The following is a 919738-nucleotide window of genomic DNA, read 5'->3' as shown; positions in this document are numbered from 1 at the left end:
GGTGTTATCGATCCTGAGCAGGCTGAAAACCAGATCAAAGAAGTGGAAGCGACGCTGATGGAGCTGCGCGCCCAGCGCCGCCAGGCCGAGGCGGAGATGAAACTCGCTCGCGTTACGCTCTCCCGCCAGCAGCAGCTCGCCCGTACGCAGGCCATTTCGCGCCAGGATCTCGATACAGCGGCCACCGAGCTTGCCGTCAAAGAGGCGCAGCTTGGCACGATCGACGCGCAAATTAAGCGTAATCAGGCCTCGCTCAGCACGGCCAAAACCAACCTGGATTACACCCGTATTACCGCGCCGATTGCCGGTGAGGTGACGCAGATAACCACGCTGCAGGGCCAGACGGTCATCGCCGCGCAGCAGGCACCGAATATTCTCACGCTTGCCGATCTCAGCACGATGCTGGTGAAAGCGCAGGTCTCTGAAGCCGACGTGATTCATCTCAAACCGGGGCTGAAAGCCTGGTTTACGGTGCTTGGCGATCCGCTGACCCGCTACGAAGGGCGGCTTAAAGATATTCTTCCCACACCCGAGAAAATCAACGACGCCATTTTTTACTACGCGCGTTTTGAAGTGCCGAACCCGCAGGGCGTGCTGCGCCTCGATATGACCGCGCAGGTGCATATTCAGCTCGGCGGCGTCGACGATGTACTCACCATTCCGCTGGCGGCGCTGGGTGAGCCGGTCGGTGATAATCGCTATAACGTCACGCTGCTGCGTAACGGTGAGACCCGCGAGCGCGAAGTGACCATCGGCGCCCGTAACGACACGCAGGTGGAAGTGGTCAAAGGGCTCGAAGAGGGGGATGAAGTAGTGATTGGCCGCGCGAGCGGGAGCGAACAATGACGGCGCTGCTTGAGCTGCGTGATATTCGCCGCAGCTATCCGTCGGGTGAAACGGATGTCGAGGTGCTAAAAGGCGTCACGCTAACCATTAACGCCGGTGAAATGGTGGCGATTGTTGGCGCGTCCGGCTCCGGTAAATCGACGCTGATGAATATTCTCGGCTGTCTCGATAAGCCCAGCAGCGGCAGTTATAAGGTCGCAGGTGTGGATGTGGCAACGCTTAATGACGACGCGCTTGCCCGCCTGCGGCGCGAGCATTTCGGCTTTATTTTCCAGCGCTACCATCTGCTTTCACACCTGACCGCCGCGCAGAATGTCGAAGTTCCCGCCATTTATGCCGGCACCGGGCGCGCCGCGCGTCAGGCGCGGGCGCGCGAATTACTGGCGCGGCTGGGCCTTGAAGCGCGCGTCGGGTATCAGCCCTCGCAGCTTTCCGGCGGTCAACAGCAGCGCGTGAGTATCGCCCGCGCGCTGATGAATGGCGGACAGGTGATTCTTGCCGACGAACCGACCGGCGCGCTCGACAGCCACTCCGGCGAAGAGGTAATAGCCACCCTGAAACAGCTACGCGACCGCGGGCATACGGTGATTATCGTGACCCACGATCCTGACGTCGCCGCGCAGGCGGAACGCATTATTGAAATTCGCGACGGGGAGATAATCAGCAACCCGCCGCCGGTCGGGAAACGCGATGCAGCCCGGCTACCTGCGCAACCGCAGGACGCGCCAGCGTTCGGGCAGTTTATTAACAGCTTCCGTGAGGCGCTGACAATGGCCTGGCTTGCGATGGCTGCCAACAAGATGCGCACGCTGCTGACGATGCTCGGGATTATCATCGGCATCGCGTCGGTGGTCTCTATTGTGGTAGTGGGCGACGCCGCCAAACAGATGGTGCTGGAGGATATCCGTTCCATCGGAACGAACACGATTGATGTTTACCCTGGTAAGGATTTTGGCGATGACGATCCGCAATACCAGCAGGCGTTGCAGTATGACGACCTGCAGGCGATACAGCGTCAGCCGTGGGTGAGTTCCGCCACGCCGACGGTGTCGCAAAACCTGCGCCTGCGCTATGGCAATGTGGATGTCGCCGCCAGCGCTAACGGCGTGAGCGGGCAATATTTCAACGTCTACGGCATGACCTTCAGCGAGGGCAACACCTTTAACGACGAACAACTGCGCGGCCGCGCGCAGGTGGTGGTGATCGACAGTAACGCGCGCCGCCAGCTTTTCCCGAATAAGGCAAACGTAGTAGGCGAAGTGGTGCTGGTCGGCAATATGCCCGCGACCGTCATTGGCGTGGCGGAAGAGAAGCAGTCGATGTTCGGCAGCAGCAAAATTCTGCGGGTATGGATGCCTTACAGCACGATGTCCGGGCGGATTATGGGCCAGTCGTGGCTGAACTCTATTACCGTGCGGGTGAAAGAGGGCTACGACAGCAGTGAGGCGGAACAGCAACTGACGCGCCTGCTAACGCTGCGTCACGGTAAAAAAGACTTTTTCACCTGGAATATGGACGGCGTATTGAAAACCGCCGAAAAGACCACACGTACTCTTCAACTGTTTCTGACATTGGTAGCGGTGATTTCGCTGGTGGTGGGCGGCATCGGGGTGATGAATATCATGCTGGTGTCAGTGACCGAGCGCACCAGGGAGATCGGCATTCGTATGGCGGTTGGCGCGCGCAAAAGCGATGTGCTACAGCAGTTTTTGATTGAGGCGGTGCTGGTCTGTCTGGTGGGCGGCGCGCTTGGGATTGGCCTTTCACTGCTGATCGCGTTTGCGCTACAGCTTATTTTACCTGGCTGGGAGATTGGCTTTTCGCCCGTGGCGCTGCTGACCGCATTTTTATGCTCCAGCGCGACGGGGGTGTTGTTTGGCTGGCTGCCCGCCCGCAACGCCGCCAGACTCAATCCTGTGGATGCACTTGCCCGTGAATAAATAAAAATGCCAGTCCACGGGACTGGCATTTCAGGAGCAGGATGTACACAATGAAACAGAAGAGTTACGCAACTGCGGATGCGGCTTCTGCTTCAAGAGGGACAATGACGCTGGCATGGTTGCCTTTGGGACCCTGATGCACATCGAACCTCACGACTTGTCCGGCTTTCAGCGTTCTGTAGCCGTCCATCTGGATTGTAGAGTAGTGCGCAAAGATATCTTCGCCGCCGCCTTCAGGGCAGATGAACCCAAACCCTTTGGCGTTATTGAACCATTTAACAGTACCCGTCTCCATGCTTCGACATCCTTCATAAGTCTTATTGAGTAAGATGGATTGAACCGGTGGGTGAGGGGGGCTGTTCAAAACCTCGCCAACTCACGCTTGTACAATTTAGAGAAATCGCACTGTGCGTCAAGCGTTCACCGGGGTCTGGCAGGTGGGATTGAGTCAAAATTTTGAAGCAGTTAACGCTATTTTCATTAATGTGACAGAGCTCGCGAATACCAGTGATAGCTGGTTGCTTGCTGAACATTAGGGTAGATTCAGGATGCGTATTACACTCAACCAGAGCGCCGGAAAACACGCTGGCTGTACTGTTTAACCATGATGACGACTGGCAATGAGTAAAGACAAAAGTTGGCTGGATTTTGACCATTTGGCGGAAGATGACCTGCGCGAAGCGCTAAAGCCGCCATCTATGTATAAAGTTATATTAATGAACGACGATTACACGCCAATGGAATTTGTTATTGACGTGCTACAAAAGTTCTTTTCTTATGATGTAGAACGTGCAACGCAACTGATGCTCACGGTTCACTATCAGGGGAAAGCCATCTGTGGCGTTTTCACCGCGGAAGTGGCGGAAACCAAAGTGGCGCTGGTGAACAAATATGCGAGGGAGAACGACCATCCGTTGTTGTGTACGCTGGAAAAAGCCTGATTAAGGCAAACTATTGAGGGGGTGCCCTATGCTCAACCAGGAACTGGAACTCAGTTTAAACATGGCTTTCGCCAGAGCGCGCGAGCACCGACATGAGTTTATGACCGTCGAGCATCTGTTACTGGCTCTGCTCAGTAACCCATCGGCACGGGAGGCGCTTGAAGCCTGCTCCGTGGATCTGGTGGCGCTGCGTCAGGAACTCGAAGCCTTCATTGAACAAACCACACCCGTACTGCCCGCGAGCGAAGAGGAGCGCGACACTCAGCCGACGCTCAGCTTCCAGCGCGTGTTGCAGCGCGCCGTGTTCCACGTCCAGTCCTCCGGCCGTAGCGAAGTGACTGGCGCCAATGTCTTAGTGGCTATCTTCAGCGAACAGGAGTCTCAGGCGGCTTATCTGTTGCGTAAACATGAAGTCAGTCGCCTTGATGTGGTGAATTTCATCTCCCACGGTACCCGTAAAGACGAGCCGGGCCAGGCGCCGGGCAATGACAATCCGGTCAACGAAGAGCAGGCAGGCGGGGAGGAGCGTATGGAAAACTTCACCACCAATCTCAATCAGCTTGCCCGCGTTGGCGGCATCGATCCGCTGATTGGCCGCGATAAAGAGCTGGAGCGCGCGATTCAGGTGCTCTGCCGTCGCCGGAAAAACAACCCGCTGCTGGTGGGCGAGTCGGGCGTCGGGAAAACCGCGATTGCCGAAGGGCTCGCCTGGCGTATCGTGCAGGGCGACGTGCCGGAAGTGATGGCCGACTGCACTATCTACGCGCTGGATATCGGCTCGCTGCTGGCGGGCACCAAATACCGCGGCGATTTTGAAAAACGCTTTAAGGCGCTGCTCAAACAGCTGGAACAGGATAACAACAGCATCCTGTTTATCGACGAAATCCATACCATCATCGGCGCGGGCGCGGCTTCCGGCGGCCAGGTCGATGCGGCAAACCTGATTAAACCGCTGCTCTCCAGCGGCAAAATCCGGGTGATGGGCTCCACCACGTATCAGGAGTTCAGCAACATTTTCGAAAAAGACCGCGCGCTGGCGCGTCGCTTCCAGAAAATCGACATCACCGAGCCGAGCGTCGAGGAAACCGTACAGATCATTAATGGTCTGAAGCCGAAATATGAAGCGCACCACGACGTCCGTTACACCGCGAAAGCGGTACGCGCGGCGGTGGAGCTGGCGGTGAAATATATTAACGACCGCCATCTGCCGGATAAAGCCATCGACGTCATCGACGAAGCGGGCGCGCGTGCGCGTCTGATGCCGGTCAGCAAGCGTAAGAAAACCGTCAATGTGGCGGATATCGAAACCGTGGTGGCCCGCATCGCGCGTATCCCGGAGAAAAGTGTGTCGCAAAGCGATCGCGATACGCTGAAAAATCTGGGCGATCGCCTGAAAATGCTGGTGTTTGGTCAGGATAAAGCCATTGAGGCCTTAACCGAAGCCATCAAAATGAGCCGCGCGGGGCTGGGGCATGACCGTAAACCGGTGGGTTCTTTCCTCTTTGCAGGCCCGACCGGCGTCGGCAAAACCGAGGTGACGGTGCAGTTGTCCAAAGCGCTGGGTATTGAACTGCTGCGCTTTGATATGTCCGAATATATGGAACGTCATACTGTCAGCCGTCTGATTGGCGCTCCTCCGGGCTACGTTGGGTTTGATCAGGGCGGTCTGCTGACTGACGCGGTCATTAAGCATCCGCATGCGGTTCTGCTGCTCGATGAAATCGAAAAAGCGCACCCGGATGTCTTTAACCTGCTGCTGCAGGTAATGGACAACGGCACGCTGACCGATAACAACGGGCGCAAAGCCGATTTCCGCAACGTGATTCTGGTGATGACGACCAACGCGGGCGTGCGTGAAACCGAGCGTAAATCGATTGGTCTTATCCGTCAGGACAACAGTACCGACGCGATGGAGGAGATCAAAAAGATCTTCACGCCGGAGTTCCGTAACCGTCTCGACAACATTATCTGGTTCAACCATCTCTCTACCGAGGTGATTCATCAGGTTGTCGACAAGTTCATCGTTGAACTGCAGGCGCAGCTTGACCAGAAAGGCGTCTCCCTGGAAGTTAGCCAGGAAGCGCGTGACTGGCTGGCGGAGAAAGGCTACGACCGTGCGATGGGCGCACGCCCGATGACCCGCGTGATTCAGGACAACCTGAAAAAACCGCTGGCCAACGAGCTGCTCTTTGGTTCGCTGGTGGATGGTGGCCAGGTCTCCGTCGCGCTGGATAAAGAAGGCGATAAACTGACGTACAGCTTCCAGAGCGCGCAGAAGCATAAGCCTGAAGCCGCGCACTAACGCCATACGCGTATAAGACACAACGCCAGATAGCGATATCCGGCGTTTTTTTGTCGCCTTTTCAGGCAAGACACGCATAAAAAAAGCGCCGCAAAAGGGCGCTTTTTTTCAGGCTGGCGCGGCAAACGGCGGCGCGGCCTGGCTTCGCTTAAGAAGCCTGTACAAACTTAGCGACTACGGAAGACAATGCGGCCTTTGCTCAGGTCGTACGGGGTCAGCTCAACAGTCACTTTGTCGCCCGTCAGAATGCGGATATAGTTTTTGCGCATTTTACCGGAGATATGGGCAGTTACCACGTGACCGTTTTCCAGTTCTACGCGGAACATAGTGTTAGGTAACGTTTCAAGAACGGTACCCTGCATTTCAATATTGTCTTCTTTGGCCATCTAATCCTCTGGGGTATCACTACCATAGTTTGAACCGGCAAGATAATGCCCAAGTTCACCCATTAAGTAAAGTTTTGCGGGCGAAATGCCCGTTGTACCGCTGCGCCTTCCCGCTCCCACGACAAAACCGCGCGGGCAGCGCAAGCGTAACGGGGAGCGTGAGATCCAAAGCGTTGCGTTAACGGAGGGTCCCAAAACGGCGGCAGGGTAATGGCAGTCATTTTCTGCGTGCGTAAGTATAACACCCTGACAAAAAATGTGCCGAAAACATTCTGCTATCCTGCGGGCGTAAAAAGAGTTTGCGGTACCCAGCAGCGTTTTTCGAGCGGCAACGGGCGAAGCTCAGCCAGGTGTTGTAAATAATCACGGCGCGGGATTTCGACCGCGCCCAGCGACGCGGTGTGCGGGTTGAGCACCTGACAATCAATCAGCCTGCCGCCCTGCGCGACAAAGTAGTCGCAAAACACCACCAACGCGGTTTTCGAGGCGTTCTCACGGCGGCTGAACATCGATTCGCCGCAAAACAGTGCGCCCTGCGCCACGCCATACATGCCGCCCACGAGCGTATCGTCCTGCCAGACTTCAACAGAGTGCGCATGGCCCAGTTCATGCAGGCGCTGCCAGGCGATCACCACATCGTTGGTTATCCAGGTGCCGTCGTCACGGTCGCTGGCGCAGCCCTGGATCACAGCGTTAAACGCGTGATTCAGCGTCACGCGATAGGGCGAACGGCGGTGAAAGCGCTTCATGCTGCGGCTGATGTGTAGCCGCTCAGGCCAGATCACCGCGCGGGGGTCCGGGGACCACCACAAGATCGGGTCTCCCGGCGAGAACCACGGAAAAATGCCCTGCTGATAGGCCATCATCAGACGAGCGGGGCTGAGATCCCCGCCTAATGCCAGTAAGCCGTTAGGTTCACGTAACGCCCCCTCAGGCGAGGGAAAAGCAATCGAATGACGAGAAAGCTGCACCAGACGCATCACAACGGCGCTCCATGACAACAGTGTCAAATATCAATCAATGATAGTGTACTGAACGCGCACGAAACTGATAATAACGTCCCTGCTGCGCCAGTAATTCCTTGTGACTACCTTGCTCAGTAATCTGCCCGTTGTCCATGACAATGATGCGATCGAACGCCGTCAGCCCCTGCAGGCGGTGGGTCACCATCAGCAGCGTTTTTTGTGCGGCGACTTCTTTTACCAGAGCGAGTATCTGACGCTCGGTTTCGGCATCCAGCCCTTCCGTCGGTTCATCCAGTAAGAGCATTGGCGCGTCGTGCAGTAGCGCGCGGGCGATGCCGAGACGGCGCAGCTCACCGCCGGAGAGCTGTCGTCCGCCTTCGCCAAGCCAGGCGTTCAGCCCCTCATCATCCAGCAGTTTTTCAAGCCCCACGCGAGCGAGTACTGCGCCGAGTGCGGCGTCATCGGCCTGCGGTGCGGCGAGGAGGAGGTTGTCGCGAAGCGTGGCGCTGAAGAGATGCACACGCTGTGGCACGACGCTCATGGTGGCGCGCAGCGCGGCTTCGCGGTAACCGGTGATGGAGATGCCATCAAGCATCACGTCGCCGGAAGTCGGGTCCCAGGCGCGGGTGATAAGCTGCAACAGCGTCGATTTACCACAGCCGGTGCGCCCGAGAATCGCGATATGCTCGCCCGGTGCGACGTCTAGCGTAATATCGCGCAGCGCAGGCTGCGGCTGGCCCGGGTAACTGAAGCTCACGTTACGCAGCGACAGCGAGGCCTCACGCGGCGCATCTTTGCCCGACTCTGCAAAGGTGATGTCAGCAGGCTGATCAATGACGTCGCTCACGCGACGCGCGGAGGCGATAACCTGACCAAGATGCTGGAACGCGCCGCCGACTGGCGCGAGCGCTTCAAAGGCGGCCAGCGCGCAGAAGACAAACAGCGCGATAAGCGAACCCGGCGTGCTGTTGCCACCAACGCCGCCTGCGGCCATCCAGAGGATCAGTACGACCGTCATGCCGCTAATCAGCGTCATCATCGCCTGCGAAAGCGCTGTCAGCCCGGCCTGGCGGCGCTGCGCCTCGTGCCAGACTTGTTCGGTTGTATCCAGCTGTTCGCGATAACGCCCGGCCGCGCCGAAAATCGACAGTTCCGCCTGACCCTGCAACCAGCCGGTCAGCTGCTGGCGATAGCTGGCGCGAAGCATCGTCAGCGCTTCGCCCACCGGTCGACCGGCACGATAGAAGAGGGGAGGGAGCAGCAGCAGCGTCGCCAGCATGATCCCGCCGAGCGTCAGCGCCAGCGTCACATCCAACAGGCTTAAGCCAAGCGTCACGACCGCGATAACCGCAAGCGCGCCGATGAGCGGTGAAATCACGCGCAAATAGAGGTGATCCAGCGTATCGACATCCGCCACCAGACGATTCAACAGTTCGCCCTGACGAAAACGCGCGAGCCCGGACGGAGAAAGCGGCAGCAGGCGGCTGAAGGTATAGACGCGCAAGTGTTCAAGCACGCGGAACGTGCCTTCGTGGCTCACCAGACGCTCGAAATAACGCCCGGCGGTGCGGATAATCGCCGCTCCGCGCACGCCAGCGGCAGGCAGCATATAGTTAAAGCTGTACAGGCCAGCCATGCCTACGACTGCGGAGGCGGAGAGGAACCAGCCGGAGAGCGTCAGCAGGCCGATGCTGGCGAGCAGCGTCACGATAGCCAGCACGACGCCGAGCGACAGCAGCCATTTATGGCGTTTGCAGAGCGCCAGATAGGGAAGTAACGCGCGCATTTAAATCTCCTCCTGACGGTGCGCCAGCAGCGCCGCGAAATAACCATCGGCCTCGCTGAGCGTGGCGACGTCGCCGCGCTCCACGATGCGCCCGTCGCGCATTACCCAGACTTCATCCCAGGCGGCGATATCATCAATCTGGTGTGTGACCATAAGCGTGGTCTGCGCCAGCGACGCGGTCTCCAGCGCCTGCATCACGCGGCGCTCGCTACCAGCATCGAGGCTTGCGGAAGGCTCATCCAGCAACAGCAAACGGCACGGCGTCAACAGCGCACGGGCAACCGCCACGCGCTGCGCCTGGCCCACAGAGAGGCCGGAGGACTGATCGCCAATCGGCGTGTCAACGCCCTGCGCCAGCAGCGGTAAGAATTCGCTCACCCAGGCTTTATCCAGCGCCGCATGGAGCTGCGCGTCGCTCGCCTCGGGATCGGCCAGTAAAACATTTTCTTTAAGCGTTCCGGCAGGCAGCTGCGGGTTTTGTCCCACCCAGCTCAACTGACGCCGCCAGCTTTCCGGCTCCAGCTCTCGCAGTTCAACACCGTTAACGCGCAGCGAGCCTTCATAGGGCAGAAACCCGGCCAGCAGGTTTAAAAGCGAGCTTTTCCCCGCGCCGCTTTGCCCCACCAGCGCCACGCGTTTGCCCGCGGGCAGCGTGAAATTCAGCGGCCCGGCGAGACGTTTCCCTTGCGGCGAAAGAATGGTCAGGCCCTGTGCCTCAAGCGAAATCGGCTCGCAGCCGGGAAGCTCCAGTGTGCCTTTCTCAGCATGCTGAATCGGGGTTTCAAGGAACGTTTTCAGGCTATCCGCCGCACCGACAGCTTGCGCTTTGGCATGATAAAAGGTGCCGAGATCGCGCAGCGGCTGGAAAAATTCCGGTGCCAGAATCAGCGCCAGGAAACCGGCGAACAGCGTCACGCCGGTGCCGTAATGGCCGAAATTCAGCTCGCCCAGATAAGAGAAGCCGAAATAGACCGCCACCAGTGCAATGGAAAGCGAGGTAAAAAACTCCAGCACGCCGGAGGAGAGGAACGCGAGGCGCAATACTTCCATGGTGCGCTTGCGAAAATCCTGCGAGGCGGCCTGAATGTTGTGCGTTTCCGCTGCGCCGCGGTTGAAAAGACGCAGGGTTTCCATACCGCGAAGGCGGTCAAGGAAGTTGCCGCTCAGGCGCGCCAGCGCCTGGAAATTACGCCGGTTGGCATCGGCGGCACCCATGCCGACCATCGCCATAAACAGCGGGATCAGCGGCGCGGTGCCAAGCAGGATCAGCGCCGCTGCCCAGTTATAAGGAAAAATAGCGAGCACAATCAGCAGCGGCACGCTCGCCGCCAGCGCCATTTGTGGCAGGTAGCGGGCGTAAAAATCGTGCATATCGTCAATCTGCTCAAGGATAAGCGTCGCCCAGCTACCGGCGGGTTTCCCCTGGATCCAGGCAGGCCCGGCCTCCTGAAGGCGGTTCATCACCTGCTGGCGAATGCGGGCGCGGATATGTTGCCCGGCGTGAAACCCGACTTTTTCGCGCAGCCATACCACCCAGGCCCGCAGCACAAAGACCAGAATCAACAGCACAAACGGCAGCAGCAGCGCCTCACGAGGGATACCTTTGATTATCAGATCGTTAAGGAGATCGGCCAGCAGCCAGGCCTGCGCGACGATAAGCAAACCGCTCACCACGCCAAGCAGGCGCGACAGGCTGAGCCAGCGGCGGGAGATAACACTTTGCTGTTTAAGCCAGCGGGTCAGTTCTTGTTGACGGGTTTTATTCATTGCATGCACTGAGCAGTAAAATCCAGAGTGCTCGCCGCAAGGCGAGAGAGCAGGCAATGTTACAACGGGGATAAAAGAAAGGCGACTGATTCGTCGCCTTGTTTAACGTGCGGAATTAGCTCTGCTTTTCAGCAAGACCGTCAAGATAGCGTTCGGCATCCAGCGCGGCCATACAGCCGGTGCCGGCGGAGGTGATCGCCTGACGGTAAATATGATCCATCACATCGCCTGCGGCGAAGACGCCCGGAATGCTGGTCTGGGTTGCGTTACCGTGGATACCGGACTGCACTTTGATGTAGCCGTTCTCAAGCTCCAGCTGGCCTTCAAAAATCGCGGTGTTCGGGCTGTGGCCGATCGCGACGAACAGGCCTGCGACATCCAGCGTCTCGACGTTTTCCGGGTTTACGGTGTCGCGCAGACGCAGACCGCTGACGCCCATCTGGTCGCCGGTCACTTCTTCCAGCGTGCGGTGGGTGTGCAGCACGATGTTGCCGCTTTCCACTTTATCCATCAGGCGTTTCACCAGGATTTTCTCGGCGCGGAAAGTATCGCGGCGGTGGATCAGGTGTACTTCAGAGGCGATATTCGCCAGATACAGCGCTTCTTCAACCGCAGTATTGCCGCCGCCGATAACTGCGACTTTCTGGTTGCGGTAGAAGAACCCGTCACAGGTGGCGCAGGCGGAGACGCCGCGGCCTTTATAGGCTTCTTCAGACGGCAGGCCCAGATAACGCGCGGAGGCGCCGGTGGCGATGATAAGCGCGTCACAGGTGTATTCGCCGCTGTCGCCGATAAGACGGAACGGACGGTTTTGCAGATCGACCTTGTTGATATGGTCGAAAAGAATTTCTGTTTCAAACTTCGCGGCATGCTCGTGCATGCGTTCCATCAACAGCGGACCGGTCAGATCGTGCGGGTCGCCCGGCCAGTTCTCCACTTCAGTGGTGGTGGTCAACTGACCGCCTTTTTCCATCCCGGTAATCAGAACCGGCTTCAGGTTGGCGCGCGCCGCGTAGACCGCAGCGGTGTATCCCGCCGGGCCGGAGCCAAGAATTAACAGCTTACTGTGTTTAGCCGTGCCCATGAGATCCTCATTGTTGTTGGCAGACAATGGGCTGGATTGTAGGGAATTTACGGGGCTAAAAAAAGAGTGTGGCAATTTTGTTAACGATTCATGCAATAGCTGCGGCCGATAGCGTCATTATTTTTACTGATTAAAAAGCGCGGCATATAAGGCAGTAAAATGAGGAATAATCGCCGCTCGCAACCAGTCTCTGGCACGTTCTACTAAAAATCGATGTTTTGCTTTGACAATCCCCTGCGCTTTTGCGAAAACATTCGAGGAAGAAAAAAGGGTTGGCTTTGGTTGCCGCGCATTCTGGCGCAAGCTTGTGCCAATTTCCGGGCTATTGAAATTCACGCATGGCGTGGACAGACGCCATACGTAATGTCGATAGCTGCCAGTGGGCAACGGTCTTCTAACTGACGCCCTGAACAGTGAAGTGCAACGGGTAATGGCAGGTGTAGGGAAGGAATACAGAGAGACAATAATAATGGTAGATAGCAAGAAGCGCCCTGGCAAAGATCTCGACCGTATCGATCGTAACATTCTTAATGAGCTGCAAAAGGATGGGCGCATTTCTAACGTCGAGCTTTCAAAAAGAGTGGGTCTTTCACCGACGCCGTGCTTAGAGCGCGTTCGTCGCCTGGAACGACAGGGTTTTATTCAGGGCTATACGGCTCTGCTAAACCCGCATTATCTGGATGCCTCACTTCTGGTATTTGTTGAGATTACTCTGAATCGTGGCGCGCCGGATGTGTTTGAGCAGTTCAATGCTGCTGTACAAAAGCTGGAAGAAATTCAGGAGTGCCATCTGGTTTCGGGCGATTTCGACTACCTGTTGAAAACCCGTGTGCCGGATATGTCCGCGTACCGTAAGCTGTTGGGCGAGACCCTGCTACGTCTGCCGGGCGTGAACGACACCCGTACTTACGTCGTCATGGAAGAAGTGAAGCAGAGTAATCGTCTGGTCATTAAAACCCGCTAACACAGAACAGGTGCAAACCGGGCGTAGTTTGATTACACTCCTGTTAATCCATACAGCAGCAGTGGCGGGGTTTCTCGCCACTGCTGTCCGTTTTACCTCATGGACCTGGAGAGCCTGTCTTGAGCCAGGAATACACCGAAGACAAAGAAGTCACACTCACTAAATTAAGCAGCGGGCGACGACTGCTCGAGGCGCTGCTGATCCTTGTGGTGCTGTTTGCCGTCTGGCTGATGGCCGCCCTGTTAAGCTTTAATCCTTCCGATCCGAGCTGGTCACAAACGGCCTGGCATGAGCCTATCCATAATCTGGGCGGCGCGCCTGGCGCGTGGCTTGCGGACACGCTGTTCTTTATTTTCGGCGTGATGGCCTACACCATTCCTGTGATCATGGTGGGCGGCTGCTGGTTTGCCTGGCGTCAGCGCGGCAACGAAGATTACATCGACTATTTCGCCGTGGCGCTGCGCTTGATAGGCGTACTGGCGCTCATCCTGACTTCCTGCGGACTGGCGGCGATTAACGCCGACGATATCTGGTATTTCGCCTCCGGCGGCGTGATTGGCAGCCTGCTCAGCACCGCGCTTCAGCCGATGCTCAACAGCAGCGGCGGCACCATCGCGCTGCTCTGCGTCTGGGCAGCAGGGCTGACGCTCTTTACCGGCTGGTCCTGGGTCAGCATCGCAGAGAAAATCGGCAGCGCCGTGCTTACCGTACTGACGTTCGCCAGCAACCGTACCCGCCGTGACGACACCTGGCAGGATGAAGACGATTACGAAGACGATGAAGAGCACGACGAATATGAAGAGGATGAGCGTGAGCTGAAGCCAGCGAAAGGAGAATCCCGTCGCGCGCGTATTCTTCGTGGCGCTTTAGCCCGCCGTCAGCGGCTGGCAGACAAATTCAGCAACCCTGTCGCCCGTAAAACCGACGCCGCGCTCTTTTCGGGCAAGCGGATGGATGACGCCGACGAGGTACAATACAGTGTGCGCGGCACGCCGGCTGATGCCGACGATGTGCTGTTCTCCGGCCATAAAGTGACCGAGCCGGACGCGTTTTATGATGAAAACGACCCGCTGCTGAATGGCCATTCGATTGCCGACCCGGCCGCCGTTGCAGCGGCTGCCACACCGGTTGCGCCGGTCTGGGCATCTGCGCAAACGGCAATGCCGTCTGAAGCGGTAAGCGTTCAGGCACCGGACGTCGCGCCTGAAATTGAATGGCATTCCGCGCCTTCTGCGCCGCAATCGCATCCGGGGATTGCCCCGGAGCCGGATTACTATGCGCCGTCACAGCCACCTGTCGCACAACCCCCAGTACAGGAAGAAGAGTACTGGCAACCCGCGCAGCACAGCGCGCCGGTAACGCCTGCTTATCAACCTGCGCAACAGCCTCATCAGCCGCAGCCGTATCAGGCGCAGCCCTCTCCTACGCAGGCATATCAGCAACCACCGCATGATCCTTATGCACAGCCGCAGGGTGGCCAGTACGCGCCAGAGCCTTATGTACCTGCGCAGGAGCCTTATGCGCCGGCATCGCAAACGCCTTACGCTGCGCCAGACCCGTATGCCCCGGCTCATGAAACTGCGCCGGTGCACGAGCCAGAGCCCGTTGCACCGCCGGAAGAGGTCAAACCCGCGCGTCCGCCGCTCTATCATTTCGAAGAAGTGGAAGCCCAGCGCGCTCGTGAACGCGAACAACTGGCCGCGTGGTATCAGCCGATTCCTGAGCCGGAAGAGCTTACCCGTAAACCAGAGCCAGTCCGCGCACCAGACCCCGCGCCTGCCGCGCCTTCAGCATCGGTTTCTGATACCGCTGGTACCGCCGCGTCTGGCCTGAACGTAGCCGCACAGGCGACTGTCGCTGCGGCGGCTGCTCAGGCTGCATCGCAGGCAACGTCTGCAGCAGCGCAAACCGCCGGCCTCGCCTTTACCCCGGCGGCCAGCGAAGCACCGCGTCCGCAGGTGAAAGAGGGCATTGGCCCGCAGCTGCCGCGCCCGAACCGCGTTCGTGTGCCGACGCGTCGTGAGCTTGCCTCTTATGGCATCAAACTGCCTTCCCAGCGAATGGCCGAAGAGCGCGCCCGTGAAGAAGCGGAGCGTCGTATGGCGCAACAGCAGCAGGGCGTTTCTGAAGAAGAAGCCGATGCGATGTATCAGGACGAGCTGGCGCGCCAGTTTGCCGCGTCCCAGCAGCAGCGTTACGGCGAAACGTATCAGGCAGAGATGAGCCCGGAAGAGGAAGAAGCCGCTGAACAGGCTGAGCTGGCACGTCAGTTTGCCGCGTCTCAGCAGCAGCGCTATTCTGCGCCGCAACCGTCTGGCGCTGCGCCGTTTATGCCTGATGACATTGCGCTTTCGCCGATGAAAGCACTGGTTAATGACGGCCCGAGCGAGCCGCTGTTTATGCCAGAGCCTGTCGAGCCTGAGCCGTATCGCCCCGCACATCAACCGCAGCAACATTCTCAGCCGGCGCAACAGCCACACACGCACGTTGCGCAGCCCGCAGCGCCCGCGCAAAGCTACGTGCAGCCGCAAGGTTATGTGCCGCAGCCTCAGGCACCGCAGGGCTATGCCCAACCTGCTGCCACGCATCAGCCTCAGATGCAACCACAGTCTGTGGTACCGACTCAGGGTTATCAGGCGCCTTCCGCGCCCGCTCAGGGCTATCAGGCTCAGCCTCCGGTTGCGCCTGTGCAGCCTCAACAGCCAGCGGCACCGGCAACGCCGCCGCGTGACAGCCTGATCCATCCGCTGCTGATGCGTAATGGCGAAGAGCTGCCGAAGCATAAGCCGTCTACGCCGCTGCCGTCGCTGGATCTGCTGACGTCGCCGCCAGCGGAAGTGGAGCCGGTGGATACCTTTGCTCTGGAGCAAATGGCGCGTCTGGTGGAGGCGCGTCTCGCCGATTTCCGCATTAAAGCGGATGTGGTGAACTACTCGCCAGGCCCGGTTATTACCCGCTTCGAGCTGAATCTGGCACCGGGCGTTAAGGCTGCGCGTATTTCTAACCTGTCGCGCGACCTGGCGCGTTCGCTCTCCACCGTTGCGGTGCGCGTGGTGGAAGTGATCCCCGGTAAGCCGTATGTCGGCCTTGAGCTGCCAAACAAAAAACGTCAGACCGTCTACCTGCGCGAAGTGCTGGACTGCGCGAAATTCCGCGAGAATCCTTCACCGCTGAGCGTGGTGCTGGGGAAAGATATCGCTGGTGAGCCGGTCGTGGCCGATCTTGCGAAAATGCCGCACCTGCTGGTGGCGGGTACCACCGGTTCCGGTAAGTCGGTGGGCGTTAACGCCATGATCCTGAGCATGCTCTACAAAGCGACGCCGGAAGATGTGCGCTTTATCATGATCGACCCGAAAATGCTGGAACTGTCAGTATATGAAGGCATTCCACATCTTCTGACCGAAGTGGTCACCGACATGAAAGACGCCGCCAACGCGCTGCGCTGGAGCGTGAATGAAATGGAGCGCCGTTACAAGCTCATGTCGGCGCTCGGCGTGCGTAATCTTGCCGGTTATAACGAGAAGATCGCCGAAGCGAAACGCATGGGCCGCCCGATCCCGGATCCGTACTGGAAACCAGGTGACAGCATGGATGCCACCCATCCGGTGCTGGAAAAACTGCCGTATATCGTGGTGCTGGTGGATGAATTTGCCGATCTGATGATGACGGTCGGTAAAAAAGTCGAAGAGCTGATTGCGCGTCTCGCGCAGAAGGCGCGTGCGGCGGGTATCCACCTGGTGCTGGCGACGCAGCGTCCTTCCGTGGATGTCATCACCGGTCTGATTAAAGCCAACATTCCGACGCGTATCGCGTTTACCGTGTCCAGCAAAATCGACTCCCGCACCATTCTCGATCAGGGCGGCGCGGAATCGCTGTTGGGGATGGGGGATATGCTCTACTCCGGCCCGAACTCCTCCATGCCGGTTCGCGTTCACGGTGCCTTCGTGCGTGATGAAGAAGTTCATGCCGTCGTGCAGGACTGGAAAGCGCGCGGGCGTCCACAGTATGTCGACGGCATCACTTCCGATAGCGAAAGCGAGGGCGGTGGCGGCGGCTTCGACGGCGGCGAAGAGCTGGATCCGCTGTTCGATCAGGCCGTCTCGTTTGTGGTGGAAAAACGTAAAGCGTCGATTTCCGGCGTACAGCGTCAATTTCGCATCGGCTACAACCGCGCGGCGCGCATTATCGAACAGATGGAAATGCAGGGCATCGTCAGCGAGCAGGGCCATAACGGCAACCGCGAAGTGCTGGCACCGCCGCCGTTTGAGTAACCGTTCTTTTCCCTGCGCGTGCGGTATGTGACCGTGCGCGCAGGGCTTCACGCTCATCACGATTCTGAAAAGATGGGTAAATTACCAAAAAATCAGGTTTTTCTTCTGTCGAAAATGTCAGCCTTATGGCTACAGTTAGGGACAGTAAGCGATCCCGTACTGGGGTCGGTCGTATTCTGAGGGATAACAATGAAAAAAATCGCCGTTACCTGTGCTTTGCTTTCCGCGTTTGCCGTATCGTCCGTCTGGGCGGATGCCGCAGGCGATTTGAAAAGCCGCCTTGATAAAGTCAGCAGCTTCCACGCCAGCTTCACCCAGAAAGTGACCGATGGCAGCGGTGCCGCCGTTCAGGAAGGTCAGGGCGATCTGTGGGTCAAACGTCCGAATCTTTTCAACTGGCATATGACCCAGCCGGATGAAAGCGTGCTGATCTCCGATGGCAAAACGCTGTGGTTCTATAACCCGTTTGTTGAACAGGCGAGCGCGACCTGGCTGAAAGACGCGACCAGCAATACGCCGTTTATGCTGATTGCGCGTAACCAGAGCAGTGACTGGCAGCAATACAATATTAAGCAAAACGGCGATGATTTTGTGCTGACGCCAAAATCAGCCAGCGGCAACCTGAAGCAGTTCACCATTAACGTGAGCCGCGACGGCACCATCAATCAGTTCAGCGCCGTCGAACAGGACGACCAGCGCAGCAGCTATCAGCTGAAATCTCAGCAGAATGGCGCTGTGGATATGAGCAAATTTACCTTTACGCCGCCGCAGGGCGTAACGGTGGATGACCAGCGTAATAAGTAAGCCGAGGTCCGGGTGGGCAATCTTTCGCTCGATTTTTCCGATAATACCTTTCAGCCACTGGCCGCGCGTATGCGGCCAGAAAATCTGGCGCAGTACATCGGGCAGCAGCATCTGCTGGCGCCCGGTAAGCCACTCCCCCGCGCCATCGAAGCCGGGCATCTCCACTCGATGATCCTTTGGGGGCCGCCTGGCACTGGTAAAACGACACTGGCCGAAGTGATTGGCCGCTATGCGAACGCTGATGTGGAGCGTATTTCGGCGGTGACATCCGGCGTGAAAGAGATCCGTGAGGCTATCGAGCGCGCCCGCCAGAATCGCAACGCGGGCCGCCGCACGATTTTGTTCGTTGACGAAGTGCATCGCTTTAACAAAAGCCAGCAGGACGCTTTCCTGCCGCATATCGAAGACGGCACCATTACGTTTATTGGCGCGACAACGGAAAACCCGTCGTTTGAGTTGAATTCCGCGCTGCTTTCACGCGCGCGTGTCTATCTCCTGAAATCGCTGACGGTGGAGGACATCGAACAGGTATTGACCCAGGCGATGACCGACCGTGAGCGCGGCTACGGCGGACAGGATATCGTCTTACCGGATGAAACCCGCCTCGCGATTGCCGAGCTGGTCAACGGTGACGCGCGCCGCGCGCTAAATACGCTGGAAATGATGGCCGATATGGCACCCACCGACGACAACGGCAAACGGGTGCTCAGGCCCGAACTGCTGACGGAAATCGCCGGTGAGCGCAGCGCTCGCTTTGATAATAAAGGCGACCGTTTTTACGATCTGATCTCCGCGCTGCATAAATCAGTGCGCGGCTCAGCGCCCGATGCAGCACTCTACTGGTATGCGCGTATTATCAGCGCGGGCGGCGATCCGCTGTATGTCGCGCGGCGCTGTCTGGCCATCGCCTCTGAAGATGTCGGTAACGCCGATCCGCGCGCCATGCAGGTGGCGATTTCCGCGTGGGACTGCTTTACGCGCGTCGGTCCTGCAGAAGGCGAAAGGGCGATTGCGCAGGCGATTGTCTATCTTGCCTGCGCGCCGAAGAGCAACGCGGTTTATACCGCTTTCAAGGCGGCGCTGAAAGATGCCCGTGAGCGCCCGGATTACGATGTGCCGGAACATCTGCGTAACGCCCCGACGAAGCTTATGAAAGAGATGGGCTACGGGAAGGAGTATCGTTATGCGCATGATGAGCCCAACGCCTATGCCGCTGGCGAAGACTATTTCCCCGCCGAAATGGCACAAACGCGCTACTATCATCCCACCAACAGAGGTCTTGAAGGCAAGATTGGCGAAAAGCTAGCCTGGCTTGCTGAGCAGGATCAGAAAAGCCCCACAAAACGCTACCGCTAACGCGATCGTTGCGGTAAGGTTAATCGTTGAATATCAGTGCGACCGCAGGCTGCGGTCGCCTTTCCCTTTTCTTTTTTCGATAAGCACAGGATAAGCATGCTCGATCCCAATCTGCTGCGTACCGAGCCAGACGCAGTCGCAGAAAAACTGGCACGCCGGGGCTTTAAGCTGGATGTAGATAAGCTGGTCGCTCTTGAAGAGCGTCGTAAAGTTCTGCAGGTAAAAACTGAAAATCTGCAGGCTGAACGTAACTCGCGATCGAAATCCATCGGCCAGGCGAAAGCGCGTGGGGAGGATATTGAGCCGCTTCGTCTGGAAGTGAACAAACTCGGCGAAGAGCTTGATGCGGCGAAAAATGAGCTGGATGCGCTGCTTGCGGAAATCCGCGATATCGCGCTGACCCTGCCTAACCTGCCGGATGATGAAGTGCCGCTGGGTAAAGATGACAGCGAAAACGTAGAAGTGAGCCGTTGGGGCACGCCGCGTAAATTCGATTTCGAAATCCGCGATCACGTGACGCTGGGTGAAACGCTGGGCGGTCTGGATTTTGCGAGCGCCGTGAAGCTGACCGGCTCACGTTTTGTGGTTATGAAAGGGCAGATTGCCCGCCTGCACCGCGCGCTGTCGCAGTTTATGCTGGATCTGCATACCGAAGAGCATGGCTATAGCGAAAACTATGTGCCGTATCTGGTGAACCACGACACGCTCTACGGTACGGGCCAATTGCCGAAATTCGCAGGCGATCTGTTCCACACGCGTCCGCTGGAAGAAGAAGCCGACAGTAGCAACTATGCGCTGATCCCGACCGCAGAAGTGCCGCTGACGAACCTCGTGCGCGATGAGATCATCGACGAAGAGTCGCTGCCGATCAAAATGACCGCGCATACGCCGTGCTTCCGCTCTGAAGCGGGTTCTTACGGCCGCGATACCCGTGGTCTTATTCGTATGCACCAGTTCGATAAAGTGGAAATGGTGCAGGTTGTACGTCCGGAAGATTCCATGCAGGCGCTGGAAGAAATGACCGGCCACGCGGAGAAAGTGCTGCAACTGCTCGGTCTTCCGTACCGTAAAGTGCTGCTGTGCTCTGGCGATATGGGCTTCGGCGCGCGTAAAACCTATGACCTGGAAGTCTGGCTTCCGGCGCAGGATACGTACCGCGAAATCTCTTCCTGCTCCAATATGTGGGATTTCCAGGCGCGTCGCATGCAGGCACGCTGCCGCAGCAAGTCTGATAAAAAGACCCGCCTGGTTCACACCCTGAACGGTTCTGGTCTGGCGGTTGGACGTACGCTGGTCGCTGTGCTGGAGAACTATCAGCAGGCGGATGGCCGCATCGAAATTCCTGAAGTGCTGCGTCCGTATATGAAAGGTCTTGAATTCATCGGCTAAGGTGAATCGCCCATTCTTTTAAAAGCGCCTGCGGGCGCTTTTTTCATTTTTAGACCCGCCTCTTTTATAAGAATTATTGATAAATTTTTTCATCGATATCCCCCCGGCATTATTCAGCTAACTTATTATTTTTAATGAATTATGCCAGACGAAAATCATCAGTACCGTAACGGATAAATGAACACTGTTCATCGACAGCCTGTTTCGACCATTAAAGGCGATTTCTGGCAGATTGACTTTGGCGTTGCTGGTGGCATGATGCGCACGAATTCTTACCTTCCTCACGGTTTTATCCATGTCTATCTATACCCGGCCAGTGCTGCTTTTGCTCTGTGGCCTGCTGCTGTTGACCCTGGCGATAGCGGTGTTAAATACGCTCGTACCGCTGTGGCTGGCCCATGACAATTTGCCGACCTGGCAGGTTGGTATGGTCGGCTCGTCTTATTTTACCGGCAACCTGCTGGGCACGCTGATTACCGGCGCGCTTATCAAGCGTTATGGATTTAACCGCAGCTACTATCTCGCCTCGCTGATTTTTGCTGCTGGCTGTGCCGGGCTCGGTATGACGCTCGGTTTCTGGAGCTGGCTTGCGTGGCGTTTTATCGCGGGTGTCGGCTGCGCGATGATTTGGGTGGTCGTGGAAAGCGCGCTGATGTGCAGCGGCACGGCACGTAACCGCGGGCGTCTGCTGGCGGCGTATATGATGGTTTATTATCTGGGCACGGTCGCCGGACAACTGATGGTCAGCAAGCTGCCGACCGACCTGATGAGCGTCCTGCCGTGGGTCACAGGCATGGTGATGGCGGCCATTCTGCCACTGCTCTTTACCCGTATCGTGAACAGCAGCAGCGAGCATCAGGAAAAAACGCACGTCTGGCCAATGTTTAAGCTGCGTCAGGCGCGTCTCGGCGTTAACGGCTGCATTATCTCCGGTATTGTGCTGGGCTCGCTGTATGGTCTGATGCCGCTGTACCTTAACCATCAGGGCGTGAGCGACTCCGGGATCGGCTTCTGGATGGCGGTGATGGTGAGCGCCGGGATTATTGGCCAGTGGCCTATCGGTAAACTGGCTGACCGTTTCGGGCGTCTGCTGGTGTTGCGTGTGCAGGTATTTGTCGTGATAGTGGGCTGCATGGCGATGCTGGCGCAGGCTGCGATGGCACCAGCGCTGTTTGTTCTTGGTGCCGCCGGTTTTACGCTTTACCCGGTTGCGATGGCCTGGGCGTGTGAAAAGGTTGAGCATCACCAACTGGTGGCGATGAATCAGGCGCTGCTGCTGAGCTATACCATCGGCAGTCTGTTAGGGCCGACTTTTACCGCCATGCTGATGCAGAGCTATTCAGACAGCTTACTGTTTGTGATGATTGCCAGCGTATCGTTTGTTTATCTGATGATGCTGATGCGCAAAGCCGGGCATCATCCTACGCCGGTGGCACACGCCTGATAACAAAACGCCCGCATGATGCGGGCGTTGTTTTTAGTACATCACTTTGTGGCCGTACTGCTCAAGAATCCCTTTGACGCGCTCCATCGTTTCCTTTTTCGGTGGTTTCACGCCGTCAAGCTTATACTCTTCGCCCATCGCCACCCATTTATGCTTACCCAGCTCGTGGTAGGGCAGCAGTTCGATTTTCTCGACGTTGCCCATATCGCGGGTAAATTCGCCCAGGCGATGTGCGGAATCATCATCATCAGACCAGCCAGGAACGACGACATAGCGGATCCAGGTTTTGATGCCTTTGGCTGAAATATATTTGGCGAACTCCAGCGTGCGGTGATTAGAGACGCCGACCAGATTCTGGTGGATTTCATCGTTCATCTGCTTGAGATCGAGCATCACCAGATCGGTCACTTCCAGCAGTTCATCGATAACCGGATCGTAGCGACGTACGAAACCGTTGGTATCAAGACAGGTATGAATGCCTTCTTTCTTACAGGCGCGGAACCAGTCGCGGACGAATTCCGCCTGCAGTATCGCCTCGCCGCCGGATGCCGTGACGCCGCCACCGGACGCGTTCATGAAATGCCGGTAGGTCACCACCTCTTTCATCAGTTCTTCAACCGTTATCTCTTTGCCGCCGTGTGTGTCCCAGGTGTCGCGGTTGTGGCAATAGAGGCAACGCATCAGGCAGCCCTGAAAGAAGGTGATAAAGCGGATCCCTGGTCCGTCAACGGTGCCACAGGATTCGTAGGAGTGAATGCGACCAGTAACTGACATTGCGGTGTTATCTCCAGTTCAGGCCCGATGCAACAGGGCCGGGTGAGCGCGGTCTGTGCCGCGTCGAGTCTTTTTTGCGAGATAACTGAAGTATAGTCAGTCGCCTTGCAGAAAAGGCTCATACCGGGGTGGGTTATAAGAAAGGCCCCACAAACGTGGAGCCTTCATTTTACGCATTTTCAGCCAGAGCGGGTATTACATTGTCTGAGTGAAAGTACGGGTGATGACGTCCTGCTGCTGTTCTTTCGTCAGCGAGTTGAAACGCACCGCGTAACCAGACACACGAATGGTCAGCTGCGGGTATTTCTCAGGATGCTCCATCGCATCCAGCAGCATTTCGCGGTTCATGACGTTCACGTTCAGGTGCTGACCGCCTTCGATAGACGCTTCATGATGGAAGTAACCGTCCATCAGGCCCGCCAGGTTGGTTTTGCGCACTTCGTCGTCTTTACCCAGCGCGTTCGGCACGATAGAGAAGGTATAAGAGATACCATCTTTCGCATAGGCGAACGGCAGTTTAGCAACCGAGGTCAGAGAAGCGACAGCGCCTTTCTGGTCACGGCCGTGCATCGGGTTAGCACCTGGGCCGAACGGTGCGCCAGCGCGGCGGCCATCCGGGGTGTTACCGGTTTTCTTACCATAAACCACGTTAGAGGTAATGGTCAGCACGGACTGGGTCGGGATTGCGTTGCGGTAGGTTTTCAGTTTCTGAATTTTCTTCATGAAACGTTCAACCAGGTCAACCGCCAGGTCATCCACGCGAGCGTCGTTGTTACCGAACTGCGGGTATTCGCCTTCGATTTCGAAGTCGATAGCCAGACCGTCTTCATCGCGAATCGGTTTAACTTTCGCGTATTTGATGGCAGACAGGGAGTCAGCCGCAACAGACAGACCTGCGATACCACACGCCATAGTGCGGATAACGTCGCGATCGTGCAGCGCCATCAGCGAAGCTTCGTAGCTGTATTTGTCATGCATGTAGTGGATGATGTTCAGGGCGGTGACGTACTGTTTCGCCAGCCAGTCCATGAAGTGATCCATACGTTCCATAACTTCGTCGAAATTCAGCAGATCGCCTTTGATCGGTTCAGATTTCGGGCCTACCTGCATTTTCAGTTTTTCATCAACGCCGCCGTTGATAGCGTACAGCATGGTTTTCGCGAGGTTAGCGCGAGCACCGAAGAACTGCATTTGCTTACCAACCACCATCGGGCTTACGCAGCATGCGATAGCGTAGTCGTCGTTGTTGAAGTCCGGACGCATCAGGTCATCGTTCTCGTACTGCAGAGAAGAGGTGTCGATGGAAACTTTCGCCGCGAATTTTTTGAAGTTCAGCGGCAGTTTTTCGGACCACAGAATCGTGATGTTCGGCTCCGGAGACGGCCCCATGGTGTAGAGGGTGTTCAGGAAGCGGAAGCTGTTTTTGGTTACCAGCGTACGGCCGTCAACGCCCATACCACCAACGGATTCGGTCGCCCAGATCGGGTCGCCGGAGAACAGCTCATCATATTCCGGTGTACGCAGGAAGCGCACCATACGCAGTTTCATCACCAGGTGGTCGATCAGTTCCTGGGCTTCCTGCTCGGTGAGTTTGCCTGCTTTCAGGTCGCGTTCGATGTACACGTCAAGGAAGGTGGAGACGCGGCCAAAGGACATCGCGGCACCGTTCTGGGATTTCACCGCAGCCAGGTAGCCGAAGTAAGTCCACTGCACGGCTTCCTGAGCGTTGGTCGCCGGACCGGAGATATCACAGCCATATTTCGCTGCCATCTCTTTGATCTGGCCCAGCGCGCGGTGCTGTTCAGCAATTTCTTCACGCAGACGGATAGTCGCTTCCAGGTTTACGCCATTTTCCAAGTCTTGCTGCAGAGAGACAAACTGTGCATATTTGTCTTTCATCAGGAAGTCGATACCGTACAGCGCAACGCGGCGGTAGTCACCGATAATACGGCCACGGCCGTAAGCATCCGGCAGACCGGTCAGCACGCCGGATTTACGGCAATTCAGGATGTCTTTGGTGTAAACGTCGAATACGCCCTGGTTGTGGGTTTTACGGTATTCGGTGAAGATTTTTTTCAGTTGCGGATCCAGCTCGCGGTTGTACGCTTTGCAGGAACCTTCAACCATTTTGATACCGCCAAATGGGATAATGGCGCGTTTCAGCGGAGCTTCAGTCTGCAGACCAACAATTTTCTCAAGAGACTTGTTGATATAGCCTGCGTCATGCGAAGTGATGGTGGACGCCACGGAAGTGTCGAAGTCTACTGGCGCATGAGTGCGGTTTTCCAGTTTGACGCCTTCCATAACTTTGTCCCACAGGGTAGTGGTGGCTTCAGTTGCGCCAGCCAGGAAGGACTCGTCACCCTCGTATGGCGTGTAGTTTTTCTGGATAAAGTCGCGGACGTTGACTTCATTCTGCCAGTCGCCTTTCGCAAAACCTTCCCAGGCTGTGGCTAACTTTTCATTAAGCTCGGACATGTAACACCTACCTTCTTAAGTGGATTTTTTATTTACTGCCTGGAACAACTATCAGCGATGGTCATCGCCACGCAGGTAAATGACCCAGTACGTCAATCCGACAAGCAACCCTCCACCGATAATATTACCAATCGTTACCGGTATCAGGTTATCGACGATGAAATTCATCACGGTCAGATGAGAAAATTGGTCTGGCGAAGCGTGGATCGCGCTCCAGAACTCCGGGCTGCCAAAGTGACGAATCACTATCCCCATCGGGATCATAAACATGTTGGCGATGCTATGTTCGAATCCGCTGGCCACAAACATGCCGACCGGCAGAATCATAATAAAGGCCTTATCAATCAGGCTGCGTCCTGAATAACTCATCCAGACGGCCAGACAGACCATCAGGTTAGCCAGGATGCCAAGGCAAACTGCCTCAATAAACGTGTGTTCAACTTTATGCGACGCCGTTTGCAGGACATTAAGCCCCCAGCCGCCGTTGGCGGTCATATACTCGCCAGAAAGCCACATCAGTAAGACAAAGAGCAGGGCGCCAATCAGGTTGCCGATATAAACATTGACCCAGTTGCGCGTCAGCTGACCCCAGGTGATACGCCCGCTGGCTTTAGCGACCACAATCAGCACCGTTGAAGTAAAAAGATCGGCGCCGCAAATGACGCAAAGAATCAGACCGAGTGAGAAACAGATACCGCCAATCAGTTTGGTAATGCCAAAAGGCATCGCGGCAGCGCCGGTGGTGGCGGTGATATAGAAAACAAACGCAATGGAAATAAATACGCCAGCCGTAATTGCCAGATAAAACGTCTTTAACGGATGTTTCGTGGCTTTATAAACGCCCGCTTCCTCGGCAACTTTCGCCATCGCAGCAGGGAGTAAGGAGTCAAAAGGGTTGTCAGCTTTCACACTAACTCTCTCTTTATTTATTCGGCGAGTTGATACTAACAAAGCATGATGCAGTAAAAGTTGATATGGATCATATCTCGCCAGGTTTGCAGGACTGAAAGGCGTCTGTTTTTTACGCAATTTCAGCTTAACTTTATGATTATCCAATAAAAAATAAATTTTAAATATTATTAAAAGTGTTGAAAAAAAGCGGTTTGCCTCTCCTCATAAAGTGTTAATCATTATGAATTATTGGCTAAAAAAGGTAACAATCAAGCCGGGCGGATATATTTAATATTCACCAGTAATTAACTTGATATTTACATTCAAACTTTTAACCAGACAAATAAAAACGGGGCCGTAAACGTGCCCCGTCATATTTGCTAAACATAAGTGTGAAGCAGGTCAATTGATATGCGTTATATCAATTTCCTTGCCAAAACCTGGCTTTAGCCCGTTGAAGTTTTTCATAGGCAGCCAGCAGCGACTGATGCGCCGGGAAAGCTTTCAGATCGCCGTCGACGGGCTGCAGGCCATAGAAGGGCGCTTCGCCGCTGATAGCCGCGCTCGCGGCTTCCACCGCATCTGCGCCATACATACGAACGAAGGCATTCAGGTACTGTAGCGGCTCGCGTTCCTCTTCCTGCGCCAGCAGCAGAAGCGTCTGCAGGCAACGATAATAATTGGCGCGCCCGGCGCTGAATACCGATGCGTTAAATTCCATGGTCCACTCGGTCCAGATCAGCGCCTGATCCAGATCGCCGCCAGCCAGCGCCAGCATCGCTTTCAGCTCGCCGATGCGCAGGGTATACCAGCCGTTGTCTTTACCCGTTGCCAGGCCCAGCAGTTCGCGCACGCGAGTGAAGTCGTCATGGCCTTCTTCGTCCAGTTGAGCGATCAGGTTCAGATAATCTTCTTTCTCCCACTCGCTGCCCGGCAGCGCCAGCAGCGTTTCGCGCAGATGGCTACCCATATTGTTATTCGCGAGCAGCAGATCTTCTGCCGGATAGATGTCAGACATGCCCGGCACAATGATACGGCAGGCGTAAACGCCCAGATGCTCGTAATCGGCGATGTAGACTTCTTTATCTTCAGCCTTAAAAATCGCCATCAGGGTAGCGAACTCTTCTTCCGTCGTACCGGCGAAGCTCCAGTCTACAAACGGATAATCCGCGTCCTGCTTGAACATATCCCAGGAGATAAGACCGCTGGAGTCGATGAAGTGCGTCTCAAGGTTCGCATGTTCGGCCACTTCTTCATCATCGAACGTCGGTGGCGTAAACACGTCGAGATCTTTCAGGCCGCGGCCCTGCAGCAGCTCGGTGACGGTACGCTCCAGCGCCACACCGAAATCGGGATGCGCGCCGAAGGAGGCAAAGCAGGTGCCGTTGGCCGGGTTAAACAGTACAACGCAGATAACCGGATATTTTCCGCCGAGAGAGCCGTCGTAAGCGAAAATCGGAAAGCCTTCCGCTTCAAGTGTATTGATAGCTTCGACCACGCCAGGATAGCGCGCCAGCACCTCCTGCGGGATCTCCGGCAGGCTGATGCTTTCGGCAATAATGCGATTCTTGATATGACGCTCAAACACTTCAGACAGCCCCTGAACACGGGCTTCGTTGCGGGTATTGCCCGCGGACATGCCATTGGATACATACAGGTTGCCGACGATGTTCATCGGAATGTAAACGGTCTGTTCATCTGACTGGCGGGTGAACGGCAGGGCGCAGATGCCGCGCTCTTCATTACCAGACTGCAGGTCAACCAGCATACTGGCGGTCAGTTCGTTCTCCGGATCGTAAAACGCGCGCAGGCGGGCATCAAGAATGCCTTCCGGCAGTTCATCGCTTTGCGGGATCGGAAACCATTTTTCGTTCGGATAGTGCACGAACGGGCCGTTTGCGATCGTATCGCCCAGCCAGAAATCGGCGAAGAAATAGTTGGTGGACAGACGCTCAAAGTATTCGCCCAGCGCGGAAGCCAGCGCAGCTTTTTTGGTAGCACCTTTACCGTTGGTAAAGCACAGCGCGCACTCTTTGTCGCGAATATGCACAGACCAGACGTTCGGCACCGGGTTTAGCCAGGAGGCTTCTTCGATGTTAAAGCCCAGATCGGTGAGTTTCTGCTGGAAGCGAGCGATGGAGTCTTCCAGAGCGGCATCTTTGCCGGGGATGAAGGTTTGAGTCATGGGATCCACTTTTATCGTACGCAAAGCGCGCAATGATACGGATTTTAGCCCTTCTGCGCCATCGTCCCGCCCGATGCGGCAAAAATAAATCTTACGACTATCCTTAATCAAGATAACTCCCTGTTATGGCGTAAGAAAAATATGAAAGCTTTCGATTTGCAACGGATGGCGCTTGACAAGTTTCCATTAGAATTTCTGGGTGAAGTCGCGCTGCGCAGCCTTTACACCTTTATCCTGGTGTTTCTGTTTCTCAAAATTACCGGGCGACGTGGCGTACGTCAGATGTCGCTCTTTGAAGTACTAATCATTCTGACGCTCGGATCAGCGGCGGGGGACGTGGCGTTTTATGACGACGTGCCGCTGCTGCCCGTGCTGGTAGTGTTTGTTACGCTCGGCGTGCTCTATCGTCTGGTGATGTGGCTGATGTCCTGTAGCGAAAAGCTTGAGGATCTACTGGAGGGCAAACCGCGCATCATTATTGAAGACGGCGAGCTGGCCTGGGAAAAGCTCAACCGGGAGAACATGACCGAATTTGAGTTTTTTATGGAGCTGCGTACCAAAGGCGTGGAGCATCTGGGGCAGGTGCGACTCGCTATCCTTGAGGCTAATGGTCAAATCAGCGTTTATTACTATCCCGACAAACTGGTACGACCGGGACTGTCGATTCTGCCGGAGTATTGCAGCGAGCGTTTTGAACATATCCCTGAAACCGGCGATTACGCCTGTATCCGCTGTAGCGAAGTGGTGACGTTTGATGCCGGTGTGAAACCGTCCTGTCCGCGCTGCAAAAACCATATATGGGTGAAGGCAAGCACCGCGACCCGCGTAACCTGACAGCAAATTCCACCGTCAGCGGGCGCTGTGCTGGCGGATTGTGTTGTGTGATTTGGCGCACATTCCCCCTGGCGCCAGGATTAGCCGTTGCAGCCCTGTCAACGGAATGATAAAACCGATAGCCACAGGAAAAACTTATTGCTTTTAGCGTGGTGAGGGGAAATGGCTCAGGTCTACAATTTTAGTTCTGGCCCGGCGATGCTGCCGGCGGATGTGTTACGAGTGGCTCAGGAAGAGTTGCGTGACTGGCAGGGGTTAGGCACCTCTGTGATGGAAATCAGCCACCGCAGCAAAGAGTTTATTCAGGTGGCGGAACAGGCGGAACAGGATTTTCGCGATCTGCTGGAGATCCCCTCAAATTACAAAGTGTTATTCTGCCACGGCGGCGGACGCGGGCAATTCTCCGCGCTTCCGCTGAATCTGCTCGGCAACAAAACGACTGCCGATTATGTTGATGGCGGCTACTGGGCGGCAAGCGCGGTTAAAGAAGCCAAAAAATACCTGACGCCGAATGTGATTGACGCGAAAATCACCGTTGATGGCAAACGCGCCATTAAGCCGATGAGCGAATGGCAGCTCTCGGCGGATGCCGCTTACGTCCACTACTGCCCGAATGAAACCATCGACGGCATCGCGATTAACGATACGCCTGATTTTGGCGACGCTATCGTTACCGCCGATTTCTCCTCCACCATTCTTTCTCATCCGATTGATGTCAGCCGTTACGGCGTCATCTACGCGGGCGCGCAGAAAAACATTGGCCCGGCGGGCCTGACGCTGGTCATTGTGCGTGAGGATCTGCTTGGCAAGGCGCATGTCTCTTGCCCGTCGGTGCTGGATTACAGCGTGCTGAGCGAAAACGACTCCATGTTCAACACGCCGCCGACGTTTGCCTGGTATCTCGCGGGCCTGGTGTTTAAATGGCTCAAAACCAACGGCGGCGTGGCGGCGATGGACAAGATCAACCAGCAAAAAGCCGATCTGCTCTACGGCGTGATTGATAACAGTGATTTCTATCGCAACGATGTTGCAACGGCTAACCGTTCACGCATGAACGTACCGTTCCAGCTCGCCGACAGCAGTCTGGATAAGCTGTTCCTTGAAGAGTCCTTTGCTGCGGGCCTGCACGCGCTGAAAGGCCACCGCGTGGTCGGCGGCATGCGTGCCTCTATTTATAACGCGATGCCGCTCGAAGGGGTAAAAGCCCTGACCGACTTCATGGTGGATTTCGAACGCCGTCACGGTTAATCCTTCCGTTATGATTCGCCCCGCGGCTGGCCGCGGGGTTTTTATTCTGTTTTATTGAGACTTTTTCCATGCAGGAATCCCTGACCTTACAACCCATCGCGCGTGTGGATGGCACCATTAATCTTCCTGGCTCCAAGAGCGTTTCCAACCGGGCGCTGCTGCTCGCCGCACTGGCAAAAGGCACTACGACGCTCACCAACCTCCTGGATAGCGACGACGTGCGCCATATGCTGAACGCGCTCAACGCGCTTGGCGTTCATTATTCGCTTTCAGACGATCGCACCCGCTGTGAAATTCAGGGGCAGGGCGGGCCGTTCAATACGCTCGTGGAGCTGGAACTGTTTTTAGGTAACGCCGGAACCGCAATGCGTCCGCTGGCAGCGGCGCTGTGCCTTGGCACTAATAATGTGGTGCTGACTGGCGAGCCGCGCATGAAAGAGCGCCCGATTGGACATCTGGTCGACGCGCTGCGTCAGGGCGGCGCAGATGTCACGTATCTGGAGCAGGAAAACTATCCGCCGCTGCATCTGAAAGGCGGATTCACCGGTGGCAACGTAACCGTTGACGGCAGCGTTTCAAGCCAGTTCCTGACCGCGCTGTTAATGGCCGCTCCGCTGGCACCGGGCAACACCGCTATCGACATTAAAGGCGAGCTGGTATCAAAGCCCTACATTGATATCACGCTGCACCTGATGAAAACCTTTGGGGTTGAGGTGGAAAACCAAAACTACCAGCGTTTTGTCATTCAGGGCGGCCAGCAGTACCAGTCGCCAGGACATTATCTGGTAGAAGGCGATGCGTCTTCCGCGTCTTATTTCCTCGCGGCGGCAGCCATTAAAGGCGGCACTGTCAAAGTCACCGGTATTGGGCGCAATAGTGTGCAGGGCGATATTCGCTTTGCTGACGTGCTGGAAAAAATGGGCGCACACATCACCTGGGGCGACGATTTCATCAGCTGCACCCGCGGTGAGCTGAACGCGATTGATATGGATATGAACCATATTCCCGACGCGGCGATGACCATCGCCACTACCGCGTTGTTTGCTAAAGGCACCACCACGCTTCGTAATATCTATAACTGGCGTGTGAAGGAAACAGACCGCCTGGCGGCGATGGCCACCGAGCTGCGCAAAGTCGGCGCTACGGTTGAAGAGGGGCATGACTTCATTACCGTTACGCCGCCTGCGCAGTTACAGTTTGCGGATATCGGCACCTATAACGATCATCGCATGGCGATGTGTTTCTCGCTGGTGGCGCTTTCCGACACGCCGGTTACGATTCTCGACCCGAAATGCACCGCGAAAACCTTCCCGAATTATTTCGCGCAGCTCGCGCGTATCAGCCACTCTGCTTAAATACGTAGTTTTTCCGGAACGGCAGCGCGCCGTTCCGGGCATCTGCGCCCACTTCTTCTACACTCAGCCACAATGGCGGCGATATTTTGCCGGAAAGATAACAGTCTGCGGTGATGAAGCGTATAATGCGCCGCGTTCACGTTGCAGGCCTGCCATTTGTTATTGAAGGAGAAAAAGATGACGGCATCCGTCCCGGTAATCACAATCGATGGCCCAAGCGGCGCAGGGAAAGGCACGCTCTGTAAAGCGATGGCTGAAACCCTGCAATGGCATTTGCTGGATTCCGGCGCCATCTATCGGGTTCTCGCGCTGGCCGCCCTGCATCATCATGTTGATGTCGCTTCCGAAGAGGCGCTCGTTCCGCTGGCTGCGCATCTGGATGTGCGCTTCGTCGCGCAGCAGGGCGAGCTGGAGGTCATTCTGGAAGGTGAAGACGTCAGTGCCGAGATCCGCACGCAGGACGTGGCCAACGCCGCCTCGCAGATTGCCGCGTTCCCGCGTGTGCGCGAAGCACTGCTGCGCCGTCAGCGCGCATTTCGTGAAGCACCCGGCCTGATTGCCGACGGGCGCGACATGGGAACGGTGGTTTTCCCTGATGCGCCAGTGAAAATTTTCCTTGATGCTTCCTCCGAGGAACGTGCTCATCGCCGTATGCTACAGTTGCAGGAAAAGGGCTTTAGTGTTAACTTTGAACGCCTTTTGGCCGAGATAAAAGAGCGCGATGACCGCGATCGTAACCGGCCAGTAGCGCCGTTAGTGCCCGCGCACGATGCTCTGGTGCTGGATTCCACCAGCCTTAGCATCGAAGAGGTTATCGAAAAGGCGCTTGAATACGCCCGTGAAAAACTGGCGCTCGCGAAGTAACGCGACCGAATTTGCAGTACCCCCGTTGCAATGGAGTGACAGCGGGTATGTGAAACAACCCCACCCAGCATGATGCCAGGTGGACGTTAATTTAAAACCTGAAGATTAAACATGACTGAATCTTTTGCTCAACTCTTTGAAGAATCCCTGAAAGAAATCGAAACCCGCCCGGGTTCTATCGTTCGTGGCGTTGTTGTTGCTATCGACAAAGACGTAGTACTGGTTGACGCCGGTCTGAAATCTGAGTCCGCCATTCCGGCAGAGCAGTTCAAAAACGCCCAGGGCGAAATTGAAATCCAGGTTGGTGACGAAGTTGACGTTGCTCTGGATGCAGTAGAAGACGGTTTCGGTGAAACCCTGCTGTCTCGTGAGAAAGCTAAACGTCACGAAGCGTGGCTGATGCTGGAAAAAGCTTACGAAGAAGCTGCAACCGTTACTGGTGTTATCAATGGCAAAGTCAAGGGCGGCTTCACTGTTGAGCTGAACGGTATTCGTGCGTTCCTGCCGGGTTCCCTGGTAGACGTGCGTCCGGTTCGTGACACCCTGCACCTCGAAGGCAAAGAGCTTGAATTCAAAGTAATCAAGCTGGATCAGAAGCGCAACAACGTTGTTGTTTCTCGTCGTGCCGTTATCGAATCCGAGAACAGCGCAGAGCGCGATCAGCTGCTGGAAAACCTGCAGGAAGGCATGGAAGTTAAAGGTATCGTTAAGAACCTCACTGACTACGGTGCATTCGTTGATCTGGGCGGCGTAGACGGCCTGCTGCACATCACTGATATGGCCTGGAAACGCGTTAAGCATCCGAGCGAAATCGTGAACGTGGGCGACGAAATCACTGTTAAAGTGCTGAAGTTCGACCGCGAGCGTACCCGTGTCTCCCTGGGCCTGAAACAGCTGGGCGAAGATCCGTGGGTTGCTATCGCTAAACGTTACCCGGAAGGCACCCGCCTGACTGGTCGCGTAACCAACCTGACCGACTACGGCTGCTTCGTTGAAATCGAAGAAGGCGTTGAAGGCCTGGTACACGTTTCCGAAATGGACTGGACCAACAAAAACATCCACCCGTCCAAAGTCGTTAACGTTGGTGACGTGGTAGAAGTGATGGTTCTGGATATCGACGAAGAACGTCGTCGTATCTCCCTGGGCCTGAAACAGTGCAAAGCCAACCCGTGGCAGCAGTTCGCTGAGACCCACAACAAAGGCGATCGCGTTGAAGGTAAAATCAAGTCTATCACTGACTTCGGTATCTTCATCGGCCTGGACGGCGGCATCGACGGTCTGGTTCACCTGTCTGACATCTCCTGGAACGTGGCTGGCGAAGAAGCCGTTCGCGAGTACAAAAAAGGCGACGAAATCGCTGCCGTTGTACTGCAGGTTGACGCAGAGCGTGAGCGTATCTCTCTGGGCGTTAAACAGCTCGCAGAAGATCCGTTCAACAACTACGTTGCACTGAACAAGAAAGGTGCAATCGTTACTGGTAAAGTAACCGCAGTTGACGCGAAAGGTGCTACAGTTGAATTAGCAGACGGCGTTGAAGGCTACCTGCGCGCTTCTGAAGCTTCCCGTGACCGCGTAGAAGACGCGACTCTGGTTCTGAGCGTTGGTGATGACGTTGAAGCTAAATTCACCGGCGTTGATCGTAAGAACCGCGTTGTGAGCCTGTCTGTTCGTGCGAAAGACGAAGCTGACGAGAAAGATGCAATCGCTTCTGTTAACAACAAACAGGAAGAAGGCAACTTCTCTAACGCAATGGCTGAAGCATTCAAAGCAGCTAAAGGCGAGTAATTGCCTTGACAGATTACAGGTTCCGGCCTGTAATCAGACACTAAGGGCGGCTTTGGCCGCCCTTGTTCGATGATAGCTGTAAGACAATTTTCCTGAATGGAAACCGGAGGAAACATGACCAAGTCAGAATTAATCGAAAGACTTGCAAGCCAGCACTCCCATATCCCGGCGAAAGCGGTGGAAGATGCGGTTAAAGAGATGCTGGAACATATGGCCTCTACCCTTGCCCAGGGCGAGCGTATTGAAATCCGGGGTTTCGGCAGTTTCTCCTTACACTATCGCGCACCACGCACCGGGCGTAACCCCAAAACAGGTGATAAAGTCGAGCTGGAAGGTAAATACGTTCCGCACTTTAAACCGGGCAAAGAACTACGCGACCGCGCCAATATTTACGGTTAAGGTTTATCGCTTAACCTAGCAGAAAACGGTACTTACGGGTGCCGTTTTTTGTGCCCGTCACATGACTTTGCGAGCTTTCTCGACGCATTGCCTGCAACATCTGCAATACCATAAATTTTTCTCTGCACATCTCGTAAATCCGCCAGTTACAGCCTGACAACACTCCTTTTAGGCCGCACACTCCGGGGCAACAAGGAGGAGTCTGTGATCTCACTGCCCGCGTTGAGCCTGTGCGTTATGGCTGGTCTGTCGCCACTGCTGTTCTTACCTTCGCTACCGACTGTCGCGCAGATAGCCGTCATCACAATTGCATCGACGTTAATGCTGTTTTTGCGACATTCCGCTGTGCGGTTTCTGGCGCTGACGCTGCTTTTCTTTTGTTGGGGGCTGCTCGCTGCCCGACAGGTTACGCTGCCATATGATTTGTTAACGACAAAAACGCACCAGGTTGAAGCCGTTATTACCGGGACTGATGGCGCGACGGAACATCATATTAAAATTTACCGGGCAGACGGCAAGCGGTGGTTTCCTGCGCCTGGCGTGGTACTGCGAGACAGCTATTTACCGAAAAAGGCCTGCGCCGGTCAGCGCTGGTTGATGACGTTGCGCCTGCGGCCAGTTCACGGGCAGCTCAACGAGGGCGGTTTTGACAGCCAGCGTTATGCCTTGTCGCAACATTTACCGATGACAGGGCGTGTTGTATCTGCGCAACTCCTTGAAGATAGCTGCAGCTTTCGGGCTCGTTATCTGGCTTCTTTCAGTCACCATATGGCGGCTTTTAACTGGCAGCCAGTGATACTGGCGCTCGGTTTCGGCGAACGCATGGCATTGACGGATGATGTCAAACGCTTGCTTCGTGAAACCGGCACCGCGCATTTGATGGCTATCTCAGGGTTGCACATCGGCTTTGCGGGGACGCTTGGATGGGCGCTGGCGCGCTTACTGCAACTATTACTGCCTGCGCGTCGTTTAGGCTACCGGTTTCCTTTGCTGGCGATGCTTATTGCGGCGGCGCTCTATACCTGGCTTAGCGGGAGTAATCCGCCTGCCATCAGAACGCTTATCGCTCTGTCCGCGTGGTGCGCGCTGCGGCTTTGCGGCAGGCAATGGACGCCCTGGCAGGTATGGATGTGCTGCGTCGCGGCCATCCTGTTTTTTGATCCTGTGTCGATATTATCGGAAAGCCTCTGGCTCTCGGCCTTTGCCGTGGCAGCGCTGATTTTCTGGTATCAGTGGGTGCCGCTGCGCGCGGAAGGGAAATGGCGACCGTTAAAAAGCTTGCTGCATCTGCAATGTGGTATGACGCTCCTTCTGCTGCCACTTCAGTTGCTGTTGTTCCACGGACTCAGCCTGACATCGCTACTGGCAAATCTAATTGCGGTGCCGGGCATTACTTTCGTCGTTGTTCCACTGGTGCTGTTGAGCATGGTGCTGGATCTGGCGCATCTGGCATGGCTGGAACATTACGCGGGTTTGCTGGCCGATAGATCGCTCGCGTTGCTTTTCTGGCTGTTGCGAGAGCTTCCCCCCGGATGGCTAAGCCTTGACCAGCGCTATCAGTGGATAACACTCGCCCCGTGGCTGATTATCATTGCGTTGAGAGTGGGCTGGCACCGCATTTCGCCCGCCACGTGTGGTATCTCACTGGGGCTGTTGACATGGTCCTTCTGGCAAAAAACGGCAGATGATGTCTGGCGGCTGCACATGCTGGATATCGGACATGGGCTTGCCATCGTCATTGAGCGCCACGGCAGAGCGATACTCTATGACAGCGGCAACGCCTGGCCGGGCGGCGACAGCGCGCAGCAAATCATTATTCCCTGGCTACGGTGGCATCATCTCAAGCCTGAGGGCGTCATCATCAGCCATGAGCATCTGGATCACCGTGGCGGACTGGAGAGCCTTACCAGTACGTGGCCGACGATGTGGATACGCAGTTCGCTCCACTGGGCTGGTCATATCCCCTGTGCCAAAGGCGCGCACTGGCGCTGGCAGGGGCTGGTGTTTACGGTTCACTGGCCTCCTGAAGGGTATCAGGAGCGAGGCAATAACCGCTCCTGTGTCGTTAAAGTGGATGACGGCGAGCACAGCATCCTGCTAACAGGCGATATTGAAGCTTCCGCAGAGTTGGCTATGCTCAAAAACCAGTGGCAACCGTTGCAGGCGGATATTCTTCAGGTGCCTCACCACGGCAGCCGTACTTCATCGACGCCTACGCTGTTATCGGTAGTTAATGGCAAAGCGGCGCTGGCGTCGGCATCACGATATAACGCCTGGCGGTTACCTTCAGCAAAAGTGGTGAAACGCTATCAGCAGCACCGTTATCAGTGGTTTGATACGGCACATGCCGGGCAGCTTTCAGTCTCTTTTTCATCAGGGCAATGGAAAATCGAGGGGTTAAGAGAACAGATTTCACCCCGCTGGTATCATGAGTGGTTTGGCTCACCTGCTGAATACAGGTAGAATATGCGGCTATTTCAACGAAAGCTGGTTTTTTGAATGCATAACGATAAAGATCTCTCCACGTGGCAGACCTTCCGCCGACTCTGGCCGGTGATAGCGCCCTTTAAAACGGGTCTGATTGTGGCTGGGGTAGCGTTAATACTCAACGCAGCCAGCGATACCTATATGCTATCGCTACTTAAACCATTACTGGATGATGGTTTCGGTAAAACCGATCGCTCAGTGCTGCTATGGATGCCACTGGTGGTCATTGGGCTGATGATCCTGCGCGGTATCACCAGCTATGTTTCCAGTTATTGCATCTCCTGGGTTTCCGGGAAAGTCGTCATGACGATGCGCCGCCGTTTGTTTAATCATATGATGGGCATGCCTGTCTCTTTCTTTGATAAACAATCTACCGGTACCTTGCTCTCCCGCATCACCTACGATTCTGAGCAGGTGGCGTCTTCTTCATCCAGCGCGCTGATTACCGTCGTGCGTGAAGGGGCGTCAATCATTGGTCTGTTCATCATGATGTTCTACTACAGCTGGCAGCTTTCGCTGATCCTTATCGTACTGGCACCGATTGTGTCACTGGCGATTCGTGTCGTGTCGAAACGCTTTCGTAGCATCAGTAAAAACATGCAGAACACCATGGGGCAGGTGACGACCAGCGCGGAGCAGATGCTTAAAGGCCATAAAGAAGTGCTGATTTTCGGTGGCCAGCAGGTTGAAGGCGAGCGTTTTGCTAAGGTCAGCAACAAGATGCGTCTGCAGGGCATGAAAATGGTCTCGGCCTCGTCAATTTCTGATCCGATTATTCAGCTGATAGCGTCCCTGGCGCTGGCGTTTGTGCTCTATGCGGCAAGCTTCCCGAGCGTCATGGAAACCCTGACGGCAGGTACCATCACGGTTGTGTTCTCGTCCATGATTGCCCTGATGCGCCCGCTGAAATCGCTGACTAACGTGAACGCTCAGTTCCAGCGCGGGATGGCAGCCTGTCAGACGCTGTTCGCTATTCTCGATAGCGAGCAGGAAAAAGACGAAGGCACTCGTGTCATCGAACGTGCGCAGGGGAATCTCGAATTCCGCAATGTCACCTTTACCTACCCGGGACGTGAAATTCCGGCACTGCGTGATATCAACCTGTCTATCCCTGCCGGGAAGACGGTCGCGCTGGTAGGGCGTTCAGGCTCTGGTAAATCGACACTCGCAAGCCTCATCACGCGTTTTTATGACATCGACAGCGGCGAAATCCTGATGGATGGTCACGACCTGCGCGACTACACGCTATCGTCGTTGCGTAATCAGGTTGCGCTGGTATCGCAGAACGTGCATCTCTTTAATGACACCATCGCGAATAACATTGCTTACGCGCGCACCGATGTTTACAGCCGTGAAGCCATTGAGAATGCCGCCCGTATGGCTTATGCGATGGATTTCATCAATAAGATGGATAACGGTCTGGATACGGTCATCGGCGAAAACGGCGTTCTGCTTTCCGGTGGTCAGCGTCAGCGTATCGCGATTGCCCGCGCGCTGCTGCGAGACAGCCCGATCCTTATCCTCGATGAAGCAACATCTGCGCTGGATACTGAATCAGAACGTGCTATTCAGGCCGCGCTGGATGAACTGCAAAAGAACCGCACCTCGCTGGTTATCGCACATCGTCTTTCGACTATCGAGCAGGCGGACGAAATCGTGGTTATCGAAGACGGACGCATCGTGGAGCGCGGGAACCATACCGAGCTTCTGGAACAGCATGGCGTTTATGCGCAGCTTCATAAAATGCAGTTCGGGCAATGATTGAACGCATCTGGTCTGGCTGTTCGCTGTTATGGGTGCTCCTGCTGCCGCTCTCCTGGCTGTATGGCCTCATTAGCGGCGCTATTCGCCTGAGCTATCAGCTGGGCTTACGTAAGGCCTGGCGCGCGCCGGTGCCGGTGGTCGTGGTGGGGAATCTTACCGCAGGCGGCAACGGTAAAACGCCGGTCGTGGTCTGGCTGGTCGAGCAACTGCAGCAGCGGGGTATACGCGCAGGCGTAGTGTCGCGTGGTTACGGTGGAAAAGCAGCGCACTATCCGTTAGTGCTTAACGACGCCACCACGCCCGCTGAGGCCGGGGACGAGCCGGTGCTGATTTACCAGCGTACCGGCGCGCCTGTTGCGGTATCTGCAAATCGTGCAGAAGCGGTACAGGCGTTGATGGGTCATGCCACTCCACAGATCATCATTACCGATGATGGTCTTCAGCACTACGCGCTGGCGCGCGATAAAGAAATCGTGGTGGTTGATGGCGTGCGCCGTTTCGGCAATGGCTGGTGGCTCCCGGCAGGCCCGATGCGTGAGCGCGCATCCAGGCTTAAGCAGGTTGACGCGGTTATTACCAATGGTGGAGAAGCGCGTTCTGGTGAAATCGCCATGCAGTTGAATCCTGGGCTTGCAGTTAACTTGCGAAGTGGCGAAAAGCGGCCGGTCAATACGCTTAACAATGTCGTGGCGATGGCGGGTATCGGTCATCCGCCGCGCTTCTTTGCCACGCTTGAAAAATGTGGCCTGACGCCCGTCAAAACGGTGAGCCTCGCCGATCATCAGGCGCTACGCGAAGCCGACGTGCTGGCGTTGCTCAGCGAAGGCCAGAGCCTGCTGATGACGGAAAAAGACGCGGTGAAATGTCGCGCCTTCGCCCATGATAACTGGTGGTATCTGCCAGTCGACGCGACGCTTGCGCAGCCGCAAGCCGATCAATTACTGAAGGACATTCTCACGCTGGTGCGTTAAGCAGGTGCGCCAGCCATAGCGGACGGGAGCGGATATGTCTGGAGTGCATCTTTCTTTGCGCGCGGCGCGCCACCTGCATCTTGCCGCGCAGGGGTTGCTGAAAAAGCCGGTTCGCCGCGCACGCCCTGCCGATATTCTTGCTGCCATCACCCGCATGTCTCTCCTGCAAATCGATACCATCAATATCGTGGCGCGCAGCCCGTATCTGGTGCTTTTTAGCCGTCTTGGTAACTACCCGGGCCGCTGGCTGGATGAGGCGCTGGCGCGCGGTGAGTTGATGGAGTACTGGGCGCACGAAGCCTGTTTTCTGCCGCGCAGCGATTTCCCGCTTTTTCGCCACCGTATGCTGAGCCCCGAAAAGATGGGCTGGAAATATCGTGCCGCATGGATGGAAGAACACGCGCAGGAAATCGGTGAATTAATGGCGTTTATCGAGCGTAACGGCCCGGTGCGTTCGGCAGATTTTGAGCATCCGCGTAAAGGTGCCAGTGGCTGGTGGGAGTGGAAACCGCACAAAAAACATCTCGAAGGGCTGTTTACCGCAGGGCAGGTGATGGTGGTAGAGCGGCGCAATTTTCAGCGCGTCTACGATCTCACCACCAGAGTCTTGCCCGACTGGGACGACAGCCTGCATCTGATTGATAAAGCGCAGGCCGAGGCGCAGATGCTCGCTAACAGCGCCCGGGGCCTCGGCATTTTCCGTAGCGCCTGGCTTGCTGATTACTACCGCTTGCGCCATGTAGCCATCGGCCCGCTATTGCAGGCGTGGCAGGATGAGGGAGTTGTGGTGCCGGTTGACGTCGAGACGCTCGGACCAATGTGGTTGCATCATGAGCTTCTGCCGCTGCTTGAGCGAGCTGTGGCGGGCAAACTCACCGCCACCCACAGCGCGGTGCTCTCACCATTCGATCCGGTTGTCTGGGACCGCCGCCGCGCGGAGGAATTCTTTAACTTCTCTTACCGCCTCGAATGTTATACGCCTGCGCCAAAGCGCAAATATGGCTATTTCGTTTTACCATTGCTGCACAAAGGCGCGCTGGTAGGGCGGATGGATGCCAAAATGCACCGCCAGCAAGGCTCGCTTGAAGTCATCGCGCTATGGCGAAGAGGGCATATCGTTCACGGCAGGCGTTATCGCCGGATTGCGGCAGGCTATTGGCGATTTCGCCGCCTGGCAGGGCGCAACCAGGGTCGTTTTCCGCCAGTTGCCCGGCCCGCTTGCGCACGCGTGGGGCGAGGGCTGGGAAATTGACCCCGCGCCTGAAACGCATGTGATATCCTCAAAAGATTAATACCACCGGTCCATCAGGAGGAACCATGGATCATCGTTTACTCGAAATCATCGCCTGTCCGGTTTGCAACGGCGAACTCTACTTTAATCAGGAAAAGCAGGAGCTTATCTGCAAGGCGGACCGTCTGGCTTTCCCGCTGCGCGACGGTATTCCGGTCCTGCTGGAAAATGAAGCGCGCGCGCTTACAGCCGAAGAGACCAACCCATGAGTTTTGTGGTGATTATTCCGGCCCGCTACGCGTCGACGCGTCTGCCGGGCAAACCGCTGGTCGATATCAACGGCAAGCCGATGATCGTACATGTGCTTGAGCGCGCGCGTGAGTCAGGCGCGGCGCGCATTATCGTGGCGACCGATCACCCGGATGTGGCACGTGCGATTGAAGCGGCAGGCGGCGAAGTCTGTATGACCCGCGCCGATCATCAGTCCGGCACGGAACGTCTGGCGGAAGTCGTGGAGAAATGCGGTTTCGCTGACGATACGGTTATTGTCAACGTTCAGGGCGACGAGCCGATGATCCCGCCAGCGATTATTCGCCAGGTCGCGGAAAATCTGGCGAGTGCGCAGGCAGGCATGGCGACGCTCGCAGTACCGGTCCATGATGCCCAGGAAGCGTTCAACCCCAACGCGGTCAAAGTGGTGATGGATGCGCAGGGTTACGCACTCTATTTCTCACGCGCCACCATTCCGTGGGATCGCGACCGTTTCGCGCAGTCGCGCGATACCATCGGCGACAGCTTTCTGCGTCATATCGGTATTTACGGCTATCGCGCCGGGTTTATCCGCCGCTATGTCACCTGGCCTGCCAGCCCGCTTGAGCAGATTGAAATGCTGGAGCAACTGCGCGTCCTGTGGCACGGCGAGAAAATCCATGTGGCGGTTGCCGCCGTGGTGCCCGGCACCGGCGTGGATACGCCTGAAGATCTTGAGCGCGTGCGCGCCGAAATGCGTTAACAAAAAACCGGCCCCGGCCGGTTTTTTTACGGCGTCACACAGTCGCGCCGACCGGCAGCGTCTGGAACGGTTTGATCTCTTTTAGCACGAACATACTCTGCATCTCTTTTATGCCCGGCAGACGGCGCAGCACCGACATGGCGAAATCCGCGTAGGCGTCGAGATCGCGCGACACCACCTGCAACAAAAAGTCGGCATCTCCACCAATGCTGTAACAGGCCACCACGTTTTCCAGCTCCATGACTTCCTGTTCAAAGCGCCGCGCCTGCGCCTCGCTGTGGCTGTCGATGCTGACACGCACGAATACCATCACGCCAAGCCCGATTTTGCGGCGATCCAGCGCGGCGTGATAGCCGAGGATCACCTTATCTTCTTCCAGTTTTTTCACCTTACGCCAGCAGGGCGAGGGCGAAAGGTTAACGGCATCGGCCAGCGCCTGATTGGTGGTGCGCGCATCCTGCTGCAAGAGTGTCAGCAGGGTGATATCGGTGAGCGTCAGCGTATCGTCAGACATAATTTTTCTCGTTTTGATTTTTAAAGGGTGATTTTACCCTTTCATAGCGCATTGCGGTGCAATAAAGGTCATTTTTCTCCGCGGTTGTCGGGCAGACTTATTACATCAACTGACAGGGAGAAAAACATGCAATTCGATACCCGCCTGCATAAATGCACTATCGTCGTCGACCGCGCGCTCACGCCAGGGTTTGCCATGAACGCCGCAAGCGTTCTGGGCGTTTGTCTTGGCAGACAGGTCGAGGGATTAGTCGGCCCCGATCTGTTAAGCCTGGATGGGGTGACTTATCCGGGCGTGATCCGCGCGCCGCTGCCGGTCCTGCTTGGCGAGGGCAACACGCTGTTAAGCCTGTTTAACGCCGCGCAGAGCGATCCGCAGATCCTGGTGCTGCCCTTCAGCGCGCTGGCGCAGTCATGCAAAACCTGGGGGGAGTATGAACGGCGGCTGGCGGGCGCTGGCAGCGCGGAGATCGAGCTGGCGGCGCTGGGGCTGGTCGGCCCGAAAAAACAGATAGCCCGATTGACGGGCAACCTGCCGCTTTACCGTTAAGCTAACTGGCCTGGAATTGATCTCAACAGATGACATCTGCCGCAAGGACGCCCATTATAAAAACAGTAGCGTTTATAAGGGTAACGGCAAATGGAGCAACTGCGTGCAGAACTCAGTCACCTGTTAGGTGAAAAACTCAGCCGGCTTGAATGCATCAGCGAGAAAGCAGACACCGCGCTCTGGTCGCTTTACGACAGCCACGGCAACCCGCTGCCGTTGCTGGCGCGGAGTTTTACCTCGCCGGGGCTGGCGCAGCAGCAGGCCGGGAAAATGTCGATTCTCGCGCGTTACGGCACGGTGCGCATGCCCGTGGTGTATGGCGTAATGACGCATGAGGAGCATCCGGGGCCGGACGTGCTGCTGATGGAGCGCCTGCGCGGCGTACCGGTGGAAGCACCGGCGCGCACGCCGCAGCGCTGGGAGCAGCTTCAGGATCAGATTATTGAGGCACTGCTGAGCTGGCACCGCGTTGACAGCCACGGCTGCGTGGGCAGCGTCGACAGTACCCAGGAGAATCTCTGGCCGCACTGGTATCGCCAGCGCGTTGAAGTGCTCTGGAGTACGCTCAATCAATATCAGAATACCGGGCTGACGATGCAGGATAAGCGGATGCTGTTTCGCACCCGTGAATGCCTGGACGCGATGTTCGCCGGGTTCAACGACAACTGCGTACTGATCCACGGCAATTTTAACCTGCGCAGTATGCTTAAAGATGCGCGTAGCGATCAGCTTCTGGCAATGGTGAATCCGGGCGTGGTGCTCTGGGCGCCGCGCGAGTATGAGCTTTTTCGCCTGTTCGACACGCCGCTGGCTGAAAGCCTTTTCTGGCGCTATCTCCAGCGCGCGCCGGTGGCGGAATCGTTCCTCTGGCGCCGCTGGCTTTATGTCCTGTGGGATGAAGTGGCGCAGTTACTGCAAACCGGAAAAATGAACCGCGCCGCGTTCAGTAAGGCGTCGGAATCACTTCTGCCCTGGGTCGCCTGAGCCCACGCCTTTTACCCATTGCCAGACGCGCCCGAGAATTTCATAACCGGCGCGTTCGCTGTGCATCAGCCACAGTGAAGACGGATAGACGCGCTCCCACGGGTTGAGCGGCGAATCGATTGCCATCTGGTTGGCGGGGGCTGGTATCGGGTTCAGTCCCTGGCGTTTAAAGAAAATCATCGCCCGCGGCAGATGCGACGCCGACGTCACCAGTAAAAATGGCTGCTTGCCGAGCGCACCGGCGACCGCTGCGGCTTCTTCTTCGGTGTCTTTTGGAGAATCAAGCGTAATGATATCGGTGCGCGGTACGCCTAAGCTTTCTGCCACGCGGGCACCTGCTTCAGCGGTGCTGACCGGATTCGTGGTGGCGCGCGCGCCGGTAAAGACCATTTTCGCGCCGGGGTTTGCAAGCCACAGACGCACGCCTTCGGTAACGCGCGGCAGGCTGTTATTGACGAGATTTGAACTCGGTGCCCATTTGTCATTCCAGGTATAGCCGCCGCCCAGCACCACGATGTAATCCGCTTTCTGACCGTTCCAGGTCGGGTAGTCATCTTCCACCGGTTTCAGCAGCCCATCCGCTACCGGCTGCAGGCTTAACAGCAGCAAAATAACCCAGCTTGCCGTCATTAAAACCTTGCCGCTTTGTTTAAAGCGCGTGAACCATAGCAGCGCAAGCGCGATGCCCATCATCAGCAGCAGAAACGGCAGCGGCAGCAGCAGCGTGCCGGTGAGTTTTTTCAGAATAAAAAGCATCGGTTATGGGTCCTTTTTTAACCATACGGCAGGTAAACGTGGCCTATCTTACGCGAGATGGGTTCATTCTCCCTCCGGCTGTGACAAAATAGCGGTTTTACCGGATGCGCTTATCACCTGGAGAGTGTGCCCATGCGGGATCGCAATTTTGATGACATCGCCGAAAAGTTTGCGCGCAACATTTACGGTACAACAAAAGGCCAGTTGCGTCAGGCTATCCTCTGGCAGGATCTCGACGCGTTGTTAGGCCTGTTGCCTGACCGTCCACTGCGCGTACTGGATGCAGGCGGTGGCGAAGGGCAAACCGCGTGTCGCATTGCGCAGCGGGGTCATCAGGTGGTGCTGTGCGATCTCTCTGCGGAAATGATAGCTCGTGCTCAAAAGGCGGCGCAGGAGAAAGGTGTGAGCGGCAACATGCATTTTGTACAATGCGCCGCGCAGGAGGCGGGTCAGCATTTGGAAAGCCCGGTTGATCTGATATTGTTTCACGCTGTGCTGGAATGGGTGGCCGATCCAAAGGCGGCGCTGCGTCATTTATGGGAATGTCTGGCGCCGGGCGGCGCGCTCTCGCTGATGTTCTACAACGCCAACGGCCTTCTGATGCATAACATGGTGGCAGGCAACTTCGCGTATGTGCAGCAGGGCATGCCCAAAAAGAAAAAACGCACTCTTTCGCCGGATTATCCGCGCGAGCCGCAGCAGGTTTATCGCTGGCTTGAAGAGATGGGCTGGCAGATCCACAGCAAAACCGGCGTGCGGGTGTTTCATGACTATCTGCGTGAAAAACATCAGCAGCGCGACGAGTATGAAACGCTGCTTGAGCTTGAAACGCGTTACTGCCGACAGGAGCCCTGGGTGAGCCTGGGCCGATACATCCATGTCACTGCGTTTAAGCCGGAGATCCAAGGATAAATTATGAGTACTTTTTCCCAGACAGTCCCTGAACTGGTTGCCTGGGCCAGGAAAAACGATTTTTCGATCCAGCTTCCGGTAGACAGGCTGGCTTTTTTGCTGGCTATCGCCACGCTGAACGGCGAAAGGCTGGATGGCGAAATGAGCGAAGGGGAGCTGGTGGACGCGTTTCGCCACGTCAGCGACGCCTTCGAGCAATCCACAGAAACGGTCGCCCAGCGCGCCAACAACGCCATCAACGATATGGTGCGCCAGCGCCTGCTTAACCGCTTTACCAGCGAGCAGGCGGAGGGCAATGCGATCTACCGCCTGACGCCGCTCGGTATCGGCATCACCGATTATTACATCCGCCAGCGCGAATTCTCCACGCTGCGTCTGTCGATGCAGCTCTCCATCGTGGCAAGCGAACTCAAGCGCGCCGCGGACGCCGCGCAGGAAGGCGGCGACGAGTTCCACTGGCACCGCAACGTTTACGCGCCGCTGAAATACTCTGTTGCGGAAATTTTCGACAGCATCGATCTCACCCAGCGCATCATGGATGAGCAGCAACAGCTGGTGAAAGACGATATCGCCCAGTTGCTGAATAAAGACTGGCGTGCGGCGATTTCGAGCTGCGAACTGTTGCTTTCTGAAACGTCCGGCACGCTACGCGAATTACAGGATACGCTGGAGGCGGCGGGCGATAAGCTGCAGGCCAACCTTCTGCAAATTCAGGAAGCGACGCTTGGCCGCGACGATCTTCATTTCGTTGACCGCCTGACGTATGACCTGCAGAGCAAGCTCGACCGTATTATCAGCTGGGGTCAGCAGGCGATTGACCTGTGGATTGGCTATGACCGCCACGTCCATAAATTTATCCGTACCGCTATCGATATGGATAAAAACCGCGTCTTCGCCCAGCGTCTGCGCCAGTCGGTGCAGAACTACTTTGATGCGCCCTGGGCGCTCACTTACGCCAGCGCCGATCGCCTGCTCGATATGCGCGATGAAGAGATGACGCTGCGCGATGAAGAAGTGACCGGCGAACTGCCGCCGGATCTGGAGTTTGAAGAGTTTAACGAGATCCGCGAACAACTGGCGGCGATGATTGAGGCCCAGCTCAATGTCTACCGGGAGCGTCAGCAGCCGCTCGACCTGAGCGTCGTGATGCGCGATTACCTGACCCAGTTCCCGCGAGCACGCCACTTTGACGTGGCGCGCATCGTGGTAGACCAGGCGGTGCGCCTGGGCGTCGCTGAAGCGGACTTTACCGGCCTGCCAGCTAAGTGGCAGCCCATTAATGATTATGGAGCCAAGGTACAGGCGAATGTCATCGACAAATATTGAACACGTGATGCCAGTGAAGCTGGCGCTGGCGCTCGCGAATCCGCTGTTTCCGGCGCTCGACAGCCAGTTGCGCGCCGGGCGTCACATTGGCCTGGACGAGCTGGATAATCACGCTTTTCTGATGGATTACCAGGGCGAGCTGGAAGAGTTCTACAGCCGCTATAACGTCGAGCTTATCCGCGCGCCGGAAGGCTTTTTCTATCTGCGTCCACGCTCCACCACGCTTATCCCGCGCTCGGTGCTCTCCGAGCTGGATATGATGGTGGGCAAAATCCTCTGTTATCTCTATCTCAGCCCTGAGCGTCTGGCGAACGAGGGTATCTTCACCCAGCAGGAACTCTATGACGAGCTGATGGCGCTGGCCGACGAAACCAAGCTGCTGAAGCTTGTGAACAACCGCTCAACCGGCTCCGATCTCGACCGTCAGAAACTGCAGGAAAAAGTGCGCTCATCGTTAAGCCGCCTGCGCCGCCTGGGCATGGTCTGGTTTATGGGCCATGACAGCAGCAAATTCCGCATCACCGAGTCGGTGTTTCGCTTCGGCGCGGACGTGCGCGCCGGCGACGATCCGCGCGAGGCGCAACTGCGCATGATCCGCGACGGCGAAGCGATGCCGGTGGAAAGCCATCTGCAGCTCAATGATGAGAACGACGATACCCAGCAGGATAACGCGGAGGATGACAATGATTGAACGCGGTAAGTTTCGCTCGCTAACGCTTATCAACTGGAACGGCTTTTTTGCCCGTACGTTTGATCTCGACGAGCTGGTCACCACGCTTTCCGGCGGTAACGGCGCCGGGAAATCAACGACGATGGCGGCGTTCGTCACAGCGCTGATTCCGGATCTCACGCTGCTGCACTTCCGTAACACCACCGAGGCGGGCGCAACCAGCGGCTCGCGCGATAAAGGTCTGCACGGCAAACTGAAAGCAGGCGTCTGTTATTCGGTGCTGGATGTCGTCAACTCCCGCCATCAGCGCGTGCTGGTGGGCGTGCGTCTGCAACAGGTCGCCGGACGCGACCGTAAAGTGGATATCAAACCGTTCGCCATTCAGGGCCTGCCGAGCGCGATTCTGCCCACACAACTGCTGACGGAAACGCTGAACGATCGTCAGGCGCGCGTGCTGAGCCTCAACGAGCTGAAAGATAAAATCGACACGATGGAAGGCGTGCAGCTTAAGCAGTTCAACTCCATCACCGATTATCACTCATTAATGTTTGATCTGGGCGTAGTGGCGCGCCGCCTGCGTTCGGCGTCCGATCGCAGCAAATATTACCGTCTGATTGAGGCCTCGCTGTACGGCGGGATCTCCAGCGCTATCACCCGCTCGCTTCGCGACTACCTGCTGCCGGAAAACGGCGGCGTGCGTAAAGCGTTCCAGGATATGGAAGCGGCGCTGCGCGAAAACCGCATGACGCTGGAAGCTATCCGCGTCACCCAGTCGGACCGCGATCTCTTCAAACACTTGATTTCCGAAGCCACCAACTATGTGGCGGCGGATTACATGCGCCACGCCAACGAGCGGCGTATTCATCTCGATCAGGCGCTGGAGCTGCGCCGCGAGCTGTTCAGCAGCCGCAAGCAGCTTGCCGCCGAGCAGTATAAGCATGTCCATATGGCGCGCGAGCTCTCCGAGCACGCGGGGGCTGAAGGCGATCTCGAAACCGATTATCAGGCGGCGAGCGATCACCTGAATCTGGTGCAAACCGCGCTGCGCCAGCAGGAGAAAATCGAGCGCTACGAGGCTGACCTCGAAGAGCTGCAGATTCGCCTGGAAGAGCAGAGCGAAGTGGTGGCGGAAGCGGCCGAGCAGCAGGAAGAGAACGAAGCCCGCGCGGAAGCCGCCGAGCTTGAAGTCGACGAACTCAAAAGCCAGCTTGCCGACTATCAGCAGGCGCTTGACGTGCAGCAGACCCGCGCCATTCAGTACCAGCAGGCACTCACCGCGCTGGAGCGCGCCCGCGAGCTGTGCCATCTGCCGGATCTGAGCGCCGACAGCGCCGATGAATGGCTGGATACCTACCAGGCCAAAGAGCAGGAGGCCACCGAACGGTTGCTGTCGCTTGAGCAAAAGATGAGCGTCGCGCAGACCGCGCATAGCCAGTTCGAACAAGCTTATCAACTGGTCGCCAGCATTAACGGCCCGGTAAGCCGTGCAGAGGCCTGGGACGTGGCGCGCGAACTGTTGCGCGACGCCAGCCAGCAGCGCCATCTGGCCGAACAGGTGCAACCGCTGCGTATGCGCCTTTCCGAGCTGGAACAGCGCCTGCGCGAACAGCAGGATGCCGAGCGCCTGCTGGCCGAGTTCTGCAAACGCCAGGGCAAAAACTATGATCCGGAAGATCTCGAAGCGCTGAACGATGAGCTGGAAGCCCGCATCGCGGCGCTCTCCGACAGCGTTTCGCAGGCAGGTGAACAGCGCATGACGCTGCGCCAGGAGCTGGAGCAGATCCAGAGCCGCGTTAAGACGCTCACCAGCCATGCGCCGGCCTGGCTTGCAGCGCAAAACAGCCTCAACCAGATTAGCGAACAGAGCGGCGAGACGTTTGAGTCCGGCCAGCAGGTCACCGAATACCTTCAGCAACTGCTGGAGCGTGAGCGCGAAGCCATCGTTGAACGTGACGAAGTGGGCGCGCGTAAGCGGGCCGTGGACGAAGAGATTGAACGCTTAAGCCAGCCGGGCGGTGCCGAAGACGCACGCCTCAATGCGCTGGCGGAGCGCTTCGGCGGCGTACTGCTCTCTGAAATTTACGACGACGTATCGTTTGACGACGCGCCGTACTTCTCTGCGCTCTACGGCCCGTCGCGCCATGCGATAGTGGTGCCGGATTTGTCGCGCGTGCGCGATCTGCTCGACGGCCTTGAGGATTGCCCGGAAGATCTCTACCTGATCGAAGGCGATCCGCAGTCCTTTGATGACAGCGTCTTTAGCGTTGAAGAGCTGGAAAAAGCGGTAGTGGTGAAAGTGGCCGAGCGCCAGTGGCGCTACTCCCGCTTTCCGTCAGTGCCGCTGTTTGGCCGCGCCGCGCGCGAAAGCCGCATTGAGAGCCTCCATGCCGAGCGTGAAGCGCTGTCTGAACGCTACGCGACGCTCTCTTTCGACGTACAAAAAACGCAGCGCCTGCACCAAGCGTTCAGCCGTTTTGTCGGCCAGCATCTCGCCGTGGCGTTTGAGGCGGACCCGGAAGCGGAAATCCGTAAGCTCAACACGCGTCGCAGCGAAATCGAGCGTGCGATTAGCCAGCACGAAAATGACAACCAGCAGCAGCGCGTGCAGTTTGAACAGGCGAAAGAGGGCGTGGCCCAGCTTAACCGCCTGCTGCCGCGCCTGAGCCTGCTGGCAGACGACAGCCTGGCCGACCGCGTGGAAGAAATTCAGGAGCGCCTGGCGGAAGCCCAGGACGCCGCCCGTTTCCTGTCTCAGCACGGCAAGGCGCTGGCGAAACTGGAGCCGGTGGCGTCGGTACTGCAGAGCGACCCGGAACAGTTCGACCAGCTCAAACAGGATTATGAGCAGGCGCGCCAGACGCAGCGCGACGCCCGTCAGCAGGCCTTTGCGCTGAGCGAAGTGGTGCAGCGTCGCGCGCACTTTAGCTACAGCGATTCGGCGCAAATGCTCAATGGCAACACCGATCTCAACGAGAAACTGCGCCAGCGTCTGGAGCAGGCGGAAGCCGAGCGTACCCGCGCCCGCAAAGCGCTGCGTACCCACGCCGCGAAGCTCAGCCAGTATCATCAGGTGCTGGCGTCGCTGAAAAGCTCCTTCGATACCAAAAAAGAGCTGCTGGGCGATCTGCAACGTGAATTGCAGGATATCGGCGTGCGCGCCGATGCCGGAGCCGAAGAGCGCGCACGCCAGCGTCGCGACGAACTGCATACACGTCTTAGCAACAACCGTTCGCGCCGTAATCAACTGGAGAAACAGCTGACGCTGTGCGAAGCGGAGATGGACAACCTGACCCGCAGCCTGAAGCGTCTGGAGCGTAACTACCACGAGATGCGTGAGCAGGTGGTGAGCGCGAAAGCGGGCTGGTGCGCGGTGATGCGTATGGTTAAAGACAATGGCGTGGAACGCCGTCTGCACCGCCGCGAGCTGGCGTACCACTCCGGTGACGATCTTCGCTCGATGTCGGATAAAGCCCTCGGCGCGCTGCGTCTGGCGGTGGCGGATAACGAACACCTGCGCGACGTGCTGCGCCTGTCTGAAGACCCCAAACGCCCTGAGCGCAAAATCCAGTTCTTCGTGGCCGTGTATCAGCATCTGCGCGAGCGTATCCGCCAGGATATTATCCGCACCGACGATCCGGTCGAGGCGATTGAACAGATGGAAATTGAGCTGGGCCGCCTGACGGAAGAGCTTACCTCACGCGAACAGAAGCTCGCCATCAGCTCCCGCAGCGTGGCGAATATTATTCGCAAGACGATCCAGCGCGAGCAGAACCGCATTCGTATGCTCAACCAGGGCCTGCAAAGCGTGTCGTTCGGCCAGGTCAACAGCGTGCGTCTGAATGTTAACGTGCGTGAAAGCCATGCCACACTACTGGAAGTGCTTGCCGAGCAGCACGAGCAGCATCAGGATCTGTTTAACAGCAACCGCCTGACGTTCTCAGAAGCGCTGGCGAAACTCTGGCAGCGCCTGAACCCGCAAATCGACATGGGCCAGCGTACCGCGCAGACCATCGGCGAAGAGCTGCTCGACTACCGTAATTATCTTGAGATGGAAGTTGAGGTTAACCGTGGCTCCGACGGCTGGCTGCGCGCAGAAAGCGGCGCGCTTTCTACCGGTGAGGCGATCGGTACCGGGATGTCTATCCTGGTGATGGTGGTGCAGAGCTGGGAGGATGAATCCAGTCGCCTGCGCGGCAAAGACATTTCGCCATGCCGTCTGCTGTTCCTCGACGAAGCGGCACGTCTGGATGCTCGTTCGATCGCCACGCTGTTTGAACTGTGCGAACGCCTGCAGATGCAGCTCATTATCGCGGCACCGGAGAACATCAGCCCGGAAAAAGGCACGACCTACAAGCTGGTGCGTAAAGTCTTCCAGAACCATGAGCATGTGCATGTGGTTGGCCTGCGCGGCTTTGCCGCCCCGCCAGCCGATGCGCTGCCGGGACCGGCTGAAGTCTCGTAACGTCATCAACTCACAGAGCGGGCTTCGGCCCGCTTTCTTTTTGTCCGGCAAATCTTTAAACTTCTTTACATTCGATCAGGCAAATGATTTTTTCTGTTTATATACTCACAATAAGCCTGAGTGCCGAATTATTCTGAAAAACAGGGGGCAAGGGATGGTGCTTAAGAATATGCATGGTTTTCGACGGTCAGCACTGTATGTGTGCCTGGCTCTCAGTATCGCTCCACTGTTTAACGCGTATGCCGATGAACCGGAACTGATCGCCAACGACAGTATTACCACGCTCAGCGCGCAGCCACTGGCGCTGTCGCCGGGCATGGCGTTCCTGGCGGCGAATACGGCGCCTGATGCCGCAAGCCGTCTTGCGAGCGCACGCACGCAGTTACAGGCGGCGCTTCCAGCGGGCTTCACGCCGGTCTACATGAATGCGCTGGTGGGGCTATACGCCGCCCGCGATCTTAAACCGATGTGGGATAACCGCGACGCGGTTCAGGCATTCCAGCAGCAACTGGCTGAAGTGGCGCTCGCTGGCTTCCAGCCGCAATTTACCGCCTGGGTGGAGCAACTGACCAATCCTGCCGTTACGGGGCTCGCGCGCGATATCGTGCTGAGTGACGCGATGGTGGGGTATCTGCATTTTATTTCTGGCATCCCAAGCCAGGGCAACCGCTGGCTCTACAGCGAAAAACCGTACAAACCGGAGATGCCCGCGCTGAACGTGCTGAACCAGTGGCAGGTCGCGCTGGATAACGGCTCTGTGCCTGCGTTTGTGCGCTCTCTCGCCCCCGCGCATCCGCAGTATGCGGCGATGCACGCCTCGCTGTTGCAACTGGTGGCGGATACCCGTCCGTGGCCGCAAATGACCGGCAAAGAGAAGCTGCGCCCCGGCCAGTGGAGCAGCGATATTCCGGCGCTTAAGGAGATTTTACAGCGTACCGGCATGCTGGATGGCGGCCCGGATATTGCGCTGCCGGGCGATAACAACGGCGTGGTCAGCCCGTCGGCGGCCCCGCAAACCGCAAGCCAGACCCGTAGTACGCCGAAACCGACGCGCGCGGTTTACGATAAAGATCTGGTCGCGGCGGTAAAACGTTTTCAGAAATGGCAGGGGCTGGGCGCGGATGGCGTTATTGGTGAGTCTACCCGCGACTGGCTGAATGTGACGCCCGCGCAGCGCGCGGCGCTGCTGGCGCTCAATATTCAGCGTCTGCGCCTGCTGCCCGGCAAACTCAGCACCGGCATTATGGTAAATATTCCCGAGTATTCGCTGGTTTATTACCAGAATGGCAATCAGGTGCTGGCGTCGCGCGTTATCGTCGGCAGACCGGATCGCAAAACGCCGCTGATGAGCAGCGCGCTCAATAACGTGGTGGTCAATCCGCCGTGGAACGTGCCGCCAACGCTCGCCCGCAAAGATATTCTGCCGAAAGTCTGGAATGACCCAGGGTATCTGGAGAGCCACGGCTATACGGTGCTGAACGGCTGGGGAAGTAACGCGGATGTCGTGGATCCGTGGATGGTGGACTGGGCGACGATTACGCCGTCTAATCTGCCTTTCCGTTTCCAGCAGGCACCGGGTGCCCATAACTCGCTCGGGCGGTATAAGTTCAACATGCCGAGCTCAGACGCTATCTATCTGCACGATACGCCGAACCATAATCTTTTCCAGCGCGATGCACGGGCGCTCAGCTCCGGCTGCGTGCGTGTGAATAAAGCTTCTGAACTGGCCAATATGCTGCTGCAGGATGCGGGCTGGAATGATTCGCGCATTTCGCAGACGCTGAAAGAGGGGAATACGCGCTACGTGAATATTCCACAGACCATTCCGGTGAACCTCTATTATCTGACCGCGTTTATCGGCGAGGACGGACGTCCGCAATATCGTACAGATATTTACAATTACGATCACACCGCGCGATCGGGCGCACAAATCCTCCCAAAAGTGGAACAACTGATCCGCTAACAGGTTTAATTCCGCGGACTTAACCTGCTCTATGTGAAGCGAAAACGGGCCAAACGTGAAAAAAGGCCCGTTATTCGCGCCTTTGACCCGTATTGACTCCCCTCCGGCTGGCGGTTAAGGTGCCACTCGTGCGCCAGAAGTGCATAGTTATTGTTCATTTGATTGTAGACCTGAATATCATGGATAAAATTGACGCTCATCGCCGCAAACTGCTGACGATTGGCGGCGCCGCTTTAGGCGCTGCGATACTGCCCACGCCTGCATTTGCTACCCTGTCGACGCCACGACCGCGTATTCTTACGCTCAATAATTTACATACTGGCGAATCCATTAAGGCCGAGTTTTTCGATGGCCGGGGCTATATTCAGGATGAATTAGCAAAGCTTAATCATTTCTTTCGTGATTACCGGGCGAATAAGGTAAAAGCGATTGATCCCCGTTTATTTGACCAGCTTTTCCGTTTGCAGGGGCTGCTCGGTACCCGTAAACCGGTACAGCTGATCTCCGGCTATCGTTCCGTTGATACCAACAACGAATTGCGATCCAAAAGCCGCGGCGTGGCCAAGCACAGCTACCACACCAAAGGCCAGGCCATGGATTTTCATATCGAAGGTATTTCGTTAAGCAATATTCGCAAAGCGGCGTTATCTCTGCGCGCCGGTGGTGTAGGATACTACCCCAGCAGTAACTTTGTGCATATTGATACCGGGCCGCTAAGGCACTGGTAATTAACGACCCCGGCAGCGCGCCGGGTAAAAGGAGCGGTATGAACTATCATATTATTCCGGTAACGGCGTTCGCGCAGAACTGCTCGTTAATCTGGTGTGAGGAGACGCGACAGGCGGCGCTGGTGGACCCAGGCGGCGATGCGCAGCGTATCAAGGAAGAAGTCGCCCGTATTGGCGTTACGCTTCAGCAGATCCTGTTGACGCATGGTCATCTTGACCACGTGGGCGCGGCGGCGGAGCTTGCGGCGCATTACGGCATCCCCATTATCGGCCCGGAAAAAGAAGATGAGTTCTGGTTACAGGGGCTGCCTGCGCAGAGCCGCATGTTTGGTCTTGATGAGTGCCAGCCGCTGACGCCAGACCGCTGGCTTAATGAAGGCGACACGGTGAGTGTTGGCAATATAACGCTTGCCGTGCTGCACTGCCCGGGCCACACGCCGGGGCACATCGTCTTTTTCGATGCGCAGTCCCGTCTGCTGGTTTCGGGCGATGTCATCTTTAAAGGCGGAGTAGGGCGCAGCGACTTCCCGCGCGGCGATCACAGCCAGCTTATCGATGCCATTAAGCGTAAGCTGCTGCCGCTCGGCGATGACGTGACGTTTATTCCCGGCCACGGCCCGATGTCAACGCTCGGCCACGAGCGTCTGCATAACCCTTTCCTGCAGGATGAAATGCCGGTCTGGTAAATCCTTCCCAATAAAAAGGGCCGCACAGTGCGGCCCTTTTTGTATCTTTACGCAGCGATTACAGCACCGCGACGATGGCTTCGCACAGCGGCGCCATGTTATCCGGCGTCATGCCCGCCACGTTCACGCGCCCGGACGCCACCGCGTACACGCCAAACTCTTCACGCAGACGCAGCACCTGCTCTTTCGTCAGGCCGCTGAATGAGAACATGCCGTTCTGTTTGGTGATAAAGCTGAAATCGCGGTTTGCGCCTTTCTCTGCCAGCGTGTTCACAAACAGCTGACGCATACGCTGGATACGCTGGCGCATATCGGTCAGCTCCTGCTCCCAGATGGCGCGCAGCGCGTCGTTGCTGAGAATGGTCGCGACTACTGACGCGCCGTGTGCCGGCGGGTTGGAGTAGTTGGCACGAATGCAGGATTTCATCTGGCTGAAGGCGCGGTCTGCGGCATCGGCATCCGCCGCGACCAGCGTACAGGCCCCTACGCGCTCGTTGTACAGGCCAAAGTTTTTGGAGAACGAGCTCGCGACGATAAGCTCTTTATGCAGCGCGGCAAACGCGCGCAGGCCTTCAGCATCTTCTTCCAGACCGCGAGCAAAGCCCTGGTAGGCGAAATCGAACAGCGGCAGCCAGCCTTTCTCGACAGACAGTTTCGCGAGCTGTTCCCACTGATCCAGCGTCGGGTCGATGCCGGTTGGGTTGTGGCAGCAGCCGTGGAACAGCACCACATCGCCCGCCTGGGCTTCCTGCAGGCTGTTTAACAGACCGTCAAAATCGAGCGAATGGTTGGCGGCGTCGTAGTAGGCATACTCGCGTACTTCCAGACCGGCGGAGTTAAACACGCCTTTGTGGTTCGGCCAGCTCGGGTTCGAGACCCAGACGCGTTTGACGTCGGTGTTTTTGGCGAGGAAATCCGCCGCGACGCGCAGCGCGCCAGTGCCGCCTGGGGTCTGCGCCGTGCGGGCGCGTTTATCGCTGATGATATGGTTGCCTTTGCCAAACAGCAGTTCCTGCGTGCAGCGGCCAAATTCGGGAATACCGTCAATGCCGAGGTAGTTTTTGGTGGTTTCATTTTCCAGCAGATATTGTTCTGCTTTTTTTACGCTGGTCAGAACCGGGGTCTTACCGGTTTCATCCTTGTAAACACCAATGCCTAAGTTAATTTTGGTTGGGCGATCGTCGGCACGAAACAGATCGGCCAGGCCAAGGATCGGGTCGGCTGGGGCGGCGGTAATGTTCTCAAACATGACGAGGTTCCATTGTGATTTCAGAAGGGAAATTCGCTATCAGGTTAACGGGAGATTTACAAAATGCCAACCGTTTGCCCGGAAAAGTTACGTGGATCGCAAAAGTTGGCAGAATTTTCTTTTACGCATAAAAAAACAGGGCCGAAGCCCTGTTTTTCCGCTATCAGACAACAAGGTTGTGCTGATTAGAACTGGTAGGTAGCAGCCAGTGCAACCTGGTCGTCACGACCGTTAACGATACCAACGTTACGAGCGTAAGCGTCGTTATCAATCAGGTTGATCTGGTAGTCAACGTATACGTTGAAGTTTTTGTTGAAGTAGTAGTAAGCACCAACTTCAACATATTTCTGCAGGTCAGCATCGCCGCCATCGAAGGTGCCACGCGCAGTCAGGTTTTTACCTTTAGACTGTACATAAGACAGAGATGGACGCAGACCGAAATCGAACTGGTACTGAGCGATCGCTTCAAAGTTCTGAGTTTTGTTCGCGAAGGAATCATCAGCTTCACGAGTCATGTTGCGAGTCTCTGCGTAAACAGTCGCCAGGTACAGGTTGTTGGCATCGTATTTAGCACCAACAGCCCATGCTTCAGCGCGATCGCCTTTATCATCCAGTTTCTGACGAAGTGTACGGTTAGAGTTGCTGTACGCACCGATAACGCTGAAGCCTTCGCCGAAATCATAACCCAGTGAGTAACCAGCGCCGTCGCCGTTAGAGGTAGCTGCGTTATTACGGTCGTTTTTACCCTGATACTGGATACCAAAGTTCAGACCATCTGCCAGGCCGAAGAAGCCAGTGTTACGGTAGGTCAGAACGCCAGTGGTACGGCCGGTCATGAAGTTATCAGAATAGTTAGCCCAGGTCATACCGGAGTAAGACGGTGCCATATCGGTGTAAGATTCAACATCGTAAACGATACCGTAGTTACGGCCGTAATCGATGGAGCCCGCATCCGCAATTTTCAGACCAGCAAAGGCCAGACGGGTACGGTTAGAGTTGTTAGCTCCCTGCTCAGATTCAGCGCTGCTTGCGTAGGCACGGTATTCCCACTGGCCGTAACCGGTCAGCTGATCGTTAATCTGAGTTTCACCTTTGAAGCCCAGCTGTGCATAGGTGGCGTCACCGTTGTTGGTGTTATCGCCAGAGGTCACGAAATCGTGCTCAGCAGTAACTTTTCCGTAAAGATCCAGTTTGTTGCCGTTTTTGTTATAGATTTCTGCAGCGTTTGCTGCACCGGCTACCAGCAGGGCAGGGATAACCACTGCCAGGATATTGCGCTTCATCATTATTTATTACCCTCATTGGTTTTTTTGAACACCTGCCACTGCCGTCAATAATTCATTACGGAACTATTGATGAGAGTTTGGTGTCTTTCTGTGTCTGTCTGGCATCTTTCCATTCATATAATCGTTTCGCTACCCGGAAAGTGCTACAAATGTCTTAATCAGGTAACAAAAAGAAATATTGTGTAAGAATTTATTAATGAAAGGGAACTTTGTGAGAGACCTCAAATTTATTACTTAAGTGAATAAATTTCGGCCATTCCTTTCTTATATATATGAAAAACTTATTATTAATTTGGATAAGGCGCATTTTTATACAATTGTAAGCAACAAGAGTTTTCTACTGGATGAGATGGATGGAAGGCCAGATGTCTGTGGAAGTTGTGTACAAATATGCTATAGCGAAGCGGTGCAAAAAATCGCCATCAGACAATTGATGAATTTTTATACAGCCTAAAATTCCGTGAAACCGTAATAGAAAATGAACAACACAAGGCGGGAAGAAAAAAGGCCAGCAAGTCGCTGGCCTTTTTGGGATTAGAAGTTCGCGTTGCGCGGGGTACGCGGGAAGGGGATCACATCGCGCACGTTCTGCACGCCGGTAACATAGGCGATCAGACGTTCAAAGCCGAGACCAAAGCCGGAATGCGGCACGGTGCCGTAACGGCGCAGGTCGCGATACCACCAGTAGTCTTCTTTATTAAGACCCATCTCATCCATACGGGCGTCCAGCACGTCGAGGCGTTCTTCACGCTGGGAGCCGCCGATGATTTCACCGATGCCCGGCGCGAGTACGTCCATCGCCGCCACGGTTTTACCATCTTCGTTAAGGCGCATATAAAACGCCTTGATGTCTTTCGGGTAATTTTTAACAACGACCGGCGCTTTAAAGTGTTTCTCAGCGAGATAACGCTCATGCTCGGACGCCAGATCCACGCCCCAGTAAACCGGGTTCTCGAATTTCTCGCCGCATTTCTCAAGAATAGCGACCGCGTCGGTGTAATCCACCTGCGCGAAGTCTGCGGAGATGAAACGCTCCAGACGCTCGATGGCTTCTTTATCCACGCGTTCGGCGAAGAACTTCATGTCGTCCATGCGTTCATCGAGCACCGCTTTGAAGACATATTTCAGCATCGCTTCCGCGAGACCCGCGACATCGTTCAGGTTGGCGAACGCCACTTCCGGCTCCAGCATCCAGAACTCCGCCAGGTGGCGGCTGGTGTTGGAGTTTTCAGCGCGGAAGGTTGGGCCGAAGGTATAGACTTTCGACAGCGCGCAGGCGTAGGTTTCGCCGTTCAACTGGCCGGACACGGTCAGGAACGCTTCTTTACCGAAAAAGTCTTTATCGAAATCGATTTTGCCCTGCGCGTCGCGCGGCAGGTTTTCCAGATCCAGCGTCGAGACGCGGAACATTTCACCCGCGCCTTCGGTATCCGACGCGGTGATAAGCGGCGTGGAGACCCAGAAAAAGCCCTGCTCGTGGAAGAAACGGTGCAGCGCCTGCGCCAGCGTGTGGCGTACGCGAGCCACGGCACCTATCAGGTTAGTACGCGGGCGCAGGTGCGCGACTTCACGCAGATACTCAATACTGTGGCGCTTGGCCGCCATCGGGTAGGTGTCCGGATCGTCCACCCAGCCAGTCACTTCCACCTGGGTTGCCTGCAGCTCAAAGCTCTGGCCTTCGCCCGGGGATTCCACCACCTTGCCGGTGACGATAACCGAGCAGCCCGTCGTGAGGTGTAAAACCTCTTCATTGTAATTGGGCAGAGAATTATTAATGACAGCCTGTATCGGATCAAAGCAGGAACCGTCATAAACGGCGAGGAAGGAGATGCCAGCTTTTGAATCTCTTCGGGTACGCACCCACCCGCGCACGGTGACTTCACTGTCAACGGCAACGCGGCCCTGGAGTACGTCGGCTACAGGCACAACGCTCATAATTTTCTCTCTGGTTAATGGTCAAAAATAACATTTTCCACCCGGACGGGGGGGTTATCTATGTTACCTGGCATACGCCATCAGACAAGCAGAATTCGCGGTGCGGGAAAAAGAAATCGCAAAGGAGAGGGAAAAGCAGGGAGCGCGCGGCTCCCTTTGGAAAAACATCAGCTTGCTTTACGCACCTGAGGAAGATCGAAGGCTTTGCGCAGCGCGCGGACAAACGCCTTATCGTGACAAATCGTTTTGCCTGGGCTGTCGGAGAGTTTTGCCACCGGACGACCATTACACTCAACCAGCTTAATCACGATATTGAGCGGCTTCACGTGCGGGATATCGCAGGTCAGGCGGGTGCCGATGCCAAAGCCCAGCTTCACGCGGTCCGCGAAGTGGCGATAGAGCTCAATGGCTTTCGCGAAATCGAGGTTATCGGAGAAAATCAGCGTTTTGCTGAGCGGATCGATGCCGAGCTGCTGATAGTGCGCGATAGCTTTCTCGCCCCACTGCACCGGATCGCCCGAGTCGTGGCGCAGCCCCTGGTAGCGCCCCGCGAACTCCGGGCCGAAATCGCGCAGGAAGGCGTCCATCGTAATACAGTCGGTCAGCGCGATGCCGAGCATATCCGGGTATTCGTCAAGCCACGCCTGCAACGCCGCAATCTGGCTGTTCGCGAGATCGGGGCTGATTTGCTGATGCGCCTGGAACCATTCATGCGCCTGGGTGCCCATCGGCGTCAGTGAAAGACGGCGGGCGAGGTCATAGTTACTGGTGCCGATAAACCACGGCTCCAGCTTGAGACGCTCGACAATCGCCTGCTGAACATCGCGCGAGAAACGGCGGCGGGTGCCGAAATCCATCAGACGGAAAGCGCTTAAATCGAGCCCGTCCGTCATGGTGCGGAAATCATCGAGTTTGACTTCGAGATGCGCCAGCGCCTGATCGACGCTCGCCTCCGGGGAGCGGTAGCGGTGCACCAGCTCGCTAATCACGGCCAAAAGCGGCACTTCCCACATAATGACTTCGCGCCACGGGCCGCTTAGGCGGATATCCAGCTTGCCGCCGTCGTTGCGGATCTGCACCTGCGTCGGGTCATAACGGAACGTTTTCAGCCACTGGAGGTAATCGGATTTGAAAAACGGCAGCCCGGAGAGCCACTGATACTCGGCGTCGGAAAGCGCCAGATGCTGCATGGCATCGACCTGTTCGCGGATAGCGTCAGCATAAATGCCCAGCAGATCGTCACCCCGGCAGCGAAATTCCGCTGCGACATGCACATCATAATAGTGATGAAAAACTGCCTGCTGCATATGCAGCTTATAGGCGTCCGTATCCAGCAGCGTTTGCAATAGGGGGGAAGCGTATTGTGTCATGGTGCGAACTGGCATCCTCTCACAGGCGCGTGTCTATCAGTGGCATAAGCAGATAAAGACGCAGGAGTATACCCTGATTATCGGTTTATTGAAGCAGGATCACAACACAACCGGCGAAGCGGGTCGAGGGCAATTTGTGCCGCTTGTTACTTAAATGTAGCAATGCCAGGCTAACCCATTGAACGAAATATGTGTTTCTGGTTTCACTCGGTCAGAGACCGGAGACAGCGTGACGCGCGGATGTCGGGCGTGCCGCGGGGTTAAGTCTCGAATAAGCAAAACGATGGCACGCGATGCGAGCGTTATTAACTCGTTGTCAGCGCGCCTGAAAATAGGGTAAGCAGCGCCCAATGTTATACATATGTAGCAATCTGCGTCGTAGCGGCTGAAAAGTGAAAGATTCTGCGTGGCAACATTAACGCAACAGGAATAGACTGGAGTCGTAACCATACGGACCCTGGATAAGGTTTTTTATGACTCAACAGCCACAAGCAAAATATCGCCACGACTATCGTGCGCCGGATTACCTGATTACTGACATTGATCTGACCTTCGACCTCGACGCCGCCAGAACGCGGGTCACTGCGGTCAGTCAGATCAACCGCCGTGTGGCGGAGAACGCGCCGCTGCGTCTGGATGGCGAAGACCTTACCCTGATTTCGGTCGAGGTGGATGGACAGCCCTGGACGCATCACCGCCTGGAAGAGGGCGCGCTGGTGCTGGAAAATCTGCCGGAGCGCTTCACGCTTAAAATTGTCAACGACATCAACCCGGCGGCGAACACGGCGCTGGAAGGCCTGTATCAGTCAGGCGAGGCGCTCTGCACCCAGTGCGAAGCTGAAGGCTTCCGTCATATTACCTGGTATCTGGATCGCCCGGACGTGCTGGCGCGCTTTACCACTAAAATCATCGCCGATAAAACGAAATACCCGTATTTACTCTCCAACGGTAACCGCGTGGCGCAGGGCGAACTGGACGATGGCCGTCACTGGATGCAGTGGGAAGATCCGTTCCCGAAACCGTGCTATCTGTTTGCACTGGTGGCAGGCGATTTCGACGTGCTGCGCGATACCTTCACCACCCGCTCCGGGCGCGACGTGGCGCTGGAGCTTTATGTAGATCGCGGCAACCTGGATCGCGCCGGCTGGGCGATGACCTCGCTGAAAAACTCCATGAAGTGGGACGAAGAGCGCTTTGGTCTGGAGTACGATCTCGACATTTATATGATAGTCGCGGTCGATTTCTTCAACATGGGCGCGATGGAGAACAAAGGGCTTAACGTCTTTAACTCCAAATTCGTGCTGGCGCGCGCTGAAACCGCGACCGATAAAGACTATCTCAACATTGAGCGCGTTATCGGCCACGAATATTTCCACAACTGGACCGGCAACCGCGTCACCTGCCGCGACTGGTTCCAGCTGAGTCTGAAAGAGGGGCTGACCGTCTTTCGCGATCAGGAATTCAGCTCCGATCTCGGCTCCCGCGCGGTTAACCGCATCAGCAACGTGCGTACCATGCGCGCGATGCAGTTCGCCGAAGACGCAAGCCCGATGGCGCACCCGATTCGCCCGGACATGGTCATTGAGATGAATAACTTCTACACCCTGACCGTGTACGAAAAGGGCTCCGAAGTCATCCGTATGCTGCATACGCTCCTTGGCGAAGCGAATTTCCAGAAAGGGATGCAGCTCTACTTCGAGCGTCACGACGGCAGTGCCGCCACCTGCGACGATTTCGTGCAGGCGATGGAAGACGCGTCGAATGTTGATCTCTCGCACTTCCGCCGCTGGTATAGCCAGTCCGGCACGCCAATTGTCACGGTGCAGGATGATTACAATCCGCAGACCGAGCAGTACACGCTGACGCTAAGCCAGCGCACGCCGCCAACGGCGGACCAGCCGGAAAAACTGCCGCTGCATATTCCGTTCGATATCGAGCTGTATGACAACGAAGGTAAGGTCATCCCGCTGCAAAAAGACGGGCATCCGGTGCACCATGTGCTGAACCTAACGCAGGCGGAGCAGACGTTTGTTTTTGATAACGTGTACTTCCAGCCGGTGCCGTCGCTGCTGCGCGAATTTTCCGCCCCGGTGAAGCTGGAATACAAATGGAGCGATCAGCAGTTAACGTTCCTGATGCGCCACGCGCGTAACGATTTCTCGCGCTGGGATGCGGCGCAAAGCCTTCTGGCCACCCATATCAAACTCAACGTCGCGCGTTATCAGCAGCAGCAGCCGCTTTCGCTGCCGCTGCACGTGGCGGACGCTTTCCGCGCGATCCTGCTTGATGAGACCATCGATCCGGCGCTGGCGGCGGAGATCCTGACGCTGCCGTCGCAAAACGAGATCGCCGAGCTGTTCCAGACCATCGATCCGCAGGCCATCGCAGCGGTGCACGACGCGCTGACCCGCACGCTGGCGACCGAGCTTGCCGATGAACTGCTGGCGGTCTACAACGCGCATAAACTCACCGGCTACCGTATCGATCACGCGGATATCGGCAAGCGCGCGCTGCGTAATACCTGCCTGCATTATCTGGCGTTTGGCGACGCGCAGCTGGCCGACAAGCTGGTCTCCGCCCAGTATCACGACGCGGACAACATGACCGACGCGCTGGCAGCGCTGGCCGCCGCCGTGGCGGCGCAGTTACCGTGCCGCGATACGCTGCTTGGCGAGTATGACGACAAGTGGCACCACGACGGTCTCGTGATGGACAAGTGGTTTATGTTGCAGGCGATGAGCCCGGAGAAAGCCGTGGTGAGCAAAGTTCGTGCGTTGCTGGAACACCGCTCCTTCAGCCTCGGCAACCCGAACCGCGTGCGTGCGCTGGTGGGCGCGTTCGCCACTAACAACCCGGCGGCGTTCCATGCCGAAGATGGCAGCGGCTACCGTTTTCTGGTCGATATGCTGATTGAGCTCAACACCCGTAACCCGCAGGTGGCGTCGCGGCTGATTGAGCCGCTGATCCGTCTGAAGCGTTATGATGAAAAACGTCAGGCGTTGATGCGCGCGGCGCTGGAAGAGCTGAAGGCGCTGCCGAAGCTGTCCGGCGATCTGTATGAGAAAGTGAGCAAGGCGCTGGCGTAATGGGCTGATATGGGGTGGTGGGTGCGCTGCGCTTACCCATCCTACGGGGTACTGTGGTGGGTGCGCTGCGCTTACCCACCCTACAGGGTTCTGTGGTGGGTGCGCTGCGCTTACCCACCCTACAGGGTTCTGTGGTGGGTGCGCTGCGCTTACCCACCCTACATTGGTACTGTGGTGGGTGCGCTGCGCTTACCCACCCTACGGGGTTTTGTGGTGGGTGCGCTTACGCTTACCCACCTTGGATAATACCCTGTCAGCGTTTGTAGGGCGGGTAAGCGTAAGCGCACCCGCCTTTCATTTATGGATAACACATCACCCCACCTTCATTTCCCGCACCGGCACAGGCGTTTTACGCATTACCCGGTTCAACACCCGCGCTTCAAGCTCCGCCAGCCGCGGCGTGCCGTGGTGACGCGGATGCGGCAACTCCACGGCCATATCGAGCCCGATTTTTCCGTCTTCGATTAACAACACCCGCTCCGCCATCGCCACCGATTCGCTCACGTCGTGCGTCACCAGCAGCACCGTAAAACCGTGCTCGCGCCACAGCGACACAATTAACTCCTGCATCTCAAGGCGCGTCAGCGCATCCAGCGCACCGAGCGGCTCATCCAGTAGCAGCAGGCCGGGGCGATGAATCAACGCGCGCGCCAGCGCCACACGCTGCTTCTGTCCACCGGAAAGCGCGGCGGGCCAGTCGTTCGCGCGGTCAGCCAGGCCCACTTCCTCAAGCGTCTGGCGCGCCGCCGGACGCCAGTCGCCTCTAAGCCCCAGCCCGACATTATCCAGCACCTTCTTCCACGGCAGCAGGCGCGCATCCTGAAACATCATGCGCGTATCTTCACGAGCGTCGGCAAGCGGCGCATTCCCGGCGCGCAGTTCGCCGCCGTCCGGCGTTTCAAGCCCCGCGAGCAGACGCAGCAGCGTACTCTTGCCGCCGCCGCTGCGCCCGACCACCGCCACAAACTGCCCGGCGGGAATATGCAGATCCAGCGCGTTAAGAATGGTTTTCTCGCCGTAGCGTTTGGTCACGCCTTCCAGCAACAGCGGCGTTCCCTGGTTGAGTCGTGCTGTTGTCATGCGTTCGCCTCCTTTAACTGATAAGCCGGGTGCCAGCGCAGCCAGACACGCTCCAGCGCACGGGCGCTGAGATCGGCGAGTTTGCCAAGCAGGGCATAGAGAATAATCGCCACCACCACCACGTCGGTTTGCAAAAATTCACGCGCGTTCATTGCGAGATAGCCAATACCGGAATTCGCCGAAATCGTCTCCGCCACGATAAGCGTCAGCCACATCAGCCCGAGCGCGAAACGCACGCCGACCATAATTGAGGGCAGTGCGCCCGGTAAAATTACCTGCCGGAACAGGCTGAAACCGGAAAGCCCATAGCTGCGCGCCATCTCCAGCAGACCGCTGTCAATATTGCGAATGCCGTGCCAGGTGTTGATATAGATCGGGAACAGCGTGCCGAGCGCCACCAGAAAAATTTTGGCGCTCTCATCAATGCCGAACCACAAAATCACCAGCGGGATCAGCGCCAGATGCGGCACGTTTCGCAGCATCTGGATGGAGCTGTCGAGCAGGCGTTCGCCCCAGCGCGACAGCCCGCTGATAAGCCCGAGCGCCAGCCCAATCAGTCCGCCGATGGAAAAACCCACCAGCGCGCGCCAGCTGCTAATAGCCAGGTGCTGCCAGAGCTCGCCGCTCGCCGTCAGCCGCCAGAACGTCTCGACCACGCTTTCGGGCGACGGCAGAATACGCGTCGACAGCCAGCCCGTCTGGGAGGCGAGCTGCCAGACGGCGATAATTCCCACCGGCAACACCCACGGGGCGGCGCGCTGGAGCCATTTTTGCGAAGCGCGTGTCATGCGGCCTCCTTAACTTTGCGCGACCCGGCGCGGAATAAATTCATTGGCCACCGCTTCACCCTGTGCGGTGAGCGGGCGAGGCTGCGGCACGTCAGGGATGGCGACATCCAGATGCGGGAACAAAAACTCGCCCACCCGGTACGCCTCTTCCAGATGCGGGTAACCGGAGAGAATAAAGCTGTCGATGCCAAGCGCTGCGTATTCATTAATACGCGCCGCCACCGTTGGGCCATCGCCCACCAGCGCCGTGCCTGCGCCGCCGCGTACCAGCCCCACGCCCGCCCAGAGGTTCGGGCTAATCTCAAGCTGGTCCCGACGTCCGCCGTGCAGTGCCGCCATGCGCTGCTGGCCGACCGAATCCTGGCGCGCGAACGCTGCCTGCGCTTTGGCGATCGTTTCATCGTCGAGATGAGCGATCAGCCGGTCAGCGGCTTGCCAGGCTTCTTCCGTGGTTTCACGCACAATGACATGCAGGCGGATGCCGAAGCGTACCGTGCGCCCGTGAGCCGCCGCTTTGGCGCGTACCTGGGCTATCTTCTCTTTTACCTGCTCCGGCGGCTCGCCCCAGGTGAGGTAGAGATCGACCTGCTCGGCAGCCAGATCCTGCGCCACATCAGACGAGCCGCCGAAGTAAAGCGGCGGGCGGGGCTGTTGTACCGGCGGGAATAACAGCTGCGCGCCGCGCACCTTAATATGCTTGCCTTCAAAATCGACCTTTTCGCCTTCCAGCAGGCGACGCCAGACGCGGGTAAACTCGGCCGACGCCTCATAACGCGCGGTGTGATCGAGGAACACGCCGTCACCGGCCAGCTCCTGCGGATCGCTGCCGGTTACCAGGTTAAAGAGCGCGCGCCCGTTGGACAGCCTGTCCAGCGTCGCCGCCTGACGCGCTGCTACGGTCGGCGACACGACCGACGGGCGCAGCGCGACCAGAAATTTCAGCCGCTGGGTTACCGGGATCATCGACGCTGCAACCAGCCAGGCGTCTTCACAGGAGCGCCCGGTCGGGATCAGCACGCCGGTAAATCCGAGTCGGTCAGCGGCCTGGGCGATTTGCTGCAAATAACCATGATCGACCAGGCGAGCCCCTGCGTCGCTGCCAAGATAGTGACCATCGCCGTGGGTGGGTAAAAACCAGAACAGATTCAGACTCATGATTTCGCTCCTTCAGTAGCGCCGGACCAGATGCGGCTGCGGATATCGACTTTCTTTGGAACCAGATGGTTGTCGTAAAACAGATCGGCGGTGTGCTGCTGGCGCACGGCGGTGTCTTCATTCACGGGCGTGATGCGTGTCGGCGGGCGGTGACCGAAATAGAGCTCAATGACCGGCTCCGGCAGCCCGATGCTTTGCGCGAACAGTTTCACGCTCTCTTTGCGCTGGCTGCGCGTCAGGGCATCCGCTTCGCTAAAGCTCTCCAGCACGTTCGTCAGGAACTGACCATATTTTTCAGCATAAGGGCGCGAGGCGAGGTAGAACGATCCGGTGAGGTCGAGATCGGTGCCGTCGGTCAGCACCCGCACGCCGCCCTGAATAAGTGCGGCGGAGTAGTAAGGATCCCAGATGGCCCAGGCATCGACGTTACCCTGCGTAAACGCGGCGCGCGCATCGGCGGGTGTGAGGTATACCGGCTGAATATCGGTAAATTTCAGCCCGGCTTTTTGCAGCGCGCGCAGCAGCAGATTGTGCGAGCTGGAGCCCTTCTGGAACGCGACCTTATGGCCTTTCAGGTCGGCGACACTCTTAATGGGGCTGTTTTCCGCCACCAGCAGCACTTCGGCTTTCGGTTTCGGTGGCTCGCTGCCGATGTAAACCAGATCGGCTCCCGCCGCCTGGGCGAAAATGGGCGGAATGTCGCCGGTACTGCCGAGATCGATACTGCCGACATTCAGCGCCTCAAGCAGTTGCGGGCCCGCCGGGAATTCGACCCAGGTGATTTTGGTGTTCGGATAACGCTGCTCAAGCAGATGATGGCTTTTCGCCAGCACCATGCTCACAGAGCCTTTCTGATAGCCGATACGCAGCGCCTCTGGCTGTGGTTCAGCCGCGCTGACGCCTGCGGTAAAAAGCGTGAGGCCGGCTACCAGTAGCGGTGCGGCATGACGGCGCAAAAGATTAAGCATGTAACGTTCTCCTTGTGAACTGCGGCGCAGGGGTTGCCAGATGGCGACGAGTCAGCGCCTGCCAGAAAGTGTCGAGGGCATCGTCAAGACGCGTTTGTAGCGGTTCGGAAAAGCGCGGCTGATGGTGGTAATCCAGCACCTGACTGTCATCGGCAAAGACACCATGCAGGATCTCCTGCGCTTTCAGGGCGTTGAGCACAGGTTTAAGCGCGTAATCCAGCGCCAGCAGATGTCCGGCCGAACCCCCGGTCGCGACCGGCAACACCACTTTTTTCTCAAGAGCCCGTTCAGGCAGGAGATCGAGCAGCGTTTTCAGCGCGCCGGAAAACGAGGCCTTATAGATAGGCGTAGCGATGATGACGCCGTCGGCCTGCTGAAGCTGCTCGATAAGCGTCAGGAGCGCCGGGCTGTCGAAGCGGGCGTAAAGTAAATCTTCTGGCGCAAAATTCTGGATATGCCAGTGACAAATCTCAACATCGAGCCGGGTGAGTTCGCCCGCGAGATAAGAAAGCAGGGCGCTGGAGCGCGAAGGAAAGCGTGGGCTTCCCGCCAGAGTAATAACCCGCATACCACCTCCTTATAACCAAAATAAAGTTTTTTATTAACATTAATAACAATATGAGAGGATAGTGGCAGAGGGGCTGGCCCCGAGAAACTAAAAATTGTGGTGATGCTTTGCCAAAAAACGCATAAAACAGGATTAAAAAGAAAACGTTTGCTTTCTCAGGGGCTTTTTTGCCGCAGGTCAATTCCCTTTGTGAAGTGGATCGCAGATAATAGCGCCCCGGTTTGCACACCGGGAATCCAGGAGAGTTCATGTACTACCCCTTCGTTCGAAAAGCCCTTTTCCAGCTCGACCCCGAGCGCGCTCACGAATTTACCTTCCAGCAAATGCGCCGCATTACCGGCACGCCCCTTGAAGCGCTGCTGCGCCAGAAAGTGCCGTCTAAACCGGTGAGCTGCATGGGGCTGACGTTTAAAAACCCGCTGGGGCTTGCCGCAGGCCTTGATAAAAACGGCGAGTGCATCGACGCGCTCGGCGCGCTGGGTTTTGGATCGGTGGAAATCGGCACCGTGACGCCGCGCCCGCAGCCGGGCAACGACAAGCCGCGTCTGTTCCGCCTGGTCGAAGCGGAAGGGCTGATTAACCGCATGGGCTTTAATAATCTCGGCGTGGATAACCTGGTAGAGAACGTCAAAAAAGCGCATTTTGACGGCGTGCTCGGCATTAATATTGGTAAAAATAAAGATACGCCGGTAGAACAGGGTAAAGATGACTACCTGATTTGTATGGAAAAAGTATTTCCTTACGCCGGGTATATCGCGATTAATATCTCGTCACCGAATACGCCTGGCCTGCGCTCGCTGCAATATGGCGACGCGCTCGACGATCTCCTTGCCGCTATTAAAAATCAGCAGCAAGTGCTTTCGCAAAAGCACCATAAATATGTACCCGTGGCGGTTAAGATCGCACCGGATCTTTCGCTGGAAGAATTGATCCAGGTGGCCGATAGCCTGGTGCGCCATAATATCGATGGGGTTATTGCGACCAATACGACACTCGATCGCAGCCTGGTTCAGGGCATGAAATATTGCGACGAAACGGGCGGATTAAGCGGCCGTCCTCTGCAATTAAAAAGTACGGAAATCATTCGCCTGTTAAGCCAGGAGCTGCAAGGACGCCTGCCGATTATCGGCGTCGGTGGTATTGATTCTGTTATTGCCGCGCGGGAAAAAATAGCCGCTGGCGCTTCGCTTATTCAGATCTATTCCGGCTTTATTTTTAAAGGGCCGCCGCTTGTTAAAGAAATTGTGACCCACCTTTAAGCATTTCCCCCTTTAAGACCGCCAGGGCTTTATTTTCAGCCCTGGTTGTTTTATATTCCGCGATTGTTGCTAATTTAAACGTCATAGTCTTAGATTAATGAGGGAATAAACGAAGCGGCAAAAAAGGGAAATAATTTTAAGTTTCATCGCAGTGGGGGGTAGTGATGCGTATAAAGCCGGACGATAACTGGCGTTGGTATTATGATGATGAGCACGACCGGATGATGCTCGATCTGGCCAACGGCATGCTGTTTCGCTCGCGTTTTGCCCGCAAAATGTTGACGCCCGACGCGTTTGATCCTTCCGGATTCTGCGTTGATGACGCCGCACTCTGGTTCTCCTTCGATGAAAAATGCCGTGAGCTTCCTCTCGCCGCTGAACAGCGCGCCGAACTGGTACTGAACGCCCTCGTCGCTATCCGCTTCCTGAAACCTCAGATGCCGAAAAGCTGGCATTTCTTAACCCATGACGACGCCGAATGGTCGCCGTGCTGTGGCGATGCCGCCTGCGTATGGCTGAGCGACAGCGGCGAAGCGGTCTGCCTGCTGGTGGTCGAGCCTGGTGATAACGCGACGCTCTGCCTGCTGGCGCAGCCTGCGTTGACGCTTGCGGGCCGCGCGATGCAACTGGGTGATGCGATTAAAGTGATGAATGACAGGCTCAAACCGCTGGCGAACGCCCCGCAGCTGAGCCTTGATCAGGCGGTCTAACGCGCGAGCCGAATCGGGCCTGCCGGCACGCAGCTACAGCTTAAAAACGTGCCGTCGTCGCTGAGCGCGCTTTTCTTCAATGGCGTAACTTCCCCTTCCAGCAGCGTCACGCGACAACTGCCGCAAATCCCGGCGCGACAGGAGTAGGGTACCCGAATGCCCTGCTGTTCAAGCTGCTCCAGCACCACTTGCTGATTATTCCCGTTAAAGCTTTTGCCTTCCCATTCGACAGACACCTGCGCCGCTGCGTTTACCGCAGGCGTCACGCTCTCTTCCACGTCGCCTGCACCATAGAGCCGCGCCGGCCCGGTCGAAAGCACTTCAACGCGATCGCCTGCGCGGATCACACCACTGTTGCGGGCAATGAGATTCTGGCCGAAATCGACATCGCCGTTATCCAGCGCCGTGCGGAATTTTTGCAGCGTCGCCAGCGGCTCGCCGCTCGGGTGTTTGCGTCCGCGCTCGGGGCTGACGGTGGTAAATACGCAGCGGCTGCACGGTTTAGCAACATCAAACACCACGTCGCCAATGCGGATCACTTTCCAGGTATCCTCCGCCCACGCCTCAACGCCCGTCACAACCAGATTCGGGCGGAACTGATTCATCGTCACACCCGCCGGGCAGCGCTTTTGCAGATCGCGCAGCGAGGCTTCGTTAGCAAGCAGGTACGGGAATCCATCGGCGAAACCGAGCGGTACGCCTGGGTGAAGTTTAACGCGGCGCGTGAGCGATGGGCCGACCCAGCGCAGCTGCACATCGCGGCCAAAAAAGCCGCTCAGCCACTGGTTAACGCTTTCGGGCGCGATAAGCGCGGTGAAATGGTTGCCCCAGACTTCCGTCGGCGCGGGGGCGGTCGCGAAATCAGCGAAGCGAATCGCGGCGCTGCTGCCGTCCGGCGCAGTGAGGTGCAACCCGTCCGGCAGCAGCGCGGGCGTGAAGAGCACCATTTGCGGATACTGGCGCGCGGTAATAAAGGTGCCATCGGTTTCCGTCACCATAAACGCGCGGTCAAATGTCAGGCCGCTGACGTCCGCCAGCGCGTGAGAGACCTGCAACCCACGCATCGATTTCACCGGATGAATAAAAAGCTGCGATAAAACCATGGCGTACGCCCTCCCGGCATAAGAAATAGAAGGGCAACTTTATGACATGCGTGCGGGATTGGCTATAATGCGCCACAATTTTCTTTTTACTGAAGTGACGATATGAAAGCTTTGTTTGCCAGTACGGCGCGTGGGCTCGAAGAGCTGTTAAAAACTGAACTGGAAAACCTGGGCGCGCAGGAGTGCCAGGTGGTTCAGGGAGGCGTGCATTTTCAGGGCGATGCGGCTCTGGTTTATCAAAGCCTGATGTGGAGCCGTCTTGCGTCGCGTATTTTGCTGCCGCTTGGCGAGTGCGCGGTGTACAGCGATCTGGATCTCTATCTGGGCGTTCAGGCTATCGACTGGACGAGCATTTTCGCGCCTGACGCCACGTTTGCCGTTCATTTCAGCGGTCTTAACGACACCATCCGCAACAGCCAGTATGGCGCCATGAAGGTCAAAGACGCGATTGTCGACGCTTTCACCCGTAAAAATCTGCCGCGCCCGAGCGTGGATCGCGAGCTGCCGGATCTGCGCATTAACGTCTGGCTGAATAAAGACACCGCCAGTATTGCCATCGATCTTAGCGGCGAAGGCCTGCACCAGCGTGGCTACCGCGATCGCACCGGCCAGGCCCCCATCAAAGAGAACCTGGCGGCGGCGATTGTGATGCGCTCCGGCTGGCAGCCGGGCACGCCGCTGCTCGACCCGATGTGCGGCTCCGGCACGCTGCTGATTGAAGCGGCGATGATCGCCACCGATCGCGCACCGGGCCTGCATCGTACCCACTGGGGCTTTAACGGCTGGGCGCAGCATGACGAAAGCCTATGGAAAGAGGTGAAAACCGAAGCGCAGGTGCGCGCCCGTCGAGGCCTTAGCGAATATGCCTCGCGTTTTTACGGCTCCGATAACGATGCGCGCGTCATTGAGCGCGCCCGCACCAACGCCCGTCGCGCCGGTCTTGCCGACATCATTACCTTCGCCGCGCAGGATGTGACAAATCTGACCAATCCGCTGCCGGAAGGGCCGACCGGCACCGTTATCAGCAACCCGCCTTACGGTGAGCGTCTGGAGAGTGAACCGGCGCTGATCGCGCTGCACAGCCTGCTTGGCCGCATTATGAAAAACCAGTTCGGCGGCTGGAATCTGTCGCTGTTTAGCGCCTCGCCAGAGCTGTTAAGCTGCCTGCAACTGCGTGCAGACCGCCAGTTCAAAGCGAAAAACGGCCCACTCGATTGTGTACAGAAAAACTATCGTCTGGCCCCGACGCAGCCGGGCGCAGCACCGGCGCAGATAGCGGAAGATTACGCCAACCGTCTGCGTAAAAATCTGAAGAAGCTGGAGAAGTGGGCGAAACAGGAAGGCATTGAATGTTATCGCCTGTATGATGCCGACCTGCCGGATTACAACGTGGCGGTGGACCGCTACGCCGACTGGGTGGTGATTCAGGAATATGCGCCGCCGAAGACCATCGAGCCGGAAAAAGCGCGCCAGCGTCTGTTCGACGTGATTGCCGCCACGCTCTCGGTGCTCGGCCTTGCGCCGAATAAGCTGGTGCTGAAAACCCGCGAACGCCAGAAAGGCAAAAATCAGTATGAGAAACTGGCCCAGAAGGGCGAGTTTATGGAAGTGCATGAATTTAACGCGCGTCTGCTGGTCAACCTGACGGATTATCTGGATACCGGCTTGTTCCTTGATCACCGCATCGCGCGCCGGATGCTCGGCCAGATGAGTAAAGGCAAAGATTTCCTGAACCTCTTCTCCTATACCGGCAGCGCCAGCGTTCATGCAGGGCTCGGCGGCGCGCGCTCCACCACGACGGTGGATATGTCGCGCACGTATCTGGAGTGGGCGGAGCGCAACTTACGTCTCAACGGGCTGAGCGGCCGTGCGCATCGCCTGATTCAGGCCGACTGCCTGAGCTGGCTTGCCGAGAGCGATGAACAGTTCGACCTGATCTTTATCGATCCGCCGACATTCTCTAACTCCAAGCGTATGGAGGAGACATTCGACGTGCAGCGCGATCATCTGCGCCTGATGAAAGATCTCAAGCGTCTGCTGCGTCGCGACGGGACAATTATGTTTTCCAATAACAAGCGTGGGTTCAAGATGGATCACGAAGGGCTTGCGGCCCTGGGCCTGAAAGCGCAAGACATCACACAAAAAACGCTCTCTCAGGACTTCGCGCGCAACCGCCAGATCCACAATTGCTGGCTTGTTACTCACCAGACCAAGGACTAAGAATTATGTCGTTAATCAGTATGCATGGCGCCTGGCTCTCATTCAGCGATGCGCCGCTGCTCGATAATGCTGAACTGCATATCGAAGAAAATGAGCGTGTCTGTCTGGTAGGGCGTAACGGGGCCGGTAAATCGACCCTGATGAAAATCATTAACCATGAGTTGCCGCTGGACGATGGTCGCATCGTCTATGAGCAAGATCTGGTGGTCGCACGTCTGCAACAGGACCCGCCGCGAAATGTCGCTGGCAGCGTTTATGATTTTGTTGCCGAAGGCGTGGCGGAGCAGGCTGAATACCTGAAGCGTTATCACCAGATTTCACATCTGGTGATGAGCGATCCGAGCGAGAAAAACCTGTCGGAGCTCGCGAAAGTGCAGGAGATGCTGGAGCACCACGATTTGTGGCAGCTCGAAAACCGCATTACCGAAGTGCTGGCGCAGCTGGAGCTTGACGCCGACACGCCGCTCGCGTCGCTTTCCGGCGGCTGGCTGCGTAAAGCGGCGCTGGGCCGTGCGCTGGTCAGCGCGCCGCGCGTGCTGCTGCTCGATGAGCCGACCAACCATCTGGATATCGAAACCATCGACTGGCTGGAAACTTTCCTGAAATCGTTCTCCGGCAGTATCGTTTTTATCTCGCATGACCGTTCGTTTATCCGCAATATGGCGACGCGCATCGTTGACCTGGACCGCGGCAAGCTGGTCTCCTATCCCGGCGATTACGACAAATATCTGGTAGCGAAAGAAGAAGCGCTGCGCGTTGAAGAGCTGCAAAACGCCGAATTTGACCGCAAGCTGGCGCAGGAAGAGGTATGGATCCGCCAGGGCATTAAAGCGCGCCGTACCCGTAATGAAGGCCGCGTGCGTGCGCTGAAGGCGATGCGTCGCGAGCGTGGCGAACGCCGCGAAGTGATGGGCAGCGCGAAGATGCAGGTGGAAGAGGCGACGCGCTCCGGCAAAATCGTCTTTGAGCTGGAGAACGTCAATTACCGCCTCGGCGAGAAAGTGCTGGTGAAAGACTTCTCCGCCCAGGTACAGCGCGGCGACAAAATCGCGCTGGTGGGGCCAAACGGCTGCGGTAAAACCACGCTGCTTAAACTGATGCTCGGCCAGCTGAAAGCTGACAGCGGTCGCGTGCATTGCGGCACTAAACTGGAAGTGGCGTACTTCGACCAGCACCGCGCGGAGCTCGATCCGGAACGTACCGTGATGGACAATCTGGCCGAAGGCAAACAGGAAGTGATGGTCAACGGCAAACCGCGCCACGTGCTCGGTTATCTGCAGGACTTCCTGTTCCATCCGAAGCGCGCCATGACGCCGGTGCGTGCGCTCTCCGGCGGTGAACGTAACCGCCTGTTGCTGGCGCGTCTGTTCCTCAAGCCCAGCAACCTGCTGATCCTCGATGAACCGACCAACGACCTCGACGTCGAAACGCTGGAACTGCTGGAAGAGCTTATCGACAGCTATCAGGGTACCGTGCTGCTGGTGAGCCACGATCGTCAGTTTGTGGACAACACCGTGACCGAATGCTGGATTTTCGAAGGCGAAGGCCGTATCGGCCAGTATGTGGGCGGCTATCACGATGCCCGTGGTCAGCAGGCGTCGTCGCGCGCGATGCAGCAGACGACGGCGAAAAAAGCGGAGCCGGTGGCGGAGTCGAAGGCAGAAACTGTCAAACGAGGCAGCAACAAACTAAGCTATAACTTGCAGCGCGAACTGGAGCAGTTGCCCGCCCGTCTTGAGACGCTGGAGGCAGAGCTTGAGGCATTGCAGGCGAAAGTCAGCGACGCGTCGTTCTTTAACCAGCCTCACGACGTAACGCAGGATGTGCTGGCGCAGCTGAGCGCTGCCGAAGCGGCACTGGAAGAAGCGTTTGAGCGCTGGGAATATCTTGAATCACTTAAAAACGGCTGATTATTCAGGAACCCGCATGCGTGAACGTCATCATGCGGGCGAGCATATGCTCTGCCCGCAATGCGATCTTCTGGTCAGGCTCCCGGCGCTAATGCCGGGACAAAAGGCGCATTGCCCTCGCTGTGACACCACGCTTGCCGTCGAGTGGGCGGCACCCCGCCAGCGTCCGACGGCGTATGCGCTGGCGGCGCTGTTCATGCTGCTGCTCTCCAACCTTTTTCCCTTCGTCAATATGGAAGCGGCAGGCGTCAGCAGCGAAGTGACAATGCTGGAAATTCCGCGCGTCCTGTTTAACGAAGATTACGCGAGCCTCGGCTCGCTGTTTATGCTGTTTGTTCAGCTGGTGCCTGCGTTCTGTCTGGTCACCATCCTGTTACTGGTCAACCGCGTTACGCTGCCGCCACGGCTTAAAATCGCGATGGCCCGCGTACTTTTTCAGCTGCGCAGCTGGGGGATGGCGGAAATTTTCCTCGCGGGCGTGCTGGTGAGTTTCGTCAAGCTGATTGCCTATGGCGATATCGGCATTGGCAGCAGCTTTATCCCCTGGTGTCTCTTCTGCATCCTGCAGCTTCGTGCTTTTCAGTGCGTCGACCGCCGCTGGCTCTGGAACGATATCGCGCCGATGCCGACGGTATCTCAGCCGCTGAAAGTAGGCGTCGCTGGTATCCGTCAGGGGTTGCGCGCGTGCCCGTGCTGCACCGCTATCCTTACCGGCGAAGAGGGGCGCTGTCCGCGCTGCCATACGTACGGTCACGTTCGCCGCAAACACAGTCTCCAGTGGACGGTCTCGCTGCTGGTCTGCTCCATTATGCTTTATCTGCCCGCGAATCTGCTGCCTATCATGATTACCGATCTGCTCGGCGACAGAATGCCTTCCACCATTATTGCGGGCGTAATCCTTATCTGGAACGAAGGCTCTTACCCGGTGGCGCTGGTGATTTTCCTTGCCAGTATTATGGTGCCGACGCTTAAGATGATTGCCCTCGGCTGGCTGTGCCTTGACGCTAAAGGCTATGGCCGTCAGGAGCGCGAGCGAATGCATCTGATGTATGAAGTGGTGGAGTTTGTCGGCCGCTGGTCGATGATCGACGTTTTTGTGATTGCCGTGCTGTCTGCGCTGGTCCGTATGGGCGCGCTGATGAATATTTATCCGGCCAGGGGAGCGGTCATGTTTGCGATGGTGGTGATTGTCACCATGTTTGCCGCGATGACCTTTGACCCGCGTCTCTCCTGGGACCGTGAGTCTGATTCAAGTTATGAGGAGTTACCCGAACATGGAAAATAATCGCGGGGAAGCGAAGATTAAACGGGTGAAGAACTGGTCGCCTGTCTGGATCTTCCCGATTATTACCGCGCTTATCGGCGCCTGGATCCTGTTTTATCACTACAGCCATCAGGGGCCGGTCGTGACGCTGATGACCACCAACGCGGAAGGTATTGAAGGGGGCAAAACCACCATCAAGAGCCGCAGCGTCGATGTGGGCGTGGTGGAAAGCGCGGTACTGACGGATGATTTGCATCACGTCGAGATCAAAGCACGTATGAACCCCGGTATGGAAAAGCTGCTGTATGGCGATTCCGTCTTCTGGGTGGTGAAGCCGCAGATTGGGCGTGAAGGCGTTACCGGCCTGAATACGCTGCTTTCCGGCTCTTACATTGAACTTCAGCCGGGCTCGAAAGGCAGCGTGCCGGAATCTTACAAGCTGCTCGACGCGCCGCCGCTGGCACCGCCGGATGCGAAAGGGATTCGCGTCATCCTCGACAGTAACAAAGCCGGGCAACTTAACCCGGGCGATCCGGTGCTGTTTCGCGGCTATCGCGTCGGTTCGGTGGAAACCAGTACGTTTGACCCACAAAAGCGATCCATCAGCTATCAGCTTTTCATCAATGCGCCGAACGATCGGCTGGTGACCAGCAACGTGCGTTTCTGGAAAGACAGCGGGATCGCGGTCGATCTCAGCTCCTCCGGTATGCGCGTGGAAATGGGATCGCTTAGCACGCTCTTTAGCGGCGGCGTCAGTTTTGACGTGCCGGATGGCTGGGAACTCGGCCAGCCGGTAGCGGAGAAGACCGCGTTTACGCTCTACGACGATCAGCGCAGCATTCAGGAGTCGCTCTATACCGAACATATCGATTACCTGATGTTCTTTAAAGACACCATTCGCGGTCTGCAGCCTGGCGCGCCGGTAGAGTTTCGTGGCATTCGTCTCGGTACTGTTGCGCAGGTGCCATTCTTTGTGCCTGGCTTGCATCAGGCGGTCACTACCGATTACCGCATTCCTGTGCTGGTTCGCATTGAGCCGGAGCGTCTGGCGAATCAGATTGGCGAAGATCCGAACATCGCCAGTCATATGCATGAACTGTTGAAGAAAGGCCTGCGCGCCACGCTCAAAACCGGCAATCTGGTGACCGGGCAGCTGTTTGTCGATCTCGATTTCTATCCGAAAGCGCCGCCGGTCACCGATATGGCGAGCTTTAATGGATATCCGGTGATCCCCACAGTGAGCAGCGGGCTTGCGCAAATCCAGCAGCGTCTAATGGATACGCTGGATAAAATTAACAATCTGCCGCTCAACCCAATGATTGAACAGGCCACCAATACGCTCTCGGAAAGCCAGCGCACTATGCGCCGCCTGCAGACGACGCTCGATAACCTGAATCAGCTGACCTCCAGCCAGTCGGCGCAGGAGCTGCCGGCGGATATGCAGAAAACGCTGCGTGAGCTTAACCGCAGCATGCAGGGCTTCCAGCCAGGCTCTGCCGCCTATAACAAAATGGTGGCGGATATGCAGCGTCTGGATCAGGTCTTGCGTGAGCTTCAGCCGGTGCTGCGCACGCTCAATGAGAAGAGCAACGCGCTGGTGTTTGAATCGAAAGAGAAAAAGGACCCGCAGCCGAAGAGGGCGAAAGAATGAAAAAATGGCTCCCGTTTGTCGCCGTTGCGCTACTGAGCGCCTGTAGCACCACACAGGAAACCACCTGGTATCAGCTCCCGGCGTCTACGGCGCCGGTGACCCGCAGCGCGCCGATGGACAGTCAGCATCTGCTCTGGGTGGAGCAGGTGTCGGTGCCCGATTATCTCGCGGGTAACGGCGTGGTCTACCAGACGACCGACGTGCAGTATGTCATCGCCAGCCAGAACCTGTGGGCCAGCCCGCTGGATCAGCAACTGCGTAATACGCTGGTGACGAATCTGAGCGCCACGCTGCCGGGCTGGGTGGTTTCCGCCCAGCCGCTGGGGGCTGAGCAGGATACGCTGAACGTCAACGTGACCGGCTTTCATGGCCGTTATGACGGGCGCGTGATTGTAAGCGGCGAATGGCTACTCAAGCACAAAGGGCAACTTATCAAGCGGCCTTTCTATACTGAGCTTAAGCAGCAACAGGATGGTTATGACGCGATGGTGAAAACGCTGGCGCAGGCCTGGCAGCAGCAGGCGAAAACCATTGCCGATGAGGTTGCGCGTCAGCCATAAAAAATTTGAATGATGTTAAAAGCCGTCGTCTTCTTCTTAAAGAGGGCGGCGGCTTTCTCTTTTATGCCAGTCAGATAAGCTCAATACCTGCTCAATTTTTGTATAAATGTTATCCAGATTAGCTCACAAATATGACATTGGCGTGAATTTTGCGCATTGACGTTCCCTGGGTTTACAGGTATTCGTAAAGGGTGATTGCGCAAAATGTAATCACTGTTTTCTTTTCCACCAGACCTGAAATGAGGGAAACGAGGCATGAAGAGACAAAAAAGAGATCGCCTGGAACGGGCACATCATCGTGGTTATCAGGCCGGTATCACCGGACGCTCGAAAGAAATGTGTCCTTACCAGACCCTGAATCAGAGGTCTTATTGGCTGGGAGGCTGGCGAGAAGCCATGGAGGACAGGGCTCAGATTGCGTGAGCTTGTCTCTTTAAAAAGAAACCTCCGCTATGCGGAGGTTTCGCCTTTCTGAATGCTGAGAAAAACTATCAGAAAGCGGAGGTGTCCTGGAACAGGCCCACTTTCAGGTCAGTCGCGGTGTAGATCTGTTTGCCGTCGACCAGCACTTCGCCATCGGCAATGCCCATTACCAGACGGCGGTTGACTACGCGTTTGAAGTGAATGCGATAGGTCACTTTTTTCGCACTCGGCAGTACCTGACCCGTAAATTTCACTTCGCCCACGCCCAGCGCGCGGCCTTTACCTTCGCCGCCCAGCCAGCCTAAGTAGAAGCCGACCAGCTGCCACATAGCGTCAAGGCCGAGGCAGCCTGGCATTACCGGGTCGCCGATGAAATGGCAGCCAAAGAACCACATATCCGGGTTGATATCCAGTTCCGCTTCCACGTAACCCTTATCAAAGTTACCGCCGGTTTCGGTCATTTTCACCACGCGGTCCATCATTAACATGTTGGGTGCCGGCAGTTGCGGGCCGTTCGCGCCGAACAGCTCGCCGCGCCCGGAGGCAAGAAGGTCTTCTTTCGTATAGGATTCGCGTTTGTCTACCATGTTCTCAGTATGCCTTATTTTAGTGAAGCCCGCAGGTTAGCTAACACGTGTACGCTGAACAAGTCCGATCAGTTGTGGTTAAACCAGTTCATCCAGCGTAACGGCCACGGACGCTGACGGATATCCTGCTGCGTCGCCTGCGCGATTCGCTCGCCGATAACCCCAAGCAGTGTCGTCTGGCCTTCGCCATCCCACGGGAGAGTCGTTAATAAGGGTAGCGCATCTATGACATCATCAATCGCCCAGATGGAAAACTGCCCCTGATCGACCGCGTCCAGAATCGCCTGATTCAGCGATAAATGACGCACGTTAGCCGAAGGAATAATCACGCCCTGTTTGCCCGTTAAGCCACGGGCCTGACAGACGGTGAAGAAGCCTTCGATTTTTTCATTCAGTCCGCCGACTGGCTGCGCGCGGCCAAACTGGTCCACGGAGCCGGTAATAGCAATCTGCTGATTGAGCGGCGCATTGGCCAGCGCGCTGATAAGCGCGCACAGCTCGGCCATTGAGGCGCTGTCGCCGTCCACTTCGCTATAGGACTGCTCAAACGTCAGCGAGGCAGAGAAGGGCATCTGTTGCTCCAGATCCAGCTCGGCCATCAGAAACGCCTGCATGATCATCATGCCTTTGGCGTGGATATTGCCGCCGAGTTCAGCCTTGCGCTCGATATCGGTAAATTCGCCGTCGCCAATATGCACCACGCAACTGATGCGCGATGGCTCGCCAAATGCGCGCGGATGCCCAGGAAATTCCACCACCGAAAGCGCGTTAATCTGACCGATGCGCTCGCCTTCGGTTTCGACCAAAAGCTGGCCGAGCAGAATTTCATCCTGCATACGCTCTGCGAGATACCCCTCACGCCAGGCGCGGCGCGCGAGCATCTCAGAAAATTGCGCTGCGGTGAATGTCGCGCCGTCGCAAAAGGCGGCCACTTCAGTTAACTGGCGCGCCATCCAGAGCGGATCGAGCGGCAACGTTTCCTGGTCACCCGTATAGCGCACCGCTTCACGAATGATAAGGGGCCAGGCGTCGCTTGCCGGTGCAGGCAACGCAAGCTGGGCGGCCTGCGCGCAGACCCAACTGCACCAGAGCGCGATATCGTCTTCGTCAGCGATTTGCAGGTCGTCTTCATATTCGCTGTAGATAGCCTGCTGCGCGAGTACCGGCTCCATCTCCTGAAAATCCGCCAGTGATTCACGATCGCCTACCAGCACGACGCGAAGGTTAAGCGACAGAGAAGGAACAGACACCGGCAGCGGGCGGGTCTCGTCCGGAGCGACCCAGTCGAAGCGTTTCGTGACGACCATCTGCTTCAGACGCAGCCACAAGAGCGGCTGCAGAAGCAGTGTTTTCAGCGGCACGACCAGAATGCCCCCGTTGGCTTTATGTACCAGGCCCGGCTCAAGCGAAATCTGGCCTGCAAACTGTCTGACACAGCCAAACAGCTCGGCCGCATCAGCCCAGGTAGCGACCACCACATCGCGCTGTACGGCGAAATCGCCCGGTGTCGCATTCGGTGGTGTCAGCGTCACGCTCTGGTTTTCAATACGATAATGACCGCCGACCAGTTCTGACTGGTGCGGCAGTAATGCTTTCGCGGTACTGGCGATAAGCTCCAGCAAAGGCTTCTCTTCGTCAGCCTTAACCAGCATGAAATCATTTACAGGACGTGGCGCGCACAGCTGGCTTAGTCCGTCGTGAAGGCGAGGCTGAAGCGCCTCAAAATCAAGCGCGTCTGCAAAACCGGCATCCATTTCAGCAAAGCGGGACCGGAAGGTCTCCGTATCGGGTACAAGCGCTTGTGATGTAAGTCTGTTAATGGTCAATGTCGAGGTTTTTTAGTCAGATGTAAAAGGCGAGATTATAGCGTAATGGGCGGATCAACACACCGGAAATGCCACTATTGCCCTGCAGAATCTCCCCATGCGTCACAGACGTTTATTTCCCCTCAGCGAATCGAAAAAAAACTGTTATCCTGAAATGAGTTACACGGTCATCCTGAGATCGCAATGAAATACCAACAACTCGAAAATCTGGAAAGCGGCTGGAAGTGGAAATATCTGGTGAAAAAGCATCGCGAAGGCGAGCTGATCACCCGGTATGTTGAAGCCAGCGCCGCGAAAGAGGCGGTGGATCTCTTGCTGGGTATGGAAAACGAACCGGTAAGAGTGCTGGGCTGGATTGATCAGCATATGAACCCGGCGCTGCAAAACCGCCTGAAACAGACGATTCGCGCCCGTCGTAAGCGGCATTTTAATGCTGAGCATCAGCATACCCGTAAAAAATCCATCGATCTGGAATTTATGGTCTGGCAGCGTCTCGCAGGCCTTGCGCAGCGCCGCGGCATCACCCTTTCAGAAACAATCGTGCAACTGATTGAAGACGCCGAGCGCAAAGAGAAATATGAAAACCATATGTCGACGCTGAAACAGGATTTACAGGCATTGCTGGGGAAGAAAGAGTAACCCGAGAAGGCTCATGAGAGGGCGAGGCGGTTCTTTTTTGCTCCTACATGCAGCAGAGAAATAACTTCTGGCTGTAAAAGTAACAATGCGCTTAAGCGCATCTCATCAGAAATTCAATTTTACGGACAACAAAAAACCCCGCCGTGGCGGGGTTTTTCTTAACGTTTAACTTAAGCCTGCGGCTGAGTTACAACGTCTTTAACGCCTTTAACTTCGATCTCTACGCGACGATCCGGACCCAGGCACTCGATCAGAGCAGCGCGAGGTTTCACGTTGTCACAGGTGTTGCCAGTGACCGGATTGGATTCGCCCATACCACGTGCGGAGATCTTGTTGGACGGGATACCTTTGGAGATCAGGTAGTCAACAACGGACTGTGCACGTTTCTCGGACAGACCCTGGTTGTAAGCGTCAGAACCGATACGGTCGGTGAAGCCCAGAACCACGACGGAACCGTCTTTCGGATCCAGGTTGCTCAGCTGAGAGTACAGCTGATCCAGCGCCTGCTGACCTTCCGGTTTCAGGGTCGCTTTGTTGAAGTTGAACAGAACGTCAGACTTCAGGGTGAAGTGCTTGGTCTGTACTTCCGGAGCCGGAGCCGGAGCCGGAGCTACAACCGGAGCTGCATCTTCCTGCTGACCGAAACGGTAGGAAACACCTACGCTCAGCATGCCGTTGTCCGGACGAGCGCCAACAGTCTGCGCGTCACCAATGTTGTTAACCCACTGGTATTCCAGACGGGTAGCGATATCGCGGGTCATCGCCCACTCAACGCCGCCAGCGAATACCGGAGAAACGCCGGTGTCGTGGTCGTCGCCGCCGATGTTAGAAGAGGAGTCAGCACGCCATACCATGCCGCCCAGACGGGTGTATACGTCCAGGTCGTCGGTTACCGGGTAACCCAGTTTAGCGGTCAGCTGTACGCCCTGAGCTTTGAAAGCGCCGTTTACAGTGTCGCCTTTATACGGCATGCGGCCCAGCCAGTCGTAGCCCATTTCGAAACCAACGTACGGGTTAACCTGGTAACCACCGAACGCGCCTGCGCCCAGCTGGCTTTCGTGAGTCGGGCCGTCGTTAGGAATAAAACCGGTATCGTGGAACTGGGACCAACCCAGTTTGCCACCTGCGTACCAGGTGTTATCTTTCGGTGCGGCCTGCGCTACGGTAGCGAAGCCAGCCAGTGCCACTGCAATCGCGATAGCTGTCTTTTTCATTTTTTGCGCCTCGTTATCATCCAAAAAGGCCATGCGCTTTTCCTTGGGAAAAGTTCACGGTTAAATCCTTCACCGGGGTATAGCTCAATGGTTACTCTACCGATAATGTCGGTTTATTGATGAGCACCCTGGCGAGGTAAAGTCTACAACGTAGTTGAAAACTTACAAGTGTGAAGTCCGTCAGGCATATGAAAAAAAACAACTTGCGAAAGCAAAATTTAACATTTTTGAGGAAATTTTAATCGCTCGTAAAGTGCGAAAGCGGACCTGAGTGCCCGTCTGGCCGTTCATTCACCACTATCGCTTCTGATAAAGAGACACGCACAAAAAACTGCCAGGAATTATCCTAAAAAAGATTAATGCACCATGCCAGAGTGAATTCTTAAGGCAGAACGTGGTCGGTCACCCGGCAGAGAGGGTTGAACAGGACGCATTAAAAAACCCATAGCATTACCTTTCTCGGCCGCTGCAGTCAGACGTCGATGTTCATCATCCGTTAGATCGTCATGCAGCCAGGCAATTACCACGCTGTAGTTGCCGGTTTCCAGCGCACGGATCATAGAATCAAGCGTAACCTGCGGGTTCATCTGGCTGACCTGCATCACTTTGGTCAGCGGCAAACCAGCGGATTCCACCCATTCACGGCTAAGGCGTTGCTGCGGAGTCAGCCACAGCTGCCAGCGGGATTGCTGCCCGAGCTGCTGCAAGAGCGGCAGCAGGACCAGTTGCGTCATCCACGGCTGGTCTTCGTTGTACATCACTTCACTGATCAGGCCTCGGGTTTCCGCCTGAGCCAAAGCGCCCGCCGTTTCTTTTGCCAGACGACGTGAGCCATACGCGCGATTTTGATGAGAAGAGTACATAAAGGTCCAGCCTCGCTAGTTACTGTATGCATATACAGTAATGCTGGCGCGACCAAAGATCAATCGAAATTTCGGAAAGCATCTCGCAAATTTCGCATCTCGTTCCACTTAAAACAAAATTCGGATTGCTCACGGCGCACAACTTTCATATGTTCCTGTTAAGGGAAACGCTAATGGAATTTTTTATCCGTTACTAGTTGATATAAAAGGAATAATCATGGATAAATCTTCGTCTGACACGCTGGTTCGGGTGCAGAATACACTTTCATCTTTGGGAAATGTTACCCATCGTTCACTGTTTGGCGGCTATAGCCTTGCCATTGATGATGCCGTGTTTGCCATGCTGGCAGGAGGAAAACTATACCTGCGCGCCAGCAATGAGAGTCGTGACTACCAGCACGCCCACAATCCGCCGATGCTGGTCTGTACCCGACGCGGTCGTCATATCAGCCTCAATTATTATCTTGTAGATGAGACGCTCTGGAATTCACCAGCCTTGCTGCGCGATCACGCACGAATGGCGCTGGCCTGCGCGCAGGCGGAAAAAAACGAGCGTGCCCGCGAGCGGCGGGTCAAAGATCTGCCCAATCTCAATGTTCAGCTGGAAGTCTCATTGTGGGAAGCGGGAATACGCGATGTGGAAACGCTCTGCGCATACGGTGCGAAAGAGTGCTGGCTTAAGCTGCGCAAAGCCCGGAAAAATCTCAGTCTGCAAGTATTATATGCGCTTCAGGGTGCCATTATCGGCACCCATGAAGCAGCGTTACCTGTGCACATTCGCGAGGAACTGCTGGAGTGGTTTATGCAGCTTTCGGTGCAAAATCAGTCCTGAATAAGTTGACGCTGCAGTCGACTGATTTCCGGCAAAATAGAGATTAACAACCCGATTTGCTGAAGCACCAGCGGCTCTTTACTCTCCTGGCGCGGCTCTATCTGCTCAATACGCTGCGCCAGTTGCGTTAGTGAGTTTTCTACTCGCGCTTCATCGGCAGGCTGATGATGGAGCGCGTCATCCACATAACAGACGGCGTCGTCGAGCAGAGAAAGGATCTCCTGGCGCGTCAGTTTTTCGCGGTGAGCACCCAGAGCTGAAATATAGCTGGTCAGCGTGTGGTTAAGGCACAGAAAGCGGAAAGCGAGTTCGCGCATCTGCGCGCTGACGCGAGGCTCACTGGACATGTTCGACACCACCGAGGCCAGCTCCGCATCGCTGTTATGCGCGTCGCGACGCGCGATGCGATAGGCGAGACGGTTATCGCGCCCCTGATGGTACTGCTCAAGGATGGCATCCAGATAGCGACAGTTGGCGTTAAGCGCGCGCTCCAGCACCACCGGCAACCGGCGAAAACGCCAGTCGGGCCAGATAAAGCTAACGGCACACCACGCGATAGCGCAGCCGATTATCGTATCCACCACGCGCGGCAGCGCGACTTCAAACCCTTCTCCCAGCAGGTTAAAGCACAGCAAGACCAGCAGCGTGATAAACAGCGTGGCGTGCGCGTATTGCACTGTGCGGAACACAAAAAACAGCACGCCGGTAATCACGATGAGTACCAGTTGGCCTTCCAGCGAAGGTACGAAATAAAGTACCGGAATACCGACCGCCACGCCCGCCAGGGTGCCGATAATGCGCAGCGTCAGGCGATGTCGCGTGGCGTTGTAGTTTGGCTGGCACACAAACAGGCTGGTCAGCAAAATCCAGTAGCCGTGGTTCAGCCCGGTGAACTGAATAAAGGCGTAGCCCACGCACAGCACAACGGACATCCGCACCGCATGGCGGAACAGCGCGGACTGCGGCGTCAGATTGCGGGTCAGGCGAAACCACACATCGCTAAAGCCGTTCAGGCTATCATCGGCAAGGCTGTGCTCGCTCTCGCTGGCATCTGCCTGTGTAAATGGCTGTTCTGATTCGATCGTCGCGAGCTGAGCGTCGATAGCCTTAAGATTCGCGACCAGAAAGCGCACGGCTTTAATTTCTGATGCCGAGCCACCGGCCGCGGCGGTGCGATCGAGTGCGGCGTCAAGGTGCGTAAACGCGCGCTCAAAACGCGGGTCATGCTGATAGGGCGTACGAAGCAGCACAGAGCGCGCGAGCTGCTGACACGCCTGCGATTGCATCGAAAGCAGCCGCTGGAAGCGGAACATCACGTCACTGTAGCGGAAGGTGTCGCGCAGCGTCTGATACTGGATATGCGACGAACTGGCGCGCTCGTGAATATCCTGCGCGACAAAATAGTAGTGCAGTGTACGGCGTGTGCTGCGCTGACCGCGGTCGCCGCGCAGGCGGGTGAGCAGCGAGGCTTTGGTCTGGTTTAGCGTGGCGACCAGCTGGCTGTTCGCCATCGCCAGTTCCATCATCGGCACCTGGTTTTCGTCTTCGATATCCGGGTCAAAAAAACGTGATTTAATTTCCAGATAGTGCGCCAGCTGTTCATAACAGCGGGCGAGATTTTCCTGAAGTGGGCGCACCGGAAAGAGCAAATGCCCGGCCAGCGTCAGCAGGTTGTACCAGACCGCGCCCGCGAGCAGCAGCAGCGGCTGCTGATACCAGTGCTCATAGAGTGAAACCCCGAGCATCGTATAGATGGCGATAAGCAACGCGCCGAAGGCGATAGTCGCGTAGCGTTGTCCGAGGCCGCCAAGCAAAATAAAACCGATGGTCGAGACCGTCAGGCCAGCAGCGAACAGCCACGGCCACGGAAACAGCAGTTCCACCGAGGCAGAGGCGATAAAAAAGCTAACCAGCGTAATCAGCAGATTGCGCAGGCGGCCCGTCAGGCGGTCGTCAAGATCGGTGAGTGCTGCGGCCACAACGCCAAGCGTCAGCGGAATAGTCAGCTTCGCCTCGCCAAGCCACCAGGGCAGCGCCGCCGTCCCGCACAGCGCGATAAAAATGCGCACGTTAGTGAGCCACGCGCTGTTCCAGGCGTGGCGGTGAAGCAGAGGATTGAGCATCATGAGCGCATCCGTTTTTACTGGAAACGGCGGCGGGCATTGGATTCGCGGGCCGCCTGCGCGGTTTCCACGGAGACGACGCGACGCCCAACCGGCCAGAGCGCAATCGCGGCGATTTTAAAATTCGCGATGCCTACCGGAATGCCGATGATAGTGACACACTGCGCAATGCCGGTCGCGATATGCAGCAGGCACAGCCACCAGCCGAAAAACACCAGCCAGAAAACATTCAGCAGCGTGCCACCGGTGTTCAGCAGGGCGTTTTTGCCCGCCGGGTCAAGTTCATCGACATGCACCGCTTCATTACCGTACGGCAGGAGCGAGAGCTTAGTGATTTCCCAGCAGGAGCGCGTCAGCGGCAGCGTCACGATAAAAATAATGCTGACCAGTGTCGCCACCAGCCAGGAGAACGTGGTGGCGAAGCCGCCCAGAACGAAATTTAGAATATTTAAAACAGTACGCATAAAACCTCAAAAGCGTCGGCAGAGCGCCGGAGTGATAACCACAACAATTGTAACGCGTTTTGGGTCTGGAGCGTGATATCGCAGGCGGGTAAACTTAGCCTCATAACACTATTGACTGGCAGCCTCATGGAACTGAAAGCAACCTCTCTGGGTAAACGTCTGGCGCAGCACCCCTATGATCGCGCAGAAATTCTCACCGCCGGAGTGAAAGTCTCCGGGGATAAGCATGAATATCTGATCCCGTTTAATCAGTTGCTGGGCATTGAATGCCGTCGGGGGCTTGTCTGGGGAGAGCTGGAGTTTACGCTGCCGGATAACAAAGTCGTTCGTCTGCACGGCACCGAATGGGCGGAAACCCAGCGCTTTTACCATCATCTGATGGCGCTCTGGCAGCAGTGGAGCCAGGAGATGAGTGAGGTGGCGGCAGGGGTGCTGAATGCCTGGGGGGAGAAACTGCGCAGCAGCGAAGCCCAGGAAAAGTGGCTTAAGCGTGAAGAGGGCGAGGCGCTGTGTCACGCGCTGCGCCGGGCGTTGCAGGCGCTGCCGATGCCGACATCGCGCCTTGAGGCGTTCGATAACTGCCGCGACGCCTGGCGCGAATGTCAGGCCTGGCTTGCCGACAGCGAGGCGAAGCGTCTTTTGCATAATCAGGCCTATACCGATGCGATGCTGACGCGCTACGCCGATTTCTTCTCGCAGATTGAAAGCTCGCCGCTGAATCCGTCGCAGGCGCGGGCTGTCGTCAACGGCGAAAGCTCGCTGCTGGTACTGGCAGGCGCCGGGAGCGGCAAAACCTCCGTGCTGGTGGCGCGCGCAGGCTGGCTTATTGAGCGTGGCGAGGCGACGGCGGAGCAGATCCTGCTGCTGGCGTTTGGGCGTCAGGCTGCCAAAGAAATGGAAGAGCGGCTTCAGGCGCGTCTGCATACGGATGCCATCACCGCACGCACGTTTCATGCGCTGACCTTGCAGATTATCGGCCAGGGCGGGCGGAAAACCCCGCGCGTCAGCGAGCTGGAAAACGATACCGCGGCGCGTCATGAACTCTTACTGAACGCCTGGCGGGAACAGTGCCGCGAGAAAAAAGCGCAGGCGAAGGGGTGGCGTCAGTGGCTTACCGACGAGCTGGAGTGGGACGTTGAGGACGGCGATTTCTGGGAGGACGAGACGCTGGGCAAACGGCTGGCGAGCCGTCTCGACCGCTGGCTGGGGCTGATGCGCATGCATGGCGGCTCGCAGGCCGAGATGATAGCCGCCGCGCCCGAAGAGGTGCGCGATCTGTTCCAGAAGCGCGTTAAGCTGATGGCGCCGCTGCTGAAAGCCTGGAAAGCCGCGCTGAAAGCCGAAGAGGCCGTCGATTTCTCCGGGCTTATCCATCAGGCGATTAACGTGCTTGAAAAAGGCCGGTTTGTTAGTCCGTGGAAGCATATCCTTGTGGACGAGTTTCAGGATATCTCGCCGCAGCGCGCGGCCCTGCTGGCTGCTCTGCGGCGTCAGAACTCCGCCACCAGCCTGTTTGCGGTGGGCGACGACTGGCAGGCTATCTACCGCTTTAGCGGCGCGCAGCTTTCGCTAACGACGGGGTTTGAGGCGCACTTTGGCCGGGGCGACCAGTGCGCGCTGGATACCACCTACCGTTTTAACGGGCGCATCGGCGATATCGCTAATCGCTTCATTCAACAAAACCCGTACCAGCGTGAAAAACCGCTCAACAGTCTGCGCGCGGGCGACAAGAACGCCGTGACGCTGCTTGCGCAGGAGCAACTGGAGGCGCTGCTTGATAAGATGAGCGGTTACGTGCGCCCTGACGAGCGCATTCTGGTGCTGGCGCGCTACCACCATCTGCGCCCGGCGGCGCTGGAAATGGCCGCGACCCGCTGGCCGAAGCTGCAACTGGAATTTATGACGATTCACGCCAGCAAAGGGCAGCAGGCGGATTATGTGATTATTCTCGGGCTGAACGAGGGGCGGGAAGGCTTTCCGGCGCCAGCGCGGGAATCCATCATGGAACAGGCGCTGTTGCCGCCACCGGAGGATTTCCCGGATGCCGAAGAGCGGCGTCTGCTCTATGTGGCGCTGACCCGCGCGCGGCACCGGGTCTGGCTGCTGTATGACAAAGCGGCGCCGTCGGTGTTTGTCGAAGCGCTGACGCGTCTCGGCGTGCCGACGGCCCGTAAGCCGTAACTTATTTCAGGCGTTCGGCGAGATAGCGCGGATAGTCGGGGATTAACACATCCAGCGTGTCGCTAAAGGTCGGCGACTGGATAATAAAATCCGCGGTTGAGAGATTGGTCGCCACCGGGATGTTCCAGACGGTGGCAAGGCGCAGCAGCGCTTTAACGTCGGGATCGTGCGGCACGGCGTTGAGCGGATCCCAGAAGAAAATCAGCACGTCGATTTTGCCTTCGGCGATCATCGCGCCCACCTGCTGATCGCCGCCCATCGGGCCGCTCAGCATGGCGTTGACGTTAAGACCGGTCGCGCGTTGTACCAGATTGCCTGTGGTGCCGGTTGCATACAGCGTATGGTTTGCCAGCAACGCTTTATGGCGCTCCACCCATTTCATCAGCATCGATTTGCAGTGGTCATGCGCCACCAGGGCGATTTTCTTTTGGGCTGGCAGGGTTCGGGTTGTCAGTTCCATATTATTTTCCGGATTACATAACTGCCTACAGATTACTGGAAGTGATGGCGGCTGCAAGCGAAGCCGGTAAAAACTGTGTGCGTTTCTGCCTACCGCCGTCGCATGGTGCGCCCGACGCCTTTGGCATACACTGAAAGGACTGAGCTAACGGGGAGGTAAAATGAAAGATTCTGATATCGCAGAGATTTTGCAGAACACCAAAACGATCGCGCTGGTGGGGGCGAGCGATAAGCCGGACCGTCCGAGTTACCGCGTCATGGCGTATCTTCTGGATAAAGGCTATCACGTGATCCCCGTTTCGCCGAAAGTGGCAGGCAAAACGCTGCTCGGCCAGCAGGGATACGCCACGCTTGCTGACGTGCCGGAAAAAGTCGATATGGTGGATGTTTTCCGCAACTCCGAGGCCGCGTGGGGTGTTGCGCAGGAGGCGATTGCGATCGGCGCAAAAACGCTCTGGATGCAGCTTGGCGTCATCAACGAAGAGGCGGCCGTACTGGCGCGCGATGCGGGGCTTAAAGTGGTGATGGACCGCTGCCCGGCGATTGAAATTCCGCGTCTCGGTCTTTGACAGTAATAAAAAACCCGGCGTTGCCGGGTTTTTTTAGTTGCGCAGACGGGGTGCCTGGAGCTGCTGGCGAATGGATCGCGCCAGTTCATCCATAGAGGGTTGCTCCGGATGTTCCTCCTGCATTTCGCCACTGAGCTGGGCTTCTGCAAGATAGGTGTGCACGGGCTGGCCGTCGTCGTCTTCCATCACGACGTGATACCACGGCGCGGCGCGCAGCTCGGCGTTTACCGCCAGTTCATCGACTTCAGGTTCATCAAGCGAGTATTCAGGGTCGATATCCACCACAACCCCTAAATACCCTAAAAGAGAATGACGAACCTGCTGGCCGATACCAAATTTGCTGGCAATCATTGTCACCTCCCGGGAAACGTTCATACCCTGTATATAAGGGCGGAGCATTCCTTTTCAAGCTACATGACGCGACAGGCAAACCCTTTCAGATAAAGACCTTCCGGGTAGCTCGCGATCACAGGGTGATCGGCGGCCTGACGGAACTGCTCTATAAATTGTACATCACGCCCCGCATCTGTTGCGGCGTCAGCAACAATTTTCTGGAATAAATCGGTGGTCATTAGCCCGGAGCAGGAGAACGTCAGCAAAATGCCGCCAGGGTTAAGCAACTGGATCGCCAGCATATTAATGTCTTTGTAACCGCGGCATGCGCCCTGAAGCTGGCTCTTGTTCTCAACGAATTTCGGCGGGTCCATTACGATGACGTCAAACGTCTCGCCCTGGTCGCGGTATTTACGTAAAAGCTTAAAGACGTCGTCGCGCACGAACTCTGCTTTGCTGAGATCAAGCTTGTTGAGCTCAACGTTTTGCTTCGCCACATCCAGCGCGTCCTGCGACGTATCGACGCTGATAACCTGACGGCAGCCGCCCATCAGCGCAGAAACGGCAAAACCGCCGGTGTAGGAGAAGCAGTTCAGCACGCGTTTATCTTCCACATAACGGCGCGTGGCGAAACGGCTGTCGCGCTGATCCAGGTAATAACCCGTTTTATGGCCGCCTTTTATATCCACCAGCAGCTTCATGCCGTGCTCTTCAATCGCGAGCAGATCCGGCGGCAGCTCGCCGCTGACCGGCCCCTGAGCAAGTTCCATGCCTTCTTTTTTACGCACCGCGACGTCGGAGCGGTCATAGATGGCGCATTCCGGATAGAGCGCCTGCAGGGCCGACACCAGCGCCGGGCGCTGATATTCCGCGCCCGCCGAGAGCAGTTGCAGCACCAGGAAGTTGCCGAAGCGGTCAATCGTCACGCCCGGCAGGCCGTCCGATTCGCCGGCGATAAGACGGTAGCTGTCAAGCCCGTCCTTTTTCGCCAGCCAGTCGCGCCACTGCTGCGCCTGTTGCAGGCGGCGAGTAAAAAAGGCGATATCAATGGTTTCATTCGGATCAAACGTCCAGACGCGCGCTCGGATCTGCGAGGCGGGGGAGAGGGCGGCGCGTGCTAACCATTTTCCCTGATGGTCGACGATGTCGATGGTTTCACCCGGTGCGGCTTTACCTTCCATGCGCGCGACGGCACCGGAAAAGACCCAGGGATGGCGGCGCAGGAGAGATTTCTCGCGCCCTTTGGCTAACACTAAACGTACGCTCATAATTTGCTATTCTGTGATTCAAAGAAAATGGGCGCCATTCTCCCGACTTCAGCCGGGAAATGCAACGCTACCGCAAAGGAGAACCGCTATGGCACAACAATGCACAATGGCCTGGGTACATGGCCGGGTACAGGGCGTCGGGTTTCGCTACACCACGCAGCATGAAGCGACGCGGCTGGGTCTGACCGGCTATGCGCGTAATCTGGACGACGGCAGCGTGGAGGTGCTGGCCTGCGGCGAGGCCGAGCAGGTGGAGAAGTTAATCGCCTGGCTGAAAGCGGGCGGGCCGCGCAGCGCCCATGTGGAAAAGGTGCTGACCGAGCCGCATTCGCCCACTGAAGATTACCAGGATTTCCGTATTCGCTATTAAATGCACTTCACGGGTTTCGGCAGACCCGCGATTTTAGTGGCTTGTTTCGCCGGGCCTTTCGGGAAGAGGCGATAGAGATAACGGCTGTTGCCTTTCTCTTCGCCAAATTTCGACGCCATCGCTTTGACCAGCATGCGAATAGCCGGCGATGTATTAAATTCGATATAAAACTCGCGCACGAAGCGCACCACTTCCCAGTGCTCTGGCGTGAGCGTGATGCCTTCTTTTTCGGCAATCACTTCCGCCAGGCCGTCGCTCCAGGCGTCGAAGACTTTCAGATAGCCCTCGGCGTCGGTTTCAAACTCTTTACCTTCAAACGTTAACATACGCATTTTTGCCCTGATTCACACAGCGCGCAGTGTAGCAAATTCCCGCCGCCAGAAAAAACAAAGCCCCGCACGGGGCGGGGCTTAAGCGCAGTTTCGGTTAACCGTTAGTCGCGGCTCGCGAAGCCCAGAATGCTCAGCAGGCTCACGAAGATGTTGTAGAGCGACACATACAGGCTGACGGTCGCGCGAATGTAGTTGGTTTCGCCGCCGTGGATGATATTGCTGGTTTCAAACAGGATGGCGCCCGAAGAGAGCAGAATAAACACGGCGCTAATCGCCAGGTGCAGCGCAGGAAGCTGCAGGAAGATGTTCGCCACCATGCCGATCAGCACAACCACCACGCCCGCCATCAGCATACCGCCCAGGAAGGACATATCTTTACGGGTGGTCAACACGTAGGCGGAGCAGCAGAAGAACACCAGCGCGGTACCGCCAAGCGCGAGTGCGATGACATCGCCCATACCGGCAGACAGATAGGCATTCAGCATCGGCCCCAGAATGTAGCCCAGAAAGCCGGTGAAGGCGAACGCTGCCAGGATGCCGCTCGGTTTATCGGCCAGGCGGTAGGTCAGGAACATCAGGCCGTACATACCGACCAGCGTCAGAATCAAACCCGGCGATGGCAGTGCGAATACGGTACTGGCGGTCGCGGTGATCGCGGAAAACGCCAGCGTCAGGCTCAGCATAAAATAGGTGTTACGCAGAACCTTATGGGTGCTAAGCAGCGACTGTCTGTCGCGCGCAGAGGTAATTAAGCGATCCATGAGTAGTCTCTCATTACAGGTGTTTAGTTTCCGAGCATAGAAGGTAGCACGCAACGGGAAAAGCCCTTTTACCCATCTTTACGCTGCTTTATTTCTCTAAAAACAAGGACTCAGAAAAGGCGTTTATATCATAAAAACCGGGCTGCCCCGACGCGCTTTCAGATCCCCCTCTTATATATGACGTAAAACCGTTGCATGAAACCCGGCGCGCGACTATCAGTGTTAACGACACATCACAACAACACACAAGGCGTGGAAAATGAAAGTGAATCATAAGGCTCTGACTTTTTCTCTCATCGCCGCCGTCATTTCCGGCGCATGCGCGACGGCGTATGCGGCGCAGGTGCCGGCAGGCGTTGAGCTGGCGGCAAAACAGGAACTGGTGCGCAACAACGGCAGCGAGCCTGCCTCGCTCGATCCGCATAAAGTGGAGAGCGACGTTGAATTCAACATCATCAGCGACGTTTTTGAAGGGCTGGTGGCGGTGCGTAAAGATGGCTCGATTGAACCGCGGCTCGCAGAAAGCTGGGAAAATAAAGACAACACCGTCTGGACGTTTCATCTGCGCAAGGGTGTGACCTGGTCTGACGGCGAGCCTATCACGGCGGAAGATGTGGTCTGGAGCTGGCGGCGTCTGGTCGACCCGAAAACCGTCTCTCCTTATGCCAGCTTTCCGGGCAACATGAATATTGAAAACGCTGCTGACATCGCCAACGGCAAAAAGCCGACCGACACGCTGGGCGTGAAGGCGCTGGATGACAATACCATTCAGGTGACGCTGACGCAGCCCACCGCGGCGTTCCTGTCGATGCTGGCGCACCCGTCGCTGGTGCCCATCGATAAAACCGCCGTTGAGCGTTTCGGCGATAAATGGGCGCGCCCGGAGCATTTCGTCTGCAGCGGGGCGTATAAGGTCACCGACTGGGTGGTAAATGAAAAGATCGTGGCCGAGCGTAATAAACGCTACTGGAACGACAAAGAGACCGTCATTAATAAAGTGACTTATCTGCCGATCGCCGCTGAAACAGCGGATCTGAATCGCTATAAAGCGGGCGAAATTGACATCACCAGTACCGTGCCGCTCAATCAATTCGCGCAGTTGAAAAAAACGCTGCCCGATCAGGTTAATGTCTCCCCACTGCTGGCAACATATTACTACGAATTTAACACCAGCAAACCGCCGTTTAACGATCCGCGCGTGCGCCGCGCGCTCAACATGGCGCTCGACAAAGACATCATCGCCCAAAAAGTGCTGGCGCAGGGGCAGCGTCCGGCGTGGGTGGTCAGCCAGCCTGAAATTGGCGGCGTGAAAATTGCGCCGCCGGAGTACGCCAGCTGGCCGCTGGAAAAACGCGTCAGCGAGGCGAAAAAACTGCTGGAGGAGGCAGGCTTCAATGCGCAGCATCCGCTCACGTTTAATCTGCTTTATAACACTTTGGAATCGCACCAGCGCATCGCCATCGCGGCAAGCTCCATGTGGCAGAAAAATCTCGGCGTGGTGGTAAAGCTTCAAAACCAGGAGTGGAAAACCATGCTGGATAGCAAACACACCGGCAATTTTGACGTGGTGCGCTACGCCTGGAACGCCGATTACGACGACGCCTCGACCTTTCTGAATAACTACCGCACCGGCGACAGCCAGAACACCTCGCGCTATACCAATAAAGCGTATGACGAGGTCCTGACGAACGCTTCAAAAGCCGCTGATGCCACCGAACGCGGGAAATATTATCAGCAGGCGGAAACGATCCTGGCTCAGGATGTGCCTGCGATTCCGGTCTATCACTACGTGCGTACCCATATGGTGAAACCCTGGGTTGGCGGTTTTTACTCCAATAACCTGGGCTTCTACTACACAAAAGATATGTACATCAAAAAACATTAACCGGAGCGCGACGCCGTTATTGCCCGTAATGCTGCTGTATTTGTGATCGTTGTGCCGGTATTTCAGTCAATTAGCGCGCTTTTGGCTGTTTTTAAGGCAATCGAACACGTTCGGGCTTTACACGGCGCAGGGGGATGTTTATAGTTCGCGTCATTGCGGAAGTGTGGCCGAGCGGTTGAAGGCACCGGTCTTGAAAACCGGCGACCCGAAAGGGTTCCAGAGTTCGAATCTCTGCGCTTCCGCCAACCAATTTAAGGGGATGCCGAAAGGCGTCCCCTTTTTCGTTTTACCTCTCATGCGCCATCAGTCTTTCCTTAAACGCTTGCAGTAAGTTTGTTACTGAAGGCAACATTCCTGTGGCATGCAGCCAGCGCCTCGCCGCTGAACACCTCTCCTGATGCGTAAACTCTGTTTACATCTGCCCGTTGCCCATTGCTTGTGAATGTCTCTTGCGTGCGTAGCATCTGCGCTTTAACCCGCTGTTAAATAAATGCTTCCCGTCTTGTGGCGGAGCTGGCGGTTTCGTTTCAGGGAGAGAAACAATGGCATCGCTGCAGACAGTGCTGGAAAGTTGTCAAGCGCAGACAGATGAGCTGGCCGCCCAGGCGCAGGCGCGTCTCGCGCTCTGGGAAAAATGGCTTCAACCCATCATCGCCACGGCCCCCACCGGGGACGATCCGGGGTATGACGACGATTTCCAGCAGATCCGCGAGGAGGTGAATAAGCTTTCCGGTGCCGATCTCACGCTTATCGGCGAGCTGGCAGAAAAAGTGCTGACCACGGCATCGAAAGATATTCGTGTCGCCACCTATTATGCATGGTCGCGGCTGCACCAGGAGGGCGAGGCTGGTTTTGCCGAAGGGCTGGAACTGCTCGCCGCGCTGCTTGCGCGTTTTGGCACGGCGCTGCACCCGCAGCGCGCGCGCAGCCGTCAGGCGGCGCTGGAGTGGCTTGCGGGCTCGCGCGTGCTCGACAGCCTGTCGCTTTACCCGGAAGTGACGCGCGATGACGCCCGGCGCACCGCGGGCGCGCTGATGCTGATTGAGCAGGCGCTGGCGCAGGAGGAGCCTTCCGCGCGCCCGTCATTAAGCGCGCTTTACGGCACGCTGGAAGCGCGGCTGATGAAAGCGGGCGGCGTGGATGCGGTGGTGCCGCAAACCACCAGCGACAGCAACGCGTCGCAGCCCACGGCTGCGCCTATTATCAGCGCAATTACGTCCGGGCGCGATCTGCTGGATCAGGCCCGTCAGCTTGCCGACTACCTGCGTAATCAGCCTGACGGCTGGCTTGCCGCCCACCGCATGATGAAAAGCCTGCGTCACGACACCCTTCACCAGTTGCCGCCACTCGCAGGCGACGGACGCACCCGCATAGAACCCCCGAAGGCCGACCAGCGCGCATTGTTGAAAAGGCTCTGGCTTCAGCAGAGCTGGCTTGAGCTGCTGGAGCAGGCCGACAGCCTCTTTGCGCGCGGTGCCAGCCATCTGTGGCTCGATTTGCAGTGGTATCTTCACGAAGCGCTGCAGAGGTCTGGTAAGGAGACGCTGGCAGGTATCATTCGCGCTGATCTGAACGGGCTGTTAAACCGGCTGCCCGGCCTTGAGACGCTGGCGTTTAGCGACGGCACGCCGTTTGCCGATGAGGTAACGCAACACTGGATCGCGCAGCAGGTGCGCGAGAATACCTCCGGCCCTGACGCAGCGCACGTTGTGGACGCTGGCAGCGCCGCCGATGACGAGGTACTGCAACTGGAGCCGGAAGCCGTCGCGCTCGCCGACAGCGACGGTATTGACGCAGCACTCGGCTGGCTACAGACCCGGCCCGCGCTCACCACACCGCGCCAGCGCTGGCTTTTGCGCCTGCTGATGGCGCGTCTGGCGGAGCAATACGGCAAAAACGATCTGGCGCTGCATCTGCTTGCCGCGCTGGACGCGGGCGCGTCGCAAATGACGCTTGCACAATGGGAGCCGGCGCTGCTTTTTGAAGTGGGTGCCAGACGGCTGCGGTTGCTGCGTATGAAAGCCGGGCGTAGCGACGCGGAGAAAGCGCGCCTGCAAACTGATATGGAACAGCTGCTGGCGTCACTTATCGCCATCGATCCGGCGCGCGCCGCCGTGTTGTGCAGCTAAGTCATCACCTTATTCAAGGAAGGAGAAAATGATGCCCGAAACCCCTCTCTCGCCATCGCTCTATGAAATACTCTACGGCAATTTCGAAGGCGGCCTGCCGCTGGATGCCGTCAGCGAAGAAAATCAGGTCATTTTGTCGGTGCTCGATAACATGCAGCGCATTCTCAATACCCGCGCCGGTAGCCTCAAACATCTGCCGGATTACGGCCTGCCGGATCTGACCAAAATTCTTCAGGGGATGCCCGGCACCGCCCATGAACTCATCAGCGCGCTCTCTGCCGTATTGCTGAAATATGAGCCGCGTCTGAAACGGATCAACGTTGTGATGCTCCCGCAATCCCTTCCCGGCGAGCTGCGCTATGCCATCGACGCCGAGCTGAAAGGCGTGGGGCTGGTGCGCTACGGCACGGCGTTTATGCCAGAAGGGCGGGTGCTGATCCGCCACCTCAAACAACAGCAGTTTATGGATAACCGCGCCGCGATCTGAGCGGCCTTCAGGACAGGGATATTATGGACACGTCCACTGAACGTCATCTGAAAACCGGCGGCGATCCGCGCCTGCTGCCGGACTACGCCGCGCTTCGCGAAGAGCTCGGCAAACTCACGCACCCGGCGCGCCCGGATGTCGACTGGCGGCGGGTCGAACAGCTGTCGCTCTCGCTCTTTGAGCGCAATGGCGTCGAGCTGCAAACCGCCGCCTGGTATACGCAGGCGCGTCTGCGCTTGCTGGGGTTGCCCGGCCTTAACGAAGGGCTGGCGATCCTCGAGGCGCTCATCTCGCGCCAGTGGGGCAACCTGTGGCCGCAGCCGGTACACGCGCGAATGGAGATTTTAAGCGGCCTCAGCCAGCGTGTGCAGCAGACGCTGCGCACTTTCTCGTTGCGTTATGCGGATCTCGGCGCGCTCTATCAGGCGGAGCAGCACCTGACACGTATTATCACGGTGCTGGAGCGCCTTGAGCTTAAGCATGTCAGTCAGATGGACGCGCTGCGTCTGCATCTGCAAAACGCAGCGGCGCGGCTGGAAAATGACGCGGGGCAGAGTGAAGTGAAGCTGAAGGAGCGCGCGGTGACGGTTAACGATCCGCAGACGGATGATGATATCCGCCGGGTGTATGTTCCGGCCAGCGTGCCTGCGCCAGACGTGGCATCGGCTCACATGCTAACGCGCCGTAGCCTGAAGCCGTTCATCGCCGGTATGCTCACTATGCTGGTGGCGGGCAGCGCCGTGTTGATGGGCTGGCAGGCGTATCACCGCCCCAATCCAGTGCAGGCGCGGATTGCGGCGTCGCTTCGCGCGTGGCCGCAGATGGCAGACAGTGCCACCATCACACCGGAACAGGCGCGCCAGATTGATCCTGCTCTGGTCCTGACGCAAACGCGCCAGCGTCTGGGGTGGCTGGCAACGCTGCCGCCCGATCGCAATATCCGTTTTGCCTGTGAGCTGGTGCGCCAGGCGGGCCAACTTTTGCCTCAGCACGCCCAGGTACAAACGCTGACCCGCGAATGGCGCCAGCAGATGAGCGCCGCGGCGCTGCCGCTGCAAAATCTGGATGGCTGGCGCCGTGGCATGACGCAGCTTGACGAATTGACCGCGCGGCTCAACGCGCTGGATGAGCGGCGGGGGAAATACCTGACCGGCAGTGAGCTTAAAACGATGGTGTTTAATATTCACCAGGCGTTTGCCGCCATGCCGCCTGCGGAGGAGTTGCTGCGTCAGATGGCAGAGCAGCGCCAGCAGGGCGTTGAGTCTGGTGCGCTGCGTCAGGAAACCGCCACCCGGCTTAATCAGCTTCTCTATCGCTATGTGCTGCTGACACCGCCGTCACCTGATGCCACCACGCCTTAGCGCCCCGTTTTCATTCTCCCTGCAATAGATAAAAAAAATCCTGCCCATCGGGCAGGAAATAACAGTATCAGGGGATTCACATCGAGCATGTATCTCAGGAGTAATGAGTACATGAATCCAGTGTAGCCAGCCTTGAGGCTCCCTCAGTGCATTTGAGAAGATTCTCAATGATACCAGGGCGTTAGCGCCTGACGTACCGCGCTTATCAGACGCTTTTTCCATGGCACCGTCGAGGTGCGGTACTGCAAAAAAAGACTGCCGAGCGCTTTTTCATCGTCGAGCTCCAGAATCGAGAGCTGTGCGTTATCTTTGAGCGTGGCAAACCATGGCCAGGGCACCACCGCCAGTAGCGGCGCTTCGCGCAGCGCGCCGGGAAGCTGGGCGTAATCGGTGCCGATAAACCCCAGCCGCCGCGTCAGGCCACTGCGCGCCAGCTGGCGATCCAGCTCGTTTTCTGGCTGTGGCCATGGGTGGCAATAGGCGTGCGGATAGTCGCACAGCCCCGCGAGCGTCAGGCTGTTTTTCCCGGCAAGCGCAGGGCGAAGCGGCGGGCCATAAAGGATAACCAGCCGCGTCTGCCCGACGCGCTCATAGTGCAGCGCGCTAAGCTGCTTCTGGTGATCGCCCACCGCCAGCAGCAGATCAATCGACCCATCCACCAGCTCGTCGCGCCAGGCGCGCCGCTCGAACGCCACGCACTCGACGCTCGCCTGCGCCTGATGCGCTTTTTGCGCAAGAACAGGGGCGAGCAGCGTATTGAGTGCGGGCGGCACCACCACCCGAAAACGCCGCTCGTGCGGCTGCGGCTCGCCGAACATCTCTTCATTCAGCGAAACGAACAGCGGCACCAGTTTATCGCGCAGCGCCTGCGCAAAAGGCGTCGGATGCTGGCGGTTGCCTTCACGGCGAAACAGCGGATCGCCCAGCGCTTCACGCAGGCGCGAGAGCGCGTGGCTCACGGCCGAAGGCGTAATATTGAGCCGCTGCGCCGTCTCGCCGGTCGTACCCGTCTGTAGCATCACATAGAGCACTTTCAACAGGTTCATATCCAGTTGCAGGATATTCATCAGATGTCATTCCAATTGAGCCGCATTAAAAAGGCGCTGATTATACTGCGTCTCCTTATTCAGGAGATGATAATGAAACCCCGTATCGCACTTTTTTCTTGTCTGATGTCACTGCTCTCTGTACCCGCGCATGCCGCGCTCGATCCTGCCCAGCCGCTCGCCGAGGCACCGCCGTATTCCCTTTTTGAAGCCTGGGCGAAGCCCGTTCAGCCCTTTGCCATCTGGCCTGGCGTCTGGTACGTCGGCACCGAAAACCTCTCGTCGGTGCTGCTTACCACGCCGCAGGGCCACATTCTGATTGACGCGGGCCTTGATGCCAGCGCGCCGCAAATCAGGCGCAACATTGAAGCGCTCGGTTTTCGCATGGCCGATATTCGCTACATCGCGAACAGCCATGCGCGGCTCGATCAGGCGGGCGGCATCGCGAGGCTTAAAGCGTGGAGCGGCGCGCGCGTTATCGCAAGCCACGCCAATGCAGAGCAGATGGCGCGCGGTGGTAAAGAGGATTTCGCGCTGGGCGACGCGCTGCCGTTCCCGCCAGTGTCGGTGGATATGGAAGCGCAGGACGGGCAGCAGTGGCATCTGGGCGGCGTGACGCTTGCGGCCATTTTCACGCCAGGCCATCTTCCGGGAGCGACCTCATGGAAAGTCACACTCGCTGACGGCAAAACGCTTATCTATGCCGACAGCCTCGCGACGCCGGGGTATCCGCTTATCAACAACCGCAACTATCCGACACTGGTGGAAGATATCCGTCGCAGTTTTGCGCGGCTTGAGGCGCAACAGGTGGATATCTTTCTTGCCAACAAAGGCGAGCGTTTTGGCCTGATGGATAAAATGGCGCGCAAGGCGAGGGGAGAGAATAACGCGTTTATCGATAAGGCAGGGCTGGCGCAGTATGTGGCGCAGTCGCGGGCGGCTTTTGAGAAACAGCTGGCAGCGCAGCGCGCGCAGCCATAAAAAGAAGCCCTCTGCGTGCGCAGAGGGCCGAAGCGTCAGACGTTTTTACGTTCGATCGTCTGTTCGCCCCAGAAGAGCGAATCTTTATCGGTTTTCTTAAAGGCGCGAATGAGCACTTCGTCGCTGCCTTCTTCCCAGATTTTCTCGGCCATCACCTCGTCATAATCGGCCACTTCAAAAATCGCTTCGGCGATCTCAGGGGACGTATTACGCAGGCTGGCCCATTCCCCCACGTGATGGGTTTTCGATTCTTGTGTTGGCATGCTTTCCTCCGGTGAAGTGAGTGAGTTAGCCTTTCATTTTGACGGCGAGGCCCGCCACGTATTCGCCCTGATAGCGGGCGATCGCCAGTTCTTCCTGGCTTGGCTGGCGTGAACCGTCGCCGCCTGCGATGGTGGTCGCGCCGTAAGGCGTTCCGCCGCGAACCGTGGAAATATCAAACAGCTCCTGCGCCCCGTAACCGATAGGCACAATGATCATTCCATGATGAGCAAGCGTAGTCCATGTGGAGGAGATCGTGTGCTCCTGACCACCGCCCGTACCGGTTGAGCTAAACACGCTCGCCAGTTTGCCGTACAGCGCGCCGGAGGCCCACAGGCCGCCGGTCTGGTCAAAGAAGGTACGCATCTGGCCAGACATATTGCCGAAACGGGTCGGGGTTCCGACGATAATCGCGTCGTAATCGGCGAGCTCCTGCGGCGTGGCGACCGGCGCATTTTGCGTTTTCCCGCCCGCTTTCGCGAAGGCTTCCGCCTGCATAGTTTCCGGCACGCGCTTAATCGTCACTTCCGCGCCCTGAACCTTTTCGACGCCTTCCGCCACTGCGTGCGCCAGCGTTTCGACATGCCCATACATGGAATAATAAAGCACCAGAACTTTCGCCATCAGCCTTGCTCCTGTATCAGTGGTTGCCACAGCCGTTATCGCTGCGCTCATCTATAAAGCATATGCCCCTGATGGCAGAGTGCAAACCGGCAGCTAAAAAATCTTTAAAAATAAGAGTTTATCTATGAATGGGGTGTTTGTAGCATCAGATCACATTTTTTAAGCGCTGAAATTTTTCAATCATAAGAACGTCTTATCAATCGTTCCGTCAGTTTTACGGGCGAAACGCCAGATTGATGTTGCTAAATGTTTCCGAAAAGTGGCGAGGTCGGGCACCCTGGCTAAGCTTTTAATCACGCGGCAACGATAACGGCTCCGGCCAGTGCCGTGAGGTGAAAGAATCCTCTTTTACTGAATGCAGTATGATGTCTAATGATTCACACAATCTGGAGGTCAGAAATGGCAAACCATCGTGGTGGTTCAGGTAATTTCGCAGAAGATCGTGACAGAGCATCAGAAGCAGGTCGTAAAGGTGGCCAGCACAGCGGCGGGAACTTTAAAAATGACCCGCAACGCGCCTCCGAAGCCGGGAAAAAAGGGGGTAAAAACAGTCATGGCGGCGGCCGTAGCTAGCGCCACGCATGACCGTTATTAACCATCCCATGTACGTCAAAGGTTAATAGCACCCCTGACCGCCGGGCATTCCCGGCGGTTTTTTTATGCCTGCGGGGGCGGCTCCTGTGGCGCAAGTACCGGCTCCGGCGTCTGAGCCTGTTTGCGGCTTAACAGCGCATTGAGCGCAATCGCTCCAAAGGTCGCGGTGCCGATGCCGCCAAGCGTAAAGCCGCCTACCGTGAGCGCAAAATCACCCGCGCCCAGCACCAGCGTTACCGCCACCATAATCAGATTGCCGTTCTGGCTCAGATCCACATGGTTCTGCACCCAGATACGCGCGCCCGCAACCGCAATCAGCCCGAACACCACAATCGACGCGCCGCCGATGACCGGCGCTGGAATGGTGTGGATCAGCGCGCCAAATTTCGGCGAGAAGCCGAGCAGCAGCGCGATGACCGCCGCCGCCACAAAGACCAGCGTCGAGTAGACTTTCGTCACCGCCATCACGCCGATATTCTCCGCATAGGTGGTCACGCCGCTGCCGCCCACCGCGCCGGAAAGCATCGTCGCCAGCCCGTCGCCGACAAACGCGCGCCCCATATACGGGTCCATATTGCGCCCCGTCATGCCCGCGACCGCTTTCAGATGCCCGAGGTTTTCCGCCACCAGAATCACGGCGACCGGCGCAATCAGCATGATGGCCTGCACGTTAAACGTGGGCGCGGCGAAGTGGGGCAGCCCGAACCACGCGGCCTGCGCCACCGGCGTAAAATCCACCGGCTTGCCGAAGCCCAGTACATTGGTGAACAGCGCATACAGCGCCCAGGCGGCGATAAGCCCCATCAGAATCAGCAGCCGCTGCACCATGCCGCGCGTAAACACCGCCACGAGGCCAATACAGAGCACGGTCATTACCGCCATCCAGCCGTCAAAGCCGCTGGCGGAGACGCTTTTAACCGCAATCGGCGCGAGATTAAGCCCAATCGCCATCACGACGGCCCCGGTGACGACCGGCGGCATCAGCCGTTCTATCCAGCGCGTGCCCGATTTCATCACCACCACGCCGATAAGCGTATACAACAAACCGCAGGCGATAATCCCGCCCAGCGCCACGCTCATATTCGGATTCAGCCCCTGGCCGTTAAAGCCGGTCGCGGCGATCACCACCCCCACGAAAGCGGCGCTGGAGCCGAGATAGCTCGGCACCCGTCCGCCGGTAATCACAAAAAACAGCAGCGTGCCGATGCCGGACATCAGAATCGACAAATTCGGGTCGAGCCCCATTAAAAGCGGCATCAGTACCGTCGCGCCAAACATCGCCACCGCGTGCTGCACGCCCATGACCAGCGTCTGGCCGGCGGAGAGCGTTTCGTCCGGGGCGACCACGCCGCCCGCTGGGCCGGCAGGTTTACGCCAGTGAGGAAACCAGGAATTGGCCATAGGTATCTCCTGTGGAGCTAAGAGGCGAGCCCGCAGACGGGGCGCGAAAGGGCGTGATAACGCCGGTCAAACCAGACCAGCCCGTGCGTATCGTCATTACGTGAGATTTCCAGCACCCGGCACAGCAGCACGTCGTGAGTGGAGACCGGCACCACCTGTTCCACCCGGCAGTCAAAGGAGACCACCGCGCCGTCGAGTTGCGGAGAGCCGGTGACGCCGCGACGCCAGCGAGCGGCGGCGAAGCGCTCTTCCATCGGCGTTTTACCGCCGAAGAGCCCAGAGAGCGCCTCGTGCCCGGCGGCGAGCGTGTTGACGCACAACTGCCCGTTGGCCTGAAACACCGGCCAGACGGAGGCGTTGCGGTTCAGACACACCAGCAGCGTCGGTGGGCTGTCCGTCACGCTGCACACCGCCGAGGCGGTAAAGCCCGCCATGCCCGCCGGGCCGTCGGTAGTCACAATATTCACCGCCGCGCCGAGGCGGGACATTGCATCGCGAAAAGCCTGTTGTTCACTCATAACCCCTCCTTAAACGATCGCGCAGGCGTCTTCAAAGGCGAGACGCGGCAGGCGCGGATGCAGTTTTTCGCTATCGCCATAGCCGATATTGATAAGCAGGTTGCTCTTCCACGGGGTGCCGCTGAAGAATTCGGCGTCCACCGCCGCGCGGTCAAAGCCGGACATCGGGCCGGTATCGAGGCCCAGCGCCCGGCAGGCCATAATCAGATAACCGGCCTGGAGCGAGCTATTGCGAAACGCGGTCTCCTCAGCCACCGCCGGGCTGGAGGTGAACCAGGCGCGGGCGTCGGCATAGGGAAACAGCGTCGGCAGCGCCTCGTAAAATTCACTGTCCCAGGCGACGATGGCGGTCACCGGTGCCTGCATGGTTTTCTCAACGTTGCCGCTGGAGAGCGCGGGTTTCAGGCGGGCTTTGGCCTGCGGCGTGGTGACAAACAGCAGCCGTCCCGGCGAGCAGTTGGCGGAGGTCGGGCCGAGGCGCACCATTTCATAGAGATCGCGCAACTGCGCGTCGCTGACGGGTGTCTCACGCCAGGCGCTGTGGGTGCGGGCGTCGATAAATAACGTGGCGAGCGCGCTGGCGCTCAGAGCTTCGCTCATACGGTCTCCTTGTGGGGCGCGGGCGCAAGTGATGCCAGCCCGGCATAAAGCAGAGAATGAAACGGCTGGGGCGCGGTGACGTTGCAGGCGTGGCCGCCGAAGTCCATCACGTCAAGACGGCTGTGGGGCAACGCCTCGTGCAGCGCCTGCGAACAGGTCCACGGCACCAGCATGTCATCGCGTGCGCAGATAATCTGAACCGGCGTGATAACGCGCGCGGCGCGCTCGCGATAATCGGCGTTTTTCAGCGCCCACAGCCTGCGCAGCAGGTTTTCGGTGCCCTGAAAATGGGCGTTATGCAGCGCTTCTTCGGCTTCGAGGCGCGGCTGATTCTCCTGCGCCCACGACGGCGGGTAGAGAAACAGCGGTTGCGCGGCGATATACGCTGCAGGGCCGCTGTCGAGCAGCAGCCGCTCGCGGGCTTCAAAGCAGCGGCGCGTCCAGGCGCTGAGTGACAGCCAGCCGTTAACGATAACCAGCGCGCTCACCGCCTCCGGAAACGCCAGCGCCAGTTCAAGACCCACCAGCCCGCCAAGCGCGTGGCCAAGCACCGCATAGCGATGCACGCCGTGGATTAACAGCGCGCGGTGCAGCTCCTGCGCCATATCGGCGAGCGTATAGCCCTCCGGCAGCGTATCGGCGTTATCGCCGGTGCCGCGCTGGTCATACACCACCACCTGATAATCGCGACTCAGCGCGCTCTGCTGCGCCAGCCAGTAACCGCCAAGCCCGCCGAGGCCCGCTATCATCACCATCACCGGCGCGCCGGGAAAGGGCGCTTCGCTTACACGCAGTTTCATCATGCGCCTCCCGGCTGTCCGATATGGGCGACCGTCGCTATCTCCACCAGCGCCTCCGGTTTCACCAGCCCGCACTGAATACAAAAGCGCGCCGGTTTATCACCGGGGAAAAACTCCGCGTATATCTCGTTAATCGCGGCGTAGTTTTTCCAGTCGGTAATAAAGATCGAGTTGAACGTCACGTCCTCCATCGTCCCGCCCGCCGTTTCGATAACGCGCCGAATCGTCTCCAGCACATGGCGGGTTTGCGCCTTTGGGTCGCCGGGATACACCACATTGTTGGCGCTATCAAAAGGCAGCGTGCCGGAGACATAGACCACGCCGTCTGCGAGCGTGCCGGGCACAAAGGGCGCGATGGGCGTGCTGGTGCCGGGCGGAATAATGACCTGTTTTGGCATAACGACTCCTTACGCGATGCGGGCGAGGGCTTCTGGTGAGAGCGCGTCGCAGAAGCTCTGCACGTCGCTCACCCAGCCGAAAAAGGTTTCGATATTAAACAGCGCCGCCTGCTGGGCGAACGGCGGCCCGGCCTGGTGCGTGGCGTCTTCCAGCACCACGCCGAAATATTCCAGGAAAAAACCGTCGCGCAGCGTCGATTCCACGCAGACATTAGTGGCGATGCCGGTAAAGACCAGATGGCGGATATTGCGCGCGCGCAGCATGCTATCGAGCGGCGTGTTGAAAAAGCCGCTGTAGCGCGGTTTCGGCAGCACGATATCGCCGGGAAGCGGCGTCAGTTCATCCACCAGCTGATAGTCCCAGCCGCCTTTCGCCAGCAGCTTGCCGTGCAGCTCCGGACAGCGGCGCATGGTTTTCAGCGCGTTCGATTTGTGGAAGTTTGGCGAGCCGGGGCCGCCCGCTTCGAGATAGTCGCTGTCCCAGCCGTTCTGGAACCAGACGATAGTCATGCCCGCCTCGCGTGCGGCCGCCACAGCGGTTTTGATGTTCTCTATCACCGGCGCGGTGGACGAGACGTCAAACCCCGCCAGATCCAGATAGCCGCCCTGGCTTGCGTAGGCGTTTTGCATATCCACCACAATCAGCGCGCTCTGTTCCGGCGCGAAGGTAAGCGCCTCGGGGCGCGCCGTCAGCGTTATCGTATTCATCAGGCCACCTCCTGCGTCACGCGCAGATGATCGCGACAGCGCATCAACGGCTGAATATGTTCGCCAAAGGCGTCGATACCGGTCAGGAAGTCGTCGAACGTCAGCAGCACGCCTTCGGTGCCCGGCACGGCGGCGACTTCATCCAGCATCCGTGCGACGCTCGCGTAAGAGCCGACCAGCGTACCCATATTAATGTTGACCGCCGAGGTCGGGTCCGCCATCTGACGCACGTTGGTATCCGCGCCGGAGCGGGTATCTTTCTGGCTCTGCTCGGTGAGCCACGACAGCGCCTCTTCATCGGCACCGGCTTTGTAGTGCTCCCATTTGGCGCGTGCCGCTTCGTCGGTCTCATCGGCGATCACCATAAAGAGCACGTAAGAGCCCACGTCGCGCCCGGCTTTTTCGGCCGCCGCTTTCATGCGCGCGGCGGTCGGGGCGAACGCGGCGGGCGTGTTGACGCCCTTGCCAAAGCAGAAGTTGTAGTCGGCGTGCTGTGCGGAAAACGCCATACCCGCGTCGCTCTGGCCGGCGCAGATCACTTTCATCGGCTGCTGCGGGCGCGGGCTGACGCGGCAGTCGTTCATCGTGAAGTAGTCGCCTTTGAAATCGCTCCGTCCAGTGTCCCAGAGGTCGCGCAGCACATGGACATACTCAGTGAGGTAGTCGTAGCGGCGTGAGAAGTAGTCATCGCCCGGCCACAGGCCCATCTGTTCATACTCCGGCTTCTGCCAGCCGGTCACCAGATTCACGCCAAACCGTCCGCCGGAGATGGAGTCGATAGTTGACGCCATGCGCGCCACAATCGCGGGCGGCAGGGTGAGCGTGGCGGCGGTGGCGTAAATCTGTATACGCGAGGTCACAGCGGCGAGGCCCGCCATTAAGGTGAACGACTCCAGATTGTGATCCCAGAATTCGGTCTTTCCGCCGAAGCCGCGCAGCTTAATCATTGAGAGCGCGAAGTCGAACTGCTGCTGCTCGGCTTTCTGCACAATAGCTTTATTCAGCTCGAACGTCGGCATGTATTGCGGGGCATGGGTGGAGATCAGCCAGCCGTTATTTCCGATAGGCACAAAGACACCAATTTTCATCACGAACCTCTCTTTTGCAGGTGAAAGAACTGTCGCGTGGCGTTGCATCCTGCACGTCCTGTGCCGCGCTCAGAGAGGGTTTTGCAAAGCGAATGCCAGTTTTAAAAATGTCTTTGTTATCATTGTGTTGATGAAGTGTGGCATTTTTGCGATTAAAAAAACGGACTGAATGGTCAAAAACGTTGCACAGAAAACAGGCAGCGTTGCGCAATCAAAGTGCAGCGAGGTCGAGCCTGCAGCGCGCTTTTGCTATGCTTGAGCAAAACAAAAAGGAGAGGGCGCATGGCACAAGGCGCGCAAAAAGAGACCGGCAAGCGGTCAAAGGCGGTAGCGGCGAAGAAACAGGCGATACTGGACGCTGGCCTGACGCTGTTTTCCCAGTTCGGCCTGCATGGCACGACGCTTGAACAGGTCGCGGAGCGCTCCGGCGTGTCCAAAACCAATCTGCTCTACTATTTTCCGTCCAAAGAGGCGCTGTATGTCGCCGTGCTAAAGCACATTCTGGATATCTGGCTGGCACCGCTGCGGGCCTTTCGCGCGGATCTGCAACCGCTCGCAGCCATCAGCGAATACATTCGTTTAAAGCTTGAGGTGTCGCGCGATTTTCCCGAGGCCTCGCGGCTGTTCTGTCTGGAGATGCTGCAGGGCGCGCCGCTCCTGATGGCTGAATTGCAGGGAGATTTAAAAGCGCTGGTGGAAACCAAATCGGCCATCATTACCGGCTGGGTGGCAAGCGGCAAGCTCGCGCCCGTCGATCCACACCATTTGATTTTTATGATCTGGGCCACCACCCAGCACTACGCTGATTTCGCCACCCAGGTAGAAGCCGTTACCGGCGCGACGCTCGCCGACGAGGCGTTTTTTAACCGCACCGTCGAGAATGTCCAGCGGATGATTATTGAAGGTATTAGGGTACGGTAATAAAACGGGAGTCGGTTTCCGGCATAGGTTTTACAGAAAACGACTCTGCAGAATTAGTCCTGACGAGGCGTAATATAAGGCGGAAAAAGATCTGGTTTTAACAGGGAGTTATACAGATGGGTAATGTCAGTTTTCCGCTTATTCTGTTTTGCACGCAGCGCAAGTTTAATGATAAATCGGCACCGGATATGAAGTCAGGAGATTTGACGGCTGAGCAGTTACAGCAGCGTTTTAATTTATCTCATGTTTCAGACCGCGTTGATCCTTATCAGCTCAGAAAGATGACCGCTTTTTCTAATCCGCAATCCCGTTTCGCTGGTATTTATGGCGCAGGACGGGGTGACCTTCTGACCGTCGATCAGTGCGCCGCGCTGTTATTTGATGAATTACGAAACACCTCCTGGCCGTTTTCCATGTATGGGGATTGCCGGGAAATCATCAATCGCATGTTTTCTCATATGCAGCATGAAAAAGGAGCGGATTTTCAGGATTTGAAACTTAACGCGGCGCTACGTGAGCGCATCCTGAAAGATACCACACATAACAGCACGTTACTGGCTATCAGGAGAATCATTAGCAGTGGCGTTGATTATATAAATAAAGGTTTTCCGCAGGCGCTGACAGGGCAGTTTGCTTATACGCTTGGCAAGCTTGTTTTACCAAAATTCAATGATTTATCCGACAGATTTAACGGGCTTGGCATCACCGTTCATGATATCCATGCCACGCAAATCACGCTGACGCAGCTACGGGTTGAGGAGGATGGCTGGTCTGCAACGGTGAAGTATCAGTGCCAGGACCATTTTGGACTTGATGAAACGGATATCAGAAACCCTAAATTCAACCAGTTTCTCTTCTTCAGAATTTGGTTCGTTCTTCAGCATTACCACCGCTTTGGTTTTAAACCTTTTATGACCAATATGGAGGCCACCTTTAATCTGAGCAGGGGGCTGTCATGATAAAAAAGAGCATTTTGCTGCTTATTATTATCCTGGTGGCGGTCGTTATGATCAGGTTTATGACTGACCACTCTGTAAACATTATCGCGGTGTATCAAAATCCTTATACAGCGGCGGTGATTGTGGAAAATCTGCCCTGGCGCGATCGCGATAAAATAACCTGGTGGCGCAATAATGAAAAACGGCTAATTCAGCGCTATTCCCTTAAAACTGATAATCCACGCGGCGCGTTAGATTACTTCGTCTATGCCTTCGGTGAGGGTTATCAGCCGGAAGGTAAAACCGATCGGTTGTGCTTTGAAGAAATACAAAGTCCGGCCCGCTGTATCGATAAAAATCTGCTGATGGTCGTCACGCAAAACCGTGCGGGCGAACAGATGTTCTTAATTGATAAATATCGATATCAGGTGATGCGTGATGGTGAGCTACAAAAGCAGCCGCTTATTGAACCCGGAGATATACGTTAATACGTTCTCTTGCCAAAGAAAAAGGCGCCCTTGGGCGCCTTTCGTGTTTATTAACCGTCAGCCGATGGTCATCAGGCTGGCGTTACCGCCTGCGGCGGCGGTGTTGACGCTAAGCGAACGCTCCAGCCACAGACGCTCCAGCAGCAGGTTGGTTTCCCCGCGTGCGAAGCCCTGTACCGAAACAATCGCGCCGTCGCGCGCGGCCACTTTCTCGCACAGCGCGCGCAGCTGGTCGGAATCACCGTGGTAAATCACCGCATCGAAGCGCTGGCTGAACAGCACGTCCGGTTTGGCGAAGTCGATAATCGCGTTCACGGCGGCCGGAAGCTGTTTGGCCAGCGTGCGTTGCAGCGGCTCGTCAACCCACAGTACGCGGCTGCCCGCGCTGGTGGCGGCGGCGAGCTGTACCAGCAGGTCCTGCTCGTTATCCGCAAGGCACAGCACGCGCTCGCGCGGCAGCAGGGTGTAGGTGTTGCGCTCGCCGGTCGGGCCTGGCAGGGTGCGCTGCACGCCGCTTTGCGACAGCGCGAGGTAGTGCTCGCACAGCGCTTTGAGTTCCGGGCGGCCTGCGGCCCATTCGGTGAGCGCCTGGTGCGGACGCGTAATCAGTGCTTTAACCTGCGCATCCTGGGCGTAGCGGGCGTCGTGACGCTCAAGCGTCGTCTGCACCGCCGTTTCCGGACGGCTCGCCAGCAGGCGGTAGAGGTAGAGCGGCCCGCCCGCTTTCGGGCCAGTGCCGGAAAGCCCTTCACCACCAAACGGCTGCACGCCGACTACGGCGCCGACCATATTGCGGTTCACATACAGGTTGCCGACGTGCGCGCTGCCAGTCACCTGCGCGATGGTTTCATCGATACGCGTGTGTACGCCAAGCGTCAGGCCGTAACCCGCTTTATTGATCTGCTCAATCAGCCCCGCCAGGTTGTTGCGGTTGTAGCGCACCACGTGCAGCACCGGGCCGAAGACCTCTTTTTTCATTTCATCAAAGCTTTCCAGCTCAATCAGCGTCGGCATGACAAACGTGCCGGTCTGCCATTCACGCGCATCAGCGCTGTTGTCGCGCGCGGCCTGGAAGACTTTGCGGCCTTTAGCGCGCATCGCCTGGATATGGCGCTCGATACCGGCTTTGGCGTCGGCGTCGATAACCGGTCCGATGTCGGTCGTCAGGCGGCCAGGGTTGCCCATCCGGCATTCGGCCATCGCGCCTTTCAGCATGGTCAGGGTGTGATCGGCGATCTCTTCCTGAAGACAGAGCACGCGCAGCGCCGAGCAGCGCTGGCCGGCGCTGTCGAAAGCTGAGGCCACGACATCCACGACCACCTGTTCCGTGAGCGCGGAGGAGTCGACAATCATGGCGTTCAGCCCGCCGGTTTCCGCGATAAGCGGCGTCGGACGGCCCTGCGGGTCAAGACGGTCGGCGATGTTGCGCTGCAACAGCGTCGCCACTTCCGTTGAACCGGTGAACATCACACCGCGCACGCGCGGATCGCCCGTCAGCTGCGCGCCGACAGTTTCGCCACGCCCTGGCAGCAGCTGCACCACGCCCTGCGGCACACCTGCTTCCAGCAGGATCTGAATGCCCTGAGCGGCGATAAGCGGCGTCTGCTCCGCCGGTTTCGCCAGCACGCTGTTGCCTGCGGCAAGCGCGGCGGCCACCTGGCCGGTGAAAATAGCCAACGGGAAGTTCCACGGGCTGATACAGACCACCGGGCCGAGCGGGCGATGGGTTTCGTTATCGAAATCATCACGCACCTGGCCTGCGTAATAGCGCAGGAAGTCGACCGCCTCGCGCACTTCGGCGATAGCGTTAGCGAAGGTTTTACCCGCTTCGCGCACCAGAATGCCAATCAGCGTCTGGGTCTGGTCTTCCATCAGCACGGCGGCGCGCTCAAGAATGGCGGCGCGCTCCTGCGGCGGCGTGGCGAACCAGATAGGCGCGTTGTTCACCGCGCTTTCCAGCGCCTGCGCCACTTCCGCTTCGGTGGCTTCACGGGCGTAACCGACGATATCACGCGGCTCTGCGGGGTTGATCACCGGTGCCAGTTCGCCATCGTCCACGGCGTTTTCCAGCATCGGCAGCGCGCGCCATTTTTGCAGCGCGCTGTTGAGCAGTGACGAGGAGAGCGACGCCAGGCGGTGTTCGTTCGCCAGATCAAGCCCGGCGGAGTTGACGCGCCCTTCGCCATAGAGATCCTGCGGTAACGGGATTTTCGGGTGCGGCAGACCGACGCGGCCTTCCTGCGCCGCCAGCTGTTCGACCGCGCTGACCGGGTCGGCCACCAGATCGTCAAGCGAAAGCGTGTTATCGGCGATGCGGTTCACAAACGAGGTGTTGGCGCCGTTTTCCAGCAGACGACGCACCAGATAGGCCAGCAGTGTCTCATGGGTGCCGACCGGCGCGTAAATACGGCACGGACGGTTGAGTTTGCCGTCGCTGATTTTACCGACCACCTGCTCATAGAGCGGCTCGCCCATGCCATGCAGGCACTGGAATTCATACTGGCCGGGGTAGTAGTTCTGGCCCGCCAGATTGTAGATAGCCGCCAGCGTATGGGCGTTGTGGGTGGCGAACTGCGGGTAGATAAGGTTTGGCACCGCCAGCAGTTTCTTCGCGCAGGCGAGGTAGGAAATATCGGTGTAAACCTTGCGGGTGTAAACCGGGTAGCCCTCAAGGCCTTCCATCTGGGCGCGCTTGATTTCGCTGTCCCAGTAAGCGCCTTTCACCAGACGGATCATCAGACGACGACGGCTGCGGGTGGCGAGATCGATCAGATAATCGATAACGAACGGGCAGCGCTTCTGGTACGCCTGAATCACAAACCCGATGCCGTTCCAGCCCGCCAGCTCCGGCTCAAAGCAGAGTTTTTCCAGCAGATCGAGGGAGATTTCCAGGCGGTCGGCCTCTTCGGCGTCGATATTAATGCCGATGTCATACTGGCGCGCCAGCAGCGTCAGGGATTTCAGGCGCGGGTAGAGCTCTTCCATCACGCGGTCGTACTGCGCGCGGCTGTAGCGCGGGTGTAGGGCGGAGAGCTTAATTGAAATGCCCGGCCCTTCATAAATGCCGCGCCCGTTGGAGGCTTTGCCGATGGCGTGAATAGCCTGCTGGTAGGAGACCATATAAGCCTGCGCGTCGGCGGCGGTGAGCGCCGCTTCGCCCAGCATATCGTAGGAGTAACGGAAGCCTTTCTCTTCAAGCTTGCGCGCGTTGGCCAGCGCCTCGGCGATGGTTTCGCCGGTGACAAACTGCTCGCCCATAAGCCGCATCGCCATGTCCACGCCTTTACGGATAAGCGGCTCGCCGCTCTTGCCAATAATACGGTTGAGCGAGCGCGACAGGCTGGCTTCGTTGTGCGTCGAGACCAGACGGCCCGTAAACAGCAGGCCCCAGGTGGCGGCGTTGACAAACAGCGACGGGCTGCGGCCAATGTGCGACTGCCAGTTGCCGTTGCTGATTTTGTCGCGGATCAGCGCATCACGCGTGGCTTTATCCGGGATACGCAGCAGCGCTTCGGCAAGGCACATCAGTGCCACGCCTTCCTGCGAGGAGAGCGAAAACTCCTGCAACAGGCTCTGCACCATACCGGCGCGGCCGGAGGCGGTTTTCTGATTGCGCAGCTTCTCGGCGAGGCTCCAGGCAAGCTGGTGGGTTTTCTCGGCGACCGGCTGCGGCAGACGGGCCTGCTCCAGCAGCATCGGCACCGCGTCGGTTTCCGCGCGACGCCAGGCGGCGGTGATGGCCGCACGGCTGACGGACTGCGGCTGGATCTGTTCAGCAAATTCAAGGAACGGCTGGTGAGTGTCTTCCACTGGCGCTGGTACTTCATCGCTTTCGTTCGCCGCGCCCGCCAGCAGCGCAGGCAGCTCCGGCAGGCCGTCGCTGTTCTCCAGCTGTTCCAGATAATTAAAGATGGCCTGTTTAATCAGCCAGTGCGGCGTGCGGTCGATTTTCGTCGCGGCGGATTTAATGCGCTCGCGGGTGGCGTCGTCCAGCTTGACCCCCATCGTGGTGGTGCCCATGCCCTTACTCCTGTGTCTCGGTCTGTATAAAAAAGGCGAATGATCGGCAATATCTATCATGTTGCAACTTTGTGCAACCTTGTTAAATGTGACCTCGCCAGCAAGCTTAAAAATGAATGAAATGTTAAATATGAAATTGCTATGACGCACCGAAGAAAGGGCGGTTATAAGCTCAGAATCCGGGCCTGGTTAACATTTTTAACAGGTGCAACCGACAAAAGCGTGAGCGAGTGCAACCTCTCAAAAAATGTACAGGTTTCACAGATGCAAAACATGTAAATGGTGTGTTAAATCGATTGTGAATAAAAAACGCTTCCGGCAGGATACTGCCGCCACACGACATGACAATAACGCCACCGCTACGTTCCGGCGGTGATAAACGGGGCGACCCGGCCATAACGCGGAGAAGTGAAATGACGACGAGTACACCGATGCTGGTGACTTTCATTATTTATATTTTGGGGATGATACTGATTGGGTTTATTGCGTGGCGCTCCACCAAAAACTTTGATGACTACATTCTCGGCGGGCGCAGTCTCGGGAGCGTGGTGACCGCGCTTTCTGCGGGCGCGTCGGATATGTCTGGCTGGTTGTTGATGGGCCTGCCGGGCGCGGTATTTCTCTCCGGGATCTCCGAAAGCTGGATAGCCATCGGCCTGACGCTGGGTGCCTGGATCAACTGGAAGCTGGTGGCAGGGCGCCTGCGCGTTCACACCGAGCACAACAATAACGCCCTGACGTTACCGGATTATTTCACCGGCCGCTTTGAAGATAACAGCCGTCTGCTGCGGATTATCTCGGCGCTGGTGATTTTGTTGTTCTTCACCATTTACTGCGCTTCAGGCATCGTGGCGGGCGCGCGCCTGTTCGAAAGCACGTTCGGTATGAGCTACGAAACCGCGCTCTGGGCGGGGGCTGCGGCGACGATTCTTTACACCTTCATTGGCGGGTTCCTGGCGGTGAGCTGGACCGATACCGTGCAGGCGAGCCTGATGATTTTCGCGTTGATCCTGACGCCGGTGATTGTGATTTTCGCGGTCGGCGGGCTGGACGATTCGCTGGCCGTTATCAAGCAGAAGAGCATCGAAAATATCGACATGCTCAAGGGCCTGAACCTGGTGGCGATTATCTCGCTGATGGGCTGGGGACTGGGCTATTTCGGCCAGCCGCACATTCTGGCGCGCTTTATGGCGGCAGATTCTCACCACACCATCGTCAACGCGCGTCGTATCTCGATGACCTGGATGATCCTGTGCCTCGCGGGCGCAGTGGCCGTTGGTTTCTTCGGCATCGCCTACTTTAACGAGCATCCTGACCAGGCGGCTGCGGTGAACCAGAACGGCGAGCGCGTGTTTATTGAACTGGCACAGATCCTCTTTAACCCGTGGATTGCCGGTATCCTGCTGTCAGCAATTCTGGCGGCGGTGATGTCAACGCTGAGCTGCCAGCTGCTGGTCTGCTCCAGCGCCATTACCGAAGACCTCTATAAAGCGTTCCTGCGTAAAGGCGCGAGCCAGAAAGAGCTGGTGTGGGTCGGGCGTATGATGGTGCTGGTAGTGGCGCTGGTCGCCATTGCGCTGGCCGCGAACCCGGAAAACCGCGTGCTGGGCCTGGTGAGCTACGCGTGGGCGGGCTTTGGCGCGGCCTTCGGCCCGGTGGTGCTGTTCTCGGTGATGTGGTCGCGCATGACGCGCAACGGCGCGCTGGCGGGCATGATCATCGGCGCGGTGACGGTTATCGTCTGGAAACAGTTCGCGTGGTTTAACCTTTACGAAATCATTCCGGGCTTTATCTTTGCAAGCCTCGGTATCGTGGTGGTGAGCCTGATGGGCAAAGCGCCGTCGGCCTCCATGCAGGCGCGCTTTGAAAAAGCGGACGAGGAGTATCACACGCCCGCGCCGTCTAAGCTTCGCGCCAGCTAAGCGTCTTAACAAACCCGCCGCCCGGCGGGTTTTTTCTTTTTCATCAATTCGGTAGCTTGCCAGACGCCGCAATTTACGCTGTTATCGTCCCGTTCACCTATAACAAAAAAGGACAGGATGATGGCGATTCACAAGATTGTTGTTTCACTCGCGCTGGCGGCGACGCTCGCCGGTTGCGCACCGCACGCGCCAGAACAGGCGCCGCGCTGCGCCGCGCAAAACCGCATGACGCAAACCACATTGTACTTTGGCCTCAACCGGCCCTCCGGCCCGGCAATTACCGCAGACGAGTGGCAGCGTTTTGTGGATAACGACGTCACGCCGCGCTTTCGCGACGGGCTGACGGTGTTTGACGCGCGCGGGCAGTGGCTCGGTAACGATGGCAAGGTGGCGCGCGAGCCGAGCAAGGCGCTGATGCTGATTCACGCGAATGACAGCGCGAGCGAGAAGGGGATTGAAGCCCTGCGCGGAATTTATAAATCGCGCTTTGCGCAGGAGTCGGTCATGCGCGTCGATGAGAGCGTGTGCGTGCAGTTCTGAAAAAGGCGGGGGAGACCCCGCCTTAATTTTTACAGCACCAGCCCGGCGAAGGCCGCGGAGAGTAAACTCACCAGCGTCGCGCCATAGACCAGACGCAGGCCAAAACGCGACACCGCGTTGCCCTGCGGCTCGTTCAGCCCCTTAATCGCCCCGGCCACAATGCCGATGGACGCGAAGTTGGCAAACGACACCAGGAAGACCGACAGAATACCGAGACCGCGCGGGGAGAGCGTCGCGGCGATTTTTTGCAGCTCGATCATCGCCACGAACTCATTGGCGACCAGCTTGGTGGCCATAATGCCGCCCGCCGTCAGGGCATCCTGCGCCGGAATCCCGATAAGCCAGGCGAGCGGGTAAAACACGTAGCCCAGCAGTTGCTGGAAACTCTGGCCGAACAGCGTCAGGAACAGCGCATTCACCGCGCTGATAATGGCGATAAAGCCAATCAGCATCGCGAGAATAATCATCGCCACCTTAAAGCCCGCCAGAATGTACTCGCCGAGCATCTCGAAAAAGCTTTGTGATTCATGCAGCTTTTCAAGCTTCACTTCCGGCTCATCCTGCGGGCGCGTCGGATTAATCACAGAGAGAATAATGAACGTGCTGAAGAGGTTAAGCACCAGCGCCGCCACCACATATTTCGCCTCAATCATCGACATATATGCACCAACGATGGAGAGCGAAACGGTGGACATGGCGGTCGCCGCCATTGTGAACAGCCGACGCGAGGAGAGATCCGCCAGCACGCCTTTATAGGCGATAAAGTTTTCCGACTGGCCGAGGATCAGTGAACTGACAGCGTTAAAGGATTCCAGCTTACCCATGCCGTTAACTTTCGACAGCAGCGTACCGATGACGCGAATAAAAACCGGCAGAATGCGCCAGTGTTGCAGAATACCGATGAGCGCGGAGATAAACACGATAGGGCAGAGCACGCCGAGAAAGACAAACGCGAGACCTTTCTGGCTCATGCCGCTGAAGACAAAATCGGTGCCCTGGGCCGCGAAATGCAGCAGCGAGGAGAACGCGCCGGCAATCGACTGGATAACCAGCAGCCCGGCCTGTGCATGCAGGAAGAACCAGGCGAGCGCCGCTTCAATCACAATCAGCTGAAGAATATAACACAGGCGGATCTTTTTACGGTCAAAGCTTGCAAGCCACGCGAGCAGGAGGATCGCCACCACGGCGAAAATAAAATGCAGTATGGTTGTCATAGTTACGCAGGTGTCTGAAAGAAAAATAGTTAGCCACATAAAAACGGGCCGGTAAACAGCGCGCTAAGCATAATTTCCCGCATCGTTATCTGGCAAATAGAATAAGAAAAAGCGATGGCTGGCTATTTTTCAGGTGAATGTTTTCAGAGGGCGGTGGAAAGAGAAAATGCGGCGCCGGGCCAGCCGATTTCGCTTATGGTTTCATGGTGTGACTACTCAACTTCGCAACTTTTACACTTCGTCATACTTATCCCCACATTTCGCTTGTTTTTCTTTTTGCGGTAATGATAATCACTTTCACTCCCGTTTACGTTTCTTTGCATCAGTTGACCTGATTTCACACTTACAGGTGCCCGAATGTTTGTTCCTTTTCTGATTATGCTGCGTGAAGGCCTTGAAGCGGCGCTCATCGTCAGCCTTATCGCCAGCTATCTTAAACGCACCCAGCGCGGCAACTGGCTTGGCGTAATGTGGGCGGGCGTGTTTCTCGCCGCCGCCCTCTGCTTAGGCCTCGGTATTCTTATCAATGAAACTACCGGCGAGTTCCCGCAAAAAGAGCAGGAGCTGTTTGAAGGGCTTGTGGCGACGGTGGCCGTCGTGATCCTCACCTGGATGGTGTTCTGGATGCGTAAAGTCTCCCGCAACGTGAAAGGCGAGCTGGAACAGGCCGTAGATCGCGCACTGAAACGCCCTGGCGGTCACGGCTGGGCGCTCATAATGATGGTGTTTTTCGCGGTCGCGCGCGAGGGTCTGGAATCGGTCTTCTTCCTGCTGGCGGCGTTTGGCCAGGATGTCGGCGTCTGGCCGCCGCTCGGCGCGATGCTGGGCCTGGCCACCGCCGTGGTGCTCGGTTTTCTGCTCTACTGGGGCGGCATTCGTCTTAATCTCGGCGCGTTTTTCCGCTGGACCAGCCTCTTTATTTTGCTCGTCGCCGCCGGGCTCGCGGCGGGTGCCATTCGCGCGTTTCATGAGGCCGGACTGTGGAATCACTTCCAGGCCGTCGCGTTTGATTTCAGCAATGTGCTCTCCACGCATTCGCTCACCGGCACGCTGCTGGAAGGCATTTTCGGCTACCAGGAAGCGCCGACCGTCAGCGAAGTGGCGGTATGGTTTATCTATCTGATCCCGGCGCTGGCGTTTTATGCGCTGCCAGCGCGCGCCGGTGCGCGCGTCTCCGGGAACGCCTGATTTTTTGCCGCGCCCGTGCGTGGCTTAGTTACAACATACTTTTAGAGGGATGGTCATGACGAATCAACTTCGCCGTAGCGCGCTTTCCGTGACGCTGCTGGCGCTTATCAGCTCCGCCTTTGCCGCCCGCGCGGCGGATATTCCGCAGGTGAAAGTCACCGTAAACGACAAACAGTGCGAGCCGATGACGCTCACGGTGAATGCCGGTAAAACCCAGTTCATTATTCTGAACCACAGCCAGAAAGCGCTGGAGTGGGAAATCCTCAAAGGCGTGATGGTCGTTGAAGAGCGTGAAAACATCGCGCCAGGCTTTAGCCAGAAGATGACCGCTAACCTGGAGCCGGGCGAATATGACATGACCTGCGGACTGCTGAGCAACCCGAAAGGCAAGCTTATCGTCAAAGCCGCCGGTGGTGAAAAAGCGGCGGCGAAGAGCGATCTGCTGTCGCTGGAAGGCGCCGTGACCGAGTATAAAACCTGGGTGAGCGCCGAAACCGCCGCGCTGGTTTCCGGCACCAAAGCCTTTACCGACGCGGTAAAAGCAGGCGATATCGCCAAAGCGAAATCCCTCTATGCGCCGACTCGCCAGCACTATGAGCGCATTGAGCCTATCGCCGAGCTGTTCTCCGATCTCGACGGCAGCATCGACGCCCGCGAAGACGATTACGAACAGAAAGCGGCCGACCCGAAATTCACCGGCTTCCACCGTCTGGAAAAAGCGCTGTTTGGCGATAACAGCGTCAAAGGCATGGCGCAGTATGCCGACAAGCTCAACAGCGACGTGCTGGAGCTACAAAAACGCATCAGCGAACTCGCGTTCCCGCCGGGCAAAGTCGTGGGCGGCGCGGCGGGCCTTATCGAGGAAGTGGCGGCCAGCAAAATCAGCGGTGAAGAAGATCGCTACAGCCACACCGACCTGTGGGATTTCCAGGCCAATATCGATGGCGCGCAGAAAATCGTGAATCTGCTGCGTCCGCAACTGCAAAAAGAGAACGCGCCGCTGCTCGCGAAAGTGGACGCGAACTTCAAAAAAGTGGATGCCATTCTTGCGAAATATCGCACCAAAGAGGGCTTTGAGACTTACGACAAGCTGACCGACGCTGACCGCAACGCGCTGAAAGGGCCGATTACGTCGCTTGCTGAAGATCTCTCGTTACTGCGTGGCGTGCTCGGACTGGACTAAGCGTGATGCAAGAACATGATATTCACGGCGTGCCGCAACCGGCGCGCCGCCGTCTGCTGAAAGGGCTGGGCGCGCTGACCGGCGCGCTCGCGGTCACCGGCGGTTGTCCGGTGGCGCATGGCGCGCAGCCGCAAAGTGCGCCTGGCACGCTGCCTCCGGATGCGCGTCAGGAGACGCAGCCGTTTTACGGCGCGCATCAGGCAGGCGTGCTGACGCCGCAGCAGGCGTCGATGATGCTGGTGGCCTTCGATGTGCTGGCGGGAAACAAAGCCGATCTCGAACGGCTGTTCCGTTTGCTCACCGACCGCATCGCGTTTTTAACCGCGGGCGGCCCGGCGCCGCAGACGCCGAACCCGCGTCTGCCGCCGATGGATTCCGGTATTCTGGGGCCGGTGATTGCGCCGGATAACCTGACAATCACCGTGTCGCTGGGGCGTTCTTTATTTGACGATCGCTACGGCCTTGCGCCGCAGATGCCGAAAAAGCTGCAAAAGATGGAGCGTTTCCCGAACGATTCACTGGACGCGGCGCTGTGTCACGGCGATCTGCTGCTGCAAATCTGCGCCAATACCCAGGATACGGTGATCCATGCGCTGCGCGATATTATTAAGCACACGCCGGATCTGCTGAGCGTGCGCTGGAAGCGTGAAGGGTTTATCTCTGATCACGCGGCGCGCAGCCGTGGCAAAGAGACGCCGGTGAATTTGCTTGGCTTTAAAGACGGCACCGCGAACCCCGATACGCGTAATACCGCGTTAATGGACAGCGTGGTATGGGTAATGCCGGAGCAGGGCGAGCCCGCGTGGGCGGTGGGCGGCAGTTATCAGGCCGTGCGCATTATTCAGTTCCACGTGGAGTTCTGGGACCGCACGCCGCTCAAAGAACAGCAGACGATTTTCGGGCGCGACAAACAGACCGGCGCGCCGCTTGGTATGCAGCATGAGCATGACGTGCCGGACTACAGTAAAGATCCTGACGGTAACGTGATTGCGCTCGACAGCCACATCCGGCTCGCGAACCCGCGCACACCCGAGACGCAGTCCAGCCTGATGGTGCGCCGCGGCTACAGCTATTCGCTCGGCGTGACCAACTCAGGCCAGCTCGACATGGGCCTGCTGTTTGTCTGCTACCAGCACGATCTCGAAAAGGGATTTTTAACGGTGCAGAAGCGGCTTAACGGCGAAGCGCTGGAGGAGTATGTGAAGCCTATCGGCGGCGGCTATTTCTTTGTGCTGCCGGGGGTGGCGGATAAATCCCGCTTCCTTGCCGATGGCCTGCTGAAAGCCTGATAAATAACCCCGCCACCACGGCGGGGTTTTTATTTTCATTTGCTAACAATTTTCGCGCGGATGTGGCAGAGCATTTTCGCGGCGGCTATTCTGTTGATACATTTCTGTAATATTTTTCTGTCATAAAAGATGCATCAGACGTTCAGTCTCAAAAGTTATCTTTTAGTAAATATTATGTTGCAAAGTTGATAATTTTTGTTGTACTTAAAGTGTTAGCGGTAGTTCCCCTCTGTGGCAGCAGTAGCACGATGGAGATCGCGAATGGTAGCGTCCAGAACTGGACTTAAACGGAAAACAACCCGCACCACCCGGCGCGGAGGAGCCTCCTCCGGCAGCGTTATCTCCACCCCCTCAGAAACGTTCAAAGCTTCTCACCCTGTTCCAGACGATGCGGTAAGCGGTGCGCGTAGCCGTACTACCGCGTCTTTTCGACCGGCAATCTATGGCTTAAAAGGAAGCCAAACCTCAAATGTTTGTGCGCATAATCGCGTCCATCAGCAGGATGCGGCTCATGTAAACCAACTTAACAAGGTGCCATCCATGGGAAGACAGAAAGCAGTGATCAAAGCTCGTCGTGAAGCAAGACGCGTTCTCAGACGAGATTCACGCAGCCACCGGCAGCGTGAAGAGGAATCGGTCACCACGCTTGTGCAAATGAGTGGCGTTGAAGCAATCGGCATGGCGCGGGACAGCCGCGATAACGCGCCGATTGTCGCTCGTACCGACGCTCAGGCGCATTATCTTGAGGCTATTGAGAGCAAACAGCTGATATTCGCCACCGGTGAAGCCGGATGCGGCAAAACGTTTATCAGCGCGGCGAAAGCCGCTGAGGCCCTGATTCATAAGGATGTCGACAGGATAATTGTCACCCGCCCGGTTCTGCAGGCCGATGAAGATCTCGGCTTCCTGCCCGGCGATATCTCTGAGAAGTTCGCCCCGTATTTCCGCCCGGTGTATGACGTGCTGGTGCGCCGTCTTGGTGCTTCCTTCATGCAATATTGCCTGCGCCCGGAAATCGGGAAAGTTGAGATTGCGCCGTTCGCCTATATGCGCGGACGTACCTTTGAGAACGCCGTCGTGATTCTGGACGAGGCCCAGAACGTGACAGCCGCGCAGATGAAGATGTTTTTAACCCGCCTCGGGGAGAACGTGACCGTGATAGTCAATGGCGACATCACCCAGTGCGATTTGCCGGCGGGCGTGCAGTCCGGCCTGAGCGACGCGCTGGCGCGTTTTGAGGAAGATGAGATGATTGGCATCGTGCGGTTCGGTAAAGCCGATTGCGTGCGTTCCGCACTCTGCCAGCGAACGCTTAACGCGTACGATTAAGCTCGCCTGATATCACCACGTAAAAGCCCAACGTGTGTTGGGCTTTTTTGTTTTTATCTTTTGCGTTTTCTCTGTGGCTGGAAGGTGGGTGCGCTTGCGCTTACCCACCCTACGGCAGGTTTTGTAGGGCAGGTAAGCGGAGCGCACCTGCCGTTTCGCAGGCGAATGGTGGGTGCGCTTACGCTTACCCACCCTACGGCAGGTTTTGTAGGGCAGGTAAGCGGAGCGCACCTGCCAATGCAGGCGGTCGGTGGGTGCGCTTGCGCTTCCCCACTCTACGGAAGGTTTTGTAGGGCAGGTAAGCGGAGCGCACCTGCCGTTTTCCTGGCGCGATATAAAAACAAAAAAGCCCGTACTCGCGTACAGGCTCTTTCTTTGAATATGGCGGTGAGGGAGGGATTCGAACCCTCGATACGTTGCCGTATACACACTTTCCAGGCGTGCTCCTTCAGCCACTCGGACACCTCACCATATTGTCTTACTGCCTCGCGTAGCGGGGCAACGGGGCGCTACTATAGGGATCTGCATGAAAACGGTCAAGCAGATTTTTTTCTTTCTTTATCGTTCGGTTAAGGGTTAAACGAAATGGCGTTTTCTCCTGCAAAACCCGCCATTACAGCCCTCAATACCGCCTGATATCCCTTCATTCGCTTCGCTTATCGCATTTTCTGTACCAGGCTTAAACCACAACTATGAGACAGAGAATGTGGAGCACTATGAAAGAGCGAAATCGTACTATCGGCATCGCGCCTTATGGCGGATCGGCGGGCGGCTGGGGCGCACTGAAGGCCGTTGCTGACGCTATCCGCGGCCAGATGTCGGTGAAGCAGGACGTGATTGCCCTGTTCAAAGTCAATCAGCCGCAGGGGTTTGACTGCCCAGGCTGCGCCTGGCCCGATCCGCAGCACGCCTCGTCGTTTGAGTTTTGCGAAAACGGCGCGAAAGCGGTCTCCTGGGAGGCCACCAGCAAACGCACCACGCCGGATTTTTTCGCGGCGCATACCGTCAGCGAACTGTGGGAGCGCAATGCGTTTGAGCTGGAAGGCGAGGGGCGACTGACGCACCCGATGAAATACGACGCGGCTAGCGATACCTATCAACCTATTGAATGGGAAACGGCGTTTCAGGAGATTGGCGAGCGCCTGCGCAGCTATGACGACCCGGACAGCGTGGAGTTTTACACCTCGGGGCGCGCCTCCAACGAAGCCGCATTCCTGTGGCAGCTTTTCGCCCGCGAATATGGCACCAACAACTTCCCGGATTGCTCCAACATGTGCCACGAACCGACCAGCGTCGGCTTGCCAGAATCTATCGGCGTCGGCAAAGGCACCGTAGAGCTTGACGATTTCGACCACTGCGACCTGGTGCTGTGCATCGGTCATAATCCCGGCACTAATCACCCGCGTATGCTCGGCACGCTGCGCGAAGTCTCGAAGCGCGGCGCGACTATTGTCGCTATTAACCCGCTTCGCGAGCGCGGTCTGGAACGCTTTACCTCGCCGCAAAGCCCTATTGAGATGCTGTCGTTGAGTTCCACTGCGCTCGCCTCGACGTACTATAAAGTGCGTGTCGGCGGCGACGCGGCCATGCTCAAAGGCGTAATGAAAATTTTGCTCTCCATGCATGAAGAGGCGCTGGCGAACGGTGAGCCGGGCATCATTGATGAGGCGTTTATCCGTGAGCATACCGAAGGGTTTGAGGCGCTAAAGGCGGATCTCGACGCGGCCGAGTGGGATCACATCCTGAAAGTCTCCGGTATGGAGCGCAAAGAAATCCAGAATGTCGCGCGTCTGTATGCAAAGGCGGAGCGGACCATTATCTGTTACGGCATGGGGATAACCCAGCATCAGTACGGCACCCAGAACGTGCAGCAGATCGCCAACCTCCTGCTGCTGCGCGGCAATATCGGCAAAAAAGGCGCAGGCATCTGCCCGCTGCGTGGGCATTCTAACGTGCAGGGCGACCGCACGGTGGGCATCACGGAGATCCCGCCGCAGTCGCTGCTTGACAGTATCGAGCGCGTGTTTGGTTTTAAACCGCCGCAGAAACACGGCCATGGCGCTGTCGCTGCGATTCAGGCGATGCGCGACGGTAAAGCCAAAGCGCTCCTGTGCCTGGGCGGTAATCTGGCCGAGGCGATTTCCGATCCGCAGGTCACATTTCCGGCCATGCGCAATCTCGATTTAGTCGTACATATGGCGACCAAGCTTAACCGTTCGCATCTGCTGCTCGGCAAGCACAACTATATTCTGCCGGTGCTGGGCCGCACGGAAACGGACGTGCAGGCGTCGGGCGAACAGAGCATTACCGTTGAGGATTCGATGTCGATGGTGCACGCCTCGCGCGGCATGCTGCAACCAGCGTCGCCGCACCTGCGCTCAGAGCCCGCTATCGTGGCGGGGCTTGCCAAAGCGACGCTGCCGGAGACGGTCGTCAACTGGGACAAAATGATCGGTGATTACAGTTTTATCCGTGACGCCATCGAGGCGGTGTTCCCGGCGTTCGCGAACTTCAATGAGCGCGTGAAGCAGCCGGGCGGTTTCCGTCTGCGCAACGCCGCCTCGGAGCGCGTCTGGAATACGCCATCCGGCAAGGCGCAGTTTAAGGTGATGCAGGGGATTAATGAGGATCCGCGATCGCTTAAGTGCCACGATCTGGTGCTGACCACGCTGCGCAGCCATGACCAGTACAATACGACGCTGTATGGCCTGAATGACCGCTACCGCGGCGTGACCGGGCGGCGTGACGTGTTGTTTATCAACCCGGATGAGGCAGAAAAACGCGAGCTGCGCGTGGGCGATCAGGTAAACGTGACCGCGCTCGATCCGGACGGCAATCCGACCTCGCGGCGGCTCAATAACCTGACCGTGGTGGTTATCGATATGGCTCCTGGCTCGGTAGGGGCTTATTACCCCGAAGCCAACGTGCTGGTGCCGCTGGACAGTCACGACACGCAAAGCGGGATCCCGGCTTACAAAAGTATCCCAATCGCGATGGAGCGCGTCGCCGAGCCGGTGACGACGTCGGGGGCGCGGCGCTAACCGGTGGGCACCTGCTTTCTCGCGGGCGTGGTGGGTGCGCTGGCGCTTACCCACCCTACGGCAGGTTTTGTAGGGCAGGTAAGCGAAGCGCACCTGCCGTCTGTCGGTATTTGATGGATGTTCTGGCGTTTACCTACCCTGGGAAAGGTTTAGTAGGGCAGGTAAGCGGAGCGCACCTGCCGTTTTCCTGGCGCGATATAAAAACAAAAAAGCCTGAGGGTTAGCTCAGGCTCTTTCTTTGAATATGGCGGTGAGGGAGGGATTGATTCGGCCCGTTAGGCCTCACCCTGCGGGCAGTCAGCTCGCGTGGCTCGCAGACTGTCCCCCTGGCTGCGCCAGTGGTCGAACCCTGGTCGAGGCTTCTCATCCCTCCCGGAGCGGCGCGATATAAAAACAAAAAAGCCTGAGGGTTAGCTCAGGCTCTTTCTTTGAATATGGCGGTGAGGGAGGGATTCGAACCCTCGATACGTTGCCGTATACACACTTTCCAGGCGTGCTCCTTCAGCCACTCGGACACCTCACCATATTGTCATCCCGATGCTGTCGGGACGGGCGCTAATGTAGGGGAAAGGCCCATAGTCGTCAACGTAAATTTAGCGCTTTTCGGCGCGTTTAAACAAACTTCATACAAAATGCGCTTAAAACAACCATTCTTTATCTGGTCCCATGATCCGTAACAGGAATGAATATGTGTCTTTTTTTTAATCGGTCACATTGACAGATTTCTTTAATCTGTGCGACGTAATCAAAAGCGATAAATAATTTGCATGGCAAATAATACAAAAAATAATGACTAAATCGCATGAATACAAGCCGAAGAAATTATCATCTATAGACTAATGAAACAGGCGTGCTGAAATAATTAGAGAGTAAGATAATATTCAATTAATATATATTTTGATTGAATGAAACAATGTAACAAGCACAAAATAAAATTTGCTATTTATCTGGAAACTTTAAAGAAAAATGAGGCAGGCAATTGTCAACTTATTTATCTGCGGATAATATGCGCGGGCATTTCATCATAGCGGATATTTATTCGCAAAAAAAATGGTTTTGGATTAACAATCAAGGAGAAGATATGAAAAAAAAACTCTGTTGGATGGCGCTTGCAGGCGCGCTGACATTTCATGCCGCTTCAGTTTTAGCCGCGGATGGCAAAATTAATTTCACAGGCAAAATTACCGATCAGGCATGTGAAATTGATGATGACGATAAAGTGCTGGATGTGGATCTGGGTGTCTATTCCGTTAATCAGTTTAACGCGACCGTCGGTGTTAAAACGCCGCCTATTCCTGTGAAGATTAAGCTCAAAAACTGCCCGGTTGTGGAATCAGGTGAAAACCCGCACTTTAGCGTTTATCTCACGGGCGATGCCGATCCGGTGAATAAAGATTACCTGAAAGTCGCAGATGGCGGTGCTACCGGCGTGGCGATTGTCATTACGGATGATGAAGGCACGCTTATTCCTATGAACCAGTTCTCTCAGCGTAAATTTGAAATTCCCGATGCGACGATGGATCTCAACCTCATCGCCTATTATGAGTCAACAAGCACCACGGTTGGCGCAGGGGTAGCTAACGGGACAACCGATATTACTTTTGATTATCGCTAATTAAGCCATTATTTAACGTATCATCAAGCCGTTAACACGGGTTAGCGGCTTGTTATTCTTCTTTCAAACTGAGTTGACTATGCGTGCGATGAGAAAATTTATTCTCAGGGTGAATCTTTTTATCTTTCTGCTCTTTATGGTAAATAACGTCACCGCCGGTGGTATTGTCGTTGGCGGCACTCGTATCATTTATGAGGGAAATAAAAAAGAGGCGGCACTGGGCGTCAAAAATAACAGCACTGAGAGCCCCTTTTTATTGCAATCGTGGGTGGATAACGGAGACGGGAAAACGCGCGGCCCTTTTATGGTCACACCGCCGCTATTTCGTATCGAGCCTTTGGAAGATCATGAATTGCGTATTGCGAAAACGGGTAGCCTGCCGGAGGATCGCGAATCGTTATTTTATCTGAATATCCGGGCCATACCACCCTCATCTCAGGATGCGGTCAATACTCTCAAGCTTGTGGTGAAAACCCGCCTCAAGCTGTTTTACCGCCCGCAGGCGCTGGTTGCCGACGCGCAGACGGCTTATAAACAGCTCACATTTCATCTCGCCGGTGGTCAACTGGTGGTCGAAAACCCGACGCCCTTTTACATGGTATTTGACAGCCTGAAGGTGGGAGCAACACGTATTCAGAGCGCTGATATGCTCGCGCCTTTCGCAAACCAGCACTTTACGCTGCCCGCAACAGAAACCGGGCGGGAGGTGAGCTGGCGCGTCATCAATGATTATGGCGGTGTGACAAAACCTGAGACTCGCCATCTGTGAGCCTGACAGCAAGGAATGCGCCAGTGAAAATAAAAATTAATGCCTTAAACCCGGGGTTGCCCGGGCGTGCTTTCGCGTCGGTGCTGGCCACTACGCTGACCTTCACTGCGGGTGGCTTTGACAATGCTTGTGCGCAGGAGAAAGTCTGGTTTGATCCGGCGCTTATGGAGCAGGGTGATCCGGGCCAGCGGGGCGTCGATCTCTCCATTTTTAGCGTGAAAGACCAGCTCCCCGCGGGCAACTACCCGCTGCGCATTCGGCTTAACGACAGCGAAATGTTTACCCGAACGATTTCTCTGACGATGGATGCGAGCGGAGAAACCCATCCGGTTATTACGCCTGCGCTGTTACAGGAACTCAACGTCAAAACCGACGCCTATCCGGCGCTGGCGGCACTGGCACCGCTGGCACCGATTGAGGATATTGGCGCGCTGATCCCGGCGGCATCGGTGCGGCTCAACACGCATCGGATGGCGCTTGAAGTCAGTATTCCGCAGGCGGCGTTGCGACACACTGCCCGGGGCTATGTCGATCCACAATACTGGGATGACGGCGTCCCGGCGTTATTTAGCAACTACACGTTTAACGGTACGGATACGCATAGCGATGTGGGCGAGAGCGATTCTTCACGGTATCTCAACCTGCAGAACGGACTGAATATTGGCCCGTGGCGCGTTCGTAACTATTCCACCTGGAACAAAAGCGACGACGAGGCGCACTGGGACTCGATCTACACCTACGTGCAGCGGGATATTAAACCCTGGCGTTCACAGTTAACGCTTGGGGAAAGTTATTCCCCGTCAGCCATCTTTGACAGCGTGAAATTCAAAGGCGCGCAGCTCGCATCCGACGATAATATGCTACCTGACAGCCTGCGTGGGTTTGCGCCGGTGATCCGGGGCATCGCAAATTCCAGTGCCGAAGTGACGGTACGCCAGAATGGCTACATCATTTTTCGCGATACCGTGGCGCCGGGGGCGTTTGAAATCAGCGATCTCTATCCCACCTCGCATAGCGGCGATCTGGAGGTCACCATTAAAGAGGCTGATGGCAAAGAGCGACGTTTCATTCAGCCCTTTTCCGCCGTACCGATCATGCAGCGGCCTGGTCAGGTGAAATACAGCCTGACGGCGGGTGAGTACGATCCAAACAGTGCTGAAGATGCTACACCGACGTTTGCGCAGGGGACGATGATTTATGGCGTCAATAATCAGCTGACGCTTTACGGCGGTGCAATGGGCGCTGATACCTGGCAGGCCGCCGCGTTAGGGGTAGGCGTTGGGCTGGATGAATGGGGGTCGGTCTCACTTGATATCACGCATGCGCGCAGTCAGTTACAGAATGACACCACATCGTCAGGCGAGTCTTATCGTTTTCAGTACTCCAAAAACATTGCGCTGACGGATACCTCCATCACACTTGCCGGATACCGGTATTCCACCAGTGGTTACTTCGGCTTTGACGAAGCAAACCATGACGCATCCTGGTTCGACGATCGCTACGGCGGGTACTATCAGCAGCGTAGCCAGTTACAAATCAGCATTAGTCAGACGCTCGACAGCATGGGTTCATTTTACCTGAACGGCTATCAGCGTGATTTCTGGAATCGCACGGATAAAGAACAGAACCTTTCTACTGGTTTCGCCTTCTCAGCAGCAGGTGCGACCTGGTCGCTCTCCGCCACGTGGAATAAAACGCAAGAGCAGACTGACCGGCAAATTGCACTCAGCGTCAGCGTGCCGTTGAGCCGTTGGCTCTCTAACAGCTGGGCGACGTTTAACGTGAGCCAGAATCAGGATGGCGACACGCGTTACCAGAGCGGCCTCAGTGGCACGCTGATGGATGACGGCAGGCTTAGCTATTCGCTTCAGCAGAGCTATAACCAGGCGGGACAAGAAGGCGATAACACCGCCGACAGCAGCGCCGATGTGAACTACAAATCACGTTTCGCCAATATGAGCCTGGGGTATTACCACGCCGATGATTCGCAGCAGTGGAATTACGGGGTCTCTGGCGCGCTGGTGGTCCACCCTCATGGCATCACCTTTTCTCAGCCGCTCGGCGACGCTTTCGCGCTGGTGGATACCAATGGCGCAGGCGATATCCGCTTTAAAAACCAGGCCGGGGTGGCAACCGACTGGCTGGGCTATGCCGTCATTCCCTGGCTCACACCCTATGAGAGAAATGAACTGTCGCTTGATACCACCACACTGCCCGCGGGTGTCGATGCCGACAACACGCACATGACGCTTATCCCGAACAAAGGCGCACTGGTTTATGCCCGTTTTGACGCGCGTAAAGGATCTCGGGTGTTGCTGACCCTGCGACAGGCCAACGGTCAGCCTGTGCCGTTTGGCGCGCTGGTCACGCTGGAGAGTATTGAAAACTATGAAAGTATGGTGGATGAGGGCGGCGTGGTGTATCTGTCCGGCGTCAAACAGAACGGTATGGCGCAGGTGAAATGGGGCAACCATTCCGGGCAACAGTGCAAAGCCCCTGTTGTTTTACACGACGCGGCATCAGGCGAAAGTGATTTGCTATCGCTGACCGCCGTGTGCCGATAATAAGAGAACGACCTTATGTTAAGAAAACTATCTGGCGTAATAGTGGTTTGCGCGGCGCTAAAAACACCGCATTTGCAGGCAGCTACGGGTTTCTGCAATACCACGAACGGCCCCAAAATTTATACCGTCGATGCGAGCATGTCGGTCTCCGATCCTGATAATAACCAGACCGGGAAAACATTTACCGAACGGTTTGGTTCCTCAGAAAATTACAGCGCGCATTGCGATTGCGATGATAGCGACCTCAACAAAGATCCGCACCCAGGCGCGTACTATAAAGGTGAGTATCTCGCCCCCGCCACTCAATATGGCAGCGCATATTATATACATGTTAATGACAATATTGAGCTTGCGGCTGCCATCAACATCGCTAATGTGGGGGATGTTCAGGTGCCCTTTACCGATATCTGGAACAAAAAAAATAATGGCTGTTCACTTAACAGTTTTACTACCGGGCAGAGTGGCGTTCTGGCATTTCGCATCAGCAAGCCTTTTTTTGGGCAGATGACGATTCCGCAAATGGCTGTGGCGGCGATTTACGGCACCGTAAGGCCAGGTCAATATTCCAGCGAGCCGATGGCTAAAGTCTTCGTTGAAGGCACTATCACCGTGCCGCAAAGCTGTGAAATCAATGCAGGTGAAGTGATCTCCGTAGATTTCGGCACCATTTTTGCCAAAAATTTCGCGACACGCGGCCATAAACCGGAAGGATTTGTGGATAAAAAAACAACCATTGCCTATATCTGTAAAAATATCAGCGATGGCGTGACGTTAACGATGACGTTTTCCGGCGCGCCAGCGAACGGCATCCCGGAGGCGCTCGCCACCACAAACCCGGATGTCGGAGTATTGATTAAAGATGACAGCGAGCAGGTCATCCCGGTCAATACAGGAGAGGTGCCAATGCCGCTGGATCCGTCAACCGATATGACCAACCGCACTGGCAAGGTCGATATCCTTACGGCACCGGTGAACCTTAGCGGTAATACGCCGCAAATGGGTGAATTTTCCGGCTCAGCATCAATCACCATCGATATTCGCTAATCCTTTTCGCTTTTCCTCTGACAGCCGCCCCAAAGGCGGCTGATTTTGTTATGGTTAATCCCATTGACCTGTCAGGAGAAGCGCCGTGGACATCCTCTTTTACCATCCCACTTTTGATATCAGCGAGTGGGCGGCTTTACTGCAACGCCATCTGCCGCACGCGCGTCTTCGCGCGTGGCAGCCCGGCGATAACGCCGCCGCAGATTACGCGCTGGTCTGGCATCCCCCGTATGACATGCTGCGCGGGCGCGTGGATCTGAAGGCGATTTTCGCCCTCGGCGCGGGCGTCGATTCGCTGTTAAGTCGTTTGAATGAATACCCGGATCTGCTGCCGTCCGGCGTGCCGCTGTATCGGATGGAGGATACCGGTATGGCCGCCCAAATGCAGGAGTACGCCATAAGCCAGGTGCTGCACTGGTTCCGCCGCTTCGACGATTACGCCGCGCTACAGCGCGAGGCGCGCTGGGAGCCGCTTGAGGAGTATCGCCATGCGGATTTCCAGGTAGGCGTCCTCGGCGCGGGCGTGCTCGGCGGGCAGGTGGCGCAGAGTCTGAGCCGCATGGGGTTTCCTGTGCGCTGCTGGAGCCGCAGCTGCAAAGCGCTGCCTGGCGTTGAAAGCTTTGCGGGGCCCGATGAATTATCCGCGTTTCTGCACGGCACGCGAGTGCTGATTAATCTTCTGCCCAACACGCCGGAAACGGTGGGCATTATTAACGCGCAGTTGCTGGCGGCGCTTAACGACAACGCGTATGTCCTGAACCTGGCGCGCGGCGTTCATCTGGTGGAAGAGGATCTACTGGCCGCGCTGGATCGCGGGAAAGTGAAGGGCGCGATGCTGGATGTGTTTCAGCAGGAGCCGTTGCCGCATGAGAGCCCGCTGTGGCGCCACCCGCGCGTGCGCATTACGCCTCACGTCGCAGCCGTTACCCGGCCTGAAGAAGCGGTGGCCTTTATCGCACAGAGTATTACGCGAATCGAGCGCGGCGATATACCACCGAATCAGGTGGACGTGGCGCGCGGCTACTAGCGCCCCGGCGATTCGGCTAAAAATCGCCGGGGATACCTGTTATCCTTGCACAAAATCACAGAGGAGAGCGCCATGTATCCCGTTGACCTGCATATGCACACCGTCGCCAGCACCCATGCCTACAGCAACCTGCATGATTACATCGCCGCGGCGAAGCAAAAAGGTGTCCGGCTTCTGGCTATCACCGATCACGGCCCGGACATGGCGGATGCGCCGCATCACTGGCACTTTATTAACATGCGTATCTGGCCGCGCGTCGTGGATGGCGTCGGCATTCTGCGCGGTATCGAAGCGAATATTAAAAACCGTGAAGGCGAGATTGACTGCACCGGCCCGATGCTCGATTCACTCGATCTGATTGTTGCGGGCTTCCACGAGCCGGTATTTGCGCCGCAGGATAAAGACGCCAATACCGAAGCGATGATCGCGACGATGGCAAGCGGCACGGTGCATATCATCAGCCACCCCGGAAACCCAAAATATCCCGTCGATATTCCGGCTGTCGCCGCTGCCGCCGCCAAATATCAGGTCGCGCTTGAAATTAATAACTCATCGTTTACCCACTCCCGTAAAGGCAGCGGACCAAACTGCAAAGCGATCGCCGCCGCGGTACGCGATGCGGGCGGCTGGGTGGCGCTGGGGTCGGACTCTCATACTGCGTTTACGCTCGGCGATTTCCATGAATGCCGCAAGGTGCTGGATGAGGTCGATTTCCCGGAGGATCGCATCCTTAACGTGTCGCCGCGCCGTCTGCTCGATTTTCTTGAAACCCGCGGAATGACGCCGATTGCTGAATTTGCCGCCCTTTAATTTTGTCTGAAATGGAATCTGTTAATGAATGAGTTTTCAATAATTTGCCGCCTGCTTGGCTCGCTCTGGTACCGTGCGCCGCAGGATCCGGTTGTGGCACCGATTTACGGTCTTATCCGCGAAGGCAAGCTCGCGCAGAACTGGCCGCTGGAGCAGGATGAGCTACTGGCGCGGCTGCAAAAAAATGCCCAGCTGGACGCCGTCGAGGCAGATTATCAGGCGCTGTTTGGTCAGGATGACGCCCGCGTGTCGCCGTTGCGTTCCGCCTGGGTGGCAGAGAGTAGCGAACAGGAGATTCGCGCCTTTTTAACCGCGCGCGGCATGCCGCTCGGCGAGGCGGCGGCGGATCATTTTGGTCTGCTGCTGCTGGCGGCCTCGTGGCTTGAAGATCAGTCTGCAGAAGATGAAATTGAAGCGCAGGAAACCTTATTCGGCGAGTTCCTGATCCCGTGGTATGAAACGTTCCTCGGCAAAGTGGAAGCGCACGCCGCCACGCCATTCTGGCGCACGCTGGCGCAGATCACGCGTGAAGCCATCCAGGCGATGTGGGAAGAACTGCAGGAAGAGGAAGAAGAGGGGGATGCGGAGTAATTTTTATATGTGATTAGCGTCACATATAAAATGTAACTCACTGTGCGTTATTTCATGTGACGTGCGGCAGATCGCATTTCTTCTGCGGCGTTTTGTTAAGATACGCCGCCATGAACAGACACTTTTCTCTCGCATTAACGACAGGCCTGCTTTCCGCCCTCTGGGCGTGGGCCGCCGTCGCGCTCGGCCTGCCTTCCTGGGCAGGCTTTCTCGGCTGTACGGCCTGGTTCGCCAGCCCCAAAGGCGGCGTTACTGGCTTTCTGACTATTCTCTTTACGCTTGGCAGCGGTGTGCTGTGGGCGCAGGTAATTATCGCCGGTAGCGCTGTAGCGCCTGGAATCGCGTGGTTAAGCTACGCCATGACCGGTGTAGTGGCGTTTCTGATGTGTATTCAGTCGCGCCAGACGCTACTCAGTTTCGTACCGGGGACGTTTATCGGTGCCTGCGCCACGTTTGCCGCACAGGGCGACTGGAAAAGCGTGCTGCCCGCGCTGCTGCTGGGCCTGCTCTTTGGCGTAGCGATGAAAGCGAGTGGGCAGTGGCTTGCCGGACGCGCAGCGCCAAAAAGCACCACGGTTGCTGAGTGAAATAAAACCCGCTTAGGCGGGTTTTATTGTTTTTCGCCTTGACGCTGCCGTGTTCCGTTTTCCTTAAGCTCTGTTAGTCCTGATTAAGCGCTTTACTCATTCCCCATCCCTCACTTTTTTTGCTCTGGCCTCTTCCCTGATCTGTAATTGTAATTTATATGTTAATAGTAAGTTAAAATAACAATACCTCAGGGGAACTATTATGATCTTTACGTCATTGCGTATTGCCGTTATTAGCGCTGCACTTGCATCTTTCTCTGGCACGGCCCTGGCACAGTCGGGTGGAACGATTACCTTTCATGGCGCGATTGTTGAAGAAGGCTGTGCGGTCGCGCACCAGACGACGCACATTGAAGTATCGTGCTCGCATGGCACTAAGATGTACCGACAGACGCTCTCTCTGCACGGCTCGGGTGTACGCGAACGCCATTCTGAGTGGGTGCATAGCCGCCTCGATTACCTCAATCCCTCACATACGCTGGGTATCCTCACACTGACCTACCGCTGAGCTGGTTTTGGCGGCAGCCTCCCGGTGTGCTGTTCTACACTTTAGGGAACACAAATGGTCAGGAGAGAAGTATGTCCGGACGTATCAATGTGGTGCAGGGTGATATCACCCTCATCGATGTCGACGTGATCGTCAACGCCGCCAATCCCTCATTGATGGGCGGCGGCGGGGTGGATGGCGCTATTCATCGTGCCGCCGGACCGGCGCTGCTCGCCGCCTGCAGGCAGGTGCGCCAGCAGCAGGGCGAATGCCAGCCAGGCCACGCGGTGATAACCGAAGCGGGCGATCTCGCCGCGAAAGCCGTCGTACATACGGTGGGGCCGGTCTGGCGCGGCGGGCAGGATAACGAACCGCAACTGCTGGCGGATGCCTATCGCAACAGCCTTCAGCTTGTCGCCGCCAATGGTTACAACAGCGTGGCGTTCCCGGCGATTAGCACCGGCATCTACGGTTACCCGAAAGCGGCAGCGGCGCAAATCGCCTTTGAGACCGTTTCAGACTATCTCACCAGGCACCCTCAACCGAAGCAGGTATACTTTGTCTGCTATGACGAAGAAAACTTCCTGCTTTACCAGCGGTTACTGGGACAATACGACGAACAGCCGGGCGCATAACACCCGGCTCGGACGCGCTATCGCCCCGACGACGGCGCAGCACCCCAACCACAGTGGTTTACATCCGCTTGATGACAGCCTCGACGCCTTCGCCGCCCGCTACCTGCTGGCGGAGATGGCGGAGCAAACTATCGACGTCCAGTACTATATCTGGGAAGACGATATGTCCGGGCGGTTGCTGTTTGGCGCACTGCTGGCGGCGGCGCGACGCGGCGTGCGGGTGCGTATTCTGCTGGATGATAACAATACGGTGGGCATGGACAGCACGCTGCGGCTGCTGAATGCCCATCCGAATATTGAAATCCGTCTTTTTAACCCTTTCTCTTTTCGAACGCTACGCGCGCTCGGCTATCTCACCGATTTCGCCAGGCTTAACCGCCGGATGCATAACAAAAGCTTCACGGTGGATGGCGAAGTGACGATCATTGGCGGGCGCAACGTCGGCGATGCCTATTTCGGCGCGGGCGAACAGCCGCTGTTTTCCGATCTCGATGTCCTGGCGATTGGCCCGGTGGTGGAGGAAGTCACGCAGGATTTCGAACGCTACTGGCGCAGTCGGTCAGTCTCGACGCTCGATAACGTGCTGGATGTCGAGGCCGAAGAGATAGACGCCCGCGTGCAGTTGCCGCCGCACTGGAAGGACGATCCGGTGGCGCAGCGCTACCTTGAGCGTCTGGAGAGTACGCGTTTTGCGAGCTATATCGAAACCCGCACGCTCCCGCTGGTGTGGGCCAAAACGCGATTGTTAAGCGACGATCCGCGCAAAGGGCAGGGGAGAGCGCGCCGACATACCCTCCTTCCGCAGCGCATGATGACGCACATCGGCGAGCCCAAATCGCAGTTCGATATCATCTCCTCCTATTTTGTGCCGACGCGCGGCGGCGTGGCGATGCTACTGGCGCTGCGTCGTAAAGGCGTGAGGATCGCCATACTCACCAATTCGCTGGCGGCGAACGATGTCGCGGTCGTTCACGCAGGTTACGCACGCTGGCGTAAAAAATTGCTGCGTCACGGCGTCGAACTGTATGAGCTAAAACCGACGCGTGACGCCGGACGCGTGCCGCATGACCGCGGGCTGACCGGCAATTCCGGCTCCAGCCTGCATGCCAAAACCTTCAGCGTCGATGGAAATCAGGTGTTTATCGGCTCGTTTAATTTCGATCCGCGCTCGGCGATGCTCAATACCGAAATGGGTTTTGTGATTGAAAGCGAAACGCTGGCGGGCGCGATTCATAAGCGCTTTACGCGCACGCGGCGCGAGGCGGCCTGGGCGCTGCGTCTCGACCGCTGGGGGCGCATCAACTGGATAGAAGAGAAAGACGGTCAGGAGATTGTCTGGAAAAAGGAGCCGAAAACGCGCTTCTGGCAGCGCCTTTTGGTGCGCCTTGTGTATCGTCTGCCGGTTGAGTGGATGCTCTGAAAGCACGCGCCGCGAGGACGCGTGTCACTATCACCCTGTCGCGGTACCCGGCGACGGGGTTTTATTTTGCGGCTTGCCTGAGAACAGAAAGCGCAGTAGCGGAATGCGCAGATGGGCCTCATACAGCGCCACCGCAATGCCAATCACAAACACCAGGCCTGCGATAAAGCCCAGCGCGTTCGAGTGAATGTGTGGCGTGATATACGCGCCGAAGAACAGCGTCAGCGGGTGGTGCACCAGATAGATAAACAGCGAAGCGTTAACAAAGTAGGTGACCCGCGCTGATTTGAAATTCAGCAGGCGGTGGCCGAGCGAGAACACCACATTCACCATCCACAGGCCCATCAGCATGCTAATAACGTTGTCAGTTTCATACATCCAGGCGTCGCCGCTGCCGTATCGCTGGTTCAGCATATAGGCGACAAAGGCCACCGCCGAGCCCACCGCGCAGCCAGGGGAGAACGTCGTAAAGCGGTTTTTCAGCGAGGCGTGTTTAAACGCCAGCGCGCCGAGAATAAAAAACGGCGAATAAAACAGGGTCTGCATCACCACAAAATTAAACAGCCCGTCGCTTAATATCGGCGCGTAGACGATAAAAATAAAACGGCGCAAAGCAGCAAACGCGACGCCAAAAAGTAAAAACAGCGCTGAGAGTTTTCCTAATGTCAGTCGTTCAGCCAGCGCCGCGCTTTTTTCTTCCGGGACGTTTTTTATCCACTGAAATATCAGCAGACCGAGCGTCGTGAAAACCACCAGCACTAACAAAAACCATAAATGCGACGTGAGTTCCCACACCAGCGTATTGTATTTGTCGTAACCGGAAAGCGTATGCCAGCTATCGGCGCGGCCTTTGACATATTGCAGCATCAAAAATTGCGGCAGTGTGAGCAATGGGATCGCGGTCAGCATAGGAATGCCGACACGCTCGACGCGTACTTTCCACCAGCGTTTTCTTGGGTAACGCAGGAACAGCATGTAGGAAAAATATCCTGAAATAACAAAGAAGACCTGCATGCGGAAGGCGTGGATGAAGTCATTGAACACTGTCAGGCCTTCAGAGGGCGTCAGGCTGTTAACGTGCCACTGATGCGTGGAATAGATCAGCGAAATATGAAACGGGATGCCAAGGAGCATCAACCATGCGCGTATGGAATCGAGAAAAAATTCTCTCTGTGTTGGTGTCGTCATATCACTCCATAAAATCTCGGACTATTCGCCTTATCCCTCAGGCTGATTCTGTTTTAGATTCGGCCCCCACCCTACAGGAAGGCCGCGACACAGTCTCCAGGACAAATTCGCAAAGCGAAAATGGCGCGCATTCATTTGCTTAATCGCTGAACCGACGTGCTGAACAAAGCGGGGATTGTGTTGTCGGAAACCGCAAGTTTCCATTAAAATGGATCGGATTGATTTAAGCACACAAAGGGGGAAGTGCTTAGTTATATGAAACATAAAACACAGATGATGAAAATGGGTTGGCTGGGTGCAGCAGTGATGTTGTCACTTTATACCACTTCAGGTTGGGCCTTCACTATCGACGACGTCGCAAAACAGGCGAAATCCTTAGCGGGAAAAAGCTATGAAGCGCCGAAAAGCAACCTGCCCTCCGTTTTCCGCGATATGAAATACGCGGACTACCAACAGATCCAGTTCAATCACGACAAAGCCTACTGGAGCAAAATCAAAACCCCGTTCAAGCTTGAATTCTACCATCAGGGTATGTACTTCGACACGCCGGTTGCCCTTAACGAGGTGACGGCCAATACGGTTCGCAAAATTAAGTACAGCCCGGATTATTTCAATTTCGGTAATGTGCAGCACGACAAAGACACGGTTAAAGATCTGGGCTTTGCCGGTTTCAAAGTGCTCTACCCGATCAACAGCAAAGATAAAAACGACGAAATCGTCAGCATGCTGGGCGCGAGCTATTTCCGCGTCATCGGCCAGGGCCAGGTGTACGGGCTTTCCGCGCGCGGTCTGGCTATCGACACCGCGCTGCCGTCCGGTGAAGAGTTCCCGCGCTTTCGCGAGTTCTGGATTGAACGTCCTAAACCGACCGACAAACGCCTGACGATTTACGCGCTGCTGGATTCTCCGCGCGCGACTGGCGCCTATCGCTTCATCATCACCCCCGGTCGCGATACGGTTGTGGATGTACAGTCGAAAGTCTACCTTCGCGATAAAGTGGGCAAACTGGGCGTTGCACCGCTGACCAGCATGTTCCTCTTCGGGCCGAACCAGCCATCGCCGGCGACTAACTACCGCCCGGAACTGCATGACTCCAATGGTCTCTCCCTGCACGCCGGTAACGGCGAGTGGATCTGGCGTCCGCTGAATAACCCGAAACATCTCGCGGTCAGCACGTTTACCACTGAAAACCCGCAGGGCTTTGGCCTGTTGCAGCGTGGCCGTCAGTTCTCCCGTTTTGAAGATATTGACGACCGCTACGATCTGCGTCCGAGCGCGTGGGTCACCCCGCAAGGGCAGTGGGGGAAAGGCAAAATCGAGCTGGTGGAAATTCCGACCAACGACGAAACCAACGATAACATCGTCGCGTACTGGACGCCGGATCAACTGCCGGATCCGGGCAAGGAGATGAATTTCAAATACACCATCACCTTTAGCCGCGATGAAGACAAACTGCACGCGCCGGAAAACGCGTGGGTGCTGCAGACGCGTCGTTCCACGGGCGATGTGAAACAGTCCAACCTCATCCGTCAGCCGGATGGCACCATCGCGTTTGTGGTCGATTTCACCGGCACCGAAATGCAAAAGCTGCCGGACAACACGCCGGTGACCGCTCAGGCGAGCATTGGCGATAACGGCGAAATCGTAGAAAACAGCGTGCGCTACAACCCGGTCACCAAAGGCTGGCGTATGATGCTGCGCGTGAAAATCAAAGACGCCAAGAAAACCACTGAAATGCGCGCTGCCCTTGTCAATGGCGATCAGCCGCTGAGTGAAACCTGGAGCTATCAGCTACCTGCCAATGAATAAGTCTACTGAGTATATCGACCTGCTGCCGCTTTCTGACGCTGAGAAAGCGGCGCTGCCGACATCGGACATGCAGGCCCTTCATCAGGCGCTGGATGCTGAAGGGCGCGTCTGGGCCCGCGAGGATGACTCCCCGCTGGGCTCGGTGAAAACGCGTCTCGAACAGCGCTGGTCAGACTCGCTCAAGGGCGATCAACTGATCAAAGACGATGAAGGCCGCACCCAGATCCAGGCCATGCCAAAGGCAACACGTTCCTCCATGTTCCCGGACCCGTGGCGCACCAACCCGATTGGGCGCTTCTGGGACCGTCTGCGCGGTCGTGAAGTGCTGCCGCGCTACATGGCGGGGCTGACGAAAGAAGAGCGCGCCGCGGAGCAGAAATGGCGTACGGTCGGCACCATTCGCCGTTACATTCTGCTGCTGCTGACGCTCTCTCAGACCGTCGTCGCCACCTGGTATATGAAAACCATTCTCCCGTATCAGGGCTGGGCGCTGATCAACCCGGCGGACATGATGGGCCAGGACTGGCTGGTGTCGCTGATGCAACTGCTGCCGTATGTGCTGCAAAGCGGCATCCTTATCCTGTTCGCTATCCTGTTCTGCTGGGTGAGCGCCGGGTTCTGGACGGCGCTGATGGGCTTTTTGCAGCTGCTTATCGGTAAAGATAAGTACAGCATCTCCGCCTCGACGGTGGGCGACGAGCCGATAAACCCTGAGCATCGCACTGCGCTTATCATGCCTATCTGTAACGAAGACGTGGATCGCGTCTTCGCGGGCCTGCGCGCCACCTGGGAATCGGTGAAAGCCACCGGCCAGCAGGCGCACTTCGACGTGTATATCCTGAGCGACAGTTACAATCCGGATATCTGCGTTGCCGAGCAGAAAGCCTGGATGGAGCTGATTGCCGAAGTGCAGGGCGAAGGGCAGATTTTCTATCGCCGCCGTCGCCGTCGTGTGAAGCGTAAAAGCGGCAATATCGACGATTTCTGCCGCCGCTGGGGTAACCAGTACAGCTACATGGTGGTGCTGGACGCCGACTCCGTGATGACGGGCGACTGTCTGACCGGGCTGGTGCGTCTGATGGAAGCGAACCCGAATGCCGGGATCATCCAGTCGTCGCCGAAAGCCTCCGGAATGGACACGCTCTATGCGCGCTGCCAGCAATTCGCGACACGCGTTTACGGGCCGCTGTTTACCGCCGGCCTGCACTTCTGGCAGCTGGGCGAATCGCACTACTGGGGCCATAACGCCATTATCCGCGTGAAGCCGTTTATCGAGCACTGCGCGCTGGCGCCGCTCCCGGGCGAGGGCTCTTTCGCAGGCTCTATCCTCTCCCACGACTTTGTGGAAGCGGCGCTGATGCGTCGTGCAGGCTGGGGCGTATGGATTGCCTACGATCTGCCGGGCTCTTATGAAGAGCTGCCGCCGAACCTGCTGGATGAGCTTAAGCGCGACCGTCGCTGGTGTCATGGCAACCTGATGAACTTCCGCCTGTTCCTCGTTAAAGGGATGCATCCGGTGCACCGTGCGGTGTTCCTGACTGGCGTGATGTCTTATCTGTCAGCGCCGCTCTGGTTCCTTTTCCTGGCACTCTCGACGGCGTTGCAGGTGGTACATGCGCTTACCGAGCCGCAATACTTCCTCCAGCCGCGTCAGCTGTTCCCGGTGTGGCCGCAGTGGCGTCCTGAGCTCGCGATAGCGCTGTTCGCTTCAACGATGGTGCTGCTGTTCCTGCCGAAGCTTTTGAGCGTCATTCTCATCTGGTGTAAAGGCCCGAAAGAATACGGCGGTTTCCTGCGCGTGACGCTCTCTCTGCTGCTGGAAGTGCTGTTCTCGGTACTGCTGGCGCCGGTGCGTATGCTGTTCCACACCGTGTTTGTGGTGAGCGCGTTCCTTGGATGGGAAGTGGTCTGGAACTCGCCGCAGCGCGACGACGACTCCACCCCGTGGAGCGAAGCGTTCATGCGTCATGGCTCTCAGCTGTTGCTGGGGCTGGTGTGGGCGGTCAGCATGGCGTGGCTTGATCTGCGCTTCCTGTTCTGGCTGGCGCCTATCGTGTTCTCGCTTATCCTGTCGCCGTTTGTGTCGGTGATTTCGAGCCGCGCGACCGTCGGCCTGCGCACCAAACGCTGGAAGCTGTTCCTGATCCCGGAAGAGTATTCGCCGCCGCAGGTGCTGGTGGATACCGACCGTTATCTGGTGCTCAACCGCAGCCGTTCGCTGGACGATGGCTTTATGCACGCGGTGTTCCATCCGTCGTTTAACGCGCTGGCAACCGCGATGGCGACCGCGCGTCACCGCGCAAGCCACGTGCTGGAAATTGCCCGCGATCGTCACGTCGAGCAGGCGCTGAACGATACGCCGGAGAAACTGAACCGCGACCGCCGTCTGGTACTGTTGAGCGATCCGGTTACGATGGCGCGTATGCACTACCGCGTCTGGGCGCACCCGGAGCGCTATTCGTCCTGGGTAAATCATTATGAGACGCTGAAGCTTAACCCGCAGGCATTAAGCACGCTGTAAGCGTTAAGCGTAGTGAAATGAAAATGCCGGCCATTAAGGCCGGCATTTTTTTGCCCGCAGGACGGGCTGTTATACTGCATACATAACGTTAAAACGCGAGGTCGCCTTTGAGAATTATCGCCGTTCTGCTTGCCGTCTGGATGCTCTGCGGTTGTGGCAGCATCATCAGTCGCGCCGTGCCGGGGCAGGGGCATGGCAACCAGTATTACCCCGGCGTGCAGTGGGATGTGCGCGACAGGCCGTGGCGTTTTATCCTGATGCTCGACCTGCCGTTTTCACTTATCTTCGATACGCTGCTGTTGCCGGTTGATATGCATCACGGCCCGTATGAGTAACGCTTAGCGGGTGGTGTCCCACTCATCCGCCGCGGTGCGTCCCTCTTCGGTGTCCAGCGGCGGCTCCAGCTGAAATTCGCCCTCATCCCATTCATGCAGGGTGTTTTCCTCCTGCCACTCCTGGCGCAGCTCAATCTCATCGAAATCGCCGTCAAACACGCTCTGCGCGGCATCGCCGGTTAACACGGTCAGGCAGTCGCCTTCGTCGGTTTCATCGGCGAAGAATTCTGCCTGCCACATGATTTCCCCGTCCTGCAGCACATATTTTTGCATATTGAACAGCTCGACAACCGCGTCCTCTTCCTCAACTCCCGGATTCGCGGCGAGGAACTCTTCGCGTGCTGCGTCAATGGCTTCTTCAAGCGTGGCGTACATAGTCATAGCTTTCTCCCTGAACGGACATGGTTGTTTCAGGAAAGAATAGTCGAAGATTGTGGTTTGCAAGTATGAATGGAAAAAATTTGGAAGTGGCAAGGCCCGCACGCGCCTAAGGCGCGGCGGGCGAAAAGGATTAGTAGCGGGACGGCACGCCTTCCGGGCGCGTTTTAAAGCGGCGGTGCAGCCACATATATTGATCCGGCGCCATCAGAATGCACTTCTCAACGATGCTATTCATCCAGGCGGCGGTCTCTTCGGCGCTGCCAAGCGGCGGCGCGCACTCCGGCTCCAGCGCAATCAGCTCGTAGCCGCTGCCGTCCGCTTTACGGCGCGGCACGAACGGCACGATGCAGGCCTTCGACATTTTCGCGAGCATCCAGGTGCCGGACGTCGTGGCGGCCTGATCGACCGCGAAAAACGGCACAAACACGCTGTTGCGTGGGCCATAGTCGTGGTCCGGCGCATACCAGATGATCTCGCCGCCTTTCAGCGCCTTGATCATCCCTTTGAGATCCTTACGGTCGAGCATCGTTTTATTGGATCGCAGGCGACCCCAGGTTTGCAGCCAGTCGAGCAGCGGGTTGTCGTTCGGGCGATAAACCCCGATGCCCGGCGTATGCATCCCGAAAATGCGCGCGCCAAGCTCCAGCGTCAGAAAATGCACGCCGATAAGCAAAATCCCCTGTTTTTGCGCCAGCAGCGCTTTCACGGGTTCCACGCCGGACACCTCTGTCCAGCGCTCGACGCGCCAGTTGGGCCAGAACCAGGCCATGCCGGTTTCCATCAGCCCCATACCGACCGACTCGAAATTCTTCACCACCAGCGCCTCGCGCTCGGCGTCGCTCATATCAGGAAAGCAGAGCTCAAGGTTGCGGTGGGCAATGCGTGCGCGGCGCTTCATCAGCCGCTTCGCAATACGTCCCAGCCCGCGGCCGAGCCGCCAGATAACCGGGTAAGGCAGCAGCACGACAAGATACAGCAGGCCAATGCCAAGCCAGGTCAGCCAGTAACGGGGGTGCAGCAGTGCGCGAGAAAATTGCGGTAAATGCGTCATGAAAATTCCATTAATTGCAGGCGAAGCCCTTTCACGGCCCGTATTGTGACATTTTTTTGCGAACGACCAAAATTCTCTGCCTTTCGCGCCGCGACGCCTGACTGAAGATCACTCACAGGTAAGGTGTGGAAAATGTAGCGTAAAATGTAAGGATGTAAATTAACGGTAATTGCTATATGATGCCGGCCGTTATTTATTCCCCCACCGATAGCAGGAACGTACACCATGCCAGTGTTACACAACCGCATATCGAATGAGGAACTGAGGGCGCGCATGCTTGCCGAAACCGAGCCGCGTACCACAATCTCATTCTATAAGTATTTCACCATCGACGATCCGAAAGCCACGCGCGACGCGCTCTGGCAGGCGTTCACCGCGCTGAATGTCTTTGGCCGTATCTATCTTGCCCATGAAGGCATCAACGCGCAGATAAGCGTTCCTGAAAGCAACGTCGAGGCGTTTCGCGCCGCGCTGTATGGCTTTCATCCGGCGCTTGATGGCGTGCGCCTGAACATCGCCCTGGATGACGACGGGAAATCCTTCTGGGTGCTGCGCATGAAAGTGCGTGACCGCATCGTGGCGGATGGCATCGACGATCCGACCTTTGACGCGAGCGACGTGGGCGAATATCTCAAGGCGGCGGAAGTGAACGCCATGCTTGACGATCCGGACGCCGTGTTTATCGATATGCGTAACCACTACGAATATGAAGTGGGCCATTTTGAAAACGCGCTGGAGATCCCGGCGGATACGTTCCGTGCACAGCTGCCGAAAGCCGTCGAGATGATGCAGGAGTACAAAGACAAGAAAATTGTCATGTACTGCACCGGCGGCATCCGCTGTGAGAAGGCGAGCGCGTTCATGCGTCATAACGGTTTCCAGAAAGTCTGGCATATCGAAGGCGGCATCATTGAATACGCCCGCAAAGCGCGCGAACAGGGACTGCCGGTGCGTTTCGTCGGTAAAAACTTCGTGTTTGACGAACGTATGGGTGAGCGTATCTCTGACGACGTGATCGCGCACTGCCATCAGTGCGGCGCGCCGTGCGACAGCCACACCAACTGTAAAAACGACGGCTGCCACCTGCTGTTCATCCAGTGCCCGGCTTGTGCCGAGAAGTTTTCTGGCTGTTGCAGCGAGCTCTGTAAAGAAGAGATGTCGCTGCCGGAAGAGGAGCAGCGCCGCCGCCGCGCAGGGCGTGAGAACGGCAATAAAATCTTTAATAAATCCCGCGGGCGTCTTAACACCACGCTTGGTATTCCGGACCCGGAATAACCCGCAGGCATAAAAAAACCGGTCAGCTGACCGGTTTTTTTTCGCCAGAAGCGAATTACTTCTGCTTCACGCCTTCTACCGAAATAATCAGATCCACGTCCTGAGACGCCGGGCCGAGATCGGTCGTGATGTTGAAGTCTTTGAGTTTGATTTTGCCTTCCGCTTCAAAGCCCGCGCGCTCGCCGCCCCACGGATCTTTCCCCTGGCCCAGCAGTTTGGCTTCAAGAGTGACCGGTTTGGTTACGCCGTTCAGGGTCAGATCGCCGGTGATATCCAGCTCATCGCCATCTTTCTTCACGCTGGTGGAGGTGAAGGTCGCTTTCGGGAATTTCGCCACGTTCAGGAATTCCGCGCTGCGCAGGTGTTTATCGCGCTCGGCGTGATTGGTGTCGACGCTGTTGGTGTTAATGGTCACGCTGACTTTATCCGCCGCCGGGTTTTTCTCATCGAACGTGAACGAACCGTCGAAATCGCGGAACGTACCGTACAGCCAGCTATAACCCAGATGCTGGATACGGAAGTTAACGAAGGCGTGCTGGCCTTCTTTATCAATTTTATAGTCGGCAGCAACGGCTGAGCCGGTGGTAAACAGCAGGGCACCCAGAGTGACCCCCAGCAGGCTTTTCTTCATATTTCGCTCCATGGTTAATGTGACGCTTTCCCGAGCATCCGCTTCAGGGTGACGTCTTTGTCGACAAAATGGTGTTTCAGCGCGGCGGCGGCATGCGCGACGGAGAGCAGCACAACGCTCCAGGCGAGCCACAGGTGAATATCGCCAGCCAGATCGGCCTGCTCGCCTGCGCCGCTCACCAGGGCAGGGACTTCAAACAGCCCGAAGACGGAAATCGGTTTGCCTTCGGCGGTGGAAATCAGATAGCCGCTGATGAGGATCGTAAACAGGATCAGGTAGAGCATCACATGCACTGCAACAGCGCTGTAATGCGTGAGTCGCGAGTAACTGGTCAGCGGAGGCGGCGGCGGAGAGATAAAGCGCCAGACCACGCGTACCAGCAGGAAAATAAACAGGATGATGCCGATACTCTTGTGAATTTCCGGTGCCTGGTGATACCAGACATCGTAATAACCGAGCGATACCATCCACAGCCCGAGCGCAAACATGCCGTAAACCGTCAGCGCCATCAGCCAGTGAAGCAGTACCGAGAAATGTCCGTATCGAGTAGGTGAGTTACGCCACTGCATGGTTATGCATCCGTCAGTAAGAATGACTCAAACAGTGGCGTGTGGGGGAATGAAATGCAAACCAAAAAAACAAAACAAATTATTCAAATAATTTGAATTTGAAAATATATCGCTTAAAAAACGCTTATTCATTGCTGAAACCGCTATAGCGCAGGCGAATAAGGGGTTCCGGTTAGGTTATAAAGCAAGCACCGCAGGCGGCAGGATTGTTTAGCAGCAAAATAGTTTAGCGGTTTATCAGGTTTTGTCAGCGGGAAATCAATAATTTTGACATTGAAATGTCAGGGCGCGGGCCGGGAAATCGTCCCGGCCTGCTGCCTGCTCATGCAGAAGTGGCAAAACGTGAGAGCGAAAACGGCGTCAAATCGAAATCATAAGGTTTATCGGCTGCGAACTGCGCGGCGATTTCCCCAAGCACCGAGGCGAATTTAAAGCCGTGGCCGCTCAACCCCGTGACCAGTAGTACATTTGGGGTATCCGGCAGGGTGTCGATGATAAAATCTTCATCCGGCGTGTTGTCATAGGTGCATGACGCGCCATACAGACAGCCGCCGATGCCCGGCAGGAAATGGCGCAGGAACGGGAACGCTTCTGAACCGTCGGTCGCCACCGCGCCAAATGGTACACGTTCTTCCGGCTTCGAAATGACCTGTCCGCCATTATGCTTGCCGATTTTCAGCTCGTTATTTTCCGCCGGGAACCCGTAAAACTGGTCGCCGTTTGGCATTTCGCCGGTAAAGGCCGGAAAGCGGTTATTGGCGCTGTAGCGTCCGTCGGCCTGATACCAGGCGAAGATTTTACGCACTGGCGTCACGGGAAGCCCCGGCACCAGGCGCGATACCCACGTACCGGCGCTGATAAGCGCCTTGCGGGCGCGATAGACGCCATCGGCGGTCGTGACGGTAACGCCATCTTCCGTGGCCTCAAAACCGCTCACCGGGCAGTTAAAAAGCTGTGCGCAGCCCGCTTCTTCAGCGAGACGGATATAGGTGGCGATAGCTTTTTCGCTGCGCAGCACGCCGGAGTTGGGTTCAAACAGGCCGAGATAGTTTTCCGGCAGACGGATTTCCGGCCAGCGCGTCATCACCTCTTCACCGGTCAGTTTCTCCAGCGGCAGTTGCCAGCGCGCGGCGCTGTCGGCGACGTTCGCCAGAAATGCGGAATCAGTGGGGCCGAGATTAATCACGCCGGTCCGCTCGAAAATACGCTCGCCGCCAAGGTCGCCGAGCTCATCCCACAGCGCCTGCGCGCGCAGCACCAGCGGCACATAACGCTCGCCTTCGCCATACGCATGGCGGATAAGGCGCGTGTCGCCGTGGTGGCTGCCTTCCTGATGGGGCGGATGGGCGCTGTCTGTCATTAATACGTTGAGCCCGGCGCGGGTCGCGTAATAACCGGCCGCTGCGCCTGTTGATCCGCTACCGATGATAATCAGATCGTATTCCATGAAATTACTCCGTGAAAACCGTTGATTAGCAGAGTAATTAAGAGCAGGACAATTCTCAAGCGCGAAAAAATAAAGGCACCCCGGAGGGTGCCTTTGCGTTATAAGAAAAGCACGGTATCAGTGCTTGCGATAATCGCTTTCCTGGTACTCACCGGATTCAATTTTTGCAATGCCGGCTTCTAAGATGGAAATAAATTGTCTTGCTACATCGGTCGTTAGCCATAATGTCTGGCCCACTTCGGTTGCTTCGCGATCCACCTGCGGAGAGGATTGATAGTGCAACCGCAGCATCAGTGCGTCATAGCTGTCGACGGTGCTGATGTCCCATCCAACAAGGGGATGCGTCTGTATTACTTCATTTTTTTCCATCATAACCCCCTTTATACGTGTTTATAGACAACGACTCATGAGGTTCAATGCGTGTTTTCTTATCTCTGAAGCAAATAAAGTATATCAACCAATAAAGGAAAATGGGGCAGTAATAAATACCCTGACACACATTTTTTTCGAGATTTTGAATTAACTGAACAATAAAACGGCAGATTATTCGCAAATTTTTGTTAAGAGGACGGATCAATGAGATTTCAGCTGAAAAGAAAAAATTCGGACTATCGCAGAAAAAGGCGCTACAAATAAAAAAGCCGGGCGGCGAAGCCCGGAAAAACTGACACCATAGAGAAGACAGTAATGAGGGTTAATCCGTGGTAAACCAGTCGTCAGCGCTCTCCCAGGTTTCCTGGAGAATTTCGCTGATGCGATCTTTATCTTCTTTCGCGCCACCCAGAACCGACAGCTGATTAGCGGCGGCATAGCGCACGCTCACATGATTCGGCATTTCCGGAAAATGGCTTTCAATACGGCGGGATAGCTCGCAGGCCAGCGCATCGATAGCACCCGGCGGCAGCGGCGTGGTTTTGGCGATAGTCACTTCAATACGCATAACAACCCCCTGTTAATCATACTGTATATATATACAGTTTTGCCGGGCGGCATGCAACAGGGGGCTATGATTTTTTTAGCGCGTGCTTAGCGTTTTACCGTCCAGCGTACCGCTTCACCCGCCAGGAACGGCACCAGCGTGTCGTCGGCGATAGCGATAGTTTCCGGCATGACGCTCTCCTCGCGCACCAGCGTTACGGTGCCTTCATTCACCGGCAGGCCGTAAAAGCCCGGGCCGTTCAGCGAGGCGAACGCTTCAAAGTGCGCCAGCGCATTCATTTCTTCAAACACGGTGGCGTATGCGCCGAGCGCAGAAGGGGCGTTAAAACAGCCTGCGCAGCCGCAGCTCGTCTCTTTGCGATGGCGCGCGTGAGGCGCGGAGTCGGTACCGAGAAACACGCGTTCACAGCCGCTTGCGACCAGCTCGCGCAGCGCCTGCTGGTGCACATTACGCTTGAGGATCGGCAGGCAATAGAGATGCGGGCGAATGCCGCCTGCGAGCATGTGGTTGCGGTTAAACATCAGGTGCTGCGGCGTGATGGTCGCGCCGAGCAGTGAGTTCCCTTCGCGCACGTAGTCGGCGGCGTCTTTAGTGGTGATGTGTTCAAACACCACTTTCAGGCCCTGCAGGCGCTTTCTGAGCGGCTCCATCACCGTCTCGATAAACCGCGCTTCGCGATCGAAAATATCAACCTCGCTGTGCGTCACTTCGCCATGCACCAGCAGCGGCATGCCGAGTTTTTCCATGCGCTCAAGCACCGTCATAATGTTATCGACACTGGTGACGCCGTGGCTGGAGTTAGTCGTGGCGTTAGCCGGGTAGAGTTTGGCGGCGGTAAACACACCCTGCTGGAAACCACGCTCCAGCTCGTCTGCATCCAGCGTGTCGGTGAGGTAGCAGGTCATCAGCGGTTCAAACGCGTGATGTTCCGGCACCGCGTCAAGAATGCGCTGGCGGTAAGCGATAGCGGCTTCCACGGTCGTGACCGGCGGCGCCAGGTTTGGCATGACGATAGCGCGCCCGTAAGTTTCGCTGGTATAGGGCACCACGGTTTTCAGCATGTCGCCATCACGCAGATGAACATGCCAGTCGTCAGGGCGGCGGATAGTTAAAACCTGGGGTTGTGCAGTCATGGAAGGCTCCGGCTTGGGGAAACAGTCAGTAATGGCTGGTTTTATGCCGGGCACTAAGGATAAGCGTAAACGTTTTCCTTTGCATCCTTTTCCTGAAAAATCGGGGGCATTGCGCCCCCGGCGTGGCGTTAATCGGTCAACGGGATGACGATTTCGCCTGGTTTTACTTCAAGCCCTTTGGCGAATTTTTTCGCCAGCGCTTCGCCTTTGGTACGGTCTTCGCTCAGCACATAGGCCGGACGCTGTTCAAAGTAACTGCGCAGGGATTTATTCAGATACGGCATTAACGTTTCCAGGACCGGCGCCATTTTGTCCGGCGTGATGCTGCTGTCGACCACTTCCATTTCGCGCAGATAAATAGCGCCTTTCTCCTTATCGAACGTCGGCAGCGCTTTCAGTTTGAGCTTCACCAGCGCCTTCTGGTTGCCGAACAGCGACGTCATATCGAGGCTCGCATCGCCGTTAAGCGTGATTTTATTCGGCTCTTCGCGGCCAATGGCGCTGTTCAGATTCGTTAAGACAATATGCGCGTCGGCAAGGCCCGGCACGCCGATATCTTTGGCATAGTTATTACGCTTTTGCAGCGCCTGATTGATGTCCTGTTCGGTGACGGTGTATTGCGTGAGCTGGTTACATCCCACCAGCAAGCCGCTGACGATAAGCGCTGCGGCGACTAACATTTTTTTCATAAGCTTCCCTCGTTCTGGTGCTGTCGGGCGATCCTGACACAAAGCAGGATGCCCCGCCAGTGGAAGCGGCAAAAGCGGATTCGGCTTAAAACGCCGGTGGAGGCCACCGGCGCTGTCGTCAGATAGCCATTTTTGACAGCAGATTAATTTGCGTCTGCTTGGCCATGTTGTCGCGGTAGTCGGCGACGCGGGTAGGGTAGTTGACGCCCGCAACCAGCGTCAGGTTGCGCAGCAGCGGGAAGAGATGAATATCATCTTCAGAAAGCTCGCCGTTCACGGCGTTCGGCTGAACGATGTGTTTATCAAGCGCACGCAGGTCGTCGCTGATGTTTTTAATCAGCCCGGCGGAGTGAGACATGTGCTCTTCAAAGGACCCAATCGCCGCCTCTTTTTTCTCGGTAAAGTAACGGCGCGCCTCGGGGGTGGCGAACTCATCGAACGGCGCTTTGGCGAAGCGCGGGAGCAGCAGGCGGTTAACGTAGCCGTTAACGCGGCGCAGCCACTCTTCAATCGCCGGGTTGCGCTTGCCGGTGAGCAGCGGTTTGCCGTCGAGATTATCGACGTAGTGAACGATATCCATGCTTTCCGGCAGGTAGCGGCTGTCGTCTTTTTGCAGAATCGGGGCCATCTTCTGGCCAATCATGCGGGTGGGCGTGGCTTCGTCATCGTTAGACATCACGATAAGCTCCACCGGAAGGTTTTTCAGCCCGAAAATCATGCGCGCTTTCAGACAGAACGGACAGTGATCGTAAATATATAACTTCACGTTTCTCCTCCTGCTCAGGTGACTGATTTTTAAGTATGGAAGAGAAAACGCAGGGGAGCAAACGCTCCCCGGTCTTAACTTTCCTGCTCCAGAAGCCCCGGCGCGAGCCGTTTCTGGCTGAACTGCCACCAGAGCATCAGGAATGTCCCGACGCCTATCACACCCAGCATCGCCCACGGCAGCTCTGGCGTATGAAGCGCGCGGCCTGCGTCAAACAGCCAGCCGCCGCCCGCGTAGCCAAGCGCGCCGCCGAAAGCGAGGCCAAGACGGCTAAAGCCCATATAGCTGCCGCGGGCGCGGGCGTCCGCGAGCGACGCGCTCAGGGTTTCACGCGCCGGTTCGGCGATAATCGAGCCGATATAAAAGAGGCAAATTAAGGTAAAGAGTTGTTGCAGGTTGCTTGCAAGGCCAATCGGCACCAGGCTGAACGTCATCACCAGCAGCCCGGCCATCAGGCGCTGTTCAAGGCGAAAACGTTTTTCGCTCCAGCGCGCCAGCGGATAGAGCAGCGTCAGCGACAGCACGGCTTCAATGGCGTACATCCATTTCACCGCCGCCGGTTCGCCCGCGATATCGTTAACCATCACCGGCAGCATCAGCATCACCTGCACCGCCAGCATGTAATAGCCGGTCAGCGTCAGCACGTAGGTGACGAAGCGCCTGTCGCGCAGGACGCGGCCCATGCCTTCGCGCAGCGGCGTGCGCACCGTGGAGAGCTTCCAGTCCGGCAGCAGCCAGGCGTTAAAACCCGCGCAAAGCACAAACAGCAGCGCGCCGACGCCGCACACCAGCCGGAAATCGTATTGCAGCAACCAGCTGCCGATAAGCGCGCCCGTCACGGCACCGGCGCTGTCCTGCATCATCAGCAGGGAGAAAAAGCGGCCGCGCTCCTGAGGACGCACCAGCTTCACCACCAGCGCCGAGCGCGGCGGGTCGAAGAGCGTTCCGCCAAGCCCGGAGAGCACGCAGGAGAGCCACAGCACCCACGGTTCGTGAGCCACCGCCATCGTCGCAAAGCCTGCCGCGCGCAGCAGCATACCGGTGACGATCATTGGCCGCGCGCCCAGACGGTCAGCGATGGCACCGCCGAAAATCCCAAGCCCTTGCTGAACGAGCTGGCGCAGGCCGAGCGCGATACCCACCATAAGCGCGGCCCAGCCGAGGCTGTCGACAAAGCGGATGGAAATAAGCGGAAAGACGACGAAAAAGCCCAGAACCACGAGCATGTTGTCAATTAACAGGAAATATTTACCCAGGCTCCTTGCCTGCGACACGCTGGACATTTCCCCTCCCGGGAAAAAAGCGAAGAGACCGCACTATCTTACGGCCTCACGGGCGCGGTGGTGATGTTTTGCGCGACAATATTTTTTTATCGATCGCTATGATTGATTGATGAAATTCATCGTCAGGCCGCGTGACGCGTCAAAGAATGGCATGTTGCTGTTTTCACTGTTTTGTTCGGCGCGGTTATAGTAAAACGTAATGCCCGCGATGGCGCGCTGTCCGGGGCTGGAGTGAGGAATAATGCCGAGAAAGGAGCAGGGTATCGATGTTTGGCTACCGAAGTAACGTGCCGAAAGTAAGATTAACAACCGATCGCCTGGTGGTGCGCCTGGTGCACGATCGCGACGCATGGCGGCTGGCGGATTACTACGCCGAGAACCGCCAGTTTCTGAAACCCTGGGAGCCTGTCCGTGATGAAAGCCACTGCTACCCCTCGGGCTGGCAGGCGCGGCTTGGCATGATCAACGAACTCCACAAACAGGGCAGCGCCTTTTACTTTGCGCTGCTCGATCCGGACGAAACGGAAATCCGCGGCGTCGCTAACTTTTCCAATGTGGTGCGCGGCTCGTTCCACGCCTGTTATCTTGGCTATTCGTTGGGCGAAAAGTGGCAGGGGCAGGGGCTGATGTTTGAAGCGCTCACCAGCGCCATTCGCTACATGCAGCGCAGCCAGCATATGCACCGCATCATGGCTAACTATATGCCGCACAACCAGCGCAGCGGCGATCTGCTGGCACGCCTCGGGTTTGAAAAAGAAGGCTATGCCAAAGATTACTTACTGATAGACGGCGTCTGGCGCGATCACGTGCTGACCGCGCTCACCGCGCGCGAATGGACGCCGGGGCGCTGAGGAGAAAACCATGAAACATCAGTTTAGCGCGCTGGAAGCGCGCGTCATCGGCTGTATGCTGGAAAAACAGGTCACCACGCCTGAGCAATACCCGCTCTCGGTCAACGGCGTGGTGACGGCCTGCAATCAGAAAACCAACCGCGAGCCGGTGATGAACCTGAGCGAGGCGCAGGTGCAGGAGACGCTGGATCAGCTGGTGAAACGCCATTATCTGCGCACCGTCAGCGGTTTCGGCAATCGCGTGACCAAATATGAGCAGCGCTTTTGTAATTCTGAATTTGGCGATCTGAAATTCTCGCCTGCCGAAGTCGCGCTGGTCACAACCCTGCTGCTGCGCGGCGCGCAGACGCCGGGCGAGTTGCGCAGTCGCGCAGCGCGCATGCATGAATTCAGCGACACGGCGGCGCTTGAAAGCGCGCTTGAGACGCTCGCCACCCGTGAGGACGGGCCGTTTGTCACGCGTCTGCCGCGCGAGCCGGGCAAGCGTGAAAGCCGCTATATGCATCTTTTTTGCGGCGAGCCGGATACCGCAACGCTTGCCGCCAGTAACGAAACCGCAGGCGTGGATACCGACGCCTTAACCGCGCGCGTTGAGGCGCTGGAACTTGAGGTGGCGGAACTGCGCGAGCGCCTCGAATCATTGTTAGGTCACCTGGGAGAATAATCGTGGCGAAATTACGCGTTGGGGTTGTCGGGCTTGGCGGTATTGCGCAAAAAGCCTGGTTGCCGGTGCTGTCACAGGCGACGGACTGGACGCTCGTGGGGGCGTTCTCCCCGACGCGTGCGAAAGCGCTGCCGGTCTGCGAGGCGTACCGGATGCCGTATATCGATTCGCTACAGGCGCTGGCCGCGCAGTGCGACGCGGTTTTTGTCCACAGCGCCACCAGCAGTCATTACCAGGTGGTCAGCGAATTGCTGAACGCGGGCGTCCATATCTGCGTCGATAAACCGCTGGCGGAAAACCTCGCCGACGCCGAGCGTCTGGTGACGCAGGCCAAACAGCGCCATCTGACGCTGATGGTCGGCTTCAACCGCCGTTTCGCGCCGCTCTATCGCGATCTGAAAAACGCGATGGGCGCGGGGGCGTCGCTGCGCATGGATAAACACCGCGCCGACAGCGTTGGCCCGCATGACCTGCGCTTCACGCTGCTGGATGATTATCTGCATCTGGTAGATACCGCGCTGTGGCTCGGCGGCGGCGAGGCGACGCTTACGAGCGGCGCGTTGCAAACCACCGCGCAGGGCGAGATGTGGTACGCCGAACACCATTTCCGCCGCGGCGATCTGTCCATCACCACCAGTATGCACCGTCGCGCCGGTAGCCAGCGCGAGTGGGTGCAGGCGGTCACCGACGGCGCGCTGATTGACGTAACCGACATGCGCGAGTGGCGCGAAGAGCGCGGCGCAGGCGTGGTGCAACGCCCGGTGCCTGGCTGGCAGAGCACGCTGGAGCAGCGCGGTTTTGCGGGTTGCGCGCGGCACTTCATCGACTGCGTGCAGAATCAGACGGTTCCTGAAACCGCCGGCGAGCAGGCGCTTCTTGCCCAGCGCGTGGTGGAGCGGCTCTGGCGCGAGGCGATGCGCGAGTAACGGTGGGCGCATCTGCCAGTAGTATTTCCCTTTCAGTCGAGTAGACTAAGCGCTTCGCTGAAAAGCCCCCAGACGCCTGCCCTGCAGGCGTCGGTGTTTATGGGAAAGAACAACAATGAATTTACTGAAGTCGCTGGCTGCGGTCAGCTCGATGACGATGTTTTCCCGCGTGCTCGGGTTTGCGCGCGACGCCATTGTGGCGCGGGTGTTCGGGGCCGGGATGGCGACCGACGCCTTCTTCGTGGCGTTTAAACTGCCGAACCTGTTGCGTCGCATCTTCGCCGAAGGCGCGTTCTCGCAGGCGTTTGTGCCGATCCTCGCCGAATATAAAAGCAAGCAGGGCGAAGACGCTACGCGCGTGTTTGTGGCGTATGTCTCTGGCCTGCTGACGCTGGCGCTCTTTGTGGTGACGATAGCCGGTATGCTGGCCGCACCCTGGGTGATTCTGGTGACCGCGCCGGGTTTTGCTGATACGGCCGACAAATTCGCGCTCACCTCGTCGCTACTGCGTATTACCTTTCCTTATATTCTGCTGATTTCGCTGGCCTCGCTCGCGGGCGCAATCCTTAACACCTGGAACCGTTTTTCGGTGCCGGCGTTTGCGCCCACGTTTCTTAATATCAGCATGATCGGTTTTGCGCTTTTCGCCGCGCCGTATTTTAACCCGCCGGTGCTGGCGCTCGCGTGGGCGGTCACGGTCGGCGGCGTGTTGCAGCTCGTTTATCAACTGCCGCACCTGAAGAAAATCGGCATGCTGGTGCTGCCGCGCATTAACTTTAAAGATGCGGGCGCGATGCGCGTCATGAAACAGATGGGGCCGGCCATTCTCGGCGTGTCGGTGAGCCAGATCTCGCTCATTATCAACACGATTTTCGCCTCGTTTCTGGTCTCCGGCTCGGTCTCCTGGATGTATTACGCTGACCGCCTGATGGAGTTTCCGTCCGGCGTACTGGGCGTGGCGCTCGGGACTATCCTGCTGCCCTCGCTGTCGAGAAGCTTCGCGAGCGGCAACCACGACGAATATTCGCGCCTGATGGACTGGGGGCTGCGCCTGTGCTTTTTACTGGCGCTGCCAAGCGCGGTGGCGCTCGGCATTCTTGCTAAACCGCTGACCGTTTCGCTGTTCCAGTACGGCAAATTCTCCGGTCACGACGCGCTGATGACCCAACAGGCGCTGGTGGCGTACTCGGTCGGACTGATGGGGCTGATTGTGGTGAAAGTGCTGGCGCCGGGGTTCTATTCGCGCCAGGACATCAAAACGCCGGTGAAAATCGCCATCGTGACGCTCATCATGACCCAAGTGATGAACCTCGCGTTTATCGGGCCGCTGAAACATGCGGGGCTGGCGCTCTCGATTGGTCTTGCGGCCTGTCTTAACGCGAGCCTGCTCTACTGGCAGCTGCGTAAGCGTAAAATTTTCCAGCCGCAGCCGGGGTGGGGCGCCTTTTTGACGCGGCTGATTATCGCGGTGCTGGTGATGTCCGCGGCGCTTATCGGCGTGATGCATTTCATGCCGGACTGGGCGCAGGGTAGCATGCCGCTGCGTCTGCTGCGTCTTGCGGGCGTGGTAGTCGCAGGCGTTATCGCGTATTTCGCGACGCTCACCGTGCTTGGCTTCCGCGTGCGGGATTTCGCGCGTCGTACGGTGTAAACCGAACGGCGGTAAACGCTATTACAAAAACGCGCCAGTGGGTTTCCCCGGCGCGTTTTTTTATAGGCGATTTTCAGTGTGCTTTTATTCAGATGTGAAAAAACCTTCCGGCAGGATTTCCCTGCCGGAATGGCGTTTTTTACCCGTAACCTTGCGGTCAGATGGCGATTTTCTTCCCGCCGCGATGCATATTCGCGGCAGTCTGCCCGTTCGCGCCGTAAAGCGCTGGCTCTTGCATCGGCTTTAACACCGCCAGCGCCTGCTGGTTACGCGCCATTTGCCCTTCGAGCAACCAGCCGTTATGCATATTTAAATCGCGCAGGTGCAGGGTTTTCTGAGTGATCGTCTGCCAGCGTTGCGCCATGTCCGGCGGCGCGTCACGGTGCGTTTTCTGTTCGCTGCGGCGCTGCTGTTCAAGATAGTCCAGCGTGGCCAGCAGCGAGCTTTTCTCTTCAGTGATGCGCTGAAGCGCACTGCTGTTGAGACTGCCCGCGGATAACTGCTGCTGCTCCGCATCCATCACAGATTTCAGCGAATTCAGGACAGTTGTCATTTGGTCTAACACTTCTGACAGACGGCTCATAGGTTATTTATCCTGCAAGAAACTCTGAGCTTCCTGGATAAGCGCATCGGCGATTTTGCCGGTGTCCATTTTCAGCTCGCCATTACGAATGGCGGCCTTCAGCGCTTCCACACGCTCAACGTTGATATCATCAGCGCCTGGCTTCATCAGTTTTGCCTGGGCGCCGCTTAAGGTGACGCTGGCGCTGCCAGCCGCCGCGGTTTCCGTTGGACGGGCTTTCGGTGCCTGCGGTTCACTGTTTTCGCGCGGTTGCACCGTACTCACTGGTTTCAGGGGTGACGTGCGTTCAATGCTCATTGATTTTTTCCTCATAGAGGGGCTCGCGGCGTAGAGCCGATATTCATCGTTAGTTGATTAACTATATCGGCAGCCACGATGAATTCTTTATAAAGATTACAGGTTAATCAGAATAATCCCATCAGAACCCACGATGCCGCTAACCACCTGGCCTGAGGCCATTCTGACCCGGGCGTTTTGCGCCACCGCCGCATTGTTGAGGGCGCGGCCTTCGCCATTGATGCTAAAGCCTTCGCCGTTGGCGAGGATCTGGACTTGCTGACCCGCTTTTACGCGCCAGGACTGACGCACCATCGACAGCATCACCGGCTGGTTTGCCGCGAGGTCACGCAGAGTAACAGCTTCGCGCGCCTGGTCAAGATTGAGCATAGCGTTTGGCGGCAGGAGATCCAGACGGCCGCGTTCCAGGCGGACGTTAGACTCATCCAGCATGCCGCCGCGCGCGACAGGCTGACTGGCCACCACGTAGTTTCCGAAGGCCTGTACATTCACCTGCATGTACCGTTTCTGCTCGCCGCAACGAACCTGCACGCTGAGGTTTCCCCATAAACGCGCGTTGCCCGGCAGGCTGAACTCAGGATTGTCGCAGGTGAGTCTCTGCGGCTCCGGCGTTTTCACCGTCACCACTACCGCATCGCTAATTCCTGCCAGACGCTGCAGAAAAAACGGCGTCAGCTGCGCGTTGAGCGCATCGGCGAAAATGCCGGGGCTTAACAGCAGTAAACCCGCGGCGAGACAGAATTTCAGGCTCTTCATTGCACTTCTCCACTTTCGGAACAGGGAGGATTCTACTCTGCTCTGTTTTTGTTCAAGGCAACAAATAGCGACGCATTTTGCGTTTATTCCAACGATAACGCACGCGTGAGGAACAGTAAGCTGTGCACACTCACCAGACTAAGTGGAGGAATCATGCTCGATAAACTGGACGCCGCGCTGCGCTTCCAACAGGAAGCTATCAATTTACGCGCTCAGCGTCAGGAGATTCTGGCGGCCAATATCGCCAACGCCGATACCCCAGGTTATCAGGCGCGCGATATTGATTTCGCCAGCCAACTGAAAAAAGTGATGGATCAGGGCCGCGCGTCAGGCAGCACCATGACGCTCGCCATGACTTCATCGCGCCATATTCCGGCTCAGGCGTCGACCGGCGCTTCTCTTGATTTGCTGTACCGCGTGCCGGATCAGCCGTCTATGGATGGCAACACCGTCGATATGGACCGTGAGCGTACCCAGTTTGCTGACAATAGCCTGAAGTATCAGACCGATCTGCAGGTTCTTGGCGGCCAAATCAAAAGCATGATGTCCGTGCTGCAGCAACAGTAAGGGTTAAAAAGCGATGGCGCTTTTAAATATTTTCGACATTGCCGGTTCCGCGATGACCGCGCAATCCAAACGCATGAACGTGGCGGCAAGTAACCTTGCCAACGCCGACAGTGCGACCGGGCCGGATGGTCAGCCTTATCGCGCAAAGCAGGTGGTTTTCCAGGTTGACGCCGCACCAGGTGCTGCGACCGGCGGTGTAAAGGTGACGGATGTCGTGGAAAGCCAGGCGCCGGACAAACTGGTCTACGAGCCAGGCAACCCGCTGGCGGATGCCAAGGGGTATGTCCGTATGCCGAACGTTGACGTGGTCGGCGAGATGGTGAACTCCATGTCCGCCTCCCGCAGCTACCAGGCCAACGTTGAAGTGCTGAACACCGTGAAAAGCATGATGCTGAAAACGCTCACGCTCGGTCAATAAAGGAGAAAACAATGTCGGTTACGTCCAGCATTAACGAAAGTTACAGCACCAGCAGTACCAGCAGCGCAACCGCAGGCAGCAGTCTGACCGGGAGCAACGCCTCGGATCTGCAAAGCAGCTTCCTGACGCTTTTGGTGGCGCAGCTGAAAAACCAGGACCCCACCAACCCGATGCAGAACAACGAACTGACCACGCAGCTTGCGCAGATCAGCACCGTGAGTGGCATCGAGAAACTGAACACCACGCTCGGATCTATCTCCGGCCAGATCGATAACAGCCAGTCGCTTGCGGCGAGCGCGCTTATCGGTCACGGCGTGATGATCCCGGGCAGCACCATTCTGACCGGCAAAGAGACCACGACACCGTTTGGCGTCGAGTTGCAACAGGCCGCAGATAAAGTTACCGCCACTGTCACTGATAAGAGCGGGAAAGTCGTTCGTACCATCGAAATCGGCGCGCTGAGCGCTGGCGTTCATACCTTCTCATGGGATGGCACGATGAGCGACGGCACTAAGGCGCCGGATGGCTCCTACAACGTCTCCATTGCCGCAAGCAACGGAGGCACCCAGCTGGTCGCACAGCCGCTTAACTTCGCGCTGGTGAACGGCATTACGCGAAGCAACGGCGCGAGCCTGCTGGATCTCGGCACCTACGGGACCACCACACTCGACCAGGTACGGCAAATTATTTAAGCCTTCAATCTTATCAGGAGTAAGAAATGGCCTTTTCACAAGCGGTCAGCGGTCTGAATGCTGCCAGCACCAACCTCGACGTTATCGGCAACAACATTGCCAACTCCGCCACTTATGGTTTTAAGTCTGGCTCCGTCTCTTTCGCCGACATGTTTGCCGGTTCGAAAGCGGGCCTCGGCGTTAAAGTTGCGGGTATCACCCAGGACTTCGGCGACGGCGTGACCACCAACACCGGCCGTAAGCTCGACGTGGCTATCAGCCAGAACGGTTTTTTCCGTCTGCTCGACAGCAACGGCGGCGTGTTCTACAGCCGTAACGGCCAGTTCAAACTGGACGAAAAAAGCAACTTGGTGAACATGCAGGGTATGCAGGTGACCGGCTACCCGGCAACCGGCACCCCGCCGACCATTCAGCAGGGCGCAGACCCGATTCCGCTGACCATCCCGACCGCGCAGATGCCGGCAAGCCAGACCACCAGCGCGAACTTCGTGATGAACCTGAACTCCTCTGACGATGTTCCGGCGCAGTCTCCGTTCGATCCGGCTAACTCCAGCACCTTTAACAAAAGCGTGCCGCTGACCGTTTACGATAGCCTCGGTAACGAACACAACCTGAAGCTGTACTACGTGAAAACCGCGGATAACCAGTGGGATGTCTATAACAACGACACCAGCGTAAGCGGCTCAACACCGACCAAACTGACCAGCCTGACTTTCAGCGACAGCGGCGCTCTGACCAGCATCACTAACGCGGCGCCGGCGGGCTCCCAGCAGGTGCCGATTTCTGTGGCGTCCCTGAACGGCTCTGCGGCATTCACCTTCAGCATGAACCTGACCGGCACCACTCAGCAGAACTCCGGCGCTAACGTCCTCCTGACCTCCAACCAGAACGGCTACAAGCCGGGCGACCTGGTGGGTTATCAGGTAAACGAAGACGGCAGCCTGGTGGGTAACTACTCCAACGAGAAGAGCCAGCTTTTGGGTCAGATCGTGCTGGCGAACTTCGCCAACCCGGAAGGTCTCTCTTCCCAGGGCGATAACGTCTGGTCTGCAAGCACCGCCTCTGGCGTGGCGCTGCTGGGCTCTGCCGGTACCGGCAACTTCGGCAAGCTGACCAGCGGCGCGCTCGAAGCGTCCAACGTCGACCTGAGTAAAGAACTGGTCAACATGATCGTCGCGCAGCGTAACTACCAGTCGAACGCGCAGACCATCAAGACTCAGGACCAGATCCTCAATACCCTGGTTAACCTGCGCTAATTGTCTGAAGGGATGGCTTAATGGATCACGCAATTTATACCGCCATGGGCGCCGCCAGTCAGACGCTAAACCAGCAGTCTGTCACGGCGAGCAACCTGGCCAACGCATCAACGCCTGGCTTTCGTGCTCAGCTCAACGCGCTGCGCGCCGTGCCGGTAGAAGGGCTGTCATTGCCAACCCGCACGCTGGTCACGGCGTCCACCCCTGGCGTGAATATGAGCCAGGGGTCGCTCGACTACACCTCCCGTCCGCTGGACGTTGCCATTCAGGGCAGCGACGGCTGGCTGGCGGTGCAGGCACCCGATGGCACCGAAGCGTATACCCGCAACGGTAACATCCAGCGCACGGCGACCGGCCAGCTCACCATTCAGGGAAATCCTGTGATGGGTGAGGGCGGTCCGGTCGTGGTGCCGGAAGGCGCGGAAGTCACGATCGCCGCCGACGGTACGATTTCCGTACTGAACCCGGGCGACGCCCCGAACACTATCGCGCCGGTGGGCCGTCTGAAGATGGTTAAAGCCAGCGCGAAGGAAGTGGTTCGCGGCGACGACGGACTGTTTCGTTTAAACCAGCAGGCGCAGACCGCCCGCGGCGCGACGTTGCAGGCCGACCCGACTGTCACTCTGATGTCCGGGGTGCTGGAAGGCAGTAACGTGAAACCCGTGGAAGCCATGACCGACATGATAGCCAACGCCCGTCGCTTCGAGATGCAGATGAAAATCATCACCAGCGTCGATGAAAACGAGCAGCGCGCTAACCAGTTATTGTCGATAAGTTAATCAACAGGACGACACTATGATCAGTTCCTTATGGATTGCCAAAACCGGCCTCGACGCCCAGCAAACCAATATGGACGTTATCGCCAACAACCTGGCGAACGTCAGCACCAACGGTTTCAAACGTCAGCGCGCGGTGTTTGAAGATCTGCTTTACCAGACCATCCGCCAGCCGGGCGCGCAGTCTTCTGAACAGACGACGCTGCCTTCCGGCCTGCAGATTGGTACCGGCGTGCGCCCTGTCGCCACCGAGCGTCTGCACACGCAGGGCAACCTGTCTCAAACCAACAACAGCAAAGATGTCGCGATTAAAGGCCAGGGCTTCTTCCAGGTTCTGCTGCCGGACGGCACCTCCGCGTATACCCGCGACGGTTCTTTCCAGGTGGATCAGAACGGCCAGCTCGTAACCGCGGGCGGTTTCCAGGTTCAGCCGGCTATCACCATTCCTGCGAACGCGCTGAGCATCACCGTCGGTCGCGACGGCGTAGTGAGCGTGACCCAGCAGGGAACGGCGGCGCCGGTACAGGTCGGCCAGATCAACCTGACCACCTTTATGAACGACAGCGGTCTGGAAAGCATTGGTGAAAACCTCTACACCGAAACCCAGTCCTCCGGCACGCCGAACGAAAGCACGCCGGGCCTGAACGGTGCAGGGCTGCTGTATCAGGGTTATGTCGAAACCTCTAACGTCAACGTGGCGGAAGAGCTGGTCAACATGATCCAGGTGCAGCGCGCTTACGAGATCAACAGTAAAGCGGTTTCCACCACTGACCAGATGCTGCAAAAACTGACGCAACTCTAAAGCCTGTTTCGGTGTGGCGTAATGCCACACCGAACGCCACTACGAAGATGAAAGCAATGCAAAAGACCGGTGCGCAACTCTGCCCTATCGCGATAGCTCTCGCATTAACCCTGTCGGGCTGTGCGTGGGTGCCTTCTACTCCGCTGGTTCAGGGCGCGACGACCGCGCAGCCCGCACCTGCCCCCGCGCCGGTGGTTAACGGTTCCATTTTCCAGTCCGTACAGCAGATTAACTACGGTTATCAACCGCTGTTCGAAGATCGTCGTCCGCGTAACGTCGGCGATACGCTCACCATTGAGCTGCAAGAAAACGTCAGCGCGAGCAAGAGCTCGTCGGCGAACGCCAGCCGCGACGGCAAGACCAGTTTTGGTCTCGACACTGTTCCTCGCTATCTGCAGGGCCTCTTTGGCAATGCGCGCGCCGATGTCAGCGCATCCGGCGGCAATACCTTTAATGGCAAAGGCGGCGCTAACGCCAGCAACACCTTCAGCGGCACGCTGACCGTGACCGTCGATCAGGTTCTCGCCAACGGCAACCTGCACGTGGTCGGTGAAAAACAGATTGCCATTAACCAGGGCACAGAATTTATCCGCTTCTCGGGCGTGGTTAACCCTCGCACTATTAGCGGCAGCAATACGGTACCGTCCACGCAGGTGGCGGATGCCCGCATTGAATATGTCGGCAACGGCTACATCAACGAAGCGCAGAACATGGGATGGCTACAGCGTTTCTTCCTTAATTTATCGCCGATGTAACAGAGGTGAAAAATGTTTAAATCGCTTACAGGATTCCTGCTGTTGCTCGTCGCGACGTTCGCGCAGGCTGACCGCATTCGTGACTTAACCACCGTACAGGGCGTGCGTGAAAACTCCCTGATCGGCTACGGCCTGGTGGTGGGCCTTGATGGCACCGGTGACCAGACGACCCAGACGCCGTTTACCACCCAGAGCCTGAACAACATGCTCTCGCAGCTCGGGATCACCGTTCCGGCGGGCACTAACATGCAGCTGAAAAACGTGGCGGCCGTGATGGTCACCGCCTCTTATCCGGCGTTCGCACGCCAGGGGCAGGCCATCGATGTGGTGGTCTCCTCAATGGGTAACGCCAAAAGCCTGCGCGGCGGTACGCTCCTGATGACGCCGCTGAAAGGCGTCGATAACCAGGTGTACGCGCTGGCGCAGGGCAACATTCTGATTGGCGGCGCGGGCGCTTCCGCAGGCGGCAGCAGCGTGCAGGTGAACCAGCTTAACGGCGGGCGTATCACCAACGGCGCGGTAATCGAGCGCGAACTGCCGACCCAGTTTGGCTCCGGTAACACCATTAACCTGCAGCTCAATAATGATGACTTTACGCTGGCGCAGCAGATTGCCGACACCATTAACCGCGCGCGCGGCTATGGCTCCGCGGTACCGCTGGACGCCCGTACCGTTCAGGTACGCGCACCGACCGGCGGCAGCTCACAGGTGCAGTTACTGGCAGGCATTCAGAACCTTGAAGTGAATGTCGCGGTGCAGGACGCCAAAGTCATTATTAACTCGCGCACCGGCTCGGTGGTGATGAACCGTGAAGTGGCGCTCGACAGCTGTGCGGTCGCGCAGGGCAACCTCTCTGTGACGGTTAACCAGCAGGCCAACGTCAGCCAGCCGAATACGCCATTTGGCGGCGGCCAGACGGTCGTGACGCCGCAAACCCAAATCGACATGCGCCAGAGTGGCGGTGCGCTGCAACGCGTTACCTCCAGCGCCAACCTGAACAGCGTGGTACGTGCGCTTAATGCCCTGGGCGCCACGCCGATGGACCTGATGTCGATTCTGCAATCCATGCAAAGCGCGGGCTGTCTGCGCGCCAAACTGGAAATCATCTGATGCTGACTGATAGCAAATTACTGTCCAGCGCCGCCTTTGACGCGCAATCACTGAATGACCTGAAAGCGAAGGTTTCAAAGGATCCGAACGGCAACCTGAAATCGGTTGCCCGTCAGATGGAAGGGATGTTCGTGCAAATGATGCTGAAAAGCATGCGCGAAGCGCTGCCCAAGGATGGGCTGTTCAGTAGCGATCAGACCCGGCTTTACACCAGTATGTACGATCAGCAAATCGCCCAGCAGATGACGGCGGGCAAAGGCTTAGGCCTCGCTGACATGATGGTCAAACAGATGGGCGGCGAGGCGGCTTCCACCGAGCAGCCCGCTGCCGCGGCGGATAACGTGGCTCAGGTGCCGATGAAGTTTGATATCGACACCATGAACAGCTACCGCAACCAGGCGATTACCCAGATTGTGCGCCAGGCGATGCCGAAAGCGCCGACCAACGAAGAGCCGCTCTCCGGCGACAGCAAAGACTTCCTGGCGCAGCTTTCGCTGCCTGCGAAACTTGCGAGCCAGCAGAGCGGCGTGCCTCATCACCTGATTCTGGCGCAGGCCGCGCTGGAATCCGGCTGGGGCCAGCGCCAGATCCGCAAAGAGAACGGCGAGCCGAGCTTTAACATTTTCGGCGTGAAGGCGACATCGTCCTGGAAAGGGCCGGTGACCGAAATTACCACCACCGAATATGAAAACGGCGAAGCGAAAAAAGTGAAGGCGAAGTTTCGCGTTTACGGCTCTTATCTTGAGGCGCTGTCCGATTACGTGGGCATGCTGACGCGCAACCCGCGCTATGCGGCGGTGACTACGGCCGCGTCGGCGGAAGAGGGCGCGCAAGCGTTGCAGAATGCCGGTTACGCGACCGATCCGAACTACGCCCGCAAGCTGACCAGCATGATCCAGCAGATGAAATCGCTCGGTGAAAAAGTGAGCAAGGCGTACAACCAGGATATCTCGACGCTGTTCTGAAACCACTCAAGTTCTCTTAAGCGCTGCCGATAATTATCGTCAGGACCCGCATATGAATGTTCAAAAGGAACCTCCATGTCCAGTAGCTTAATTAATAGCGCCATGAGTGGCCTGAGTGCGGCACAAACCGCACTGAGCACGGTGAGCAATAACATCTCTAACTATAACGTCGCAGGCTATACCCGCCAGACCACCGTTCTGGGGCAGTCTAACAGCACCATGACGCAGGGCGGCTGGGTCGGCAACGGCGTTTATGTTTCCGGTATTCAGCGTGAATATGATGCGTTCATCACCAATCAGCTGAACGCCGCGCAAAACCAGAGCAGCGGCTTAACCACCCGCTATGAGCAGATGTCGAAAATCGACGATATGGTCTCTGGCACCACCAACAATATCTCCACCACTATGCAGGATTTCTTCAAAAGCCTGCAGACGCTGGCCAGCAATGCCGAAGATCCGGCTGCGCGTCAGACCCTGCTGGGTAAAGCTGACGGTCTGGTAAACCAGTTTAAAGTGGTGGATCAGTATCTGCGCGACCAGGATAAACAGGTCAATACGGCCGTGACCGCCAGCGTCCAGCAGATCAACAACTACGCGACCCAGATTGCGTCGCTGAACGAACAGATCACCCGTCTGACCGGTATGGGCGCGGGCGCGTCGCCAAACGATCTGCTGGATCAGCGCGATCAGCTGGTGAGCGAACTGAATAAAATCGTCGGCGTGGATGTGTCCGTTCAGGACGGCAACACCTTTAACGTGACGATGGCGAACGGCTATAACCTGGTGCAGGGCAGTAAGGCAAGCCAGGTGGCTGCCGTGCCGTCCAGCGCCGATCCGTCTCGTACGACGATTGCGTTTGTCGACAAGACCGCCGGTAACATTGAGATCCCGGAAAAGCTGGTCACCAGTGGTTCACTGGGCGGCCTGTTCGCCTTCCGCAGCGAAGATCTCGACCAGGCGCGTAATAACCTTGGCCAGATAGCGCTGGCTTTTGGTGACGCGTTCAACAAACAGCACGAAGCGGGCTTTGACGCTAACGGCGACGTCGGTAAGGCTTTCTTTAAGCTCGGTTCTCCGGCGGCCATGAGCAACGCGCGTAACACGGGCTCCGCTTCGCTGACGGCAAGCATTACCGACAGCACGGCGGTGAAAGCCAGCAACTACCAGATGGCATATGACGGCACGAACTGGAAAGTGACGCGTCTGTCTGACAATGTCACCGTGAACGCGACGCCGACCACCGATGGTGCCGGCAACGTGACCGCGCTGGAGTTTGACGGCCTGAAGATCGGCATTACGGGCGCGGCTGCGAACAAAGATACCTTCATCGTGAAGCCGGTTAACGACGTCATCATCAGCATGGATGTGAATGTCCATGACGAGTCTGAAATCGCGATGGCGTCAGACGCGACCTCTGGCGAGAGCGACAACCGTAACGGCAAAGCGCTGCTGGATCTGCAAAACAGCAAAGTCGTCGGCGGCAGCAAAACGTTTAACGATGCTTACGCGGCGTTTATCAGTGAAGTGGGTAACAAAACCAACACGCTGAAAAGCTCCAGTACGACCCAGACTAACGTGGTCACGCAGCTGACTAACCAGCAGCAGTCCATTTCCGGGGTTAACCTGGATGAAGAGTACGGCAACCTGCAACGCTATCAGCAGTACTACATGGCGAACGCTCAGGTGCTGCAAACCGCGTCCGCGCTGTTTGACGCGCTTCTCCAGATTCGCTAACAGGGAACCGAACGATGCGTATTAGTACACAAATGATGTATCAGCAGAACATGCGGGGCATTACCGACTCGCAGAGTACCTGGCTGAAATACGGTGAGCAGATGTCCACCGGTAAACGCGTTAACCGTCCGTCTGACGATCCGATCGCCGCAGCCCAGGCTGTGGTGCTCTCCCAGGCGCAGGCGCAGAACGAGCAGTACACCCAGGCGCGTACTTTCGCGACGCAGAAAGTGTCGCTGGAGTCGAGCGTCCTGTCTCAGGTGACAAGCGTTATCACCTCCGCGCAGGAAAAAATCGTTTACGCGAACAACGGTACGCTGAGCGACACCGACCGCGCGTCGGTCGCAACAGACCTGCAGGGGATGCGCGATCAGCTGCTGAACCTGGCAAACAGCACCGATGGTAATGGCCGCTATATTTTCGCAGGCTATAAAACCGATGCCGCGCCGTTCTCCGGTACGCCTGGCAACATCACCTATAACGGCGGCACCGAAAACATCACGCAGCAGGTGGATTCCGCGCGCACAATGGTTATCGGCCATACCGGCGATCTGGTGTTCGACCGTATCACCAGCAACGCCAAGCCGGAGCCGGATGGATCGCCGAGCGAAACCAACCTGTTTAAAATGCTCGATTCCGCTATCGCCGCGCTGAAAACGCCGATGGAAGGCGCGGATGAAACGACCCAGCAGGGCCTGCTGGACGCCGTATCTAAAACCTCGCGCGGGCTTAGCAACGCACTGGATAACGTCGGCACCGTGCTGGCGGAAGTCGGTACTCAGCAGAAAGAGCTGGAAAACCTCGATCAGCTGGGCGCGGAACGTACGCTGGGCCAGACGGCGCAGATGAGTAACCTGGTGGATGTGGACTGGAACTCGGCCATCTCCTCCTACGTGATGCAGCAGGCGGCGCTTCAGGCTTCCTACAAAGCGTTTAGCGATATGCAGGGCATGTCGCTGTTCCAGTTAAATAAGTAAGTTTGTCGATTTGAAGCATGTCATGAAACTGGGCATGCTTGATGTGCCCGCCTCGTTATCCTGAGGCGGGCTTTTTTTTGCTTATTGTGCAGCCTGTTGCGCTGTAATTTCTGCCGGACGCGCTTTCTGTGTGAGGCGAATCACCAGCGCCACGCCGCCTGCAAGCGTTGCCAGCGCCACCACGGCAGGCCAGCCGCCCAGCGCCCAGGCTTTACTGCCGAGCAGTGAACCGAGGGCCATACCCACAAACACACCGGTAAAGAGCAGGGCGTTAAGACGACCGCGCGCTTTTGGCTCCAGGCTGTAAACCAGCGTCTGATGCGCCACCAGCGACGACTGCAACCCTAAATCAAAACCCACCGCCGCGACGGCAATCAGCACCAGTTGCATGGAAGGCGAAAGCAGCGGCAACGCAAACATGGCAGCAAATGAGATCATCACCAGCAGGCTGCCGAGCTGCGTGACACGCGCCGGACCAAAGCGATCGGACAGCGCACCGGAGAGCGGAGCGGCCAGCGCGCCCGCAGCCCCCGCCAGACCGAAAGCCCCCGCGACGGCGCTTCCCATATGGAACTTATCGGCCAGCATCACCGCGAGCATCGACCAGAACGCGCTAAAGCCAATCGACAGAAACCCTTGCGCCATCGCCGCGCCGCGCAGCGTCGGGTAGCGTTTCCACAGACCGCCCATCGAGTGCAGGAGGGCCGGGTAGCTCAGCGTTGCATGGGTTTCAAAACGCGGCAGTACGCGCCACAGCACCAGCCCAATGAGCGCGATGCTGGCGGCGGCGAGCTGATACATCACCCGCCAGCCAAAGGCCGCGCTGATAACGCCGCTCACCGAGCGGGAGAGCAGAATGCCAAGCAACAGACCGGTCATCACGGTGCCGACGATTTTACCCTGCTGGCCGGAAGGGGAGAGGATCGCGGCGGCGGGCACGATATCCTGCGCCATAGTCGCCATCATGCCCACCAGCAGGCTTAATACCAGCAGGCTGTGCAATCCGCCGCTCAGGCTGTAGAGCGCCAGCATGACGGCGAGCGTCAGGCATTTCACCAGAATCAGCGTGCGGCGGTCATGGCGATCGCCCAGCGGCAGCAGAAACAGGATGCCGAGCGCGTAGCCCGCCTGGGTCAGCGTCGGGATAAGGCCCATGCCGTCAACGCTCAGATGCAGATCGCTGCCGATAAGCGGCAGGATGGGCTGCGCGTAGTAAATCGAGGCGACGCTCAGCCCCGTCGCCATCGCCAGAATCAGTATCAGTAATCGTGAGAGCCCAGGGGCGGGTTGTGCAGCGTTGTTATGGTTATTCATGGTGAAACCCTCGTAAGTAGTCAGTGCGAAGGATTGTCCGCCCGCGGCGGCTGGCGCGGTAGAGGCCGACATGATAAAACGGTTATACGTCTGGCGTATGACAGAGAGAAATAAGATGGGTATTGAGCGTATAGACCGCGTGGAGCTGATGCATACCTTTGTGCGCATTATTGAGAGTGGCTCACTCTCCGCCGCCGCGCAGCAGATGAATACCACCCAGGCGACCGTCAGCCGTCGGCTGAAATCGCTGGAAGATTTGCTTGGGGCGAGGCTCCTGCTGCGTACCACGCACGCCATGAAGCTCACCGATGACGGCGAGCGCTGCTATCAACATGCGCGCAGCGTGCTGGCGAGCTGGCAGGCGCTTGAGGATGAAATCAAAAACGCCGAAGGGGAGCCGGTTGGCGTCCTGCGTGTGCGTGCGCCGCACGCGTTTGGTCAGGATCAGCTTATCGCGCCGCTTACCGCGTTTTTAAACCGTTATCCGGGGCTGTGCGTCGACTGGATGCTGAATGACAAGTCGCCGGACTTTATCAGCGATAACATCGACTGTGCGCTGCACGTCGGCCCGGATATCGACCCGTCGGTGATTGCCGTTGAGCTCGCCGAGGTGCCGCGCATCGTGGTGGCGTCGCCTGAGCTTCTGGCGCGTCACCCGCCCGTCGAGGATATTGACAGTCTCGCCGCGCTGCCGTGGGTGGCGCTCAGCACGTTTTATCGGCGTGAAGTCACGCTGCATCATATTGGGAGCGGCGAGCGGCAGGCATTTACGGTGCTGCCGCGGCTCAGTTCCGACAGCCTGTACGCTATCCGTCGCACGATCCTTAACGGGCTTGGCGTGGGGATGATTTCCGCGTGGGCGGTGGAGGAGGATTTGCGCGAAGGGCGTCTGGTGCAGCTGTTACCGCAGTGGCAGGCACCCGCGCTACCGGTGTATCTGCTCTATCCGTGGGCGCGTTACTATCCTGCGCGGCTGCGCCGTTTTCTGGAACTGATGAAAGCCGTGATGCCCGAGCTTGCGGGAATGCGGCAGGTGACCGCCACCAAAAAAACAGGGGAAAGCAGGCAATAAAAAAGCCGGTCATTGACCGGCTTTTTTGTGCGGGGAAGGTTACTCCACCGGCTGAGGACGCGTTGCAGGGGCAGAGGCCTGATGGGTGGCGCTGTGGCCGCCCGCAGCGCCTTTACCGCTGAACTCGAACGCTGGGCGAACCCAGTCGCTGTGACGCGGCGGCTCCGGGACATATTCCGGTGCCGGTGCGCGGGTCATGGGTGCTGAGGCGACGCTTGCGGACGCGACAGCCACCACCGGCGCTTTCACGTCGTCTTGCGGCGTTTCAACCGGCGCGGCTTCCGGCGCTTTCACCGGCTCATCAGCAATCACTTCCGGCTGAGGTGCCTGTTCAGGCGCGCTTTCTGCGATGACAGCAGCGGCTTCTTCACGAGGCGCTTCTTCAACAACCGGGGCGTCAGCCGGAACGGCTTCCTGTGCGACCTGCTCAGCGACGGCCTGATCCTGCGGCTCGATAAGCTGCGGCTCGGCGTCGACCGGCGCGGCAATCGCTTCAGGATGCGTGGTTTCCACCACCGGCTCCTGCGGCGCAGTTTCGACCACAGACGGCTCGACCACCACGGCTTCAGCGACCGGCGCAACCGGTGCTTCAGTCGCCTGGGTTTCAGCGACCGGCGCGGTGTTCTGCTCCAGCTGCTGTTCGTCCTGCTCCTGTACACGCGGCAGCGGGTAGCGGATCCAGACTTTACCGGACGCCATTTCTGGCGACGCGCACGCGACGGTCAGCGGCATCGGCGACTGGGTCGGGTAACGCTCGTCACGGTAGCGACGACGACGCTGGCCACTGACGCGCAGGTGACGCGGGGAACGGCGAGAGCGACGCGGCATACCGGCGTTTTCGCTGCCCGTCTGGTTGGTCTCTTCAGCGACGGCAGGCGTTTCCACGTTGGCAGGCAGCGCCAGCGGTGCGGCTTCTTCACGCGGTTCAGCGACCGGCGCGTCGGTGGTGCCGACAGCTTCTGCTTCCGCTGCGGATTCGATACGCACTTTCTGGCTCAGCTGGCGCGGTTTACGGCGCGGCATTACCTGAACAACGCGATCTTCCTGTTCGGTCTCTTCAACGGCCTCATCACGGTTCAGCGCGCTGACTTCCTGCTGTGCCTGACGTTTCTCTTCAGAACGACGGCGGTTGCGTTCGCGGCGCGGAGACTGCGGCTGATCGTCACGGGATTTCGCCTTATCGGCGGCCTCTTCAGCAACCGGGGTGCGGGTTTCACGTGCCTCGGCGTTCTGCTGTTTCTCACGACGATTACGGCGGTTCTCTTCGCGCGCTTCGCTGTTGTCACGGTTATCGCGATTGTCGCGGTTATCACGGGACGGACGCTCGCCGCGTTCACTGCGATCGCCACGCTCGTTACGGTCGCGACGGTTGTTCTGACGACGACCGTTGCGGCGCTCCTGTTGCTTCTCGTCGCGGTTTTTCGCAGGCTGCTGCTCCGGCTCGCTCGCGACAGGCTGTGCCTGCGGCTCGCTGGCGAAGAGGCTCTTCAGCGCGCTGATGGCGCGGCTCAGGAAGCCTTCTTTGGCAGGCGCTGCGGCGTTGACCGGCGCTTTCGGCGCGGCGGTTTCGGCTTTCGGTGCGGCGGTTTCCTGCGGCACTGGCGGTACGTCCGGCATCACGAACGTGGCGAGCGCAGGCTGCTCAGGACGTTTACGCTCGGCGTATTCGTCTTCAGACGGCAGCGCCATCGCTTCTTCATGCAGCTTCGGCAGCATGTAGCTCAGGGTATGCGTCTCTTCGCCTTTACGCACGCGCAGTACGGAGTAGTGCGGCGTTTCCATCTGATCGTTTGGCACGATCACGCAGCGCACGCCGCCCTGACGGGTTTCGATAGCGGTGATAGCTTCACGCTTCTCGTTAAGCAGGTAGGAGGCGATGGGCACCGGAACGATAGCGTGAACTTCCTGGGTGTTCTCTTTCAGCGCTTCTTCTTCAATCAGACGCAGAATGGAGAGCGACAGAGATTCGTTATCGCGGATGGTGCCGGTGCCGCTACAGCGCGGGCAGACGTGATGGCTGGATTCGCCAAGCGACGGGCTCAGGCGCTGACGGGACATCTCCAGCAGGCCGAAGCGGGAAATATGGCTAATCTGGATGCGTGCGCGATCCTGACGCACCGCTTCGCGCAGACGGTTTTCCACCGCGCGCTGGTGGCGTACCGGCGTCATATCGATGAAGTCGATAACGATAAGACCGCCTAAGTCGCGCAGGCGCAGCTGGCGGGCGATTTCATCCGCCGCTTCCAGGTTGGTGTTAAACGCCGTCTCTTCGATATCGCCGCCGCGGGTCGCGCGGGCGGAGTTGATGTCGATAGCGGTCAGCGCTTCGGTGGTGTCGATAACAATCGAGCCGCCGGACGGCAGACGCACTTCGCGCTGGAAGGCGGACTCAATCTGGGATTCTATCTGATAGTGGCTGAACAGCGGAATTTCACCGGTGTAGAGCTTAATTTTGCTGCTGAAATCCGGACGACCCAGCGCCGCGATGTGCTGGCGGGCCAGCTCAAGGACTTTCGGATTATCGATAAGGATTTCGCCGATGTCCTGGCGCAGATAGTCGCGAAACGCACGCACGATGACGTTACTTTCCTGATGGATAAGGAACGGTGCAGGGCGATTTTCAGCGGCTTTTTTAATGGCTTCCCAGTGCTTGAGGCGGAAGCTTAAATCCCACTGCAGCGCTTCGGCGGATTTACCGACGCCTGCGGTGCGCACGATAAGCCCCATGCCATCCGGCAGCTCCAGGCTTGAAAGCGCTTCTTTAAGCTCGGTGCGATCGTCGCCTTCGATACGGCGAGAGATACCGCCCGCACGCGGGTTGTTCGGCATCAGCACGAGGTAGCTGCCCGCGAGGCTGATAAACGTCGTCAGCGCTGCGCCTTTGTTGCCACGCTCTTCTTTGTCTATCTGAACGATGACTTCCTGGCCTTCGCGCAGGACATCTTTAATATTCGGACGACCATGAGAGGCGTAGTTTGCGGGGAAATATTCGCGGGCGATTTCTTTTAAGGGGAGGAAACCGTGTCTTTCGGCGCCATAATCCACAAATGCGGCTTCGAGACTGGGTTCAATGCGGGTGATTTTGCCTTTGTAGATGTTCGCTTTTTTCTGCTCGTGTCCAGGACTTTCGATATCCAGGTCGTACAGACGTTGCCCATCCACGAGGGCGACGCGCAACTCTTCCTGCTGAGTTGCGTTAATTAGCATTCTTTTCATCGTAACTTACTCGTTATTCTTACATTGACGACAAAGCTGCGGGCATGGTGACGCTGACCGGGAGTGAACCGATGGCCTCGTGACTGTTCGCGCCGTCAACCTCCCGGTTGTCGAACGCTTAAGAGGCGCAGAGTGTCGGTAGCCTGTATTTCAGGTGGAAATACAGCGCAATTATCAGAGGAATGACCGGGATTGTTTCTCCGGAAGCTTCCCTTTACCGGCCAGGCTGCAACCCGCAGCCCGCTAACTGCCTGAAAGTTCAACACGTCTTACGCCATTGCCGCGTGGAAGGACTGTCAGGCAAAACTGGTAATTCCGCAAAATTCCTTGTCTAAACAAGTCTCAACACGGAAAACAGTCGCATTATTCCATTGCTAAGCTTGATATAGCAAGCTGACTTTTGCCCTTTATCACCGACTTACTCACAGTTTTTTAACTTCTTGTTCCTCTGTTCCGCTGAAGCGGCGACAAAACGAACTCATTAGCTGTGTGAATCGATGAGTTAGTAAATATAAGCATATAAAAATGTGTGGCGCTACGGGCATCCGGTATTTAGAATCGCGCACCATGAAAACAGAGACTCCATCCGTAAAAATCGTTGCCGTTTCCGCCGATCAGGCCGGGCAGCGTATCGATAATTTTTTGCGCACCCAGTTGAAAGGCGTGCCAAAAAGCATGATTTACCGCATCCTGCGCAAAGGCGAAGTGCGCGTGAACAAAAAACGCATTAAGCCAGAATATAAGCTCGAAGCGGGCGATGAGGTGCGCATTCCGCCGGTTCGCGTAGCGGAACGCGAAGAAGAAGCGGTTTCTCCACACTTACAGAAGGTGGCGGCGTTAAGCGACGTTATCCTTTATGAAGATGACCATATTCTGGTGCTGAATAAACCGTCCGGCACCGCCGTACACGGCGGCAGCGGGCTGAGCTTCGGCGTTATCGAGGGGCTGCGCGCGTTGCGCCCTGAGGCGCGTTTCCTTGAGCTGGTACATCGCCTCGATCGCGATACCTCCGGCGTGCTGCTGGTGGCGAAAAAGCGCTCGGCGCTGCGTTACCTGCATGAACAGTTGCGCGAGAAAGGGATGCAGAAAGATTATCTGGCGCTGGTGCGCGGGCAGTGGCAGTCGCATGTGAAAAACGTGCAGGCGCCGCTTCTGAAAAATATTCTGCAAAGTGGCGAGCGTATCGTGCGCGTGAATCAGGAAGGGAAACCCTCCGAGACGCGTTTTAAAGTGGAAGAGCGCTTTGCCATTGCGACGCTGGTACGCTGTAGCCCGGTGACAGGACGCACGCATCAGATCCGCGTTCATACGCAGTACGCGGGCCACCCAATCGCGTTTGACGATCGCTATGGCGACCGCGCGTTTGACGCGCAGCTGGCGTCAACCGGCCTTAACCGGCTTTTCCTGCATGCGGCGGCGCTGCGCTTTGAGCATCCAGGCACTGGCGAGACGATGCGTATTGAAGCGCCACTGGACGACGAACTTAAGCATTGTCTGAAAGTGTTACGCGCGGGCGGCTGACAGCCTCCCGAATGTAGTAGTTCTCAGGTTTGCCTCCCCGCGTTGCGGTTTGAAATGCACTATACTGAACACCCGGCTTCGGCCGGGTGTTTTTTTATACAATTACAACCGCATGGAGATGAAAATGGCCTGGTTACAATCCCGGACATGGAAACGTGTTTTCTTTACCCTGTTTCTGACAGGCATGGTGTGGCAGCTCGCTGGATGCGATAACGATAAAGAACCGGAGCAGCGCAAAGCGTTTATCCAGTTCCTCCAGACTCGCATTCTGCCGTCTGAAAAACTGTCCGTCCCGACGCTGACCGCGCAGGAAAAAGAGAGCTTTGGCAAGTACGCTGATGATTATGCCATCCTTAGCGATTACTCCAGCGAAATGACCACGGCGTTTTCCGGCAACGATCAGGCGATGCGCCAGATGCGCAGCGTGACCAGTGCGAAAGATATGGTGGAAAAGCGCGACACTATCGAGAAATCCCGCAAAGAAGTGGGGAATATCGAGTCAAAACGTGCCGACACCATGAAGAGCGTGGAAGATCGTTATTCCAAACTGAAACAGCCGGACGACCTGAAAGCGGTGTTTGACCAGGCCTATCAGAAAACCGTGGTGCGCCCGAACGCGCTGCTGACCCAGACGCTGTCGCTGACCGACGCCATTCTTGGCCAGGCGCTGGATATCGGCAACTACCTGAACAGCCTTGGCAATAAAGTACAGTACACTGGCGCGATGGCGCAGTTTACCGACCAGAAACAGCTGGATCTGTTTAACGAAAAACTGAGCGCGATGCGTGAGAAGCAGCAAGAGCTGCTGACCGTTGCGCGTCAGCTGGCAGGCATGCAGTAAGCCTTGCCCCGCACTATAAAAAAGCCCTGCATTGCAGGGCTTTTGCGTTTTAAGCGCTCAGCGATGGGCGAGAGGATCGACCCCTTCGTTTCTGAGCATTTCACAAAGCCGAATGAGAGGCAGGCCCACCAGCGTGTTCGGGTCGCGCCCGTCGAGACGCTCAAAGAGTGTGATGCCAAGCCCTTCGCTTTTAAAACTGCCCGCGCATTGCCACGGTGTTTCGCGATGCAGATAGTTTTCGATTTCACTTGTAGTCAGCGAGCGGAAATGGACGTGAAAGGGCTCGCAGTCGACCTGATACGCGCCGGTCTCGCTATTATAAAGCGCGAGGCCAGTATAAAACGTCACAACGTTACCGCTGGCCTGTTGCAACTGCTTAATCCCATTTTCAAAGGTGTGCGGTTTGCCGGTAATGGTATTATTCAGCACGCAAACCTGATCGCTGCCGATAATCAAATGCCGGGGATATTTCTCCCGCAGCGCTTGCGCTTTTTGCAAAGCCAGCCTTAATACTAATTGTTGTGCGGTTTCATCCGCGTATGGGGTTTCGTCGGTCTCGGGGGCTGCGGTTTCAAACGGTAAACCGAGCTTTTCTAACAGGCTACGGCGGAACGGCGACGTGGAAGCAAGCACGATTGAGGTCATATTTTTCAGGGAAAGATAGCGAATCGATGAGCGCTATTTTAAACTGTCGGCCGCAATGTGTGCGAATAAATGGTAAAAGGTGTTTCAAACCCGCCTTTTTCTTTGACTCTATGACGTTACAAAGTTAATATGCGCGCCCTATGCAAAAGGTAAAATTACCCCTGACTCTTGATCCGGTTCGTACGGCTCAAAAACGCCTCGATTACCAGGGTATCTATACTCCTGAACAGGTAGAGCGTATCGCCGAATCTGTGGTCAGTGTGGACAGCGATGTCGAATGCTCCATGTCGTTCGCTATCGATAACCAGCGTCTCGCCGTAATGAAAGGCGATGCGACGGTTACGGTAACGCTCGCGTGTCAGCGTTGCGGCCAGCCGTTTAGTCATCAAGTCCACACAACGTATTGTTTCAGCCCGATCTCTAACGACGATCAGGCGGAAGCACTCCCGGAAGCGTATGAGCCGATTGAAGTTAATGAATTCGGCGAAATCGACCTGCTGGCAACGGTTGAAGATGAACTCATCCTCGCTCTGCCTGTAGTTCCGGTGCATGATTCTGAACACTGTGAAGTGTCCGAGGCGGACATGGTCTTTGGCGAACTGCCTGAAGAGGCACAGAAACCAAATCCATTTGCCGTGTTAGCCAGTTTAAAGCGTAAGTAATTGGCGTTTCCCGCGCGAGCGGGAATAAGCCGTAATTGAGGAGTAAGGTCCATGGCCGTACAACAGAATAAACCCACTCGTTCCAAGCGCGGTATGCGTCGTTCTCATGACGCGCTGACCGCTGTCACCAGCCTGTCTGTAGACAAAACTTCTGGTGAAACCCATCTGCGTCACCACATCACCGCCGACGGTTACTACCGCGGTCGCAAGGTTATCACTAAGTAATCACGCGTAAGCGTGGTTGAGCTTAGTGCGCTTTCCCCGCTTAAGCGGGGATAACCGTAACCTGGCGATATCTTGACACCTCTAACCCTGGCGTTAGATGTCATGGGCGGGGACTTTGGTCCTGCCGTGACAGTGCCTGCAGCATTGCAGGCACTGAATTCTGATCCACATTTGCATCTTCTTTTAGTCGGCGATCCCGACGCCATCACGCCATTACTTGCCAGAGCTGATTTTGAACAACGTTCGCGGCTGCAGATCATTGCGGCAGAGTCGGTTATTGCCAGTGATGTCCGTCCTTCACAGGCTGTGCGCAACAGCCGCGGCAGCTCTATGCGTATTGCGCTGGAGCTGGTGAAAGAAGGGCGCGCGCAGGCCTGCATCAGCGCCGGTAACACCGGCGCGCTGATGGGGCTTGCTAAACTGCTGCTTAAACCGGTCGACGGGATTGAGCGGCCCGCGCTGGTGACGGTGCTGCCGCATCAGCAGAAAGGAAAAACGGTGGTGCTCGATTTAGGCGCCAACGTGGATTGCGACAGCACGATGCTCGCGCAGTTTGCGATTATGGGCTCGGTCATGGCGGAAGAGGTGCTCGGCATCGAGAATCCGCGCGTCGCGCTGCTCAATATCGGCGAAGAAGAAACGAAAGGGCTGGATAGCATTCGTGACGCTGCCGCGTTGTTAAAAACGGTGCCATCGTTGAACTATATCGGCTATCTCGAAGCCAACGAATTACTGACCGGCAAAACCGATGTGCTGGTATGCGACGGTTTTGTCGGTAACGTCACGCTAAAAACGATGGAAGGTGTTGTCAGGATGTTCCTTTCGCTGCTCAAATCGCAGGGCGAAGGAAAAAAACGGTCGTGGTGGTGGCTTTTATTAAAGCGTTGGTTACAAAAAAGCCTCTCAAGGCGATTCAGTCACCTCAACCCCGACCAGTATAATGGCGCCTGTCTGTTAGGATTGCGCGGCACGGTGATTAAGAGCCACGGTGCAGCCAATCAGCGAGCTTTTGCGGTCGCGATTGAACAGGCAGTGCAGGCGGTGCAGCGACAAGTCCCTCAGCGGATTGCCGCTCGCCTGGAATCTGTATTACCCAAGAGTGACTGAGCGTACATGTATACGAAGATTATTGGTACAGGCAGCTATCTGCCTGAACACGTGCGGACGAACGCCGATCTGGAAAAAATGGTGGAAACCTCTGATGAGTGGATTGTCACTCGCACTGGTATCCGCGAGCGTCGCATTGCGGCGCCCGGCGAAACCGTCGCCACTATGGGCTACGAAGCGGCACTGCGCGCCATCGACATGGCCGGTATCGACAAAGAACAGATTGGCCTGATTATCGTCGCCACCACCTCCGCCACGCACGCTTTCCCGAGCGCCGCCTGCCAGGTGCAGGGCATGCTCGGCATCAAAGGCTGCCCGGCATTTGACGTTGCCGCCGCCTGCGCCGGTTTTACCTATGCGTTAAGCATTGCCGATCAATACGTGAAATCCGGTGCGGTCAACAACGCGCTGGTGATCGGCTCCGACGTGCTGGCGCGTACGCTCGATCCTGAGGATCGCGGTACGATCATTCTGTTTGGCGATGGTGCAGGCGCGGTGGTTCTGGGTGCCAGCGAAGAGCCGGGCATTCTCTCCACGCATCTGCATGCCGACGGCAGCTACGGTGAACTGCTGACCCTGCCAAACCAGGATCGCGTAAACCCGGATAGCCCGACCTTCCTGACCATGGCCGGGAATGAAGTCTTTAAAGTGGCAGTCACGGAACTGGCGCATATTGTCGACGAGACGCTGGAAGCCAATAAACTGGATCGCGCCGATCTCGACTGGCTGGTGCCGCATCAGGCGAACCTGCGCATTATCAGCGCCACTGCGAAAAAACTCGGCATGTCGATGGATAATGTCGTTGTCACTCTCGACCGACACGGCAACACCTCTGCGGCTTCCGTGCCATGTGCGCTGGATGAAGCGGTACGCGACGGGCGCATTCAGCGGGGCCAACTGGTGCTGCTGGAAGCCTTCGGCGGCGGCTTTACCTGGGGTTCCGCACTGGTTCGTTTTTAATCGAGAAGGATAAAAAAATGACGCAATTTGCTTTTGTATTCCCGGGCCAGGGCTCTCAGGCCGTGGGAATGCTGTCTGACATGGCGGCAAATTTCCCCGTTATTGAAGCGACGTTTCGCGAAGCCTCCGCGGCGCTGGGCTATGATCTCTGGGCGCTGGTGCAGCAAGGCCCGGCGGAAGAGCTGAACAAAACCTGGCAGACGCAGCCTGCGCTGCTGACCGCTTCCGTCGCGCTGTGGCGTGTATGGCAGGAGCAGGGCGGTAAAGCGCCTGCGCTGATGGCCGGTCACAGCCTTGGCGAATATTCTGCGCTGGTATGCGCGGGCGTTATCGGTTTCGCTGATGCGGTTCGTCTGGTTGAACTGCGCGGTAAATTCATGCAGGAAGCGGTGCCTGAAGGCACGGGCGCGATGGCCGCGATTATCGGTCTGGATGATGACGCGATTGCCAAAGCCTGTGAAGAAGCGGCTGAAGGGCAGGTGGTTTCACCGGTTAACTTCAACTCGCCAGGCCAGGTGGTTATCGCTGGTCACAAAGAAGCCGTTGAGCGTGCGGGCGCTGCCTGTAAAGCCGCGGGCGCTAAACGTGCGCTGCCGCTGCCGGTGAGCGTGCCATCCCACTGCGCGCTGATGAAGCCTGCCGCTGAGAAACTGGCTGCTGAGCTTGAAAAAATTACGTTTAACGCCCCGCAGATTCCGGTAGTAAACAACGTTGACGTGAAATGCGAAACGTCGCCGGAAGCTATCCGCGATGCGCTGGTGCGCCAGCTTTATAGCCCGGTGCAGTGGACGAAGAGCGTTGAATTTATCGCGGCGCAGGGCGTCACGCAGCTGTATGAAGTGGGCCCGGGCAAAGTGCTGACCGGCCTGACAAAACGTATTGTTGACACCCTGACGGCGGCGGCGATTAACGAGCCTGCCAGCCTGTCAGCGGCACTTGCGCAATAAAACGAGGAAAACCATGAGCTTTGAAGGAAAAATCGCGCTGGTCACCGGTGCGAGCCGCGGTATCGGCCGCGCTATCGCCGAAACCCTGGCCGCACGTGGCGCTAAGGTTATCGGCACCGCGACCAGCGAAAGCGGCGCGCAAGCGATTAGCGACTATCTGGGCGCGAATGGCAAAGGCCTGATGCTGAATGTGACCGATGCGGCATCCATCGAATCGGTTCTGGAAAATATTCGCGCAGAATTTGGCGAAGTGGACATTCTGGTCAATAATGCCGGAATCACCCGTGACAACCTGCTGATGCGAATGAAAGATGACGAGTGGAACGATATCATCGAAACCAACCTGTCATCGGTTTTCCGTCTGTCAAAAGCGGTAATGCGAGCTATGATGAAGAAACGTCACGGTCGCATTATCACTATCGGTTCTGTGGTTGGTACCATGGGAAATGCTGGTCAGGCCAACTACGCTGCGGCGAAAGCGGGTCTTATCGGTTTCAGTAAATCGCTGGCACGCGAAGTGGCGTCCCGCGGTATTACGGTAAACGTTGTTGCTCCGGGCTTTATTGAAACGGACATGACGCGTGCGCTGTCTGACGATCAGCGTGCGGGTATTCTGGCGGAAGTTCCTGCGGGTCGTTTAGGCGACGCAAAAGAAATCGCCAGTGCGGTTGCATTTTTAGCCTCTGACGAGGCCGGGTACATCACTGGTGAGACCCTGCACGTCAACGGCGGAATGTACATGGTTTAACCACGAATAAAATTATTTGCGTTATCAGGGCAATTGCCCGCAAAATAGCGTAAAATCGTGGTAAGACCTGCCGGGATTTAGTTGCAACTTTTTCAACATTTTATACACTACGAAAACCATCGCGAAAGCGAGTTTTGATAGGAAATTTAAGAGTATGAGCACTATCGAAGAACGCGTTAAGAAAATTATCGGCGAACAGCTGGGCGTTAAGCAGGAAGAAGTTACCAACAATGCTTCCTTCGTTGAAGACCTGGGCGCTGATTCTCTTGACACCGTTGAGCTGGTAATGGCTCTGGAAGAAGAGTTTGATACTGAGATTCCGGACGAAGAAGCTGAGAAAATCACCACCGTTCAGGCTGCCATTGATTACATCAACGGCCACCAGGCGTAAGTGAACATCTCCAGGCGGTCGCTCGACCGCCTGAGTTTTATCTTTTAGTCCCACAAGTATCTACTAATATCATCCCTCCCTGGAGGACAAACGTGTCTAAGCGTCGTGTAGTTGTGACCGGACTGGGCATGTTGTCTCCTGTCGGCAATACCGTAGAGTCTACCTGGAAAGCTCTCCTTGCCGGTCAGAGTGGCATCAGCCTGATCGACCATTTCGATACTAGCGCCTATGCAACGAAATTTGCTGGCTTAGTAAAGGATTTTAACTGTGAAGAGATCATCTCGCGCAAAGAACAGCGCAAGATGGATGCCTTCATTCAATATGGAATTGTCGCCGGCGTACAGGCCATGCAGGATTCCGGCCTTGAAGTGACGGAAGAGAACGCCACCCGTATCGGCGCGGCTATCGGTTCCGGCATCGGCGGCCTTGGCCTCATCGAAGAAAACCACAGCTCGCTGGTTAACGGCGGTCCGCGGAAAATCAGCCCTTTCTTCGTGCCATCAACGATTGTCAACATGGTGGCCGGTCACCTGACCATCATGTACGGTCTGCGCGGTCCCAGCATTTCCATCGCCACTGCGTGTACTTCAGGCGTGCACAACATCGGCCATGCGGCGCGTATCATCGCCTATGGCGATGCTGACGTTATGCTCGCAGGTGGTGCTGAGAAAGCCAGTACGCCGCTTGGCGTCGGCGGTTTCGGCGCGGCGCGTGCGCTCTCCACCCGTAACGATAACCCGGAGGCGGCAAGCCGTCCGTGGGATAAAGACAGGGATGGTTTTGTGCTGGGCGACGGCGCGGGCATCATCGTACTCGAAGAGTACGAGCACGCGAAAAAACGCGGCGCGAAGATTTACGCTGAACTGGTCGGTTTTGGTATGAGCAGCGATGCTTACCACATGACCTCTCCGCCGGAAAACGGCGCAGGCGCGGCGCTGGCGATGGTCAATGCGCTGCGTGACGCCGGTATCGACGCAGGCCAGATCGGTTATGTCAACGCGCACGGCACTTCTACGCCTGCAGGCGACGTTGCCGAAGCGCAGGCAGTGAAATCGGTCTTCGGCGACGCGGCAAAACGCGTACTGGTGAGCTCCACCAAATCGATGACCGGCCATCTGCTTGGCGCGGCGGGTGCGGTAGAGTCTATCTACTCCATCCTCGCGCTGCGCGATCAGGCTGTTCCGCCGACCATCAACCTGGACAATCCGGACGAAGGCTGCGACCTCGACTTCGTTCCGCATGAAGCGCGCCAGGTAAGCGGTATGGAGTATACCCTGTGTAACTCCTTCGGCTTCGGTGGCACCAACGGCTCTCTGATCTTCAAAAAGGTCTGACAGTCGTCACAAAGGCCCGCCCCGCGCGGGCCTTTGTACATTCTCCCTTCCTCTTGCTCCCTGTCGGTCATCCTGCGAGACTAATGCGCTACCCGTTAAGGAGCCTCTATGCTGTTAATTAATGGTATCGAACAGGATTGCCTGTCGGCGACCGATCGCGCCGTGCAGTTCGGTGATGGCTGCTTTACGACCGCCCGCGTTCGTGATGGCGTCGTTCATTTACTGGAAGCGCATCTGGCGCGCCTGCACGAAGGCTGTGAACGGCTCCTGATCCCGGTGCCGGATATCGACACGCTGCGCGACGAAATGCGCCAGGCGGCGCAGGGGCAGGGGAGCGCAGTCGTGAAAGTCATCATTTCCCGCGGCGCAGGCAAGCGCGGCTACAGTATTGCCGGTTGCAGCGCGCCCACGCGTATTGTGTCGCGCGGCACATATCCTGACTTTTATAGCGAATGGCGCGAGCGCGGCGTGAGCCTCGCAACAAGCCCCGTGCGGCTCGGGCGCAACCCCCATCTTGCAGGCATTAAACATCTTAACCGGCTCGAACAGGTGTTGGTCCGCACGCATCTTGAGCAGACATCCGCCGATGAGGCGCTGGTGCTTGACAGCGAAGGGTGGGTTACGGAATGCTGTGCGGCTAATTTGTTCTGGCGTAAAGGAAAAGCGGTGTTCACTCCCCGTCTCGATCAGGCTGGCGTTGACGGCCTTATGCGGCGTCATATTATTGGTTTGCTGAATCAGTCAGTCTGGCGATTGTCTGAAATTAACGCGCCCGCCAGTGCGCTTGAAGAGGCGGATGAAGTCTTCATCTGTAACGCGCTGATGCCGCTGGTGCCGGTGCGCAGCATTGACGGCCACGCTTACGCCTCGCGCGAACTGTATCACTACCTCATTCCCCACTGCGAATAACCGGGTTCCCATGAAGAAAATGTTGCGCGTCGCGCTTCTGCTGGTTCTTGTGCTTGCCATCGCGGCAGGCGTCGGTTACTGGAAAGTGCGCCAGCTGGCGCAAAGCCCTCTGCCGATTACGGCAGAAACGATTTTCACGCTGAAGCCCGGCACCGGGCGTCTGGCGCTTGGTCAGCAGCTCTACGACGAAAAGCTCATCACGCGCCCGCGGGTGTTTCAGTGGCTGTTGCGCCTGGAGCCTGAGCTTTCACATTTTAAAGCGGGCACTTATCGATTCACGCCACAAATGACCGTTCGTGACGCCCTGCGTCTGCTGGCGAGCGGCAAAGAGGCGCAGTTCCCGATCCGCTTCGTCGAAGGGATGAAGCTGAGCGACTGGCTGAAACAGCTGCGCGACGCGCCGTATATCAAACATACGCTTAAAGATGACGACTACGCGACGGTGGCGCAGGCGCTCAAGTTTGAGCATCCGGAGTGGGTTGAAGGCTGGTTCTGGCCAGATACCTGGCTCTATACGGCGAATACGTCTGACGTGACACTGCTGAAACGCGCGCACGACAAGATGGTAAAAGCGGTCGACAACGTCTGGAAAGGGCGTATGGACGCACTGCCGTATCAGGATCCGAACCAGCTGGTGACGATGGCGTCGATTATTGAGAAAGAGACGGCGGTGGCTGCTGAACGCGATCGCGTCGCCTCTGTCTTTATCAACCGCCTGCGTATCGGCATGCGCCTGCAAACGGACCCAACGGTCATTTACGGCATGGGTAAGGATTACAACGGTAAGCTGTCGCGTAAGGATCTGGAAACGCCGACGCCGTATAATACCTACGTCATTAGCGGCTTGCCGCCAGGCCCTATTGCCATACCGGGCGAGGCGTCGCTGAAGGCGGCAGCGCATCCGGCGAAAACGCCGTATCTCTATTTCGTGGCGGACGGCAAGGGTGGCCACACGTTTACCACGAATCTCGCCAGCCATAATCGTGCTGTGCAGGATTATCTCAAGGCGCTTAAGGATAAAAATGAGCAGTAAATATATTGTTATTGAAGGCCTCGAGGGCGCGGGGAAAACCACAGCGCGCAATCTGGTGGTGGAGACGCTGAAATCGCTTGGCGTGACCGACATGACGTTTACCCGCGAGCCGGGCGGTACGGTGCTGGCGGAAAAGCTTCGCAGCCTGGTGCTGGATATTAAATCGGTCGGCGATGAAGTGATTACCGATAACGCGGAAGTGCTGCTGTTTTACGCGGCGCGCGTACAACTGGTGGAAACGGTCATTAAGCCTGCGCTCGCGCGTGGCGAATGGGTTATCGGCGATCGTCATGACCTCTCAACGCAGGCCTATCAGGGCGGCGGGCGCGGTATCGACCGACAGCTGCTGGCGACACTACGTCAGGCGGTGCTCGGCGATTTCGCCCCCGATCTGACGCTTTATCTGGATGTCGATCCGCGCATCGGGCTTGAACGCGCCCGCGCGCGCGGTGAGCTCGATCGTATCGAGCAAGAGTCGCTCGACTTCTTTAATCGCACTCGCGCCCGCTATCTTGAACTGGCCGCCGCCGATCCGCGCATCATCACGATTGACGCCTGCCAGCCGCTGGAGGCAGTCAGTCACGATATTCGTGCGACGGTGACGCGCTGGGTGCAGGAGCAGCAATAATGAAATGGTATCCGTGGCTGCGCCCCTCGTTTGAACATCTGGTCGGCAACTGGCAGGCCGGCAGGGGACACCATGCGGTATTGATCCACGCGCTGCCCGGCATGGGCGACGACGCGCTGATTTACGCGCTGAGCCGCTGGCGCATGTGTCAGCAGCCGCAGGGCCAGAAAAGCTGCGGCGAGTGCCGCGCCTGCCAGCTGATGCAGGCGGGCACGCACCCGGATTATTATCTGGCGGAGCCGGAGAAGGGCAAATCGACGCTCGGCATCGACGCTATCCGCGACATCAGCGAAAAGCTCTACGATCGCGCGCGGCTCGGCGGCGCCAAAGTGGTCTGGATCAAAGAGGCGGCGCAGCTGACCGAAGCGGCGGCGAATGCGCTTTTGAAAACGCTGGAAGAGCCGCCGGAAAACACCTGGTTTTTGCTGGGCTGCCGCGTGCCGGAGCAGCTGCCCGCAACGCTTCGCAGCCGCTGTTTTAGCTGGCATCTCGCACCGCCCGACACGCGCTACGCTGAGGCCTGGCTTGTGCGCGAGACGCAGGCGGAGCCGTCGCGTATCAACGCCGCGCTGCGTCTTACCGGCGGTGCGCCCGCCGCCGCGCTTGAGCTGCTCCAGCCGGAGCAATGGCAGCAGCGCGTGGCGCTTGGCGATAAAATGACAGCGGCGCTGACGAGCGGCGACTGGCTCTCTCTGTTGCCTGCACTTAATCATGAACAGGCACCATTTCGTCTGCACTGGCTGGCCGCGTTTCTGATGGACGCGCTGAAGTGGCGACACGGAGCGCAGAGCGCGCTGGTCAATACCGATTACCCGGTGCTGGTGTCGCAACTGGCGCAACGGTTTTCACCTGCCGTCATTCAGGCGATGCTCGATTCTCTGTTCCGCTGTCGCGACAGGCTGCTCAATGTCGCAGCCGTCAATCGCGAACTGCTGCTCACCGAACTGTTACTCACCTGGGAGCGCTATATGCGCCCTGACGCGGTGCTTCCTTCTTATCACCTCTGAGAGAGACGTTATGTTTTTAGTCGACTCACACTGCCATCTTGATGGCCTGGATTATCAGTCTCTGCATAAAGATGTGGATGACGTGCTGGCGAAAGCCGCCGCACGCGACGTGAAATATTTGCTGGCAGTCGCCACGACGCTGCCGGGCTATAAAACGATGCGCGAGCTTATCGGCGAGCGTGACAATGTGGCTTACTCCTGCGGCGTGCATCCGCTCAATCAGGACGAAGCGTACGATGTGGAGGAGCTTCGTCGTCTGGCCGCCGATCCGCGCGTGGTTGCGATGGGCGAAACGGGCCTTGATTACTACTACATGCCGGAAACTAAAGCCCGCCAGCAGGAATCCTTCCGCCATCACATTCGCATCGGCCGCGAGCTGAACAAGCCCGTTATCGTTCATACGCGAGATGCCCGCGAAGATACGCTCGCTATCCTGCGCGAAGAAAAAGTGACGGACTGTTCAGGCGTACTACACTGTTTTACGGAAGACAAAGAGACGGCGGGTAAACTTCTGGATCTGGGTTTTTACATCTCCTTTTCCGGCATTGTGACCTTCCGCAATGCGGAGCAGATCCGCGAGGCCGCGCGCTATGTTCCGCTCGACCGGATACTGGTGGAAACCGACTCGCCGTACCTGGCGCCGGTTCCGCATCGCGGTAAAGAGAATCAGCCAGCGATGGTGCGCGATGTGGCGGAATATATGGCGGTACTTAAGGGCGTGAGCCTGGAAACGCTTGCTGAAACCACTACCCGCAACTTCTCCACGCTTTTTCATATCGACCTCGCCACGCTGCAATCTGCCTGAAAATCTGAGTTATTTTAAAGCTCGTAATTAATGGACAAAGCGAGTAAAGTTCACCGCCGAAATTCGGGCGGTGAACGGCGTTTTATAAACATCCTGAAACACTTAATGTAAAGAATCGCAAGTTTTTGCCCAGGGCTTGTTTGAAACGTGATAGCCGTCAAACAAAGATCGCGTGATTTATTTTACTCTGCGTAATAAATAAAGGGCGCTCAGATGCCCTGTTTATGGCCCGTTTCTCCCCCGGGCTGATGCGTGAAACGCGTAAAAAAAGCACAAATACTCAGGAGCACTCTCAATTATGTTTAAGAATGCATTTGCTAACCTGCAGAAGGTGGGTAAATCGCTGATGCTGCCAGTCTCCGTACTGCCTATCGCAGGTATCCTGCTGGGCGTCGGTTCTGCAAACTTCAGCTGGCTGCCAGCCGTGGTTTCCCACGTTATGGCGGAAGCGGGCGGATCGGTTTTCGCCAACATGCCGCTTATTTTCGCTATCGGTGTTGCGCTGGGCTTCACCAATAACGACGGCGTTTCTGCGCTGGCCGCTGTGGTGGCTTACGGCATCATGGTGAAAACCATGGCAGTCGTTGCACCACTGGTTCTGCATCTCCCACCGGACGAAATCGCGGCGAAACACCTGGCAGATACCGGTGTGCTTGGCGGGATCATCTCGGGTGCGATTGCAGCCTATATGTTCAACCGTTTCTACCGCATTAAGCTTCCTGAGTATCTGGGCTTCTTCGCCGGTAAACGCTTCGTGCCGATCATCTCTGGTCTGGCGGCGATCTTCACCGGCGTTATCCTGTCCTTCATTTGGCCGCCGATTGGTTCCGCTATCCAGACGTTCTCTCAGTGGGCGGCTTACCAGAACCCGGTTGTCGCGTTTGGTATCTACGGCTTCATCGAACGCTGCCTGGTGCCCTTTGGTCTGCACCATATCTGGAACGTACCTTTCCAGATGCAGATCGGCGAATTCACCAACGCGGCAGGTCAGGTGTTCCACGGCGATATACCGCGCTACATGGCGGGCGACCCGACCGCGGGCAAACTCTCTGGCGGCTTCCTGTTCAAAATGTACGGTCTGCCGGCTGCTGCCATCGCTATCTGGCATTCGGCTAAACCGGAAAACCGCGCCAAAGTTGGCGGTATCATGATCTCCGCGGCGCTGACCTCGTTCCTGACCGGTATCACCGAGCCGATCGAGTTCTCCTTCATGTTCGTGGCACCGATCCTGTACGTTATCCACGCGATTCTGGCAGGTCTGGCTTTCCCGATCTGTATCCTTCTGGGTATGCGTGACGGTACGTCCTTCTCCCACGGCCTGATCGACTTCATCGTTCTGTCCGGTAACAGCAGCAAACTGTGGCTGTTCCCGATTGTGGGCGCGGGTTACGCGGTGGTTTACTACACCATCTTCCGTGTGCTTATCAAAGCGCTGGATCTGAAAACCCCGGGCCGTGAAGACGCGACCGAAGACGCCAAAGCCGCTGGCACCAGCGAAATGGCGCCGGCTCTGGTGGCTGCGTTTGGTGGTAAAGAGAACATCACTAACCTTGACGCCTGTATCACTCGTCTGCGCGTAAGCGTGGCTGACGTGGCGAAAGTGGATCAGGCTGGCCTGAAGAAACTGGGTGCTGCGGGCGTGGTTGTCGCAGGCTCCGGCGTTCAGGCGATTTTCGGGACTAAATCCGATAACCTGAAAACCGAAATGGATGAGTACATCCGTAACAGCTAATCCTGGCTGACGGGGAGATAAAAAGAGGGAGGCGTAAGCCTCCCTTTTTTACGTCTGTCATAAGGGTAAAGATGAGAGCGCACAGGGATAGCATCGATAAACCTGGATCGCGGCAGACGTTAATCAGGGAATAAAAAAGGGAGCCATCAGGCTCCCTTTTGTTCGTAGTAATAAATGTCAGAAGCTGTAGCTCGCCGTCACGGAGAAGTTGCGCGGCGCGCCGTAGACGCCATACGTGCCCAGATAATCGTAATACACTTTATCGAAGACGTTGTTCAGGTTCGCCTGTACCGCAAGATTTTTGGTCGCCTGGTAGCGCGTGAACAGATCCACCACGGTATAGCCGTTCTGGGAAATGCGCGTGTCGCCATTCGGCCCTGCGATATCCTGCCAGGTTTTGGTCTGCCAGCGCGCGCCGCCGCCCACGGTCAATGCGGGCAGCGTCGGCAACTGATAACGGGTAAACAATTTCATGGTGGTGCGCGGCTGGTCCGGGTTGACGGCCACGCCATCGCCCGCTTCGGCCACATAGCGGCTCGCACCGAAGGTCAGCTGCCAGTTATCGGTCAGCGCGCCGTTCAGCTCAAGCTCAACCCCTTTACTGACGGTGCCATCAACGGATTTATAAGCCGTCTGCCCGCCGGAGCCAGGGATGATCACACCGGTGTTCAACGCCACGTTATCCTGCTCGATGCGGAACACCGCGAGCGAGGCCGTCAGACGGGTGTTAAACCAGTCGGCTTTGAGCCCGGCTTCATAGGCTTTACCGGTGGTCGGATCGAGGAACTCGCTGTTTACATCGCGCTGACCGCTCGGCTGGAAGATAGAGGTATAGCTGGCATACGCCGACCACGTATCGTCGATATCGTAAATCAGGCCCGCGTAAGGCGTCACGTCATCCGCTTTGCTGCGACGAATTTCATCCGGCTTGCGCTCCAGATTGTATTTTGCGTTCCACTCGGTGTAGCGCGCGCCCAGAATCAGATGCAGCGGATCGGCAAGCGAGAGGCGCGTGGCGGCGTAAATGGATTTCTGACGAATCACGTCGCGCTGGTAAAGCGCAAAGCTGGACCACGTCGGGTTCGCCACCGTGTTGCCGTCATAATCGTGAATATTTCCGACATCCATCAGGCCGGAATTATCATTCACCGGATATGAATTATCATAATTGTTGCGCTGGCGGCTGTAGCTGCCGCCAAACATCATTTCATGCTGACGTCCCGCCAGCTCGTAGCCGCCGCGCACGAAGGCGTCGACCGAATCCTGCTTACGCTCGCCCACGTTCCAGCCGCCCCACGCGCCCTGCCAGATCGCGGCATTGTAGCGACCGGTGGTTTTATCCGGGAAACCGTCGATATACATCATGCGGTTATCGAAATTGGTTTCGGCGTGCATCGCGTTCACTTTCGCCTCCCAGCCATTATTAAAGCGCTGCGTCAGGTTGGCGAAAATTTTGGTGGAATCGAGATCGGAGTAGGCCCAGTCGGCGGCGGTATTAAAACCGCGGCGGAAATGCGTCCGGCTGCCGTCGCTGTAAAGCGAAGGGAATCCGCCCCAGGTCGGGCTGTCTTCTTCGCTTTTCTGATAGTCATAGCCGAGTGACAGCAGCGTTGACTCGGTGATGTCGGCATCCACGACGCCATAAATGAATTTTTTGCGGTAATGGTTACGCTCAACGAAGCTGTCGTTATCCTGATAACCGGCGACCACGCGCCCGCGAACTTTACCGGACTCCACCAGCGGCGACTGCACATCCATCACGTAGCGTTGTTTGTCCCAGCTGCCATAAGTGGCAGAGACGTTGCCTTTAAACGTCTGGCTGTCAGCATGTTTACGCACCATATTCACATACGCCGACGGGTTGCCGGTGCCGCTCATCAGTCCGGCCGCGCCGCGCACGATCTCGATTTTGTCGTAAATCGCCGTGTCGCCCGCGGTGTCGCCAAAGTTCCAGCGGTTATCAAGAAACGTCGGCATATCTTCATAGGCGAAATTGCTGATGTAAAAACCGCGTGCGAAAAAGTTGGTCCGGCTGGTGTCGATGCGCGAGGCAGTCACGCCTGTGGTGTTTTCCAGCACATCTTCAATAGTCGTTAACTGCTGATCCTGCATGCGCTGCTGGCTAATGACGCTGACCGACTGCGGAATATCACGCGGCACCAGCAGCATTTTGGTACCGGACGTGGTGGTTTTGACGCTGTAATCCTGTGACTCGTCAGGCGTGCCGCTATCGGCGGCGGCATCGACCACTATCGTGTCGCTGGCGGCAGGCGCTGCGTAAACCGCGGGCACCGCCAGCGCGCTGGCGATACTGAGCGCGAGCAAAGAGGGAAGGGAAGACGCCGGAACGACGCCCTGACGGAGTGCATGCTTAGCCATGTGTTGCCCTTAAAATAAGAAAATGATGCTGTGCATCAGGCTGTTGTCATACGATGCTCTCCCCAGGCTTCCCGTCCTGATGGAAAATGTTCGCAGACTAAAACAACGTTCCGCTGTCAATAAGAATGAGAAATATAATCATTTGTCTTTGCGCTGTAAACAAATGTAAGAGGCGTTACAAACTCATGCGTAAGCAGGGCGGAATAACTGTCAGGCGCAGCGGCATCAGGAGTCGCGTGCAGCGCGCTATAAATATCCGCTTTATAAAGAAAAAACGGGGCAAAGGTTGAAAGGATGCGATTATCTCGCTCATACTCTTAACGTTTATCCAAGAAGGAAAAAAACCATGGCCGAAGAAACCATTTTCAGCAAAATTATTCGTCGCGAGATCCCCGCCGACATCGTCTATCAGGATGAGCTTGTCACCGCGTTTCGCGATATTTCTCCCCAGGCCCCGACCCATATTTTAATCGTCCCGAATGTGCTGGTGCCGACGGTCAATGACGTCACGGCGGAACACGAACAGGCGCTGGGGCGTCTTTTTACTGTCGCGGCGAAAATCGCGCAGCAGGAAGGCATCGCCGAAGACGGCTATCGCCTTATCATGAACTGCAATCGTCATGGCGGGCAGGAGGTCTACCACATCCATATGCATCTGGTCGGCGGCCGTGCGCTGGGGCCAATGCTTGCGCATAAAGGTCTCTGAGATGGCACGCGTACGCACAGGCTGGTTGCTGGCCGCTCTGCTGATGGCGGGGTGCCGTTCCACGCCGACCATTCCCGTCGGCGATGAGCAGGCCATTGTCATGGAATCCAGCGTGCTGGCAGCGGGCATCACCGCTGAAAAACCAGACTTTTCTTTGCAAAACGGCAAGCCTGTCGCCGCCGCGACCATTTACAATAACAAAGACGCGCCCGTTACCGTGCACTACCGCTTTTACTGGTATGACGCCCGTGGGCTGGAAGGACAGCCGCTGGAAGTCCCGCAGACAGTCGTTATCCCGGCCCAGGGACGCGTAACGGTGACCAGTCAGACTGATTATCTGGCGGCACGGAAAGCCCGTCTTTATCTCTATCTCTGAAGGGGGAAATGTTGAACAGAATGTATCGCTATGCGCTGCTGGCGACCGTCGCCCTGGCGCTGTCGGGCTGTATTTTGCCCGGCGAGCAAAAACCGGCACCGGTCGAAGAAGCGCAGCCAGGCACGCAGCAACCCACGCAGCCTGTACCACAACCGACGCAGCCGGTACCGACCGTGCCGTCCGTGCCGTCGATTCCGGCGCAGCCTGGCCCGATTGAACATCAGCCTGAAAACGCAACGCCTGAGCCAAAAGCGCGTACCTATGACTGGAACAGCGCGATGGCACCGATGGTCGGCAAAATGTTGCAGGCTGACGGGGTGAATGCAGGCAGCGTGCTGCTGGTCGATAGCGTAAACAACCGCACCAACGGTTCAATGCAAACCGGCCCGGCCACCGAAGCCCTGCGCGGCGCGCTGGCGAATAACGGTAAATTCACGCTGGTCTCCGCACAGCAGCTCTCCATGGCGAAACAGCAACTGGGGCTTTCGCCGCAGGACAGCCTGGGCTCACGCAGCAAAGCCATCGGTATCGCCCGCAACGTGGGCGCGCAGTATGTGCTGTATGCCAACGCCAGCGGTAATGTGAATGCGCCTACGCTGCAAATGCAGCTGATGCTGGTACAGACCGGCGAAATTATCTGGTCAGGTAAAGGTGCCGTTCAGCAAACCCAATAATCTGAACCTGGAAGGGTTCTTAGCGCAGAGTTTCCCGGCGGCTTCGGCCGCCGGTGTCGTTTGCGCGCTACCCGGTCTCAGCAACGGTGCCTGGCAGGTGGTCGTTGATGATGAAACGCTGGTGGCGCGCCGGGATCTACGCCAAAGCCGTGCCCGTAGCCCGCGTCAGTACCGCGCGCTGAAACGGCTGCCGGCAACGCTCGCGCCGCGTCCGCGCTGTTGCGTTAACGGCTGGCTGGCGGTCACGTTTTTACCCGGTGAGATCCGGGATGCGCTGCCACCGGTGCCGCAACTGGGTGCGCTACTGTATCATCTGCACCAGCAGCCGCGTTTTGGCTGGCGCATCGAGCTGATGCCGCTTCTGCGGCGCGACTGGCAGCAAAGCGCGCCGTCGCGCCGCACGCGCTTCTGGCTGCGACTGTTGCACCGGTTACGTCGCACGGGCGAGCCCCGTCCGCTGCGCCTCGCGCCGCTGCATATGGACGTGCATCCCGGCAATCTGGTCTGGCAGTCAAACAGACTCATGCTTATTGACTGGGAATACGCCGGTGACGGCGACGTGGCGCTGGAGCTCGCGTGCGTCTGGCTCAATGATGAGACGCGGCAGGCGCTGATTACCGATTATGCGCATCGCGCGGCTATCGACGAGACGCAACTGCGCCGTCAGGTGGCGCGCTGGATGCCGTGGAGCGGGTTGCTGATGGCGGGCTGGTACGAGCGCCGCTATCAGGAAACCGGCGACCGCACATTTATCACACTTGCAGACGAGGCCTGGCGCCAGCTGCAAACGCGTTAACACGAAGGGAGAAAAACATGGGTCCGGTCATGCTGGATGTGGAAGGCTTTGAGCTTGATGCCGAAGAGCGTGAAATCCTCGCGCATCCGTTGGTGGGAGGGCTTATCCTCTTTACCCGCAACTATCACGATCCAGAGCAACTGCGTGAACTGGTCCGCCAGATCCGCTCAAGCGCCCGCAATCATCTGGTGATTGCCGTAGACCAGGAGGGCGGACGCGTACAGCGTTTTCGCGAGGGCTTTACGCGTCTGCCAGCGGCACAAAGTTTCGCCGCGCTGCTGGGAATGGACGCCGGTGGCAAACTGGCGGAAGAAGCCGGCTGGCTGATGGCGTGTGAAATGATCGCGATGGATATCGATATCAGCTTTGCGCCGGTGCTGGATGTCGGGCATCTCAGCGCCGCGATTGGCGAGCGTTCCTTCCACGAAGAGCCTGAAAACGTGCTGGCGATGGCGAAGCGTTTCATTACCGGCATGCAGAGCGCGGGAATGAAAGCGACGGGCAAACACTTCCCCGGTCACGGTGCCGTCAGCGCCGATTCCCATAAAGAGACGCCGCGCGACCCGCGTCCGGCCGCGGAAATCCGCCGCCACGATATGCTGCCGTTTCGCGAGCTGATTAGTTACAACATGCTTGATGCGGTGATGCCGGCACACGTCGTCTATAGCGACGTCGATCCGCTGCCAGCCAGCGGTTCGCCTTACTGGCTTAAGCAGGTGCTGCGCAAGGAGCTCGGTTTTGACGGCGTGATTTTCTCAGACGATCTGTCGATGGAAGGCGCGGCTATCCTCGGAAGCTACGCGGAGCGCGGCCAGGCGGCGCTGGATGCCGGTTGCGATATGATCCTTGTCTGTAATAATCGTAAGGGTGCCGTAAGCGTTCTTGATAACCTGTCACCGATCAAAGCAGAGCGTGTTACACGTTTGTATCATAAAGGTGTAATTACGCGTCAGGAACTGATGGCGTCGGCGCGCTGGAAGCAGGTAAGCGGGGAGCTTACCGCGCTGCATGAGCGCTGGCAGACGCACAAGGCGGGGCAATAACGCTGCCCTGAAGCTGCTACGCTGGGATGAGAATGCGATGATAATCTACTTACACGGTTTCGATTCAAACAGTCCGGGTAACCACGAGAAAGTGCTGCAACTGCAGTTTATCGACCCGGATGTGCGGCTTATCAGCTACAGCACGCGTCACCCGAAACATGACATGCAGCATCTGCTGCGTGAAGTGGACAAAATGCTGCAACTGAATGTCGATGACCGCCCGCTCATCTGCGGTGTGGGGCTCGGCGGATTCTGGGCTGAGCGCATCGGCTTTTTGTGCGACATCCGGCAGGTGATTTTCAACCCGAACCTGTTTCCGTATGAAAACATGGAAGGGAAAATCGACCGGCCGGAGGAGTATCTCGATATCGCCACTAAATGCGTTGAGAACTTCCGCGAGAAAAACCGCGATCGCTGCCTCGTGATTCTCTCGCGTGAGGATGAAGCGCTCGACAGCCAGCGTTCCGCCGAGCTGCTGCATCAGTATTATGAAATCGTCTGGGATGAAGAGCAGACGCATAAATTCAAAAATATCTCGCCTCACCTTCAGCGTATTAAGGCGTTTAAAGCGTTGGGGTAATCCCGACGTCACGCCGACATTTTGCTTTACCGAACAAACGGGTCAGCCAAACGCTGGCCCGTTTTTGTTTAACTTTAATGCATAAAAATTGATGCACATCAAATTTGGTATGACCAATGCACCGTTCATGTTATGCTCATATCTGTTGTGAGCCGGGTTGCTAAACTATTGTTAATTAAAAGCTATTTTTAATAACTTTGAATTAACAATTAGTTAAACACTTTAAGGGGGTCACGTTGACTACGCCATTAAGAAAGATCGTTATCGTGGGCGGCGGTGCCGGCGGACTGGAGCTCGCAACGCAGCTCGGTCACAAACTGGGCCGTGGCAAAAAAGCGAAAGTCACGCTGGTGGATCGCAACCATAGTCACCTGTGGAAGCCGCTGCTGCATGAAGTGGCAACCGGTTCGCTGGATGAAGGCGTCGACGCGCTGAGCTATCTGGCGCACGCGCGCAACCACGGTTTCCAGTTCCAGCTCGGTTCGGTGGTGGATATCAACCGCGAAGCCAAAACCATTACGCTTGCTGAACTGCGTGATGAAAAAGGCGAGCTGCTGGTGGCCGAGCGTAAAGTGCCGTATGACACGCTGGTCATGGCGCTCGGCAGTACTTCCAACGACTTCAACACGCCGGGCGTGAAAGATCACTGCATCTTCCTCGACAACCCGCATCAGGCGCGCCGTTTCCATCAGGAAATGCTTAACCTGTTCCTGAAATATTCCGCTAACCTGGGCGCTAACGGCAAAGTCAACATCGCGATTGTCGGTGGCGGCGCGACGGGCGTTGAGCTTTCCGCTGAGCTGCATAACGCGGTGAAACAGCTGCACAGCTACGGTTACAAAGGGCTGACCAACGAAGCGCTGAACGTGACGCTGGTGGAAGCGGGCGAACGTATTCTGCCTGCGCTGCCGCCGCGCATCTCCAGTGCGGCGCATAATGAGCTGACCAAACTCGGCGTGCGCGTGCTCACCAATACCATGGTGACCAGCGCGCAGGAAGATGGGCTTAACACCAAAGACGGCGAATTTATTCAGGCTGACCTGATGGTCTGGGCGGCGGGCATCAAAGCGCCGGATTTCATGAAAGAGATTGGCGGTCTGGAAACCAACCGTATCAATCAGCTGGTGGTGGAGCAGACGCTGCAAACCACGCGCGACCCGGATATCTTCGCCATTGGCGATTGCGCCTCCTGCCCGCGCCCGGAGGGCGGTTTCGTCCCGCCGCGCGCCCAGGCCGCGCACCAGATGGCTTCCTGCGCGCTGGATAACATCCTGGCGCAGATCAAAGGCAAGCCGCTTAAGCCGTATGTCTACAAAGACAAAGGCTCGCTGGTGTCACTGTCGAAATTCTCGACTGTCGGCAGCCTGATGGGTAACCTGATGCGCGGCTCAATGATGATTGAAGGGCGCATCGCGCGCTTTGTCTACATCTCGCTGTACCGCATGCACCAGATTGCGCTGCACGGTTACTTTAAAACCGGGCTGATGATGCTGGTAGGCAGCATTAACCGCGTGATCCGACCGCGCCTCAAGCTGCACTAAGCTCAGTCTCCGCCTCTGTCATACAGGGGCGGATGTCATTTTGTTTCCGTCATATTTCCCCTCAGACAACTCTCAATCCGCTGATCCACCCCACGTTATCCTGTTTTTTGAGTCGTTTTCCGATATCCACTCTGTGGCCTTAATTGCAAAATTGTTACTAATTGCACAGCCGGGAGGAATTCCTGTGAATAAATCAATGTTAGCGGGTATTGGTATCGGGGTAGCAGCTGCGCTGGGCGTAGCGGCGGTGGCCAGTCTGAATGTTTTCAGCACTTCGCCAAAATATGCCCAGGTGGTTTCTGCCACCCCTATCAAAGAGACGGTGAAAACGCCGCGTCAGGAGTGCCGTAACGTCACTGTCACGCATCGCCGTCCGGTTCAGGATGAAAATCGCCTGACCGGCTCGGTACTGGGTGCGGTTGCAGGCGGCGTTATCGGCCATCAGTTTGGCGGCGGACGCGGCAGAGACGTCGCGACGGTCGTGGGGGCGCTCGGCGGTGGTTATGCGGGTAACCAGATCCAGGGCCACCTGCAGGAAGGCGATACCTACACCACAACGCAGCAGCGCTGCAAAACGGTGTATGACAAATCAGAGAAAATGCTGGGTTACGATGTGACATACCGTATCGGGGAAGAGCAGGGCAAAATCCGTATGGATAACGACCCGGGTAGCCGTATCCCGCTGGACAGCAACGGACAGCTGGTTCTGAATCAGAAAACCTGAAAATAAAATAGCTTCACATCATTATTGCCCCTCTTGCACTCAGGCGGAGGGGCTTTTTTTTGGTTTTTTGCAGGTGAATAACAACCAGAAAACCTGACAGGAAAACGCTCATACCTGACAAAATGCAGGTATGAGCGTCGGAAAACCATTACATAGCATTGTGTTGTCTGAATAAGATAAAACCAGTGATCAGCACTGAGAGAAACGCAAAAAGAATAGAACCACCGCAGAACAACCAAAGGCCAAATAACAATGTTATTACTATTAACACCTTAAATAATGGTAATAGCAAAGCCATGTTCATCTTCCTTCTGTAGGTGTATAGCCAAAAAGCGTCTCGTGTCGTCCATCTGTGAAACTCAATACACCACGGATACTGTGTGGAAAAACGTCCTCGTCCCTGCACGGCCCCGTCTTCATGACGTAAATCGCTCCTGTTCTAATAATTGGTGGTGCTAATTAATTAGCACACGAATAATCATTTCTTTAACGGTAAAAGAGTAGCTACTCTGGAGGATATATTTGCCAGTTTTTACCTATTAATGATCGTCCAGAAAAGAGATCCAGAAGGAATAAGGTATTCATCGCGGTTATATGTGAAGGGTGAGCGGCGGGCACCGCTCACGAAGGGAGAGAATTGCTTTACAGCAGATGCGGCCACAACCGCATAGTCATATTCACGATCTCAATTAATTCTTCCTGCGTCGCGCCCTCACGGGCACTGACAGACATACCATGGACCAGGCAACTGATAAAGCGCACCAGCGCAGGCAAATTGCAGTTTTCCGGGATTTCCTTTTGCGCCTGACGTTCACTGAAGAACCGCAGCAAAATGGCCTCACGTTGCGTATTACGCGCTTTCAGCGTGGCGGCGATCTCCTCTGACGAGGCGGCCAGCGCAGCGGAGGTGGTCACCATAAAACAGCCAGCGGGCGTCTCTTTGCTGGCGAAGCAGCGTGCCACCGCGCACAGATAATCATGCAGCGCTTCGTCGACGCGTTTTTCGGCGTGAAACAGCAGGGTTTCCTGCTGCTGTGCGAAACGCGCGATATAGCGATCGAGCACAGCCCGGAACAAGCCCTCTTTATTGGTGAACTCCGCATACAGCGTGGGCGCCTTGGCGCCAGTCGCTTCGACCAGGTGCGCAAGTGACGTCGCTTCGTATCCGTGTTGCCAGAATAGTGCCATGGCCTTATCAAGCGCCGCTTCCCTGTCGAACACTTTTGGTCGGCCACGGCTTTTTTTAGCGCCACTGTGGGCTTCTGTAGTCATAGTGCCGTTTAACCTCTTTATGTAAACCTGCCCCCAAAATACCCCTTTTTGCCCCCGCAGTACCAGCAAAACCGCGCTGCAGGTGCGCCACAGGCGACGTGACAGGCGTTTAAGTGATTAAAATAACGATCGTTAAAAATTATATTGACACGTGATGCAGATCACAACTATTATTTATCTATCGATCGTTAATTAAATAAATATTAACGACCACGTAACTAAATCCGCATTACAAAAGAAAGGGTACCCACATGAAAACCGTTAAAGCATTGTTCGCCGCCGCTGTACTGAGTTCGTTGTCGTTTGCAAGCGTCGCTGCCGTTGAGGTGCAGTCCACCCCGGCAGGCCAACAAAAAGCGGGCACCATCTCTGCGACCGCAGGGACTAATCTGTCTTCGCTGGAAGCCGAGCTTGCGCAGAAAGCTGACGATATGGGCGCAAAATCGTTCCGTATCACCTCTGTTAACGGCCCGAATAATCTGCACGGCACCGCCGTCATCTATAAATAAGCCGTCAAGATCACCTGTTAAAAGGCCCTGTCTCCGGACAGGGCCTTTTTTGTTTCAGATGGCGTCGCTGGCAGGCGCTGGCGGGTGAGCAGTGACGTTAACCGGTATGCCGGAGCGCAATCGCAGCGCCTGTTCCATCACCTCTCGGTCGGTTTGCTCTGCGGCTTCAAAAGTTTTGAGCGTCGCGTTAAGAGTTATCGGCAGCGTTTTCGGGTCATCCTCAATGCGCTTTGAGAGCGGCTGATGGACTTCAACAAACCGACGCCCGTCCGGCTCGACAGACGCTTTCACCGGCGCGTTGATGATATTGACGCGCGTGCCGACCGGCACTGCGCTGAACAAGTGTTTGATGTCGTCATCGCGCAGACGGATACAGCCCGAGCTGACGCGCATACCGATACCGAAATCCGCATTCGTGCCGTGCAGCAGATAGACGCCGCCGTAAGCTGCAAGGCGTATGGCGTGGTGGCCCATCGGGTTGTCCGGCCCGGCAGGCATCACGGCCGGTAAATCGATCCCTTGTGCTTTATAACGTGCGCGAATATTGGCCGTCGGCGTCCAGGTCGGGTTGGCGCGCTTTTGCGATACCGTGGTCTGCATGGTTGGCGTGAGCGTGTCGCCGTCAAGCTGGCCGATGCCAATCGGGTAGACGGTCACTGTGTTCTCGCCCGGCGCAAAATAGTAGAGCCGCAGCTCGGCAAGATTGATCAGAATGCCTTCGCGCGGGGCATCCGGCAGCAGCATCTGGCGCGGAATGGTCAGCACGCTACCCGCGCGCGGTACATACGGATCAACGCCGGGATTGGCCTGCAACAACGCCAGAAAGCCGACGTTATAGCGTTTGGCGATCGCCTCCAGCGAGCCGCCGTCGTCCGCCACCGTGTGGTAGAGGGTTTCGCCAATCAACCGGCTGCCTGGTGCGGGGAGAGGGTAAGTATTCGCCAGCGCCTGGCTTGCGCCAAACGTCATGCCAGCGACAAGCGCCAGCCATGACAGCCAGCGAGAAAAACGCGCGTGTTCTCTTTTCATTTACAGATCCCAAAGGCGGAGAAGTTTTTGTAATACATAGATAAAGAGAGAAGTATGGCGGGGCTTCGTCCAGGGAAACCCTGGACGATTGCAAAGGATTGTAAAGTTACGCCCCGCGCGGGGGCGTCAAGGATTTAAGGCAGCGAGTGTTCGGCGAGTTGCGCCATAAACTGACGCACCCATTCCATTCGGGTTTTCCGCTCTTCCAGCTCGCGGAAAAATTTCAGGCGCGTCGGCCCGTCAAGGCGGTAATGCTGTGGCTCTTTTTGCAGCAGGCCGATAAGCCAGCCCGGATCGACATGATTTTTCTCGGCAAACTCAATGGTGCCGCCTTTCTCGTTAGCCTCAATTTTACGCACGCCAAGCTTCTGCGCCTGCTGGCGCAGGGCCGCGATATCCAGCAGATTGCGCGCCGGGTCCGGCAGCAGGCCAAAGCGGTCGATAAGCTCCACTTTGATCTCTTCAAGCTCCTGCTCTTTTTTGGCGCTGGCGATGCGCTTATAGAACGACAGGCGCGTGTTCACATCCGGGATAAACGCCTCCGGCAGTAGCGACGGCATCCGCAGCTCCACTTCCGTCTGCTGACTGGTGAGATCTTCAAGCGACGGCTCGCGCCCGGCTTTCAGCGCGTCCACCGCGTTTTCCAGAAGCTCCATATAGAGCGAGAAGCCGATGGTTTCCATCTGTCCGCTCTGATCTTCACCCAGCAGCTCGCCCGCGCCGCGAATCTCCAGATCGTGCGTCGCCAGCGCAAAGCCCGCGCCGAGATCTTCCAGCGACGCGATCGCCTCCAGACGCTTCTGCGCGTCGGTGGTCATCGCCTTCGGTGGCGGCGTCAGCAGCCATGCATACGCCTGATGATGCGAACGTCCGACGCGGCCGCGCAGCTGGTGCAACTGTGCGAGACCAAAATGATCGGCGCGCTCGATGATAATGGTATTGGCGGTCGGAATATCGATGCCGGTTTCGATGATCGTGGTGCACACCAGCACGTTAAAGCGCTGGTGATGGAAATCGTTCATCACCCGTTCAAGCTCGCGCTCGCGCATCTGGCCGTGACCGATGGCGATGCGCGCCTCCGGCACCAGATTCGCCAGCCGCTCGGCGGCCTTCTGGATATTCTCGACATCATTGTAGAGGTAATAGACCTGACCACCGCGCAGCACTTCACGCAGGATGGCCTCGCGCACTACCAGATTGTCATACTCGCGCACGAAGGTTTTCACCGCCAGACGACGCGCGGGCGGCGTGGCGATAATCGACAGGTCACGCATGCCGCTCATCGCCATGTTCAGCGTGCGCGGAATAGGCGTCGCGGTGAGCGTCAGAATATCCACATCGGCGCGCATCGCTTTAATGCGCTCTTTGTGGCGCACCCCGAAGCGGTGTTCTTCATCGACGATCAAAAGACCGAGATCTTTCATTTTGACGTCGCTCTGCAACAGCTTGTGGGTGCCGATAAGAATATCGACTTTGCCTTCAGCGGCCTGTTCCAGCACCTGCGCCTGCTCTTTGGCGCTGCGAAAGCGCGACAGTAACTCAATGCGCACCGGCCAGTTGGCGAAGCGATCGCGGAAGTTGTCGTAATGCTGCTGGGCCAGAAGCGTGGTCGGCACCAGCACCGCCACCTGTTTATTGTTCTCGACCGCCAGGAACGCCGCGCGCATCGCGACTTCGGTTTTACCGAAGCCCACGTCGCCGCACACCAGACGATCCATTGCCAGCGGCTGGCACATATCGCTCAGCACTGCGTTAATCGCCTGCGCCTGATCGGGCGTAGTTTCAAACGGAAACCCTTCGCAGAAGAGCTGATACTGCTCTTTGTCATGCTTAAAGGCGAAACCGGATTTCGCGGCGCGCTGGGCGTAGATATCCAGCAGCTCCGCCGCCACGTCGCGCACTTTTTCCGCCGCTTTCTGGCGCGCTTTCGACCACGCGTCGCCGCCAAGCTTGTGCAGCGGCGCGTTCTCTTCGGCACCGCCTGCGTAGCGGCTGATGAGATGCAGCGACGACACCGGCACATAGAGCTTCGCGTCGTTGGCATAGGTGAGCATCAGGTATTCCGCCGTGATGCCGCCTGCCTCAAGCGTCGTCAGCCCCGCGTAGCGGCCCACGCCATGCTCCAGATGCACCACCGGCTGGCCGGGGCGCAGCTCCGCCAGGTTGCGGATGAGCGTATCCGGGTTAATGGTGCGGCGGCTCTCCTGGCGACGGCGCGTGACGCGCTCGCCCAGCAGATCGCTCTCGCAAATAAACGCGCGCTGGCGCAGGGTATCGATAAATCCGCGCTCCGACGCGCCGATGCTCAGATAGCGCTCACCCGCCTGCGCCTCTTCAAGCCGCAGAAGGCGCTTCGGCATAACTTTAATGCGCGAAAGGAGTTCCGAGAGCGCCTCGCGGCGGCCCTCGCTTTCCACCGAGAAAATCACCGGGCCGGTGAAAGTCTCCAGAAAACGGCGCAGGCTGTCGAGCGGCGATTTCTGCTGCGCCTGCACGGCGATATCCGGCAGCGGCTGGTAGCCCAGATTGGTATTGGCGGCTTTATCGGCCAGCGCCTCGGTTTTCAGCTGCACGCGCGGCCAGGCTTTTAATTGCGCATGAAGTTCATCGGTGCGCAGCCAGAGCGCTTCCGGCGGCAACAGCGGGCGCATCGGGTCGACGCCGCGGTTCTCAAAGCGCGCCACGGCATCGGCCCAGAAGCGGTCGGCGCTCGCTTCCAGATCGCCCGTGCTCACCACCAGCGTGTTTTTCGGGAAATAGCTGAACAGCGGCGGCAGCGGCTCGCTAAAGAACAGCGGCTGCCAGTATTCAATACCCGCGGGCAGGGTGCCTTTGCTCACCTGCTGGTAGATATGCTCCGGGTCACGCTTGACCTCGAAACGGTCACGCCACTGGCTGCGGAAAAGCTCAATGGCCGCTTTGTCGGTCGGGAATTCGTGCGCCGGCAGCAAGTTAATCGCCTCAACCTCTTCCAGCGTGCGCTGGGTATCGACGTCAAACAGCCGCAGGCTGTCGATTTCGTCGTCGAAAAAGTCGATGCGGTAGGGTTGTTCGCTACCCATCGGGTAGAGATCGAGCAGCGCGCCGCGGGTGGCGTATTCGCCATGCGCCATCACCTGATCCACATGGCGATAGCCCGCCTGATCCAGCTGCGCGCGCAGAGTGTCGCGCGAAAGCTGCTGGCCTTTTTGCATCACCAGCGCGTGACCGTGCAGGAAGCTGTGCGGACAGACGCGCTGCATCAGCGTATTCACCGGCAGGATAAGCACGCCGCGCTGCATGCCAGGCAGCTGATAGAGCGTCGACAGGCGCGAGGAGATAATCTCCTGATGCGGCGAGAAGCTGTCATACGGCAGCGTCTCCCAGTCAGCCAGGTTCATCACCAGGCTTTCGGTAAATTGTTGAATTTCATCGTGCAGACGCAGGGCGGTTTGCATATCCGGCGCGATAAGCACCAGCGGGCCGGCATGGCGTTCCGCCATTTCCGCCACCTCAACGGCGCAGGCCGCGCCGGTCAGTTCACCCAGTTGACGCTGATCGCCCGCTTTGACGGGCAGAGAGTAACGATATTGTTCAGGCATAGAAGGCGAAGCGTGCTCCGGTTGTGCCGCTTGTCCGGGATAAAAACCCGGCGACAGAGTGGGTTAGTGGTTCCATAAATCAGATCTGGGCTTTATTATCGTTGATCACTTTGCATTAGCAACCGTACAAGACGGATTTCATGTATCAACCTGTCGCGTTATTTATCGGCCTGCGCTATATGCGCGGGCGTGCAGCAGACCGCTTCGGCCGTTTCGTCTCCTGGCTCTCCACTATCGGCATCACGCTCGGCGTGCTGGCGCTGGTGACTGTGCTCTCAGTGATGAATGGGTTCGAGCGAGAACTGCAAAACAACATTCTCGGGCTGATGCCGCAGGCGCTTATCAGTTCATCCAAAGGCTCTGTCAACCCGCAGCAACTGCCTGCCGACAGCCTCCACCTGCAGGGCGTTAACCGTATCGCGCCGCTGACCACCGGCGATGTGGTGCTGCAAAGCGCCCGCAGCGTGGCGGTCGGGGTGATGCTGGGGATTGACCCGGCGCAGCGCGACCCGCTGACGCCGTATCTGGTCAACGTCAACCAGCAGGCCCTGGCGGCCGGGAAATACAACATTATTCTCGGTGAGCAGCTTGCGGGCCAGCTTGGCGTGAAACGCGGCGACCAGCTGCGCCTGATGGTGCCGTCGGCCAGCCAGTTCACGCCGATGGGCCGCCTGCCGAGCCAGCGTCTCTTCACCGTTATCGGTACTTTCGCCGCCAACAGCGAAGTGGATGGCTATCAGATGCTGGTCAATATTCAGGACGCTTCACGCCTGATGCGCTACCCGGCAGGAAATATCACCGGCTGGCGACTGTGGCTGAATGAGCCGCTGAAAGTGGATACGCTGAGCCAGCAGACGTTACCGCCCGGCACGCAGTGGCAGGACTGGCGCGAGCGTAAAGGCGAGCTGTTCCAGGCCGTGCGCATGGAGAAAAACATGATGGGCCTGCTGCTAAGCCTGATTGTCGCCGTCGCCGCGTTTAACATCATTACGTCGCTCGGGCTGATGGTGATGGAGAAGCAGGGCGAGGTGGCTATCCTGCAAACCCAGGGGCTTACACGCCGTCAGATCATGGCGGTGTTTATGGTGCAGGGGGCAAGCGCGGGCGTTATCGGCGCGCTGTTTGGCGCGCTGCTGGGCGCGCTCCTTGCCAGCCAGTTGAATAATCTGATGCCGGTGATTGGCGCGTTTCTTGACGGCGCGGCGCTGCCGGTCGTTATCGAACCGTGGCAGGTCATCGGTATTGCGCTCTCGGCGATGGCCGTCGCGCTGTTGTCCACGCTTTATCCTTCCTGGCGCGCTGCCGCCACCGAACCCGCTGAGGCTTTACGTTATGAGTAATTCTGTGCTGTTACAGTGCGACAACCTGTGCAAACGCTACCAGGAAGGCAAAGTGCAAACGGATGTGTTGCACAACGTCAGCTTCAGCATCGACGCGGGCGAAATGATGGCGATTGTCGGCAGCTCCGGCTCCGGCAAAAGTACGCTCTTGCACCTGCTGGGCGGGCTGGATACGCCCACTTCCGGCGACGTGATTTTCAGCGGCCGGGCGCTGAGCACGCTCTCTTCTTCCGCCAAAGCGGAGCTGCGTAACCGCGAGTTGGGTTTTATCTACCAGTTCCACCATCTGCTGCCGGATTTCACCGCGATGGAAAACGTGGCGATGCCGCTGTTAATCGGCAAAGCGCCGAAGGCCGAGACCGAGCGCCGGGCGCTCGCGATGCTGGATGCCGTGGGCCTCGCGCACCGCAGCAACCACCGTCCGTCTGAGCTTTCCGGCGGCGAGCGCCAGCGTGTCGCTATCGCCCGCGCGCTGGTGAATAACCCGCGGCTGGTGCTGGCGGACGAACCGACCGGCAACCTCGACGCCCGCAACGCCGACAGCATTTTCGACCTGCTCGGCGAGCTGAATAAAACCCAGGGCACCGCCTTTCTGGTGGTGACGCACGATCTGCAACTGGCGAAGCGGCTTTCACGCCAGCTGGAGATGCGCGACGGGCACCTGAACCCTGAGCTGACCCTGATGGGGAGGGCGTAATGGCTTCCCCGTTATCGTTACTGATTGGTCTGCGCTTTAGCCGGGGACGCAGACGCAGCGGCATGGTGTCGCTTATCTCCGTTATTTCAACGATTGGCATCGCGCTTGGCGTGGCGGTGCTGATTGTGGGCTTAAGCGCCATGAACGGCTTTGAGCGTGAGCTGAACAATCGCATTCTGGCGGTCGTGCCGCATGGTGAAATCGAGCCGGTGGAGCAGCCGTGGCGCGGCTGGCAGGATGTTGTGACGCGCGTTGAGAAGGTCAACGGCATCGTCGCGGCGGCGCCATACGTCAACTTTACCGGGCTGGTGGAGAGCGGGGCGAACCTGCGCGCCATTCAGGTGAAAGGCGTTGACCCGGCGCAGGAGCAGCGTTTAAGCGCGCTGCCGCATTATGTGCAAAACAACGCCTGGCAGAGTTTTCAGGCGGGCAAACAGCAAATCATCATCGGTAAAGGTGTTGCGGATGCGCTGAAAGTGAAGCAGGGCGACTGGCTCTCCATCATGATCCCGAATTCTGACGCCGACCATAAGCTGTTGCAGCCCAAACGCGTGCGTTTGCAGGTAGCAGGTATTCTGCAACTGAGCGGCCAGCTCGATCACAGCTTTGCGATGGTGCCGCTGGCCGATGCGCAGGGCTATCTGAACCTCGGTGACAGTGTCACGGGCATCGCCATCAAGGTGAATGACGTCTTTAACGCGAATCAACTGGTGCGTGACGCGGGTCAGGTGACGGACGCCTATGTCTATATCAAAAGCTGGATCAACACCTACGGCTACATGTACCGCGATATCCAGATGATCCGCGCGATTATGTATCTGGCGATGGTGCTGGTGATTGGCGTCGCCTGCTTTAACATCGTTTCGACGCTGGTGATGGCGGTGAAAGATAAAAGCAGCGATATCGCGGTGCTGCGTACGCTCGGTGCGAAAGACGGGCTTATCCGTGCGATTTTCGTCTGGTACGGACTGCTCGCCGGGCTGCTCGGCTCGGTCAGCGGCGTGGTGGTGGGCGTGCTGGCGTCATGGCAGTTGACCGCTATCATTCACGGGATTGAAAAACTGATCGGCCATCATTTCCTCTCCGGCGATATCTATTTTATCGACTTCCTGCCATCGGAGCTGCACGCGCTCGACGTGGTCTATGTGCTGCTGACGGCGCTGGTGCTGAGCCTGCTGGCGAGCTGGTATCCGGCACGGCGCGCGAGCCGCATCGATCCGGCGCGGGTACTGAGCGGACAATAATTCAGGGAGCGGCGGATGTATTACGGGTTTGACATTGGCGGCAGCAAAATCGCCCTCGGGGTATACGATGACGCGCGGCGTCTGCAATGGCAAACCCGCGTCGCGACGCCGCATGACCGCTACGAGAACTTTCTCGATGCCATCAGCGCGCTGGTGGCAGAGGCTGACCGCCGCTTTGGCGGCGCGGGGTATGTCGGCGTTGGCATTCCCGGCATCCCGGAAACGGACGACGGCCTGCTGTATGCCGCCAATCTGCCCGCCGCCAGCGGCAGGGCGGTGAGGCGCGATCTCAGCGCGCGGCTCGGGCGCGACGTGCGTATCGATAACGACGCCAACTGTTTTGCGCTCTCCGAAGCGTGGGACGATGAGTTCAGCGCGTATCCTGTTGTGATGGGGCTTATCCTCGGCACCGGCGTCGGCGGCGGCGTGGTTGTCGATGGCAAACCGGTGACCGGACGCAGCTTTATCACGGGCGAATTCGGGCATATCCGGCTGCCGGTGGACGCGCTTGCGATCCTCGGGCGCGATATCCCACTCATCCGCTGCGGCTGCGGGCAACACGGCTGTATTGAGAATTATCTTTCCGGTCGGGGCTTTGCATGGCTCTGGCATCACTTCTACCATGAATCACTGGACGCGCCGCAAATCATCATGCGCTGGCAGCAGGGTGACACGCAGGCGCAGGCGCATGTTGAGCGCTATACCGACCTGCTGGCGGCCTGTGTCGCGAGCCTGTTGACCGTGCTGGACCCGCATCTGGTAGTGCTCGGCGGCGGGCTGTCGGGGTTTTCGTATCTGACAACGGCGCTTAGCGCGAAGCTGCCTGCGTATCTGCTGCCCGTGGCGAAAGTGCCGCGTATTGAGCAGGCGCGCCACGGCGACGCAGGTGGTATGCGCGGCGCGGCTTTTCTCCATCTCACACGCTCACGGAGTTGAAATGCAATCGCGTCGTCTGCACCGGCTGGGCCGGTTTCGAAGGAATAAACGTCGGCTGCGCGAGCGCTTGCGCCAGCGTATTTTTTTCCGGGACAGAATTATGACACCTGAAGTGATGAATAAACCTGTGGTAGTGGTCTTAACCGGGGCGGGGATCTCGGCGGAATCGGGCATTCGCACGTTCCGCGCCGCTGACGGCCTGTGGGAAGAGCATCGCGTGGAGGATGTGGCAACGCCGGAAGGGTTCGCGCGCAATCCGCAACTGGTGCAGGAGTTTTATAACGCCCGGCGCCGTCAGCTACAGCAGCCGGAGATCAAGCCTAACGCGGCGCATCTGGCGCTGGCGCGGCTCGAAGAGGCGCTCGGCGACCGTTTCTTACTGGTCACCCAGAATATCGATAACCTGCATGAGCGCGCGGGCAGCAAAAATGTGGTGCATATGCATGGCGAATTGCTGAAAGTGCGCTGTTCGCAGAGCGGGCAGGTGCTGGAGTGGACGGGCGACGTGACGCCTGGCGATAAGTGCCACTGTTGCCAGTTCCCCGCGCCGCTGCGCCCGCACGTGGTGTGGTTCGGCGAGATGCCGCTCGGGATGGACAGTATTTATGAGGCACTCGCGCGCGCCGATGTGTTTATCGCCATCGGCACCTCCGGGCACGTTTATCCGGCAGCCGGATTCGTGCATGAAGCGAAGCTTCAGGGCGCGCATACCGTGGAGCTGAACCTGGAGCCAAGCCAGGTCGGCAGCGAGTTCGAAGAGAAGCATTACGGGCTGGCAAGCCAGGTGGTGCCGGAGTATGTCGAGAAGCTGTTGAAAGGGCTTTGACGGCAGGGATGTCAGAGGGAAACGGCGGGTGCGCTTCGCTTACCCGCCCTACACAGAACATTAACCGATTTTCGTAGGGTGGGTAAGCGAAGCGCACCCACCATGTAACGTCACATTTCCGGATCGTAGGGTGGGTAAGCGAAGCGCACCCACCATGTAACGCTACATTTCCGGATCGTAGGGTGGGTAAGCGAAGCGCACCCACCTTTTCACCACAATGAAACTTACCGTCCCGCCTTTAACTTCTGGTAATACGACTCGTAAATCGCGCTGGCGTCGCCGACATCGTTCTGCCATTCGCCTTTCTTGATGGTGGCTTCGTCCGGATAGAGCGACTTATCTTCCGCCACCTCTTTCTTCAGAAGCTTACGGGCCGCCAGGTTCGGCGTCGGGTAACCGATCGTCTCTGCGACCTGTTTTGCCACATCCGGACGCAGCAGGAAGTTAATCAGCTTATGCGCGCCTTCAACATTCTTCGCATTCGCCGGAATAGCGAGGCTGTCCATCCAGAAGATCCCGCCTTCTTTCGGCCAGACGACATCCAGCGGCGCGCCCGCCTGACGAGCGACCCACGCGGAGCCGTTCCACACCATACCGAGATTCACTTCGCCTTCCAGATACGGGTTCGCCGGGTTATCGGAGTTAAACGCCGCCACGTTTGGCATCAGCTTTTTCAGCTCGTTATAGGCCGCTTCAATCTCTTTCGGATCGGTGGTATTGCCGGAAAGCCCGAGCTTACGCAGCGCCATCTGGAACACTTCGCGCGCATCGTCGGTCAACAGCAGGCTGCCTTTGTATTCCGGCTTCCAGAGATCGGCCCAGGAGGTCACGCTTTTCGGATCGATGGCGTCGCTGTTCACGCCAATCGCCGTCGCGCCCCAGATGTAGGGAATGGAGTAGTCGTTATTCGGATCGAAAGGCTTATTCAGCATCGCCGGATCCAGATTGTGAAAATTCGACAGCTTGCTCTTGTCGATCTTCTGGATCATCCCTTCTTTGCGCATCTTGTCGACAAAGTAGGTGGACGGCACCACGAGATCGTAGGCGCCCTGCTGGTAGGTCTTCAGCTTGGCGTACATGGTTTCATTCGATTCATAGGTCGAATAGATAACCTTAATGCCCGTCTCCTTCGTGAACTGCTCAAGCAGGCCCGGCGGCACATACTCGGTCCAGTTGTAGAAATAGAGCGTATTTTTGTCATCAGCATGCGCGGCGCTCATGCCGAACGCCAGAGCACCCGCAGCAAGCAGGTGGCGTGACCATTTTTTCATTTTACGTCCCCTGGATTTAAGGCCTGGCGAGGCAGGCTTTTCGTTTTATCGCGAAGCATCAGCTGGCTTGCCAGTACGAGAACCAGCGACAGCATCAGCAGAATGGTGGCGAGCGCGTTCACTTCCGGCGACACGCCCACTTTAACCATCGAGTAAATTTTCAGCGGCAGGATTTCATAGCCCGGCCCCGTCACGAACGACGACACCACCACGTCATCCATCGACAGCGTAAAGCTCAGCAGCCAGCCCGCAGCCACCGCCGGCATCGCCAGCGGCAGAATGATTTTGCGCAGAATCGTAATTTCGCTGGCGCCCAGATCGCGCGCCGCTTCAAGCATTCGCACGTCAAAGCCTTTCAGCCGTGAATAGACGGTCACGACCACAAACGGCAGGCAGAAGGTGATGTGCGAGAACAGCAGCGACCAGAAGCCAAGCTGAATGCCCACCAGCATAAAAAGCACCAGCAGGGAAATCGCCATCACGATATCGGGCGACATCATCACCACAAACAGCATGCCGCTGACAAACGGTTTGCCGCGAAAACGGTAGCGGTAGAGCGCGACCGCCGTCAGCGCGCCGATAATGGTCGCGAACGTGGCGGAGAACACCGCCATCGTCAGCGAGTGTTGCGCGGCCTGTAACAGGCTGTCGTTATTCATCAGCAGGCTGTACCAGTTGGTGGTAAAGCCCTGCCAGTTAATGCCGAAACGCGAGCTGTTGAACGAGTTCACAATCAGAATCACGATCGGGATATAAAGATAAGCGTAAATGGCGGTCATAAAACCGCCGCGCAGCAGGCGACCGATCATTCCAGTTCCACCTTCTTGTTAAGCAGGCGCGCGGCGCGCCAGTACACCAGCAGCATCAGCCCCATTACCAGCGTCAGCGTAATGCTGGTGGCCGCGCCAAACGGCCAGTCGCGGATATTCAGGAACTGGCTCTTGATAACGTTGCCGATAAGCAGGTTTTTCGCGCCACCCATCAGATCGGAGACATAAAACAGCCCCATCGCGGGCAGCATCACCAGCAGACACCCGGCGATAATGCCGGGCATCGTCAGCGGCAGAATGATGCGCACAAAGGTTTGCAGTTTGCTGGCCCCGAGATCTTTCGCGGCTTCGAGCAGCGGCTTATCGAGCTTCTCGATGCTGGAGTAGAGCGGCATCACCATAAACGGCAGCAGAATATAGACCAGGCCGATAATCACCGCGGATGGCGTGTACATAATGCGCATCGGGGTGTCGATGACGCCAAGCCACAGCAGAAACTCGTTCAGATAGCCGCGCGTGCTGAGAAACAGCTTGAGGCCGTAAATCCGGATAAGCGAGTTTGTCCAGAACGGCACTATCAGCAAAAACAGCAGCAGCGGGCGCACTTTCGCGGGCAGTTTCGCCAGAAACCACGCAAACGGGTAACCCAGCACCAGACACGCCAGCGTCGCCTGCAGCGCCATATTCAGCGAGTGCAGCAGCACCTGAAAGTAGAGCGGGTCGAGCAGGCGCGCGTAGTTATCCAGCGTAAAGACCAGGCTTACGAAATGCGCGTCGTCACGGGTGAGAAAGCTGGTGGCGATGATCATCAGGTTGGGCAGAAAGACAAACAGCACCAGCCAGCCGACGCTGGTGGCGATCACCACATTCTGGAATTTACGCGAGCTCTTCATCGGCCAGCACCACCTCCCAGCTCTCCACCCAGGTCACGGCCATTTTCTGATCGAGCGAGTGGTCAAAATCGGGGTCGTCTTCGTTAAAGAATTCGCTGACCAGGACGATTTTGCCGTTTTCCAGCTCAACGACCGACTCCAGCGTCATGCCTTTATAGTTGCGCTCGCGCACAAAGCCTATCAGGCCGTCGGCCTCGCCGTCGCCGTTAATCTCTTCAACGCGCAGATCTTCCGGGCGCAGCAGGACGTTAAGTTTCTGGCCCGCCGTCACCGGAAAGGCGACATACAGCACGCATTCGCGGCCTTCCACATTTGCGCGCACGCGCTGCGCGTCGATACGCTCAATGACGGTGGCGTCAAAGATATTGATTTCGCCGATAAAGCTCGCCACAAACAGGTTTTTGGGTTCTTCGTAAATTTCGCGCGGCGTGCCGTCCTGCTCGATGCGCCCGTCGCGCATCACCACGATGCGATCGGACATCGTCAGCGCTTCTTCCTGATCGTGCGTCACGAACACAAACGTAATACCCAGCTTGCGTTGCAGCGCTTTCAGCTCGTTCTGCATCTGTTTGCGCAGTTTATAGTCGAGCGCCGAGAGGGATTCATCAAGCAGCAGCAGGCGGGGTTTATTGACCACGGCGCGGGCGATCGCCACGCGTTGCTGCTGGCCGCCGGAAAGTTGATGCGGTTTGCGCTGGGCAAATTCCTCAAGCTGCACCATCTTTAAAGCATCCATCACGCGCGGCGTTATCTCAGCGGTGGGTGTTTTTTGCATCCGCAGGCCAAACGCGACGTTCTCAAACACCGTCATATGCGGAAACAGGGCGTAGCTCTGGAAAACGGTATTGACGTGGCGATGCTCGGCGGGAACGTCGGTGATGTCTTGTGAATCGAGCGTGATCCGCCCGGCGTCGGCGTTCTCAAGGCCTGCGATAAGGCGCAGCACGGTGGTTTTACCGCAGCCGGAGGGGCCGAGGAGCGTGAGGAATTCACCATGATTGATGGTCAGTGAGAAATCAGAAATGACGGTTTTACCATCAAAGCTTTTCCCGATATCCGCCAGTTGCAGAAGCGGGGAAAGCGAGCGCGGCTGTGTATTCAATTTTTTGACTCTGTCCCGTAAAAAACGCATCAAGAAGAAACCGGATGCGGGGTTTGTGATGAACCACCTTTGGGTCTGGCACGTGATAAGGGCAGGCATTCTACGGCAAACCATTGAAATCGCCAATGCCACAGACGCTTTCCTGCCGGTTTCGCGTGGTTTTCCACGTTTTCTGTCACGTCAGGCGCATGAAGAAGGAGATACCCCCTTTTTCCCCGCAGGATTATTCCTCTTCGCCGGGCGAAAGGTGACCTGAAACAATATTTGTCTTTTAATGCTTAATGATAATAACGTCACAAAATAACAGGGGTGAGAACATGGATAAATTACTCGAACGTTTCCTGCAATATGTCACTATGGATACCCAGTCACGGGCCGGGGTGAAGCATGTTCCCAGCACCGAAAGCCAGTGGAAGCTGTTAAATCTGCTGAAGAACCAGATGGAAGAACTGGGCATGGTTAACGTGTCGCTAAGTGAACACGGCACGTTGATGGGCACGCTGCCCGCCAACGTGGATAAACCCGTCCCGCCCATCGGATTCATTTCTCATGTCGATACCTCGCCAGATTTCACCGCGAAAAACGTGAACCCGCAAATCGTTGAAAACTACCGCGGCGGGGATATCGCGCTCGGCACCGGCGAAGAGATCCTTTCACCGGTGATGTTTCCGGTGCTCCATCAGTTGCTCGGCCACACGCTTATCACCACTGACGGCAAAACGCTGTTAGGCGCGGATGACAAAGCGGGTGTCGCAGAGATCATGACCGCCATGGCGACGCTTTCGCAGAAAAACATTCCCCACGGCGATATCCGCGTGGCCTTTACGCCGGATGAAGAGGTGGGCAAGGGGGCGAAGTATTTTGACGTTGAAGCGTTTGATGCGTGCTGGGCGTACACCATGGACGGCAGCGGTATCGGCGAGCTGGAGTATGAGAATTTCAACGCGGCCTCGGTGACCATCAAAATTGTTGGCAACAACGTGCACCCCGGCAGCGCCAAAGGCGTGATGGTGAACGCGCTGTCGCTCGCCGCGCGCATTCACGCGCTGGTGCCTGCCGACGAAAGCCCGGAGTGCACCGAAGGGTACGAGGGGTTTTATCATCTGCACACCATGAAAGGCTCGGTGGATCGTGCCGAGATGCATTACATCATCCGCGATTTCGACCGTGAGAATTTTGAAGCGCGCAAGCGCCGCATGATGGATATCGCGAAACAGGTCGGTAAGGGGCTGCACCCGGATTGTTATATTGAGCTGGCCATCGAGGACAGCTATTACAATATGAGCGAGAAGGTGGCGGAACATCCGCATATCATCGAGATTGCGCGTCAGGCGATTGTCGATTGCGGTATGGAGCCGCAGTTAAAGCCGATTCGCGGCGGCACCGACGGTGCGCAGCTGTCGTTTATGGGGCTGCCGTGCCCGAACATTTTCACCGGCGGGTACAATTATCACGGCAAACATGAGTTTGCGACGCTGGAAGGAATGGAAAAAGCGGTGCAGGTGATTGTACGTATCGCCGAATTAACCGCACAGCGGGAGGCGTAAAGGCGTAAAAGAGGCGGGTGCGCTGCGCTTACCCGCCCTACAAATTCAGGGATCATGTATGTAGGGTGGGTAAGCGGAGCGCACCCACCATTCACATCAAATCCATCGCGTTATGTGGTAGGGTGGGTAAGCGGAGCGCACCCACCATTCACATCAAACCCATCGTGTTATGTCGTAGGGTGGGTAAGCGAAGCGCACCCACCATTGACATCAAACCCTTCGAGTTATGTCGTAGGGTGGGTAAGCGAAGCGCACCCACCGCGATACCCGCGATAACCGACGCCTTACTCCGCAAAATACCAGTACCCGCTGTTCACCAGCGCGGCCAGCATTGCCAGAAACGACGGATCTTCCAGCGCGTCGCCGAACATCGCGTCATTCAGCACCACTTCATTGGCGAGCTGATGCAGCGCCGGGCGGTGCGGTGAGTCAATCTTCTCGCCGTTCACAAAGACGTCCTCGCCGATACGCAACACGCGCAAACCGCCGAGACGTACCAGCGTATCCCCTTGCTTCAGCGCGTCGTAAATTTCATCCGGCTGGTACGGCGGCTCCGGCGGCGACACATCCAGCTCGTGACGCGACTGGGTGATAAACTCACCAAACCACTCATTGAAATTATCCGGGTCGCGGATCAGATCCAGCATCATGTCGCGCAGCTTTTCGACTTCCGCAGGCACAATGTCTGCCGGACATTCGCGTGCGGGCACATCCGGATCGCTGTAACGATGGCTGCCGAGCTCACGCTGCAACACATAATCGGCGAACCCGCTGATAAGCTCGCGACCGCTCGGTGCGCGAAAGCCTACGGAATAGTTCATCGAGTTTTCCAGCGAATAGCCTTCGTGCGGGAATCCCGGCGGAATATAGAGAATATCGCCCGGCTCCAGCTCTTCGTCGATCAGCGCTTCAAACGGCGCGACCTGCAGCAGATCCGGGTGCGGGCAGTGCTGTTTCATCGGCACTTTTTCGCCCACGCGCCAGCGGCGACGGCCAACGCCCTGGATAATAAACACATCGTATTGATCAAGATGCGGGCCAACGCCGCCACCCGGCACCGAAAAGGAGATCATCAGATCGTCAATACGCCAGTCCGGCAGGGCGCGGAACGGGCGCATCAGCGCGGCGCTCGGCTCGTGCCAGTTATTAACCGCCTGCACCAGCAGCGACCAGTTGGTTTCGCCTAAATGATCGTAGCTCTGGAACGGGCCGTGGCTCACGTCCCATTTGCCGTCCTGATGACTGACCAGGCGGCTGTCCACCTCGTTCTCCATCGCAAGACCGGCCAGTTCGTCCGGGGAGAGCGGGTCGACAAAATTCTTAATGCCGCGCTTTAACACCACCGGGCGTTTTTGCCAGTAGCGTTCAATGAAATCGGGCCAGTTTATCTCTACGTGGTAGTCCATATTGTATTCCGCAGGCTCTGAAGATGAGTCGGATTATAACGGACGCGCGTCACTCTGCGTGGTTGTCTGACAGGTTTTTTCGAAGCGTTGCGGAAGATTCGCCCACCGGCGGCTGCTGACGGGCGAAAATCACTTCCATGCGGGCGCCGCCAAGCGCGCTGGTGCTGGTAAGGATCTGCCCGTTATATTGCTCCACCACTTCACGGGCGACCGACAGCCCAACGCCCTGGCCTGGGCGCAGCGTATCGGCCCGCTGACCGCGATCAAACACCAGCGCGCGTTTGCTTTCAGGAATACCCGGCCCGTCATCTTCCACCACCAGGTGCAGCGTGTCATCCGCCACCCGCGCGGTCACTTCGACAAACTCCAGACAATATTTGCAGGCGTTATCCAGCACGTTGCCCATCACTTCGAGAAAATCGTTTTTCTCGCCGATAAAGACAAGTTCCGGCGAAATATCGAGCGTGATGCTGACGCCTTTGCGCTGGTAGACCTTATTCAGCGCCGAGGTGAGGTTATCCAGGAGAGACGCCACCGGGTGCAGTTCGCGGCTCAGCAGCATATTGCCGCTGCGCATACTGGCGCGATGCAAATAGTAGCCTATCTGCTGTGAAATACGGCTTATCTGCTCCAGCATCACCGGCTCGGCCTGTTCCACATCCGTTTTGCCGGTACGCAACGATCGCAGTGTGCTCTGGAGCACCGACAGCGGCGTTTTCAGGCTGTGGGTGAGATCGGTGAGCGTTGTGCGGTATTTCTCGTAGCGCTCGCGCTCGCTTTTCAGCAGCCGGTTGAGATTATGCACAAGGCTCGTCAGTTCGCGGGTGGTGTAGGGGTTCAGTTGTTCACGATGGTGCTCTTCCAGTTCGCGCACTTCGCGCGCCAGCGCTTCTATGGGGCGCAGGCTCCACCAGGCGGCGAGCCACAGGAGCGGGATCACCAGCAGCAGATTCGCCGCCAGCACATAGATAAACCAGTTCCAGACGCTCCATGAGCTTTTCAGCTCGTCAGGAATGGTGTCTACCACCACGACCGTCAGCGCGGGCATATTGGTGGTCGCCGGATAGACATTGACCGCGACCGAGTGCGTGGTTTCGTCGTTTTTATCCGGGTCGTAATCATTAAGCCGCTTTTGCAGCGCCCGGTTTGCGCCCAGCAGCAGGCGCGAATCGCTAAAGCGCGTCTCCAGTTCGTGAAAACCGTTCGCGTTGAGCCACTCAGGGCGAATCGCCTTCATCAGGCGCGGCACATCGCGCTGCGACCAGAGCAGTTTGCCTTTTTCGTTATAGATAAAGGTCAGCGTCGGGCTCTGCCTGTCGATATGGTCGGGGATCTCAACGGTGAGTTTGCCGTTTTCGAAACGGGCAAGGGTATAGAAGAGATTGCTCTCACCGCGCAGCAGTCTGAAGGTGGTTTTATCGAAACTGACGCTGTAACCCACCAGCGCCACCACGCCGTAGGCGAGCGAGAGCACCAGCACCACCGCCGCGGTCGCGAGTAAAAAGCGCACCCGCAGCGAGAGCGGGAGAAAGTGGCGCAGGACGTTTTTTTTCATTTAGCGCAGATCGAACCGGTAACCCTGGCCGCGCACTGTCGTGATCGCCTCGCCAGGGTATTCCGCCTGGATTTTTTTACGCAGACGGCCCATCAGCACGTCAATGGTATGGCTTTCGCGAAGCTCCGCATCCGGGTAGAGCTGGAGCATCAGCGAGTCTTTGCTGACAACCTTGCCCGCGTTGCGGATAAGCGTCTCCATAATGGTGTATTCGAAGGCGGTCAGGCGGATCAGATTATCGTTGATGGTCACTTCCCGGCGCGAGAGATCCACCACGAACGGCGGCATAGAGATCACCTGCGAAGCGAGCCCGCTGTTGCGGCGCAAAAGCGCCTGCATTCTCGCCACCACTTCTTCGATGTGAAACGGCTTGGTGACGTAATCATCGGCACCGGCGCCCAGCACTTCAACTTTATCCTGCCAGCCCTCACGAGCGGTGAGTACAAGAACAGGCAGCGAAATTTCACTGGCGCGCCAGCGGCGGATAAGGCTCAGCCCGTCTTCATCCGGCAGGCCCAGATCGACAATCGCCACGTCCGGCAGGTGTTCATTCAGGTAATAATCCGCTTCTTTGGCATCTTCCGCCGCATCCACCTGATGGCCAAGCTCCGAGAGCTGCACTTTCAGGTGATGCCGCAGTAAGGCGTTATCCTCGACGACCAGCACGCGCATCCGGGGTCCCCTTATCCATCAAATATATAAATAGTTTAACGCCAATTATTACTGAAAGGGCATAAACATTGGATAAACCAGCGAGGCATCAACAGGCAGACGGAAAAGGCGAGGGGAGAAGGCAGCGCGCCACCCGCAGGTGGCGCGCAGAGGCTTATTTCAGGTCATCAACCATCTGGATGGCGCGGCCGATGTAATTGGCCGGCGTCATCGCTTTCAGACGGGTTTTTTCGTCTTCCGGCAGTTCAAGGCTGTCGATGAACTGCTTCATGCCTTCGGCGTCGACGCGTTTACCGCGGGTCAGCTCTTTGAGCTTCTCATACGGCTTCTCAATGCCGTAGCGGCGCATCACGGTCTGAATCGGCTCGGCCAGTACTTCCCAGTTGTTGTCGAGCTCAGCCAGCAGGCGATCGCGGTTCACTTCCAGCTTGCTCACGCCTTTCAGCGTCGACTGATACGCGATGAGCGAATAACCGACGCCGACGCCCAGGTTACGCAGAACGGTGGAGTCGGTGAGGTCGCGCTGCCAGCGGGAGACCGGCAGTTTGCTCGCCAGATGTTGCAGCACGGCGTTCGCAAGCCCCAGGTTGCCTTCGGAGTTTTCGAAGTCAATCGGGTTGACCTTATGCGGCATGGTGGAAGAGCCGATTTCACCGGCGATGGTTTTCTGTTTGAAGTGGTTCAGCGCAATGTAACCCCAGACGTCGCGGTCGAAGTCGATAAGGATGGTATTAAAGCGCGCCATGCAGTCAAACAGCTCAGCGATATAGTCGTGCGGCTCAATCTGGGTGGTGTACGGGTTCCACTGGATGCCGAGCGAGGTCACAAACTCCTCGCTGAACTGGTGCCAGTCCACTTCCGGGTATGCAGCGATGTGGGCGTTATAGTTACCCACCGCGCCGTTGATTTTACCGAGGATCTCGACCTGCTGCAGTTGACGGTACTGGCGCTCCATACGGTACGCGACGTTCGCCATCTCTTTGCCCATGGTGGACGGCGTGGCTGGCTGGCCGTGCGTGCGGGAGAGCAGCGGGATATCACGGTACTGGTGCGCCACATCTTTCACCGCGTCAATAATGTTGCGCCAGAACGGCAGAATCACTTCTTCGCGCGCGGTGGAGAGCATCAGCGCGTGGGAGAGGTTGTTGATGTCCTCTGACGTACAGGCGAAGTGGATAAACTCAGACACCGCGTGCAGCGCCGGAACGTCAGCCACCTTTTCCTTCAGGAAATACTCAACCGCTTTGACGTCGTGGTTGGTGGTGCGCTCGATGGTCTTAATGCGCGCCGCGTCTTCTTCGCTAAAGCCTGCGACAATCGCATCGAGGAAATCGTTTGCGTTTTTGTCAAAAGCAGGAACTTCCTTGATCGCTGCGTGTGCGGCCAGCTTTTGCAGCCAGCGTACTTCAACCTGTACGCGGAATTTCAGCAGGCCAAATTCGCTGAAAATGGCGCGCAGCGCGCTGACTTTGTCGCCGTAGCGTCCATCAACGGGGGAAACGGCGGTCAGTGAGGATAATTCCATCAGTCACTCCTGAGAGGTTAACATTGAGCAAGAATTTGTTTCGCCTGGGTGGTCAGACGATTACGGGAAAACATCAGTTGCAGGCGTCCGCCGCCGACCTGCTGCCAGAGCACCGCGGCGCGGATACCGGCGAGCAGCGTGGCGCGAACTTTCGCCTGGATCTGCGGGCTTTGCAGCACGTTGGGCGAGCCGTTGACCTGAATACGCGGGCCGAGCGGGCTAATCACATCCACATAAATGCCGGCCATCGCGCTCATCAGCGTATCGGATTCCAGCTCGAAATGCTCAAGCTGGCGGCTTAAATCCGCGATGCGATTGCCAAGCGTATTCATCGCGCCTTTGCTGGCGGCAAGTTTACGCTCCAGCACCATCAGGCTTAACGTGTAGCGCGTCAGTTCTGCGCCGAGGCCCTGACGGCTGCTGGTGTTCAGCATGCCAAGCAGCGTCTCGAGACCGATTTTCAGCCCGGCTTCGCGGCCGCCGAAAACGTCAAGCGTCGACGCCGGGTTCTGATCAATCACGCTTTTAAGCGAGACGTGCAGGGCCTCGCTGTCACACGTGCCCTCATGCGCGAGCGACTGAACCAGACGCGCCGACTGGCAGATACCCGCCAGCGCAAGGGTGATGTCGTAGAAGTTCTTTGCCACACAGACTCCTTTTTATCGCGGCTGTTATTCATGGCCGCGCACGCGGCATCAGGCTTAAACCGGCAGCGGCAGGCGCTGTTCGATAATACCGCCGCCCAGGCACACTTCGCCGAGATAAAACACGGCGGATTGTCCCGGCGTGACCGCGGCGACCGGCTCGTCAAACACCACTTCGATGCGATCGTCATCCAGCGGACGGACGGTGCAGGGAATATCGGCCTGACGGTAGCGCGTTTTCACGGAGCAGGTAAACGGCGCGGTGACCGGCTCGCGATCGACCCAGTGCAGTTGCTGTGCGATAAGACCGACTGACATCAGGCGCGGATGATCGTGGCCCTGAGCGACAATCAGAATATTGTTTTCGACGTCTTTATCCACCACGTACCACGGCTCTTCGCCGCCGTCTTTGGTGCCGCCGATGCCAAGCCCTTTGCGCTGGCCGAGCGTGTGATACATCAGACCCTGATGCTCGCCGATAGTATCGCCGTCAACGGTGACGATTTTACCCGGCTGGGCAGGCAGATAGCGGCCGAGGAATTCGCGAAACTTACGCTCGCCGATAAAGCAGATGCCGGTGGAATCTTTTTTCTTTGCCGTCACCAGATCTAACTCTTCGGCAATGCGGCGCACTTCCGGTTTTTCCAGCTCGCCGACCGGGAACAGGCTTTGGGCGACCTGATCGTGGCCGAGCGTATAGAGGAAATAGCTCTGGTCTTTATTGCCATCAAGCCCGCGCAGCAGGCGGCTTTTGCCGTCCACATCGGCGCGACGCACATAGTGGCCGGTCGCGATATAATCCGCGCCGAGATCTTCGGCCGCGAATTCGAGAAAGGCTTTAAATTTGATCTCTTTGTTGCAGAGGATATCCGGGTTTGGCGTGCGTCCGGCTTTATATTCCGCCAGGAAATGCTCAAACACGTTATCCCAGTATTCCGCCGCGAAGTTCACGGTATGCAGCTCAATGCCGAGCTTATCGCACACCGCCTGGGCGTCTGCGAGGTCGGATGCGGCCGTGCAATAATCCTCGCCGTCATCCTCTTCCCAGTTCTTCATAAAGAGACCTTCCACCTGGTAGCCCTGCTGTTGCAGTAACCATGCGGAAACGGAGGAATCGACGCCGCCGGACATGCCGACGATGACTTTTTTCTGGCTGTTATCAGACATTGCACCACTCACGACTTAAAACAAAGGCGGCGTATTCTAGCACGCGCTGGCGGCGCAAACACCCCCTGAGCGCGCCGGGTTTGCCTACGGGCGTGAAGAAAAGGGCTTAACGGCAAGAATTGCGATGCGCGGGTGCGTATAAAAACAGGGGGAAAAGAGGCGGGGGCGCATCGGCCCCCGCGAGTGGGATCAGGCGTAACTTTCCTGAAGACTAAACTGCTCGACGGTCTGCGCCAGCTGCTGCGCCTGCTCTTCGAGCGAACTGGCCGCTGCCGCCATCTGCTGCACCAGCGCGGCGTTCTGCTGCGTCACGCCGTCCATTTCGTTCACGGCGATCGTCACCTGACTGATGCCTTTCGACTGCTCATCCGAAGCGCTGACAATCTCCCCGATAATGGTCTGCACGGAATGCACCGCCTGGGTCATCTCCTGCATGGTTTTGCCGGCGTCGTTCACCAGTTGTACGCCGTTCGCCACGCGCTGGCCCGACTCTTCAATCAGCGCCGCAATCTCTTTCACCGCGTTGGCGCTGCGCTGCGCCAGGCTTCGGACTTCGCTTGCCACCACCGCGAAGCCGCGGCCCTGTTCACCCGCGCGCGCCGCCTCTACCGCCGCGTTGAGCGCCAGGATATTGGTCTGGAACGCGATACTGTTAATCATCGTGGTGATATCGCTGATTTTCTTCGAGCTGTCGTCGATCTGCGCCATCGTCTGTACCACCTGGCCGACCAGCGTTTCGCCGCGGCTGGCGATTTGCGTGGCGTTGGCGGTCAGTTCCGTCGCGTGATGGGCGTTGGCGGCGTTGTGTTTCACGGTCGCGCTGATCTGCTCCATGCTGGCGGCGGTCTGCTCCAGCGCGGCTGCCTGTTCTTCGGTGCGCGACGAAAGGTTAATGTTGCCGCTGACGATTTCGCCCGCGCCCTGACGCACGGAGTCGCTCGCCTCTTTGATCTGCCCGACAATGCCGCGCAGCTGCGCCTGCATAGTGTGAAGGGCGTAGAACAGGCTGCCGCGATCGCCCGGTTTAACGTCAATCGCGTTATCGAGCTTGCCATCGGCCACCGCCAGCGCAATGGTCGCGGCTTCCAGCGGTTCGCCGCCGAGAGGCCGGAGCACTTTGCGGCTAAAGACGATACCGAGCAGCGCGCTCACCAGCAGAATGCTCACCACCATAAGAATAATGGCGTTCATTAACTGGCGGTTCGCGGCGGCCATCACCTGGCTTACTGGTGCCACAATGCCGAGATACCATTTATCCGTGCTATTACCGATGGTGACAGGCTGCCAGGTGACCAGCGCTTTTTCGCCAAGAATCGGATCGTCCTGCTCAACCACGCTAGTGGTATAACCGGCGGTATCGCCAGGGAACGGTTTGCTGGTTAGCTTTTTATCCGGGTAGGAGACGATTTTGCCTGCCGTTGAAAGCAGCATGGCATAACCGCCGCCTTCCCAGGGTTTAATCTGATTCACTTTTTGCTGAAGCGACGCCAGCGAAATATCGGATGTCACCACGCCCTTAAGCTGACCGTCGGAGACAATCGGGGCCGCCACCGAGGTCAGCAGCGTCGGCACGCCGTTATAGGCGTAGCTGTAGGGTTCAATCAGCGTATCTTTCTGGGTTTTCTGCGGGATCAGGTAGTAGTCGCCCTGGCCCGGCGTCAGGTAGGAGAGCAGGGGGTGAAACTGGTAATTACCCGACTGACCGTGGTCGACGAAAAAGGCGTAACGGCCTTTCGGCGCCTGGCCGGGTTTGCCGTCAAACTCGGCGTCGCGACCGTCAAAAGCGTTTTCTTCAAAGATGACGGAAATCGAGAGGTAATTTGGGTTATCGCGCAGCGCGCCTTCGAGCAGTTGATCGGCGACTTTACGGTCAGTGATACCGGCGCGGGGCAGGGACGCCATGCTGTGCCCAAGGTTATGCGCCACATCGCGCGCGTAGTTGAGCTCCTGTTGGATTTTCAGCGCTTCGCTCTGGGCAATCTGGCGTAAATAGCTCTCCGCCAGGGATTTTTGTTCGTTGCTGGATTGCCAGCTCAGCACGCCGATGGTGACGACAAACCCCAGCGTGATGGTTAATGCGCCCGTCAGCAGCATCTGTGCGCGGGTACTCATCTTTTTATGAACGGATTGTCTGGCCATCACGGCTCCTCAGGATCAACCACGAAAAATCATTACTTTCCCTTCGCTACGAGCCTCCTGGTCAATCTCTTATCGGCGTCGATTTTTTGTTCTTTAATGGCATAAAAAGCGAAATGACTGGTGGAAAAACGGGCGATTTAGCGTTTGTCTGGCGGAGGAAAGGGCGAGGCAGTAGTCAGAATGGCAGATAGTGCTGAGTGTAGCGGATGGCGGCAGCAGGTTAAGCTGCCGTTAAAAGTTTCAGTGCGAAACAAATAGTGCGGTGAAGTTAACGCTGCGGCCAGTTAAACGCGCCAATCAGCGAGAGCGGATAACGCTCGCCGCGCTGCCAGGTGCGAATGCTTTCGGCCACCAGCGGAGAGCGCAGGTTGGTCGCCGAAAGAATTTCCTCAGCGCTCACCCAGCGGCAGAGGTCGATATCACTGTCGTGCGGTTCGGTCGGCAGCGGCGCGTCGAGCTCAATACTGAACAGAAAGCGCAAAAACGGCGTGTTGTCAGGTGCCAGCCACTGGTGCAGACGCAGAAAATGCTGCGGTTCGGCGCGGATACCGGTCTCTTCCCACAGTTCGCGGCGCGCGGCTTCCACCAGCGTTTCGTCGGCTTCGAGATGGCCGGCGGGCTGGTTCCAGAGCGCTTTGCCATTAATGGTCTCTTCCACGACGAGGAATTTGCCCTGCGCGTGTACCACGCAGGCGACGGTGACATGGGGTTTGAACATCCGGTTCTCCTTATTTGAGCGGAACGTCTCGCCACTGGCCGCAGGCCAGAGAATCAAGAGTATAGTCGCCCATCGCGTAACGAATCAGCCGGAGCGTCGGGAAGCCCACGTGTGCCGTCATGCGCCGCACCTGGCGGTTACGCCCTTCATAAAGGGTGATTTTAAGCCAGCTGGTGGGAATCGATTTACGCTCGCGAATTGGCGGATTACGCGGCCACAGCCAGGCAGGTTCTTCAACGCGCTCAACGCCCGCCGGAAGCGTTGGGCCGTCGTTCAGCGTCACGCCACTGCGCAATTGCGCCAGCGCCGCTTCCGTCGGCTCGCCTTCCACCTGCACAAAATAGATTTTGCCGGTGCGTTTGCCGGGCTGGGTTAGTTTAGCCTGTAACGCGCCGTCGTTGGTCAGCACCAGTAACCCTTCGCTGTCGCGATCGAGACGGCCCGCGGCATAGACGCCCGCCACCGGAATAAAATCCTTCAGCGTCTGGCGGCCTGCCTCGTCGGTAAACTGCGGCAGCACATCATAAGGTTTATTAAAGAGGATCAGCCGTTTCGGGCCTTCGGGTTTGCGGCGCTTAGCGGAATGTTGTGAGCTGAATCGCTCAAGCCGGTGATTTCTATAAGAAGTTTTCTGCATACTATTTTCAGGCTTTATCAATTGCCGCATTATACCCTATTCATAAGGGCGTGGCATGGGGCAGAACATTCAGGTAGTATTATCACGCCTATTACAAATCATTAACATAATGAGTCACAACCAGAAGCGCTCGAAGGAGAGGTGAATGGAAAGCAAAGTAGTAGTTCCGGCGGAAGGTGCAAAGATCACAGCGCAAAACGGCAAGCTGAATGTCCCCCACAACCCGATCATCCCGTTCATTGAAGGCGACGGTATCGGTGTGGACGTGACGCCGGCGATGCTGAAAGTGGTCGACGCCGCGGTTGAGAAAGCCTACAAAGGCGAGCGTAAAATTTCCTGGATGGAAATTTACACCGGTGAGAAATCTACCCAGCTTTACGGCCAGGATGTCTGGCTGCCCCAGGAAACCCTGGATCTGATTCGTAAATATCGCGTTGCCATCAAAGGCCCGCTGACTACCCCGGTTGGCGGCGGTATTCGCTCCCTCAACGTTGCCCTGCGCCAGGAGCTGGACCTTTACGTCTGCCTGCGTCCGGTACGTTACTACCAAGGCACCCCAAGCCCGGTTAAACACCCGGAACTGACCGACATGGTTATCTTCCGTGAAAACTCTGAAGACATCTACGCGGGTATCGAGTGGAAAGCCGACTCCGCTGACGCTGAGAAAGTGATCAAATTCCTGCGCGAAGAGATGAACGTGAAGAAAATCCGCTTCCCGGAACATTGCGGCATCGGCATCAAGCCGTGTTCTGAAGAAGGCACCAAACGCCTGGTGCGCGCGGCCATTGAATACGCCATCACCAACGATCGCGAATCCGTGACCCTGGTGCATAAAGGCAACATCATGAAATTCACCGAAGGCGCGTTTAAAGACTGGGGCTACCAGCTGGCGCGTGAAGAGTTCGGCGGCGAGCTTATCGACGGCGGTCCGTGGGTGAAAATCAAGAACCCGAACAACGGCAAAGAGATCGTTGTGAAAGACGTTATCGCCGACGCCTTCCTGCAGCAGATCCTGCTGCGTCCGGCGGAATATGACGTTATCGCCTGTATGAACCTGAATGGCGACTACATCTCTGACGCCCTGGCGGCGCAGGTTGGCGGCATCGGCATCGCGCCGGGCGCGAACATCGGTGACGAGTGCGCGCTGTTTGAAGCGACCCACGGCACCGCGCCGAAATACGCAGGCCAGGACAAAGTGAACCCGGGCTCTATCATTCTCTCAGCTGAGATGATGCTGCGTCATATGGGATGGTTCGAAGCGGCTGACCTGATTGTTAAAGGCATGGAAGGCGCGATCAACAATAAGACCGTGACCTATGACTTCGAGCGTCTGATGGAAGGCGCTAAACTGCTGAAATGTTCAGAGTTTGGCGACGCGATCATCGCGAACATGTAATCCGCCTGGCGGGTTAAAGAAGAACGGGAGCCTGATGGTTCCCGTTTTTATTATTAGCTTTCGAACGGTTATCAAAATTTTATCAAAACAAGTTATCAAAACCCCAACCCAAAAACCTAAATTGCAATCGTCGTCCAGTCCTTCCCTCGGTCGTCGTTATAACGATCGGTCTGTTGCTGCGACTTGTGGCCGAGCAACTTTTTAGTGTCAATTCCCTGCTCCTTATAAAGACGTTCAGATAGCGAGCGCTGCTCGTGGAATGTCGCAGGCGTTCCTTCCCTCCAGTCAATTTCTGCCTTATCCCGAGCCTTACTAAAATTCATGGTTAGCGTGTTCGCTTTAACTTGGGCGCCACGTTCTGCTTGCGACGTGGCCCTGAAAAAATGGACGAGGTAAGGGCTAACCGCGTAATCCCGACAGCGCGCTATAACATCCCGCAAACTCCAGTTAATGGCATTCAGGCGGAGCGATAATGGGATCGCTATTTTACTTCCTGTTTTCTCCTGAATAATGTGCAACTGATCATCCCAGACATCGCTAAACTTCATCCTCGAAATATCACCCAGGCGCTGGCCGGTTACCAAAGCCAGCAACATAGCGTTACCCATATATTGGTGGTTGGCGTCTGCAATCTCGAATATCCGCTGCCATTCCTCCAGGCTGAGGCGCTGGCGGGTAATTTTTCGGCGGGGCTTTTTAGTTGCTGAAGCTGGATCGTAACCCGGAGGAACTTCACCCGCATGCTGCGCTTCTTTAAAAATATCTACCAGCACAGTTCTTACGACCTGAGCCATTCTCGGCTGACCGGCAGTGACGTACTCATCAAGCAACTGAGCAATATCGCGAACATCCACTGATGGCAGCAGCTTCATACCGACTCGCTCTCGCAATAACGAAACCGGTTTGGATTTCTGTTTGAATGTGTTCAGTTTGATGTCGCCCGTCGCCAGCCGTTCTTCCTGAATCTTCCAGTATCTATCCAGCCATGTAGAAACCGTGATTGCTTTGCCTTTGCTGGTGGCGATCCTGTCGCTGATCGCCAGAATTTGCCGGGTTCTTTGTTCCGCCAGGCGCATGTTAGCTTCTGTAGCAATCGCTATAGCTTCTGCCTCATTAGTACCCAGCGCATGGAACTTACCTGTGACGGGATGTTTATAGCGCCAGTAAACTTTGTTCACCTTTCTACTGTAGAGAGGGTAAAGGTTCGGAACAGAAACATTGTTTTTACGTGGTCGAGCTGCCATCAGCAAGAATCCTCTGAAGTATTGGCGAGTCAGTCTTTCGGATATTCGGCTTAGCCAATTCGCCTACAAGTTCTGCATCTTCCCTTACTCGCCACTTGCGACCCTGTTTCATCGCTGGTGGGGAAAACAGATTTTGCTTAGCGTATCGGCGCAGAGTATTCAAAGCTGGTGGACTGCTCCGGTATTTCTCTGCTGCCCATTCCTCAAGCGTGAGCATTTGCTTCATGACTTATTCTCCACTTTACCGGCTGCACCCGGATCAAATCAAATGTCGTTGCTGGTGGCAGGAATCAACCGCTGCCAGATTGCTGATACGTATTTCACCTGGTGCTTCGCATCGGCCAGCGCGTTATGCAAATCGCCTTCAAAGGGAATCTCATAACGCGGGTTAAAACCAGCAGCGCGGCCTATTTCGACGATTGTGCGCACGTCCCGATCGTTCCAGAACTGCCAGGGACAATAGAAGCCGTGTCGTTCGAATGACGCCCTGATAATAACGTTGTCGAAGGTCGCTCCGTTGCCCCATACCTGTAAGCTTTTCGGCTCGCAGTTGTCCTCTATCAGCTTTATCAACCCGCCGAGAGCATTAGTGATGTGCACCCTGTTATCGCTGGTAATGGCGGCACGCGCTTCCGCGCTCTGTTTTAGCCACCATAAGATAGTGCCAGGGTCTGCCACTGCGTCACGAACCATTGAGGATTCCAGGTCCGCTACGGCATAGTATTCCGGTCCCATCACGCCAGTGGAGGGATCAAAAAGCACAGCCCCGATCGCGATGATAGGTGCAGTGGGTTTGTTGCCCATCGTTTCAAGGTCAATCATTAAGTGGTTCATCACCCCTCCTTACCCGGCGCTGGCGCGGGCGCTGCGAGCATGGCGGCGCGGCAGGCGTTCAGATAGAGCGATGCTGCGGTATGCCAGTCAGACGTTTCGGGATTCATCCCATCAATTAACCGCCAGGCTTCGGCAATTATTTCGTATGCATCAGGCACAACCGGCGCGGGCGCTGGCGCCGCGGTGCGCCGGTTCCACGCCTCGATATTTTCTGCCGTCGCTCCGCAATTTTCGCACTCAGGGCCGCTGGTTTGCTCGCTCAGCCACCCAGCCGGATCGCACGCGCCGCCACAGAACGGACACGGCAGGTTCTCGCCCGCGACAGGCTCCGCCCGTACTGCTGGCGCAACAGGCGCGGGCGGCTCGGCGTACAGTTTAATGACGCGGCGTGGGTCGGCGTGCGGAGTGATCGGGTTAACAGTAAACAGATAGCCGCAGCCGCGCTCGTTAACGTCGCGTAGCTCTTGCTCGTCAGTCCACGCAACAGGCTCCGCCCGCTCCCGCAGCGCCGCGAGAGCGATATGCGCCAGCTCCAGTTCGATAGACCACGTGCGCTCTTTGAGAGGCTCAGGGTTATCGGACAGCATCATATTGGCAAAATTGATGCGTCCATGAGCTGCTGCGATCAGCTGTTCTTTTGTGAATGTCATTGGTTAGTAGCTCCTGAAGCCGTTGCAATCGCGAAGGAACTCGACGATGAAGCCCTTCATCTTTTCGGGCTCACTGCCAGACCATCCATCCGGCGGCGTCCACGTTTCAACGATATCCGCCATCTTTTTGGCTTTGGCTGGCGTTACATCCAGCGGGTCGTTGGTGTGACGCTGATTGACCAACTTTTCCATGCCCGGAATGTCCAGGACTGCAAACCACGTGCCGTTAGCCAGTCCGAGACCGGCGATTCGCTGACCCGGACGGCGTTTATCGACCAGTTCTACGCTCACGCTTCACCCCCTGTCTCTACGCTATTAACAATAACGCCGTCGTAAACCTCTTTAAGATGGCCGCTCAAATCCATGCGCCGCAGCGCGCTAAACATATAGTCGCACTCGGCTTGTTTGTTAGCGCGAAACGGTTTCTTATCAGTTACGCACCAGGCGCAATTGCCAACCGGCCAACCGTGAACCTTTATCACCCGGCCTTTAACGACGTGTAGCAATCCCCACCCTGGCGGCAGGTCGTCAACCCCAACAATCCCCGGCTCGCTGATAAAAAAACGCCAGTCGCCCATGCCCCGCTCCGGATTGACACGGAACGGCTTTTTGCGGTCTGCGAGCAAATCCGCCCGCGAGCACTTAGCCTCGATTAGACATGATGCGCCGTTGCGGAAACCTATTGCGTCCGCCTGCTCGCCGGTATTCGTCCACGCCCGGAAACGGTCGTGGAACGCCACTTTGAAACCGTTGTTTTGCAGAAATCGGCACGCTATCTGGCACAGTTCATCGTGTGTTAGCGGCATCACTCACCCCCTGTCTCAAGATTGATGCCCACCGCCAAAACCTTTTCTGCCTGCCGTATGTCCGGGTTACCGGCAATCATCGTTTCCGGTGCGTCACACTCGCCGCCAAGCTCAATAATTCGTTCATGACCCGTTCGCAGACAGGACTTGTAACCGCTAACTGCCTGCCTGAGTGCATCTGTAAGCTCAGCGATGCGCTTATGCGCGGCTTCCAGCGCATCTTTCAGCGCTTCATAATCGCTGTAAAAAACAAATTCCCCTTCCGGGTCGTTGTAGGAAATATCCTGACGTCCATATCCGTCTACAGAATGTCGCGGCACCGCTTTCAGTTTTGCTGTGTTCATGCGGCACCGCCTTGACGCAGCTCGGATGCAATCTCAGCCAGCACGCTGTCAGCGAATGCTCGGTCAAAATCACCATCCGGTGCATCAGCCATAAACTCAGTTGACGTGATAATCATTCGCGCGATGTCGGCTGCATTTTTCGCCGTGTCTTCAATGAACCCTGCATCCCAAGCCGCAAGCATTCGGTTAGCGACGAAATAGGCGCCCTCCTGGCGCGCCTGAGACTTCACTTCGCGCAGGAATGCTTCGGTGGCGGGGATTTCCGCTCGGATCGCTTTTTCGGCCTCGTCGCGTGTCAAAAAACCAGTTTTGCCGTCGTTGCTGACCATCTGGCTGTCGAACCATGGCTGAAGGCCTGCGACAGTGATATCGTCCGGAAGCTCGGCGCCAGCTTCGTCAGTAGTGCCTTCCAGCCAGTTGCGGGCGGATTTGATATCTCCCTGCGCAACGCATACCAGTGCCGCTTGCGCGCCGAGCATGGTTTTATGAAACATCCATGAGGTGCTGAGCTCTCTTGCTGCCATGTTCATCAGGAAGGTGTTTTCGGCTACCAGTGCGTCGCTGCGCTTTGTTTTCTCACGCAGCACTGCGGCTAAGACTTCGAGCTGTCCGGACATGCGCTGTACAAGGGATGATGCATCCAGCATACCGTGCTGAGTACCCAGCAGCACCGCCAGCTGGTGGCCTGATTTAGCCAGTTCCTGGGTAATTTCGTAATTCACTGCATGTTCCTCCACTTAACTTTGCGCTGCACCGCGCTGAATTTGGCTTGCAGCAACCCAACCCATGCGAGATGGGGTAGGGCTGCCTAAAAAGGGTTATCGTTTGGCTTCGCCGCCCAGACCTGAAATAAGGTTTTCGGTAAGGTTGCTAAGTTCGCCTGTCATGAGAACGAAATCAGCGTCGAACCGCTGAGCCACGTCTTCGCGGTCTATATCATCGTTTTGCTGTGTAAGCTCATCAGCGAACTTGAGGCGTTTAAGGACGCCAGAATCATTCAGCGTGAAGTCGATGCGGCTTTGCCAGTTCAGCGCCAGCTGAGTAACTACCTTGCCGGCGTCCAGGTGGTTCAGTATCTCGTCGCTGGAAAGCTCTTGCTTTTTGAACCGGCCAATGCCGCCATCTTCCAGTATGGCTTTCAGCTCCGCTTCATTGCCCAGGGCAAAACCTGATGGCGCCCCGGATCCGCGCACCCACTCGGTGAGGGTAAGCTCTACAGGGGTTTCCATAGTCAGCGGTACCACCGGCAGGGAGCCCAGTGTTTTACGCAGCAGCGCCAGCGAGTCTTCTGCGCGGCGGGCGCTGGATGTGTCAACCATTACCAGCGCGGCGCTGAGGTTTAACCAGATGCGGATCGTGCTGCTACGGGTAAAAGCTCGCGGCAGCAGGGAGTGAAGCACTTCATCGCGCAGCGAGTCCTTCTCTGTTTTTTTGAGGTGACGGCCCTGATCCGCTTCCAGCTTAGAAACCTTATTGTTCAGCTCCTCAGCGATTACCGTATTAGGAAGAATTTTTTCTTCGCGACGAATAACGAGCAGCAGTTGGTCATTCACCAGATGGAAGAGCTGGTCTGAGTATTGGCCCAGAGGCGATACCCAGCCGGAACGAGCCATATCCTGGCTGCCACACGGCTTAAAGCGAAAAGCCTCAAGCTGGCGTGCCAGCTCATCTGTATTGCCGTCACGGATGATCACCAGGTCGCGGCTAAGGCGGTAGATGATGAGGTTTTTGAAGAACGGGTTAAACATTGTTCTCTCCTTAAGAGGGGAGGCGGCCACCTGCACGGGCCGCCTGGTAGTTTCTCCACACAACACAGAAGAGCACCTGCGGTTAGGAAGCCGCCCGGGTGGATTGGGTTATGAACCCGTCGCCCGGCGATGCTCTTGTGTGTTGCGTAAAAAATTGCGGCGTCCTCGCGGAAAATAAAAAAGGCTCAGACGCCGCCAACTACTGCCTACTACCACGCTTGCTGCTTTTTTTGGTTGTGACACCAGGGCGCTACCCCTGCTTATTTCCTGCCGCTCTGTTTTGGTCTTGGCCGCCAGTAGTTGCGGCTCAGCCGATTTACAGGTCTTTGCGTCGGCCGGCGCTGCAGTTCGCTTGAACACATCACAACGGAGAGAGCACTGCCGGTGTCCGAATCGAACGGACCTTTTCCCTACCCAACCCTCCCAACTGAATGGGACTGTCTGGAATCGAACCAGCTCTTATGCCTTGCTCGGCAGTGCTCTTTCCGTTGTGCGCCTGTCTTTTCACCACATCAGGCTCGGTGGATCCTGCTATTCCCCAACAACAAGGATTCGGTTAATCTGAAATCCCCAACACATTGATAGTGATAACTCATGAAGCGCTCAGATGTTTTAACCCAGTGCCTGATTAATACCGGCTGCGGACTTTCAGAAGCTGATATCCGACACGGCATTCGGACTACCTTCGCCGAAGAGTACCCAGATAAAAATTACGATTCCTGGGACATTGAAATCAGCGATCAGACCGCAAATCACATCATTAAAACCGTAGGTCGAGCCATGTGGATAAAGGTCGATCTATTTATCCAGGACCTCTGGGACGCCTACTGATTCCAAAGGGACAGAGCCAATCCCTCTAAATCCGGTAGCCAGAGTGCGACCACTTTTGTTGGCTTCAGACTCCAGCGAAGTTTTATCTTTCTCCATCGCCTCAACCACACCACCCATAAACATCAGGTAATCGGCTGTTACCGCTGATTCTGTGTTTAAGGTCTGCGTCAGAGCCCCGTTAACAAAAAGCTCAATCCTGTTTCCTGCGTGAGCATTAGGCCCGGCCTCTAACGCGCTAAATTCCTCACGCGGTAGGTTGAACGTCTTGAAAACCTTTTCTTTGTCAAATTGCATACTGAACCTCGAGTGGCTACTTCGTGGGCGTCCCGCCTGTTTGCTATTGATGGATTTAATGTAGGATATCTTACCTTGCGGTGTCAATATTAAAAGTAGGAAAACTTACATTCAGGGGTGATAAAAAGCCGCAGAACGCGGCTTAGTACGAAAGGGTTAGAGATCGGTGACAACCTGCTTTACGACGCCCACTAATCTGCAGTTGCCGTTGACTTCAAGAACTCGGTAATTAGGATTGAGTGGAACGAGATACTTAAGCGGGCCATCAATAACAAACTTTTTCAATGTTGCTTCCGTAGATCCGTCAATCCTTGCCACGACTATCCGTCCATTTACTTCGTAAGGGCTGCCGTAGTCTGGGTCAACAATGACAAGAGAACCCTCTGGAATGCTGGGGGCTCCATTCGGATTAGTCATTGAGTCACCACGAACGCGTAATGCAAAGCCTTCATCAGAAATGCTAGCCGTAGTGAATATCCATTCGTGGATATCATCTTGCGTTATAGACATCCCGGACTCAGTCCACTCACCAGCTTGCACCCAAGACAAGACAGGGATCTGCTTAACTCCAAATTTATCTGTTGGCCGCATGGCTGGGGCGTCACTTTCCGGATCTCCAGCACCATCAATAAGCCATTGCGGATTGCATTTTAAAGCAGCGGCAAGCGCCTGAAGGTTTGAGCCGCCAGGTGCATAATCACCAGATTCCCATCCAGTTACTGTTACTCGATTAACGCCGACAAGCTTCCCTAAAACAGCCTGAGTTAACTTCAGCTCTTTTCGGCGCGTACGGATGCGATCATTCATTTTCATGTAGGCAATCCTACCACCTTTTGAGGTAGGAGTCCTTGACCTCCATATGTAAGATATCCTACTATCTCAGTGTTCCCAATAACTACATGAGAGGGCTGTATGAACAAAGATGAAGTGCTTTCCTACTTTGGTGGTGTAAGCAATTTGGCAAGGATTTTAGGTATTTCTCACGCATCTGTTTCTGGCTGGGGAAACGTCATTCCTAAAGGTCGCGCTTTTGAAATCCAGACCATAACGAAAGGCGCGTTAAAAGTTGAACCCGCCCTTTACTCAAAGCCTAACGAGACGGTGGCGTAATAGTAACCACAGCAAGAAGGGGTTAACCGTGGATAAGAAACACTGGCAAGTCGAGAAACAGCCTGCATGGCTGGTGGCAGCCATTAAGAAAACAATCTCATGCCTGCCGGGTGGTTATGCCGAAGCGGCTGAATGGTTGGGTGTAACCGAGAATGCATTATTCAATCGGCTGCGCACCGACGGCGATCAGATCTTCCCGATGGGCTGGGCGATGGTTCTCCAGCAGGCCAGCGATAGTAAACACATCGCCGACGCCGTTTCACGCCAGTCGAACAGCGTGAACGTACCGCTGGTGGATATCGAGGATGTGGATAACGCCGACATCAATCAGCGCCTGATGGAAACCTTCGAGTGGATCAGCGAGCACTCGCGTTTCGTTAGACAGGCTACAGCTGATGGAGTGATTGATCAGGCAGAACGGGCTCAAATCGAAGAGAACAGCTATCAGGTAATGGCGAAGTGGCAGGAGCATTTAACGCTGCTGTATCGCGTTTTCTGTGCGCCGGAAAAGAGTGACGCCCGCGAGTGTGCAGCTCCGGGCGCCTTGGCGTGTCGTATTCGTGGAGAAACTAACGCATGAACAGTTTAACGGTAAATAACCGCTTACCGCAACTTCGGGCTATTCCTGTGCAGGGCACCCCGTCGTTTCGGTATGAGCGCATGGTATCAGGCCGCTGGGTTCCATGTAACCACAGTCGCGCACGTCTCATCGTGGGGGCATTCAACCGTAAAGCGAAGAACCTCGTATGCAAGATCTCGACAGACGGTACCGCGACTGGCGCGGCGTTGAAGTCCACGTCGTTGGTTACGACCGCGAAAAACGGCAGGTTATCTTCCGGCGCGCCGGCTATCCGCACGACTGCATGCAGCCTGTTGAGCGGTTCCGTGAGAAGTTCAGAAGGGTTGATGCATGAGCACTAAGTTAACCGGCTACGTGTGGGATGGCTGCGCAGCGTCGGGCATGAAATTATCCAGCGTCGCTATCATGGCGCGCCTTGCTGACTTCAGCAGCGATGAAGGCGTTTGCTGGCCTTCTATCGAAACCATTGCGCGTCAACTTGGCGCAGGCCCGAGCACCATCAGAACGGCGATCGCGAAGCTGGAGAAAGAGGGCTGGCTTACCCGTACGCAGCGCCGCAACGGCAACCGCAACGCCTCGAACGTGTACCGCCTGAACGTGGCAAAGCTGCAGGCTGCTGCGCTTTCTCACCTGTCAGTTTCTGACACGTCAAAACCTGACGCATCAGAATCTGACCCGTCAAAATTTGAGGCGTCAAAATCCGGTCTGGCTGGCGGTTTTGACCCGTCAGAATCTGGCGGGGATCCGTCAGTAAATTCAAAACCAGATCCATCAGATAAAAAACCTTCTTGTCCGGGCGCTTCGCTACCGGACCCTGAACAGGAAATTACCGATCAGGCTATCGAGGTTCTGAAACATCTGAACGTGGTAACGGGTGCCCGCTACCAGAACTCTAAATCTTCTCTCGAAAACATCCGCGCCCGGCTACGCGAGGGTCACACCGTGGCAGACCTCCAGCTTGTCGTCGACTACAAGCACGAGCACTGGCACGACACGGACATGTACGACTACATGCGCCCGCAAACGCTGTTTATCCCGAGCAAGTTCGAAGGCTATTTGCTGAGCGCGACGCGCTGGAACGGGCGTAACCGTCCTGCACGCGAGCAGTGGGAGCAGTTGCGCCAGCAGCGCGACAACGGGGCTTTCAGAGCCAGTTATGCAGATGTTGATTACAGCAAGGTGCCAGAGGGGTTCAGGTCATGAAATTACAGGATCAGGTTCTTTCAACAATCATCTCGCAGCCGGCCATCGCGTTCGCTGACCTGATGAAGGCTTTTGAAGGTGAAGCGAAGACAAACCTCACCACTTCAGTGAGTCGCCTGCACCTTTCCGGAAAGGTTACTCGCCGCTTCGAAGACGGCCGTTATGTGTATACCGCAGCCGCTGAAGATGCACCGGGTGCGCTGTGCGCCTCCGACAAAATCCAGATGCTGGAAGTCGAGCTGAAGCGACTGCTGAGCCAGGGTTATTACCGCCGCGCTGGCGATAAGTGCCTTGACCTGATGGCTGCGTCAAAGACAGATCAGCAGCGTGAGCATTACGCAACCCGCCGCCGTCAGTGTCTCGCACTGGTGAGCAGCCATAAAGAGCGCTCCTGGTATCTGGCCGGGAACTACGTAGGAGATGAGCAGTGATGGCACATAACCTCTATTGCCAGGCGCTTGCCGAACTGCGCAGCCGCGGGGCACACGAGCTTAAGGAAGTCGGCGACCAGTGGCGCACGCCTGACAACATCTTCTGGGGCATCAACGCCATGTTCGGCCCGCTGGTTCTGGACCTGTTTTCGGATGGCGAGAACTCAAAATGCGAGGCGTATTACACCGCTGAAGATAACGCGCTCACGCGGGACTGGTCCGCGCGCCTGGATGAACTCAATGGCGCCGCGTTCGGCAACCCGCCTTACAGCCGCGCGTCCCGGCACGACGGGGATTACATCACCGGCATGCGCTACATCATGCAGCACGCCAGTGCGATGCGGGAAAAAGGCGGGCGGTACGTCTTTTTGATTAAGGCGGCCACCAGCGAGGTCTGGTGGCCGGAAGACGCGGATCACATCGCCTTTATCCGTGGCCGTATCGGTTTCGATCTTCCGTCCTGGTTCGTCCCTAAAGACGAAAAGCAGATCCCGTCCGGTGCGTTCTTCGCTGGTGCGGTGGTGGTATTCGATAAGACCTGGCGCGGCCCGGCGATGAGTTACATCAGCCGCAACGAGCTGGAAGCACGCGGCGACGCGTTTCTTGCTCAGATTCGCCGCGAGGCGGAGCGCATGTTAGCCAGCGGTCAGCCTGTATCTGTTGGACCGCAGGAGCAGGCTGCATGAAAAACAACTCTCAACGCTTAACCGTCCGCCAGCAGGAGGTGCTGGCGCTTATTCAGGCTTTCCAGAACCAGCATGGCTATCCGCCGACCCGTAAAGAGGTGGCCCAGTTAATGGGGGCCACCTCCCCGAACGCTGCAGGCGACATGCTGCGCTCACTCCAGCGTCGCGGCGCAATCAGTGTAGATCCGGGCGTGGCGCGCGGCATAACCATCAACGGCCAGAGCGCTGAGGAAGAAGCCGTAGCGCTTCTGCGCTCCATGGTGCTTGGAGAAGAGCAAGCCTGGGAGAAGTCATTCGCGTTTCTCAAATCGCGCGGGGTTTCTGTATGAAGCTGACCCTGCCTTTTCCCCCGAGCGTTAACACCTACTGGCGCGCCCCGAATAAAGGGCCGCTGGCTGGTCGCCATCTCATCAGTGCCAAAGGGCGGGCTTATCAGAGTGAAGCATGCGCGGCGATTATCGAGCAGCTTCGCAAACTGCCTAAACCCAGCAGCGCGCCGGCGGCAGTGGAGATTTTTCTTTTCCCGCCTGACGCCCGGCGCCGCGATATCGACAACTACAACAAAGCGCTGTTCGATGCGCTGACCCACGCGGGTATCTGGGAGGACGACAGCCAGATAAAGAGAATGCTGGTGGAGTGGGGACCGGTAACACCGAAAGGGAAAGTCGAAATCACGATCAGTAAATACGAACCGGCGGTTGCAGCCGCCTGACTAAGTGGATAAACGCATGAATCAGTTAATGGTAATCGATGGTGTGACCGTTCGCCGTGATCCGGAGGGGCGCTACTGCCTCAACGATTTGCATCGTGCTGCTGGTGGCGAGCGGCGTCATGAGCCAACGCTCTGGCGCAACCTCCAGCAGACCGGTGAACTGGTGCATTTACTGAGCGATACAGGAATCCCTGTATCGGTAATCAAGGGTGGCGCAGGTCAGGGGACGTTTGTTTGCAAGGAGCTGGTTTACTCCTATGCGATGTGGATTAGCCCCGAGTTTAACCTGAAGGTGATCCGGACGTTTGACGCTGCCGTAAGCCAGCAGGCAATCAGCCAGGCAGCTGACAAAATGCAGGCGGGCGTGATCCTTCTCGATTTCATGCAGCGCTCGCTGAATCTTTCTAATTCCTCGGTGCTCGGTGCGTGCCAGAAACTCCAGGAGGCTGCAGGCCTGCCGAACCTTGCACCGCAGTACGCCATCGATGCGCCAGTGGATGCGATGGACGGCAGCAGCCGCCCCACGCAGTCACTCAGCGCGCTGTTGAAGGCTAACGGTATCCGGCTGACCGCCAATCAGGTTTACCACCAGCTGGCGAAGCTGGGCATTGTGGAGCAGAAGACGCGCCGGAGCCGTTCCGGTGTTAACGGCATTAAGAAATTCTGGTCGCTGACGGCGAAAGGGTGCATGTACGGCAAGAACATCACCAGCCCGGCGAACCCGCGCGAGACGCAGCCGCATTTCTTTGAATCACGGGCGCCGGAGCTGTTCCGCCTGCTCGAAACAGTGCATTAAGGGGAGAACGTGAGAGCTTTACTTACTCCCGAAATTGCGCGCGGCATGGGGATCGTGCTGCTGCGCCCGGGCGCTGACCTGATGCCTATCTTCACCTCCGGCCGCGTGCTGGTGGAGCTTCCGCCCGCCAGCATGGCGCACCTGGCAACCGGGGCGCTGCCGCCCGCACGGCAGCCGCTGGCGGAAGATACCGCGCTGGCGGGCTTCTTCAGCCATGAAGATGTGATCCGCGTAGCTGGTGGTGTGCCGTCACTTGAGCGATGGCTGATGAACCAGGAGGGCGGCTGCCAGTACCCGCACAGCGATTACCACCATCAGGAACTTAAGACGTTTCGCCATGCGCCCGGCGCGATCCGAGTGTGCTGGCACTGCGATAACGTGCTGAGCGGCCAGCATACGCAACGGCTTGCAGAAATGGCCCGGGTTAATGTGGTAGCCTGGGTTATAGCGATGGCCCGCGGCGCGCTTGGATTCGATGACTCGCATGAGCTTACGCTGCCGGAACTGTGCTGGTGGGCGCTACGCGAGGAAGTAACTCACGCGCTGCCGGACAGCATCACCCGCCGCGCACTGCGGCTGCCGGCGGAGCCCATTCATTCGGTAACACGCGAAAGCGATATCGTGCCGTCGGCACCGGTCACGGAAATTCTCAGAGCAAAAACAGGGCGTGCTGGCGCCGCGGCGAAGTGCAGGAGCAACGAAGAAGTGCTGGCGGAGCAGCCGCCGCAGCTGCTGGCGCTGAAGGTTGACCCGGAATCGCCGGAAAGCTACATGCTTCGACCTAAGCGCCGCAGATGGGAAAACGAGAAGTACACCCGCTGGGTGAAAGCGCAGCAATGCGCATGCTGCAACCAGCAGGCAGACGACCCCCACCACCTGATCGGCCACGGGCAGGGTGGAATGGGTACCAAAGCCCATGACCTCTTTGTGTTGCCTTTGTGCAGAAAGCATCACGACGAGCTTCACCGGGACCCCGTGGCATTCGAAGAAAAATACGGCTCTCAGCTTGAGCTGATTTTTCGTTTTTTAGACAGGGCGCTGGCAATCGGCGTTCTGGCGTAGTGGAGTGGAGACCACCGCATGAACTTAGATAGCATCGTTAAATTTTTCGCCCCGAAAGGGATGCACATTTCCGACAGCCCGCGCGCTACAGCAAGCGAGCAGTTAACCGTCACGGATGTTATGGCCGCGCTGGGTATGACTCAGGCCGAGGCGGGCATAGGCCTGGCTATGTTCCTGGGTAAAGCCGCTGTAAGCCAGCAGGACCGGGAAGCGGCAATCTCCTGGCTCGCCGAGTACGCCAAAGAAAAAGCCCCGCTGGCGCTACGCCGCGCCGCCGGGAAGAAATTCCCCCTCTGCATGCGCGTCCTCGCGACGTTCGCCTATAACGACTACGCCTCATCAGCTGCTGATTCCTGTGAGTGTCCAAAGTGCAGCGGCAAGGGGCTGGTAACCAAAACTACCACGGTGACGAAAAGCCATTACACGATGCGTCTGCCGCAGTGGGCTAAAGATCTGCGGCAATCACCGTCGGACTTCGAAAAATTCCGCCAGGTAACAGACGTTGACCACCAGCTATGCGGCAAGTGCAAGGGCAGCGGGAAAATCAGCAAGCGCTGCCAGTGCGGCGGTACCGGGAAAACCCTCGACAGGAAAGAGACCGAATTTCAGGGCGTGCCGGTTTATAAGGAATGCAAACGCTGTGAAGGAAGGGGCTACAGCAGGCCGAAATCCTCAGTTGCTTATCGTGGCATCCTTGCTCAGTTGCCTGCGCTGCCAGAGCGCACATGGCGCTATAACTGGAAGCCGTTCTATGAGCGTCTGGTCACCAAATGCTTTGAAGAGGAAACCTACAGCGATACACAGCTTAAACGTGTAACCAATAATGGTATTTTGATATAAATCACAACATTTAGCATCACGATGCTTGCAATGTTTGCCGTTTTTGCTTAGATTTGACATTAACGATGGGCATTGTATATCCACCGTTCAAAACCCGCTTGCGCCCGTAGCGGGTTTTTCTTTTGGGTCAGTCGTATAAAGGTTATTACGGCAGGCTGTTAACCTGCTTATCGTGGTTCGATTCCACGCTGTCCCGCCAAATTAAGCCGGTTTAGCTCGAATGGTAGAGCAGTCGCCTTGTAAGCGAACGGGTAGAGGTTCAAATCCTTTAACCGGCACCATATGCAGCACGCAAACCTACTCGAAAGAGAACACCGATTCGCCCGCCATCGCAGCGGGCTTTTTTGTGCCTGAAATAATCGGCTCAGACAGAGAGCCGAATATCACAAGGAATCGGCTCACTTATTTATGGCTCGCTTCGGCGGGCCTTTTTCTTTTCCCCTCTTTGGAGAGGATACACAGCTATAGAGGGGGGCTACATGTCCGATCCGGTTTCGGGAACTGTCGCGGCAGGTGCTGCGCTTACTGGTGCAAGCATCTATGGACTGCTGACCGGCACAGATTATGGCGTAATTTTTGGCGCGTTTGCCGGTGCTGTCTTTTATGTTGCCACCGCGGCAGACCTGACCCTGATCCGGCGCGCCGCCTATTTTGTTGTTTCGTACATCGCTGGCGTTTACGGTGCGGGGCTGGTGGGCTCCAAGCTTGCCAGCTGGACGGAATACAGCGACAAGCCGCTTGATGCACTGGGGGCCGTTATCCTCTCTGCGCTGACGATTAAAATCCTGACGTTCGCCAGCCAGCAAGACCCCGCGCAGTGGTTCCAGCGGTGGAGAGGGGGAGCCAATGGTAATAAGTGATCCGCTGGTACTGACCAACGTGGCGACGTGCTCGGCCATTGTTTTGAGGCTGATGCTGTTCCGCAAGCCCGGTGCACGTCATCGCTGGTGGGCATCGTGGCTGGCATACCTGATTATTCTGGCCTATGCCTCGGTGCCGTTCCGCTACGCCTTCGACTTTTACGTCCACACACACTGGGCGTCGGTCATCATCAACTTAATCATCTGCGCCGCCGTGTTCCGTGCCCGGGGCAACGTGGCGCGCCTTTTCCATGTACTGAGGCCTGAATGAACCAACAACAATTTCAGAGGGCGGCTGGTTTAAGCGCCAGCTTGGCTGCGCGCTGGTTCCCGCACATTAATGCGGCGATGCGCGAGTACGGCATCACTGCACCGGTCGATCAGGCAATGTTCATTGCGCAGGTCGGCCATGAAAGCACTGGCTTTACCAGGCTGGTGGAGAGCTTCAACTACAGCATCGCAGCGCTTAATGATTTTGTCCGGGCTGGCCGGTTAACTCAGGATCAGGCCAACACGCTGGGCCGCCGCACGTATGAAAAGGTGCTGCCCCTTGAACGCCAGCGCGCGATCGCCAATCTGGTTTACAGCAAGCGTCTCGGTAATAACGCCCCGGGTGATGGCTGGAAATATCGCGGACGCGGGCTCATCCAGATCACCGGGCTCGAGAATTACCGCGATTGCGGCGCCGCGCTGAAACTCGACCTTGTGAGCTCGCCGGAACTGCTTTCCGAAGACACCAGCGCAGCGCGATCTGCAGCATGGTTCTATACCAGCAAAGGCTGTCTGAAATATCCGGGCGATTTGCTGCGCGTCACGCAGATCATTAACGGTGGGCAGAACGGTCTGGAAGACAGACAGGCCCGCTATGCGGCAGCGCGCCGGGTGCTCTGATGGCTGCGCTATGGGGCTTTGTCCGGGCATGGTGGAAGCCGCTACTCTTCCTGGCCGCTGTGGGATTTGCGCTTTATTACCGGGCCTCGCTCACAAAAGCTGAGGCATCTTTAACCGAAGTTAATCGTGAATTAAAACTGGCTAAAGATGACATTGAGGATATGCAGCGCCGTCAGCGGGATGTGGCTACTCTCGATGCCAAATACACGAAGGACTTAGCGGATGCTCAGAAAAATATTGCTCAGCTTGAGCGCGATGTGGCTGCTGGCCGTAAGCGGCTGCAGCTCAACGCCACCTGTTCCGCGCAGGGAGCGCCCGGCACCACCCGCGTGGATGATGGAGCCAGCCCCCGACTTACTGACGCCGCTGAACGGGATTATTTCACCCTCAGGGAGCGGATCGAGACCGTGACCAGGCAGTTGAGCGGATTGCAGGCTTATGTTCGGGAGCAGTGCTTAAGATAAAAAAAAGCCCCATGGCTGGGGCTACAACAGGAGATCCTGCTTTTTGGTTATTCGACTAATTGCAAAAGCAGTTTTGGCCTTGTTTCCATGATGTTGCACTGATTTCATGTTTTGCGAGGATGAGATTTATAGCACTCACACATGAAGGTTCAGCAATGCTTATACGTAGGAGCCACTCTACTAACAAGCTGGTAATAAGTGTTGTCTATATATTTCATATAACAAGCGACAGTTAGTGTTCTAAGAGTTATCTGAACAAACCTGTACGTTAAATTGATACTAATACGTATATATCCTTTTGAGATGCTGGGGTGTGAATTCAATTAAATTTTATTATCAATATGAAACAAAACCGGAGAGGCCGAAAACTGTTGCTCAGATTGATAAGCTGCGCAATCACCTCGGCATACCAGCACTGATTAACGTTGAACAGCTTCTGAATAAATAAAAACCTTTAACTTTAGCAGTCATGAACATGAAGCCACCCGTTTTGCTGGTGGCTTTTTTATTGGAGCTACCACTATGCCATCCGCTATCCCTCGAGCTTGCCGCAAGCGCGGATGTCCCGGCACTACTACAGACCGTTCGGGTTACTGCGAGGCTCACCGTAATGAAGGCTGGCAGCAGCACCAGCGAGGGCTGAGCCGCCACCAGCGCGGCTACGGCAGTAAGTGGGATATCATCCGCGCCCGCATCCTTAAACGTGATCGGCACATCTGCCAGGAGTGTCTGCGCAACGGCAGGCCAGTCCCTGCCACTACCGTTGATCACATCAAACCCAAAGCACACGGCGGCACCGATGAAGATAGCAATCTGAGATCGTTATGTTGTCCTTGTCATAAACGCAAGACCGCAACGGAGAGAATTAAATGAAGCATAAGCGCGCTCAACTCGCTCATATTTATCGCGGCATTGGATTCATCGGATATGGCATCGCCGTTGATGGCGAACTGCTGAGCCAACAGGTGAGCACCACCATCGACACCGATGCAGCAAGCCGACCGGCAATCACTGTCGTCTTCAACCTTGATGCGGAAATGAACGAGAACCCGGTGCGAATCGATTTGAATGAGAATTATTCTCAATAAGTTATTCAGATGAGATAAATTATCATTTGCGGGGGAGGGCGGGTGAAAACTTCAGGGCCTTAGGCCTAAAGGACCGCCGCCTAACCCTTTTTCACACCGCCGCAGGTTAGAAAACTTTTTTATGGGGTCCCCCACTCGATGATTAATAGGAGTTTTCGATTATGTCAGGACCACCGAAAACCCCGACCCATCTACGTTTGGTAAGGGGCAACCCATCAAAACGCCCGATCAATAAAGATGAGCCGCAACCTCCTGCAGGGGTACCCCCAACCCCGAAGCATTTCGACAAGCAGGCGAAGTACTGGTTTAAGCGAATGGCTGAAGAGCTGGATGCCATCGGCGTCATTTCGCAGCTGGATGCCCGCGCGCTCGAATTGCTGGTCGAGGCTTACACCGAGTACCGGCACCACTGCGACACGCTGGAGATTGAGGGGTATACGTACCGGACTGAAACGCAGACGGGGGATGTACTGATTAAGGCGCATCCGGCAGCAATGATGAAGGCAGATGCCTGGAAGCGGCTGCGCGCCATGCTGGCAGAGTTCGGGATGACGCCAGCCAGCCGGTCGAAGGTCAGCGCCAAGACGCCGGACGCGGTTGATCCGCTGGCTGAGTTCATGAAAGCGAGGGATTAATGGCTAAGGTTGCCGATGGTATCCGCTACGCCGAACGCGTCGTGGCGGGGGAGATTATTGCCTGTGAATACGTCCGGCTGGCCTGCCAGCGTTTTCTGGACGATCTGCAAAACGGCGAGGCGCGGGGTATTTTTTTCAGCGAGCCCCGCGCCCAGCACATCCTGAATTTTTATAAGTTCATCCCGCATGTGAAAGGCGCTCAGGCCGGGCAGCCGATCGCCCTGATGGACTGGCATGTTTTCATCCTTATCAATATTTACGGTTTCGTTATTCCGCTGGTTGATGAGGAAACCGGCGGGGTGGTGCTGCGGAATGATGGCAGCGGCCGCCCGGTAATGGTGCGGCGGTTCCGTACTGCTTACAACGAGGTGGCGCGTAAGAACGCCAAATCCACACTCTCTTCCGGAATTGGCCTGTACATGACGGGCGCGGATGGCGAAGGTGGGGCCGAGGTCTACTCTGCGGCCACAACCCGCGATCAGGCGCGCATCGTTTTCGAAGATGCCAAAAATATGGTGAAAAAAGCGAAACCGACGCTTGGGCGCCTGTTCGAGTTCAACAAGCTGGCTATCTATCAGGAGCAAAGTGCCTCTAAATTTGAGCCGCTTTCCAGTGACGCTAACAACCTGGATGGCCTGAATATTCACTGCGGCATTGTTGACGAGCTGCACGCTCATAAAACCCGTGACGTATGGGACGTTCTGGAGACGGCGACCGGTGCGCGCCTGCAGTCCCTGCTGTTTGGTATCACCACTGCGGGCTTTAACAAAGAAGGCATCTGCTACGAGTTGCGCGATTACGCCATTAAGGTGCTGCGCGGCTTTAACAGTGAGGTGGAAGGTGCCGTTAAGGACGATACCTTTTTCGCCATCATCTACACGCTGGACGACGGCGACGATCCGTTCGACGAAACGGTCTGGCAAAAGGCGAATCCCGGACTGGGGATCTGCAAGCGCTGGGACGATTTACGCCGCCTTGCGAAGAAAGCAAAAGAGCAGGTATCAGCACGCGTTAATTTCTTCACTAAACATATGAATATCTGGGTGACGGCGGAGTCCTCCTGGATGGACATGCTGAAGTGGGAAAAATGCGAATTTATCGCGCCGGCGCATGAGCTGAAAACTTACCCGCTGTGGGTCGGCGTCGACCTGGCGAACAAAATTGATATCTGTGCTGCGGTAAAAGCCTGGCGATCGCCTGATGGTCACGTTCACGCCGACTTTAAATTCTGGCTGCCCGAGGGGCGGCTGGAAAAATGTTCGCGGCAGATGGCCGAGCTCTACCGGAAATGGGCTGAGCTCGACAAACTTATCCTGACGGATGGCGACGTTATCGATCATGCGCAGATCAAAGAAGAGCTGCAGCAGTGGGTCAGCGGGGAAAGTCTAAAAGAAATAGGCTTCGATCCGTGGAGCGCGACGCAGTTCAGTCTGGCGCTTGCTGAAGAGGGTTTACCCCTTGTGGAAGTGCCGCAGACGGTGCGCAATTTCTCCGAGGCCATGAAAGAGGTTGAGGCGCTGGTTTACGGCGGCCGGTTTCACCACAGCAATCACCCCGTGATGAACTGGATGATGTCGAACGTCACGGTGAAGCCGGATCGTAACGACAACATCTTTCCCAACAAATCGACACCTGAGGCCAAGATTGATGGTCCGGCTGCGCTGTTCACCGCGATGAGTCGTCTGCTCGTTAACGGTGGCAATGACCAGCAGGACCTGAGCGGCTTCTTTGATAATCCCATCATGGTAGGTTTCTGATGAAGAAAAATAAGCAGCCGGGCAGGGTGAAAAGCGCCCTGCTTAACTGGCTGGGCGTCCCCATCAGCCTGACCAACGGGACGTTCTGGCAGGAATGGTACGGTACGAGCAGCAGCGGGAAGGTGGTCACTGCGGATAAGGCTATCCAGCTGTCAGCAGTCTGGGCCTGCGTCCGGCTGCTGAGCGAGTCAATATCAACGCTACCGCTGAAGATTTACGAGCGGCAGCCTGACGGCTCGCGCAGGCTGGCCCAACAGAATCAGGTTTACCAGGTACTTTGTCGCCGTCCGAATCTGGAGATGACACCATCGCGGTTTATGCTGATGCTGGTGGCGAGTATCTGTCTTCGTGGAAACGCCTTCGTGGAGAAGCTGTTTATCGGCAACAAACTGGTCTCGCTGGTGCCGTTGCTTCCCCAGAACATGGTGGTAAAACGCCTCGATACCGGCAGGCTTGAGTACACCTACACCGAGAACGGTACGGCGCGTGTCATTGCGGAAAAGAACCTGATGCACATTCGCGGCTTCGGTCTTGACGGGGTCTGCGGCATGATGCCGCTGAGTTCCGGACGCGATGTGATTGGGGCTGCAATGGCGGTCGAGGAGTCGGCGGCCAAAATATTTGAGAACGGCCTGCAGAGTTCGGGTTTTCTCTCAGCAGATATGCCGCTGGATGAAGAACAACGCGAACGGCTGCGCAGCTACATGGCACGGTTCACCAGTTCAAAGAATGCCGGGAAAATCATGGTGCTTGAAGGCGGTCTGAAATATCAGAACGTCACGATGAATCCGGAAGCGGCCCAGATGCTGGAGACGCGTTCTTTTGGCATTGAGGAAATCTGCCGCTGGTTCCGGGTGCCGCCGTTTATGGTCGGGCATACCTCTAAGCAGAGCAGCTGGGCATCAAGCCTGGAGGGGATGAACCTGCAGTTTCTGACCCACACGCTGCGCCCTTTGCTGGTCAATATTGAGCAGGAGATTTCCCGCTGCCTGCTGAACGGTGAAGAGGACATCTTTGCCGAGTTTTCTGTCGAAGGGCTGCTTCGTGCCGACAGCGCAGGACGCGCCGCCTACTATACCAGCGCGCTGCAGAACGGCTGGATGTCACGCAATGATGTGCGTCGGCTGGAAAATCTGCCTCCCATTGAGGGTGGAGATATTTACACGGTACAGCTGAACCTGACGCCGCTGGAGGACCTCAAAAAGAACAGCCCGGCAGTGCAGGCCGCCGCGCTTCGTCAGCTTCACAGTCACGTTTTCCCCGATATTCCCTTCGAACAGTCCCCGCTGAAACAGGCGGCTTAGGAGCATCCATGACAATCAAAAGCCTTCCGGCGGCGCCGGAGGGGCGACCTTTTGCGCGCGAAAAACCAGACCTTCCCGCTGCGGCAATGGAGCGCTGGAACGGGAGCATCCGTGCGGCGCGCGACGGCGATAACAGTATCTCGATTTTTGATGTTATAGGCGCAGATTACTGGGGCGAGGGCGTCACCGCGAGCCGTATCGCCGGTGCGCTTCGTTCGCTTAATGGCGCAGACGTTACAGTCAACATCAACAGCCCCGGCGGCGACATGTTCGAAGGGCTGGCGATTTACAACCTGCTTCGTGAGTACGACGGCAAAGTCACCGTGAAAGTGCTGGGGCTGGCGGCCTCTGCGGCGTCGATTATCGCAATGGCAGGCGATGAAGTGCAGATAGGCCGCGGCGCGTTCCTCATGATCCACAACTGCTGGGTTTACGCGATGGGCAACCGTCACGACCTGGCGCAGATTGCCGCCGACATGGCGCCGTTTGATAAAGCCATGAGCGATATCTATCAGGCGCGCAGCGGCCTGGACGCCGCCACCATCGACAAAATGATGGACGGTGAAACCTATATCGGCGGCAGCGAAGCCGTAGAAAAGGGCTTTGCTGACAGTCTGCTTTCTGCCGACGAAATCGCTGACGACGATGAAAGCCCCGCCGCAGCGCTGCGTAAACTCGATGCGCTGCTGGCGAAAGCGAATACGCCACGCTCTGAACGGCGAAAACTTCTTAAAGCCTTATCAGGCAGCACGCCGGGCGCTGCTGCCAGTCCTGACGGTACGCCGAGCGCTGCCACCATCCATAAAGAAACCATTGACCGTCTGGAAGCCGCGCTGAGCGGATTGACAGCGGCTGCCCAGTAAATACGGAGATGTTATGTCTGAAGTAAATGAGATCCTGAAAAAGGTTAGCGCCAGTATTGAAGAAGCGACCGGCAAATTCAACGCCAAAGCAGAAGAGGCGCTGAAAGAAGCCCAGAAAACCGGCAAATTGTCGGCGGAAACCAAAGAAACCGTCGACAAAATGGCGTCGGAATTCAACGCCCTGAAAGAGGCGGAAAAGACGCTTAAGGCGGCGCTCGGTGAGCTCGAACAGCAGGTCGCCCAGATGCCGCTGGCAAACGCCGCAAAAGTGGTGGAAACCGTCGGCCAGACCGTCATCAACAGCGAAGCACTTAAAGCGTTCGCCGCCAGCATTGAGGGTGGCAAGCGCGTCAGCGTGCCGGTGAACGCTGCGCTGATTTCAACTGACGTGGCAACAGGCGTGGTGGAGCCGCAGCGTCTGCCGGGCATCGACACCGCCCCGAAACAGCGCCTGTTCATTCGCGACCTGATTGCGCCCGGCCGCACCTCCGCACCGGCTATCTTCTGGGTGCAGCAGACCGGATTCACCAATGCGGCGAAAGTCGTGCCGGAAGGTACCGCCAAGCCGTACAGCGATATCCAGTTCGCCACGCAGATCACGCCGGTCACCACCATCGCGCACATGTTCAAAGCATCCAAGCAAATCCTGGACGACTTCGCGCAGCTGCAGTCCACGATTGACGCAGAAATGCGTTACGGTCTGAAGTACGTGGAAGAACAGGAAATCCTGTTCGGTGACGGTACCGGCGCGCATCTGAAAGGCATCGTGCCGCAGGCGTCCGCTTTCAGCGCCGCGTTTGAAGTCGAGAAACAGAACGGAATTGACGTGCTTCGGCTGGCGATGCTGCAGGCACAGCTGGCGCGCTTCCCGGCGTCCGGCCATGTTCTGCACTTCATCGACTGGGCGAAGATTGAACTCACCAAAGACAGTCTGGGCCGCTACATCCTGGCGAATCCGGCGGCGCTGAGCGGGCCGACCCTGTGGGGCCTGCCGGTGGTGGCGACCGAGGCCGCAGCGTTCCAGGGCAAGTTCCTGACCGGTGCTTTCAACGCGGCGGCGCAGCTCTTCGACCGTGAAGATGCCAACGTGGTTATCTCCACTGAAAACGCCGATGACTTCGAGAAGAACATGATCTCGATTCGTTGTGAAGAGCGCCTGGCGCTGGCCGTGAAGCGCCCTGAGGCGTTTATCTACGGTTCCTTCACTGCGCCGGCTGCGGGTGGCGGTGCGTAACCTTTAACGGCGGCCTGCGGGCCGCTTTTCTTTTTTCCGTTAAGGAGACAGCCATGAAGCTGATCGCTATCAAGCCTATCTACTTTGAAGGCAACGTGCTGACCGAAGGCACCGAGTTCGAGACGCTGGAGCAACACGGTCGTGATCTTGTTGCGCGCGGTTATGCTCAGGAGCCTGGCAAAAAGCCGGATCCGGAAAAAGACCCTGAGCCGAAAGGAAAGGGCAAGGCCAAATAAGGGGCGCACATGCTGACCAAAGAGCAGGTTAAGCACCACTGCAATATCGAGCCGGATTTTACAGAGGACGACAACTGGATAGAAAACAGCATAAAGGCGGCTGCGCGGTATGTGGAAACGTGGACCCGCCGCCGGCTTTATGAAAAGGCGGATGATCCGCTTTATATGGCCGATCCAGACGCGCTGCTTTATGGCGAGGATGTCGAAATGGCTATGTTGATGCTGATTGCCCACTGGTACACCAACCGTGAAACGGTCAGCACCGGCAGCACGACATCTGCGCTGGCTTTCTCTACTGAAGCACTCCTTCAACCCTACCGGATTTATGGCCTATGAAAGCGGGACGTCTGCGGCACAGGGTAATCCTTCAGAAACCGGCAACCGGGCGATTACCGTCCGGACAGCCTGCAACCGGCTGGGTGGATGTTGCTTCGGTTCGGGCAGAAGTCGCGGATGTATCAGGCCGGGAGATGATGGACGGCGGCGCAGAGTTGAGCAGCACCACAACCCGGATCTGGATGCGTCGTTATCCAGGCATTCCCGTAACCACGGGATGGCGAGCCGTTCATCTTCCGCCTACCGGAGGCGGTGAGATATATGACATCAAGTCGGCTATCTCAGCAGAGAACGGCACCAGGCTCGAATTGCTTTGCGAGAAGGGGGTGAAACAGTGATTTCAACGAGTCTTGATTTTTCCGGTCTGGCCGATATCGCGAAGGATCTGGAGACGCTCAGCCGGGCGGAAAATAACAAGGTCTTGCGTGATGCCACCCGCGCCGGTGCTGAGGTTCTGAAAGAGGAGGTGGAAAAGCGCGCCCCGGTACGAACCGGAAAGCTGAAAAAAAACGTCGTGGTGGTAACCCAGAAAGGGCGCCGCCGCGGTGAAATTTCCTCTGGTGTCCATATTCGCGGGCGCAATATGCGCACCAACAACAGCGATAACAGCATGAAAGCTTCTGACCCGCGTAACGCCTTTTACTGGCGCTTTGTTGAGCTTGGTACATCAGCTATGCCGGCGCACCCTTTTGTGCGTCCGGCCTTCGATACCCGGCAGGAAGAGGCTACGCAGGTGGCTATTCGGCGAATGAATCAGGCGATCGATGAGGTGCTGGCGAAATGACGGAGGCTGATATCTACGCGCGACTCGGTGCACTGGCAGGCGGCAATGTTTTCCCGTTTGTCGCCCCGCAGGGCACAGCAGCCCCGTGGGTGGTTTTCCTTCTGCCCTCGTCTGCCAGCGAAGATGTTTTATGCGGACCGGCAGAAACCGCCTGCACGGTTCAGGTGGATGCCTGGGCCAGTTCGATTGACGACGCCCGCACGCTGCGCGAGCAGGTTAAATCAGCTCTTACTGATCTGCATCCTGTTGGTCTGAACGAGATTAACGCATACGAGCCTGATACTGCGCTGTACCGCGCCACGCTGGAAGTTCAGATCTGGCAATAATCCACTCTGCCGCCTCCGGGCGGCTTTTTTTATATCCGGAGCTCTCTATGTCCTCAAAGTACGAAAAAACGCAGGGAACGAAAATTAACGTTTCAGCCGATCCGGCAACGGTGCCTAATCCCACCGGTGCGACCTGGCAGTCCATTGACTGTTCGACCAAAGAACTCAGCTATACCGGCGGGCAGAAATCGGATATCGACACCACCACCCTTTGCTCCACCGAGCAGGAGATGACGAATGGCCTGGCTGCGCCAGGTGAAATGACGGTTTCCGGGAACTGGTCTGCTGATGAAGCGGGGCAGAACACATTACGCACCGCTTACGACACTGATGCGTTGCACGCTTTTCAGGTGATCTTCCCATCCGGCAACGGTTATGCATTCCTGGCTGAAGTTCGTCAGAACAGCTGGAGCCTGGGCACTGCCGGGGTGGTGACCGCATCGTTTACGCTGCGCATCAAAGGTAAGCCCGTCCCGATCGTTCCTGCACCTTCTGCAGGCTAATAACAGCGGCGAAAGCCGCTATTCCTGATTACAAACTGAGAAAAAATGAAATGGGAAAACAGGTTTCACAGAGTTCACTTCGCTCGCTCGCGTTGGCACCTATGGCAGGCTTTCGCACAAAAACCGTCACCGTTCCGGAGTGGGAAAACGCCAGGGTAAAACTGCGTGAGCCATCAGCGCAGGCCTGGCTTGAATGGCAGCAGGTGCTTAACCCGAAGCAGGGAGAAGGCGAACCAGAAGAGCTGACGGCAGCAGAACGCGCATTGCGTAACAAGAGTGCTGATGTGGTGCTGTTTATCGATGTGCTCCTTGAAGAAGACGGTTCACAGGTCTTTACCGAAGAAGATAAAGCGCAGGTTGAACAGTTCTACGGCCCGGTGCATGCCCGCCTTCTTAAGCAGGCGCTCGATCTGACCACCTCGGCCGCCGAAGTGGAAAAGCCGTAAGCCAGCCCGGCACCTTCTTCCTGATGACGCTGGCGCTGCGTCTGGGCCGTACGCTTCACGAACTGAAGCAGACAATGACGGCGAGCGAGTTGCGTATGTGGATCGAATTTGACCGCCAGAACCCCATCAGCGATCGTCGAGGCGATATTCAGGCGGCGCAAATTTCCGCCGCGGTACTCAACTCGCAGGGCGCTAAGGTAAGCATTGATGATGTGATCCTCCAGTGGAATGCGCCCGAACAGGAAGAGAGCAGTGCCGGGCTGGAGGGGTTCTTTGCGGGGCTGGCTGGCTAGTGGCCAATTAATCGATCCAATCTTTTACGTTAGCTGAGAAAAAATAAAAATGACGAAGCCAACCAAAATTATAGCACCTATCATTTTGCCTATATTTTCTGCGGCCTGCTCTGTGCTTTGGTTTTCTTTGTTAATTTCCGCAGTTTTCTCATTAATGGTTGCTGTAATCACGTCAAACTCTTCAGCGAGGGTATTATAGATAGAGATCTGAGCTTCTTCCGGTTCGTTTTCAAAAAAATCCTTAATGGCGTCATTACTTTCCAAAGTTGCTATATGGGTGTTCTCTCCTATTGAGGATATATAATCAAAATAGTCACATTGTGTTTTGGCAAGCCCTCTGATTTTAGAACGAATCGGTTTATAAATTAATAATCCATCATCTCTTTCTTTAATTTCATAATAATCTTCCGGGTGCCCTGGAACTTCAAAATTCAAACTTAGCATCAATATCTCCAGAAATAAGTTAAAAATGTCCTGTTTCCCGCTTCCTGCTACGGACTGAATGTTAAAAAATTCTCTATCAGAAGGTGCAAGAGATGGCTGCTCTACGCGAGCTAATAATCAAAATATCCGCAAACTCTCAATCTTTCCAATCTGAGATTGCTCGTGCCTCGCGCATGGGTTCGGATTACTACCGCACCATGCAGAATGGTAGCAGGCAAGCTGCAGCGTCCGCAAAGGAAAGTGAAAAGGCTTTAGCGGAGCTAACAGATGGCTTCGCTAGCGCAGGCAGGGCCGCAGCTGCAGCTGGTGCTGCATTCGCTACAGGAAAATTAGTTCAGATCGCCGACGAATGGACCTCAGTTAATGCCCGTTTGAAACAGGCATCCAGCTCGACTGATGACTTCACTAACTCTCAGTTGCAGCTCATGCAGATTAGCCAACGAACCGGGACCGCGTTTTCTGATAATGCCAATCTCTTTTCACGCGCTGCGGCATCTATGCGGGAATTTGGTTACGACTCGGCGGATGTTTTGAGGGTAACCGAGGCAGTTTCTACTGGGCTGAAGATTTCAGGAGCCAGTGCAGAGGAGTCCGGATCCGTAATTACTCAGTTTAGTCAGGCGCTGGCGCAGGGTGTATTGCGTGGTGAAGAGTTCAACGCCGTCAATGAATCAGGCGATCGCGTTGTCAGGGCGCTGGCTGCTGGTATGGGGGTTGCGAGAAAAGACCTCAAGGCGATGGCGGATCAGGGGCAGCTGACCATTGATAAGGTTGTTCCTGCGATCGTTAGTCAGCTCGAAACGTTGCGCGGTGAATTTAGTTCAATGCCGCAAACTGTCTCCGGTTCGATGCAGAGGGTAACGAACTCCTTTATGGCATGGGTTGGAGGAGTAAATCAGGCAACTGGTGCTACGGCAGCATTGTCTGGTGGGTTAGATGGTCTCGCTGGTTTTCTTGATGGTCTGTCACGTTCAGCTGTAAGCGGCGCGCTGGATGACGTTGCCAATAATATGACGCTTGTTACTACTGCTGCCACTGGTCTGGTAGGTATTGGCCTGGCGAAATATCTTAGTGGCATTGTCAGTAGTGCTACTGGTGCAACGACTTCACTAATTTCAGCTGCAAAAGCTGAAGTTGCATTGGCAGTTGCCCAGGATAAAGCAGCACAATCGTCAGTCGCCGCGTCCAGAGCGAACGTTTATCGAGCACAGCAAGCTCTTCAGGCGGCGCGCGGCGCTGATGTGCAGGCTGCTCAGCAGGAAAAGATTGCTGCCGCAGAAGCAAAAGTTACTGCTGCACAGGCTCGCCTGACCGCAGCACTGGCCAGCGGAACTGCGACAGAAAAGGTGAGGGCACGTGCTGCGCTGGAAAGAGCCCAATCGGGATTGGCTGCCGCAAAGAATGCGGACGCACAGGCTGCCGCGGAGAGAAGGCTGGCATCTGCTCAGGCTGCACTAAAACGTAATCTTGACGGTAGAATCACCGCACAAAACAACTTAAATAGCGTTACTTCTGTCGGCACCCGGCTAATGGGCGGGGCGATGGGATTAATTGGCGGAGTGCCTGGTCTCGTCATGCTTGGAGCAGGTGCATGGTATGCCTTGTATCAAAGTCAGGAGCAGGCTCGCCAGTCTGCGCAAGAGTACGCCAAGCAGATAGATCAGATCAGAGAAAAAACCTCAACCATGTCTCTCCCTGATGTTGAGGAAAATCGTAAAAAAACAGTTGAGTCTCTGGCAGAGCAAAATCGCTTAGTTGGCGAGCAGCAGGAAAAAGTCGAAGCCCTTAAACGGCAAATAGATGATCTCAATGCTGCGAGGGGTAAACCCGGCATCACTGGAGAAAACGATCTTAATATAGTGCGCGCCATTTCCATTGTTACAGGTGATTTAGCTGTCGAGGAAGACAAGCTCAATCAACTCCGGGAGCAGGCACGTATTATTCAGCAGGCTCTGGCAGAAATCGAGCGTCGCAGGACTGACCAGCTCCGCGAGCAGGCATGGAAGCAAAACCAGGCTTATTATTCTTTGCTGATGATGAATGGCCAGCATTCTGAGCTAAACAGACTGCTTTCGCTTGGTAATCAGCTTCTCTCATCAAGAAACGCTCTGGTTAATGTCCCGTTTGCCATTCCACAGGCTCCAGTATCAACCCAAGATCAGCAAAGCCTTATTCAAAAGCAACAGCAGGCAGAGCTTGCCGGATTAACCGGCCTTGCTAGGGCTCGTAAGCAAGCGCAATTTGAACTCGAAAAAATGGGCCGTACAGGCCCTGAAAACTCTACATATGCTGCGGACTATATAAAGGCGGCCGAAGCCGAATACAACAATGCGCAGCGAGTTGCTGACGCTCAAAGGTCTCAGGCAGATGCCACACGCGATGCAGCCAACGCCGCACGCGAGGCCGCGCAGACTGCTGAGCAATACAGCCGGAAAATGGCTGACCTCAGCGTCGCCACTGAGGTGCAAAAAGTCCGCGCCACGCAGGGTGAGAAGGCAGCTGAACTCTACGCAGCATCCCATGAGAACGGTACGAAGTGGAGCGAGGAGCAGCGCAAATCCATTGAGGCTGGTGCCGTGGCGCTGGCGCAGTGGACCCAAAAAGCCGACGAAGCCGTGCGGAAGCAGCGCGAAATGGCCGATGCGCTGAAAGACCTTAAAGACGCCACGCGGCGCTACCAGGATGAAGCGGCGCTTAACGTCGCGACCTCTGGCATGGGAAGCCGTGAACAGGAGCAGTACCGGGATCGCCAGGAGGTAGAACGCGTCTTTGACAAAACTGATAGAGGTGCAGAGGCTGTGGCTGCCCGCGATTCGGCACTGGATGCGCTTGATAAAAAATATAAGCAGGCGAAAGCCAGCGAACTGGACTGGAGGGCGGGCGTAAGCGCTGGTCTGGCTGACTGGATGGATAACGTTAGCAACATTGCCGGCACGGTATCGCAGGGTATTACCTCCACGATGGACAGTGCGCTTGATAACGTCTCCGCAATGCTGGTGGGTAACAAGGCAAGCTGGAAGGACTGGGGGTTATCCGTTCTGCAGACTATCTCAAAGGTTGCACTCCAGATGGCCGTGGTTAACGCGATGGGTGGCGGTTCGTCTGGCAGTGGACTTCTTGGCTCCCTCCTCGGTGGAATTGTGGGCGGTGTCGCCGGAAGCGCATCCGGCGGCGCGAATGCAGGCACCGCCATCCAGAACTACGGCGCGTCTTTCCAGTTTAACGCGAAGGGTGGGGTTTATTCGTCAGCCGATCTGAGTAGCTACAGCGGCAGTGTCGTTGACACTCCCACCTTTTTTGCGTTTGCGAAAGGGGCGGGCGTGATGGGCGAGGCCGGGCCGGAAGCCATTATGCCGCTGACCCGCGACGCCACCGGCAGGCTTGGTGTAAAAGCGCTGGGCAGTGGCACGCAGGGCGGCGCGGGTGTCAGCCTCAGCATCGGTACCATTAATTTCACAGGCGGCACAGGCGGTGCGCAGGGCAACACTAACGCCGCCGGCGCGGTGGCTAACCAGATCACCGGCGCCATCATCGATACCATCAACACGCAACTGCGCAAGCCCGGCACTCCGTTGTGGAACGCCACGCAGGGCAAGCGCTGACCCTCCTTACTTACCCGCTGCGGCGGGTTTTTTTATGGGTGAAACATGGCAACCGAAACCTTTACCTGGTGCCCGCGCATTAATGCCGGCGGCGAGGTCACTCACCGCGTCCGCCGCGCGCAGTTCGGCGACGGGTATGCCCAGGCGTCGGGCGACGGCATCAACGCCCGCGGTCAGAAATGGGATCTGGAATTCGTTGGGGATGAAAGCTACATCACCGCGATTATGGATTTCCTGGACAGGCATGGCGGCAGCCGTTCATTCATCTGGCAGGCACCGCTGAAAGGCGCGGGGCTTTACCGCTGTGACGCCTACCGCCCGTCGGCGCTGGGCGCCGGTAAATATTCGCTTTCAGCGACCTTCACACAGGCATTCGCTCCGTAGGTACTTATGGCAATCAGCAATGACGTTCAGAAGCTCGAGCCCGGCGACAGCGTCCGCCTGGTGACCGTCGACGGCTCGGCGTTCGGCGCAGGCGTGCTGCGCTTTCACGCCTGCACCATTCCCCACTCGCCGGAAGAAATCGCGGCAAGCGGCGGTGACACCTCAAAGCTTGCCGCTAAATCCATCTGGTTTGATGGCGAGGAGTACGGTGCCTGGCCGTTTGAAATTACCGGGCTGGCGTCGTCGAGTGACGGCCAGAGCGCGGAGCCGGTGCTGCGCGTCGCTAACCTTGATGGCGTGGTGACCGCGCTCTGCCTGCGCTTTGATGACATGGTACAGGCGAAGGTTACTGTTCTGGATACGTTCGGCCAGTATCTCGATGCGCGCACCTTTCCCGACGGCAACCCGTCTGCCGATCCGGGGCAGTATTTCCGCCAGGTGTTTTACATCGACAGCAAGGCGGCTGAAGACAATGAAGTGGTGGAGTTCCGCCTCTCCAGCCCGATGGACCTGCAGGGACTGCTGATCCCGACGCGGCAAATCACGGCGGTCTGCACCTGGGCCTGCCGCAACAAATACCGCAGCGGTGACGGCTGTACCTACAACGGCCCGCGCATGTTTGATCTGAAAGGTAACCCGGTGACCGACCCGGCACAGGATAAATGCTCGGGCCTGCTGACCGACTGTAAAAAACGCTTTGGTTCGGATGCCCGGCTCGATTTCGGCGGCTTTCCCGGCGCCAGCCTGATCCGGAGGTAACCATGCGCGATAAAACCATTGCCGATATCCTGGCCCATGCTGAGGCGGAATACCCGCGCGAGTGCTGCGGCGTGGTGGCGCAGAAAAGCCGCGTCGAACGGTATTTCCCGTGCCGGAACATCACCGGCGCGCCGGAGGAGCAGTTTGAGCTGTCGCCGGAGGATTACGCGGCGGCGGAAGACTGGGGAACCGTTACTGCCATTGTGCATTCCCACCCGGGCGACGGCGCCACCACCCAGCCGAGCGAGCTCGACCAGCTGCAGTGCGACGCCCACGGCATCCCCTGGGTAATCGTCTCATGGCCGGAAGGCGACCTGCGCACCATCGCGCCCCGCGGCGAACGGCCGCTGGAAGGGCGCGCCTTTGAGCTGGGTTATGCCGACTGCTGGTCGCTGGTGATGGACTGGCACCGCCGGCAGGGTGTGATGCTTCGCAACTACAGCGTGGATTACCCGTGGTGGGAGCGGGGCGAAAATCTCTATATGGATAACTGGTATGCGGAGGGGTTTCGCGAGGTCACAGAGCCGCGCCCTGGCGACATGGTGCTGATGCAGGTATCCGCGCCGGTGGTGAATCATGCCGGTATTCTGCTGGAAGGTAACCAGCTGCTGCATCATCTGTACGGCCAGCTCTCCTGCGCAACGCCTTACGGCGGCTATCTGCGCGAGCGCACGATTAAAATAGTCAGACACAAGGATCTGCCATGAACGAACTGAAAACGGTGCGGCTGTACGGCGCGCTTGGCGCGCGGTTCGGCCGGGTGCACCGGCTGGTGATTGCCAGCCCTGCAGAAGCCTGCCGCGCGCTGTCGGTCATTCTTCCGGGTTTTGAGCAGTACATGCAGACGGCGCACCTGCGCGGCCTGCGCTTTGCCGTGTTCCGGGGGAAAAAGAACATCGGCCAGGACGAGCTGAAACATAACAGCGGCGAAGAGGATATCCGCATCGCGCCGGTGATTGCCGGCAGCAAACGTGGCGGTGTGCTGCAGACCATTCTTGGTGCCGTGCTGGTGGTGGGAGCGCTTGCTCTTGGCCCCGTGGGTATCGGCGCCATTCAAGGCAGCACGGCGATGAGTATTGGCCTTATGGGCGGTTCGATGATGATTGGCGGCGTGGTGCAGATGCTGTCACCCCAGCCCGGCGGGCTGGCATCGCGTCAGGACCCCGATAACGCGCCGAGCTATGCGTTCGGCGGGCCCGTGAATACCACGGCAATGGGTAACCCCGTCGGGCTCCTGTATGGCGAGCGCGAAATCGGCGGCGCGATTGTCTCCGCCGGTATCTACACCAATGACCAGTAATTAGCCGGGAGCATGATAGACAGGTTGTCGACCAAGCCTCTCGATAGACAAATTTTAAGCATGATAACAGCGCCCGAGGGCGCTTTTTTTATGGGCGCGGTATGGAAAAAATAACCGGTAAAAAGGGTGGCGGTGGTAATTCACGCACGCCGCGGGAGTCTCCTGATTCATTACAGTCGATCGCGACGGCCAAAATACTGCTGGCGCTGGGCGAGGGGGAGTTCGCCGGCGGCCTGACGGATAAAGATATTTTCCTCGACGGTACCCCGATCCGCAGCGCCGACGGCACGCTTAATTTTCCCGATGTGAAATGGGAATTTCGCCCTGGCACCCAGACGCAGGATTACATCCCCGGCATACCGTCGGTGGAAAATGAAATCACCGTTAACACTCAGCTTAAAGCCACACAGCCGTGGACGCGCGCCATCAGCAACACGCAGCTTTCTGCGGTCCGGGTGCGTCTCGGTGTGCCTTCACTGCAGCGAATGAAGGACAACGGGGATGTGGTGGGCTACCGCGTCGAATACAAAATTGAGTTGTCCACTGACGGTGGCGGATATACCACGGTGCTGAACAGTGCATTCGACGGTAAAACCACCTCGCTTTATGAGCGCAGCCATCGCATTGACCTTCCGCCTGCCCGGACCGGCTGGCAGCTTCGTGTGAGCCGGACGACGGCGGACAGCACCTCCAGCCGCATCGTGGATACGACGAACATCGAAGCGTATTCCGAAATCATCGATGCAAAGCTGCGCTACCCGAACACCGCGCTGCTCTTTGTGTCGTTCAACGCGAAGCAGTTCAGCAATATTCCGCAGATCAGCGTACGCGCCCGCGGGCGGCAAATCCGCGTGCCTACGACATACGATCCGGTGGCGCGCACCTATTCCGGCACCTGGGACGGATCGTTTAAATGGGCCTGGAGCAATAATCCCGCCTGGGTGTTTTACGACCTGGTGCTGAGTGACCGTTTCGGGATCGGAGACCGGCTGGACGCGACGCAGGTGGACAAGTGGGAACTCTATCGCATCGCGCAGTACTGCGATCAGCCCGTGCCGGACGGTACCGGCGGCAGCGGTACCGAGCCCCGCTTTCTCTGCGACGTGTATATCCAGAGCCAGAACGAGGCGTTTACGGTGCTGCGCGACCTGGCGAGCATCTTCCGCGGCATGACCTACTGGGCCGGTAATCAGCTGGCCGCGCTGGCGGATATGCCGCGCGATATGACGTATGTCTACACCCGCGCCAACGTTATTGACGGCAAATTCTCCTACGCCAGCGGCAGCGAGAAGAACCGTTATTCAACGGCGATGGTGAGCTGGTCAAACCCGGAGAACCATTACACCGATGAAGTGGAAGCGGTGATGGAGCCTGATCTGGTGCGGCGCTACGGCGTGCGCCAGACGCAAATCGCCGCCATCGGCTGCACGCGGCGCACCGAGGCCAGCCGCCGCGGCCGCTGGGCGCTGCTGACAAATGCTAAAGACCGGATGGTGAGTTTCGCCACCGGGCTGGAAGGCATGATCCCGTTGCCGGGCCATATCATCGGCGTGGCGGATCAGTATCTGTCGGGGCGGGTAACGGGCGGGCGTATCAGCCAGGTAAACGGTCGCGCGCTGACGCTCGACCGGGTGCCGGATGCAAAAGCGGGCGACAGGCTTATCGTCAACCTGCCGTCCGGCAAATCACAGGCCCGTACCCTTCAGGCGGTCAGCGGCCGCAACGTCACAGTCTCTGCGGTATTCAGCGAAACGCCGGAGCGCGAGGCGGTCTGGTCGGTTGATGCGCAGGATGTCGCGATCCAGCAGTACCGGGTCACGTCTGTTGAAGACAACAACGACGGTACCTGGACCATCAGCGCGGTGCAGCACAACCCGGATAAGTACGGCGCCATCGATTCCGGCGCGCGGCTCGATGAGCGTCCGGTATCAGCCATTCCACCGGGCGTGCAGGCGCCGCCTGCCTCCGTGACCCTCAGCAGTTACAGCCGCGTGGTGCAGGGTCTCAGCGTGGAAACCCTGCGTGTCGCCTGGCCTGCTGCGCCCGGCGCCGTGGCGTATGAATGTCAGTGGCGCAAGGATAACGGCGACTGGGTGAATGTGCCGCGCACAAGCTCGCTCGGCTTTGAGGTGCAGGGCATTTATGCCGGGCGGTACATGGCGCGCGTCAGCGCCGTAAACGCCAGCGATGTCGCCTCGGTCTGGCAGACCAGCGTGGAAGTGACACTGACCGGCAAGGTGGGGCAGCCGCCGGTGCCGCTGAACTTCCGCACCACGCCGATTAACTGGGGCATCCAGCTTGACTGGAACTTCCCTGACGGTGCTGACGATACGCTGATGACCGAAATTCAGTATGCCGCCGCGAGCGACGGTAGCGACGCGCTGCTGCTTTCGGATGTGCCGTATCCGGCGCACAGTTACACGCAGCTTGGCCTGCGTGCGGGGCAGATTTTCTGGTACCGCGCACGGCTGGTGGACCGCATCGGGAACCAGTCAGCCTGGACTGGCTGGGTGCGGGGCATGGCAAACGACAACGCGGAGGATTACCTGGGTGATATTACCGGGGATTTTCTCACCAGTGCCGACGGCCAGGCGCTGCAGCAACAAATCGACACTAACATCGAGGCGGTGATGCAGAACGCGCTGGCGAACAACGCCACGGCTGATCATCAGTGGAAGCTGTATGGTGAAGTGCGCGCCGATATTCTGGTGGTGAAAACCACTATCGCCGACGTTGATAAGGCTCTGGCTGATATGAGCACTCAGGTCCAGGCGCAGATAGGCAGTGTCACGGCCGCGCTGGAAGACAAGCTGACCGCCGTGGTGGATGCCAGTGGGGCGACAGCCATTCATACGCTGAAAGCAGGCGTGCGGATTAACGGCGACTATTACAGCGCAGGTATGAGCATTGCGGTGCTGGCGCAGGCCGGGCAGCCGGTTGTAACGCGTATTGCGTTTAATGCCGATCAGTTTGTGCTGACCACCGGCAGCGGTGCCAGCCAGTTCTCGCCGTTTGCTGTTGTGGGCGGGCAGGTGTTTATGAACTCTGCTTTTATTCAGGATGGCACCATTACCAGTGCCAAAATAGGCGCCTTTATTCAGTCAAATAACTATGTTGCTGGTTCTACAGGGTGGCGGCTGGGTAAAGATGGTAACTTCGAAATTAACGGAGTTGCAGGAGGAGGGAAAATGCTGATAACAAGCACTCTCGTTCAGATATGGGATTCGAATAACATCCTGCGAATCAGAATGGGGCTTTTCTAATGTCTGGGTTACAGTGCTGGGATGGTAGTGGGAAGTTAATTGTAGACCTTGGAGACTACATGGTGCGCTACATAGGGCGCACCGTAGTAAATGCCCCTGCAGGGATATCACAAATGAACGTTCCCTACGCTGGATTAACTGCCAGCGGCTCATTTGCTGCAATAGTGAAGCTTACTGGCGTTGTTAGAATATGGAGCACGTCCTGTTATGATGGTGGATTCACTCTCTACTTCGTTCCAGGGACGAGCTACGCAGATACCATAACAGTGGATTTATATAATTTCCTATGAGCGGATTCGAAGTTAGAAATTCAGCGGGTGCTCTTACTGTAAACAGCGATTATAAATCACCACTGTTAGCATCCTCTGCTGCCGCCAGCACGGACACAGTTGGTGATTTCGACCTGAATATCCCTGGTTTTGGGAACCTCAATCAGCTTGGGTATGTACTTGATGATAATCTGTATTCTCCAGGACAACTCGCATGGTTCAGGCTTAATGTGAATGGATGGGGAGTTCCGGGCGCGAGATACTTTTTGCCGGGTTCTGTTTTTATCGCAAAAACGAAAATAGATTTGGCTGTAGAGAGTGGTTATCTCGACGTTTTCAATGCTCAAGGTACATTGATATGGTCGGCGAAATCAGCAGCAAAGATGCCAAGGGTTCTCGGATTTATCACTATACCTCCAAATTATGATTTGCAAAACAACACTTTGACAGTTGGCGTGTCCGGAACGCCTTTTTACCTAATGGATATCATTCCTGGAGCCTTAGCTGAAGATCAGGAAGGTGTTGGTGCAAAAAACGGTATTGTCATGAAGCAGCAGTCTGGTTCGGTGATATTAAGGTACATAAACCAGAACGGTAAAAACTACGTTAACACTCCGCTATATTCTCGTGGCTTCAAAATACCATATGCCGTATTCCCTACCGTATAGTTTTATTTCCGATAAACAAACATGAATAATTAAACCAGGAGAATGCCATGTCGGCAGGTACTCTATCGCTTACAAACAAATCGGCTACAGTTTCAGGCACCGGCACATCATTTACAACAGACCTGAAGGCGGGAGACTTCATTGTTGTTAAAATTGGTGGGACTCCTTACACCCTGCCTGTTAAAACAATTACTAGCAATACTCAGCTGACGCTTGTCAGTAATTACACGGGGCCAACTCAAGGTGGAGTCGCCTGGTTTTCCGTTCCTCAGGAAGCACAGAGTTTAATTACCGCGTCACTTGCCTCACAGACCGCCGAAGCCTTACGTGGACTTAACCTGGACAAAACAAACTGGCAGCAAATGTTTTCAGGCGCAGGTAATATTACTGTCACTCTATCAGACGGTAGCTCATGGACTGGCCCATCATTGAATAGCATTAAAGATATGGTTGACGCTCTTTCACCTGTGGGGTCGATGTTAGTGTGGCCTTCTTTAAATCTTCCTGACAACTCAACTCTTGGAATTAAATACCTCAGGTTGAATGGGGCACCATTCGATAAAACGCTATACCCAAAATTAGCTTCTATTTATACGACAGGCGTTCTTCCCGATATGCGTGCTAACGTAGTCAGGGGATTTGATGATGGCAGGGGAGTAGATCAGGGGAGGGAAATGCTTTCGGAACAACTGGACGCAGCTCCTAATATTGTAGGGTCTTTTGCGCCATCGGTTGATTCCAGAGGATTTGGCACAGGCGCGATAACGTGCGCAGGAGGCGTTGCAGCTGCGTACACAACAACGAGTGACACAACTTTCCTTCGCAGTGTGACTGCAACTATTGATGCATCAAAATCAAGTCCTTCTTATGGTCGTGGAAACTCAGCAGAAGTCAGAATGAGAAACATAGTCTGGAATATGATAGTGAGGGCTTCGTAATGGTATTCAATTCAGATGGTTTTGCTGAACAAGATTTCATCCAAAAAGTTTATATTGCAGACATCAGCGGGGAATACATAGGCACTTCCGAAGTCATGATTAGTAGAGGAACGGGACTTCCTGCTGGCGCATACCTTGACGCGCCGCCGCCTCTGCAAGAGGGAAAGGCGATAATCAGAAATGCGAATGGATCTGAATGGATTATCACCTCAGATTATCGTGGCAAGACAGCCTACTCTACTGACAAAAGCAAGACCATGATTATTAATGAGCCTGGAGACATTCCTGATGGGTTTACTTTGTCTGGTCCTCCTCGGGCATGGGAGTTTTGGGATGGAGAAAAGTGGCTACCCGACGATAAAGCACTCAAAGATATTCAGCAGAAAGAGGCAGTAGAAAGGAAAACGATGCTGATGAATGAAGCAAGCAACGAGATATCACTCCTTCAGGATGCTGTTGATCTTGACATGGCAACAGAAGATGAGACAACAAGACTTTTAGCCTTGAAAAAATTCAGAGTGTTATTAAGTCGTATAGACACGACTTCCGCTCCTGATATCTCATGGCCCATAGCGCCCTGAAAGCAATCTATGTGGCATGCATGGGGCAAAAAAATAGCGCAAAACAACTCAAAACCTCGGAGGGCGTCGGTGCCTGGCGCTGGTAGAGGTGGGACAGAAGTGAGACACGCAAGGCTTTGCACCGGTTTGCACAGCTTTGCATGTTTTGGCGTCATGGGACGTGTGAGCGCAGGCATGACGCGGTAAGTTATTGTGTTAAAAGGTAGTTCTAGGAACTTCTAAGCCGTGGGTCTCACGCGCGTCGTTTTGGAGGGCGAAATGACAGGGTTTTTACCATCATTTTGCCATCATTTTACCATAGCCAAATTGCAGGCATAAAAAAAACCAACCGCAACGGGTTGGTTTTCTTGGGATTTTTTGGTCGGCACGAGAGGATTTGAACCTCCGACCCCTGACACCCCATGACAGTGCGCTACCAAGCTGCGTTATGTGCCGATTTGTGATACGCAACTGGGAGAAATCAACTATAAGTCAGGACAAAGAGAAAAGCCTTGGTGTAACCCAAGGCTTTAGTTACTTCGGTCTTAACCACGATACTTAGAGACGGGGATTTTGATCGGGAAAGCGGAAAGGCCTTTCTGATGTGCAAAAATCCTTTTACCCTTAACAGTAATGAAAGGGCGATAGATGGTGATGTACTCTTCGTTCGTATTGGTAATACCCATGATTGACTACCTCTTAGTTTTGCTGTTGACAAAACCTAAGGTAAGCGTATACTCATAACCGCCAAGTTTTCGTATTCACTTACGATAGGAGAAGCCAGCGACAGCAGTACGCTGGCTTTTTCGTTATCTTTTTCCATTTTTTCTGAACCATGTTTCAGCGGCTTGCAAGCTAACGCCGAAGGTAAAACTAATTTCGTCTGGCGTCATCCCTTGCTTGACAAGCTTATCATCTATTAAGAAATGGCTAGCAAATACATCCGCCTGCCATTCACTGTCCTCATAGATTTTATGCCCACCAGGCACCTTGCTCCTTGCGTATGCAACTTGATTACGATGCATGACTAAATGACCAAGTTCGTGTGCCACTGTAAAGCGTGCGTGGTTATCACCATCACATAGGGCGTCGTAGACAGATTGCTGAAGAACAATTTTATTCCGATCCGGATAGGTCACTGCATATCGTTTCGGAAGTTCTTGATCCTCGACGATTTCAAGATCGATAGTTTCGGATGCCATTAAGGCCTCAAGAAGCACTTCAAGTCTCAAGTATTCTTGATTTGAAACTTGCAGAGCTTCCCTAAGCCGGTGTGCATACGACTTGATTTTGTCGTGACTTAAAGGTGAAACTCGATGGCCAAGTTCTCGTTTCATTACGGTCATTGTCTAGTCCTTCAGCATTTTGTTAAGTTTATCAAGCTGTTCAGGACTCAGATCTTTAAACTTTCGAGCAAATACAAGCATTAACTCTTTGTTCTGATCCTCTGCATCGGACATATCGACCTTAATGGTCGGCTGAGAAATTGCAGCCTGTCGTTTAAGTTCCTGAGCATCTTCCCCAGTTAGCCCGAAAACAGCTTCTACTGTGTTTACTAAAGTGTCCGGGATAGCCCGTTTACCTAATTCAATGGCAGATAAGTATGCTGAGCTTACTCCCAGCAGGTCTGCCATGTTTTTAAGTACCATACCCCGGTCTATCCTCAGTTTTCTGAGAGTTTTACCAAAGCTAGTTACCATGTTGCGCCTCCTACATATCCTGAGTACTTTATACAACTACATGAAATCAAAATCAACAAAAAATGTAGAATTAATCAAGCTCAACGTGTGTAGATAATCTACATCAGCTTTCATACTAGTGCAAGAGCATGAAAAAAAACACTATATGTTGTATATTTCGGCGAGTTAAGGCATTTGCCGCTCTCTTGCCAAGCCTGAAGTGATTGATGAAAGAATCCCTCCCATTCGTCAAACCAACCTTGAACCACTTAGTGCATGCTGGCGCGGCCGTATGTGAAAGAAGCAAAGTCTGGTTGCTGACGCATATATGCCTTGAAAAGAATACCTTATGCTGGGTTGTTTTCATGCCGCCCATCCCATTGGAGTTATAGGTCCCTAAATCTGTTTTTGGTTTCTCCTTTAGTCATGTTAAAAATCCTTGCTACGTCTGGAAAGAGCCGAAAAACGGTTATCAAAACACAGAAGAGGTTACGAGAAATCAGTGCGTTAAGATATCGATGAAAGGGTGAGCTAAAGTTAAATTTTTTAAAGAATATCTTTTTATATCAATGAGCAATACAGTTTCCTAAGAACTACTGCTGCGTCATATGGGATGGTTCGAAGCCGCTGACCTTATCGTTAAAGGTATGGAAGGCGCTATCAACAACAAGACCGTGACCTATGACTTCGAACGCCTGATGGAAGGCGCTAAGCTGCTGAAATGCTCAGAGTTTGGCGACGCTATTATCGCGAATATGTAATCCAGATTCTGGGTTAGGTAAGAACGGGAGCCGGTTGGTTCCCGTTTTTTTATGTCTGCAAATGCTTCCTCAAAATTTCCTCATTTAGCATGATCGAATAATCTCGTGTATTTCTTCTAAAGAAAAAGAGAGTGCTGCCGTTAAATATTAATTATACGGCCCCCCGCCCGCTGTTCATAAAGCACACAATTTAATGTAGCGTAATAAGGATTTTACTATCATGAATTATTCTGTTATTGGTACAGGCACTATTAAAGCTGCGGTACTCTCTACAACGTTACTATTAGCTGGCTGTAGTAATTTATTTCCTAAACCTGCCCTGTATGTTCCCCCGGCGAATACATCCGATGTTGCGAGAATTCGCTTGATGGGCGCGCCTATGAGCTATGCCCTGTATCAGACAGATAGCGAGGGTAAAACAACCGGAGGCTGGGTTCAGGAGCATAGCGCTTACGTCAATATCCTTCTTGGAAATACCCGGGATCTGGGATTCCCCAAACTGAAGAATAAAGATTATAGCGATACTTATTTCGAAACGTACCTGCTTCCGGATCGTGAAACAACGATCCATCACTCTTTATACGGGGGATGCTCGGTTGTTCTGAATATCACGCCAAAGAAAAAGGCATTATATGAGATTCGTTACAGCTATGGAGATAAAACAGGTTACTGCGTCATTTATGCCAAAGAAATAAAATACGACGCTGATATGGGCATTTATTACGAGGATGACGTAGAGTGAAAGTGAAATATTTTCTTTTGCTGATAATCACTACAATCGTGCTGACTGGCTGTGCTGCCAATGTGGATAGAACACGTGCCTCCGATTTAGCTAATTATTCCGAGAAAGACATCCGTAAGAGTATCGTTGTGGGTAAATCCACTAAAAAGGATGTCCTGCTTTTACTTGGTACACCTGCTATTCCAAAAGAGTTTAAAACCGCCAGCCACTGGATTTATGCCTCAAAAGTCGTGGATCGCCGTCTCTATTTCTTTATCCCCATATTCAGGGACAGAGATCAGTTTCTGTTGTTGGAATTCAATAACAACGGTGTAGTGAGTAAATTTCAATACACCGAGAAGTAATTCACAGGCAGGCGTAAGGCCTGCCATATCTTCTTGACGGAGTATGTCACCTTCCACTGCGCTTGCTCAGCAATAGCGTAACGCTCCAGTAAGTAAGCCCGCGCATTCATCTGTTCCCTTTAAAAACGTCTCACACCCGTCTACCGTCATGACATATGCCTGGGGTCTGGCAGCTTACGTTTAATGGACGCTTCAGAAAGGCTATTCGTCTTGCAACGATGGCATAAACGACGCCAGGTTTTTGCCGCTGAGGCGAGCCGCTTCAAAGTAGAATGATAGCTTGCCGAAAGTTTGCCTGATTCTTACCGCTGTCTGAAAACCGTTACCGGAGGTGCAACATGCTGATGTACACAACGATAGGGACAAACCACCTGGATCGTATGACGGCGTTTTATGATGCCATCTTTGACGTATTGGGAGTCCCACGGATCCCCTTATGGACCGAAGGCTGGGCGACGTGGGGAGAGCCATTCGGTGAGGGCTTCAGTTTTTGCATCTGTCCGCCGTTTAACCACAAACCGGCAACGGTCGGGAACGGCACGATGTTTTCCTTCAAAGCCAGCAGCGCGCAAGAGGTGAGAAAATTCCATGCGGCAGGCCTGCGCCATGGCGGAAGTGATGAAGGAAAGCCCGGCATCAGAGAGATGTATGGGCCGGATTTTTACGTGGCCTATCTTCGTGACCCTGATGGACATAAGCTGGCGTGCGTTTGTTATCCGTTCCACCCGGAAAAGGATAAACCCGCGCAACAGTGAATGTGGCGCTACGGCAAGAATAGCGGGCGGCAAAATGTCTTTTCCCTCAACCAGCCTGAGCCGCAAACTTTGTCAGCGGTATGCCCGGTCTTAACATTCACCGTTGCCGGGCAACAGAGAGGGGGTTATGCATTACTCAGAAAATGTTTAAGACCATCAATAAAAGCCCGTACCCGAACAGGAAGATGCCTTCGGTTAGGGTAAATGGCATGAATGGCAACATTTTCGCCCTGCGCTTCGGGCAGCACGTGGATAAGGCGGCCTTGCTGGATATCGTTTTGCACCATGAACGACGGTAAAAAACCAATACCCAGCCCCATTAGCGCGGCAGTGCGAATGGCATCTCCACTGTCAAACCTGACGTAATTGCGACCGTTCAGCGCGAGCTGCCCTTGCCTGGTATCAATTAAATTCCATGCCGTCGTGGCTGCCCCAAGCCCATAAACCAGGCGGCGATGGTTTTTCAGCTCAGCAAGCGAGGTCGGCATTCCCCATTCCTGCAGATAATCCGGCGACGCTATAAGCTGTGGCGTTGTCCGGTCTATCACCTGCGTAATGTATTGATAACTCGTGACGCCGCTGCCGACACGAAGCGCAAGATCGAAACCTTCTTCGACAAGATCCACGACCCGATCGCTAAAACTAACCTCAATACTTACATCTGGCGAGCGGTGTAAAAATTCACGAATAAACGGCAGCACGATCATTTTGCCGTAACCTTCTGAGACGGTCAGTCGGAGGATGCCTTTTGCCAGCCGCGGGTTCTGGCGGATGCTGGATTCGGCGTCTGCTAAATCTTCCAGAATCTGACAGCAGCGATGATAAAACGCGTGGCCCTCCGCCGTGAGAGACAAACTGCGGGTGGTCCGCTGAAAAAGCCGTGTCTCCAGGTAAGCTTCTAAACGTGCCAACGCTTTGCCCGCCGCAGAACGCGTTAGTCCCATTGCCTTACCGCCCGCCACGAAACTCCCGGCTTCCGCCACCGCAACAAAGATACGCAGCGTATGAATGTCCAGCCCGGCCCCGGTTGTGTTTCCCGAAGCGATTTTTCTGCCTGTCATTGGGGAGCCTTTTTCGTCAATAGAGTAAATACAATCCCATTGTAGAAATTAAACAACAGAGGTTTCAATCATGCTCCCGAACAATGCCCAGGAGATCCTGGATAAATGGATCGATGTCGCCGGTCCCGTGGTAGAGAAACTGTATGGCCAGTCAGAAGCGGGCTGGCCTGAGGTGCGCGCTCACTATATGCAGGGACTTGAAAAAATCTTTCCTGCTATTGAAGGGGTGTCTTACCGCACCGTTACGTTAGGCAACATACCGGCGATGCTCAGTGAGCCGCAGAAACAGACAGAGAACCGCGTGGTGCTTTACCTTCACGGCGGCGGTTATGTCCATGGCGGCGTTACCGCATACCGCGGGCTTACGGGCCGCATCGCTGCGGCGCTGCACGCGCGGGTTTATACGCCGGACTACCGCCAGGCGCCTGAATTTCCCTTCCCGACGCCCATTGACGATGCCTTTCGCGCGTATTGCGCCTTGCTTGATAGCGGCATCCCGCCTGAAAACCTCGTACTGGTGGGCGATTCAGCAGGGGGCGCGATGGTGGTGACGATAATGCGCAAGGCGCGTGACGCGGGGCTTCCGCTGCCAGCGGGCGGGGTGGCCATCTCACCCTGGGCCGATCTTACCCATCGCGGTTTATCTGCGATGACACGTGACGGGATCGATCCGCTCTGTCGCGTCGATTTTCTTAATGCACTGGCACGATGTTTTCTCGCCGGCGAGCTGCCCACTCATCCTGATGCTTCCCCCGTTTACGCAAATGTTCACGGGCTTGCGCCGATCCTCATCCAGATCGGAGAGAACGAGGTCATGCTGAGTGGTGCCTTAACGCTTGCTTCAAATCTGGGGGAGGCGCGTGTACGCACCACGCTCGAAGTCTGGCCCGGGATGTTTCATGTCTGGCATCTTCTGGCGGGTAACCTGCCGCAAGCCGATCGGGCGCTGCGAAATGCGCTTTGTTTTCTTGAGGATGCTTTTATTAATGCGAAGGACGCGGCGAAATAAGATTAATAATACGGGTATGTCAAAAGTGCGCTGGGTATGCGTCGCCAGGCCGTACGAGCCTTAAAAACCGTGGCGTAAGGCCAGACAAAGCGGAGCGATCGCCGGAAAGAGAAAAGGGCTAAAGCGTCAGCCCTTTGTGTTCATGGTTACGCGTTAAGCGGTTTCAGAACCCAGGCGTGCGGGTCTGTTTGCTCTCCATAAACGTGATGCGCGCCTGGCTCCAGGAAGGGTCGGAGAGTTCGAGCGAGGTATTCGACAGTTCCAGCGTGGCCTGATTCCTGTCATTGCTACAGGCATCGCTCGCCATTTTCCCTGGATTCTTACACCACACCATGGGCGTGGTGTAAGTGCCGTTAGACTGAGGCCCATATTTTTCCAGAGCTGCCTTTTCCATGGCCGTTTTATTATCCGTTGACCACGGCAGTTTATAGGTAATCATGGATACCGCGAGAGGGTGCGCCGGATCTACCGGTACGCGACCTTCAAAATGTACTGAAAGCTCCACGCCATCTTTTTCATAGCCGACATACTGTGGCTGCTTATTACCGGTTACGGCATTCATCATCGGAAATTTATCAACGTTCAGCGCGGATGCCGGGACATGGAAATGATCCGTCATCGCTTTCACGGCCTGGTCGTAATCCATCCCCGTTTTGACACCGGCGACATCAAAAGTGGTCACATCCACGGCGCGAAGAGTGTCAGCCTGCGCAAGCGGGGCGGCCAGCATCGAAAAGACAATAAGGGATGAGCAGCGTTTTAGCATGGCGAACTCCTGTTCTTTATAAGAATCCCTGCGTATTTACTGATGCAGGGATAACGGCGGAATGACGAACCTTACGCGAATTATTAATAAGATGAAAATATTCCAGGCGCGGAACGCCCCCCTTAATTTGGGGGCAGCGATATTACAACTGGAGGCGCCTGATGATGAATTTTACAAGACCGCGCGCCCGGTAATGAAAGATCCAGCAGCAGGGCGTCGGCAACTTTTAGCCCGCTCCACTGATTAACCTGCATTTTTATTTTATTCGCGATGACGGCCTTTGAGCCCTGGTATGACTATTTATAACAGCGTATTTTTTACAGCAGCCTGACCGACTGATTCAGCCAGTCTGGCAGATTTTCCCGGTACCAGTTGAGATATAAGGGGAGCGACGCTTTTTGTCGCTCATGGAGCAGTATGACCACCTCGGTAACAATCCAGGCTTTAGCGATGGCGATTTCGCGCGCGAGTTCACTCACCGGGTAATGAGATGAGAAGCGGCAGTAACGCCCGGCCATCTGCACAAATGCCTGCGCCGTGCCCATGCCTTTTATCAGGGGTGCGAGGTCAATCGCCGGGCTTCCACGCCCGAATCTTTCCCAGTCGAACAGCACCGATTCACCATTTTCTCTTCTGCCCCAGTTGCCCGCATTGCTGTCGCCAGAAATCAGGCCGGGTTTATCAAACAGCATAGCGCTGTGGCGGTGAAAAGTGCGTAACTGCATGGCGGCTTGCACAGGAAGTGCCAGGAGGCTGAGCGCGTTTTCAAGCGCAGCATATGACCAGCCATGAGGGTGATAATGCCAGCCGGGATGAGCCGGATAACCGTGCAGGCGCGCCAGTATCGCAAGAATACGGTCGTCTGCCACGTCGTCCTGGTCAATGGCGTGCGGTATATACTCAAGCGTCAGCTTGCGCCGCTCAGCATCGGCAGCGAACAACGTTGGGGTCAGGATACCGGCATCAGTAAGTTCATGTGCCACATCCTGATAGAAAGCGTATTCAACGGCTCCCACCGGGCATTTTTCAATTACCGCGCGGCCTGTTTTATCCGCCGTGAGCGTCACGCGGGCACCGCCCATTTGGGAGAGATCGGCAGACATGCGTTTTTCCTGAAGCATATGCCCGTAAATAATCTCTTTTTTAACATGAAAATAGTGCCAGTGGGATGAGACGCGTCTTATGCAGTCCTGAAAGCGAGCGCGGCGCGGCGTAGTGAATAAAGCGCCGGGCGCATCCTGTCGCCCGGCGCTTTATTCAGGGACACATGAATGAGACTGCCTGATGGCGTCGTGTTCCCTGAGACCTAAACCCGTTATTTTCTGTCAGCTAACTTTAAAGATATCGACGGTTTGCTTGAGCAGGTGAGACTGCTCTTTCAGCGACATTGCGGCGGAAGAGGCTTCTTCCACGAGCGCCGCGTTCTGCTGCGTGACCGCGTCCATTTGGTTGACCGCAAGGTTAATTTGTTCAATGCCGCGGCTCTGTTCGCCGGTGGACAACGCCAGCTCGGACATAAGCACCGACACCTGATTAACAGAATTGATGATTGCCTTCATGCTTTCGCCCGCGCGGCTGACTTTCTCGCTGCCGGAGGTAATATGCGTGCCGGACTGTTCAATCAGCTCTTTAATCTCTTTGGCGGCGGCGGAAGAACGCTGCGCCAGATTGCGCACCTCGCTTGCCACTACCGCGAATCCGCGGCCCTGTTCGCCCGCGCGTGCCGCTTCAACGGCGGCGTTGAGCGCCAGAATATTGGTCTGGAAGGCGATGCCTTCGATGATGCCGGTAATGGAGTCGATACGTCTGGCGCTCGATTCAAGCTCCATCATGGATTCCACGGCTTCTTCCATAATCTGATTGCCCTCCTGCGCCGATTCACGCATTGAACCCGCCAGCAGGTCTGCATTATGCGTATTGTCAGACGTATGCTTCACGGTGGAGGTCAACTGCTCCATGCTGGCCGCGGTCTCGCCAAGAGACGCCGCCTGCTCTTCAGTGCGGGCGGAGAGATCGATATTCCCGGCGGCGATTTCATCAGCGGCATGCGCCACGCTGTCGCTGGAATCGCGGACCTGAATAATAATATTGCGCAAGGACTGGCGCATTTGTTCAAGCGCGGTAAGCATCCTGCCAATTTCATCACCGGAATGCGAAATAATCGGATTCTGTAAATCACCCTCAGCGATTTTCTTGCACTGGGCGTGCGCGATATCCAGTGGTTTAAGGATCCGACGCTGGATAAGAATAAATACCGCAAGCAGAATCAGAATAAAAATAATCGTAAACCCACCCAGCAACGTAAGGCTGTATTTAAATTGTTCCTGCGCATCCAGATTAAGGTTATGCGCATAATCTTCCCGGAAAGAGAGGAGTTTCAGCAATTCATTTTCGAACTGATAATCCAGCGCCGGTACGGTAAAGCTTGCTAGCTGGTTAAAGCGCTCTACGTCATTATTGGTTGCGGCCTCGATCATGGGGCGTAAACCGTTGTCGAGATAATTCTGCCAGGTCTGTCGATAGGGCGCTAAAATTTCCTCTTCTCCCGGCGTACGAGGCGAAGCCATATAGGAATCAAAAGTTTCCACCGCGTGCTGTAGGAATTCATTCGCGCCCTCCAGTGAGGTTTCCGCCTGTGAGGTTTTGCCTAATGACTGATTAATCATTGCTTCCATCAGGCGCACGCGAACGGTCCGGCTGTGGTTAATCGGGTCTACCACGGAAAGCACGACGCGGATTTCTTTATTCACATCATCCAGCGCCTGATTACTGCGTGTTAACGACCACAGGTTAGAGGCGGAACTGGCGAGAAAAATAACGATTAACGCGCCAAGGGTTATAAATGAAAACAACCTTACTGTCATTGCCATCCTTTTTATATTCACTTTCATACTCAACAATATTTCTCCATCACGCGATATAAACGGTTCATGGCGTTTATCGGCGGCAGAGGATCGGCTTTTAGACAGGATTAAAGTAAATAAACGCAAAGAAATGCAGATGGGCGTGTAGTGATGTTAATAAAACAGGTGGCATAAATGTAATAATATTAAAAGCGTAATGCTCATTTTAAAAAGATGTGTTCTGATTTACTTTTCGTTAATTTTATTTTATTGGAATGTGACGCGATGTTTATGGCGCGGGAGTAGTGAATTAAATAAGGCAGCGAAGCATTAGCATGCTAATAAAATAGCGGTAATTGATTAAAAGCACCAGGAATACCGGCGCTTTTAACCGGATAGTCAAACAGGTTTTAGAGTGGATGCGCTGGAGTCTGCGCGAAGACAAATAAATGATTGCAGGCGGGGCAGATGAGCGTTTTTTGCTTGTTGACGCGGGCGGCGCTGTGTTCAGATTTTTCATTGCATTTCGGGCAGGTGACACGGCTTAAGTAACTGTCTTGCGATTTTCTTTTATGAATAGCCATAAGTATCTTCTTTGAATTGTGGAGGGGGCACCTTACACACATTGAGTCGCAATAGCCCGATTTTTATTTTTTTAATTCACGGCTGCGCTTTTTTTATACCGCGCGATCACGATTCTGGTAGTTTCAGGCTGCGTGCCGGTGCGGTAACCTGTTTACCAATAATGAGAGGAATCAGGGATGCGACACCGCTACTTCACATACTGGCGAAATACCTTACGCTGGGGTTATCGTTTAAGCATAAAACAGCTGCTGGCATTTATGGGGTACAGCGTTATCGCTTACAGTTTTTTGCTGGGGTTCTGGCTGGCGCTGTTTCAGGTCGTCGCATTTACGCCGCTGATGGAATACCTCACGGCGGATAGGGTGATAAATTCCTCGATCTGGGTTACACGTGTCGCACAGGCGCTGGTGGGAATTCCTGTCATGCTGCACGCGGTAAAAACCGTCATCTGGCTTTTTACGACTGCGCCGCACGGTCAATGCGACGACACCCGTTATTACACCGATACCTCGCATCACCCGGGGACGAACCACGATTCATCTAATTCGACATCCATACAGTCGCACGTTTCGCATCATGACAGCTGCAGTTCGGACAGCGACTCAGGGGGCGACTGCGACAGTAGCAGCAGTGATTAAATAAAAATCAGGTCTGAGACCTGGCTTTTTCGTAATGAGGTCATTCTTAACGATGCCCGTTACCGTTATGACTCATCGCCATAATAGAGCGTGCCGATTTTAATTAATGGGCGGCCCTGTGCTTTACGGTGCAGGTTGGAGTCGCGCAGCGAATAAACACAGCCGCAATATTCCTGCTGATAAAAGCGCTCGCGCTTGCTGATTTCAATCATGCGCGCCGAGCCGCCCTGTTTACGCCAGTTATAGTCCCAGTACACCATGCCTTCATACGGGGCCGCGGCGCGGTGACCACAGTCGTTAATCTGTTGCATATTTTTCCAGCGCGAAATACCAAGCGAACTGCTGATCACCTTAAAGCCGTTTTCATGCGCATAAAGCGCGGTGCGTTCAAAGCGCATATCGAAGCACATGGTGCAGCGCACGCCGCGCTCCGGCTCCCACTCCATCCCTTTAGCGCGCTCGAACCAGTTATCGGTGTCGTAATCGGCGTCCACAAAAGGAATGCCGTGCTGCTCAGCAAAGCGGATATTTTCCTCTTTGCGCAGCAGGTATTCCTTCTGGGGATGAATATTGGGGTTATAGAAAAAGATGGTGTAATCGATACCGGAAGCCTGCAACGCCTCCATGACCTCGCCCGAGCAGGGCGCGCAGCAGGAGTGGAGCAGCAGTTTCTCTTCCTGATTAGGCAGCGTAAGCGTGGGCCTGACAAACGCGTTCATTATTACCTCGTTCAGTGTTGTCATCAGATAAACCTTAACAATATTTCACGCATGACGCACGTCGACGTGGGGTTTTAACGGCAATCGAGAGTCACGAAAGAGTCGAATGGGGCTTGAAATAATGGCGTGGCGCTGTCAGAGAAATAGCGTCACGCTTTATCAAAGGTTACAAAATATATTGTCTAAAATAATCGTGGCCGCTTTTTTAACGAACCGGAGAATTTATTTTCCGTCGGAGTGGCAATAAATGAGTAAATCGACTAGCGGCACAATGCAAGGTGGGTGTAAATATATAGTTTTGTAAAAGGCACATTACTGCTTGCTTAAAAGAGTGGGGCATGCGTTAATGAACTCCTCGGTTTGATACGCAGAACCCGTTGTGCAGTGGTTGGTACGAGTCCTCCACTTCAGTAGTACTCATCTCCAGACGTTATCCTTCGATATCTCTTCTTTTGAGTTCCCTCTTAAGCACTGAATATTTCTGTCATTCAAACCATTTTCGCCGCAAGGCTCAAGTATAAAGGTATTAAAATATGGCTAACAGAATGAATGGTTCAGTGAAATGGTTTAACGCGGATAAAGGCTTTGGTTTTATCGCACCGGCAGACGGCAGCAAAGACGTGTTCGTCCATTTCTCCGCTATCCAGAGCGATAATTTTCGCACACTGACCGAAGGTCAGCAGGTTGAATTCTCGGTTGAAAACGGCGCGAAAGGCCCGTCAGCCGTGAATGTGGTGGCGCTCTAAAGACAACATGATTGCAGCAGGTTTGCATTTCAGATGCCCTGCGTGTCATGGCTCGCAGTATCGTACTTCCCGTTTCGACGTGACCGATAAAAATCCGCACGGCGCAAAATGTATATTCTGCAAATCCGCCATGCTGGTGGGTTTTGCAGCGGCTGAACGTTACGACAGCTACGCGATGATGCATTCCGAAACGAATACGCATCGCTAAAAATACGCCTCATTCAGTAAAAAAAGCCCGCTTGCGGGCTTTTTCTTTTTTATTTCCATTCAGCGTCGGAAATAAATACGTCGCACTTTCGCGCTGCGATAATGCTTCTTTATGAATTAATGTTTGCGGGCCAGCAGTTGCTCCACTACAGCGCGTGCGGCCGTAATTTTCTGCGCCCGTTCCGGATCGCTGTTAACGCCAGCCTCAAGGCCTGCAAAGTGGTGGCGCGCATTATCGACCACGCGTTCTTTCAGCACAGCAGGCACTTCTTCCAGCAATGACTGGAACAGAATTTCATACGCCAGGATGCGCGTCTGGAGTTTTTCAATAATTTCGTCAATCGATCCCGTCATTTTTACCTCTTCTGGTGAGTGCGTCGGCGCTACGTTTCACTTTAGCCGCTTGACCGGGCGTTGGCGAGCGGGATGTGAGAAAAGCGTCGGCACCCGCAAGCCAGGCTACACTTTTCCTTTATCCTGAGGATATGAGGAAAAAGCGCCATGCCTGACAATCGCCATCCCGACAGACCGCTTGCAGATGATAATGAGCATCACGGCTTACCCGAAGATGCGCCGAATACGATAAATCCGTGGGAAGAGGACGACCTGCCGGAAAAAGAGGAGCCACACGGGCGCGAATCGCTGCGCGACGCGTGGCATAAGGCACCCTGAATCCTCGCGCCTGTCAGCCGCCTGCGGGCGGCTTCGTTTTTTGCGCTCGCTCGCCTTTTTGTTACTCACCGAAATTTGTTCTTATCTTCCCCCTCTACTTTTTGCAAAACCTGCCGATAACGATTTAAACCAAATTCAGGCGCAAGGAGTGCCTGAAACCAGGCACCAGCGCGTTATCCCTTTCGCCGCATGAGCCACCACCCACAAGCGTACCTTTGAGGTCAATATGGATAACTTCCAGAAAGATATCGATGAGAGGGCGAATCTCGCTTTATCGAACAAATTCGAACTGCTTCTCTTCCGGCTGGGATCTGCGAATGAAGAGGAGAAACCTGAGCTGTACGGTATTAACGTTTTCAAACTGCGCGAAATCGTGCCGATGCCGACGATTACCAAAGCCGCAGGCATGCAGGCGCCGCTGCTTGGTATGGCAAACATCCGCGGCCAGATAATCCCGGTAGTGGATCTGCCGGCGGTGACAGGCTGCAAACCGACCACTGGCCTGAACCTGCTGCTGGTGACCGAATATGCGCGCAGCACCCAGGCGTTCGCCGTGGAATCGGTTGAAAACATTATCCGCCTCGACTGGAGCCAGGTGCATACGGCGGAATCGGGCGTCAGCTCACGCAACATCACCAGCATCGCGCGCCTCGACAGCGATAATCAAAGTAATGAACTGGCGCTGGTGCTGGATGTTGAACAGATTCTGTATGACATCATTCCGTCTGTACGTGACGGTCAGCCGAACACAGTGATGCAGGAGCGCAGCTTCAAACTGAAACCGGGCGCGGTGGCTATTGTGGCGGAAGACTCCAAAGTGGCGCGCTCTATGCTTGAGCACGGGCTTAAGAGCATGGGCATTCCGGCGCTCATGCATACCACAGGCCTCGAAGCCTGGGAAAAAATTAAGCTCATGGCAAAAGAGGCGCAGGCGGAAGGGCAGTCGATCACCGATAAAATCGCGATGGTGCTGACTGACCTTGAAATGCCTGAAATGGACGGCTTTACCCTGACGCGTAACATCAAAATGGACGCGACGCTGAAAAAAATTCCGGTCGTTATCCATTCGTCGCTCTCCGGCAGCGCTAACGAAGATCATGTGCGAAAAGTGGGTGCGGATGGCTACGTGGCGAAGTTCGAAATCAACGAACTCTCCGCGGCGATTCAGCGCGTACTCGATAAAGTGGCGAGCTGACGGCCAGGCTCCGGCCGGCCCGGAGCCCGCGCTTTTCAGACAGACGGTAAGCGTACCGCGCCTGCGAAGGCTTTCTGGTCAGCTACACTTAATGTGTTAACTCTGATGGATACAGGAGGTCATCATGTTTTTTGGTTTCGGATACTTCGGTGAATCGCAAAAAGAGCAGGCTTTTCGCTTACAGGCAGAAGAGCAGGGTGGCGGTACGCCGGGCCCGGAAGGGGAAGTGACGCGCAAGCGTGACGACAGCGATGACGACGAGAAAGGGCCGTATCGCTCAGAAGACGACGCAAAATAAAAAAACCGCCAGCAGGCGGTTTTTTTATGGGCGCAAGGCGTCAGCGAAGCTTATCTTCAGCTTCTTCCAGTACCGCCTGCGCATGGGCGCGGATCAGCGCAACGTGTGAGGCCAGCCCGGCACGGGCGGCTGGAATTTCGGCTGATGTGATGCGGCAATATCCACGCCCCGGCTGAAGCTCATGCGCCACGGCAGCCTCAAGCTGCGGATGCGCTTCCAGCGCCGCTTCGAGCGGGCGATAGTCGAGCGGCAGAAACCGTCCGCAGTCGCGAAAACTGCGATACGGTGCCGTAAGTCCGGTAGCGGCAATATCCGGTGCCAGCTCCGGAACCCGCGCGACGATAGAATCCATCCTGCCAAGTCGCGCCAGCGCGCAGGCCGCCCAGCAACGGTCGCTGTTGTCCGCGTTCTCATCATCCAGCAGACCGCAGAGCGCGGTAACGGCCTCCTTCGTGGCGTCGTTAATTTCCGCGATAAGTTTGCAGGCATTCCAGCGCTCGCCTGGCGCGTCACCGCGCACTACCGCCGAAAGCGGCGCCACGGCAGGTTGTCCGATAGCTTTCAGCAGTTCGTCATACCCTCCATACAGCGTGCCCCGGACGACACCGAGCGCCAGTGGTACCAGCTCGCGAAGCTGCTCTTCGGGGGGCAGGGCGGTCAGGCGGCGGCGTTCTTTTTCATCGGCGTCATACTGCGGAAAATGGCGCAGCAACTGCGCGCGGGTGAGACTCAGCGGGACAAGCTCACCGGCGTCGTCTTCGGCGATAATAATAAAATTCTTATCCACCACGCCTTCACGGATGAGCTGCTGACGCGCCTTTTTGGCGGCCTTAGGGAAGCGGCGCAAAAAATGGTCGTAAGTTTTCTCCCACACGGAAAAGGTACCGTTGCGCGCAGCGAAATCTCCGCACTCCTGCGCCAGCCTTTCAGCGTGCTCATCGGGTTCGATGTTGTAAGGCAGATCTGCCGAAGACCAGCGCAGGCTCTCGGTTAGCGATGCTGACGATGAAGTATTGCCCTGCGCCTGATATTCTGCCACGCGCCGCGCGAGACTTTCCTCCGTCCCCACCGCGATGCAGGGCCAGTACAGGACGGCCCCGTCGCCATAAAAAGCATGGAAGGTGGCGCCGTACAGACGCTCCTGCGGGTGTTGTTGATGCACGTCGCGAACCGCAGCGACCATCATCGTGACGGCAGCCTCTTCCAGGGCCTGCCAGTCGAAAGCCTGTTGTGCCATGCGTTTTCCTTGTGAGCGATGCAAAACCTGATGCAGTCTACCAGGACGACGGCGGGTGGGTAAGCTGCGCAAACCTGGGTGGAGCGCCAAAAAAAAGGCGGCCAGAAGGCCGCCTGAGCATTACTGCGCGTTCAGCTCGCGCCACTGCGTTGCCAGCGAATCCAGCAGCTCGTAGCGTTTACGGTACTCAGAACGTTTCTTGCTGGCGACATCTTCCAGCGGTTTGCGCGCGGCCGTAAGCGGCAGCGTGAAATAGCGCGCGCCACGACGCTCGCCACCCACGGATTCCCAGAACTCGTCGTAGCTTGCAAAAAAGTGACGCCCTTTACTGAAGCGATAACGCAGGCCGCGGAACACATGGCCGTTGTTGCTCACCGCCTCGAAATGGGTCATGTCATGCTGCTGAATCATCAGCCACAGGACTTCCATCAGCAGACGCTTAGGGAAAACGCCGTAACAGGCTTTTGTCGCATCGCGAATAGCTTCATGTGGCACGTTTCTGCGCGGCCCCTGAAGACCGCCGATGGCGATGCCGTAGCCGGTGGCGTCGCGCACCACACTGAACGTCAGGCTGGCGAGCAGCACGTCATCACAGTGCAGCCACAGCGTGCTTTCGCCTTCGCGCTCGGCTTTATGGGCCGATGACGCGCTAATGACGACCGTTTTCTCTTTCGCCGCAAGCGTAAACAGCGGCTGCGGGCTGGTGGCGCAGAGCGCGTCGGCAAGGCGCGCTGCCGCACGTTCGCGGATAAAATCGTAGTGATGAATGATGGCGCTCGCCCGCTCGCCCGCGCTTAACCCCAGACGCAGATAGTGACGATGAATTTTGCCCGGCAGCGTTTTCTGCACGCTCAGCAGTTGTTCAAAGCGTGGATTTTTCGCCATGGCATCCATAAAGCGCAGCGTGGCGGGCAGATAAAGACAGCTTCGCAGCGCGAATTTAAGACGATAGCTTTTTTTCTGCCATAAGCCGCCAGGCATCAGTGTGCCTGTCGTGAGGGCTTTAATAAGATCCAGGCCGCTACTGGGGGTAGGCTCAGCGTGAGAAATGATGACTGACATGAGAAAAACCTGAAAGAACGCGAATCGCCACAGTATATCGATCCGGGATCACGGCTTTTTAAACGACAGCTCAATGTCTTTTAATCAGGCAAATTTCAGGTGATGTGTATAGAAAAAAACACCCCGCAGATGAGAAGGAGAGCATGAAGGGCTGTCGTTATGCGCCTTACAGGCAGGGCAATTGCCTGTATCGCGTTTTCATTGAGCCGCAAGCCGCTCCTGCAACGGGGTAAGGTGAGGCAAAAGAGTGCCGTGTGGTCAGTCATCACAGCGATAACGGCAAGCTTAGCGAAAACGCGGGGCGAGAGGATGAAGAAAAAATGGAGATTTCGCGCGGAAACGCGCGGTTTTTTGATTCAGAAATCTTTACATCACAACATAAGAATGTTCTGATCTACGCGTTTCATTTATTGCTTATTGCGAACGCGGAAAGACCATGCAACAACTCAAGCCAGGCGCTCTCGCCATTATCATCGGCGCCCGTACCGCTGCCGGTCGGGAAAATATCGGTAAATCTGTAGAACTCTTCAGCCTCTGCCAGCCGGGTGAGCGCTTTATCAATCCGGTAACCGGTTTTATGACGGAACTGCCCAAAAGTTGCGCCCGCCCGCTGTGGCTGGTGACGGGCGATGTCGTGGCCGCCGACGGCCAGGCTGGCTTTGCCTTTGTCCGTGCCGAACACCTGATGCCGCTTGACGGCCAGCTGTTGCCGCTTGAAGAAACGGCGCTGCTTCTCGATTAAGCGTTGTCTGCAAGCTCCCTGAGCCACGCCGCCAGGATCTGCGCGTGGTTCTGGTTCCTGTCTTTCGCGCCAAACAAGAGTGTGAGCGTTCCTTTGCGTGAAATCGCCGCCAGACGCTCGCCTTCTTGCTGCTGTGCTGCCAGCTCTTCACGGTAGCGCTCGCTAAAGTGGGCAAAATCGATGACCTCGCCATGCAGCGCCTTACGCAGCGCCGTTGAAGGGGCCAGCGTTTTATTCCATTCGTCTAACGGCAAATCCGCTTTTTTAATGCCGCGTGGCCAGAGCCTGTCCACCAGCACCCGGTAGCCGTCCAGCGCGTCCGGCTCGTCGTAAACGCGTTTCAGCGTAATCATCTTTGCCTCCTGGCTTGTCGTTCTCTGTGATCGAATTATCTGCCGCGTAAAGGCGCGAGGCAAACCACAGCGCGCGATTGCCCGAGACGCCTCGCAAAATGGCGTTATCACTGCTGATTTTGGGTGTTGTTAGCCAGCGCGCAGATCGGTATGCTGATGCTCCTTATGTTGTATGTGATTCATTCAGGCATAAGGAAAACCCTATGGAAACCTCACCGCTCACTTCCACCCTGCGTATTGCGCTGGTCGGCGACTACAACAGCGCGACAGTCGCGCATCAGGCGATCCCGCTCGCGATTGACGACGCCGCCGCCGTGCTGGAACTCACCGCCGATTACGACTGGCTCCCGACCAAAGATATTAAAAGCCCGGAAGATCTGGTGGGCTATGACGCTATCTGGGTTGTGCCTGGCAGCCCGTATGAAAACGAAGACGGCGCATTTATCGCCATTCGGTATGCGCGTGAAAATGCGATTCCGTTTCTTGGCACCTGCGGCGGTTTTCAGCATGCGGTCATTGAGTATGCCCGTAACGTTCTGGGCTGGAGCGACGCGAACCACGGCGAAACCGCACAGGGCGGCAGACTGGTCATTGCACCGCTGAGTTGTTCGCTGGTGGAGCAGACCGGGGAGGTTGAACTGCGCCCGCATACGCTTATCGCACGCGCCTACGGGCGTGAGGAAATTGCAGAGTCCTATCACTGCAATTTTGGCGTGGCGCCGGAGTTTGTCGAGGCGATCAGTAAGGAAGCGCTGAAAATCACCGGCTGGGATAATGAAGGCGACGTGCGCGCCGTCGAGCTGACGACGCATCCGTTTTTTGTGGCGACGCTGTTCCAGCACGAGCGCGGCGCGCTTGCCGGGTGTCCGGTGCCGCTGGTACGCGAATTTTTACGCGCCGCCCGGCGCTGAGTTACGGCGCGCCGATTTCCCGTGCGCGCCCCGCAAAACCGCCCGCAATCGCCATCACGACGGCAAGGGCGGCGCAGACCATTAACGGCAGGCTCCAGCTATGCAGCAGATCGTGGAGTCTGCCGATAGCTGGCGGCCCGCATGCCGCCAGCAGATACCCCACCGACTGCGCCATCCCGGAGAGCGCCGCCGCCTGATGCGCTGAGCTTGCGCGCAGGCCGATAAACGTCAGGCCAAGGATCATAGTTGCACCTGATCCAAAACCGAAAATCACCACCCACCAGGCGGCAAGATGCGGGAAGAACCACAGCCCGACGGGGCTTACGGCGCAAAGCAGGGCGGTCAGAATGGCGATACCGCGCTGATCGCGAAGCCGTGCGAGCAGCAGCGGCACCGCAATGCCCGGTATGGCGGTGGCAAGTTGCATGAGCCCATGCAGTGAACCGGCCTGCGCTTCGCTAAACCCTGTGCTTATCAGAATCGACGGCAGCCAGCCGATAACGATGTAATAGATAAGCGAGTTAACGCCCAGAAAGAGCGTCACCTGCCAGGCGAGCGCCGAGCGCCAGATACTACGGCTGTGCATCGCCGCGTTGCTGCCAACGGCATCGTGGCGGCGCGCACGCAGCTGCGGCAGCCAGAGGAGCAGGGCGAGCAGCGGAAAGACAATCAGCGCCAGCAGTGCGCCGCGCCAGCCGCCGCTAAGGGCTGCGACCGGCACCACCAGCGCTGAGCCAGCGGCGGCCGCAAGGCCCATCGTCAGCGAGTACGCGCCGGTCAGTTTCGCCACCTTGCCAGGAAAATCCCGCTTGATCATGCCGGGCAACAGTACGTTGCCGATGGCTATCCCACAGCCGATAAGCGCGGTGCCGGCGAAGAGCGCCGCCGCACTGCCGGAGGAGCGCAGAAGAATGCCCGCACTGATAAGCAGCAGCGCGCCGCAAAGGCTGCGCTCCATCCCGAAGCGCCGCGCGCTGCCGGCGGCCAGCGGTGACACCAGCGCGAAAGCCAACAGCGGCAACGTGGTCAGAAGGCCGGTAGCGGCGGTGGAGAGCGAGAAATCGACGCGAATAGCGTCCAGCAGCGGCGCTGCCCCGGTAAAGGTTACACGAAGGGTGGTCGCGATGGTAAGCAGCCCCGCCAGCAGCAGCCAGCCGCCGCGACGCCCGGAAGTCAGGTTTGTCATTCGTTCCTCATCTACACGCAACCGCCATGGCGCTGCGTGAGTACAGCAGGTAAAAGAGTGGTGGATGCAATTCTACTGGCGGCCAATCAGCAAGGAAACCAGCCCTGCGGCGATAAGCGGCCCAACCGGCACGCCGCGAAAAAGCGCCACGCCAAGAACGGTGCCGACCAGCAGCCCGGCGACAATCGACGGCTGGCTGCCCATGAGAGCAACGCCCTTACCGCCAAGCCACGAGACGAAAACGCCCACAGCGATAGCTACCAGCGATTTCCAGTTTAAAAAGGCGTGGAACAGGGTGGAGGTGGGCAGAGTGCCGCTGGCGATGGGCGCCATCACGCTGATAGTCAGAATAATAATCCCGACGGTGACACCCTGTTTTTCCACCCACGGAAACCAGGCGCTGAGCGGCGTCATGCGGATAACAATCAGCACCAGCACGGAGACCGTTACGGCCATGTTGTGGCTGACAAATCCAAGACCGGCAAGCGCCAGCAGGATAAGCAGCGTGATATCAAACATTCTTAGCTCCTTGCCAGAAAAGAAAACGCGCCGCCCGTCGTCATTGTTTTGTCATCAAAAGGGGCTATCACTGAGAGCAGCATCCCCCGATGTTAACGCGAGATTCCCGGAGAAACGATGAACGATCTACTCTCGCCCGACGCGCTCTGGATAACCACGTTTTTTTTCGCCACCGCCGCCACGCTGGTTATTGCGGTGCGCTATCTGGAGCGGCGCTGGTAGACGGCGCGCGATGAAAGGCCACCAGTGCGGGTTTGGCGAGCCGCAGATAATCGGCGGTGTCCATGATAATCGATTTCTCAAGCAGGCCAGCATTAAAGGCGATTTCGTCGTGGCGCTCAAATAACAGCGGATCGGCCACCAGTTTAAGCTCCGGGTGAAAACTGAATGGGGGGATCGCGCCAAAAACGCAGCGGGTGAGTGCATCCACTTCCGCCGGGCTTGCCAGCGACGCCTTCGTACCGCCCAGGTGCTGCGCGAGCAGGGCAAGATCCGCCTGGAGATCGGCACCGAGTACGGCGAGCACAACCTGTTTTATCCCGTTGCCTTTAATTTTGCATACCAGCGCTTTCGCGCCCTGACTTAAATGCGTACCGCGAATTTCCGATACCGCTTCGCATTTGCCCATCGACTCATGTTCCATCACCCGAAACCGCGCCTGGCCGTGCGTCAGTAAATCCACGAGTTGTTGGTGAATATCCATCCCTTTCATTTTGTCGCCTCGTTAACCGGATAAGGTTTTCCACCTTACTGGCGGTTCGCTTATTTTGCAACGCCTGCACAATTTCAAAAAATAAAAGCAAATAAAATAAACAAGCTACGATGATTCTGCCCGGAAAATAAAGGTTGTCGTTTGGCTTACTTTACGAAGCTGTATTACAGTCATAAGAGTGTCTTATGAAAACGACGGCAGTCATTATTCAGAGAATATTATCTGCGTAGTGATGCGTCGTAATAAGCGCAGCGCCGAAACAGGGCGAGACGATTCGCAATCGGGGCTTTGTCGGAAATATCGGCACGAAGCGACGTTTGCGAAAAAATGCACGGAAGCGCGCTCTTGCTGGCAAGTGTAAGGATACTTTCGGCAGATGATCTCTTTTTCAGTATTGACGTTTTCTGGTAACACTAAACCAATCCCGGAGGTTGTTATGGCAGAACATCGTGGTGGTTCCGGCAATTTCGCCGAAAATCGTGAAAAAGCATCAGAAGCAGGTAAAAAAGGCGGACAGCAGAGCGGCGGGAATTTTAAAAATGACCCGGAACGCGCGTCTGAAGCAGGCAAAAAAGGCGGCCAGAACAGCCACAGCGGTGGTCGTAAATAATCTGACTTGTTGATTTTATCTGTTATCACAGCAGCCTCAGGGCTGCTGTTTTATTTTGCCTGCATCGTCAGTAATAAGCGCAACGCCTGGTTGTCGATGGGGCGCGAGAACCACCAGCCCTGGCCGTAGCAGCCTGGGAAATTATCCTGCAAATAATCCACCTGCAGTCGCTGTTCAAGCCCTTCAAATACCACCTGCTGCGGCATCGCTTTCAGCATTTCAATTAAATTAACCAGCAGCGTTTTATTAAGCGTTGGCGTGCCTATCGCATCGGTAATGCTTTTATCGACCTTGACTTCATCAATCGGCAGGCGTGAAAGCCATGAAATGGTCGAATAGCCGGTGCCGAAATCATCCAGCGCGATTAAAAACCCGTGTTGTTTAAATAACGAAATGGCCGCTTCCATATGTGCAAGCGTTGCGTTTTCCCGCTCCGTTATTTCCAGCATAATGCGATTCGACGCAAGGCCGGTGTTATGCGTCAGTTGGGTGAGAAAATTAAGATAATGACGGGAGAAGAGATCGTTGAGGCTAATATTGATGCTGAGCGTCAGGTCATAAGGTTCCAGCAATTCCACCGTTTCTGCGATGGCTTGCGTCGTCACAAATTCGGTGACTTTGCTCATCATCCCTTCTTTTTCCGCAAGCGGGATAAACACATCCGGCGACACGGCATCGCCATTACTGTCATGCCAGCGCAGCAGCGCCTCCATGCCTTTCATCCGGCCGGTTTCAATTTCGTAGATGGGCTGATAGGCCACACGCAGGTCGCCGTTTTTTAACGCGTTTTCCAGGCGCACCGTAAGTGACGCCTGCTTTTTGCGATAAAGCGCCAGGCATGTGCAGAGTAATAATCCGAGCGCCAGGCCGAGCGCGATAAGCAATACGAGGGTATACCAGCGCGCCTGGAGCAGGCCATAAGGGTGCGTACCGGCAATGACACAAATATCGTATTGCGCATTGCAGCGTTCTTTGGTGATGAAATACCAGGCATAATGTGAGGAAGTATCAGTTGCCGATAATAAGGCCTGGGTGGGGCCGAGCGTAAACCAGCGGCGGTCGCGCTGTGAGTTGGTAATCATCGCGCTGTAGTGCGTCGTTTTTGCGTCATTTTCAAAGCGGGTAAACACGAAAGGAGAAAATATTACCAGCAGATCGTTGCGCCACCAGGCGCTGACGTTAATGGTGTCTGTCAGGGGCAAATTTAATAACCAGCGGGCACCGTCACGGCTGACGATATTTTGCGTTGCGGTGAGCGGCTGTGGAACAGGAAGATGTCCCCAGAGCGCGGAACAGATAATCCCACGCGCGCCGGTGCGGCCCACATCTTTGATCATCTGGTATTCCCACAACATCGTGCGCAATGAATTAAGATCGGCCTCGCTGCAGGGGGAATAATGCGCCATTTTCATCTCGCGCGCGGCAAGTGAGTTTGCCTGCTGTAATAGCGTGACGCTGCGTTCAAGCACTGCCTGAGTATAGTTTTCTATTCGGTATGCTTCTGTTCGCCAGTATATTATTTGCGCAACGGCCAGGACGGACAACAGGCTGGCGATGATTATCCCCACCATCCCGGACGTTTTATTCAAGCCCAATGAGACCCTGTTAAACATGATTCACGGTGGTCCTGCGACGGCGCCGCGTCGTTATTTTATAATGCCGCTCACTATAACTGATAGCGAACCGGCTGTAAGTAAAATCTGTAGGGTTATTAATAAGCAGCCTCAGCTTTACTACATATTATGGCTCAATAGTTTCACTTGATTAAGTGACGCTGACATAAAAGTTCAGCGGCACTTTAATTGCGGGTTATTTAATAAGAAAAACGCAGGGCCGACGAACGTCGACCCTGTGGATTAATTCCAGTTTTCACTGGCCTGCTTATGAAAGAGCTCGCGAAATACCGGGTAGATATCATCCTGATCGCGGATATGCTGCATAGCGAAATTCTCATATTTCGCCTGTAAATCTTCATATTCACGCCACAGCGTCTGGTGCGCGCGGCGGGTGATTTCGATATAACTGTAATATCGCACCACTGGCAGGATTTTCTTAGCCAGAATTTCATGACAGAGCGGCGAGTCATCGGCCCAGTTATCGCCATCAGAGGCTTGCGCGGCGTAAATATTCCACTGCGCCGGATCGTAGCGCGCTTTCACCACCTCATCCATCAGCTTAAGCGCGCTGGAAACAATGGTCCCGCCTGTCTCTTGCGAGTAGAAAAACTCATGTTCATCCACTTCTTTCGCCTGCGTATGGTGGCGGATATAGACCACATCGACGTTTTTATAGGTTCGGCTCAGGAACAGATAGAGCAGAATATAAAAGCGTTTGGCCATATCTTTTGTCGCCTGATCCATCGAGCCGGAGACATCCATCAGGCAGAACATGACCGCCTGGCTTGAAGGCTCCGGGCGCTTTTCGAAGTTCTTGTAGCGCAGGTCGAAAGTATCAATAAACGGCACGCGTTCGATTTTGGCGCGCAGTTCGGCAATCTCCTTACGTAACCGCTCCTCTTCGAGCAGTTGTGCCGGTTCGCTTCTCAGGGCTTCTTCGAGATTCGCTTCCAGCTCGCGTAGCGCCCGGCGCTTGCCCGCGGTCATCGCCGTACGGCGCGCCAGGGAATTTTGCAGCGAGCGCACCACGCTGATATTGGCCGGCACGCCGTTAGAGGTGTAGCCGGAGCGATGCGTTTTATACTCGTTTAACTGGCGGTACTGATTCTTTTTCAGATTCGGCAGGGCGAGATCTTCAAACAAGAGATCGAGATACTCATCTTTGGAGATCTGGAAAACGAACTCATCCTGGCCCTCGCCGTCGGCGCTCGCCTGACCCTGGCCGCTACCACCGCCACCTCCGCCGCCCTGTGGGCGCTCAATGCGGTCGTTCTGAACAAAATGATCGTTACCCGGATGCACGCGATGGCGCAGGCCGCCGCGCCCCTGATGGAACATCGGTTCGCTGATATCGTCATTCGGAATGGAGACGGATTCACCACTCTGGACATCGGTCACCGAACGCTTGTTAATCGCCTCGGAGATCGACTGCTTGATCTGTGCTTTATAACGACGCAAGAAGCGCTGGCGGTTTACCGTGCTCTTGTTTTTGCCGTTGAGACGTCGGTCTATGAACCAGGTCATATGCCCCCCGTACTGCATTGCCAACTTTATGCCGAACTCGTATCGCTGCAGGCGCGGTGCGCTCCGGCGTACGGTTCGCTTCGTTGTAGGCCCGGGCGGCGCGAGCACCGCCGGGCGATTTATCAGGACGATTTACGCACGCGCAGATACCATTCGCAAAGCAGACGCACCTGTTTGCGGGTATAGCCTTTTTCCATCATGCGATCGACAAAATCGTCGTGTTTCTTCTGCTCATCAGTGGACGTTTTGGCGTTAAAGGAGATAACCGGCAGCAGCTCCTCGGTGTTCGAGAACATTTTCTTCTCGATAACCGTGCGCAGCTTCTCATAGCTGGTCCAGTTCGGATTGCGGCCATTATTGTTGGCTCGGGCGCGCAGCACGAAGTTGACGATTTCGTTGCGGAAATCTTTCGGGTTGCTGATGCCCGCCGGTTTCTCGATTTTCTCCAGTTCCGCGTTGAGCGATTCGCGATCAAACAGCTGACCAGTATCCGGGTCGCGGTACTCCTGATCCTGGATCCAGAAATCCGCATAGGTGACGTAGCGGTCAAAGATGTTCTGGCCATATTCGGAGTAGGACTCCAGATACGCCGTCTGGATCTCTTTACCGATAAATTCAGCGTATTTCGGGATCAGATAGCCTTTCAGGAATTCGAGATAGCGCTCGGCCTGCTCCTGCGGGAACTGTTCGCGTTCGATCTGCTGCTCCAGCACATAAAAAAGATGCACCGGGTTCGCCGCCACTTCGGTATGATCGAAGTTAAAGACGCGCGAGAGGATTTTGAACGCGAAGCGGGTGGAGAGCCCGTTCATGCCTTCGTCCACGCCCGCGTAGTCGCGATACTCCTGATAAGACTTCGCTTTCGGGTCGGTGTCCTTGAGGCTTTCGCCGTCGTAAACGCGCATTTTTGAGTAAATACTGGAGTTTTCCGGCTCTTTCAGACGCGAAAGGATCGAGAAACGGGCCAGCGTTTCGAGCGTACCGGGCGCGCAGGGGGCATGCGACAGTTCGCTGTGGTTAAGCAGTTTTTCGTAGATTTTGATCTCTTCCGAAATACGCAGGCAGTAAGGCACCTTGACGATATAGACACGGTCCAGGAACGCCTCGTTGTTTTTGTTATTTCTGAAAGTGACCCATTCCGATTCGTTGGAGTGCGCCAGAATGATGCCGTTAAAGGGCAGGGCGGAGATGCCTTCCGTCCCGTTGTAGTTGCCTTCCTGTGTCGCCGTCAGCAGCGGGTGCAGCACTTTAATCGGCGCTTTAAACATCTCGACGAATTCCATCACGCCCTGGTTAGCGCGGCAGAGCGCGCCGGAGTAACCGTAGGCGTCCGGATCGTTTTGCGCGTGGTGCTCAAGCTTACGGATATCCACTTTACCCACCAGCGCGGAGATATCCTGGTTGTTTTCATCGCCCGGCTCGGTTTTCGCGATAGCGATTTGCTCGAGAATCGACGGCCAGACTTTGACGACGCGGAATTTGGTGATGTCGCCGCCAAACTCATGCAGGCGCTTCGCGGCCCACGGCGACATGATAGTACCGAGATAGCGGCGCGGGACGTTGTACTCTTTTTCCAGAATTTGCGCGTCTTCCTGCGGGTTGAAGAGGCACAGCGGGTGATCGTTGACCGGGCTGCGCTCGCCGTTGGCGCTCAGCACATAAATGGGTACGCGCTGCATCAGCGATTTCAGACGCTCGGCAAGCGACGATTTACCGCCGCCCACCGGGCCCAGCAGATAGAGGATCTGTTTCTTCTCTTCCAGACCCTGCGCCGCGTGTTTCAGGTACGACACAATCTGCTCAATGGCCTCTTCCATGCCATAAAACTCTTCAAACGCCGGATACCGGGCGACCACCCGGTTCGAAAAGAGACGGGAGAGCCGTGGCTCCTGGGCAGTATCCACCATCACTGGCTCACCGATGGCCATCAATAGCCGTTCCGCCGCATTTGCATATGCACTGCGATCCTGCCGGCAAACGGTAAGAAATTCCTGCAGTGTGAACTCTTCGTCCTTGGCAGCTTCATAGCGCTGGCGATAGTGATCGAATATATTCATGGCATGCCGTCCTTTCGTTTTTTAGCACAGGTTTAAGAGCCGTTCATATGAATAGTGGAGGCTCCCGGAAGACGTATTCTGAGTACAGCAACCCTAATGCCAACTTAAGCATTTTTTTGCGCGTTGCACTGTGCTACTGCGGTCAGGGTAATGCACCTTCTTAATTTTAAGCGTAGATGGCATTTGAAAATCTTGCATGCCGCCGTTTGAGGGATTCAGTGATTTATCAAGCACTCATCCCGTTGTTTCTGCTGGCGGATTTACATTTATGGCGTGAATTCACCGTCAGGTCATAAAATTGCAAGCCGCCTGTCACGCGAAAATGCGAGGCTGCGCGATCCAATGATGTAAAGAAGTGCGAAAAAATTTGGGGTGAAGCGCAGGGGCGGTTAAACTTCGCGAGCCGATCATTTGACTAAAGGACTTGATGGATTGTGAGCACATTCAAATTTCTGGCACTGGGTGCCGTTATGGCTTCAGCCGCTACCTTTGCGCATGCAGAAGGAAAACTGTCAGTTGGCGCGGGTGCAGGATGGGTAGTCAATCCTTATAAACAGTACGACCGCGATGTTTACCCGCTGCCGGTTATCAACTATGAAGGCGATAATTTCTGGGTGCGCGGTCTGGGTGCGGGATACTACCTGTGGAATGACACCGCCGATAAGCTTTCCATTATGGCGTACTATTCGCCGCTGCACTTTAAGCCGGGCGACAGCGACAGCCGCGCGCTGCGCCGTCTGGATGAGCGCAAAGCAACGCTGATGGCGGGCCTCTCTTACGTGCATAACACGCAGTATGGTTTCCTGCGCACGTCGCTTGCCGCTGATACGCTGGATAACAGCAACGGTATCGTGTGGGATCTCGCGTGGCTCTATCGCTACACCAACGGCGGTCTGACCCTGACGCCGGGCATCGGTGTTGAGTGGAGCAGTGAAAACCAGAACGACTACTACTATGGCGTGAGCGGCAAAGAGTCGCGCCGCAGCGGGCTTAACCGCTATGACGCTGACGATGGCTGGGCGCCGTATGCCGAGCTGACCGCCACTTATCGTCTATCTGACAGCTGGAGCGTTTACGGCAGCGGCCGTTACACCCATCTTAGCGACGAAGCGAAAGACAGCCCGATGGTGGACCGTTCCTGGTCTGCGCTGCTGTCTACCGGCGTGACTTACACGTTCTGATTCGTAATGCTATCTACTGGGGCGCCTTCGGGTGCCCTTTTTTATGGCGCAATTTTATGGAAAACAGGGAAGGGCGTAAAAAATGGCCCCGCGAATCGCGAGGCCGTAAGTTATCAGGCTTTTTTGATAACGCGCAGCGTCTGGGAGAGGCGCGAAGGTTTATCTTCACGCGTCTGCTGCGGCGTGGTTACGCAGGCGGTTTCCACGCAAACGAACGTCTTATAACCGTCGTCCGGCATGTCGCCCATGCTGACCGAGAGCGCCGGGCCCGGGTTCCAGCCCACCACGTTGCTGTTGTGGTGATGCACCACTTCGATGGTACGGTTAAGCGCACCGTCATGGATCAGGCTGCACCCTTCCGGGTTCAGGTAAACGCGATCGGTACGGTCCGGGAATGTCTGCACGCCGCCGTTGAGTTTGCCTTCCTCACCACCGTTGACTTTGTCGAGATAGGCCTCGCCAAGCCCGCTCACTTTGACTTCTGCAATATCGCCCACGTTGAAATAGGAGTGCAGCGCGGAGGTGGTTTCGAATTCGCCGTGCGCTTCCAGTTCCATTTCGCAGGTTTTGCCGAGCTTATAGCGCGCATAGAGCGTGAAATCGTGCGGCCAGAGCTTACGGCTTGCGTCGCTGGCGTGCAGTTCGAACGTCAGCACCACGCCGTTATCGTCTTCATTATGGGCGCTTAAGTTCCACGGCAGATTACGTGCGAAACCATGCGAGGGCAGATCTTTTTGCGCCGACGGGCCAAACCACGGCCAGCAGATCGGCACGCCGCCGCGCAGCGCGACGCCTTTTTTAAACGGCGTGTTGGCGCTCAGCCATAACACCTCTTCTTCACCAGCCGGTTTCCAGCACAGCAGGTGCGCGCCCTGCAGCGCCACGGCGGCGCGAACCTGCGGGTGGTCGATAACGATGATATCCAGCTCGTCATGCTGACGACGGGAGAGGTAAGGCGTTAACTGCTCAGACACCGGCAGGGCAAAAAGCGTATTGATCATTTCTGGCAATCCTCTGTCTTAAATCCAAATAAAAAGGGCGACCGAAGTCGCCCTTAAGATCAGAATCTCATCTCACTTATTTGGAGATGTGAGCGATCAGGTCCAGTACTTTGTTGGAGTAGCCGGTTTCGTTGTCGTACCAGGAAACCAGTTTCACGAAGTTGTCGTTCAGTGCGATACCTGCTTTAGCATCGAACACGGAAGTGCATACTTCGCCGTTGAAGTCGGTGGAAACCACGTCATCTTCGGTGTAACCCAGAACGCCTTTCATTTCGCCTTCAGCGGCTTTCTTGATAGCGTCTTTGATCTGCTCGTAGGTCGCTGCTTTTTCCAGACGAACGGTCAGGTCAACAACGGATACGTTCGGGGTCGGAACACGGAACGCCATACCAGTCAGTTTGCCGTTCAGTTCCGGCAGCACTTTACCTACTGCTTTAGCTGCGCCGGTAGAGGACGGGATGATGTTCTGAGCCGCGCCACGGCCGCCGCGCCAGTCTTTGTGAGACGGGCCGTCAACGGTTTTCTGAGTCGCGGTGGTCGCGTGAACGGTCGTCATCAGACCTTCGATGATGCCGAAGTTGTCGTTGATAACTTTCGCCAGCGGTGCCAGGCAGTTGGTGGTGCAGGAAGCGTTGGACACGATGTCCTGGCCTGCATATTTATCAAAGTTAGCGCCACGAACGAACATCGGGGTGTTGTCTTTGGACGGGCCAGTCAGAACAACTTTTTTCGCGCCAGCGGTGATGTGTTTACGTGCGGTTTCGTCGGTCAGGAAGATACCGGTTGCTTCAGCAACCACGTCCACGCCCACTTCGTCCCACTTCAGGTTAGCCGGGTCTTTTTCAGCGGTAACGCGGATTTTTTTACCGTTAACGATCAGATGACCGTCTTTAACTTCAACGGTACCGTCGAAACGACCGTGAGTAGAGTCATACTTCAGCATGTAGGCCATGTAGTCAGCGTCTAACAGGTCGTTGATTGCAACGATCTCGATGTCAGAACGTTTCTGAGCAGCACGGAAAACAATGCGACCGATACGGCCAAAACCGTTGATACCTACTTTGATAGTCATATATTCCACCAGCTATTTGTTAGTGAATAAAAGGTTGGCTGTAAAATTACAAAAACCTTACGCAGCGTCAAGCGGAATCGTGTCAATCATTGCGACAAATCAATCCTGTGGACAAGCTTTGCACGACTGACTCACCTCACTCTTCCTTTTGGGCTCAGGTCCATATGGGGACACCGAGAGGAATTTAAAAGGGCGTCGAAAACAAAAGTGTGATGTTAATCACGTTTGCTTGTCAGCTGCATTTTCAGTGCTAAGTTTAGACCAAAAGTGTACGCGTTACTGTTAATGTTTTGTTAGAATAATGCAGGTAATGTAACTGCTTAAACCTCCCCGAGATGTCACCTTATGGCCAATCAAAACTCCCAGGACGACCTGAAAAACACCCTGACGGAAATGCAGTTTTACGTCACCCAGAATCACGGCACGGAACCGCCGTATACCGGGCGTCTGCTGCATAACAAGCGTGATGGCGTCTACCACTGTCTGGTGTGCGATGCGCCGCTGTTTAACTCTGAAACTAAGTATGATTCGGGCTGCGGCTGGCCGAGTTTTTACGAGCCGGTAAGCGAGGACTCGATCCGTTACCTTAACGATTACTCGCACGGCATGCAGCGCATCGAAATCCGCTGCGGCAACTGTGATGCGCACCTGGGACACGTGTTCCCGGATGGCCCGCAACCGACCGGCGAACGCTACTGCGTCAATTCGGCGTCGCTGAGCTTCACCGATGACGATAACGGCGAGCAAATCAAAGGTTGAAGAATCGATTCAGCAAATTATTCCACTGGAGCGTGATTTTATGAACCTGGAAGACCTGATTAGCAGCATGACGCCGGAGGTTTACGAGCGTCTCGCGACCGCCGTAGAACTCGGAAAATGGCCCGACGGCGTGGCGCTGACGCCCGAGCAGAAAGAAAACAGCCTGCAACTGGTGATGCTCTGGCAGATGCGCCACAACACCCATCCGCAGCATATGACGATCGGCACGGACGGCCAGCTGGTGATGAAAAGCAAGCAGCAGCTGAAGGCGGAGTTCGGTATCAATCAGCAGCCTATCGCCACGCTCAAGCCTGAATGAGCTGAAGGGTGCTGAAGCAAAAAAAGGCCGCGGATTGCAAAGCGGCCTTTTTTTATGAAGCAACGGATGCCTGATGCAGTTTACGCCTGCGTTTCGCGCCAGTCGTCAAGCGTATAGAGTGTGGCGCCACTCGCCGCCATCTCCTGAAACGCCAGCATACTGGCCTGCGGCGTCAGGTTAACGCCGCGGCAGCCGTCGGTAATCACGTTCACCGTATACCCCAGGCTCAGCGCGTCGAGCACCGTGTATTTGACGCAGTAGTCGGTGGCAAGCCCCATGACGATCAACTCGCTTACGCCATGCTCGCGAAGCCAGGCGTCGAGCGCGGTTTTCTGGCGGTGCCCGTTATCGAAAAACGCGCTGTAGCTGTCAATCGCCGGGTTTTCGCCTTTGTAAAAGCGCTGCTCAATGGCCTTCTGGTTCAGCAGCGGATGGAGCGCCGCGCCGTCGCTCTCCTGAATGCAGTGATCGGGCCACCAGGTCTGCGGCAGGCCGTCCAGCGTGCCTTGCGTGAACGGCTCGGCGTGCTGAACAGAAGCAAAGCTGCCGTGATTCGCCGGGTGCCAGTCCTGGCTTGCCACCACCGGCTCGCCGCGACTCTGGCACCATTCAATCATCGCGTTCGCGATATCCACCGTGCTGTCGCCTTCCGCGACCGCCAGCGCGCCGCCGGCGCAAAAATCGTTTTGCAGATCCACCAGCAGCAGGGCGCGTGAGTTCATACCATGCTCCTTTTAATCGTCCGGGGTCAGCTCGCCGCGCAGGTTACGCATCATCGCTTCGCGAATCGCCTGCGGCTCCAGCCCCTGGCTTAACAGATAATGCAGTTTGGTGAGCGTCGCCTCGACGGTCATGTCGAAGCCGCTGATAACGCCCGCATGGGCCAGCGCGTTGCCGGTGGCGTAGCCGCCCATGTTGACTTTACCGGACATACACTGCGTCAGGTTAACCACCACAATCCCGCGCGAGCACGCTTCCTGCAACTCTTTCAGAAAATCGCCGTGCTGCGGCGCGTTGCCGACGCCATAAGAGCGCAGGATCAACGCCCGCACCGGCTGGCGTAAAAAGTTACGCACCACGTCAGCGGAGATCCCCGGATAGATAGTCACTACGCCGATAGGCTGCGGCGTAATGGTATGCACGCGCAACTCGCCGTGGCCGTGAGGCGCGGGCGGCGTATTCAGGCGACGAATATGAATGCCCGCTTCCAGCAGCGGCGGCAGATTAGGAGAAGCGAACGCGTCGAAACCGTCAGCGTGGGCTTTGGTGGTACGGTTGCCACGATAGAGCCGGTTGTTGAAGAACAGCGTCACTTCGCTAATCGGGTAGTTCGCCGCCACGTAGAGTGAGTTAAGCAGGTTGATCTGCCCGTCGGAGCGCAGCTCCGCGAGCGGGATCTGCGAGCCGGTAACGATAACCGGTTTGCTCAGATTTTCCAGCATAAACGAGAGCGCCGACGCCGTGAACGCCATCGTATCGGTGCCATGAAGGATAACGAAGCCGTCATACTCATCGTAATGGGCTTTGATATCTTCGGCGATATGCTGCCAGTCCTGCGGCGTCATATCGGACGAGTCCATCAGGGGCGCATATTCGTGAATGGTGAAATCCGGCATTTCGGGGCGGTGGAACTCCGGCATCTGGGCGAGCTGCTGCTGGAGATGGCCGGAAACGGGAATGTAGCCGTGTTCGGAGCGTTGCATACCGATGGTGCCGCCGGTATAGGCAACGTAAATCGATTTCTTTTGCATAGGTCAGCTTTCGTTGTGCATAAACCCGCGCAGTATAGAGGTGCTGCGCAAAAAAATCAGCCCGGCGCTGGCCGGGCTGTGACAGGGTCGACGCTGAGGCGTTAGCGCACGTCGCCGCAGGTGAGGCAGAAGGCGTAACGGTTCTGCGGATCGTTAAAGGCTGCGAGCTTATCGCCTTCCTTCATCGCCGCCAGCGCCGCATCGGCCACTGGCGCAGGCAGCCAGGCCTGAAGCGCCTGCGGCAGCATCGCGTGCACCGAGCCGGTCAGGTTGGCAATCACCATATCGATAAAGCCCGGCTCATCCTGGTAGAAATCGAGATGCCAGGATTTCAGCTTCGCAAGCTCGGCGGCTTTCTTCACGGCGTCGTCGAAATCGCCGAGACTGTCCACCAGACCGTTTTGCTTCGCGTCTTCACCCGTCCAGACGTGGCCCTGCGCTATCTGGTCAATCTGCTGCGGGGTTTTGTTACGCGACTGCGCCACCAGGCCGATAAAGCGCTGATAACCGTTTTCGATAGTCAACTGCATCAGCTTCTGCACTTCCGGTGGCAGCGCTTTGGTCACCGACACTTCCGCGAGCGGTGAGGTCGCCACGCCGTCGGTATGCACGCCAATCGCATCCAGGCTGTTTTCCACGGTGTTGATAACACCAAAGATGCCGATAGAGCCGGTGAGCGTGCTGGGGTTCGCAACGATGTAGTTAGCGGGTGTGGAGATCCAGTAACCGCCGGACGCCGCCATGCCGCCCATCGACACCACCACCGGTTTACCGGCTTCTTTCGCCGCCGCCAGCTCCTGACGGATGGTTTCAGAGGCGGTCACGCTGCCGCCAGGGCTGTTCACCCGCAGCACAATGGCTTTCACTTTCGGGTCAAGACGCGCGTCGCGGATCTGCGCGGCAGTGGTATCACCGCCGACGTTCCCCGGCGTCTCTTCGCCATCCATGATGGCACCATTAGCGAACACCACAGCAATGCTTTCGCCCTGTTCGGACGGCTTGTTCACCGGGTAGTCGTAAATACTGACGGCGCGGAAATCTTTATCCTTGTCGCTCCAGCCAAACTGTTTCACCAGCGCTTTGTCGACAGTCGCGCTGCTTGCGAGCTCATCCACCAGCTTATTGTCGAGCGCATATTTCGCGGTATCGCCGCCAGCGGCTTCGAGCCCTGCGATCATCGCCTGCGCCCCAGGGAAGATCTGGCTTGCCGGTACCTGACGGTTAGCGGCGATCGTGCCGAGATAGTTCTGCCACAACTCGCCAATCCAGCGGCTGTCCGCCTCACGAGCGGCGGGTGACATATCGTCGCGGATAAACGGCTCGACGGCGGATTTATAGGTGCCGACGCGGAACACATGCGTAGTCACTTTGAGCTTATCGAGCAGCGATTTGTAGTAGAGGCCATTGGTGGCGAAGCCGTGCAGATCGACGGTGCCCTGCGGCGAGAGCCAAATCTTATTGGCGAAGCTCGCGAGATAATACTGGCCCTGACTGTAGCTATCGCCAATCGCATACACCGGCTTACCGGCGTCGCGGAATTCGCGCAGCGCCTTACCGATATACTGCATCGATGGCTGATCGGCCCCGGCGAAATCTTTCAGATCCAGCACGATGCCGGTGATATTGCGGTCGTCTTTCGCCTGGCGGATCGCGTTGACGATATCAAACAGCGAATTTTCCTGTAAGCGGTCAGAGCTTGCGCCAAAGAGCTGACGGCCCAGCGCGCCAAGCTTATTATTGACCGACGGTTTATCCACCACCACGCCGCTGATATTAAGCAGCAGCGCGCCGCGTCCAGGCTCAGACGGGCCGCTGTTAAACTGCATCCAGACGCCGACGCACACCAGCACCAGCAGGAGAAACAGCAGATTCATCACCAGCTCTCTGATGATATTGAGCAGGCGCCAGGTCCACTTAAAGAATCCGGCAATAATTCGCCAAAGGGTACGCATTTACTCTCCCTAATCCGTGAATAACGGGGAACCCCGTAACCTCCCGCTACAGGCGGGACGCCGACAAAGTGTAAATACCACAGGCGGGCTTGTCAGCAGGAAACGCGGGCAGGGTGTAACAAAACATACCGCTGTGTTAATTTTATGAGTAAAAATCATCAAAGGAGAGTTGAGATGGATGCATTAGATATGCTGGTCAACCGCCGCAGCGCCTCACGTCTCGCTGAGCCTGCGCCAACGGGCGACGCGCTGGAAAACATTCTGCGGGCGGGCATGCGCGCGCCGGATCACGGCACACTGCAGCCGTGGCGTTTCTTTGTTATCGAAGGCGAAGGGCGCGAGCGCTTCAGCGCGCTGCTGGAAAAAGCCGCCATCGCTGACGGCCAGGATGAAAAAGCCATCGACAAAGCCCGCAACGCGCCGTTTCGCGCGCCGCTTATCATCACTGTGGTGGCGCATTGTGAAGAACACCACAAAGTGCCGCACTGGGAACAGGTGGTCAGCGCCGGTTGCGCGGTGATGGCGATGCAGATGGCGGCGCTCGCCCAGGGCTTTAACGGCATCTGGCGCAGCGGGCCATTCACCGATAACGCTCTGGTGCGTGAGGCTTTTGCGTGCCGCGAACAGGATCAGATTGTCGGTTTTCTCTACCTCGGCACCCCGCAGCTGAAGGCCTCCACCACGATTAACCTGCCGGACACCGCCCCCTTCGTGCGTCATTTCTGAAGCCCGCGCGCAAAACTGTCTGGATTGTGAGCAAAAGCGGCGCAATTCAGACAGTCATACTTACCACCCCGTCTTTCTGGCGCTACCATAAGCGCGCTTTATCGAACGATAACGATCACCTGATTCTGACCAAACAAGGAGCGGTCCATGAGTGAGCAAGCGATTCGTCTGACCCAGTACAGCCACGGAGCAGGTTGTGGTTGTAAAATTTCCCCGAAAGTGCTGGAAACCATCCTGCACAGCGATCAGGCGAAGTTTATCGACCCCAACTTGCTTGTCGGCAACGAAACGCGTGACGACGCGGCGGTGTATGATCTCGGCAACGGCACGAGCGTTATCAGCACCACGGATTTCTTCATGCCCATCGTGGACAACCCGTTCGATTTTGGCCGTATCGCTGCGACCAACGCCATCAGCGACATCTACGCGATGGGCGGTAAACCGATCATGGCGATTGCGATCCTCGGCTGGCCGGTTAACACGCTCGCGCCGGAAATCGCGCGCGAGGTCGTGGAAGGCGGGCGCTTTGCGTGTCAGCAGGCGGGCATCGCGCTGGCGGGCGGCCACTCCATCGACGCGCCGGAGCCGATTTTCGGCCTGGCGGTCACAGGCGTCGTGCCGACCGAACGCGTGAAGAAAAACAGCACCGCCGAGGCGGGCTGCAAACTCTTTCTCACCAAGCCGCTGGGTATCGGCGTGCTGACCACCGCTGAGAAAAAATCGCTGCTGCGCCCGGAACATCAAAATCTTGCGACAGAAGTGATGTGCACCATGAATAAAGCGGGCGCTGATTTCGCAGAGATCGACGGCGTGAGAGCGATGACGGATGTCACCGGCTTCGGGCTGCTGGGGCACCTCAGCGAAGTGTGCCAGGGCGCGGGCCTGCAGGCGGAGCTCTGGTATGAGGCCGTGCCGAAATTGCCAGGCGTTGAAGAATACATCGCGCAGGGCGCGGTGCCGGGCGGCACCAGCCGTAACTTTGCGAGCTACGGCCACCTGATGGGCGATATGCCGGACGCCTGGCGCAGCCTGCTGTGCGATCCGCAAACCTCCGGCGGCCTGCTGCTGGCGGTGGAGCCCGCCGCAGAAGCGCAGGTGCAGGCCGTGGCGGCAAAGCATGGCATCACGCTTAGCGCCATCGGCGAGCTGAAAACCGCGCGCGGCGGCCGTCCGATGGTGGAGATTCGCTAATCGATGCGGTTGTTTATTGCCGAAAAGCCCAGTCTGGGGCGCGCCATCGCCGATGTGTTGCCGAAACCGCACCGCCGGGGCGACGGGTTTATTGAGTGCGGGAACGGCCAGGTGGTCACCTGGTGCGTCGGGCATCTGCTGGAGCAGGCGCAGCCGGACGCCTATGACAGCCGCTATGGCCGCTGGAATCTCGCCGACTTACCCATCGTGCCGGAAAAGTGGCAGCTCCAGCCGAAACCGTCGGTTGCAAAGCAGCTTAATGTGATTAAAAAGCTGCTGCGCGAGGCGCAGGAGATTGTTCACGCAGGCGACCCGGACCGCGAAGGGCAACTGCTGGTGGATGAAGTGCTCGACTACCTGCAACTGCCTGCGGAAAAGCGCCAGCAGGTGCGCCGCTGCCTGATTAACGATCTCAACCCGCAGGCGGTGGAGCGTGCTATCGATAAACTGCGCGAGAACCGCGAGTTTGTGCCGCTCAGCACCTCGGCGCTCGCCCGCGCCCGCGCGGACTGGCTTTACGGCATTAACATGACGCGCGCCTATACGCTGCTCGGGCAGAACGCGGGCTACCAGGGCGTGCTTTCGGTAGGCCGCGTCCAGACGCCCGTGCTGGGGCTGGTGGTGCGGCGCGACGAAGAGATTGAAAACTTTGTCGCCAAAGATTTCTTTGAGGTTAAAGCGCACATCGTCACGCCCGCGCAGGAGCGCTTTACCGCGCTCTGGCAGCCGAGCGAGGCCTGCGAGCCGTACCAGGATGAAGAGGGGCGGCTCCTCAACCGCGCGCTGGCGGAGCATGTCGTTAAGCGTATCGAAGGGCAGCCTGCGGTTGTCACCAGCTATAACGACAAGCGCGAAAGCGAAGCCGCGCCGCTGCCGTTCTCGCTCTCGACGCTGCAAATCGAGGCCGCCAGACGCTTCAATCTGAGCGCGCAGACGGTGCTGGATATCTGCCAGAAGCTATACGAAACCCACAAACTCATTACGTATCCGCGCTCCGACTGCCGCTATCTGCCGGAAGAACATTTCGCGGGCCGTCATGCGGTGCTGAAGGCGATTGGCGTTCACGCGCCGGATCTCCTGCCGCAGCCCGCGGTCGATCCGGAGCGCCGCAACCGCTGCTGGGATGACAAAAAAGTGGACGCCCACCACGCCATTATCCCGACCGCCCGCAGCGCGCCCGCGTCGCTCTCTGACGGCGAGGCGAAAATCTACGGGCTTATCGCCCGTCAGTACCTGATGCAGTTCTGCCAGGACGCGCAGTTTCGCAAATGCGTCATTGAGCTTGAGATAGCCGGCGGCAAATTTATCGCCAAAGCGCGCTTTCTGGCGGAGACGGGCTGGCGCGCGCTGCTTGGCGCGAAAGAGCGCGACGAAGAGAACGACGGCACGCCGCTGCCGGTGGTGGCAAAAGGCGACGAGCTGCACTGCGAGCATGGCGAAGTGGTTGAACGCCAGACCCAGCCGCCGCGCCACTTTACCGATGCCACGCTGCTCTCGGCCATGACCGGCATCGCGCGTTTCGTGCAGGATAAAGATCTGAAGAAGATCCTGCGCGCCACCGACGGACTTGGCACCGAAGCGACCCGCGCAGGCATTATCGAGCTTTTATTTAAGCGCGGTTTTCTTGAAAAGCAGGGGCGCTATATTCATTCGACGCCCGCCGGGAAAGCGCTGATCCACGCGCTGCCGGAGCTTGCCGCACGCCCGGACATGACCGCGCAGTGGGAATCGACGCTGACGCAAATCAGCGAGAAGCAGTGCCGCTATCAGGATTTCATGCAGCCGCTGGTGCAGACGCTCTACACGCTCATTGATCAGGCGCGCAGCGCCCCGGTGCGCCAGTTCCGCGGTCTGGTGGCGCCCCAGCAGGCGCAAAAACGCCGCGCGGGCAAGGGCGGCAAAAAGCCTGCGTCCCGCAAGCGCGGCAGCGCCCAGCCTGCGGCGGAGTAACCCGCCGCGCTAAACTCCGCGCCCGTTTCGCCGATAACGTCTTAAGGAGAGCGCGGCGCGCTATAGTGAAATCAGCATCACATCACAAGAGGGGAAACGGGGTGTCAGTGAAAAAAAGCTTACTGGCGGCGCTGGCGCTGCTGGCCACACTGCCGGCGGGTGCCGACAGGCTGCGCCCGGATGTGCAGGTCAACATACCGGAAGAGGTGTTCAGTACCGGCGGCCAGCGTTCGCAGCAGCAGTGTATTCAGTGCTGCGTCTATCAGGATCAAAACTACTCCGAAGGGGCGGTGATCAAAGCCGACGGTGTGCTGTTGCAGTGCCAGCGCGACGAGAAAACCCTCAGCACAAATCCGCTGGTGTGGCGTCGCGTGCGGACATAAACGCCTCAAGCAGTGGAATATCCGCCGGGGCGAGCGCATAGCCGAACGCCTCGCGCGGCTCACACCAGACGAGCGCGCTGTGGCATAACGCCTGCGGCTCGCCGTCGAAATCGTCCACCTGCCACGCATGTAACCGAATAACCCGCCCGGAAACCTCACGCGTGTGGCTTGCCACATACGCGCCGATACGCGCGCTTATCGCCAGCTCTTCGGCAAGCTCACGCGCCAGCGCCGCAGGCTGGCTTTCGCCCGGCTCCACTTTGCCGCCGGGAAATTCCCACAGCCCCGGCTGATCGCAATCAGGCGAGCGCTGCGCCAGCAGCACCTGGCCGTCGCGCACGATGATTGCCGCCACGACATCAATGATTTGCATGGTGATTTTCCGTAAAGGCTCCTCCCCGAGCAGGAGGAGCGGAACAGATTACAGCGAGAAGGTCGCCCAGACCGGCGCGTGATCGGAGGGTTTTTCCATCGCGCGGATATCGTAATCGATGCCGGTCTCAGCCAGGCGCGCCATCAGCGGATCGCTCGCCAGCAGCAGGTCGATGCGCAGGCCGCGGTTATCGTCAAAGCCTTTCGAGCGGTAGTCGAACCAGGAGTAGCGGTCGCTGGTTTCGGGGTTGGCGTGACGGAACGTATCTTTAAGCCCCCAGTTCAGCAGGCGGCCCATCCATTCACGCTCTTCCGGCAGGAACGAGCATTTGCCGGTACGCAGCCAGCGCTTGCGGTTCTCTTCGCCGATGCCGATATCCAGATCGCCTGGGCTGATATTCATATCACCCATAATCAGCACTGGCTTATCGTTGCTCAGCGCTGTTTCAAGATAGTCCTGCAAATCCTGATAAAACTTCGCTTTGGCCGGGAATTTCACCTCATGATCGCGGCTTTCGCCCTGCGGGAAATAGCCGTTAATGACCGTGATATCGCCAATAGAAGAAGGAATTTCGGCCATGATGATACGGCGCTGCGCTTCTTCGCCGTCGCCCGGAAAGCCGCGGCGCACGGAAACCGGCGTGGCTTTAGTCAGCAGCGCCACGCCGTAATGGCCTTTCTGACCGTGATAAAAAACGTTGTAGCCCAGTTTCGCCACCTCTTCGAGAGGGAACATATCGTCATGGACTTTAGTTTCCTGCAGGCCGATAACGTCCGGCTGATGCTGTTCCACCAGCGCGGCAAGCTGATGAGGGCGGGCGCGCAGGCCATTGATGTTAAAAGAGATGAATTTCATAGTCGCGAACACACTGGATGAACAAGAGTGGCGCGATGGTAACAGAAAAACCGCCCGCGCGTCTCCCGGCCCGGCAAGGTTGTGACGATTGTTAAAAGCGGCGCAAACCCTGTGCTTTTGCACCAGGACGGCGCGAGCGCCCTGAAATGGGGCGCGGTGATATGGCAAATCCCGGTCACGATCACAAATCCAGAACAATATTTTATCAATGCATAAAAGTGCGGGTTTTTTTATGGCGAAGGCCGCTTTGTCATAAAAGTATTCACTTTTTATGCAATAAAAGTGAATAACACTGATTCGTAACCTATTGATTTAACGTTACTGACTCTCCGGTATGCAGTTTCTCCTCTGGCTGGCACGAAGCGTGCAATCTACAGTAAGAGCGCAAGTGCACATTTAATTAACAACTAAACAACCTTTTATTTACCGGACGAGGTCGCTATGTCGCAGTCAATTACCCGCCAGAACTTTGATGAGTGGATGATCCCCGTTTATGCTCCTGCCGCGTTTATTCCGGTGCGGGCTGAGGGTTCCACGCTCTGGGATCAGGAAGGCAAAGAGTATATCGATTTCGCGGGCGGCATCGCGGTAAATGCGCTCGGGCACGCACACCCGAAACTGCGCGAAGCGCTGGAGACCCAGGCGGCGAAAATCTGGCATACCGGCAACGGGTATACCAACGAGCCGGTGCTGCGCCTCGCCAAACGTCTGATTGACGCCACCTTCGCCGATCGCGTTTTCTTCTGTAACTCCGGCGCGGAAGCCAACGAGGCGGCGCTGAAGCTCGCCCGCAAATATGCCCATGACCACTACGGCGCGCAGAAAAGCGGCATTGTGGCGTTTAAAAACGCGTTCCACGGTCGCACGCTGTTTACCGTCTCCGCTGGCGGCCAGCCTGCGTATTCCCAGGATTTCGCGCCGCTGCCACCGCAAATCAGCCATGCCGTGTTTAACGATCTCGATTCCGCCGCCGCGTTAATTAATGACGACACCTGCGCGGTGATTGTCGAGCCGGTGCAGGGCGAGGGCGGCGTGGTGCCTGCCACTAAAGCCTTCCTGCAGGGTCTGCGCGAGCTGTGCGATCGCCATAACGCGCTGCTGATTTTTGATGAAGTGCAGACCGGCGTGGGCCGCACCGGCCACCTCTACGCTTATATGCATTACGGCGTGACGCCGGATGTGCTCTCTACCGCCAAAGCGCTTGGCGGCGGTTTCCCGATTGGCGCGATGCTCACCACCGAACGCTGCGCCGCCGTGATGGGCGTCGGTACGCACGGCACCACCTATGGCGGCAATCCGCTGGCGGGTGCGGTCGCAGGCCAGGTGCTGGATCTGGTGAACACGCCGGAGATGCTCAATGACGTGAAAGCGCGTCACGACGCGTTTGTCGAGCAACTGAACGCCATGAATCAGCGCCTCGGGCTGTTTAAAGAGATCCGTGGCCTGGGGCTGCTCATCGGCTGCGTGCTGAAAGACGAGTATGCGGGCAAGGCGAAGGCGATTTCGCTCGCCGCCGCGAAAGAAGGCGCGATGGTGCTGATCGCGGGCGCTAACGTGCTGCGCTTCGCGCCTGCGCTCAACATCAGCCATCAGGAGATTGAAACCGGGCTTGCCCGCATGGCGCGCGCCTGCGAAAACTGGCTGAAGGAGGGTGCATCATGATGGTGATTCGCCCCGTCGCACACCACGACGTTCCGGCGCTGCTGCGCCTCGCTGCGAAAACCGGCGGCGGGTTGACGTCGCTGCCGCTGGATGAAAAAACGCTCAGCGCGCGCGTCGAGCGCTCCCTGCAAACCTGGCGCGGCGAACTGCCGCCAGGCGATCAGGGCTATGTCTTTGTGCTGGAAGATACGCAAAGCCGCACGGTTGCCGGCATTTGCGCCATTGAAGTGGCCGTCGGACTCAGCGAGCCCTGGTATAACTACCGTGTGGGCACGCTGGTACACGCCTCAAAAGAGCTGAATGTCTACAACGCACTGCCGACGCTGTTTCTCAGCAACGATCACACCGGCAGCAGCGAGCTCTGCACGCTGTTTCTCGACCCGGAGTGGCGCAAAAACGGCAACGGCTATCTGCTCTCTAAATCGCGCTTTATGTTTATGGCCGCGTTTCGCGAACGCTTTAACGAAAAAGTGGTGGCGGAAATGCGCGGGGTCATTGACGAACACGGCTACTCGCCGTTCTGGGAAAGTCTCGGCCAGCGCTTCTTCTCGATGGAATTCAGCCGCGCCGATTATCTCTGCGGTACCGGCCAGAAGGCGTTTATCGCTGAGCTGATGCCAAAACACCCCATTTATACCCAGTTTCTTTCTGAAGAGGCGCAGTCGGTTATCGGCCAGGTTCATAAAGACACCGCGCCCGCGCGCGCCGTGCTGGAGGCCGAAGGATTTCGCTATCGCAACTATGTCGACATCTTCGACGGCGGGCCGACGCTGGAGTGTGATATCGACCGGGTGCGGGCTATCCGTAAAAGCCGCCTCGTGGAGGTCGCGGAAGGCCAGCCGGTTACCGACGACGAACTGCCGGCCTGCATGGTCGCCAACGAAAATTACGATAACTTCCGCGTGATGTTAATCCGCGCCAGACCGGACGCCGACAGGCTGATTCTGGACGCCGCCACGCTGGATGCCCTGCAATGCCGCCACGGCGATCGTGTACGCCTGGTGCGCCTGTGCCCTGAGGAGAAAAAAGTATGAGTTTATGGATCAACGGTGAGTGGACAACGGGGCAGGGCGAGGCGCTGGAAAAACGCGATCCGGTGGGCAGCGGCCTGCTGTGGCAAGGACATGCGGCGGACGACGCGCAGGTGCAAGCGGCCTGCGCCGCCGCCCGCGCGGCGTTTCCGGCCTGGGCGAAACGGCCCTTCGCCGACCGTCAGGCTATCGCTGAGAAATTCGCGGCGTTGCTTGAGGCGAACAAAACAGAACTGACGCGCATCATCGCGCTGGAGACCAGCAAACCGCGCTGGGAGGCGGCCACCGAAGTGACCGCGATGATCAATAAAGTGGGCATTTCGCTCAAAGCGTACCAGACCCGCACCGGCGAACAGCACTCGCCGATGCCGGACGGCGCGGCCACGCTGCGCCACCGTCCCCACGGCGTGCTGGCGGTTTTCGGGCCGTATAACTTCCCCGGTCACCTGCCAAACGGTCATATCGTTCCGGCGCTGCTCGCGGGCAACACGCTGGTGTTTAAACCGAGCGAACTGACGCCGCACACCGGCGAAGCCGTGATGAAACTCTGGGAGCAGGCGGGCCTGCCTGCGGGCGTGCTGAATCTGGTGCAGGGCGCGCGCGCGACCGGCCAGGCGCTCTCCGCCCGGCCGGAACTTGACGGCCTGCTCTTTACCGGCAGCGCCGGCACCGGTTATCAACTGCACCGCCAGCTGGCGGGGCAGCCCGAAAAAATTCTGGCGCTGGAGATGGGCGGTAATAACCCGCTGATTGTCGAAGATCCTGACGATATCGACGGCGCGGTGCATCTGGCGATCCAGTCGGCGTTTATCACCGCCGGGCAGCGCTGCACCTGCGCGCGCCGCCTGCTGGTGAAACGCGGTGCTGCGGGCGACGCTTTCCTGGCGCGCCTCGTTGAGATCGCCGGACGTTTACGCCCCGACCGCTGGGACGCCGAGCCGCAGCCGTTTATGGGCGGGCTTATCAGCGCGCAGGCGGCGGAGCGGGTGCTGGAAGCCTGGCAGGGGCATCTGTCGCGCGGCGGCAAGCCGCTGTTAACGCCAGCCCTGGTGCAGGCGGGCAGCTCGCTGCTCACGCCCGGTATTATTGAGCTAACCGGCGTGCGCGACGTGCCGGATGAAGAGGTCTTCGGGCCGCTGCTGGGCGTCTGGCGTTACGACGATTTCGACGAAGCGATTACGCTTGCCAACGCCACCCGTTATGGACTTTCCTGCGGGCTGATTTCGCCGGTTCGCGAGAAATTCGACCAGCTGCTGCTGGAAGCGCGCGCCGGTATCGTGAACTGGAACAAACCGCTGACGGGCGCGGCGAGCACAGCGCCGTTCGGCGGTGTCGGGGCGTCCGGCAATCACCGTCCGAGCGCCTGGTATGCGGCCGATTACTGCGCCTGGCCGATGGCCTCGCTGGAAAGCCCGACCTTCGCGCTGCCGCAGACGTTAAACCCCGGCCTCGATTTCAGCGGGAAGGAGCAGGCATGAAAGCACGTGAAGTCAACTTTGACGGGCTGGTGGGGCTGACGCACCACTACGCCGGGCTCTCTTTCGGTAATGAGGCCTCGACGAAACATCGTTTTCAGGTCTCTAATCCGAAGCTTGCCGCCAGACAGGGGCTCGCGAAGATGAAAGCGCTGGCGGACGCCGGTTTCCCGCAGGCGGTGATCCCGCCGCAGGAGCGGCCGAACCTTGCGGCGCTGCGCCAGATTGGCTTTACCGGCAGCGATCAACAGGTGCTGGAGAAAGCCTGGCGCGCCGCGCCGCATCTGCTTTCGGCCGCCAGCTCCGCATCGTCGATGTGGGTGGCGAACGCAGCAACGGTCTGTCCGTCCGCCGACGCGCTGGATGGCAAAGTGCATCTGACCGTGGCGAACCTTAACAATAAATTCCACCGCGCCAGCGAAGCGCCCGGCACCGAACGGCTGCTGCGGGCGATTTTCCGCGACGAGTCCCGCTTTGCCGTACACGGCGCGCTGCCGCAGGTGGCGATGTTCGGCGACGAAGGCGCGGCCAACCATAACCGGCTTGGCGGCGACTACGGCGAGCCGGGGCTTCAGCTTTTCATCTACGGGCGCGAAGAGAGCGGGGCACTGGTGCCTGCCCGCTACCCGGCGCGCCAGACGCTGGAAGCGTCGCAGGCCGTGGCGCGGCTTAACCAGGTGGATCCGCAGCGCGTTATGTTCGCGCAGCAAAACCCGGCGGTCATCGACCAGGGCGTGTTCCATAACGATGTCATTGCGGTCTCCAACCGCCAGGTGCTGTTCTGCCACGAGCACGCGTTTTTGCATCAGCAGGCGCTGTTCGATGCGCTGGCTGAAAAAGTACCGGGCTTTACGCCGCTGGTGGTGCCCGCAGGCGCGGTGTCGGTGCAGGACGCGGTAGAAACCTACCTTTTCAACAGCCAGCTGCTGAGCCGCGACGACGGCACTATGGTGCTGGTGCTGCCTGAGGAGTCGCGTCGCCACGAAGGCGTCTGGCGTTATCTGAACACGCTTGTGGCGGCGGATAACCCGATTAGCGAGCTGAAAGTTTTTGACCTGCGCGAAAGCATGGCCAACGGCGGCGGCCCCGCCTGTCTGCGCCTGCGTGTGGTGCTGACGGACGACGAGCGCCAGGCGGTGAACCCGGCGGTGATGATGGACGACACGCTCTTTACGCGGCTTAACGCGTGGGTGGATAAATATTACCGCGACCGGCTGACGCAGGAAGATCTGGTAGACCCGCAGTTGCTGCGCGAAGGGCGCGAGGCGCTGGATGAACTGTCGCGCCTGCTTTCTCTCGGCAATGTCTATCCGTTCCAGCAGTAAGGAGACGCCGTGGACGATTTTATTGCGAAGACGCTGCGCGGCGAGACGCCCGCCAGGACAACACTGCAACGCGGCGGTGTGACTATCGAGTGGCTGGATGAAGGCATTCTGCAACTGACGCCCGCAGGCGAGGTGCGCGGCGCGCTGGTGGTGAGCGCGGGCATTCACGGTAATGAAACCGCGCCGGTCGAGATACTGGAGCAACTCCTCGCGCCGCTGGCGCGTGGCGAGCGGCCGCTCGTCTGGCGGCTGCTGGTAGTGCTCGGCAGCCCGGCGGCGCTGCGGGCCGGACGCCGGTTTGTCGATTACGATCTTAACCGTCTTTTCGGCGGGCGCTGGCAAACCGCCACGCCGGGTGTGGAAACCGCCCGCGCGGAACGTCTTGAGCAGGCGCTGGAGACGTTTTTTGCGGCAGGCGATGAAACGGTGCGCTGGCATCTGGATCTGCATACCGCCATTCGCGCGTCGCGCTTCCCGCGCTTTGGCGTACTGCCCGCGCGCACGACGGCGTGGCCGGAGGATTTTCTCACCTGGCTTGGCGACGCCGGGCTACAGGCGCTGGTATTTCATCGCGCGCCAGGCGGCACCTTCACGCACTTTTCCTGCGAGCGCTTCGCAGCACTCAGCTGTACGCTGGAGCTTGGGAAGGCGCTGTCGTTCGGCCAGAACGATCTCAGCCAGTTCGCCCCAACGCAGCGGGCGCTGTCGGCGCTGCTGGACGGCTCGCCCGCGCCTGCCGCTATGGATGCGCCGCGCCGCTTTGAGGTGGCGCAGCAAATCACCCGGCGAAGCGATCGCTTTGTGCTGCATATGTCCGCTGAGACCGAAAATTTCACGGCATTCGACGCAGGCACGCTGCTTGCGGAAGATGGCGATGAGCGCTATTACGCGCAGGAAAATGAACGGGTGCTGTTTCCGAATCCCTCTGTCGCGCTCGGTTTACGCGCGGGATTAATGCTGCGGGAAATTAAATAATATGCGGCCCCCTGTGGGCCGTAAAAATAATGCGGATAATTCTGAGCGCGGCGCTTTATTTTACAGCGGTGCGCTTATATACTGCGCTCACACTCTCTTCACAATCAATCGGTTGTGATATTTAAAGAATCTTCTCCTCCGTTTTTCCTTATTTTCTCCATAATCGCACAATAATTGTTTTTTATGCTTTCACTGTTTTACTCAGACTCTGACTGATTGACGAATCTGCCCGTAGAATTAATCTCGTCAAGGCGACAACCTGTTGCTGAATTAACTGAAAGTAAGGACAACATTATGCGTAAATTAACGGCTATCTTCGTTGCTTCCACCCTGGCGCTTGGCGCGGCTAATCTGGCACAGGCGGCGGAGACCCCGGCACCTGATGCGAATAACGCACCGATGATGCACCATAAAGGTCCGCGCGGCCCGCATCACGATATGATGTTCCAGGGGCTGAACCTGACCGATGCGCAGAAGCAGCAAATTCGCGACATCCGTAAAGCCCAGCGTGAAAAATTCGAGCGTCCGTCGCTGGAAGAACGCCGCGCGATGCACAATCTGATCGCCAGCGACAGCTTTGATAAAGACAAAGCGCTGGCCCAGATCGATAAAATGGAAGCGCAGCATAAAGCCCGTATGCTGGCGCACATGGAAACCCAGAACAAAATTTATAACGTGCTGACGCCGGAGCAGAAAAAGCAATTTAATGCCAATTTTGAGAAGCGTCTGACAGAACGTCCGGCTCCGGAAGGTAAAATGCCCGCAGATGCAGAATAATTTCTGACTGGCTTAAGACCGTCGGTTTTGGCAAGCGTCCTTTGATGGCGCTGGCCAGGGCCGGCGGTTTTTCTTTTCCCACGCCTCTTGCCACGTAATTTCTGTTGGTTATCATTCATCGCTGCCGCCGTGCGGCGCATTTAGCCTGCGTATGTTAAGGATCTGCGTTCGCCATCCTCTGACGTGCCGATAATCAGGCCTGTAAATGCATAACAATAATTTTTGCCGCAGTACGCCTGTGGCGACTGGCGCATGATGCGCGTTCCAGGAGTGGGGATGGAATTTTTCGACGTCAAAAAGATGCCGGTGAACCTGTGGCGTAATGGCGCAGGCGAAACCCGCGAGATCTGTTGTTACCCGCCGAGCCGGGATTTTAACTGGCGCGCCAGCATTGCTTCTCTTGCCAGCAATGGCGAATTTAACGTCGTGCCGCAGGTTGACCGCGTGGTGACGCTGCTGGATGGCGGTGAAGTCACATTGCTTGGCGGCGGCGCGTTTCGCCATACCTTAAAGCGTCATCAGCCGTTTACCTTCGCAGGCGAACACCCGGTACGCGCCGAGCTGACTGACGGGCGCATGTCGCTTGATTTTAATCTGATGACCCGGCGCGATCGCTGTCGCGCGCAGGTGCGCGTCGCCGATCGCACGTTTACCACTGGCCGCGCGCGCGGCGGGATTGTGTATGTTTTAAGCGGTGCCTGGCAGCTTAACGATAAACTGCTGACGCCGGAGCAGGGCGCCTGGTGGCAGGAGGGAAGCCATACCCTCCGGCTGCTGAAGGCCGAAGGGCAGGTGCTGTTTAGCGAAATTACTTATCTCTGAGGCGCGTGCGCGCCGATTTCCACTATCTCATGCTCGCCGCTGATAAGCGGCTTGCACAGAATTCGATAGCCGTCGTTATCGAAGCCCTGCGGCGCGCGCGAGATGCTCGCCGCGTCGCTTAACGAGGCGACCGATCCCAGCCAGTACCAGTTATGGATGATATGGTACTGCGTCATGTCACCGAAACTCTCCCGCAGCCCGACCGGGCCGTCCCACGGCCAGCAGATAACGCGCATGCGCTCCAGCGCCTCCATCAGGCGCGCGTTGTGCGCCTCCAGCGGCTCTTTACCGCAGCAGGCCCCCGCGCAGCGTTTCAGCGCCGAGCGGAAACAGGCGCGCCCCGGGCGCACGGATTCCAGCCCCAGCAGGCCGTAGCAGAGCTGTTGTTCGTCAGCGATAGACTGCAGCGTGCCGAGCGCCGCGCGGCGGCTCGAAAAGAGTCCATACAGGCCCGGCTGGTGCGAGAAATCGACATCGCGCGCGTAAACCACGTCCGGTTTTTCGCCTTTGAACTGCAAGGAGCAGAGCTGCCGGTTACGGCGCAACCGTTTATTAAACAGCGGCTGCTGCTCTTTGATCATCTGCGCTTCTAAGAGCAGCGCGCCGATTTCACCCGCGGTGCGGATAAACGTGATGCGCCGCGACTGACGCAGCATGGAGGCTTCATCCGGCGTACGCAGGTGCGACAGCACCCGGCTGCGAATATTGACGCTTTTGCCGATATAGAGCGGCATGGTTTCGCTTTCGCCATGAAAAACATAGACGCCGGGATGCTTTGGCAGATCGTCAAGCCACGGACGCAGATGCTCGGGATATTCATAAATTGCCGCTTTTTCAAACTCCAGCCGCGGCGCGCCAGTACGCCTTGCCACATCACTCTCCTGAATACTGTTTACTTATCCAGTCTATCAGGGAATGTGTGGTTGAAAAAGCGCCATCTTAGTTGAGATTGCGCGTGGCAAGCCAGCAGAGCAGGGAGCCTGCCACCACCATCGCCACGCCCTGCCAGAACGCGATGCCCGGCGCGAGGCCGAGCCACAGGCTTGCCAGCAGCGCCGAGAGCACAGGCGTGAAGTAAGAGGCGGTGGCGAGCAGCGTCATATTGCCGTGCTGAATACTGTGGTTCCAGGCGGCGTAGGCGGTCGCAGTGGAAAGCCCCATAAAGAGCAGTTGCGCGACGGCAGGAAGCGAAAGCTGCATCGGCGGCTGTGGCGCGAGGCTATATTGCAGCCAGAGGACGGCGGCGGTGGCGCAGAAAAAGAGCACCACGCCGTTCTGCCCGTTGCTCCAGCGGCGCGTCAGGTTGCAGTAGAGCGCCCAGACCAGTGCGGCGCTGAACGCGAGCGCGTAAGCAACCGGATTATCCTGCATATTGAGCCAGAGCTGCGCGGGCGACCAGCCGCCGTCGCCTTTCAGCACCTGAAACACGCCCGCGACCGCAAGCAGCAGCCCAGGCCAGAGCCAGGCGCGGCAGCGCTGGCCGTTGATAAGCACCGCCAGCAGCACCGTCAGGCTCGGCCAGAGGTAGTTAATCATCCCCAGCTCCAGCGACTGCGCGCGGGTGTGCGCAAGCCCAATCGCCAGCGCGAGGCAGATTTCATAGCCGACAAAGAGCACACCGCCAGTTATCAAATAACGGCGCGGTAAGCGGCCAGGGTGAACGAGCCCTGGCGACACCATCAAACACAGCGAACTGACGGTATAAATGAGCGCTGCGCCGCCCACCGGGCCGAACGCCTCGCTGATACTGCGCAATAAACCGACTGAGGTACTCCAGAGCAGAATGGCCAGAAGGCCCGGCAGCGTGGCGCGCTGCGTTGAAACTGACATACGTCATCCGTGAAAAAAGCGTTGTGGCGCAAATCGTGACACTGAGAGGGACACCCTCCCGGGCCGGGGAGGGTGCCGCAACGCGATTACTGTTTCCAGAAATCGTCAAAAATCGTGATCGGCGGGCGACGTTTGTGCTCGGTTTTCACATACCAGCCGTCGATGATCTGACTGATTTTCTCATCAATCTGTTTGCCTTCCAGGTAATCGTCGATGTTGTCGTACGTCACGCCGAGCGCCACTTCATCCGGCAGGGACGGGCGGTCGTCTTCGAGATCGGCGGTCGGCACTTTAAGATAGAGGTGCTCCGGACAGCCCAGGGTTTTCAGCAGCAGTTTGCCCTGGCGTTTATTAAGACGGAACAGTGGGTTGATGTCGGTGCCGCCATCGCCATACTTGGTGAAAAAGCCGGTGACGGCTTCGGCGGCATGATCGGTGCCCACGACAACGCCTTTGGTCATCCCGGCGATGCTGTACTGCGCTTTCATACGCTCACGCGCTTTTTCGTTGCCGCGCACAAAATCGCTCAGCTCAATGCCTGCTTCACGCAGCGCTTTCTCGCTCGCCAGCACCGCTTCTTTAATATTGACCGTCAGCACTTTATCCGGCTGGATAAACGCCAGCGCATCCTGACAATCTTTTTCGTCGAACTGCACGCCGAAAGGCAGGCGCACCGCGATAAACTGATAGCTCTGATCGCCGGTTTCGTCGCGCAGTTCGCTGATGGCAAGCTGGCTCAGTTTACCCGCGAGCGTGGAATCCTGACCGCCACTGATGCCCAGCACCAGCGTTTTCAGGAACGGATAGGTTTTCAGATAGGATTTGAGAAAATCGACGCTGCGGCGGATCTCTTCGTGAGCGTCAATTTGCGGTTTCACACCAAGTGCCTGAATAATTTCTTGTTGTAATGCCATTTACCCCTCCAGTCTTGTTCGCCTGCAACGCGCAGGCATTGAAACGGTGATTTGTTAAAGCTAACCCGTTGTGGGCAAAACGACAAGTTGTCGCCGCCCTGCGCGGTGTCAGACGGTTTTAACGTAATCAGTATTGGCTGAGGGAATACTCTTAATTTGACGTTGTTTCAGGTAACAAGTTGAAAAATGTTATTTTATATTCCAGGCTTATCTGCACACGCTGAAAAAAAGAGGATGACACAATGAACAAGAAGTTTGCAGGGTTTCTGGGTGCAGCGGCTGTTATGACGATGCTGGCAGGGTGTACCGCTTACGATCGCACCGCCGATCAGTTTACCCAGCCGGTAGTAAAAGATGTGAAAAAAGGCATGAGCCGTCAGCAGGTGATGCAGATTGCCGGTAAACCGTCTTCAGAAGTGACCATGATCCACGCTCGCGGTACCTGCCAGACCTATATTCTGGGCAGCCGTAATGGTAAAACCGAAACCTATTTCGTTGCGCTGGACGATACAGGCCACGTGATGAACTCCGGCTACCAGACCTGTGCCGAGTACGACACCGACCCGCAGGCGCCGAAAAAATAATCGTGCTGTTGACAAAAAAACCGGCTCCGGCCGGTTTTTTTATGTCTGATGTTTATGGCACATGCACAAAAAACGCCGCAGCAGGCGGCGTTTTTTGATAGCACAATGGCGATTAAGCCGGAATTGACGCCACTTTCGGCGTACGCGCCCAGACGCGGTGGCAGGCGAGCTGGTGGATGAAATCATCCATAAAGCTGCCGGAGGCGTCGTCAGCTTCGACAATACCTTCTTCGCCGGTGTCCGGCACCGCCAGATGGCGCTTCAGACCGCGCGCGTCGCCCATCAGGCCGATCGCTTTCAGATGTTTATACGCCTCCAGCAGGTAGTAGACCGCATCGCCGTTATCGGCAAGCGCGCTCGCCGCACCGCCCGGCACCAGCACGGCATCGACGGTCACGGACGGCGATCCGGCGAACGTGCCTGCCACTTCCAGTTGCGAGCCATCATCCGCCGTCACGCTGCCCATCCGGCTGTAGAGCAATTTGGCATGCACGCCGTGCGATTTCAGCGCCTGCAGCATGGCGAGCAGATCGGCGGATTTCACATGGTCATTCAACAGGACGGCGACCACACGCCCTTTCACGGTGCCGCCCGGTACGGCATACAGGCTCAGCGACGGGTCTTTCTTCAGCCCGTTAACGTCCTTCGGCGGCGCGACATGCATCTGCTCTTCAGTAAGCGTAATGCCAAGATTATTCGCCACCGGATGCGCCAGCGAAATATCGATATGGCAGAGATGGTCCACCACGCGCTCGCGGATATAGCTGCGCACGACTTTGCTGAGCTCAAAGCTGAAGGCGTCGATGATATGGCGCTGCTCGACCGGCGTCTGGCTCTGCCAGAAGAGGCGCGGCTGGGAGTAATATTCGCCAAACGACGGGCTGCGCTCGCGGATCTTATGGCCCTCAATGCGTTCCTGATGGCTTTCAAATCCGCCCGCTTTCGGCGCAGGCGGCGTCTCGCGCGGCCAGTTATCGTTGATCGAGTTTGGCTCGTAGTTCGCCGGGTTGGTGTCGATATCCATCCGGTGCATGCCGTCGCGCTGGAAATTATGGTACGGGCAGGTCGGGCGGTTAATCGGGATTTCGTGGAAGTTCGGCCCGCCGAGACGGCTTATCTGGGTGTCGGTGTAAGAGAACAGACGGCCCTGCAGCAGCGGATCGTTGCTGAAATCCAGCCCCGGCACGATATGGCCCGGGTGGAACGCCGCCTGTTCGTTTTCAGCGAAGAAGTTATCCGGGTTGCGGTTCAGCACCATTTTGCCGACCAGCTGCACCGGTACCAGCTCTTCAGGGATGAGCTTGGTGGCATCGAGGAGGTCAAAATCAAACTTAAACTCGTCCTCTTCCGGGATCAGCTGCACGCCGAGTTCATATTCGGGGTAGTCGCCCGCTTCGATGGCCTCCCAGAGATCGCGACGGTGGAAATCCGGGTCACGCCCGGTAAGTTTCTGTGATTCATCCCAGATAAGCGACGCTTTACCCGCCACCGGCTTCCAGTGGAAGCGCACGAAGGTGCCTTTGCCTTCGGCGTTGATAAAGCGGAAGGTGTGAATGCCAAAGCCTTCCATCGTGCGGTAGCTGCGCGGAATGCCGCGGTCGGACATCGCCCACATCACGTTGTGCAGCGTTTCCGGCTGGAGCGACACGTAATCCCAGAAGGTGTCATGCGCGCTCTGGCCCTGCGGGATAGCCCAGTGCGGCTCCGGCTTCACGGCATGAACGAAATCCGGAAATTTATGGGCGTCCTGAATGAAAAACACCGGTGTATTATTGCCAACCAGATCGAAAATCCCTTCTTCGGTATAAAACTTGGTGGCGAAGCCGCGAATATCGCGCACCGTATCCGCCGAGTCCGCGCCGCCCTGTACCGTCGAGAAGCGCACAAACACCGGCGTGATTTTTTCTGGGTCACTTAAGAACGCGGCTTTGGTGATATCGCTCAGGCTTTTATACGGCTGAAAGTAGCCGTGGGCGGCCGAGCCGCGCGCGTGGACGATGCGCTCAGGAATGCGTTCGTGGTCGAAGTGCGTGATTTTTTCCCGCAGGATGAAATCTTCCAGCAGCGTCGGGCCGCGGGTGCCGGCGCGCAGCGAGTTCTGATCGTTGGCGATGCGCACGCCCTGGTTGGTTGTCAGCGCCTCATTCTCACCGCCTTTGCGAAAGGTCTCCAGCGCGCCGAGCTTATCGTTCGTGACATCCGGCGCCTTCAGGCTGCCTGGCGCGGTCGGCTGCTCACCTGGCGGGGTGGGTGCCGGAGAAGGGCGGTGGGAGCCATCGGCAGGCGCCAGCGACCCCATCCCTGGCTCAGATGAGCGCGCGTCGTGGAACGGGGCTTCATGGTTAGGGCGTTTCTCATCATTCGACATTGAACTCGTCTCCTTTCCTTTTTCTTAAGCAACCGGATGGCTGCATGAAATGTAAGGTAACTATAGAACAGCACTGAAGTTCTTGCGGAAAAGGCGACGGCGTAAAAAGCGGCAAATGAACGGTACAGCGCACGCAGGATGCGACGCAGAGCCGTCCGATCCGCTATCATAGTGGTTTATCTTTTGTTTTCAGCCAGTGAATCCGACGCTTATGAAACCACTTCGTCATCAGAATCGTCCCGTTATCAGCTATGTTCCACGCGTGGAGCCGGCACCGCCGGATCATGCGGATCGCATGGAGGGTTTTGAGGATGTCTGGGTGCTGAAGGGCAAATACGTGGCGTTTGTGATGTCCAGGGATCGTTTTCGCCGCTCGCCCGCCTTCAGCAGCCCCGAAGCCGCCCAGCGCTGGGCGAACCAGCTCAAACAGGATGAGGTATAGGGCGAGTTTATCGCCCCGTACAGGCAGCCGCAGTCGTAAGGCTGCCGACTGTCAGCCACGAAGCCCGCTAATGCGGGTTTTATTTTACCTTAAAACCGCACTTGTGCACTGTGCAGCGGTGCATTAAAATGATTACGAAAAGAAACAGGGAGGTATCAATGGAATGCAGAAGCATATCGGCAGTTTTCGTGACGCCTGGCTGGCGGCGTTTTTCGTGTATTCGACGCCACACCGCAACATCCCGGCGGAAATTCATACCACACTGGCGCGCAAACTAGACATCATCAATGCAGCAACGTCATACCGCGATCTCCGATCTCCGCTCGCCGCCTGGCAACCGCTTTGAGGCGCTGAGCGGTAAATTGCAGGGGTATTCATCGATTCGGGTCAACCATCACTACCGCCTGATTTTCAGATGGGTGGAAGGCAAAGCGGAAGATCTCTATTTAGATCCGCATGATTACTGATTGCGGCGCGCCGCAACGTTAAGGAAATGAACATGAAACAGGCAACCAGAAAGCCCACGACGCCCGGCGAGATCCTGGTGTACGAATACCTGGAGCCGCTCGGCCTTAAAATCAACGAGGTGGCGGAGATGCTTTGCGTCCATCGTAATAGTGTGAGCGCGCTGGTGAACAATAACCGCAAACTCACTACAGATATGGCGTTTCGTCTGGCAAAAGCGTTTGGAACCTCAGTTGATTTCTGGCTTAACCTGCAGGCGGCTGTCGATCTGTGGGAGGTCGAGAATGATATGCGCATTCAGGAAGCGTTCAGCCGCATCGTACCCGCCGCGGAGTTTATCGCCCGGCGCGACGCGCAGAAGAAAGCTGTCGCCTGAAAAAAAAGCCCGCTCACTGGCGGGCTTTTTCGTCTTTATCAGAAACTAAACGCCCATAAAAGAAAACCCCGGCGCGCAGGCCGGGGTTGATAACAACATCATCTTACGTGTTTAACGGTGCGCCAGTTCGGCCTCGTCATCGCTGTTCAGGATGGCTTTATCCGTCTGCTTCAGCCACTGGCTGGTCAGCGTGCCAGCGGTCATGGAGCCGCTCACGTTGAGCGCAGTACGGCCCATGTCGATCAGCGGCTCGACGGAAATCAGCAGCGCCACGAGCGTCACCGGCAGGCCCATTGCAGGCAGTACGATAAGCGCGGCGAACGTGGCACCGCCGCCCACGCCCGCTACACCGGCGGAGCTTAAGGTCACGATGCCGACGAGCGTTGCTATCCACACCGGGTCGAGCGGGTTAATACCGACCGTCGGGGCGACCATCACCGCGAGCATGGTCGGGTAGAGACCCGCACAGCCGTTCTGACCAATCGTCGCGCCAAAGGACGCCGCGAAAGAGGCGATAGATTCCGGCACGCCCAGACGACGCGTCTGCGCTTCTACATTGAGCGGAATGCTCGCCGCGCTGGAGCGGCTGGTGAAGGCAAACGTCAGCACCGGCCACACTTTGCGGAAGTAACGCAGCGGGCTCACACCATTCACGGCCAGCAGCACGCCGTGAACCACAAACATTATGCCGAGGCCCAGATAAGAGGCGACCACAAAGCTGCCGAGCTTGATGATGTCCTGCAGGTTAGAGCCTGCGACCACTTTGGTCATCAGCGCCAGCACGCCGTATGGCGTCAGCTGCATAACGAGACGCACCAGCTTCATCACCCAACTCTGCAGGATGTCAATAGCGGCCAGCACGCGCTCGCCTTTCGACGCGTCGTCTTTCAGCAGTTTCAGCGCCGCCACGCCCAGGAACGCCGCGAAAATCACCACGCTGATGATGGACGTTGGGCTCGCGCCGGTGAGATCGGCAAACGGGTTTTTTGGAATGAAAGAGAGGATCAGTTGCGGTACGGTCAGATCGGCAACTTTGCCGGCGTAGTTAGTTTGAATGGCATTGAGACGCGCGGTTTCCGCGCTTCCCTGCACCAGACCTTCCGCCGTCAGGCCGAAGAGATTGGTTACCAGCACGCCGACCAGCGCTGCGATAAGCGTGGTAAAGAGCAGGGTGCCTATGGTCAGCACGCTGATTTTACCCAGCGAGGAGGCGTTATGCAGACGCGCTACCGCGCTCAGGATCATCGCGAACACCAGCGGCATCACAATCATCTGCAGCAGTTGCACATAGCCATTACCGACAATGTTGAACCACTGGATAGAAGTTTTCAGCGTCTCGCTGTCAGAACCATAAATGGTGTGCAGCGCCAGGCCAAAGACCACGCCCATCGCGAGACCGAGTAATACTTTTTTTGCCAGGCTCCACTGTGTGTGGCGCGTGCGCGCCAGCAACAGCAGCAGAACCACGAACGCGACAACGTTCGCTATCAGTGGAAGATTCATCCCCGTTCTCCTGATTTTTTATAACCGGCATGGCCGAAATGGCATGCCTTTATGCCGCAAAGGGTATCAGAATCAAAACAGGGTGCCTTATATCCAAATGGAATGGTTTATATCAAAACGCGATTTCAGTTTATTTACTGTTCCATCTGGTGATGAATAAACCGATTAAAGGTGTTTTGCAGGGAATTGATGGCGGCCGAAGACCATTTCATCGCGCTGCTGTCGGTCATGCTTTGCGGCATCCAGACCGCCCAGACAAACAGCGCCATGCATAATACGCGCTCAAGCTGATTGCCTTTTTGTGGGTAGAGCAACGGCAGGCGAAAGCGCCAGCGGCAGGGCCATAAAAGCGGCACGCCTGCGGGCGTTATCATATCGGCGAGAATATGGCTGAGATAGCCGAGCACCAGCCCTTGCAGCGCATCGGCAGGCAGTATCCAGGTTTCCGGCACTTTTAACAGAAACAGGGTCAGTCCGCCGAAGACCGCCAGCAGACTGTGCGTAAACCCCCGGTGGCCGAACATCCGCGCCACGGGTTTGGAAATCCACTTTAGCCGCTGTCCCAGGAAGGACTTCGGGTGATCGATATCCGGCAACAGGCAGGTGAGAATGGCGGAGGGGATAATATGCCACCAGTCGCCCTGCGCCAGCACAGGGGTCAGCTCGGCATTTTTAGCAAATACCGCGCAGGCAATCGAAAAAAGCAGGTGGCCTTCCGCCGTCATGATAAAACCCTGTAACTGTCAATCTATCCAGTATAGGGTTTTTATACAGTAGAGAAAAGTGGTGACGGTGTAACACTTTGTCACCGCAGCCCGCATGACGCCTCGCGTTGCGCTCAGCGGGCGAGCCAGCCGCCGTCCACTGCCAGGGTGTAGCCATTCACATAATCTGATGCCCCGGAGGCAAGAAAAATCACCGGCCCCTGTAAATCTTCCGGCGTTCCCCAGCGACCTGCCGGAATACGCGCCAGAATTTCCTCATTACGTTCGGCATCTTCGCGCAGCGCCTGTGTGTTGTTGGTCGCCATATAGCCCGGTGCGATGCCGTTAACATTGATGCCATACGATGCCCATTCGTTGGCGAGCAGCCGTGTCAGGCCGAGCACGCCGCTTTTCGACGCGGTGTAGGAAGGCACACGAATGCCGCCCTGAAAAGAGAGCATGGAGGCGACGTTAATGATTTTGCCGCCGCTGCCCTGAGCAATGAACTGCCTGGCGACGGCCTGCGAGAGAAAGAACAGCGCCTTAAGGTTGAGATCCATCACATCGTCCCAGTCTTTTTCGCTGAAATCGAGCGCGTCGTCGCGCCGGATGATCCCGGCGTTGTTGACCAGAATATCGATACGCCCCAGCGCGTCGACGGCCTCGGTGACGAGCGGCTGTACCGGTGCCGTGGCTAAATCCGCGTCAATCGCGACAAAACGGCGGCCCAGCGCGTGGACTTTCGCGGCGGTCTCCCGCGCAGGACGGCGGCTGATGCCTGCGATATCGCATCCGGCGGCGGCAAGCCCGAGCGCCATGCCTTGCCCAAGCCCGGTATTGCAACCGGTCACCATCGCCACTTTTCCGGCAAGCGAGAATGTCTCCAGCATGTTCCGTTCCTCTTTGACTCATCATTGCGGCGCAGGGAAAGTCCCTTTCGCATTCAGAGCAATGATAGGAGTCGCCGGAAGAAAAAACAAAGCTAAATGAAACTGCGTTTTAAAAATATGACGGCGGGCGGTATTTTTTGGAACAAAAGCTGAAAACCGCTGCCGGTCGGCAGCGGCGATAAGGGGCTTAGCCTTTCAGATGCCAGGGCTCAAGCTCGGTCAGCGAGTTCAGTCGCACGTTGGCGAGCGCCCAGCGCGCGTCGCTGCGGTTCTCTTCAGCCGGAACCACAATGGAGCGCATACGCGCCGCTTTGGTGGCGACCATGCCGTTAACGGAATCCTCAAGCGTCACGCAGCAGAGCGGATCGACGCCAAGCTTTGCCGCCGCATCCAGGTAGACCTGCGGGTGCGGCTTGCTGTAAGGCAGGTGTTCGGCGGAAGCGAGCACGTCAAACTGCTCGCGCAGATCAAACAGCGTCAGTACGCGCTCCAGCATCCGCAGCGGCGAAGCGGAGGCGAGGCCGACCTTTAGCCCCTGCGCTTTACAGAGCGCAATCGCGTCTGCCACGCCCGGGAGCAGCGGGCGTTTTTCTTCCACCAGCGTCATGGCGCGAGTAATAATGCGCTGCGTCACTTCATCCAGTGACGGCCCGTTCCACGGCTGCTGTGCGAACCACAGCGCCACCACCAGATCGATGCGCAGGCCCAGCGTGTCGGGCAGCTCGTGGCGGCGGGAGGTATCCACCCCGAGCGTCGCCATGACTTCCAGTTCCGCCTGGTCCCAGAGCGGCTCGGAATCAATCAGTAAACCATCCATATCAAAAATAGCGGCGAGGATCTGTCGCGGCGAAGACATCGTGTCACTCCTTTTTTGTTACGCGGGAAGGTTAATGAATAGCCGGAAAAACGCGTTATGGCTACCGCTTTCCTGCCATGTGCCGGAAAATTCAGGCGAAAAGGCGCTTCACAGGGTAAACTTAGGCCAATCTGTCGCGTCGCTATCAAGGGGAAAGCATGACATATCAACAAGCTGGACGCATTGGTGTCTTAAAACGCATCGCCGGATGGGTGATTTTCATTCCTGCCACGCTCTCCACCATTATCTCCGTGCTGAAATTTATGTATCAGCACAGCGAAAAGCAGCCGGGCATTAACGCCGTGATGATGGATTTCGCCCATGTGATGATTGAAATGGTGCGCTTTAATACGCCGTTCCTGAATGTCTTCTGGTACAACTCGCCGCAACCCGATTTCACGCGTCACGCGAATATCAGCTTCTGGATAATCTATATTTTGATTTTTGTTGGTCTGGCGTTACAGGCGTCGGGCGCGCGGATGTGTCGCCAGGCGCGTTTTCTGCGTGAGCATGTTGAAGACAGCCTGATTCTGGAGCGCGCCAAAGGCGAAGAAGGGCTGAGCCGCGAGGCGCTGGAATCACGCATCGTGGTGCCGCGCCATACCATTTTCCTGCAAATCTTCCCGCTTTATATCCTGCCGGTGATTGTACTGGTGCTGGGCTACGTGTTCTTCTCCCTGCTCGGCTTTTTGTAAACGCGCGCGCTGCCGCGCGCTTTATCATATGCCCAGAACGCGGGTTAACGCCTGCTGTGCGGCAACCAGATGCTGACCGCCAAAGAGCGTGGCGCGGTTTAGCAGGGTATAGAGTTGATAAAGCGGCTGGCGCCCAAGAAAGCCGGCGGGCAGCGGTAGCACCGACTGATAGCCGTCATAAATCTGCGGCGGCTGTTCCGGGTGCAGCGGCAGCATCGCCAGATCGCATTCGCGATCGCCCCAGTAGCAGGCCGGGTCGAAAATATAGGGCCCGTCCGGCCCCAGCGCGCAGTTGCCGGACCACAAATCGCCGTGCAGCAGTGAAGGCGCGGGCTGGTGCGAAACCAGTTGCTGATGCACCGCATCCACGATCCTGTCGATATCGCCGAACTCCATACCTTTTTCCGCGGCCAGCTCCAGCTGCCAGCCGATACGCTGCTCGGCGAAAAAACTCGCCCAGCGGCGCTGCCAGGCGTTCGGCTGTGGCGTGGTAGAGAGGTGGTTATCGTAATCGAGCCCGTATTGTGGTTGCTCGCTCCACTGGTGCAGGCGCGCCAGTTGCTGACCGAGCAGAAAGGCATTGTGCGCATCGAGCGGTTTTGGCGGCAGATATTCCAGCAGAAGAAAGCTATATTCGCGGTCGCTGCCGACGCCAAGCACTTCCGGCACCGTGACCGTTTTACTGCGCGCCAGCAGGTTGAGCTGATCGGCTTCGGCGGTAAAGCAGGGCAACAGCGTCGAATCGTCGCATTTCACGAAGATCGCGCGCCCGGCCCAGTCGATTCGCCATGCGGCGTGAATTTCACCGCCCGGCAGTTCGGTTCGCTGGCTGATTTCACCGGTGCCCAGCTGTTCGTTTAACAAACGCGTAATGGCATGCCACATGATTACTCTCCCAGGTTTCCCGTAAAGAACATCAGCTTAACGCGCCCGTGCAGACGAAAATCTGCGCGGGCGCACAACCTGCCGCGCACGGGCGACGTCAGACGGTATCGTTGTCGCGCAGCCAGTTTTCGAACGTGGTGACAGTGACTTGCGGCTTCTGATCGAGCGCCGCCTCGCCAAGCCCTTCGGCCAGCTCAGCCACCTCTTGCTCACTGAGCGCGCTGACCAGCCCAAAGGTATTGGTGCCGAGCTCGTGAATTTTGCCATCGTCGTCGGCAAGCGTGAGCTGGAAACCGCCGCGCGTCAGATGGTTATTCAGTTCGTTAATATCGGTCAGGCTTTTCTCATGAAACTTCACGGTGACGACATAGCGGGTCACTTCACTCATGGCGAACCTCATTGTCAGCGATAAAATGCCAGCCCGCCGGGGCTGGCCGGAATGTTAGCGTGTCAGCCAGTGGTAAATACTCTCGGTATTCTCCAGCGAGCAGAGGCGCGTACCCTGATTGATAGTAGCGGCGCTGCCGGCAGCCACACCATAACGCACCATATCCAGCAGCGGGGCATCCTGGGATAAGCGCAGCGTCATAGCACCGACCATGCTGTCGCCCGCACCGACGGTACTCTGGCTTTTCATCGGCGGCGGCACGACCTGCACGCAGTCTTTACCGTCAACGCCGAGCGCGCCCTGCGGCCCCAGTGAAACCACAACGCGGCGGGCCTTCCCTTTTTGCACCAGTTCTTCTGCGGCTTTACGGACATCGTCCGGCGCGGTCAGATCGCGTTTCACCAGCGCCGCCAGCTCTTTCTGATTGGGTTTAACCAGTTCGATATCGCCAACTTCCAGCGCGGCGGCCAGCGCGTCGCCGGAGCTGTCGACAATCAGGCGAATCCCTTGCGCACGTGCCGCTTTAATCAGTTGCTGGAGTTTCTCCACGCTGACACCGGGCGGCAGGCTGCCGCTGATGACCAGGATTGCGCCCGATTCAATCGTCAGCACTTTTTCTTCCAGCTGGCGGAATTCATCGTCGGTAATCGTGGCGCCTGGCATAACGAAGCGGTATTGCTCGCCACTCGATTCGACATGCACGTGAAGATTCTGGCGAGTCCAGTCGCGGGCGGAAACCGTCTCGACCGCGACCTTTTCATCATTAAGCAGCGAGACCAGATGCTCGCCTGTCGCGCCACCCGCCGGGAAGAGGGCCGTGGCGCTGCCGCCCAGATGGACGATAGCGCGTGCGACGTTAATACCGCCGCCGCCGGGTTCAAACACCGGCGCGCTGCAGCGTAGTTTCCCTTCCGGATAGATTTGCGGCGTGATTGTGGCGCTGTCGAGCGAGGGCGCCAGCGTGAGCGTATAAATACGTACCATATCGCCTCCGTTTTTTAGACTGCCCTAAGCGTAGCACCCGACAGCCAGACGGTGGGTGAATAACGTGCTGATTTTACCTTGTGCCCGATATTAATCGGATGACCGTTCTATATAAATAAAAGTTTATTCTTAAGAGTCCGCTTATTCTTAAATAGCGAAAGGAATTCATTGCTAAGCCACAGGTGCCTTTTTATAATTCGTTACCTTTCTGTGGGCGGATTTTATTGATCCAGAGAAAAAGTTACGGGACCGTAATGGTCCTTTTTTTTGTTGTATGGACCTGAAAATCAACATGAAGCTTTTTAAGACAGTACCCCTGGCTATGCTGCTGGCGGGTGGCGCGCTGCTGAGCCAGCACGCGATGGCTGATAATACCGTTTTTACTGTCATGGACGATCCTTCCACCGCGAAAAAACCGTTTGAAGGTGATTTAAACGCGGGTTACCTGGCACAAACCGGCAATACCAAAAGTTCTTCTTTAACGGCTGACAGCAACCTGACCTGGTATGGTGAAACCACCGCCTGGTCGCTCTGGGGAAATGCCAGCAATACCTCTTCTAATGACGAACGCTCCTCCGAAAAATATGCGGTGGGCGGACGTAGCCGCGTAAACGTAACCGATTATGATTACCTGTTTGGTCAGGCGAGCTGGCTGACAGACCGTTATAACGGCTATCGCGAGCGCGACGTGCTGACGCTCGGTTATGGTCGTCAGTTCCTGAATGGCCCGGTGCACAGCCTGCGTTTTGAATTCGGTCCGGGTGTGCGTTACGACGAATACACCAACGGCGATACCAAAACGCAGGGCCTGGGTTACGCGTCTGGCATCTATACCTGGCAGCTTACCGATAACGCTAAGTTCACACAGGGCGTTTCCGTGTTCGGCTCTGAAGATACCAACGTCAACTCCGAAACGGCGCTGGACGTGGCTATCAACGAACATTTTGGCCTGAAAGTCGCCTATAACGTGACCTGGAACTCTAACCCGCCTGCGAGCGCGCCAGATCATACCGATACGCGCACCTCGGTTACGCTGGGTTACCGTATGTAAAGTCGCTTTTAGCGCGGCTCTGAAAGGCTGGCATTGCCAGCCTTTTTTAATGCGTTACTTTCAGCTTCCTTTAGCATTGTGTGTCTATTGCCTTTGCAGCGTGTTTAATGAAAAGCCTTTTTTATCAGTGTGCTGTAGCCGGGTTCAGTTTCTTTGAGGTCGCACACCAAATAATTTGACTATTCGAAAGTGTGATGTGGATCTACCATTTATACACAGGTGGTGAATAACACGTCACCCATTTATATGCTGCAAAGAAGAGATAATAAAGATGAATACCCTCAAAACCGCGGCCGCCGCTCTGGCGTTAAGCGTGCTTTCCTTCAGCGCTTTCGCGACCCCGACGGCCCAGCCTTCACAGAATAAAGCCCCGTATGCCGGATGGCGCGTAAGCGACATCGAAGCAGGCACCAGTCTTCAGCCAGGTGCAGCCTCGACAGGCCAGTCAATGAATGATGCGTTTAACACGCAAACGCTGGTTGCAGGCGACTGGTCCTGATGAAGATCAGTGATGCTTTATCGTGGTAAAAGCCGGATCCTCTGATTCGGCTTTTTTATTACTGTTTTTCGCCATAATGTTTCTTACATTTTTTATGCACCCTCGTGCGCACCGGTAAGTTCATTCTTATCAGGATAATGATCCGACGACGCTATTTCCCTGCTTCTCAGCCAGTCTCAATGCCCTGATAAAATTATCCCTGACAGAACCAGGTATTTTCGCCTGACATCCCTTAGCGGACTAATGAAATATGCCAAATCAAGGCGCTTAAACGCGATAAAATAAACTGTGAAGTTGATCGCAAATTTGTTCGCTGTTAGGGTAAAGAAGGGTCAGGCATCTGAAAACGCAGGTAAGCACATTCGGATGTGTCATTACTAACAGCGGGACGAGATCCTGCTACGCTCTTAAAGGAAGTCCTGGAAAGATAAGGCTTCTTTATCGCTAAGGAAGCGGACTGAGGGAAGCGGCTGACCGCCACCCAAGTCAAAGAGCGAATTCAATGAGGATGGATATGAAGCTTAAAAGAAAAAAAGTAGAACCGATCTCTCTGAGTGACGTCACGATTATTGATGATGCGAAACTTCGTAAGGCGATTACCGCAGCCTCTCTCGGTAACGCGATGGAGTGGTTTGATTTTGGTGTGTATGGCTTTGTGGCTTACGCGCTCGGCAAAGTGTTTTTCCCGGATGCCAATCCAAGCGTGCAGATGATCGCCGCGCTGGCGACGTTTTCGGTTCCCTTTCTTATCCGTCCGTTGGGCGGGCTGTTCTTCGGGATGCTCGGCGATAAATATGGTCGTCAGAAAATCCTCGCCATAACCATTGTGATTATGTCCGTCAGTACATTCTGTATCGGGCTTATTCCCTCGTATGCGTCGATAGGTATCTGGGCGCCTGTCCTGCTGTTACTCTGTAAAATGGCGCAGGGGTTCTCGGTAGGCGGCGAATATACGGGCGCGTCAATATTTGTCGCGGAATATTCCCCGGACCGTAAACGTGGGTTTATGGGCAGCTGGCTGGATTTCGGCTCTATTGCGGGCTTCGTACTGGGCGCAGGCGTGGTGGTGCTTATCTCTGCTATCCTTGGCGAAGAGAATTTCCTGAGCTGGGGCTGGCGACTGCCGTTCTTCCTGGCGCTGCCGCTTGGCCTGATTGGTCTCTACCTGCGCCATGCGCTGGAAGAAACGCCGGCGTTCCAGCAGCATGTTGATAAGCTGGAGCAGGGCGATCGCGAAGGTTTGCAGCACGGCCCGAAAGTCTCCTTTAAAGAGATTGCGACTAAACACTGGCGCAGCCTGCTGGCGTGTATCGGTCTGGTGATTTCCACCAACGTGACCTATTACATGCTGCTTACTTATATGCCGAGCTATCTGTCGCACAATCTGCACTACTCCGAAGAACACGGGGTGTTGATTATTATCGCGATTATGATCGGTATGCTGTTTGTGCAGCCGGTGATGGGCCTGCTCAGTGACCGTTTTGGCCGTCGTCCGTTTGTCATTTTCGGTAGCGTCGCGCTGATGGTGCTCGCCATCCCCGCGTTCGTGCTGATTAACAGCAACGTGATTGGCCTGATTTTCTCCGGCCTGCTGATGCTGGCGGTGATCCTCAACTGCTTTACCGGTGTGATGGCGTCTTCGCTCCCGGCGATGTTCCCGACGCACATCCGCTACAGCGCGCTGGCAAGCGCGTTCAATATCTCGGTATTGATTGCCGGTCTGACGCCGACCGTGACAGCGTGGCTGGTGGAAGGTACAGAAAACCTGATGATGCCAGCCTATTACCTGATGGTTATCGCGGTCATTGGTCTGATTACTGGCCTGACGATGAAAGAGACGGCAAACCGTCCGCTGAAGGGCGCGACGCCTGCGGCATCGGATATCCAGGAGGCGCGCGAAATCCTGCGTGAGCACCATGACAATATCGAACAGAAAATTGAAGATATTGATAAAGAGATCGCCGAGTTGCAGGAGAAACGCACCCGTCTGGTTGACCAGCATCCTCGTATTAACGAGTAAGACTAAAGCCCCTGCGGGGGCTTTTCTTTTTCCTGCTTTTCCTGCTTTTCCTGCTTTACCTGCCTTTAGTTATTCCTGAATCCCCGCATTCCGTTGTACTCAGTAAAAACTTAATAGCTTGATTCTTAAAATCAGATTGTGAATGATCGCTGCACACACACCGGCAATGAATAACAATGAAAAAATCCTTTCTGATGTGCTGCCTTTTTCTTGGCAGCACTGGCCCTGCCAGCGCAGTGGTTCAGGGCCGCGAATATAATACGTGGTATGAAAAAGACGCGGTTTTATATGATATGACCCAGACCGCCGGGGGCAGTCCGGTCATGCTGAGTATTTCGCAGGCGGGTTTCCGTTCAGCGAATATGGTGATCTCTTCTCTGACGCCAGGAAAATGCCCGGCGCAGCCAAGAGCACTGGAAATCAACAGTGACATCATTCCCGCTGACTATTTTTGTACCCAGCAGGGCTCAGAAAAGATTGAGCACTATCTGGTACGTGACGCCGATAAAGTCAACGCGCTCGTCGAAAAGCTGCGTTCAGATTTTACTTTAATGAGCCAGAAGGAGATCAAAGTCTGGGCGGCCAATATTAAATCACCGAAACATGGTATCGCACCGCGGTTCTGAAGCGCTAAGCCGGTTAACGATTATTAACGTGAGTAACCGTTGATTTTTACGCGTTGTAAAATAAATGATACAGAGAAAAATTAGCTATGGTTTGCGTGAGGGTGACATAAAACACTGCTTATGAATAATATGGCAGTGATTGTCACGGTTTTTGAAATTGAATTCAGTTTTTACCGTGGAGCTAAAACCTGTGGAGAACTTTCATAATGAATAAAATTTCAGCGCTCATGTTAAGCCTGGCTGCTGCTGGTTGCATTTCCGGTAGCGTATTCGCCGCCAAAAAAACGTCTGAAAATATCGCGCCTTTTCCAAAGGCGGAAAAAGGCATGGTTCGTCAGGTGATCGAATTGCCTGAGCGCCAGGATGAAGCATCCTACAAAGTCGAACTGGTTATAGGCCAGACCCTTGACGTTGATTGTAATAAGCATCAGCTGGCCGGAAAATTTGAGCGTAAAACACTCGAAGGCTGGGGATATGACTATTACACGTTTGAATCCGCCAAAAATGCAGACGGCTCGGTCATGTATACCTCAACCATGATGGCCTGCCGGGACGGTAAAAAAGAGAAAAAATTCGTCACCGCAAACCTTGGTGAAAATGGTATGCTGAATTACAACAGCAAGCTGCCGGTAGTGGTGTATGCGCCCGAAAATATCGACGTGAAATATCGCCTCTGGAAAGCGGACGAGACCCTCGTTAGCGCTAACAAGAAATAACGCCTCTCGATGATTCGCAGCGTCAGACACTTGATCAGGCCGCCTGACGCTGTCATTTTTAGCTGCTAAGACTCGCTTTCATTGCTCCTTTCTGACGCCTTCTTTTTGACACTTTTCTGTGCGGTGAAGTAGATTTGCCTGATCCGTAAACCGGCTGACGCAGGGACTTAAATGAAAATTGATTTTTCAGCGCTTAACGATACCCATATCACCGAATGCGCCCATCTCTACTGTAAGGTCTATAAAGAAGCGCCCTGGTTTGAAAAGAGCGAGCTGGCGCCGGTCATCGCTTTTATCCAGCAACATCTGAAAAATAATTATTTCAGAGGTTACATTGCCAGATATGACGAGAAAATAGTCGCAGTGAGCATCGGTTTTAAGAAACCGTGGCCGGGGGGCGTTGAGTATTATATCGATGAATTTTTCGTCGATCCCGATTGTCAGGGAAAGGGTGTTGGTAGCGCGCTGATGAATTTCATCGCCGATCGTTCTTTAAACGAAGGTCTGAATGCGATCATTCTCAACACCCATAAAGCTTACCCCTCCGATTTCTTCTACCGCAAACATGGGTTCGACGAGCATCAGGGGCTCATTATTCTCTCCAGAACGCTTGGTTAAATGCAGCGCCCTAATGCGTATTTCCTGAACGTATGAAGGCACAAATATCCTGCATTACATTGCGCGCGGCCTGGCTGATGCCGCCAAGCTGAAAGAAACCGTGAATAACGCCGAGATAACGCTGCGCCGTGCAGTTCACCCCTTGCTGCGTCATCCGCGCAAACAGCGCTTCGCCTTCATCACGTAACGCATCATATTCCGCCGTGATGATATGTACCGGCGGTAATCCTGCGAAATCATTACGAAATAACGGGCTGGCTTCAGGGTGCAAAACATCAGTATCAGCAAGATAAGCCTCGAAACCGCTCAGAAACGCGTCGCTCGTCAGGACATAATCGGTACCGTTTGATCGATAACTCTCAGAGGATGCCGTGGCGTCCAGCATCGGATAAATCAGCACCAGCTGGCGGGGCAGCCACGCGCCGCTATTTTTTAATCGCAGGGCGGTTATCAGCGCCAGATGACCGCCCGCGCTGTCGCCCATAAATGTCATGTGGCGGCGATCTATGCCCAGTGTTTCCGCGTTCCGCCAGATGAGCTGCGCGGCGCGTTCGGCATCATCATGTGCGGCGGGATAAGTATGCTCTGGCGCTAAACGGTATTGCACCGCAATCACCCGACAACCACTTAAAAAGGCCAGCTGGCGCAGTTGATTATCATGCGTAGCAAACCCGCCGCTCACAAAACAGCCGCCGTGATAATAGATAATCGCCGGGAGCGCGTTCTCTCTATTCAGAGGCGAGAAGATACGTAAAGGAATAGCGTCAATCGTCGTATCTTCAATATTCACGCGGGTCTCAGAAACACCGGCGAGCGCCGTACTGGCGATATAACCTGCGCGACGCTCTTCAAATGTCTGCGTGCGCGGCGAAGGGCGGCCCGCCGCGATAAAGTCATCAACAAGACGTGCAATTTCTGGTTCCAGCGCCATGCGTTTTTCCTCTGTTAACGATGCCAGCAAATGAATCCCGCAGTGTAGAGTGTTGCGATTGTCAGGAAAAGTTCACCCCCCAGAACCAGGCGGTCGCTGACACAAGCATCAGGGCAAAAGAGCGTTACGCCGCCGTGCAGGGGGATCTCCTGCGCGATGAAAGCCCGGGACGCCTGTAGCGCGCTGAGTGCTTAATTAACGAGAACGTGATTTTCACGTGCTACCTATCTCTTGCCAGCGCTTGCAGGACGCGCTTAAGCCAGTCGGTTGCGCCGCGTTTACCACTGCGTTGATGTGAATAAATTTTCACTTCAAACGACGGTACTTCGAAAGGTAATTCAAATATTCTGAGATCGGTTGCCGGCAGCAGTTTTTGCGCGGCAAAGCGGGGAAGCGCCATGAGTAAGTCGCTTTCTGCAACGATAAACGGCGCGCCAAGCATAGAAGGGGTTTTGAGCGCGATGTGGCGCGTATAGCCCATCTTTTCCAGCTGAGAATCAAGCACGCCTTGCTTTTCATTCCAAGGCGTTACCACCACGTGTCTGGCTGCAAGATAATCCTCAAACGTCAGCTGTGCTCTGCGTGGGTTGCTGATAACAACATAGTCATCTGCCAGCCAGTCGATCTCGTCCAGCTCCGGGTGCCGGATATCCTCCGGTGCGCTGAATCCAAGCGCCAGATCCATTTCGCCCGCCAGCAGTTCATTCAGCGCCGGGCTGTGGGGTAAATAGCGTAACTCAAAACGCAGGCCGGGCGCGTCGTGCTGCAGCCGGTACATGAGGGCAGGGAAAATGCAAAACGCGGTGAAATCGGTGATGGCAATCTGTAAGCACTCTGTGCTGCAAGCCGGGTCAAACTCCGGCTGCGGCGTCAGCTCCTGATTGAGAAATTTCAGTGCCGAAGCGATGGAAGGCGCAAGCTGTGTGGCGTATACGCTGGGGCACATGCGGTGGCCTTCCCGGTAAAATAACGGGTCGTTAAGCGTGGTGCGCAGCCGCGACAGCGCGTGGCTCAGGGCCGAGGTGCTCATCGCCAGTTCATCGGCAGCCTTGCGAACGGAGCGGTGCCGATAGATAGCGTCAAAAACCGGTAAAAGATTTAAATCAAGACGCCTTAAGGATGGATGCATAATATTCATCATTGAGTGATTTCATTGCACTTAATTCTCCTGACATTACCCCGTATGCTTAACGCCATCAATGTCTGCCCATGATGAGATAACAGGAAAACCAATGAGCTACACCATTCGCGCAGCCCGTCCGGAAGATGCAACGGCAATTTATGAAATGATTTATGAACTGGCGGTCTATGAAAAAGCCCCACATGAAGTGGTCACGACGCCAGAGGAGATTCGGGAAACGCTCTTTGGCGCAGGCAGCAAAACGGAAGCGCTGATATGCGAGATTGACGATAAAGCTGTAGGATATGCCGTTTTCTTTACCAGCTATTCCACATGGCTCGGGCGTAACGGCATTTATATGGAAGATTTATATGTTTCGCCTGAATATCGCGGTAAAGGGGCGGGAAGAAGCCTGTTAAAACATATCGCCCGGTGCGCGGTGCAAAGGCAATGTGGTCGCCTTGAGTGGAGCGTGCTGGACTGGAACCAGCCTGCCATCGATTTTTATCTCAGCATTGGCGCGGCGGCGCAATCTGAATGGGTACGCTATCGCCTTGATGGCGAAGCGCTATTGAAGTTTGCCGAATAAATGCGCCTTTTATTGCTGGCGTAATAAGCGATGGGCGCTCAGCCCAGGAAGCGGGAAACAGAGACTTTGCGCTCTAACTGACGCTTATCGCTCATTCCGGGCATGAGTACCTGCCATCTGAGCATGGATAGCTTTATCCATTTTATTAGTGTTACCATGGGTATAGAAGCAAAGCCTGAAAGCCATATGGAATAGGCGTTGCGTACCAAAAGTGTGTACCAATTTGGCGAATGTTGGTCAGATGGCTACATAACTTACTGAATCAAAACCATTTTTCAAATCATATGTGATCTTGCGTGTGGGTCACCACTGTGAATAAGGATTTATAATGCCTGTTATTACGCTTCCTGATGGCAGCCAACGCCATTACGACCATGCTGTCAGCCCCATGGATGTTGCCCTGGATATCGGTCCGGGCCTCGCGAAAGCCTGTATCGCAGGCCGCGTGAATGGCGAGCTGGTGGACGCTCACGACAGTATCGAACAGGACGCTCAGCTCGCGATTATTACCGCGAAAGATGAAGACGGTCTGGAAATTATCCGTCACTCCTGTGCGCACCTGCTGGGTCATGCCATCAAACAGCTGTGGCCCCATACCAAAATGGCGATTGGCCCGGTTATCGACAACGGCTTTTATTACGATGTCGATCTCGACCATACCCTGACTCAGGAAGATATCGACGCCCTCGAAAAGCGTATGCACGAGCTGGCGGAAACTAATTACGACGTCATCAAGAAAAAAGTGAGCTGGCAGGAAGCCCGCGAAACGTTTGTGAAGCGTGGCGAGAACTACAAAGTCGCTATTCTTGATGAAAATATTTCCCGTGACGATAAACCGGGCCTGTATCACCACGAAGAATATGTGGATATGTGCCGCGGTCCGCACGTGCCGAATATGCGCTTCTGCCATCACTTTAAGCTGATGAAAACCGCAGGCGCTTACTGGCGTGGCGACAGCAGCAACAAAATGCTGCAGCGTATCTATGGTACTGCGTGGGCAGATAAGAAAGCGTTGAATGCCTATCTGCAGCGTCTGGAAGAAGCCGCGAAGCGCGATCACCGTAAAATCGGCAAACAGCTCGACCTGTATCATATGCAGGAAGAAGCGCCGGGTATGGTGTTCTGGCATAACGACGGCTGGACTATCTTCCGCGAGCTGGAAACGTTTGTTCGCTCAAAGCTTAAAGAGTATCAGTATCAGGAAGTTAAAGGTCCGTTCATGATGGACCGTGTACTGTGGGAAAAAACCGGTCACTGGGATAACTATAAAGACGCGATGTTCACGACTTCTTCCGAAAACCGTGAATACTGCATCAAGCCGATGAACTGCCCGGGCCACGTGCAAATCTTTAATCAGGGGCTAAAATCATACCGCGACCTGCCATTGCGTATGGCAGAGTTCGGTAGCTGCCACCGTAACGAGCCTTCGGGCGCGTTGCATGGTCTGATGCGTGTACGTGGTTTCACGCAGGATGATGCCCATATCTTCTGTACGGAAGAGCAGGTGCGCGACGAAGTGAACAGCTGTATTCGCATGGTTTATGACATGTACAGCACCTTCGGCTTTGAAAAAATCGTGGTGAAGCTCTCCACGCGCCCGGAAAAACGCATCGGTACGGACGAAATGTGGGACCGTGCGGAAGCCGACCTGGCGGTTGCGCTGGAAGAGAACAATATCCCGTTTGAATATCAGCCGGGTGAGGGCGCGTTCTACGGCCCGAAAATCGAGTTTACGCTCTATGACTGCCTCGATCGCGCCTGGCAGTGTGGCACTGTACAGCTCGACTTCTCCCTGCCGTCGCGTCTGAGCGCGTCTTATGTGGGCGAAAATAACGAGCGCCAGGTGCCGGTGATGATTCACCGCGCGATTCTGGGCTCAATGGAACGTTTTATCGGTATCCTGACCGAGGAGTTCGCCGGGTTCTTCCCGACATGGCTTGCTCCGGTACAGGTCGTGGTGATGAATATCACCGATTCGCAGTCTGAATACGTTAACGAATTGACCCGTAAACTACAAAATGCAGGCATTCGTGTAAAAGCAGACTTGAGAAACGAGAAGATTGGCTTTAAAATCCGCGAGCATACATTACGTCGTGTTCCATACATGTTAGTTTGTGGCGATAAAGAGGTCGAAGCAGGCAAAGTGGCCGTTCGTACCCGTCGTGGTAAAGACCTCGGTAGCCTGGACGTTAACGACGTAATTGAAAAGCTGCAGCAAGAGATTCGCAGCCGCAGTCTTCAACAACTGGAGGAATAAGGTATTAAAGGCGGAAAACGAGTTCAAACGGCACGTCCGAATCGTATCAATGGCGAGATTCGCGCCCAGGAAGTTCGCTTAACAGGTCTGGAAGGCGAGCAGCTGGGAATTGTGAGTCTGAGAGAAGCTATCGAAAAGGCTGAAGAAGCTGGAGTAGATTTAGTTGAAATCAGCCCTAACGCCGAGCCGCCAGTTTGTCGTATCATGGACTACGGCAAGTTCCTTTATGAAAAGAGTAAGTCTTCTAAGGAACAGAAGAAGAAGCAAAAAGTTATCCAGGTTAAGGAAATTAAATTCCGTCCTGGTACAGATGAAGGCGACTATCAGGTAAAACTCCGCAGCCTGATTCGCTTTCTCGAAGAAGGCGATAAGGCCAAAATCACGCTCCGCTTCCGCGGTCGTGAGATGGCCCACCAGCAAATCGGTATGGAAGTGCTTAACCGCGTGAAAGACGATTTGCAAGAACTGGCAGTAGTCGAATCCTTCCCAACGAAGATCGAAGGCCGCCAGATGATTATGGTGCTCGCTCCTAAGAAGAAACAGTAAGGCCTTCAAGTAACAGTTTCTGTGGAGCCTTTGGGCTTCACAGATTTTGTTCGCCTACGTTTCGTTTAATTAACAATGCGAAGTGGATGTAATTAAGATGCCAAAAATTAAGACCGTACGCGGTGCTGCTAAGCGCTTCAAAAAAACCGGTAAAGGTGGTTTTAAGCACAAGCACGCTAACCTGCGTCATATTCTGACCAAAAAAGCGACCAAGCGTAAACGTCACCTGCGCCCGAAAGCCATGGTTTCCAAAGGCGATCTGGGTCTGGTAATCGCGTGCCTGCCGTACGCATAAGCCGTTTAACTTTTAACTTTTTTACAGAATAGAAACAGGAGAGCACTATGGCTCGCGTAAAACGTGGTGTGATTGCACGTGCACGTCATAAGAAAATTTTGAAACAAGCTAAAGGCTACTACGGTGCGCGTTCTCGCGTATACCGCGTTGCCTTCCAGGCTGTTATCAAAGCAGGTCAGTACGCTTACCGTGACCGTCGTCAACGTAAGCGTCAGTTCCGTCAGCTGTGGATTGCACGTATCAACGCAGCAGCACGTCAGAACGGTATTTCTTACAGCAAATTCATCAACGGCCTGAAAAAAGCCTCTGTTGAAATCGACCGTAAGATCCTGGCTGACATCGCCGTATTCGACAAAGTGGCATTCTCTGCCCTGGTTGAAAAAGCGAAAGCAGCTCTGGCGTAAGCCAGTTGAAAGAGGGAGCCACGCTCCCTCTTTTAATTTCTGCCATATCAATCTGTTGACATTTTTACTGGCGCGCCTTTCAATAAGAGAATTCGCCATTAAGCCTCAGGGTAACGCAAGCATGAACGCTGCCATTTTCCGCTTCTTTTTTTACTTTAGCGCCTGAATCAGAGGGGCTTTGCGCGTAAGAAAAGAAACGGAAAATCAACGCCAGAAGCCTCCATCAGGAGGCTTTTTTTATATCTGCCGTTTTTGGGTCTGTTTCAAGTGGCAGGCGACACACGCGCCGCAGATTTATTTGGCCGCAAGGCGTGTCACCTGAAACAGAAGAATAACAAGACAGAGTTCAACAAACCGGCGCAAGCGCCGAATAACGAGGAAAACCATGCCACATCTCGCAGATCTGGTTGCCAGTGCAAAGGCGGCCATAACCAGCGCCCAGGATGTTGCCGCGTTAGATAACGTACGCGTCGAATATTTAGGGAAAAAAGGGCATCTGACCCTTCAGATGACCACCCTGCGCGAACTGCCGCCGGAAGAGCGCCCGGCCGCGGGCGCGGTTATCAACGAAGCCAAAGAGCAGGTTCAGCAGGCGCTGAACGCGCGTAAAAATGAGCTGGAAAGCGCCGCGCTGAATGCCCGTCTGGCGGCAGAAACTATCGATGTTTCGCTTCCGGGCCGCCGCGTGGAGAATGGCGGTCTGCATCCGGTCACTCGTACTATTGATCGTATCGAAAGCTTTTTCGGTGAACTCGGTTTTACGGTAGCGACCGGCCCGGAGATTGAAGATGACTATCACAACTTCGACGCGCTGAACATTCCGGGGCACCACCCGGCACGTGCGGATCACGATACTTTCTGGTTCGACGCGACGCGCCTGCTGCGTACCCAGACCTCTGGCGTGCAGATCCGCACCATGAAAAATCAGCAGCCGCCTATTCGCATCATCGCGCCGGGCCGTGTTTATCGTAACGACTACGATCAGACTCACACGCCGATGTTCCATCAGATGGAAGGGCTGATCGTCGATAAAAACATCAGTTTCACCAATCTGAAAGGCACGCTGCACGACTTCCTGCGTAACTTCTTTGAAGAAGATCTGCAGATTCGTTTCCGTCCGTCTTACTTCCCATTTACCGAGCCTTCCGCTGAAGTGGACGTTATGGGGAAAAACGGCAAGTGGCTGGAAGTGCTGGGCTGCGGCATGGTGCATCCGAACGTGCTGCGTAATGTCGGCATCGATCCGGAAGTTTACTCCGGCTTCGCGTTCGGCATGGGCATGGAACGTCTCACCATGCTGCGCTATGGCGTGACCGATCTGCGCGCTTTCTTCGAAAACGATCTGCGTTTCCTCAAACAGTTTAAATAAGGGCAGGACAGAACAATGAAATTTAGCGAACTGTGGTTACGCGAGTGGGTTAATCCGGCCCTCGACAGCGAGGCGCTGGCGAATCAAATCACGATGGCGGGTCTCGAAGTGGATGGCGTGGAGCCGGTCGCGGGCGCGTTTCACGGCGTGGTCGTGGGCGAAGTCGTCGAATGCGGCCAGCATCCGAATGCCGACAAACTGCGCGTCACGAAAGTTAACGTGGGCGGCGAACACCTGCTCGATATCGTCTGCGGCGCGCCGAACTGCCGTCAGGGGCTTAAAGTGGCGGTAGCGACCGTCGGCGCGGTCCTGCCGGGCGATTTTAAAATCAAAGCGGCGAAACTGCGCGGCGAGCCGTCCGAAGGGATGCTGTGCTCGTTCTCTGAGCTTGGGATTTCCGACGATCACAGCGGCATTATCGAACTGCCGGCCGACGCGCCGATTGGTACGGATATTCGCGAATACCTGAAGCTTGATGACAACACCATCGAAATCAGCGTGACGCCGAACCGCGCCGACTGCCTGGGTATTATCGGTGTAGCGCGCGATGTCGCCGTGCTTAATGCCGAGCCGCTGAATGTACCGGACATCGCGCCGGTTTCGGCGACCATCAATGATACGCTGCCGATTCAGGTCGACGCCGCAGACGCCTGCCCGCGCTATCTGGGCCGCGTTGTGAAAGGCATCGATGTGACCGCGCCGACGCCGCTGTGGATGCGTGAAAAACTGCGTCGCTGTGGCATTCGTTCAATCGATGCCGTGGTTGACGTAACTAACTACGTGCTGCTTGAGCTGGGCCAGCCGATGCACGCGTTCGATCTCGACCGTATCGACGGCGGCATCGTAGTGCGCATGGCGAAAGAGGGCGAAACGCTGACGCTGCTGGATGGCAACGAAGCGACCCTGAACGCTGACACTCTGGTGATTGCTGACCATCAAAAAGCGCTGGCGATGGGCGGTATTTTCGGCGGCGAGCACTCTGGCGTTAACGGCGAAACCCGCAACGTCCTGCTGGAATGCGCCTTCTTCGCGCCGCTCGCCATCACCGGCCGCGCACGCCGTCATGGCCTGCACACCGACGCTTCTCACCGTTACGAGCGCGGCGTTGACCCGCAGCTGCAGTTCAAAGCGATGGAGCGCGCCACGCGTCTGCTGCTTGATATCTGCGGTGGCGAAGCAGGCCCGGTTATCGATATCACAAGCGAAACTCATCTGCCGACGCGCGCGACCATCACGCTGCGCCGCAGTAAACTCGATCGCCTGATCGGCCATCACATTGCCGATGCACAGGTGACCGACATCCTGAAGCGCCTCGGCTGTGAAGTTACTGAAGGGCAGGACGAATGGCAGGCGGTCGCGCCGTCATGGCGTTTTGACATCGCGATTGAAGAAGATCTGGTGGAAGAAGTGGCCCGCGTTTACGGCTACGACAACATTCCGAACGAGCCGGTACAGGCCTCGCTGGTAATGGGCAACCATCGTGAAGCGGATCTCTCGCTCAAGCGCGTGAAAACGCTGCTAAACGATCACGGCTTCCAGGAAGTGATCACCTACAGCTTCGTCGATCCAAAAGTGCAGCAGCTGCTGCATCCGGGTGAAGAAGCGCTGATCCTGCCAAGCCCGATCTCCAGCGAAATGTCGGCGATGCGCCTGTCGCTGCTGAGCGGTCTGCTTACCACGGTCGTTTATAACCAGAACCGTCAGCAGAGCCGCGTTCGTATCTTTGAAACGGGCCTGCGCTTTGTGCCTGATACACAGGCAGACCTCGGCATTCGCCAGGATCTTATGCTGGCAGGCGCGCTGTGCGGCAACCGTTATGAGGAGCACTGGGATCTGGCGAAAGCCAGCGTTGACTTCTACGATTTGAAAGGGACGCTGGAATCGGTTCTGGAACTTACGGGTAAATTATCTGAAATTGAGTTCCGTGCAGAAGCCAATCCGGCCTTGCATCCCGGCCAAAGTGCTGCCATTTATTTAAAAGGCGAACGCATTGGTTTTATTGGTGTTGTGCATCCTGAGCTTGAGCGTAAGCTTGACCTCAATGGCCGCACACTGGTGTTTGAGCTGCTCTGGAGCAAGATTTCCGAGCGTGCCATACCGCAGGCGCAGGAGGTTTCCCGCTTCCCGGCGAACCGCCGCGACATCGCCGTTGTGGTCGCTGAAAACGTACCGGCAGCAGATATTTTGGCCGAGTGTAAGAAAGTTGGCGCAAATCAGGTAGTTGGCGTAAACTTATTTGACGTGTACCGCGGTAAGGGTGTTGCGGAGGGTTATAAGAGCCTTGCCATCAGCCTGATCCTTCAGGATACCGGCCGTACACTCGAAGAAGACGAGATTGCCGCTACTGTTGCGAAATGTGTAACGGCACTAAAAGAGCGATTCCAGGCATCATTGAGGGATTGAACCTATGGCGCTTACAAAAGCTGAAATGTCAGAATATCTGTTTGATAAGCTTGGGCTTAGCAAGCGGGATGCCAAAGAACTGGTAGAGCTGTTTTTCGAAGAGATCCGTCGCGCTCTGGAAAATGGCGAGCAGGTAAAACTCTCCGGTTTCGGTAATTTTGACCTGCGTGATAAGAACCAACGTCCCGGACGCAACCCGAAAACCGGTGAAGATATTCCCATTACGGCTCGCCGTGTGGTTACCTTCCGCCCGGGGCAGAAGTTGAAAAGTCGCGTAGAGAACGCTTCGCCGAAAGAAAATTAATCTGACCTGACCAAAAAGGCCGCATCCCGCGGCCTTTTTTCTTTGTCGTGCGTAAAGCGAGCCGTAAAATCAAAGGCATGAAATCTCAACTCGCCTCACTTTCCCTGTGTATTCATACCCAACGCCGCCGCGAGCGACGCGTGCTGACGGGCCTTGCGCTGGCGCTCGTACTGGCGGTGATGGTGAGCCTCTGCGCGGGCGACGTCTGGCTCTGGCCTGCGGCATGGTCAGCCGACGCAGGCAAGCTCTTCGTCTGGCAAATCAGGCTGCCGCGCACGATTGCCGTAGTGCTGGTGGGCGCGGCGCTTGCGCTCTGTGGTGCCATGATGCAAGCGCTATTTGAAAACCCGCTCGCAGAACCCGGGCTTCTTGGCGTCTCTAATGGCGCGGGCGTGGGGCTGGTCGCGGCGGTCATGCTTGGCGGCGGCGTGCTGCCAGGCTGGTTGCTCGGGCTGTGCGCTATTGCGGGTGCGCTTATCGCCACGCTTATTTTGCTGCATTTCGCGCGGCGTCATCTCACCACCAGCCGTCTGTTGCTGGCAGGCGTTGCGCTCGGCATCGTCTGTAGTGCGCTCATGACCTGGGCCGTCTATTTTTCCACCAGTCTTGATCTGCGCCAGCTCATGTACTGGATGATGGGCGGTTTCAGCGGCATCGACTGGCAGCAGGGCTGGCTGATGCTCGCGCTGCTTCCGCCGCTCGTCTGGGGCGGGATGCAGGCGAGGGCGCTGAATATGTTGTCTCTCGGCGAAACGTCCGCGCGTCAGCTTGGTCTGCCGGTCTGGCTGTGGCGCAACGCGCTGGTCATCGCCACTGGCTGGCTTGCGGGCGTCAGCGTGGCGCTGGCTGGCGCGATTGGTTTTGTCGGCCTTGTGGTGCCGCATATGCTGCGCCTGTGCGGCATTACCGATCATCGGGCATTACTGCCCGCCGCGATGCTGGCAGGCGGCGGGGTGCTGCTTGCGGCCGATATCATCGCGCGTCTGACGCTCGCGGCCGCAGAGTTGCCGATTGGCGTGGTCACCGCCACCCTGGGCGCGCCGGTATTTATCTGGCTATTATTAAAGGCTGGACGTTAGTTCCATCTCACTCTTCTTAAGGGGAAGCTATGCAACACGACATTCTGAATACCGAAGTGACCACCATTGACGGTGAAACCATTTCGCTTGAGCAGTACAAAGGCAAAGTGCTGTTGATCGTTAACGTCGCCTCAAAGTGCGGGCTGACGCCTCAGTATGAGCAGCTGGAAAATATTCATAAAGCCTGGGAGCCGTCCGGCTTTCGCGTACTGGGCTTCCCGTGCAACCAGTTTCTGGGCCAGGAGCCGGGCAGCGAAGACGAGATCAAAACGTTCTGCAGCACCACTTACGGCGTGACGTTCCCCATGTTCAGCAAAATCGACGTCAACGGCGACAACCGGCACCCGCTGTATCAGAAGCTCATCACCGCCGCGCCGAAAGCTGTCGCGCCGGAGCAAAGCGGTTTTTATGAGCGTATGGCGAGTAAAGGCCGCGCGCCGCTCTACCCGGACGACATCCTCTGGAACTTTGAAAAATTCCTCGTGGGTCGCGACGGTCAGGTGATCCAGCGCTTCTCACCGGATATGACGCCGGAAGATCCGATCGTGATGGAAGCCATTAAGCTGGCGCTGGCGAAGTAACGATGCCTTTGATGCAGCTGCGTGATGTCGCGGTGGGCACCCGGCTTGGGCCGCTTTGCGCGACGCTTGAGGCGGGCGATATTGTCCATCTTGTCGGCCCTAATGGGGCGGGCAAAAGCACGCTGCTGCATCGTATGGCGGGCCTGTCTGATGGCGCAGGCGAAACCTTCTTGGACGGCCAACCGCTTACGTCGCTGAGCGCGGCCACGCTGTCGCGTCAGCGGGCGTATCTGACGCAGCAGCAGACGCCGCCATTCGCCATGCCGGTCTGGCACTATCTGACGCTCCACGGTGGCGCGCAGTGCGCCGCCGCGCTGGAAGAGGTGACGCGCAGTCTGATGCTTGACGACAAGCTGACGCGTCCGGTTAACGCGCTCTCCGGCGGCGAATGGCAGCGTGTGCGTCTCGCCGGCGTTATCTTACAAATCCACCCGCGCAATCATCCCCACGGCAGGCTGCTGATCCTCGACGAGCCGATGAACAGTCTGGACGTCGCGCAGCAGGCCGCGCTCGACAGGCTACTGGCTCTGTTGTCGCAGGCGGGGATAGCGGTGGTGATGAGCAGTCACGATTTGAACCATACGCTGCGTCATGCGCAGCGCGTCTGGCTGCTGCGCGAGGGCAAAATGCTCGCCCAGGGCGCGCGTGATGAGGTAATGACGACCTCGCGGCTCGGCGAGGCTTACGGCTTGCCGTTTCGCCGTTTACAGATTGACGGCCACAGTATGCTTATCAATGCGCTCTGAGCGCGACCATCTTGCCAGCCGACGCGCTGGCGGCTACATTAGCGAAAAATCACAAGGCCAGAGGATTTGCCTGAAAAATGCGGCTATGGATCTTTCTTGTTGCGACGCTGCTGCTGGCGGGATGTAGCTCCCACCGCGCGCCGCCGCCAAACGCACGACTTTCCGACTCCATCACCGTGATTGCTGAACTCAACGACCAGCTGAACCACTGGTACGGCACGCCTTACCGCTACGGCGGCATGAGCCGCGGTGGCGTGGACTGTTCCGGCTTTGTGATGATGACCTTCCGCGATCGTTTCTCGCTGATGCTGCCACGCGAAACCCGTCAGCAGGCGGAGATCGGGACTGAAATTGACAAGGACGAGCTGCTGCCTGGCGATTTAGTCTTCTTTAAAACCGGCTCCGGACAAAACGGCCTTCATGTCGGCATCTACGACACCGATAACCAGTTTATCCACGCCTCCACCAGCCGCGGCGTGATGCGTTCTTCTCTTGATAACGTCTACTGGCGCAAAAAGTTCTGGCAGGCGCGCCGCATCTAGTGTTCGCCCACCGCGTCCGCGGTGGGATTTCTCCCGACGTTTATCTGTGCTGTCTTTTTTATAACCATAATGAGAGCGCTCTCACAATGGCGCTTTGCCGACTGAGTTACAGTGATTATGTATTGAGAGCGCTCTCATTTTAACGTCACGCAACGGGGGAAATCGCATGTATCACGCAACACGGGGTGCGCTATGAGTCTTTATACCGGAGTGATGGCGCTGGTCGAGCGCCATGTCGCGCCGCTCGCCGGACGTATCGGCACCCAGCGGCATATCATCGCTATTCGCGATGGTTTTATCTGCGCCATGCCGTTTCTCATTATTGGCAGCATGATGCTTATCATCGCCAATCCGCCGTTTGATGAGGCGACGACGTCTGCCTTCGGCAGGCTCTGGCTCGGCTTTGCCAAAGCGCACTGGAACACCATCACCATGCCGTTTTTTATGACGATGGGGTTAATGAGCGTGTTTGTTTCTGTCGGGACGGCCTATAGCCTCGCAAAATCGTACCAGCTGGACGGTCTTACCGCCGGGTTGCTCTCACTGACCGCCTTTCTGCTCGTGGCCGCGCCGCAGGCTGATAATAAACTGTCGCTCGATTTCCTCGGCGGGCAGGGTGTGTTTACCGCGCTGCTGTGCGCTGTCTGGTCGGTTGAGCTGACGCGGCTGCTTAAAAAATATGGCATTACGCTGCGCCTGCCGGAGCAGGTGCCGCCCGCTATCGCGCGCTCGTTTGATCTGCTGCTGCCGATGACCGGCATTCTGCTCACTCTCTACCCGTTAAGCCTGGTCATGCAGAGCGAATTCCAGATGCTTATCCCGGCGGCGGTGATGCAGCTTTTCCAGCCGGTGATTGCCGCAGGCGACAGCCTGCCCGCGATTTTGCTCTGCGTGCTGCTGGCGAATCTGCTCTGGTTTGCGGGTATCCACGGCGACAATCTGGTGCAGGGGTTACTGAACCCGCTGTTTATGGCGAATATCGCTGCCAATGCGGCGCTGCTCTCTCACGGCGCGCAGACCACGCAGGTTCTCACGGCGCCGTTCTGGGCGTTCTATGTCTGCATCGGCGGCTCCGGTTCAACGCTGGTGCTGGCGCTGCTGTACCTGCGAAGCCGTTCAGCGCATCTGAAAACCATCGGGCGGCTGAGTATTGTGCCGGCAGTCTTTAATATCAACGAGCCGCTGCTGTTCGGGTCGCCTGTAGTGATGAACCCGACGCTGTTTGTGCCGCTGCTGCTGGTACCACTGGTTAACGCCGTGCTGGCGTATGTGGCGCTGGAGATGGATCTGGTGCAGAAAATGGTAGCGATGGCGCCCTGGACCGCACCCGCGCCACTGGGGGCGATGATTTCCTCTGCCTGGGATATGCGTGCCGCGTTGCTGGTGGTCGTTCTGCTGGTCGTGGACGGCCTGCTCTGGTACCCCTTCTTTAAAGTGTACGAAAAACAGCTTATCAGCCAGGAGCGCGCGCAGGCGCAGGAAAGCGATGCCGTCGCCGCTTCGGCCCACACCACAGGGAGAACCTCATGACCGAACAGACTATTAAAATCGCCATTATCGGCGGCGGCAGCAGCTATACGCCGGAGCTGGTGGAAGGGCTTATCGCCCGCAAAGCGAGCATCAGGCTGCATGAACTTGCGCTGGTGGATGTCGAGCCGGGGCGCGAGAAAGTAGAGATCATCGCGGGGCTGACGCGCCGTATGCTTGATAAAAACGGGCTGGCACACGTGCGCGTGACGGTGCATTTCACGCCCGATGAAGCGATTCGCGGCGCGCGCTTTGTGCTGACGCAACTGCGCGTGGGCCAGCTCCCGGCGCGCGCCGCCGACGAGCGGCTCGGTCTGAAATATGGGCTGATTGGCCAGGAAACCACCGGCGTCGGTGGTTTTGCCAAAGCGCTGCGCACCATTCCGGTAATGCTGGAGATCGCCCGCAAAGTGGAGGCGCTGGCGCCGGACGCCTGGATAATCAACTTCACCAATCCGGCGGCGATTGTCACCGAGGCGGTGCAGCGTCACAGCCGGGCGAAAATCATCGGGCTGTGTAATGTGCCGGTCACCATGCACCATATGATAGCCGCCATGCTTGGCGCGCCGTCGCAGGACGTCGCGCTGCGTTTTGCGGGGCTGAATCATATGGTCTGGGTGCATCAGGTGACGGTGCGCGGCGAAGACCGCACGCAGGAGGTGCTCGACAAACTGTGTAACGGGGCGACGCTCACCATGAACAACATTCAGGAAGCCCCGTGGCCTGCGCCGCTGCTACGCGCGCTCGGCGCAATCCCGTGCCCGTACCACCGCTATTTCTACTTAAGCCGCCAGATGCTGGAAGAAGAGATTGAGGCGGCGCGCGGCCGCGGCACCCGCGCCGAACAGGTGATGGCGGTAGAGCGCGAACTCTTCGAGCTGTATAACGATCCGCACCTGGCGCAGAAGCCGGAGCAGCTCAGCTTTCGCGGCGGCGCGTTCTATTCGCAGGTGGCGCTGGAGCTTATCGATGCCATTCATAACGACCGCGGCACAACGCTTGTGGTTAACACTGCCAACCGCGGGGCTATTCACGGGCTGCCGGATGACGCCGTGGTCGAAACCAACTGCGTGGTGGACGCGCAGGGCGCGCACCCGCTGGTGTTCGGCGCGTTGCCGCCTGCGATGCACGCCTTAACGGTGCAGGTGAAAACGTATGAACGGCTCACCATTAAGGCGGCGGTGGAAGGCTGTCGCGACAGCGGACTGCTGGCGCTCGTGACCAACCCGCTGGTGGGCGACGCGGTACTTGCCCAATCACTGCTCGAAGAAGTGCTGACGCTGAACCGCGACTACCTGCCGCAATTCCGGGGATAAGCTCACCCGGCGCGAAAATTTCGGGTACTATCAGGTGGCCTCACAGATGAAAGGGATCGCCTGATGGTTACTCTGGAAGATGTCGCCGCCCATGCGGGCGTGTCACGTGCCACGGTGTCACGCGTGGTCAACGGCGACACCAACGTCAAATCACAAACCCGAGCGCGCGTCGAAGCGGCGATTCAGGCGCTCGGCTATTCGCCTAATCCGGCGGCGCGCGCGCTCGCTTCCAGCCAGAGCCATACCATTGGGCTCGTCACCACCTCTTACCGCGGCGGCTTTTTCGGCGCGCTGATGGATACCGTACAGAGCGAGGCGCAGCGCCACGGCAAACAGCTGCTGGTGACGCAGGGGCGTGACAGCGCGCAAAACGAACGTGACGCCATCAGCCAGCTCTATAACCTGCGCTGCGACGGCCTGTTGCTGCATGTGCGTATGCTGGAAGACGACGCGCTGCGCGCGATGGCGGCGGCGGGGCGACGCTTTGTCATCCTCGATCGCGACGTGCCGGGGCTGGAATCCCGCTGCGTCACGTTTGATCATCGGGGGGCCAGCGCGCTTGCCACCCGCTATTTTCTCACGCGTGGCCACACGGCCATTGCCTGTCTCCACGGCCCACTTTCACGCGCCTCCAGCCGTTTGCGTCTGCAGGGCTTTCTTGATGTCATGGAAACGGCAGGCCTGACGCCGGTGGCCTGTCTGGAGGCGGATTACTCGCTCCAGGGCGGCTATCTGAACATGCAGGCGCTGCTTGAGCGTCACCAGCCAACGGCGGTTTACTGCTGTAACGAAGAGATGGCCGTGGGGGCCATGCTCGCGATTAATGAAAAAGGCTTAAGGATCCCGCAGGATATTTCCTGTATCTGTTATGACAGCGGCGAGCGCGCCGATTTTGTTCGTCCACGTCTGACCAGCGTCCACTTCCCAATTACCGAAATGGCACGTTACGGCGCGAAAAAATTACTGGAAGAAGAAACTGAGCAGCAAATATTCACGCCAAAAATGATGGAGCGTGATTCTGTAAAGGATCTGACTGGCTCTGGTGAAAAATGAAATACCAGGATAAGCTCATTCTGTAAGGAGTAATCTGAAATTGATGCCGAAACGGCAGGATAAATAGTCTAACAGAATCAACCTGGTTGCACGTGGTAGCGACTTAATACAGTATAGCGGGCTCCGATTAATAACGCGCAGGGCAGACAATATGATTGTTTCGCTCGATACACGGTATCAGTCTCATCTGCTGTTCGCCCCGATCGCCCATACTTCCGGGGGGCTGCTGGGCATGGAAGTTATTGCCCATTTTACCAGCCTGAATGCGCAGATTCGCTTTCCGACGGAATTCATTATCCCACGAATTAATTCTGAAGAAAGATTAATGCTTTTTTACGAAAAAATAAGTTTGCTTGAAAAGTGGCGTGAAGCATTTATAAAAAATTCGCTGTTCGCCGTTGTAAACATTGATCAGAAGATAGCCAGTGCGATTTTATCCAGCCCGACATTACGGGCGCGCCTCGCGCAATTACCGTTTCTTGAGTTAGGTATTAATGAGAATTTTCCTGAACTTAATAAGGGTAAAGAAAATAAAACGATGTTTTCACTTTCGCGTTATTTTCCATTAATGCTGAGCAACTTTGGTGCTGGTGCTGCCACGGGGCGCGCGATCTTCGACGGTCTGTTCCGCCGTGTCGCACTCGATAAAACGTTCGTGCAGAAACGCCGCGCGGGCGGGATGTTTGAGCCGTTTATGTATGCGATCGCCAATCAGGTCGGCCCCAGTTGCCAGACGCTGATCCTGCCTGGTGTCGATAACGATGAAACATTAGAAGAAGCGCGCCGTCTCGGTTTTAGTGGCGCTCAGGGCACACTGTGGCCCGCAATGGATGGTGAAACCCTCGTTCTGACACTCGCTATGGCGCAATAACCTTAAACCTCTACCGTGTTTAATGCCTCCATAACGCACTACACTTAGTGCAGGAGGAGCCATGAGCCAACATCCCCGTTTTATCGCCACCTGGCGCGATGAACTGCCAGGTTTTTATACAGAATTAACGCCCACGCCACTCAACAACAGCCGTCTGCTCTGTCATAACGCACCGCTGGCGCAGGCGCTGGAACTCCCGGAAACGCTGTTTGACTATCAGGGGCCGGCAGGTGTCTGGGGCGGCGAAACGCTGCTGCCGGGCATGGCGCCGCTGGCTCAGGTTTACAGCGGCCATCAGTTCGGCGTCTGGGCAGGCCAGCTCGGCGATGGTCGCGGTATTTTGCTCGGCGAACAGCAGCTCAGCGATGGCTGCAAACTGGACTGGCATTTGAAAGGCGCGGGCCTCACACCCTATTCGCGAATGGGCGACGGCCGCGCGGTGCTGCGCTCAACGGTGCGCGAATTTCTCGCCTCAGAAGCGATGCACGGGCTTGGTATTCCCACCACCCGCGCGCTCACCATTGTCACCAGCGACACGCCGGTGCGTCGTGAAACCACCGAGCGCGGTGCGATGCTGATGCGCATCGCCGAAAGCCATGTGCGCTTCGGCCATTTCGAGCATTTTTACTACCGCCGTGAACCGGAGCGCGTGCGTGAACTGGCGCAGTATGTGATTGAACATCACTTCGCACACCTGGCGCAGGAGGAAGATCGTTTCGCGCTCTGGTTTGGCGAGGTGGTGACGCGTACCGCACAACTGATGGCGAGCTGGCAGTGCGTCGGTTTCGCACACGGTGTAATGAACACCGACAACATGTCGATCCTCGGGCTGACGATGGATTACGGCCCTTACGGTTTTCTCGATGACTACCAGCCGGGCTTTATCTGCAACCATACGGATTACCAGGGGCGTTACGCCTTTGACAACCAGCCGGGCGTTGGCCTGTGGAACCTGCAACGTCTGGCGCAGGCGCTTTCGCCGATTATTCCGGCGGAGCGGCTCAATGCGCTTCTGGATGATTATCAGCCCGCGCTGCTGCGCGAGTGGGGCCGGCAGATGCGCGCGAAGCTCGGCTTTACCGTCGAAAAAGAGGGCGACAACGACTATCTGCGGGAGCTGCTCACCCTGATGGCGCGCGAAGGGAGCGACTACACGCGCACTTTCCGAATGCTGAGCGAGACGGAACAGCACTCGTCCGCCTCGCCACTGCGAGATGAGTTTATCGACCGCGCCACCTTTGACGCCTGGTTTGCCCGCTACCGCGCGCGGCTGGAAGAAGAGGGCGAGGAGGATGATGCGCGTCAGCGGCTGATGAAATCCGTTAACCCGGCGCTGGTGCTGCGCAACTGGCTGGCCCAGCGCGCCATCGAAGCCGCGGAGCGTGACGACGCCAGCGAGCTGTCACGACTGCTGGAGGCACTGCGTAACCCCTTCGCCGATCGCGATGATGACTACACCCATCGCCCGCCGGACTGGGGTAAGCATCTGGAAGTGAGCTGTTCAAGCTGATGCTTTAACGCAGGCGCGTAAAAAAGGGAAACCCTCCCTGGGTTTCCCTTTTTATATGCACACAGAAAGCACTTTTCAGAGACGGCTTTCCACCGCCCGGGCGAGCCGTTCCAGCAGCGTTTCGCTGTCGTCCCAGCCAAGGCACGGGTCGGTAATGGATTGGCCGTAGGTGAGCGGCGTGCCCGGTGTGATTTTCTGGGTGCCTTCCACAAGGAAGCTTTCCACCATCACGCCTGCGATACCGGTTGAACCCGCGCGGATCTGCTGACAGATATCATCACAGACATCGAGCTGACGGCGATGCTGTTTCTGGCAGTTGCCGTGGCTGAAATCCACCACCAGCCGCTGCGGTAAATCAAATTCCCGCAGCGCTTCACAGGCGTCGTTAATGGCTTCGGCATGATAATTTGGCGTTTTCCCGCCGCGCATAATGATGTGCCCGTACGGGTTGCCGCTGGTCTGGTAAATTGTCATTCGGCCATGTTTATCCGGCGAGAGGAACATATGACTGGTGCGCGCGGCGCGAATGGCGTCCACCGCGATACGCGTGTTGCCGTCGGTGCCGTTTTTAAAGCCTACCGGGCACGAGAGCGCCGAGGCCATTTCGCGGTGGATCTGGCTCTCGGTGGTGCGCGCGCCGATAGCGCCCCAGCTAATGAGATCGGAAATATACTGGCCGACCACCATATCGAGAAACTCGGTGGCGGTCGGCACGCCCAGTGCGTTCACCTCGAGCAGCAGACGGCGCGCCTGTTCGATACCGTGATTGACGCGGTAGCTGCCGTTGAGATCCGGGTCGGAGATCAGCCCTTTCCAGCCCACCACGGTGCGCGGCTTTTCAAAATAGGTGCGCATGACGATTTCCAGACGGGAATCGTATTTCTCCCGCAGCCGGACCAGACGGCGGGCGTAATCCACGGCCGCTTGTGGATCGTGAATCGAGCAGGGGCCGATAATCACCAGCAGGCGCGGGTCTTCGCCGTTAAGGATTTTTTCAATACGACGACGGGCGTCAAGCACATGGCCTGCGACCCCTGGCGTCACGGGGTAGCGTTCTGCGAGTTCCGCCGGGGTAATCAGGCTGTCGATGCGCGCAGTACGAAGTTCATCGGTTTTAATCATGGGTGTCTCAGAATCTGTTGCTTCATCGGCATCAGCGCCGGAAGTGATGGGCATCACGATAAACCAATCCGCCCTGAATACAAGGCTATTAAAAGATTCACCGGGCCACGTGACGTTACCCTAACACAGACTCTCGCACCTTTGTACTAGTTTGTCAGTACATACGGCGATTAAGCCCCATGATGTCGAGGATTTTGGTGGCGATCTCTTCCACCGAATAGTTAGTACTGTTGATGTAGCGGATCTGATGTTTGCGGTAGAGCGCTTCCACTTCGGCCACTTCCATCCGGCACTGGCGCATCGAGGCGTAGCGGCTGTTCTCGCGCCGTTCTTCGCGAATGGCCGCCAGCCGCTCCGGGTTAATTGTCAGCCCAAACAGTTTGTGCTGGAACGGGCGCAGCGCCGCCGGAAGGTTCAGGTTATCCATATCATCGGCGATAAAGGGGTAGTTGGCGGCCCGTATGCCGAATTGCATCGCCAGATAGAGGCTGGTGGGCGTTTTGCCGCAGCGTGAGACGCCAAGCAGGATCACCTGCGCCTGATCGAGATTGCGCATCGAAATACCGTCGTCATGGGCGAGCGTGTAATCAATCGCCGCGATGCGCGCATCATATTTATTCAGGTTGGCGGGGTTGAGACCGTGGGTGCGGTGGGCGACGGGCGACGGATCGAGACGAAGCTCTTCCTGAAGCGGGGCGACCAGCGCCTGAACGATGTCCTGACAAAATCCCTGGCTTTGCAGAATTATCTCACGGACCTCCGGCAGCACGATGGAGTAGAAGACCAGCGGGCGCACGCCGGTCTGCTGGTAGATGGCGTCAATCTGCTCTTTCACCGCTCTGGCGCGGCTCTCGTTTTCCACAAACGGCAGGGTAATGCTGTTGATGCTGACCGGGAATTGCGACATCACCGCATGGCCTAATACTTCTGCGGTGATAGCGGTTCCATCAGAAATATAAAAGACCTGGCGATCGACAACATTATCCATTGTATCCGTCCTTAATTCAGGTTGAGTATCATCTTAAGCATAAAATAATGCTTATACCGGGGGCATGGCACTTCTCTTATTTTTAACATTGAAACGGTGTTTTTATTTTAAGTGAACGCCGCGTTTCATTTTTCAAATATCACTGTAAATCATAGTGCAAAAGAGTAATCCAGCCTAATCAAGAAGTTACCCAATCCGGAATTTATCTGAAAATTTGAAATTTTCAATTTGCTTGAACGATTCACCGTTTTTCCCGCAGCGTTTTCTATGCCAGGCTAAAACGGCTGTCAGGTGTTTCTTAATTCCGTTCATATCATAAAAGGATTGCTTCGATGTCCAACAATGGCTCGTCATCGCTCATACTTTGGTATAACCAGCTCGGCATGAATGATGTAGACAGAGTTGGGGGCAAAAACGCCTCCCTCGGTGAAATGATTACTAACCTGTCCGGCATGGGTGTTTCTGTGCCTAACGGGTTTGCGACCACTGCCGTGGCGTTTAATCAGTTCCTCGAAAGCCGTGGCGTTAACCAGCGTATCTATGAACTGCTGGATAAAACCGATATCGACGACGTCACTGAGCTCGCGAAAGCGGGCGCGCAGATCCGTCAGTGGATTATCGACACCCCTTTCCAGCCGGAGCTGGAGCAGGCGATCCGCGAAGCCTACGAGCAGCTCTCCGCCGATGACGCCGACGCCTCCTTTGCGGTGCGCTCGTCCGCCACCGCCGAAGATATGCCGGATGCCTCCTTCGCAGGCCAGCAGGAAACCTTCCTTAACGTACAGGGCATCGATGCGGTGATGGTGGCGGTGAAACATGTGTTCGCCTCGCTGTTTAACGACCGCGCCATCTCTTACCGCGTGCATCAGGGATACGATCACCGCGGCGTCGCGCTCTCGGCGGGCGTGCAGCGCATGGTGCGCTCCGATCTCGCCGCCTCTGGCGTGATGTTCTCCATTGATACCGAATCGGGCTTCGACCAGGTGGTCTTTATCACCGCCGCGTATGGTCTTGGTGAAATGGTAGTGCAGGGCGCGGTCAACCCTGACGAATTCTACGTGCATAAACCGGGGCTGGCGGAAGGTCGTCCGGCGATTGTGCGCCGCACCATGGGCTCGAAAAAAATCCGTATGGTGTATGCCGATACCCAGGAGCACGGCAAACAGGTGCGCATCGAAGATGTGCCGCAGGCCGAACGCGACCGTTTCTGCATCACGCCGGAAGAGGTGCAGGAGCTGGCGAAACAGGCCGTACAGATTGAGAAACACTATGGCCGCCCGATGGATATCGAGTGGGCTAAAGATGGCCACACCGGCAAGCTGTTTATTGTCCAGGCGCGCCCGGAAACCGTGCGCTCGCGCGGTCAGGTGATGGAGCGCTACACGCTGCATTCCCAGGGGAAAGTGGTAGCGGAAGGCCGCGCCATCGGCCACCGCATCGGCGCGGGCACCGTGAAGGTGATCCACGACATCAGCGAGATGAACCGTATTCAGCCAGGCGATGTGCTGGTCACCGACATGACCGACCCGGACTGGGAACCTATCATGAAAAAAGCGGCGGCGATTGTCACCAACCGCGGCGGGCGTACCTGCCACGCGGCGATCATCGCCCGCGAGCTCGGTATTCCGGCGGTGGTTGGCTGCGGCGACGCCACCGAGCGTATTAAAGATGACGAAAAAGTGACGGTTTCCTGCGCCGAAGGGGATACCGGCTACGTCTATGCCGATCTTCTCGATTTCAGCGTCAAAAGCTCCAGCGTCGATACCATGCCGGATCTGCCGCTGAAAGTGATGATGAATGTCGGCAACCCGGACCGTGCGTTTGATTTCGCCTGCCTGCCGAATGAGGGCGTGGGTCTCGCGCGTCTCGAATTTATCATCAACCGTATGATTGGCGTGCACCCACGCGCGCTGCTGGAGTTTGACCAGCAGGGTCCCGCGCTGCAAAACCAGATCCGCGAGATGATGAAAGGCTTCGACAGCCCGGTGGAGTTCTATGTGGGCCGTCTGACGGAAGGCATCGCGACACTCGGCGCGGCGTTCTGGCCGAAGCGCGTGATTGTGCGTCTGTCTGACTTTAAATCCAACGAATACGCCAACCTGGTGGGCGGCGAGCGTTACGAGCCGCATGAAGAGAACCCGATGCTCGGCTTCCGCGGCGCGGGGCGCTATGTGGCCGACAGCTTCCGCGACTGCTTCGCGCTGGAGTGTGAGGCGGTGAAACGCGTGCGAAACGAGATGGGCCTCACCAACGTGGAGATCATGATCCCGTTTGTGCGTACCGTGGATCAGGCGAAAGCGGTAGTAGACGAACTGGCGCGCCAGGGGCTGAAGCGCGGCGAGAACGGGCTGAAAGTCATTATGATGTGCGAAATCCCGTCCAACGCCCTGCTGGCCGAGCAGTTCCTTGAGCACTTCGACGGCTTCTCGATTGGCTCTAACGACATGACGCAGCTCGCGCTCGGCCTCGACCGCGATTCCGGCGTGGTCTCTGAGCTGTTTGATGAGCGTAACGACGCCGTGAAAGCGCTGTTGTCGATGGCGATCCGCGCCGCGAAAAAGCAGGGCAAATATGTCGGCATCTGCGGACAGGGGCCGTCGGACCATGAGGATTTCGCCGCCTGGTTAATGGAAGAGGGGATCGATTCGCTCTCGCTTAACCCGGATACCGTGGTGCAAACCTGGCTGAGTCTGGCCGAGCTAAAAAAATAATTGCGATATATTTTCAAACCCGCCTGATGGCGGGTTTTTTATTTGCAACGGGTAATTTGCACCACATCACAAATACGGGAAAAAGCAAAAAATCATAAACTGGCTGTGGATTTCTGCAATTGTTGGGGGGCGGCACGTTCACAATACTTAGGCCTGATATCGCACCCGTGGTTTGCGTGCGAGAAACACGCTTTCTAACGTTGATAAGGCCAATAATAATGAACCTCACCTCTGCTCTTACGACAAAAGATAAAATAGGATACGGCTTAGGCGATATGGCGAGCGCGCTGGTCTGGCAAACCGCCACGCTATTTCTCGCCTATTTCTATACCGATGTTTTCGGCCTGCCTGCCGCGATCATGGGCACCATGTTTTTACTGGTCAGGGCGGTGGATGCGTTTGTCGATCCGTGCATCGGCGCGCTGGTGGACCGCACCCGCACCCGCTATGGCCGCTTTCGTCCGTGGCTGCTCTGGTTCGCCATTCCATTTGGCGTCTGCTGTCTGATTACCTTCTATGTGCCGCAGGCGAGCGAAACCACCAAAATTGTTTACGCCTGCGTCACTTATAGTCTGCTGAGCCTCGTCTATTCCGCCATTAACGTCCCGTACTGCGCCATGCCCGGCTCGCTGACGATGGACCCCCGCGAGCGCCATTCCCTGCAATCCTGGCGCTTTGGGCTGTCGTTTATCGGCGGGCTTATCGTCACCGTCATCGCGCTGCCGATGGTCGACTGGCTTGGCAGCGGCGATGCGCAGAAAGGCTATTTCTACGCGATGGGGCTGATGGGATTACTGGGCGTGGTGCTCTTTTTCTGCTGTTTTTTCATGACCCGCGAGCGCTATCTGCCCGTAAATGACGCCAGTAGCTCAATGCTCAAGGATTTAAAACTGCTGGCGGCCAACAGCCAGTGGCGCATCATATTCCTGTTCAATATTTTATTATTAACGGCGGTGGTGACGCGCGGCTCCGCGACCATGTATTACGTGAAATATGTTCTTCTGCGCCCGGATTTAGTGTTTGTATTTATTGTCTCCGGCATGGTGGCGAATCTTACCGGTGCGTTATTATCTGAGCGCCTGCTCGGGAAATATGACCGTGTGCGTTCCTACCAGTGGACGATTATTAGCTTCGTCGTTCTCGCTGCGCTGATATTCTTTATTCCCCCCACTGCCGTCTGGTTAATTTTCGCCATTAATATCGTCTTTAGCTTTATTCAGAACCTGACCACGCCGCTGCAGTGGACCATGTTTTCCGACGTGGTGGATTACGAAGAGCACCGCAGCGGGCGTCGCCTCGACGGCCTGGTCTTCTCCACCGCGCTGTTTGCCATCAAGCTGGGTCTGGCGCTCGGCGGGGCCGTGGTGGGGTGGATCCTCGGCATGGTCGATTACCTGCCAAACCAGGCGACCCAGAGCGCCAGCGTGCTGACCACCATTAACGCGCTCTTCACGCTCATCCCGTGCGCGCTCTTTTTACTGATGGCGCTGCTGCTCTGCTTCTATCAGCTCAGCAGCCGCCGCGTGGCCGCTATCGCCGCGGAGCTGGTGCAAAAACGCCAGTTGCGTAAAGACACCCCTTCTCTCAAGCCTGCTATTCAGGAGTAACCGATGACAATCTATAAGGACCCAACCCGTCCGGTGGCTGAACGCGTCGCCGATTTGCTCGCCCGCATGACGCCGGAGGAGAAATTCGCCCAGATGCACGCTTACTGGCTGGTGTTGTCGCCGGATGGCGATCACCGGGAGCGTACCGACCTGAGCGATGAGTTTTCCGGGGCCACCCAACAGGCGGCGCTGGCGGAGCGGCTTAAACGCGGCGCAGGGCAGATAACGCGCCCGCTTGGCACGCATATCGTCGCACCGCGCGAAGGCGTGCGCGCCGCCAACCGGCTACAGCGGATGCTGGTGGAAGAAACGCGGCTTGGCATCCCGGCCATGTTCCACGAAGAGTGTCTGGTGGGGCTGTTGTGTAAAGACGCGACGCTGTTTCCGTCCTCGCTCAACTACGGCTCAACCTGGGACCCGGAACTGGTGGAACAGGCCGCACAGGCGATAGGCCAGGAGGCGCGGGCTGTAGGCTGCCATCAGGGGCTGGCACCGGTGCTGGATGTCTCGCGCGATGTGCGCTGGGGCCGCACGGAAGAGACTTTCGGCGAAGATCCGTGGCTGGTGGGGCTGATGGCGACGCACTATGTGAAAGGGTTACAGGGGCCAAAACGCGACCTGCTGGCGACGCTCAAACACTATGTCGGCCACTCGTTCAGCGAGGGCGCGCGCAACCATGCGCCGGTACATCTCGGGTATTGCGAACTGAATGATACCTTCCTGCTGCCGTTTGAGATGGCGGTGAAGCTGGCACACGCCGGTTCAGTGATGCCCGCTTACCACGATATCGACAACGTGCCGACGCACGCCGACGATTTCCTCCTCACCAAAGTGCTGCGTGAACAGTGGGGCTTCGACGGCATTATTGTTGCCGACTACGGCGGCGTGAGTCTGCTGCATCAGCATCACGGCGTGGCGCAGGACGCGGCGCACTCGGCGGCGCTCGCCTTTAACGCCGGTCTGGATATCGAGCTGCCGAAAGATGACTGCGCGCGCCATCTGGCGCAGGCGCTTGAGCGCGGGCTGATGACAATGGAAAAAGTGGATGAGATTGTCGCGCGCGTGCTGGCGGAGAAATTCCGTCTTGGGCTGTTTGAGCATCCTTACGCTGATGAGAACGACATCGTGCTGCAAAGCGACGACACGCGCCGCATTGCCCGTGAGGTAGCAGCGCGTTCCCTGACGCTGCTTGAGAATAATGGCGTGTTGCCGCTTAAAGGCACGCCGCGCGTAGCGGTTGTCGGGCCGACGGCGGACGATCCGCTGGCGCTGCTGAGCGGCTACAGCTTCCCGGTGCATCTCATTATCAGCGATATGCTGGAGCAGACCAGTCAGGTGACGACGCCGCTGGCAGCGCTGCGCGAACAGCCTGGCATCGCGCTGACGGGTTATGCGAAAGGGTGCCATATCATTGAAAAACGCATGGCGGGCGCGCCGGTTTTCCCCGGCGACAGCGGCGAAAAACCGATGCAGCAGTCGCCGGTCTCTGACGACACATCATTGATCCCGGAGGCGGTGCGGCTTGCCACCGAAAGCGATGTGGTGCTGGCGTTTGTAGGCGATCTCTCCGGGCTTTTCCAGAGCGGCACCGTGGGCGAAGGCTCTGACACCGACAGCCTGCAACTGCCGGGCGTGCAGCAACAGCTGCTGGAAGCGCTGGTAGAGACCGGCAAACCGCTGGTGGTTGTGATGACCGGCGGGCGGCCTTATCACCTGGGCGGGCTGGAGTCGCGCGTTGCGGCGTGGGTGATGGCCTGGGCGCCGGGGCAGGAGGGCGGCCACGCGATTGCGGATCTGCTGACCGGGAAGCGCGAGCCGCAGGGGAGGCTGGTCGTATCGGTGCCGAAAAGCGCGGGTGCGATGCCTTACTATTACAATCACAAGCTCAAGAGCGGCGGCACGCCTTACGCGTTTCACTTCGGCTCGCGCTACCCGTTCGGCTACGGCAAAACCTGGACAACGTTCCGCTACGGCGAGCTGGAAATCGCGCAGTCGCGCGTGCCGATGAATGGCGATGTTGAGGCATCTGTCACCGTCACTAACAGCGGTACGCAGCCGGGCAGCGAGGTGGTGCAGCTCTATGTGCGCGATAAAGTAGCGTCGCTGGTACGGCCGGTGCAGGAGCTGAAAGCCTTCGGACGGGTCTCGCTTGCGCCTGGCGAGAGCGCGCGCGTTACGTTCCGCATCCCTGTCGATATGCTTAATTTCACGAGCCGCGATGGTGTTCGTATTGTCGAGCCTGGCGAGTTTGAAATCCGCGTCGGCGCTAACAGTGGCGATATCCGCAGCCGCGGAACCGTGACCGTGGAAGGGGAAACGCACGTGCTCGGAAATAACTGGCGTATGCTCAGTGAGTGTTGTGTTGAGCAATAATTAACCAGTCACAGAATAAAAAAAAGCCCATCGTGGGAGATGGGCAAAGACTACACACAGCAATTCGTTGTTTCACTCAGGGGATTTCCATGTTTATAAATCAAGGCGTTGATTTATAACCGTGGATTAATAGTAGGCTTATCCATTTTTAGCGTCGATCAGATTCGTCTCAATAGTTCAGCGTTAATGAATTATTAAAGACTCAAACCACGGGATTTACGATAAATCACGGGTCTGACCAGTAGGGAAGTGAAATAATTAATAAGCAATGCTTAAGTAAAAGGCGGGTTTCCCCGCCTGCGTTTTTTACTGTGCCGTTTTCTCTTTGTCGCTCTCTTCCAGCGCTTCGATAACCGTTTCTGAATCATCCTCCGGCAGCGGCGCTTCACGCACCCAGACGGAGAACAAACGCCAGGAGACCGCCAGCAATACCGGGCCGATAAACAGGCCAATCATGCCAAACGCAATCAGCCCGCCGATAACCCCTGAGAGGATCAGCACCATCGGCAGATCGGCACCCATACGAATCAGCATCGGGCGGATAATGTTATCGAGCGTGCCGACGACGGCGCTCCAGATAAGCAGTACGGTGCCCCAGGTGGCGTCGCCGCTCCAGTAGAGCCAGATAATCGCCGGAACCAGTACCGGCAGCGGCCCAAGCTGTACCAGGCAGCTTAAGATCATCACGACCGTCAGCAGCGTCGCATAAGGGATGCCGGAAATCGCCAGCCCGATACCACCCAGCACGCCCTGCACCAGCGCCGTGACGACGACACCGAGCGCCACAGCGCGAATCGCCTGGCCTGCCAGCAGCACGGCCGCGTCGCCGCGCTTCGAGGCAAGACGAATGGCGAAATGCCGGATGCCATACGCCACCTGTTCGCCGCGCCAGTAGAGCAGGGCGCTGAACAGCAGCATCAGGCCACAGTGCATCAGCAGTCTGCCCAGATGCGCCGCCTGGCCGATAAACCAGCCGGTCGTCGTGCCAAGATACGGGCGCACTTTCGCCATAATGGCCGAGCCGCCGCTCTCCACGAGATTGTGCCAGCCAAGATAAAGCTTATTGCCGATATAGGGGATGCTGTTAAGCCAGGCCAGATCCGGGATCGTCATCTTCCCGGACGTCAGCCAGTGGATAAACGGTCCGCTGCTGTCCACAAGACTGTTAACCAGCAGCGCCACCGGGATCACAAACAGCATGATAAGGATAAGCACCATCACCAGGACGGCGAGTGAGCGTCTGCCCCACAGCATCTTCTGCAGCCGCAGCAACAGCGGCCAGGTGGCGATGACCACCGTTCCTGCCCAGGCGAACCCCAGAATAAAGGGCTGCACAATCCACAGGCAGGCGATGATCATGACCGAGAGAAACAACACGGACAGCAGAATTTGCGGCACGTCCATGGGCTGTCGAAGTTTTACCATAAACCACATTCACCTTTTGTCATTCGCGTTACGCCCAAAAGGGCGTTCCCGCCCCATGCGGGGCGCTCTTATGATGAGTGATTTCCGCGCATTTGGATAGCCGCACGCCGGGCGCATTTCTGGCAGGCATGACATATAAAAATGTGATACAACCTTGAAGGCACAACGCAAACGATAACTTCCAACATCTCATTGTCAGGCAGGTTCAGGATCCATGATCCCACAAATTTCTCAGGCACCCGGGCTGGTACAGGTGGTGCTGAATTTTTTGCAGGCACTGGAGCAACAGGGTTTTACCGGCGATACCGCCACGAACTACGCCGATCGCCTCACGATGGCGACCGACAACAGTATCTACCAGCTCCTTCCCGATGCGGTGATTTTCCCCCGCTCCACCGCCGATGTGGCGCTGATGGCGCGTCTTGCCGCCGAACCGCGCTTTAAATCGCTTATTTTTACCCCGCGCGGTGGCGGCACCGGCACCAACGGCCAGTCCCTCAATCAGGGGATTGTCGTTGATATGTCGCGCTATATGAACCGCATTATTGAAATCAACCCGGAGCAGGGTTGGGTGCGCGTCGAAGCGGGCGTTATCAAAGATCAGCTTAATGAATATCTGAAGCCCTTCGGCTACTTTTTCTCGCCGGAGCTTTCCACCAGCAACCGCGCCACGCTTGGCGGGATGATCAATACCGATGCCTCCGGGCAGGGCTCGCTGGTGTATGGCAAAACGTCCGATCACGTGCTCGGCGTACGGGCGGTGCTGCTGGGCGGCGATATCCTGGATACCCAGGCGATGCCGACCGCGCTTGCCGAAGAGCTGGGCCGCGCCCAGACCACGCTCGGGCGCGTTTACCACACCGTGCTGGAGCGCTGTCGCGAACAGCGCGCGCTGATCCTGGAGAAGTTTCCGAAGCTCAACCGCTTCCTCACCGGTTATGATCTGCGCCACGTCTTTAACGACTCACTTTCAGAATTTGACCTGACCCGTATTCTGTGCGGATCGGAAGGTACGCTGGCGTTTATCACCGAAGCGCGGCTCGATATCACGCCGCTGCCCAAAGTGCGCCGTCTGGTCAACGTTAAATATGACTCTTTCGATTCCGCCCTGCGCAGCGCGCCGTTTATGGTCGAGGCGCAGGCGCTGTCGGTGGAAACCGTCGATTCCCGCGTGCTGAACCTGGCGCGTGAAGATATCGTTTGGCATTCGGTGCGCGAGCTGATTACCGACGTGCCGGACAAAACGATGCTCGGTCTTAATATCGTGGAATTCGCCGGCGATGACGAAGCGCTGATTGACCAGCGCGTTGAAGCGCTGTGCGCGCGGCTCGATGAGTTTATGGCGCAGGAGCAGGGCGGCATCATTGGCTGGCAGGTCTGCCGGGATCTCGCGGGCGTCGAGCGTATCTACGCGATGCGTAAAAAAGCGGTCGGGCTGCTCGGTAACGCCAAAGGGCTCGCCAAGCCGATCCCGTTTGCTGAAGACACCTGCGTGCCGCCGGAGCATCTGGCCGATTACATCGCCGAGTTCCGCGCGCTGCTGGACGGTCACGGGCTGAGCTACGGTATGTTTGGCCATGTGGACGCGGGTGTGCTGCACGTGCGTCCGGCGCTGGATATGTGCGATCCGCAACAGGAAGTCCTGATGAAGCGCATCTCCGATGAAGTCGTGGCGCTCACCGCTCGCTACGGTGGCCTGTTGTGGGGCGAGCACGGCAAAGGCTTTCGTGCGGAATACAGCCCGGCGTTTTTTGGCGAAACGCTGTATGACGAACTGCGGCGCATCAAGGCGGCGTTCGACCCGGATAACCGCCTGAACCCCGGTAAAATCTGTGCGCCATACGGCCTCGACGCGCCGATGATGAAGGTGGATGCGGTAAAACGCGGCACGTTTGACCGTCAGATCCCGCTCGCGGTGCGCACCTCCTGGCGCGGCGCGATGGAGTGCAACGGTAACGGCTTGTGCTTTAACTTTGACGTGAAAAGCCCGATGTGCCCGTCGATGAAAATCACCAGCAATCGCATTCACTCGCCGAAAGGGCGCGCGACGCTGGTGCGCGAGTGGCTGCGGCTGCTCTCCGACCGTGGCGTGGACCCGCTGGCGCTCGAAAAAGCGCTGCCGCAAAAGCGCGCCAGCCTGCGCTCGCTCATTGAGCGCACCCGCAACAGCTGGCACGCCGATCGCGGTGAATATGATTTCTCGCACGAGGTGAAAGAGGCGATGAGCGGCTGTCTCGCCTGTAAAGCCTGCTCGACACAGTGCCCGATCAAAATCGACGTGCCGGAATTCCGCTCGCGCTTTTTGCAGCTTTACCACACGCGCTATCTGCGTCCGGTGCGCGACCACCTGATTGCCACGGTCGAAAGCTATGCGCCGCTGATGGCCCGTGCGCCGAAAACCTTTAACTTCTTTATGAGCCAGCCGTGGGTGCGCTCACTTTCGGAACGGCATATCGGCATGGTCGACCTGCCGCTGCTCTCCACGCCGACGCTGCAACAGCAACTGGTGGGGCATCGCAGCGCGGGCATGACGCTTGAAGAGCTGGAACGCCTCACCGAAGCCGAAAAAGCGCGCACCGTGCTGGTGGTGCAGGATCCGTTCACCAGCTATTACGACGCGCAGGTAGTGGCCGATTTCGTGCGGCTGTGCGAAAAGCTCGGCTTCCAGCCGGTAGTCTTGCCGTTCTCGCCGAATGGCAAAGCGCAGCACATCAAAGGCTTTCTCCAGCGTTTCGCCCGTACCGCGCGCAAAACGGCTGATTTCTTAAACCGCGTCGCGGCGCTCGGCATGCCGATGGTGGGCGTCGATCCGGCGCTGGTGCTGTGCTATCGCGATGAATATAAGCAGACGCTTGGCGAGACGCGCGGCGAGTTTCACGTGCAACTGGTGCATGAGTGGCTCACCACGGCGCTGGCGGATCGTCCGGCCGCGCCCGTGGGCGGCGAGCCGTGGTATCTCTTTGGTCACTGTACGGAAGTGACCGCGCTGCCGGGCACTGCCGGGCAGTGGGCCGCGATTTTCGCCAAATTCGGCGCGAAGCTTGAAGGCGTGAACGTCGGCTGCTGCGGCATGGCGGGCACTTACGGCCATGAGGTGAAAAACCACGCCAACTCGCTCGGTATCTATGAGCTCTCCTGGCACCAGGCGATGCAGCGGCTGCCGCGCACGCGCTGCCTCGCCACGGGCTATTCGTGCCGCAGCCAGGTGAAACGCATCGAGGGCAGCGGCGTGCGCCATCCATTACAGGCGCTTCTGGGGATGATTGTATGATCTGGCAACGTACCGCGACGCTTGACGCACTCAACGCCATGGGCGCGAATAATATGGTCGGGCTGCTCGATATCCGCTTTACCCGGCTTGATGAGCGTGAGATTGAAGCCACCATGCCGGTGGACCACCGCACGCATCAGCCGTTTGGGCTGCTGCACGGCGGCGCGTCGGTGGTGCTGGCGGAAACGCTCGGCTCGGTGGCGGGTTATCTCTGCACCGAGGGCGAGCAGAATGTCGTCGGGCTTGAGGTTAACGCCAACCATTTGCGCAGCGTGCGCAGCGGCCGCGTGCGCGGCGTCTGCCGCGCGGTGCATGTCGGGCGGCGTCATCAGGTGTGGCAGATAGAGATCTTCGACGAGCAGGAGCGCCTCTGCTGTTCATCACGGCTGACGACGGCCGTGGTGTAGATTTCGCTCCGGCATAAAAAGCGCCAGAGATGGCGCTTTTTTTTCATTATTTCCATGCCAGTTTGCCGATTTTTCCTGGTTTGCCCAGCGCTTTCACTGTTATTACTTTTGATTGTGGCCTGTAGATTTCATTTTTATAGTGAAACTCTATTAAACATCTTATTTCACCTTTTTATTTCTATAAAAAGTCATCACGTCATCAGTTAAATCACACACGCCGATTTTGTCAGAGGCACAGGTAAGTATTTAACCTGAAATAATCCATGCTTGCGATTGTTTAAAGTGGTGAATAATAGCGGCGCAGGTAATGATCTCACTCTCTTATACAAGGAGAACCACTGGAAAAGTGGCGTGTCAGGCGTTCTGATGTGATAAAATAACAAGGTAATAATTCCTGTGTTCGCTATTTATGGTTCCTTAACTATAAGGTTGGCTGACAATGAAAACGCTATTTCTTCATTTATTCCTCTTCATTTTTATTTTGATGCCTGGTGTTTTCCCGTTACATGCGCAAGGGGCTGATAAAATGAAGCTTGAACGCGTAGTGATAGTCAGTCGCCACGGAGTCAGAGCGCCAACAAAGTCTACGCCGTTAATGCAGGAGGTCACACCTTACCCCTGGCCTCAATGGGATGTTCCGCTGGGCTGGTTGACGGCCCGGGGCGGTGAGCTTGTCACCGAACTGGGACGATACCAAAAGAAAGTACTCATCGATAAAGGTGTTCTGCAAAGCCACGGATGTCCTTCACCCGATCAGGTGGCCGTTATTGCAGATACCAATCAGCGCACACGTAAAACCGGTGAGGCATTTCTGGCTGGATTTGCGCCGGGATGTCAAAATAAAGTTCATTATCAAAAAAAGGTCGATAAAAAAGATCCCCTGTTTAATCCAGTAAAAACAGGTGTGTGCTCGTTTAATGTATCTAAGACTCAGGCAGCAATTCTGGCACGGGCGGAAGGAAATATTGAACGGTACACGCAGCGTTATGACTCTGCCTTTCGTACTCTGGAACAGGTGCTCAATTTCACACAGTCAGCAGCATGCAAATCACCACGTCAGCCGGGCTGCACGCTCACGGGAGTCTTACCTTCAGAACTCAGCGTTTCGCCAGATAACGTCTCATTATCCGGCGCATGGAGCCTGTCTTCCACGCTGACGGAAATATTTCTGTTGCAAGAGGCGCAGGGAATGCCAGAGGTCGCATGGGGGCGAATTCACGGCGAGAAACAATGGACAGAATTATTACGTCTGCATAATGCTCAGTTTGACCTTTTGCAAAGAACGCCTGACGTTGCACGTACCAGAGCGACTCCGCTACTCGATTTGATAAGCCGGGCATTAATCAGTGATGGGGCAACAGAAAATCCTTACGGCATTAAATTGCCCGTCTCTTTATTATTTATTGCGGGGCATGACACCAATATTGCCAATCTCAGTGGGGTATTCGATCTTAACTGGTCTTTACCCGGGCAGCCTGATAATACGCCTCCTGGCGGTGAGCTGGTTTTCGAAAGATGGAAACGAGAGAGTGATAATACTGACTGGATTCAAATTTCTTTTGTTTATCAGACCCTTCAACAAATGCGAGAGTTTAAGTCTTCTTCATCGTTCTCTTCCCCACATAAGATTGTGCTTACGTTACCCTCCTGTCAGGATAAAAATGCCGAGGGAATGTGCTCGTTAAAACGCTTTAATGACATTGTGCAGACAATACGTGTTCCAGAATGTGCAGTCATGGCTGATATAAACCGATAAATATCTTTCACGGGGTGTTGGGGAGATAAAAGCGCGTGACAGACAAGTGTACGCTTAAAAGCGAATTTTGGGGCAGACATGCCTTTGGAGTAAATTTGCGGGCAAAAATCGTCCCAGGGCGTGTTTTGAGGCGAACGTTTGAGGCGAACGTTTGAGGCGAAACAATGCCCGCTTATGTTCATGCTCGTCCGCAACACTCTTCAGTCCGCAGAAAAAATAAGTGTTTGATTTATCGTTGCCCAAGGAATCTATAGTATAAATAGGTATAAACGATACATCTTTTCCTCAGGCGCTCACGCTGCCGCTTAATCTCTTCGTCTCGCTTGTTAATCCTTTGATAATTAAAAAATTTCATCCGCCATTTTTGCCCTCTGCACGCTTGCGGAGAGGGTCTATGCTTAATGAAAGTGTTCAAAAAGTGCCGTTTAGGGTAATACCCCTGATGCGCAGAGGTTGAAGTGAGAATTATTACCACTAACATAGCGTTATCGCCCGAAAGGCACTCACTCCAGGAGGCAGACCTATGGAATCACAAACCGGTACGTTCAACCCCGCCGAGTTTAACTGGCAGGGCCTGACGATGACCCCAGACGCGGCCAGACATATTCGCGACTTAATGGCGCAGAAGCCGGGTCTGCTGGGGGTGCGTCTTAGCGTTAAACAGAGCGGATGCGCCGGGTTTGGCTATGTGCTGGATACCGTCAGCGAGCCGAAAGACGAAGACCTCGTTTTCGAGACCGATGGCGCGCGGCTTTATGTTCCGCTTCAGGCGATGCCGTTTATCGACGGCACCGAAGTGGATTACGTGCGCGAAGGCTTAAATCAGATTTTCAAATTCAATAACCCTAAAGCGCAGCACGCGTGCGGCTGCGGTGAAAGTTTTGGGGTCCAGGCGGAGTAATTATGTCCCGTAACAGTGAAGCAACTGACGATGTGAACACCTGGAGCGGCCCCCTGAACTATAAAGAGGGCTTCTTTACCCGGCTTCAGACCGATGAACTGGCGCACGGCATCAGCGAAGAGGTGGTGCGCGCCATTTCAGCCAAACGCAACGAGCCTGAATGGATGCTCGAATTTCGCCTGAGCGCGTATCGCGCCTGGCTTGAGATGGAAGAGCCGCACTGGCTGCACGCGCATTACGACAAACTGAATTATCAGGACTACAGCTACTATTCTGCCCCCTCCTGCGGCCATTGCGACGACGCCTGCGCGTCACAGCCGGGCGCGGTGCAGCAGCCGGGCGGCAACAATAACAGCTACCTGACGCAGGAAGTGGAAGAGGCGTTTAACCAGCTCGGCGTACCGGTGCGTGAAGGCCGGGAAGTGGCGGTGGATGCCATTTTTGACTCCGTTTCCGTCGCCACCACCTACCGCGACAAACTGGCGGAGCAGGGCATTATCTTCTGCTCGTTCGGCGAAGCGATTCACGATCACCCGGAGCTGGTGAAGAAATACATCGGCACCGTCGTGCCGTCGAACGATAACTTCTTCGCCGCGCTGAACGCGGCAGTCGCCTCCGACGGCACCTTTATCTACGTGCCGAAAGGCGTGCGCTGCCCGATGGAACTCTCCACCTATTTCCGTATCAACGCCGAGAAAACCGGCCAGTTCGAACGCACCATTCTGGTGGCGGATGAAGGCAGCTACGTGAGCTACATCGAAGGCTGTTCCGCGCCGGTGCGCGACAGCTACCAGCTTCACGCGGCGGTGGTGGAAGTCATCATCCATAAAGACGCTGAAGTGAAATATTCGACGGTGCAGAACTGGTTCCCCGGCGATAACAACACCGGCGGCATCCTGAACTTCGTGACCAAGCGCGCGCTGTGCGAAGGCGAAAACAGCAAGATGTCCTGGACGCAATCGGAAACCGGTTCGGCCATCACCTGGAAATACCCGAGCGTCATCCTGCGCGGCGACAACTCCATCGGCGAGTTCTACTCGGTGGCGCTGACCAGCGGCCATCAGCAGGCGGATACCGGCACCAAGATGATCCACATCGGTAAAAACACCAAATCGACGATCATCTCTAAAGGCATCTCCGCCGGCAAAAGCCAGAACAGTTATCGCGGCCTGGTAAAAATTATGCCGACCGCCACCAACGCCCGTAACTTCACGCAGTGCGACTCGATGCTGATTGGCCCGGACTGCGGCGCGCATACCTTCCCGTATGTCGAGTGCCGCAACAACAGCGCCCAGCTTGAGCACGAGGCTACTACGTCGCGTATCGGCGAAGACCAGCTGTTCTACTGCCTGCAGCGCGGGATCAGCGAAGAAGACGCTATCTCCATGATCGTTAACGGCTTCTGTAAGGATGTCTTCTCAGAGCTGCCGCTGGAATTTGCGGTCGAAGCGCAAAAATTATTAGCCATTAGCCTTGAGCACAGCGTCGGCTAAGGTAAGAAAAAGGATAAGACATGTTAAGCATCAAAGATTTACAGGTCAGTGTGGAAGAGAAGGCGATCCTGCGCGGTTTAAACCTTGAAATAAAACCGGGGGAAGTACACGCCATCATGGGGCCGAACGGCTCCGGCAAAAGTACGCTGTCCGCGACGCTTGCCGGGCGCGAAGATTATGAAATCACCGGCGGCGAAGTGCGTTTCAAAGGCAAAGATCTGCTGGAGCTGTCGCCGGAAGAGCGCGCAGGCGAAGGCATCTTTATGGCGTTTCAGTATCCGGTAGAAATTCCGGGCGTCAGCAACCAGTTCTTCCTGCAAACCGCGCTGAATGCGGTACGCGAATATCGCGGCCAGGAAGAGCTTGATCGTTTCGATTTCCAGGATCTGATGGAAGAGAAAATCAAGCTGCTGCAAATGCCGGAAGACTTGCTGACCCGTTCCGTTAACGTGGGTTTCTCCGGCGGTGAGAAAAAGCGTAACGACATTCTGCAAATGGCGGTGCTGGAGCCGGACCTGTGTATTCTCGATGAAACCGACTCGGGCCTGGATATCGACGCCCTGAAAATCGTCTCCGAAGGCGTGAACGCGCTGCGCGACGGTAAGCGTTCATTTATCATCGTCACCCACTATCAGCGCATTCTGGACTACATCAAGCCCGATTTCGTCCATGTGCTCTACCAGGGGCGCATCGTGAAGTCTGGCGACTTCTCTCTGGTCAAACAGCTGGAGGAGCAGGGCTATGGCTGGCTTACCGAACAGCAGTAACGCGCTGCAACAGTGGCATCGCCTGTTTGAAGCGCAGGGCGGGGAGCGCTCAGAAGAGGCGCGCGAGCATCTGCAACAGCTGCTGCGCCTCGGCCTTCCGACCCGTAAACATGAAGACTGGAAATACACGCCGCTCGACGGCCTGCTGAAGCACGATTTCGTGGTGCCGGTTGCCGAGGCGCTGAGCCGTGAGGCACTGAGCACGCTGGCGCTGCCCGTTGACGCGCTGCGTCTCGTGTTCATCGATGGTCACTTCGTGCCGGAACTGAGCGACGCGACGGACAACAGCGGCTTTGAGATAAGCGTGAACGACAGCCGCCGCGGGCTGACCACGCCGGTGCAGCCGGAGGCATTTTTACACCTGACCGAAAGCCTGGCGCAGAGCGTGACGCATATCCACGTGGCGCGTAACCAGAAGCCGTCAAAAGCGCTTCTCCTGATGCACATCAGCGCGGGCCGTGCGGGCGATGAAATCAACACCGTGCATTATCGTCATCATCTGGAGCTTGCCGAAGGCGCGCAGGCGACGGTTATCGAGCATTACGTCAGCCGTGACGAAAAACCGCACTTCACCGGCGCGCGCCTGACCATGCAGGTGGGCGCTAACGCGCAGCTTAATCACTACAAGCTCGCGTTTGAAAACCCGGTGAGCTGGCACTTCGCGCATAACGATTTAATCGTGTCGCAGGATGCCCATGCCGCCAGCAGCAGCTATCTGCTGGGCGCGGGCGTATTGCGCCACAACACCAGCACGCAGCTCAACGGCGAGAACATTACGCTTCGCGTGAACAGTCTGGCGCTGCCGGTGAATAACGAGGTGTGCGACACCCGCACCTGGCTTGAGCACAACAAAGGCTACTGCAACAGCCGCCAGCTGCATAAAACCATCGTGCGCGACAAAGGCCGCGCGGTATTTAACGGGCTGATTAAAGTGGCGCAGCACGCCATTAAAACCGACGGCCAGATGACCAACAACAACCTGCTGCTCGGCAGGCTGGCGGAAGTGGACACCAAACCGCAGTTGGAAATCTACGCCGATGACGTGAAATGCAGCCACGGCGCTACCGTGGGTCGCATCGACGACGAACAGATGTTCTATCTGCGCTCGCGCGGTATTAACGAACAGGCGGCGCAGCAGATGATCATTTACGCCTTTGCCGCGGAGCTGACCGAAAGCATCCACGACGAAGCGCTGAAACAGCAGGTGCTGGCGCGTATCGGCCAGCGCTTTGCAGGGGGAGAGGCATGAGTTTTTCTCTACAGCAGATCCGCAGCGACTTCCCGGTGCTGACGCGCGAGGTTAACGGCCAGCCGCTGGCCTATCTCGACAGCGCCGCCAGCGCGCAGAAGCCGACGGCGGTGATTGAGGCTGAGGCGGAGTTCTACCGCCACGGCTACGCGGCGGTGCATCGCGGTATCCATACCCTGAGTGCGGACGCGACCCAGCGTATGGAAGCTGTGCGCACTCGCGCCGCGCAGTTCATTAACGCGCGTCTGCCGGAAGAGATTGTGTTTGTGCGCGGCACCACCGAGGGGATAAACCTGGTGGCGAACAGCTGGGGCGACAGCCAGCTGCACGCGGGCGATAACCTGATCGTCACGGCGATGGAGCATCACGCCAATATCGTGCCCTGGCAGATGCTCTGCGCGCGTACCGGCGCTGAGCTTCGCGTGTTGCCGATTAACCAGGACGGCACGCTACAGCTCGATAAACTGCCGTCGCTGATGGACGAGCGCACCCGCCTGCTGGCGGTGACGCACGTCTCTAACGTGCTCGGCACCGAAAACCCGATCGCGGACATTATCGCGACGGCGCACCAGGCGGGCGTCAAAGTGCTGGTGGACGGCGCGCAGGCGGTGATGCACCACAAAGTAGACGTACAGGCGCTGGACTGCGATTTCTATCTCTTCTCTGGCCATAAGCTTTACGGGCCGACCGGGATCGGCATTCTCTACGCCAAAGAAGAGATTCTGCAGGCGATGCCGCCGTGGGAAGGGGGCGGGGCGATGATCGCGACCGTCAGCCTGACCGAAGGCACCACCTGGGCGGCAGCGCCGTGGCGGTTTGAAGCCGGAACGCCGAACACGGGCGGCATTATCGCCCTTGGCGCGGCGATGGATTATGTCGATGCCATTGGCCTTGAGAATATTCACGATTACGAGCGCACGCTGATGGCGTATGCGCTGCGCGAGTTGCAGGCGGTGCCGGACTTACAGATTTATGGCCCACAGGAGCGCCTTGGCGTTATCGCGTTTAATCTTGGCAAGCACCACGCCTATGACGTGGGCAGTTTTCTCGATAATTACGGTATTGCGGTACGCACCGGCCATCACTGCGCGATGCCGCTGATGGAGTTTTACGGCGTGCCTGCGATGTGTCGCGCGTCGCTCGCGATGTACAATACCGAAGATGAAGTGGACCGGCTGGTGGCCGGGCTTATCCGCATTCATCGTTTGTTAGGCTAAAAGGAGCGAGAATGGCTGGTTTGCCGGAAAAAGAAAAACTGCTGCGTAACTTCAACCGCTGCGCCAACTGGGAAGAAAAATATCTCTATATCATCGAGCTGGGGCAGCGCCTGGCACCGCTTGATGACGCCGAGCGCACGCCCGCGCACCGCATTCAGGGCTGCCAGAGCCAGGTCTGGATTGTGATGAACCCAGGCGAGAACGGCGTGATTGAGATGCGCGGCGACAGCGATGCCGCCATCGTCAAAGGGCTTATCGCCGTGGTGTTCGCGCTCTACCAGCAGATGACGGCGCAGGACATCGTAAACTTCGATGTGCGTCCGTGGTTTGAAGAGATGTCGCTTACCCAGCACCTCACCCCGTCCCGCTCTCAGGGCTTAGAGGCGATGATCCGCGCGATTCGCGCGAAAGCCGCCGACCTGAGCTAATCTTAAAGCACGGCTTTTCCTCGTCACGCGTGGCCTCTGCGGCCTCGCGGATGTTCTGCATTCCGGCCTCGCCGGTGAAAACAGGTCGTGCTTATGAAACCGATTTTTTCCTTCCCGCTGTTCGCGCTGCTGCTGATGGGCGCGACGCAGGCGTCGGCGGTGGATTACCTGCTCCCGCCGCCCGGCAGCCGCCTGATTGGCCAGAACCAGACCTGGCTTGTTCCTGCAAACAGTCAAAGCCTTGAGAAAATCGCCGAGCGATATCAGACCGGCGTGCTGTTACTGCTGGAAGCTAATAATACGGTTGACCCTTATCTGCCGATGCCCGGCAGCGAGCTGACGATCCCCTCGCAGATGCTGCTGCCCGACACGCCGCGCGAGGGGATAGTGGTTAATCTCGCTGAGCTGCGCCTTTACTACTATCCGCCAGGCGAGAACCGCGTGGAGGTCTATCCGATAGGCATCGGCCTGACGGGGCGCGAAACGCCGGTCATGACCACGCGCATCATCCAGAAAATCCCCAACCCGACCTGGACGCCAACCGCCGCCATGCGCGCGCGCTCACAGGCGCAGGGCATCACGCTGCCTGCTGTGATACCCGCCGGGCCAAATAACCCATTAGGGCGCTTTGCGCTGCGTTTACAGCAGGGTGGCGGCGAATATCTTATTCACGGCACCAATGCCCGCAGCAGTATCGGGCTGCGCGCAAGTTCAGGTTGTATCCGTATGCGCGCCGCCGATATCAAATCGCTGTTTACCCAGGTGGCGTGGGGCACGCGGGTGCAAATCATCAATGAACCGGTGAAATATTCAACGGAGCCGGACGGACGGCGCTACGTGGAAGTGCACCAGCCGCTCTCACGCAGCGATGCCGATAATCCGCAGACCATGCCCGTGGCGATTAACGCCGCTTTCGGACAGTTTATTGATGACGCAGGCACCGACGCGGTGGCGGTGGATAACGCGCTGACGCGCAGGGCGGGCTATCCCGTTCAGGTGGATGCACACAGCACGACGCCTGCGCCCGTGACGACGATACAGAGCGTGAAAGCGGCTGTGATGCCGTCAGGCGGTGAGACGCTCTCTGAGGCGGCAGAGCCCACAGCAGGGCGCGTAACGATTCATTGATCGTGTCTGGCTGCAACCCGGTGATGGGGAAGTTTATGGCATCGGATTTTGGTTATCAGCGCAGAGCGTAAAAACAGAAGAGGCGAGAGGGCAGGAGACAGGCAAAAAAAATGGCGCACAATGTGCGCCATTTTTCTTTCACACGGTACTATTACTTACGGTATTTAGTAGCCATGTTGTCCAGACGCTGGTTAGCGCGAGCTGCGTCGTCTTTAGCAGCCTGAACGTCGGAACGCATTGCGTTCACGTCGTTGCTCAGCTGGTCAACTTTAGCGTTCAGAGTCTGAACGTCAGAAGACAGCTGATCGATTTTAGCGTTGCTGGAGCAACCAGCCAGCAGAGTAGAACCCAGGATTACCGCGCCCAGTACCAGTTTAGTACGATTCATTATTAATACCCTCTAGATTGAGTTAATCTCCATGTAGCGTTACAAGTATTACACAAAGTTTTTTAGGTTGAGAATATTTTTTTGATGGGAATACGCTTAATTTTGATCGTTCGCTCAAAGAAGCATCGACCTTACGCGGATCATTAAAAAAATTGAGGGAAAACAGCTAACTTTCATCGGATTCATCTTAGAAAAAAACAATCTTAAATAGTGAAATCCGATTTGCTTTTTTATTCACAGCGTCTATTTAAGCCAAATTAAAAGGCGCCTCGCGGCGCCTTTTTTAATCATACATAAAAATAGGTGGATATTATTACAGGACGTGTACAGACGCGGTATTGGTCGTACCGCTCGGTACCAGTGCGCCAGAGACCATTACCACCACATCGCCTTTCTTCGCGAGACCACTTTCCAGTGCGGCATCTTTACCCAGACGATAGAAATCATCCGTAGAAGAGATCTCTTTCACCAGCTGCGGCACCACGCCTTTGCTCAGCACCAGCTGACGCGCGGTCAGTTCGTTGGTGGTCAGCGCGAGGATAGTCGCGTCCGGGAAGTATTTACGAACGGATTTCGCGGATTTACCGCCTTCGGTCGCCACCACGATCAGCGGCGCTTCCAGCTTCTCGGCCGTTTCTACCGCACCGCGGCAGACGGCTTCAGTGATACGCAGTTTACGGCTGTCGTTGTTAAACTCCAGACGGCTGGTCATCACGCGGTCGGTACGCTCGCAGATGGTCGCCATGATGGTTACCGCTTCCAGCGGGTATTTGCCTTTCGCGGATTCGCCGGACAGCATCACAGCATCGGTGCCGTCGAGAATGGCGTTCGCCACGTCGCCTGCTTCAGCGCGGGTCGGACGCGGGTTCTTAATCATGGAATCCAGCATCTGCGTTGCGGTGATAACGACTTTACGCGCGCGGATACATTTTTCGATCATCATCTTCTGCGCGAAGATCACTTCTTCTACCGGGATTTCCACGCCCAGGTCGCCACGCGCGACCATGATGCCGTCAGACGCTTCGAGGATATCGTCGAAGTTGTTCAGGCCTTCCTGGTTTTCGATTTTGGAGATGATCTGGATGTGCTCGCCGCCGTGCGCTTTCAGGTGCTGGCGAATTTCTTCGACGTCAGAGCGTTTACGAATAAAGGAGGCCGCCACAAAGTCGACGCCCTGCTCGCAGCCGAAAATCAGGTCTTTCTTGTCTTTTTCAGCCAGTGCCGGCAGCGCGATGGAAACGCCCGGCAGGTTAACGCCTTTGTTTTCACCCAGATCGCCGTTGTTCAGCACTTTACAGATGACTTTGTTGCCTTCGATGGCTGTGACTTCCATGCCGATCAGGCCGTCATCCACCAGCACGGTGTTGCCGACGGAAAGGTCTTTGGTGAAGCCTTCGTAGGTCACCGCAACGATTTCGCTGTTGCCGACAACGGATTTGTCGGTGGTAAAGGTAAAGGTCTGGCCCGCTTTCAGGGAGACATCGTTGCCGCCTTCCAGTTTGATGGTGCGGATTTCCGGGCCTTTCGTGTCCAGCAGAATGGCGGCTTGCTTGCCGGTTTTCGCGAGAACATTGCGCAGGTTTTTGATGCGCTGACCGTGTTCTTCGTAATCGCCGTGGGAGAAGTTAAGGCGCATCACGTTCATGCCCGCGTCGAGCATTTTGGTCAGCATTTCTTCGGATTCGGTTTTCGGGCCGATGGTGCAAACAATTTTCGTCTTTTTCATGACAGTCTTAATCTTTAGTTGAAGGATATGGAAATCATGCCCTGCGGCGTACTCTGCCGTTTGGGTAAACTTGTGTTGCGAAAGTTGTGATGCCACAGCCTAAGGATAGGTGACATCAAAAAAGCGTGCAGGAGAAAGTGTGCTTGTGGTTCAGCCAGGCGGCGAGTGAGTGATTGTTCGACGGTAAAGGCGATATCCAATGTGCTGAAACCATTCAAGTTAGAATGCCCGCATTATAGCTTCCACCAGGACAGAAAGGAATTAAAAACGCTGTTTCATAATGGAAAAGCTGCCACCGCTTCGTTTCTGTTACTTACCCGTTAAGGAAGGATGACAAAACGTTATAGGCGCGTCGTTATTGTACAACTGTCTTGTGAATGCGCTCGCAATTATAAAACAACACGCTCAAAATATATTCATCAACCCAAAACGTTTCGGAATATCTATTATCGTTTATGCATTAATCCTAAAAATCATTATTCACATAAGATTTCAGGTGTAGGTGTTTATTTTTTATTCATTAATTAATGGCTGTCAGTAACCAATCCCTACTAATATCTGTCTTAAGAAAAAGCCTATAGCTTCCGGTTGTCCTATTGAAATCCTTCAAAGAATATGTTTTTAGCGCCTGGCTTGTCGCCCGGTTAATATATTCTCCCTACCCGAAAATAGCCTGATCTGCGTATTGCAAGGTAAGGATAATCCTAAAAGAGTGTCTCTATAGCAGAGCTAAATGCTTGTAAAGTTTAGCTTTAGTGAAAAGTCACTCAGAGTGACATTTCTTCATCTATATGATTTAGAAGGACTTTTATATTTGGTAAAAATTTGCAATAAGTAACGATGTAGCTACACTAAAACCAGCTTTAAGATGGCTCAAGGAACGGGAAAGATGTCGGATAAATAACTGTCTCGGGCAACAGCGCGCCGAGAGTTGACGTGTGTCTGAAACACATTGGGTTAATTATTTAATAGCAGCATAACCCTGATACTGATAATTAAGGTAGGTATGGCGATGACGCTTTCTTCATCTGCCAGTAATGGCTACGCCTTTATTTTACCCCCGGAAATACCCACACAGCAGGGTCCGGAAGGCATTTTGTACGATTTCAATGACGGCGCCAGACTGCTGCTTCCCGCAGGTGACTGGCGCGTCGAAATAAGCGATGACGAAACGGGAAATATACTTTTTGCGAGTGATATCGCCGAAGGCTGGGTAATTAGTACCAAGAAATACTATGTCCCGTTTCGGTTACAGGTCTGGAAAAAAGGGCAGAGCGAACCGCTGCTCGACCACGCGCTCGATATGCGCGACAAAACGGTGCTGATCTCCTTTCCCACCGGCACGCTGGGCGATCTTGTGGGATGGGTGCCCTATGCCGAACGCTTTCGTCAGACTTACGGCTGCCAGGTGGAATGCACGATGGCGCAGCCGATTATCGATCTTTTCGCGCCCGTCTACCCACAGTTGCAGTTTTACGCACCGGAGAACTGGGCAAGCCAGCGGACGCACCGCGAGCCGCCTTACGCGACCTGGCGCGTCGGGCTGTTCTTCCAGGGCGATCTTGACAAGCAGCCGTTTGATTTTCGCGCGGTCGGGTTGCACCGCACGGCAGGCCATATTCTGGGCGTCGACCCGAGCGAAATCGTCCCGGACCTGCGCGTCCATTCCCCGCGCCAGATAGCCGAACCCTATGTCTGCATCGCCACGCAATCCACCAGCCAGGCCAAATTCTGGAATAACGGCACCGGCTGGCATGAGGTGATCGAATTTCTGAAAGCGCAGGGCTACCGCGTGCTGTGCATCGACAAAGAGCGTGTTGTCGGGCGCGGCTATGTCTGGAACAAAATCCCCCACGGTGCGGAAGATTTCACCGGCAACCTGCCGCTGCGCGACCGCGTGGCGCTGCTCGAACACGCAGAGTTTTTCATCGGCCTCGGCAGCGGTCTTTCCTGGCTTGCCTGGGGCTGTCGCATTCCGGTGGTGCTGATTAGCGGTTTCAGCCTGCCGGCCAGCGAGTTTTATACCCCCTGGCGGGTCATCAATACCCACGTCTGCAACGGCTGCTGGGATGACGTGCGGCTTAATTTTGACCATCAGGACTATTTCTGGTGTCCGCGCCACAAAGGCACGGACCGGCAGTACGAGTGCACGCGTTTTATCACGGGTAAACAGGTGATTGGCCACTTACGTCGGCTGATCTCCCTGAAAAGCAACCCATTCGACATCAAAACAACAGCATTGGCAGACCCAAATCAGCATGCCGCATAACGGCGTCTGAGCGGGTTTCGAGGGCATCAATATGAAGAGAAGTCTTAATTGCAGTTACCGGCTGGTGTGGAGTGAAGTCCAGCGCGCGTTTATTGTGGTCTCCGAGCTCACGCGAGCGAAGGGCAAACGCGCCAGCGGGGCGGTGTTGTTGACGGCAGCGGTAGGGAGTTCGCTTGCCAGCGGCGGCGCGTTCGCGTTCACGCCCGATGTCACCTCGTCGGTACAGGATGAGCTGGTGCAGAACGGCACCCAGCAGGTTCTGGTCGGCGGGACGACGACAAATCATATCATCGGCGCGCAGGGCAATCAGATTGTCGCAGGCGGGCTGACACAGAAAACCACGCTGAATGATGGCGGCGTTCAGATTGTTCGCCAGCAGGGCGTGGCGAACGGCACTGTCATCAATGACGGTTTGCAGTTCGTGGAAAAAGATGGCCAGGCGCAGAGAACGGTTGTTCTCGAGGGTGGCGTACAGCAGGTAGCCGGTTCAGCGGTGCATACCGTTGTCGGCAATGGCGGCGAGCAACACGTACAGGCGAGCGGCACGGCAACCACCACCATTATCAATAATGGCGGTACGCAGTCGGTTGACGGCACGTCCATCTCCGCCGTGGTCAACGACGGGGGCCATCAGCTGGTGGAGCGCGGCGGTTATGCCCGTAACACCACCGTTAATAATGGCGGCGTGCAGTATGTCAGCGCGGGCGGTTCCTCCTCTGATGGCGTGATCTTTGGCGGCGGCATTCAGCAGGTTTCTGGCACTGCATCCGGCACCAGCATCAACGACGGCGGTAGCCAGCAGGTGCAGGTTGGTGGTCAGTCTCGCGATGCGCAAATCAACAATCGCGGTACCCAGGCCGTTGACGGCACGGCGATTTCCGCCATCGTCAAAGACGGCGGTACTCAGATAGTCAACCGTGGCGGCCTTGCGAAAAACACCCAGGTCAATAGCGGCGGCCTGCAGCATGTGTCGCTCGGCGGCGCGTCTGCCGATGCGCATCTTTTCGGCGGCACGCAACAGCTCGCCGGTACGGCGTCAAACACCCAGATCGATGCCGGTGCACAGCAGCATATCGAAGCGACCGGGCTTTCCGTGAGCGCGACGGTCAACAGCGGCGGTCTGCAGAATGTCGACGGCACGGCCAACTACGCCACTATCAAAGACGGCGGTGTGCAACTGGTGCAGACCGGCGGTCATGCCAACAGCACCGTGGTGCGCGACGGCGGCATTCAGGACGTGGCCCTCGGCGGTTCGGCGTCTGACTCCATTCTTCTCGGCGGCACGCAGCAGCTCGCGGGCAACGCGGGCGGCACCATCATTGGCGACGGCGGCGTACAGCATGTGAAAACCGGCGGTTCGGCGTCCGGCTCGCTGATTAACGCAGGCGGCCTGCAGCGCGTCGACGGGACCGCGAAAGACACGACCATCAATGACAAAGGCATCCAGCTGGTCAACAGCGGCGGCCTTGCGGACAACACCGCGGTTCACAGCGGCGGTCTGCAATACATCGCCCAGGGCGGTGCGGCCTCTGAAGGCACCGTTTTTGGCGGCGGTATTCAGCAGGTTTCCGGCATGGCGTCCGGCACCAGCGTGAACGACGGCGGTTCCCAGCAGGTGCAGGTGACCGGTAAAGCGATCGGCACCCAGATCAACAATCGCGGTACCCAGGCCGTTGACGGCACGGCAATCTCGGCCGTGGTGAAAGAGGGCGGTACTCAGCTCGTCAACAAGGGCGGTCTCGCGAAAGATACCCAGGTCAACAGCGGCGGCCTGCAGCATGTGTCGCTCGGCGGCGCGTCTGCCGATGCGCATCTCTTTGGCGGTACGCAGCAGCTCGCGGGCACCGCGTCTAACACGCAGATTGACGCTGGCGGCGAACAGCATATCGAAGCGACAGGCCTTTCTGTCAGCGCGACGGTCAACAGCGGCGGCCTGCAAAACGTGGACGGCACCGCGAATTTCGCCACCGTGAACGACGGCGGCACCCAACTGATTCAGACCGGCGGCCACGCCAACAGCACCGTGGTGCGCAGCGGCGGCGTGCAGGATGTGAAACTCGGCGGCGCGGCCTCGGGCTCCATTTTGCTTGGCGGCACGCAACAACTGGCGGGTACGGCGGGCGACACCATCATCGGCGACGGCGGCGTGCAGCATGTGCAGGTGGGCGCGAATGCCTCCGGCACGCTCATTAACGCAGGCGGTCTGCAGCGCGTCGACGGTACTGCAAAAACCACCACCATCAATGACAAAGGCATTCAGCTCGTTAACCGCGGTGGCAAAGCGGACAGCACGGCGATCAACAGCGGCGGCCTGCAGTATGTGGCAGAAGGCGGCTCCGCCTCTGACAGCGTCGTCTTCGGCGGCGGCATCCAGCAGGTTTCCGGCAACGCATCCGGCACCAGCGTGAACGACGGCGGCTCGCAGCAGGTGCAGGTGACAGGCCAGGCGACCGGCACGCAAATCAACAATCGCGGTACTCAGGCCGTTGACGGCACGGCGATTTCCGCCATCGTCAAAGACGGCGGCACCCAGATTGTTAACAGCGGCGGCCTGGCGAAAAACACCCAGGTCAACAGCGGCGGTCTGCAACACGTCTCCGTGGGCGGCGCCTCTGCCGACGCGCATCTGTTTGGCGGCGTGCAGCAGCTTGCGGGCACCGCGTCCAACACGCAGATCGACTCTGGCGCGGAGCAGCATATCGAAGCGACCGGTAAATCGGTTAGCGCGACCGTTAACAGCGGCGGTCTGCAGAATGTCGATGGTACCGCCAACTACGCGACCATCAACGACGGCGGCGTACAGCTGGTGCAGAACGGCGGCCACGCCAACAGCACCGTGGTGCGCAGCGGCGGCGTTCAGGATGTGAAACTGGGCGGCGCGGCGTCAGATTCCGTGCTGCTCGGCGGCATTCAGTCGGTCTCCGGTACGGCGGGTCGTACCGTTATCGGTCAGGGCGCTATTCAGCATGTGAAAACCGGCGGTCTGGCTTTCGCATCGCTGGTGAACGCGGGCGGTCTGCAACGCGTTGACGGCACGGCCACCTCGGCGGTCGTGAATAAAGACGGCATCCAGCTCGTCAACAGCGGCGGTCTGGCGCGTGCCACCACGGTTAACAGCGGCGGTCTGGAGCATATTAACTTCGGCGGCGCGTCGTCCGATGGCGTTATCTTTGGCGGCGGCGCTCAGGTGGTTGCGGGCATGGCGTCCGGCACCAGCATCAGCGACGGCGGTGTTCAGCTCGTCACCAAAACCGGGATGGCGAACGATACTCACGTGAACCGCGGCGGCGTACAGAGCGTCGACGGTACCGTGACGTCCGCGGTCGTGAAAGATGGCGGTACGCAGATTATCAACAACGGCGGCCTGGCGCGCGGATCTATCGTCACCAGCGGCGGCCTGCAACACATCAACAAAGGCGGCGCGTCGTCTACTGCGAAAATCTTCGCAGGCGGCACCCAGGTGGTGGCGGGTACAGCGTCCGGCACCAGCATTGGCGACCGTGGCACGCAGCTCGTGCAGGAAACCGGGAAAGCGGTGGACGCGCAAATCAACCAGGGCGGCACCCAGGCGGTTGACGGCACGGCTATCTCTGCGGTCATCAACGACGGCGGCCTGCAAATCGTGAATGTGGGCGGTCTGGCGGCGGGCTCTATCGTTCACAGCGGCGGCGTCCAGCACGTGAAACTGGGCGGCGCGGCGTCTGACGGCACCGTCTTTGGCGGCGGCACGCAGCTGGTTGAAGGCACCGCGTCCGGCACCAGCATCAGCGACGGCGGCGTGCAGCTCATCATGGCGAGCGGTCACGCGAAAGGCACGCTGGTCAACAGCGGCGGCGTCCAGCGCGTCGATGGTCAGTCGTTCGACGCGGTGATTAACAACGGCGGGCAGCAGATTGTCGACCCGTACGGCTGGTCGCGCAGCACCGTGATTAACGCCGGCGGCACCCAGATTTTGGCTAACTCGGCGGTCGCTATCTCTACCGTGATGAACGGCGGCGAGCAGCACGTCAACAACGGCGCGCAGGCGCTGGCGACCCGACTGCTGGGCGGCACCCAGAATATCGGCAGCGGCGGTAAAGCCTTCGACACCCGCGTCGAGAAAGGCGGCGTTCAGAACGTTAATTCCGGCGGTTACACCTACGGCGGCACCATCGCCACGGGCGGCAGAGAAAACGTCTTTACCGGCGGCACCACCGATTTCACTGTCGTGGAAGGCACGCAGATTGTGGACGGCCACTCCATCGTGACCATTCTGCAAAACAACGGCTACCAGCGCGTAAACAAAGACGCCCTGGCAGACGTGACGATGGTCTTCGACAACGGCGTGATGGATGTTTACGGGACGTCTATCGGCTCCGAACTGTATGAGAATGGCGAACAGCGCGTGTATGCAGGCGCGAACGTCACCTCAACCTGGCTGAACGACGATGCGAAACAGACCGTCTACAACGGCGCGGTGGTTACCGAAACCAATAACCGCGGCGGCGAGCAAAACCTGCTGAGCGGCGGTCGCGCCGTGAACACCAGTATGGATACCGGCGCTGTCCAGAACATCGGCGCGGGCGCTACGGCTGAGAATACCGTGCTGATTAACGGCTCCGTACAGAACGTGCGCGGTACCGCTGATGGCGCTGAACTCGCGGCTGACGCGGTACAGAACGTCTACCGCGGCGGTGTGGCGAAAAACACCAGCCTGTATGGCCGCACTGCGCAGAATATCTACAACGGCGGCCAGGCTTTCAATACCAATATTGAATACGGCGGCGTTCAGAACGTGCTGACCGGCGGTACGGCGACCAGCACCACCATCAATCTGGGCGGTACGCAGAACGTCAACAGCGGCGGTACGGTGATTTCGACCATCATCAAGGCGGGCGGGATCCAGAACGTCAATGAAGGCGGTATTGTCATCGACAACACCGTGGTGGGCGATCAGGTCGTCAATAACGGCGGTACGGTGGCGTCTTCCACCGTCAGCGAAAACGGCAGCCAGAGCGTGACGCTGGGCGGTACGGCTATCGCGACCACCGTGACCAAAGGCGGCGTACAGTACATCCGTAAAGGCGGTGTCGCCGACCAGACCATCATTCACCAGGGCGGTATGCTGGCGGTGGCGGATGCGGCCGAAGCGACCAACATCGATCTTAACAGCGGCGCGGGCATTATCGCCGGCACCGACACAACGGTTAACGGCACCAACGCGCTGGGTCAGTTCTCTATCGCCAATAAACTGGCGAACAGCGTACTGCTGGAAGGCGGCGGCGTGCTGACTGTTGCAGCAGACGGTATCGCCAACAACACCGTGGTGCAGGATGGCGGTAAACTCAACGTGGCGGATGGCGGTATCCTGACCGGCACCACCGCGCTGAAAGATGGCTCGGCCATCGCGGGCAACGTCACCAATACCGGCAAGCTGAGCGTGACCACCGATAAGAGCGACAACACCATTGCCGCAAATATCAACGGCACCGGCAGCCTGTACAAAGACGGCGACGGCAAACTGACCGTCAGCGGTATTCTGAAGCAGACCGGCGGCACCTGGCTGCAGAGCGGTACGCTGGTCTTCAGCGGCCTCGAAGCGGTGACGGACGTTATCGCGCAGCTCGGCACCTCGCTGCAACTGACCAACGGCACCTCGCTCACCGGTATGATTGACCCGACCGATCTGACCGTTGACGCTGGCTCCACCTGGCTGATGACCGGCAACTCGTTGCTGGACAACCTGACGCTCGGCGGCTCCATCGATTACCAGGCACCGACGGGCGCGTTCGTTCCGAAAACCCTGACGGTTACTAATCTGACAGGTAACGGCGGTACGATCACCCTGAACACCCTGTTTCAGGGCGGTACGGCGACCACCGACAGCCTGATCCTTGACGGCGGCACCGCGACCGGCAACACCCGCATCGCTATCCGTAATCAGGGTGGCCTCGGTGCACGCACCACCGGCGACGGCATCCAGGTTGTGAATGCCATCAACGGTGCGACCACCACCGACGATGCGTTCAGCCTTGCCAACAACCTGCAGGCGGGGGCGTATAACTACAGCCTGCGTCAGGGCGCTGGCAACGAAAGCTGGTATCTGACGACCGCGTCCGGTAGCGGCGATGAAAACGGCCCGCAGAACTACCGTTCAGCCATGTATCTCTACACCTCGCTGTATGCGCAGGCGATGGACTACGACAGCGCGCTGCTTGGCTCGCTCGACAGCCGTCGCTACGCGGCACGCAGCCCGTCTGAAGATGGCAGCAACCTGTGGGCGCGCTTCCAGGCAGGCCAGCTGAGCCACGATCATGGCGGTGCGGATCTGCGTAACGGCAACACGCCGGAAAGCAAAGGCGGCTACACCTTCCTGCAGATCGGTAGCGATCTGTGGAGAGGCCAGGCATCCTCGATGGAATGGGGTGTCGGCATCTACGGTGCGGCAGGTCTGTCGGCTATCGACGTTCAGCGCAGCGAGAAATCGAAAGCGGGTACGGTGCGTGACGACGCGTACAGCGCCGGTCTGTATGTCAATGGCGTGCATGAGAGCGGCTGGTGGGTTGATGTGGTGGCGCAGGGTACGCGTCATAACTTCGATACCAACCCGCGCGACGGCGACGGCATGAAAACGCACGGCTGGGGCTATGTGGGCTCCTTCGAAACCGGTCTGCCGTTTGATATCGGCAGCGGCCTGGTGCTCGAACCGCAGGTGCAATACCAGTACCGCGGCGTGAACCTGAAAGATGGTAACGACGATGCTGCTGATGTGCAGTTCGGCGACGGTCACAGCCAGCAGGTGCGTGCCGGTCTGCGCTTTGGCAACAACGCGACGCTGAAAGAGAGCGGCAACCCGCCGCCGGTAAGCTGGTGGGTGCGTCCGTCCTTTATCCAGACGTTTGACTCCAAAGGTGACGTTAACGTGAGCGCGCCGGGTGTGGCAGGCAGCGAGGTCTCCTTCAATCCGGATCAGGACGGCACCGCCGCCGCGCTGGATGTGGGTATCGACGGCCAGATCCGCGACAACGTGACGCTCGGCGTTCGCGCCGGTTACACCAAAACCATCGACGACGCCGGTACCGGCGGCTACGGTGGCCAGGTGACGCTGAAAGTCAGCTTCTGATAACACGCAATGAGAACAGCCGCCCCACACGGGGCGGCTTTTTTTTGCGTGTAATAAAGGAAGAGGAATGGATGTGATGGCGGCATCAGCGTCACGTGGTTCGTAGGGTGGGTAAGCGAAGCGCACCCACCGTTTTTTTAACCCGCCACAAAACAAACGGTAAGGTGATGGTTTTATTCCGGCTCAAAAAAAATCGGCCCATCAGGGCCGATTTTCCGCCGGGAGCCGGGATTGCAAAGGGGGCGGCGGCGAGCCCCCTTTGCACGTTCGCGTGAAACGAGCATCCATATAAAGGGAACATTATGGCGAACGGAACGTGTTCACCGTCCTTGTATATATCACCCGGCCCAGGCGTTCTCCATAATGCTGGATGGCGGGTGCGCGTTGCTTACCCGCCCTACGATATTGGGCCGCACGTTAGATGTAAGGTGGGTAAGCGAAGCGCACCCACCGTGTTTGCGGCGAAACGGCGAAGCCGATTTTTTTAAGCCGGAGCAAAACCACCAACATCGGCGCCGCGTGGTTTGTAGGGTGGGTAAGCGAAGCGCACCCACCGTTTCAATTACGCACCCACCGTACCAGTCACACGCCCAGCCGGTCCCGCAGGCTGTAATATGCGGCACCCATCGCGGTAAACGGGATCTGAAACGAGCGCCCGCCGGGGAACGGATAATGCGGCAGCGTCGCGAACGCGTCGAAACGCTCGGCGTCGCCGAGCAGCGCCTCGGAGATAAGCTTGCCGGCAAGGTGCGTACAGGTCACCCCGTGGCCGCTGTCGCCCTGCATATAATAAATGTTGTTCTCAAGCCGCCCGAACTGCGGCATCCGCGAGAGCGTCAGCAGGAAATTCCCCGTCCAGCGATAATCGATCTTCACGCCTTTCAGCTGCGGGAACGTCTTCAAAAGCTTCGGCATAATCAGCCGGTCGATGTCATCCGGGTCGCGCGCGCCGTAGACCACGCCGCCGCCGTAGAGCAGGCGGTTATCCGCCGTCAGCCGGTAATAATCGAGCAGATAGTTGCAGTCCTCGACGCAATAATTGTTCGGCAGCAGCGACGCCGCCACGTCCGGGGTCAGCGGCTCGGTCGTGACCACCTGCGTGCCGCACGGCATACTGCGTCGCGCGAGCGCAGGCTCAAGACGCGTGCCGAGATAGGCGTTGCCCGCCACAATCACGTAGCGCGCCGTCACCTGGCCCTGCGCGGTTTTGACCACGGCAGGCTGGCCGTGCGTAATGCTCACCGCCGCCGACTGCTCGAAAATCTTACCGCCGAGCGAGCGAATCGCCTCCGCCTCGCCGAGCGCCAGGTTTAACGGATGAATATGGCCGCCATTGTGGTCGAGCAGCGCGCCGGTATAACGCTGGCTCGCGATTTCGCTGCGCACCGCGTCGGCGTCCAGCAGCTCAAGACCGTTATTGCCGTAGCGCTCCCAACTGGCCTTTTGCTCCATCAGCCCGAGATACTGCTTGCGGTTCAGCGCCACAAACATCCCGCCGGGGCGGTAGTCGCACTGAATGTCATAACGCGTAATGCGCTCGCGGATTATCTCGCCGCCTTCAAACATCATGCTGCCGAGCATCCGCGCCGTTTCTGCGCCGTAGCGCGCCTCGATAACGTCAATATCGCGGCTATACGAGTTCACCACCTGGCCGCCGTTGCGCCCGCTCGCGCCAAACCCAATCCGCGCGGCCTCCAGCAGCACCACGTCATAGCCTTGCTCCACCAGATGCAGCGCCGACGAAAGCCCGGTATAGCCGCCGCCGACAATACAGACATCGCACTGGAGTGATTCTGTAAGCGTCGGGAAGGGCGCGTGCGGGTTGGCGCTTGCGGCGTAGTAGCTGTTTACATGTTCAGTCATGATTGTGCTCCAGGCTCATCCAGATGGTTTTCAGTTCGGTGAATTTTTCCAGCGCGTGCAGCGATTTATCGCGCCCGTTGCCGCTCTGCTTATAGCCACCGAACGGTACGGTCATATCGCCGTCGTTATAGTTATTGATAAAGACGGAGCCCGCCTTCAGGCGTCGGGCCATGCGATGGGCGCGGGAGAGCGAGCGGGTCCAGACGGCGGCACCGAGCCCGTAGTCGCTGTCGTTGGCGAGCCGCAGCGCTTCCTCTTCGCCGGTAAAGGTCGTGACCGCCAGCACCGGGCCGAAAATCTCCTCGCGGGCGACGCGCATCTGGTTATCCACGTCGGTAAAAATCGTCGGGCCAATGCAGGCCGGGTGCGTCTGCGCGCGGCCATCGAGCCACAGCGTCGCGCCCTGCGCCTGGCCAAGCTCAATATAGCGGCGCACGCTGGCGGCGTGATCGTCATCGATCAGCGTGCCCATGGTGGTCTGCGGGTCGAGCGGATCGCCTGGCGTAAAGCTCTGCGCATGTGCTTTCACGCGCGCCAGAAACGCGTCTTTAATGGAGGCTTCCACCAGCAGGCGCGTACCGGCGATGCAGACCTGGCCCTGGTTATAGAAAATCCCGGCGGCGGCCGACGCCGCGGCCTGGTCGAGATCCGGGCAATCGGCGAAAACGATATTAGCGCTCTTGCCGCCCGCTTCGAGCCAGACGCGCTTCATGTTCGATTCGCCCGCGTCTTTAAGAAGCTGTTTGCCGGTGCGGGTGGAGCCGGTAAAGGTCATCACGTCCACATCCGGGTGCAGCGAGAGCGCCTGGCCCGCCTCGTGGCCGAAGCCCGGTATTACGTTCAGCACGCCGTCCGGCAGACCCGCTTCACGCGCAAGCCCCGCAAGGCGCAGCGCCGAGAGCGGTGATTTTTCAGAGGGTTTGAGCACCACGCTGTTACCGGCGGCAAGCGCCGGGCCAAGCTTCCAGCAGGCGAGCAGCAGCGGGAAATTCCACGGCACGACCGCCGCCACCACGCCGACCGGCTCTCGCACGATCATCGCAAGCGACGCGTTATCGGTGGGTGCCACCTCGCCATAGAGTTTATCAACCGCTTCGGCGTACCAGCGCAGCGCGCGGGCCGCGCCTGGAATATCATCACGCAGGCTATGGCGAATCGGTTTACCGGTGTCGAGCGACTCCAGCAGCGCCAGCTCCTCGTGATGCTGCTCCATTAGCGCGGCCAGGCGCATGAGCACCGCTTTGCGCGCAGCGGGAGCCGCCTGCGACCAGTCGCCGCGCTCGAACACCGCACGGGCGCTCGCCACCGCGGCGTCCACGTCGCGCTTCGCCCCGCGCGCCACTTCGGCAAGTGGCTCGCCGGTGGCCGGGTTGAGTACGCTAAAAGTGTCGCCGCTGGCAGCCGCCCGGTAGTCGCCCTGATAAAATAGCCGGCCTTCGATAGTCAGCCGCGCCGCCTTATTCTGCCAGTAGGTTAAATCGTGAAATTCCATAGCCTCTCCTGTGATTACAAAGGGTTAGCGCGTGTAAGGCGGCGGTTCCGCCTGAATTTTTGACGCAGAAGCCCGCAGGCGAAAAAAGCCCGTTTAGCTCAGGTCAGATGCGGCCCGTGTCAGGCGCGCCCGGCGTCTTCTTCCAACCGAACGCGCTGAACGGTTATCAGAAGGTGGTGGGCGTGTGCGCGCTGATGATGCGACAGATCCCGGCCGAGGTATTGCTGAAGCTGTGAGGTATGCCGGTATTGATGGCATAGCTCTGGCCTGCAGTCAGGTGGAACGTCTGGCCGTTGACGGTCAGCACGATTTCCCCTTCCAGCAGGGTGCCAATCTCTTCACCCTGGTGTTTGATCCTCTCCCCGGTCGTGGTGCCGGGCTGGTACGTTTCAAACAGCATCGCCAGCGTGCGATGCGGATTCCCGTTATGAATCAGCTTCATCGAGACGCCCTGGCTGCCTATCTCAATCAAATCTTCCTGATTAATGACGACCTGCGGTTCGTCCGGTTTTTCTGGTTCGGCAAAAAATTCCGACAGCGAGAGCCCGTACACCTTCAGCAGCTTTTGCAGCGTGCTGATGGCCGGACTCACTTTGTCCTGTTCAATGGTGCTGATAGCGCTGTGCGTAAGCCCGGAAAGTTCAGCGACGCGGCGCTGCGACAAACCCAGTTGCTGGCGGATCTGCGCTAAACGCTTCCCCGGCGCCAGGGTGACATCGCTCATAGAGTCTCTTCCTTCATAGTAACGTCAGGCGGGTCGGGGCTTTTCGGCCCGAAACCCCCGACAGGCGGTAATAAAACCTTCAAACAACAGCCGCGAGAGTGCGTACTCGCTGCTGTTCCATTCCGGGTGCCACTGCACCCCCAGTGCAAACGGGTGATCGATAACGCTTGCGGCTTCCACAAGGCCATCCGGCGAGCGCGCTTCCACACGCAGCCGCGCGCCCAGCGTGCGGGCGCCCTGGCCATGCAGCGAATTTACCCAAAACGTGTTGCAGCCCGGTATCAGTTTGCCAAGAAGCCCTCCCGGCACTACCTGCACCTCGTGAGAGGGCGCGTACTGCTGGTCCAGCGGCAGTTCAGGATCTTCGCGGTGTTCCAGCAGTTCCGGCTCGTCAAACAGCCGACGATACAGCGTCCCCCCGGTGGCGACAACCAGTTCCTGAAGCCCGCGACAGATGGCGAAAAGGGGGATGCGCCTTTCCAGCGCGCGCTCAATCAGCGCGATGCTCAGAGTGTCCCGCCCGGGATCGGCGGCAGGCTCATCGCCGTTTTCACCATACAGGTGCGGCTGAACGTTGCTGGGGCTGCCCGGCAGCATAATGCCGTCAAGTTCAGCGAGTAGCTGATCGAGAAGAACAGACTCAGCGACGATATGAGGCAGGGGCACCGGCAAGCCGCCAGCGTTCAGCACGGCGTTAATGTACTTCTCTTGTAACGTCTGGCTTGGGTGCCCCTTGATACTGTTTCTGCACATCACGACGCCTATCATCGGCCTGTTAAATATAATGCCCATACTGTCCTCTCGCGCTGGTCTAAATTCTGCACAAACGCTACGTTTGCACCGCCTTCTGTTCAATATTTTCTCAATCTAGCAGCGATGTAACCAAAATTCAAACGAGATTTAACATTTGAAAAACATTTCTGTTGCATCTAGATTCTAAAAGTGGAAATTATATCGAACGGTCTGATTGCGGGACCGGCATCTGCAACAACGGCGGTGAATCATGGAAACCAATATCGTGGAAGTAGAAAATTTTGTGCATCACAGTGAAGAGAGGCGAACCAGTGCGTTTGCCCGCGAAGTGAATGCCTATCTTGAGCGTTACCCGTTGACCGAGTATGTCGACGTAATGCTGACGGATCTCAACGGCTGTTTTCGCGGCAAACGCATCCCTGTGGCGGGTCTTTTAAAAGTCGAGAAAGGCTGTTATTTCCCGGCTTCGGTTTTTGCGATGGATATTCTGGGCAATGTGGTGGAAGAGGCGGGGTTAGGGCAGGATCTCGGCGAGCCGGACCGCCGCTGCGTGCCGGTACTGGGAAGCCTGGTGCCGTCGGCCACTGACCCGGAGTATCTCGGGCAGCTCCTGCTCACCATGCAGGATGAAGATGGTACTCCCTTTGACGTTGAGCCGCGCAACGTGCTGAACCGGCTCTGGCAGCAGCTGCGCCAGCGCGGTCTGCACCCCGTGGTAGCGGTAGAGCTGGAGTTCTATCTCATTGACCGCCAGCGTGACGCCGAAGGCTATCTCCAGCCGCCGTGCGCGCCCGGCACTCAGGATCGCAACACGCAAAGCCAGGTCTATTCAGTCGATAATCTTGATCGCTTCGCTGATGTGTTAAGCGATATCGACGAGCTGGCGCGTATGCAGCAGATCCCTGCCGACGGCGCGGTGGCGGAAGCCTCGCCGGGCCAGTTTGAAATTAACCTGCATCACACCGATAACGTCTTACAGGCGTGCGATCACGCGCTGGCGCTCAAGCGCCTCGTGCGGCTGGTGGCCGAAAAACACGGCATGCAGGCCACCTTTATGGCTAAACCCTATGAAGAGCACGCCGGTAGCGGAATGCACATTCATATCAGCATCGTTGATGATAATGGGCAGAATGTGCTGGCGCTCCCCGACGGTGACGATTCCGCGCTGCTTAAGCAGGCGCTCGCCGGGATGATCGACATGATGCCCGCCTCAATGGCGCTGCTTGCGCCAAACGTTAACTCTTACCGCCGTTTCCAGCCGGGAATGTATGTCCCGACTCAGGCCTCGTGGGGCCACAACAACCGCACCGTCGCGCTGCGCATTCCCTGCGGCGATCGCGACAGCCACCGCGTGGAATATCGCGTGGCGGGCGCGGATGCGAACCCTTATCTCGTGATGTCTGCGGTACTTGCAGGTATAGTGCACGGCCTGGAAAACGACTTACCGCTGCCAGAGGCGGTGGAGGGCAACGGTCTGGAGCAGGAAGGAGCGCCGTTTCCTATCCGCCAGAGCGACGCCCTGTATGAATTCCAGGTTCATCCGGCGATGCGCGAGCGGCTGGGCGCGCGTTTTTGCGAGGTGTTTCACGCCTGCAAGAACGACGAGCTTATCCAGTTTGAGCGGCTCATCACCGAAACGGAAATTGAGTGGATGCTGAAAAACGCCTGACGGCTGGCCTGAAACTTTCACCCGCTTTATGGCAGGCGGGCGTTATCCAGGCTACAGGTTGTTAATACCCAAAGCGGATTCAGTACGCACCATGCCGCGCCACAGAAGGCCGCGGCAAAAGCTCGCCGGGCCTGTCGCGCCGGCTTTTCCGGTGCCGCGTGAAGGAATAGCGCGCGACAGCGGTTTACAGACGACGTTCAGGATACGTTACGAGGATATTGAGATGGTGCCACTTTATGTCTGTCCGCTGCGCGCGGGCACCCGCCTGAGCCGCAGTAACTACGGGCCCGCGCCCGGAGCTTTGCTTCATCCGCGTTTTCAGCGCGCGTCACGACGACTCCCTCCGGCCTCTGTTTCGCGACGAATCACAGAGACGAAAGGGGGGACGCGCGATGGCGATTAACTACGATCTCAACGTTGCCGCGGCGCGTCCGCAGCTGCGCAAATCGCTCAAACTCTGGCAGGTGGTGATGATGGGCCTGGCCTATCTGACCCCGATGACCGTGTTCGACACCTTCGGCATTGTATCCGGTATCAGCAACGGCCACGTGCCAGCCTCTTATTTGCTGGCGCTGGCGGGCGTGCTGTTTACCGCCATCAGTTACGGCAAACTGGTCAAGCGCTTTCCGACGGCAGGCTCCGCCTATACCTACGCCCAGCAGGCGATTAACCCGCACGTCGGGTTTCTGGTGGGCTGGTCGTCGCTGCTCGATTATCTGTTCCTGCCGATGATCAACGTGCTGCTGGCGAAGCTCTATCTCTCCGCGATGTTCCCTGACGTGCCGCAGTGGATCTGGGTGGTGCTTTACGTGGGCATCATGACGCTCGCGAACCTGAAAAGCGTCAATCTGGTGGCGAATTTCAACACGCTGTTTGTGACGGTGCAGGTGGCGATCATCGTGGTGTTTATTTTCCTGGTGATCCACGGTCTGCATAAAGGCGAGGGGACGGGCACCATCTGGTCGGTACAGCCGTTTGTCAGTGAAAACGCGCAGCTGTTGCCGATTATCACCGGGGCGACCATCGTCTGTTTTTCGTTTCTCGGTTTCGACGCCGTGACGACGCTTTCGGAAGAAACGCCCGACGCGGGCAAAACCATTCCGCGCGCGATTTTCCTGACGGCGCTCTACGGCGGCGTGATTTTCATCGCGGCCTCGTTTTTTATTCAGCTCTTTTTCCCGACGATGGGACGCTTTAAAGAGCCGGACGCGGCGCTGCCGGAAATCGCGCTTTACGTGGGCGGCAAGCTGTTCCAGTCGGTTTTCCTGTGCTGTACGTTTGTGAACACGCTGGCGTCTGGTCTTGCGTCGCACGCCAGCGTGTCGCGCCTGCTGTATGTGATGGGCCGCGATAACGTCTTCCCGGAAAAGGTCTTCGGTTATGTGCATCCGAAATGGCGCACTCCTGCGCTGAACGTGATTCTGGTTGGCATCGTGGCGCTGAGCGCGCTTTCCTTCGACCTGGTGACCGCGACGGCGTTGATTAACTTCGGCGCGCTGGTGGCGTTTACGTTTGTGAACCTCTCGGTGGTGAATCACTTTTTCCTGCGGGAAGGGCGCAATAAAGGCTGGAAGGACCGGATTAATTATCTGATCCTTCCGCTGGTGGGCGCGCTGACGGTTGCGGTGCTGTGGCTGAATCTGGAGAAGAGTTCGCTGACGATGGGGCTTATCTGGGCCGCGCTGGGGCTAATGTATCTGACGTGGCTGACGCGCCGTTTCCGCCGCCCGCCGCCGATGTTTAAGGGTGAATGATTCGTGTAGGGCGGGTAAGCACAGCGCACCCGCCAGCAAACGAAAGCCGCCGTTAGCGTAGGGCGGGTAAGCAACGCGCACCCGCCATCAGGCGGGGATTCAGATGATATATACCAGTGAACACGTTCCGTTCGCCCTGAGGTCACCCTCGTATGAAGGCTTTCCTCACGCGAACGTGCAAAGGGGGCTCGCCGCCGCCCCCTTTGCAATCCCGGCTCCCGACTCCCGGCGGAAAATCGGCCCTGATGGGCCGATTTTTTTTAGCCGGAGTAAAACCATTACCTTACCGTTCGTTTTGTGGCCGGGTGAAAAAAACGGTGGGTGCGCGTTGCTTACCCACCCTACATTAAACGTGAGGCCCGATATCTCGTAGGGCGGGTAAGCAACGCGCACCCGCCAAAAATCCCCGCCCAAAATCACTCCCCAAAACCGCAACGCTTACAGCGCTTCCTTATCAATTCCCAGCCGCTTCATTCGTGAAAGCAGCGTCGTGCGCTTCACGCCCAGGCGCGCGGCGGCACCTTTCGGCCCGGCGATCACCCCGTTGGTTTCTTTTAATACCCGGGTTATCCGCGCCACCTCGTCTTCGCCGTCGCGCACATCAACGGGCGGCGCGGCCGGTTTTTTCGCCGGGCACGGTGTCAGCTCCGGCAGTGAGAGCTGCAACACATTGCCGCGCGTCAGCAGCACCGCGCGCTCAATCACATTTTCCAGCTCGCGCACGTTACCCTGCCACTCCATTTCACTCAGAGCATGCAGCGTCTCGGCGGGAATACTGTCGATGCTACGCCCCAGACGGCGCGCGATTTTAAACGTGAACGCCTTCACCAGCAGCGGGATATCCTCCGGGCGCTCGCGCAGCGGCGGCAGGTGGATCGGGAACACGTTCAGGCGGTAGTAAAGATCGCTTCTGAACTCGCGGTCCGCCACCATCTGGCGTAAATCGCGGTTGGTGGCGGCAATCAGTCGCACGTCGGTCTGGATAACTTTGTTACTGCCGAGCCGCTCAAACTCCTGCTCCTGCAACACGCGCAGCAGTTTCGGCTGCAAATCCAGCGGCATATCGCCCACTTCATCCAGAAACAGGCTGCTCTTATCGGCAAGCTCAAAACGTCCGATGCGCTGGGCGCTGGCGCCGGTAAACGCGCCGCGCTCATGGCCGAAGAGATCGCTTTCCAGAAGCCCTGCGGGCATCGCCGCGCAGTTCATCTTCACCATACGCCGCCCGTTGCGGTCGCTCAGGTTATGAATCGCGCGCGCGATAAGCTCTTTGCCGGTGCCAGTTTCGCCAAGAATTAGCACCGTACTGTCGCTTTTGGCGACCATTTCCACCTGCTTCATCACGGCCATCATCGCATCCGATCGCCCGATGATTTCGCCGAAATCCGCCGGAACATTGTTAATCTGCTCGGTCAGCGCCAGGTTCTCATCCACCAGCCGCTCTTTAAGGCGGTGGATCTCCTGATACGCCAGCGCGTTATCCACCGCAATCGCGATGCGCTCGGCAATCTGGCGCAGCAGTTTTAAATTAGCGGCGGTGAAAATATGCTCCTCGCACTGCGCGAGCTTCAGCACGCCCAGCATTTTCTCGCCAAACATCAGCGGCAGCAGGCAGATGGTCTGGATCTGGTTATCCCACATCTCAAACAGCATCTGTTCGTAAGGCGCGAGATCGTCGCGCTGGTGCAGATTCACCAGCAGCATTTCGCGCGAGCTGAACACGCGCGCCGAGAGCGTACCTTTCTCCTGCACTTCGCTCTGATCGTGCAGCGGCGCGGCTTCATCGACATAGTGCGTGGAATAAATCGTCAGTTTGCCTTTGCGAGACGCCGGCAGGACGATACTGATGGAGTCGATGCTGAAATAGCGGTGGATCTCATGCGAAATCTCGGTCACCAGTTCGTCGAGATGCAGTTTGGAGAGCACCGCGTTAGTAATGGCGACCAGGATGCGAAAGTCGTCGCGCTCGCGGCACAACAGCGCGTAATCTTGGCTGTTGCCAAGCCGCGTCTGGATTTGCTCCGCCGCGACGCTCACGATTTGCGTCAGCGTCTGCAGCCGGGAAAACTCTTTTTCGCTAAAGCTCGCGGGCGTGTCGCGGATAAACTCGCAGCCGCCGAAAATATGGCCTTCGGCGGCGAGCGGGGCCAGGCAGTAGTAGCCAAAGGCCGGGTAGAGCGGGAGTGCCGCAAGCTGCGGCCAGGTCTCGGCGAATTCGTCATACTGGCAGTGCAGCACTTCGGGGCGCGAGAGCAGCCGCCGCACCGGGCCGTGAGAGAGCACCGTTTCGTCTTCATACGTCACGGCATTGCCGACGCTGTCGACGCTGTAAAAACAGGTACGCTGATGTTTCGGGTGATACAGCAGAATGTTAACCCGATCCGCCATGCCGGAGGCGTTAAGCAGCGATTTCAGCGCCTCCGCCAGCGCGCAGAGATCGGGCTGGCGCATCAGAGTGCGAGTGATGTCGAACAGCCCTTGCTGGCCGAGATCGCTCATGGGTGTGTATGACATTGGCTCATCCAGAATGCGTTCGCAACGTGCAGAAACGTAAATCAATATTGTAGGCACAGCCTGTTTATCAGGTTCTTGCGCAAAAACAGGGTTTAGCAGATCCGGGGTAAAGGTTCGCTATGCGGCAGATCAAGCGTGCGCTTCACGTCGTAAATCCCGGCGAGCCGTACGCCTTTTTGCGCCACGACCTCGCCGATAATGGCCGCATCCTGCCCCAGCGGATGCGCACGCAGCGCTTCCAGCACGTGTTGCGCTGCCTCGCGCGCCACGCCTACCACCAGTTTGCCTTCGTTAGCGAAATTCAGCGCATCCAGCCCGAGCAGCTCGCAAACGCCGCGCACGGCGGGTTTCAGCGGCAGCGCGCGCTCCTGTAATTCGATCCCACAGCCCGCGCTTGCTGCGAACTCGTGCACCACGGCGTTAACGCCGCCGCGGGAAGCGTCACGCAGGGCTTTCACGCCAGGCACGGCGCGTAATTGCTGAATCAGCGGCGAGAGCAGGGCGCAGTCGCTTGCAAGCTCTCCTTCAAGCCCCAGTTGTTCACGCAGGTTGAGAATCGTCGCGCCGTGATCGCCAAGCGTGCCGGAGACCAGCAGCACGTCGCCGGGCGCAAGCTGCTGCGCGCCCCAGTGAATATCCGCAGGGATAGCCCCAAGCCCGGCGGTGTTGATAAAAAGCTTATCCGCCGCGCCGCGAGGCACCACTTTGGTGTCGCCGGTGACAATCTGGATGCCCGCCGCGCGCGCCGTCGCGGCCATACTGTGGGCGACTTTCTCAAGCGTCGCCATCGCCAGCCCCTCTTCAAGAATAAACCCGCAGGAGAGCCAGCGCGGAACGGCACCGCTCACCGCGACGTCATTGGCGGTGCCGCAAACTGCGAGCTTGCCGATGTCGCCGCCGGGGAAAAACAGCGGGTCGATAACATAGCTGTCGGTGGAAAACGCCAGCCGGTCGCCAGCCGCCGTCAGTTCGGCGAGCGGCAGTCGCGCCTGATCTTCCTGCTCCGCCAGCCACGGGTTTGCAAACGCCTGCATAAACAGGTGGTCGATCAACTGTTGCATCGCCTGGCCGCCGCTGCCGTGGGCGAGGGTAATGGTGTTCATGCGTCGCACTCCTCTGAACGATACTGATACCAGGCGGCGCAGGCTCCTTCCGAGGAGACCATCAGCGCGCCGAAGGCGTTTTGCGGGTTACAGTGAGCGCCGAAGAGCGGGCACTGGGCGGGTTTGCAGCGGCCGGTCAGTACCTCGCCGCAACGGGCGTCGGGGGAATCGTTGACCTGCTGCGGCGCGGGCGCGAAATGCGCCTCGGCGTCAAAGGACTGAAACGCCTGGCGAAGCCGCACGCCGGAGTGGTTTATCACGCCGAGCCCGCGCCATTCGCTGTCGCCCTCGACACAAAACACCGTGTCGATCGCCTGCTGCGCCGCCGGGTTGCCCGCGTCCGGCACCACGCGGCGGTACTGGTTTTCCACGCGGCTTTCTCCGGCGATGCGCTGTTCAACCAGCATCAGCACGCCCTGTAGCAGATCCAGCGGCTCAAAACCGGCCACCACCAGCGGGCGCGCGAAACGCCCGGCAATGAAATCATACGGATGCGTGCCTATCACCATGCTGACATGCCCCGGTGCCAGGAACGCGTCGATCTGGTTATCCGGCTGCTCCAGCAGGCTTTGCAGCGTCGGGATAAGCGTAATGTGCTGACAGAAAAAGTAAAAATTACGCACGCCGCGCGCTTTCGCCTGGATAAGCGTCAGCGCGGTGGTGGGCATGGTGGTTTCAAAGCCTAAGCCGAAAAATACCACCTCGCGCGCCGGGTTCTGCCCGGCGATCTTCAGCGCGTCCATCGGCGAATAGACGATACGCACGTCCGCGCCTTCGGCTTTGGCCTGGAGCAGCGAGCCGTTTTTGCCTGGCACGCGCATGGCGTCGCCGAAGGTGCAGAAGATAACGCCGGGGCGGCGGGCGATTTCGGTGGCGTTGTCGATGCGTCCCATCGGCAGCACGCAGACCGGGCAGCCGGGGCCGTGGATAAACTCAATATTTTCCGGCAGCAGGCGGTCGAGGCCAAATTTAAAAATAGCGTGGGTGTGTCCGCCGCACACTTCCATAATGCGCAGCGGTTTCTGCGCCGTGTGGCTTAAGCGCGGCGCGCGCTCGCACAGCCGGTCAATCAGGCGCATCACCCGTTCCGGGTTGCGGTATTCATCGACATAACGCATCAGCGGTTCTCCTCGCCATACAGCAGCGCGCCGACATCCGGCTCTACTTCAAACATGGTTTGCAGCGCCTCCAGCGTCTCGCGCGCCTCGCGCTCATTAATCAGGCTCATGGCGAAACCGACATGCACCAGCACCCACTGGCCGAGGCGCGGCTGGCCGTTTTCGTCATGCGTGCCCACCAGTGTTAAATCGACGTCGCGCCGTACGCCGCACACCTCGACGCGCGCGAGATTGCCGGTGAGCAGTTCACAGATTTGCCCCGGAATGCCTATGCACATCGCTGTTCCTCCAGCCAGGCGAGCCACGCGCGCATGCCGTCGCCGCGCGTGGCGGAAACCAGCAGGATAGTAATGTTCGGGTTGACCTCGCGCGCGTACGCCATGCATTTCTCAACGTCGAAGTTCAGGTACGGCAGCAGGTCAATTTTATTAAGCAGCATCAGCGAGGCGGCGGCGAACATATGCGGGTATTTGAGCGGCTTATCTTCGCCTTCGGTTACCGAGAGCACCGCCACTTTGTGGCGCTCGCCGAGATCAAACCCCGCCGGGCAGACCAGATTGCCGACGTTTTCAATAAACAGCACGCCGTTATCCGCAAGCGGCAGGCGCGCCATCGCGTCCTCTATCATCTGCGCGTCGAGATGACACCCTTTGCCGGTATTGACCTGAATCGCCGGCGTACCGGTGGCGCGAATACGCTCGGCGTCGTTTACCGTCTGCTGATCGCCTTCGATAACGGCGCAGGGCGTGGTGTCGCGCAGGCGTTTAAGCGTTTCGGTGAGCAGCGTCGTTTTGCCGGAGCCGGGGCTGGAGACCAGGTTCAGCGCCAGCTGACCGCGCGCGGCGAGACGCTGGCGGTTGCGCTGCGCAATCTGGTTATTTTTATCGAGCACATTGATTTCAATCTCCACCATTTTGCGCTGGCTTAAGCCGGGCGCATGGGTGCCCGCCTCGCCGAGGCCGTAATTGAGAGAACCATCCGGTGCCTCGTCAGGGGTAAACGCGTTCACGTTTATGCTGGAGATGGGGGCCGTGACACGCGGCGCGGCGGCAAAGGGGGCGGCGCGAAACGGCGAATGCGGGTTGTGCTCATCGCCTTCTATATAAAGGTTGCCGTGCTGGCAACCGCAGGTCGTACACATCTTCTACTCCTGTTCTATTTCGAGACGCTTGATTTGCACGCTGTCATCGGCATCGATGCGCAGATCCGCGCTATGGCAATGCGGGCAGCGGCGTACCAGCGTTGTCAGTAACTGAACGTTGCGCTGGCACTGCGGGCACCAGCACTTCGCCTCCTGCTGGCTTATATGCAGCGCGCAGCCTTCGGCGCGGGTGTCGCGGCACGCCAGATCAAAGCAAAACTCCAGCGCGCTGCGCTCAACGCAGGAGAACGCGCCGATTTCCAGCCACACGCCGGTAACTTTTCGTGCGCCACGCTGCTGCGCCTGCTGTTCGATAATTTCCACTGCCCGCTGGCAGAGGGTGAGTTCATGCATAACGCCTCCGGTACGCTTTGCGTTTGCGAATGTCACAGGCAATGCAATAACGGTGCCAGCGCATGAGAGGCGCGGCGGGAGGCTGTCGCGGCGGGTGTCAAGGCTGTCGAAATGACACGTCATGACAGACGTTAAAACGTGACGTTTAAGAATAAATCATTAAAAAACAGCAAATTAAAAAATGGCATGGTTCCTGCTAAAGACGGGTATCTCTGTTGAATGAGCCAATAACCATGATCCTTTCCGAATTAAGCCAGAAGGCGGAATTTATCGCCGATCGTCACCGCGCGTTACAGACGCACTGGCACACCTACTGCAACACGCTGGTCCAGGCCATTACGCTGTCGCGCCAGAAGCTGCATCACTCGCTCGGCTGCGAGCCGCAAAACGGGCTGTGCTTCTTTCTCTTTGAGCATTTCGCCATCCGCGTGGAGCAGGCCGAAGGCTTTCACTGCCGCACCATTAACTATCTGATAGCCCGCCGCGACGGCAGCGAAGAGACGCTGCTCGCCACCGCGCAGCTCGACGCAAAAGGCCTGCTGGATGGCGTTGTGGATATCCGCGACCGCGAGCGGGTGCTGGCGCACTATCTCGACAAAATCGGCGCGCTGGTCGACGGACTCTATGACGCCGTGCAGCAGGATACGCCGCTGCGCATCAGCGAGATCCTGGCGGCCCGCGACGCGTCGTCACATTAACCGGGCGAGGTGTCGCTGACTGTCGAAATCGTCCGTCGTCGTCACTTTTCGTCAAAAATGTCCATCACCTGAGGAACACCTGGTGAACCGTTTTATCATTGCCGACTCCACGCTCTGCATCGGCTGCCACACCTGTGAGGCCGCCTGTTCGGAGACGCACCGCCTGCATGGACTGCAATCCAGGCCGCGCCTGACGGTTATGCGTAACCAAAAAGATTCCGCCCCGCAGCTGTGCCACCACTGCGAAGACGCGCCGTGCGCGCAGGTCTGTCCGGTGAACGCCATTACCCGCGAGGCGGGGGCGATTCAGCTCAATGAAAGCCTGTGCGTGAGCTGCAAACTCTGCGGCATCGCCTGTCCGTTCGGCGCGATTGAATTCTCCGGCAGCCGCCCGCTGCATATCCCGGCCAACGTCAACAGCCCGAAAGCGCCGCCCGCGCCGCCTGCGCCTGCGCGCGTCGGCGCGTTTCTCGACTGGACGCCGGGCGTGCGCGCTGTGGCGGTGAAGTGCGATCTCTGCCAGTTCGACGCGGACGGTCCGGCCTGCATACGCACCTGCCCGACCGGCGCGCTGAAGCTTGTCGATAACCACGACATCGCCCGCGCCAGCCGCCGCAAACGTGAGCTGACCATTAACGCTGACCTCGGCGATTTATCGCTGCTGCTGCAACCGCGCGGAGGAGAATAATGAACGCGATTTTCTTATATCAGGGCGCGCTGGCGGCCTTTGGCGCGGGGCTTGCGCTCGCGCTGCTGAGCGCCTGGCATAAGCCGCTCAGCGCGCTGCTTGCGGGGCTTGGCGGTGCGCTCGGTTGCCTGTGCGCGCTGGCGGCGGGCGGCTGGCTGCTGCTCAACGTGAACGACGGGCCGCTTACGACGCACATCGGCGCGCTTGATGTGCATCTCACCGCTTTTAACGCCATTTGGCTTGCGACACTCGGCCTGCCAGGATTTTTTATCTGCCTGTTTACGCTTATCCCTCCGCGCGACGGCCACGCGCGCGCCAGCGGGGCGCTTATCAATCTGCTGCTTGGCGCGGCGACCCTTGCGGTCACGGCGCAGAGCCTCGCCGCGCTGGTGGTGATGGCGGAAATCATGGCGCTCGCCGCGGTATTCCTGACCGGCGACAGCGCGGGCGGCAAGCTCTGGTTTGCGCTGGGGCGTCTCGGCACGCTGCTGCTGGCGCTCGCCTGCTGGCTGCTGTGGCGGCAGTACGGCACGCTCGACATGCTGGCGTTAAGTTCCCTTACCGCCGGGCAGCCGTTTAGCGCGACTATCTGGCTCTCGGGGCTGGCAGGCTTTGGGCTGCTCGCAGGCGTTATTCCGCTGCACGGCGGCGTGGTGCAGGGCCATGCGCAGGCCCCCGCGCCCGCCGCCGCGCTCTTTTCCGCCGTGGTGCTGAAAGTGGGGCTGTACGGCATCCTGGTCTTTTCGCTGATGAACGCCGCGCTGCCGCTCTGGTGTGGGGTGCTGGTGCTGCTGCTCGGCATGATGACCGCGTTTATCGGCGGACTTTACGCGCTGCTTGAGCACAACATCCACCGCCTGCTGGCGTACCACACGCTTGAGAACATCGGCATTATCCTGCTGGGGCTCGGCGCGGGGCTTGTGGGCATTTCGCTTGGTGAGCCTGCGCTGGTGGCGCTCGGTCTGGTGGGTGGGCTCTATCACCTCTTCAACCACAGCCTCTTTAAAACCACGCTGTTCCTCGGCGCGGGCGCGGTCTTTCACCGCACCGGCCTGCGCGATATCGAAAAGCTCGGCGGTATCGGCAAAACCATGCCGCTTATTTCGATCTCCATGCTGGTGGGCCTGATGGCGATGGCTGCGCTGCCGCCGCTTAACGGCTTCGCGGGCGAATGGGTGATTTATCAGGCGTTCTTTAACCTGGGCGCGCAGCCGCTGTTTATCACGCGTCTGCTCGGGCCGCTGCTGGCGGTGGGGCTGGCGATTACCGGCGCACTGGCGGTGATGTGTATGGCGAAAGTCTACGGTGTGACTTTCCTCGGCGCGCCGCGCACGCAGGCGGCGGCACAGGCGACCGACGCGCCCTGGCTCATGCGCTTCTGTGTCGCGATGCTGGCGATTTGCTGTGTGGCAGGCGGCGTTGCCGCGCCGTGGCTGCTGCCGTTGCTGGGTCGCGCCGTTCCGCTGCCGATCGTCACCGCAGGCACTGCCGTCTCGCAGCCGGTGATTACGCTGCTGCTGGCAGGCTCGCTGCTGCTGCCGTTCCTGCTGATGACGCTCTTTAAAGGCGATCGCCTGCCGTCGCGCACGCGCGGCAGCGCCTGGGTCTGTGGTTACGACCACGAGCCGGAGATGGTCATTACCGCGCATGGGTTCGCCCGTCCCGTTAAGGCCGCCTTCGCGCCGCTGATTCAGTTACGCCACATCCTTAATCCGGCGCGTCTGCTGCCGGGCTGGCAGAGCGCTGGCCTGCCGGTGCTGTGTCGTCGTCTGGCGGCGGTCGAACTGGCCGTGTTGCTGGTCGTCGTGATTTCACGGGGAGTCTGAGATGCAAAACGTAATTTTCCCTCTTTTACAGGCGCTGGTGCTGTTTGCCTGCGCGCCGCTGCTTTCGGGCGTCACCCGCGTGGCGCGCGCCCGCCTGCATAACCGTCGCGGGCCGGGCGTGCTTCAGGAATATCGCGATCTCATCAAACTGCTGGGCCGCCAGAGCGTCGCGCCTGCGGCGTCCGGCTGGGTGTTCCGGTTCACGCCGTACGCCATGCTGGCGGTTATGTTTACCATCGCCGCCGCACTGCCGGTGGTGACCGTTCACTCGCCGCTGCCGGGCGCGGGCGATCTCATTACGCTTCTCTATCTCTTCGCCATCGCGCGCTTCTTTTTTGCCATTGCCGGGCTGGATACCGGCAGCCCGTTCACCGGGATCGGCGCAAGCCGCGAGGCGATGCTGGGCGTACTGGTGGAGCCGATTCTGCTGCTCGGCCTGTGGGTGGCGGCGACGGTGGCGGGTTCAACACATATCAGCCAGATAGCCGCACGCGTCTATGACTGGCCCGTCGCGCACAGCCTGACGCTGGTACTGGCGCTCGCCGCCTGCGCCTTCGCCACGTTCATCGAAATGGGCAAGCTGCCGTTCGATCTCGCCGAAGCGGAGCAGGAGTTACAGGAAGGCCCGCTGTCGGAGTACAGCGGTGCAGGCTTTGCGCTGCTGAAATGGGGCGTCAGCCTCAAGCAATTGGTGGTGTTACAGATGTTTGTCGGCGTGTTTGTGCCCTGGGGCCAGATGCTGACTTTCAGTGCGGGCGGCCTGGCGATAGCGCTGGCGCTGGCCGTCGTCAAACTGCTGGTGGGTGTGCTGATTATCGCGCTCTTTGAAAACAGCATGGCGCGTCTGCGCTTTAACGCCGTTTCACGCGTTACCTGGACCGGTTTCGGCCTGGCCTTTTTAGCTTTCGTCTCCTTGCTGGCGGCGTGATAAGAGAACTGAACAATGTCTGAAGAAAAAACAGGGCAACACTATCTGCGCGCGCTGCACGAGGCATTTCCCGGCGTGGTGCTCGATGAAGCCTGGCAAACCAAAGACCAGCTGACGGTCACGGTGAAAATCAATTATCTGCCGGAAGTGGTGGAGTTTCTTTACTACCAGCAGGGCGGCTGGCTGTCGGTGCTGTTTGGCAACGACGAGCGCAAGCTCTGCGGCAGCTACGCGGTCTACTACGTGCTCTCGATGGAGCAGGGCGTAAAGTGCTGGATAACGGTGCGCGTCGAGGTGGACGCGAATAAACCGGAGTTTCCGTCCGTGACGCCGCGCGTGCCCGCCGCCGTCTGGGGCGAGCGCGAAGTGCGCGATATGTATGGCCTGATCCCGGTCGGTCTGCCGGATGAGCGTCGCCTGGTGCTGCCGGATGACTGGCCGGACGACCTCTATCCGCTGCGCAAAGACAGCATGGATTACCGCCAGCGCCCGGCGCCGACCAGCGATAAAGAGACCTATGAGTTCATCAATGAGCTGGGCGATGCCAAAAATAACGTGGTGCCCATCGGCCCGCTGCATGTCACCTCCGACGAGCCGGGCCACTTCCGGCTGTTCGTGGATGGCGAAAACATCATCGATGCCGACTACCGGCTCTTTTACGTCCACCGCGGTATGGAGAAACTCGCCGAAACCCGCATGGGCTATAACGAAGTGACGTTTCTCTCCGACCGCGTCTGCGGTATCTGCGGCTTTGCCCACAGTACGGCCTATACCACGTCGGTGGAAAATGCGATGGGTATTCAGGTGCCGGAGCGCGCGCAGGCGATCCGCGCCATTCTGCTGGAAGTCGAGCGGCTGCACAGTCACCTGCTGAATCTCGGTCTGGCGTGCCATTTTGTCGGGTTCGACTCCGGCTTTATGCAGTTTTTCCGCGTACGTGAAACCTCCATGAAGATGGCGGAAATCCTGACCGGCGCGCGTAAAACCTACGGCATGAACCTGATTGGCGGGATTCGCCGCGATCTGCTGAAAGATGACATGACGCAGACCCGTCAGCTGGCCCAGCAGATGCGCCGCGAGGTGCAGGATCTGGTGAGCATTCTGCTCAGCACCCCGAATATCGAACAGCGCACGGCGGGCATTGGCCGTCTCGACCCGCAGATCGCCCGCGATTTCAGTAATGTCGGGCCGATGGTGCGCGCGAGCGGCCACGCCCGCGACACCCGCGCCGATCATCCGTTTGTGGGGTACGGCCTGCTGCCGATGGAAGTGCACAGCGAGCAGGGGTGCGACGTGATTTCTCGCCTGAAAGTGCGCATTAACGAGGTGTTTACCGCGCTCAATATGATCGACTTCGGGCTGGATAACCTGCCCGGTGGGCCGCTGCTGGTGGAAGGGTTTACCTATATTCCGAACCGCTTCGCGCTGGGGTTTTCCGAAGCGCCGCGCGGCGATGATATTCACTGGAGTATGACCGGCGATAACCAGAAGCTTTACCGCTGGCGCTGCCGCGCGGCGACTTACGCCAACTGGCCGACGCTGCGTTATATGCTGCGCGGCAACACGGTGTCGGACGCGCCGCTGATTATCGGCAGCCTCGACCCGTGCTACTCCTGTACCGATCGCATGACGGTGGTGGACGTGCGCAAGAAGAAAAGCCAGGTGGTGCCGTACAAAGAGCTGGAGCGCTACAGCATTGAGCGCAAAAACTCGCCGCTGAAATAGGCGGCCAAGGTGGGTGCGCTGCGCACCCGCCGGGTAGAACCGTCACAAAATGATCGTAGGGCGGGTAAGCGACAGCGCACCCGCCGGTTAAAACCGTCGCAAAGTGTTCCCAGGGCGGGTAAGTGACAGCGCACCCGCCAGGTAAAACCGTCGCGCAGGCGACAGGAGACAACATGTTTACCTTTATCAAAAAAGCCTTAAAAACCGGCGTGGCGACGCAGCCTTATCCGCTGCAACCCATGCCGGTCGACAAAAATTTTCGCGGCAAGCCGCAGCACAATCAGCAGCAGTGTATCGGCTGCGCGGCCTGCATCAACGCCTGCCCGTCCAATGCATTGACGGTTGAAACTGACCTTCAACACGACCGCCTCGACTGGCAGTTCATTCTCGGCCGCTGCATCTTCTGCGGCCGCTGCGAAGAGGTCTGCCCGACGGCGGCCATTCGCCTGACGCCTGAATATGAACTGGCGGTCTGGCGCAAAGAGGATTTTCTCCAGCAGGCAAGCTTCGCGCTCTGTCGCTGCCGTGTCTGTCAGCAGCCGTTTGCGGTGCAAAAAGAGGTGGATTACGCGATAGCGTTGCTGGCGCACAATGGCGATGAACGCGCCGAGCGCCATCGCGCGAGCTTTGAAACCTGTCCTGACTGCAAACGCCAGCAGAGCCTTGCGCCCTCGGAGCTTATCGACCTGACCCGCGAAATGAAGGAGGCGGTGTGATGAACCTGCTCGGCCCACGCGATGACAACAACATTCCGGTGCCCGTGACGGTGGAGGAATCCATCGCGCGCATGAAAACGTCGCTTCTGAAAAACATCAAGCGCTCGGCGTATGTTTACCGCGTCGACTGCGGCGGCTGCAACGGCTGCGAAATCGAAATTTTCGCCACCCTCTCGCCGCTCTTTGACGCCGAACGCTTCGGCATCAAAGTGGTGCCGTCGCCGCGCCACGCCGACATTCTACTGTTTACCGGCGCGGTGACGCGCGCCATGCGCTCGCCCGCACTGCGCGCTTGGGAATCCGCGCCCGATCCGAAAATCTGTATCTCTTACGGCGCGTGCGGCAACAGCGGCGGTATTTTCCACGATCTCTACTGCGTGTGGGGCGGTACCGACAAAATCGTTCCGGTGGATGTTTACATCCCGGGCTGCCCGCCGACGCCCGCCGCGACGCTCTACGGCTTTGCAATGGCGCTCGGCCTGCTGGAGCAGAAAATCCACGCCCGCGCGCCTGGCGATGAGGACAATCAGGCTGCCGCTATTCTGCACCCGGAGATGGTGCAGCCGCTGCGCGTGCGTGTCGATCGCGCCGCACGTCGTCTGGCGGGGTATCGCTACGGTCGTCAGATTGCCGATGACTATCTGCGCCACCTGACGGCAGGCGAGCAGAGCGTGGCGGGGTGGCTGTCGCAGGAAAACGACCCGCGTCTTAGCGAAATCGTCGCGCAGCTTGAGGCGGTGGTGGCGCAGGAGCGCATCGGATGAGCGAAACCGTCGTGTTCAGCCGCCTGTCGCGCAAGTTCGTTGATGAAAACGATGCGACGCCGCCGCAGGCGCAGCAGGTTATCTACTACAGCCTGGCGATAGGCCATCATCTGGGCGTGATCGACTGCCTGAAAGCGTCGCTGGTCTGCCCGTTTGAGGCCTATCAGGCGTGGATCACCACCCTCGCGCCCGGCGAGGCGCAGCGCAAAATGCAGGGCGTGCCGCGCTACGGGGAGATCGTTATCGACCAGAATCATGTCTCGCTGCTGGCGCGGGCGTTTGACGAGGCGTTGCCGCGCCAGAACGCGCAACAGCAGGCGTGGAGCCGCGAGCTTTTAGGGCTGCTTCAGGCCATTCAGCGGGAGCCTGCGGTGTATGTGATGGTGAGGAGAGATCGTGACTGACGTTTTATTGTGTGTCGGGAACAGCATGATGGGTGATGACGGCGCAGGGCCGTTGCTCGCCGAGAAATTCCGCGCCGCGCCGCAGGGCGAGTGGGTGCTGGTGGATGGCGGCAGCGCGCCGGAGAATGACATCGGTGCCATCCGCGAACTGCGCCCGCGGCGTCTGTTGCTGGTGGATGCCACCGAGATGGGGTTGAACCCAGGCGAGATCCGCATTATTGATCCGGACGATATTTCAGAGATGTTTATGATGACGACCCACAATATGCCGCTGAATTATCTGGTGGATCAGCTGCGCGAGGATGTGGGCGAGGTGATTTTTCTCGGCATCCAGCCCGATATTGTGGGGTTTTATTATCCGATGACCGACGCGGTGAAACGCGCCGTTGATACCGTGTATGACCGTCTGGCGCAGTGGACCGACAACGGCGGGTTTGCGGCGCTGGCGGTGGAGGAGGGTGTGTAGTCGAGTGGGATGGCGGGTGCGCGATGCTTACCCGCCCTACAAACTACAAACCACGCGGCGCTGATGTCGGTGGTTTTGCTCCGGCTAAAAAAAATCGGCCCCTTAGGGCCGATTTCCGCCGGGAGCCGGGATTGCAAAGGGGGCGGCGGCGAGCCCCCTTTGCACGTTCGCGTGAGGGAAGCGCCCATATAAAGATGACGTTGTGGCGAACGGAACGAATTCACCGACCTGATATATTAAAAGCTGGATGGCGGGTGCGCTGCGCTTACCCGCCCTACGGTGAAGGTGAGCGCCTTTGGATGGCGGGTGCGCATTCGCTTACCTGCCCTACGGTGAGAATGCTTTTTTGTAGGGTGGGTAAGCATCGCGCACCCACCTTTATTTTCATTGTACATATCTTGCTCACTCACCAACTCAATCTTTAAAAATCAACGCCTCCCGCTTACCGGAACCTTCCGAAACCGCCCGTTACCCACCAGGAATCCTCTGAATAAAAAAAGCGCGGTGCAGCATCGTATACAGTTGTTGAACTGGAGGGAGAAACTGATGAACAGACAAGATATTTATTCGTTCAAGAACTTTGATTTTCTGGCGAGCAGTTTTGCCCGTATGAACGGAGAAGGACGTCGTATCGATATCGATGCCGTCACCGGCAATATGAGCGAGGCGCAGTCCGCCTGGTTTCGTGAACGTTACAACCACTACCGTAAACAAGGGCTGCAACTGACAATGAGCGCCGCCCGTAATGAAACGGATCTGTGCGCGTAACGGCATAAAACGTACTACCGATGAAGCGGGTTATCAGACCCGCTTTTTTGTTGCCTGAAATCCGTCAATTTCATCGTCATAAATGTCGATGACACCTCCCGTAAAATACCTCTCAAAAATAAAATCATTTTAAATCAATCAATTAAAATCTGGCACGGATCGTGTATTAGCGAGTGGGTTCAACCCATAGCCGGAGATCATGATGAACCGCTTCATCATTGCTGATTCAAGTAAATGTATAGGATGCCGCACCTGCGAGGTGGCGTGCGTGGTATCGCACCAGGAAAACCAGGACTGCGCCGCGCTCACCCCGCAAACCTTTCTGCCGCGCATTCACGTCGTTAAAGGCGTGAACGTCTCAACCGCTACCATGTGCCGCCAGTGTGAAGACGCGCCGTGCGCCAGCGTCTGCCCGAATGGCGCGATCACCCGCGACAATGATTTTGTCCACGTCCACCAGCAGCGCTGCATCGGCTGCAAAACCTGCGTCGTGGCGTGCCCGTACGGCGCGATGGAAGTTGTGGTGCGCCCGGTGGTACGCAACAGCGGCGCGGGCCTCAACGTGCTGGCCGAGAAAGCCGAAGCTAACAAATGCGATCTCTGCCATCACCGCGCCGAAGGCCCGGCCTGCATCGAGGCATGCCCGACTAACGCCATCGTCTGCATCGATCGCAACCGCCTGGAAGCGCTCAGCGCCGAACGCCGCCGCCGTGCCGCGCTCGATGGCCTCTCATCCCTGGCTTTTTAAGCCACTGATTTCACTTTTAACAGGTCTGTTACTGATGAAAAAAATCACCAGCGTCTGTCCGTACTGCGGTGCGGGTTGCAAACTCAAACTCGTCGTGGATAACAACAAAATCGTTCGCGCCGAGGCCGCCGAAGGCGTCACCAACCAGAACCAGCTCTGTCTGAAAGGCTATTACGGCTGGGATTTCTTAAACGATACCCAGCTTCTGACGCCGCGCCTCACCCAGCCGATGATCCGCTACCAGAAAGGCGGCGCGTTCCAGGCGGTCTCCTGGGATGAGGCGATACGCTACACCGCAGAGCGCCTCTCGGCCATCAAAAAGCAGTACGGCCCGCGCGCCATCATGACCACCGGCTCCTCCCGCGGCACCGGCAACGAAACCAACTACGTGATGCAGAAATTCGCCCGCGCAGTGCTCAACACCAATAATGTCGACTGCTGCGCGCGCGTCTGTCACGGGCCGTCGGTGGCGGGGCTGCAGCAGACGCTCGGCAACGGCGCGATGAGCAACTCCATTGGCGATATTGAAAACTCAAAATGTCTACTTGTGTTTGGCTATAACTGCGCTGACTCGCACCCTATCGTGGCGCGTCGCGTGCTAAAAGCCAAAGAAAACGGCGCGAAGGTAATTGTCTGCGACCCGCGCAAAATCGAAACCGCGCGTATCGCCGATCAGCATCTGCAAATCAATAACGGCTGCAATATGGCGCTGGTCAATGCCTTTGGCTACGTGCTGCTCGAAGAAGCGCTGTATGATAAAGAGTATGTGGCGCGCTACACCGAAGGGCTCGACGCCTACCGCGAGACCGTAAAAGATTACGCGCCGGAAGCCGTCGAGCATCTCACCGGCGTCAGCGCGCAGCAGATCCGCCAGGCGATGCGCACCTTCGCCGCCGCGCCATCCGCCACCATTATGTGGGGCATGGGCGTCACGCAGTTCGGCCAGGCGGTGGATGTCGTCAAGGGGCTCTCAAGCCTGGCGCTGCTTACCGGTAATCTCGGGCGCGAGCATGTCGGCGTCGGCCCGGTGCGCGGCCAGAACAACGTGCAGGGCGCGTGCGATATGGGCGTGCTGCCAAACCAGTTCCCTGGCTATCAGGATGTCGAAGACGCGGCGGTGCGGGAAAAATTCGCGCGCGCCTGGGGCATCGATCCGGCCGTGATGGACGACAAAATCGGCGTGCGCATCACCGAGGTGCCGCACCTGGCGCTCGAAGGCAAAGTCAAAGCCTACTACATCATGGGCGAAGATCCGCTCCAGACCGAAGCCGATCTCGGCCTGGTTCGTCAGGGCTTCGACGCGCTCGATTTCGTGGTAGTGCAGGACATCTTTATGACCAAAACCGCCGAAGTGGCGGACGTCCTGCTGCCCGCCACCTCCTGGGGCGAACATGGCGGCGTCTTTACCTGCGCCGACCGTGGCTTCCAGCGCTTTGAAGCGGCGGTTGAACCTAAATATAACGTCAAGCGCGACTGGGAAATCATCAGCCTTATCGCCACCGCGATGGGCTACCCGATGCATTACGACAACAACCAGCAGATCTGGGACGAAATGCGCGAGCTCTGCCCGCTCTTTTACGGTGTGACGTACCAGAAAATGGGCGATATGGGGCATGTGCAGTGGCCATGCCCGACGCTGGAACACCCCGGCACGCCGTACCTCTACGCCGGGAATCACTTCGATACGCCGACCGGCAAAGGCCAGCTTTTCGCGGCACCGTGGCGCGCGCCGGCGGAACAGCCGGACGCCGACTACCCGCTGGTGCTCTGTACCGTGCGCGAAGTGGGGCACTACTCCTGCCGCTCAATGACCGGCAACTGCGCGGCGCTGCAAACGCTCGCCGACGAGCCGGGCCGCGTGCAGATGCACCCGCAGGATGCGGAACGCCTCGGCGTGCGGGACGGCCAGCTGGTGTGGGTAAACTCGCGTCGCGGGCGGGTCATCAGCCGTGCCGACGTCAGCGAGCGCATCAATCCCGGCGCGGTCTACATGACCTACCAGTGGTGGATCGGCGCGTGCAACGAGCTCACCCAGGACAATCTCGACCCGGTCTCCAAAACGCCGGAAACCAAATATTGCGCGGTGAATGTCGAGGCTATCGCCGATCAGCGCGAGGCCGAAGCGTATGTCCAGACCACCTATACCAGCATGAAGGCGCGCCTGCGCGACGCCGCCGCGGTATAGCTCAGCCTGCGCGGGCCTCGTGCCCGCGCGTTTTTGACGAGACGATGAACCTTAACGGTACGATTTTACGCATTCAGGGCCGCGTGCAGGGTGTCGGTTTTCGCCCCTTCGTCTGGCAACTGGCGCAGCGGCTGGCGCTTACCGGCGACGTCTGCAACGACGGCGCGGGGGTGGAAGTGCGCCTGACCGGCGGCGAAGGGGCGTTTATCGCCGCGTTGTGGCAGCACTGCCCGCCGCTCGCGCGTATCGACAGCGTCAGCGCCGCGCCGTTTCGCTGGCCGCAGCGGCCTGACGCGTTTTCCATTCGCGAGAGCGGCGGCGGGGCGATGCGCACGCAAATCACCCCGGACGCCGCCACCTGCCCGCAATGCCTGCGCGAACTCAACGATCCCGCAGACCCGCGCTGGCGCTATCCGTTTATTAACTGCACCCATTGCGGCCCGCGCTTCACCATTATCCGCGCGATGCCCTATGACCGCCCCAATACCGCGATGGCGGGTTTTCCGCTCTGCGCGCCGTGCGAGGCGCAATACCGTGACCCGGCCGACCGGCGCTTTCACGCGCAGCCCGTGGCCTGCCCGACATGTGGCCCGCAGCTGAGCTGGGTAAGTGGTGAACAGACGGCACAAAAAGAGGCGGCGCTTGAGGCCGCCATCGCTGCGCTCATTGCAGGCCAGATTGTCGCCATCAAAGGCATCGGCGGGTTTCATCTCGCCTGCGACGCGCAAAACGCTGACGCCGTGGCGCGCCTGCGCGTGCGTAAGCATCGCCCGACCAAACCGCTGGCGGTGATGCTGACGGACGCCGCAGGGCTGCCTGATGATGCCCGCGCGCAATTGCTCACGCCCGCCGCCCCGATTGTGCTGGTGAATAACGCGCACCTGCCGCCGCTGTGTGAGGCCATCGCGCCGGGGCTTAACGAAACTGGCGTGATGCTGCCTGCGAACCCGCTGCAACACCTGCTGATGCAGGGCGTCGGGCGACCGCTGGTAATGACCTCCGGCAACCGCAGCGGCGAGCCGCCCGCGCTCACTAACGCGCAGGCGCTCTCGCAGCTTAGTGAGATTGCCGACGGCTTTTTGCTGCATAACCGCGACATCCTGCAGCGGATGGATGATTCGGTGATGCGGTCCTGCGGCGAGATGCTGCGCCGGGCGCGCGGCTTTGTGCCGGACGCCATCCCGCTGCCGCCGGGCTTTGCCGATATCCCCGCCACGCTCTGCCTCGGAGCCGATCTTAAAAACACCTTTTGTCTCGCGCGTGGCGGCGAGGCGGTGCTGAGCCAGCATCTGGGCGATCTCAGCAATCCGCAGACCGCAGCACAGTGGCGCACGGCGCTGGCGCTGTTTCGCGACATTTACGATTTTCACCCGCAGCAGGTGGTGGTGGATGCGCATACGGGGTACCGCAGCAGTGCGCTCGGTGAGGCGATGGGGCTGCCGGTGAAACGCGTTCTGCATCACCATGCGCATATTGCCGCCTGCCTGGCCGAGCACCGCTGGCCGCACGACGGCGGCCCCGTCATTGCGCTGGCGCTGGACGGCATCGGCATGGGAGAGGGCGGCGCGCTGTGGGGCGGCGAGTGTTTGCTGGTGGATTATGACCGCTGCGAACGGCTCGGCGGCCTGCCTGCGGTGGCGCTGCCGGGCGGTGACCTGGCGGCGCGTCAACCGTGGCGTAACTGGCTCGCACAGTGGCAGGCGTTTGTGCCGCAGTGGCAAACGCTCCCGCAGGCCGCCGGGCTTCTCGCTAAACCCTGGATGCCGCTCACGCGCGCGATGGCGCGCGGCATTAATGCGCCGCTTGCGTCATCGACCGGGCGCTTGTTTGACGCCGTGGCGGCGATGCTGGGCGTGGCACCTGAAACGCAAAGCTATGAAGGTGAGGCGGCCTGCCGCCTAGAAGCGCTGGCGCAGCGTCATGGCCCGGTAGCGCATTCTGTGACGTTGTCACTTAAGGGCGAAGCTTTCGACATGCCCGCCTTCTGGGCGAGTCTGCTGGCATTTGACGCACCATTGGGTGCCCGCGCCTGGGCGTTTCACGACGCACTCGCAAGCGGCCTCGCGATAATGGCGCGCCGTCACGCCAGCGCGCGCGGCATCAACACCATCGCCTGTGGCGGCGGGGTGCTGCATAACCAGCTTCTGCGCGAACGGCTCGCGTTTTACCTTCACGATTTCCGGCTGCTGCTGCCGCACGCGTTGCCTGCAGGCGACGGCGCGGTGGCGTTCGGCCAGGCGGCGATTGCCGCCGCCGCGTTTTCATCACTTACAGGAACGACGTCATGCTGACTCAATTGCGTAATCTTCCACCCCGTGCGCTGGCCCTGGTGGCCGTGCTTGGTCTTGCCAACCTGGCCGCCTGGATCTGGGCTTTTTATGCGTTTCACGACACTCCCGCGCTGATGGCCGCGAGTCTGCTCGCCTGGGGCTACGGCCTGCGCCACGCGGTGGACGCCGACCATATCGCCGCCATTGATAACGTTACGCGTAAAATGATGCAGCAGGGTAAACGCCCGTGTGGCGTCGGGGCGTGGTTTTCGCTCGGCCACTCCAGCATTGTGGTGCTGGCGTCGGTCGCCATTGCCGCAACTGCCGCGGCGGTAAAAGAAGACATGGCCTGGTTTCATGAGGTGGGCGGCGTGATTGGCACCACCGTCTCGGCGGTATTTCTGCTGGCGATGGCGCTGGTGAATCTGGTTATCCTGCGCGGTATCTGGCAGAGTTTCAGCCGCTTAAAACGTGGCGAGCCGCTGAATATGCCCGCGGATGCCGTGACCGCCGGCGGGCCGATGAACTGGCTGTTTCGCGCCACCTTCCGGCTGGTCAATAAAAGCTGGCATATGTATCTGGTCGGTTTTCTCTTCGGGCTCGGCTTTGACACCGCCACCGAGATTGGCGTGCTGGGCATCTCGGCGGCGGGCGCGTCACACGGCATGTCGGTCTGGTCGATTCTGGTCTTCCCGGCGCTCTTCACCAGCGGAATGGCGCTTGTCGACACGCTCGACAATCTGGTGATGGTGGGCGCGTATGGCTGGGCTTTCAGCAAGCCGCAACGCAAGCTCTACTACAACATGACCATTACCGGCACGTCGGTGGTGGTGGCGCTGTTTATCGGCGGGCTGGAGGCGCTGGGGCTGCTGATGGATAAATTCGGTCTTTCCGGCGGTTTCTGGAGCTGGGTGGCGGGCGTGAACGATAATCTTGGCGACGCCGGGTTTATCGTGGTTGGTTTGTTCATCGCCTGCTGGGCGCTGTCTATTCTCAACTACCGCCTGAAAGGCTACGACGCGCTGCCTGCGCGCTGAGCCGCCACGCGCCTTTCGTCACGTCACTTTTGACGAAAGGCGCGCCCTCGACAGTGATTTTTCCTTTTAAACCCGCGTGCGGCGCGCTTTCCGGCAGCTGGCACGCTTTCTGCATTATCCGCTCCACTCTTTACGCAGTTAACTCTGGAGCATGACCGATGAAAAAAGTCGTTACGGTTTGCCCCTATTGCGCGTCGGGTTGCAAAATCAACCTGATCGTCGATAACGGCAAGGTCGTTAAGGCGGAAGCGGCAATGGGCAAAACCAATCAGGGCGATTTATGCCTGAAGGGCTATTACGGCTGGGATTTTATCAATGATACCCAAATCCTCACCCCGCGCCTGAAAACGCCAATGATCCGCCGTGAGCGCGGCGGCCGGCTGGAAGCGGTCTCCTGGGAGGAGGCGCTGGATTATGTGGCGCAGCGCCTTGGCGACATCAAAGCCAAATATGGGCCCGATGCCATCATGACCACCGGCTCCTCACGCGGTACCGGCAACGAAACCAACTATGTGATGCAAAAATTTGCCCGCGCGGCGATCGGCACCAATAACGTCGATTGCTGCGCGCGCGTCTGACACGGCCCCTCGGTTGCAGGTCTGCACCAGTCGGTCGGTAACGGCGCCATGAGCAACTCCATCACTGGCATTGAAAATACCGATTTAGTCTTTGTATTTGGGTACAACCCGGCGGATTCGCATCCGATTGTCGCCAATCGCGTGATCAAAGCGAAGAAAAATGGGGCGAAAATTATCGTCTGTGACCCGCGGAAAATCGAAACCGCGCGGATTGCGGATAGGCATCTGGCGCTGAAAAACGGCTCCAACATCGCGCTGTTGAACGCGATGGGGCACGTGATTATTGAAGAAGATCTCTGGGATCACGCCTTTGTATCGGCGCGTACTGAAGGCTTTGAAGAGTATCGCAAAATCGTCGAGGGCTATACGCCGGAGTCGGTGGAAGCTATTACCGGCGTCAGCGCTGAGGAGATCCGTGAGGCGGCGCGGATGTACGCGCGTGCGGAACGTGCGGCGATCCTCTGGGGCATGGGCGTGACGCAGTTTTACCAGGGTGTCGAGACCGTGCGTTCACTGACCAGCCTCGCGCTGCTGACGGGTAACCTCGGCAAACCGAGCGCGGGCGTTAACCCGGTACGCGGGCAGAATAACGTGCAGGGCGCGTGCGACATGGGCGCGCTGCCGGATACTTATCCGGGCTATCAGTATGTGAAATTCCCCGAGCACCGTGAGAAATTCGCCAAAGCCTGGGGCGTGGCGTCGCTGCCGGCGCATACTGGTTATCGCATCAGCGAACTGCCGCACCGCGCGGCGCATGGCGAAGTGCGCGCCGCTTACATTATGGGGGAAGATCCGCTGCAAACCGATGCCGAGCTGTCGGCGGTGCGCCAGGCCTTCGAGACGCTGGAACTGGTAATTGTGCAGGACATTTTCATGACCAAAACCGCTGCAGCGGCGGACGTGATTTTGCCTTCCACCTCCTGGGGCGAGCATGAAGGGGTTTACACGGCGGCGGATCGCGGCTTTCAGCGTTTCTTTAAAGCGGTGGAGCCGAAGTGGGATCTGAAAACCGACTGGCAGATCATCAGCGAGATCGCCACCCGGATGGGCTACCCGATGCATTACGACAACACTAAACAGATCTGGGATGAACTGCGCGCGCTGTGCCCCGATTTTTATGGTGCCACCTACGAGAAAATGGGTGAGCTTGGCTACATCCAGTGGCCGTGTCGTGATGAATCCGAGGCCGATCAGGGCACCGATTACCTGTTTGAGAAGGAATTCTCCACGCCGAACGGGCTCGGACAATTCTTCACCTGCGACTGGGCACCGCCGCTTGATCGGGTCAACGAGGAGTATCCGCTGGTGCTCTCCACGGTGCGCGAAGTGGGGCACTACTCCTGCCGCTCAATGACCGGCAACTGCGCCGCGCTGGCGGCGCTGGCGGATGAGCCGGGTTATGCGCAAATCAACAGCGCCGACGCAAAACGCCTCGGCATTGAAGACGAGGCGCTGGTGTGGGTGGTATCGCGCAAAGGCAAAGTCATTACCCGCGCGCAGGTGAGCGACAGGCCGAACAGAGGCGCGGTCTACATGACGTACCAGTGGTGGATTGGTGCCTGTAACGAGCTGGTGGCGGAGAATCTAAGCCCGATCACAAAAACGCCGGAGTATAAGTACTGCGCCGTGCGCGTCGAGCCGATAGCGGATCAGCGAGCCGCCGAGCAGTATGTGATTGACGAGTACAACGCTCTGAAAACCCGGCTGCGGGAGTCCGCGCAGGGTTAAATAACGAATCCCCCGTAAGGGGGATTTTTTTGCTCGGCATTCAGCCTTCCGGCATCCGCGCGCGGCACTCCGCCAGGACAAACTGGCGCAGCCAGCGGTGCGCCGGATCGGCATCCAGACGCGGATGCCACATCTGCGACACGGTAATCGGCCGGGTCGCCACAGGTAATTCAAACCACGTAAGCCCGGTATCGCCCGGCAGATTAATCAGAAACGAGGCGGGCACCAGCGCCACCAGATCGGTGCCGCGCGCGACGGCGAGCGCCGCCGGAAACCCCGGCACCACCGCGGCGATATTGCGTGACAGCCCCCGTTGCGCGAGCGCGTCATCGACCGGCCCGGTCAGCACGCCGCGCCGCGACGCCGCCACGTGTCCCCACGCGAGGTAATCCTCAGGCGTGACGTCACGCCCGGCGAGTGGGTGATCGCTTCTCACCACGCCCACGAAGCGGTCACGGAACAGCCTCTGCTGCTTGATTTCTGGCCCCATCTCGCCTGGCACACCGATTTCCAGATCCGCCTCGCCTTCACGCAAGGGCCGGTCGCTTTTCACCGGCTTTGGCGCGAAGCGCAGGCGCACGCCGGGCGCACATCGTGCAGCCGCCGCAATCAGCGCCGGGCCGAACGCCTCCACAAAACCGTCGTTGGCGCGCAGCGTAAACGTCTGCTGGTGACGTGTGATATCAAATTCCTGCGGCGCAGGGCGCAGCACGGCGCGCGCGGCAAAGACCGCGCCCTGGGTGCGCTCGCGAAGGGATTCTGCATAGGGCGTGAGCACCATCTGGCGTCCGGCACGTACCAGCAGCGGGTCGCCGGTGGTCTCGCGCAGGCGGCTTAGCGTGCGGCTCATCGCCGACGCGCTTAAATTCAGACGACGCGCTGCCGCCGCAACGCTTTTCTCAGCGAGCAGGACATCAAGGGCGAACAGCAAATTTAAATCCGGGTCATTCATCGTCAGGCTCCGGGTGTCATCATGACAGATGGCGTTTCATGCAGGGATAAAGTGCAATGGTTGCGTCTTCCGCTATGTATCGCCGGAAAGTAGAGTGAACGCAAGCACACATTTTCGGAGTAATCATGACGTTATTTACTGACCTGCCCGGCGATGAAGGGCTGCCGGGGCGCGAGCGCGCGCTGGCGATGATCGCGGTGATGACGAGTACCACGATGGCGGTTTTTGATGGCGCGATGGTGAATATCGCGCTGCCGGAAATGGCCCATGCCCTGAATGCGACGGCGGCGCAGACTGTCTGGGTGGCGAACGGTTATCTGCTCTCGGCGGCGATGACGCTCGCGATTTTCGCCGCGCTGGCCGGGCGGCTCGGCTTTCGCACGTTATTTGCCGCAGGCGTCGGGCTGTTTACGCTCGCTTCACTCGGCTGCGCGCTTTCGCCGTCGCTCCCCTGGCTTGTGGCGATGCGAATTTTACAGGGCGTGGGCGGCGCGGCGACGCTCAGCATCGCGCCCGCTATTCTGCGCACCATTTTCCCGAACCGGCTGCTCGGGCGCATTCTCGGCATGAACGCGCTGCTTATCGCCACCAGCACGGCCATCGCGCCGGTGCTGGGCGGCGCGCTGCTCGCCACGCTCGGCTGGCCCTGGCTGTTCGCGATCAACATTGCACCGGGCGTGCTGGCGCTGCTGCTGACGCTGCGCACGCTACCCAATGATACACACCCGTCGCGCGGGCCGTTTGATGTGCCAGGCGCGCTGCTTTCGGCGATGATGCTCGGCGCGGCGGTGATGGCGTCAGACGCGCTGTCGCTTGAGGCGCTACTCGGCTTCGGCGCACTGGCGCTGGTGGCGGGCCTGCTGCTGGCCTGGCGTTTAAAACGCGCGCCAGCGCCGCTGCTGCCGCCGCAGCTCTTTGCCAACGCGCGGTTTTCGCTCGCGGCGCTGACCTCGCTGGCGTCGTTTGTGAGCCAGGGGATGACCTTCGTGGCGCTGCCGTTTCTGTTCCAGAGCGTCTACGGTTACAGCGCGCTCCACGCCGCGCTGCTCTTCACCGCCTGGCCTGTCGGGATCATTCTGGTGGCCCCGCACGCCGGGCGGTTGGCCGACCGCTACGCGCCGTCGGTTATCGCGACCGCGGGTCTTGCGCTTTTTGTGGCGGGCCTGGTGGTGCTGGCGTTGCTGCCTGCGCACGCCGCCGCCTGGGACATCAGCCTGCGCGGATTGCTGTGCGGCATTGGGTTCGGCTGCTTTCAGAGCCCGAATAACCGCGAGATGCTGGCGGGCGCGCCGCGTGAATACAGCGGTTACGCCTCCGGCGTGCTGGCGATTATGCGCACCTTCGGGCAATGTCTGGGCGCGGCGCTGGTGGGTGTGCTCCTCACTGTAGGGGCAACGTCTGCCAGTGGTATCGCCGAGGTCGCAGGCGTGCGTCTCGCGCTGTGGATCGCCGCTGCGACCTCGCTGCTGGCGCTGGCCTTCAGCGTCAGCCGTTTACGCAAGCGTTAAGGCCACAGGGCGGTTACCTGTGCTATTCCCGCGTTACCGGGCGGGTTATAAAATCAGGCGCGCCCGCGTAGCCTGTGTTAAGGTCGATTTTTAATCGAACCAGAGGGCTGATAAATGCCAAAGAATGTCGTGACAATTTTGCCAGGCGGACAGGTTGAGCATGTTGCTGTAGATGATGAGCTGCAGGTCATGCGGATCAGCGGAGAAAAGGGCGCCACGCTTGAGCTGCCGATCGAAAGTTATAAGCTCGACGGAGAAACGTATCTGGTGGCGCGGTTTTCCGGGCTGGTGAGCGATCAGGAAACCGAAAACGCGATCCGACAGTTCTATTAATGTTAGGTTACAGGGGCACAGAGCCCCTGTAACGTTTATTTGCGGTCAGAATTGCTTATCGCTGGTGAGAGAGGATGAGAGTTTACGCAAGGCGTCAATATCCAGTTCCGGCTTCTCTTTATCCAGTACGCAGGCAATGGATAACAGCTCGTTAAACTGGTTGAGTAATATTTCAGTGTCCGATTTAAACGCGTTATCTTCTGCATCCAGCGCCGCATTGATGGCTTTTTTCACGCCTTCAATCATCTCATCCATTCCGCCGTTTTTCCCGATAGTCATCAGCATGGCGCTTAACAGCAGTGCCTGCGCTTCTACCTGAGCCGTCAGAATTTTCGCTTCCGCATCCATTTTCGAGATTTTAGCAATCATGCTGTAAATCACATTATTCATGGCACTTCCTCCTTTTGCTCGACCAGCATATCAGGGAGGCGAGCACGGGCAATGTTGTGTAGTCTTAAATCAGCGCAGCGCGCCGCAAGAATGCTGAACGCAACGGCCTGTGCCTTGCGCGCAGGTGTGGTTCAGAGAAAGTCGTTAAAAGATGTCATTAAAAGAGAGAGGGTACCTATTATATATACGATAACAGGCCCTTCTGTCTGCATATTCACACGTAAAAGCGCGGGCGTAATCGCATAATCCCCACGTACCGCCTCGCGCGGGCGAGCGCCGCTGAAAATACTTTATTGGCAAGGAGATATATAGCGTGGAAAAAATGAATGGCCAGTGTCACTGCGGTACGGTGAAATTTACCGTGGAATTAACGGACGGGCTGAATACCGCCCGCCGCTGCAACTGCTCTTATTGCCGGATGCGTGGCGCTATTACGGTGTCGGCACCGCTCAATGGTATTACGGTACTGGAGGGTAAGGAAAAACTGACGGAGTATCGTTTTAATACCCGCCAGGCCGCGCACTATTTCTGTTCGGTGTGCGGCATTTATACCTTTCACCAGCGACGTTCAAACCCGGATCAATATGGCGTGAATGTGGCTTGCCTTGAAGGCGTTTCGCCCTTTGATTTTCCTGAAATCAAAGTGACAGAAGGTATTCACCACCCGAACGACGGTGGGGGCGGGGTCGCCGGTTATTTACGTTACACGCCGGTTGAAAAATGACGGCCTGCGCCTGAAGAACCGCGTTAGCAGAAACGTGACCAGATAAAGGCCCGCGCCAAAACAAGATGTGCGATCACGCCGGGGCGAGGTTATATACACGAGATGGCGTTTGCCGCCGCGCTGGCGGGCGAAAAGCCGGTAAGCGGCGAGCTTACCGGCAAGGGAAGGGTTATGGACGCAGGGGTTCGCCACGTACCGGGCGGTCGCCCGCCACAAAATAGCTGGCGGTGCTGCGCGGCAGCGGCGTGCGGCCACGGATGTTATCCGCGATTTTTTCGCCGATCATGATGGTGGTCGCGTTCAGGTTGCCGGTGATAATCAGCGGCATGATGGACGCATCCACCACGCGCAGGCCTTCCAGCCCGTGCACGCGGCCTTCGTCATCCACAACGGCCATCTCATCGCTGCCCATTTTGCAGGTGCCGCACGGGTGATAGGCGGTCTCTGCGTGGTTACGGACAAATTCGTCAAGCTGTTCGTCAGTCTGGCAGTCGATGCCCGGGCTGATTTCCCGGCCGCGGAATTTATCCAGCGCGGGCTGGTTGATTATCTGGCGCGTGATGCGAATGGCGTCGCGGAACTCCTGCCAGTCCTGCTCGTGCGACATGTAGTTAAACAGGATCGCCGGATGCTGGTGTGGGTCGCGCGATTTAATGCGCACGTGGCCGCGGCTCGGCGAGCGCATAGAGCCGACGTGACACTGGAATCCGTGCGCTTCGACGGCGTTCGAACCGTTGTAGTTAATCGCCACTGGCAGGAAGTGGTACTGAATGTTCGGCCAGGCGAACTCTTCGCGGCTGCGGATAAACCCGCCGCCTTCAAAGTGGTTGCTGGCACCAATGCCGGTGCCGTTAAACAGCCACTCGGCGCCGATTTTCGGCTGGTTCCACCATTTGAGCGCCGGGTAGAGCGAGACTGGCTCTTTACATTCGTACTGCAGATACATCTCCAGGTGATCCTGAAGATTTTCGCCGACGCCCGGCAGATCATGCACCACCGGAATATCAAATTGTTTCAGCAGTTCCGCATTACCGACGCCGGAACGCTGGAGGATCTGCGGCGAGGCGATAGCACCCGCGCAGAGCAGCACTTCACGGCGCGCATGAACCTCCTGCGGCGTGTTGCTGGCACCGTGAAGATACGCCACACCCACCGCGCGTTTGTTCTCAAAAAGAATGCGGTCGGTTGTGGCATGGGTGATGATTTTCAGGTTCGGGCGCTGTTTCGCGGTATCCAGATAGCCGCGCGCGGTGCTGGAGCGGCGGCCCTTCGGCGTGACGAAGCGATCCATCGGACCGAAGCCTTCCTGCTGATAGCCGTTCAGATCGTCGGTACGCGGATAGCCCGCCTGCACGCCTGCTTCTATCATCGCTGCGAACAGCGGGTTGTTGCCTGGCTTGCAGGTGGTGATGCTGACCGGGCCGTCGCCGCCGTGGTAGTCGTTCGCGCCGATATCGCGCGTTTCCGACTTACGGTAGTAGGGCAGGCAGTCGAGATAGGTCCAGCGCTCAAGGCCGGGCTGCTGCGCCCAGTTGTCGAGATCCATCGCGTTGCCGCGGATATAACACATGCCGTTAATCAGCGACGAGCCGCCGAGGCCCTTGCCGCGCCCGCACTCCATGCGGCGATTATTCATGTACGGCTCAGGCTCGGTTTCATAGGCCCAGTTATAGCGTTTGCCCTGTAACGGGTATGCCAGCGCCGCCGGCATCTGGGTGCGGAAATCAAAACGATAGTCAGGACCGCCCGCCTCCAGCAGTAATACAGTGACATCGCTGTCTTCGGTCAGTCTTGTTGCCAAAACATTCCCTGCGGATCCGGCTCCGATAATGATGTAATCAAATTCCATTAGTCGTTCCTCAGGTTAAAAGGTGAATCAAAATACGGACTGAAAGCGGGTCATCTCGACCTGCACGGATTTCACCTGCGTGTAGTTTTGCAGGGTCATCAGCCCGTTTTCACGGCCAATGCCGGAGTGTTTGTAGCCGCCGACCGGCATCTCGGCTGCGGATTCACCCCAGGTGTTGATCCAGCAAATCCCGGCTTCAATCTGGTGAATCACGCGGTGCGCGCGGTTGAGATCCTGCGTGACGACGCCTGCGGCGAGGCCGTAATCGGTGGCGTTGGCGCGCTGTATGACTTCGTCTTCGCGCTCGTAAGTCAGAATCGACATCACCGGCCCGAAGATCTCTTCGCGCACGATGGTCATGTCATCGCGGCAGTCGGTAAAGACGGTGGGCTCAACCCAGGCACCGTTATCGAACCCGTCGCCGGTCAGACGTTTACCGCCGCACAGGACGCGCGCGCCTTCACGAATGCCGGTGTCGATATAACGCATGACGTTATCGCGGTGCGCGAAGCTCACCAGCGGGCCGAAGTTGGTGGCGGGGTCGTTCAGATCGCCTGCTTTAATACGCGCCACCCGCGCGGCGATTTTCTCTTCAAAGGCCGCCTGCCATTTCGCCGGGATAAACACGCGCGTGCCGTTGGTGCAGACCTGGCCTGAGCTGTAGAAGTTGGCCATCATGGCGATATCGGCGGCGAGATCGAGATCCGCATCGTCAAAAATGATGAGCGGCGATTTACCACCCAGCTCCATCGTCACCTCTTTCAGCGTCGATCCCGCCGCGTTCGCCATGACTTTTTTGCCGCTGGCGACGCCGCCGGTGAAAGAGACTTTATCGATGCCCGGATGTTCGGTCAGCAGTTGTCCGGTGACGGCACCGCTGCCGTTAAGCACGTTAAAGACGCCGTCCGGCACGCCCGCTTCGGTGTAAATTTCCGCAAGCTTAAGCGCGGTAAGCGGCGTCACTTCGCTCGGCTTGAAAATCATGGCGTTACCGGCGGCAAGCGCCGGCGCGGATTTCCACAGCGCAATCTGGATCGGGTAGTTCCACGCGCCGATGCCCGCCACCACGCCGAGCGGCTCGCGGCGCGTGTAGACGAAAGCGGTGTCGCGCAGCGGGATCTGCTGCCCTTCAAGCGAGGGGATAAGCCCCGCGTAGTATTCCAGCACGTCGGCACCGGTGACGATATCCACCGCCTGGGTTTCGCTCAGCGGTTTACCGGTGTCGAGCGTTTCCAGCGCGGCCAGTTCATCGTTGCGCTCGCGCAGGATATCGACCGCGCGGCGCAGGATGCGCGAGCGCTCCATCGCAGTCATCGCCGCCCAGATTTTCTGGCCTTTGCGGGCCGCTTCCACGGCACTATCGACATCGGCCTTGCCTGCTTCATGCACCTCGGCGAGCACGTCGCCGTTTGCCGGGTTGATGGTCTGGAAAGTGTTACCCGTGGCGGAGGGTACATATTTGCCGTCAATATAAAGCGGCTGTTCTGCGAATCGGGACATCATTCCTCCTTCTCATGGGGTGCTGCGCCAGCCAGTTGCTGGCGGATGAATTGGGTGGTGAGCGTGCGGGCGGTCTCCAGATTAAACGGCTGGCCGCTCAGCGCCGCGCGCAGCCACAGGCCATCAATGAGCGATGCCAGACCATGCGCCGCCAGCCGCGCCTGTTCGCGCGGCAGCTCGCGGCGAAACTCGGCGGCGAGCGTCGAAAACAGGCGGCGGCTGCTGACGCGCTCAAGCCGCCCGAGCTGCGGCTGATGCATGCTGCTGGCCCAGAAATCGAGCCAGGCTTTCATCGCCGCGCTGTGTACCTGGGTGTCATCAAAGTTGCCTTCGACGATCGCCAGCAGGCGCGCCTCAGTACTGGCCTGCGCCAGCGGCCTCAGGCGGGCGGCGACGGCGTCGCGAAGCTGGCGAGTAATGTCGCGCATGGTCGCTTCGAGCAGGCCGTTTTTGTCCTTAAAGTAGTGGCTAATAATGCCTGCCGAGACGCCCGCCCGGCGCGCGATCTGCGCGATGGTGGCGTCGTTGATCCCAACATCATTAATGGTGCTTAACGTTGCATCAATTAACTGCCTGCGCCGTATCGGCTGCATTCCTACTTTGGGCATGACCCGGACTCCGCTTCACCACGTTGTTAATATCTATTAGAACTTTTTTTGATTGGACGTTCAATATAAAAAAATAAATTGTTAAGATGCTGTGATTGTTTTGTCGCAAAAGCGAAACGGTACGCTACGCTAAAAGGCGATTAATCACCGTCATGAATTATTGGAAAGGAGAAGAGACGCGCCTTAGGGGCGGAGAACAATAAACACGCTAACGCTTTCATTTTTGACAGGATATTAACCAGAGGTAACCGATGACTAATCCACCTGCCAGTGAAAAAAACAGAATTAACCCCGTGGTGTTTTACACCTCAGCCGCGCTGATTCTGACTTTTTCACTGGTCACTATCTTCTTCAGTGAGCTGTCTGCGGCCTGGATCCAGACGGCGGTCAACTGGGTCTCGGCGACGTTTGGCTGGTATTACATGCTAGCCGCCACGCTCTACATCGTTTTCGTTATTTTCATGGCTTGCTCGCGCTACGGCGATATTAAACTCGGGCCTGAACAGTCAAAACCCGAATTCAGCCTGCTGAGCTGGTCGGCAATGCTGTTTGCCGCAGGCATCGGTATCGATCTGATGTTTTTTTCGGTGGCTGAGCCGGTCACGCAGTATATGCAGCCGCCGACAGGGGCAGGGGAAACCATCGAAGCCGCGCGACAGGCGATGGTCTGGACGCTGTTTCACTATGGTCTTACGGGCTGGTCAATGTACGCGCTGATGGGTATTGCGCTCGGCTACTTCAGCTATCGCTATAACCTGCCGCTGACCATTCGCTCCGCGCTGTACCCAATTTTCGGTAAACGCATTAACGGACCTATCGGCCACACCGTTGATATCGCGGCGGTGATCGGCACCATTTTTGGCATCGCGACGACGCTTGGCATCGGCGTGGTGCAGCTTAACTACGGCCTGAAAGTGCTGTTTGATATCCCGGAAGGGCTGACGGCGCAGATGGCGCTGATTGTGCTGTCAGTGATTATCGCCACCATTTCGGTGACATCGGGCGTCGATAAAGGCATCCGTTTTCTTTCGGAGCTGAACGTTATTCTGGCGCTGGGGCTTATCCTGTTTGTGCTCTTCATGGGCAAAACGGATTTCTTGCTGAACGCGCTGGTGCTCAATATTGGCGATTACATCAACCGTTTTATGGGGATGGCGCTCAATACCTTCGCTTTTGACATGCCGCGCCAGTGGATGAACAGCTGGACGCTCTTTTTCTGGGCCTGGTGGGTGGCGTGGTCGCCGTTTGTCGGGCTGTTCCTGGCGCGCATTTCGCGCGGGCGCACCATTCGTCAGTTCGTGCTCGGCACGCTGATCATTCCGTTTACCTTTACGCTGCTGTGGCTCTCGGTGTTCGGCAATGCGGCGCTGTATGAGATCATTCACGGCGACGCAGGCTTTGCGCAGGAGGTTATCGCCCATGCCGAACGCGGCTTTTACAGCCTGCTGGCAGAGTATCCGGCGTTTAAACTGAGCGCGTCGGTCGCGACCATCACCGGCATGCTGTTTTATGTGACCTCCGCCGACTCCGGCTCGTTGGTGCTTGCGAACTTCACCTCAAAGCTGAAAGACATTAACAGCGACGCTTCCAACTGGCTGCGTATTTTCTGGTCGGTCGCCATCGGCGTGCTGACGATGGGGATGCTGATGACCAACGGTATCTCGGCGCTGCAAAACACGACGGTTATCATGGGCCTGCCGTTCAGCTTCGTCATTTTCTTCATCATGGCCGGGCTGTATAAATCGCTGAAGGTGGAAGATCACCGTCGCGCCAGCGCCAGCCGCGATACGGCGCCGTATATTCCATCGGGCAACGATCGTCTGAGCTGGAAAAAACGCCTGTCACGGCTGATGAACTATCCGGGGACGCGCTATACCCAGCAGATGATGGAAACCGTGATTTACCCGGCGATGGAAGATGTGGCGAAAGAGCTGGAGCTGCGCGGTGGCCGCGTGACGCTGAGAAAAGTGGCGGCGGACGACGAGACGCCGCTGGGGTATCTGGATCTGCGCGTGCATCTCGGCGAGGAGCAGGATTTTATTTATCAGGTGTGGCCGCAGCAGTATTCAGTGCCGGGCTTTACCTACCGCGCCCGCCGCGGAAAATCGCACTATTTCCGCCTGGAAACCTTCCTGCTGGAGGGCAGCCAGGGCAATGATCTGATGGATTACAACAAAGAGCAGGTGATTATCGATATTCTCGACCAGTACGAGCGTCACCTGAACTTTATTCATCTTCATCGCGAAGCGCCAGGGAACAATCTGGTGTTCCCGGAGGTGTAAAAGGAATGAGGCCACGCGAGTGGCCTTTTTTGATCCCGGCGCGGGAGAGGCGGAATGAGAAACAGGCCAGGCCATCAGGACACTTTGTGTTGATCACTGGCATGGCGGAATTAACGCGGTTTGTGCCCGTATCCAGTCGGCTCGTGCCTGCGGCGTGGCGAAAGGAATTTCAGCCAGTTCATAGCCGTAGCGCGTGTAGACTCGCTTCATCACTTCCCAGGTGCGTACCGCTTCTTTAAATGTCTGCCTGCGTTCGGCGTCCTGCGTGAAGATAGCTTTCCAGGGGGGCGCGATAAAAACGATGGCGTCGTAGCGCAATCGAAGTGCGGCGTCGTGAAGCGTTTCTGGTACAGGCAACTCACACAGATTCAGGTAACCAATGATATCCGGAATGCCCCGGTCGAAGAACACCACATCATTCATCGCGTCGGCTGCATACCATGCCTGCTTTTCCCGGTTGAGCATCATCGCCGCGAATGCTTCTCTGTCGAGCCACGGCAGCGCAACGCCGCCCGCGCTTACCTGTTCCTGAATAATTGCTCTGCCGGTTTCTGGCGACGTGTTCGATCCCGCGCGGGCAAGGCTCGCCAGTAGCGTACTTTTGCCTGCGCCGGGCCCGCCGGTGATGACGATTTTACGGGTTGTTGAAATCATAATAACGGCCTCTTTGCGGTCAGAAGTCTGTTCGCACGCTATGCTTTCTGGGGCGCGCCTCGCGCGAACTTTTATGCGGAGTAAGGTGATGAAATTAATCGTGACGATGATGTTTTTCGGGAGCGCGATGTGCAGTCTCCCTGCGTTAGCCTCAAGCGATGACAGCTGGCAGGCGCTGTTCTCCGCGATGAACAAAGCTTGCGTCAGCGCGGCCGGGATAGACGAGGTGCAAGTTTCGAAACCGGTATTATTCCCGGATGAAACGGGTATGGCAGGGCTAATGATGAAAGGCAACACAGGCAAGATGAAACACAAGGTTAGCCTGATTTGTCTGTATGACAAAGCAAAAAAGAAAGCGTTTGTCAGCGAATATACGTGGTGAAAGGGAAAACGTGTCGCGGTATTAACGCCAATATTTAAATGAGTAGTGTTGTTATTTATTAATGGATAATTTCGAATTGGTGTCCTGATTATTATTAGTGCGTCAAATGTATTTTTGGGATGAATTGCCTGCGGATGAATGTTATTCCCTGATATGTATTTTTATGGTGAATTTTTTTTGAGGCTGAAATTTTTGTGGTGGATTCGCCTTTGCGCAGTGCGGCTTTTTCCGTTTATTTCTTCGTGGTCCAGATTCGGATGTCATTTTCGCCTGCCGGTTTCTGTATTTGTGTATAAATACACGAAGCAGGAGTCGTTTTGTATTATATCAAAGGCTGTCTGTAAGCTTTATTGTTTTTTGAAATGCAGTGTAACAGATATAAGAATCGGGCCTCTTGTATACGCTGGCTTCGGGCGTAACATATTTAAAGTGTTTGATTTTATCTGCCGTAAAGGATGCGGCAGAGAATGCGGCAGGGATTGTCGCTGACGCTCCCTGTTCTTTCCGTCAACGTCAAATTGCCTTAATGAAGGAACACGTCATGTCTGGTTCATTTCAGGAAGAACTTCCTAAAGCCCGTATTAACCTGAAGTTAAATCTGCACACCGGTGGCGCGCAGAAAAAAATCGAGCTGCCGCTGAAATTACTGGTCACCGGCGATTTCAGTCACGGCCAGGAGCACCGGCCGCTGTCTGAGCGCAAAAAAATCGACATAAACAAAAATAATTTCGACAGCGTGCTTTCGGAATTTTCACCGGCGCTGAATCTCGCCGTGGAAAATACCCTGGCCGGTGACGGGCGCGAAGAAAACGTGCGCCTGACCTTCCGCCAGATGAAAGATTTCGAGCCGGAGCAGGTGGCGCGGCAAATTCCCCAGCTGAAAGCCATGCTCGCGATGCGCAATTTACTGCGCGACCTGAAATCCAATCTCCTTGATAACGCCACCTTCCGCAGGGAGCTGGAAACCATCCTGAAGGATCCGGCCCTGAGCGATGGCTTACGCGCGGAACTGGCGTCGCTGGCCCCGAAACACGCCTGAGGCGCACCGGGTTTATTACGGATTAACGAGAGAAATGCTGATGTCTGTTCAGAACACCCCCACTGCTGCCGGCGCCACGCAGGTACCGGAAACCACCGGCGGCGTCTACGCCTCGCTGTTTGAAAAAATTAACCTTCACCCGGTCGACGCGCTTGATGATATCGACGCCTGGCAGGACAGCCAGCGCCTGGCGGACGCCTCCGCCGATGAGCGCGTGACCGCCGCGGTCCGGGTTTTCCTGGAGCGCCTGAAACAGTCCGGCCAGCAGGTTGAAAAGCTCGACAAAACGCTGCTTGACCACCATATCGCTGAGCTGGACCGGCAAATCAGCCGCCAGCTGGATACGGTGATGCACCACCCGGAGTTTCAGCAGGTGGAATCGCTGTGGCGCGGCCTGAAGCATCTGGTGGACCGCACCGACTACCGCCAGAACGTGCGCACGGAAATTCTCGATATCGCCAAAGAGGATTTGCGCCAGGACTTCGAGGACGCGCCGGAAATTATCCAGAGCGGCCTCTACTGGCACACCTACACGGCGGAATATGACACGCCCGGCGGTGAGCCGGTGGGGGCGGTGATTTCCTCGTATGAGTTTGACGCCAGTGCGCAGGATATGGCGCTGCTGCGTAACATCTCTAAAGTCTCCGCCGCGGCGCACATGCCGTTTATCGGTGCCGTCGGCCCGAAATTTTTCCTCAAAGATTCCATGGAAGAGGTGGCGGCGATTAAGGACATCGGCAACTACTTTGACCGCGCCGAATACATCAAGTGGAAATCCTTCCGTGACACCGACGATGCCCGCTATATCGGCCTGACCCTGCCGCGCGTGCTGGGCCGCCTGCCGTACGGCCCGGACACCGTGCCGGTGCGCAGCTTTAACTATGTGGAAGAGGTGAAAGGGCCGGACCACGAAAAATACCTGTGGACCAGCGCGTCGTTTGCCTTCGCGGCCAATATGGTGAAGAGCTTCATTAATAACGGCTGGTGCGTGCAGATCCGCGGCCCGCAGGCGGGCGGTGCGGTGCAGGACCTGCCGATTCATCTCTATGACCTCGGCACCGGCAATCAGGTGAAAATCCCGTCGGAAGTGATGATCCCGGAGACCCGTGAATTTGAGTTCGCGAACCTCGGTTTTATCCCGCTCTCCTACTACAAAAACCGCGACTACGCCTGCTTCTTCTCGGCGAACTCGGCGCAGAAACCGGCGCTGTACGACACGCCGGACGCGACGGCCAACAGCCGCATCAACGCGCGCCTGCCGTATATCTTCCTGCTGTCGCGCATCGCGCACTACCTGAAGCTGATTCAGCGCGAGAACATCGGCACCACCAAAGACCGCCGTCTGCTGGAGCTGGAGCTGAACAACTGGGTGCGCGGTCTGGTGACGGAGATGACTGACCCGGGCGACGAGCTGCAGGCGTCACACCCGCTGCGCGATGCGAAAGTGGTGGTGGAAGATATCGAAGACAACCCGGGCTTTTTCCGCGTCAGGCTGTACGCCGTGCCGCATTTCCAGGTGGAAGGCATGGACGTCAGCCTGTCGCTGGTGTCACAGATGCCTAAAGCGAAGGCGTGACGGGCGGAGATGGAATGAAGATATTTCGACCACTGTGGAACGAGGGGGCGCTGCTGTCCCCTCAGCAATTTCAGCAACAATCTGCCTGGGAGGCGTTCACTAATGCCGGGGTGTTAGGGCTGTCATCGCCGTTTCCGTGGGGCGTAGAGCGCGTTGAACTGGATGACGAGCTGCTTGCTTCCGGACGTATTCAGGTGCGCGCTCTGCGTTTATGGCTCCCCGATGGCACGCTGGTAGATACGCTGAACAGCGACCTTCCGCCGCAACCCCGCGAACTCAACCCGCATGAGCTGGCAGGGCAAGATAGCATTACTTTACTGCTGGCTCTGCCACCGATGCAGCCCGGCATTATAAACGTGCAGAAAGCCTCTTTCGTCTCTGAGCGTCCGTTACGCTACCGCGAGGAGTGGGTTTCACTGCCCGATGCATTTGGACCCGAAGAAGAGTCTGTTGCCGTGGCGCACTTTAATCTCTCTTTACGCTTTGGGCATGAAAGTAATGAATCCTGGCAAACCTGTCCTGTAAGTCGACTGGTTCGTGACGGGCAAGGCGGCTGGCGACAGGACGCGAGTTTTATTCCGCCAATGGCGTTATTTTCCGCAAGCGCGATGTTACAGGAGCGTCTGGTGTTGCTGAATCGCCAGTTGCGCTCCCGCCGCCAGCGATTAATGTCTATGCGTCGTGAAAGCAACGAGCGGCTTGCTGATTTTGCTGTCGCGGATGTGTCGTTGTTCTGGTTGCTTAATGCCCTGAATTCCCATGCCCGCGTGCTGAGCGAATATGAACGCTTTCCGGCACGTCATCCTGAACAGGTCTGGGCTGAACTGGCACGGCTCGCAGGCAGCATGCTGACGTTTTCACTCGAACACGATCTGGACATTATTCCCGGATACGACCACGCCGAGCCGGAGCACACTTTTCCCCGTTTATTTGATCTGATAACCGAATTACTGGAAGCAAGCCTGCCGTCACGGGTTATCGCGCTGCCAATGACACGGCTGGATGAACTGACCTGGAAAACCTCGCTGCATGACATGCGCCTGCGGGAAGAGGCTGATTTCTATCTTTCTGTACGATCCGATATTCCTGCCTGGCAAATTGCCGAACGTTTTCCTGAACTCTGTAAAGCTGGCTCCCCGGATGAAGTAAACGCGGTTTCCATCAGCGCGCTGAATGGCATACCGCTGATTCCGGTGATGCGCGTGCCTGCTGCGCTGCCGGTGCGCCTGGAAAATCACTATTTTGCGCTGGATATGGAAAGCGCGGCCGCGCGCGACATGCTGGAGCAGGGCGTATGCATGTTTTATGTACCGTCTCTGCTGGGCGCGCTTGAAATTGAACTGTTTGCGGTGCTGCGCTCATGAGAGAAGAAATCGACATTGATCAATTGATGGCCGATACGTGGCTAACAGTCACGATGTTGCGCTATGGCGCTTCTGTCCCTGATGGAAAATCGCTGTACAAGACCTGCTGCGCCCAGGTGGAAAGCGTACGCGAAGCGCTTACACAGGCGGGCTATGACGATGCCAGCATAGAACACATTTCATATGCTCAGTGCGCGCTACTGGATGAAACGGTGATGAGCCGCAAACCAGCGCTGAGGGAGGACGGGGAACTGGTGATAACCGATGAAGGCCAGCGAGAATGGCGAATGGCCCCCCTGCAAGCTAAATACTTTGGATCCTTACGTGCAGGCGAGGCGCTCTGGGATCGCATTGCAGAAGTATTACGCCAGCCCGCGCCATTACAGGCCGTCTTAACCTGCTACCACCGTGTTCTTTCGCTGGGTTTTCAGGGGCTTTACGGTGTGAAAACCGTCAGCCAAACTCAGCGAGAGGAAACGCTAAACGCCCTGAGTGCGCAGGTGCCGCCGGTGAAGAGCGATATTTCTCTGGTTGTTCGCAAAACAAAAAAACGGCGTTATAACCTGCTGCGTTCTGTCGGATTCTGGATCCTGCTTTCGATCATCATCACCGTGATCGCCTGGTGGTGCGGGCATCTCTGGCTTCAGGCGCTTCTGACTGCTGAACTTCCGGAGCTGCATTGACATGCGCAAGCCGCTCATTCTCTCCGTGCTCCCGCCTTTACTGATTTGCCTTGCGGCATTGCTGTGGCTGCTGTGGTGTTTCATTCCGTTGTTAGTTGCCATTAAAGGACTGCTAAGTCTGCTGCTGGTGGCTGCTGCCAGTCGGATTATGTGGGTGGCACGCCCGCGTGATATTCCCTCATCGCAAGCTTCCCCGGTCATTACCTCACTTCCTGATTCCCTGTCGGGGCCGCTTGTACTGGTGTGCGGGGATGGACTGGAGCAGTTGTTTCCTACCCAGCCGGTTCGCCATACCGCACAAGGCTGCTGGCTGCGTGTCGACAATGTCAGCGAACTACAAAATGTGGTTCGCATGTTGCAGGCTCACCAACCCGCGCTGGTGGAGCAACTGGCGGTGATGTATTGCTGCCTTGCGGATAAGCATCAGGATGAGGCTGTTTTACGCGCCGGGCTTAAAACGGTACGCCAGGCAATCCGGCAAGTTACTTTGCTGACTGGTTTTCCGCTACCGGTACTGCTTAATTGCCGTTTCTCCGGCCCTGAAACGCCCTGGACTATCGTGCGCGGCAATAAGCCTTTTGTTTGTCCTGAAAACGCGCCGCAGGCATCGCTTGATGAATGGCTGCAGACAGAAAATCGTCTTATGGCGTTTCCAGTGCTCAAAGAAGCTTTTGCTTTTATCAGGCAGGTTGTCATCAATGAACTGAGCAAAGCTGACCGCGTTTTTCCTCTTGTACTCCCTTTTGCGGTGGCGTTCCGTACAGGTGCTATGGATTCGGATAGCCAGGCACTATGGTCAAAATGGCTATATCAACGTACCTGTTTGCAGCTCTCTGTCAGCGAAGGCAGCGCAGTGCCTGCCTCTTTATTTGCCGATCCGCTGCTGGCACTTCTTACGCCCTATACGGCGCCGATGCCAGGCGGGAAAACGGGCCGTCGCGCTACCGCGCTTCTTTTGTGCTGCGCCCTGGCCGCCCTGGCCTTTTCTGTTGCCAACAATCAACGGCTGATTCAGCAAATCGGCGGCGATCTGGCGCGCTGGCGCGCGATCCCTATGGGCCGCACTGCGCCTAAAGCGCAATCGCTGAGCGTACTTAAGCGTGATGCTTTGCTTCTTGAGCGCTGGCAGCGCCAGGGAGAACCCCAGCGTTACGGACTGGGCCTGTACACCGGGCAGCGGCTTTGGCTGGCGTTACAGCAGGCGATTGATGGTTATGTTCCTCCTTCTGCACCAACCAGCCCAGCGCCACAGACGATCCGCCTGGACGCGCTTTCACTGTTCGACACCGGTCAGTGGCGGCTGAAATCCGGCTCCACGAAAGTGCTGGTGAACGCGCTGGTGGGCATTAAGGCCAGACCGGGCTGGCTGATTGTGGTCGCCGGGCATACCGACGATGTGGGCGACGAACGCGCCAACCAGCAGCTGTCGCTTAAGCGCGCCGAAGCGGTGCGCGACTGGATGCGCGACACCGGCGATGTGCCGGAGAGCTGCTTTGCGGTGCAGGGCTACGGCGAAAGCCGCCCGGCGGTGACCGCGCGTTACTTTACTGACTTCGGTAATGCCTGGCTCAATATGGTCAACAGCATCCAGTGGATTGAAGCTGATTCGCTATCAGATTCAATTGCCCAACTGAACCTGCTGGCCGATGTGCGCCAGTCTCCGCTGGTAGCGCTAATGAACACCTTAAACTATCAGGGAAAAACCGGTCAGCAGCGTGAGGCGCTGGCGGATTCTCTGGTGGAATCCGCAAAAAATCTGATAGGTAAAAAGAAAAACACCAAAGCCATTCTTAAACAGGCGCAGGGGCCGGAAGGACCGCTGGATAACCCCGAGGTGTTGCGCGGCACGCTGGCGCTCTACGACTGGACCGACGATGAGATGAATCGCCGACGTCTTGACGCAATCGTCGCGGTGAAACACACCCTTATACGTCGCTTTGAACAGGGGTTTATGCAAAGAGGGGTGGATATCGAAGTGACTCTGGACACACAACATTTTGCCGGTGAGGGCGATGTGAATCTGTTTGGTGAAATGCTGCATCGCTTCTTTGCACTTTACGCGGATATTCATCTTTTTAATCAGCTCACGCTGGTATTGCAACCGACAGGGAAGAGACTGAGATGGCGCGAGAACCACAGCCAGCACATACCGGGCTGACGCAGCAATTAGGCGAGGAGATCTGGCGCGTTAATTTCTATCGCTTCTGCCAGTTGCTTGAGCAGGAACATCCTGACCATCCGCTCCTGGGAAGCACCAGCTACCCTGAAAATGATTCGGTGCGGTTTCGCTCCTGGCCGGGCATGGGATTTCCGGCCAGTGAATTACGCCGCGTGGAAACGGATGACGAACACCCCGGCTCCCCGCCCGCGGTACGCACTACGTTTCTCGGCATGTACGGCGTCGACTCGCCGCTACCGGGCAACTATCTGGATGATATCGCTCAGCGGCGCGAAGGGCAGGAAGCCGTATCCTCGTTTCTGGATATCTTCGGCCACCGTATCGCCACACAGTATTACCGCATCTGGCGGAAATATGCGTACCCGGCCACGTTTGAGCCCGGCGGGACAGATGCCACTTCTCAATGCCTGCTTGGGCTGGTCGGACTTGGCATTCCCGGCACGGCAGAACATATCGCTACCCCCGTTTCGCGTTTTCTCGCGCTGCTCGGCGCCATGCGCTTACCGACGCGAAATGCTGAGGGAATACGCGCGCTGGTGACTCTGCTGGCACCAGACACACGGGCAGAGATCTCTGAGCGCGATCCTGTAAAAGTGCGGGTGACAAACCGCAGCGGGCTGGGGGGAGGCGAACGAGTACGTTTAGCGCAGCGTGCGACACTCGGAAAAATGGCGCGTGATGCAAACAGTCGGGTGCTCATTACATTATTCACCCGCAATCCGCAGGAGGCTGCAGGCTGGCTGCCGGGCGGGCAATTGCATACTGATTTGCTGGCGCTGATGCGGGTTTATCTCGGCTATCGCAGTGACGCACGGCTTCGCCTGACAGTGCCGGTACATTTACTCCCTGAACCAAAGCTTGCGAAACATCGGCGCATTCAGCTTGGCCGCACAGGCCTGCTGGGTTTGAAAGGCGGCAAACTCAGCGATAACCGCCAGTGCATCACGGTCAGCCTGGGATGTTATGAAAGCCTGAGTTGCACGGTATTGCCGCTTGCCGCAGAGGGCAGTTACCGCTTCGACTAACCATTTTTCAGAAAGGAATACATTTATGCCAAACAAAGGATGGCATGCGATAACGCTCGCGCTGTGCTGCGTCATGACGGGTTGTGGTCTTACCCAGGCGGTGAAAGACGGGACGGTCAGTATGGCGAAATCGGTGTTTTATAAAAAGATCAAAACATTACATCTCGATTTTTCTGCCCGAGCGGCGCTTAACGTGGATGGCGACCAGACGCCGCTTGCGACCATGGTCAGGGTCTATCAGCTTAAAGATCGTAAAACTCTCGATGCGGCTGATTACGGCTCGTTATTGCAGAATGCGGACACCGTGCTGAAAGACGATCTGCTGGCTTCCCGCGAGTTGCTCATCATCCCGAAGGGCAATGTCACGCTTGATATGCCGATGGAAGAAAACGCACAGTTTGTAGCGGTAGTGGGGCTGTTTAACCATCCTGACGTCAAAGACAACCGCTGGCGACTGGTGCTTTCCAGGGAGGATCTTGACCCGGATAAACCAGGAGTGGTGGAGCTGGGTGACGGCTGGCTCAATCTGGTGGAGACAAAGGAGTGATCTATGAACACGGATAATGGGGGCCAGCCAGAAGAGAGTCTGTCACGGTATGGGCTGGTGATCCACAACAGTGATATCACACCGGACGTGCTGCGTTTTCGTGGGCGCGAGGCCTTAAGCGAACCGTTTTTCTGGAATATCGAATTTACTACCCCGCAGGCCGATATCCGGCCAGAACAGGCGCTGATGAAATACGCGAGCCTTGGGATGCAGAGCGGCAGAACGGTTTACGGCATCGTCACCCGGTTCGAGTGGTACTCCACCAGTGAGGATCAGTCGCACTACAGCGTGACGCTATCTTCAAGACTGGCGCTGCTGTCGCGTACGCGCCAGTGTCGCGTGTTTCTCAACCAGTCGGTGCCCGAAGTGGTGGAGCAGGTACTGCGCGAGCATGGCCTGGAAGGGGCGGATTTTGATTTCCGGCTGGAGCGGGAATACCCGGAGCGTGAGCTTATCACCCAGTGGCGCGAGACTGACCTTGAATTTATTCAGCGGTTGCTGTCAGAAGTGGGGATCTGGTGGCGCACGGAAATGGACAGCCTGCGCGGTCTGGATGTGACGATTTTTGCTGACAGCCAGCTCAATTATCATTTTGACGTCCGCCTGCCGTATCGCGAGCCGTCCGGCCTGCATGACGGCGCGCAGGAAGCGGTCTGGGGCGTGCGCACCTGGCATAACGCCGTCACCGGCAGGGTGCAGACGCGCGACTATTATTACCCCGCCGCCACCACGCCGCTGGACGCCACTGTCAGAGTGCGCAGCGCGGCAGTGACCACCGGCGAGCATTACCGCTACGCGGAACCGTACCGGGAGCAGGGCGATGACACCGATCCCGAACCGGAAAGCGAAAGCGGGGCGTTTTACGCGCGGATTCACCATGAGCGTGAGCTGAATCACTCGCTGCGGGTGCATCTCTTCAGCAACGCCGGCGCGCTCACGCCGGGGATGGTGCTGGAGCCGCAGGGCGACGTCATCCGCGCGCTGAAAGAAGGGGTGATTATCACGCTCACCACTTTTCGCGCTTCGCGCGATTCGCGCCTGCATGTGTCGGTGTGGGGGATGCCCTACAGTGAACGCTACTGCTACCGCCCGCCAGAAATCCCGCGCCCGGAAATACACGGCACGGTGCCGGCACGGGTGGAAAGCCGGGACCCGAAGGACACGTACGCCTGGCTGGACGAAGCAGGCCGCTACCGGGTGAAGCTGGACATGGACCGCGAGGGCAGCGAGAGCGGCTACAGCTATCTGTGGGTACGCCTGGCGAAGCTGTATGCGGGCGAGACATACGGCTGGCACACGCCGCTACTGGCCGGCACGGAGGTGTCCGTCGCCTTTGACGGCGGCGACCCGGACCGGCCCTATATCGCGCACGCCTTTCATGATTCGGCGCACCCGGATGTGGTGAACCGTGACAACCGCAGCCGGAATATCCTGCGCACACCCGCGCAGAACGAACTGCGCATGGAAGATAAACGGGGCGAAGAGCACATCTACCTGACCACCGAATACGGCAAAACGCAGCTAGGCGAAGGGCAACTGGTGGACGGGCAGGATAAACCGCGCGGTACGGGCTTTGAGCTGCGCACCGATGAATATGGTGTCATTCGCGTGGCGAAGGGGCTGTTCATCAGCGCCGACGGGCAGCAGAAGGCGGCGGGCGAGGTGCTGGACCGGGAAACGGCGGTGAAGGAAATCGACCTGTGCCTGCAGCAGATAGCGCAGCTCTCCGCTTCAGCAGACGCCGCGAACGCGCTGCAGGCAGACATCGCCAGCCAGAGCACGATGTTCAGCGAGCGGCTGAAACCGCTGAACGAACTGATTCACATGCAGGCCCCGGATGGTATGGCGTTCACCAGCGGCGAGCACACGCAGCTTACGGCCACGAAAAATGTGGCGGTGGGTGCGGGTGGCGACATCAGCGTGGGCGTTATGGGCAACATGACTGCACTGGCGGGTGAAAAACTGGGGCTGTTCGCCCGCAGCGGGCCGCTGAGCCTGAAATCAGGCGAGGGCCCGCTGGAGGTGCAGGCACAGAACGGCGGCATGCAGCTCGCGGCAGAGAAGAAGCTCACCCTCACATCGGTGAGTGATATTTCCTTTGCAGGCAAAAAGCGCATCACCTTAATCGGCGGCGGAAGCTATCTGAAGCTGGAAGCCGGGAAAATAGAGTACGGTACCCCGCAGGTATATCTGAGGAAGGTGGAGAGGACGTTTAATGCTTCTAAAGCCGCAGCCGCAATGGCGTTACCAGATAGCCAAAGATACTCGACCATTGGCGATACTAATTTGAATAAAAGAGTTGTTTCAGTTGGATGGTCTTACGGTGATAAGTTAATAAAAATTGAAAAAACATCTAGATATTTTGTTGATCTGAATTTGCATGTTGTCACAGAGGGGTATCTAACAGGTGATACAGTAAAGTGCGAGGTTATTTATACGGATGGTAATAACAATAATATTAGTCTTATTTTAAGCGGACAAGTGAATGAAAAAGGGGAAGCCATTTTAAGGGATGTACTAAGTTCTAAAAATCCATGTATATATGATGATCTCGATTTATAATGTCTGGAGGAGGAATGAAGAAAATTATTATAGCAAATGTTAATGGCGTTTATTCAAGTGCACTGATCGTAAACAGACCTTCATGGACAAAAATGTTAGAACATTATCCTTCCGAAGGTGTTAGTCGAAAAGATTTTTTTATACGTATTTCGAAGGATTTAGCAAAGGATGCTGATAGGCGCGCCTATAGGAATACATGTGCATTAAGACTGAGTTATGCGCTAAATCATAGTGGTGTAAAATTAGGAGTACCACCTGATTCAGGAGGGATGGTCAAGGGAGACGATGGTCTTAATTACTGGTTACGCGTTAAGGAGCTAAAACAAGAATTGTTCAAACTATTTGGAAATGCTGACTTTTCATTAAAATATCCTGAACAACTTCCTCCTGCGACAATAGAGGATATAACCAGCTCTGAAACATATGCCAATAATCATTTTGATGAATATTACAGGCGCAAATCATATGCTGAAAATAATTTTTTATCAAAGATAAATAACAAAACCGGCATAATTGTTTTTGATGTTATTGGGTGGGGAGATGCTACAGGACATTTCACTTTATGGAATAAAGGAAAATTGCTTTATGTAGGTGGTGTTCCTGAGGAGAATGATCCTACGAGTGCCGCATATTATGTTTGGCATTTAGAGCCTAGATACGATGCCTATAAACATGAAATGTATTTAGTGGAAACCACAGCTGCATTTTTTTGGGAGTTAAAATGAAATTCTTTAATAGTGTCATTTTTTCATTGCTTTTATTATCATGGAGTGTTTGTTCAAAAAGCATTGTAAATATCCCAATAGGTACCGTGAAAGACTTGAGCTTAAAAGAGTGCTTGGATATAAACTATAGTGAATTAGGCTTGTATAATTACAATGGTTTGAATGACGAATCATATTTTTTTTCGTGGATTGCTATAGATAATAAATCTCCAGAAATATCGAGAAGGCTAAAAAAATTCATACAAGAAGAAACAAGAGATTATTACATTTCAAAGCCCCGAGTAAAAGATTCTGAAAGCAATATGATTTTCATATTATGCATGCGCTTTTATAAATCTCGTGAACTTCAGGTTTATATAGAAAAGAATGTCTTAAATTGAAACGCTATAAGCAATGTCTATAAAAAAGAAATAACTCCTGCGCACACCCGCGCAGAACGAGCTGCGCATGGAAGATAAACGGGGCGATGAGCACATCCATCTGACCACCGAATACGGCAAAACGCAGCTCGGCGAAGGGCGGCTGGTGGACGGGCAGGATAAACCGCGCGGGGCGGGCTTTGAGCTGCGCACCGATGAATATGGTGTCATTCGCCAGCTCTCCGCTGCAGCTGACGCCGCGAACGCGCTGCAGGCAGACATCGCCAGCCAGAGCGCGATGTTCAGCGAGCGGCTGAAACCGCTGAACGTGCTGATTCACATGCAGGCCCCGGACGGTATGGCATTCACCAGCGGCGAGCACACGCAGCTTACGGCTACGAAGAATGTGGCGGTGAGTGCGGGTGGCGATATCAGCGTGGGCGCTATGGGCAACATGACTGCACTGGCGGGTGAAAAACTGGGGCTGTTCGCCCGCAGCGGGCCGCTGAGCCTGAAATCAGGCGAGGGCCCGCTGGAGGTGCAGGCACAGAACGGCGGCATGCAGCTCGCGGCAGAGAAGAAGCTCACCCTCACATCGGTGAGCGATATTTCCTTTGCAGGCAAAAAGCGCATCACCTTAATCGGCGGCGGAAGTTATCTGAAGCTGGAAGCCGGGAAAATAGAGTACGGCACCCCGCAGGTGTATCTGAGGAAGGTGGAAAAAACTTATCTGGGAGCGAGTAAATCCCGGCAGGCTGAATTCCCATATTTGCCCGGCAAGGAGGGTGTTTATAGCAGAGGTTTTATTCTGCTTGATGACAGAACAAATGAGCCGGCCGCAGGAATAGCATATAGACTGACATTATCACCAGGAGAGAAAGTGGAAAATGTTTCTAATAATAAAGGGTGTACTTATATTATGAGCCATAAAGAAAAACATGAAGTTGAGTTAACTATTCTAAGACAAGAATCATTGATAATAGGTTAATATCATGGATGAGATGAAGGTTAAATCCAGCCTCACTGAACAGGAAGATAATCAGCAAAAAGTGTCTGTTCGGCTGTTTAAAATAACAGATATACCTGAGGTAATGGAAAAAATGGGGTGGGTTGTTGCAGCTAAATTCATGAGAAAATGGTTTAACGATCCGCTTTATGAAATGACTATGGAAGAGAAAATAGGTGATGGCGCTATAAAAACAATAGATAAGATACATATTTTATATGATCTTGATTTTCAATGGTTGAAATCAGAGAGAGTAACAAAAATATTCAATCAAAACCTCCTAAGTGTTACTTTTGTTCGGGAGTATCATAATTTTCTCGGGAAGAAAACAATAGGGTTAAAAACGTTATCAAATGGACTGAATGTTATCATATCCCGTATTGAACAAAACGGATATTTTGACAGAATCAATCACAAATTTTATGAGTGCAACATTGACTTTACATCACTGTCGGCTATGGATTTAGATTTTAAAGGGCAGTTTAATTTCGTCCGTATAGGTTCAACTTTATGGGAAAAAGGTACTGATGAGCTAGATGATGTATATGGTGCACTAGGGTCTTTTATAATAAAATTTGCCTTCACTAAATTACGGGTTGAAAAAGCAGAATTTGGTCAATTTGTGATTCTTATTGATGAATTAGGTTGGTATGTGCGGGATACTTACGACTTCATCAATGATGAGTCAGATCAGTTATTAGGTTATTGGGGGTGGGCTGGAGTAAAAAGGCCTAATCTAATAGACTGGTTTCAAGAGCCTTTGTCGATAGAGTCTGGAGGGGAACGATATTATCAAGTCACAAATAACTCATTTTTAGAGTATAGAAATAAAATCGGTAGAAATAAAAAGCCTCCTGAAGCTGGTGATTTTTATGTTTATTCAACAATAAAGAGAACTCCTGTATCTATTAAAATTCACCTCGATGATAAAAATATAAAGGAATATATCTCACAAACAAAGGCTAAACATGAAAATAAAAAATAAATTTCTATGTTTTTTTCTATTAGGTTTGTTTTTTTTAACATTGTTAGATATTGTGAGTTGCATAAACGCAAAGAAAGAAAGTATTTATACTAATAGTTCATCAAGTTGCTATCTGACAGTTTATCACCGTAATTATGACTTTTTATGGCGGACAGGTAGCATTGTAAAAATATTTTCGTCTGATCATTTTTTTATTGTTTATGATAAATTTGGCAATAAATTGAAAAATTCAGCATGGTATTTTTGGGAAGATCAATTTTATGATCTTATCGCACCTAAATGGATGTCAGATACCTATGTTCTTTATCCTACGGCTGATGGCTGGGCTGGGTGGAATATACCTGTCTGTGATAATAAAGACATAAATTACTAATAATGTCAATGATTATATGTTGAACTAATTTTTTCTGAATAAAACATCTATTATATGAGATACAATATGCCCCAAAACCCGGTAGCCGAATGGCCTGGTTAGCGTATTAAGCGTGCAATTTTGAACCACATGGTTCAGCCATTTCATGTTTACATTGTATTGCCGGTTCATCCCGAAGGTAGGGTTGATGATCCGTCAATATTTGCACAGATACATCTGACACGTTAGTCACTGGTATTCGGTTCTCGCAGCCTTTTAAATCTTGTTCGACGTAGCCTGTGGGTCAGACAGCAACTTGGATTACAGGCGACACCCCGTAAAAAATGGACCAAAAAATAAAAGAACTCGAGGGGCAAAGTGAAAATTATTATACCGATATTCCAATGGATGCGTGTAATCATTATGTTACATTGTTAAATCTTAGTGACCAAATTGTATCTAATGATAAAGACGGTCTTTATAGGATTGAGATTAATCAAATTGGTTTGTATGTGAGAGATACCTATGAGTTTATGAATGATGGGGATGATCAACCTCTTGGTTATTGGGGATGGCATGGTGTAATAAAACCAAGTTTAATAAATGAGATTTTTGAAAGTAAAGTGGTCAGTAAAAATGGTAATGATTATTATAGAGTTACCAATAATTCATTTATTGAGTATAGAGAAAATTCAAAAAAGAAAACAACACAAAAACCGGGGATTTTTTATTCTAAAGTAAAAAAAATACCTGTAGACGTTATTATTCATATCAGTAAATTAGATTTATTAGAATGCCAAGAAAGGAGTGCTAAAGTTGCTTAATTTATTTAAAAAAATGGTTGTATTTTTTTTGTGGTTTTCTTTATAATGCTGTCTATGCTATTTACCATTAAGATATTAGCTTATAAAACGGCTGCGCCAAGTGGGAAAATATGGAATTACTCGCATTCATGCTATTTTGTTTCATATATTCCCAACTATAAACCTTTTGGTATCGCTGGTCGTTTTTTAAGGTTTTTTTCTAATCAATCTTTTTTTATTGTTTATAGTAAAGATGGCGATAAGTTAAAAAGTTCCGCATGGTATTTCTGGGAGTATCAGTTCTCTGATATGGTCTCGCCAAAATGGTCTGGGATTGATTTTATCTATCCAACAGCTCAAGGTGTGTCAGGATGGACTCTATATGAGTGTGGGGATAAAAGATGATATTGGCTTATTCTTAATCAGAATATTGATTTCAAGTACAAGAGATAGAGGAATATAAATACTGCGGCGTATCGTTTGATGGGTGGAAAGCTCAGCTGTGCCAGTTCTGGGAAGCAAAGGCACGGTATGATCAGTTTTTTGATGCATTTGGTGATCCCAAAGGATGGTGGAAAGGATATAAAAGTGGCCTAGGCCAAGCCGCGCGCCATCAGGCTGTCGCGTCAGTAAATCAGCCATTAAAAATTGCCTGGTTTTTTAAACAGCCAGTTAGTTATCGTTATTTTTCTAATATATTCAAGGGTTTCAAAGATATAATTACAAGGTGGTTGCCATGATAAGAATATCAGCAAATATTTACTATGAAGATGCTGGGTTTCCTAAAGTAGAGTTATGTCTCGATGAGCTTTTTTATGTTTCAGAATTAATTGATATATTGTTGGGAACTAAAAAAAGATGGTATGAAAAAGGATATTCAAGAAAGAAAGCACTAGAGCATGTGGTTTTTGACCATAAAAACGCAGAGGCTGAAGTCGTTAAAAGATGGCGCAACCTAATTAAAAAAGACTATCCGCTTATTATTGAGGGAGTGTGGGATGGCGAAATCGATAGTAAGGTATGTTCAATAAACTATATAAAAAAACACATCGAAAACTTAAAAAAAACGAATCTAGAAATTAGCTTTACGTGTAATGAGGCGGAAGTAAATATAAATAAAATTGTTCAATTTTTAATGTCTTTGATTTGTAATAAAGAGGGTGTATATGCATCTATAAACACAAATGGTTACTGGAACGCTAATAAGAATGTATTTCCTGATCGGATGTATGTGGGGTGGATGATTTATATTCCGGCAATAATACTGCCAGATTTAATTACCGAGGCGTCGAAGGTTATACCTGTTGTAGTTGCTGAAAAGCAAAAAGGAACCATAGTGATTTCAACCGACGAAATATTTGACGGAAACAACATAGAACACATCCGTAAAGCAAATGATATAGAAATAAGGCTTCTGGATCTTGGTTTGTTACCGTTGATGACAGAGCTCTAATACAGCCCAAAATATGACCTCATGAACCAGTTGTGAGAAGCGGACTTACAGTTCGCCTGGCATTTACTTTCTTGTGCGGAGTTTGACTGCTGCACACTGGTAGATAGCATCCGGAAAATGAATATATAAATCCTTGCCGACGGCCAGCTTAACTATCATTTTGACGTCCGCCTGCCGTACCGCGAGCCGTCCGGCCTGAATGACGGCGCGCAGGAAGCGGTCCGGGGCGTGCGCACCAGGCATAACGCCGTCATCGGCAGGGTACAGTGGCGTAATGATGACCTTCATCAGATTTGCCACTGGTAACTACCACAGAATCCGCATAATACGAAATCATGTGCAGGCACAGTCTGAAAGACTAGGTGAGATGACGTGCATCAGAAGGTTTAGGACGAAACAGAAAGAGGAAACCTGAAGACAACTGAATGGTGCGTCCGAGTGGACTCGAACCACCGACCCCCACCATGTCAAGGTGGTGCTCTAACCAACTGAGCTACGGACGCACATTAGGATGGTGCGTTCAATTGGACTCGAACCAACGACCCCCACCATGTCAAGGTGGTGCTCTAACCAACTGAGCTATGAACGCATTGCTGTGTGACAGCGGGGACGAATATTAACGGCAGCCCCGTCAGCTGGCAAGGGGAAAACGTCAATTTTCTTTCATTTTTCACGCGATTGCCGCGTATTTGCGCAGAATGCTGACAAAGTGATCGGCGTGTTGGGCAGGCAGGCTTCAGACGGATAAAAAAACGCCGCCCACGGGGCGGCGTCTGGATTAACGCGCGGCACGCGCCAGTATGGTTTCCGAGGGCTGACGTTGCAGGTAACGCATACGCCACATCATCATGATAGCGGCAGAGGTCAGGCCGAGTATAAAGCCAAACCAGAAGCCCGCCGGGCCCATGGGTTCCACGACCCAGTCGGTCAGACCCAGAATGTAGCCGCTCGGCAGACCCAGCACCCAGTAGGCGATGAAGGTGATAAAGAAAATCGATCGCGTGTCTTTATAGCCACGCAGGACGCCACTGCCGATCACCTGAATCGAATCCGAAATCTGATAAATCGCCGCCAGCAGCATCAGATGCGAGGCGAGAGTGACCACTTCCGGGTTGTCGTTATAGAGCAGGGCGATAGGCTCGCGGAATACCACAGTGAAGAGGGCCGTCAGCACGGCAAGGCAGATGCCGACGATAATGCCTGTCCGTGCCGAGGTCTGTGCCTCAAGCGTCGAACCCTGCCCGAGACGGAAACCGACGCGAATGGTCACCGCAGCGCTCATCGACATCGGCAGTACAAACATGAGCGAGCTAAAGTTGAGCGCAATCTGGTGGCCCGCGACATCGACAATCCCGAGCGGCGACACTAACAGCGCCACGACCGCAAACAACGTGACCTCAAAAAACAGCGCCAGCGCCACCGGCATACCAATCTGCGCGAGACGACGGATGACCGGCCAGTCAAAGCGGCGGCTTGCGGGCTCAGGCCGAATATCACGCATCGAGCCTGCGCGTTTAACCCAGAAGCGCATGCAGAAAAACATCACCCAGTACACCGACGCAGTCGCCACGCCGCAACCGACGCCGCCCAGTTCCGGCATACCAAAATGACCATAAATGAAGATATAGTTCACAGGAATATTCACCAGCAGGCCGATAAAGCCCATCGCCATGCCCGGCGTGGTTTTGGCGAGCCCTTCACACTGGTTACGCATCACCTGAAAGAAAAGATATCCCGGCGCGCCCCACAACAGCGCGCGCAGGTAATTCACCGCTTTGTTGGCGAGAACCGGGTCGATATTGTGCATCGCGTGGATGATATAACCGGCGTTCCACAACACCAGCATGATAAGCACAGAGACCAGCCCGGCCAGCACAAAGCCTTGCTGCACCTGATGCGCGATGCGGTCCCGGCGACCGGAGCCGTTAAGCTGAGCGATGACTGGCGTGAGCGCCAGCAGCAGGCCGTGACCAAAGAGGATGGCGGGGAGCCAGATAGAGGTCCCGATGGCGACCGCCGCCATATCGGTGGCGCTGTAGCCACCAGCCATAACGGTATCGACAACCCCCATCGAGGTCTGGGCGATTTGCGCGAAAATCACCGGGATTGCCAGAGCTAATAACTGACGCGCTTCGACAAAATACTTCTGCACGTGAACACCTGTATATTGTTGTTATTTGAGAGACAAAAAAGCCGCCGCAACGGGCAGCAAGAAGAAAATGCAGGGGAATTAGTCAGACTATTGTAGCGAGAGTTCACTATTAAGCCAGTGAAATAATGCGCTTAAGACCGCTCAGGCTGGCAAGGGCATATTCCACCTGTTATTGTTCTGGTTATGAATCTCGCGGCCGCGCGCCGCCATGTTAGCGAATCGAGGAGTGGCAAAATATGTTTACCGGTATTGTTCAGGGCACCGCGAAAGTCGTGGCTATCGATGAAAAACCGAATTTCCGCACCCATGTTGTGGAGCTGCCAGATGAGCTGCTGCCGGGGCTTGAGACGGGCGCATCGGTGGCGCACAACGGCTGCTGCCTGACGGTAACGGAAATTAACGGCAACCGTGTCAGCTTCGATTTAATGAAAGAAACGCTGCGCATTACTAACCTTGGGGATTTACAGACCGGCGATGTGGTCAACATTGAACGCGCCGCGAAATTCAGCGATGAAATTGGCGGGCATTTAATGTCCGGGCATATTATGACCACGGCGGAGGTGGCGAAGATCCTGACGTCTGAAAATAACCGGCAGATCTGGTTTAAAATTCAGGATCCGACGCTGATGAAGTATATCCTGCATAAAGGCTATATCGGCATTGACGGTATCAGCCTGACGGTAGGGGAAGTGACGGCGACGCGGTTCTGCGTTTTCCTGATTCCGGAAACGCTTCAGCGCACCACGCTTGGCACGAAAAAACTGGGCCAGCGGGTGAATATTGAAATCGATCCGCAGACCCAGGCTGTGGTGGATACGGTTGAGCGTGTACTGGCGTCTCGCGAAGCCGCAGCGGCCATTACCGCCCAGCTTCACCCCGCCGAATAATCTATCGCGGGTACGCTCAGGCGCTCACCAGCGTTCCGCGTACCCGTTCGCCCGGCGCGCCGCCTGAAAGTAGCGCCACCGCCTGCCGGGCGATACTGTCCAGCGAATACCCGATGGCCGGAACGCTCTCAAGCCCCACACCGCGCCCTGAGCTCTCAAGACTGAACACCAGCACCTGCTCCGGCACCGCGAAACGGTATTCGCGCAGCATCGCCACCGCTTCGCGCGCCTGGCTGTCATCGGTCACCAGCAGCGCATTAAATTTCACGCCGCTGTTAATGAGTTTTTGCAGGGCGATACGCAGCACCGGCTCATCTTCAATGACGCGCTGGCGATGAAACGGGATCAGGTGGTTTTCCGCCGCCTGGCGATAGCCCTGTAAGATCTCTGCTGCCGCATCGCCCGCCGGGAAGTTAATCAGCGCGATATCGCGCCGCTGGTGGCTGCATAAATACTGCACCGCCGTCTGCGCGGCAAACAACCAGTCGAACAAAATCCCCTGTGCGGTTGCCGCACTCAGACAGTCCACCAGAATCACGTCGTCATCAAGCGGCGGCAGAGGAAAGCGGGCCCCGACAATCATCAGCGCGTCGCAGAGGCCTGAATCCAGCTCGGCGCGGGCGCGTGTCACCTCTTGCGGCGTACTCGCAAAACGCAGCAGAAGGTGTTTACCGTGCCGGCTGAGCTCTTTTTCCAGCGCCTGTAGCCAGCAGGTGGCCTGCTGAATATGTTCGCTGGCGCAAATCACGCCGATGCAGTGAGTCATCTGGCTTGAGAGCGACTGCGCAATGGCGTTCGGCTGATAGTTCAGCATCTCGGCGGCACGCAGCACCGCGAGACGGCTCTCTTCCTTGACGCCGCGATTGCCGCTAAGTACGCGGGAAACAGTGGCTTTCGAGACGCGCGCCAGGCGCGCGACATCATTAATGGTGGACATCGTGTTTTCCTGCAAAGCGTGGCGGCGCGAAGGCCGCCACTCGGTTACTCATCAAACCCGTTCTTTACCGCTACCTGGCGGTACCATTCACCGCTCTTTTTGATCGTGCGTTTCTGGCTTTCCAGATCGAGCGATACAAAGCCGTAGCGGTTCTTGTAAGCGTTGCACCAGGACCAGTTGTCAATGAAGGTCCACATGTGGTAGCCCAGACAGCGGCTGCCTTCGCTGATGCCCTTATGCAGCCATTTCAGGTGGTCGCGCACAAACTCGATGCGGTAATCATCCTGAATCTGTCCGTCGCGCTCGAAGCGCTGCTCATTCTCAACGCCCATGCCGTTTTCTGAGATATAGCAGCGCGGGTTGCCATACTCTACACGCAGGCGGGTGAGGATGTCGTAGACGCCCTTCTCATAAATTTCCCAGCCGCGATACGGGTTCATTTTGCGGCCAGGCATTTCATAAGCGCTGAAGAACCACTCCGGCATGAACGGGCTCTCCGGATTGACCTGCGAATCACGACACTGAATGCGACGCGGCTGATAGTAGTTGATGCCGAGCAGATCCACCACACCCGCCGCCAGCAGCTCTTTATCGCCGGGCTGGCACGCAGGGAGTTGATCGTATTGCGCCAGCAGCGCGACTAAATCTTCCGGGTAACTGCCGCGCAGCGCCGGATCAAGGAAGCTGCGGTTGAACATCAGATCGGCGATGTGCGCCGCTTTCACGTCTGCCGGGTTTTGTGAACGCGGGTAAGAAGGGGTGAGGTTCAGAATAATACCGATTTCGCCGCCGTCGTTACGCTCGTGGTAGGCCTTCACCGCACGGGCATGGGCCAGCATCGTGTGGTAGGCGACAGTCGCGGCGCGGCGGAAATCGACTACGTTCGGGTAGTGGAAGTCATAGAGGTAACCGCCTTCCACCGGCACAATCGGTTCGTTGAAGGTAAACCAGTGCGTCACTCTGTCGCCAAACAGTTCAAAGCAGGTGCGGGCATAGGCTTCAAACGCGTCGATAACTTTACGGTTCTCAAAGCCGCCCTGTTCCTGCAGCGCTAACGGCATATCGAAGTGGAACAGGTTTATGAATGGCGTAATGCCCTGGCGCAGAAGCTCATCAATCACCTGATTGTAGAAGGCGACGGCTTCCTGATTCACCGCGCCGGTGCCATCGGGGATCAGGCGCGCCCAGGAGATGGACGTGCGGAAGGTATTATGGTTAAGCGCCTTGAGTAGCGCGATGTCTTCTTTCCAGTGCTGATAAAACGTGGAGGTCTGCGCCGGGCCAACGCCGTGGTGGAAACGCTCTGGCTGCAGGCGGAACCAGTGATCCCATGTTGTTGGCGTTTTGCCGTGGCTCAGGCTTTCACCCTCAGTTTGCGGCGCCGAGCTGGCGCTGCCCCACCAGAATCCTTCAGGAAATGAGTAGTGCATATCCATCCTCATAGCGTAGTCAGGCGCCTGCCAACAGGGCAGGCGCGATAAAATCAGGCATTATTCGTGACAGCGTCACCTTCGATGTTGTTCTGCGCCGCTTCCTGCTTTTGCAGGGTGCGCTCGTAGGCTTTCACAAACGGGTAGTACATTAACGCCGACATCACCATACAAATCAGGCACATGATGACCGGACTGAAAGCCCAGTTCGCAGCCCACGACGCGCCGATGGGCGCGGGCGTGGTCCACGGCGTCAGCGAGACGACCTGCGCCAGCCAGCCGAGTTTGGTCGCGGTCCAGGCAAGAACGGCGTTCACCATCGGCACCAGAATAAACGGCAGGAAAAAGACCGGGTTCATAATGACCGGTGCGCCAAACAGAATCGGTTCGTTGATGTTAAACATACTCGGCACGACGCCCATTTTACCGATGGTACGCAGATGCACCGCGCGGCTGCGCAGCAGCAGGAACGCCAGTGGGAGAGTAGAGCCGACGCCGCCAATCAGCAGGTAGTGATCCCAGAACCCTTGCAGATAGATATGCGGCAGCGCCTGGCCCGCCGCTAGTGCGGCCTGGTTGGCGGAGAGGTTCGCCATCCAGAACGGGTTCATAATGCCGGTGACGATCAGTGCGCCGTGAATACCGGCAAACCACAGGATCTGGCAGATCAAAACGGAAATCAGAATGGCCGGGAGGGAGTCAGACGCCGCGACCAGCGGTGAAAGCAGGTGCATGATCGCTTCCGGCAGGATCATGCCGGTGGTGGATTCAATGATAAGGTTAAGCGGATGAAGCGTAAGGACAATGACCACCACCGGGATCAAAATCTCAAACGAGCGCGCGACGCCGGTCGGCACCTCTTTTGGCAGGCGGATAGTGATGTTGTGGCGCTTCAGAAAGGCATACATTTCGCTCGCGTAAATCGCGGTAATAAGCGCGGTGAAAATGCCCTGACCTGAGAAATACTGCGTGGAAATTTGCCCGTCTTTATAGGGCGCCGCCACCAGCAGAAAGGCCATAAACGCCAGCAGGCCGGTCATGATAAGGTCAAGCTTATAGTGCTTGCCAAGACTCGCGCCAATACCGACCGAGATAAAAAACGTCATGACGCCCATGCTGAGATTAAACGGCAGCATCAGCTGTTCGCGATATTTCAGCGAGAGATCGAGCCATGCGCGACAAAAGCCAATTTGCGTATCCGGCGAGAAAGGCGGGAAGATAAAAACCAGCAGAAACGAACCGATAATCATAAACGGCAGGGCGGCAAGGAAACCGTCCCTGATAGCCACCACGTGACGCTGCGACCCCATCGCACCCGCCAGCGGTGTAATTTTATTTTCAATAACATGGACCATACTCTGGTACAGACTCATGACACGTTTCCTTAATCAGGCAGAGGGAATAGCGCTCAGTTTGAAACAAAACGGAAACCGGTTTCCATGTATCTGTCACCTGATTGCTGCCGGGATCACTTTTATCGAAGGAAACGTCGCGAAAGCGTGAGAAATATCACAAAGCGAGGAAGAGAGAGTGGCAAAAAGCCCCCGGCATGCGCCGGGGTGGACGCTTAACGGGCGACGCGCAGGCCGTTTTCCACGCCGCGGCTGAAGACTACCTGCCACAGCTGGATATCCCGCGCGCGGAAGGCACCCGCACAGGCGTTGAGATAATAGGTAAACATGCGTTTAAAACGCTCGGAATAGTTATCCGCAATTTCCGGCCAGGCGGCCAGGAAGCGCGCATACCAGGCCATCAGCGTTTTATCGTAGTCCGCCCCGAAGTTATGCCAGTCTTCCATCACAAAGCGCGGCTCGCTGGCGGCGGCTATCTGGCGCGCCGAAGGCAGGCAGCCATTCGGAAAGATGTACTTATCAATCCACGGGTCTACGTTGTTATCCGTTTTCCGTGAGCCGATGGTATGCAGCAGGAAAAGCCCGTCGGGCTTGAGGCTGCGGTCGGCAACCTCAAAATAGGTGGCGTAGTTTTTCGGGCCAACATGCTCAAACATGCCTACCGAGACGATGCGGTCAAACTGCGAATCGAGATCGCGGTAATCCTGCAACAGAATGGTGACGTCCAGCCCCTGGCAGCGTTCCTGCGCCATTTTTTGCTGCTCGGCGGAGATGGTCACGCCGGTGACCGATACGCCATAATGGCGCGCGGCAAACGCCGCCAATCCGCCCCAGCCGCAGCCGATATCCAGCAGCGTCATGCCAGGCTTAAGCTGAAGTTTTTCGCAGATAAGTTTTAACTTCGCCTGCTGGGCGTCTTCCAGGTTGTCCGCCTCTTTCCAGTAGCCGCAGGAGTACTGCATGTATGGGTCGAGCATGCGGCTGAACAGATCGTTACCAAGATCGTAATGTTCTTTGCCGACAATCCAGGCGCGTTTTTTGGTTTGCAGATTGAACAAACGAGCGCCGAGAATACGCAGCGTATCTTTCAGGTGACGTGGCAGTTGCTCTTCCAGCCCCGCGCGCAGCACTTTAGTGAAAAAGAGATCGAGCCGCTCGCACTCCCACCAGCCATCCATATAGCTTTCGCCAAGACCGAGGGAACCTTCCTGTAACACCCGTTTAAAAAAGTCAGGATTTTTCACCTGAATGTCGGAAGGAGCAGCGCCGTTAACGGCGATCCCGGCCCGGCTGAGCAGTTCAGTTGCGATGCGATACCAGTGGTTATCCGGTATGCTGACTTCTTCTATACACGATGAACTCATAGCTTCTCCATCACTGATGTGATCAGAACCTTCAAACAGCGTAGTCGCAATTTTCGGTATGTGAGAAATATCACGGAAAGGTCCGCGAGCCTGATATCCGACGTAGAACAGAGGAAGGGAGATGACCCTTGCCAGAAATGTCATTCCAAATAAAAACGGGAGCCAGCAGCTCCCGTTACTACATAATATTTATGCTAATTATCGTAGAGCCGCGAACCAGTATAGGCCTCGCTTTACGATGATTCAACTGTTGACCGTTAGCAAGCTAATCACAAAAATTTCATATTTTCACGCGGCTGATGATTGCGTAAACCGTTGACGGCCACGCAACCGAAAGCCGAGGCCCGCCAGTACCACTGTCGCCAGCATAACGCTGGTGGTTGACAGCAACGGGGTAGCGACCAGCCACGACACCACCAGGCTTGCCACAAAACAGAGCCCCAGCTGGAGCGTGTTTTGCAGCGCGGCGGCGCGCCCGGTGGCCTGCGGGAACGGCAGCAGCGCAGCGGCGACCACGATAGGGTAAATCGCCCCGTTCGCCATCGCCATCAGGCAGAAGGGAATAAGCAGTGTGGTGAGCGTAACGGCGTCGCTTAACCCCACAAGCCAGGTGGCGAGCACGCTCAGCGCGAAGCCTGCCAGCAGCCACGGCAGCAGCGTTTCGCCATTCCATTTTTGCAGCGCACTGCGACAGCCATAGCCGCCAATCAGAAACGCGATAGTTTGCGGCACGTAGCTCAGTCCTATTACCGCCGGGCTGTAACCCATCTCATGCAGAATAAACGGCGAACCGGTGAGCCAGGCGAAGAAACTGGCGGAGCAGGCGGCATAAATCAGCACATTGCCGCTGTAGACGCGCGAGCGCAGCAGCATCATAAAGCTCAGCGGCTCGCCGCCTTTATTGCCCTGAGGCGCGCCGGAGGGCAGACGCAGGGCCGGAATCATCAGCGCCACCGTAATGGCAAACAGCACCACAAAAATCGCCTGCCAGGAAAAGTGATTCAGGATCCAGCTGCCGAGCAGCGGTGCCAGGGCCGGAGAAAGCCCCACCAGCGGCATAATGGTCGCGAAGATACGACGCGCCTGCTGCGCCGGGTAGCGGTCGGTCACCAGCGCCTGCCAGCTTACTGCGGCGGAACAAACGCCCACGGCCTGAATAAAGCGCAGGGCCAGCAGCGCGCCCGCGCTCTCAACCCAGACGGTGCCAAGGCAGCCAAGCGCGAAAATCCCAAGCCCCGCCAGCAAAACCGGACGACGGCCAAAACGGTCAGAAAGCGGGCCCCAGACTAGCTGCGCCAGCGCGAAACCCGCCAGGAAGAGGCTTAGCGAGGCGCTGATAGCCGAAGGTGCTGTGTGCAGATCCGCTTCAATAACGGCGAACGCGGGCAGGTACATGTCGGTCGCCAGAAAACCGAGCACGCTCAGCCCGGCCAGCCAGCAAAGAAATCCTTTATCAGGTCGCATCACATTAACTCACTTCTTATTACGCGAAAGAGCCAGGAGTGTACGGAGTGCAATCCCGCTTGTGAAACGCTAATATTTGCCCATTCCATTCAAAAAATTTGCAGGCAGATAATGTGGTCTGAATATTCCCTGGAAGTGGTGGACGCCGTGGCGCGCACCGGCAGCTTTACCGCAGCCGCCGCAGAACTGCACCGCGTGCCTTCTGCCGTCAGCTATACGGTGCGCCAGCTTGAGGAGTGGCTTGCGGTATCGCTCTTTGAGCGCCGCCATCGCGATGTGGTTCTGACGCCAGCCGGAGCCTGGTTTTTGCGGGAAGGGCGTTCTGTTATCAAAAAAATGATGATCACCCGTCAGCAGTGCCAGCAAATCGCCAACGGATGGCGCGGACAGCTCTCCATCGCGGTGGATAATATCGTGCGCCCGGAACGCGTCCGGCGGCTGGTGCTTGATTTCTACCGGCACTTTTCCGATGTCGAGTTGCAGGTTTCACAGGAAGTCTTTAACGGCGTCTGGGACGCGCTGGCGGACGGGCGCGTGGAACTTGCCATCGGCGCCACGCAGGCGATCCCGGTCGGCGGGCGCTTCGCGTTTCGTGATATGGGCATGCTGAGCTGGCGTTGCGTAGTGGCGCACCATCATCCGCTGGCACAGCACGCGGGCGCGCTCAGCGACGACAGGCTGCGCGATTACCCCTCGCTGGTGCTGGAAGATACATCGCGATCGCTGCCCAAGCGCATTACCTGGCTTCTGGATAACCAGCGGCGCGTGGTGGTGCCGGACTGGCACTGCGCCGCCGATGCGCTCAGCGAGGGGCTCTGTATAGGCATGGTGCCGACGCATTTCGCGAAGCCATGGCTCGATAGCGGGGAGTGGCGCACGTTGACGCTGGAAAACCCGTTCCCGGACGCCGCCTGCTGTCTGACGTGGCGGCAAAGCGACGCCTCGCCCGCGCTGCGCTGGCTGCTCGATTATCTGGGGGACAGTGAAACGCTGAACAAGGAGTGGCTGCGGGAGCCGCAGTAATACGGCTCCCGGAAGGATTAACGGCGATAGTCGCGGAACGGGCCGTCCGCCACCGAGCGGCGTTCGATCAGGCGCGGATGCACCTCGATGGTCTGCGACTCTTCGCGCTTATTCACGATGCGGTCGAGCAGCATATTGAACGCGGTCTGGCCAAGCGTCTCTTTTGGCTGATGGATAGTCGTCAGCGCCGGGCTAAAGAAACGCGCATTGCGCACGTTATCGTAGCCGATGATGGAAATATCCTGCGGCACGCGCAGGCCCATCTCATCGGCGGCGCAGATAGCGCCCATCGCCATGATATCGCCGCCGCAGAACACGGCAGTCGGGCGCTGCGGCTGCGAGAGGATCTGCTGCATCGCCCGGTAACCGGATTCCGGCTCGAAATCGCCCTGCACGATCCAGTTTTCCGGCACTTTAATGGCCGCTTCTTCCAGCGCTTTCATAAAGCCTGAGAAACGCCCGACGCCGGTGTTGCGCTCAAGCTGCCCCGGGATCACGCCGATATCGCGATGGCCGCGCTCAATCAGATAACGCCCGGCGAGATAACCGCCCTGAAAAGCGTTATCGATAACCGAGTCGGTAAAATCGGCTTTCGCTTCGCCCCAGTCCATCACCACCATCGGGATATGACGGTACTCTTCAAGCGTGGAAAGCAGCGGCTGCGGGTATTCCGAACACATCACCAGCAGGCCGTCGACGCGCTTTTGCGCCATCATAGACAGATACGCGCGCTGCTTTTCCAGGTTGTTATGCGCGTTGCCTAAAATCAGCGTATAGCCTTTGGCGAAGCAGCTGTTTTCAACCGCTTCAATGATTTCGGCGAAATAGGGCGCTTCGCTACTGGTCGCCAGCAGCCCGATAGATTTGGTGTGATTCACCTTCAGGCTGCGCGCCACGGCGCTTGGCGAATAGTGTAATTCTTTGATAGCCGCCCAAACCGCATTGCGCGTCTCTTCCGCCACAAAACGGGTTTTGTTAATCACATGTGAGACTGTTGTTGTGGAAACGTTGGCTCGCTTCGCGACGTCTTTAATTGTTGCCATTAATAATCACTCCAGACCCCTGGCTGAGCCCTGCAAAATCACGGGTTAATCGTTTGCCTGTACACACCCCTGACTGCCGCGAGGGGAGTGCGGCATGCCGGGAAACGCGACATTTTTCGTGAGGAGGGGTCGATGGCCGGTACCGAATAAAGTAGCGACGAATTTTGGCTTATCTTTATCGAAAGGGGAAGAGGGAAAACGCATATCTGGTTAAATGTCGCAGGATTTTTCGGCCCGTTTATGCAAAAATGCGCACTACCTGATTTTTATGGGGTCTTTAAGGAGAATACCATGAGTACCGATCTGAAATTTTCGCTGGTCACGACGCTGGTTGTACTGGGCCTGATTGTGGCGGGCGCATTTACCGCCATTCTGCATTAAGCGACAGGCGGGAGCGCACCTGTTCTCCCGCTTTCTTAAACTTTTCTTGCGTTTAAGCGCCGATTCCCCGCTGTTTTCTTTCTTTTTCCCGTTATTCCCTTTAGATTCGCTAATAACAATGAGCGCGTGTTCTTAACAGCTGCGCAATAATATTTTGCTGTTTTTGTCACTTATCTTTTCTGATTGAGAGTGTCATCCTTTTCTGCATCCTGCTGTAACGTCGGGCGTTCCCGGCGCTGTTGTACAATTTCTGGAGCAATGAATGAAAGTCAATTTTCCGTTACTGGCACTGGCTATCGGTGCTTTTGGCATTGGCACGACCGAGTTTTCCCCGATGGGGTTGTTGCCGGTCATAGCGAACGGCGTCAACGTCTCCATTCCGGCCGCCGGTATGCTGATTAGCGCCTACGCGGTCGGCGTGATGGTAGGCGCACCGCTGATGACGCTTTTACTGTCGCACCGCGCACGGCGTAGCGCGTTGATTTTTCTGATGGCGATTTTTACGCTCGGTAACGTGCTGTCAGCACTGGCACCGGATTATATGACGCTGATGGCCTCGCGTATCCTCACCAGCCTTAACCACGGCGCGTTCTTCGGGCTCGGCTCGGTGGTGGCGGCAAGCGTGGTGCCAAAGCATAAACAGGCGAGCGCCGTCGCGACGATGTTTATGGGCCTGACCATCGCCAATATCGGCGGCGTGCCGGCGGCGACCTGGCTTGGCGAAACCATCGGCTGGCGAATGTCGTTTCTGGCGACGGCCGGTCTTGGCCTGGTGGCGATGGCGAGCCTCTGGTTTTCCCTGCCAAAAGGCGGCAGCGGCGAGCGCCCGGATGTGAAAAGCGAACTCGCGGTGTTGATGCGCCCGCAGGTGGTGAGCGCGCTGTTGACAACCGTGCTTGGCGCGGGCGCGATGTTCACGCTTTATACCTATATCGCGCCGGTTCTGCACCATATCACTGATGCCAGCGCGGCCTTCGTGACCGCCATGCTGGTGCTGATTGGCGTTGGATTTTCCATCGGCAACTATCTGGGTGGCCGCCTGGCGGACCGCTCGGTGAGCGGCACGCTGAAAGGCTTCCTGATGCTGCTTATCGTCATTATGGCGGCTATTCCGTGGCTTGCGAAAACGGAAATCGGCGCGGCGGTGAGCATGGTGGTATGGGGGGCTGCGACCTTCGCGGTTGTGCCGCCGCTGCAGATGCGCGTGATGCGTGTCGCCAGCGAAGCGCCGGGCCTGTCGTCATCGGTGAATATCGGGGCGTTTAATCTCGGTAACGCGCTTGGCGCGGCGGCGGGCGGGGCCGTTATCCATGCGGGCTTCGGTTATAGCGTAGTGCCAGTGATGGGCGCGCTGATTGCCGCACTCGGCCTGCTGCTGGTGCTGATCTCCAGCCGTCGCGAAGCGCAAATGGCGTGTAGCGCTGAATAACGTAAGCGCTGTAAAAAAGAAAACGGAGAAGGGTGACCTTCTCCGTTTTTTTTGTGAGGATAAATCGATTAACGAATAGTGCGCGGCGTCATCACCCGGCGCGCGCCGACATAGTGACGCTGCCAGTAATCTTCGCTCAGCGACGTTATCTGGATTTCCTGACCGCTACGCGGCGACTGAATAAACTTGCCGTTGCCGACATAGACGCCGACGTGATCGGCAGTGCCGCGGCCTTGGGTGCGGAAGAACACCAGATCGCCGCTTTCCAGCTCGCCACGGTTAACCGGCGCGGCGTCGCGCAGGTGATACATTTCGTTGGCGGTGCGCGGAATGCGGAATTTCACCAGATCTTTATAGGCATACCAGACGAGGCCGCTGCAATCAAAACCGGTGCGCGGCGACGTGCCGCCCCAGTGGTACGGTTTGCCTATCTGGTTCATCAGCTTGTTCATGGCGGTGGTCTGGGCTTTCTTCACGCGCGCTTTGTGTGCGTCGGCAATCGTGAGCGGCCCATTCACGCATTTGGTTTTGCGATTTTTTCGTGTTTTGGCACAGGTCTGCGCGCTCAGGCGGTTGCTGGCCTGTTTGCCAGAAGTGGTGGAAGGGCTGCGGGAAGCGGTTTTACTGACGGAAGAGGTGGTTTTGCTGGTGCGTTTTGCGGTGCTGTTTCGCTTCTCGCTGGCGGTTTTCGCCGTTTTGGTTTTCGTTGCGTTGTTACTTTTCTTGGCGGTTTTTGTGCTGGTTTTTTTTTTCACCGTACTGGCGTGCGCTTTTTGCACCTTCGAGGCGCGCGTCTGCTCCGACGCCTGCGCGAACGGTGCAAAAGCCAGTGATGAAGTCATTAATAAAGCACAGAGCGTGAGAGCAATTTTTGTTTTGCGCGCCACTGAGCATTCCCCTGCATAAAGCCGGCAATCATGCCAACGGATGAATTTTAAGAGCTTGCTGATTCTAATCTAAAAAAATGACCAAAGTTAAGCAGCAAATCGTCTTCTGAACGCAGTTTCGTTAACCGGCGCACTCTTTTTCGCCAGTTGCCGCTGCGCCGACGCGCATTTTAGCGCGCCTTCTCAGAGGAGAATATCGGCAGCTTACAGAAAAGTGTTATTATTTGCTTCTCTTTCACCACGGCACGGCACCGGGCTTAAGCGCAAGATTATGCATTTTCGGGACGCTCCGGAGCCGCTACAATGTAAAGCTAACGCCGTAATGACGCTTGAGGAAGTAAGACAATGAGCACTACGCTTGAAAAAATTCAACGCCAGATCGCTGAAAACCCGATTCTGCTGTACATGAAAGGCTCCCCGAAACTGCCGAGCTGCGGCTTCTCCGCACAGGCGGTACAGGCGCTGTCTGCCTGCGGCGAGCGTTTTGCATATGTCGATATCCTGCAAAACCCGGATATCCGTGCAGAACTGCCGAAATACGCTAACTGGCCGACCTTCCCGCAGCTGTGGGTGGATGGCGAACTGGTTGGTGGCTGCGATATCGTTATCGAGATGTATCAGCGCGGCGAACTGCAGACGCTTATCAAAGAGACGGCGGCGAAATATAATTCGGCCACGCCGGACGCAGAGTAATCCCGTCGCGCGTTATCGCGCAGACAAAAAAGCGGCCCTGAGAGGCCGCTTTTTTTTGCGCTGCGTTAGCCTATTCGCCGTCCTGCGGCGTCGCGTCTTCTGCGGCGAGCGGCGGCACCGGCCAGCCGCCCAGACGCTTCCAGCGGTTAACGATTTCGCAAAACAGCAGGGCGGTTTGCTCGGTGTCGTAAAGTGCCGAATGCGCCTGAGTGCTGTCAAACGGCATGCCCGCCGCGATACACGCTTTTGCGAGCACCGTCTGGCCAAGCGCCAACCCGCTTAACGCCGCGGTGTCAAACGTCACAAACGGGTGGAACGGATTACGTTTGAGCGACGCGCGCTCGGCGGCCGCCATCATAAAGCTGTGATCGAACGTGGCGTTGTGCGCCACCATAATCGCGCGGTTGCAGTTACTCTCTTTCATGCCCTTGCGCACCATTTTAAAAATGGCATGCAGCGCGTCATATTCGCTGACGGCGCCGCGCAGCGGATTGTGCGGATCGATACCGTTAAAGGCCAGCGCTTCCGGCTGAAGAATCGCGCCTTCAAAAGGCTCAACGTGAAAATGCAGTGTTTCATCGGGGGTGAGCCAGCCGTCAGCATCCATTTTCAGCGTCACGGCGGCGATTTCCAGCAGCGCGTCGGTTTTGGCGTTAAAACCGGCGGTTTCCACATCGATGACAACAGGGTAAAAGCCACGAAAACGGTCGGACAGACCGGTCAGTTGAGCGTTATCGGACATCAGCGTCTCTTAAGTTTGGGGAATTAAAGCAGCGCGCATTATGGCAAATTTCACGACGGGATGCAGCAAGGCGGGCAGAACGCCCGCCGGAGGGATCAGTTGCCGAGGCCGCGACCCGCGTCTTTCTCTTCGATAAGCTCGATTTTGTAACCATCCGGATCTTCAACAAACGCGATAACGGTGGTGCCGCCTTTGACCGGGCCCGCTTCACGGGTGACGTTGCCGCCGTTGTTGCGGATGCGCTCGCAGGCTTCTGCAGCGTTATCAACGCTGATGGCGATATGACCGTAAGCCGTGCCGAGCTCATAGCTCTCCACGCCCCAGTTGTAAGTCAGCTCGATCACCGCTTCTTCGCTCTCCGGGCCGTAACCAACAAACGCCAGGGAATATTTGTATTCCGGGTTTTCACTGGTGCGCAGCAGTTTCATGCCGAGTACGTTAGTGTAGAAATCGATAGAGCGTTGCAGGTCGCCAACGCGCAGCATGGTGTGAAGTAAGCGCATAAGATCCTCTTAAATAAACGGCTTGTGATAATGCTTTTGGGTGAAACAGGATTTTAGTATAGCGGCGGAAGGCCGCCGCTATCAATTTGGATCACAGGGTGGGGTAATCGATGTAGCCTTCCGCGCCGCCGCCGTAGAACGATTCCGGGCGCTGCGGGTTAAGCTCCGCTTTTTTACGCAGACGCTCAACGAGATCCGGGTTAGCGATATAGTCGCGGCCAAACGCCACGGCATCGATAAGCCCTTTCTGGATCAGCGCTTCCGCTTTTTCACGGGTGTACGCGCCTGCGCCGATGATGGCGCCATCGAAACGCTCACGCACTTTCTGGCGGAATTCGTCCGTGTAAGGCACGCCGCCCGCCCAGTCCGGCTCGGACATATGCAGGTACGCAATGCCGCGCTTGTTCAGCTCTTCGATGAGGTACAGCGCGTCAGCTTCTTCGTTCGGGCCGTTATCCACGTTCTGGAAAGAGCCAATCGGCGACACGCGAATACCGATGCGATCGGCACTCCACTCTTTACACACCGCATCGACCACTTCCAGTACCAGACGCGCGCGGTTTTCCACGCTGCCGCCATACTGGTCGGTGCGGTGGTTAGAAGACGGCGACAGGAACTGGTGCAGCAAATAACCGTGGGCGGAGTGCAGCTCTGCCATATCGAAACCGGCGTCGCGCGCATTGCCGACCGCCTTGCGAAAATCATCTACGATGCCCGGGATTTCGTGCGTTTCCAGCGCGCGCGGCGTGGTGGTGTCGACACGGATAGCTTTGCCGTTTTCATCACGCAGCGACGTACGGGTACCGGAGTTAATCGCAGAAGGCGCGACCGGCGCTTCGCCGCCCGGCTGAATGCTGCTGTGCGAGATACGGCCGGTGTGCCACAGCTGAACGGCGATGCGGCCATCGGCCCCGTGCACCGCAGCCGTGATTTTCTTCCACGCGGCGATCTGTTCCTCGCTGTGCAGGCCCGGCGCGCCCGCGTAGCCTTTGGCCTGCGCGGAAATCTGGGTGGCTTCGCTGATGATAAGCCCGGCGCTGGCGCGCTGGCGGTAATATTCCGCCATCATCGCGGTTGGAATATCGCCCGGCTCAATGCTGCGCAGGCGGGTCAGCGGGGCCATGAATACGCGGTTAGGGGCGGTAACAGCACCCACTTTCAGCGGGGTAAACAGCTTTTCGTCTTGCATAGTCACTCCTGAGTAGACCGGTCGTCTTGTAATGAGCGAAATAAAAAAGCGCTGCCTTGCGGCAGGCGCTCTCTTCAAAGGATTTCTTTAACGTGCGCCAGCGCGTTTTCGAGCGGCGCGCCGCTGCGCGACACTTTGGCCTGCAGGCTTGCGCCAAGCCAGAGCACGTATAACACCTGCGCCCGCTGCTGCGCGCTACCGCTGAAGGTCAGCGCCTCTGCATCGCGGCCGCGCTCAAGCGCCTCTGCCAGCAGGGCGATGACCTGCGCCGCACCTTTATCAAGCGCGCCGCGCATATCTTCCGACAGATCGCATACTTCCGCAGAGAGCTTCACGGTCAGGCAGCCCATCATCTTGCCCGTCTGGCAGTAATGGTGAAGCGTCTGTTCAAACCAGGCGATCAGCTGCTCGCGCGCCGGGCCCGCCGGGTCGAAGTGTTGCTCAAGGCACGTCTGATACCGGGCGTAGTGACGCTCCAGCATCGCCACGCCAAACGCCTCTTTCGAGCGAAAGTAGTGGTAGAAGGAGCCTTTCGGTACGCCCGCGGTTTTTAACAGCTCGCTTAATCCCATGCCGGTAAAACCGCGTTGCAGGCAGAGCTGCTCGCCAGTTGCAAGGAGATGTTCGCGCGTGTCGTGTTCAGGTGTTCGGTTCATACAATCCAATCTAATAGACCGGTCGGTCTAATGCAAGTCGCCTCGGTGAAAACCGCCAGAAACGTTAATTTTTCCGGCAGGCGCTAAGCATATCCTCCTGCGGCTGATAAAGCGAAGTCTGGATGTTCATGATGCCCAGCACGGTTGAGAAGAGATTATCCTGAGACACCTCATCCGTCGCCGCGCGTTTGCCGAGACAGGCTGTATCGACGCCATACTGACGCGCGTAATCGCCGGAGAGCCAGAACAGCATCGGAATGTGCGTCTGCTGCTCAGGGGCCAGCATATACGGCGCGCCGTGCAGATAGATGCCATTCTCGCCGAGCGATTCGCCGTGGTCTGAAAGATAGACCAGCGCGGTGTTCATGGTGTCCTGACGCTTACGCAGCGCATCTATGGTGCGGCTCAGGACATCGTCGGTATACAGAATGGTGTTGTCATACGTGTTGATCAGCGCCTGGCGGTCGCAATTCTGGATTTCATTGGTGTCGCAGGTCGGCGTAAACCGGCGGAAATTATCCGGGTAGCGGCGGTAATAAGCCGGGCCGTGGCTGCCCATCAGATGCAGAACAATCACAGAGTCCTGTTTCACGCCGTCCAGGACATTATCGAAACGCCACAGCAGCGCGTCGTCGAGGCAGGAGCCCTCTTTACACAAATCGTTAAGCTTCCATTCAGTCATGTCTGTATGTGGAATGCGGTTACAGGCCCCTTTACAGCCGCCGTCGTTATCACGCCACAGCACATTGACGCCCGCGTGTGCCAGCACGTCCATCAGCCCCTCCTGATGATGCGCAAGCCCGGCATCATAATGCGCCCGCGGCATCCCGGAGAACATGCAGGGCACGGACACCGCCGTTTCCGTGCCGCAGGAAGTCGCGCGTGGATAGAACACCACGCCCTGTTTTTTAAGCTGCGGATTGGTCTCGCGCTCATAACCGCCAAGCGAATAGTTCTGTTCGCGGGAGGCTTCGCCAATCACCACCACCAGCACGGTTTTTTTCGCCTGCTGGCGGATCACCGGGCCTTTTTTGGCGTCTTCGCCGATGCGCACCAGCGTCTGGTCGCCCGCAAAATACCGTGAATGGGTATATTTGACGATGCCGCTGATGTAATTGGGCGGCGTCACCATTTTGGCGATGTTTTTATTGTTGCGAAACAGCGAGGCGTAGTCTTTATAGAAGAGGGACGCCACCAAAATGATAATCAGCAGGCTCGCGAGAATGCTGACCAGACGGCGCAGTGCAGTCCACAGCAGACTGCCTGAAATCACTTCAATACGGCTAAACAGTAATGCAGGCACCACACCCGCGATAAGCAACCAGCCGATTAGCTGGGGCGTAATCAGCGCTCCGGCCTCCTGAGGATTGGTCTCGAAGATATTGACCATCATGTTCTGGTCAATCACGGCACCGTAGGTATACATAAAATAACTGCTGGCGGCAGAGCCAAACAACAAGATAACCAGTACGGGTTTACGCAGCCAGGGCACATTAATAATGCTGAAAATGACCAGCCAGGCGCAGAACAGCACCAGCGGTACGCTTGCAGCGAAGAGGATATCGTGAAAATGATGCGGTGCAATAATCGTCCAGCAGCGGGCGATAAACAGCACATTTATCAGGGTGAAAAGCAGGGCGCTAAAAAGGTTAAAACGTAAATCGCTCCAGCGCCATTTTTTAATCATTGCCATCAGTAAGCTCCATTAATGATGACATCAGTGTAAGACGTAAAGATTAGTTAAACCTTAATCTGTTTTTAAGAGTGGGAGCTGGAGAGTAAACGGCAGGTCAACAATAAAGGAATGAGGATGATAAATCGGCGTGATAACAGGTCGACTTGCAACCCGACGCCGTTCAGGCTTCAATTGTAACTATCATGTTAACGAGGAATCGTTGTGGCCGAGCAGCTTGAGTTTTTCCCCGTTCCCAGTCCGTGCCGTGGGATCTGCCAGTCCGATGAACGTGGCTACTGCCGTGGCTGTATGCGCAGCCGCGACGAGCGTTTCAACTGGCAGAAGATGAGCGATTCGCAAAAGCAGGAGGTGTTGCGCCTCTGCCGTCAGCGTATGCTCCGTAAGCTGCGCGCCACTCGCCCCGATCCAGACGAAGAACCACAGCAGCCTTCACTGTTTTAACCGCGTCGCTTGCGTATAATCGCCACAATTTTCCTTTCTGAGGTAAGTACTTATGGTTGAGCGTATTCTTATGGCACCCCAGGGGCCGACATTTTCACGTCTGGTGATGGGGTACTGGCGTTTAATGGAGTGGAACTACTCCGCCCGTGAGCTGGTCGGGTTTATCGAGCAGCATCTGGAGCTTGGGATCACCACCGTCGATCACGCGGATATTTATGGTAATTATCAGTGCGAAGCGGCGTTTGGTGAGGCGCTGCGTCTGGCACCGCATCTGCGCGACAAGATGGAAATCGTCACCAAATGCGGTATCGCCACGACCGCGAAGCCGGAAAACGTGATTGGTCATTACATCACCGAGCGTGCGCATATTGTGCAGAGCGCCGAAAACTCCCTGCGGCATCTGCATACTGATGTGCTGGATCTGCTTCTGATCCATCGTCCCGATCCGTTGATGGATGCCGATGAGATTGCCGAAGCATTTCTTGAGCTGCATAAAAGCGGCAAAGTGCGTCACTTTGGCGTTTCTAACTTCACCCCAGCGCAGTTCTCGCTGTTGCAGTCGCGCCTGCCGTTTACGCTCGCCACCAATCAGGTTGAGATTTCGCCAGTACATCAGCCGCTGCTGCTGGACGGAACACTGGATCTGCTTCAGCAACTGCGCATTCGCCCGATGGCCTGGTCATGCCTGGGCGGCGGGCGGCTGTTCAGTGATGAAAGTTTTGCGCCGCTGCGTGCCGAGCTGCATCAGGTCGCAGAAGAGACGGGCGCGCAGACTATCGAGCAGGTCGTTTATGCATGGGTGATGCGTCTGCCATCGCGCCCGCTGCCGATTATCGGTTCGGGGAAAATCGACCGCGTGAAAAGCGCGGTGGGCGCGCTGTCGCTTGAAATGTCTCGCCAGCAGTGGTTCCGCATTCGCAAGGCCGCGCTCGGTTACGACGTGCCCTGACAGCCTGATTCCCTCCATTCCGGTGAATTTCATTACCTTGTTATAGACTTAACGGGAATCACCTGAAACTGGAGGGAATATGAAGCGATTAACACTGGCGGCGATGGCGCTGCTCGTATGCGGTGCCGCGCAGGCCGCCAGCGAAGAAGTGGAACTACACCTGGTGACTGACAAAGGCGTAGGTCAGTCCGTCGGGATGGTCAAAATCACTGAAACCGATAAAGGTCTGGAGTTCGCGCCCGATCTTAACGGTCTCCCGCCAGGCGATCACGGGTTTCATATTCATGCCAAAGGCAGCTGCGAACCCGCCATGAAAGACGGCAAAATGGTCGCGGCAGAAGCCGCTGGCGGCCACTTCGACCCGCAAAATACCGGTAAACATGCCGGGCCGGAAGGCGACGGACATTTAGGTGACCTGCCGGTACTGGCGGTGAACAACGACGGCAAAGCCACCGACCCGGTGACCGCACCGCGCATCAAAAAGCTGGACGAAGTAAAGGGCAAAGCGCTGATGGTACATGTCGGCGGCGATAACCTGTCCGATCATCCGAAACCGCTGGGCGGCGGCGGTGCCCGTTACGCCTGCGGCGTTATTTAATCACTTGCCGGGCGTTGTCCTCCTGCGGTGAGGGCGACGCCTGTTCCAGCTGTGACAGCGAACACCACAGGCGCCAGATAATGCCCGCCAGCCGCCGCGCGTCTGGCTGATGATGGCGCGCAAGCGTAAAGCTGATGCGTTCAAGCTCGCCGAGCGCCGCGGCCAGCGGCCGCTGGCGAACCCCTTTAACGCTCATGACATCCCGCAGCGTTTCGATGCAGATATCACGCACCTGCGAGAGTGGGTCAGCGCGGGTTTCCCATTCGCGCAGTTGCCAGACCACATGCGAACAGTTGAGCAGCACCACGCCCCAGCGCAGCAGCCAGCGACGGGTGGCGTCGTCTTTACTGTTGCTGAGCTGGCTGATGTGATGATAAACCAGCGATTCAAACGCCGCTTCATCGCGCTGCGGAACGCGGCTGAGCTGATCGATAAATCCGCGACGCAGGGCACGGATATGGCGCAGCCCCTTACGCCGGTCAGAGCCGGGCCGAAGTACGGCGAATGCCACCCAGCAGAATGCCACGCCGCAAATCTTCGCCAGATTATCATTCAGAAAATCCGCCAGGTCGTAAACCGGCGGGTTCGTTACCGCGATAAACGAACCCATAAAGACAATCAGCTGTCCCCACAGCCCCGCAAAGCGCGGCTGTTGTAGCTTCAGGAGCTGCATTGTGGTCAGTAGCGGGAAGAGAAACAACAGAAACTGCCAGAGATCGGTCACTTGTACCATCAGGCCGAACTTCACCACAAAGCTGAAAAGCGTCAGCAGTAACAGCGTGCGCAGCAGCAGGTTGAGCGAATTATGCGGCGATGGTGAGGCGGAATAAAGCACGCAGCTTATCGCCGCCAGCGTCAGCGCGCCGCTGCCTGACTCCCAGCGAGTGTTAATCGCCCAGGCGCCAATCAGTGTGATGACGCAAAAGGTGCGAAGCGCGCTCCACAGCGCCTCGGTGTTATCGGTATGGCGCGCCAGCGGCGGGGCGGCTGGCACGCTTATCGTGTCGTCGGGAATGGGGGTGTCAAGCCTGGCAATCCAGCGCTGACAGTTCATCCAGACGCGGCAGAAATCGCGTAGCCGCAGCCAGAACGCCTGATGGCGAAAATCACTGTTTTCATCTGGAGCCAGTGCGACCAGAAGGCGCGCCACCCGTAGCGGGCAGGGCTTCGGATGGCCGAGCTCTTCCAGCAACGCCTCAAGCCCGGCCCACAGGCTTTGCGGCGGCTGTGGCCAGTTCATCAACAGGCGGCGCAGTCCGGAGATATAACTGGTCAGTCGCAGTTGCTGGTGCAGCAGATAATTCAGCAACTGGTTCTGCTGGCGGATACGGTAATGGCTCCAGAACGCCTGAATGCGCAGCACGTTGAGCGTCAGCACCTGCGTAATCACGCCCTCATGGGCGGTGCGGATGGCGTCGGTGGTTTGCGGTTTCCACAGCAGACTGGCGTGCTCCAGCAGACGCGCCTGCATTTTGCGCAGCGCGCCGAGAAACGTCACGCTGTCAGGCTGGCCCGGCATCACCATCATCATCAGGCCACCGCACAAAATGCCGACGATCACTTCGCAGACGCGCGACTGGGCGATATTCCAGAGCTCTGTGGTTTCAACCGTATTGACCAGTGGAAAAGCGATGATGGCGGCGGTATATCCGGCAAGCTGAAAGGCGTAGGCGGCGTTGTTATGAAAATAGCCCGAAACCCAGGTGCAGAGCGCGAGCCACAGCGCCATTGCCCAGGTGAATAACCACGGATCGTTAAGCGTATGCCCGGCGATAATGAGCGCGGCGCTGGCCCCAATCAGGCTGCCAGCGATGCGTCCGAGACTTTTGCTGATAACGCCGCCCACCGTCGGGAAACTCACTACGGCGGCCGAGGTCATCGCCCAGTAGGGCTCGTCCAGTTCCAGCACGTAGGCGATAGTCAGCGCAAGCGACATCGCGATGCCGTTGCGCAGCGCGTAGCGCCACTGCGCGGGCGTCGCTTTGCCCCACGGGGATCGCTGCCAGGTGAGCCATTCGAGATTCATGAGCGGCGCTTAGTCGGTGAGCGAAACGGTGCAAGTGGTGCCGGACACCAGCGTCACGCCGTCGGGCAGGCTGTCGAGCGCGATACGCACCGGCACGCGCTGCGCGAGCCGCACCCACGGCACGTTAGGCTTGATATCGGCGACGAGACTGCTGTCGCTCTCGACGCTCTGATCGTAAATGGCGCGACCTATGCTCTCTACTTTGCCATGCAGCGGCGTATGGGTGCTGTAGAGCAAGATCTGCGCGCGGGCACCTTCGCGGATATGGCGCAGTTTGGTCTCTTCAAAATAGCCCACCACGTAGAACGAGTGGCTGTCCACCAGTGCGAAGACCGGCTGACCCTGGCTTGCGTAGTTGCCCACGCGGCTGGAGAGATTGGTCACCCAGCCATCGACAGGCGCTACCACATGCGTCTGCTCAAGCTGCCAGCGAGCCTGCTCAAGCGACGCTTCGGCCATTTTCAGCGCGGCCTGCGCGGCTTTTACGCTGATATTCGCGGTGTCGAGATCTTCGGCGGAAATATAGTTTTGCGGCAGATGGCGGCGGCGGTTCGCTTCGTTATTGGCTTTGGCAAGATCGGTCTGCGCACGGGCGATTTGCGCTTCGGCGTTCAGCACCGCGATGCGGTAGGGCGTGTCGTCTATCGTGAACAGCAATTCGCCCGCTTTGACTTTCTGGTTGTCGCGCACCAGCAGGCGCGTAATGGTGCCGGAGACCTGCGGCGTGATATTCACCTGCTCGGCGCGAACTTTTCCATCACGCGTCCAGGGCGACTGCATGTAGTAATTCCAGACCAGCCAGCCTGCCAGCAGAGCGGCTGCAACCACAAAGAGCGTGGAGAAATATTTCAGAGTTTTCAGACGCATGAGATTACCACACAATCAGCATCAGCAGCCCGAGGCTGACTGACAAAACGAACAGGGAAAGATCCATTAATGTCGGGTGCCAGATGTCGCCCGCGTAAATCCAGTCACGCAGCAGACGGTGCACTATCAGCCAGATAAAAAAACCGAGAATAACGGCCTTAAAAAGGGGAGGGAAATAGACCGACGCACCGGCGACGAGATCCGAAAGCGCGAACCCTGATGTGAAGAAGCGCGATATCACGAAAGATAATCCTTGAAAATCGGAGAGATGGCACCCGTTTCAGATACGCCGTTGTGGTCTAAAATTATAGACGTCGCGGTATTCATCGCCAGTGTGGCCATTTGTTTTAGCTATCTAAATACTGCACACTAGTCTAAAATCAGCATAATAACTTAGCAAGCTAATTATAAGGAGATGAAATTGGAATCGCCATTAGGCTCTGACCTGACAAGACTGGTGCGCATCTGGCGTGCTCTGATTGACCATCGCCTGAAGCCTCTGGAATTAACGCAGACCCACTGGGTGACACTTCATCATATCCACTCGCTGCCGCCCGATCAGTCGCAAATTCAACTGGCCAAGGCCATCGGTATCGAGCAGCCGTCACTGGTGCGTACGCTCGACCAGCTCGAAGAGAAGGGGCTTATCGCCCGCCACACCTGCGCCAGCGACCGGCGCGCCAAGCGCATTAAACTGACCGAGAAAGCGGCGCCTATCATTTCGCAACTCGAAGAAGTGATTCTGAAAACGCGCGGTGAAATCCTCTCGGGCATTTCGCAGGAAGAGCACGACCAGATGCTGCACATCGTGGCGCGTCTTGAGAAGAATATTCAGGCGCTGTCGGCGAAAGAGTAAACGGTCTGTATGACGACCGTGTGAAGCAACACCATCACAATCAAAATAGCGCGCATAAAAAAACGGAGGAGCCTGATGCTCCTCCGTTCTTGTATTTACACCGGTAAAATCGTGCGTTTTAGCGCGGAGAAACGGTGACCTGGCTGCCGTTGCTGGCCAGTACAACACGCTGACCGGCAGAGAAACGGGTATTGCCCTGTTTCTGTACTACCATGATGGTGTTGCCGTCGTCCTTACGGATTTCCAGCTCTACGCCCTGCGTTTTGTTCATTGCGCCCTGAACGCCCTGGCCTGCCACACCGCCTGCGATAGCGCCCGCCGCCGTTGCCAGCGAACGACCCGTGCCGCCGCCGACAGTATTGCCAAGAAAACCGCCCAGCACTGCACCGCCGAGTGCGCCGATAACGTTGGTATCATCCCCGCCCTGGATTTTCACCGGACGCACGTTCACGACAGTACCGTACGTGACGTTCTGTACCTGCTTGGCCTCAGAGGCGGTGTAAACGTCTCCCGAAAGGCTATCATTGTTGACGCAGCCCGCCAGCGTTACCCCTGCCAGTGCAACAACCAGTACACGTGAAATCATGTAAATCTCCTGTTCACCAACAAATGCTCACCTGAGCATCCATCATATTCAAATTATATGGCATAAGACCGCGATATTTCACATTCTTCACGGAGCCGATGATAAAAATCCTAAAATATTCTGCCTGAACGGTAAATCAACAGCGGCGGGAAAACCGGCTTTTTGCACCGCACGGGATTATTCCGTTGCTCAATCAGGGTGAATGTTTATGATTGTGGGTCGCGTTGCACGTTTTCAAACAGGGCTTAAGGATTGCGTATGAAATCAGGTCGCTACATTGGAGTGATGTCCGGCACCAGCCTCGACGGGGTGGATGTGGTGCTGGCGGCCATCGACGAACACATGGTGGCGCAGCAGGCGAGCCTGAGCTGGCCGATGCCGCCTGAGATTTAAAAAGGCGATCCTGGATATCTGTCAGGGGCAGCCGCTGACGCTCTCTCAGCTCGGCAGGCTCGATCATCAGCTCGGTTGCCTGTTTGCTGATGCGGTCAACGCGCTGATGGAGCAGCAAAAACTTAAGCCCGAAGACGTCATGGCGATTGGCTGCCACGGGCAGACCGTCTGGCATGAGCCGACCGGCAGCGCGCCGCACACCATGCAGATAGGCGATAACAATCAGATTGTGGCACGCACCGGAGTGAGCGTCGTGGGCGATTTCCGCCGTCGCGATATGGCGCTCGGCGGGCAGGGCGCGCCGCTGGTGCCCGCGTTCCATCAGGCGCTGCTGGCGCACCCGACGGAGCGGCGCATGGTGCTGAATATCGGTGGCATCGCGAATCTTTCGCTGTTGTTCCCAGGCCAGCCGGTAAAAGGCTTCGACACCGGCCCTGGCAATATGCTGATGGACGCCTGGATTTGGCGTCAGAAAGGCAAACCGTTTGATAAAGACGGCGAGTGGGCCGCCAGCGGCAATGTGGTGCAGCCGCTGCTGCAAAAGATGCTCCGCGATCCGTATTTCTCAACGCCTGCGCCGAAGAGCACCGGACGTGAATATTTCAACTACGGCTGGATAGAGCGCCAGCTCTCGTCCTTCGCCGGGCTGCCCGCCCAGGATGTGCAGGCGACGCTGCTGGAGCTGACTGCCAGCACCATCGCGCGGGACGTGCAGCTGAGCGGCGGCGCGGAACGGCTAATGATATGTGGCGGCGGCGGACGCAATCCGCGGCTGGTGGCGCGTCTCGCCGCGCTGTTGCCGGGCACCGAAGTCTCGTCAACCGATGAGATGGGCATTCGCGGCGATGATATGGAAGCGCTGGCCTTCGCCTGGCTTGCGTACCGCACGCTCAGCGGCAAACCAGGGAATCTTCCCTCCGTGACCGGCGCGCGTGAAGCAAGCGTGATCGGTGCGGTCTTTCCCGCCAACCCCTTAAATAATCGGAGTTTGCCGACTTTTCCTGCTCCGCCAGGACGATAGACTGGATGCGTTACGGGGGCGTCCGGCCCCCTTCAGAAATACGCATTCAGGATATGCCATGAAGAAACTGCTTGTCGTTTTGCTCCCCACGCTGCTGGCTGGCTGTAGCTACTATGACGCTATGGTTGAGCGCATGAACACCGATACTCTCGAATATCGTTGCGATGAAAAACCGCTGACGGTCTCGCTCAATAAGCAGCGCGAGCAGGTCAGTTTTGTGCTGGATGATAAGATGCTACACCTGAATCAGGGCCGCGCCGCGTCCGGTACGCGCTACACTGACGGCATCTATGCGTTCTGGTCGAAAGGCGATGAGGCGACGGTCTACCATCGCGACAATATTGTGTTAAATCACTGTCAGTTACAAAATCCGAAGCGTTGAGATTTTAGCGGGTGGGGCGCACAATAGCGCCACCCGATCCTCACTGGTTCAACGCTATGTCTGATATTGACCATCTGCAACAGATCGCGCATCTGCGCCGCGAATATACCAAAGGCGGGCTACGCCGCCGCGACCTCACCGAGACGCCGTTACCGCTGTTTGAACGCTGGCTCGCTCAGGCGTGTGACGCAAAACTCGCCGATCCTACCGCTATGGTCGTCGCCACCGTTGATGAACACGGCCAGCCGTACCAGCGTATTGTGCTGCTTAAACATTTCGATGAGCGTGGCATGGTGTTTTACACCAACCTCGGCAGCCGCAAGGCGCATCATCTTGAAAACAATCCGCGTATCAGTTTGCTGTTCCCGTGGCACATGCTGGAGCGCCAGGTGATGGTCACCGGCAAAGCAGAGCGTCTCTCGACGCTTGAGGTTGTGAAATATTTCCACAGCCGCCCGCGTGACAGCCAGATCGGCGCCTGGGTGTCGAAGCAGTCGAGCCGTATTTCCGCGCGCGGCGTGCTGGAGAGCAAATTCCTCGAACTGAAACAGAAATTCCAGCAGGGCGAAGTGCCGCTGCCAAGTTTCTGGGGTGGTTTTCGCGTCTCGCTTGAGCAGGTGGAATTCTGGCAGGGCGGTGAACACCGTCTGCACGACCGCTTTTTATACCAGCGCGACGGCGATGGCTGGAAAATCGACCGTCTCGCCCCGTAAGTGAGCGATTTTCTTATGCAAGCGCTGGCGCTCCCAGGGCTTGCGCTTTATTCTATGCCTCCCTGAATTTTATTCTTCGCCAGTGGGCGAAAAGCCGTGTACCGGCAAAGGTGCAGTCGTAAATACATGGAGAAATCGATGGCAAGCAGCAATTTGATTAAACAATTGCAGGAGCGGGGCCTTGTGGCTCAGGTGACGGATGAAGAAGCGTTAGCGCAGCGACTGGCGCAGGGGCCGATCGCCCTTTATTGCGGCTTCGATCCCACCGCCGACAGCCTGCACTTGGGCCATCTGGTTCCCTTGTTGTGCCTGAAACGCTTTCAGATGGCGGGGCACAAGCCGGTTGCACTGGTTGGCGGCGCCACCGGTCTGATTGGCGATCCAAGCTTCAAAGCGACCGAACGTAAACTTAATACCGAAGATACCGTCCAGGAGTGGGTGGATAAAATCCGCCGCCAGGTCGCGCCGTTCCTCGATTTCGATTGCGGTGAGAACTCCGCTATCGCGGCGAACAACTATGACTGGTTCGGCAACATGAACGTGCTGACCTTCCTGCGCGATATCGGCAAGCACTTCTCGGTCAACCAGATGATCAACAAAGAAGCGGTGAAGCAGCGCCTGAACCGTGATGACGTGGGCATCTCCTTCACTGAATTCTCCTACAACCTGTTGCAGGGTTATGACTTCGCCTGCCTGAATAAACTGCACGGCGTGGCGCTGCAAATCGGCGGCTCCGATCAGTGGGGTAACATTACGTCGGGCATCGACCTGACCCGTCGTCTGCATCAGAACCAGGTGTTTGGCCTGACCGTACCGCTTATCACTAAGTCTGACGGCACCAAATTCGGTAAAACCGAAGGCGGCGCGGTATGGCTGGATCCGAAGAAAACCAGCCCGTACAAGTTCTACCAGTTCTGGATCAATACCGCGGACGCGGATGTCTACCGCTTCCTGAAGTTCTTCACCTTTATGAGCATTGATGAGATCAACGCGCTGGAAGAAGAAGACAAAAACAGCGGTAAAGCGCCGCGCGCCCAGTACGTGCTGGCTGAACAGGTGACGCGCCTGGTGCATGGCGAAGAGGGCCTTGCTGCCGCAAAACGCATCACCGAAAGCCTGTTTAACGGCAACCTCAACGCGCTGAGCGAAGCGGATTTCGAGCAGCTCGCGCAGGACGGCGTGCCGATGATCGAGATGGAAAAAGGCGCGGATCTGATGCAGGCGCTGGTCGATTCCGAGCTGCAGCCGTCCCGCGGCCAGGCGCGTAAAACCATCGCCTCCAACGCTATCACCATCAACGGTGAGAAGCAGTCTGACCCGGAATACACCTTCAGCGACAGCGACCGCCTGTTTGGCCGCTATACGCTGCTGCGTCGCGGTAAGAAAAATTACTGCCTCGTCTGCTGGAAATAACCTTCAGCCAGTCAAGGGCGTGGGAAACCACGCCCTTTATTTTTAACCCGACCTCTCGTTTCACCCGGAAAATCATGAAGAATATTCTCGCCATTCAGTCTCACGTGGTGTTTGGTCACGCCGGCAACAGCGCGGCTGAATTCCCGATGCGCCGTCTGGGCGCCAATGTCTGGCCGCTTAATACGGTGCAGTTTTCCAACCACACGCAGTATGGCCAGTGGACCGGCACGGTGATGCCGCCGTCGCATCTGACGGAAATCGTGCAGGGCATCGCGGCTATCGGCCAGCTGTCGCGCTGTGACGCGGTGCTGAGCGGCTATCTCGGGTCGGCGGAGCAGGGCGAACATATTCTGGAGATCGTCCGTCAGGTGAAAGCGGCCAATCCGCAGGCGAAATATTTCTGCGATCCGGTGATGGGCCACCCGGAAAAGGGCTGCATCGTGGCGCCGGGTGTGGCGGAGTTTCACGCGCGTTTCGCGCTGCCGGCAAGTGATATCATCGCGCCGAATCTGCTGGAGCTCGAAATGCTCAGCGGCCATGCGGTAGCAAGCGTTGATGAGGCGGTGGCGACCGCGCGTGAGCTTATCGCCCGCGGCCCGCAAATTGTGCTGGTAAAACATCTGGCGCGTGCAGGATATCATCAGGATCGTTTCGAAATGCTGCTGGTGACATCCGACGAGGCCTGGCATATCAGCCGCCCGCTGGTGGATTTTGGCGCGCGTCAGCCGGTTGGCGTGGGTGACGTGACGAGCGGGCTGCTGCTGGTGAAACTGTTACAGGGCGCGACGCTTCGTGAGGCGCTGGAACATGTGACGGCGGCGGTCTACGACATCATGGTGACCACCAAACGCATGGAAGAGTATGAATTGCAGGTCGTGGCGGCGCAGGACGGCATCGCGCAGCCTGAGCACTACTTCACGGCAGTGAAACTGTAAAAAAACGCCGCGTCTGCAACAGACGCGGCGCTGACAGGTGTTACGCGCTCAGACCTTCCGCTTTGAGCGCGGCTGCCACAGCAGGGCGCGCTTTCACTCGGGCATGGTAGTCAGCGATATTATCAAACACCTGCATCTCAAGCCCGACCGCTTTCGCCCAGTTCAGCACGGTAAACAGATATGCATCCGCCACGCTGAAGCGCAGCCCCATCAGCCACTGTTTCTGCGCCAGCGCCTCATTCACGTACGCGAATTTCTTCTGCAGCTGCGCGCGTGCGATGGTCTTATACTCATCCGGCGTATCCGGGCGGAACAGGGGCGTAAAGCCTTTGTGCAGCTCGGTGGCGATATAGTTCAGCCACTCCAGCGTATGGTAACGGGTCATACTGCCAACCGGCGCGAGCAACTGACGGTCCGGGACAAGATCTGCGATGTACTGCACAATAGCCACGCCTTCTGTCAGCAGCGTATTGTCATCCAGCAGCAGCGCCGGCACCTGACCTTTCGGGTTGATAGTCAGATAGTCTTCGCCGGTTTCCGTGCGTTTGGCGGCCAGATCCACCGCCACCAGCGTAAAATCGATATTGGCTTCGCGCAGAATGATGTGCGGCGAAAGCGAACACGCGCCGGCTTTGTAAAACAGTTTCATGGCAATGCTCCCTTCTCATGAATAAACTAAATTATGGTAGAGCGCGAACGGGTAAAAAAAAAGCCGCCAGCATAAAATCTGACGGCCTGAACAACGTTTCCCGAACGGTTACGCGTGTGCGGTATCCGTTTCTGTCGCGTTATCATCCTGCGTCATGCGGTTCAGCAGGGGAGCCGTGAGTAGCATCAGCACGGCGATAACGCCGGTGGCGATACCAATCTGCATGAAGACGCGGCCGTAAACGTCCAGCGACTGCAGCGGGTCGGTCACGTTTTCCGGCACGGCCATGAGGTTAGCCACTTTACCGGCGATCATCGCCGCGCCAGCCGTGGTCAGGAACCAGCTACCCATGATGAAGCCCATCAGGCGCTGAGGCACCAGCTGCGCAACCATCGCAAGGCCAAGACCGGAAATCATCAGCTCACCGATACTCTGCAGCGCGTAGCTCAGAATAAGCCAGTTTACGGAGACGATACCGGCATCCGAGGCGAATTTCGCGCCCAGCGGCAGCACCAGGAACGCGCCAGAGCACAGCAGCATACCGATGGTGAACTTAAACGGCATCGGCAGGCGGTCGCCCAGCTTGTTATAGATAGCGGCCAGAATCGGGCTACCAATCATGATCCAGAACGGGTTCAACGCCTGGAACTGCTCCGGCTGGAACGCGATACCCAGAATTGAGTGTTCCACGTTACGGATAGCGAAGAAGTTCAGAGACGTCGGCATCTGCTGGTACAGCACGAAGAACACAATCGCTTCCAGCATGAGAATAAATGCGACGATCATTTTGCGGCGCGCGGCACCCTGCATCGCAAAAGCTTCTTTCGCAAAAATAATCACGATACCGAGAGCGACCACGCCCAGCACCATACGTGCGATGCCCTGGTTATGCAGCAGCCAGGTGGCGATAGCGACCAGCACCACGATACCTGCGATAGTCGCCAGCAATTTGCCCACGTGCAGCGGCGCGAAGTCGGGTTTTGAGCCGTAATCTTTCACCCACTTCTTGCAGAAGATGAAGTTCACGAGGGTGATGAGCATACCGACAAAGCTCAGCGAGAACGCCACGCTCCAGCCGAATTTATCAGCGAGCCACGGGGTCGCCAGCATGGAGAAGAACGAACCGATGTTAATCGCCATGTAATACATGGTGAACGCGCCGTCGAGACGCGGGTCATCTTTCTCATAGCAGGTTGAGAGCAGGGACGACGGGTTAGCTTTAAACAGGCCATTACCTACCGCGATGGTCGCCATACCGAAGTAAACGATACCGGCATCGTGACCAGACCACGCCACCAGCGCATAGCCGATAGCCAGCACAATGGTGCCGAGCATAATGACGCGTTTGGTGCCGAGCACTTTATCGCCCAGCCAGCCGCCGATAGCCACCAGGCCATACACCAGCGCGCTGAAGGAGGAGAACAACGTAATGGAGTCCGCTTCCGACATACCCAGCTGTTTGACCAGGTAAACGGCCATGATCCCTTGCAGGCCGTAGTAACCGAAACGCTCCCATAACTCGATCGAGAAAATCAGATAAAACGATTTCGGTTGTTTGAAAGCGTTCATACTCACGCTTTCTGCTGGTTTTTTGTTTGCAGTCGACACATATACCTCTTTTTTTACAGCCCGCATTAACCGCGGGGGTGGTATGCGCGTGGTGCCTGGCGGCATGCGCTTTTATTGTTATATGAAGTGAGAAACGGCGGGTAATGTTCACTATCCTGACCGCTGGCACAAGGCTTTTGTAATAATCTGTTACATATAAGCCGGGCGGGATAATCCGCCAGTCGTTCCGCTAAGGCTCAGCGTTAAATTTCATGATAATGACTATTGTAGATTTTTTAACTGCTGAAACGGGCGCTGAAGCGGTATTTGGTTATATGTTCTGCTGATATGCCGGTCAGGCAGTCATATAGACCTGATTATCAGAAAATGTCCGATATATATATTATTGGTGACGGTGATAACCGAGGTGCCACAAGGCTTTGAGCCCAATAATGCAACGGAAATTTAACAGAATGTTGCGAGTGTGATAATTCTCACAAATCTATAGAAAATTCCTGTCGAAAAAAAACCATCAACCTGGCGAACTGATTTAAGACGGGATTTTGGACGGCTAAAACCCCTAACGAGACGGATTGCAGGAGCATAATCGGGCGGCAGATGTGCCAAAGGTGACATCCGCCGCGTTGTGAATTACTCGTACACCTTTTCGGCGTATTCGCAGAGATCTTCAATAATGCAGGAGCCGCAGCGCGGCTTACGCGCGATGCAGGTATAGCGCCCATGGAGAATAAGCCAGTGATGGCAATCCACTTTAAACTCGGCTGGCACCACTTTTAACAGCTTCTCTTCCACCGCGTCGACATTCTTACCGGGCGCAAATTTTGTGCGATTGCTGACGCGAAAAATATGGGTGTCAACCGCGATAGTCGGCCAGCCGAACGCGGTGTTCAGCACCACATTGGCTGTTTTACGCCCGACGCCGGGCAGTGCTTCCAGCGCTGCCCGGTCTTCAGGCACTTCGCCGCCGTGTTTCTCAAGAAGAATACGGCAGGTTTTGATCACATTTTCCGCTTTGCTGTTAAACAGCCCGATGGTTTTGATGTACTCCTTCACGCCGTCCACGCCGAGCGCCAGCATCGCTTCGGGCGTATTGGCGACAGGGTAGAGCTTTGCTGTAGCTTTATTCACGCTCACATCGGTTGCCTGCGCCGAGAGCAGAACGGCTATCAGTAGCTCAAACGGACTGGTGAAATGCAGTTCGGTTGTCGGGTGCGGATTGTTAGCGCGAAGCCGGGTAAGGATTTCGATGCGTTTTGCCTGATTCATGACGCTTTTTCCGCCGCGGCCTCCACGACAACCGGCTTCGCGGCGCGGCGTTTCATACGCTCGTCAATCAGGTATTTCACCGCCAGCATCATACCGAGGCCGATAAACGCGCCAGGCGGCAGCATCGCCAGCAGGAAGGGGGTATCGGTGTGGAACACCTCGATGCGCAGCACGCGCGCCCAGCTGCCGAGCAGGCCGTCAGCGCCGTCAAACAGCGTGCCGTTGCCGAGGATTTCACGCAGCGAGCCCAGCACGAACATCGCACCGGTGGCACCCAGGCCAATCGCAAAACCGTCAAGCGCCGAGAGCAGCGGGCCGTTTTTGGCGGCGAACGCTTCCGCGCGGCCAACCACAATACAGTTCGTCACGATAAGCGGGATGAAAATGCCGAGCGACTGATACAGACCGAACGCATAGGCGTTTATCAACATCTGCACGATGCTCACTACCGCTGCGATAATCATCACGTAAATGGGGATACGGATCTCGCCCGGCATCCAGCGGCGAAACGCGGAAATAGAGGCGTTGGTGAGCGTCAGTACCAGCGTGGTCGCAAGGCCAAGGCCGAGCGCGTTGGTCGCCGTGGACGTCACAGCCAGCAGCGGACACATGCCGAGCAACTGCACCAGCGCTGAGTTATTTTTCCATAACCCGTTAACCAGAATCGATTTCACGTCATTCATGGGTTTTCTCCACAGGAAGGCAGGGTGGAAAGCTGCGGCTCCAGCGTCTGCGCGTACAGCCCCGCGCGTTTAACCGCGTTGACGACCGCACGTGGCGTAATCGTCGCGCCAGTAAACTGATCGAACTGGCCGCCATCTTTTTTCACCGCCCAGCGAGTATCATTCGGCCCATGGATAACCTGGCCGGCAAAACCGGTTATCCAGTCGCTGATGCGGGTTTCTATTTTATCGCCAAGCCCTGGCGTCTCGTGATGCTCCGTCACGCGGGTGCCGAGCACGGTGCCTTTGAAATCCGCACCAACGAGCAACTGTATCGCGCCGGAATAGCCATCCGGCGCGGTTGCCTGCATCACGACCGCCACCGGCGTATCGCCTTTACGCGCCACCCATAGCTGTTTTTCGCCGCGCCCCAGCGCGGGCGCACTGACAAGATAGCAGCTTTGCTGAATATCATTGTCATACATCTCTGGCGGCAGCACCTGATCGAACAGCTGTTTCTGCTGTAGCGCCGCCTGGCCTTCGATGGTGGTCTTCGTCAGCGCATTAACCATCGCGGTCAGCCCGGTTGTCAGGGCCGCGAAAACGGCGAGCGTCACGCCATGTTTCTGAATCGTCTTAAGCATGGGCTCCCCTTACCGGTGACCATAAACCCGCGGGCGGGTGTAGTAATCGATGAGCGGCACGGTGATGTTGGCCAGCAGCACGGCGAACGCCACGCCGTCCGGGTAGCCGCCAAAGCTTCGAATCAGCCACACCAGCAGGCCCGCCAGCGCGCCGAAGACCAGACGTCCTTTGTTCGTGGTAGAGGCCGTGACCGGGTCGGTAAGAATAAAGAACGCGCCAAGCATCGTTGCGCCCGAGAGCAGATGCATCAGCGGCGACAGGAATTTCTCCGGCGCGATAAGCCAGCCGAGCGTCGAGCACACCGCGAGCGTTACCAGAAAACTCACCGGGATATGCCAGCGGATGGTGCCACGCGCGAGCAGAAACAGGCCGCCCGCCAGATAAGCGAGATTCACCCACTGCCAGCCGAGGCCCGCCAGCGCGCCGCCATAAATCGGCTGTGCCAGCAGTTCACCGGCAGGATGACCTGCATGCAGGCCGGTCTTAAAGGTATCAAGCGGTGTCGCCTGACTCACGCCATCAATGCCGAGACGCAGTTGCGACATCGTATCGCCACTGGCAGTGACGCCGTGAAAAATGACCTGTAAAGCATCGAGAAAACCCGGCGCGGTAGCGGCGATCTGCTGAGGCGGCAGCCAGTTGGTCATCTGTACCGGGAAGGAGATAAGCAACACCACGTAGCCAATCATCGCCGGGTTAAACGGGTTGTGACCCAGCCCGCCATAAAGCTGTTTGGCGATGATGACCGCAAAAGCGGTGCCGAGCACGACCATCCACCACGGGGCCAGCGGGGGAATGCTTACGCCGAGCAGCAGGCCGGTCAGCAGGGCGGAATTGTCGCCAAGATGGCTTTTCAGCGGCAGTTTGCGCAGGCGTATGACCAGCGCTTCACTGGCAAGCGCGCTGACGATGGCTAACAGAATCTGCACCAGGCTGCCGTAGCCGAAAAAGTACCACTGCACGGCGATGCCCGGCACGGTGGCCAGCGTCACCAGCATCATAATACGCGACGTCTGGCGCTGGTTATGGGTATAAGGGGAACTCGCGATTCTGAAAACCATTTAATCCTCGTTAACAACCTTTTCGGCAGCCTTGCGCGCCTGCACGCGGGCAATCGCGGCGGCAACGGCAGCCTTGCGCGGATCTTCCGCTTCATTTTCTTCATTCGCCGCCTGCGCGCGCTCACCGGCCTGCGCCGCTTTACGCGCTTTGGCGCGGGCGATAGCGGCTTCGACCGTGGCTTTGCGCGGGTCGATCGGTTCGGCGGGTTTTTCGTCTGCGGTCGCGTTTTCCCCGGCCTGCGCCGCTTTACGCGCTTTAGCGCGGGCGATAGCGGCTTCTACGGCGGCTTTGCGCGGGTCGATCGGTTCGGCAGGTTTTTCGTCTGCGGTCGCGTTTTCCCCGGCCTGCGCCGCTTTACGCGCTTTGGCGCGGGCGATAGCGGCTTCGACGGCGGCTTTGCGCGGGTCGATTGGTTCGGCGGGTTTTTCATCTGCGGTCGCGTTTTCCCCGGCCTGCGCTGCTTTACGCGCTTTGGCGCGGGCAATAGCGGCTTCGACGGCGGCTTTGCGCGGGTCGATTGGTTCGGCGGGTTTTTCGTCTGCGGTCGCGTTTTCCCCGGCCTGCGCCGCTTTACGCGCTTTGGCGCGGGCAATAGCGGCTTCGACGGCGGCTTTGCGCGGGTCGACGGATTCCGCGCTGGCGTCAATTTCCGGTTCCGTTGCTTCGTGTGCAGGGACGGAGCTGTTCGCGGCCATTTCCTGCTGCACTTTCTCCGCCTGACGTGCGCGGGCTTCCGCTTTACGGGCTTCACGGGCGGCAATCACCGCGCTGTTATCCGGTTTCGCCCCGGCGGCCACTATGATCGGCTGATCATCGCCTTTCTTCTCGCGAACACGTGCCAGCGCCGCCTGAATGGCGTCCTGATCCTGGCCTGAAGGCTGTACGGCAGATTTTTTATGGCGCTCAAGGCGCGCGGCTTTTTCACGTTCGAGACGGGCCTGGCGCGCTTCAAAGCGCGCTTTAGCTTCCGCGGCGCGTTTTTCTTCTTCGGCGATAGCGCGAATTTCCGCTTTTTCCTGACGGAAATATTGCACCAGCGGAATATTGCTCGGGCAGACATACGCACACGCGCCGCATTCGATACAGTCCGCCAGATTGTGGGCGGTGGCTTTATCATGCTGCTGGCCGACGCTGAACCAGTAAAGCTGCTGCGGCAGCAGGTCGGCCGGGCAGGCGTCGGCGCAGGCGCTGCAACGGATGCAGTGCTGCTCTTCCTGCGGCGCGCCCATTTCAGTGGCGGAAGGTGCCAGCAGGCAGTTAGTGATTTTCACGACCGGGACGTCAAGGCCGGGCAGGGTGAAGCCCATCAGCGGGCCGCCCATGATAACCAGCTGTTCGCTGGTCGGGATAAACCCGGCGTGTTCCAGCAGGTGGCGCACCGGCGTACCGATACGCGCCCAGACGTTACCCGGACGGCCGACGGCTTCGCCTGTCAGCGTCACTACGCGTTCAGTCAGCGGCTCGCCATCGATAATCGCGCGCTTGACGGCAAAAGCGGTACCTACGTTCTGCATCAGCACGCCGATATCAGAAGAACGACCCCCATGCGGCACCTGTTTGCCGGTCAGGATCTGGGTGAGCTGCTTAGCGCCGCCCGACGGGTATTTGGTCGGGATCACGCGCAGGCGAATTTTATGCTCGCCGTGCAGCACGGCGCGCATCATTGAGATCGCCTGCGGCTTATTGTCCTCAATGCCGATCAGCACTTCGCGCGGCTGAAGAATATGGGCAAGGATGCGCACACCGTCGATAATCTGCGCGGCGCAATCTTGCATCAGGCGATCGTCAGCGGTGATATAGGGCTCGCACTCCGCGGCGTTGATAATCAGCGTTTCGATTTTATCGCCGCCGCCCTGAAGCTTGGTGCCGGTCGGGAACCCGGCGCCGCCGAGGCCCGCCACGCCAAACTGATGAATACGTTCAATCAGCGCTTCGCGGCTGCGGCACTGGTAGTCGCTCCAGCCGTCGCGAGCAATCCACCTGTCTTCGCCATCGGCGTCGATAATCACGGAGAGTTCCGGCAGGGCGGAAGGGTGCGCCGTCGGGTGCGGCATAATCGCCGTCACGGTGCCAGAGGTAGGCGCATGCACCGGCAGCATCCGGCCACGGCCAATGGTGAGCGGCTGACCGCGCAGGACTTTATCGCCTGGTGCCACGCAGATCTCGCCTTCGCTACCGATATGCTGTTTGAGCGGAATAATAAAACGGCCCGGCAGCGGCAACTGGCGCAGCGGGGTGCCGTTAGACTGGGTTTTCATCTCCGGCGGATGAATGCCGCCGTTGAAATCCCAGACTTTCTCTTTTCTGAACGCAGAAAATAACTTAAGCATGTTGTTCCACAGGAATGTTACGCACCGGAATGGTGTTGAGATCCCATTTCCAGTTATCCGTCGTGGTGGCGGCCGGGCGCAGCTCAATGCACTGCGTCGGGCAGGGGTCTACACAGAGATTACAACCGGTGCAGAGGTCGCTCATCACGGTGTGCATGGCGCGGGTGGCACCGACGATAGCGTCCACCGGACAGGCCTGAATACATTTGGTGCAGCCGATACAGTTCGGCTCGTCGATAACGGCCAGCATCCGCACCGGCTCGGCCATGGCGGCGTCGCCGTCCAGCGGCTGCGGCTCGACGTTAAGCAGCGTGGCGATTTTCTGCATCACCGGCTCGCCGCCGGGCACGCAGCGGTTGATCTGCTCGCCGTTGTTGGCGACCGCCTCGGCATACGGGCGGCAACCCGGATAGCCGCACTGGCCACACTGGCTCTGCGGCAGCAGTTCATCGACCTGATCGACCACCGGATCTTCTTCTGCGGCGAAACGGCGCGAGGCATAGCCCAGCAGCATGCCGAAAAGCAGGGCCAGTAACGTCAGCGCGACAACCGCGATAACAATCATTTCCATCAGAACTTCACCAGCCCGCTAAAGCCCATAAAGGCCAGCGACATCAGGCCCGCGGTGACCAGCGCGATGGCGTTGCCGCGAAACGGCAGCGGCACGTCGGCCACAACCAGACGCTCGCGAATGGCGGCGAACAGCACCATCACCAGCGAGAAGCCGACCGCGGCGGAGAAACCATACAGCGCCGACTGCATAAAGGTGTGGTTAAGATTGATGCTAAGCAGCGCAACACCCAGCACGGCGCAGTTTGTGGTAATCAGCGGCAGATAAATACCGAGCAGGCGATAAAGCGCCGGGCTGGTTTTGCGCACCACCATTTCGGTGAACTGCACCACGACCGCGATAACCAGAATAAACGCCATCGTACGCAGGTAGACCAGCTCAAGCGGCACCAGAATCAGATGATCGATAATCCATGAAAAAATGGTCGCAAGGGTCATGACGAACGTGGTCGCCATTCCCATGCCAATCGCGGATTCCAGTTTTTTGGAAACACCCATAAACGGACACAGGCCGAGAAACTTCACCAGCACGAAGTTGTTGACCAGCACCGTTCCAACAAACAACAGTAAATAATCAGTCATTATTCGACCTGAAACGAAAAAAGCCGCTCATTATCGGACATACGACAAAGGGCGACAACGGAGAATCTGTAAGGTTATTTTGCCCGGACAAACGTCTGCTTCACGCGCGCAGAGCGCTTGAAATAGGGCACCAGCAGTGCGGCGGCCAGTAGCGGGAACAGCAACTGGCGCACCGCCAGCGCGTCGCTCACCGGCGAGAACGCAAAAGATTTTATCGCCAGCAGGACGGTCAGCAGCAGCCAGATAATATAGTGGCGCGGCACACCCTGACGGCATTTGAAAAAGGCGACGGTCAGCCAGAGCGTATAGCCCCACATCGCCATGGCGCACAGCATCGAGCCATACCAGAAAAGCACTTGCGTAGTGCCTTGCGCGCTGAGCGCCTGATGGACTTGCGGGGAGGCAAGCCCCATCACATAGAGCGCGACGGCAAGCGTGGTGCTGAGTAACGACATCAATAACCAGGCGAGAGGGGCGAGCAACCAGCCTCCGATACGCATCGGGGACGCGTCGGTCATATAACCTCCCGGGATATAAATTCAACAAATGGCTAAAGAATAATTACAGCGCAAAGATTATAAAGATTTTCTGTCTGATTGCTACCTTTACGCCTTACTGCACGTAACGCCAGACGGTTTTCGGCACCTGACCCAGATCGAACAGACGTCCACCGGACACCAGTTCGGCACGGCGGTGATCCGCGGCGCGATACATATTGATAATTTCCTGATTATCCGTAAGGGTGTAATTAAGGTGATCGAACAATTTTTCCAGACTTTCAAGCGTGCTGATTTTACGAAACTTTAATAAATAGTCCTGAACGGTCATGTTAATCGTTATCCGCGCAATAAAATAATAATGAGATTTCGCCAGAAGAGGCGGGCCGGGTAAAGAATAAACGCAAAAATGGCATTATGCAGGTTTAATAAAAGCCTGAATAACATTTAAGAGTTTTCCTTGAGAATTAACGCAGGCCCGGCTTTCGGGAGAGAAAGAGTAACGCGCTTCACGGAAGCTGGCAATATCCTGTTTGTGCCTCCGGGCGGCCTTTTTACGACAATATGTAAACCGGATTCAGGCACTGTCACTCGGGTTGTCGCGCGTTTCCTGGCGGTACACCTGCTATTTCCAGGTGTTTTATCTACGTTCTCTTGCGCGTTCCGGTTTTATTCTTCCTTCAGGCCATAGCATTATTGACGCGATAAACACCACGCTATTTCTTTTAAGTCGTGTTGCTTATTTCATCAAAACAATAAATTGCTCACGATGCATCGTGAGTCGGACGCTATTGGACAGCAAAGAAGGAAATGCCTGCGCGGTTTCACCAGAAAGATTCTGGCGCAAGGCAGAAAATGATGAAAATTCTGAAATAAGCCGTTTATTTTCGTTTGGTTATGAAAGCGTTGAGGCGACGTTGCGAATGGTGTCAAATACAGGGGTTAACTCAGCAGAGGAATGAACATGAACGATAACGTCCGGGTGGGATTAATCGGCTACGGCTACGCCAGTAAAACCTTTCACGCGCCGCTTATCGCAGGTACGCCGGGGATGGAGCTTGCCGTCATCTCCAGCAGCGACGCGGGGAAAGTCCACGCCGACTGGCCGGGAATGCCGGTCGTGTCGGACCCAAAACAGCTGTTCAACGATCCGCATCTTGATCTGATTGTCATTCCCACGCCGAATGATACCCACTTCCCGCTCGCGAAACCGGCGCTGGAAGCCGGGAAACATGTGGTGGTGGATAAACCTTTCACGGTCACGCTGTCGCAGGCACGTGAGCTGGAAACGCTGGCAAAAAGCGCCGGGCTGGTGCTGTCGGTGTTTCATAACCGCCGCTGGGACAGCGATTTTCTGACGCTCAAACAGATTATCGCCGAAGGGCAAATTGGCGAGGTCGCTTATTTCGAATCCCATTTTGACCGCTTCCGCCCTCAGGTGCGTGACCGCTGGCGCGAACAGGCCGGGCCAGGCAGCGGCATCTGGTACGATCTGGCACCGCATCTGCTGGATCAGGCGGTACAGCTTTTCGGGCTGCCGGTCAGTATCAACGTCGATCTCGCGGAGTTGCGCCCGAGCGCGCAGGCGACGGACTATTTCCACGCCGTGCTGGCGTACCCGGAGCGGCGCGTTGTGCTGCACGGTACGATGCTGGCGGCAGCGGAGTCCGCGCGTTATATCGTACACGGCACTCGCGGCAGCTACGTCAAGTTTGGCCTTGATCCTCAGGAGGAAAGCCTGAAATCGGGTACGCGTCCGCCGCAGGAAAACTGGGGTTACGACATGCGCGACGGCGTACTAACGGTGGCGCGCGGCGAGATGCTTGATGAACAGACGCTGCTGACGGTGCCGGGTAACTATCCGGCTTATTACGCTGCTGTGCGCAGCGCTATCCGTGGCGAAGGTGAAAACCCGGTGCCGGCAAGCCAGGCCATCGTGGTGATGGAGTTGATTGAAGCGGGGATTGAATCCGCGAAACGCCGCGCCGCGGTTTGTCTACGCAGTTAAGCCTTACGCTCCGGCGTACCCTCGCCGGGGCAATTCCTCTTCCATTTTAAACGGCGCGTCACTCAGGTGCGCGGTTTCACCCGCATAACTCGCCAGGATCGGCTTTTTGTTGCAAAGTAGATTAACCTGCAACATGACAAGGAACTGACAATGAACTGGCTGAAGCGCCTGAAAATTGACACATTTTTACTGATTATGATTGGCGTCGTGATTGTCGCCTCGCTGTTTCCCTGCGAAGGGCGTGTCAAAACGGTATTTGAATACCTCACTACGGCGGCCATCGCGCTGCTGTTTTTTATGCATGGCGCGAAGCTCTCCCGCGAGGCGATTCTGGCCGGGATGGGGCACTGGCGGCTGCATCTGATGGTCTTTCTCAGTACGTTCGTACTCTTTCCACTCATTGGCCTGGCGATGAAGTTCATCCCGCACAGCGTGCTGCCGCCATCGCTCTATATGGGTTTCCTCTATCTTTGCGCGCTGCCTGCGACGGTACAGTCCGCCATTGCGTTTACCTCCGTTGCGCGCGGCAACGTCGCGGCGGCGGTGTGCAGCGCGTCGGCGTCAAGCATTCTTGGGATTTTCCTCTCACCGGTACTGGTGGGCGTGATGATGCAGGCCCAGCAGGGCGAGACCGATACGCTTGAAGCTATCGGGAAAATCATTCTGCAACTGATGGTGCCGTTTGTGGTGGGGCATCTGTCGCGTCCGCTCATTGGCCGCTGGGTCGACAGGCATAAAAAGCTCATCAATATGACGGACCGTTCATCGATTCTGTTGGTGGTTTATGTCGCCTTCAGCGAGGCCGTGGTGGAAGGCATCTGGCATCAGGTGACGGGTCTGGCGCTGCTGGCGGTTGTCGTTGTGTCGCTGGTGCTGCTGGCGATTGTGCTGGTGATTAACGTCTGGATGTCGCGCCTGCTCGGTTTTAATAAAGAGGATGAGATAACCATCGTTTTCTGCGGCTCCAAGAAAAGCCTTGCAAACGGTGTGCCGATGGCGAACGTGCTGTTTCCGGCAAGCCAGGTGGGGATCATGGTGCTGCCGCTGATGATTTTCCATCAGATCCAGCTGATGGTCTGTGCGGTGATGGCGCAGCGCTATGCGCGCCGTAACGAGCAGAAAACAGGTCAGAAGGCCTCTGCCTCCTGACCTGGCGGCGCGGCTTACGCCGCGCTGACTTTCGCTACCAGCGCCTGTTTTTCGGCGTCCGTCAGGAACGCAATTTTCAGGCCGTTTTCTTGTGCGGTGCGGATCTGCGCCGCACTCAGCCCGGCAGCCGGTGCCGCAACCTCATACTCATGACGAATATCGACGCCCTGCACGCCAGGATCGTCGGTATTAATTGTGGCGAGAATATTGTGCTCCAGGAATGTCTTCAGCGGGTGGTGCGCCAGTGAGGCCACTGTGCTGGTCTGGATATTGGAGGTCAGGCACGATTCAATCCCGATACCCTGTTCGGCCAGGAAATCCATCAGCGCCGGATCTTCCACCGCTTTTACACCGTGACCGATACGCTCGGCACCGAGTTCGCGAATCGCCTGCCAGATGCTCTCCGGGCCTGCGGCTTCACCAGCGTGAACGGTGATATGCCAGCCCGCGTCACGCCCACGGTTGAAATGGTTCAGGAACAGGCTGCCGGGGAAGCCCAGTTCGTCGCCCGCCAGATCCAGCGCGGTGATATGGTCGCGATGCGCCAGCAGGCCGTCCAGCTCCGCCACGCACGCCTCTTCACCGAAGGTGCGGCTCAGAATGCCGATAAGACGAGCGTCAACGCTGTAGTCGCGGCTGCCCTGACGCACGCCGTCAATCACGGCTTCCACTACGCCGGCTATCGGCAGGTTGTGCGTCATCGCCATATAGCCCGGCGAGAAACGCAGTTCCACATAATGCAGGCCGTTGCGCGCGGCATCTTCCATATTTTCATACGCCACGCGGCGGCAGGCTTCCAGCGAGCCGAGCACCTTTACGCCCCAGTCGAGTTTGGCGAGAAAGCTCACCAGATCCGGTTCATTTTTGGTTATCTGCACGTGCGGGCGCAGCGTCTCCAGCGTATCGGCGGGCAGGGCGAGATTAAACTGGCGGCCCAGGTCGAGAATCGTTTGCGCACGGATGTTGCCGTCAAGATGGCGATGAAGGTCGGTAAGGGGAAGGCGGGTATCAATCATGATGGCACTCTTTTTTAGAATAAAGTGCATACCATTATAAAAATAATTGCCGCCAGAATGCTACGTTGCGCAACAAAAGAGGGGCCGTAACGGCCCCTTTTGCACTTAAAGTGAACGAATTGCGCAAATTAGCCGCTCCACACCTTGCTCCAGTTTGCTGCGAGGGCAGCCAACGTTCAGCCGCAGGAAGCCGCGACCTTCTTCTCCGTAGGTGTATCCGGGCATAATCGCGACTTTCCCGCACTCAATCAGCGCCTTTTGTAGCGCCTCGTCATCAAGCCCCAGAGGCCCTAAATCGATCCAGGCCAGATACGTCGCCTCGGGCGGTTGCCAGTTAAGTTGCGCAAACGCGCCATTGAGCTGCTCCGCCACAAAACGCAGGTTCTCCTGTAAGTAACCGCGCAGCACATCAAGCCAGGGCGCGCCGTCGCGGTAAGCCGCGATATGCGCAACCAGCGATAACACGGCAGGCGACGAGAGACCGTCGCGGCCTTTCAGCGCCTGAAGATACGTCTCACGGTCTTCAGCCTGTGAGATAAGCCCCCAGGCCCCGGTCAGCGCCGGAATGTTGAAGCTCTTTGAGGCCGACGAGAAAAGCGCCCAGCGCCCCTGGCCGACCTCGCACCACGGTATATGCGGATGATCGCTCCAGACCATATCCATATGGATTTCATCACTCATCACCCGCACGCCGTGACGCGCGCAGAGCGCCGCCATGGTTTCCAGCTCGTCTCGTCGCCACACTTTGCCGGTCGGGTTATGCGGGCTGCACAGCAGCATGATTTTGCATTCAGGGCGTGCCAGAAGCGCCTCCAGCGCGGTCATGTCACACTGCCAGCCGTTCGTGGTTTGCGTCAGTGGCGCGCCAAGCACCCGGCGCCCGTTGCCCTCGATGGTTTTCCAGAACGCGTCATAGGCGGGCGTGTGGATCAGTACCTCGTCACCGGGCGCTGACCACTGGCGGATGAGTTGCGACACCATGTAAATCACCGATGGCCCGTAGACCAGCGCCTCGCGCGGAATGTCACAGCCGAAACGCGTGGCGTACCAGTGGGCAATCGCGCCGGTAAACTCCGGGTTCTTCCAGCGGCTGTAGCCGAGCACGCCGTGAGCCAGCCGCGTCGATATGGCTTCCAGCACGCAGGGCGCGGTCGGGAAGTCCATATCGGAAATGGTAAAGGGCAGAAGATCGTCCACGCCAAACCGGTCGGCCACGTAATCCCACTGGGTGCACCAGGTGCCGCGGCGATCCACGGCCTGTGAAAAATCGAACATGTCGCCTCCCGGTTTACGCCTGCACGGCCTGCATCAGGCTGTCCATTTCATCTTTGACCGACTGCACCTGCGGGCCAATCACCACCTGCAAATTGTGCTGGTTCAGTTGCACCACGCCGATGGCGCGGTTCGCCTTGAGCGCGGCGCTGTCAACCCGCGACATATCTTTTACCGAAAGACGCAGGCGGGTAATGCAGTTATCGAGCGACGTAATATTTTCCGCGCCGCCGAGCGCCTGCAAAATGGCCGGGACGTCATAGCCGGATTTCCCCGTGTGGCCTGAAGGCGCGACATTCACGGCCGCGGTATCAGCCTCACGGCCCGGCGTTTTCAGGTTAAAGCGGGCGATAGCGAAGCGGAAAATAGCGTAATAGACCACGAACCAGACGCCCGCCACGACCGGCACCCAGTACCATTTGGTGGAAAGCCCGTGCAGTACGCCGAAAACCACAAAATCGATAATATTGCCGTCGGTATTCACTGAAGTGTAATGGGTATAATTGATATTTGCCGATGTACACTGTGAACAATCAGGTTACTGCAATGTTGAAAATTACAGCTCCCACTCAACTGTGTATGCCGGAAGGAAGCCAAAGACAAGATTGTAAATCCCTTTGAATTTCTCCGTTGTTACCAACACCCCACACAATCATCATCCCTCTTTTATCAAGGCATGATTTCCGTTGCCCCCTTTCACTCCTTCTGATATGATAATGAGTTATTATAAATATTTCCGTAAACTTTGTTCCGTAGTATTTCTCTCCTCGAAAACATCCCCAACGTCAGATGCAAGGCGGCTTTGCGCTATCGCAAATGCCATCGTTTTACCGTGGTTTTAGGTAGTAACTATGTAGGGGGTGTGATCTCTTTCTGAGTACAAAAAGGTTAATTTAACAATGATGCAACAATCACAAACCCTATTCGAATCGTCGGTTTTATCGGCAACAAGTTTTCGTACCGTCTACCATGAACACGGACGTTACAAAACAATTAATGGCAACTCCTTTGTTCATGATGGTCATGCATACCGGATTAACACAAGAATCGGCTCTGGTGTTCGTCATGACATACTTATTTCAACAATCAACGAACTGAACGCAATCCTGAAGCTCTACAGTCGAGTGTTCCTTACCCGTTTTGATCTCCACCTCCCTGAGTTCACTTCTGTTGAAGCAGGTAACAAATACATACGCAACTTGTTCAAACGATTACGTGACCGCCTAGGGTCTGGGAATAACGGTTTATCGGAACCTATTATCGATTTTGCTTACGGTTGGGTTTGCGAACAGGAAAAGGCATCACAACCCCATTACCATTGCTGGATTGCACTTCCACATCGTTCGGTAAGATGGTTTGGAACGCCAGAAAGAGGGATCGCTGGTATTATTACGGAAATCTGGATGAAACTGACAGGTGGTAAAGCAACGCTGGTAAACTTGGCTAAAGCCACTAAAGACTATCCCGATCACTACGTCATTCATCGTGAACATCCTTCATCACTCGAAGGTCCGGTATTCTGGCTTTCTTACCTGGCAAAAGAACGCGGTAAAGCGCAAACAGGGAAGGGAACGCGCATGTACTCAACATCAAAATTGAGTAGCAAAGTACTGAATTCGTAAATATCGCACAGGAAGCCCGTAGCGCGTTTTTCTTTCCAAGGTATGCAATCGCATTACCAATATCATGAAAATCGCTTACAGCCTCGCTCAGAGCGTTTTAAGGCATGATTTGTTCCTGGTTAACTTTATGCTTCGGTCAGATGCATGATAGTTCAACTATAGTTGCTATGCTGATACATTCATACATTACTTCAAAATTCCGAGCGCAGCGAGGGACACGAACGTAGTGAGTGTCTGTGTACTATGTACTGTTTATAATATTTATATTTTATATATAGAAAAAACAGTACATTTCCGTATGTTTTTTAATCAACGCTAACTATCCGTCTTCGCTTCGCTTGACGGAACTCGCTTCGCTCGCGGTCTTGTTTTTGGGTTGTTGGAACGTGCCCGTCATTCTTGATGCATGTTCCAGTTCCCTTTGATCGTAGGAAGACTTAATCCCACTTTTTGCTTGGCTGAGACCTCTTCATATTGGCTTCCAGAAGTCGCTTACGAATATCTGTTGCAACCGCCTAACTTTTACCTACCTTCCTTGCTCGGTCAAGACCTTCTTTAGTTCTCTATGCAATGTGTAGTCTATTGATATAATTAGTATTTTATTCGAGATTATGTAATTGTGTGAAAAAGGATGAAAAACACACTTTTTGTATTAGCATTAGCCTCCGTATGCCTTCTAAAGCTTTCTAAAATGCAGGCTTCAAAAGTGCTTGATTTTACGAAAGTAATGAAAAGGTGTGATTACTAGCGTTAGTACCAGCACATTGTGTAACCTCTGGACAGTTAAGGATAATTAGATGCAAACAGCAGAGATGTTTCGTATTTTCCTGGACAATTTGAAAATACCTAATGAACGAATGACGGCAATTGCAACACATTATAAAAATGCCACAAGGAGGCTTAACATAAGGTTTCGGGAAACTGAAAACGGTTTCAATAATCGACTGAAGGTTGGTTCAGCAGGTCGTCGTACGGCGGTCAGCAAAACGTCAGATTTAGATATGCTGTACATTATGCCTTCAGGGTTGTGGGAGGCTTATCAAGTAGGTTTGAATCCTCAACGACGTTTACTTCGTGATGTAAAAGATGCTTTAAAACAAACCTTTTCGCAGCAAGAAGTCAAGGTTGATCGATTAGTAGTGCAGATTGTTTTTGACTCTTTCCATATAGAGGTGCAACCAGTCTTTGCTGACGGAGATCATTTTAAATACCCTGATACGAAAGCTGACAATGGTAATGGTGGGTGGCGGGTAACTAAACCTCGTATGGAAATTACCGAAATGAGGAATTTCCGAAATAACAAAAGTCGTAATCTCCATAATCTTTGTCGCATGTTGCGAGCTTGGAAAAACAGAAATACAGTAGACATGGGAGGACTTCTTATTGACACGTTAGCATGGAGGTTCCTTAAACAAACCGATGATTATGATGAAACTGGAATGGTTAGTTATGGTTTCATGTGCCGTGACTTTTTTGATTTTTTGCAAAAAGAAGACGTTCATGAACACTATGCTGCAATAGGCAGTGGACAAAGGGTTAAGGTCTACAAAAATTTCCAGCGACAATCAAAACGTGCCTTCAAACTATGCACGCAAGCGATTGACGCGTACGAGAATGGCTATACAAAGAAATGTCATGAACTTTGGCGGGAAGTTTTCGGACTTACTTTTCCTAAAGCAGCAACGGAAATGCAAGACTCTCTGGGGCTGGGGTCAGATAATTTCGTTAATGAATCATATTTTGCCCGCACATGGCGTAATACGGAAGAATTTACGGATGAAAAATTTGATGATGTCGATATTAGATATCCACTTGAAGTAAACTGTATTGTCAAAGAAAGTGGGTATAGGGAACGCTCGATTAGAGCTTACCTTTCGGATATAGCTCGACCTTGGTTACCTCCTAATAAGACTTTATCATTCTCGATCAATCAAGCAAGTTTAGATCTGATTCCTGAACCTTATGACATATACTGGAAAGTATTGAATAGAGGTAAAGAGGCTGAAGAACGTGATGAAATTCGAGGTCAAATAATTTTAGGTCAAACTACCCATACTGAACATACAAAGTTCAGAGGTAGTCATAAGGTGTGGTGTTATATCGTTAAGAATCATATAGTAATTGCCCAGGCTACTATCGACATTCCAATTGAGTGAAAAACATGCTAAAAAATGACTTGCTGAATCATATTGCTTCTGCTGGATACAACGTTGGGTTCGGAGCAAAGAAAACCTTTGCAACATTTGACATTGTAAGTAAGCTTCCTGGCTGGATTGGCATAATATCACTCGCAGTATCTGTTCTTGGTCTTTATATGGATGAAATGAGTTCTAAGAATATTTCTGCAATTTTTATTATTCTGAGCATTGGTAGCCTATACATTAATTTCTATGATGGTGATAAAAGTAAATATGAAGAGGCGGGGAAAAGGCAAACTGACATCTTCAGAAAGATTGAACGACTGTATTACGATGCAAAATCAGAGAGCCAGCCAGATTCAGCTAAGTATATTCAGGAACTTGAAGTTCTGATGCAAGATTTTGATAATAGCACAATTACTAAACAAATTTGTGGTAGTAATTGGTATGCTCACTATAAATTTTACAGTGAATTGGAGAAGCGATGGATTGAGGAACAGTTATCCTTAACTTTTTGGAAAGATAAATTTCCAAATACATTAAAAATATTTTTGATTATAATTTTAGGTATGGTTGTTTTTTTGATCTGCCACAGGTTGAATTGGATTTGATGCATTCATAACCTAATTTGAAAAGTAAAATTACGAATTAGATTAAATGAATTTGTCAAAGTCAGACTATTGATAAATTTTACAACAGTTTAGACTGAATATATGAAAGTATTTGACTGTTGCTGGTTTGATGAATGTGTTGGTGTTATCGAAATCGAGCATCGGTATGGATAAAATAAAGCCTCGCACTTCAGCGAGGCTTGTTATACAACGGTCGTTGTTTAAAGACCACCATGACGATTCGCATAGAACAAGAAATAATTGATATGCCGTTCTAAAGCTTTAAAGAAATCATCATTCGACCAAGTAGTTGAACTATAAGATGCACCGTTTGTAGAACTAAAAGTACGACCATTATCGTTTGTAGAAAATGTCGTTATCGAATAGCGGCCATCAAATCGCTCAGTTTCTGATAATAAAAGTTCATGCTTCCCGCCGTCTTTATACTTCATATTGAAGCTTATATGCCGTGCAGATGTAGAAATTTCAGCGTGGATTCCTCTTTCAAGTAAACCATTTTTGTACGTTTCAACTTCTGGTACGAGAGATTCAATAATTTCCGATAAGCGTTCTCGTTCCTGGGCTAACGTTTCTTTTTCTTCAATCTGCTCTTGTTTTTGTCTGCCTATTTTTTCATCAACACCTTTGAAGAATGAGTTACCTACCATGGGATATCCTTAATTATAATATGAGCGTTTCAAAGTCAGGACATATGGGCAGCAAATACTGTTATCAAGTCCGTTTTTAACACAAAAGCTCTTTCTTGATTCGGTAAAAGGTGGCGCGGCTGATACCTGCCGCTTTCATGATGTGGGCTGGTTTAACATTCTGCGCCAGCATTTCGCGAACAGTTTCACGGGCTTCCATATCTTTTTCTTTCCCCGTATACAAACCTGCCAGTTTTGCTCTCTCGATCCCCTGTGCCTGGCGTTTACGGCGGGTTTCATAATCTTGTCGTGCCATTGTCGCAAGGATATCGATCAGCATAGCATTGACTGCCCGAAGAATGCCGCTAGTAAGGTCGTTACCAGACATTTCAACCATCTGCCAGCTTGTTGGCAAATCCATCGAAACAATAACCAGTCCTTTACTGTTCAGCGTAGCTTTGAGTTCAGCCCATTCTTCATGTTGAAGACGACTGAGACGGTCAATCGCTTCAATTAGAAGCAAATCGCCAGGCCGTGCTTCGGCAAGTAGGTGCATCAGTTCCACACGTTCCAGCTTCGCACCGCTGGCATTCTCAATGTATTCTCCGGCTACTTGCCAGTTTTTGCTTTGCGCAAATTCGCGCAGGCTAACTAATGCACGATCAGCATGTTGGCCTTCGGTAGATGCACGGCAATAGATACGGACATTCATTATGCATTCTCTTTTGAGTATTAAATTGATACCCATATGATACATTGCGTGTTTTTATTGTCAATAGAGTCAAATTTAACCCTATTGATACTGTGTGTCATGGTCTTTATCAGGTATACCTAAAAGAGATATTGTTCGGATGGTATTCAGATCTTGCTTGGGGTATACGATTTGGTCAGTTTCTGTAGCTGAAGCACTCCGGTTTCATTTCAGCAGGTCTTAATCAAATTCAGTGTGCCATACATGCGGCACGAAAAAGTCTGGCATCAATGTGACCAGTTCTATCACCCACCACAGTCACTACAGTGGCCACACAGTTGGGGACCCAAAGGATGTTGTTTACCATTTTGCAATGGTTGACAGCTACCCGAAAGCAACTCCTCTTCGAGAGCGCTCAATTCCTCAGTTAATCGGGTTTGCAATTTTAGTTTGTTGAACCCATCCACACTGGGCGTAAGTGTATAGTTGTGATAACTGTCAACTTTTCTTCTCTCTTCTGTTCAGAATAAATTAATGTTCAGGCGTTATGATAAATAGATGTTATCGCCACCATGGCGCGGTCTTTACAGGAATAAATCTCACCATTTTTATATTTTCACCACAGTACCTCAAAATTTCATATACCAAAACTGAACTTGGCCGGGTAGTATTGGCTGCTTAGTATTAACTGTAGATGCTGTTATTAGGAGTTTCAGGTGCAGGTAAACAAACTTACGGATGATATTGATATTAGTTCTCATGAGCGTTTCCTCGCGGCCCGTAAAAGCACATGGGTTAGTGTGCTTGTTAATTGTTTTCTGACATCCGGGCAAGTGATTACTGGCGTATTTTCCGGATCTCAGGGGCTTATTGCGGATGGTATCCATTCTCTGTCTGATTTAGTTTCAGACTTTGTGGTGCTTATTGCTAATCATAAAAGTAAAAAAAATCCCGATGATGACCATCACTACGGGCATCATCGTTATGAAAATGGTGCATCATTAATTCTGGGGACAATTTTATTCATTGTTGGCATCGGGATGTTATGGTCAGCAGCAAATAAAATGCAACAACCAGATGATATTCCTCAGGTACATATTGTTGCTCTGTGGGTGGCCTTAGCCGCACTGGTTATCAAAGAGCTTCTTTTTCGCTATATGCTGGCAGTAGCAACCCGAGTAAAATCCACTATGCTGGTTGCCAATGCCTGGCATGCCCGCTCTGATGCCGCCTCATCTTTGGTGGTGGCTATTGGTATTATTGGTAGTTTATCAGGGTTTAAATTGCTTGATCCGGTAGCTGCACTGGTTGTGGGACTGATTGTGACCAGAATGGGATATTCATTTATGTCAGATTCGCTTCATGACTTGATGGACAGGGCCGTGGATATTGAAACTGAAAATAGTATAAAAACAACATTATTGTCCACGCCTGGGGTCGAAGGCATCCATGACCTCAAGACCAGAAAAATGGGGGACCTTGTTGTGGTTGATGTTCATCTGGAAATTGATGGTGATTTATCAGTGAAAGTAGGACATGACATTGCTGTTTTGGCCAGGAAATCAGTTTTAGATAATCATCATGTTTTAAATGTTATGACACATGTTGACCCTTATTTTAAAGGTGATAATAGTCCTGGTTGCGGGGGCAAATAATCCTGAAAAATAATATGAATGCTGCTGTTTTTTGAGAAGATTGGGAAGGGATTATTTTTTTGCGCAATATTACCCCTTCTGACTGTGAAAACGAGAGTAAACAATATGGAGGCTATTATGAGAAAAATTATGCGTACTGTTGTGATAGGAGCCACCCTTCTTTTATCCCCCTGTGTAATGGCTGGTTCTGACGGTGTTGAACATGCCATGAAGATGATGAATAAAAGCTACCGCGCAGCACTTAAGGAGGAGGACGTTACATCCTTCAGGAAAGATATGCGGGAACTGAAAGCAACAGCAGAGTCCATCCTGAACAGCCCTGTAGAAGGGTATGACAGGGAAACGTATGTTGCAGGCATGTCACTTCTAATTGATGAGGTAACTGCCGTTGAAAGTACCGCTGAGAAGGAAGGTCTTGACGCCGGGAAAATTGCAGCACAGAAACTAGGCAGTCTGATGAGAAAATACCACAATAAACTAGGTGTTGACTGAGACCGGGAATTATTCGGTGAAGGTAGATATGCTGGAAAGATATCCCTGAACTGACATGATACACGTGCCTGTAATCAAGCAGATAGCTATGCACTGGTGAGGAAATTTCACAACGTTATCTTATCTGCAAAATACATATAAAAATGTTGGGGTAACAAACATGCATTATCAATGCTACATATTTTAGTTTGTTGCCTCAACATAAGTTAAGTACCTATTGGTGTTGCGCGGGGTGGATTCAGGGGGCCAAATTATATTTGGTGGTCACGCGTCAGTCTGTGTTTTGTTTGTTGGTCATGATGACCTGCTCCCCGTTGATTAACACACTGATGCCCGTAATGTCTTCATCATCGGTATGAGACCCTCATTAAGATGCTTTTTTCCGGCAAATAAATCATCAGTATCCTCTTCGAGGCTGGAACAGGGATTCTAAGCCATGTGCTTTGCCGTAAGAAGATCATTTCCGACGTCACCTAATGTGGCTTGGTGAATGGATTTTGTCATGGCTGCACTCTTCATCGGTCGTCGGATTAAGTGCCGTACGATCCACGTCGCTTTTGGAATTTCAAGCGTTCAGATATAAGCATTCTGTACAGCATTGCGTTGTTTCGTGGCTATCTGGCGACGATAAGAACCACTCAGGAACCTGAATTTACCTGTCGAGTACTGGGCCTTTGAACATGGTTTGGATATTACTGAGTGCATCTTGGTTTTGAGAAGTTAAGGTTATCTTAATAAAAAGGCATAATATTGAGTGGTCAACCAACCTTAAAAAAGTGGCTAAATTATGAACGAAAATTTACGTAATGCTCTTCCTCACAAAAACACACCATTTCTACGTGTGCTGCATATCATCGTAGCTGTATTGATTTTATTGCAGATTATTAATTCAAACCTTACCGAAAGCGATGCGCTTAGTGACTATACTCTCACTGGGTTCGTAACATGGTTCCATGTTATCACTGGGTTATCACTGATTGTCCTTGGGTTTGTCATGCTTGCATGGATGCTGACACAACGAGGATTTCGTTACTATTTTGCCTGGGTGGTCCTTGATTTTCGAGGTGTGGTTGAAGATATCAAAATGCTGATATCATTCCGTCTTCCTGAAGCTCATGCTGGTGGGATTGCTGCTCTGGTTCAGGGGCTTGGTGTACTTGCACTATTGGGCGTTGCATTATGTGGTGGATTCTGGTTTGCTCTCAATACTGCTCTTGGCACGTCACCTGTGCTGACAGAAACCGTCCTGCATGTGCATAAGTTTCTGACTGTATTTATTGAAACCTATTTCTGGGCACATGGTGCGATGGGGTTGCTGCATATCTTCCTCACCGTTCGTAGCCAAAGGAAAAATCCCGTTACCGAATAGTGCTGTAGGTTTATGATGGATAAGATGCCCTGTAATGGTTGGCTAAAACAGACTATAACCGCGCATTTATCCGTCAATGCATTTTCTATTTATCCGTAATTCCGATGAGTATGCGTATTTGAAGGAAAAAATATATGCATCTTGAACGACATAGTATCGAAAAAGTGGGATGGCTGAGGGCAGCTGTACTGGGGGCAAATGACGGAATTGTTTCGACAGCGAGCCTTGTTCTTGGGGTTGCATCTGCAAATAGCAGTCCTTCCGGTGTTTTACTTGCAGGTGTTGCAGGACTGGTTGCCGGAGCTATGTCAATGGCTACAGGGGAATATGTTTCCGTCTCATCTCAGGCGGATACCGAAAACGCAGCACTTGCCCAGGAAAAAAGGGAGCTGGAAACTGATTATCAGGGAGAGGTGCGGGAACTGACTTCACTTTATATGCAACGTGGACTGGAGCCAGAGCTTGCCCGGCAGGTTGCGGAGCAACTTATGGTCAAAGATGCCCTGGATGCTCATGCCCGTGAAGAACTGGGGTTGACGGATATAAATTCTGCACAGCCCCTACAGGCAGCTGTCTTTTCTGCCCTGAGTTTTTCCGCTGGTGCGGTGTTACCCTTAATCGTGGCATGGCTCTCCCCTCTGAAACTGGCTTTTTTGTTGATAATCCTTTCCACCCTTTTTTCACTGGCGGTCCTTGGCTATATATCTTCGGTTTTGAGTAAAGCCTCTCCTGTCAGGGCGATCATAAGAATTACGTTCTGGAGTACCATGGCTATGCTTTTGTCTATGGGGATTGGTCATTTTGCAGGGCAGGCCCTGCTTTAATGTTATGAAGCACAATTCGAGTACCATCTTACTGGCGATGCTTCGCAAAACAATTTGCAATGCAGCTCCCTTCAAACTCGATTCCTGCTTGCGCCAATACCTGTTGAAGGGGTGATGGAGGGGATTCTCCCCCTCCATTTCAAGGGCAAGGACAACGCTACTTCTGGCAAATTTCCCGGTCGTAAACGCCACCATTGACAACCAAAATTTGTCGTTTCTTCTTTGAAATCATATCAGTCATTATCTTCGAGTCATCAAGAAAGATACCACCAAAGGTTCCAGGTCGTGCATTCTTCCCGGCGATTATAATCAGATCCCCAATATTCAATGCAGCAACTTTATCGTTATTGTAATTCGTATCTTCAAATATGAACTTCAGGCCTTCATCTGAACCGGGAATACCCAATGTTACTACAGGATTTTTTCTGAAAGTAACAGTACCGATACCAGTTATTTTTCCTGTTACCATTAACTGACATTTTTTGAAGTCATTTGTTGCCCTGAATTCATGTTGTTCAAACCGCGCATAAACTTCCCCTGTTGTATACATTCGCGGAAGTATATCGATTATCGATGGTTTGGATGGTTGCTCAGGTTGTTGCTGAGTTACGGTATCAGCATTTACCTTGGCCTTCACTTCGGGGGTTTTAGGCTGATATGGGGGGGGCGTCAGCCCGTAAAGGAGATTGATGCCGTAGGCTATTGCGACGGTTATGACTGCTATTTTAATATAACGTTCATAGGGTGATTTCATTTCGTTCTTCCATAACTTCTATCTTAACAATACGCTCTCCATTACGATATATTTTCAGCTTGTCAGGCGGGGACTTCACTGCATTACGGATTTCGTTCATTGTATCTTTCGATAACATATCACAGCCTTCCATATACATAACCCTACGGGTATCGGTATCTGGTATGTTAGTGAAACTGCTACTGACCCATAAATCGGGTATTTCAATTCCATGTATCAGCTTCATATACACAACGATGAACGCATCTGTCAGGTGAAACCGTCCAACTGTGTATTTTCCGGTATAGGTATTACCAGAAGACGATGCTACCCAATCGTTTTTTAAAACCAAAGTCAGTGCATTATTTTCCATATTCAGACTCCAGTTCACGAATGCGATTGTTCGTCATGTCGGTAAGACATTTCTGTTCATTATTGCAGCCGGATTTGTGCTTTATCCATTCTCTTTGAGAAGGAAGCAATCGTTTTCGGGTTTCAGGGCTAAGGCTTTTCCAGACCGAATTAAGTTTCTCATCGCTTGCTTTATAACTGTGTGTATCGACGTTTGAGGTTACTGCATTGTTTTTGGGAGCTTCGCTACCGCTGCTATAGAAAACGGGTGCACGTACTCCCTGAGCGTAGTCTTTAGCTGCTTTTTCCCCCACGGCTTGCCCATTCGCAGTCAATACCTTTCCGAACTCTGTAGTGTCGAAACTGTAATTGCGGATCTCGCCATTGAAGTCCAGCTTCACGTTAACGGTTGTTGACTTCGAAATGGCAGTCAAGAAATCACCAGCTTCGGACCCGAAGGAACAAGCGACTTCTTTAGAATCACTGACATTAGGGCGTAACCCGTGCATCGTGAATCTGCCGTTATCAGTTGTAGCAGTGATATCTACCAGCGGAACGATTGATGATGATTGCTTTGTCATCGCGAAGCATATTCCCTTCAGATTTACATCCCTGTCCATCCCGAGAAACATCAGTGCGTTTTTGTCGCTGCTGGCGACACCCATTGATTTTGCCTCTGGCAAGAAATACACGGTACTGGAGGCGGTGGTTAAACCTGAAACGAAAACAACACCTGACGCCATGATTTTTAACGTTTTAATAAGAATTGTCATTCTGGATACCTTCTTTCTTTCGCACTCCATCGTGGACAGAGTATTCATTCCGTGAGTCTTGTTTACGAGAAACACTAACCGAAGAATCATGATCTTACATTGATCTATTAAATCTATCAATATCGTATAATTGATCTGTAAAAACGATCGATTAACATGGGGAGAAGAGGGGGAAGATGCGAAGGGTATTGTTTTTAAAGGGTTTTAAAATGGTTCATATGCTTGGTGTTAACGTCGGGCGGCGGGCAGCGGTTAGTCTTGAATACTGCGATTGAAAGACATAACAATCTACTTTGTGCCGGGTTTCCGGCAACCATAGAGGTGTTTCGATAAGGAGCGGTGCAATAAGTACAGTTCGTAGACAGAATGAATACGATGTAATTTTGAACCCTTGCTCTACAACGCTCTGTATCAAGTTTTACGGGGGTTTTATATTGAACGATGCCTGAAGTCTGCTTTAATCGCTCTGACAAGATACAGAGCGATTCATGGCTATATAGCGATGGATTACGCTAACATTTCTGTGGGGCAATTTTACAATGGCACTAACACTTACCTTTATTCCGTCAGTTCATCGATCAGTGTTCGGGGATGATCTAGTCGTTTTTTCGCTTCCGTCATGAACTTGTCTCGGTTGATCAATATGTCAATATGGTCATGCAGTATCAAACCTTCAGATTCAAGAATTTGAATATCGTTGATAGTCTGCGCTTCAACATAAATCTTACCCTTCTTCCAGCCTGAGTTGTTTTCGATAACGATACGCTGTTTATGCTGATCGCGGTATGTGATGGTAAACAAGTTGTGTTTCTTATCTATTCTGGAGCAATCTACGCGCATAATAACGGTCTTAATGTTTGCTCTTATTTTTGTGCGTAAAGGGTTAAGTGCGTCATCAATGTCAAACTTCCTGAACTTGTCCCAACCTTCAGTGTTCATTTGCACGATTGATTCATCGTATAGTCTTTTTTCCACTATCAGACTTTGTTTTTCTTGTTCTAGTTGATCAATTTGCGAAGTGAGGCTATTAATGATCTCAGGGCTTTTAGCTGAACCTATAGCCAATACATAGTTCTCAATTTGCGATTGTATGTCCGCTATTTTCCCTTCTAAACCAGATGGTTGATATTTCGTCTGTAAGAATATTCTATCGGCTATTAGTTGTAAAATCGTCCTTTCAAGGGTGCTTGCCCTGAATCCCCACTTATTACAATCTTGATGTAAATCTCTGGATGCACATTGGTAACGGTAAGCATGTGGATGGTTTTTAAGGGTTGATTTAGCCTTAACCATGTAACATGAGCAGTGCGCACAGTGCAAAATACCAATACCGGAAAGTAATGGTATTTCTGGATTACTCTCGCGATTCGGGGCAAATCCTTTGTTTCCAACTTGGAGCTTTAACGCTTCATATTCATCTTTGCTGATGATCGCAGGGTAATAATCATCCAGAACGTATTCTGCATTGTTTACAGTGATTACTTTTCGTCCATAAATGGCAGGTTCAAGGATTCTGGAACAATGCTGCATATTCCATATACCTTTTGATTTTTTGTTGCCAATAACCGGTCCATCGTAGTTGTTTTTCAGATGTTGAAGGATCATCCGATTTGACCAACCGTCTTGTTTTAACTGGATAATTTTTTTTGCTATGGGGAACAGGACTGGATGCGGATTGACATATCCAGTACTTGAATCTGTCCACCATTTATCCGAGCCTAACTCTTTAATTGCGACTACAGGATCACCTGGTTTCCGTTCCTGGTGACGTCTGATCTTGGACAGAGCACTTGCAATGGTGCGGTGTGATTTGGTTGAACTTTCTTCGTTTGCACGGCTGAACAACATCACGCTAAACATCAGTTGCTGCAATGTCTCGGTGTTTACTTCAGTCTGTCTGTAAACCTGTTTATCAATCCCGGTAATTACCGTGATGCCATTAAGTAATAAGCTGGTGAAAAGGTTAACCGCTTGCATGGCGTTCTGGCGTGAGAAGCGATCAAGGGATTCAATCAAGAGGAAAGACCCCTTTGGGATCAAACCGGATTCAACTTGGTCTATGAAATCCGATAAAGCTCCTTCCTGAACGTTTTTACCCTTGTACGCGGATACCCCTAAATCTTGGTATTCCTCGAAAATCTCCAGATCGTACTCAGTAGCAATCTGTTTTGCCATTTCAGCAATGTAGCTCTTCTGACGCTCAATCGAACTACCTTTACCTTGTCGTTCGCTGGAGTAACGGATATATGAATATAAGCGTGGACGATTCATGGTATTGAATTTCACTGGAAGTACTGTATTTCTTAAGATTGTAACATGTGCAGACATTGGTCATCACCTCCTTGGTAATCCATTGGGGCGACAGGTATAGCTGTTTTTACGCCTCAATTCTTAATGAGGTGTATTTTACTTTAGTGTTGCCGATGGTCACGCCAAGCAGCGCCATCATGGTAAAGCCGAGCCCGGTCAGCAGCGCATGGATGAGATAGAGCGCAGGTGCCACAAACAGGAACAGAAACTCCAGCGGCTCCGTAGTGCCGCCCACCACACAGGCGATCACACCGGAAATCAGCAGCCCTTTGATCTTATGACGATTCTCTGGTTTTGCGCAGTGGTACATGGCAAGCGCAGCACCCGGCAAGCCGCCCAGAAACGCCGGCATTTTCCCCTGCGACAGGAAGCGAGTGGCGCTTTCGGCGAAGCCGTGCGAGGTAGGGCAGTTAAGCTGCGCCTGGAAGATGGTCAGCGCGCCGGAGACGCTGTGCCCGCAGACATCCATTGTGCCGCCCGCCTCGGTAAAGCGGATCAGCGCCACCAGAATATGTTGCAGGCCGAAAGGTAGCAGCAGGCGCTCGCCGGTGCCGAAAATCATCGGCGCGAAGCTGCCGGTGCTGTTAATCAGCCAGCCCAGCGCGTTAATGCCTTTGGCGAAGAACGGCCAGATGAGCGGAATCGTCAGCCCGACCAGGCCCATAACCACGGTGGTAACGATAGGCACAAAACGGGTACCGCCGAAAAACGCCAGCGCGTCCGGCAGCCGCACTTTATGAAAACGCTCATGCAAAAGCCAGATGATCACGCCTGCGATCACCGCGCCCAGAATGCCGGTATCGATAGACTGAATGCCGAGCACCGACTGGACGTTGTTGGCTTTCAGCAGTGCCGCGTCCTGCGTCGGCAGAATGCCTTTGGCGGTGAGCCAGAAGTTAACCGCCAGGTTCATTACCGCGTAGCCGACGAAACCGGCAAATGCCGCTACGCCTTTGTTTTCACGCGCCAGCCCCAGCGGAATCGCGATACAGAACATCACCGGCAGAAAACTAAAGGCGAAAGAGCCCATTTTGCTCATCCACGTAAAGATGAGCTGTAACACGCTATTACCGAGTAACGGCATCAGCGTGATGACGTCATGACTGCTGAGCGAACTGCCAATGCCCATCAGAATGCCGCAAAACGACAGCAGCGCCACCGGCAACATAAACGTCTTGCCGAGCTGCTGCATAAATCCCCACAGCGTATTTTTTTGACCTGTATTCGCCGTCATAAACGACACCTCGCATTAAATGATCCCAGCCCCTGAACGAAGGATTGCAAGATAAAACGTTTTATCAAAGTTTAATGCGCGGTGAATCACAGAACATTACCCAGGCGTGGCAGTTATAATAGAAGGACAGGTAAAAGGTTTTATCTGCCACTTGTGGAGCAAAAAGCGTAGCCAATGAGTCAGGCGAAAAGAATCACTATTAATGATGTCGCGCAGGCGGCGGGGGTGTCGGTCGCCACCGTTTCGTTGGTGCTGAGCGGTAAGGGACGGATCTCAAGCGCCACCGGCCAGCGGGTGAACGAGGCCATTGAGCAGTTAGGATTTGTGCGTAACCGGCAGGCGTCGGCGCTGCGCGGCGGGCCAAGCGGGGTGATTGGGCTTATCGTGCGCGATCTCACCACGCCGTTTTACGCCGAGCTCACCGCGGGCCTCTCCGAGGCGCTGGAAGCGCAGGGGCGAATGCTTTTTCTGCTCCAGGGCGGGCGTGATGAAGCCCAAATGCAGCGCTGTTTCGATACGCTGCTCGACCAGGGCGTTGACGGCGTGGTGGTGGCTGGCGGCACGGGGCAGGTCACCGCGTGGCAGGAGCAGGCCCGCGCGCGCAATATACCGCTGCTTTTCGCCTCACGCGCCAGCCATCACGATGAAGTGGACACGGTGCGCCCGGATAACCAGCAGGCGGCGCGGCTCGTGACCGAGCATCTCATTCATCGCGGCCATCAGCGTATCGCCTGGCTTGGCGGGGCGAGCTCATCGCTGACCCGCGCCGAACGGCTCGGCGGCTACTGCGCCACGCTTTTACAGTACGGCCTGCCGTTTCACAGCGAGTGGATTGTTGAATGTCCGGCCGGGCAGAAACAGGCCGCGGAGGCCATTAATGAACTGCTACGCGTTAACCCGACGATTACCGCCGTGTTGTGCCATAACAGTACCGTGGCGATGGGCGCGTGGTTCGGCCTGATGCGTGCCGGGCGGCAGAGTGGCGAAGGCGGTTATGAGAGCTATTTTGAGAACAGCGTGACGCTGGCGGCATTCGCGGAAGTGCCGGAGGCGAGACTCGATGACGTGCCCCTGACCTGGGTAACGACGCCTGCGCGTGAAATGGGGCACTGCGTGGCCGAGCGCATGATGCAGCGCATTCAGCACGGCGATGAATCCACCGGCAGCCTGATCCTCGGCCCACGCCTGGTGGCCCGGCGCTGACAGCACAATAAAAAACGGCCTCCTGAGAGGCCATTCGCATTACCTGCGATGCAGATTTCGTCCGGGCCGGTATACCTGTGATCTGCAAAACTTCCCGCACTCTATTATGTCGTACGTTTACTTGAGGTCGCTCAAACGGCATTCATATTTTTGTGCTGTAGTGCAATAATATTCAATTGCCAATAAAATTAGCCGCAGTAATATACGGGCGTAATACGTCAGTTTGCTTAATCACGGCTTATAATATGTACTGGTAAGAATCAGTGTCTGCTGTCGTTTTTAAGCATCATCAATATCCTGAATTCACCATTAGCATCTTCCGAATATCATTTGCTTTGGTAGTCATTTTTATATCTTGTAGCCTGTTTCTTATCATTTAACGTAATCATCCCAGGGATGACATGAATTTTTTATTTTTTTACGCCTTTTATTCTCTGTCGAAGTATTTTAAAACCTTCCTGCAAGGATAAGTGATGTAACATTTTATGTGCCATCTTTTTACATTGATGGTGAAAATTGTTCCCATGTCTTATCAGTGAAATAATTGCATGTGACCTTTAAAAGCCAGTGGATTGATCGGGGTCAGTAGTGAACCATTGAAACAGAGAAAGCAGGTTTACGTTGTTAGTTAGTGTTAAAGCTTTTATATGCCTGATGCGCCGTCTCCTGCTCAAAAAAGCGGATAAAGCCATTTTTTGAATCTGGTGGCTGACACGTAGGCTGAGAATTGTAAAAAAAGAATTAATTTTACTTGAAAGTCACAATTAAATGTTATAGCCCGCTGAGCAATATTTCCAATTGTGGAACTTAAAATGTTTGAAGTAAAATTTATTATTAGTAACATTTTGCGACGTATCGACGAGGAAGTGCTTAAGGCCTAACGATGTATTTTTCCTATTGGTTTTTTCTAAGCAGATTCTTGAATTCATCGTGCATATGAAAAAGTAATGGTGCATTCGTCGTTTACGTGGCGGCATTTTACGCAAATGACGCCTGTCAGGTAGTAAAATGTTTTGAGTTAACTATTTAAAAATATAGCTAATTTAAAAACAGGAAACTTTAATTAAGGAAAATTGAAATGAAAAAAATCGTAATCGCTGCTGGTTTTGCTGCTATCGCTTCAATGTCTGCTACTTCAGCTATGGCTTTTGATGGTACTGTGAAATTTACGGGCGAAATTCTCGATCAGGCTTGCACCGTAGATATCGGTACAGACAACACTCTGACCGTTGATCTGGGTAAAGTATCTAAAACCGCGTTTACTGGCGTTGGCACTGATGCCTCCACCACCAAATTTACCATTAAGCTGAAAGACTGTCCGGAAACGGTAACATCAGCAAAAGTGAAGTTTGATGGTGCGCCGGATACGTCTGACTCTGATCTGCTGGCGCTGGATTCCGCTGCAGATGCCGCTTCTGGCGTTGCTATCAAGCTGATGACTGCTGATAAAACAGCTCTGCCGCTTCACAGCGTTAATGACTACAGCTATGTGCTGAGCAGTACCTCAGAAAACAACCTGGACTTTTATGCTGCTTATCGTTCTACGTCAGCGACTGTCACGGCGGGTAAAGCAAACTCCGTTGCTAACTTCACTGTTAACTACAACTAATTTCTTAAGGATTTCTTCCTGAGAAAACGACAGGGCCGGTATCGGCCCTTTTTACAGAGGTCATAAAATGAAATTCTTTCGTAAAACAACATTAGCCATTCTGGCACTGGTATCTGTCATGAGTGCAGCCAAGGCAGGTGTAATTATTGGCGGCACGCGCGTTATTTATGATGGCAACAAGAAAGAATCTTCTCTCAGCGTCAACAACCCGGATTCCGTGCCCTATTTAATTCAATCATGGGTAGAGTCACCAGATGGGGGTGCTGAGAAAGCTCCTTTTATTATTACGCCGCCGCTTTACCGACTCGATAAAGGCCAGCAGAATGTCATGCGTATAGTACGTGCAGGTGCCCTCGCAGAAGATAAAGAGTCGCTGTTCTGGCTTAATATAAAATCTATCCCCTCTGCGGAGCGCCGTGATAATACGCTACAAATCGCAGTGAAAACGCGAATTAAGTTAATTTATCGTCCCGCCGCCCTAAAGAAAACCACGCCAGAGGAGCAGGTTGATAGATTGCAGTGGCGCGTTTCCGGGAATGTAATTCAGGTAACGAATCCCAGCCAGTATTATATGAATTTTAATGAAATAAAAATCGATGGTAGTGAGGTTGATGATGTGACGTATGTTGCTCCGGGGGCAACGGCGCACTTCAATCTGCCGAAAAATGTAAGTCATGGTAGTTTGATCTTCAAATTAATCAACGACTATGGCGGCGTTGGTGAAGCCCATAAAGTAACAATATAAGTTACTTCACTAACATAAAAACTATGCTCTTAAGGAAATTCCCGGAGAAAAGGAATGCGTAATACAATCGGGGAGAGTTGTTTTAAACCAGCTCGCCTTGCGATATTTATCTCTATGGCGCTCTCAGGTGTAATTACAACAGGCCATGCGCGAGATTATTTTAACCCTGAACTGCTGCAATTAGATAACCCAGGAATGAAAGGGGCAGACTTGTCTTCTTTTGAGTCGGGAACTCAGGCGCCGGGGACATATCGTGTTGATATTATTATTAACGACCAGACGGTCGACACACGCGATATCGAATTCAAAACCCTCAGAGATACCAGTGGCCAAGAAAGACTGGAACCATGTCTACCGATAGCGTTGCTTCAAAGCTATGGCGTGAAAACGACATTATTCCCTGAGCTTAATGCTGATGGAAAATGCGCGCGTTTATCTGCCATTCCTAAAGCTTCTTCTGAGTTCTTATTTAATGCGCAAAAGCTGGTTCTGAGCATACCGCAAGCTGCTTTGTCGCCGCAGGCGCGTGGTTATGTAGACCCTGCACTCTGGGATGAGGGTATTCCCGCTGCGATGCTTAACTACAGCATGAGTGGTGCGAATAATTACGCCGACAAGGGGGCAAACAGCAACAGCCAGTACGCCAACCTGCGCCCGGGGATTAACCTGGGAGCCTGGCGGTTGCGTAACTACACGACCTGGAACCGCGACGAAAAAGGTAAGGATAAATGGGATACCGTTTTTACGTATCTGCAACGCAATATTGTACCGCTCAAAGCAAAACTGGTGGCGGGTGATAGCTCCTCGCCAGCGGATGTGTTTGACAGTATCTCGTTTCGTGGGGCCCAGCTTGCTTCTGATGACGACATGATACCGGAATCCCAGCGCGGCTATGCGCCAGTCGTGCGTGGTGTGGCTCGCACCAATGCGCAAATTGTGATTCGGCAGAATGGCTATGTCATTTATCAAAGCTATGTGGCAGCAGGTGCCTTTGAAATTACCGACATGTACTCCACTGGCGGCGCGGGCGATCTGAATGTCACGGTGAAAGAGGCTGACGGGAGTGAACAGCATTTTGTGGTGCCGTTTGCCTCCTTACCGGTATTACAACGTGAAGGTCGTCTGAAGTACGCCCTAACGGGCGGTCAGTATCGTTCTTATGATAGCAGCGTCGAAAAAACACCGTTTGCCCAGTTTACTGGGATCTTCGGTCTTCCGCGCGGCTTTACATTGTATGGCGGTCTCCAGGAGGCAAGTAAATACCAGGCACTGGCGCTCGGTCTCGGTAAGAATATGGGGGCCATCGGTGCCATTTCTGCAGATGTCATTCAGGCATGGTCACGCCTTAAAGACATGGAGAAGAGCAGCGGTCAGTCCTGGCGCATTCGCTACAGTAAAGACTTTGTAGAAACCGGCACTAACTTTTCAATCGCGGGTTACCGTTACTCTACGGCGGGCTTCTACAGTATGCAGGAAGTGCTTGATTCCTATGGTAACAATTCAGCTATGCTGGATCGCCGCCGTAACCGGGCAGAGCTGTCTATCAGCCAGTCGCTTGGAGGTTCGCTGGGCTCGCTGACCGCCAGTGCGGTACGTGAAGATTACTGGGGTAAGAACAAAACCATGGAGTCGTATAACGTTGGTTATAACAACTCCTGGCGGGGTATCAGCTATGGGTTGACCTATACCTACAGTAAAAACGGCAGTGCCGGTAACTACAACAACAGCGTGAGTTACGACAAAGACCAGATTATAGCCCTCAATATCAGCGTGCCGCTGGAGCGTTTCTTGAGCAATACCTGGGCCAATTACAGCATGAATGACAGTAAAAACAACGGCACTACGCATACTGCGGGCATGAGCGGTATGGCGCTGGAAAATAATGCGTTGAGCTGGAATGTGCAACAAGGCTATGGGAGCGATGACGTCGGGTATAGCGGTAACATGAACGCTGATTATAAAGGCACCTACGGCGAAATGACGGCAGGCTACAGCTACGACAAAAATGGCGAACGCCTGAACTATGGCCTGCAGGGCGGCATCCTGGCTCATGAAGATGGTATCACGCTGTCGCAGCCGCTGGGTGAAACTAACGTACTGGTCAAAGCGCCAGGCGCGGGCGGCGTCAGTATTCAAAACCAGACGGGCGCGAAAACCGACTTTCGTGGGTATACCACGGTGAGCAATGTGACACCGTACCGTAAGAATGATGTAACGCTTAATACGGAAAGCATGCCGGACGATGTGGATCTGGAACTCACCAGCCGTACCGTCGTGCCAACGCGCGGAGCGGTAGTACGTGCTGAATATGTGGCCAATGTCGGTTTGCGTGTGCTTATGACGCTGCTTCAGGCTAATGGCCAGCCAGTGCCCTTTGGCGCTACGGTCACAGTTCCAGGTCAACATAACCAAGGATTCATCGTCGGCGATAAAGGGCAGGTGTATATCACAGGTTTGCAGCCAGAAGGCACGTTAAACGTTCAGTGGGGGCAAACAAATAATGAAATGTGTGGCGTGAATTACCACCTTCCTGAAACAGAAACAACAAGCGGAATATTAACCTTCAACGGGCATTGTAAGTAATGAGCAGAGTAAAAAACAAACGACACGCAGAAACTCTCCTGTTAATGATATTACTCCTTATCAGTGTTTTTTATGCTAAACAGGGGCATGCAGCCTGCTATGCCTTGGGCTCACCAACGGACTACCTGGATCTGGGTTCACTCATCGCGCAAAGAGATTTACCAGTTGGAACAGTTATTGCTGAGCGTCAGTTTGGGGTGACGGGAATTAAAAACGGCTCATGCGATGCAAATGGTGGGTATGTTTATAATTATTACTTTTATGCGGGAGCCAAAGCGACATCAATACCTAATGTTTATACAACAAATATCCCGGGAGTGGGAATCTCTCTTCAAGAGGTAGGTTCGGCTTATTATACACTTAATGGCACGGCAGTTCATATGTCAGGTCCTGTTGATCTATATGATACCGGGCAGGGGCCAATAGTAAAAGTATATAAAATTGGTGAGATTACATCGGGTAAATTCCCTTATGGTTTAGTCGCACAGCAAGCTATAAATAATCAGCCAATTCTGAATTTTTATATTACTGGCGGTAGCGTTACACAGGTTGCCTGTTCAATAACAACGCCCAATTTGACGTTCCCAATCGGTGATGTCCTGGCATCAAAATTTGGCTCATCTGTAGGAACAATTCCATCAGGTGCGCAGAACACCCAAAACCTGGGATTAGATTGCGATGCTAACGCCAATATAAACGTCAGCCTGAGCGGCATTCAAAACCCCGACGTGAGTGATACCAGCGTGCTGGCGCTGACGGGACAGGGTTCCAGTGATGTGGCGAGCGGTGTAGGCGTGCAGCTACTTTATAATAATTCACCGTTGAAGCTGAACAACCGTATCGTATTAAAAAAATCGTCTGGTGGTCAGGAAATGTTCCCGCTCGTGGCACGGTATTACCAGACTAAAAATGCAGTAACAACCGGTAAAGCAAACGCCTCTGCTACGCTGGATTTAACGTATCAATAAGTTCGTCTTTTAAAAGGAATTACCTATGAAAACTAAACTAACCATTATTGCCATAGTAACAGCTGTTTTCTCATTAACCAGTAACGCATCGGATCCAGTAACTATTAATATTACAGGTAATGTTATTGCTTCGCCCTGTACTTTTGATACTTCAGCCTCAACATTGAATATCGATCTGGGCGAAAAAGATGCGGCCAGCCTGGCTACGCCTGGTGCAGAAATGCCCTACAAAGTATTTAGTCTGGTTATGAAAGATTGCCCGGCAGGTACGACGAAAGTCACAGCCACCTTTACAGGCACTAATGATTCTTCTTCAACGGTCGGGAATGGTTTTAAAAATACTGGCACCGCAACCAATATGGTTGTACAGATTAAAGATAATGCTGCTACAGACTGGACCTCTTCTTTTAAAAGCGGTGACAGCATGACGGCAAACGTTAATACTACAGATAAAACGGCTAAATTTGACCTTGCTACTCGCGCATATACGCCGACTGGCTCTGTAATCCCGGGTACGATTAATAGCAGTATAGTCGCTGATTTTACTTATCAATAAGTTCAACGCCTGGTGAAAAACGGGAAACTCATAGCGACTTAGATGTGTCATAGATAATGACAATTTTCTTTTCGTCTTAGCGACCCGCGATTAAGGATTTAATAGGAACTTCTATGAAATTTATAAGCGTAACAGCAGGTGTAATGACTGCTTTACTCTTTTCAAGTGCCGCAATAGCAGATGACCCTGTAACGATGAATATTTCAGGCAAAGTTACTGCTTCACCTTGTACTGTGGACGGAGACAGCATTAATAAGACGATTGATCTTGGTAACGGTCAGCCAATACAAACCAGCACATTATATGAGGCCGGTTCTGCAACACCGTGGATTACTTTTCATATTAATCTTAAGGATTGCCCGGCGGGTACCACAAAGGCGACTATTACTTTTGCGGGGACACCTGATGAAGATAACCCGGATGATATGTATAAAAATTCCGGAACAGCTACGAATGTAGCTGTACAGCTACAAGGCACCGGTGGCGATAAATTCGGTAATGGGAAGTCCTGGACGGGTGTCGTTGATAAAGACACGTACACCTATAACTTAAAAACGCGTGCTTTTACCCAAAATGGGCAGGTATCGCCAGGAACAATTAACGCAGTGGTGACGGCGAGTTTCACTTACCAATAATTCTCATAAGTATTAAGTATGCCAGGAGTAAATAATGCGGACCCCCAGTAAAATTGCTGCGTTGTTATTGATGGTTGGTATCAGTTCTACGGTACAGGCTAATTCCACTATAACCATGCAGGGCACTGTCGTACCGAGTGCGTGTACAGTTGATACGGATACCGCCGATAAACAGGTTGATTTAGGTTCATTCTATCGTTCGCAGTTGATAAATGCAGGGCAGGGCGGTGACTGGCATGACTTCTCATTGCTATTAAAACAATGCCCGGAAGGAACCCACTCGGCTACGGTGACCTTCAACGGTACGCCAGACAGTGACGACGCGACGGCATTCAAAAACAGCGGCGAAGCCAATAGTGTCGCGCTGCGACTTGCCAGCGCCGATCATGACACGACGTATAGCAATGGTAGTACAATGGAAGCGTTGATTGATGATTCAACCAGAACCGCTACATTCCCGTTAGCTGCGCGTATTTTCACGCCAAAAGGTAACGCGGGCTCAGGCAGTTTTAATTCGGTTATCAACGTAGATTTTACTTACGAGTAAAGTGTTTCTGTGGGTCACCGCATTACTGGCAACTGAAGTGTAAAAAAAACGGCCTCCTGAGAGGCCGTTTTCGTTTTTACTGCTGCGGCGCGACTGGCGGCGTCACACCCGGCGCACCCGGCACTGGCATCGTCTGTGGCTCTGGCGCGGTGATACCCGGCAGGCCGAACATGCCGACAAATTCCGCGAGCGGCATTTTCTGCCCGTTCAGATTCACCTGGCCGTTAGCGTATTGCAGGCTGGTAACGATGCTGTTGTCCTGCATCGTGGTGATACGGAACATCTGGCCCATCGCCGCAAGGCCTTTCACCTGCTGGCTCGCCAGCTTCTCGGCATCGGCCTGCTGGTAGCCTTCCAGTTTTGCCACCTGTGTCATCATCTCGGTCGCCATATCCACCGGGATAACCAGCTTGCTGTCGAGGCTTTTCACCACGCGATCGAGCTGTTCGGCAGGCGCGGCCTGGGTCGCGCTCACCGGTGCCTGGCCCGGATCTTTCAGGAACAGCGACAGGTTAAAGGTGCTTTCGCCTTTAGCGTTTTTCCAGCTCAGCGGCGCGATAGTGATAACCGGGTTGCCTTTCAGCAGCAGCGGCAGGGAAGAGAGCAGGATTTCGGTCGCCTGCTGCTGATACTGCTCCGGGTTATCCATAATGCCCGGCTGCGCCATCAGCGCGCGGCTGCGCTCGTTATACTGCTGGCTGAACTGATGCCACGCCTGGCCGTCGATGTTGCCGATTTTCAGCGTCATCTTGCCGCTGCCCAGATCCTGATTCTGCACTTTCAGGCTGTTCATGACGTAATCCATTTGGCTGTCGATGCTCTTGCCATCTTTCGCCACGTCGGATTTGCCGTTCAGGCTGATGCCTTCCAGCAACGCCATTTCCTGACCTTCAATGGCAATCGCCAGTTTTTCAAGATCCAGTTTTTGCTCGCCGACGCGCTCGTTAAAGCTTGTCATTTTGGTGTTGCCGTCAGCTTTCAGGCCGTTGAAAGTCAACTGCACATGCTGACCATACTCATTCACCGCGCTCACCAGACCGCTGGACGCTTCGCCTTTCAGGCTCACGTCGTTGCCGTCTTTGTCCGCATCAAGCTGGAATTCGCCGCCGCTAAAGGAAACTTTTTCGTCCGCGGCTTCGTAATTGAGCGGCTGGAGCTGAATATCGCTGGAGGTCGCGCCGCCGTAGCCGATGCGGGTCTGCACGTCGGCAAACGATTTGCCTTTCGCCATATCGAACAGCGCTTTGGTGGTGTCATTGTTCACAAGCGTAGTGTGCACAGACGCCATTGCCGGCAGAATATTCAGTTTTTTCAGATCGGCGAGCGGGAACGGACCGTGGCTTACGACCTGCTCCAGTACGACGCTCTGGCCCGGCTTCAGCAGCGCTTCCTGCTGACCCGCCGCCGGTTTCACCACCAGTTGCAGATGGCTGCTGAACAGGCCGCGCTGGTAATCCTGGTAGCTCAGTTCAAGCCCCGCCTGCGGCGCGCTACGCTTAAATTGCGCGTTGGCTTCTGCCACCATGTCGCCGACATGTTTTTCAAATTGCTTACCGGTGTACCACGCACCACCTGTCCAGACGACCCCGAGAGCGACAATCACGCCCACGGCAACCAGTGATTTTTTCATAGTTCAGTTCCCTTAAAACGAAGCCAGACGGCGGTCCGTCTGGCATGACTGGTAAAGATGTTACCAAGCTTAGCAATCCTTGCTTAAAAGATCAGTAACTTAGTTGAGCTTATTATAGACGCGCGCGAGACGGCCCACGCCGCTTGCTCTGACCGGCGATTCACTGGCCGCGACGAAAGCTGATTCGCCCGGTTTTAAGGTCAGACGCTCGTCGCCTTTGCTGAGCACCGCTTCGCCCTCAACGCAGAACAGGATCGCGGCGCTCTCCTGCGCGAGGCTTTGCGGCTGTGAATTGAGATCGTGCAGCGAGAAGGCGAAATCCTCGACCGGAATCGGGAACTCCAGCGCGCTTTCCTGCTTCACCGGCTGCGTCAGCAGTTCGCCTGCCGGTTTGGCGACAAACTTCACGTTGGCGACAAGCTCAGGAATATCGATATATTTTGGGGTGAGACCCGCGCGCAGCACGTTGTCGGAGTTGGCCATAACTTCCAGCGCCACGCCCTGCAAATAGGCGTGCGGCGTTTCGGCAAACAGGAACATCGCCTCGCCGGGGTTCAGTTTCACCACGTTCAGCAGCAGCGGGGAGAACAGACCGCTGTCATCCGGGTAGAACTGCGCGATAAACCGGATGGTCTCCCACGGCTCGCCCTGCTGACTGGCGACCGTCGCTTTCAGCACCGCCAGCGCGCGGGATTTCTCCTCGCCCTGCATATTCAGCAGCCCGGCGAAAAGCTCACGCAGGCGGTCGGCATTTGGCTCCGCGAGAAAATGCGCGATAGCGGTATGCGCGCCCGCAACCGGTTGCAGCAGCGAGACAATCTCTGAGAACTCACGAAACGCGTTCATGGCGAGGAACGGCGTCAGTGCAAAAACCAGTTCAGGCTTGTGGTTCGGATCTTTGTAGTTACGCTCGGCAGCGCTGAGCGGAATGCCCGCCGCGTTTTCACGCGCAAAGCCTTCTTCAGACGCCTGTTTATTCGGGTGAACCTGAATAGAGAGCGGCTGGTCGGCACACAGCACTTTAAACAGGAACGGCAGTTCTCCGAAGCGCTCCGCCACCGGCGCGCCGAGCAGGGCGGTTTTATCCGCGTCGATCACCTCGCGAAGCGCGCGGGTCTGGCCCTGCGCATCCTGAATTTTCGAGCTGCTTTTCGGGTGAGCGCCCATCCACAGCTCCGCCATCGGCAGGCCTTCCGGGTTCGCCACGCCATAGAGTTCCGTTAACGCCGTTTTGCTGCCCCAGGCGTAGTTTTGCACCGAGTTAATGAGTTTCTGCATGATCAGTCCCTGTATTCGAAGGAAAACATTTTTCGGTATTAAACCAATAAAGTGCCCCGAAGTAACCCGGCTGGGTAAAAAGTCGGTTTAGTCTCAGTTTTTGTTAAAAAATTGTGTACGATGTAGCGACTCGCTTTTTCATGCCGCACACGGACTCAGTGGCGGAACGACGAATTTCTTAACTGTAGCTGTAAGTGAGAGTGCAATGTCTGGCAAACCCTTCTTCTGGCAAGAGCCTTTTCCACTGAAAAAGGACGAGACCGAGTATTACCTGTTAACCCGCGATCACGTCTCCGTTTCCGAATTTGAAGGTCAGGAAATCCTGAAAGTCGAGCCGCAGGCGCTGACCCTGCTGGCCCGCCACGCCTTCCACGACGCCTCGTTTATGCTGCGCCCGGCGCATCAGCAGCAGGTGGCGGATATCCTGAGCGACCCGGAAGCCAGCGAAAACGACAAATATGTCGCGCTGCAATTCCTGCGCAACTCGGAGATTGCCGCCAAAGGCATTCTGCCGACCTGCCAGGACACCGGCACCGCCATCATTATGGGCAAAAAAGGCCAGCGCGTCTGGACCGGCGGCGGCGATGAAGCCGCGCTGGCGCAGGGCGTCTACCAGACCTACACCCAGGATAACCTGCGCTATTCGCAAAACGCGGCGCTCGATATGTACAAAGAGGTTAACACCGGCACCAACCTGCCGGCGCAGATCGATCTCTACAGCGTTGATGGCGATGAGTATAAGTTCCTGTGTATCGCCAAAGGCGGCGGCTCCGCGAACAAAACCTACTTGTACCAGGAAACCAAAGCGCTGCTCACGCCCGGCAAGCTGAAAGCGTATCTGGTGGAGAAAATGCGCACGCTTGGCACCGCGGCCTGCCCGCCATACCACGTGGCGTTTGTGATTGGCGGCACGTCGGCGGAAGCGACGCTGAAAACGGTTAAACTCGCCTCGACCAAATATTACGATGGCCTGCCGACCGAAGGTAACGAACACGGCCAGGCGTTCCGCGATGTTCAACTGGAAGAAGAGCTGCTGCAGGAGGCGCGCAATTTAGGCCTTGGCGCGCAGTTCGGCGGTAAATATTTCGCGCACGATATCCGTGTCATCCGCCTGCCGCGCCACGGCGCGTCCTGTCCGGTGGGGATGGGCGTCTCCTGTTCGGCAGACCGCAATATCAAAGCCAAAATCAACCGCGACGGTATCTGGATCGAGAAGCTCGAAAGCAACCCCGGCAAATACATTCCCGAAGCGCTGCGTCGCGCAGGCGAGGGCGAAGCGGTGCGCGTCGATCTCAACCGTCCGATGAGCGAAATACTCGCGCAGCTGTCGCAGTATCCGGTCTCCACGCGGCTGTCGCTCTCCGGCACCATCATCGTGGCGCGCGATATCGCCCATGCGAAACTCAAAGAGCGCATCGACAGCGGCGCAGGGCTGCCGCAGTACGTGAAAGATCACCCGATCTACTATGCAGGCCCGGCTAAAACGCCGGAAGGGTATGCCTCCGGCTCGCTCGGCCCGACAACGGCCGGACGCATGGACTCCTACGTGGATCTGCTCCAGGCCAACGGCGGCAGCATGATCATGCTCGCCAAAGGCAACCGCAGCCAGCAGGTGACAGACGCCTGTAAGAAACATGGCGGTTTTTATCTCGGGAGCATCGGCGGCCCGGCGGCGGTGCTGGCGCAGAACAGCATCCGGCATCTGGAGTGCGTCGAGTACCCGGAGCTCGGCATGGAAGCTATCTGGAAAATTGAGGTTGAAGATTTCCCGGCGTTTATCCTGGTGGATGACAAAGGCAACGACTTCTTCCAGCAAATCCAGGCCGGACAGTGCTCGGCGTGCCTGAAGTAACGTAACAGATCCTGATGCAGGCCGGGTAAGGCGCAGCCGCCCGGCCTTTTACCTGTAAAAAGAGCGCACAAAGCGCCATACAAATTCGCTGAAGCCATCAATACTTATTCCTGAAGCATGCGAGCAATCCCATCTTTGTTATCAAGGAGAAAGTAATGACCGCCTACCGCAGTGAAAAAGATTCCATGGGCGCAATCGACGTGCCGGCCGATAAACTCTGGGGCGCGCAGACGCAGCGTTCGCTGGAGCACTTCCGCATCTCCACCGAGAAAATGCCGACCGCGCTGATTGCGGCGCTGGCGCTCACCAAACGTGCCGCCGCGAAGGTCAATATGGATCTCGGCTTACTGCCCGCAGAGCGCGGCGAGGCCATCATTAAAGCCGCCGACGAAGTGCTGGAAGGCGCGCATCCGCAGGAGTTCCCGCTTGCTATCTGGCAAACCGGATCTGGCACCCAGACCAACATGAACATGAACGAGGTGCTGGCCAACCGCGCGAGCGAAATCCTCGGCGGCGAGCGCGGCATGGCGCGCAAGGTGCACCCGAACGATGACGTGAACAAGAGCCAGAGCTCAAACGATGTCTTCCCGACGGCGATGCATGTCGCGGCGGTGATCGCGCTGCGCGAACAGCTGCTCCCGCAGCTAAAAGTGCTGCATAAAACCCTCAGCGATAAGGCGAGCGCGTTCAGCGATATCGTGAAAATTGGCCGTACCCATCTGCAGGACGCCACGCCGCTGACGCTCGGCCAGGAGATCTCCGGCTGGGTGGCGATGCTTGAGCATAACCTGAAGCATATCGATAACAGCCTGCCGCATCTGGCGGAGCTGGCACTTGGCGGTACGGCGGTCGGCACCGGGCTGAATACGCACCCGGAGTACGCGGAGCGCGTGGCGAAAGAGCTCGCCGCGTTTACCGGCCAGCCGTTCGTCACCGCACCCAACAAATTTGAGGCGCTCGCCACCTGCGACGCGCTGGTGCATGCCCACGGCGCGCTGAAAGGGCTGGCGGCCTCGCTGATGAAAATCGCCAACGACGTGCGCTGGCTCGCGAGCGGCCCGCGTTGCGGCATTGGCGAAATCTCGATTCCTGAAAACGAGCCGGGCTCATCCATTATGCCGGGCAAAGTGAACCCGACCCAGTGCGAAGCGCTGACCATGCTGTGCTGCCAGGTGATGGGCAATGACGTCGCCGTCAATATGGGCGGGGCGATGGGCAACTTTGAACTCAATGTGTTCCGCCCGATGGTCATTCATAACTTCCTGCAATCGGTGCGCCTGCTGGCGGACGGCATGGAGAGCTTTAACCATCACTGCGCTATCGGTATTGAGCCGAACCGCGACCGCATCAGCCAGTTGCTTAACGAATCGCTGATGCTGGTAACGGCGCTCAATACGCATATCGGCTACGACAAAGCCGCCGAGATCGCCAAGAAAGCGCATAAAGAGGGACTGACGCTGAAAGCCTCCGCGCTGAAACTTGGGTATCTCAGCGAGGAGGAGTTTGACGCCTGGGTACGCCCGGAAGAGATGGTGGGCAGCATGAAGCCCTGATCAGGGCGCGAGGTAAAGATGCAGGCGGGGGATCATCATTACCAGTTCTTCCGCCTGCGGCTTATAGCGGTGCTGCACGTTTTCGGCGTCATAGTTCAGCAGTTCGCCAATATCTGGCACCGCGCCGCCGCGCGTTTCGTGACACAACACAATCAGCGGCGACGGGCACGCATACTGCACCTGCCGCTGGTTTTGCGCATACCAGACGCGCGCCACCGGCTGCACTTTCACCGGACGTTTAATCTTCAGCCGCGCCTTCTGCGGGAGGGCGGCGATATCGTTGTACTCCTGCGTGAGGCGCGCGTGCCACTGCTCTTTGGTTAACCCGCCCACCGCGCGCGGCGCTTTCAGCCCGCGCTCCAGCATCGCCAGCACGTCGTCACGCGTCAGATTTTTAATAATATGTTTATTCGCCCAGCCGAAACGCAGCGTGGCGGGGTTATCCAGCACCGTGAGACGACGGTACGCGTTGAGCGTAATCAGCCCTGGCAGGTAGCGGTGCACCCATTCAAAACGCTGGGTGGAGGGCAGGCCCGATTCTACGGTGATAATCTCTTCCAGCTGCGTTTTCAACGCGTTGATTTTATCGGCCAGCGCGTGCAGCGCCTCGTGCTGTGCATCATCGACGCTGAAACAGACCGCGCCAGGCAGACGTACCGCCGCCTTGCTGCTGCGCTTTTCCGACTGCTGCTGGATGAACAGATGCGTAAAGTGACGCAGCGCCGCCTCCTGCGCCTCTTTGCCGATTTTTTGCGTCACCGAAATGGTGAGCAGCGGGTCGTGCTCTTTGCCTTTTTCCACTTCAGGCAGGCTGAACACCCGCGCCGCCAGCAGACGGCAGTCCGCAAGGCCATCGCGCATCTCCATCAATGCATGTTCTAATTCGCGAAAAGTGACGTTAAGGCGTTCAACCAGATCGTAACGGGCCATGATGTTCTCGCATTAGTTACAACATACTTTATGTTTAGCACAGTTTCGCCGGGTTTGACCATAGGGAGTTTAATGTCTGGCAGGAAAATTGGCGGGCGAGACGGGCATGGTAGTGAGATGAAAATGGTGTGGCGGGAAGAGGTTCATATGAAGGAAATGGCGGGTGCGCTGCGCTTACCCACCCTACGAGTCTTATGCGTAGTGTTTTTTTAGGGCGGGTAAGCGCAGCGCACCCGCCACAAAACAGAAGACAACGCCAATGCAGTTAACCGTAGGGCGGGTAAGCAAAGCGCACCCGCCACAGAACAGAAGACAACGCCAATGCAGTTAACCGTAGGGCGGGTAAGCAAAGCGCACCCGTCGCGGAACAGAAGATAACGCCAATGCAGCTCACCGTAGGGCGGGTAAGCGCAGCGCACCCGCCACAGAACAGAAGACAGCGCCAATGCAGTTAACCGTAGGGCGGGTAAGCGCAGCGCACCCGCCATAACCACTACACGCCTTCTGATGGCAACACCACCGGCCAGCGAAAACGAAAATGCGCGCCGCCGAGGTCGCTTTGCGTCACGCTCACTTCACCGCTCATGGCGGTCGCAATCGAATGCACAATCGCAAGCCCCAGCCCGCACCCGCCGGTGGCGCGATCGCGGCTCGGGTCGAGACGCACGAACGGCTCAAACACCCGGCTGCGCTCCTCTTCGGGAATACCTGAACCATCATCTTCCACTTCAAGCGTCGCCTGCGCGCCCTCAAGCGACAGCCCGATTCGCAGCCGCTGCTCGCTGTAGCGCAGCGCGTTATTCACGAGATTATCCAGCACGCGCTCCATAAGACGCATATCCAGCGCGCCGTAATCGCCTTCGTCAACGCGCGCGAGAATCAACTCTCGCTCCGGGTGCAGCAGGCGCGCGTCGTCCACATAGTCATGCAGCCAGCGCGGCAGTTCCGGGTGCGTCAGATGCAGCTCGGTTTGCGGGCGGTCCAGCCGCGCGTAAGTCAGCAACTCCTCGATAAGCGCTTCGAGCTGGCCGATATCGCGGTTCAGCGCCTGGGATTCTGCGGTACTCAGGTTATCGCTCATCTCCAGCCGGTAACGCAGGCGCACCAGCGGCGTTCGAAGCTCGTGGGCGATGCCGTCAATCAGCTGCTTTTTACTGGCAATCAGGGTGTTAATGTTATTTGCCATCTGGTTAAACGCCACGCCGAGGCGCGAGAAACTCGACGCCTTATCAAAATGGATGCGCTCATCGAGATGGCCTTCGCCGAGGCGCTGCGCCGCGGTTTCCAGCCGTAGCATCTCCTGCCAGTGGGGGCGTATCCAGATAAACACCGGCAGCGCCAGCGAAATCGCGATCAGCGCAATCAGGGCGATATCCAGCAGCCGCATCTGATGCAGGAAATAGAGATAGGGCACCGGACCAACCGCCAGCACATAGTGGCTGCGCGGAATCCGCTGTATAAACGTATATTCATCGTCCAGCGCCACAATTTCACCTTCGCGCAGGCGGCGGCTGTTGATGTCGTTAAGGTGATACTGATTCATCGGCTGAATACGCAGCTTAAACGACAGGTTTAAATCCAGCTCTTTGATGGTTTTGTTCCACTCATGCGGCGGGATTTCACGCAGTTCGCTGCGCATCAGGTAGAGCGAGCTTTTCATCAGATCATCGAGCGACTGCCGACCGGCACGCTCGGCGGTGAACTTATAGACCAGCCCGACCAGCATCGTCATCACCAGAAAGCAGACAAACAGCAGCAAATAGAACTGTATAAAGAGTTTTTTCATGAAAATCTCTCACGCCCGCGGCGCGGTTACTGGATAGCCGAAGTGGTACGCGGAAAGTGCGCGGCCAGATGATCGATAAACGCTCTGACCGCGGGCGGCAGACCGCGACGCGTGGTAAACACCAGATGCACAATTCCGCGCTGGCCCTGCCAGCCGCGATAAACATGCACCAGATCGCCGGTTTTCAGCGCTTTCGCGCAGACATGATCCGGCAGCAGCGCTATCCCCAGTCCCTCGATAGCGGCCATGCGGACAGCCGTAAAATCGCTACAGCTGAACCGCGGCTGATGGCGGATAAGACAGCGCTTGCCCTGTTCATGTTCCAGTGCCCAGCTGATTTCGCCGGGCTCGTCGCTGGTGCCAAGCGTCGGATGGCAGGCGAGGGTATCAATAGCCCCGTTAAGTTTACTGGCAAGCTGCGGGCTCGCGACCAGGATGCGGTTTGACGTGCCCAGTGTGCGCATAATCAACTCGGCGTCGCTGGTAAGCTCGGTACGCACCCGCAGCGCCACATCCACGCGCTCTTCGATTAAATCGACAGGGCGGTCAATGGCGATAATTTGCAAATTCACCTGCGGGTAGCGGTGCATAAACGCAGGCAGCATGGCCTGGATAATTTCGACCATACCCGTCGGACAACTAAAACGCACCATACCCTGCGGCTCCTTGCGCGCCTGGGCAATCACCGCCTGTGCTTTTTCCGCCTCCAGCAGCATCGCGCGGCACTGGTCATAAAACGCCTGGCCGATATCGGTGACGCGAAAACGGCGGCTGGAGCGCTCAATCAGCCGCACGCCGAGCTGCGCCTCAAGCCCGGCCACGCGGCGGCTGAGCTTCGATTTTGGCTGTTTCAGGGCCCGGCTGGCGGCAGCAAAACCACCGTGGCTCACCACTTCCGCATAGTAAAAATAGTCGTTTAGATCGTGTTGCATTATCGTTCCTCATACAGAACGCAGGGTGCCATTTTGTCCTGGTACACAGCCCGATGGGAAGCGCTTATTCTCAGCCCATGACAAACAGTCACATTCACTGAGGATAAAACTATGAACGCACGTTTCAGTAATAAAGTGGTTATCGTGACCGGCGGCACCAGCGGCATTGGCCTTGCTACCGCTAAAGCGTTTGCCGACGAAGGCGCGCATGTGTTTATTACCGGGCGTCGGCAGGCGGCGCTGGATGCGGCATTACAACAATTAGGTGACAACGTCACCGGTGTGCGTGGCGATATGAGCCAGCTTGCGGATATCGATCGTCTGTATGAAGCGGTGCAGCAGCGCCACAGCCATATCGATGTGCTCTTCGCCAACGCAGGCGGCGGCGAGCTGGCCCCCCTCGGCGCGATTTCCGAGGCGCATTATCACGATACCTTCGACACTAACGTGAAAGGTGTACTGTTTACGGTGCAGAAGGCGCTGCCGCTGCTGCGTGACGGTGCCGCCGTGGTGCTGAACGCCTCTACCGCCGGTTCGAGCGGCACGCCCGCCTTCAGCGTCTATGCCGCGAGCAAAGCCGCGGTACGCAGCTTTGCGCGTAACTGGATCCTCGATTTAAAAGACCGTCATATTCGCGTCAACGCCATCAGCCCCGGGCCGGTCAACACGGCAGGGCTCAATGAACTCTTTGGCGGAGGCGAGCAGGCGGAAGACGTTAAAAACGAACTCACCGCGCAGATCCCGCTCGGGCGCGTCGGCAAACCGGAGGAGATTGCCAACGCGGTGCTGTTCCTGGCGTCTGACGAGGCGAGTTTTGTGAATGGCGTCGAGCTGTTTGTTGATGGCGGGATGGTGCAGATATAAGCGTCAGCGCCGCGCGGGAAGCGCGGCGCGATACATTACGCCTCGCTTTCCCAGGCATGCGGTGCGAACAGATACCCTTTGTTGCGCACCGTCTTGATGCGATAAGGCTCGGTCGCGCTGTCGTTGAGCTTTTTGCGCAGTCTTGAAATCGCCACGTCCACGCTGCGATCCAGCCCGTCGTAGGTTACGCCGCGCAGGTTTTTTAACAGCGCGTCGCGATCCATAATCTGCCCGGCGTGGGTCGCAAGCTCCCAGAGTAAGTCAAAATCCGCGGTTGAGAGCGCTATCTGCTCACCCAGCAGCGTGACCTGGCGGTTGAGCGGGTCGATGCACAGCGTGCCGAAACGCAGCGCCTTGTGCGGTTGCCGCGTTGGCGTGTTATCCGCTGCGGTCACGGGCGCGGCAGCCATATGCTGGCGCAGGTGCAGACGCAGACGCGCCAGCAGCACCGCAGGCGGCGTGGTTTTGAGAATGTAATCGCTGGCACCCATTTCAAGCGACAGAATATGGTTCATATCGCTGTCGAGTGAGGTCAACAGCACCACCGGCCCCTGCCAGCGGGCGCGCAAATCGCGGCACAGCGTCATGCCGTCTTTACCTGGCAGCATAATATCCAGCAGCACCAGATCCGGGTTCTCGCGCTCAATGACCGCCTCAGCGCGATCGCCGCGGCTTTCGACAATCACATCAATATCATGGCGGCTCAGATAGGCGGCAATAAGCTCGCCGACTTCCGGGTCATCTTCAACAAAAACGATCTTGCTCATAGGCTTCTGCGTTGCGGTAAAAACACCAGGATACACCGGGCAGACGCAACGCGCCAGCAACGGCAGCTCAACCGCTTAACGCAACGGGCGGCCGCCGTTCACCGGATAGCTGTGGCCCGTCACATAGCGGCTGGTGAGGAGATAATCCACCAGGTCGATAATCTCTTTTTCGCCGGGCGCGATTTTCATCAGCGATTTATTCAGCGCCTTCTGCCGGTATTCCGGGTCGTCATGTTCGTTAAAGAGGATTTGCGACGGGGCAATGGCGTTAACTTTGACTTCCGGCGCAAGCTTACGGGCAAACGAACGGGTGAGATTATCGAGCGCCGCTTTGCTGGCGGCATAGGCGATATACTTCGCGCTGCCGCGCTCCACGACATAATCGGTAAAGTGAATAATATCGCAGGCAGCGTGGCCCTAGCCGCGCATCAGAGGTTCCAGGGCAAAATTAAGGAGATAGGGCGCGTGAACGTGAATTTGCAGCATGGCGTTCAGCACCTCAGCGGGCGGCACAGGCGGGCTTTCATCCTGCCAGGTGCTGGCGTTATGTAACAGCGCGCGAATATGGGCGGTGCGCGCTTTTACGGCGTCGGCAAACGCAAGAATGCCCTCGTCATGGCAGAAATCGGCCTCGATGCAGACCGCGCCTGCCTCTTCCAGTACGTCAATCGCCGGGTAACGGGTGCGGTAACTGACAATTACATCATGATGCTGCGCTAGGAAATGGTGCGCCAGCGCAAGGCCGATACGGCGGCCCGCGCCGGTGATAACAATGGGTTTATCCAGTTTTTTCACCACAACTCTCCTTAAGCGTTAGCGGCAGGAGATTAGCGCACCAGCATCCAGGTCGCCGGCAGGGCGGCAATCAGCAACAGGCCGATGACGATTTTCTCCTGACCTTTCAGCGCTACGTTATCCACATGGGTACGGCGCGCATAGAGGAAAAACACCACCCCAGGCGCGTACAGCACAACGGACAACAGCAGATGCATCGGGCCTGAGGCATACAGCAACCATAGGCCATAAATGCACGCCCCGACAGCAATCGCCTGATGTAAAGGACGCTTTGCGATTTTGAGCAGGTAAGCGCCGACCAGGAAATAGGGCACCAGAATCATCTCGGAGGCGATGGTCAGCAGGGTGTTGTAATCCGAGCCGGTCGCCCAGATAAGCACCAGACAGATTTGCACGCTGGCGTTTGTCAGCCACAGCGAGGCCGACGGCGCGTTACGCGCATTCTGGCGCGCGAAGAGGCGCGGGAACGCCTTATACTGCGCGGCCAGCAGCGGCACTTCGGCTGCCATAATGGTCCAGCTCAGGTACGCGCCGCACACCGAGACAATCAGCCCGGCGGCGATGATCACTTCGCCCCACGGGCCCATCATTTGCACCATCAGGCCCGCCATTGACGGGTTACGCATCTGCGCCAGTTCCGGGCGCGCCAGCACGCCGAGCGACAGCAGTGTGACCAGCAGATAGACCGCGAGCGCCGCGAGCACGGCGAGAAGGGTGGCAAGGCCGACATCTTTTTTCTGCCGCGCGCGGGCCGAGACGACCACCGCGCCTTCCACGCCGATAAACACCCACAGCGTAATCAGCATGGTGTTTTTCACCTGCTCCCAGACGGGTACGCCGAGATCGACGCCGGTGAAATCCAGCGTAAAGGTCGGCAGGCGGAACGCGATAATCGCCAGCACCACAAACAGGCCGAGCGGCAGGAGTTTGGCGAGCGTCGCCGCGAGATTAATGCTCGCGGCGGTCTGCACGCCGCGCAGCACCAGAAAATGCACCACCCACAGCAGTACCGACGCGCCAACGATCGCCTGCCAGGTGTTGCCGTCGCCGAAAAGGCGCAGCTGCGGCGTGTCGGTAAAGAAGCTCAGCGCGGAGAAGACGATAACCAGATACGAGACGTTAGCGATGACGGCGCACAGCCAGTAGCCCCAGGCGGAACAGAAGCCAATCAGTTCACCGAACCCTTCGCGGGCGTAGGTAAAAATGCCGCCGTCAAGGTCGGGGCGCAGGCGCGTTAAAAACAGCATCGCCAGCGCTAAAAGCAGGATCCCGGCACCGGTAATTCCCCAGCCAATCAGCAACGCCGCGGGGCTCGCCACCTCGGCCATATTCTGCGGCAGACTAAAAACCCCGGCACCCAGCATGGAACTTAAAACAAGCGCGGTTAACGCGGCGAGGCCCAGCTTCTTTTCCATAGACAACCTGTTTAGCAAAAGGAAAGATCCAGAATAATTATTGTGCCAGAGCGCATAAAAATGGTGGATCGCACTAAGGCGCGGGATTTTACGGAGTGCGAAGCTCGCTTGCAATGCGGCGTACACAAAATGTAGCGGAAAAACAAAAAAAGCGGCCGTAGCCGCTTTGTTTTGAGAATCTGTCTTACTTGTAGAGGTCGGCGCTGATGGTCATGTTGCCGCCGCGCTCTTCCCACTGACGGGTGATGTGATAGTACTTAGCCCCTTTCTTCGCGGCACGTTTCGCCACGTTGTAAGAGATATCGGTCATACTGCTGTAGTGGCCGGTAAACTTCACGCTGTCGAATGGCACCATCTGAGCGGCGGTGATTTTGTTTACTTCCTCGACTTTGGTCCCGTCCGGCAGGGTGACAGTGTAACGTCCGCCCTTCGATTCCTGGGTTTCAAAGAAGCGGCCTACGTCACTGCTTGGTGAGGCGGTCGTGGCGACACCCGGAATTTCCACTTTTTTGGCTTCTTCGCCGCCTTTGGCGAGCGCCGCGCGGCCCGCTTCGGAATCTGCCGGGATAGCGTCAGGGCTTTGCAGTACGCGTTTTTTGGCGTCGGCTTTATAGATAAACGCGGTAATACGCTGGTTGCCGCCCTGGTTGGTGTCGACCTGGCGCACGATCCAGAAAGAGGCCGCGCCTTTGGCTTTCGCCGCTTTGGTGATGGCGTCGTTCACTTCCGGCTGGCTGCGATAGAAGCCCTGCACGGTCACGGTGTCATACGGCTCAAGCGCGATAGCCTGATCTTTTGGCAGCTCAACCACACCGTTAATAACACGGTTTTTCGGCGCGTCGGCTTTCGGCGCGTTTTCACGGTAGACATCGGCCACCACGCGCCAGTTGCCGCTGTTACCGGTGTCGCTGGTGTCCTGAATGTAATATGACGCCGCGCCCATAGCGTCTGCGCGACGAGAAACGGCATTTGCCGCTTCGTTAATGGCGTTGAAACGGCCCGTAATCACAATACGGTCAAACGGTTTCAGCGCCGCGGCTTGTTCCGGCGTTAACTCTGTCGCCGCCTGAGCTGACAGCGAGGCCGCGGAAAAGAGGGCGGTCGCCAGAAGGGTATGCTTGAGCTTCATAAAAATAGTCCTTCGCCTTGCGCAAAACAGGTACTGATACAGCCTGTGTGAAATGGTTAGTCGTTGATTATTGCATTGAAAGGTGCCGGATGTCTGCGCCATTTTTCACACCTTATGCTACCGCTTGCGGATTAAAAATAACTTCAGGTTATGAATGGTGAAAATCCTCCTCTGACCATTAAAATTGATAAAGCTTATGACTTTTTAAGTTAAATCCTTGTTAAACCAGCCTGCTTCGGTGGCGCAGAATCGTTTTTTCTGCCTCTTAAAGCGCGTAAACGTAGCGGCTGAACGCGGTTTTTAAGCAAAAATCCCTGTCAGACCGCAACGACGCTACACTTTCACCCATTAACCGTTAAATAGTTGTCCCGGACGGTGGATCGAAGGCGTGTAATTCAGTAGGTTATAGAAAGTTTGTGACAACGATATGGATGGCGAACACCACGGCACCGCGCTTTTTCGCCGGGCGTTTTCGTCTGCTAAGCGAGTGACAGACCATCTTAAAAATCGATGGAAGGGAATACTATGCGTATTGGTGTACCAAAAGAGCGGGTCGCGCTGGAAACCCGCGTCGCGGCGACCCCAAAAACGGTGGAACAGCTGCTGAAGCTCGGTTTCAGCGTCGCGGTGGAGCGCGATGCCGGCAAACTGGCGAGTTTCGATGACGAGGCGTTTATCGCCGCTGGCGCAAGCGTGGTGGATACCGCCGGGGTCTGGGAATCGGATGTCATTCTTAAGGTCAACGCGCCGCAGGACGATGAAATCGAGCGGCTGCGTCCCGGCACGACGCTGATTAGCTTTATCTGGCCTGCCCAGAACCCGCAACTGCTGGAAAAACTGGCCGCGAAAAACGTCACCGTGATGGCGATGGATTCCGTACCGCGCATCTCCCGCGCGCAGTCTCTGGATGCCTTAAGCTCGATGGCGAACATCGCCGGTTACCGCGCGATTGTCGAAGCCGCCCATGAGTTTGGCCGCTTCTTTACCGGGCAGATCACCGCCGCCGGTAAAGTGCCGCCTGCGAAAGTGATGGTGATTGGCGCAGGCGTCGCGGGCCTCGCCGCTATCGGTGCCGCCAACAGCCTCGGCGCTATCGTGCGCGCGTTCGACACCCGCCCGGAAGTGAAAGAGCAGGTGCAGAGCATGGGCGCCGAATTCCTGGAGCTCGATTTCAAAGAAGAAGCGGGCAGCGGCGACGGCTACGCCAAAGTGATGTCTGACGCTTTTATCAAAGCCGAAATGGCGCTGTTCGCCGCCCAGGCGAAAGAGGTGGATATCATCGTCACCACGGCGCTGATCCCGGGCAAACCGGCACCGAAGCTTATTACCCGTGAGATGGTCGATTCCATGCAGCCGGGCAGCGTGATTGTCGATCTCGCGGCGCAAAACGGCGGCAACTGTGAATACACCGTGCCGAATGAGATTTTCGTTACTCCCAACGGCGTGAAAGTGATTGGTTATACCGATCTGCCGGGCCGCCTGCCGACGCAGTCGTCACAGCTCTACGGCACCAACCTCGTTAACCTCCTGAAGCTGCTGTGTAAGGAGAAAGACGGCGCGGTGACCGTTGATTTCGATGATGTTGTGGTGCGCGGCGTGACGGTGATTCGCGAAGGGGAAGTCACCTGGCCTGCGCCGCCGATTCAGGTTTCCGCGCAGCCGCAGGCCGCTGCCAGCGCAAAACCGCAGGCGGCGCCGGTCGAACCGCCTGCGCCTGCCTCGCCGTGGCGTAAATATGCGCTGATTGCGCTCGCCATTATTCTGTTCGGCTGGCTGGCGAATGTCGCCCCGAAAGAGTTCCTCGGCCACTTCACCGTCTTCGCACTCGCCTGCGTGGTCGGCTATTACGTCGTCTGGAACGTCTCCCATGCGCTGCATACGCCACTGATGTCGGTAACGAATGCAATTTCAGGGATTATCGTCGTCGGCGCGCTGTTGCAGATTGGCGATGGCGGCTGGATTAGCTTCTTCAGCTTTATCGCTATCCTCATCGCCAGCATCAATATTTTTGGTGGTTTCACCGTCACTCAGCGCATGCTGAAAATGTTCCGGAAGAACTAAGGGGTAAGTTATGTCTGGAGGATTAGTTACGGCTGCGTACATCGTCGCCGCAATTCTCTTTATTTTCAGCCTGGCGGGGCTTTCAAAGCACGAGACGTCACGGCAGGGCAACCTGTTCGGCATCGCGGGGATGGCGATTGCGCTGATCGCCACCATTTTTGGGCCATACGCCAGTAACGTGGGCTGGATAATCATCGCGATGGCGATCGGTGGGGCTATCGGTATTCGCCTTGCTAAACGTGTCGAAATGACCGAAATGCCGGAGCTGGTCGCTATTCTGCACAGCTTTGTCGGCCTCGCGGCGGTGCTGGTGGGCTTTAACAGCTACCTGCACCACGAGCCGGGCCTCGCGCCGGTGCTGGTCAATATTCATCTGACCGAAGTTTTCCTCGGCATTTTCATCGGTGCGGTAACGTTCACCGGCTCGGTGGTGGCGTTTGGCAAGCTGCGCGGCAAGATCTCTTCTAAACCGCTGATGCTGCCGAACCGTCACAAGCTGAACCTGGCGGCGCTGGTGGTCTCTTTCATTCTGCTGCTGATTTTCGTGCAGACCGAGAGCGCCGGCACGCAGGGCTTTGCGCTGTTTGTCATGACGATTATCGCGCTGGCGTTCGGCTGGCATCTGGTGGCGTCTATCGGCGGCGCGGATATGCCGGTGGTGGTTTCCATGCTGAACTCCTATTCCGGCTGGGCGGCGGCGGCGGCGGGCTTTATGCTGAGTAACGATCTGCTGATCGTTACCGGCGCGCTGGTGGGCTCGTCGGGTGCGATTCTCTCGTACATCATGTGTAAGGCGATGAACCGCTCGTTTATCAGCGTGATTGCCGGAGGCTTCGGCACTGACGGATCTTCAACCGGTGAAAGCGACGAAGTGGGCGAGCACCGCGAAATCACGGCGGAAGAGACGGCAGAAATGCTGAAAAACTCAACGTCCGTCATTATCACGCCGGGCTACGGTATGGCGGTAGCGCAGGCGCAGTATCCGGTGGCGGAAATCACCGAGAAACTGCGCGCGCGCGGCATCAAGGTGCGTTTCGGTATTCACCCGGTGGCGGGGCGTCTGCCAGGTCATATGAACGTGCTGCTGGCCGAGGCGAAAGTGCCTTATGACATCGTGCTGGAGATGGATGAGATCAACGATGATTTCAGCGATACCGACACGGTGCTGGTGATTGGCGCGAACGACACCGTCAACCCGGCGGCGCAGGACGATCCAAAAAGCCCCATCGCGGGTATGCCGGTGCTGGAAGTGTGGAAGGCGCAGAACGTGGTGGTCTTCAAACGCTCCATGAACACCGGTTATGCCGGCGTGCAGAACCCGCTGTTCTTTAAAGAGAACACGCAGATGCTGTTTGGCGATGCCAAAGCGAGCGTCGACGCCATTCTGAAAGCGCTGTAATTCGCGTGTATCTCTAAAGCCGCCAGCTCGCTGGCGGTTTTTTTTCGCCTGTTGGGTGCGTTGTGGCAATAAAAAACCCGCCGGGCGGCGGGTTTTCTTCTGGCAATATGAGACCTCAGTCGTCATCGTCCTCTTCATCATCGAGCTCCACTGTGCTCTGGAAATCGTCCGGCTTAATCACCAGCAGGTCACAGCGCAGATGATCAATCACCTGCTCGGCAGTGTTGCCGAGAAACGCCGCAGAAATCCCGGTGCGCCCGATGGTGCCCAGCACCACAATCCCGGCCTGTAAATGCTCCGCGAGATCCGGGATGACTTCTTCCGGCAGCCCTTTTTCAACATGCGTGACGCGCTCGCCGATGCCGAATTTCTGGCGCAGGGCTTTCATCGCCAGCAGATGCTGGCCGCGAATGGCGTCGTTGTAAACGCTCGGGTCAAAATCGGGAAGTTCGATGGCGATGTTAATCGGCGTTGCCGGATAAGCGCCCACCAGATGCACTTCGGTATGGTTAACCTGTTCGGCCAGGTGCAGCGTTTCACGCACCAGCTTTTCGTTCAGGCCCGTGTGGTAAGGTTCTTCGCTCGCGAGATTCACCGCCACCACGGCTTTACCGCCTTCCGGCCACGGCTGGTCTTTCACCATCCAGACCGGGCAGGGGCATTTACGCAGCAGGTGCCAGTCGGTCGGTGTGAAAATCACCGATTCCAGACGGTCGTGCTGGTGCGCCATTTTCAGCAGCAGATCGTGACCGCCGCTGATCACTTCCTGAATGATGGCTTCGAAGGGGCGGTTATGCCAGACCACTTTGATATCGATGGGCACGCCCGCTTCTAAATAATATTTCGCCTGCTCGCGTATCCACGCGGTGCGCTGGCTGATAACGCCCTGACGCATGGCGGTGCGCTCATCAGGAGAGAGCAGAGTGGTCATTTCGTAGGAAAAGTCATAAATCGGCAGAAAGGCTTTGATACGCCCGCCGATTCGCTGGTGTAGATAAACTGCTCGCCGTAAAGCCGGTTGGTCATCCTGATTGGGGTCGATGGCCACCAGCATGTTTTGATACCTTGCCATACAGGGTCTCCTTACAACTGCTTACCCACAGTTTGTCATTTAAGAGTAACCCATATGATGTGAATGAAACAGGAGAGAATTCCCAGCCGGATCAATAAATCACGAAAATTTAACGATCCGGCGGGAGAGGAAAAACTTATGCCACGTTGCGGGATTGTCCGGCCAGTTCTGCCAGGATTTCATGGTTTTCGATAGTGATATATTTGCCTTTTACCGCCAGCATGCCGCTCTTCTGGAAACGACCGAGCAGACGACTAATGGTTTCCACGGTCAGACCGAGATAGTTGCCGATATCGCCACGGGTCATCGTCAGGCGGAATTCGCGCGGTGAGAAACCACGTTCGGCGAAACGGCGCGACAGGTTATAGATAAAGGCCGCGAGGCGCTCCTCGGCGTTCTTTTTCGACAGCAACAGGATCATATCCTGGTCGCCTTTGATCTCGCCGCTCATCAGACGCATCATCTGCTGGCGCAGGCTCGGCATTTTGCCGGAGAGATCGTCTAACGTCTCGAACGGGATTTCGCAGACCATAGAGGTTTCCAGCGCCTGAGCGAAGCTTGGGTGATGCGCGGTGCCGATAGCATCAAAACCCACCAGATCGCCTGCCAGGTGAAAGCCGGTGATCTGCTCGTCGCCCTGTTCGGTGATGGTATAGCTCTTGATCGTGCCGGAGCGGATAGCGTACAGCGATTTTAATTCATCGCCCGCTTTAAAGAGCGTTTGCCCTTTCTGGATGGGCTTTTTGCGCTCGATAATATTATCGAGCTGATCAAGCTCATGCTCATTCAGGGTAAAAGGGATACACAACTGACTGATACTGCAATCCTGGCAATGGATGGCACAACCGCCAGACTGAATGCGTCGTATAATTCGCTTTTCCGGGATCATAAGTTCGCTCAAGCCTTAATTGATATTAGTCAATTTTAACATATTTTGACCGTACAGGTAAATCCGGCTAATGCGCAAACAAAGAAAAGATCCTGGTCTAAATCTGACGTTTACTGCCATCCATCTGAATTACGGCGTATTTAATAAATTCCAGAAAATATTATTTTACAGTGTGAATTAAATCAGCAAATAACCTTCATGACGCAATAACCACTCCTTGCGCGCCACGCCACCCGCATAGCCGGTTAATGTGCCGTTACGGCCGATAACGCGATGGCATGGCACCACAATGCTAATGGGGTTCGAGCCGTTCGCGGCACCCACCGCGCGTGCCGCGCCCGGACGTCCTAAGCGCTCTGCCATCTCGCCATAATGCATCACCTGGCCGCATGGAATGGTGCGCAACATCTGCCAGACTTCACGCTGAAACGGCGTGCCAGCCGTGGCGGTCGGCAGTGAATCAATCACCGCGAGATCGCCTGCAAACCACGCGCGAAGCGCGTCTGAGAGCCCGCCGGGGTTGACGCAACCCACGCGACGAAAGCCCTCCTGACGATAGTGAATGGCGAGCAACTGCTCCATACGGTCGCTGTGTTCTTCCCATTCCACCGCGCGCAGGCGCGACTGTTCATCAGCGATAACCCACAGCGGGCCTAACGGCGTCTCGATTTTATCTTCCAGTAATGTCAGCATTCGCGGTCTCCTTTTGAGGCGTCAACATAGCATGGCGCTCAGCGGCTCGCCATACCGCCACAGGGGGAGCGGAGAAGGGGGAATAGCGGGCATTCCCTTGCCCGAAGCAGCCGGTAAACGGCGTGCTGATGTCATTCTGGACCGGAAAGTAAAAAACCGTTGCGCTACGCCGCCACATTTCCGGAAAAAAGAAAGCGGCCTCTCTTTTTTCTGGAAAATAAAAAAATAGAGCCTGAAGACATCATATTCAGGCCCCACAGTACACACAGCAGCGCGTCCAGGCTTTGTTACCGCGATTATTATTCCTTAACATGCGGATAAAGAATTTATAGCAACTGAAACGCATATTGTCACAGCGAAGGGGTGATTTCATTCACATATATTTAACACCAACGATTAGTGAAACTGAATAATGTGATCCCGCCAGACAATGTTCATCACCGCAGCGCGAAAAGCCTGCCGTATTCTTTAACGTTTATCGTCTCGCTATCTCTGGATGAAAAACCACAACAGAAAATAGTGCGCACAGCGCCACACATTGAGCCATCCTGAAAGGGAGGCTATAGTGTGCGCCCTGACGAAGTCCCGGAGGATTGACCGTGAACCCTGACGACAAATCACTCTTTCTTGACGCCATGGAAGATGTCAAACCCCTGAAAAACGCCAACGTCGCGCCGTGCCTGAAACCGAAAGCGCCGCGTCTCGTGCCGCGAGTCGACACCTTACAACTCGACAACCCGCTGACCACCGGTTTTCTGGATCTCATCCCGCGCGATGAGCCGCTGGAGTTTCGCCGCGAGGGGCTCCAGCAGGGCGTGCTGGATAAACTGCGGCTCGGTAAATATCCCCAGCAGGCGAGCCTCAACCTCCTGCGCCAGCCGGTGGAGCAGTGCCGCCAGAGGCTCTTTACGTTCATCCACCAGGCGAAACGCGACGGGTTGCGTAATCTGCTTATCATCCACGGCAAGGGCCGTGAAGATAACTCCCACGCCAATGTCATTCGCAGCTATCTGGCGCGCTGGCTGACCGAGCTTGATGACGTGCAGGCGTTTTGCACCGCGCTCGCCCACCACGGCGGCAGCGGGGCCTGCTATGTGGCGCTGAAAAAATCCGCTGAGGCAAAGCAGGAGAACTGGGAACGCCACGCCAAACGCAGCCGCTAATCCGCACCGGGCGAAATCGCCCGGTTACTCTTCATCACGCCTTCCACCTGCCGCGCTGCGGTTCCGCTATCTTTAAACAGCGACGTTTCGCACAAACCTGAAGGTTTCATATGAAAATGATTAGGCCTTTACTCATATGGAATCTGCATGAAACAGTGATAGCATGAGCCGCTTATGTGGTAATGACTCAATGAGGCAGTATGAAAATTCAGCTCATCGCAGTAGATATGGACGGCACCTTTCTTAACGATAACAAACAGTACGATAAAGAAAGGTTTACAACGCAGTATGCGGCGCTGAAGCAGCAAGGCATTAAATTCGTGGTGGCGAGCGGTAACCAGTATTACCAGCTCATCTCGTTCTTCCCGGAGATCAAAGACGAGATAGCGTTTGTGGCCGAAAACGGCGCGCTGGTCTATGACCACGGCGAGCGCATTCATCACGGCGAGCTGACCCGCGAGCAGTATCACCAGGTGGTGAAAACGCTCTCGGAACAGGGCGATTTCAATTATGTGGTCTGCGGGCTTGCGAGCGCGTATTACCAGGCGGGCGCGCCGGAGGCGTTCATCAGCCTGATGTCAAAGCACTATCACCGCCTTAAGCCGGTGGAGAACCTGCTCGATATCGACGACGTCATTTTCAAATTCTCGCTTAACCTGCCGGATGACCAGATCCCGGCGCTGATTGAGAGCCTCCATAACGAACTCGAAGGCGTCGTTAAGCCGGTCACCAGCGGCTACGGTTTTGTCGATCTGATTATCCCCGGATCGCACAAAGCGAGCGGCCTGGAGCGCCTGATGGCGCGCTGGAACATCACGCCGGAGGCCTGCGTGGCGGTGGGCGACAGCGCCAATGACCTCGAAATGCTGCGTCTGGTGAAGTATTCCTTTGCGATGGATAACGCGGCGGCCGAAGTGAAAGAGACCGCGCGTTATGCGACCGGCTCCAACAACCAGAGCGGCGCGCTGCAGGTGATTGACGCTGTGCTGAACCACCACAGCCCGTTTAACGCGCCGTAGCCGGGCACACACGCGCCCGGCGTCAGGTCAGGCCGGTATAAAGGGCTCGCCGAGCGTCAGCATCAGCCGGTTGGCCCAGGCGAAAAACGCGGTGGCCTGCACCAGATCCAGCAGTTCCAGGTCGGTCAACGCCTGCTCACGCAGCGCGGCCACGTGCGCAGCACCTGCCGTGGCGGGGGTGGCCGACAGCGCCGCGCTGAAATCGATAATCGCCTGCCAGCGCGCCGACTGCCCGGCGCTCAGGCTCCCGCCCGGCGTCACCTCCAGCAAGCGCTGCACCGCATCATTATCTTTTGAGAGCTGGCTTGCCTTACGGGCATGGACCGAGGCGCAGTAAATGCAGCCATTCACTTTGCTCGCGACCGCCGCCGCCAGCTCGCGCTCCGCCCGCGCCAGCCCGCCAGGGGTGTAGAAAATCCCTTTGTCCGTGAGCGTCCGTGCCTCCAGCGCGGGCAGGTTACGTGCCAGCAGGCGGAAATACCCGGAATCCTGATGCCCGAATCGGCGCAGCGTCTCCTGCTCATCCGGGCTGAAGGCGGCGAACGGTTTCGGTGCAAGCCACGGCTCCCAGCCCAGCTCATCCTGCGTGAAGGCGGTGGGTGCAGGTTGTCCACTCTGCGTGGTGGGCGCGGTATGCCAGCGGCCCGCGGGCGGAATGGCGGTTTCGCCCGGCACGCGCCCGCCGTTAATCAACCGGTAGCCGCGCAGCAGTCGGCTCTCGAAGCTCACAAACGCCACCACCTGCGCGAGTGTCACAATGGCTTCTTCGCTGAATCCGGCTTCCGTCAGCGCCGCGATTTCCTGCGCGGTCGCCTGCACCGGATGAAACGTGAGGATCTCCGCATGGCCGAGCGCGACGGAGAGACGCGCGGGCGGTGCCGGTTCGTCTTGCAGCAACGCCGAATAGTGCGCAGACAGCGCCTCATCCTCATGCCAGCGCGCCACCTCGCGGGCGAGATGCAGGCGCTCGGCACGGGTGAGATCGCTTGCGCCGTTAAACAGCGCCTCGCGGCTGCGGGCAATATTTAACGTGGCGGCGTCGCGGGTGGCGCGCGCCAGCGCCAGCGGGGAGCCGGGGGCGATATCCGCGAGCGTATCGAGAAGATCGGACGAGCGGGTCATAAGGTTTCCTTGATCGGGTTAAGGGTGGAGACATCAGCGCCAGGTGCGGCCTGTTTCCAGCCAAGCGCGGGGGCCACCTGCTGCGCCAGCAGTGAGATGGAGCGCAAGATAAACGGGTGCGGCGGATCGATGGAATGCACCTGGAACGACAGATCGGTGGCGCGTGCGAGCGCCGTATCGCGCGACAGCGTGGCGAGCGTTTCCCGCGGCGTGCCGAGATGCACATCGAACGCGGCGATATAATCTTCCAGCGTCTCGCCCGTAAGCCGGTGGCCCTGCGCGCGGAACTGGGCGGCCTGGGCCGCCAGCCCGGTTTGCGCGAAGCGGCGGGCGTCGTCACTGTTATCCGTCACAAACGCGGTGCGCGAGGCCATAATGCGCGGCGCAACGCCTGCGGGCAGCGCATCGAGATAAGCGTCGATAATCGGGTTTTGCAGCGCGTCCAGCGGCATATCCGGCTCGCCCGCCGGGCGTGGCTGGGTGCGTGACAGCATCAGGCCGTCACCGGCGCGTCCGGCACGCGCGCCGCCATCCACTGAAAACGTCGCCTGCCAGAGCCGCAGGCGCAACCCGCGCGCCGCCGGGTAGAGATGATTATCGGTGCCCGCCAGCGGCTCATCGTTCAGCGCCGCGCGCAACAACGCCAGATGACGCCCATACGCCTCGCCGCGTTCCTCGCTTTGCAGCCCGAACGGCGGGAACGAGGAGGGCGTGCCGCCGGAGCCCAGCCCCAGCTCCACGCGCCCGCCGCTAAGCAGATCCAGCACGGCGGCGTCTTCCGCCACGCGCAGCGGTGATTCCATCGGCAGCGTAATGATCCCCGTACCGAGCCGGATGCGCCGGGTCTGCGCCGCCACGTGCGCTAAAAACAGCAGCGGCGAGGGCAGCCCGCCTTCCGCTTCATGAAAGTGATGCTGCGCCACCCAGGCGGTGTCAAAGCCGCTGTGCTCGGCGTGCAGGATTTGCTCGGTGGCGAGGCGGTAGCGCTCGGCGGCGCTGACGCGGTCCAGCAGGCGGGTGAAAAAACCTAAGCGTTTTTGGGTCATGCGACATCCTTATTCAACGGGCGGGGCGCCGGAATGGCGTTAAGCAACTGGCGCGTGTAGTCGTTTTGCGGCGCGCGGAAGACCGTGGCGACATCGCCATGCTCCACAAGCTTTCCGGCGCGCAGCACCGAGACCTGATGCGCGAAGCGGCGCACGGTCGCCAGATCGTGGGAGATAAACAGGTAGGTGAGGCCAAGCTCATCCTGCAGGGTTTCAAGCAGCGACAGGATCTGCGCCTGCACGGTGACATCCAGCGCTGACGTCGCCTCATCAAGAATGACGATTTGCGGGCCGGGGATGAGCGCCCGCGCAATCGCGACGCGCTGACGCTGTCCGCCGGAGAGCTGATGCGGCTTATGCGCCAGTAGCGCAGGAGCCAGCGCCACGCGCGCGGCCATGTCATACACCTTCTCGCGCCGCTCGGCGCGGGAGAGGCGGGTAAAGTTGCGAAGCGGCTCCTCAATGATGGAAAACAGACTCTGGCGCGGGTCGAGCGACGAAAACGGGTTCTGCCACACCATCTGAATCGTCTGGCGCAGCGGGCGGCGTGCCTCGCGGCTGAGCGTGCCGTACTCGTTGCCATCAACTGTCACCGTGCCGCTGACAGGCGTCTGAAAACCGAGCAAAATGCGCGCCAGCGTGGTTTTGCCGCTGCCGGATTCGCCCACCAGCGCATGGGTCATGCCGCGCTCCAGCGTCAGGTTTACCGCGTCCAGCGCGGTCAGCGTATGGCCGCCGCCGAGCGTAAAACGCTGCGTCAGCGCGCGGATCTCCGCAGCCGGCGGGCCATTTCGCGCCGGGCGTGGGCGAAAGCCGTCGGCGAACGCCGGGGCGTCGGCAAAGAGCTGCCGGGTATAGGCCGCGCGCGGCGCGTGGGTAATTTGCGCGGCACTCCCCAGCTCCTGGATCTCACCGTGGCGAAATACCAGCAGCCGGTCGGCACGCGAGGCGGCGAGCGCCAGATCGTGCGTGATAAACAGCACGGCGGTACCGGCGTCGCGACGCAGTTCATCCAGCAGATCGAGAATGCGCGCCTGCACCGTCACATCCAGCGCGCTGGTGGGCTCATCGGCGATGATAAGCGCAGGCTTCAGCGCCAGCGCAATGGCGATCAGCACCCGCTGTTTCATGCCGCCGGAGAGCTGGTGCGGATACTGTTTCGCCCGCAGCGCCGGTTCGCTCAGCCCGACGCGTGCAAGCAGCGCCGCCACTTCCGCGTCACGCGCGCGTCGGCTAAGCCCGGTGTGAAGCGCTAACACCTCTGCGACCTGATCGCCGATGGTTTTCACCGGGTTCAGCGAACTGCCGGGGTCCTGCGGCACCAGGCTGATAACTTTGCCGCGCAGCGCGTTCATCCGCCTCTCACTCGCGTGGGTAATCGCTTCGCCGTTCAGGCGGATATCCCCGCCCAGCCAGACGCCGTTTTCGCCCGCAAGCCCGATAATCGTCTGCGCGAGCGTCGTCTTGCCGGAGCCGGATTCGCCGACAATCGCCAGCACTTCGCCGGGAGCGACGGAAAAAGAGACGTTATGAACCACGCGGCGCACGTCGCGCCCGTGACGCCAGCCGAGGCTCAGATTGCGCACGTCCAGTACAGGTTCGCTCATCATGCTCTCCGGGTGTAATAGTGGCTGAGGGTATTGGCGGCCAGCACCACGGCGATGGCCGCAAGGCCGGGGAAGGTGGTGAGCCACCAGGCGGTTGAGAGATAGTTGCGCCCTTCGGCAATGAGCAGCCCCCATTCCGGCGTGGGCGGCGGCGTGCCGTAACCGAGAAAGCTCAGCGTGGAAAGCGCAAGAATGGCGTTGCCAAACTGGAGCGCCGCGAAGGCCAGCACCGAGGTCAGCGAATTGGGCAGGATATGTCGCCACAGCGTGCTGAAGAACGTGCCGCCGCAGGCGATCGCCGCCTCGACATAATCGGTATGCCGCACGCGGACGACTTCGGCGCGGGCAAGACGCGCAAAGCTCGCCACCGAGGTGACGCCCACCGCCAGCGCGGCGTTCACCGTGCCAAAACCGAGCAGGATAATGACGCACAGCGCCAGCAGCAGGCCGGGGATCGCGAGCAGCACATCCACCAGTCGCATCAGCCATTGCTCGGTGCGCCCGCCCGCGGCACCGGCTACGACGCCATAGAGCGTGCCTGCGCCAAGCCCCAGCGCGACAGCCACCAGCGCGCCGCTGAGCGTATGCGACGCGCCCCAGACCAGCCGGGCGTAAAGATCGCGCCCCAGTTGATCGGTGCCGAGCCAGTGTTCGGCTCCCGGCGGCAGACGCTGCGCGCCCGGCGTGCCGGTAAGCGGATCAAATGCGGTAAAGAGGGACGGAAAGAGCGCCCACAGCGCGGCCAGCAAAAGCGTGAGCCAGGTGAGCGCCAGCCCTGGCGGCAGATCCGGGCGGCGCAGAAAGCGCGTGCGGCGCGCCCGGATGTGTGAGAGATCAAGTGTGGTCATCAGGCGGCCCTCCGCGACAGTGACAGCCGGGGATCGAGCAGCGGATAGAGCAGATCCACCAGCAGGTTGATGAGAACAAACCCAAACGCCGCCACCAGCACAATCGCCTGTAACACCGCCAGATCCTGATTATTCACCGCGTCGCGGGTCAGTTGCCCCAGCCCGTTTAAGCCAAACACGGTTTCAGTCACCAGCGCGCCGGCGATAAGTTCACCCAGCAGCAGGCCCGCGACGGTCAGCACCGGCAGCAGGGCGTTGCGCGCCACGTGACGCCACAGCACGCCGCGGTGGCTGGCGCCTTTGGCGCGCGCGACGGTGACAAACGGCTGGTGCATCACGACGTCAATATTGCGAATCAACAGTTGCGCCAGCGGGGCGCTGATGGGCACCGCAAGCGTCATCACCGGCAGTATCAGCCCCTCCCAGAAGCCCGGATTAATCACCGGGATCAGCCGCCACTGGAAAGAAAAAAGCTGAATAAGCGTAATCCCGAGCCAGAACGTCGGCACCGCGACAAACAGCGACGGCAGCGCCGCGAACGCCCGACGCAGCGCGCGACCATAGCTCAGCGTGGAGAGCGCGGCGAGCAGGACGGCGATAACCAGCGCCAGCGTAAACCCGAGCGCGGCGAGGCGTAGCGTGGCGGGGAGGCTGGCGGCGAGCAGGGCGCTCACAGGGACGCCCGCCTGAAGGGAAAAGCCGAAATCACCACGCACCGCACCGCCGAGGCTTTCCAGATATTGCCGCCACAGCGGCGCGTCCGCACCGTAGGCGGTGCGCATCTGCGCTATCTGGGCGGCGTTTAACCCCAGTTCCGGGTTCTGAAACTTAATGGCGATCGCATCGCCCGGCAGCAGTTGCAGCAGCACAAACGAGACGGTAAAGCTCGCCCACAGCACCAGCAGCGCCTGACCGACGCGCGCGCCGAGATAACGCCCGTCCATCAGTGTTTCTCCAGCCAGACGCCGTAAAAGCTCGGACGGCCTACCGCTTCAAACGTGAGGTTTTTCACCCACGGCGCGGCGGCGTAGACCTGCGGCTCTTCAAAGATCGGAATGATGTAGGCGTTATCGATGAGATACGCCTGCGCGTCGCCCGCTGCCGCGAGACGTTTTTGCGGGTCAACCTCCGAGGCGATGGTGGTGAGCAGCGTATTAAGCTTGTCGTCGATAAAATCGGTTTTCTGGCTCAGGCCGCCTTTTTGCAGCAGCGCGTCGCGGTTTAACGGGTGGAACTGGCTTTTGATAACGTCCGGATCGGCGCGGCCCACTTCCACCACGTTAACCGGCGTTTTGGCCGGATCGAGGCTGTCCTGCGCTTTGGTGCCCGCGTCGCCCGCGCGCACGTTGAGCTGCACGCCCACTTGTTTCCACTGCTGCGCCACCAGTTGCAGCACCTCTTTATTCTGCGGCTGCGGCAGCGATTCATAGACGGTCAGGCTCAGCGGCTGTCCCGCTTTGGTTCGAATCCCGTTCGCACCTTTTTGCCAGCCCGCTTCGTCCAGCAGACGGTTCGCAAGCGCCGGGTCAAAGGTCAGTCTGGCGCTTAAATCGCGATAGCCAGGCGCGCTTTTCGCCACCACAGAAGTAGCGACCGGATAGTTCGGTGAAAAGAGGGTATCGACAATCTGGCGCGCGTTGGTCGCGTGAAGCAGCGCCTGGCGCACTTTCAGGTCAGCCACCAGCGGGTTGGCGGGGCGAAAGGCGATGCTGTCATTGACGCCACGGGTCGGCGCGGCATAGATGGGGAACTGCTGATCCGCCGCCTGTTTTTCATCATACGCCTGTACCTGGCGAATGGCGTCCGCCTGGCCTGCCAGCAGCGCGCCGATGCGCACGCTGTCTTCGGGCGTCACCACAATCTTAATGCCGTCGAGATTCGCCGGGCCTTGCTGCGTGCTGTTCTGCGGCCCCCACCGGTAATCCTTGCGCGCGATAAGATTCACCTCGCGGCCCAGCGTCTCGCTCTGCACCACAAACGGGCCGGAGCCGATGATATGGCGCGCGTCGCCAAGCTCATCAAGATTGCGCGCGAGCGTACTGAGCGACACCAGCCCGGAGCCAATCGCCGAGGTGCCCTGTAAAAAGCCGGGCGAGGGTTTGCTGAAGTAAAACTTCACGGTCAGCGGATCGATGACTTCGCTGCGCTGGTAGTTGTTAATCACCTCGGAAACCGGCAGGCGCTGCGCCTTATTGCCAAGCCCGTAGGTATCGAAATTTTTCGCTACGGCTGTGGCGTCAAGCGGCGTGCCGTCAGAGAACGTCACGCCGGGACGGATTTTAAAGGTGTATTCGGTTTTATCCGCGTTGCTGCTCCAGGACTGCGCTATCCACGGCTCTATTTCCAGCGTTTTCGGGTTCTGCCAGGTGAGCTTATCGGTTATCTGGTTCAGGATGCCGCCGTTGGGGTAAAAACCCCCTGCGGGCGGGTAGAGCGTCGTGTGCGCCTGCTGCTCCAGATAAATCAGCGTGCCGCCTTTCACCGGCGCGGCGCTTGCCGTATTGATCAGACCAAACGCGAGGCCGAGCGCCACGCCGCGCGCGGTAATGGAAAAGTGCATGGTGAATGTCCCTTATCGTCCGTTATTATTAACTGTCTGTCGACGTTATAAAAACGCAGGGCGTCGGGGATGAGAACCAACAAAAATCGCTATCTAAATGCGGAAAATATATTTGGCCCCTCCGCGGGCGCGAAGGGGCGAGGGCATCAGAAGAAATATTTAAAGCGCACGCGTGCGCCGTAGCGGTCTTTATCGCCTTCGTTATCGTAGTCGCTCTCTTTAAGCGAGAGCTGCGACCAGTAAGCGCCGAGATAGATATTGAAGTTGTCCATATCCATCACGTTGGTGAAACCGTAGGAGAGATGCACGGTGTGAATGTCATATTTGCCGGGGTATTTCAGCTGGCCGTCTTCTTCACCGACGCTCGACATATTGAAGTCATCAATATTGTTGTGCGCGTAGATATAACCAAGTTCCAGATGACGCCACAGCACGTTGGCCCCGGCGCTGAAGTCGGTTTCGTCATCGGCATCCATATACGCGGTATTGATGTTAATCACCGTACCGTCGTCCGGATCGTTCTTCAGGCTGTTCCATGTGAAGGTCGCGCCATAGCCGGTGCGGTCTGACTGATCCTGAAAACGCCCCTGGGCGTCGTTATAGCCGTAAGCGTTGCTCACCACGTTGGTTTCCATCGCCACGGCGGCGGAGAAGTGGTCGTCGCGCCACGCAACCACCGGGCGCATATAGATAACGTTCTTTTTATTCTCCAGCGCGTTGCCGTGATAGGTGTCGTCGGCAAACAGCGTGGTGCCGTCTTTCACCATATTGTTCAGCTCGAAATACCAGTTGCCGTATTCGCCGCTGAACTGCACCGCGCCGCCGTTGCTGCTGCGCCCGCGGCCCTCTTTCATCATGTAGACGTAGCCGAAGCCGTCGCCGTAAATATCGTTCGCGGTGTTGCCGGAATACTGAATAAAGGTGTCCTGATTGAGCGGGAACATGTCGTAGGCTTCAAAACGACCGACCTTGATTTTCCAGGCCTGCGGCTGACCGAAGTAAAACGCCGCGTCATCAAGATTGGTATGCCCCGACAGATCCGCGAGCGGCTGCACCGTGAAGCCTGCGAAATTGCCGTTTTTCTCGCGGTAACCATCCACGCCCAAAAGAATACGGCCGTTGACATCCCATTTTTCATGGTCGCCCGGTTTCCAGTCTTTATCGTCAGAGGTGCGCAACGACGTAAGCTGCCCGGTGCGGCTCGCCGCATCGACGTTAAACTCCACATCGCCGTAGAATTTCAGATCGCCCTGCGGCGTATTCACTTTTATTTCCGCCATCGCACAGGGTGCAAGCAGGCTGAACACACAGGGCAGTACCATCATCTTTTTCATCGTGTCTCTCTTATTGTTGTCAGTTTTTGGGCATAAGGCGGCCTTACCGCCGTTCGTAAACGGCGGTGCGGACCTGTCAGAGGTTTTATTCCGTACGCGCGGGGCGTTCTCCTTTACGCGCGGGGGACCGACAGCGTGATACGGTTCCAGGTCAGCGGCGCGAGCGTGAGCGTGTTCTCACGCAGGCTGCCGTGCGGGTAATCGATAATCTCCGGGCGCACGCGGTTCGGATCGTCGAAAGTGTTTTTCGCGTACAGATCGTCGCTGCGCAGCACGCTGTGCTCTTTCAGACGGCAGTCGCTGAAGGCGGGCAGGTTGATATCAAGCTCATAAGCGGTAGTGAAATCGCAGTTCACGGCGAATAGATAAATTTCGCCGCGTGCCTCGTTATACACCACTGACGACTGAACGCTGCGGGCGTCGCCATATTTGCTCGCAAAAGTTGGCACGGGCAGCTGGTGGCGCAACACCACGCCGTCGCTGACGCTCGCGACCATCTCAAACGGCCAGTAAAGCGTCTGGCAGAGCGCGCCTTTGCCAGGCTCGGTGAAAATCGGCGCAATCACGTTCACCAACTGCGCCAGGCTCGCCATTTTCACCCGGTCGGCGTGGTTCAGCAGCGAGCAGAGCAGGCCGCCCATCACCAGCGCGTCGAGGAACGAGTAGCGGTCTTCCAGCAGCGGCGGGGCCTCACGGAAGCGGTTCGCCGGATCTTTCATCGGCGCGTCCCACGGATCGCCGCGCAGATACCAGACGTTCCACTCGTCAAAGGAGATCATCATCTCTTTATTACTGCGCCGCACCGCTTTGGCGTAATTGGCGGTGCTGACGATGGTTTCGATGAAATTATCCATATTGACGAACGAGGCGAGAAAATCGGTCTCGCTGCCTTCGTTCTCGTAATACTGATGACAGGAGATAAAATCGACGTAATCGTACAGCTCCTCCAGCACGATGCGATCCCACTCCGGGAAGGTCGTCATCGCCGAGCTGGAGCTGCCGCACGCCACCAGCTGCGCTTTAGGGTCGATACAGCGCAGGATTTTCGCGGTTTCGCGCGCCTTGTGTGCATACTCGCGGGCGTTCATCTGGCCGGTCTGCCACGGCCCGTCCATCTCATTGCCAAGACACCACAGGCGAAAGTTATACGGTTCGCGACGTCCATGCTGAATGCGCAAATCGCTGAGTGTCGTGCCGCCGGGGTGGTTGCAGTACTCGGCGAAATAGCCCGCCTCCTGCGGCGTGCCGGTGCCAAGGTTCACGGCGATCATCGGCTCGACGCCGGTTTTTTCGCACCAGCGGGCAAACTCATCAATGCCAAACTGGTTGGTCTCTTTACTTATCCAGGCGTAATCGAGGCGCACCGGGCGCTCTGCTTTCGGGCCGATGCTGTCGCGCCAGTTAAAGCCGGAGACATAATTGCCGCCGGGGTAGCGCACCGTGGTGACGTGCAGCCCTTTGACGAGATCAATCACGTCCTTACGAAACCCGTCCTCATCCGCGAGCGGATGCTCAGGCTCATAGACGCCGGTATAGACCGCGCGGCCCAGATGTTCAATGAACGAGCCAAACAGGCGCGGGTCGATGGCGGAAATCACGTTCTGCGGGTCGAGCGTAAATGAAAGCGTGGTCATAACGTCTCCTTATTAACGAAGGGCGGCATCGCTGGCATATTTGCCGACGCTCAGGTCATCCTGAATTTTCTGCATCGTCTTTTTGTCGAGCTTATAAAACAGGAAAATGGTGGAGGTCAGTACGCCGCCGATGGCCGGAATAAAAGTAATCAGCATCATAATGGCCTGCTGTGTCGCGGGTGCCTGCACGGCGGCTTCAGGAACATAATGCGTGGCGGAAAGCACCAGCGCGGTAATGGCACCGCCGATGGCGAGGCTCACTTTCAGCGCAAACAGGTTGCCGGAGGCATAAATACCGGACATGCGTTTTTTGAGTTTCCATTCGCCATAATCGTCGGCATCGGCGATAAACGACCAGAATACCGGAACGGTAATCGCGCCAATCCACGCGCGCAGCGTATTCAGAATAAAGATCAGCATCACATTTTGCGGGTCGACAAAATAAATCACGACGGAAATGGCGGCCGTAATAAAACCCACCGCGATATACAGTTTCACTTTGCAAATATAACGGGTGACGAAACTCGTCGCGAGATTACCGAGCACGCAGGCGACCACGCCAATACTGATAAACAGCGTCGTCATGGTGTTATCGAGATGCATTAAATATTTGGTGAAATAGATAGTCGCGCCGCCACAGACGAACGCCGGAATACAGCCAATAAACATCCCGGCGACGACCATCAGCCACTGGTCATTTTTAAAGGCCGAGCGGAAATTACGCACGATATTTTCCTGCTTTTCGCGCTGCGGCATAATGCGTTCGCGGGTATTAAAAAAGCAGAGTAAAAACAGGCACAGGCCGATAACCGAGAACATCGCGTTGGTAATAAAAAAGCCTTTTTGCTGGTTGCCGCCGCCGAGATAATCCACCAGCGGCAGCAACGTCAGAGAGCAGAGCAGCACGGCGCTGTTAGCCATGGTGAAGCGATAGGACTGGCAGGCCACGCGGTCTACCGGGTTCGCGGTGATCACGCTGCCAAGCGAGCAGTAAGGAATATTCACGGTGCTGTAAAGTACCGAGAGCAGTAAATAGGTGACGAAGGCGTAAATCTCTTTCGCGCCGGTGCTTAAATCCGGCGTATAAAACGCAAAAATACAGATGGCGCAAAAGGGCACGCAGCCGTAGAGGATCCACGGGCGAAAACGGCCGTGGCGGGTCGGGTAACGGTCCGCCAGCGCGCCGATGACCGGATCAATAAACGCATCGAGCAGCCGTACCACTAAAAACATCGTGGCGATAAGCGCGGCGTTTAAGCCAAATATATCGGTATAAAACCAGGTTAAAAACATGGTTACCGGCCCCCAGCTCATATTGCAGGCCGCATCACCAAATCCGAAACCTAATTTCTCCCGGACCGTCAGTCGGTCCTGGGCAGGCGTCACTTTATCCAGCACTGCTGATTGCTGCACCATGATAAACCTCGTTAAATGAAATACCTGAAAGCCAGGGTGAGCATAAGGTAGCGGAGGAATACCCGGTGCGATGTGGCGCGCTTTTTATATTTTATAAATACCGCTTCCCATCCATATAAATGACAAAAAAATACATACCGCTATTTCGAATGAAAATAAGCGCGGCGAGATAATTGGTTTCTTATGGTGATTATCATTTCACGGAATAGTCGCGGAAATTTCAAATGATATATTTATTTGCCGCTGCGCTTATAGGCTTAATAATACTGAGCCTTTATTTTTGTGCGTTATATAAAACTATTTTCTCGCTTAGGATTATCCTTAGGTTGAAAGGGCGATAAATTCAGGCCAGACAGGGGGAATAATAAGAAAACGCGATGGCCGGGCGAACAGGCCCGGCGGAAAATCAATGCGCGACGGCGTGGGAGAACAGGTTTATCACGAGTACGCCCGCGATAATCAGCCCCATGCCGAGCATGGCAGGCAGATCGAGCTTCTGGCCGAGAAAAATCCAGCCCACCACGCCAATCAGCACGACGCCGACGCCAGACCAGATAGCGTAAATAATGCCGGTCGGAATGGTGCGCATGGTGACGCTTAAACACCAGAACGCGATGCCGTAACAGACCGCCGTTACCAGCGTCGGCAGCAGACGGGTAAAGCCTTCAGAGAGCTTTAAAAATGTCGTGCCAATCACTTCACACACAATCGCCACAGAGAGCAGCAGCCAGGTCATGATGTTACTCCGTCATTGCCAGTAGAGTTTCGATTAACGCCGCCCGATCGTCAGGCGGCACCGTGTGGTCGCCGCAGAGCGCGGCAAACCAGAATCCATCTGCCGTCGTGCGGCAGAGCAACCGACGCCGTGCGACGTCCGGCGAGGCGTGTTCGTCGTCGTCGCGCGGCAGGGCGTCCCGCAGAAAGACGCCCCAGCGCTGCTGAAGGGCCGGGTCGGCGAAAATCGCCGTCATCAGCGCGCGTTGCATGGCCTGTTCACTGTCCGGCATTTTTCTGACACAGGCGTGAATATAAGCGCGGGTGGCGCGGCCATTCGGGTTCGGATCCTGCGCCATCAGCGTCTGGATCTCTTCCAGCAGCGCCTGTTCAAGGTGGTGCATCACGCCGTCCACCAGCGCCTGGCGGGTCGGGAAGTGGTGCTGTAAACCGCCTTTGCTGATCCCGGCGCGGCGAATGACTTTTTCCTGCGTAAGGCCCGTCAGACCTTGCTCGGCGATAACTCCGGCGGCGCATTCCAGCAGCGTCTGGCGCAGCGCCTCGGGTGATTTTGAACGATGATGTGCTTTGCTCATAATAAACAATCCGTCTGGATGGATTGTTTAATCGTATCGCCTGTGCAGACAACTTTCAATAAACGGAATTTAAACGCGGTGGGGGAAGAAAAAGGCCAGCGCGAAGGCTGGCCTGAAAGAAGATTAGTGGGTTTTTAACCCGGCGGCGCTCATCAGCAGGCGCAACACCATGCTGACCGCGCCGAGCGCCAGAACGCTCGCGGACCAGATAACCACCAGCCACAGCAGCTTTTTCCAGCGCGGCGAATCGTGATGTTCCATCAGTGATAGCCCTCCCCAGGCTGAACTTTGCCGCGGAACACGTAGTAGCTCCAGAAGGTATAGACCAGAATTATCGGGATAATCAGCAGCGCGCCCACCAGCATAAAGCCCTGGCTTGCCGGCGGCGCGGCGGCCTCCCAAAGCGTGATATCAGGCGGAATGATGTGAGGCCAGATGCTGATGCCAAGCCCGCTGAAGCCTAAGAAAATCAGCCCCAGCGTCAGCACGAACGGCAGCGTGTGGCTCTCCGGGTCCGCAAGCTTGCGCCACAGCCAGAGGCTGAACAGCGCCACCAGTACCGGCACCGGCAGCAGGAACCAGAGATTAGGCAGCGTGAACCAGCGATCGGAAACCGCCTGATGGGCGAGCGGCGTCCAGACGCTGATAATAACGATCACCGCCAGCAGCGCCAGCAGCAGCAAACGCGCGAGGCGACGCATATTCTGGTGCAGCTGGTTTTCGCTCTTCATGACAATCCAGCTTGCGCCGAGCAGTGCATAGGCCACCACCAGCCCCACGCCGCAGAAGAGGTTAAATGGCGTCAGCCAGTCGAGCGCCGAACCGCTGAAGGTGCGGCCTGTGACTTTAAAGCCGTTGATCACCGCGCCCACCACCACGCCCTGGCAGAACGTCGCCAGAATCGAGCCGCTCAGAAACGCCTTATCCCAGAAGGGGCGGTGGGCAGGCGTCGCTTTAAAGCGGAACTCAAACGCCACGCCGCGAAAGATAAGGCCAATCAGCATCAGCGTCAGCGGAATGGTCAGCGCGTCGATAATCACCGCGTAGGCCAGCGGAAACGCGCCGAACAGGCCCGCGCCGCCCAGCACCAGCCAGGTTTCGTTGCCGTCCCACACCGGGGCCACGCTGTTAACCATCACATCGCGGTCGTGGCCGTCACGCACAAACGGGAACAGAATGCCGATGCCGAGATCAAAGCCGTCCATCACGATATACATCAGCGTGGCGAAGACGATAATCACGAACCAGATAATGGAGAGATCGATACCCATTACGCTTTCTCCTCTGCGCTATCCAGAGATTCGCCTGCCGCCGACAGCGGACGCGCGGGTCTGCCGTCGGTGCTGGAAGGGATATCGTCCAGCGGCTGCGGCCCTTTTTTAATCAGTCGTACCATATAGCTGTAGCCGACGCCGAAGACCGAGGTATAAACCACGATAAAGGCGATAAGGCTCAGGCTCATCTGCAGATCGCCGTGGCCGGAAACCGCGTCGCGGGTGCGTTGCAGCCCGTACACGACCCACGGCTGGCGACCCACTTCGGTCGTCACCCAGCCCGCGAGAATGGCAATCAGCCCGGCCGGGCCCATCCAGAGCGCGAAGTGGTGGAAGGGGCGAGACGTGTAGAGGCGGTTCTTGTAACGCAGCCAGACGCTAATCACACCAACAAGGATCATCAAAAGCCCCATCGCCACCATAATGCGGAACGACCAGAACACGATGGTGGAGTTCGGCCGATCTTCTTTCGGGAACTCCTTAAGCGCCGGCACCTGTTTATCGAGGCTGTGGGTCAGGATAATGCTGCCGAGTTTTGGTACTTCCAGCGCGTATTTGGTGCGTTCTTCGTCCATATCGGGGATGCCGAAGAGCGTCAGCGGCGTCGCCTCGCCCGGCGGGTTCTCCCAGTGGCCTTCGATGGCCGCGATTTTGGCGGGCTGATGTTTAAGCGTATTCAGCCCGTGCATATCGCCAATCATCGCCTGAATGGGAGCAACAATCAGCGCCATCCACAGCGCCATAGAGAACATGCGGCGAATCGCGGGTGTATCGTTGCCGCGCAGCAGATGCCAGGCGGCAGACGCGCCGACAAAAAACGCGCTGCTTAAAAACGCCGCTATCGACATATGCAGCAGGCGGTACGGGAAGGAGGGGTTGAAAATTACCGCCACCCAGTCCACCGGCACCACCTGGCCGTTGTGGATCTCAAAGCCCTGCGGCGTGTGCATCCAGCTGTTGGAGGCGAGGATCCAGAAGGTCGAAATCAGCGTGCCGAGCGCCACCATGCAGGTGGAGAAAAAGTGCAGGCCGGGGCCGACTTTATTCCAGCCAAACAGCATCACGCCGAGGAAACCGGCTTCGAGGAAGAAGGCGGTCAACACTTCGTAGGTCAGCAGCGGGCCGGTAATGCTCCCCGCAAACTGCGAAAAGCCGCTCCAGTTCGTACCGAACTGATAGGCCATCACCAGGCCTGAGACCACGCCCATCCCGAAGTTAACGGCGAAAATTTTCGACCAGAAATGGTACAGCGAGCGCCATACCGGATTTTTTGTTTTCACCCACAGTCCTTCCAGCACCGCCAGATAGCTGGCGAGACCGATAGTGATAGCGGGGAAAATAATGTGGAAAGAGACAGTAAAGGCGAACTGAATCCTTGCCAGATGAAACGCATCTAAACCAAACATGCAAACCTCATGACATAATGTTGTCCGCGATCATGGTAATCCGGGGCAGCACGAACGTGCAGAAACAGAAAAACGTTATTTGACTATAACAGTTAAATAAAAAGTTGCGATTTTGCTTGCCTGATCTAACCAGACGGCACGATGATACGCGCTCTGCGTTAACCCCTTGTGAATGCGGCCGGATGCCGCGAGGTGCGATGAAAAAATACCAGCGGCTGGCTCAGCAGATAACCGATCAGATTGCCCTCGGGGTGTGGCACCCTGGCGACCGGCTGCCGTCCCTGCGCGAGCAGGTGGTCAGCAGCGGCATGAGCTTTATGACCGTGAGCCACGCCTATCAGACGCTGGAAAGTCAGGGGATCATCGTGGCGCGCCCGCAGTCCGGTTACTACGTCGCCCCGAAGCCCACGCCGCGCGCGCCGGAGGCGCTCGAACAGGTGACGCGCGACGAGCAGGTGGACATCAACACCTATATTTTCGATGTGCTCCAGGCGAGCACCGACGCCGCCGTGGTGCCGTTCGGCTCGGCGTTTCCCGATCCGCGCCTCTTTCCACTGGCACAGCTTAACCGCTCGCTCTCAAGCGTCAGCCGCTCGGCCAACGCCATGAGCGTGATTGAGAACCTGCCGCCGGGCAACGAGGCGCTGCGCCACGCCATCGCCCGGCGATACGCGATGCAGGGCATGAACGTCTCGCCCGATGAAATCGTCATCACCGCAGGGGCGCTCGAAGCCTTAAACCTGAGCCTCCAGGCCGTCACCGAGCCTGGCGACTGGGTGATTGTCGAAAACCCCTGTTTTTACGGCGCGCTTCAGGCGCTGGAGCGTTTACGGCTGAAGGCGCTCTCTGTGGCGACCGACGCGGTCAACGGCATCGATCTCGCGGCGCTCGAAAAGGCGCTGCAGGAGTACCCGGTGAAAGCCTGCTGGCTGATGAGCAACGCCCAGAACCCGCTCGGCTTTACGCTGAGCGCGCAGAAAAAACAGCAGCTGATGGCGCTGCTTTCGCGCTACAACGTGGTGCTGATTGAAGATGATGTTTACAGCGAGCTTTACTACGGGCGCGAGAAACCGCTGCCGGTGAAAGCCTGGGATGACCAGGGGCTGACGCTGCACTGTTCGTCGTTTTCCAAATGTCTGGTAGCGGGGTTTCGCATCGGTTGGGTGGCGGCGGGCCGCCATGCGCAGCGCATCCAGCAGCTTCAGCTGATGAGCACGCTCTCTACCAGCTCGCCGATGCAGATGGCGCTGGTGGATTATCTCGCCACGCGACGCTACGACACCCACCTGCGGCGTCTGCGCCGCGTGCTGGCGGAACGCAAACAGGCGGCGTGGCAGTCGCTGCGCCGCCACTTTCCACAGGCGGTTAAAATTCACCGCAGTGAAAGCGGCTATTTCCTCTGGATAGAGCTACCCACGGCGCTGGATGCAGGAAAGCTTCACGAGCAGGCGCTGGCGCACCAGATAAGCATTGCGCCCGGCAAAATGTTCACCACCAGCGCGCGCTGGCATAACTATTTTCGCTTTAACGCCTCCTGGGCGTGGGGCGAGCGCGAAGAGCAGGCGGTGAAGACGCTCGCGCGGCTCATCCGCGAGGCAATGGCGAAAACGCCGCAATGAAGCGATAAACGCGCGAAATAACCTTTCGGTAATGCGCGTTTATATTCTCAAATAAAGAAAAGGTTATTGCCGAAATAAAAAACCATGCCTGATTCAGGCTTATTCCACAGCGATTATTTCTGTTAATCGTCTTTCCGCTCGGACATATGAAATCATAATAGTTAACGGAAAAGGCTTCACATCGCTAAGCGCCTGTCTACACTGTGAAAAACCACCACCTGATTTATGCAACGACAGCGCTGAAACAATAAAGAGTGCGCGGTTTGTCACAACCTGAATAAATTCCGCCAGCGCCCGCAGGCGCGTTTATCTGTGCCTGTATATGGTTATTTTGGGAGATATTTTTACGGCACGGCGGCCGACTCATCATTCAGACAGGAGCAACGACCATGACCAAATCCTTCGCGCTTAGCGCGGCCGCCGCGCTGTGCCTGACGACCAGTATCGCCAGCGCCGCCGAGCCGCCTTCCCAACTCGGCCAGGGGGAAGGCCGCCTCGATATTATCGCGTGGCCGGGCTATATCGAACGCGGCCAGACCGACAAAGCTTATGACTGGGTGACGGAGTTTGAAAAATCGACCGGCTGCGCGGTGAATGTCAAAACCGCCGCTACGTCCGATGAAATGGTCAGTTTGATGGCGAAAGGCGGTTACGATCTGGTCACGGCCTCCGGCGACGCCTCGCTGCGCCTCATCATGGGCAAACGCGTACAGCCGATTAACACCGCGCTCATCCCGAACTGGAAAAATGTCGACCCGCGCCTCGTCAAAGGCGAATGGTTTAACCTCGACGGTAAAGTCTACGGCACGCCGTACCAGTGGGGGCCAAACCTGCTGATGTACAACACCAAAGCGTTCCCGACGCCGCCGGACAGCTGGGCGGTGCTGTTTGTAAAACAAACGCTGGCGGATGGCAAATCCAATCAGGGCCGCGTGCAGGCCTACGACGGGCCGATTTATATCGCCGACGCGGCGCTTTACGTCAAAGCGACCCAGCCTGAGCTCGGCATCACCGATCCATATCAACTGACCGAGGCGCAGTATGGCGCGGTACTCAAAGTGCTGCGCGATCAGCATCAGCTGATCCACCGCTACTGGCACGACACCACGGTGCAGATGAGCGATTTCAAAAACGAGGGCGTCGTGGCCGCCAGCGCCTGGCCATACCAGGCGAACGCGCTGAAAAACGAAGGCCAGCCCATCGCCACCGTTTTCCCGAAAGAGGGCGTGACCGGCTGGGCCGACACCACCATGCTGCATGCCGACGCGAAACACCCTAACTGCGCCTATCAATGGATGAACTGGTCGCTGACGCCGAAAGTGCAGGGCGATGTCGCCGCCTGGTTCGGCTCGCTCCCGGCGGTGCCGGAAGGCTGTAAGGCCAGCACGCTGCTTGGCGAGAAAGGCTGCGAAACCAACGGCTTTACCTTCTTCGACAAAATCGCCTTCTGGAAAACCCCGGTGTCGCAGGGTGGGAAATATGTGCCCTACAGCCGCTGGACGCAGGATTACATCGCCATCATGGGCGGGCGCTAAGCGCGGGGGACGTATGGCTTACGCAGTGGAGTTTCAGCAGGTTTCCAGGCGCTACGGCGACGTGCGCGCGGTTGACAACGTCAGCATGACGATTGAAGACGGGGAGTTTTTCTCGATGCTGGGGCCGTCCGGCTCCGGCAAAACCACCTGCCTGCGGATGATTGCGGGCTTTGAGCAACTGAGCGACGGCGCTATCCGCCTGTTCGGGCGCGAAGCCAGCGAGCTGCCGCCGTGGGAGCGCGACGTTAACACGGTCTTTCAGGATTACGCGCTGTTTCCGCATATGTCGGTGCTGGAGAATGTCGCCTACGGGCTGATGGTCAAAGGCGTCGATAAAAAAACGCGGCTTGCCCGTGCCCGCGAGGCGCTGGAGCGGGTGGCGCTCGGCTTTACCCATGCGCGCAAACCGTCGCAGCTCTCCGGCGGGCAGCGCCAGCGCGTCGCTATCGCCCGGGCGCTGGTCAACCAGCCGCGCGTGCTGCTGCTCGACGAACCGCTCGGCGCGCTCGATCTCAAACTGCGCGAGCAGATGCAGGTGGAGCTGAAAAACCTGCAACGCTCTCTCGGCATTACGTTTGTGTTCGTTACGCACGATCAGGGCGAGGCGCTGTCGATGTCCGACCGGGTGGCGGTGTTTAACAACGGGCGTATTGAGCAGATTGACGCGCCGCGCGAACTCTACATGCGCCCGCTCACGCCGTTCGTCGCGGGTTTTGTCGGCACCGCGAACGTGCTGAGCGAATCCATGATGCGTGACCTCGGCGGCGAGCCAGGCACCTTTTCGCTGCGTCCTGAACATATCCGGCTTAACGAGCCTGGCGACATCCAGGTGCGCGGCACGGTGCAGACGGTGCAGTTTCAGGGCGCGGCCACGCGCGTGGAGCTGGCGCTTGAGGGCGGCGAAAAGCTGCTGGTAAGCCAGGCGAACCCGTCGCCAGTGGCCGATGCGTCGTTGCCGCGCGCGGGGCAGGCGGTCACCGCCTCCTGGGCGCGCGCCGCCATGATTCGGCTGCAGGGAGAGGGGTGAGATGGACATGACGCTTTCACCTCCCTCACGCGCCAGCGGCCCGTTGCGACGCGCGGCGGCGCTGCTGTGGCGGCGTCCGAATCTCTGGCTGTTCCTGCTGTTGCTGCCGCCGCTGATGTGGTTCGGGATTATCTATCTCGGCTCGCTGCTGACGCTGCTCTGGCAGGGGTTTTATACCTTCGATGACTTTACGATGTCGGTGACGCCGGATTTCACGCTCGCCAACCTGAGCGCGCTGTTTAATCCCGCCAACTACGACATCATTGTGCGCACGCTGGTCATGGCGGTTGCTGTTTCCATCGCTTGCGCCATTCTCGCGTTTCCGATGGCCTGGTATATGGCGCGCTACACGCGCGGCTCGCTGAAGGCGTTTTTCTATATCGCCGTTATGCTGCCGATGTGGGCGAGCTATATCGTCAAAGCCTACGCCTGGACACTCTTGCTGGCGCGCGACGGCGTGGCGCAGTGGTTCCTGCAACATCTGGGGCTGGAAGGGACGCTTAACGCGCTGCTGACGCTGCCGGGCATTGGCGGCAACACGCTTTCTACCTCCGGGCTCGGGCGGTTTCTGGTGTTCGTCTATATCTGGCTGCCGTTTATGATCCTGCCGGTGCAGGCGGCGCTGGAGCGTCTGCCGCCGTCGCTGTTGCAGGCGTCCGCCGATCTCGGTGCCAGGCCCTCTCAGACGTTTCGCCACGTGGTGCTGCCGCTGGCGGTGCCGGGCATCGCCGCCGGTTCGATTTTCACGTTTTCATTAACGCTCGGCGATTTCATCGTGCCGCAGCTCGTCGGCCCGCCGGGCTTTTTCATCGGCAATATGGTCTATTCCCAGCAGGGGGCGATTGGCAATATGCCGATGGCGGCGGCGTTTACGCTGGTGCCGATTGTCCTGATTGCCGTTTATCTGGCGTTCGTGAAGCGCCTGGGAGCGTTCGATGCACTCTGACCGCGCGCCGTGGCCGCTCAAAATCGCCGCCTGGGGCGGCGTGATTTTCCTGCACTTCCCGCTGGCGATTATCGCGCTTTACGCCTTTAACACCGAAGAATCCGCCTTTAGCTTTCCGCCGCAGGGCTTCACGCTGCGCTGGTTTGAGGTGGCGGCGCAGCGCGCGGATATTCTCGAATCCGTGACGTTGTCACTTAAAGTGGCGACGCTTGCGACGCTGCTGGCGCTCGTGCTTGGTACGCTGGCCGCCGCCGCGCTCTGGCGACGTGAGTTTTTCGGCAAAAGCGCGGTGTCGCTGCTGTTGCTGCTGCCCATTGCACTGCCGGGGATTATCACCGGTATCGCGCTGCTCACCGCCTTTAAACAGCTCGACATCGAACCGGACTTTCTCACGATGGTGGTCGGCCATGCCACCTTTTGCGTGGTGGTGGTCTTTAATAATGTGATAGCGAGGCTGCGGCGCACGGCATACAGCCAGATTGAGGCGTCGATGGATCTCGGTGCCGATGGCTGGCAGACCTTTCGCTATATCGTGATGCCCAATCTTGGCACCGCGCTGCTGGCGGGCGGCATGCTCGCCTTCGCGCTCTCGTTTGATGAAATTATTGTCACCACGTTTACCGCAGGCCACGAGCGCACGCTGCCGCTGTGGCTGCTGAACCAGCTTGGCCGTCCGCGCGACGTGCCGGTGACCAACGTGGTGGCGCTGTGCGTCATGCTCCTCACCATGATCGCTATTCTGGGCGCATGGTGGCTGACGCGCGATGATGAAACTGTCGCCGGTAGCGGCAAATAACCTCAAAGGAACACGCTATGCAGAGTCAATTACTGATTAACGGCGCGCTGGTGGAAGGCAAGGGCGAGCGCCTGCCGGTCTATAACCCCGCGACGGGCGAGGTGCTGCTGGAGATTGCCGAAGCCAGCCCGGAACAGGTGGATGCGGCGGTGAAGAGTGCCGACGCGGCGTTTGAACACTGGCGTCTCACCACGCCAAAAGAGCGCGCCGAGGCGCTGCTCAAGCTTGCCGATGTGATTGAGGCCAACGCGCAGACCTTTGCGCAGCTTGAATCAAAAAACTGCGGCAAGCCGCTGCATTGCGTGGCGGGTGACGAAATCCCGGCGGTGGCGGATGTGTTCCGCTTCTTTGCCGGTGCCGCGCGCTGCTTAAACGGGCTTGCCGCCGGGGAATATCTGGCGGAACACACGTCGATGATCCGCCGTGATCCGGTGGGCGTCGTGGCCTCTATCGCGCCCTGGAACTACCCGCTGATGATGGCCGCCTGGAAGCTGGCTCCCGCGCTGGCGGCGGGCAACTGCGTGGTGCTCAAGCCCTCAGAAATTACGCCGCTCACCGCGCTTAAGCTCGCGGAGCTTGCCAAAGATATCTTTCCGGCGGGTGTATTGAACGTGCTGTTTGGCCGCGGGAAGACGGTGGGCGACCCGCTGACCAGCCATGAGAAAGTGCGTATGGTGTCGCTCACCGGCTCTATCGCCACCGGAGAACACATCATCAGCCGTACCGCGTCGTCCATCAAGCGCACCCATATGGAGCTTGGCGGTAAAGCGCCGGTGCTGGTGTTTGACGACGCCGATCTCGACGCCGTCGTCGAAGGCATTCGCACTTTTGGGTTCTATAACGCGGGCCAGGACTGTACGGCGGCGTGCCGCATCTACGCCCAAAAAGGGATTTACGACACGCTCGTTGAAAAGCTCGGCGCGGCGGTGGGCAGCCTGAAAACGGGCGCGCCGGAGGATGAAACCACCGAACTCGGGCCGCTTAGTTCACAAGCGCATCTGGAGCGCGTGAGCCAGGCGGTGGAGGCGGCGAAAGCGCTGCCGCATATTCGCGTGGTGACTGGCGGCGCGAAAGTCGACGGGCCGGGCTATTACTTTCAGCCGACTGTTCTCGCCGACGCGAAGCAGGAGGACGCCATCGTGCAGCGCGAAGTGTTCGGCCCGGTTATCAGCGTGACGCCGTTTGAAGATGAAGCCCAGGCGCTGACCTATGCCAACGATTCGCAATATGGCCTGGCGTCATCCGTCTGGACCCGCGACGTGGGCCGCGCGCACCGCCTCAGCGCCCGCCTGCAATATGGCTGCACCTGGGTGAATACACACTTCATGCTGGTGAGCGAAATGCCCCACGGCGGCCAGAAACTCTCCGGCTACGGCAAGGATATGTCGATGTACGGGCTTGAGGATTACACCGTCGTCCGGCATGTGATGATTAAACACGCATAACTAAAGTCATGGGCTGATTTGCCATAAACAGGCAAATCAGCTTTTGTCATGGCGGGCAGTGAATGCGAATTTAAATTTTCGGGTAAATAATAGTGTTACCTGAAAAATAATATTGACATTATTTGCTTTTTATTTGCTTTTCATAAAATTTGCTAACACGCTTAGCCTGAGATAATAAAGTTTCGTTTCTCGACTTATTTACCGCATTTTTATCTTTCAGGTCAATCCAGATAGTTGAGTGCAATGTGTCAAAAAAATACTCTTTAAGATCTTCAATTTTTGAATTTCTTTGGTTTTTAAAATAACCAATTTTGTTTATAAGCGGTATGCCTTTGCCAATGCTTTCACAGTCTTTCATGGAAAGATAAAGCAATGTATAGATACGAGATGTATCGCCCATTTTACCATCTTCATAAATCATTAAATGGTTGTTCTTAATAATTAGGGCGTTACACTCTTCTGCTTTTTTTATGAGCCTGTCTAGAACTGGCTTATCGAGAGCGTCCATACGGTTTTTATAACCGATGTAAGCATTAATTCCTGCGGCAATCGCTGCACAGGTCGCTGCTATCGCTGAATACGTTGCTGGATCCGGCATGTCTCTTCCTTTGTAGGGTCTCGTAAAAAAGGAATAATAAGCTTTTTTTATTATTTTTCACCTACGTGAAATAACAGGGTTATCACGATAAAAGGGCCCGGCAGGGAATATTTACGTTATGCAAGAGCCGTTTTCATTAGCTTATAGCAAACCACTGCCCCCAGAAACCGCTGTTGACACAGCCACTTATCGCGGCACAGGCTAATGTCATTCCATCACCACTCGTACCTCGCCAGCGTAAAGAGACAGATAACGATGATAACGACCCGAACCGCGACGCCTGCTGATGCAACGGCCATCAGCGCGTTATTAACCGAACTGGATTACCTGGATACGGCGCACTTTATCGACCAACGCCTCGCTGAGCTGCTGGTGCACCCGGATGAAAGAGTGCTGGTGGCGGAAGAAGATGGCGCGCTGCTGGGCGTTCTGTCACTGCATTTTATTCCTCAACTGGCGCTTAAAGGGGATTTCTGCCGTATCAGTTATTTCTGCGTTAGCAGCAACGCGCGCAGCAAAGGGATCGGCAGGCTGCTGGAAAGTGAAGGCGAAGCGCTTGCCCGTGCGCGCGGCTGCGATCGCATTGAGGTTCACTGCCACAGCCGTCGCAGCAACGCACATCGCTTCTATTACCGTCAGGGCTACACCGAATCGCCGAAGTATCTGTGTAAATCGCTGGCTGCTGCCGGGCGCGAAGGAGGCGAGCAGTGATAATTCGCCATGCAACCATTGACGATGTGCCCGCGCTTTGCCGGCTGTTTGAACAGCTCGGCTATACGATTGCCTTGCCAGATGTGACCGCAATGCTTGCGCACAGCGAGGCTAATGGTTCACGTGTGCTGGTGGCCGAAACCGCCGGGACGCCTTGTGGCGCAATAGTGCTGCACGTTATTCAGCCGCTGCATGAAACCGGAAAATGGGGGCTCATTTCCGCGCTGATAGTTGATGAAACATTACGCGGCGCGGGAACTGGCGCGAGGCTGCCTGAAGCCGCTCACGACGAGGCGCGCGCAGGGTTGCACGCAGATTGAGCTTTCGAGTAGTGAAAGCCGCGTTCGCGCGCATCACTTTTACGACGCGCAGGGTTATCGCGAAGTCCGTAAGCGGTTTGTGAAGCGCCCGGTATAAACACCAATTCCGCTACCTCTTAACATTCACATCCCTTTACCCTTTAGCGGTTTTGTTGGTTAAATCAGCGTTATGAATCAGTTAACATTCTGAACAGACATCACACCCGCATAACCCTGAGAATGCATGAAACGACTGTTAACCCTGTTTGCGCTCGCGTGCGCGCTGTTTATCCAGTGCGCGCGGGCGGATATCGCGCCGGTGGCGCTCACTGATGTCCATTTTGTGACAACCGAGGCGGGGAAACTGCGCCTTGAAGGTATGGTCAAAAACCTTACCGACCGCTCCTTACGGCAGGTCTATGTGGCGTTTAATCTCCTGCGCAACGGCATGGTGGTGGGTTATACCACCGCCATCACCTTCAACCTCGCGCCGGATGATACCTGGCATTTTGAAGCGCCATGCCGCACGCGCATATTCAAACCCGATCACTTCCGGCTGGCTGAGCTTTCGGCGATCCCCTGACGCAGTGCGCGAAAATACTCTACCTTTTAAGAGATAACGACTGAAAGGAGGATGTATGTCACTGTCTATCGACAAAAAACAGCAGCCGGGCGGGGCGTATGAATATACCGCCACCTGTCGCGAGGAAAATTACCACTTTGTCATTACCGGCAAAGGCGAAACAGCGACCGAGGCAGATACCAATCTGCTTGATAACCTGAAAGAGATGCAGCAGCGGCTCGATGAAGTCGCGCAAACCGGCAAACTTTCTGCATAAACCTTCCGCAATCCACGCCTGCCGGGGTGTCTGGCAGGCAAAAATTCTGTACCATTAAATAACAAACTGAAAACAATAATTTTTGTCCTTTAAGGAAGTTCTATGGCAATCACCCGACGTGATTTTCTTAATGGCGTCGCCATCACCGTGGCCGCCGGAATGACGCCGTGGCAAATTCTGCGCGCCTCGCCACAGACGGCAGCGCAGTCGCTCTATTATCCGCCGACCCTCACGGGGCTTCGCGGTAACCATCCGGGCTCGTTCGAACAGGCGCACGCGCTGGGGCGTGAAGGTAAGCACTTTGACCCGGCCAGCGTCCCGGTGGAGGAGGAGTACGATCTGGTGATTGTCGGCGCGGGCATTAGTGGCCTTGCCGCCGCCTGTTTCTGGCAGGAGCTGCGCGGCAAGCAGCAGCGCATTCTGCTGCTCGATAACCATGACGATTTTGGCGGACATGCCAAGCGCAACGAATTTCACGTCGACGGGAAAACCGTGCTCGGCTACGGCGGCAGCGAATCTTTCCAGTCGCCTGCGAATAACTTCAGCGAAACCGCGATGGGGCTGCTGAAAACGCTGAACGTCAGCATTGAGCGCATGGCAAAAAGCTTCGATCAAACCTTCTACCCGGATCTCCACTTAAGCCGCGGCGTCTATTTCGATAAAACCAACTTTGGCGTCGATAAAATCGTGAGCGGCGATCCGGGGCGCGCGGTGGCGGACGATATTCCGCCCGATCGCATGAACGCCCGTGACATTCGCGCCTTTATTAACGATTTCCCGCTGCCGCAGGCGGACCGCGACGCGCTCATCGCGCTGCACACTGAGAAAAAAGATTATCTCGCCGGGATGCGTGTTGAGGATAAAGTCGCGTGGCTCGATTCCCACAGCTACAGTCAGTTCCTGCGCGACAAGGTGGGGCTCAGCGACAGCGCCATCCGTTATTTCCAGCAGCGCACCAACGATTTCCAGGCGATTGGCATCGACGGCACGTCGGCGAGCGATGCGCGTATCTGCGCGCTGCCGGGGCTTGATGGTATGGATCTGCCGCCGCTTGACGCTGAATCGCTGGCGGATCTCGAAGAGCCGTATATCTATCATTTCCCGGACGGCAACGCCGGGCTGGCGCGCCTGATGGTGCGGCATCTTATTCCGGCCGTGGCGCCGGGCAACAGCATGGATGATATCGTGCTGGCGCCTTTCAACTACAGCCAGCTGGACAAACCCGAGCATCCGGTGCGTCTGCGCCTTAACAGCACTGGCGTACATGCCGCCAATGTGGCGGGCGGCGTCGAAGTGACCTACCTGCGCGACGGTAAACTGCACAAGGTAAAAGCCGGGCAGACCGTAATGGCGGGCTACAACATGATGATCCCGTATCTGGTGCCGGAAATTCCGCATGACCAGCAGGAGGCGCTGAAGCAGAACGTCAAAGCGCCGCTGGTCTACAGCAAAGTGGTCATTCGCAACTGGCAGCCGTTTATGAAGCTCGGCGTACATGAAATCTACTCGCCCGCGGCACCTTACAGCCGGGTCAAGCTCGACTACCCGGTGGATATGGGCGGCTACCAGCACCCACGCGCTCCGAACGCGCCCATCGGTCTGCACATGGTTTACGTGCCGACGTTTCCCGGCAGCGGGCTCAGCGCCCGCGAACAGTTCCGCAAGGGGCGCGCATTCCTGCTCGGTACGCCGTTCGAGGTGCATGAGAAGATGATCCGCGACCAGCTCCAGGGCATGTTTGGTGCGGCCGGGTTCGATCACGAGCGGGATATCGCGGCGATCACGGTTAACCGCTGGTCCCACGGCTACTCCTATTTCTTCAGCGGCCTGTTTGACGACGAAGAGGGCTCCCAGAAAATCATCGAAAAAGCCCGCCAGCCGGTCGGGCGCATCACCATCGCCAACTCAGACGCCGACTGGAGCCCGTATGCCAACTCGGCCATCGATCAGGGCTACCGCGCGGTGAAAGAGCTGCACGAGATGGCGAAGGAGGGCGCATGAAACGTATTACGTTACTGGCGTTAAGCCTGTGGGCGGCGCACGCGGGCGCGCAGGCGATGTCGCGCGGCGAATATGTGGCGCGCGCGGGCGACTGCATGGCCTGCCATACGGCCGCGGACGGCGCGCCGCTCGCGGGCGGGCTGAAATTCGCCACACCGCTTGGCGATATTTACTCCACCAACATCACGCCGGATAAAACCCACGGAATCGGCAGCTACAGCTACGACGAGTTCGCTCGCGCCATGCGCGAAGGTATCGCGAAAGATGGCCATCATCTCTACCCGGCGATGCCGTATCCGTCCTATGCGAAAATGAGCGATGACGACCTGCGCGCGCTCTATGACTATCTGATGAAAGAGGTCAAACCGCAGGCCACCGCCAACCGCGAGAGCGACATTCCGTGGCCGCTCTCGATACGCTGGCCGCTTGGCATCTGGAACAGCCTGTTTGTGGACGATAAACCGTTTACGCCGCGCGCGGATAAAAGCGCGGCCTGGAACCGCGGCGCGTATCTGGTGCAAGGGCCGGGCCACTGCGGCGCATGCCATACGCCGCGCGGCGTGGGGATGCAGGAGAAAGCCTTTGACGAACGCGACGAGCAGTTCCTCGCGGGCGAGGCGCTGAACGGCTGGTACGCGCCGTCGCTGCGCGGGCTGAAAATGTCCGAAGAGGATCTCGCCGTGCTGCTGCGCGACGGGCGCAGTAAACACGCGGCGCTGAGTGGGCCAATGGATGAGGTCGTCACCAACAGCACGCAGTACCTGATCGATGACGACAACCGCGCCATCGCGGCTTATCTCTTAAGCCTGCCGGGCAGCGAGCCGGTGAAGCGTGATGCGCCGACGGTGGCGAAAGCGGAAATGGAGAACGGTCATCGGCTCTATGCCCGCTACTGCGCTACCTGTCATGCCAGCAACGGCGAAGGGGCGGAATACGCCGTTCCGGCGCTGAAAGACAATCTCACCGTCAACGCCGATAACCCGCTGACGCTGCTGCGTGTGGTGCTGGAGGGCGGCAAAACGGCGGTGACGCAAAATCATCTGCCGTACAGCATGCCAGGCTACGGCTGGGCGCTGAGCGATCAGGACGCGGCGGATGTGACTAACTACATTCGCGGCAGTTTCGGCAATCACGCCGCGCCCGTCACGCCTGCGCAGGTGAAAGACGCCCGCGAGCAACAGCACCACGAGTAACCGACACGGCGCCGCTGGCTCAGGCGGCGCCGTTTTCCTCCTTTTCATCTTTTTCCCTGCCCGTTTTTCTGAAACTTTCCGCTACGCGCCGTCCAGTTTTTTCCTGTTGATACTCATCAAGCTTTCCCGCAACAGGGCTTTGCAGAACACGCCCTTTTTATGAGGGAACAGAATGGAACCATTAACCCCAAAGGATGAACCGGACGAAAGCGGGCTGTCGCGCCGCGACTTTCTGCGCGCCACGTCGGCGCTCGCGGCCGCGCCGCTTTTTGTGCAGGCCGGCGTGGCGAAAGCACAAACGCCCGCGGTAGAGGTACAGGAAACGGAAACCGTCGTGCCCACCTGCAGCACCTTTGACTGCGGCGGCAAATGCGATATCCGCGCGCACGTTAAAGAAGGCGTAGTGACGCGCATCTCCACGTGCCCGGATAACGAGGTGGATCCTGATATGCCGCTGATGCGCGCCTGCGTGCGCGGGCGCGGTTATCGTCAGTTTGTCTACCATCCGGACCGGTTGAAATACCCGATGAAGCGCGTCGGCAAACGCGGCGAAGGGAAATTCGAGCGTATCAGTTGGGATGAGGCGACGACGCTTATCGCCGATAACCTGCGCCAAATTACCGCGAAATATGGCCCGGCGTCGCGTTTTATGCACACCGATACGGCCGTTTCCGGCGGCGCGTTCTCCGGCGATAAAATGGCGCGGCGCTTGCTGAACCTGACCGGCGGTTATCTGGAGTCATATCACTCAGTGAGTATGGGAAACACCGCCGCCGCCACGCCCTATACCTACGGCACCGCCGCCAGCGGCAGCTCGCTTGATACGCTCAAAGACACAAAGCTTGTGATCCTCTGGGGCCATAACCCGAACGAAACCGTTTTTGGTCACACCAACCACTATTTTCAGCAGATGAAGCGCAACGGTACGCGGTTTATCGTGGTCGATCCGCGCTACTCCGACACCGTGGCGTCGCTCGCCGATCAGTGGGTGCCGCTGCTGCCCACCACCGATAACGCGCTGATGGACGCAATGATGTACGTCATCATCAGCGAAAACCTGCACGACAGCGCGTTTATCGCGCGTCACGCCATTGGTTTTGATGAAAATACGATGCCGGAAGGCGTACCGGCGGGCGAATCGCTGATGGCGTATCTCTCTGGTGAAAAAGATGGCGTGAAAAAAACGCCGGAGTGGGCGGAGCGCATCACCCATGTGCCTGCGCAGACCATCCGCCAGCTTGCCCGCGACTACGCCACCATCAGACCGGCGGCGCTGATCCAGGGCTGGGGACCGCAGCGCCATATCTGCGGCGAGCGCACCGCGCGCGGCTCCACGCTGCTTGCCACCATCACCGGCAATGTCGGCGTGAAGGGCGGCTGGGCCGCCGGCTACGGCGGCATCGGCAACCGATTGTTCTGTGCCGATCCCTACAGCGTGCCGAACCCGGTGGCGGAAAAAATCTCCATCATGAACTGGGTGCAGGCCTGCGACGACGCGGCGAAAGTCACGCCGGCAAACGGCTTAACAGGCGCTGAAACGCTCACCAGCAACATCAAATTCATCTTTAATCTCGCGGGCAATTATCTGGCGAATCAGAACCCGGACATCAACCAGACCGTGAAAGTGCTGGAAGATGAAAGCAAGGTTGAGTTTATCGTGGTAAGCGATCTCTTCCTCACGCCAAGTGCCCGCTACGCCGATCTGCTGCTGCCGGAAACGAGCTTTATGGAGCGCTGGAATATCGGCGAAACCTGGGGCACCGGCAACTATCTGCTGCTGTCGCAAAAGCTGGTGGAGCCGGAGTTTGAGCGCCGCTCGGACTACGACTGGCTGCGCGAGGTCGCGCGCAAGCTCGGCATCGAGGCGCGTTTTAGCGAAGGGCGCAGCGAAAAAGCGTGGGTGGAACATATCTGGGAGAAAACCCGCGAGGCGCTGGCGGATCACGACCTGCCGGATTTCGCCGGGCTTTGCAAAAAACCGCACGTCTACCTGAAATCGCCGCCGTATGTCGCGTTTGAAGAGAACATTCTCGACCCGGACAACCATCCGTTCCCGACACCCTCGGGCAAAATCGAAATCTTCTCAAAACGGCTCTGGGAGATGAATCACCCGGAGATCCCGGCGCTGTCGCACTATGTGCCCGCGAAAGAAGGGCCACAAGACGCGCTGCGAGACAAATACCCGCTACAGCTCATCACGTGGAAGGGGAAAAACCGCGCCAATTCGACGCAATACGCCAACCCGTGGCTGCAGGAGGTACAGCGCCAGCAGCTCTGGATCAACCCGCAGGACGCCCGCGCGCGCGGCATTCAGCAGGGCGATCTGGTGCGGATTTATAACGATCGTGGTGTGGTACGCATTCCCGCCGACGTGACGCCGCGCATTATTCCCGGCGTGGTGGCGATGCAGGCAGGCGCCTGGTGGCAGCCGGACGCGGAAGGCGTCGATAACGGCGGCTGCCCGAATGTGCTCACCAGCGCGCGTATCACTCCGCTTGCCAAAGGCAACGCCCATCAAACCCTGCTCGTTGAGGTAACCAGACATGAGCCAGTTTAAGGATTATCCCCCGGTCAGCGGCGAGCAACTGGGCTTTTTTATCGATTCGTCGCGCTGCTCCGGCTGTAAAGCGTGCCAGGTGGCATGCAAAGACAAAAATAATCTCGAACCGGGGCGGCGCTTTCGGCGCGTCTATGAAGTTCATGGCGGCGGCTTCACGCCGACCGGCGCAGGCGGACTGATGCAAAACGTCTTCGCTTATACCTTATCGATTTCGTGCAACCACTGCGCCGATCCCATCTGCACGCGCAACTGTCCGACGACCGCCATGCACAAGCGCGACGGCGACGGCATCGTGCGCGTAAACACCGACAAATGCGTCGGCTGCGGTTACTGCGCCTGGTCGTGCCCTTACGGCGCGCCGCAGCGTAATACGCAGACCGGGCAGATGTCGAAATGCGATTTCTGCGTCGATCGCCTGGCGCAGGGCGAGCCGCCGGTGTGCGTCGCCACGTGCCCGCTCGGGGCGATTCAGTTCGGCCCGATTAGCGCGCTGCGCGAACGCTTCGGCGCGCTCTGTGACGTAAAAGGGCTGCCGCCGTCATCTGTCACCAAACCCAATCTGGTCATTAAGCCGCATCAGGGCGCACAGCAGGAGGAACAGCACGATGCATGAGTTTCCGTTAGTGATTTTTACGCTGTTCATGCAGGGCGCAGTGGGCTTTACGCTGATGCTCTGCCTCACAGCCGGGCAGATGCCGCGCGCGGGGCGACACACGCTCGCCACGCTGCCTGCGCTGGTTTGTGTGGGCATCGCCGCGGCGCTTGGTTTACTCGCCTCGACGCTGCATCTGGGGTATCCGCTGAACGCCTTTAATGCGCTGCGCCACCTTTCCAGCTCCTGGCTCAGCCGGGAGATTGCGCTGGCGGGTGTGTTTATGGCGCTGATTGCTCTTAGCATTTTGCTTTTGATGACGAAGCGCGCAACACCGTGGCCGCTGCTGTGGCTGACAGTCCTGGCGGGGCTTGCAGATATGTTCGCTATGGCGTCCATCTACTGCCACGCGTCGGTCGTGACCTGGCAGCACGTTAATACCTGGGCTATGTTCCTGGGGTCCGTGGTGTTAATTGGCGCGTCGGTGTTACAACTTCGCCTCGCGTTGCGTCCGGCCTTTAACGCAAAAGCAGAACTCGCGGCAAGCCGTCGCCTTTCGCTGCTGGCCCTGGCGGTGGTATTGATCCGGCTTCTCATTCAGCCTGCGTACTATCACTATTTAGCGCAAACGGTAGTGCCGGTGACCTTTCCGCTACAGCCGCTTTCGGCCTTTAACGCCTGCGCCGGGCTGCGTCTTACGGGCTGGTGCTGCTCTGCCGCAGGGGCGATGCTGCTGATGACAGGGCTGACGCGCCCGCACGGCTCGCGCTCGTCGCAAATGACGGGCAGCGCGTTGATTCTTCTTGGCGAACTGCTGCTGCGCCTCGCGTTTTTCACCATCGACGCCTGATGCGTCTCTTCAACACCATAGCGCCCGCACAACCCTGTGTGGGCGCGCGCTGCGCCAGAAAACGGCTGGCCAAAAGCCGTTGCGATGCCTGCGTGAAACGCTGCCCGACGGGCGCGCTGAGCATCCACCATCATGAGGTGATTCTCGCGCCGGAGCACTGCACCGGTTGTGGGATCTGCCTGTTTATCTGCCCGGCGGACGCCCTGGAGAATCTCGTACCGCTGGCGCGAATTCACCGTGAAGGCGTGCTGCTCGGGCCGTTTACCCAGCCGGTCGCGGCAGAGGAGCTGATGCTCTGGCACACGCAGTACCGCATTCGCGCGGTCGCGGTGGATCTCACGCGTGACACGCTCTGGCTGCGGCCACTGGCAGAACTTAACCTGTGGCTGAAAAAGCGTGGCGAGCCGGGCTGGCAGTGTGTTGCGGTTTCACCGGCGGCAGGTGAGTCGAAGCGCCGTCTGCTGCGCCCGGACGGTGAACGCGCACGTGTAGCGCACGACGTTGCCACCCGGCGTGCGGCGGGGGCGTTTTTATCCGCCTACGCCGTCATGCTGGATACCACACGCTGTCTGCTATGCGGTGCCTGTGGCCGGGCATGCGCCAGCGGCGCGATACGCTTTGGTGAACAGGCGGTCGCGATCGATACAAAATGCTGCAATGGCTGTGGAGACTGCGCGGCGGTGTGCCCGGTGAATGCGGTAAATATCGCGAAGGGCGAGGCGTCGTCTGTTCGCATCACGCTTTATCACGCCCGCTGCGAGCGCTGCGGCGAGCCGTGGCGCACCTGGCATCCGGGCGAGAAAGTGTGCCCGGTTTGTCAGCGTCACGGCTTCAGCATGCGCGGCGGTTAACGCGGTGACTCGCTGAATCCACAGGAGAAAAGGGCGCTGTCATTAATCTGTCACGCCTGCGTCTTATAACAGTGCCACCCCGACTCTGGATCTGAGAACCATGAAATTCAAACCGCTTACGCTCGCTTTCGCGGCGCTTTTCCCGCTCTGTTCCCTTGCCGCCGCGCCGCAGGTGGAACGCTATGTCGTGACGTTTCCGCAGGAAGATCACGTGGTCTATTCCGGCAACTACGCCAGTGCGTTTCCCAATGGTCTCCCGGTAGGCGTGGGCTCCGGCCTGCTGTTTTTACGCAAAGAGGGCGATAACCTGATTTTCGCGACCGTCACCGACCGCGGCCCCAACGCCGACTCGCCGAAAATGGGCAAGCAGGAGTCGAAAATCTTCGCAAGCCCGGAGTACACGCCGCTGATGATGACCATTCGCGTCAGCAAAGACCAGGCGCAGGCGAGCGATCCGATGCCGCTGCATGACGATAAAGGCAATATCAGCGGTCTGCCACTGCCCGCCGGGCTCATCGGCGCCACCAACGAGCTGGCGCTTAACGACGCGCTGCAAACGCTCCCCGGTGATAAACGCGGGCTGGATACCGAAGGGATCACGCCGGACGGCAAGGGCGGCTACTGGCTGTGTGACGAATATGGCCCGTTTATGATTCATGTCGATGCCAGCGGCGCGATCCTCGCTAAACAGGGCCCGCAGGCGGGCAAGGGCGAAGAGGGCGTGGCCGGCGGACTGCCGAATATCATTAAGTGGCGTCAGCCTAACCGCGGCTTTGAAGGGCTGACCCGGATGCCGGACGGGCGCATTATCGCGGCGGTGCAGAGCACGCTGGATATCGACGGCAAAACCAAAAACACCGCGCGCTTTACGCGGCTGGTGAGTTTTGACCCGGCGACCGGTAAAACCGCGATGTATGGTTATCCGATCGACATTGAGGTCTATAAAAAAGCCAAAGACGCCAAAATCGGCGATATCGTGGCGCTCGATGACCACCGCATTTTGCTTATCGAACAGGGTGGCGATAAAAACAAAACCATGCGTAACCGCGTCTATGTGGTCGATCTCAGTAACGCCACCGATCTGAGCACGCTGGATAAGACCGAGCCGCCGGAATTCGACGATGCGGAAAAACTCAACGCGCGCGGCGTGAAGCTCGCCACAAAGCAGCTGGCGGTGGATTTGCGGGAACTGGGCTGGCAGCAGGAGAAAGCGGAAGGGCTGGCGCTTATCGACCCGCAAACCCTCGCGGTCATCAATGATAACGACTTCGGTTTACAGTCAGAGCTGCTGGAGCCGCAGGGCGATAAAAAAGAGATGGATGACTACAACGTGGACGGGCAGGGGCATCTGACGCTGGACGGCAAGCCGGTTGCCAGCAAAATCGGCATTAAGCCGCTGGAAAAACCCGCCTCGCAGAATGAACTCTGGGTGATAAAGCTCGATAAACCGCTGTAAAGGCAATAAAAAAGGGCAGGCCGACACCTGCCCTGACTCGTTTTACAACCGTTAGCTCAGTTTAAATACCGCGACCGCCTGATTGAGCAGCTGTGACTGCTCTTTCAGCGAGTGGGCGGCGGCAGAGGCTTCTTCCACCAGCGCGGCGTTCTGCTGGGTAACGGAATCCATCTGCGCGACGGCCTGGTTAATCTGCTCAATTCCACGGCTCTGCTCGCCGGTGGAGAGCGCGATTTCTGACATCAACTCAGAAACCTGTTTAATCGAGCCGATGATGCGCTTCATGCTCTCGCCCGCACGCGCCACGCGGTCACTGCCCAGCACCACCTGCTCGCCGGACTGCTCGATAAGCTCTTTGATCTCCTTCGCGGCCACCGACGAGCGCTGCGCCAGGTTACGCACTTCGCTTGCCACCACCGCAAAACCTCGACCCTGCTCACCCGCACGGGCGGCTTCCACCGCGGCGTTGAGCGCCAGGATGTTAGTCTGGAAGGCGATATCTTCGATAATGCCGATAATGTTGTCGATTTTGCTGGAGCTTGATTCGATCTCCTGCATGGAGACGACAACTTCTTCGACAATCGCGTTGCCTTCCTGGGCGGCGCTGCGCATATTGCCCGCGAGCTTATTCGCCTCGGCGGTGTTCTCCGAGGTGTGCTTCACGGTCGAGGTCAGCTGTTCCATGCTGGCGGCAGTTTCTCCGAGCGACGCGGCCTGCTCTTCGGTACGCGCCGAGAGATCGACGTTACCGGCGGCGATCTCTTCCGCGGCGTGGGCCACGCTCTGGCTGGAGTCGCGCACTTGGGCGATGATATTGACCAGCGACAGACGCATCTGCTCAAGCGAGCCGAGCATCTCGCCAATCTCATCTTTCGAGCCGGAGAGCACCGGCGTGTGCAGCTCGCCTTCCGCCATCTGCTGGCAGTGGCGACGCGCGGCATCCAGCGGCGACAGTACGCGGCGTTTCAGCAGAATAAACATCGCGCCAATCAGCAGCGTAAACAGCAGGGCGAACACCGCGATAGTAACGATGCTGTTTACAAAGCGCTCCTGCGCCTCCTGGTTCAGACGCTGGGCATATTTCTCACGAAACGCCAGCAGCTGATCGAGCGTAATTTCAAACTGACGATCCAGTTGCGGAATTGTGGTGCTTACGAGCTGGTTAAACCGTGCGGTATCGTTGCGACTCGCCGCATCCATCAGCGGACGCAGGCCGTCATCGACATACGCCTGCCAGGCCTGACGGTACGGGGCCGCCAGCGCTTCTTCGCCTTCAACCGCAGGGGCTGCTTTGTAGTTATTGAACGCCGCGATGGCTTTTTGCATCACCTCATTGGCGGTTTCAAGCGACGCCTGCGTTTTCTGGGTATCGCCAAGAGAGGCGTTAATCATCGCCTCCATCAGGCGCACGCGCAGCGTACGGCTATGGTTAATCGGATCAATTACCGAAAGCACCACGCGAATTTCTTTATTCACGTTATCCAGCGACTGGTTACTGCGCGTGAGCGACCAGAGGTTAGAGACGGTACTGACGAGAAAGATGAAAAGTAACAGACTGAAAACGAGAAATGAAAAACGCCTTACTGACATGTTGTTCCCTTGCGTGAGGTTGTAACACAGCGACCCGGTCACTCAAAAAGAGGAGTGCCACCAGACGGTTATCGGAATGTCAGCCAAAAAATTTAGGTTAAATGGGTTTTTCCCAACAAAACAAAGGGTTATATCTATATCAGGTACAATAAGCGAGGCTTATGTTTCGCCAGGCTATGCTTAACGCTGGCATCAGCGATTCGCGCATGTGCGCCATAGGAGTGAGATTGAAAACGCTACAGGGGCCATCTCTTTTTCTTTCGCAATTTATCAGCGACCGTCCGCCGTTTAACCAGCTCGATACGCTGGCGGCCTGGGCTGCCGGGCTCGGCTATAAAGCGGTGCAGCTGCCGACCCATTTGCCGCATATTTTTGATCTGGCCAAAGCGGCGGAAAGCCTGGATTACTGCGCGCAGGTGCGCGAGACGCTCGGCAATATGGGCCTGCAAATCAGCGAGCTGTCGACGCATTTCCAGGGACAACTGGTGGCGGTACACCCGGCGTATGACCAGGCGTTTGCCGGTTTCGCACCCGAGGCGGTGCGCCACGATCCGGTTGCGCGCCAGCAGTGGGCGGTCAGCACGCTGAAGCTTGCGGCGCGCGCCTCGCAAAACCTCAATCTCACGGCGCATGCCACCTTTTCCGGTTCGCTCGCCTGGCCGTTTTTCTATCCGTGGCCGCCGCACAATCCGCTGCTGGTGGAAGAGGCGTTTAACGAGCTGGCCAGCCGCTGGCTGCCGATTCTTAACCGTTTTGACGAGGCTGGCGTGGATCTCTGCTTTGAGCTGCACCCCGGTGAAGATCTGCATGATGGCGTGACGTTCGGGCGTTTTCTGGAACTCACTGGCCACCACCCGCGTTGCCATATCCTCTACGATCCGAGCCATATGCTGCTTCAGCACATGGATTATCTCGGGTTTATCGATCGCTGGCATTCGCGCATCCGGGCGTTTCACGTGAAAGACGCCGAGTTCAGGCCGTCAGCGGACAGCGGCGTTTATGGCGGCTATCAGCCCTGGATAGACCGGCCAGGCCGTTTCCGCTCGCCGGGCGACGGGCAGATAGATTTCAGGGCTATTTTCAGTAAGCTTGCGCGCTATGACTATCCCGGCTGGGCGACGCTTGAGTGGGAGTGCTGCCTTAAAGACGGCGAAACCGGCGCGCGGGAAGGGGCCAGATTTATCGCCGAACATATCATCAAAGTGTCTTCGCAAAACTTTGAGAATTACGCGCCCGGAAGCCATGAGCGCGAGGCGGTGCGCGGGATGCTCGGTTTGGACCCTCAGTAAAAACGCCGGGCGCAGCGCCCGGCATTACTCTCTGAGAAAGCGTTGATCAGTCAAATACGTTGTTGATAACGGCGGTCACCAGCGCCGTGCTGAGCGCAATCAGCACCAGATCGTCACCCACCATTTTCCACTCATAACCCGGATAATACGGCAGTTCGTTCAGCATGCTGGTCGGCACCGATTTTTTCGCGATGCCTGGCGGCAGCGGCTTACCGCGTGCGAGATTTTTCGCGATACCTGGCGGCAGCGACTCATAGCCGGTGAGGCCGTAGTTCACAGCGAGGCTGCGCGCGCGGCTGTAACTGATATCCGCCTCAACGTGGTCGGGTTTGCCGTAGTTTTTACGGCCCGACGCGTTGCCGCTGTCATTCTGGTCGTGGGTGCCATGATGACCATTGTTGCCGTGATTGCCGCTGTTACCATGACCGTTACCATTTCCGTGGCCGTTCCCGTTGCCGGGATTCGCCAGCGCAGGCGTGGCGCATACGGTAAACGCTGCCAGCAGAAGCGCCAGCGCACTCAAACGTTTCGTTTTCATAACCCTTCCTCATTCAGGTGGTGCAGCGTTATTTCAGCACAACGGCAACAAAAATCGATGGCGCTTTTTCCTGGATTTCACACTTCGGAATCTGCCTCGCAAAAACGTAACGTCGATTTGGCTGCGCCCGTTCGTAGCGGCAATATGGCTGTACAAATAAACAGTAAAGCAGGGCGCAAAAGCGCCGCAGAAACGAACAGCGTTTCGGGAACAGCTTATTAAAAGTGGGCAGCGCGTTTAACACACCGCAACAGAGAATCGCAGGATAGAAACGCCGGTGCGGGCGCACCGGCGGGAGGCGTTAACGCAAGCCGATGATTTTCGCCAGTGCCTGACGGTCGGCGGGTTTGATATCGAGCGGATGTTCGTAGCCGATATTTTCAATCGCGCGGGTGTAAAGCGCGACCAGCCAGTCGTAGACATAACGCGTGGCGGCATGCACCGGTTTTTCGCCAAGCCGCGTCAGACGCTTATCCTGCGCAACGGCAGAGGCGAACAGGCGCTCGTTCGGATTAACGCGGCTCGCCGGGCGCTCGGCCTGGGGCACACGCTCAAAGCCCAGCCAGCTTACGAAGTTGCCAAGCTCAGCGCGTAATTGTGCGCCGGAAAGCCCTTCATGCGCCGCCAGCGTTTCCAGACGCGCCGCCAGATCCAGCCGGTAGCTTGCGATAATCAGCGTGTCGCCGAGCCAGTGTAGCGTGGCGACGTCAATGCCGAGCTGTGCGGCGTGTTCCTCGCTCTGCATCCACTGGCGAACGTGGTTCACCCACAGGCGATGCGCGCGACGGGCGAGCGACGCGCCGGAGGCGGTATCAACAGGACGCACGGAAGTGGATTCGCCGAAAAGATCGATCTCGGCACTGAATAGCCCCTGTGGCGTCTCTTCGTGGCGCTCTTCGGTTTCACAGAGCGCCTGCAATGCGGCCGGGTCAGGCAGCAGCGCCTGGAGCAGATCGCCGTGGCGCGCGGCCTGGCGCTGCAATGTGCGCACGCCGTTTTCCGCCGTGGACCGCAGCGTCGCCGCGTCAGTGGTCAGCGGGGCCAGATAACGGCTGAACAGCAGCGCGGGCTGCGCCTGTGCCTGCTCGATGAGTAACGCAAGGCGACGCTCGCGGCTGCTCTGGCTCAGCGCCTGCGAAAGCCATTCGGTCAGACGTTGCAGATTACGCCCGTCGAGCGCCTGCAATGTGCCCCAGGTGTGGCCCGGCTTGCCGAGTAAGCGCTGAACGCCTTCGTCCAGATGCTGGCCGTCAAGGAAGCGGGCGTCGTGCGGCGTAATGGCCCACACGAGCCCCGGCAGCGCGTCCGGAGAGGCTGGTTGCGTGGCGTTCACCCAGCGCAGCAGCGCGCGCGCGACCGGCGCGATATCAGCACGGCGCTGTACGGCGTTACACACCATCAGCACGTCCGGCTGCTGGTGCTGACGGTAATAGTCGAGCAGAAACGCGATTTTACTGGCGTTCAGGCTGTCATTCTGGCCAAACGTCGCGCCGGGAATATCCAGCAGATCGACGCCTTCCGGTACAGAAGGGGTGGCGAGCGGCAACGTTAGCTCGGCGCACAGCAGCGTCAGCGTCGTGAGCGGCAGGCTGACCATACCCTGCAACTGCTGCTGTTCGAGGGCGCGTACCAGGACTTCATCCGGCAGCGCGTCTTCACCGGAGCCCGCAGGGAGCAGAAAGCCTTCCACCGGGAGCGAAAAGTTATCGACGAGCAGGCTCAGCGGCGCGGCCACTTCACGGGCATGGCCGAGCAGCAACAGGCCTTCGGAAAGGGTGATGAACTGCTGCGTCAGCTCTGCGATATCGCCCCACAGCAGCGCGTACAGCCGCACGCGTTCTGGGAGATTCAGCGCCGGCAGCAGCTCTGCGAGCTGATGCCACGCGTCGTCGCTCAGCGTGCGCTGGCGCGCGGGCGTCAGTTCACACCAGCGGGCGGCGAGCGTCATGACGTCTGGCGCGCTGATGGCCGGGTGGCTCTGCGGCTGGCCGAGGCTTTGCAACTGGGCTAAACGCTGGCGCAGTTCCTCTTCGCTGACGGCGCGCGACTGACCGCTGGTCTGGTAGTGCGCGAGGAAAATCTGCACCAGTTCCGCTTCGCTGAAAAGGCGCAGGCGCAGCGGAAACTCCTCCGGAAGCGTTGGCGGCGTGCGGGTAAAGCGCACCGCCATCGCGGTCGCGCTGTGACCGGGGTTGATATGGGTCAGCCAGTCGAGGTGCTTATCGCCAGGTGCCACGGACACCTGACCCTGCGAACCGTTGGCAAGCGTCGCCAGCAGGTGCGCTTTGCCCGCCTGGGAATGACCATAAAGGCCGAGCGTGCGCGGCTCACTGGCGAGCGCGTTAAGCGTCTGTGCGCTGGCGCGCAGCGCGTTCAGACGCGCCAGCAGCGGGCCTGCGTCCTCATCCAGCAGCGGCGCATGCGCGCGGGTGGTTTCGACCCACCGGGTCAGGGCGACAGGTGTAGTGAGTGTCTGGTTAATGAGGGTAGAGACTGTCATTTCAGATAAACGCTCCCGCTGTCGATCCAGTAATGGCTGCCGGAACTGCGACGGTCAGCCAGCGTATTCAGTTTAAAAGTGACCTGCTCCGGCGGCACGCGGGTGCCGTCTGAGAGCCAGGCTTCGCTGAGCATAAAGCCTTCCGGTGCTTCATGCTTGCTGCCACCGGTCAGTTGCAGGCGCACGTTCAGTACGCCGTCGCCAGCAATGGCTTTCGCGAGCTCTGGTGAGTTGACCGAGAGCGTATAGAGCGGCGTGGCGGGCCAGCGGGCGTTATCGAGCTGGCGGAAGCCGAGCGTCACATTGCCGCGCAGCGGGAAGTGTAAGCGGGCGTCGAGCTTCGCGCCCGGCGCGTCAAGATCGATATCGCGATACCAGACGTTTTCGTCGCGCAGCGTGTTGACGACATTATCCAGCACGCCCAGGTAACGCACGGTGGAATACGCGCCAATATCCGCCGCTTTAAAGTTAAAGCGCGGCAGGCGCAGATCCAGCGCCAGGCTGCAGAGCATCGCGCCAACGGCGGCGGTAGATTTTGGATTGCCCACGCGGCGGTGCTGACTGAAAGGATACCATTCATGCACTTCATAGTTATCGAGCCAGACCATACGGCTGACCGGCACCGGCTGCAGCAGACGGATCAGCGACTGCAGGCCCGGCAGGCAACCGGGACGACCAGTGATAAGCAGCACGTCACAGCAGTAGTAAGAGATAGCTTCGCACAGCGCCTGAATAGGCGCGCAGATGCTGAACTTTCCGCTATGCAGCGCTTCTTCAAGCTCGCTGAAGCTCACCTGCAGCGGTACGTCCAGCACGTTAAACGCCGGGCTGCCGGCGGGCAGCGCATGCTCAATCGCCTGGTGGAGATAGTTATGCACGTTGCGGGTCGGCGGCTGTTTCAGCAGTTCGCCGAATGTGGTGTAGAGGCCGCTTTGGGTGTCAGTCGGGTCGCTGTTTTCCCACGCCGAGAGAATAGCGTGGCCGAGTGGCATAAAGAGCTGCAGCGCGGTCTGCTGGCGCAGAATCGCCTGCGTGTCCATACGTCCGGAATCGCCGAACAACGTGGACATCAGCGTCGCAGCGTCAGCCACGCCCGCTTTTTGCAGATGCTCCTGAAGCGCAGGCAGTACGCAGCGCTGAATGACATCCAGCAGAATGTCATCGCCCGCCACTTTAAAGCCTTCGCGGAACAGCAGCGTCGGGCTGATTTTCACATTGCTGCCAACGCCGTCATCAAGCTGATATTCGGCGATCGCCATATCCGTCGTACCGCCGCCGATATCAATCGAGGCGACGCGCAGCTGACGGCCCGGTGTCGCGCCTGGCGGCGTTTCGCGGTCCGGGCGGGCGAGGCTTGCGAAAAAGCGCTCGGTCTGCCCGGCGAAATGCACCATCGCTTCGTTATAAAGCCACACCAGCTGGCCGCAGCTCGCTTCATCCCACTCCATCTGGATCTCTGGCACCGGTACGCGGCTCTTGCGCTGGCCTTTTTCGGCGCTGAAGTCATCGTCATGCGGGTGCCAGCCCAGCGCTTTCCAGACCAGCGCGATGGCCTCCTGCATGCGGCGGCGGAAAATCTCGCGCTCCTGTTTCGGCATCGCCGACGGGAGCGTCAGAATAAGCTGGCGCAACTGGCGCGGCGAACTGGCGTTGCCCATGCGCAGGCGGCTGGCAACGCTGTTAATCTGGCAGACCGCCTGGGCGAGCAGCTCGCACAGCATATGCGTCATCAGAGAGCTGCGGCTGTATTGCGGTGAAAAAACCGGCAGACGCTCTTCCGGCGGCAGCTGCCAGAGCGGCTCGCCGTCGTCGTTCATCAGGTTCATCAGCGGGCCCGCGGTCGCCAGCGGCTCGCGCTGGGTTTTCGGGGTCATCAGGTTAAAGCGCCACTCCTGAGCCGCCGGGGTTTCATCCCACAGATAGCGGCGCGGGCTGGAAATACCGCTGTTGCCCTCGGTGCCGAGACGCTGCATCGCGAGTTTGCGCGCTTCGTCACCGACACGCACGATAGAAGGCCAGACAAACGCCTCGTCGCGCCCGCTCTCCACCGAAAAATGCTGTTTGCCAAAGCGCGCCTCGGCGAAGGCCAGACGGCTGGTGAACATCAGCGCATTCATAAACTGCGGCTCGCTAAGCGATCGTACCTGCAACTCCATCGTCTGGCGCAGGCCGTCATTCGCTTCACCGTGATCTTCAATAATCACGCCGCAGGTGTGGGTGTTGCCGACATCCAGGATGAGATCCACCGCCACCGGCTGCGAGCTCAGCGTGCCGGTCACGATTTTCAGCTCAGGCACATTGAGCTGGTTGCCGAGGAGCGACATCAGGTTGAGCCAGTGAGCCTGATATTCAAACACTTTCAGCGCGCGCTGGATCTCCTGCTCGCTGCGGCCTTCATTCGCGCCGACAAACTGGGTGAAGGCTTCACGCAGCCAGCCGTCAACCCAGGTCTGGTCAAGGAAATCAGCCACTTCGTCGTCGCGCCAGGCAAGCGCGAAACGCGTGCCGTTGCGCACGTCATTCTCGACGGGCGCGAGCTGGGAGGTCGCGCCTTCATCGGCCTGGATTTGCGTGTCGAACGCCAGCGTCACGCGGTGCGTGTTGCCTGCGCCGTCCGGCTCGCTGAGTTTGCGGATCTGCACGCGCGCCCAGTTGTCCGGACCTTGCACGAACGTGCGCGGTGGGTTGAAGCGCAGCACCGGCAGCGGCAGCCAGACGCCATCCAGGATGGCGAGCGACTGGCTCAGCGCGACGCTGCTTTCCGGTTTCACCACTTCTGGCTGGCCGCCGTGGCGGGCGGGCAGGGTGAATTTGCCGGAGGTGATATCGTAATCGAGGCGCAGCAGCGGCCCGTTGGCCGTTTTGCGCACAAAGCGCCCGTCGTGAGGCGCTTCAACGGGCGTCAGGCCAAAATCAAGAAATTGCACCCCGCTGTTTTCAATCAGGGTGACGCTCTGTTTGTAATCACACAGGTTTGCCAGCATAAATCAGGCGCTCACTTTCTTCATGGTCAGGGGCAGCACGGTCTTTTCATCATAGCGACCGGTACATTCGGCAACATCGTTCGGGCCAGCTTTACAGGCCACTTCCGGCATCGGGTAGCGGGAGCCGTCGCTGCAGCGGGCTTTACCGCGCGTCTTGATCATCAGCTCGCCGGTCTGGTGCAGGCCCGAGAACAGCTCGGCTTTGCAGACGACGTTATCGCCAAGCGTCACGCGGGCGGTGCCTTTGTTGTTTTTCATCTCAACACGCATCGAGGTGGCTTTACCGGTGATCGGGTCCGGGCTGCCGATGCTGAGCCGCCAGGTGCCGTTCAGGAAGCGAGTGGTCCCGGCTTTTACCTGGTTGGCGTCCATGACCAGTGCGTTTTTATCAACCGGTGCGGGGGCAGCGACAGGCTTCTCTTCCACAACCGGCGCAGGCGGAGTGACTTTCGCTTCAGCCAGCGGCAGAGAGGTTGTCGGTGCCACCGGGACGACAGGTGCCGCCGGAGCAGCAGGCGCGTCGACCGATTTCACCGGCGCGGGCGCGATTTCCTGCGCTTTGATCTGCGCAACCGAAACGGTCGGCGCGGCGGTTTCTTTCTGCTGCAACAGATACCAGGTCACAGGTGCGGCCACGGCCCCCATCACGACGGCGGCGGCAAGCGGCCATGTCCAGAGCGGTACGCGCGAGCGGCGGGCTGGCGTTGGCGCTTTTACCGGGGCTGGCGCGGTCTCTTCAGGTGGTGTGGTCGCCTCGGCTTCAGCGGCATAGGCCGCCAGCGCGGCGGCAGACGCGTGTACGGGGGCGGCAGGCGCTGGCGCTACGGGCGCAGGCGAGACAGGCGGCGTTGCCAGCAGCGGCGCGTCCGGCTCGGTCATCATCAACGGCGTGGGTTCCGGCTCCGGCTCTTCCTGCGGCGTCATGATGATTTCCGGCTCAATGGGCTCGGCTTCACGCAGACATTCCAGCACGTCATCGCGCGCGCCCTGGTTCAAATTCACGAAGCCCCAGAAGGTGATGACCGGTTTGCCGTCCACCAGATAGAGGAAATTCGCGCCGGGGAACTGCACGGCTTTGGCGAGCAGCGCGCCAAAAAGTTGCTGGGCGGTCTTTTCCGATTCCAGGCAGCGCTTGCTCAGCGCGCGGGCGCTGGAGAGCGCGCTTTCCAGAAAGCGCAGGGCGCGCTCGCGCTCCTCGCGGCTGGCGGACGCCCAGCCCATGACTTTGCCGCTGACCGGCGAATACCAGTCCACGCGGTCACCTTCTTCATTAAGCTGAGGGATAGCAAGCAACTCCACCAGCGGCTGTTTGCGCAGGCGAAGCGTTTCACGGATTTGCAGTGCCGACTCGAAAACCGCCTGACCGTTTTCGCCTACCGACTGGAAGTCGTCAAGGTCGCCACTGCGCAATAAAATTTTTGCCACGTCATTCTCTCTGCTGGGAAAACTTTTTCACGGCTCTACTTTGAACGATAGACCGGTCAAGCAAAGGGCGAAAGAAACGCGAAAAAGCGTAAATTCTCGGGTCATTGAATCTTAGGAATTTTCTTGACTTAAGCAAAAATTCGCGGTGTTAACGCGACTTAACCGGAGCGTAAATCATTTTTATCTGAAATTGACTGATATTCAGGCGAAAAATGCCGGAAAGGCATAAAGCTACAGTTTTTTGTTATTTGCCACTCAGAGCGTGCTGTGATGAGATGGCTTTCCTCCTGAAAAGTAAAATAAAAGGCGCAAGATGAAGACAGGAAAAACATTGATCGGGCTGCTGTTAAGCGCCCTGTTACCGGCAAGCGCGATCGCGGCGAACAGCGATACCCTGATTTACTGCTCTGAGGCATCACCCGAGTCCTTCAACCCGCAGATCGCGAGTTCCGGGCCGAGCTTTGTGGCAAGCTCTCAGGTGCTTTATAACCGTCTGGTGAATTTCGATCCGAAAACCAATACGCCGGTGCCGTCGCTGGCGACCGAGTGGAAGGTGAGCCCGGACGGCAAAACCTGGACGTTCACGCTGCGTCAGGGCGTGAAATTTAACAGCAATAAATTCTTCAAACCGACGCGCGATTTTAATGCCGACGACGTTATCTTCTCGGTGATGCGCCAGAAAGACCCGAATCATCCGTACCACAAGGTGTCACAGGGCAACTACGAATATTTCCAGGATTTGGGTCTTGATAAGCTCATCACGGAGGTGAAAAAGCTCGACGATTACCACGTCCAGTTCACGCTGAGCGAGCCGAACGCCGCGTTCCTGGCCGACTGGGGGATGGATTTCGCGTCTATTCTCTCAGCGGAATACGCTGATGCGATGATGAAAAAAGGCACGCCGGAGAACGTCGATAACTGGCCCATTGGCACCGGCCCCTACGCGCTGCAACAGTACAAAGTCGATTCGCTTATTCGCTACATCGCCAACCCGAACTACTGGGATGGCGAAGTGCCGACTAAGCATTTAATTTTCTCCATTACTCCGAACGTCGAGACGCGCCTCGCGAAGCTTAAAACGAACGAGTGCCAGATTATCCCGGCCCCCAGCCCGGTACAGTTCGAAGCGATTAAAGCCGATAAAAACCTGACGCTGCACAGCGTCGAGGCGCTGAACGTCGGTTATCTCGCGTTTAACACCGAGAAAAAACCGTTCGATAACGTGCTGGTGCGCCAGGCGCTGAATTACGCCGTTGATAAAAAATCGATCATCAACGCGGTGTTTATGGGCAGCGGCACGGTGGCGAAATCGCCGATCCCGCCGAATATGCTCGGTTACGATAAAGACCTGAAAACCTACGATTACGATCCCGAAAAAGCGAAAGCGCTGCTGAAGCAGGCGGGGCTGGAGAAGGGCTTTGAAGCGACGCTGTGGTCGATGCCGGTGCAGCGTCCGTATAACCCGAACTCGCGTCGCATCGCCGAGATGATCCAGAGCGACTGGGCGAAAGTGGGCGTGAAGGCGAAAATCGTCAGCTATGAGTGGGGTGAATACCTCTCCGGCATTCGTAAAGGCGAGCACGACACCGCGCTGTATGGCTGGATGTCAGACAACGGCGACCCGGATAACTTTGCCGATGTCCTGCTGAGCTGCGACAGCATCCAGAGCGGCTCGAACGCCGCGCGCTGGTGCGATAAAAAATACACCTCGCTTATCGATCAGGCGAAGCGCGTCAGCACGCCTGCGGAACGCGCTAAACTTTATGTACAGGCGCAGGAGATCTTCTACCAGCAGGCACCGTGGGTGCCGCTCGCCAATGGCCGCACCTTCTACGCGACCCGCAGTAACGTGACGGGGTACAGCGTAAGCCTGATGGGCAGCGACTTCTCGAAAGCAAAAATCAACTAAGCACTGCGCCGCGGCCCCTGCCGCGGCGATGCGTTTAAGGAGGTTTTATGTCACATCGTGAGGACATGCAGCGCCGCGTTGACGCGGTGATTGCACAACACGTGATAGCGCCGATGAATGAACTGCTGATTGCGCTCAGCGATGACGCGCAACTCAGCCGTGAGGAGCGTTACGATCTGCAGCAGCAGTTGCGCACCGCGATTGCCCATCATGGCCGTCAGCATAAAGAAGATCGCGAGCGCGAGGCGGCGGAACGCCTGGCGGAGCTGACCCGCGGCGGCACCATTTTATAAACTTTAAGGAATTTTTATGCATATTGCTTTTCTCGGTCTTGGCGGCATGGGCCAGCCGATGGCGGAAAATCTGGTTAAAGCGGGCTTTACGGTGACGGTCTGGAACCGCTCGCCTGCCTCCGCCGAGGCGCTGCGCGCATCCGGCGCGCAGGTGGCGGCAAGCCCGAAAGATATTCACGGCGCTGATGTGCTCATCACTATTCTGGCGGATGACGCAGTCACAGAAAACGTCGTGGTGGAGCAGGGCGCGCTGACGTCGCTCGCGCCGGGGGCACTGTGGATCAACATGGCGACGGTTTCCGTGGCGTTGACTGAAGCGATGGACGCGCTGACCCGCCAGCTTAACATCGGCTATCTCGCCGCTCCGGTGCTGGGGCGCGTGGATGTCGCCACCGCAGGCAATCTGAATATTCTCGCGGCGGGAGAGCCGCAGTGGCTTGCGAAAGCGCAGCCGAATTTTCGACGTGCTGGGCCAGAAAACCTGGACCTTCGGCGACAACCCGGCGCAGGCCGCGGCGGTGAAACTGGCGGCAAACTTTATGCTGGCGAGCGCCATTGAGACCATGGGCGAGGCGTCGGCGCTGGTCGAGGCCTATAACGTTGGCAAAGGTGATTTTCTCGGCATGCTGACCAGCACGCTGTTTGCCGCGCCTGCGTATAAAAACTATGGCGCGATGATTGCCGAAGATCGCTATACGCCCGCAGGGTTCACCATGAAGCTGGGGCTGAAAGATGTGCGTCTCGCGCAACAGGCGGCCGAGAGCAAAAACGTACCGATGGGGATCGCAGGCGTGCTTCGCGATAACTACCTTGACGCGCTGGCCCACGGTGATGAGCAACTCGACTGGGCGGCGCTGGCGACCGTCAGCGCGCGCCGCAGCGGGCAGAAACCGAAAGCGTAATCTTCAGAACGTGCGCCTGGCGACGAGCCAGGCGCCAATCACCAGCAGCACCGCGCCCGCTACCGGCCCGGCGAGCATACGCAGCGTCAGGCCGCTGGTGCGCGCAATATCAAACAGCAACCCGCCTATCAGCTGGCTTGCGACCAGCACCGCAATCGTCGTGGCCGCGCCAAGATACTGATAGCCGTTAATGCTCGCGAAGACGAAAAACGACCCGAGCAGCCCCGGCAGCAGCGTCCACCAGCGTACGGTGGCGATAAGCTCGCTGAACCCTGCCGTGCCGTTACGCAGCAGCAGAATGGCGCAGAACAGCACAATCCCTACCAGTGAATTGAGCAGCATGGCGATGAGGATCGTGGAGGCCGACTGTGTGATGCGCACCATCAGCATATTCTGTACCACCAGCCCCACACCGGCGGCGGTCAGGAACAGCAGGCTTAATGACGAGTTCATCCAATGGCGTCCGGTTCGGTGCGATTATCAAGCTGCAATTGCATAAACGTCAGATCCAGCCAGCGACCAAATTTGGTGCCTACCTGCGGCATCTGCGCGGTGATGGTAAAGCCGAGCTTTTCATGCAGCGCGATAGAGGCGGCGTTGCGCGATTCGATGCCCGCCACCATCACATGCTTGCCGATAGCCCGCGCCTCGACGATGAGTCGCGTCATCAGCGCTTTGCCGATGCCTTTGCCGTGGTGCTCCGGGTGCACATAGACCGAGTGCTCAACGGTATGGCGAAAGCCGTCAAACGCGCGCCAGTCGCCGAACGAGGCGTAACCGACGACCCGATCGCCTTCCACCGCCACCAGTACCGGGTAGCCCGCGTTGCCGCGCTGATAAAACCAGGCGAGGCGGTTTTCGGTATCGACCGTGGCGTCATTCCAGATGGCGGCGGTGTGTAACACCGCATAGTTATAAATCTCAGCGATAGCGGCGCAGTCGTCCGCAGTGGCATGGCGAATCAGCATGGTTGAACCCCGGCAGTCGTTCACTATAATGTTACGTTATGAATAATATAATCGACACATTAAATCAACGGATTGGTGAGCGCATTCGCGTCGAGCGCGAAACCCGCGGCTGGTCGCTGAGCGAACTCGCCGAGCGCGCCGGGGTTTCCCGCGCCATGATCCACAAAATCGAACGCGGCGAGAGCAGCCCGACGGCGACGCTGTTAGGGCGGCTCTCCGGCGCGCTGGGGCTGAGCATGTCCACGCTTATCGCCCGCGCGGAGATGAACGAAGGGCGGCTGCTGCGCTTCGCCGATCAGCCGGTCTGGCACGATCCGCAGAGCCACTATCTGCGCCGCCACGTCTCGCCGAAATCTGATCTGCCCCTTGATATGGTTCAGGTGGAGTTGCCCGCCGGCAGCGACATCCCGATGCCGGCCTCGGCCTATGCCTTTGCCCGCCAGCTCATCTGGGTTCAGCAGGGTGAACTGGTGTTTCAGGAAGGCAATATCCGCCACCAGATGCATGAGGGCGACTGCCTCGAACTCGGCCCGCCGAATGAATGCCATTTCATTAACCAGAGCGACGCGCCGTGCGTCTATCTGATTGTGCGTCTGAATAACGTCGCCAGTTAATGTGAATGCACTACGCTTTCTGGATGCCCTGAAAACGAAGGAGAACATCATGACTCAATCATCGTCCCGTAATCGCCGCTGGGTGCTGGCCTCGCGTCCGCATGGCAAACCGGTGGCGGAGAATTTTCGCCTTGAGGAAGATTCCATCGCCGAGCCGGGCGAAGGCCAGGTGCTGGTGCGCACAGTGTATTTGTCGCTCGACCCGTATATGCGCGGGCGCATGAGCGATGAGCCGTCCTATTCGCCGCCGGTGCAAATCGGTGAAGTGATGGTCGGCGGCACCGTTGGCGTGGTGGAAAAATCGAGTCATCCGGATTTCCACCCCGGCGACTGGGTGGTCGGCTACAGCGGCTGGCAGGATTACGCCATCTGCGATCCAAAACAGCTGACGCCGCTTGGAAAATCGCCCGAGCATCCGTCGTGGTTCCTCGGCGTGCTGGGCATGCCAGGATTTACCGCCTATATGGGCCTGCTGGATATCGGCGCGCCGAAAGCGGGTGAAACGCTGGTGGTCGCCGCCGCGACCGGCCCGGTTGGCGCAAGCGTCGGGCAGATAGGCAAAATCAAAGGCTGTCGCGTGGTCGGCGTGGCGGGCGGTGAAGAGAAATGCCGTTACGCGGTGGAACACCTGGGCTTTGACGAATGTATCGATCACCGCGCGGCGGATTTCGCCGATAAACTCGCCGCCGCCTGCCCGCAGGGCATTGACGTTTACTACGAGAACGTCGGCGGGAAAGTTTTCGATGCCGTGATGCCGCTGCTCAATACCGGCGCGCGCGTGCCGCTGTGCGGTCTGGTCTCCGGCTATAACGCTACCGACCTGCCGCCTGGCCCGGATCGCCTGCCGTTGCTCATGGGCACGCTTTTGAAAAAACGCATCCGTATGCAGGGCTTTATCATCAACCAGGATTATGGTCACCGCATCGAAGAGTTCCAGCGCGAGATGGGCCAGTGGGTTTCCGAAGGGCGCATTCACTACCGCGAGCACATTGTGGATGGCCTTGAGAACGCGCCAGAGGCGTTTATCGGCCTGCTGGAAGGGAAAAACTTCGGCAAGCTCGTTATCCGCGTCGGCCAGGACGATGCATAAACCAACTGAATAACAACTTGTTAACCACGGCGGCTGCCGATATGCTCGACCAAAGCCTGTTGTCGGGAGCCGCCTGTGCCGCTGTTAACCCTCTCTCATCTTAGCCTGCAAAGTCGCCAGGCCACCCTGTTGCGTGATGTCAGTCTGACCGTCGAACGCCGCGAAATGGTGGCGCTGGTCGGCGAATCCGGCTGTGGCAAAACGCTCACTTCCCTTGCCGTCACCGGCCTTTTGCCGCGCGGCGTCTGGCAGAGCGGCGGCGAGATTTGCTTTGACGATACCACGCCCATTCTCCCTGATGCGCCATACCCGGCGGGCCTGCGCGGTCGTCACATCGCCATGATTTTCCAGGAGCCGATGAGCAGCATGAACCCGGTGCTGAAAGTGGGCGAGCAGATTGCCGAAGTGCTGGTGCGCCATCGCGGGCTGGGCTGGAAAGCGGCCTCCCGCGAGGCGGTGGCGCTGCTGGGCCATGTCGGCATCGGCGAGCCGGAAAAACGGGCGCGCCAGTATATTCATCAGCTCTCCGGCGGGATGCGCCAGCGGGTGATGATAGCCAGCGCCATCAGCGGCAAACCGGATCTGCTGATTGCCGATGAGCCGACCACCGCGCTGGACGTCACGCTTCAGGCGCAAATTCTCGGCCTGCTGAAAGATCTCCAGCAGGAGATGGGCATGGGCGTGCTGCTGGTGACACACGATCTCAGCGTGGTGGCGCGCTATGCCGATCGCGCCTGCGTGATGAACGGCGGCGAAATTGTCGAACAGGGGCCGGTGGAGCCGCTCTTTACTTCGCCACAGGCCGACTGGACGCGGCGGCTGATTGCGGCTTCAACACCACAGGAGCCGCCTGCACGTGTGGTGGCGCGTAATGACACGCCGCTGTTGCAGGTGACGGGTATCGTAAAAAGCTTTGCACGCCGCGCACGGCTGCCGTTTATGCCCGCAGAGCGCCAGCGTGTACTGCACCCGACTACCTTTAGCGTGGCGCGCGGTGAAATCGTCGGGCTTATCGGCGAATCCGGCTCCGGCAAAACGACGCTCGGGCGCGCGGCTATCGGGCTTATCGAGGCCGACAGCGGCCAGATTTTCTTTGACGGCGTCGATATGGCGCAGGCGAGCCGAACGGAGCAAAAACGCGTGCGCCGCCGCGCGCAGATGATTTTTCAGGACCCTTACGCGAGCCTCGATCCGCGCATGAGTGTCGGCGATCAGCTCGCCGAGCCGCTGCGGGTGCACGGCCTGCGCCACGGCGCGGCGATTGCCGAACGGGTGAGCGAACTGATGACGCTGGTCGGGCTTAAACCGGAATGGGCGCAGCGGCGTCCTGCGGCGTTCTCCGGCGGGCAACGCCAGCGAATCGCCATCGCCCGCGCGCTGGCGCTGGAGCCGGAACTGCTGGTGGCGGATGAAGCGGTGGCGGCGCTCGATTTACCCGTGAGAGGCCAGATCCTGCGCCTGCTGGCGGAGCTTCGCGATAAGCTCGGGCTGTCGGTGCTCTTTATCAGCCACGATCTCCAGGCGGTGCGTCAGCTCTGCGATCGCGTTTTAGTGCTCTATCTCGGGAACGTGGTGGAGGAAGGGCCGACGCGTCAGGTACTGCAAACGCCTGCCCATGCGTATACCCGGCGGCTTATCGACAGCGCGCCGGATATTCACCAGGCGTTGCGCCTGCGCGAAAGCGCTTAAGCGACGCCAAAGAGCGGCAGCGCGGTGCCGACATTCTCCTGCGCCGCGCGCTGCAACACGCGGGCGGCGAGCGCGATATCAAACACGTTCAGCCCGAACGACGAAAAGTAAACGCAGTCGTCCGGCGCTGCGCGCCATGCGCCCGTTAACAGTGCCGCGAGATCCGCTGACCAGCCGTCATCGGCAAATTCGCCCGCGCGGTACATCTGGAACAGGCTTTTGGCGCTGGTGTGGCGAAACTCCCCCCAGGCGTCCACCACCACCTGGGTGGCGCGTTTAATCGCCGCAAAACTCACTTCGTGATAGCCAATCTGCATGATAAGCCGCCCCGGCTGGCACCATTCCGGGCCGAGAAACGGCTTTTGCGCGCCGGTGCAGGTGATAACGGCGTCCCACGGCTGTTTCTGCGCCTCACGAAGATCGCCGTAGATTTCACACGGGAACGGCAACGCCGCAACGGGCATACTTTCCAGCCGCGCGGGCGTGCGGTTCCACAACCCTAAACACGAGAGCGCCGGAAAGTGCGCGCGTAGCATCTCCAGATGCGCGCGCGCCTGTACGCCCGCGCCGAGCAACAGGACGCGTTTCACCTCGCGCGGCGCGGCGTGGCGCAGGGCGAGCGCCGACACCGCGGCGGTGCGCACCGCCGTCAGACCGCCGCTCTCCACCAGCCCCACCGGCACGCCGCTGTCGGCACGGTTGATGAGCGTCACCGTGAGCGCCATCGGAAGCGCGTCATGCGGCTGCGGGCGGTGCGCCGTCCACTTCACGCCGGTGGCGTTAAACCGCCCGCCCACGCGCGCGGGCAGGGCGTAAACCTTACCCGGCGCGGTATCGAGCGGCACGTGCGTTTCGGCGGGCATCACGGCATCGCCTGCCGCCATCAGCAGCGTCGCGTCGGTGACGTCACTGAGTGCGGCGTGCGGGTCAAGCCCGCCGAGCGCCGCCACCTGCTGGCCGGTGAGAAATCGCATGGTTATCTCCTGAATCCGTCAGAATGAGAGCAGCCAGTCGCGCAGCGACCGGGTATAGCGCGTAAGCCCGCGCAGGGTGACAAACTCATTCACGCCGTGCGCGTTGCCGCCATAGCCGAGCCCGCCGATAAGAAACGCGGGCGCGACGGGCTCAAAGGCGTAAGCTGGCGCGCAGCCGGGCGCCCAGGGCCAGATCTGTGGGCGCGTCTGCTGCTGGTGATAGCTATTGAGAAGTTCCATGACACCCGCGTCGTCAGCCGAAAAGCGCCTGCCGGGGTAACTGTCATCAACAACCATTTCCACGCCTGCGATCTCCTGATGAGAAAGCGACGCGCGCATGGCGTCGAGCAATATATCCGGTGAACTGCCCGGCGGCGTGCGCAGCGCGAATTCAGCGCAGGCGAGCGGGGGAATAATGCCGCGGCCCGGTAGCGGCGTGGTGCGGATCTCGCTTAAGTTCAGCACCGCGCTGCCAAGTAAAAACGCCAGCGCCTCGCGGGTGTCGCCTGAAATCGTCAGCCGCTGGCTTTTGCGCATCGTCAGTTCATCGGCAATGCTGAACTGCGGGGCCAGCTCGTCAAGAATACGCAGCGCGGCGTCATCCAGCGGCAGCGTTTCCAGCACGCCGTTGCGCCCGGCAGGCGCAACGGCGGCGAGCGCCTGCACCAGCCGCCACGCGGGGTTGGCTATCCACGCCGCGTTGCTCGCATGAATGGCGGCCTGCGGGCCGCCCCAGTCGCTGCCCGCGACGCGCAGACGGCCTGCGGTCATGCCGGTAAAGCCAAGATAGAGCCGCGGTGCGCCGCCGCCATATTCGCACAGCGACGGAAAAAGCACGGCGAGCGCGGGCGAAACCGGGCAGGGTGTGCGGGCGAGATAGCGCCGGAGCGTACCGCTGCCGCACTCTTCTTCTCCCTCCAGCAGGATCTCCAGATTGGTGGTGAGCCTGCCGCTCTCCCACAGATCGCGCACGACGGTGAGCATGCCGGCGAGCGGGCCTTTGTTGTTCTCCGCGCCGCGCGAAATAAACACATCGCCTTTATCGGCCCAGTGGCGAATGCCGCCGGAGAACGGATCAACCTGCCAGCCCTCTGCATCGGCGGGCATGACGTCATACATGTTGTAGAGCACCAGCGTGTCGGGCGCGCCGATGTCGACACGCACATGCACCAGCGGCGGGCTGTCGGTGGGCTGTTGCGCCACCGGCAATATCACCTCGGCGTCCAGTGCGTCGATAAGCCAGGCTTCGAGCCAGGCGGCGAGAGATCGCTGCTCATCCGGCTGGTCCGCCACGCTTTGCCAGGCGGTAAGAGAAGAGAGCAGCTCCAGGGTCGCATCCAGGCTGGCATGCGGCTGAACGGTCATAAACGTATCCTTGGATTCAGTACCAGGTAAAGCAAATCAATCAGCAGGTTCACCACCACGAACGTCAGTGCGGCGAGCAATACCACGCCCTGCACCAGCGGAAAATCGCGGTTCTGAATAGCCTGCACCGCCAGGCGGCCAATGCCCGGCCAGGCGAAAATAATCTCTGTCACCAGCGCGCCGCCAAGCAGCGCGGCGAGCGAAATGCCCTGTACGGTCACAACTGGGATTAGCGCGTTGCGAAGCCCGTGACGCACCAGCACCCGCCAGGCGCTGAGCCCTTTGGCGCGCGCGGTGCGGATATAATCCTGGTCCAGCACGTCAATCAGGCTGGCACGCACCAGACGCGCCATCGCGCTCATATAGTATGCGCCAAGACAGACAGCAGGCATGACGAGCTGTAACGGCTCGCCGTAGCCGCCGGAGGGCAGCAGGCGCAGCTGCAGGCTGAAGAATAAAATCATCAGCAGCCCCAGCCAGAAAACCGGCACCGCCTGGCCGCTAAAGGCCACCAGACGCGCCAGCAGGTCCCAGATAGTGTCGCGCCACAGCGCGCTCACCAGCCCGAGCGCCAGGCCCGCGAGCGTGCTCCAGGCGAGCGCGGTCAGCGCAAGCAGCGCGGTGGCGGGCAAACGTTCGGCAATGAGCGCGGAGACCGGCTGGCCAAAGCGCAGGGAATCCCCCAGATCGCCGCGCAGCAGGTGTCCCGCGTAATCGGCGTATTGGATGAGCAGCGGCCTGTCAAAGCCCATCGCGTGACGAAAATCGGCAATCTCCTGCGTGGTGGCACCCGGCGGCATCATCACGGCCGCCGGATCGCCTGTCAGATGCAGGCTGAAAAATATCAGCAGCGAGACACCGAACATCACCAGCAGCGCCTGGAAAAAACGGGAAATCAGATAGCGCGCCATTATTCGACCCTCGCCTGGGTAGTGCGTAGCCAGTAGTCGCCGAGCAGGTTACAGCCCACCACCAGCATCGCGATGGCGCAGCCGGGCCAGACCACCAGCCACGGCGCGAGCAGCATATAGGCCCGGCCTTCGCCGATAAGATTGCCAAGCGTCGGCGTCGGCGGCTGGATGCCCATGCCGAGAAAGCCGACGGAGGCTTCCAGCACAATCAGGCGCGGAATATCGAGCGTCAGCAGCACCAGCAACGGCGTCGCGAGCGCCGGTAAAATATGGCGCAGCATAATACGCAGGTGCGAAAAACCCATGGTTTTCGCGGCTTCAATGTACTCCAGCTCGCGGATTTCCAGCGTTCTGGCGCGCGCCACGCGGGCGTAAATCGCCCAGCTGGTCACGCCCATAATCACAATAATGTTAGCAAGCGAGGTGCCGAACAGTGCCATCACCAGCAGGATCAGCAGAATAAACGGCACCGCCAGCTGAATGTCGATAAGCCGCATGATGAGCGCATCGACCCAGCCGCCGAAGTAACCGGCCACCATGCCCATCAGCGTGCCCATCGTGGCGGCGATGAGGGCGGCGATAATCACCACGAATAGCGAAAGACGGGCACCGGCGAGAATGCGCGAGAGCACATCGCGGCCCAGTTGATCGGCACCCAGCCAGTGCTGCGAGCCGGGAGCCTGAAAGACCGCCGCGAGATCGCTTTGCAGCGGATCGGGTAACGGCAGCCAGGGAGAGAGCAGCGCTGCCAGGATAAGGACAGCCAGCAGCGCGCCGCCGAGAAGGCCGTCCCCCGGCAGGGGACGGCGACGTGAACGTGATGCGTAACGGCCAGGGAAGATCATTTCACCCTCATATCGAACAACGACACGCGGGCGTCTTCACGGCCTTTAAACGTGACGTTGTCACTGGAGGCGTAAATCGCATCTTCGCGGTAGAGCGGAATCAGCGGCTGTTCGGTCGCGACGCGCTCCTGAATCTGCTCCAGCAGCGCTTTACGCTTCGCGGCATCCACCGTGGCACGGCTGTCGTTCAGGAGCTTATCCAGCGCCGGATCGCTTACCGTTGAGTACGGCTCGCCCCCGTGCAGCACCGGGTAGAGCGCGGCGTCGGCATCCAGCGTCTGGGTGGAGCCCCAGCCCAGCATATAGAGCGGTGCCTGTTTGCCGGACGCCACCTGTTGGGTGTAGACCGACCACTCCGGCACTTCGAGCTGCGCTTTTACGCCGATAGCGGCGAGATCGGCCACAATGGCCTGGCCTACGTCAGCGCTGGCGATATAACGGCGCGGCGCCTGGAATTTAACGGTAAAGCCCTGCGGGTAGCCCGCCTCTTTCAGCAGCGCTTTGGCTTTTTCGCGGTCCTGTTTCGGCGCGGCAATGGCTTTATAGCCGTAATCTTTCGGGCCTGCCAGCGTGCCGGTCGGCGTGCCGAAGCCGTGCAGCAGCGACTGCGTATAGGCGTCGCGGTTCAGCGCCAGCGACAGCGCCTGGCGCACGCGCACGTCGTTTAGCGGCGGCTCGCTGTTTTTAATGCCGAGATAAATCGTCAGCCCGCCGCCTTTGACCTGCTCAAGCTTCACGCCGGGTTTGCTTTTCACCAGCGGTGCGAGATCCGCCGGAACGCCTTCCACCAGCTGCGCCTCGCCGGTCAGCAGCGCGGTGATGCGCGCGGTCGCTTCCGGGATAGGGCGCCAAGTCACTTCATCGATTGACGGCTTGCCGCGCCAGTAGTTCGGGTTGGCCTCCATCACAACACGCTCATCGGGAATGAAAGTTTTGACGATATAAGCGCCACTTCCGACAGGTTTTCGTGCAAATTCCGCAGCACCGACTTTACTTACATAACCAGGCGGCACGATATAGGCCGGATAACGACTCATGCGCGTGGGCAGGAGCGGATCGGGGCCGTTGGTGTGAATACGCACCTGATAGTCGCCGGTGACCTCTACCGATTTAATCGTACGAATATAAGAGATGGTGGGGGCGTGGTTGGCCGGGTCGAGAATGCGGTCGATGGAGAATTTCACCGCCGCGGCATTGACTGGCTCGCCGTTGGTAAATTTGACATCCTTACGTAAATCGAACTGCCATGTGGTGTCGTTGATGGCTTCCCAGTGGGTGGCGAGGCCGGGTTTCAGTTGCATCTGCGCGTCGCGCAGCACCAGAGTATCGAAAACGTTATCCACCAGGGTCGCGGCTTCTTTCAGGAAGCCGGGATCCATGGCAGTAGCGGAAGTGGGCTGCGCAATCGTCAGCGAACTGGCCTGACTGAGCGGAGCGAATAAAGAAAGCGCCACAGAAAGTGAGAGAAGCTTACGGGACAGTCGTTTCATTAGGTCAATACCTTAATGGTTGTCGTACTGGTCAGTGAACGTTTTGGTTATTTTTGGTTTTCCTGACCATAAAAACCGTGTTATCAAAGATATAGAATATATCCTCTGGTCAGGATGACGAGACGTTAGTTAAGCGCCTGCTAATACAAAGTAAATTTTTTACGACAGGAAATAAACATGTTGGATCTGGAAAAAGCGCAACGCCTGAGTTTAACCATGCAAGTGGAAGTGAGATTGAAAAACGCCCTTATCGTTGGCAGCCTGCGTCCGGGTGCCCGTCTGGTCACGAAAGAAATCGCCGATCAGTTGGGGATCAGCATCACGCCGGTACGCGAAGCGCTGCTGCGACTGGTCTCCTCCGGTGCGCTCAACGCGACCCCGGCGCAGGCATTTCTGGTGCCGGAAATCAGCGAGGCGCGTTACGACGAAGTGACGAAGATCCGCAAAAATCTTGAAGGAATGGCGGCGGAAGCGGCGGCGAAAAATATGACGCCAGCGCGTATGGCTCACCTGCGTGAACTCTGTGACGCATTTCGCGAAGCCAAAATGTCCGACAGTGTCGAGCAGGCTTTGCAGGCCAACCGCGCGTTTCGTTTTCAGCTCTACAACTGGGCTGAAATGCCAACGCTGGTGTCGCTGATAGAGCAGCTCTGGATGCGCATCGGCCCGTGCTTTAACTATCTCTATCCGCAGTCCGACGATTTTGTGCGCGGTCATCATAATTATGATGATTTGCTGGAAGCGCTTGAGGCGGGCGATGGCGAAGCGGCGGCACGCGCGGTGCATAAAGCGATTAACGACGGCGCGCTTATCCTGAAAAAACAGTATTTCGGCTAATCCGCACACCGGCAAAACATTGCCGGAATGCGTATTTCCCTTTTCGTCTCCCCGGCGCTTTACTGGCAGGGCAGCACAACGCCTGCGCACCGCCGAGGAGGCGATCATCATGCATATCTCCGTACGTCGTCACGCGTCGCGCTCACGTATCCGCCGCATACTCCGTTCCTGGCTCACGCCGCACCCGCCCGAGACGCGCGCGCTGATGCTGGAATCCTTTATCCCTTACGGACATCTCTATGGTCTTGATTTCGGCAATATCGATCCGGGCCTGCACCGCCCGCGCTAACCGGTATCGCCGCGGTATCCGGCTGCGTTACTGGAATGAGCTGTGCACGCGCTTCAGATGGCCTTTGTCACGACAGCTTCCCGCGAGGCTGTCGGGTAAAAGGCCATTTTAATGGCGATTTTTTCCACATTTTGCTAAAAAAATCGGCGGCTTAGCCGATAACCTCCTGTGGCGCTCTGACGAGGCCCGACTATCGTAAAACAGGAGGCAGGATGGCTGTACTGGTAAACCGATTACGCAACGTTCGCATAACCCGCAAGCTCTCCGCCGGATTTGGCGTGGTGCTGCTGCTGGTGGCGCTGGCGACAGCGCTCTCTGTGGCGCGTTTTATGGCCATCCGCGACGCTAACCTCAAAAGTAATCTTATCGACGACATTAATATCGACGTCTTACAGGCCAAAATTAACCGTCTTAACTATTACTATACCGGCGATGACGACGCCCGCGCGCTGATGAGTCGCTATGTTGACGAGGCGCTCGCGAAAACCGCTGAGGCCAGCGCCCTCGACTGGCCCGCCAACGAGCGCGCCATCGTCGCCGATATCAGGCGTTATCTCGAAAGCTTCCAGGACAGCGTCACCACCATGAGCGACGCCACGGCGAAGCTCAGCCAGATCCGAAGCGCGCTTGACGCGCTGGCAGGCCAGGATGAAACCGCGCGGTATACCCAGCTTATCCGCACGCCGGTGGCCGACCCCGAACTCTCTTACGCGATTTACGATCTCCTGTTCGCCATCAGTAACCTGCGGGATTATGCCTACGCGCTGCGCTATACCGGCACAGAACAGGCAAGCGAGGCGCTCCAGCGCCGTTTCAGCGCGGTAGAAAGCCAGTATCAGGCGCTCGTGAGCCGTCTCTCGCCGGAACTGCTGCCGCCGTTCGCGGGGCTCTGGCAGGACACAGTGCGCTATCAGACGCTGAGTCGTGATTATTACGCCGCCCGGGAATCGCTGAAAGGCGCGGAAAGCGCAGTGAAAACGGCAGGCGATCAGAGTAGCGGCGCGATTAAACAGATGGTGGCGCTCACTAAAGCTGAGAATGACGAACTGGCGTCCGGCTCCTCAACGCTTGCCCTGATCCTGGGCGCGTTTGTGATTCTGCTCGGCGTTATCGTCGCGTGGGCCATCAGCCGCCAGATAATTCGCCCGTTAAAGCTTAACCTGGCGTTTGCCGAGCGCATCGCCGGGGGGGATTTGAGCGCGCAGATTGAGATCGATCGCCATGACGAGTTCGGCAAACTCACGGGTGCGATGGCTCGCGTGAACGAGAGGCTTCGCAGTATGACTGGCGAGCTGCGCGCAAGCGTTGGGCGTCTCACTCACACGGCGCAGGAGATTGCCTCTGGCAACCATGCGCTCGCGGCGCGTACCGAACAGCAAACCACGGCAGTGGTGCAGACGGCCGCCAGCATGGAGCAGCTCACGGCGACCGTGAAAAATAATGCCGACAACGCCCGCCATGCCAGCCAGATAGCGTCGCAGGCATCACAGACCGCCGGGCGCGGCGGTGACGTGGTGCGTGATGTGGTGCAGACGATGCAGGATATCTCCGCCAGTTCGCGTAAAATCGCTGACATTACCGAGGTCATCAACAGTATTTCTTTCCAGACCAATATTCTGGCGCTCAACGCCGCGGTGGAAGCCGCGCGTGCGGGAGAACATGGTCGCGGCTTCGCGGTGGTGGCGTCTGAAGTGCGCAGTCTCTCCCAGCGCAGCGCGCAGGCGGCGAAAGATATCGCGCTACTGATTGATGAATCGGTCAACCGCATCAAAACCGGCAGCACGCTGGCGACCCGCGCCGGTGAAACGATGAATGAGGTGGTGAGTTCCGTCACCCGGGTGAACGATATTATGGAAGAGATTTCGTCAGCCTCGCAGGAGCAGAGCCGCGGTATTGAGCAGATCGCCCGCGCGGTTGGCGAGCTGGACGCCACCACGCAGCAGAACGCGACGCTTGTCAGCGCGTCCTCGGCGGCCGCAGGCGAGCTCGGCACCGAGGCGGCGCGTCTGCGCCAGCTTGCGGGCGCGTTCCGCCTGAATACGCAACCGGCTTCGCCGCGACCGGAAGCCACCGCGCCCATCCGTTCGGCAGCGCCTGTCACCGTGACCGCGCGCAAACCCGTCACAGAAGAGGGCTGGACTACGTTCTGACGCCGCGTTTTCCCGCACTTTCTTCTCTCGCGCCCGGTTCGCCGGGCGCCCACTTTTCTCGCGCTGTACTAAGCTTTCGTTACCCTTAACGCAAATCAGGATAACGACATGACAAAAAACGCCTTTGTTGCTGTCGTGACCGGCGGCAGTTCAGGAGTCGGGCGCGCGACAGCCAGTTACTTTGCGGCCTCTGGCTATGATGTGGCGATCATTGCCCGTGGAGAGCAGGGCGTGGCGGAGGCCACAGAAGACTTAAAGCGTTACGGCGGCCGGGTGCTTGGCATCTGCGCTGACGTGGCGGACCCGCAGCAGGTAAGCAACGCGGCACAGCGAATCGAAGAAGAACTGGGGCCAATGGCGGTGTGGGTGAACTGCGCGATGACAACCGTGCTCGCACCAGTGGAGGATATCAGCTTTGACGAGTTCCGGCGCGTCACCGAGGTGACTTACCTCGGCGCGGTGAACGGCACCCGTAGCGCGCTGCGCTATATGCAGTTGCGTGACAGCGGCACCATCATTCAGGTGGGTTCGGCGCTCGCGTGGCGCTCGATTCCGTTGCAGTCCGCCTATTGCGGCGCGAAAGCGGCGATCCGCGCGTTTACCGATTCCCTGCGCTGTGAACTGCTGCATCAGAAAAGCGGGGTGCGGGTCTCGATGGTGCAGTTGCCTGCCATTAACACCACGCAGTTCAACTGGGCGCGTAATAAGTTTCATCACCGGATGCAGCCGATAGAGCCCATTTACCAGCCGGAAGTGGCCGCCAAGGCGATTTACGACGCCGCCGTGGCGCGCCGTCCGCCGCGCGAAGTGTGGCTCGGGAAAAACACGGTAATGTCGATTGTCGGCAATATGTTCTTTCCGGGATTACTCGACCGTTATGTGGCGAAAACCTGGGAAGGGCAACTCACCGACGAAGCCGAACCGACGCAGCGCCCTGATTACCTGTTTCAGCCGCTGGAGAACGGTCATCAGGCGCACGGACGCTTTGACAGCCACGCAAAGAACAAGGCCATTGCCGTGGATTCCCGCGTGATGGGCGTGGCAGCCGTAGCGGTAGCAGGGCTGCTGGTTAAAGCCCTGTTCCGCCGCCGTTAATTTACTTTACCCGCAGCCAGCGGTAGCCATAGCCGTTGATGCGAAGTGAGCAGGCGACTGGCGGATACTCATCATCCGCCAGTATCTCGCCAGCGCCTTCCAGATTTAACTCGCCCAAATCCACCGTCACCGCCTCATGGCTCAGGTTCGTCAGCATCAGCGTGGCGACGTTATGGTTTTGATAGCGCACCGCAAACACGCTCTTTTCTTGCACCGTGAACGGGTGGAAATGCTGATAGCAGATCTCAGGCAGCGTGCGCCAGACGGCGATAATCTGCCGGATACGGTGCAGCAGCGAGCCGTCGCGCGCTTCTTGCTCTTCCACATTTATCGCCTGATAGCGAAAGGGGCCGTCGGTAATTAACGGCTCCACAAAGCGCGCCGGATCGCAGGCGGAAAACCCGGCACCCGGCCCCGCATTCCACTGCATCGGCGTGCGCACCGATTCACGCTCCGGCTGTGAAAGCAGATCGCCCATGCCGATTTCCGCGCCATAGCGCACCACCGGCGTGCCGGGCAGCGAAAAGAGCAGGGCATGCGCCATCGCCTGCTGGCGTTCGTTGCCGTCAAGCATCGGGGCCAGACGGCGGCGAATGCCGCGCCCGTAAATGCGCATGTCAGGATCGGGGGCGTATTTCTCCATTACGAAGTCGTAATCTTCCGGCTCCAGATCTTCAAGATCCAGCTCGTCATGGTTGCGCAGCCAGAAGCAATAACCGCCGTTGGCGGGCGGCATCGGCAGCTCGTTAAGCGCTTTCACCAGCGGTGCCGCCTCTTCGCGGGCCAGCGCCAGAATGGTGTTTTTGTTGATCCAGAAATTAAGCAGCGTGGTCAGGCGTTCGCCGCCGCCGAAGAAATCTTCAAATTCCGAGACGTTCACGTCCACTTCGCCAAGCAGGATCATATCCGGATGATCGTCCGTCAGCAGGTCGTAGAAGTGGTTAAACAGCCGGTAGCCGCTCTCTTTATCGCCCGGCAGGCTGGCCTGTTCCACCATGTGCGAAGCGGCATCGACGCGAAAGCCCGCCACGCCTTTTTCGGCCCAGAAGCGCAGCACGTGATCGACAGCCTGAATGACGTCCGGGTGGCGCAGGTTGAGATCCGGCTCATGATGGTAAAAGAGATGGCGGTAGTAGCGCTGCGCCTGCTCATCCCAGCGCCAGATGTGCGGCTCGATTGTCGGAAACATCGGCGCGGGTTCATCCGGGCCTGGCGTGTCGCGCCACAGATAGTAGTCATGAAACGGATTGTCGCGGCCTTTGCGCGCCTCCTGAAACCAGTCGTGGGCATCTGAGGTGTGCTGTGCCACCAGTTCGATAATCACACGAATTCCGCGCTTATCCGCCTCGGCTATCAGCCACTCGACATCGTCCAGCGAGCCGATACGCGGGTCCGGCTCGGTGTGGTTTTCCACGTCATAGCCGTTATCCCGACGCGGCGAGAGATAAAACGGGGTCAGCCAGATGGCGGTTGCGCCAAGCGATTCAACATAGTCGAGCTTTTCGACAATGCCGCGCAGGTCTCCCCAGCCGTCGGCGTTGCTGTCGTAAAAGCGGGTGGGATCTATCTGGTAAATGACGGCGTTCTGGTGCCACAGACGGCTCATAAGCGGATTCCTTTTGGCGGTTAAACGGAATTCGACGAATGTTAAGTATAGGCGTGACGGCACGGCCTGCATGGGGAACGACGTGTCTCTGTGTTGTAAAGCGCGCAGAGAGGTTTCATCACAAATGCGAGCCATGCCGAACGGTTTAACCGTCATTCAGCATCAGGCTTCTGGCGTATGCGCAACGCTGATAAGGTGCTGCGCAGTGGAAAGCGTAAGCCGTAACTTAACGCTTATTAAAAGTGTTGCGCATTGCGCAACACTGATTTACGATCTTCATCAGGAGCGAGGTGGCAGGGATGATCAGAAGCTTCAGGCATAAAGGCCTGCAACGCTATTTCGAAACGGGTTCCACCGCAGGCATTCATGCCCGCCATGCCAGAAAGATTTCTCTGCGGCTGGCGGTGCTGAATCAGGCGATAAGACCCGCTGACGTCGACTTACCGGGCTTTTTCCTGCATCCCCTGACGGGGGATCGTAAAGGTATATGGGCTGTGACCGTCAGCGGAAACTGGCGCATCACGTTTGAGTTTCGGGATGGCGATGTCTTTATCGTCAACTATGAGGATTACCACTGATGGCAACGATGTTTAACCCACCGCACCCGGGCAGGCTGGTGCAGGAGTCAATGGAAGCGCTCAGCCTCAGCGCCCGTGCGCTGGCCAAAGCGCTGGACGTCGCGCCGTCGACGGTGCAGCGTCTGCTGGTCGGCAAATCTGACGTCTCCCCGGAAATGGCGCTGCGTCTCTCGGCAGTCCTTGGCAGCTCGCCGCATGTCTGGCTGGGTATGCAGAATGAATACGATCTCTTTCAGGCGCGCCAGTCTGTTGATTTCTCACACCTGCAACGGCTGCAGAGGGCATAAAAAAACGGGCGGTGAAGCCCGTTTTTTGTGTGCCGCTAAAAGCTCGCGAAAGCGTTATTCGAAGCGGTAGCTGACGCTTGCGCCAACGCCATAATTGCGGCCCGGCGCAGGCTCGTAGTAGCGGCCATTGGATTCGTTAACGATGACCGATCCGACATACGATTTATCAAACAGGTTATCGACGCGGCCAAACACATCCAGCAGCCAGTTGCCGCGCTGGAATTTATAGCCGGTGTTGAGGCCAACCGTCGTGTAAGACGGCGCTTTGTCGGTATTGGCGTCATTAGCCATGATGCTGCTCATGTAGCGCACGTCGCCGCCTGCGTACCAGCCGGTTTCCGGCTCGTAACCGAACGAGGTGTAGAGCATATTGCGCGCAATCCCCGGCATGCGATTGCCGTTACAGTCGCCAGTGCGGCAGACGTTGGTGCGGTAGGTGGCGTCCAGGTAGGTCCATGCCGCTTTCAGCTTCCACGCATCGCCGAACTGCTGATCAAGCGCCAGTTCAGCGCCCTGACGGCGGGTTTTTCCGGCGTTTTTATAGCTGCTGCGCCCGCTGCCCACACTCTGATCCACGACGATTTCGTTGTCCGTATCGGTCCGGAACAGCGCGGCGGTCAGCAGACCATTGCCGATGCGCGTTTTGCTGCCGATCTCCACCGTATCGCTGGTGGATGGCTTAAGCGCGAAGTTCAGGCCGCTCTGACCGTTTGAGCGATAAGAAAGTTCGTTGATGGTCGGCGTTTCAAACCCGCGGCCATAAGAGGCATAGACGTTCCAGGCGTCGGTCAGGGCATATTTCAGCGAGCCTGCCGGCAGCCACTTGTGATAATTGGCCTCGCCGCTGTCGTCGCCGTTGCCCGGCACCACGTAAAAATCGTTCGAGTCGAACCAGATATTGCTGTAGCGCATGCCCGCGTCGAGGCTCAGTTTGTCGGCCAGCTGCCAGGTGGTTTGCAGATACGGATCGACGTTCCACATCAGGTTGCGTTCGTTGCGGCGCAGGTTGCCTTTCTCGCCATACTGTGGCGCGCCGTTGACCAGACGGTAGTTTTCAAAGCCTTTACGGTCTTCGCTCATGTTTTCGTAATCAAGGCCGAGCGTGAAGCTCACCGGCAGGCTGAGCAGCGCGTCGCGGTGCGTCCAGCGGCTGTCGATGCCCTGATAGTGGCGGGTGAGGTCGATAACGCCGCCGGGGTTGGTGGGCGCCGCCTGGAAGCCCTGTTTGAACGACTGAAACTGGGTGGTTTCGCGCTCACCCGCGTACGCCATCACGCTGATATCGTCATTCTCCGTAAGCGCGCGCTCGTAGCGCAGCCCCGCCTGGGTCTGTTTTGTGGTTTTACGGGTGTTGAATTCATCGCCGCGCGGCGACTGGCGCGGGTTTTCACGCCACTCGTCGCGGGTCAGGCCGCCCGGATCGTTGGCTTTGATATCCACGCTGTTAAAAAGCAGCGTCAGCTTGCTGGCCTCGTCAAGCCGCACGCCGAGTTTCGCATTAGCGAGGTTTTTACGCGCGCCGCTGTGGTCGCGATAGCCGTGGGTGGTGAAACGGGTGGTGGAGACCGTGTAATCCACATCGCCCGCCTGGGTGCCGTCGCCGGTCGCACCGGTCGCTTTCAGGCCGTAGCGCACGCTGCCGTAGCTGCCGTAATACGTGCCCGCTTCGATTTTCGCCGGCTGCTCGCCGGTTTCGGTTTTCACATTGATCACGCCGCCGGAGGCGTTGCCGTAAAGCGCCGAAAACGGCCCGCGCAGCACGTCCACACTCTCAATGCTGTTGAGATCGAAATTCGAGGTGTAACCCTGGCCGTCCGGCATCGTCGCTGGAATACCGTCGACATACATGCGGATACCGCGCACGCCGTAGGTGGAGCGGGAACCGAAACCGCGCATGGAGAGCTGCAAATCCTGGGCGAAGTTTTGTCGATTCTGGATCTGCAGGCCCGGCACGCTGCCCAGGTTTTCAGAGAGATTCACCTGCGGCGCGGCGTGGCGCAGATCGTCGCCGTTGACGACGCTCACGGACGCGGGCGTGTCGAGTTCTGAGATCCCGCCGGGCGCGGCGGTCACGATCATGGTTTGTTCATTAGTGGCGGCGGCCTGCGCATGCGAGAAGGCGACAGGCAGCAGAAAAGCGAGGGGCGCATAGACAGCGCGGGAGATTTTCATGCGGTTTACGAAGTCCCGGAAGTAACAAAATCAATAAAATCTGTGAGGTAATATTAAACGTTGTGTAAATTTTTGAAAAACATAACGGCACGTTGCGTTAACTCAGGCAAGTCTAGCCGCCTCCTAGTATTTAGCGAGCCGTAAAAAGGCTTTCCATGCTGAAAATAATGATTATTATTCTCATCCATAATAAAACGCCACGGCTCGTTCGGGCAACGTTTTGCTTTTGGTTCCAGTGTGATGCAACCCATTCTGTTTGTTTAAAAGGGAGTTCTTATGCCGTTACGTCACCTCTCCATGCCGCGCGCGCTGCTCGGCGCGCTGTTTATCGCGGGTACGTTCGCGTCGTTCACCTCGCAGGCGGCCGACGAGCTGCTGCGTAAGCCGGTCGGCAAAGGCGCGTATGAAATGGCCTACAGCCCGGCGGAGCAGGCGCTGTTCGTCGCCACGTCCCAGAGCCGCAAGCTCGATAAAGGCGGCGTGATTTACCGTCTCGACCCGACGACGCTGGATATTACCCAGACCATTCATAACGATCTCAAACCGTTCGGTGCCGCGATTAACACCAAAACCAATACGCTGTGGTTCGGCAATACGGTCAATGGCGCGGTAACGGCGGTGGATGCGAAAACCGGCGACGTGAAAGGGCGTCTGGTGCTTGACGGGCGCGTGCGTTCAGAAAGCGTGAAGCCGTTGCAGCCGCGCGAGCTGGTGGTCGATGAGACTACCAATACCGTTTATATCGGCGGCATCGGTAACGAGAGCGAGATCTGGGTGGTGGATGGCGAGACGGTAAAACACCGCGCAAGCATTACGGGCCTTGGTAAATACAGCGCCGGGCTCGCGCTCGACGCCGCGGCGAAGCGCCTGTATACCACCAACGCCGATGGCGAATTTATTACCATCGACACCGCGACCAATAAAATTCTGTCGCGCAAAAAGCTCGCTGACGACGGTAAAGAGCACTTCTTTATCAACCTGAGCCTGGATACCGCTAACCATCGCGCGTTTGTGGCGGATTCAAAACAGCCGCAACTGCTCGTGGTGGATACCCGCACCGGCAACGTTATCAAAACCGTCGAGGCACCGAACGCGCTCGCGGTACTGTTCAATCCGGCGCGTAATGAGGTTTATCTGACGCACCGCGAGGCGGGCAGCGTCAGCGTGATTGACGCCAAAGGTTACACTGTCACGAAAACTTTTAAAACGCCGGTACACCCGAACAGCCTGGCGCTCTCGCCGGATGGTAAAACGCTGTATGTTACGGTGAAGCAGGCCTCCAGCCGTCAGCAGGAAGCTACCAGCCCGGATGACGTCATCCGCATCGCCCTGTAAAAAAAGGCCCCGCACTGGCGGGGCTTTTTTTAACGCTGCATGCCCCAGCGCCGCACCGTGGCTTTTTCCAGCGTGGCGAACACCAGTCCTTCCACCAGCAGCCCGATGATGATGACGGTCGCCAGCCCGGCGAAGACCCGGTCGGTAAACAGCTCGTTGCGATTCTGGAAAATATACCAGCCGAGCCCGCCGTCGCCGCTTGAGGCGCCAAACACCAGTTCGGCGGCGATAAGCGTGCGCCAGGCGAACGCCCAGCCAATTTTCAGCCCGGAGATAATCGACGGCAGCGCCGCCGGGATCAAAATGTTGAGCACCAGCCGCGGGCCGCTCAGCCCGTAGTTTCGCCCGGCCATTCGTAGTGTTTCCGGCACACTCTGAAAGCCCGACCACGTATTGAGCGCAATCGGCCACATCACCGAGTGGACCAGCACAAAAATCAGGCTCCCCTGACCAAGCCCGAACCAGAGCAGCGCCAGCGGCAGCAGGGCAATCGCGGGCAGCGGGTTAAGCATGGCGGTCAGCGTACTGAGCAAGTCGCGCCCCAGCCGTGTGGAAATCGCCAGCGCGCTGAACACCAGCGCCAGCACGCTACCAATGGCATAGCCTTTTAACAACGTGCCGAGCGAGTTGAGGATTTTCGCTGGCAGCTCGCCGCTGTGCATGTCTTCGCTAAAGGCGCGCAGCGTTTGCCAGAACCCCGGCAGCATCAGATCGTTATTCTGAATACGCGCCACGCTTTCCCAGACGGCAAGGAGTGCAATGACCAGCAGCGTTTTGCGTACCCATGCCTGGTCCCACAGCCGGGTGGTGAGCGGCAGTGGCGTGTCCAGCGGCAGTGCGCCGGGGAGCGCGGTTTCACGCTGATACTCGGGACGGACGGGGGGCAGTTGCGCCATAGCGGGTCTCCTTCGCCGGTTGCGTGGCATTAACAGGGAACAGCAGGTCGTGAATGTGGCGAGCAGCCTGCGCAAAGGCCGGGCTTGCGGTGTCATTCATGCCAAACTGGTGGCAGTTGATCTCGGCGCGCACCTGGCCCGGATGCGGTGAGAGCACCAGAATACGGCTGCCAACCATCAACGCTTCTTCAATAGAGTGGGTTACGAAGAGCAGTGTAAAGCCGGCGTCCTCCCAGAGTTCCAGCAGCTCTTCCTGCATATGGCGGCGCGTCAGGGCATCCAGCGCCGCGAACGGCTCATCCATCAGCAGGATTTTCGGCTTCATCGCCAGCGCGCGGGCGATGGCCACGCGCTGCTTCATGCCGCCGGAGAGCATATGCGGCAGCGCGTCGGCAAAGGCGGCAAGCCCCACTTTATTCAGAAAGTGCAAGGCGCGCTCGCGCGCCTCGGCTTTGCTGGCCTGACGGCTCGCCACGAGCGGGAACATGACGTTTTCCAGCACCGTTTTCCAGGGCGGAAGCTGGTCAAATTCCTGAAATACCATCATGCGCTCCGGGCCGGGTTTTGTGACAACGTCACCGTCAAGGCGAATGGTGCCGCTCACGGGCGCAAGAAACCCGCCGATGGCCTTGAGCAGGCTCGACTTGCCGCAGCCGGACGGGCCGAGCAGGATAAACCGGTCGCCGGGCCAGACGTCAAAAGAGACCTCATGCGCCGCGCGTACGCGGCTTTCCCGGGTGCGGTATTCCAGGCTCAGCGCGTCGAGACGCAGCAGCGGGCCGTGGGTCTGTGTCTGCATGGCTGCCTCCGTTAAAATGGCGCGTCGCCTTCGATAGTGGTGCGATAGAGTTTGCGGCGCAGGTGCGCCGGGCAGCCGGTCGCGAGATGGATCAGCGAGCGGTTATCCCAGAACACCATATCGCCCGGTTGCCACTGGTGACGGTAGAGATGCTCCGGGCGCACGCTATGCGCCCAAAGCGCCTCCAGAATGTCGCGGCTCTCCGCCTCCGGCAGCCCTTCGATATGCGTGGTGAACCCTTCGCTGACAAACAGCGCCTTGCGCCCGGTTTCCGGGTGGGTGCGCATCACCGGGTGCGACACCGCCTGCACTTCGGCAAGCTGCTGTTCCGTCAGTTGCGGTCGCCAGTGGCTGCCGAATTTCGGGCGGCTGTAGGTCGCGGTATAGGAATGCACCGCCTTTTTGCCTTCTATCGCGCGTTTCAGGTCGGCGGGGAGCGTTTCATACGCCAGCTCCATATCGGCGAACAGCGTGTCGCCGCCTTCTTCCGGCAGCTCCTGCGCATAGAGCATGGAGCCCAGGCTTGGCAGCGTTTTATACGACAGATCCGAGTGCCAGAATTTACCGGCGTCGCCAAGACCAATCGGCTGGCCGTTCTCAATAATGTTCGAGACGATGAGGATTTCCGGGTGGTCAGGCAACAGGAACTGCTTCAGCACATGGATTTGCAGCGGCCCGAAGCGGCGGCTGAAATCGATCTGCTGACGCGGCGTGATTTTCTGGTCGCGGAACACCACCACGTGATGGTCGAGATGCGCCTGATGAATGCGCGCAAAGTCGGCGTTATTGACCGGCAGGCGCAGATCCAGCCCGGTAATTTCCGCGCCGAGGCGCGCAAAGGGCGTAATGGTAAACGGCTGGGCGGCAACCGGCGTGGCGTTGAGCGTTGTGGTCATCGGTTTTTCCTTTATCGTCGCAGGTGAATTAACTGCCGGGGTTTTCCCAGGCTTCGTTAAAGAAATAATCTTTCCAGCTGTCGGCTTTATTTTTTAATACGCCAAGCTCATGCAGCTTTTCGGCATAAACAAAAGTGCGTTGCGGTGAGACGGTAAAATCAATTTCCGGGTCATTCACAATTTTTTCGACTAACGCTTGCGGCAGGCGCGATTTTTCTGTGCGGATATACGCCGCAGCCGCCGCCTTTTTATCGGCGTTAATAATTTTCGCCGCTTCGCTTAAAGCCCGGTAAAACGCGCGGTACGTTTTCTGGTTGTCATCGTGGAATTTCTGGGTGGTGTAAAGCACGTTGAAAGTGGCCGGGCCGCCCAGCACGTCGTAGGAGCTCAGGATCTTATGCACGTTGCTGTGCTCCAGCGCCTGATACTGAAACGGCGGGCTGGAAAAGTGGGCGGTGATTTCAGACTTCCCGGCGACAAGCGCCGCGCTGGCGTCCGGGTGCGGCAGGCTCACGCTGATCTTATCAAAGCGTTTATAGTCGCCGTTGCCATAAAGTCGGGCGGTTTCGATTTGCAGCGTGCGGGACTGAAAGCCCACGCCCGCCGCCGGTACGGCGATGCGGTCTTTATCGGTGAGATCGCGAACGTTTTTGACCGCCGGGTTGTTGCTCAGCAGATAATTGGGCATCGAGCCGAGCGACGCGATGGCTTTGACGTTCTGGCGGCCTTTGGTGCGATCCCAGAGCGTGAGGAGCGGCGGCACCCCCGCCGAGGCGACGTCCAGCGCGCCGGAGAGCAGCGCCTCGTTCATGGCGGTAGCGCCGGAGAGCGTGCGCCACTCCACCTTAATATCGAGCCCCTCTTTTTTGCCTTCTTTTTCGATAAGCTGTTGGTCGCGCACTACATCCAGCAGTAAATAACCAATGCCGAACTGTTGCGCGATGCTGATATTACCTTCCGCCTGCGCCAGTCCGGCCGCCGACATTAACGCCAGCCCGAGCCAGGCGCGCCCCGTGAATTTTTTCATGGCTATCCCGCTAATAATAAAAGTGAAGGGTGATATATCGTTCTGGCTTTTATCGTGCAGGGGCGGGAATAAAAATGAAAAGTGTTTATTGGAATAACTTAGCGCGAATAAATAAATGCTTTTTTTAGCGAAGCTTTGCCGGAAATAAAAAAAGCGGGCCATCGCCCGCTGTGATTATTTAGCCGGAATGACCTGCGTGACCAGCGTTGGCATTTCCCAGGTACCGCCTGCGCGGATGAGACGGCATTCGCCGGTGGTGTAGTCTTCGCTCTGAATGAACGTTTCACCATTCCACGTCCAGTTCGCGCCGCCCATACAGTCGCCGATGCCGCGCCCGCGCTGTACGGACGTGATGACGCCATTATGATAATCGTTGCCGATAAGCGTTATCAGCGTTGGCTTGCCTTTCAGCGCCTCGTCAATGACCCAGTAGCCGTCGCCTTCGTTATAGGCCGCGCGCCAGCAGGTCGCCGAGATTAGCGCTTTGCCATTGCTTAATGGCGTGACGGTCACCGGCTCGTTACGCAGCGTTTCATCGGTGAGCCCGTCGCAGCTGTCGCCGTCGAGTTTGGTGGCTTCAAGACGCGGCAGCAGCGTGGCGAGCGCCGCGCCGGTGAGCGTAGTGGGCTGTGCGTCGCTCACGGCGGCGGCGTGGATCACCGGGGCGGCGATTGGCGCCGGTACCGCGCTTTCCGGCTTATTGCCCTTTTTCATGAGCGCGCCGGGCGTGCCGATGCGGCCCTGCACGTCATCCATCTTCAGCAGCACGGCGCTGGCACCGGCCGCAGAGAGCGTGAAACGGCGGTTATCTGAGGCAAACACCACGTTGCCGCGGCCTTTCACGGCGTTAATGACGGCGACGGTCTGCGCGTCGTTCAATTCCCAGGTTTCGTCCTGCTTATTTTCTTTCAGCATGCCGGTGTCTTTACCGTCGATCTCAAGGCGCATCGGCCCCTTTGAGGGTTTTGCGTCGTCATCCATTTCGCCCAGGCGGATCATGGCGGTAACCGGCGCGTCAGGCCCGGCTTTGCGGGTCAGCAGTAGCGAGCCGCCGGTGCCTTCATCGGCCTCGTAGGCATCCACACGGCAGGTGCCGGTGTTATCGCAGACCATGCTCCAGTCTTTATGGTTAAAGTAAGGCGGTTTCGGCGTAACAGCGGCGGCGCTGAGTGCCACACAGAGCGGCGTCAGTGCCAGTGCGCGAAGGATTGCAGGTTTCATAACGGTTCCTTGTAGACGTAGTGCAGCGCCATAGCGTGAAGCGCTGGAGCGTTTCGGACAAGCTACCAGTAATAGTACGCATAAAAAAAGGAGCCTTACGGCTCCTTTTCATAACACACGCTTTAATCCTGATGCGGTTGCGGCGCGGTGCTGTGGATCTCCGCCACGCGTTTACGCACGCCAAACCAGCCCGCAATCAGCAGAATAGCGAGAACCGGAATGGAGGCCACGGTAAAGGTGCCGTTCGGGTAGTCAAACGCCATCAGCACGACGACGGCGGCCAGGAACAGCAACGTCAGCCAGGAGGTGAACGGCGCGCCCGGCAGCTTGAAGGAGACATCGTCCGCTTTGCCTTCTTTGATGGCTTTGCGCAGACGCATCTGGCAGACCATGATAAACGCCCAGGAGGAGATGATGCCGATGGATGCCACGTTCAGGACAATCTCAAACACCTGCGACGGCACGAGATAGTTCAGGAAGACGCCAACGATATAGACGCAAACCGTCACCAGAATGCCCGCGAACGGCACCTGGGATTTGCTCATCTTCGACATAAACTTCGGCGCGGAGCCGCCCATCGACATCGAGCGCAGGATACGGCCAGTGGAATAGAGCCCGGAGTTGAGGCTGGAGAGCGCCGCGGTCAGCACCACCATATTCATGATATCGCCGATATAGGGCACGCCAAGCTTCGAGAAGAAGGTGACGAACGGGCTCTGACCCGCCTGGTAGGCGTTCCACGGCAGCAGCAGCACCAGCAGGACGACGGAACCAACGTAGAAGAGGCCGATACGCCAGATAACGCTGTTAATCGCCTTCGGCACCATGGTCTGCGGATCTTTACATTCGCCCGCGGCGGTACCGACCAGCTCGATAGACGCGAAGGCGAATACCACGCCCTGAATCAGCACCAGCGCAGGCAGCAGGCCGTGCGGGAAGAGGCCGCCGTTGTCGGTTATCAGATGGAAGCCGGTAGCGTTGCCGTCGAGCGGTTTACCGGTGCCGAGAAACACCACGCCGACAATCAGGAACACGACGATAGCCAGCACTTTAATGAGCGCGAACCAGAACTCCATTTCGGCGAACCATTTCACGCCAATCAGGTTCATGGTGCCGACAATCGCCAGTGCGCCGAGCGCAAACACCCACTGCGGCACATCGCCGAACGCGCCCCAGTAGTGCATATAGAGCGCCACGGCGGTGATATCGACGATACCGGTCATCGCCCAGTTAACAAAATACATCCAGCCCGCCACGTAAGAGGCTTTCTCGCCGAGAAACTCACGGGCGTAAGAGACAAAACTGCCGCTGGACGGACGGTGGAGCACCAGCTCGCCCAGCGCGCGAAGAATGAAGAAAGAGAAGATGCCGCACACCAGATACACCAGCGCCAGCGACGGTCCGGCCGCCTGGAGACGCGCGCCCGCGCCCAAAAACAGACCGGTACCGATAGCGCCGCCGATGGCTATCATCTGCACCTGACGGTTGCCCATCGCTTTGTGATAACCCTCTTCATGAGAGTTCAACCAGCGTCGTTTCGCGGCGCGATGCTCAGCCGCGTTTTGCTTCGTTGTTTTCATTGGTTTTCCTGTAGTCCTGTCTGAACCTGAACGAGCCAAAATAACCGACCGCCGTATACCAACCAAACGTTTGCCTGTGCTGGTTTTTTGTACGGCAAATGTTCGTCTTTCCTGTGATTATGTTGTGCGGATAAGACAAAACATGGCGCAGCATCCTAACCGCAAACCGGGGGCTTCGCAAAGCCTACCAGTAAGGGTGTGAGCCAGAACGGAATAGCCCGTAAAAGTGTCAGGGTTGTTGTATGCGCGATAACCCAAATCCGGCGAGAAAACGTCCTTTGTTAGGGAAAATAATGGAGTTTTGTCACAGTAAGCGGAGATAATGGCGGTTTGTGTGCGGTGAAAGAGGCGAGGAGAGCCGATGAAAAGCAAAGTCAGTGCGCTGTTAATGATGATAGTTCTTGCGGGCCATGCGCAGGCCGCGCCCGTTGCGCCGCCGGATGCGGTCGTTAAGCCATTGATGGCGCGCTACCAGATCCCGGGCATGGCGGTGGCGGTGTCGGTTAACGGCGAAACGCATTTCTGGCATTACGGCGTGGCGTCAAAAGCGACGCGCAAGCCGGTGGATGAAAACACGCTTTTCGAAATCGGCTCGCTCAGTAAAACCTTTACCGCGACGCTCGCAAGCAAGGCGCAGCAAGACGGCAAACTGGATTTCAGCGCGCCCGCCAGCCAGTATCTTCCTGCACTGAAAGGCAGCGCATTCGACCACGTGACGCTGCTGAATCTCGCCACGCACACCGCGGGAACGCCGCTCTTTGTGCCCGATGCGGTGAAAAACACCACACAGCTGATGGACTGGTATCGCGCCTGGCAGCCTGAAAAGCCGGTCGGCACCGAGCGCGTTTACTCGAATCTCGGGATCGGGCTGCTCGGGATGATTACCGCGAAGGCGCTCGATAAGCCGTTCAGCGAGGCGATGGAGCAGGGGCTGCTCAGGGATTTCGGCATGACGCACACCTTTATCAACGTGCCGGTGGCTGCGATGGACGACTACGCCCAGGGCTATAACAAGGACGACAAACCGGTGCGGGTGACGCCCGGCCCGCTTGACGCCGAATCGTATGGGCTGAAATCCGGCAGCGCGGATCTGCTGCGTTATCTGCAAATCCAGCTTGGCGAGCAGGAGGTGGCACCAGGCTGGCGTCAGGCGATTAACGCCACGCACAACGGCTACTACCGCAGCGGTGAGTTCACACAGGGATTGATGTGGGAATATTATCCGTGGCCGTCGCCGCTCTCGCGCCTTGTTGAAGGCAACAGCAGCCAGCGCATCATGAAAGGGCTTGCGGCCACCGCGATCGTTCCGCCGCAGCCTGCGCCGCAGGCCGCGTGGTATAACAAAACCGGCTCGACCAACGGCTTTTCCACATACGCGGTGTTTATCCCTGAGAAGCGTATCGCGCTGATTATGCTCGCCAACAAGTGGTTCCCGAATGACGACCGTATTAAAGCGGCGTATGCGATTATTCAGGAGCTTGATAAGTAACGCGTCATAAAAAAGGCCGCCCGTGGGCGGCCTTTTTGTGAATTAACGCGCTCAGAGCTGCGTGATCACCACATCCTGATCCAGACGGGATTTCGGCAGTGTGGCGTTGAAGTCGGCATCGCTGCGATAACCGATGGTCGCTACCACCACGCTGCACAGACCTTTTTCTTTCAGGCCCAGCACTTCATCCATTTTCTCCGGATGGAAACCTTCGATAGGCGTCGCGTCGAGGCCCATCGCGGCCGCGCCCAGCAGCAGGAAACCGAGCGCCAGGTAGGCCTGACGGGTCATCCATTCGCGCTGCTGCTCCGGCGTTTCGCTGTTCAGACCCACAAAAAAGCGGCGGCCTTTATCGTTCGCGGCGCGCGCTTCCTCGCTGTCGTAGCGACCATCCTGCTGCTCTTTTTCCAGCAGCTGCAGCAGATGCGCTTCGTTCAGCTCTTCTTTAATGGTGAACACCACGGTCATGGCGGCGTTTTTCGCTTTTACCTGGTTGGCGTCCATCAGCGCCGGCAGGATCTGCGCCTTGCCTTCTTCAGTAGTCACGGCAAAGAAGTGCCACGGCTGGGAGTTGACGGAAGAGGGGCTAAAACGCAGCAGATCCAGCAGCTCCTGCTGCTGTTCGGCCGTCAGTTTACGGCTGTTATCGTAGGCTTTGCTGGTATGGCGAGTGCGAATGATCTCATTAAGGTTCATAAATGTTTCCCGGTTGAATGCCGCGCCTTCATGGAGGGCGCGAGCAGGTTACACCATTATTATCTTCGTTAAGGGAAACGATAGTAGCCTAAACCTGACGGCAGCAACACCTGTCGCCACGGGTAAGCCCGCTTGACGGCAAAAAATGCCAAAATGCGTGACAACGTCACTAAGGAGGGATGGTGTTGCACGTAAAAAAGCGTGAATGAACAGTCTGGTCTGGGGCATGATGATGAACCGTTCACGTTTCAAGGAACCGTTATGCCGCATATCGATGTGAAATTCTTCCCGCGCGATCTGAGCGACGCGCAACAGCAGGCGCTGGCCGATGAACTCACTCAGGTCATCGTTAAACATCTGCAAAGCAAAGAGAGTTCCGTTTCGGTGGCGCTCAAAGAAGTCCAGCCGGAGCAGTGGAAAAGCGAGGTGTGGGATACCGAGATAGCGCCGCAGCTCGATACGCTGGCCCGCAAGCCAGGCTATGAGATGTAAGCCATAAAAAACCCTGCCGGAGCAGGGTTTTCTTTTAAGGCCGGTTATTTTTTCTCAACCGGCTTTTTCGACTGACGCTCTACCGGGGGCACTGATGCGCCCATTTCCGCGCCGGTCACCGGGTTGATGCCCGGATCGGACTGCAGACGCTGCGCCATGGTCAGTACGCTCGCCTGCTGTTCCGGCGAAAGCTGGATATCAATCATACCGTCGCCTCCATTAACTGCCGGCTGCGGATCGGCGACGTACTCGAAGTTTTCGTCGCTGTTCCAGCTGCCGCGCAGGTCGTCACCTTTGGACATGTTGTAGTAAACATTCGTGTACTGTTCCACCGGCGGCAGTTTGCCCGGCGGGAAGTTATTACGAATAGAGTAGAGCGCTTTCTCAAACGAGAGCATATGCGCGACTTCACGGGTCATCAGGAAGCCGAGGGCATCTTTAACGCCCGGATCGTCCGTCAGGTTGATCAGTCGCTCATAGATAATTTTGGCGCGCGCTTCCGCCGCGATGTTCGAGCGCAGATCCGCGGTGATTTCACCGATGGTATCGATGTACGCCGCCGTCCACGGTACGCCTGCGGAGTTAGTCAGCGGCGGCCCGCCTCCGTAAAGCACCTGGGTCAGATGGCTGTCGTTACCCGCACCCGTAATGGAGCGGTAAAGCTCGCCTTCGGTTTCAGTGGCTTCCGCCAAATCGCCTTTAGCACCTTTGTTGAGCATCCCCACAAGGGAACCGATAATTTCCAGATGGCTCAGTTCTTCTGTGGCGATGTCCATCAGCATCTCTTTACGCGCCGGATCTTCATCACCCAGCCCCTGGGTGAAATAGCGGGTAGCCGCGGCGAGTTCGCCCTGTGGGCCGCCAAATTGTTCCAGCAGTAAATTTGCCAGCCCCGGGTTCGGTTCCGCGACGCGGACCGTATATTGCAATTGTTTTACATGTCGGAACATCAGGTTCTCCTGTTTACACGACAACACTCATTTTTTGCCTGCCATATAAATGACAGGCGAATTTATTCAGAAATTATTTTTTCGCTTCAACGCCTGGCGCGGCTGCGCGATTAAGGAATTGCTGAGTGACATCCGGTAAATGGTTCAGACACCACTCCGCCATCGCAATTTCCTGTTCCAGGATCTGTTTAAAAATCACCACACCCTGTTCATCGCCCACGGCTTTTGCCGCCGCAATCAGCGAGGTGTAGCAGGCAATTTCAAACTGTTCGAAGACATAGCCGCTGATAGCGCCTTTCACCACTTCATCAGAAGCAAACATACCGCCAACGGCCTGGCCCATCGCCGTCATTTTGCTCATGGTGTCTTTGACAACAGAGGTTGAAACGTTATTTCTTTCAATAACGGAATTAATCAGCTGCTGCTGGTGGCGCGTCTCTTCCAGATGCTGCTCAAGACGGGATTTGAGGTCAGGATAGTGCTCAATACGGGAGGCCATTGACTCCAGCATCTGTTCCGCTTGTTTCTCCATCGCATGAGCGTCACGCAGCCAGTCATGATAATTTTCTTCGTATGTCGTCATAAATCACCTCTTCCGAAATATACAGTTACCTGTAAAGAAATATTTATGCGTCCTCTACAGAATTTATAAATTTGATACGCCCTAAAAAGCGTAGCAGATATTTTTAAACGGGAGACGGAATCGCGGATATTCTGGTTTTTGAGAGTAATCTTAACTCAAATTAACTGGATAATTATTATCCACTTGCGGAGAAATATGTACGAAAACTCCTTTTCTGTATAACTTCATGAAGCAAATAATTGCATTTGAATTTTATTTTTACATTCGCTTTACATAAAAGGAAATAAATGCAGAGAGCGGTTTTAAGCGAAGCGGTAAAAAGGAGCGACTACGATTTTCATTAATATATCGCCCGCTGCATGGCGCTTTTTCGTTATGCGGTGACAATTCAATAACCTGAACACGCCCTGCCACATGCTTTACGGGAAAAGCGCTATCATCAGACAGACAAAGGACGCAGATTAAGGACTTCGCATGGCATTCAAACGACAGGATTACTTCTCCCGAATTGGCTACACCGGTGAACCGCGCCCAACGCTTGAGACGCTTACCGCGCTGCACAAGTGCCACACCGCGACCATTCCTTTTGAAAATCTCGATGTGCTGTTAGGGCGCGAGATCCTGCTTGATGATGACGCGATTTTCGTCAAGCTGGTGGAAGCCGGGCGCGGCGGCTACTGCTTTGAGCAAAACGCGCTGTTCTCCCGCGCGCTCGCGGAATGCGGCTTTGCCGTGGAAGCGCTCGCCGCGAGAGTATTAATCGCCGATCCTGACGCTATGCCGCCGCGCACGCACCGCCTGGTGCAGGTGATGATTGACGATGCGCCGTGGATTGCTGATGTCGGTTTTGGCGGGGCGACGCTGTGCGCGCCGATCCCGCTTGCACATGGCGCGGAGATAACCGGCCCGGAAGGGCGCTTTCGTATCGAGAGCCGACAAAGCGAGTTTTTGCTCTTAAAAGAAGAGGGCGACGACTGGCACGCACTCTACCGCTTTGACCAGGCGCGTCAGTATCCGGCAGATTACCTGATGGCCAACCATTTTATTGCCCACTGGCCGGATTCTCATTTCCGCCATCACCTGCTGGCGGCGCTGCACCCTCCCGGACAAACGCCCTTAAAACTGCTTAACCGCCATCTCACCATGAATGGCGAGCGCCGGACGCTTGCCGACGACGGCGCGGTCTATGACTGCCTGCAAAAGGATTTCGGGATGCGCTTTACTCATCCGGTACATGGCGTTTCACGCGAGACGTTTTGCGCGATGATGGCGCAGCTTGCTCGCGATAACCCCTAAGGGCGGGCGTGCTGCTGGCGGAACTGGCCCGGCGTAACGCCCCAGGCGTTTTTGAACGCTTTGCTGAACGCGGCCTGGGTCAGATAGCCGCACGCCTCCGCCACGCGGCCGATAGCGTCCTGTTCGCGCTCAAGGAGCCTTGCCGCGCGCGCCATCCGCACCTGATTCAGCCAGGCCTGGGGGGTAAGCGGGTAACGGCTGGCAAAGTGTCTTGCAAAGGTAGCACGGGAGAGAAAACAGCGCGCCGCCATACTTTCCAGCGTCCACGGCTGTTCCGGGTTCGTCAGCACCGCGCTGACGGCCGGTGCCAGGCGTTTATCGGCCAGCAATGGTAACATGCCTTGCGCGCCATTCTCATCGGCGAGCAGGGCGCGCAAGACCAGCGTGAGCAGTGTGGAGGAGAGCTCGCGTACAATCGCCGCGGCACCCGGTCGCCCGCTCAGGCTCTCATCCGACAGCATGGTCAAAAGCGCCGCGAGCGAGCGGCAGTCTTCCCGCCCGCCTGTGGCGATACGCTGCAACGCAGGCTGACCGCTAAAAAGCAGTGCGCCGCTGACGCCGGTGCGAAACTCACCGCACAACATCACCAGCGGCGTATCGTCGCCTTCCGTCACCACTTCCGTCACCACCGCATTGTCGTGCCGCTGCACGCGGGCGGCGACACCGTCCTGCTTATGGCTTTCCAGACGGTGCGCCGCGCCCTGAGGCAGCAGAAAGATATCGCCCGCCCGTGCATGAATGACTTCACCATTGAGCACCAGTCGCGCGCTGCCGGAGAGAATGGCATGCCAGGGAATATGGCCAACCGGGCTTTGCGCATGATCCGACTGCCAGCGTCCGGCGAAGCGGCAGTGTAAATCGACAGAACTTTCCGGCGCGAGAAGGGCGATGAGCTGGCTGAGGCTGTCCATAAAGCTCCTGAGACGATAAGACAAAAATCCGCGACGCCCGGCGGCAGATGGCGTAAAGCGTCACGCGTAGTATGCACACAACGCCCGCAGACGGGCATTCATTGACGAAGGAGTGCATCATGAGCCGTTTACAGACCATTGCGACAGAAACCGCCACCGGTAAAACCGCCCAGCTGTTTGATACGCTGAAAAGCGCGATGGGTAAAGTCCCTAACGCGTATGCCACCATCGGCAGCAACGCGCCGGATATTCTCTCCCAGGCGCTGCAACACAATATGGCGCTGAAAAAGGGCGCGCTGAGCGCCCGCGAGCTAGAAGCCATCAATCTGCTGGTGAGCGAGACCACAGGCTGTGATTACTGCCTCGCCGCCCATACCCTGATGGCGAAAAAGGCGGGATACAGCGCCGACGATACCCGCGCGCTGCGTGCCGGGCGGTTTGCGCAGGATGCCCATATCGACGCGCTGCTGCGCTTTGTGAAAACCGTGATAACGACGCGCGGTACGCTGCCGGAAAGCGACGTGACCGCGCTGCGCGCCGCCGGTTTCGACGACCGTCAGGTTATTGAGATCTTAAGCGCCATCAGCGCCATTCTGTTTACCAACATGGTGAACCGGGTGAACGACACCGTGGTGGATTTTCCTAAAGCAGAATAATCCGCACCTGGCGGGGGAGGGGAGCGGTACTAACGATATCAAGACGTTAGCGCTCCGCTCCTTACAACCCACCATAACCGGGACCGCCCGGTGCCTGGCAAAAGTCACCGATGCGCAGTATAAGAAGTAAACACCGCTGATACGCGTAACCGGAGACAATAATGACCATGAAAGTGCTGGGCTATGCCGCGCAGAGCCCCGAAGCGCCGCTCGCGCCTTTTGAGTTTACCCGCCGTGCGCCGCGCCCCGACGATGTCGTCCTCGAAATTCTCTACTGCGGCGTCTGCCATTCCGATCTTCATCAGGCTCGTGACGACTGGGGTTTCAGTCAGTATCCCATTGTGCCGGGCCATGAAATCATTGGCCGCGTCACGGCGGTCGGCAGCGACGTGAAAAAATTCAAACCGGGCGATCTCGCGGGCATCGGCTGTATGGTCGATTCGTGTCGCAGTTGTCCTCCGTGTCGCGAGGGGCTGGAACAATACTGTCTTGAAGGCTGCATTCAGACCTATAACGGTATCGATCGCCATGATGGCGAGCTGACGTTTGGCGGCTACTCACAGATTATTCTCGCCTCGCAGGACTTCGTGCTGCGCATCCCCGATGGGTTAGATCTCAAAGGGGCCGCGCCGCTGCTCTGCGCCGGGATTACTACCTGGTCGCCGCTGCGCCACTGGAACGTCGGCAAAGGCAGCCGTGTCGCGGTGGTTGGGCTTGGTGGTCTCGGGCATATGGCTATTAAGCTTGCCCATGCGCTCGGTGCCGACGTGACGCTGTTCACCCGCTCGCCAGGGAAAGAGGAAGACGCCCGCCGCCTTGGTGCGCATCACGTAGTGCTCTCTGAAGAGCCAGGCCTGATGCAGCAGGTCGCCGGACATTTCGATTTGATTATCGACACCGTGCCTTACGCGCATGACATCAACCCGTATCTGTCGACGCTCAAAATCGACGGCACGCTGGTGTTTGTCGGCCTGCTCGGAGAGGTACAGCCTGCGGTCAATACGGTCCCCATGATTATGGGGCGGCGTAGCGTGGCGGGCTCGTGTATTGGCGGGATCGCCGAGACGCAAGAGATGCTCGACTTCTGTGCGAAGCACAACATCTCTGCCGACGTGGAAGTGATCAACATTCAGGAAATCAATGAGGCGTGGGAAAGGATGCTGAAAAGCGATGTGAAATATCGCTTTGTGATCGATATGGCGTCACTGCAGCAGGGCGCGCGTCTGGAACCCGTGACGGCGGCTTAAAACGCTCTTATTTTTGATGCAAAAAGCAAAAGCGGGCATGAAGCCCGCTTTTTTGTTACGCCTGTTTCGGCTGACCATTTGAGGCCGTCAGGCCGCCATCCACCGGCAAATTCGCGCCTGTGATATACCGCGCGTCGTCGCTCGCGAGAAACGCAATCGCATCGGCGATATCTTCCGGCTCGCCCGCACGTTGCAGCGGGATTCGCTCATAGAATTTTTGCAGCAGCGCTTCATCCTGCTTCATATCTTCTGTGAGATCGGTAAACGTAAAGCCCGGACAAATCGCATTCACGCGTACGCCATCGGCACCGTAATCCATCGCAAGCGATCGGGTAAAGTTCGTGACCGCGCCTTTTGCCGCGTTATAAACGCTCATGCCCCAGTCGCCACCCAGCCCGGAGACCGATGAAATATTAATCACGTTGCCTTTGGTTTTCAGCAGGCCCGGCATAAACGCGTGCAGGCAGTAGAAAACGCCATTCAGATCGGTGCCTATCAGCGTTTCCCAGTCCTCAAGCGTAATCTCATGAATTTTGCCCTGTACAATCACGCCAGCGTTATTCACTAACACATCGACGCGACCAAATTCATCCGCCACGCGCTGCGCGAGCGCCTGTACCTGTTGCGCGTCAGAAACGTCGCAGGGCACGACCAGGTGCTTGCCTTGCGTAAGCGTCGCGGCCACTTTATCGAGTTTTTCTTTTGTGCGCCCAACCAGCACAACGCTTGCGCCTTCATGCGCAAAACGACGCGCCGCGGCGGCACCAATGCCTGATCCTGCACCCGTCACGACCACGACTTTCTCTTGAAAACGGTTCATACATCCTCCTTTCCAGTGTCTGGCACAATGCTGTGCTTAATCATCAAGTCCTTGTTAACTCTGGCATTCATTGCACGCTTCGCAAGTCTCAGGTTGACTATTCCTTATAAGCCTCTGTTTTCGTTAAAATAAAAAGTCATTAAAAAATGTGACGCATACCAAAATTTCGCGCCGCAAATAAAGAGGGCCGGAGAGAGGGAGGGTTTAACTTTGCTTATCAACGGGTTAGTGATTTATCATAAAGATATTATTGCGCGGGTTCGCTTTCTTGTGGATAACATGTGCAAAGTGAACAAAAAATATCCTGATACACGATCGCATTCGATCCCGCCGCATGCAGAGCGACTAACCCTGTCACTTTTAGCGATCCTTTTTAATTAAACAGATCTTAATTTAGATCCCGACCTTTTTAAGTCGGAGTTAATTCCTGTACCCCAACCGGGAGGAGAGTGATGAGCGTTTCTCGTGAATACGTGACGTTTGTACTGGACCAGCTGGCGCCGCTCGGCGTGGTAGAAACCCGCCGTATGTTTGGCTGCGTGGCGCTGTTTCAGGCCGGACGGATGTTTGCGCTGTTGGATGGCGACGCGCAGCTTTACATCAAAGCAGACGATCAGAACCGCGAGCGGTTTATCGCCGAAGGCTTCCCGCCTTTTACCTATGTCACCACCCGGCGCAGCGGTGGCCAGCAGGAAGTCACGTTGGGTTATTACCGCATTGCCGAAGAGCTGGTGGAAGATAATCAGGAATTGTTGCGCTGGGCGCATGAAGGACTTGCCGCTGCCATGCGCACACCGGAGAAAAAACCTCGCAAAACCACGAAAAAACCGGGCGTAAAGGCTTAACCGAACGATAATCAGCTGCTTTAGTTACAACATACTTAATACGATCCAACAAATCTGCTTCAGCGTCAGCGCCTAGAGAAAAAGCTTTTCAGAATAAAATGGCGGCGAATGGCAGGGCTTATCGTTTGCAAGAGGCATAAAAAAAGCCAGACGCGCTGGCTTTGGAATGGACGTGAGAAGGGCGTTCAGATTTCGTTATCAGTACGCGGGAAAGCCTCGCCGATAGCATAAAAATGTCCGCCCGCGACGTGATGCAGACTGCGTAGCTCAGACGGCGCATCTTCAAAGTGCCAGCGGCCATCGTGAAAGACGCGGTTATCCGCCCATGCAGCAGTCACCTGACCGATAAACAGATCGTACTGCTGCTGATTATGCGGCTCGGGAATCAGCTCGCAGGCGAGCCATGCCGAGCAGCCCGCAACCAGCGGTGCCTCAACGCCGTCCATATGAAACAGTTCCACACCGGCGAGTTTCAGTTTCTCAGGCTCGTTATGCAGGCTCAGCGTGCCCGCCTGATACGTCATTTCCCGCTGTGCGACGGTCGGCACCTGTAAAACAAATGACCCACTGCGCTCAAGCAGTTCGCGGGTGCGGGCGATTTTATCGATAACCACCGTCACCTTTGGCGGCATAAAATCCAGCCCGCAGGCCCAGGCGGCGGCCATCACATTTTCCACGCCGTCGTGACGGGCGGAAACCAGCACCGTTCGCCCGTGATTAATTAACCGGTACGCTTTGTCCAGCGGCACCGGTGCCATAAAAGAGTGAGTGTCGTTCATTCGCATAACCCTGTATTGACCCAGGCGGGCAGGGTAACACAGCCGCCCGGGCACCATTTTGCGCTACGTGTCGCGCATCCCAAGCGCCAGCGACTGCGCCGGGTCGAACAGCGACAGGCTCTCAATCTGATTGAGCAGAATGACTTTGCGATAAGCGAGCGCCGATTTCTCTCCGGCCTGCAGCGTGATGCCATGGCTGTCATACCAGGCGCTGTAATTATGCTCGACGCGCAAATCCAGCGTTTCGTGGTCGCGGTAGCCGCTCAGCATCGGAATGAGCACCAGATTGCTGATATCGCTGCGGGTACTGTCGAACGTGGCGCTATGGATCATCCCGATATACACACGCTGGGATTTCATCGTTATCCAGATAAGCTCGCCCTCTTCCATGCACTCATACAGCAGCCCTTCGATGCCGTTGGCGCGCGAGAGCGTGCGGTAGAGCGTGCGGCGGCCAGTGTTATCAAGCTTCGCCGTCGGCGACCAGTTCGCGCGGTAGAGGCAAAACAGAATGGCAAAGCCCAGCATCAGCACCACCGGCGCCTGGATGCCGAGAAAGCTCCAGTTCATAAACGCCATCTGGTAGTGATAGTCGTCGCTGCCGGACCACGCCGGGAATGCATTCAGCACGCTTGAGACGCCAAGCAGCGCCAGCCACAGCAGGCCGGTGGCGATAATGCCCTGCAACACGAAAATACAGCCGTAAAGCGCCACCAGGAAATAGACGTCCCACCCGGAGGTGCGCATAAACTTAAACCGGGTGGAGAGATCGCGGCTGGTATACCAGTAACCGCACACCATCAGCACCATAAATATCGCCGTTCCCATCTTAAGCCCTCTTCAGCATTTCGACGTGGCGGGCGAAATCTTCCTGTACGGCAAGACACTCCACATTAACCGAGGCGTTGCCATCCTCATCGATGATAATGCGTTCTCCTTCGTCAATTGCATCCTGGATATGCGCCGGATGAACGGCATGAACCAGCTTTTCCGGGCTGGTAAAAAGCGAGCGAAATATTCTTAGCATGTAAAACCTCCCGGCCAACAGTATAGAAAGCCTGGTGGATGCAGGGTAAAAGTGGCGGGTTTTACGGGTTTATCTGATGAAAAAGGCCCGCCAGCGGGGCGGACTGAGGGTTATTTGAGCGGCTTCAGGGCATCCAGCCGCGCGGTGCCTCGACTGGGGCGCGTGGCCGGGATCGTCAAAGTGATGAGCGCCGCGTGCCGCCGTCTTGCAGGCAGCGGGGTAAACGGGCCTGTAAAAAACGCAAAGGGTGTGCAGAGGCAAAAAGCCGGGGCGAACCCCGGCAGAGATAAATAGCATTAATGCGGGCTGGCCGTCGGACGCACCACGATTTCGCTCACGTCGACGTTATCGGGCTGTTCGATGGCGTAGGCGATGGCGCGGGCAATGGCGTCGGCAGGCAGCGCAATGCGGCGGAAATCATCCATCGCCACACGGGCGGTTTCATCCGTGATATGCGTCGCCAGTTCCGATTCCACCACGCCGGGGCTGATTAGCGTCACGCGGATCGTTTCATTTTCCTGGCGCAGCCCGTCGGTTATCGCGCGCACCGCATATTTGGTGGCGCAGTACACGGCGGCGGTCGGGGAAACACGGTACGCGCCAATGGACGCGATATTAATGATCTGCCCGCGATTGCGCGCCTGCATCACCGGCAATACGGCGGCGATGCCGTGCAGCACGCCGCGCACGTTCACATCCAGCATCTGATTCCACTCGTCCACTTTCAGCGAGGCCAGCGGCGAGAGCGGCATCACGCCTGCGTTATTAATGAAGGCGTCAACCTGGCCATATTTATCAAGCGCCGTCTGCACAAAGGTTTCCATGCTGTCGAGTTTCGTTACGTCCAGCGCCGCGTAATCTATCTGCGCCCCGTTAAAGCGCAGTTCCTCGCACAGCGCCGCGAGACGGTCGGTGCGGCGCGCGCCAATCAGTAAACGGTAGCCCTGGGCGGCTAGCAGGCGCGCCGTCGCTTCGCCGATCCCGCTGCTGGCGCCTGTGAGCAGGATAACTTTGCGTTCTTCGGTCATCGTCATGGTGCTTACTCCTTCACAAGAAGGCCCGGCGGGCTGCCGGTGCCGTATGCATAAAGGCTACGCCCGCAGCGGCCCTCTCAATAGCACTATTCCTCTCGCTGTATTGCCTGATCCTATTAGCCCTGGTGAAGCTTTGCGCGCAACGTGCCACAATCGTTGCAGGAAAATATGAGGGAGACGCCGCAATGACGATGTCATCAGTACAGCGTGAAACTATCGAACTTCTGGAACAGCTCGCCCCACAGGAGGGCTACACCCGCTCACAGCTTGATGCGGTGCGCTTTATGCGCTCCAACCGCGCGCTGTCGCGCACGCCGGTGTTGTATGAGCCCTGTATTGTGATTGTCTGCCAGGGCTGCAAGCGCGGTTATCTCGCCGATAAGATCTACACCTACAATGCCCAACACTATCTGGTGCTTTCGGTGCCGCTGCCGTTTTCAACCGAAACCGACGCCACGCCGCAGGAGCCGTTGCTTGCCGTGGCGGTGCGGCTTGAAATGACCGTAATTGCTGAACTGGTGCTGGCGCTCGACGGCGAACGGGGCGCAGACGCCACACCACCGGAAGGCATTCTCTCCACGCCGCTTAACGCGCCGCTTGCCGACACCACGCTGCGCCTTCTGCGCGCCCTGAGCCACCCGCAGGAGGCGCACATTCTCGGCCCGGCGATTGTCAAAGAGCTGTATTACCGCGTATTGATGGGTGAGCAGGGCGGCGCTATTCGCGCGGCGCTGGCAAGCTTCGGCAAGTTCAGCCGCATCGCGCGCGTGCTGCAACGCATTCACGCCGACTACGCCGGGCGGCTGGATGTCGCAACGCTCGCCGCCGAAGCCGGCATGAGCGCGCCCGCCTTTCATGCGCATTTCAAAGCGGTGACCAGCAACTCGCCCGTGCAGTACATCAAAGCGGTGCGTCTGCATCAGGCGCGGCTATTGATGATCCGCGACAACCTCAGCGCCGCCACCGCCGCGTTGCGCGTCGGCTATGAAAGCCCGTCGCAGTTTAACCGGGAGTTTCGCCGTCTGTTTGGCCGCACGCCGGGGGCGGAAACCCGAGAAATGAAACAGTCGTTCGCGCTGCTGCCACCGACGCAGTTTGAAGCGATGACGACCAATCATTAACGGCCCGCGGATGGTTTTCGCGACTATTTTCTGGCGTGGTTTTTGGGTTAGACCGACGGGTGCGCTCCGCTTACCCGCGCTACGCGGTATACGCGCCATATTATTTCTGTAGGGTGGGTAAGCTTGCGCACCCACCATTGGTTAAATCCGCGGGTGCGCTACAAACATATCAGATTGAATATCCATACATGCATTTTTTCACGCTGCCTTCACCACCCCTTTTAATAACGCATAATCATACAACCGGTCGCGGGCGATATTTTTCATTTTCACTTCGCACATAATGTCGAAATCGATGAAAGAGAGCGCCCAGTCATTCAGCGTACTGTTGAAATAATAATCGGAATGCGCGCGCAGTTTAGTTTTGGGAATGCCGAGCTGTGACTGTTCCGGAAAACCCTGTTCCGGAATAAGTCCTTCCTGAGAGATGGAATAATGCATGACCGGGCGCACGCCGCGCCACGAGGCTTTTATCTGTTCAATACGCGGATCGTCCGGCGTAATAAATGCATTCTCTTTTACCCAGTGGTGGTGAATATCCAGCACAATGGGGCAGAGCGCCTGCGCCTGTAATACATCGTCCAGCGAACAGGAGATTTCGTCATTTTCCACCGTCAGCATCCGCTGCGCCTGCAGGCTTAACCGGCCAAACGCCTCGCGAAAGCCTTCGAAACCTCGCTTGCCGTTCATATGGATATTGATTTTGAAATCCTGAAACCGCTGGCCATACCCCATCATCACGGCGCACAGGGTGTGATATTCCACATCCTCAATGGCTCTTTCGACCACATCAGGGTTATCTGACGCCAGTACCGAATACTGGCCGGGATGAAAAGAGAGACGAATATCGTGTGTGCGGGCAAACTCGCCGCAGCGGGTAAATAAGGGTGCCAGGTCGGATAGAAATTCCTGATAGACCGGGCCCGCCTCCGGCACGGTATAAAGCGGCAGTAAATCGCTGCCGATACGCATCATCCTTAACGCCGCCGGTAACTGCGCGAGTTGTTCAAGCGTCAGATACAAATTGTTTAGATTGGTCTGTGCGAGCTGCGATAACAACGTCAGACGCGCCTCATGGCCGAGACTTAAAAAACGGGTGCGGGTCGTCGATTTAAAGGGAAATTCCTGTTTGAGCCCTGAATCTAAAAATTTACACGCGAAACCTAATTTCATGCACCCTCCGGTTGTCAGTATTTCCAGTGTAGCAGGTCGCTAACCGGGCGTTTCGGTGGGCCGTAGAGCTTAAGTTTAAGCAAAACGGTTATACTCTCCGTTTGCCGCGGCCATACCGCGTTTTCACTGACGTATCAGAATCAACTTATGAAATTACTCACCTGGCGTTTTATTCTTCCTGTTGTCGCCTGTGCGGCGCTGGCGTACTGGTGGCTGACGCCACACTTCAGCCATGAGGACAAGGCGTACTACGCCTCCGTGTTCTGCACGATCCAGACAGACAAGCCCGATAACTGGGCGGCGAGCATGGAAAATGTGATTGAAGGCAGCAACAACGACTACGCGCTGCAACGTCAGCACTACTCCGCCGCACTGGGTCGTGAAATCATCAGCACCTGGCAGGGGCTCGATAGCACGCAGCGCGCGGCGCTCGCGAGCAACCCGCAAACCTGCGGCCAGCAACTCGCCCGTCTGTTGCGCTGAGGGCGGCTACACTCAGTGGGGGGTCATTTACTTCGCTGAGGTTGCCTTGCTGTCCGGACATCAATTCCTCGCCCTGAGCGGGTTCTCGCTTATTGCCGCCGCCTGTGGGCTGGCGCGTTTCTCATGGGGACTACAGGTACCCGAAGTTATCCGGGATGTTTCAATGTCGACGACGCTGGTCGGCGCATTCTTCGGCTGGCTGATGGATACCTTAAGCGCCGTGCCTGCGCTCGGTATTTTCGTGCTACTGACGCTGCTCGCACTCTGTTTACCGGCTGAGCGAACAGAAAATGCGCTCCCGGATATATGCTCAAGAAAGCCTGCCGCACGCCGATAAGCATCTTATAAAGCCTCGCCTTAAGGGGCGTGACAGGCGTAAGCGTAATACCTCGGGAGCTTACGCCTGGCTTGCGGTTCTGCCGGCGGAGTGCCGGAAGAGTGTATCCAGGAATGTTTTAGTGCCGGTCGAACAAGCAGCGCAGCGCTGTAATGGACGTCGAAAAACGAAACCGGAGGTTGAAATGTATTCCTTCATAGCGCGACAGCCTATCTTTGATGCGTCGCTGAACACGGTGGCTTACGAGCTACTCTACCGGGACGGGCTCACGAACGCCTTTCCGCCCGTGACCGCCGAGTTCGCGACCAGCCAGCTGCTTGCCGATCATTTTCTGGTCACGCCGTTACAGCGTTTGTCCGGGAAACATACGTCGTTTATCAATTTCCCGTATGAAATGATCGTCAACGGGCTGGCGCAGTCGCTGCCGCGCCAGAATGTCGTGATTGAAATTCTTGAGAATAGCGTGCCAGATAACGCGCTGTTTACCACCGTGCGCGCGATGTATGAGGAGGGGTATTGCTTCGCGCTGGATGATTTTACGCTGGAGAGCGAATGGAGCCGCTTTCTGCCTTACATCAGCGTCATTAAGTTTGATATTCAGTCCACAAGCGTTGAACAAATCAACGCGTTCCTGAAAGCGCACCCGAACCTGCGCTGCAAACTGCTGGCTGAAAAAGTCGAGCGGCGTGAAGAGCTGGAACAGTACCAGAAACTCGGTTTTCATCTTTTTCAGGGCTATTTTTACAGCAAGCCAGAACTCATTAAGACGAAAAAGCTGCCTGAACAAAAAGTCTTTATTCTTGAGCTTATCCGCGAGGTGAACGCGGCGCGCCCGGATATGGCGAAGATCGAAAAGCTGATTAGCCGCGACGTGGCGATCACCTATAAGCTGATGCGCTACGTCAATAACATCAAATATCAGCATAACTACCACGCCAACGCCGAATCGCTGCCATTTCGCAGCATTTTCGCGTTTCTTGGGCTCTATGAGCTGAAAAGATTCATTACTATCCTCGCGGTCACGCATATCAGCGATCCGTCGGTAAGTGAACTGTACAACGTCAGCCTGGTGTACGGCCGCTTTTGCGAACTGGCGGCGCACCGTATCGGCGGCGTGAGCGAGGACGACGCGTTTATCGCCGGGCTGTTCTCGCGCCTCGACGCGATTATGGATATCCCCATGGATGCGCTGCTTGAGCAGATCTACGTCTCGAAGGAAGTCAAAAAAGCGCTGATCAACCGTGAGGGCGTTCCGGGTACGCTGGTCCGTCTGTGCGAAGCGTTCGAGCGTGCCGACTGGCCACAGGTGGTAGAAGTGGCGCAGGAGCTCAATCTTAGCGAGCGGGATATCATCGATATGACGCACGAAGCGGTGAAATGGGGCGACACTATCATCTGATTTTTACAGCGGGCGGCCCGTCTGACGCCGCCTGTGAGGCTCCTGGCTAAAACGCGGTTTCGATAATTCCGTCATTCTCGCGCATCTTGACTACGCTTTTACAGGCACGCTGACGTGCGGCGCCTGGGCGCTGCCGTCGCTGGTTCTGGATGACTTCAGGAGACGGACATGCACCCGCACACGACCGCACGATCCCCGGCAGCCGCCGTGGCGCTTTATGAACTGCTTAATCCCATTCCTTTAGGCTTTTTTACGGCCGCCTGGATTTTCGACATCCTCTACATGAAAAGCTACGTGCAGATGTGGACCGATGCCGCCAGCTGGCTTATCGCCATCGGCCTTCTTATCGCCATCATTCCGCGCCTGATTAGCCTTGGGCAGATCTGGCCCGGGCGTCGCCATCTGCATGGCCCGGCGCAGCGGCTGCACTTCTGGCTGAATCTGGTGGCGATTGTGCTGGCCATTTTCAACGCCTTTATTCACAGCCGAGATGCTTACGCCGTGGTGCCTGCGGGCGTCATTCTTTCAACGCTGGTCGTGGTGCTGATGCTGCTGGCGAATATTCAACTCGCGTTACGCCAACGCGCTGCTTAAGGAGAAGCCCGCATGAACAACATTCATCGTCTCGCGCTGGCCGTGTCGCTGGGCGCTCTGCTTAGCGGCTGTGATAACAGCGCAACACTCGATCCGCAAAAACAGGTCGGGCCAAACCCGGAACTTCCGGAAGCGAAAAATTTCCTGCTGCCGCCGATGCAGGTGCCGGAAGGCGTGGCCTGGAAAGAGGGCGAAAAGCCGAAGGTGGCGCAGGGGCTGAAGATTGAAAAAATCGCCGACGGGCTGATGCATCCGCGCCAGGTTTATGTGCTGCCCAATAACGATATTCTGGTGGCGGAATCCAACGGCACGCCAAAACCGACGACGCGCCCGAAACAGCTCATCATGGGCGTGGTGCAAAAGGCGTCGGGCAAGGGCGGCCCGGGCGGCAACCGCATTACGCTTTTGCGTAACGTGAACGGCAAATGGGAAAAACATCAATTTATTGAAAACCTTAACGCGCCGTTCGGCATTCAGCTCACCGGCAATACGCTGTGGGTGGCGAACGCCGACAGCCTGGTGAAATTCCCGTATCAGGAAGGGCAAACGGCGATCCGCACGCCGGGCGAAGAGGTGACTGAACTGCCAGGCGGGCCGATCAACCACCACTGGACCAAAGCTCTGCTGGCAAGCCCGGATGGCAGCAAGCTCTACGTGGGCGTGGGTTCTAACAGTAATATCACCGAAAACGGCATCGGCGCGGAGTATCGCCGCGCCGCGGTGCTGGAAGTAGACGCCGCGACCGGCGCCAGCCGTATTTACGCAAGCGGCCTGCGCAACCCGACCGGCCTCCAGTGGGAGCCTGAGAGCGGCAAGCTGTGGGCGATAGTGAACGAGCGCGATGAGATCGGCTCTGATCTGGTGCCGGATTATATGACCTCGGTGCAGGAGAAGGGGTTCTACGGCTGGCCGTACAGCTATTTCGGCAATCACGTCGATAAACGCGCCGAGCCGCAGCGCCCGGATCTGGTCGCCAAAGCGATCAAGCCTGACTACGCGCTCGGCTCGCACGTGGCACCGCTTGGCCTGCATTTCTACACCGGCGATAACATGCCGCAGTATCGCGGCGGGGCGTTTGTGAGCGAACACGGCAGCTGGAACCGCTCGCCGCTTAACGGGTATCAGGTGGTATGGGTGAAATTCGAAAACGGCAAGCCGGCCGGGATGCCGCAACCGGTCGTCACGGGTTTCCTGACCGACGATCAAAAGCAGGTGCGTGGGCTGCCGGTTGGCGTGACGCAGGATAAATCCGGCGCGCTGCTGATTGCCGACGACGCCGGTAACGCCATCTGGCGCGTGAGCGCAGCGCAATAAAACCAGGCCGCCGCGCGCGGCCTTTTTCCTTTCCAAAAGGGCGTGAAAGCGCCTGCTATACTTTTCTTTCATTCATCAGCAAGGAGTTCACGATGCCGAAATCTACCCAACGCGACGGGATGCCTTATTTTCTGTTTCTCTGCGAAGGCCGCGTGCTGGCGCAAAACATCGATGGCCGGATTATCGATCTCGGCGAAGCCACGCAAGAGAATGGCGCTTTCGCCTGGCGTCTTGATGGCAATGATGAACATGGCGAAGGGCTGAACAATGCCGGGGCGGTGCTTGATGATATCGCCGGACACCTGACGTTTCTGTTTATCGACGGGCAGTTTACCAGCCTGCCGGATCTCTCGGACGATTACGCAGGAAAGCTTGATGACGCCCCCGCGAAAGAGATTGTGCTCAGTGAGCTGAGCGACAAGGGCGGTGACGATAACCCGCCAGCGGTGTAACCCCTGCGAGACCACAGAAGCACTGTGGCCCTCAGGCTTACCCGCGATTACTGGCGAGATCGGGCGGCGTATTATGATTGAGCGTGACAACAGAGCTGATATTATCCGGCAGGCGACGCGCTTCTAAATATACGGTCTGCCAGTAAGGATTATTTAATGAAGACCGGGTGACGCCTTTACTGGTGGAGGCGTGAATAAATTCACCATTCGAGTCATAAAAACCGACATGCAGCGCGCCCTTAATACGGAAGAACACCAGATCGCCCGGACGCAGTTTATTTTTATCAACGCCTTTACCCATGTGAATTAATTCCCGCGTGGTGACGCGCGCCATCGGCAGATTAAACCGGTCGTGCAGCGTGCGCCAGACAAAACCGGAGCAGTCGATGCCATCGCGCTTTGTGCCGCCCCATTGATAAGGTGTGTCCTGCCAGGTGTTCATCTGGTCGTGAAGGGCGGCGATAACGGGGATCAGGTCAGGCTGGCGGCTGCTGGCGGTAGCATCAGGAAGCGGGGCGACCGCTTTAGGTTTTGGGGCTTTGGTGGCGCATCCCGTCAGATAAGCACAGAACAAAAGGGCAAATAAATGTTTGGCGGGGAAATCCATATCGACTCACTGGCACGCGGTAATTTACGTTAGGTGCCCGAATTCTTACTAAAAATGCGTCTCATCTCCAGCGCTTTCTTATCCTTTACAATTATTGACATTGCAAAAGAATATTAATCTGTCACCGACGCATTCTGGCGCAGATATTCACGTTCAGAAACAACTCAATGTAAAAGCGGGGCTTTACATCGGGCCGGAAATAATATTCTCGGCACAGGGAAATAACATGCGGTAATTATCCCTGGGAAGAATTAATGTCATTTTTGATAGCCAACGGTGGGTGCGCTCCGCTTACCCACCCTACAGAAATACCAAACGCGTAGCGCGGGTAAGCAAAGCGCACCCGCGTGTTTAGCCAGGGATAGTGGTATAAGCGCGTAGCGCGGGTAAGCGGAGCGCACCCGCGTGTTTAGCCAGGGATAGTGGCATAAGCGCGTAGCGCGGGTAAGCGGAGCGCACCCGCGGGAGGCAATTATTCACATAACCTTACCCCATCGCTGTGACCATTCTGCCGCAGCGTCTCCAGCAGACGCGCTTTGCGCTGCTCAAGTTCGCTTATCTGATCTTCGATTTCTTTCAGCCGCTGATACTGTATGGCCTGGGTTTCCGGGCAGAACGTCGCGCCTTCAATGAGCAACATGCAATCGGGGAAACGGCGGATCTCGGCCACGCTAAATCCAGTCGCAATCAGGCGCTGGATCTGGCGCACCTGGGTAATGGCCTGCATATCAAAATAGCGGTAGCCGTTACACGCGCGAACGGCCGCCAGTAAGCCGTTGTTGTGATAGTGGCGGATGGATCGAGCGCTCACGCCGGTGGCTTTAGCCAGTTCGCCAATGGTCAGTTGCATGGTTTCTCCTCATCAGGCGCTTGACTCTGACACTAGTGTCAACGTTCAGGCTAGCCAGGAACCCATTAATGAGGAAGTGAAAATGCCTGCATTGATTAGCCGTATTGTGATAAGCCTGCTGTTCATGGTGATGGCAAACGCGACTGCCGCTGAACGGCGCTTTACCGTCACCGCGCCGGATGGCGTTCCAATTGCCGTGCAGGAGAGCGGCAACCCGAACGGCCCGGCGATAATTTTCATTCACGGGCTGCTGGGCAGCCATCTCAACTGGAACCGGCAAATCGCCGACCCGCGGCTGCAACGTTTCCGGCTCATCACCTTTGATTTGCGCGGTCACGGGCTTTCCGGGAAGCCTGACACCGACGCGGCGTATCGGGAGGGCAGGCGATGGGGAGACGATCTGGCGGCGGTTATCAACAAGAGCCAGGCGAAGCGGCCGGTATTAGTCGGCTGGTCGCTCGGCGGCGCGGTGATTTCGACTTATCTGGCCGAGTATGGCGACAGCCGGATCGGCGGCGCGTTATACGTGGGCGGCGTGGTGGAGCTAACGCCCGCGCTGATACCCGCGCATCCGGCTATTTATCGCGACATGACGGCGGCGGATTTACAAACGCACCTCGATGGCGAGCGCCAATTTTTGCGGCTCTGTTTTTATCAGCAGCCTGACCGCGACACGTTTGAGCGTCTGCTGGCTAACGCGGCGATGGCGTCTTGGACCATGCAGCGTAACGTGCCGCGCATAGCGGTTCCCGCAGAAAAAGCGCTGAGCGCCACGCGCGTGCCGTTGCTGTTTATCTACGGCCAGCACGACGCGCTGGTAAATCCGGCTGCTTCGTTGAAAAGAGCGAGCGCGATCAATCCGCACATACGTTCCGACATTTATGCGAACGCCGGACATGCGCCATTTATGGAAGACGCCGCGCGGTTTAACGCACAACTGGCGGCGTTTGCTGATAACGCCGTCGCGCGGGTTAGCAGAGCGCACCCGCGATAAACAATATAAAAACGGTGCGCTACGTGAAATCTGAGAAAAGTTGTGAGGCTCAGTCCTGCAGATTTCGCGTAGCGCACCGGGAGAGATAGAGAGGTTTGGGTCTTAAGCGAATGCAGACACGCAGGGCAGGCAATAGCGGTATCAGGCGGCCATAGCGAGTAAGCATGGTTCTGATGCCAGATTCAATTTAACATAATATACATTATGCGCACCAAAGGAGAATCAAAGCAATGTTCAGTGAGTTCGGGCCGGGGATTCCTCACGTCGATAAGATTTCTCGGGCGCGCATAACGTCTCTAAAACCGGCATGTAGTTTCGATCCGCGGGTGCGCTTCGCTTACCCGCGCTACTGGCTTCATTTGTTACGTTGAATTATTGGCTGGCGCTGCCGCCTTATGTCGCTGAAGGCATCGCGCTCAATCGCTGATGTACGAAATCAATGAACGCTCTTGTTTTCGCGGGCAAGAAACGCCGGTTTGAATACACCGCGAACAACTGCAACGGCGCTGCCGCTTGTTCAAACTCAACCTCGATGAGCCGTCCATCGTTAATGTAAGGCTGACAGGCTTGTTTTGACAGAATGGCAAAACCGACGCCGGCGACTGCCGCGCGTCCCGCCATCTCTCCGCTGTTGACACGATAATGCCCTTTAACCTTTATCGTCTCGAACTCCCCTTTGCGGTTCACAAACTGCCAGGGAGCGCCTTTCAGCGCAGTTACCGTGGTAATACAAGGCAATGCTTCAAATTGTCTTATATCGGAAGGCGTGCCATAGCGTTCAATGATCGCGGGCGCGGCGACAACGGTACACGGAATGGTCATCAGATGACGGGCAATGTAGTCACTGTCATCCAGTTGTCCACGGGTAATAATGATTGCGACATCGAGATCGTCTCGCAGGGATTCGAAACCTGACAAATTAGTGATGCAGCTGATTTCAAGATCAGGGTTTTGGCAGGCGAAATCGGCGATAGCCGAACCCAGCAACGCAGGACCTGATTCACTGGGAATACAGATACGCAGCGGCCCCTTAAGCTGCGATAGTCAAACCTTACTTTTTGCATCATCAACGGCACTGGTGCAATTTAGCCCCATGCTTATTATCCCCATTTTAACGCCTTTGCTGATTCATTTTATTGGCGCACAGGAATCTCTCTTGCCGTTATTATTTTTAAGTGGTGGCATTGCAGGTTATGCGTCTACAAAAATAACAGGGATTCTTACATCTAAAATATCTGCGCTGGCCCTGTCTATCCTTTCAACGCTGTTATTTGTAGTAAGTTTGCTCATTCCTGCGATGGGGTTTAATAATGTTTTTCTCTTTATCACTCTGTTTCTTGGCGCGTCCTATAGCCGACTGGTTTGCGCCTCGGCGCTGGCGATGCAGTACCCTGCAAATGAGCAAAGAGCCAGTTTTTCGTCACTACAGACAGCAATAATGTATCTGATAACCACGCTCGCGTTCTTTCTCTCTTCTTTATTACTTCCTGAGCACGTAATACACCCGCAAAACCTGAACTGCCTGTTGGTGATAAGTGCGCTGAGCGCGGTGGGATTTCCCGTCCTGGTGGTCATACTGCAGAAAAAACTGGCCAAACGCGCCGTTAGTCATAGAGCCAGCGGCCAGCCCGGGCAGATTCAATAAGCATACCGATGGTAAAGAACGGCACTATGGGGATCTCGCGTTTACGAAATGGATTGAGCATAACGCTCAGCGGTGGATCGGGCGGATAGTAAGTCGTAATGGAGAAATTTCCCCGCGCCACGCTAAATGTCGTAAAAAAATCCTCCATCAGCGCCAGCGCTTCGTCCTCGTCCAGCTGCAGGTCAAAATCGAGATCGGTCTGTTCGGTCAGTTCAGGTTTGCCGAACAGATAAAAGCCGTCATGCTTGCGCACATGGGCATAAACCCGCGCTTCCAGGCTGTCGCTGTTCATTGCTGCCTCCGCGCCAGCGCCTGCTGTTCAACCCGCGCGATAAACTCGTTTTTCAGTTCGCTGTAAACGTCTGACTGAAAACCGCTGTCGCGCGCGGCCGCAAATTTTATCTGCGCATATTCCTGCATGACGTCATCATGGCGGCGCAGATAATCACGAAACGCCAGATGCCGCGTCACGTGATGGCTGCCTGCCACGAATGCGTGAATATGATGCGTACGTACGGCGTTGCCTTTAATAAAGTAACGCCTGCCGGGAATGCCGTACTCACCGCGCGGCGTGTAGCCCAGCGCCTGCATCACGGCGTTACAGCCATCAAGCGCGCTTAAGCCGGAGACCTCAATCAGCATATCAATAACCGGTTTGGCCGCGAGCCCCGGCACCGACGTACTGCCAATATGATGAACGGCCAGCGCAACGTCGCCGAGCACTTCACGCACCCTTTTCTCTTCTTCAGCAAATTGCGCAGGCCAGGCCGGGTTGTAAGGTTCCAGCACTATCTGTCGTCCGGCCATCATTTTCTCCTGTATACGGTCAGCCTGGCTGAACCGTTTCTGTGGTGATTTGCGCGCCCGGCATCATCGCGGCCAGGCCTTCGGCCAGTTCACGCGCGGCGGCGTCAGCGGCTTCTTCCGGCATGGCCGGTAAGCACTCCAGAATAAACCACATCTCCTGTGCCTGCGAATCCAGCCGCGTGCGCACGCCCTGACGCCAGTTCCAGCGGCGGCACGTCACGCCCGCGTCGTCGCGCCAGACCGGTTCGCCAGGCTCCGGGGATTCATTCACCGGCTCGCCGTCTTTAAAGGTGTCGAATGCTTCGCTGCCGTCGGCAATGACCAGACGCGGCTCGCCCTGGTATGCCGCGCGGTTTTCCCCGCCAATTGGCACGGCGTATTTGATGCTCACGGCATTATAGAGATCGACCACCGGATCGAGCGACGCCATTGCGCCGTCACGCGCGACCCGTTTACGCAGCGCCTGGGCGGAACACGGCGTGCGTTTCGGCTTTGCGCCGAATGCCTGAAAAACGGCGTCCCATGCAGCAAGATGCGACTGCGCCCAGGGGAAATCGTTCTCCTGCACGTGGCGGCAGGCAGCTTCCAGCGCCCTTCTTCCCACGCTTTCATCTGCCAGCGGCGCGGCAATAACGTTAATGCTGATAGCCCGGAACCCCGGCGCGAGACGGGCGATCTCCGGAGCAATTGACGGTGTTAATGGTTTCATCAGATAATCCTGTAATGACTATTTTATTTCATGGTAATGACCAGTGACCCATAAAGTCAATATAATGACTGAACCAGGCGCTGATGTTGACTCGCTTAGCGTTGCTCTGGCTCAAAAGCTGAAAGCCTGGCGTAAGGAACATAAAGTAACGCTGGATGCGCTCTCGCAGCGCGCGGGCGTCAGCAAAGGTATGCTGGTTGAGCTTGAAAAAGCCGCGGCCAACCCGAGTATCGCTATCCTCTGCAAAGTCGCCGCCGCGTTGGGGTTATCAGTAGCCGACCTGCTGGATGTGGCGAGCCAGCCTGCCGCGCGGTTGATAGAAGCCACGCAAATTCCGGTTTTGTGGACAGGTGACCATGGCGGTACGGCGCGTCTGCTTGCCGGAACCAGCGGGCCAAATATGGTGGAGCTGTGGCGCTGGGAGTTGCAGCCGGGCGATGTCTTTACCTCGCCGGGCCATCCGCAGGGAACGTCTGAGCTATTACATGTGGAGCGAGGCGTACTGACGCTTGACGTCAATGATGAAGTGTTGAAGGTCAACGCGGGGGCGTCCGCCGTGGCGCGCACCGATGCCCCGCACCGCTACGCGAATGAACAGCAGGAGACGCTTATCTTTACCATGACGGTTCATGAACCCCACCGATTCGTGACAATGTCACGTTAAAACCGCTTGCAGAGTGTCAGGCGGTTTATCTGCCCCGCCCGGTAATCCACATCGTCGACACAGGCAACGATCAGCATCAGCCCTCGCCCGCCTTCGCTCATCAGCGCCGTTTCATCGTCCTGCGCGCAGTCGCGCGCGGCCTCCAGTTTGCCGTCGGGGATAGCATTGCCGTTATCGGTGAAAATCGCCTGCGCGAAGGTTTCGTTGTGTTGAAATTCGACGCTAAACATGCGCTCCGGTGTCTCATTTAGCGCATGGCGAATTACGTTCGCTGCTGCCTCACACACCGCCAGATCGAATTCGAAACGCCAGCCGTCATCCACCGGCAGCGGCGCCATAAACTGCGCCAGCGCGTCGGCGAGCGGGCCAAGCGCATCAAGGCGCGCGGGAAGCGTCAGCGTGGCGCTCACCGGCTCACCCTTTTTGCAGCCGGGCCAGCGCGGCGGCGCGGTCCGGGCAAAGGATAAATACGCGGTCCATGCGAGTCAGCTTAAACATATTCATGATGTTACTGTTGAGCGAACAGAGCGCCATCTCCCCTTTGCCGTTCATCTGCTTAAAGAGTGCAATCAGCGTGCCGAGACAGCTACTGTCGATAAAATCGACGCGCGAGAAATCGATAACCAGCCCGCCCGTGGTGCGGTTTATCTCTTCGCTTACGCCCTGGCGAAACGCGGCGGCGACCGAGGCATCAAGCCGTCGTGCCACCGGCGTTATCACACTTATGCCGTCCAGATGTTCAGTCTCAAGATTCATCGCGCACTCCCTCGTGGCTTCTTTCAATAATTAACAGTGAGACATCGTCGGCCATCGCCACCTGATCGCCCTGCGTTCTGGCGCGCCAGTCGACAAGCTTGTCGTGCAGGGCCGGAAAAATCGCGTCAAGCGGGCTGGAAACGTGACGTTGTAACCACTGTTCCAGCCGCTCATGGCCAAACTGCTCCTGCTGTGGGTTTTCGCACTCCGTAATGCCGTCGCTGTAGAGGCACAGCCGGTCGCCGCGCTTAAGTGTAAACGTGGCATCTTCCCAGCTTAAGCTTGCCAGCAAGCCCACCGGCGCGCCGCCGCTGCCGATGCGCGTCATGGAGCCGTCCGGATGCGTAATAAATGGTGTCGGGTGTCCGGCCTGGCACAGCTTGCCCTCCCCGGTTTCTGTGTCGATCACGCCGTAAATCATTGTGAAATAGCTGACTATCTCGGTGTCGTCGTGGCAGAAGCGCTCGTTCAGGATCCGGATCACCTCATGCGGCGCGGTGACGCCGTCGCCATCAAATAAAAAACGCTCCACCGCCCGCCCATGCAGAAACTGGCGCGCCACCGCCAGCGACATCATCGCCGCGCCCACGCCGTGCCCCGCCACATCCACGCAGTAAAAACCGAGATGGCGGTCGAGCGGGAAAATATTAAAGATGTCGCCGGAGACATACGCTGACGGCACAAACAGCCAGTCGGCGAAAAAGTTATCGTATTGCATGCGCCGGGCCGGCAGCACCGAGCGCTGTAACTGCGCCGCCGCCTGGAGATCGCTTTCGATTTGGGAGAGCGCCTCGCGAAGGCGCGCATTTCGCGCCGCGAGCGTAGCTTCCAGCTCCAGAATGCGCTCGCCCGCGTGCAGCCTGGCGCGCAGTTCACTCTGGTTTACCGGCTTGCTGAGAAAATCATCCGCGCCCGCCTCGAACCCTAACGCCAGGTCGTCCACGCTCTCCCGCGCCGTTAATAAAATCAGGTAGATATAGTGTTCCTGAAAACGCGCGCGGATCTCCTGACACAGCGTCAGGCCATCCATCACCGGCATCTCCCAGTCGCTCAGCACCATATTGACCGGCTGGGTGGCCAGCACGTCCAGCGCCGCGACGCCGTTGACCGCTTCCAGCACCTCGTAGCCCCATTTGCCGAGCATGCTGCCGAGCAGCCGCCGGTAAACGGTGGAGTCATCAACAATCAAAACCCGCTGTCTGTCCGGCATCAAAGCTCCTTAAAGGGGTAAATACCAGATAAGGCTGACGGTGCCTTCGCGGAATTTGCCGTTGCCGCTGGCATGACCGGGATACCGCGTGCCGCTGTAGTTGGCGTACTGAATTGAGAACGAGCCCGGCGTATAGCCCGCGTAGCCAAAGCTGTAGCTGTAATCGCCGTTCCACGGCTGTTGCTGGCTGCTGTCGGGGAACCAGAACGCCGTGGCGCGCACAAAGAAATGCTGTTTGAGCGTATAGCCGCAGCCGCCCAGCACCACATTTTTATTACTGCGAATGTCGTTACTGTTGAGATCGTAATAGCGCGGCACCCACGTGTAGCCCACCTGGCAGATAATGGAATCGCCTTTATTGATCAGCAGATGTTTCTCAAGCGGTTTCGGCAGCGAGAATTTATAGGCTGCCGTCACGCCGCCCTGTTCAAAATAGGTGTGACGTTTGTTGCCCGATGGCCAGATATGGTTATCGCCGTAGTTGCTGTACACCAGGCTGAAGGTATTGGCGTGCCAGTCGTCATAACCAAAGCTGTAGCGGAAATCGCTGGAATAACGTGTTAAATCACGCACCGGTGCGCGCAGCGTGACGTTGGCGAAGAGATAACTCCACGGCGAATATTGCAGGCTCAGGTTGACGGTCTGGTTAATTTTATTGGTTTGCGTCGCCGTATCACTACTGTTCGGGATCGTGACGTACTGCTCTTTCAGCCCGCTGTTGAAGCTCAGCGCACCGGAGAATTTTTTGTCGTTGCCCGAAAACAGCCGTCCCCAGCGGCTCGTGAATACGCCCGCCTGAATCGGCTCAGATTCGTTATCTACGCTCGCCCCGCTCTGCGTCGTCGCAGGCGGCTGGTCAGCAAGACATGGCCAGGACGCCAGCGCGAGCGTCGCCAGACCAACGCAGTGATATATCCTCGTCATACCCTTGTCGTTCCTTAATTGGGGATCCAGCGTCCGGCGACGTCATACTTCGCCATCAGCCAGAGAATGCCCAGCGCCACGCTATGAACCAGCGTATTCACAAGCCAGGCCTGATGCCATAAATCAAAGTGCACGACCTGGCTTGCCAGCAGCACCACATACACATGCAAAATAAAGGTATAGAGCGAGTGCTGGCCAAGCGGGATCAGAAACCAGCCGACCAGCCTGTTAATGGGTATCCAGCAAAAGGTCAGCAGCAGATAAACCGCCACCATCAGACAAAAATCGTTCAGCACCCGCAGCGGCCCGAGTGCGTTTTTGGCGGCCCACGTATGGTAGAGCGCATTGAAATCGGCGGGCGGAATGATATGCAGCAGCAGGCCCGGCGGCATAAAGGGGTTGGTATGATTCTGGGCGATAAACATCAGTATCAGCGCACAGATGATCATAAACGCGACGGTCACTTTGCCGGGGCCGGTGCGCGCGAGTGATAACAGTTCGTCCTTATACCAGCCGCAGCACATCCCGAGGATATAAATGAGCTGCCAGGCCATCAGCGGAAACGCGAACTCAAATTCGCTCTCGGTGAGGCGAAACGACGTCACCTGATACAGGCCATAGACGGCCACCGAGCCGGCAATCAGCCAGGCGGCTTTACGATAGTGCAGTAAGGCGAGAAAAAGCGGGCTTAACAGCAGTAAAAAGACATACAGCCCCAGAATTTGGGTCTGGTGCGGGCCAATCTGTAAAAACAAAATAATGTTGAACCAGGTTTCTTTAATTTGCGGCGTGGTGGGAAACAACGACCAGCTATTCCCCGAGTAACGGTCCACAAAGTGGGTTATTTCAAACGTATTAATAAAAGGTATTTTCGATAACAGCAGCACGCTCAGGATAATAATGATATTAACCAGATAGATCTTCCAGGCACGCCGCCAGAGTGTCCAGCCTACCGTCAGTAATACCGCTTTTTGCAACCGCTGGCGGTTAAGCATGCCGAGCATAAAACCGGCCAGGATCACAAATCCTTCAGCGCCTGTGGTTAATCCGAAACGCTCCCACGTCAATATATTAAATATCGACATCACCTCAGTATGCGCGACGACCATCATCACAAGCGCAATGCCGCGCATCAGGTCGATACGCAGATCGCGCCGGTCGGCCGCCACATAGCGCCAGGAGACGCGCACGGGCGGTATATCGCGGGTTGAAGCTACGCTTGCAGTATCGCTCATCGGCACGGTTTCTTATCGGCTGGGGCCGCCTGCTCCGGGCAGCGCAATATATTCTGAGTATTATCAGGAAAGTGTATACGGCAATAAGCGGCTGTCAGCGTTTCGCGGAAAATATATTTTCCCGCAGCGGTAAACGAAAAAGCGAAACGGCGCAAAGCGCGACATTAATTTATCTTTCTGGAAAGTTCAGCGCGGGCATCTACAATCACTTCATAAACTTAAAACGAATCTAAAACTGAACCAGAGATATTTCGCTGACGATGAATAGTTACCATTGATAATTATTCAACGCCACTGTCTTTGTTGTGTCTGGATGATGATGCCGCTATGGGTTTTTATTTTTCGCGTTTTGAAAACCGTAAACCGCCGGAGCCCTTAGAAACGCCCCGCGTCGTGAAAATTCTCTGGCAGATAATGTCGGTCGCGGCATTGGTGCTGGGCGCGAATTATATTCGCTGGCGCTGGATGGAATCGCTCAATATGGACGCGCTGTGGTACGCGCTGCCGCTGGTCATCGCCGAAACCTGCGCCTGGATTGGCACCGTGCTGTTCACCATTAATCTCTGGCGGGAAGACGACCCGCCGCAGCAGCCCGCCCCGCTGGATATTAACGACTGCCTGAACGCGGAAGACCAGGCCGAGCCGCGCCCGGTACGCGTCGATCTCTTTATCGCCACCTACTCTGAAGATGTCGAGCTGGTGCGGCTCTCCATTCAGGATGCGCTAAAAATGCGCTACCCCGGCCCGCTCGATTACCGTATTCACGTGCTGGACGATGGCCGCAGGCCCGCGATGCGGGCGGTCTGCGAGGAAGAAGGCGTCAATTACATTACCCGCGAAACCAATATCGGTTTTAAGGCGGGCAACCTGCGCAACGGCCTTGAGCAGACCGACGGCGATTTTATCGTGATTTGCGACGCCGACACCCGCGTCTTCCCGACGCTGCTTGAGCATACGCTCGGCTATTTCCGCGACCCGGACGTCGCCTGGGTACAGACGCCGCAGTGGTTTTTCGATCTCCCGGAAGGCGAGCGGCTGCCGCGCTGGCTGTCGCGTAAAGCGGGCAAACCGGGTTACGCGCTCGGCTGGCTGTCGGAGAAAATCGTCGGCCCGGTGACCATCGGGCGCGACCCGTTCTTTAACGATCCGCGCATGTTTTATGACGTGATCCTGCGCCGTCGCAACTGGGCCAACGCGGCCTTTTGCTGTGGCGCGGCGTCGGTGCATCGCCGCGAGGCGATTATGCAGGCGGCGCTGCGCAGCTATGTCTGGACGGTGGAAGAAGAGATTGACCGCCACACGCGCGATATCCGCGACCCGTCGATGCGCGAAGCGCTTCAGGACGCGATGCGCCCGCATGTGCTCTATGACACCGAGCTGACGCCCTATAAATTCCACGTTTCAGAAGATATCTACACTTCCATTGTGCTGCATGGCGATAGTGCGCGCCGCTGGCGCTCGGTGATGCACCCGCGTATTGAATCGAAAATGCTCTCGCCGCAGGATATGCTGACCTGGATTATTCAGCGCTTCAAATATGCCGCGGGTTCGCTGGATATTCTCTTTCACGACAATATCTTCAGCCGCCGCCGTTTTAAGCTCTCGCTGCCGCAGACGCTGATGTACGCCACCACGTTCTGGTCTTATCTGGCCTGCATCTGGAATACGGTGTTTCTTGTCTCGCCGCTGATTTATCTCTTTACCGGCATCCCGCCCGTCTCCGCGTGGTCGACGCCCTTCTATCTGCACTTTCTGCCCTTTTTCATTGTCTCGGAGCTGGCGTTTATGTTCGGTACCTGGGGAATTTCCGCGTGGGACGGGCGCGCCTCGTACCTGTCGTTTTTCTCGATGAACTTAAAAGCGCTCGATACGGTGCTGCGCGGTGAACAGATTAAGTTTCACGTCACGCCCAAAGAGCGCCAGACCGGGCGGTTTCTCTATCTGGTGAAACCGCAAATCGCCATTGTGGTGCTGACGCTTATCGGGCTTATCTGGGGCGGGATTCAGGTGGCGCGCGGCGCGGTCGATGATCCTTCCGGCTACGTGATTAACATCTTCTGGGGCGCGGTGAATATCGCCGCCATGCTCCCCATGATCATGGCCGCCATGTGGCAGCCTGCGGATGAGGAGAGCGGCGCATGAAAGTCTCCAGTGCGCTGCTTAGCGCGCGCAGTTATATCACCATTCTGGTGGGCTTTCTGATCGGGTTCGCGGTGGTGGTCTGGGTGGAGCGCCAGATGCCGACGCGCGTGGAGAGCAGCAGCGGCATTACGCTAAGCGACGATTTTCCGCCGCTGCCCGATGCCCGCCCGCTCACCTTTGATGAAGCGATTTGGGCGCGCGTGGCCTGGCAATATTTCGTTAATAACAGCCGCCCCGACGGGCTGGTGAACGCTCAGGACGGCGCGCCGTGGTTCAGCCTCTGGAGCACCGGCAGTTATCTGCTGGCGGCAGTGTCGGCCTACCGGCTGGACGTGATCACCCGTGACGAATTCGACGAACGCATCAGCCAGGCGCTGTTCGCGCTGGGCGAACTGCCGCTGACGCCGGACGGCCTGCCTGCCGCGTATTACCGCGGCGATAAACAGGAGATTTTAGGCAAGCCGGAAAGCAGCGCGATTGGCGTCGGACGGTTACTGATGGCGCTTCAGGTTTTGCTGTGGCACTACCCGCAGCATGCCCCTGCCGTAAACGCGCTGCTCTCGCAATGGCATCTCGACGCGCTGTTTGTGCAGGCGAAAAACACCAACGCGGCGCTGGCGGTACGCCACTGGGTTATCCCAACCGACGAGCCGCGCGACAGCTTTGGCTATCGCACTTACGCAAGCCATACGCTGCGTTTTATTAATACCACCGCCGGGCTTGCCGTCACGCAGCCGCCAGAGGGTCAGAGCATGATCGACATCGACGGGATCATGGTGCCGGATGAAGGCCTGCGCACACCGTGGGGCAAACAGCCGTCGCTGGTGAGCCTCCCCTGGCTGTTAACCGGGCTTGAGCTTGGCTTTGACGCGCAGAGTGGCGAAGTCGCGTGGCGCATCATGCAAATCCAGCAGCGCCGTCACAGCCTGCGGGTGCGCAAGCCGCCCATCAGCACGGATTATGCTGAACAGGCGCCCGATTTCGCCACCGCTATCCCTGAACGCCAGCCTCAGCGTGCGCCGGGCGAAACGGCGTATGACAAAGCCGCGCCGGAGCGCACCGCCATTACCTCGACCCGCTCCGCCTTCGCCTGGTATGCGCTCTTTCGCAACGGCTGGAGCGAAGCGCTGCGCCAGCAGGTACAGCCGCTACTGGTGCCGGGTAAAGGCTGGCAACGTGGTCTGAATTTGAATAACAGCGTGAATAACGTGATTGATGCTGACACCAACGCGGTGGTGCTGGAGAGCCTTGCCTATATTGCAGGCGGGCAACTGCTCTGTCTGGGATGCCAGCACACGCCTTCCACCGCCACTGCTTCTGCGGGAGTTACGCCATGAGTCTGAAATCTTTGCCCCTGTTTATTCGCAGCATAGCCTGCCTCTTTTTGCTGCTGGGATGCACTGTCACCGCACAGGGCCGGGGCGAACTGCCCGCGAACGACTATCCGGCGCGTCATGGCGAACTGACCGAGCGCGAAATGAAAATGGCGAAAAACGCCTGGCAATATTTCGTGGTCAACTACCAGCCGACGACCGGGCTGGTTAACGCCGTTAACCAGTATCCGTCCACTACCATGTGGGATACCGGCTCTTATATCGGCGCGCTGGTGGCCGCCCGCGAACTGGGGATCATCGACAAAGCGGAATTTGACCGCCGGATGCTAAAGCTGCTCGGCACGCTGAATAAACTCGATCTTTTCCGCAACCAGGTGCCCAACAAAGCCTACAACACCATTACGGCGCAGAAAGTAAACTACCTGAACAAACCGGGCGAAATCGGCTTTTCGGCGCTGGATATCGGCCGCATGCTGATATGGCTTCAGAACGTTAAAGAGCGCTACCCGGAATACAGCAACAGCGTCGATAACATCGTGCTGGGCTGGGATTTCACTAACGTGATAGATCCGTGCGGTACCATGTATGGCGCGTATCTTGAGAACAACCAGCCAAAATATGTTCAGGAGGGCCGTCTCGGGTATGAAGAGTATGGCGCGGCAGGCTATCAACTGTGGGGGTTTAACACCTGCCAGGCGAGCCGTCCGGAGCCGTATGCGCTGGCGGACATTTACTGCGTGCTGGTGCCCTATGATTCCCGCGACCCGCGCCGTACCAGCCAGCATAACTATGTGGTGACGGAATCGTACCTGCTCTACGGGCTGGAGATGGGCTGGGATACCGCGAAAGATCGCGACGACAGCCCGAACAACTACTCGCATCCGTGGATGAAAAACTTCGCTGACCGCGTCTATCAGGCGCAGGAGAACCGCTACACCATCACCGGCGTGCTGACCGCACGCTCTGAGCATCAGCTCGATAAATCCCCGTACTTCGTTTACGACACCGTGTTCAGCGACGGCTTTAACTGGAACACCATCACCGACAAGGGCCAGTATGTGCCGCAGGCGGCGGCGGTGTCGCTCAAGGCAGCGCTTGGCATGTGGGTGCTGTGGGATTCGCCCTATACCGACCGTCTCTTCACCACCATTGAAAATGCCAACGATCCGAAACAGGGCTATTACGAAGGTATCTATGAGAACGGCGACGGGCCCATTAACGCCTTCACCGGTAACAATAACGGCATCATGCTGGAAGCGCTGCTCTTTAAGAAACAGGGCAAGCTGCTGCGCTTTAACACCAACGATCCCAAGAATAAAAATTACGCTCCGTCCATGTGGGAGAAAAAACTGGTCGATCTGTTTGAGGAGAACAACTCGCGTCGCAACCGCCCGTTCCTCAATATGACGCCTGGCATCCAGAACTGGTGTCAGCAGAACGGCACCGCGATACGCAGCAAACCGACCTGTCAGGCCTGCCAGTGCGCGACCTGTAAAGAGGACGAACCTGTGAAACTGCCACCGGTTACCGCGACATGCTTAAAACAGTAAGCCGCCTGCTGCTTATCCTTGCCGTGTTGGGCGTGGCGCTCGCCTGGCTGTTGCTTCGCGACGATCGCGCGGGCTGGCGCTGGTTCTCACACGGGGGCTGGCACACCACCGCGCGCATCAGCACGCTCACGCCGCCGGAGCGCGAATGGGCCGCCATCGCCTGGCGCTATTTTGAAAACAATACCCAGGACGCCACGGGGCTCGTAAACGGCAGCGACAAACGCCCCGTCGTGTCCCTCTGGCAGATAGGCGATTCGCTGATTGCGCTGACGGCCGCGCGCGAGCTGAATCTGATAGACGAAAAAATTTTCGATGAGCGCCTGACACGTCTGCTCGGCACGCTCAATCGCCTGCCGCTCACCCCTCGTCAGACGCCAAACCGCCTCTATTCCACGTGGTCTCCCACGATGGTGGATTTCACCGGCAAACCGGGCGTGATGGGCTGGTCGGCGCGCGATATGGCGCGGCTGATGCTGGCGCTGCGTCTGGTGGCGCAGTATCACCCGCAGTACAGCGAATATCTGGAACGCGTGGTGATGCGCTGGAATTTCTGCCCGGTCATCGATAAAGACGGCACGCTTTACGCCGCGCAGATGCAAAACGGACTGCTGACACCGCGCGATGAAATTCGGCTTGGCGAAAGCGAATACGCCGCCGCGGGCTTCAGCCTGTGGGGATTCCAGCCCACAAAAGCCTGGGGGCCGCCGTCGCAGAATGTGATTCTCTATGACCGCGCGCTGCCGGTGGACGCCCGCGATCCGCGCACGACCTGGCAGCCGTCGCTTATCACCACGCTGCCCTATACGCTGCCGGGGCTCGAATTTGGCTGGGAAGTGCCGGGCGTCGATCGCGTGCAAATAGATAACCTGCGCGAGCGCGCGAAGCTTGTGTATCTCTCCCAGGAGAGCCGCTGGCAGCAGGAGAATATTCTCACCGCCCGCGCCGATTTCAGTACCAGCGCCGCGCCGTGGCACGCTTCGGACACCGTCTGGGCGAATGGCTACCCCTGGAACACCCTCGGCGATGACGGCAAAGAGTACCCGCGCCTCGCCCAGGTTTCCACCAAAGCGGTTTTTTCGCTGTGGGTCTTGTGGGATACCCCGTACACCGATGCGCTGATGCAGGCGACACGCCTGATGTATGACGAAAAACGCGGCTGGTACGAAGGGCGCGTCGAGGCGACCGGCGACTACAACCGCTCGCTGACGCTTTCCACCAACGCCACTGTCCTTGAAGCGCTGTTCTATAAAGCGAACGGCGGCCCGCTGCTGGCAAGCGACGCCCCCGCCCCCGGCAGCTATTTCAGCCGCCGCCTGAGTGACGTGTTCAACCCCCTGCGCCAGTGCCTGCCTGGCGAAAGCCGCCCGGAGGTTCGCCCATGATGCTCTATCGGGATCTGTTCGACGAAAGCTACAGCCGGTTGTTTCCGGACGACGATAAACAGCCCTTTTTTGACGCCTTTTTTAACCGCTTTATTCATATGACGCCGGAAACCGAACAGCATTTTGCGGCGGTCGAACCGCGGCTGTTACGCAACTTCGTGTATAAAAGCTTTTTCGCGATGCTGATGGTGGATGGCGTGCTGATGGTGCCTGATTTTCTGGAGCGCCTGGCGCGCCAGCAGGAGAGCAACGGCGTGCGACTGCCGCCGAACTTCTTCGCCCACTGGCGGCGGGCTATTCTTGATACCGTGGCGGAACGCGACCCGGCGTGCGATGAAGAAGTGCTGACCGCCTGGGCGATGACCATCGCGCCGGGGCTTGAATATATGCGCCGTCAGGCGGAGCTGCATTACCAGCCTGGGGCGGCATTATGAACAACGCCTCCCTGTCTCCGGCGCTCGACGCGCTGCCCGCCGCCCTGCTGGTTTACGATAAAGACGAACGGCTGGTCGCCTGGAACGCGCAGGTGAGCCGTTTTTACCCCGGCATCGAAGCGCATCTGGTTGAGGGGGCGGCGTTAAGCGCGCTGGCGCAATCCTTTATCCATGCGGGCTATCAGACCGACAGCCGCAGCCGCGACACGCTTGTTGCCTCACTCATCGCAAATTGTCGTCACGATGGCCACTGCGAAGTGCGTCAGTTACAACAGCGGCGGCTTTTTATTCAGCATCAGCGTACCGCCGACGGCGGCATCATCAGCCTGCACACCGATATCAGCGCGCTGGATAACGTGCAGAACACGCGCCAGTTGCTGCATGACGATTTCTTGCTGGCCGCCGAATCAATTCATATTGGCATCTGGGACTGGCAGGTCACGACCGATGCGCTGCATCTCAACGACGCTTTTCTGAATCTGCTCGGCGAGCCGCGCGGTCAGCTACAACATACCAGCCATTTTCTGCTCTCGCTGATCCACCCGGACGACCGGGATCTGCTGAAAAGCGCGATGCAGTGCGCCAGCGAACACCAGATGCCGGTGTTTGAGTGCGAGATCCGCGTGCAGCATCGCAGCGGCCAGTGGCTGTGGATGCTGCTCTCGGGGCAGATCATCGCGCTCACCGTCACCGGCGAGATTGAGCGCCTGATTGGCACCCTTCAGGACATCACCCGGCGCAAAGAAGCGGAGTTGATTTCACGCGAGGCGGCCAACGCCGCGCGCGCCGCGAATGAGGCCAAAAGCGCGTTTCTTGCCAACATGAGCCATGAGATCCGCACGCCCATGAACGGCATTCTCGGCATGACGCAGCTCTGTCTCGATACGGATTTAAACAGCGAACAGCGGGAATACCTGACGCTGGTGATGAGCTCCGCGCAGTCGCTGCTGCATATCATCGACGACATTCTCGATTTCTCGAAAATCGAGGCGGGCAAAATCGTCCTGCATGAAGAGTATGTGGCGCTGCGGCCGTTTATACAGTCGCTGGTGCGCCCGCTGATGCCGCTTGCGAGCGAAAAGCAGATAGAGCTGCTGGTCGAGGTGGATGAGCGTGTACCGCAGACGCTGCGTGTCGATGTTGTGCGTCTGCGCCAGGTGCTGACCAACCTGCTTAGCAACGCGCTCAAATTCACGCATCAGGGCGAAATCCTGCTGGCGGTAGCGCCTGGCCCGCAGCCTGGCGAATGGCGCTTTCGGGTGCGCGACAGCGGCATCGGCATCCCGCCGGAAAAACAGCAGGTGATTTTTGAGGCCTTTAGCCAGGCAGATACCTCCACGACCCGCCGCTACGGCGGCACGGGGCTCGGGCTTACGATCTCCGCGCGCCTGGTGGCGATGATGGGCGGGCTGCTGACCGTCGCCAGTGAAGCGAATCAGGGCAGCGAATTTAGCTTCACCCTGCCGCTGCAAAGCGCGGCGCAGGCGACGCCGGAAATCCCTGCGCAAACGCATTTCAACGGCGAGCGGGTGCTGGTGGTGGATGATAACGCCACAAACCGCCGTCTGATGCAGGCAATGCTGAAACAGCTTGGCTTAACCCCGGTCTGCGTTTCCGGGGCGACGGGCGCGCTGGCGCTGCTTGAAAATGACAGCGATTTCCCGGTGATCGTCCTTGATGCCCAGATGCCGGAAATGGACGGCATTTCGCTGGCGCTGGAGATTTCCGTGCTCCCGCAGGCGTCGCGCAGCAAAATTATTATGCTCAGCTCAATGAGCCGCGATCTCGATCTCTCCACGCTGCGCCGTACCGGCATCGCCTGGTATCTCAATAAGCCGGTCGATCAGCAGGAGCTGGCGCGTGCGCTCGGCGAGGCGCTGCGCCCGGAACCCGCCAGAACTGAGCAGGCCGCGCCCGTAGTGCCCGTGATGCCGGAACTGGCGCACAGCGCGCCAATGCGCATTTTGCTGGCGGAAGATAACCCCGTGAACCAGTTGCTGGCGGTGCGCCTGCTGGAAAAACTCGGCCATGAGTGCGTGACGGTGGATAACGGCCTGCTGGCGCTGGAGGCCTGGCGCGGCGGCGGCTTTGATATTCTCCTGATGGATTTGCAGATGCCGGTCATGGACGGCGAAGCGGCGATCCGCGCGCTGCGCCAGGAAGAGGCGCTCCGCGGTGGGCATCAGATAGCGATTGTAATGACGGCTCACGCCATGCAGGGCGATAAAGAGCGCTGCCTCGCGATGGGCTTTGACGGCTATCTCTCAAAACCGGTGGCGCTGGTCGCGCTCGCCGACGAACTCTCACGCTTTGCCCCGCAAAGCGCCCCGCCGCCGCCTGATGGCCTGCCGGACAGCGCGCAGCTGCTGGCCGCGTTCGACGGCGATATGGCGCTGTTAAAAGAGTTGCTCGGGCTCTTTTCCGAAGGATTTGACGAGCTGGCCGGGCTGCTTGATGCCGCGCTTGCCGCAGGCGACGGCGAGCAGGCGCACCGGCTGGCGCATAAGCTTCGCGGCGAGGCCGCGACGTTCGGCTTTGACGGGCTGACCGCGCGGTTACAGGAGATAGAAAGCCAGGAGCCTGGCGCGACACCGGCGCAGCGCGAGGCGTGGCGTCAGGCGCTCGGGACGCAGCAGCGTCGCGTGCGTGAATTCCTGATTCAACTGCTGGAGGGATGATGAAACGTCTGGCCTGTGCATTACTGGTCATCACAAGCGGCGCGGTGGCCGCCAGAGAAGCGCCCTCGGTGCCGGTGCCTGCCAGCTGGTCGCTTGCGGGCAGCTGGCGCGCCCACGACGGCAACGATGCCGCGTTTATGGGCCAGCAAGGCCCGGTGCGAGACTGGCGCGCGTTACCGGTGCCGTCGAACTGGTATACCGCAGGCTGGGATCATCAGGGCGTGCTCTGGTATCGCCATGAATTCACCCTGCCGCCGTTACCCGAAGATACGATGGCGACGCTGGTATTTGACGGTGTGGATTACTACACCGACGCGTGGCTGAACCAACAGCCGCTCGGCAGACACGAAGGCTATTTCCAGCGTTTCGCGTATGACATCACCGATAAGTTACAACGTCACAACAAACTGGCGGTGCGCGTTGACAGCCCGTTTGAAGATCCCAAAACTATCTGGCCACTGCATAAAACGATGGTGAAAGGCGTGCTTAATCAGCACGATACGCGCCCCGGCGGCGCGTGGTCGCCGCGCGGTCAGGACGCCAACTCCGGCGGGATCTGGGCGCCGGTGCGCCTGCATCTGAGCCGCGGCGTGACGGTCGATAACCTGATCCTGCGGCCCGACTTTCAACACGGGCTTGATAAGCCGCAGCTTCGCGTCGAACTGGTCTATCGCGCCGCGCAGGCGCGCGAGGTGGAGCTGACCCTGCGCGCCCGCCCGGCGAATTTTACCGGCGAACAGTTTTCGCAGAAACAGAACGTGCGGCTGGCGGCGACCGGCAGCACGCCGCAGCGCCTCTCATTCACGCTGCCGATGGAAAACGCCCAGCTCTGGTGGCCGAAAGGCTATGGCTTTCCGCACCTCTACCGCGTCAGCGCCGTCTTCAGCGACGATAAGGGCGAAATGGAGCGCATCGCAAGCCGCACCGGTCTGCGCCAGATTGTCGAACAGCCGGATAACAAAGGCTGGGTGCTCAACGGTAAACGCATTTTCATTAAGGGCAGCAACTATATCGGCTCGCCGTGGCTTAGCGAGATGGATGAGAAAAAGTACCGGCGCGATCTGCAACTGGTGCTGGATATGAACGCCAACGCCATTCGCGTCCACGGCCACGTGGCGGGCCGCCCGCTCTACCGCATGGCTGATGAAATGGGGCTGATGATCTGGCAGGACGTGCCGCTCCAGTGGGGCTATAAGGACACGCCTGAATTTGCCGATAACGCCGCGCGGCAGAGTCTGGAGATGACGGAGCAGTTCGGCAATTCGCCGGCCATCATCGCCTGGGGCGGTCATAATGAGCCGCCGTGGAACTCGCCGTGGATGGAAAAGCGCTTCCCGGACTGGCATAAGGATCTCAACCGCGTTCTGACGGAACGTGTCGCCGACGCGCTCGCCAAAGACGACAGCCGCATCGTGCACCGTTTCTCGGCGGTGGAAGAACATTACTGGCAAGGCTGGTATTTCGGGGTCACCACGGATGTGCTGCAACCGGCGAAAACCGGCATCATTACGGAATTCGGTGCCCAGGCGCTGCCGAAACTCTCGACGCTCAAAACGATTATCCCTGCCGACAAACGCTGGCCCGCCTCGACAAAAGCGGACGATCCCGACTGGGAAATCTGGAAATACCATAACTTCCAGCCGTTCCAGACCTTCGGATTTGCGAAAATTCCGCGCGGCAAAAATATGGACGAATTTATCCACAACACGCAGAAATACCAGGCCGATTTAGTGGGTATGGCGGCGGAGAGTTATCGTCGCCAGCGCTATCAACCGGTGACCGCCCTGTTCCACTTTATGTTTGTTGAAACCTGGCCGTCGATTAACTGGGGCGTTGTGGACTATCTGCGCCAGCCGAAAGCCGGTTATTACGCGCTGCAACGCGCGTATCAGCCGCTGTTGCCGTCCATCGAGCCGGTGACGCTTAACTGGCGTGCCGGCACGCCCGGAGTGGTTAAATTATGGGCGATAAACGATAGTTTTTCGCCCTGCGACGGGTGTACACTGCGCTGGCGCGTAAAAACGCCCGGCATCACCGGGCAGCAAGAGAGCAAACCGATGACCCTCCCGCCTGACTCTGGTCGCCAGGTGGCGCAGTTGACGTTCACTCCCACAGCCCCTGGCGCGCTGCGCATCGAGTACGAAATTCTTGATGCGCAAGGCAAAACGGTTGGCCATAACTTTTATGAAACCACCGTCGCGCCCTGAGGCGTTAAGCACGCTGTACGGATAACTGGACGCTCCGCGGCGTTCAGTCTCTTCTTAAACTCTTTGCCGCCCGGTTAAAGAGCGATAACGATTTGCTAAACTTACAGAATCTGAAACGAAAGCCGCTCTGGAGGTACGTATTAGCATGTTTCAACAGACAACACGCTTACCTTTCACAGAGGAATTAGCTGAGAAGGCGCGTATGGACCCTGAATCGGGTGAAATTATTCCGGATACCCGCGACGTCGAGCCGCAGCCTGAATCGATCGAAGGCATGCCATCCCCCGACGCGCTGACGCCGGCAGACCGCTATTTAGAGCTGTTTGAGCATGTTCAGGCCTCCCGTATTTTTGCGGACAGTAAAACGTTCCCGGACTGCGCGCCGAAAGTGTCGCCGCTGACCATTCTGATGAACTACCGTCAGGCCAAACGCCTGCCGAACTTCGACCTGCGCCGCTTTGTTGAGGAGCACTTTTACTTTCCGGTGATCAACACTAATCCGTATGTCTCGGACCCGAACCGGACGCTGACTGAGCACATCGACAACTTATGGCCAATTCTGACGCGCCAGCCGCATGAGCATCTGGAGAACTCCTCTCTGCTGCCGCTGCCGCAGGCGTATATCGTGCCAGGCGGACGCTTTACCGAAACCTATTACTGGGATTCCTATTTCACCATGCTCGGCCTTGCCGAGAGTGGCCGCCACGATATGTTGCGTTGCATGGCGGATAACTTCGCCTGGATGATTGAAAACTACGGGCATATTCCGAATGGCAACCGCACCTATTATCTGAGCCGCTCGCAGCCGCCGGTGTTTGCGCTGATGGTGGAGCTGTTTGAAGAGGACGGCGTGCGCGGCGCGCGGCGCTATCTTGATCATCTGCTGATGGAATATGCGTTCTGGATGGATGGCGCCGACACGCTGGAGGCAGGCCAGGCGTTTCGCCACGTGGTGAAAATGGCCGACGGCACGGTGCTTAACCGTTACTGGGATGACCGCGACACCCCGCGCGATGAATCCTGGCGCGAGGATGTGGAAACCGCAAAACTCTCCGGGCGTCCGGCGAGCGAGGTCTATCGCGATCTGCGCGCGGGCGCGGCCTCCGGCTGGGATTACTCCTCCCGCTGGCTGCGCGATCCGGACCGCCTCGCGAGCATCCGCACCACGCACTTTTTGCCGGTGGATCTCAATGCGTTTCTCTACAAGCTGGAAACCGCCATTGCCAACATTGCGCAGCTTAAAGGCATTCCGACGACCGCGACCGTGTTTCGCAAAAAAGCGATTGACCGTCGCGAGGCGGTTAACCGCTATCTGTGGGATAACGACATGGGCGCGTTTCGCGATTACGACTGGCGTCGTGGCCAGCTCGCGTCGTTCTCGGCCGCCTGCGTGGTGCCGCTGTATGTCGGTCTTGCCAGCTATGCGCAGGCGGATCGCATCGCGACGAATCTGCGTGAACGCCTGCTCTGCCCAGGCGGTATCCTGACTACCGAAGTGGAAACGGAACAGCAGTGGGATAAACCGAACGGCTGGGCGCCGCTTCAGTGGATGGCCATTCAGGGGCTGAAAAACTATGGCGACGATGCGCTGGCAGACATCATTGCCAATAACTGGTTGCGTACGGTGAAACGATTCTACAATGAGAACCATAAGCTCATTGAGAAGTACCATATCGCCGACTATTCGCCGCGCCCGGGTGGCGGGGGTGAATACCCGTTGCAGGACGGCTTCGGCTGGACCAACGGCGTTACGCGCCGCCTTATTGCGCTTTATGGCGAACCGTAAGCCGTTCACCGTGTAAAAACAGAGGGCAGCCTGATGGCTGCCCTTTTTTATGGCGTCAATGGACTCAGAACGAGGCGCTTAGGCCGATGTTATAGCGCGTCTGCTCGCCGCTGCTAAGCCCTGCGGTTTGCGACAGCGCCGCAAACGCCGACACATTACTGCTTAGCGCGACGCTGGCACCGGCGGTGATATCCATCCAGTTTTTGTCATCCTGCGCCCCGTCGCGGCTGAAAGTGAGCGATGTTGACTTCAACCCGCCCTGACCGCGCCAGACCGAATCACCGAACTGGTGTTTGTAATCCACCTGCGCGTACGGTTTCACCGGGCCGATATCGGCATCGAGACGCCAGCCGATGCTGCCGATTTGCGAATGGAAGTTCTGATCGCGAAAGCGCATCGCGGTGCTGTCGTCGCCCGCTTCGCTGTACCCATCCACGTGGCTGTAATCCCACGCGTACTGCACCACCGGCCCGGTCGTGAGCGCGCGGGTCACCGGCAGATCCAGCCCGGCGGTCAGGCGCGCGCCCCAGAGTCTGGCATCCGTTTCGCCTGTCTCAACGCGCGTCAACGGTCCTAACTCCACGCGGCGCTGAATATTGCGGTATTCGCCTTTCAGCCAGTGAACGTCGGCGTTGACCCAGCCCGGCCCGAAATCGACGGCAGTAAAGAGCGCCGCCTGATAACCGCGCGCGTCGTAGCTCAGGTTATCGGTCGGGCGCTGATCGTCGAGCGACCCGGCAATCAGCGTGCCGACCAGCCAGTTTTCTGTCACCCGATAATCCGCGCCGATTGTCAGATTGTTGGTGTTGGCGCTGCCGTCGCCGGTCTCATTTTTGGTGTAGCGGGCATATTCGCCGCTGTAGCCGCCAAAAACGCCCGCGCTGCCCTGCTCCGCCTGTTCAGTACGGCGTTGCTGATAACGGCTGTCGAGCGTGGCGCGGCTGTTCTGTACCTGCGCCGCCGTCGCCTTGTTCAACAGCGCCACCTGCGCCGGAGCGGCGAGTATCGACTGGATATAATCCGCCATCAGGCGATGCACCTGCGGGCTCGGATGCAGATGATCGGCAAAGAGCCACGCCTGACTGCCATTAAACCCTGCGCTCGACGACGTACAGTCTGCCGCAGAAAGCCCCGGCGGGCACGCCATACCCGCGGTATTGGTGATACCGAACTGGCCCGGATTCACGAGGATTTCATTAAAGATAGCGTTGATATCGGCACGCACGATATTGCCGCCGCCATTCGCGACCAGCGCCTGCTCCTCGGTCGCGTTATAGAGCTGGCTTAACGCAGAGACCTGTTCAGCGGCCGCCTGATACGCCGCATAGAGGCCGTCGCCAAGCGCCTTCGAAAGCGCCGGAACCGGGCTCACTTCTCCCGCCGCCGCATAAAACGCGTTGCGAATCGCCTCCTCGCGCGCGGCGAGCGTCGGGGTTTGCGCGTTGCCAAGTGACGCGAACGCAGCCTGTAGCGCGGCGCTGTTACCGGCCGTTCCCAGCTGAACAACGGTTTCAATTAACGTCGGCGTTGCCGAAACGTCCGGCACCGTTGGCACAATCACCGTGCCTGCGCCCGCGTTTAAAAGCGTGCGCACCTGCGACGCCGCCGCCGTGGCGCTGCCGGTCACAATGGATTGCGCCTGTAGCGGTTGCAGCACCGCGGCACCCAAATCGTTACCGCCCACATAGTGTATATAGAGTCCATCGCGGTCCGCCCGGCCATTCGTCTGGCTCAGATAGCGCTGCACCTGCTCCTGGGTGTTGTCTGTGCCAAGCGCCGGCACCGCCACCCCGCCGCCTGCGGCGTAGTTATTGCCGCCTTTATCCGAGGGCGCAAGCGTCAGGCCATATTTTTGCGCGAGGATTTCGTCATACAGCGGATAGCGGTTGCTGTCGAAGGTGTAACGGCCATTGTTGCCGGTATCGCTCAGGCTGTCGCCAAAGACATAGAGGTTATCCCAGGCAGCCGCGGGCGCGGCAACGCTACAGGCTAAGCCCAACGCCAGCCCTACCTGCAGGGAAAGACCAGAGAGTGAAAAAGACATACGCGCTCCTGCGTTTCAGAGGTCAATATTTAAAGAAAACCATGCGTTATAGAGTGTAGAGCGTTTGCGCCAGGCCACCCGATTAACACCTGGAATTGAGAGTCTGCGCGAGAAATGTGACGGTTTGCCTTATGTTCATTGCCAGAAAGCAAACAGCGGTGTGGCTTAACCGTAAGGTTTTTTGGATGGATAAATAGTATGTTGTAACTAAAACCATCTCTTTATGAAAAACCCGGCAGGTGCCGGGTCGTTTTGAATCGTATGCGCCTGTCAGCACAGCGGCGCGACCGCGTGACGCATGCCCTGATTGAGAATGGCGTCAAGATCGCGCGTTACCTGCGCCGCGAGCCCCGGTACCGCTGTCAGATCCTGCTCCCAGTGCTCGCAATCGGACAGTACCGCGTCCACCAGCTCGCGAAGCGTAATGGTGTTATCGCCGCGTTGCGTCCAGAGCTGCTCAAACCGCGCGAGCCAATGGGCGTCATCCTGAAGCGGATAGCCCTCTCCGTTTCGCTCGCCGCGATAAAACGCAATGAGTGCCGCCAGTGCAAAGGTCAGGCGCGGCGGCAGCGTGCCCATTTGCGCCTGCCCCGCCAGCAGCTGTGGCAGAATACGGGTGCGGAATTTGGTCATGCCGTTAAGGGCGATGGAAAGCAGCTGATGCTTGATGTACGGGTTGCGAAAACGGCTCACCACCGCATCGGCGAAAGATTCCAGCTCGTTGCGGGGCAGATCAAGCACCGGGATTATCTCGTCATGGATAGCCCTCTCAACAAACGCACAAATCTGCGCGTCGTTCATCGCCTCGCCGACCGTATTCAGCCCGGCCAGGAAAGCCACCGGCACCAGCGCCGTATGCGCGCCGTTCAGAATCGCCACCTTACGCGCCTTATAAGGCTTAATGTCATCGACGATAAGCACATTGAGCGGCAGTTTATCGAGACGCAGCTCGCGGGCGAGCCACTGTGGCCCCTGAATCACAAACAGGTAGAAATGTTCGGCGGTATCCAGAAACGCGTCGTGATAGCCGAGGCTTTCCTCCAGCTGCGCGACTTCATCGCGCGGATAGCCCGTGACGATACGGTCAACCAGCGTCGAGCAAAACGAATTCGCGCTCTCAAGCCAGGTGGTAAAGGCCGCCGGCAGCGCCCACTCATGGGCGTAGCGCAGCACCAGTTCACGCAGCGCCTCGCCGTTATAATCAATCAGCTCGCAGGGAATTATCACCCAGCCTTTATCCTGCGCGCCGTCAAAATGGCTGAATCGTTCGAATAACAGACGCGTGAGTTTCGCCGGATAGCTCACCGCAGGTGCGTCGTCGAATTGATCCCCGGCGTGATAGCTAATCCCCGCTTCGGTTGTATTCGAGAACACAAAGCGAATATCCGGATTATGCGCAAGCTTCAGGAACTCGTCATACTGCGCATAAACGCTGATCTCACGATTCACCGAGCGAATGAGTCGTGACTCGCTGACCGCCTCGCCCTTCTCATTCAGCCCGCGAATAATCGTCGTATAAAGCCCGTCCTGTGTGCTGAGCGACGGCGGAAAATCGCTGGCGATAGGACGCACCACAACCACCCCGGCGTTGAGATCGGTATGTTCATTAAGAAGATCAACCTGCCAGTCGATAAAAGCACGCAGGAAGTTCCCTTCACCAAACTGGATGATGCGCTCCGGCCAGAGCGCGCCGGGAAAATCACGACGATTCAATGTTTTCACAATGGGTTCCTTGATGGATTAACAGCAGACTGCTGACGGATATTGCGCTCCACGCTATCAGAACCACCGTTTATGAAACCCCGTTTCGATCAAACTGAGCCGTTTTATTAAAAAATTTTATAGCTGCTTAAAAAAAAGCGTGGTGCCACAGGGACTGCCATCCGGCATCAGAGCGTAATGCGGGATCACACCGACCCGCTCCCATTGATGACGCGAATAAAAACGTTCGGCATCGCTGCCCGTAGAAGTATCCAGCACCAGCACCGTTTTCCCGGCCCGACGCGCCTCGCTTTCCAGGGTTTCCATCAGCGCCTGTGCAATACCGGCCCGACGCGCGCGTCGGTGTACCAGCAGTTTCGAGACGTCTGCGCGGTGCGGCTGGTTTTCCGGCTGGCTGAGAATAAGCTGTACGGTGCCGACGGCCTTCCCCTGCGCATCAAATGCCGCGAGCACAAGGCGCTCGTCACGGGCCGCGCTTTGGGCCACATCGAGCCAGAAAGCGCGCGCTTTCTCCGCGCTGAACGGCAGCATAAAACTCACCGATGCGCCGCCTTCCACGCAGTCGGTCAGTACATCACAAAGGGAGTCAAGGTGGGTCGGGATTTCCGCCGCGCTGAGACGACGAACACTATAGGATGTAGACATTGACACTCCGCCATGAGGATTTATCAAAGGGTTAACCGATAATCCTTATCATGGCGGAGAAACGCCGCAATTGGTCAGAGGAAAATCTTATCCTGCGGCGCGCTTGTGGGTGGTTTTCATCTGATACATCTCGTTATCAGCGGCTTTCAGAAGCCCGGCGAGATCCTGATGTTTATCGTCATCAAATTTTACCACGCCCCACGAGAAGCCAAGCCGCCACGGTTTACCGCTGTCGCGGTTGAACGCGTCGGTCTGCTCGACCAGATACTGCAGCGCAATCCATGCACCCTTTTCGTCGGTATCGTTAAACAGCACGACGAACTCATCGCCGCCGAGCCGTCCCAGCAGATCGCTGTCGCGAAAGGCGTTTTTCATCAGCATCGCCATCGCGTTTAACGCTTCATCCCCCGCCGCGTGGCCCCAGGTATCGTTAATCTCTTTAAAATCGTCGAGATCGATAAACCCGAGCGACATCGGCTCGCTGCGACGCTTATGGGTTGAGAACGCGTAACCGGCAAGTGACGTAAAACCGCGACGGTTCAAAAGGCCCGTCAGTTCGTCGCTCGTCGCCACGCTCAGCACCATAAACTCATCTTCAACGATCGCCGCCAGATCGCGCAGCAGATGCGCGTCTGCCTCGCTGAACGCGCGGGGTTCGGTATCGATAATACACAGCGAACCGGCGGTCGCGCCGTCGGGCAGCCTGACCGGACAACCGGCATAGAAGCGGATATGCGGCGGGCCATTCACCAGCGGATTATCACAAAACCGTTCGTCGCTGAGTGCATCCGTGATGATAAGCGGCGCGTTGCTTAAAATCGTATGCCCGCAGAACGAGACGCGGCGCGGGATGGGTTTCGGCTCTGCGCCATCACAGGAGACGAACCAGAGCTGCTCCTGATCGACGAGACTAATCAACGCCACCGGCGCGTTAAAAAGGCGCTTCGCAAGCCGGGTAAGACGGTCAAAACGCTCTGTCGGCGCCGCATCAAGCAGGCCAGAATCATGCAGGGACTGAAGACTCGCCTGCTCATTAACCGGGATATCGGGTGTTTTCATTGCGCAACCTGTAAGCACTGTTTAATTGAAGCATAGCGTATCCGGCATCAGGCAAAGAGACCGCCGCCGTCAAAGCGCGTAAATACGATTTTTACCTTCGCGCTTGGCGCTGTAAAGCGCCTCGTCTGCGGCTTTTAACCACTGCGACGCTTCGCGCATCTCCGCCGTGGCGCGCGCGATGCCGATACTGAGCGTGCAGCGCAGCGCAGGCTTCGGGAAAACGTCCATCTGCGCGGTCTGCGCCATGATGCGATCGGCCACCGCACAGGCGCGCCCGAATGACGTATCGGGCAACAACACCACAAACTCGTCGCCGCCAAAGCGCGCCACGGTATCGCCGCCGCGCGTCGCCGCGCGCAGGATGTCAGAAAAGGTGACCAGCAACTGATCCCCTGCCTCGTGCCCGTAGCGATCGTTCGCAGCTTTAAAATCATCAATATCGATAAACATCAGCGCCGCAGGCTGTTCGCTTTGGTGAAAGCGCTGCAGCGCCGCGTCGATATCATGCTCAAGCCTGCGCCGGTTGGCGATATTGAGTAGCGGATCGGTGTTAGCGAAGCGTTCCAGCTCGCGGGTTTTCTCTCGCAGCCGCGCTGAGAGCGCGTGGCTCACCATACTGAGCGCCAGCACATAGACGGAGATGAGCGGCAGCGTGGCGTAAAGCGTGCGGGATGAGACCGACAGCGTGACTGGCAGACCCAGCGCCATCCACGTTGCCCCGAACATGAGCGCCATGACGCCCGCCGCCTGACGCATCAGCGGGAAACCGCCTGCGGCGAGCCGGTCAGCGAGCAAAATGGTGGCGATCGTCACTGAGGTCAGGGGTGAAAGCGCCGTTTGCGCTATCCAGAAGCCGCCCGCCGCCGCGTCAGCCAGCAGGTTTTGCAGTTCGGTACGCGCAGGATGAGGGCTGCGGCGCGCGCGATAACGCGCGGCAACCGGCCAGAGAAACGCATTCGCGGCCAGCAGCGCCTGCGTCCATAACGGGCGGTGGAGTTCCAGTAATAAGGCGAACAGCGGAATAAAGCAGAGGGTGGTACCCAGCTGGCGCATAAAAAACATGCGCCTGACGAACCTGAGCGCGGAGGAATGCTGATGACGGTTTAGCTGCTCAGATGCGCTCTTCATACCAGTATCCGGTGACGAAACCCCGCCATCTTAGTAACCCCGGATCCTGGCGGCAAGTACTTTAAAGCGCTGACAGAAACAATTACTTCGTTTCCGAAAAGAAACGGCAGTTCAATATCTTATTCACGTGACGCTGTCACGAGCATTTGCGTCACGTTATGAGAGATGCTGCGCCAGGCGGAGCGTGGGTTGATGTTCATCATCTACCGACGTGCGGTTGCGCCCCTGTCGTTTGGACTGATACAGCAGCGTGTCCGCCTCACGCATCAGCCGGGTGAACGCGTCGCTCACCCGCTCACGCGGTGCGGCGTCATAGCCAAGCCCGATACTGATGCTAAAAGAGACGCTTTTCCCTTCGCACACCACCGGTTGACCCGCCACCTGCTGGCGAATCGTTTCGGCCAGATGACACGCGCGGTCAAGCGTGATATTCGGGCAGACCACCACGAACTCCTCACCGCCCATTCGCGCCACGCGCCCGGCCTCGCCCGTTATCTCTCGCAGTTTTTGGCCAAACACCGCCAGCACCGCGTCGCCGCACTCATGCCCGTAGTTATCGTTAATACTTTTGAAGTGGTCGAGATCCATCAGCATCGCGCACAGCGGCCGACCGGCGAGCGCCGGATTGGCGTCGTCGCGCGCCAGCGCCTCAAAAAGCCCGGAGCGTGAATACACGCCGGTGAGATGATCATAATTGGCGCGCCGGGAAATCTGCGCCAGCAGCGAGTTAATCGCACTGACACTCACCGCCACAATCGCCGGGCAGATGGCGATGGTCGCGACACCAAGACGCGTCGAGAACATCTGGCTGCCGACCGAGAGCTTCGCGGAGCTGATTTCAATGATCCCGGCGCTGACCAGAATAATTTGCAGCACACCGGTGCAGAGCGTTAAGAAACAGGTCACGTTCAGCGGATAGCGCACCGCGCACCAGATAAGCGCCGCGACGGGAAACGCCAGGCAGCCCGCGCCGCCGATGACCACCGAGGCCGCAAGCGACGCCACCAGCGCCAGAAACGGCCACAGCGCCTCCGGTTTTATGCGCGAAGGCCAGGACGGGCGCGTAAGCGTCAAAATCCACGGCATCAGCAGCACGCCCGTCGAAAACTGCTCGCTGAACCAGTCGCACAACAGCGGCAGAAAGCCCTGCGCGTTGATGCCGAGGCTGCCCGTCGCGCCGAAAAAAGCGCACAGCAGCGCCGCCACCAGACAGTAGTTAAAGAGCCGTAGCGCGTTTACCGGACGGGCGAGCGCAGGCCCGCGACGTTTATCGCGCACCAGCAGCAGCGCCACGGTCACGATAAACACCATATTGGAGAAGTTAATCAGCAGCGAGGCCGCGCCCCACGTGGTGGTCATCGCGTCATAAGCGAGCATCGCCACATAGCAGATGGCGTAGTAACCAGGGCGGTTCAGGAATGGATAGCGCGCAAACACCGCCGCCATCACCGCATTCAGCGGCCAGAACAGCGACAAGGGCTCAACCAGACGCATCATCGCGCCCAGAAAATAAAACAGGGTGGTCAGAAGAAAAAGAAGGGATGCGTTGAGCAACATTTTTTCTTCACGAAAACCAGTCAGCTTCGCCTGGTTAAACATAGTGTATCGCTTACGGCTGCGGGCGACAGAAAGACGGCGCCGGGATAACGGAATGGCAATAAGCTTAACACGTTTTAAACACAAATCGGCGGGTGTTTACGCGTGTCAGCGCAAAATCGCGCCGCCGCTCAGCGGTTCATCTCCTGTACCAGCCAGCGGTGGATCACGGCAACGATATAGGCCTGTTGTGCGGCGCTGAGCGCCACACCCGCCGGGATATGATGCCACTTCGCCAGACACCCGCGACAACAGGTGGCGGTGGCGTGCTGGGCGATAAACACCGGGTGCCCGCGCATCGGCGTCTGCTTACCATCATTCGCGGGCTCAGCGGGTGCCAGCCGTCTGGCGATAAAGTCCGCGGCGTGCTGGTCAATCACCTCCGGGCCTTTATCGATGCAATACTGCCGCTCTTTCGCGCCGAGGTGGAAACGGCGGCGAAAGGCGGAACGGTTCAGGCGCGCGAACAGCGCATCCATAAGGCCTCCTCAGAAAATGGAACGGCCAATCTCGCGGGCAAGAATTTCCAGCGCCGCGATGCCGGCGAGCGAGTTTCCGGCGTGATCGAGCGCCGGGCTCCAGACCGCGATAGACATCTCATGCGGCACAACGGCGATAATCCCGCCGCCGACACCCGATTTCCCCGGCATTCCCACGCGCCAGGCGAATTCGCCGGAGCTTTCATACATGCCGCTGGTCGCCATCAGCGCGTTAACCTGTCGCGCCTGCACCGGGCTGATTACCGGCGTGTCCAGATGCGGTGCCCTTCCCTGATTCGCCAGAAACAGAAAGGCGCGCGCCAGCTCCGCGCAGCTCATCTTCAGCGCGCAGTAGTGAAAATAGTTCTGCAACACGGTGATGACGTCGTTGTGGAAATTGCCGAAGGATTTCATCAGATAGGCGATAGCGGCATTGCGGGCCGAATGTTCAAACTCGGAGCGCGCCACGGCGGTGTCATAGATGATATCCGGCGCGCCGCAGAGGTTACGCACCACTTCCAGCATCCGCTGTTTCGGCGCGCTTAAGCGGCTTTGCAGCATATCGCAGACCACCAGCGCGCCCGCATTAATGAACGGGTTACGCGGTTTGCCCTGCTCCAGCTCCAGCTGTACCAGCGAGTTAAAGGGTTGCCCGGAGGGATCTTTCCCGACGCGCTCCCAGATCTCGTCGTCATCATAACGGCCCATCGCCAGCACCAGGCTCAGCACCTTGGAGATAGACTGAATGGAGAAGCGCTCATCGGCGTCGCCTGCGGCAAAACACTCGCCGCCGACCGTACAGACGGCGATGCCAAGCCGGTCGGCGGGCACATCCGCCAGCGCGGGTATATAGTCCGCCACCTTGCCCTGTGCAGCGAGCGGGCGCACCTGTTCGAGAATTGAAGCCAGTAATTCGTTATTAAGCGTGTGGGTCACCAGAGACTCCCGGCGCGAAGGACGATCGTTCGGGCCGGGAGTATAGCAATCTCAGGCGGAAAGACGAAAGCGCGAGACGGCTTCCGTGAGCCTGCGCGATTCATCACGCAGGCGCAGCGATGCCTGGGTGGTGTGCTGCACCAGCGTCCCGGTCTCGCCCGCCACCTGGTTGAGCGCGCCGATGCGCTGCGTTACCTGATGAATGCTGTCGCCCTGATTGACGGTCGCCACGGCGATTTCGCCAAGCAACCCCGTCAGATGGCTCACCAGCGCCATCACCCGCCCCAGATTCTCTTCAAGCTTCGATACCGCCTGCGAGCCTTTCTCGATTCCCTGCAACGAGTGATGGATAAGTTCCTGAATGGTCTGCGTCGAATGGCTGCTCTTACGCGCCAGCAGCCCGACCTCTTTTGCCACCACGGCGAAACCGCGGCCGTGATTCCCGGCGTGAGCCGCTTCAATGGCGGCATTAAGCGCGAGAATATTGGTCTGGAACGCGACGCTTTCGATCATCGCCACGATCCCGCGCATCTCCGAGGAACGCGAGACAATATCCTGCATCGAGTGGTTCACCGTCACCATCATTTCATCGCCGCCTGCGGCCACCCCCCGCGCTTCATCGGCGCGGGCATTCGCCACGCGGGCGTACTCGCTGTTCTCTTCCACGTGCGCTTCCAGCGTTTCGATATGCTCGGTGACTTTTCGCAACTCTTCCGCTTGCAGTGCCGACTGACTGAAAAGCTGCTCGTTGCCCGCCGCCAGCTCGCCGATATTGGCAACCATCGCGGACGTCGCCTCGCGGACCTCGTTAACCAGCCGTTGCAGCCCGCCCTGCATCTGGCCGATGCTCTGGCTCAGCTCCGCCATCTCGCGGTTAACCAGCTTATCTGACGGCAGCGGCGTGCCAAGATCGCCTGCTGCCAGCCGGTTGATATGGGTGATAAGCCTTCTTAGCGGGCGGATCACCCACACCGCCATACTGCGCCACACCAGCAGCGCGATGGCGAGCAGCACGCCGAGCGCCATAATAAATAGCCGCTGCGCCTGCTCAAGACCGCCCAGCAGCTCGCGGCTGTCGCGGTCCGCCCGCTGCGCGTTGGCGCTTTGATAGCGGGCGAAGTTGTCGTTGAAATCGGCCTGGAACGCCTGCACCGGCACCGCGAAAAACGCGTCAATGCTGTTAGTGCTGACAAGGCCGTCCGCCTGCTCTTTCAGCGCGCCATAAAAATTTTCATAGCTCGCCTTTAAGGGATCATCTTTCGCCCGGTTAAGTTTGCCGTAGCGCTCAAACGCCGCATGGGAGCGTTTCAGCGCTGCCTGCGCCTCATCCATCAGGCTGTTCCAGCTCCCCACCGAGCCGGTTTCTTTATCCTGCATAAAGTAGATGCCTGCACGGTTCAGCAAGTCACTTGCCATCAGGAGCGTGACGCGGGCGTCATCCATCGCCGCCTGCTGCTGGCGCTGCGCCTCGCGGTGCTGGACCTGCTGCTGCGTGTCGCCAAGCAGCGATGAGAGCATCAGTGTGGAGAGAATTTGCAGTGCGGAGAAGAGCGTAATAACACACAGAATACCGGCCATCAGCCCGAAGCGAGTGCGCGGCACGACGCGCCGGATGGCGCGGGAAATTTTAGTTAGGTTCATGTTTTTCTTCGTTAAACAGCGAAAACCTCCGCGAGTCTACAAAGCAAAAATGACAGAACCATGTCACGGATATGACAAAGGGCCGCATGAGCGGCCCCTTACTCCCAGGGCGGGTAAGCGAAATGCACCCGCCAGCAGGCTGAACCACTGCCACCGTAGGGCGGGTAAGCTCCCAGGGCGGGTAAGCAAAGCGCACCCGCCGATAAAACCAAACAACTTGTTCGCGGCCCGGCGGGATAACGCGTTTATTCACCGCATCACTTAGCGGCGGTTTTTCCACACGGTCTGGATATTACAGAACTCATGCAGGCCAAAGTGCGACAGCTCGCGGCCAAAACCGCTCTTCTTCACGCCGCCAAACGCCACGCGGGCGTCACTTGCGCAGTAGCCGTTAATAAAGACGCCGCCGCACTCCAGACGCGCCGCGAAATCCTCCGCGCGGGCATCATCGGCGGTCCAGACGGTCGCGCACAGGCCAAATTCGCTCTCGTTCGCCAGCTCCAGCGCCTGTTCGGCGTCGCGCGCCACGCTAATGGCTGCCACCGGCCCGAACAGCTCCTGGCGAAACGCGGTCATCTCGCGCGTCACGTTGCCAAGCACCGTCGGCGCGTAGAAATTCGCCGCACCGGCTACCTTCTCGCCACCCAGCAGCAGCGTCGCGCCTTCGCTGAGCGTCGCCGTCACCTGCGCATGCAGCTCGTCACGCAGATCAAAACGCGCCATCGGGCCCAGGAACGTGGTTTCGTCGGTCGGCGCGCCCATTTTCAGCTGCTGCGTGGCGGCCACGAATTTTTCGGTAAAGGCATCGGCGATGCTGGCTTCGACGATAAAACGCTTGGAGGCAGCGCACACCTGCCCGGTGTTCTGGTAGCGCCCCGCCACCGCCGCTTTCACGGCCTCGTCGAGATCGGCGTCCGCCAGCACGATGAACGGATCGGAACCGCCCAGCTCCAGCACGCATTTTTTCAGCGCCGCGCCCGCCTGCGCGCCGATTGCGGCACCCGCACGCACGCTGCCGGTGACGGTAACGGCGGCGATACGCGGATCGTTAATCGCCTGGCTCACCCCGTCGTTGGTGGCGTTAATCACCTCGAACACGCCGGCCGGCACGCCCGCGTCTTCAAAAATCTCATTAATCAGCAGCGCGCAGCCCATCACGTTCGGCGCATGCTTAAGCAGATAAGTGTTGCCCGCCAGCAGGATCGGTACCGCGCCGCGCATCACCTGCCACAGCGGGAAGTTCCACGGCATAACGGCCAGGATCGGTCCGAGCGGACGGTATTCAATCACCGCCTGCTGGTTTTCCACCAGCGTCGGCTCCGTCGCGAGCATCGCCGGGCCATGTTCGGCGTACCAGTCGCAGAGCGCGGCGGATTTCGCCACTTCGCCGCGCGCCTGAAGGATCGGCTTGCCCATCTCGGCGGTGATCATCTGCGCCAGCTCTTCGCTGCGTGCGCGCAGTGCATTGCCGATGTTACGCAGCGTCTGCGCGCGTTCATCAATACGGCTGGCGCGCCAGCGGCGAAAGCCTTCGCTTACGCGGGTAATAGCCAGCTCGACCTGTTCAGCGCTTGCCAGCGGGTACGCCGCCAGGGTTTCGCCGGTGGCCGGATTTACGGAAATCGCATGGGTCGCAGGGGAAATGCTCATCAATGGCCTCTCTCTTATAGGTTGTTATCGGTGACGCTTTTTTACACAAAACACGTCAAAACTTCTGGCATAGCCTGGCCTGCTCTGGTATTTCTGAAAAGTGAATAATATTGACGATTCCATTCACCCGGAGAGAATGCGATGGATTTAACCCAGCTTGAGATGTTTAACGCCGTGGCCGAAACCGGCAGCATCACGGCCGCCGCCCAGCGCGTTCACCGGGTGCCGTCTAACCTGACCACCCGCATCCGCCAGCTTGAAGAAGATCTGGGCGTAGATCTGTTTATCCGCGAGAACCAGCGTCTGAAGCTCGCCCCCGCCGGGCACAGTTTTCTTGACTACAGCAAGCGCATTCTGGCGCTGGTGCAGGAGGCGCGCGAGGTGGTCTCCGGCGACGAGCCGCAGGGGATTTTCTCGCTCGGATCGCTTGAGAGCACCGCGGCGGTGCGCATTCCCGCTGTGCTGGCCGCCTTTAACCAGCGCTATCCGAAAATTCAGTTCGATCTGGCGACCGGCCCGTCCGGTACCATGATTGACGGCGTGCTGGCGGGCGAACTGAGCGCGGCGTTTGTCGACGGCCCGGTGTTGCACCCGAATCTCGAAGGTATGCCGGTCTATCAGGAAGAGATGATGCTGGTGGCGCACGCGAACCACCCTGAGGTTACGCGCGCGCAGGAGATTAACGGCGCGAGCATTTACGCCTTTCGCGCGAACTGCTCCTACCGGCGGCATTTCGAAAGCTGGTTTAAAGAAGATCAGGCGATGCCGGGCAAAATCCACGAAATGGAGTCTTACCACGGCATGCTGGCGTGCGTGGTGGCGGGTGCCGGTGTGGCGATGATCCCGCGCAGTATGCTGGAGAGTATGCCAGGCAGCCATCAGGTGCAGGCGTGGCCGCTGGCCGATAAATGGCGCTATATCGATACCTGGCTTATCTGGCGGCGCGGTGCGAAAACCCGTCAGCTCGACGCCTTTACAGAACTGCTGCCGTGTCCGACACCCGCTTTCGCATAAACACACTCAGCGGATCGGGCTGATAAGGCGCAAACGGTGCGGTGTGCGTATAGCCGCAGCGCTCATAGAGCTTCACCGCCGCATGCTGGTGAATGCCGGTTTCCAGTTGCAGCGTGTGGCAGCCGCGTGAGCGCGCGGCGGCTTCCAGCGCTGCCATCAGTGTTTCACCGAGCCGCTGCCCGCGGTGGCGCGCATCGATATACACCCGCTTGATTTCTCCAGAGCCGTCAGCATTCAGCATCACCGCGCCGCAGCCCACCGCCTCGCCCTGATGGCGGATCACCATAAAAATCATCTCATCTTCGGGGATATCGGCGAGATCAACCAGATGGTTGCTCTCTGCCGGGTACAGTGTGCTCTGGTACGCGTCCAGGGCGGCAATCAGCGCCCGGCTTTCAGCGCTGCCTGGCGCTTCGGCGGTTATCGGGTACATAGCGGCTCCTTGTTTGTTTTTATTAGCTTTACCGGTTGCGCGCGCCGCCGACAACCCGCCGGTCAGACGATTGTCTTATGATGCGCGTTTTAATACGCAAAGGGGATTTCCTGGCAGCGGGTTGTACAGGTACTCTGTGCGGCGAAATGGGTTAACAAGGAATGACGCCATGAATAACAGAGCACGAAAAGTGATGATTATCGGTGCGGGCAACGTGGGCACCGCCGCCGCCTGGGCCTTACTCAACCAGAATATCGGCGAGGAGCTGATTCTGGTTGATCTCGATGCCGCGCGCGTCGAAGGGCACTGCCAGGACTTGCGCGACGCCGCCGCGTATATGCCGGGGATGATTAAAATCTCCACCCGCCAGGCGCAGGAGTGCGCGGATGTCGATATCGCGGTGATCACCGTTTCCGGCGGCGCGCTGAAGCCCGGCCAGACGCGCCTTGACGAGCTGACCAACACCGCGCGCATCGTCGGCCAGATAGTCCCACAGATGATGGCGGGCGGCTTTAATGGCATTTTCCTCGTCGCCACCAACCCGTGCGATATCATCACCTGGCAGGTGTGGAAGCTCTCCGGCCTGCCGCGCAACCAGGTAATCGGCACTGGCGTCTGGCTCGACACCACCCGCCTGCGCCGCTCGCTTGCCGAAGCGCTGGAGATCGGCCCGCAAAGCATCGACGCCTTTATTCTGGGTGAACATGGCGACACCCAGTTCCCGGTCTGGTCGCACTCTTCCGTGTATGGCTCGCCGGTCGCGCAGGTTTACGAGCGCAAAACGGGTACGCCGCTGGATACCGCGGCGCTTGCCGAGCGCGTGCGAAGGCTGGGCTTTGAGATTTACGCCCGCAAAGGCTGTACGGAATATGGCATCGCGGGCACTATCGCGGAGATCTGCCGCAATATCTTCACCGGCAGCCACCGGGCGCTGGCGGTATCGTGCATTCTTGACGGCGAATATGGCGTCGACAACGTGGCGATAGGCGTTCCGGCGGTACTGGCGCAAAACGGCGTACAGCAGATTATCGAACTGCAGCTGGAAGGCGAGGAGCAGGCGAAGTTTCAGCATTCGGTCGCGGTGATTAAAGAGAATATCGCCCGCCTGCCCTGAAGATGAAAACGGCGCCCGCTACGGGCGCCGAAGCATCAGCGCAGCAATACCTGGCCGATAAGATACGTTACCGCCTGGCCGCCAATCAGCACGCGATCGCCCTGCCATTCACAACGTAAATCCCCGCCCCGCGCCGAGACCTGACGCGCCATCATCGCGGTCTTGCCAAGCTTCTCACCCCAGAACGGGATCAGCATACTGTGCGCGGAACCGGTCACCGGATCTTCCGGCACGCCCTCTCCGGGGCAGAAAAAGCGGCTGACGAAATCGTACGGGCCGCCGGGTGTGCCGGGCGCGGTGACGCAGACCTGTTTGCCGAGCGGTATCAGCGCGTCAATATCCGGGGTCAGCGCCTCTACCTGCGCCTGAGTCTGGAGCTCCACCAGATAGTCTCGATACGCCGCCACCGACACCGCGCCGTCAATTCCCAGCGCGCTCAACAGCAGCGCGGGTGTCTCCACCGGCTGCGCCTGCCACGCCGGAAAGTTCAGCGTCAGCCAGTCACCGCGGCGCGTGACGGTCAACTCGCCGACAAAGCGCGTCGAGAAGCGGATTTCGCTGTGCGGCGCATCGAGGTGCTCGAAAATCACGTGCGCGGCGGCGAGCGTCGCGTGGCCGCAAAGGTTAATTTCACCCAGTGTGGTGAACCAGCGCAGTTCGAAGCCGTCGTCAGTGCGCACAAAAAACGCGGTTTCTGACTGGTTATGCTGCCGCGCCATCGAAAGCAGCGTTTCATCCGGCAGCCATTCGCTTAACGGACAGACCGCCGCCGCGTTGCCGCTGAAGGTTTTATCGGCGAACGCGTCCACCATATAAAAATCAACTGATTGCATTGTTATCCCCGCCCTGTTTTTAGTCGTTGCTGTTTTTACACCCTAACACGCGGTCTGTTATCCGGGACGGCAATTGCGTTTCTGCCGCGTCGTTTGTTACATAACGGGTACAAAAGTGAGATTTGCGTCACAAAATGGTTGTATCCCGGCAGGCGAAAGTTTTAATATCGCTCGCTTCTTATTCACTTCTGACCAGCGCGAATCTTTTTATGACGATGAATACAGTCTCTCGCAAAACGGCGTGGCTGCGGGTGGTTACGCTTGCGGTCGCGGCATTTATTTTTAATACCACCGAGTTTGTGCCGGTGGGCCTGCTCTCTGATATCGCCGCGAGTTTCCATATGGAATCCGCGCAGGCGGGCATTATGCTCACCATCTACGCCTGGGTGGTGGCGCTGATGTCGCTGCCGTTTATGCTGCTGACAAGCCAGGTGGAGCGCCGCAAGCTGCTGATTGCGCTGTTTGTGGTGTTCATCGCGAGCCATATGCTGTCGTTTATGGCCTGGAGCTTCGAGGTGCTGGTCATCAGCCGTATCGGCATCGCCTTCGCCCATGCGATTTTCTGGTCGATTACCGCGTCGCTGGCCATTCGCCTCGCCCCGCCGGGCAAACGCGCCCAGGCGCTGAGCCTGATTGCGACCGGCACCGCGCTGGCGTCGGTACTCGGTCTGCCCATCGGGCGCATCGTCGGGCAATATTTCGGCTGGCGCACCACGTTTTTCGCCATCGGCATCGGCGCGCTGATTACGCTCGCCTGCCTTGTGAAACTGCTGCCGAAAATCCCGAGCGAACACTCCGGCTCTCTCGCGAGCCTGCCGGCGCTGTTCCGCCGCCCGGCGTTGCTGTGTATCTACGTGCTGACCGCCGTGGTGGTGACCGCGCACTTCACGGCCTACAGCTATATTGAACCGTTCGTGCAGAACGTCGCGGGCCTGAGCGAAAACTTCGCCACCTTCCTGCTGCTGGTGCTCGGCACCGCGGGCATTATCGGCAGCGTGATTTTCGGCAAGCTCGGCAATCTGCACGCCTCCGGGCTTATCAGTAGCGCCATCGGCGTACTGGTTATCTGCCTGCTGCTGTTGCTGCCTGCCTCGCACAGCGCTGTGAACCTGACTATTCTCAGCGCGTTCTGGGGTATTGCGATTATGCTTATCGGTCTCGGGATGCAGGTGAAAGTGCTGGCGCTGGCCCCGGACGCCACCGATGTGGCGATGTCGCTCTTCTCCGGCATCTTTAACATCGGTATCGGCGCGGGCGCGCTGGTGGGCAACCAGGTGAGCCTGCAACTCTCGATGTCGTCCATCGGTTATATGGGCGCTATTCCGGCGCTGGTCGCGTTTGTCTGGGCGATTGTGATTTTCCGTCGCTGGCCGGTTCAGCTTCCTGAGGAACAACCGCACCACGGTTAATCTTAAGGCCGCCGCTTCAGGCGGCGTTTTTTTATCTTTTTTCTCTGTTTTCACCGCTTAACGTTACGCCTTTCCGCGCTTAACAGGCGAGCGCTATCGCAGCGATAGCCCTTACCTTTCCTTTGATTTTGAAGGATTTTTAACACGTTTTAGCAGATCGTGTGATCGCGAAAATCATTCGGTTGACTTATGTTTGCCTGGGCAATAATATCTCGCGTGACTAATCTACTTGCCTGGGCAACTATGTTGGAAAATAACAGCGATCTGTTTAACGAGATTATTCCTTTAGGACGACTGATTCACCTGGTGAATCAGAAAAAGGATCGCCTGCTCAATGAGTACCTTGCGCCGCTCGATATCACGGCAGCGCAGTTTAAGGTGCTCTGTTCCATTCGCTGTCCTGGCCGCATCACGCCAGGGGAGCTGAAAAAAGTGCTCTCAGTAGATTTAGGTGCTCTGACGCGCATGCTGGATCGTCTGGTATGCAAGGGCTGGGTGGCGCGTCTGCCTAACCCTAACGATAAACGGGGCATCCTGGTTGAGCTCACGGAAGAAGGCGCGGTGCTGTGTGAACAGTGCCACCAGCTGGTAGGACAAAACCTGCATCAAGAATTAACAAAAAACCTGACGGCAGACGAAGTGGCGACCCTCGAATACCTGCTTAAAAGGGTGCTGCCGTAACAGCAAAGAGGTAAGACGATGTCCAGACGCAACAATGATGCCATTACTATTCATAGCATTTTGGACTGGATTGAAGATAACCTGGAATCCCCCCTTTCCCTTGAGAAAGTGTCGGCGCGTTCGGGTTACTCGAAATGGCACCTGCAACGCATGTTCAAAAAAGAGACCGGTCACTCGCTGGGCCAGTATATCCGCAACCGGAAACTGACCGAGATTGCCCTCAAACTCAAAGAGAGCGACGAACCGATTCTTTATCTGGCCGAGCGCTATGGGTTTGAATCCCAGCAGACGCTGACCCGCACGTTTAAGAACTATTTCTCCGTGCCGCCGCATAAATATCGCGTGACGCGGATGCCGGGCGAAGGCAAGTACCTCCACCCGCTGAATCACTGAGTAGTTAAAGAACGCCGACGGCGGCATCCCGCCGTTACACTTCTCCTTCCGGGAGATAACCGAGGAAATTATGAAATCCGTCACGTGCGCCGCTGCGCTGTTGCTGGCGTTGACCTCCGGCTATGCGCTGGCAGGCAGCCCCAAAACTGACGCGTGCGCCGGGGACACCAGCACAATGATGGTGCCGATTGAGCATCATGAATCGCTGGATCTCAGCCATCGCAGCGCAGGCAGCGATAAATCAGACGAACTGGGTGTGCCGTACTACAACCAGTCGCGTTAAAAAAACCGGGCTTTGGCCCGGTTTTTTATGCGCTGCGCACCGCCCGCCGTACCCGCCAGCCAAACACATTGATATACAGCCCCGCCATGACCAGCAGCGCGCCAATAATCTGCAATACCGAGAGCCGCTCATCCAGCAGCAGCGCGGCGCTGGCAAGCCCCACCACCGGCACCAGCAGTGAAAGCGGCGCCACGCGCCAGGTCTCATAACGCCCGAGCAGCGTGCCCCAGATGCCATAACCGAGAATAGTCGCGATAAAGGCCAGATAAACCAGCGACAGCACCGTCACGCTGTCGATATTCACCAGGCTCTGCACCACCGCCTGAGCGCCATCGAACACCAGGCTCGCCGCAAAAAACGGCAGCACCGGGATCAGCGCGCTCCACACCACCAGCGACATCACCGCAGGCGGCGTCGGCAGCTGCATGATTTTTTTGTTGAAGATATTGCCGCAGGCCCAGCTCAGCGCGGCGGCGAGCGTCAGCATAAAACCGGTCAGCGCCACATGCTGGCCGTTAAGGCTGCCCTCAATCAGTACCAGCATCCCGCCAACGGCGAGCGCAATGCCGGTGAGCTGTTTGGCCTGAAGACGTTCGCGAAAGGCAAACACGCCGAGCACAATGGTGAAAAACGCCTGCGCCTGCAGCACCAGCGAGGCGAGGCCCGCGGGCATGCCGAACTTAATCGCGCTGAAGAGAAACGCGAACTGCCCGAAGCTTATCGTCAGTCCGTAGCCGAGCAGCAGCCGAAACGGCACTTTCGGGCGGGCGACAAACAGCAGCGCGGGAAAGGCGACGAGCAAAAACCGCAGCCCCGCCAGCAGCAGCGGCGGCATGGCGTGTAAACCGACTTTAATTACGACGAAATTCAACCCCCAGGCCAGCACCACCAGCAGCGCCAGCAGCCCGTCTTTACGCGTCATCCCCTGCCCCTGTTATTTATTAAAATTATGTTAATACTTCACCATACCGGAATCTTAAGGTGAGAGACAGATCACTAATTTATGGGGGGAACGTAAAGCACTTCTGAACCCCCGACAGGGTGTACAGCGCCCGGATGGCATGTTATTGCTTTAAAAGAGGCCTGAACAGGCGCTCGCTCCCGCTCACCCGATAAAAAAGATAAGAAAATGTTATCAAAGAAAACGCGTTCCACCGTCGCGCTGCTGGGCTCGTCGTTAATGTTAACCATTGGCCGCGGCGCCACACTGCCGTTTATGGCGATTTATCTCGCGAAGCGTTTCGCGATGTCGGTCGATGAAATTGGCGTCGCGCTAACGAGCGCGATGACCGCAGGCGTTTTTTTCAGCCTGGCGTTTAGCGTGTTCGCCGACCGCTTCGACAAAAAGCGCTATATGCTCATCGCTATCGCCATCTTTGTGGCGGGCTTTGTGGCGATCCCGCTGATGCATAACGCCCTGCTGGTGATCCTCTTTTTCGCCATCATTAACTGCGCGTATTCGGTGTTTTCTACCGTGCTGAAGAGTTATTTCGCCGATACGCTGGGCGTGGCAGCCAAAGCGCGTATTTTCTCGCTTAACTACACCTTTCTGAATATCGGCTGGACGGTGGGCCCGCCCGTGGGCACGCTGCTGATGGTCTATGGTCTCAATATGCCGTTCTGGCTCTCGGCAGTGACCTCTGGCATTACCTTTGTGGTTATCAGTATTTTTGTGCAGCGCGTGGCACCGGCGCATGAGCAGGCCGACGCTCCCTCAGGCCCGCCGCCGCTCTCGCTGCTGTGGCGCGACCAGCGTCTGCTGTGGTTCACCGGCTCGGCGTTTCTCGGCTCGCTGGTGGCCGGCTCCTTTGCCGTTTGTATTTCGCAATATGTCTTAACCTTTTCCGACAGCGCGCTGGCGCAGCAGATTGTCGCGGTGGTGCTGCCGGTCAACGCTGTCCTTGTGGTTTCGCTGCAATACCTGGTAGGCAGAAAACTGCGCGCCGACAACTTAAGCCGCCTGATGCTCTTCGGTACCGTCTGCTTTATTCTCGGCCTCGGCGGCTTTCTGATGTCGGGCACTAATCTCTGGATGTGGGGCGCGGCAGCGGCGGTCTTTACGCTTGGCGAAATCATCTATGCGCCGGGTGAATATATGCTGATCGACAATATTGCCCCGCCGGGCCTGAAAGCCGGTTACTTCTCCGTGCAGTCGCTCGGCTGGCTGGGCGCGGCGTTCAACCCGATGTACAGCGGCTTTGTGCTGACCACGCTGCCGTCATGGTCGCTGTTCGCGTCGCTGATGGTTTTCGCAGCTATGGCGTATCTGATGATGGTAAAAGGCATGCGCGTGAAAGCCGTTGGGGTGATGCAACCGGGCTGAGTGAAGTGCGGGCCGGGGTTAGGTAAAATGCCCCTCAGAGGCTGAGGAGTTCCCAGAAATGTGCGGGTGTGCGGGTGAAAAAGAAAGGCATAGAGTTCTATGATCTACTTATTGCGCCAACAATTTAATGAGATCATCTTTATGCCTGTTCATCGAGTATGCCAGAAGTTTTTTCCGTAATAATCCCATAAATATCGGCAAAATGCCCTGCTAGATGCCACTACTGCAATAGTGAACGGGGTGTCCCTCTCTCTGAGCCGCATCGGATGCTATATGCCCGTCGTCGCTTAGGTTAAAAACAAATGAAACGATTAACAGGCTTCTGGGTAACCGGGCGCTTCACAAAGAATTTCCGGCCATGTTTAGAAATGTCATCGAGATGCTTACACACCAGTTACCCCTGTGTGTTATTGTCGTGGCCTGGAGCGGCTACCCGACTCAGGATTTTCACGTACTCCGGGCCAGTTTTGTCTACGTCGATCATTCATTACCATTACTTAGCCAGATAGTTACACCTATATGCAACAGAATGCGGGTGTACAGGCTGCATTCCTTATTCCTTATCGCACTCAACTTGAGCGCATCAGGGGGGCTGTGCAGCTACGCCGGGATGATCAGGGAGAGCGGTGGGTCAGAAGTGAACAGTTGAAAACCGACAGAGAGCCTTTGGCTCTGTGATCTGACACGCTTGCAAAGGACAGGAAAAGTAATGCGCAAAAACAGATGCTCACACGGAAGGCCTTACAGCGCTAAACAAGAAAATGAGCAACAGCAGGCCTGGCGATTTCCCCTGACTGATATTTACCAGCAGAACTGAATTCGAACTTCGCAGAATAACGAAGTTATACAGCCTTAGAATGCAGATAGTCCACAGATTCTTGGATGATAAAAGCGAACTGTACGATATGAGGTTGCGCTGCAGCTACAGCTGTTCAGCAGAAAGGATGTTGAAACTAAGTCTACTTGCTACATTCAGTACCATCGTTCTATGGATGCTTGGTTATCTTGCTGAAAATAAAGGGTTGCATCTGAGAAATCAGGCAAACAGTATAAAGTCTCGGTGGGCCATATCATACCTGACGTTGGCGAAAAACATTCTCAGACATTTTTCGCTGATTTTAAAATAGCTCAGACCTGATGAAGTCCTTAATCATCTGGCCCAATCATACTGGAATATGGTAATGATTATTTGAAGGAAGATTAGTGGAGATTCCCCAGCCTTTCTGACTGTACTTTCCGGCAGGCCTTTGTCTGGGTTATTATTCGTTATAACTTTTTTTCGGCTTTATTCCTGAAATGTTTGTCCGAACAGTTCTAAATAAACAGGAATGTTGTCATAGCAAAAGTACAAGGGCTCTTTGTGGGATATCGAAAATATGCTGTTGAAAGCGACTGGCTTTTTCAGCAGGAAGAACAACGTTATCGGGCTCGCCAGCGACAATTTGATGAATGGTCCAGGAAATGGATCACTATAACCAGGCACAAAGAGACACGTTTATAGACCAACAGAACCATCAGGCGTTGGTTGGATGAACCTCATCAACAAGGAGAATATAAATTTTTCACCGTTTAAGCGGTTTTGGCTGCTGAAAGGTTAAATGAATTCCAGCGCTGGCTTAAACCTTGCTCTGTTTAACCAAGCCAACAAAGCCAACAGCTATTGAGCAGATTCTTCAGCTATACATTGCAGATACTTAATGCTATCCATATGCTCCTCTCTGCACGATTCATAATCTTCCGACTTTTATCCCGTCCAGTTTGTAAAGGCTCTACAGTATTAAGCCGCTGTAGAGCTCATTCAACCATGCGCAAACTGAGCGTATTATAAGATACCTAACCTTTTTGTTTCATCGACCCACGGTCTGAATTCTTCCAGTAAATTATCATATAACTTTTCATCGCTGATCGAACCGAAATCATCCATGGCAAAAAAGTGGGTGTTATCAACCGGCGGTCTGTAAAGTCATCAAGATTTTTGAGGATACCATAGCTTGAACCTCCCAAACCGACAAACTTCCAGAAGATAGGGTAGTTGGCAGAACGCCGGATTGCATCTTTAATCGCCCGCGTCTTGCTGATCCCGCCATCGGTAATAAATACAACATATACCGGGATTATCGAGTCCTTGAAGTAGTCGACTATTTCTTCCATCACAGGAGGCTCGTTGTTTGTCCCTCCAAGGCCCGGCAGGTTCTCCCAAGCTGAACGCTTACCAGACTCACGAATGGACTTAATATACGTGTCCAGATTGTCCAGAGTGACGTTTGGATACTTCTTATGCTTCTCTCCAAATCCCCAGACATCCATTTCACCGTCGTCGTCGAACTGGGCGGCAAGAACGGCGATGCGGTCCAGCACGGACTGAACGTTACCTTTACTGAACTGGCCACTCATTGAGCCGGATGCGTCAAGTACAAATGCAACCGCTGCCTTAAGGGTGTCCAATTTATTTTTAGTGAGACTGACCGAGGCTTTTTTAGCGAGGCTTACAAGGCGCGGAGATCTGGTTTCCAGTTTCTTTTCCAGACTGATACGAGCAGGTTTCGCTGGCTGCGGAGCTGGCTGTGCAACATCAACGCCATAGCTAATAGCCAGAGGCTCAAGTCCACCGTTGAAACCCTGCCCTAGCGCACGAAGCTTCCAGGCGCCATTGTGCCGATATACTTCACCCAGGATGATTGCTTTCTCACTGCGGCCCTGAGTCTCAGCCTGAAAATCAGCGATACCAGGAGCATGAATGCTCAATAAACTGAGCCCACTAATAGTATCTTCACCATCAATGACAACGGTGACCGCAATTTTACTGACGTTCGCCGGAACACGATCCAGTGCTATCTCAATGCTGGACTGCTGTGAACCGGTAACGAGCTTGACTGCCCCCTCAGGAGAAGACAGATTATTATAAAAGATAAAGTCAGAATCGCCGCTGACCTTTCCCTGAGCGTTAAGCAAGAACAGGCAGGTATCGGGTTCACCTTTAAAGCCGAATTTGGCAGGGTACTGAAGATTCAGCCTGATCGCAGATGGCTGAAGTGGTATGTTTTGTCCGGATTGTAGATTCATATTAACTCTCCTGCTTTTTGATTATTTTTGAAGCGCAGCGTTGATATATCTTCCCCAGGCTTAGTTCTTATGTTCCTGATCCCGTTCCTTCATAAGCCGCAAAAGTAACATATATCTGAGGGGCAATCTGTTGATATAAAGCACTGAACACCGGCTTTAACCAGCAATTAGAGATAAACCCGGGCCCTGCTTAAAAGGCTCACGCCAGAATTAACATTACTCTGCTTTCTGAAAACGCCCGGCTCCTTCCTCTGATTCACCCTCTGATAGCGGATCTTTACCCAAAAAAAACCCCGGCATTGCCGGGGTCAGACTAAGCGTCTTTTAGACGTTGACGCCGTGCTGGGAAGCAAGCGCTGACAGGCCACCGGCAAACCCCTGGCCGACGGCTTTAAACTTCCACTCAGCGCCATGACGATACAGTTCACCGAAGATCATAGCGGTTTCGGTTGAGGCGTCTTCAGACAGATCGAAACGGGCAATTTCCGCGCCGTTGTCGTTGTTGTAAACACGCATGAAGCTGTTGCTCACCATGCCGAAGTTTTGTTTACGGGCTTCTGCATCATAGATGGTAACGGCAAACACCAGTTTTTTAATATCCGCTGAAACTTTGGTCAGATCGATTTTGACCTGCTCATCGTCGCCTTCGCCTTCACCGGTACGGTTGTCGCCCTGGTGCTCCACCGCGCCATCAGGGCTGGTTTTATTATTGAAGAAAATGAAATGGGCATCTGACAACACTTTACCTTCCTCACCTACTGCGAATACGGAAGCGTCCAGGTCAAAAGCCTGACCATCAGTAACACGGGCATCCCAGCCCAGGCCAACCATAGCGACATTCATGGTTGGTGCTTCTTTGGTCAGAGATACGTTGCCACCTTTTACGAGAGAAACTGCCATTTTTAGCTCCTGCAAACAGTTGAATGAGAGCTGCATTAACAGCTCCGGATATGAAAAGTTACTTTTCGATTAGGACGCGTTAATGCCGTACTGAGCACATACCGATGCCAGGCCACCAGCATAACCCTGGCCTACTGCGCGGAATTTCCACTCACCATTGTGTCGATACAGCTCGCCGAACAGCATGGCAGTTTCAGTGGACGCATCTTCGGTCAGATCGTAGCGAGCGACTTCAGTCTGGTTATCGTCATTGACCAAGCGAATAAACGCACCGGATACCTGACCAAAGCTCTGGCGACGAGCCTGAGCATCATGGATAGTGACAACGAAGATGATCTTGTCAACGTCAGACGGGACGGCGTCCAGCTTAATTTTCAGCGATTCATCATCACCATCGCCTTCACCGGTACGGTTATCGCCTGTGTGCGTTACGGAACCGTCGGATGATGACAGGTTGTTATAGAAGATGAAATCTGAATCGCCGCGCACTTTGCCGTTTGCAGCCAACATGAATGCGGAGGCATCCAGGTCAAAGTCCTGACCGTCAGTTGAACGAGCATCCCAGCCAAGGCCGACCAGGACATTTTTCATTGACGGAGCTGCTTTACTCAGAGATACATTCCCGCCTTTGGAAAGAGAAACACTCATAAAATAACCTCTTCGATTAATACTTGTTCAGGTTAACACTTCAGGGGATCAGCTCCCCTTTTCCTCAGATTCAGGTTTTCCCGGGAACATGACGCTTGCGAGAATGCCCAGCGCCAGAACACCCAATACAACATACAGGCTGGTTGTCGCCGTGATGCTGTAACCATGATGCCAGATGTGATCGGTCGCGTTCAGGCCCAGTTTTGCCGCGATGAAGAACAGCAGCACGATAACGGCCTTCTCCAGATGAACCAAGTACTGTTTCAGTGCCTCAAGGACAAAGTACAGAGTACGCAGGCCCAGGATAGCAAACATCATGGCACTATAGACGATAAGCGGTTCACGACTGACGGCAATGATTGCCGGTACCGAGTCAAACGCAAACATAACATCCGAGAGTTCAACCACGGCCACACACAGGAACAGAGGGGTAGCATACAGCGCCGCCTTTTTACCACGGCCAATGGTTACATCGCTGTTTTCTGGTTTCGCCAGTTCGGCATCCACTTCCTTCTGGTTAAGCAGGAAGGCATGACCTCTGAGCTTCGGCCAGATAGGGAAGAAGCGTTTAACCATGCGGTAAGCCAGATGCTGGGAGTAATCCTCAATTTCATCATCGTCATCACCGCTTTTGAGCATCATGATCGCTGTCCAGGCAACGATGATAGCGAAGACGACTTCAACGTAAGGCCCCAAACTCAGCAGGCTCGTACCGATGGCGACAAAGATGCCCCTGAAGATAATGGCACCAATGATCCCCCAGTAGAGAACGCGGTGGCGATAACGATCCGGAACGGCGAACCAGGAGAAGATGGCCATCATGACGAACAGGTTGTCGACCGACAGCACTTTCTCCAGCGCATAACCCGTGACAAACAGACTGGCAACCTCAGCACCGTGGTGGATATAGAGGAAACCGGCAAATGCCATCGCAACCACAACCCAGAATACGGACCAGAGCGCCGCGCTCTTAAGGGAGATTGGCTTGTCATCACGGTGCATAAACAGGTCAATAAAGATGGCACCGACTGAAAGCGCAATAAATACAATGACCGTTTCAGTCGGGAAGCCGAGGTGTGTTGAAACCATATTTTACCCTTAGGGATGTGGATCAGAGACCAAACTCAGCCGGATCGAAGCCTAACGCGATTGCGATCTCGCGGGAGGCAAGTTTCTCGTCCTGATCGAAGTTACCGTCACTTTTCGCAACGGCAATACCAACACGTAAGGCCAGCTGAGCGGCCTCAGGCTGATCTTTCAGCGCCAGGATGTATTTCATGGTTTCGCCCTTGCCGATTTCAACATCGAAATCGAAGCTTGAAACCAGTTTGTTGAAGAACTCGATCACCTCATTGGTATCGAAGACCTTCAGCTCTTCTGACGAGCGCAGAAAGCCCATCATTTTCTGCTTTTCTTCCGAACTCACGCCGTCACTCGATACGGCAATACGGGCACATACAGCAACGGTGCCCTGCATGAATTTTTTGTTTTTGAAACGGCCAACCTGGCGGCTCAGTTCGTCCCGGCCGCAGTTAATGGCACCATTTACCTTGTCGAAAAAGCTCATACCTGTTTCCTTTGTTGCTGTGTTATTTAGAACCGGCGCTCCAGCGAAATCCCCAGCCAAATGCCCGGTCCATTTCGTCCTGGCCTTTGAAGTACTGGTTGATACGCTCGACTTTAATCGCGCCGTTTTCGTTTACGAGTCTGGCAATGGCGCACAATGTGCGACGGTTTTCACCTTCGGTCAGGCGGGTCTCAATGGGCGGTTGATCCGGCACATGAATGGTGACCACACCATCAGTCTTGTTCCAGCTGGGAACACCTTCATAAATAAAGGCGTAAATCAGCACTTCGCGGATATGCTTCCATTCACGTCCATTGATATGCAGCCACTCGCCGTCTGATACATCACCCGTCCGGTCATCGCCCTTGAGCTGAACATAGGGTTCATCGCGATAATCACCGAATGCATTACCGAGCGCCTGAATGACCGATTTATACCCGTCCTGAAGCTCAACAAAGGCCCCCAGATCCAGGTCGATTCCTTTGGAGCCGAACATGCCTGCAAAGCCGGATTTGCCGCTGCCCCGGTGCCAGTTCAGGTTGATCCGGATTTCACCGAAGTTATCCCGTTTGGTCAGGCTGATTGCAGGCTTCTCTTTTGTCAGAGATACCTTACTCAGGCTGATTTTTGTCTCAGCTGGCGGAGGGGTTACAACCGGAGGAGTCTGGGCTGCGGGAGCAGGTTCGTTGGCAATATTTACGCCGAAATGCTCTGCCAGCGGTTTAAGTCCACCGTTGAACCCCTGCGCAACGAAGCGAAATTTCCAGTCATTATTACGACGGTAAAATTCACCCAGAATTAAGGCTGCTTCCTGACGGCCGTTCAGTTCGACAATGCCGCTAATCAGGCCGGTAGCCCCTTGCTCCACGTTGATGGAAAGATTACGAAGACCGGACACCGTCTGCCCGCCATCACAGGTTACGGTGAAAGCAATTTTCTGGACTTCAGGTTTCAGACGGTTGAGCGCGACAGAAAAGGTTGAGTACTGGCCTTCATTAACCAGGCTGACGGTACCATCATCGTTACGTGGCTGACCATAGAACACCATGTCCGCATCACCCTGCACCTTCCCGTCGGCATACAGGCGAAACGCCGAAGCATCCACCTGGCCGCCCGAGATGATCCGTACCCGCAATTCCTGGGATGGAACGGGGGCATTGCCCCCCGGCGTAAGCTTCATTAGCGAATAACCGCTGAAACGATATCGGAGTGCATATCGTCAATTGTGCGGCCGCGACAGGCATGGCCAAGGGCGGTAAAGTCCCAGTTGCCGTTATTACGGCGCAGCGAAGAAATAACAATACCGGTATGTGGGCCCTGCTCAGTCAGCTTGTAGCGAGCCAGCTCTTTGCCGGTTTGATCAACCACGCGGCAGAACGCGTTTTCGACGTCATTGAACGACTGACCACGGAAGCTGTTAACCGTAAACGCCATGTATTCAACGTTTGTAGGCAGACGGGAGAGGTTGACATTAATCACTTCATCGTCGCCGTCACCCTCACCGGTCAGGTTATCGCCACTGTGCACGACAGCGCCGCAGGTGGATTTCAGTTTGCGGAACCAGATGGTGTCAATTTTATTTCCGGCACTGTCCATTAATACGCAGCCAGCATCAAGGTCGATTGAATCATTGCCACCTAATAGTCCGCCAAGAAAACCTTTTTTCTTAATCGGATCCCAACCGAGGCCGAATTGAAGCTGGCTTAATGCTGAAGATTCTTTGCTGAGTGACACCGTCTGGTTCTTACTTAATGAAACCATGTTTTATTCCTTAGAATGGTAATGACCGAGACAATTAAAGAGTTGTTTGGCAACTGACAAAGGAAATCATATCATGATGAAGTTCTCTGGCAAGGTAAATTTTGGGGTTTTCTGCATAAACACAAAAATTAAAGTTTCTCCGACCACTCATAATAAAAAATAATCATATTTATCAAAACAATGAATACCAAAATAGCAATTCATAACCACACATTTCCGAAAAGAGTTATAAATCATATTATGATTGACATGTAGCGTAGACACTCATAGACTCACTTCTCAATCATAAATTTGCATGACGTTCCGGATAATTAAAAAAATGAACAAAAAAATTTGGTTTATGGAAGGTTTGTCCTCCCAGCGAGATATTATTCAGGGGGTAAAATCATTTGCACAAAAAAATAATTTTGCCATTACCGTTTTTGCCTCCCACCGTAGCGAAAGAAATGAAATCCTTTCCGTTGCCGATTATTCTTTGACTGAACCTGAAGATCCTCAAAGACGTCTTCAGTTTATTCAGGAAACCATTCAGAACCACGGCATCCACCACATCCATACGGGCCGTAACAGCCAGTGGTTTGAAGAACACCGCACTGCCATTGAATCGGCCGGAGCCACCCTTACTACCGGTGCAACGGGCGTCGACTGGTTAATTCTCGCTGACGAAAAAGTTACTTTTGCTCAGTTTATGGAGCAAAACGGGCTCCCGGTCGTACCATCCTGGCGGGTGAATACGCTTGCAGAATTAAAGACGCATCTCGCGGCCCCGCCGTTCTCTGACAGCCAGGTATGCGTGAAGCCCGTGACGGGTATCTATGGCATGGGATTTTGGCGCTTTGATGACAGTGCTTCGCCTATGGCGGTCTTTAATCATCCCGAACATCGTCTGGTCAGTCCGCAACAGTATATTGCAGCAGCATCGGCTTCTGAGTCGTTTAAACCCCTTGTTTTGATGCCGTACCTGCCAGGCCCTGAATTTTCCGTCGATATCCTCGCGGATAAGGGCGAAATACTCGCAGCTGTGGGACGCCGTAAGGAAGGAGCTATCCAGTACCTGGTAAACGAAGGAAGCGCTTGGGAACTGGCGTGTGACTGCGCCCGGGTGATGAAGGCTGACGGGCTGGTGAATGTTCAGACGCGAAACGATGTGAATGGCAACCCGGTGCTGCTTGAAACCAACATGCGTCCATCAGGCGGGGTGGGTTATACCTTTCACAGCGGAGTGAACCTTCCCGGGTTGTTTGCTGCCTTTAAGCTCGGTCTGATGTCTGAAGAGGCGGTGATCCAGAACGCCAGAAATACCTTTTCTCCGGTTGCAGTGAGATCCATCACGGATGTCATCGTTTATCCGGAATCACTCTCTAACCATCTGATTTAAGGCGTATTGATGTCTGACACCCTCGAAGATATGATTTATCGCCGCACACTCTCATGCGGTACGATACAGGTAATCCGCGACCGGGGTGAAGTTTCGCTCGATGACCTGTTTGATATCGCTGAAAGACGTAACCCGAAACGCGCCTTTCTGTTTGTCAGCAAAGTACTCGGCAGGCACATTCCCGTGCCACCCTCAGTCATGCGGCATGCCTACAGACAGCTTGCCAGCCAGTTCCCCGCAACGCTGACAGGGCCCGTGCTATTTATCGGTATGGCTGAAACCGCCGTTGGGCTTGGGGCCGGTGTGTTTGATGAAGTGCGCCATCAGCATCGTGAATCTGTCTATCTGACCTCTACCCGTCACCCGGTTGATGGCATGTTGCTTTGCGAGTTCAAGGAAGAACACAGCCACGCCACCGATCATCTGATCTATCTGCCAGATGATGAAGAGAAAAAACGTCGTGTTATCAACGCACGAACGCTGGTTTTGATTGATGACGAGGCAACCACCGGTAATACCTTTATTAACCTGCTTTCTGCCCTGCGTAATACCGGCAAGTTTCAACATATTGAACAGGTTATCGCCGTAACGCTTACCGACTGGAGTGGCAATGCCCTGTCCGAACGAAGCCCCTTACCCGTCACTTCGGTTTCTCTTGTAAGCGGTCAGTGGGGATGGTCCCCATTACCTGATGCACCTGTCCCGGACATGCCGAAGGTCAACGTAACTTCACGCGGAGAATGGGACATCCAGGGAAAACAGTCATGGGGTCGACTGGGGATGCTCGCCCCTGCGGCCGATCTCGGCCATGAGGTCTCAGTTCGCATGGGGGAGCGTGTTCTGGTTCTCGGGACAGGGGAATTCGTCTGGGAGCCGTTCCTGCTTGCTGAACGGCTTGAAGCTGCCGGAGCACAGGTATTTTATGGTTCGACCACCCGCTCCCCTATCACCGTTGGTTATGCCATTGAGTCCGCAATTTCCTTTACGGATAACTACGGGCTGGGCATCCCCAATTTTGTCTATAACGTCGCCCACCAGCAGTTTGACCGCATTCTTGTGTGTACTGAGACACCCGCAGAAAGTATTGACGCGCAGCTTCTTAAAGCACTGGCTGAAGTTGCGCCCATGGTGGAGATTGTTACCTATGGCTAAACCCGTTGTTCTTAGCGACCTTGACGACACGCTCTTTCAGACCCGTCGTAAAATGGTGGACGAGCTGGCCCTGGAGCCATTCCGTACCGGTGCCGTTGATCGCACCCTGAATCCACGAAGCTTTATGACGGAAGAACAGTCCATGTTAGTGGACTGGCTGCTGGAGCAGGCTGAACTCATTCCCGTTACCGCACGGGGGACTGAAGAAATTAGCCGCGTCCGGATCCCTTTCCAGTCCTGGGCAATCACCACGCACGGGGCCGTTATTCTCACGCCTGAAGGCAAGCCCGACGAGGAGTGGAAGGCCCATATGCTCGGCCAGCTGGCTCCCTACCAGGAAAAACTGACATCGATGCAGCGTCTGATCACTGAAATGATGGACGCAAAAGGGATCAATGCCTGGGCAAGACTGAACTTCGAATACGGTGAAACGGCGGTTTATATGGTGATGAAACACCGCGACAGCACCCGCCTTGACGAGCTCAATACTATTGCAGATGAGATAGAAACGGTGTTTCCGACCGAGGGCTTCTACATCCACCGCAACAGTAATAACGTGGCCTGGCTTCCTACCCCGGTTGAGAAAGGGCTGGCAGTTAGCTGGCTGCTTGAAAAACTTCGGGCTGAACGCGGCGTTTTCCCCGTAATTGGTCTGGGCGACAGCCTGAGCGATCATCGTTTTATGAAACTGTGCAGCTGGTTTGGCATCCCGCGTCAGAGTCAGTTTGCAGATGCCATTTCACAGCAAATTTTTGGAGAAAAATAAAATGCAGCCACATGAAACATTTACCGGCTCATACCAGCCCGGTGACGTGGAATTTCTGCTAAAGCCAGTAGTCATTGAGATGACGCCGGTTGATCAAAAAGAAGAGCTGATTCAGTCCGGGAAAAAACATTATTCGGACATGCTCAGCCAGGAGCCAGCGCCAACACAATGGCATCTTGATTTGTTTCACCGGGCGCTGGATCGGGGCGCAGAGAGACTCGCAAAAGAAGTCACACAGCTCGCTATTGCTCTGGCCGAACGCTTCGGTGATGAGCCTATTGTACTGGCCAGTCTTGTCAGGGCTGGCGTACCGCTCGGCGTTATGCTGCACCAGGCCCTGCGTGACATGGGGAAAACATCATGGCATTACGGCATCAGCATCATCCGGGATCGTGGAATTGACGGTGCAGCACTCGACATCATTGAAGAGCGGCATGGTACCAGCGGTATTGTTTTTGTTGACGGATGGACAGGTAAAGGCGCAATTACAGGAGAGCTTGTACGCGCACTGAAAGATCGCCCGGGCTATCCTGAGCAGCCGCGACTGGTTGTCCTGGCCGATCCCTGTGGCTGTTCCTGGCTTGCAGCAAGTGATGATGACTGGCTCATTCCTTTTGGCATCATGGGTGCGCCGGTGTCAGGCCTGATCTCCCGGTCAGTATGGTCCTCTGAAGGATTACATGGGTGCATGGTTTGCGAGCATCTCAGTGAATTCGAATGCAGCCGGCTGCTTGTCGATACCGTCGCTCATTTCCGTAAGAAGTTAACACCGACATCCCTCGCTCCTCTGAGCTGGAATACGGAGTCAGCCCGGGCCTTATGGCAGACAAGTCGCGACGTTATCGCGTTCCTGGCCCATGAATTTAAAGTGGACAGCGTCAATCGTATTAAACCCGGCATTGCTGAAGCAACCCGGGCTGTATTACGTCGGGTACCGGACCATGTATTTGTGCGTTCGATTGACGACCCGGACGTTGCACTGCTTGTAGGGCTTGCTCGTGAAAAGGGAATAGTTGTTACAGAAATGGGGGGGGCCCTCGGCCAGTATCGGGCTGTAACCATTATCAAGAAGGTGCTCTGATGAAAAATCGTCTTTCTCCCTGGAATCTGGGAGCCACGCTATACATGCCTGCAACACGGGAAGATATTGCTGATGCCGTCCTGAACGGAAAAATACCTGGTTTGCGCTCTCTGGTGATTTGCCTGGAGGATGCTGTCAGTGAAGCAGACATCCCTGTAGCCCTCAAAAATCTTGGGCAGCTGCTGCACGAACTCAGTAACAGCATGCTTAGCTTGGGTAAAAATGACTGGCCTCTGGTGTTCATTCGCCCCCGGCATGCCGAAATGGGCAAATGGTTAAAAGAGCATTATGATCTTTCCGCTGTCGACGGGTTTGTATTACCGAAATTTACCCTCAGTTCGTTAGCTGAATGGTGGGATATCATGGGCGAAACTCACCTGTGCATGATGCCAACGCTGGAAACAGAAGACGTCTTTGACGTGGTTCAGATGCGCGAGCTGGCCACCCGCCTGGTGGAACATCCCTGCCACGAACGCATTATTGCGCTTCGAATCGGCGGCAACGATCTTATGAACGTTGTGTCGCTTCGCCGTCCCCGGGACCTGACGCTATATGACAGCCCGATGGGCTACGTCATCAAAATGCTCGTTTCAGTCTTCGGCCCGCGTGATTTTGCCCTGACCGCGCCCGTGTGTGAGCATATTGACGATCATGCCGTTATGGCCAGAGAGCTGGCTCTTGATATGGCAAATGGGCTTGTTGGGAAAACGGCCATTCACCCGGGTCAGATAGAGGTCATTCAAAACGCGCTGATGGTCACTCAGGGTGAGCATTCTGACGCTCTGCGGATCCTGAACTCTACCCAGGCCGTGTTTAAGTCGCAGGGAGCAATGTGTGAACCCGCCACACATCGCCGCTGGGCGGCTGGCATTCTGGACAGAGCTCGTTTTTATGGGTTACTGAACGAGCAAAGCGCTGATGGAATCAGATTACTTACCGTGACCCAGCATCATTAAGGAAATCATAATGGGGTTCAGGTTCAGAAAGTCGATCAACATTATTCCTGGCGTTCGCCTCAACCTGAGTAACGGTGCACCGAGCCTGAGTGTCGGGCCGAGAGGTGCTTCCGTTTCTTTTGGTAGCCGGGGGACCTATGCCAATCTGGGCTTGCCCGGTACCGGGCTGAGTTACCGTACCCGGCTTGACCGTGCCGCGCGTTCCGGACGTGGAAACCGGACGGCAACCGACCCCGGGCTCAGACAGGCGCTTGAGCAGGAAGCCGCTGAACTCATGTCAGCGGTGACCGCAATCCGTAATATTCACGAGCTGACGCCGGATCCAAAAACAGGCATCAGCTGGGCAGAGCTGGAAGCAGTATACCTGCATAACAGCACATCTCCTTTTCAGGTTCCGGCACCGCTGCGTCCTGAAAAGCCAGAATACCTTGCATTGCCGAAAAAGCCTGCCGAGAGCGAAGGCATTAGTTTTCTGGGTAAATGGTTTGAATCGGAATCAGCTAAAGCTGAGCGCCACGCCGAGAATCTTCGCCGGTGGCAGCAGGAGCTGATTGATGTGGAGCGGGAGAATACCCTTCGACAGCACCGGTACCAGCAACAACGGACGGCCTGGGCCGAACAGTATGCAAACTGGAAGTTTGAGGCTGAAGAACATGAAAAACGGCTCGCCACGGCTCAGGCAGATGCCCGGCAGCAGTTCCGGACAGACGCCGCGTTTTTCGAATCATACCTGGCGGGTGTGCTGGCAGAAACTGAATGGCCGCGTGAAACGCTTGTTGCATTTGAAGTAAAGCCGGAGCTATCAGCAGTCCTGCTGGATGTTGATTTAGCTGAGATTGAAGATTTCCCTGATAAGATTTACGGCGTTAATGCCCGGGGTACGGAGCTGACGGAAAAAGCCATGACGCAAAAAGCCGTACGCGAAAACTATGCCCGCCACGTCCATGGCTGCTTGTTCCGCCTGGTCGGTATCGTTTTACATACGCTACCGTTCGACAACGTGATTGTGTCAGGCTTTACGCAACGGGTCAGTAAGCGGACCGGTTATCTGGAGGATGAGTATATCCTGTCCTGCAAATGCACTCGCAGCCAGATGTCGTTAGTAAATTTTGCAGGCATAGAACACATTGATCCGGTTGAAGCGTTAGGCGATCACCCGGTTATTCGAAAGATGAGCAGTACCTTCATTTTTCAGCCTATTGAACCACTAACCCTTTAAGCAGGCTAAATCTTACGATGCAATTAAATACCAGACAGGCCCGGATTTTTAAGCTTGCCAACTTACTGGGCACCGGCAAGCCCGTTTCCGCTGCCGACATTATAACCAGTCTGGAATGCTCAGAGCCGACATTAACCCGGGCCCTCAAAGAGCTACGCGAGTCATATTCAGCAGAAATCAAATACAGCAAGGCAGGTCATTCCTATCATCTCGTTAATCCGGGCCAGCTGGATAAAAAGACACTTCGCCGGATGAATGAAGCGCTCGCACAGAATGCTGAACTGAAAACCGGTGAGTCCACAGGGAAGGTCGTACTCGATAAGGATAAAAAAACAGCCGTGTCATTATCGCTACGCATGCGGATTTTAAAAAAAATTGACCGTCTGGCTGCGCTGAGTGGCTCGACCCGAAGTGAAGCGGTAGAGAAGCTGGCTCTGCACTCCGTTGATGAACTGATAAAAGAATACAGCGCTAAAAAGTCCTGACGCTAAATCTCAGACCGGGGTGAAAACTCCGGTTTTGTCATATTTCACCTCTGTATTGGCGTGACGGAGTTTTGATCTATTCTCCTTCCGCAATGTCAGTAGCGCCTTACTGCCTACAAAACCTGGTGTCTTGACATCCTCTTGTGCTACACATCAATCTTTGGGCGATTTACACTCCATTTATGCAGATCTGTGATGTATGATGATTTTCATACATAAGAAATTTTATTTTTGCCGGATTTTTTTTCGGAATCTTATATTCCAGTACGGTCTGAATTTTTTTCTGTTGATAAGAGGCCATTCACATGTCGGTTATTCAATGGTGGTTAACTTATTTCTATAATGCCGCTTCTGAGTATTTAATCTCCACCCGACAGATGTCGTGCCGTTATATCAAATCAACAAATTCTGGCCTCTTCCTGAAACTACTCTCCTCTTCCGATCTCTTAAGAAGGAATTACATTTGAGACGCTTACCCGTATATCTGCTACTCGACACGTCCGGCTCTATGCACGGAGAGCCTATCGAAGCGGTTAAGAATGGCGTTCAGACGCTGCTTACCACGCTGAAACAGGATCCGTATGCACTCGAAACGGCTTACGTGTCAGTGATCACCTTTGATTCTTCAGCCCGACAGGCAGTCCCCCTGACAGACCTCCTGAGTTTCCAGATGCCAGCACTAACAGCCAGCGGCACCACGTCTCTTGGCGAAGCGCTTACTCTCACGGCCAGCTCCATTGCCAAAGAAGTACAGAAAACGACGGCTGACACAAAAGGTGACTGGCGTCCCCTTGTATTCCTGATGACAGATGGAAGTCCGAATGATGACTGGCGTAAAGGCCTGAATGACTTTAAAGCGGCCAGAACCGGCGTTGTTGTGGCATGTGCAGCCGGGCATGATGCCGATACCAGCGCCCTCAAAGAAATCACTGAAATCGTGGTTCAGCTGGATACAGCTGACAGTTCGACTATTAAAGCTTTCTTTAAATGGGTCAGTGCGAGCATTTCGGTAGGCAGTCAAAAAGTGGAATCCAGCAAAAAAGAAGTGATCGGTCTTGAAGACCTGCCACCACCGCCGCCAGAGGTAAATGTGGTCTTATAATTTTATTGATTAAGGGGATATCATGTCTGTCAGTCTGAGCAAAGGTCAGGGCGTAAGCCTGAAAAAAAATGAATACGATCTCTCGTCCGTTACTATCGGCCTCGGTTGGGATATTAATGAGGAAAAAAAAGGTTTCCTCGGCGGGATCTTTGGTAAGAAAGAAGAAGAATACGACCTTGATGTGGTCGCTTTCCTGTGTAATTCAGCCGGAAAGGTGACCGATCTCGGCAATGTGGAAAATGGCAAACCAACGCTTGTGAATGGCGATATCATCTTTTTCAACAGCCTTCGCCATAAGTCAGGCAATATCTGGCTGACGGGCGATAACCGAACCGGAGCCGGTGACGGTGACGATGAGCAAATTATTGTGCGCCTGAATTCCCTTGACGCTCAGTACGAGAAAATTGTGTTCATCGTTCAGATCTACAATGGTGAAAAGCTCCAGCAGCACTTTGGTAAAGTTCAGAATGCCTTCATCCGGGCAGTAGATGCCCGTAATATTGAAATGGCACGATTCGATCTTTCTGGCGGACCCGCATTCGCCAGCCAGCGCTCCATGGTTTTTGCCGAGCTGATACGCGAGGCTACAGGCTGGAAACTCAGGGCAATTGGTGAGCCTTCAGAATCAGATTCGTTTGTCTCGCACCTGAGGAATTACATTTGATGCGCCGCCTGCCTGTTTACCTTGTTATCGACACATCCGGCTCGATGCGCGGTGAGTCCATCCATTCCGTTAACGTTGGAATTCAAGCGATGCTTAGCGCTCTTCGCCAGGATCCCTACGCCCTCGAAAGCGTTCATATCTCCATTATCACCTATGACAATGAGGCGCGTGAGTTCATTCCTCTCACGCCGCTGGAAGACTTCCAGTTTTCTGACATCGTTGTACCAAGCGCAGGCGGGACCTTCACCGGTGCTGCCCTTGAATGTCTGATGCAGTGTGTTGAACGGGATGTGCGTCGCTCAGATGGTGATACCAAAGGAGACTGGCGTCCTCTGGTATTCCTGATGACTGATGGAACCCCTTCTGATGCCCTGGCGTACGGTGAAGCGGTAAAAGCTATTCGCGGCCGGGGATTCGGATCCATCATTGCCTGCGCCGTTGGTCCTAAAGCAGGCCATGAGCACTTAAAACAGCTCACCGATAAGGTTGTGTCTCTGGAGACGCTAGATTCAACCGCGTTTGCAGGTTTCTTTAAATGGGTATCGGCCAGCGTGTCTTCCGGCAGCACAAGCGCGGGGATCAATAACGGAACTGATACCCTTCCCCCTCCTCCACCAGAAATCCAGCTGGTGCTCTGACAGACAGAAAGGTGCTGCTTTCCGGGCAGCACCTTCCTGTACAGCAACGTTTTCTGCTGGCCGTACCAGCCGTACGAGGAAAATTATGAGACGCCTTCCCGTGTTTTTTGTCCTGGACTGTTCAGAGTCCATGATTGGTGAAAACCTGAAAAAAATGACTGATGGTCTGCAAATGATCGTCGGAGATTTAAGAAAGGATCCACACGCACTTGAAACAGCCTGGGTTTCGGTAATCGCTTTTGCCGGTGTAGCCCGTACGATTGTACCTCTTCACGAAATTGCCTCGTTCTACCCTCCCCGCCTTCCCGTTGGCGGCGGTACGAGCCTTGGGGCCGCATTGCGTGAGCTGACCGTGCAAATTGATACCCAGGTCAGAAAAACCACTCATGAGGCTAAAGGCGACTGGAAACCCGTCGTGTACCTCCTTACCGACGGACGTCCGACTGACGACACAACCGCAGAAGTGAAGCGCTGGAAGGATCACTACGCGAGTAAAGTGAATCTCATTGCCGTTGGCCTGGGGCCGTCAGCGGACCTGAATATCCTGCGGCAACTGACAGAGAATGTCATGCTGTTCACCGAGTCTCGAGAAGGGGACTTTACCCGCTTCATCAAATGGATCACGGCCTCGGTTACGGCGCACAGCCGCAGTGTCGGGGACGACAAACAACCTGAGCTCAGCCAGACTGAATACATAGTCCGGCTGGCCAAGGACGAGCCAGTAAAAGCGTACGACGAAAACTGCGTTACGCTTACCGGCCGTTGCAGCAAGACCCGTCGTCCGTACCTGATGAAGTATGAACGGCCACCAGCAAGGGTTTCCGGGCTCGATTTCAGCCTGAACCTGAACAGCTTTAATATTGCCGGATGCTATCCCATCGATGAGGACTATTTTGCATGGTCAGATGCCACCGCTACCGGTTTGCAGGTAAACACCAGCGAACTGCATGGCGTACCGGGTTGCCCCCACTGCGGTAATGCCAGTGCGTTTGCCCTGTGCTCATGCGGAAAATTGCTGTGCATTGACGGCCCGGATGACGTGATCTGCCCGTGGTGTGAAACAGGCCTGTCATTCAGCAATGATGGCGGAAACACTAACTTCGACGTAAACAGAGGGAGAGGTTGATGTCGCAAAATGCTTTACTTGAAGAGAAGATTATCCGCTTAGTTCTGTCTGAGCTGGGCCACCCTGTAGAAGGGGAGCGGCTTTTTCTTATATCGCAGGACCCATCCCTTACCGAAGAGATTATGCGGCTTAAAGAGCGGATTGAGAGCCTTGCACAGGGTTTATCTGCGCGAGTTAGAGATGGTGATAACGACGGAGAGATTGCCGCCTCGTCAGCATCCAGTTTTTTCGATCAGCAACAAACGGCCGGGACTGATGCTGATAACCCGGGCATTGACTCTACCGATACATTATTACTGCAACCCCTGCCGGAAAATGAACCTCATCCTACGTTCTGGAAGCTGATGCCTTATTACGAATTTGATAAACCAGCACAGAGCAAAGACGAAAACCCGTCTTCCCCGGCATTAAAACCCGGGGAGATACCGACAGGCCAGCAGCGGGCCGGATTAGCTGTGCCACCTGCCGTTCCCCCGAAAGCTAAAATAACTTTACCCAACGCCCGCGCAGGCGAACATTTCTCTTCGCCGGTTGTTATCGTTCTGGATGAAGGTCAGCAGGCTACTGTCAGGGACGTTGTCTTTCCCCGGAACATTGGCCTGTCCTTTAACAAAGAACATGAGTTGCTGACAGGTACACCCACCGAAAGCGGCGATATTGAGCTGTCAGTACTCTGGTCATGCGCTTCGCACGATGAATGTGAAACAAAGCAGCTTTTTATAATAAATCCCGATCCGAGGAGCCTGTGGAAGGTGGTAGAACCACCAGCAGACGCTCCTTATCCTAAGTCCCATCTGGACTCTGCTGGTCTGGTCAGGGGTGACATACGTATTGCTGCCGCCAGTCGCCGGGGACGCTCTCATGAGCATGTCGGCAGCTTCAGAGATGACGACTTCTATATCAACCACTGCCAGGAAACAGGATGGTCTGTCATGCTGGTCGCAGACGGGGCCGGTAGTGCGGTAAATTCCCGGGAAGGCTCCCGGATTGCAGTCCAAACGGCTGGCGATTATCTTTTCAATCAGCTCAGTGGTTTGAAAGGCGTCCATTTAAAGCAGCGCATCACGGCGTGGGAAGGGAGCGATCAGCAGGCAACCATAAACGCCATGCTTCATCATTTTAAACAGGCAGCTACGCTCGCGGTCAACAGTATCCAAAACGAAGCCATTTGTGCAGAACAACCTGTGAAATCCTATTCAACAACCCTACTGGCAACTGTAGCGCTACGAACTGAAAAAGAGCTGTTTGCGGCTGCATTCTGGCTTGGTGATGGTGCGATAGGTGCATACAGCCCTTCCGGTAAAGTCAGGATACTGGGAAATCCCGATAGCGGAGAATACGCAGGACAAACCCTCTTTCTTGACCAGAGCATTATCGCAGACCCCTCGTTTAGCGGCCGCATCAGCGTGGGTAAATGGAATGATGTATCTCACTTGATCCTCATGACAGATGGCGTATCAGACCCTCTGTTTGAGACGGATAACGGGCTTCGCAGTGACGAAAAATGGACCCGTCTCCTTGATGAGCTCATCCCTGTCCTTACAGACGCCAGTATTGCGCCTGAGAGGTTAGGCGACTGGCTTAACTTTTTCTCCACAGGGAACCACGATGACCGCACTATTGCGGTGTTGTGGTAAGGGATACGCTTCTTCGGTGATCAATATGGCAAATATTGTTACGTGCAAAACAAAGGACGGCGAAACAGTCCAGTATGTTGACGAGGTAATTGGTTCGGGCTCGATGAAGGATGTTTACTTTTCGCCTGATAAAACATACGTCGTCGCTTTTTATCATAAAACGCAGAACGAGCAGGCCCGTGATCGGATTGATATGATCACCGGACGCTACAGGCAAAACATTTTTGGCCAGTCCGGAGGTGAATACTGGAAGGACCTGTTTTGCTGGCCGACCCACGTTGTTGAGCATGGGGATAAAATCGGCATCGTGGTTCCAACCTACAAAAGCTACTTTTTCTTTAAATACGGCTCTAAAAACGATGATTTTCTGGGCATAAAAGGCCGTGAAAAGGAAGGCAAATGGTTTGCCAGCGCCAGCAACCAGAATAAATTTCTCGACCCACGTGAACGAGGCAATACGCTTACCTATCTCAAGGTCTGTCTTCTGCTGACAAGAGCCGTCAGAAGGATGCATGCGGCAGGTCTCTGTCACAGCGATCTAAGCTATAAAAACGTGCTGGTCGATCCAGAAATGGGCCATGCCTGCATCATTGACGTAGACGGACTGGTTGTCCCTGGAAAGTATCCTCCCGACGTCGTGGGCACCCCGGATTTTATCGCTCCGGAAGTGGTGAAAACCAGCCATCTTTCCAAAGAAGATCCGAACCGCGTATTGCCAAGCATTACGACTGACCGCTATGCGCTGTCGGTGCTTATTTATATGTATCTTTTCTTCCGTCATCCGCTACGTGGCGGGAAAATACATGACATGTCTGATGAAGTACGTGATGAGACCTTATCTATGGGTGAGAAGGCACTCTTCATTGAACATCCCACAGACAAAAGCAATGCAGTCAAAGTCAGTCAGCTATCCTCCTTTTCACTGCCCTGGGCTGACCCGGAGAAAATTCCTTACACCATCATGGGCCCTTATCTGACGCCTTTGTTTGAACGCGCCTTTATTGATGGCTTACACGATGCCACTAAACGCCCGACCGCCGATGAGTGGGAAAGTGCCCTGGTTAAAACAGTCGATCTGATACAGCCCTGCCAGAACAAGGCGTGTGAACAGAAATGGTACGTTTTCTCGGGTAAGACTAAGCCAGTTTGTCCCTACTGCGGTACGCCATACAAGGGTAAATTACCCGTGCTGAATTTATATTCTTCCCGAAAGGAAGGCAGCTATCGTCCTGACGACCACCGGTTGATTGTATGGAGCGGACAGTCAATCTATGCCTGGCATGTGAATCGCCTCATTGCGCCAAATGAGCGCACAACCGATGCACAAAGGAAACGAGTTGGGTATTTTGTTTTCCATAATGATCAGTGGTGGTTAGTAAATGAAGGCATAAATGGGCTTATGTCATTACCGGATAAACGACAGATTGCCATTGGGGAAAAAATTGAACTGACGAATAACTCTCAGTTTGTTCTGTCAAAGGAGGAAGGCGGCAGGCTGGTCGTCGTTCAGTTAGTTGAAAACTAACGGACGCCCATTACGACAAAACGATCTGGCAGCATACTGAACCTGTTTAATGAATCATTATATTAAGCAGTGTCAAATTTAAGCTGCCAGAAAAAACTGACTGTCTGTGCCGGATATGCGGTACACCGCCACGGCAAGGGTGAATCGCCACGGGTTTAACAGACACCTCAGAGTCATTTAAGATGGCTTAAAGAGAGATGCCCATGAGCGGTAAGCGTTATCCCGAAGAGTTTAAAATTGAAGCGGTAAAACAAGTTGTGAGCGCGGTCATTCTGTTTCCAGCGTGGCGACACGTCTCGGTATCACCACCCACAGTCTTTACGCCTGGATAAAGAAGTACGGTCCGGATTCTTCCACTAATAATGCACAGTCGGATGCCCAGGCCGAGATTCGCCGTCTCCAGAAAGAGCTGAAGCGGGTTACCGACGAACGGGACATATAAAAAAAAGCCGCGGCGTACTTCGCAAAGCTGTCCGAGTGAGGTACGCCTTTATCCGCGACAACAGCCGTTGTTGGCCTGTTCGCCTGCTCTGTCGGGTTCTGGATGTACATCCGAGTGGATTTTATTTCTGGCTTCAGCAGCCACATTCACAGCGTCACCATGCAGACCAGATGCTGACCGGGCAGATCAAACAGTTCTGGCTTGAGTCTGGCTGCGTCTATGGTTATCGCAAGATCCATCTCGATCTGCGTGATACCGGGCAGCAGTGCGGAGTGAACCGGGTCTTGCGGCTGATGAAGCGTGCCGGAATAAAAGCTCAGGTTGGGTACCGTAGCGCACGGGCACGTAAAGGCGAAGCCAGTATCGTGTCGCCTAACAGGCTCCAGCGGCAGTTCAATCCGGATGCTCCGGATAAGCGTTGGGTAACGGACATAACCTACATCAGGACCCACGAAGGATGGCTGTATCTGGCTGAGGTTGTTGACCTGTTCTCGCGTAAGGTTATCGGCTGGTCAATGCAGCCCCGGATGACAAAAGATATTGTTCTAAAGGCACTTCTGATGGCCGTGTGGCGACGCAATCCTCAAAAACAGGTGCTGGTTCATTCTGATCAGGGCAGTCAGTACACAAGCCATGAGTGGCAGTCGTTGTTGAAATCACACGGACTGGTGAGGAGTATGAGCCGTCGTGGTAACTGTCACGATAACGCGGTTGCAGAAAGCGTTTTCCGGTTACTGAAACGTGAGCGGATAAAGAAAAAGATCTACGGAACGCGGGAAGAAGCCCGCAGCGATATTTTTGATTACATCGAAATGTTTTATAACAGTAAGCGTCGGCATGGTTCGGGCGATCAGATGCCACCAACTGAGTACGAAAACCAATATTATCAGCGGCCCGGAAGTGTCTGGATTATCTGTGGCGATTTCATGTGCCTATCACTCTCTTCCTTCCCGACGATATACTGATGTGCTGCAAGCCTTTTCAATTAACCGACGCTTTCCGGGCTCTTCGCCATGCTGACACCTGATAATCTATTCTTGGCCGTGAAACCTATCGATATGAACCGGGGTATCGATAGTCTGACATAGCACGACCAGAACGAACATAATGCTCAATGGCATAACGGGGCTGCCTTTACTATCAAGGTTGTTCCCGCATAAAAGTACTCCGGGGGATAAACATGGCGTATGCATGGTTGTGTAGCCCGTGCCTGTATGGGGCACCTTCCGCTGGCCCCGTAATGGTGATGATATATGCCATCTCACGCCTGATGAGTTGTACTGGCTGGTTCGTGATGTTGAATCGCAGCAGGTAAAGGTAGTCGGTGTGAAGCAACCGGGCTGAGTATAGTGCGGGCCGGGTAAACGCCTGGCCCGCACGTTTTATAGCGGAGGGATTTTGAGTAAAACGGCGACCTGCCGATAGACCACATATTTCATAAAAAGCATCAGCCCACAACCGAGTAGCCAGTAAAAGCTTAACAATATACAGAGTATGAGATGTGTTGAGCCACCGAAGCCAAAGAGCATTACCGGTATTAAAAGCATCAGCAACAAATGCCATTTCATTAAGCGAAGCGGTAATAACGCCATTATAATGAATGCTGGAAATATGCCATACCACAAGGCTAAATTAAGCGAGACGTTCACCCGAACGCTATAAGCGCCATAAAACACCCGCCAGACAAAATAATAGAGTGCATCGTGTAATATGAATATGCAGGACATGGAGACGAGCACCATTAAGGGCCGGAAAATTATCTCACAGAAGAAACGCCTGAAATCGTTATCCATGATCTTTTATCCTTTTATGCCAGAATGCGTTCAGTGCGTTTCGTTGATAAATGTAGTGAACTCATCAGAAGTTTAACGAGATTTATTCATATAGCCAGCGCCCCGCCTTTGCGCTCTCCACCAGCATTGCGATGGTGAGAGGTTTATGCGGGTCAGGCTCTTTTCTTCCTAAATAGCCGGGATGAAAATAATCGAGTATTTCAAAGTTACCCGGCTCAACACGCCAGCGGTGGAAATAGGTTTGCAGTAGTTCTTCATTATCCTCGAAGACAAGTTTCAGGTCGTCTCTGATACGGGTGTCGAGCGTCACGGGACGTTTGGGGCCAAAGAGAAAATACTTTCTGGGGTTATAATCCCGATCTATGAATTCGATGATTTCTTTCTCAATATTTTGCATTAAAAATCATCCGTTGCGGTCATCAGTTAAATCCCTTTGATAATACGCGTGTAATAATATCACGATAAAGATAAACTTTGAGCCCGCCAGATAACCCGCGCTCGTTTAGCGCTGTTAAATAAGAATTCATCAAGTCGATAATAAAAAGCCAGCCTCCTGCCAGCCTTTTTACTAGTATTAAATCGCCACCAGCCCTCGCACGCCGTCGGCTTCCATCGCAGCGCCGGGGCCGCGCTGTACGATAGCGCCGCGGGACATCACCAGATAGTTATCCGCAAGCCCGGCGGCGAAATCGTAAAACTGCTCCACCAGCAGAATGGCCATATCGCCGCGGGCGGCCAGCGCCCGGATAACGTCGCCAATCTCTTTGATGACCGACGGCTGAATGCCTTCGGTGGGCTCGTCGAGGATCAGTAACTGCGGGCGGCTGGCGAGCGCCCGGCCGATAGCGAGCTGCTGCTGTTGCCCGCCGGAGAGATCGCCGCCGCGCCGCTGGCGCATCGATTTCAGCACCGGAAAGAGCGTATAAATCTCCTCTGGCACGCTTCTGGCCTCTGCACCGCGAAAGCGTGACAGCCCCATCAGCAGGTTTTCCTCCACCGTCAGCCGCGGGAAAATCTCACGTCCCTGCGGCACATACGAGATGCCTGCCGCCACGCGCTGGTGCGGTTTATAACGGGTAATAACGTCGCCCTGCCAGGTGACCGAGCCGGTTTTCGCCGGAATCAGCCCCATCAGACATTTCAGCAGCGTGCTTTTGCCCACACCGTTGCGCCCGAGCAGACAGGTCACCTCGCCCGTGCGCGCCTCAAGCGACACGCCGCGAAGGATATGGCTGCCGCCATAGTATTGATGCAGTTCATCCACGTTTAACATCGTTGCTCCTTAACGCCCGAGATAGACGTCGATCACCTGCTCGTTGGCCTGAATCTCGGCAAGCGAGCCTTCCGCCAGCACCTGGCCCTGATGCAGCACCGTCACTTTGTCGGCGATGGTCTCCACAAAGCCCATATCGTGCTCCACCACCATCAGAGAGTGTTTGCCCGCCAGCGCGCGAAACAGCTCGGCGGCGTAGTCGGTTTCCGCGTCGGTCATGCCCGCCGCGGGCTCATCGAGCAGCAGCAAATGCGGCTCCTGCATCAGCAGCATGCCGATTTCCAGAAACTGCTTCTGCCCGTGCGAGAGCGCGCCAGCCTGGCGCTGGCGCTCTGCCCCTAAGCGCAGCGTTGTCAGCATCGCGTCGATACGGTCGGTCTGCTCGGCATTCAGCCGCGCGCGCAGCGTGCCGCGCACCGATTTATCGCCCTTTTGCGCGAGCTCCAGATTCTCAAACACCGTCAGCGCCTCAAACACCGTCGGCTTCTGGAATTTGCGCCCGATACCGCGCCGGGCGATTTCCACCGGCTCAAGGCGCGTCAGGTCGGTTTGCTGATCGTAAATCGCGCGCCCGCTCTGGGGCCGGGTTTTACCGGTAATCACATCCATCAGCGTGGTTTTGCCCGCGCCGTTGGGGCCGATAATGCAGCGCAGTTCGCCGACGCCGGTCGAGAGCGTCAGATCGGTGAGCGCCTGGAAGCCGTCAAAACTGACATTGATTCTCTCCAGTTGCAGCACCGGATCGGTCTCGGCGCGAAAGCGGTCGGTCTCATACTGCCGGGTATAGAGCGTATCCGTGGCGTGCATTATTTCTCTCCTCTGCGCAAAAGCCCCGCCACACCGCGCGGCAGAAACAGGGTTATCAGAATAAATATCAGCCCTAAAAAGAGCTGCCAGTACTCCGGCATTACCACGGTAAAGAGGCTTTTGGCCCCGTTCACCAGCAGCGCGCCGAACACCGGCCCCACCAGCGTGCCGCGCCCGCCGAGGGCCACCCAGATGGCGGCTTCAATGGAGTTGGTCGGCGACATTTCGCCGGGGTTAATGATGCCGACCTGCGGCACATAGAGCGCGCCTGCAAGGCCGCACATTACCGCGGAAATCGTCCAGACCAGCAGCTTGAAGCCGCGCGGATCGTAGCCGCAGTACATCAGGCGGCTTTCCGCGTCGCGCACCGCCGTCAGCACCCGGCCAAATTTGCTGCGCGCGAGCCACAGCCCGACCGCCAGGCAGGCCAGCAACAAGGCAAGCGTGGCGATAAAAAGCGCGATGCGCGTGCCGGTCGCGGTGAGTGAAAACCCGAGCAGCGTGGTAAAGCCGGTAAAGCCGTTGTTGCCGCCAAAGCCGGTTTCATTGCGAAAAAAGAGCAACATCCCGGCAAAGGTCAGCGCCTGGGTAATGATGGAAAAATAGACGCCTTTGATTTTCGAGCGGAACGCAAAAAAGCCGAAAACCAGCGCCAGCAGCCCCGGCACCAGCACCACCAGCAGCAGCGCCCAGAGAAAATTCGACGTGCCCCACCAGTACCACGGCAGCTCGCTCCAGGAGAGAAACGACATAAACGCGGGCAGCCCGTCGCCCGCCGCCTGGCGCATCAGGTACATGCCCATCGCGTAGCCGCCGAGCGCGAAGAAAATTCCGTGGCCGAGTGATAAAAGCCCGGCGTAGCCCCAGACCAGATCCAGCGCCACCGCGACAATCGCGTAGCAGAGGATTTTGCCCATTAATGTCAGCGTCCAGGTGGAGACCGCGAGCGGGTGGCTTGCGGGTAACAGCGTCAGAAACGGCAGCGCGAAGAGCGCCGCCAGCGCCAGCCCGCCTGCGATAACGCTCAGGCGCGGCGCTTTTCGGACCAGCGTTAAAGTCACCGGCTGCGTCATTCCACGGCCCTCCCTTTGAGTGCGAACAGCCCCTGCGGGCGTTTCTGAATAAACAGGATAACCATCACCAGGATGGCGATTTTGCCAAGCACCGCGCCCACCTGCGGCTCGAGGATTTTATTAAAGATGCCCAGACCGAACGCCGCCGCCACACTCCCTGCGAGCTGACCAACGCCGCCCAGCACCACCACTAAAAACGAATCGATGATGTAGCCCTGACCGAGCTCCGGCCCGACGTTGCCAAGCTGTGAGAGCGCCACGCCGCCAAGCCCCGCAATACCGGAGCCAAGCCCGAAGGCCAGCATATCGACGCGCCCGGTGGGCACGCCGCAGCAGGCGGCCATCGCGCGGTTTTGCGTCACCGCCCGCACGTTCATGCCAAGCCGCGTTTTATTGAGCACAAGCCAGGTGAAAAACAGCACCAGCATGACAAAACCCATCACCACCAGCCGGTTCCACGGCAGGATCAGGTTCGGCAGCACCTGAATGCCGCCGGAGAGCCAGGCCGGGTTCGCCACCTCGACGTTTTGTGCGCCAAACGCCATGCGCACCAGCTGGATAAGCATCAGGCTGATGCCCCAGGTGGCGAGCAGCGTCTCCAGCGGGCGGCCATACAGGTGGCGAATAATGGTGCGCTCAAGCGCCATCCCGGCGCAGGCCGTCACCAGAAACGCCACCGGCAGCGCCAGCAGTGGATAGAACGTCAGCCACTGCGGTGCAAATTCCGCCAGCGCGTTCTGCACGCACCAGGTGGCGTACGCGCCGAGCATCAGCATTTCGCCGTGGGCCATATTAATAACGCCAAGCAGGCCGTAGGTGATAGCAAGACCGAGCGCGGCCAGCAGCAGAATCGAGCCGAGCGACAGCCCCATAAACGCCTGGCCGAGCAGATCGCCCACCAGCAGGCGATGGTCAATTGCACGAACGCTTGCGGCTGCGGCCTCGCGCACCCGGGCGTCAGGCTCGCTGGCCGCGTCGGTAAAGGGCTGGAGCCGCGCGCGGGTTTGCGGATCGCCGGATTCGCCAAGCCGCGTGACGGCATTCAGGCGCACCGTCGCATCCGGGCTTGCCAGTTGCAGGCTGGCGAGCGCGGTGGCGAGCGCGTAGCGCACGGTGTCGTCTTTTTCAACGGCCAGGCGCTGCGTCAGTAAGGAGGCCATTTGCGGGTCGCCGTCGCGCTGTAAGGCGCGGACGGCCTCCAGGCGCTGCGTGACGTTGTCACTCACCAGGCGATGCGCGGCCAGCGCCGCGGCAGCCAGATTGCGCAGTCGATTGGTGAGCCGAAGCGGTTTTACCGCGCCTACCGGCGTGGCGACGCTACCAAGCGCGGTCAACCCTTCCGGGCGCTGTGCGAACGGATGCTTTTGCGTATCAACGACCAGATTCTCCTGGCCGAGCGCGACCAGCAGCGGCAGACGGGCGGCGTCCGGCGCTGTCGCCCAGGTTTGCAGCAGCGTCGCCTGTGTGCTTCGGTTGGCGGCCGCAAAATCATCGGCGTCACCGGCGCGGGCGAGCCACGGCACCAGCAAGACGGCGACCATCAGCCAGCGGAATAATGTCATGGTTATCTCCTTTGCAACCGTTGTGGCTTGCAGGCGGTTATGGCGGGTGCGCGGTTACAGGGTTTTTACGGCGGGTGCGCTTCGCTTACCCGCCCTACAAAACACGTTTATTCCATGTAGGGCGGGTAAGCGAAGCGCACCCGCCACATTAACCGGCACAATTGCGTGGCCCGTGACCGCCCCTTAATTGCTGGCGGTTTTCACCGGCGTATCGGCTTTTTTGTCGTTCCCGGCGATATACGGGCTCCACGGCTGCGCGCGCACCGGGGCTTCGGTCTGCCACACCACGTTGAACTGGCCGTTGCCCTCGATTTCGCCAATCATCACCGGTTTATGCAGATGGTGATTGGTGTTATCCATCGTCAGCGTAAAGCCGGACGGTGCTTTGAACGATTGCCCGGCCATCGCCGCGCGCACCTTGTCGACATCCGTCGTGCCCGCCTTCTCTACCGCCTGCGCCCACATATGAATGCCGACATAGGTCGCTTCCATCGGATCGTTGGTCACGACGGTATCGGCGTTCGGCAGCTTGTGCGCTTTGGCGTAAGCGCGGTAATCGGCGACAAATTTTTTGTTTTCCGGGTTATCCACCGACTCGAAGTAGTTCCACGCGGCCAGGTTGCCCACCAGCGGTTTGGCGTCGATCCCGCGCAGTTCTTCTTCGCCCACCGAGAACGCCACCACCGGCACGTCGGTCGCCTTCAGCCCCTGGTTCGCCAGCTCTTTATAGAACGGCACGTTGGAATCGCCGTTAATGGTGGATACGACAGCCGTTTTACCGCCCGCGGAGAATTTTTTGATGTTAGCGACAATCGTCTGGTAGTCGCTGTAGCCAAACGGCGTATAGACCTCTTCAATGTTTTTATCCTGAACGCCTTTGGCGTGCAGGAACGCGCGCAGGATTTTATTGGTGGTACGCGGATAGACGTAATCGGTGCCGAGCAGGAAGAAGCGCTTCGCGCCGCCGCCGTCCTCGCTCATCAGGTATTCCACCGCCGGGATCGCCTGCTGGTTAGGCGCGGCGCCGGTGTAGAAAACGTTCGGCGACATCTCTTCGCCTTCGTACTGCACCGGGTAGAAGAGCAGCCCGTTGAGTTCTTCAAAGACCGGCAGCACCGATTTGCGCGATACCGATGTCCAGCAGCCGAAGACCACCGCGACTTTATCCTGGCTCAGCAACTGGCGGGCTTTCTCGGCGAACAGCGGCCAGTTGGAGGCCGGGTCGACCACCACCGGCTCCAGCTTTTTACCGAGAACGCCGCCTTTGGCGTTGATCTCATCGATAGTCATTAGCGCCACATCTTTGAGCGGCGTTTCCGATATCGCCATCGTGCCGGAGAGCGAGTGCATAATGCCCACTTTAATGGTGTCGGCGGCCTGGGCGCTGAACGCGAACCCCATGCTGATGACCGAGGCGGAAAGGGCGAAGGCTTTTAACAAAGTACGACGATGCATAAGGTCACTCCTGATAATGGATGCTGTGTGTACGGTTAATCTGACGCGCCACGCCGCGCCTGTTGCAGGGCGTGCAGCGTAATCTTGCGAACCTCTTTCTGGCTTTGGGCGATATGGTCGTGCAGTCGGGTCCGGGCCTCCTTCAGGTTGCGTTCAAAAATGGCGAGCAGGATCTGGCCGTGCTCGGCGTAGGTCGCGCTGACGCGTGACGCCTGGGTGAAATCCATGCGGCGCACAATGCGGATTTTTTCCGTGACCTCACGATGCACGCGCGCCATTTCCGGGTTGCCCGCGGTGGCAACAAGCGTCAGGTGGAATGCCTCATCGTGCGGCGCGACATCGCTGCCGTCCGCGAGCGGCGGCGCGTCAATCCAGAATTCGCGCAGCTCACGCAGCGGCAGCGGCGTGACGTGCGCCGGTAAGGCGCAGAGGCGCGCAACGGCTTCGGTTTCCAGCACGATGCGCAGATCGTAGAGCGCCTCCAGATGGTCAAAATCGATTGGCCTCACCTGCCAGCCGCTGCGCGGCTGGACGTCGAGATAGCCTTCCTGTTCAAGCCGGTGCAGCGCCTGGCGTACCGGCGTGCGGCTTGCCCCCATGCGCGCGGCGACGTCGTTTTCGCTGAAGCGATCGCCCGGCAGAAGGCGGAAATCGAAGATTGCCTGTTTCATCAGCCGGTAGATGCGATCGCCCTGCGCCTCCGGTTGCGCCTCGCGGTGTCGGGCGGTAAGCGGCATAGCGCCTCCTTTTTGCGTCTGGTTTAACATGGCGGGTGCGCGTTGCTTACCCGCCCTACGGGCTTTCCGTGCATGGTTTAATGTGGCGGGTGCGCTGACGCTTACCCGCCCTACGGGGCGGCTTGCGTTGTAGGGCGGGTAAGCGTCAGCGCACCCGCCGCCTGGCATGTCAGATCAACTGAGCCACAAAAGGGCATCGCCCGGTGCCACAGGCCGCCCCTGCTGACAACGAATACGCGCCACCACGCCATCCACCGGCGCATGCACCATCAGCTCCATCTTCATGGCCTCCACCACGATAAGCGGCTCGCCCTGCTTCACCCGCTGGCCCGGCTCGACCAGAATCTTCCAGATGTTGCCGTTGAGATCGGCGCTCACCAGCTGCCCTTCGCTTTCGGCCTCATCTTCTGCCTGCGCCTCATGGGGGTCATCCTCCGGCTCCTGCGTGTGCCAGTGCGCCACCTCGGCACTGAACGCGGCCTGCTGACGCTCGCGGAACGCGGCAATATCCTGCTCGTTAGCCGCTAAAAAGGCGCGATATGCCGCAAAATCAAACTCGCTCTCTTCAATGCGGACAGACGCGCGGCCCTCGCGGAAAGCGTCGCGGAAATCATTCAGTTCGACTTCGCTAACCGGGTAGAAACGCACCTGATCGAAGAATTTGAGTAACCACGGCTCCTCGCCGAACTGCGGGTTTTTGAGGAATTTGTTCCAGATGGGCAACGTGCGGCCCACCAGCTGGTAGCCGCCGGGCGAATCCATGCCGTAGATGCACATATACATCCCGCCGATGCCGACGGTGCCCTCGGCGGTCCACGTGCGCGCCGGGTTATATTTCGAACTGAGCAGGCGATGGCGCGGATCGACCGGCACCGCGCACGGCGCACCGAGATAGACATCCCCCAGCCCGAGGATCAGGTAGCTCGCGTCGAACACTACCTTTTTCACGTCGTCGCGGTGCGACAGCCCGTTCGCGCGGCAGATAAAATCGACGTTATTCGGCAGCCACGGTGCCTGAGCGCGCACGGTCTGCTGGTAACGCTCTACCGCCCCAAGCGTCGCGCTGTCTTCAAACGCCATCGGCAGCCAGACGATTCGCGAGGGGATCTTCAGCGACTCCACATCGCCAAGCTGTTTTTCAAGGCTCATCAGCAGCGTCAGCAAGGCGCGCTGTCCCAGACGCTGGCTGTCGTAACGTACCTGCAACGACCGCACGCCGGGTGAAAGCTCCTCCACGCCCTCGACGCCGCTCGAACGAATCGCCTTCATCAGCAGATGCACACGCAGTCGCAGCGCCAGATCCAGCACGTTGTCGCCATATTCGATGAGAATGTAGCTGTCGCCCGCCTGCCGCCACACCACGGCGGGCAGACCATTTTGCGCAGGCACTTCGGCTAAAATCGCCGCACTTCCGGTTATGCCGGGCAGCAGCGTCGGCGTCTCATCCGGGCGGGCCGTCACCGCGCGCAGATGGTTGCAGGCCACCTCCTGCGCCAGCTCCAGCGACTGCGCATGTTCGATGCTTACCGGATGAAAACGAATGCGATCGCCAGGCTTCACCTGACCGACTTTCCACAACTCCGAGCGGGCAATGGTGACCGGGCAGACAAAACCGCCGAGGCTCGGCCCGTCGCGGGTGAGGATCACCGGGAAGTCGCCGGTAAAGTTAATCGCCCCGATAGCGTATTCGCAGTCATGGACGTTAGACGGATGCAGCCCCGCCTCGCCGCCATCGGCGCGGCTCCACTCCGGCTTCGGGCCGACCAGCCGCACGCCGAGACGGTTGGAGTTGTAATGCACCTGCCATTCGGCGGCGAAGAAAGCGTCCATTGACGCGGGCGTAAAGAAATCGGGCGCGCCGTGCGGCCCGTAGAGCACGCCGATATTCCAGACCTCGCCATAACGCGGGATAACCCCCGGCTCCGGCGTCCGGGGCGGCGAGATGGGCGCAGGCGTGGTGCAGGCGGCGAGCGCCGGGCGCGATATCGCCAGCACGTCGCCGGGGCGCAGCGTGCGTCCGGCATGGCCGCCGAACTGCCCGAGCGCGAAGGTGGAACGGCTGCCGAGATACTGCGGCACGTCGATGCCGTTACGCACCGCCAGATAACCGCGACAGCCTGTGCGGGCGCGGCCCAGCGTCAGCGTCTGTCCGGCGCGGACGGTAACCGGCTGCCAGCAGGCGACCGGTTCGCCATCGAGCTTTGCGTCGCAGTCCGCGCCGGTGAGCGCGAAGATAGCGTCGCTGTGAAAGCGCAGCGTCGGCCCCTGAAGCGTGAATTCGAGCCCGGCGGCCTCCGGCGCGTTACCCACGATACGGTTCGCCAGCCGGAAGGCGTAATCGTCCATCGGCCCGGACGGCGGCACGCCGATATCCCAGTAGCCCAGACGGCCCGGATAATCCTGCACGCTGCTCCAGGTGCCTGGCTCCAGCACTTCGATGGCGTGCGCGTGGTAGCTCACTTCATCCAGCAGGCGCGTCCACATGGTGGCGTTTTCAAACGCCTCCAGACGGATAATCTGGCGCAGATAATCAAGATTAGTGGCGATGCCGTGCAGGCGTGTGGCGTCGAGCGCCTGACGCAGTTTCGACAGCGCCTGCGGGCGGTCATCGCCGTGAACGATGATTTTGGCGATCATCGGATCGTAAAAGGCGCTGACCTCCGCGCCGGTGCTGACCCAGCCATCGACCCGCACGCCGTCAGGGAAATGCACGTCAGTAAGCTGCCCCGGCGACGGCTGGAAGTTTTTCAGCGGATCTTCGGCATAGAGACGCACTTCAATCGACGCGCCCTGCGGTGCTTTTGCGAGCCGCGCCCTGTCCAGCGGCTCGCCCGCGGCCACATTAATCATGCACTCGATAAGATCCAGCCCCGTCACGGCCTCGGTTACCGGGTGCTCCACCTGAAGGCGGGTGTTGACCTCCAGAAACCAGAAGCGATCGCTCCCGGCGTCATAGATAAACTCCACGGTGCCTGCGCTGCGATAATTGACCGATTCGCCGAGCGCCACCGCGGCGGCGTGCAGGGCCTCGCGGGTCGCCTGCGGCAGACCCGGCGCGGGCGTCTCTTCCACCACTTTCTGGTTACGACGCTGGAGCGAACAGTCGCGCTCGCCGAGCGCCGCCACGTAACCCTTGCCATCGCCCAGGATCTGCACTTCCAGGTGACGCGCACGGCTGATGAATTTCTCTATAAACACGCCGTCATCGCTGAAAAACTGCAGGCCCTGGCGTCTGACGCTCTCCCAGGCCTGCGCCAGCGAAGGCGCGTCGTCGCAGCGCGTGAGCCCGATGCCGCCGCCGCCCGCGGTGGTTTTCAGCATCACCGGGTAGCCAATATCTTCTGCCGCCTGGGTTGCCTCCTCAAGCGAGCGCAGCAGCCCGCTGCCCGGCGTCATCGGCACGCCCGCCTGTGCCGCCAGCGCGCGGGCGCGGTGTTTCAGGCCAAAATCGCCAATCTGCTGCGGCGTCGGGCCGATGAATACCAGGCCCGCGGCTTCGCACGCCGCTGCGAATTCAGCGCGCTCGGAAAGAAAACCGTAGCCGGGGAAAATCGCCTGCGCCCCGCTCGCTTTCGCCGCTGCGAGAATTTTATCGACGTTAAGATAGGTGTCGCGCGCCGCGTCGCCGTCGAGCGCGATGGCGATATCGGCATCGAGCACATGCTGCGCGTTACGATCCGGCGTTGAGTAGACCGCGACGCTCGCGATGCCCATTTTTTTCAGGGTACGAATGGCGCGACAGGCGATCTCGCCGCGGTTGGCGATAAGCACTTTACTGAACATGATTTTCTCCTCAGGCGCTCTGGTGGCGGGCAAGCCAGGCTTTCCAGCCGCCCCATTCCGTGATGTCGGTGGCGCTCCCGAGCGCCTGCGGTTCGCAGATAAAGCCTTTTACCGCGCGGCCATCGGCGAGCGTCAGCGTGCCGATACCGAGCGGCGGCGGGATCTCCGCGACAAACTCTCCAAAGCGCGCGAGCGGGATATCCCACAGCTCCACCACGATGGGCTGCCCGCTGTCTGCACGCGCAAGCCCTGGCTTCGGCGGCGTGGTGTTGGCGAGCGCATAAAGGCGATAGTCCGCCGCCGTGGTGGTCTCTTCGATAAACACCGCGTCGCGGGTGGTGAGCTGGTGGTTGAGCGGCATGCCGCGCAGGTGGGCGCCGACGACCGCGAGGCGCACGTGGTGTGGCGATGGCGCGAACGGTTCGGCCGCGGGCAGCGCTTTATTCGTTGCGCCGAGCGGCAGCGGCACCGCCTGCTGCCAGAGCGCGCCGAAGTGCGCCAGCGCCGCGTCATGCCAGGCGGGCGCGATAAGCGTAATGCCAGCCGGCAGGCCGTCGTCACGGAAATCGCCGGGCAGCGCCAGCGCGCAGAGATCCGCCAGGTTAGTGAAATTGGTGTAGTAGCCGAAGTGCGAGTTGTAGCGCACCGGCTCTGCTTTCATTTCATCAAGCGTATGAATGGTGGGCGATGTCGGCACCACCAGCGCGTCTACGGTCTCCAGCACCTGCGCAATCTGGCGCGCGAGCGCGGCGCGGGTATATTCCGCCTGCCAGGCGTCGCAGGCCGTGTATTTCAGGCCGCCTTCCACAATACCGCGCACGGTCGGGTCCATAACGCCCGCTGGCTCATTGAGCATCTCGCCCACCGCGACGGTGCGCTCGGCGACCCAGGCGCCCTGATAGAGCTGCTCCGCAAGCGTACGAAACGGCGTGAAATCGACCGGCACCAGCGTCGCGCCGAGCGCTTCGAGGCGCGTCAGGCTGTGGTGATATGCCGCCTCGCTGTGGCGGTCGCCATAAAATTCGGGCGCGTCAGGCACCGCAAAACGGGGTTGTGCGGGCAGACGCGCGGGCACGGTACGCGGATTAGCGCGCGAGTAAGCATCCGCGGCGTCATAACCGCCTGCGAGGCTCGCCACCTGAAAGGCATCGGCGGCGCTTAGCGCGAAAACGGAAACGCAGTCGTTCAGGCGGCACGCGGGCACCACGCCACGGTTCGACAGCCAGCCTTTGGTGGGTTTGAGGCCGACAATGTTGTTGAACCCGGCCGGGACGCGCCCGGAGCCTGCGGTGTCGGTGCCGAGCGCGAAAGCGACCAGCCCGCGCGCCACCGTGGACGCCGAACCGGCGCTGGAGCCGCCGCTGACATAGGCCGGGTTAAAGGTGTTCGGCACCGCGCCGTAGGGCGAGCGAGTGCCGACCAGCCCTGTCGCGAACTGATCCAGATTGGTTTTGCCAAGCACGATAGCGCCTGCGGCTTTGAGTTTCGCCACAACGGTGGCATCCTCTTGCGGGGTATACGCAAACGCCGGACAGGCGGCCGTCGTGGGTAACCCGGCAACGTCGATATTGTCTTTCACCGCGAACGGCACGCCGAAGAGCGGAAAATCCGCGAGGCTTTTGCCCTCGTTGATGGCCGCCAGTAACGGCGCGATTTGGGCTTCAAGATGCGACGGGCTGGCGCGGGTTATCCACGCCGAATCGTTATTTTCTTCATTCGTAAAAGCGGCGGAATAAATTTCCGTAATGCGCGTCGGATCGTCCTGATATTCCCTGCGCCACTCAGCAAGCGTCAGAGGCGTAAACAGCGGTGAACTCGGTGACATAACTGGCATCCCATCTGGTATACAAGATGAGTGTTATTTAGCAAAGGGAATGCCAGTTTTTAAAATCATCCACATTTCAATGAATTAAGAATTAAATTTCAAAATAATTTCTGTTTACTCTTTAAAATCCCCTCCTTCAAATAATACGTGGTTTCGTTATGGTGCAGCGGTGCGACATTAATGTGCAATGTGCCGATAAAATAAATAAAGATGATGGTTAACGTGGCGGGAATATATTTTTGCGATGGTTTCAGAGGGCGGGTTTTAATGGTGTGGCACAGAAATGGTGAGTGCGCTGCGCTTACCCACCCTACGATGAGGGTGGCGTTTTGTAGGGCGGGTAAGCGACGCGCACCCGCCATGCGATAAAGGTGGCGTTTTGTAGGGCGGGTAAGCATCGCGCACCCGCCATGCGATAGGGGTGGCGTTTTGTAGGGCGGGTAAGCAAAGCGCACCCGCCTTTCAAAATAAACCGAGGGTAAAGAGGTTGGTTTTGCTCCGGCTAAAAAAAATCGGCCCCTGAGGGCCGATTTCCGCCGGGAGCCGGGATTGCAAAGGGGGCGGCGGCGAGCCCCCTTTGCACGTTCGCGTGAGGGAAGCGCCCATATAAGGGTCACGTTCTGGCGAACGGAACCTATTCACGGCCTTTCATATCGCCTCGCCCCGGCAGAGGGTAAAAAACAAAGGTGGGTGCGCTGCGCTTACCCACCCTACAAACCCTACAGCACCACCCGCAAAGTGGGTGCGCTGCGCTTACCCACTCTACAAACCCTACAGCGCCACCCGCAAGGTGGGTGCGCTGCGCTTACCCACCCCACGGTGAAGGCGACATGTTGTAGGGCGGGTAAGCATCGCGCACCCGCCATTCAAAACCCGCCTTACCACACTTCGCTGGCGACACTCGTCACCAGGCGCACTTTTTCCCACTGCTCGGCGGGCGTAATGCTGTTGCCCTCTTCGGTCGAGGCGAAACCACACTGCGGGCTTAAACAGATCTGATTGATATCCACATATTTCGCCGCTTCTTCCAGACGCGCTTTAATCAGCTCCGGGTTCTCCAGCTCGCCGTTCTTGGTGGTAATCAGCCCCAGCACCACCTGCTGTTTACCCGGACGGATAAAGCGCAGCGGCGCGAAATCGCCGGAGCGGTCGTTGTCATATTCCAGGAAAAACGCATCGACATTCACGGTGCCAAACAGCACTTCGGCCACCGGCTCATAGCCGCCTTCGGCAATCCAGCTTGAGCGGAAATTCCCGCGACAGACATGCAGCCCGATGGTTAAATCCTCTGGTTTGCCTTCCAGCGCCTGGTTCAGCACACGGGCATAAATGCGCGCCAGTTCGTCCGGATCGTCGCCGCGCTCGCGGATCTGACGACGCTGTTCGTCCGAGCACAGGTACGCCCAGACGGTATCATCCAGTTGCAGATAGCGGCAGCCCGCGTCGTAAAAGGCGCGGATGGCGTCACGCCAGGTGGTGGCGAGATCGTCGAAGTAGTCCTTCAGATCCGGGTAGACGTTGCGGTCGATGGCCGCCGCGCCGCCGCGAAAATGCAGCACGCTCGGGCTTGGAATGGTCATTTTCGGCTCGGCATTGCCGCTGACGCTTTTCAGGAAGCGGAAATCTTCCAGCATCGGATGATCGCCAAACGCCACTTTACCGGTGACGCGCACGCTCTGCGCTTTGGTCTGGATGCCGTTGAACTGGATGCCCTGATTCACTTCCACCAGCTCCACGCCCTGCAGCGCGCCGAAGAAGTCGAGATGCCACCAGGCGCGGCGAAATTCGCCGTCGGTTACCACATGCAGGCCGCAGGCGCACTGCTGCTCAACGGCGTGACGAATCGCGTCGTCTTCGATCTTACGCAGGTGCGCGGCGTCTATCTCCCCTGCCGCAAACTGCTGGCGGGCCTGCTTAATGGCATCCGGGCGTAAAAAGCTGCCGACGATATCGGCGCGAAACGGGGCGTGTTGACGCTGCATAGTGTTCTCCTCGTAGCCTGCCGCGATGGTCACGTCAGGTGATAGTTCAATAATTGAATTTTTAGCCGTCTGGATGTCTATATGTCCAGAGAATGACATTACCGTGCGCGTCAGGCAAACGAGGAAATTTCATGGGTGTTGAAAAATATTCATGTAGCAGATAAAAGAATCCCCACCGAAGTGGGGAAAACGAAAGGCACAAACAGGGGTTATTTTTTCTCAGACGAAGCGCTGCTGTCCACTACGCCAGGAATATCTTTGATATCGCCTTTAAACTGCCCTTTCAGGGCATCGACGCCGCTTTGCGGCTTCGCGAATTTTTCAAGATCGGCGCGCGAGCGGCGGATTTCGTCAGTGTTGACGCCAAGCTTTTTGTCGCGCTCGCTGACAAGCTCAGGCTTCGCCTCGCCGTCGCGGTTAAATGACCAGGCAAGCATCGGCGGCCCAAGCGGCAACGCATCGCCTTCATCACCCGGCCCGCCGGTATGCCAGACATGCCAGGTTTTCCCGTAGCTGTTCATTTTATCCTGCATCAGCCGGTGCTCAGCTGGCTCCGGGATACCCGGCGCGATAAGCTGCCCGCTGAGGATTTCGCCATTGTGCGGATGCCAGTACTGTTTTTCCTGCGCCGGCAGTTGATTAAATAGTTTTTCGGAAATGATATATTCCAGGCCATTCATCCTGGCCTCTTTGGTATTTCCGTCAAATAAGACGCACTGGGCAAAATCCTGATTGACCTGATGGCAATAGTGGTGCGCTTCCATCTGTTTTTCGGGGATCTCTTTCATCGGATGAAAGCCCACCAGATAAATATCAAATCCTTTTAACGGGGCGTTGCTTTGTAATACGGCCGCACCGGTTTCCAGTAACCTGGTCGTCGTGCTTTTATCAGCACCCGGCGGTGTGGCGTTTTCCGCCTGCGCTAAAAAAGCGAGGGAAAGAAGCGGAAGCAACGTTATTTTTACTGCGCGTTGTAATTTCATAAGGTCATTAAACAAATAAAAGGTATTTACGTCATGCGCTAAACGACCTCCGGTATGAGCATTGACTCATACCGGAGGGACGTTATGCCGGGCGCATGCGGCCCGCCAGCCCGTCAGGAAGACGAACGGCTGCTGCTTTTACCGCCTTTACGGCCAGCTTCTGCGGCACGCTCGCGGTCATTTTTAAAATTTCCGCCGCTATTCTGGCCGCCTTTACGACCGGCTTCAGAAGCGCGTTCACGATCCTCAGCAAAATTACCTGAACCACCACGATGTTGAGCCATAATATTCTCCTCGGATAAGCAGAGATAATTTAAACCGCGTTCTCACCATGCGAACGCAGCAGTAACTATAGGCACGCTTCTCCGTTTCGCAAGTCACATTAGCCGCAATCAACTATTTTAACGCTGCGCTTGTACGAATATATTTTGCAGGGTGTGTTTATCTGCTGAATACCAAAGGGTTTTATCGTCTTGCGCTCTCGATTAATAAGAAAATTCTTAAAAGAAAGCATTAATTATTTCCGGGTCGCTGTGAGGTCTATTATTTATCTGCGAAGTGTCGTTCGTTGATTTAATTTCCGCCGAGGAGTGATTAATGAAACAGAAATGGTACTGCTGCCCCTCCATGAAGTTAAAAGACCGATTTATGGTGCTGATTATGGGACAAGACGTGTTTCTGCTGTTCCGCAAAGGCGGTTCGCTGAGAAAGTCCCGCGACTGGCTGGCGCGTGCAAAGGCGAAATTTATTCCTTTAGGGTAAGACACTGCGTTTTTCTGGTTGCAGACAAAAGCGCTATCTCGTTTAATAAGTAGCGCTTTTGTTAACCCCTTGTGAGTATCATGATTGTTCGTCCCCCTCAGCACTGGTTTGCCCGACTCTTTGTCTGGCATGGTTCCGTATTAGCCAAAATATCCACGCGTCTACTCCTTAATTTCCTGCTCTCAGTGACGGTTATTTTCTTTTTACCGTGGTATGAGGCGCTCGGAATAAAACTGACCACCGCCCCTTTTAGTATTCTGGGGGTGGCGATTGCGATTTTTCTTGGATTTCGAAATAGCACCTGTTTTGCCCGTTTTAATGAAGCGCGCCTGATTTGGGGGCAACTGGTTATCCACTGCCGTTCACTGCTCCGCACCGCCCGCACGCTGCTGCCGGATAACGCACAGGAGTTGCATCATCTGGTGAATCTGGAGGTAGCGTTCTGCCACTGTCTGCGCCTGACGCTGCGCCGCAGAAAGCTCGACAATGTGCTTGACCGCTATCTCACCCGCAGTGAAATGGCGCGCGTAATGAACAGCAATTCTCCCTGCAATACGATTTTACTTATTATGGGTGAGTGGCTTGCCGCGCGGCGCAACGGGCTGTCCGATATTCTCTTTCAGACGCTCGATCAGCATATTAATCAGCTTGCGGCAGTACTGGCGGGCTGCGAGCGCATCGCCAATACGCCGCCGCCGTTCGCCTATTCGCTGATGCTGCACCGCACGGTTTATTGCTTCTGTATTATGCTGCCGTTCGCGCTGGTGACTGACCTGCATTTTATGACGCCCTTTGTGTCCGTGTTTATTTCGTACACGTTTATTGCGCTCGATACGCTGGCCGAAGAGCTGGAAGACCCTTTCGGCACCGAAGATAACGATCTGCCGCTGGACGCGCTTTGCAATAATATTGAAATAGACTTACGTGAAATGAACGAAGAGGCGCAAAAACCGGCTAAATTATTGCCGAACCGGCATTATCAGCTTACCTAATGTATATTCATATTCACGACGAATATTGAATAATGCACCGTTAATGATTAGCAGGGTGGACGAAGTGTGTTAGCGTAAACCCTGTTCTCTTCTTCCCTTCGTTTCTCATGAAAGGGCCATTCCTCTCCTGTTTTGTATTGCAGCCTAGCATTAAGGAATCGCCATGTCTCATTTCACGATCGAAATGCTCTCCGATCAGTGCGGAGTCAGCATGCCTAATTTACGCGCGTGGCAGCGGTCAGGATTACTCCAGCCCGTGCGCGACGACAGCGGCAGACGCTATTTTGACTACAGCCATTTGATGCGCATTCACGCCATCCTGAAATGGCTCGATCGCGGCCTGCCGCTTAATGAAATCGCCCGCATTCTGAAGGGTGAACAGACGACCCAGATCAGCCAGTGGGAAGTATGGCAGGAGCAGTTGCTCGCTACGCTTGAGAAAACGAGTCTTGAAAAGGGCCGCGCGCTGCTGCTTAAAATGGGCCGCGAGCTGCCCGCCGGGATGCTGCTGGATAAGGTCGTGCTGCCACTCCGTCTGTGGCTGGGGCACGGGCACGCCAGCGCGCAACTGACGCGCCGTGCGCGCTTCGACACGCTGATTATCGAATACGCCACCTTTCTGATGCAGACGTTGCGTAAGCGTCCGGCGTCCGGGCTGGTCGTGATAGCGATGAACAGTCACGATCCGCTGAGCGTCTGGCTGGAAGCGATTCGCTTTTCCGGTGAAGGCTTTCGCATTGATGTGCTGCAGCAGCCCGTGCCGCTGCCCGATCTCGCGCAGTTCGCCGCCGATCACTATCTGATTTACAGCGATGTGCCGTTAACGCCCGCCCAGCTTGCGCTCTGGCAGCAGTGGCAGCTTGACGGCATGCCGCTATTCAGCGCTGGCGCTGGTTTCGCAACGCCGCCTGATCTACCGGACGCCGCCAACCTCCCCGACGCGCCGCTCTGCGAAAACGCGCAGTAAGCGCGTCTGTCGCCAAACTATTATCCCGCTGTCGTCTTTACGTCACACGTTCAGGGCTTTGTTAAAGAAGGGTGTGACTAAAGGCGGGAGTCGTGATGCCGGGAGCCGCGGATCTGTTTATCTGTATGCCGGGAATTGTCTTGCTGGCGGGGTTTCTTGCCGCGTATTGCAGCAAGAAATGGGATGACTGAGCGTAAAACAAAAAAATACCGCCAGCGTGAACTGACGGTAAGGCTTGCATGGATTGTTTTTGTCCTGCGCTCAACATCACGCTTATTGCCGCATCATGCCATGCGCAGGTTCAACGTCACCTAAACGTGGGTTTATTCCGTTAAGCCACGGTTTTCCAGCATCGGCTCGATGCGTGGGGCGTGGCCGCGCCAGGCGAGCCATAACGCTTCGAGATCGCGACTGTTGCCACGCGAAAGAATGGCGTCGCGAAAGCGCGCGCCGTTTTGCGCGTTTAACCCGCCCTGCTCTACAAACCACTGATAGCCGTCGTCCGCCAGCATTTGTGTCCAGAGATAGGCGTAGTAGCCCGCCGCATAGCCGCCGCCAAAGATGTGGGCGAAATAGCTGCTCCGGTAGCGCGGCGGGACGGCGCGCAGCGCGATGTGCTCCTGCGAAAGCGCGGCTGCTTCAAACGCGGCCACATCCTCGGGTGTGGATTGCGGCGTCAGGCTGTGCCAGTGCTGATCGAGCAGCGCCGCGGCTAACAGCTCGGTCATGTCGTAGCCTTTGTTAAAGCGCGCCGCGCGGAAGAGTTTCTCGCGAAGCGCGTCCGGCATCGGCTCACCGGTCTGGTAATGGCGCGCAAAGTTCGCGAAAACGTCCGGGTGGCTCGCCCAGTGTTCGTTGATTTGCGACGGGAACTCCACGAAATCACGCGGCGTGTTGGTGCCGGAGAGCGTCGCGTAGCGCTGGCTGGCGAAAAGACCGTGCAGCGTATGGCCAAATTCGTGGAACAGCGTGATAACGTCATCCCAGGAAATAAGCGCAGGCTGACCGGCGGCGGGCTTCAGGTAATTACAGACATTGTAGATAACCGGCCTGTGGCCGGTGAGCGTGGACTGGTCGACGAAATTGCCCATCCAGGCACCGCCGCTTTTGCTGTCGCGCGCGAAGAAATCGCCGTAAAACAGCGCAAGCCCGCTGCCGTCTTTATCGAAGATTTCCCAGACGCGGACATCCGGGTGATAAACCGGAATGTCGGTACGTTCCTGGAAACGGAGCCCGAACAGCGTGCTGGCGGCGTAAAAGACGCCGTGAATAAGCACGTTATCCAGCTCGAAATACGGTTTGATCTGCGCGTCGTCGAGCGCGTATTTCTCGCGCCGCACCTGTTCGGCGTAAAACGCCCAGTCCCAGGCTTCGGCCTGAAAGCCGCCGTTCTCGCGGTCAATGACCTGCTGAATATCGGCAAGCTCCCGGTTGGCGCGCGCCGTCGCCGCCGGCACGATATCGCGCATAAAGCGCAGCGCCGCCTCCGGCGTTTTGGCCATCTGATCGGCAATGGTCCAGGAGGCGAAATCTTTAAAGCCGAGCTGCGCCGCCTGCTGCGCGCGCAGCTGCGCCAGGCGCAATACCAGCGCGCGCGTGTCGTTGGCGTCGCCTTTTTCGGTGCGGTGCCAGCCTGCTTTAAAAAGTGCCTCGCGCGTCTCGCGACGCTCCAGTGACTGTAACGCCGGCTGCTGTGTGGTGTTCAGCAGCGCGATAAGCCAGCGCCCTTCCTGCCCTTTTTCACGCGCGGCCTGCGCGGCGGCGGCGACCTCTGCCTCGCCAAGCCCGGCCAGCGCCTCGCGGGACGACACCAGCAGCCCGCCCGCTTTATCCGCCGCCAGCAGACGCTGGTTAAACTGGCTGGTAAGCTGCGCGGCCTCGCGGTTAAGCGCTTTAAGCTGTGCTTTTTGCTCCGCGCCAAGCGTCGCGCCCGCGAGCATAAACTGCTGCCAGACGACCTCCACCAGACGGCGCGACTCCTCATCCAGCCCCAGCGCGTCGCGCTGCTCATAAACGGTATTGAGCCGCGCAAATAGGGTTTCATTAAAGTGAATATCATCGGACAGCGCCGCAAGCTCCGTGGAGAATTCTTCATCCAGCGTTTGCAGGTAATCGTTAGTGTGCGCTGAAGTCATCGCGAAAAAGACGCGGGTGACGCGCGCGAGCATCGCACCGCTGCGCTCAAGCGCCAGATACGTGTTTTCAAACGTCGGCGCGGCGGGGTCGGCGGCGATCGCCTCCACCTCGGCGCGCTTCTGGCGCACCGCCTCGTCAAAGGCCGGGCGGTAGTCGTTATCGGTTATCGCGTCGAACGGCGGCGCCTCGTAAGGCAGCGTACTGGCTGAGGAAAAAGGGGTCGTTACCGGCATGAGGATCTCCGCAAAAGCGTGATGGTAAAAACACAGCTTATGCAGCCTCGCCGCAAACGGCAATGGTTTCGAGCCGCAACCCATCAGTAAGTGATATTCCACAGGGCGCGCCGGGCGTGCTAAGGTAACTGCTCTGAAAAAGCCTTGAGGAACAGCGAGATGATTATTCTGGTTACCGGTGCGACGGCCGGGTTTGGCGAAGCCATTACCCGCCGGTTTGTGAAGAACGGTCATAAAGTCATCGCGACAGGCCGCCGCCAGGCGCGCCTCGACGCGCTGAAGGATGAGCTTGGCGAAAGCGTGCTGACACTGCAACTGGACGTGCGCAATCGCGCGGCGATCGAAGAGGCCATCAGCAGCCTGCCGCTGGAGTGGCGCGACATCGATGTGCTGGTCAACAACGCCGGGCTGGCGCTGGGGCTTGAGCCCGCGCACAAAGCGAGCGTCGAAGACTGGGAAAACATGATAGACACCAACAATAAAGGCCTGGTCTATATGACCCGCGCGGTGCTGCCCGGCATGGTTGAGCGTAACCGCGGTCACGTCATTAATATCGGCTCCACGGCAGGCAGCTGGCCTTACGCGGGCGGCAATGTCTACGGCGCGACCAAAGCGTTTGTGCGCCAGTTCAGCCTCAATCTGCGCACCGATCTGCACGGCACCGCCGTGCGCGTGACGGATATCGAGCCGGGTCTGGTGGGCGGCACTGAATTCTCGAACGTGCGTTTTAAAGGCGATGACGATAAAGCGGGCAAAACCTACGAAAATACCACCGCGCTGACGCCGGACGATGTGACCGAAGCGGTCTGGTGGGTGGCGACGCTCCCGGCGCATGTCAATATCAACACCGTCGAGATGATGCCGGTGAGCCAGAGCTTCGCCGGGCTAAGCGTACACCGCCAGTAACGCTCCTCTGCCCGTACCCCGTCCGCGCTGGGCGGGGTGGGCAATTAATGTTAAATTGCCGCAGTTACCCGCAAATTAAGACAAAAGAATGGCCGCTGAAACTCCGCTCAACCCGACCCAGCCGGTGAGCCAACAGATTTACCGTATCCTGCGCCGCGATATCGTGCACTGCCTGATCCCGCCAGGCACACCGCTTTCTGAAAAGGAAGTTTCGGTGCGCTTTGACGTGTCGCGCCAGCCGGTTCGTGAGGCGTTTATCAAGCTTGCTGAAAACGGGTTGATTCAAATCCGCCCGCAGCGCGGCAGTTTTGTGAATAAGATTTCGCTGCGCCAGATGCGTAACGGCTGCTTTGTGCGCCAGGCGATTGAGCGCGCCGTGGTGCAGCGGGCGGCGGGTATGGTGACTGACGCGGATCTCTATCAGCTTGAGCAAAACCTTAATCAGCAGCGCACGGCTATCGATCGCAAACAGCTGAGCGATTTTTTTCAGCTCGACGACGAATTTCACCACCGCCTGACGCAGGTCGCCGACTGCCAGCTCGCCTGGGACACCGTGGAAAACATTAAAGCGACCATCGACCGGGTGCGCTATATGAGCCTCGATCACGTCTCTCCGCCGGAAATGCTGCTGCGCCAGCATAATGATATTTTTCACGCGCTGGAGCGCCGCGACCCGCAGGCCGCCGACGACGCCATGCGCCTGCATTTGCAGGAAATCAGCGAATCGGTATTGCTGATCCGCCAGGAAAACCGCGACTGGTTTACCGAAGAGTAACCGCGCGGCGCGATGAACCAACACAGGGATGGACATGCGATGCGCGCATTACTGCTTATAGGCTGCGCCCTTTTCTCTTCATCGCTGCTGGCCGATTGTCTTCAGAGCGAGGCTATCGCCACGGCCGCCGCGGATTTTACGTGGTCGGCAAGTACCGTCAGCGCCACGCCGCGCGCACATTTTTATTCCGCGCCGTCATCAGAATGCCGCCTTGACGCGTTTCTGGTGCCGGGCGACGCCGTGCAGGTGTTTCGTCTTTCTCAAGGTGACAGCCAGAGCGCGGATGATAAAACGCGCCCGTTCGCCTGGGTGAGCTATCGCGACAACAGAGGGCGCGTGGCGACCGGCTGGATGGAAACCGCAGCGCTCAAAATGCAGCAAGACATACTCCGGCCAGAAGGCGTCTGCGCCGCTCGTCTTCGTGAGATGGACGATACGCAGAGTATCCTGGAGAACGCCAACCGCTACGACGTAACCGGCAGTGGACGACATTTCTTTTACACCGCCCCCGACGCGCAGTGCCGCAGCCAGCAGGTGTTTCTGGTGGCGGGCGATACGGTGAGCGTGGGCCGCATGCTGCCGGGCTTTCGCGAGGCGACGTGGTACGGCAAGGACGGGCGAATTGTCAGAGGCTGGCTGGAATCGGCGGCGCTGCACGCGACCGGCACGGGCGACGCCTGGCGTGAGGATATCAGCGAAAGTCCGCTGGCCCGTGTAACCCGTACCGTCTCTTTGCAGCTCAACCCCAACGGCCAGTGTATTTTCTATGAGAACGCGCAGGACGGCGACATTTACCGTTTGCTGGTGCGTGAGGATCACACCCGCGCCGGATGTCGCGGCGCGGCCGACCCTGAAGTCGCACCGGTGGTGGCGAATATCGATATTGATATCGCAAGCGGGAAGATCGTGCGTAACGGGCCCGCAGGCGAGTAGTTGCGGGCCGTGATATTCATCACACAAATGCCTTGTTTTTGATCGAGATTAACGTTTTTCAGGTCGTGATTTTTAAAATGGGGCTCGTCTGGATCATTCCCAACTATTCAGAGGAGATATCACCATGATGACCTACGATCGCAACCGTAACGCGATTACCACCGGCAGCCGTGTCATGATCAGCACCACCGGGCAGACCGGCGTGATTAAAGCGATTCACGGCGACGGCATGACGCCGGAACAAATTCGCCGTGGCCGTACCGTCGAAGTGGAAGGTTGCGAAGGGAAATTCGAGCCGGTCGAGTTGATTCGTTTGGGTATGCATTAATAGTTGTCGGGCGGGTGTTGTTGTACGGCGGGTGCAAGACTGGTGAACGGCGGGTGCGCTCCGCTTACCCGCCCTACAAATAACAAACTCGATGGGTTTTCGTAGGGTGGGTAAGCGCAGCGCACCCGCCAATACCCCCCACCTTTAATAACCCGTCAACACCCCGCTTTCATATACTGCGCCACGGTCGCTCTGGCACCGTCATCAAGAAGAAGCTGATACGCCTGCGTCACCTGCGCCACAAACTCTGTTCGCGCCGGAAGATCCTCGCCAAAAATCGCACGAATACCGAGCAACGCTTTCACCCGCGCCTCGCCCTCTTCGCTGGTGCGTACTGCGTCCTGAATCACGTTTAACAGCGGATCGCACACCTCAATCGCCTTCCCCTGCTCGTCCACGCCGCTCACGTAGCGCATCCAGCCCGCCACGCCGAGCGTCAACAGCGGCGCCGCGCTGTTGTGCGCCTGATGCCAGCGCAGCGAATCGAGCCAGCGCTGCGGCAGTTTCTGGCTACCGTCCATTGCAATTTGCCAGGTGCGGTGGCGCAGCGCCGGATTGCTGTAGCGCTCAATCAGCCGATCCGCGTAGCGCGCCAGGTCAACGCCCTGCACGCGGAGCGTCGGTGCCTGTTCGTTAAGCATCAACGCCTGCGCGGCGCGGCGATAATTCGTATCTTCCATGCAATCGTTGATGTGCTGATACCCCGCCAGATAACCGAGATACGCCAGAAACGAGTGGCTGCCGTTCAGCATACGCAGCTTCATCTCCTCAAACGGCACCACATCGCGTACCAGCTGCGCCCCCGCGTTTTCCCACGCCGGACGGCCCGCCACAAAATTATCTTCAATCACCCACTGGCGGAACGGCTCGCAGGCCACACCCACCGGGTCACGCACGCCGGTCAGCTGCGCGATTTTATCGAGCGTTTCCGGCGTCACCGCTGGCACAATCCGGTCCACCATCGTGGACGGAAAAGTCACGTTCTCTTCAATCCATGCCGCCAGTTCGGTATTTACGGCGCGTGCGAACGCCATTACAACGTTGCAGGCCACATGCCCGTTTTCCGGCATATTGTCGCAGGACATCACACTGAAACCCGCGAGCCCGGCGGCTTTGCGGCGCGCCAGCGCCTCCACAATGACACCTACGGCGGATGACGGCGTTTCAGGGTGTGCGAGATCGGCGGCGATAAGCGGATGATCCAGCATCAGCTCGCCCGTTGCGGGGGAATGACAGTAGCCTTTTTCCGTAATGGTCAGCGAAACAATCGCCACCTGCGGCTCACACAGCGCGGCGAAGACCGCCTCCAGGCCATCCACCTGCGCATGCAGCGCCTGTTTCACCACGCCCACCACGCGGGCGCGCCAGGCGTCGGCGGACATCTCCGCCACGGTATAGAGATTATCCTGACGGCGGATATCGGCGATCTGCTGCTCGCCGCCAATCAGGTTAATTTCACAATAGCCCCAGTCACTGCCGTGCTCTGCGGCAAGAATATCGGCGTAAACGCCCTGGTGCGCGCGGTGAAACGCGCCAAAACCCAGATGCACAATACGGGCGACCAGCGCGTCGCGGTGATAGGTCGGGAGAATGGCGTGGGCGTGAAGCAGCGTATTTTCCATGGTCGTGACTCGTTTGATAAATAAAGAAATTTGTATAAAGCCTACGCTTCACACCGGTACGCTTTATGATTTACGACAGCTTTTGATAACTACATTAACTAGAATGGTAGTAAAGCGTGATTTTTATCACGCTTTACGTTTTGCCGGAGAAAATCAGGGGAACGATCAGACGGTAACAGGCTTCGCGGCCAGGTTATCCGCCACGCGCGCTTTAACGAACGTCCAGAGGATAATCGCGCCGACGATATCCATCAGGCTCAGAATAATAAAGAACGGGTTGTAGCCAACGGTATTGACCAGGCCGCCCATAATGAGCGTGCAGATAAAAATGCCCGTCCAGCCCGCGGTACCGGCGAAACCGCTGACGGTAGAGGTTTCATTGCGCCGGAAGAGATCGGTCGCCATCGTAATCACCTGGGTGGAGAGCATCTGGTGGGCAAAGGCGCAGACGGAAACCAGCGCTATCGCCACATAGGCGCTCTCCACAAACCCCACCAGCGAGAGCGGCAGCATCAGCACCGCGCCGGTGCTGAACCCGATACGCCGCGCGTTAATGGTCGAGATATTCCAGCGCTTCATCATGAAGTTATTGAGAAAGCCGCCCGCCATGCCGCCGAAATCCGCCGCCAGAAACGGCAGCCAGGCAAACAAAGCGATATCTTTAAGCGGCATATGCCGCACCGTCATCAGATAGACCGGCAGCCAGAAGTTAATCGTGCCCCAGGCAGGATCAGCCAGAAAGCGCGGCAGCGCGATGCCCCAGAAGTTGCGCTGGCGCAGGATCTGCATCACCGACGGTTTGCTGCCGTCAGCCTCCAGATGCTTCTCCTGCCCCTCTTCGATGAGCCGCGCCTCTTCCGTGCTGAGCGCCCGATGGCGCGCGGGGGATTCATAGCCAAACCACCAGATAACGGCAAAGACAAGCCCGAGCGCGCCGGTGATGACAAACGCCATTTCCCAGTTGTAGGCCATAATGGCCCACACTACGAGCGGCGGCGCCAGCATCGCGCCAATCGACGTGCCGATATTCGCCACACCGCCTGCGATGCCGCGCTCTTTCGCCGGAAACCATTCGGAGTTGCACTTCACCCCTGCCGGGATCGCCGAGGCTTCGCTAAGCCCCATCAGCCCGCGCAGGAAGGCCAGCCCGCCCCACGAGTTGCAGGCGGCATGAGCCATGTTGGTCACGGACCAGGCGATAATCATGATGAAAAAGCCGAGCTTTAAGCCCACCACGTCGATAAAGAATCCGCAGAGCGGCTGCGCAAGCGTATAGGCGAACTGAAAGGCGCTTAAAATCCAGGCGTATTGTTGCTCATTGATATGCAGTTCGGTAAAAAGCGTCGGGGCCGAGACGCTGAGCGAGCTGCGCGCCAGCGCGTTGATAATCGTGCCCAGCGACACCAGGCCTATCATATACCAGCGTAAGTGTTTAATTTTCATGGGTAGGGTCCGGAGGTTTTTTATTATTGTCACCGCAGCGCGCCGCGGTGATGCAGGGTTACCAGTTCCACAACGTGCCGTCTTCAAGGCGGGCTACCGGCAGATACGCCGGATCGTAGGGGTATTTCGCCGCCAGCTTTTCATCAAATTCAATGCCGAGCCCCGGCTTCTCGCCAGGATGCATGTAGCCATTGTCGAACGACCAGCTGTGCGGGAAAACTTCCAGCATCTGCTCTGAATAGCCCATATATTCCTGCACGCCGAAATTCGGCACCCAGAGATCGAAATGCAGCGCGGCGGCGTGGCAAATCGGCGAGAGATCCGACGGCCCGTGCGAACCGGTACGCACCTGATAGAGCGCGGCGAAATCGGCGATGCGGCGCATGCCGGTAATCCCGCCCGCGTGGGTCACCGTGGTGCGGATGTAGTCAATCAGTTGCTCTTCGATAAGCTGTTTACAGTCCCAGATGCTGTTAAAGACTTCACCGACCGCAACCGGCGTCACGGTATGCTGGCGGATAAGCCGGAAACAGGCCTGGTTTTCGGCGGGCGTCGGATCTTCCATCCAGAAGAGACGGTAATCCTCAATGCTTTTACCGAAACGCGCCGCCTCGATGGGCGTCAGACGGTGATGCATGTCGTGGAGCAGGTGTTCGTTAAAGCCAAATTTCTCGCGCACCGCCTCAAAGAGTTTTGGCGTGAAATCGAGATACTTTTCGGTGGACCAGAGCTGCTCTTCCGGCCACTGGCCTTTGGTGGCAGGCTCATACGCCAGCCCTTTGCCCTTCGCCATTCCGTAAGTGGTTTTCATGCCCGGCACGCCGCACTGCACGCGGATCGCCTTAAACCCCTGCTCTTTATGGCGCGCGTAATCCTCAAGCACGTCATCAATGGTGTGGCCGGTGGTGTGGCAGTAAACCATCACACCGTCGCGCGACGCGCCGCCGAGCAACTGGTACAGCGGCATTCCGGCGGCTTTGGCTTTGATATCCCACAGCGCCGTGTCGATGGCGGAAATCGCCGACATCGTCACCGGGCCGCGCCGCCAGTACGCGCCTTTGTAGAAAAACTGCCAGATATCCTCGATGCGCTGCGCGTCGCGCCCTACCAGCTGTGGGCAGAGGTGATCGCGCAGATAACTGGCGACGGAAAGCTCGCGCCCGTTCAGCGTGGCGTCGCCAAGCCCCGTCAGGCCATCATCGGTGGTGATTTTAAGCGTCACGAAGTTGCGCCCCGGGCAGGTGACAAACACTTCCGCTTTACTGATCTTCATGCATCCTTCCTTTTGTGTAACAACGATGCGTAATTTGTACGCATTACGCTCAACTAACTTAACTACCATACAAGTTGATTTAGCGGAAAGATGCGCGACGCTTCACAAAGCGTGAAGCGCGGTTACCAGAAAAGTCAGGTGAAATCAGAAGCGCGTCAGGCGCGGCCCCAGCCTGCGACGATAATCAACATGCCGCACAGCGCGACCGCCGCCCCTGCCCAGTCGTAGAGACTCAGGCGTACGCCATCGACGACGCGCAGCCAGATAAGCGCGGTCATCACATAGACGCCGCCGTAAGCGGCATATACCCGCCCGCTCGCCGCCGGATGCAGCGTGAGCAGCCAGACGAACAGCATCAGCGACAGCGCCGCTGGCAACAGTAAAAGCACGCTCGCCCCTTTGCGCAGCCACAGCCACGGCAGAAAACAGCCAATAATTTCCGCAAGCGCGGTGGCAAAAAACAGCAAAGTGGTTTTAATCATATTGAGGCTCATTGAGGTAATATCGGCAATCGCTGCCGCTGTGCGCAAATCGCGCACGATGATATAGTAAAGCGTGTCGGCTTTACGACAAGAACCGCTTCTTAAGGATATCGCTATGAACAAATTCCTTCGCCACTCACTGCTGCTGGCGTTGCTGACCGGCGCGCTGTCAGGCGTCGCTAACGCGCAAACCGATAAACTGATTATTGAGTCTGGCGATAACGCGCGGACCCGCCAGGATGCCGCGATGGATAAAGAGCAATGGAATGACACCCGTTCTTTACGCCAGAAAGTGAACAAGCGTACCGAAAAAGAGTGGGATAAAGCAGATGTCGCGTTCGACGCCAAAGACAACTGCGAGAAAAGCGCGAATCTGAACGCCTACTGGGAGCCCAACACCCTGCGTTGTCTTGACCGCCGCACCGGCCGCGTCATTAATCCGTAAACCCTCTTTGTATCACGGCTCCCGCACAGCGGGGGCCGGTATTTCCCGCGCATAAAAGGATGAACGATGTCAGACTACGTTGATGTCAAACTGCGCCCGCTGGAACGTGAAGATTTGCGTTTCGTCCACCAGCTCGACAATAACGCCAGCGTCATGCGCTACTGGTTCGAAGAGCCTTATGAAGCGTTCGTCGAACTCTCCGATCTCTACGATAAACATATCCACGACCAGAGCGAACGCCGCTTTGTGGTGGAGTGTGACGGCGATAAAGCAGGCCTGGTGGAGCTGGTGGAGATTAACCACGTCCACCGCCGCGCTGAATTTCAGATAATCATTTCACCGGAGCATCAGGGCAAAGGCCTCGCCAGCCGTGCGGCAAAACTGGCGATGGATTACGGCTTTACGGTGCTGAATCTCTATAAGCTCTATCTGATCGTCGATAAAGAGAATGCCAAAGCGATTCATATTTACCGCAAGCTCGGCTTTATGGTGGAAGGCGAACTGATCCATGAATTCTTTATTAATGGCGAGTACCGCAACACCATCCGCATGTGTATTTTCCAGCATCAGTACCTGACGAACCTCAAACCCGCCGGGACGACGCTGCTGAAACCCACCGCGCAGTAATATTTAAGCGCAGGAATACCTGCGCTTTTCTCAGGTTCGTATTAACAGCCTGTCAGTAATAATTGATTTCGTTCTGAATGGTGAATTTATGCAGCACGGGCGGCGTCGCGCTGGCGTCGGTAATTTCCAGTACGCAGCTTGACGGGTTGAGATGGCGGTCATATTCGCAGCTCTGTTTCGCCGTATCGATAACTTTACTGTTAAGCGTCGTCACCGAGGTGTAGTCATGTTTTTTACGCGTATCGCTCGGCGTCGCGACGGTCGATAGTTCTGCGTCTTTGGTTTTGCTGGTTTTGCCGAGCGGATAGCCTTCATCATCGTAGCGGTAGGTGGTTGATACTTCGGGCGTGTGCCCTTTCACGACAAATTCACGATCGTTGGTTTCATAGACCATGCCCACCGCCGGCAGCTCGGCAAGCTGGCATTTGCCCTGTAAACGGATACGCTTTTCGCGGCTTATCGCGTCGAGATAGTAATTAGCGTCCAGCACCAGCGCCAGATGGCTGTTACTCGGTTTGTCGGAATAATTCAGCGTCTCGAAGCACCCTTCTTGCGAGAGGGTGCCGTTAACTTCCGTCTCCACCTCGCCGCTGTCGTTAATCAGCTTCTGAGTGAAGTTTTTTACCGGGCCGCGTAGCGGATCGAAATTAAACTCGCTTGAGAAACTGGCCATCTCCGGGCTGAACGGCGCGAGCGCGTCCGGCTTATCGCAGCCGGTCAGCACAAGCGTTACCATCATTACCGTCACGTAGTTTTTCACGTCTTTATTATCCTTCTGCGGCCTCGCCAAAAGCGGCATGATATCTGAAAAGTCAGTGATATATATAACAACTGCTATGCTTACTACATCTGTTTTACGTCAATAAGGAGCCGTTAATGAAAAAACGTTACTGGGCAGGCGCCCTCCTGCTGGCTGCGACATTACCGGTCAGCGCCGCGCAAAACTCCTGTGAACGGGTTAAAGCCGATATTGAACAGCGCATCATTAATAATGGCGTACCGGAAACCGGATTTACGTTAACTATCGTTCCTAACGACCAGGCTGACCAGCCGGATGCGCAGGTGGTCGGACATTGCGCGAACGATACGCAGAAAATTCTCTACACCCGTACTCAAAGCGGCAACGCCAGCGGCGGCGGAACGTCGCAGGGCGCGGCCAGCGAACCGCAATAACCGCACACGGGGCTTCGGCCCCTTTTTTATTTCCCGCCTTCCATACGCCACATCTATTGACCCTCGTTAACGTTTTCTACTCCGTTATGAGTAAAACTCTTCTCTGCGCTAATCATTAGCCATCTACTTTTCTGCAATCCGGTTTCATCGTCGCACCTGTCGCCACCTGTCTCTTGCCTTTCTGGCGTCGCCTGAAACGCGGGCAAGCAGGCCGACCATAAAAACAAAACCACAACCAGAAAACACATTGCGTCTCTTTTGCGGAGACAAGGAGTGAGTAATGTCAAATACCGATAGTCCGGTCGAGATCAGCCGCCGCACGCTGGTGAAATCCACCGCGCTTGGCGGTCTGGCGCTCGCGGCAGGCGGCATCTCCCTGCCCTTCGGGGTCAGACAGGTGGCCGCCGCCGTCGGGCAGGCCATCAGCGCGCCGGACGAGCGCGTCGTCTGGAGCGCCTGTACCGTCAACTGCGGCAGCCGCTGCCCATTGCGTATGCATGTGGTGAATGGCGAAATCCGCTATGTTGAAACCGATAACACGGGCAGTGATGACTACAACGGGCTGCACCAGGTGCGCGCCTGCCTGCGTGGCCGCTCCATGCGACGACGCGTCTACAACCCGGACCGCCTGAAATACCCGATGAAGCGCGTCGGCAAACGTGGCGAAGGCAAATTTGTGCGCATCAGCTGGGATGAAGCGCTGGACACCATCGCCCAGGGCATGAAGCGCATCATCAGCGACTACGGTAACGAGGCGATTTACCTTAACTACGGCACCGGCACGCTCGGCGGCACCATGACGCGCTCCTGGCCGCCGGGGAAAACGCTGCTTGCCCGGCTGATGAACTGCTGCGGCGGCTATCTTAATCATTACGGCGATTACTCCAGCGCGCAGATCGCAGCCGGCCTTAGTTACACCTATGGCGGCTGGGCCGACGGCAACAGCCCGTCTGATATTGAAAACAGCAAGCTGGTGGTGCTGTTTGGCAATAACCCCGGCGAAACCCGCATGAGCGGCGGCGGCGTGACGTATTACCTTGAGCAGGCGCGCGCGAAATCGCAGGCGCGGATGATAGTCATCGATCCGCGCTATACCGACACGGCCGCCGGACGCGAGGATGAGTGGATCCCGATCCGCCCCGGCACCGACGCCGCGCTGGCGTCCGCGATCGCCTGGGTGTTGATCACTGAAAACTATGTCGATCAGCCTTTCCTGGATAATTATTGCGTTGGCTACGACGAGAAAACGCTGCCGCCCGGCGCGCCCGCGAACGGCCACTATAAGGCGTATATTCTCGGCGACGGGCCGGATGGCACCGCCAAAACGCCCGCCTGGGCCGCCCCCATCACCGGCATTCCCGAAGCGCGCATTATCAAACTCGCCCGTGAAATCGGCGAGGCGAAACCGGCGTTCATCGCCCAGGGCTGGGGGCCGCAACGCCATTCCAATGGCGAGCTGGCCTGCCGCGCGATAGCGATGCTCCCCATCCTCACGGGGAACGTCGGCATTCACGGCGGCAACAGCGGCGCGCGCGAAGGCTCGTTTTCACTCCCTTTCGAACGAATGCCGACGCTTCAAAACCCCGTTGAGACCAGCATCTCGATGTTCACCTGGACCGACGCTATCGAGCGCGGCCCGTCGATGACCGCCACCGCCGACGGCGTGCGCGGCAAAGAGAAGCTCGACGTACCGATTAAGATGATCTGGAACTACGCCGGTAACTGTCTTATCAATCAGCATTCGCAGATCAACCGCACCCATGAAATTTTGCAGGATGACAAAAAGTGCGAGCTGATTGTGGTGATCGACTGCCATATGACCGCCTCGGCGCGCTATGCCGATATCCTGCTGCCGGACTGCACCGCGTCGGAGCAGATGGATTTCGCGCTCGACGCCTCCTGCGGCAATATGGCCTATGTGATTTTCGCCGATCAGGCGATTGCGCCGCGCTTTGAGTGTCGCACTATCTATGACATCACCAGCGCGCTCGCCGTGCGCATGGGTGTCAGTGATAAATTTACCGAAGGCCGTACTCAGGAAGGCTGGCTGCGTCACCTTTACGCGCAGTCGCGGCGCGCGATCCCGGAACTGCCGGATTTCGACACGTTCCGCCAACAGGGGATCTTTAAGCTTCGTGATCCGCAGGGCCATCACGTCGCCTATCAGGCTTTCCGGGAAGCCCCGACTGCCAACCCGCTCGACACGCCCTCCGGTAAAATCGAGATCTACTCGTCGGCGCTTGCCGACATCGCCGCGCACTGGCAGCTGCCGGAAGGCGATGTCATTCACCCGCTGCCGGTCTACAGCCCCGGTTTTGAACAGGTAAGCGACCCGCTGCGCGCGCAGTACCCGCTCCAGCTCACCGATTTTCACTACAAATCCCGCACCCACTCGACTTACGGCAACGTGGACGTGTTACAGGCCGCGTGTCGCCAGCAGGTCTGGATAAACCCGCAGGATGCGCAGGCGCGCGGCATCAACGATGGTGACCTGGTGCGGGTCTGGAATGCGCGCGGCGAAGCGCGCATCGAGGCGAAAGTGACGCCGCGTATTATGCCCGGCGTCGTGGCGCTGGGCGAAGGCGCGTGGTACCAGCCTGATGCGCAGGGCGTCGATCACGCCGGCTCTATCAATGTGCTGACCACGCAACGGCCCTCGCCGCTGGCGAAAGGCAATCCGTCGCACAGCAATCTCGTTCAGCTTGCCAGGGTGTAAGGAGTTCCGATGACCACACAATACGGCTTTTATATCGATTCCAGCCGCTGCACCGGGTGTAAAACCTGCGAGCTGGCGTGCAAGGATTACAAAGATCTCACCCCTGACGTCAGCTTTCGCCGCATCTATGAATACGCGGGCGGCGACTGGCAGGAGGATAACGGCGTCTGGCATCAGAACGTCTTCGCTTACTACCTCTCAATAGCCTGTAACCACTGTGAAGATCCGGCCTGCACCAAAGTGTGCCCCAGCGGTGCGATGCACAAGCGCGAGGACGGTTTTGTGGTGGTGAATGAAGAGGTCTGCATTGGTTGTCGCTACTGCCATATGGCCTGTCCGTACGGCGCGCCGCAGTACAACGCCGCCAAAGGGCATATGACTAAATGCGACGGTTGCTATGAACGCATCGCTGAGGGCAAAAAACCGATTTGCGTTGAGTCCTGCCCGCTGCGCGCGCTGGATATGGCGCCGATTGACGAACTGCGTAAAAAGTACGGTTCGCTGGCGCAGGTCGCGCCGCTGCCCGCCGCGCACTTTACCCGCCCGAATATTGTGATTAAACCCAACGCAAACAGCCGCCCGACCGGTGACACCACCGGCAAACTGGCGAATCCGAAGGAGGTCTGAAATGGGAAGCGGATGGCATGAATGGCCGCTGGTGTTATTCACCGTGCTCGGCCAGTGCGTGGCGGGCGGGCTTATCGTCACCGGGCTGGCGTGGTTTACAGGCCTTAAGGATGAACGCCCGCGCATGGTGCGCGCCATGTTTTTTCTCTGGGTGTTGATGGGCATCGCCTTTCTCGCCTCGGTGATGCATCTCGGCTCGCCGCTGCGCGCGTTCAATTCACTGAACCGCCTCGGGCACTCGCCGCTCAGTAATGAAATCGCCAGCGGATCGCTGTTTTTCGCGGTCGGTGGGCTGTGGTGGCTGGTGGCGGTGCTGGGGAAAATGCCCGACGCGCTCGGGAAAATCTGGCTTATCGTGGCGATGGCGCTCGGCGTACTGTTTATCTTCGCGATGACCCACGTTTATCAGATAAACACCGTGCCGACCTGGCATAACGGCTATACCACGCTCGGCTTTTTCCTGACGGCGTTTCTCGGCGGGCCGCTGCTCGGCGCGCTTCTGCTCGCCGTCGCGGGCGTCGCTGGCCCGCGGGAGTTCGCGATGGTGAGCGTATTCGCACTGGTGATAAGCGTCGCGGCGGCGCTGATGCAGAGCGCGGGCCTTGCAGGCATTCACAGCTCCGTACAACAGGCGAGCGCCCTGCTGCCGGATTACGGCTTCTGGCAGGCGTGGCGCATGGTATTGCTGGCGCTCGGCATCGGCTGTTGGCTCTGCCCGCTGGTGCGCCGCGTTCCGCCGCGCCCGTGGGGGCTGGCGGCAGGGTTTGCGCTGGTACTGGCAGGCGAGCTTATCGGTCGCGGCCTCTTTTATGGGCTGCACATGACGGTCGGTATGGCCGTTGCGGGATAATCTCCGGGCGGCGACGCCGCCCGGCTTTTTCAGGACAGTGACGCAGTGAAAGAAAAATTAACGGATATCGCCTGTTGCGCCCGCATTCTGGGCGCGCTCTTTTATTACTCACCCGAGGCACCCGAAGCGCGCGCCATTGTGGACGCGCTGCGTATGCCGGGCTGGGAACGCGAATGGCCCTGCGGGTTTGATAGCGCACGCGTGACCGGGTTTTACACGCTGAACAACGGGGATGAAACGCTGGCGCAGGCGTGGCAGCGGCTCTTTATCGGCCCGCACGCGCTGCCCGCGCCGCCGTGGGGATCGGTCTGGCTCGATCGTGAATCGGTGCTGTTTGGCGACTCCACGCTTGCGCTGCAGGGGTGGCTGCGTGACAACGCCATCGCCTTTGAAACGCCGCTAAATGAGCCCGCGGATCATATCGGTCTGCTGTTGCTGCTGGCGGCCTGGCTTGCGGAACAGGGAAAAACCCGCGAGCTCGATGAGTTGCTGGCCTGGCATCTGCTGCCCTTCGCGCCGCGCTTTCTGGAGGTGTTCTGCGCGCAGGCGCAACATCCGTTTTACGAGGCGCTGGGCGAGCTGACCCGTGCGACGCTTACCCACTGGCGCAGCGGGCTGCTGATGCCGGTTTCGCAAAAAACGCTTTACCGTTAGTGAAAGCGGCTCCAGAGCGCAATCAGCAGCCAGGCGCTCAGGCACCAGCAGGCCACCGCGCCGCCGAGCGCCAGCGGCACTTTAACCATGCCGCTTAGCACCCACAGCGAGGCCAGATAGACAAAATAAGGAATGATGGCCCACATACCGAAAATCACCGTGGTGCGAAGCGCCTCCACGCCGCGCCCGGTGACGACGATATAGTGGGCAATCAGCGCAAACGTCGGAAAAAGCGGGATAAGCCCTGCGATATAGTAATTTTTGGTTTTCGACAGCATGCCTATCAGCACCACTACCGCCGCGCCGAGCAGCGCTTTAATCAACAGCCCCATCGTTTTACGTTCCACTTTCTGGTTTCAGTTTTTTCTGACGCTACCATAACTGCGCGCCCTGCCGGGATTTTTTCGCTATAGACGCCCGTTTTGTTACGGCGTCACTTCCTCTACCTGCCTTTTAAGATAATTCTCTGTCGCGCCCGGGAAGCGAGGCGGGATAAGGGGAAATCGTTAATTGCCCGGGTAAATCATTCGCCAGATAAATGTCACGTAATGTGGAATCCTTCCCGCCCGGTTGCTATAGCTCAATACACCCTGCCGACACACGGCATAACAACAGGCGAGCCTTATCGCCATAAAACGTGCACCAGGGAGACAACGCCTCATGCAGAAAGCCTCACTGACTTTACGCGCCATCGGGGCGCTGGCCGGGCTCGCGGCCGTTATTGCCTTACTGGTCTGGGGCATCGGCCCCGAGACCCTCGCCGCCCGCCGCGAAGATCTGCTTTATCTGGGTAAACAGCACCTGATTCTGGTGTTCAGTTCAATGGCGCTGGCGCTCGCCGTCGGTATCCCGAGCGGCATTCTGTTAAGCCGTCCGGCCGCGCGCCGCTTTGCGGAATACGCGATGCAGATTTTTAACGTCGGCAATACCCTGCCACCGCTGGCGGTGCTGGCACTGGCGATGGTCGTCGTCGGCATTGGCGATAAACCCGCTATCGTGGCGCTGTTTCTGGCTTCTCTGCTGCCGATTGTGCGTAACACCTACGCCGGGCTCTGCTCGGTGCCGGGCTCGCTGATTGAAGCCGCCAACGGCATTGGAATGACCAAAGGCCAGCGGCTGTGGCAGGTGGAGCTGCCAAACGCCTGGCCGGTGATGCTCTCCGGCATTCGCATCGCGACCGCCATTAACGTCGGCACCGCGCCGCTCGCCTTTCTTATCGGCGCGAGCAGCTTCGGCGAGCTGATTTTCCCTGGCATCTATCTGAACGATTTTCCGACGCTCATTCTTGGCGCCGCCGCCACGGCCTTGTTCGCGCTGATTCTGGATATGGCGCTCGCAGCACTTGGCCGCGTGCTCAGCCCGCATACCGCCTGATGATAAGGAGATTCCGATGACCCTGCTGAATCGCTGGCTGGCTCTCGCCGCCGCGGGCCTCTTGCTGGCCACGACCGCCGCCCGCGCCGCACCGCTGGTGCTGACCACCAAGAGCTTTACCGAGCAACATATTCTCTCCGCCATGACGGTGCTTTACCTGCAAAAGAAAGGCTTTCAGGTGGAGCCGCGCACCAATATCGCGACGGTAATTTCGCGCAACGCCATGATCAACAAACAGGTGGACATGACCTGGGAGTACACCGGCACGTCGCTGATTATCTTCAACCATATCAATAAACGAATGACGCCCGAGGAAACCTATAACACGGTGAAAAAGCTCGACGCGAAGCTCGGGCTGGTGTGGCTGAAACCCGCCAGCATGAACAACACCTACGCGTTCGCGATGCAGCGCAAGCGCGCCGAAGAGGAGCATATTTCGACGATTTCGCAGCTGGCGCAGAAAGTCGAACAGGTGCGCAAAACCGACCCGGATAACAACTGGATGCTGGCGCTCGACCTGGAGTTTTACGGGCGCAGTGACGGCATGAAACCGCTGCAACAGGCGTACAACATGCCGCTCGACCGCCCGCAAATCCGCCAGATGGACCCGGGGCTGGTCTATAACGCCATCCGCGACGGCTTTGTGGACGCGGGCCTGGTCTACGCCACCGACGGGCGCGTGAAAGGCTTCGATTTAAAAGTGCTGGAAGATGATAAGGGCTTTTTCCCGAGCTACGCCGTTACGCCTGTCGTGCGTAAGGATACGCTGGCGGCGAATCCGGGGCTTGAGGAGGCGCTGAATACGATCTCCGGCCTGATGGATAACGAGACCATCACCACGCTTAACGCGAAGGTGGATATCGATCACCAGACGCCGCAGCAGGTCGCCCGCGACTTCCTGCGCGACAAAGGTCTGCTTTAAGGAGGGATGATGGATACCATTCACTATATGATCGATAACGCCGGTTTTCTGGCGAGCCTTACGTTCCAGCACCTGTGGCTGGTGCTGCTGGCGGTGGGCTTTGCGATTGTTATCGGGGTGCCGCTCGGCATTCTGATTGTGCGCCATAAATGGCTCGCCACGCCGGTGCTGGGGCTCGCGACGCTGGTGCTGACCATTCCGTCCATCGCCCTGTTCGGGCTGATGATCCCGCTCTTCTCGCTGATAGGCCAGGGCATTGGCGCTCTGCCCGCCATCACCGCCGTGTTTCTTTACTCGCTGCTGCCGATCGTGCGTAACACGCACACCGCGCTCGACAGCCTGCCGCCGGGGCTTCGCGAAGCCGGTCGCGGTATCGGCATGACGTTCTGGCAGCGCCTGCGCTGGGTGGAAATTCCCATGGCGCTGCCGGTGATTTTCGGCGGCATTCGTACCGCCGTCGTGATGAATATCGGCGTGATGGCGATCGCCGCCGTTATCGGCGCGGGCGGCCTGGGGTTACTGCTGCTTAACGGCATTGGCGGGAGCGACATTCGTATGCTTATCGCCGGTGCGCTGATGATCTGTTTACTGGCCATTATTCTGGACTGGTTACTGCACCGCCTGCAGGTTGTGCTGACGCCGAAGGGGATCCGCTAATGATTAAACTTGAAAACCTCACCAAACAGTTTGTGCAGAAGAACGGCCAGACGTTTAACGCCGTCGATAACGTCAACCTGAACGTGCCGGAAGGCGAAATGTGCGTGCTGCTCGGCCCGTCTGGCTGCGGCAAGACCACGACGCTTAAAATGATCAACCGGCTGATAGCGCCCTCCGGCGGCAAGATTTTTATTAACGGCGAAGACACAACCGATCTCGATACCGTCACGCTGCGCCGCAATATCGGTTATGTCATTCAGCAGATTGGCCTGTTCCCGAATATGACGATTGAAGAGAACATCACCGTGGTGCCGCGGATGCTGGGCTGGGATAAAGCGCGCTGCAAGGAACGCGCGACCGAGCTGATGGCGATGGTGGCGCTGGATCCGAAACGCTTCCTCAACCGCTACCCGAAAGAGATGTCCGGCGGCCAGCAGCAGCGTATCGGCGTTATTCGCGCGCTGGCGGCGGATCCGCCGGTGCTGCTGATGGATGAGCCTTTCGGCGCGGTCGACCCGATTAACCGCGAGGTTATCCAGAATCAGTTCCTGGAGATGCAGCGCCAGCTGAAGAAAACGGTGATGCTGGTGAGCCACGATATCGACGAAGCGCTGAAGCTTGGCGATCGCATCGCAGTGTTCCGCCAGGGGAAAATCATTCAGTGCGCCAGCCCCGACGAGCTGCTCGCGAAACCGGCCAACGAGTTTGTCGGCTCTTTTGTGGGCCAGGATCGTACGCTGAAACGCCTGCTGCTGATTCAGGCGGGCGATGTGACGGACAAACAGCCGACGATTACAGTGCGTAGCTCGACGCCGCTTGCAGAGGCGTTCGCGCTGATGGACGACAACGATATGCGTTCCGTAACGGTGGTGGACGAGAACGAGAAGCCGCTGGGATTTGTGAAGCGTCGCGAAGCGCGCGGCGCAACGGGCGTTTGCGCCGATATCACCCACCCGTTCCGCGTGACCGGTAAAGCGGAAGATAACCTGCGCGTGGTGTTATCACGTCTTTACGAGCACAACACGGTCTGGATGCCGATCGTGGATGAAGACGGCCGCTACAGCGGTGAGATTTCACAGGATTATATCGCCGATTATCTCAGCTCCGGGCGTACGCGACGGGCGCTCAATATTCACGAAGGGTGAGTAAAACGGCGGGTGCGTCTCCTGCCGTCTGTTCCACAAGGCGGGTGCGCTGCGCTTACCCGCCCTACATTATTGCTCCACCGTCTGTTCCGTAGGGCGGGTAAGCGCAGCGCACCCGCCATAAAACCACTCACACCGCGGCGCGCAACGGGTCGGTTGCACCAAGACGCGTGACATCCACCCACTTCGCTAAATCGCGCTGCTCGGCGCGCGGCAGATACGGTAATTCGCCAACCAGCGGCGCGGGCAGCTTCTGGCTTAACACCTCGATAATTTCGGCGTAATGCGCAAGCCCCGGATTTATCCGGTTCGCCACCCAGCCCACCAGCGGCAGACCGTCGCTCGCAATCGCCTGCGCGGTTAACAGCGCATGGTTCAGACACCCTTCCTGAATGCCGACCACCATCAACACCGGCAACTGCTCCTGCACCACCCAGTCGGAAAGCGGGCGTAAATCGTTCATCAGGCTGCGCCAGCCGCCTGTGCCCTCCACCACCACGTGATCCGCCTGCTCACCCAGCTGCGCGAGGCCGTTTGACAGCAGCGAATAGTTAATGGCGCAGCTGTGCGCCACGCTGCTCTCTTCTTCGCTGAACGCGATGGGGTTGATGGCCTCATACGGCAGCGCCAGGGATGAGACGCTTTGCAGCACCAGGGCATCTTTGTTGCGCAGCCCCTCCGGCGTCATTTTGCTGCCTTTCGCCACCGGCTTATAGCCCACCACGCGTTTGCCGGTGGCGGCCAGCGCCTGTAACAGGGCGCGGGAAACCACCGTTTTCCCGACGGCGGTATCTGTACCGGTAATAAAGACGCGCTTAAGCATCGCTGACTCCATCTGCCATTGTGTTAAAAAGAATGATCCAGTGGCAAAAGTCTAAAAGAAGACTTTCAGGGTCAGCTTGAGTTAGCGCAATTTTTAGTGGATCAAGGGCAAGTCGTCAGCCTTGCAGCAGGCGAATCAACAACGAACCGTTATACATCGCGTCTTTCACCAGCGCTGCGCCCGCCATCGTGCCGCGGTTTGAGAACTGGGTGCTTTCCACGCTGATGTTCCGGCTGTAGGCGGGCAGCGACTGCTGGCGAACGGCGTCAGCAATCGCCGGAAAGAGAATATCGGACGCCCGGTTAAGCGGCGAACCAATCAGAATTTTTTGTGGATTAAACAGATTGACCATAATCGCGAGAATGCGCCCGACGTTAACGCCGACGCCGAGAATAATATCGCGCGCCAGCAGATCGCCCGCCAGCGCCGCGTCGCACAGCGACTCCACGCTAAGCGGCTGTCCGTGCAGCATCGAGCCCATCGACTGATTCATCCGCTGCTGCGCCAGCTCCAGCACGCTGTCGATGCTGGCGATAGTTTCAAGGCAGCCGTGGTTGCCGCAGTAGCAGCGCTTGCCGTAAGGATCGACCTGCGTGTGGCCAATCTCCACCAGGCTGCTGCTGCCCGCGTGCAGCAGGCGGCCGTCGGTAATGACGCCCGCGCCGACGTTATGATCGATAACCACCTGAATCACGTCGCGCGCGCCGCGTGACGCGCCGAACAGCCCTTCGGCCATCGTCCAGGCGCTGATGTCATGCTGAACAAACACCGGTACGCCGGTGTGCGCTTCCAGCGCCGCGCCAAGCGGCATATCGACGACGTCATAAAACGGCATCTGGCGCACCAGCCCGTGTTCGGTATCAATCACGCCAGGCAGCGTAATGGCGATGGCGGTGAGGCGCTCCAGCTGGCGCTGATGGCGGATAAAAAAGCGATCGATATGGTCGATAATGCGATCGAGCAGCGGGCGGGCCTCCTGCAACGGCAGATCGAGCTGCTCTTCCACCACCAGTTTGCTGCTGAGATCGCGCAGCGCGAGGTTGATTTCACCGCGGTTGATGCGCACCGAAAGGTAGTGCCAGGCGTCGGTTTCCACCGCGAGCCCTACGGCGGGGCGACCACGGCTGCCTGGCTCCTGGATTTCCGTCTCCTGAACCAGATGCGCCTCCAGCATTTCGCGCACGATTTTGGTAATGCTGGCGGGGGCGAGTTGCGCCAGTCTGGAAAGATCGATACGTGATACCGGGCCAAGCTGATCAATCAGGCGATAGACAGCGCCCGCATTGGTCTGTTTTATCTGATCGATATGGCCCGGTTGACTGTCAGCAACCACGTCCTGCTCCCTTATTTTCGCGCTTCGAAATAAACATTCGGCTATGGTGAATCACTTCGCCAGGGCGCGTCAAATTTTTACTTAGCCTTGTGATTTACCGCACATTTTTATACAGATCGGCGGCCGTTTCCGGCCATTGCGCGGCCCCGTTAAGCAGAGAAATAAAACGTTGTGCCGCAGCGCTTTGCTCCTGATGCCGCGCCCAGACCAGCCACATTTCTGAAATTGCATCCGGCTCCTGCAGTTTTACCCAGCGCATCTCCTCTAACCGCACGCGCTGAAACGACGCCGGAAGAATCGACACGCCGAGCCCCGCCGCCACCAGGCCAATGATGGTCATCGCTTCGCCCACCTCCTGCGTGATGCGCGGCTGCACGCCGTAGCGATGCAACAGCCCGAGAATATCGTCATACAGCCCGGTGCCAACGTGCGGGTCAAAAAAGACGAACGGCTCGCCCGCCAGCTCACTTATCGACACCGCCTCGCGCGCGGCGAGCGGATGATCGCAGGGGATGAGCGCCAGCAGCGGCTCGCGCAGCACCAGTTGCCAGGCGAGCGTCTCCGGCAGCGGGGTATTACGCATCAGCCCGACATCGAGCCGCCCTTCGGTCAGCGGCGCTATCTGCGAGCGGGTGTTTATCTCAAGCGTCTGTAAATGCACATCCGGGTAGCGACGGCGAAACACGGAAAGCGTGTCGGAAATGGCGCGGATAAACGGCGCCGATGACGTAAAACCGATGCGCAGTTCGCCGGTCTCACCGTTATGCAGGCGCGCGGCGCGCACCGCCGCGGCTTCCACCTCGCTTAAAATCTGGCGGCTGTCGGCGAGAAACTGCCTGCCCGCCGCCGTGAGCGTGACGCTGCGGTTGGTGCGGGCCAGCAGCCGTGCGCCGGTCTGGGCTTCCAGCGCCTGGATCTGCTGGCTTAACGGCGGCTGGGAGATATTCAGGCGGGCGGCGGCGCGGCCAAAATGCAGCTCTTCCGCCACCGCTACAAAATAGCGAAGATGACGCAGTTCGATATTCATATTTAATACATATTATTTGAGATTATTAATATATTAGACAGATGATTCGCCGCTTTCTACTCTTCGTGTGTGTGCCTCACCCGCAGCCAGCAATCGCGGGGATATTACGTAAGGATATGCTGTGAGTCGTACCACTACCGTCAGCGCCCCGTCGGCGCAGGCTGCTGACGATACCGTAACTGCCGCGCCGGCAACGTATATCAAACGCGGCACGCCCGCCTTTATGCGCGTCACGCTCGCGCTCTTCTCGGCGGGCCTCGCCACCTTCGCCCTGCTCTACTGCGTACAGCCCATTCTGCCGGTGCTGTCGCAGGAATTTGGCGTCACGCCTGCCGCCAGCAGTATTTCGCTCTCGGTCGCCACGGGGATGCTGGCCGTGGGGCTGCTGTTCACCGGGCCGCTGTCCGACGCTATCGGGCGCAAGAACGTGATGGTCACCGCTCTGCTGCTGGCCTCCATCTGCACCCTGCTCGCCACCATGATGCACAGCTGGCACGGCATTCTGCTGATGCGCGCGCTGATTGGGCTGTCGCTGAGCGGCGTGGCGGCCGTCGGCATGACCTATCTTTCCGAGGAGATCCACCCCAGCATGGTGGCGTTCTCGATGGGGCTTTACATCAGCGGCAACTCAATTGGCGGGATGAGCGGCCGTCTGCTCACCGGGGTTATCACCGATTTCTTCAGCTGGCGCGTGGCGATGGCGTTTATCGGCTGCTTTGCGCTCGCGGCGGCGCTGATGTTCTGGAAAATTCTTCCGGCCTCACGCCATTTTCGCGCCTCGTCGCTGCGCCCGCGCACGCTGCTGATTAACTTTCGCCTGCACTGGCGCGACGACGGCCTGCCGCTGCTCTTCGCCGAAGGCTTTCTGCTGATGGGCGCGTTTGTGACGCTGTTTAACTACATCGGCTATCGGCTGATGCTGTCGCCCTGGCACTTAAGCCAGGCGGCGGTGGGCCTGCTGTCGGTCGCGTATCTCACCGGCACCTGGAGCTCGCCGAAAGCGGGCGCGATGACCGCGCGTTTCGGCCGCGGCCCGGTGATGCTCGGCTTTACCGGCGTGATGCTGTGCGGCCTGCTCCTCACGCTGTTCTCATCCCTGTGGCTGATTTTCGCGGGTATGCTGCTCTTCTCCGCCGGGTTCTTTGCGGCGCACTCCGTTGCGAGCAGCTGGATAGGCCCGCGGGCGCGGCGCGCCAAAGGCCAGGCGTCCTCACTCTATCTGTTCAGCTATTACTTAGGCTCAAGCTTCGCGGGCACGCTCGGCGGGCTGTTCTGGCACCGCTACGGCTGGAACGGCGTCGGCGGGTTTATCGCGCTGCTGCTGGTGCTGGCGCTGCTGGTGGGCGGCGGGCTGCACCGCCGCGTCCGTTAATCGCCCTTCGGGCCTCGTGTTTCGTCAGGGTTAGTGCTACCTTTTCTGCTTGCCGACAACGTCACGAGGCCTTATGGAAAACAAAAACTATCAACAGCTTAGCCGCACGTTCCTGCGGCTTTCCCGCTTCTCTCATCTCTCCGCTATCGCAAGCTGGGATATGTTCGCCATGATGCCGCCGGGCGGCAGCCGTGCGCGCGGCGAAGCCCTGGCGGAGCTGAGCGTGTTGCAGCATCAGATCCTGACCGACAAAAAGATGGCCGAATGGCTGCGCGGCGCGGAACAGGAAGACTTAAACGATCTCGAACAGGCAAACCTGCGCGAAATGCAGCGCCACTACCAGCAGGCGGCGCTGCTGCCGGAAGCGCTGGTCGAGGCCAAATCGCTCGCGGGCAGCCGCTGCGAACACGCCTGGCGCAGCCAGCGTCCGGCCAACGACTGGGACGGCTTCTCGGAAAATCTCAAAGAGGTAGTCAAGCTGAGCCGTGAAGAGGCCGCTATTCGCGCCGAAGCCAAAGGCTGTTCGCGCTATGACGCCCTGCTCGATATTTTCGAACCGGACATGACCAGCGCGCGTCTCGATACGCTGTTTGGCGATCTGCGCAGCTGGCTGCCGGATCTCCTCGCCCGCGCGGTGGAAAAACAGGAACGCACCGTTCTCACCACACCGCAGGGGCCGTTCCCGGTGGCGCAACAGCGCGAGCTGGGCCTTGAGGCGATGCGCCTTCTCGGCTTTGATTTCGACGGCGGCAGGCTGGATGTCAGCGCGCACCCGTTCTGCGGCGGCGTGCCGGAAGATGTGCGCATCACCACCCGCTATGACGAAAACGAACTCTTCAGCGCGCTGTTTGGCGTGATCCACGAAACCGGCCATGCCCGTTATGAGCAAAACCTGCCGCGCGAATGGCCGGGCCAGCCGGTGGCGCTTGCCCGCTCTACCGCTATCCATGAATCCCAGAGCCTGTTCTTCGAAATGCAGCTCGGGCGCAGCCGTCCGTTCCTGAAGCTGCTGCTGCCGCAGGTGGTCTCGCGTTTCGGCAAGCAACCAGCGTTTGAAGAGGAGAACTATCTGGCGTGGAACCAGCGCGTCAAGCCAGGCTTTATCCGCGTCGATGCCGATGAAGTGAGCTACCCGGCTCACGTGGTGCTGCGCTACGAGATTGAGCGGGCGCTGATCGACGGCGATATTGAAGTGGACGACATTCCGGCCCTGTGGGATGAGAAAATGCAGCAGTGGCTGGGGCTCTCCACCACCGGCAACTACCGCGACGGCTGTATGCAGGATATTCACTGGACGGATGGCGGCTTTGGTTACTTCCCGTCGTACACGCTTGGCGCGATGTATGCCGCTCAGCTTTTCCACGCTGCACGCCAGGCGCTGCCGAACCTGGATGCCTCGATTGGCGCAGGCGATCTGCGCGCGCTGTTTGACTGGCTGCGTCAGTCGGTGTGGCAGCACGGCAGCCGCTTTACCACTTCGCAGCTGATGATTAACGCCACCGGCGACGATCTCAACCCGCGCTATTTCCGCGATCACCTGACAGCCCGCTACCTGTAGCGCCGTCGTATACGCCGGGCCGCGCGCCCGGTGTGTACATTCCGTTACACGCCGATACTAATCACCTACGGACGCCCGCCCCGCCGCGCCGTTATAGTCTCTTCACGCCCCGCCGTTTTTTTTCGCCGCTTTTGTCAGGCCTGCGCGCTCAGGCACGCGCGTCGCCGTTTGCGCCGGACGCGCGGGCTGCGTTTCCGGAGGCCCGACATGATCCGCCGCTATCAGTTTGAGATAATCCTGACGCTGCTGCTGTTATGCGGCGCGCTGTCGATCTTTTTTTACTGGTAAACGTCGCTAGCACGCTGATTTTATTCTCACTTTGCTCGCGTCACGTCTATAGTTACCTCACAGGGTTACTTTAATAATCATAATTGCCCCACCAGAGAGTGATATGCGCAAAACCGTTTTTTTGTTACTGGGATCGCTACTATTACCCGCTTTTATTACCCATGCCGACGAGGGCGATGACGCGTCTGAGACCGCAAGCGACGTTCAGACCCTCTTTTTTGGTCATGATGACCGCACGCCCGTACCGGACCCGGCCGCGTCCCCGTGGGATGCCATCGGCCAGCTTGAAACCGAAAGCGGTAACCTGTGTACCGCCACGCTTATCTCCCCGCACCTGGCGCTGACCGCCGGGCACTGTTTGCTCTCTCCGCCGGACGGCACCCCAGACCGTGCGGTGGCGCTGCGTTTTGTGTCGCATAAAGGGGCGTGGCGCTACGAAATTCACAGCATTGAAGGGCGCGTGTCGCCGTCGCTCGGGCATAAACTGAAAGCCGACGGCGAAGGCTGGATTGTGCCCTCGTCCGCCGCGCCGGAAGATTTCGGGCTGATTATTCTGCGTAACCCGCCGTCTGGCCTGACGCCGCTGCCGCTGTTCGAAGGCGATCGCGCGGCCCTGAACCGGGCGCTCAAAGCGACAGGGCGGCGCGTGACGCAGTCCGGCTACCCGGAAGATCATCTCGACGCGCTCTACAGTCATCAGGATTGCCTGATTACCGGCTGGGCGCAGCGTAACGTGCTGGCGCACCAGTGCGACACGCTGCCGGGCGACAGCGGCTCGCCGCTGATGCTGCGCACCGACACCGGCTGGCAACTGATTGGCGTGCAGAGCTCAGCGCCCGCCGCCAAAGACCGCTGGCGCGCCGATAACCGTGCGATTTCAGTAACCGGTTTTCGCGAGCGCCTCGAAGCGCTGGCGAGCGAATAAAAAAAGGGGCGCTTAGCGCCCCTCTCTCTTTGCTTTACGGCTTACGCCAGCTTGATGATCACCATACCCACCAGCAGCAGCCCAAGCCCGGCCCAGCCTTTGCGGTTAAGCCGCTGGCCGAACATAATCCAGCCTGCCGCCACCGTCGCGGCGATCCCGAAACCGCCCCACAGCGCGTACGCCACCGCCAGATCGATGCCTTCCACCGCCTGCCCCAGCGCACTGAAGGCGGCGAGAACGGCGGCAAGCGACGCCACGCCATAGACCGGGCGGCGAAAGCCGTCGGAGAATTTCAGCCAGATATTGGCGATAATTTCGAGGCCTATCGCCAGCAGCAGCCAGAGAATATGCTGTAACTCAACCTGCGACATGACGCACCTCCGCCTTGCGGCTCACGGTACGGGTGCCGGTTTTGATCAGTAAAATCCCGGCAATTAATACCAGCAGGCCCAGCGCTTTTTGCACCGTCAGGGTTTCGTTAAACAGCAACACGCTAAAGAGCGTAATTAAGACGATCCCGACACCTTCCCACAGGGCGTAAGCCACACCCAGCGCAATACGCTTAACAGAAAAAGACAGTAAAATATAAGAAAGGGATATCATCACCAGCATTAAAATAAATCCGGCGTGGCCACCGCCAACGCTTGCCCATTTTAATGCCAGCGTCCCGGTAATTTCCGACACAATCGCTAATGCTAATAAAATCCAGTAAATCATAATCTCTCTCCTGCCTGAAAAAATACACAGGCATATCAGATGGCGCGTAAATACGCGTCATTAAAAACGATTAAAACAGTAACAGGCGTACAGTGACGGCCTGAAAAAATTCAGAAGAGAGACGGACTAAAGCGCCGTGCGCCAGTGCTGTTCACCGCAAAGAAAGGTGGCAGGGAAAGGAGTGGAAGAAACGTAAAACAGGGAGATAAAACAATTGAACAGGTTGTCCATAATCTTTCAATTTATCCGCGGTCTTGCTTCTCGTCGTTGCGGATCAAAATTGGCCTCGGTAGTCAAACACGCCCGAATTAAACCATGCCGCCAGAATTTTCTCAACCCGTTTACACTACTTTACGGCAGTTTTTATTTTTTATCGGGGCAAAAACAGCGGCTTATTTTAACGCCCCGATTAATTAATCATACCGAACGATTAAATAATCATTAGCAGGCTCTCTTTTTTCACGATATGCTATTTCCTTACATTAATTTAACAAGGAAGTATCAGAATGACCGTAGACGAACTGCAACAGAAATACCCTGGCGCGCGGCCTGGGGCTTTGGCGACTCACCGCACATGGCGGATGAACTGGGCGCGCTGGTGGCGCACGGCACCAAACGTGCCAGCTGCAGCGATTATCACGCCTGGCGGCAAGACGCCGACCCGGTCCTGCCGGGGGATTACCACATTATCCTCAACGGCGCGGGCGAGCCGCTGTGCGTTATTCGCACCCACACGCTACGGCTGGTGAAATTTTGCGACGTTACTGAACAACTCGCCGCACTGGAAGGCGAAGGCGATTTAAGCCTCGCTTACTGGCGCAATGAGCACGAGGCGTTTTTCACCCGCGCCGGCTGTTTCTCACCCGACATGCCGCTGATGTTTGAAGAATTTGACCTGGTGGAGCGGTGCTGAGGGGTTATTAGAACCATCAGAAACACCTTACCTGGCGGACTTTTATTGTCGCCGCGCAGCGTTTTATGGCCACGTTTAACCGGCAGCGCGGCGAAGGCGTAATTGTTAGCCCCTCACCACAAACTCGCGCGCGGTAATTCACTAAAACGGGTGGTGTAACCTGGCGAAAGGAATTCGCGCTTCATCGCCCAGGGCTTGACGATCCCCTGACCTGCGAACCAGAGCTTCCCCCTGCCTGAGCGATTATATTCATCCAGCAGATGCATCAGCGGCGCGCTGTTGGCCTGTGGCGGGTGTTCATCGAAGAGATTAAGCTGCGCCACGCCCTGGCTGAAAAAATCCCCCAGCATGACGCCCGCTTTGATATAGCGATAGCCTGCGCGCCAGATGGCATCCAGCGCGCTTACCGCCAGCCGCACGATTTCGCGGGTGTCGTTGGTGGGCGTCAGCGCCTGGCACAGCGCCTGGTTGCTGTAGCGGTCGTCGGGTTCATCATGCGGGCTGGTGCGGATAAACACCGCCACCTGGCGGCAGAACTGATGCTCTTGGCGCAGTTTTTCCGCGGCGCGCTCCGCCCAGGCGCAGACCGCCTGGCGCATATCCTGGTAAGCCGTGACGCGGTAGCCAAACGAACGGCTGCACACGATCTGCTGCTTCGGCGCGACAAATTCATCCATTGCCAGACACGGCTCGCCGCGCAGCTCGCGTACGGTACGCTCCAGCACCACGTTGAAATTTTTGCGGATCACCCACGCCGGGCTGTTGGCCAGATCAAACGCGGTCTCAATGCCCATCGCCGTTAGCTTTTTGCTGAGCCTGCGCCCGACGCCCCAGACATCCTCAACGTTAAAATGCGCCAGCGCCCTGCGCAGCCGGGCGGGATCGGAGAGATCGACCACTGCGCCCGACTTCGGCCATTTTTTGGTGGCGAGATTGGCAAGCTTGGCGAGCGTTTTGGTGGGCGCGATGCCCACGCCGACCGGCAGGTGCGTTTCGCGCCAGAGACGGTCGCGGATCTCCTGCCCAAAGGTGGTCAGCGACATCACGTTACTGACGCCGCGCAGATCGACAAACGCCTCGTCGATCGAGTAGATCTCCACCTGCGGCGCCATCTCTTCGAGAATATCCATCACGCGTTTGCTCATGTCGGCATAAAACGCGTAATTGGAGCTGAAGACCGCCACGCGATGACGCTCAAAGAGCGCGCGCTGTTTGAAATAGGGTTCCGCCATGGTGATGCCAAGCGCCTTCGCCTGGCGGCTGCGGGCAATGACGCAGCCGTCGTTATTGCTCAGCACCACGACCGGTTTATCCCGCAGATCCGGGCGAAACACCATCTCGCAGGAGGCGTAAAAGCTGTTCACATCCACCAGCGCGTACATCTCAGCGCCTCTTCTTCAGCACCCAGGTGACCACGCCGAAGATCACTACCTCGGCGTCGCCGCCAAGCGGGATCGGCGCGAAATCCGGGTTCATCGGCACCAGTTGCGCCACCGGGTGCAGCCGCAGGGTTTTGACGGTGAACTCCCCTTCCAGCGCAGCCACGACGATATCGCCTTCCTGGGGCTTCAGGGCGCTGTCCACCACCAGCAGATCGCCATCCTCGATCCCGGCACCGTTCATCGACTCCCCGGCCGCCCGCAAAAAATAGGTGGCGTTCGGGTGCACAATGCAGTGCGCGTCAAGGCTTACACGCTTTTCGACGTAATCCTGAGCGGGCGACGGAAATCCGCAGGCCACTGTCTCAAGGAACAGCGGCAACCCCTCGGCATCAGGCTGTGGCAAGAGTCGCATCATTAACATGGCGTACTCCATCCATTCATTATGTTGTTATTTACTGTGTTTATATACAGTAGTTTGATTTGTACTATTCTGACAACCCTATTTTTAAGCGAAGCGGCGCAATCGCCTGGAGAACGGCCAGTTTGTGCGGGTTTGTTGAGCGGTATGGAATGAAGATAAAAAAAGCCAGAGCATGGGCTCTGGCTTTTCGGGGAAGGAGTGTCAGGCGTTTTTGCGTTTCGGCAGGGTCTTCAGCAGATCTTCCGGGCTGATGGAGGCGACCACGCTGCCCGGCTGCGGCATTTTCAGGATATGGTTTTTGATCTTGCCGACCACGTGCATTTCGCAGGGTTTGCAGTCAAAGCGCAGCGTTAACACTTCGTCGCCGTGTACCAGCTGCATCGGCGTCGCCTTCCAGCTCTTGATGTTGCCCTTCGCCTGTTTCGGGCAGAGGTTAAAGGCAAAGCGCAGGCAGTGCTTGGTGATCATCACCGGCACGTCGCCTTTTTCCTCGTGCGCCTCATACGCAGCGTCGATAAGCTGCACGCCATAGCGCTGGTAAAATTCACGCGCCTTATGGTTGTAGACGTTCGCGAGGAAGCTCAGGTGCGTTTCCGGGTAGACCGGCGGCGGCACGGAAACCGGCTTGCGCGCGCCGCGCTGATAGTTCGCCAGGCGCGCGGCGTCCAGCGCCTCGATAGCTTCACGGCGGAACGCGTTGAGCTGGCTGTTAGGCACAAACAGCGCGCCCGGCAGCGTCACCTGCACGTCGCGGGCGAAATAGATAGTCTGCCCCAGTTTCGCCAGGCCCTCTTTCAGGCTGGTCAGCGCTTTTTCCGGGTTGTTGGCTTCGTCGAACTGCCCGTCAAGCGTATGCGTCACGCTGACGCCGTCTTCGCTGGTGATGGTCAGGATCAGCTGTTCCTGCCAGCCGCCAAGCTCGATATCCACGCCGATGCGGCGCTCGCTGGAGGTTTTCAGCAGCGCCTGCTGCCAGTTGTGATCGAGGTTGCGGTTAAGCTTGTGGTGCGGGCGCAGCGTTTTCAGTGCCGCTGGCATCTCGTTCGGGAAAACGCGGTAGCGGTTTTCGCCGGTTTTTTCCGCCACGTTAACGCGAAAGCCAACCACTTCACGCTTAATCATAACGTTCAGCCCGTCGCCGTTGGCCAGCGGCTCGGTGGCCTCAACGTCCAGATAATCTTTACCGACGCTCAGCACTTCACCGACCGGCAGGCCGACGAACGTCGGGGTGTCGAACGCGCCAATATCGATTTTACGGGCGTTAACGAAGTAATCGGTGCTGCCGCGGTGGAAGGTTTTCTCGGTGGACGGCACGAAATAGTGCGCCGTGTTACCGGCGGAGGAACGTGCGAGATCGCCGCGATCTTCAATAATCGCGTCGAGCATCTGGCGGTAGTGCGCCGTGATGTTTTTCACGTAGCTCATGTCTTTGTAGCGCCCTTCAATCTTGAAGGAGCGCACGCCCGCGTCAATCAGCGCCGCCAGGTTGGCGGTCTGATCGTTATCTTTCATCGACAGCAGGTGTTTTTCATACGCCACCACGCGGCCCTGATCGTCTTTCAGGGTGTACGGCAGGCGGCAGGCCTGCGAGCAGTCGCCGCGGTTGGCGCTGCGTCCGGTCTGGGCGTGGGAGATATAGCACTGGCCCGAATAAGCCACGCACAGCGCGCCATGAATAAAGAATTCGATGGTGGCGTCAGTGTTCTCATGAATGGCGCGGATCTGGTTGAGGTTCAGCTCGCGCGCCAGCACGATTTGCGAGAAACCGGCGTCGGAGAGAAACTTCGCCTTTTCGACGCTGCGTATATCGCACTGGGTGCTGGCGTGCAGTTCGATGGGCGGAATATCCAGCTCCATGATGCCCATATCCTGCACGATCAGGGCGTCAACGCCCGCGTCATAGAACTGGCCGATAAGCTTGCGGGCCGGCTCCAGCTCGTCGTCATGCAAAATGGTGTTCAGCGTGACAAACACCTTCGCGCCGAAGCGATGGGCGAACGGCACCAGGTCTGCGATGTCCTGGAGGCTGTTGCTGGCGTTGTGGCGGGCACCGAAACCGGGGCCGCCGATATAGACTGCATCTGCGCCGTGCAGAATGGCTTCGCGGGCGATGGCGGTATCGCGGGCGGGGCTGAGCAGTTCAAGGTGATGCGGTTGCAGGCGCATAATTCGTCGTTATCCGTTATTTGAAAGGCGGCTATTGTAGTCACATTCGGGGCGTTCGGAAACTGTTTCACGGTACCGCTGCGGGTTTGCCGTTCTGCGGGAAAGTATTGCACAAAGGTTTATTTCACGCGGCACGCCGCAAGGGATACGCTGAGGCGGTATTCCTGACTTATCACCTCAGTTTCATCGTGTCGTTGTAGATTGTCGTTGGCCGCAAGCTTGCTTGCGGTTTTTTTTTATGGCGCCGGGTAGTGAATAAGCGAATGAAAGCGCACCGGCAACGACGTCGCGTTGCGGTAGGCGTGCGGTCGGTCGCCAGCAAACTTCAGCCCTTCGCCAGGGCCGAGCCGCCGCCAGACGCCGTCCGTCTGAAGCTCCAGCTCGCCCTCAATCACCACCACATGCTCCGTTACGCCGCGCTCATGCGGCGTGGAGTCGCTCTGCGCGCCAGGCGCGAGCGTAACGGCGAGCATATCGAAGCGCAGCTGTTCATCCCACGGAAACACCGGCTCTACCAGCATCGTCTGCTGGGCGTCAAACACGGTACGCGCCCCCGGCGCAGGCGGTGTGATAAACGCCGAAAACGGCACGTTAAAGCCGGTGGCGATTTTCCACAGCGTGGCAACCGTCGGGCTCGATTCGTTACGCTCTATCTGGCCGAGCATCGCTTTCGACACGCCGGTTTCCTGCGCCGCCTGGGTCAGGCTCCAGTTTTTCTGCTGGCGCAGCGCTTTCAGCGTCTGCGCGAGATGGGCGGTAATGTCCATACGTTCTCCTTTGAGGGTGCCAGTATAGCGCCTTGTGCGTTATAGCGCACGATGATAGAGTCGCTGGACGTTATAACGCACAACGGAGTATGTATGCGCTTTTCGCTTCCCCCGGCGCCTGCCGTTATCGCAGGGTTTGTGGCGGTGCTGGTGGGCTACGCCAGCTCTGCCGCTATTATCTGGCAGGCCGCCGCGGCGGCAGGTGCCACGCCTGCCCAAACGGCGGGCTGGATGACGATGCTCGGCATCGGCATGGGCGTCAGCACGCTTGCGCTAAGCCTGTGGTATCGCGCGCCGGTGCTGACCGCCTGGTCAACGCCCGGCGCGGCGCTGCTGGCGACGGGCCTTGCGGGCAGCAATCTGCATGAAGCGGTCGGGATTTTTATTTTCGCCTCGGCGCTGATTGTGATTTGCGGCGCGACGGGGCTGTTCGCCCGCCTGATGAAAATCATTCCGCCGGGCCTGGCCGCCGCGATGCTGGCGGGCATTCTGCTGCGCTTCGGGCTACAGGCGTTCGGCACGCTGGAAGGGCATTTTATTCTGTGCGCCGCCATGACGGGGGCGTGGCTGCTCTGTAAAGTCTTCGCGCCGCGCTACGCCGTGGTGGCCGTGCTGCTGACAGGCGTCGCGGTCTGTCTGTTACAGGGCGAAGTGAACACGGCAGCGCTGCATTTTCGCCTCGCACCGCCGGAGTTTGTCTCGCCCGCGTTCAGCCTCTCCTCGCTGCTCGGCGTCGGCCTGCCCTTCTTTCTGGTGACGATGGCCTCGCAGAACGCGCCAGGCGTCGCCACATTGCAGGCTTCCGGCTACCGGGTGCCGGTTTCGCCGTTGATGGTCACAACCGGCCTGCTGGCGCTGCTCCTTGCGCCCTTTGGTGTTTTTTCCATTTGCATTGCCGCCATTACCGCCGCCATCTGCCAGAGCCCGGAGGCGCACCCGGACCGCGACAGGCGCTGGATAGCGGCGGCGATGGCGGGCGTGTTTTATCTGCTGGCGGGCGTATTCGGCGGCTCCGTCGGCGCGCTGATGACTGCCCTGCCGCTGCCGTGGCTGCAAACGCTCGCCGGGCTGGCGCTGCTCGGCACCATTGGCGGCAGCCTGCATCAGGCGCTGGCGAATGAACGCACCCGCGACGCGGCGCTGATTACCTTTCTGATGACGGCGTCCGGCGTGACGCTGCTCGGCGTCGGGTCGGCCTTCTGGGGGTTAATGGCTGGCGGGATAAGCTACGCGCTGCTGGCGCGACGGGCGGGATAAAAAAGAGGGAGCCAGGCTCCCTCTGTACGGTTTATTTCGGCGCGGGGTCGAACATGCGCGCGTCGGTCGCCATATCGTCGATCACCTGTTTGAGGTTGTCGACCGTCAGCGGCGTCTTCTCGTTGTTGAGATCTTTCCCCTCACCTTTACGCACCACTTTCACCACGGTTTTCTGCGTCGCCGCGTCAATCAGCTCACCTTCAAAAAACAGGCTGGTGTCCATCGTACGATGGCCTGTCGCGACCTCGGTTCCGGCCACCACCAGCGCAATCGGCAGCACTTCATAGAATTGCAGCCCTTCTTTGCTGCTGTCGACGGCAGTGATCGCGCCGCGGAAAATCACGCTGCGCGGGCCGGGCGTCGTCACCAGCGGCTTGCGGCTCGCGGCGGCGGTTTTCAGTTTATCGTTGGTGTAATTCAGCAGGCCATCAAGCACCTTCTGAGAGATCTGCGCAGTCGGTTTCGGCGTCGGATAATAGACCACCGGGTTGTAAACAATAGAGTCATAATTATTCAGGTTAAAGCCCGGCGCGACCCAGCGCATCACCGGTTTGCCGGTCGATGACGTGGTTTTTTCAAGGCCCGAATAGTCTTTCAGGAAGCCGGAATATTGCTCGGGTTTGGTGGTGCTGGAGGAACAACCGGCAAGCAGCAATAGCGCCGCCACGCCGGAAGCTTTAAATACCGATGTGCTGTGCATAGAACGTTACCTGTGAGTGGATGAGCACTGAATTTATAGCAAACGGCTGTGCGAAAAGAGTAATAAAAACGGCAGGATAAGAGAAAAAAGCGATCCGGGACGTAAAATAGGATTAGAACAATAAATAAAATTGATACTAACAATAAAAATATATAAAAATCTTTATTTCATTAATGCGGAACCGCGCTACCGGCGGTTCCGTAAAAAATCTCACATTAACGTTTTTTCGCGAGCATCGTCGCAAAACGTAAGCGAATGCGGTTGCCGCTGGCGTCGGTTTTATGAAGCTGGCCGACATCTTCATTGTATTTAATTAACTCCCAGCCTTCGTAATAACGGCGCAGTTCCCCTTCGCGAAACGCGAACGGGAAACCGACGGTGCACGGATAATCGTCAGTATCCATCGCCGCGACAATCAGGTTATAACCGCCCGGCGCGGTGCAGCGCAGCATATTATCGATAAGCCCGGGAATGGTGTCGCGCTCAAGAAACATCATCACCACGGTGGAGAGAATAAAGTCATACTCCCCGTCAAAACGCAGCGTATTTAAATCTTTCACCGCGATATGCAAATGATTAAGCCCTTCCGCCGCCGCGATGCGCTCAAGGTTGGCGATACTCGCCGGGTTTTTATCCCACGCGGTGACGTCAAACCCACGGGCGGCGAGAAAGAGGCTGTTGCGCCCGTTGCCGCAGCCGAGATCCAGCGCGCGGCCCGGTTCGACATAATTCACGGCGTTTACGACATCAGAGTGCGTGGCCGTCAGGCCATATTTTTCAGTGAAATAGTTTTCATCACGAACGGTCATGGGGGTTCCTTAAACGCTTTCTGCCGGCGATGCGGCAAAGATATATTTTGCATGCATTTTATAAAACTTCCCCGGTAAACGCTATCGCCTTCCCGGCGCGTAAAAATTTGCTACGGTTAATGGGGAGTCTCTGGCAAGGAAATTCTGATGAATAAATATCAGCTCAGCGAAGCCACGCGCGTCTTTCGCTATACCCGCCACGGCGAGCCCTGCACCGTCACGCTGCGCCAGCTTATCGCGCGGTGCGATTTCGCCGATGTCAGCGCCGGAACGCCCGGCGGCTGGGTGGAGAGCGAGGAGAACCTCAGCCAGCAGGGCTCTTGCTGGGTCTATGACCACAACAGCGTGGTGTTTGCGGGCGCGAAAGTTCGCGGCAATGCGCGCTTAAGCCAGACCTGCGTTGTTCATCATGACGCGGTCATTGGCGACGATGCCTGGATTGACGCCGCCGAAATCAGCGACGGCGCGCACGTCAGCGGCCGCGCCATGGTGCAGTGCTCGGTGGTGCGCGGCGAGTGTCATATTTTCGGTGACGCGCGGGTGATGCAAAACAGCCTGGTGGTCGGTGCGAAAGGTTTAACGGCAGACAGCGACAGCGCGCTACATATTTACGGTAACGCCACAGTCAGCGCCTCGCGGGTGGTGCATCAGGCCCAGATTTACGGCCACGCGCTGGTGACGCACGCGTTTATCGAGCATCGCGCGCAGGTGTTTGAAAACGCGATCCTCGAAGGCAACGATGAGAACGACGTCTGGGTCTGCGACTGCGCGAAAATCCACGGCAACGCCCGGCTGGTGGCGGGCACGGAGGAGAACGCCTCGCCAACGGTGCGCTACAGCTCAGAAGTGTCAGGCCACGCGGTGATTGAAGGCAACTGTCTGCTGGGGCATCACGTGCGGGTCGATGAATACGCGGTCATCACGGGCGGCCCGGTGCGGCTCGATAATCACGTGACCATCACCGGACGCGCGCGTATCCGCGGCGACGTTATCGTCGAAGACAGCGTGACGGTAAACGATGATGTCACGATCGACGCGCCGCCCGGCGAAAGCATTCGGCTGTGCGGCTTTAAAACGCTGGGCGGCGACGAACATATTCAGCGCACGCCGCTGCCGGGGCTCGTTTAAGCGTCCGCGTCGATTATACGCGCGTAGATATGCTGATCGTGAAACTCGCCGTTCAGGTATTCAGCCTCTTTTAAACGCCCTTCCAGCGTAAAGCCATTGCGCTGCGCCACGCGGTTGCTCGCCGCGTTGGTGACGATACATTTAATGACAAACCGTCGTACTTCGCCCGTTTGCGCGTAATGCGCCATCATCGTTTGCAGCGCGCCAGAAATAATCCCCCGCCCCTGATGCTGCTCATCCAGCCAGTAGCCGATATAGGCTGTTTTGTTGGTCGGCTCTATCTGGTTAAACGACAGCACGCCCACCATCTCGCCATCCAGCAAAATCATAAACATTTTCGCGTAGCCGCGCTGGTGCAGCATGGCGTTGCTCTGAATGGTCTGGCGCGTGTCTTCGATTTTGGTGACGTACTGCGGCCAGTTCATCGCTTTTTGCAGCCAGACTTTATTGCGCTGTACCAGTGCGAACAGCGGCTCTGCGAACCGTTCATGAACGGCATGCAGCGCAAGATGTTCGTTAACGATAAGTATCTCGTCCTGAGAGGCGGCATTTGGCAAGGGAATCTCCTTCTGATGAGTAAACCTCTACAGTTATCATAGCGGGCGATGTAAAAACACTGCCTGAATCGGCGGGCTTAACCGATTTGCCGCGGTTTTCAACACTTTAGAGCAAAAAAAAGCCCCGTCGAAACGGGGCTTGTGGAGAGCAGCTTAGCGCATCTGCCGGTCATCGACATATTTGCGTTTATCCGGCGCGGGCGGGAAATATTGCCACAGCCAGGTTTCGCTGATGGCCTCGCCCTGGCAGCGCAGGAACATGCGCATTTCCACCGGATCGACGGAGTCCGACGTCGGGTACCAGTCGAACTGGATGCGGTAGCCGTCAAACGGCTCGACGTAGAGGATCTCCACCTGTTTCGCCTCGCCGCTGGAGAGCGTGATCACAGGCTCGATGCCGCGCGGCGCGGCGCCTTTGAGATCGCCGCCCACAAAATCCACGGCGACGCGGCGCGACCACTGCGTCGGGAAGTTTTCGCCCGGTGCCCAGCCTTCCGGGAAGCTGCCCATCCCGGTGCGGGTGGCGTAAACGCGCGCCAGCGGCGTGCGTACCGGCGCGTCGCCGCTCCAGTAGAGGCGATACTGGAAGTTAAGCTTATCCCCGGCGCGGATCGGTTTTTCCGGCTGCCAGAAGCAAACAATGTTATCGAGCGTTTCGCCGGTGGTCGGGATTTCCATCAGCGCAACGGTGCCTTTGCCCCAGCGGTTGCGCGGCTCCACCCACAGGCTCGGGCGCTTGTTATACCAGCCCATCACATCCTGATAGCTCTCGAATTTATGATCGGTCTGCAACAGGCCAAACCCTTTCGGGTTTTCATCCGAGAAGGCGTTGAATTGCAGGCGTTGCGGGTTATTGAGCGGGCGGCACACCCACTCGCCGTTGCCGCGCCACATCGCCAGACGGTCGGAGTCGTGGATTTGCGGGTGAATGGTGTCGCACATGCGGCGCTCATTGGTGCCGCAGCTGAACATACTGGTCATCGGCGCGATGCCGAGCTGTTTGATGTCTTTGCGCGCGAACAGGAAGTTTTCCACTTCCATAATCACCTGGCTTGATTCGCAGTGGATGATGAACTTATACGCGCCGGTCACGCTCGGGCTGTCCAGCAGCGCATAGGCGACAAACGTAGTGTCCTGCGCTTTCGGCGTTTCAAACCAGAAGGCGGTGAAATCCGGGAACTCTTCCGGCGTGTCGGTAAAGGTGTCGACCGCCAGCCCACGCGCCGACAGCCCGTACTGGAAGGTGCTGTCTACCGCGCGGAAATAGCTCGCGCCAAGGAAGGAGACGATATCGCGACGCGCCAGCTCCGGCGCTTTAAACGCACGAAAACCAGCGAAGCCGAGATCGGTCTGCCCTTCCAGCTGGCGGGTATCGACGCCCGCGTCGTGGTAGTTAAAGAGTTCAGGGCGGAAATGCACTTCGCGGGCCTGGCGGGTCGCCGGATCGAGCGAGAACATCCGCACCCGGCGGCGAAAGCCCATGCCGACGTGGAAGAACTGCACGTCAAGCTGGCGGCCCTCGATGTTATTCCACAGCGAATGCCCGGCGTCATACTGAATACTGTTATAGGCCTGCGGGGTGAGCTTTGCGAGCGTATCGGGCAGCGGTCGCGGCGCGCCGCCCCACGGTTTTTGCGCAAGCTCAGAGGCCATAGCCTGTAACACGCTGAAATCAAAAGCGCGCGTCTGGCCGTCCGCGATATCGGACTCCTGCGCCCAGGCGTTGCGGGAGAAAAGCGTGGCGAGACCTGGAGTGCCGCATGCCGCGGCGAGGGCCAACGAGGCCTTGATAAAACGTCTGCGGTTCATGCCTGAAAACCGTCCTTTTTTGTCGAGGTATTTCGCGAGGCCGAAGCCTGGCGGCGGCAAATGTTACAAGCAATATGACCGCTCACTCTAGACAAAATTCAGGATGAAGCCAACAGGCCGCTGAAAAATTAAATAATTTCTTATTTTTCAGCTTAATAGATGCATAAAGCTGGGTAAATTTATGTCAGGCGTGGCGGTTCTGGTAGTCGTAAAATCAACGGGTTATTTTATGCGCACCCGCAAAAGCCGCGCGGCGCGGCGGGTTTCGGAGGGATTCGCGGGAACCATCACAAAAAACGATGACCTGCCATCTTGCCAGCCGCACCGGGACAGGATAGTTTCTGCCACGCAGAGACTGGCGGCGTCGCGCCGTTCAGGCCCCTGTATATGCCTATAATATTCCTCCCTGTGGGAGGGGCCGACACCAGCACGATACAAAACCGTCGGCCAACACCATAATTTTAATGATGATAGCTCACGGTGGCCCGGCTTCGCCGGGTTCTCTTTCGGGAAACACCACTATGGCCCCACGCCCCCGCGCGGGGTTTTGTTTTTTAAGCCCTTAATCCAGCGTCACGTGGTAGCGCATCACCCGCTTAAAGAGCGCGAGACGCGCGCGCATAAAGCGGTTTTCCAGCCGCCACCCCGCCTTTTTATCAAGCCCGATACGCAGCAGGCGGTCGCGACCGCGCACGCAGGCGAGCCAGCGCACCGGGCCGTCGAGCGCCTGGCTTTGCGCGCTGGCGTGTTTTGCAAAGCTGGCCCAGTAATCCGCCACTTGCCCGGCGAAAGCGCGATCCGCCGCCGTGGCGTAGTTTTTAAGCGGCTCTACCTGGTCCAGATTATCAAACACGTAGGGCACTTCATTGCCGTGCCACGCGCCGTTGGCGAACGTCTCGCGCTCGCCTTCGGCCACATAATCAAACCAGTAGCGCCAGCACGGCACGCCGCGTCGGCTCTGCGCCTGCATCACCACAAAGCCGAGCGTGGTAAACGCCATATCGCGACAGACCTGTCGCCCCAGTTCGCGGTCGCCGCGAACGCCCGGGTACAGCAGCCGGATAAGCCCGAGCCCGAAACGCCGCTCGCGGCGCAGCTTGCGGATCTGTTCTTCCAGATTGACGCCGAAATAGGCCAGCACGCTGGCTTCATCGCTGTTGCTGCCAACCATTACCGGCATCGGATGCTGGCGCGCCGCGAAGAAGGTCTCCAGCATCGGCTCCGGCAGTACGATATCGCCCGCAATCGGCGCAGGCCCGGTGACATACGGCGCGCTGAGCGGCCAGAAGGCTTCGGCGGGCAGCGCGCGCAAATCGGCGGCTGTGGGGTTATCAAGCCCGAGATGGCGGCTGAGCGCCGCGCCATTAATGAGCGCTTTACGGCGCGGGATATCCGGCAGCGTATAGCCGCTCTGAATGATCGCTTTATGGAACAGCCCTTTCGCAAGCGGTGAGGCCATCAGCGACAGCACGCTGCGCGCGCCTGCGGATTCCCCGAATAGCGTGACGTTGTCACGGTCTCCGCCAAAAGCAGCGATGTTATCCTGCACCCAGCGCAGCGCGGCGATTTGATCGAGCAGCGCAAAGTTATAAACCGGCCCGGCAGGATCGTCGCCTTCGAGCGCCGGATGGGCGAAAAACCCAAGATGCCCGAGCCGGTAATTAATCGTTACCAGCACCACGCCGCGACGCGCGAGCGCCTGGCCGTCATACGGCGGCAGACTGCCCGCGCCAAGCGTGAAGCCGCCGCCGTGCAGCCAGACCATCACCGGCAGCGGCCTCTCACGCGCCACCGGTGCCCAGACGTTGAGATAAAGACAATCTTCGCTGAACGCGCCCGGATCGCCCCCGGCAAGCTCGCGGCAAAACCCGGCGTTCTGCCAGCTGGCGGCGGAAAAGGCGGTCGCGTCGCGCACGCCCTGCCAGGCGGTTAGCGGCTGCGGCGCGCGCCAGCGGCGCTCTCCCACCGGCGGCGCGGCATACGGAATGCCCCGCCACACGGCGATATCATTTTCAGTAAGCCCACGCACGTCGCCGTGCGTGGTGGTGACAATCGGCATATCCAGGTTGCGCATTACGGCTTCCTTTTTTTAATGGCAATCCTGGGAGCGTAGCCGTTTCAGAGCAGACCGCAACGTCGTTTGCTGCGATCTTCCGCCTCCTGATAGAGCGCAAACTCATCCAGCACTGGGCAGCCGAGCGCCGCTTCAAAGGTGTCGCGGCTGGCGTTGCCGTGGCGGCGCGCCCGCGCATCCTCGCCGAGATTAGACTGGAAAATTCCCGCCGCGCTGACCGGCAGAAAATCTTCATAGATGATCGGCTGCGCCACCAGCCAGCCGCGCTCGATGAGCGTCTGCGGATCGTCGCCGGGGCGAATGGCGTGACGGTGCGTTTCGCCCACCGGCGTCAGGCGGTAGCGGAAATAGGCCAGCCCCTGACGGCGCAGCAGCGTGTCGCTGTCCGGGAAGCGGCTGAACGCCTCCTGCAAATGTAACTGATGCGTGAGGTTATCCTTACCGCTGCCCGCCGCCGCCAGCAGTTCGTCATAAAGCGCGCGACCTTTGGGCGTCAGCGCCATACCGCGCTGTTCGATCTCACCAAAGCGCGCGGTGTGCGTGCCGGGGCTGTCGCCGCCAAAGCGAATCGGCTCTTCCAGCGCTTTAAAACTGGTCTGGCGCAGCAGAATAGGAAATTCGCGGCGCGGCGGGCCTTCAATCACGGCTTTCGGCTCAATGCCATACTCCGGCATCAGCGCCTGCACGCGGTCGATATCCAGCGTGCGCGGCGTCAGGTGGTTGATGTGACAACCGCGAAAGCAGACCACATCGGCAATTAACCGGTGTTCATCATGGAGCGCCTGATAGGTGGCGGCGTCCACCGTCGCATGGCTGTGCCAGCGGAACGTTTCCAGCGCTTCGCGCACAAATTCCTGCGCCTGGTCGGCGTTAAACTCGCCCTGCTCGTCGTAAATGTTCAGCAGCTCATAGCAGCGGCGCGTAAAGATATCGCGCCGGGCGAGCACGGCGGCGGCGCGCTTACGCAGCTTTTCATCTTCGATAAGCTCAAGGCGCAGCAGCGAGGTGAAAATACGAAACGGATTTCGCGCCAGCGCCACGTCATCCACCGGGCGAAACGCCGTGGAGTGCACCGGCACGCCCGCCTGAGAGAGATCGTAATAGCTGACCGGGTACATCCCCATAATGGCGAAAATGCGTCGAAGCGTCGCCAGCTCCTCAGCGGTGCCGACGCGAATCGCGCCGTGGCGCTCGACGTTCAGCCGCGCCAGCTCATCAGCGTTGGCGAGCTGCTCATGCAGCTGCGGGTGGCTTTCCAGTACCGCCAGATTCACGTCGGCCACCAGTTCCAGCAGCGTGCCGTACTGCGGCACTTCTTGCTGATACATGGCCGACATGGCCTGCGAAAAATGTTCCCGAATCTCATCTGCCGTGATGCTGTTCGCCATGGTGTCGTGCCTCCAGTGAATATTGCTGAGATTGTAGAGAATCGCGGCAGTTTCAGCGGTGAAGAATTCACAATTTGTGATCCAAAACGTAACAAGGCATCCGCCGCTGCACGCCAGGCAAAACGCGCGACAAAACAAACGGGAACGGCGGTTTTAACCCGTCCGCCTTGCGCCGTCTGGTTTACCGGCCGTCATATGAAAATCCTCTGGCGATCCGCACGTTACGGTTTGCGCTTTTCACCGGACGATGATGTTGCATATTTATCTGTTTTGTTAATATTATTTTGCTATCAAGTTATCAAAATTAAACAACTTACCTTGTCACGGCTCCCGCTCTGTTTTTAACATCAGCTATGGAAAAAAACGGTTTGTTCTCCCAGCGCATTCGCTTGCGCCACTTGCACACTTTCGTCGCCGTCGCTCAGCAGGGAACCCTCGGGCGTGCGGCTGAAACCCTTAATCTTAGCCAGCCAGCGCTATCAAAAACACTCAACGAGCTGGAGCAACTGACCGGCGCGCGGCTGTTTGAACGTGGACGCCTCGGCGCGCAGCTGACGCTGCCCGGCGAGCAGTTTCTGACGCATGCGCTGAAAATCCTCGATGCTCTCAATCACGCAGGCCAGGCGCTCAACCGCAAGCCGGACGAAGGCTGCGATGTGGTGCGCATCGGCGCGCTGCCGACCGCCGCGCTCGGCGTACTGCCTGCAGTGATTGGCCCGTTTCACAAGCAGCAGAGCGATATCACGCTGCAGGTGGCCATTATGAATAACACCATGCTGCTGGCGGGCCTGAAATCGGGCGAGCTGGATATCGGCGTGGGCCGGATGTCCGATCCGGAACTGATGAACGGGCTGAATTACGAGCTGCTGTTTATGGAATCCCTGAAGCTGGTGGTGCGCCCCGGACACCCGCTGTTACAGGATACCGTCACCCTGAGCCGCGTGATGGAGTGGCCGGTGGTGGTCTCGCCGAAAGGCACCGTGCCGCGCGATAACGCGGAAACGCTGCTGGCAAGCCAGGGCTGCCAGCTTCCCTCCACCTGTATCGAAACGCTCTCGGCGTCGCTCTCGCGCCAGCTCACCGTCGATTACAACTACGTCTGGTTTGTGCCATCGGGCGCGGTTAAAGAAGATTTACGCCAGGGAACGCTGACGGCGCTGCCCATTGCCATTCCCGGCCCCGGCGAGCCTATCGGCATTCTGACGCGCGTCGATGCCCCGCTCTCTCAGGGCGCGCGGGCACTGCTCTCCTCGATTCGTAAATCGATGCTCAACGGCGGCTGAACGCGCGCCGGGGAATACGTTAGCGTGAAAAGTAATAAGCCCCGAGGCTTGCCATCCGGCGCGTGATATCGTTTAAATGACAGACACGCCTTTATCCTGACGGGAGTTCTGTTATGTCAACGCTGTTAGAACCGGTAAACATCGGCGCGCTGGAATTAAAAAACCGCGTCGTGATGGCACCGCTGACGCGCATGCGCGCAGTGAATGACCGCACGCCGGGCGAAATCGTCAAAACGTATTACACACAGCGCGCCAGCGCCGGGCTTATCTTCACCGAAGCCACTTCCGTGACGCCGCAGGGCGTCGGCTACCCGAATACGCCGGGGATCTGGTCGGAAAAACAGGTCAGCGCGTGGCGTGAAATCGTCGATGCGGTGCACCAGGCGGGCGGCAAAATGGTGCTGCAACTCTGGCACGTGGGCCGCGTCTCCGACCCGGTTTTTCTCAACGGTGAGAAGCCCGTCGCCCCGAGCGCTATCGCCCCGGAAGGCCACGTGACGACGGTGCGCCCGAAACGCCCTTACGACACCCCGCGCGCGCTGGAGACCCATGAAATTCCGGGCATCGTGGAAGATTTTCGCCGGGCGGCGATCAACGCCAAACGCGCAGGCTTTGACGGCGTGGAAATTCATGCGGCGAACGGCTATCTGTTCGATCAGTTCCTGCATGACGGCTCCAACCAGCGTACCGATCAATACGGCGGCAGCATTGAAAACCGCGCCCGCTTCCTGCTGGAAACGGTGGACGCGCTGCTGACCGAATGGCCCGCCGACCGCGTCGGAGTGCACCTCAACCTGATGTCTAACTCCTATTCAATGCACGATTCCAACCCGGTGGCGATGTTCGGCTACGTGCTGGAGCAACTGAACGCGCGCCGTCTGGCGTTTATCTTCTCGCGCGAGGCGCTGGATACGCCCAACCGCGTCGGCCCGCAGATCCGCCATAAATTCACCGGCGCGTGGATTGCCAACGAAGGGTTAACCAAAGAGAGCGCCGAGGCGGTGATTGCGAGCGGCGAAGCGGATGCGGCGGCGTTCGGCAAGCTCTATATCGCAAACCCCGATCTGGTGGAGCGGTTTCGCAGAAACGGGCCTTATAACCCGCTTAACGACGCGACCATCTACGCCGAAGGCGCGACCGGCTACACCGACTATCCGTTCCTCGATGACAATACGCAGTAAAAATAAACTTCTCTTCCGGGCGCTGCGGCGCCCTTTTCTTTTTGCGCAGGCATAAAAAACCCCCGGCAAGCCGGGGGTGGGGCGTGCGCGCTTTGAGGGTAAAGCGCAGGTAAGCGGGGGTTACGCCGCTTTGGAGGCTTTCGCGTTAATCGCCGTTTCTGCGATAGTGGTCAGCTTGCCGTCGGTGGATTTCTCCTCCTCAAGCGTGGCTGCCAGCAGTTTTTTCGCGTCTTTGTAGCCCAACTGTTCTGCCAGGGTGCAGAGCGTGCCGTAGGCGGCAATTTCATAGTGCTCCACTTTCTGCGCGGCGGCGATAAGGCCTGCGTCACGCACCGGGCCCTGCTCGATTTCGTCAATCACTTCCTGGCCTTCTTCAATCAGCCCTTCCATCGCCACGCATTTGATGCGGCGCAGTTTGAGCTCAGGCACGCTTTCTACCACCTGATCGATGCGTTCAATCTGGCCCCGGGTTTCCTCGAGGTGAGCGCGGAATGCCGCGGCCAGCTTTTCATCAGAAGCCGCGCGTGCAAGCTTCGGCAGAGCGCGGGTCAGCTGTTTCTCTGCGCTATAGGTGTCTGAAAGTAAATGTACAAAAAGATCCTGAGCGGTTTTGATCTGCATCTCTTGCCTCCATAGGGTTGTCAAAAGTAAAGCCCTTTAAGCATGGACAACGAATGCGGAAATAAGCCAGGCGGCAAACGCGAAAAGTGATACAGCATAATCCGAAAACGGTGCGCAAAAAAAAGCCGCTCACGGGAGCGGCAAAGGTCAGGCTAAGAGTATAAGACGGGCGGACTGCGCCGCCCTTGATGGATCAGAACGTTTCCCAGTGCTCGCTTTGGGCGAGCGCCGCGCGCGGTACAACCGGTGCCAGCGGCTGCGCGGCGGGCGGTTGCGGCTCGTTTTTACGCGCGGCTGAGGCGCCACTTAAGCGGAACGCGCCCACGGCCTGCGTCAGGCGACCGGCCTGCTCTTCAAGTGATACCGCCGCGGCCGATGCCTCTTCCACCAGCGAGGCGTTCTGCTGCGTCACGTTGTCCATTTCGGCGATGGCCTGCGCCACCTGCTCAATGCCCTGGCGCTGTTCATCCGACGCCGCCGCGATCTCCAGCATGATGTCGGTCAGACGTTTCACCGCCTCGACGATGCCTTTCATGGTATCGCCCGCGTTAACCACTTCGCTGGAGCCGCGATCGATGAGCGCCACCGATTCGCTGATGAGTCCTTCAATCTCTTTCGCCGCCTGGGCGCTGCGGCTCGCCAGCGTGCGCACTTCGCTGGCGACGACCGCGAAGCCGCGCCCCTGCTCGCCCGCACGCGCCGCTTCCACCGCGGCGTTAAGCGCGAGGATGTTGGTCTGGAAGGCGATGCTGTTAATCACCGCCGTGATTTCAGAGATTTTCTTCGAGCTGCTGGAGATATTGCCCATCGTGGTGACGACACCGGAGACGATCTGCCCGCCGGTGGTGGCTTTACCGGAGGCGTCCTGCGCCAGTTTGCTGGCGTGGTGGGCGTTATCGGCGTTCTGTTTCACGGTGGCGGTCAGCTGTTCCATGCTGGCGGCAGTCTGCTCAAGCGCGGCGGCCTGCTGCTCGGTGCGTGAAGAGAGATCGGTATTACCCGCTGAGATTTCGCTGGTGCCCTGGTAAATCGCCTGCGCGCCTTCGCGCACGGCGCTGACGGTTTTCACCAGCGATCGCTGCATCATTTGCAGGTGCTGGCTCAGGCGACCGATTTCACTGCGCCCTGTCGCCTCTTCCGGCAGCGTCAGATCGCCGCTGGCGATAGTTTCAATGCGCGTCGCCGCATGTTGCAGCGGAACGATAACCACGCGACGCAGTACCACGAAAGTGAGCAGCGACATCACCAGCGCAACAATAAACGCGGCGACCATTACCATCAGGCTGAAATGCGTGCGGCTGCTGGCGTCGCTGCGCAGTTGCTCAACGCGCGCGGTGCGGCTCGCCAGCGCTTTCGCCAGCACCTGGTTGTAGTCGTCGTCAAGCTTGCGGGCGGTTTCGTTTTCATGTTCGATAATCGCTTCGAACATGCCATTTTTTGCATATTTCAGCATCGGCGCAAGCCCGCTGATGTAGGCGTCGTAACGGGCTTTCAGCTCACTGTCGAGCGCCGCTTCGGCGTCCTCATGCGACGCGCGATCCACATATTGTTTAAAGCCAGCGTTGGCCTGCGCTATCGCTTTTTCCGCATCGGCGATGTTGCGCTTCATCGCGTCCATTTCCGCGACACGGCTGGCCGCACCGGCGTGGATCATGTTGATACGCGCGGTGCGAAGCTGGTTGGCGCTGTCCGCAAGCCCACTGCGGATCTGTATTTCCTGCGTTACGTTGTTGAGCGCGCTGTCGCCCTGCATAAGGAAGTATCCAGCCAGCCCGCCGCAAAGCGCGAACAACACCAGAATCCCTCCCAGGATGACGGAGAACAGCGGGACAAGCCGAATGTGATGCCAGAAGCTGAGCGCCCCGGCATCACGGGTTGTTGTTTTATTCATGGCCACGATTTCCCTTTGGGTAAGATGCAATATAGAGTCTTGCCTTTAGGACATCGGCAGAATGGCGTAAACGCTTACCCTTAAAAGCGATACCTGGCTCACAGATTCGAAAAGAGGGGCTAAATGAAAAGGCCAGCAGTCGCTAAACCGCTGGCAGATAAGGTTATTTGTCGCCGAAGTGGATAACGGTACGAATCGATTTGCCTTCGTGCATCAGGTCAAACGCCTCGTTGATTTTCTCAAGCGGCAGGCGGTGGGTGATGAAAGGATCGAGGCGAATCTTGCCCGCCATCGCGTCTTCCACCATGCCCGGCAGCTGGGTGCGCCCTTTCACGCCACCGAACGCCGAACCGCGCCAGACGCGGCCTGTCACCAGCTGGAACGGACGCGTTTTGATCTCCTGACCTGCACCCGCCACGCCGATGATAACGCTTTCACCCCAGCCTTTATGGCAGCATTCCAGCGCCGCGCGCATCACATTGACGTTGCCGATGCACTCGAAGCTGAAATCGACGCCGCCGTCGGTCATCTCAACGATAACGTCCTGAATCGGCTTGTCGTAATCTTTCGGGTTAACGAAATCGGTGGCACCCATTTCACCCGCCAGCTTGAATTTCTCCGGGTTGGTGTCGATGGCCAGAATGCGCCCGGCCTTCGCCTGTACCGCGCCCTGAATGACCGCGAGGCCAATACCGCCGAGGCCGAACACGGCAACGGTATCGCCCTCTTTTACTTTAGCGGTGTTATGCACCGCGCCGATGCCGGTGGTGACGCCGCAGCCCAGCAGGCAGACTTTATCGAGCGGCGCCTGCGGGTTCACTTTCGCCAGTGAAATCTCCGCGCAGACGGTGTATTCGCTGAAGGTGCTGGTGCCCATGTAGTGATAAACCGGCTCGCCGTTGTAAGAGAAACGGGTGGTGCCATCCGGCATCAGGCCTTTGCCCTGGGTGGCGCGCACGGCCTGGCAAAGGTTGGTTTTACCGGATTTACAGAATTTACACTCGCCGCATTCGGCGGTATAGAGCGGGATCACATGGTCGCCCGGCTTCAGGCTGGTAACGCCCTCGCCCACTTCCACGACCACGCCGCCGCCTTCATGACCGAGCACCGCCGGGAAGACGCCTTCCGGATCGTCGCCGGAGAGCGTGAACGCATCGGTGTGGCACACGCCGGTGTGGGTAATTTTGACCAGCACTTCGCCCTTTTTCGGCGGCGCGACGTCAATCTCAACGATTTCCAGCGGTTTGCCAGGGCCAAATGCGACTGCTGCACGTGATTTCATAATGTCCTTCCGTTGTAGTGAGTCGTCGTAGTTATTTTAGATAAGCGCGCAAAAGCTGGCCGATTTCCGCCATCCGCTGCGCGCGCTGCTCCGGTGTGGTCTCACCGCTGACCAGCTCATCTTTTAAGTGAATTTCCACCATCTCGCCCATCAGGCCGTTGGCGGCGCCGCGCACGGCGGCGATTTGCTGGAGGATATGGAGACAGGGTTCGCCCGCCTCCAGCGCGCGCTCCAGCGCCTCCGCCTGCCCGCGAATGCGGCGCACGCGGGTCAGAATGCGTTTTTTATCTTCAGGAGAATGCGGCATGGTTTTCGCCTCATGGATACTATAGGGGGGTATGGTATAGAAGCGCTTCCGCCTCTGCAAACGATCATTTTCAGGCGGTGCGTTTTTGCGGGAAGGGAAACGAGGCAGAAGCACAACAGCGTAACGACATAGCCGGTGCGCAGTAAATCATTCACCAGTTGTATATATAGCCCTCAACCAAACTAACAGCATGATATATCTCAATACCGACGACTTCGCAGGATGACATAACTGCCGCCCTGTAGAGGACAGGAGTGGTATGAAAAAATTATTGTTAGTGGCTTTACTCGCGATCTTCCCCCCATCCGTTTACCCCTTCGCGTTTGACAACAGTGTGCTGATGCTGCGCTGCCCCGGCAGGGAGACCATTGAAGAGATACTGCACCGCTATGAACATACGCAGGAGGCGTGGGGCCGCGATCATTTTGAAACGGGCGGCGGACGCACGCAGCGGGGAAGTTTAGTGATTTTCCCGTTCGCGAATCTGGACAGCATGGTGTATGACCAGATGACGCAGTCTTTCGGCTTCTGGTATCAGCGTGAAGCGAGATTCGTCCACTGCCAGCTTTTGAGCCTGCGCAACGCCTGGCCGGTGGATCTCCCGGTGTTTCGGGAATAAACCCGGCCAAAGCGTGGAGGTTTAGCGCCGCAGCGGCAGACCGGCGGTTTCGCGAGCGCGCATCACGGTAATAAAGGTGATCAGCGCCGCGCCCATGACATAAAACGCGGGTGAGAAAAGATTACCGGTGGAAGCGATGAGAAACGCCGAGAACCACGGCGTGATGCCGCCGAAAAAGGCCACCGACAGGTTATAGGCGACCGACAGCCCGCCATAGCGCACGCTGGTCGGGAATAGTTCGGCCATCGCTGCGCTGCACGCGCCGTCAAAAGCGGCGATACACGCCCCTAGCAGCAGCATCGCGAGCACCGCGGAGAGCATATCGCCGTTCGCCATCACCATCAGCGCCGGGTAGGTAAAGAGAATAAATCCGCCGCAGCCTGCGAGCATCAGGGGCCGGCGTCCATAGCGGTCGGAGAGCCAGCCCATAAACGGCACCAGCACCGCGATGCCGAACAGTCCGATGGTCGTGATGGCGTAAGCGTCGAGCTTGCTGAAGTGCATCTGCGTTATCAGGTAGCCCGGCATAAAGGTTTGCAGCATCCAGTGGCCGACCGCTTTGATAACCACAAACCCGACGCAGAACAGCAGCGCGCCGCGGGCGCTTTTAAGCGTACTGCGCAGCGGCGCGGCCTTTGTGGTGCCCGCTTTCGCCGCCGCCTGGAATTCCGGCGTGTCTTCAAGGTGCGTTCGCAGGTAAAGCCCTACCCAGCCGAGCGGCCCGGCGATCAAAAACGGAATGCGCCAGCCCCAGTCGTTCATCGCGGTTTCGCCAAGACTGGCGGTCAGTAAAAATACCAGCCCGGAGCCCGCCACAAACGCCATAAAACCGAAGTTATCGATCCAGCAGGTGAAGTACCCGCGTTTATCCACCGGCGCGTACTCCGCGAGAAACGTGGTCGCGCCGGATGTTTCGCCACCCGCCGCAAAGCCCTGCACCAGGCGAGTCAGCACCAGCAGCGCGGGCGCCAGCAGGCCAATCTGATGGTACGTGGGGAGCAGCCCCATAATGAAAGTGGCACCGGAAGTGAGCAGAATGACCGTCGCCAGTACGCGCTTGCGGCCAACGCGGTCGCCAAGCGAGCCGAAATAGAGCCCGCCGAGCGGGCGCATGATAAACCCCGCGCCGAACACCGCGAAGGACGAGAGCAGCGCCGCCGCCGGGTCGCCGGTCTGGAAAAACTGCATCCCGATAATGGCCGCCAGCGTGCCGTAAAGCCCAAAATCGAACCACTCGACAAAATGCCCCACGCCCGTCGCCAGCAGCACCTTTCGCAGTTTACGCGCCAGTTGCGCCTGTTCGTCCACTTCCACTCCTGTCGCTTCACGTTGCACTGACTGCGTCATGCTGACTCTCCCGGCTGGTGCGCTGATAGGGCGCAAGTGTTTCTATAATAGATATAGATCTATAAGCCGCCGTGACCAGACCGCCCATGTCGCACCGTTCAAAATGTGAGCTAAGCCACGCAGCCCGGCATAAAAAGCCACCCGGATCACACTTCGGCGCGCGCTAATCGCGCTTGCCCGGCATCATGCGCAGCAGCGTGTTGTCTTTCCAGAAGTAGTGATGCGCCAGCGCCGCCGCGGCATGAAGCCCTATGACAAAGTAGCTGAGATTCGCGATAAACGCGTGAATGGCGCGCAACTGCATTTCGAGATCTTCATCCGGCTCGGCGGCCACCGGCATGCTGATGCCAAACGCAAACCACGGGCTGCCGCCATAATATTTGGCAACGATCCCGAGCAGCGGCAGGCCGATAAACATCAGGTAGATGACCAGATGCACCAGATGGGAAAGCCCGATATACATCGCCCGCGGTTTCGGCACGATGGGCGGCGCGGGATATTTAATGCGCACCAGCAGGCGTGTGACCATCAGCACCAGAATCGCGATGCCGCAGCTAAAGTGCGTCCAGATAAAGAGCCGCCCGACAGGACGCGGCACCAGCCCACGCAGCTCCATCGCCGCATAAGCCATAACCACCAGAACAAACACCAGCCAGTGAAGCGTGATTTGCAATGACGTGTATTTACTGCGCATAAGACTATCCTGATTAAACGCAACGAAAACACCAGGATAACGGCTGAAGATTAAATATTCATTAGTTTTCATGCCGCCACCGCATATTAAAGGAGAGCGTATGAATGCCCACGAGGTTCTGTTAACCCGTATGCGCGAAGCGGTCGCGCGCAGCCACGAAATATCCGTCTGGCCACAGGGCGACGCGCCGGGCGCGCGCCAGAGCCGGGCGGTGTTCACCCTTGAGGAACGCCTGACCGGCGACAGCGAGCTTGACCGTTCCGTCACCGGCGTGTGCGCACCGCGTATTGTGGTTTACGCGCCGGAACATCCCAACGGCACCGGCATTCTGGTGACGCCCGGCGGTTCGTACCGTCGCGTGGTGCTCGACAAAGAAGGCAGCGCCCTGGCACCCGCCTTTAACGACCGCGGCTATACGCTGTTTGTGATGACCTATCGCCTGCCCGCCGACGGCCACGCCGAAGGTGCCGACGCTCCGCTCGCCGATCTCCAGCGCGCCATGCGGCTTATCCGCGCCCGGGCGTCACGCTGGCAACTCGACCCGGATAAACTCGGCGTGCTGGGCTTTTCCGCAGGCGGTCATGCTGCCGCAAGCCTCGGCACACGCTGGAACGACGCGGTCTACGCGCCGCTGGATGAAACCGACGCGTTCAGCGCCCGCCCGGCGTTTATGGGGCTGGTCTATCCGGTGATGACGATGGAGGAGCCGGTGGCGCACCCCGGCTCGCGAGAAGCGCTTATCGGCACACAGCCCGATGACCACGCCATCCACCGCTATTCGCCGGAAAAAGCGATCACCCGCAACACCCCGCCCGCGTTTTTACTGCACGCGGTGGATGACCCGGCGGTGAAAGTGGAAAACAGCCTGCTGATGTTTAACGCGCTACACGCGCAGGGCGTGCCGGTGGAGATGCATCTTTTTGAACAGGGGCAACACGGGTTTGGCATTCGCGATGCCCTGGGGCTGCCCGCGCACCTCTGGCCAGCGCTGCTGATGAACTGGATTGAAAGCAAGCTCTGACGCAGCGGGCCGCCCGCAGGCGGCCCTGAAACGGTTAGCTTTGCAGATAGACAACCTGGGTTTGCAGATATTCATGCAGCCCGTGTTTGCCATCCGCCCCGCCGATCCCGGATTTACGCCAGCCCGCGTGGAACCCCTGCATCGCTTCGAAGTTTTCACGGTTGATGTAAGTTTCGCCAAACTTCAGCCCGTTAATCGCTTTCATCGCGGTGGCGAGCGACTGCGTGTAAATCGACGACGTCAGGCCATATTCGCTGTCATTCGCCATCGCAATAGCCTCTTCCAGCGTATCGAACGTGACGACCGGCAGCACCGGGCCGAATGTCTCTTCATGCATGATGCTCATCTCCTGGCGCACATCTACCAGCAGCGTCGGCGGGTAAAAAAAGCCTTTGCCCTCCACCGCCTTGCCGCCGAGCGCCACCGTCGCGCCCTCGCTGACCGCGCGCGCCACTTTTTCTTTCACGCGCGCCAGCGCAGCCGCGTTAATCAGCGGCCCCATCGCGATATCATCACGCGCTGCCGGATCGCCAAATGTCACCGCGCTCAGCGCCTCGCCAAGCGCGCTGACAAAACGGTCATAAATGCCCTTTTGCACATAAACGCGCTCGGCGCAGTTACAGACCTGACCGGAGTTAATCACGCGCGAATCAACAATCGCTTTTACCGCAAGCGACACATCCGCATCGTCCATCACAATGGCGGGCGCTTTGCCGCCAAGCTCAAGGCAGACTTTGGTGATGTTTTTCGCAGCCGCCATCATGATTTTCTCACCCGCGCCGACGCTGCCGGTCATGCTCACCAGCGCCACTTTCGGGTTACCGGCCAGCTCCTGCCCGACGGTTTCTCCGCGCCCCAGGACCAGGTTAAACACGCCCGCGGGCAGGCCCACGTCATGAACAATCTGCGCAAACGCGATAGCGTTATTCGGCGTGAATTCGCTCGGTTTAATCACAATGGTATTGCCGGTAATCATCGCAGGGGCCATTTTGCGGGCGATCAGGAAGAACGGGAAATTCCACGGCAGAATGCCGGTGGTAACGCCGAGCGCGCGCTTAAACACCAGAATATTTTCGCCCGGCCGGTCGCTTTGCAGGATTTCGCCTTCATAACGGCGCGCCCATTCGGCCATATAGTCGATGTAATCCGCCGTGAAGCTGACTTCAACGCTCGCGAGCTGCTGCGTTTTGCCGCCTTCCGCCACAATCAGCGCGCTGATTTCCGCCGCCTTTTCGCGGATGCCGGCGGCGATTTTACGCAGCCATCCGGCGCGCTCGATGGCGGGCAACGCCTCCCAGCCCGCCTGTGCGCGGGCGGCGGCGTCAATGGCGCGGCGCGCGTCCTCTGCCGTTCCGTCCGGGATACGGGAAATCAGCGCCTCTGTGGCGGGATTCACGACATCGATCCACGCCTCGCCCTGCCACTGAACGAACTGACCGTCGATATACATCGGATGTTGTACGGGTGCTGTCATCGCATGCTCCTGCTGTCGCATTAGTTTTTAACAGGTGAATTAATTGTTAAAAAACTACGAGCAGCAAATGCGTATACGAAGCGTTTTGGCTGAAAATGTGAATCAGGTCGGGAAAAACGGCGGAGATCCCGCCGGGAGATAACAATTATTCAACATGCATCTGCCCGTTTGCGCCATAAATCGCACAAACGGGCAGTAGGTCGTCAGGCGAGTGAGCGATGACGCAAAAAGCTGGTGAGCTGCGGCTCCTCGTGCAGCGCCTGCCAGGCGTTCAGCACGTCAGACGGGATCGCCACTTCATCGATGAAATCGCGGCCCGCCGGGCCGTAGCCGTCTGCGTCGTTACGCAGGCGCGGGATCTCACCCAGCACCAGCGACAGATACCGCTCTACCGGCCAGAGCCCTTCCGACGGCTCGCGGAACTGCACCGCCCTGGCACCATTTTCCAGCACCGGCTGAACGCCGGGGTAACTCAGCCATTCCGGCGAGGTCGGCGCGTCGCGCCAGGCGCGGGTAAAGGTAGCGTGGGTACGGCGCTGCATGGTCGGGTCCTGAATCAGCACCGCGCGCGCAGGCAACTCACCGCGCGCATCCAGCAGCTCGCGGGTAAAACGGGCGTTCTCGCCACAGTTGGTGGATTTTTCTTCGACGATAATCTGCTCCTCCGGCACCTCATGAAACTCGCGGGCGATACGGGCGAGTATTCCCGCCTCCGTAAGGCCGGTGGTGCGCAGATGGTTGTAGCGTGGATGCTGCGCCACGGCGGCATAGAGGAACGTGGTCGAGTGACCCAGCCCGCCGGTTATCAGCAGCGGCAGCCCGCTCTCTTTAGCCAGACGCGCGGCGGCGTCCACGGTGGGCAGAACGGCGTTACCCGCCAGCACAATCAGCTCAGCGTCCCCGGCAGCAGGAGCGGCGGCAAAATCGTTCCGGGCGAGCCACGCGCCGATGAGGTTAACACGCTGCAGCGTGCCTTCCGACAGCAAAGGAAAAGGCATCATGTTCATGGTCACCTCCATAGTCAAAGCCAGCATCCAGCGTACCGACTGGCGTTCGGCTCCCCTACCGGAGAGCTCCTAATCTGCGATATGCCGGACAATCACCGCACCGCTTATCGTGCGCGTGATAGAAAACACGCGGTGATTAATCATAAAACCGCATCCCCTTATAGGGCTCGGCACGGCAGGCGGCGAGCCGGGTGGCGAGGCTGCCGACGTGCAGTTCGAGCTGATGCCCGTCCGGGTCGAGGAAATACCAGGAGTCGCCCTCGCTGCGGTTGGTTTTCCAGGTTTTCACGCCCGCGGCGGTGAGTTTATCCACCATTAACGGGAAATCCGTCTCGCTCACGGTAAAGGCATAATGCGTGTAGTCCGCCGCAGGCTGCCCGGCGCTGTCATCCTGCGACAGACAGAGCCAGAGATCGCCGCAAGAGAGATACGCCCCGCCGTCCCAGCGCGCATGCAGCCGCAGCCCCAGCAGCGAGTGGTAAAACGCCAGGCTTTGCGCCACATCGCGCACGGCGAGCGTCAGATGATTAAGCCCGCTGAGCATCATCTTCGCCTTCTTCCTGAAGTGGTTTTGCGAAGCAGACCGCATCCTCCTGCCCGACATAGCGCCCGTAGTTGTCGATAATCTCGTAACCGCGGCGCAGGTAAAACTCTACCGCGCGCGGATTGGTGCGCCGCGTCTCAAGCCACGCCTGATCGTAACCAGCGTCGCGCGCGAAGCGCTCCGCCGCGCTTAATAACTGACTGCCCGCGCCGGGGTTATCCGGCAGCGCGAACAGGCGTTTGATTTCGGCGATGCCTGGCTTCAGAGGCCGACAGGCCACACAGCCGATGGCCGTGCCGCTGGCGTTGCGCGCCAGTAAAAAAGTGGCCCCCTCAGCGCGCACATCGTCATTATTAAACGACTGCCTGCCCGAGCTGCCAGTCAGCGCGGCCAGCGTTTCAGAGAGCGCCGCCAGCAAAACGATAGCGTCAGGGTGCGTCGGGTCGCTCGGTTCAATCAGATAATCAGGCATCTTTCCCTCTCATTCATGCGGCGTCAGGCCGCATCAGAGCATAGCGCAGCGGCAATGGGTGTGGCTGCAATTCAGACAACGCGCCGCGATACATTCACAATATTTTTTAAAGATTAATTTACATTCACTTGAATTATCAAAATGGCGCGCTCTAGAATAGTTAGAGCACTAACGAATGGATAACCGCCGTGGATACGCGTGACCTGACTTTCTCACATTTGCTGTGGATGACCGCCCACCACTGGCGTCTCGCGATGGATCGGCGGCTGAAAGGGCTTGGCATGAGCCAGGCAAGCTGGGTGGCCGTCGCCGCGATTGCGCGGCATGAAACGCCGCTGTCGCAGGGTGAGCTGGCGCAGCAGCTCGGCGTGGAGAGCGCCACGCTGGTGCCATTGCTGAATCGCCTGGTGGAACAGCAACTCATTGAGCGCGTGACGCCGCCTGGCGATCGCCGCAAGCGGCTGCTGGTCGCCACACCACAAGGCCAGGCGCTGTTTGAAAAGGTGAAAGTCGAGGCAGATAGCCTCAGGGAGACTATCCTTTCCACCATTCCCCCGGAAGAACTGGCCGTCACGCGTCGCGTACTGGACCGTTTGTTGCAGGAAATTGAAAAACAGTAATGCGATCGGTGAAACACGACCCTTATGCGCCACGCGAGTGGGCGCCCCATGAAAAACCGATGCTGCTCGGCTCGCCGTCGACGCCGCACCATGCGCCCTGGAAGCGCATCGCCTATGGCATCGTCGGGCTGCTGGTGTGTCTTACCGGCGCGCTCGGTAACGCGATGGTCACGGCGAACCTGCAAAATTTACAGGGCACCTTCGCCGCCTGGTCGACGGAAATCGCCTGGCTGCCAGCGGTTTATGTTATGACCAACGTCTCTATCAACCTGCTGCTGGTGAAATTTCGCCAGCAGTACGGGCTGCGCGCTTTTACCGAAGGGTTTCTGGTGCTCTATGTGCTGGTGACGTTTTTCCATCTGTTCGTTAACGATCTCAACACCGCCCTCATGGTGCGTGCCGCGCACGGCATGGTAGGCGCGGCGCTGAGTTCGCTCGGCATTTATTACCAGATCCAGGCCTGGCCCGCGAAGCATCGCCTGAAGGCGCTCACCATCGGCATTACCGGTTCGCAGCTCGCGATCCCCATCGCTCGCCTCTTCTCCACCGAGCTGCTGCAGCTTGAAGAGTGGCGCGGTCTGTATCTGTTCGAACTGGGGCTGGCGATGATTTCTCTCGCCTGTGTGATTGCGTTAAAACTGCCGCCGGGCGATCGGCGCAAAGTTTTTGAGAAAAAAGATTTTATTACGTTTCTGCTGATGGCGCCCGGCATGGCGCTGCTCTGCGGCGCGCTGTCGCTCGGACGGCTCGACTGGTGGTTTGAAGCGCCGTGGATAGGCTGGGCGCTTGGCGCGTCGCTGGTACTTATCGTCGCCGCTATCACGTTCGAGCATAACCGCACGAACCCGCTGCTGAACACCCGCTGGCTCTCCAGCGGCAGTATCGTGCGCCTCGGGCTGATTATGGTGCTGATCCGCATCGTGCTGGCGGAGCAGAACACCGGCGCTATCGGCTGGTTGCAGTATATCGGTTTACAGAATGAGCAGATGACGCACCTGGCGCTGGCGATCCTCGCGGGCGTGATTTGCGGCATCGTGACCAGCGCGCTCACCATTAATCCGCAAAAAACCGTCTGGCCGATTATGGTCTCGCTGGCGCTGATGATCATCGCCTCGCTGATGGACAGCCAGGCCACCAGCCAGACCCGCGCCGATCAGATGCTGATAAGCCAGTTTATTCTGGGCTTTGCCAGCGCCTTTTTCTTGGCCCCGGCGATGCTCGCGGGCATTGGCGGGGTTATCGCCGATCCGCGCAACCTGGTGAGTTTTTCCGTTCTGTTCGGCATGAGTCAGAACCTGGGCGGGCTTATCGGCTCGGCGCTGCTCGGCACATTCCAGACCTGGCGGGAGAAATATCACTCCAGCCTGCTCGCCGATCAGCTCACCTCGCTAAGCCCGCTGGTGAACGAACGACTCGCGCAGTACAGCCAGATCTGGAGCAATCTGCTTAACGACCCGACGCTGCTCAATGCGCAGGCGGTGCAACAGTTGCAGACCGTGACCAGCACCGAGGCGAATATTCTGGCCTATAACGATACCTGTCTGCTGACGGCGGCCATCGCCGCCTCGACGCTGTTGTGGATTTTCTGGCGGCTTATCCGCCTGCGGCTCGCCGCACGCCGTGCCCTGAAGCAGGCGATGCAGAGCGGCCAGTAACCTGACGATTTATTGACTGACATATTCTGGAGTAGTGATGAGCCAACAAGGCGCCCCCACCCCCGCGTCGCCGGAAAAAAACAACCTGCGCGTGGTCTCCTTCTTCGCCGCTGGTGCTATCGGGCTGGTTGGCCTGCTGGTGATCCTGTACGCCTGGCAGCTTCCGCCGTTTACCCGCCACGCCGCCTCGACCGATAACGCCTACGTGCGCGGCATGACGACGTTTATCAGCCCGCAGGTAAACGGCTATATCACCGCCGTCAACGTGCAGGATTTCGCGCATGTGAAACAGGGCGACGTGCTGATGACCATCGATGACCGCATCTACAAACAGCGGGTGCATCAGGCGCAGGCGACGCTCGCCATGCGCGAGGCGGCGCTGGCTAATAACCTGCAACAGCGCCGCAGCGCCGAGGCGACCATCGCCCAGAATAAAGCGGCGCTCGCCAGCGCCCGCGCCCAGAGCCTGCATAACCAGGCCGATTTACGCCGCGTGAAGGAACTGACACAGGACGGCTCGCTGTCGGTGCGCGAGCGCGACGCCGCCATCGCCAGCGCCGCGCAGGGCAGCGCCAGCGTAGAGCAGGCCGCCGCCCAGCTAGAGGTGTCGCGCCAGAATCTGCAAAGCGTGATTGTGAACCGCGCGTCGCTGGAGGCGGATGTGGAAAACGCCCGCGCGGCGCTGGAGCTTGCGCAAATCGATCTGCAAAACACCCGCATCATTGCCCCGCGCGACGGCCAGCTCGGGCAGATTGCCGTGCGCCAGGGCGGCTACGTGACCGCCGGTACGCGGCTGACCTCGCTGGTGCCGCCGCAGAACTGGGTTATCGCCAACCTGAAAGAAACCCAGCTTGCCGATGTGAAAACCGGTCAGTCGGTGACGTTCACCGTGGACGCGCTCAACGATGAAAAATTCGAAGGCCGCGTGCAGAGTATCTCTCCGGCAACCGGCGTGGAATTCAGCGCCATCACGCCCGATAACGCGACCGGCAACTTTGTGAAAATCGCCCAGCGCATCCCGGTGCGCATCGAGGTACTGGGCGACGCCGAAAAACGCGCGCGCCTGCGCCCCGGCATGTCGGTACAGGTAACCATTAACACCCGCAGCGAGGCGAAATAATGCGCCGCGCTCTGACTCTGCTGACAACCACCCTCCTGCTCGCGGGCTGTCATGCTGGCAACGTGGAGCAGGCTCGCCCCTCGCTCATCATTCCGCCCGCCTGGCGCGCCGCTGTCGGCCCGTCCTCGCCCACAGAAGGTTTCTGGTGGCGCAATTTTCACGATTCGGCGCTGAACCGCTATGTGGATCAGGCGCTGCGCTACAACAGCGATGTGCTGCTCGCCCGCGAGCGCGTTAATCAGTATCAGGCGCAGGTACAGGCGGCCCTTGGCGATCGCTTCCCGACGCTTGACGCGGGTTTCAGCGCCGGTCGCAGCCGTTCGCAATCGGCGGCGACCGGCCTGCCGGTGTATGGCGATCTCTACAAAGGCAGCCTGAACGCCAGTTATAACGTCGATATCTGGGGCCAGTACGCCAGCGCCGCCGACGCCGCAAAGGCGAGCCTGGAGGCGCAGAAAGCCGCCGCCGCGGCCGCGAACCTGACGGTAGCCTCGCAGGTCGCGAGCGGCTATATCACCCTGCTGGCGCTGGATGAACAGCTTCGGGTGACGCAGGCGACGCTTAGCGCGCGCGAGGACGCGCTGAAGCTTGCGAAACGCCAGTATGAAACCGGCTATAGCTCTCGGCTGGAGCTGATGCAGTCGGAATCTGAACTGCGCGCCACGCGTGCGCAAATCCCGCAGATTCAGCACCAGATAACCCAGCAGGAGAACGCGCTTAGCATTCTTATCGGTCAGAATCCTGGCCCGATCGCGCGCGGCGGTGAATTTGACGCTTTAAGCCCGCTCACGATTCCGTCGCAGCTGCCATCATCGTTGCTGAACCGCCGCCCGGATATCGTTCAGGCCGAACAGACGCTGGTGGCGAGCGACGCCCAACTGAACGTGGCCCGCGCGCGCCTGCTGCCGGGCATTAATCTCACCGCCTCGGGATCGCTTCAGGAGAACACGCTGCCGGAACTGCTCGCCAACCCGCTGCGGCTCTGGAGCGTGGGTGCCAGCGTTCTCGCGCCACTGCTCAACCGCGAGGCGCTGAGTGCGCAGGTTGACGTGACAACGTCACAGAAAAATCAGGCGCTTTACAGTTATGAGAGCACGGTGCGCAATGCCTTTAAGGAAGTGAACGACAGTCTGGACGCGGTGCAGCGTCTTGGGGAACAGCTCGTTGAGCTACAGGCTCAGGAGCAGGCGGCGCAGGAGACGCTGCGCATTGCTCACAACCGTTACCAGAACGGGTACGCCTCTTATCTTGACGAGCTGGACGCCCGCCGCACGCTGTTTTCGGCACAGCTCAATGTGGTGCAGGTGAAAAATAATCTGCTGCTGGCGCAGGTGGATCTCTACCGCTCGCTTGGGGGCGGGTGGCCGGGTGCCGCTGCGCAAAACGGGAAACACCGCTATGCTGCTAAGGTAGCCAGTCCGTAGTTAATGCGCCCGCGCGGCGCGCTTACAGGAGAGCGGTTTGATGCAGCAACAATGGCGTGAAGTCGATGAATATCTGACGCAGGCGCTGATCCCCGCCGATCCGCTGATGGCGCAGGTGCTGGAGAACAATCGTCTGGCGGGCCTGCCGCCGCATGACGTCTCGCCCTTGCAGGGACAGTTTCTCGGGCTGTTAGTGATGATGACTGGCGCAAAACGCGTGCTGGAAATCGGCACGCTTGGCGGTTACAGCACGCTTTGGCTGGCGCGTGCGCTGCCGGAGGACGGGCTGGTGGTGACGCTTGAGGCGAGTGCCGAACACGCCGAAGTGGCGGCCGCCAACCTGGCGCTGGCGAGCGTGACGCCGAAAGTGCAGCTGCGCGTGGGGCCAGCGGCGGAGAGCCTGCCGCTGTACGCCGACGAGCCGCCTTTCGATTTGATTTTTATCAATGCCGATAAGCCGAATAACCCGCTGTACCTGGAGTGGGCGTTGACGCTTTCACGCACAGGAACGGTGATTGTAGGTGATAACGTGGTGCGCGACGGTGCCGTGACCGATCCACAGAGCGACGATTTGCGCGTGCAGGGCGTGCGAACGTTTATCGGGATGCTCGGCAACCACCCGCGCCTGCGCGCTACCGCGCTGCAAACCGTCGGCAGCAAAGGCTGGGACGGTTTTACGCTGGCGGTGGTGAAGTAATATCGGCGCGGCGGGTGCGGTTTGAGGGGCGGCAGGTATGGTTTGGTGGAACGGCGGGTGCGCTTACGCTGACCCGCCCTACATATAGGTTAACGTGGGGGTTGCCCCGGCGGGTGCGCTCCGCTTACCCGCCCTACGCACAGGTCAATGTGGGTATTGTAGGGTGGGTAAGCGTAGCGCACCCACCATTCACAAATCCAGCGCCAGCCCTATTGTAGGGTGGGTAAGCGCAGCGCACCCACCGTTTACAAAATCGCCCGCTACCGTCAAAAACCACGGTAAATCTGACGTTCACCAACGCAAAACTCCCCGCTGTCTCCCGCCCAGGTTTTCGGATACAACCCTCGCGTTACATCGCGGTGAAACGATGAAAATGGCCATTCGCACACCTGCCGCGCCCAGCCATGTTTCACCGGGTTGAAATAAATGTAATTCCTGTGTCGCCGCAAATCCTCTTCATTCCAGATACCATGCTCCCAGAAGCGTCGCTGCCAGACCGTGTCTGCCGCACGTGGCGGCGTTAACGCGCGGGTAAACCCTTTTTTAATCTCCTGCCAGCGCACAGAATAATTGTGGTCTCCTTCCGGCAGCGTCCAGATGCAGTGCATGTGTTCAGGCAGCACCACCCAGGCGTCGATGGTGAAGGGATAGCGGCGTTTCACCCGAGCGACCTGCGCACGCAACAGGTCAATGTAACGGCATAACAGGAGGCTGCGACGGTTGCGCAGATTGACGGTGAAAAACCAGGTGTTGCCAGGGATATAAAGCCTGCGATAGAGGGACATACGATTCGCCTCCGTCCATGAGACAGGTTGCCGTTTTCATGGTGGGTGCGCTGCGCTCCCACCCTACGGGGGTTGTCGCGGGTTTATAACATGTACGATGGGCGTTCGCTTTTTGGGGATGTCAGGTTTGCGATATAGATTCCGGAACGGCGGGTGCGCTTACGCTTACCCGCCCTACGTGCAGGTTTACGTGGTGTTGCCCGGCGGGTGCGCTTACGCTTACCCGCCCTACGGAATACGATGGGCGTTGTAAGGACTTGTAGGGTGGGTAAGCGCAGCGCACCCACCATAACAATATTCCGCACCCACTGTGCGCAACTACGTCCCGCTCACCTGCTCCATCGCCTGCAACACGCGCTTGTCGGAAACCGGGTATGGCGTGCCGAGCTGCTGGGCGAAATAACTCACGCGCAGCTCCTCGATCATCCAGCGGATCTCCTGCACGTCGTCGTCATCGCGCCGCGCAAGCGGCAGCTTGTTAAGCCACTGCTGCCACGCCTGCTGTACAGCCTCCACTTTGAGCATCTGCGCGCGGTCGCGGTGCGGGTCGACGGCCATTTTCTCAAGCCGTTTTTCAATGGCGTTGAGATAACGCAGCGTGTCGCCGAGGCGCTTATAACCGTTGCCGGTCACAAAACCGCGATACACCAGCCCGCTCATCTGCGCTTTGATATCAGAGAGGCCGAGCGCCATCGTCATATCCACGCGCCCTTTCAGACGCTGATTGATATTGAACACCGCCGTCAGGATCTGCTCGACCTGCTTGGCGATATCCACCACGGTGTCGTTCAGTTCCGCACGCACTTTATCGTGAAGCTGCGCAAAGCCCGCTTCGCTCCAGACCGGCCCGCCGTTTTCGGCGATAAGCTTATCAACGCCGCAGGAGATGCAGTCGTCAATCAGATCCAGCACCTTGCCGTACGGGTTGAAATAAAGCCCGAGCTTCGCTTTGTTCGGCAGTTTCTCATGCAGATACTTAATCGGCGACGGAATATTCAGCAACAGCAGACGGCGCAGGCCGCGCCACATGGCGTGTTGCTGCTCCTGCGGATTATCGAACAGCCGGATGCCGACGCTCTCTTTCTCATCCACCAGCGCCGGGAAAGCTTTCACCTGATAGCCGCCGCGCTTCTGCTCATAGCGCTCGGGCAGCGTGCCGAAGCTCCAGATATGCAGCCCGCTCTGCTCAATGCCGTCATCCGCCACCGCCGAGAGCGTCTCCTGCACTTTCTCTTTCAGCCCCTCTTTCAGCGCGTGGAGATCTTTGCCCTCGCGCAGCTTGCGGCCTTTCTCATCCACCACCCGGAAAGTCATTTTAAGATGATCGGGCACCTGTTCGGCCTGCCACGCCTCGCGGTCAATCGTCACGCCGGTCATGCGGCGCAGTTCGCGCTCCAGCGCGTCCAGCAGCGGCAGCTCCAGCGGCGTAACGCGGCCTAAAAATGCCTCGGCGTAGTTAGGTGCCGGAACGAAATTGCGGCGCACGGGTTTTGGCAGCGATTTAATCAGCGCGATGATGAGTTCGCGGCGCATTCCCGGCACCTGCCACTCAAAGCCCGCGTCTTCCACCTGGTTTAACAGCGGCAGCGGAATATGCACCGTCACGCCGTCAGCGTCGCCGCCCGGCTCAAACTGATAAGTCAGGCGCAGCTTCAGGTTGCCCTGATGCCAGAAGTTCGGGTAATCGAGCTTGCTGACCTTCTCCGCGCCCTCTTTGATCAACATGCTCTTTTCGAAGTTGAGCAGATCCGGCGTTTCACGGCTCGCTTTTTTCCACCAGCTGTCGAAGTGGCGCGCGGAAATCGCATCAACGCTGATGCGCTGATCGTAAAATTCAAACAGCGTGTCGTCGTCCACCAGGATGTCGCGGCGACGCGATTTATGCTCCAGCTCCTCCACTTCGGCACGCAGTTTCTGGTTCTCGCGGAAAAAGGCGTGGCGCGTCTGCCAGTCGCCTTCCACCAGCGCGTGGCGAATGAAAAGCTCGCGGGAAAGCACCGGATCGATCTGGCTGTAGTTGACGCTACGCGCGGCCACGATCGGCAGGCCGTAGAGCGTCACTTTCTCGCTCGCCATCACGGCACCCTGCGCGCGCTCCCAGTGCGGCTCGCTGTATGAGCGCTTAATGAGGTGCTGCGCCACCGGCTCGATCCACTCCGGGTCGATACGCGCCGCGATGCGCCCCCACAGGCGGCTGGTTTCCACCAGCTCCGCCACCATCACCCACTTCGGCGACTTTTTAAACAGCCCGGAGCCCGGGAAAATGGAGAAACGGGCATTGCGCGCGCCGGTGTACTCCTGTTTATCGGCGTCTTTCATGCCGATGTGCGACAACAGCCCGGTCAACAGCGCCGTGTGCACTTCGCGGTAGCCCGCCGGTTCGCTGTTCACCGGAATGCCAAGCTCTTTCACCACCTGGCGCAGCTGGGTGTAGATATCCTGCCATTCGCGCACCCGCAGATAATTAAGATAATCGGTGCGGCACAGGCGGCGGAACTGATTGGACGACAGCGCCTTTTGCTGCTCGCCGAGGTAGTTCCACAGGTTCACGAAGGCCAGGAAATCGGACTCTTTATCGTGGAAGCGGCGGTGTTTCTCATCCGACGCCTGCTGTTTATCGAGCGGACGCTCACGTGGGTCCTGAATCGACAGCGCCGAGGTGATGATCATCGCCTCGCGCACGCAGCCATGCTTTTGCGCCTCCAGCACCATGCGCGCGAGACGCGGGTCCACCGGCAGTTGCGACAGCTGACGGCCCAGCGGCGTCAGTTTATACACTGACGCCTGCGCGTCGGTGGTGATAGCGCCGAGCTCCTCCAGCAGACGCACACCATCCTGAATGTTGCGCTTATCCGGCGCTTCGACAAACGGGAACGCGGCGATATCGCCAAGCCCCAGCGCCGTCATTTGCAGAATGACGGACGCCAGGTTGGTGCGCAGGATTTCCGGGTCGGTAAATTCCGGGCGCGAGAGGAAATCGTCTTCCGAATAAAGGCGGATACAGATCCCTTCCGAGACGCGCCCGCAGCGGCCTTTACGCTGGTTGGCGGACGCCTGAGAAACCGGCTCAATCGGCAGTCGCTGCACTTTAGTGCGGTAGCTGTAACGGCTGATGCGCGCCGTCCCTGGGTCTATCACATATTTAATGCCCGGCACGGTCAGCGACGTTTCGGCGACGTTGGTCGCCAGCACAATGCGTCGCCCGGCATGCGGCTGGAAGACGCGGTTCTGTTCGCTGTTGGAGAGCCGCGCATAGAGCGGCAGCACCTCGGTGTGCGGCAGGTTGAGTTTCATCAGCCCGTCAGCGGTGTCGCGGATTTCGCGCTCGCCGCTCATAAAGATCAGGATATCGCCCGGCCCTTCGCGGCCAAGCTCCTCCACGGCGTCGAAAATCGCCTGTAGCTGGTCGCGCTCGGTATCGTCCGCCTCTTCGACGATCGGGCGGTAGCGCACCTCAACCGGATAAGTACGGCCAGAGACTTCAATAATCGGCGCGTTATTAAAGTGGCGCGAGAAACGCTCAGGATCGATGGTCGCCGACGTAATAATAACTTTCAGATCCGGGCGCTTTGGCAGCAGTTCGCGCAGGTAACCCAGCAGAAAATCGATGTTCAGGCTGCGCTCGTGCGCCTCATCGATGATGATGGTGTCGTACTGCATCAGCAAGCGATCCTGCTGGATTTCCGCCAGCAGGATACCGTCGGTCATCAGCTTAACCATGGTGTTGTCGCTGACGTGATCGCTAAAGCGGACTTTATAACCGACGCAACCGCCCGGCTCGGTTTGCAGCTCTTCGGCGATGCGGTTTGCCACGGTACGCGCCGCGAGACGACGCGGCTGGGTGTGGCCGATTAGCCCTTTCACGCCGCGCCCGAGTTCCATGCAGATTTTCGGCAACTGGGTGGTTTTACCGGAGCCGGTCTCCCCCGCCACGATCACCACCTGATGGTCACGCACGGCATTGAGGATATCCTGTTTCTTCTGGCTGACCGGCAGGTTTTCCGGGTACATAATGGCCGGGCGCGCCGCTTCGCGCAGCAGGACTTTCCCTGCCGCCTCGCTCATCTCCTGAGAGAGCTGTTCGAAAAGCGCCTGCTGAGATTCAGTATTTTTAATCTTTTTAGCCCCGTGGAGGCGACGGGCGAAGCGGCTTTTATCGCGCAGCATCAGCGAGTCGAGACGTGCCATCAGGGCGGAGAGAGTAATATTTTGTTTTTCCATCATTGTGTTATACGGCCTGTGCACGGCCCGTTAGATCTTAGGGTTTCGTTAAGCGTAGAGTACCACACCGCTTTCTGGCGCGCCTTGTTCAAAAATTTAGAACATAGACTTCGATATATTGCGCTATCACTGTAATCGGTTTGTGAATAGAGTTGTCGTCAGGCAAGGGGCAACGGCCCTGACAACCAAATCAAAAAGGAACATCCCATGAGCAAAGCACTCGTTCTGAAGTCCAGTATTCTGGCAGGTTACTCCCAGTCCAACCAGCTTTCCGACTACTTCGTGGAGCAGTGGCGTGAAAAGCACAGCGCGGATGAAATCACCGTGCGCGACCTGGCGGCAAACCCGGTGCCGGTACTGGATGGCGAGCTGGTTGGCGCCCTGCGCCCGTCAGACGCGCCGCTGACCCCGCGTCAGCAGGACGCGCTCTCGCTCTCTGATGAACTGATTGCTGAGCTGCAGGCGCACGACGTGATTGTTATTGCGGCGCCGATGTACAATTTCAACATCCCGACCCAGCTGAAAAACTATTTTGACCTGGTGGCCCGCGCTGGCGTGACGTTCCGCTACACCGAGAAAGGGCCGGAAGGTCTGGTAACCGGCAAGCGCGCTATCGTGCTGACCAGCCGCGGCGGCATCCATAAAGATACCCCGACCGATCTGGTGACCCCGTACCTCTCCCTGTTCCTGGGCTTTATCGGTATCACCGACGTGAACTTTGTGTTTGCCGAAGGCGTGGCTTACGGCCCGGAAATGGCGACCAAAGCGCAGAGCGACGCCAAAGCCGCTATCGACGCGCTGGTTTCTGCATAATCAGACGTTCAGACGAAAAAACCGCCCTCCGGGGCGGTTTTTTTATGGGCGCAACCCGCGTTACGCCACCACCCACGGCGTTTCATCGAGCGCAAACGCCAGCGTGTTATCGCGCACCTGATAAGGAATGGTGTAAGTGCGCGCATCATGCATATCGCGATCGCAGCACGGCTCGAAATAGTGCATCAGGCAGCGGAACGTAAAGGTGCGGTCGGTAATGTCGGTTATCTCGAACGACTCCGGCTGATACGCATAGCGGATATCGTCCGGGTGCTCGGACATCACCAGATGTTTAAACAACTCGGCGTTAGCGCGCAGCACCTGCGCAATAGCCGGTAACGATGACGCCTGCGCGTCGTCGAGCGGCAGAGTATATTCGGTTGTCATAAGGGTCTCCTGTAAAAACGTTTTCCGAGCCTGACACAGGCGCGCGGCGTCGTCTGTTACCCGTGGGGAGTAGCGGGGTTATTTTTTCATCCACCGGCCATTAATGCCGCGCACATATTCGCCGGGTTTACTGCGCGCTACCAGCTTCTGCCCTGCCATTTTCGCCACTTCATCGACCGGCAATCCGTTCTGTTGGGCGACGTCGCGGTAGCTTTCAGCCCGCGCCTGATTAATGCGCGCCACCAGCGCCGCCGTTTCGGCATCCTGCGCCACCGGCGCAAGATAACCGGTGAACGTTTCGCCCACGCGCCCTTGCGCGCGTGCCTCGTCAAGCGTCAGCGCGTAGCTGACGGGGCTTGCCAGCAACAGCGCCAGCATCACGACCAGCAGGCTTTTCATTGGCCGTCTCCTCAGAAGAGATCGCTGCGACTTTGCAGCAACGCTTCGACGTCTTTATCCACTTTAATATGGATATCGTGTTCAATTTTGACGTTCATATTAATGGTAATCGGCTCTTTGGGTGCCGCCACCTCAATGCGCGGCGTACAGCCGCACAGCATCAGGGTGATGACGCCTGCCAGCAGCGTGATTGCGGTTTTCATGGTTGTTCCTCGCAGGTCTTCCCTGACGTTGCCTTGCAACGCGCGGCGGGCAGCGTCGCGTGTTGCTCAAGCCAGGACTGTAAATTATCGCCGAAACGCAAGCTGCGCCACAGCGTGAAAAGATTTTCCTGATGCTGATAGTTAAGCCGCACGCCGCTGGTTTTGCCGTCCACGTGGCTTTCGCCCTGGAACTCCGAGCGCATGCGCAGCACGCCGAGATTATCAACATCCAGCCGCGTCCAGGAGCGGGAGATTTCCATATAGCGCAGCCAGTTGACCGCCGCCGCGGCCGCCGCGTTATCCCGCGCCATCGCGTCCGCCATCTCTTTATCGACGCGCAGCGTCAGCGGGCCGGGGCTGGTGAGCCAGCCGTCATGCACAATCCATTGCGGGTTATCGACCCACAGCGGCAGCGCGCCGTTAATGGCGCCCGAGAGCGTCACCTGTTTGACGTTGGTCGCGGTGATCAGCTCGCTCGACGAGATATTTTCAAGACGCAGCAGCGCCGCTGTGTGCTGCGGCAGACGCAACTGCTGCATGCGGATTTTGCCGCCGAGCAGCGACGCGCTGACGTCGCTTAACACCAGCGGGCTCGCCTCGCTCCACGGATAACTGCCCTGCAGTGACGCCGTAATATCCCGCGCCGGCACCTGGCTTTGGATCTCCGCGATGTTCAGCCGCACCGGCCCGCGCGTACCGAGCTGCCAGGTCGAGTCGCGAAAGCGGAACGGCAGCACGAAGTCCACGCCGTTAAACTGGTTGTCTTTGGTCCAGGCGCTGCCCTGTTTCACCACGCCGTGGCCGCCCGCCTCGAATCCCTGACCTGCCGCGGCGGAAAACGCCACCTGCGCGTAAAAGCCGCCGTCGCGCAGCAGCAGTTTCCAGTCCGGCGGCAGCAGCGGCTGGAAGACGGCGAGCGGCTGCGGCGAGCACCAGGCCTGACCGCGCAGGCGCTCGCCGTCCCAGCGGCCATTGACGCGCACGGGGCCTATCTCTCCCGCGTGCAGATCGCCTTTAAACTGGAACGCGCTCGGATCGCGCCCCTGGACGCTGAAATTAAGCGTTGACGGCGGCAGGCTGGCGCCGCTGGTAAAGCGCGTGGCGCCGGCATCCAGCTTCAGCGCGCCCTCCAGCGCCTGGGTCGCGGCTCCCCGCGCCCAGCGCACCGGTGTGCTCAGCGCCAGTTGCGGATGGTCGACCGTCAGGCTCCCGTACTGCCATTTGTCGAAACGCGTGTTGAGTTCGCTGAGCGTGATCACCTCGTCGCGCCACTCGCCGCGCCCGCCGATGGACCAGCGCGACTGCATCGGTTCAAAGGTGCCGTTACCCCAGTAGCGCCAGCGCCACAGGCCCGCATCGGGGAGAAAATCATCGGCGCGGCCATCCAGATGCAGCAGCATATCGCCCTGACCCGGCTCGCTGGCGCGCGCGATGGCCTGCAAACGCCCGTCAATGCCCTTTTCCGTCACCGTCACGCCCGCGAGCGGCCAGCGGATCTCTTCAATATTGAGCGCATCAATGACTCGCCCGCGCGAGCGCAACAGTGCGCCCGGCAGAAAATGCAGCGCAGGCGAGAGCAGCGGGCCGCGCAGCATGGCGGGCAGGCTTGCGTAAAACGCCAGCGCGTCCTGTTTCGCTTCGCCGGTGATGCGCAGCGGCATCGCGCTCTCGCGCAGGCTCAGGGTGCCTAGGCCGAAGGTCATCACCGCGTTGCCCTTCCCGGCATTCCCCTGCGTCACCACATTCACACGTCCGCTGATGCGCGCGGCATCCAGCCCGCCGCGCCAGTTCTCCACGCGCAGCGCGGCGCGGCCGCTTAGCGGAAAGCCCTCATACGGCCAGCGCCAGCGCCCGTCGCTGAAAGCAAACGAATCGTGACCGGCCTGCCACGGGAGATCGAGCAGCGGATCGGGATCGTCCTGCGCAAAGAGTAATAGCTGCCCTTCGCCGCCGCGCCACGTGACCTCAGCGCGAGCGCCATGCGGTGCCTGGGGGAGTGAAAACCGCGCCTGCGCCTCGCCTTTGGTCGGAATACCGTCCGGCATCAGCGCGAGCGTGAAATCGCCGAGCAGCGACACCGGCGGCTGGCCGTCAAAGAGGTGCAGACGCAGGCGCTCCACCTTCAACGCCTGCCCTTCAAGCCTGGCGCTCACGTCCAGCTTGTCGCCGGTAAAGGCAATGCGCTGCGTCTGCGGGCTGAGGCTCGCCTGCAGTGTGCCGACATAGTCCGGCAGGTCGGCGAGTTTAAGGCGCGCTATCTCCACCTCGCTTTCCGGCAGCATCGCCTGCCACTGGGCGAGCGTGCGCGGCGCGCCGGGCGCGGGATCGTCAGGTATGGCGCTGAAGCAGCCGGTGTTGAGCGTGAGCGCGTCCAGATGCAGCCGCCAGCGCGTCGGGTGGCTCAACACGACATTTTGCGCGTGGGCGAGTTCGCAATCGCCCGCGAAATAACGCAGATCCGGCAGCACAATAGCGGAGCGGGTCAGGCGCGGGCGCTGCTCCAGCGCGATGCGCGTTCCCTGCGGCAGCCAGACGCCCGCGAGCGTCGGCAGCCAGTAGCCCGCGGTTAACAGCAGCGCCAGAGGCAGCAGCACAACCAGAAGTAATAAAGCGATGACGGCTCTGTATTTACCCTTCATGGGCCGTTAATATCCTGATTCAGCGAGAAATTATGCCGAAGAAAGCCATTATTCTGACAGCTTTGCCAGGCGAGGTGAAGCCAGGGCGGCTCTGAAAGCATAGTTGACCTAGAATTAGAGGTAAGCACCTGTTCGACAATTAATTTTTAAACTTTGTACGATATTTTTAATTATGCTAACGTGATCACAGCAAATCACTGGAGAAAGTCTTATGAAACTGGCGGTTTATAGCACAAAGCAGTACGACAAAAAGTATTTGCAGCATGTTAACCAGGAATATGGCTTCGATCTTGAATTTTATGACTTCCTGTTAACCGAGCGCACGGCGAAAACCGCCATTCATTGCGACGGCGTCTGCATTTTCGTTAACGACGACGCCAGCCGCCCGGTGCTGGAAGAGCTGAAAAAGCATGGCGTGAAATTTATCGCGCTGCGCTGCGCGGGCTTTAACAACGTCGATCTCGACGCGGCAAAAGAGCTGGGGCTGAAAGTGGTGCGCGTCCCGGCTTACTCGCCGGAAGCCGTGGCCGAGCACGCGGTGGGCATGATGATGTGTCTCAACCGCCGCATTCACCGCGCATATCAGCGCACCCGTGACGCTAACTTTAACCTCGAAGGGCTGACCGGCTTTACGATGTACGGCAAAACCGCAGGCGTTATCGGCACCGGTAAAATCGGCGTCGCGGCGCTGCGCATTCTGAAAGGCTTTGGCATGCGCCTGCTGGCGTTCGATCCTTACCCGAGCGCCGCCGCGCTGGAGATTGGCGTGGAATATGTCGACCTGCCGACCCTGCTGGCGGAATCGGATGTCATTAGTCTTCACTGTCCGCTGACGCCGGAAAACTATCACCTGCTGAACCAGAGCGCGTTCGAGCAGATGAAAGACGGCGTAATGATCATCAACACCAGCCGCGGTGCTTTGATCGATTCCCAGGCCGCGATTGAAGCACTCAAACGCCAGAAAATCGGCGCGCTGGGCATGGATGTGTATGAAAACGAGCGCGATCTGTTCTTTGAAGATAAATCCAACGATGTGATTCAGGATGACGTGTTCCGCCGTCTTTCCGCCTGCCACAACGTGCTGTTCACCGGCCACCAGGCGTTTCTGACGGAAGAGGCGCTGATCAGCATTTCTGAAACCACGCTTGGAAATCTGCGCCAGCTGGAACAGGGCCAGCCCTGCCCGAACGAGCTGGTGTAACACCGCCGACGCGCCGCCTGGCGCGTCGCGTTTTTTTACCTCAGGGAGACGACCATGAAAAAAATCCTTTTCACCTTGCTGGCGGGAATGACGCTCGCCGGTTGCCAGAACACGGCGACGTCAAACGTGACGCCTGAAACGCTGCAACACCACCGCTACGTGCTGCAAACCGTCAACGGCGCGCCGCTCGACTCAACGCACCGCGTGCCGGAGCTGAGCTTTGGCGAGCGTATGCATGTCTCCGGCAGCATGTGCAACCGCTTTATGGGTCAGGGTGAACTGCATGGCGATACGCTGAAGGTGCAGGGGCTCGCGTCAACGCGCATGCTGTGCGCCGAGCCGCAGCTCAACGAGCTGGATAAGCTGATGAATGAGATGTTAAGCCAGGGAGCGACGGTGAGCGTGGAGAAACAGCAGCTCACCCTGAAATACCGCCAGTACAGTCTGGTCTATAAACTGGCGGATCTGATGTCGTAATCAGTACGCGGCGCAGGCGCCAGAGGCGAGCGCCGCTTCGCTGCAACGTTTGCCGTTGGGCAGCGCGCACATACCGGTGGTCGTGCCGTCAAGCTGGCGCGCGACCGACAGCGAGCCCCCGACCATCGCGCAGTTCGCCTGCCCTGCACTCGACAACGCAGCCCGCATTCCCGGCGGCACATGGGCCGCGGTGGCCTGCTGAACGGGTTCACTGCTGCATGCCGATAATAGTAACGCGGCACATCCTACCCAAAACGCTGCTCGCATGTTTCTCCCCTTTCGTTGACAAGCAAAACCTGAGCATCATAGGCCGCCCGACGCGGCGCGTCGAGATTCCTGCTGCTGCTTTTTTGGACGAAGACACATTTTTTTGCGCTTTTCGGCCTCCTTCTCTTGATCCTGCGCATGAAATGATTCACTTCGCGAATAGTCAGTACACAAAAACGAAAATCCCGGCTTCAGGGCTTTGCTAAAATTCCCTTATTACTACAGGGTCTGTTGCGTCCGCACAGATCTGACAATGTTGCGCAATGTAAGGGTCTTTTATGATTACCATCGACGGCAACGGCGCAGTCGCTTCAGTCGCTTTTCGCACCAGTGAAGTTATCGCTATTTATCCCATCACTCCGAGCTCCACGATGGCGGAGCAGGCCGACGCCTGGGCCGGCAACGGGATGAAAAACGTCTGGGGCGACGTCCCGCGCGTGGTTGAGATGCAGTCCGAGGCGGGCGCTATCGCGACCGTCCACGGCGCGCTCCAGACCGGCGCGCTCTCCACCTCGTTTACGTCTTCCCAGGGTTTACTGCTGATGATCCCGACGCTCTATAAGCTCGCGGGCCAGCTCACGCCTTTTGTGCTGCACGTGGCGGCGCGTACCGTCGCTACCCATGCGCTCTCTATTTTCGGCGATCACTCTGACGTCATGGCCGTGCGTCAGACCGGCTGCGCGATGCTGTGCGCCTCAAGCGTTCAGGAGGCGCAGGATTTCGCGCTGATCTCCCATATCGCCACGCTAAAAAGCCGCGTGCCGTTTATTCATTTCTTTGATGGGTTCCGCACGTCACATGAAATCAACAAAATCGCGCCGCTCGCCGATGACACGATCCGCGCACTGCTGCCGCAGGCGGAGATACACGCCCACCGCGCCCGCGCGCTCAACCCGGAACACCCGGTGATCCGCGGCACCTCCGCCAACCCGGATACCTATTTCCAGTCCCGCGAGGCGACCAACCCCTGGTATGACGCGGTCTATGACCATGTCGAACAGGCGATGAACGATTTCGCCGCCGCCACGGGCCGCCAGTACCGGCCGTTTGAGTATTACGGCCACCCGGAGGCCGAACGGGTGATTATCCTGATGGGTTCCGCCAGCGGCACCTGCGAAGAGGTGGTGGATGAGCTGCTCACTCGCGGCGAAAAAGTGGGCGTGCTGAAAGTCCGCCTGTTCCGCCCGTTCAGCGCGCGTCACCTGCTGGCGGCGCTGCCGCAGAGCGTCCAGCGCATCGCGGTACTTGACCGCACCAAAGAGCCTGGCGCGCAGGCGGAGCCGCTTTATCTGGATGTGATGACCGCGCTGGCGGAAGCCTTTAACCGCGGCGAGCGCGACAGCCTGCCGCGCGTCATCGGCGGGCGCTACGGGCTTTCCTCCAAAGAGTTCGGCCCGGACTGCGTGCTGGCGGTATTTAATGAACTGCGCGCCGAAAAACCGAAACCGCGCTTTACCGTCGGGATTTATGACGACGTGACGCATCTCTCCCTGCCGCTGCCGGAGAATACGCTGCCCTCTCACGCGCGCCTGGAGGCGCTGTTTTACGGGCTGGGCAGCGACGGCAGCGTCTCGGCCACCAAGAACAACATTAAAATTATCGGCAACGCGACGCCGTGGTACGCCCAGGGCTATTTCGTTTATGACTCCAAAAAAGCGGGCGGCCTGACCGTTTCCCACCTGCGTGTCAGCGAGCGGCCCATTAACTCCGCGTATCTGGTAAGCCAGGCGGATTTTGTCGGCTGCCATCAGTTGCAGTTTATCGATAAATATCAGATGGCCGAGCGCCTGAAACCCGGCGGTATTTTTCTGATTAACACGCCTTACGCGCCGGATGAGGTGTGGCATCAGCTGCCGCAGGAAGTCCAGGCGGTGCTGAATAACAAAAACGCGCGCGTCTTCGTGGTGAACGCCGCGAAAATCGCCCGCGAATGCCAGCTCGGCGCACGCATCAATACCGTGATGCAGATGGCGTTTTTCCATCTCACACAGATCCTGCCGGGCGACAGCGCGCTGGAGGCGCTCCAGGGCGCTATCGCCAAAAGCTACAGCAGCAAAGGCCAGGAGCTGGTGGAGCGCAACTGGCAGGCGCTGGCGCTGGCCCGCGAATCGCTCTTCGAAGTGGCGCGCCAGCCGGTGGATGAGACCAGCCATCTGCGCCCGCCCGTGGTTTCCGACGCCGCGCCCGATTTTGTCAAAACGGTGACCGCCGCGATGCTGGCAGGGCTTGGCGACGCGCTGCCGGTTTCCGCGCTGCCGCCGGACGGCACCTGGCCGCTCGGCACCACTCAGTGGGAGAAACGCAATATCGCGGAAGAGATCCCCATCTGGAAAGAGGCGCTTTGCACCCAGTGCAACCACTGCGTCGCCGCCTGCCCGCACTCGGCGATCCGCGCCAAAGTGGTGGCCCCGGACGCACTGGCTGACGCGCCCGCCTCGCTCGCCGCGCTGGATGTGAAATCCCGCGATATGCGCGGTCAGAAATATGTGCTGCAGGTCGCGCCGGAAGACTGCACCGGCTGCAACCTGTGCGTCGAGGTCTGCCCGGCGAAAGACCGCCAGAACCCAGAAATCAAGGCGATTAATATGATGTCGCGTCTGGAGCACGTGGAGAAAGAGAAACGCAACTACGACTTCTTCCTGAGCCTGCCGGAAATCGATCGCAGCACGCTTGAGCGTATCGATATTCGCACCTCGCAGCTCATCACGCCGCTGTTTGAATATTCCGGCGCATGCTCCGGCTGTGGAGAAACGCCCTACATCAAGCTGCTGACCCAGCTTTACGGCGACCGTCTGCTGATTGCCAACGCCACCGGCTGTTCGTCGATTTATGGCGGCAACCTGCCCTCCACGCCGTACACCACCGACGCGAACGGCCGCGGCCCGGCGTGGGCGAACTCGCTGTTTGAGGATAACGCGGAGTTTGGTCTGGGTTTCCGCTTAACGGTCGATCAGCATAAGGCGCGCCTGCAGCGCCTGCTCACACAGTTTGCCGATAAACTCACGCCTGCGCTGTATGAGGCGCTGCAAACTGACGCCACGCCGGAGGTGCGTCGCGAACAGGTCGCAGAGCTGCGCCAACAGTTACAGGGCGTGGAAGGCGCGCAGCAGTTGCTGACCGACGCCGACGCGCTGGTGGAAAAATCCATCTGGTTGATTGGCGGCGACGGCTGGGCATATGACATCGGTTTCGGCGGCCTCGATCACGTGCTGAGTCTCACCGAGAACGTCAATATCCTGGTGCTCGATACGCAGTGCTATTCCAACACCGGCGGACAGGCGTCGAAAGCCACGCCGCTCGGCGCGGTGACGAAATTCGGCGAACACGGCAAGCGCAAGGCGCGTAAAGATCTCGGCGTGAGCATGATGATGTACGGGCATGTTTACGTGGCGCAGATTTCGCTGGGCGCGCAGCTTAACCAGACGGTGAAAGCGATTCAGGAGGCGGAAGCCTACCCCGGCCCGTCGCTGATCATCGCCTACAGCCCCTGCGAGGAACACGGCTACGATCTGGCGCTGAGCCACGATCAGATGCGCCAGCTTACCGCGACGGGCTTCTGGCCGCTCTATCGCTTCGACCCGCGCCGCGCCGACGAAGGCAAGCTGCCGCTGGCGCTCGATTCCCGCCCGCCGTCAGACGCGCTGGCGGAAACCCTGCTCGCCGAGCAGCGCTTCCGTCGCCTGAACGCGCAGCAGCCGGAGGTGGCCGAACAGCTCTGGAAAGACGCCGCCGCTGATTTGCAAAAACGCTACGACTTCCTGGCGCAGCTCGCCGGCAAAGCCGAGAAAGTCAGCGAGTAATTTAGCGCTTATCTTTTTCATCGCCCCTGTTTTTGGCAGGGGCGTTTTCGCCAAGCTCCTCGCGGCTTAATACCCGATACCAGGTAAATTTATCGCCGGTCGTGCATTTCACCGCCACGCCGTGTAAATCCCCGTCTTTCAGGAAAAACCCACGGTACTGATTTTCCCCCACCGCTAAATAACGCGCCTTGTCGCCAAGTTCATAAATCGTCTGGTAGCGATCGCCGCAGCGAAACGTCGTGCGGGTATCAAACTGATAAAAGTAATTTAATAACGCGCCGCCCAGGGTGCGGACATTCGCTATCATTAATCCCGACAGAATGCAGGTAAATACCACGACAAATATATACTGACTGTCCACAGAGAGTTTGGCGAGTTTCTTGCGTTTTTTCAGGTTCGCCTCCATTACGCCTGCAATCACAATCACAACGACATAGGCAATATTTACCACAATGAATGCCGCAAAAAATAATGTCAGAGACCAGGTGGTATACGGGAGTAGTGCCGCAGAAATATCCCAGGATTCAAGCAACGTGCCGCTGGCGATCATTCTGGCAAAAAACAGCACCAGCGCCAGCAGCAGCGTCAGTGCTTTGCTCAGTAACGACGCGGCGCGCGGGGAGAGGACCGAAAGGCAAAACAGATAAGAGAGCGTCAGGCTGCCCGCGCCGAAAAAGCAAGAGGCAGCCACCAGAGACCAGACGATAATGCCAGGGGCATGCGCGACCGCCAGTAAAAAGCTTACGGAGATAGTAAGCATGGCGGTACGAGACAACGACACCGAGGCTTTCATTTTGCTGTACTGCTTGCGCGGCAGGAAACCCTTCAGACGTTTGCGCTCCTGAGTATGAAACGCCGTGCGTCCGTAATAATCGATAATATACGCACACACCCACAGCATATTAAACCAGATGGCTGCACCGATGAGCGACGGGTGATGGGTTTTATTCGCCACGGCCAGAAGAAAAATCGTAATAAACCAGTTAATACACCAGAAGAGAATAAGCGCAGGCATCTGCCACGGTAGTTTATGCAATAAGCCGAACATGACCTTTCCTTGAGTCAGAAAAACCCACACCTTAATGAGAAATATTTTGGCCTGCAACCTGACCATATGGATGCAATGACGCAACGTGATTATTTATGAAAGTACAATGACAGATGATACTCATCAGAATGAGATGTAATAAGCGCCGCCTCCCTGCGGCGCTTATTTTTACAGCGACATATCCACCACGATGCGACCGGTAATTTTCCCGTTACGCATACGGTCGAAAATATCGTTGATATTCTCCAGCGGCTCGACCGCAATTTCCGCCGCTACTTTATTATGACCCGCGAAATCAAGCGCCTCCTGGAGATCTTTACGCGTACCGACAATCGAGCCGCGCACCGTGGTGCCGTCCAGCACCATATCAAAGATAGAGAGATCGAATTTACCCGGCGGCAGGCCGTTCAGCACCATTGTACCGCCGCGGCGCATCATGGTGGTCGCTTGGGCGAACGCTTTTGGCGACACCGCCGTCACCAGTACGCCGTGCGCGCCGCCGAAAGTGTCATGGAAATAGCTGCCCGGATCGACGTCCAGCGCGTTGGCCGTCACCTGCGCGCCGAGGCGTTTCGCAAACTCCAGCTTATCGTTATCAATATCCACCGCCGCCACGTTCAGCCCCATCGCGTTGGCGTACTGAATCGCCAGATGCCCTAACCCGCCGATGCCGGAAATCACCACCCAGTCGCCCGGTTTGGTGTCGGTCATTTTCAGCCCTTTATAAACCGTCACCCCCGCACAGAGGATCGGCGCGATATGGGTAAACTCGACGTTATCCGGCAGGATGCCCACATAATTGGCGTCTGCCAGACAATACTCGGCAAAGCTCCCATTAACCGAATAGCCTGAGTTTTGCTGGCTGTGACAAAGCGTTTCCCAGCCCCCGAGACAGTGTTCGCAGTGCCCGCAGGCGGAATAGAGCCACGGCACGCCCACGCGATCCCCCTCTTTAATGTGCGTCACGCCCTGGCCGACCGCCACGACATGCCCCACGCCTTCATGGCCCGGAATAAATGGCGGGTTCGGCTTCACCGGCCAGTCACCTTCCGCCGCGTGGAGATCGGTATGACACACGCCGGTCGCCGCGATTTTTACCAGCACTTTACCTGGTGTGACTTCCGGCACCAGCACTTCCTGGATCTCCAGCGGCTGCCCGAAGGCCTTGACCACGGCCGCTTTCATTTTCATCACTTTCATCAGTTACCTCGTTAACGGGTCGTTCGGATGGATCAGAAAAGGTTCAGAGGCTGAATGTCATAGCTGACCAGCACATTTTTCACCTGCTGGTAATGCTCCAGCGCTTTTTTATGGGTTTCGCGGCCAATGCCGGAATTCTTGTAGCCGCCGAACGCGGCATGCGCCGGATAGAGGTGGTAGCAGTTGGTCCAGACGCGGCCCGCTTTGATTTCGCGACCCATGCGCCACGCGAGATTGGTATCACGCGTCCAGACGCCCGCGCCAAGACCAAATTCCGTGGCGTTAGCCAGTTTCAGCGCCTCGTCAGCGTCTTTAAAAGTGGTGATGCCGATAACCGGCCCGAAGATCTCTTCCTGGAAGAAGCGCATCTCGTTTTCGCCTTTGATCAGCGTTGGCTCAATATAGAAGCCCTTCTCGAGCGCCGCGCCGTGGTTCACACGCGAGCCGCCCGCGAGGATCTGGCCGCCCTCGCCGCGCGCGATATCGATGTAAGAGAGAATTTTGTCGAACTGCTCCTGAGAGGCCTGCGCGCCAATCATGGTGTCAGTGTCATAGGGGTCGCCTTTACGAATGTTGGCCATACGCGCCAGCACACGTTCCATAAAGGGTTCGTAAATCGATTCCTGAATCAGGGCGCGGGACGGACAGGTGCACACTTCCCCCTGGTTAAAGAAGCCCAGAATCAGCCCTTCGGCCGCTTTTTCGATAAATTCAGGCTCTGCCTGCATAATGTCGGCAAAGTAAATATTAGGCGACTTTCCGCCAAGCTCGACGGTGCTGGGGATAATATTTTCCGCCGCGCAGGCCAGTATATGCCGCCCGACCGGCGTCGAGCCGGTAAACGCGATTTTCTCGATGCGTTTACTGCGCGCGAGCGCCTCGCCCGCCTCCTGCCCGAAGCCGTGCACCACGTTCACCACGCCCGGCGGCAGCAGATCGCCAACCAGCTCCATCAGCACAGAAATGCCAAGCGGCGTCTGTTCCGCAGGCTTGAGCACCACGCAGTTGCCCGCCGCCAGCGCAGGCGCAAGCTTCCACGCCGCCATCAGGATCGGGAAGTTCCACGGGATTATCTGCCCGACCACGCCGAGCGGCTCATAAATGTGATACGCGACGGTGTGCTGATCGATTTCCGCGACGCTGCCCTCCTGGGCGCGCAGACAACCGGCGAAATAACGGAAGTGGTCGACCGCCAGCGGAATATCGGCGTTCAGCGTTTCGCGAATCGGTTTACCGTTATCCCAACTCTCGGTGAGCGCTAATTGTTCGATATGGCCCGCCATGCGATCGGCGATGGCCAGCAGCAGGTTCGAGCGCTCCTGTACGCTGGTTTTGCCCCACGCGGGCGCTGCGGCATGGGCCGCGTCCAGCGCGCGCTCAATATCGGCTGCGCCCGAACGCGGGAACTCCGCCACCACCGCGCCCGTCACCGGCGTGGTGTTAATGAAATATTGACCTTCGACAGGCTCGACAAACTGACCGCCAATAAAGTTTCCATAACGCTGTTTAAAGCTAACGAGTGCACCAGGCTGACCGGGGTGAGCATATTTCATGGCAGATTCCTCAGTGTAGCGACAATCGGTTAAGCACAGTTATCTGTGCGGCGCACAGAGAAAAGCAGGTCTTATGCCAGAGTGGTGAGCTGGGTGAAAAATCTCCATTAAACCTTTATAAACAATCGGTTAAGATCGAGGTTTTTGAATCGTCGGCGCGCAGGGCAGACACGGGACACGGAAAATGTCGCGGAACTGTGTCATGTGTCGCAACACATGCGACACCAAAATGCTACATATTTGAAACATATATACCCACCCGGAGAATGCCATGCCGCACAGCGCCTCGTTGACCTCCGCAGGCTTAACGCCGTACTGCGACGACCTGTCTTTTCCGTGTCTGCTGAATGACTCCTGGCAGCGCAGCCAGCGCTACGGGCTGACCCGCGACGATGACGCCACCTCGTTTGTCAGCCGCGCCCTGCTTGAAGAGGCGCGATCGCAACACGGCTGGCTGAAAACGCTCGCCCGCCCGCTGATGCAGCGGCTCGGTGAGAGCCTGAGCCGCGCGCCGTCGGTTGTGGTCGCCACGGACGATACCGGCCTTGTGCTGGATACCTTCGGCAATAATCAGTTTCTGCATAAGGCGCAGCGCGTGGCGCTCGCGCCCGGTAATCTGTGGGGCGAACACGCGCGCGGCACGAACGCCATCGGCACGGCGCTGGCGCTGCACGCGCCGTGCGAGGTCCACGGCAGCCAGCATTTCCTCAATCAGAACGCCGGGCTTTACTGCTACGGCGTGCCGGTGTTTCGCCCGGACGGGCAAATCGCGGGCGTGTTGGATCTCTCCACGCCTGCACGGCAGCCCGTGGCCGAGGCAGGCCGCCTGATGCGTCAGGCCGTGCGCCAGCTGGAGCACGACTGGGTTATCGCGCAGCTTGACGCCCAGCAGTGGCTGCTGCGCCTGCACACCGATCCTGCCGCGCTCGGCTCGGCACAGGAGTTGCTGCTGGCGTTCCGCGATAACCGGCTGGTGGCCGCCAATAAACTGGCGATGGATGAATTCAAGCTTTCCACCGCGCATATCGGCACGCTTTCGCTTGATGCGCTGTTCCCGCAGGCGTTGCCTGCAAGTGATGACACCGCCCTTACCGCCATTAACCAGCGCCGCTACCACACCCGCCGTCAGCTTCCGGCGCGGCGCGTCTGGGCCGCGTATCCCGCGATTTCGCAGGAAGAAGAGAGCGGCGTTGAAACCGCCAAAGCGCTGCGCCTGCTGAACGCGGGCATCGCGCTGTGCATTACCGGCGAAACCGGCTGCGGCAAAGAACACCTGAGCCGCCGCCTGCATCAGCAGAGCCAGTGGCGCGACGGCCCGTTCGTCGCCATTAACTGTGCCGCGCTGCCCGAGCAACTGATTGAGTCGGAACTTTTTGGCTACCAGCCCGGCGCGTTTACCGGTGCCAGCAGCCGCGGCTATATCGGTAAAATCCGCGAAGCCGACGGCGGCGTGCTGTTTCTGGATGAAATTGGCGATATGCCGCTTGCCATGCAGACCCGCCTGTTGCGGGTGTTGCAGGAGAAAAAAGTGGTGCCGCTCGGCGGCACCCGCGCCGTACCGGTGACCTTTACGCTTATCTGCGCGACCCACCGTCCGCTGGACGAGATGGTGGCGCGCGGGGCGTTTCGCGAAGATCTCTTTTACCGGATTGAAGAGTACCGGCTGCGCATTCCGCCGCTGCGCGAGTGGCCCGCGCTGCCGCGTTTTGTCCAGCGGCTGTGGCAGGAGCTGGGCGGGGCGCGCCGCGGCGTCACGCTGTCTGCCGATCTGGTTGAGCATATCGCGCGTCTGCCGTGGCCGGGAAACGTGCGCCAGCTTGCGAGCCTGCTGAAAGTGTTGCTGGCGCTGGCGGACGATGGTGACGTTGTCACGTTAAATGACCTGCCGCCCCCCTATTGTTCTGTGGACGGGCATAAAGCACCGGCGCAGCCTTCAGAGAACGCTGCGCCGGATGTGGACGCCATCTTGCAGAGCGTGAACGGTAACATGAGCCTTGCGGCGCGTAAGCTTGGCGTCTCGCGCAGTACGCTTTACCGGCGGCTTGAAAAACAGCGCGCTAGCGCAGGCGTCCGCTGATATCGCCAAGCGCGTCAATGGCCGTCTGCGGGTAGCCTGCCGCGCGCAGCGGCGCGACAATCTCCTGCGCCAGATCCGGCACGTAACTCACCAGCAACTCCCCTTTGCCGCAAAACTCCGCCTCGCCGAGCGCGGCGGGCAGAATCACGCTCTGCGCGCGCTCAAGCGTCATCACCGCGTTACCAGGCGTGTGAATCGTCACCGGCTCGCCGATATTGGTGACAATACGCACCGAGGAGAAGTGGTAGTCGTAGCAGGTATCGAAGCGCCAGCGCTCCAGCGCGAAATAAGGACCTGCGCAGCACAGCAGACGCTGGACGGCCTCGCACTCCTCCAGCACCAGCCCGCGCTGCGGCTGGGTCAGCAGTTCGGGGCGCAATTCTTCCAGCAGTTTATCGATGTTACGCGCCTGCTCGTCAGGCGGCACTGGCGAGCCATCTTCCATATTCCACGGCATCGCATGCTGCTGAATATCAGACGTCTGCTCGATCTCATAGATAAGCGTATCCGGCCCGAAGGAGTGCAACTGCCCGCCCGGCACATAGATCGTATCGCCGGTTTTGAGCGGCAGGCGGTACATGACGCGGTCATAATCGCCCGCCAGTAACGCCTCGCGGATCGCCTCTTTTTTGACGCCGGTTTTGATACCGACAAGGCAGGTCGCGCCGGGTGCGGCCCAGAGAATATGCCAGGCCTCGGTTTTGCCATTCGGCTGGTTTTCCAGGCGCTGCGCGATGTCGTCGTTAGCGTGCAGATGCACCGGCAGCATGCCGCTGCCGTCGATAAATTTGCTCAGCAGCGGAAAGTACGGGCCGCGCCAGCCTGGCGCGACCAGTTCATCGGGATAACGGGTCGCCAGCTCACGCAACGACATGCCAGCGTATTCGCCATTGGTGACGGTCGCTATCATGCCGTCGACGTCGCTCACCTCCCAGGTTTCCGCGATGCGCGATTCCGGCAGTTCCGCCTTACCGAGCTGCGTTTTGATGCGCGTGCCGCCAAAAATGTGGGTTGCAAGCGGCGTCGTCAGCGTCAGCGGATAGTTGAGCATCCCTCTCTCCTTTTTTATCAGATAACCGCCTGGCCGCCCGTGACGGCGACGGTCGCGCCGGAGACGTAGCTTGCCTCGTCGCTTGCCAGCATGACATAAACCGGTGCCAGCTCAGCAGGCTGACCGGCACGCGCCAGCGGCACCTGGCTGCCGAATTCCTTGACCTGTTCCGGCGGCATGGTGGACGGAATCAGCGGCGTCCAGATGGGGCCGGGTGCGACGGCGTTCGCGCGAATGCCTTTTTCGGCAAGCAATGCGGCCAGGCTGCCGGAGAAGTTCACGATAGCCGCTTTGGTGGCGGAATACGCGATGAGCTTCGGCTTCGGCTGGTCGGCGTTGACCGAGGCGGTATTGATGATTGAGCCGCCCGCGGGCATATGCGGCACGGCCGCTTTGCAGATCCAGAACATGCCGTAGAGGTTGGTTTTCATGGTGCGGTCGAACTCTTCATCGCTGATTTCATCCAGCGAATCGCGTGTCATCTGGAACGCCGCGTTGTTGACCACGATATCGATTTTGCCGAATTCATCGGCGGCTTTTTGCACCAGCGCGCGGCAGTGAGCGGCGTCGGTGATATCGCCGGGCACCAGCACCGCTTTGCGGCCCGCCTCTTCCACGAGACGCGCGGTGTCTTTGGCATCGTCATGCTCATCGAGATACGAAATAAGCACATCGGCCCCTTCGCGGGCATACGCGATGGCGACCGCGCGGCCAATGCCGGAATCACCGCCGGTAATGATGGCGGCTTTACCGGTGAGACGGCCTGAGCCCTTGTAGCTGGTTTCGCCGTGATCGGGCTGCGGCTGCATTTTGGTGGTGCTGCCAGGGACATTCTGCTGCTGTTCCGGGAATGGCGGTTGTGGACGTGTCGTCATGGTTTGTTCTCCTGTTTCTTTTCATTTCGCGCCTTTAAAACGCGAAAGACATCCGGGTTTCAGGAACCTGACGCTTATCAGCGCCAACGATGAAATCAGGTTTCAGTATAGTTGACGAGATATTTATGCAAGCGAAGCGGGAAACCACACGGGTAATTTTTATCCGCTGCGGGGGGTTATTTTTGCGGATTGAAAGCACGCCAGGCGCGTTATTAACGAGGCGGATAGGAACACCAATAACGTTTTATATGACAGTAGGTTAGCGGTAAATAATTCGACTATAAAAAGAGAAAAATATAACGCGTGGCGTGCTGGCTTTTATTATTCTTTCACCCGATGAGAAAACGCGGATAAATCCGGGCCAGCGCGTCATTGTGCAGGCCCGGCTATAAATTCGTCGCGTTCAGATATTAAGATCCACCCACAGTGCTGCGTGATCGGAGCCAGCCTGCTGCGGTTTTTTCAGCTCCGGGTAAACCTCCCATTTTACCGGCCGCTCGCCGGGCCACATGCCTTTGCGGATAACGCCGCCTGCGGTGACGCGCTCCCAGAGCGCGGGCGACAGCAAAATGTAATCGAGCTTGTTGTTTTTGGCGCTGTTGCCCCAGGTGCCGGGGTATCCGCCGTTATCGAACGCCGGGTGCGTGAAAGCATCGCGCAAATCGGTCTCTTTGAGCAGCGGTGCCAGGGCGTCGCTCTCTGGCGTGTCGTTGAAATCGCCCGCAATCGCAATAAACTGCTCGCCGGCATCGCGGCGCGCCTTGTAGATTTCCGCCACCCGCTGCGCCTGCGCTTTACGCCTGGCGTCGGACTCCGCTTTGCCGCCGTAGCCTTTACTTTTCAGGTGGTTCACCATCACCCACAGCGTGTCGCCGCTTTTCAGCGGCACCGAATATTCCGGGCAGTCGCGCGAAAAAATCAGCTGGCCGCGCGCGTCGCGATCGTCCACGTGGCTGCGCATCAGGCCGATGGGATAATTCGCGCCGGTAAGCAGGCCAACGTCAATACCGCGGGTGTCGTTGCCGTCGATGACCATGACGTGACGAAACGGCTCGCCGCCGAGCGCCGCGATAATTTCCTGGTTAAACGCCGCCAGCGCCGGACGGCTCTCCGCCTCCACCACCGCCAGGACATCGGCGTTAAGATCGCTCATCACTTTCGCGGTGATGCGCATGGCGACTTCATCGACCGGCGATTCGATAAGTTCAAGCGAGCCGACCCAGTCGGCGCGGCCGCTGGCGATAATCTCGATACCGCCACTACGCGGGCGTTTCAGCAGGTTGCCACGGTTGCGACGCAAAATGACAAACGGCCCGGTGTCTGATTTCTCAAGCCCGAGCGCCACCATCAGCTTCACCATCTCTTTTTTACTGGCCTCGCTGTAGGTGATTTCGCCGAGCAGTTCATTCAGCCGTGCGAACTTTTCCAGCACCGGCCGCCCCTGCGACCAGCTACTCTGCGACATGACGCGCGCGCGATCGAACAGGTTTTCTACGTTATAAGACGCCAGACGCATAGCCCCTCCCGTGTTGGTTTTCCCCTGCCGCTGGCTCCACAGCCCGGCATGCGGTCTTTCTCAGTGTGGCAGCAAAATGTTACGGCTTCAAAACAGGGGTGTGCGGTGTAAAACGCGCTGGTATTCGTCGCGGTAATCCGTACCATACACGCCACGCACAGGAACAATATTCGGGCCTGCTGGCGCAAGCGGCGATATCCGCCGGGCGCGGGCAAGCCAACGGTGAATTCGCGCGCCGGGCAATCCGCCAGGGCGCGCCGCAACGCAGAACTGAGCCACTTTTAAATGTCTGAAATTCAAGAAATTAGCAAAAAAGAGCAGTACAACCTCAACAAATTGCAGAAGCGCCTGCGCCGCAATGTCGGAGAGGCCATCGCCGATTACAACATGATTGAAGAAGGCGACCGGATTATGGTCTGCCTCTCCGGCGGTAAAGACAGCTACACAATGCTGGAAATTCTGCGCAATTTGCAGCAGAGCGCGCCGGTTAACTTTTCGCTGGTGGCGGTGAATCTGGACCAGAAACAGCCGGGCTTTCCGGAGCATATCCTGCCGGAGTATCTGTCATCGCTTGGCGTGGAATATAAAATCGTTGAGGAAAATACCTATGGGATCGTCAAAGAGAAGATCCCGGAGGGGAAAACTACCTGCTCGCTCTGCTCACGCCTGCGCCGCGGCATTCTTTACCGCACCGCGACCGAGCTTGGCGCGACCAAAATCGCGCTCGGCCATCACCGTGACGACATTCTGCAAACGCTGTTCCTGAACATGTTTTACGGCGGCAAAATGAAAGGCATGCCGCCGAAGCTGATGAGCGATGACGGTAAGCACATTGTGATTCGCCCGCTCGCCTACTGCCGTGAAAAAGATATTGAGCGTTTCTCGCAGGCGAAAGGCTTCCCGATTATCCCGTGCAACCTGTGCGGCTCACAGCCCAATCTGCAGCGCCAGGTGATCGCCGATATGCTGCGCGACTGGGATAAACGCTATCCGGGCCGTATCGAAACCATGTTCAGCGCGATGCAGAACGTGGTGCCGTCGCACCTCTGCGACACCGAACTGTTCGATTTCAAAGGTATTCATCACGGCTCTGAGGTGGTGAACGGCGGCGATCTGGCGTTCGACCGCGAAGAGATCCCGATGATGCCTGCGGGCTGGACACCGGAAGATGACGCGGCACCACCGATGCAGCGCCTCGACGTGCTGGAAATCAAATAAGCCTGAAGCCCTCCCCGCGGAGGGCTTTTTTTTGCGCTTAGCGCATGTGCGGCGGTGGGTCGTCGATAGGGCGCGGGTCGGGTGATGGCGGATCGGGCACGGGCTGCGGCGTTGGGATCGGGTCCGGCACCGGTACGGGATCGATGGGCACCGGATCGCTCATGCGGGTCTGATAGAGATGTTGCATGTCGCTTCCTCTTTACGTGGCAGATACCTTAAGCGTAGAAGATGCGTCACAGAAGGGAAAAGCGCGGCGCGGGTGCGCCAGTATGCAGAGGGTAAAACGCAGGCAAAAAAAGCCGACTTAAACAAGTCGGCATCGTACGAATCAATTGTGCTATGCAGTAATTCAAAAAAGGAAGTAAGACAATATGGAGCGCAACGCCCATCGCTTGACGTTGCATTCACCTGCGACAAGAATGATGCCGTGAAACGACGTACCATTTCTTGATATCGCTCAAAGTCGTGAGGATTTTTCGTTCAGTTCTCGCTCGAAATACGTTTTTTTACAACCATTTACTTCGATGTAACCACCACGTAACACCGCCGATCAGCAGCACCAGCGCCACGCAAAACACGCTAAACCCAAGATGCCAGCCGCCGCCGGGAATACCGCCGAGGTTGACGCCAAACAGGCCGGTGAGAAACGTGCTGGGCAAAAAGACCATTGCCATCAGCGACATCGTGTAACTGCGCCGCGACAGCGACTCCTGCATCGTCTGGGAAATCTCATCGGCCATGACCGCGGTACGCGCGATGCAGGCATCGATTTCATCCAGGCCGCGGCCAAGACGGTCGGCGATATCCTGCATGCGGCGGCGGTGATCGTCCGTCATCCAGCTAAAACGCTCGCTGGCGAGGCGGGAAAAAACATCGCGCTGCGGCGACATATAACGCCGCATCACAATCAGTTGCTTGCGAAGCAGCGCCAGCACACCACGCGGCGGCACGATCTCTTCGAGCAGGTTGTCTTCGAGATCGATGATTTTGTCGTGCAGCTCTTCGATAAACTCGCTGGCGTGGTCAGTCAGCGCATCGCAGGCGTCTACCAGCCAGCCGCCGACATCCGCGGGGCCGCTGCCCTCGTTGAGGTCGTGAATAATATCGTCGAGCGCCAGTACTTTACGCTGGCGCGTGGAGACGATAAGCCGCTCGTCGATGTAAAGCCGCATCGCCACCAGCTGGTCGGGCCGTTCATCGGTGCTGCCGTTGATGCAGCGCAGCGTAATCAGTGTGCCGTCGCCCATGCGGGTGACGCGCGGGCGCAGGCTTTCGCCCGCCAGCGCGTCGCGCACCAGATTCGGCAGCAGCGGCGTCTCAGTGAGCCACTGCGCGCTTTCCGGGTTGGCATAGTTCAGATGCAGCCAGCAGGGATGGTCTTTATCGATAACAGCGTCATCCTGCAATGGTTTCACGCCACCGTGGCCGTCCAGCAGCCAGGCGATGACCGCGTCCGGCACATTGACTTCAGAGCCTTTAATGGCCTCCATCGTATCTCCTGATGTTCAGTTCAACGTCGCCGCGTGCGCTCAACGGCTTTCCAGCGCGGCCTGAATGGCGTCCGCCAGTTCAGCCAGGTGGTGACGTGTATATTCGATATCTTTGGCAAGCTTATCGCGCCCTTCATAACCATTCGGGGCCGCCACAGAGGCTTTGATCAGTTCAAGGGCGGCGTTCACCGCCAGCAAGCGTTTTTCCGCATCGCTACGGGAGGGATAATTTTCAGGCAGCATAATTCGCTCCGGTGATTCAACTGGCTTTATGGTGATACATTGCGCAGGAATTTCAAGCCGAAGCGATGCCGTTGAGGATTAAAACAGCGCCACCAGCAGGGCGACAGGGAAACTCATCGGCCAGGTCGCGCCGATAAGCGTCGCGCAAAGCAGCTTAATGCTGGTTTTGTCTTTGGCGATAAAAAAGGTAATGAGCGCCGCGATTGCCGCCATGACGGCGTAAAACACGAGCATATGTTGATAGAGCGTCATGATTGCGTATCCATACTGAGAAGGCGGTCGCAATATGCGATTTTTTATGACGCAGATCAAGTGTCCGTACGGGCCGTCGCGCAGAAAAACTTGATCTGCTTCACTGTATCCCTGCTGTAAACAAGGATGAATCAAATCTGCGCGCGATGTGTTAACGTCAGCCTACCCATAAATTTTACAACTCAGGGCCAGTCTGTCGCAATGAGAACCACGCGCGTTACGTTACGTCTTTCCCATGCCGTCAGCGACGTTATGCTCGATGACATCAAAGCCATTATTCCTGCCGATGCGCTACAGGTCTTTATTAATCAACTGGATGAATCACAGTACGCCACGCTTGAGTGTATTCAGACGGAACAGAACTGTTCGCTTATCGCCTCAGCGATAGTGGTGTGGCGTCAGCTCGGGCATATCAAAAATCTGGTCTACCGCAACGGCGATGTGCTGCGCGATGTCTCCGACGCCAGTCAGTTTCAGCTCTTTACCATGCTGCGCGCGCCGCTGACGGTGCTTGCCGTTCGCTGATAGCTTTCAGAAAATTCTCAACTTCTCCCCTCGCCTGCCGATAACCTTCTGAAAATGGACGGGGAAGAACGTTATGCTGCCTGGAATACCCACGCTGGCGCTGGCCTTTATGGTCTGGCTGCTGATTTTTATCCCTTCTTACAAAATCGCCACGCGCGCGGGCTTCGGCTGGTCGATGGCGCTGTTACTGACGCTGCCGGGCCTGAATATCATCGCCTGGTGGTGTTTTGCCTGTATGAAGTGGCCAGCGCGCCGCTATTTCTGAGCCTGACGGCCGCAGTCGTTGTCAGCGTCTGCTGGAGGTTCCGCGAGGCTGCGCCGGTTTAACGCGTGGAGAAACGCGCACATAGCGTTAAAGCTCCGCGTCCCCTTGCCGATGATGCAGATAACCCAACGCCCGCGTTGACCGTCAGAGCCCCGAGGCGTTAGCGCCCTAAAAGAAGCCGTGCTTGAAGGTAGCACCCTATGTTTAGCCACATCGACAGAAAAGATGCCAGACGCATGGCAGCCCTGGATATGCTCCGGGGAAAGCACGGACATCAGGACCCGGTTCTGCTGCAATTTGCAAGGCTTGCCAGCCTCGCGCTCGGCATTCCGGGCTGTTTTATCGCCGTGGTGGATAAAGCGGGCCTGCCCGTACATCTGGCACATCCTGAGCCGCTCCAGGTCGATGCGGCAGTCTTAACGCAGCCGTTATGCCCCCAAAATGAGCCGGTGTGGTGCAGCGATACCACACTTGACGCGCAGGCACATCAGCACCCGCTGGTCATCGCCTCGCCTGACGTACGGTTCTACGCGCTGGCACCGCTGCGCACGCGTGACGGCAGCCTGACCGGCATTATCGGCATGACGGATACCGTGGCGCAGCCGTTTAACGACGAGCGCGCCCGCACGCTCTCGCTGATTGCCGGGCTGACCGGCGCCTGGCTTGAAACCTTAAACGCGGTCGGATTTTTAGATCCTGTCACCCGCCTGCCGAACCGTCAGAAACTGTTGGCCGATATGGAGCGGCTGTGTGAGAGCGGCAGTACTGAGCGCTACACGCTAATGATTTTCGACTGCATCGACATGCCGACCGCCTATGAACTGGCGCGCTCGCTTGGCATGCCGGCGCTTGAGACGCTACTTAACGATCTCGGCCCGTTACTGCGCATGAAGCTACGGCTGAAAAGCGACACCGTGCTCTATAACGTGGCGACAGGCCGCTACGCGCTGCTTTTAAAAACGCGCAATCAAAAAGCCATTCGCCGCAACGCCGCGGTGCTGCCGCTGGTGAACGCGCGCATGCTGCAGGGCATCAATATCCGGCTCAATATCTTTGCAGGTGAAGTGGCCTGGCAGCCGGAGAAAACCACGCCCAATGAGGCGCTGCGTCGCGCCATCAGCGCCGTGCATGAAGCTATCTGGCTTAACAAGCGCCATATGGCCTTTGACGCTGAGCGCGATGAGAAGCGCAACGTTGATTTCCAGCTACTGCACGATCTCAGCGAGAGTATCGCCAAAAACCGCGGGCTCTATTTGATGTATCAGCCCAAAATTAAGCTCAGCACTAACCGGGCGGTCGGCGCGGAAGCGCTGCTCCGCTGGCGTCACCCGACCCGCGGCGATATCCCGCCGGGCGTGTTTATTCCGCTCGCGCAAAATACCAGCCTGATGGAAGAGATAACGCAATGGGTGATTGGCGCGGCGCTGCAACAGCTCCAGAAATGGCGCAAAGAGGGCGTCACCCTGCCGCTCTCAGTCAATATCAGCGTCAGCGATCTCTCCCGCCGCGGTTTTGCCGATGCGCTGGAAGAGCGCGTGCTGCGCGCCGGGCTTTCAACAAACGATATTCGTATTGAATGTCTGGAGACTGAAAAGGCGCTGGAGAGCGAAACCGCGCTCAGTGAAATGGATATGCTCAAACTGCGCGGCTTTAAGATCCTGCTTGACGACTTCGGTGCGGGTTACAGCAACATCAACTACCTGCGCCGGATTCCAATCGACATCATCAAGCTCGACCGCTCGCTCACCTCGAGCATCGCGCAGGAGCGCAGCAGTCAGATCATCGTGCGTAACGTTATCCAGATGCTTAAGGAGCTGGATTACGTGGTGCTCGCGGAAGGCGTGGAGGATGCCGAAACCGCCCGTCTGCTGCTGGAGTTTGGCTGTGATGAGGCGCAGGGCTATTTCTTCTCACGTCCGGTGGAGCCGGAATATATCGCTCAGTGGATATAATCGCCGTTGGAAATGGCGCGTAAAAGAGAAAATGACGGATACTGCAAGGTGTACAACGCCTTGCAAAATAACCACTGTAACTTCGTGGATTATTATTTTTACATGTTCAATTCATTAGAATGTGTATTAATAGACATTGTAAAAGCCGCATTACCGGTTATATGCATCAAAAAATGCCTGAACCGAAAAATAATTTTGTTGCTATAAATTTCCCGTCTACGCTTATTTCATACCTCAGCATCCGCTGAGACACGCTTTGCCATCACCAGGGAACCGGGTTCAGGGATGAACCCTTATTTCTACCGCACTGCCCTTGGCGTCCGTTCCGTCCTGTCACTTCCGCCCTGCCGTGCGCCGCCTGCGCATCGGTCTCTGCTGGCCTTGAGTGGCACGTGAATCGTCTCCCTATAAATACGTCAAAATATGACAATCCCATTCATAATATTAATTATCTTACTTTCGAAATATTGTGATTATTATTTATACCGCCGCTTCGTATTTTAATGACAAAATAAAATCAAGCGGACCGAAGAAGCACCAAAAATACAAATAAGAAAGTGAGTAAAATTTTACCAAAATTCAGTCACTTTTCTGCATAACGTTATATTTTTCGCCTTCAAAACTTGCGGAATAAAATACCCTGACCTACAGTTATCAATACCTTTTCGATAGCAGTCACGCACTGCTGTAATAAGCACGACCAACAACATGAGGAGAATGATATGACTCAGCATCGTGGTGGTTCAGGTAATTTCGCAGAGGATCGTCAGCGCGCGTCTGAAGCAGGCCAGAAAGGCGGTCAGCACAGCAGCGGTAATTTTAAAAACGACCCAGAACGCGCATCTGAAGCAGGTCATAAAGGTGGCCAGCAGAGCGGGGGTAATTTTAAAAATGACCGTGAACGCGCCTCTGAAGCTGGGCATAAAGGTGGCGAGCACAGTCACGGCGGCGGTCGCTCCTGATACAGCGGTTGACGCTAAACAGCGTGCCCGGAGAGTTCTAACAGGGCACATGTGATGCATGAAACAGGCAGCATTAAAGAGAGAAAGGAGAGCGCAATGCTCTCCTTTTTTACGTTTCTCGCCCGGCATCCCTGCCCGCTCTGGCGTCAGCGTTCACTGCTAAACACCAGCGTTTCAGGCGTTTCCGCGGTTAAAAAGACCTCCTGCGCTTCTCCGCTTGGCAAAACAAAAAAGAGACGTTCTCCCTGACGCAACCCGGCGAATGCGCTTATCTGCTGGGATTTATCGATCTCAAACGTTTTTATCGTCTCCCCGTTTACCGCACTGGGTTCACTCACGCTGTAGGTGGCGGTAAAATCCACCTCCGGGCGGTCTTTCAGATGCAACTGAACAGAAGGCATATCGACTCCCCAAGTGACTGTGATATGTCAAGTGTAGCCCACGCCCGTCTTCTGCGGCGGTGTCGCTGGCCTGGCCATTGTGACTTCATTAATAAAATTAAAGCGATACGAAACGCGGCCGATAACTGATATGCATGAAAGCAGTAACCTGCGGCTGGCACCAGCTACGCCACACCAGCCAACGATCACACCTGAAGCGAGGGTGCGTGCCATCGCGCTTACAGGCAAAGGGAGAGTGAGATGAAGCGGTCCGGCCTTCTGGCAGTCGTCGGGGCAGTGTTTTTGTTGCAAGGGTGTCATGCAGACAGCATTGACCAGGTGAAATCCCTCAGCGCGGGGGAGCAATCTCTCGGCCAGGCCTTTGAGTCACGTACCGACTGCGTGCAGGGCGCCTGGCGTAGCTTTGAAGATGCACGCGGACGTGATGTCGTGCTCTATTCCTGTAAACTCCCCGCGCCGGAACTCGCCAAACTGACCGACAAATTTCGCGCGCACAGTAATGAGATGGTCGAACAAAACACGACTTTACGCTGGCGCAAAGCGCATCGTGACGATGTGGCCCGCGTGATGAGTGAAATGAGCATTCGTGATGTAGAACTGCTGTATGTCTGGCGCATCAGCGACGGCGCTACGCCGCAACTTGCGGATGTGGAAGTTAAAACCGCCACCACCTTTTCGAGTTTCAGCTACAGCGTCAGCGAGCCTGAAAAATTTGTCGCGCTGGCTTACAGCGACACCCTTCCCAACCTCTGGCCGCAAAGTCTTTTTCCCGAACTGGATAAAAACGCGGGCCTGCTTTATCGCCAGTTAAGCGCACTTTGAATAACAGACAGTCCGGTAGCGCCTGAGCCGTCATCAGGCGCATGGATGACTTTATACTGCCCCTGAAGCGCCTCGGATGATCACTTTTTGATCAAACGAACACTTTCCTTAAGTTAAATTTTTTTCACAATAGCGTTACACTAACAAAAATGAATTTCTATGCAGAATTTGACCAGTTGGTATGCAATTGATAACTCACTTCGGTTTTTCAGAAAGGCCATCCGAAATTCGCTTCTAATTTTTATTATTGTCACACTGAAACTATTTGCATATCAATTTAAATGATATGTGACAATTACACCTTTAAATTATAAAGACGTGAAAAACAGCAATAATTGTTCAGCATATATGATGTTTCTTTACTCTCTCATTCACTCCCCGTCGTTTCCTCGCAAAAATTTACTTTTCACACGTTACAATTGAACTACCTGCATCATTAACCGATGCGCACGCCAATTAAGCACGTGAAATCATATGGAGAGTCGAATGAACTGGCGGGTGGTTGATTCAGTAGTAAGCACCGACACCAATTCTGTATTTACCTTAATTTCATCGCAACAATCTTTTAAACTTATTCTCTGGTATAAGGCGACGTTTTATTTATCATCTGGCGACACATTGTCTATTAATGGCGCATCCATTACCGTTAATAATCACCCCGTCGAGCTTACTCTGTACCGCACCACCGTTTATAACGCACGGTTCTGGCAAACTATCGTGAACAGTAATACGCATTGCGCGGGTAATCACCGGCAAAGCGTGGGCCGGTGTGGTTATCGCCGTAAATGCAAACTGCTTTATTGCCCGTTTCAAAAGCACTGACCAGTAAGGCATTTCGCATAGTATTTTCCTGTCAGGCATGGGAAAATACTCAACAAACACGCCGCCTGGTGACGACGTGACGCGTCTATATCTTCCCTCAGACTGGAATTCACTCTTGTGAAAAACCTGATAAATAGTGCGCTGCTGGTGCTGGCGTTAAATCCGCTGTGCGCGCTGGCCGATGAGATCACACGTAGCGCGGCGGCGGAGGCCTGCACTCAACAGGCGGGCGAAAACAGCGGTGAGTGTCTCGAAGCGGCGGGACTGGCCTCAGATAGTGCCCTTAAGCAGGCGTTTAACGCCAAAGTCACGGAGCTACAAAACTTCGACTATACCCGCTGGCCGCAGGGCGATGAGGCACGGCGCACCCAGATGGTCGAGGCGTTAAAGATAAGTCAGCAGCAGTGGACGGACGCCAGAGACGCGTTCTGTACGGCAGCGAGCGCCTCGGCCGCAGGTACGCCCTGGCTTGCCGCCCATGCGTTAAGCTGCGTCATCAATATGAACCAGCGCCGCGTAGATGAGCTCACGCTCATTCACCCTGACGCGGAAAAATAACAGCGGACTGAGGCAGAAAACGTGTCCGGCGTCTGCCACAATGGAGACGCCGGACATGCGTTAATGCTTAAGGATATACATGGTACGGCTGTAGGCCACATCTTCCGGGTTATTAATTGGATAACCTTTCAGCCACGGTTTAATTAACCGGCCATTGGTGTACTGATAAATCGGCGCAATCGGTGCCTGCGTTGAGATAATTCTCTCGGCGTTATTGTAATCGTCATTGCGCGCTTTCGCCGAATTCTCCTGTGCGGCCTGTTGCAAGACTTTGTCGTAATCCGGGTTTTTAAAGCGCGAAATATTCCCGCTGTGCGTGGAAGTCAGCAGCGAAAGAAACGTGGACGGCTCGTTATAATCCCCCACCCAGGACGCGCGGATCACATCGAAATTCCCGGTATTGCGGCTGTCGATATAGGTTTTCCACTCCTGATTTTTCAGCTTCACGTCCACGCCCAGATTCTTTTTCCACATCGAGGCCACGGCGATGGCGATTTTCTGGTGGTTTTCAGAGGTGTTATAGAGCAGCGTCAGATTAAGCGGACGCGCCGGGCCGTAACCTGCGGCCTGAAGCAGCGTTTTCGCCTGCGCGTTTAACTCCTGCTGGCTCATCTGTTCCCACTCTGACGGCGCGGGCGTAAAGCCTGCGGTCACATCCGGCGTAAAACGCCAGGCCGGTTTCTCGCCGGTGCCGAGCACTTTTTCAGCCATCAGTCGACGGTCGATGGTCATGCTGAGCGCCAGACGCACGCGCGGGTCCGCCGTCGGGCCTTTCTGCGTGTTAAACGCATAGTAATAGGTGCCAAGCTGCGGCGGCGTAAAGACCTGGTCCGGGATCTCTTTTTTCAGCTTCTGATAGAGGTTTTTCGGGAAGGATTCGGTGATGTCGATATCATTCGCGAGATAGCGCTTGGTAGCGGCGGATTCCTGATTGACCGGTAAAAACGTCACCTGCGTCAGCACCGTTTTCGCGTTATCCCAGTAGTGGGTATTGGGCGTCAGCACCAGCTTTTCGTTGACTACGCGGTCTTTAAGTACGAACGCGCCGTTGCCGACCAGCTTACCGGGGCGCGTCCAGTCGCCGCCCTGCTCCACATTCGCTTTTTGCACCGGATAGAGCGCCGCGTTGGCGGCAAGCGACGGGAACCACGGCAGCGGTTTATCGAGCGTGACCTTCAGCGTATGCGCATCCGGCGCGCTCACGCCAAGCTGCGCGGGTGCCTGTTTACCGTCGATAATCGCCTGCGCGTTCTCAATACCCGCCAGTGCGAAGAACCAGGCGAACGGTGAGGTGGTTTTCGGGTCGACCATGCGCTGCCAGCTGTAGACGAAATCCTGGGCCGTCACCGGCGTGCCGTCAGACCATTTCGCGTTGTCGCGAAGCGTAAACGTCCAGATGCGGTTGTCGTTGGTTTGCCACTGCGTGGCCACTCCCGGCACCAGCTCGCCGTTGTCGTTCTGGTTCACCAGCCCTTCAAAGAGATCGCGCAGCACCTGGATCTCCGGCAGCCCCACCGCTTTCGCCGGATCCAGCGAGGCGGGTTCGTCTTTCAGGTGGCGTACCAGCGTCTGGCGTTCGGCAAGCGCCGTGCCGGGCGGCACGTCGGCGGCAAACGCGCCGGTCAGCGCGCTCGCGACCCATAATGCGCTCAGGGTAAAGCTTACAGGAATTTTCATGAGGTCCTCGTTCTCGTGGTCCCGCGCCGAACCGCTCTCTCCGGGCGCTGTCGGGGAATTATTTGTTGGATGAATATAAATTGCAAACCACAGACCGCGATTTTGCGCGCTCACCCCGCGTCAGATCAAAGCGTTAAAGCCTGTACGCTTAAATAACGCGCAATGGGCAAACCACCGTCAGGCTGTTGAATTTCGGTCAAATGTCGTCAACACTCCTGTTATCACCTTTTGATGGCGACACACGATGAACACGCTGACTCCGCTTCGACCGCGCGCCCGGCGCGGCGCTTTACCTGACGATGCCAGGCGTTATGGCGAATCGGCGCTCGGCGCGCCGCTGCTCTGGTTCCCGGCACCCGAAGCGCAGCACGCGCCGGGCCTTATCATCGCCGGCACGCACGGTGATGAAAACGCGGCGCTGGTGACGCTCTCCTGCGCGCTGCGCACGCTGGAGCCCGCGCACCGGCGGCATCACGTGGTGCTGGCGGTCAATCCGGACGGCTGTCAGCTCGGCCTGCGCGCCAATGCCCGCGGGGTCGATCTCAACCGCAATTTTCCGGCGGCCAACTGGCAGCCGGGCGAAACCGTCTATCGCTGGAACAGTGCGGCCGAGGCGCGCGACGTGACGCTCTCCACCGGCGAAAAGCCAGGCTCGGAGCCGGAAACCGCCGCGCTGTGCCAGTTAATTCACCAGCTTAAACCCGCCTGGGTGGTGTCGTTTCACGATCCACTGGGCTGTATAGAAGATCCGCAGCAGACGCCGCTGGGCCGCTGGCTCGCCGACGCGTTCGGCCTGCCGCACGTCACCAGCGTCGGTTATGAAACGCCGGGTTCGTTTGGCAGCTGGTGCGCGGATCTGGGCTTGACCTGTATCACCGCCGAGTTTCCGGCCATCTCCGCCGACGACGCCACCGAGCGTTATCTGGCGCCGATGACCGCATTGCTGCACTACGACGATGAAAGCTGAGGCCCGACGTCAGAATGTAGATAGAGCTGACCGGGCGTAAAGCGTAAGGGAGGCTCAACATCCACCGCAAGCCAGGTCGGGCCGTCGAGATCGGTAAAGCGCATTTGCGGGATCAGCGGCAGCGCGGCACCGATGGCGCGCGAGGTGCAGAGCATACAGCCGAGCATCAGCCCGAATCCTTCCTCCGTCGCCTGACGCGCGAGCGCCAGGGCTTCCGTCAGACCGCCGGTTTTATCGAGCTTAATGTTGATCATTTCGTAGCGCCCGGCGAGCGTCTTCAGGCTGCTGCGCGTGTGGCAGCTTTCATCGGCACAGATGGGCAGCGGATGAATAAAATTTTCCAGCGCGCGGTCATCGGACGCCGGTAGCGGCTGCTCCAGCATCTGCACGCCGAGATCCGCCAGCAGTTGACAGCGCGCTGCCAGCCCTTCCGCATGCCAGGATTCGTTGGCATCGACAATCAGCGTCGCCTCCGGCACCGCACCGCGAATGGCGACCATCCGCTCGGTAATAAAGGTGTCGTCGAGTTTGATTTTCAAAAGCCGCGCGCCCTTTTCCCACAGCAGCGCGGCGTTGCTCGCCATCTGTTCCGGCGCGCCCAGCACGACCGTCTGGGCGGTGGTGTGCTGCTCCGGCAGCGTGACCTGTAAATACGCTTCCAGCGTGTCGCCCGCGCGGCGCGCGTCGAGATCCCAGAGCGCGCAGTCGACAGCGTTGCGCGCAGCACCCGCGGGCAGTAATTTCTGCAGCCCGGCCCGATCCAGCCCCGCTTCGAGCTGCGGCACCACAGTCATGATTTGCGCCATCACCGAGGCGACACTCTCGCCGTAGCGCGGATACGGTGTACATTCGCCCACCGCCCTCACGCCGTCCTCTTCCAGCTCCACCACAACCACCACCGCTTCGCTGCGGCTGCCGCGGGCAATCACAAACGGCGAATGGAGCGGCCAGGCTTCCTGATACACTTTTACGCTTCTCATTATTTTCCTCGCAACGGGCTTTGCCTCAGTATAGCGACTGGAAAGTTAGCCTGCCGGGACAGTTTTTTATATTCATCCCCCGCGGGATCACATACACTAGCGGCGACGTTAACTATATGTAAACAGGAAGATAACTATGTCACAAATCGTCTATTTCCAGGGCAATCCGGTTTCCGTAGTGGGTCAGATCCCGCAGGCAGGCAGCAAAGCGGCGCCGTTCAGCCTGGTGGCAAAAGATCTGTCTGACGTTTCACTGAGCCAGTTTGCCGGTAAGCGTAAAGTACTGAACATTTTCCCAAGCATCGACACCGGCGTTTGCGCCGCGTCCGTGCGCAAATTTAACCAGCTGGCAACCGGCATGGAAAACACCGTTGTACTGTGCGTTTCCGCCGACCTGCCGTTCGCGCAGTCCCGCTTCTGCGGCGCGGAAGGCCTGAGCAATGTCATCACGCTCTCTACGCTGCGTAACCCGGAATTCGCCAAAGAATATGGCGTGGGCATTGAAGAAGGCGCGCTGAAAGGCCTGACCGCTCGCGCGGTGCTGGTCCTGAATGAGAACGATGAAATCGTATTCAGCGAGCTGGTGAATGAAATCACCCACGAGCCGAACTACGACGCGGCGCTTAACGCACTGAAAGCGTAATTTGCCGATAAAAAAAAGCCTCCGCATGCGGAGGCTTTTTTGTTGGCGGCGTTACTCTTCGCCCTTGCGCTGGCTTAAGCCATATTCGCGAAGCTTATTGGCGATGGCCGTATGCGAGACGCCCAGTCGTTTGGCGAGCTTACGGGTACTCGGATAGCTGCGATAAAGCTGCGTCAGTACTGAGCGCTCAAAACGGCGTGTGATGTCGTCAAGCGAGCCTTCCATCGCCTCTTCGCCTACCGGCAGCGCGGCGGCGTCGAAATCCGGCAGCAGGATATCCTGCGGGCGCAGTTCATAGCCTTCAAGCTGCGTGAGCGCGCGGTAGATCGCGTTTTTCAACTGGCGCACGTTGCCCGGCCAGCCGTAGCGGGTCAGCACCTGCCCGAGATCGCCTGCCAGTTTCGGGCGCGGCACGCCCTGTTCATCGGCAAAGCGCGCCACGAACATCTCCGTCAGCGGCATGATGTCCTGCGGGCGGTCGCGCAGCGGCGGCAGATTCAGCGTCAGCACGTTGAGCCGATAGTAAAGATCTTCGCGAAACGCGCCTTTTTGCACCAGCTCCACGAGATTTTTCTGCGTCGCGCAGATAACGCGCACATCCACATGCACCTCATGCTCTTCGCCGACCCGACGGAACGTGCCGTCGTTAAGAAAGCGCAGCAGTTTAGCCTGCATACGCGGCGACATCTCGCCAATTTCATCAAGCAGCACCGAGCCGCCGTTAGCCTGTTCGAAGAAGCCTTTTTTCCCTTCATGGGCATTGGCGTAAGCGCCCGGCGCGTGACCGAACAGCTCGCTCTCCACCACATCTTCAGGTATAGACGCGCAGTTCAGCGCCAGATAAGGCTTATCGGCGCGCGGGCTTGCCAGATGGCAGGCGTGCGCCAGCAAATCTTTACCGGTGCCGGTGTCGCCGGTGATGAGCAGCGGCGCGTTCAGCATCGCCAGTTTGCGCGCCTGATCCACCACCTGTTTCATGCGCGGGCTAACCGCGATGATATGGCTGAACGCATGGAGATCGAGGCTGGTCAGATTCTGCAACTGGCGGCCCATACGCACGGTTGAGCGCAGCATCGCGACCGCGCCGGTCAGCACGCTGGTGCCGCTCTCTTCTTCCAGATGTACCGGCGTGATTTCCAGTACAAAATCCTGACCGTTAATCACCACGTGTTCGGTGTGTGATTCCACCGGGCTGCTTTCCAGCCAGCGCTGGAAGTTAAAACCGCTGATAAGGCTCGCGGCGTTATGGTTGCGCAGGCGCGCCTCATTCTGGCCGAACAGCGCGCAGCTCGCCGGGTTCGCCAGCTCGATTTTGCATTTCATATCCACCGAAAACACCGGTTCCGGCAGTGCCTCCAGCAACGCGCTCAGCGAGCGGTGCTCACGCTCGGAGGGCATCCACGGCACGGTGCGCACGTCGGTAACGCCTGGAATACGGCGGATTTCCGCCATCAGGCTACTGAAGGCGTTAAATTCCAGCGTGGAAAAATTGAGATAGATTCGCCCGATCGGGTCAATTTCGATGCCGCGTAAATCGATACTGCGCAGCACCAGGAGATCGAGCAACTCACGGGTCAGACCGAGGCGGTCCTCACAAAACACTTCAAGACGCATGGCAGCACCTTCACGCATTGATCCAACGAATGGCGAGATAATACTTCAGTTGCCACTACCGGGGGAGTGGTCTGTCAACAAAAATTGACAGAGTGCGGAAAAATGCGGCGTCATGCTGTAAACCTGAACAGGCAGGACGCCGTTGGGGTTACTCTTCGCGCTTTTGTTTCAGAAGCGTGACTTTAACTTCACTTAACAGCTGGCGGCGGAAATCGCCGAGGCGCGGCTTGTCATCTTCCGTCCAGGGCAGCGGGCGGCACAGCTCCATCGCCTTCACGCCGAGACGCGCGGTCAGCAGCCCCGCACCCAGCCCCTGCGCCACGCGGGCGGAGACGCGTGCGGCAAGATCCTGTGACATCCAGTCGAGCCCAACCTCACGCACCATCTCGCTCGCGCCCGCGAAAGCCATATTCAGCAGCACCAGACGAAACAGACGAATGCGGCTGTAATAGCCAAGCTCGATGCCATAGATGGTCGCGATGCGGTTGACCAGACGCAGGTTGCGCCAGGCGATAAACGCCATATCCACCAGCGCCAGCGGGCTCACCGCAATCATCAGTGTCGATTCCGCCGCCGAGCGGCTGATGGCGCTGCGGGCCTGGCTGTCCAGCACCGGCTGAACGATATGCGCGTAAAGCGTCACCACTTCGCGATCGCTGTGGGTTTCATGAATCGCGGCATGCCAGCGCGCCAGCGCCGGATGCCCCTGCGTGAGCCCGGCCTGGCTCGCCAGCTTTTCGCAAAACGCGCGCGCCTTGCCGCTGCCGTGGCTCGCCAGCAGCTCGCGCGCCTCATCGCGTTCTTCTGCCCGTTCGCGCAGGCGATACAGCCGCCGCCATTCGCTCGCAAGCGCGCCGACGCCTGCCGCCACAATCAGCCCGCCTGCGACGCAGCCGCCGAGCGCTATCCAGTCGCGCGTGTACCACGCATTTGCCGCCCACTGCACGCCCTGCGCCACGACGCTTACGCCAAACAGGCCAAGCCCGGCCACCACCATGCGCCGCCACAGGCTGCGCCGGGGTTTGAGCGCGTTTTCTACCACGCGCTCGGGCGCGTCTGCGGCAAGCGTCTCATCCTCAACGGCCGGTACAAACGCCTGCGCCTCGTCAAACGCCTGAGTGGCGCGAAGCGTCGGCCCTTCTTCCGGGCGCAGCGGCTCGTCAAACTCACGGCGCGGTTTAATCTCGCTCATCGCAGCTTATCTCCTGTTAAAAATTCCAGCACCGCGTCCAGGCGGATATGCGGCAGCGGCCGGTCAACGTCCATCACGCGCGGGCGAAAGGCTTCGAACTGAAAACCCTGCTGCTGCCAGAACGCGCTGCCCGGCAGCCGCGCGGGCACATCGCCTGGGTAAATGGTCAGCGGCGCGCCGTCGCTTAAGCGGTTGCCACGCAGCGCCGGCACGCTTTCGCCGTGGCTCTCCACCATGCCGCTTTCCGTTGCCTGTATCGAGGCGATGCCCATGCAGTCCATTTCGATACCTTCAAACGCGGCGTTCTGCCACGCTTCCTGCACCAGTTGCGAGAGCAGCGATACCAGATTCGCATGCTGATCGTGCGTGACGTGATCCGCTTTGGTGGCGGCGAAAAGCAGTTTGTCGATCACCGGCGAAAAGAGACGCCGGAACAGCGTGCGCTGGCCGTAATGAAAGCTTTGCATGAGTTGCGTCAGCGCCAGGCGCATATCATTAAATGCCTGCGGCCCGCTGTTGAGCGGCTGAAGACAATCCACCAGCACTATCTGGCGGTCGAAACGCACAAAGTGCTCCCGGTAAAAACCTTTAACCACCTTTTCGCAGTAGTAGTGGTAGCGCTCGCGCAGCATGCCAATGTTGGTCTGTTTGCCCGCCTGCGCCAGTTTTGTCTCGCCAACCTCATCCACACCTGGCCACGGGAAGAACTGCAACACCGGCGCGCCCGCCAGATCGCCCGGCAACACAAAACGCCCCGGCTGGATAAAGTGCAGCCCTTCGCGTTTGCACTGCATCAGGTACTCAGTCCAGGCTTCCGCTATCTCCGCCAGACGCTTTTCATCGCCCGGCGCCAGCGGATCGAGCCCTTCGCACAGCCTGCGCCAGCGCTGCGCCCAGACAGCCCTGTCGCCCTGCAGCAGGCCCGTCATCTGGCGCGACCAGGTGAGATAGTCCTGCGCCAACATGGGCAGGTCGAGCAACCATTCACCGGGGTAATCGACGATATCGAGATAGAGCGTGGAGGTATCTTTAAAATGGCGCAGCAGCGATTCACGCGAACGATAGCGCAGCGCGAGCCGTATTTCGCTCACGCCGCGCGTCGGCGTCGGCCACGCGGGCGGCGTACCGAAAAGTTGCGCCAGCCCTTCGTCATAGGTAAAGCGCGCGACGCCCATATCCTGCTGCGGTACCCGGCGCACGCCGAGCAGTCGCTCCTCGCGTACCGGCGAAAAGAGCGGCAGCCGCGCCCCGCTGTTGACAGACAGCAACTGATTCACCAGCGCGGTGATAAAGGCCGTTTTGCCGCTGCGGCTAAGCCCCGTGACCGCCAGGCGTAAATGTCTGTCGACGCTGCGATTCATCAGCGCCTGCATTTCACTCTGAAGTTGTTTAATCATATCCCTGCCCGATGCGTTTATTTCCTCTGATCATAACAGTAAGGCTAAGGCGCGGCGATTCAAGCCCCGCTGACGCCGATTTACAAAAACGTGGCGCATGGACACTGCTCTGTGGCTTCAGTAAGATAATTTTGTTTATGCGATGTGATGGAGCACGGACGAATGTCCCCGACCATTTACGATATTGCCCGCGTGGCGAACGTGTCTAAATCAACGGTGTCGCGCGTTCTGAATAATCAGACCAATATTTCCGACGCCGCGCGCGAGCGGGTATTAAAAGCGATTGAAGAATTACATTATCAGCCGAATAAAATGGCGCGCGCGCTCACCTCATCCGGGTTTGATGCGATTATGGTGATTTCCGCGCGCTCCACTAAAACGACGGCCGGTAATCCTTTTTTCTCTGAAGTGCTGCACGCGATAATGGCTCGCGCGGAAGAAACCGGCTTTGACGTTATTCTGCAAACGTCCCGCAATAGCGACGATGACTTACAGAAATGCCTGACACGCATTCGCCAGAAAATGATTAAAGGGATTATTATGCTGAGCGCGCCAGCAGATGAAACCTTTTACGAAAAGCTCGATGAATGCGCCGTTCCGGTGGTGGTCATCGGTAAAGTCGCGGGGAATTATCAGCATATCGCCTCCGTCGATACCGATAATTATCACGACAGCATTGCGCTGACCGATACGCTTGTCGCGAGAGGTTGTCAGCGTATCGCCTGCCTGCACGCGCCGCTGGATTATCATGTCTCTGTTGACCGCCTGGCCGGGTTTCGCGCAAGCCTCGCCAGGCATCAGCGGCCTGATGACAGCACGCTTATCGTTGATGGCGGCTACACCCAGCAAAGCGCGCTGGATGCGGCGCACCGCCTGCTAACACTCCCTGAACCGCCTGACGCCATCTTCGCCACCGACAGCCTGAAACTGATGAGCGTCTACCGCGCCGCCGCCGAGCGCGGCATCCCGATCCCGGATGTGCTGACGGTGGTCGGTTACAGCAACGAAACGCTCTCTTTCCTGCTCGCCCCGCCGCCCGGCGGAATTAATGTTCCCATCCGTCAGTTAGGCGACGTCAGCAGCGCGCTACTTTTCTCCCGTATCGCCGGTGAGCCTGTTCCGGCCCGTACGTTAATACCTACAACCCTAATCTGAAAAAATAAGCTCCGCCTGACGCGGAGCTTATTTTTCGTCGGTATGAGACTCAGGCGATTGCGATTTCCGTCTCGCTGTCGAAGACGTGGCATTTATTCATATCAAAGGCGATATTAATACGCTGTTCGGCCTGATAATCTTTATCCGCGTTTGCGCGCACCACCATTTCATGCCCGCCGACGGTCGCATAAAGCATAAATTCCGCGCCGGTTAATTCTGCAACGGTAATTTTCGCTTCGACTGCGTCATCGCTGGTAGCGCCGGGGAAAATATCTTCCGGGCGAATCCCTAATATAACGGCTTTACGCTGATAGCCGCTGTCATTGAGCCGCGCAAGTTTATTTACCGGCAGCGGCAGCTTCAGCGTTTCCGTCACGAAATAGTCGCCGTCGATCGCCCCGCGAATAAAATTCATGGCGGGCGAGCCAATAAAACCGGCCACAAACAGATTCGCCGGATGGTTATAAACTTCTTTCGGCGCGCCGACCTGCTGCACGATACCGTCTTTCATGATGACAATTCTTGTGGCCATCGTCATCGCTTCGGTCTGATCGTGGGTCACATAGATCATGGTGGTGTTGAGCTTCTGGTGCAGCCGGGTTATCTCTGCACGCATCTGGACGCGCAGTTTGGCGTCGAGATTCGAGAGCGGCTCATCCATCAGAAAGACGCCCGCCTCGCGAACAATCGCGCGCCCCAGCGCCACACGCTGGCGCTGGCCCCCGGAAAGCGCACCCGGCTTGCGCTTCAGGTATTCTTTCAGCCCGAGAATTTGCGCCGCCCAGGCGACGCGCTCCTCAATAATCTCTGGCGCCACCTTCTGCATCTTCAGGCCGAACGCCATATTGTCATAGACCGTCATATGCGGGTACAGCGCGTAGTTCTGGAATACCATCGCGATATTGCGCGCTTTGGCGGGCACGTCGTTCATCCGCACGCCATCAATCAGCAGATCGCCACCGCTGATGGCCTCAAGCCCTGCGATCATGCGCAGCGTGGTGGATTTCCCGCAGCCTGACGGCCCGACAAAAACGATAAACTCTTTATCGGCAATCTCCAGATTGAAGTCTTTAACGACGTGAACCTGGTTGTCATAAATCTTCTGAATATGTTGTAGAGAGAGTTGAGCCATAATCTGTCCTTGTTATCAGCGCGCCGTGGCGCACCGTTGTTGATTCCAGAGCGCGTGCAGTCGCGGCCAGGTGAGCTCTGCGGTGTTATCCAGCCGCAGCTGCGCGCCGCGCAGCTCTGCGCCGATGCCTACGGACGCCATGCCACAGGCGTTGATAGCGTCAATACCCGCCTGCGCATCCTCCACGCCGATACAACGCGCCGCCGCCACGCCAAGCCCGGCGCAGGCGGCGAGAAAAATCTCTGGGTCAGGCTTGGAGTGCATAAGCCTTGCGGCGTCGGCGCAGAAGTCGAACTGTGCGGCAAGGTCGAGCGCCTGCAAAATCGCGGGCGCGTTGAGCGACACCGATGCCAGCCCGATACCGATGCCCTCCCGGCGCAGCGCCGCCAGCAGCGAGGCGATGCCCGGCAGCACTGCCTTCGGCGTTAGCGTGCGTAATGATTCAACGTAAAGCGCGTTTTTGCGCGTGGCGAGTGACGCTTTTTCCGCCTCGCTGAAGGCATCGGCTTTACCTCCCCAGGCGAGAATGCGCTCCAGCGAGCCCATCCGACTGATGCCCTTGAGCTGCTGATTAAACTGCTCGTCGATGGCGATCCCTATGTCTGCCGCCACCTGCCGCCAGGCGACAAAGTGCAGGTGGGCGGTGTCGGTAATCACGCCATCGAGATCGAAAATCACGGCGTCCGGTTTCATTTCGCCTCCCTGCGCGCGCTGTCCGGCAGAGGGAAAACACGCTCGCCGTGAATTTCCTGCTCCGTATCATTAATGAACATCCTGACGGCGTGAGCACTTCTGACCGTCAGAGACGCCTGCGTTATCTCAAAATGAAGCTGCTGCCCCTGCCAGCAGAAGGGAAACGCCAGACGACGCCACTGCGCCGGAAGTGACGGTGTCACATAAAGTTCCCCTTCTTTGACGCTGACGCCTGCGAACCCCACGACTGCGCCAAGCCAGATGGCACCGGTCGCGGCCGCATGAATACCGTCATCGCTGCTGTGCGGCGCATCGCCGAGATCGATCTCACAGCCGGCGCGCCAGAAGCCATACGCCTCATTGCGCCGCCCGCAACGGGCCGCGACGATGCCGTGAATGGCTTTGCTGAGTGAAGAATCATGAATGGTACGCGGCTCGTAGTAGTCGAGATTCGCCGCCACCGTCGCGCTATCAAACCGCCACGGCAGCATATAGAGCAGCATCACCACATCCGCCTGCTTGAGGATCTGCATCTCGTTCACTTCCGCCCGCGAGTAATCAAGCAGCACCGACTGGCTGCCCGCACTTGCACGGTAGCGCGTAAGATCAATGGTCGGTTTACCAAAGAACGTATCGTCTTGCGGAATAACGCCATCTTCGCGCGCCACAGGCAGATACAGCCGCGCGAGAAAATCGTCGCACTGCGCCGTCAACGCGTCGTCCGGTATACCGAAACGGCGGCGGATATCCCGCGCCAGCGCGACATTGTGGTGTGCCAGATAGCTGGTGTAAGCGTTGTTGTTAATGTGCTCGGTGTATTCATCGGGGCCGATGACATCGTGCAGCTCCAGCCGCCCGTTAACGTCCTGCGCACGGCTCAGCCAGAAGCGCGCGGTCTCTTCAAGCAGTTTGCGACCTTCCTTCGCCATAAACATATCGTCACCCGTCGCCTGCCAGTACGCCGCCACCGCCCAGGCGATATCGGCCACCAGATGATGCTCGGCAAGCGCAGAGGCCACCTTCTGGCGCAGGCCGGTGCGGATGTTGATCGCCGCGAATTCGGGCGTCTCTTCCTCGCCGGTGCGCGCGCTCTCCCACGGGAAGAGCGCTCCCTGCCAGCCGCCGCGTGCGGCCTTACGCTTCGCACCGGCCAGGTTCAGCCAGCGATAGCGCAGAAGCTGGCGCGCGACTGCGGGCGCGGTATGCAGGTGAAACGGCAGCAGAAACACTTCCGTGTCCCAGAAGACGTGCCCTTTATAGCCTTCGCCGGTCAGACCTTTGGCGGCGATGCTACTGCGCTCGTCGTGGCGCGGCGTCATGGCATGCAGGTGATAAAGCGCGAAATCGAGCGCCTGTTGATCCTGACGTCTATCGCTTTCGACCTCGACGCGCGCCTGTTGCCACCAGACGCGACGGGCCGCGGAGGATTCCGCCAGCAGTGCGTCATAACCCATTGTGGCGCATTCACGCAGCGCAGCCAGCGCCGCGCTATCATCCGGCGCGTCAAGCGACGCGCTGACCCAGGCGCATTTCTCAAGCGTGAAGCTTTCGCCCGCAGCGAGCTTTTGCTGACTGTGCTGCAACAGCCGGCGGTTTTTCGCCGAAAAGCTCACCTGCGCCTGAGCATTCACACGACAGACGCAGCCCAGCGTCACATCCGAGACGTTATCGAGCGTGCGGTAGCGCGCCTGAAGGTAGCTGTTTTCAAAAACGCGCAGTTCACGCTCTGCCAGGTGCTGACGCCCGCTGTTGGTCTGGGTGGCGTCGATGCCCGTCGCCACGCGCACGGTGGCCGCGCTATCAACAGGCGTAATGGCAAGCCGCAGGCAGAACAGCCCAAGCCGCGTGGCGGAGATAAAGCGCTCGCTTTTGAGCGTAAAACGCTGCCCGCGTGGTGAACGCCACTCGACGGTGCGTGTCAGTTCCCCGCTTGCAAAGCAGAGCTCACGGCGATAACGCAGAATCTCACCACTCAGCAGGCTAAAAATTTCGCCGTTAAGCTCAATGTCCATTCCGACCAGATCCGGCAGATTGACCAGCTCTGTGGTTTCACCCTCGCCTGCCCTGTGGTAAAGCCCGGCTAAAAACATGCCGCGCGTCTGGGTGGTGTAGGCTTCTTCATGCGTGGCGCGCACGCCCAGCGCGCCGTTGCCGGCGGCCATCAGCGTGGCGTATTTATTGTGGTAATGCGGATCGAAGCGCGCTTCGACCAGCGTGGTTAATGGATTCATAGCTCAACACACTTCCCTGTTTCTGCCGCCTGATAGATGGCCGCCACCAGCCGCTGGATCTGCCAGCCCTGCTCGCCGTCTGCAACGGGTGTGGGTTTGCCCTGCACACGGTCAAGAAACGCTTCCATGCTGCGCTGGTGACGTCGATCGTCTGCCTTTTCGCGCTGCATTAACGTCAGCAGCTCGCCGTCGCAGTCCTGATAAATGTGCGCCGGAAAGAGCGTCGCCCCCGCTTTGTCGCCGCAAAACTCAACGTTCATCTGCGACTGCGGGGCGATGTTGAGCGCAAACGAGGTTTCGAGCCGCAGGATGTTGCCGCTGGCAAACTCCACTGTGGCGAACAGCGCGTCTTCTACCGTGTATTGTTGCGGATCCCAGCGGCCAAACTGGCCGCTGCTTTTGGTGGTGCCAAGCTTCTGGAACGTATGCGCGGTCACGCGCGCTACCCGCGGAAACCCGAGCACAAACAGCGCCGCATCCAGCATATGAATGCCGATGTCGATAAGCGGCCCGCCGCCCTGTAGCGCTTTGTTGGTAAACACGCCCCAGCCCGGCACGCCGCAGCGCCGCAGCGCCCGCGCATTGGTGACATACACGTCGCCAAGCGTACCGCTCGCTACCTGTTCGCGCAGCAGTTGCGTATCGCGGGCGAAGCGATGGTGGAAATCGTAGGCCAGCACTTTACCGGACCGCCGGGCGGCCTGGCGCATCTCGTCCGCCTGTTCGGGCGTCATGGCGGGCGGCTTTTCACACATCACATGACACCCCGCCGCCAGCGCCTGCATCACATGTTCATGATGAAAACGGTTCGGCGAGCAGACGCTGACCACATCCGGGCGCACCTCTGCCAGCAGCGTGGCGACATCGGTGAAAACGTGCCTGATGGCGTGGCGTTCTGCGAACGCCTGCGCCTGTTCAGGGCGGCTGTCGCAGACAGCCACCAGTTGCACCTCTTCACGCGTGCGGTAAAACGAGGCATGAACGTTATCCGCCACCTGACCGGCACCAATAATGGCCACCTTCAGCGGCGAGGTTTGATGAGCACTCATTTCGCACGCCGCCTCTTAACACTGACGCAGGAAGTCAAGCGACTGCCGGTAGGCCTGCGCCGGGTCGTCGGCCCGGATGCGGCATTCATAGACGATATAGCCGTCATAGCCATCAGCGCGCAGTTGATCGAACGCGCTGCGAAAATTAATCGCCCCGCTGCCCGGCTGGTAGCGATGATTGTCGGCGATAAGGGAGGGATGGGGCGGAGTTTCGGAAATTTACCGTATTTTCTGTGCTGAATGGGCCTTGTTAAGCGCTTAACCGGTTCGTTTTATGTTCATATTTGGGACATTTATGATACTCATGTGTCCCATATATGCCCCACGGTTTGACCTATCATTCTCGGCTATAGCAAGTGGTACAAAGCTATTACATGTGCCTAATCCTGTTGTCAGCTTTGTGCCAGGAGCGGACATTGGAACTTTTGCATTTAAAATCATAGAGGTGAAATATTGAAAAGGTTATTAACTAATTCCAATATTGCATAATCAGTTATCTCTTCCATGCTTAATACGTAACTTTAACTGAGGAGAAATTATGTTAGACGAATACAAAAAATGCATCGAAGCCTGTTATCTATGCGCAACTGCATGTGATAACTGTGCTGCTTCGTGTCTCGAAGAAGAGAACCTGGAGATGATGCGCGAGTGCATAAAACTGGATATGCAGTGTGCAAATATCTGCCGTCTTGCAGCTCAGTTCATGGCGCTAAATAGCGATTCAGCTCAGGCGCTCTGCCGTCTTTGCGCTGATGTTTGTCAGAAGTGCGGCGATGAGTGTGGAAAGCATGAACATGACCATTGCCAGGAATGCTCCAGAGCTTGTCATCACTGCGCCGAACAATGCCGAAAGATGGCCGCCTGAGAAAAAATCCAAATTACTAAACCCGCTTCGGCGGGTTTTTATAATCCCGTAGGGAAAATTCAGCAGGATGAGATTAAGAGTACAGGCGGGAAATGGATCTATTCGTAAGTGTCATCCTCAACGACAAATGCTTGCACAGATTATTTAAATGGCTCAATGCCCATTTTTCGCTAAAAGCGGACATTAAATGATGCCATACAAGTGCTTAAAGCACGTTATCGTCATACGACCAGTAAGACTGCTACTTCGCGTAAACGTCCCATTGACGCTCCCCAACCCGCTTCAGACAGTAGTGATCGTAACGCTGTGTCCGGAGTTGCTGAATGCGCTCTTTCGCCTCTTCTCCATTTCCTTCAAAAATGAAATCGTGCTGATCACAGTTGAGTTTGACTGGTAAAGCCCTTCTGAAATGCTGTGTGCTGGAAGCCGATGGTGTAAGCATGTACGCGATCAATGCAATAAGCATAAATCCGCCGCCAAACAGAATAATTAAGAATAATTTTGCGCCGGCAGTAAGCCTGGGAAACATAAAAATACCCACTTAGTTTTTGTGGGCACACTACCAGCATGGCGGCAACTTTTGAAATTGGTACTGTAGATCAATAAGACAATATTGATCGCTTTCACCGATCAATATGATGCGAGACCAGTACAAGAAGACACCGCCCGAAGGCGGTGCGCAACTCAGCTTTAGCCCCAACGGGTTAGACAGGCTTTACAGGCCAAGTGATTGCCTTAAAACTTTGCCCATCACTAACGCAGGTAAAGCTCAACGCCTTCACTTTGCGAATGTACTCCATCCACCGTGACAGTCTGGCCTTGTCTGCATCAGGAAGTGCACCAAGCATCAACTCAATACCCAGTCCGAAGTTACGCTATGAGCTTGTGATAGCAGTATCTGACGCCGTGTTTCAGCTTGCGCCCGCCAGTCGATTGTCGGTTGAATCAACTTAGGTTGTCCCGTTTCATACGAAATAATGATTCTCCCGTCTGCCTGCCATTCATTTAAAGAGTTATAAAGATCGTCCCTTATGGGGGCATCATTGGACAGTGCTCCGGAAGCTCGATAATCAATCTCCAGCGATACCGAAAAAAAGGATTGAGCCCATAAAATATGCCCTAATGATTAATAACCCACTGCGAAAAAATAAGCCATTGTCTCGCCACTGCCTGCAATATAGTTAAAGGCAGTGCGGTCGATTAGCTGCGCGTATATATTCTGATCATGGAAACTTCCCGCCCATGCAAGAGTAAGCTGAACGTTAAGACAAGCATTAGGAAATGCTACAGGAAAAGCTATTTTTGTAGAATCTCCAGAGCGACGAGCAACTCCCCACTGAAAGATCAGCCCTGTCGAACCATCCTTAAACCAGCCATTAGAAGCCCTGTTTGCAGTGTTTTTAGCTTGATAACGGGCGTCAAAATTACTCCAGTTAGAGGGGGTTATTATACCCGAAACAGCCACACCACCAGCAACAAGAGAAATAGAGGAATTGGTAAGATAGTTACCCCAAGTTACGTTGTCGGAATTATTGGAACCCTGCCCAAGATAAAAATGATTGGTGTTGTCTGACTTACGACCAAAGAAATAGTAACCGTTGTTAGCCGTTTTAGGCTTAATAGTCACTGATCGCGCATCTCCGGTAATTTCTACGAACCCGTTGATGACGCCGCCCGCGCTCGTAAGGTCATACTCCCACGACGACCAGGCTTTACTGTCTCCTCTGTAATACCGGCGGTAACAGACATTCGAGGTGTAAGGGCGATATTCCTGTGTACACCCTTCGGAGCTGCCAGCGCCATTCTGAATAACGTCCAGCGCTCCGGCAACGTTCGTCGGATAACCATTCGCTGCTGTAGCGTTTGCCGTGTATTGCTGATAATAGCGCCCGTATTTTGAGCCAGTCAGCGTGTCCAAGTGGGCAGTACCCAACTGCCTACCATTAGGAATGGCGTTAACGTCGAAAGCCGTCACGCTGTCTTTTAGCGCCAACTTTCCGAGACCGAGGTTTTTCCGCGCCTGCTCGACGTCGTCGACGTCTGAAAGATTGTTCTTAATCAGGAGCGCCAGATCATGCTTTGCCTGAATCATCTTGTCGATGGCGGCGGAGAGCTGCGCACGGTCACTTTTTTTTAGCTGAATCCCGGCTCCCTCAATCACAGCGCAGATCTCTTCCTGCACCGAATCGAAAAAGGTCTCGTCAAGCTGCGTCGCCGGAACGCCGAGCGTCGGGTCGCCAGCCGTAAAGCCGTTTTTGCCCGCGCCGAATTTGCCCTGCTGTGCTGTGGGGGTATCTATACGATGCAAAGTAATTACCTCATAAAAAAACCCCGCCGGAGCAGGGTTAACTGGAAAGGAAGCGCTTTATTCCGTGTACGCGAACACGACTTCGGTATGAGAGGGCGAAACCTTGTTAATCACGCATTCAATGACCGTATCGCCCCACGTGCGAAGGCTGCCAACGCAACTGGAAGTGCATGTCATGACCTCAATCGTCGCGAGCGTCGGAATATTCACCTGCCACAAATAGCGGTAGTCGTCGTCCGTGGCGATATCCGGGCGAGGATTCTCCGCCTCGTTTTGATACTGTGTGATTGAAACAGACCGATAGCCGAGCGCATCGAGCTGTCGCCGGTAAAACGCCTCGTTAATGCCGCCGTAACCGTTTACCTTTGCCGCCAGTCGCCGCTGTCGCTGCGAGAGGGTTTGCGTCTCTTCAATGGTGCATTCATCAGGCAGCCCGCATAACGCCTCGTAACGGTCGAGGAGCTGCACCGCCGCCCCCGGATCAATCTCGCGCATTAATGCCGACGACTGCGCATGTACCCGCGCCAGAGACGGCGCGAGCCCTTCGAGGAGGGGATTATTCCCCTCCCAGGCGGGGCCAGGCGGTAAAAGCCGTTTTAACAGGCGGGTATATTCGTCCTCTACAGCCACGTAACCTCCTCAATATCGAGATAGGAGTTATCCGTCGCGGTCTTGCCTTTGTACTCGACAGTAACCCGGACATGAACTGTCCCCGGAGCAATGCCGGTTGCTTTCACGCCGCTGTTATCTGCACTCGGGGTAATGACGCAAAGGGTCGACGGGTCAGGCTCGCCCTCGCCTGCCGGGACAAAGTCCCAGGTGATGTTAACCCCATCCAGCGACGGCAGATTCTCAGGCGTGAAGGTGGCGGTCGCGAATGCGTCCGGGCTGTCCGGCAGCGTGACGGGGTTCGGTGAGAACGAATTCAGGGCGACATCTATTTCAACGTCAGATTCGTTGTAGTTCGACCACGTTATCTCCCCGATAACCGGTAATTCATAGGTGCCGAGCTCTACGTCTTTCGCTGGCGAAATCAGGCGGTGCGCGAACTGGTCAGTCGCCAGGCTGATCGCCTCACTGATACGAGAAAGATAAATCTTTCCTGACGGCTCGCCGTCCCTGAACAACGCCGATTTAATCTCTTTCGTTACCGCTGCCCTGATTGCCGGAGTATCTTTAGCAAGCGCGATTTCGAAGTCGATTTTTCTCAGCGTCGGCGGGAAAACAAACAAGCCTGAACCGGCCACCGGCGCAAGCGGAAGAATGTACTGTTTAACCGCGTCGATTAACGTCTCATCCGGCACCGGATTATCTAAGTCGCTGTTAGCAGGCATCACGCCAACCGTCCCGCGTCCGGCATGATGGCGGAACACCCAGGCGCGGGTGATCCCCGCGACGTCAGTCGCCCATATCCGGTAATCGGCATCCGCGCCGCCCTGTGGCGTGTAGTACCAGCGCGCCATGATTCGCGAACGCCAGTCCTCCAGCGTTTCTAAATCCGTTCCACCTTCAACCGACTCCGCATAGCATGTTGAAGAAAGTCCCGCGACTGGCGTCATCAGGCGAAGCGGCGTTTTGTCATCAAGGTTCCCGCCTGTGCCAGCGTCAACCGCTTCAATCAGTGCGCGAAGAACTCCCTCATCGTTATCGCGCAGTCTTAGCCTTGTGATGTTCAGAGCAAATGCATTCGAGATTACTCGGGTCGTCTGTGCCCCCGTGAGCTTTAGCAATGATATGGTCGACGCTTGAACCGGGACGAATGACGCCCTCACGCTTACAGGTCTGACACAACCCCTTGTCACGCTTGATAACTATGTTCCTTACCTTGCGCCACTCTGCGCCATAGCCTCGCTGTGTTGCTGTGCGCCCGTTGTTATAGCGTTCCCAGCCAGCACTTTTATGCGCTTCGCAATATCCGCTTCTGTCTGTAGTTGATTTACCACATCCACGTTTTCGGCAAGCTTTAGGTGTCTTTGGGGGCATAAATACTCCTTTAAGAGAAGAACCAAATAAGGCAAACAGACCTGCCGGGTTTGGTAGGTAGGCTAGAAACCCAATGTCTGAGGTGCTTTAATGCTTTGCTTTTTTCTCAAGGAAGGTGTGGTTATGGCATTAAAAGGGAAGTTCATACTCAATGAAGCAGATTTTGCACCTCTCACTATTTATGGTGTTGGAACCTTCTTGGCCTTTTCAGGCAACGGTGAATATCGTAACCGTAGCAACAGCACGACAACGCCTGACAACGGCCCTATTCCAGAAGGTAAATACTGGATAGTTGACCGACCAGAAGGAAACTGGAAAAACGGGCTTCGCTCGTGGGCTATAGATACACAGCGAACTTACTGGGATGGTGTACCCACGGATCACTCTACGTGGTTCGCACTATACCGTGATGATCGTGGTATTGACGACACAACCTGGATTAACAATGTTCGCCGAGGTTCGTTTCGCCTACACCCAGGTCGTCTCTCGTTAGGATGTATTACTCTGGCCCACAGCAGTGACTTTGAGATCATACGCAAAGCGCTTCTTAATACTGAACAGGTTCGAGTTCCTTGCATGAAAAGTCTCATGACATATGGTTGTATTGAGGTGGTCACGAATGCCAACGATCGCCCGTAGAGCTTTAAAAGTTGTCTTTTTTATTGTGCTGTCGATGTTGGTCGGGCGAAGTTTCGACATTTATTCCCTTGTCAGCACTGATACGGCCATTAGTCTGTCATATAAGCTATTTGGTGAGGGTGGGCAGGAGAATGTCGAAATGGCTTACGTGATAATCGATACCGTAGCCATTGTAGTGCTAACGTCCATTATTTACGTGATAGTGATGATGGTACTTCGCCGCTTTTTGAAATCATCAAAATAGAACTAATAGCAGAAGACCTTGCCAATGAAGAAGATTCAGCTTTTCACGCTCATCACTGGTGTAGTAATGCTTTCGGGATGTTCCGCTTTTCAAAAGCATCATGGTATCAATTGGGGCAATGGATCGTGCCCTGCCCTCGCTGCAAATCAAATCCAAAATGGCACCCTCAAAATTGAAGATGGCCGGACACTGAAATGCCAGATAAGACCTTATGTTAGTAATATGGCTTGTCAGGGCATAACTGACCGCACGAATGCTGATGGCGTCGTGTGCCAGAATGGCATGGGCGACACCGCACTTTTCATTTTCGATGAAAAAGGTGTGCTAAAAAATCACAGATTATGATTAAAGCTTTTTTATAGGAACGTCCCTCACATCCCTTGTAATGGTCATTTCAAACACCGCTCTGTTATGTACTGCTGCAAACCTGGAATCATGCTCCAGCTGATTTCGATTCTTTCTCTAAGGGAGAGATAATCCCGTTTAGCGGGTTCAGTAAGACGGGGAGCTCCCTCTTCCATGCCAGAGGAGCCGGGCACTCCCTTTGCTGCCCTGGTGGCACTGCGCTGCAACCGCCTACGACCAGCAGCAACAACGCGCTCAAAGTGAACGACGTTCCTCTAAGCGCCTGCCAACTCCTCCTTGGTATATTTCGCATCTATCGCAGCCACATCGCGCTGAGGGTGCCACATATCCACAATTCCATCTTTATTCAGATTTAATTGACGATTAAGTTTCATTTAAGTTGCTTGTAATTATGTGAAGGAAATCACCTGAAAAAATGCAGAATATATCCAGGCTCCTGAATATTTTAGGAAAATGTTGATTGCCCCTATTAACTGCATTGTTAATGTGAACAGGGAAAAGGAGAGCTTCATGAAAAACGTGATTTACAGCATGCTTGCAAAGATTTCCAAAATGGATGCTGAAGCTAAGCAGCTGACTGCGCAGGTAGAAGCTCAGGCTCTGCTCTTAAGTGCGATGTTAATTACGATTGGTAAAGGTGGCAGCTTTGAGGAAATGGTTGAAGCCGTTAAGCAAGCAATCAACGCAGCACTGGACTCGGAAGATAATACTTTCAAATCCGAAACGACAGTTTTGCTTACTCAGTTCAACGCGCTACTGTCGATCGCAGCCTCTCTAGATAAAAAAGATCCTGAACTTGACGTATCTGGACTCCTCAAGCTCACCTCTTCACTATCGAGCGACAAAATCCTTTAAAAGGGTCTAGTACTTCGGAAAAGACGTACCCCTAGGTGAATAAATCACGATGGCCTTTTCAATATCTTCCTGCGAAGGCTCTAGTTCAGAGATACCGATAAGATAAGGTATGCCGCTATCAGATATGTATGTTGTGATAAAAAATGTAACGGTTCTGGTTTCGTGTTTAATGGGTATATGGTGAATGGCTCTTGCACGATTTGCTATCGTCAAAATTTCGCCATTCCAGCCCTCACCGAAGAGCATGACATCATTCATAATTATTCCCAGCGAACATGGGCTAGAGAAAACCCATCTCGTTACAGAAAAGGCCACGCAAAAGCGTGGCCTTTGTTTATCGCTTAGCTGGGCTTAACGAAGTCAACACTCAGGTGCCACCGGAAAATGTCGACGTTCGGCCAATTAAACTGGCTTCAGTACCCTCATCTGGTGTTGGCAGGTGAACCGAAGTTACACGAAGCTTAACACCAAATTGGAAATAACTATCGAAAATTTTAAAACAATTGATAGTAACAATCAATGTATCGTAGATTGGCTATTTTTGGACGTTAATAGGGGGAATTAATTTAAGGCAGAGGATATGCGCACCATGTCAGATAATTCCTTGCTTTATCAGGTGATTACCCACAATAAAGACCATAAAAAAGCAAAAAACAGGGATTTATAGCTCATAAATGAGCCTATTTAAGAGAATTATACCAAGCCTGCCATCGGTATTTGTCGAGCCTTAACTGTCTTAAGCACTTTGCGGTTTCTACATCAGCCAGTAAATCTTCGTCACTGTTTCTACCAGCATTACTTGCTTTGCATGGGGGCTCCATCAAATCCGCTGAGGGAATTGGCAGCGTCGATGGCGCGCTGCCGCAACTGCACAGCATCATTGTCAAACTTACACACAGTACGATTTGGAGACTGGACATATTTAATTACATCACGATTGATAACATGGTAAACGATTTTTCCTTCGTGACTGTTGCGAGCAGCTTTAATCTCAGAAGAACGAATCATATCTTCAGCTTTTGCTTTCTTTCTTGCCGCCATCGCGTTTACGTAATCAGAGTGGGCATTCCAGCCAGCGCGCCAGGAAAGTAAACCCGTGAGCATAAAAAGCAGTACATAGATTACAAATTTTCCAATGACCTTCATTACCGATCCCACATGCAAACCTGATGTTCAACTTCTCGCCTGCTCATCAACCCTCTCCACTTCTTGCCACCAGCGTAAATCCAGCGCTTAAGCTCGTTACATGCCCCGACATAATCACCGTCGTTAAGCTTTTTCATCAGAGTAGATTTGATAGCTGCTGAGGGGCCGACGTTATAGGCAAATGAGTAGATAGCGGCGCGTTGGGTATCAGTAGTGTTTACTTTGATGTGCGGATCAATCTGGCGAGCGATATGTGTCATATCAGCTTGGGTAAGCGCATCACACTCGGCATCGGTGTAACGCTTTCCCGGAATAATGTCTTTGCCGGTATGTCCATCACAGACCGTAAGAACGCCAACCACATCCCGATAAGGCACATACTCGCGCCCTTCTAAGCCGTCTTTACCAGCAACCATTGCGGTGGCAATGGCAATAGCCCCACCGCCCACAGCTGCGACGATTCGTTGTTTTAATGCCGGGGACATCATTCTCCCCTTGCGGCTTTACGCCGATCTTCTTTGATTTTGAAATAGAGGTTGGTCAGGAAAGTAAGAAAGCCGAACACCAGACTGCCGAGTACACCAATAGCCGCCCACTGTGATGGGGAAACTTTATCGAGGAGCTGAAGCACCCAAAACCCGGCATTACCTACAGATGTACCATAGGCAATGCCTGTCGTTAATTTATCCATTTGATACATACTCTCACCTCCTCTGTTCAGGGAAGTGTTCTGTGTTAAGACAGGAGTGGAACGGAGATAAGGAAAAGGGCAAAAAAAAGCCAGCTCTGACAAGCTGGCCTTAAAATAACCTCATAAATAATAGTGCCGGGTGCTTCCCGGTGAGACTTTGACTGGCAACAAAGTCTCGCATGCTGCTCACCCTTGGACTTAGCCAGTAATGCCCCGCCGCACAGGGGGATTCACCATTAAAATTGTTGGATGTCTATCGCGCATGCCAATGCAACGATGGCAAAAATTTAGCATTGGGCCCTAAATTTTCAAGCCATTACCGATAAATAAAATTTTACCCAAAAAAAAGCCAGTTCGGCAGAACTGGCAACATGCGTGACTTCAGGACGCTCCATAGCCCTTGTTCTGTAACGTACTATTCTCCCCTGAGTTGGTCAGGTGCGGCACATCTCAATTTTAACAATGAAGATGGACTCGGCACTCAATACCGGAAGAATTCGCTACAGCTAATTATTTGCACCATGTGAGGGGCGCGCTTTAAAAGTAGCAAGTCCTGGGACGAAAAGGATCGCGGGCATTAACGAAAAAGGTTTTATTTTCATATCGTGATTATTATCAACTTTTAATTTCCGGCACGTTTGCAAAGTTGGAACGCCAGATAACATGAAAAGGCCACCTCTCACACAAAAAGCTCTATACCCAAACAACAGGGCGGTTATAGAACGTGCCTATGTTAAGGAGCAGGAGCGTATCTCTTTACTGGACGTCAAAAGAGTTTTTGTAGGAAAGCCAATCATGCCAGACGTTCTCTGGGTCAACGTCAGGATAACCACGGCTCTCATTCATTTCTAAACCGATTTCGTCAGGCATTACCATACCGACTGCATTATCGCGTAGTGTCTCAACTTCTTCTTGTGTCAGCTCGCGACCAAGTTCTTTCTCTTTTGCAGTAAGTAAAACGATAAGGGCTGGAATAAACACCAGTGCCATTTGTTGCCTCTGAAGGTATCGGTAATGGAAGCCATATTATCTGATGGCACATGTCGCAGAAACAAAAAACCCGCACAAGGCGGGTTAGATATAACAGAGGCAAAATAACATAATGCAAATAAATTTACCGGTTTTAGTTCGGTTTTGCAATAACTTGTTTGTAATTTGCTACCTTCTGCTTCGAACGTGTTTTTGATGCATCTATTACGGCCCTCTTATCCAGATAAATAAAATTGGCTCTCATCTGCGCCCACCGTGCGGCATATCCTTCCGACCACGTAGATTTTGTTACCCCAACCATCTGCGCCAGCGCATGGGCTTTGTAGCAGCCTTGCGGCTCATTTCGTAACTCGTGTTTAACGTCCTGCGCCGCCAGCCATACCAACGCACGCAAACGCTCCAGTGTCTTACCGGCGATACGCTGTCCTTTGAGTTCCTCGCTGAAAATCTCCCATCCCCAGCGTACTATCTCGACCTGATGTGCATAACGTATGTTTTCGGAGTAACACCAAAGCAGCCAGGCGCATTCGACTTCATCAAGCGCCAGTACAGCCCGACGCCAGCTCGCGGTAGCGTATTCGACGGGAAGCACCAGCGCGATTGATGAACCTTTGGCTCGGGACTGCACTCCCGGTAAGGGTGGATTATCTAAGGTAATCATGTCCCCGGTTTCCTCATCCCTAACCTTCAGGCGCTTTCGCTTGTAGCGATTCGTGGCTAATTGAGCGTTTTCTGCAAACGCAACGAGTTGCCCCTTGGTTGACCCGCTTAAATCAGCGGTCGCGGTAATGAGTTGCTGACGGATGTATTCGTAATCCTGTGCTATCACTCTTCAATCTCCGTGACTTTAATACCCAGACGTCCACCGGGAATGACTTCCCCGCGTATTACTTTCAGCTCGTCTATTTGCGAGTCGTTTTGCATGAAACCGCCCTTCTCTAGTGAGTCGCAGACCGCTTTGAGAATGTTGTCAATATCGCGGCGGCGCTTATCAGGCATGTTCGCGATAATGCGCAGCCTCAGCCGCGCAGTGATGTTTATGTCGAGCTTGAGGATATGCAGGATCTCCTGCACTGCCCGACGGTACTCGCGGCCTTTCTTATTGATGTAGGTAATGCCATTTCCACGCCGCCAGTAATCGTTAACACTTGGTGGATACGGCAATGTGAATTCATAGGTCTTTGTCATTTGGGCACCACCAGACCGCGCCGCGTTAGTTCCCGAAGCGTAAGCACGATGGCGCGGTCCATTAGTGCGCGACGCTCCTCTCTTGTCAGTTCGCTGCCGTTATCGATAGCATGATGACAGTCAACACAGAGCGCTGCCGTCAGGCTGTCATCGACCTTAAGGCCCATGCCTTTGTCCTCGTTGCGATGTGCCGCCTGTACACCCCAGCGGCGGCAAAGGACGCAACAATCTAACTGGCGAACGGCGGCCAGCCATTTAGCGCTTCGATAAATACTCTTCACACTCACCTCCACATCCGCTGTTGAAATGTAGTGTCCTGCCGTGGCGGATATTTGCTTTCCGGCAGCAGTACGCGAACAACGAACGTCTTACAGTCCGCAGAAAGAGACCGCTCCGCTTTCATACCGCGTTTGCGATACTGGCGAAGCAGCTCGTCGGCCTCTTCTGCGGTGCAATCCGAGTGTTCAAACCATCCCATACGCATGATTAAGCCTCCTGCTCTGCCCGGAGCTGCGAATATTCACAGTCCTCAGGAATAGTGAGGCGGCAACCGATGCTCAGAGCCCAAGCTTCAACTTGCGAGAGGAAGAAATGCATCTCGCCGGTATCAAGATCGGAGGTATGACGAAGAGAGCTGATAATGGTTTTCTCGCCGGTAATGACGTCAGTCATCTCGCGGCGTTCGTAACCGAGATAGGAATGCTTCAACGCGTCCTTAACCCACGCAGCGGAAGCAAAGGCTTTACCGCGCTTAATGAGATAGTCACTAATTTCAGCAAACCACATGTGCGCCAGCGCGTTCTGAGAAAGGCTGCGAGTTTCGCGCCAGGGTTTGATGATCAGGCGGTAGCAATCACCATTAGCTAGTAGCGGCTGCAATTGCTGGCCGATGGAAGCGAAGTTGGATTTGTGAAGGCGAATGCCGTCTTTGGGTAAATTCACGCTGCACCTCCGTAGAGGTCGAACGCTGGATATACGAGAGCACTGGTCGCAATTGAGAGTACGATCAGTATAAAGATGAAGAGTTTTTTAGAATCAATCTGCGCCATAAATTCCCTTCCATGGCACAGCGTTACTTAGCAAGTTGTTCAGACTTGAGTAGCTATTTTACTTCAACCAGAAGTAGGAATCACCCTTCTTTGCCGCCATTGATATAATATCTTTCAGCGCTTTAAAGAGCAAACGAACTTATTTTTTCTTAAAAACACATGTCGCCAATCATTATAACTTTTCCTAGTAAGTAGTACGCGCAGGGGAGATTTCTTTTTTCCAGATGGTAACTATGCCCGTAATTATTTTTGTATTTAAGCAATCAATGATTGCTAAACCGCATTCAGAATGGTCTAAGTTAACTACTTGCACCTGTTAATCTCTGAGATAACGATGTAACAAAAAGAAAGTAATCAGGCACGATTAATTATGATCCAAGAGTAATTAAGAAGTAAGCAGCACTATACAATAAAAAATGAGATGGCAAACAATAACCCCATGATGGTAGAAAAATTATGTTAGAAATGCATATTATTATGCATTGATGTTTCAGCGAAAACGCAAGGCGTAAGTCTCATTTAACTTACAGGTCGCGGAACCTATAACTGACGAAAACTAAACCACAAATATCAAGCAGTAAAAATAGCCACGATAATAAAGATCGATAGAAATGAATGATGATAAGCTATCCAAAGTTATAGATCGTAAAGTTATTATTTAGGATCCAACTAATAAAGCTGACCATCTCAATAGCTTCACTGCAATCATTTGAAGATTAGGTACTCGTACTTATCAATAAACAATTATGCAATCCTACGATGAATTACAATCATTGACAGAATAATACAATTATTGATTTGCTCTTATAAACACTAAACTCTCCTAAGACAAGATTAAAATAGCCCCCTTGTGGTAACGTTATAATATAATGGGGCGGGGGGGGCTCCCCCCAACCATTACATTAAAGATATAAAACGTTTTATTTCATCAAAGCAATCATGATTAAAGTCGATATATTTTCTTTGTGCCGAGATACCTAAACGGGTATCAGATTCTTTCATACTTGAAAAATAAATTTGTATTTTGGCTTTGGATGGTTTTCTCGGGAATGTAAAATCCGAGCTTTCATTTTTAGGTTTTGTGGTATTCTCTAAGCCGTTCAAATAATCATCGACAAGGGCGCATACTTGGTTTCCTTTAATAGCATCCAAAACTAAATCTTCAAGCTCACCACTTTTATTCTTTCCAGGAAAAACAAAAACACCTATCTTTAATGCATCTGTCTCTTTAAACTCATTATGGTCCACTTTACAAAATGAGAACAATCTCCTTAAAGTTGAATTAATGGACTCAATTGCCGCCCCATGATTCATATCTGCGTCTCTAGTCACAGCGAAAGATGAAACATTTTCTATAAAACCTTCTGTTTTGGATATCATTGAAAGGAATTCATTAAGCTTAGCCTTACCCTCATATGGTATTATTTGAATAGTTTTATGATATTCATCACCCATAAATTGTAAGAGGGAATCGAAAAAAACCAATTCATCTCGACCTTCAACAAAGAGTATTTTTTCTTTTTCAATTACTTTATTAATATGAATTGCATCAGCCATTAACGGATCTCCCAATTCTCTTCCGTAGAGGCTTTAACTTCATCCACGGAGAAGGTAGAAGATATTGTTTTACTTTTCCTCTCAGAATAACCAATCCTAGTAAAAGTAATATCATTTTCAGTCAATTCGTTTGACTTTGCCATATCACCAATTGTCTTAATAACATCATAGCTATGCGTAGTGATAAAAATTTGGTTATTATTTTCGTTACAAAGCTCAACCAAGGTTTTAATTATTCTTGGCATTAATGAATAATGTATTCCGTTTTCTATTTCATCAATTAAAATAATCCCATTCTTCGTGAAGAAAGAAATGGCAAAAATTGTCAATAGCTTACTAACACCTTCGCCCAAAGTGGAGAGGTCAACCAGTCTCTTATGTCCAATATCTACTAGTATCTCAGGCTGCTCATTAGACATAACCAATGCTATATCCGTTATATTCTTATTAATTAAAGAAATGTTTTTGAGCAACCTTTCTTTGTCTTTTCTTTTAATGAGTTCACCAATAACACTAATTGTGTTAGCCTGATTTATTTTATTGGAAGTAGTGATAAAGGTGGTTGGCTCATTTATATAGTTAGTGGCATGGCGTGTTAACTTCGACGTGATTTGCGAACCATTAATACTTTGTTCTGCATGTAGTATCAAATCTAACCGTTTAGGGTCAGTAGAATCCTTCAATCTGATATTCAACACAAAGTTACTATCAGCTGAAGTTAAAGACATTTTATTTTTATCAAACGCGTCGCTTGAAATTACATTTATATTCTCAGTTGCTCTGTTCTTTCGGCTCTCAACCTCTAAAGTCGCTTCATATTTCCTGCCTTTGTCATTACCAAATTCAATAAATATCTTTTTGGAGGCGTCATATGCATTAAAATAAGAATACCACAAATCGCTCTCATTTAAGTTTGGCACTCCTCCTCTAAAAGCAATTGGTTTGAGCAAGCAATCAGGTGACACTATATCATTAGTAATGAATATAGCATCTAATATTGAGGTTTTGCCTCTACCATTCTTACCGGCTATTATATTTACTTTTTTTAAATTGTGTAACTCAATGTCATCTAAACCCTTGAAGTTCTTAATATGTAAAAACTTAATCAATTTTACGTCCTCTAATCGTCAAATGCTTATTGAAACCTCATTCAACTACCCAAAATCCTTGTTTTCGAAAGCTTTCACCCAATCAAAGTAAAGCTTGGGCTAGCTAGTATACGTATTAAACACTTTGCTGAACAAGGGATTAAGATAAAAATCATGAGGTTTAGAAATATTTTCTAAGCTATACCTCACGTGACCAAACTATAATGCACTTTACCTTTTACGACTTTGCTAACAAAAAAAATAATAAATTCAAATAATTACTAGATAATAGCCTGCTTTTTAACCTGCTCTTTTCGGTGGAGTAAACCAAACTTAACACGCAGTTCAGCTAATTTGGCTAGCCCTTCTTCCCTTGAAAGGGGTTTACCACTCGTGTTACTACGAATCAATGTGCGTGGCTTAGGAATTTTTTCACCAGATTTTATGCGGTTAGCCATTTTTTTAATCTCATAGCCAGCTTGATTAGCAAGTTCTGTTTCCGACCAACAATAGGTGCGCATGCCATTATACAGCGCTGTTACCATCCAATAATATGAATAGTGCTTCCATGGATAGTGCTCCGGCGATTCATAATAACCACGGCGTGCGCAGTATACGTGTACCATCTCTACAAGCTCATCCACAGATGGGAGCAAAGCTTGGATCGCTCCCCCTTCCTTACACCATTGTATAAATTGTCCCGGAGAGGGCCAGAAGGGCGAAAGGCTGGCACGGGCCTTTTTCATTCCTGCGCTCAATTGTTCCCTTGAGGTAATGCCATTCTCAGCGAATGCCATAATCCATTGCTGTTTGGCCACCGCCTCGTCGGTATCGGTGCGCAGGTTCGTCGCAGCGGACGCCGGGAATACTTGCTTGAGCTGCCGAAACAAAGAATCAACCAGACGCTCAGCCTCGGTATTCACTACGCTCTTTGCGGTGCGCTCTTGGGCAGGTTGGTATTTGCTAGCAAGCCGGGCCAGTGTTTGGCTGTCTCGGTGTGCAATAGCCTGAATTAGTTGTTCACTCATAGTACGTCCTCCCACGCTTCAGGGCTATTCCAGTGCGGCGTATGCTGCTGCGTTATAGCAAGGCGATAGCGAATTGGCCGCGTCATCTGAGCAGTCAGCGTCGGCCATTTCTCGCGAAGCTTGGCCGGGCACAAAATGTTTGTTTGCCAGAAATGATCGGTGTTCGCCCAACTGAATACCTGCCAAATTTCAGCATGTGTCACGTTTAGGGCTATGCGCATCAAACGAATATCATTGGCCCATGCCGCCCAGTTAGGTTTGCGTGCGGCAGGGGTAACCTCCTGCACTTTGCCGAATATTAATTCAGCGGTTCGCAGGTCATCAACGGTTCCCCACTTGTCGCCTTTTGGTGAACGAATAGCCGCATGGGATCTAATTGGTACAATCAAATCCTTGTGTTTTTTAACGGCGCCAGAGGACGCGGTGGCGTTCTCTGACGTAATAGGTTCATTGACTGGTTCTATAAAGTGACTGGTTCTGAGTGAACCAGATTCACTACCCTCTGGTGAAAGAGATTCACTAGGTAGTGAACCAGATTCACTGCCCCTTAGTGAATTTCGTTCACTACCTGCCGGTGATTTCGCTGGGTTATCCAGCTTCAAAATATATAGATTGCTCGAATTGCCTTTGGGGCCTATACGTGCCTCTTTTTCAACCAAGCCAGCTTCACAAAGCGCAGCTATATGGTTCATTACCGAGCGCTTAGTGATTTCGCATTGATCAGCAATATGCTGGTATGAAGGCCAGCACTCGCCTTTATCGCTTGCATTATCCGCCAGCTTGATTAGCACCAGCTTACGCAGCGGGTTACCGACAGTGATTTTCATAGCCTTAGCCATCAATTCCATACTCATGGTGCGCCACCTGCAAGAAACGCTATGAATCCGTACTTTTGATTGAGATGTTGATAGTCAAAATTTGCTTTGTCATAATCATCACGCAAATTACATGCCCATGTGTTTGCGTTCAGAAGCCCCGGCACTGTTAGCGCAGTACGGGGTTTCGCCTTTTAAATGCTCCAGCATTGAGATAAGCGCTTTCGCCACCTCTGCCGTTTGCTCGCCTTTAATAATCACCGTCTCTTCGCGGTTATCGAAACCTATAACAGCCAGCAATTTGGCGGCTCGCTCCACAAAGCAATTTTTTCCTGTTTGCATGCGGCTGATCTGCGAGTGATGAACACCCATCCCTTTCGCAACTTGGGTAACCCCAAGAGCGGCGATGCAGCTCCTGATACGGGTTTCAATTTGCAGAGTCTTACTCGTTGTGCGTTTCTGTGTGGTTCTCATGGTTAATACTTCCTACTATTACTTCTGATTGTTGGTAGACCCGCGCAAGATGAAGCTTAATTTTCTGAATGTGGAAAAAGCATTGGTAGATCGGGGCGTATTTGGTAAGGCTTGATTACGCCCCCGGTAGCTTTAACAACTGCGATGACGCGTTCCGGCGACACCTTCTTCTTGTTGTTTAGCCAACGGCAAACGCTAACTTGTGACACTCCTACCTGTTCAGCTAATTTGGCTTGTGAACCGGCAATCTCTATGGCTTTTGCAATATACTCGTTCATTTTCAACACCCAAGAGTTTTGGTGATGAGATGAATAATACTCATGGTTATAGACTCAGTCAATCCCATAGTTATTTGACTAGTTAAACCCGCGGTTATAGTTTGGGAATATGAAAACGACACTCTCTCAAAGGCTTGAAATTGCAATGACGGCAGGCGGCTTTAGCCAAGCTTCGCTTGCTGAGGCAGCAGGTGTATCCCAGCCTACAGTTTGGAAAATTGTTTCTGGTAGAACTCAGAGTTCAGCGAAGATTGTTGATCTTGCTAAAGCTTTAGGCGTACGGCCAGAGTGGCTGGCGCATGGAGTTGGGAGCATGAAGTCCGAGCAGGTCGAAACAAGCAATGCCAGTTCTATTGTTTACGAAGGAACTATAGCGCTCCCGCTTTATGATGAAAGCGAAAAACAAATAGGACTAACTGTTGTCCCAGATGCTATTAATCATGAAAAATCAAGAGCATACAAGTTAAACTATGAAACCGGATTCCCCGAATTACCCCAAGGCTGCACCATTGTTGTAGATTCTGAGGAAACTCCGGTTAATAACGATTTTGTTTACGCAAAGATAAACGGCAAATCTTCGGCATACAGATATCTCACCCGCGGGCCGCAAAACTATCTGGACGTCGGAGACTCGCGACTCGGGCTTGTTCCTATAGACGAACGTGTGGAGATACTGGGAGTTATTGTCTTTATGGCCCGATCTTTCCGTAGATAAATTCCCCATTCCAAAGCCCAGCAATGCTTGTTTGCCAGGACGACCTTTTTGTAAACTCCCGGCGCGGTGCGCAACATTGCATTAGGCATGCCCCTCTCCTCTTTCTATGATTTCACAACCCAAATGACTGTATATCTATACAGTCATTTTAAATTAAATCACTCTCTGCCGATGGTCAAGTTCGGTCGGTTAACGATTTTGACTGAAATTAATTATTTGGCGATACCCTGTTCTATTCCTAAAACACTCCCAGCAAAACTTTTAAGTTATAATAATTATACCTTTGAGACTTGAAATTTAAAACTCAAGGGTATATCATCTATCTCGTCAGTAACAGCACGGCGCAGTGATTACTTAGCAAAACGTTCCGCCAGCCGGGCGTTAACGGCAAGGGAGAAGATGGTTAATCAACACTACGGCACTATGCCGTTAATCAGGCAATGTCTTGCACCTGGAATGATGGCGCTCCGCGATGGTTGCGCTTACCGAGTCTCAGCGATCCGTGGTAAACACGTTTACCTTCACTCGATGCGCGAGCAAATCCGCATTACTGATCGCGTAGTCGAAGTTTTTCTTGATGGGTTCGGTAATCCGCTAACCCACTGACCCACCCTTTCTGACATTAATCAAACCCTCGTAATTGGTGGCTAACAAGGCACCGGGGATTTTTACGCCCTTTTACAGGAGGAATCGTGAACGCGTATTTCATGCATGACCGTATCGAAGAGCGCGCATGGCAAGACCACTACATACAAATAGCTCGTGAAGAGGAAGAAGCGGAGCTGGCCGACTTATACGATCGCCAGATCAAGTTTCATCACCTTCACGCTCTACTCAGCAACACCCAGGCGGATAAAGCCGCCCTTACTGCAACCTTCGATGATGTGGATTTTCAGGAAAAGGCAGCCGAGTTCCTGCGGTATGCCGCCGAAACGCTCGCGGCCAAACAGACTGCAATTAACATGGATTTGAGGAGAGGATGAGATGGCCCTTTTCCAACGAGCCACTAATACACAGGCTTTCCTTAAAGCCGGAATCATGGGTTTTGCCGGAGACGGCAAAACTTACACTGCCAGCGAACTGGCGATCGGCCTGGTCCTGTTGATGCGCCAGCGTGGACTTGAAATGGGTGATAAGCCGGTAATGTTCCTTGATACCGAAACCGGCTCTGACTGGGTAAAACCCCGCTTCGATGCTGAGAACATTGAGCTTTATACAGCTAAAACGCGCGCATTTGTGCATCTGCTTGCCGCTGTTAATGAAGCGGAACAAAGCGGCTCAGTGCTCATCATCGACTCCATCAGCCATTTCTGGACGTGCTTGTGTGATGAGTACGCAACCCGCCGCAAACGTAAGCGTGGCCTTGAATTCTCGGACTGGTCGTGGCTGAAACAGGAATGGCGGCGTTTTACCGACCGTTTCGTTAACAGCCAGGCGCATATCATCATGTGTGGCCGCGCAGGCTATGAGTACGACTTTTTCGAAGGTGACGACGGCAAGCGCCAGTTAGAGAAAACCGGCATCAAGATGAAGGCCGAAACCGAGACGGGTTACGAGCCTTCAATACTGATTCAGATGGAAAAGCAAATGGATCTTGAGTCCGGGCAGGTATGGCGCACCGCGCGCATTCTTAAGGACCGCTCTACTCGCATTGACGGCCAGACATTCGCGAACCCGACGTTTAAACACTTTCTGCCGCACATTGAATTCCTTAACCTGGGCGGAACACATTTAGGCGTGGATACCTCTCGCGATAATGGCGAGCTGTTTGCCGATGATGGTTTGCCGACATGGCAAAAAGAGAAACGCGCGAGAGAGATCGCCCTCGATGAGATTGTCGAGCTGCTGAAAAAACATCATGGCGGCACCAGTAACGACGCTAAACGCGCTAAAGCCGACCTTCTGGAACAGGTGTTCTGCTCTCGCTCCTGGGAGCGAATTAAAGGCATGGACTGGCCGACCATCAAAGCAGCCCGCTCAGCTCTATGGCTTCAACTTGAAGGGGCTCCTTACGAATTCCCAGCCCCTTCTGGCGCGGAGAAAAGCGAACCAGATGCGGCTTACGATGAAGTGATCCCACAGTAATAACCGGGCCCACGCCCCGCTTTTTAGTAGTGAATTAAATTTTGTATTTTGATAGCGGCTTTCGGGCCGAGGAGGATTTCATGAGTGAAGTAGTGATGATTGTATCCCCTGGGAAATGGGTTGCGGAAGAACAGCTTATTGCGCTTAAAGGGTTCAAAAGAGGAACGTTGAAAAGAGCAAGGGAACAAAGCTTTCTTGAAGGCAAAGAGTACATACATGTCGCGCCTGATGGTCAGCCCTGGGATAACAGCCCCTGCTTTTATAACCTGGAAGAGATAGATCGTTGGATTGAACGGCAGGCGATGGCAAAGCCGCGCCGTTATATAGCTTAAGTGAACTTAGTAAAAAGGAGACGTAATGATTGAGTACCCAACCGGTGTCGAAAACCACGGTGGGAAGCTTCGCATCTGGTTTATCTACAAAGGAGTAAGAGTCAGGGAAAACTTGGGAGTCCCTGACTCCCCTAAGAATCGTAAAAAAGCGGGCGAGCTTCGCAATGCGATTTGCTATGCCATCAAAACGGGCACGTTTGATTATGCCGCACAGTTCCCAGACTCACGTCACTTGGCACGCTTTGGCGTTGCTAAACCCGACATCGATTTCGCTACTATTAGTGAGAAATGGCTCTCGTTAAAGGAAATCGATGTTTGCAAGAATACGTACGTACGTTATGCAGCTGCAATCAAGAACGTTATGCCATATATCGGCGCCGATACTCTTATCGCATCAATAAACCAAGAGTTTTTATTGTCGCTACGTAGAGAATTGCTACTCGGTTTTCAACGTCCTAAACATTGGCATACGGAACCAATTAAAGGCCGCACCGCATCGACTGTAAATTACTATATGCTTGTGATAAATGGGATATTGGAGTTCGCCAGCCATAACGACTATATACCTGTAAATCCCATGCGAAACATAACCTCGTTAAAAAGAGCCAAATCAGAACCGGACCCATTAACTAAAGATGAATTTGAGCGACTTATCGCAGCTTGCGACAATCGCCAGCTTAAAAATCTCTGGAGTCTGGCTGTATTCACCGGCATGAGACATGGTGAAATATGTGCCTTAGCTTGGGAAGATGTAGATCTCAAGGCTGGTACTATCTCTGTCACAAGGAATTACACTGCCGCCCGTAACTTTACTCCTCCTAAAACTGACGCCGGAACAGACAGGAAAATAGTGCTGATTGATGCAGCTATTGCTGTCTTACGAGATCAAGCGGAACTTACAAGACTTGGTAAGCAGCATGATATCAGTGTCGCTCTACGCGAATACGGTAAAAAGCGACTGGATAAGTGCACGTTCGTCTTCAGCCCTGCCGTGTACACTAAAAACCCTCATTGTGGGATTAACTACGCCACAGGCTCACTGAACCAAAGCTGGGCCTCGGCTATGCGGCGTGCGGGAATTCGTCACAGAAAAGCTTATCAGTCCAGACATACTTATGCTTGCTGGGCTCTTTCTGCAGGAGCTAACCCTAACTTTATCGCCGGGCAAATGGGTCACGCTAACGCGAGGATGGTGTATCAAGTTTACGGTAAATGGATGTCTGAAAACGACGCGGATCAGTTGTCTATCCTGAACAAAAGCATAACTGTAAATGCCCCGACCATGCCCCATAGTAAAACCGCTTATTAAAAATCCCTTTATTAATCAATATCCTTTCCCTTATAGCTGATCATCTCGGCGATGTGAACGTGCCCTAAGAGATCGCGGTTATCGTGGAACGCCTTGCAGAGGTTATCTTCCTCGATATTCATGTGATAAAAATCGCCGATGATTTTGACATGCTTCAGGCCGCCCTCGACGATATAGCGTCGGGCGTCGGCGAGCGTGTTGATCATGTGATCCTGGTAGCGGTTGAGCGGCTCAAGGAAAACCGTGGTGCCGGTACGCGCCGCCACCTCGTCGAGATAGCGCAGCGAATCGCTGACCGCTTTTCTGTCGCCCGCCAGGCTTCGCGGCGATTTCATCGGCGGCAGACGAAAAGTGAACATGCCCCAGGCCGCAGGCACCACAATCCCTTTGCCGCCGACTTCCGCCAGCGCCTCCAGAATGCGGGTGATCTGTGAAAGCCCGTTCAGGCGGCGCTCCTCGATAAAGTCGCCGATCCATCCGTCGTAACCACCGCAGGCGCTCGTCACCGGCAGGCCGGTCTCCTGAATCGCGGCTTTAACCTCCGCAAGATTGTCCACCAGCAGCTTGCCGTCGATTTCATAGCCGTCAAAGCCCATCGCTTTGATATAACGAAATTTCTCCAGAATGTTTTCCGGGAAAAATGCCTGATTCTGCGTTGCGATTTTCATTGTTGTTTCATCCGTGAATTAAAAAGTGACGCCCATTTTGATGCTCAGTTCCGGGTGCTGATCGACATACTTCATGTAGCTCTCCGCGCTCTGGGCGAAAGGCACGACCGGGTCAATCAGATCTTCGCAGTTGAGATAGCCGTTCATCAGCAGCTCCCAGCAGGTCTCTTCGATACGCTTGCGGCTCCAGCGCGGATAGTCCGGGTTCGGCTCGCTACAGGCGCGGGAGAAGACAATTTTCGCGTTGTTAAAATGCGCTTCGCGCCCGAAGTTAAGGCTGGTAAACGGCTTAGCGAATGCGACATACGAGATGGTGCCGCCGTAGGCGATACCGCGCAGCGCGGCCTGCAGAGCATCGGCGTTGCCGCTGGTTTCGATGATGACGTCCGCGCCCTGTTTGCCGGTGAGCTTTTTGATTTCAAGCCCGATGTCCGCGCCAATGGGGTTAAAGGTATAATCCGCGCCGTGACGCCGGGCAATCGCACAGCGGTGCTCAATAGGATCGACGCCAATCACTACCGACGCGCCCGCTTTTTTCGCCAGCTGTACGGCTATCTGCCCGATGGCACCAAGCCCTACCACGACCACGAAATCGCCGACGCGCACATTGCCGTCGCGCACGCCGCTCATGGCGAACTGCGCCGGGTCATAGCAGACTGCGTTTTTCCAGCTACTGCCCTGCGGCATTTTGCGAAGCTTATAGTTATCCACGGCGTTAACGATGACGGTTTCCATCAGCGGGCCATAGGTGCAGACCAGGTCGCCCAGGGCGTATTCGGTGACGCGTGCGCCGCGCTCGATAATCTCGCCCACCACCATATTGCCGAGCTGGAATTTGCCGAACTCAATGCCACGCGGTGCGCCTTCCGGGCGCGGCGTGAAGAGCTGCCATTCGCTGGAAAATTCTTCATCGATAAACGGACTGGCCGCGCGAAAATCCACCACTTCGGTGCCGTGTTTCGGCGCGCCGAAGCGCACGCGGATTTTCACTTCGTTATCCGCGACTGCACGGTCCTGATATTCCACCAGCGCCGCCACACGCGGTGCCTGAGCCACTAATTTTTTCATTACTTTCTCCCTGAAAATGACCCGGTCAGCCCTTCACGCCGCCGTCGGTCAACCCACTTTTTATGAAACGTTCGGAAAGCGCGTACATCACCACCACCGGCAACGCTGTCACCAGTGACGCGGCCATCATGCGTCCCCAGATGTAGTCCGGCGTGCTAAAGAGCGTGTTAAGCCCGACAGGCAGCGTGAAGTTCGACGCGCTGGAAAGGAAAATCGAGGCGAAGAGGTAATCGTTCCACGCCACCATAAAGCAGTAGACGAACACCGAGACCAGGCCGGAAACCGCCAGTGGTACGGTGATGCGAAAGATGATTTGCAGACGGTTTAAGCCATCCATCATCGCCGCCTCTTCGATTTCATCAGGAATGGTGTCGAAGTAGCTTTTCAGCATGAACACAGCGGTCGGCAGCGTCTGCGTCACCATCGTCACGATAATGGCGAGCTGTGTGTCATAGATGCCAAGCGCGGTGATGATTTTGAAGAGCGGCACCACCAGCAGAATGCCGGAGAACATATAGACCGTGTAAAAACTGGCATTGATGGTCATCCGCCCCTTGAAGCGCAGCTTTGACAGCGCATAGGCACCGAGAATGCCGATAAACACCGCGACGCCAGATGACACCATCGACACCACCAGGCTGTTGCGAAAATAGGTGACGAACGGAAAGATCAGCGGATTGAAAATGTCGACATAGTGCTCCAGCGTCCAGTGCTGCGGGAACAGCGTCGGGTGCAGCGAAATCGCCTCTTTCGGGCTTTTGAACGAGGTCATCAGCATCACAAAGAAAGGCAGCAGCGTTGCAATCAGGAACAGCGCCAGCCCGAAGTAAAACCCCGCGCGCCGTGCAAAACGTTTATTTATTGTCATGGAGATTCACCCGCTTTCTGGTAATCAGGATCACTGCGAAAATAATGATGAACAGCACGACGGAAATCGCTGCCGCTTTACCGAGGTCGTTGAACGCAAAGGCGGTTTTGTAGAGATATACGCCCAGGATATCGACTTTGGTCGTCAGCAAATAAACGTCCGCGAACATGTAGAACATCCAGATAGTGCGCAGCGTCACGACGGTCGCCAGTACCGGCATGATGGCGGGCAGCGTCACGATGCGAAACCGCTGCCAGGCGCTTGCGCCGTCCATCTCCGCCGCCTCGTAGAGCGATTTGTCGATGGTCTGCAAAATCGCCAGAAACGAGATGAAGGCGTAGGGGAAGTAGCGCCAGATGGCGAACAGCACCACCAGTGCGAAGCTGCTGGACGGGTTGTCGAACCACAGCGGAGCCTGGTCGTAGAGATGCAGCAGATCGCCCGCAATCCAGTTCACGACGCCATAGCCGTTGTTGAACATATATTTCCACGCAAATATCAGTGAAATGGACGGCGTGACGTAAGAGAGGATCACCAGCGAGCGCGCGGTTTTGCGAAAGCGAAACTCGCGGTTAAAGAAAATCGCGACGGACAACCCAAGCGCGGTACTGCCCGCCACCACCAGCGCCGTGTACCAGCAGGTCATCCACAGCGAGTGCCAGAAGCCCGGATCGCTGAGGATTTTGAGGTAGTTCTCAAGCCCGATGAACTGCGACGGCAGGCGCGGGTTGAGCGGCAGGCGTAAAAAACTGATTTCGATATTCGACAGCATCGGCCAGGCTACCAGGCCGCCCAGCAACAGCAGGCTGGGGGCCAGGAGCAGCATGGCGAATGGCATATCAGAACCACCTGAAGTTAACTTCTTCATGAGAGCCATTTCCTGCGTCGGGGTTACGGTCTGGCGACCAGTTCATCGAGACGTTTTTGCCCGTCAACCAGCGCCGCTTCCGGCGACTTGCCGCCAACCGTGACGCTGTTGACCATTTCGTTAATGACGCCGGATCCCGTCACATCGCCCATACGGGTGAAGTTTTTGTCGCCAACCGAGCCGAAGACCTGCACGTTAGGGAATTGCGCGATGAGTTCGCGGGTGAGCCCGCCGAACGCTTTAATGACCGGGTTTTGCTGATAGGTAGGCGTCTCTACCACGGTTTTGTTGACCGGCAACGCCGCGCCCGGCGACATCAGCACCCAGTCGGCGGCGTTTTCCGCCTGCTCCATAAAGACCACGAATTTCTTCGCGGCTTCGGTTTCCTCTTCACGCTGCCCGGCGGTGATGGTGAGTGAAGTCAGCATTCCGTAGGCGGCGGCAGATTTTTTGGTCGGCACGACAAAGCCGAGATCCTGCGGGTCGCCCTCTTTAAACACCGCAGGCAGGATGTAGGTGGAGTAGATAGCCATGGGCGCGGTGCCGTTCATAAAGGCGTCTTTGATTTCCATGACGTCGTTCGAGCCAGGCATGGAGAGCGCCGCGAGCTCGCGGTAGAACTCCAGCGCCTCACGCATTTCAGGCGTGTTAAGCGTAATGTTGCCGCTGGCGTCAAACGCGTTCGCGCCGTTGGAGAGCGCAAACTGCGAGAACGCCTGTTCGGTCATGACGCTCTCGGCGGTGGGCAGTGCGATGCCGTATTTTTTATCGGACGGTTTATTCAAAAGCGTTGCGGCGTTCAGCAGTGACTGCCAGTCCTGCGGTTCGCTGATGCCCACTTCCGCCAGACGCGATTTGTGATACCAGACGCCGCCAAGCCAGGCGCTGATGGGCACACCGGTCCAGGCCGTGCCGTCCTCAGTGCGCACAATGCGCAGCACGCCGTCAAAGAACTGATTTTCGCCGACCTGCGCCACCGCGGCTTTGATGGCCTCGCGATCGAGCAGTTGCTCTTTGTCCATCACTTTGGCGTAGTCGTGGCTAATCTCAATGACTTCTGGCAGCGCGCCAGAGCGGGCAAGCGTGGTGACTTTGGTGTTGTACGCGTCTTCTTCGACCGGCACCTGTTTCACCGTGATCCCCGGGTTCGCCTTTTCGAAGCGCTCGATAAGGCGCGTAATTACCGCCTGGCGCTCCTGTTCCACCGACGAATGCATAAATTCGATGGCAACATTTTCCTTTTTCTTATCGTCACAGCCTGACATCAGGGCGCAGGCAACCAGTGCTGAAATCAGCACAATATTATTGTTTCGCATATTCAGTCCTTTCAGGCTTTGCTAAGCCACATTGCTTTCCATGGGGCAAGAATCAGCGAGTCACTATTTATCGTCGCGCCGGTAATTAATTCACGACAGCCGCGGGCGTCATAATCAATAACCTGCGCGGTATCGCTAAGATTAAAGAGGGCAATGACCGTCGCGCCATTATCTGCAACGCGCATAATTTCCAGCACTGCATCATTAATACAGCGAGCGGCAAAGGCGCTGTCGGGATGAAACGATGCGTGCTGGCGGCGAAGCGAAATAAGCTCGCCGAGTTGCTTCCACGTTTCGTGGCGTAAATTCCCTTCGGCCTGTAGCGCCACGTTCATTTCCGCCTCGGTATATTTTTGACGATTAATAGCGCGGTTATAGCCAAGCAGTTCAACGCCCTCTTCATCATTGCGCGAGCCGAGAATACTTTGAATATAAATCGCCGGAACGCCGGGGAAGGTTAATAACAGCGCGTGCGCCAGCAAAAAACGCGCAAGGCGCGTCGCGTCGCTGTCATTCTGTAAACTAAGGGCATCCATATACGTGACGTTAATTTCATACGGGCTGCGCGTGCCATCCGGGTTATTTTTCCAGTTGACCCGCGCGCCTTGCGCCTGAAGGTCTTCCACCAGGCGTAAAATCGCGTCTTCGGGAAGAATGCCGCGCAGCGGATTAAGCCCGATGCCGTCATGCGACGCCAGGAAATTAAACCAGGTGGTTTCACCGATACGCGCGTCACTTAACCCCTGCGCCCACTCGCAGAGCGTGCGGGCATTTTGGGTATGAATAGCATGCAGCAGCAGCGGCGGCAGCGGGAACTGGTACACCATCTGCGCCTCATCAAACCCATTACCCAGATACGCGATATTGTCTTTATGCGGTACGTTAGTTTCGGTGATGATCACAGTGCCCGGAGCCACCACATCGGCGATCGCGCGGAACAGCTTCACTAACAGATGTGTTTTTTCCAGATGGATACAGCTCGTTCCAGGTGTTTTCCACATAAAGCCGACGGCGTCGAGGCGGACATATTGCGCCCCTTCGCGCAGATAATGCAAAAGGACATCCACCATCGCCAGCAGAACAACCGGGCTGGCGAAATTGAGGTCAATCTGATCTTCGCTGAAGGTGGTCCACAGGTGACGTACCCGGCCGTTTTGCATCGTAAACGGTGTTAATAACGGCAACGCGCGCGGTCGGGTGACGGCGGATAAATCCGTCGCCGGGTCAACGGCAATAAAGAAATCTTCATAGCCCGGTTTTTGCGCGAGATAATCTGCAAACCATTCACTCTGGGCGGAAATATGGTTGCAGACGAAGTCAAACATCAGCCGCGCCTGGGTATTAAGCCTCGCGATATCGCCCCAGTCGCCGCACTGTGGGTCGACGCGGTGGTAATCCACCACCGAAAATCCGTCGTCAGACGACCAGGGATAAAACGGCAAAAGATGAATATGAGAAAAATACGGTTTTAACCACTTTTCAAAAAAGCGCTGAAAAGTCGCGAGGCGTTTTTCACCGGGCGCGCTGAACTGATCGGCATAGGTAATTAATACCACATCGGTTTCATCCCAGCCTTTTTTACGTGGCACTGTAATGGCTTTACGCGTTTCTGAAATATGTTTTTCGAGTGTTTCGTAATGCGAAGTAGTAAATCCATCGCCATAAATTCGCGCGATCAGATTTTTAATCGCGTCGAGATTTATCGTGAAAGGGGTTATATTTTCCATTATTGATATTTCCATGGTAGCGGTCCCACGAAGAAAGGCTACCCCTGGTAAATAGAGGTGTCAACGCGCGTAAATTTGGCTTTTAGGAATTAAACCCGGTTTCCGGAAATCAGTGTGAGTAATTGTGAAGTAGCGCAAAAAACGCCTGAAAAAGAAAAGCCCGAGAGGCTCGGGCTATTTGCGTGAAGGTTTATTGATATAACGCGCCGAGACGCGTTTCGCGAGCCGGTTTAATAAGGGCTCAAGCGCAAACGCCAGCGCGATTTTAAGCGGCTTACGGGCAACGGATTTCACCGCCCATCCGGCAAACCCTGCCGGGCCGTAACGCAGCGCGGTCATCAGCGCCAGTTTACCGGCGATTTTAAGCCCTGGCTTCGCACGGCGGGAGACACGTTGCCAACGGGTGGAATTCATAACGGCTCCTTTATTAACCAAGGGCACAGCCCCCTGATAGCCTCATTATAGCTGGCGGAAACGGCTTCGCAGCGAGAAGGCATCCGATGTCACGTAACGCTCCATTGCCCGCAAACGCTGCTCGCCTGCGGCAAGTTCGGCATCCACCGCATTCAGCAAGTCGCTGCTGGTGGGCGCTGCCTCCCCTTCCTGCGTCTCATCGAGCGGGTCGAGCGCGAAGGTCAGCACGATATAGGCAACAATAGTGATAAAAAACAGCCCGAAGAGCATCGACAGCACGGTTATCAGCCGCACCAGTTTGACCGGCACGTCCAGATAGTGCGCGATACCCGCACAAACGCCCTTCACCATACCTTCGCGGGGAAGGCGTCCCAGCTTTTTGCCGCTAAACGTACGCGTCATTATTGGTTTCTCCAGTTCGGGTGCTCGGCATCAAGAATTTGTTCCAGCGCGTGGATGCGTTCGCGCATGCGCTGCGCCTCTTCATTAAGCTGTGCCAGGCGCTGCTGCTCGCTCTGAGAGAGCGCATCGCGCCCGGAGCGGTTGCTGTAGTGAAGCCAGAGCCAGACCGGCAACACAAACAGCACAAACAGCGTTAACGGTATAGCCAGAAACAGTGCACTCATGGGTTCTCCTTACGGGTCAATAATGCGACGGCACGTGCCGCCGCGCTCCTTGTCAATGCGGGCGATTATTCGCCGTCGCGCTGCTGCACTTTCGCTTTCAGCGCTGCCAGCTGCACGCTGATGTCATCATCAGCTTTCAGTTCGGCAAACTGCTGGTCCAGCGATTTCTGCTTACCAAAACCGTGGCTTTCCGCTTCGGCTTCCATCTGATCGATGCGGCGCTCGAACGATTCGAAACGCGCCATCGCTTCATCGATTTTGCCGCTGTCGAGCTGACGGCGCACATCACGGGAGGAAGACGCCGCCTGGTGGCGCAGAGTCAATGCCTGCTGACGCGCGCGGGTTTCGCTGAGTTTATTCTCAAGCTCGCCGATTTCCTGTTTCATACGCGCCAGCGTTTCATCAAGCTGAGACGCTTCTTCTTCCAGCACACGAATAATGTCGGTCAGTTTCTGTTTTTCAATCAGCGCGGCGCGGGCCAGATCGTCTTTATCTTTACGCAGCGCCAGCTCGGCTTTCTCCTGCCATTCGGCCTGCTGCGCGTTAGCCTGTTCGATGCGGCGCGCGATCTGTTTCTTTTCCGCCAGCGCGCGGGCGGAGGTTGAACGCACTTCCACCAGCGTATCTTCCATTTCCTGAATCATCAGGCGGACCAGTTTTTGTGGATCTTCAGCCTTCTCCAGCAGGGCGTTGATGTTGGCGTTCACGATGTCGGCAAAACGAGAAAAAATACCCATAATTTCATCCTCTACATGGTAAGACGGGCTAAGCCCTTGCTGTAGAGCTTAATACAAACTCCGTGCCACTTTTTTAACCCTTTGATTATAAAGCATAGTCAAAATTTCACCGTTACGCCCTTCCAGGCTAGAGTAGTGATATACGCTACTAAGTGGTGAATTTCATCATGACTGAATACAAAGATAACCTGATTGGCGAAGCGAACCGGTTTCTTGAGGTGCTGGAACAGGTCTCAAGGCTCGCGCCGCTTGATAAACCGGTGCTGATTATTGGCGAACGCGGTACCGGCAAAGAGCTTATCGCACATCGTCTTCACTACCTGTCGCGCCGCTGGCAGGGGCCATTTATCTCGCTGAACTGCGCGGCGCTGAATGAAAACCTGCTGGATACCGAGCTTTTCGGCCACGAGGCCGGGGCGTTTACCGGCGCGCAGAAGCGCCACCCGGGCCGCTTTGAGCGCGCCGACGGCGGCACGCTGTTTCTGGATGAACTCGCCACCGCGCCGATGCTGGTGCAGGAAAAACTGTTAAGAGTCATCGAGTATGGCGAGCTGGAGCGCGTCGGCGGCAGTCAGCCGTTGCAGGTGAACGTGCGGCTAATCTGTGCGACCAACGCCGATTTGCCGCGTCTGGTGGAAGAGGAGAAATTCCGCGCCGACCTGCTCGACCGTCTCGCCTTTGACGTCGTGTTGCTCCCTGCCCTTCGCGAGCGCGACAGCGATATTATGCTGCTGGCGGAGCAGTTCGCCATCCAGATGTGCCGCGAGCTGGGCCTGCCGCTCTTTCCGGGCTTTACCGAACGCGCGCGAGAAACCCTGCTCGGCTATCGCTGGCCAGGCAACATTCGCGAGCTGAAAAACGTGGTGGAGCGCTCCGTCTATCGTCACGCCAGCAGCGATGAGCCGGTGGATAACATTATTCTCGATCCGTTTCGCCGCGAACCGGCGGAGATAGCGCCGGTGACGACACCCAATGCATCGACCAGCGGCCCGTCGCTGCCGCTGAACCTGCGCAAATGGCAGCATGATGAAGAAAAACGGCTGCTGGAGGCGAGCCTGCAGGCGGCGAAATATAACCAGAAACAGGCCGCTGAATTGCTCGGTTTAACCTACCATCAGCTGCGGGCGCTGCTGAAAAAACATGAAATTCGCTAAACACGACTACTTTTAACCCAAACGCCCGCAGAGTTTTTTACGCAGGCCGCGTAAGTGCGATACACTTTGCCTGGTGACGAAAACAACTCAAAAACTTATGCGCGGAATTCTCTCCTCCTTTTTAGCGACGCTCGGGCTGCTGAGCGTACCGGCTTTTGCTGCGCCTCTCGCCGAATCGCCCGGCGATATTCGCCAGAGCGGATTTGTCTATTGCGTTAATGGCCAGGTTAATACCTTTAACCCGCAAAAAGCGGGCAGCGGGCTGACGGTAGATACGCTCGCCGCACAGCTCTATGACAGGCTGCTGGATGTCGATCCTTATACTTACCGGCTGGTGCCGGAACTCGCCGAAAGCTGGGAGACGCCGGACGATGGCATTACCTGGCGTTTTCGCCTGCGCCCGAACGTGCAGTTTCAACACACCCGCTGGTTTACGCCCACGCGCGCGCTGAATGCCGACGATGTGGTGTTCAGCTTTCAGCGCATTATCGACCCGAAACACCCGTGGCATAACGTCAACGGCGGCAGCTACCCCTATTTCGACAGTCTCCAGTTCGCCGATAACGTCCGCAGCGTGCGCAAGCTTGACAACCGCACCGTGGAGTTTCGCTTACGCCAGCCGGACGCCTCGTTTTTATGGCATCTCGCCACGCATTACGCATCGGTGATGTCGGCGGAGTACGCCGCGGCGCTTGAGCGCAGCGGCAATCAGGAGGAGCTCGATCGCGAGCCGGTCGGCACCGGGCCGTTCCGTCTTGGCGAGTATCGCGCCGGGCAGTACATTCGCCTGCTGCGCCACGACGCCTACTGGCGCGGCAAACCGCAGATGCCGCAGGTGGTTATCGATCTCGGCTCCGGCGGCACGGGGCGTCTGTCGAAGCTCCTGACCGGCGAGTGCGACGTGCTGGCATGGCCTGCCGCGAGCCAGCTTACGAGTCTCAGAGACGATCCACGCCTGCGCCTGACGCTGCGCCCCGGCATGAATATCGCTTATCTGGCGTTTAACACACATAAAGCGCCGCTGGATAACCCGAAAGTACGTCACGCGCTGGCGCTGGCCATCAATAACCAGCGCCTGATGCAGTCTATCTACTACGGCACGGCGGAGACCGCCGCGTCGATTCTGCCGCGCGCCTCCTGGGCCTATGACAACAACGCCAAAATCACCGAATACAACCCGGATAAAGCGCGTGCGCAGCTGAAAGCGCTGGGGCTTGAAAACCTGACGCTGAAGCTCTGGGTGCCAACCAGCTCTCAGGCCTGGAACCCAAGCCCGCTCAAAACCGCCGAACTGTTGCAGGCGGATCTGGCGCAGGTGGGCGTGACGGTGGATATCGTTCCGGTGGAGGGCCGTTTTCAGGAGGCCCGTCTGATGGATATGAACCACGATTTAACGCTCGCGGGCTGGGCGACGGACAGTAACGATCCGGATAGTTTTTTCCGTCCGCTGTTAAGCTGTGCGGCCATTCGCTCGCAAACCAACTACGCGCACTGGTGCGATCGTGATTTTGACGCCGTGCTGCAATCGGCCCTCTCCTCGCAGCAGCTGGCGTACCGGATTGAAGCCTACACCCGCGCGCAGACGATCCTCGCCGAACAGCTACCGGTGCTGCCGCTGGCGTCGTCGCTGCGGTTGCAGGCGTACCGTTATGATATGAAAGGCCTGGTACTGAGCCCGTTCGGCAACGCCTCGTTCGCGGGCGTCTCGCGCGAGCCTTCTGAGGAGAAGCAGCCATGATTATTTTCACTCTCCGCCGTCTGGTGTTGCTGTTGATCACGCTGTTTTTCCTGACGATTGTCGGCTTCTGCCTGAGCTATTTCACGCCGCATGCGCCGCTCCAGGGCGCTTCGCTCTGGAACGCGTGGCTGTTCTGGTGCGATAGCGTATTGCACTGGGATTTCGGGGTCTCCAGCATCAACGGCCAGCTTATCTCCACACAGTTGCGCGAAGTGTTCCCGGCCACGATGGAGCTGTGCGTGCTGGCCTTCGGGCTGGCACTGCTGGTGGGTATTCCGGTCGGCATGGTGGCGGGCATTCTTCGCCATAAATGGCAGGATAAAATCATCAGCGCGCTGGCACTGCTCGGCTTTTCGATTCCGGTATTCTGGCTGGCGCTGCTTTTTACGCTGTTCTTTTCGCTGACGCTCGGCTGGTTCCCGGTCTCCGGGCGCTTCGACCTGCTGTATGAAGTGAAAACGGTGACGGGCTTCGCGCTGATTGACGCCTGGCTTTCTGACTCGCCGTGGCGTCACGAGATGATTTTAAGCGCACTGCGCCATATGGTGCTGCCGGTGCTGACGCTCGCCGTCGCGCCAACCACCGAAGTGATCCGGCTGGTGCGTGTCAGTACCGTTGAAATTCTCGAGCGCAACTACATCAAAGCGGCCGCCACGCGCGGGCTGTCGCGCCTGACCATTCTGCGCCGCCACGTGCTGCATAACGCCCTGCCGCCGGTCATTCCGCGTCTGGGGCTGCAATTCTCCACCATGCTGACGCTTGCAATGATCACTGAGATGGTCTTTAGCTGGCCGGGCCTTGGCCGCTGGCTGATTAACGCCATTCGTCAGCAGGATTACGCCGCGATTTCAGCGGGCGTGATGGTCGTCGGGTCGCTGGTGATTCTGGTGAACGTAATTTCGGATATTCTGGGCGCGCTGGCGAACCCGCTGAAACATAAGGAATGGTATGCCTTACGATAGCGTCTATCGCGAGAAACGCGCGCCGGGCGCGCTGCGCACCGTCTGGCGTAAATTTTATGGCGACACCGTCGCAATGGTAGGCCTGTACGGCTGTGCGGGTCTGGTGCTGTTATGCGTGTTCGGCAGGCTCTTTGCGCCCTACGGCATCGATCAACAATTTCTCGGCTATCAGCTGCTGCCGCCGTCGTGGTCGCGCTATGGCGAAGTCTCGTTCTTCCTCGGGACTGACGATTTAGGACGCGATCTGTTAAGCCGCCTGCTGAGCGGCGCGGCTCCTACCATCGGCGGCGCGTTCGTCGTGACGCTGGCGGCGACTGCCTGCGGAATGGTGCTGGGCGTGCTGGCGGGTGCCACTCACGGCTTGCGCTCGGCGGTGCTTAATCACGTACTGGATACGCTGCTCTCGATCCCCTCGCTGCTGCTGGCGATTATCGTGGTCGCCTTCGCCGGACCGCAGCTCAGCCACGCGATGCTGGCTGTCTGGCTCGCGCTGGTGCCGCGTATGGTGCGCTCGGTGTACAGCATGGTGCATGACGAGCTGGAAAAAGACTATGTGATCGCCGCACGTCTGGATGGCGCGACCACCTTTAATATTTTGTGGTTCGCCGTACTCCCTAACACCGCGTCGGTGCTGGTCGGCGAAATCACCCGTGCGCTGTCGATTGCGATTCTGGATATCGCGGCGCTCGGTTTTCTCGAGCTCGGCGCGCAGCTCCCTTCGCCCGAATGGGGCGCGATGCTCGGCGACGCGCTGGAGCTGATTTACGTCGCGCCCTGGACGGTGATGCTGCCGGGGGCCGCCATTATGATTAGCGTACTGCTGGTCAATTTACTCGGCGACGGCATCCGTCGCGCCATCGACGCGGGGGTGGAATAATGCCGCTGCTGGATATTCGCAACCTGACGATTGAATTTAAAACCAGCGAAGGCTGGGTGAAAGCCGTGGACCGCGTGAGCCTGAGCCTGCCGGAAGGCGACATTCGCGGGCTGGTGGGCGAATCGGGCTCCGGTAAGAGTCTGATTGCGAAAGCGATCTGCGGAGTGACCAAAGACAACTGGCGCATCACCGCCGACCGTATGCGCTTTGACGATATCGACCTGCTGCGCCTCTCGCCGCGCGAGCGCCGCCGTCTGGTGGGCCATAACGTGTCGATGATTTTCCAGGAGCCGCAATCCTGTCTCGATCCGTCAGAGAAAATTGGCCGCCAGCTGATGCAAAACATCCCCGGCTGGACGTACAAAGGCCGCTGGTGGCAGCGTTTCGGCTGGCGCAAGCGCCGGGCCATAGAACTGCTGCACCGTGTCGGGATTAAAGACCATAAAGACGCGATGCGCAGCTTTCCGTATGAGCTGACGGAAGGTGAATGTCAGAAGGTGATGATAGCCATCGCGCTCGCTAATCAGCCGCGTCTGCTGATTGCCGATGAGCCAACCAACGCGATGGAGCCAACCACCCAGGCGCAGATTTTCCGCCTGCTCTCGCGGCTGAATCAGAATAACAACACGACGATTCTGCTTATCAGCCACGACTTACAGATGCTGAGCCAGTGGGCCGACCGCATCGACGTGCTCTATTGCGGGCAGACGGTGGAAACCGCGCCAAGCGAGGAGCTTATCTCCACCCCGCACCACCCTTACACTCAGGCGCTGATCCGCGCGATCCCCGACTTCGGCAGCGCGATGCCGCATAAAAGCCGCCTCAATACGCTGCCGGGCGCGATCCCGCTGCTTGAGCACTTGCCGATTGGCTGCCGCCTCGGGCCGCGCTGCCCATATGCCCAGCGCAAATGTATCGAAACCCCGCGTCTCGACGGGCCGAAAAATCATCTTTTCGCCTGCCATTTCCCGCTGAACATGGAGAGAGAGTGAAATGGTGGAAACGCTGTTGCAGGTTCGCAACCTGAGTAAAACTTATCGCTATCGCACCGGCTGGTTTCGCCGCCAGACCGTCGAGGCGGTGAAACCGCTGAGCTTTACCCTGCGCGAGCGCCAGACGCTCGCTATTATCGGCGAGAACGGCTCGGGTAAATCCACGCTTGCCAAAATGCTGGTCGGTATGGTCGCCCCCACCACGGGCGAACTGGTGATTGACGATCATCCGCTGACGTTTGGCGATTATTCGTTTCGCAGTCAGCGCATTCGCATGATTTTTCAGGATCCGTCGACGTCGCTCAACCCGCGCCAGCGGATTTCGCAAATTCTCGACTTCCCGCTGCGGCTCAACACCGATCTGGAGCCGGAAGCCCGCGCGAAGCGCATTAAAGAGACGCTGCGCATGGTCGGACTGCTGCCCGATCACGTGAGTTACTATCCGCATATGCTGGCCCCGGGCCAGAAACAGCGTCTGGGCCTCGCGCGCGCGCTGATCCTGCGCCCGAAAGTCATTATCGCCGACGAAGCGCTGGCGTCGCTTGATATGTCGATGCGTTCGCAGTTAATCAACCTGATGCTGGAATTACAGGAAAAACAGGGTATCTCTTATATTTATGTCACCCAGCACATCGGCATGATGAAACACATCAGCGATCAGGTGATGGTGATGCATCAGGGCGAAGTGGTGGAGCGCGGCAGCACGGCCGACGTTCTCGCCTCGCCGCTGCACGATTTAACCAAACGGCTTATCGCCAGTCATTTCGGCGAAGCCTTAACCGCCGACGCCTGGCGAAAAGACCGCTAATCCACCATCTGTAGTGGTCGGATTAACTCCTCCGGCGAGTCATGTTAGAATCGCCGCGTTTTAACGACGGCTGGCGCTTTCGGCCAGCCGCCATAACAATGACGATAAGGATTAAAAGCTATGGGTTTTCTTACCGGTAAGCGCATTCTGGTGACTGGCGTAGCCAGCAAACTGTCCATCGCATACGGTATCGCACAGGCAATGCACCGTGAAGGGGCTGAACTGGCGTTCACCTACCAGAACGACAAGCTGAAAGGCCGCGTGGAAGAGTTTGCCGCTCAACTGGACTCCAGCATCGTGCTGCCGTGTGACGTTGCGGAAGATGAAAGCATCGACGCGCTGTTCACCGAGCTTGCCAAAGTCTGGCCGAAATTTGACGGTTTCGTACACTCCATCGGTTTCGCGCCGGCTGACCAGTTGGATGGCGACTACGTTAACGCCGTGACCCGTGAAGGCTTCAAAATCGCGCACGACATCAGCGCATACAGCTTTGTGGCAATGGCGAAAGCATGCCGTTCTATGCTGAACCCGAACGCGGCGCTGCTGACGCTCTCTTACCTCGGCGCAGAGCGCGCTATCCCGAACTACAACGTGATGGGTCTGGCGAAAGCGTCTCTCGAAGCTAACGTGCGCTACATGGCGAACGCGATGGGTCCGGAAGGCGTGCGCGTTAACGCTATCTCCGCAGGCCCGATCCGCACGCTCGCGGCTTCCGGCATTAAAGATTTCCGTAAGATGCTGGCGCACTGCGAAGCGGTCACCCCGATCCGTCGCACCGTCACCATCGAAGACGTGGGTAACTCCGCGGCGTTCCTGTGTTCCGATCTCTCCGGCGGTATCACCGGCGAAGTGGTTCACGTTGACGGCGGCTTCAGCATCGCAGCGATGAACGAGCTGGAACTGAAATAATCCTCCGGTTTATCGCCAAAGGGCAGGTTTTCAACCTGCCCTTTTTATTTATGCCTTTCTGATATTTGTTATCACCGAACAATCTTTTATCGCCGTGAAGTGTTACGCCAGGATAGTCGTGCGTGACCTGCCCGGCGCTGCGTATTGTTTCCGCCGTTCCGGGCGCTCATTTTCAGACAAGGAACGACCATGGAACAACGCCGCCTTACCGGCAAAAGCCACTGGTATCATGAAACCCAGTCCAGCCTCTGTCCGGCAGATCCGCTGCCGTTAGTTCCCGAAACCGCAAAGGTGGAGGACCGTTTTCTGCTCGACCTGCCGCTGGACGACGCGAACATCGCCGCCCACGCGCCGTGGTGCGACGCCGCACGCGCGCTTATCCCTTCTCTGCTGCCTGATAAACGCGACGTCACCCGTCTTCATACGCTGAGCGTCTATGACCGCCTCAGCGCCGCCTTAACCGTCGCACAGGTCTGCGGCGTGCAGCGGTTGTGCAACCATTACGCCGCCCGTCTGGCGCCCGAGCCGGGGCCGGATTCCTCGCGGGAAAGCAACCGCCGCCTGACGCTGCTCACCCAGACCGCGCGTCAGCTCGCCAGTCAGCCCACCCTGATTGACAGCGCGGCGCGCGCGCAACTGGAAGACGCCGGGCTGTCGGTGCATGACATCGTCACGTTTACGCAGATTATTGGTTTCGTAGGCTTTCAGGCCCGCGCGGTGGCGCTGTTACAGGCACAGCCCGGCCAGCCGGCGCGCTGGTTGCCGGGCATCGACATGCAACAGGACGCGCCCGCCTCACTCTTTAGCGCCGCTGAATCGCGCTGGCAGCCCGATCTCCCGGCGCTCGAAATGGGCTGGGCCAGCGCCGACCAGCAGGCGGCTTATAACGCGGCGCTGGATGAGCCGCTGCTGCAACCGATGCTCTCTCTGCTGGCCCATGACGCGAACGCATTAGAGGGTCTCGCCGCCTTGCTCGCCACTCTGCAAAGGCCGGAGGATGCGGCTGACGCTGCGCTGGTGGCGCTGGTATCGGCGCGTATCAACGGCAGCGCCAGCTGTTTTGACGAGGCCGCGCTGCGCCTGCGCGACGAGCCAGGGCTTGCGGATGCGGCGCACAACGGTGAACGGGCGCTGCAGGCCTGGAGCCATAATCACCCCAGAGCGCGCGCGATGATTCAGGCGATGCAGATGTTGACCCGTGCCCCGGCGCGGTTTGGCCACGCACAGCTTGAGCCGCTGATTGAGGCCGGTTTCGACGCGCAGGACGCGCTACGTCTGCTCGCCTTCGGTAGCCTTTGCGGCTGGGTAAACCGTCTGCGGCTTGGTCTTGGCGTCGTCGCATAGCCCGCTGCGGCCTAAAGAGCGCTTGCCGGGAGGCGCGCAATCGCGTAAAACTGTCAGCCGCTCTTTTGGCCACGAAAATTCGACACTATGTTTCAGGATAACCCGCTGCTTGCGCAGCTTAAACAGCAACTGCATTCCCAGACGCCGCGCGCCGAAGGGGTAGTAAAAGCCACGGAAAAAGGTTTTGGTTTCCTTGAGGTTGACGCGCAGAAAAGCTACTTCATTCCGCCGCCGCAGATGAAGAAAGTGATGCACGGCGATCGCGTCATTGCCGTTATCCATACGGAAAAGGAAAAAGAATCCGCCGAGCCCGAAGAGCTTATCGAACCCTTCCTGACCCGCTTTGTGGGCCGGGTGCAAAAGAAAGACGATCGTCTCTCTATCGTTCCTGATCATCCGCTGCTGAAAGACGCCATCCCGTGCCGCGCTGAACGCGGCGTCAGCCATGACTTCCAGAATGGCGACTGGGCGGTGGCGGAAATGCGCCGCCATCCGCTGAAAGGCGATCGCGGTTTCTACGCGGAACTGACGCAGTTTATTACCTTCGGCGAGGACCATTTCGTGCCGTGGTGGGTGACGCTGGCACGCCACAATCTTGAGCGCGAAGCGCCGGACGGCGTGGCGACCGAAATGCTGGATGAAAACCTGACGCGTGAAGATTTAACCGCGCTGGATTTCGTCACCATCGACAGCGCCAGCACCGAAGATATGGACGATGCGCTGTATGTGGAAGCGCTGGATGGCGACCGCCTGCAACTGACCGTCGCGATCGCCGACCCGACCGCGTGGATCGCCGAAGGCAGCAAGCTCGACAACATCGCTAAAGTGCGCGCGTTCACCAATTACCTGCCGGGCTTTAACATCCCGATGCTGCCGCGCGAGCTGTCTGACGACCTCTGCTCGCTGCGCGAAGGCGTGCAGCGCCCTGCGCTGGTCTGCCGCATGATTATCGAAGCCGATGGCGCTATCAGCGACGACATTCACTTCTTCGCCGCTATCATCGAATCGAAAGCCAAACTGGCCTATGACGACGTTTCCGACTGGCTGGAAGAAAAAGGCGACTGGCAGCCGGGCAGCGAGGCGATTGCCGCGCAGATCCGCCTGCTGCAACAGATTTGCCAGCGCCGCAGCGCCTGGCGTACCGAACACGCGCTGGTGTTTAAAGACCGCCCGGATTACCGCTTTGTGCTGGGCGAGAAAGGCGAAGTGCTGGATATCGTCGCCGAGCCGCGCCGCATCGCTAACCGTATCGTTGAAGAATCGATGATCGCCGCGAATATCTGCGCCGCGCGCGTGCTGCGCGACAAGCTCGGCTTCGGCGTTTACAACGTCCACGCGGGCTTTGACCCGGCGAGCACCGAACAGCTGGCGACGCTGCTGCAAAGCCACGGGATGCATGTGGATGCGAACGACGTGCTGACGCTGCCGGGCTTCTGCAAGCTTCGCCGCGAGCTGGATGCCCAACCGTCCGGTTTCCTCGACAGCCGCATCCGTCGCTTCCAGTCGTTTGCGGAAATCAGCACCGAGCCAGGCCCGCACTTCGGCCTCGGCCTTGAAGCCTATGCGACCTGGACTTCGCCGATTCGTAAATATGGCGATATGGTCAACCACCGCCTGCTGAAAGCCATCATCAAAGGCGAAAGCGCTACGCGTCCACAGGATGAAGCCACCGTGCAGATGGCCGAGCGTCGTCGTCTTAACCGCATGGCGGAGCGCGATGTGGGCGACTGGCTGTATGCCCGTTTCCTGAAAGACAAAGCCGGCACCGATAGCCGCTTCGCGGCGGAAATTATCGATGTCAGCCGCGGCGGCATGCGCGTGCGTCTGGTGGATAACGGCGCGGTCGCCTTTATTCCCGCACCGTTTCTGCACGCGGTGCGCGATGAGCTGGTCTGCAGCCAGGAAAACGGCACCGTACAGATCAAAGGCGAAACCGTTTATAAAGTCACCGACGTTATCGACGTGACCATCGCCGAAGTGCGTATGGAAACCCGCAGCGTCATCGCACGCCCGGTCGCCTGACCCTCCACTCCCCGGCCCCGCCGGGGAGTTTTTCTTCTCTCACGCCTCGCCTTTTCCTCTGTGTGAGCGCGCACATTTTTCCCGTCTCACTTGGGCATTTTTCCAAAAAACGATCACACTAACAGAGTGCGTCGTAATTTAACGCGTTGAGAATTAAGCGAAATGGCCGTAACCGACACCGGCTTGCCGCCTTCGCCAACAATATATTCCCGTAAAAACAAACGTTTTGCCTCTTATTGCCGGCAGAGTCCGGCTGTGCCGTTTGCGTAGCGCATGGTGTGGGTTCGGGAGAATGCATGAAAGACGACCTGGAGAATAATCTGCTGTACCGCTACTGCGGTGCCGCCAGTCCTTTCTGGCGGCTGCCGCTGGACAGCAACGCGCTACAGCTCGCCGCCAGCGAAGAGGCCGTCACCAGCCACGTGGTGCCGCTCACGCCGGATCAGGCCGCGCAAATCCGCGCCATGAGTGTGATCACCTCAAGCGTCACACTCTCGTTGTCGCTGTTTGGCGAGCCGGTGCCGGTGCATCTGGTGGGCCGCAAAGTGTCGCGTAAAGAGTGGGCGGGCACGGCGTCGGCGTGGCACGACACAACATCGGTGGCCCGCGATCTGGTACAAGGGCTTTCCTTCGCCGAACAGGTAGTTTCTGAAGCCAATTCGGTCATCGTTATTCTCGATCGCCACGGCAACATTCAGCGTTTCAACCGGCTGAGCGAAGAATATACAGGCCTGAAAGAACAGGAAGTGATCGGGCAGAATGTCTTTAAGCTCTTTATGACGCCCGCTGAAGCGTCCGCCTCGCGGCGCAATATCACCGGTTTTTTTCGCAACGGCAGCTCGTATGAAGTCGAGCGCTGGATCAAAACCCGCAAAGGCCAGCGGCTGTTTCTCTTTCGCAATAAATTTGTCCACAGCGGCAGCGGGCGAAACGAAATTTTCCTGATCTGCTCTGGCACCGATATTACCGAAGAGCGCCGCGCGCAGGAGCGCCTGCGCGTGCTGGCCAATACCGACGCCATTACCGGCCTGCCCAACCGCAACGCTATTCTTGATATGATAAGCGACGCCATTGCTAAACGCGGCGATACACAGGTGGGTGTGGTCTATCTCGATCTCGACAATTTCAAGAAAGTGAACGACGCCTACGGGCATATGTTCGGCGACCAGCTTCTCCAGGCGGTGTCGCTCGCGATTTTAAGCTGCCTTGAAAAAGATCAGGTGCTGGCGCGGCTCGGTGGCGACGAGTTTCTCGTGATGGCGACCGATACCTCGCAGGCGGCGCTGGAGGCGATGTCCTCACGAATCATCTCCCGGCTGAAGCACCCGTTTCGTATCGGGCTGATTGAAGTCTATACCGGTTGCTCGCTCGGCATTGCCCTCGCGCCTCAGCATGGCGAAGACCGCGAGAGCGTCATCCGCAACGCCGATACGGCGATGTACACCGCCAAAGAGAACGGGCGCGGTAAATTCTGCGTCTTTTGCCCGGAGATGAACCAGCGGGTGTTCGAATATCTCTGGCTTGACACCAATCTGCGTAAGGCGCTTGAGAAAAATCAGCTGGTTATTCACTACCAGCCGAAAATGTTGGCCAACGGCGTCGTTCACAGTCTGGAAGCGCTGGTGCGCTGGCAGTCGCCGGAGCGCGGGCTGATTTCGCCACTCGATTTTATCTCCTACGCCGAAGAGTCCGGGCTTATCGTACCGCTCGGGCGCTGGGTGATGCTCGATGTGGTGCGTCAGGTGGCGAAGTGGCGCGATGCGGGCATTGAGCTGCGGGTTGCGGTGAACGTGTCAGCGCGCCAGCTCGCCGACCAGACGCTGATAAGCGATCTGCGTCAGGCGCTGACTGACATGCACTTCACCCAAAGCCCCATTGACGTCGAGATCACCGAAAGCTGCCTGATTGAAAACGCCGAGCTGGCGCTGTCGGTGATTAATGAATTTAGCGCGCTGGGGGCGCAGGTACATCTGGATGATTTCGGCACCGGCTATTCGTCCCTATCGCAGCTGGCGCGATTTCCGCTGGATGCCATTAAGCTCGATCAAAGCTTTGTGCGCGATGTCCATAAGCAGCCCGTGTCGCAATCGCTGGTTCACGCCATCGTCGCAGTGGCAAAAGCGCTGGATTTGCAGGTGATCGCCGAAGGCGTGGAAAGTGAAGAAGAAGATGCGTTTCTGATGCAAAACGGTGTCGATCAACGTCAGGGATTTCTGTTCGCCCGTCCGATGACGGCAACCGAGCTTGAACACTGGTATCAGTGCTATCAGGCCGGGAAACAGACGCCGTAAACGGCGTCTGAGGAATGGCCGTTAGCCTGCCTTACGCAGGGCTGCGGCGGTGTGACGGTTTTGTAGCTGGATCAGGCGCTCCATGTAGCTGACGTCTTTAGGCTCAAGACTGAACGCCGCATCCACCCAGTCTTCGGTAATTTCCATCAGTTCATTGCGCGAGAGGCGCAGCACGCGCTGCCGCGCGCGAAGCATCGCCCTCACCCCATTCAGGCGCGGTTTAAGCGTATCGATGAAGGTACGTGTCGCCACAAATCCCTGCCCTGGTTCAAAGAGCAGATCCACCAGCCCCTGCGGCTGATACCACTCGGCGGTATGTGATTCGCCCTGCCAGATAAGCTCTTCGGCAAGTCGCATCCCGGCGCGGCGTGTCACCAGGGAATAGCCCCCCATCCCGGGGAAGAGATTAAAGGCAATCTCCGGGAACCCCATGCGGACATCGCGCTGGGCCAGCACGAAATGGTGCGCCAGCGCCGCTTCGAAACCGCCGCCGAGCGCGCTGCCTTCCACCATCGCAAGACTGATGGCACCGCAGTCAAAACCGCGCGAGGCGGCGTGTACGCAATCCACGCAGGCGCGCGCATAGGCACGCAGCGCTTCTCGCCTGCCGTTGCGGATGCAGTCCACAAAAAACTGCAAATCGCCGCCGGTGTTATACATGCCGGGGACCAGCGATCCGGTCACCCAGAAATCCACCTCCAGTCTGGCCTCCTGCACCAGATAGCTGAGATTCATGATTTCTTCAATGAGCGCGTGGTTAAAACAGGGACGCGGCTGGGCCCGCAACATCATCCAGATAATGCGGCGTTCTTCCTCGTAAAAGCCGGAAAGTTGAGTAAAACGCGCTGTATCGGTAAAGAGTTTGCAGGTCGATTGGTTGAATACTGACATAGTCTTTCCTCATGTAAGTTAACGCGTTATGCGCAGGATCAGACTAATTCACAGCATCGCTTTGCACGGGGAGCCGGCTTGTTTTATAACCATTATTTATCTGTTAAAGCGAAATGATTGATTCTGGTAGTGTATTAAGAGGGCGAACGGCTTCTCTTTGACGCCGCTTTTCTGCATCATGAAACGGTTCTGACCGTAAAAAGGAAGCATTATGCCGACAGTAAATCCGCAGCAGCTGGCTGATCGTATCGATACCGTTCTGGATATTCTGGTGGCGGGCGATTACCACTCCGCCATTCATAATCTGGAAATTCTGAAGGCGGAACTGCTGGCGCAGAGCCAGCAGAATGATGAACCGGGGGAGAAAAAACAGAAGGCGCCCTGGGAAATCTGACGCCTTAACGAGCTTACAAACTGAGCGTGCCGAACGCCTGCTGCCATTCACGCCCGAAGCCGTCAACCGCCGCCGCGACGGCAGGCGTATTCAGTAACTGCTCCGCGACATCCAGCGGCAGCGTAATGGACTGACACCCGGCGAGCAGGCAGCCAAGCGCCTGCTGCGGCGTGCGGAAACTCGCCGCCAGCACTTTTGATTGCGGCGCATGCAGCGTTAGCAGCTCCTGCAATTCACTGACCGTCGCCACGCCGTCACCGCCCTGCGCATCCAGACGATTGACATAAGGCGCGACATATTCCGCACCCGCCAGCGCCGCCATTAAGCCTTGCAGCGCGCCATAAACCGCGGTGCCGAGCAGTGGAATGCCGGACGGTTTAAGAATTTTCATTGCCGCAAGCCCCGCCTGCGTGACCGGAATTTTCACTACCAGACCCGGTACGCGCTGCGCCAGCTGTTCCGCCTCTCGAACCATTTGCGCCGTGTCTGACGCCACGACCTGCGCAAAAAGTTTGCCCTCGCCGTTCAGCGCCTCCTGCAATGCGGGGAGCAGATCCCAGAGTTTGACACCCGCGCGCGCCACAATGGAAGGGTTCGTGGTGACGCCCTGTAGCGGCAGAATATTCGCCAGACGTTTGACGGCCGCGACATCCGCCGTGTCGAGATACAGTTCCATAACGACTCCTGTTTTGAGCAAGTTAACATTGCCGCCATCTTAAATCAGCCGGTGCAGATAAAGCTGATCGTCGTCAATAAAACTTTCATTCGAAAGTAACATTATTTTCTAATGAAACTTAACAGGCATGACGACGATGATTTTTAATCTGCAACGCTATTCCACTCATGACGGGCCAGGTATACGGACAGTAGTTTTCCTCAAGGGCTGTTCGCTCGGCTGCCGCTGGTGCCAGAACCCCGAAAGCCGTCGCCGCCAGCGTGATGTGCTGTTTGATGCACGGCTGTGCCTGCAAGGCTGCGAGCTTTGTAAAGCGGCATGCCCGCAGGCGATTAGCCGCCGGGGTGACGCGCTGGTCATCAACCGGGAAGCCCTTGATGACACCGCGCTCGATGCGCTGACCGACTGCTGCCCCACGCAGGCGCTGAGCGTCTGTGGCGAATCCCGAAGCGTTGAGGCAATCATGGACACCGTGCTGCGCGATCGTCCTTTCTACGCCCGCAGCGGCGGCGGCATCACGCTCTCTGGCGGCGAGCCGTTCATGCAGCCGGAGATGGCGAAAGCGCTGTTACAGCGCAGTCGTGAAGCGGGTATCCATACGGCGGTGGAATCCTGTCTGCATGTGCCGTGGAAACATATCGCCCCGTCGCTGCCGTTTCTTGATCTTCTTTTGGCTGACCTAAAGCATGTCGATCCGAAGCGCTTTCACGCCTGGACAGACGGCAGCGCCGAACGGGTGCTGGATAATTTCCGGCGGCTGGCCGCGGCGGGCGTGAAAATGACCATTCGCGTGCCGCTGATCCCCGGTTTTAACGCCGATGAAGCTTCCATTCGCGCCATCACGGATTTCGCGGCCGATGAAACCGGCGCCCGCGACATTCATTTTTTGCCCTACCACACCCTTGGCATCAACAAGTACCGCCTGCTGGACTGGCCCTATCTGGCACCCGCCACGCCGCTCGACGAACCGGTGCTGCTGGCATTTGCCGAAGATTACGCCCGCCAGAAAGGACTCACCGCATGGATAAGAGGATAACCATCATGACTGAGCTCAACCTCACTTTTCTTCCCGAGCGCATCAAAGCCCACAAAGCGGCGCTGGTGCAAATCGTGCGTCCACCGGTTTGTACCGAGCGCGCGCAGCATTACACCGCCATGTACCAGCAGCATCAGGATAAACCGCTGCCGGTACGCCGCGCGCTCGCGCTGGCGTACCACCTGGCGAACCGCACCCTCTGGATCAAGCATGACGAGCTGATTGTCGGCAATCAGGCAAGCCAGGTGCGCGCCGCCCCCTTCTTCCCGGAATATACCGTCAGTTGGATTGAGAAAGAGATAGACGATCTCGCCGACCGCCCCGGCGCCGGGTTCTCCGTCAGCCCGCAGGATAAAACCGTGATGCATGAAATCTGCCCGTGGTGGCGCGGCCAGACCGTGCAGGATCGCTGCTACGGCATGTTTACCGATGAGCAAAAAGAACTGCTGGCATCGGGCATTATTAAAGCGGAAGGCAATATGACTTCCGGCGACGCGCATCTGGCGGTGAATTTCCCGCTGCTGCTGGAAAAAGGTCTCGACGGCCTGCGTGCCAAAGTGGCGGAGCGCCGCGCGCGCCTGCTGCTGACCGATCAGGGCGATCTGCACAAAGAACAGTTCCTGAAAGCGATCGACATTACTTTTAGCGCGCTCAGCGAGCATATCCTGCGTTACGCGGCGCTGGCCTCGCAAATGGCGCAAGAGGAGAGCCGTCCGGCGCGTCGTGATGAGTTGCTCGCTATCGCGGCGAATTGCGAGCATATCGCGCACCAGCCGCCTGCGTCTTTCTGGCAGGCGTTACAGCTCTGCTATTTCGTGCAGCTGGTATTACAGATTGAGTCCAACGGGCATTCCGTGTCGTTTGGTCGTCTCGATCAATATCTCTATCCCTGGTATCGCCGCGATGTGGAACTTGAACAAACCCTGGAGCGCGAGCTCGCCATCGAGCTGTTGCAGAGTTGCTGGCTGAAGCTGCTGGAGGTCAACAAAATCCGCTCCGGCTCACACTCGAAAGCCTCAGCGGGCAGCCCGCTGTACCAGAACGTGACGATTGGCGGGCAACGCCTGCTTAACGGCGAGCCGGTGGATGCGGTCAACCCGCTCTCGTGGGCTGTGCTGGAATCGTGCGGTCGTCTGCGCTCCACCCAGCCAAACCTCAGCGTGCGCTACCACGCCGGAATGAGTAACGAATTCCTCGACGCCTGCGTCCAGGTGATCCGCTGCGGCTTCGGGATGCCCGCGTTTAATAACGATGAAATCGTTATCGACGAATTTATTAAGCTTGGCGTCAGCCGTGAAGACGCCTACGACTACGCGGCCATCGGCTGCATTGAAACGGCGGTCGGCGGCAAATGGGGTTATCGCTGCACCGGCATGAGCTTTATTAACTTCGCCCGCGTGATGCTGGCGGCGCTGGAAGGCGGTCGCGACGCGACGACCGGCAAGGTTTTCCTGCCGCAGGAAAAAGCGCTTTCCGCCGGGAATTTCAGCCATTTCAGTGAAGTGATGGACGCCTGGGATAACCAGATCCGCTACTACACCCGCAAATCAATTGAAATCGAGTGCGTGGTGGACACCGTTCTTGAAGAGAACGCGCACGATATTATCTGCTCGGCGCTGGTCGATGACTGCATTGAGCGCGGCAAGAGCATTAAGCAGGGCGGCGCGAAATATGACTGGGTATCGGGGCTACAGGTGGGGATCGCCAACCTCGGCAACAGTCTGGCAGCCGTGCGCAGACTGGTGTTTGAACAGGGCGTGGTGACGCAGCCGCAGCTGGCGCAGGCGCTGAATAACGATTTTGAAGGGCTGACCGGCGAGCAACTGCGCCAGCGCCTGATAAACAGCGCGCCGAAATATGGCAATGACGACGACGATGTCGATCTGCTGCTGGCGCGCGCCTACCAGACATACATCGACGAGCTGAAGCACTATCACAACACCCGCTTCGGGCGCGGCCCCATCGGCGGCACCTACTACGCGGGTACGTCGTCTATCTCCGCGAACGTGCCTTTTGGCGCGGCGACGATGGCAACGCCGGACGGGCGCAAAGCCAGAACGCCGCTCGCTGAAGGCGCAAGCCCGGCGTCAGGTACGGACCGTCTGGGGCCAACCGCGGTGATTAACTCGGTCGGGAAATTGCCGGTGGCGAAAATACTTGGCGGCGTGCTGTTGAATCAGAAGCTTAACCCGTCCACACTGGATAACTTACGCGATCGCCAAAAACTGATGCAGATGCTGCGCACTTTCTTTGAAGTGCATAAGGGATGGCACGTTCAGTACAACATTGTCTCGCGTGAAACCCTGCTGGACGCCAAAGCACATCCGGACAAGTACCGCGATCTGGTCGTGCGCGTGGCGGGTTACTCCGCGTTCTTTACGGCCTTATCCCCTGATGCGCAGGATGATATTATCGCCCGTACCGAACATACGCTTTAAATGAATCCGCGGTGGCGTCACGCCACCGCGCATAACGATGCAGATATGAACTCCCGACAACAAATCATTTTACAGATGGTGATAGACCGCGGCCGCATGAGCGTGGCGGAACTGGCAAAAATCACCGGCGTCTCCGAAGTCACCATTCGTCAGGATCTGAACCTTCTTGAAAAGCAGAGCTATCTGCGCCGCACTCACGGGTTTGCTGTACCGCTCGACAGCGACGACGTGGAAACCCGCATGATGAACAATTTCGCGCTCAAGCGCAGGCTCGCGGATTTCGCGTGCTCGTTGGTGAATGATGGCGAAACGGTGTTTATCGAAAACGGCAGTACCAACGCCCTGCTGGCGCGAGCGCTGGCTGAGCAAAAGAAAATTACGCTAATCACCGTGAGCAGTTTTATCGCGCACCTGCTGAAAGAAACGTCATGCGAAATTATCCTGCTCGGCGGCATCTACCAGAAAAAAAGCGAAACCATGGTGGGCCCGTTGACGCGCCAGTACATCTCACAGGTGCACTTCAGCAAAGCCTTTATCGGGATTGACGGCTGGTCGCCAGAAACCGGCTTTACGGGCCGCGACATGATGCGCGCCGACGTGGTCAATGCGGTGCTGGAAAAAGGCAGCGAGGCGATTATCCTCACCGACAGCAGTAAATTCGGCGCGGTGCATCCCTATACGCTTGGCCCGGTTTCTCGCTTCAATCGCGTTATTACCGATGATGGCCTGAACGAGGCCAGTCGCGACGCGCTCAGCGCCTCCGGGCTGACGCTGGATATCATTTCGCCCTTTCCTGCCTGAATTCTTCTGGCGCGCCGTGTCTGGCGCGCCTCGCTTGAGACTATTCTCAGCATCAATTAAGACTTTTTACCTGTCTGAATTCGCTTAAGAAATTAAAATTAATCTCAGCGATATTACTGAGTGTTGATTGTCACCTGCGTGATTCTTTATTCCGTATCGCTGCACCGTTTCACGGACTGGCGCTTTAAGCTGTGATTTAGCCACTATACTTAAAGTGAGCAGCCTTTCCGTGAATCAATTATTCAGGAGAAAGTATTATGTCATTAAATTACAAAAAAGTAGCCGCGGCAGTGCTGGCCGTAACTCTGGTAGCCTCTCTGAGCGGATGCTCACACTGGTCTAAACGTGACCGCAACACCGCTATCGGCGCGGGTGCAGGTGCAATCGGCGGCTCTGTGCTGACCGACGGCAGCGCGCTAGGCACCCTCGGCGGCGCAGCGGTAGGCGGTATTATCGGCCATCAGGTTCATTAATCTGCGGCCCGCAAAAGCATAACGCTTTGACGTATTACTCGCATCACCGAATAATTACAGGTCTGGCTATACCGCAGTAAACATAACAAAATAGCCACGGCGCTTTCGCCGTGGCTAACAATTAACCGCCCGCCAGTTTGACTTTCATTCCTTTTGCCTCAAGCAGGCTTTTAATTAATTCCCGCTTGTCGCCCTGAATTTCAATGACGCCCTCTTTCACCGCTCCGCCACAGCCGCATTTTTTCTTAAGTTCGGCCGCGAGACTATTTAAGGTCGCATCGTCAGCATCAATACCCGTGATAAGGCATACGCCTTTTCCTTTTCGACCGCTGGTCTGACGCTGAATACGCACCACGCCGTCACCTTTCGGGCGCGCGGGTGCCGCTTTGGGCTCGTCAATGCGCCCGGTTTCCGTGGAATAGACCAGGCGGCTGTTATTATCGCTCATTATCCCTCCTGCTTCAGAGACGCCAGAATATCGCGCAGCGCCTGTGCCGGGTTAACCGCGCGGGTGATGGGCCGTCCGATGACCATATAGTCCACGCCCGCCTGTTGTGCTTCAGCGGGCGTCATAATACGGCGCTGATCGCCAGCCTCGCTCCCCGCCGGACGAATGCCGGGCGTGACCAGTTTAAATTCGTGCCCGAACGCCGCTTTAAAGCGCACCGCCTCCTGCGCAGAGCAGACCACGCCATCCAGACCACACTGCTGAGTCAGACGCGCAAGACGCTCCGCCTGCTCTGCCGGGCTGAGGGTAATACCAAGCCCTTGCAGATCCTCGGCTTCCATACTGGTCAGAACCGTCACCGCAATCAGTAACGGCGCGTCCTTGCCAAAGGGCGCGAGCGCCTCTTTCGCCGCCGTCATCATGCGCGCACCGCCACCCGCGTGAACGTTCACCATCCAGACGCCAAGCTCCGCCGCGGCAGCAACGGCACGCGCAGTGGTGTTCGGAATATCGTGAAATTTAAGGTCCAGAAAGACGTCAAAACCGCGCGTAATCAAATCACGCACCAGTTGCGGTCCAAACAGCGTGAACATCTCTTTGCCGACTTTCAGGCGGCAGTCGCGCGGATCGATGCCGTCCACAAAGGCCAGCGCGCTGTCGCGATTGTCGTAATCAAGCGCAACAACGACAGGAGAATGGGTTACAGAATGAGAGGATGAGGCAATTGATGTCATGACCAGACCTTCTGACAGGCGCACCGGCGTGGCGCGGGATTGATAAACGGCAAGCATTCTACCCGCCGTCCGTGAAAATATACAGGCAAGATCGCCCTGCCTGACGTCTTGTTTGTTGCTATTGCGCTGAGGCCGCCGCACAAAAACAAACACTAAAAGTATGTTGTAACTAAAAAGCGTGCAAAATAAAGCCGCGACAAACTGTGCGGCAGCGATAACAATGATTTACTGGCCGTCGAGGCCACGGATAGGCTTGATGGTGGACCAGGCACGACACGACGGGCAATGCCAGTAGAGCGTGAACGCGGTAAAGCCGCACTTCTGGCAGCGGTAGCGCGGCTTGGTGCGTACCTGCTCACCCACCATATCGCGCAGCACCATCAGGCTCTCTTTCGCGCGCCCTTCTTCCGCCTCATGCAGGTGGTAATCCATCAGACGATGGAACACGCGCATCGTCGGGTGGCGTTGCAGCTGGCGCGTAATATAGATCTGCGCGCTGTCTGCGCCTTCGCGCTGCTCCAGCACCTGCGCGAGCATCAGCTCCGCTTCCGCGCCGGTGTTTTCTTCAACACAGCGTCTGAGGAATTCTGCCCACTCGTCAGGTTTACCAAGCTGCTGATAGCACACCTGGAGCATCTCCAGCGTTTCGCTCACCAGTTCGCGATCCTGACTGATGACCTTCTCCAGCATTTCCACGGCGTGGGCGTAATCGCCGCGCGCCATAAAAATGCGACCCATCATAATCGAGACGCGCGCGCTGTTACGATCCGCCGCGGCGCCCTTTTTCAGGAGCGACATGGCGCGATCCATATCTTCATTGCTCATCGCCTGGAGCGCCAGCTCGCAGTAAAAATGGGCGATTTCGACGCGCTGGTGCTCTTTGCCAAGCTTAACCAGCCGTTCAGCGGCATCGATGGCTTTCTGCCAGTCGCTGGTGGCCTGATAGATTTGCAGCAATTGCTGGAGCGCACCGACGCGGAAATCGGTTTCATCCACCAGCTGATTAAACATGCCTTCGGCGCGGTCATAGAGGCCTGCGGCCATATAGTCGCGGCCCAGTTGCTGTACGGCGAGCAGCCGCTGATCGTAGGTGAGCGACGCGCTTTCCATCAGCGACTGGTGAATACGGATAGCCCGGTCGACCTCGCCGCGCGAGCGGAAAAGATTACCGAGCGTCAGGTGGGCTTCAACGGTGCCGGTATCTTCCTTGAGCATTTCAAGGAACAGATCCACCGCTTTATCCTGCTGATTGGACAGCAGAAAGTTTACCCCTGCGACGTAATCACGTGACAGGCGATTCGCTTCCTGCTCTTTATCCTGTTGCGCACTTCTGCGGCCCATATACCAGCCATACGCAGCGGCGACAGGCAACAGCAGAAACAACAACTCCAGCATAGAGGGTTAATCCTTAACAGCAGGCGCAGTGGCATTTGCCGGAACCGGCTCTGCGGGCGCGATCTGCTGCTCAAGGCGTTTAATTCTACGTTCGGCGCGCGCCAGTTGCAGACGAACGCGTAACCAGAACAGTCCACAGATGATCCAGCCGATGATAAAACCCGCGCCGAATAAGGTCGCCAGTAGCGTAGAGATACGATAATCGCCCTGCGCGAGCAGGAAGTTAAAGGTGACCTGTTGATCGTTTTGCGCACCCAGCGTGACGGAAACGACGAAAATCGCTAATACCACTAAAAAAATAATCAGATATTTCACATGACATCCCGTATGTGTTTTGTGCGACCAATGTCCCGGCCTCGGCTCAACGCGCTATACGTTATCATTTCCACCTTTTGCGTGAAATGATAAAGCGCCAGGACATCCCTTATTAATAGGGGCGGAACGGCGAAACTCAAGCCGCCGTCACTCTTCTGTCTCGCGCCGGGCGATTTCGACTTTCTCTTCCACCGGCGGCGTGAGCGGGCCACAGAGGCGCTGCGCAAGCCAGGCGGCGATGGTCACCAGCAGCCAGGAGAGCAGTGTTGCCACCACCAGATCGCGTGGCCAGTGCATACCGAGCAGCATCCGGCTGCCCATCACGGCGATAGCCCAGGCGGTCAACACCACAAGCGTAATGGTTCGCCTGCGCGGCCAGAGGAGTCCAAAGCCCAGCATCGCCCAGCTTGCGGCAAACATGGTGTGCCCGGACGGAAACGCGAAACCGGTCTCTTTTTGCCAGTGTTTACGCAGCCAGACCGGGATATCGGTCTCGTTTTGCAACTGTGCTTTCACCAGCGCCCCTCTTTCCTTGCGCTTTAAATTGTAGAACTCGTCAACCGGGATGTTACGGTTTTTTTCAAGCCAGATGACGAACGGGCGCGGTTCCTGAACCCTTTCTTTAATCAGCGATTTAGACCATTGCCCCGCCATAATGACGATACCCAGAATCGCAAACAGCATCAGCGCCGGGCGCAGCCGGAAGCGCAGACACCATAAGAACCAGCCGCACAGCAAAACGTGAGTCAGAATGCCCCAGGGCTGCGTGACCGTTTCTGTCACCCAGAACAGCATTTTAAGCCATAGCGAACCGCCGCCTGGCTGCCACTGCCAGCCTGATATCCAGACGGCCAGCGGCATAATGAGCAACAGCGCGGCGCCAACCGCGGTACGTTTTGCAATGGCCAGCATGTTCTCTCCTTTTTTATGAAGTCCTTCAAGAATAACCGAAAATCGCGCCACGCAGGATAGTTAACTATTGATGCGATTGATATTGAGAGCACGACTGAGTGAGGCGAACCCTGTCGGGATGTGGCAAAATACAGGATAACGACAGAAAGCCAACAGACTGGCAGGCGCCTGCGGGCGTTCATAATATCCGGAGAATCACATGCAGCTTAAACGTGTGGCAGAAGCCAAACTGCCAACCCCCTGGGGCGATTTCCTGATGGTGGGTTTTGAAGAACTGGCAACCGGACAGGATCACGTAGCCCTGGTTTTTGGAGACATTTCAGGCACTGAGCCGGTACTGGCCCGTGTCCACTCCGAATGCCTGACCGGCGACGCGCTGTTTAGCCTGCGCTGCGACTGCGGCTTCCAGCTGGAAGCCGCGCTGTCGCACATTGCGGAAGCCGGGCGCGGCGTGCTCCTCTATCATCGCCAGGAGGGGCGTAATATTGGTCTGCTGAATAAAATCCGCGCCTATGCGTTGCAGGATCAGGGCTACGATACCGTCGAAGCGAACCATCAGCTCGGCTTTGCCGCCGACGAACGCGATTTCACCCTGTGTGCGGACATGTTTAAGCTGTTGGGCGTGGATGAAGTGCGCCTGCTCACCAACAACCCGCGCAAGGTGGAGATACTGACCGAAGCGGGAATTAATATCGTTGAGCGCGTGCCGCTGATTGTCGGACGTAACCCGAAAAACGAGCACTATCTCGATACCAAAGCCGCCAAAATGGGGCATCTGCTCTCCGGTAACTAACCGGCGCGCGCGATAAAAAAGGCCTGCAAACGCAGGCCTTTTTGTTGCACCGGATACCGCGCCTTAACGCAGCATGTTACGGATCACGTAGTGCAGAATGCCGTCGTTACGGTAATAGGTCATCTCATTACCGGTATCGATGCGGCAGCGGCATTCCAGCACCTCGGTTGCGCCATTGGCACGCGTGAGCGTAACCGGCACCGTAGCGCCTGGCGTCAGCGACTGTAAATCGCCGATGTCCAGCGTCTCGTCGCCTGTAAGCCCCAGTGTTTTACGCGTCACACCCTGCGGGAACTCCAGCGGCAGGATGCCCATGCCGATAAGGTTGGAGCGGTGAATACGCTCGAACGACTCGGCAATCACCACGCGAATACCGAGCAGACGCGGGCCTTTGGCCGCCCAGTCGCGGCTGGAGCCGGAGCCGTACTCTTTCCCGGCGATCACCGCAAGCGGCGTGCCCTGCTCCTGATAACGCATGGCGGCGTCATAAATCGACATCACCTCGTTACCCGGAATAAGACGCGTCATGCCGCCTTCCACGCCCGGTACCATTTCGTTACGGATGCGAATATTGGCAAACGTGCCGCGCATCATCACTTCATGGTTACCACGACGCGAGCCGTAAGAGTTAAAGTCTGCGCGCTCCACGCCGTGGCTTTGCAGATAGCGCCCGGCGGGGCTGTCCGCCTTGATGCTGCCCGCAGGCGAAATGTGGTCGGTGGTGACGGAATCGCCCAGCATCGCGAGAATGCGCGCACCGTGGATATCCTGCACCGGCGCAGGCTCCGAAAGCATGTCATCGAAAAATGGCGACAGGCGGATATAGGTGGAATCGTTCTGCCAGTCGTAGGTATCTGACGCCTGCACTTGGATCGATCGCCACTCTTCGGTTCCTTCGAAAACTTCCGCGTACTCTTTACGGAACATATCGGTGGAGACTTCCTGCACCGCCTGCGCAATCTCCTGCCCGGTGGGCCAGATATCCTTGAGATAAACCGGATCGCCTTTACGGTCATGGCCGATGGGATCGGTTGCCAGGTTGATGTTCATGTTCCCCGCCAGCGCATACGCGACCACCAGCGGCGGCGACGCCAGCCAGTTGGTTTTTACCAGCGGATGAATACGGCCTTCAAAGTTGCGGTTGCCCGAAAGCACCGCGCCGACGGTCAGATCGCCTTTTTTGATCGCCTGTTCGATAGGCTCCGGTAGCGGCCCGGAGTTACCGATACAGGTGGTACAGCCATATCCGACCAGGTTAAAGCCCAGTTCATCCAGCCACGGCGTTAGCTTCGCGTGAGCCAGATAATCGGAAACGACCTTTGAGCCAGGCGCCAGCGACGCTTTTACCCACGGCTGACGTTTGAGCCCAAGTTTGACAGCTTTTTTGGCGAGCAGACCCGCCGCCATCAGCACGCTTGGGTTGGACGTATTGGTACAGGAAGTAATAGCGGCAATAACCACCGCGCCGTCCGGCAGCTCATACTGATGCCCGTTCAGCGTATATTCTACCGAATGCAGATCCCTTTTTGGCGAGTTCACTTCAAGTTCTGTGCTGGCGGCGAACGCCTTTGGCACGTCGCCCAGGCTCACGCGGTCCTGAGGACGTTTCGGCCCGGCGATACTGGCTTCAACCGTGCCCATGTCCAGTTCCAGCGTGCTGGTGAATACCGGCTCGTCACCCGGATTGCGCCACAGGCCTTGCGCTTTGGCATAGGCTTCCACCAGCGCCACTTGCTCTTCACTGCGCCCGCTCAGGCGTAAATAGCCAAGCGTGACGTCATCAATCGGGAAAAAGCCGCAGGTCGCGCCATATTCGGGCGCCATATTAGCGATGGTCGCGCGGTCTGCCAGCGGCAGCGAATCCAGGCCGTCGCCAAAGAATTCGACAAATTTCCCGACCACGCCATGTTTGCGCAGCATCTGGGTAACGGTCAGCACCAGGTCGGTGGCAGTAATGCCTTCACTGAGTTTGCCGGTAAGACGAAAACCGACGACATCCGGGATAAGCATCGACACGGGCTGGCCAAGCATCGCCGCTTCCGCTTCGATACCGCCAACGCCCCAGCCGAGCACGCCGAGACCGTTGATCATCGTGGTGTGGGAGTCTGTACCGACAAGCGTATCAGGGTATGCCACCATTACACCGTCCTGGAGTTCGCTCCAGACGGCTTTACCCAGATACTCAAGGTTTACCTGGTGGCAAATGCCGGTGCCTGGCGGCACCACGCTGAACCGGCTGAACGCCTGCTGGCCCCAGCGCAGGAACGCATAACGCTCATGGTTGCGCTCCATCTCCAGACGCACGTTCTCTTCAAACGCGTTATCGTCGCCGAAGTGATCGACAGTCACGGAGTGGTCAATCACCAGATCGACCGGCGAGAGCGGGTTCACTTTCGAGACGTCTCCACCGAGACGTTTCACCGCTTCGCGCATGGCCGCGAGATCCACCACCGCCGGAACGCCGGTGAAATCCTGCATCAGTACGCGCGCTGGTCGATACGCGATTTCGCGATCGGCATGCGCATGTTCAAGCCAGCCCGCCAGCGCCTGAATATCTTCAAGCGTAACGGTCTCGCCATCCTGCCAGCGCAGCAGGTTCTCAAGCAAAACTTTCAGTGATTTGGGTAACCGCGCGATATCGCCCAACTCCCGGGCGGCTTTCGGCAGGCTGTAGTAGTGATAGGTTTTATCCTGCGCCTGTAATGTGTCCTTACTGGCTTCGCGTAGGGTCGACGACATAGCTCCTCCTTCAGTCCTGAGATAGCGATGCCCCGATTGTTATCAGGGTCTGTATTAAAGATAACACAAACATGTCGTAACGATTTGATAACAACCCAAATCGCTAAAAGTGAGAGACGTCAGGGAGGAGAAAACAAAACGCCTGGCGGGGAGCCAGGCGCAGAGGAATCAGTGAGCAAGCATCCAGACAAGCTGACACCAGAACAAGGAGGAAACGGTAAATGCGCCAATCCATGACCAGTATTTGAGCGTGAGCTGATTATTCATACCTGTTACACCAATAATTAAAACCATTGATCGCTCTGGCGCTTGCCAGAAATGTAAAGATTGCTGTGTGTAATTTTCCTCGCTGCGTTAACAACGAGAACAGATAAATTTAGCTTAAATTAAATTCTTGTTTTTTATTATCTACGCCAGTTAGCGTTTATTGTTTTTGTGATCTTCTTCCGAAAATAAAGCGATAAAATCTTGTTGCTCTTTTGTTAGCTTCCAGCCCGTCGGGAGGGTCGAAAAACCCCCTTTTGGGCTGCTTTCGTGCCTGTCATCTGGTTGACATATTGGCGAACGAGTGAAAGCGTGCTGTTGTAAAGCCATGCTTAACCCCAAAATGTCCACACCAGAAGCGCAATCCCAATCCAGAACAGGGTTGAGATGCCGAACACCGCCAGCCACGCTTTACGCTTAAGATCAGGATCTCTTTGCGAATCGTCGCTTTCTGATGGCATTGCTAACCTCGTACAATCGACATTGCTTATCATATGGACACCAAACAATTGGCAGAAGTAATCATCAGTTGAGATAAATCCTAAATAAAAACCAGCCAAAAATCCAGCGTCTTTACGATCATTTTTAGAGAAAATATTCAATCTTTTGACGTGAAATAAATTATTGAAGTTGTGAATTTGCGTAGCTAAGAATTATTTCCTACTTTTGTCGTGACGCGGCGACACCTTACCCATACCTTTAATAAGGGAATGCGCGATAATAATTTCACTTAGTACGAATGATTATGTTTTTAATTTGAATAAAAGGCGGGAAAAACGTGCGTACCTTTGCACCAGTGAAAAGGTACGCGCTGGCATTATTTGGCAGGTAATTTGATATCTTTAAACATCGCTTCAATATCTTCATTTGAGCGCAACGCAACGGCGGCATCCACCACATCGCGGGTTAAATGCGGCGCAAAACGCTGAATAAAATCATACATGTAGCTACGCAGGAATGTGCTGCGGCGAAAACCGATTTTCGTTGTGCTGTGGCTAAAAATATCGTGCGCGTCAAGACGCACCAGATCCGGATCGGAGACCGGATCGACGGCCATGCTGGCAATCACCCCTACTCCTAACCCCAGCCTTACGTAGGTTTTAATCACATCGGCGTCAGTCGCGGTGAAAACAATTCGCGGCGTCAGTCCGGCGCGATTAAACGCGGTGTCGAGTTCTGAGCGTCCCGTAAAGCCGAAGGTGTAAGTGACCAGCGGATATTGCGCCAGCTCCTCAATATTCACGCTCTCTTTCGACGCCAGCGGGTGATCCGGCGTGACGACTATCGACCGGTTCCAGTGGTAGCACGGCAGCATCACCAGATCGTCATAGAGATGCAGCGCTTCGGTCGCAATCGCAAAATCGGCATTACCTTTAGAGACCGCTTCAGCAATTTGTGTGGGCGAGCCCTGATGCATATGCAATGAGACGCGCGGGTAGCGCTCGATAAAGCCTTTAATCACGCCCGGCAGCGCGTAGCGCGCTTGTGTATGCGTAGTCGCGACATACAGCGAGCCTTTGTCCGGCCACGTATGTTCGCCCGCCACCGATTTGATGGCATCCACTTTGGAGAGCACTTCGCGTGCGATACGGATAATTTCCTGACCGGCGGGCGTCACCTGCGTCAGATGTTTGCCACTGCGGGCAAAAATCTGAATCCCGAGTTCATCTTCCAGCATACGCACCTGCTTACTGATGCCGGGCTGCGACGTATAAAGCCCTTCCGCTGTGGATGAGACATTCAGGTTATGGTTCACCACCTCAACGATATAGCGCAACTGCTGTAGTTTCATGACTGACCATCCAGAATCAGAGACGCCTGCAATCAGGCTTAAGACGATTTGATAATAAAAAAGGAAGATACTATAACCGCGCTGGCTTTTATAGCTTATGTGTATAGTCCAGTGAAAAAAATAATAAGGTCGTTATAAACGCAAAAAGGCCAGCTTGCGCTGGCCTTCGTTTTTGCCGCGGCAGGCTTACTTTTTGCCTTCCGCCCACTTACCGTCAACATAGAATGCAGACCAGCCGGTGGCCTTGCCGTCTTTTTCCGACGCCACATATTGCTGTTTGGTTTTACGGCTGAAGCGAACCACGGCCGGGTTGCCTTCCGGATCCTTTGCAGGCGCATCCGCCAGATAACGCAGTTTTTCCGGCAGGCGGTCACGGAAGCGTTGCAGCTCTTCCACCAGCGGCGCGCGGGTTTCGCGCGATTTCGGGAAGGTGTTCGCGGCAAGGAACACGCCAGCGGCACCGTCACGCAGGACGAAGTAAGCGTCTGACTTCTCGCACGGCAGTTCAGGCAGCGGCACCGGATCTTCCTTCGGCGGCGCGACTTCACCGTTACGCAGGATCTTACGGGTATTTTTACACTCGTCGTTGGTACACGCCATGTACTTGCCAAAACGCCCCATCTTCAGGTGCATTTCAGAACCGCATTTTTCGCACTCTACTACCGGACCGTCATAACCCTTAATGCGGAACTCGCCCTCTTCGACTTCATAGCCGTCACAGGACGGGTTATTGCCGCACACGTGCAGTTTGCGCTTCGGATCGATAAGGTAGCTGTCCATCGCCGTGCCGCACTTCTGGCAGCGACGTTTGGCGCGCAGCGCGTTAGTTTCCGCGTCATCGCCTTCCAGCACGTTCAGCACTTCGTTTTCCGGCACCAGGTTAATGGTGGTTTTGCAACGCTCTTTCGGCGACAGCGCGTAGCCGGAGCAGCCCAGGAATACGCCCGTGCTGGCAGTACGGATGCCCATCGGGCGGCCACAGGTCGGGCAGTCAATGCTGGTAAGCACCATCTGGTTCGGGCGCATACCGCCCTCTTCAGGATCTTTTTCCGCGGTGTCCAGTTGCCTTGAGAAGTCGTCGAAGAAAGTGTCCAGCACCGCGCGCCATTCGGCTTCATGGTTGGCCACCTGATCAAGAGAGTCTTCCATCTGCGCGGTGAAATCGAAGTTCATCAGCTCAGGGAAGTTCTCTTCCAGGCGATCGGTGACGATTTCACCCATTTTTTCGGCATAGAAGCGACGGTTTTCAACGCGCACATAGCCGCGATCCTGAATGGTCGAGATGATAGACGCGTAGGTCGACGGGCGGCCGATACCGCGTTTTTCCAGCTCTTTCACCAGTGACGCCTCGCTAAAGCGCGCAGGCGGCTTGGTGAAGTGCTGTGCAGGGGTCAGCTCAACCAGAGAAAGCTTATCGCCCTGGTTAACCGCAGGCAGCGTGCGGTCTTCGTCGCCTTTGCGCAGCGCAGGCATCACTTTGGTCCAGCCGTCAAAGCGCAGAATGCGACCGCGCGCTTTCAGGCGGAAATCACCCGCGGCGACGGTAAGCGTCGTGGAGTCGTACTGCGCCGGCGTCATCTGACAGGCAACGAACTGACGCCAGATCAACTGATACAGTTTCTGCGCGTCGTTTTCCATGTCCTTCAGTGATTCCGCCAGCACGCTGACATCTGAAGGACGAATTGCCTCATGCGCTTCCTGAGAGTTCTCTTTGCTGGCGTACTGGTTCGGGTTCTCCGGCAGATATTTCTTGCCGAACTCCTCGCCGATATAGTTACGCACCATGCTGACCGCGTCCTGACTCAGGTTGGTGGAGTCAGTACGCATATAAGTGATGTAACCCGCTTCGTAGAGACGCTGGGCCATCATCATGGTTTTCTTCACGCCAAAGCCCAGGCGCGTACTCGCCGCCTGTTGGAGCGTGGAGGTAATAAAAGGCGCGCCCGGTTTGCTGCTGGTCGGTTTATCTTCACGCTCGATAACCTGATAGCTTGCCGCTTTCAGCAGCGCGACCGCTGCTTCGGTATCCTGACGGTTTACCGGACGGAACGGTTTATCTTTATGATGCGTGACCTGAACGCTGAGCTGGTCGCTCTTCGGCGTTGAGAGCAGCGCGTCCACTTCCCAGAACTCTTCCGGCACAAACGCTTTAATTTCACGCTCGCGCTCGACCACCAGACGTACTGCGACGGACTGCACGCGACCGGCGGACAGCCCGCGGGCGATTTTCTTCCACAGCAGCGGGGAGACCATATAACCCACCACGCGGTCCATGAAACGGCGCGCCTGCTGGGCGTTAACGCGATCGATATTCAGCTCGCCCGGCTTTTCAAACGCCTGACGGATCGCGTTTTTCGTAATTTCGTTAAACACCACGCGGCTATAGCGCGTGTCGTCACCACCGATCACTTCCCGCAGGTGCCAGGCAATGGCTTCCCCTTCGCGGTCAAGGTCGGTTGCGAGATAGATGTGGTCAGCTTTTTCAGCCAGCGATTTCAGTTCAGAAACCACTTTTTCTTTACCGGGCAGCACTTCATAGTGTGCTTCCCAGTTATGCCAGGGATCGACGCCCATGCGGTTGACTAACGCGCCGCGTTCATCTTTTTTGACTTTTTTAGCCGGTTTCGTCGGGGCGGATTCAGCGCTTTTTTTAGGGGCGGAGCCACTGGTCGGCAAATCCCGGATATGACCGACGCTGGATTTTACCACGTAGTCTTTACCGAGATATTTGTTGATCGTTTTGGCTTTTGCCGGGGACTCAACGATGACGAGAGCTTTACCCATATTCACCTTTACCTGATTTGATTCTTCCAGAATACGTCGCACGTTGATTCACCGTCACTGGCGACAAGCCTCGTATATTGTGGCCGCCCCAAAGGTTATCAACCCCTTAATCCATCACCAGGCGTGGTTCACGCTACTACGGTGGCTGAGTCGTCAGGTTTTATCGTGCAAATGCGCTACAGCACGACGGAAGTTCGGTCGAATGTCAAGCAATTCTGTTGCCAGATTTGCGAAAGCGTCACACTCTACCTGATAAAATTCGTTACGCAACTTTATTAGCATGCAAAAGTGATTAACGCCACCAGTGGGCCTTTTTGAAAAGCCCTGTAAATCGAAGGGAAAATTTGCCCATCGCACCCGGTGAGACGTACACTATCCCCCTGTTTGTAAGGAGATGATTATGCAAGAGTTAACTCAGCCTATCGATCGCGCTACGCTGCTGGCGCAGGCCAATAAAATGATCCGCGAGCATGAAGACTATATTGCCGGCATGGTGGCCACCGACGTTGAGCAAAAAAATGGCGTACTCGTCTTTCGCGGCGAATATTTTATGGACGAACAGGGGTTGCCGACGGCAAAAACCACGGCGGTATTTAATATGTTTAAATACCTGGCCCATCAGCTTTCCGAGAAATATCATCTGCTGCCCTGAGCACTCCCACAGCGTGAACACACATTACTGGCTACCAGAAAAAAGCGAGGCCTGACGCCTCGCTTTTTATTTACCTTACAACAGCGGTTTCTGCCCGCGCTGCCACCAGCGCAATAACAGGCGATCCAGGCTTTGCGCCGCGCTGCCGGTAAAGCGATCCATCAACCGTTTACGCTGCATATAGCGCAGACTGACGACCTCACGCTCTGCCATGCGGGCAATGATGAGATCGTCGCTGGTGCTGATTTCATCCACCAGACCTTTCTCTTTGGCCTGTACGCCGTACCAGTGCTCGCCGGTTGCGACCGCGTCGATATCCAGCGAAGGACGCATACTGTGTACAAATTCTTTGAAGAGATGATGCGTTTCGTTGAGATCTTCGCGGAATTTCTCGCGCCCTTCTTCGGTATTCTCACCAAGCAGCGTCAGCGTGCGCTTGTACTGCCCCGCCGTGTGCAGCTCAATATCGATATCGTTGCGCTTAAGCAGACGGTTGAAGTTCGGGATCTGCGCGACTACGCCGATAGAACCGATGATAGCGAACGGGGCGGCCACGATGTTATTCGCCACACAGGCCATCATATACCCGCCGCTGGCGGCGACTTTATCCACGGCAATGGTCAGCGGGATCTGGCGCTCGCGCAGACGTTGCAGTTGCGACGCGGCAAGCCCGTAACCGTGCACCACGCCGCCGGGGCTTTCCAGACGCACCAGGACTTCATCGGCGGGTTTTGCAACCGCCAGCACCGCCGTCACCTCTTCGCGTAGCGCGCTGACTTCATGGGCATCGATGCTGCCTTTGAAATCGAGCACGTAGAGGGTGGGCTTTCCGGCAGGTGCCGCGTCGCCACGTTTAGCGCGCGCTTTAGCGGCTTTCGCCTCCTGCTTGTTTTTCTTTTTCTGATTCTTATGCCACTGCTTGTGCTGATGAGGATCGAGCAGCGCGGCGGCCACCTCTTCCTTCATCTCTTTATACTCTTCCCCGAGACGCGTAACGCGCAGCTCACCGCGCTGGGCTTTCTTGCGCTGCGTCAGGTTGGCGATAAGTGCGATGACAATCGCGATCGCCACGACCACCGTGACGATTTTGGCTAAAAACAGTCCATACTCTGCAAGTAAATTCACTTCTCCACCTTTTATTCAGGCATGACCCGGGCGTTAGTGTAACTGAGCCCCGGGCCCGCGTCTTGTAACAAAGCGAAACTGTGCGAGAACTCTCGCTGAAGTTTTCTTTACCGATGAAACAGTTGCAAATGACGTCGCAACGGCACAACCCTCCCGCCGCCCGATTGAAATACGTGAAGGATTAAGGCATAAAGCGTTTTTACCCGATGCGAAGCGCAGCCTGGCGGCACACCGTTTCGCCCCTGCAAGGAGTGACCCGTGCACTATCAACCCCAACGCGATTTGCTGCAAAACCGAATTATTCTTGTCACTGGCGCCAGCGACGGCATTGGCCGCGAAGCGGCGCTGACCTACGCCCGCTACGGGGCGCACGTTCTGCTGCTTGGCCGCAGCGACGAGAAACTGCGCGGTGTCGCACATGAAATCGAACAGGAAGGGCTGGCGCAGGCGCACTGGTTTACCCTGGATTACGCCACCGCAACGCCCGAAGCGTGTCAGCAGTTAGCCCAGGCTATTGCCCAGCGCGTCCCTCGCCTCGATGGCGTACTGCATAATGCGGGCGTACTCGGCGACATCGTTCCAATGGACCAGCAAAACCCGGCGGTCTGGAGCGAAGTGATGCAGGTGAATGTCAACGTCACCTTCTTTTTAACCCAGGCGCTATTGCCGTTGCTGCTGAAATCAGAGGCCGGATCGCTGGTGTTTACCACCTCAAGCGTCGGTCGTCAGGGACGCGCTAACTGGGGCGCTTACGCCGTCTCGAAATTCGCGACCGAAGGCATGATGCAGGTGCTCGCCGAAGAGTATCAAAGCCGCCACCTGCGCGTGAATTGCATCAATCCTGGCGGCACCCGCACCAAAATGCGCGCCAGCGCGTTCCCGACCGAAGATCCCGATAAGCTGAAAACGCCTGCGGATCTCATGCCGCTCTACCTGTGGCTGATGGGCGACGACAGCCGCCGTAAAACTGGTATTAGTTTTGACGCCCAGCCAGGCCGCAAACCAGGAATAGCCGAATGAGCGATGAACGTTATCAGCAGCGCCAGCAGCGTGTGAAAGAAAAAGTGGAGGCGCGCGTCGCGGCAGCACAGGACGAGCGCGGCATCGTGATCGTTTTTACCGGCAACGGTAAAGGCAAGACCACGGCCGCCTTCGGCACCGTCACGCGCGCAGTGGGCCACGGTAAAAAAGCGGCGGTGATACAGTTTATCAAGGGCGAATGGCCGAACGGCGAGCGCAACCTGCTGGAGCCGCATGGCGTTGAGTTTCAGGTAATGGCGACAGGTTTTACCTGGGATACGCAGAACCGTGAAAGCGATACCGCGGCCTGCCAGACCGTGTGGCAGCATGGTAAACGCATGCTGGCGGACGCCTCGCTCGATCTGGTGGTGCTCGATGAGCTGACTTATATGCTGGCTTACGATTATCTGGCGCTGGAGGAAGTACTGACGGCGCTGCGTGCGCGCCCGGCGCACCAGACGGTGATTATTACCGGTCGGGGCTGCCACCGCGATATTCTGGAGTATGCCGATACGGTGAGCGAACTGCGCCCGGTCAAGCATGCTTTCGACGCCGGGATCAAAGCGCAGATCGGTATCGATTATTAACGCGCGCGCTGATTCGCAGCCATAAAAAAACGCCCTCATCAGAGGGCGTTTTTCTTAGTTTCCGCGACCGCCGCCGGAGCGACGGTTACCGCCGTTGTTCGCACGACCACCGCTGCTGGCTGGACGGCCATTGCCGGTGGCGCGAGCGCCGCCTGAGCGTGCATTGCCGCCCGGACGCGCATTACCGCTGGCACGTGAGGTGCTGTTGCCCGAACGGGTGTTTTCCGCCGCACGCGCGCTGCCTGCAGGGCGCGCAGCACCCGCCTGGCCCTGACGCGCCGGCGCGCCCTGACGTGAAGCGCCCGCCGTCTGGCTATGGCGTTTTACCGCACGACGAATCTGATTCGCCTTCATGCGGCGACGATCTTTTTCCACCGCCACTTTGCTTGAGGTTTCAGGCTCAAGACCCACCAGCTCGCGCAGGTAGTTGGTCTGCGCCAGGTCAAGCTCGGTCCAGCCGCCGCGCGGCAGGCCTTTCGGCAGCGGAATATCGCCATAACGCACGCGAATGAGGCGGCTTACCTGAACGCCAACCGCTTCCCAGAGACGGCGAACTTCACGGTTGCGCCCTTCGGTCAGCGTCACGTTGTACCACTGGTTGATGCCTTCGCCGCCGCTAAAACGGATGGTTTTAAACGCCGCCGGGCCATCTTCAAGCTGAACGCCGCGCGCCAGCTCACGCACTTTCGCGTCATCCACCTGGCCGAAAACGCGCACAGCATATTCGCGCTCGACTTCCTGGCTCGGGTGCATCAGGCGGTTCGCCAGCTCACCGTCGGTGGTGAACAGCAGCAAGCCGCAGGTATTGACGTCAAGACGCCCTACCGCGATCCAGCGCGCACCGCGCAGTTTCGGCAGGCGGTCAAAGACGGTCGGGCGACCTTCCGGATCGCTGCGTGTACACAGCTCGCCTTCCGGTTTGTAATAGGCCAGTACGCGGCAAATCTGCTCTACGGACTCTTTTACCGAGATCAAATGGCCGTCGATACGGATTTTCAGCGCAGGCGTCACTTCAACGCGGTCGCCTAAGGTGGCGATTTTGCCATCGACACTGACGCGACCGGCTTCGATCATGGCTTCGATTTCACGGCGGGAGCCATGACCGGCTCGCGCCAGCACTTTTTGTAACTTTTCGCTCATGGAGCTTCCTTCAGGTGTCGCCTTCCCAGGCGTCGAACAGGATAACCGGGCTGGGGTGCCGCCTTCTGGCCACACCCCGGTTTCAGCCGCCCGATTTCAGGCCGCGTAGTATAGCGGTAAGCCCCCTTACAGGAAAGGCTTAACGTCGCCCACGCCCTCACGCAGCACGACCGGCGCATCGTCGGTTAAATCGATCACTGTTGTAGGCTGCTGGCCGAGATAACCGCCGTGAATAATCAAATCCACCTGCTTTTCCAGACGGTCTTTGATTTCATCCGGATCGGATTCGGTAAACTCGCTGCCCGGCAGCATCAGCGACGTCGAGAGCATTGGCTCATCAAGCGCCTCAAGGAGCGCCAGCGCAATCGGGTTAGACGGCACGCGCAGCCCGATGGTTTTACGCTTCTCCTGCAACAGACGGCGCGGCACCTCTTTCGTCCCTTTAAGAATAAAGGTGTAGTTGCCCGGCGTGTTGTTTTTGATAAGACGGAACGCGACGTTATCGACATAGGAATAGGTCGACAGCTCCGAGAGATCGCGGCACATCAGCGTAAAGTTATGGCCGTCCGGCAGGTCGCGGATGCGGCAGATGCGCTCCATCGCGCCTTTGTCTTCAAGCTTACAGCCGAGCGCGTAGCCGGAGTCGGTCGGATAAACGATAACGCCGCCTTTACGCACGATCTCTACCGCCTGTTTGATAAGACGCGGCTGCGGGTTGTCCGGATGGATATAGAAAAATTGACTCATACTGCCCTCTCTTTAATCAGTTCCGGCGGCCAGCGATGCCAGACGGGTGTCAGCCCATCAGGCAACCGCAGCCTGCGCCCCAGTTCAATCCACGGGCATGGCTGATGAAAATCGGAGCCCTGCGACGCCAGCAGACCAAACTGCCCGGCGTAGCTTGCCAACTGGTTGCGCTCATTGGGCGCCTGCTGGCACTGGGCCACTTCCATCGCGTCGCCGCCCGCCGCAGCGAACTGGTTTAACAGGCGCTTAAGCCATTTGGCGCTGAGCTGATAGCGCCCGGGATGGGCTATCACCGCCTGCCCGCCAGAATGATGAATCACATCAATGGCTTGTTCTATTGTACACCACTGAGGAGGAACATAGCCGGTTTTCCCGCGCGCCAGATAGTGTTTAAAGACGTTCGCCATATTGGTAGCGCGTCCGTCTTCGATAAGAAAACGCGCGAAGTGGCCGCGCGTGACGACGCCGCCGTCCGCGAGACGCTTCGCCGCTTCCAGCGCCCCCGGAATGCGCGCCTTCTCCAGACGCTCGGCGATCATTTCAGCGCGCCGCGTGCGGCGCTGCGCCTGTCCGTCAAGAAACGCGACCATTTCAGGGTGCGTGATATCAATCCCCAGTCCGACGATATGAATTTCGTGGTTTTCCCAGAGCGTGGAAATTTCGACGCCGTCAATCAGCCGCAGCGCAAGGCCTGCGCGGGCAATTTCTTCATGGGCGGCTGGCAGGCCTGCCGTGGTGTCGTGGTCGGTTATCGCGAGCGTATGAATACCCATCTCAACGGCGCGGTGTACCAGTTGCTCTGGCGTCAGCAGACCGTCGGAGGCCGTCGTATGGCTGTGTAGATCGTAAATAATGGCTAATTCAGGTTCGCTCAAAACGGCTCCCGTGGCTAAGGTCTTTTATATCGTCCTGCTCATCATAACGGTTTGTGGAAATTATCAGAAATCAGAGTTGACATTCTCGTCATGAACCAGTTTACTAGTACGCAAGTTCACACGAAGAAGGTATCTGAAAATGACTCACATTTTTTCTCTGCATGGCTGGTGGCGTACCTCCTGATCCCGGGCGGTGTCTTCACGTATGCGCAAGCATTCAGATACCAGGCCCGCTCACCGCGGGCTTTTTTTTGAACACAAAACAGAGATACAGACCATGCAAACAGACAAACCGGCACTCGAACTGCTTACCTGCGACGGCCTTTATCGCGAAAACCCGACTGCGGTATTTCACCAGCTCTGCGGTGACCGCCCGGCAACGCTACTGCTGGAATCCGCTGATATCGACAGTAAAGACGATCTGAAAAGCCTGCTTCTTGTCGACAGCGCGCTGCGCATAAACGCCAACGGTGACACTGTCACGATTGAAGCGCTGAGCGCTAACGGCGCGTCGCTGCTCTCTCTACTGGATAACGCCCTGCCGGAAACCGTCACCGTTGAAGCCCATCCGCAAGGGCGCACGCTGCGCTTCCCGCCGGTAAGTACGCTGCTGGATGAAGATGAGCGTCTGCGTTCGCTGTCGGTATTCGACGCTTTTCGTCTGTTGCAAGAGTCGGTGACGTTGCCTCAGGACGAGCGCGAAGCGATGTTCTTCGGCGGGCTGTTTGCCTACGATCTGGTCGCCGGGTTTGAAGAACTGCCGCCGCTTGCGCAGACCAACAGCTGCCCGGATTACTGCTTTTATCTCGCCGAAACGCTGCTGATTATCGATCACCAGACGCGTACCACCCGCATTCAGGCGAGCCTGTTTACGCCGGATGATGGTGAAAAAGCCCGCCTGAACCAGCGTCTCGCGCAGATCCAGCTGCAACTCCAGGAGCCGCCCGCGCCGCTGCCAGTTGAAACCGTGCCGCAGATGCAGTGCGAATGCAGCCAGAGCGATGAAGAGTACGGCGCGGTGGTGCGTGAAATGCAAAAAGCGATTCGCGCGGGCGAAATTTTCCAGGTGGTGCCGTCGCGCCGCTTCAGCCTGCCCTGCCCGTCGCCACTCGCGGCCTACGACACGCTGAAAAAGAGCAACCCCAGCCCGTATATGTTTTTCATGCAGGACAGCGATTTCGCGCTGTTCGGCGCGTCGCCGGAAAGTTCGCTGAAATATGACGCGCCGTCCCGCCAGATTGAAATCTACCCGATAGCCGGCACCCGCCCGCGCGGCCGCCGTGCTGACGGCTCGCTGGACCGCGATCTCGACAGCCGCATTGAGCTTGAAATGCGCACCGATCATAAAGAACTCTCCGAGCATCTGATGCTGGTGGACCTGGCGCGCAACGATCTGGCTCGCATCTGTACGCCGGGCAGTCGCTATGTGGCGGATTTAACCAAAGTGGACCGCTACTCGTTCGTTATGCACCTGGTCTCCCGCGTGGTCGGCGAACTGCGCCGCGATCTCGACGTGCTGCACGCCTATCGCGCATGCATGAACATGGGCACGCTGAGCGGCGCGCCGAAAGTGCGCGCGATGCAGCTTATCGCCGGGGCGGAAGGCGAGCGTCGCGGCAGCTACGGCGGCGCGGTCGGCTATTTCACCGGTCATGGCGATCTCGACACCTGCATTGTTATCCGCTCGGCCTGGGTGGAGAACGGCATCGCCACGGTACAGGCGGGCGCGGGCGTCGTGCTTGATTCCGTCCCGCAATCCGAAGCTGACGAAACCCGTAATAAAGCCCGCGCGGTACTGCGCGCCATCGCCGCTGCCCATCACGCACAGGAGACTTTCTGATGGCCGACATTCTGCTGCTCGATAATATCGATTCCTTTACTTACAACCTGGCGGATCAGCTGCGCGCGAACGGACATAACGTAGTTATCTACCGTAACCATATTCCGGCCCAGACGCTGATTGAGCGCCTCGCCACCATGAACAACCCGGTGCTGATGCTTTCGCCAGGCCCCGGCGCGCCGTCAGACGCGGGCTGTATGCCGGAGCTGTTAACCCGTCTGCGCGGCAAGCTGCCGATTATCGGCATCTGTCTTGGCCATCAGGCAATCGTTGAAGCCTACGGCGGCTATGTCGGCCAGGCGGGCGAAATTCTGCATGGCAAAGCGTCCAGCATTGAACATGACGGCCAGGCGATGTTCAGCGGCCTGATGAACCCGCTGCCGGTGGCGCGCTACCACTCGCTGGTGGGCAGCGACATCCCGGCCGGGCTGACGGTTAACGCGCACTTCAACGGTATGGTGATGGCCGTGCGTCACGACGCCGATCGCGTCTGCGGCTTCCAGTTTCACCCGGAGTCTATCCTGACGACGCAGGGTGCTCGCCTGCTGGAACAGACGCTCGCCTGGGCGCTGACCCGCGCCGAGCAGCAAAACAGCGTCCAGCCGATTCTGGAAAAACTCTATCAGGCCGAGGTGCTGAGCCGCGAAGAGAGCCACCAGCTTTTTAGCGCGGTGGTGCGCGGCGAACTGAAACCGGAGCAACTGGCCGCGGCGCTGGTGAGCATGAAAGTGCGCGGCGAACACCCGGTTGAGATTGCCGGGGCCGCCAGCGCCCTGCTGGAAAACGCCGCGCCGTTCCCGCGCCCGGATTACGCCTTTGCGGATATCGTCGGCACCGGCGGCGACGGCAGTAACAGCATTAATATCTCTACCGCCAGCGCCTTTGTGGCCGCCGCGGTGGGGCTGAAAGTCGCCAAACACGGCAACCGCAGCGTCTCCAGCCGATCGGGGTCGTCGGATCTGCTCGCCGCGTTCGGGATTAATCTTGAGATGAACGCCGAGGCATCGCGCAAGGCGCTGGATGAACTGGGCGTTTGCTTTCTGTTCGCGCCGAAATACCACACCGGGTTTCGTCACGCGATGCCGGTGCGCCAGCAGCTGAAAACCCGCACGCTGTTTAACGTGCTGGGGCCGCTGATTAATCCGGCGCATCCGCCGCTGGCGTTAATTGGCGTCTACAGCCCGGAACTGGTGCTGCCGATTGCCGAAACGCTGCGCGTGCTGGGCTATCAGCGTGCGGCCGTGGTGCACAGCGGCGGCATGGATGAGGTGTCGTTGCACGCGCCGACGCAGGTCGCCGAACTGCGCGACGGCGAGATTCACAGCTATCAGCTTACAGCTGCGGATTTCGGCCTAGAGCCTTATGAACAGTCGGATCTGGCGGGCGGCACGCCGGAAGAAAACCGTGACATTCTGAGCCGCCTGTTACAAGGTAAAGGTGAGCGTGCTCACGAGGCCGCCGTGGCCGCCAATGTCGCCATGCTGATGCGTCTGCACGGCGAAGAGGATTTACAGGCCAACGCACGTAAAGTGCTGGCGGTGTTGCGCAGCGGCGCCGCTTATGACCGTGTTACCGCACTGGCAGCAAGAGGATAAGAGATGGAAACCGTTTTAGCGAAAATCGTCGCGGATAAAGCGCTGTGGGTGGAAGCCCGCAAGGCACAGCAGCCGCTGGCGAGCTTTCAGAATGATGTCGTGCCGAGCACGCGCCGCTTTTATGACGCGCTGCAGGGCGCCCGCACCGTTTTTATCCTGGAGTGCAAAAAGGCGTCGCCGTCCAAAGGCGTGATCCGCAGCGATTTTGACCCGGCGCGTATCGCAGGCGTGTACAAACATCACGCCTCGGCAATCTCGGTGCTGACCGATGAGAAATATTTCCAGGGCAGCTTTGATTTCCTGCCCATCGTCAGCGCGGTTGCCCACCAGCCGGTGCTGTGCAAAGACTTTATTATCGACCCGTATCAGATTTACCTGGCGCGCTTTTATCAGGCCGATGCCTGCCTGTTAATGCTCTCGGTGCTGGACGATGAACAGTACCGCCAGCTCGCGGCAGTGGCGCACAGCCTCGGTATGGGCGTGCTGACCGAAGTCAGCAATGAAGAAGAGCTTGAGCGCGCGCTGCGCCTCGAAGCCAAAGTGGTCGGCATTAATAACCGCGACCTGCGCGATCTCTCTATCGATTTGAACCGCACCCGCGAACTGGCCCCGCGTTTAGGCCACGGCGTAACGGTGATTAGCGAATCCGGCATTCATACTTACGGTCAGGTGCGTGAACTGAGCCGTTTCGCGAACGGTTTCCTGATTGGCTCCGCGCTGATGGAACATGAGGATCTGGAATCGGCGGTGCGCCAGGTATTGCTTGGCGAAAACAAAGTCTGCGGCCTGACTCGCCCGCAAGACGCCCAAAGCGCCTGGCAGGCGGGCGCGCTCTTCGGCGGCCTGATTTTTGTCGGCTCATCGCCGCGTGCCGTCAGCGATGAACAGGCCCGTGCGGTGATCGACGCAGCGCCGCTGCGCTATGTCGGTGTTTTCCGTAACGCGCCGGTGGAGGATGTGGTTGCGAAAGCCAACGCGTTTTCGCTTGCCGCCGTACAGCTGCACGGCGACGAAGACCAGACTTACATCAGCGCCCTGCGCGCCAGCCTGCCGGAAACGACCGCTATCTGGAAAGTGCAGAGCGTCAGCCACGCCCTGCCGCCGCGTAACCTCCAGTATGTTGACCGTTACGTGCTGGATAATGGCCAGGGCGGTACCGGACAGCGTTTCGACTGGTCACTGCTTGAAGGGCAGACGCTGGATAACGTGATGCTGGCGGGCGGCCTCGGCGCGGATAACTGCGTGCAGGCCGCACAGCTCGGCTGCGCGGGACTCGATTTTAACTCCGGGGTGGAGAGCGCGCCGGGTATTAAAGACAGCGACAAGCTGGCAGCGGTATTCAGAACCCTGCGGGCTTACTAAAGGAAGGCAATAATGAGCACACTGTTAAACCCCTATTTTGGCGAATTTGGCGGCATGTACGTGCCGCAGATCCTGATGCCCGCCCTGCGTCAGCTGGAAGAGGCGTTCGTCAGCGCCCAGAGCGACGCCGAGTTTCAGGCGCAGTTTACCGACCTGTTGAAGAACTACGCCGGGCGCCCGACGGCCTTGACCAAATGTCAGAACCTCACCGAAGGCACCCGCACTACGCTCTATCTCAAGCGTGAAGATCTGCTGCACGGCGGCGCGCATAAAACTAACCAGGTGTTAGGACAGGCACTGCTCGCCAAACGCATGGGCAAAACGGAAATTATCGCCGAAACCGGCGCGGGGCAGCATGGCGTGGCTTCCGCGCTGGCGAGTGCCCTGCTCGGCCTCAAGTGTCGCATCTATATGGGTGCCAAAGATGTCGAGCGTCAGTCGCCAAACGTCTTTCGCATGAAGCTGATGGGCGCGGAAGTCATTCCGGTCTACAGCGGCTCCGCGACGCTGAAAGACGCCTGTAACGAGGCGCTGCGCGACTGGTCCGGCAGCTATGACCGCGCGCACTATATGCTCGGCACCGCCGCAGGCCCGCACCCGTTCCCGACTATCGTGCGCGAATTCCAGCGCATGATCGGTGAAGAGACCCGCGCGCAGATCATGGAAAAAGAAGGCCGTCTGCCGGATGCCGTGATCGCCTGTGTTGGCGGCGGCTCCAACGCCATCGGCATGTTTGCAGATTTCATTAACGAAACGAGTGTCGGCCTGATTGGCGTCGAGCCTGCCGGCCACGGTATCGAAACCGGCGAACACGGCGCACCGCTCAAGCACGGGCGCGTCGGCATCTATTTCGGCATGAAAGCGCCGATGATGCAGACCGACGACGGCCAGATTGAAGAGTCTTACTCGATCTCCGCCGGTCTCGATTTCCCGTCCGTTGGGCCGCAGCATGCGTACCTGAACAGCACCGGGCGCGCGGAGTATGTCTCAATTACCGATGACGAAGCGCTGGAAGCCTTTAAAACGCTCTGCCGTCAGGAAGGGATCATCCCGGCGCTGGAGTCGTCGCACGCCCTCGCCCATGCGCTGAAAATGATGCGCGCCGCCCCGGAGAAAGAGCAGTTACTGGTCGTTAACCTGTCCGGGCGCGGCGATAAAGATATCTTCACCGTTCACGATATTTTCAAAGCACGAGGGGAAATGTAATGGAGCGTTATCAGCAGCTGTTTGACCGCCTGGCAGCCCGTAAGGAAGGCGCGTTTGTTCCCTTTGTGACGCTCGGCGACCCGTCGCCCGAGCAGTCGTTACAGATTATCGACGCGCTGGTGGAAGGCGGCGCTGACGCGCTGGAGCTCGGCATTCCGTTCTCCGATCCGCTGGCGGATGGCCCGACGATCCAGAGTGCGACGCTGCGCGCGTTCGCTTCGGGCACCACGCCGGATCAGTGCTTTGAAATGCTGGCCGCGGTGCGTCAGAAATACCCGGACTTACCCATCGGGCTATTAATGTATGCCAACCTGGTGTTCAGCCGCGGCGTGGACGAATTCTACGCCCGCTGCGCCGCCGTCGGCGTCGATTCGGTCCTGGTGGCCGATGTGCCGGTGGAAGAATCCGCGCCTTTCCGCCAGGCGGCGATGCGCCACAATGTTGCGCCAATTTTCATCTGCCCGCCAAATGCCGATGACGATCTGCTGCGCCAGATTGCGTCTTATGGCCGCGGTTATACTTATTTACTGTCGCGTGCCGGGGTGACAGGCGCGGAAAACCGCGCCGCGCTGCCGCTGAATCACCTGATTAATAAACTCACCGAATACCACGCCGCGCCGCCGTTGCAAGGGTTCGGGATCTCAGAGCCTGCGCAGGTGAAAGCCGCTATTGAGGCCGGTGCCGCAGGCGCGATTTCTGGCTCGGCGATCGTCAAGATCATCGAGAACAACCTGAACGATCGCGCAGCGATGCTGGAGTCGCTGAAAACGTTTGTGCGCCAGTTAAAAGCGGCCAGTTTACCTGCCTGAGCATTTTCTTCTTAAAAAAGCGCGAGCCCTCGCGCTTTTATTTCCCCTGAATATCAGGGACATCCGGCTTTACATTCATAATTTCCCCTGCGAGTCCAGCGATACGATCGTGTTTTGAGCAAAATCTTAAGGCATACGTCGCATTTCTGACCAAAACTTATTCTCATGACAACGAAGCCCGGACGCACTTGCAGGCCCGCCACAAAGGATTCCGCAGGTTTCGATGACATCAAGCGTTGGAGCCACATCTCGCGGCAGTGATGCCGCCCCGGCAGGAGAACCGGTGAAAGGTGTGGCCACTGACTTCAGACCATAAACCGCGTGAAAACGTAACGCGCAATCGCAGCCAGAACGGTCTGGCTGGATTACGGGAAAGGGTGGAGGTGAAGATGATTAACCAGCATATGATGAATAAAGCTCGCCGTGCGGCACGTGAAGCACTGACCAAACGAAACGCCCGCAAATGGGATGAAGCCAACCGTATTATGCGCCAGGCGGCCGCCAGCGCATTTAACTGAGATGTGGAGTCTCAGGATGTACATTGCAGCACCTTACAGGACGCCGGCTTTACGCCTGACCCGGCGGCAATAAAAAAACCAACCCGTTGAGGTTGGTTTTTTTATTGCTGAGAAACGCGAGTGCGCAAACTCAGAAGCGGTAGCCCGCCGAGAACATAAAGACCCACGGATCGATGCGGGTATCGATGTTGTATTGTTTGCCACCGGTTTTAAATTTCACGGTGGTGTCGATATCCATGTACCAGACGGACATATTAATCAGCCAGTCTTTATTCACCATGTAATCCAGACCCACCTGACCCGCCGCGCCCCAGGAATCGTCAACGCTCAGATCGCTCAGGCCATTCTTTTTACCGGTATCGTTGAAGTCTTCGTCAAAGAAGGTGGTGTAGTTAATGCCCGCGCCGATATACGGGCGCAGTTTGCTTTGAGAATCGCCGAAATACCACTGGGCCATTAAGGTCGGTGGCAGTTGATGCACGGTTGCGAGATCGCCCGTCGGCCCAAGACCGACTTTATGGCGGAACGGCGTCGCGGCCAGCAGTTCAACGCCGATGTTGTCGGTTGCCATATAAGTAAAGGTCAGACCGAGCTGCGTGTTGTTGTTAACCTTAAAGCCGCCCATGTGCAGCACATCGTCTGAGCCTTCTGTCGGACGCACCGTCGCCGTACCGGCGCGCATAAAGAATTCGCCAGCTTCATGTGCAGAGGCCATACCCGAAAAACAACTCGCTAATGCCAGCGCCACGATAAGTTTTTTCATTCCCGTTTCCCTTTTGTGGTTTTATTTGCCGGGTGAATATACTCACTACGAGTTAATAAGTGATCCAACAGAGATCACATTCGGGCCGCTAATTTAACATTCATTGATCTGAGTTAATTTTTGCCACCCTTACGGCTTCGATGAATTTGATTTCAGGTCAATTTTTCCCTTTTCACAGGGCGAAAATATATCTCTCGTCCCCTCTTGAAAGTCGTCCCGGCCGGGAATAATTTAGCTTCTTCACAATTTTGAAACGATGCGTTGTTTAGTTGCAGGTGAATGATGAGCGATCTGAACCCGTGCATGACGTGCGGAGCCTGTTGTGCTTATTTTCGTGTCTCTTTCTACTGGGCAGAAGCGGATGACGCGGGTGGCCCTGTCCCGGCGGCGCTTACCGAGCCGCTCACCCCTTTTCTGCGCTGCATGAGCGGCACTAACCAGAAACAGAGCCGTTGCGTGGCGTTGCAGGGCACGCCTGGCGAGGCGGTGCGCTGTACTATCTATGAAAACCGACCGTCGCCGTGTCGCGAGTTTGCGATGTCCGGCGAAGGCGGCGTGGAGAACGAGGCGTGCAATCGCGCGCGCGCTCGTTACGGTCTGCCGCCGCTTCCTGACAATTCCTTACCTGCTGCCGCCCTTTACAGCCCTGCCACTGCGCCATCATCCAGGGTACAATCGTCGGCGGAATAATATCTGCCAACCCAAGGAGTGTGCATGTCAATCACGGCAAAATCCGTTTACCGTGACACGGGTAATTTTTTCCGCAATCAGCTCGTCACCATCCTGCTGATTGCGCTGCTTTGCGCCTTTATTTCTATGATGCTCGGTCACGCCTTTACGCCGAACGCGGATCAGCTGGCTATTCTGAGCGAGGGCGACGCCATGACCAACAGCGCCAGCCTGTTCGAACTGGTGCAAAATATGACGCCGGAGCAGCAGCAGGTTCTGCTGAAAGCCTCGGCGGCGTCGACATTTTCTGGCATGTTCGGCAATACGCTGCTGGTGGGCGGCGTGCTGGTGCTCATTCAGGCGGTTTCCGCCGGGCAAAACGTCAGCGCGCTGCGCGCCATCGGGGCCTCCGCGCCGCTGCTGCCACGCCTGTTTATCCTGATCTTCCTGACCACTTTTCTGGTGCAGATGGGGATCCTGCTGGTGGTCGTGCCGGGCGTGATCCTCGCGATTGTATTGTCGCTGGCACCGGTAATGATGGCGCAGGATAAAGCCGGGATTTTCAGGGCGATGCGAAACAGCATGCGTCTGGCGTGGCGCAATATGCGTCTCGTCGCGCCTGCGGTGCTGCTGTGGCTGCTGGCCCGCGCCGCCCTGCTGCTGTTCGCGCCCGCGTTTGCCGCGCTGACGCCGCAAATCGGCGCAGTGGTTGCCGGAACGCTGAGCAATCTGCTGACCGCGCTGCTCCTCATTTATCTTTTCCGGTTGTATATGCTTATCCGGGAATAACCCTTCTGCCCGCGGCGGTGGTCGCTCGCGGGCCTTTTACGGAACCGATGTATGAAGCAGTTACTCGATTTTTTGCCGCTGATCGTCTTTTTTGTCGTCTATAAATTGCATGACATATTCTGGGCGACGGCGGCGCTGATCGTCGCCACCGCGCTGGCAGTGATCTATAGCTGGTACAAATACCGCAAGGTCGAAAAAATGACCCTGGTGACGTTTGTGCTGGTCGCGGTGTTCGGTGGGCTGACTATCTATTTCCACAACGCGGAATTTATTAAGTGGAAAGTGACCATCATTTACGCCCTGTTCGCAGGCGCGCTGCTGATTGGCCAGTGGGTGATGAAAAAGCCGCTGATCCAGAGCATGCTCGGCAAAGAAATTACCCTGCCCGCGCATGCGTGGTCGCGTCTTAACATCGCCTGGGCGCTCTTTTTCATCTTCTGCGGTCTGCTGAATATTTACGTCGCGTTCTGGCTCCCGGAAGCGGTGTGGATGAACTTTAAAGTGTTTGGCATTCCTGGCCTGACACTGGTTTTCACTCTGCTGAGCGGTGTTTATATCTACCGTCATATGCCGCAGGAAGAGAAATAACGTCCCTTCCGCTCCACTGAAAAAACGCCCTGTGGCTTATGCCCGGGGCGTTTTTTTTACGCCAGCGTTCCTTAATTCCTCATATTTTTTAAGCCATTACTCTCATCTGCACAACGATAAACCAATTGTGGAGAAATCATGGAGAATCCCGATTTTATGTTGTAATGATAATTATTATCATTATCATGCGGGCGAATGATTACATTTCTACACATAATGGAATAATTGATAATGTTTGAAAAAAAGCGTGGCATTCGCACACCGCTGGCGCTGGCGGTAGCTTCACTGCTTGGTGGCGGCACAGGTTTTTCACAGGCGGCGGAGATGAACGACGGCGATGTAATGGTGGTTCAGGCAACCGCTGAGCAGGCGCTGAAACAGCAGCCCGGCGTCTCTATTATCACCGCAGAGGATATTGAGAAAGACCCGCCCGTGAACGACCTTTCAGACATTATTCGCAAAATGCCCGGCGTCAACCTGACCGGTAACAGCGCGAGCGGCAGCCGCGGCAATAACCGCCAGATTGATATTCGCGGCATGGGCCCGGAAAACACTTTAATTCTGGTTGATGGCGTCCCGGTCAGTTCGCGTAATGCCGTGCGCTATAGCTGGCGCGGCGAGCGCGACACGCGCGGCGATACCAACTGGGTGCCGGCGGAAATGGTCGAGCGCATTGAAGTGCTGCGCGGCCCGGCGGCGGCGCGTTACGGCAGCGGGGCTGCAGGCGGTGTGGTGAATATCATTACCAAACGCCCGACGAATGACTGGCACGGCTCGTTGTCGCTTTTCACTAACCAACCGGAAAACGATAAAGAAGGCGCGACGCGTCGCGCAAACGTTAGCCTCAGCGGCCCGCTTGCGGGCGATGCCCTGACGATGCGCCTCTACGGCAATATCAATAAAACAGACGCCGACGATTACGATATCAATACCGCGCAGAACGGCTCTTACGCCGCCGGGCGCGAAGGCGTGCGCAATAAAGACATCAACAGCGTTATCTCCTGGAAAATCACGCCGGAACAGATGCTGGATTTCGAATATAGCTACAGCCGCCAGGGCAATATCTACGCGGGCGATACGCAAAACAGCAACAGCAACGCCAGCCCGAACGGCCTTGTTCCGTCGCTTTATGGTCATGAGACTAACCGGATGTATCGCCAGAGCTACGGTATTACCCATAACGGCCTCTGGGACTGGGGCCAGTCGAAAACCGGTTTTTATTACGAAAAAACCAATAATACCCGCCTTCAGGAAGGCACCACGGGCCGCGTGGAAGGCATGATCACGGACGATAAATACACCACCAGCCGTCTCGAAAACTATCGCGCCAGCAGCGAAATCAACGTGCCCCTGGAATTAATGGTGGATCAGACCGTCACGCTCG

At 56.9% G+C, this 919738-nt stretch carries 864 protein-coding genes, 8 tRNA genes, 2 other RNA genes, 22 pseudogenes and 2 other annotated features (2 of these 898 running past the window's edge); of the genes and pseudogenes, 487 read left to right on the top strand and 409 right to left on the bottom strand.

The window, feature by feature from the left end; translation table 11 throughout:
- A protein-coding gene (gene macA, locus G6041_RS08460) for a macrolide transporter subunit MacA (RefSeq protein WP_007866432.1) crosses the window boundary here: on the top strand, positions 1–846 show its 3' portion. It extends 267 nt beyond the left edge of the window; 846 of the gene's 1113 nt are visible here — the last part of the coding sequence; its start codon lies off the left edge, out of view; it ends in the stop codon at positions 844–846.
- Complete coding sequence (gene macB, locus G6041_RS08455) at positions 843–2786, top strand: macrolide ABC transporter ATP-binding protein/permease MacB (RefSeq protein WP_012125226.1); 1944 nt, start codon at positions 843–845, stop codon at positions 2784–2786. Before macA ends, macB begins: the two co-directional genes overlap by 4 nt.
- Before the next feature lie 64 nt (positions 2787–2850).
- Here macB and cspD read toward each other — a convergent pair whose 3' ends face one another.
- A complete protein-coding gene (cspD, locus tag G6041_RS08450) occupies positions 2851–3081 on the bottom strand; it encodes a cold shock-like protein CspD (RefSeq protein WP_004387937.1) in 231 nt (76 codons plus the stop codon).
- Between the two features lie 325 nt (positions 3082–3406).
- On the opposite strand from cspD, the gene clpS reads away from it, so the two are divergent.
- On the top strand, positions 3407–3727 hold the full coding sequence (gene clpS, locus G6041_RS08445; protein WP_004387936.1) for an ATP-dependent Clp protease adapter ClpS: 321 nt from the start codon (positions 3407–3409) through the stop codon (positions 3725–3727).
- Positions 3728–3755: 28 nt separating this feature from the next.
- Positions 3756–6029, top strand: coding sequence for an ATP-dependent Clp protease ATP-binding subunit ClpA (clpA, locus tag G6041_RS08440; RefSeq protein ID WP_004387935.1), 2274 nt, complete (start codon positions 3756–3758; stop codon positions 6027–6029).
- 167 nt (positions 6030–6196) lie between these two features.
- On the opposite strand, the gene infA is transcribed toward clpA, so the two are convergent.
- The 5 genes from infA to trxB all read right to left on the bottom strand — a co-directional run bounded on the left by infA (position 6197) and on the right by trxB (position 12017).
- Positions 6197–6415, bottom strand: a complete 219-nt coding sequence (infA, locus tag G6041_RS08435) for a translation initiation factor IF-1 (RefSeq protein WP_001040187.1) — start codon at positions 6413–6415, stop codon at positions 6197–6199.
- Positions 6416–6690: 275 nt separating this feature from the next.
- Entirely contained in the window at positions 6691–7395 is a 705-nt protein-coding gene (gene aat, locus G6041_RS08430; RefSeq protein WP_032990020.1) for a leucyl/phenylalanyl-tRNA--protein transferase, read from the bottom strand.
- A 37-nt stretch (positions 7396–7432) separates the two neighbouring features.
- Positions 7433–9166, bottom strand: a complete 1734-nt coding sequence (cydC, locus tag G6041_RS08425) for a heme ABC transporter ATP-binding protein/permease CydC (protein WP_012125224.1) — start codon at positions 9164–9166, stop codon at positions 7433–7435.
- Entirely contained in the window at positions 9167–10933 is a 1767-nt protein-coding gene (cydD, locus tag G6041_RS08420; protein ID WP_012125223.1) for a heme ABC transporter permease/ATP-binding protein CydD, read from the bottom strand.
- Between the two features lie 115 nt (positions 10934–11048).
- Entirely contained in the window at positions 11049–12017 is a 969-nt protein-coding gene (gene trxB / locus G6041_RS08415) for a thioredoxin-disulfide reductase (RefSeq protein ID WP_004386312.1), read from the bottom strand.
- A 469-nt stretch (positions 12018–12486) separates the two neighbouring features.
- Between trxB and lrp the strand changes: the two genes are divergently transcribed.
- The 6 genes from lrp to G6041_RS08385 all read left to right on the top strand — a co-directional run bounded on the left by lrp (position 12487) and on the right by G6041_RS08385 (position 22245).
- The gene (gene lrp / locus G6041_RS08410; RefSeq protein WP_000228469.1) at positions 12487–12981 is read left to right on the top strand and encodes a leucine-responsive transcriptional regulator Lrp; all 495 of its coding nucleotides are present in this window, start codon (positions 12487–12489) and stop codon (positions 12979–12981) included.
- 119 nt (positions 12982–13100) lie between these two features.
- On the top strand, positions 13101–17252 hold the full coding sequence (gene ftsK, locus G6041_RS08405; RefSeq protein ID WP_012125221.1) for a DNA translocase FtsK: 4152 nt from the start codon (positions 13101–13103) through the stop codon (positions 17250–17252).
- A gap of 189 nt (positions 17253–17441) precedes the next feature.
- Positions 17442–18056: an outer membrane lipoprotein chaperone LolA gene (lolA, locus tag G6041_RS08400; protein ID WP_004387365.1), complete on the top strand. Its 615-nt coding sequence runs from the start codon at positions 17442–17444 to the stop codon at positions 18054–18056.
- 12 nt (positions 18057–18068) lie between these two features.
- A complete protein-coding gene (gene rarA, locus G6041_RS08395; protein ID WP_041460554.1) occupies positions 18069–19412 on the top strand; it encodes a replication-associated recombination protein RarA in 1344 nt (447 codons plus the stop codon).
- A 96-nt stretch (positions 19413–19508) separates the two neighbouring features.
- A complete protein-coding gene (gene serS / locus G6041_RS08390; protein WP_007866459.1) occupies positions 19509–20801 on the top strand; it encodes a serine--tRNA ligase in 1293 nt (430 codons plus the stop codon).
- 295 nt (positions 20802–21096) lie between these two features.
- A complete protein-coding gene (locus G6041_RS08385; protein WP_004387362.1) occupies positions 21097–22245 on the top strand; it encodes an MFS transporter in 1149 nt (382 codons plus the stop codon).
- A gap of 33 nt (positions 22246–22278) precedes the next feature.
- On the opposite strand, the gene pflA is transcribed toward G6041_RS08385, so the two are convergent.
- The 4 genes from pflA to ycaO form a co-directional block, all read right to left on the bottom strand.
- Positions 22279–23019, bottom strand: a complete 741-nt coding sequence (gene pflA, locus G6041_RS08380) for a pyruvate formate lyase 1-activating protein (RefSeq protein WP_007782507.1) — start codon at positions 23017–23019, stop codon at positions 22279–22281.
- Positions 23020–23214: 195 nt separating this feature from the next.
- A complete protein-coding gene (gene pflB / locus G6041_RS08375; protein WP_004387360.1) occupies positions 23215–25497 on the bottom strand; it encodes a formate C-acetyltransferase in 2283 nt (760 codons plus the stop codon).
- A 51-nt stretch (positions 25498–25548) separates the two neighbouring features.
- Positions 25549–26406 carry a formate transporter FocA gene (focA, locus tag G6041_RS08370; protein ID WP_004387359.1) on the bottom strand — a complete coding sequence of 286 codons (858 nt, stop codon included), beginning with the start codon at positions 26404–26406 and terminating at the stop codon, positions 25549–25551.
- A 403-nt stretch (positions 26407–26809) separates the two neighbouring features.
- A complete protein-coding gene (ycaO, locus tag G6041_RS08365) occupies positions 26810–28573 on the bottom strand; it encodes a 30S ribosomal protein S12 methylthiotransferase accessory factor YcaO (RefSeq protein WP_012125216.1) in 1764 nt (587 codons plus the stop codon).
- A gap of 141 nt (positions 28574–28714) precedes the next feature.
- On the opposite strand from ycaO, the gene G6041_RS08360 reads away from it, so the two are divergent.
- The 12 genes and pseudogenes from G6041_RS08360 to kdsB all read left to right on the top strand — a co-directional run bounded on the left by G6041_RS08360 (position 28715) and on the right by kdsB (position 42523).
- Positions 28715–29407 (top strand): DUF421 domain-containing protein, encoded by a 693-nt coding sequence (locus G6041_RS08360; protein WP_004387357.1) that lies wholly within the window; start codon positions 28715–28717, stop codon positions 29405–29407.
- A 162-nt stretch (positions 29408–29569) separates the two neighbouring features.
- Positions 29570–30655 carry a 3-phosphoserine/phosphohydroxythreonine transaminase gene (gene serC / locus G6041_RS08355; protein ID WP_007866472.1) on the top strand — a complete coding sequence of 362 codons (1086 nt, stop codon included), beginning with the start codon at positions 29570–29572 and terminating at the stop codon, positions 30653–30655.
- Between the two features lie 68 nt (positions 30656–30723).
- Positions 30724–32010 (top strand): 3-phosphoshikimate 1-carboxyvinyltransferase, encoded by a 1287-nt coding sequence (gene aroA, locus G6041_RS08350; RefSeq protein WP_012125215.1) that lies wholly within the window; start codon positions 30724–30726, stop codon positions 32008–32010.
- A 177-nt stretch (positions 32011–32187) separates the two neighbouring features.
- Complete coding sequence (gene cmk / locus G6041_RS08345) at positions 32188–32874, top strand: (d)CMP kinase (protein WP_004387355.1); 687 nt, start codon at positions 32188–32190, stop codon at positions 32872–32874.
- A gap of 111 nt (positions 32875–32985) precedes the next feature.
- Complete coding sequence (gene rpsA / locus G6041_RS08340; RefSeq protein WP_004387354.1) at positions 32986–34659, top strand: 30S ribosomal protein S1; 1674 nt, start codon at positions 32986–32988, stop codon at positions 34657–34659.
- A gap of 114 nt (positions 34660–34773) precedes the next feature.
- Complete coding sequence (gene ihfB, locus G6041_RS08335) at positions 34774–35058, top strand: integration host factor subunit beta (RefSeq protein WP_004387353.1); 285 nt, start codon at positions 34774–34776, stop codon at positions 35056–35058.
- Positions 35059–35262: 204 nt separating this feature from the next.
- Positions 35263–37521 carry a ComEC family protein gene (locus tag G6041_RS08330; protein WP_041460553.1) on the top strand — a complete coding sequence of 753 codons (2259 nt, stop codon included), beginning with the start codon at positions 35263–35265 and terminating at the stop codon, positions 37519–37521.
- 36 nt (positions 37522–37557) lie between these two features.
- Positions 37558–39306: a lipid A ABC transporter ATP-binding protein/permease MsbA gene (msbA, locus tag G6041_RS08325; protein ID WP_004387352.1), complete on the top strand. Its 1749-nt coding sequence runs from the start codon at positions 37558–37560 to the stop codon at positions 39304–39306.
- Entirely contained in the window at positions 39303–40280 is a 978-nt protein-coding gene (lpxK, locus tag G6041_RS08320) for a tetraacyldisaccharide 4'-kinase (RefSeq protein ID WP_012125211.1), read from the top strand. Before msbA ends, lpxK begins: the two co-directional genes overlap by 4 nt.
- Positions 40281–40314: 34 nt before the next feature.
- Positions 40315–41572, top strand: a pseudogene (locus tag G6041_RS08315) (winged helix-turn-helix domain-containing protein).
- A gap of 25 nt (positions 41573–41597) precedes the next feature.
- Complete coding sequence (ycaR, locus tag G6041_RS08310; RefSeq protein ID WP_084999195.1) at positions 41598–41780, top strand: protein YcaR; 183 nt, start codon at positions 41598–41600, stop codon at positions 41778–41780.
- Positions 41777–42523 carry a 3-deoxy-manno-octulosonate cytidylyltransferase gene (gene kdsB / locus G6041_RS08305; RefSeq protein ID WP_004385497.1) on the top strand — a complete coding sequence of 249 codons (747 nt, stop codon included), beginning with the start codon at positions 41777–41779 and terminating at the stop codon, positions 42521–42523. The genes ycaR and kdsB overlap by 4 nt, the downstream gene beginning before the upstream one ends.
- 34 nt (positions 42524–42557) lie before the next feature.
- On the opposite strand, the gene G6041_RS08300 is transcribed toward kdsB, so the two are convergent.
- Positions 42558–43037, bottom strand: coding sequence for an Lrp/AsnC family transcriptional regulator (locus tag G6041_RS08300; RefSeq protein ID WP_012125209.1), 480 nt, complete (start codon positions 43035–43037; stop codon positions 42558–42560).
- A 126-nt stretch (positions 43038–43163) separates the two neighbouring features.
- On the opposite strand from G6041_RS08300, the gene G6041_RS08295 reads away from it, so the two are divergent.
- Both G6041_RS08295 and G6041_RS08290 read left to right on the top strand, forming a co-directional pair.
- Positions 43164–43586: a DUF2000 domain-containing protein gene (locus G6041_RS08295; protein ID WP_084999197.1), complete on the top strand. Its 423-nt coding sequence runs from the start codon at positions 43164–43166 to the stop codon at positions 43584–43586.
- A 90-nt stretch (positions 43587–43676) separates the two neighbouring features.
- Positions 43677–44570 carry a YcbJ family phosphotransferase gene (locus G6041_RS08290; RefSeq protein WP_004385492.1) on the top strand — a complete coding sequence of 298 codons (894 nt, stop codon included), beginning with the start codon at positions 43677–43679 and terminating at the stop codon, positions 44568–44570.
- Here G6041_RS08290 and elyC read toward each other — a convergent pair.
- Entirely contained in the window at positions 44547–45326 is a 780-nt protein-coding gene (gene elyC / locus G6041_RS08285) for an envelope biogenesis factor ElyC (RefSeq protein WP_012125207.1), read from the bottom strand. The two genes, G6041_RS08290 and elyC, sit on opposite strands and share 24 nt — an antisense overlap.
- A gap of 132 nt (positions 45327–45458) precedes the next feature.
- On the opposite strand from elyC, the gene cmoM reads away from it, so the two are divergent.
- From cmoM to G6041_RS08250, 7 genes are all read left to right on the top strand, one after another.
- Positions 45459–46238 (top strand): tRNA uridine 5-oxyacetic acid(34) methyltransferase CmoM, encoded by a 780-nt coding sequence (gene cmoM / locus G6041_RS08280; protein WP_012125206.1) that lies wholly within the window; start codon positions 45459–45461, stop codon positions 46236–46238.
- A gap of 3 nt (positions 46239–46241) precedes the next feature.
- Positions 46242–47564 (top strand): chromosome partition protein MukF, encoded by a 1323-nt coding sequence (gene mukF / locus G6041_RS08275; protein WP_004385488.1) that lies wholly within the window; start codon positions 46242–46244, stop codon positions 47562–47564.
- Positions 47545–48255 (top strand): chromosome partition protein MukE, encoded by a 711-nt coding sequence (gene mukE / locus G6041_RS08270; RefSeq protein ID WP_004385487.1) that lies wholly within the window; start codon positions 47545–47547, stop codon positions 48253–48255. Before mukF ends, mukE begins: the two co-directional genes overlap by 20 nt.
- A complete protein-coding gene (gene mukB / locus G6041_RS08265; RefSeq protein WP_084999199.1) occupies positions 48248–52696 on the top strand; it encodes a chromosome partition protein MukB in 4449 nt (1482 codons plus the stop codon). Before mukE ends, mukB begins: the two co-directional genes overlap by 8 nt.
- Before the next feature lie 154 nt (positions 52697–52850).
- Positions 52851–54659 (top strand): L,D-transpeptidase, encoded by a 1809-nt coding sequence (gene ldtD, locus G6041_RS08260; RefSeq protein ID WP_041460552.1) that lies wholly within the window; start codon positions 52851–52853, stop codon positions 54657–54659.
- 179 nt (positions 54660–54838) lie between these two features.
- Positions 54839–55387 (top strand): YcbK family protein, encoded by a 549-nt coding sequence (locus G6041_RS08255; RefSeq protein ID WP_004385484.1) that lies wholly within the window; start codon positions 54839–54841, stop codon positions 55385–55387.
- Positions 55388–55425: 38 nt separating this feature from the next.
- On the top strand, positions 55426–56073 hold the full coding sequence (locus tag G6041_RS08250; protein ID WP_004385483.1) for an MBL fold metallo-hydrolase: 648 nt from the start codon (positions 55426–55428) through the stop codon (positions 56071–56073).
- Positions 56074–56131: 58 nt separating this feature from the next.
- Here G6041_RS08250 and G6041_RS08245 read toward each other — a convergent pair whose 3' ends face one another.
- The 4 genes from G6041_RS08245 to pncB form a co-directional block, all read right to left on the bottom strand.
- Positions 56132–57322, bottom strand: a complete 1191-nt coding sequence (locus G6041_RS08245; protein ID WP_004385482.1) for an amino acid aminotransferase — start codon at positions 57320–57322, stop codon at positions 56132–56134.
- Positions 57323–57507: 185 nt separating this feature from the next.
- Positions 57508–58608 carry a porin gene (locus G6041_RS08240; protein ID WP_012125202.1) on the bottom strand — a complete coding sequence of 367 codons (1101 nt, stop codon included), beginning with the start codon at positions 58606–58608 and terminating at the stop codon, positions 57508–57510.
- 534 nt (positions 58609–59142) lie between these two features.
- Positions 59143–60543, bottom strand: a complete 1401-nt coding sequence (gene asnS / locus G6041_RS08235) for an asparagine--tRNA ligase (RefSeq protein WP_032989998.1) — start codon at positions 60541–60543, stop codon at positions 59143–59145.
- Between the two features lie 167 nt (positions 60544–60710).
- Complete coding sequence (gene pncB, locus G6041_RS08230) at positions 60711–61913, bottom strand: nicotinate phosphoribosyltransferase (protein ID WP_012125199.1); 1203 nt, start codon at positions 61911–61913, stop codon at positions 60711–60713.
- Between the two features lie 473 nt (positions 61914–62386).
- Here pncB and pepN point away from each other — a divergent pair, with 473 nt between their 5' ends.
- Positions 62387–64999 (top strand): aminopeptidase N, encoded by a 2613-nt coding sequence (gene pepN, locus G6041_RS08225; RefSeq protein WP_012125198.1) that lies wholly within the window; start codon positions 62387–62389, stop codon positions 64997–64999.
- A gap of 312 nt (positions 65000–65311) precedes the next feature.
- Here the strand turns inward: pepN and ssuB are convergent, their stop codons facing one another.
- Genes ssuB through ssuE form a run of 5 tightly spaced genes read right to left on the bottom strand, consistent with a single transcriptional unit; the run spans position 65312 to position 69558 of the window.
- Positions 65312–66079 carry an aliphatic sulfonates ABC transporter ATP-binding protein gene (ssuB, locus tag G6041_RS08220; protein ID WP_012125197.1) on the bottom strand — a complete coding sequence of 256 codons (768 nt, stop codon included), beginning with the start codon at positions 66077–66079 and terminating at the stop codon, positions 65312–65314.
- Positions 66076–66867, bottom strand: coding sequence for an aliphatic sulfonate ABC transporter permease SsuC (gene ssuC / locus G6041_RS08215; RefSeq protein ID WP_012125196.1), 792 nt, complete (start codon positions 66865–66867; stop codon positions 66076–66078). Before ssuC ends, ssuB begins: the two co-directional genes overlap by 4 nt.
- A 9-nt stretch (positions 66868–66876) precedes the next feature.
- A complete protein-coding gene (ssuD, locus tag G6041_RS08210) occupies positions 66877–68022 on the bottom strand; it encodes an FMNH2-dependent alkanesulfonate monooxygenase (RefSeq protein ID WP_084999235.1) in 1146 nt (381 codons plus the stop codon).
- Entirely contained in the window at positions 68019–68990 is a 972-nt protein-coding gene (locus G6041_RS08205; protein ID WP_012125194.1) for a sulfonate ABC transporter substrate-binding protein, read from the bottom strand. Before G6041_RS08205 ends, ssuD begins: the two co-directional genes overlap by 4 nt.
- A complete protein-coding gene (ssuE, locus tag G6041_RS08200) occupies positions 68983–69558 on the bottom strand; it encodes an NADPH-dependent FMN reductase (RefSeq protein WP_004388168.1) in 576 nt (191 codons plus the stop codon). Before ssuE ends, G6041_RS08205 begins: the two co-directional genes overlap by 8 nt.
- 248 nt (positions 69559–69806) lie before the next feature.
- On the opposite strand from ssuE, the gene pyrD reads away from it, so the two are divergent.
- Positions 69807–70817, top strand: a complete 1011-nt coding sequence (pyrD, locus tag G6041_RS08195) for a quinone-dependent dihydroorotate dehydrogenase (protein ID WP_012125193.1) — start codon at positions 69807–69809, stop codon at positions 70815–70817.
- Between the two features lie 164 nt (positions 70818–70981).
- Complete coding sequence (locus G6041_RS08190) at positions 70982–71527, top strand: cell division protein ZapC (RefSeq protein ID WP_012125192.1); 546 nt, start codon at positions 70982–70984, stop codon at positions 71525–71527.
- Here the strand turns inward: G6041_RS08190 and G6041_RS08185 are convergent.
- On the bottom strand, positions 71524–72630 hold the full coding sequence (locus G6041_RS08185) for a YcbX family protein (RefSeq protein WP_012125191.1): 1107 nt from the start codon (positions 72628–72630) through the stop codon (positions 71524–71526). The genes G6041_RS08190 and G6041_RS08185 overlap by 4 nt on opposite strands.
- 102 nt (positions 72631–72732) lie before the next feature.
- Here G6041_RS08185 and rlmKL point away from each other — a divergent pair, with 102 nt between their 5' ends.
- The 6 genes from rlmKL (at position 72733) to rmf (ending at position 80658) form a co-directional block, all read left to right on the top strand.
- A complete protein-coding gene (gene rlmKL / locus G6041_RS08180) occupies positions 72733–74850 on the top strand; it encodes a bifunctional 23S rRNA (guanine(2069)-N(7))-methyltransferase RlmK/23S rRNA (guanine(2445)-N(2))-methyltransferase RlmL (protein ID WP_012125190.1) in 2118 nt (705 codons plus the stop codon).
- A 5-nt stretch (positions 74851–74855) separates the two neighbouring features.
- A complete protein-coding gene (locus tag G6041_RS08175; RefSeq protein ID WP_012125189.1) occupies positions 74856–76760 on the top strand; it encodes an ABC transporter ATP-binding protein in 1905 nt (634 codons plus the stop codon).
- A gap of 16 nt (positions 76761–76776) precedes the next feature.
- Complete coding sequence (gene pqiA / locus G6041_RS08170; protein WP_041460551.1) at positions 76777–78045, top strand: membrane integrity-associated transporter subunit PqiA; 1269 nt, start codon at positions 76777–76779, stop codon at positions 78043–78045.
- On the top strand, positions 78035–79675 hold the full coding sequence (pqiB, locus tag G6041_RS08165; RefSeq protein WP_004386724.1) for an intermembrane transport protein PqiB: 1641 nt from the start codon (positions 78035–78037) through the stop codon (positions 79673–79675). Before pqiA ends, pqiB begins: the two co-directional genes overlap by 11 nt.
- Positions 79672–80235, top strand: coding sequence for a membrane integrity-associated transporter subunit PqiC (gene pqiC, locus G6041_RS08160; RefSeq protein ID WP_007866582.1), 564 nt, complete (start codon positions 79672–79674; stop codon positions 80233–80235). Before pqiB ends, pqiC begins: the two co-directional genes overlap by 4 nt.
- Positions 80236–80490: 255 nt before the next feature.
- Complete coding sequence (gene rmf, locus G6041_RS08155; protein ID WP_004385424.1) at positions 80491–80658, top strand: ribosome modulation factor; 168 nt, start codon at positions 80491–80493, stop codon at positions 80656–80658.
- Between the two features lie 68 nt (positions 80659–80726).
- Here rmf and fabA read toward each other — a convergent pair whose 3' ends face one another.
- Positions 80727–81245, bottom strand: coding sequence for a bifunctional 3-hydroxydecanoyl-ACP dehydratase/trans-2-decenoyl-ACP isomerase (gene fabA / locus G6041_RS08150; RefSeq protein WP_004385423.1), 519 nt, complete (start codon positions 81243–81245; stop codon positions 80727–80729).
- Between the two features lie 68 nt (positions 81246–81313).
- On the bottom strand, positions 81314–83071 hold the full coding sequence (locus G6041_RS08145; RefSeq protein WP_041460550.1) for an AAA family ATPase: 1758 nt from the start codon (positions 83069–83071) through the stop codon (positions 81314–81316).
- Between the two features lie 183 nt (positions 83072–83254).
- Here G6041_RS08145 and matP point away from each other — a divergent pair, with 183 nt between their 5' ends.
- Positions 83255–83710: a macrodomain Ter protein MatP gene (gene matP, locus G6041_RS08140; RefSeq protein ID WP_007849091.1), complete on the top strand. Its 456-nt coding sequence runs from the start codon at positions 83255–83257 to the stop codon at positions 83708–83710.
- 170 nt (positions 83711–83880) lie between these two features.
- On the opposite strand, the gene ompA is transcribed toward matP, so the two are convergent.
- Positions 83881–84924 (bottom strand): porin OmpA, encoded by a 1044-nt coding sequence (gene ompA, locus G6041_RS08135; protein WP_004385421.1) that lies wholly within the window; start codon positions 84922–84924, stop codon positions 83881–83883.
- A 356-nt stretch (positions 84925–85280) separates the two neighbouring features.
- Entirely contained in the window at positions 85281–85787 is a 507-nt protein-coding gene (gene sulA / locus G6041_RS08130; protein WP_004385420.1) for an SOS-induced cell division inhibitor SulA, read from the bottom strand.
- A 217-nt stretch (positions 85788–86004) separates the two neighbouring features.
- Between sulA and G6041_RS08125 the strand changes: the two genes are divergently transcribed.
- On the top strand, positions 86005–86619 hold the full coding sequence (locus tag G6041_RS08125) for a TfoX/Sxy family DNA transformation protein (RefSeq protein WP_054628763.1): 615 nt from the start codon (positions 86005–86007) through the stop codon (positions 86617–86619).
- On the opposite strand, the gene yccS is transcribed toward G6041_RS08125, so the two are convergent.
- Positions 86610–88745: a YccS family putative transporter gene (yccS, locus tag G6041_RS08120; protein ID WP_012125184.1), complete on the bottom strand. Its 2136-nt coding sequence runs from the start codon at positions 88743–88745 to the stop codon at positions 86610–86612. The two genes, G6041_RS08125 and yccS, sit on opposite strands and share 10 nt — an antisense overlap.
- 14 nt (positions 88746–88759) lie before the next feature.
- A complete protein-coding gene (locus G6041_RS08115; RefSeq protein ID WP_012125183.1) occupies positions 88760–89206 on the bottom strand; it encodes a YccF domain-containing protein in 447 nt (148 codons plus the stop codon).
- Between the two features lie 126 nt (positions 89207–89332).
- On the opposite strand from G6041_RS08115, the gene helD reads away from it, so the two are divergent.
- Positions 89333–91387, top strand: a complete 2055-nt coding sequence (helD, locus tag G6041_RS08110; protein WP_012125182.1) for a DNA helicase IV — start codon at positions 89333–89335, stop codon at positions 91385–91387.
- Position 91388: 1 nt separating this feature from the next.
- Here helD and mgsA read toward each other — a convergent pair whose 3' ends face one another.
- Positions 91389–91847: a methylglyoxal synthase gene (gene mgsA / locus G6041_RS08105; RefSeq protein ID WP_007707605.1), complete on the bottom strand. Its 459-nt coding sequence runs from the start codon at positions 91845–91847 to the stop codon at positions 91389–91391.
- A 160-nt stretch (positions 91848–92007) separates the two neighbouring features.
- On the opposite strand from mgsA, the gene G6041_RS08100 reads away from it, so the two are divergent.
- The gene (locus G6041_RS08100; protein WP_012125181.1) at positions 92008–92415 is read left to right on the top strand and encodes a CoA-binding protein; all 408 of its coding nucleotides are present in this window, start codon (positions 92008–92010) and stop codon (positions 92413–92415) included.
- Positions 92416–92448: 33 nt separating this feature from the next.
- Here G6041_RS08100 and hspQ read toward each other — a convergent pair whose 3' ends face one another.
- Positions 92449–92766, bottom strand: a complete 318-nt coding sequence (hspQ, locus tag G6041_RS08095; protein WP_004385415.1) for a heat shock protein HspQ — start codon at positions 92764–92766, stop codon at positions 92449–92451.
- Between the two features lie 59 nt (positions 92767–92825).
- Positions 92826–94016, bottom strand: coding sequence for a 23S rRNA (cytosine(1962)-C(5))-methyltransferase RlmI (gene rlmI, locus G6041_RS08090; RefSeq protein WP_004385414.1), 1191 nt, complete (start codon positions 94014–94016; stop codon positions 92826–92828).
- An 88-nt stretch (positions 94017–94104) separates the two neighbouring features.
- Here rlmI and yccX point away from each other — a divergent pair, with 88 nt between their 5' ends.
- Positions 94105–94386 carry an acylphosphatase gene (gene yccX, locus G6041_RS08085; protein WP_041460549.1) on the top strand — a complete coding sequence of 94 codons (282 nt, stop codon included), beginning with the start codon at positions 94105–94107 and terminating at the stop codon, positions 94384–94386.
- On the opposite strand, the gene tusE is transcribed toward yccX, so the two are convergent.
- On the bottom strand, positions 94383–94712 hold the full coding sequence (tusE, locus tag G6041_RS08080) for a sulfurtransferase TusE (protein ID WP_012125177.1): 330 nt from the start codon (positions 94710–94712) through the stop codon (positions 94383–94385). The genes yccX and tusE overlap by 4 nt on opposite strands.
- Positions 94713–94819: 107 nt before the next feature.
- Positions 94820–95479 carry an FtsH protease modulator YccA gene (yccA, locus tag G6041_RS08075; protein WP_004385411.1) on the bottom strand — a complete coding sequence of 220 codons (660 nt, stop codon included), beginning with the start codon at positions 95477–95479 and terminating at the stop codon, positions 94820–94822.
- A gap of 259 nt (positions 95480–95738) precedes the next feature.
- Between yccA and G6041_RS08070 the strand changes: the two genes are divergently transcribed.
- From G6041_RS08070 to G6041_RS08050, 5 genes are all read left to right on the top strand, one after another.
- Complete coding sequence (locus G6041_RS08070) at positions 95739–97364, top strand: ABC transporter substrate-binding protein (protein ID WP_012125176.1); 1626 nt, start codon at positions 95739–95741, stop codon at positions 97362–97364.
- Positions 97365–97521: 157 nt separating this feature from the next.
- Positions 97522–97609 (top strand) — tRNA-Ser (locus G6041_RS08065).
- 297 nt (positions 97610–97906) lie between these two features.
- Complete coding sequence (gene tssA / locus G6041_RS08060) at positions 97907–99493, top strand: type VI secretion system protein TssA (protein ID WP_054628762.1); 1587 nt, start codon at positions 97907–97909, stop codon at positions 99491–99493.
- Positions 99494–99524: 31 nt separating this feature from the next.
- Entirely contained in the window at positions 99525–99980 is a 456-nt protein-coding gene (gene tssE, locus G6041_RS08055; protein WP_041460723.1) for a type VI secretion system baseplate subunit TssE, read from the top strand.
- 23 nt (positions 99981–100003) lie between these two features.
- Positions 100004–101341 carry a VasL domain-containing protein gene (locus G6041_RS08050; RefSeq protein WP_012125173.1) on the top strand — a complete coding sequence of 446 codons (1338 nt, stop codon included), beginning with the start codon at positions 100004–100006 and terminating at the stop codon, positions 101339–101341.
- A 164-nt stretch (positions 101342–101505) separates the two neighbouring features.
- Here G6041_RS08050 and G6041_RS08045 read toward each other — a convergent pair whose 3' ends face one another.
- Positions 101506–102408 (bottom strand): LysR family transcriptional regulator, encoded by a 903-nt coding sequence (locus tag G6041_RS08045; protein ID WP_012125172.1) that lies wholly within the window; start codon positions 102406–102408, stop codon positions 101506–101508.
- 72 nt (positions 102409–102480) lie between these two features.
- On the opposite strand from G6041_RS08045, the gene blaCSR reads away from it, so the two are divergent.
- A complete protein-coding gene (blaCSR, locus tag G6041_RS08040; protein WP_227003067.1) occupies positions 102481–103368 on the top strand; it encodes a CSR family subclass B3 metallo-beta-lactamase-like protein in 888 nt (295 codons plus the stop codon).
- A 35-nt stretch (positions 103369–103403) separates the two neighbouring features.
- On the opposite strand, the gene G6041_RS08035 is transcribed toward blaCSR, so the two are convergent.
- Positions 103404–103631, bottom strand: a complete 228-nt coding sequence (locus G6041_RS08035; RefSeq protein ID WP_004385405.1) for a YccJ family protein — start codon at positions 103629–103631, stop codon at positions 103404–103406.
- Positions 103632–103656: 25 nt separating this feature from the next.
- Positions 103657–104253 carry an NAD(P)H:quinone oxidoreductase gene (gene wrbA / locus G6041_RS08030; protein WP_004385404.1) on the bottom strand — a complete coding sequence of 199 codons (597 nt, stop codon included), beginning with the start codon at positions 104251–104253 and terminating at the stop codon, positions 103657–103659.
- A 399-nt stretch (positions 104254–104652) separates the two neighbouring features.
- On the opposite strand from wrbA, the gene G6041_RS08025 reads away from it, so the two are divergent.
- Complete coding sequence (locus G6041_RS08025; RefSeq protein WP_007866642.1) at positions 104653–104826, top strand: general stress protein; 174 nt, start codon at positions 104653–104655, stop codon at positions 104824–104826.
- 84 nt (positions 104827–104910) lie between these two features.
- On the opposite strand, the gene rutG is transcribed toward G6041_RS08025, so the two are convergent.
- The 7 genes from rutG to rutA are packed head-to-tail and all read right to left on the bottom strand — an operon-like array spanning position 104911 to position 110360.
- Positions 104911–106248 carry a pyrimidine utilization transport protein G gene (gene rutG, locus G6041_RS08020; RefSeq protein ID WP_012125168.1) on the bottom strand — a complete coding sequence of 446 codons (1338 nt, stop codon included), beginning with the start codon at positions 106246–106248 and terminating at the stop codon, positions 104911–104913.
- Positions 106249–106265: 17 nt separating this feature from the next.
- Positions 106266–106766, bottom strand: a complete 501-nt coding sequence (rutF, locus tag G6041_RS08015) for an NADH-dependent FMN reductase RutF (protein ID WP_012125167.1) — start codon at positions 106764–106766, stop codon at positions 106266–106268.
- A gap of 9 nt (positions 106767–106775) precedes the next feature.
- On the bottom strand, positions 106776–107366 hold the full coding sequence (locus G6041_RS08010; RefSeq protein ID WP_012125166.1) for a malonic semialdehyde reductase: 591 nt from the start codon (positions 107364–107366) through the stop codon (positions 106776–106778).
- Complete coding sequence (gene rutD / locus G6041_RS08005) at positions 107363–108166, bottom strand: pyrimidine utilization protein D (protein WP_041460722.1); 804 nt, start codon at positions 108164–108166, stop codon at positions 107363–107365. Before rutD ends, G6041_RS08010 begins: the two co-directional genes overlap by 4 nt.
- The gene (gene rutC / locus G6041_RS08000; RefSeq protein ID WP_004385399.1) at positions 108166–108564 is read right to left on the bottom strand and encodes a pyrimidine utilization protein C; all 399 of its coding nucleotides are present in this window, start codon (positions 108562–108564) and stop codon (positions 108166–108168) included. Before rutC ends, rutD begins: the two co-directional genes overlap by 1 nt.
- Before the next feature lie 9 nt (positions 108565–108573).
- Positions 108574–109272: a pyrimidine utilization protein B gene (gene rutB / locus G6041_RS07995; protein ID WP_012125164.1), complete on the bottom strand. Its 699-nt coding sequence runs from the start codon at positions 109270–109272 to the stop codon at positions 108574–108576.
- Positions 109272–110360, bottom strand: coding sequence for a pyrimidine utilization protein A (rutA, locus tag G6041_RS07990; protein ID WP_004385397.1), 1089 nt, complete (start codon positions 110358–110360; stop codon positions 109272–109274). Before rutA ends, rutB begins: the two co-directional genes overlap by 1 nt.
- A gap of 282 nt (positions 110361–110642) precedes the next feature.
- Between rutA and rutR the strand changes: the two genes are divergently transcribed.
- The 3 genes from rutR to G6041_RS07975 all read left to right on the top strand — a co-directional run bounded on the left by rutR (position 110643) and on the right by G6041_RS07975 (position 112707).
- Positions 110643–111281 (top strand): HTH-type transcriptional regulator RutR, encoded by a 639-nt coding sequence (gene rutR / locus G6041_RS07985; protein WP_004385396.1) that lies wholly within the window; start codon positions 110643–110645, stop codon positions 111279–111281.
- A gap of 116 nt (positions 111282–111397) precedes the next feature.
- The gene (locus G6041_RS07980; protein WP_012125161.1) at positions 111398–112240 is read left to right on the top strand and encodes a DUF3289 family protein; all 843 of its coding nucleotides are present in this window, start codon (positions 111398–111400) and stop codon (positions 112238–112240) included.
- The gene (locus tag G6041_RS07975; protein WP_007866662.1) at positions 112237–112707 is read left to right on the top strand and encodes a DUF943 family protein; all 471 of its coding nucleotides are present in this window, start codon (positions 112237–112239) and stop codon (positions 112705–112707) included. Before G6041_RS07980 ends, G6041_RS07975 begins: the two co-directional genes overlap by 4 nt.
- Before the next feature lie 57 nt (positions 112708–112764).
- Here the strand turns inward: G6041_RS07975 and putA are convergent, their stop codons facing one another.
- Positions 112765–116727 (bottom strand): trifunctional transcriptional regulator/proline dehydrogenase/L-glutamate gamma-semialdehyde dehydrogenase, encoded by a 3963-nt coding sequence (gene putA, locus G6041_RS07970; RefSeq protein WP_012125160.1) that lies wholly within the window; start codon positions 116725–116727, stop codon positions 112765–112767.
- A 413-nt stretch (positions 116728–117140) separates the two neighbouring features.
- Here putA and putP point away from each other — a divergent pair, with 413 nt between their 5' ends.
- Together putP and G6041_RS07960 are read left to right on the top strand one after the other, a co-directional pair.
- Positions 117141–118649 (top strand): sodium/proline symporter PutP, encoded by a 1509-nt coding sequence (putP, locus tag G6041_RS07965; protein WP_029038936.1) that lies wholly within the window; start codon positions 117141–117143, stop codon positions 118647–118649.
- Positions 118650–118766: 117 nt separating this feature from the next.
- Positions 118767–119189, top strand: coding sequence for a DUF3574 domain-containing protein (locus G6041_RS07960; RefSeq protein WP_012125158.1), 423 nt, complete (start codon positions 118767–118769; stop codon positions 119187–119189).
- Positions 119190–119218: 29 nt separating this feature from the next.
- Here G6041_RS07960 and G6041_RS07955 read toward each other — a convergent pair whose 3' ends face one another.
- Positions 119219–120403 carry a NupC/NupG family nucleoside CNT transporter gene (locus tag G6041_RS07955; protein ID WP_012125157.1) on the bottom strand — a complete coding sequence of 395 codons (1185 nt, stop codon included), beginning with the start codon at positions 120401–120403 and terminating at the stop codon, positions 119219–119221.
- 357 nt (positions 120404–120760) lie between these two features.
- On the opposite strand from G6041_RS07955, the gene efeU reads away from it, so the two are divergent.
- The 4 genes from efeU to phoH all read left to right on the top strand — a co-directional run bounded on the left by efeU (position 120761) and on the right by phoH (position 125392).
- Positions 120761–121591, top strand: coding sequence for an iron uptake transporter permease EfeU (gene efeU / locus G6041_RS07950; RefSeq protein ID WP_012125156.1), 831 nt, complete (start codon positions 120761–120763; stop codon positions 121589–121591).
- A 55-nt stretch (positions 121592–121646) separates the two neighbouring features.
- Positions 121647–122774 (top strand): iron uptake system protein EfeO, encoded by a 1128-nt coding sequence (gene efeO / locus G6041_RS07945; RefSeq protein ID WP_004387574.1) that lies wholly within the window; start codon positions 121647–121649, stop codon positions 122772–122774.
- Positions 122775–122779: 5 nt separating this feature from the next.
- Entirely contained in the window at positions 122780–124063 is a 1284-nt protein-coding gene (gene efeB / locus G6041_RS07940) for an iron uptake transporter deferrochelatase/peroxidase subunit (protein ID WP_012125154.1), read from the top strand.
- Between the two features lie 540 nt (positions 124064–124603).
- The gene (phoH, locus tag G6041_RS07935) at positions 124604–125392 is read left to right on the top strand and encodes a phosphate starvation-inducible protein PhoH (RefSeq protein ID WP_004387572.1); all 789 of its coding nucleotides are present in this window, start codon (positions 124604–124606) and stop codon (positions 125390–125392) included.
- 382 nt (positions 125393–125774) lie between these two features.
- On the opposite strand, the gene G6041_RS07930 is transcribed toward phoH, so the two are convergent.
- A tRNA-Ser gene (locus G6041_RS07930) sits at positions 125775–125862 on the bottom strand.
- A 246-nt stretch (positions 125863–126108) separates the two neighbouring features.
- On the opposite strand from G6041_RS07930, the gene G6041_RS07925 reads away from it, so the two are divergent.
- Entirely contained in the window at positions 126109–128433 is a 2325-nt protein-coding gene (locus tag G6041_RS07925; protein WP_041460548.1) for an FdhF/YdeP family oxidoreductase, read from the top strand.
- Between the two features lie 245 nt (positions 128434–128678).
- Here the strand turns inward: G6041_RS07925 and G6041_RS07920 are convergent.
- Positions 128679–128821, bottom strand: a non-coding RNA gene (locus G6041_RS07920) — RtT sRNA.
- Between the two features lie 47 nt (positions 128822–128868).
- Positions 128869–128956: transfer RNA gene (locus G6041_RS07915), tRNA-Ser, on the bottom strand.
- A gap of 558 nt (positions 128957–129514) precedes the next feature.
- On the opposite strand from G6041_RS07915, the gene G6041_RS07910 reads away from it, so the two are divergent.
- The 11 genes from G6041_RS07910 (at position 129515) to G6041_RS07860 (ending at position 139982) form a co-directional block, all read left to right on the top strand.
- Positions 129515–130048, top strand: coding sequence for a fimbrial protein (locus tag G6041_RS07910; protein ID WP_007849215.1), 534 nt, complete (start codon positions 129515–129517; stop codon positions 130046–130048).
- Positions 130049–130127: 79 nt separating this feature from the next.
- Positions 130128–130817, top strand: coding sequence for a fimbrial biogenesis chaperone (locus tag G6041_RS07905; RefSeq protein WP_054628760.1), 690 nt, complete (start codon positions 130128–130130; stop codon positions 130815–130817).
- 23 nt (positions 130818–130840) lie between these two features.
- Positions 130841–133381, top strand: coding sequence for a fimbria/pilus outer membrane usher protein (locus tag G6041_RS07900; protein ID WP_012125150.1), 2541 nt, complete (start codon positions 130841–130843; stop codon positions 133379–133381).
- A gap of 15 nt (positions 133382–133396) precedes the next feature.
- Complete coding sequence (locus G6041_RS07895; protein ID WP_012125149.1) at positions 133397–134425, top strand: fimbrial protein; 1029 nt, start codon at positions 133397–133399, stop codon at positions 134423–134425.
- An 85-nt stretch (positions 134426–134510) separates the two neighbouring features.
- On the top strand, positions 134511–135452 hold the full coding sequence (gene ghrA / locus G6041_RS07890) for a glyoxylate/hydroxypyruvate reductase GhrA (RefSeq protein ID WP_012125148.1): 942 nt from the start codon (positions 134511–134513) through the stop codon (positions 135450–135452).
- 72 nt (positions 135453–135524) lie between these two features.
- On the top strand, positions 135525–136262 hold the full coding sequence (locus tag G6041_RS07885) for a phosphatase (protein ID WP_007888983.1): 738 nt from the start codon (positions 135525–135527) through the stop codon (positions 136260–136262).
- A gap of 24 nt (positions 136263–136286) precedes the next feature.
- Entirely contained in the window at positions 136287–136853 is a 567-nt protein-coding gene (locus G6041_RS07880) for a TorD/DmsD family molecular chaperone (RefSeq protein WP_012125109.1), read from the top strand.
- 110 nt (positions 136854–136963) lie between these two features.
- Positions 136964–137440, top strand: a complete 477-nt coding sequence (locus G6041_RS07875; RefSeq protein WP_012125108.1) for a DUF1097 domain-containing protein — start codon at positions 136964–136966, stop codon at positions 137438–137440.
- Positions 137441–137642: 202 nt separating this feature from the next.
- Positions 137643–137948: a type 1 fimbrial protein gene (locus tag G6041_RS07870; RefSeq protein WP_041460539.1), complete on the top strand. Its 306-nt coding sequence runs from the start codon at positions 137643–137645 to the stop codon at positions 137946–137948.
- A 71-nt stretch (positions 137949–138019) separates the two neighbouring features.
- Positions 138020–138562, top strand: coding sequence for an O-acetyl-ADP-ribose deacetylase (ymdB, locus tag G6041_RS07865; RefSeq protein WP_012125107.1), 543 nt, complete (start codon positions 138020–138022; stop codon positions 138560–138562).
- Positions 138495–139982, top strand: coding sequence for a phospholipase D family protein (locus G6041_RS07860; RefSeq protein WP_041460538.1), 1488 nt, complete (start codon positions 138495–138497; stop codon positions 139980–139982). Before ymdB ends, G6041_RS07860 begins: the two co-directional genes overlap by 68 nt.
- Before the next feature lie 30 nt (positions 139983–140012).
- Here the strand turns inward: G6041_RS07860 and mdoC are convergent, their stop codons facing one another.
- Complete coding sequence (gene mdoC, locus G6041_RS07855) at positions 140013–141170, bottom strand: glucans biosynthesis protein MdoC (protein WP_012125105.1); 1158 nt, start codon at positions 141168–141170, stop codon at positions 140013–140015.
- 273 nt (positions 141171–141443) lie between these two features.
- Here mdoC and mdoG point away from each other — a divergent pair, with 273 nt between their 5' ends.
- The 3 genes from mdoG to G6041_RS07840 all read left to right on the top strand — a co-directional run bounded on the left by mdoG (position 141444) and on the right by G6041_RS07840 (position 145835).
- Positions 141444–142979 carry a glucans biosynthesis protein MdoG gene (mdoG, locus tag G6041_RS07850; protein WP_094301148.1) on the top strand — a complete coding sequence of 512 codons (1536 nt, stop codon included), beginning with the start codon at positions 141444–141446 and terminating at the stop codon, positions 142977–142979.
- Positions 142972–145500, top strand: coding sequence for a glucans biosynthesis glucosyltransferase MdoH (gene mdoH / locus G6041_RS07845; protein WP_084999284.1), 2529 nt, complete (start codon positions 142972–142974; stop codon positions 145498–145500). The genes mdoG and mdoH overlap by 8 nt, the downstream gene beginning before the upstream one ends.
- Positions 145501–145607: 107 nt before the next feature.
- Entirely contained in the window at positions 145608–145835 is a 228-nt protein-coding gene (locus G6041_RS07840) for a YceK/YidQ family lipoprotein (protein WP_004385242.1), read from the top strand.
- 3 nt (positions 145836–145838) lie between these two features.
- Here G6041_RS07840 and G6041_RS07835 read toward each other — a convergent pair whose 3' ends face one another.
- The gene (locus G6041_RS07835; protein WP_004385241.1) at positions 145839–146216 is read right to left on the bottom strand and encodes a MysB family protein; all 378 of its coding nucleotides are present in this window, start codon (positions 146214–146216) and stop codon (positions 145839–145841) included.
- Between the two features lie 130 nt (positions 146217–146346).
- Complete coding sequence (locus G6041_RS07830) at positions 146347–147267, bottom strand: Kdo(2)-lipid IV(A) acyltransferase (RefSeq protein ID WP_007849245.1); 921 nt, start codon at positions 147265–147267, stop codon at positions 146347–146349.
- A gap of 225 nt (positions 147268–147492) precedes the next feature.
- On the opposite strand from G6041_RS07830, the gene trhO reads away from it, so the two are divergent.
- Entirely contained in the window at positions 147493–148542 is a 1050-nt protein-coding gene (gene trhO, locus G6041_RS07825) for an oxygen-dependent tRNA uridine(34) hydroxylase TrhO (RefSeq protein WP_012125102.1), read from the top strand.
- 55 nt (positions 148543–148597) lie between these two features.
- On the opposite strand, the gene G6041_RS07820 is transcribed toward trhO, so the two are convergent.
- The 9 genes from G6041_RS07820 to mdtH all read right to left on the bottom strand — a co-directional run bounded on the left by G6041_RS07820 (position 148598) and on the right by mdtH (position 156000).
- Complete coding sequence (locus G6041_RS07820) at positions 148598–149173, bottom strand: YceI family protein (protein ID WP_007866757.1); 576 nt, start codon at positions 149171–149173, stop codon at positions 148598–148600.
- Positions 149174–149187: 14 nt separating this feature from the next.
- Positions 149188–149742 (bottom strand): cytochrome b, encoded by a 555-nt coding sequence (locus G6041_RS07815; RefSeq protein WP_004385236.1) that lies wholly within the window; start codon positions 149740–149742, stop codon positions 149188–149190.
- 322 nt (positions 149743–150064) lie between these two features.
- Positions 150065–151189, bottom strand: coding sequence for an N-methyl-L-tryptophan oxidase (gene solA, locus G6041_RS07810; protein WP_012125099.1), 1125 nt, complete (start codon positions 151187–151189; stop codon positions 150065–150067).
- Between the two features lie 117 nt (positions 151190–151306).
- Positions 151307–151561, bottom strand: coding sequence for a biofilm formation regulator BssS (bssS, locus tag G6041_RS07805; RefSeq protein WP_007707814.1), 255 nt, complete (start codon positions 151559–151561; stop codon positions 151307–151309).
- Between the two features lie 322 nt (positions 151562–151883).
- A complete protein-coding gene (gene dinI, locus G6041_RS07800) occupies positions 151884–152129 on the bottom strand; it encodes a DNA damage-inducible protein I (RefSeq protein WP_004385233.1) in 246 nt (81 codons plus the stop codon).
- 86 nt (positions 152130–152215) lie between these two features.
- Complete coding sequence (gene pyrC, locus G6041_RS07795; RefSeq protein ID WP_012125098.1) at positions 152216–153262, bottom strand: dihydroorotase; 1047 nt, start codon at positions 153260–153262, stop codon at positions 152216–152218.
- Between the two features lie 128 nt (positions 153263–153390).
- Positions 153391–153951, bottom strand: a complete 561-nt coding sequence (locus tag G6041_RS07790) for a lipoprotein (RefSeq protein WP_004385231.1) — start codon at positions 153949–153951, stop codon at positions 153391–153393.
- 118 nt (positions 153952–154069) lie between these two features.
- Positions 154070–154717, bottom strand: a complete 648-nt coding sequence (gene grxB / locus G6041_RS07785) for a glutaredoxin 2 (protein ID WP_007888955.1) — start codon at positions 154715–154717, stop codon at positions 154070–154072.
- A gap of 74 nt (positions 154718–154791) precedes the next feature.
- On the bottom strand, positions 154792–156000 hold the full coding sequence (mdtH, locus tag G6041_RS07780; protein ID WP_007866766.1) for a multidrug efflux MFS transporter MdtH: 1209 nt from the start codon (positions 155998–156000) through the stop codon (positions 154792–154794).
- Between the two features lie 266 nt (positions 156001–156266).
- On the opposite strand from mdtH, the gene rimJ reads away from it, so the two are divergent.
- The 4 genes from rimJ to murJ all read left to right on the top strand — a co-directional run bounded on the left by rimJ (position 156267) and on the right by murJ (position 160092).
- Complete coding sequence (gene rimJ / locus G6041_RS07775) at positions 156267–156851, top strand: ribosomal protein S5-alanine N-acetyltransferase (RefSeq protein WP_004385224.1); 585 nt, start codon at positions 156267–156269, stop codon at positions 156849–156851.
- A 10-nt stretch (positions 156852–156861) separates the two neighbouring features.
- On the top strand, positions 156862–157515 hold the full coding sequence (locus G6041_RS07770) for a YceH family protein (RefSeq protein ID WP_012125095.1): 654 nt from the start codon (positions 156862–156864) through the stop codon (positions 157513–157515).
- 2 nt (positions 157516–157517) lie between these two features.
- The gene (locus G6041_RS07765; protein ID WP_012125094.1) at positions 157518–158441 is read left to right on the top strand and encodes a Gfo/Idh/MocA family protein; all 924 of its coding nucleotides are present in this window, start codon (positions 157518–157520) and stop codon (positions 158439–158441) included.
- 115 nt (positions 158442–158556) lie between these two features.
- Positions 158557–160092 (top strand): murein biosynthesis integral membrane protein MurJ, encoded by a 1536-nt coding sequence (gene murJ / locus G6041_RS07760; RefSeq protein ID WP_007866771.1) that lies wholly within the window; start codon positions 158557–158559, stop codon positions 160090–160092.
- Positions 160093–160249: 157 nt separating this feature from the next.
- Here the strand turns inward: murJ and flgN are convergent, their stop codons facing one another.
- From flgN to flgA, 3 genes are all read right to left on the bottom strand, one after another.
- Positions 160250–160675 (bottom strand): flagella biosynthesis chaperone FlgN, encoded by a 426-nt coding sequence (flgN, locus tag G6041_RS07755; RefSeq protein WP_004385219.1) that lies wholly within the window; start codon positions 160673–160675, stop codon positions 160250–160252.
- Positions 160676–160678: 3 nt separating this feature from the next.
- Positions 160679–160972, bottom strand: coding sequence for a flagellar biosynthesis anti-sigma factor FlgM (flgM, locus tag G6041_RS07750; protein WP_004385218.1), 294 nt, complete (start codon positions 160970–160972; stop codon positions 160679–160681).
- A gap of 96 nt (positions 160973–161068) precedes the next feature.
- Positions 161069–161728: a flagellar basal body P-ring formation chaperone FlgA gene (flgA, locus tag G6041_RS07745; RefSeq protein ID WP_012125091.1), complete on the bottom strand. Its 660-nt coding sequence runs from the start codon at positions 161726–161728 to the stop codon at positions 161069–161071.
- Positions 161729–161881: 153 nt separating this feature from the next.
- Here flgA and flgB point away from each other — a divergent pair, with 153 nt between their 5' ends.
- The 11 genes from flgB (at position 161882) to flgL (ending at position 171780) form a co-directional block, all read left to right on the top strand.
- On the top strand, positions 161882–162295 hold the full coding sequence (gene flgB, locus G6041_RS07740) for a flagellar basal body rod protein FlgB (RefSeq protein ID WP_004385215.1): 414 nt from the start codon (positions 161882–161884) through the stop codon (positions 162293–162295).
- A gap of 13 nt (positions 162296–162308) precedes the next feature.
- Positions 162309–162713, top strand: coding sequence for a flagellar basal body rod protein FlgC (gene flgC, locus G6041_RS07735; RefSeq protein ID WP_004385214.1), 405 nt, complete (start codon positions 162309–162311; stop codon positions 162711–162713).
- Between the two features lie 11 nt (positions 162714–162724).
- The gene (gene flgD / locus G6041_RS07730; protein WP_004385213.1) at positions 162725–163405 is read left to right on the top strand and encodes a flagellar hook assembly protein FlgD; all 681 of its coding nucleotides are present in this window, start codon (positions 162725–162727) and stop codon (positions 163403–163405) included.
- Positions 163406–163431: 26 nt separating this feature from the next.
- The gene (flgE, locus tag G6041_RS07725; protein ID WP_007888947.1) at positions 163432–164661 is read left to right on the top strand and encodes a flagellar hook protein FlgE; all 1230 of its coding nucleotides are present in this window, start codon (positions 163432–163434) and stop codon (positions 164659–164661) included.
- 20 nt (positions 164662–164681) lie between these two features.
- Complete coding sequence (locus G6041_RS07720; RefSeq protein WP_004385211.1) at positions 164682–165440, top strand: flagellar basal body rod protein FlgF; 759 nt, start codon at positions 164682–164684, stop codon at positions 165438–165440.
- A 16-nt stretch (positions 165441–165456) separates the two neighbouring features.
- The gene (gene flgG, locus G6041_RS07715; RefSeq protein ID WP_004385210.1) at positions 165457–166239 is read left to right on the top strand and encodes a flagellar basal-body rod protein FlgG; all 783 of its coding nucleotides are present in this window, start codon (positions 165457–165459) and stop codon (positions 166237–166239) included.
- A 56-nt stretch (positions 166240–166295) separates the two neighbouring features.
- Positions 166296–166994 carry a flagellar basal body L-ring protein FlgH gene (flgH, locus tag G6041_RS07710; protein ID WP_004385209.1) on the top strand — a complete coding sequence of 233 codons (699 nt, stop codon included), beginning with the start codon at positions 166296–166298 and terminating at the stop codon, positions 166992–166994.
- Positions 166995–167006: 12 nt separating this feature from the next.
- On the top strand, positions 167007–168104 hold the full coding sequence (locus G6041_RS07705; protein WP_004385207.1) for a flagellar basal body P-ring protein FlgI: 1098 nt from the start codon (positions 167007–167009) through the stop codon (positions 168102–168104).
- Positions 168104–169069: a flagellar assembly peptidoglycan hydrolase FlgJ gene (gene flgJ / locus G6041_RS07700; protein ID WP_012125090.1), complete on the top strand. Its 966-nt coding sequence runs from the start codon at positions 168104–168106 to the stop codon at positions 169067–169069. The genes G6041_RS07705 and flgJ overlap by 1 nt, the downstream gene beginning before the upstream one ends.
- Positions 169070–169144: 75 nt before the next feature.
- Entirely contained in the window at positions 169145–170803 is a 1659-nt protein-coding gene (gene flgK / locus G6041_RS07695; protein WP_012125089.1) for a flagellar hook-associated protein FlgK, read from the top strand.
- A gap of 14 nt (positions 170804–170817) precedes the next feature.
- Positions 170818–171780, top strand: a complete 963-nt coding sequence (flgL, locus tag G6041_RS07690) for a flagellar hook-associated protein FlgL (RefSeq protein WP_007866788.1) — start codon at positions 170818–170820, stop codon at positions 171778–171780.
- 81 nt (positions 171781–171861) lie between these two features.
- Here flgL and G6041_RS07685 read toward each other — a convergent pair whose 3' ends face one another.
- Positions 171862–173094, bottom strand: a complete 1233-nt coding sequence (locus tag G6041_RS07685; protein ID WP_041460537.1) for an MFS transporter — start codon at positions 173092–173094, stop codon at positions 171862–171864.
- 115 nt (positions 173095–173209) lie between these two features.
- On the opposite strand from G6041_RS07685, the gene G6041_RS07680 reads away from it, so the two are divergent.
- Positions 173210–174166 (top strand): LysR family transcriptional regulator, encoded by a 957-nt coding sequence (locus G6041_RS07680; RefSeq protein ID WP_041460536.1) that lies wholly within the window; start codon positions 173210–173212, stop codon positions 174164–174166.
- Between the two features lie 39 nt (positions 174167–174205).
- Here the strand turns inward: G6041_RS07680 and rne are convergent, their stop codons facing one another.
- Complete coding sequence (gene rne / locus G6041_RS07675) at positions 174206–177382, bottom strand: ribonuclease E (protein WP_012125085.1); 3177 nt, start codon at positions 177380–177382, stop codon at positions 174206–174208.
- Positions 177383–177949: 567 nt separating this feature from the next.
- Here rne and rluC point away from each other — a divergent pair.
- The gene (gene rluC, locus G6041_RS07670) at positions 177950–178903 is read left to right on the top strand and encodes a 23S rRNA pseudouridine(955/2504/2580) synthase RluC (protein ID WP_012125084.1); all 954 of its coding nucleotides are present in this window, start codon (positions 177950–177952) and stop codon (positions 178901–178903) included.
- Between the two features lie 124 nt (positions 178904–179027).
- On the top strand, positions 179028–179744 hold the full coding sequence (locus tag G6041_RS07665) for a DUF3053 family protein (protein WP_007866801.1): 717 nt from the start codon (positions 179028–179030) through the stop codon (positions 179742–179744).
- Between the two features lie 57 nt (positions 179745–179801).
- Here G6041_RS07665 and G6041_RS07660 read toward each other — a convergent pair whose 3' ends face one another.
- Positions 179802–180389 carry a Maf family protein gene (locus tag G6041_RS07660; protein ID WP_012125082.1) on the bottom strand — a complete coding sequence of 196 codons (588 nt, stop codon included), beginning with the start codon at positions 180387–180389 and terminating at the stop codon, positions 179802–179804.
- A 140-nt stretch (positions 180390–180529) separates the two neighbouring features.
- Between G6041_RS07660 and yceD the strand changes: the two genes are divergently transcribed.
- From yceD to ptsG, 14 genes are all read left to right on the top strand, one after another.
- The gene (yceD, locus tag G6041_RS07655) at positions 180530–181051 is read left to right on the top strand and encodes a 23S rRNA accumulation protein YceD (protein WP_007782922.1); all 522 of its coding nucleotides are present in this window, start codon (positions 180530–180532) and stop codon (positions 181049–181051) included.
- A 51-nt stretch (positions 181052–181102) separates the two neighbouring features.
- Complete coding sequence (gene rpmF / locus G6041_RS07650) at positions 181103–181276, top strand: 50S ribosomal protein L32 (RefSeq protein ID WP_004385196.1); 174 nt, start codon at positions 181103–181105, stop codon at positions 181274–181276.
- Between the two features lie 72 nt (positions 181277–181348).
- Positions 181349–182383 (top strand): phosphate acyltransferase PlsX, encoded by a 1035-nt coding sequence (plsX, locus tag G6041_RS07645; protein WP_015386795.1) that lies wholly within the window; start codon positions 181349–181351, stop codon positions 182381–182383.
- A 6-nt stretch (positions 182384–182389) separates the two neighbouring features.
- The gene (locus G6041_RS07640) at positions 182390–183343 is read left to right on the top strand and encodes a beta-ketoacyl-ACP synthase III (protein WP_004385195.1); all 954 of its coding nucleotides are present in this window, start codon (positions 182390–182392) and stop codon (positions 183341–183343) included.
- 17 nt (positions 183344–183360) lie between these two features.
- Entirely contained in the window at positions 183361–184290 is a 930-nt protein-coding gene (gene fabD / locus G6041_RS07635) for an ACP S-malonyltransferase (RefSeq protein WP_012125079.1), read from the top strand.
- A 13-nt stretch (positions 184291–184303) separates the two neighbouring features.
- The gene (fabG, locus tag G6041_RS07630) at positions 184304–185038 is read left to right on the top strand and encodes a 3-oxoacyl-ACP reductase FabG (RefSeq protein ID WP_007707910.1); all 735 of its coding nucleotides are present in this window, start codon (positions 184304–184306) and stop codon (positions 185036–185038) included.
- Positions 185039–185192: 154 nt separating this feature from the next.
- Positions 185193–185429 (top strand): acyl carrier protein, encoded by a 237-nt coding sequence (gene acpP, locus G6041_RS07625; RefSeq protein WP_000103754.1) that lies wholly within the window; start codon positions 185193–185195, stop codon positions 185427–185429.
- A 92-nt stretch (positions 185430–185521) separates the two neighbouring features.
- Complete coding sequence (fabF, locus tag G6041_RS07620) at positions 185522–186763, top strand: beta-ketoacyl-ACP synthase II (RefSeq protein WP_084999243.1); 1242 nt, start codon at positions 185522–185524, stop codon at positions 186761–186763.
- A gap of 108 nt (positions 186764–186871) precedes the next feature.
- Complete coding sequence (gene pabC / locus G6041_RS07615; RefSeq protein ID WP_012125078.1) at positions 186872–187672, top strand: aminodeoxychorismate lyase; 801 nt, start codon at positions 186872–186874, stop codon at positions 187670–187672.
- Between the two features lie 10 nt (positions 187673–187682).
- Positions 187683–188705: a cell division protein YceG gene (gene yceG / locus G6041_RS07610; protein WP_012125077.1), complete on the top strand. Its 1023-nt coding sequence runs from the start codon at positions 187683–187685 to the stop codon at positions 188703–188705.
- Entirely contained in the window at positions 188695–189333 is a 639-nt protein-coding gene (tmk, locus tag G6041_RS07605) for a dTMP kinase (protein WP_007888922.1), read from the top strand. Before yceG ends, tmk begins: the two co-directional genes overlap by 11 nt.
- Positions 189333–190340, top strand: a complete 1008-nt coding sequence (holB, locus tag G6041_RS07600; protein WP_007888921.1) for a DNA polymerase III subunit delta' — start codon at positions 189333–189335, stop codon at positions 190338–190340. Before tmk ends, holB begins: the two co-directional genes overlap by 1 nt.
- Before the next feature lie 10 nt (positions 190341–190350).
- The gene (locus tag G6041_RS07595; protein WP_012125075.1) at positions 190351–191145 is read left to right on the top strand and encodes a metal-dependent hydrolase; all 795 of its coding nucleotides are present in this window, start codon (positions 190351–190353) and stop codon (positions 191143–191145) included.
- Between the two features lie 298 nt (positions 191146–191443).
- A complete protein-coding gene (ptsG, locus tag G6041_RS07590; protein ID WP_004385186.1) occupies positions 191444–192877 on the top strand; it encodes a PTS glucose transporter subunit IIBC in 1434 nt (477 codons plus the stop codon).
- Positions 192878–193054: 177 nt separating this feature from the next.
- Here the strand turns inward: ptsG and fhuE are convergent, their stop codons facing one another.
- A complete protein-coding gene (gene fhuE / locus G6041_RS07585) occupies positions 193055–195256 on the bottom strand; it encodes a ferric-rhodotorulic acid/ferric-coprogen receptor FhuE (RefSeq protein ID WP_012125074.1) in 2202 nt (733 codons plus the stop codon).
- Between the two features lie 346 nt (positions 195257–195602).
- On the opposite strand from fhuE, the gene hinT reads away from it, so the two are divergent.
- The 8 genes from hinT (at position 195603) to G6041_RS07545 (ending at position 201696) form a co-directional block, all read left to right on the top strand.
- On the top strand, positions 195603–195962 hold the full coding sequence (gene hinT, locus G6041_RS07580; protein ID WP_004385184.1) for a purine nucleoside phosphoramidase: 360 nt from the start codon (positions 195603–195605) through the stop codon (positions 195960–195962).
- Between the two features lies 1 nt (position 195963).
- Positions 195964–196338: a YcfL family protein gene (locus G6041_RS07575; protein WP_007866820.1), complete on the top strand. Its 375-nt coding sequence runs from the start codon at positions 195964–195966 to the stop codon at positions 196336–196338.
- A gap of 8 nt (positions 196339–196346) precedes the next feature.
- Positions 196347–197012 (top strand): penicillin-binding protein activator LpoB, encoded by a 666-nt coding sequence (gene lpoB / locus G6041_RS07570; protein WP_012125073.1) that lies wholly within the window; start codon positions 196347–196349, stop codon positions 197010–197012.
- Entirely contained in the window at positions 196990–197808 is an 819-nt protein-coding gene (gene thiK / locus G6041_RS07565) for a thiamine kinase (RefSeq protein ID WP_012125072.1), read from the top strand. The genes lpoB and thiK overlap by 23 nt, the downstream gene beginning before the upstream one ends.
- Before the next feature lie 17 nt (positions 197809–197825).
- Positions 197826–198851, top strand: coding sequence for a beta-N-acetylhexosaminidase (nagZ, locus tag G6041_RS07560; RefSeq protein WP_012125071.1), 1026 nt, complete (start codon positions 197826–197828; stop codon positions 198849–198851).
- 37 nt (positions 198852–198888) lie between these two features.
- A complete protein-coding gene (gene ycfP / locus G6041_RS07555; protein WP_004385179.1) occupies positions 198889–199431 on the top strand; it encodes an alpha/beta hydrolase YcfP in 543 nt (180 codons plus the stop codon).
- Between the two features lie 236 nt (positions 199432–199667).
- Positions 199668–200972: an NAD(P)/FAD-dependent oxidoreductase gene (locus G6041_RS07550; RefSeq protein WP_012125069.1), complete on the top strand. Its 1305-nt coding sequence runs from the start codon at positions 199668–199670 to the stop codon at positions 200970–200972.
- A gap of 184 nt (positions 200973–201156) precedes the next feature.
- Positions 201157–201696, top strand: a complete 540-nt coding sequence (locus G6041_RS07545; RefSeq protein ID WP_007866833.1) for a glycine zipper 2TM domain-containing protein — start codon at positions 201157–201159, stop codon at positions 201694–201696.
- Between the two features lie 642 nt (positions 201697–202338).
- On the opposite strand, the gene G6041_RS07540 is transcribed toward G6041_RS07545, so the two are convergent.
- A complete protein-coding gene (locus G6041_RS07540; protein ID WP_004385175.1) occupies positions 202339–202968 on the bottom strand; it encodes a TetR/AcrR family transcriptional regulator in 630 nt (209 codons plus the stop codon).
- Between the two features lie 251 nt (positions 202969–203219).
- Here G6041_RS07540 and bhsA point away from each other — a divergent pair, with 251 nt between their 5' ends.
- On the top strand, positions 203220–203477 hold the full coding sequence (gene bhsA / locus G6041_RS07535; RefSeq protein ID WP_007866836.1) for a multiple stress resistance protein BhsA: 258 nt from the start codon (positions 203220–203222) through the stop codon (positions 203475–203477).
- Positions 203478–203531: 54 nt separating this feature from the next.
- Here the strand turns inward: bhsA and ldtC are convergent, their stop codons facing one another.
- Complete coding sequence (gene ldtC / locus G6041_RS07530) at positions 203532–204506, bottom strand: L,D-transpeptidase LdtC (protein WP_007898410.1); 975 nt, start codon at positions 204504–204506, stop codon at positions 203532–203534.
- 134 nt (positions 204507–204640) lie between these two features.
- Positions 204641–208087: a transcription-repair coupling factor gene (gene mfd / locus G6041_RS07525; protein ID WP_012125066.1), complete on the bottom strand. Its 3447-nt coding sequence runs from the start codon at positions 208085–208087 to the stop codon at positions 204641–204643.
- Between the two features lie 140 nt (positions 208088–208227).
- Between mfd and lolC the strand changes: the two genes are divergently transcribed.
- Genes lolC through cobB form a run of 5 tightly spaced genes read left to right on the top strand, consistent with a single transcriptional unit; the run spans position 208228 to position 213130 of the window.
- Positions 208228–209427 (top strand): lipoprotein-releasing ABC transporter permease subunit LolC, encoded by a 1200-nt coding sequence (lolC, locus tag G6041_RS07520; protein ID WP_004385172.1) that lies wholly within the window; start codon positions 208228–208230, stop codon positions 209425–209427.
- Positions 209420–210124 carry a lipoprotein-releasing ABC transporter ATP-binding protein LolD gene (gene lolD / locus G6041_RS07515; RefSeq protein ID WP_007769521.1) on the top strand — a complete coding sequence of 235 codons (705 nt, stop codon included), beginning with the start codon at positions 209420–209422 and terminating at the stop codon, positions 210122–210124. The genes lolC and lolD overlap by 8 nt, the downstream gene beginning before the upstream one ends.
- Complete coding sequence (gene lolE / locus G6041_RS07510; protein WP_004385170.1) at positions 210124–211368, top strand: lipoprotein-releasing ABC transporter permease subunit LolE; 1245 nt, start codon at positions 210124–210126, stop codon at positions 211366–211368. Before lolD ends, lolE begins: the two co-directional genes overlap by 1 nt.
- Positions 211369–211383: 15 nt before the next feature.
- On the top strand, positions 211384–212304 hold the full coding sequence (nagK, locus tag G6041_RS07505; protein WP_012125064.1) for an N-acetylglucosamine kinase: 921 nt from the start codon (positions 211384–211386) through the stop codon (positions 212302–212304).
- 1 nt (position 212305) lies between these two features.
- A complete protein-coding gene (gene cobB / locus G6041_RS07500) occupies positions 212306–213130 on the top strand; it encodes a Sir2 family NAD+-dependent deacetylase (protein WP_007849324.1) in 825 nt (274 codons plus the stop codon).
- 224 nt (positions 213131–213354) lie between these two features.
- Here the strand turns inward: cobB and potD are convergent, their stop codons facing one another.
- Genes potD through potA form a run of 4 tightly spaced genes read right to left on the bottom strand, consistent with a single transcriptional unit; the run spans position 213355 to position 217196 of the window.
- The gene (potD, locus tag G6041_RS07495; RefSeq protein ID WP_004387334.1) at positions 213355–214401 is read right to left on the bottom strand and encodes a spermidine/putrescine ABC transporter substrate-binding protein PotD; all 1047 of its coding nucleotides are present in this window, start codon (positions 214399–214401) and stop codon (positions 213355–213357) included.
- Complete coding sequence (gene potC, locus G6041_RS07490; RefSeq protein ID WP_012125063.1) at positions 214398–215210, bottom strand: spermidine/putrescine ABC transporter permease PotC; 813 nt, start codon at positions 215208–215210, stop codon at positions 214398–214400. The genes potD and potC overlap by 4 nt, the downstream gene beginning before the upstream one ends.
- On the bottom strand, positions 215207–216064 hold the full coding sequence (gene potB, locus G6041_RS07485; RefSeq protein WP_012125062.1) for a spermidine/putrescine ABC transporter permease PotB: 858 nt from the start codon (positions 216062–216064) through the stop codon (positions 215207–215209). Before potB ends, potC begins: the two co-directional genes overlap by 4 nt.
- Positions 216048–217196 (bottom strand): spermidine/putrescine ABC transporter ATP-binding protein PotA, encoded by a 1149-nt coding sequence (potA, locus tag G6041_RS07480; protein WP_041460533.1) that lies wholly within the window; start codon positions 217194–217196, stop codon positions 216048–216050. Before potA ends, potB begins: the two co-directional genes overlap by 17 nt.
- Positions 217197–217483: 287 nt before the next feature.
- On the opposite strand from potA, the gene pepT reads away from it, so the two are divergent.
- Positions 217484–218713, top strand: a complete 1230-nt coding sequence (gene pepT / locus G6041_RS07475; protein ID WP_041460532.1) for a peptidase T — start codon at positions 217484–217486, stop codon at positions 218711–218713.
- Positions 218714–218997: 284 nt separating this feature from the next.
- Here the strand turns inward: pepT and G6041_RS07470 are convergent, their stop codons facing one another.
- The 9 genes from G6041_RS07470 to rluE all read right to left on the bottom strand — a co-directional run bounded on the left by G6041_RS07470 (position 218998) and on the right by rluE (position 229206).
- Positions 218998–220119, bottom strand: coding sequence for a ribosomal protein uL16 3-hydroxylase (locus G6041_RS07470; protein ID WP_012125059.1), 1122 nt, complete (start codon positions 220117–220119; stop codon positions 218998–219000).
- A gap of 49 nt (positions 220120–220168) precedes the next feature.
- Positions 220169–221674 (bottom strand): two-component system sensor histidine kinase PhoQ, encoded by a 1506-nt coding sequence (gene phoQ / locus G6041_RS07465; protein ID WP_012125058.1) that lies wholly within the window; start codon positions 221672–221674, stop codon positions 220169–220171.
- Positions 221675–222346 carry a two-component system response regulator PhoP gene (gene phoP / locus G6041_RS07460; RefSeq protein WP_012125057.1) on the bottom strand — a complete coding sequence of 224 codons (672 nt, stop codon included), beginning with the start codon at positions 222344–222346 and terminating at the stop codon, positions 221675–221677.
- Positions 222347–222500: 154 nt separating this feature from the next.
- Positions 222501–223871 (bottom strand): adenylosuccinate lyase, encoded by a 1371-nt coding sequence (purB, locus tag G6041_RS07455; protein ID WP_084999214.1) that lies wholly within the window; start codon positions 223869–223871, stop codon positions 222501–222503.
- Positions 223872–223888: 17 nt separating this feature from the next.
- Positions 223889–224518, bottom strand: a complete 630-nt coding sequence (hflD, locus tag G6041_RS07450) for a high frequency lysogenization protein HflD (RefSeq protein ID WP_012125056.1) — start codon at positions 224516–224518, stop codon at positions 223889–223891.
- 54 nt (positions 224519–224572) lie between these two features.
- Positions 224573–225682 (bottom strand): tRNA 2-thiouridine(34) synthase MnmA, encoded by a 1110-nt coding sequence (mnmA, locus tag G6041_RS07445; RefSeq protein ID WP_012125055.1) that lies wholly within the window; start codon positions 225680–225682, stop codon positions 224573–224575.
- 189 nt (positions 225683–225871) lie between these two features.
- Positions 225872–227821: a methyl-accepting chemotaxis protein gene (locus tag G6041_RS07440; RefSeq protein WP_012125054.1), complete on the bottom strand. Its 1950-nt coding sequence runs from the start codon at positions 227819–227821 to the stop codon at positions 225872–225874.
- A 268-nt stretch (positions 227822–228089) separates the two neighbouring features.
- Positions 228090–228539 (bottom strand): NUDIX hydrolase, encoded by a 450-nt coding sequence (locus G6041_RS07435; protein WP_004387964.1) that lies wholly within the window; start codon positions 228537–228539, stop codon positions 228090–228092.
- Between the two features lie 10 nt (positions 228540–228549).
- The gene (gene rluE / locus G6041_RS07430) at positions 228550–229206 is read right to left on the bottom strand and encodes a 23S rRNA pseudouridine(2457) synthase RluE (protein WP_012125053.1); all 657 of its coding nucleotides are present in this window, start codon (positions 229204–229206) and stop codon (positions 228550–228552) included.
- A gap of 115 nt (positions 229207–229321) precedes the next feature.
- Here rluE and icd point away from each other — a divergent pair, with 115 nt between their 5' ends.
- Positions 229322–230572 carry an NADP-dependent isocitrate dehydrogenase gene (gene icd, locus G6041_RS07425; protein ID WP_012125052.1) on the top strand — a complete coding sequence of 417 codons (1251 nt, stop codon included), beginning with the start codon at positions 229322–229324 and terminating at the stop codon, positions 230570–230572.
- A gap of 116 nt (positions 230573–230688) precedes the next feature.
- Here icd and G6041_RS07420 read toward each other — a convergent pair whose 3' ends face one another.
- The 11 genes from G6041_RS07420 to G6041_RS07365 all read right to left on the bottom strand — a co-directional run bounded on the left by G6041_RS07420 (position 230689) and on the right by G6041_RS07365 (position 238136).
- Entirely contained in the window at positions 230689–231816 is a 1128-nt protein-coding gene (locus tag G6041_RS07420) for a site-specific integrase (RefSeq protein WP_007901058.1), read from the bottom strand.
- Positions 231797–232042 carry an excisionase gene (locus tag G6041_RS07415; RefSeq protein WP_029039456.1) on the bottom strand — a complete coding sequence of 82 codons (246 nt, stop codon included), beginning with the start codon at positions 232040–232042 and terminating at the stop codon, positions 231797–231799. The genes G6041_RS07420 and G6041_RS07415 overlap by 20 nt, the downstream gene beginning before the upstream one ends.
- A 38-nt stretch (positions 232043–232080) precedes the next feature.
- Complete coding sequence (locus G6041_RS07410; protein ID WP_075183705.1) at positions 232081–232650, bottom strand: 3'-5' exonuclease; 570 nt, start codon at positions 232648–232650, stop codon at positions 232081–232083.
- On the bottom strand, positions 232650–233300 hold the full coding sequence (locus tag G6041_RS21390) for a hypothetical protein (RefSeq protein ID WP_243759913.1): 651 nt from the start codon (positions 233298–233300) through the stop codon (positions 232650–232652). The genes G6041_RS07410 and G6041_RS21390 overlap by 1 nt, the downstream gene beginning before the upstream one ends.
- A 3-nt stretch (positions 233301–233303) precedes the next feature.
- Positions 233304–233591 (bottom strand): DUF7739 domain-containing protein, encoded by a 288-nt coding sequence (locus tag G6041_RS07395; protein ID WP_166491655.1) that lies wholly within the window; start codon positions 233589–233591, stop codon positions 233304–233306.
- Positions 233588–234106: a hypothetical protein gene (locus tag G6041_RS07390; protein ID WP_166491654.1), complete on the bottom strand. Its 519-nt coding sequence runs from the start codon at positions 234104–234106 to the stop codon at positions 233588–233590. Before G6041_RS07390 ends, G6041_RS07395 begins: the two co-directional genes overlap by 4 nt.
- Entirely contained in the window at positions 234106–234450 is a 345-nt protein-coding gene (locus G6041_RS21310; protein WP_208089837.1) for an ead/Ea22-like family protein, read from the bottom strand. Before G6041_RS21310 ends, G6041_RS07390 begins: the two co-directional genes overlap by 1 nt.
- Positions 234447–235172 (bottom strand): hypothetical protein, encoded by a 726-nt coding sequence (locus G6041_RS07380; protein ID WP_259340361.1) that lies wholly within the window; start codon positions 235170–235172, stop codon positions 234447–234449. Before G6041_RS07380 ends, G6041_RS21310 begins: the two co-directional genes overlap by 4 nt.
- 96 nt (positions 235173–235268) lie before the next feature.
- Positions 235269–236198, bottom strand: a complete 930-nt coding sequence (gene rdgC / locus G6041_RS07375) for a recombination-associated protein RdgC (protein ID WP_166491653.1) — start codon at positions 236196–236198, stop codon at positions 235269–235271.
- A gap of 798 nt (positions 236199–236996) precedes the next feature.
- Positions 236997–237323: a hypothetical protein gene (locus G6041_RS07370; protein WP_012124205.1), complete on the bottom strand. Its 327-nt coding sequence runs from the start codon at positions 237321–237323 to the stop codon at positions 236997–236999.
- 156 nt (positions 237324–237479) lie between these two features.
- On the bottom strand, positions 237480–238136 hold the full coding sequence (locus G6041_RS07365; protein ID WP_032983594.1) for a LexA family protein: 657 nt from the start codon (positions 238134–238136) through the stop codon (positions 237480–237482).
- Between the two features lie 99 nt (positions 238137–238235).
- On the opposite strand from G6041_RS07365, the gene G6041_RS07360 reads away from it, so the two are divergent.
- The 32 genes from G6041_RS07360 (at position 238236) to G6041_RS07205 (ending at position 256763) form a co-directional block, all read left to right on the top strand.
- Positions 238236–238433: a Cro/CI family transcriptional regulator gene (locus G6041_RS07360; protein ID WP_032983593.1), complete on the top strand. Its 198-nt coding sequence runs from the start codon at positions 238236–238238 to the stop codon at positions 238431–238433.
- Positions 238434–238461: 28 nt separating this feature from the next.
- Complete coding sequence (locus tag G6041_RS07355; RefSeq protein ID WP_032983592.1) at positions 238462–239013, top strand: YmfL family putative regulatory protein; 552 nt, start codon at positions 238462–238464, stop codon at positions 239011–239013.
- Between the two features lie 166 nt (positions 239014–239179).
- Positions 239180–239347 (top strand): DUF4222 domain-containing protein, encoded by a 168-nt coding sequence (locus G6041_RS07350; protein WP_014728436.1) that lies wholly within the window; start codon positions 239180–239182, stop codon positions 239345–239347.
- Entirely contained in the window at positions 239344–240216 is an 873-nt protein-coding gene (locus tag G6041_RS07345) for a conserved phage C-terminal domain-containing protein (RefSeq protein WP_075183712.1), read from the top strand. Before G6041_RS07350 ends, G6041_RS07345 begins: the two co-directional genes overlap by 4 nt.
- Positions 240213–240647, top strand: a complete 435-nt coding sequence (locus G6041_RS07340; protein WP_014728438.1) for a PerC family transcriptional regulator — start codon at positions 240213–240215, stop codon at positions 240645–240647. Before G6041_RS07345 ends, G6041_RS07340 begins: the two co-directional genes overlap by 4 nt.
- Positions 240647–241333: a phage N-6-adenine-methyltransferase gene (locus G6041_RS07335; protein ID WP_075183714.1), complete on the top strand. Its 687-nt coding sequence runs from the start codon at positions 240647–240649 to the stop codon at positions 241331–241333. The genes G6041_RS07340 and G6041_RS07335 overlap by 1 nt, the downstream gene beginning before the upstream one ends.
- Entirely contained in the window at positions 241330–241662 is a 333-nt protein-coding gene (locus G6041_RS07330) for a LexA family transcriptional regulator (protein ID WP_029590685.1), read from the top strand. Before G6041_RS07335 ends, G6041_RS07330 begins: the two co-directional genes overlap by 4 nt.
- On the top strand, positions 241659–242045 hold the full coding sequence (locus G6041_RS07325) for a RusA family crossover junction endodeoxyribonuclease (RefSeq protein WP_029590682.1): 387 nt from the start codon (positions 241659–241661) through the stop codon (positions 242043–242045). Before G6041_RS07330 ends, G6041_RS07325 begins: the two co-directional genes overlap by 4 nt.
- 16 nt (positions 242046–242061) lie before the next feature.
- Complete coding sequence (locus tag G6041_RS07320; RefSeq protein WP_029590680.1) at positions 242062–242841, top strand: KilA-N domain-containing protein; 780 nt, start codon at positions 242062–242064, stop codon at positions 242839–242841.
- Between the two features lie 9 nt (positions 242842–242850).
- Complete coding sequence (locus tag G6041_RS07315; protein ID WP_029590678.1) at positions 242851–243903, top strand: DUF968 domain-containing protein; 1053 nt, start codon at positions 242851–242853, stop codon at positions 243901–243903.
- Between the two features lie 18 nt (positions 243904–243921).
- Positions 243922–244743: an antitermination protein Q gene (locus tag G6041_RS07310; RefSeq protein ID WP_029590676.1), complete on the top strand. Its 822-nt coding sequence runs from the start codon at positions 243922–243924 to the stop codon at positions 244741–244743.
- A gap of 124 nt (positions 244744–244867) precedes the next feature.
- A tRNA-Asn gene (locus tag G6041_RS07305) sits at positions 244868–244942 on the top strand.
- Positions 244943–244948: 6 nt separating this feature from the next.
- A tRNA-Thr gene (locus tag G6041_RS07300) sits at positions 244949–245024 on the top strand.
- A gap of 198 nt (positions 245025–245222) precedes the next feature.
- Positions 245223–245603, top strand: a complete 381-nt coding sequence (locus G6041_RS07295; RefSeq protein ID WP_007747946.1) for a phage holin family protein — start codon at positions 245223–245225, stop codon at positions 245601–245603.
- A complete protein-coding gene (locus G6041_RS07290) occupies positions 245590–245874 on the top strand; it encodes a phage holin family protein (protein WP_007710540.1) in 285 nt (94 codons plus the stop codon). Before G6041_RS07295 ends, G6041_RS07290 begins: the two co-directional genes overlap by 14 nt.
- Positions 245871–246494, top strand: a complete 624-nt coding sequence (locus G6041_RS07285) for a glycoside hydrolase family 19 protein (protein ID WP_029590671.1) — start codon at positions 245871–245873, stop codon at positions 246492–246494. The genes G6041_RS07290 and G6041_RS07285 overlap by 4 nt, the downstream gene beginning before the upstream one ends.
- Positions 246494–246958 carry a lysis protein gene (locus G6041_RS07280; protein WP_032983575.1) on the top strand — a complete coding sequence of 155 codons (465 nt, stop codon included), beginning with the start codon at positions 246494–246496 and terminating at the stop codon, positions 246956–246958. Before G6041_RS07285 ends, G6041_RS07280 begins: the two co-directional genes overlap by 1 nt.
- 522 nt (positions 246959–247480) lie before the next feature.
- Entirely contained in the window at positions 247481–247831 is a 351-nt protein-coding gene (locus tag G6041_RS07275) for an HNH endonuclease (protein ID WP_071886400.1), read from the top strand.
- Complete coding sequence (locus tag G6041_RS07270; RefSeq protein ID WP_029590731.1) at positions 247828–248046, top strand: hypothetical protein; 219 nt, start codon at positions 247828–247830, stop codon at positions 248044–248046. Before G6041_RS07275 ends, G6041_RS07270 begins: the two co-directional genes overlap by 4 nt.
- Before the next feature lie 161 nt (positions 248047–248207).
- A complete protein-coding gene (locus tag G6041_RS07265; protein WP_041460442.1) occupies positions 248208–248681 on the top strand; it encodes a phage terminase small subunit P27 family in 474 nt (157 codons plus the stop codon).
- A complete protein-coding gene (locus G6041_RS07260; RefSeq protein ID WP_166491652.1) occupies positions 248681–250438 on the top strand; it encodes a terminase large subunit in 1758 nt (585 codons plus the stop codon). Before G6041_RS07265 ends, G6041_RS07260 begins: the two co-directional genes overlap by 1 nt.
- The gene (locus G6041_RS07255) at positions 250438–251742 is read left to right on the top strand and encodes a phage portal protein (RefSeq protein WP_166491651.1); all 1305 of its coding nucleotides are present in this window, start codon (positions 250438–250440) and stop codon (positions 251740–251742) included. The genes G6041_RS07260 and G6041_RS07255 overlap by 1 nt, the downstream gene beginning before the upstream one ends.
- Before the next feature lie 8 nt (positions 251743–251750).
- Positions 251751–252605, top strand: a complete 855-nt coding sequence (locus G6041_RS07250) for a head maturation protease, ClpP-related (protein ID WP_166491650.1) — start codon at positions 251751–251753, stop codon at positions 252603–252605.
- A 13-nt stretch (positions 252606–252618) separates the two neighbouring features.
- The gene (locus G6041_RS07245; RefSeq protein WP_166491649.1) at positions 252619–253839 is read left to right on the top strand and encodes a phage major capsid protein; all 1221 of its coding nucleotides are present in this window, start codon (positions 252619–252621) and stop codon (positions 253837–253839) included.
- Between the two features lie 53 nt (positions 253840–253892).
- Positions 253893–254075, top strand: coding sequence for a DUF7210 family protein (locus G6041_RS07240; protein ID WP_012124229.1), 183 nt, complete (start codon positions 253893–253895; stop codon positions 254073–254075).
- Positions 254076–254084: 9 nt separating this feature from the next.
- The gene (locus tag G6041_RS07235; protein WP_012124230.1) at positions 254085–254411 is read left to right on the top strand and encodes a head-tail connector protein; all 327 of its coding nucleotides are present in this window, start codon (positions 254085–254087) and stop codon (positions 254409–254411) included.
- Positions 254408–254749: a phage head closure protein gene (locus G6041_RS07230; protein ID WP_012124231.1), complete on the top strand. Its 342-nt coding sequence runs from the start codon at positions 254408–254410 to the stop codon at positions 254747–254749. The genes G6041_RS07235 and G6041_RS07230 overlap by 4 nt, the downstream gene beginning before the upstream one ends.
- Positions 254746–255195 carry an HK97-gp10 family putative phage morphogenesis protein gene (locus tag G6041_RS07225; protein WP_012124232.1) on the top strand — a complete coding sequence of 150 codons (450 nt, stop codon included), beginning with the start codon at positions 254746–254748 and terminating at the stop codon, positions 255193–255195. The genes G6041_RS07230 and G6041_RS07225 overlap by 4 nt, the downstream gene beginning before the upstream one ends.
- Positions 255192–255521 carry a DUF3168 domain-containing protein gene (locus G6041_RS07220; RefSeq protein WP_012124233.1) on the top strand — a complete coding sequence of 110 codons (330 nt, stop codon included), beginning with the start codon at positions 255192–255194 and terminating at the stop codon, positions 255519–255521. The genes G6041_RS07225 and G6041_RS07220 overlap by 4 nt, the downstream gene beginning before the upstream one ends.
- A 47-nt stretch (positions 255522–255568) precedes the next feature.
- Complete coding sequence (locus G6041_RS07215) at positions 255569–256024, top strand: phage tail tube protein (protein ID WP_075183724.1); 456 nt, start codon at positions 255569–255571, stop codon at positions 256022–256024.
- A gap of 50 nt (positions 256025–256074) precedes the next feature.
- Positions 256075–256470, top strand: coding sequence for a phage tail assembly chaperone (locus G6041_RS07210; protein ID WP_075183725.1), 396 nt, complete (start codon positions 256075–256077; stop codon positions 256468–256470).
- A gap of 23 nt (positions 256471–256493) precedes the next feature.
- On the top strand, positions 256494–256763 hold the full coding sequence (locus G6041_RS07205) for a phage tail assembly protein T (protein WP_080321983.1): 270 nt from the start codon (positions 256494–256496) through the stop codon (positions 256761–256763).
- A 24-nt stretch (positions 256764–256787) separates the two neighbouring features.
- Here the strand turns inward: G6041_RS07205 and G6041_RS07200 are convergent, their stop codons facing one another.
- Complete coding sequence (locus tag G6041_RS07200; RefSeq protein ID WP_080321982.1) at positions 256788–257207, bottom strand: hypothetical protein; 420 nt, start codon at positions 257205–257207, stop codon at positions 256788–256790.
- A 92-nt stretch (positions 257208–257299) separates the two neighbouring features.
- Between G6041_RS07200 and G6041_RS07195 the strand changes: the two genes are divergently transcribed.
- The 9 genes from G6041_RS07195 (at position 257300) to G6041_RS07155 (ending at position 268971) form a co-directional block, all read left to right on the top strand.
- Entirely contained in the window at positions 257300–260809 is a 3510-nt protein-coding gene (locus tag G6041_RS07195; protein WP_166491648.1) for a phage tail tape measure protein, read from the top strand.
- A gap of 45 nt (positions 260810–260854) precedes the next feature.
- Complete coding sequence (locus G6041_RS07190; RefSeq protein WP_014728463.1) at positions 260855–261193, top strand: phage tail protein; 339 nt, start codon at positions 260855–260857, stop codon at positions 261191–261193.
- A gap of 6 nt (positions 261194–261199) precedes the next feature.
- Complete coding sequence (locus G6041_RS07185) at positions 261200–261952, top strand: phage minor tail protein L (RefSeq protein WP_166491647.1); 753 nt, start codon at positions 261200–261202, stop codon at positions 261950–261952.
- Positions 261953–261954: 2 nt separating this feature from the next.
- On the top strand, positions 261955–262659 hold the full coding sequence (locus tag G6041_RS07180; RefSeq protein WP_166491646.1) for a C40 family peptidase: 705 nt from the start codon (positions 261955–261957) through the stop codon (positions 262657–262659).
- Entirely contained in the window at positions 262656–263252 is a 597-nt protein-coding gene (locus G6041_RS07175) for a tail assembly protein (RefSeq protein ID WP_076722018.1), read from the top strand. The genes G6041_RS07180 and G6041_RS07175 overlap by 4 nt, the downstream gene beginning before the upstream one ends.
- A gap of 101 nt (positions 263253–263353) precedes the next feature.
- Positions 263354–266515: a host specificity protein J gene (locus G6041_RS07170; protein WP_166491645.1), complete on the top strand. Its 3162-nt coding sequence runs from the start codon at positions 263354–263356 to the stop codon at positions 266513–266515.
- A 286-nt stretch (positions 266516–266801) separates the two neighbouring features.
- Positions 266802–267452: a hypothetical protein gene (locus tag G6041_RS07165; protein WP_012124245.1), complete on the top strand. Its 651-nt coding sequence runs from the start codon at positions 266802–266804 to the stop codon at positions 267450–267452.
- Between the two features lie 47 nt (positions 267453–267499).
- On the top strand, positions 267500–268390 hold the full coding sequence (locus tag G6041_RS21600) for a tail fiber protein (RefSeq protein ID WP_341773930.1): 891 nt from the start codon (positions 267500–267502) through the stop codon (positions 268388–268390).
- Positions 268390–268971: a tail fiber assembly protein gene (locus G6041_RS07155; protein WP_012124246.1), complete on the top strand. Its 582-nt coding sequence runs from the start codon at positions 268390–268392 to the stop codon at positions 268969–268971. Before G6041_RS21600 ends, G6041_RS07155 begins: the two co-directional genes overlap by 1 nt.
- Before the next feature lie 358 nt (positions 268972–269329).
- On the opposite strand, the gene G6041_RS07150 is transcribed toward G6041_RS07155, so the two are convergent.
- The 3 genes from G6041_RS07150 to G6041_RS07140 all read right to left on the bottom strand — a co-directional run bounded on the left by G6041_RS07150 (position 269330) and on the right by G6041_RS07140 (position 270650).
- Positions 269330–269406, bottom strand: a tRNA-Pro gene (locus G6041_RS07150).
- A 353-nt stretch (positions 269407–269759) separates the two neighbouring features.
- A complete protein-coding gene (locus tag G6041_RS07145; RefSeq protein WP_029039689.1) occupies positions 269760–270296 on the bottom strand; it encodes an ImmA/IrrE family metallo-endopeptidase in 537 nt (178 codons plus the stop codon).
- Positions 270297–270299: 3 nt separating this feature from the next.
- Positions 270300–270650, bottom strand: a complete 351-nt coding sequence (locus tag G6041_RS07140; protein WP_024558003.1) for a helix-turn-helix transcriptional regulator — start codon at positions 270648–270650, stop codon at positions 270300–270302.
- A 569-nt stretch (positions 270651–271219) separates the two neighbouring features.
- Between G6041_RS07140 and G6041_RS07135 the strand changes: the two are divergent.
- The 4 genes and pseudogenes from G6041_RS07135 to G6041_RS07120 all read left to right on the top strand — a co-directional run.
- A pseudogene (locus G6041_RS07135) lies at positions 271220–271390 on the top strand (isocitrate/isopropylmalate family dehydrogenase); the annotation flags it as partial.
- 220 nt (positions 271391–271610) lie between these two features.
- On the top strand, positions 271611–272132 hold the full coding sequence (locus tag G6041_RS07130) for a hypothetical protein (protein WP_225805783.1): 522 nt from the start codon (positions 271611–271613) through the stop codon (positions 272130–272132).
- A complete protein-coding gene (gene bamE, locus G6041_RS07125) occupies positions 272129–272476 on the top strand; it encodes an outer membrane protein assembly factor BamE domain-containing protein (protein WP_007900334.1) in 348 nt (115 codons plus the stop codon). The genes G6041_RS07130 and bamE overlap by 4 nt, the downstream gene beginning before the upstream one ends.
- 338 nt (positions 272477–272814) lie before the next feature.
- Positions 272815–273231 carry a VOC family protein gene (locus tag G6041_RS07120; RefSeq protein ID WP_012125049.1) on the top strand — a complete coding sequence of 139 codons (417 nt, stop codon included), beginning with the start codon at positions 272815–272817 and terminating at the stop codon, positions 273229–273231.
- Positions 273232–273356: 125 nt separating this feature from the next.
- Here G6041_RS07120 and G6041_RS07115 read toward each other — a convergent pair whose 3' ends face one another.
- Positions 273357–274292 (bottom strand): LysR family transcriptional regulator, encoded by a 936-nt coding sequence (locus G6041_RS07115; RefSeq protein WP_012125048.1) that lies wholly within the window; start codon positions 274290–274292, stop codon positions 273357–273359.
- Between the two features lie 70 nt (positions 274293–274362).
- Here G6041_RS07115 and G6041_RS07110 point away from each other — a divergent pair, with 70 nt between their 5' ends.
- The gene (locus G6041_RS07110; RefSeq protein ID WP_012125047.1) at positions 274363–275301 is read left to right on the top strand and encodes an alpha/beta hydrolase; all 939 of its coding nucleotides are present in this window, start codon (positions 274363–274365) and stop codon (positions 275299–275301) included.
- Between the two features lie 163 nt (positions 275302–275464).
- On the opposite strand, the gene G6041_RS07105 is transcribed toward G6041_RS07110, so the two are convergent.
- The 4 genes from G6041_RS07105 to G6041_RS07090 form a co-directional block, all read right to left on the bottom strand.
- The gene (locus G6041_RS07105; protein WP_041460531.1) at positions 275465–276067 is read right to left on the bottom strand and encodes a hypothetical protein; all 603 of its coding nucleotides are present in this window, start codon (positions 276065–276067) and stop codon (positions 275465–275467) included.
- A 317-nt stretch (positions 276068–276384) separates the two neighbouring features.
- Positions 276385–277188 (bottom strand): phosphotransferase, encoded by an 804-nt coding sequence (locus tag G6041_RS07100; RefSeq protein ID WP_012125044.1) that lies wholly within the window; start codon positions 277186–277188, stop codon positions 276385–276387.
- 204 nt (positions 277189–277392) lie between these two features.
- On the bottom strand, positions 277393–278931 hold the full coding sequence (locus G6041_RS07095) for a methyl-accepting chemotaxis protein (RefSeq protein ID WP_007849347.1): 1539 nt from the start codon (positions 278929–278931) through the stop codon (positions 277393–277395).
- Positions 278932–279320: 389 nt separating this feature from the next.
- Entirely contained in the window at positions 279321–279494 is a 174-nt protein-coding gene (locus G6041_RS07090; protein WP_004385768.1) for a YnfU family zinc-binding protein, read from the bottom strand.
- Between the two features lie 177 nt (positions 279495–279671).
- Between G6041_RS07090 and G6041_RS07085 the strand changes: the two genes are divergently transcribed.
- Entirely contained in the window at positions 279672–280133 is a 462-nt protein-coding gene (locus tag G6041_RS07085; RefSeq protein WP_041460529.1) for a hypothetical protein, read from the top strand.
- Positions 280134–280198: 65 nt separating this feature from the next.
- Here the strand turns inward: G6041_RS07085 and G6041_RS07080 are convergent, their stop codons facing one another.
- On the bottom strand, positions 280199–280852 hold the full coding sequence (locus G6041_RS07080) for an epoxyqueuosine reductase QueH (protein WP_032968777.1): 654 nt from the start codon (positions 280850–280852) through the stop codon (positions 280199–280201).
- Between the two features lie 533 nt (positions 280853–281385).
- Between G6041_RS07080 and cspE the strand changes: the two genes are divergently transcribed.
- Together cspE and ymcF are read left to right on the top strand one after the other, a co-directional pair.
- The gene (gene cspE, locus G6041_RS07075; protein ID WP_004385765.1) at positions 281386–281598 is read left to right on the top strand and encodes a transcription antiterminator/RNA stability regulator CspE; all 213 of its coding nucleotides are present in this window, start codon (positions 281386–281388) and stop codon (positions 281596–281598) included.
- Positions 281582–281806: a cold shock small protein YmcF gene (gene ymcF / locus G6041_RS07070; RefSeq protein WP_004385764.1), complete on the top strand. Its 225-nt coding sequence runs from the start codon at positions 281582–281584 to the stop codon at positions 281804–281806. Before cspE ends, ymcF begins: the two co-directional genes overlap by 17 nt.
- A 116-nt stretch (positions 281807–281922) precedes the next feature.
- Here the strand turns inward: ymcF and G6041_RS07065 are convergent, their stop codons facing one another.
- Positions 281923–282159 carry a hypothetical protein gene (locus tag G6041_RS07065; RefSeq protein WP_004385763.1) on the bottom strand — a complete coding sequence of 79 codons (237 nt, stop codon included), beginning with the start codon at positions 282157–282159 and terminating at the stop codon, positions 281923–281925.
- A gap of 147 nt (positions 282160–282306) precedes the next feature.
- On the opposite strand from G6041_RS07065, the gene G6041_RS07060 reads away from it, so the two are divergent.
- From G6041_RS07060 to G6041_RS07050, 3 genes are all read left to right on the top strand, one after another.
- Entirely contained in the window at positions 282307–282477 is a 171-nt protein-coding gene (locus G6041_RS07060; protein WP_004385762.1) for a hypothetical protein, read from the top strand.
- 226 nt (positions 282478–282703) lie between these two features.
- Entirely contained in the window at positions 282704–283672 is a 969-nt protein-coding gene (locus tag G6041_RS07055) for a chemotaxis protein (RefSeq protein WP_004385761.1), read from the top strand.
- 124 nt (positions 283673–283796) lie between these two features.
- Positions 283797–283970, top strand: a complete 174-nt coding sequence (locus G6041_RS07050; protein ID WP_007670864.1) for a hypothetical protein — start codon at positions 283797–283799, stop codon at positions 283968–283970.
- 40 nt (positions 283971–284010) lie between these two features.
- Here the strand turns inward: G6041_RS07050 and G6041_RS07045 are convergent, their stop codons facing one another.
- The gene (locus tag G6041_RS07045) at positions 284011–285207 is read right to left on the bottom strand and encodes a DUF4303 domain-containing protein (protein WP_012125039.1); all 1197 of its coding nucleotides are present in this window, start codon (positions 285205–285207) and stop codon (positions 284011–284013) included.
- Positions 285208–285327: 120 nt separating this feature from the next.
- On the bottom strand, positions 285328–286269 hold the full coding sequence (locus G6041_RS07040) for a VirK/YbjX family protein (protein ID WP_012125038.1): 942 nt from the start codon (positions 286267–286269) through the stop codon (positions 285328–285330).
- 436 nt (positions 286270–286705) lie between these two features.
- Between G6041_RS07040 and G6041_RS07035 the strand changes: the two genes are divergently transcribed.
- Complete coding sequence (locus G6041_RS07035) at positions 286706–287011, top strand: hypothetical protein (RefSeq protein WP_004386637.1); 306 nt, start codon at positions 286706–286708, stop codon at positions 287009–287011.
- Here the strand turns inward: G6041_RS07035 and G6041_RS07030 are convergent.
- Entirely contained in the window at positions 287008–287364 is a 357-nt protein-coding gene (locus G6041_RS07030) for a DUF488 domain-containing protein (RefSeq protein ID WP_012125035.1), read from the bottom strand. The two genes, G6041_RS07035 and G6041_RS07030, sit on opposite strands and share 4 nt — an antisense overlap.
- Positions 287365–287567: 203 nt before the next feature.
- Between G6041_RS07030 and G6041_RS07025 the strand changes: the two genes are divergently transcribed.
- Positions 287568–288275, top strand: a complete 708-nt coding sequence (locus G6041_RS07025; protein WP_041460528.1) for a CTP synthase C-terminal region-related (seleno)protein — start codon at positions 287568–287570, stop codon at positions 288273–288275.
- 1 nt (position 288276) lies between these two features.
- Here the strand turns inward: G6041_RS07025 and G6041_RS07020 are convergent, their stop codons facing one another.
- The 3 genes from G6041_RS07020 to G6041_RS07010 form a co-directional block, all read right to left on the bottom strand.
- Complete coding sequence (locus tag G6041_RS07020; protein WP_004386634.1) at positions 288277–289461, bottom strand: CynX/NimT family MFS transporter; 1185 nt, start codon at positions 289459–289461, stop codon at positions 288277–288279.
- Between the two features lie 72 nt (positions 289462–289533).
- Positions 289534–289980 (bottom strand): DUF441 domain-containing protein, encoded by a 447-nt coding sequence (locus tag G6041_RS07015; RefSeq protein WP_004386633.1) that lies wholly within the window; start codon positions 289978–289980, stop codon positions 289534–289536.
- A gap of 187 nt (positions 289981–290167) precedes the next feature.
- Positions 290168–290692: a YbaK/prolyl-tRNA synthetase associated domain-containing protein gene (locus G6041_RS07010; protein WP_084999306.1), complete on the bottom strand. Its 525-nt coding sequence runs from the start codon at positions 290690–290692 to the stop codon at positions 290168–290170.
- Between the two features lie 436 nt (positions 290693–291128).
- On the opposite strand from G6041_RS07010, the gene G6041_RS07005 reads away from it, so the two are divergent.
- A complete protein-coding gene (locus G6041_RS07005) occupies positions 291129–291302 on the top strand; it encodes a general stress protein (protein WP_004386632.1) in 174 nt (57 codons plus the stop codon).
- 50 nt (positions 291303–291352) lie between these two features.
- Here the strand turns inward: G6041_RS07005 and G6041_RS07000 are convergent, their stop codons facing one another.
- From G6041_RS07000 to yeaG, 3 genes are all read right to left on the bottom strand, one after another.
- Entirely contained in the window at positions 291353–292873 is a 1521-nt protein-coding gene (locus tag G6041_RS07000) for an EAL domain-containing protein (protein ID WP_080515375.1), read from the bottom strand.
- Between the two features lie 285 nt (positions 292874–293158).
- The gene (locus G6041_RS06995) at positions 293159–294442 is read right to left on the bottom strand and encodes a YeaH/YhbH family protein (protein WP_041460527.1); all 1284 of its coding nucleotides are present in this window, start codon (positions 294440–294442) and stop codon (positions 293159–293161) included.
- A gap of 122 nt (positions 294443–294564) precedes the next feature.
- The gene (gene yeaG / locus G6041_RS06990) at positions 294565–296499 is read right to left on the bottom strand and encodes a protein kinase YeaG (RefSeq protein ID WP_004386628.1); all 1935 of its coding nucleotides are present in this window, start codon (positions 296497–296499) and stop codon (positions 294565–294567) included.
- Between the two features lie 470 nt (positions 296500–296969).
- Here yeaG and G6041_RS06985 point away from each other — a divergent pair, with 470 nt between their 5' ends.
- Positions 296970–297680 (top strand): MipA/OmpV family protein, encoded by a 711-nt coding sequence (locus G6041_RS06985; protein ID WP_012125030.1) that lies wholly within the window; start codon positions 296970–296972, stop codon positions 297678–297680.
- 113 nt (positions 297681–297793) lie between these two features.
- On the opposite strand, the gene G6041_RS06980 is transcribed toward G6041_RS06985, so the two are convergent.
- Both G6041_RS06980 and gapA read right to left on the bottom strand, forming a co-directional pair.
- Positions 297794–298681, bottom strand: a complete 888-nt coding sequence (locus tag G6041_RS06980) for a D-hexose-6-phosphate mutarotase (protein WP_007893940.1) — start codon at positions 298679–298681, stop codon at positions 297794–297796.
- Positions 298682–298757: 76 nt separating this feature from the next.
- A complete protein-coding gene (gapA, locus tag G6041_RS06975) occupies positions 298758–299753 on the bottom strand; it encodes a glyceraldehyde-3-phosphate dehydrogenase (protein ID WP_004386625.1) in 996 nt (331 codons plus the stop codon).
- A gap of 345 nt (positions 299754–300098) precedes the next feature.
- Between gapA and msrB the strand changes: the two genes are divergently transcribed.
- Together msrB and G6041_RS06965 are read left to right on the top strand one after the other, a co-directional pair.
- Complete coding sequence (msrB, locus tag G6041_RS06970; protein WP_004386624.1) at positions 300099–300512, top strand: peptide-methionine (R)-S-oxide reductase MsrB; 414 nt, start codon at positions 300099–300101, stop codon at positions 300510–300512.
- A 40-nt stretch (positions 300513–300552) separates the two neighbouring features.
- The gene (locus G6041_RS06965; RefSeq protein WP_041460526.1) at positions 300553–300831 is read left to right on the top strand and encodes a YeaC family protein; all 279 of its coding nucleotides are present in this window, start codon (positions 300553–300555) and stop codon (positions 300829–300831) included.
- 80 nt (positions 300832–300911) lie between these two features.
- Here G6041_RS06965 and pncA read toward each other — a convergent pair whose 3' ends face one another.
- The 3 genes from pncA to sppA all read right to left on the bottom strand — a co-directional run bounded on the left by pncA (position 300912) and on the right by sppA (position 304534).
- Positions 300912–301553, bottom strand: coding sequence for a bifunctional nicotinamidase/pyrazinamidase (pncA, locus tag G6041_RS06960; protein WP_007893943.1), 642 nt, complete (start codon positions 301551–301553; stop codon positions 300912–300914).
- A gap of 12 nt (positions 301554–301565) precedes the next feature.
- Positions 301566–302582, bottom strand: coding sequence for an asparaginase (gene ansA, locus G6041_RS06955; protein WP_004386621.1), 1017 nt, complete (start codon positions 302580–302582; stop codon positions 301566–301568).
- A gap of 101 nt (positions 302583–302683) precedes the next feature.
- Positions 302684–304534, bottom strand: coding sequence for a signal peptide peptidase SppA (gene sppA / locus G6041_RS06950; RefSeq protein ID WP_012125027.1), 1851 nt, complete (start codon positions 304532–304534; stop codon positions 302684–302686).
- Positions 304535–304708: 174 nt separating this feature from the next.
- Between sppA and G6041_RS06945 the strand changes: the two genes are divergently transcribed.
- The 4 genes from G6041_RS06945 (at position 304709) to G6041_RS06930 (ending at position 308784) form a co-directional block, all read left to right on the top strand.
- Positions 304709–305260, top strand: coding sequence for an NAD(P)H nitroreductase (locus G6041_RS06945; RefSeq protein WP_014729096.1), 552 nt, complete (start codon positions 304709–304711; stop codon positions 305258–305260).
- Between the two features lie 147 nt (positions 305261–305407).
- Positions 305408–306451, top strand: coding sequence for a selenide, water dikinase SelD (selD, locus tag G6041_RS06940; RefSeq protein ID WP_012125024.1), 1044 nt, complete (start codon positions 305408–305410; stop codon positions 306449–306451).
- 3 nt (positions 306452–306454) lie between these two features.
- Positions 306455–308401, top strand: a complete 1947-nt coding sequence (locus G6041_RS06935; protein ID WP_007893951.1) for a DNA topoisomerase III — start codon at positions 306455–306457, stop codon at positions 308399–308401.
- A gap of 101 nt (positions 308402–308502) precedes the next feature.
- Positions 308503–308784, top strand: a complete 282-nt coding sequence (locus tag G6041_RS06930) for a DUF1496 domain-containing protein (protein ID WP_014729093.1) — start codon at positions 308503–308505, stop codon at positions 308782–308784.
- Here the strand turns inward: G6041_RS06930 and G6041_RS06925 are convergent.
- Together G6041_RS06925 and xthA are read right to left on the bottom strand one after the other, a co-directional pair.
- Positions 308744–309157, bottom strand: a complete 414-nt coding sequence (locus G6041_RS06925) for a pyrimidine (deoxy)nucleoside triphosphate diphosphatase (RefSeq protein WP_012125022.1) — start codon at positions 309155–309157, stop codon at positions 308744–308746. The two genes, G6041_RS06930 and G6041_RS06925, sit on opposite strands and share 41 nt — an antisense overlap.
- A 48-nt stretch (positions 309158–309205) precedes the next feature.
- The gene (gene xthA, locus G6041_RS06920) at positions 309206–310012 is read right to left on the bottom strand and encodes an exodeoxyribonuclease III (RefSeq protein WP_004386955.1); all 807 of its coding nucleotides are present in this window, start codon (positions 310010–310012) and stop codon (positions 309206–309208) included.
- A gap of 81 nt (positions 310013–310093) precedes the next feature.
- Between xthA and G6041_RS21550 the strand changes: the two genes are divergently transcribed.
- The 8 genes from G6041_RS21550 to ves all read left to right on the top strand — a co-directional run bounded on the left by G6041_RS21550 (position 310094) and on the right by ves (position 318079).
- Positions 310094–310228 (top strand): hypothetical protein, encoded by a 135-nt coding sequence (locus tag G6041_RS21550; RefSeq protein ID WP_255311547.1) that lies wholly within the window; start codon positions 310094–310096, stop codon positions 310226–310228.
- Between the two features lie 225 nt (positions 310229–310453).
- Positions 310454–311674 (top strand): succinylornithine/acetylornithine transaminase, encoded by a 1221-nt coding sequence (gene astC, locus G6041_RS06915; protein WP_012125021.1) that lies wholly within the window; start codon positions 310454–310456, stop codon positions 311672–311674.
- Positions 311671–312708: an arginine N-succinyltransferase gene (gene astA / locus G6041_RS06910; protein ID WP_084999218.1), complete on the top strand. Its 1038-nt coding sequence runs from the start codon at positions 311671–311673 to the stop codon at positions 312706–312708. Before astC ends, astA begins: the two co-directional genes overlap by 4 nt.
- Positions 312705–314183: a succinylglutamate-semialdehyde dehydrogenase gene (astD, locus tag G6041_RS06905; protein ID WP_012125019.1), complete on the top strand. Its 1479-nt coding sequence runs from the start codon at positions 312705–312707 to the stop codon at positions 314181–314183. The genes astA and astD overlap by 4 nt, the downstream gene beginning before the upstream one ends.
- Positions 314180–315505, top strand: a complete 1326-nt coding sequence (gene astB / locus G6041_RS06900; protein WP_012125018.1) for an N-succinylarginine dihydrolase — start codon at positions 314180–314182, stop codon at positions 315503–315505. The genes astD and astB overlap by 4 nt, the downstream gene beginning before the upstream one ends.
- Positions 315506–315514: 9 nt before the next feature.
- Positions 315515–316480: a succinylglutamate desuccinylase gene (astE, locus tag G6041_RS06895; RefSeq protein ID WP_012125017.1), complete on the top strand. Its 966-nt coding sequence runs from the start codon at positions 315515–315517 to the stop codon at positions 316478–316480.
- 294 nt (positions 316481–316774) lie between these two features.
- Complete coding sequence (gene spy, locus G6041_RS06890; RefSeq protein ID WP_012125016.1) at positions 316775–317257, top strand: ATP-independent periplasmic protein-refolding chaperone Spy; 483 nt, start codon at positions 316775–316777, stop codon at positions 317255–317257.
- Positions 317258–317533: 276 nt separating this feature from the next.
- Positions 317534–318079 (top strand): environmental stress-induced protein Ves, encoded by a 546-nt coding sequence (gene ves / locus G6041_RS06885; RefSeq protein WP_014729086.1) that lies wholly within the window; start codon positions 317534–317536, stop codon positions 318077–318079.
- Here the strand turns inward: ves and cho are convergent.
- From cho to nadE, 3 genes are all read right to left on the bottom strand, one after another.
- Positions 318070–318951, bottom strand: coding sequence for an excinuclease Cho (gene cho / locus G6041_RS06880; RefSeq protein ID WP_012125014.1), 882 nt, complete (start codon positions 318949–318951; stop codon positions 318070–318072). The genes ves and cho overlap by 10 nt on opposite strands.
- A 67-nt stretch (positions 318952–319018) precedes the next feature.
- On the bottom strand, positions 319019–319909 hold the full coding sequence (yddG, locus tag G6041_RS06875) for an aromatic amino acid DMT transporter YddG (protein WP_012125013.1): 891 nt from the start codon (positions 319907–319909) through the stop codon (positions 319019–319021).
- 86 nt (positions 319910–319995) lie between these two features.
- Positions 319996–320823 (bottom strand): ammonia-dependent NAD(+) synthetase, encoded by an 828-nt coding sequence (gene nadE, locus G6041_RS06870; protein WP_004387342.1) that lies wholly within the window; start codon positions 320821–320823, stop codon positions 319996–319998.
- A 242-nt stretch (positions 320824–321065) separates the two neighbouring features.
- Here nadE and osmE point away from each other — a divergent pair, with 242 nt between their 5' ends.
- Positions 321066–321407: an osmotically-inducible lipoprotein OsmE gene (gene osmE / locus G6041_RS06865; RefSeq protein WP_004387341.1), complete on the top strand. Its 342-nt coding sequence runs from the start codon at positions 321066–321068 to the stop codon at positions 321405–321407.
- A gap of 112 nt (positions 321408–321519) precedes the next feature.
- Here osmE and katE read toward each other — a convergent pair whose 3' ends face one another.
- A complete protein-coding gene (katE, locus tag G6041_RS06860) occupies positions 321520–323775 on the bottom strand; it encodes a catalase HPII (protein WP_166491644.1) in 2256 nt (751 codons plus the stop codon).
- A gap of 196 nt (positions 323776–323971) precedes the next feature.
- Here katE and cedA point away from each other — a divergent pair, with 196 nt between their 5' ends.
- From cedA to G6041_RS06840, 3 genes and pseudogenes are all read left to right on the top strand, one after another.
- Complete coding sequence (gene cedA, locus G6041_RS06855) at positions 323972–324217, top strand: cell division activator CedA (protein ID WP_255311546.1); 246 nt, start codon at positions 323972–323974, stop codon at positions 324215–324217.
- Between the two features lie 163 nt (positions 324218–324380).
- Positions 324381–324684 (top strand): annotated as a pseudogene (locus G6041_RS21305) (type II toxin-antitoxin system RelE/ParE family toxin).
- 32 nt (positions 324685–324716) lie between these two features.
- A complete protein-coding gene (locus G6041_RS06840) occupies positions 324717–325058 on the top strand; it encodes a HigA family addiction module antitoxin (protein WP_032989868.1) in 342 nt (113 codons plus the stop codon).
- Positions 325059–325169: 111 nt separating this feature from the next.
- Here G6041_RS06840 and G6041_RS06835 read toward each other — a convergent pair whose 3' ends face one another.
- The 4 genes from G6041_RS06835 to hxpB form a co-directional block, all read right to left on the bottom strand.
- A complete protein-coding gene (locus G6041_RS06835) occupies positions 325170–326561 on the bottom strand; it encodes an L-cystine transporter (protein WP_012125007.1) in 1392 nt (463 codons plus the stop codon).
- 134 nt (positions 326562–326695) lie between these two features.
- On the bottom strand, positions 326696–327286 hold the full coding sequence (locus G6041_RS06830; protein WP_007792738.1) for a metal-dependent hydrolase: 591 nt from the start codon (positions 327284–327286) through the stop codon (positions 326696–326698).
- A 113-nt stretch (positions 327287–327399) separates the two neighbouring features.
- Positions 327400–328155, bottom strand: coding sequence for a 2-dehydro-3-deoxy-D-gluconate 5-dehydrogenase KduD (kduD, locus tag G6041_RS06825; protein ID WP_012125006.1), 756 nt, complete (start codon positions 328153–328155; stop codon positions 327400–327402).
- Positions 328156–328342: 187 nt separating this feature from the next.
- The gene (gene hxpB / locus G6041_RS06820) at positions 328343–329011 is read right to left on the bottom strand and encodes a hexitol phosphatase HxpB (RefSeq protein WP_004386564.1); all 669 of its coding nucleotides are present in this window, start codon (positions 329009–329011) and stop codon (positions 328343–328345) included.
- 158 nt (positions 329012–329169) lie between these two features.
- On the opposite strand from hxpB, the gene G6041_RS06815 reads away from it, so the two are divergent.
- A complete protein-coding gene (locus tag G6041_RS06815; protein WP_004386563.1) occupies positions 329170–329706 on the top strand; it encodes a YniB family protein in 537 nt (178 codons plus the stop codon).
- 24 nt (positions 329707–329730) lie between these two features.
- On the opposite strand, the gene G6041_RS06810 is transcribed toward G6041_RS06815, so the two are convergent.
- The 3 genes from G6041_RS06810 to pfkB form a co-directional block, all read right to left on the bottom strand.
- A complete protein-coding gene (locus G6041_RS06810; protein ID WP_012125005.1) occupies positions 329731–330591 on the bottom strand; it encodes a fructosamine kinase family protein in 861 nt (286 codons plus the stop codon).
- Positions 330592–330688: 97 nt separating this feature from the next.
- The gene (gene ghoS, locus G6041_RS06805) at positions 330689–330979 is read right to left on the bottom strand and encodes a type V toxin-antitoxin system endoribonuclease antitoxin GhoS (RefSeq protein WP_004386561.1); all 291 of its coding nucleotides are present in this window, start codon (positions 330977–330979) and stop codon (positions 330689–330691) included.
- Positions 330980–331033: 54 nt separating this feature from the next.
- Positions 331034–331963, bottom strand: coding sequence for a 6-phosphofructokinase II (gene pfkB, locus G6041_RS06800; protein WP_007894023.1), 930 nt, complete (start codon positions 331961–331963; stop codon positions 331034–331036).
- Between the two features lie 292 nt (positions 331964–332255).
- Between pfkB and G6041_RS06795 the strand changes: the two genes are divergently transcribed.
- From G6041_RS06795 to G6041_RS06770, 6 genes are all read left to right on the top strand, one after another.
- The gene (locus G6041_RS06795; RefSeq protein ID WP_004386559.1) at positions 332256–333014 is read left to right on the top strand and encodes a DUF481 domain-containing protein; all 759 of its coding nucleotides are present in this window, start codon (positions 332256–332258) and stop codon (positions 333012–333014) included.
- A gap of 271 nt (positions 333015–333285) precedes the next feature.
- Positions 333286–333513: a hypothetical protein gene (locus tag G6041_RS06790; RefSeq protein ID WP_012125003.1), complete on the top strand. Its 228-nt coding sequence runs from the start codon at positions 333286–333288 to the stop codon at positions 333511–333513.
- Between the two features lie 514 nt (positions 333514–334027).
- On the top strand, positions 334028–335533 hold the full coding sequence (gene proP / locus G6041_RS06785; RefSeq protein WP_007894028.1) for a glycine betaine/L-proline transporter ProP: 1506 nt from the start codon (positions 334028–334030) through the stop codon (positions 335531–335533).
- A gap of 176 nt (positions 335534–335709) precedes the next feature.
- A complete protein-coding gene (locus G6041_RS06780; protein ID WP_004386556.1) occupies positions 335710–336159 on the top strand; it encodes a hypothetical protein in 450 nt (149 codons plus the stop codon).
- A 206-nt stretch (positions 336160–336365) separates the two neighbouring features.
- Positions 336366–336875 carry a serine protease inhibitor ecotin gene (gene eco, locus G6041_RS06775; RefSeq protein ID WP_166491643.1) on the top strand — a complete coding sequence of 170 codons (510 nt, stop codon included), beginning with the start codon at positions 336366–336368 and terminating at the stop codon, positions 336873–336875.
- Between the two features lie 171 nt (positions 336876–337046).
- On the top strand, positions 337047–337493 hold the full coding sequence (locus tag G6041_RS06770) for a GNAT family N-acetyltransferase (protein ID WP_007865618.1): 447 nt from the start codon (positions 337047–337049) through the stop codon (positions 337491–337493).
- A 10-nt stretch (positions 337494–337503) separates the two neighbouring features.
- Here the strand turns inward: G6041_RS06770 and G6041_RS06765 are convergent, their stop codons facing one another.
- Together G6041_RS06765 and G6041_RS06760 are read right to left on the bottom strand one after the other, a co-directional pair.
- On the bottom strand, positions 337504–338424 hold the full coding sequence (locus G6041_RS06765; RefSeq protein WP_012125000.1) for an alpha/beta hydrolase: 921 nt from the start codon (positions 338422–338424) through the stop codon (positions 337504–337506).
- Positions 338425–338644: 220 nt separating this feature from the next.
- A complete protein-coding gene (locus G6041_RS06760; RefSeq protein WP_012124999.1) occupies positions 338645–339565 on the bottom strand; it encodes a LysR family transcriptional regulator in 921 nt (306 codons plus the stop codon).
- 91 nt (positions 339566–339656) lie between these two features.
- Here G6041_RS06760 and G6041_RS06755 point away from each other — a divergent pair, with 91 nt between their 5' ends.
- The 18 genes from G6041_RS06755 (at position 339657) to selO (ending at position 356936) form a co-directional block, all read left to right on the top strand.
- On the top strand, positions 339657–340133 hold the full coding sequence (locus G6041_RS06755; protein ID WP_007894044.1) for a GNAT family N-acetyltransferase: 477 nt from the start codon (positions 339657–339659) through the stop codon (positions 340131–340133).
- A gap of 328 nt (positions 340134–340461) precedes the next feature.
- On the top strand, positions 340462–342390 hold the full coding sequence (thrS, locus tag G6041_RS06750) for a threonine--tRNA ligase (RefSeq protein WP_004387090.1): 1929 nt from the start codon (positions 340462–340464) through the stop codon (positions 342388–342390).
- Positions 342391–342393: 3 nt separating this feature from the next.
- On the top strand, positions 342394–342936 hold the full coding sequence (gene infC, locus G6041_RS06745) for a translation initiation factor IF-3 (protein ID WP_012905609.1): 543 nt from the start codon (positions 342394–342396) through the stop codon (positions 342934–342936).
- A 97-nt stretch (positions 342937–343033) separates the two neighbouring features.
- Positions 343034–343231, top strand: a complete 198-nt coding sequence (gene rpmI / locus G6041_RS06740) for a 50S ribosomal protein L35 (protein ID WP_001124225.1) — start codon at positions 343034–343036, stop codon at positions 343229–343231.
- Between the two features lie 47 nt (positions 343232–343278).
- Positions 343279–343635: a 50S ribosomal protein L20 gene (gene rplT / locus G6041_RS06735; RefSeq protein ID WP_000124849.1), complete on the top strand. Its 357-nt coding sequence runs from the start codon at positions 343279–343281 to the stop codon at positions 343633–343635.
- 116 nt (positions 343636–343751) lie between these two features.
- Positions 343752–343876, top strand: a sequence feature (Phe leader region).
- Positions 343757–343801, top strand: coding sequence for a pheST operon leader peptide PheM (gene pheM, locus G6041_RS21300; RefSeq protein WP_106120997.1), 45 nt, complete (start codon positions 343757–343759; stop codon positions 343799–343801). (Overlaps the previous feature by 45 nt.)
- A gap of 144 nt (positions 343877–344020) precedes the next feature.
- Positions 344021–345004: a phenylalanine--tRNA ligase subunit alpha gene (pheS, locus tag G6041_RS06725; protein WP_007867262.1), complete on the top strand. Its 984-nt coding sequence runs from the start codon at positions 344021–344023 to the stop codon at positions 345002–345004.
- A 15-nt stretch (positions 345005–345019) separates the two neighbouring features.
- Positions 345020–347407, top strand: a complete 2388-nt coding sequence (gene pheT, locus G6041_RS06720; protein ID WP_012124994.1) for a phenylalanine--tRNA ligase subunit beta — start codon at positions 345020–345022, stop codon at positions 347405–347407.
- A gap of 4 nt (positions 347408–347411) precedes the next feature.
- Complete coding sequence (gene ihfA, locus G6041_RS06715; protein WP_004387086.1) at positions 347412–347711, top strand: integration host factor subunit alpha; 300 nt, start codon at positions 347412–347414, stop codon at positions 347709–347711.
- A gap of 77 nt (positions 347712–347788) precedes the next feature.
- Positions 347789–348790, top strand: coding sequence for a vitamin B12 ABC transporter permease BtuC (btuC, locus tag G6041_RS06710; RefSeq protein WP_012124993.1), 1002 nt, complete (start codon positions 347789–347791; stop codon positions 348788–348790).
- Positions 348791–348819: 29 nt separating this feature from the next.
- Positions 348820–349371 carry a glutathione peroxidase gene (locus G6041_RS06705; RefSeq protein ID WP_166491642.1) on the top strand — a complete coding sequence of 184 codons (552 nt, stop codon included), beginning with the start codon at positions 348820–348822 and terminating at the stop codon, positions 349369–349371.
- 2 nt (positions 349372–349373) lie between these two features.
- Complete coding sequence (gene btuD, locus G6041_RS06700; protein ID WP_012124992.1) at positions 349374–350117, top strand: vitamin B12 ABC transporter ATP-binding protein BtuD; 744 nt, start codon at positions 349374–349376, stop codon at positions 350115–350117.
- A 77-nt stretch (positions 350118–350194) separates the two neighbouring features.
- The gene (locus G6041_RS06695; protein ID WP_004387814.1) at positions 350195–350659 is read left to right on the top strand and encodes an NlpC/P60 family protein; all 465 of its coding nucleotides are present in this window, start codon (positions 350195–350197) and stop codon (positions 350657–350659) included.
- Positions 350660–350851: 192 nt separating this feature from the next.
- Positions 350852–352189 (top strand): PTS cellobiose transporter subunit IIC, encoded by a 1338-nt coding sequence (locus tag G6041_RS06690; RefSeq protein WP_012124991.1) that lies wholly within the window; start codon positions 350852–350854, stop codon positions 352187–352189.
- On the top strand, positions 352186–353502 hold the full coding sequence (locus G6041_RS06685) for a 6-phospho-beta-glucosidase (protein WP_012124990.1): 1317 nt from the start codon (positions 352186–352188) through the stop codon (positions 353500–353502). The genes G6041_RS06690 and G6041_RS06685 overlap by 4 nt, the downstream gene beginning before the upstream one ends.
- A gap of 60 nt (positions 353503–353562) precedes the next feature.
- Positions 353563–354555, top strand: coding sequence for a LacI family DNA-binding transcriptional regulator (locus G6041_RS06680; protein WP_255311548.1), 993 nt, complete (start codon positions 353563–353565; stop codon positions 354553–354555).
- Between the two features lie 151 nt (positions 354556–354706).
- Positions 354707–355426 (top strand): EAL domain-containing protein, encoded by a 720-nt coding sequence (locus tag G6041_RS06675; protein ID WP_007849483.1) that lies wholly within the window; start codon positions 354707–354709, stop codon positions 355424–355426.
- Positions 355427–355487: 61 nt separating this feature from the next.
- On the top strand, positions 355488–356936 hold the full coding sequence (selO, locus tag G6041_RS06670; RefSeq protein WP_012124988.1) for a protein adenylyltransferase SelO: 1449 nt from the start codon (positions 355488–355490) through the stop codon (positions 356934–356936).
- A 75-nt stretch (positions 356937–357011) separates the two neighbouring features.
- Here selO and G6041_RS06665 read toward each other — a convergent pair whose 3' ends face one another.
- Positions 357012–358058 (bottom strand): 3-deoxy-7-phosphoheptulonate synthase, encoded by a 1047-nt coding sequence (locus tag G6041_RS06665; protein ID WP_041460524.1) that lies wholly within the window; start codon positions 358056–358058, stop codon positions 357012–357014.
- 154 nt (positions 358059–358212) lie between these two features.
- A complete protein-coding gene (ppsR, locus tag G6041_RS06660; protein WP_004387810.1) occupies positions 358213–359046 on the bottom strand; it encodes a posphoenolpyruvate synthetase regulatory kinase/phosphorylase PpsR in 834 nt (277 codons plus the stop codon).
- A 332-nt stretch (positions 359047–359378) separates the two neighbouring features.
- On the opposite strand from ppsR, the gene ppsA reads away from it, so the two are divergent.
- From ppsA to G6041_RS06645, 3 genes are all read left to right on the top strand, one after another.
- Positions 359379–361757 carry a phosphoenolpyruvate synthase gene (gene ppsA, locus G6041_RS06655; protein WP_012124986.1) on the top strand — a complete coding sequence of 793 codons (2379 nt, stop codon included), beginning with the start codon at positions 359379–359381 and terminating at the stop codon, positions 361755–361757.
- A gap of 218 nt (positions 361758–361975) precedes the next feature.
- Positions 361976–363364, top strand: coding sequence for an MFS transporter (locus G6041_RS06650; RefSeq protein ID WP_012124985.1), 1389 nt, complete (start codon positions 361976–361978; stop codon positions 363362–363364).
- Positions 363365–363367: 3 nt separating this feature from the next.
- Entirely contained in the window at positions 363368–365737 is a 2370-nt protein-coding gene (locus G6041_RS06645) for a glycoside hydrolase family 3 N-terminal domain-containing protein (RefSeq protein ID WP_012124984.1), read from the top strand.
- Between the two features lie 15 nt (positions 365738–365752).
- On the opposite strand, the gene rprA is transcribed toward G6041_RS06645, so the two are convergent.
- Both rprA and ydiK read right to left on the bottom strand, forming a co-directional pair.
- Positions 365753–365860: antisense sRNA RprA (rprA, locus tag G6041_RS06640), an RNA gene on the bottom strand.
- 183 nt (positions 365861–366043) lie between these two features.
- Positions 366044–367162, bottom strand: a complete 1119-nt coding sequence (gene ydiK / locus G6041_RS06635; RefSeq protein ID WP_032975707.1) for an AI-2E family transporter YdiK — start codon at positions 367160–367162, stop codon at positions 366044–366046.
- 214 nt (positions 367163–367376) lie between these two features.
- Here ydiK and ydiJ point away from each other — a divergent pair, with 214 nt between their 5' ends.
- From ydiJ to ldtE, 10 genes are all read left to right on the top strand, one after another.
- Positions 367377–370433, top strand: a complete 3057-nt coding sequence (ydiJ, locus tag G6041_RS06630; protein WP_012124982.1) for a D-2-hydroxyglutarate dehydrogenase YdiJ — start codon at positions 367377–367379, stop codon at positions 370431–370433.
- Positions 370430–370840, top strand: coding sequence for a 1,4-dihydroxy-2-naphthoyl-CoA hydrolase (gene menI, locus G6041_RS06625; RefSeq protein WP_012124981.1), 411 nt, complete (start codon positions 370430–370432; stop codon positions 370838–370840). Before ydiJ ends, menI begins: the two co-directional genes overlap by 4 nt.
- Before the next feature lie 439 nt (positions 370841–371279).
- Complete coding sequence (locus G6041_RS06620) at positions 371280–372596, top strand: AppA family phytase/histidine-type acid phosphatase (protein WP_012124980.1); 1317 nt, start codon at positions 371280–371282, stop codon at positions 372594–372596.
- 523 nt (positions 372597–373119) lie between these two features.
- Positions 373120–373497, top strand: a complete 378-nt coding sequence (gene sufA, locus G6041_RS06615; RefSeq protein WP_004386234.1) for a Fe-S cluster assembly scaffold SufA — start codon at positions 373120–373122, stop codon at positions 373495–373497.
- 2 nt (positions 373498–373499) lie between these two features.
- Complete coding sequence (gene sufB / locus G6041_RS06610; RefSeq protein WP_004386233.1) at positions 373500–374990, top strand: Fe-S cluster assembly protein SufB; 1491 nt, start codon at positions 373500–373502, stop codon at positions 374988–374990.
- A 20-nt stretch (positions 374991–375010) separates the two neighbouring features.
- A complete protein-coding gene (gene sufC, locus G6041_RS06605) occupies positions 375011–375757 on the top strand; it encodes a Fe-S cluster assembly ATPase SufC (RefSeq protein ID WP_004386232.1) in 747 nt (248 codons plus the stop codon).
- Entirely contained in the window at positions 375732–377006 is a 1275-nt protein-coding gene (gene sufD / locus G6041_RS06600) for a Fe-S cluster assembly protein SufD (RefSeq protein WP_014729060.1), read from the top strand. The genes sufC and sufD overlap by 26 nt, the downstream gene beginning before the upstream one ends.
- A complete protein-coding gene (sufS, locus tag G6041_RS06595) occupies positions 377003–378223 on the top strand; it encodes a cysteine desulfurase SufS (protein ID WP_054628754.1) in 1221 nt (406 codons plus the stop codon). The genes sufD and sufS overlap by 4 nt, the downstream gene beginning before the upstream one ends.
- Positions 378224–378234: 11 nt before the next feature.
- Positions 378235–378651, top strand: a complete 417-nt coding sequence (sufE, locus tag G6041_RS06590) for a cysteine desulfuration protein SufE (protein ID WP_007783745.1) — start codon at positions 378235–378237, stop codon at positions 378649–378651.
- A 93-nt stretch (positions 378652–378744) separates the two neighbouring features.
- Entirely contained in the window at positions 378745–379779 is a 1035-nt protein-coding gene (gene ldtE / locus G6041_RS06585; RefSeq protein ID WP_012124977.1) for a L,D-transpeptidase LdtE, read from the top strand.
- 151 nt (positions 379780–379930) lie between these two features.
- On the opposite strand, the gene lpp is transcribed toward ldtE, so the two are convergent.
- From lpp to ynhH, 3 genes are all read right to left on the bottom strand, one after another.
- Positions 379931–380167 (bottom strand): murein lipoprotein Lpp, encoded by a 237-nt coding sequence (gene lpp, locus G6041_RS06580; protein ID WP_002443218.1) that lies wholly within the window; start codon positions 380165–380167, stop codon positions 379931–379933.
- Between the two features lie 313 nt (positions 380168–380480).
- On the bottom strand, positions 380481–381893 hold the full coding sequence (pykF, locus tag G6041_RS06575; protein WP_007696856.1) for a pyruvate kinase PykF: 1413 nt from the start codon (positions 381891–381893) through the stop codon (positions 380481–380483).
- A 14-nt stretch (positions 381894–381907) separates the two neighbouring features.
- Entirely contained in the window at positions 381908–382093 is a 186-nt protein-coding gene (ynhH, locus tag G6041_RS21665; RefSeq protein ID WP_272891165.1) for a protein YnhH, read from the bottom strand.
- An 806-nt stretch (positions 382094–382899) separates the two neighbouring features.
- Here ynhH and G6041_RS06570 point away from each other — a divergent pair.
- Positions 382900–384162, top strand: a complete 1263-nt coding sequence (locus G6041_RS06570) for an autotransporter strand-loop-strand O-heptosyltransferase (protein WP_012124975.1) — start codon at positions 382900–382902, stop codon at positions 384160–384162.
- 31 nt (positions 384163–384193) lie between these two features.
- The gene (locus G6041_RS06565; RefSeq protein WP_012124974.1) at positions 384194–391264 is read left to right on the top strand and encodes an AIDA repeat-containing protein; all 7071 of its coding nucleotides are present in this window, start codon (positions 384194–384196) and stop codon (positions 391262–391264) included.
- A 582-nt stretch (positions 391265–391846) separates the two neighbouring features.
- On the opposite strand, the gene G6041_RS06560 is transcribed toward G6041_RS06565, so the two are convergent.
- From G6041_RS06560 to puuD, 4 genes are all read right to left on the bottom strand, one after another.
- Positions 391847–393127 carry an NAD(P)/FAD-dependent oxidoreductase gene (locus G6041_RS06560; protein ID WP_007902557.1) on the bottom strand — a complete coding sequence of 427 codons (1281 nt, stop codon included), beginning with the start codon at positions 393125–393127 and terminating at the stop codon, positions 391847–391849.
- Positions 393120–394619: an aldehyde dehydrogenase PuuC gene (gene puuC, locus G6041_RS06555; RefSeq protein WP_012124973.1), complete on the bottom strand. Its 1500-nt coding sequence runs from the start codon at positions 394617–394619 to the stop codon at positions 393120–393122. The genes G6041_RS06560 and puuC overlap by 8 nt, the downstream gene beginning before the upstream one ends.
- Positions 394620–394785: 166 nt before the next feature.
- Positions 394786–395343, bottom strand: coding sequence for an HTH-type transcriptional regulator PuuR (puuR, locus tag G6041_RS06550; protein ID WP_004386885.1), 558 nt, complete (start codon positions 395341–395343; stop codon positions 394786–394788).
- Positions 395344–395367: 24 nt separating this feature from the next.
- Positions 395368–396135: a gamma-glutamyl-gamma-aminobutyrate hydrolase gene (puuD, locus tag G6041_RS06545; protein ID WP_007902563.1), complete on the bottom strand. Its 768-nt coding sequence runs from the start codon at positions 396133–396135 to the stop codon at positions 395368–395370.
- Positions 396136–396346: 211 nt separating this feature from the next.
- Here puuD and G6041_RS06540 point away from each other — a divergent pair, with 211 nt between their 5' ends.
- Entirely contained in the window at positions 396347–397765 is a 1419-nt protein-coding gene (locus G6041_RS06540) for a glutamine synthetase family protein (RefSeq protein ID WP_012124971.1), read from the top strand.
- A 392-nt stretch (positions 397766–398157) separates the two neighbouring features.
- Positions 398158–399519 carry an APC family permease gene (locus G6041_RS06535; RefSeq protein WP_012124969.1) on the top strand — a complete coding sequence of 454 codons (1362 nt, stop codon included), beginning with the start codon at positions 398158–398160 and terminating at the stop codon, positions 399517–399519.
- A 438-nt stretch (positions 399520–399957) separates the two neighbouring features.
- Here the strand turns inward: G6041_RS06535 and flhA are convergent, their stop codons facing one another.
- The 6 genes from flhA to hypA all read right to left on the bottom strand — a co-directional run bounded on the left by flhA (position 399958) and on the right by hypA (position 405749).
- Entirely contained in the window at positions 399958–402033 is a 2076-nt protein-coding gene (flhA, locus tag G6041_RS06530; protein ID WP_041460523.1) for a formate hydrogenlyase transcriptional activator FlhA, read from the bottom strand.
- A gap of 92 nt (positions 402034–402125) precedes the next feature.
- Positions 402126–403136 carry a hydrogenase expression/formation protein HypE gene (hypE, locus tag G6041_RS06525; protein ID WP_084999271.1) on the bottom strand — a complete coding sequence of 337 codons (1011 nt, stop codon included), beginning with the start codon at positions 403134–403136 and terminating at the stop codon, positions 402126–402128.
- Positions 403133–404254, bottom strand: a complete 1122-nt coding sequence (gene hypD, locus G6041_RS06520; protein ID WP_012124966.1) for a hydrogenase formation protein HypD — start codon at positions 404252–404254, stop codon at positions 403133–403135. The genes hypE and hypD overlap by 4 nt, the downstream gene beginning before the upstream one ends.
- The gene (locus G6041_RS06515) at positions 404254–404532 is read right to left on the bottom strand and encodes a HypC/HybG/HupF family hydrogenase formation chaperone (protein WP_007867307.1); all 279 of its coding nucleotides are present in this window, start codon (positions 404530–404532) and stop codon (positions 404254–404256) included. Before G6041_RS06515 ends, hypD begins: the two co-directional genes overlap by 1 nt.
- Entirely contained in the window at positions 404523–405395 is an 873-nt protein-coding gene (hypB, locus tag G6041_RS06510) for a hydrogenase nickel incorporation protein HypB (RefSeq protein WP_012124965.1), read from the bottom strand. The genes G6041_RS06515 and hypB overlap by 10 nt, the downstream gene beginning before the upstream one ends.
- Before the next feature lie 3 nt (positions 405396–405398).
- On the bottom strand, positions 405399–405749 hold the full coding sequence (hypA, locus tag G6041_RS06505) for a hydrogenase maturation nickel metallochaperone HypA (protein ID WP_041460522.1): 351 nt from the start codon (positions 405747–405749) through the stop codon (positions 405399–405401).
- Positions 405750–405982: 233 nt separating this feature from the next.
- Between hypA and hycA the strand changes: the two genes are divergently transcribed.
- The 15 genes from hycA (at position 405983) to fdhF (G6041_RS06430) (ending at position 423278) form a co-directional block, all read left to right on the top strand.
- Entirely contained in the window at positions 405983–406447 is a 465-nt protein-coding gene (hycA, locus tag G6041_RS06500) for a formate hydrogenlyase regulator HycA (protein WP_004385378.1), read from the top strand.
- Between the two features lie 82 nt (positions 406448–406529).
- Positions 406530–407135: a 4Fe-4S dicluster domain-containing protein gene (locus tag G6041_RS06495; RefSeq protein WP_004385377.1), complete on the top strand. Its 606-nt coding sequence runs from the start codon at positions 406530–406532 to the stop codon at positions 407133–407135.
- Positions 407135–408961 carry a formate hydrogenlyase subunit 3 gene (hycC, locus tag G6041_RS06490; RefSeq protein WP_012124962.1) on the top strand — a complete coding sequence of 609 codons (1827 nt, stop codon included), beginning with the start codon at positions 407135–407137 and terminating at the stop codon, positions 408959–408961. Before G6041_RS06495 ends, hycC begins: the two co-directional genes overlap by 1 nt.
- Before the next feature lies 1 nt (position 408962).
- Positions 408963–409889 carry a respiratory chain complex I subunit 1 family protein gene (locus tag G6041_RS06485; protein ID WP_012124961.1) on the top strand — a complete coding sequence of 309 codons (927 nt, stop codon included), beginning with the start codon at positions 408963–408965 and terminating at the stop codon, positions 409887–409889.
- A 15-nt stretch (positions 409890–409904) separates the two neighbouring features.
- Positions 409905–411614 carry a formate hydrogenlyase subunit HycE gene (gene hycE / locus G6041_RS06480; protein ID WP_012124960.1) on the top strand — a complete coding sequence of 570 codons (1710 nt, stop codon included), beginning with the start codon at positions 409905–409907 and terminating at the stop codon, positions 411612–411614.
- Between the two features lie 173 nt (positions 411615–411787).
- Positions 411788–412330 (top strand): formate hydrogenlyase complex iron-sulfur subunit, encoded by a 543-nt coding sequence (locus G6041_RS06475; protein WP_166491641.1) that lies wholly within the window; start codon positions 411788–411790, stop codon positions 412328–412330.
- Complete coding sequence (locus G6041_RS06470) at positions 412327–413094, top strand: NADH-quinone oxidoreductase subunit B family protein (RefSeq protein WP_029038959.1); 768 nt, start codon at positions 412327–412329, stop codon at positions 413092–413094. Before G6041_RS06475 ends, G6041_RS06470 begins: the two co-directional genes overlap by 4 nt.
- A complete protein-coding gene (locus G6041_RS06465; RefSeq protein WP_012124958.1) occupies positions 413091–413498 on the top strand; it encodes a formate hydrogenlyase maturation HycH family protein in 408 nt (135 codons plus the stop codon). The genes G6041_RS06470 and G6041_RS06465 overlap by 4 nt, the downstream gene beginning before the upstream one ends.
- Complete coding sequence (gene hycI, locus G6041_RS06460; protein WP_032989811.1) at positions 413491–413964, top strand: hydrogenase maturation peptidase HycI; 474 nt, start codon at positions 413491–413493, stop codon at positions 413962–413964. The genes G6041_RS06465 and hycI overlap by 8 nt, the downstream gene beginning before the upstream one ends.
- Positions 413965–414510: 546 nt before the next feature.
- The gene (gene glgS, locus G6041_RS06455) at positions 414511–414732 is read left to right on the top strand and encodes a cell surface composition regulator GlgS (protein WP_004385853.1); all 222 of its coding nucleotides are present in this window, start codon (positions 414511–414513) and stop codon (positions 414730–414732) included.
- Positions 414733–414934: 202 nt separating this feature from the next.
- Positions 414935–415480 carry an electron transport protein HydN gene (hydN, locus tag G6041_RS06450; RefSeq protein WP_004385851.1) on the top strand — a complete coding sequence of 182 codons (546 nt, stop codon included), beginning with the start codon at positions 414935–414937 and terminating at the stop codon, positions 415478–415480.
- A 34-nt stretch (positions 415481–415514) separates the two neighbouring features.
- Positions 415515–417665, top strand: a complete 2151-nt coding sequence (fdhF, locus tag G6041_RS06445; RefSeq protein ID WP_012124954.1) for a formate dehydrogenase subunit alpha — start codon at positions 415515–415517, stop codon at positions 417663–417665.
- 44 nt (positions 417666–417709) lie between these two features.
- Positions 417710–419956 (top strand): carbamoyltransferase HypF, encoded by a 2247-nt coding sequence (gene hypF / locus G6041_RS06440; protein ID WP_012124953.1) that lies wholly within the window; start codon positions 417710–417712, stop codon positions 419954–419956.
- Positions 419950–420972, top strand: a complete 1023-nt coding sequence (locus G6041_RS06435; RefSeq protein WP_012124952.1) for a HoxN/HupN/NixA family nickel/cobalt transporter — start codon at positions 419950–419952, stop codon at positions 420970–420972. The genes hypF and G6041_RS06435 overlap by 7 nt, the downstream gene beginning before the upstream one ends.
- Positions 420973–421130: 158 nt before the next feature.
- Positions 421131–423278 (top strand): formate dehydrogenase subunit alpha, encoded by a 2148-nt coding sequence (gene fdhF, locus G6041_RS06430; protein ID WP_080515374.1) that lies wholly within the window; start codon positions 421131–421133, stop codon positions 423276–423278.
- Between the two features lie 40 nt (positions 423279–423318).
- Here fdhF (G6041_RS06430) and G6041_RS06425 read toward each other — a convergent pair whose 3' ends face one another.
- A complete protein-coding gene (locus G6041_RS06425; protein WP_012124951.1) occupies positions 423319–424230 on the bottom strand; it encodes a LysR family transcriptional regulator in 912 nt (303 codons plus the stop codon).
- Between the two features lie 125 nt (positions 424231–424355).
- On the opposite strand from G6041_RS06425, the gene G6041_RS06420 reads away from it, so the two are divergent.
- Positions 424356–425738 carry an MFS transporter gene (locus tag G6041_RS06420; RefSeq protein WP_012124950.1) on the top strand — a complete coding sequence of 461 codons (1383 nt, stop codon included), beginning with the start codon at positions 424356–424358 and terminating at the stop codon, positions 425736–425738.
- A gap of 114 nt (positions 425739–425852) precedes the next feature.
- Positions 425853–426071 (top strand): hypothetical protein, encoded by a 219-nt coding sequence (locus G6041_RS06415; protein ID WP_012124949.1) that lies wholly within the window; start codon positions 425853–425855, stop codon positions 426069–426071.
- Between the two features lie 45 nt (positions 426072–426116).
- Here the strand turns inward: G6041_RS06415 and iraP (G6041_RS06410) are convergent, their stop codons facing one another.
- Positions 426117–426461: an anti-adapter protein IraP gene (gene iraP, locus G6041_RS06410; RefSeq protein ID WP_004385463.1), complete on the bottom strand. Its 345-nt coding sequence runs from the start codon at positions 426459–426461 to the stop codon at positions 426117–426119.
- Between the two features lie 322 nt (positions 426462–426783).
- Between iraP (G6041_RS06410) and G6041_RS06405 the strand changes: the two genes are divergently transcribed.
- Positions 426784–427185, top strand: coding sequence for a GFA family protein (locus tag G6041_RS06405; protein ID WP_196759506.1), 402 nt, complete (start codon positions 426784–426786; stop codon positions 427183–427185).
- Between the two features lie 169 nt (positions 427186–427354).
- Here G6041_RS06405 and betA read toward each other — a convergent pair whose 3' ends face one another.
- The 3 genes from betA to betI are packed head-to-tail and all read right to left on the bottom strand — an operon-like array spanning position 427355 to position 431142.
- Positions 427355–429034: a choline dehydrogenase gene (betA, locus tag G6041_RS06400; RefSeq protein WP_012124948.1), complete on the bottom strand. Its 1680-nt coding sequence runs from the start codon at positions 429032–429034 to the stop codon at positions 427355–427357.
- A 27-nt stretch (positions 429035–429061) separates the two neighbouring features.
- On the bottom strand, positions 429062–430534 hold the full coding sequence (gene betB, locus G6041_RS06395) for a betaine-aldehyde dehydrogenase (RefSeq protein ID WP_041460520.1): 1473 nt from the start codon (positions 430532–430534) through the stop codon (positions 429062–429064).
- Positions 430534–431142 carry a transcriptional regulator BetI gene (betI, locus tag G6041_RS06390; protein WP_004387948.1) on the bottom strand — a complete coding sequence of 203 codons (609 nt, stop codon included), beginning with the start codon at positions 431140–431142 and terminating at the stop codon, positions 430534–430536. The genes betB and betI overlap by 1 nt, the downstream gene beginning before the upstream one ends.
- Positions 431143–431393: 251 nt before the next feature.
- Here betI and G6041_RS06385 point away from each other — a divergent pair, with 251 nt between their 5' ends.
- Entirely contained in the window at positions 431394–433424 is a 2031-nt protein-coding gene (locus G6041_RS06385) for a choline transporter (RefSeq protein ID WP_012124946.1), read from the top strand.
- A 93-nt stretch (positions 433425–433517) separates the two neighbouring features.
- On the opposite strand, the gene G6041_RS06380 is transcribed toward G6041_RS06385, so the two are convergent.
- Positions 433518–434078, bottom strand: a complete 561-nt coding sequence (locus G6041_RS06380; RefSeq protein WP_012124945.1) for an AAA family ATPase — start codon at positions 434076–434078, stop codon at positions 433518–433520.
- 88 nt (positions 434079–434166) lie between these two features.
- On the opposite strand from G6041_RS06380, the gene G6041_RS06375 reads away from it, so the two are divergent.
- The 17 genes and pseudogenes from G6041_RS06375 to G6041_RS06295 all read left to right on the top strand — a co-directional run bounded on the left by G6041_RS06375 (position 434167) and on the right by G6041_RS06295 (position 451118).
- A complete protein-coding gene (locus G6041_RS06375; RefSeq protein ID WP_041460716.1) occupies positions 434167–434460 on the top strand; it encodes a hypothetical protein in 294 nt (97 codons plus the stop codon).
- Positions 434461–435001: 541 nt separating this feature from the next.
- On the top strand, positions 435002–435499 hold the full coding sequence (tssB, locus tag G6041_RS06370; RefSeq protein WP_041460519.1) for a type VI secretion system contractile sheath small subunit: 498 nt from the start codon (positions 435002–435004) through the stop codon (positions 435497–435499).
- A gap of 34 nt (positions 435500–435533) precedes the next feature.
- Positions 435534–437075: a type VI secretion system contractile sheath large subunit gene (gene tssC, locus G6041_RS06365; protein WP_085406850.1), complete on the top strand. Its 1542-nt coding sequence runs from the start codon at positions 435534–435536 to the stop codon at positions 437073–437075.
- Positions 437076–437089: 14 nt separating this feature from the next.
- Positions 437090–438439 (top strand): type VI secretion system baseplate subunit TssK, encoded by a 1350-nt coding sequence (gene tssK / locus G6041_RS06360; RefSeq protein WP_054628752.1) that lies wholly within the window; start codon positions 437090–437092, stop codon positions 438437–438439.
- Positions 438436–439122, top strand: a complete 687-nt coding sequence (gene tssL, locus G6041_RS06355) for a type VI secretion system protein TssL, short form (RefSeq protein WP_054628751.1) — start codon at positions 438436–438438, stop codon at positions 439120–439122. The genes tssK and tssL overlap by 4 nt, the downstream gene beginning before the upstream one ends.
- Position 439123: 1 nt before the next feature.
- Positions 439124–441280: an OmpA family protein gene (locus tag G6041_RS06350; protein WP_084999317.1), complete on the top strand. Its 2157-nt coding sequence runs from the start codon at positions 439124–439126 to the stop codon at positions 441278–441280.
- Positions 441244–442326, top strand: a complete 1083-nt coding sequence (gene tssG / locus G6041_RS06345) for a type VI secretion system baseplate subunit TssG (RefSeq protein WP_012124939.1) — start codon at positions 441244–441246, stop codon at positions 442324–442326. The genes G6041_RS06350 and tssG overlap by 37 nt, the downstream gene beginning before the upstream one ends.
- Before the next feature lie 25 nt (positions 442327–442351).
- Positions 442352–442873, top strand: coding sequence for a type VI secretion system lipoprotein TssJ (gene tssJ, locus G6041_RS06340; RefSeq protein ID WP_012124938.1), 522 nt, complete (start codon positions 442352–442354; stop codon positions 442871–442873).
- Between the two features lie 3 nt (positions 442874–442876).
- Positions 442877–445435: a type VI secretion system Vgr family protein gene (locus G6041_RS06335; protein WP_166491638.1), complete on the top strand. Its 2559-nt coding sequence runs from the start codon at positions 442877–442879 to the stop codon at positions 445433–445435.
- Positions 445436–445449: 14 nt separating this feature from the next.
- Entirely contained in the window at positions 445450–446160 is a 711-nt protein-coding gene (locus G6041_RS06330; protein ID WP_071818010.1) for a T6SS effector amidase Tae4 family protein, read from the top strand.
- 414 nt (positions 446161–446574) lie between these two features.
- Positions 446575–447507 (top strand): annotated as a pseudogene (locus G6041_RS06325) (DUF2345 domain-containing protein); the annotation flags it as partial.
- A 4-nt stretch (positions 447508–447511) separates the two neighbouring features.
- Positions 447512–448510, top strand: a complete 999-nt coding sequence (locus G6041_RS06320) for a DUF6402 family protein (RefSeq protein WP_012124934.1) — start codon at positions 447512–447514, stop codon at positions 448508–448510.
- On the top strand, positions 448494–448883 hold the full coding sequence (locus G6041_RS06315; RefSeq protein ID WP_071818009.1) for a hypothetical protein: 390 nt from the start codon (positions 448494–448496) through the stop codon (positions 448881–448883). The genes G6041_RS06320 and G6041_RS06315 overlap by 17 nt, the downstream gene beginning before the upstream one ends.
- 323 nt (positions 448884–449206) lie before the next feature.
- On the top strand, positions 449207–449686 hold the full coding sequence (locus G6041_RS06310) for a DUF6402 family protein (RefSeq protein WP_012124933.1): 480 nt from the start codon (positions 449207–449209) through the stop codon (positions 449684–449686).
- 54 nt (positions 449687–449740) lie between these two features.
- Positions 449741–450070, top strand: coding sequence for a hypothetical protein (locus G6041_RS06305; RefSeq protein WP_213194857.1), 330 nt, complete (start codon positions 449741–449743; stop codon positions 450068–450070).
- Between the two features lie 44 nt (positions 450071–450114).
- Complete coding sequence (locus G6041_RS06300; RefSeq protein WP_227003075.1) at positions 450115–450405, top strand: Tox-REase-5 domain-containing protein; 291 nt, start codon at positions 450115–450117, stop codon at positions 450403–450405.
- Entirely contained in the window at positions 450402–451118 is a 717-nt protein-coding gene (locus G6041_RS06295; RefSeq protein WP_054628740.1) for an Imm52 family immunity protein, read from the top strand. The genes G6041_RS06300 and G6041_RS06295 overlap by 4 nt, the downstream gene beginning before the upstream one ends.
- Before the next feature lie 63 nt (positions 451119–451181).
- Here the strand turns inward: G6041_RS06295 and G6041_RS06290 are convergent, their stop codons facing one another.
- From G6041_RS06290 to mdtK, 4 genes are all read right to left on the bottom strand, one after another.
- On the bottom strand, positions 451182–451406 hold the full coding sequence (locus G6041_RS06290) for a hypothetical protein (RefSeq protein ID WP_012124931.1): 225 nt from the start codon (positions 451404–451406) through the stop codon (positions 451182–451184).
- Between the two features lie 138 nt (positions 451407–451544).
- Positions 451545–451621: transfer RNA gene (locus G6041_RS06285), tRNA-Val, on the bottom strand.
- Positions 451622–451630: 9 nt separating this feature from the next.
- Positions 451631–451707 (bottom strand) — tRNA-Val (locus tag G6041_RS06280).
- 189 nt (positions 451708–451896) lie between these two features.
- Entirely contained in the window at positions 451897–453270 is a 1374-nt protein-coding gene (mdtK, locus tag G6041_RS06275; RefSeq protein ID WP_012124929.1) for an MdtK family multidrug efflux MATE transporter, read from the bottom strand.
- 236 nt (positions 453271–453506) lie between these two features.
- Between mdtK and G6041_RS06270 the strand changes: the two genes are divergently transcribed.
- The gene (locus G6041_RS06270; RefSeq protein WP_007849599.1) at positions 453507–454157 is read left to right on the top strand and encodes a riboflavin synthase; all 651 of its coding nucleotides are present in this window, start codon (positions 453507–453509) and stop codon (positions 454155–454157) included.
- A 16-nt stretch (positions 454158–454173) separates the two neighbouring features.
- On the opposite strand, the gene G6041_RS06265 is transcribed toward G6041_RS06270, so the two are convergent.
- The 5 genes from G6041_RS06265 to punC form a co-directional block, all read right to left on the bottom strand.
- The gene (locus G6041_RS06265) at positions 454174–455094 is read right to left on the bottom strand and encodes a LacI family DNA-binding transcriptional regulator (protein WP_012124928.1); all 921 of its coding nucleotides are present in this window, start codon (positions 455092–455094) and stop codon (positions 454174–454176) included.
- Positions 455095–455138: 44 nt separating this feature from the next.
- On the bottom strand, positions 455139–456524 hold the full coding sequence (locus tag G6041_RS06260; protein ID WP_041460712.1) for a glycoside hydrolase family 1 protein: 1386 nt from the start codon (positions 456522–456524) through the stop codon (positions 455139–455141).
- Between the two features lie 53 nt (positions 456525–456577).
- Complete coding sequence (locus G6041_RS06255) at positions 456578–457897, bottom strand: PTS sugar transporter subunit IIC (protein ID WP_084999309.1); 1320 nt, start codon at positions 457895–457897, stop codon at positions 456578–456580.
- A gap of 194 nt (positions 457898–458091) precedes the next feature.
- A complete protein-coding gene (cfa, locus tag G6041_RS06250) occupies positions 458092–459240 on the bottom strand; it encodes a cyclopropane fatty acyl phospholipid synthase (RefSeq protein ID WP_166491637.1) in 1149 nt (382 codons plus the stop codon).
- 288 nt (positions 459241–459528) lie between these two features.
- A complete protein-coding gene (gene punC, locus G6041_RS06245) occupies positions 459529–460704 on the bottom strand; it encodes a purine nucleoside transporter PunC (protein WP_012124924.1) in 1176 nt (391 codons plus the stop codon).
- 111 nt (positions 460705–460815) lie between these two features.
- Between punC and punR the strand changes: the two genes are divergently transcribed.
- The gene (gene punR, locus G6041_RS06240; RefSeq protein ID WP_012124923.1) at positions 460816–461727 is read left to right on the top strand and encodes a DNA-binding transcriptional activator PunR; all 912 of its coding nucleotides are present in this window, start codon (positions 460816–460818) and stop codon (positions 461725–461727) included.
- 17 nt (positions 461728–461744) lie between these two features.
- Here punR and purR read toward each other — a convergent pair whose 3' ends face one another.
- Positions 461745–462770 carry an HTH-type transcriptional repressor PurR gene (gene purR, locus G6041_RS06235; RefSeq protein ID WP_012124922.1) on the bottom strand — a complete coding sequence of 342 codons (1026 nt, stop codon included), beginning with the start codon at positions 462768–462770 and terminating at the stop codon, positions 461745–461747.
- Positions 462771–463061: 291 nt separating this feature from the next.
- On the opposite strand from purR, the gene cydH reads away from it, so the two are divergent.
- On the top strand, positions 463062–463151 hold the full coding sequence (gene cydH / locus G6041_RS06230) for a cytochrome bd-I oxidase subunit CydH (RefSeq protein ID WP_015386754.1): 90 nt from the start codon (positions 463062–463064) through the stop codon (positions 463149–463151).
- Positions 463152–463413: 262 nt separating this feature from the next.
- A complete protein-coding gene (locus tag G6041_RS06225) occupies positions 463414–464580 on the top strand; it encodes an MFS transporter (RefSeq protein WP_012124921.1) in 1167 nt (388 codons plus the stop codon).
- Between the two features lie 68 nt (positions 464581–464648).
- Here the strand turns inward: G6041_RS06225 and G6041_RS06220 are convergent, their stop codons facing one another.
- Positions 464649–465467: a C40 family peptidase gene (locus tag G6041_RS06220; RefSeq protein ID WP_007891821.1), complete on the bottom strand. Its 819-nt coding sequence runs from the start codon at positions 465465–465467 to the stop codon at positions 464649–464651.
- 345 nt (positions 465468–465812) lie between these two features.
- Here G6041_RS06220 and grxD point away from each other — a divergent pair, with 345 nt between their 5' ends.
- Complete coding sequence (grxD, locus tag G6041_RS06215; RefSeq protein ID WP_004385024.1) at positions 465813–466160, top strand: monothiol glutaredoxin 4; 348 nt, start codon at positions 465813–465815, stop codon at positions 466158–466160.
- A 70-nt stretch (positions 466161–466230) separates the two neighbouring features.
- Here grxD and rnt read toward each other — a convergent pair whose 3' ends face one another.
- The 5 genes from rnt to eptA form a co-directional block, all read right to left on the bottom strand.
- A complete protein-coding gene (rnt, locus tag G6041_RS06210; protein ID WP_004385023.1) occupies positions 466231–466902 on the bottom strand; it encodes a ribonuclease T in 672 nt (223 codons plus the stop codon).
- A 95-nt stretch (positions 466903–466997) separates the two neighbouring features.
- A complete protein-coding gene (gene gloA, locus G6041_RS06205; protein ID WP_004385022.1) occupies positions 466998–467405 on the bottom strand; it encodes a lactoylglutathione lyase in 408 nt (135 codons plus the stop codon).
- Positions 467406–467496: 91 nt separating this feature from the next.
- Positions 467497–468594 (bottom strand): alkene reductase, encoded by a 1098-nt coding sequence (locus G6041_RS06200; protein WP_012124917.1) that lies wholly within the window; start codon positions 468592–468594, stop codon positions 467497–467499.
- A gap of 74 nt (positions 468595–468668) precedes the next feature.
- Positions 468669–469250, bottom strand: a complete 582-nt coding sequence (locus G6041_RS06195) for a TetR/AcrR family transcriptional regulator (protein WP_004386104.1) — start codon at positions 469248–469250, stop codon at positions 468669–468671.
- Between the two features lie 64 nt (positions 469251–469314).
- Entirely contained in the window at positions 469315–470943 is a 1629-nt protein-coding gene (eptA, locus tag G6041_RS06190; protein WP_012124916.1) for a phosphoethanolamine transferase EptA, read from the bottom strand.
- Positions 470944–471147: 204 nt separating this feature from the next.
- Here eptA and G6041_RS06185 point away from each other — a divergent pair, with 204 nt between their 5' ends.
- The 3 genes from G6041_RS06185 (at position 471148) to sodC (ending at position 472934) form a co-directional block, all read left to right on the top strand.
- The gene (locus G6041_RS06185; RefSeq protein WP_004386102.1) at positions 471148–471387 is read left to right on the top strand and encodes a DUF1289 domain-containing protein; all 240 of its coding nucleotides are present in this window, start codon (positions 471148–471150) and stop codon (positions 471385–471387) included.
- 52 nt (positions 471388–471439) lie between these two features.
- Positions 471440–472336 (top strand): aldo/keto reductase, encoded by an 897-nt coding sequence (locus G6041_RS06180; RefSeq protein ID WP_012124914.1) that lies wholly within the window; start codon positions 471440–471442, stop codon positions 472334–472336.
- A gap of 79 nt (positions 472337–472415) precedes the next feature.
- Positions 472416–472934: a superoxide dismutase [Cu-Zn] SodC gene (gene sodC, locus G6041_RS06175; protein ID WP_004386100.1), complete on the top strand. Its 519-nt coding sequence runs from the start codon at positions 472416–472418 to the stop codon at positions 472932–472934.
- Here the strand turns inward: sodC and G6041_RS06170 are convergent.
- The 3 genes from G6041_RS06170 to G6041_RS06160 are packed head-to-tail and all read right to left on the bottom strand — an operon-like array spanning position 472927 to position 476068.
- Positions 472927–474960, bottom strand: a complete 2034-nt coding sequence (locus tag G6041_RS06170; protein ID WP_012124913.1) for an FUSC family protein — start codon at positions 474958–474960, stop codon at positions 472927–472929. The two genes, sodC and G6041_RS06170, sit on opposite strands and share 8 nt — an antisense overlap.
- Before the next feature lie 9 nt (positions 474961–474969).
- Entirely contained in the window at positions 474970–475827 is an 858-nt protein-coding gene (locus tag G6041_RS06165; protein WP_032989661.1) for an efflux RND transporter periplasmic adaptor subunit, read from the bottom strand.
- Positions 475828–475831: 4 nt separating this feature from the next.
- Complete coding sequence (locus tag G6041_RS06160) at positions 475832–476068, bottom strand: DUF1656 domain-containing protein (RefSeq protein WP_004386097.1); 237 nt, start codon at positions 476066–476068, stop codon at positions 475832–475834.
- A gap of 174 nt (positions 476069–476242) precedes the next feature.
- On the opposite strand from G6041_RS06160, the gene slyA reads away from it, so the two are divergent.
- Complete coding sequence (gene slyA / locus G6041_RS06155) at positions 476243–476683, top strand: transcriptional regulator SlyA (protein WP_012124911.1); 441 nt, start codon at positions 476243–476245, stop codon at positions 476681–476683.
- Positions 476684–476801: 118 nt separating this feature from the next.
- On the opposite strand, the gene slyB is transcribed toward slyA, so the two are convergent.
- Positions 476802–477269: an outer membrane lipoprotein SlyB gene (slyB, locus tag G6041_RS06150; protein ID WP_004386095.1), complete on the bottom strand. Its 468-nt coding sequence runs from the start codon at positions 477267–477269 to the stop codon at positions 476802–476804.
- Positions 477270–477527: 258 nt separating this feature from the next.
- Here slyB and anmK point away from each other — a divergent pair.
- The 5 genes and pseudogenes from anmK (at position 477528) to pdxY (ending at position 482126) form a co-directional block, all read left to right on the top strand.
- Positions 477528–478683 (top strand): annotated as a pseudogene (anmK, locus tag G6041_RS06145) (anhydro-N-acetylmuramic acid kinase).
- Positions 478684–478741: 58 nt separating this feature from the next.
- Positions 478742–479065, top strand: a complete 324-nt coding sequence (mliC, locus tag G6041_RS06140; RefSeq protein ID WP_004386093.1) for a C-type lysozyme inhibitor — start codon at positions 478742–478744, stop codon at positions 479063–479065.
- Positions 479066–479121: 56 nt separating this feature from the next.
- Positions 479122–479778 carry a pyridoxamine 5'-phosphate oxidase gene (gene pdxH, locus G6041_RS06135; RefSeq protein WP_012124910.1) on the top strand — a complete coding sequence of 219 codons (657 nt, stop codon included), beginning with the start codon at positions 479122–479124 and terminating at the stop codon, positions 479776–479778.
- A 138-nt stretch (positions 479779–479916) separates the two neighbouring features.
- Complete coding sequence (tyrS, locus tag G6041_RS06130; RefSeq protein ID WP_004386091.1) at positions 479917–481191, top strand: tyrosine--tRNA ligase; 1275 nt, start codon at positions 479917–479919, stop codon at positions 481189–481191.
- A 74-nt stretch (positions 481192–481265) separates the two neighbouring features.
- Complete coding sequence (gene pdxY / locus G6041_RS06125; RefSeq protein WP_007891793.1) at positions 481266–482126, top strand: pyridoxal kinase PdxY; 861 nt, start codon at positions 481266–481268, stop codon at positions 482124–482126.
- A gap of 40 nt (positions 482127–482166) precedes the next feature.
- On the opposite strand, the gene gstA is transcribed toward pdxY, so the two are convergent.
- The 11 genes from gstA to ydgT all read right to left on the bottom strand — a co-directional run bounded on the left by gstA (position 482167) and on the right by ydgT (position 492289).
- On the bottom strand, positions 482167–482775 hold the full coding sequence (gene gstA / locus G6041_RS06120; RefSeq protein ID WP_012124908.1) for a glutathione transferase GstA: 609 nt from the start codon (positions 482773–482775) through the stop codon (positions 482167–482169).
- A gap of 108 nt (positions 482776–482883) precedes the next feature.
- On the bottom strand, positions 482884–484383 hold the full coding sequence (gene dtpA / locus G6041_RS06115) for a dipeptide/tripeptide permease DtpA (RefSeq protein ID WP_032990215.1): 1500 nt from the start codon (positions 484381–484383) through the stop codon (positions 482884–482886).
- A gap of 591 nt (positions 484384–484974) precedes the next feature.
- On the bottom strand, positions 484975–485610 hold the full coding sequence (gene nth, locus G6041_RS06110) for an endonuclease III (RefSeq protein ID WP_012124906.1): 636 nt from the start codon (positions 485608–485610) through the stop codon (positions 484975–484977).
- A complete protein-coding gene (locus G6041_RS06105) occupies positions 485607–486293 on the bottom strand; it encodes an electron transport complex subunit E (protein ID WP_004386086.1) in 687 nt (228 codons plus the stop codon). Before G6041_RS06105 ends, nth begins: the two co-directional genes overlap by 4 nt.
- The gene (gene rsxG, locus G6041_RS06100) at positions 486290–486916 is read right to left on the bottom strand and encodes an electron transport complex subunit RsxG (RefSeq protein ID WP_007849689.1); all 627 of its coding nucleotides are present in this window, start codon (positions 486914–486916) and stop codon (positions 486290–486292) included. Before rsxG ends, G6041_RS06105 begins: the two co-directional genes overlap by 4 nt.
- A 9-nt stretch (positions 486917–486925) precedes the next feature.
- Entirely contained in the window at positions 486926–487978 is a 1053-nt protein-coding gene (gene rsxD / locus G6041_RS06095) for an electron transport complex subunit RsxD (RefSeq protein WP_004386085.1), read from the bottom strand.
- Complete coding sequence (rsxC, locus tag G6041_RS06090; protein WP_012124904.1) at positions 487979–490309, bottom strand: electron transport complex subunit RsxC; 2331 nt, start codon at positions 490307–490309, stop codon at positions 487979–487981.
- On the bottom strand, positions 490302–490880 hold the full coding sequence (gene rsxB, locus G6041_RS06085; RefSeq protein WP_004384913.1) for an electron transport complex subunit RsxB: 579 nt from the start codon (positions 490878–490880) through the stop codon (positions 490302–490304). Before rsxB ends, rsxC begins: the two co-directional genes overlap by 8 nt.
- Positions 490880–491461, bottom strand: a complete 582-nt coding sequence (gene rsxA / locus G6041_RS06080) for an electron transport complex subunit RsxA (protein ID WP_004384912.1) — start codon at positions 491459–491461, stop codon at positions 490880–490882. The genes rsxB and rsxA overlap by 1 nt, the downstream gene beginning before the upstream one ends.
- A gap of 74 nt (positions 491462–491535) precedes the next feature.
- Positions 491536–491979 carry a DUF2569 domain-containing protein gene (locus tag G6041_RS06075; RefSeq protein ID WP_004384911.1) on the bottom strand — a complete coding sequence of 148 codons (444 nt, stop codon included), beginning with the start codon at positions 491977–491979 and terminating at the stop codon, positions 491536–491538.
- A gap of 94 nt (positions 491980–492073) precedes the next feature.
- A complete protein-coding gene (gene ydgT, locus G6041_RS06070; protein ID WP_004384910.1) occupies positions 492074–492289 on the bottom strand; it encodes a transcription modulator YdgT in 216 nt (71 codons plus the stop codon).
- Positions 492290–492734: 445 nt separating this feature from the next.
- On the opposite strand from ydgT, the gene G6041_RS06065 reads away from it, so the two are divergent.
- The 3 genes from G6041_RS06065 to G6041_RS06055 all read left to right on the top strand — a co-directional run bounded on the left by G6041_RS06065 (position 492735) and on the right by G6041_RS06055 (position 495115).
- The gene (locus tag G6041_RS06065; RefSeq protein ID WP_084999347.1) at positions 492735–492920 is read left to right on the top strand and encodes a hypothetical protein; all 186 of its coding nucleotides are present in this window, start codon (positions 492735–492737) and stop codon (positions 492918–492920) included.
- A 2-nt stretch (positions 492921–492922) separates the two neighbouring features.
- Complete coding sequence (locus G6041_RS06060) at positions 492923–493966, top strand: oxidoreductase (RefSeq protein WP_012124903.1); 1044 nt, start codon at positions 492923–492925, stop codon at positions 493964–493966.
- Positions 493967–494116: 150 nt separating this feature from the next.
- Entirely contained in the window at positions 494117–495115 is a 999-nt protein-coding gene (locus G6041_RS06055) for a bile acid:sodium symporter family protein (protein WP_007891779.1), read from the top strand.
- 14 nt (positions 495116–495129) lie between these two features.
- Here G6041_RS06055 and add read toward each other — a convergent pair whose 3' ends face one another.
- From add to G6041_RS06040, 3 genes and pseudogenes are all read right to left on the bottom strand, one after another.
- Complete coding sequence (gene add / locus G6041_RS06050; protein ID WP_041460516.1) at positions 495130–496131, bottom strand: adenosine deaminase; 1002 nt, start codon at positions 496129–496131, stop codon at positions 495130–495132.
- Between the two features lie 105 nt (positions 496132–496236).
- Entirely contained in the window at positions 496237–497406 is a 1170-nt protein-coding gene (locus G6041_RS06045; protein ID WP_166491636.1) for a MalY/PatB family protein, read from the bottom strand.
- Positions 497407–497419: 13 nt separating this feature from the next.
- Positions 497420–497884: pseudogene (locus G6041_RS06040) on the bottom strand (glucose PTS transporter subunit EIIB); the annotation flags it as partial.
- Between the two features lie 418 nt (positions 497885–498302).
- On the opposite strand from G6041_RS06040, the gene G6041_RS06035 reads away from it, so the two are divergent.
- The 3 genes from G6041_RS06035 (at position 498303) to G6041_RS06025 (ending at position 501774) form a co-directional block, all read left to right on the top strand.
- Complete coding sequence (locus G6041_RS06035; protein ID WP_023280002.1) at positions 498303–499025, top strand: YagK/YfjJ domain-containing protein; 723 nt, start codon at positions 498303–498305, stop codon at positions 499023–499025.
- A gap of 797 nt (positions 499026–499822) precedes the next feature.
- A complete protein-coding gene (locus tag G6041_RS06030) occupies positions 499823–501181 on the top strand; it encodes a nucleotide-binding domain-containing protein (RefSeq protein WP_016537366.1) in 1359 nt (452 codons plus the stop codon).
- Between the two features lie 5 nt (positions 501182–501186).
- Positions 501187–501774, top strand: a complete 588-nt coding sequence (locus G6041_RS06025; RefSeq protein ID WP_007890843.1) for an SLATT domain-containing protein — start codon at positions 501187–501189, stop codon at positions 501772–501774.
- A gap of 221 nt (positions 501775–501995) precedes the next feature.
- On the opposite strand, the gene G6041_RS06020 is transcribed toward G6041_RS06025, so the two are convergent.
- Both G6041_RS06020 and G6041_RS06015 read right to left on the bottom strand, forming a co-directional pair.
- Positions 501996–502442: a hypothetical protein gene (locus G6041_RS06020; protein WP_049027946.1), complete on the bottom strand. Its 447-nt coding sequence runs from the start codon at positions 502440–502442 to the stop codon at positions 501996–501998.
- A gap of 76 nt (positions 502443–502518) precedes the next feature.
- Positions 502519–503133, bottom strand: coding sequence for a recombinase family protein (locus G6041_RS06015; protein WP_007890845.1), 615 nt, complete (start codon positions 503131–503133; stop codon positions 502519–502521).
- A gap of 695 nt (positions 503134–503828) precedes the next feature.
- On the opposite strand from G6041_RS06015, the gene G6041_RS06010 reads away from it, so the two are divergent.
- The 5 genes and pseudogenes from G6041_RS06010 to G6041_RS05990 all read left to right on the top strand — a co-directional run bounded on the left by G6041_RS06010 (position 503829) and on the right by G6041_RS05990 (position 507452).
- Positions 503829–504767: a cation diffusion facilitator family transporter gene (locus tag G6041_RS06010; protein ID WP_001198019.1), complete on the top strand. Its 939-nt coding sequence runs from the start codon at positions 503829–503831 to the stop codon at positions 504765–504767.
- Positions 504768–504785: 18 nt separating this feature from the next.
- Entirely contained in the window at positions 504786–505259 is a 474-nt protein-coding gene (locus tag G6041_RS06005) for a cytochrome b562 (RefSeq protein ID WP_000923859.1), read from the top strand.
- Positions 505260–505722: 463 nt separating this feature from the next.
- Positions 505723–505953: pseudogene (locus G6041_RS06000) on the top strand (IS3 family transposase); the annotation flags it as partial.
- 93 nt (positions 505954–506046) lie between these two features.
- Positions 506047–506628: a cytochrome b/b6 domain-containing protein gene (locus G6041_RS05995; protein WP_001004932.1), complete on the top strand. Its 582-nt coding sequence runs from the start codon at positions 506047–506049 to the stop codon at positions 506626–506628.
- Positions 506629–506762: 134 nt separating this feature from the next.
- The gene (locus tag G6041_RS05990) at positions 506763–507452 is read left to right on the top strand and encodes a VIT1/CCC1 transporter family protein (protein WP_000549951.1); all 690 of its coding nucleotides are present in this window, start codon (positions 506763–506765) and stop codon (positions 507450–507452) included.
- Positions 507453–507609: 157 nt separating this feature from the next.
- Here G6041_RS05990 and G6041_RS05985 read toward each other — a convergent pair whose 3' ends face one another.
- The 5 genes and pseudogenes from G6041_RS05985 to malX all read right to left on the bottom strand — a co-directional run.
- Positions 507610–508206: a hypothetical protein gene (locus tag G6041_RS05985; RefSeq protein WP_016537359.1), complete on the bottom strand. Its 597-nt coding sequence runs from the start codon at positions 508204–508206 to the stop codon at positions 507610–507612.
- Positions 508190–508558, bottom strand: coding sequence for a hypothetical protein (locus G6041_RS05980; protein WP_023280004.1), 369 nt, complete (start codon positions 508556–508558; stop codon positions 508190–508192). The genes G6041_RS05985 and G6041_RS05980 overlap by 17 nt, the downstream gene beginning before the upstream one ends.
- On the bottom strand, positions 508548–509309 hold the full coding sequence (locus G6041_RS05975; protein WP_023280005.1) for a lysozyme inhibitor LprI family protein: 762 nt from the start codon (positions 509307–509309) through the stop codon (positions 508548–508550). Before G6041_RS05975 ends, G6041_RS05980 begins: the two co-directional genes overlap by 11 nt.
- A 558-nt stretch (positions 509310–509867) precedes the next feature.
- Positions 509868–511637, bottom strand: coding sequence for a recombinase family protein (locus tag G6041_RS05970; protein ID WP_013096884.1), 1770 nt, complete (start codon positions 511635–511637; stop codon positions 509868–509870).
- A gap of 85 nt (positions 511638–511722) precedes the next feature.
- A pseudogene (malX, locus tag G6041_RS05965) lies at positions 511723–512853 on the bottom strand (PTS maltose transporter subunit IICB); the annotation flags it as partial.
- A 174-nt stretch (positions 512854–513027) separates the two neighbouring features.
- Between malX and G6041_RS05960 the strand changes: the two are divergent.
- The 8 genes from G6041_RS05960 to G6041_RS05925 all read left to right on the top strand — a co-directional run bounded on the left by G6041_RS05960 (position 513028) and on the right by G6041_RS05925 (position 521699).
- Positions 513028–514056 carry a Mal regulon transcriptional regulator MalI gene (locus G6041_RS05960; RefSeq protein ID WP_012124898.1) on the top strand — a complete coding sequence of 343 codons (1029 nt, stop codon included), beginning with the start codon at positions 513028–513030 and terminating at the stop codon, positions 514054–514056.
- A gap of 1078 nt (positions 514057–515134) precedes the next feature.
- On the top strand, positions 515135–515665 hold the full coding sequence (locus G6041_RS05955; protein ID WP_012124897.1) for a fimbrial protein: 531 nt from the start codon (positions 515135–515137) through the stop codon (positions 515663–515665).
- 67 nt (positions 515666–515732) lie between these two features.
- Complete coding sequence (locus G6041_RS05950) at positions 515733–516410, top strand: fimbrial biogenesis chaperone (RefSeq protein ID WP_012124896.1); 678 nt, start codon at positions 515733–515735, stop codon at positions 516408–516410.
- 54 nt (positions 516411–516464) lie between these two features.
- Positions 516465–518993: a fimbria/pilus outer membrane usher protein gene (locus G6041_RS05945; protein ID WP_166491634.1), complete on the top strand. Its 2529-nt coding sequence runs from the start codon at positions 516465–516467 to the stop codon at positions 518991–518993.
- Positions 518993–519961 (top strand): fimbrial protein, encoded by a 969-nt coding sequence (locus tag G6041_RS05940; RefSeq protein ID WP_012124894.1) that lies wholly within the window; start codon positions 518993–518995, stop codon positions 519959–519961. The genes G6041_RS05945 and G6041_RS05940 overlap by 1 nt, the downstream gene beginning before the upstream one ends.
- A gap of 25 nt (positions 519962–519986) precedes the next feature.
- Positions 519987–520517: a fimbrial protein gene (locus G6041_RS05935; protein ID WP_012124893.1), complete on the top strand. Its 531-nt coding sequence runs from the start codon at positions 519987–519989 to the stop codon at positions 520515–520517.
- 113 nt (positions 520518–520630) lie between these two features.
- Positions 520631–521152 carry a fimbrial protein gene (locus G6041_RS05930; RefSeq protein ID WP_012124892.1) on the top strand — a complete coding sequence of 174 codons (522 nt, stop codon included), beginning with the start codon at positions 520631–520633 and terminating at the stop codon, positions 521150–521152.
- Between the two features lie 34 nt (positions 521153–521186).
- Entirely contained in the window at positions 521187–521699 is a 513-nt protein-coding gene (locus tag G6041_RS05925) for a fimbrial protein (protein ID WP_014728972.1), read from the top strand.
- A 76-nt stretch (positions 521700–521775) separates the two neighbouring features.
- Here the strand turns inward: G6041_RS05925 and G6041_RS05920 are convergent, their stop codons facing one another.
- Together G6041_RS05920 and manA are read right to left on the bottom strand one after the other, a co-directional pair.
- A complete protein-coding gene (locus G6041_RS05920; RefSeq protein WP_012124890.1) occupies positions 521776–523329 on the bottom strand; it encodes a YdgA family protein in 1554 nt (517 codons plus the stop codon).
- A 99-nt stretch (positions 523330–523428) separates the two neighbouring features.
- Positions 523429–524607 carry a mannose-6-phosphate isomerase gene (manA, locus tag G6041_RS05915; protein ID WP_012124889.1) on the bottom strand — a complete coding sequence of 393 codons (1179 nt, stop codon included), beginning with the start codon at positions 524605–524607 and terminating at the stop codon, positions 523429–523431.
- 205 nt (positions 524608–524812) lie between these two features.
- On the opposite strand from manA, the gene fumA reads away from it, so the two are divergent.
- Positions 524813–526459 (top strand): class I fumarate hydratase FumA, encoded by a 1647-nt coding sequence (gene fumA, locus G6041_RS05910; RefSeq protein ID WP_012124888.1) that lies wholly within the window; start codon positions 524813–524815, stop codon positions 526457–526459.
- A 155-nt stretch (positions 526460–526614) separates the two neighbouring features.
- A complete protein-coding gene (gene fumC, locus G6041_RS05905; RefSeq protein WP_012124887.1) occupies positions 526615–528012 on the top strand; it encodes a class II fumarate hydratase in 1398 nt (465 codons plus the stop codon).
- Here fumC and tus read toward each other — a convergent pair whose 3' ends face one another.
- From tus to G6041_RS05890, 3 genes are all read right to left on the bottom strand, one after another.
- Positions 528013–528942 carry a DNA replication terminus site-binding protein gene (tus, locus tag G6041_RS05900; RefSeq protein ID WP_012124886.1) on the bottom strand — a complete coding sequence of 310 codons (930 nt, stop codon included), beginning with the start codon at positions 528940–528942 and terminating at the stop codon, positions 528013–528015.
- Between the two features lie 493 nt (positions 528943–529435).
- Positions 529436–530728: a two-component system sensor histidine kinase RstB gene (rstB, locus tag G6041_RS05895; RefSeq protein WP_012124885.1), complete on the bottom strand. Its 1293-nt coding sequence runs from the start codon at positions 530726–530728 to the stop codon at positions 529436–529438.
- Between the two features lie 26 nt (positions 530729–530754).
- Positions 530755–531660: a LysR family transcriptional regulator gene (locus G6041_RS05890; RefSeq protein WP_012124884.1), complete on the bottom strand. Its 906-nt coding sequence runs from the start codon at positions 531658–531660 to the stop codon at positions 530755–530757.
- 111 nt (positions 531661–531771) lie between these two features.
- On the opposite strand from G6041_RS05890, the gene G6041_RS05885 reads away from it, so the two are divergent.
- Positions 531772–532524, top strand: a complete 753-nt coding sequence (locus G6041_RS05885; protein WP_007867537.1) for an SDR family NAD(P)-dependent oxidoreductase — start codon at positions 531772–531774, stop codon at positions 532522–532524.
- Between the two features lie 35 nt (positions 532525–532559).
- On the opposite strand, the gene rstA is transcribed toward G6041_RS05885, so the two are convergent.
- The 4 genes and pseudogenes from rstA to ydgH all read right to left on the bottom strand — a co-directional run bounded on the left by rstA (position 532560) and on the right by ydgH (position 536630).
- Positions 532560–533291: a two-component system response regulator RstA gene (rstA, locus tag G6041_RS05880; RefSeq protein WP_041460514.1), complete on the bottom strand. Its 732-nt coding sequence runs from the start codon at positions 533289–533291 to the stop codon at positions 532560–532562.
- A gap of 75 nt (positions 533292–533366) precedes the next feature.
- Positions 533367–534089, bottom strand: a pseudogene (folM, locus tag G6041_RS05875) (dihydromonapterin reductase).
- Between the two features lie 29 nt (positions 534090–534118).
- Positions 534119–535501: an amino acid permease gene (locus G6041_RS05870; RefSeq protein ID WP_007890896.1), complete on the bottom strand. Its 1383-nt coding sequence runs from the start codon at positions 535499–535501 to the stop codon at positions 534119–534121.
- 184 nt (positions 535502–535685) lie between these two features.
- Positions 535686–536630 carry a DUF1471 family protein YdgH gene (ydgH, locus tag G6041_RS05865; protein ID WP_012124882.1) on the bottom strand — a complete coding sequence of 315 codons (945 nt, stop codon included), beginning with the start codon at positions 536628–536630 and terminating at the stop codon, positions 535686–535688.
- 525 nt (positions 536631–537155) lie between these two features.
- Here ydgH and pntA point away from each other — a divergent pair.
- On the top strand, positions 537156–538691 hold the full coding sequence (gene pntA, locus G6041_RS05860) for a Re/Si-specific NAD(P)(+) transhydrogenase subunit alpha (RefSeq protein WP_041460513.1): 1536 nt from the start codon (positions 537156–537158) through the stop codon (positions 538689–538691).
- 10 nt (positions 538692–538701) lie between these two features.
- The gene (gene pntB / locus G6041_RS05855; RefSeq protein WP_004385867.1) at positions 538702–540090 is read left to right on the top strand and encodes a Re/Si-specific NAD(P)(+) transhydrogenase subunit beta; all 1389 of its coding nucleotides are present in this window, start codon (positions 538702–538704) and stop codon (positions 540088–540090) included.
- Positions 540091–540205: 115 nt separating this feature from the next.
- Here the strand turns inward: pntB and uspE are convergent, their stop codons facing one another.
- The 3 genes from uspE to ogt all read right to left on the bottom strand — a co-directional run bounded on the left by uspE (position 540206) and on the right by ogt (position 542744).
- Positions 540206–541162 (bottom strand): universal stress protein UspE, encoded by a 957-nt coding sequence (uspE, locus tag G6041_RS05850; protein ID WP_007793150.1) that lies wholly within the window; start codon positions 541160–541162, stop codon positions 540206–540208.
- A 136-nt stretch (positions 541163–541298) separates the two neighbouring features.
- Positions 541299–542051, bottom strand: coding sequence for a fumarate/nitrate reduction transcriptional regulator Fnr (gene fnr, locus G6041_RS05845; protein ID WP_004385865.1), 753 nt, complete (start codon positions 542049–542051; stop codon positions 541299–541301).
- Between the two features lie 177 nt (positions 542052–542228).
- Positions 542229–542744, bottom strand: a complete 516-nt coding sequence (ogt, locus tag G6041_RS05840; RefSeq protein WP_004385864.1) for a methylated-DNA--[protein]-cysteine S-methyltransferase — start codon at positions 542742–542744, stop codon at positions 542229–542231.
- A 599-nt stretch (positions 542745–543343) separates the two neighbouring features.
- On the opposite strand from ogt, the gene smrA reads away from it, so the two are divergent.
- Both smrA and G6041_RS05830 read left to right on the top strand, forming a co-directional pair.
- Positions 543344–543907, top strand: coding sequence for a DNA endonuclease SmrA (gene smrA / locus G6041_RS05835; protein ID WP_012124879.1), 564 nt, complete (start codon positions 543344–543346; stop codon positions 543905–543907).
- 200 nt (positions 543908–544107) lie between these two features.
- Complete coding sequence (locus G6041_RS05830) at positions 544108–544926, top strand: Cof-type HAD-IIB family hydrolase (RefSeq protein WP_012124878.1); 819 nt, start codon at positions 544108–544110, stop codon at positions 544924–544926.
- Positions 544927–544953: 27 nt separating this feature from the next.
- Here the strand turns inward: G6041_RS05830 and G6041_RS05825 are convergent, their stop codons facing one another.
- The 14 genes from G6041_RS05825 to G6041_RS05760 form a co-directional block, all read right to left on the bottom strand.
- Positions 544954–546048, bottom strand: coding sequence for an alkylhydroperoxidase domain protein (locus G6041_RS05825; RefSeq protein WP_012124877.1), 1095 nt, complete (start codon positions 546046–546048; stop codon positions 544954–544956).
- Positions 546045–547094, bottom strand: coding sequence for a putative FMN-dependent luciferase-like monooxygenase (locus G6041_RS05820; protein WP_012124876.1), 1050 nt, complete (start codon positions 547092–547094; stop codon positions 546045–546047). Before G6041_RS05820 ends, G6041_RS05825 begins: the two co-directional genes overlap by 4 nt.
- The gene (locus tag G6041_RS05815) at positions 547091–548701 is read right to left on the bottom strand and encodes a dipeptide ABC transporter ATP-binding protein (RefSeq protein ID WP_054628631.1); all 1611 of its coding nucleotides are present in this window, start codon (positions 548699–548701) and stop codon (positions 547091–547093) included. The genes G6041_RS05820 and G6041_RS05815 overlap by 4 nt, the downstream gene beginning before the upstream one ends.
- The gene (locus G6041_RS05810; RefSeq protein WP_012124874.1) at positions 548701–549549 is read right to left on the bottom strand and encodes an ABC transporter permease; all 849 of its coding nucleotides are present in this window, start codon (positions 549547–549549) and stop codon (positions 548701–548703) included. The genes G6041_RS05815 and G6041_RS05810 overlap by 1 nt, the downstream gene beginning before the upstream one ends.
- Positions 549549–550493, bottom strand: coding sequence for an ABC transporter permease (locus tag G6041_RS05805; RefSeq protein WP_012124873.1), 945 nt, complete (start codon positions 550491–550493; stop codon positions 549549–549551). Before G6041_RS05805 ends, G6041_RS05810 begins: the two co-directional genes overlap by 1 nt.
- Positions 550493–552109: a TIGR04028 family ABC transporter substrate-binding protein gene (locus G6041_RS05800; protein ID WP_054628630.1), complete on the bottom strand. Its 1617-nt coding sequence runs from the start codon at positions 552107–552109 to the stop codon at positions 550493–550495. Before G6041_RS05800 ends, G6041_RS05805 begins: the two co-directional genes overlap by 1 nt.
- A gap of 146 nt (positions 552110–552255) precedes the next feature.
- Positions 552256–553443: a carbohydrate porin gene (locus tag G6041_RS05795; protein WP_012124871.1), complete on the bottom strand. Its 1188-nt coding sequence runs from the start codon at positions 553441–553443 to the stop codon at positions 552256–552258.
- A 113-nt stretch (positions 553444–553556) separates the two neighbouring features.
- Positions 553557–555077 carry an arabinosylfuranosidase ArfA gene (gene arfA / locus G6041_RS05790; RefSeq protein ID WP_012124870.1) on the bottom strand — a complete coding sequence of 507 codons (1521 nt, stop codon included), beginning with the start codon at positions 555075–555077 and terminating at the stop codon, positions 553557–553559.
- Positions 555078–555089: 12 nt separating this feature from the next.
- The gene (locus G6041_RS05785) at positions 555090–556493 is read right to left on the bottom strand and encodes a glycoside-pentoside-hexuronide (GPH):cation symporter (protein WP_012124869.1); all 1404 of its coding nucleotides are present in this window, start codon (positions 556491–556493) and stop codon (positions 555090–555092) included.
- Positions 556494–556899: 406 nt separating this feature from the next.
- Positions 556900–557229, bottom strand: coding sequence for an SMR family transporter (locus tag G6041_RS05780; RefSeq protein ID WP_012124868.1), 330 nt, complete (start codon positions 557227–557229; stop codon positions 556900–556902).
- A gap of 4 nt (positions 557230–557233) precedes the next feature.
- Positions 557234–557803 (bottom strand): TetR/AcrR family transcriptional regulator, encoded by a 570-nt coding sequence (locus G6041_RS05775; RefSeq protein ID WP_012124867.1) that lies wholly within the window; start codon positions 557801–557803, stop codon positions 557234–557236.
- 123 nt (positions 557804–557926) lie between these two features.
- On the bottom strand, positions 557927–558064 hold the full coding sequence (locus G6041_RS05770) for a DUF2474 domain-containing protein (RefSeq protein ID WP_004387121.1): 138 nt from the start codon (positions 558062–558064) through the stop codon (positions 557927–557929).
- Positions 558064–559074, bottom strand: coding sequence for a cytochrome d ubiquinol oxidase subunit II (gene cydB, locus G6041_RS05765; RefSeq protein WP_012124866.1), 1011 nt, complete (start codon positions 559072–559074; stop codon positions 558064–558066). Before cydB ends, G6041_RS05770 begins: the two co-directional genes overlap by 1 nt.
- On the bottom strand, positions 559074–560483 hold the full coding sequence (locus G6041_RS05760) for a cytochrome ubiquinol oxidase subunit I (RefSeq protein ID WP_012124865.1): 1410 nt from the start codon (positions 560481–560483) through the stop codon (positions 559074–559076). The genes cydB and G6041_RS05760 overlap by 1 nt, the downstream gene beginning before the upstream one ends.
- Positions 560484–560680: 197 nt before the next feature.
- Between G6041_RS05760 and G6041_RS05755 the strand changes: the two genes are divergently transcribed.
- The 6 genes from G6041_RS05755 (at position 560681) to patD (ending at position 567851) form a co-directional block, all read left to right on the top strand.
- Positions 560681–562102: an aminotransferase-like domain-containing protein gene (locus G6041_RS05755; protein WP_012124864.1), complete on the top strand. Its 1422-nt coding sequence runs from the start codon at positions 560681–560683 to the stop codon at positions 562100–562102.
- Between the two features lie 389 nt (positions 562103–562491).
- Positions 562492–563637, top strand: coding sequence for a putative ABC transporter substrate-binding protein YdcS (ydcS, locus tag G6041_RS05750; RefSeq protein ID WP_012124863.1), 1146 nt, complete (start codon positions 562492–562494; stop codon positions 563635–563637).
- Positions 563638–563650: 13 nt separating this feature from the next.
- The gene (locus G6041_RS05745; protein WP_012124862.1) at positions 563651–564664 is read left to right on the top strand and encodes an ABC transporter ATP-binding protein; all 1014 of its coding nucleotides are present in this window, start codon (positions 563651–563653) and stop codon (positions 564662–564664) included.
- 1 nt (position 564665) lies between these two features.
- Positions 564666–565610 (top strand): ABC transporter permease, encoded by a 945-nt coding sequence (locus G6041_RS05740; RefSeq protein ID WP_084999393.1) that lies wholly within the window; start codon positions 564666–564668, stop codon positions 565608–565610.
- Positions 565600–566406 carry an ABC transporter permease gene (locus G6041_RS05735; protein ID WP_054628627.1) on the top strand — a complete coding sequence of 269 codons (807 nt, stop codon included), beginning with the start codon at positions 565600–565602 and terminating at the stop codon, positions 566404–566406. The genes G6041_RS05740 and G6041_RS05735 overlap by 11 nt, the downstream gene beginning before the upstream one ends.
- Before the next feature lie 17 nt (positions 566407–566423).
- Positions 566424–567851, top strand: coding sequence for an aminobutyraldehyde dehydrogenase (gene patD / locus G6041_RS05730; protein WP_012124858.1), 1428 nt, complete (start codon positions 566424–566426; stop codon positions 567849–567851).
- 118 nt (positions 567852–567969) lie between these two features.
- On the opposite strand, the gene G6041_RS05725 is transcribed toward patD, so the two are convergent.
- Positions 567970–568449, bottom strand: coding sequence for a hypothetical protein (locus G6041_RS05725; protein ID WP_012124857.1), 480 nt, complete (start codon positions 568447–568449; stop codon positions 567970–567972).
- 255 nt (positions 568450–568704) lie between these two features.
- On the opposite strand from G6041_RS05725, the gene G6041_RS05720 reads away from it, so the two are divergent.
- From G6041_RS05720 to G6041_RS05670, 11 genes and pseudogenes are all read left to right on the top strand, one after another.
- On the top strand, positions 568705–569160 hold the full coding sequence (locus G6041_RS05720; RefSeq protein WP_041460511.1) for a GNAT family N-acetyltransferase: 456 nt from the start codon (positions 568705–568707) through the stop codon (positions 569158–569160).
- Positions 569157–569577, top strand: a pseudogene (locus tag G6041_RS05715) (GNAT family N-acetyltransferase). The gene G6041_RS05720 and the pseudogene G6041_RS05715 overlap by 4 nt, the downstream one beginning before the upstream one ends.
- A 126-nt stretch (positions 569578–569703) precedes the next feature.
- Positions 569704–570042, top strand: a complete 339-nt coding sequence (locus tag G6041_RS05710; protein WP_012124853.1) for an FxLYD domain-containing protein — start codon at positions 569704–569706, stop codon at positions 570040–570042.
- A 55-nt stretch (positions 570043–570097) separates the two neighbouring features.
- Complete coding sequence (locus G6041_RS05705) at positions 570098–570298, top strand: hypothetical protein (RefSeq protein ID WP_004388074.1); 201 nt, start codon at positions 570098–570100, stop codon at positions 570296–570298.
- Positions 570299–570400: 102 nt separating this feature from the next.
- A complete protein-coding gene (locus G6041_RS05700; RefSeq protein WP_012124852.1) occupies positions 570401–572299 on the top strand; it encodes an NAD(P)-binding protein in 1899 nt (632 codons plus the stop codon).
- Positions 572296–573492: a c-type cytochrome gene (locus G6041_RS05695; protein ID WP_012124851.1), complete on the top strand. Its 1197-nt coding sequence runs from the start codon at positions 572296–572298 to the stop codon at positions 573490–573492. Before G6041_RS05700 ends, G6041_RS05695 begins: the two co-directional genes overlap by 4 nt.
- Positions 573493–573664: 172 nt before the next feature.
- A complete protein-coding gene (locus tag G6041_RS05690) occupies positions 573665–576049 on the top strand; it encodes a DMSO/selenate family reductase complex A subunit (RefSeq protein ID WP_012124850.1) in 2385 nt (794 codons plus the stop codon).
- A complete protein-coding gene (locus tag G6041_RS05685; RefSeq protein ID WP_012124849.1) occupies positions 576036–576665 on the top strand; it encodes a DMSO/selenate family reductase complex B subunit in 630 nt (209 codons plus the stop codon). The genes G6041_RS05690 and G6041_RS05685 overlap by 14 nt, the downstream gene beginning before the upstream one ends.
- A complete protein-coding gene (locus tag G6041_RS05680) occupies positions 576658–577494 on the top strand; it encodes a dimethyl sulfoxide reductase anchor subunit family protein (protein ID WP_012124848.1) in 837 nt (278 codons plus the stop codon). The genes G6041_RS05685 and G6041_RS05680 overlap by 8 nt, the downstream gene beginning before the upstream one ends.
- Positions 577494–578345, top strand: a complete 852-nt coding sequence (locus G6041_RS05675; RefSeq protein WP_012124847.1) for a DUF362 domain-containing protein — start codon at positions 577494–577496, stop codon at positions 578343–578345. Before G6041_RS05680 ends, G6041_RS05675 begins: the two co-directional genes overlap by 1 nt.
- A gap of 100 nt (positions 578346–578445) precedes the next feature.
- Positions 578446–579801: an esterase-like activity of phytase family protein gene (locus tag G6041_RS05670; RefSeq protein ID WP_012124846.1), complete on the top strand. Its 1356-nt coding sequence runs from the start codon at positions 578446–578448 to the stop codon at positions 579799–579801.
- Positions 579802–579852: 51 nt separating this feature from the next.
- On the opposite strand, the gene G6041_RS05665 is transcribed toward G6041_RS05670, so the two are convergent.
- Entirely contained in the window at positions 579853–581391 is a 1539-nt protein-coding gene (locus G6041_RS05665) for a methyl-accepting chemotaxis protein (protein WP_004385750.1), read from the bottom strand.
- A gap of 227 nt (positions 581392–581618) precedes the next feature.
- Between G6041_RS05665 and G6041_RS05660 the strand changes: the two genes are divergently transcribed.
- Positions 581619–582680: a sugar phosphate isomerase/epimerase family protein gene (locus G6041_RS05660; RefSeq protein WP_041460711.1), complete on the top strand. Its 1062-nt coding sequence runs from the start codon at positions 581619–581621 to the stop codon at positions 582678–582680.
- 46 nt (positions 582681–582726) lie between these two features.
- On the opposite strand, the gene G6041_RS05655 is transcribed toward G6041_RS05660, so the two are convergent.
- From G6041_RS05655 to G6041_RS05640, 4 genes are all read right to left on the bottom strand, one after another.
- Positions 582727–583218 (bottom strand): anti-virulence regulator CigR family protein, encoded by a 492-nt coding sequence (locus G6041_RS05655; protein WP_012124843.1) that lies wholly within the window; start codon positions 583216–583218, stop codon positions 582727–582729.
- A gap of 301 nt (positions 583219–583519) precedes the next feature.
- Entirely contained in the window at positions 583520–585718 is a 2199-nt protein-coding gene (locus G6041_RS05650) for a virulence factor SrfC family protein (protein WP_012124840.1), read from the bottom strand.
- Positions 585715–588702 (bottom strand): virulence factor SrfB, encoded by a 2988-nt coding sequence (locus G6041_RS05645; RefSeq protein WP_012124839.1) that lies wholly within the window; start codon positions 588700–588702, stop codon positions 585715–585717. The genes G6041_RS05650 and G6041_RS05645 overlap by 4 nt, the downstream gene beginning before the upstream one ends.
- Before the next feature lie 3 nt (positions 588703–588705).
- Entirely contained in the window at positions 588706–590127 is a 1422-nt protein-coding gene (locus G6041_RS05640) for an SrfA family protein (protein WP_012124838.1), read from the bottom strand.
- 313 nt (positions 590128–590440) lie between these two features.
- Between G6041_RS05640 and G6041_RS05635 the strand changes: the two genes are divergently transcribed.
- From G6041_RS05635 to G6041_RS05625, 3 genes and pseudogenes are all read left to right on the top strand, one after another.
- On the top strand, positions 590441–592036 hold the full coding sequence (locus G6041_RS05635) for an ABC transporter substrate-binding protein (RefSeq protein WP_012124837.1): 1596 nt from the start codon (positions 590441–590443) through the stop codon (positions 592034–592036).
- A gap of 47 nt (positions 592037–592083) precedes the next feature.
- On the top strand, positions 592084–592329 hold the full coding sequence (locus G6041_RS05630; protein WP_012124836.1) for a DUF2526 family protein: 246 nt from the start codon (positions 592084–592086) through the stop codon (positions 592327–592329).
- 16 nt (positions 592330–592345) lie between these two features.
- Positions 592346–593231 (top strand): annotated as a pseudogene (locus G6041_RS05625) (NAD(P)-dependent oxidoreductase).
- Between the two features lie 3 nt (positions 593232–593234).
- On the opposite strand, the gene G6041_RS05620 reads toward G6041_RS05625, so the two are convergent.
- Together G6041_RS05620 and G6041_RS05615 are read right to left on the bottom strand one after the other, a co-directional pair.
- A complete protein-coding gene (locus tag G6041_RS05620) occupies positions 593235–593684 on the bottom strand; it encodes a DMT family transporter (RefSeq protein ID WP_012124834.1) in 450 nt (149 codons plus the stop codon).
- Positions 593681–594199 (bottom strand): GNAT family N-acetyltransferase, encoded by a 519-nt coding sequence (locus G6041_RS05615; RefSeq protein ID WP_012124833.1) that lies wholly within the window; start codon positions 594197–594199, stop codon positions 593681–593683. Before G6041_RS05615 ends, G6041_RS05620 begins: the two co-directional genes overlap by 4 nt.
- Before the next feature lie 38 nt (positions 594200–594237).
- Here G6041_RS05615 and G6041_RS05610 point away from each other — a divergent pair, with 38 nt between their 5' ends.
- The 3 genes from G6041_RS05610 to G6041_RS05600 all read left to right on the top strand — a co-directional run bounded on the left by G6041_RS05610 (position 594238) and on the right by G6041_RS05600 (position 597592).
- Positions 594238–594813: a helix-turn-helix domain-containing protein gene (locus G6041_RS05610; protein ID WP_004387851.1), complete on the top strand. Its 576-nt coding sequence runs from the start codon at positions 594238–594240 to the stop codon at positions 594811–594813.
- Between the two features lie 49 nt (positions 594814–594862).
- The gene (locus G6041_RS05605) at positions 594863–595903 is read left to right on the top strand and encodes an NADP-dependent oxidoreductase (RefSeq protein ID WP_004387850.1); all 1041 of its coding nucleotides are present in this window, start codon (positions 594863–594865) and stop codon (positions 595901–595903) included.
- Between the two features lie 75 nt (positions 595904–595978).
- The gene (locus G6041_RS05600; RefSeq protein ID WP_014728923.1) at positions 595979–597592 is read left to right on the top strand and encodes a dipeptide ABC transporter ATP-binding protein; all 1614 of its coding nucleotides are present in this window, start codon (positions 595979–595981) and stop codon (positions 597590–597592) included.
- On the opposite strand, the gene G6041_RS05595 is transcribed toward G6041_RS05600, so the two are convergent.
- The 5 genes from G6041_RS05595 to G6041_RS05575 are packed head-to-tail and all read right to left on the bottom strand — an operon-like array spanning position 597589 to position 603177.
- The gene (locus tag G6041_RS05595; RefSeq protein ID WP_012124829.1) at positions 597589–598566 is read right to left on the bottom strand and encodes an ornithine cyclodeaminase family protein; all 978 of its coding nucleotides are present in this window, start codon (positions 598564–598566) and stop codon (positions 597589–597591) included. The two genes, G6041_RS05600 and G6041_RS05595, sit on opposite strands and share 4 nt — an antisense overlap.
- An 18-nt stretch (positions 598567–598584) precedes the next feature.
- Positions 598585–599931, bottom strand: a complete 1347-nt coding sequence (locus G6041_RS05590) for a M20 family metallopeptidase (RefSeq protein WP_012124828.1) — start codon at positions 599929–599931, stop codon at positions 598585–598587.
- Positions 599928–600842 (bottom strand): ABC transporter permease, encoded by a 915-nt coding sequence (locus tag G6041_RS05585; RefSeq protein ID WP_012124827.1) that lies wholly within the window; start codon positions 600840–600842, stop codon positions 599928–599930. The genes G6041_RS05590 and G6041_RS05585 overlap by 4 nt, the downstream gene beginning before the upstream one ends.
- Positions 600842–601687 (bottom strand): ABC transporter permease, encoded by an 846-nt coding sequence (locus G6041_RS05580; protein WP_012124826.1) that lies wholly within the window; start codon positions 601685–601687, stop codon positions 600842–600844. The genes G6041_RS05585 and G6041_RS05580 overlap by 1 nt, the downstream gene beginning before the upstream one ends.
- Positions 601684–603177, bottom strand: a complete 1494-nt coding sequence (locus G6041_RS05575; RefSeq protein ID WP_007867698.1) for an ABC transporter substrate-binding protein — start codon at positions 603175–603177, stop codon at positions 601684–601686. The genes G6041_RS05580 and G6041_RS05575 overlap by 4 nt, the downstream gene beginning before the upstream one ends.
- Positions 603178–603354: 177 nt before the next feature.
- Here G6041_RS05575 and G6041_RS05570 point away from each other — a divergent pair, with 177 nt between their 5' ends.
- From G6041_RS05570 to G6041_RS05555, 4 genes are all read left to right on the top strand, one after another.
- Entirely contained in the window at positions 603355–604014 is a 660-nt protein-coding gene (locus G6041_RS05570) for a GntR family transcriptional regulator (protein ID WP_012124825.1), read from the top strand.
- Positions 604015–604123: 109 nt separating this feature from the next.
- On the top strand, positions 604124–604303 hold the full coding sequence (locus tag G6041_RS05565) for a hypothetical protein (protein WP_012124824.1): 180 nt from the start codon (positions 604124–604126) through the stop codon (positions 604301–604303).
- Positions 604304–604515: 212 nt separating this feature from the next.
- Complete coding sequence (locus G6041_RS05560) at positions 604516–606453, top strand: methyl-accepting chemotaxis protein (protein ID WP_012124823.1); 1938 nt, start codon at positions 604516–604518, stop codon at positions 606451–606453.
- A gap of 108 nt (positions 606454–606561) precedes the next feature.
- The gene (locus G6041_RS05555; RefSeq protein ID WP_007888785.1) at positions 606562–607548 is read left to right on the top strand and encodes an SDR family oxidoreductase; all 987 of its coding nucleotides are present in this window, start codon (positions 606562–606564) and stop codon (positions 607546–607548) included.
- Between the two features lies 1 nt (position 607549).
- Here G6041_RS05555 and G6041_RS05550 read toward each other — a convergent pair whose 3' ends face one another.
- Positions 607550–609154, bottom strand: coding sequence for an alpha-amylase family protein (locus tag G6041_RS05550; protein ID WP_041460510.1), 1605 nt, complete (start codon positions 609152–609154; stop codon positions 607550–607552).
- Between the two features lie 299 nt (positions 609155–609453).
- Here G6041_RS05550 and G6041_RS05545 point away from each other — a divergent pair, with 299 nt between their 5' ends.
- Together G6041_RS05545 and G6041_RS05540 are read left to right on the top strand one after the other, a co-directional pair.
- On the top strand, positions 609454–609732 hold the full coding sequence (locus G6041_RS05545; protein WP_012124820.1) for a type II toxin-antitoxin system RelE/ParE family toxin: 279 nt from the start codon (positions 609454–609456) through the stop codon (positions 609730–609732).
- Entirely contained in the window at positions 609732–610019 is a 288-nt protein-coding gene (locus tag G6041_RS05540; RefSeq protein ID WP_012124819.1) for a HigA family addiction module antitoxin, read from the top strand. Before G6041_RS05545 ends, G6041_RS05540 begins: the two co-directional genes overlap by 1 nt.
- Positions 610020–610073: 54 nt before the next feature.
- Here the strand turns inward: G6041_RS05540 and pqqU are convergent, their stop codons facing one another.
- Positions 610074–612191, bottom strand: coding sequence for a TonB-dependent receptor PqqU (gene pqqU / locus G6041_RS05535; RefSeq protein WP_012124818.1), 2118 nt, complete (start codon positions 612189–612191; stop codon positions 610074–610076).
- Positions 612192–612467: 276 nt separating this feature from the next.
- On the opposite strand from pqqU, the gene yncE reads away from it, so the two are divergent.
- Positions 612468–613526, top strand: coding sequence for a 7-bladed beta-propeller protein YncE (gene yncE, locus G6041_RS05530; protein WP_041460509.1), 1059 nt, complete (start codon positions 612468–612470; stop codon positions 613524–613526).
- A gap of 29 nt (positions 613527–613555) precedes the next feature.
- On the opposite strand, the gene G6041_RS05525 is transcribed toward yncE, so the two are convergent.
- The 6 genes from G6041_RS05525 to ansP form a co-directional block, all read right to left on the bottom strand.
- A complete protein-coding gene (locus G6041_RS05525; protein ID WP_084999152.1) occupies positions 613556–614422 on the bottom strand; it encodes an ABC transporter permease in 867 nt (288 codons plus the stop codon).
- A complete protein-coding gene (locus G6041_RS05520) occupies positions 614382–615221 on the bottom strand; it encodes an ABC transporter ATP-binding protein (protein ID WP_012124815.1) in 840 nt (279 codons plus the stop codon). Before G6041_RS05520 ends, G6041_RS05525 begins: the two co-directional genes overlap by 41 nt.
- An 11-nt stretch (positions 615222–615232) precedes the next feature.
- Positions 615233–616117, bottom strand: a complete 885-nt coding sequence (locus G6041_RS05515; RefSeq protein ID WP_012124814.1) for a TauD/TfdA dioxygenase family protein — start codon at positions 616115–616117, stop codon at positions 615233–615235.
- Between the two features lie 28 nt (positions 616118–616145).
- On the bottom strand, positions 616146–617144 hold the full coding sequence (locus tag G6041_RS05510) for an ABC transporter substrate-binding protein (RefSeq protein ID WP_012124812.1): 999 nt from the start codon (positions 617142–617144) through the stop codon (positions 616146–616148).
- Positions 617145–617318: 174 nt separating this feature from the next.
- The gene (locus G6041_RS05505) at positions 617319–618365 is read right to left on the bottom strand and encodes a DUF1176 domain-containing protein (protein ID WP_012124811.1); all 1047 of its coding nucleotides are present in this window, start codon (positions 618363–618365) and stop codon (positions 617319–617321) included.
- A 122-nt stretch (positions 618366–618487) separates the two neighbouring features.
- Complete coding sequence (gene ansP, locus G6041_RS05500; RefSeq protein ID WP_007848558.1) at positions 618488–619945, bottom strand: L-asparagine permease; 1458 nt, start codon at positions 619943–619945, stop codon at positions 618488–618490.
- 361 nt (positions 619946–620306) lie between these two features.
- Here ansP and blaCSA point away from each other — a divergent pair, with 361 nt between their 5' ends.
- Positions 620307–621434 (top strand): CSA family class C beta-lactamase, encoded by a 1128-nt coding sequence (gene blaCSA / locus G6041_RS05495; RefSeq protein WP_012124809.1) that lies wholly within the window; start codon positions 620307–620309, stop codon positions 621432–621434.
- Between the two features lie 51 nt (positions 621435–621485).
- On the opposite strand, the gene nfsB is transcribed toward blaCSA, so the two are convergent.
- Positions 621486–622130, bottom strand: a complete 645-nt coding sequence (gene nfsB, locus G6041_RS05490; protein ID WP_012124808.1) for an oxygen-insensitive NAD(P)H nitroreductase — start codon at positions 622128–622130, stop codon at positions 621486–621488.
- A gap of 261 nt (positions 622131–622391) precedes the next feature.
- Between nfsB and pptA the strand changes: the two genes are divergently transcribed.
- Positions 622392–622622: a tautomerase PptA gene (gene pptA, locus G6041_RS05485; protein ID WP_007867731.1), complete on the top strand. Its 231-nt coding sequence runs from the start codon at positions 622392–622394 to the stop codon at positions 622620–622622.
- A 44-nt stretch (positions 622623–622666) separates the two neighbouring features.
- Here the strand turns inward: pptA and G6041_RS05480 are convergent, their stop codons facing one another.
- Complete coding sequence (locus tag G6041_RS05480) at positions 622667–623572, bottom strand: manganese catalase family protein (protein ID WP_004384954.1); 906 nt, start codon at positions 623570–623572, stop codon at positions 622667–622669.
- Between the two features lie 73 nt (positions 623573–623645).
- Complete coding sequence (locus G6041_RS05475) at positions 623646–624155, bottom strand: ferritin-like domain-containing protein (protein WP_004384953.1); 510 nt, start codon at positions 624153–624155, stop codon at positions 623646–623648.
- A 474-nt stretch (positions 624156–624629) separates the two neighbouring features.
- Between G6041_RS05475 and G6041_RS05470 the strand changes: the two genes are divergently transcribed.
- The gene (locus G6041_RS05470; RefSeq protein WP_007867732.1) at positions 624630–625451 is read left to right on the top strand and encodes an arylamine N-acetyltransferase family protein; all 822 of its coding nucleotides are present in this window, start codon (positions 624630–624632) and stop codon (positions 625449–625451) included.
- On the opposite strand, the gene G6041_RS05465 is transcribed toward G6041_RS05470, so the two are convergent.
- Complete coding sequence (locus tag G6041_RS05465) at positions 625448–626362, bottom strand: AraC family transcriptional regulator (protein ID WP_012124806.1); 915 nt, start codon at positions 626360–626362, stop codon at positions 625448–625450. The genes G6041_RS05470 and G6041_RS05465 overlap by 4 nt on opposite strands.
- 119 nt (positions 626363–626481) lie before the next feature.
- Here G6041_RS05465 and G6041_RS05460 point away from each other — a divergent pair, with 119 nt between their 5' ends.
- Together G6041_RS05460 and G6041_RS05455 are read left to right on the top strand one after the other, a co-directional pair.
- Positions 626482–627018 (top strand): carboxymuconolactone decarboxylase family protein, encoded by a 537-nt coding sequence (locus G6041_RS05460; RefSeq protein WP_041460508.1) that lies wholly within the window; start codon positions 626482–626484, stop codon positions 627016–627018.
- A gap of 161 nt (positions 627019–627179) precedes the next feature.
- Positions 627180–628265: an NAD(P)-dependent alcohol dehydrogenase gene (locus G6041_RS05455; RefSeq protein ID WP_084999402.1), complete on the top strand. Its 1086-nt coding sequence runs from the start codon at positions 627180–627182 to the stop codon at positions 628263–628265.
- Between the two features lie 55 nt (positions 628266–628320).
- Here G6041_RS05455 and G6041_RS05450 read toward each other — a convergent pair whose 3' ends face one another.
- Entirely contained in the window at positions 628321–629085 is a 765-nt protein-coding gene (locus G6041_RS05450) for an SDR family NAD(P)-dependent oxidoreductase (protein WP_012124803.1), read from the bottom strand.
- Positions 629086–629537: 452 nt separating this feature from the next.
- On the opposite strand from G6041_RS05450, the gene G6041_RS05445 reads away from it, so the two are divergent.
- Positions 629538–629930: a TfoX/Sxy family protein gene (locus G6041_RS05445; protein WP_012124801.1), complete on the top strand. Its 393-nt coding sequence runs from the start codon at positions 629538–629540 to the stop codon at positions 629928–629930.
- A 185-nt stretch (positions 629931–630115) separates the two neighbouring features.
- Here the strand turns inward: G6041_RS05445 and G6041_RS05440 are convergent, their stop codons facing one another.
- From G6041_RS05440 to G6041_RS05425, 4 genes are all read right to left on the bottom strand, one after another.
- Positions 630116–630709 carry a flavin reductase family protein gene (locus G6041_RS05440; RefSeq protein ID WP_012124800.1) on the bottom strand — a complete coding sequence of 198 codons (594 nt, stop codon included), beginning with the start codon at positions 630707–630709 and terminating at the stop codon, positions 630116–630118.
- Positions 630710–630772: 63 nt separating this feature from the next.
- Entirely contained in the window at positions 630773–631537 is a 765-nt protein-coding gene (locus G6041_RS05435) for a hypothetical protein (RefSeq protein ID WP_007867746.1), read from the bottom strand.
- A 1-nt stretch (position 631538) separates the two neighbouring features.
- Positions 631539–631736 carry a hypothetical protein gene (locus tag G6041_RS05430; protein ID WP_004384946.1) on the bottom strand — a complete coding sequence of 66 codons (198 nt, stop codon included), beginning with the start codon at positions 631734–631736 and terminating at the stop codon, positions 631539–631541.
- Positions 631737–632032: 296 nt separating this feature from the next.
- Positions 632033–632770: an SDR family oxidoreductase gene (locus G6041_RS05425; RefSeq protein WP_084999374.1), complete on the bottom strand. Its 738-nt coding sequence runs from the start codon at positions 632768–632770 to the stop codon at positions 632033–632035.
- Positions 632771–632955: 185 nt separating this feature from the next.
- Here G6041_RS05425 and G6041_RS05420 point away from each other — a divergent pair, with 185 nt between their 5' ends.
- On the top strand, positions 632956–633891 hold the full coding sequence (locus G6041_RS05420; protein ID WP_054628728.1) for an AraC family transcriptional regulator: 936 nt from the start codon (positions 632956–632958) through the stop codon (positions 633889–633891).
- 198 nt (positions 633892–634089) lie between these two features.
- Here G6041_RS05420 and G6041_RS05415 read toward each other — a convergent pair whose 3' ends face one another.
- Positions 634090–635064: a UV damage repair endonuclease gene (locus G6041_RS05415; protein WP_012124797.1), complete on the bottom strand. Its 975-nt coding sequence runs from the start codon at positions 635062–635064 to the stop codon at positions 634090–634092.
- Positions 635065–635211: 147 nt separating this feature from the next.
- Here G6041_RS05415 and G6041_RS05410 point away from each other — a divergent pair, with 147 nt between their 5' ends.
- The 6 genes from G6041_RS05410 to G6041_RS05385 all read left to right on the top strand — a co-directional run bounded on the left by G6041_RS05410 (position 635212) and on the right by G6041_RS05385 (position 639643).
- The gene (locus G6041_RS05410; RefSeq protein ID WP_012124796.1) at positions 635212–635547 is read left to right on the top strand and encodes a hypothetical protein; all 336 of its coding nucleotides are present in this window, start codon (positions 635212–635214) and stop codon (positions 635545–635547) included.
- A 163-nt stretch (positions 635548–635710) separates the two neighbouring features.
- A complete protein-coding gene (locus G6041_RS21380; RefSeq protein WP_227003062.1) occupies positions 635711–635884 on the top strand; it encodes a hypothetical protein in 174 nt (57 codons plus the stop codon).
- A gap of 184 nt (positions 635885–636068) precedes the next feature.
- Positions 636069–637283: an EAL and HDOD domain-containing protein gene (locus G6041_RS05400; protein ID WP_007867754.1), complete on the top strand. Its 1215-nt coding sequence runs from the start codon at positions 636069–636071 to the stop codon at positions 637281–637283.
- A 168-nt stretch (positions 637284–637451) separates the two neighbouring features.
- Positions 637452–637877 carry a DUF2231 domain-containing protein gene (locus G6041_RS05395; RefSeq protein WP_012124793.1) on the top strand — a complete coding sequence of 142 codons (426 nt, stop codon included), beginning with the start codon at positions 637452–637454 and terminating at the stop codon, positions 637875–637877.
- Positions 637878–637889: 12 nt separating this feature from the next.
- Positions 637890–639191, top strand: a complete 1302-nt coding sequence (locus tag G6041_RS05390; RefSeq protein ID WP_012124792.1) for a PQQ-dependent sugar dehydrogenase — start codon at positions 637890–637892, stop codon at positions 639189–639191.
- A 92-nt stretch (positions 639192–639283) separates the two neighbouring features.
- Positions 639284–639643, top strand: a complete 360-nt coding sequence (locus G6041_RS05385) for a hypothetical protein (protein WP_012124791.1) — start codon at positions 639284–639286, stop codon at positions 639641–639643.
- A 37-nt stretch (positions 639644–639680) separates the two neighbouring features.
- Here G6041_RS05385 and G6041_RS05380 read toward each other — a convergent pair whose 3' ends face one another.
- On the bottom strand, positions 639681–640250 hold the full coding sequence (locus G6041_RS05380) for a C40 family peptidase (RefSeq protein WP_012124789.1): 570 nt from the start codon (positions 640248–640250) through the stop codon (positions 639681–639683).
- Between the two features lie 472 nt (positions 640251–640722).
- A complete protein-coding gene (locus G6041_RS05375; RefSeq protein ID WP_012124787.1) occupies positions 640723–641100 on the bottom strand; it encodes a MerR family transcriptional regulator in 378 nt (125 codons plus the stop codon).
- Between the two features lie 82 nt (positions 641101–641182).
- Here G6041_RS05375 and G6041_RS05370 point away from each other — a divergent pair, with 82 nt between their 5' ends.
- Entirely contained in the window at positions 641183–642094 is a 912-nt protein-coding gene (locus tag G6041_RS05370; protein ID WP_166491633.1) for an alpha/beta fold hydrolase, read from the top strand.
- 393 nt (positions 642095–642487) lie between these two features.
- Here the strand turns inward: G6041_RS05370 and G6041_RS05365 are convergent.
- Positions 642488–643132 (bottom strand): annotated as a pseudogene (locus tag G6041_RS05365) (substrate binding domain-containing protein); the annotation flags it as partial.
- Here G6041_RS05365 and G6041_RS05360 point away from each other — a divergent pair.
- Positions 643125–643739 (top strand): annotated as a pseudogene (locus tag G6041_RS05360) (MFS transporter); the annotation flags it as partial. The pseudogenes G6041_RS05365 and G6041_RS05360 sit on opposite strands and share 8 nt — an antisense overlap.
- Here the strand turns inward: G6041_RS05360 and G6041_RS05355 are convergent.
- Genes G6041_RS05355 through G6041_RS05345 form a run of 3 tightly spaced genes read right to left on the bottom strand, consistent with a single transcriptional unit; the run spans position 643699 to position 645255 of the window.
- Positions 643699–644031 (bottom strand): DUF1493 family protein, encoded by a 333-nt coding sequence (locus G6041_RS05355; protein WP_007848630.1) that lies wholly within the window; start codon positions 644029–644031, stop codon positions 643699–643701. The pseudogene G6041_RS05360 and the gene G6041_RS05355 sit on opposite strands and share 41 nt — an antisense overlap.
- Positions 644028–644546 (bottom strand): GrpB family protein, encoded by a 519-nt coding sequence (locus G6041_RS05350; protein ID WP_041460506.1) that lies wholly within the window; start codon positions 644544–644546, stop codon positions 644028–644030. The genes G6041_RS05355 and G6041_RS05350 overlap by 4 nt, the downstream gene beginning before the upstream one ends.
- A gap of 19 nt (positions 644547–644565) precedes the next feature.
- On the bottom strand, positions 644566–645255 hold the full coding sequence (locus tag G6041_RS05345; protein WP_007900239.1) for a B3/B4 domain-containing protein: 690 nt from the start codon (positions 645253–645255) through the stop codon (positions 644566–644568).
- 43 nt (positions 645256–645298) lie between these two features.
- On the opposite strand from G6041_RS05345, the gene G6041_RS05340 reads away from it, so the two are divergent.
- On the top strand, positions 645299–645919 hold the full coding sequence (locus G6041_RS05340; protein WP_041460505.1) for a helix-turn-helix domain-containing protein: 621 nt from the start codon (positions 645299–645301) through the stop codon (positions 645917–645919).
- On the opposite strand, the gene G6041_RS05335 is transcribed toward G6041_RS05340, so the two are convergent.
- Genes G6041_RS05335 through opgC form a run of 5 tightly spaced genes read right to left on the bottom strand, consistent with a single transcriptional unit; the run spans position 645916 to position 650044 of the window.
- Positions 645916–646329: an ATP-binding protein gene (locus G6041_RS05335; protein WP_012124781.1), complete on the bottom strand. Its 414-nt coding sequence runs from the start codon at positions 646327–646329 to the stop codon at positions 645916–645918. The two genes, G6041_RS05340 and G6041_RS05335, sit on opposite strands and share 4 nt — an antisense overlap.
- Before the next feature lie 4 nt (positions 646330–646333).
- Complete coding sequence (locus G6041_RS05330) at positions 646334–646675, bottom strand: STAS domain-containing protein (RefSeq protein WP_012124780.1); 342 nt, start codon at positions 646673–646675, stop codon at positions 646334–646336.
- Positions 646665–647885 (bottom strand): PP2C family protein-serine/threonine phosphatase, encoded by a 1221-nt coding sequence (locus tag G6041_RS05325; protein WP_012124779.1) that lies wholly within the window; start codon positions 647883–647885, stop codon positions 646665–646667. The genes G6041_RS05330 and G6041_RS05325 overlap by 11 nt, the downstream gene beginning before the upstream one ends.
- Before the next feature lie 9 nt (positions 647886–647894).
- The gene (locus tag G6041_RS05320) at positions 647895–648809 is read right to left on the bottom strand and encodes a hypothetical protein (protein WP_012124778.1); all 915 of its coding nucleotides are present in this window, start codon (positions 648807–648809) and stop codon (positions 647895–647897) included.
- Between the two features lie 14 nt (positions 648810–648823).
- Positions 648824–650044, bottom strand: a complete 1221-nt coding sequence (gene opgC / locus G6041_RS05315; protein WP_054628727.1) for an OpgC domain-containing protein — start codon at positions 650042–650044, stop codon at positions 648824–648826.
- 327 nt (positions 650045–650371) lie between these two features.
- Between opgC and G6041_RS05310 the strand changes: the two genes are divergently transcribed.
- The 8 genes from G6041_RS05310 (at position 650372) to G6041_RS05275 (ending at position 663557) form a co-directional block, all read left to right on the top strand.
- Positions 650372–652186 (top strand): glycosyltransferase family 2 protein, encoded by a 1815-nt coding sequence (locus G6041_RS05310; protein ID WP_004388149.1) that lies wholly within the window; start codon positions 650372–650374, stop codon positions 652184–652186.
- Positions 652183–653523 carry a DUF3131 domain-containing protein gene (locus G6041_RS05305; RefSeq protein WP_012124775.1) on the top strand — a complete coding sequence of 447 codons (1341 nt, stop codon included), beginning with the start codon at positions 652183–652185 and terminating at the stop codon, positions 653521–653523. The genes G6041_RS05310 and G6041_RS05305 overlap by 4 nt, the downstream gene beginning before the upstream one ends.
- Positions 653520–655070, top strand: coding sequence for a DUF3131 domain-containing protein (locus tag G6041_RS05300; protein WP_012124774.1), 1551 nt, complete (start codon positions 653520–653522; stop codon positions 655068–655070). Before G6041_RS05305 ends, G6041_RS05300 begins: the two co-directional genes overlap by 4 nt.
- Positions 655055–656452, top strand: a complete 1398-nt coding sequence (locus G6041_RS05295; RefSeq protein WP_166498054.1) for a DUF3131 domain-containing protein — start codon at positions 655055–655057, stop codon at positions 656450–656452. The genes G6041_RS05300 and G6041_RS05295 overlap by 16 nt, the downstream gene beginning before the upstream one ends.
- Positions 656449–656886 carry a globin gene (locus tag G6041_RS05290; RefSeq protein ID WP_004386465.1) on the top strand — a complete coding sequence of 146 codons (438 nt, stop codon included), beginning with the start codon at positions 656449–656451 and terminating at the stop codon, positions 656884–656886. The genes G6041_RS05295 and G6041_RS05290 overlap by 4 nt, the downstream gene beginning before the upstream one ends.
- Positions 656883–659564 (top strand): hybrid sensor histidine kinase/response regulator, encoded by a 2682-nt coding sequence (locus G6041_RS05285; RefSeq protein ID WP_054628725.1) that lies wholly within the window; start codon positions 656883–656885, stop codon positions 659562–659564. The genes G6041_RS05290 and G6041_RS05285 overlap by 4 nt, the downstream gene beginning before the upstream one ends.
- Positions 659564–661771 (top strand): glycoside hydrolase family 2 protein, encoded by a 2208-nt coding sequence (locus G6041_RS05280; protein WP_041460504.1) that lies wholly within the window; start codon positions 659564–659566, stop codon positions 661769–661771. The genes G6041_RS05285 and G6041_RS05280 overlap by 1 nt, the downstream gene beginning before the upstream one ends.
- A gap of 145 nt (positions 661772–661916) precedes the next feature.
- Positions 661917–663557 (top strand): alpha,alpha-trehalase, encoded by a 1641-nt coding sequence (locus G6041_RS05275; RefSeq protein ID WP_012124770.1) that lies wholly within the window; start codon positions 661917–661919, stop codon positions 663555–663557.
- 64 nt (positions 663558–663621) lie between these two features.
- Here G6041_RS05275 and G6041_RS05270 read toward each other — a convergent pair whose 3' ends face one another.
- From G6041_RS05270 to sad, 10 genes are all read right to left on the bottom strand, one after another.
- Positions 663622–665601 (bottom strand): autotransporter domain-containing esterase, encoded by a 1980-nt coding sequence (locus tag G6041_RS05270; protein WP_012124769.1) that lies wholly within the window; start codon positions 665599–665601, stop codon positions 663622–663624.
- A 270-nt stretch (positions 665602–665871) separates the two neighbouring features.
- Entirely contained in the window at positions 665872–667323 is a 1452-nt protein-coding gene (locus G6041_RS05265) for a tagaturonate reductase (RefSeq protein WP_012124768.1), read from the bottom strand.
- Positions 667324–667440: 117 nt separating this feature from the next.
- A complete protein-coding gene (locus tag G6041_RS05260) occupies positions 667441–667968 on the bottom strand; it encodes a GNAT family N-acetyltransferase (protein WP_041460503.1) in 528 nt (175 codons plus the stop codon).
- A gap of 87 nt (positions 667969–668055) precedes the next feature.
- Positions 668056–669027 carry a sensor domain-containing diguanylate cyclase gene (locus G6041_RS05255; RefSeq protein ID WP_012124766.1) on the bottom strand — a complete coding sequence of 324 codons (972 nt, stop codon included), beginning with the start codon at positions 669025–669027 and terminating at the stop codon, positions 668056–668058.
- Between the two features lie 69 nt (positions 669028–669096).
- A complete protein-coding gene (locus G6041_RS05250; RefSeq protein WP_032989520.1) occupies positions 669097–670089 on the bottom strand; it encodes a sensor domain-containing diguanylate cyclase in 993 nt (330 codons plus the stop codon).
- Between the two features lie 222 nt (positions 670090–670311).
- Positions 670312–671754, bottom strand: coding sequence for a GGDEF domain-containing protein (locus tag G6041_RS05245; protein WP_084999283.1), 1443 nt, complete (start codon positions 671752–671754; stop codon positions 670312–670314).
- A 128-nt stretch (positions 671755–671882) separates the two neighbouring features.
- On the bottom strand, positions 671883–672230 hold the full coding sequence (locus G6041_RS05240; protein WP_012124763.1) for a DUF4186 domain-containing protein: 348 nt from the start codon (positions 672228–672230) through the stop codon (positions 671883–671885).
- A 9-nt stretch (positions 672231–672239) separates the two neighbouring features.
- Positions 672240–673166, bottom strand: coding sequence for a glutaminase B (gene glsB / locus G6041_RS05235; protein WP_007867877.1), 927 nt, complete (start codon positions 673164–673166; stop codon positions 672240–672242).
- A gap of 51 nt (positions 673167–673217) precedes the next feature.
- Positions 673218–674807 carry a Tar ligand binding domain-containing protein gene (locus tag G6041_RS05230; RefSeq protein ID WP_012124762.1) on the bottom strand — a complete coding sequence of 530 codons (1590 nt, stop codon included), beginning with the start codon at positions 674805–674807 and terminating at the stop codon, positions 673218–673220.
- A gap of 261 nt (positions 674808–675068) precedes the next feature.
- Entirely contained in the window at positions 675069–676457 is a 1389-nt protein-coding gene (gene sad / locus G6041_RS05225) for a succinate-semialdehyde dehydrogenase (RefSeq protein ID WP_012124761.1), read from the bottom strand.
- A 141-nt stretch (positions 676458–676598) separates the two neighbouring features.
- Between sad and ptrR the strand changes: the two genes are divergently transcribed.
- Positions 676599–677471 (top strand): putrescine utilization regulator PtrR, encoded by an 873-nt coding sequence (gene ptrR / locus G6041_RS05220; protein ID WP_012124759.1) that lies wholly within the window; start codon positions 676599–676601, stop codon positions 677469–677471.
- On the opposite strand, the gene G6041_RS05215 is transcribed toward ptrR, so the two are convergent.
- On the bottom strand, positions 677431–677904 hold the full coding sequence (locus G6041_RS05215) for a GNAT family N-acetyltransferase (protein WP_012124758.1): 474 nt from the start codon (positions 677902–677904) through the stop codon (positions 677431–677433). The genes ptrR and G6041_RS05215 overlap by 41 nt on opposite strands.
- A gap of 169 nt (positions 677905–678073) precedes the next feature.
- Here G6041_RS05215 and G6041_RS05210 point away from each other — a divergent pair, with 169 nt between their 5' ends.
- Positions 678074–679018 (top strand): L-lactate dehydrogenase, encoded by a 945-nt coding sequence (locus G6041_RS05210; protein ID WP_032969896.1) that lies wholly within the window; start codon positions 678074–678076, stop codon positions 679016–679018.
- Positions 679019–679053: 35 nt separating this feature from the next.
- Here G6041_RS05210 and G6041_RS05205 read toward each other — a convergent pair whose 3' ends face one another.
- Positions 679054–679851: a PhzF family phenazine biosynthesis protein gene (locus G6041_RS05205; RefSeq protein WP_012124756.1), complete on the bottom strand. Its 798-nt coding sequence runs from the start codon at positions 679849–679851 to the stop codon at positions 679054–679056.
- Positions 679852–680060: 209 nt separating this feature from the next.
- On the opposite strand from G6041_RS05205, the gene G6041_RS05200 reads away from it, so the two are divergent.
- From G6041_RS05200 to marB, 4 genes are all read left to right on the top strand, one after another.
- The gene (locus tag G6041_RS05200) at positions 680061–681260 is read left to right on the top strand and encodes a sugar transporter (RefSeq protein ID WP_004384920.1); all 1200 of its coding nucleotides are present in this window, start codon (positions 680061–680063) and stop codon (positions 681258–681260) included.
- 246 nt (positions 681261–681506) lie between these two features.
- The gene (gene marR / locus G6041_RS05195) at positions 681507–681941 is read left to right on the top strand and encodes a multiple antibiotic resistance transcriptional regulator MarR (protein WP_004384919.1); all 435 of its coding nucleotides are present in this window, start codon (positions 681507–681509) and stop codon (positions 681939–681941) included.
- Between the two features lie 18 nt (positions 681942–681959).
- Entirely contained in the window at positions 681960–682334 is a 375-nt protein-coding gene (gene marA / locus G6041_RS05190; protein WP_004384918.1) for an MDR efflux pump AcrAB transcriptional activator MarA, read from the top strand.
- Positions 682335–682404: 70 nt separating this feature from the next.
- Positions 682405–682617 carry a multiple antibiotic resistance protein MarB gene (gene marB / locus G6041_RS05185; RefSeq protein WP_004384917.1) on the top strand — a complete coding sequence of 71 codons (213 nt, stop codon included), beginning with the start codon at positions 682405–682407 and terminating at the stop codon, positions 682615–682617.
- A 25-nt stretch (positions 682618–682642) separates the two neighbouring features.
- Here the strand turns inward: marB and eamA are convergent, their stop codons facing one another.
- Complete coding sequence (gene eamA / locus G6041_RS05180) at positions 682643–683539, bottom strand: O-acetylserine/cysteine exporter (RefSeq protein WP_007775200.1); 897 nt, start codon at positions 683537–683539, stop codon at positions 682643–682645.
- A gap of 207 nt (positions 683540–683746) precedes the next feature.
- Between eamA and ydeE the strand changes: the two genes are divergently transcribed.
- Positions 683747–684940 (top strand): efflux MFS transporter YdeE, encoded by a 1194-nt coding sequence (gene ydeE / locus G6041_RS05175; RefSeq protein ID WP_012124753.1) that lies wholly within the window; start codon positions 683747–683749, stop codon positions 684938–684940.
- 794 nt (positions 684941–685734) lie between these two features.
- Positions 685735–686133 (top strand): annotated as a pseudogene (locus G6041_RS21660) (IS4 family transposase); the annotation flags it as partial.
- A gap of 629 nt (positions 686134–686762) precedes the next feature.
- Here the strand turns inward: G6041_RS21660 and G6041_RS05165 are convergent.
- The 7 genes and pseudogenes from G6041_RS05165 to G6041_RS05135 form a co-directional block, all read right to left on the bottom strand.
- Positions 686763–688003, bottom strand: a pseudogene (locus G6041_RS05165) (vWA domain-containing protein).
- Between the two features lie 324 nt (positions 688004–688327).
- Positions 688328–688903, bottom strand: coding sequence for a TerD family protein (locus G6041_RS05160; RefSeq protein ID WP_041460502.1), 576 nt, complete (start codon positions 688901–688903; stop codon positions 688328–688330).
- A 69-nt stretch (positions 688904–688972) separates the two neighbouring features.
- The gene (gene terD / locus G6041_RS05155; RefSeq protein WP_041460501.1) at positions 688973–689551 is read right to left on the bottom strand and encodes a tellurium resistance membrane protein TerD; all 579 of its coding nucleotides are present in this window, start codon (positions 689549–689551) and stop codon (positions 688973–688975) included.
- Between the two features lie 48 nt (positions 689552–689599).
- A complete protein-coding gene (gene terC, locus G6041_RS05150) occupies positions 689600–690640 on the bottom strand; it encodes a tellurium resistance membrane protein TerC (RefSeq protein WP_012124747.1) in 1041 nt (346 codons plus the stop codon).
- A 22-nt stretch (positions 690641–690662) separates the two neighbouring features.
- Positions 690663–691118 (bottom strand): tellurite resistance TerB family protein, encoded by a 456-nt coding sequence (locus G6041_RS05145; RefSeq protein ID WP_012124746.1) that lies wholly within the window; start codon positions 691116–691118, stop codon positions 690663–690665.
- A 22-nt stretch (positions 691119–691140) separates the two neighbouring features.
- Positions 691141–692298 (bottom strand): TerD family protein, encoded by a 1158-nt coding sequence (locus G6041_RS05140; protein WP_012124745.1) that lies wholly within the window; start codon positions 692296–692298, stop codon positions 691141–691143.
- On the bottom strand, positions 692298–692879 hold the full coding sequence (locus G6041_RS05135; RefSeq protein WP_012124744.1) for a TerD family protein: 582 nt from the start codon (positions 692877–692879) through the stop codon (positions 692298–692300). Before G6041_RS05135 ends, G6041_RS05140 begins: the two co-directional genes overlap by 1 nt.
- A gap of 319 nt (positions 692880–693198) precedes the next feature.
- Between G6041_RS05135 and G6041_RS05130 the strand changes: the two genes are divergently transcribed.
- The 15 genes and pseudogenes from G6041_RS05130 to G6041_RS05060 all read left to right on the top strand — a co-directional run.
- A complete protein-coding gene (locus G6041_RS05130) occupies positions 693199–694257 on the top strand; it encodes an ATP-grasp domain-containing protein (RefSeq protein ID WP_041460709.1) in 1059 nt (352 codons plus the stop codon).
- A gap of 9 nt (positions 694258–694266) precedes the next feature.
- Complete coding sequence (locus G6041_RS05125) at positions 694267–695409, top strand: phosphoribosyltransferase domain-containing protein (RefSeq protein WP_012124742.1); 1143 nt, start codon at positions 694267–694269, stop codon at positions 695407–695409.
- On the top strand, positions 695402–696175 hold the full coding sequence (locus G6041_RS05120; protein ID WP_012124741.1) for a hypothetical protein: 774 nt from the start codon (positions 695402–695404) through the stop codon (positions 696173–696175). Before G6041_RS05125 ends, G6041_RS05120 begins: the two co-directional genes overlap by 8 nt.
- Before the next feature lies 1 nt (position 696176).
- Entirely contained in the window at positions 696177–697256 is a 1080-nt protein-coding gene (locus G6041_RS05115; RefSeq protein ID WP_012124740.1) for a cysteine protease StiP family protein, read from the top strand.
- Positions 697256–698212, top strand: coding sequence for an HpcH/HpaI aldolase/citrate lyase family protein (locus G6041_RS05110; protein WP_012124739.1), 957 nt, complete (start codon positions 697256–697258; stop codon positions 698210–698212). The genes G6041_RS05115 and G6041_RS05110 overlap by 1 nt, the downstream gene beginning before the upstream one ends.
- A gap of 10 nt (positions 698213–698222) precedes the next feature.
- Positions 698223–699431 carry a DUF4236 domain-containing protein gene (locus tag G6041_RS05105; protein WP_012124738.1) on the top strand — a complete coding sequence of 403 codons (1209 nt, stop codon included), beginning with the start codon at positions 698223–698225 and terminating at the stop codon, positions 699429–699431.
- Between the two features lie 17 nt (positions 699432–699448).
- A complete protein-coding gene (gene terW, locus G6041_RS05100) occupies positions 699449–699916 on the top strand; it encodes a tellurium resistance protein TerW (RefSeq protein ID WP_012124737.1) in 468 nt (155 codons plus the stop codon).
- Positions 699917–700379: 463 nt separating this feature from the next.
- Complete coding sequence (locus G6041_RS05095; RefSeq protein WP_041460500.1) at positions 700380–701018, top strand: vWA domain-containing protein; 639 nt, start codon at positions 700380–700382, stop codon at positions 701016–701018.
- 22 nt (positions 701019–701040) lie between these two features.
- A complete protein-coding gene (locus tag G6041_RS05090) occupies positions 701041–701682 on the top strand; it encodes a TerD family protein (protein ID WP_012124733.1) in 642 nt (213 codons plus the stop codon).
- Entirely contained in the window at positions 701682–702320 is a 639-nt protein-coding gene (locus G6041_RS05085; RefSeq protein WP_001253658.1) for a vWA domain-containing protein, read from the top strand. The genes G6041_RS05090 and G6041_RS05085 overlap by 1 nt, the downstream gene beginning before the upstream one ends.
- Positions 702321–702405: 85 nt before the next feature.
- Positions 702406–703446 carry a TerY-C metal binding domain-containing protein gene (locus G6041_RS05080; RefSeq protein WP_012124732.1) on the top strand — a complete coding sequence of 347 codons (1041 nt, stop codon included), beginning with the start codon at positions 702406–702408 and terminating at the stop codon, positions 703444–703446.
- The gene (locus G6041_RS05075) at positions 703446–705083 is read left to right on the top strand and encodes a PP2C family serine/threonine-protein phosphatase (protein ID WP_012124731.1); all 1638 of its coding nucleotides are present in this window, start codon (positions 703446–703448) and stop codon (positions 705081–705083) included. Before G6041_RS05080 ends, G6041_RS05075 begins: the two co-directional genes overlap by 1 nt.
- 25 nt (positions 705084–705108) lie before the next feature.
- Positions 705109–706608, top strand: coding sequence for a helix-hairpin-helix domain-containing protein (locus G6041_RS05070; protein WP_012124730.1), 1500 nt, complete (start codon positions 705109–705111; stop codon positions 706606–706608).
- Positions 706609–706811: 203 nt separating this feature from the next.
- Positions 706812–708015 (top strand): annotated as a pseudogene (locus G6041_RS05065) (IS3 family transposase).
- Positions 707982–708077, top strand: a pseudogene (locus tag G6041_RS05060) (IS66 family insertion sequence element accessory protein TnpA); the annotation flags it as partial. The pseudogenes G6041_RS05065 and G6041_RS05060, both read left to right, overlap by 34 nt.
- A 355-nt stretch (positions 708078–708432) precedes the next feature.
- On the opposite strand, the gene G6041_RS05055 reads toward G6041_RS05060, so the two are convergent.
- From G6041_RS05055 to G6041_RS04990, 14 genes are all read right to left on the bottom strand, one after another.
- Positions 708433–708843, bottom strand: coding sequence for a hypothetical protein (locus G6041_RS05055; RefSeq protein WP_012124726.1), 411 nt, complete (start codon positions 708841–708843; stop codon positions 708433–708435).
- A gap of 82 nt (positions 708844–708925) precedes the next feature.
- Complete coding sequence (locus G6041_RS05050) at positions 708926–709240, bottom strand: DUF1493 family protein (RefSeq protein ID WP_012124724.1); 315 nt, start codon at positions 709238–709240, stop codon at positions 708926–708928.
- A 177-nt stretch (positions 709241–709417) separates the two neighbouring features.
- Positions 709418–710116 (bottom strand): urea ABC transporter ATP-binding subunit UrtE, encoded by a 699-nt coding sequence (gene urtE, locus G6041_RS05045; protein WP_012124723.1) that lies wholly within the window; start codon positions 710114–710116, stop codon positions 709418–709420.
- Between the two features lie 9 nt (positions 710117–710125).
- Positions 710126–710923: an urea ABC transporter ATP-binding protein UrtD gene (urtD, locus tag G6041_RS05040; RefSeq protein WP_012124722.1), complete on the bottom strand. Its 798-nt coding sequence runs from the start codon at positions 710921–710923 to the stop codon at positions 710126–710128.
- Positions 710923–711996 (bottom strand): urea ABC transporter permease subunit UrtC, encoded by a 1074-nt coding sequence (gene urtC, locus G6041_RS05035; RefSeq protein WP_012124721.1) that lies wholly within the window; start codon positions 711994–711996, stop codon positions 710923–710925. The genes urtD and urtC overlap by 1 nt, the downstream gene beginning before the upstream one ends.
- Entirely contained in the window at positions 711993–713558 is a 1566-nt protein-coding gene (gene urtB, locus G6041_RS05030; RefSeq protein ID WP_012124720.1) for an urea ABC transporter permease subunit UrtB, read from the bottom strand. Before urtB ends, urtC begins: the two co-directional genes overlap by 4 nt.
- A gap of 183 nt (positions 713559–713741) precedes the next feature.
- Positions 713742–715013, bottom strand: coding sequence for an urea ABC transporter substrate-binding protein (urtA, locus tag G6041_RS05025; RefSeq protein ID WP_012124719.1), 1272 nt, complete (start codon positions 715011–715013; stop codon positions 713742–713744).
- Positions 715014–715048: 35 nt separating this feature from the next.
- Positions 715049–715750, bottom strand: a complete 702-nt coding sequence (locus tag G6041_RS05020) for a GntR family transcriptional regulator (RefSeq protein WP_032989506.1) — start codon at positions 715748–715750, stop codon at positions 715049–715051.
- Between the two features lie 174 nt (positions 715751–715924).
- Positions 715925–719533, bottom strand: coding sequence for an urea carboxylase (gene uca, locus G6041_RS05015; RefSeq protein ID WP_084999397.1), 3609 nt, complete (start codon positions 719531–719533; stop codon positions 715925–715927).
- A gap of 10 nt (positions 719534–719543) precedes the next feature.
- Positions 719544–721358, bottom strand: a complete 1815-nt coding sequence (gene atzF, locus G6041_RS05010; protein ID WP_012124716.1) for an allophanate hydrolase — start codon at positions 721356–721358, stop codon at positions 719544–719546.
- Positions 721359–721456: 98 nt separating this feature from the next.
- On the bottom strand, positions 721457–721756 hold the full coding sequence (locus G6041_RS05005; protein ID WP_041460498.1) for a hypothetical protein: 300 nt from the start codon (positions 721754–721756) through the stop codon (positions 721457–721459).
- Between the two features lie 480 nt (positions 721757–722236).
- On the bottom strand, positions 722237–723340 hold the full coding sequence (locus G6041_RS05000) for a cobalamin-independent methionine synthase II family protein (protein ID WP_007849850.1): 1104 nt from the start codon (positions 723338–723340) through the stop codon (positions 722237–722239).
- 209 nt (positions 723341–723549) lie between these two features.
- On the bottom strand, positions 723550–724323 hold the full coding sequence (locus G6041_RS04995) for an OBAP family protein (RefSeq protein ID WP_012124713.1): 774 nt from the start codon (positions 724321–724323) through the stop codon (positions 723550–723552).
- A gap of 113 nt (positions 724324–724436) precedes the next feature.
- Entirely contained in the window at positions 724437–724607 is a 171-nt protein-coding gene (locus tag G6041_RS04990; RefSeq protein WP_004386224.1) for a general stress protein, read from the bottom strand.
- A gap of 313 nt (positions 724608–724920) precedes the next feature.
- Here G6041_RS04990 and G6041_RS04985 point away from each other — a divergent pair, with 313 nt between their 5' ends.
- The 5 genes from G6041_RS04985 to G6041_RS21545 all read left to right on the top strand — a co-directional run bounded on the left by G6041_RS04985 (position 724921) and on the right by G6041_RS21545 (position 727359).
- Complete coding sequence (locus tag G6041_RS04985; RefSeq protein ID WP_004386223.1) at positions 724921–725085, top strand: hypothetical protein; 165 nt, start codon at positions 724921–724923, stop codon at positions 725083–725085.
- An 80-nt stretch (positions 725086–725165) separates the two neighbouring features.
- Complete coding sequence (locus tag G6041_RS04980; protein WP_004386222.1) at positions 725166–726077, top strand: bestrophin family protein; 912 nt, start codon at positions 725166–725168, stop codon at positions 726075–726077.
- A gap of 163 nt (positions 726078–726240) precedes the next feature.
- Positions 726241–727044 carry a MerR family transcriptional regulator gene (locus G6041_RS04975; protein WP_012124711.1) on the top strand — a complete coding sequence of 268 codons (804 nt, stop codon included), beginning with the start codon at positions 726241–726243 and terminating at the stop codon, positions 727042–727044.
- A 95-nt stretch (positions 727045–727139) separates the two neighbouring features.
- The gene (mgtS, locus tag G6041_RS04970; protein WP_004387782.1) at positions 727140–727235 is read left to right on the top strand and encodes a protein MgtS; all 96 of its coding nucleotides are present in this window, start codon (positions 727140–727142) and stop codon (positions 727233–727235) included.
- Positions 727228–727359, top strand: coding sequence for a hypothetical protein (locus tag G6041_RS21545; RefSeq protein WP_007849860.1), 132 nt, complete (start codon positions 727228–727230; stop codon positions 727357–727359). The genes mgtS and G6041_RS21545 overlap by 8 nt, the downstream gene beginning before the upstream one ends.
- An 8-nt stretch (positions 727360–727367) precedes the next feature.
- Here G6041_RS21545 and dcp read toward each other — a convergent pair whose 3' ends face one another.
- On the bottom strand, positions 727368–729413 hold the full coding sequence (gene dcp, locus G6041_RS04965; RefSeq protein WP_041460497.1) for a peptidyl-dipeptidase Dcp: 2046 nt from the start codon (positions 729411–729413) through the stop codon (positions 727368–727370).
- Positions 729414–729572: 159 nt separating this feature from the next.
- Between dcp and ydfG the strand changes: the two genes are divergently transcribed.
- From ydfG to ydfZ, 4 genes are all read left to right on the top strand, one after another.
- Positions 729573–730319, top strand: a complete 747-nt coding sequence (ydfG, locus tag G6041_RS04960; RefSeq protein WP_004387781.1) for a bifunctional NADP-dependent 3-hydroxy acid dehydrogenase/3-hydroxypropionate dehydrogenase YdfG — start codon at positions 729573–729575, stop codon at positions 730317–730319.
- Positions 730320–730407: 88 nt separating this feature from the next.
- Positions 730408–731094, top strand: a complete 687-nt coding sequence (locus tag G6041_RS04955) for a GntR family transcriptional regulator (RefSeq protein ID WP_007849865.1) — start codon at positions 730408–730410, stop codon at positions 731092–731094.
- A gap of 39 nt (positions 731095–731133) precedes the next feature.
- On the top strand, positions 731134–732027 hold the full coding sequence (locus G6041_RS04950; RefSeq protein ID WP_041460496.1) for a hypothetical protein: 894 nt from the start codon (positions 731134–731136) through the stop codon (positions 732025–732027).
- 124 nt (positions 732028–732151) lie between these two features.
- Positions 732152–732355: a putative selenium delivery protein YdfZ gene (gene ydfZ, locus G6041_RS04945; protein ID WP_007867949.1), complete on the top strand. Its 204-nt coding sequence runs from the start codon at positions 732152–732154 to the stop codon at positions 732353–732355.
- A gap of 155 nt (positions 732356–732510) precedes the next feature.
- Here the strand turns inward: ydfZ and G6041_RS04940 are convergent, their stop codons facing one another.
- The 4 genes from G6041_RS04940 to G6041_RS04925 all read right to left on the bottom strand — a co-directional run bounded on the left by G6041_RS04940 (position 732511) and on the right by G6041_RS04925 (position 737175).
- The gene (locus G6041_RS04940; protein WP_012124708.1) at positions 732511–733977 is read right to left on the bottom strand and encodes a mannitol dehydrogenase family protein; all 1467 of its coding nucleotides are present in this window, start codon (positions 733975–733977) and stop codon (positions 732511–732513) included.
- Positions 733978–734142: 165 nt separating this feature from the next.
- Entirely contained in the window at positions 734143–735420 is a 1278-nt protein-coding gene (locus tag G6041_RS04935; RefSeq protein WP_007901437.1) for an MFS transporter, read from the bottom strand.
- A gap of 58 nt (positions 735421–735478) precedes the next feature.
- Positions 735479–736693, bottom strand: coding sequence for a D-mannonate dehydratase ManD (gene manD, locus G6041_RS04930; RefSeq protein WP_004387246.1), 1215 nt, complete (start codon positions 736691–736693; stop codon positions 735479–735481).
- A 155-nt stretch (positions 736694–736848) separates the two neighbouring features.
- On the bottom strand, positions 736849–737175 hold the full coding sequence (locus G6041_RS04925) for a YnfA family protein (protein ID WP_004387245.1): 327 nt from the start codon (positions 737173–737175) through the stop codon (positions 736849–736851).
- A 115-nt stretch (positions 737176–737290) separates the two neighbouring features.
- On the opposite strand from G6041_RS04925, the gene G6041_RS04920 reads away from it, so the two are divergent.
- On the top strand, positions 737291–737620 hold the full coding sequence (locus G6041_RS04920) for a DUF1283 family protein (protein WP_004387244.1): 330 nt from the start codon (positions 737291–737293) through the stop codon (positions 737618–737620).
- A 66-nt stretch (positions 737621–737686) separates the two neighbouring features.
- Complete coding sequence (gene speG / locus G6041_RS04915; RefSeq protein ID WP_004387243.1) at positions 737687–738247, top strand: spermidine N1-acetyltransferase; 561 nt, start codon at positions 737687–737689, stop codon at positions 738245–738247.
- A 52-nt stretch (positions 738248–738299) separates the two neighbouring features.
- Here speG and G6041_RS04910 read toward each other — a convergent pair whose 3' ends face one another.
- Positions 738300–739007, bottom strand: a complete 708-nt coding sequence (locus G6041_RS04910; RefSeq protein WP_015386706.1) for a YnfC family lipoprotein — start codon at positions 739005–739007, stop codon at positions 738300–738302.
- A gap of 116 nt (positions 739008–739123) precedes the next feature.
- On the opposite strand from G6041_RS04910, the gene G6041_RS04905 reads away from it, so the two are divergent.
- The 5 genes from G6041_RS04905 (at position 739124) to dmsD (ending at position 744267) form a co-directional block, all read left to right on the top strand.
- Positions 739124–739420: a DUF1161 domain-containing protein gene (locus G6041_RS04905; protein ID WP_007867972.1), complete on the top strand. Its 297-nt coding sequence runs from the start codon at positions 739124–739126 to the stop codon at positions 739418–739420.
- Positions 739421–739700: 280 nt separating this feature from the next.
- Positions 739701–742136 carry a dimethylsulfoxide reductase subunit A gene (dmsA, locus tag G6041_RS04900; protein WP_012124704.1) on the top strand — a complete coding sequence of 812 codons (2436 nt, stop codon included), beginning with the start codon at positions 739701–739703 and terminating at the stop codon, positions 742134–742136.
- Positions 742137–742145: 9 nt separating this feature from the next.
- A complete protein-coding gene (locus tag G6041_RS04895; protein WP_007867979.1) occupies positions 742146–742763 on the top strand; it encodes a DMSO/selenate family reductase complex B subunit in 618 nt (205 codons plus the stop codon).
- A gap of 1 nt (position 742764) precedes the next feature.
- Entirely contained in the window at positions 742765–743613 is an 849-nt protein-coding gene (locus tag G6041_RS04890) for a DmsC/YnfH family molybdoenzyme membrane anchor subunit (RefSeq protein ID WP_012124703.1), read from the top strand.
- Positions 743614–743658: 45 nt separating this feature from the next.
- The gene (gene dmsD / locus G6041_RS04885) at positions 743659–744267 is read left to right on the top strand and encodes a Tat proofreading chaperone DmsD (RefSeq protein WP_012124702.1); all 609 of its coding nucleotides are present in this window, start codon (positions 743659–743661) and stop codon (positions 744265–744267) included.
- Here the strand turns inward: dmsD and G6041_RS04880 are convergent.
- A complete protein-coding gene (locus tag G6041_RS04880) occupies positions 744264–744599 on the bottom strand; it encodes a GlpM family protein (RefSeq protein WP_004387237.1) in 336 nt (111 codons plus the stop codon). The genes dmsD and G6041_RS04880 overlap by 4 nt on opposite strands.
- 328 nt (positions 744600–744927) lie before the next feature.
- Here G6041_RS04880 and osmY point away from each other — a divergent pair, with 328 nt between their 5' ends.
- From osmY to osmV, 4 genes are read left to right on the top strand one after another with little or no spacing between them, the layout of a single operon-like run.
- A complete protein-coding gene (osmY, locus tag G6041_RS04875; protein WP_004387236.1) occupies positions 744928–745641 on the top strand; it encodes an osmoprotectant ABC transporter permease OsmY in 714 nt (237 codons plus the stop codon).
- Positions 745642–745657: 16 nt separating this feature from the next.
- Positions 745658–746563 (top strand): osmoprotectant ABC transporter substrate-binding protein OsmX, encoded by a 906-nt coding sequence (gene osmX, locus G6041_RS04870; protein ID WP_007867988.1) that lies wholly within the window; start codon positions 745658–745660, stop codon positions 746561–746563.
- Positions 746564–746572: 9 nt separating this feature from the next.
- Entirely contained in the window at positions 746573–747220 is a 648-nt protein-coding gene (osmW, locus tag G6041_RS04865; protein WP_004387234.1) for an osmoprotectant ABC transporter permease OsmW, read from the top strand.
- Positions 747220–748365: an osmoprotectant ABC transporter ATP-binding protein OsmV gene (osmV, locus tag G6041_RS04860; protein ID WP_004387233.1), complete on the top strand. Its 1146-nt coding sequence runs from the start codon at positions 747220–747222 to the stop codon at positions 748363–748365. The genes osmW and osmV overlap by 1 nt, the downstream gene beginning before the upstream one ends.
- 130 nt (positions 748366–748495) lie before the next feature.
- Here the strand turns inward: osmV and bioD are convergent, their stop codons facing one another.
- From bioD to G6041_RS04845, 3 genes are all read right to left on the bottom strand, one after another.
- Positions 748496–749188 (bottom strand): dethiobiotin synthase, encoded by a 693-nt coding sequence (gene bioD, locus G6041_RS04855; RefSeq protein ID WP_014728824.1) that lies wholly within the window; start codon positions 749186–749188, stop codon positions 748496–748498.
- Positions 749189–749303: 115 nt separating this feature from the next.
- The gene (gene mlc, locus G6041_RS04850; protein WP_007867994.1) at positions 749304–750521 is read right to left on the bottom strand and encodes a sugar metabolism global transcriptional regulator Mlc; all 1218 of its coding nucleotides are present in this window, start codon (positions 750519–750521) and stop codon (positions 749304–749306) included.
- Between the two features lie 94 nt (positions 750522–750615).
- On the bottom strand, positions 750616–751548 hold the full coding sequence (locus G6041_RS04845; protein ID WP_012124699.1) for a LysR family transcriptional regulator: 933 nt from the start codon (positions 751546–751548) through the stop codon (positions 750616–750618).
- A 121-nt stretch (positions 751549–751669) separates the two neighbouring features.
- Here G6041_RS04845 and G6041_RS04840 point away from each other — a divergent pair, with 121 nt between their 5' ends.
- From G6041_RS04840 to G6041_RS04830, 3 genes are all read left to right on the top strand, one after another.
- A complete protein-coding gene (locus G6041_RS04840; RefSeq protein ID WP_012124698.1) occupies positions 751670–752920 on the top strand; it encodes an MFS transporter in 1251 nt (416 codons plus the stop codon).
- Between the two features lie 73 nt (positions 752921–752993).
- Positions 752994–754478: a carboxypeptidase M32 gene (locus tag G6041_RS04835; RefSeq protein ID WP_054628779.1), complete on the top strand. Its 1485-nt coding sequence runs from the start codon at positions 752994–752996 to the stop codon at positions 754476–754478.
- 391 nt (positions 754479–754869) lie between these two features.
- Positions 754870–755691, top strand: coding sequence for a trypsin-like serine peptidase (locus tag G6041_RS04830; protein WP_012124695.1), 822 nt, complete (start codon positions 754870–754872; stop codon positions 755689–755691).
- A 41-nt stretch (positions 755692–755732) separates the two neighbouring features.
- Here the strand turns inward: G6041_RS04830 and mdtI are convergent, their stop codons facing one another.
- The 3 genes from mdtI to G6041_RS21655 form a co-directional block, all read right to left on the bottom strand.
- Positions 755733–756062, bottom strand: coding sequence for a multidrug/spermidine efflux SMR transporter subunit MdtI (mdtI, locus tag G6041_RS04825; RefSeq protein ID WP_007775321.1), 330 nt, complete (start codon positions 756060–756062; stop codon positions 755733–755735).
- Positions 756049–756408 (bottom strand): multidrug/spermidine efflux SMR transporter subunit MdtJ, encoded by a 360-nt coding sequence (gene mdtJ / locus G6041_RS04820; RefSeq protein WP_007868015.1) that lies wholly within the window; start codon positions 756406–756408, stop codon positions 756049–756051. Before mdtJ ends, mdtI begins: the two co-directional genes overlap by 14 nt.
- 126 nt (positions 756409–756534) lie before the next feature.
- Positions 756535–756639, bottom strand: a complete 105-nt coding sequence (locus tag G6041_RS21655; protein WP_419669701.1) for a protein YdgV — start codon at positions 756637–756639, stop codon at positions 756535–756537.
- A gap of 275 nt (positions 756640–756914) precedes the next feature.
- Between G6041_RS21655 and G6041_RS04815 the strand changes: the two are divergent.
- Positions 756915–757321: pseudogene (locus G6041_RS04815) on the top strand (ASCH domain-containing protein).
- 113 nt (positions 757322–757434) lie between these two features.
- Here the strand turns inward: G6041_RS04815 and umuC are convergent.
- The 4 genes from umuC to G6041_RS04795 form a co-directional block, all read right to left on the bottom strand.
- A complete protein-coding gene (gene umuC / locus G6041_RS04810) occupies positions 757435–758703 on the bottom strand; it encodes a translesion error-prone DNA polymerase V subunit UmuC (protein WP_012124693.1) in 1269 nt (422 codons plus the stop codon).
- 1 nt (position 758704) lies between these two features.
- Positions 758705–759124 carry a translesion error-prone DNA polymerase V autoproteolytic subunit gene (gene umuD, locus G6041_RS04805; RefSeq protein WP_007775328.1) on the bottom strand — a complete coding sequence of 140 codons (420 nt, stop codon included), beginning with the start codon at positions 759122–759124 and terminating at the stop codon, positions 758705–758707.
- A 201-nt stretch (positions 759125–759325) separates the two neighbouring features.
- Positions 759326–761290, bottom strand: a complete 1965-nt coding sequence (locus tag G6041_RS04800) for a peptidase U32 family protein (protein ID WP_012124691.1) — start codon at positions 761288–761290, stop codon at positions 759326–759328.
- Positions 761291–761526: 236 nt separating this feature from the next.
- On the bottom strand, positions 761527–762057 hold the full coding sequence (locus G6041_RS04795; protein WP_004388315.1) for a helix-turn-helix domain-containing protein: 531 nt from the start codon (positions 762055–762057) through the stop codon (positions 761527–761529).
- Between the two features lie 93 nt (positions 762058–762150).
- Here G6041_RS04795 and G6041_RS04790 point away from each other — a divergent pair, with 93 nt between their 5' ends.
- Entirely contained in the window at positions 762151–763314 is a 1164-nt protein-coding gene (locus G6041_RS04790; RefSeq protein WP_041460495.1) for a benzoate/H(+) symporter BenE family transporter, read from the top strand.
- Between the two features lie 31 nt (positions 763315–763345).
- On the opposite strand, the gene G6041_RS04785 is transcribed toward G6041_RS04790, so the two are convergent.
- Together G6041_RS04785 and tehB are read right to left on the bottom strand one after the other, a co-directional pair.
- The gene (locus G6041_RS04785; protein WP_012124689.1) at positions 763346–764014 is read right to left on the bottom strand and encodes a DUF3313 domain-containing protein; all 669 of its coding nucleotides are present in this window, start codon (positions 764012–764014) and stop codon (positions 763346–763348) included.
- A 215-nt stretch (positions 764015–764229) separates the two neighbouring features.
- A complete protein-coding gene (tehB, locus tag G6041_RS04780; protein WP_012124688.1) occupies positions 764230–764823 on the bottom strand; it encodes a tellurite resistance methyltransferase TehB in 594 nt (197 codons plus the stop codon).
- A 147-nt stretch (positions 764824–764970) separates the two neighbouring features.
- On the opposite strand from tehB, the gene ydcK reads away from it, so the two are divergent.
- On the top strand, positions 764971–765951 hold the full coding sequence (ydcK, locus tag G6041_RS04775; protein WP_012124686.1) for a YdcK family protein: 981 nt from the start codon (positions 764971–764973) through the stop codon (positions 765949–765951).
- Here ydcK and rimL read toward each other — a convergent pair.
- The 4 genes from rimL to hglS form a co-directional block, all read right to left on the bottom strand.
- Positions 765948–766508 (bottom strand): 50S ribosomal protein L7/L12-serine acetyltransferase, encoded by a 561-nt coding sequence (rimL, locus tag G6041_RS04770; RefSeq protein ID WP_012124685.1) that lies wholly within the window; start codon positions 766506–766508, stop codon positions 765948–765950. The genes ydcK and rimL overlap by 4 nt on opposite strands.
- Before the next feature lie 153 nt (positions 766509–766661).
- Positions 766662–768317, bottom strand: a complete 1656-nt coding sequence (locus G6041_RS04765; RefSeq protein ID WP_012124684.1) for a glucan biosynthesis protein D — start codon at positions 768315–768317, stop codon at positions 766662–766664.
- Between the two features lie 562 nt (positions 768318–768879).
- The gene (locus G6041_RS04760) at positions 768880–770391 is read right to left on the bottom strand and encodes a carboxylesterase/lipase family protein (protein WP_054628780.1); all 1512 of its coding nucleotides are present in this window, start codon (positions 770389–770391) and stop codon (positions 768880–768882) included.
- 44 nt (positions 770392–770435) lie between these two features.
- On the bottom strand, positions 770436–771779 hold the full coding sequence (gene hglS / locus G6041_RS04755) for a 2-oxoadipate dioxygenase/decarboxylase HglS (protein ID WP_012124682.1): 1344 nt from the start codon (positions 771777–771779) through the stop codon (positions 770436–770438).
- A 15-nt stretch (positions 771780–771794) separates the two neighbouring features.
- Between hglS and G6041_RS04750 the strand changes: the two genes are divergently transcribed.
- From G6041_RS04750 to G6041_RS04740, 3 genes are all read left to right on the top strand, one after another.
- Complete coding sequence (locus G6041_RS04750; protein ID WP_012124681.1) at positions 771795–772124, top strand: hypothetical protein; 330 nt, start codon at positions 771795–771797, stop codon at positions 772122–772124.
- A gap of 8 nt (positions 772125–772132) precedes the next feature.
- Positions 772133–773062: a LysR substrate-binding domain-containing protein gene (locus G6041_RS04745; RefSeq protein ID WP_012124680.1), complete on the top strand. Its 930-nt coding sequence runs from the start codon at positions 772133–772135 to the stop codon at positions 773060–773062.
- 113 nt (positions 773063–773175) lie between these two features.
- Positions 773176–774243, top strand: a complete 1068-nt coding sequence (locus tag G6041_RS04740) for an alkene reductase (protein ID WP_012124679.1) — start codon at positions 773176–773178, stop codon at positions 774241–774243.
- 120 nt (positions 774244–774363) lie between these two features.
- On the opposite strand, the gene G6041_RS04735 is transcribed toward G6041_RS04740, so the two are convergent.
- From G6041_RS04735 to G6041_RS04720, 4 genes are all read right to left on the bottom strand, one after another.
- On the bottom strand, positions 774364–774864 hold the full coding sequence (locus tag G6041_RS04735; RefSeq protein ID WP_004385277.1) for a YciE/YciF ferroxidase family protein: 501 nt from the start codon (positions 774862–774864) through the stop codon (positions 774364–774366).
- Positions 774865–775057: 193 nt separating this feature from the next.
- Positions 775058–776755, bottom strand: coding sequence for a methyl-accepting chemotaxis protein (locus G6041_RS04730; RefSeq protein ID WP_012124678.1), 1698 nt, complete (start codon positions 776753–776755; stop codon positions 775058–775060).
- Positions 776756–776918: 163 nt separating this feature from the next.
- Positions 776919–778037 (bottom strand): S-(hydroxymethyl)glutathione dehydrogenase/class III alcohol dehydrogenase, encoded by a 1119-nt coding sequence (locus tag G6041_RS04725; protein WP_007901873.1) that lies wholly within the window; start codon positions 778035–778037, stop codon positions 776919–776921.
- Between the two features lie 31 nt (positions 778038–778068).
- Positions 778069–778344, bottom strand: coding sequence for a metal/formaldehyde-sensitive transcriptional repressor (locus G6041_RS04720; RefSeq protein ID WP_032989469.1), 276 nt, complete (start codon positions 778342–778344; stop codon positions 778069–778071).
- Positions 778345–778603: 259 nt separating this feature from the next.
- On the opposite strand from G6041_RS04720, the gene G6041_RS04715 reads away from it, so the two are divergent.
- Positions 778604–778963 carry a hypothetical protein gene (locus G6041_RS04715; protein WP_012124676.1) on the top strand — a complete coding sequence of 120 codons (360 nt, stop codon included), beginning with the start codon at positions 778604–778606 and terminating at the stop codon, positions 778961–778963.
- Between the two features lie 21 nt (positions 778964–778984).
- Here G6041_RS04715 and G6041_RS04710 read toward each other — a convergent pair whose 3' ends face one another.
- Both G6041_RS04710 and cybB read right to left on the bottom strand, forming a co-directional pair.
- Entirely contained in the window at positions 778985–780310 is a 1326-nt protein-coding gene (locus G6041_RS04710; RefSeq protein ID WP_012124675.1) for an MFS transporter, read from the bottom strand.
- Positions 780311–780473: 163 nt separating this feature from the next.
- Positions 780474–781004 (bottom strand): cytochrome b561, encoded by a 531-nt coding sequence (gene cybB / locus G6041_RS04705; RefSeq protein ID WP_004388361.1) that lies wholly within the window; start codon positions 781002–781004, stop codon positions 780474–780476.
- Positions 781005–781104: 100 nt separating this feature from the next.
- Between cybB and G6041_RS04700 the strand changes: the two genes are divergently transcribed.
- On the top strand, positions 781105–782025 hold the full coding sequence (locus tag G6041_RS04700; protein WP_041460707.1) for an alpha/beta hydrolase: 921 nt from the start codon (positions 781105–781107) through the stop codon (positions 782023–782025).
- A 34-nt stretch (positions 782026–782059) separates the two neighbouring features.
- Here G6041_RS04700 and aldA read toward each other — a convergent pair whose 3' ends face one another.
- The 4 genes from aldA to G6041_RS04680 form a co-directional block, all read right to left on the bottom strand.
- Positions 782060–783499: an aldehyde dehydrogenase gene (aldA, locus tag G6041_RS04695; protein WP_041460494.1), complete on the bottom strand. Its 1440-nt coding sequence runs from the start codon at positions 783497–783499 to the stop codon at positions 782060–782062.
- A 203-nt stretch (positions 783500–783702) separates the two neighbouring features.
- Entirely contained in the window at positions 783703–784506 is an 804-nt protein-coding gene (locus G6041_RS04690) for a YdcF family protein (RefSeq protein ID WP_041460493.1), read from the bottom strand.
- Positions 784507–784642: 136 nt separating this feature from the next.
- On the bottom strand, positions 784643–785050 hold the full coding sequence (gene fos, locus G6041_RS04685; RefSeq protein ID WP_041460706.1) for a FosA family fosfomycin resistance glutathione transferase: 408 nt from the start codon (positions 785048–785050) through the stop codon (positions 784643–784645).
- A complete protein-coding gene (locus tag G6041_RS04680; protein ID WP_012124669.1) occupies positions 785034–785522 on the bottom strand; it encodes a GNAT family N-acetyltransferase in 489 nt (162 codons plus the stop codon). Before G6041_RS04680 ends, fos begins: the two co-directional genes overlap by 17 nt.
- Positions 785523–785710: 188 nt before the next feature.
- On the opposite strand from G6041_RS04680, the gene G6041_RS04675 reads away from it, so the two are divergent.
- The 5 genes from G6041_RS04675 to G6041_RS04655 are packed head-to-tail and all read left to right on the top strand — an operon-like array spanning position 785711 to position 791038.
- Complete coding sequence (locus tag G6041_RS04675; protein WP_004388354.1) at positions 785711–786142, top strand: MarR family winged helix-turn-helix transcriptional regulator; 432 nt, start codon at positions 785711–785713, stop codon at positions 786140–786142.
- Positions 786142–787797 carry an MFS transporter gene (locus G6041_RS04670; RefSeq protein WP_004388353.1) on the top strand — a complete coding sequence of 552 codons (1656 nt, stop codon included), beginning with the start codon at positions 786142–786144 and terminating at the stop codon, positions 787795–787797. The genes G6041_RS04675 and G6041_RS04670 overlap by 1 nt, the downstream gene beginning before the upstream one ends.
- 37 nt (positions 787798–787834) lie before the next feature.
- Positions 787835–788917, top strand: a complete 1083-nt coding sequence (locus G6041_RS04665; RefSeq protein ID WP_012124667.1) for an HlyD family secretion protein — start codon at positions 787835–787837, stop codon at positions 788915–788917.
- Positions 788917–790341, top strand: coding sequence for an efflux transporter outer membrane subunit (locus G6041_RS04660; RefSeq protein ID WP_012124666.1), 1425 nt, complete (start codon positions 788917–788919; stop codon positions 790339–790341). The genes G6041_RS04665 and G6041_RS04660 overlap by 1 nt, the downstream gene beginning before the upstream one ends.
- A gap of 40 nt (positions 790342–790381) precedes the next feature.
- Complete coding sequence (locus tag G6041_RS04655; RefSeq protein ID WP_012124665.1) at positions 790382–791038, top strand: O-methyltransferase; 657 nt, start codon at positions 790382–790384, stop codon at positions 791036–791038.
- A 266-nt stretch (positions 791039–791304) separates the two neighbouring features.
- On the opposite strand, the gene G6041_RS04650 is transcribed toward G6041_RS04655, so the two are convergent.
- Complete coding sequence (locus tag G6041_RS04650) at positions 791305–791823, bottom strand: REP-associated tyrosine transposase (protein WP_012124664.1); 519 nt, start codon at positions 791821–791823, stop codon at positions 791305–791307.
- A gap of 318 nt (positions 791824–792141) precedes the next feature.
- A complete protein-coding gene (gene hrpA / locus G6041_RS04645) occupies positions 792142–796047 on the bottom strand; it encodes an ATP-dependent RNA helicase HrpA (protein WP_166491632.1) in 3906 nt (1301 codons plus the stop codon).
- A gap of 204 nt (positions 796048–796251) precedes the next feature.
- Between hrpA and azoR the strand changes: the two genes are divergently transcribed.
- Positions 796252–796857 (top strand): FMN-dependent NADH-azoreductase, encoded by a 606-nt coding sequence (gene azoR / locus G6041_RS04640; protein ID WP_166491631.1) that lies wholly within the window; start codon positions 796252–796254, stop codon positions 796855–796857.
- A gap of 60 nt (positions 796858–796917) precedes the next feature.
- On the opposite strand, the gene G6041_RS04635 is transcribed toward azoR, so the two are convergent.
- The 4 genes from G6041_RS04635 to G6041_RS04620 form a co-directional block, all read right to left on the bottom strand.
- Complete coding sequence (locus G6041_RS04635) at positions 796918–797244, bottom strand: hypothetical protein (protein WP_012124662.1); 327 nt, start codon at positions 797242–797244, stop codon at positions 796918–796920.
- Between the two features lie 78 nt (positions 797245–797322).
- Positions 797323–797643, bottom strand: a complete 321-nt coding sequence (locus G6041_RS04630) for a YdbL family protein (RefSeq protein ID WP_007868029.1) — start codon at positions 797641–797643, stop codon at positions 797323–797325.
- A gap of 11 nt (positions 797644–797654) precedes the next feature.
- Positions 797655–797846, bottom strand: a complete 192-nt coding sequence (locus tag G6041_RS04625; RefSeq protein ID WP_004388543.1) for a YnbE family lipoprotein — start codon at positions 797844–797846, stop codon at positions 797655–797657.
- Positions 797843–800485 (bottom strand): YdbH family protein, encoded by a 2643-nt coding sequence (locus G6041_RS04620; RefSeq protein WP_012124661.1) that lies wholly within the window; start codon positions 800483–800485, stop codon positions 797843–797845. The genes G6041_RS04625 and G6041_RS04620 overlap by 4 nt, the downstream gene beginning before the upstream one ends.
- A 211-nt stretch (positions 800486–800696) precedes the next feature.
- On the opposite strand from G6041_RS04620, the gene G6041_RS04615 reads away from it, so the two are divergent.
- Both G6041_RS04615 and hslJ read left to right on the top strand, forming a co-directional pair.
- Entirely contained in the window at positions 800697–801686 is a 990-nt protein-coding gene (locus G6041_RS04615) for a 2-hydroxyacid dehydrogenase (protein ID WP_004388292.1), read from the top strand.
- A 54-nt stretch (positions 801687–801740) separates the two neighbouring features.
- Positions 801741–802163 carry a heat shock protein HslJ gene (hslJ, locus tag G6041_RS04610; RefSeq protein ID WP_007896943.1) on the top strand — a complete coding sequence of 141 codons (423 nt, stop codon included), beginning with the start codon at positions 801741–801743 and terminating at the stop codon, positions 802161–802163.
- On the opposite strand, the gene G6041_RS04605 is transcribed toward hslJ, so the two are convergent.
- Entirely contained in the window at positions 802164–802430 is a 267-nt protein-coding gene (locus G6041_RS04605) for a putative hemolysin (RefSeq protein WP_015386690.1), read from the bottom strand.
- A 278-nt stretch (positions 802431–802708) separates the two neighbouring features.
- Here G6041_RS04605 and nifJ point away from each other — a divergent pair, with 278 nt between their 5' ends.
- Positions 802709–806230: a pyruvate:ferredoxin (flavodoxin) oxidoreductase gene (nifJ, locus tag G6041_RS04600; protein WP_012124659.1), complete on the top strand. Its 3522-nt coding sequence runs from the start codon at positions 802709–802711 to the stop codon at positions 806228–806230.
- A gap of 1 nt (position 806231) precedes the next feature.
- Here the strand turns inward: nifJ and G6041_RS04595 are convergent, their stop codons facing one another.
- From G6041_RS04595 to exaC, 3 genes are all read right to left on the bottom strand, one after another.
- Positions 806232–807278, bottom strand: coding sequence for a hypothetical protein (locus tag G6041_RS04595; RefSeq protein ID WP_041460492.1), 1047 nt, complete (start codon positions 807276–807278; stop codon positions 806232–806234).
- A 168-nt stretch (positions 807279–807446) separates the two neighbouring features.
- Entirely contained in the window at positions 807447–808478 is a 1032-nt protein-coding gene (gene adhP, locus G6041_RS04590) for an alcohol dehydrogenase AdhP (RefSeq protein ID WP_015386688.1), read from the bottom strand.
- 32 nt (positions 808479–808510) lie between these two features.
- On the bottom strand, positions 808511–810031 hold the full coding sequence (gene exaC / locus G6041_RS04585; protein ID WP_012124656.1) for an acetaldehyde dehydrogenase ExaC: 1521 nt from the start codon (positions 810029–810031) through the stop codon (positions 808511–808513).
- A gap of 271 nt (positions 810032–810302) precedes the next feature.
- Between exaC and G6041_RS04580 the strand changes: the two genes are divergently transcribed.
- Positions 810303–812108, top strand: a complete 1806-nt coding sequence (locus G6041_RS04580) for a sigma-54-dependent Fis family transcriptional regulator (RefSeq protein ID WP_012124655.1) — start codon at positions 810303–810305, stop codon at positions 812106–812108.
- Here G6041_RS04580 and G6041_RS04575 read toward each other — a convergent pair.
- The 3 genes from G6041_RS04575 to G6041_RS04565 form a co-directional block, all read right to left on the bottom strand.
- On the bottom strand, positions 812089–813159 hold the full coding sequence (locus G6041_RS04575; protein ID WP_012124654.1) for a class I mannose-6-phosphate isomerase: 1071 nt from the start codon (positions 813157–813159) through the stop codon (positions 812089–812091). The two genes, G6041_RS04580 and G6041_RS04575, sit on opposite strands and share 20 nt — an antisense overlap.
- Before the next feature lie 17 nt (positions 813160–813176).
- A complete protein-coding gene (locus G6041_RS04570; RefSeq protein ID WP_014728788.1) occupies positions 813177–814034 on the bottom strand; it encodes an SDR family oxidoreductase in 858 nt (285 codons plus the stop codon).
- Positions 814035–814437: 403 nt separating this feature from the next.
- Positions 814438–815550 carry an endonuclease/exonuclease/phosphatase family protein gene (locus G6041_RS04565; RefSeq protein ID WP_012124651.1) on the bottom strand — a complete coding sequence of 371 codons (1113 nt, stop codon included), beginning with the start codon at positions 815548–815550 and terminating at the stop codon, positions 814438–814440.
- Positions 815551–815835: 285 nt separating this feature from the next.
- Here G6041_RS04565 and ttcA point away from each other — a divergent pair, with 285 nt between their 5' ends.
- Positions 815836–816768, top strand: a complete 933-nt coding sequence (ttcA, locus tag G6041_RS04560; protein WP_012124649.1) for a tRNA 2-thiocytidine(32) synthetase TtcA — start codon at positions 815836–815838, stop codon at positions 816766–816768.
- A gap of 37 nt (positions 816769–816805) precedes the next feature.
- Here ttcA and G6041_RS04555 read toward each other — a convergent pair whose 3' ends face one another.
- The 4 genes from G6041_RS04555 to G6041_RS04540 all read right to left on the bottom strand — a co-directional run bounded on the left by G6041_RS04555 (position 816806) and on the right by G6041_RS04540 (position 818753).
- Complete coding sequence (locus G6041_RS04555; RefSeq protein ID WP_004387322.1) at positions 816806–816955, bottom strand: hypothetical protein; 150 nt, start codon at positions 816953–816955, stop codon at positions 816806–816808.
- A 319-nt stretch (positions 816956–817274) separates the two neighbouring features.
- Positions 817275–818258 carry a zinc transporter ZntB gene (gene zntB / locus G6041_RS04550; RefSeq protein WP_004387321.1) on the bottom strand — a complete coding sequence of 328 codons (984 nt, stop codon included), beginning with the start codon at positions 818256–818258 and terminating at the stop codon, positions 817275–817277.
- Positions 818259–818297: 39 nt separating this feature from the next.
- Positions 818298–818501 (bottom strand): hypothetical protein, encoded by a 204-nt coding sequence (locus tag G6041_RS04545; RefSeq protein WP_004387320.1) that lies wholly within the window; start codon positions 818499–818501, stop codon positions 818298–818300.
- 78 nt (positions 818502–818579) lie between these two features.
- Positions 818580–818753, bottom strand: a complete 174-nt coding sequence (locus G6041_RS04540) for a GhoT/OrtT family toxin (RefSeq protein ID WP_004387319.1) — start codon at positions 818751–818753, stop codon at positions 818580–818582.
- A 201-nt stretch (positions 818754–818954) separates the two neighbouring features.
- Between G6041_RS04540 and G6041_RS04535 the strand changes: the two genes are divergently transcribed.
- The 4 genes from G6041_RS04535 to G6041_RS04520 all read left to right on the top strand — a co-directional run bounded on the left by G6041_RS04535 (position 818955) and on the right by G6041_RS04520 (position 822457).
- Positions 818955–819278, top strand: a complete 324-nt coding sequence (locus tag G6041_RS04535; protein WP_004387318.1) for a hypothetical protein — start codon at positions 818955–818957, stop codon at positions 819276–819278.
- A 73-nt stretch (positions 819279–819351) separates the two neighbouring features.
- The gene (locus G6041_RS04530) at positions 819352–819543 is read left to right on the top strand and encodes a hypothetical protein (RefSeq protein ID WP_004387317.1); all 192 of its coding nucleotides are present in this window, start codon (positions 819352–819354) and stop codon (positions 819541–819543) included.
- A 200-nt stretch (positions 819544–819743) separates the two neighbouring features.
- The gene (locus G6041_RS04525) at positions 819744–821495 is read left to right on the top strand and encodes a sensor domain-containing diguanylate cyclase (protein WP_004387316.1); all 1752 of its coding nucleotides are present in this window, start codon (positions 819744–819746) and stop codon (positions 821493–821495) included.
- A gap of 722 nt (positions 821496–822217) precedes the next feature.
- Positions 822218–822457 (top strand): general stress protein, encoded by a 240-nt coding sequence (locus tag G6041_RS04520; protein ID WP_166491630.1) that lies wholly within the window; start codon positions 822218–822220, stop codon positions 822455–822457.
- Positions 822458–822603: 146 nt separating this feature from the next.
- Here G6041_RS04520 and G6041_RS04515 read toward each other — a convergent pair whose 3' ends face one another.
- Positions 822604–822858 carry a hypothetical protein gene (locus G6041_RS04515; RefSeq protein WP_004387314.1) on the bottom strand — a complete coding sequence of 85 codons (255 nt, stop codon included), beginning with the start codon at positions 822856–822858 and terminating at the stop codon, positions 822604–822606.
- A 240-nt stretch (positions 822859–823098) separates the two neighbouring features.
- Here G6041_RS04515 and G6041_RS04510 point away from each other — a divergent pair, with 240 nt between their 5' ends.
- The 3 genes from G6041_RS04510 to G6041_RS04500 all read left to right on the top strand — a co-directional run bounded on the left by G6041_RS04510 (position 823099) and on the right by G6041_RS04500 (position 825060).
- A complete protein-coding gene (locus G6041_RS04510) occupies positions 823099–823680 on the top strand; it encodes a hypothetical protein (protein ID WP_012124642.1) in 582 nt (193 codons plus the stop codon).
- A 486-nt stretch (positions 823681–824166) separates the two neighbouring features.
- Positions 824167–824502: an anti-adapter protein IraM gene (locus tag G6041_RS04505; RefSeq protein ID WP_170921726.1), complete on the top strand. Its 336-nt coding sequence runs from the start codon at positions 824167–824169 to the stop codon at positions 824500–824502.
- A gap of 117 nt (positions 824503–824619) precedes the next feature.
- Positions 824620–825060: a lysozyme inhibitor LprI family protein gene (locus G6041_RS04500; RefSeq protein WP_054628784.1), complete on the top strand. Its 441-nt coding sequence runs from the start codon at positions 824620–824622 to the stop codon at positions 825058–825060.
- Positions 825061–825120: 60 nt separating this feature from the next.
- Here G6041_RS04500 and G6041_RS04495 read toward each other — a convergent pair whose 3' ends face one another.
- Positions 825121–826737 carry a peptide ABC transporter substrate-binding protein gene (locus G6041_RS04495; RefSeq protein ID WP_012124640.1) on the bottom strand — a complete coding sequence of 539 codons (1617 nt, stop codon included), beginning with the start codon at positions 826735–826737 and terminating at the stop codon, positions 825121–825123.
- Positions 826738–826981: 244 nt separating this feature from the next.
- On the opposite strand from G6041_RS04495, the gene mpaA reads away from it, so the two are divergent.
- Positions 826982–827704: a murein tripeptide amidase MpaA gene (mpaA, locus tag G6041_RS04490; RefSeq protein ID WP_012124639.1), complete on the top strand. Its 723-nt coding sequence runs from the start codon at positions 826982–826984 to the stop codon at positions 827702–827704.
- Here the strand turns inward: mpaA and ycjG are convergent.
- Positions 827686–828684, bottom strand: coding sequence for an L-Ala-D/L-Glu epimerase (gene ycjG, locus G6041_RS04485; protein ID WP_012124638.1), 999 nt, complete (start codon positions 828682–828684; stop codon positions 827686–827688). The two genes, mpaA and ycjG, sit on opposite strands and share 19 nt — an antisense overlap.
- A 136-nt stretch (positions 828685–828820) precedes the next feature.
- Here ycjG and tpx point away from each other — a divergent pair, with 136 nt between their 5' ends.
- Positions 828821–829327 (top strand): thiol peroxidase, encoded by a 507-nt coding sequence (gene tpx / locus G6041_RS04480; RefSeq protein ID WP_004387306.1) that lies wholly within the window; start codon positions 828821–828823, stop codon positions 829325–829327.
- Between the two features lie 51 nt (positions 829328–829378).
- Here tpx and tyrR read toward each other — a convergent pair whose 3' ends face one another.
- The 3 genes from tyrR to G6041_RS04465 all read right to left on the bottom strand — a co-directional run bounded on the left by tyrR (position 829379) and on the right by G6041_RS04465 (position 833530).
- Positions 829379–830941, bottom strand: coding sequence for a transcriptional regulator TyrR (gene tyrR, locus G6041_RS04475; RefSeq protein ID WP_041460491.1), 1563 nt, complete (start codon positions 830939–830941; stop codon positions 829379–829381).
- A 148-nt stretch (positions 830942–831089) separates the two neighbouring features.
- Entirely contained in the window at positions 831090–832133 is a 1044-nt protein-coding gene (locus tag G6041_RS04470; RefSeq protein ID WP_007868161.1) for a YcjF family protein, read from the bottom strand.
- Entirely contained in the window at positions 832130–833530 is a 1401-nt protein-coding gene (locus G6041_RS04465) for a YcjX family protein (protein WP_012124636.1), read from the bottom strand. The genes G6041_RS04470 and G6041_RS04465 overlap by 4 nt, the downstream gene beginning before the upstream one ends.
- A 162-nt stretch (positions 833531–833692) precedes the next feature.
- On the opposite strand from G6041_RS04465, the gene G6041_RS04460 reads away from it, so the two are divergent.
- Positions 833693–834685, top strand: coding sequence for a LacI family DNA-binding transcriptional regulator (locus G6041_RS04460; protein WP_041460490.1), 993 nt, complete (start codon positions 833693–833695; stop codon positions 834683–834685).
- 49 nt (positions 834686–834734) lie between these two features.
- Here G6041_RS04460 and G6041_RS04455 read toward each other — a convergent pair whose 3' ends face one another.
- The 5 genes and pseudogenes from G6041_RS04455 to G6041_RS21370 all read right to left on the bottom strand — a co-directional run.
- The gene (locus tag G6041_RS04455; RefSeq protein ID WP_012124634.1) at positions 834735–835817 is read right to left on the bottom strand and encodes an ABC transporter ATP-binding protein; all 1083 of its coding nucleotides are present in this window, start codon (positions 835815–835817) and stop codon (positions 834735–834737) included.
- Between the two features lie 15 nt (positions 835818–835832).
- Positions 835833–836510 (bottom strand): beta-phosphoglucomutase, encoded by a 678-nt coding sequence (gene pgmB / locus G6041_RS04450; protein WP_012124633.1) that lies wholly within the window; start codon positions 836508–836510, stop codon positions 835833–835835.
- Positions 836507–838741, bottom strand: a complete 2235-nt coding sequence (locus G6041_RS04445) for a glycoside hydrolase family 65 protein (RefSeq protein ID WP_012124632.1) — start codon at positions 838739–838741, stop codon at positions 836507–836509. Before G6041_RS04445 ends, pgmB begins: the two co-directional genes overlap by 4 nt.
- Positions 838738–839790, bottom strand: a complete 1053-nt coding sequence (locus tag G6041_RS04440; RefSeq protein ID WP_041460489.1) for a Gfo/Idh/MocA family protein — start codon at positions 839788–839790, stop codon at positions 838738–838740. Before G6041_RS04440 ends, G6041_RS04445 begins: the two co-directional genes overlap by 4 nt.
- Positions 839791–839805: 15 nt before the next feature.
- A pseudogene (locus G6041_RS21370) lies at positions 839806–839979 on the bottom strand (TIM barrel protein); the annotation flags it as partial.
- A gap of 349 nt (positions 839980–840328) precedes the next feature.
- Between G6041_RS21370 and G6041_RS04430 the strand changes: the two are divergent.
- Positions 840329–840655: a four-helix bundle copper-binding protein gene (locus G6041_RS04430; RefSeq protein ID WP_015386679.1), complete on the top strand. Its 327-nt coding sequence runs from the start codon at positions 840329–840331 to the stop codon at positions 840653–840655.
- 704 nt (positions 840656–841359) lie between these two features.
- Here G6041_RS04430 and G6041_RS21650 read toward each other — a convergent pair.
- The 5 genes from G6041_RS21650 to G6041_RS04405 form a co-directional block, all read right to left on the bottom strand.
- On the bottom strand, positions 841360–841455 hold the full coding sequence (locus tag G6041_RS21650) for a hypothetical protein (RefSeq protein WP_369598761.1): 96 nt from the start codon (positions 841453–841455) through the stop codon (positions 841360–841362).
- Positions 841456–841781: 326 nt separating this feature from the next.
- Entirely contained in the window at positions 841782–842963 is a 1182-nt protein-coding gene (locus G6041_RS04420; RefSeq protein WP_012124628.1) for a gp53-like domain-containing protein, read from the bottom strand.
- A 57-nt stretch (positions 842964–843020) separates the two neighbouring features.
- The gene (locus G6041_RS04415) at positions 843021–843593 is read right to left on the bottom strand and encodes a YmfQ family protein (RefSeq protein ID WP_012124627.1); all 573 of its coding nucleotides are present in this window, start codon (positions 843591–843593) and stop codon (positions 843021–843023) included.
- Entirely contained in the window at positions 843584–844693 is a 1110-nt protein-coding gene (locus tag G6041_RS04410) for a baseplate J/gp47 family protein (RefSeq protein ID WP_236908637.1), read from the bottom strand. Before G6041_RS04410 ends, G6041_RS04415 begins: the two co-directional genes overlap by 10 nt.
- Entirely contained in the window at positions 844608–844946 is a 339-nt protein-coding gene (locus G6041_RS04405) for an HNH endonuclease (protein ID WP_084999403.1), read from the bottom strand. Before G6041_RS04405 ends, G6041_RS04410 begins: the two co-directional genes overlap by 86 nt.
- 123 nt (positions 844947–845069) lie before the next feature.
- On the opposite strand from G6041_RS04405, the gene G6041_RS04400 reads away from it, so the two are divergent.
- Both G6041_RS04400 and G6041_RS04395 read left to right on the top strand, forming a co-directional pair.
- Positions 845070–845585: a DUF2778 domain-containing protein gene (locus G6041_RS04400; RefSeq protein WP_071818047.1), complete on the top strand. Its 516-nt coding sequence runs from the start codon at positions 845070–845072 to the stop codon at positions 845583–845585.
- A 268-nt stretch (positions 845586–845853) separates the two neighbouring features.
- On the top strand, positions 845854–846174 hold the full coding sequence (locus G6041_RS04395; protein WP_012124613.1) for a hypothetical protein: 321 nt from the start codon (positions 845854–845856) through the stop codon (positions 846172–846174).
- 44 nt (positions 846175–846218) lie between these two features.
- Here G6041_RS04395 and G6041_RS21645 read toward each other — a convergent pair.
- Both G6041_RS21645 and G6041_RS04385 read right to left on the bottom strand, forming a co-directional pair.
- Positions 846219–846410, bottom strand: a pseudogene (locus G6041_RS21645) (lysis system i-spanin subunit Rz); the annotation flags it as partial.
- Between the two features lie 39 nt (positions 846411–846449).
- The gene (locus G6041_RS04385; protein ID WP_108637838.1) at positions 846450–846569 is read right to left on the bottom strand and encodes a lysis system i-spanin subunit Rz; all 120 of its coding nucleotides are present in this window, start codon (positions 846567–846569) and stop codon (positions 846450–846452) included.
- Between the two features lie 136 nt (positions 846570–846705).
- On the opposite strand from G6041_RS04385, the gene iraP (G6041_RS04380) reads away from it, so the two are divergent.
- A complete protein-coding gene (gene iraP / locus G6041_RS04380) occupies positions 846706–847050 on the top strand; it encodes an anti-adapter protein IraP (protein WP_041460487.1) in 345 nt (114 codons plus the stop codon).
- Between the two features lie 795 nt (positions 847051–847845).
- Here iraP (G6041_RS04380) and G6041_RS04375 read toward each other — a convergent pair.
- The 14 genes from G6041_RS04375 to G6041_RS04310 all read right to left on the bottom strand — a co-directional run bounded on the left by G6041_RS04375 (position 847846) and on the right by G6041_RS04310 (position 857354).
- On the bottom strand, positions 847846–848196 hold the full coding sequence (locus G6041_RS04375; RefSeq protein ID WP_012124610.1) for a hypothetical protein: 351 nt from the start codon (positions 848194–848196) through the stop codon (positions 847846–847848).
- The gene (locus G6041_RS04370; RefSeq protein ID WP_015386656.1) at positions 848196–848681 is read right to left on the bottom strand and encodes a lysozyme; all 486 of its coding nucleotides are present in this window, start codon (positions 848679–848681) and stop codon (positions 848196–848198) included. Before G6041_RS04370 ends, G6041_RS04375 begins: the two co-directional genes overlap by 1 nt.
- On the bottom strand, positions 848681–848896 hold the full coding sequence (locus G6041_RS04365) for a class II holin family protein (RefSeq protein ID WP_007793917.1): 216 nt from the start codon (positions 848894–848896) through the stop codon (positions 848681–848683). Before G6041_RS04365 ends, G6041_RS04370 begins: the two co-directional genes overlap by 1 nt.
- A gap of 747 nt (positions 848897–849643) precedes the next feature.
- Positions 849644–849877 carry a hypothetical protein gene (locus G6041_RS04360; RefSeq protein ID WP_012124608.1) on the bottom strand — a complete coding sequence of 78 codons (234 nt, stop codon included), beginning with the start codon at positions 849875–849877 and terminating at the stop codon, positions 849644–849646.
- Between the two features lie 133 nt (positions 849878–850010).
- Positions 850011–850706: a bacteriophage antitermination protein Q gene (locus G6041_RS04355; protein WP_038859070.1), complete on the bottom strand. Its 696-nt coding sequence runs from the start codon at positions 850704–850706 to the stop codon at positions 850011–850013.
- The gene (locus G6041_RS04350) at positions 850703–851065 is read right to left on the bottom strand and encodes a RusA family crossover junction endodeoxyribonuclease (RefSeq protein WP_012124606.1); all 363 of its coding nucleotides are present in this window, start codon (positions 851063–851065) and stop codon (positions 850703–850705) included. Before G6041_RS04350 ends, G6041_RS04355 begins: the two co-directional genes overlap by 4 nt.
- The gene (locus G6041_RS04345) at positions 851062–851358 is read right to left on the bottom strand and encodes a hypothetical protein (RefSeq protein ID WP_012124605.1); all 297 of its coding nucleotides are present in this window, start codon (positions 851356–851358) and stop codon (positions 851062–851064) included. The genes G6041_RS04350 and G6041_RS04345 overlap by 4 nt, the downstream gene beginning before the upstream one ends.
- Before the next feature lie 193 nt (positions 851359–851551).
- Positions 851552–852007: a YbcN family protein gene (locus G6041_RS04340; RefSeq protein WP_012124603.1), complete on the bottom strand. Its 456-nt coding sequence runs from the start codon at positions 852005–852007 to the stop codon at positions 851552–851554.
- A 1004-nt stretch (positions 852008–853011) separates the two neighbouring features.
- Entirely contained in the window at positions 853012–853671 is a 660-nt protein-coding gene (locus tag G6041_RS04335) for a DUF3226 domain-containing protein (protein WP_012124602.1), read from the bottom strand.
- The gene (locus tag G6041_RS04330; RefSeq protein WP_012124601.1) at positions 853671–854780 is read right to left on the bottom strand and encodes an AAA family ATPase; all 1110 of its coding nucleotides are present in this window, start codon (positions 854778–854780) and stop codon (positions 853671–853673) included. The genes G6041_RS04335 and G6041_RS04330 overlap by 1 nt, the downstream gene beginning before the upstream one ends.
- A gap of 260 nt (positions 854781–855040) precedes the next feature.
- Positions 855041–855787 carry a replication protein P gene (locus G6041_RS04325; RefSeq protein WP_012124600.1) on the bottom strand — a complete coding sequence of 249 codons (747 nt, stop codon included), beginning with the start codon at positions 855785–855787 and terminating at the stop codon, positions 855041–855043.
- Positions 855784–856641, bottom strand: coding sequence for a helix-turn-helix domain-containing protein (locus tag G6041_RS04320; protein WP_012124599.1), 858 nt, complete (start codon positions 856639–856641; stop codon positions 855784–855786). The genes G6041_RS04325 and G6041_RS04320 overlap by 4 nt, the downstream gene beginning before the upstream one ends.
- A 90-nt stretch (positions 856642–856731) precedes the next feature.
- On the bottom strand, positions 856732–857076 hold the full coding sequence (locus tag G6041_RS04315; protein ID WP_012124598.1) for a CII family transcriptional regulator: 345 nt from the start codon (positions 857074–857076) through the stop codon (positions 856732–856734).
- 56 nt (positions 857077–857132) lie between these two features.
- Positions 857133–857354, bottom strand: a complete 222-nt coding sequence (locus G6041_RS04310; RefSeq protein WP_071818046.1) for a transcriptional regulator — start codon at positions 857352–857354, stop codon at positions 857133–857135.
- 109 nt (positions 857355–857463) lie between these two features.
- On the opposite strand from G6041_RS04310, the gene G6041_RS04305 reads away from it, so the two are divergent.
- The 6 genes from G6041_RS04305 (at position 857464) to G6041_RS04285 (ending at position 861795) form a co-directional block, all read left to right on the top strand.
- A complete protein-coding gene (locus G6041_RS04305) occupies positions 857464–858069 on the top strand; it encodes a helix-turn-helix domain-containing protein (protein ID WP_012124597.1) in 606 nt (201 codons plus the stop codon).
- 399 nt (positions 858070–858468) lie between these two features.
- Positions 858469–858675 carry a cell division protein FtsZ gene (locus tag G6041_RS21365; RefSeq protein ID WP_071818003.1) on the top strand — a complete coding sequence of 69 codons (207 nt, stop codon included), beginning with the start codon at positions 858469–858471 and terminating at the stop codon, positions 858673–858675.
- 86 nt (positions 858676–858761) lie between these two features.
- Positions 858762–859052, top strand: a complete 291-nt coding sequence (locus tag G6041_RS04300) for a host-nuclease inhibitor Gam family protein (RefSeq protein WP_038862657.1) — start codon at positions 858762–858764, stop codon at positions 859050–859052.
- A gap of 1 nt (position 859053) precedes the next feature.
- Entirely contained in the window at positions 859054–860154 is a 1101-nt protein-coding gene (locus G6041_RS04295; protein ID WP_012124595.1) for an AAA family ATPase, read from the top strand.
- An 80-nt stretch (positions 860155–860234) separates the two neighbouring features.
- On the top strand, positions 860235–860486 hold the full coding sequence (gene xisR / locus G6041_RS04290; RefSeq protein ID WP_015386639.1) for an excisionase family protein: 252 nt from the start codon (positions 860235–860237) through the stop codon (positions 860484–860486).
- Between the two features lie 25 nt (positions 860487–860511).
- Positions 860512–861795 (top strand): tyrosine-type recombinase/integrase, encoded by a 1284-nt coding sequence (locus G6041_RS04285; protein ID WP_012124593.1) that lies wholly within the window; start codon positions 860512–860514, stop codon positions 861793–861795.
- 29 nt (positions 861796–861824) lie between these two features.
- Here the strand turns inward: G6041_RS04285 and G6041_RS04280 are convergent.
- From G6041_RS04280 to pspA, 10 genes and pseudogenes are all read right to left on the bottom strand, one after another.
- Positions 861825–862463 (bottom strand): annotated as a pseudogene (locus G6041_RS04280) (sugar phosphate isomerase/epimerase family protein); the annotation flags it as partial.
- Between the two features lie 18 nt (positions 862464–862481).
- Entirely contained in the window at positions 862482–863531 is a 1050-nt protein-coding gene (locus G6041_RS04275) for a zinc-dependent alcohol dehydrogenase (RefSeq protein WP_012124591.1), read from the bottom strand.
- Positions 863532–863556: 25 nt separating this feature from the next.
- On the bottom strand, positions 863557–864399 hold the full coding sequence (locus G6041_RS04270) for a carbohydrate ABC transporter permease (protein ID WP_012124590.1): 843 nt from the start codon (positions 864397–864399) through the stop codon (positions 863557–863559).
- On the bottom strand, positions 864386–865267 hold the full coding sequence (locus G6041_RS04265) for a carbohydrate ABC transporter permease (RefSeq protein ID WP_041460486.1): 882 nt from the start codon (positions 865265–865267) through the stop codon (positions 864386–864388). The genes G6041_RS04270 and G6041_RS04265 overlap by 14 nt, the downstream gene beginning before the upstream one ends.
- A gap of 23 nt (positions 865268–865290) precedes the next feature.
- Positions 865291–866583 carry an ABC transporter substrate-binding protein gene (locus tag G6041_RS04260; RefSeq protein WP_007901555.1) on the bottom strand — a complete coding sequence of 431 codons (1293 nt, stop codon included), beginning with the start codon at positions 866581–866583 and terminating at the stop codon, positions 865291–865293.
- Positions 866584–866594: 11 nt separating this feature from the next.
- On the bottom strand, positions 866595–868310 hold the full coding sequence (locus G6041_RS04255) for an alpha-amylase family glycosyl hydrolase (RefSeq protein ID WP_166491629.1): 1716 nt from the start codon (positions 868308–868310) through the stop codon (positions 866595–866597).
- A 174-nt stretch (positions 868311–868484) separates the two neighbouring features.
- On the bottom strand, positions 868485–868724 hold the full coding sequence (gene pspD, locus G6041_RS04250) for a phage shock protein PspD (protein WP_012124587.1): 240 nt from the start codon (positions 868722–868724) through the stop codon (positions 868485–868487).
- 45 nt (positions 868725–868769) lie between these two features.
- The gene (gene pspC / locus G6041_RS04245; RefSeq protein WP_004385365.1) at positions 868770–869126 is read right to left on the bottom strand and encodes an envelope stress response membrane protein PspC; all 357 of its coding nucleotides are present in this window, start codon (positions 869124–869126) and stop codon (positions 868770–868772) included.
- Positions 869126–869350, bottom strand: a complete 225-nt coding sequence (gene pspB / locus G6041_RS04240; RefSeq protein ID WP_004385364.1) for an envelope stress response membrane protein PspB — start codon at positions 869348–869350, stop codon at positions 869126–869128. Before pspB ends, pspC begins: the two co-directional genes overlap by 1 nt.
- Before the next feature lie 65 nt (positions 869351–869415).
- Entirely contained in the window at positions 869416–870087 is a 672-nt protein-coding gene (gene pspA / locus G6041_RS04235; protein ID WP_007782094.1) for a phage shock protein PspA, read from the bottom strand.
- Between the two features lie 152 nt (positions 870088–870239).
- Here pspA and pspF point away from each other — a divergent pair, with 152 nt between their 5' ends.
- The 10 genes from pspF (at position 870240) to pdeR (ending at position 883184) form a co-directional block, all read left to right on the top strand.
- A complete protein-coding gene (gene pspF, locus G6041_RS04230; protein ID WP_162618436.1) occupies positions 870240–871241 on the top strand; it encodes a phage shock protein operon transcriptional activator in 1002 nt (333 codons plus the stop codon).
- 97 nt (positions 871242–871338) lie between these two features.
- Positions 871339–872979, top strand: coding sequence for an ABC transporter substrate-binding protein SapA (gene sapA, locus G6041_RS04225; protein WP_007901564.1), 1641 nt, complete (start codon positions 871339–871341; stop codon positions 872977–872979).
- On the top strand, positions 872976–873941 hold the full coding sequence (gene sapB / locus G6041_RS04220) for a putrescine export ABC transporter permease SapB (protein WP_004385361.1): 966 nt from the start codon (positions 872976–872978) through the stop codon (positions 873939–873941). The genes sapA and sapB overlap by 4 nt, the downstream gene beginning before the upstream one ends.
- On the top strand, positions 873928–874818 hold the full coding sequence (gene sapC, locus G6041_RS04215; protein WP_012124585.1) for a putrescine export ABC transporter permease SapC: 891 nt from the start codon (positions 873928–873930) through the stop codon (positions 874816–874818). Before sapB ends, sapC begins: the two co-directional genes overlap by 14 nt.
- Positions 874818–875810 (top strand): putrescine export ABC transporter ATP-binding protein SapD, encoded by a 993-nt coding sequence (gene sapD, locus G6041_RS04210; RefSeq protein ID WP_004385360.1) that lies wholly within the window; start codon positions 874818–874820, stop codon positions 875808–875810. The genes sapC and sapD overlap by 1 nt, the downstream gene beginning before the upstream one ends.
- A gap of 1 nt (position 875811) precedes the next feature.
- Complete coding sequence (gene sapF / locus G6041_RS04205; RefSeq protein WP_012124584.1) at positions 875812–876618, top strand: putrescine export ABC transporter ATP-binding protein SapF; 807 nt, start codon at positions 875812–875814, stop codon at positions 876616–876618.
- A gap of 120 nt (positions 876619–876738) precedes the next feature.
- Positions 876739–877527, top strand: a complete 789-nt coding sequence (fabI, locus tag G6041_RS04200) for an enoyl-ACP reductase FabI (protein ID WP_004385358.1) — start codon at positions 876739–876741, stop codon at positions 877525–877527.
- 189 nt (positions 877528–877716) lie between these two features.
- Positions 877717–878871: a carboxymuconolactone decarboxylase family protein gene (locus G6041_RS04195; RefSeq protein WP_012124583.1), complete on the top strand. Its 1155-nt coding sequence runs from the start codon at positions 877717–877719 to the stop codon at positions 878869–878871.
- Between the two features lie 87 nt (positions 878872–878958).
- Complete coding sequence (locus G6041_RS04190; RefSeq protein ID WP_012124582.1) at positions 878959–880893, top strand: exoribonuclease II; 1935 nt, start codon at positions 878959–878961, stop codon at positions 880891–880893.
- A 296-nt stretch (positions 880894–881189) separates the two neighbouring features.
- Positions 881190–883184, top strand: coding sequence for a cyclic di-GMP phosphodiesterase (gene pdeR / locus G6041_RS04185; protein WP_012124581.1), 1995 nt, complete (start codon positions 881190–881192; stop codon positions 883182–883184).
- 21 nt (positions 883185–883205) lie between these two features.
- On the opposite strand, the gene G6041_RS04180 is transcribed toward pdeR, so the two are convergent.
- On the bottom strand, positions 883206–884075 hold the full coding sequence (locus G6041_RS04180) for a crotonase/enoyl-CoA hydratase family protein (RefSeq protein ID WP_004386707.1): 870 nt from the start codon (positions 884073–884075) through the stop codon (positions 883206–883208).
- A gap of 211 nt (positions 884076–884286) precedes the next feature.
- Between G6041_RS04180 and G6041_RS04175 the strand changes: the two genes are divergently transcribed.
- Entirely contained in the window at positions 884287–884469 is a 183-nt protein-coding gene (locus G6041_RS04175; protein WP_004386706.1) for a YciZ family protein, read from the top strand.
- Positions 884470–884482: 13 nt separating this feature from the next.
- On the opposite strand, the gene fsa is transcribed toward G6041_RS04175, so the two are convergent.
- On the bottom strand, positions 884483–885145 hold the full coding sequence (gene fsa / locus G6041_RS04170) for a fructose-6-phosphate aldolase (protein WP_007901598.1): 663 nt from the start codon (positions 885143–885145) through the stop codon (positions 884483–884485).
- A gap of 136 nt (positions 885146–885281) precedes the next feature.
- On the opposite strand from fsa, the gene G6041_RS04165 reads away from it, so the two are divergent.
- The 4 genes from G6041_RS04165 (at position 885282) to osmB (ending at position 889893) form a co-directional block, all read left to right on the top strand.
- Positions 885282–886181, top strand: coding sequence for a glycyl-radical enzyme activating protein (locus G6041_RS04165; RefSeq protein WP_007901601.1), 900 nt, complete (start codon positions 885282–885284; stop codon positions 886179–886181).
- Between the two features lie 5 nt (positions 886182–886186).
- Positions 886187–888619 carry a formate C-acetyltransferase/glycerol dehydratase family glycyl radical enzyme gene (locus G6041_RS04160; protein WP_041460484.1) on the top strand — a complete coding sequence of 811 codons (2433 nt, stop codon included), beginning with the start codon at positions 886187–886189 and terminating at the stop codon, positions 888617–888619.
- 45 nt (positions 888620–888664) lie between these two features.
- The gene (yciT, locus tag G6041_RS04155; protein ID WP_004386704.1) at positions 888665–889420 is read left to right on the top strand and encodes a DNA-binding transcriptional regulator YciT; all 756 of its coding nucleotides are present in this window, start codon (positions 888665–888667) and stop codon (positions 889418–889420) included.
- A gap of 257 nt (positions 889421–889677) precedes the next feature.
- Positions 889678–889893, top strand: coding sequence for an osmotically-inducible lipoprotein OsmB (gene osmB / locus G6041_RS04150; RefSeq protein WP_007868243.1), 216 nt, complete (start codon positions 889678–889680; stop codon positions 889891–889893).
- 121 nt (positions 889894–890014) lie between these two features.
- On the opposite strand, the gene yciH is transcribed toward osmB, so the two are convergent.
- The 5 genes from yciH to pgpB all read right to left on the bottom strand — a co-directional run bounded on the left by yciH (position 890015) and on the right by pgpB (position 893697).
- A complete protein-coding gene (gene yciH / locus G6041_RS04145; protein WP_004386702.1) occupies positions 890015–890341 on the bottom strand; it encodes a stress response translation initiation inhibitor YciH in 327 nt (108 codons plus the stop codon).
- Positions 890341–891075: an orotidine-5'-phosphate decarboxylase gene (pyrF, locus tag G6041_RS04140; RefSeq protein ID WP_104668998.1), complete on the bottom strand. Its 735-nt coding sequence runs from the start codon at positions 891073–891075 to the stop codon at positions 890341–890343. Before pyrF ends, yciH begins: the two co-directional genes overlap by 1 nt.
- A gap of 225 nt (positions 891076–891300) precedes the next feature.
- A complete protein-coding gene (lapB, locus tag G6041_RS04135) occupies positions 891301–892470 on the bottom strand; it encodes a lipopolysaccharide assembly protein LapB (protein ID WP_004387675.1) in 1170 nt (389 codons plus the stop codon).
- A gap of 6 nt (positions 892471–892476) precedes the next feature.
- Positions 892477–892785, bottom strand: coding sequence for a LapA family protein (locus G6041_RS04130; protein WP_012124576.1), 309 nt, complete (start codon positions 892783–892785; stop codon positions 892477–892479).
- A gap of 147 nt (positions 892786–892932) precedes the next feature.
- The gene (gene pgpB, locus G6041_RS04125; RefSeq protein ID WP_004387673.1) at positions 892933–893697 is read right to left on the bottom strand and encodes a phosphatidylglycerophosphatase B; all 765 of its coding nucleotides are present in this window, start codon (positions 893695–893697) and stop codon (positions 892933–892935) included.
- Between the two features lie 199 nt (positions 893698–893896).
- Here pgpB and ribA point away from each other — a divergent pair, with 199 nt between their 5' ends.
- Positions 893897–894490, top strand: a complete 594-nt coding sequence (gene ribA, locus G6041_RS04120) for a GTP cyclohydrolase II (protein WP_004387672.1) — start codon at positions 893897–893899, stop codon at positions 894488–894490.
- 63 nt (positions 894491–894553) lie between these two features.
- Here ribA and acnA read toward each other — a convergent pair whose 3' ends face one another.
- The 5 genes from acnA to topA form a co-directional block, all read right to left on the bottom strand.
- On the bottom strand, positions 894554–897229 hold the full coding sequence (acnA, locus tag G6041_RS04115; protein ID WP_007901638.1) for an aconitate hydratase AcnA: 2676 nt from the start codon (positions 897227–897229) through the stop codon (positions 894554–894556).
- A 168-nt stretch (positions 897230–897397) separates the two neighbouring features.
- Positions 897398–897496, bottom strand: a complete 99-nt coding sequence (ymiC, locus tag G6041_RS21360) for a small membrane protein YmiC (protein ID WP_225318182.1) — start codon at positions 897494–897496, stop codon at positions 897398–897400.
- A 329-nt stretch (positions 897497–897825) separates the two neighbouring features.
- Positions 897826–897954, bottom strand: coding sequence for a YmiA family putative membrane protein (locus G6041_RS04110; protein ID WP_007775505.1), 129 nt, complete (start codon positions 897952–897954; stop codon positions 897826–897828).
- Between the two features lie 356 nt (positions 897955–898310).
- Positions 898311–899285: an HTH-type transcriptional regulator CysB gene (cysB, locus tag G6041_RS04105; RefSeq protein ID WP_004387670.1), complete on the bottom strand. Its 975-nt coding sequence runs from the start codon at positions 899283–899285 to the stop codon at positions 898311–898313.
- Between the two features lie 186 nt (positions 899286–899471).
- Positions 899472–902069: a type I DNA topoisomerase gene (topA, locus tag G6041_RS04100; protein WP_004387669.1), complete on the bottom strand. Its 2598-nt coding sequence runs from the start codon at positions 902067–902069 to the stop codon at positions 899472–899474.
- Between the two features lie 400 nt (positions 902070–902469).
- On the opposite strand from topA, the gene G6041_RS04095 reads away from it, so the two are divergent.
- Positions 902470–902721 (top strand): YciN family protein, encoded by a 252-nt coding sequence (locus G6041_RS04095; RefSeq protein ID WP_007868251.1) that lies wholly within the window; start codon positions 902470–902472, stop codon positions 902719–902721.
- Between the two features lie 75 nt (positions 902722–902796).
- Here G6041_RS04095 and sohB read toward each other — a convergent pair whose 3' ends face one another.
- Positions 902797–903846, bottom strand: a complete 1050-nt coding sequence (gene sohB, locus G6041_RS04090) for a protease SohB (RefSeq protein ID WP_007902650.1) — start codon at positions 903844–903846, stop codon at positions 902797–902799.
- A gap of 258 nt (positions 903847–904104) precedes the next feature.
- Here sohB and G6041_RS04085 point away from each other — a divergent pair, with 258 nt between their 5' ends.
- Positions 904105–904866: a YciK family oxidoreductase gene (locus G6041_RS04085; protein ID WP_012124572.1), complete on the top strand. Its 762-nt coding sequence runs from the start codon at positions 904105–904107 to the stop codon at positions 904864–904866.
- Positions 904863–905453, top strand: a complete 591-nt coding sequence (gene cobO, locus G6041_RS04080) for a cob(I)yrinic acid a,c-diamide adenosyltransferase (protein WP_012124571.1) — start codon at positions 904863–904865, stop codon at positions 905451–905453. Before G6041_RS04085 ends, cobO begins: the two co-directional genes overlap by 4 nt.
- A gap of 267 nt (positions 905454–905720) precedes the next feature.
- On the opposite strand, the pseudogene rluB reads toward cobO, so the two are convergent.
- The 3 genes and pseudogenes from rluB to rnm form a co-directional block, all read right to left on the bottom strand.
- Positions 905721–906593, bottom strand: a pseudogene (rluB, locus tag G6041_RS04075) (23S rRNA pseudouridine(2605) synthase RluB); the annotation flags it as partial.
- Between the two features lie 126 nt (positions 906594–906719).
- Positions 906720–907340, bottom strand: coding sequence for an L-threonylcarbamoyladenylate synthase (locus G6041_RS04070; protein WP_007775522.1), 621 nt, complete (start codon positions 907338–907340; stop codon positions 906720–906722).
- Positions 907337–908215: an RNase RNM gene (gene rnm / locus G6041_RS04065; protein WP_012124569.1), complete on the bottom strand. Its 879-nt coding sequence runs from the start codon at positions 908213–908215 to the stop codon at positions 907337–907339. Before rnm ends, G6041_RS04070 begins: the two co-directional genes overlap by 4 nt.
- 139 nt (positions 908216–908354) lie before the next feature.
- On the opposite strand from rnm, the gene trpL reads away from it, so the two are divergent.
- The 7 genes from trpL to G6041_RS21540 all read left to right on the top strand — a co-directional run bounded on the left by trpL (position 908355) and on the right by G6041_RS21540 (position 915545).
- A complete protein-coding gene (gene trpL / locus G6041_RS21640) occupies positions 908355–908399 on the top strand; it encodes a trp operon leader peptide (protein WP_108463469.1) in 45 nt (14 codons plus the stop codon).
- Positions 908376–908468: a sequence feature (Trp leader region), on the top strand. Its footprint overlaps the gene before it by 24 nt.
- A 24-nt stretch (positions 908469–908492) precedes the next feature.
- Complete coding sequence (locus G6041_RS04055; RefSeq protein WP_041460482.1) at positions 908493–910055, top strand: anthranilate synthase component 1; 1563 nt, start codon at positions 908493–908495, stop codon at positions 910053–910055.
- Complete coding sequence (gene trpD / locus G6041_RS04050) at positions 910055–911650, top strand: bifunctional anthranilate synthase glutamate amidotransferase component TrpG/anthranilate phosphoribosyltransferase TrpD (protein WP_012124567.1); 1596 nt, start codon at positions 910055–910057, stop codon at positions 911648–911650. The genes G6041_RS04055 and trpD overlap by 1 nt, the downstream gene beginning before the upstream one ends.
- A 3-nt stretch (positions 911651–911653) precedes the next feature.
- Positions 911654–913012 carry a bifunctional indole-3-glycerol-phosphate synthase TrpC/phosphoribosylanthranilate isomerase TrpF gene (trpCF, locus tag G6041_RS04045; protein ID WP_012124566.1) on the top strand — a complete coding sequence of 453 codons (1359 nt, stop codon included), beginning with the start codon at positions 911654–911656 and terminating at the stop codon, positions 913010–913012.
- Between the two features lie 12 nt (positions 913013–913024).
- The gene (gene trpB / locus G6041_RS04040; RefSeq protein WP_012124565.1) at positions 913025–914218 is read left to right on the top strand and encodes a tryptophan synthase subunit beta; all 1194 of its coding nucleotides are present in this window, start codon (positions 913025–913027) and stop codon (positions 914216–914218) included.
- The gene (gene trpA / locus G6041_RS04035) at positions 914218–915027 is read left to right on the top strand and encodes a tryptophan synthase subunit alpha (protein WP_004385016.1); all 810 of its coding nucleotides are present in this window, start codon (positions 914218–914220) and stop codon (positions 915025–915027) included. Before trpB ends, trpA begins: the two co-directional genes overlap by 1 nt.
- A 389-nt stretch (positions 915028–915416) precedes the next feature.
- On the top strand, positions 915417–915545 hold the full coding sequence (locus G6041_RS21540; RefSeq protein WP_007761961.1) for a hypothetical protein: 129 nt from the start codon (positions 915417–915419) through the stop codon (positions 915543–915545).
- A 130-nt stretch (positions 915546–915675) separates the two neighbouring features.
- Here G6041_RS21540 and ompW read toward each other — a convergent pair whose 3' ends face one another.
- Entirely contained in the window at positions 915676–916308 is a 633-nt protein-coding gene (gene ompW, locus G6041_RS04025; protein WP_004385014.1) for an outer membrane protein OmpW, read from the bottom strand.
- Between the two features lie 282 nt (positions 916309–916590).
- Between ompW and G6041_RS04020 the strand changes: the two genes are divergently transcribed.
- From G6041_RS04020 to G6041_RS04005, 4 genes are all read left to right on the top strand, one after another.
- A complete protein-coding gene (locus tag G6041_RS04020; protein ID WP_041460481.1) occupies positions 916591–916998 on the top strand; it encodes a YkgJ family cysteine cluster protein in 408 nt (135 codons plus the stop codon).
- A 24-nt stretch (positions 916999–917022) separates the two neighbouring features.
- A complete protein-coding gene (locus G6041_RS04015) occupies positions 917023–917766 on the top strand; it encodes a YciC family protein (RefSeq protein WP_012124562.1) in 744 nt (247 codons plus the stop codon).
- A gap of 51 nt (positions 917767–917817) precedes the next feature.
- Entirely contained in the window at positions 917818–918354 is a 537-nt protein-coding gene (locus G6041_RS04010) for a septation protein A (protein ID WP_007775538.1), read from the top strand.
- Between the two features lie 231 nt (positions 918355–918585).
- Positions 918586–919738: the 5' portion of a TonB-dependent siderophore receptor gene (locus tag G6041_RS04005; RefSeq protein WP_012124561.1), read on the top strand. 1037 nt of this gene lie beyond the right edge of the window; 1153 of the gene's 2190 nt are visible here — the first part of the coding sequence; the start codon lies at positions 918586–918588; its stop codon lies beyond the right edge, outside the window.

The sequence above is a fragment of the Cronobacter sp. HA18003 genome, from assembly GCF_011605905.1.
In the GTDB taxonomy this organism is placed as follows: Bacteria; Pseudomonadota; Gammaproteobacteria; order Enterobacterales; family Enterobacteriaceae; genus Cronobacter; species Cronobacter sakazakii.
Note: the sequence above shows the minus strand (reverse complement) of the source record. Positions and strands in the feature narration are given on the sequence as shown.

Excerpts from the sequence above, each read along its gene's own strand:
- macB (WP_012125226.1), top strand. The coding sequence starts at position 843 with ATGACGGCGCTGCTTGAGCTGCGTGATATTCGCCGCAGCTATCCGTCG.
- cspD (WP_004387937.1), bottom strand. The coding sequence starts at position 3,081 with ATGGAGACGGGTACTGTTAAATGGTTCAATAACGCCAAAGGGTTTGGG.
- clpS (WP_004387936.1), top strand. The coding sequence starts at position 3,407 with ATGAGTAAAGACAAAAGTTGGCTGGATTTTGACCATTTGGCGGAAGAT.
- clpA (WP_004387935.1), top strand. The coding sequence starts at position 3,756 with ATGCTCAACCAGGAACTGGAACTCAGTTTAAACATGGCTTTCGCCAGA.
- infA (WP_001040187.1), bottom strand. The coding sequence starts at position 6,415 with ATGGCCAAAGAAGACAATATTGAAATGCAGGGTACCGTTCTTGAAACG.
- aat (WP_032990020.1), bottom strand. The coding sequence starts at position 7,395 with ATGCGTCTGGTGCAGCTTTCTCGTCATTCGATTGCTTTTCCCTCGCCT.
- cydC (WP_012125224.1), bottom strand. The coding sequence starts at position 9,166 with ATGCGCGCGTTACTTCCCTATCTGGCGCTCTGCAAACGCCATAAATGG.
- cydD (WP_012125223.1), bottom strand. The coding sequence starts at position 10,933 with ATGAATAAAACCCGTCAACAAGAACTGACCCGCTGGCTTAAACAGCAA.
- trxB (WP_004386312.1), bottom strand. The coding sequence starts at position 12,017 with ATGGGCACGGCTAAACACAGTAAGCTGTTAATTCTTGGCTCCGGCCCG.
- lrp (WP_000228469.1), top strand. The coding sequence starts at position 12,487 with ATGGTAGATAGCAAGAAGCGCCCTGGCAAAGATCTCGACCGTATCGAT.
- lolA (WP_004387365.1), top strand. The coding sequence starts at position 17,442 with ATGAAAAAAATCGCCGTTACCTGTGCTTTGCTTTCCGCGTTTGCCGTA.
- serS (WP_007866459.1), top strand. The coding sequence starts at position 19,509 with ATGCTCGATCCCAATCTGCTGCGTACCGAGCCAGACGCAGTCGCAGAA.
- G6041_RS08385 (WP_004387362.1), top strand. The coding sequence starts at position 21,097 with ATGTCTATCTATACCCGGCCAGTGCTGCTTTTGCTCTGTGGCCTGCTG.
- pflA (WP_007782507.1), bottom strand. The coding sequence starts at position 23,019 with ATGTCAGTTACTGGTCGCATTCACTCCTACGAATCCTGTGGCACCGTT.
- pflB (WP_004387360.1), bottom strand. The coding sequence starts at position 25,497 with ATGTCCGAGCTTAATGAAAAGTTAGCCACAGCCTGGGAAGGTTTTGCG.
- ycaO (WP_012125216.1), bottom strand. The coding sequence starts at position 28,573 with ATGACTCAAACCTTCATCCCCGGCAAAGATGCCGCTCTGGAAGACTCC.
- G6041_RS08360 (WP_004387357.1), top strand. The coding sequence starts at position 28,715 with ATGAAAGCTTTCGATTTGCAACGGATGGCGCTTGACAAGTTTCCATTA.
- serC (WP_007866472.1), top strand. The coding sequence starts at position 29,570 with ATGGCTCAGGTCTACAATTTTAGTTCTGGCCCGGCGATGCTGCCGGCG.
- aroA (WP_012125215.1), top strand. The coding sequence starts at position 30,724 with ATGCAGGAATCCCTGACCTTACAACCCATCGCGCGTGTGGATGGCACC.
- cmk (WP_004387355.1), top strand. The coding sequence starts at position 32,188 with ATGACGGCATCCGTCCCGGTAATCACAATCGATGGCCCAAGCGGCGCA.
- rpsA (WP_004387354.1), top strand. The coding sequence starts at position 32,986 with ATGACTGAATCTTTTGCTCAACTCTTTGAAGAATCCCTGAAAGAAATC.
- ihfB (WP_004387353.1), top strand. The coding sequence starts at position 34,774 with ATGACCAAGTCAGAATTAATCGAAAGACTTGCAAGCCAGCACTCCCAT.
- msbA (WP_004387352.1), top strand. The coding sequence starts at position 37,558 with ATGCATAACGATAAAGATCTCTCCACGTGGCAGACCTTCCGCCGACTC.
- lpxK (WP_012125211.1), top strand. The coding sequence starts at position 39,303 with ATGATTGAACGCATCTGGTCTGGCTGTTCGCTGTTATGGGTGCTCCTG.
- ycaR (WP_084999195.1), top strand. The coding sequence starts at position 41,598 with ATGGATCATCGTTTACTCGAAATCATCGCCTGTCCGGTTTGCAACGGC.
- kdsB (WP_004385497.1), top strand. The coding sequence starts at position 41,777 with ATGAGTTTTGTGGTGATTATTCCGGCCCGCTACGCGTCGACGCGTCTG.
- G6041_RS08300 (WP_012125209.1), bottom strand. The coding sequence starts at position 43,037 with ATGTCTGACGATACGCTGACGCTCACCGATATCACCCTGCTGACACTC.
- G6041_RS08295 (WP_084999197.1), top strand. The coding sequence starts at position 43,164 with ATGCAATTCGATACCCGCCTGCATAAATGCACTATCGTCGTCGACCGC.
- G6041_RS08290 (WP_004385492.1), top strand. The coding sequence starts at position 43,677 with ATGGAGCAACTGCGTGCAGAACTCAGTCACCTGTTAGGTGAAAAACTC.
- elyC (WP_012125207.1), bottom strand. The coding sequence starts at position 45,326 with ATGCTTTTTATTCTGAAAAAACTCACCGGCACGCTGCTGCTGCCGCTG.
- cmoM (WP_012125206.1), top strand. The coding sequence starts at position 45,459 with ATGCGGGATCGCAATTTTGATGACATCGCCGAAAAGTTTGCGCGCAAC.
- mukF (WP_004385488.1), top strand. The coding sequence starts at position 46,242 with ATGAGTACTTTTTCCCAGACAGTCCCTGAACTGGTTGCCTGGGCCAGG.
- mukE (WP_004385487.1), top strand. The coding sequence starts at position 47,545 with ATGTCATCGACAAATATTGAACACGTGATGCCAGTGAAGCTGGCGCTG.
- mukB (WP_084999199.1), top strand. The coding sequence starts at position 48,248 with ATGATTGAACGCGGTAAGTTTCGCTCGCTAACGCTTATCAACTGGAAC.
- ldtD (WP_041460552.1), top strand. The coding sequence starts at position 52,851 with ATGGTGCTTAAGAATATGCATGGTTTTCGACGGTCAGCACTGTATGTG.
- G6041_RS08255 (WP_004385484.1), top strand. The coding sequence starts at position 54,839 with ATGGATAAAATTGACGCTCATCGCCGCAAACTGCTGACGATTGGCGGC.
- G6041_RS08250 (WP_004385483.1), top strand. The coding sequence starts at position 55,426 with ATGAACTATCATATTATTCCGGTAACGGCGTTCGCGCAGAACTGCTCG.
- G6041_RS08245 (WP_004385482.1), bottom strand. The coding sequence starts at position 57,322 with ATGTTTGAGAACATTACCGCCGCCCCAGCCGACCCGATCCTTGGCCTG.
- G6041_RS08240 (WP_012125202.1), bottom strand. The coding sequence starts at position 58,608 with ATGATGAAGCGCAATATCCTGGCAGTGGTTATCCCTGCCCTGCTGGTA.
- asnS (WP_032989998.1), bottom strand. The coding sequence starts at position 60,543 with ATGAGCGTTGTGCCTGTAGCCGACGTACTCCAGGGCCGCGTTGCCGTT.
- pncB (WP_012125199.1), bottom strand. The coding sequence starts at position 61,913 with ATGACACAATACGCTTCCCCCCTATTGCAAACGCTGCTGGATACGGAC.
- pepN (WP_012125198.1), top strand. The coding sequence starts at position 62,387 with ATGACTCAACAGCCACAAGCAAAATATCGCCACGACTATCGTGCGCCG.
- ssuB (WP_012125197.1), bottom strand. The coding sequence starts at position 66,079 with ATGACAACAGCACGACTCAACCAGGGAACGCCGCTGTTGCTGGAAGGC.
- ssuC (WP_012125196.1), bottom strand. The coding sequence starts at position 66,867 with ATGACACGCGCTTCGCAAAAATGGCTCCAGCGCGCCGCCCCGTGGGTG.
- ssuD (WP_084999235.1), bottom strand. The coding sequence starts at position 68,022 with ATGAGTCTGAATCTGTTCTGGTTTTTACCCACCCACGGCGATGGTCAC.
- G6041_RS08205 (WP_012125194.1), bottom strand. The coding sequence starts at position 68,990 with ATGCTTAATCTTTTGCGCCGTCATGCCGCACCGCTACTGGTAGCCGGC.
- ssuE (WP_004388168.1), bottom strand. The coding sequence starts at position 69,558 with ATGCGGGTTATTACTCTGGCGGGAAGCCCACGCTTTCCTTCGCGCTCC.
- pyrD (WP_012125193.1), top strand. The coding sequence starts at position 69,807 with ATGTACTACCCCTTCGTTCGAAAAGCCCTTTTCCAGCTCGACCCCGAG.
- G6041_RS08190 (WP_012125192.1), top strand. The coding sequence starts at position 70,982 with ATGCGTATAAAGCCGGACGATAACTGGCGTTGGTATTATGATGATGAG.
- G6041_RS08185 (WP_012125191.1), bottom strand. The coding sequence starts at position 72,630 with ATGGTTTTATCGCAGCTTTTTATTCATCCGGTGAAATCGATGCGTGGG.
- rlmKL (WP_012125190.1), top strand. The coding sequence starts at position 72,733 with ATGAAAGCTTTGTTTGCCAGTACGGCGCGTGGGCTCGAAGAGCTGTTA.
- G6041_RS08175 (WP_012125189.1), top strand. The coding sequence starts at position 74,856 with ATGTCGTTAATCAGTATGCATGGCGCCTGGCTCTCATTCAGCGATGCG.
- pqiA (WP_041460551.1), top strand. The coding sequence starts at position 76,777 with ATGCGTGAACGTCATCATGCGGGCGAGCATATGCTCTGCCCGCAATGC.
- pqiB (WP_004386724.1), top strand. The coding sequence starts at position 78,035 with ATGGAAAATAATCGCGGGGAAGCGAAGATTAAACGGGTGAAGAACTGG.
- pqiC (WP_007866582.1), top strand. The coding sequence starts at position 79,672 with ATGAAAAAATGGCTCCCGTTTGTCGCCGTTGCGCTACTGAGCGCCTGT.
- rmf (WP_004385424.1), top strand. The coding sequence starts at position 80,491 with ATGAAGAGACAAAAAAGAGATCGCCTGGAACGGGCACATCATCGTGGT.
- fabA (WP_004385423.1), bottom strand. The coding sequence starts at position 81,245 with ATGGTAGACAAACGCGAATCCTATACGAAAGAAGACCTTCTTGCCTCC.
- matP (WP_007849091.1), top strand. The coding sequence starts at position 83,255 with ATGAAATACCAACAACTCGAAAATCTGGAAAGCGGCTGGAAGTGGAAA.
- ompA (WP_004385421.1), bottom strand. The coding sequence starts at position 84,924 with ATGAAAAAGACAGCTATCGCGATTGCAGTGGCACTGGCTGGCTTCGCT.
- sulA (WP_004385420.1), bottom strand. The coding sequence starts at position 85,787 with ATGTACTCTTCTCATCAAAATCGCGCGTATGGCTCACGTCGTCTGGCA.
- G6041_RS08125 (WP_054628763.1), top strand. The coding sequence starts at position 86,005 with ATGGATAAATCTTCGTCTGACACGCTGGTTCGGGTGCAGAATACACTT.
- yccS (WP_012125184.1), bottom strand. The coding sequence starts at position 88,745 with ATGATGCTCAATCCTCTGCTTCACCGCCACGCCTGGAACAGCGCGTGG.
- G6041_RS08115 (WP_012125183.1), bottom strand. The coding sequence starts at position 89,206 with ATGCGTACTGTTTTAAATATTCTAAATTTCGTTCTGGGCGGCTTCGCC.
- helD (WP_012125182.1), top strand. The coding sequence starts at position 89,333 with ATGGAACTGAAAGCAACCTCTCTGGGTAAACGTCTGGCGCAGCACCCC.
- mgsA (WP_007707605.1), bottom strand. The coding sequence starts at position 91,847 with ATGGAACTGACAACCCGAACCCTGCCAGCCCAAAAGAAAATCGCCCTG.
- G6041_RS08100 (WP_012125181.1), top strand. The coding sequence starts at position 92,008 with ATGAAAGATTCTGATATCGCAGAGATTTTGCAGAACACCAAAACGATC.
- hspQ (WP_004385415.1), bottom strand. The coding sequence starts at position 92,766 with ATGATTGCCAGCAAATTTGGTATCGGCCAGCAGGTTCGTCATTCTCTT.
- rlmI (WP_004385414.1), bottom strand. The coding sequence starts at position 94,016 with ATGAGCGTACGTTTAGTGTTAGCCAAAGGGCGCGAGAAATCTCTCCTG.
- yccX (WP_041460549.1), top strand. The coding sequence starts at position 94,105 with ATGGCACAACAATGCACAATGGCCTGGGTACATGGCCGGGTACAGGGC.
- tusE (WP_012125177.1), bottom strand. The coding sequence starts at position 94,712 with ATGTTAACGTTTGAAGGTAAAGAGTTTGAAACCGACGCCGAGGGCTAT.
- yccA (WP_004385411.1), bottom strand. The coding sequence starts at position 95,479 with ATGGATCGCTTAATTACCTCTGCGCGCGACAGACAGTCGCTGCTTAGC.
- G6041_RS08070 (WP_012125176.1), top strand. The coding sequence starts at position 95,739 with ATGAAAGTGAATCATAAGGCTCTGACTTTTTCTCTCATCGCCGCCGTC.
- tssA (WP_054628762.1), top strand. The coding sequence starts at position 97,907 with ATGGCATCGCTGCAGACAGTGCTGGAAAGTTGTCAAGCGCAGACAGAT.
- tssE (WP_041460723.1), top strand. The coding sequence starts at position 99,525 with ATGCCCGAAACCCCTCTCTCGCCATCGCTCTATGAAATACTCTACGGC.
- G6041_RS08050 (WP_012125173.1), top strand. The coding sequence starts at position 100,004 with ATGGACACGTCCACTGAACGTCATCTGAAAACCGGCGGCGATCCGCGC.
- G6041_RS08045 (WP_012125172.1), bottom strand. The coding sequence starts at position 102,408 with ATGAATATCCTGCAACTGGATATGAACCTGTTGAAAGTGCTCTATGTG.
- blaCSR (WP_227003067.1), top strand. The coding sequence starts at position 102,481 with ATGAAACCCCGTATCGCACTTTTTTCTTGTCTGATGTCACTGCTCTCT.
- G6041_RS08035 (WP_004385405.1), bottom strand. The coding sequence starts at position 103,631 with ATGCCAACACAAGAATCGAAAACCCATCACGTGGGGGAATGGGCCAGC.
- wrbA (WP_004385404.1), bottom strand. The coding sequence starts at position 104,253 with ATGGCGAAAGTTCTGGTGCTTTATTATTCCATGTATGGGCATGTCGAA.
- G6041_RS08025 (WP_007866642.1), top strand. The coding sequence starts at position 104,653 with ATGGCAAACCATCGTGGTGGTTCAGGTAATTTCGCAGAAGATCGTGAC.
- rutG (WP_012125168.1), bottom strand. The coding sequence starts at position 106,248 with ATGGCCAATTCCTGGTTTCCTCACTGGCGTAAACCTGCCGGCCCAGCG.
- rutF (WP_012125167.1), bottom strand. The coding sequence starts at position 106,766 with ATGAGTGAACAACAGGCTTTTCGCGATGCAATGTCCCGCCTCGGCGCG.
- G6041_RS08010 (WP_012125166.1), bottom strand. The coding sequence starts at position 107,366 with ATGAGCGAAGCTCTGAGCGCCAGCGCGCTCGCCACGTTATTTATCGAC.
- rutD (WP_041460722.1), bottom strand. The coding sequence starts at position 108,166 with ATGAAACTGCGTGTAAGCGAAGCGCCCTTTCCCGGCGCGCCGGTGATG.
- rutC (WP_004385399.1), bottom strand. The coding sequence starts at position 108,564 with ATGCCAAAACAGGTCATTATTCCGCCCGGCACCAGCACGCCCATCGCG.
- rutB (WP_012125164.1), bottom strand. The coding sequence starts at position 109,272 with ATGAATACGATAACGCTGACGGCGCGCCCCGAGGCGCTTACCTTCGCG.
- rutA (WP_004385397.1), bottom strand. The coding sequence starts at position 110,360 with ATGAAAATTGGTGTCTTTGTGCCTATCGGAAATAACGGCTGGCTGATC.
- rutR (WP_004385396.1), top strand. The coding sequence starts at position 110,643 with ATGGCACAAGGCGCGCAAAAAGAGACCGGCAAGCGGTCAAAGGCGGTA.
- G6041_RS07980 (WP_012125161.1), top strand. The coding sequence starts at position 111,398 with ATGGGTAATGTCAGTTTTCCGCTTATTCTGTTTTGCACGCAGCGCAAG.
- G6041_RS07975 (WP_007866662.1), top strand. The coding sequence starts at position 112,237 with ATGATAAAAAAGAGCATTTTGCTGCTTATTATTATCCTGGTGGCGGTC.
- putA (WP_012125160.1), bottom strand. The coding sequence starts at position 116,727 with ATGGGCACCACCACGATGGGGGTCAAGCTGGACGACGCCACCCGCGAG.
- putP (WP_029038936.1), top strand. The coding sequence starts at position 117,141 with ATGACGACGAGTACACCGATGCTGGTGACTTTCATTATTTATATTTTG.
- G6041_RS07960 (WP_012125158.1), top strand. The coding sequence starts at position 118,767 with ATGATGGCGATTCACAAGATTGTTGTTTCACTCGCGCTGGCGGCGACG.
- G6041_RS07955 (WP_012125157.1), bottom strand. The coding sequence starts at position 120,403 with ATGACAACCATACTGCATTTTATTTTCGCCGTGGTGGCGATCCTCCTG.
- efeU (WP_012125156.1), top strand. The coding sequence starts at position 120,761 with ATGTTTGTTCCTTTTCTGATTATGCTGCGTGAAGGCCTTGAAGCGGCG.
- efeO (WP_004387574.1), top strand. The coding sequence starts at position 121,647 with ATGACGAATCAACTTCGCCGTAGCGCGCTTTCCGTGACGCTGCTGGCG.
- efeB (WP_012125154.1), top strand. The coding sequence starts at position 122,780 with ATGCAAGAACATGATATTCACGGCGTGCCGCAACCGGCGCGCCGCCGT.
- phoH (WP_004387572.1), top strand. The coding sequence starts at position 124,604 with ATGGGAAGACAGAAAGCAGTGATCAAAGCTCGTCGTGAAGCAAGACGC.
- G6041_RS07925 (WP_041460548.1), top strand. The coding sequence starts at position 126,109 with ATGAAAGAGCGAAATCGTACTATCGGCATCGCGCCTTATGGCGGATCG.
- G6041_RS07910 (WP_007849215.1), top strand. The coding sequence starts at position 129,515 with ATGAAAAAAAAACTCTGTTGGATGGCGCTTGCAGGCGCGCTGACATTT.
- G6041_RS07905 (WP_054628760.1), top strand. The coding sequence starts at position 130,128 with ATGCGTGCGATGAGAAAATTTATTCTCAGGGTGAATCTTTTTATCTTT.
- G6041_RS07895 (WP_012125149.1), top strand. The coding sequence starts at position 133,397 with ATGTTAAGAAAACTATCTGGCGTAATAGTGGTTTGCGCGGCGCTAAAA.
- G6041_RS07885 (WP_007888983.1), top strand. The coding sequence starts at position 135,525 with ATGTATCCCGTTGACCTGCATATGCACACCGTCGCCAGCACCCATGCC.
- G6041_RS07880 (WP_012125109.1), top strand. The coding sequence starts at position 136,287 with ATGAATGAGTTTTCAATAATTTGCCGCCTGCTTGGCTCGCTCTGGTAC.
- G6041_RS07875 (WP_012125108.1), top strand. The coding sequence starts at position 136,964 with ATGAACAGACACTTTTCTCTCGCATTAACGACAGGCCTGCTTTCCGCC.
- G6041_RS07870 (WP_041460539.1), top strand. The coding sequence starts at position 137,643 with ATGATCTTTACGTCATTGCGTATTGCCGTTATTAGCGCTGCACTTGCA.
- ymdB (WP_012125107.1), top strand. The coding sequence starts at position 138,020 with ATGTCCGGACGTATCAATGTGGTGCAGGGTGATATCACCCTCATCGAT.
- G6041_RS07860 (WP_041460538.1), top strand. The coding sequence starts at position 138,495 with ATGACGAAGAAAACTTCCTGCTTTACCAGCGGTTACTGGGACAATACG.
- mdoC (WP_012125105.1), bottom strand. The coding sequence starts at position 141,170 with ATGACGACACCAACACAGAGAGAATTTTTTCTCGATTCCATACGCGCA.
- mdoG (WP_094301148.1), top strand. The coding sequence starts at position 141,444 with ATGATGAAAATGGGTTGGCTGGGTGCAGCAGTGATGTTGTCACTTTAT.
- mdoH (WP_084999284.1), top strand. The coding sequence starts at position 142,972 with ATGAATAAGTCTACTGAGTATATCGACCTGCTGCCGCTTTCTGACGCT.
- G6041_RS07835 (WP_004385241.1), bottom strand. The coding sequence starts at position 146,216 with ATGACTATGTACGCCACGCTTGAAGAAGCCATTGACGCAGCACGCGAA.
- G6041_RS07830 (WP_007849245.1), bottom strand. The coding sequence starts at position 147,267 with ATGACGCATTTACCGCAATTTTCTCGCGCACTGCTGCACCCCCGTTAC.
- trhO (WP_012125102.1), top strand. The coding sequence starts at position 147,493 with ATGCCAGTGTTACACAACCGCATATCGAATGAGGAACTGAGGGCGCGC.
- G6041_RS07820 (WP_007866757.1), bottom strand. The coding sequence starts at position 149,173 with ATGAAGAAAAGCCTGCTGGGGGTCACTCTGGGTGCCCTGCTGTTTACC.
- G6041_RS07815 (WP_004385236.1), bottom strand. The coding sequence starts at position 149,742 with ATGCAGTGGCGTAACTCACCTACTCGATACGGACATTTCTCGGTACTG.
- solA (WP_012125099.1), bottom strand. The coding sequence starts at position 151,189 with ATGGAATACGATCTGATTATCATCGGTAGCGGATCAACAGGCGCAGCG.
- bssS (WP_007707814.1), bottom strand. The coding sequence starts at position 151,561 with ATGATGGAAAAAAATGAAGTAATACAGACGCATCCCCTTGTTGGATGG.
- dinI (WP_004385233.1), bottom strand. The coding sequence starts at position 152,129 with ATGCGTATTGAAGTGACTATCGCCAAAACCACGCCGCTGCCGCCGGGT.
- pyrC (WP_012125098.1), bottom strand. The coding sequence starts at position 153,262 with ATGACTGCACAACCCCAGGTTTTAACTATCCGCCGCCCTGACGACTGG.
- G6041_RS07790 (WP_004385231.1), bottom strand. The coding sequence starts at position 153,951 with ATGAAAAAAATGTTAGTCGCCGCAGCGCTTATCGTCAGCGGCTTGCTG.
- mdtH (WP_007866766.1), bottom strand. The coding sequence starts at position 156,000 with ATGTCCAGCGTGTCGCAGGCAAGGAGCCTGGGTAAATATTTCCTGTTA.
- rimJ (WP_004385224.1), top strand. The coding sequence starts at position 156,267 with ATGTTTGGCTACCGAAGTAACGTGCCGAAAGTAAGATTAACAACCGAT.
- G6041_RS07770 (WP_012125095.1), top strand. The coding sequence starts at position 156,862 with ATGAAACATCAGTTTAGCGCGCTGGAAGCGCGCGTCATCGGCTGTATG.
- murJ (WP_007866771.1), top strand. The coding sequence starts at position 158,557 with ATGAATTTACTGAAGTCGCTGGCTGCGGTCAGCTCGATGACGATGTTT.
- flgN (WP_004385219.1), bottom strand. The coding sequence starts at position 160,675 with ATGAGCCGTCTGTCAGAAGTGTTAGACCAAATGACAACTGTCCTGAAT.
- flgM (WP_004385218.1), bottom strand. The coding sequence starts at position 160,972 with ATGAGCATTGAACGCACGTCACCCCTGAAACCAGTGAGTACGGTGCAA.
- flgA (WP_012125091.1), bottom strand. The coding sequence starts at position 161,728 with ATGAAGAGCCTGAAATTCTGTCTCGCCGCGGGTTTACTGCTGTTAAGC.
- flgB (WP_004385215.1), top strand. The coding sequence starts at position 161,882 with ATGCTCGATAAACTGGACGCCGCGCTGCGCTTCCAACAGGAAGCTATC.
- flgC (WP_004385214.1), top strand. The coding sequence starts at position 162,309 with ATGGCGCTTTTAAATATTTTCGACATTGCCGGTTCCGCGATGACCGCG.
- flgD (WP_004385213.1), top strand. The coding sequence starts at position 162,725 with ATGTCGGTTACGTCCAGCATTAACGAAAGTTACAGCACCAGCAGTACC.
- flgE (WP_007888947.1), top strand. The coding sequence starts at position 163,432 with ATGGCCTTTTCACAAGCGGTCAGCGGTCTGAATGCTGCCAGCACCAAC.
- G6041_RS07720 (WP_004385211.1), top strand. The coding sequence starts at position 164,682 with ATGGATCACGCAATTTATACCGCCATGGGCGCCGCCAGTCAGACGCTA.
- flgG (WP_004385210.1), top strand. The coding sequence starts at position 165,457 with ATGATCAGTTCCTTATGGATTGCCAAAACCGGCCTCGACGCCCAGCAA.
- flgH (WP_004385209.1), top strand. The coding sequence starts at position 166,296 with ATGCAAAAGACCGGTGCGCAACTCTGCCCTATCGCGATAGCTCTCGCA.
- G6041_RS07705 (WP_004385207.1), top strand. The coding sequence starts at position 167,007 with ATGTTTAAATCGCTTACAGGATTCCTGCTGTTGCTCGTCGCGACGTTC.
- flgJ (WP_012125090.1), top strand. The coding sequence starts at position 168,104 with ATGCTGACTGATAGCAAATTACTGTCCAGCGCCGCCTTTGACGCGCAA.
- flgK (WP_012125089.1), top strand. The coding sequence starts at position 169,145 with ATGTCCAGTAGCTTAATTAATAGCGCCATGAGTGGCCTGAGTGCGGCA.
- flgL (WP_007866788.1), top strand. The coding sequence starts at position 170,818 with ATGCGTATTAGTACACAAATGATGTATCAGCAGAACATGCGGGGCATT.
- G6041_RS07685 (WP_041460537.1), bottom strand. The coding sequence starts at position 173,094 with ATGAATAACCATAACAACGCTGCACAACCCGCCCCTGGGCTCTCACGA.
- G6041_RS07680 (WP_041460536.1), top strand. The coding sequence starts at position 173,210 with ATGGGTATTGAGCGTATAGACCGCGTGGAGCTGATGCATACCTTTGTG.
- rne (WP_012125085.1), bottom strand. The coding sequence starts at position 177,382 with ATGAAAAGAATGCTAATTAACGCAACTCAGCAGGAAGAGTTGCGCGTC.
- rluC (WP_012125084.1), top strand. The coding sequence starts at position 177,950 with ATGAAAACAGAGACTCCATCCGTAAAAATCGTTGCCGTTTCCGCCGAT.
- G6041_RS07665 (WP_007866801.1), top strand. The coding sequence starts at position 179,028 with ATGGCCTGGTTACAATCCCGGACATGGAAACGTGTTTTCTTTACCCTG.
- G6041_RS07660 (WP_012125082.1), bottom strand. The coding sequence starts at position 180,389 with ATGACCTCAATCGTGCTTGCTTCCACGTCGCCGTTCCGCCGTAGCCTG.
- yceD (WP_007782922.1), top strand. The coding sequence starts at position 180,530 with ATGCAAAAGGTAAAATTACCCCTGACTCTTGATCCGGTTCGTACGGCT.
- rpmF (WP_004385196.1), top strand. The coding sequence starts at position 181,103 with ATGGCCGTACAACAGAATAAACCCACTCGTTCCAAGCGCGGTATGCGT.
- G6041_RS07640 (WP_004385195.1), top strand. The coding sequence starts at position 182,390 with ATGTATACGAAGATTATTGGTACAGGCAGCTATCTGCCTGAACACGTG.
- fabD (WP_012125079.1), top strand. The coding sequence starts at position 183,361 with ATGACGCAATTTGCTTTTGTATTCCCGGGCCAGGGCTCTCAGGCCGTG.
- fabG (WP_007707910.1), top strand. The coding sequence starts at position 184,304 with ATGAGCTTTGAAGGAAAAATCGCGCTGGTCACCGGTGCGAGCCGCGGT.
- acpP (WP_000103754.1), top strand. The coding sequence starts at position 185,193 with ATGAGCACTATCGAAGAACGCGTTAAGAAAATTATCGGCGAACAGCTG.
- pabC (WP_012125078.1), top strand. The coding sequence starts at position 186,872 with ATGCTGTTAATTAATGGTATCGAACAGGATTGCCTGTCGGCGACCGAT.
- yceG (WP_012125077.1), top strand. The coding sequence starts at position 187,683 with ATGAAGAAAATGTTGCGCGTCGCGCTTCTGCTGGTTCTTGTGCTTGCC.
- tmk (WP_007888922.1), top strand. The coding sequence starts at position 188,695 with ATGAGCAGTAAATATATTGTTATTGAAGGCCTCGAGGGCGCGGGGAAA.
- holB (WP_007888921.1), top strand. The coding sequence starts at position 189,333 with ATGAAATGGTATCCGTGGCTGCGCCCCTCGTTTGAACATCTGGTCGGC.
- G6041_RS07595 (WP_012125075.1), top strand. The coding sequence starts at position 190,351 with ATGTTTTTAGTCGACTCACACTGCCATCTTGATGGCCTGGATTATCAG.
- ptsG (WP_004385186.1), top strand. The coding sequence starts at position 191,444 with ATGTTTAAGAATGCATTTGCTAACCTGCAGAAGGTGGGTAAATCGCTG.
- fhuE (WP_012125074.1), bottom strand. The coding sequence starts at position 195,256 with ATGGCTAAGCATGCACTCCGTCAGGGCGTCGTTCCGGCGTCTTCCCTT.
- hinT (WP_004385184.1), top strand. The coding sequence starts at position 195,603 with ATGGCCGAAGAAACCATTTTCAGCAAAATTATTCGTCGCGAGATCCCC.
- G6041_RS07575 (WP_007866820.1), top strand. The coding sequence starts at position 195,964 with ATGGCACGCGTACGCACAGGCTGGTTGCTGGCCGCTCTGCTGATGGCG.
- lpoB (WP_012125073.1), top strand. The coding sequence starts at position 196,347 with ATGTTGAACAGAATGTATCGCTATGCGCTGCTGGCGACCGTCGCCCTG.
- nagZ (WP_012125071.1), top strand. The coding sequence starts at position 197,826 with ATGGGTCCGGTCATGCTGGATGTGGAAGGCTTTGAGCTTGATGCCGAA.
- ycfP (WP_004385179.1), top strand. The coding sequence starts at position 198,889 with ATGATAATCTACTTACACGGTTTCGATTCAAACAGTCCGGGTAACCAC.
- G6041_RS07540 (WP_004385175.1), bottom strand. The coding sequence starts at position 202,968 with ATGACTACAGAAGCCCACAGTGGCGCTAAAAAAAGCCGTGGCCGACCA.
- bhsA (WP_007866836.1), top strand. The coding sequence starts at position 203,220 with ATGAAAACCGTTAAAGCATTGTTCGCCGCCGCTGTACTGAGTTCGTTG.
- ldtC (WP_007898410.1), bottom strand. The coding sequence starts at position 204,506 with ATGAAAAGAGAACACGCGCGTTTTTCTCGCTGGCTGTCATGGCTGGCG.
- mfd (WP_012125066.1), bottom strand. The coding sequence starts at position 208,087 with ATGCCTGAACAATATCGTTACTCTCTGCCCGTCAAAGCGGGCGATCAG.
- lolC (WP_004385172.1), top strand. The coding sequence starts at position 208,228 with ATGTATCAACCTGTCGCGTTATTTATCGGCCTGCGCTATATGCGCGGG.
- lolD (WP_007769521.1), top strand. The coding sequence starts at position 209,420 with ATGAGTAATTCTGTGCTGTTACAGTGCGACAACCTGTGCAAACGCTAC.
- lolE (WP_004385170.1), top strand. The coding sequence starts at position 210,124 with ATGGCTTCCCCGTTATCGTTACTGATTGGTCTGCGCTTTAGCCGGGGA.
- nagK (WP_012125064.1), top strand. The coding sequence starts at position 211,384 with ATGTATTACGGGTTTGACATTGGCGGCAGCAAAATCGCCCTCGGGGTA.
- cobB (WP_007849324.1), top strand. The coding sequence starts at position 212,306 with ATGCAATCGCGTCGTCTGCACCGGCTGGGCCGGTTTCGAAGGAATAAA.
- potD (WP_004387334.1), bottom strand. The coding sequence starts at position 214,401 with ATGAAAAAATGGTCACGCCACCTGCTTGCTGCGGGTGCTCTGGCGTTC.
- potC (WP_012125063.1), bottom strand. The coding sequence starts at position 215,210 with ATGATCGGTCGCCTGCTGCGCGGCGGTTTTATGACCGCCATTTACGCT.
- potB (WP_012125062.1), bottom strand. The coding sequence starts at position 216,064 with ATGAAGAGCTCGCGTAAATTCCAGAATGTGGTGATCGCCACCAGCGTC.
- potA (WP_041460533.1), bottom strand. The coding sequence starts at position 217,196 with ATGCGTTTTTTACGGGACAGAGTCAAAAAATTGAATACACAGCCGCGC.
- pepT (WP_041460532.1), top strand. The coding sequence starts at position 217,484 with ATGGATAAATTACTCGAACGTTTCCTGCAATATGTCACTATGGATACC.
- G6041_RS07470 (WP_012125059.1), bottom strand. The coding sequence starts at position 220,119 with ATGGACTACCACGTAGAGATAAACTGGCCCGATTTCATTGAACGCTAC.
- phoQ (WP_012125058.1), bottom strand. The coding sequence starts at position 221,674 with ATGAAAAAAAACGTCCTGCGCCACTTTCTCCCGCTCTCGCTGCGGGTG.
- phoP (WP_012125057.1), bottom strand. The coding sequence starts at position 222,346 with ATGCGCGTGCTGGTCGTCGAGGATAACGCCTTACTGCGGCATCACCTG.
- purB (WP_084999214.1), bottom strand. The coding sequence starts at position 223,871 with ATGGAATTATCCTCACTGACCGCCGTTTCCCCCGTTGATGGACGCTAC.
- mnmA (WP_012125055.1), bottom strand. The coding sequence starts at position 225,682 with ATGTCTGATAACAGCCAGAAAAAAGTCATCGTCGGCATGTCCGGCGGC.
- G6041_RS07440 (WP_012125054.1), bottom strand. The coding sequence starts at position 227,821 with ATGGCCAGACAATCCGTTCATAAAAAGATGAGTACCCGCGCACAGATG.
- G6041_RS07435 (WP_004387964.1), bottom strand. The coding sequence starts at position 228,539 with ATGTTCAAACCCCATGTCACCGTCGCCTGCGTGGTACACGCGCAGGGC.
- rluE (WP_012125053.1), bottom strand. The coding sequence starts at position 229,206 with ATGCGGCAATTGATAAAGCCTGAAAATAGTATGCAGAAAACTTCTTAT.
- icd (WP_012125052.1), top strand. The coding sequence starts at position 229,322 with ATGGAAAGCAAAGTAGTAGTTCCGGCGGAAGGTGCAAAGATCACAGCG.
- G6041_RS07420 (WP_007901058.1), bottom strand. The coding sequence starts at position 231,816 with ATGGCAGCTCGACCACGTAAAAACAATGTTTCTGTTCCGAACCTTTAC.
- G6041_RS07415 (WP_029039456.1), bottom strand. The coding sequence starts at position 232,042 with ATGAAGCAAATGCTCACGCTTGAGGAATGGGCAGCAGAGAAATACCGG.
- G6041_RS07410 (WP_075183705.1), bottom strand. The coding sequence starts at position 232,650 with ATGAACCACTTAATGATTGACCTTGAAACGATGGGCAACAAACCCACT.
- G6041_RS21390 (WP_243759913.1), bottom strand. The coding sequence starts at position 233,300 with ATGACATTCACAAAAGAACAGCTGATCGCAGCAGCTCATGGACGCATC.
- G6041_RS07390 (WP_166491654.1), bottom strand. The coding sequence starts at position 234,106 with ATGCCGCTAACACACGATGAACTGTGCCAGATAGCGTGCCGATTTCTG.
- G6041_RS21310 (WP_208089837.1), bottom strand. The coding sequence starts at position 234,450 with ATGAACACAGCAAAACTGAAAGCGGTGCCGCGACATTCTGTAGACGGA.
- rdgC (WP_166491653.1), bottom strand. The coding sequence starts at position 236,198 with ATGTTTAACCCGTTCTTCAAAAACCTCATCATCTACCGCCTTAGCCGC.
- G6041_RS07370 (WP_012124205.1), bottom strand. The coding sequence starts at position 237,323 with ATGCAATTTGACAAAGAAAAGGTTTTCAAGACGTTCAACCTACCGCGT.
- G6041_RS07365 (WP_032983594.1), bottom strand. The coding sequence starts at position 238,136 with ATGAAAATGAATGATCGCATCCGTACGCGCCGAAAAGAGCTGAAGTTA.
- G6041_RS07360 (WP_032983593.1), top strand. The coding sequence starts at position 238,236 with ATGAACAAAGATGAAGTGCTTTCCTACTTTGGTGGTGTAAGCAATTTG.
- G6041_RS07350 (WP_014728436.1), top strand. The coding sequence starts at position 239,180 with ATGCAAGATCTCGACAGACGGTACCGCGACTGGCGCGGCGTTGAAGTC.
- G6041_RS07345 (WP_075183712.1), top strand. The coding sequence starts at position 239,344 with ATGAGCACTAAGTTAACCGGCTACGTGTGGGATGGCTGCGCAGCGTCG.
- G6041_RS07340 (WP_014728438.1), top strand. The coding sequence starts at position 240,213 with ATGAAATTACAGGATCAGGTTCTTTCAACAATCATCTCGCAGCCGGCC.
- G6041_RS07335 (WP_075183714.1), top strand. The coding sequence starts at position 240,647 with ATGGCACATAACCTCTATTGCCAGGCGCTTGCCGAACTGCGCAGCCGC.
- G6041_RS07330 (WP_029590685.1), top strand. The coding sequence starts at position 241,330 with ATGAAAAACAACTCTCAACGCTTAACCGTCCGCCAGCAGGAGGTGCTG.
- G6041_RS07325 (WP_029590682.1), top strand. The coding sequence starts at position 241,659 with ATGAAGCTGACCCTGCCTTTTCCCCCGAGCGTTAACACCTACTGGCGC.
- G6041_RS07320 (WP_029590680.1), top strand. The coding sequence starts at position 242,062 with ATGAATCAGTTAATGGTAATCGATGGTGTGACCGTTCGCCGTGATCCG.
- G6041_RS07310 (WP_029590676.1), top strand. The coding sequence starts at position 243,922 with ATGAACTTAGATAGCATCGTTAAATTTTTCGCCCCGAAAGGGATGCAC.
- G6041_RS07295 (WP_007747946.1), top strand. The coding sequence starts at position 245,223 with ATGTCCGATCCGGTTTCGGGAACTGTCGCGGCAGGTGCTGCGCTTACT.
- G6041_RS07290 (WP_007710540.1), top strand. The coding sequence starts at position 245,590 with ATGGTAATAAGTGATCCGCTGGTACTGACCAACGTGGCGACGTGCTCG.
- G6041_RS07285 (WP_029590671.1), top strand. The coding sequence starts at position 245,871 with ATGAACCAACAACAATTTCAGAGGGCGGCTGGTTTAAGCGCCAGCTTG.
- G6041_RS07280 (WP_032983575.1), top strand. The coding sequence starts at position 246,494 with ATGGCTGCGCTATGGGGCTTTGTCCGGGCATGGTGGAAGCCGCTACTC.
- G6041_RS07275 (WP_071886400.1), top strand. The coding sequence starts at position 247,481 with ATGCCATCCGCTATCCCTCGAGCTTGCCGCAAGCGCGGATGTCCCGGC.
- G6041_RS07270 (WP_029590731.1), top strand. The coding sequence starts at position 247,828 with ATGAAGCATAAGCGCGCTCAACTCGCTCATATTTATCGCGGCATTGGA.
- G6041_RS07265 (WP_041460442.1), top strand. The coding sequence starts at position 248,208 with ATGTCAGGACCACCGAAAACCCCGACCCATCTACGTTTGGTAAGGGGC.
- G6041_RS07260 (WP_166491652.1), top strand. The coding sequence starts at position 248,681 with ATGGCTAAGGTTGCCGATGGTATCCGCTACGCCGAACGCGTCGTGGCG.
- G6041_RS07255 (WP_166491651.1), top strand. The coding sequence starts at position 250,438 with ATGAAGAAAAATAAGCAGCCGGGCAGGGTGAAAAGCGCCCTGCTTAAC.
- G6041_RS07250 (WP_166491650.1), top strand. The coding sequence starts at position 251,751 with ATGACAATCAAAAGCCTTCCGGCGGCGCCGGAGGGGCGACCTTTTGCG.
- G6041_RS07245 (WP_166491649.1), top strand. The coding sequence starts at position 252,619 with ATGTCTGAAGTAAATGAGATCCTGAAAAAGGTTAGCGCCAGTATTGAA.
- G6041_RS07240 (WP_012124229.1), top strand. The coding sequence starts at position 253,893 with ATGAAGCTGATCGCTATCAAGCCTATCTACTTTGAAGGCAACGTGCTG.
- G6041_RS07235 (WP_012124230.1), top strand. The coding sequence starts at position 254,085 with ATGCTGACCAAAGAGCAGGTTAAGCACCACTGCAATATCGAGCCGGAT.
- G6041_RS07230 (WP_012124231.1), top strand. The coding sequence starts at position 254,408 with ATGAAAGCGGGACGTCTGCGGCACAGGGTAATCCTTCAGAAACCGGCA.
- G6041_RS07220 (WP_012124233.1), top strand. The coding sequence starts at position 255,192 with ATGACGGAGGCTGATATCTACGCGCGACTCGGTGCACTGGCAGGCGGC.
- G6041_RS07215 (WP_075183724.1), top strand. The coding sequence starts at position 255,569 with ATGTCCTCAAAGTACGAAAAAACGCAGGGAACGAAAATTAACGTTTCA.
- G6041_RS07210 (WP_075183725.1), top strand. The coding sequence starts at position 256,075 with ATGGGAAAACAGGTTTCACAGAGTTCACTTCGCTCGCTCGCGTTGGCA.
- G6041_RS07205 (WP_080321983.1), top strand. The coding sequence starts at position 256,494 with ATGACGCTGGCGCTGCGTCTGGGCCGTACGCTTCACGAACTGAAGCAG.
- G6041_RS07200 (WP_080321982.1), bottom strand. The coding sequence starts at position 257,207 with ATGCTAAGTTTGAATTTTGAAGTTCCAGGGCACCCGGAAGATTATTAT.
- G6041_RS07195 (WP_166491648.1), top strand. The coding sequence starts at position 257,300 with ATGGCTGCTCTACGCGAGCTAATAATCAAAATATCCGCAAACTCTCAA.
- G6041_RS07190 (WP_014728463.1), top strand. The coding sequence starts at position 260,855 with ATGGCAACCGAAACCTTTACCTGGTGCCCGCGCATTAATGCCGGCGGC.
- G6041_RS07185 (WP_166491647.1), top strand. The coding sequence starts at position 261,200 with ATGGCAATCAGCAATGACGTTCAGAAGCTCGAGCCCGGCGACAGCGTC.
- G6041_RS07180 (WP_166491646.1), top strand. The coding sequence starts at position 261,955 with ATGCGCGATAAAACCATTGCCGATATCCTGGCCCATGCTGAGGCGGAA.
- G6041_RS07175 (WP_076722018.1), top strand. The coding sequence starts at position 262,656 with ATGAACGAACTGAAAACGGTGCGGCTGTACGGCGCGCTTGGCGCGCGG.
- G6041_RS07170 (WP_166491645.1), top strand. The coding sequence starts at position 263,354 with ATGGAAAAAATAACCGGTAAAAAGGGTGGCGGTGGTAATTCACGCACG.
- G6041_RS07165 (WP_012124245.1), top strand. The coding sequence starts at position 266,802 with ATGAGCGGATTCGAAGTTAGAAATTCAGCGGGTGCTCTTACTGTAAAC.
- G6041_RS21600 (WP_341773930.1), top strand. The coding sequence starts at position 267,500 with ATGTCGGCAGGTACTCTATCGCTTACAAACAAATCGGCTACAGTTTCA.
- G6041_RS07155 (WP_012124246.1), top strand. The coding sequence starts at position 268,390 with ATGGTATTCAATTCAGATGGTTTTGCTGAACAAGATTTCATCCAAAAA.
- G6041_RS07145 (WP_029039689.1), bottom strand. The coding sequence starts at position 270,296 with ATGACCGTAATGAAACGAGAACTTGGCCATCGAGTTTCACCTTTAAGT.
- G6041_RS07140 (WP_024558003.1), bottom strand. The coding sequence starts at position 270,650 with ATGGTAACTAGCTTTGGTAAAACTCTCAGAAAACTGAGGATAGACCGG.
- G6041_RS07130 (WP_225805783.1), top strand. The coding sequence starts at position 271,611 with ATGAATTATTCTGTTATTGGTACAGGCACTATTAAAGCTGCGGTACTC.
- G6041_RS07120 (WP_012125049.1), top strand. The coding sequence starts at position 272,815 with ATGCTGATGTACACAACGATAGGGACAAACCACCTGGATCGTATGACG.
- G6041_RS07115 (WP_012125048.1), bottom strand. The coding sequence starts at position 274,292 with ATGACAGGCAGAAAAATCGCTTCGGGAAACACAACCGGGGCCGGGCTG.
- G6041_RS07110 (WP_012125047.1), top strand. The coding sequence starts at position 274,363 with ATGCTCCCGAACAATGCCCAGGAGATCCTGGATAAATGGATCGATGTC.
- G6041_RS07105 (WP_041460531.1), bottom strand. The coding sequence starts at position 276,067 with ATGCTAAAACGCTGCTCATCCCTTATTGTCTTTTCGATGCTGGCCGCC.
- G6041_RS07100 (WP_012125044.1), bottom strand. The coding sequence starts at position 277,188 with ATGCTTCAGGAAAAACGCATGTCTGCCGATCTCTCCCAAATGGGCGGT.
- G6041_RS07095 (WP_007849347.1), bottom strand. The coding sequence starts at position 278,931 with ATGACAGTAAGGTTGTTTTCATTTATAACCCTTGGCGCGTTAATCGTT.
- G6041_RS07090 (WP_004385768.1), bottom strand. The coding sequence starts at position 279,494 with ATGGCTATTCATAAAAGAAAATCGCAAGACAGTTACTTAAGCCGTGTC.
- G6041_RS07085 (WP_041460529.1), top strand. The coding sequence starts at position 279,672 with ATGCGACACCGCTACTTCACATACTGGCGAAATACCTTACGCTGGGGT.
- G6041_RS07080 (WP_032968777.1), bottom strand. The coding sequence starts at position 280,852 with ATGAACGCGTTTGTCAGGCCCACGCTTACGCTGCCTAATCAGGAAGAG.
- cspE (WP_004385765.1), top strand. The coding sequence starts at position 281,386 with ATGGCTAACAGAATGAATGGTTCAGTGAAATGGTTTAACGCGGATAAA.
- ymcF (WP_004385764.1), top strand. The coding sequence starts at position 281,582 with ATGTGGTGGCGCTCTAAAGACAACATGATTGCAGCAGGTTTGCATTTC.
- G6041_RS07065 (WP_004385763.1), bottom strand. The coding sequence starts at position 282,159 with ATGACGGGATCGATTGACGAAATTATTGAAAAACTCCAGACGCGCATC.
- G6041_RS07060 (WP_004385762.1), top strand. The coding sequence starts at position 282,307 with ATGCCTGACAATCGCCATCCCGACAGACCGCTTGCAGATGATAATGAG.
- G6041_RS07055 (WP_004385761.1), top strand. The coding sequence starts at position 282,704 with ATGGATAACTTCCAGAAAGATATCGATGAGAGGGCGAATCTCGCTTTA.
- G6041_RS07050 (WP_007670864.1), top strand. The coding sequence starts at position 283,797 with ATGTTTTTTGGTTTCGGATACTTCGGTGAATCGCAAAAAGAGCAGGCT.
- G6041_RS07045 (WP_012125039.1), bottom strand. The coding sequence starts at position 285,207 with ATGGCACAACAGGCTTTCGACTGGCAGGCCCTGGAAGAGGCTGCCGTC.
- G6041_RS07040 (WP_012125038.1), bottom strand. The coding sequence starts at position 286,269 with ATGTCAGTCATCATTTCTCACGCTGAGCCTACCCCCAGTAGCGGCCTG.
- G6041_RS07035 (WP_004386637.1), top strand. The coding sequence starts at position 286,706 with ATGCAACAACTCAAGCCAGGCGCTCTCGCCATTATCATCGGCGCCCGT.
- G6041_RS07030 (WP_012125035.1), bottom strand. The coding sequence starts at position 287,364 with ATGATTACGCTGAAACGCGTTTACGACGAGCCGGACGCGCTGGACGGC.
- G6041_RS07025 (WP_041460528.1), top strand. The coding sequence starts at position 287,568 with ATGGAAACCTCACCGCTCACTTCCACCCTGCGTATTGCGCTGGTCGGC.
- G6041_RS07020 (WP_004386634.1), bottom strand. The coding sequence starts at position 289,461 with ATGACAAACCTGACTTCCGGGCGTCGCGGCGGCTGGCTGCTGCTGGCG.
- G6041_RS07015 (WP_004386633.1), bottom strand. The coding sequence starts at position 289,980 with ATGTTTGATATCACGCTGCTTATCCTGCTGGCGCTTGCCGGTCTTGGA.
- G6041_RS07010 (WP_084999306.1), bottom strand. The coding sequence starts at position 290,692 with ATGAAAGGGATGGATATTCACCAACAACTCGTGGATTTACTGACGCAC.
- G6041_RS07005 (WP_004386632.1), top strand. The coding sequence starts at position 291,129 with ATGGCAGAACATCGTGGTGGTTCCGGCAATTTCGCCGAAAATCGTGAA.
- G6041_RS07000 (WP_080515375.1), bottom strand. The coding sequence starts at position 292,873 with ATGGTGGGGATAATCATCGCCAGCCTGTTGTCCGTCCTGGCCGTTGCG.
- G6041_RS06995 (WP_041460527.1), bottom strand. The coding sequence starts at position 294,442 with ATGACCTGGTTCATAGACCGACGTCTCAACGGCAAAAACAAGAGCACG.
- yeaG (WP_004386628.1), bottom strand. The coding sequence starts at position 296,499 with ATGAATATATTCGATCACTATCGCCAGCGCTATGAAGCTGCCAAGGAC.
- G6041_RS06985 (WP_012125030.1), top strand. The coding sequence starts at position 296,970 with ATGGCTTCAGCCGCTACCTTTGCGCATGCAGAAGGAAAACTGTCAGTT.
- G6041_RS06980 (WP_007893940.1), bottom strand. The coding sequence starts at position 298,681 with ATGATCAATACGCTTTTTGCCCTGCCGGTGTCTGAGCAGTTAACGCCT.
- gapA (WP_004386625.1), bottom strand. The coding sequence starts at position 299,753 with ATGACTATCAAAGTAGGTATCAACGGTTTTGGCCGTATCGGTCGCATT.
- msrB (WP_004386624.1), top strand. The coding sequence starts at position 300,099 with ATGGCCAATCAAAACTCCCAGGACGACCTGAAAAACACCCTGACGGAA.
- G6041_RS06965 (WP_041460526.1), top strand. The coding sequence starts at position 300,553 with ATGAACCTGGAAGACCTGATTAGCAGCATGACGCCGGAGGTTTACGAG.
- pncA (WP_007893943.1), bottom strand. The coding sequence starts at position 301,553 with ATGAACTCACGCGCCCTGCTGCTGGTGGATCTGCAAAACGATTTTTGC.
- ansA (WP_004386621.1), bottom strand. The coding sequence starts at position 302,582 with ATGCAAAAGAAATCGATTTACGTTGCCTATACCGGCGGCACCATCGGT.
- sppA (WP_012125027.1), bottom strand. The coding sequence starts at position 304,534 with ATGCGTACCCTTTGGCGAATTATTGCCGGATTCTTTAAGTGGACCTGG.
- G6041_RS06945 (WP_014729096.1), top strand. The coding sequence starts at position 304,709 with ATGGATGCATTAGATATGCTGGTCAACCGCCGCAGCGCCTCACGTCTC.
- selD (WP_012125024.1), top strand. The coding sequence starts at position 305,408 with ATGAGTGAGCAAGCGATTCGTCTGACCCAGTACAGCCACGGAGCAGGT.
- G6041_RS06935 (WP_007893951.1), top strand. The coding sequence starts at position 306,455 with ATGCGGTTGTTTATTGCCGAAAAGCCCAGTCTGGGGCGCGCCATCGCC.
- G6041_RS06925 (WP_012125022.1), bottom strand. The coding sequence starts at position 309,157 with ATGCAAATCATTGATGTCGTGGCGGCAATCATCGTGCGCGACGGCCAG.
- xthA (WP_004386955.1), bottom strand. The coding sequence starts at position 310,012 with ATGAAATTCATCTCTTTTAACATCAATGGCCTGCGCGCCCGCCCTCAT.
- astC (WP_012125021.1), top strand. The coding sequence starts at position 310,454 with ATGTCGCAGTCAATTACCCGCCAGAACTTTGATGAGTGGATGATCCCC.
- astA (WP_084999218.1), top strand. The coding sequence starts at position 311,671 with ATGATGGTGATTCGCCCCGTCGCACACCACGACGTTCCGGCGCTGCTG.
- astD (WP_012125019.1), top strand. The coding sequence starts at position 312,705 with ATGAGTTTATGGATCAACGGTGAGTGGACAACGGGGCAGGGCGAGGCG.
- astB (WP_012125018.1), top strand. The coding sequence starts at position 314,180 with ATGAAAGCACGTGAAGTCAACTTTGACGGGCTGGTGGGGCTGACGCAC.
- spy (WP_012125016.1), top strand. The coding sequence starts at position 316,775 with ATGCGTAAATTAACGGCTATCTTCGTTGCTTCCACCCTGGCGCTTGGC.
- ves (WP_014729086.1), top strand. The coding sequence starts at position 317,534 with ATGGAATTTTTCGACGTCAAAAAGATGCCGGTGAACCTGTGGCGTAAT.
- yddG (WP_012125013.1), bottom strand. The coding sequence starts at position 319,909 with ATGTCAGTTTCAACGCAGCGCGCCACGCTGCCGGGCCTTCTGGCCATT.
- nadE (WP_004387342.1), bottom strand. The coding sequence starts at position 320,823 with ATGGCATTACAACAAGAAATTATTCAGGCACTTGGTGTGAAACCGCAA.
- osmE (WP_004387341.1), top strand. The coding sequence starts at position 321,066 with ATGAACAAGAAGTTTGCAGGGTTTCTGGGTGCAGCGGCTGTTATGACG.
- katE (WP_166491644.1), bottom strand. The coding sequence starts at position 323,775 with ATGTCGAATGATGAGAAACGCCCTAACCATGAAGCCCCGTTCCACGAC.
- G6041_RS06840 (WP_032989868.1), top strand. The coding sequence starts at position 324,717 with ATGAAACAGGCAACCAGAAAGCCCACGACGCCCGGCGAGATCCTGGTG.
- G6041_RS06835 (WP_012125007.1), bottom strand. The coding sequence starts at position 326,561 with ATGAATCTTCCACTGATAGCGAACGTTGTCGCGTTCGTGGTTCTGCTG.
- G6041_RS06830 (WP_007792738.1), bottom strand. The coding sequence starts at position 327,286 with ATGACGGCGGAAGGCCACCTGCTTTTTTCGATTGCCTGCGCGGTATTT.
- kduD (WP_012125006.1), bottom strand. The coding sequence starts at position 328,155 with ATGCTGGAGACATTCTCGCTTGCCGGAAAAGTGGCGATGGTGACCGGT.
- hxpB (WP_004386564.1), bottom strand. The coding sequence starts at position 329,011 with ATGTCTTCGCCGCGACAGATCCTCGCCGCTATTTTTGATATGGATGGT.
- G6041_RS06815 (WP_004386563.1), top strand. The coding sequence starts at position 329,170 with ATGACATATCAACAAGCTGGACGCATTGGTGTCTTAAAACGCATCGCC.
- G6041_RS06810 (WP_012125005.1), bottom strand. The coding sequence starts at position 330,591 with ATGTGGCATGCCATTACGCGTTTGTTAAACGAACAGCTGGGCACCGGT.
- ghoS (WP_004386561.1), bottom strand. The coding sequence starts at position 330,979 with ATGAGTGAAGTGACCCGCTATGTCGTCACCGTGAAGTTTCATGAGAAA.
- pfkB (WP_007894023.1), bottom strand. The coding sequence starts at position 331,963 with ATGGTACGTATTTATACGCTCACGCTGGCGCCCTCGCTCGACAGCGCC.
- G6041_RS06795 (WP_004386559.1), top strand. The coding sequence starts at position 332,256 with ATGAAGCTTTTTAAGACAGTACCCCTGGCTATGCTGCTGGCGGGTGGC.
- G6041_RS06790 (WP_012125003.1), top strand. The coding sequence starts at position 333,286 with ATGAATACCCTCAAAACCGCGGCCGCCGCTCTGGCGTTAAGCGTGCTT.
- proP (WP_007894028.1), top strand. The coding sequence starts at position 334,028 with ATGAAGCTTAAAAGAAAAAAAGTAGAACCGATCTCTCTGAGTGACGTC.
- G6041_RS06780 (WP_004386556.1), top strand. The coding sequence starts at position 335,710 with ATGAAAAAATCCTTTCTGATGTGCTGCCTTTTTCTTGGCAGCACTGGC.
- eco (WP_166491643.1), top strand. The coding sequence starts at position 336,366 with ATGAATAAAATTTCAGCGCTCATGTTAAGCCTGGCTGCTGCTGGTTGC.
- G6041_RS06770 (WP_007865618.1), top strand. The coding sequence starts at position 337,047 with ATGAAAATTGATTTTTCAGCGCTTAACGATACCCATATCACCGAATGC.
- G6041_RS06765 (WP_012125000.1), bottom strand. The coding sequence starts at position 338,424 with ATGGCGCTGGAACCAGAAATTGCACGTCTTGTTGATGACTTTATCGCG.
- G6041_RS06760 (WP_012124999.1), bottom strand. The coding sequence starts at position 339,565 with ATGATGAATATTATGCATCCATCCTTAAGGCGTCTTGATTTAAATCTT.
- G6041_RS06755 (WP_007894044.1), top strand. The coding sequence starts at position 339,657 with ATGAGCTACACCATTCGCGCAGCCCGTCCGGAAGATGCAACGGCAATT.
- thrS (WP_004387090.1), top strand. The coding sequence starts at position 340,462 with ATGCCTGTTATTACGCTTCCTGATGGCAGCCAACGCCATTACGACCAT.
- rpmI (WP_001124225.1), top strand. The coding sequence starts at position 343,034 with ATGCCAAAAATTAAGACCGTACGCGGTGCTGCTAAGCGCTTCAAAAAA.
- rplT (WP_000124849.1), top strand. The coding sequence starts at position 343,279 with ATGGCTCGCGTAAAACGTGGTGTGATTGCACGTGCACGTCATAAGAAA.
- pheS (WP_007867262.1), top strand. The coding sequence starts at position 344,021 with ATGCCACATCTCGCAGATCTGGTTGCCAGTGCAAAGGCGGCCATAACC.
- pheT (WP_012124994.1), top strand. The coding sequence starts at position 345,020 with ATGAAATTTAGCGAACTGTGGTTACGCGAGTGGGTTAATCCGGCCCTC.
- ihfA (WP_004387086.1), top strand. The coding sequence starts at position 347,412 with ATGGCGCTTACAAAAGCTGAAATGTCAGAATATCTGTTTGATAAGCTT.
- btuC (WP_012124993.1), top strand. The coding sequence starts at position 347,789 with ATGAAATCTCAACTCGCCTCACTTTCCCTGTGTATTCATACCCAACGC.
- G6041_RS06705 (WP_166491642.1), top strand. The coding sequence starts at position 348,820 with ATGCAACACGACATTCTGAATACCGAAGTGACCACCATTGACGGTGAA.
- btuD (WP_012124992.1), top strand. The coding sequence starts at position 349,374 with ATGCCTTTGATGCAGCTGCGTGATGTCGCGGTGGGCACCCGGCTTGGG.
- G6041_RS06695 (WP_004387814.1), top strand. The coding sequence starts at position 350,195 with ATGCGGCTATGGATCTTTCTTGTTGCGACGCTGCTGCTGGCGGGATGT.
- G6041_RS06690 (WP_012124991.1), top strand. The coding sequence starts at position 350,852 with ATGAGTCTTTATACCGGAGTGATGGCGCTGGTCGAGCGCCATGTCGCG.
- G6041_RS06685 (WP_012124990.1), top strand. The coding sequence starts at position 352,186 with ATGACCGAACAGACTATTAAAATCGCCATTATCGGCGGCGGCAGCAGC.
- G6041_RS06675 (WP_007849483.1), top strand. The coding sequence starts at position 354,707 with ATGATTGTTTCGCTCGATACACGGTATCAGTCTCATCTGCTGTTCGCC.
- selO (WP_012124988.1), top strand. The coding sequence starts at position 355,488 with ATGAGCCAACATCCCCGTTTTATCGCCACCTGGCGCGATGAACTGCCA.
- G6041_RS06665 (WP_041460524.1), bottom strand. The coding sequence starts at position 358,058 with ATGATTAAAACCGATGAACTTCGTACTGCGCGCATCGACAGCCTGATT.
- ppsR (WP_004387810.1), bottom strand. The coding sequence starts at position 359,046 with ATGGATAATGTTGTCGATCGCCAGGTCTTTTATATTTCTGATGGAACC.
- ppsA (WP_012124986.1), top strand. The coding sequence starts at position 359,379 with ATGTCCAACAATGGCTCGTCATCGCTCATACTTTGGTATAACCAGCTC.
- G6041_RS06650 (WP_012124985.1), top strand. The coding sequence starts at position 361,976 with ATGAACCTCACCTCTGCTCTTACGACAAAAGATAAAATAGGATACGGC.
- G6041_RS06645 (WP_012124984.1), top strand. The coding sequence starts at position 363,368 with ATGACAATCTATAAGGACCCAACCCGTCCGGTGGCTGAACGCGTCGCC.
- ydiK (WP_032975707.1), bottom strand. The coding sequence starts at position 367,162 with ATGGTAAAACTTCGACAGCCCATGGACGTGCCGCAAATTCTGCTGTCC.
- ydiJ (WP_012124982.1), top strand. The coding sequence starts at position 367,377 with ATGATCCCACAAATTTCTCAGGCACCCGGGCTGGTACAGGTGGTGCTG.
- menI (WP_012124981.1), top strand. The coding sequence starts at position 370,430 with ATGATCTGGCAACGTACCGCGACGCTTGACGCACTCAACGCCATGGGC.
- G6041_RS06620 (WP_012124980.1), top strand. The coding sequence starts at position 371,280 with ATGAAAACGCTATTTCTTCATTTATTCCTCTTCATTTTTATTTTGATG.
- sufA (WP_004386234.1), top strand. The coding sequence starts at position 373,120 with ATGGAATCACAAACCGGTACGTTCAACCCCGCCGAGTTTAACTGGCAG.
- sufB (WP_004386233.1), top strand. The coding sequence starts at position 373,500 with ATGTCCCGTAACAGTGAAGCAACTGACGATGTGAACACCTGGAGCGGC.
- sufC (WP_004386232.1), top strand. The coding sequence starts at position 375,011 with ATGTTAAGCATCAAAGATTTACAGGTCAGTGTGGAAGAGAAGGCGATC.
- sufD (WP_014729060.1), top strand. The coding sequence starts at position 375,732 with ATGGCTGGCTTACCGAACAGCAGTAACGCGCTGCAACAGTGGCATCGC.
- sufS (WP_054628754.1), top strand. The coding sequence starts at position 377,003 with ATGAGTTTTTCTCTACAGCAGATCCGCAGCGACTTCCCGGTGCTGACG.
- sufE (WP_007783745.1), top strand. The coding sequence starts at position 378,235 with ATGGCTGGTTTGCCGGAAAAAGAAAAACTGCTGCGTAACTTCAACCGC.
- ldtE (WP_012124977.1), top strand. The coding sequence starts at position 378,745 with ATGAAACCGATTTTTTCCTTCCCGCTGTTCGCGCTGCTGCTGATGGGC.
- lpp (WP_002443218.1), bottom strand. The coding sequence starts at position 380,167 with ATGAATCGTACTAAACTGGTACTGGGCGCGGTAATCCTGGGTTCTACT.
- pykF (WP_007696856.1), bottom strand. The coding sequence starts at position 381,893 with ATGAAAAAGACGAAAATTGTTTGCACCATCGGCCCGAAAACCGAATCC.
- G6041_RS06570 (WP_012124975.1), top strand. The coding sequence starts at position 382,900 with ATGGCGATGACGCTTTCTTCATCTGCCAGTAATGGCTACGCCTTTATT.
- G6041_RS06565 (WP_012124974.1), top strand. The coding sequence starts at position 384,194 with ATGAAGAGAAGTCTTAATTGCAGTTACCGGCTGGTGTGGAGTGAAGTC.
- G6041_RS06560 (WP_007902557.1), bottom strand. The coding sequence starts at position 393,127 with ATGACTGAACATGTAAACAGCTACTACGCCGCAAGCGCCAACCCGCAC.
- puuC (WP_012124973.1), bottom strand. The coding sequence starts at position 394,619 with ATGGAATTTCACGATTTAACCTACTGGCAGAATAAGGCGGCGCGGCTG.
- puuR (WP_004386885.1), bottom strand. The coding sequence starts at position 395,343 with ATGAGCGATGTCACCCTGGCGCCGGGGAAGCGTTTAGCGCAGATCCGC.
- puuD (WP_007902563.1), bottom strand. The coding sequence starts at position 396,135 with ATGGGCATTATATTTAACAGGCCGATGATAGGCGTCGTGATGTGCAGA.
- G6041_RS06540 (WP_012124971.1), top strand. The coding sequence starts at position 396,347 with ATGGAAACCAATATCGTGGAAGTAGAAAATTTTGTGCATCACAGTGAA.
- G6041_RS06535 (WP_012124969.1), top strand. The coding sequence starts at position 398,158 with ATGGCGATTAACTACGATCTCAACGTTGCCGCGGCGCGTCCGCAGCTG.
- flhA (WP_041460523.1), bottom strand. The coding sequence starts at position 402,033 with ATGTCATACACACCCATGAGCGATCTCGGCCAGCAAGGGCTGTTCGAC.
- hypE (WP_084999271.1), bottom strand. The coding sequence starts at position 403,136 with ATGAACACCATTACCCTCGCCCACGGCAGCGGCGGCCAGGCGATGCAA.
- hypD (WP_012124966.1), bottom strand. The coding sequence starts at position 404,254 with ATGCGTTATGTCGATGAATACCGCAACCCGGAACGGGTGATGCGCCTG.
- G6041_RS06515 (WP_007867307.1), bottom strand. The coding sequence starts at position 404,532 with ATGTGCATAGGCATTCCGGGGCAAATCTGTGAACTGCTCACCGGCAAT.
- hypB (WP_012124965.1), bottom strand. The coding sequence starts at position 405,395 with ATGTGTACGACCTGCGGTTGCCAGCACGGCAACCTTTATATAGAAGGC.
- hypA (WP_041460522.1), bottom strand. The coding sequence starts at position 405,749 with ATGCATGAACTCACCCTCTGCCAGCGGGCAGTGGAAATTATCGAACAG.
- hycA (WP_004385378.1), top strand. The coding sequence starts at position 405,983 with ATGATCCTTTCCGAATTAAGCCAGAAGGCGGAATTTATCGCCGATCGT.
- hycC (WP_012124962.1), top strand. The coding sequence starts at position 407,135 with ATGAACGCGATTTTCTTATATCAGGGCGCGCTGGCGGCCTTTGGCGCG.
- G6041_RS06485 (WP_012124961.1), top strand. The coding sequence starts at position 408,963 with ATGCAAAACGTAATTTTCCCTCTTTTACAGGCGCTGGTGCTGTTTGCC.
- hycE (WP_012124960.1), top strand. The coding sequence starts at position 409,905 with ATGTCTGAAGAAAAAACAGGGCAACACTATCTGCGCGCGCTGCACGAG.
- G6041_RS06475 (WP_166491641.1), top strand. The coding sequence starts at position 411,788 with ATGTTTACCTTTATCAAAAAAGCCTTAAAAACCGGCGTGGCGACGCAG.
- G6041_RS06465 (WP_012124958.1), top strand. The coding sequence starts at position 413,091 with ATGAGCGAAACCGTCGTGTTCAGCCGCCTGTCGCGCAAGTTCGTTGAT.
- glgS (WP_004385853.1), top strand. The coding sequence starts at position 414,511 with ATGAACAGACAAGATATTTATTCGTTCAAGAACTTTGATTTTCTGGCG.
- hydN (WP_004385851.1), top strand. The coding sequence starts at position 414,935 with ATGAACCGCTTCATCATTGCTGATTCAAGTAAATGTATAGGATGCCGC.
- fdhF (WP_012124954.1), top strand. The coding sequence starts at position 415,515 with ATGAAAAAAATCACCAGCGTCTGTCCGTACTGCGGTGCGGGTTGCAAA.
- hypF (WP_012124953.1), top strand. The coding sequence starts at position 417,710 with ATGAACCTTAACGGTACGATTTTACGCATTCAGGGCCGCGTGCAGGGT.
- G6041_RS06435 (WP_012124952.1), top strand. The coding sequence starts at position 419,950 with ATGCTGACTCAATTGCGTAATCTTCCACCCCGTGCGCTGGCCCTGGTG.
- G6041_RS06425 (WP_012124951.1), bottom strand. The coding sequence starts at position 424,230 with ATGAATGACCCGGATTTAAATTTGCTGTTCGCCCTTGATGTCCTGCTC.
- G6041_RS06420 (WP_012124950.1), top strand. The coding sequence starts at position 424,356 with ATGACGTTATTTACTGACCTGCCCGGCGATGAAGGGCTGCCGGGGCGC.
- G6041_RS06415 (WP_012124949.1), top strand. The coding sequence starts at position 425,853 with ATGCCAAAGAATGTCGTGACAATTTTGCCAGGCGGACAGGTTGAGCAT.
- iraP (WP_004385463.1), bottom strand. The coding sequence starts at position 426,461 with ATGAATAATGTGATTTACAGCATGATTGCTAAAATCTCGAAAATGGAT.
- G6041_RS06405 (WP_196759506.1), top strand. The coding sequence starts at position 426,784 with ATGAATGGCCAGTGTCACTGCGGTACGGTGAAATTTACCGTGGAATTA.
- betA (WP_012124948.1), bottom strand. The coding sequence starts at position 429,034 with ATGGAATTTGATTACATCATTATCGGAGCCGGATCCGCAGGGAATGTT.
- betB (WP_041460520.1), bottom strand. The coding sequence starts at position 430,534 with ATGTCCCGATTCGCAGAACAGCCGCTTTATATTGACGGCAAATATGTA.
- betI (WP_004387948.1), bottom strand. The coding sequence starts at position 431,142 with ATGCCCAAAGTAGGAATGCAGCCGATACGGCGCAGGCAGTTAATTGAT.
- G6041_RS06385 (WP_012124946.1), top strand. The coding sequence starts at position 431,394 with ATGACTAATCCACCTGCCAGTGAAAAAAACAGAATTAACCCCGTGGTG.
- G6041_RS06380 (WP_012124945.1), bottom strand. The coding sequence starts at position 434,078 with ATGATTTCAACAACCCGTAAAATCGTCATCACCGGCGGGCCCGGCGCA.
- G6041_RS06375 (WP_041460716.1), top strand. The coding sequence starts at position 434,167 with ATGAAATTAATCGTGACGATGATGTTTTTCGGGAGCGCGATGTGCAGT.
- tssB (WP_041460519.1), top strand. The coding sequence starts at position 435,002 with ATGTCTGGTTCATTTCAGGAAGAACTTCCTAAAGCCCGTATTAACCTG.
- tssC (WP_085406850.1), top strand. The coding sequence starts at position 435,534 with ATGCTGATGTCTGTTCAGAACACCCCCACTGCTGCCGGCGCCACGCAG.
- tssK (WP_054628752.1), top strand. The coding sequence starts at position 437,090 with ATGAAGATATTTCGACCACTGTGGAACGAGGGGGCGCTGCTGTCCCCT.
- tssL (WP_054628751.1), top strand. The coding sequence starts at position 438,436 with ATGAGAGAAGAAATCGACATTGATCAATTGATGGCCGATACGTGGCTA.
- G6041_RS06350 (WP_084999317.1), top strand. The coding sequence starts at position 439,124 with ATGCGCAAGCCGCTCATTCTCTCCGTGCTCCCGCCTTTACTGATTTGC.
- tssG (WP_012124939.1), top strand. The coding sequence starts at position 441,244 with ATGGCGCGAGAACCACAGCCAGCACATACCGGGCTGACGCAGCAATTA.
- tssJ (WP_012124938.1), top strand. The coding sequence starts at position 442,352 with ATGCCAAACAAAGGATGGCATGCGATAACGCTCGCGCTGTGCTGCGTC.
- G6041_RS06335 (WP_166491638.1), top strand. The coding sequence starts at position 442,877 with ATGAACACGGATAATGGGGGCCAGCCAGAAGAGAGTCTGTCACGGTAT.
- G6041_RS06330 (WP_071818010.1), top strand. The coding sequence starts at position 445,450 with ATGAAGAAAATTATTATAGCAAATGTTAATGGCGTTTATTCAAGTGCA.
- G6041_RS06320 (WP_012124934.1), top strand. The coding sequence starts at position 447,512 with ATGGATGAGATGAAGGTTAAATCCAGCCTCACTGAACAGGAAGATAAT.
- G6041_RS06315 (WP_071818009.1), top strand. The coding sequence starts at position 448,494 with ATGAAAATAAAAAATAAATTTCTATGTTTTTTTCTATTAGGTTTGTTT.
- G6041_RS06310 (WP_012124933.1), top strand. The coding sequence starts at position 449,207 with ATGGACCAAAAAATAAAAGAACTCGAGGGGCAAAGTGAAAATTATTAT.
- G6041_RS06305 (WP_213194857.1), top strand. The coding sequence starts at position 449,741 with ATGCTATTTACCATTAAGATATTAGCTTATAAAACGGCTGCGCCAAGT.
- G6041_RS06295 (WP_054628740.1), top strand. The coding sequence starts at position 450,402 with ATGATAAGAATATCAGCAAATATTTACTATGAAGATGCTGGGTTTCCT.
- G6041_RS06290 (WP_012124931.1), bottom strand. The coding sequence starts at position 451,406 with ATGAAGGTCATCATTACGCCACTGTACCCTGCCGATGACGGCGTTATG.
- G6041_RS06270 (WP_007849599.1), top strand. The coding sequence starts at position 453,507 with ATGTTTACCGGTATTGTTCAGGGCACCGCGAAAGTCGTGGCTATCGAT.
- G6041_RS06265 (WP_012124928.1), bottom strand. The coding sequence starts at position 455,094 with ATGTCCACCATTAATGATGTCGCGCGCCTGGCGCGCGTCTCGAAAGCC.
- G6041_RS06260 (WP_041460712.1), bottom strand. The coding sequence starts at position 456,524 with ATGCACTACTCATTTCCTGAAGGATTCTGGTGGGGCAGCGCCAGCTCG.
- G6041_RS06255 (WP_084999309.1), bottom strand. The coding sequence starts at position 457,897 with ATGAGTCTGTACCAGAGTATGGTCCATGTTATTGAAAATAAAATTACA.
- cfa (WP_166491637.1), bottom strand. The coding sequence starts at position 459,240 with ATGAGTTCATCGTGTATAGAAGAAGTCAGCATACCGGATAACCACTGG.
- punC (WP_012124924.1), bottom strand. The coding sequence starts at position 460,704 with ATGCGACCTGATAAAGGATTTCTTTGCTGGCTGGCCGGGCTGAGCGTG.
- punR (WP_012124923.1), top strand. The coding sequence starts at position 460,816 with ATGTGGTCTGAATATTCCCTGGAAGTGGTGGACGCCGTGGCGCGCACC.
- purR (WP_012124922.1), bottom strand. The coding sequence starts at position 462,770 with ATGGCAACAATTAAAGACGTCGCGAAGCGAGCCAACGTTTCCACAACA.
- cydH (WP_015386754.1), top strand. The coding sequence starts at position 463,062 with ATGAGTACCGATCTGAAATTTTCGCTGGTCACGACGCTGGTTGTACTG.
- G6041_RS06225 (WP_012124921.1), top strand. The coding sequence starts at position 463,414 with ATGAAAGTCAATTTTCCGTTACTGGCACTGGCTATCGGTGCTTTTGGC.
- grxD (WP_004385024.1), top strand. The coding sequence starts at position 465,813 with ATGAGCACTACGCTTGAAAAAATTCAACGCCAGATCGCTGAAAACCCG.
- rnt (WP_004385023.1), bottom strand. The coding sequence starts at position 466,902 with ATGTCCGATAACGCTCAACTGACCGGTCTGTCCGACCGTTTTCGTGGC.
- gloA (WP_004385022.1), bottom strand. The coding sequence starts at position 467,405 with ATGCGCTTACTTCACACCATGCTGCGCGTTGGCGACCTGCAACGCTCT.
- G6041_RS06200 (WP_012124917.1), bottom strand. The coding sequence starts at position 468,594 with ATGCAAGACGAAAAGCTGTTTACCCCGCTGAAAGTGGGTGCTGTTACC.
- G6041_RS06195 (WP_004386104.1), bottom strand. The coding sequence starts at position 469,250 with ATGAACCGAACACCTGAACACGACACGCGCGAACATCTCCTTGCAACT.
- eptA (WP_012124916.1), bottom strand. The coding sequence starts at position 470,943 with ATGGCAATGATTAAAAAATGGCGCTGGAGCGATTTACGTTTTAACCTT.
- G6041_RS06180 (WP_012124914.1), top strand. The coding sequence starts at position 471,440 with ATGGTTGAGCGTATTCTTATGGCACCCCAGGGGCCGACATTTTCACGT.
- sodC (WP_004386100.1), top strand. The coding sequence starts at position 472,416 with ATGAAGCGATTAACACTGGCGGCGATGGCGCTGCTCGTATGCGGTGCC.
- G6041_RS06170 (WP_012124913.1), bottom strand. The coding sequence starts at position 474,960 with ATGAATCTCGAATGGCTCACCTGGCAGCGATCCCCGTGGGGCAAAGCG.
- G6041_RS06165 (WP_032989661.1), bottom strand. The coding sequence starts at position 475,827 with ATGCGTCTGAAAACTCTGAAATATTTCTCCACGCTCTTTGTGGTTGCA.
- slyA (WP_012124911.1), top strand. The coding sequence starts at position 476,243 with ATGAAATTGGAATCGCCATTAGGCTCTGACCTGACAAGACTGGTGCGC.
- slyB (WP_004386095.1), bottom strand. The coding sequence starts at position 477,269 with ATGATTTCACGTGTACTGGTTGTTGCACTGGCAGGGGTAACGCTGGCG.
- mliC (WP_004386093.1), top strand. The coding sequence starts at position 478,742 with ATGAAGAAACTGCTTGTCGTTTTGCTCCCCACGCTGCTGGCTGGCTGT.
- pdxH (WP_012124910.1), top strand. The coding sequence starts at position 479,122 with ATGTCTGATATTGACCATCTGCAACAGATCGCGCATCTGCGCCGCGAA.
- tyrS (WP_004386091.1), top strand. The coding sequence starts at position 479,917 with ATGGCAAGCAGCAATTTGATTAAACAATTGCAGGAGCGGGGCCTTGTG.
- pdxY (WP_007891793.1), top strand. The coding sequence starts at position 481,266 with ATGAAGAATATTCTCGCCATTCAGTCTCACGTGGTGTTTGGTCACGCC.
- gstA (WP_012124908.1), bottom strand. The coding sequence starts at position 482,775 with ATGAAACTGTTTTACAAAGCCGGCGCGTGTTCGCTTTCGCCGCACATC.
- nth (WP_012124906.1), bottom strand. The coding sequence starts at position 485,610 with ATGAATCAGGCAAAACGCATCGAAATCCTTACCCGGCTTCGCGCTAAC.
- G6041_RS06105 (WP_004386086.1), bottom strand. The coding sequence starts at position 486,293 with ATGAATGACGTGAAATCGATTCTGGTTAACGGGTTATGGAAAAATAAC.
- rsxG (WP_007849689.1), bottom strand. The coding sequence starts at position 486,916 with ATGCTTAAGACGATTCAGAAACATGGCGTGACGCTCGCCGTTTTCGCG.
- rsxD (WP_004386085.1), bottom strand. The coding sequence starts at position 487,978 with ATGGTTTTCAGAATCGCGAGTTCCCCTTATACCCATAACCAGCGCCAG.
- rsxC (WP_012124904.1), bottom strand. The coding sequence starts at position 490,309 with ATGCTTAAGTTATTTTCTGCGTTCAGAAAAGAGAAAGTCTGGGATTTC.
- rsxB (WP_004384913.1), bottom strand. The coding sequence starts at position 490,880 with ATGGAAATGATTGTTATCGCGGTTGTCGCGCTGACGTTACTGGCCCTG.
- rsxA (WP_004384912.1), bottom strand. The coding sequence starts at position 491,461 with ATGACTGATTATTTACTGTTGTTTGTTGGAACGGTGCTGGTCAACAAC.
- G6041_RS06075 (WP_004384911.1), bottom strand. The coding sequence starts at position 491,979 with ATGACCGACGCGTCCCCGATGCGTATCGGAGGCTGGTTGCTCGCCCCT.
- ydgT (WP_004384910.1), bottom strand. The coding sequence starts at position 492,289 with ATGACCGTTCAGGACTATTTATTAAAGTTTCGTAAAATCAGCACGCTT.
- G6041_RS06060 (WP_012124903.1), top strand. The coding sequence starts at position 492,923 with ATGAACGATAACGTCCGGGTGGGATTAATCGGCTACGGCTACGCCAGT.
- G6041_RS06055 (WP_007891779.1), top strand. The coding sequence starts at position 494,117 with ATGAACTGGCTGAAGCGCCTGAAAATTGACACATTTTTACTGATTATG.
- add (WP_041460516.1), bottom strand. The coding sequence starts at position 496,131 with ATGATTGATACCCGCCTTCCCCTTACCGACCTTCATCGCCATCTTGAC.
- G6041_RS06045 (WP_166491636.1), bottom strand. The coding sequence starts at position 497,406 with ATGTTCGATTTTTCACAGGCCGTGGATCGCCGCGGCACCTGGTGCACC.
- G6041_RS06035 (WP_023280002.1), top strand. The coding sequence starts at position 498,303 with ATGATGCAACAATCACAAACCCTATTCGAATCGTCGGTTTTATCGGCA.
- G6041_RS06030 (WP_016537366.1), top strand. The coding sequence starts at position 499,823 with ATGCAAACAGCAGAGATGTTTCGTATTTTCCTGGACAATTTGAAAATA.
- G6041_RS06025 (WP_007890843.1), top strand. The coding sequence starts at position 501,187 with ATGCTAAAAAATGACTTGCTGAATCATATTGCTTCTGCTGGATACAAC.
- G6041_RS06020 (WP_049027946.1), bottom strand. The coding sequence starts at position 502,442 with ATGGTAGGTAACTCATTCTTCAAAGGTGTTGATGAAAAAATAGGCAGA.
- G6041_RS06015 (WP_007890845.1), bottom strand. The coding sequence starts at position 503,133 with ATGAATGTCCGTATCTATTGCCGTGCATCTACCGAAGGCCAACATGCT.
- G6041_RS06005 (WP_000923859.1), top strand. The coding sequence starts at position 504,786 with ATGCTGCTGTTTTTTGAGAAGATTGGGAAGGGATTATTTTTTTGCGCA.
- G6041_RS05995 (WP_001004932.1), top strand. The coding sequence starts at position 506,047 with ATGAACGAAAATTTACGTAATGCTCTTCCTCACAAAAACACACCATTT.
- G6041_RS05990 (WP_000549951.1), top strand. The coding sequence starts at position 506,763 with ATGCATCTTGAACGACATAGTATCGAAAAAGTGGGATGGCTGAGGGCA.
- G6041_RS05985 (WP_016537359.1), bottom strand. The coding sequence starts at position 508,206 with ATGAAATCACCCTATGAACGTTATATTAAAATAGCAGTCATAACCGTC.
- G6041_RS05980 (WP_023280004.1), bottom strand. The coding sequence starts at position 508,558 with ATGGAAAATAATGCACTGACTTTGGTTTTAAAAAACGATTGGGTAGCA.
- G6041_RS05975 (WP_023280005.1), bottom strand. The coding sequence starts at position 509,309 with ATGACAATTCTTATTAAAACGTTAAAAATCATGGCGTCAGGTGTTGTT.
- G6041_RS05970 (WP_013096884.1), bottom strand. The coding sequence starts at position 511,637 with ATGTCTGCACATGTTACAATCTTAAGAAATACAGTACTTCCAGTGAAA.
- G6041_RS05960 (WP_012124898.1), top strand. The coding sequence starts at position 513,028 with ATGAGTCAGGCGAAAAGAATCACTATTAATGATGTCGCGCAGGCGGCG.
- G6041_RS05955 (WP_012124897.1), top strand. The coding sequence starts at position 515,135 with ATGAAAAAAATCGTAATCGCTGCTGGTTTTGCTGCTATCGCTTCAATG.
- G6041_RS05950 (WP_012124896.1), top strand. The coding sequence starts at position 515,733 with ATGAAATTCTTTCGTAAAACAACATTAGCCATTCTGGCACTGGTATCT.
- G6041_RS05945 (WP_166491634.1), top strand. The coding sequence starts at position 516,465 with ATGCGTAATACAATCGGGGAGAGTTGTTTTAAACCAGCTCGCCTTGCG.
- G6041_RS05940 (WP_012124894.1), top strand. The coding sequence starts at position 518,993 with ATGAGCAGAGTAAAAAACAAACGACACGCAGAAACTCTCCTGTTAATG.
- G6041_RS05935 (WP_012124893.1), top strand. The coding sequence starts at position 519,987 with ATGAAAACTAAACTAACCATTATTGCCATAGTAACAGCTGTTTTCTCA.
- G6041_RS05930 (WP_012124892.1), top strand. The coding sequence starts at position 520,631 with ATGAAATTTATAAGCGTAACAGCAGGTGTAATGACTGCTTTACTCTTT.
- G6041_RS05925 (WP_014728972.1), top strand. The coding sequence starts at position 521,187 with ATGCGGACCCCCAGTAAAATTGCTGCGTTGTTATTGATGGTTGGTATC.
- G6041_RS05920 (WP_012124890.1), bottom strand. The coding sequence starts at position 523,329 with ATGAAAAAATCACTGGTTGCCGTGGGCGTGATTGTCGCTCTCGGGGTC.
- manA (WP_012124889.1), bottom strand. The coding sequence starts at position 524,607 with ATGCAGAAACTCATTAACTCGGTGCAAAACTACGCCTGGGGCAGCAAA.
- fumA (WP_012124888.1), top strand. The coding sequence starts at position 524,813 with ATGTCTGGCAAACCCTTCTTCTGGCAAGAGCCTTTTCCACTGAAAAAG.
- fumC (WP_012124887.1), top strand. The coding sequence starts at position 526,615 with ATGACCGCCTACCGCAGTGAAAAAGATTCCATGGGCGCAATCGACGTG.
- tus (WP_012124886.1), bottom strand. The coding sequence starts at position 528,942 with ATGGCCCGTTACGATCTGGTTGAACGCCTTAACGTCACTTTTCGCGAA.
- rstB (WP_012124885.1), bottom strand. The coding sequence starts at position 530,728 with ATGAAAAAACTCTTTATACAGTTCTATTTGCTGCTGTTTGTCTGCTTT.
- G6041_RS05890 (WP_012124884.1), bottom strand. The coding sequence starts at position 531,660 with ATGCAACACGATCTAAACGACTATTTTTACTATGCGGAAGTGGTGAGC.
- G6041_RS05885 (WP_007867537.1), top strand. The coding sequence starts at position 531,772 with ATGAACGCACGTTTCAGTAATAAAGTGGTTATCGTGACCGGCGGCACC.
- rstA (WP_041460514.1), bottom strand. The coding sequence starts at position 533,291 with ATGAGCAAGATCGTTTTTGTTGAAGATGACCCGGAAGTCGGCGAGCTT.
- G6041_RS05870 (WP_007890896.1), bottom strand. The coding sequence starts at position 535,501 with ATGGAAAAGAAGCTGGGCCTCGCCGCGTTAACCGCGCTTGTTTTAAGT.
- ydgH (WP_012124882.1), bottom strand. The coding sequence starts at position 536,630 with ATGAAGCTCAAGCATACCCTTCTGGCGACCGCCCTCTTTTCCGCGGCC.
- pntA (WP_041460513.1), top strand. The coding sequence starts at position 537,156 with ATGCGTATTGGTGTACCAAAAGAGCGGGTCGCGCTGGAAACCCGCGTC.
- pntB (WP_004385867.1), top strand. The coding sequence starts at position 538,702 with ATGTCTGGAGGATTAGTTACGGCTGCGTACATCGTCGCCGCAATTCTC.
- uspE (WP_007793150.1), bottom strand. The coding sequence starts at position 541,162 with ATGGCAAGGTATCAAAACATGCTGGTGGCCATCGACCCCAATCAGGAT.
- fnr (WP_004385865.1), bottom strand. The coding sequence starts at position 542,051 with ATGATCCCGGAAAAGCGAATTATACGACGCATTCAGTCTGGCGGTTGT.
- ogt (WP_004385864.1), bottom strand. The coding sequence starts at position 542,744 with ATGCTGACATTACTGGAAGATAAAATCGAGACGCCGTTAGGCCCGCTG.
- G6041_RS05830 (WP_012124878.1), top strand. The coding sequence starts at position 544,108 with ATGAAAATTCAGCTCATCGCAGTAGATATGGACGGCACCTTTCTTAAC.
- G6041_RS05825 (WP_012124877.1), bottom strand. The coding sequence starts at position 546,048 with ATGACCCGCTCGTCCGATCTTCTCGATACGCTCGCGGATATCGCCCCC.
- G6041_RS05820 (WP_012124876.1), bottom strand. The coding sequence starts at position 547,094 with ATGACCCAAAAACGCTTAGGTTTTTTCACCCGCCTGCTGGACCGCGTC.
- G6041_RS05815 (WP_054628631.1), bottom strand. The coding sequence starts at position 548,701 with ATGAGCGAACCTGTACTGGACGTGCGCAATCTGAGCCTCGGCTGGCGT.
- G6041_RS05810 (WP_012124874.1), bottom strand. The coding sequence starts at position 549,549 with ATGACCACACTTGATCTCTCACACATCCGGGCGCGCCGCACGCGCTTT.
- G6041_RS05805 (WP_012124873.1), bottom strand. The coding sequence starts at position 550,493 with ATGGACGGGCGTTATCTCGGCGCGCGCGTCGGTCAGGCGCTGCTGGTG.
- G6041_RS05800 (WP_054628630.1), bottom strand. The coding sequence starts at position 552,109 with ATGCACTTTTCCATTACCGCGCGCGGCGTGGCGCTCGGCCTCGCGTTT.
- G6041_RS05795 (WP_012124871.1), bottom strand. The coding sequence starts at position 553,443 with ATGAAAAAGATGATGGTACTGCCCTGTGTGTTCAGCCTGCTTGCACCC.
- arfA (WP_012124870.1), bottom strand. The coding sequence starts at position 555,077 with ATGACCACGCTTTCATTTACGCTCGACCCGCAGAACGTGATTTCCGCC.
- G6041_RS05785 (WP_012124869.1), bottom strand. The coding sequence starts at position 556,493 with ATGGTGCAGCAATCAGCAGTGCTGGATAAAGTGACGCCTGCCCAGGAC.
- G6041_RS05780 (WP_012124868.1), bottom strand. The coding sequence starts at position 557,229 with ATGACCTGGCTGCTGCTCTCTGTGGCGATTGTGTGTGAAGTGATTGGC.
- G6041_RS05775 (WP_012124867.1), bottom strand. The coding sequence starts at position 557,803 with ATGAGCAAAGCACATCATCGTTCAAAATCACCCGAGGCGCTGCGCCAG.
- G6041_RS05770 (WP_004387121.1), bottom strand. The coding sequence starts at position 558,064 with ATGGAACATCACGATTCGCCGCGCTGGAAAAAGCTGCTGTGGCTGGTG.
- cydB (WP_012124866.1), bottom strand. The coding sequence starts at position 559,074 with ATGGGTATCGATCTCTCCATTATCTGGTTCGTGATTATCGTCTTCGCC.
- G6041_RS05760 (WP_012124865.1), bottom strand. The coding sequence starts at position 560,483 with ATGTTTGGTTTAGATGCGTTTCATCTGGCAAGGATTCAGTTCGCCTTT.
- G6041_RS05755 (WP_012124864.1), top strand. The coding sequence starts at position 560,681 with ATGAAAAAATACCAGCGGCTGGCTCAGCAGATAACCGATCAGATTGCC.
- ydcS (WP_012124863.1), top strand. The coding sequence starts at position 562,492 with ATGACCAAATCCTTCGCGCTTAGCGCGGCCGCCGCGCTGTGCCTGACG.
- G6041_RS05745 (WP_012124862.1), top strand. The coding sequence starts at position 563,651 with ATGGCTTACGCAGTGGAGTTTCAGCAGGTTTCCAGGCGCTACGGCGAC.
- G6041_RS05740 (WP_084999393.1), top strand. The coding sequence starts at position 564,666 with ATGGACATGACGCTTTCACCTCCCTCACGCGCCAGCGGCCCGTTGCGA.
- G6041_RS05735 (WP_054628627.1), top strand. The coding sequence starts at position 565,600 with ATGCACTCTGACCGCGCGCCGTGGCCGCTCAAAATCGCCGCCTGGGGC.
- patD (WP_012124858.1), top strand. The coding sequence starts at position 566,424 with ATGCAGAGTCAATTACTGATTAACGGCGCGCTGGTGGAAGGCAAGGGC.
- G6041_RS05725 (WP_012124857.1), bottom strand. The coding sequence starts at position 568,449 with ATGCCGGATCCAGCAACGTATTCAGCGATAGCAGCGACCTGTGCAGCG.
- G6041_RS05720 (WP_041460511.1), top strand. The coding sequence starts at position 568,705 with ATGATAACGACCCGAACCGCGACGCCTGCTGATGCAACGGCCATCAGC.
- G6041_RS05710 (WP_012124853.1), top strand. The coding sequence starts at position 569,704 with ATGAAACGACTGTTAACCCTGTTTGCGCTCGCGTGCGCGCTGTTTATC.
- G6041_RS05705 (WP_004388074.1), top strand. The coding sequence starts at position 570,098 with ATGTCACTGTCTATCGACAAAAAACAGCAGCCGGGCGGGGCGTATGAA.
- G6041_RS05700 (WP_012124852.1), top strand. The coding sequence starts at position 570,401 with ATGGCAATCACCCGACGTGATTTTCTTAATGGCGTCGCCATCACCGTG.
- G6041_RS05695 (WP_012124851.1), top strand. The coding sequence starts at position 572,296 with ATGAAACGTATTACGTTACTGGCGTTAAGCCTGTGGGCGGCGCACGCG.
- G6041_RS05690 (WP_012124850.1), top strand. The coding sequence starts at position 573,665 with ATGGAACCATTAACCCCAAAGGATGAACCGGACGAAAGCGGGCTGTCG.
- G6041_RS05685 (WP_012124849.1), top strand. The coding sequence starts at position 576,036 with ATGAGCCAGTTTAAGGATTATCCCCCGGTCAGCGGCGAGCAACTGGGC.
- G6041_RS05680 (WP_012124848.1), top strand. The coding sequence starts at position 576,658 with ATGCATGAGTTTCCGTTAGTGATTTTTACGCTGTTCATGCAGGGCGCA.
- G6041_RS05675 (WP_012124847.1), top strand. The coding sequence starts at position 577,494 with ATGCGTCTCTTCAACACCATAGCGCCCGCACAACCCTGTGTGGGCGCG.
- G6041_RS05670 (WP_012124846.1), top strand. The coding sequence starts at position 578,446 with ATGAAATTCAAACCGCTTACGCTCGCTTTCGCGGCGCTTTTCCCGCTC.
- G6041_RS05665 (WP_004385750.1), bottom strand. The coding sequence starts at position 581,391 with ATGTCAGTAAGGCGTTTTTCATTTCTCGTTTTCAGTCTGTTACTTTTC.
- G6041_RS05655 (WP_012124843.1), bottom strand. The coding sequence starts at position 583,218 with ATGAAAACGAAACGTTTGAGTGCGCTGGCGCTTCTGCTGGCAGCGTTT.
- G6041_RS05650 (WP_012124840.1), bottom strand. The coding sequence starts at position 585,718 with ATGACAGTCTCTACCCTCATTAACCAGACACTCACTACACCTGTCGCC.
- G6041_RS05645 (WP_012124839.1), bottom strand. The coding sequence starts at position 588,702 with ATGCTGGCAAACCTGTGTGATTACAAACAGAGCGTCACCCTGATTGAA.
- G6041_RS05635 (WP_012124837.1), top strand. The coding sequence starts at position 590,441 with ATGAAGACAGGAAAAACATTGATCGGGCTGCTGTTAAGCGCCCTGTTA.
- G6041_RS05630 (WP_012124836.1), top strand. The coding sequence starts at position 592,084 with ATGTCACATCGTGAGGACATGCAGCGCCGCGTTGACGCGGTGATTGCA.
- G6041_RS05620 (WP_012124834.1), bottom strand. The coding sequence starts at position 593,684 with ATGAACTCGTCATTAAGCCTGCTGTTCCTGACCGCCGCCGGTGTGGGG.
- G6041_RS05615 (WP_012124833.1), bottom strand. The coding sequence starts at position 594,199 with ATGCTGATTCGCCATGCCACTGCGGACGACTGCGCCGCTATCGCTGAG.
- G6041_RS05610 (WP_004387851.1), top strand. The coding sequence starts at position 594,238 with ATGAATAATATAATCGACACATTAAATCAACGGATTGGTGAGCGCATT.
- G6041_RS05605 (WP_004387850.1), top strand. The coding sequence starts at position 594,863 with ATGACTCAATCATCGTCCCGTAATCGCCGCTGGGTGCTGGCCTCGCGT.
- G6041_RS05595 (WP_012124829.1), bottom strand. The coding sequence starts at position 598,566 with ATGCGATTTCTCACCGGCCAGCAGGTGGCGGCGCTCGGCGGGCTTGAC.
- G6041_RS05590 (WP_012124828.1), bottom strand. The coding sequence starts at position 599,931 with ATGACCGTTCAGCCGCATGCCAGCCTGGATGCGACCCTGGAGCTGCTC.
- G6041_RS05585 (WP_012124827.1), bottom strand. The coding sequence starts at position 600,842 with ATGGCGCGCTATCTGATTTCCCGTTTTTTCCAGGCGCTGCTGGTGATG.
- G6041_RS05580 (WP_012124826.1), bottom strand. The coding sequence starts at position 601,687 with ATGATCTTCCCTGGCCGTTACGCATCACGTTCACGTCGCCGTCCCCTG.
- G6041_RS05575 (WP_007867698.1), bottom strand. The coding sequence starts at position 603,177 with ATGAAACGACTGTCCCGTAAGCTTCTCTCACTTTCTGTGGCGCTTTCT.
- G6041_RS05570 (WP_012124825.1), top strand. The coding sequence starts at position 603,355 with ATGTTGGATCTGGAAAAAGCGCAACGCCTGAGTTTAACCATGCAAGTG.
- G6041_RS05565 (WP_012124824.1), top strand. The coding sequence starts at position 604,124 with ATGCATATCTCCGTACGTCGTCACGCGTCGCGCTCACGTATCCGCCGC.
- G6041_RS05560 (WP_012124823.1), top strand. The coding sequence starts at position 604,516 with ATGGCTGTACTGGTAAACCGATTACGCAACGTTCGCATAACCCGCAAG.
- G6041_RS05555 (WP_007888785.1), top strand. The coding sequence starts at position 606,562 with ATGACAAAAAACGCCTTTGTTGCTGTCGTGACCGGCGGCAGTTCAGGA.
- G6041_RS05550 (WP_041460510.1), bottom strand. The coding sequence starts at position 609,154 with ATGAGCCGTCTGTGGCACCAGAACGCCGTCATTTACCAGATAGATCCC.
- G6041_RS05545 (WP_012124820.1), top strand. The coding sequence starts at position 609,454 with ATGATCAGAAGCTTCAGGCATAAAGGCCTGCAACGCTATTTCGAAACG.
- G6041_RS05540 (WP_012124819.1), top strand. The coding sequence starts at position 609,732 with ATGGCAACGATGTTTAACCCACCGCACCCGGGCAGGCTGGTGCAGGAG.
- pqqU (WP_012124818.1), bottom strand. The coding sequence starts at position 612,191 with ATGAAAATCTCCCGCGCTGTCTATGCGCCCCTCGCTTTTCTGCTGCCT.
- yncE (WP_041460509.1), top strand. The coding sequence starts at position 612,468 with ATGCCGTTACGTCACCTCTCCATGCCGCGCGCGCTGCTCGGCGCGCTG.
- G6041_RS05525 (WP_084999152.1), bottom strand. The coding sequence starts at position 614,422 with ATGGCGCAACTGCCCCCCGTCCGTCCCGAGTATCAGCGTGAAACCGCG.
- G6041_RS05520 (WP_012124815.1), bottom strand. The coding sequence starts at position 615,221 with ATGCAGACACAGACCCACGGCCCGCTGCTGCGTCTCGACGCGCTGAGC.
- G6041_RS05515 (WP_012124814.1), bottom strand. The coding sequence starts at position 616,117 with ATGACCACAACGCTCAACGCCACGCCGGTTGCCGCCCAGCCGTTTACC.
- G6041_RS05510 (WP_012124812.1), bottom strand. The coding sequence starts at position 617,144 with ATGAAAAAATTCACGGGGCGCGCCTGGCTCGGGCTGGCGTTAATGTCG.
- G6041_RS05505 (WP_012124811.1), bottom strand. The coding sequence starts at position 618,365 with ATGAAACCTGCAATCCTTCGCGCACTGGCACTGACGCCGCTCTGTGTG.
- ansP (WP_007848558.1), bottom strand. The coding sequence starts at position 619,945 with ATGAAAACAACGAAGCAAAACGCGGCTGAGCATCGCGCCGCGAAACGA.
- blaCSA (WP_012124809.1), top strand. The coding sequence starts at position 620,307 with ATGAAAAGCAAAGTCAGTGCGCTGTTAATGATGATAGTTCTTGCGGGC.
- nfsB (WP_012124808.1), bottom strand. The coding sequence starts at position 622,130 with ATGAACCTTAATGAGATCATTCGCACTCGCCATACCAGCAAAGCCTAC.
- pptA (WP_007867731.1), top strand. The coding sequence starts at position 622,392 with ATGCCGCATATCGATGTGAAATTCTTCCCGCGCGATCTGAGCGACGCG.
- G6041_RS05480 (WP_004384954.1), bottom strand. The coding sequence starts at position 623,572 with ATGTTCCGACATGTAAAACAATTGCAATATACGGTCCGCGTCGCGGAA.
- G6041_RS05475 (WP_004384953.1), bottom strand. The coding sequence starts at position 624,155 with ATGACGACATACGAAGAAAATTATCATGACTGGCTGCGTGACGCTCAT.
- G6041_RS05470 (WP_007867732.1), top strand. The coding sequence starts at position 624,630 with ATGGCATTCAAACGACAGGATTACTTCTCCCGAATTGGCTACACCGGT.
- G6041_RS05465 (WP_012124806.1), bottom strand. The coding sequence starts at position 626,362 with ATGGACAGCCTCAGCCAGCTCATCGCCCTTCTCGCGCCGGAAAGTTCT.
- G6041_RS05460 (WP_041460508.1), top strand. The coding sequence starts at position 626,482 with ATGAGCCGTTTACAGACCATTGCGACAGAAACCGCCACCGGTAAAACC.
- G6041_RS05455 (WP_084999402.1), top strand. The coding sequence starts at position 627,180 with ATGACCATGAAAGTGCTGGGCTATGCCGCGCAGAGCCCCGAAGCGCCG.
- G6041_RS05450 (WP_012124803.1), bottom strand. The coding sequence starts at position 629,085 with ATGAACCGTTTTCAAGAGAAAGTCGTGGTCGTGACGGGTGCAGGATCA.
- G6041_RS05445 (WP_012124801.1), top strand. The coding sequence starts at position 629,538 with ATGAGCGTTTCTCGTGAATACGTGACGTTTGTACTGGACCAGCTGGCG.
- G6041_RS05440 (WP_012124800.1), bottom strand. The coding sequence starts at position 630,709 with ATGAACGACACTCACTCTTTTATGGCACCGGTGCCGCTGGACAAAGCG.
- G6041_RS05435 (WP_007867746.1), bottom strand. The coding sequence starts at position 631,537 with ATGGGAACGGCGATATTTATGGTGCTGATGGTGTGCGGTTACTGGTAT.
- G6041_RS05430 (WP_004384946.1), bottom strand. The coding sequence starts at position 631,736 with ATGCTAAGAATATTTCGCTCGCTTTTTACCAGCCCGGAAAAGCTGGTT.
- G6041_RS05425 (WP_084999374.1), bottom strand. The coding sequence starts at position 632,770 with ATGACGATGACCGAAGAACGCAAAGTTATCCTGCTCACAGGCGCCAGC.
- G6041_RS05420 (WP_054628728.1), top strand. The coding sequence starts at position 632,956 with ATGACGATGTCATCAGTACAGCGTGAAACTATCGAACTTCTGGAACAG.
- G6041_RS05415 (WP_012124797.1), bottom strand. The coding sequence starts at position 635,064 with ATGAAATTAGGTTTCGCGTGTAAATTTTTAGATTCAGGGCTCAAACAG.
- G6041_RS05410 (WP_012124796.1), top strand. The coding sequence starts at position 635,212 with ATGAAATTACTCACCTGGCGTTTTATTCTTCCTGTTGTCGCCTGTGCG.
- G6041_RS21380 (WP_227003062.1), top strand. The coding sequence starts at position 635,711 with ATGTCGACGACGCTGGTCGGCGCATTCTTCGGCTGGCTGATGGATACC.
- G6041_RS05400 (WP_007867754.1), top strand. The coding sequence starts at position 636,069 with ATGTATTCCTTCATAGCGCGACAGCCTATCTTTGATGCGTCGCTGAAC.
- G6041_RS05395 (WP_012124793.1), top strand. The coding sequence starts at position 637,452 with ATGCACCCGCACACGACCGCACGATCCCCGGCAGCCGCCGTGGCGCTT.
- G6041_RS05390 (WP_012124792.1), top strand. The coding sequence starts at position 637,890 with ATGAACAACATTCATCGTCTCGCGCTGGCCGTGTCGCTGGGCGCTCTG.
- G6041_RS05385 (WP_012124791.1), top strand. The coding sequence starts at position 639,284 with ATGCCGAAATCTACCCAACGCGACGGGATGCCTTATTTTCTGTTTCTC.
- G6041_RS05380 (WP_012124789.1), bottom strand. The coding sequence starts at position 640,250 with ATGGATTTCCCCGCCAAACATTTATTTGCCCTTTTGTTCTGTGCTTAT.
- G6041_RS05375 (WP_012124787.1), bottom strand. The coding sequence starts at position 641,100 with ATGCAACTGACCATTGGCGAACTGGCTAAAGCCACCGGCGTGAGCGCT.
- G6041_RS05370 (WP_166491633.1), top strand. The coding sequence starts at position 641,183 with ATGCCTGCATTGATTAGCCGTATTGTGATAAGCCTGCTGTTCATGGTG.
- G6041_RS05355 (WP_007848630.1), bottom strand. The coding sequence starts at position 644,031 with ATGAACAGCGACAGCCTGGAAGCGCGGGTTTATGCCCATGTGCGCAAG.
- G6041_RS05350 (WP_041460506.1), bottom strand. The coding sequence starts at position 644,546 with ATGGCCGGACGACAGATAGTGCTGGAACCTTACAACCCGGCCTGGCCT.
- G6041_RS05345 (WP_007900239.1), bottom strand. The coding sequence starts at position 645,255 with ATGAAACCATTAACACCGTCAATTGCTCCGGAGATCGCCCGTCTCGCG.
- G6041_RS05330 (WP_012124780.1), bottom strand. The coding sequence starts at position 646,675 with ATGAATCTTGAGACTGAACATCTGGACGGCATAAGTGTGATAACGCCG.
- G6041_RS05325 (WP_012124779.1), bottom strand. The coding sequence starts at position 647,885 with ATGCCGGACAGACAGCGGGTTTTGATTGTTGATGACTCCACCGTTTAC.
- G6041_RS05320 (WP_012124778.1), bottom strand. The coding sequence starts at position 648,809 with ATGACGAGGATATATCACTGCGTTGGTCTGGCGACGCTCGCGCTGGCG.
- opgC (WP_054628727.1), bottom strand. The coding sequence starts at position 650,044 with ATGAGCGATACTGCAAGCGTAGCTTCAACCCGCGATATACCGCCCGTG.
- G6041_RS05310 (WP_004388149.1), top strand. The coding sequence starts at position 650,372 with ATGGGTTTTTATTTTTCGCGTTTTGAAAACCGTAAACCGCCGGAGCCC.
- G6041_RS05305 (WP_012124775.1), top strand. The coding sequence starts at position 652,183 with ATGAAAGTCTCCAGTGCGCTGCTTAGCGCGCGCAGTTATATCACCATT.
- G6041_RS05300 (WP_012124774.1), top strand. The coding sequence starts at position 653,520 with ATGAGTCTGAAATCTTTGCCCCTGTTTATTCGCAGCATAGCCTGCCTC.
- G6041_RS05295 (WP_166498054.1), top strand. The coding sequence starts at position 655,055 with ATGCTTAAAACAGTAAGCCGCCTGCTGCTTATCCTTGCCGTGTTGGGC.
- G6041_RS05290 (WP_004386465.1), top strand. The coding sequence starts at position 656,449 with ATGATGCTCTATCGGGATCTGTTCGACGAAAGCTACAGCCGGTTGTTT.
- G6041_RS05285 (WP_054628725.1), top strand. The coding sequence starts at position 656,883 with ATGAACAACGCCTCCCTGTCTCCGGCGCTCGACGCGCTGCCCGCCGCC.
- G6041_RS05280 (WP_041460504.1), top strand. The coding sequence starts at position 659,564 with ATGAAACGTCTGGCCTGTGCATTACTGGTCATCACAAGCGGCGCGGTG.
- G6041_RS05275 (WP_012124770.1), top strand. The coding sequence starts at position 661,917 with ATGTTTCAACAGACAACACGCTTACCTTTCACAGAGGAATTAGCTGAG.
- G6041_RS05270 (WP_012124769.1), bottom strand. The coding sequence starts at position 665,601 with ATGTCTTTTTCACTCTCTGGTCTTTCCCTGCAGGTAGGGCTGGCGTTG.
- G6041_RS05260 (WP_041460503.1), bottom strand. The coding sequence starts at position 667,968 with ATGTCTACATCCTATAGTGTTCGTCGTCTCAGCGCGGCGGAAATCCCG.
- G6041_RS05255 (WP_012124766.1), bottom strand. The coding sequence starts at position 669,027 with ATGAAAACACCCGATATCCCGGTTAATGAGCAGGCGAGTCTTCAGTCC.
- G6041_RS05250 (WP_032989520.1), bottom strand. The coding sequence starts at position 670,089 with ATGTTTTTTATGCGCCAGCTGGGTACCACCCTCTGCTTTATTCCGCTG.
- G6041_RS05245 (WP_084999283.1), bottom strand. The coding sequence starts at position 671,754 with ATGTTTAACCAGGCGAAGCTGACTGGTTTTCGTGAAGAAAAAATGTTG.
- G6041_RS05240 (WP_012124763.1), bottom strand. The coding sequence starts at position 672,230 with ATGGATGCGCTGTTCGCGCGCCTGAACCGTTCCGCCTTTCGCCGCCGT.
- G6041_RS05230 (WP_012124762.1), bottom strand. The coding sequence starts at position 674,807 with ATGAACCTAACTAAAATTTCCCGCGCCATCCGGCGCGTCGTGCCGCGC.
- sad (WP_012124761.1), bottom strand. The coding sequence starts at position 676,457 with ATGAGCATTTCCCCTGCGACCCATGCGATTTCCGTAAATCCGGCCACC.
- ptrR (WP_012124759.1), top strand. The coding sequence starts at position 676,599 with ATGGATTTAACCCAGCTTGAGATGTTTAACGCCGTGGCCGAAACCGGC.
- G6041_RS05215 (WP_012124758.1), bottom strand. The coding sequence starts at position 677,904 with ATGTACCCGATAACCGCCGAAGCGCCAGGCAGCGCTGAAAGCCGGGCG.
- G6041_RS05210 (WP_032969896.1), top strand. The coding sequence starts at position 678,074 with ATGAATAACAGAGCACGAAAAGTGATGATTATCGGTGCGGGCAACGTG.
- G6041_RS05205 (WP_012124756.1), bottom strand. The coding sequence starts at position 679,851 with ATGCAATCAGTTGATTTTTATATGGTGGACGCGTTCGCCGATAAAACC.
- G6041_RS05200 (WP_004384920.1), top strand. The coding sequence starts at position 680,061 with ATGACGATGAATACAGTCTCTCGCAAAACGGCGTGGCTGCGGGTGGTT.
- marA (WP_004384918.1), top strand. The coding sequence starts at position 681,960 with ATGTCCAGACGCAACAATGATGCCATTACTATTCATAGCATTTTGGAC.
- marB (WP_004384917.1), top strand. The coding sequence starts at position 682,405 with ATGAAATCCGTCACGTGCGCCGCTGCGCTGTTGCTGGCGTTGACCTCC.
- eamA (WP_007775200.1), bottom strand. The coding sequence starts at position 683,539 with ATGACGCGTAAAGACGGGCTGCTGGCGCTGCTGGTGGTGCTGGCCTGG.
- ydeE (WP_012124753.1), top strand. The coding sequence starts at position 683,747 with ATGTTATCAAAGAAAACGCGTTCCACCGTCGCGCTGCTGGGCTCGTCG.
- G6041_RS05160 (WP_041460502.1), bottom strand. The coding sequence starts at position 688,903 with ATGGCAGTTTCTCTCGTAAAAGGTGGCAACGTATCTCTGACCAAAGAA.
- terD (WP_041460501.1), bottom strand. The coding sequence starts at position 689,551 with ATGAGTGTTTCTCTTTCCAAAGGCGGGAATGTATCTCTGAGTAAAGCA.
- terC (WP_012124747.1), bottom strand. The coding sequence starts at position 690,640 with ATGGTTTCAACACACCTCGGCTTCCCGACTGAAACGGTCATTGTATTT.
- G6041_RS05145 (WP_012124746.1), bottom strand. The coding sequence starts at position 691,118 with ATGAGCTTTTTCGACAAGGTAAATGGTGCCATTAACTGCGGCCGGGAC.
- G6041_RS05140 (WP_012124745.1), bottom strand. The coding sequence starts at position 692,298 with ATGAAGCTTACGCCGGGGGGCAATGCCCCCGTTCCATCCCAGGAATTG.
- G6041_RS05135 (WP_012124744.1), bottom strand. The coding sequence starts at position 692,879 with ATGGTTTCATTAAGTAAGAACCAGACGGTGTCACTCAGCAAAGAATCT.
- G6041_RS05130 (WP_041460709.1), top strand. The coding sequence starts at position 693,199 with ATGAACAAAAAAATTTGGTTTATGGAAGGTTTGTCCTCCCAGCGAGAT.
- G6041_RS05125 (WP_012124742.1), top strand. The coding sequence starts at position 694,267 with ATGTCTGACACCCTCGAAGATATGATTTATCGCCGCACACTCTCATGC.
- G6041_RS05120 (WP_012124741.1), top strand. The coding sequence starts at position 695,402 with ATGGCTAAACCCGTTGTTCTTAGCGACCTTGACGACACGCTCTTTCAG.
- G6041_RS05115 (WP_012124740.1), top strand. The coding sequence starts at position 696,177 with ATGCAGCCACATGAAACATTTACCGGCTCATACCAGCCCGGTGACGTG.
- G6041_RS05110 (WP_012124739.1), top strand. The coding sequence starts at position 697,256 with ATGAAAAATCGTCTTTCTCCCTGGAATCTGGGAGCCACGCTATACATG.
- G6041_RS05105 (WP_012124738.1), top strand. The coding sequence starts at position 698,223 with ATGGGGTTCAGGTTCAGAAAGTCGATCAACATTATTCCTGGCGTTCGC.
- terW (WP_012124737.1), top strand. The coding sequence starts at position 699,449 with ATGCAATTAAATACCAGACAGGCCCGGATTTTTAAGCTTGCCAACTTA.
- G6041_RS05090 (WP_012124733.1), top strand. The coding sequence starts at position 701,041 with ATGTCTGTCAGTCTGAGCAAAGGTCAGGGCGTAAGCCTGAAAAAAAAT.
- G6041_RS05085 (WP_001253658.1), top strand. The coding sequence starts at position 701,682 with ATGCGCCGCCTGCCTGTTTACCTTGTTATCGACACATCCGGCTCGATG.
- G6041_RS05080 (WP_012124732.1), top strand. The coding sequence starts at position 702,406 with ATGAGACGCCTTCCCGTGTTTTTTGTCCTGGACTGTTCAGAGTCCATG.
- G6041_RS05075 (WP_012124731.1), top strand. The coding sequence starts at position 703,446 with ATGTCGCAAAATGCTTTACTTGAAGAGAAGATTATCCGCTTAGTTCTG.
- G6041_RS05070 (WP_012124730.1), top strand. The coding sequence starts at position 705,109 with ATGGCAAATATTGTTACGTGCAAAACAAAGGACGGCGAAACAGTCCAG.
- G6041_RS05055 (WP_012124726.1), bottom strand. The coding sequence starts at position 708,843 with ATGGATAACGATTTCAGGCGTTTCTTCTGTGAGATAATTTTCCGGCCC.
- G6041_RS05050 (WP_012124724.1), bottom strand. The coding sequence starts at position 709,240 with ATGCAAAATATTGAGAAAGAAATCATCGAATTCATAGATCGGGATTAT.
- urtE (WP_012124723.1), bottom strand. The coding sequence starts at position 710,116 with ATGTTAAACGTGGATGAACTGCATCAATACTATGGCGGCAGCCATATC.
- urtD (WP_012124722.1), bottom strand. The coding sequence starts at position 710,923 with ATGCACGCCACGGATACGCTCTATACCCGGCAGTATGAGACCGACCGC.
- urtC (WP_012124721.1), bottom strand. The coding sequence starts at position 711,996 with ATGACGCAGCCGGTGACTTTAACGCTGGTCCGAAAAGCGCCGCGCCTG.
- urtB (WP_012124720.1), bottom strand. The coding sequence starts at position 713,558 with ATGACATTATTCCGCTGGCTGATGGTCGCCGTCTTGCTGGTGCCGTGG.
- urtA (WP_012124719.1), bottom strand. The coding sequence starts at position 715,013 with ATGCATCGTCGTACTTTGTTAAAAGCCTTCGCCCTTTCCGCCTCGGTC.
- G6041_RS05020 (WP_032989506.1), bottom strand. The coding sequence starts at position 715,750 with ATGCCGCTTACCGCCCGACACCGCGAGGCGCAACCGGAGGCGCAGGGC.
- uca (WP_084999397.1), bottom strand. The coding sequence starts at position 719,533 with ATGTTCAGTAAAGTGCTTATCGCCAACCGCGGCGAGATCGCCTGTCGC.
- atzF (WP_012124716.1), bottom strand. The coding sequence starts at position 721,358 with ATGTCACCGAGTTCACCGCTGTTTACGCCTCTGACGCTTGCTGAGTGG.
- G6041_RS05005 (WP_041460498.1), bottom strand. The coding sequence starts at position 721,756 with ATGCTTACCCGCCCTACAAAACGCCACCTTTATCGCATGGCGGGTGCG.
- G6041_RS05000 (WP_007849850.1), bottom strand. The coding sequence starts at position 723,340 with ATGCAGCGTCAACACGCCCCGTTTCGCGCCGATATCGTCGGCAGCTTT.
- G6041_RS04995 (WP_012124713.1), bottom strand. The coding sequence starts at position 724,323 with ATGAAATTACAACGCGCAGTAAAAATAACGTTGCTTCCGCTTCTTTCC.
- G6041_RS04990 (WP_004386224.1), bottom strand. The coding sequence starts at position 724,607 with ATGGCTCAACATCGTGGTGGTTCAGGTAATTTTGCTGAGGATCGTGAA.
- G6041_RS04985 (WP_004386223.1), top strand. The coding sequence starts at position 724,921 with ATGAAACAGAAATGGTACTGCTGCCCCTCCATGAAGTTAAAAGACCGA.
- G6041_RS04980 (WP_004386222.1), top strand. The coding sequence starts at position 725,166 with ATGATTGTTCGTCCCCCTCAGCACTGGTTTGCCCGACTCTTTGTCTGG.
- G6041_RS04975 (WP_012124711.1), top strand. The coding sequence starts at position 726,241 with ATGTCTCATTTCACGATCGAAATGCTCTCCGATCAGTGCGGAGTCAGC.
- mgtS (WP_004387782.1), top strand. The coding sequence starts at position 727,140 with ATGCCGGGAGCCGCGGATCTGTTTATCTGTATGCCGGGAATTGTCTTG.
- G6041_RS21545 (WP_007849860.1), top strand. The coding sequence starts at position 727,228 with ATGACTGAGCGTAAAACAAAAAAATACCGCCAGCGTGAACTGACGGTA.
- dcp (WP_041460497.1), bottom strand. The coding sequence starts at position 729,413 with ATGCCGGTAACGACCCCTTTTTCCTCAGCCAGTACGCTGCCTTACGAG.
- ydfG (WP_004387781.1), top strand. The coding sequence starts at position 729,573 with ATGATTATTCTGGTTACCGGTGCGACGGCCGGGTTTGGCGAAGCCATT.
- G6041_RS04955 (WP_007849865.1), top strand. The coding sequence starts at position 730,408 with ATGGCCGCTGAAACTCCGCTCAACCCGACCCAGCCGGTGAGCCAACAG.
- G6041_RS04950 (WP_041460496.1), top strand. The coding sequence starts at position 731,134 with ATGCGCGCATTACTGCTTATAGGCTGCGCCCTTTTCTCTTCATCGCTG.
- ydfZ (WP_007867949.1), top strand. The coding sequence starts at position 732,152 with ATGATGACCTACGATCGCAACCGTAACGCGATTACCACCGGCAGCCGT.
- G6041_RS04940 (WP_012124708.1), bottom strand. The coding sequence starts at position 733,977 with ATGGAAAATACGCTGCTTCACGCCCACGCCATTCTCCCGACCTATCAC.
- G6041_RS04935 (WP_007901437.1), bottom strand. The coding sequence starts at position 735,420 with ATGAAAATTAAACACTTACGCTGGTATATGATAGGCCTGGTGTCGCTG.
- manD (WP_004387246.1), bottom strand. The coding sequence starts at position 736,693 with ATGAAGATCAGTAAAGCGGAAGTGTTTGTCACCTGCCCGGGGCGCAAC.
- G6041_RS04925 (WP_004387245.1), bottom strand. The coding sequence starts at position 737,175 with ATGATTAAAACCACTTTGCTGTTTTTTGCCACCGCGCTTGCGGAAATT.
- G6041_RS04920 (WP_004387244.1), top strand. The coding sequence starts at position 737,291 with ATGAACAAATTCCTTCGCCACTCACTGCTGCTGGCGTTGCTGACCGGC.
- speG (WP_004387243.1), top strand. The coding sequence starts at position 737,687 with ATGTCAGACTACGTTGATGTCAAACTGCGCCCGCTGGAACGTGAAGAT.
- G6041_RS04905 (WP_007867972.1), top strand. The coding sequence starts at position 739,124 with ATGAAAAAACGTTACTGGGCAGGCGCCCTCCTGCTGGCTGCGACATTA.
- dmsA (WP_012124704.1), top strand. The coding sequence starts at position 739,701 with ATGTCAAATACCGATAGTCCGGTCGAGATCAGCCGCCGCACGCTGGTG.
- G6041_RS04895 (WP_007867979.1), top strand. The coding sequence starts at position 742,146 with ATGACCACACAATACGGCTTTTATATCGATTCCAGCCGCTGCACCGGG.
- G6041_RS04890 (WP_012124703.1), top strand. The coding sequence starts at position 742,765 with ATGGGAAGCGGATGGCATGAATGGCCGCTGGTGTTATTCACCGTGCTC.
- G6041_RS04880 (WP_004387237.1), bottom strand. The coding sequence starts at position 744,599 with ATGGGGCTGTTGATTAAAGCGCTGCTCGGCGCGGCGGTAGTGGTGCTG.
- osmY (WP_004387236.1), top strand. The coding sequence starts at position 744,928 with ATGCAGAAAGCCTCACTGACTTTACGCGCCATCGGGGCGCTGGCCGGG.
- osmX (WP_007867988.1), top strand. The coding sequence starts at position 745,658 with ATGACCCTGCTGAATCGCTGGCTGGCTCTCGCCGCCGCGGGCCTCTTG.
- osmW (WP_004387234.1), top strand. The coding sequence starts at position 746,573 with ATGGATACCATTCACTATATGATCGATAACGCCGGTTTTCTGGCGAGC.
- osmV (WP_004387233.1), top strand. The coding sequence starts at position 747,220 with ATGATTAAACTTGAAAACCTCACCAAACAGTTTGTGCAGAAGAACGGC.
- bioD (WP_014728824.1), bottom strand. The coding sequence starts at position 749,188 with ATGCTTAAGCGCGTCTTTATTACCGGTACAGATACCGCCGTCGGGAAA.
- G6041_RS04845 (WP_012124699.1), bottom strand. The coding sequence starts at position 751,548 with ATGAATATCGAACTGCGTCATCTTCGCTATTTTGTAGCGGTGGCGGAA.
- G6041_RS04835 (WP_054628779.1), top strand. The coding sequence starts at position 752,994 with ATGGAAAACAAAAACTATCAACAGCTTAGCCGCACGTTCCTGCGGCTT.
- G6041_RS04830 (WP_012124695.1), top strand. The coding sequence starts at position 754,870 with ATGCGCAAAACCGTTTTTTTGTTACTGGGATCGCTACTATTACCCGCT.
- mdtI (WP_007775321.1), bottom strand. The coding sequence starts at position 756,062 with ATGTCGCAGGTTGAGTTACAGCATATTCTCTGGCTGCTGCTGGCGATA.
- mdtJ (WP_007868015.1), bottom strand. The coding sequence starts at position 756,408 with ATGATTTACTGGATTTTATTAGCATTAGCGATTGTGTCGGAAATTACC.
- G6041_RS21655 (WP_419669701.1), bottom strand. The coding sequence starts at position 756,639 with ATGGACAACCTGTTCAATTGTTTTATCTCCCTGTTTTACGTTTCTTCC.
- umuC (WP_012124693.1), bottom strand. The coding sequence starts at position 758,703 with ATGTACGCGCTGGTGGATGTGAACAGCTTTTACGCCTCCTGCGAGATG.
- umuD (WP_007775328.1), bottom strand. The coding sequence starts at position 759,124 with ATGTTAATGATGCGACTCTTGCCACAGCCTGATGCCGAGGGGTTGCCG.
- G6041_RS04800 (WP_012124691.1), bottom strand. The coding sequence starts at position 761,290 with ATGCGCCTGCAACCGCATCACCTTGAACTGCTCAGCCCCGCCCGCGAT.
- G6041_RS04795 (WP_004388315.1), bottom strand. The coding sequence starts at position 762,057 with ATGGACATTACCGCCCATCTCGCGCAGACGCTGAAAGCGCTGCGCCAG.
- G6041_RS04790 (WP_041460495.1), top strand. The coding sequence starts at position 762,151 with ATGCGCTTTTCGCTTCCCCCGGCGCCTGCCGTTATCGCAGGGTTTGTG.
- G6041_RS04785 (WP_012124689.1), bottom strand. The coding sequence starts at position 764,014 with ATGCACAGCACATCGGTATTTAAAGCTTCCGGCGTGGCGGCGCTATTG.
- tehB (WP_012124688.1), bottom strand. The coding sequence starts at position 764,823 with ATGACCGTTCGTGATGAAAACTATTTCACTGAAAAATATGGCCTGACG.
- ydcK (WP_012124686.1), top strand. The coding sequence starts at position 764,971 with ATGAATAAATATCAGCTCAGCGAAGCCACGCGCGTCTTTCGCTATACC.
- G6041_RS04765 (WP_012124684.1), bottom strand. The coding sequence starts at position 768,317 with ATGAACCGCAGACGTTTTATCAAGGCCTCGTTGGCCCTCGCCGCGGCA.
- G6041_RS04760 (WP_054628780.1), bottom strand. The coding sequence starts at position 770,391 with ATGCGCAACCTGGATATGCCGATTGTCACCACCACGCACGGCGACGTG.
- hglS (WP_012124682.1), bottom strand. The coding sequence starts at position 771,779 with ATGGCGAACAGCATCACGGCAGATGAGATTCGGGAACATTTTTCGCAG.
- G6041_RS04745 (WP_012124680.1), top strand. The coding sequence starts at position 772,133 with ATGGAAAAAAACGGTTTGTTCTCCCAGCGCATTCGCTTGCGCCACTTG.
- G6041_RS04740 (WP_012124679.1), top strand. The coding sequence starts at position 773,176 with ATGTCAACGCTGTTAGAACCGGTAAACATCGGCGCGCTGGAATTAAAA.
- G6041_RS04735 (WP_004385277.1), bottom strand. The coding sequence starts at position 774,864 with ATGCAGATCAAAACCGCTCAGGATCTTTTTGTACATTTACTTTCAGAC.
- G6041_RS04730 (WP_012124678.1), bottom strand. The coding sequence starts at position 776,755 with ATGAATAAAACAACAACCCGTGATGCCGGGGCGCTCAGCTTCTGGCAT.
- G6041_RS04725 (WP_007901873.1), bottom strand. The coding sequence starts at position 778,037 with ATGAAATCACGTGCAGCAGTCGCATTTGGCCCTGGCAAACCGCTGGAA.
- G6041_RS04720 (WP_032989469.1), bottom strand. The coding sequence starts at position 778,344 with ATGCCGCATTCTCCTGAAGATAAAAAACGCATTCTGACCCGCGTGCGC.
- G6041_RS04715 (WP_012124676.1), top strand. The coding sequence starts at position 778,604 with ATGAAAAAATTATTGTTAGTGGCTTTACTCGCGATCTTCCCCCCATCC.
- G6041_RS04710 (WP_012124675.1), bottom strand. The coding sequence starts at position 780,310 with ATGACGCAGTCAGTGCAACGTGAAGCGACAGGAGTGGAAGTGGACGAA.
- cybB (WP_004388361.1), bottom strand. The coding sequence starts at position 781,004 with ATGCGCAGTAAATACACGTCATTGCAAATCACGCTTCACTGGCTGGTG.
- G6041_RS04700 (WP_041460707.1), top strand. The coding sequence starts at position 781,105 with ATGAATGCCCACGAGGTTCTGTTAACCCGTATGCGCGAAGCGGTCGCG.
- aldA (WP_041460494.1), bottom strand. The coding sequence starts at position 783,499 with ATGACAGCACCCGTACAACATCCGATGTATATCGACGGTCAGTTCGTT.
- G6041_RS04690 (WP_041460493.1), bottom strand. The coding sequence starts at position 784,506 with ATGAACATGATGCCTTTTCCTTTGCTGTCGGAAGGCACGCTGCAGCGT.
- fos (WP_041460706.1), bottom strand. The coding sequence starts at position 785,050 with ATGCTCAGCGGGCTTAATCATCTGACGCTCGCCGTGCGCGATGTGGCG.
- G6041_RS04680 (WP_012124669.1), bottom strand. The coding sequence starts at position 785,522 with ATGCCTGATTATCTGATTGAACCGAGCGACCCGACGCACCCTGACGCT.
- G6041_RS04670 (WP_004388353.1), top strand. The coding sequence starts at position 786,142 with ATGCGATCGGTGAAACACGACCCTTATGCGCCACGCGAGTGGGCGCCC.
- G6041_RS04665 (WP_012124667.1), top strand. The coding sequence starts at position 787,835 with ATGAGCCAACAAGGCGCCCCCACCCCCGCGTCGCCGGAAAAAAACAAC.
- G6041_RS04660 (WP_012124666.1), top strand. The coding sequence starts at position 788,917 with ATGCGCCGCGCTCTGACTCTGCTGACAACCACCCTCCTGCTCGCGGGC.
- G6041_RS04655 (WP_012124665.1), top strand. The coding sequence starts at position 790,382 with ATGCAGCAACAATGGCGTGAAGTCGATGAATATCTGACGCAGGCGCTG.
- G6041_RS04650 (WP_012124664.1), bottom strand. The coding sequence starts at position 791,823 with ATGTCCCTCTATCGCAGGCTTTATATCCCTGGCAACACCTGGTTTTTC.
- hrpA (WP_166491632.1), bottom strand. The coding sequence starts at position 796,047 with ATGATGGAAAAACAAAATATTACTCTCTCCGCCCTGATGGCACGTCTC.
- azoR (WP_166491631.1), top strand. The coding sequence starts at position 796,252 with ATGAGCAAAGCACTCGTTCTGAAGTCCAGTATTCTGGCAGGTTACTCC.
- G6041_RS04635 (WP_012124662.1), bottom strand. The coding sequence starts at position 797,244 with ATGACAACCGAATATACTCTGCCGCTCGACGACGCGCAGGCGTCATCG.
- G6041_RS04630 (WP_007868029.1), bottom strand. The coding sequence starts at position 797,643 with ATGAAAAGCCTGCTGGTCGTGATGCTGGCGCTGTTGCTGGCAAGCCCC.
- G6041_RS04625 (WP_004388543.1), bottom strand. The coding sequence starts at position 797,846 with ATGAAAACCGCAATCACGCTGCTGGCAGGCGTCATCACCCTGATGCTG.
- G6041_RS04620 (WP_012124661.1), bottom strand. The coding sequence starts at position 800,485 with ATGAAGGGTAAATACAGAGCCGTCATCGCTTTATTACTTCTGGTTGTG.
- G6041_RS04615 (WP_004388292.1), top strand. The coding sequence starts at position 800,697 with ATGAAACTGGCGGTTTATAGCACAAAGCAGTACGACAAAAAGTATTTG.
- hslJ (WP_007896943.1), top strand. The coding sequence starts at position 801,741 with ATGAAAAAAATCCTTTTCACCTTGCTGGCGGGAATGACGCTCGCCGGT.
- G6041_RS04605 (WP_015386690.1), bottom strand. The coding sequence starts at position 802,430 with ATGCGAGCAGCGTTTTGGGTAGGATGTGCCGCGTTACTATTATCGGCA.
- nifJ (WP_012124659.1), top strand. The coding sequence starts at position 802,709 with ATGATTACCATCGACGGCAACGGCGCAGTCGCTTCAGTCGCTTTTCGC.
- G6041_RS04595 (WP_041460492.1), bottom strand. The coding sequence starts at position 807,278 with ATGTTCGGCTTATTGCATAAACTACCGTGGCAGATGCCTGCGCTTATT.
- adhP (WP_015386688.1), bottom strand. The coding sequence starts at position 808,478 with ATGAAAGTGATGAAAATGAAAGCGGCCGTGGTCAAGGCCTTCGGGCAG.
- exaC (WP_012124656.1), bottom strand. The coding sequence starts at position 810,031 with ATGAAATATGCTCACCCCGGTCAGCCTGGTGCACTCGTTAGCTTTAAA.
- G6041_RS04580 (WP_012124655.1), top strand. The coding sequence starts at position 810,303 with ATGCCGCACAGCGCCTCGTTGACCTCCGCAGGCTTAACGCCGTACTGC.
- G6041_RS04575 (WP_012124654.1), bottom strand. The coding sequence starts at position 813,159 with ATGCTCAACTATCCGCTGACGCTGACGACGCCGCTTGCAACCCACATT.
- G6041_RS04570 (WP_014728788.1), bottom strand. The coding sequence starts at position 814,034 with ATGACGACACGTCCACAACCGCCATTCCCGGAACAGCAGCAGAATGTC.
- G6041_RS04565 (WP_012124651.1), bottom strand. The coding sequence starts at position 815,550 with ATGCGTCTGGCGTCTTATAACGTAGAAAACCTGTTCGATCGCGCGCGC.
- ttcA (WP_012124649.1), top strand. The coding sequence starts at position 815,836 with ATGTCTGAAATTCAAGAAATTAGCAAAAAAGAGCAGTACAACCTCAAC.
- G6041_RS04555 (WP_004387322.1), bottom strand. The coding sequence starts at position 816,955 with ATGCAACATCTCTATCAGACCCGCATGAGCGATCCGGTGCCCATCGAT.
- zntB (WP_004387321.1), bottom strand. The coding sequence starts at position 818,258 with ATGGAGGCCATTAAAGGCTCTGAAGTCAATGTGCCGGACGCGGTCATC.
- G6041_RS04545 (WP_004387320.1), bottom strand. The coding sequence starts at position 818,501 with ATGCTGCCTGAAAATTATCCCTCCCGTAGCGATGCGGAAAAACGCTTG.
- G6041_RS04540 (WP_004387319.1), bottom strand. The coding sequence starts at position 818,753 with ATGACGCTCTATCAACATATGCTCGTGTTTTACGCCGTCATGGCGGCA.
- G6041_RS04535 (WP_004387318.1), top strand. The coding sequence starts at position 818,955 with ATGAGAACCACGCGCGTTACGTTACGTCTTTCCCATGCCGTCAGCGAC.
- G6041_RS04530 (WP_004387317.1), top strand. The coding sequence starts at position 819,352 with ATGCTGCCTGGAATACCCACGCTGGCGCTGGCCTTTATGGTCTGGCTG.
- G6041_RS04525 (WP_004387316.1), top strand. The coding sequence starts at position 819,744 with ATGTTTAGCCACATCGACAGAAAAGATGCCAGACGCATGGCAGCCCTG.
- G6041_RS04520 (WP_166491630.1), top strand. The coding sequence starts at position 822,218 with ATGACTCAGCATCGTGGTGGTTCAGGTAATTTCGCAGAGGATCGTCAG.
- G6041_RS04515 (WP_004387314.1), bottom strand. The coding sequence starts at position 822,858 with ATGCCTTCTGTTCAGTTGCATCTGAAAGACCGCCCGGAGGTGGATTTT.
- G6041_RS04510 (WP_012124642.1), top strand. The coding sequence starts at position 823,099 with ATGAAGCGGTCCGGCCTTCTGGCAGTCGTCGGGGCAGTGTTTTTGTTG.
- G6041_RS04505 (WP_170921726.1), top strand. The coding sequence starts at position 824,167 with ATGAACTGGCGGGTGGTTGATTCAGTAGTAAGCACCGACACCAATTCT.
- G6041_RS04495 (WP_012124640.1), bottom strand. The coding sequence starts at position 826,737 with ATGAAAATTCCTGTAAGCTTTACCCTGAGCGCATTATGGGTCGCGAGC.
- mpaA (WP_012124639.1), top strand. The coding sequence starts at position 826,982 with ATGAACACGCTGACTCCGCTTCGACCGCGCGCCCGGCGCGGCGCTTTA.
- ycjG (WP_012124638.1), bottom strand. The coding sequence starts at position 828,684 with ATGAGAAGCGTAAAAGTGTATCAGGAAGCCTGGCCGCTCCATTCGCCG.
- tpx (WP_004387306.1), top strand. The coding sequence starts at position 828,821 with ATGTCACAAATCGTCTATTTCCAGGGCAATCCGGTTTCCGTAGTGGGT.
- tyrR (WP_041460491.1), bottom strand. The coding sequence starts at position 830,941 with ATGCGTCTTGAAGTGTTTTGTGAGGACCGCCTCGGTCTGACCCGTGAG.
- G6041_RS04470 (WP_007868161.1), bottom strand. The coding sequence starts at position 832,133 with ATGAGCGAGATTAAACCGCGCCGTGAGTTTGACGAGCCGCTGCGCCCG.
- G6041_RS04465 (WP_012124636.1), bottom strand. The coding sequence starts at position 833,530 with ATGATTAAACAACTTCAGAGTGAAATGCAGGCGCTGATGAATCGCAGC.
- G6041_RS04460 (WP_041460490.1), top strand. The coding sequence starts at position 833,693 with ATGTCCCCGACCATTTACGATATTGCCCGCGTGGCGAACGTGTCTAAA.
- G6041_RS04455 (WP_012124634.1), bottom strand. The coding sequence starts at position 835,817 with ATGGCTCAACTCTCTCTACAACATATTCAGAAGATTTATGACAACCAG.
- pgmB (WP_012124633.1), bottom strand. The coding sequence starts at position 836,510 with ATGAAACCGGACGCCGTGATTTTCGATCTCGATGGCGTGATTACCGAC.
- G6041_RS04445 (WP_012124632.1), bottom strand. The coding sequence starts at position 838,741 with ATGAATCCATTAACCACGCTGGTCGAAGCGCGCTTCGATCCGCATTAC.
- G6041_RS04440 (WP_041460489.1), bottom strand. The coding sequence starts at position 839,790 with ATGAGTGCTCATCAAACCTCGCCGCTGAAGGTGGCCATTATTGGTGCC.
- G6041_RS04430 (WP_015386679.1), top strand. The coding sequence starts at position 840,329 with ATGTTAGACGAATACAAAAAATGCATCGAAGCCTGTTATCTATGCGCA.
- G6041_RS21650 (WP_369598761.1), bottom strand. The coding sequence starts at position 841,455 with ATGGAGTACATTCGCAAAGTGAAGGCGTTGAGCTTTACCTGCGTTAGT.
- G6041_RS04405 (WP_084999403.1), bottom strand. The coding sequence starts at position 844,946 with ATGCCCCCAAAGACACCTAAAGCTTGCCGAAAACGTGGATGTGGTAAA.
- G6041_RS04400 (WP_071818047.1), top strand. The coding sequence starts at position 845,070 with ATGGCATTAAAAGGGAAGTTCATACTCAATGAAGCAGATTTTGCACCT.
- G6041_RS04395 (WP_012124613.1), top strand. The coding sequence starts at position 845,854 with ATGAAGAAGATTCAGCTTTTCACGCTCATCACTGGTGTAGTAATGCTT.
- G6041_RS04385 (WP_108637838.1), bottom strand. The coding sequence starts at position 846,569 with ATGAAACTTAATCGTCAATTAAATCTGAATAAAGATGGAATTGTGGAT.
- iraP (WP_041460487.1), top strand. The coding sequence starts at position 846,706 with ATGAAAAACGTGATTTACAGCATGCTTGCAAAGATTTCCAAAATGGAT.
- G6041_RS04375 (WP_012124610.1), bottom strand. The coding sequence starts at position 848,196 with ATGAAGGTCATTGGAAAATTTGTAATCTATGTACTGCTTTTTATGCTC.
- G6041_RS04370 (WP_015386656.1), bottom strand. The coding sequence starts at position 848,681 with ATGTCCCCGGCATTAAAACAACGAATCGTCGCAGCTGTGGGCGGTGGG.
- G6041_RS04365 (WP_007793917.1), bottom strand. The coding sequence starts at position 848,896 with ATGTATCAAATGGATAAATTAACGACAGGCATTGCCTATGGTACATCT.
- G6041_RS04360 (WP_012124608.1), bottom strand. The coding sequence starts at position 849,877 with ATGGCACTGGTGTTTATTCCAGCCCTTATCGTTTTACTTACTGCAAAA.
- G6041_RS04350 (WP_012124606.1), bottom strand. The coding sequence starts at position 851,065 with ATGACAAAGACCTATGAATTCACATTGCCGTATCCACCAAGTGTTAAC.
- G6041_RS04335 (WP_012124602.1), bottom strand. The coding sequence starts at position 853,671 with ATGGCTGATGCAATTCATATTAATAAAGTAATTGAAAAAGAAAAAATA.
- G6041_RS04325 (WP_012124600.1), bottom strand. The coding sequence starts at position 855,787 with ATGAGTGAACAACTAATTCAGGCTATTGCACACCGAGACAGCCAAACA.
- G6041_RS04320 (WP_012124599.1), bottom strand. The coding sequence starts at position 856,641 with ATGAGTATGGAATTGATGGCTAAGGCTATGAAAATCACTGTCGGTAAC.
- G6041_RS04315 (WP_012124598.1), bottom strand. The coding sequence starts at position 857,076 with ATGAGAACCACACAGAAACGCACAACGAGTAAGACTCTGCAAATTGAA.
- G6041_RS04310 (WP_071818046.1), bottom strand. The coding sequence starts at position 857,354 with ATGAACGAGTATATTGCAAAAGCCATAGAGATTGCCGGTTCACAAGCC.
- G6041_RS04305 (WP_012124597.1), top strand. The coding sequence starts at position 857,464 with ATGAAAACGACACTCTCTCAAAGGCTTGAAATTGCAATGACGGCAGGC.
- G6041_RS21365 (WP_071818003.1), top strand. The coding sequence starts at position 858,469 with ATGGTTAATCAACACTACGGCACTATGCCGTTAATCAGGCAATGTCTT.
- G6041_RS04295 (WP_012124595.1), top strand. The coding sequence starts at position 859,054 with ATGGCCCTTTTCCAACGAGCCACTAATACACAGGCTTTCCTTAAAGCC.
- xisR (WP_015386639.1), top strand. The coding sequence starts at position 860,235 with ATGAGTGAAGTAGTGATGATTGTATCCCCTGGGAAATGGGTTGCGGAA.
- G6041_RS04285 (WP_012124593.1), top strand. The coding sequence starts at position 860,512 with ATGATTGAGTACCCAACCGGTGTCGAAAACCACGGTGGGAAGCTTCGC.
- G6041_RS04275 (WP_012124591.1), bottom strand. The coding sequence starts at position 863,531 with ATGAAAAAATTAGTGGCTCAGGCACCGCGTGTGGCGGCGCTGGTGGAA.
- G6041_RS04270 (WP_012124590.1), bottom strand. The coding sequence starts at position 864,399 with ATGACAATAAATAAACGTTTTGCACGGCGCGCGGGGTTTTACTTCGGG.
- G6041_RS04265 (WP_041460486.1), bottom strand. The coding sequence starts at position 865,267 with ATGAAGAAGTTAACTTCAGGTGGTTCTGATATGCCATTCGCCATGCTG.
- G6041_RS04260 (WP_007901555.1), bottom strand. The coding sequence starts at position 866,583 with ATGCGAAACAATAATATTGTGCTGATTTCAGCACTGGTTGCCTGCGCC.
- G6041_RS04255 (WP_166491629.1), bottom strand. The coding sequence starts at position 868,310 with ATGGAAAATATAACCCCTTTCACGATAAATCTCGACGCGATTAAAAAT.
- pspD (WP_012124587.1), bottom strand. The coding sequence starts at position 868,724 with ATGAATTCCACCCGTTGGCAACGTGTCTCCCGCCGTGCGAAGCCAGGG.
- pspC (WP_004385365.1), bottom strand. The coding sequence starts at position 869,126 with ATGACGCGTACGTTTAGCGGCAAAAAGCTGGGACGCCTTCCCCGCGAA.
- pspB (WP_004385364.1), bottom strand. The coding sequence starts at position 869,350 with ATGAGTGCACTGTTTCTGGCTATACCGTTAACGCTGTTTGTGCTGTTT.
- pspA (WP_007782094.1), bottom strand. The coding sequence starts at position 870,087 with ATGGGTATTTTTTCTCGTTTTGCCGACATCGTGAACGCCAACATCAAC.
- sapA (WP_007901564.1), top strand. The coding sequence starts at position 871,339 with ATGCGCGGAATTCTCTCCTCCTTTTTAGCGACGCTCGGGCTGCTGAGC.
- sapB (WP_004385361.1), top strand. The coding sequence starts at position 872,976 with ATGATTATTTTCACTCTCCGCCGTCTGGTGTTGCTGTTGATCACGCTG.
- sapC (WP_012124585.1), top strand. The coding sequence starts at position 873,928 with ATGCCTTACGATAGCGTCTATCGCGAGAAACGCGCGCCGGGCGCGCTG.
- sapD (WP_004385360.1), top strand. The coding sequence starts at position 874,818 with ATGCCGCTGCTGGATATTCGCAACCTGACGATTGAATTTAAAACCAGC.
- sapF (WP_012124584.1), top strand. The coding sequence starts at position 875,812 with ATGGTGGAAACGCTGTTGCAGGTTCGCAACCTGAGTAAAACTTATCGC.
- fabI (WP_004385358.1), top strand. The coding sequence starts at position 876,739 with ATGGGTTTTCTTACCGGTAAGCGCATTCTGGTGACTGGCGTAGCCAGC.
- G6041_RS04195 (WP_012124583.1), top strand. The coding sequence starts at position 877,717 with ATGGAACAACGCCGCCTTACCGGCAAAAGCCACTGGTATCATGAAACC.
- G6041_RS04190 (WP_012124582.1), top strand. The coding sequence starts at position 878,959 with ATGTTTCAGGATAACCCGCTGCTTGCGCAGCTTAAACAGCAACTGCAT.
- pdeR (WP_012124581.1), top strand. The coding sequence starts at position 881,190 with ATGAAAGACGACCTGGAGAATAATCTGCTGTACCGCTACTGCGGTGCC.
- G6041_RS04180 (WP_004386707.1), bottom strand. The coding sequence starts at position 884,075 with ATGTCAGTATTCAACCAATCGACCTGCAAACTCTTTACCGATACAGCG.
- G6041_RS04175 (WP_004386706.1), top strand. The coding sequence starts at position 884,287 with ATGCCGACAGTAAATCCGCAGCAGCTGGCTGATCGTATCGATACCGTT.
- fsa (WP_007901598.1), bottom strand. The coding sequence starts at position 885,145 with ATGGAACTGTATCTCGACACGGCGGATGTCGCGGCCGTCAAACGTCTG.
- G6041_RS04165 (WP_007901601.1), top strand. The coding sequence starts at position 885,282 with ATGATTTTTAATCTGCAACGCTATTCCACTCATGACGGGCCAGGTATA.
- G6041_RS04160 (WP_041460484.1), top strand. The coding sequence starts at position 886,187 with ATGACTGAGCTCAACCTCACTTTTCTTCCCGAGCGCATCAAAGCCCAC.
- yciT (WP_004386704.1), top strand. The coding sequence starts at position 888,665 with ATGAACTCCCGACAACAAATCATTTTACAGATGGTGATAGACCGCGGC.
- osmB (WP_007868243.1), top strand. The coding sequence starts at position 889,678 with ATGTCATTAAATTACAAAAAAGTAGCCGCGGCAGTGCTGGCCGTAACT.
- yciH (WP_004386702.1), bottom strand. The coding sequence starts at position 890,341 with ATGAGCGATAATAACAGCCGCCTGGTCTATTCCACGGAAACCGGGCGC.
- pyrF (WP_104668998.1), bottom strand. The coding sequence starts at position 891,075 with ATGACATCAATTGCCTCATCCTCTCATTCTGTAACCCATTCTCCTGTC.
- lapB (WP_004387675.1), bottom strand. The coding sequence starts at position 892,470 with ATGCTGGAGTTGTTGTTTCTGCTGTTGCCTGTCGCCGCTGCGTATGGC.
- pgpB (WP_004387673.1), bottom strand. The coding sequence starts at position 893,697 with ATGCTGGCCATTGCAAAACGTACCGCGGTTGGCGCCGCGCTGTTGCTC.
- ribA (WP_004387672.1), top strand. The coding sequence starts at position 893,897 with ATGCAGCTTAAACGTGTGGCAGAAGCCAAACTGCCAACCCCCTGGGGC.
- acnA (WP_007901638.1), bottom strand. The coding sequence starts at position 897,229 with ATGTCGTCGACCCTACGCGAAGCCAGTAAGGACACATTACAGGCGCAG.
- ymiC (WP_225318182.1), bottom strand. The coding sequence starts at position 897,496 with ATGAATAATCAGCTCACGCTCAAATACTGGTCATGGATTGGCGCATTT.
- G6041_RS04110 (WP_007775505.1), bottom strand. The coding sequence starts at position 897,954 with ATGCCATCAGAAAGCGACGATTCGCAAAGAGATCCTGATCTTAAGCGT.
- cysB (WP_004387670.1), bottom strand. The coding sequence starts at position 899,285 with ATGAAACTACAGCAGTTGCGCTATATCGTTGAGGTGGTGAACCATAAC.
- topA (WP_004387669.1), bottom strand. The coding sequence starts at position 902,069 with ATGGGTAAAGCTCTCGTCATCGTTGAGTCCCCGGCAAAAGCCAAAACG.
- G6041_RS04095 (WP_007868251.1), top strand. The coding sequence starts at position 902,470 with ATGCAAGAGTTAACTCAGCCTATCGATCGCGCTACGCTGCTGGCGCAG.
- cobO (WP_012124571.1), top strand. The coding sequence starts at position 904,863 with ATGAGCGATGAACGTTATCAGCAGCGCCAGCAGCGTGTGAAAGAAAAA.
- G6041_RS04070 (WP_007775522.1), bottom strand. The coding sequence starts at position 907,340 with ATGAGTCAATTTTTCTATATCCATCCGGACAACCCGCAGCCGCGTCTT.
- G6041_RS04055 (WP_041460482.1), top strand. The coding sequence starts at position 908,493 with ATGCAAACAGACAAACCGGCACTCGAACTGCTTACCTGCGACGGCCTT.
- trpD (WP_012124567.1), top strand. The coding sequence starts at position 910,055 with ATGGCCGACATTCTGCTGCTCGATAATATCGATTCCTTTACTTACAAC.
- trpCF (WP_012124566.1), top strand. The coding sequence starts at position 911,654 with ATGGAAACCGTTTTAGCGAAAATCGTCGCGGATAAAGCGCTGTGGGTG.
- trpB (WP_012124565.1), top strand. The coding sequence starts at position 913,025 with ATGAGCACACTGTTAAACCCCTATTTTGGCGAATTTGGCGGCATGTAC.
- trpA (WP_004385016.1), top strand. The coding sequence starts at position 914,218 with ATGGAGCGTTATCAGCAGCTGTTTGACCGCCTGGCAGCCCGTAAGGAA.
- G6041_RS21540 (WP_007761961.1), top strand. The coding sequence starts at position 915,417 with ATGATTAACCAGCATATGATGAATAAAGCTCGCCGTGCGGCACGTGAA.
- ompW (WP_004385014.1), bottom strand. The coding sequence starts at position 916,308 with ATGAAAAAACTTATCGTGGCGCTGGCATTAGCGAGTTGTTTTTCGGGT.
- G6041_RS04020 (WP_041460481.1), top strand. The coding sequence starts at position 916,591 with ATGAGCGATCTGAACCCGTGCATGACGTGCGGAGCCTGTTGTGCTTAT.
- G6041_RS04015 (WP_012124562.1), top strand. The coding sequence starts at position 917,023 with ATGTCAATCACGGCAAAATCCGTTTACCGTGACACGGGTAATTTTTTC.
- G6041_RS04010 (WP_007775538.1), top strand. The coding sequence starts at position 917,818 with ATGAAGCAGTTACTCGATTTTTTGCCGCTGATCGTCTTTTTTGTCGTC.